Origin of the sequence: Gulosibacter massiliensis, assembly GCF_900626105.1 — a bacterium.
In the GTDB taxonomy this organism is placed as follows: domain Bacteria; phylum Actinomycetota; class Actinomycetes; order Actinomycetales; family Microbacteriaceae; genus Gulosibacter; species Gulosibacter sediminis.
In genome coordinates, this window is record NZ_UYZX01000001.1 from 736,495 (window position 1) to 1,648,675 (window position 912,181).

The following is a 912,181-nucleotide window of genomic DNA, read 5'->3' on the forward strand; positions in this document are numbered from 1 at the left end:
GCCGAGCGCGATCATCGCCGCGACCGGGCCGGTCATCGCCGTACCCTGCTGGGCGAGTGCGATCTCGTCATCGCTGACCCCGAGCGATCGTGCCGCGCTGATGTGCGAGGCCAGGCACATTCCGCATCCCTGCTTCGACTGCACGGCGATCGAAACGAGCTCGCTGACCTTACGGTCGAGCTTGGCGCGACGCATGGCTTTGCTCAGCTGCAGATAGCCGCCGAGCACCGCCGGGGAGTGCGCCATCGTCGAGACCATGTCTCCGACCTGGCCGTGCCGCTCGACGAGATCGCCGAGCAAGTCTCGTGAGGCCCCCACTGCGGTCTCAGGGGTCAATCGGGAAAAACGGGGCATGATGCCTCCTCTGTCAGTTCGGTCGCGAGTTCGAGGTGGGAGAACCCGCACGAGTGCGTTCCTGCTGCTGATGTTCGGCATGGAAGATCGCAGCCTCAGCCAGCGCCCCGGCATGCACACCGTTCAATAGGTAGAAGTCGCCGGACTCGCGTCGCTGCCGACTCACGATCCCGGCCGACTCCAGGCGGTGAAGCTCGTGGGAGGTCTGGTCGACGGGAAGGTCGACGATGTCCGCCAGGTGATTGGCAGAGACCTCGATGTCGCGAATGGCGAGGATCATCTTCACACTCACCGGATTCGCCAGCAACGCGAAGACTCCGACCGCCGCATTCAGATGCGGTGTGTCATACGTGGCGTGCACGTGCTCAACCTTTTTCATAGTCATCAATACTACCCCATACCCCTATAGGGTATCAAGGGTTATTCAATCGATGTGACGGACTCGGAAACGCGTGGCCGGGTGCGGCGGATCGGGGTGAGGCCAGAGGCGACGGGTCCGCGCAGGAGCACGTGTCCAGTCGGGAGGGTCAACCGCGTCCAACGGCCGGCGGTTGAGATCGTGGCCCCGTTTCCTCGGCTGAGGAACCCGAAGACGTAGGCGGCGAACGCAACGCCTTGTGGCAGCGATGCGAGTGCCGTGTCCGGGGTGCCCCAAACCGTGCCCCGGATCTTGCGGACGACATCGTCGCCGGGTTTGTCGGGAAGTGCTTGGGCGACGGCCTCGATGCCGGCACGGGCGCTGCGCATCAGCGTCAGGCTGGACACATCCGCAATAAGTCTCCACCCGTGTTGCGGGGGTTCGACGCTGGTCCAGGCGGGTGCCAGCGCGGTTTCCGGCAACGCCAGGGTAAGAGGGACGGCGGTCGCGGTCAACGTTTCCACGGTGACGTCGCACTGCAGCTGAGGGTCGGAGCGGAGCGTGCGAAGGACGAGGATCGTAGGAGTGCGGTCGAGCGGACCACGGGGCGTTAGCGCGGCTGCGCTCATGCGCAGCAGCCCGGCCGCGGCCTGCAAGCGCACGCCATGGGCACCGGCCTGCGCGGCCCGCTTAGCGAAGGTGAGCGCGTCGCGGGCGGACGGCGCGTCGGCAAGGATCAAGCGCGCTGGCATCCTGAGGGTTTGTGCCCGCCGTGTCCTGGAACGCGGTGATCGGGGTCCGGGTTCAGGAGCGAACGAGCCGGTTGATGGCGTCGGTGGCTTCCTGGATCTTCTCGACGGCCGCCTCGTCGCTGAGCTTGGCGGCATCAAGCACGCAGTGCTTGAGATGGTCGTCGAGCAGACCAGTCGCAACCCCCTGGAGGGCACGGGTCAGAGCGGAGACCTGGGTGAGGATGTCGATGCAGTACTTCTCCTCATCGATCATCTTCGCGATCCCACGCGCCTGTCCTTCGATGCGCTTCATGCGGCCGAGATAGCGCTCCTTGTCGCTGATGTAGCCGTGCTGGTGGGAATCGGTATCGACAGACATGGGCATGTCCTTACTTCTGGCGCTCCAGGACGGAACGCGTGCTGGCTTCGGGTGTGAGGTCGATGCGCCGCAGCAGCTGGGCGTTGAGCGCGACAACCACGGTGGAGGCTGACATCAGGATCGCGCCGATCGACATTGGCAGGACGAATCCCACCGGTGCCAGGATACCGGCCGCCAACGGCACCGAAAGAAGGTTGTAGCCGGCGGCCCACCACAGGTTCTGCTTCATCTTGCCGTATGCGCGTCGCGACAGCTGGATGATCGAGAGCACGCTGCGTGGGTCGGAACTGGCCAGGATCACCCCGGCCGAGGCGATGGCGACATCGGTGCCCGCGCCGATCGCGATGCCGACATCGGCCTGCGCCAGAGCCGGGGCGTCGTTGACGCCGTCGCCGACCATCGCGACCCTCTTGCCCTCTTCCTGCAGCTGGGAGACCTTCGCGGACTTGTCCTCCGGGCGCACGCCGGCGAAGACGCGGTCGATGCCGAGCTCCCGTCCGACCTCGTTCGCGACCGCCTCGGCATCGCCGGTGATCATGACGACCTCGACACCGAGGGCGTGGAGGGCGTCGACGGCGTCGCGGGATTCTGGCCGGACCTCGTCGGCGAGCCTCAGCCCGCCGACCACCTGGCCGCCGCGGAGAACGTGCAGAATGATCGCGCCCTCGGAGCGCCATGCCTCGGCCGTGCCGACCTCGTGCTGACCGGTCTCCTCGAGCAGCCGGGGCCCGCCGACGCGGACCTTCTGGCCGGAGACGGTCGCGGTGACGCCGACGGCGGGCGAGGATGAGAAGCCGCTGGCCTGCTGGAGGGCAAGGCCCTTGTCCTTGGCGGCGGTGACGATGGCCTTGGCGAGCGGGTGCTCGCTGTCGGCCTCGGCCGAGGCAGCGAGGGCGAGGACCTGGTCGGCGTCGAGTTCGCCGGTCGGCTCGACGCCGGTGACGGTGGGCTCGCCCTTGGTCAGCGTGCCGGTCTTGTCGAACAGCACCGCGTCGACCTGCCGCATGGACTCCAGCGCCAGGCGGTCCTTCACTAGGACGCCTCCGCGGGCGGCTCGCTCGGTGGCGATGGAGACGACCAGCGGGATCGCCAGGCCGAGGGCGTGGGGGCAGGCGATGACGAGCACGGTGATGGTGCGCACGACGGCCTCGTCGGGCATGCCGATGAGCGTCCAGACGACCGCAGTGACCAGCGCCGCGCCAAGAGCGAACCAGAACAGCCAGGCCGCGGCCTTGTCGGCGATCCGCTGGGCGCGGGAGGATGAGTTCTGCGCCTCGGCGACGAGCCGGTTGATGCCGGCCAGGGCGGTGTCGTCACCGGTGGCGGTAATCTCCACCCGCAGGCCGGAGTCGGTGGCGACGGTGCCGGCGGTGACGGTCTGGCCCTCGCCGCGAGAGACCGGGCGGGACTCGCCGGTGATCATGGACTCGTCCATGTCGGCGCGGCCGTCGACGATGGTTCCGTCGGCCGGGACGCTGCCGCCGGGGCGCACGATGACCACGTCGCCCACGTCGAGGTCGGCTGGGGCCACCTTGACGACGTTCTCGCCCTCGACGCGCTCGGCCTCGTCTGGCAGCAGTGCCGCCAACGAGTCGAGCGCCGAGGTGGTCTGGGCCAGGGAGCGCATCTCGATCCAATGGCCCAGCAGCATGATGACGATCAGCAGCGCCAGTTCCCACCAGAATTCGAGCTCGTGATGGACGAGCCCGAGCGTGGCGGCCCAGGAGGCGAAGAAGGCCACCGTGATCGCCAGAGCGATGAGCAGCATCATCCCGGGCTTGCGGGACTTCAACTCGCTGACGGCACCGGTGAGGAAGGGCCTGCCGCCCCAGACGTACATGACGGTGCCCAGTGCCGCGGCGACCCAGCCCGCCCAGCCGGGGACCTCGTAGCCCAGCAGCATGGCGAACATCGGTGAGAGGGCAACCGCGGGGATGGCGATGACGAGGTTGATCCAAAACAGCCGGCGGAACTGGCCAACGTGGTCCCCGTGCCCGCCATGGCCGCTGTGATCTCCGTGCCCACCGTGCTGGGCATGCTCATCGTGGCCGCCGTGCTCGTCGAGGCCCGTGTGGCCTGAGTGCTGCCCGTGGTCCATGGCGTGGCCCTGATGCCCGGTGTGCTGACCCTCGCGCGTGCCGTGCGCATCCGCCGAGGCGTGCGCGGACACAGACCCGTGGTGATGCTCGCCGTGGGCGGGTGTATCGGTTTCGTGGCCGTGGTGCTGGTGTGAGTTCGGGTCCGTCATGATTCCTCTCCTCCGTCATCGAGCCAGGCCGATTGCCGCTCACCCGGTGGCCGGGCAAGCGAACGTCGGCTCAGGACGCTGGTTGGATCTCGCTCTCGACGACCCACTTGTGGTTCGTCATCTTCATGCCGTCCGTCTCGTAGTCGACCATGTAGACCGTCTCATCGGTGGACGAAGCGATGGTGGCCTTTACGCCTTCCATGCCTTCCATGTGCTCGGCGAGCAGAGTCACCTCTGTGCCGTCGGCCAGAAGCTCGTCGCCGGCATCCTCAATTTCTTCCTGCACGACCCACTTGTGATCAGTGACGGGGTCGCCGCCACCTGCGGGCGTGTAGTTCACGGAGTACGTGTACGTGTCGAATGCGCCGGAAATCGTTGCTGTAGCCCCTTCCATGCCTTCCATGTGGTCGGCCGTGAGCTGCACCTCGGTACCGACAGGGTAGGTGGGCTCACTGGCTTCGGCGATACCCTCGGGTGCCGGTCCGCCGTCCATCGGGTGCTCCATCTCCTCATCACCGCTTTCTGCGTTGTTGCCGCCGTGGCCCTGATGCTCCTCAGTAGCCGAAGGGTCGGTCTGCTGGTCGTCGTCTGCTCCGCTGGCGCAACCGGCGAGCACGAGCGCCACTCCGAGCGCTCCCGCTGCCAGTCCTGTTCGCAGTCTCCTCTGCATGTCATTTCCTTTCATCAATATGCCTACCATATACCCCTAGGGGGTACTAGTCAAGGCTTGTGTGTTGTGTCGGTATGGATCAATCGGAAGCCCCTTCTCAGAGGGTCTGCTCGTGTTGGATGGGCAATGCGGCGATGAGGGGATGGTCGAAGCCCGTCGGTCCGATCTTCGCGGCTCCTCCGGGAGAACCCAACTCGTCGAAGAACTCGACGTTGGCCTTGTAGTAGTCAGACCATTCGTCGGGCAGGTCGTCTTCGTAGTAGATGGCCTCGACGGGGCAGACCGGTTCGCAGGCTCCGCAGTCGACGCATTCGTCGGGGTGGATGTAGAGCGAGCGTTCGCCCTCGTAGATGCAGTCGACAGGACATTCGTCGATGCAGGCGCGGTCCTTGACGTCCACGCAGGGAAGCGCGATCACGTAGGTCATGGCTGCTCCTCTCGGTCGGGTGCGGATCGGCGGTGAGAGCCGGTGGGAGGCTCGGGGAAGTCGTCAGTCTCTGCCGGGCCTGCGGCCGGGTGCGGGATGCGCAGGCGCAGGACGGTGGCGACGAGGCTGAGGGCGATGATGATCGCACCGAGGATCGTCATCGTCCCCGACAGGGTGAGCACCGGCACGAGCAATCCGGCGACGATGGTGGGCACGCCGAATGCCAGGTAGGCAACTGTGTAGATCACAGCCATCACGGCGGCGCGTTCCGACGATGCCGTGTGGGGCATGAGTGTGCGCAGTACCCCGAGGAACGCTGTGCCGAACCCGGAACCGACGATCGCGACCGAGGCGACATAGGCTGAGTAGGAACCGAGTGCGAGGGCGCCGATGCTCACTGCGGTGCCGAACGCCAGGGCACTGGTCGCATACAGGCTGATGGTGCGGGCGGAACGCCGCTGTAGGACGGACGAGGCGGTGACTCCGGAGATCGCCAGTGCGAAGATGACGATCCCAGCTTGGGTGTGCGTGGAGCCCCCAAGCTCACTGCCGACGAGGTCGGCTCCGAGCGCGAGGAAAAGCCCGTTGGTCGCCCACCCGGCGATGATCACGGGCACTCCGGCGGTGAACATGCGGCGCAGGTGCGGTGGCACGGTGAACCGCGGACGGAGGTCGCCACGTCGTATCCGGGTCTTCGGGGCCAGTTCCGGTGTGCTCCACACGACCGTTGCCACGATGAGGAAGGCAAGCACGAGCGACCCGAAGACGGCAGTTGTCGGTTCGGAGGTGAGATCGAGGAGAAGCGCAGCACCGAGAGCCCCGGCCCCAAGGCCAATCATCGGGCCGATCGTGTTCCACAGGGCTGCGATGTTCCGATGCGACGGGGACTCGAAGTCGATCATCATCGCCGACAGCGCCGGGATCAGCAGACCCGCTGCGAGCCCTTGCAAGGCTCGGGCGACCAGGAGCGCCGCGAGGCTACCGGCGAACCAGAACATGGCCACGCTCAGCGCCAGCGCCAAAGAACCGGCGGCCACGACCGGACGTCGGCCGACGTGGTCGGAGAGTGGTCCGAGGTAGAGCAGCGCGGCCAGGAGGGTGAAGGTGTAGACCGCGAACACGAGTGTGGTGGCGACGGGGATGAGTCCGAGCCGTTCGGCGATCTGGGGGTAGAACAAGGACGGCGCGCTGGCAGCGGCCATCATGAGAATGGTCGCTGCCAGCGAGAGCACGAAGCCCCGCCGTGGGATCTGCCTAATACAGTCTCCCGCCATCGCCTATGCCCGCACGCCGTGGAGCTGCTGCCCCCACTGGTAGACGGTGCCGACTGCGTCGATGCCAGTGACGCCGACGACGATGCCGTCGGTCTCGTGGCGGACGATGAACTCCTCACCGGCTTCCAGGTGGGCGTCTGCGCCGGCTGTGTACCCGACTCCGGAGATCATCTGACCGTAGACCATTGCCATGTAAGGGCTGCGTGGCAGGTAGGCGCCCGGATCGTCGCTAATGCCGAGGTCGTGCAATGCGGCCTGCGCGGCATGCGCACCCTGTGCGGCGGCGTCTTCCCAATGGTCGATGCGCCAGGCGCCCAGTGCCTCGTCGTGGTGCGTGGCCACACCTCCGGCTGCGTAGACGTGTTCTGCCGCGGCGCGGAGGTGATCGTCGACGTCGATACCGTTCGTCCACGGTGACGGGGCTGCGGGCGTCGTGCCGAGCGCGAGGAGAAGGAAGTCAGCCACGACGGGATTTCCGTCGTTGAGGGTGATGGTGACACCGGATTCTGTTTCGTCGACATGCTGGAGAGTGCGACCGAATCGGGCCTGCACCTTGGCGGCATGGTCGGCGGCGAGGCGCTCAGCCACGGGCGCCCCAAACGCTCCGACGCCGGGAACTGAACTGCGGGAGACCAGCGTGACCATGCGTCCGTCGGCTTGCAGAGACGAGGCTGTCTCGGCTGCGATGATTCCACCGCCGTAGATCGCTACCCGCGCGGGTCGCCCCAGTCCGGTCAGCAGCTTTCGGATGCCCAGGGCATCCTCCACGGAGTGAAGAGCGGTGACCCGCCCTTGTCCGGCGTCTTCGCCGCCGAACACGTCAGCGGGCAGGGAGCGAGGCATACTCCCGGTCGCGACGATGAGCGCGTCGTAGGAGACCTGTGCGCCGGAGGTCAGCTGGACCTGCTTCGCCGAGGTATCGACTTTGAGCACGGTGTCGGCGATGACCTCGATCTGAGGCAGCGGGAGCTTGATCATCTCCGGCGGTGTCGGACCGAACGCGATTCCCTTGATGAGCATCCGCGTATAGGGCGTCTCCCCGGTGCGGGTCACCAGCGTCACCCGGACATCGTCGCGTGAGGCGAGAGTGCGGGCGGCTGCGGCCCCGGCTGCTCCCGAGCCGAGGATGAGAACGTGCTGTGGGGTCATAGAAGAACTCCTGAACTGCTGGTCGTGATCGAACTGATGCGCCGGCGTCAGGAGCGCACGAGGCGGGCGATGGCCTCGGACGCCTCGCCGAGCCTCTGCTCGCTCACTGGTCCGCCGGCGAGTGCGGCGTCGAGGACACAATGCTTGAGGTGATCGTCGAGCAGGCCGAGGGCGACATTTTCGAGTGCCCTGGTGACTGCGGAGATCTGGGTGAGGATGTCGATGCAGTAGCGGTCCTCGTCGACCATCCGATCGATGCCGCGGATTTGGCCTTCGAGGCGCCGCAGACGATTGCGGTACTTCGTCTTATCGCTGATGTATCCGTGGACGGACGCGTCGCCGTCGCCTCCTGCGGGGCAGGTGTCGAGGTGGGTTTCGGTGGTGGGAGTCGTAGTGGTCATGTCGGTTCGCTCCGATCAGGTGGCGGGGTGCCGCAGCGGTGCCGCGGCACCCCGCACGCTGGTGGATTACGCCATGTTGGCGGCGTACTTGGCCGGGTCCGAATCGAACGCAGGCCCACAACCAGCGCAGCAGAAGTAGTAGCGCTCATCCTCGAAGTCGCGGTAGAGGCCGGCGGCCTCGGCGGTCTTCTTGCTGACCGGGGTGCCGACCATGACCGGGCAGGTGGTCATGTCATCGGCGCCCCCGCCAAGAAGGTTCTCGCGTCCACCGTTCTCCACGGCCGGGTTGGTCTCGTTCGTGCTGCAGCAGCTGCTCATTCTCTGGTGTTCCTTCGTTATTGGATTCGTGTGGATGGGTGGGTTCTCGTACGTCACTTCGAGGCGACGCTCGTGAACCCGCGCAGGCGGAGGCTGTTGCCGACGACGAAGACGCTGGAGAACGCCATCGCCGCACCTGCGAGCATGGGGTTGAGCATGCCGAGCGCAGCGACCGGGATCGCGGCGGTGTTGTAGGCGAATGCCCAGAACAGGTTGGTCTTGATCGTCGACAGGGTCTTCCTGGACAGGCGGATCGCGTCGACGGCGGCCCGCAGGTCACCGCGCACGAGCGTGATGTCGGAGGCCTCGATCGCGACGTCCGTGCCGGTGCCCATCGCCAGGCCCAGATCAGCCTGCGCGAGCGCGGGGGCGTCGTTGACGCCGTCGCCGACCATCGCGACGATCTTGCCCTCTTCCTGGAGGCGAGTGACGACGTCGACCTTGTCCTTGGGTAGCACTTCGGCGATGACCTCGTCGATGCCGACCTCGGACGCGATCTGGCGGGCCACGGCCTCGTTGTCACCGGTGAGCAGCACCGGGGTCAGGCCGATCTCCTTGAGCCCGCGGATCGCCTCGGCGCTCGTGGGCTTGACGGTGTCGGCGACGACGAGGATGCCGCGCGCAGCACCGTCCCAGCCGATCGCGACGACCGTCTTGCCCTCGCCCTCGGCCTGGGCCTTCGCCTGTGCGACCTCCGGAGAGAGCTTCTGCGACCAGTCCGCCAGCAGAGACTCGCGGCCGACGACGACCGGGGTCCCCTCGACGATGCCCTGCACGCCCTTGCCCTCGACATTGGCGAAGTCCTCTGGAGTAGGCAGCTGGCCGACTTCCTGGGTCGCGCCCTTGGCGATCGCCTGCGCAATCGGATGCTCCGAAGAGTCTTCCAGTGCACCGGCGAAACGCAGCAGCTCCGTACGATCCACACCGGGCTCAGTGATCACGTCGGTCAGAGTCATCTTGCCGCTGGTGACGGTGCCGGTCTTATCGAGCACGACGGTGTCGACCTTGCGAGTGGACTCCAGCACCTCCGGGCCCTTGATGAGGACGCCCATCTGCGCACCGCGCCCGGTGCCGACGAGCAACGCGGTCGGGGTCGCCAGACCCAGCGCGCAGGGGCAGGCGATGACGAGCACAGCGACCGCTGCGGTGAACGCGGCGGCGACGGGGAACCCGCCTCCCAGCCAGGCGCCGAGGGTGATGAACGCGACGACGATGACGATCGGCACGAAGATGCCGGAGATACGATCGGCCAGACGCTGCACCTCGGCCTTGCCGGTCTGCGCGTCCTCGACGAGCTTCGCCATCTGTGCGAGCTGTGTGTCCGAACCCACACGAGTCGCCCGCACGACCAGGCGGCCGCCGGCGTTGACGGTGGCACCGGTGACCGAGTCGCCCTCGCGGACCTCGACCGGCACGGACTCGCCGGTGAGCATCGAGGCGTCCACCGCGGAGGAGCCGGAGGTCACGAGACCGTCGGTGGCGATCTTCTCGCCTGGACGGACGATGAACTCGTCGCCGACCGCCAGCTCAGAGGTGGGGATCTTCACCTCTACGCCGTCGCGGAGTACGGCGACTTCCTTCGCGCCCAACTCCAGGAGGGCGCGCAGCGCGGCCCCGGCCTGGCGCTTGGATCGCTTCTCGAAGTAGCGGCCGGCGAGGATGAACATCGTCACGCCCGCGCCGACTTCGAGATAAATGTTCGCCGCGCCATCCGACGGAGCGATCGTGAACTCGAAGGGGTGCGTCATGCCGGGAGTGCCGGCAGTGCCGAGGAAGAGCGCATAGAGCGACCACAGCAGCGCGACGGAGGTACCCATCGAGATGAGCGTGTCCATCGTCGCCGCACCGTGCTTGAGGTTCGTCCACGCCGCCTTGTGGAACGGCCAAGCTCCCCAGATGATCACCGGTGCGGCCAGGGCGAGTGAGGCCCACTGCCAATACGTGAACTGCAGCGCGGGGATCATCGCCATCGCGATCACGGGAACAGTGAGCACGATCGCGCCGATCAGCCGATGCCGCAGCGAGGTGAGCTCACTGTCTTCCTCCTCCCCGGCCTCGGTCTCCGACATGTTCGCCGTAGTGTCCTTGGGCTTGGGCAGTGCGGCCGTGTACCCGGTCTTCTCGACCTCGGCGACCAGCAGTGACGGATCGTAGCCGGCAGGCACGGTGACCTTAGCCTTCTCAGTGGCGTAGTTGACGGTGGCCGCGACGCCATCGAGCTTGTTCAGCTTCTTCTCGATCCGGTTCGCGCAGGAGGCGCAGGTCATCCCGCCGATCTCCAACTCGATGTCCGGCCCACCCGTTGGGGGCGCTGATGTGCTCATCCTCTTCCTTCTTTCTCAGCTCTCGTGCGACGCCAGGCCCTGCGGGTCAGTGGCCGTCGGAATGCGAATCGTCTGTCTTCGAACCGTCACCGTGCTCGGCGTCGATCACGAACTCGGCGGTGTGCACCTGCCCGTCGACCTGGAAGTCCAGGTAGAGCAGGTAACGGTCGGCGGTCGGGGCCTCCGCTGCGAATCGGATCTCGGGTCCGGCCGTGTCCCCGGCCTGGGGCTCGTCGCCCTCGGCGTGGACGTGCAGGTAGGCGAGGTCACCCTCGCGCAGCGCCACCAGGTGGCCGAACGCGCCCAGGTAAGGCTCCAGCGTGGTCACCGGCTGACCGTCACGCTCGACCGAGATGGTGAGCTCGCTTGAGGTGCCCGCAGTGAGGTCGCCGTTGAGGGAGACGGTGTATCCGTCGACCTCGTCGGTGGTCTGCGCCTCGGTCTCGACAGGGGTGAAGTCGCCCGCGACCTCGATTGCGCGGGTGAGAGTGATGCCTTCGGCTTCCTCGCCCGCGGGTGTGAAGTCGGCGTACACGCGGTAGGTGCCCGCCTCGTCCCAGGTCCACGGCACCGACCAGGTGCCTGTGCTCGTGTCGAGTTCGGGGTGCACGTGCTGGAAACCGGCGCCGTCGGTGCGCACGGCGATCAGATGCAGGTCCTTCTCGTGCGCGGTGGTGTACTCGGTCACCGGTTCGCCGGACTCGTCGAGGATCTGGAAGCTCAGGTCTCCATCCTCGCCTGCGGCCGTGGGGGCCTGGACCGGAGAGAGCACGAAGCCGTCCGCGCTTGCGGAGACCCCGTTCAGAGCGGGCTCCGCGGTTTCCTGCGCAGCGTCGCCGTGCCCTTCACCGTGTGCGTTCACGTTACTTCCTTCTGCCCATGCTGCTGCGAAGCTATCGGGAATGACGGCGCCGGCGAGGCCGAAGGCCCCGCCGAACGCCACCACCAACCCGGCCCCGTAGAGCGCGAGCCGTCCTCCGGCCTTCATCAGACGCGCACCGCCGAGTAGCCGGCCTCCTCGACCGCCGCGAGGACCTTGGCGTCGTCGATCTCACCCTCGGCGGTGACGTTGAGCTTGCCGGTCTGCGCGCTGACTTGGATGTCCTGGACGCCGGGGATCTCGCTGACCTCCTCGCGGATCGACATCTCGCAGTGGCCGCAGGTCATGCCCGTCACCTGGTAATCGTTCGAAGCCATCAGGTATCCTCCTTGTATGTCGGTAGTACCCCTACCGGGTACGTGTACAAGTCAACGCTATACCCCTGTCAGGTATTCCGCAAGGAGGGAGGCGATCGTGTGAGCTGCATCGCGCAAGTGCTGCAAACGATGGTTGGAGCGTCCGAGGTGTGCCTTGTGGTGCACCGATGCTGCGGGGCGATCCGCTGGGTTTTGTCGATGCGCGTCGGAGAGTAGTGACCCCTCGGCTCATCAGAACCGTGGACTGCCTTGCCGCATCGACGAAGGCAGCGAAGACTGGTACGAAACCGACTCCCGCCCCACAGCGATCATGCGCTATTGCTGTTGGTTCGGAACTGGCGAGCTCGTCCGGCTCCACAGGCGTTCGAGATTAGTGAGCGGATCAGACAAGAGCCAGCAAGAGTGCGCGGCCACGCCAGAGGCAGCGAGGCACTCCTGTGATGCACATTGGCGTAGCCCGCTGGTCGCCCAGACGCTTGCCGTCCACCGGCCTGTCGGCCCGGTGGTTTACGACTGCCTCAACATCTTGTTCATTAGGTCGGGCTCGGCAATCATGTTCAGCGAGTTCGGTCGTCAGCCGGTCAGCGTGGGCGATGCGATCCTTCTCGGCCCGAACGTATTGTTCAGCTGCGAGCCCGAGTGCCAAGTGTCGGTGACGTCGATCCGTGTCGATACCGATTTCGCTCTCGATCAGTTCTTCTGGCAGCACTCTGCGGTGCTGCACGATCGGCTTGACGCCCCCGGTTTCGCGGAGAAGATCTACTCTGAACCAGCGCAGATCCTGCGACTCGGCAGAGATCGGGCCGGGATGGTTGTGCCGTGGATTGATGAGATGGTCGCGCTCAGCGTTGAGAGACGGTTCCGAGAGAGATTCAACCGACTCCAGGCACTCTGGTTCGCTGTCATGGATGTGCTCGGACCATTCATCCGGGTCTCGCCTGCGAGGCTGACACCATTGCAGCGTGCACGCGCGCGTCCAGTGCTGCCGCGCAGTCGCAGGTTAGCCCCTCTCCGTCCGGAGGCGCTGCTGGCACGGGAGGCACTGCATGAAAACGTCGCCTATAGGTGGACACTCCACGAGCTGTCCGAGAGGGTGCGGCTCTCCCCGCAGCAATTGACCCGTGTGTTCGTCGATGCCTTCGGGAAGACCCCGATCGCGTATCTGACGATGCTTCGCGTGCAGGAGATGGCCAGGCTGCTGCGCGAGTCCGATCTTTCTGTCGCAGCAGTAGGTCGTTGCGTCGGCTGGTCCAGCCGTTCACGGGCGACGGAGGCATTCATCGAGCACGTCGGGCTCAGCCCGAGTCGCTACCGCTCCATGCGCCCGGTTGTCGCGGATAGATAGCAGCAGAGTCGTCCGGGAAATCATCACTTCGTCCGGCGTCCGACCGGACTCAGCTGCTTCCAGCCCTACGCAGGCTCTGAGGCTGATACGCCAGTAGGTCCACGTCAGGTGCCGCCCGTGTCCTGACGGCCAACCTACCGACTGTTCCGTTCGCTGACCGTCTGACTCGCCGGAAGCTCCTGGCTCACCTCGCTGGTGCAAGGCCAGCCGCGACCTCGCGGCTGGCCTGCCGAGAGGAGGCCGACGATGGCGACGAGGGAGGAAGCCCGCCAACAGCGGGAAGCGAAGCTCGACGAGCTCCACGAGAAGCTCACCGGTGCCGTCGAACGGCTGGTCACCGGTGAGGACTGGGCCGATGCGATGCGGTTCGCTGCCCGGTTCCGGTCGCGGAGCTTCAACAACGTCTGCCTGATCTGGGAGCAGCACCAGGCCGCATTCGAGGCCGGCGGGGTGCCCGAACCGTTCCCCACCCTGGTCGCGGGATACAAGCAGTGGCAGCAGCTGGGCCGACAGGTCGAGAAGGGCCAGGCCGGGTATCAGATCCTCGCCCCGGTCACTGGCAGGTTCGCCTCGACGAACCCGGCCGATCCGGACTCCTGGCGGCGTCTGAACCGGGGTGAGAAGCCGAAGCCCGGTGAGGTCGTGCGCTCCCGCATGGTCGGCGTGCGCCCGGCCTACGTCTGGGACGCCTCCCAGACCAGCGGCGATCCGATCCCCGAACGGCCAGCGCCACGGCTGCTCGCTGGCGAAGCCCCCGAAGGTCTGCGCGAGGGTCTGGCGGAGCAGGTCACGGCGGAGGGGTTCGAGCTGCTGTGGGTGCCGCACGAGGGCATGATCGGCGGCGCGAACGGGCTGACGAACTACTCGACCCGGCAAGTCGCCGTGCGCACGAACATGGACGACGCCGCGCAGGTGAAGACTCTCGCCCACGAGCTCGGGCATGTGCTGATGCATGGGCCGGACCAGGAGGAGGCGCGGCAGCATCGCGGGATCGGTGAGGTCGAGGCCGAATCGGTGGCGCTGATGATCGGCGCCGCCCACGGCATGGACACCACGGGCTACACGATCCCGTACGTGGCCGGGTGGGCGGCGAACGTCGACGGGAAGAACCCGGTCGAGGTCGTGCAGGCCGCCGGTGAGCGCATCCGCAAGACCGCGCTCAGCATCCTCGACGGCCTCGACACGAACCAGGTGCCCGACGGCACACCGCCCGGGCTGGAACGCGACGGCCCGGCCCCGAAGAGCCCACGGCAGGACACGCCCGGTCGGCAAGTGGCGCCGTTGCCGGCGCCGGAGCGGGCCGCTGCGGTCGTGTTGGGGCGGGGGCTGTGATGTCCGAGAGCAGGTTTACTCGGGCGGTCCGGCAGATGGATGCGTCCTGGCCGCTGGGGCGGGCCGCGATGGTGTTCGCGCAGTCCGGGGTGCCGGTGTTCCCGTGCGCGCCGGAGGGCAAGCAGCCGATCACCCGACGCGGCTTCCACGACGCCACCACCGACCCGGCGCAGGTGGAGGCCTGGTGGCGCAGGTTCCCGGCGGCGAACATCGGCATGCCCACCGGCCGAGCCTCGGGCGTCTCCGTGGTGGATGTCGATGTGCACGGCGTCAACGGCTTCGACGCGATCCGCGCCGCGCGGCGGGAGGGGCTGGTGCATGGCTGGGAGACGATGGCGCGCTCACCGACCGGCGGCCTGCACATCTACTTCCCGGCCGCCGACAGTGAACAGCCGTCGTGGCAGGCCGGCCGTGCCGGGGTGGATTTCCGTGGGGATCGCGGCTACATCATCGTCCCGCCCTCGCGCCGCCAGATCGACGGCGAGAGCGTGCTCTACCGCCCCACCTCGTTCGCCCCCACCGACGGGCGGGCGCTGGATGCGCAGCGCCTGCGGGAGTTTCTCACCCCGCCCCGGCCCCGCCCGAAGACCGGCCCGATCTCGGATGCAGGGGCGATGGTGGATGCGGGTCGGATGGCGTCCTGGCTGAGCGGGCAGTCCACGGATCGCAATCTCAAGCTGTTCTGGGCCGCCTGCCGCCTCGCCGAGGGCAATGTGCCGGTCTCCGAGGCGCTGGATGCGTTTGCGAGCGTGGAGCAGCCGGATTTCGGGCAGCGGGAGATCACTCGCACCGTCGAGTCCGCCTACCGCACCATCACCACCGGTGTCGGCACCTCGACCCGGGCCGAGTCCGTGCCGGAGAGATTCGGGCCGGTGCCGGCTGCGACGCGGGCGGGCCGGGGGCTGTGATGGGCGGGCTGTCGGGGCGGCGATGGGCGGTGGTCGCGGCCGCGTCGGGGACGGTGCTGATCGGCGGCGGCGCGTTCTGGCTGAGCTTCGTCGCTCTGGCCGATCTCGCGGTGCGCTCGGGCATCACCAGGAACCAGGCGTGGATCTGGCCGCTCTTGGTGGACGGGCTGATCGTGGTCGCGACCGTCGCGGTCGTCGCCCTCGACGGGCATCGGGCGGCCTGGTACCCGTGGGTGCTGCTGATCGCCGGGGCGCTGATGTCGGTGAGCGCGAACGCCGCGCACGCCCTCGTCGCCGCTGACGCCTCCGTGCCGGGCCTGCTCGCGGCCATCGTCGCCGCGGTCCCGCCGCTCGTGCTGCTGGCCTCCACGCATCTGACGACGGTCCTGACCCGCTCCACCAGAACCCCGGTCCCCACGCCGATCACCCCCACCCCGGAGTCAGGATCGGCGCTGGAGGTCTCCGAGACCGCTGGCGCGCAGGCACAGGCCGCACCGCTCCTTCTGCCGGAGCTTCCCGAGCGGCCACGTTCGGCCACGGGCATCGCGGTAGCGACACCGCCGGCCCCGGCCGCCAAGGTGCTGGGCGAGCAGACAGAGCCTGACCGATCGGATGTGCCCGTGCTGGAGGCGGTGGCCGAAACCCCATCGGCTGAGCCCGACCCGCCAACGTTGGCAGGTGCTGGGCGGCGGGAACGGGCGGCAGTGCTGCGGGGGCGGGGCTGGTCGAACAAGGCGATCGCGCGCGAACTCGGCGTGCACGCCTCGACCGTCGGCCGCTGGTTCCCCCGCACCGATCCCGCGCCCGCCGCAGACCAGGAGACCTCGGCAGTGCCCGAGCACCACAACGAATCAGATGAGGAGAAGGAGCAGAAATCATGAACCCCTACGAGCAGAACAACCCCGGCAGGCAGGACACGCCCCCGCCGGAGACGACCCGCCCTGACCGGGCGGAGACACCGGGTGCTCCGGAGGCGATCCAAGCCGCCGACGTCACCCGCACAACCGGTGCCAAGACTGAGACTGCGGATGTTGATCCGGCACTGCGCAAGGCGCGCGGGGTTGACTGGGTACGCACCTCGGACCTGATGGCGAGAGGCACCGGGCAGATCTCACGCCTGGCGATCGACTTCGAGGCGAACCTCGCACACAAGGCCCACGACGGCCTCGCCCGCGGCGTCACGCGCCTGGGTGCAAAGGAGCGTGAGCTGCCCCCGATCTCGGCGTTCGGCCGCAGTACGAGCCGTGACGGGGCCGGGCGCGGCCCGGTCGGAATGAACTGAGGTGACCGGCCATGACCACGACCATGCCCGGCGCCGAACGCCGAGCACCAGGTGTCGGAGAAGGCGAGTGCACCTGCCTGCCAGGAGGTGCCGAACCCATGACGACCACGACTCACACAGGTTCCCCGCAGCGGGGGCCTGAGAACTACACGACCAGCGCCGGGCTGCGTGCCCTGCTGGCCCGGCTCCACGCGGCCGGGCCCGGGGCATGGGCGCGGGACCCGGTCGCCGGCGAGCTGATGCAGTATGCGGCGCAGAAGTACGCCGCGCTGGCGCGCAAGCACTCGTTGGACCCGTGGGAGGCCGCCAGCGCCGCGTTCGATGTGATGCGCACCCGCTCCGCCCGGGAGGCGATCGACCCGTGGGGCGTGGTCACGCACGCGGTGCGGATCACCTGCATCGCCGAGGAGCGCGCCCAGGGGCTGCTGTGCTCGACCCATCAGGCCCGCCGCCCGCACATCTCCGCGTTCCACGACGCCGAGCGAATCTCCGACAGGGAGACGCCGCTGTCGGAGTATCACCCCGCGTTCCAGGTCACCGACCCCGAACCCGATCCCGACGGCACCGGAGACGCCGGAGACGGTGACGGTGGCGGTGGTGGTGTGGTGGGGGTGGCGATGTCGGCGTCGTCGGCGGCTGAGGACGCGATCGCGCTGGTGACGATGCTCGGCTGGGAGCCCGCGACCGCGCGGGCGTCGGTGGAGCACATCTGCGGGGCGCTGGCGAAGGCCGGGGCGCGGCATACCGCGTTCGAGACCCTGCGACGTGACCAGCACGCCCGCGCGCTGCTGGATCTGCCGGGCCGGTCCTGGACCGGGCTGCTCAAGGCGCTGCTGGGCAACCCGCACCCGGCGCTGGCGGCGACCAGCGCGGGCCGCGGGGTGCTGCTGCGGCTGCTGATCGGCGAGACGATCCCGATGCTGCTGCGCGATGACGATCTCGTGCTCACCATCTGCCTGGCCGCCCCACGACAGGCCCGGAAGTAACCGGGGACCACGAAGAGAGGACTGAGAGGGGTGAGTGGTGATGAGTATCGAACTGCAACGCACCGTGGAGTCGATTCAGGTCGGTGCCCGTCATCGCGCCGACCTCGGCGATATCCAGGCTCTGGCTGACTCGATCCGCGAGCACGGCCTGTTGCAACCGATCACGGTCACCCCCGAAGGGGTGCTGGTGTGCGGGCGACGCCGGCTGGAAGCGATCCGGCTGCTGCACTGGCGCACGGTCAGCGTGTGGGTGCGATCGGGTGTCTCGACCCGGTTGGGGCATCTGCTGGCCGAGCAGGACGAGAATGCGCACCGCAAGCCGCTCAACCAGCTGGAGGCCGCCGCCCTGTACCGCGAGCTCAAGCAGCTCATGACCGAGGACGCCCAGCGCCGCGATGTCGTAACCCGCTTCTCGGCGGAGAATCAGCCCGGTGCTGACGGGGGTGCCAAATTGGCACCCCCGTCAGGGGGTGTCGGTGGGAGGAGCCGCGCGCAGGCCGCGCGGATGGTCACCGGCCGCGCCTCGTACACGACGCTGGAGAAGATCTCGGCGATCCAGGCCATGGCCGAGAACCCCGAGAATCCCGAGGCGCTGCGCGAGCAGGCGACGACGGAGCTGGCGGGGATCGAGGCCGGCGGGCCGGTCGACCCCGCCTATCAGCGCCTGCGCGGCCAGGTCGAGCAAGCGGACGCCTCTCGCCAGGCGTCGCTGCGCGCGATGGCCCAAGAGGCCGTCGCCCGTGTCACCGCCGCTGGACGCACCAAGCCCCGCACGCACACCTCGGCCCGGCCGGCGGTGGTGCCGGGGCGGTGGCCGGTGACGGCGTTCGTGCAGACCTGGACCTCCCTGGCGGAATGGTGGACCCACTACGACGTGGACGAGCTCGCCCGCGACCTCACCGAGGAGCAGGCCGGCATCTTCCTCGACGTCGCCGACGGCACCAGCGCCTTCGCCGCCCGCCTGCGCATCTCCCTCGACACCACCGGCCACGACGTCGAGACGACAACCGAGGAGCCCCGCACCGACGAGGACACCGGCCCCGGCGCTGATGCCGAATCAGGCGAGAGCGTCTCTCGGCAGCATCTGCGTGCTCTGTGACCGGGTGCGTGCACCTGGGCGGCATGAAGACTTTCGCTGACTCCCGCCCGCGCACCCGCCTGATCGTCCTGCTCGCCGCCGGCCTGGTGATCGTGCTCCTGGCCGGCATCGGGATCTACGGCCTGATCCTCGGCCCCGACACCAGCCCACCCCACGACCGTGACCCCGAGCCGGGCGCGTCGTCGAGTCCGGTCGAGTCCGGCACGCCACGGCCGGGGCGGATCGCTGCGGTGGTCGGGTCCGGGGACCCGGAGGAGTTCGCCCGCAACGTCGCGACGGCGGTGTTCGCCTGGGATACCGGGTCGGGGCTGATGCCGCTGGACTACACGAGCGTGCTGATGGAGGTCGCCGACCCGACCGGCACCGAGCAGGCCGGCCTCGCCTCCGATATCGCCGCCTATCTGCCCACGCGGGAGGCATGGGTCGAGCTGCGCCAGTACGCCACCACCCAGCACCTGGAGATCACCGATGCGTTCGTGCCCGGAGCGTGGGCGACCGCGCAGGAGCAGGCGCAGCCGGGGCAGCTGGTGGAGGGGACGACGGCGATCACGATCGAAGGCGTCCGCCACCGTGCCGGGGTGTTGAACGACGAACCCGTCGACTCCGCGCACGAGGTGGCGTTCACCGTGTTCGTGGTCTGCGAGCCCGCCTACGACACCTGTCATCTGCTGCGGCTGTCCGAGCTGGACAACCCCCTGCGCTGACCCGAGAGGTCTGGGGAGAAAGGAGGGGCGTGGTGCTCAAGAAGCTCGCTATCGGACTGCTCGCACTGGCGCTGGTAGCACCGTTCCTGTCGATGGTCGGGATCGGGCTGCTGATGAACCCCGCCGCGACCTGGGCCTGCACCGTGCCCGGCGGCGGACTGCAAGTCGGCGAGGTGCCCGACGAGCTCGCCGTCGAAACGCGCGATGGGGAGTCGTTCACGCTGAACAAGAAGCAACTCACGCACGCGGCCACGATCATCGAGACCGGCTCCGGCGTCGAGGGCGTGAACCGTGACGGACTCCAGATCGCGCTGATGGCCGCACTGACCGAGTCGACCCTGCGGCAGCTGTCGAACACGAGCGTCTACCCGGAGTCAGCGGACTACCCGAACGATGGCGATGGCAGCGACAACGACAGCCTGGGGTTGTTCCAGATGCGCCCGCAGGCCGGGTGGGGGTCGGTCCCAGAGCTGATGGCCCCCGAGTATCAGGCGCGAGCGTTCTTCGGCGGCCCGGACGGCCCGAACCATCCCTCGCCGCGCGGGCTGCTGGACATCCCCGGCTGGCAAGACATGGGCAAAGGCGAGGCCGCCCAAGCCGTGGAGGTCTCGGCGTTCCCCGACCGGTACGAGAACTACAGCCCCGTCGCCGTCACGATCCTCGACACCCTCCTCGGCACCACAGGCACGAACGTCGAAACTGACCCTGGTGTGGTGCCTGCTGTGGCCGGGGCGGCGGAGTCTTCGCGGGTGGTGTTCCCTCTGCCCGAGGGCACGTGGACGGCGACCGACCCGTACGGGCCGCGCACCCACCCGATCACCGGGGAGCAGTCCTTCCACACCGGCAGCGACTTCGCCGCCCCGGACGGCACGCCCATCCTCGCCGCCGCCGACGGCACGGTCACCGTCGCCGAGTACACCGATGCGTGGGGCGGGAAGGTCGTCATCGAACATCAGGTCGGCGGCGAGCAGGTCGCCACCGGGTACATCCATTCCTGGGCCGACGGCATCCACGTCGAGGCCGGCGATAGGGTGCGGGCCGGGCAGCACATCGCCGACGTCGGCTCCTCGGGCCAGTCCACCGGCCCGCACCTGCACCTTGAGGTCTATGTCGGGGGCACCGGCGGTGAGCACACCGACCCCGCCGCCTGGCTGAACGCCCACGACGCCGCGGACCTGCCCGAGGCCGAGACCGGCCCACCGGCCGGCGACTGCGACCCCGACAGCAATGGGCCTGGTGGGGAGCCTGACCCTGCCCCGGCCGGTGACCCGGATGAGCTGGTCGACGACCCGACCAGTAACGGGCAGATCACCCGCCGCACCCTGCACCTGTATCAGCAGACGATCGCGGCGTTCCCCGAGACGACCTGGTCGTGCTACTCGCCACGGCCGGGCACGGTCTCGGAGCACCCGCTGGGTCGGGCCTGCGATATCGCGTTCGGCAACGCCATCGGGCAGATGCCCACGCCCGCGCAGATCGAGGCGGGCTGGGAAGTCACGAACTGGATGAAAGACCACGCCGAGACCCTCGGAGTCGACTACCTCATCTGGCAGGACAAGATCTGGTCCCTCGCCCGTGACGACGAGGGCTGGCGCGACTACACGCGCGGCACCGATATCACCACGAGGCATCAAGACCACCTCCACGTCACCCTCGCCGATTCGGGTGGTGGGGCCTGATGGACGTGTTCCCCGATTTCGAGGGCCTGGGCGGCATCGGCGACCTGGAAGAGGTCATCGGCGCCCTGTTGACGTTCGTGCTCATCATCGCGGTGCTGATGCTCATTATTTCCGGCATCGTCTGGGCGATCGCGTCTGCGTCCGGGAACTACGCCGCCGCCGGCAAGGCCCGCACCGGCGTGCTCGTCGCCCTCGGGGCGGCGATCCTCGCCGGCGCCGGGGTCACGTGGATGAACTGGTTGATCGGCATCGGCCAACAACTCTGAACCCCTGCGCTGAAGCTGCTGCGCCCGCCCCCGGTCTTGTGGGGGCGGGCGCTGCTGCGTGTCTGGCGGGGTCGGGTGCACCTGGTCGAGAGAACACCTCTGTCTCATCTGTCGAAGGAGCGCCCTGCCATGACCATCACGACCCTCGCCACCTGGACCCTCGCCCGCTTGGCGATGCTCCCGATGCAGATCGACATCGACCCCAACGACTCGGGGCTGCCCGGCATCGACCAGCTGCGCACCATCGTCGGTGCCGTCATGACCGTCGGCCTCATCCTGTCCGTCCTCGCGCTGATCGTCTCGGCGATCGTGTGGGGCTTCGGCTCCAACTCCAGCAACCCCCACCTGGCCGGCCGCGGCAAGATCGGCGTCTTGATCTCCTGCGGTGCGGCGGTGATCTGCGGTGCCGCGGTCACGCTGATCAATTTCTTCTGGGGCGTCGGCCAGGCCGTCTGAACCCGCCTATCTGTGTGAGGGAGGTCTGTGATGGCGCTGTGCGATGTTCCCGTCATCTCCACGGTCTGCGACTCCGCCGGTGAAGCGGCCGCGTCGCTGATCGCCGCCCCGTTCGACTGGTTCGCGCAGGCCGTCGGCGGGGCGGCGGGCTGGCTGATCGAGGCCATGTGGACAGTGTTTGACACGACCACGCTGGTCGACGTCACCCAAGAGGGGTACGTGTCGGTGTACAACCTGCTGTTCGGGATCGGCGTGTTCATCGTGCTGATCTTCTTCTGCTTCCAGCTCATCCTCGGCCTGATCCGCCGCGACCCCACCGCGCTGTCCCGCGCCGCCCTCGGGGCCGGCAAGGCCGTGCTCGGCTCCTTCGTGGTCATCACCCTGGCCGCGCTCGCGCTGGAGATCACCGACCAGTTGACCATCGGGATCATCCAAGCCGCCGGCGAGACCACGGCCACGATGGGCGACAAGATCATCCTGCTGGCCGCCGGACTGACCGCCATCAACATCTCCGCCCCCGGTGTCGGGGCGATCGTGACGATCTTCCTCGGCGGGCTCATGGTCGCCGCGGTCGCGATCGTGTGGTTCTCGCTGCTGATCCGCAAGGCTCTGCTGCTGATCGCGATCGTGCTCGCCCCGCTCGCGTTCGCTGGTGCGGCGTGGGATGCCACCCGCGGGTGGATCGGGAAGTGGGCGGCGTTCGTACTCGCCCTCATCATCTCCAAGCTGGTGCTCGTGGTGGTGTTCCTCATCGCGATCACCCAGATGGCAACCCCCATCGAGGCGGACCTGACGGCGATCACCGAGCCAATCACCGGCATCGTCATGCTCGCGATCGCCGCCTTCGCCCCCTACATGGTCTACCGGGTCATCGCGTTCCTCGGCTTCGACCTCTACAACACCATGGGATCGGAACAAGAAGCCAAGAACGCCATGAACCGACCCGTCCCGGTGCCCGGCACACCGCAAGGCGAAGGCCCGAAGAAGATCCTCGACACCAACGGCAACGGCGGCGGAGGAGGTGGGGGCGGGGGTGACGAACCGCCCCCACCCGGAGGCGGAAACCCACCCGGCGGTGGCGGCGGCGGTGGGGGCACGCCGCCACCACCAGGCGGCGGAGCAGATGCCGGAGCAGGTGCGGGCGGTGCGGGCGCCGGCGGTTCGGCGGCCGGTGCGGGAGCTGCCGCGGGACCGGTCGCGGCGGTGGTCATCGGCGCGGAGGTCGCGAAGAAGGCCGCGACGGCCGGCCCCGAGGCCGGCAAGCAGATCGGCGCCCAGGCCGAGGCCGCCACCGACGGCGCCAACCAGAACACCGGCAACACCAACACCAGCGGGAACGGTGAGAGCGGTGGGAGTGGGCCGGGCGCGCAGGCACCGCCGCGCAGCACCCCGCAGCCGAACCTGCCGACCGGCCCGAAGCCCGACGACGGGCCCAGTAAGCCGCCGACCGGTGGGAAGGAGTGATCCTCGTGAGCAACAAGCACAGCGCCGAAGAAGCGCGTACGGGCACCGACCTGGTGCCGGTGAAATTCAGCAGATTGACTCGCCGCGGCATCTTGCTGGGATTGTCCGCGACCCAGCTGGCGACCCTCGCCGTCGGAGTGCTGTCCCTGGTGGGCGCGTTCTACGCCGGCGGGATGCTCATCGCCTACACCGCCCCGATCTGGGTGTCCTCGATCGTGCTGACCTGGATGCCCGTCGCCGGGCGCCCGGTCGTGGAATGGGTGCCCGTGGCCGCCTGGTGGCTGTGGCGGACCACCGGCGGACAGTTGGCCTACCGGCGCCGCATCGTCGCTCCGAGGCCGGCGGGCACGCTCGCGCTGCCCGGTGACATGGCGCGGCTGCGCGAGCACGTCGACCCGCAGAGCGGGGCGGGCATGATCCACGACCCTCACCAGGCGACGCTGACGGTGGTGTGCGAGATCCGCCATCCCGCGTTCGTGCTCCTCGATCCCGGCGAGCAGGCCCGCCGGGTCTCCTCCTGGGGGCGGGTGCTGGCCAGCGTCTGCCGGTCCGGGCGGATCGCGACCGTGCAGGTGCTGGAGCGCACCCTGCCGGACTCGGGCACGGGCCTGGCCGAATGGTGGGCCGCCCACGGCAGCCAGGACGACTCCTTCGCATCGAGGACGTATGCCGAGCTGATCGAGCGCGCCGGGCCCGCCGGGGAGCGTCACGCCACCACGATCAGCCTCAGCCTGGATATGAAGACGGCGGCCCGGCAGATCCGGACCGCCGGCGGCGGGCTGCGGGGCGCGGCCGCGGTGCTGCGCCAGGAGATGAGCACACTGACCGCGGCGCTGCGCTCGGCGGACCTGACCCCTGCCGGGTGGCTGAGCCCGGGGCAGATCGCCGTGATCCTGCGCAGCGCCTACGACCCGGCCGTCGCCGCGACCCTGGAGCGGCACGGGGAGATCGGCCAGTCGCTGGCCACCGCCGGCCCGGTCGCGGTGACCGAGACCTGGACGAGGCTGCGCACCGATACCGGCTACCACGTCGTGCTTTGGATCAGCGAGTGGCCCCGCTCGATGGTGTATCCGGGGTTCCTCGCCCCGCTGGTGCTCTCCTCAGGGATCGGGCGATCCCTGTCGCTGCTCTACACCCCGCTGCGCACCGATCAGGCTGCCCGTGACATCCGCAAGAAGAAGGTCGAGCACATCTCCGATGCCGCGCAGCGCCGCCGGATCGGACAGATCGAGGACGCCGCCCAGACCGCCGAATACACCGACGTGCTCCAGCAGGAAGCTGACCTCACCGCCGGGCACGGCGTGCTGCGCGTGACCGGTCTGGTCGCCGTCTCGGCGCCCACCATCGAGGAACTGGACGCCGCGGTCGCCGCGGTCGAGCAGGCCGCCATCCAGGCCTCCTGCGAAACCCGCCGCCTCGTCGGCCAGCAGGCCGCCGCGTTCACAGCCGCGGCCTTGCCCCTGACCCGGCCCGTATGAGCCGGCTCAGTTGTCCTTCGGGGGCTTCTCCTGTGCTAGGAGTTGGGAGAAGTGCGCGTCGTTTGGGGCGATATCTGGTCGGAGCCAGTGCATGACCTGATACGTGTTGTTCACCAACATGAAGCCGTCCGACGCCATCGCACCGGCGGAGAAGACAACCTGATCATCTCCGAGCGCGTCCAGCAATTCGGCGTTGTCATCGCCATGGACGAGGTCACCGTAGAGGAACATACGTGCGATCTCGTTGTCCCAGGCATTGACACGAACCCCGGCTGCTTCTGGGTCGATCGGGGCCTGCATAATCCGCATTCGGCGAGGCGGGTACTGCGCCCAGTTCTCACGCAACTGTGTCAAATGCTCAGAGACATTGGTGGCGTCCGCCGGCCGAAAGTACTCCAACGCGGCAAGAACCGTTACCCATGCGAGCCGGTCGCCCTTCTTCGTGAGCGTGAGTGGACGGATCAGTGTGAGTGCGTAAGCCACCTGCTCTTTGGGAGGAATGACCTGGCGAATGCCTGCCAGAGACGACTGGCCTGTGGCTTGATCGACAACGAAGTTCATGTGCAGCTGTTGCCCCAGGTTCATCGCATCGTCACGACGTGCGAGCTCGCACGAGAAGAGCTCTTCCGCTCGGCGTTTGAACAGTCGCAGGGTCTGAGTGTGCCTCGCTGCGAGCTGATCGCTGGCCCTATCCTCACCGCTCATGTGCTCCTCCGGCTGGTTCGTGCTCTGAATGCGTACCTCTCGATCACCACAGTCAAGGGGAGGAACCGTGCCTACATTCTACGATCCCGTCGCCGACGCCGAGGAGGCATCGCAGGCGCTGCGCGGCCTGGCGCACGCCAGCCGCGACTTCACCCACCCCGAGGACGCCTACGGGGTGATTGGGGACCTGCTGGCCGGGGTGCGCTCGATGCAGCAGTCGATCCAGCAGCTCGCCACCCGCCACGCCCGCCATGACGGGCGCGCCTTCGACGATGCCGGAGACCCCGCCGCCGGTATCCGTGATGCCCGCCTGGCCGCCGGGGAGCTCTCCGAGGCCGCTGCCGCCCTGGACCGTGTCGAGGAGGGGCTTAACCGTGCCTCGCAGGCTGCCGGTCGCATCGCCTGGCACCCCGCCCCGCCCGCACCCGCCGAGACGGAGATGACCAGGGTTCAGGGGCCGGTGTCGCGGTGGGTGAACATCGTCTTCCTCCAGGGCGGTGAAGCCGATGCGGTGCTGTGGCTGATCGACTGTGACGGCCCGGACGCCGCGATCGAGCACCTGGCCGGCTTCGACTACGGCGAGGAGACCACGGACGCGGCCATGCTCAACGGCTACGTCTACGACACCCCACCGATCGGGGCGCTGGACAAGGAAGCACGCACGGGAGAGTACACGCTGACCTACAACCCGGACCTCGGCCACGTCGCCCTCTACCGCCACCACCAGATCGCGCCCGAGGACAGCCTCGACACCGACACCCCCGCACCGACCATGGACCCCGACATGGGCAGTGCCGGCGGTGCCGCCTCGGCCGGGACTGCGATGGGCGCGGCGGGTGCTGCCGCTGCGGCGCTCTCTGATCGCGGGGTACGCGCCACCGGACGAGAAGCGGGCAGTGCCGCCGGGCGTGGGCCGGTGAGCGAGGGGTCCTGGTTCGAGCATCCGGGCGTCGCGGCGGTCAAGCGTGACCGCGGCCTCGGCCTCTGACCCGACTACCTCCCGTGGTGCCGCCGCCCTGTGGGGTCGGCGGCACCGGCATGTCCGTGACCGGGCGGGTGGGGTGCACCTGCACCACATCCCCGTCGTTCTCGTGCCTGGGAGGCCATCATGTCCGCCGTCTACTATCCCGCCGCGTTCGCCACCGAGGCCGCCCGCAACCTGCGCCACCTCGCCGCGGACAGTGAACTGCAGGCCACGGGTCCCGGCACCGCCACACTGCTGGGCGACCTGCGCGATGCGGCCACGGCGATGCGGGAGGCGATCGACCGGATCGCCGTCGCCCACACCCTCCCCGGCGCCCCGGCCCTCGCACGGGATACCGGGCTGCAGATCGGTGACGAGCTCCATCAGGCCGGCACCGCACTGGAGGAGACCACGACCCGCCTGACCGGTGCCGTCACCGCCATCGAACACCCCACCACCGTTCCGAAGCACACGACGCGGCGTTCCCTGCGCGCGGGGAGGCAGGCGCGGGTCGCGCAGCCGGCAGGGTCGTGGTTCGACCCGCACCCCGCCGGGTCCAGCAGAGGTCAGGGGCGGGGGTTGGGACTGTGAGCGAGAAGGAACGCCTACATACCTCCGTGCTGGTCGCCCCGGCCACCGAGCGGCGACGGCTGCGGGCGCAGCGCCGCCAGGCCGCGGCCCGGTTGCAGGCCGAGCAGCGTCGCCGCGAGGTCGCGGAAGCGAAAGCCAAGGCCGAGGTCGAGCGGGCCGAGCGCAAGGCCACTCGGTATTTGCCCGCCGCCGGGGAGCCCGGCAAGCAAACGTTGCGGACGCCGGGCCGGTTCCGGCTGCCCCGCCACCAGGACACCTCCGCGACCCTGTCGGCCCAGTACCCGTTCCTCGCCGAGGGCGGCCTGGGCTCGGCGGGCGTGTTCGTCGGCCAGGACCTCTACTCCGGGGGCTCGTTCGTCTACGACCCGTGGGTGCTGTATCAGACCGGGGTCATCACCGCCCCGAACGTCGTGGTCGCAGGGATCGTCGGCAGCGGCAAATCCTCCCTCGCCAAGAGCCTGTACACGCGCAGCCTGCCGTTCGGGCGGCGGGTCTACGTTCCCGGTGACCCGAAAGGCGAGCACACTGAGATCGCCCGCGCCGTCGGCGGGCGGGCGATCCAGCTCGGCCACGGCCTGCCCACCCGCCTCAACCCCCTCGACGAGGGCTACCGCCCCTCCGGGCTCAGCGATGCGGAGTGGGAGACGACGGTCGCCTCCCGCCGCCGCGACCTGATCGGCGCGCTCACCGAGACCGTGCTGGCCAGGCCCATGTCGCCGCTGGAGCACACCGCGATCGACACCGCCCTCGCCGAAACGGTACGGGAGAACGAGGTGCCGATCCTGCCGATGATCGTCGACCACCTCCTGTCTCCCTCCCACGACCCTGACGGGCGGCTGGCCGAGGACGGCCGCATGGTCGGACACGCGCTGCGACGACTGGTGGCTGGGGACCTCTCCGGCCTGTTCGACGGCCCGTCGACGGAGGTGTTCGACCCGACCCTGCCGATGGTGTCCCTGGACCTGTCGCGAGTCACCGAGAACTCCACGCTGGTGTCGGTGTTGATGACGTGCTCCAGCGCGTGGATGGAATCGGCGCTGCTGGACCCGAACGGCGGGCAGCGCTGGTGCATCTACGACGAAGCCTGGCGCCTCATGTCCGAACCCGCGTTGCTCAAGCGCATGGATGCGCACTGGCGGCTGGCGAGGGCGTACGGGATCAGCAACATGCTCATCTTCCACAAGCTCACCGACCTGGAAAACGTCGGCGACCAGGGCTCGGCCATGCGCTCGCTCGCGAACTCCCTGCTCGCCAATGCGGAGTCCCGCATCATCTACCGGCAGGAATCCGACCAGCTGGGCACGACCGCGAAGACCCTTGGACTGACCGGCACCGAGCGCGAGCTGCTGCCGACGCTGGGCACCGGACAAGGGCTGTGGCGGATCAAGGAACGCTCCTTCGTCGTCCAGCACCAGCTCCACCCGGCCGAGTACGAGCTCTTCGACACCACCAGCCGCATGTCCGATCCCGGAAAAAACCAACCCCGCGTAGGGTAAGAATCCGCGTGATTCCGCGGATCTCCAGACGTTCTGACCTTGACTGTGGGGTCGCATGTTCGTTACAGATGCAACCGTACGAGCGATCGGATCGATCTTTGTCGAAGCGGTCGTGGAGGGCATGAGCGCTCCCTGTGCTCATCGCTTGTGAGCTTGCACGAGAGTGCGGGACGTAGCGCTCCAAGCAGTGGTGGCGAGGACCGCGCCGAGAATGCCGATACCGACGAGGACGAGAGCCACGGCGGGAAGGCCGATAGCGGCGCCGAGAACACCGGCGAGGGGGTACGTGATGAGGAAGCAGGCGTGGGACAGGGAGAACTGCGCGGCGAACACCGCGGCCCGATTCTCTTCCGTGCTGCCTCGCCGCAGCAGCCTGGCGGAGGGGGTGAGGATCGTGGAGGTTGCCGCCCCCATCAGCGCCCACACGCTCAGCAGCCCGACCCACTGGGGCGTGCCATCGGTCCAGGCGAGCACCCCGGCTCCGGCCAGGAGAAGGACGGGCAGGGCGATGCCGCCGGTGAGCATGACTCGCCGGTCCGAGACGGCTTCCAAGAGCTTGGGCATGGTCAGGGCCACGATCATGGAGCCGCCTCCGTAGGCGGCGAGCAGGAGCGCAGCATCGGACTGGGTGCGGCCCAGATCGCCCAGGACGAGGACAGTGGTGTTGACGATCACCATCGCCGTGGTCGTCGCCACGACGAGGTTCAGCGCCATCAGGCCCTGCAGCTCCCGGCTGGCCCAGAACGCACGGGCGCCGCGGGTGAGGCGATCGAAGAACGGCGCCGGAGCGGGAGCCTCGAAGCGAGGAAAGCGGGAGACAAGCACCAGGGTCGCAGAGGCAAGGAACCCGACCACGGTGCCAGCGAAGAGATTGTGGAAGCTGACGACCGTCAGTAAGGCGGCGGCGAGCATCGGGCTCACCAGCGACTCCAAGTCGTAGGCGAGCCGCGACAGCGACAGGGCACGTGTGTACTGTCCCTCGTCCGGGAGCACGGACGGGATCACGGCCTGAAACGCGGGCGTGAACGTCGCCGATGCGGACTGCAACAGGAAGATCAGCACATAGATCTGCCACACCTCGGTCACGAACGGCAGCGAGAGCGCGACCCCAGCCCGGATGAGATCGGTCCCGATGAGTAGTGGCTTTCTCTTGAGACGGGTGGTGAGTGCCGTCGTGAGGGGGGAGACGGCGACGTAGGCCACCATCTTGATCGTCATCGCCACACCCATCACCACGCCGGCGTCGCCGCCGGCGATTTCGAAGGCGAGCAGTCCGAGCGCGACGGTGAGCAGGCCCGTGCCCAGCAGCGCGATGACCTGCGCGCTGAACAGTTTCGCGTAGGTGGGATTGCGCAGGACAGCAAGCATGAGACGAGGCCTAACGAACGAGAGTTTGTGCGACGAACGGGCTACTACTGCCGGGGTGCGTGGTGGTGGGGCGGGATCTGCCCGTTCGCGACCGCGTGCTCGGCCTGCTTGATCGCCTCGACCACCAGGGCGACCGCGTGTTCGTCGGTGAGGCGGTAGAGCACGCTCGTGCCCTCCTGCCGGGTCGTGACCATCCGCGCCATCCGTAGTCGGGCCAGATGCTGCGACACCCCCGAGGGCTTCTTCCCGACCAGTTCCGCCAGCGCGTTCACCGGCAACTCGTCGGCCTGGCGCAGGGCCAGCACGATCCTGATCCGCGTCGGATCGGACAACAGTCCCAAGACCTCCGCGGCGAGATCGACGTATTCCGACGCGGGATCCATGCCGCACATCTGCTTATCTGCATCCATACGCAGATACTAACAGCGGCGTATGGGTGAGGGAACCCTGCCGTCGTGTGCTGGACGAGGCCCGGCAGCTGCGCCAGCAGCAGCCAGGATGAACGGTGCGGGTACGGGATTGTGCACCTGGCCGGCATGAGACGACATGCGAATCTCCCTGAGCCGGTGCCGGTGTCGATGCGCACCGTGATCCTCGATATCCACGCCGACGGGTCGATGACCGTGATGATCGACGGCACCGTGTATCCGCCCGACGACGACCAGCGGCCGTGGTCGCGGGCCGCGTTCCCGCAGATCATCGACCACGCCAGCCAGGAGCGTGCGGTGCCGGTGCGGGTGGAGGTGCACGAGGCCGACGGCACGAGCTTCACCGAACTCGTCGCCGCACAACCACGCCGCGCCGACCCTGCACCCGAGCCGGCCCCAAAGACGAGACGGCCCAAGGCGGTGCCGGCGCTGATCGAGGTCACCGGGGAGGGGTTCGTCGCCGGGGAGGACATCGCCTGCACCGTGCTCGTCTCCGACACCGACGCGGCCGGCGACGGCACTGCACGGGGGCTGCTCGATCCGCGACGGGTCGGGGATGCCGGAGAGGTGCTGCTGGTCGGGCGCGTCTCCGGCACGGTCGTGGCGCGCAGGCTGCGATGAGCGTCCCGCAGGGCCGCCAGAGCGGCAGTTTCGGCGACGAGCTGACCAACGCCGCGATGATCGGGCTGGTCGGACTGTTCGGCCTCGCCCTGATCCTGCGCGGCGCCGGATCGGTGGCCGCGTTCCTCACCGGCACCGACCAGCCCGCCGCTGGGCCCGCCTCCGGCATCTCGGTGCTGTTCCGGCCCGGTGATCCTGCCGCCGCGCTCGACGCGCCAGGGATGAGCGCGGTCGCCTACTGGGCCGTGACCGTCGTGCTGCTGGCCGGGCTGGTCGCCGGCGGCTGCTGGGTGTGGACGCGGCTGCGCCGTCACGCCCGCAAGACCGAGGTCGACCCGCACACAACCGCCGGAGTCGCGACCCGCCACGAGGTGGCCACGGTCGCCTCACCTACGGCGCTGCTCACCCGCGCCGGGAACTTGCGACCCTCTCTCTCCAAGCCGACCCCGGCGGATGTCGGCTACCGACTCGGGATGTGCCGGGGCCGGGAGGTGTGGGCCAGCGTCGAGGACTCGATCCTGCTCATCGGACCACCCCGCTCCGGCAAGGGCCTGCACGTGGTAATCCCCGCGATCCTCGACGCGCCGGGGGCGGTGATCGCCACCAGCACCCGCCCGGACAACCTCACCGCGACCCTGCGCGCGAGAGAGAAGCACGGCCCGGTCGCAGTGTTCGACCCCCAGCACCTGGCCGAGGGCGTCCCGGCGGGGATGCGCTGGTCGCCCGTGCGTGGCTGCGCCGACCCTCTCACCGCGATGATCCGCGCTACCGGCCTCGCCTCGGCCACCGGCCTGTCTGCCGGCGGGGTGGAGTCTGGCGGATTCTGGGAAGGCAAGACGAGGACTGCGCTGCAGGCTCTGCTGCACGCCGCTGCTCTTGATGGGCGTTCCCCGGCGGAGCTGTTCCGCTGGACCCTGGACCCCTCGGCTGCGGCGGAGGCCGTCGCGATCCTCACCAACAGCCCGGACGCGGCCACGGGGTGGGCGGACTCGCTGGAATCCATGATCGACGCCGACCCCAGGACCCGCGATTCGATCTGGCAGGGCGTCTCTCTGGCCCTCGGTGCTCTCGCTGACCCGCGGGTGCTCGATGCCGTCAGCCCCGGCCCCGGGGAGGAGTTCGACCCCGAAGCGTTCATCCGTGATCGGGGCACCCTGTTCCTCCTCGCGACCGGTGCTGGAGCCGGAGCCTCCGCAGCACTGGTCGCCGCGTTGGTGGAGGATCTCGTGGAGACCGCCCGGCGGATCGCGGCACGCTCACCCGGAGCCCGTCTCGACCCGCCACTGCTGCTGGCGTTGGATGAGATCGGCAACCTCGCCCCGCTGCCGTCGTTGCCGACGCTGATGGCCGAGGGCGGTGGCACCGGAATCACCTGTTTGCCCGTGCTCCAGTCTCTCGCGCAGGCGCGCGACAAGTGGTCGGAGAACCAGGCCGGCGCGATCTGGGACGCCTCCATCGTGAAGATTCTTCTCGGCGGGGCTTCGAACAGCAAAGACCTTCAAGACCTGTCCACGTTGATCGGTGAACGTGATGAGTACACCGACTCGATCACCCTCGGTGATCACGGCACTCGCCAGAACCAGCGCTCCGTGCGCAGGGTCGCGATCTTCCCGCCCGACCGGTTGCGGACCCTCCCGTTCGGCACCGCGGTGACCCTGCTGCGTGCGGCCCCGCCGATCGTCACCGATCTGCGCGCCTGGCCCGCTCGCGCCGACGCCGACCAGCTCAAGACCGACCGGGCCGAGATCGAGGCGCTGCTGCGCCGCCCCGACCCGCCTCGGTAGGTCCGGGACAGCTCGTGTGCACCTGCCTGTCACGACGGCCGCCACGACAGGTGGCCGCATCAGGAAGACAGGAGCAGCACGATGGCCGAGCACGAGAACCCAGGAACCGGCCCCGAGACCCAGCCCGAGCAGGGCGCGGATGTCCGCGAGTCCTTCAAGGGACGCATCAAGTCCGAGCCGACGCTGGGCACCACTCAGAAGGGCAAAGCGGCGTTCTACGCGAAGGTCGAGCAGCGTCATTGGGACTACGAGGACGACGGCACCTACACCCGTCTGCCGAACACCTACCACGACCTCGTCGCCTACAAGGGCGTCGCCGTGCGCGCCTACAAGCAACTCGCCAAGAACGACTTCTTCATCGCCGAGGGGCGCATGGAGGACTACCAGTCCAAGAGCACCGGCGAGACGAAGCAGCGGTTCGTCGCGACCGCGCTCGGTCACGACATGGCCCGCACCACCTACGAGGTCGACCGCACCCCGCGCCGCGAACAGGCCCAGCGACCCACCGTCGAACGTGACGCAGCCCAGCAGTCCGCCGGTTCCGGTGTTCCCGAGCAGCCGGAACGGCAGGTGGCGCAGCAGCAGACGCCTGCCGCGTTCGCCGCGCCCGAGTACCGGCCCGACCGGCAGTCGCCGGACATGGGCCTGTGAGCACCGAGGAGTCCCGATCATGACCGACGACCGCGACCACGAGACCCCCGGTGAGCCCGCCGTGGAGGAGCTGCCCGAGGACGAGCTCGACCTCGACGACGAGGGGATGCTCGAAGACGAGGACGAGGAGGACCCCGGCCCGCCGCACCCAGTGAACTGGTACCTGCTGCGCGCCGACGAACTCGAAAAGGAGTGGTACGCCCTGAACCGGTGGGTCGAGACGACACGCCGCACCTACGGGCTGCCCGCCAGCGTCATCCCACCGTTCTGGCACCGCCACGACGAACTCGTCTGGGAGCTCTCAGCGCTGCATCTGCACTGGCTGTGTGCCTACCACCCCGAGCAGAACGGCAGTGCCCCGTTCGGGTGGCATCGCGACTTCGCCGACGCCCGCGCCAGGCTGCGCGAATGGGTCGCCGCCTCCGGTACCCGCCTGGACCGCGACCGGCCAACCAGGCAGACGACCTGGCCCGGCGAGGACCCCGCCGACCCGGTCGAGGACGTGTTCGTCGCCGACCGCGATGCCGACTTCGTCGAGTACGTCGCCGCACGAGTCGCCGAACGCCGCGCCGCCGAGGACGCCTTCTTCGCAGGCGCCGATCCGCGCACCGGGGAACTGCGATGAGTACCGCAGCTCAGCAGACGAGCGCCGAGCTCTCGCGGCTCCAGGAGCTGGGGCGAGAGCTCGGCGCGTCGTTCCTACCGCCGACTGACCGTCAGGGCGCAGCGGTCAGGACGATTCTGGTCGCCTCCATTGATATGTCTCGGGAACCGAGAACCGAGGAGTGATCTTGATCCGTGCCGGATCAAAGCGGCCGCCCATGGTCTTGGCCTTCTCGATCCGGATGTCGAGCAGCATCTTGAGCATGCGGCGCTTCTCGACCAGGTCGAGAGCTTCCCATGCGGCATCCAGATCCTTCGTCTGGATCAGTGCGAGGAGTTGCCTGTCGGCGACCGGGGGAACGGCGGCTTTCGCGGCACGTTCGATCTCGGGCTTGAGGCGTTCCTCGACATCGGCCAGCATCGTCATGCTGATCCGGCCCTGTGCATACTCGCCCGCTGCGTCGGCGAGGCGCCTGCGCAGTGCTGCGACATGGTCCTGGGCTTCGCGGACCCGCTCGTTCCAGTTGTCGTCCGGGCCCAGAATGACCGCTAGGCTCTCAGGCTTGGACAGCCAACCAAGTAGTGCGCCGGTGACGTAAGCGTCCGTGTAGGGAATGTCGATACTGACCTTCCGGCACCCCACTTTCCCGCAGATGTAGTTGTCTCGAGGCATCCCAGTCCGCTTGCGATCCACGGCACCATGAATGCGCACCAAGGGGTGCGAACAGAAGCCGCACCTGGCAATGAATGACAGCAGCCACCTGGGGTGACTATGGTTGCCTTCCTCCACGTACCGAGTACGGCGAGCCCGGTCCGCAAGGATCTGGTTGACCTTCTCCCACTTTTCGACCGGAACGATCGCCGGCCAGTCCGCTTCACCGATGACCTCGCCCTGATACATGCGCAGGCCCGCAATCGTTGGACTCTTGATGAGTTGGCGCAGGGTTGAGCTCATCCAACCTCGCGACTGGTCGGACGTCGGCTTCATCGGGGTCGGCACCCCCGCGCGATTCAGGCGAGTCACGATGTTGTTGATCGAGACCCCGTCCAGAATCTCATCGACGGCCGTGATGATGATCGAGGCCTTTCCCGGGTCGATCTCCTGACGAACCAGCGCACGCGTCTGCTCGTCATACACCCTGCGGTACCCGTAGGGGAGCCGACCGTGTGGGCGACCCTTCTGCGCGTTGAGCCGCACAGTGCGCAGCTGCCGGTCCCGGATCACCGCGGCGTCCTTCTCCGCAGTGAGGAACTCCAGCCCCATCATGAAGCTGTCGTCATGGCGGGAAAAGTCATAGACCCGGCCCTTCGTCAGGTAGAGCACACCGGCTTCCTGACAAGCCGCACGCAGTTGCACGTACGCCAGTAGCTCACGTCCGGCGCGGGAGGGCTCCCACGTCACGAACGCGTCATACTTCTTGGAGGCGATCAGGTGGAGAGCCTCCTCGAACCCCTCACGCTCGCGGGTGCGCCACTTCGATGCAGATCGATTGGCATCGGTGATGACCCTGCCGACATTCCACGTCTGCTGCGCGCACCAGGCGCGGCAGTCCGTCTCCTGATCGTCGGTCGAGCGCATGAGGTAGTGACGATCCATCGAGGCTCGCGTGTATATGAGAGCCTTGATCTCGGAAGCCGGTGGTCGGGTGGGTAGTCGAGTCTCCATGACAGACAGGTGCTCCTCTTGCATCTGCCATCTAGCTGCTGGGTGAGCCGACGAACGACCTCGACACCGACATGCTCGCGGCGATGGAGGACCTCCTCGACACCTGGCCGGGCACGATCATCGTCGTCTCGCACGACCGCTACTTGCTCGAGCGTGTGACCGACCAGCAGTACGCCGTGATTGACGGTGGGTTGCGCCATCTGCCGGGTGGCGTTGACCAGTATCTGTCGCTGCGCGATGCCGGCGCAGGCAAGCCGATGACGGCCTCGGCGTCGAACCCCGCGCAGGCGAGCGCAATCACCGGATCCGCCACGTCGGGCCTGTCGGGTGCCGAACTGCGCGCGGCCGAGAAGGAACTCGCGTCACTCGAGCGCCGCATCGAACGATTGCAGCAGCAGTCGACGGATGCGCGGGCCAAGCTCGCCGACCTCGACCAGTCGAACTACGAGTTGCTCGCGGCGGAGATGGCCGCCATCACCTCGCTCGACGACGAGGCTGCCGCCCTCGAGGAACGCTGGCTCGAGCTCTCCGACACCCTCGACTAACCCGTTGAGGGGGTTGAGTGGTCAGTTTTTGTAGTTCTGGCGGTGCCAGAACTACAAAAACTGACCACTCAACCCCCTTCGCGCGCTCGTTAGGAGCGGACTAGACGACGGATCGCCTCGGTGGCTTCCTCGATTTTTTCGGTGGCGGCCTCGTCACTCAGCTTCGCGGCGTCGAGCACGCAGTGCTTCAGGTGGTCATCGAGGAGGCCGGTGGCAACGCCCTGAAGGGCGCGGGTGAGGGCCGAAACCTGCGTGAGGATGTCGATGCAGTACTTTTCGTCATCGATCATCTTCGCGATGCCGCGGGCCTGCCCCTCGATGCGCTTCATGCGGCTGAGGTAGCGGCCCTTGTCGCTGATGTAGCCGTGGTGGTGCTCGCGGGAGTCGATTTCGACTGACATGGCTGGTCCTTCACTCTGTCGTTCCGGTAGGAACGAATACTGACTTCGAGGGTAGGGGTTACTTCGAGGCGACGCTCTTGAAGGCACGCAGGCGAAGGCTGTTGCCGACGACGAAGACGCTCGAGAACGCCATCGCCGCACCCGCGAGCATCGGGTTGAGCATGCCGAGCGCTGCGAGCGGAATCGCGGCGACGTTGTAAGCGAAGGCCCAGAACAGGTTCGTCTTGATCGTGCCGAGCGTCTTGCGCGAGAGGCGGATGGCGTCGACCGCGGCCCGCAGGTCGCCACGCACGAGCGTGATGTCGGAGGCCTCGATCGCGACGTCGGTGCCGGTGCCCATCGCGAGGCCCAGGTCGGCCTGCGCGAGCGCCGGGGCGTCGTTCACACCGTCCCCGACCATCGCGACGACCTTGCCCTCACCCTGCAGGCGGGTGACGACGTCGACCTTGTCCTTCGGCAGTACCTCGGAAATGACGTCGTCGATGCCAACCTCGGCGGCAATCTGGCGGGCCACCACCTCGTTGTCACCGGTGAGCAGCACTGGCGTCAGCCCAAGCGCCTTGAGCCCGCGGATCGCCTCCGCGCTCGTCGGCTTGACGGTGTCGGCGACTACGAGTAGGCCGCGAGCCTGCCCATCCCAGCCGATCGCGACGACGGTCTTGCCCTCGTCTTCGGCTCGCGCCTTCGCCTCCGCGAGCTGCGGCGACAGCTGCTGTGCCCAGTCGGCGAGCAGCGACTCGCGGCCGATCACGACGGCGGTGCCGTCGACGATGCCCTGCACGCCCTTGCCTTCGACGTTCGCGAAGTCCTCGGGCGTCGGCAGCTGACCGACCTCCTGTGTCGCGCCCTTGGCGATCGCCTGGGCGATCGGGTGCTCCGAGGAGTCTTCGAGCGCGCCCGCGAACCGCAGTAGTTCCGCGCGGTCGACGCCTGGCTCGGTGATGACCTCGGTGAGCGTCATCTTGCCGCTCGTGACGGTGCCCGTCTTGTCGAGCACGACCGTGTCGACCTTGCGAGTCGATTCGAGTACCTCAGGGCCTTTGATGAGGATGCCCAGTTGGGCGCCACGGCCCGTGCCGACGAGCAGCGCGGTCGGGGTCGCGAGCCCCAGGGCGCACGGGCAGGCAATGACGAGCACCGCAACCGCGGCGGTGAAGGCCGCGGCAATGGGGTGGCCACCGACGAGCCAGGCTGCAAGCGTGGCGATGGCGATCACGATGACGATCGGCACGAAGACGCCCGAGATTCTGTCGGCGAGCCGCTGTACTTCGGCCTTACCCGTCTGCGCGTCCTCGACCAGCTTCGCCATCTGGGCGAGCTGCGTGTCAGAACCGACGCGGGTGGCGCGCACCACGAGGCGACCGCCGGCGTTGACCGTCGCGCCGGTCACCGGGTCGCCGGGGCGAACCTCGACCGGCACGGACTCGCCCGTGAGCATCGACGCGTCGACCGCGGATGCGCCCGAAGTCACGACGCCGTCGGTCGCGATCTTTTCGCCCGGGCGAACGACAAACTCATCGCCGACGGCGAGCTCGTTCGTCGGAATCTTCACCTCGACGCCGTCACGCAGCACCGCGACGTCCTTCGCGCCGAGCTCAAGCAGGGCGCGGAGCGCGGCACCGGCCTGGCGCTTCGAACGCTTCTCGAAGTAGCGGCCGGCGACGATGAACATGGTCACGCCCGCGCCGACCTCGAGGTAGATGTTCGCCGCGCCGTCGGACGGGGCAATTGTGAACTCGAACGCGTGCGTCATCCCAGGCATGCCGGCAGTACCGAAGAAGAGGGCATAGACCGACCAGAGCAGCGCGGCCAAGGTGCCCATCGAAATGAGCGTGTCCATCGTCGCGGCGCCGTGCTTGAGGTTGATCCACGCGGCCTTATGGAACGGCCAGGCCGCCCAGATGATCACCGGCGCCGCGAGGGTCAGCGAGAGCCACTGCCAGTACGGGAACTGCAGCGCGGGAATCATTGCCATCGCGATCACGGGAACCGTCAACACGACCGAGCCGATCAGGCGGTGCCGAAGCGAGGTGAGCTCGCGATCTTCCTCGGTCTCGCTGTCGCCGCCTTCAGGAGTCCCCCTGGGGTTCTTCGGCTTCGGCAGGGTTGCCGTGTAGCCGGTCTTCTCGACCTCGGCGACCAGCAGTGCAGGGTCGTAGTCGGGCGGCACTGTGACCTTGGCCTTCTCAGTGGCGTAGTTGACCGTGGCAGCAACGCCATCGAGCTTGTTCAGCTTCCGCTCGATCCGGTTCGCGCAGGAAGCACAGGTCATGCCGCCGATTTCGAGTTCGATAGCCGGGCCTCCCGTGGTGGGAGCTGATGTGCTCATCCTCTTCCTACTTTCTCAGCTTTCGTACGACGACCGGCTCGAGGGGCTGTGGCCAGAACGCGAACGGTCGGGCTGCGCGCGTCGTCGCTCGCGAGCTTTCCTGACGCGTACGTTAGACGCGCACCGCCGAGTAGCCGGCCTCCTCGACCGCAGCGAGCACCTTCGCGTCGTCGATGTCGCCATCGGCGGTAACGCTGAGCTTGCCGGTCTGGGCGCTGACCTGGATGTCCTTGATGCCAGGGATCTCACTGACCTCTTCGCGAACCGACAGTTCGCAGTGGCCGCAGGTCATACCGGTTACCTGGTAGTCATTCGAAGTCATTGGAGTTCCTCCTCGCGTTTCGATACCCCCACTGGGTACCTGCTCGAGTCCAACCATATACCCCCAGCGGGTATTCCGCGACGCGTCAAAAACCTTGCACGGCCCCCACTTCTGAAGGGGGTTGAGTGGTCGGTTTTTGTAGTTCTGGCGGTGCCAAAACTACAAAAACCGACCACTCAACCCCCTCAGCCGTAGTGGTGGCGGTAGCGGGCCGCGGCGGCCGGATGGAGCGGCACCGGCGCCGTGTCGATGAGGTTCGCCGAAGTGAGGTATTGCACGCCGACCGAGCCCGCGGGCACGAGGCGCTCCGCATCGGCGATGAGCACGTCGACGAGCCCGGCGGCGACCTCGTCCGCGAGGTCGGGCCTCGCGAGCAGGTAGTTCGGCGTCCCCACTGTCGGGGTCTCGGCCGAGCTCCCGTACGCGCCCGACGGCAGCGCGGTCGCCAAGTAACTGCCCGGATGCTGCTCATCGAGCCCGGGCAGCGCATCCGTCAACTCGACAAATCGCACGCCCGGCGACGCCGTGAGCTCACTAATCACCGGCGCGGGAATGCCGCTCGACCAGAACAGCGCGTCGATCTCCCCCGCCACGAGCGCATCGCTCGCCGCTTGGATGCCAAGCTCAACCTCGTCGACCGCGTCGTCACCCTCGCGCAGACCCGCTACCTCGAGAATCAGTCGCGCGGTGTAGGCCGCGCCCGAGCTCGGTGCACCAACGCCCACACGGTGCCCGCGCAGATCAGCGAGCGCGACGATGTCGCTGTCGTGGCGCACGACGCACTGCAGATAGTTCTGATAGACGCGGCCAATGGCGACGAGGTCGTCGTCGCGCGAGGCCACCGAGTCGGCGAGGGCGATGCCGAGGTCGGCGCGGCCCGACACGAGCTGTTCAAGGTTGTCGAAGCTCCCCTTTGTCGCGCGTACCTCGAGCTCAGCAACCCCTGCCCTCGCGGCGGCATCCCGCAGCAGCGCGCCGAACTGCAAGTAAGTTCCGCCTGCCTCACCGCTCGCCATCGCGAGCGGCGTCGCCTCGCGCCGCCGGCCACACCCGCTTACGCCGAGCAGCGCGACGGTGCCGACCGCCACGAGAAATCCGCGTCTCGTCAGCCCGCTCACTGCGGCACCACCTCGACGCGCACGAGGAGACCGCCCGCGGCAGATCGGAGTACACGCATCTCACCATCGTGCGCGAGCGCGAGTTGGCGCACGATCGCGAGCCCGAGTCCGGTCCCGGGCAAGCCACGATGGCGATCGGACCGCCAGAAGCGGTTACCGGCCTGCGCGAGATCGTCGGTCTCGAGCCCGGTGCCATCGTCACCTACCTCGAGCACGGTGCTGCCCGCTTCGTCGCGCAGCGACACGGTCACGGTCGGCGCCCCGCCCGCGTACTTCGCCGCGTTCTCGAGCAGAATCTCGGTGATCTCGACGAGGTCGCCGAACGCGCCGAGCACCGGAACGCGCTCCCCCGCGATTGCTCGGATGCGCAGCCCGTCCGGCGCGTGCGCAGCTGCGACCACCTCGGCCGCGTTCGCCCGATCGGTGAGGTCGAGCTGCTGGGTCATGCTCGTCGGCGCCTCGCCGCTCGCGGCCGCCGTCGCGCGGTGCGAGGCATTCGCGAGCACGAGCATCCGGTCAACGATGTGCTCGAGACGATCGAGGTCGCCGTCAACGGCGCGCGTCTCTTCGCTCGGCGGCAGGCCGTCGATGCGCAGCCGAATGGCCGCGAGCGGGTTACGAAGCTGGTGCGAGGCCTCGGCGACGAAGCCGCGCTGCTGCTCGAGCGCATCCTCGACGCTGCCGGCCATGCGGGCGAACGAGCGCGCGAGCCGGCGCAGTTCGGGCGGCCCAGACCGCTCGGGCAGGCTCACGGCCCGATGTTCTTCAATCGCGTGCGTTGCCCGGTCGAGCGCGTGCACGGGCCGCAAGATCCAGTTCGTCCAGCGGTAGAGCGCGAGCAGCAGCGCGCCGAGCAGCACGAAACCGATCATTGTGATGAGCGCCCATGACGTCGTCACGTCGGTGCGGGCCTCGACGAGATTCGTCTCGACGACGACGGCACCGGCGGTCACGCCCGGGAGCCCCTCGAAGGGCGCTGCAAGCAGCGCCGTCGAATCGCTCCAGGGGCGGATGGTCGGGATCGTCAGCCGGGGCACGGAACGGCCCGCCGACAGCGCGAGCGTCGTGACGTCGTCGCGGTGCGTGTCGAGGCCACCGGAGTCGGCCAGCACGACACCGCGGCCGTCAATGACGGCAACGGCATCGCCATAGGTTTCGGCGAAGCGGTCAAGGTAGCTCTGGAGTTGGCCCGTATCGCCCGCCGTCACCGCGATTTCGGCTCGGCTGACGATCTCGTTCATCGCCGCCATGCGCTGCAGCGTCGCCTCGTGGGTGCGCGTCACGGCGATTCCATGGCCGGCCGTCACAAGAATCACGATCACCGTGATGAGGCCCAGAAGCACCGAGGGGATGAGCACCCGACGCCTCACGGCGCCGCCTCAAAGCGATAGCCGAAGCCGCGCAGGGTGGTGATGGTGCCGGGCGGCAGCTTCTGTCGCAACTGCGCGAGGTGCACGTCAACTGCGCGCGAACTCGTGGGATACTCGGGACCCCACACCCCGCGCACGAGCTCGGGCCGACTCACGGCCGCACCCACGTTGCGCGCAAGTTCCGCCAGCAGCGAGAACTCCGTCGGCGTCAGCGAGATTTCCGCGCCGTCGACCGTGGCGCTCCGCGCGCCGAGATCGACCGCGACCGAGCCCGCGCGAATCTCCTGCGCATCCGGCTGCCGCTGCACGTAGCGACGGCGCACCGCCTCGATGCGGGCGAGCAGTTCATGCACGCGCACCGGCTTGATTAGGTAGTCGTCGGCGCCCCGACGCAGCGCGACCACGGTCGAGCGCTCGTCGCCTCGCGCCGTGACGACGATCACCGACACCTCGCTGCGCGATCGCAGCAGTCGCAACGCCTCAAGCCCATCCATGTCGTCGAGGCCGAGGTCGAGCAGCACCACGTCGGCGCCCTGATAGCTCTGGAGGAGTCCGGCGCCGGAGGTCACGTGCGCGCACTGATGCTCGGCCCGCTGGAGCACCGCGGTGAGCGCGGCCGCGACCGAGGCGTCATCCTCAACCACCAGCACTCGCATGAGTGTCATCTTATGCGGCACCAGCACTCGGCGAGTGCGTGTTAAGGCCCCGTAAGGATTCCCGGCGGGCCGTTCTGCGCCTCGATACGGTAGCCAAGCGCCACCGTGGACGCAGATGTCGACGGTGGCGCAAGACCCGCACAACCCCGCATCCGATAGGACACGCATGTCGACGACAACCGCGCCCGCAGCATCGCTGCGGCGATCTATCTCCAATACCCTGAAGGGTTCGACCGGCAATCTTGTCGAGTGGTACGACGTCTACGTCTACTCAGTGTTCGCGACCTACTTCGAGTCACAGTTCTTCGATGCCGACGACAAGAACTCGACCATCTACGTGTGGGCCATCTTCGCGGTGACCTTCCTCATGCGCCCGATCGGCTCGTGGTTCTTTGGTCGCTATGCCGACCGTCACGGCCGCAAGCAAGCACTCACCGTGTCGGTGACGATCATGGCGATCTGTTCGTTTGCCGTGGCGATCACCCCGACCGCCGAGACGATCGGCATCGGCGCCGCGGTCATCCTCATTCTTTGCCGCCTGCTGCAGGGCTTCGCCACCGGTGGCGAGTACGGCACGAGCGCGACCTATATGTCCGAGGCCGCGATTCCCGGCCGCCGCGGTTTCCTCTCGTCGTTCCACTACGTCACCCTCGTCGGTGGCCACGTGCTCGCACAGACGACGCTGCTCATCATGGTGCTCACGCTCGACACCCAGGCGATCTCCGAGTGGGGCTGGCGCATCGCGTTCGGCATCGGCGGCGTCGCCGCGCTCGTCGTGTTCTGGCTGCGTCGCACCATGGACGAGTCGCTCTCGGCCGAGGTCATCGCCGAAACGAAGGCGGGCGGTGCAAAGGCCTCGGGCTCGATGCGCGAGCTGCTCGTGAACCAGTGGCGCCCGCTGCTGCTCTGCTTCCTCGTCACCATGGGTGGCACGGTCGCGTTCTACACCTACTCGGTTACCGGGCCAGCGATCGTGAAGTCGGCGTTCGCCGGCGACGACGTCATCACGGGCACCGTCATCAACCTCATCGCCCTGACGATCCTGATGCTGCTGCAGCCGCTCGGCGGCTGGATCTCCGACATCATCGGTCGCAAGACACTGCTCGTGTTCTTCGGCATCGGCGGCGTGCTCTACACGTGGGTGCTGCTCACCCTGCTGCCGCAGCAGACGAGCGCATTCACGGCCTTCGCGATTCTCGTCGGTGGCTTCGTCATCCTTACCGGCTACACCTCGATCAACGCGGTCGTGAAGGCCGAGCTGTTCCCGTCGCACATCCGCGCGCTTGGCGTCGGCTTTGGCTACGCCATGGCGAACTCGATCTTCGGCGGCACGGCGCCCGTGCTCTACCAGGCGGCCGGCGCGGCCGAGCAGGTACCGATATTCATCGTCTACGTGACGGCCGTCATCGCCGCCTCGCTCGTCGTCTACGTCTTCTTCCTCAAGAACCACGGTCGCACCTGGCTCGACCACGAGCAGGAGCTCCACGCCGAGGCCGACGGCCACACCCTGGAGCGCCAGCCCAGCTAACGCCCCCTCCGGTCGCCCCTAGCAGTTGAGTGGTCGTTTTTTGTAGTTCTGGCACCGCCAGAACTACAAAAAACGACCACTCAACTGCATTCGGGATTGACTTGGATAGTTGTAACTGCAAGTGTTTGGGGTGTTATGAACGAGAAACTTGCCGCCGATACCACCATGGGTGCCGTCACGCTGTTCGTCGACCTCGACGCGATGATCCGCTTTTACCGCGACGGCGTCGCGCTCGACCTCCTCGCACAGGAGGGCGACACCGCCTACCTCGGTCGCGGCGCCAAGACCCTCGTGATGCTCAAGCACTCCCCTGCGTTGAAGCACGCCGCGCCACACCAGGCCGGGCTCTTCCACACGGCCATCCTGTTCGACACCGAGGCCGCGCTCGCAGCATCCGTCTACTCGACCGCACAGCAGTACCCCGGCCAGTTCACCGGCAGCGCCGACCACCTCGTGAGTCGCGCGTTTTACTTCGACGACCCCGAGGGCAACGGCGTCGAGCTCTACTGGGACCGCGACCGCACCGAGTGGTCATGGGTCCACGGCCAGGTCGAGATGGACACCCTCGTTCTCGACCCCAACGCCTACCTCCGCGAACACCTCACCGCGGCAACCGTGGCGGCGCCGAACGTCGGCGACGCCACCGTCGGCCACGTGCACCTCAGCGTCGGCGACCTCGAGTCGGCCCGCGAGTTCTACGTCAACCAGCTCGGCTTCGACACGACCAACGACTTCCGCGGCGCGGCCCTCTTCGTCAGCGCCGGCGGCTACCACCACCACATGGCGATGAACATCTGGAACAGCCGCGGTGCCGGCCGCCGCCAGCCGACACTCGGGCTCGGTGAGGTCGATATCGTCGTGCCGACGCTCGACGAGGTCGGCACATTGACCGAGCGGATGCGCCACTACGGCGTCGATGCACGCAACGACGGCCGCTCGGTCACCTTCGACGACCCCTGGGCAAACCAGGTGCGCGTCACCGTCGCAGCCTAGGCCGTCTCGCCACCGCGGCGCCGCAGCATGAGGACCGAGTCATCGATCGTCGACGGCGTGCCGTCGGGCGCGGCAATCTCGCGCGGGCGCCGCTCGGCCACCTCGACCTCCCAGCCCGAGGGGTCGAGATCGAGCGCCGCGAGTTCGTCGTCGGGCTGAATGAAGTGGCCCGGCCCGTGCCCGGCTCCAGCGCCAGCGCCAGCGCCAGCGCCAGCGCCAGCCCCACCATGCCCGGCACCGGCACGCTCGGCAGCCCAGGCGGGCGGCGCGGCGTGCGAGGTCAACAACAGTCGGCCCCCGGGGCGGATGCGCTCGGCAGCGGTCCGCAGCACGGCCGTGCGGGCGAGCGCGACGGGCGACTGGAAGAAGCTCGCGGTCACGAGATCGAACTCCTGGCCCGACAGCTGCTCGAGCGCATCGCCAACATCAGCGGCGATGAACGTGGCACCGCTCACCCCGGCCTCGGCCGCCGCGGCCTGCGCCCGCGCCACCGCGCTCGACGAGAGATCGATGCCCGTCGCATCCCAGCCACAGGCTGCGAGCCATAGCACATCCGCGCCCTCGCCGCAGCCGAGGTCGAGCGCGCGTCCCGCTGGCAGCGTGGCCGCGACGTCCTCAAGCACACGGTTGACGCGCCCCGACCAGACGCGCTCGCCGCCGTACTTCGCCTCCCAGTACTCGGCGGCGACGGCGCGTTCGCCATCCTCCTCGACGAGGAACCAGTTCACGATCGCGCCGGTCATGGTGCCGCTGCCGAGCGACATCGGCACGTTCGCCATCGGGGTGACGACGTTGCCGGTCGCCCACACGCGCGGGTGGCTGGTGAGTCCGGCCTGGTCGACCTTGATGACCGAGCCGAACGGCGTCTCGTCACGCACGAGTTCGAGCCCGGCGAGCATGCCATCGTGCGGCACGACCGCACCGGCGGCGAACACCGCGTCGACGTCGATCGAACGGCCGTCCTCGAGCTGAATCTGCTCGAGCGCCAGCTCGTCACCCGAGAACGCCACAACCGCGGCGTCGGCGACGACCTCGACGCCACGCGCGCGCAGGCGATGCGCGACCTCATCAGGTAACGAGACCGCAGGCACCACGAGCTCCCCCGCCGCGTCGCGTGCGCCGCCGACGAACACCGTCACGCGTTCGCTCAGTTGACGCACCAGTTGGGCTTGATGCAGCGCCGCCTCGCTCGTCACGAGCACGCCGAGACGCTGGTCGCGCACCTCATAGCCGTGGCAGTACGGGCAGTGCAGCACTGACAGCCCCCAGCGCTCGCGCAGACCGGGCACGTTCGGCAGCACGTCGGTGAGCCCGGTCGCCACAACGAGCGACCGGGTACGCACCGATGCGTCGCGGGTCACGACCTCGAGGGCATCGCCACGATCGCGCACCGTGGCAACCTCGGCCGAGCGGAACTCGACGCCGTAAGCGGCGGCCTCGTCGCGACCCCGAACGCGCAGCGCGGCGGGCTCGGCACCGTCGAAGCCAACGACGCCGTGCATGTGCTCGGCGAAGCGATTACGCCCACTGCCCGAATCGAGCACGAGCGTGCGGCGGCGCGAGCGCCCCAGCAGCTGTGCCGCCGCGAGGCCAGCCGGCCCCGACCCGATGATGATTGCGTCCCACTTTGAAGTCTGCATGATTCAAGGTTGCGCCGAACTTGTTATTCTTGCAATCCAGTTTGCAGAAATAGCAAGTTAGGAGCATCGCATGCACGCCGATCTCGAACTCCTCGGTGCCCGGATTCGGGCCGCCCGCCAGGCCCGAGGCATGACTCTCGCCGAGCTGGCCGCGGCCGCCGACATGTCGACGAGCACGCTCTCGCGCCTCGAGTCAGGCAAACGCCAAGCGAACCTCGAACTGCTGATCCCGATCAGCCGCCGCCTCGGCATCCGGCTCGACGACCTCGTGCATCCCACCGCGCCCGACCCGCGCGTGCGCCGCGACACCGAGGAGCGCAGCGGCATGCGCATCACGCCCCTGACACCCGAAGATTCGCCGGTGCAGACATTCCGCGTCACGTACCCGGCAACCGCGGAACTCCCCCAGCTCCGCATGCACGACGGCTACGAGTGGTGCTATGTCCTGACCGGCAAGCTGCGCCTGCGCGTCGGCGAGCACGATCTCGAGCTCTCCCCCGGCGAAGCGGCCGAGTTCGACACGCGCACGCCGCACGCGATGTCGGCGGCCGGAGGCGATCCCGCAACGGTGCTCAGCATTTTCAACCAATCGGGCGAGCGGATGCACACCCGGCTCGGCGAAGCGGGCGCGGCCCCCAGCGCCGGCAAGTCCGCGACCGAGAGCTAGTTCAGCTCGCCACGGCCGCCGACGCTGCGCCGAATGAGCCTTAACCGGTGCGGATCGGCCCGGTGCCCGAGGCCGCGAGCGCGCGATCCCGAGCCGCCCGCTCCTCCTCGGTCACCGAGGTGGAAGCGCCAGCACCCTGGCGACGGTCACCGGCGAGGCTGAACAGCACGAGCACGAACCCGACGCTCGCGAGCGTGAAGCCGACCCAGCCCGGCGCGAAGTAGCCGAGCCCCTGGGCGATAACGAGCCCGCCACCCCACGCACCGATGCTGTTGCCAATATTGAAGGCCGCGTGATTCGTCGCCGCGCCGATGAGCGGGGCATCACCGGCGAGCGCGATGAGCCGCGACTGCACCGACGGCGTGAGTGTCGACGAGGTGCCTGCAACGAGCGGCATGAGCACGAAGAGCAGCACGGGCGTCGTCGCGAGGGTTGAGAACAGTGCGAACATCGTCAGCAGGGCGATGAAGCCAGCGACGATGCTGCCGCGCGGGAAGCGATCGCTGAGCCAGCCACCGACGAAGTTGCCAATGGTCATGCCGACGCCGACCATGGCGAGCAGCCACGGTACCTGCGACGCTTCGAGGCCGACGCCAAGCACCGCGATGTCGGCGATGTAGGAGTACACGGCAAAGAAGCCGGCGAAGCCGATCGCGCCGATGAGGATCATGAGCAGGAATGGCCAACGCGTGTACGCACGCAGCTCGTCCTTGGGGTTGCGCTCAGGCGTGCCGGCAAGGCGCGGCAGGCTCAGCCAGGCAAGCAGCAGCGACAGAGCAAAGATGCCCGCGACGGCGACGTAGGCCCATCGCCAGCCTGCGGTCTGGCCGAGCCAGGTGCCGAGCGGCACGCCAAAGATGTTCGCGATCGTCAGGCCCGAGAGGGCGATCGAGATGCCGAGCCCCTGCTTGCCCGGCCCCATGATGCGGGCGGCGAGCAGCGACGCGACGCCGAAGTAGGCGCCGTGCGGCAGGCCGGACAGGAAGCGGGCGATCGCGGTCATCGCGAAGTCGGGAGTCAGCGACGAGAGCGCGTTGGTGATCGCGAGCGCCGCGAGCAGCAGCATCGCGAGGCGGCTCTGCGACATGCGCGAGCCGAACACGGCGATCGTCGGCGCTCCCACGACCACACCGAGGGCATACGCCGTCACGAGCCAGCCGGCGTCGGCGATCGCCTGCTCGCGGTGGCTCTCGAACGCCGGCACGAGGTCGGCAGCAATCTGCGGCAGCACACCCATCGTGCTGAACTCGGTGGTGCCGATGGCGAACCCACCCAGAGCGATCGCGAACAGCGCCAGCAGTGTGCGCGCCTTCGACATCTGAGGCATCTCGAGACCTTCCCACGGTTTGAACGGACGTGGAGCCTCGTTGCGCCAGGTGCCAAGACTACGACGAAATCGCGGTACGAAACAGACCTGGAGGTTCGCTGGGCGCGCACGGGCGCCGCTCGCCCAGCCGACTACCCCTGGCCGAGTTGCATGGTGCCGTTGTCAATGACGGCCTGCGCGCTCTCGATCGATGCAGAGCGGTAGGTGCCTGACGAACGAGCTTCGATCAGCGCGGCGTGCTCGGTCGTGAGCACGATGCGCTGCAGCTCCGCGTGCTGCGCCCGCACCCCGTCCGCTCGGGTGTGCTCGAGCAGCTGCGCATCGCCCTGTTCGAGCATCATGGTGTTGCGGTCGAGGATGCTCTGGAGGATCTTTTCGTCGAACTTCGAGCCGTCCGGGCGGCGCAGCTCGGGGCTGCGCAGCGCGTCGTTGGTCGCGGCCGCGAGCTCGCGCAGCAGCCGGATGCGCTCTCGCGCGAGTTCTTCCTCCGGCGTCCCCCGCACGCCGAGCAGCCGGATGAGCAGGGGCAGCGTGCCACCCTGCAGCACGAGGGTCACGATGGCGACGGTGAAGGCGATGAGCACGAGCTGCGGTCGGTACGGGATGTCAACCGGCAGGTTCTGGGCGGCCGCGAGCGTGACGACGCCGCGCATCCCCGACCACGCGAGCACCGCCCCGCCCCGCCAGTCCAGCCCCTCGTTGACGTAGAACTTTGCGTCGGCGACCCGATGTCGAATCGCCCGCTCGATGCGCGGCGAGGTCGCGTGCAACGTACGCTCGGGGTCGTCAATGGTCGAAATCACCCGTTTGTAGGCGGTTATTCGGTCTTGGTGCTTCGCCTGGTTTTGCCCCAGCCAGTACACGAGGGGCACCATAAACACCGCCCGGAGCAAGATCAGCGCGACAGTGGCCATGAGGCCAATGCCGATGGTGGCAGCCACGCCGAAGTCGGCCGAGTCGACGCCCTCGAGGATGTGCGTGAGCTGCAGGCCCATGAGCAAGAACACGCCGTTCTCAAGCAGCAGCTGAATGGTGCGCCAGTTCGTGCGCTCGGATACTCGGTCTTCCGCACTGAGCTTGCGCGGGCCCAACGCGCCAGTGACGAGGCCGGCCGTCACGACCGAAAGCACGCCCGAGGCGTTGAGTTCCTCGGCTGGCAGGTAAGCGAGGAAGGGTACGACAAACGACACGGCCGTCGTGAGCTGCACCTGGCTGATCTTCGAGCGGAAGTAGGTGGTCAGCAGCCCGACGACGGCGCCGATCACGATGACGACGATGACGGCGTAGCCGAAGTCGACCACCGCATCCCAGGCCGAGAAGGTGCTGCCGATCGCGGCGATCGCCGAGCGCAGCAGCACGAGGGCGGTCGCGTCGTTGACGAGCCCCTCCCCCTCGAGGATGGTCACGAGGCGGGTCGGCAGGCCGAGCTTCTTCCCGATCGACGTCGCCGCGACGGCGTCGGGCGGGCTGATCACGGCGCCGACGGCAACCGCCGAAGCGAACGAGAGGTTCGGGAACACGAGATAGATGAGCGCGCCCGCGCCGAACGCGGAAACGATCACCAGGACGACCGAGAGGGCAGAGATGGTGCCGAAGTTGCGCCGAAAGTCGGTCGTCGGCATGTTCACCGCGGCGCCATAGAGGATCGGCGGGAGCACGACGGCGAGGATGAGCTCGGGCTCGACCTCGAAGTTCTCCATGCCGGGCAGGAAGCTCACGCCGAGGCCGAGCAGCGCCACGATGATCGGCACGGCAACCCCGAGCCGCGACGCGAACACCGAGCCGAGCACGATGACGAGCACGCCAATGACGACAACTAGTTCGGTTTGGAGCACTGCTCGTTCCTATTTATCTCTGGAAACGGCTCGGCGGGGACGTCGGAAGCGCTCCGTCGTCCCCGCCGTTTGGAACATTATTCGGTCACACCCGCGGATTCGCTGGTTTCTGCCTCCTCGTTCGCCACGGTCGTCGCGAGGTTCTTCTCCTTGACGAAGAAGACGAGCACGAGCCCGACGAGAACGAGCGGCACGATGTAGAGCAGAATCGGCAGGAGCGCCTCGTTGTACGCCTCGATGATCGGTTGGCGCACCGCATCCGGCAGGCCGTTCACCACGGCGGGCGTGAGCGAGGTCGCGCCGAGGTCACTGCCCGAACCCGAGGGCAACTGCGACATCTTCTCGGTGAGCAGGTCAACGAGCCGTGACGAGAAGAACGAACCGACGACGGCCGAGCCGATGGTCGCGCCGACCTGACGGAAGTAGTTGTTGGCGGCGGTCGCCGTGCCAACCACGCGGCCGGGGAACTCGTTCTGCACGACGAGCGTGAGGATCTGCATGCTGAAACCGATGCCGATGCCCATCACCGCGAGATAGGCGCACATCACCCAGATCGGCGAGTCGACGGCGAGCGTCGACAGCAGCGCGAGGCCAATCGAGAGGATCACGAGGCCGACGAGCGGGAACGCCTTGTAGCGGCCCGTGCGCGAGACGACCTGGCCCGAGACGATCGAGGTGACGAGCAGCGAGCCCATCATCGGCGTCATGAGCAGGCCGGCCTCGCTCGCCGTCACGCCGGTGACCATCTGAATGTAGGTCGGCATGTAGCCGAGCGTGCCGAACATCGCGATGCCAACCGCGAGGCTGGCGCCGGTGGTGAGCAGGAAGTTGCGGTTCTTGAACAGGTAGCCCGGCAGAACGGGGCTCTCGGCCTTGCGCTCGACGAGGGCAAAGGCAACGACCGCCACGACGGCGCCGGCGATGAGGCCGATGATCGTGGGTGAGTTCCATTCGTAGGTGGTGCCACCCCAGGTGCAAACGAGCACGATGGCCGTGGTCGCGGCGGCGATGAGCGCCATGCCGAGGTAGTCGATGCGCGGGATGTCGCGCTCGCGCTTGTGCGGGTGGAGGAAGAGCAGCACGGCAATGATCGCGAGCACGGCGAGCGGGATGTTCATCCAGAACGCCCAGCGCCAGCCTGGTCCGTCAGTGAGCCAGCCGCCGACCAGCGGGCCGGCCACCGAACAGACGGCGAACACGGCGCCGAAGATGCCCATGTACTTGCCACGCTCGCGGGCGGGGATGACGTCGGCCATGGCTGCCTGCGAGAGGATCATGAGGCCACCGCCGCCCAGGCCCTGAATCACGCGGGCGATGATGAGCCACTCCATGTCTTGCGCGAGACCACCGATGACCGAGCCGATCATGAAGAGGGCAATCGCGACGACGAGGATGGCCTTGCGGCCGAAGATGTCACTGATGCGGCCGTAGATCGGCATCACGACGGTGCTGGCGAGGATGAATGCGGTCACGACCCACGCCATGTGGTCGGCGCCGTTGAGTTCGCCGACGATCGTCGGCAGTGCGGTCGAGAGCACCGTCTGCCCGAGGGCAGACATGAGCATGGCGACGAGCAGGCCGACGAACAGCATGACGATGCTCTGCTGTTTCTCGGGCTGAGCCTGCGGGAGTGCGCCCGCGGTTGGGAACGTCTTGGTCATTCCACTTCTTTCAATGCGGCTCGGAAGGCGCGAATGGTGGGCTCGAAGGCCTCGCGCGTTGGGTTATCGAAGATGTCGGGGTTGCGGCGGAAGCTGTACTTCAGCACCGCGCCCGCGAGGGTGATCACTGCCTCGGCGAGCGCGGGCGTCTCGCCCTCGCCCTCGCCGGTCTCCTCGAGCTTGTCGATGGCAAGCTCAGCGACTTTGTCTTGGATCTCTTGGAATCGCTGGTGCATGCGCTCGCGCAGCTCCGGGTACTCCGTGGCGAGGCGGTGGAGTTCCTGACGGCTCGTGCCGCTCTGTCGCATGTTCAGCGTGGTGCGGGCGAGGAGGACGACGATGCGGGCGAGCCGATCGCCGCTCTCGCGATTCTCAAAGAACTCGTCGATCGCCTCGGCGGAGATGATCGTCTCGGCCAGGCCGAGCACCGCATCCTCTTTGGTTGCGTAGTAGTTGAACAGCGTGCGCCGAGACACGCCGGCACGCTCCGCGATGGCCGCGATCGTCGTCGCGGCGAAGCCATTCGCCTCAACGAGATCGCGCGCGGCCTCGTGGATCTGCTTCAGCGACTCCTGCCGCTGGCGCTCCCGAAGCCCGGGTGCCGGTGCACACTCAGTGACCTGATCAGTCGAAATTGAATTTTGCACCCGTGCATCTTATGCACTGATGCACCTTGATCGCAAGCAGCACGCACAACAAACTCCCCACCACGAGACGTGATGGGGAGTTGTGACTGCGCCGAGCTGCTAGAGTTCCTGCGCGAGCAGGGCCTCCTTGAGCTGCTTGCGGGCGCGATTGAGCCGCGAGCGAACCGTCTGCACCGGCACCTGCTGGTACTCGGCGATCTGCTCGTAGGTGTAGTCACCGAACTCGCGCAGCACGAGCGCCACTCGGAAATCCTCACCGAGGGTGCTGATCGCCTGCTGCACCCGGTCGCGCACGGCGTGGTCCTCGGCGAAGTCCGGCCCGCCGTCGCCCTCGAATACGAACTCGGCCTCGTCATCGACCGTAATCTCGCGTCGCTTGCGCACGAGCGCGAGCGCCGCGTTCGTCGCGATGCGGAATGCCCACGTGCTGATCGATGCCTCGCCGCGGAACTTCGGCAGGTTCTGCCAGATCGCGATCATCGCATCCTGCAGCGCGTCCTCGGCGTCTGCCCGATTGCCGATCGTGCGCACGCACACGGCGAAGAGCCGGTCGCGGTACGGGTGCAGCAGCGCGCTGAACGCGGCACGGTCGCCCTGCTTCGCCTTTGCAAGCAGGGCGGCTTCGGTGGCGGATGCGGCCAAGATTACGTCTTCCTTTACGTCGATTCCCCCGGATCCATCGCGGTGCCGATCGGTCGGCCGCGACGCGTAATTGTTCGATCGTAGCCGTCACATGCTAACGAGAGTCTCCGCACCCGCCAGGCGTACGCGGGGATTCATCCAAAGTCGGATGCGACGGTCAGGCGAAGTTCTTCATGATGTTCTTATTGCCGTGGGAACTTTCCGCGCATCCGGCACATCCAATCTTCGTTCTGCACGCCAGATACAGGGAGAACCCAATGACTACCAACGGACCCGAAGCGACCAACGGCTACGCGAGCCAGACCGGCTACGACACCGACGGGGACGGCAACGTCGAGACCGTCGAGTACGACGTCTACGACCAGGGAGAGGTCGACGAAACGCACTACGACACGAATGCCGACGGCAAGATCGACGACATCTACTCGGACACCGATGGCGACGGCTACATTGACGCCCGCTTCATCGACACCGACGGCGACGGCGTGATCGACTACGCCGATGTCGACACCGACGGCGACGGCATCATCGACACCACGATGTACGACACCGACGGCGACGGTGTGCTCGACGAAGCGCACGTCGACACCGACGGCGACAGCTACGCCGACGAGTACTACTCGATGGCCGACGGTGAGGCGCCCGCCCCGAACGTCACGCCAAACGCCGACGTCGACGAGAGCAACACTGCACCCGAAGGCGAAACTCCCGCCGAGCCCGACGCCCCGGCCGACGAGACCGGTGCCGAGGACATCCCCGGCAGCGAGGATGGCCAGGGCGGCGACACCGCCGAGGACGACGGCACGATCGACACCGACAGCGTCGACTACTCCGACTCGCAGTACCTCGAGGGCGAGGCGACGGTCGACAGCGACGGCGACGGCGACGCCGACAGCGCCGAGGTCGACATCGACGGCGACGGCGAGATCGACGGTCTCATGACCGACCTCGACGGCGACGGCCTTGCCGAGGACATCGCCTATGACAGCGATGGCGACGGCGTGTACGACACCTTCGGCCACGACACCGATGGCGATGGTGTTGCCGACGAGTACTCCATCGACACCGACGGCGACGGCGTTGCCGACACCCCGGTCGACATGTAACTCGACGATTGGGCCCGACCGCGTTGCGGTCGGGCCCTTCCGCCGTTCATGCCCATCCCCCAAGATTTAGTTAACGAGGATGCTCGGGCCGGGAACTTTACCGGCCCCAGCCGCATCCAATAACCGATCGCAGCCCACACCACCAACAAAGGACGAGGATCATGAGCAACACGAACGGCATCCAGCACTCCGACGGCGCCCAGGACCCCACCACTGACACGACGACCGGCAACGCCGACGAGTACAGCAACTACTCGTCGGACGGCACCAGCCAGTACGTCGACACCGACGGTGACGGCCTCGGCAACGTCTACAACGTCGACGAAGACGGAGACGGCTACGCCGAGTCGACCTACATCGACACCGACGGCGACGGTACCCCCGACTCGATCGTGACCGACACCGATGGCGATGGCGTTCCCGACGAGAACTGGTCCGGCAACGACACGACCGACGAGTACTCGAGCGACAGCTCGACCGACTCGAGTGAGTCGGAGCCGATCCCCGCGAGCCCGGACTCGACCGACACGACCGAGTCAACGGACACGAGCTACACCGAAGACCCCACCGACCTGATCAACCCCGAGGTCACCGGCTACGCCTCCTCGGTGCAGTACGACGTCGACGGTGACGGTGTCATCGACGCGACCGAATACGACGTCGACGGCGACGGCTACGTCGACACCACCACCTACGACAACAACGGTGACAGCGTCGCGAACGAGATGATCATCGACGCGGACGGCGACGGCTACGCCGACACCCAGGTCATCGACACCGACCGCGACGGCAACTACGACTACGCCGAGATCGACACGAACGGCGACGGCGTGACCGACGTCTGGGCCTACGACACCGACGGCGACGGCAAGATTGACACCGTCGACTACGACACCGACGGCGACGGCCTCGCCGACGTCACCGAGAGCGCCAATGGCGCCGAGGCGCAGAACACGAGCTACGCGGCCCCCACCACCGGCGCCCAGCTCGACCTCGACGGCGACGGCGTCAACGAGTCGACCTACGTCGACGTCGACGGCGACGGCGTGATCGACGGTATCGGCAGTGACTTCGACGGCGACGGCATTGCCGAGACCGTCTACGTCGACACCGACGCCGACGGCGTGGTCGACACGGTCATCATGGACACCGACGGCGACGGCTACCTCGACAGCGCGGCGACCGACGCCGATGGCGACGGCTACGCCGAGACCGAGGTCTCGTTCTAGCGCGAACGCGGCTCGACAAAAATCTCGCATAAAAATTCTGCGCGGGGCGGGAACTTTTCTCCCGCCCCGCGCATCTCATACGTAACGCGACATTTGTAATCGAAGGATCCGATCATGGTGAATGAACCACAAGAAGAGTCACTCCTCGGCGATGTCCCCGCCGTCAGCGACGCGCAGTGGGACAGCATGCTCTCGTCGACGTTCAGCGCCCCTCCGGGCTTCGCTGACTACCTCGTCGACATGTTTGACTCCGTCACGGAGGATGGCACGACCCCCGACGCGGTGGCCGGCGAGAGCGACACCGCAGACGACGGCTCGATTGATCTCGACGCGATTGACGACCTCGACGCCGACGACACGCAGCCCGAGGCCGAAGCAGCTGACGACACGCAGGCCGACGACGCGAGCGCCACCGACGGCCAGGTCGGCAACGACCACGTCGACGACACCTTCGTCGACGCCGACCCCACCGACTCCCTCACGGGCGCCGGCGAGTCCGCCGACTCCGACTACGACGCCTACGACTCGACCACCGACTATGCCCACGACGACGCGCTCGGGGGCGACGACATCGACCTCGGCGACCTCGGACTCTAGGCACATCCCCAACGTGGCCAAATAAGTTTTCGCCACGGGAACTTTCAACCGCCCAACCGCATCCAATCTACGTCCCCCAGCAGCAAGCACAAACAAGGGAAAGCAGACATGAGCAACTACCAGCCCAACGAGAGCATCGACCTCAACCAGGACGGCATCACCGACGCTCAGGCAGTTGACACCGACGGCGACGGCTACGCCGAGTCGGTCGTGATCGACAGCGACCAGGACGGCGACATCGACATGTCGGTCTCCGACCTCGACGGCGACGGCTACGCCGAGACCACCCTGCTTGACACCGACGGCGACGGCGCCGCGGACACGCAGCTGGTCGACACCGACGGCGACGGCCTCGCCGACGACGTCACCACCCTCGACGGCACCGAGCCGGTCGCCCCGAGCGACACCACCACCGAGACCGAGACCGACACGGTCACCGACACCACCACCGACACGACGACCGACACCGGTTCGGGCTACTCGGGCGGCTCCGGCTACACCGACGCGCAGTACGACACCGACGGCGACGGCGTGAACGATTCGGCGTACTTCGACCTCGACGGCGACGGCTACGAAGAGACCTTCGGCACCGACACCAACGGCGACGGCTACATCGACACGGCGGTCATCGACACCGACGGCGACGGCTCGTTCGAGACCTACGCCGAGGACACCGACGGCGACGGCGTGCTCGACTCGACCTCGAGCGCCGACGGCACCAGCTCCGGCACCGAGACCGACTCGGTCTCGAACGAGACCTCGACCACCGACACCTCGGGCACCGAGACCGAGACCTCGACGTCGACCTCGAGCGACGGCTACTACGACCTCGACGGCGACGGCTACGAAGAGACCTACGGCGCCGACACGAACGGCGACGGCGTCGTCGACGTTATGGCCTCGGACACCGACGGCGACGGCGTCTACGACCTCTACGGCGAGGACACCGACGGCGACGGCGTGATCGAGAGCTTCGACACCGACGGCGACGGCATCATCGACACCGTCTACTAGGCCTCGAGCCACTCCCTACAGCGAAGATCCCCGCCAGGCACCAGCCTGGCGGGGATCTTCGTTGCGCACACGGCAGACGAACCGGTGGGCAGCGGATGCGCCGGTGCGTACCGCAGTTGGCTCAGCCCTGGCGTACGGCCATGAGCGTGAACGAGCGGTCGAGGATCTGGTAGGCGTTCTGCCGCTCCGGGTACGGCTCGACGACGGCCGCGCGGCGCGCTTCAACACTCCAGCTCAGCGCCTGCTCGCGCAGCTGCATCGGCGAGCTCTGCGCCGGCATGGCGAGGCGCTCGGCGTCGTTGCGCGCCGAGAGCTGGCGGTCGAGCATCCCGACGAGCGGGTGGTTCGGTTCAATGGCGGCGAGGCGCTCGAGCGCGTCCAGCTCGGCGAGCGGATGCAGTTCGGCCCGCAGGCGCGCCTCGGCCACGATCGCGCGCAGCGGCGGCGGCGCACCGTTCGACCAGGCGAGCCGGTCGAGGGCGTCGAGCGCACGACGCGCCTTGACGTGGGCGTAGCGGCCCACGTAGCGGTTCGCGAGGGCGCGGCGCAGGTCGTCGATACCGGAAGCCTGCACCAGCCAGTCACTCATGGCTCGTGCGCCGCGACGCGCCTCGTTGCGGCCGTGCCGTATGCCATACTCGCCGATGAGATCGGCCAAGCGCGAGATCTCGGCGCCCGGGATGCCCGGGCCGACGACGCCTTCGCCGCTCGGGTCGCGCAGCTCGAGGTCGAGGTCGTCAACGTTTGCGAGCTGCGAGAGCGTGCCGGCGTCGTGCTCGCGCACGAGCCCGGCGCGCGCGGCCTGCGCCATGTTGCCCGCCACGGCGATGACCGTGCCGAGGTGAGCGCCGTGCTGACGCGAGAACTTCTCAGCGCCGGTGCGCGCGAGCTCGATCGGGTCTTGGTTGCCCCAGGGCGTGCCGCCGAAGGTGTCGGCGTGGCTCAGCACACCGATCGCCCGCGAGGCCGACTCGGCCGGGGTGTCGGTGATCGAGCGCCACTCGTGCAGGAAGTCGGTGTCGTCGCGCAGCATCATGTCGTGGAACACGTAGATGAGCGCGTCGGCCTGCTGCACGCTCTCGTGGCCGAGCACGGTACGCCGCGCCGCATCCTCGAGCTCGGTGGTGGTGGTCGACAGACCCGGGGTGTCGATAAGCGTGAGGTCGCGCAGCACCTCGGATTGCAGGAACACGACCGCGTGCGCGATGTGTTCGATCGGCACCGGCAGCCGCTCGGGCAGGCAGCCGTGGTCGAGGTCGAACGGCACCTGCTGGCCGTCGCGCGTGATGACGAGGCCGCGTTCGGGACCGCCGAAGGTGTAGTGCGTCGAAATGCGCGTGCACTCGGTTGCCCCCGTCGGCGCCACCACGCGACCGACGAGCGCGTTCACGAGTGTCGACTTACCCGCCTTGACGCGGCCGACGACCGCGAGGCGAATCGTCTCGTTGAGCTGCCGCCGAACACTGTCGGTCACCCTCGCGGTGCCGCGCCGGTCAACTTGGTCAAACGCGTCGCACACGTCGAGCACGGCCCGACGCATGAGTTCGGTGACGGTAGCCCATGTGCTCATTAGTTGCTTGAAGACGTGCGGTCGGTCGTCGCGACGGCGTACGCAACGTCGGCGAGGGGCTTCGGCGTGAAGCGACCCTGGATGTCCGAGAGGTTGTCGTGGTTGCCGCTGTCGTCGTTACCGAGGGTGATGAAGACTCCGTAGGGCTGGTCTTCGTAGACGTAGTAGTGCGAGTAGCCCCCACCAGCGTCGGTGTACTCGCCCTCGAACTGCGTGCCTGCGACCTCGTCGCCGATCTTCCAATCGGTGTCGGTGTCGTACGACGTCTGGCCGTACTCGAGGGCCTGGTCGTAGCTGTCGAACTCCATGACGTAGAGGTGCGTGTTCGAGCGGTCGTACCAGGTGCAGTCGATCGTCGATTTCACTCCGAGATCGGCGTCAGTGCAGCTCGCACCGTCGACCTTGACGACCCATTCGAGCCCCTGGGTGCCGGTGAGCTCAGCACAGTTTTCCTGCCCGGAGACGGTCGAGCCGTCCCAGCACTCGATTTCGCCCGAGGGAACCTCCGGCGAGAGGGCCTCTTCTGCGGGCTCGGCATTCTGGTTGCCGAAGAGCGCAATGCCGCCCCAGATGCCACCCCCGATGACAATGACGGCGATCACGGCGATGACCGAGATGAGCAGTCCGCGGCGCGTCTTCTTCGGCTGGCCGCCCGAGTTCGCGTCGGGGCCGGAGCCGTAGGCGGCCTGCGCACTCGGCGTGTAGCCGCCGCCGTAGCCGGAGCCTCCGCTGTTCGAGGACGCATACGCACCGTACGGCGGGGCGGAGGAGTTTGCGTCCTGTCGATCGCCACCGCCGGGGCCGCGCCCGGTCTGCGACGAGTCAAGGCTGCCGAAGCTGCGCGTCGGCGTCGACGACGTGTTCTGCCCGTAATTCGGAGCGCCCGAGTTCGGCTGCTGCTGCTGCGGAGCGCCGTACTGCTGCTGGCTGCTGTTGAACTGCTGCGTGTTGTATTGGTGCGTCGGCTGCTGCTGATTGCCCTGCTGCTGGCGCGGAATGCTGCTCGTTTGCGGCGGCACCGACGGCTGCACGGCGGTTTCGTTCGGCCGCTGACCCTGCGGGCCCGTCGGGCCGGCCGCGGCGCTCGGCGCGGGCGGGAAGTGGCCGGTCGGGGGCACCGAGCCTGGCGCCTGCGCGGGCCGGGTCGAACCGAGCGGGGCAACGTAGAGGGCCCCCTCGGCGACGACGAGCTTCGGGTCGTCAAGCGTGGCAATGCGAATGCCGGTGCGCTCGCGAATCATCTCGCTAATCGCGGGCGTGCGCGATGAGCCACCCGTGAGGTACATCACCTCGGCGCCCGGGCCCGAGACGGTGTCGAAGACTTCCTTGAGCAGCTTGCCAGCCCGGTCGAGGTCTTCGGCGATGAGCGTCTCATACTCCTGGCGCGTGATCGTCACCACGGCATCCTCGTCGCCGAGGCTCACCGCAATGTCGGCGTCGGGGCGGGTCGAGAGTTCGGTCTTCGCGGCCGTCACGGCGCGGCTCAGCGAGGTCTGTGCGCGCAGCTCGGCCATCGTTTTTGGCTGGTGCAGGCGCTTCGCGAGTTCCTCGCTTCCCCTGTTCGACAGTGTGTCGAGGGTCCAGTCGAGCAGACGTGCATCGAACGAGCGGCCACCGAGCACCGGGTCGCCACCGTACGCGAGCACCCGGTAGCCCTGGGGCTCGAGCGGCGCGCGCTCGAGCACGGCGATGTCGAGGGTTCCGCCACCGAAGTCGAACACGGCGACGCGCGAACCGGGCGCCGCCTGGTGGTTGCGGGCGTAATGCGCTGCGGCCGCGATCGGCTCATTCACGGTGCGGATGCTCTCGGGCGCGAAGCCCGCGGCCACCGCGGCGCTACGCAGTGTTTCGATCTGCGAGGGCGCCCAGGCGACGGGGTGGGTCAGCCATACCTCGGCCGGCGGCTCGTTGTTCTGGCGACGCAGGCTCGCGGCCCGCACGTAGCTGTAGATCTCGCGCGCGATTTCCTCGGGGTCGACGATCTTGCCGGCGAGCACGACCTCGCTGCGTCCGATGAGCGTCTTCGGCGTGCGCTCGAATCCGTCAGGGTGGCGCAGCTGCGCGTTAATCGCCTCGTCGCCGACGCGGTAGCCGTTCGGCGTGAGCACGATTGCCGAGGGCATCGAAATGCTGACGTCAGACAGGGCGACGGGACGAACGTTGCCGTTCGTGTGGATCGCCGCAGCCGTGTTTGACGTACCGAAATCGATCGCGAGTCGCCAAGCCATCTGTGCGGTTTCCTTTACTGGTGAGGGGGTGCGTGCGCGGGTTCTCCACGAAATCCGCAACGCGTGTGCAAATTAGGATACGAGGTTAGGGTTTCTCGCCCGTGCGTTTCTGTTCAATTGCACGCGCTTCCTGCTCCGCGAGCGCAATTGCGTCACGCAATTGCTTGATCTGGGGGTCGAGTTTGCCGATGCGTTCACGGCGCTCGGCCTCGGATGCACGTCGCGCCGACTCGAGTCGCTGCAGCTCGGACTTCGCGGCATTCGCCGACTCGCGCAGGTCGCGATCAAACACCTTCTTTGCGTCGGTCGTGATGACGCCGAGCACGCCGCGCACGGCACGGTCGAGTACCTCGCGCATCTCGGTCGAGGCATCGGCGACGACCTGAATCACCGACTGCCGCTTCGCCTGGCGCCGCGCCAGTACGAACGACAGCGAGCCCATGACACCGGCGCCGATCGCCGTACCGATGCCTGGGAAGATCATCGAGCCAATACCCGAGCCCATGAGGAAGCCCGACATCAGCATGCGAGGGTCGGAGCTCGCCGCCTTGCGGTCACCCAGCTCACGCTTGCTCTGGCCGGCCTCGTGCGCGCGGCGCTCGACCTCGCCGAGCAGGCTGCGCTGCGGATCCATGCCCGCGGCCGAGTAGAGCTCGTGGAGCAGCATCGTCGAGCGGTGCACGATGCCCTGCATGGCGCGGCCGATCTGCACCTCGACGTCGGCGGCCATCTCGTTCGTCATGGCCTGCGACTGCCGCGCACTCATGCCCGTGCCCTTGCTTTGGGCGAGTTCTTTCCAGTGGGTGCCGAAGTCGCGGGCGAGCCGCGAGTTCGCGCTCGTGAGGTCGACGCGCACGCGGTCGACGTTCGCACCCCAGTCGTACTTCGCATCCTCAAACTTGCGCAGCAGCTGGTCGCGGTGTTCCTTCACCGCCGTCATCGACGACTGGTCTTCGACCACGCCGCCGAGTGCCTCTCGCTCGGTTTCGAGGGCGATGAGCGGCTCGCGCAGCAGGTCGGCGCCGCGTCGCAACGCGTTGAGCGTGGGCAGCTGGCCCGCCATGCGCAACGGATCGCGCAGGGTTGCTGCGAGCTGAGGGATGCCGCTCATCTCGAGCAGACGACCGCGGCGCTGCTCGTCGGGCTCGGCGGCGGCACGCTCACCCCAGGCACCCGAAACCCCGACGATCGGAATGTTGCCGAGGCGCGGCTCGCGCTGGGCGAGAATCTGGCGGTTCTCTTCAAGCACGGCCTGCCAATTGCCCCGGTAGAGGTCGATCTTCGTTACGGCGAGAACGAGTTGGTCGATGGTCGCACTGCAGCGCACGAGAAACTCGAGCGCCGGCGCAGTGATACGGCCGGATGCGTCGGTCACGAGCAGCAGCACGCTCGCGTCGTGCGAGCGGGCGATCGCGCGCATCGCGTAGGCCTCGCTGAGGCCGCCCGAGCCCGGCGTGTCGACGAGGGTGGCATTCGGTACGTAGCCAGGTCGCACGGCGAGCGATGCCTGCAGCGGCTGCTCTTCGGCGTTCATGAAGATCGGCGAGTCGACCTGTACCCAACCCGGCAGTTGCTGGGCCGGAACCCGCCGGCGCGTCGGCTCCGACGCAAACTCAAGTTCGGCGGTGCCCTGCGGAAACTCCTTGGTCGCCGGCGTGTAGTTCACCGCGAGGGCGGTCGTCTCGATCGGCGCTGTCGGCGCGAGCCCGGGGGCCGCGAGCAGGGCGTTGATGAGCGTCGACTTGCCGCGGTTCATCTCGCCAACCACCACGACCGAGGGGGCGACGCCCTGGGCGTTTTTCACCATCCGGGCGATCGCCGAGAACTCCCGGCCGAGACCGTGCGCTTTCGCGGCCTGGCCCACGCAACGAAACGCGACGGTCGCCGGGTTCGCCTGCTTGGCGGGCCGTTGGGCGGGGACAGTCGTCGTCATGACGTCCACGCTACTTGCTCAGCGCGCCCGCCTGCCACCTTCCGCCGGTGCACGAGACGTACTACCCCAGGCGGTTTAGCCCGCGAACTGCGCCGCTTGCGCCGACACGAGCTCACCGATGGTGTGGCCGGGCTCGAGCGGTTCACGGATTTCGCCGGGCGCCGTGCCGTCGCCGAAGGGCGAACCGCCGAGCTGTTCGCGGTGGTGGGGCGTGAGCCAGTTCGCGTAAAGCGGGCCCTGCGGCACGATGCGGGTCGGGTTGATGTCCTCGTGCACCTCGTAGTAGTGGCGCTTGATGTCGACGAAGTCGATCGTGTCGCCAAACCCTGGGGTCTGGAAGAGGTCGCGGGCGTAGGCCCACAGCGTCGGCATCTCGCTGAGTTTGCTGCGGTTGCACTTGAAGTGACCGTGGTAGACCGCGTCGAATCGCGCGAGGGTCGTGAACAAGCGCACGTCGGCCTCGGTGATGTGATCGCCCAGGAGGTAGCGCCGGGTCTCGAGGCGCTCGGAAACCTGGTCGAGCGCGGTGAATAAGCGCAGATAGGCCGCGTCGTAGGCATCCTGGCTGCCCGCGAAGCCGCAGCGGTAGACGCCGTTGTTGATCTCGGTGTAGATGTGCCGCATGACCGCGTCCATCTCGTCGCGCAGCGCCTCGGGGTAGAGCTCGGGTGCGCCGTCGCGGTGAAACTGCGTCCACTCCGTCGAGAAATCGAGGGTCATTGAGGCAAAATCGTTCGTCACGCCCCCGCCGGTCGGCACGTCGACGATCGCCGGTACGGTGATGCCCTTCGGGTAGTCGGGGAATCGCGCGAAGTAGGCCTCCTGCACGCGCTCGTAACCGAGCACGGGGTCGCGGCCGTCCGGGTCCTTGTCGAACGTCCACGAGCGCACGTCGTGCGTCGGCCCGCAGACTGCCATCGAGATCGCGTCCTCGAGGCCGAGCAGGCGGCGCACGATCGTCGTGCGGTTCGCCCACGGGCAGGCACGCGACACCACGAGCCGGTAGCGGCCCGCCTCGACCGGCCAGGTCTGGATGCCTTCGCCGACCGAGCGGCCATCGCGAGTGATGCGATCCTCGATGTAGTTGGTGTCGCGCGTGTACGCCTCACCGGTGCTCATGTACGCGCCCTTTGTTGAAAAGTCATCGACCATGCTGCCAGCTTAGGCGGCCAAAGTGCGCGCCGCATGGATGCCCGGTGCGGGTCGGCCGAGATCTCGACCGGATGCCGGGGGCTCAGTCGGCCAGGATGCGCGCGCCGCCGCTCGGCCCGTTCGCCCGGACGACGGTGTCGCCGCGCGCGCGAAACGACGCGGCGAGCGCATCCGCCGCCGCCGCATCCGCCGCGAGGAACGCGAGGGTCGGGCCAGAGCCCGAGACGATGCCGGCGAGGGCGCCGGCGCCCTCGCCGTATTCGAGCGCCGCGACGAGGTCGGGACGAAGCCGCAGTGCGGGCGCCTGTAGGTCGTTGTGCATGGCGTCGGCGAGGGCGACCGGGTCACCCGACCGCAGCGCGAGGAGCGCGGCCTGTGGCACAACGGGCACCGGCTTCGTGAAGAGCTGGCTCCCGTGCTCGGCGCGGTGCTCGTCGAGGGCCCGGTAGGTTGCAGGGGTGGACATGCCTTCGCCGCTGAGGCGGAGCACCCACTCGAAGGTGCCGCCGGCGAGCGTCGGCGCGAGCTCGGTGCCGCGGCCGGTGCCGACCGCGACGTTGCCGAACAGCGCGAACGGCACGTCGCTGCCGAGCTTCGCACCGAGGTCGGCGAGGTCTTCCCGCATCAGGTTCGTCTGCCAGAGCGCGTCGAGCGCGACGAGTGTCGCGGCCGCGTCGGCCGAGCCGCCACCCATACCGCCCGCGATCGGCACCTGCTTGCGAATCACGAGTTCGGCGCGCGCCTCGCGGCCGGTGAACTCGGCGAGCAACCGGGCCGCACGGATCGCGAGGTTGCCTTCGCCCACCTCGAGCCCCTCGGTGTCGATGGGGCCGGGCGCGAAGCGCAGTGACAGCATCTCGGCCTCGCGGGCCTCGACCTGCTCGACGAGGTTGAGCGCCATGAACAGCGTCGCGAGGGGGTGGTAGCCGTCGTCGGCCACCTCGCCCACCGATAGCGTGACGTTGACCTTGCCTGGGGCCGTCGCCGTCACGCGCCGCGGTGCGTCTGTCATGACACCTAGCCTACCCGGCAGGTCCTGCTCGGATTCGCGGCTAGGAGGCGTCGCGCGCGAGCCGCAAGAAGTCGTCGGCCGACAACTGCTCGCCGCGCGCCGTGGGCTCGAGCCCGACCCGTTCGAGTGCGGCCGAGGCCTCCTGCGCCGAACCGCCGAAGCTCGGCGCGAGCGCCTGGCGCAGCATCTTGCGGCGCTGCCCGAAGGCGGCGTCGACGAGCTCGAAGAGGCGCCGGCGCAGCGCGTCGTCGCCGAGTGGTTCGTCGTGGGCGCGGAACTCGACGAGGATCGAGTCGACGTTCGGCACGGGCCAAAACACCTTGCGACCGACGAGGCCGGCCGTGCGCCATTGCCCGTACCAGGCGGCTTTCACGCTCGGGGCCCCGTAGATCTTCGAGCCGGGGCCGGCGGCGATGCGCTCGCCGACCTCGCGCTGCACCATGACGACGCCGCGGCGCAGCGAGGGAACGCGCTCGAGTAGGTGCAGCAGCACCGGCACCGAGACGTTGTAGGGCAGGTTCGCGACGAGCGCGACCGGCTCGTCCTCGACCGCATCCACCTTGAGCGCATCCGATTCGACGACGCGCAGCTCGGCGCCCGGCGCGCGCTCGGCGACTGTGAGCGGCAGCTGCTCGGCGAGGCGCGGATCGATCTCGATCGCGGTGACCCGCGCCCCCGCCTCGAGCAGGGCGAGGGTGAGCGAGCCGAGGCCGGGCCCGACCTCGACCGCGTGCTCGCCCGGCGTCACCTCGGCGGTCGCCACGATGCGACGCACCGTGCCGTGATCGTGCACGAAGTTCTGGCCGAGCTTCTTCGTCGGCTGCAGGTCGAGCTGCTCCGCCAGATCGCGAATCTGGGCTGGGCCGAGCAATTGCACGTCAACCACGTCGCGCCGCCCGCCATGCTACGCGCTGCTCGACCTCGAACGGGCCGTACAGGTCGAGCGTGTTCTGCGTGAGCTGCGCCGCAAGCTCGTCGGCTTCGACGCCGAGTTCGTCGGCCATGAATCGAATCGTGACCGGAATCAGGTACGGCGCATTCGGTCGGCCGCGGAAAGGCACGGGCGTGAGGAACGGCGCGTCCGTCTCAACGAGGATGCGCTCACGCGGCACCACCTGGAGCGCGTCGCGCAGCAGTTGGGCATTTTTGAACGTGACGTTGCCCGCGAACGAGCAGTACCAGCCTTCGTCGGCCGCGATCTGCGCAAGCGCGGGGCCGCCCGAGAAGCAGTGAAACACCGTGCCCTCGGGCGCGCCGACGCGGCGCAGCAGGGCAACCACGTCGTCGTGGGCGTCGCGGTCGTGAATCTGCATCGGCAGCCGCTCACGCTTCGCGATGTCGATGTGGGCTTCGAACGACGCGTGCTGCGCGCGCAGCGCGTCGTCGCCCGAGGTGCGGAAGTAGTCGAGGCCGGTCTCGCCGATCGCCGCGACCCGGGTATCCTGCGCCAGCCGCGCGATCTCATCGAGCGCCTCCTCGAGCTCGCCCGCCTCGGCATACCGGGGCGCCTCGTTCGGGTGGATCGCGACGGCGGCGAGGAGGCGCGCGTGCGCGTTCGCCGCCCGCACCTGCCACTGGCTCGACGGCACGTCGCCGCCGACCGTGATCGCACCGACGACGCCGGCCTGCGCCGCGAGCTCGAGGTGTTCCTCGAGGGCGAGCCCGGCCTCGCCGTCCTCGATCTCGAGGTGCGTGTGGTTGTCGTAGCTCGGCACCGCGAGCGCCTCGGGCACGTCCGGGTACCGCAGGTCGCGGCGTTGGCCGTGCTCGGCGGTCGAGTCGCGCTTGCGCGGATGCTGCGAGACCGTCACGAGGCTAGTCGGCCTGATCGATGCGTGGGAACAGCGCCTGCAGCTCGCCAACGCGACCGGTCGAGCGCCACTCGAGCGCCGCATCCGGTCGGATCTCGCCGAGGTCGCCCTCGCCGCCGACCGCAGCCCAGAGCTTCTCGGACGCCAGCGGGATGATCGGGTGCAGCAGCACCGCGAGCACGCCGAGCCCGCGAACCGCGGTGCCGAGCACACCCTCGAGACGCTCGCGCAGCGAGTCGTCCTTTGCGAGCTGCCACGGCGCCTGGTCGGTGATGAACTGGTTGAGCGCGTCGACGAGGCGCCAGACCTCGGCGATGGTCTGGTCGATCGCGAAGCGGTCGATCGCGTCCTCAGCACCCGCCACAGCGGCCTTCGCGATATCGAGGAGCGCGGTGTCGTCGACGTGCGTCGAGGCGACGGACGGGATCTCGCCGTCGAAGTACTTGTTCACCATCGCCACAGCGCGCGACGCCAGGTTGCCGAGGCCGTTCGCGAGCTCGGAGTTGTAGCGCGCGTGGAGGTCTTCCCACGAGAACGAGCCGTCCTGGCCGAGGTGAATTGCGCGCATGAAGTAGTAGCGGAACGCGTCGGAGCCGAAGGTATCGGTGATCTCGCTCGGCTCAATGCCGGTGAGCTTCGACTTCGACATCTTCTCGCCGCCAACGAGCAGCCAGCCGGTCGCGAAGACGCGCTGCGGAGGCTCGATACCCGCGGCCATGAGCATGGCGGGCCAGATCACCGCGTGGAAGCGGATGATGTCCTTGCCCACAATGTGGTTCGCGGGCCAGCGACGGTCGAAGTTGTCGTCATCGTCGCCGTAGCCGATCGCGGTGATGTAGTTGAGCAGCGCGTCGACCCAGACGTAGACGATGTGCGCGTCGTCCCACGGCACGCGCACGCCCCAATCGAAGCTCGTGCGCGAGATCGAGAGGTCGTGCAGGCCGCTGCGCACGAAGCTGACGACCTCGTTGCGCGCCGACTGCGGCTGCACGAAGGTCGGGTTCGCCTCGTAGAAGTCGAGCAGGCGCTGCTGGAAGTCGGAGAGCTTGAAGAAGTAGTTGCGCTCGGCCATAAGCTCGAGCGGCTTCGAGTGAATCGCGCAGACCTTCTGGCCCTCGTACTGGCCCTCGCCGTCGACGATTTCGCTGTCGGGCTTGAACTCCTCGCAGCCGACGCAGTAGAGCGCCTCGAACTCGTCCTCGTAGATGTAGCCGGCATCGTTGAGGTGCGTCAGGAACTTCTGCACGCGCGTCTCGTGCCGCTCCTCGGTGGTGCGAATGAAGTCATCATTCGAGAGGTTGAGCGTCTTGAGCATCGGCTTCCATGCGCCATCGACGAGCTTGTCGGCCCACTCGCGCGGCGTCATGCCGTTTGCGACGGCCGAGCGCATGATCTTCTGCCCGTGCTCGTCGGTGCCGGTGAGGAACCAGGTGTCATCGCCGCGCTGGCGGTGCCACCTGGCAAGCACGTCAGCTGCCACCTCCGCATACGCGTGCCCGATGTGGGGCACGTCATTCACGTAGAAGATGGGAGTGGTGACGTAGAACGATTCGCCAGAAGCCATGCCGGAAAGTCTATCGGGTTGCGTGAGCGTCAATGACACGGCCGTTGCCGACGGTCATACAGCGCCGCCGACGCTCCGGGCCGCGAGCGCAGCGTCGTAGAGCGCGCGCTTTCGCAGGCCGGTGCGCGCCTCGACCTCAGCCGCCGCATCCTTCAGCCGAAGGCCGCCCGCGGCGAGTCGGAGCACCTCGGCAACTGCCTCGTCGAGCTGCACCTCGCGGGCTTCGGCGCCGGCGAGCACGAGCACGATCTCGCCGCGCACGCCCTCACCCGCCCACTGGGCGAGCTCGGCGCACGTGCCGCGGCGCACCTCTTCGTGGAGCTTCGTGAGCTCGCGGCAGACGACGGCCTGGCGCTCAGGCCACGCCGCGGCGAAGTCGTCGAGCGTCGTCGCGAGCCGGTGCGGCGACTCGTAGAGCACGGTTGTGCGCGGCTCGTCGCCGAGCTGCTCGATGAGCTTGGCCCGGTCAGACTGCTTGCGCGGCACGAACCCCTCGAAGCAGAAGCGGTCGGTCGGCAGGCCCGACACCGCGAGCGCGGTGATGACCGCGGTTGGGCCGGGCACCGACGTGACTGTCACGCCCGTCTCGGCACATGCACGCACGACGCGAAAGCCCGGGTCGGAGATGGCCGGCATGCCCGCATCCGACACCAGCACAACGGTCTGCTCGGCGGCAAGCCTCGCCACCTCGTCAGCGGCCTCGTGCTCGTTGTGTTCGTGCAACGCGATGAGCTTCGGGCGTTCGGTCACCTCGAGCAGGCCCAGCAGCTTCGCGGTCGTGCGGGTGTCTTCGCAGGCGACCACATCGGCGGCCCGCAGCGTATCGATGAGCCGAGGCGACGCATCCCCGAGATTGCCGATCGGGGTTCCGGCAAGGATGAGCATCGCCTAGTACCAGCCCGGGAGCCAGTGGGTGAGGTTGAAGTACCAGTCGGGAATCTGCAGGCCGGTCCACACCGGGTAGAAGAACGCCGACACGAGGACCGCGAGGGCGAAGAACCCGGCGATGAGGTTCACCGCACGCGTGCGCTGTTTTCGCGGATCCTTCGCGTCGCCCGCCAGCGTCTGCAGCGCGAGCGCGGCCGCGAGGAACATGAACGGCAGCCAGACGATGACGTAGAAATGGTAGACCGAGGTGCGGCCGGTGAGCAGCCAGGGCAGGTAGCCCGCCGCGTACGACACGAGAATCGCGACGTAGGGCCAGCGCGGCTTCACGAACATCATCATGATGAGGAACACGACGGCGATCGTGCCGAGCCAGTAGAGCAGCGGGTTCGACAGCGACGTGACCGCCTGCACGCACTGGTCGGCGTGACAGCTCGGGTCGACCGCCGGGTCGATGTAGGTGTACTGGAACGCGGTGGGGCGCAGCAGGAACGGCCACTCGTACGGCGCCGAATTGTACGAGTGCCCTGCCGCGAGGCGCGAGTGGAACTCGTAGACCTGTGCCTGGTAGTCGACGAAGTGCGAGAGCGACAGCTTGGCCCACTCGAAGAAGTTGCCGCCCTGCCAGGCGCCGGTGTCGATAATCCCGTTGAAGCCGCGGCCGGTGATGAACCAACCGGCGTAGCTCGCGAGGTAGATGACGATCGTGAGCGGCACCGCGAGCAGGAAAGAGACGGGCCCCTGCTTCAGCGTCGCTGACGAGAGCCACAGCGTGATGCCCGCCTGCTTGCGGTTGTAGGCGTCGAGGGCAACGGTGAGCACACAGTAGAACGCGAGGTAGTAGAGGCCCGACCACTTCACGCTCGTCGCGAGCGCGAGGGCCACGACCATGGCCAGGAACCAGGGGCGTCGCCAGAGCACCGGGCCCCAGTCGGGGCCCGTCGGCCGCGTCGCCGGCGGGTCGATCGTGCTGGTCCACTTGACCGGCGTGCTCTCGAGCGGCACCGAAGGGTCGTTCGCGTGTTCGCGCTGGCGCCACGCCGCGACCCAGCTCGTCAGTTGACGCCCCTGGTCGTCGCGGTCGTAGAGGAGGAACAGGAAGCCGAGCAGCACGAAGAACATCACGAAGATGTCGAGAATGCCCGTGCGGCTCATCGCGATCGCGTGGCCGTCGATCGCGAGCATCGCCGCCGGGATCGCACCCATCGCGATCGAACGGAATAGCTTCTTGCCGACGAGGTAGAGCAGCGGCACCGAGGCGGCGCCGAAGAGGGCGACGCCGAAGCGCCAGGCCCAGACGTGCTCGGCGCCGAACAGGTGCATGAAGATGCCGATGAGGTACTTGCCGAGCGGCGGGTGCACGACGTACTCGGCCTTGTCGAGGTACTCGTCGTAGCCGCCGGTCGCCCAGAGGTCCTCTTTGTTCTCGGGCCATTCGGACTCGTAGCCGTTGTTCGTGATGGTCCAGCCATCGGGCACGTAGTAAATCTCGTCGAAGACGATGCCGTTCGGCTGGTCGAGCCGCACAAACCGTACGAGCACCGCCACGAGGGTGATGATGCCGACGAGAATCCACTCGGTGCGGCGCCGAGCCTGCGGCGATGCCGTCCACCGACCCCAAAGGTCGTCTGCCCACGACCCCACCGGCGTCGTCGGTGTGCTCGCGCCGTCACGTTGGAGTTGGGTCGGGGCAGTCACCCGACCATCGTAGGGGATGCCCCCTGTCACCTAGACTGGAGGGCCGATGGTCGCCATTCACTTCCCACCAGAGCTGCCGGTCTCGCAGCGCCGTGACGAAATCGCCGCGGCGATTCGCGAACACCAGGTGGTGATCGTCGCGGGCGAAACCGGTTCGGGCAAGACGACCCAGCTACCGAAGATCTGCCTCGAGCTCGGCCGCACCGCGATCGGCCACACGCAGCCGCGACGCATCGCAGCCCGCACGATCGCCGAGCGCATCGCCGAGGAGCTCGGCGGTAAGGTCGGCGAGCTCGTGGGCTATCAGGTGCGCTTCACCGATGCCTCGAGCGAGTCGACGCGCATCAAGCTCATGACCGACGGCATTCTGCTCGGCGAGCTGCGCCGCGACCGACTGCTGCGGCGCTACGACACGATCATCATCGACGAGGCGCACGAGCGCTCGTTGAACATTGACTTCCTGCTCGGCTACCTGAAGCGGCTCCTGCCCGAGCGGCCCGATCTCAAGCTCATCATCACCTCGGCGACGATCGACCCCGAGTCGTTCTCGAAGCACTTCGACGACGCACCGGTGATCGAGGTGTCGGGCCGCACCTACCCGGTCGAGGTGCGGTACCGGCCGCTCGTCGGCGAGGTGTCAACCGACGACGTGGCGGATGCGCAGGATGCGCCGTCGGCCACCGACGACCGCGACGTGAACGAGGGCATCGTCGCGGGGCTGCGCGAGCTCGCCGGTGAGCGAGCCGGCGACGTGCTCGTGTTCTTGCCCGGCGAGCGCGAGATTCGCGAGGCCGAGGCGGCGATTCGCGCCGCCCTCTCGACACGCGAACTCGAGTCGACCGAGCTCCTCCCCCTCTATGGCCGGCTCAGCGCACACGATCAGCACCGCGTGTTCGAGCCGAGCAAGCGGCCCGGCGTGCGCCGCCGCGTCGTGCTCGCGACGAACGTCGCCGAGACCTCGCTCACGGTGCCCGGCATCGCCTACGTCATCGACGCGGGTCTCGCCCGAATCTCGCGCTACTCGGTGCGCGCGAAGGTGCAGCGGCTGCCGATCGAGGCGATCTCGCAGGCCTCGGCAAACCAGCGCTCAGGCCGTTCGGGCCGAACGCGCGAAGGCATTGCAATTCGTCTCTACAGCGAAGAAGACTTCGAGCGGCGGCCCGAATACACCGACCCCGAAGTTCTGCGCACGAACCTCGCGAGCGTGCTCCTGCAGATGCTCGAGCTTGGCCTCGGTGCGATCGAAGACTTCCCCTTCCTCACGCCGCCCGACTCGCGCGGGGTGAAGGACGGCGTCGACCTGCTGCGTGAGCTCGGTGCGATTCGTGGCGGCACCGGGCGGGGCGTGCCGCAGCTCACGAAGACCGGGCGTCAGCTCGCATCCCTGCCGATCGAGCCCCGCTTCGCCCGCATGGTGGTCGAGGCGAAACGGCTCGACGTCGCCCGCGATGTGCTCATCATCGTCGCCGGCCTCACGGTGCAGGACATCCGCGAGCGACCGCTCGAACAGCGCGCCAAGGCCGACCAGCTGCACGCGCGCTTCCGCGACCCGTCGAGCGACTTCATGTCGCTGCTCAAGCTCTGGAGCTACCTCGAGGAGCAGCAGCGCGAGCTCGGCTCGTCGGCGTTCCGGCGCCTCTGCAAAGCCGAGTTCCTGAACTACGTGCGACTGCGAGAATGGCAAGACCTCTTTCGGCAGCTGCGCGAGACGGCCAAGCCGCTCGGCCTGCGCATCCAGCGGCCGGATGCGGGGGCCGAGCCGGGCGCGAACGCCGACGCCGTGCATCGCGCGCTGCTGTCGGGCCTACTGAGCCACATCGGCGTGTTCGACCGGCAGCGCCGCGACTACCGCGGGGCGCGGAACACGCGCTTTCGGGTGTTCCCCGGCTCGGGACTCAAGGGGTCGAACCCCGAGGCGGTCATGGCCGCCGAACTCGTCGAGACGTCGCAACTGTTCGCGCGCACCGTCGCGAAGATTCAGCCCGAATGGGCCGAGTCGCTCGCCGGCGAGCTCGCGAAACGGCAGCATTCAGAGCCCCACTGGGAGCGCAAGCAGGGCCAGGCCGTCGCGCTCGAGACCGTGACGCTCTACGGCGTGCCGATCGTGACGCAGCGCCGAGTCGGCTTCGCCGCGATCGACCCGTCGTGGAGCCGCGACCTGTTCATTCGGCACGCGCTCGTCGAGGGCGACTGGACCGGCCGGTACCCGTTCGTGCGCCGCAATCAGCAGCTGCTGCGCGACGTCGCCGAATTTGAGGAGCGCACGCGAACCCGCTCGCGCCATGACGACACCGAGGTGCTGTTCGAATTCTTCGACGAGCGACTGCCCGCTGACGTCGTGTCGCAGCCGACGTTCGACCAGTGGTGGCGCGTGGCGCAGCAGGAGCAGCCGAAGCTGCTCGACCTGCGCCGCGGCGACCTGCTCGAAGACGACGACGCGACCGAGAATGCCGAGGCCTACCCGCGAACGTGGCAGCAGGGCGAGCAGCAGCTGCGCCTGCGCTACAAGTTTGACCCGCAGGCGCCCGACGACGGCGTCACGGCCGTCGTGCCCGTGCAACTGCTCGCGATGCTCACGCCTGACGGCTTCGACTGGCAAGTGCCGGGCCTGCGCGAGGAGCTCGTTACGGCGCTGCTGCGTACCCTGCCAAAGGCGACCCGGCGCAACTTCGTGCCCGCCGCCGACTGGGCGGCGCGGCTACTCGACCAGGTTGGCGAGGTGCGTCCCGACCGGGGCGAGCCCGTCACAGCACCCCTCACTGAGGTGTTGCACGGGCACCTCCAGCGACTCGGCGGCATCCGCTTCGACGCCCGCGAGTTCGAACCCGAGCGCGTCCCGACGCACCTGCGGATGCGCTTCCTCGTTCTCGACGATCGTGGCCGCGAGCTCGGCGAGGGCAGCAATCTACTCGAATTGCAGCAGCGGCTCAAGCGCCAGAGCGAGGCCGCGCTCGTGCGTGCCACCGAGGCTCCCCCGACTCCCAGCAATCGGCGCGGTCGGGGCGGCCGCAAGGATGCGCCCGGCAGCGATGCCAAGGCCGCGGCCGAGCCGTCGCGCGGGTCGACGGAGTCGGTCGCTGAGCAGCGCGAGCTCACCGGATGGCCGGAACGCGACTTGCCCGAGACCTTCGAAATTCGGCGCAAGAACGGCGTGATTCGCGCCTGGCCGACGCTGCAGCTGCGCGACGCCGCACGCCCCGCGACGAGCAAGGTCGACCTCGTGCTCGCGACGACGAGCGCCGATCAGGTGCGCGAGCATCCGCGGGCCGTCGCCGTGCTGCTTGCCCGCAGCGTGCCCTCGCCCGCGACGTACGTGCTCGCCCACCTCACCTCGCAAGAAAAGCTGGCGCTCGCGGCGAGCCCGTACCCTTCGACCGAGCAGCTACTCGCCGACGCCACCATCGCGCTCGCGCAGCGGACCGTTGACGCAGCCGGCGAACCGGTGCGCACGAAGGCGGCCTTCGATGCCATGCGCGAGCAGTTCAACGCCGAGCTCATCGACGCACTGTTCGAGGTCGTGCGTCTCGTGGGCCAGGTGCTCACGGCGCACCGCGACGCGCTGAGGGCGGTCAAGAGCAGCAACGCGATGGCCTACCTCGCGACGCTGACCGACGTGCGGGGGCAGCTCGAGGCACTCGTGTTCGACGGCTTCGTGTCGCGCACCGGGCTCGAGCAGCTGCAGCATTTGCCGCGGTACCTGCGAGCCGCGACAGCGCGTATCGAGCGGCTCAGCATGAGCGCGGCGACCGAGCGCGCGGGCGCTGCCGAGCTCGAGCAGGCGCTCGCGCTCTTCCGGGATGCGGGCGGCACGTTGCCGCTCGCACTCGACGCGCCGGAGCACCTCGTCGCGGCGCGCTGGCTGCTCGAGGAGTTCCGCGTCAGCCTCTTCGCCCAACAGCTCGGCACGGCCCAACCGGCCAGCCTCAAACGCCTCCGCAAACTCTTAGGGGGTTGAGTGGTCACTTTTTGTAGGTTTGGCGGCGCCAAACCTACAAAAAGTGACCACTCAACCCCCTCTAGTCGCGAGAGGCGAGGGGTTATTCGTCTTGTTCGGGGGCGTCCGGGGTGCGGGTGAGCACGGCGACGAGGAAGTCCTCGGCCGGGGCGTGGAGCTGCCACGTCGAGTAGTGCTGCTCGAGTACGAGACCCGATTCGAACGCATCCGCCGTGAAGTCGACGAAGTCGTAGCCGCGGCCCGCGCCGAAGCCGACGACGAGGCGACCGTTCGGCGCGAGGTGGCCACGCAGGCGCTCGAGGGCGGGCTTGCGCTCGGCCTCCGAGAGGAACGTCATGACGTTGCCGGCAGACACGATGATGTCGAACTCCTGCAGATCGCCGAACTCATCGTCGACCGCGAACGTCGCGAGATTGCCGGCTTCCCAGCGTGCCTGCGGGTAATCGGTGCGCGCCACCGAGATGAGGTACTCGTCGAGGTCGACGCCGACCACCTCGTGCCCGCGCTCGGCGAGCCAGCCGCCGATGCGGCCCGTACCGCAGCCCGCGTCGAGGATGCGGCTGTGTCGTTCAGCCATCGCGTCGATGAGCCGTGCCTCGCCATAGATGTCACGGCCCGCATCGGCGAAGCTGCGCCACCGCTTCGCGTAGTTCTGCGCGTGATCGGGGTTCGCTCGCACGGCGGCGAGCCAGACATTTTCTTGGGGAGCGGGCATTCCTCCAGTATCCCGCACCCGGGCCCGGCCCAGCTCCGAGCGCCGCGGTGAGTAACGTATCGGCCCGTGACTGACGGGCCCCGCGCCGTCCCGTGTGCCATGGGTAGTGTGTCTGACCCCGTTCGACGCTCGTATTCACGATCGTTTTGGGGCGAAACGCAACACCTATGCTTCGGCGGGCGCCTCGACGAATGCCGGGTCGGGCTCAGTAATGTCGACGCGCTCGGCGCCGAAGTGGGCGAGCAGGTCGTCGCCGTCGAGGTAGATCCCAACCGAGTACGCCCCACCGCCGACGGTGATGGGCCCGGGCTCAACGAGCGCGTCGGCCACGACGTCGAGCGGCGTCAACGTGCCGAACGGCGTGATCGTGCCGCGCGCGAAGCCGGTGACCGCCTTCGCCTCGTCGGCCGAGGGCATGGCGGCCTTGTTCACGCCGAGCACGGCGCGCAGCTTCGGCCACGAGATGACCCGGTCGCCGGGCACGAGCACCACGTGGTATTCCCCCGTGCCGTCCTTCACGATCATCGACTTCACGATCTGCCGGGGTCGCACGCCGCGCAGCGCCGCCGCCTCGGCGAGCGACGACGCCTTGCCGTGCGTGCGCACCTCGTGGCGGATGCCCGAGGCTGCGACGGCCGCGACCGCCCGGTTGTTCGCGGGGTCGAGCTCGGGTGATTGCACAGAAGTCATACGAAAGAAGACGACGCAGCGCGGCCGATTATTCCCGTTGTTGCGCACCGAAGCGCGTCGCCGGGCGCACGCGCTGGCCCTCAATGGCGAAAACAAGTCCCGGGTTCCGAAATCCTGCGGCTGCAGGACTTCGGAACCCGGGAGTCTTGTCGGGCGCTGCTACGCCTGGTGGCGGCGGCGCAGCACGAGCGCCGCGCCCGCGGCGATGGCGCCGGCTGCAAAGAGGCCGATCAGCGCGGTCGTGCCCGCGTCGGCACCGGTGGTGGCGAGGTTGCCGTCAGCGTCGGTGTCGGTGTCGCTCGGCGAGGCGGTCGACTCGGATGCGCCGTCGGTCGACGCGGCGCTGGCCGTCGTGGTCGGCACGGCGGTCGTGGTCGGCACGGTCGTGCCGGTCGGCTCGGGCGACTGCGTCGGCTCCGGGTCGGTGCCGAACACGTCGTCCGCCGAGCCGAGGCGGAGGAACACCGTCTCGCCGGTGGCGTCGTCGAGGCCGTCGTTGTCGGTCACCGCGTAGAGCTGGCCGTCGGCCGCGATGGTGAAGCCCTCGAGCTTCTCCTGGGTCGAGCCGTTCACGGCCTGCAGCTCGGGCAGCACGTCGATCGCGAGGTTCTTCTCAACGGGAATCACCGCGCCATCCGCGTCGGCGATCGCCTGTGCGTCCGGAACCTCGACCGTGTAGATGCGCTTGATCGCGGCATTCGGGCCGTTGAGCTTGTCGCGCTCGATCACCGCGAGGGTCTTGTCGTCGACGACGGTGATCTCCGAGAGGCCCATCCAGTCGCCGGCGACGTCGGTCGACTCGAGCTCGTAGCCGAACCAGGCGAACTCGCCCGTCGCCGTCGAGAACTGGCCGATGCGGGTCGTGTTCGCGCCCTCGAGCGGCTCAAGCGGCGACGCGGCGGGGTCAACCCACAGCGGGCGCTGCACCGCGAAGTAGAGCACCTCGTTGCCGTCGGCATCCTGGGTCACCGTGACGCCCTCGAGGCCCCACTTGCCAATGTGCGCCGAGACATCCTCCGGCAGCGAGATTTCCTGCACCACGTTGAGGCCGGCGTCGAGTTCGACGAGGAGGTTCTCGGCGCCGGTCGCACCCTCCGAAGCGAGCCAGAAGCCGCCGTCGGCCTTCGCCGCGATGCCCTCAATGTCGTACGAGGTGACCACGCCATCCTTCGTGACGTCGCGGGCCTCGGTGATGAGGGCGGGCTCAGCCGACACGTCGATCGTGCAGATGCGGTTGTTCTTCAGCGCCGCGTCGGTCGCCGAGTAGAGCAGGTTCGCGTCGCTCGGGTCTGCCGTGAGCGCGCCGAGCGCCGACCAGCCGATGGGCAGGCCGTTCTCGTCGTTGCCCGAGACGATGCTCGGCTGCGCCGGGGTGGCGTCGCCGAACTCGAAGATGTTTACCGAGCTGCGGACGCCGGCCGAGGCCTCGTCGACCTCGCTCGAGACGAGCAGGAGGTCGCGCGACGGCACAGGCAGAACGCCCTCGGGGCCGTTGGTCGTGAACAGCAGCTGCTCGTAGACCGGGTTGGCGGGGTCGTCGACGTTGTAGACGGCGACGAAGTTCGAGCGCTCCGAGGCGATGAACGCGTAGTTCGTGCCGTTGTACTCGGCGATCGCGAGGCCCTCGGGCTCGGGGCCCTTCTTGCCGGCGCGGCCGTCGTTGTAGAGGCCGTGCTGGATCGCGAGGTGCTCGAAGCTGTTGCCAGCATCCCACTGCACGGTGCCGTCGATGCCGAAGACGGTCCAGCCGCGGGTGCCGCCCTTCCAGTCGCCCTCGTTCGCGGTCGCGAGCGTGGTGGTGTTCACCCAGCCGACCGCGTCGGGTTCGCGCGGGGTGTCGGTGATCGAGCCGCTGAGGTCGATCACGCCGTCGTCCTCGGTGTCGAGCTGGTCGACCGAGACCGTGCCGGCGCTCCACGCGTCGGTGACGGTGCGGGTCTCGAGGTCGATGATCGCGACGCCGTTGTTCTCCTGCAGGGTCACCGCGGCGACGTTGTCGCTGTTGATCGAGACGTACTCGGGCTCCGGGTCTTCCGGGGTGTCAAGGCCGGCGTTCGCCATGACCTCGATCGGCGCGCCGGTCTCGCCGACGAGGTCTACGCGCTCGGACTGCCAGGTCGTCGGGTCGCCCGCGAGGTCGATCACCGAGACAAAGCCGGCGGGGAGCTGCGGCAGTCCGCCGTCGACGTCCTCGCGCTCCTCGTCACGCTGGTTCTCGATTGCGATGGCTGCGTACTGGCCGTCGTCCGAGATGTCGATCGAGTCGGGCTGCCCCTCGAGGTCGATCGAGGCAACGCGCTCACGGTCGCTGATGCGGAGCACGTCGACGCGGCCCTTGGGGTGCTCGAAGTCGCCGCCGGTTTCGTCGATGACGACGAGCACGTAGTCGCCGATCGCCGCGACCGAGGTCGGCTGGTCGTCGGCGTGGCCGAGCTCGGCCAGCGAGACGGTGCCGGTGCCCTGGGGCGACGAGGGGTCGGTGACATCGATGAAGCCGATGCGCTGACCGAGTGCGTCGGTGTAGATCATCGTCGAGCCGTCGGGGGTGATGGTCGAGATCTCAGCGACGGTCTCGGCCGCCGGGTCGACGCCCTCTGGCACGTTGAGGTACACGGGGTAGGTGGCAGTGCGGGTGAATGCCCCTTCGGCGGCGATGGCGGGTCCGGCAGCTACGAAGCAGCTCAGGGCGAGGCCCGAAGTGGCAAGCGCGGCAACCGGAGCGATGCGGCGAATGCGCATGGTGCTCCTTTGCAGATGTCAGCGTGTGCGACTGCCCACTCTTGTCTGCGTGCGGAAACGCACAGCGACCTCCGGGTGAACACGGAGGTCGCTGTGGGTGGTGATTTCGCTAGAGCACCTTCGAGAGGAAGTCCTGCGTGCGGGCCTCCTTCGGCGAGTCGAACAGCACCTTGGGGTCGCCCTCTTCGACGACAACGCCCTCGGCCATGAATACGACCCGGTCGGCGACCTCACGGGCGAAGCCCATTTCATGTGTAACGAGCACCATCGTCATGCCGGATGCGGCAAGGTCGCGGATCACCTGGAGCACCTCGCCGACCATCTCGGGGTCGAGAGCGCTCGTGGCCTCGTCAAACAGCATGATCTGGGGGCTCATCGCGAGCGCGCGGGCGATCGCCACGCGCTGCTTCTGCCCGCCGGAGAGCTGCGACGGGCGCGCATCCGCCTTGTCGGCCAGACCGACTCGCGTGAGCAGTTCTTCGGCCCGCTTGCGTGCATCCGCCTTCGACATCTTCTTCAGCTCGGTCGGCGCGAGTGCGACGTTCTGCAATACCGTCATGTTCGGGAACAGGTTGAAGTGCTGGAACACCATGCCGATGCGCTGACGCACCTTGTCGAGCTTCTCGCCTTTCGCGGCGGCGATGTTCTCGCCGGTGATGAAGACCTCGCCGCTCGTGACGTCCTCGAGTCGGTTGAGGCAGCGCAGCAACGTCGACTTACCCGAACCCGAGGGGCCGATGACGGCGACAACCTCGCCGTTCGCGACTTCGAGGTCGATGCCCTTGAGCACCTCGTTCGAACCGAAGGCCTTGTGCAGGTCGACGACCCGGATCGGCGTCTCGTCGGCGGTGGAGACAGGCTGCGTGTACAGCGTTTTGTCGTTCGTCATGTTCTCGCCTTACTTGTTGAGCTTGCGGTCGACCCAGTTGCTCAGCAGCGTGAGCAGCCAGATCACGATGAAGTACATGAACGCGACGACGATCCAGATCTCGAACGAGCGGAAGGTCGAGGCGATCACGATGCGGCCCTGGTAGGTGAGCTCGGCGAAGCCAAGCACCGACAGCAGCGAGGTGTCCTTCAACGTGATGATGAACTGGTTGATGAGGTTCGGCGTCATGATCTTGAACGCCTGCGGCATCACGACTCGGCGCATCGAGGCGCCCCAGCCGAGGCCAAGCGAGCGCGACGCCTCCATCTGCCCTGGATCAACCGACTGCACGCCACCGCGCACGATCTCGGTGATGTAGGCACCGGCGTTGAGCGAGAGGGTGATGACACCGGCCGTCAGCGCGTCGAGCGTGACCTGCTGCCCCAGAAATTGCTGGAAGAACGCGGGCACACCGAAGTAGAAGAAGAACGCCTGCACGATGACTGGCGTGCCTCGGAAGATGTTCACGTACGCGCCCGCAAGGCCGCGCAAGAACCAGTTGCTCGACAGCTTGAGAATGCCGAAGAGAATACCGAGCACCATGGCGAAGACGATCGAGAGGAACGTCGCCCAGAGGGTGAAGCCAAGACCCTGCATCAGGGCCGGCATCGCGTTCGCAACGAGGGCGAAGAACGACGTGCCCGCCGCTTCCTCTTCATTCGCGAGGTAGCGGTCGATGATCTGCTGGTAGGCACCCGATTCCATCGCGGCGTCGAGACCTGCGTTGAACATCTCGAGCAGCTCAGCGTTCTCACCCTTGTTCACCGCGAAGCCGTAGTCGGCGCCGGGCTCGGGGTCGGTCACGACCTTGAGCGGTACGTTGCCCGAGGCGATGCCGTACTGCAGCACGGGCGCATCCTCGAATGCGGCCACCGAGTTGCCGGTCGCGACATCGTTGTACATGTCGGCCGAGTCCTGGAACGAGTTGAGCTCGAAACCGATGTCCTTCGAGAGCGTCTCGGCGAACGAGTAGCCCTCGGTGCCGGTCTTCACGGCCACTGTCTGGCCCGCGAGGTCCTCATAGGTGGCGATGTCGCTGTCCTCGGCGACGGCCATCTGCACGCCCGACTGGTAGTAGGGCTCGGAGAAGTCGAAGACTTCCTTGCGCTCGTCGGTGATGCTCATGCCGGCCATCACCGCATCCGCCTGGCCCGACTGCACCGCCTGCAGTGCCGCGTCGAAGCCGAGTGACTGAATTTCGACCTCGAAGCCCTGGTTCGCCGCGATGGCCTTGAGGAGGTCCATGTCGATGCCGACCATCTCGCCGTTCTGCTGGAACTCGAAGGGCGCGAAGGTGGTGTCGGTGGCGACGACGAAGGTGCCGTTCTCGACCGGGGTGTCGGTCGCGAAGTTCGGGTTGTTTGGCAGTTCGCCGGGCTCGCCGTAGTCGAGCTGTTCGTTGCCGAGCGCGGCCTGACCGTTGCCGATCGACGCGGCCTCGGGCGCGTTCTCGCCGAGGTACTCGTCGAGAATGTCCTGGTAGGTGCCGTTCTCGATCACGTTCTTCAGGCCGTCGTTGAAGGCGGCGACGAGCTCGGGGTTCTGGCCCTTCTGCACGCCCATGCCGTAGCTCGAGGCCTTTTCTTGGTCGGTGACCGTCGTGAGGCCCGAGTTACCGGTCGCAATGGCGTAGGCAAGAATCGGGTAGTCGTCGAAGACAGCGACCGAGTTGCCCGACGTGACGTCGTTGTAGGCATCGGCGGCGTCCTGGAAGCCGGTGACTTCGAAGCCGTACTCCTCCGAGAGGGTCGACGCGAAGTCAAAGCCCTCGGTGCCGGTCTTCGCCGAGACCGTCTCGCCCGCGAGGTCCTCGTAGCCCTTGATGCTGTCATCATCCTCAGCGACGGCCATCTGAATGCCCGAGTCGAAGTAGGGGTTCGAGAAGTCGAACGACTGCTCACGCTCGTCGGTAATGCTCATGCCGGCCATCACCGCATCCGCCTGGCCCGACTGCACGGCCTGGAGCGCGCCGTCGAAACCGAGCACCTGGATGTCGATGTCGAAGCCCTGGTCTTCGGCGATCGCATTGATCAGATCCATGTCGATGCCGACGAGCTCGCCGCCCTCTTCGAACTCGAAGGGCGCCCACGTCGTGTCGGTCGCGATGACGAATGACTGGCCCTCGGCCGACTTCGGGTCATCTGCGGCCTGCGCCTGGTTGCCCGTAATGGCGTTTGCTGCGCCGGCGGCGGTGCCAACCGTGAGCAGCAGTACCAGGAGTACCGCGAGAGTGGAGAGTGCCGAATTGCGGTGGTGTTGCCACTGCAGGAGGCGTTGCTGGAACGATTTCATGCTCTTCCTCTGGTCTTCGTTGACCTCAGCTTGTGAATCAGGTACTCACTTGCTGAGAATTCACCTCACCACCCTAGGTGATCGGGCCCGCTCGCCGTGGAAGTCGGCGCGATCCGCACGCGATCGTTACTTGATTGCGCGAGAACCGGGCCTTCTTGATGCCATTTGTCCGTATTGCGCGGGTACACACCCGTCGCACAGGGGAGCCTTCCCTTGCTGGTGCGTTCGCTGCGGGCACAGTAACTTTGCCGCAAGCGGCGCGAAATTTCAGATCTGTGCCGGGGCGGGAAGGCGAACATCATGACGAACCTCACGGCAGTTCAGGCATGTACGACCACGGCGTGCTCGTACAACAATGGCGGCTGCACCGCAGCTGGCATCACCGTCGGCGGCAGCGAGCAGGGCGCCAGCTGCACGACTTTCATCACGCTTGACGCGCGCGGCGGCCTGCCCGTCGCCAACTCGCACGTCACCGCGTGCCAGCGCCTCGAGTGCGTGCACAACACCGACCTCATGTGCTCTGCGGCGGCCGTCTCGATTCAGGGCGACACCGCCAACTGCTCGAGCTACGAGGTTCGCTAACCACTCTGGCCAAATTCGCCCAGGCTCACCGACGCCTCGGCCGCGCTAACTGCGTGGCTGGCGTCGGTGAGCTTTTTCTTGAAGAAAACCTGGTCGAAGCCGGCCGGGGCTCGCTACTCGGTCGCGAAGAGGTCGAGGTCGAGCAGCGACTTGAGGTCTGCGCGGAGTTCGCTCTCGCTGCGCGCGGCCTCGTCGAACGGCGCGAACACGATAGTCGTGTCGTCGTCGCCCACATGCATGAGGGTGAGGCCCGACTGGTCGACGTCGACGACAAACGTGCGGCCGACGACGGGTACGCAAGGCTCGGTCGTCTCGCGGCGCGACAGCGTGATGCCGCCGAACCAGCCCTCGATGAAGGCCGCCGCGTACATGCCGAGCAGGTCGTCGTCTGCCGCGAAGGTGAGTTCGGCGGCGACGTCGTCCACGCGGCGCGCGAAGAGGGCGTCGCAGGTGCGGTGGCGGGCCGCGATCTCGCCGAAGGGCATCGCGGTGATGCCGTTGCTCGTGTGCGTGACGACGCGTTCGCTGTGAACGATGCCGAGGCGACCGCCCGGCTGGGCCGCGAGCTCGACGAGGTGGGCCGGCAGCAGCACATCGCGGAAGGCGAAGTCGGCCTCGGCCAGCGTGAGCCACTCGAGCGTGCCGAGCAGATGGGTCGTCGCCGAAATGATCCGCACGTCGAAGGCCGGCGATTCCTTGAGGAAGTCGAGGCGAACCTCAAGCGGCTCGTCACCTCGGAATGCATCGTCGACGTCGTCGACCGCGACGTTCGCGGCGACGAGCAGCGTGCCGTCGCTCGCGAGGCCGTGGGCGACCGAGTGCAGGTGCGGCTGCTCGGCCGCCTCGAACGCGATGATCGCGCAGGTGCCAGCGCCGGTGAGGATGCGGTGGGTCAACGAGTGCGCCCGGTTGTCGAGCAGTGTCTTGGTCTGCACGGACTCCGCAGCGTTCGTCATTTGCGTCCTCTTCTCGGTGGGCAAGTTAGTACAGCCTAAGCTAAGTGACCCTGTGGGCATAAGTCCCCCGTCGTTGCGTTACCTCTCATGGACCATTTGGCACGCATGGAGGCTGGGATGTTTGACGTTGTGGTGATCGGTGCCGGGCAGGCCGGGCTCGCGGCGGCGTACTGGCTGCAGCGCCGCGGCCTCGTGCCCTGGCGCGACTTCGTCGTGCTCGACCGCAACGACGGTCCCGGAGGCGCGTGGCGGCACCGGTGGCCGGCGCTGACGCTGGGGTGGGCCCACGGCATCCACGACTTGCCCGGCCTACCGCTCGGCGAGCCGGATGCGTCTCGGCCGGCGAGTGAGGTCGTGGCCGACTACTACGGGCGGTACGAGCGCGAGTTCGGGCTGCCGGTCGAGCGGCCCGTACGCGTTGACCGAGTTGAGGCGGAGTCTCGCGACCCGGAGGCGCCGCTCGTCGTGCGCGCCGGCACGCGGAACTGGCGCACGCGGCTCGTGATCTCGGCGGCGGGCACGTGGACGAAGCCGTTCGTGCCGCACGTGCCGGGCATCGGGTCGTTCGAGGGGCACCAACTGCGCACCGTTGATTTCTGGGACGCCGAGGAGTTTCGCGGTCAACACGTTGTCGTCGTGGGCGGCGGCTTGAGCGCCGTGCAGTTCATCCTCATGCTCGAACAGGCTGGCGCGACGACGACCTGGTCGACGCGGCGCGATCCCGACTGGGTCGACGATCCATTCGACGAGCGCTGGGGTGTCGCGGTCGAGGAGCGAGTGGATGCTCGGGCGAGCGCCGGGCTCGTGCCATTCTCGGTCGTGCGCAATACCGGCATCCCACCGTGGCCGGAGTATTTGGCCGCGCGCGACCGCGGCCGGCTCGTGTCCTCGGGACCGATTCGCCGCATCCTGCCCGACGCGGTCGAGTTCGCAAGCGGCGAGACCGTACACGCCGACGCGATCCTCTGGTCGACCGGCTTCCGCGCCGACCTCGACCACCTCGCTCCCCTGCACCTGCGCGAGCCAGGCGGCGGAATCGCGACGCGAAACGGCGTGGAGGTCGTACGCGACGATCGTGTGCTGCTCGTCGGCTACGGCGCATCCGCCTCGACGGTCGGCGCAACGCGCGCGGGCCGCCGCGCCGCCCTCACGGCCCTCACCCGCCTCACCGCTGACTCTTTAGTCGGTTGAGTGGTCGGTTTTTGTAGTTTCCAGTGCCTGGAAACTACAAAAACCGACCACTCAACTGATTTGGCGACTTCGGATGCGGCTGGGCGGCGAGGGCGGGGCGGGCCGCCACTTACCAGACGGCGCGGTCGGCGTCGAAGCGGGGGCCGCGCTTGACCGTGCTCGCGAGCATCGCCGCGATGCCGGTTGTCAGCGGGATCGCGAGCACGAGGCCGATCGACGCGACGAGCGTGCGGAACACCTCGGCGCCGATCTCGCCCGCGGTGATGGTGTCGAAGAAGCCCCGGTCCATCGTGGCGGCAACGAGCAGGATGGGCAGGGCCGAACCGATGTAGGCGTAGGCGAGCGTATAGACAGTCGAGGCGATGTGGTCGCGGCCGATGCGCATGGCGGCGGCAAACACCTTCCACCGCGACTCCCCCTGCATGGCGGCGCGGAGCTCCCACGTCGCCGAGGCCTGCGTGATCGTGACGTCGTTGAGCGCGCCGAGACTCGAAATGATGACCCCGGTGAGGAAGATGCCGCTCAGCGAGATGCCCGGCTGCGTCGTAAAGAGGTGCTGCGCATTCTCGTCGTCAGCGCCGGTCATGCCGGCGGGCCCGCTCGCGAGCAGCGCGATCAGCAGCGTGATGGCGATGCCCGCACACGTGCCGATCACGGCCGTGGTCGTGCGAATTGAGATGCCGTGCGCGATGTAGACGCTCGGGAAGATCATCGCCCCGGCCGCAACCAGCGCGACGAGAGTTGGGTTCGCGCCCGCCAGCAGCGCGGGTGCGAGGAACCAGGCCACGACGCCCACGCCGACGCTGAGTCCGAGCACGGCACGCAGCCCCCGGCCGCGGGCGACGAGCGCGACGACGAGCAGATAGAGCACGAAGAGCAGGCCGAGGGGAAGCTTTCGCTCGTGGTCGAAGTAGGAGTAGGTCTGCGGCGTCTCGGCGTTGGTGGCGGGGTCGGTTGCGCCAGTCACCGAGATGATGCGGATGCGGTCGCCCGCGTGCATGCCGCTCAGCACGTCGGCCGTCACATGCACCTCGATCGACTCGCCCGCGATGGCGTCCGACACGCCCGTCGCGGTAATGGTGCCGAGTTGGGGATCGGCCGGCACCTCGTCGACAGTGGCCTCGAGGAGCTCAACGCCCGGCGCGAGCAGCTGCGTGCGCGCTACCTGCGAGCCGTTCGGCCAGAGCGCGATCAGCCCGATGATGGTGGCCAGCAGCAACGCCACCGCGATCGCGCCGAGGGTGATGGTCGAGGCGCGCGAGGGCGCGGTCTCTTGGTCGACGGTGTGCCCGTGCACGTGGGAGGAACCCATGCCGCCAACCTTAATTCGCGAGGACGCTCCCTCACCTCTGCCTCGCCGCTGGGGTTGAGTGGTCGGTTTTTGTAGTTTCCAGTGCCTGGAAACTACAAAAACCGACCACTCAACCCCGTCGCAGAGGTGGAGGGGGTGACCGTCTGGCCGGTACACTCGGCCAAACTCCGTGCATCGAAGCACGGGCTGGGTAATGAAGGAGCGGCCATGCCTCCGATCGCCACCAACCGCCGCGTCGAATTCATCGACGCCTACCGCGATCTCGTGCTCGAGCGCGGCGAGCGCGGCGCGACCCTCGACGCACTCGCAAAGCACGTCGGCGCATCCAAGGGCGGACTGCTCCACCATTTCCCTTCAAAGTCCGCGCTCGTCGACGGCCTCTGCGAGCGTTTCATCGAGCTCGTCGCAGAAGACATTGCCGACCTCCCCGGCAGCGGCCTCACCCCAACCGAGTGGTATCTCGGCACTTCGAACAACTACACGGCGCCACTCGAGCGCACCATGTCCGCGCTCATCCGCCTCGCGCCGTCGAACGACGCGAAGATCCGGCCGGTGCTGCGCCGCGCCCGGGCGCAGTGGTACGGCATCGTACTCGCAGATGTTGGCGATGCGGTGCTCGCGAAAGCGATCATCCTGCTCGGCGACGGCATCGCCTACCACGCCGAAACGTACGGCACCACCGACGACGCCGAGTTCACCGATTCCGCGAGCGTCGAGCGGGTTGTCGAACTCGTCGCTCAACTGCGCGAGCAGCGGGCCTCGCGCCCCGATTCATCCCGTCTCTGAAATTCGTTGGATATACCGACCAGACTGTGTACTCTCAGTCAAACTCAACCCGACGCCACTACGTACGCGACCCGGCAACAACCAACCGGCACCGCGCCACAGCACTGGTATCCCTCGGTACGCAGAAGTCTCGAGCAGTGCACACCGCGGAATCGGACCCGGTGCGCAAATGTCGAGGCGTCCTGTCCAACCAGGAGCCGATATGTCTCGTGAGTTCGTATTTCCCGACGCCAACGCGCCTCGCGACCCGATGGTGGAGTCGCTCGTCCGTATGAGCCGCCAGGCCGCGGGCAGTAGCCTCACCCGCCGCTCCCTCTTCGCGGGTGCCGGCGCCGCCGGTTTGCTGTCACTCCTCGCCGCCTGCGGCACCGGCGGCACGACCCCCTCGGGCGGCGGCGAAACCGGCGCCGCGCTGACGCCGGCCACCGACCTCTCCGACACCGAAAAGCTCGTGCGCTGGTCGAACTGGACCCTCTATCTCGACTACGACGACTCGAGCGGCACCTACCCCACCCTCGAGAAATTCATCGAGACCTCGGGCATCGACGTCACCTACACCGAGGACATCGACTCAAACGACTCGTACTTCGGCAAGTACCAAAACCAGCTCTCGAACGGGCAGGACATCGGCGCCGACGTCATGACCCTCACCGACTGGATGGTCGCGCGCCTAATGCGCCTCGGCTACGTGCAGCCACTCACCCTCGACAACATGCCGAACGTACAGGCGAACCTGCTGCCCGAGTACATGAACGCGAGCTTCGACGAGGGCCGCAAGTACTCGGTCACCTGGCAGGGCGGCTTCACCGGCCTCGCCTGGAACAAACAGGAGGTCCCGAACGGCCTGCACACCCTCGACGACCTGTGGGACCCGAAGTACAAGGGCCGCGTCGTCGTGCTCGACGAGATGCTCGACACCATGGCACTGCTGCTCATGGGCAACGGCGTCGACATCGCGAGCGACTGGGGCGACGACGAGTTCGACGCCGCGCTCGACGTGCTCAAGGAGCACATCGCCTCGGGCCAGATTCGCCAGGTCAAGGGCAACTCCTATAAGGAGGATCTCATCTCGGGCGACGCCGTGGCGGTGCTCGCGTGGTCGGGCGACATCACGCAGCTCAACTTCGAGAACGGCGACCGCTGGGACTTCGCGCTGCCCGAGTCGGGCGGCGACCTGTGGGCCGACAACTTCACGGTGCCGATGGGTGGCACCCACACGAAGAACGTCGAAACGCTCATCGATTACTACTACCAGCCCGAGGTCGCCGCCGAGGTCGCCGCCTACGTGAATTACATCTGCCCGGTTGAGGGCGCCCGCGAAGAGATGGAGAAGATCGACCCCGAGCTCGCGAACAACGAGCTCATCTTCCCGACCGAGGAGTACCTCGCGAACTCGCAGACGATGCGCGCGCTCACGCCCGACGAGGACTCAAAGTACAACCAGCTCTTCCAGCAGGCGATCGGAAACTAGCCATGACCACGACATCTGCGACCGACCGGACCACCGGCGCGCTGGGCTCGGGCGGCTCCATGCTCGAGCTCGAAGGCCTGGCGAAGCACTATGGCGAGTTCACCGCCGTGCACCCGCTCGACCTGAATATCCCCGCCGGGCAGTTCTTTGCCCTGCTCGGGCCATCCGGATGTGGCAAGACCACCACCCTGCGGATGGTCGCGGGCTTGGATGCGCCGAGCGCGGGTTCGATTCGCATCGGCGGCACTGACATCACGCAGCTCCCGGCCCACAAGCGGCCGGTCAACACGGTGTTCCAGTCGTACGCGCTGTTCCCACACATGAGTGTGTTCGAGAACGTCGCGTTCGGCCTGAAGCGACGCCGCGTCGGCGACTGGAAGGCGCGCGCGCAGGAGTTCCTCGAACTCGTCGAACTTGAGCACCTCGCGAGCCGCAAGCCGACGCAGCTCTCGGGTGGACAGCAGCAGCGCGTCGCCCTCGCGCGGGCGCTCGTGAACAAGCCAGAGATCCTGCTCCTCGACGAGCCACTCGGCGCACTCGACATGAAGCTGCGTCGGCAGATGCAGACCGAACTCAAGCGCATCCAGACCGACGTCGGCCTCACCTTCGTGCACGTGACGCACGACCAGGAAGAGGCGATGTCGATGGCCGACACCGTCGCGGTCATGAACGCAGGTCGCATCGAGCAGCTCGGCCCGCCGCAGGAGCTCTACGACCTGCCGCGCACGGCATTCGTCGCGAACTTCCTCGGTCGCTCGAACCTCATGCCCGGCACCGTCGTTGGCCGCCGCGGCGAGTTTCTCGAAGTGGATGCGGCGGGGCACCGCGTGCTGCTCGCGGCGGCCCGCGCGGTGTCCGAGTCGGGCGACGTACTGGTGGGCGTGCGTCCCGAGAAGCTCGATATTCGCGCCTCGACCCCCGGCGACGCGGCGACTGCCGAGAACGAACTCGCCGGCATCGTCACAGACACCGCCTTCGCGGGCATGTCGAACGAGTATCACGTTGAGGTGCCCGGGCTTGGCGACTTCGCAGTGTTCGCGCAGAACCGCGGCGCGGCGATCCTCCAGCCGGGCGACGCGGTGACGCTGTCGTGGCACCCCGAGCACGCGTTCGGACTCGACGGCGCCGACGACGTCGACGCGGGCGAGGAATCGTGACATGGCCAGCACCGACTCTGACGCCACCACCGCCATCGCGGTGAAATCGGGCGGCGGCGTGCCGAGGGGGCGCCGCTCACGCGCGGGCTACGGCCTCGTCACGCCGGGCCTCCTGTTCCTGCTCATCTTCTTCGTCGTGCCGGTGTTTACGCTGCTCGCGACGTCGCTCTACGTGAAGCCACCGGGGGCCGACATCGGCCAGTACGCGCCGGCGCTCGAGTTCGGCAACTACGCCATCGTGCTCGGCGACTACTGGCCCGAGCTGCTGCGCTCGTTCGGCTTCGCGCTCATCGCAACGGTGCTCTGCCTCGTCATCGGCTACCCGATGGCGTACCTCATCGCGGTGCGGTTGCGCGGCCACGGGTTCCTCCAGGGACTGCTCCTCGTGCTGCTGATCGCGCCGTTCTTCACGTCGTTCGTGCTGCGCACGCAGGCGTGGCGCCAGGTGCTCGCGGACGAGGGGTTCGTCGTGCAAACGTTGAAAACGTTGCACCTCATGCCGGCCGACGCGACGCTCACCGCCACGAGTTTCGCCGTGGTCGCCGGCCTCACCTACAACTTCTTGCCGTTCATGGTGCTGCCGATCTTCGCGAACCTGCAGGCGCTCGACGGCCGGCTCCTCGAGGCGGGCCGCGACCTCTACGCGAACGACATGACGGTGTTCCGCAAGGTCACGTTCCCGCTGTCGGTGCCGGGAGTTCTCGCTGGCACGCTGCTCACCTTCATTCCCGCGGCTGGCGACTACGTCAGCGCAGCCATCCTCGGCAACAACCGAAATACGACGATGATCGGTCAGGTCATCGAGTCGCGGTTCATGCGGGTGCTCGACTATCCCGGCGCGGCCGCGCTGTCGTTCATCCTCATGCTCTCGATCCTGATCCTCGTGTCGATCTACGTGCGCCGATTCGGCACTCGAGACCTCGTCTAGGAGACCCGCAATGGCTATCGCAACTCAAGGCCGCGGCGCGAAGATCGGCGCCTCGCTCGGACGCTGGGCGATCCCCGTGCTTGGCGGGCTCGCTTTCCTCTACCTGCTGCTGCCGATCGCGTACATCTTCGTGTTCTCGTTCAACGAGCCGGCGCGCACGAACCTCACCTGGCGCGGGTTCACCTTCGAAAACTGGGCGAATCCGTGTGGCGCGCCTGGCGTGTGTCAGTCGGTCGGGGTGTCGATCCAGATCGGCCTCGTGGCAACGCTCATCGCGCTCGTACTCGGCACGCTGCTCGCCTACGGGCTCGACCGCTTCGCCTTCAAGTTCCGCGACTCGATGGGCTTTCTTATCTATCTGCCGCTCACGACTCCCGACGTCGTGCTCGGCGCATCCCTGCTTGCGTTCTTCCTCAACGTCGGCCTCGAGCTCGGCTTCTGGACGATCGTGATTGCCCACTCGGTGTTCTGTATGTCGTTCGTGATCGTCACGATCCGGGCGCGCATCGCCACGTTGAATCCGGCGATTGAAGAGGCCGGGCGAGACCTCTACGGCTCCCCCTCCCAGGTATTCCTTCGGGTCACGCTGCCGCAGCTCATCCCCGGCATCCTCGCCGCCGGCCTGCTGTCGTTCGCCATGAGCTTCGACGACTTCATCATTACGAACTTCAACTCGGGCACGGTCGAGACGTTCCCGAAGTTCGTGTACGTCGCGGCGGCCCGCGGCATCCCGGCCGAGGCGAACGTCATCGGCTCGGCGATGTTCCTCATCGCGGTGCTCGTCGTCGTGATCGGCCAGGTTGTGCCGTGGCTGCGCAAGCGCCGCCTGCGTGCCGCGGCGGCCGAGCCGGCCCCGACAACGCGAGCCCTCGCATCCCGCCACTAACCGCGAAACCGGTTGACCGCCGCGAAATAAAAGCTGAGTAGTCAGTTTCTGTACTTCTGACGGTCTCAGAACTACAAAAACTGACCACTCAACTGCTCCTGGAGATGCGGTGGGCGCGGGGATGTCGGTGGGGCACGGCAAGATGGGATGCATGACATCGATCGCACGGGCGCTAGAGCTGCGACGACTGATTGCCGAAAACACCACACTCGGGATGCTGCGCAAGGAGCACCTCCCGATCATCGCCGCGGTGCTTGGCACGCACCTCGGTGGCCCGGGCGAACGGATCGCCACCGACGAGCTCCACGAACGTCTCGATGCCGATCTCGAGGACCTCCGCGACCACTTCTCCCTCGGATCTGGCAACGGGAAGTCGTATTGCGACGAGTGGCGCAACGCAGGCATCCTCATTCGACGGCCCGCGTCGGCAGCTCGAGGCGAAACCTACGAACTTTCGGCCGCGGGATTCGACGCGCTACGCATCCTTGATCAGCTTCAAGAGCCGCAGTCCACCCTCACCGAGTCGCGGCTCATGACGCTCGCCACTACGTTGCACACCCTGGCGATCGACACCGACCCGAATCAAACGCGACGGCTCGAGGCCCTCGAACGGCAGCGCGACGCCATTGACACGCAGATCGCCCGCATCCGCAGCGGCGATATCGACGTGATCGACGCCGCGCGCGCAACCGAGCGCGTCACTGAAGTGCTCCTGCAGGCGCAGAACCTGCCCGCAGACTTCGCACGCGTGCGCACGAGATTCGAGGAGCTGAATCACGAGCTCCGGTCGAGCTTGCTCAATTCGGACAATTCGGTCGGCTCCGTGCTGGATGACGTGTTTCGCGGCGTCGACCTCATTGATTCGTCGGATGAGGGACGCACATTCGCCGCATTCTCCGCACTTATCCGCGACCCGGAGCGATCCGCCGCGTTCGACGCTGATGTCGCGGCGATCCTCGACCGCGATTTCGCGGCCTCACTCACGCCCGATACCCGCCGCGCGCTTCGCCACCTGATGCGCACCATGAAGCAGGGCAACCGCGAGGTGAACCAGTCACTCACCGAGTTTGCCCGCGGTCTTCGCCGCTACGTGCGCTCGCAAGACTTTCAGCGCGACCGCGAGTTGCGTCGTCTGCTCCAGGGTGCGCTCGGCGCGGCAGCCGAATCGCGCGGCAGCGTGAAGCCATACGCTCGAATCGGGGTCGACCTCGACCTCACGTCGATGCAACTCCGCAGCGTCGGCGCGATCGTGCCCCACGACCCCAGCGACTTCGAGGTCAGCGCGACGCTCGATGACGCAATCTCGGGTGAGACCGACTTCGCGCGACTCGCGGAAATCGCGCGAGAGACCGAAATCGACTTCACCGAGCTCGCGGGCCACGTGAATCACGCGCTCGAGCACGGCAAACCGGTGACGGTCGCGGAGATCTTGACCGCGCATCCGGCGACGCAGGGCGTTGCAAGCGTCATCGGCTTGCTGTCGCTTGCGGCGATTCAGGGTGAAGTGACCGACGACCAGGACGAATTGCGATGGCGGGGCCGAGACGGCGTTGAACGCAGGGCCAACGTAATGCGGCATCTCTTCTCCAAGGAGGTAATTGCGTGAACGCGACCGAACACGGCCAGGCAGAGCCCGGTGGTCGAAACGAAGCAGCCCTGTGGCGCAATGACACCGGCACACTTCACGAGACGTCCCGGAGAACGCTGCTGCACCTGCTGAAGGGCCCCTACCTGTCGGGAACCACGCACTCAAACCTCTGGACGGCGCTCCTCGCCGATGAGGCGGCAATCCGCTCGCGCCTGCATGATCTCTTCCTCGAGCTTGTCATCGACCGGGACGACGAATTCGCCTTTGTGCAGAAGGTGCACACGGACGAGCTCGATGTGCCGACCGCACTTCGCAACGAGCCCCTCACCTTCCTCGACACCGCGATGCTCCTCACACTGCGGCAAATTCTGCTCGCGAGCGGCGGCGAGCAACGAGTAATTGTCGGAAAGGAGGAGGTCTACGAGCAGATGCAGGTCTACCGCAACGGTGACGAGGTGACCTTTGAGCGCAATCTCAATAGCGCTTGGGGACACATGAAAGACCGCTACCGGATCCTGCACAAGGCGGCTGATGACCGCGTCGAGATCTCTCCTGTCGTGAAATTCCTCATCGACGCCGACCGCGTGCGCGAACTCACCGCCATCTACCGCAACCTCGAGCCAAGTGAACAGGACACCGCCGAATGACGCACGCACCGGCCGCGCCCGCACGCCACATCGGCCCCGCGGGGCAATGGCGGCTCGCAGAAGTCCAGCTCGCCAACTGGGGCACGTTCGATGGGGCCATTTACCGGATCCCGATAGCCCGGGAGGGTCACCTCATCACCGGGCCCTCCGGCTCGGGTAAGTCATCCCTGCTGGACGCCATCTCCGCCGTCCTCACACCCGACCACTGGCTACGGTTCAACACCGCCGCGCAGGGCGCGACGACACGCGACGACCGCCGAAATTTGATGAGCTACGTTCGTGGCGCATGGAACCGGGCCAGCGACGAGTACGAAGACCGCGTGGTGAGCCAGTACCTCCGGCAGCGTGCCACCTGGGGTGGGATTTTGCTGCGGTACGACAACGGCGTCGACGACCCCACGACGCTGGTTCGCCTCTTCTTTGCCAAGGGCACGAGCACCCAATCCGCCGATCTCGCGAGCATATTCATGATCGAACGGTCGCCGTTGGATCTCCGCGAGCTCGAGCCCTTCGCCGCCAAGGGGCTCGAGACGCGCAAGATCCAGGCGCAGTGGCCGGATGCGTTGGTCACGACTACCGGCTCGCATCGCGCGTTCTACGCCCGGATGCGCAAGATCTTCGGTATCGCGAACGACAGCGCATTGCAGCTGCTGCACAAGACGCAGTCGGCCAAGAGTCTCGACAGCCTCGATCAGCTGTTCCGTGACTACATGCTCGATCGGCCGCGGACCTTCGACATCGCCGACAACGCGACCGAACAGTTCGGGGAGCTCAACGACGCGCACGAACACGTGGTGCAGCTGCGGATGCAGCGTGACCACCTCGAGCAGCTTCAAGTCCAATCCGAGGCCTACGACGCCGCCCTCGACGCAGCCCGGTCGGCGAATGAACTCGCGGATGCGGTGCTCCCCTACCAGCGCGGCCGACGGCGCGACCTGGCGCAAGCGGAGCTGGTTCGGGTCGATGAGGACATCCAGGCACTGATCCCCGGCATCGAGCACGCGAGCCGCCACGTGAAACAAGCACGGGAGGCCCTCGATGTTGCGAGACAGCGAGAGCAGCAATTGACCGGCAGCGGAGTCGACCAGCTTCGCCTCAGGATTGATGCCGCCCGCGAGGACGTCGATCGCACCGCGAAACGGTGGCAGAACCTATCAACGCAACTCGCGAAAGTCGGAATCAACCACGCGCCGGAAACTGCGGCCGAATTCGCCGAGCTATTGGCCCAGCTTGATCAACGGGCCAATGGCTCGTTGCCGGTCGGTGCAAGCTACGTACAACAGCAACTGCTCGCCGACGCTAAGCGCAATCTGGCGCAGGTTGGCGCCGAAATCGAGACGTTGCGGCGCAGTGGTACGAGCGTCCCCGCAGCGCTGCTCGAGATTCGAGCGCAGATCGAGCGCGCGATCGGGGCGTCCCCGGGCGCGCTGCCGTTCACCGCGGAACTCATCGAAGTGCGGCAGGAATACGCGGAGTGGACCGGCGCGATCGAGCGGGTCCTTCGCTCGATCGCCCTCACGATGTTGGTGCCCGAGCATCACCTTGCGGAAGTCCGTCGCTGGGTTAACGCCCACCGGATTCCGGGCCGGCTGCGGTTCGAGGTGGTCGGTGAGCCGGCCCCACCGCAGCCCGCTGCTAGCGACGTGTCGCTCGTCAACCGCGTCGCTGTCGCCGAGCATCCATATGCTGCGTGGCTTGCCGGCGTGCTCTCTACGAGGTTCGACTACGCCTGTGTCGACAGCCCGGATGATTTCGATCGCCATGCGCGCGCAATCACCAAGGAGGGCCAGCTCAAGCAATCGGCGACCCGTTACGAGAAAGACGACCGGCACGACATTTCCGACCAGCGGTATTGGGTTCTCGGCGACCGCGAAGCCAAACATGAAGCACTGATCACACACCTCCATCGGGCCGAAGCTGAGGTTAAAGCAGCCGAGGCGATCGTCGACCGCGCCGAAGCCGCCAAGACTCAGGCCATGGTGCAGAACGCAACCGTCGCTGCGATTCGAAGCCAGGACTGGCGTGACCTCGACCGAGGGAGCGCCGAATCGTCGCTGCGCAACCTTGAGCAACAACTCGACGCCCTGACCCGCACCAACAGCGATGCGAGTGCTGCCGTCGCTGCGGTAACAGCGGCCCGCAACGTTGTGGCAACCGCGGACGAACAGCTCGAGCAACTTCGCGTCGAGCTCAGCGATCGGCAACGGCAGCAGCGAGAACTCACGCGAGAGATCGATGACATGGATGCGCAGTTCGTGTCAACCGGTGCACCGTCACTCAGCGAACATGTGATGGACGAGCTTGAGCGGCGTTTCCGTGCATCACAGCGCCTGATCACGCGCAGCAATATCGGCGACATCGGCGCGGAAGTCGCCAACGCTCTGCGCCGTGAACTGGATGCGGCGAACCGCGACGCTGCGCAGTCGTCCGGCCATCTCGTGAACCTGGCCACCGAGTTCAAGGGACGCTGGCCCGCGGCTGCCGCCGACCTCGCCCCGGCAGTTGAGGACCGCCAGGGCTACCTCGAATTACTCGGGACAATCGCTGCGCACCGGCTACCCGACCACGAATCGCGCTTCCTCAAGCTCCTGCGCGAGCGCTCCCGCGACATGGTCGGTGACCTGCGCTCCGAGATTCTCGCGGCGCCGGACGAGGTCCGGGACCGCATCGTGCCCGTCAACTCGTCGCTGCGGAAGTCGCCGTTCGATCGTGACCGATTCCTGAGCATCCGGGTCAAGACGAACCGGCCGAGCGCCGCCAAGGAATTCCTCGACGATCTCCGGGCCATTGCCGAGGGAGGCTGGGAGGACGACGATGCCGAGACGGCCGAGACACGGTTCCGCACGTTGGCCCGGATCATGCGTCGGCTCGAGTCGAGCGATCACGTCGATCGCCAGTGGAAGAACCAATGTCTCGACACGAGGCTGCACGTCACGTTTCTCGCGGACGAGATTGACGAGGACGAACGCGTCCACGCCACTTTCGACTCGGCTGGGGCGCTGTCGGGCGGTCAGCAGCAGAAGTTGGCCGTGTTCTGCTTGGCGGCGGCGCTTCGGTACCAGCTCGCCGACGCTGACGATGCCCACACCAAGTACGGCACGGTCGTCCTCGACGAGGCTTTCGATAAGGCGGATGCTCGGTTCACCCGGATGGCGCTCGACGTGTTTACCGAGTTCGGGTTCCACCTCGTGCTCGCAACCCCGCACAAGCTCTTGCAGACGCTTGAGCCCTACATCGGTGGCGTGACCGTGGTGGAAAACCCGACCCGACGCAAGTCCGAATTCGCAGACGTGACATGGGAGCGGCGCTAGCGATGCGTTTGATTACGGAGGCCCGCGAGTTGGCGACGAAACGGGTTCGGTCGAGCAGGAGTGGTTGGGCGGCCGAGCGGATCGCACCGACGGACCAAGCTTTCGAGTGGACCATTGCCCTGCATCCGCCGACCGAGCGCGAGATGCGCGCCGACGAGCATGCTGCCGAGTCGTGGGCGCGAAGCTGGCGTGGCTTGGCCGACGCGCCGCCGAACTCCGGCATTCGGATTGAATGGGGAAACCGCACGTGGAAGAGCATCGGCAAACAACATGTGCCGGTTCGAGCTGTCTTCTCGAGCCCTGATGGTGTCGCGGCATTCGCGGGTGGAGCCGCGAAACGTGAGTGGGGCGTGCTGCGCGACCGGGCGGATGCGGTGGCCGAACGGTTTGTTCGTGCGCCAGAGCTCGCGGCGGTAGTTCGGAGCCGCGCGGCCATGATTCTTGCCCTCGCCGAGGGGGACTTTGGCACGTTGCTCGACGTGGTCGAGTGGCTGGCGACGAACGATGTGGCCAGATTGCGGCCCCGGCAACTGCCGATCCGTGGCATCGACACGAAGTGGTTCGGTGCACATCGCGGACTCGTCACCGAGTTCTTGGCTGCGCTGACGAGTCGTGAGCCGGGCATTGTGGACTCAGACGCGCTTATCCGAGTGCGCGTGCTCGACCCGACCCTCGCGCCAGGCGAGATCCTCGACTTCGCGGCGCCCGCATCCGAGCTTGATGCCCGCGCCTATCGGCCGCGGGTGACATTCGTGTTCGAGAACGTCGAGTCGGTGCTCGCCATGCCGCCCTGGCCCGGGGCCATTGCGATACATGGTGCCGGCTACGCGGTGAACCTCCTCGAGCAGATTGCCTGGGTTCGGGAGTCTCGGGTCATTTATTGGGGCGATCTCGACTCGCACGGATTCGCGATTCTGCATCGCTTGCGGACGCACCTGCCCGACGTGACTTCAACCCTGATGGATGAAGCGACGCTGCTCGCGCACCGCGACCTCTGGGTCAAGGAATCCAGGCCGCATCGCGGGCTGTTCGCGTCGCTCACCGCCGGGGAGCAGCTCGCACTCGACCTCTTGCGTTCAGAGGACGACACCCGCCTCGAGCAGGAACGCATCCCCTGGTCGGCTGCCCTCTTCGCCCTATCCCAAGCCTCCGCATCCGCATCCGCGAGCAGACTGAACCAATAGTCCTCCACTAGTTAACTGCTCCGTTTCGAAACAAGGTTTGTGGCTGCAGCAATGAACAAACCAAGTAGAATAATGGGTCGGCTGCACGAGTAGGTGACATCTGATCTGGCTTGCCCCCAACTATGGGGCAGGTCTGGAAGGATGCCATCGTGCCCAAGCCCTACCCCGACGAGTTCCGCAACGACGTCGTTCGAGTCGCTCGGAACCGTGAACCCGGAGTGACGATCGAACAGGTCGCCAAAGACTTCGGAGTCCACCCGATGACCCTGCAGAAATGGCTGAAACGAGCCGACGTCGAGACCGGTGCCAAGCTCGGCCTGACCCGCGCAGAAGGCGCGGAGTTACGGGAGGCCCGTAAACGGATCCGGTTGCTGGAGCAGGAGAACGAGGTCCTGCGCCGCGCAGCGGCGTATCTGTCCCAGGCGAACCTGCCGGGAAAAGGTACTACGCGCTCGTGAAAGAGCTCGCCACCGACGGTATCCCCGTCACGGTAACGTGCCGGGTCCTCAAGCTCGCCAGACAGCCCTACTACCGGTGGCTGAACGCACCCATCCCCGAAAGCGAGGTGGTGGCTGCTTACCGCGCCAACGCACTGTTCGACGCCCACAAGGATGATCCGGAGTTCGGGCACCGGCTGCTCGCCGACGAAGCCCGTGAGGCCGGCCAGGCGATGGCCGATCGCACCGCGTGGCGGCTGTGCCGCTCAAACCGGTGGTGGAGCAAGTTCGGGAAGAAGAAGGGCAAGAACCAGCGTCCAGGCCCCGCCGTCCACGACGACCTCGTCAAGCGCGACTTCTCCGCCCGGACGGCCAACGAGCTCTGGCTGACCGACATCACCGAACACAAGACCGCCGAAGGCAAGCTCTACCTCTGTGCGATCAAGGACGTCCACTCCAACCGAATCGTCGGCTACTCGATCGACTCCAGGATGAAGTCCCGGATCGCGGTGAACGCGCTCGACAGTGCCGTTGCCCGCCGCGGCGACGTCGCGGGCTGCATCGTCCACTCCGACCGCGGATCGCAATCCGCTCGAGGAAATTCCTGCGGGCCCTGACCCGTCACGACCTGCTCGGGTCGATGGGCCGGGTGGCCGCGGCTGGGGACAATGCCGCCATGGCATCGTTCTTCAGCCTGCTGCAGAAGAACGTCCTCGACCGGCAATCCTGGGCCACCCGTGAGGAACTGCGAATCGCGATCGTGTCCTGGATCGAACGCACCTACCACCGCCGACGACGCCAGTCCCGACTCGGCCGCTTGACCCCTGTTGAATTCGAGACAATCATGACCACACCAGCCGACCTGGCTGCGTGACTAGAAACTGACACCTATCCGTGCAGCAGACCCCTTTGCCCCCGCCAGAAGGCTCAGTACTCACGCTAGACCCCAAAATCACGCGAATCACTTCGACGTATGCGGCTGGCGTGCGCTCTGCATGCCACTGCGAAGCAGACGATGCTGCCTCAACTTTCCGGTAGTCGCAGGGACATTCCTCCGGTGGCTGCGACTGGAGGCACGGAGCGAAGCCCCTTCAGCGGAAAGCGAGTTATGCCGTACTGCCGGGGAGCTCGGCGCGCACGATTTCTGCGCCCGCGTTCAGGGCACTCAGCTTCGCGAGTGCGACGTCGCGCGGGAAGGGGGCCATGCCGCAGTTGGTGCTGGGGATGAGCTTGTCCGCATCCACAAACTGGAGCGCTGCCCGAAGCGTCGCGGCCACTTCTTCCGGCGTCTCGATCGTTTCGTTCGCGACATCTATGGCCCCCACCATGACCTTCTTGCCACGGATGAGTTCGATGAGGTCAAGCGGGACGTGGGAGTTGTGACACTCTAGCGAAACGATATCGATGCTGGACTGCTGCAGCAGCGGGATGAACTCCTCGTACTGCCGCCACTCGGACCCTAGCGTCGCCTTCCAGTCGGTGTTCGCCTTGATGCCATAGCCGTAGCAGATATGCACAGCAGTCTCGGCGCGGAGTCCTTCGGCGGCCCGTTCCAGTGCCGCAATGCCCCAATCGCGCACGTCGTCGAAGAACACGTTGAACGCTGGCTCGTCGAATTGAATGATGTCAACGCCCGCCGCCTCGAGTTCTTTCGCCTCCTCGTTGAGGATCGTCGCGAATTCCCACGCGAGCTTCTCTCGGCTCTTGTAGTGCCGATCCGCAAGCGTGTCGATCATGGTCATCGGCCCGGGCAGCGCCCACTTGATCGGCTGATCAGTCTGCTGGCGCAGGAAGCGCGCATCCTCGACGAAGACGGAGGCGTCTCGGCTCACCGCACCCACCACGGTCGGTACGCTCGCGTCATAGCGGTTCCGGATGCGCACGGTCTCGCGGCGCTCGAAGTCGACCCCGCTGAGATGTTCGATGAATGTCGTGACGAAGTGCTGTCGGGTCTGCTCACCATCGCTGATGATGTCGATGCCGCGGCGGGCCTGCTCATGGGCGGCGATCCGCAACGCATCCTGCTTGCCCTCGGCCAGCGCATCCCCCTGGAGATTCCAAGGCGACCAGAGCGTTTCCGGCTGTGCGAGCCACGACGGCTTTGGCAAGCTGCCGACGGTTGCGGTGGGGAGAAGCTTTGGCATATTCGAGTGAACTCCGGCGGTCATTACACGAGGACAGGGACGTTGGCGGCAAACTGTTCGAGCGCCGCTCCGTGCGGCTTCATGAGGTGTTCCTCGGTGAACTTGCCCTGCTTGGTCGCCAGCTCGCTCCGCTCGACGCGATCGTAATCAATGAGCGTCTTGGAGAAGTCCTGCGAATCCAGCGACGGGCGGTAAATTCCCGCGGCGGCCGAATTCGCGTTGTAAATCTCTGGGCGATAGATCTTTTGGAAAGTCTCCATCGTGCTGATCGTGCCGATGAGCTGCAGGTTGGAGTAGTCGTTGAGCAGGTCGCCGCGGAAATAGAACGCGAGCGGGGCGACGGTGCCTCGCGGCATGAAATACCGCACCTGCAGGCCCATCTTCCCGAAGTAGTCGTCGGTCAGGGAATAGTCGTTCTGCTGATACTCGACGCCGAGAATCGGGTGGTGATTCTCGGTGCGGCGATATGTCCTGCTCGTCGAAACGCTGATGCAGATGACGGGCGAGCCGAGGAAGCGCTCTTGGTAAACCGCGGAGTCAAGGAAGTGTTGGAAGAGCTTGCCGTGCACATCGCCGAAGTCATCGGGAACGGTGAATTCCGTTGCACCCTTGTTGGCAGCCGGGAGCCGCACGCTGAAGTCGTAGTCGCGAATGTAGGAAGAGAAGTTATTGCCAACAATCCCCGGGTGCCGAACGCCAGACAGCCGGTCGAGGATTTGGACATCGAGGATCTCCAGAAATGGAAACTGCTGGTCCTGATCGGCTGCAGTGAACTGCAAGTCCGCTGACACGATCTCCAACTCAACCTCGTAGCGATCCTGGTTCCCGTTGTCCCACTCCGCAAGATCATTGAACCGACGGTTGATCATCGTCAATGTGTTGCGGAGATTCTGATGCCGGTGCTCGCCTCGCGCCAAATTCGCGAAGTTCGTGGTGATCCTCGAGTTCTCCGACGGAGCGTAGTCCTCGTCGAATCGGGTGGTGGAAATCTTGAACGTGAACTCGTTCGTCATGTCCGTCCAATCTGGGCGCGTGATCGGCCGGGCTCGGCCTTGCGGAAGTCGATGCATCCATACTGCAGGCACAAAGGTGCCATCAAGTAACTTGCGGCACCTATGGACTCCTATAGCCTTTAGCTATGACCACGAGTTCGAAGGGCATCACGCTGCAGCAGCTGCACTACTTCATCGAGGTCGCGGCCGAGGGATCGATCACCGCTGCCGCTGACTTGCTCTATGTCGCGCAGCCAACGTTGTCAGCCGCGATGAAGGATCTTGAGTCGCGAGCGGGGCGCCCATTGCTCCTCCGGTCGACGCGCGGCGTGACGCTCACCGAGGATGGCGCGGAGTTCCTCGGATACGCCCGGCAGGTTGTCGAGCAGATGTCACTCCTCGAGCAGCGGTACCTCGGGCGGCCGCCGTCGCGGCGGTTGCTCGGAGTGTCGGCGCAGCACTACTCGTTCGTGGTTGACGCGTTCGTGCAGATGGTGAAGTCCACCAGCGCTGCCGAGTACGAGTTTTCGCTACGTGAGACACGCACGTGGGACATCATCGAAGACGTCCGGACGCTCCGAAGCGAACTCGGGATTCTCTATCGGAATGACTTCAACCGGAAAGTCATTGAAAAACTGCTGCGGGATTCCGGGCTCGCGTTCCATCCGCTCTTTCTTGCCACGCCGCACATCTTCATTGCGCGGAAGAATCCCCTCGCATCCCGCGATCGCGTGACCCTCGACGACATTGCTGATCTGCCACGGCTCACCTTCGACCAGGGCGCGAACAACTCGTTCTACTTCGCCGAGGAGATCCTCTCGACGCTATCGAGCAAACAAGATATTCGGGTCTCTGATCGCGCAACGATCTTCAACCTCATGATCGGGCTCGACGGGTACACGATCTCGACCGGCCTCATCAGCGACGACCTCGACCCGGAAATCGTCGCCATTCCCCTCGCCGTTGACGAACGAATCGAGATCGGCTGGATCAGCCATTCCTCGATCCCACTCACCGAGCAGGCACAGCGGTACCTCGCAGAACTACGAAACGTCGTCACCCGCTTCGGCGTCGAGCTGCTCGGCTAAGCGCACACCCTCCCCACGCATCCCCGACCACAGCCCGAAGAACAGTTGAGTGGTCAGTTTTTGTAGTTCTGACGGCGTCAGAACTACAAAAACTGACCACTCAACTGTGTTTCGGGAAGGGTTAGAAGGCCCAGTCGTCGTCTTCGGTGTTTTCGGCCTTGCCGATGACGTAGGACGAGCCCGACCCCGAGAAGAAGTCGTGGTTCTCGTCGGCGTTCGGCGAGAGCGCCGACAGGATCGCCGGGTTCACGTCGGTCACGGTCGACGGGAACATCGCCTCGTAGCCGAGGTTCATCAATGCCTTGTTCGCGTTGTAGTGGAGGAACTTCTTGACATCCTCTGACCAGCCGACCCCGTCATAGAGGTCGTGCGTGTAGGCAACCTCGTTCTCGTAAAGCTCGTACATGAGCCCGAAGGTCCAGTCCTTGAGCTCGTCGCGACGCTCCTGCGATTCGCGCTCGAGCCCCTGCTGGTACTTGTAGCCGATGTAGTACCCGTGCACGGCCTCGTCGCGAATGATGAGGCGAATGAGATCGGCCGTGTTCGTGAGCTTCGCGTGCGACGACCAGTACATCGGCAGGTAGAAGCCCGAGTAGAAGAGGAACGACTCGAGCAGCGTCGAGGCGACCTTCTTCTTCAGCGGGTCGTCACCGTGGTAGTGGTCGAGCACGATCTGCGCCTTCTTCTGGAGCAGCGGGTTCTCACGCGACCAGCGGAACGCGTCGTCGATCTGCGGCGTGTTCGCGAGCGTCGAGAAGATCGACGAGTAGCTCTTCGCGTGCACCGACTCCATGAACGCGATGTTCGTGTAGACGGCCTCCTCGTGCGAGGTCACGGCGTCGGGAATCAGTGAGATTGCACCCACGGTGCCCTGCAGCGTGTCAAGCAGGGTGAGCCCCGTGAACACGCGCATCGTGAGGCGCTGCTCGTCTTCGGTCAGCGTCGCCCACGACTGAATGTCGTTCGACAGCGGCACCTTCTCGGGCAGCCAGAAGTTGTTGGTCAGCCGGTTCCAGACCTCAAGATCTTTATCATCCTGGATCCGGTTCCAGTTGATTGCCTCCACGTGCGTGAGCAGGTGATCACCCATAGAAACGCTCCTCCTTGTCGCGACGAGTCTAGCCCGAGTGGAGGGCCGACCCGGGTGTAAACACAGGCCCCAGCCATTCGATTCCGCCCGCGGTGAACACACTACGAATCGAAGCCGAGCCCGACCGCATCCATGGTGCGCAGCCAGAGGTTTCGCCGCCCCGTTTCATCCTCGCGCGCCATCGACCGGCGCGAAATGTTCACGCCCAACGCGCGGGCGGGCTCGGGCGGGAACCGCAGCGGATGCTTGCGCACGAGGTCGAGCGCGAGGCGGTCGGTCTGCTCCCCCGCCAGCTGGTCGAGCATGACCTGCGCGCCGAAGCGCGTGGCCGCGACGCCGAGGCCCGTGAACCCGACCGCGTACGCGATCCGCCCGCGCGAGACAACGTCACTCGTCACGCAGAACTGCGTCGAGGTGTCGATCATGCCGCCCCACTGATGCGTGAATCGCACCCCGCGCAGTTGCGGGTAGGTCGCGAAGAAGTTGCGCTCGAGCGTCGCGAACGTCTCGGCCCGCTGCGTCAGTGCCTCGCTGCGGCGCGAGCCAAAGTAGTAGACGGCGTCGTAGCCGCCCCAGAGGATCCGGCCGTCGTCGGTCTTGCGGTAGTAGTGGAACTGGTTGCCCGCATCCGAGAGCCCCTCCTGCCCGGTCCAACCGATGCTCGCAAACTGCTCTTCGCTGAGTGGCTCGGTCATGAGCGCGTAGTCGTACACCGGCACGGTGACACCCGCGAGTCGGCGCAGGAGCGACGGATACGCGTTCGTCGCGAGCACGACCTGCTTCGCGCGGATGCTCCCCCGTTCGGTGTGCGCCCGCAACTCGCTCGCGTGGTCGAGTCGGCGCACGACGCTGTGTTCGCAGACCTCGACACCCGCTGCGAGCACCGCATCCAGCAGTCCAAGCGCGAGCTTGTACGGGTCGACCGTCGCACCGGCCGAGGTGTGGGTCGCCGCGACGTACGCCGGCGACTTCGTGAACTCGCCGATGCGGTCGGCACCGATGAAGGTGGTCGGCTCGCCGTGGGCGGTCGCCTCGGGCGCGAACTCCTCAAGCGCATCCGCTTGCCACTGGGTGCGGGCAAACGTGAGGTTGCCTGCCTCGGACCAGTCGCAGTCGATGCCAAGCCGCTGGATGTCGGCTCGCATGGCCGCAAAGTTGTCTTCGCTAATGCGCGCGATCTCACTCGCCTGATCTGGCCAGCGTTCCAGCGCATTGCCGATGCCGTGACTGATGCTCGGCTCGACGAAACCGCCGTTGCGGCCACTCGCAGCATGGCCGATCGTGCCTCCCTCGAGCAGGGTGATGCGGCGGCCAGGCTCGCGTTCGGCGGCGAGCAAGGCCGTCCACAGGCCGGTGTAACCGCCGCCGATGATGAGCAGGTCGGTGTGCTGATTGCCGTGCAGCGACGGCTGCGCGACGCGCTTCGGTGCGCGGTCGATCCAGAATGAGCGAGCTATACGGTCGTGCATCGGTGTCACGGGTGCATCCCGGCAAGGGGCCGGACGGACGACTGCACCCTCTCCCTACCGTCCAGACGGTACAGTATGAGGCCGGGAGTTCGCCACCCCCACGCCAGTAGACTGTCGCAATGACTTCGCCAGGAGCAGCACCCGCAGCCGGCACCGAGCGAAACCGACGTCGCGACCTCCTCATCGCCTACACCGATCTCGTACTCGAAGAGGGCGAACGCGCCGCTACCCTCGATGCCGTAGCCGCCCGCGCCGGCGTCTCGAAGGGTGGGCTGCTCTATCACTTTCCTAGCCAGCGCAAGCTTCGGCACGGGCTCGCCGAGTTCTACCTCCAGCAACTCCATCTCGAGATCGAAGAGCTGCAGGCCTCCGGCGAGTCGCCCGCGCGCTGGTACCTTCGCACCTCATCCGACTATCTGAGTGAGCTCGAACGCATCACCGCCGCGCTGGTGGCGATCGAGAACACGAGCACCGACGAAATTCGCGAGACGCTGCAGCGCGGGCGGGACCGCTGGGCCGACCTCATCCGTGACGAACTCGGGGATGATCTCACGGTCGTCGTAATCCAGCTCGGCGACGGCATCGCCTATAACGCACAGGTCGACGGCACCGGAGATGCGGGCGTCAGCCCGAGCGAGTTTGGCACCTCTGCGCGCGCCGAACGTCTACTGGATGCGCTGCACGAGTATCGTGCAAGCGAATCCGCGACCTAGCCGACAACACAGGCACCCTGGCCAGTCACACGCTCACCCCGCGCATCCGCTTGCGCACCCCAGGCGACGCTACTGGTCGCTGACCTGCTGTCACTCATCATGACCGAGACGAGCAAGACCAGCTTGGAGGTGCGGTTGCTCCACGCATGCGCGGTGCCTCGCCGCCCGGCCGAGTCGCCCGGCAGCAGGCACACCCATTCATTCCTGCGCACGAGGTGCAGCTCGCGGTCTTCGACGGTGATGATATCGAGCGTCTCGGCGCCCGCGATACCTTGGATGAGCCGAACACCTGCGGCGCCGTTCGTGCACGGCTCGTTCGCTAGTACCCGGCTGCGGCGAAGGCGCGCGCGTAGATGTCGCGGATGCACGCCTGCTTGCGGGCGTTGTACTCCATGACCGTTTCGGCGCCGGCGGTGGCGATGCGCGACGCCGCACGCTTCACTTCGGCGTAGCGCTCCCGGTCGACGTCGTCGCGGCGCAGGTGGTCGCGAAAAATGCGATGCTTCCACGGTTCGGGTGAGTCCGGCGAGAAGACGTGCACGTTCGCCACCGGGTTCGCGTGTTTCACGAGGCGATGCTCGTGCCACCAGGGTTCGCGCACGGTGAGCACGAATCCGGCACCCTCGAGCGCTGGCAGCCAGCCCGCCTCATCCCCCGGATCGGCCACGATGAGGTCGGCGTCGATCACCGGCTTCGCGGGCAGCTCCGGCACCGAAGTCGACCCGACGTGCTCAAGCGCGAGCACGCGCCCGCCAAGAGCAGTTCGGATGCGCGCGGCGAGTTCGTCGAACCGTCGCGGCCACTCGGGGTCGGGCTCGGCGACGACGATCGGATCGCGCGTCTGCGGCACCACCCACGGCGACTCCCCCGAGGGCGGCTCGTCGTCGGCAAACTCAAGAATCTCAGCAGCACTCGGCACCCGCTCACCCTACTCGGGGGTTGAGTGGTCGTTTTTTGTAGTTTTGGCACCGCCAAAACTACAAAAAACGACCACTCAACCCCCCCTCGGCGGCATCTCGTTGCGGGTCGGCACCGTGTGAGGGCGGAAACGGAGGACGGCCGAGCCCCGAAAGGGGTCCGGCCGTTCTGCGAGTTGGGGTGAGAAGAGGGCTAGAGCATGCAGCTGACGCAGCCCTCGACCTCGGTGCCCTCGAGCGCGAGCTGACGGAGGCGAATGTAGTAGATCGTCTTGATGCCCTTGGTCCACGCGTAGATCTGCGTTTTGTTGATGTCGCGGGTCGTCGCGGTGTCCTTAAAGAAGAGCGTCAACGACATGCCCTGGTCGACGTGCTGCGTCGCCTCGGCATAGGTGTCGATGATCTTCTCGGGGCCGATCTCGTAGGCGTCCTCGAAGTACTCCAGGTTGTCGTTGTCCATGAACGGCGCCGGGTAGTAGACGCGGCCGATCTTGCCTTCCTTGCGGATCTCGATCTTCGAGGCGATCGGGTGGATCGACGAGGTCGAGTTGTTGATGTACGAGATCGAACCGGTCGGCGGCACCGCCTGCAGGTTGCGGTTGTACATGCCGTGCTGCTGGACGAGCGCCTTGAGTTCGCGCCAGTCATCCTGCGTCGGGATGTGGTGCTCGGCGAACAGCTCGCGCACGCGCTCGGTCTTCGGCGCCCACTCTTGTTCGGTGTACTTGTCAAAGAACTCGCCCGACGCGTACTTCGAGTTCTCGAAGCCGCGGAAGCGCACGCCGCGCTCGCGCGCGATCTCCATCGACTCACGGATCGCGTGGTACACGACCGTGTAGAAGTACATGTTCGTGAAGTCGAGACCCTCTTCGGAGCCGTAGTGGATTCGCTCGCGACCGAGGTAGCCGTGCAGGTTCATCTGACCGAGGCCAATCGCGTGCGAGCCGTCGTTGCCCTCGCGGATCGACGGGACCGAGTCGATGCTCGACATGTCGCTCACTGCGGTGAGCGCGCGGATGGCCGTGCCGACCGCCTTGCCGAGGCTGTCCGAGTCCATCGCGAGCGCGATGTTCATCGAGCCGAGGTTGCACGAGATGTCCTCGCCGATGTGGTCGTACGAGAGGTCGTCGTGATAGGTGGACGGCGAGTTGACCTGGAGGATCTCGCTGCAGAGGTTCGACATGTTGATGCGGCCCTCGATGGGGTTCGCACGGTTCACGGTGTCTTCGTACACGATGTACGGGTAACCCGACTCGAACTGAATCTCGGCGAGCGTCTGGAAGAACTGGCGCGCGTCGATCTTGTGCTTGCGGATCTTCGCATTGTCGACCATCTCGTAGTAGTGCTCGGTGATCGAGATGTCACCGAAGGGCTTGCCATACTCGCGCTCGACGTCGTAAGGCGAGAAGAGGTACATCGGCTCCTTGCGCTTCGCGAGCTGGAACGTGATGTCGGGAATCACGACACCGAGCGAGAGCGTCTTGATGCGGATCTTCTCGTCGGCATTCTCGCGCTTCGTGTCGAGGAAGCGCATGATGTCGGGGTGGTGCGCGCTGAGGTACACCGCGCCGGCGCCCTGGCGAGCGCCGAGCTGGTTCGCGTAGCTGAAGCTATCTTCGAGCAGCTTCATGATCGGGATGATGCCGCTCGACTGGTTCTCGATGTGCTTGATTGGGGCGCCAGCCTCGCGCACGTTGCTCAGGCTGAAGGCGACGCCGCCGCCGCGCTTTGAGAGCTGCAGCGCCGAGTTGATCGAGCGACCAATCGACTCCATGTTGTCTTCGATGCGCAGGAGGAAGCACGAGACATACTCGCCGCGCTGCTTCTTACCAACGTTGAGGAAGGTCGGGGTGGCGGGCTGAAAGCGGCCCGAGACCATCTCGTCGACGAGCGCGGTGGCGAGCTTTTCGTCGCCCTGCGCGAGGCCGAGCGCGACCATGAGCACGCGGTCCTCGAAGCGCTCGAGGTAACGCTGGCCGTCGAAGGTCTTCAGCGCGTACGAGGTGTAGAACTTGAACGCGCCGAGGAAGGTCGGGAAGCGGAACTTCGCGCGGTAGGCGCGGTCGCGCAGCTGACCAATGAACTCGAGCGAGTACTGCTCGATGACGCCGCCCTCGTAGTACTCGTTGTCGACGAGATAGGTGAGGCGTTCCTCGAGGTCGTGGAAGAACACGGTGTTCTGGTTGACGTGCTGCAAGAAGTATTCGCGCGCTGCCTCACGGTCCTTGTCGAACTGAATTCGACCCTCGGCGTCGTAGAGGTTCAGCATCGCGTTGAGCGCGTGGTAGTCAATACCCGAGCTCTGCCCCTTCTTCGGGGCCTCGATCGTGATCACGTCGTCGCGAGCGTCGGTTGCTGTTGCCAAAACTGGTCCAATCCCTTGTTGACGTTCTGCACATCTTCTGGAGTGCCGAAGAGTTCGAAGCGGTAGAGCACGGGTACCTGGCATTTCGCCGCGATGACGTCGGCTGCCAGACCGTATGCCCGACCGAAGTTGGTGTTCCCGGCGCCGATGACGCCGCGCAGCAGTTCCCGATTCTCTCGGAGGTTCAAGAACTTAATGACCTGCTTGGGTACCGCGGTTTTCGGTGTACCCCCGCCGTAAGTGGGAATAATGAGCACATACGGCTCATCGGCGAGGATCGTGGGTTCGTGGGTATAGAGAGGGATGCGCCTGGCCTCGCGCCCCAGCTTGGTCAGAAACCGGTGCGTGTTTCCCGAAGCACTCGAGAAATACACGAGGCCAGACATGCCACCTCCCGAAGTTACGCGCTGCGCAGCTGCGCGAGTTCGGTGATCTTGTCGGGGCGGAAGCCCGACCAGGAGTCGTCCTCGGTCACGACGACCGGTGCCTGCAGGTACCCGAGTGCCTTGACAGCCTCGAGCGCCTTGTCGTCAGCCGAGACGTCGAAGACTTCGTACTCAATGCCCTGGTTGTCGAGGGCACGGTAGGTCGCGGTGCACTGAACGCAGGAGGGCTTGCTGTACACGGAAACGGTCATGCTGCTGCCTAACTAAACGAGATCTGACTGGGGTAAAACTTTGCGATCGTCATGGTGTCGCCGAAGCGGTGGCGCCACTAGATGTTGTGTCCAAGGAATCTAGCACCACTACATCTCGGATTACAAGCGTGTAATTATCCACATGAACATCCACAGGTTCACGGCGTGTCTGCACAGTTTTTCGGGTGTCATCCACATCGCCTCCACAGTTCGATGCACACTGACAAGACAAGTCGACCATGCGCCTCCGACATGCTTTGCCTGGCGCGAACGACCCGGCAAATCTGCGGCCGCTCACCGTGTCCAAGTGCCGTTCCGGACGCCAATCCACTAGCGTTCGTACCGGCCCTCAACCCGTCTTACGGAGCACCCATGAGTTACAACCCCGCACGCCCCGAAGGTCTTCCCGCGACACACCTCGAATCGATCGCCCAGACCGTCGGTGCGACCTTTGCCGACACCACAGCCACCAACGGTGACGTCGAGGTGAACGGTGTTTCGAGCTCGACCAACACTGTCGTCGCAGGCTCGCTCTTCGTCGCACTCCCCGGCGCACGCACGCACGGCGCCAAGTTCTCGGCCAAGGCGGCCGCATCCGGTGCCACCGCAGTGCTCACCGACCCGACCGGCGTCGAGCTCGCGAGCGAGGCGGGCCTGCCCGTGCTCGTGCATCCAGACCCCCGCGCGGTACTCGGCCAGGTCGCCGCGCTCGTCTACGGCACGCACCGTGACTCCCCCGTACTCATCGGTGTAACCGGCACCAATGGCAAGACCACCACCGCCTACCTCGTCGACGCCCTCCTACGCGCGCTCGACGTTCGCAGCGGCCTCTCGGGCACGGTCGAGCGCCGCATCGGCGACACGAGCATCACGACCCGCGACTCTGGTCGCCTCACGACGCCCGAGGCCGACGACCTGCACGCGCTGAACGCCGCCTTCCGCCTCGCCGAGGTTGAAGCTGCCGCGATCGAGGTGTCGGCGCAGGCGATCACGCATCACCGCATCGACGGCCTGTTCTTCTCAAGCGCCATCTTCACGAACTTCGCCCAAGACCACCTCGACGACTACGGCACGATGGACAACTACTTCGCGTCGAAGCTCGCGCTGTTCACCCCCGACCGGGTCGGCCACGCCGTCACGCTCGTTGACGACGAGTGGGGCGCGCGCCTCGCGAACGAGGCGAAGGTGCCGGTCACAACGATCAGCACGGATGCGCACACCGCGGCCGACTGGCACGTCACGACCCGCGAGGTCGAGCTCGACCGTACGGAATTCACGCTCACCTCGCCCGATGGCCGCTCGCTCACAAGCTGGGTGAACCAGCCCGGCTCGTTCGTCGCGGTCGACCTCGCGCTTGCCGTCGTCGCCCTCGTCGAGGCGGGCTTCGCCTTCGACCGCTTCCTCGAAGCGCTCGACAACGAGCGAGGCGTCGAATTCACGCTGCCCGGCCGCCTCGACCCCGTCAATGCCGGCGGCTCCGGACCCCGCGTCTACGTCGACTACGGTCACACGCCGGCGTCGTTCGCGGCCGTACTGACGACGCTGCGCCAGTTCACGAAGGGTCGCCTGTTCATGGTGTTCGGCGCCGACGGTGACCGCGACCAGACGAAGCGCCCCGACATGGCTCGCTCGGCCGCGATCGCCGACGTCGTCGTGGTCACCGACTACAACCCCCGCTTCGAAGACCCTGCGGCGATCCGCAAGACGCTCGTCGATACGCTCCACACCGAGTTCCCCGACCGCGAGGTCTACGAGATCAGTGACTCGGCCGAGGGCATCGCGAAGGCCGTTTCGCTCGCGAACGAGAACGACATCATCTTCGTCGGCGGCCACGGCCACCGCCAAGACGTCGAGGTGCGGGGAACCCTCGTTCCCTACTCAGTCAAGGACGCCGTGCGCGAGGCACTGCGCGCATCCGGTTGGGACGCCTAAGCCGAACGCATTCCGCGTCACGCACGCCACGAGCCCTCAACTAGGCTCGTGGCGTGCGTCACTATTTTGAGGTGCTGCGGTCGCGGGGAGTTGCCCGACTCCTGTTCTCGCAGCTTGCTGCCCGCTTCCCCACCGGCATGCTCGCGATCGGACTGCTGATCCACGTCGAGCAGCGCCTCGGCAGCTACACGGCCGCCGGCATCGTGCTCGCCGCGTTCGGCATCGCCGAGGGCATCGCCGGCCCGCTCGGCGGCCGCCTCATGAGTCGATTCAGCATGCGCGGCATCCTCGTGCCGACCATGGTCGTCTGTGCCCTCGCGCTCGGTGCGATCGCACTCGTGCCGATGACCACCTGGCTGACCGCAGCCGTCGCGTTTGTCGCCGGCATCACGGTGCCCCCGGTGTCGTCGGCCGTGCGCACCGTCTACCCCACCCTCGTGCGCGGACCGAAGCTCGTCACGCTCTTCTCGTTCGACGCGACGCTGCAGGAGCTCATCTGGATCCTCGGCCCGCTCGTCACGATCGGCATCGGCGCGATCTGGGGCACGAGCATCACGATCCTCATCGCCGCGATCGTGCTGCTCGTCGGCAGCGTCTGGTTCGCGAGCGCGCCCGAAATCGGCATGGTGAAGATTCCGCCCTCACCTCGGCGCATGGGCGCAGTGCTGCGCAACCCCGTCGTCGTCATCATGTGCGTCGTGCTTATGCTCACGCTCAGCATCTGGGGCGCCATCGACGCGTCGATCGTCGCGCACTACGGCCACGACTCCCCCATCACCGGTGTGATCCTCGCGGTCTCGGCGGTCGGCTCGTTTGCCGGCGGCCTGCTCACCGGCAACCTGCCGATGCGCCGTAGCTCGCTCACCTCGCGGGTGTTCCTGGCCGTCGTCGGCACGATGCTCGCGCTCCTCGTTGCCGAAAACCCGTGGCTGCTCGCGATCGGTCTGTTCGTCGCCGGCGCCTCTTGCGCGCCCGTCATTGCAGTGGCGAACGCGAGCGTCAGCGCGAAGGTGCGCTTCAGCGACACTGCCGAGGCCTTCGGATGGCTCGCGACCGCGATCATGTTCGGCTCGTCGCTGGCGAGCAGCCTCGCGGGTATTGCGATTGACCACCTCGGCTCGCGCGGCGGCCTCTATGTCGCCTCGGCCCTCGTCACCGCAGCCTTCCTCGTCGCAATCTCGACGATCCGCTGGCACCCCGACCTGCGTCAGGCAAGCCTCGAACCGAAAGCCGATACTGGAGCAGCACCCATCATCGATCTCCGGCAGGAGATCTAGCCGACCGGATGCGCGGGTCACCGCCGAGGGATATGGTCGAGGGCGTGAGTGAACTTTCGCCTACACGTGAACTGCGCCGCGGCAGTCGCATCCCACTCCTCGGCCTCGGCGTCTACAAGATCAGCAACGAGGATGTGCCCGGCGCGATCGAGTCTGCGGTCGAGATCGGCTACCGCCACTTCGACACGGCCACCCTCTACGCGAATGAAGCGGGCGTCGGAGAGGGCCTTCGCCGCAGCGGCATCGACCGCGACGAAGTGTTCCTCACGACGAAGGTGTGGCAAGACAGCCACGGCTACGACGCCACCCTGCGCTCGTTCGACGACTCGCTCGAGGAGCTCGGCGTCGAGGAGGTCAACCTCTACCTGATCCACTGGCCGTCGCCCGCCCAGAACAAGTTCGTCGAGACGTGGGAGGCCCTGCTCCGTCTGCGCGACGAGGGACGCGCGCACGCCATCGGTGTCGCCAACTTCACGCCGACCCACCTGCAGCGTCTCATCGACGAAACCGGGGAGACGCCGGCGGCCAACCAGGTCGAGCTGCACGTGCGCTTCCAACAGCCCGAGCTGCGCGCGTTCCACGACGAGCACGGCATCGTGACCGAGGCATGGTCGCCGCTCGGCCGCGGCATCGACCTCGAGAACCCCACGGTGCAGGTCATCGCACAACAGCACGGATGCACGCCCGCGCAGGCGATCCTCGCGTGGCAGCTCGCGATCGGTAACGTCGTGATCCCGAAGTCGGTGCACCCCGACCGCCAGCGGGAGAACTTCGAGTCGCTGCAGGTGCGCCTCAGCGATGCCGACCTCGCGGCCATCGCCGCGCTCGACACCGGCGAGCGCGCGGGCAAAGACCCGGATCTCTTCGGCTAGGTACGCCGGGCGGAAAGTTCCCGCCCGCAGCGAAAATCCGCCCTGCGTTGCGTGTCGCCAGGGTCACGATCTGACGTGAGGGTGACGATTTCACTCCCCGAAGCGCGGAGACTGAGGGCATGACTCCGACACGACGACGCCTCCTTGCCTCCCTCACGGGTGGGCTCGCTCTTGTGGGCCTGCTCACCGCCTGTGCCGTCGGCCCCGGTGCCTCCTCCAGCGCCGGCGACCAGCAGGTCTCCGATCCACAGCAGGACTACGCGCCGAGCGACGGCGGCGCGCAAGATGAGGCCGCGCCCCAGGAACAGACCGGCGATTCGGGCACCACCGCCGAGCGCGCGGTCATCACCACGACCTCCGCCTATGTCACCGTGACGGATGTGCCCGGCGCCGTCTCGGCGCTGCGTGGCCTCACCGACAAGTACGGCGGCTACATCGAGGCCCGCGACGAGTCGCTCGACTCGAGCCGCCCGAGCTCCAATGTCACGGTGCGCGTGCCGGCCGAAGACCACGACGCCTTCGTCGCCGAGCTGAGCGAGTTCGGCGAGGTGACGAGCCTGCAGTCGAGCGCACAGGACGTCACGATGGAGAAGGTCGACCTCGAGTCGCGCATTTCGGCGCTCGAATCGTCGATCACCTCGCTCGAGGCCATGCTCGAGGCGACCGACAACGTCACCGAGTTGCTCGAGGTCGAGGAGAAGCTCAGCGAGCGTCAGGCCGAGCTGCAGAGTCTCGAGAGTCAACTCGAGGTGCTCGACGACGACGTCGCGATGTCGACCGTGACGGTGAACTTCAGCACCGAGTACACGTCGCCCGACGACGACAACGGCGGCACCTTCCTCGACGGCCTCGCCCAGGGCTGGCACGACTTCGTGTCGTCGCTCGGCCGCTTCGTGCAGGGCCTCGGCTACGCGATTCCCGGCCTCGTGATCTTCGCGCTGATCATCTCGGTGCTCTGGTTCGCGGTCATCCGTCGCCTCATTCGCCGCGCGCGACGCGGCCGAGGCGATGCCCGCCCTGGCCGCGCCAACCCCGGCCCGCAGGGGCCGTCCTGGCCCGCGGGACCGAGCGAGCCCCAACAAGCCGGTCCGCAACAGTCGGCACCTCAGCAGCCAACGCAGCACCCCCAGGCCGAGGGGTCGACGGGCCGCCCGCAGGCGGAAAGTAGCGTATCCGCCCCGACGAACGACGGTGACCGCCCTACCGACGCAGAGACCGGTGCGGCGCCCACTGAAACTGCAGCGCACCGCGACGACGATGCGACCCCGCAGCAACGGCTCGCCGATGGTTTGCCGCCCTTGCCGCCACCCGGTGACCGCTAGCGGGCAGCGTGCGCTCTGCGTGATTGGATAGTCTGCACAGTGCGTGTATTCGCGCGAAGTCCAACCGCAGAGGAAAGCAATGGCTGATTCGAACGACTTTCAGGACGACGCCGTCGATCCGACCAGCGACGACGCAGCGTCGGTGCCCGCCGACGCCGTGAGCCCCTCCGATGACTCCGGCGACGCCTCGATCGAGACACCCGAGGTCGGCGACGACGAGATCTCGGTCGCCCCGAGCGAGGTCGAGAACGCCGCGCCGAGCGAGGAGGAGCTCGCCGCCCGCGAGGCCGAGGCCGCGCTGCTGCTCATCTTCCAGTCGACCGTCTTCGATAAGAACGGGGCGAAGATCGGCCGCGTCGGTCAGGTCTACCTCGACGACCAGACGCAGGAGCCGAACTGGGTCACGGTGAAGACTGGCATGTTTGGCACCAAGGAATATTTCATTCCGCTCGACGAGTCGGAGCAGACTGAGAAGCGCATCACGGTGCCCTACGACAAGGCGAAGGTGCACAGCGCACCGTTCACCGAGATCGACCAGAACCTCTCGCCCGAAGAAGAGGACGAGCTCTACAACTACTACGGAGTGCCCGGCCGCACCACGGCCGAGGGCAGCCTCAACGTCGCCGACCCCGACGACGACGCGCCGAAACAGAAGGCCGAGCCCGAGACCATCGCGCCCCTCGGCGGCGGCGTCTCGAGAGAGGACGAGCCGCTGAGCGCGTCCGACCTCCTCGGCGACACCACGGACTCGGGTGCGGACGCCCCCGCGACCTCGTCGGCGTTTGATGACATCGTTGCGGATGCGCCGAGCGAGTCGGACGCGCAGGACGCGACGCCCGCGAGCGACACCGGCGATGCGTCGCCGTTCGACGCGTTGGCGGCCGACGCCGAAGCCGAGACACCGCAGCGTGGCGACTCGGATGCGCTGAGCTTCGACGCGTTCACCGACGACGGCGACGACGCGGAGAATGGCGACGCCTCGCCGTTCGAGCGCCCCGACCGCGAGAACTGATACCCACGCACACGGCCCGGTGGAATACGACCACCGGGCCGTGTGTTCTCTCAACTATCGATTGGACTCCGCACCGAGGGTGCGGCACGAGGAGGCGTTTATGGCAACCACTGAGCTCAACGAGCAGAACTTCATGGAGACCGTGACTGGCGAGGGCATTCACCTCGTCGATTTCTGGGCCGCCTGGTGCGGTCCGTGCCGCCAGTTCGGCCCCATCTACGAAAAGGTGAGCGAGTCTCACCCCGACATCACCTTCGGCAAGGTCGACACCGAGGCGAACCAGCAGCTCTCGGGTGAACTCGGCATCCGCTCGATCCCGACGCTCATGGCGTTCCGCGACGGCGTGCTCATGTTCAACCAGGCTGGCGCGCTGCCCGCGGCCGCCGTCGAGCAGGTCATCGAGGCCGTTGCCGCCGCCGACATGGACGAGGTGCGGGCCGAGATCGAGAAGCAGCAGTCGGCCGCCGAGGCCGGCGAGGCCGCGCCGCGCACCGACGGTGCGCAAGTCTAAGCAAGCGCACCAGCTCAGCAAACGGGGCGTGGTCGCGAGAGAATTCTCGCGACCACGCCCCGTTCACGTTTGGTCTATGGGCTAGAACCGCTGCGCGAGCAGAGTTGCGAGGTGCACGCCTTCCTTATCGGCAAGCTGCTCCGCCTGCGTGCGGCACGAGAACCCGTCGGCGAGGAAGACCGCGTCGTCGCTCGCCTGGCGCAGCGCCGGCAGCAGCGCGTTCTCGGCCACCGCAACCGAGACGTCGTAGTGGCCCTTCTCGAGACCGAAGTTGCCGGCGAGGCCGCAGCAGCCCGCGAGCTGCGTGAGCTCGGCGCCGAGCGAGGTGAGCAGCTGGCGGTCGGGCGCGAAGCCCATCACCGAGTGCTGGTGGCAGTGTGGCTGCACGACGAGTTCGAGGCCGTCGAGGCGCGGCAGTTCGACCTCGGAGTCGGGCGTCACCGGCGAGCGGCCCATGAGCACCTCCGAGAGCGTGAACGTGTTCTCGGCGATGAGCTTCGCGCGCGGGTCGTCGGGAAACAGCTCGAGCAGGTCGCTGCGCAGCACCGCGGTGCAGCTCGGCTCGACGCCGACGATCGGCACGCCCGAGTCGACAATCGGGGCAAATTCGTCCATGAGCTGAGCGAGACGCTTGCGGGCACCGTCGAGCTGTCCCGTCGAGATCCAGGTGAGGCCGCAACACACGGACCGCGCCGGCGTGACCACCTCGAGGCCGACGTGCTCGAGCACGCGCACGACGTCGTGATCGACGCCGGGTGCGAAGCCGTTCGAGAACGAGTCGGCCCACACGAGCACGCGATCAGTCTTGGTGCGGGCAGCGGTCACCCGCAGGGCGACGCCAGCCTTCTCGGCGCGACGACGGTCGGCCGCAAAGCTGCGGCGGGCGACCTTCGGGATGCGGCGGCGCGAGTCGACGCCGGCGACCGGCAGCAGCAGCTTGCGCAGCCAGTCCTGCCCCATCACGCCGTTGACGACCGGTGCGAACGGCACCATGAGCTTCTCCCATCGTGGCAGCTGCCCGAGCACGTAGTGGTTCATCGGGCGCAGCTTGCCCTTGTACTTGCGGTAGAGCGACTCCGACTTGTAGGCCGCTACGTCAACGCCCGCGGGGCAATCACTCGCACAGGCCTTGCAGCTCAGGCAGAAGTCGAGCGAGTCGGCGAGCTCGTGCGAGCTAAAGCCACCCTTAATGAGGCCGCCGTTCGTGACCTCCTGGAGCACACGAGCCCGGCCGCGGGTCGAGTGCGTTTCGTCCTTCGTCGCCTGATAGCTCGGGCACATGAAGCCGCCCGCGGCCGAGTTGTCGGCGCGGCACTTGCCCATACCGACGCAGCGGTGCACGGCGCGGGTGAAGTCACCACCGTCCTCAGCCCACGAGAACCCACCGCGGATGCGCGGGGTCGGCAAGGCCTGCGGGCGCCGCAGGTCGGCGTCGAGCGCCGCGGGCTGCACGAGCACATCGGGGTTCAGCACGTTGCGGGGGTCGAACAGTGCCTTCACCTCGCCAAACGCAGCGATCGCCTCGTCGGAGTACATGAGCGGCAGCAGCTCGCTGCGGGCACGACCGTCGCCGTGCTCACCCGAGATCGAGCCGCCAAAGTCGGCGACGAGGCGTCCGGCGTCGAGCATGAAGCGGCGCATCACGGCACCGTCGCGCTCGAGCGGGATCGACAGGCGCACGTGAATGCAGCCGTCGCCGAAGTGGCCGTATGGCATGCCCTCGATGCCGTGCTGCTCGGTAAGCTTGTCGAACTCGCGCAGGTAGTCACCGAGGCGCTCCGGCGGCACCGCAGCATCCTCAAAGCCGGGCCAGGCCTGCTCCCCCGCCGGCGTGCGGCTCGCGAGGCCCACACCGTCTTCGCGCACGCGCCAGATCGGGCGCGCCTTCGCCGGGTCGGCGATGACGTTCGACGAGATCGCCGCCGAGGCGCGGATGAGCTTGTTCGCGCGGTCGAGCGCGTCGGCCTCGTTCTCGCCGGGCATCTCGATGAGGAGCCAGCCGGCGCCCTCCGGCAGCGCCGAGACTGCCTCGGCGCCGTGGCTGCGCCGCACCGCGTCGACGAGGCGCGCATCCATGCCCTCGATCGCGCCTGGGCGCTGCTCGAGCAGGTTCGGGATGTCGTCGGCGGCCGCGTACATTGACGAGTAGCCGAGCGCGATGGTCACCGGCGCCGACGGCACATCGACGAGGCGCACGGTGGCGCCAAGCGTGACGCCGAGCGTGCCCTCGGAGCCGACGAGGAACTGCGCGAGGTTGTGCCCGCGTTCAGGCAGTAGTGCCTCGAGCGCGTAACCCGACACCTGGCGGCCGAAGCGGCCGAACTCGGTGCGGATCAGCGCGAGGTGACGCGTCGTGAACTCCTGCAGGCCCGGCACGACACTGAGGTCGTCGGCCGCGGTGAAGCGGCGTCCCTGGCCATCGACGACGTCGAGGTCGATGACGTTATCGGCGGTGCGGCCGAAGCGCAGCGAGTGCGAGCCGCAGGCGTTGTTGCCGATCATGCCGCCGACGGTGCAGCGCGTCCAGGTCGAGGGGTCGGGCCCGAAGCGCAGGCCGTGCGGCTTCGCGGCGTCCTGCAGCTGGGCGACGATGACGCCCGGGTCGATGCGCGCGATCTTCTCGACGGGGTCGATCTCGTGAATGCGGTTGAGGTAGCGCGAGGTGTCGACGACGATGCCGGGGCCTATCGCGTTGCCGGCGATGGAGGTGCCCGCGCCGCGCAGGTGCAGCGGCGTGCTCGTGGCGCGCGACACGTCGGCGATCGCGACGAGGTCGTCGGCCGACCGCGGGAAGGTGACGACCTTCGGCACGATGCGGTAGTTCGAGGCGTCGGTCGAATACTCGCCGCGACGCAGCGTCGACGAGTCGACATCGCCCTCAATCGCGTCGCGCAACATGCCCGCCAGTTCACGGGCTTCGTCGTGCTGAGTGCTCGTCAGGGTGTCGCCGACCGTCACGTGGAACCTTTCTTCCGCACCGCCGCCGCGGCCTGGGGACGCCGCGCAGAAAGCGTGTCTTCGATCGTACCGGCTTCCACGCAGCCGACTTTCGGATGCGATTTTTACACTGACGCTGCGGGCGCCGGAGCCCGCGCGCAACCGCTCGTGCGCCACCCGAGCACACCCGACCACCAGGAGCCAGCATGACCACGAACGAGTCCCAGCAAACCCCCGACGACGATGCCCTGAGCGCCGCTCTCGCGCACTCCGATGAAGTCCGTCACGAGCATCACAGCGACGGGCAGCTGGATGCGCCTGCCGCGGGCACGACGAACGCCGACGACACTGCAGCCGAAGCGGCCCCAACCGCCGAACGCCGCGACGCCCCAGCCGAGGAGTGGAGCACGGGCCGCCCCGTCCACTTCGAGATTCACGCCGCCGACCCGAAGCGCGCCGCCGAGTTTTACTCGGCCGCGTTCGGATGGAAACTCGAGGACTGGAGCGAGTACGCCGGCATGCCCTACTTCGGTGCCACGACCGGCGTCGGCAACGGCATCGACGGCGCGATCATGCAGCGCCAGGGTGAGAACCCGCCCACGGGAGGCCCCGTCGCCGGCGCCGTGATCACGATCGGCGTCGCCGACTTCGACGCGGCCGCCAATTCGATCCAGGCGGCAGGCGGCACCGTGGCACTGCCGAAGTACGCGCTGCCGGGCATGGCGTGGCAGGGCTACTTTGTCGACACCGAGAACAACGTCTTCGGCATCCACCAGGCTGACCCGAACGCCGCCTAACCGCGCGGGGCAGCCCGGAGCGGGCGCTTAGGGTTCGTCGCGGTTGCGGCGGTTGCGGAGAAGAATGAGTGCCGTGCCCAGCACGAGCAGAGCAGCAACCACGCCCGCGGCGATCCCGAAGCCGCTCGCGCCGGTGACGGCGAGGGGCATGGCGGCGATCGGCGTGATGTCGGCCGCGTGGGCGACGCTCACGCCGGTAAGAATGAGGACGAGGCTCAGCATTGACGTCAGGACACCGATAACGACGTTCTTGATCTTGTGCATGGCATCTCCTCCCCGAGAAGCCGGCGGCAGCGCCGGGCCCTACCCACAACCCTAGGCGCAATCGGCAGCGAATTGTCGCGCTGACCCGAGATATTGATCAGCGTTACGCCGACGGCGTAGCCACGGTCGTGACCCCCGCGAGGTCGGTCACCTCGAGCGTGATGTCGGCGGGCTCAACGCCGTCAGGAACCGCGAGTTCGGTCGTGAGCCGGCCCCGAGTATCCCGCCACGCGCTCGCGAGGCGCAGGTCGCGATACCGCAGCGCCCAACCACCGACGCCGGCAAGGCCGTCCGCGCCGACGCGCGCCACCGCATCCGTCGGCCCGTTGCGTGCCGCGCGAAACGCCCCGAGCGCCGTGCCTTCGAAGGCCTCGAGGCGCACCGTCGCGCCAGCAAAGTTAGCGCGGATGCTCGCGTCGCCCCAGGATTCGCGGCCGACGAGATACGCGTGGCCGGCCCCGTCGAGCCGCGCCTGCGTCGTCGCGACCGCCTGCGCGTTGCTGTCGACGCTCACCCACGCTCGCCCGAGGCCCGCCGCCGCGAGCGCGGTCGTGCCCGAGCCGCCGAACGCGTCGACAACGAGGTCACTGCCGTCGGTGGTCCATCGCAGCAGCACCTCGAGCAGGCCGAGCGGCTTCTGTGTGGCATAGCCGGTGCGTTCGGCCGAGACGTTGAGCACGGGCCGCACGCTGACCGGATGCACGCCACCCTCACTCACAAGGTTGAAGGCGCCCTCGAGCACGTCGCGCAGCAGCGTGTCGACGTAGTGGCGACCCTCGTCGTCGATCTTGCTGCCGATGAACGGCCGCTCGAGGTATTGCCGCTCGGTGAGCGGACGAATGCGAAACGCGTCGCTGCGGCGGTAGAGCAGCAGATCGTCGTGTTTGCGCGGCACCGAGCGGGTGCGCGACGCACCGCCCGAGCGGTAGCTCCACACGAGGGCGTTGACAAAGTTGTCGGCCCCAAACACCTCGTCGAGCACGACCCGCACCCAGTGCGACGCATGCCAGTCGACGTGCACGCACACCGCGCCGTCGGCGGCGAGCAGCTCGCGCACGAGCACGAGTCGCGCGGCGAGCATCCGCAGATAGTTGGGTGTGCCGCCGCCCCAGCGGTCGGAGTACGCGAGGTGTTCAAGCGAGACCGCTTCACCGTCGGTGAGCGAGGTCGTCCCCCGCGAGCGATAGTCGGCCTTCGAATCGAATGGCGGGTCAAGGGAAACGAGCGCCGGCCGCCGCCCGCCCGCCTCAGCTTCGACGACGAGTTGTGCGAGCGCGCGCAGATTGTCGCCGGACACGAGTCGGCCGGGCACGGCGTGGGTGTGCGGCACGAGCGGCGCCTCGCCGGCGCGCGCCCGCTCGAGTGCGGCCAGCGCATCCGCCTCGGCCGCTCGCAGGAGGTCGGGCAGCCGACCGAGCACGCCGGTCACGCGCCGACGTAGGCGGCGAGGTGCTGCCCGGTCAGGGTGGAGCGGGCGTCGACGAGCTCGCGCGGCGTGCCCTCGAACACGATTTCGCCGCCCTCGTTGCCGCCGCCGGGGCCGAGGTCGATGATCCAGTCGGCGTGGGTCATGACGGCCTGGTGGTGCTCGATGACGATGACCGACTTACCGCCGTCGACGAGGCGATCGATAAGCCCGAGCAACTGCTCGACGTCGGCGAGGTGCAGGCCGGTGGTCGGCTCATCGAGTACGAAGATCGCGCCCTTCTCTGTCATCTCGTTCGCGAGCTTGAGCCGCTGTCGCTCGCCGCCCGAGAGCGTGGTGAGGGGCTGGCCGAGCGTGATGTAGCCGAGCCCGACATCGACGAGGCGCAGCAGAATCTTGTGCACGGCGGGGATGCGCGCCTCGCCCTCGGCGAAGAACTCCACGGCCGCCGCGGCCGGCAACTCGAGCACCTCGGCGATGTCCTTGCCGCCGAGGGTGTACTGCAGCACCTCACCGTCGAAGCGGTGGCCCTGGCAGACCTCGCAGGTCGTCGTCACGCCCGAGGCGATCGCAAGGTCGGTGTAGATGACGCCCGCGCCCTTGCAGTTCGGGCAGGCGCCGTCAGAGTTCGGCGAAAACAGCGACGGCTTCACGCCGTTCGCCTTCGCGAAGGCCTTGCGGATGCCGTCGAGCATGCCAGTGTAGGTCGCGGGGTTGCTGCGGCGCGAGCCGCGGATCGCCGACTGGTCGACGAGGATCACGCGGTCGTCCTTGCCCACCACGTCGCCGAGCAGCGAGCTCTTGCCCGAGCCCGCGACACCCGTGATGGCGGTGAGCACGCCGAGCGGAATATCGACGTCGACGTTGTTCAGGTTGTGCGCGTTCGCGCCGCGCACCTCGATCGCCTCGGTCGCTACCCGCGTCGTCTCCTTGAGCTGGGTGCGGTCGTCGAGGTGCCTGCCGGTGAGGGTGTCGCTACGGCGAAGTTCGTCGACGGTGCCCTCGAACGTGATGTTGCCGCCTGCCGTGCCCGGGCCGGGGCCGATGTCGACGACGTGATCGGCGATCTGGATCGTCTCGGGCTTGTGCTCGACCACGAGCACGGTATTGCCCTTGTCACGCAGCTCGCGCAGCAGCTCGTTCATGCGCTCGATGTCGTGCGGGTGCAGGCCAACCGTCGGCTCGTCGAAAACGTAGGTGACGTCGGTGAGCGAGGACCCGAGGTGGCGAATCATCTTCGTGCGCTGGGCCTCGCCACCCGAAAGCGTGCCGGAGGCACGGTCGAGCGAGAGGTAGCCGAGCCCGATGCGCACGAACGACTCGATCAGGTGCAGGAGCGAGCGCAGCAGCGGCGCGGCCTCGGGCGCATCCAGCTCGCGCACCCACGCCGCGAGTTCGGTGAGCTGCATCGCGCAGAGCTCGCCGATGTGTTTGCCCGCGATCTTCGACTGGCGCGCCGGCTGCGCGAGTCGCGTGCCGCCGCACTCGGGGCACGGCTGAAACGCGACCGCGCGGTCGACGAACGCGCGGATGTGCGGCTGCATCGACTCGCGGTCTTTCTGCAGGAACGACTTTTGGATGCTCGGCAGCAGCCCGTTGTACGTGATGTTGATGCCGTTGAACTTGATCTTCGTCGGTTCCTTGTCGAGGAAGTCGTGGCGCTCCTGCTCGGTGAAGTCCTTGATTTTCTTGTCGGGGTGGAAGAAACCCGAGTCAATGAACATCTTCACGTTCCAGCCATCCGCCGTGTAACCGGGAATGTTGAACGGCCCCTCGCGCAGCGACTTGTTCTTGTCGAAGAGCTCATCGAGGTCGAGGTCGCTCACCTGCCCCATGCCGTCGCAGCTTGGGCACATGCCGCCGAGCACCTCGAAGCGCCGTACTTCTTTTTTGCCACCCTGCACTGACACAGCGCCCTGGCCGGACGCCGATGCGACGTTGAACGAGTACGCCTGAGGCGAGCCGAGGTTTGGCTCGGCGAGGCGGGCATAGAGGATGCGCAGCAACGCGTTCGCGTCGGTCACGGTGCCGACCGTCGAGCGCGAGTTCGCGCCCATCCGCTCCTGGTCGACGATGATCGCGGTCGTGAGCCCCTCAAGCAGGTCGACCTCGGGGCGCCCGAGCGACGGCATGAAGCCCTGCACGAACGCGCTGTAGGTCTCGTTGATCATGCGCTGCGACTCGGCGGCGATGGTGTCAAAGACAAGCGAGCTCTTGCCCGAGCCCGACACCCCGGTGAACACCGTGAGCCGTCGCTTCGGCAGGTCGACCGACACGTTCTTCAGGTTGTTCTCGCGCGCGCCGTGCACGCGAATGAGTTCGTGCTGGTCGGCGGGATGTGGCTGGGTCGCAGTCATGCGCCCAATCTTGCCACTGCGTGCGAGCCTGCTACCGAGCCCTGGCAGAATAGATACGACTAGTCGTCGAGGCAAAAGAGGACCCCAGTGCAGTTCGTATCCACGCGCGGCGGCATGCAGCCCGCATCCTTCAGCGACATTCTTCTCGAGGGGCTCGCGCCCGACGGCGGTCTCGTCGTTCCTCAGGAGATTCCGCAGGTGTCGAGCGAGCAGCTCGAGTCGTGGCGCGGGCTGAGCTACCCCGAGCTCGCGGCCGAGGTCATCGGCCTGTTCTGGACCGACATTCCGCGCGAGGATCTCGACGCGATCTGCGCGCGGGCCTACGGCGAACAGTTCTCATCGATCGTGCCGATCACGAAGCTCGACGAGCAGCTCTCGCTCGTCGGCCTCTCGGAGGGCCCGACGCTCGCGTTCAAGGACATGGCGATGCAGTTCCTCGGTGAGGCGATCCCCTACGTGCTCGAGCAGCGCGGCGAGGCCCTGAACATCCTCGGTGCGACCTCGGGAGACACCGGCTCGGCTGCCGAGTACGCGTTCCGCTCGAAGCCGAACATCGGCGTCTTCATGCTCTCGCCCCAGGGCCGCATGAGCGAGTTCCAGCGCGCGCAGATGTACTCGCTGCCGGACGAGAACATTCACAACATCGCCGTCGAGGGCGTCTTCGACGACTGCCAAAACCTCGTCAAGGCGCTCAACGGCGACCTCGAGTTCAAGGCCGAGGTCAGCCTCGGCACCGTGAACTCGATCAACCTCGGCCGCGTCGCGGCGCAGGTCGTCTACTACTTCTGGGCCTGGCTGCGAGTCACTGACACCCTCGCCGAGAACGGCGCGGATGCGGCGAAGCTCGCTGGCTCGCAGGTCTCGTTCTCGGTGCCGTCGGGCAACTTTGGCAACATCTTCTCGGGGCACCTCGCGAAGCAGATGGGCGTACCCGTCTTCCTGCTCGTGCTCGCGACGAACGAGAACAACGTGCTCGACGAGTTCTTCCGCACCGGCATCTACGCGCCGCGCTCGCGCGCCGAGACCCTCGCGACCTCGAGCCCGTCGATGGACATCTCGAAGGCGTCGAACCTCGAGCGCTTTGTCTACATGCTGCTCGGCAGCGATCCCGACAAGCTTCGCGCCGCGTGGGAGGAGCTCGACGCCACGGGCACGCTCGACCTCTCGGCCGAACAGCCGCGCTTCACGCCCGAATTCGGCATCGTCGGTGGCATGAGCACGCACCTCGACCGCATTGCCGCGATCCGCGCGAGCTACGAGAAGTCGGGCTACATTCTCGACCCGCACACCGCCGACGGCGTCACCGTCGCGCGTGGCTTCCACGAGCCCGGCGTGCCCATGCTCGTGCTCGAGACCGCGAAGCCGCAGAAGTTTGCCGAAACGGTGCGTGAGGCGATCGACCGAGACCCCGAGGTTTCTGAAGAACTCGCCGACCTGCTGCAGCGGCCACAGCGCACCGTGAGCATGCCTGACGACGCCGAGCAGCTGCGCGCGTTCATTCGAGAGCACGCCGTCCGCTAGCTACCCGAGAAAGCGACGACGGCACCCGCCGGAAGCTGCTGCTCGACCGAGGCAAGATGGGTCGTGCCGGCCGGCGCGTGCTCTACGCGGTCGCGATCCTCGTTGGCATCGCCATCGCGGTGCTGCCGAACACCCGCTTCACGAGCTACACGGCGCTCGCGCTGCAGCAGGGGCAGCTCTTCCTTGACAACTGGGACTCCGACTACCTCGACTACCTCATTCCGAAGCTCGAGGGCGAACTCGGGCACAACCCCGTCGAGGCGGTCTACATCGGCTCCGCGGTCATCGGCGTGAACGCGCCGATCGGCGTCGACACGACCAACTCCGACAGCTGGTCGATCCGCAACGGCGGGTTCGAGCACGACGGCCCGTACTCGGGCCAGCCGGAATCGAGTGCCGAGTTCTTCTCGCTCGACGACGTCAACTGGGCGGGCATCGAGCCGTTCGTCAAGCACGCCCTCGACGAGGCGAGGCCAAAAATCGGCGAGGTGAGGGAGGACAACATCTCGGTCTCGGTCGACCGGGCAACCAACAACGATGTTGAGTCCGATCAGTTCGGCAGGCCTGTCGGCGACGTTGAAATCCGCATCAGCCTGACCGGCGACTACTCGGGCGCCAGTTTTGTCTCTGACAGCGCCGCCGAGAAACTCGAGCTGATCTCGGTCCACTAACCAGGGGCGAGTTCCACGGCGCCTAGCCAGCGGCCGGCCGCGCCGTCACCGTAAGCACGGCGAAGGGCACGAGCAGCGCGAGCGCAACGAGCGCCAGCACCGAGAAGCTCGTCACCGCCATGAGCGGGCCGGACGCGAAGGCCGCGACCGCGGCGCAGAGGTTCGCGAGCGCATCCGCCCCACCCTGCGCCTGCGCGCGGTGCGCATCCGCCACCACCCCGCTGAACAGCGCCGAGGCCGCGACGTTGACGAACGACCAGCCCACCCCGAGCAGCACGAGCGACACGACGACCCAGCTCGTGTCGCCGGGCCGCAGCGCCCCGACAAGGCATGACGCGGCGAGCCCCACCACCCCGATGCCAATCGTGCCGCGGTGGCCGAGCCAGCCGACGCACCAGCCGACGACGGGCGCGAGCACATACATCCCCGCGACGTGCAGCGAGATGGTGATGCCGATGATGGTGACCGAGTCGCCGAGGTGGGTGAGATGCACCGGCGTCATCGTCATCATCGCGACCATGACCGACTGGGCAACCAGGATCGCGACGAGCGCGTAGCGGGCCGGCGGGTTGCGCCGCATTTCGGCGAACGCCAGGCGAAGGCGCGAGCCGCCGGATGCGGTGGGCCGGGGCGGTGCCGGGGCGAGCGCTTGCAGCGTTCGCAGCGGGTCGGGCCGCAGCAGCAGCCAGACCACGACGCCGGCGGCGGCGAGACAGACAGCGGCGATGAGAAACGCGCCCGCGAACACCGTCAGCCCGAGCTGATCGCCGAGCCACTCCCCCGGCATACCAAGATTGGGGCCGAGCACCGAACCAAGGGTGCCCACCCAGACCACGAGCGCGAGCGATCGAGCTTTGGCGGATGCGGGGGCCAGGTCAGTCGCGGCGAAGCGAGACTGCAGGCCAGCGGCCGTGCCCGCACCGATGCCGAACAGCCCAAGAAAGAGCGGTACGACGAGCGAAAACTGTGCCGCCAGGACGAGCAGGCCAGCACCCGCGGCCGCGACGAACCAGCCCAGGGTCAGCGCGGTGCGGCGGCCCGCGCGGGCCGCGAGGTTGCCGAGGGGCAGGCCAAAGAGCGCGGCGCCGAGGGTGGTCGAACTGCGCGCGAGTCCCGCGATGGCCTCGTTCTCGGTCACCTCGTTCGCGAGCAGGATGCCCACCGAGGGCGCGGCGCCGACACCGATCATGCCGATCACCTGCACGGTGACGAGCACCCACATGGTGCGCCGCTGCACCGCGGCCGCGTCGAAGTTCTGCCCCAAGGTCACCCACTCACACTACTGGCGCCCTGGCGGGGTGCATGCCCCGCCAGGGCGCCAGTAGTGTGAGCCGCACGAGTTAGCGCAGCTGGGTACGCCGCACGAGAACGAGCCAGGCCACGCCGGCGACCACCGCCACGACCCCGAGTGTGGTCATGTAGGCCCACCAGTCGAGGGCGAACAGGCTGCCGAACCACGTCGCGAACTCGAACGACCGCATCGACAGGATCGCGACGGCGAGGCCGACCACCGCCACGGTGATGAAGAAGCTCCAGATGAAGGTCTGGCGCCAGCGGAAGTAGCCCGAGATAAAGGCCGCGCCCACGAGCATCGCGCTCATGGCGATGAGGAAGGTCTGAATCGCCGTCTGCCACAGCGGGCCAAAGCCGACGTACGCGACGTCAAAGAACCGAACCCGCAGTCCGTAGCCGTCCGTTGCGAGCTCGATGCTCTTGCCGATGAGCACGATCGCGGTGAACACGACGGCGTAGCCGAGGAACACGAGCGAGGTGCCGAGCACGTATTCGCGTCGGGTTAGCCCCAGGCCGAGGGCGAGCGGGAAGTACTGCCCCATCGAGATGAAGCCGAGCATGACGATCGGGCCGAGCACGGTGAAGATCGCGCCGTTGAAGCGCATGCCATTGTTCATGCCCTCGACACCCTCGGCGTCGGACACCGAGTGCACAGTGAGGCCGATCGCGATGATGAAGGCGATGGCGATCAGCATGATCACGAGCGGCCAGCCGTACGTCTGCATGCGGTTGACGGTGTGCATCTTGACGACACTCTTGTAGCGCATGGCTACTCCTTTCCTGCCGTGACGGCGCCCGGCGCCGCCGAGGTCGTGAGGTGAACGATGTAGTCCTGCAGCGACACGGGCGCGGTGTCGAGCCCGGCTGCGGATGCCGCAGCGACGATCTCGGCGCGGTCACCGAGCACCGCGGCCGTCGCGAGACTGCCGAGTGTCTGCAGCTGCAGCGTCTCGCGGTCGGCGGCGAAGGCGCGCACGTCGCTGGCCCGCCCCGAGACCTCGGTCGCCGCGCTGCGCAACTCGTCGACCGAGGCGTCGGCGAGCACGCGGCCCTCGTCGAGCAGCACGACGTGCTCGAGCAGCTTCGAGACCTCGTCGATGTGGTGAGTCGAGAGCAACACGGTGCGCGGATGCTCGCCAAAATCGGCGAGGAGCCGGTCGAAGAACAGCCGGCGGGCCACGACGTCGAGGCCGAGGTATGGCTCGTCGAAGATCGTCAACGGCGCCCGCGAGGCGAGGCCGATGATGATGCCGACGGCCGAGAGCTGGCCGCGCGAGAGCTTCGGGATCACCCGTTTCACGGGCAGGCGGAAGTCGTCGACCAGCTGCGCCGCGAAGTCGGCGTCCCACTCGGGGTAAAGCCCCGCGGTGATGTCGAGCAGGTCGCTCGCGCGGAACTGTTCGGGGTATTTCTGGCTCTCTTGGATGAACGAGGTGCGAGAGAGCACGCGCGCCGACTCGACGGGGTTCTCGCCGAACACCCGCACGCTGCCGGAAGTCGCGAATTGTTGCCCCGTCAGGAGCTTCATCAGGGTGGTCTTGCCGGCACCGTTGCGGCCGAGCAGCCCGTAGATTCGGTGCTCGTCGAGGGTGACGGAGACGTCGTCGAGCGCGTGGACGTCGCGGAAATGCTTGCTGACGTTGGTGAGTTCGATGGCGTTCATGAGGTGGTCTCCTCGGTGATCATGGTGGCGATCTCTTCGGGGCGGATGCCGAGCTGCGCAGCTTCTCGCAGCAGCGGCCGGATGTACTGCTCGCGAAAGCCGTCCTGGCGACGGCGCCGGAGTCGGTCGATGGCGCCGGAGGCAACAAACATGCCGATGCCGCGGCGCTTCGTGAGGATGCCTGCGTCGACGAGGCGGTTGAGCCCCTTGCCGGCGGTGGCCGGGTTGATGCGCAAAAACGCGGCGAGTTCGTTGGTCGAGGGAACGGCGCTGTCTTCGGCGTAGGTGCCGTCGAGAATGCCATCTTCGATCTGTTCTGCCACCGCAATGAACAGCGGTTTGGATTCGTCGAGCATGTCACCTCCGGTTGGTCGTGGCGACGGGTTCACTACCGCCGTGGTTCATTACTCAGCCAACTAACCATGTAACTACGGTCGAGTCAACCCCGAGCACTGCTGCCGGCGTCACTAAGCTGGGAATGGCCGCCCCAGGCCCGACCCGAGGAGATCGCCATGACCGAGCACGTGCCCGAGCTGCTCGCCGAATTCGACAGCATCAGCGACCCGAAGATGGCCGCGATCAATGCGAAGCATGGCGACGCGCACGTTATCGTCGCGAGCGCCGGCTGGGCGCTCACGAGCGAGCGCGTCGTGAAGCGCCCGGAGGGCATCGACGAGCCGGCGCTGCTCGACCAGATCGAGCGCGAGATGCGCGACGCTCCCGAGCGCCTGCAGTGGGCGATGAATCAGACCCTTGCCGAGATCGGCATCGCGAACCCCGAGCTGCGCGACCGCGCGATCGACATTGGCGAACGCCTCGAGGTGCTCAAGGACTACCCGACTCCCCCGAACTGCACGTCGCCGTTCGCGCCGATTTGGATCGCCGAGATCGTTCGCCGTAACGAGGCCAAGGCGTAATCGACGCCGCGAACCACTCCGCTTCGCGAAAGGGGCGATGCGGCTTGTGTATCGCTGCGGTCGCATTTCTGCCGTCGCGGCCCCAAGTTGGCTAGGCTTGCGAGTCGGGCCACTCGCACGAAAGGGAATGCATGTCGAACTCGCCGAAGCAGAAACTCGAGGTTCCTCCGGAGATCACGCGGTCGTGGCTACTTCTCTCTGCCCGCTCGACCGACAAGTTTGACTCGGCCCGCGCATCCCGCACCGACCAGCTCATCCTCGACCTCGAGGACGGCGTCGACCCGAACTACAAGAACGAGGCGCGCGAGGATGTGCTCGAGTGGTTCGCTGGCGGCGGCTCGGCCTGGGTGCGCATCAACCCCCGCAGCACCGAATTCTGGGCGGGCGACGTCGACAACCTTGCCGGCGTGAAGGGCCTGCAAGGCGTCATGCTCGCCAAGACCGAGTACCCCGAAGAAGTCTCGGAGACCTTCGAGCGCCTCGGCGGGAACACCCCCGTGATTCCCCTCATCGAGTCGGCGCTCGGCATCGAGTCGGCCGTCACGATCGCGAAGGCGAAGGGCGTCTTCCGCCTCGCGTTCGGCTCGGGCGACTACCGCCGCGATACGGGTACCGAGGCCTCGGACCTCGCGATGGCGTACCCCCGCTCGCGCCTCACGACGGCGAGCGCGATCGCCGGCCTCACCGGCCCGATCGATGGCCCGACCGTGAGCAAGAGCCACCCGGTGATTCGTGAACAGTGCGAGACCGCCGTGAGCCTCGGGCTGACCGGCAAGCTCTGCCTTGACGTGAACCAGCTGCCCGTCATCAACGAGTGCCTGAGCCCGCCTCCGGCCGACGTCGGCTGGGCGCGCGACTTCATCGCCGAGTTCGACGCGCGTGGGCGCATCGTGCGCGACGGCAGCGATCTGCCCCGCCTCAAGCGCGCTGAGCGCATCGACCACCTCGCCCGCGCGTTCGGCATCGAGCCGGTTCGCTACTAGCCTGCCGCCGAGCAACCGAAAACGGCCCCGGAGCCCACCATCGTGGGCTCCGGGGCCGTTGCCGTGGTGCGCTACTTCTTCGCGGCGAAGCGGAAGAGCTTCTTGTTCGCGAACTCAAGCATGCCGACCTTGCCGAGCTCACGACCGTAGCCCGACTTCTTCACGCCACCGAAGGGCACGTCGGCGCCCTCGAGGCCGGTGGCGTTGATAAACACCATGCCGACGTCGAGCTGGTTGCCGACCGCTTCGGCGTGCGCCTCGTCGTCGCAGAACACCGTCGAGCCGAGCCCGTACGGCGACGAGTTCGCGAGGCTGATCGCCTCGTCGTCGGTCGAGAACTTGTAGAGCTGCGCGACGGGTCCGAACAGCTCCTGGCTGTAGACGTCCATCTCGGGCGTGATGCCCGTGATCACCGAGGGCGTGTAGACGTTGCCCTCGGGCGTGTTGTCACCGACGAGCTGCTCGGCGCCCTGGTCGAGCGCGCCCTGCACCTGCTTGGTCAGGGTGCTCGTTGCACCGGACGACGAGAGCGGACCAAAGTCACCGTTCTCGTACGACTGGCCCGCGATGGCCTCCTTGAACTTCTGCGAGAACTCCTCGAAGACCGACTCGTGCACAACGATGCGCTTCGAGCCGTTACAGGCCTGACCCGTGTTCTCCATGCGACCACCCACAGCGTGACGCACGGCGCGGTCAATGTCAGCGGTGCCCTCGAGCACGACGAAGACGTCGGAACCACCGAGCTCGAGCACGCACTTCTTGAGGTGCTTGCCCGCCTGCTCAGCAACGATCGCGCCGGCGCGCTCCGAGCCCGTGAGCGAAACGCCCTGGATGCGGTCGTCGGCGATGATGTCCGAGAGCTGCTCGTGGGTCGCGAAGACGTTAACGTAGGCACCCTCGGGGAACCCGGCGTCAAGGAAGAGCTGCTGCAGCGCGAGCGCCGATTCGGGGCACTGCGCCGCGTGCTTGAGGATCACGGTGTTGCCGAGGATGAGGTTCGGCACCGCGAAGCGGGCGACCTGGTAGTACGGGTAGTTCCAGGGCATGATGCCGAGGATCACGCCGGTGCCCTGGAAGCGGAAGAACGTGCGCAGGCCGTCCTCCACCTCGAGCTCCTCGTCGGCGAGCCACTTCTCGGCGTTCTCGCCGAACGCCTTCGAGATGGCGCCCGAGAACTCGGCCTCGCCGATCGACTGGTCGAGCGGCTTGCCCATTTCGCGGTTGATAATCGCGCCAAGCTCCTCGCGACGCTCCTCGAACAGCTCACCAAGACGCACCGCGAGCTTCGCTCGCTCGGCGACCGTGGTCTTGCGCGACCACTCCTGGTAGGTCTGCTGCGCCGATGCGAGCGCCTGCTCGATCTCGGTCGAAGTCGCGTCGGGGTACTCGGCAAGAGTCTCTCCCGTGGCAGGGTTAATAACAGCGAAGGTGGTCATTCTGGACTGCTCCATTCTGGATTCGGCGTTGAAGCGGTAAATGGCGTTCAATTATTGCAGCACGGGGCTGAACGCGACCACAGCATGCGCAAATCGGACGCCTTCGCGCGGACTGACGCGCCGCTCGGAGCGCTGCTGGCCTCCACTCCCGCCACGAAACTGGCCGGGCGCTAGCCGTTGTTCCCGGCCACGTTGTGAACGGCTGGAGTCGCCGAAGACTTGCCTTCTCCTCGAGGGCGTCTCGCGTCGACCCACTTGGGTCCGCTCACACGTGGCGTCGCCGTGACCGCCACGGCGTTCGCGGCCACGATGACGAGCATCGCGATCCACGACGTGAGGTCGAGGCGTTCGCCGAGCATGAGCATCCCGACGAGCGCCGCGAGGATCGGCTGCACGCTCATGAAGACACCGAAGAAGTGGGCGGGCACGAGGCGCAGCGCGATGACGTCGACGAAATACGGCACACCCGACGAGAGCACGCCGGCGAGCAGGTCGTAGACGACGACCGGCAGCGTCAGTTCGCTGTTCACGAGCACGAAGATGCCGGTCGGCAGGTAGGCAAGCCCCGAGATGCCGGCGGCGGTCGCCGAGCCTTCGACGCCCGGCAGTCGCTGCCCGACGGCGCGATTCGCGAAGATGTACACCGCCCAGCACACGGCAGCGACGAGGGCGACGGCGACGCCGAGATAATCGTCGGTCGCTCCCGGCCGCACGAGCACGACGACCCCAACGCCCGCGGCGATGCCGCAGAGCACGGTGCGCAAGCGCTTCGAGCCGAACAGGGCAATCGCGAGTGGGCCGAGGAATTCGAGGGTGATGGTGAGGCCGAGGCCGATGCGGTTGATCGCGACGTAGACGCAGAGGTTCATGAGCATGAACGTGAACGCGAGCACGAGGATCGGCCGCCACTGCGAGGCCCGGAACCGCCAGAACTTCGGCCGCGCCGCCGCACCGAGCACGATGGCCGCGACCCACTGGCGCACCGCGACCACGCCGACCGGGCCGATCGCGGGGAACGCGAGCGCACCGAACGACGCACCGAACTGGGTCGAGGTCGCCGCCGTGAGCATGAGGCCAACACCGACGGCTCGATCACGCCCGGTGCCCTCGATCGGGGCGGGAACCGGCGCGGTCGGCAGGTGCTGGGCGAACAGGTTGCGGGCCATGGATCAAAGCTACGATCGCGCCATCGTTACGCAAAATGCAATTGACGGCCTATTGATACGCTGAGCGTATGGATGTGTTTGGCCCCGACCGCCTCGAACTGCGGCACCTGCTGCACTTCGTGGCCGTCGTCGACGCCGGCAGCTTCACGAGCGCCGCGCATCAGCTCGACGTGTCGCAGGCCGCGGTGTCACGCAATGTCAGCGCGCTCGAGCGAGTGCTCGGGGTGCGGCTGCTCGTGCGCAACAGCCGATCGGTGCGCCTCACGACCCCAGGCTCGCGCATCCTCACGCGGGCCCGGGCCACGCTCGCGTCGGTCGATGAGCTGCTGCGCGAGGCGGAATCCGGCGCCGACACCGTGCTCCTGGGTCACGCGTGGTCGTCGTTCGGCGCGCGCACCCAGACCTTCCAGCGGCGCTGGCAGCGCGAGCATCCCGGCAAGACGCTGCGTTTCGTACACCACAACCTCGCGAACGGTGGACTTGGCGAGGGGCTTTGTGACATCGCGGTCGTGCGCGACCCGGTTGGCTTCGGGCCCTGGCCGCACGCCCTCATCGGGTACGAGCGGCGCTTCGCCGTGCTGTCGTCTGATGATCCCTGGGCCCGGCGGCGCAGTGTGAAGTGGGATGAATTGCGCGAGCGCACCCTGCTCGTCGACCGAGTCTCGGGCACGACGCGCACCGGGCTCTGGGATGGCGAGCCGAAACCCCGCGTGCTGCCCACCGGCGGCATTGACGACTGGCTCGCGATGATCGCGGCCGGTGAGGGTACCGGGGTGAGCTCCGAGGCGACGGCCGCGCAGTATCGGCGCGAGGGCATCGCGTATCGGCCGATTCGTGACGCGCCGCCGATCGGCGTGCACCTCATCTGGGGCGCGCAGGATGCGCATCCGCTCACGCCGGCGCTCGTCGCCCTCGCGATCGACCTCTACCGCGACAGCCTCGCGCTGCAGCCCGGCGCGCACTAACGGGGCTGCTCCCCCAGCGTCGACGTCACGGCTGCGGGCAGGCCTCAAAGACGTAATCGGGGTCGCCCGCCGCCACGAGCTTCGGGTCGCGCAAGATCATCGTCGTGGGGCGCTCGGGCGCCTCGCATGCTGCCGCGAATCCGGCCTCGCCGAGTTCGTCGGTGTATTCGATGTCGAGCACCACGGGGTACGCCTCGGCGTAATCGGCGCACTCGTCGAACTGCACGCACGACTCGGTGATCGCAAAATCGAAGCCGGCATCGCGCAGCTTGCTCGCGAGTTCGACGGCGTTCTTCTGGGCGACCGCGAGGCCCGCGTCGTGGGTGAGCTGCGCGTACCTGGTCGCGAGGGCGACGTTGTCGGCCTCGGCGAGCGCGCCGTCGGACCGCAGATAGGAGTCGAGATTGTCGAACTCGACGGCGTCGTAGCCGCCGCGCTGACAGTCGAGGATCTCGTCGCCCACGAGCTCCTCGATCGCCGCGCGGTTCGCCTCGGTCGACGTGTCGTAGATGAATTCGTCGGGCCAGCCGGGGTCGACGAGCGGCTCACCACTCGCGGTCACGAGCAACTCGGGGTGCGCTTGGGCGAACGACGCGGAGGCCTCGGGTTGGGTCTGAAAGCCGTTCACGTAGCAAATGTCATAGCCGAGATCGGCGGGGGCGGCCGTGCGGTCGCGCTCGACGACGGTCACGCCCTCGGGCGGGTCGTACGCGCCGCCGAGCTGATAATCGAATCCCGCGTCTGCCGGAGGCTGGCGCACCTGCGCGACCGAGTCGGCCGCGCATCCGCTCAACGCCAGCGTCACCGCCAGCGTGAGCAGGCCGGGAGCGGTGAGTGTCGGTCGAACCATGCCTACCTTCCGATGTCGCGACGCCGGAAGCCGACGACGCCGACCAGGGTGAGCGCGAGCGTCACGAGACTGATCCAGAGTAGTTGCCATCAGTCAGCGCTCGTGTCGGACACGGTCGGCACATGCCAGAACTCACTCATCGCAGCGCTCAATCGCAGAGCTTGAACGTAGGCCCGAGCAGCGTCAGCACGAACGAGAGGAGCACGCCCGCTGAGGCGGCACGGGTGACGGTGAGGATCGTGCCGAGGGCACGCCGAAATCGCACCCTCGTCGGAAGAGGAAGCTACATGCCATGAAGATCGTGTAGACAAGAGCCAATTCCGGTACCGCGAGAGGATGCACCATGCTGACAGAATTCTTGCGGGATCAGGCCTTTGCGGTTGCTTGGCTGTCAGTCATGGCTGCGGGCTGGTTCGGCTGGTCCCAGGAAGACCCGAGGCCGAAGCTCCGAGGCTGGTTGGGAGCAGGCTCGGTGGTCTCGATGCTCGTCGCGATCGCATTTGGGATTTTGGTGTGGCGCAATTGGTCGACGTCGACCGCGCTCGAGGGCCGCTACTGGGTGTTCGGCCTGGTGGTGCTCGCCGAGGTCGTGCTCATCGGCGGCGGCTGCATCGTGCTCGCGCGGCAGAAACAGACGCGATGGTATGGCTGGTGGATCGGCCTATGCGTTGCCCTGCACTTTGTCGCCCTCGTCTTCGTGTTCGAGGACTGGTCATATCTCGTACTGACGGCCGTGCAGGTCACTGGCCTGATGCTGTTGCTGCCAACGCTCCGACGTGGCACCTATCAGACGAGCCGATGGGCCTGCCCATGGATCGCCGTGACGTTTCTGCTCTTCGCGGTAGTCTCCGGCGTCAGCTTCTTGCTGAAACATGGCTATCCGTTCTGAGGGCAAAGGGCGCTGCAGCGGGAACGCAGCGTTGTTCGTCGAGTCGAGTTCGGCCGCGGCGCCTTGGACAACTTGGCCCGAGTCTCGCCCTAGGCTGAGGGAATGACCAACCCCGCGGCGCCCTCGCGCGAGCCACGAACTCCTGCCGGGCCCGACCGCACCTCGGTGCTGCGGGCGCTCGGACTCGTGCTCGTCGGTTCGCTCGGAATTCAGACCTCGGCCGCGATCTCGTCGGGACTCTTCGGCGACTACGGCACGTACGGCACCTCGGCGGTGCGTATGCTCATCGCCGCCGTGCTCATGCTCGTCATCGTGCGGCCTCGCCTGCGCGGTCGCGGCCGGCGCGAGTGGCTCGGCATCTGCGTCTATGGCGTCGCGATGGCCGCGATGAACCTCTGCCTCTACAACGCGATCGACCGCATCCCGCTCGGCGTCGCCGTGACCCTCGACTTCCTCGGGCCGTGCGCGATCGCGCTGCTCGGCTCGCGGCGGCTGCGCGAGGGTCTCTGCGCGCTCGTCGCCGTCGCCGGGGTCGCCCTCATCTCGGCAGGCCCGCTCGGCTACTTCGACCTCGCCGGGTACCTGTTCGCGCTGGGCGCCGCGTTCTTCTTCGCGGTCTACACCGTTGGCGCCGACCGCATCGGCAAGGCGAGCAGCGGGCTCGACGGTGTCGCGCTCTCGGTGACGATCGCGGCGGTCGTGACCCTGCCGATCGCCGTGCCGCAGTTGCCCCGCATCGACGGGCCGGACTGGTGGTTATTCACGTTCTCGGCGGTGATCGGCGTCGCGATTCCGTTTTCGGTTGACACCATCGCCGGCCGCATCACCTCGGCGCGCATCATCGGCGTGCTCTTCGCGGTCGACCCGGCGCTGAGCAGCCTCGTTGGCTTCGTGCTGCTCGGCCAGGCGATGTCGCCGCAGGCGATCGCGGGCATCGGCCTCGTCGCCGTCGCGGGCGCGCTCATCGTCTGGTTCGCGAAGCAGCCGAACCCGGTCGGCGCGCATCCGTTGCCGCCGGAATAGCTCGGGTCGACGGCTCAGGCGGGCTCGACCAAGTTTGACCGTGCGCTCGAGGCATACCGGGCGCTCGGCGCGACGTTGTTGACGGAGTATGTCGCGTCGGCATCACATGTGACGCCTCGTGAATCATCGTGACGCGGCTCGCTTCCGTCCGCCGCCCGCCGCCCCTAACTTGGCTGCACGATCACACGACCGACCAAGTGAGGGGCCATGACCACGACCAAGCAATTGCACGACCACTTCGCGTCCGTGTTCGCGAGCATCGCGGCCGGCGCCGTCGAGCGCGAACGCGAGCGCGCCCTGCCGGTCGCCGAGGTGCGCGCGCTCGCCGAAGCGGGCTTCGGGCGGGTTCGGCTGCCCGAAGCGGCCGGTGGCTTTGGTGCCACCGTGCCCCAGCTTGCCGCGCTGCTCGTCGAGCTCGCCGCCGCCGACTCGAACGTCGCGCAGATCTGGCGGGGCCACATCGCCTTCGTCGAGGACGTACTCGTGTCGCGCCACAGTGACTTCCGAGCGCGTTGGCTCGCGCGGCTCGCCGAGGGTGCCGTGGTCGGCAACGCGTGGAGCGAAATCGGCTCGGTCGAGCGCGGCCAGCTCGGCACGAAGATCGACTTCGTCGGCGACGCGGCGAGCGTGACCGGCGAAAAGTTCTACATGACCGGCTCGATCTACGCCGACTACTCCGACACCACGGTGCAGGCCGACGACGGCACGCAGTACATCGCGGTCGTGCCGCTTGACCAGGACTCGGTGACCATTAGCGACGACTGGGACGGCTTCGGCCAACAGCTCACCGGAACGGGCACGATCGTGTACAGCGGTGCCGCGGTCGAGCGCGCCGACGTGATTCCATTCGACGACCGCTTCGCCTACCAGACCGCGTTCTACCAGCTCGTGCTGCTCGCGACACACGCTGGCATCGCTCGCACGGTGCTGCGCGACGCCTCGTCGGCGGTCGCCGCCCGAGAGCGCACCTACAGCCACGGCAACGCCGATCGGGTGCGCGACGACCCGCAGATTCTGCAGGCGGTCGGCGAGATCGGGGCGACCTCGTTCGCGGCCGATGCGCTCGTGCAGCGCGTCGCCGAGTCGATCGAGCACGCTTATCAGACGGCAGCCGCCGTGCGGGGCGGCCTCGGCGGCGACGACTCGGTGGCGGCGGCACAGGCCGCCGTGGTCGCTTCGGAGCTCGATTCGGCGCGCGCCCAGGTGACGCTGTCGCGCCTCGTGCCCGAGGCCGCGACCCGCCTGTTCGACGCGCTCGGCGCATCCGGGGTGCGTGCCTCGGCCGCGCACGATCGGCACTGGCGCAATGCCCGCACCGTCGCCTCGCACAACCCCTGGCTTTACAAAGCACGCACCGTCGGCGACTTCGAAGTCTCCGGCACCGAGCCCGCGTATCAGTGGGTGATCGGCACCGTGACGCGGCAGGCAACGGCGACCGCACCGGTGTCGTAGCGCTCGCGAACGAGGTCGGGCCGCGCAGCTGGACGCTGCGCGGCCCGACCTCGTTGCTGGTGCTAGTCGCGCCGCGGGCGCACCGTGAGCGTCTGCGCCAGGGTGCCGATCGGCCCCTCGGCGTCGTGCAGGATGCTCTGCGTGAGCCCCGCGCCGCGCGGGCCGATCGAGACGTGCGTGTCGAAGCCGAGCCACTCCCCGACCGGCACGCGGTAGAGGTGCGCGGTGAGGTCGAGGTTCGGGAACGCGACTTCGTCGGGCGACACGAGCGTCGCTGAGCCGTTCGCGAGGTCGGCGACCGAGAGCAACCGGGCTGTGTTGCTCACCGGCTCGCCCGTCAGGAGCGGCCGCTGGGGCCGGATCCAATACTGGGCGACGCCCGGGCCGCTCGACTGACGGCGCACGTCGAGCGTCTCAACGAAGGCGCCGTCCCAGGTGTCCCCCATGTCCCAGCTCGGCAGTTCGTCGACCGACGGGATGCGAGGCACGGTCGTGCCCGCGATGTCCTCGGTGTCGAATTCCTTCGTGAGCCAGGCCCGCGCACTCACCGCGGGCCGGCCACCATGGGTGAGGATCGCCTCGACGAGTTCGATGGTGCGGCCGGGACGCACGACACGCAGCTCGACATCGAACGGTTCGATCGGGATCACGCCGAGGATGTCGCACGAGAGCCGGCTCATGCGCAGCGTGCTGTCGCCATGGCGCTCATCGCGATCGGTGAGGATGAGGTGGCTGATGAGCCCGACGACGGGCGCGATGTGCTGCTCCTGGTTGTTCCAGCTGCCGCCCGTCTCGAGGCTCGGGCGGTACTGCGTCGCGGACTCGCGGACGAAGTAGGGCGAGTCGTGGGAATTGCGATCGGGAGTCATCATGCCGTGGGACCTACGCTTCGCGAGCGAAGGCGGCGGCCCTGCCGATCTGATCCTGCGTCAGCTCGACGCCGGTGTAGCGCTTGAACTGGCCTGCGGCCTGCAGCGCGAACACCTCGGAACCCGAGATCGTCGGCACGTTCGCAGACTGCGCGGCGCGGATCAGCGGTGTCTCGGCGGGCAGCGCGACGACGTCGAAGACCTGCTGAGCCGCGCCAATGTGTGCCTCCGAGAACGACAGGGTCTGGGCATCCGCCCCCTGCATGCCGAGCGGCGTGACGTTGACGAGCAGGTCGTGGCCGGGCGCAGGGTCGTCGGTGACCGCGCGGTAGTCGTAGCGGTCGGCGATGGCCTGGCCCGCCTCGGCATTGCGCGCGACGATCGTGAGGTCGTCAAAACCGGCGCCGCGGAACGCCGCGATGACGGCCTTCGCCATACCCCCCGAGCCGCGTACGAGCACCGACATCGAGGTGTCGAGCTGGTGGTTCTTAAGCAGCTGCACGACGGCTTCGTAGTCGGTGTTGGCCGCGGCGAGCCGACCGTCGGTGTTGACGATCGTGTTCACTGAGTCGATGGCCGCAGCCGACTCCTCGAGCTCGTCGACGAGCGGGATCACGGCCTCCTTGAAGGGCATCGACACCGAGCAGCCGCGGATACCGAGGGCGCGCACGCCGGCGATCGCGTCGATGATGTTCGTCGTCGTGAATGCCTTGTAGATGAAGTTCAGGCCAATTTCGTCGTAGAGGAAATTGTGGAACCGCGTGCCGTAGTTCGACGGCCGAGCAGCGAGCGAGATGCAAAGGGACATGTCTTTGTTGAGTATCGGCACACCGTCATTATGTACCTCGTAGGCTGGGCCCGAGCGGCGGGATTCGCTGCGGAAGAGCCGAAGGAGCACCGCCCATGAGCACTGGATCGACCGGCGAATTGCAGCTCGAGAACGACCACTTTCGCGTGACGAAGTGGACGATCGCGCCGGGCGGCGTGATTCCCATGCACCGTCACGACTTCGAGTACGTGGTCGTGCCGATGGTGACCGACCGCATGCACGTCGTCACCGCCGAGGGCAACGAGATCACCGCCGAGCTCGTCGCCGGCACCAGCTATACCCGTGCGGCTGGGTCGGAACACCGGGTCGAGAACCGGGGCGGCGCATCCGACATCGTGTTCGTCGAAATCGAGCGACTCGCGTAGGCGGTCGTTCGGCGCGGGGCGCTACGCGTCAACCCAGGACTGGCTCGCGGCCGAGGCAAGGACGCGCTCGGTGAGTTCGACGGCCCGGAGCCCATCGCGCACCGTCGGCAGCCCGTCGGGAAGCACGCCGCTCGACATCGCCGCGTAGCTGTCCCCGACGAAAGCTGCGAACGCGTCGAGGTAGCCGAGCGGATGCCCGGCCGGCACGTTGCTGAGGCGGGCGACGTCGCCACCGATGAGCTTCGGGTCGCGCTGGAGCAGCACCGAGCCGCCACGGTGGCCGATCCAGAGCGTCTCGGGGTTCTCTTGCTCGAAGCGGACCGTCTCGTGGGCGCCGCCGATCTCGACGCTGAGTGAATTCTTGCGGCCTGCTGCCACCTGCGAGATCGAGAGGGTGCCGAGTGCGCCCGATTCGAACTCAACGAGCAACACCGCGAGGTCTTCGGTGGTGACCTCGCGGCCGGAGCGCTCGGCGTGCACCGTCTGGGTGCGCGCGGTGAGCCGCACGATGCGCTCGCCCGCGAGGAACTCGGTAAGGTCGGCCAGGTGTGAGCCGATGTCGGCGAACGCGCGGGACGCGCCGCCCGCCTTGGCGTCGACGCGCCAGTTGTCGTCGCCCGGCTCGAGCAGCCAGTCCTGGTGATAGACGCCGGTAACGCCAGTGAGGTGGCCGAACGAGTGGGCGGCGATGCGGCGCTGCGCCTCGCGCGTCATCGCGTGGAAGCGGTAGGCGAAGGGCACGGTGAGCAGCCGGTCGCTCGCCTCGACGTCGGCAGCGAGCTGCGTCGCCTCGTCACGGCTGACGCCGATCGGCTTCTCGCAAACGACGTGCTTACCCGCCGCAATGGCGGCCCGAGCGAGCGGCACGTGGCTCGCGTTCGGGGTGCAAACGTGAATGACGTCGATGCGTGGGTCGCCGATAAGTTCCTCGGCGTTCGCCGCGCGGTCGACGCCGATCGTCGCCGCCGCATCGCGGGCGCGTTCGAGACTTGATGAGGCGATGCCGGCGATCTCGCCGTCGGCGATGCGGATCGAGCGCGCATGCACCTCCCCCATGAACCCGCCACCGATGATGCCGGCGCGAAGTCGAGTCGTCATGAGGTTCTCCTTTGAACCGGTCCCCGTGGGGCGAGGGTGTGCTGGTGCGCGGGGCGCGCGGCTCGCGCGTAGCACCCGGCGGGCCCGACCTCCGTCGCCCCATACTGCCACCGCTTCTGCAACACTGGCCGGAAGCGCCCGGCCGATCGGCCGTTAGCGAATGCGACCGCGCCGCCGCGTGACGCTCTGCAGGGTGTCGCGAATCGGCGCGCCGAGGAACAGGCCGAGCGACGCCCCCGACGCGAGGGCGAGGCCGATCGCGCCGGCGCTGACGAGTTCGGCGAAGCCGACGATGAGGCCCTGCGGGTCGTTCTCGGCCGCGACGATCGCGAGGATGCCGCGGAAGACCATCGAACCGGGCACCATCGGCACAATCGCGGCCGTGGTCACGGCGATCGACGGCACGTGCCAGCGGTGCGCGATGAGCGTGCCGAGGAAGCTTGCGAGCAGTGCACCGAAGCCGCTCGCGGGGGCCATGCCTATGCCGCCGAGCAGCGCGATGCTGTAGCCGCCCCAGGCGGTCGCGCCGAGCGCCGCCGAGATCGCGATCGTGCGAAGGCCGGCGCCGTTCCAGACCGCGACGGTGACGGCGATGAGGATCGCTCCGATGACCTGCATCCACACCGAGCCGAGCGCGGGCGGTTCGCTCGCGAGCGGGATGCCGATGCCCAGCGACTGGGTCAGCGCTACCCCGCCGACAATGCCGATGACGACGCCGAGGGTAAGCAGCGCGAGGTCGAGGATGCGCCCGCCGGCCGTGAGCGAAAAGCCGTCAATCGCATCCTGTGCGGCCGCGACCACCGACATACCCGCGAGCATCAACACGATGCCGGCCGCGACGATGACGGTCGGCCGCACCTCGTCAAACAGCGGCACGCCGAGGTCGCGGAGCCAGTTCGAGACCGCGGCGATCGCGACGACCACGAGGGCGCCGGCGGCCTGCGAGAAGAAGAACGGCACGTGCCATTTCCCGAGCAGCCGCTGCGTCATCGCGGCCGAGCAGGCGGCGAGCGCGATGATGAGCAGCACAAACCAGTTGGCGCCGTAGAGCACGCCCACGCCGAGGGCGAGGGTGCCCTGCGCAAGCACGATGACGGCGGGGCGGTACGGGAACGGCCGACGGCGGATCTTGTGAAAGCGCACGCGTGCGTGATCGAGCGTCACGCTGCCCGACTCGATGTCGGCGACGAGCGCTTGTAGCTGCTGGAGCTTCGTGTGGTCAGGCACGGGCGCGCGCACCACACGGATGAGCGTGAACGGCAGCTCGGTCTCGTTGCGGTGGTAGGAGACGCCGATTGAGTTGTAGGTGATGTCGACGTGCACGGGCTTGATGCCGAGCGCTGCCGCGACGCGGATCACGGCGAGCACGACCTCGTTCGCGGAGGCGCCGACGGCGATGAGCGCTTCGGCGATGCGCATCGCGAGGTCGATGACCTTGCGGGCGTACACCTCATCGATCGACAGCAACGCCTCGGTCATCGGCCTCGACGCGGGGTCGGTGCGGATGACGTTTTCGATGCGAGTTCGCCACTGCCTCCGAGAATTCACGGCCCCATCGTCCCACGCCCCTTTCCCCCATCGTCCAGCCGGGGTTGAGTGGTCGTTTTTTGTAGTTTCCAGCGCTTGGAAACTACAAAAAACGACCACTCAACTTTCTGCGACGCCGAACGGTTGTGCGGGTCCCGGGACAGTCGTGATGGAGCATAGAAGTTGGAATGCTGGACATGAGGGCTCGGTTATACCCCTCAGGGGTATAATCGATGCGCGGCCCGGGTGGTCGCGCGAAGGGAACATGAGGCAGACACGATGGCGAATCACACGCACGACGAACACCACGAGCTGGCAGGGCACGAGGGTCAGACGAACGCCGAAGAGCACGCCGGGCACGATCTGCATTCAGGGCACGACGCTCATGCAGGGCACGAGGCACATGCGGGTCACGAGGCTCATGCGGGTCACGGATCGCACGACATGCACGGTGGCCACGGCGGCCACGCGGGTCACGGTGATCATGTCGCCCAATTCCGCCGACTGTTTTGGATCATGCTCGTCATCGCAATCCCGGTCGTCGCGACGAGCGCGATGTTCGCGAGCCTCGTCGGCTACGAGCTGCCAGAAGTGGCATGGCTCGGATGGGTCTCGCCGGTGCTCGGCACGATCATGTACGTGTGGGGCGGCCGCCCCTTCCTCACCGGCGCGGTGAGCGAGATCCGCAGCCGTAAGCCGGGCATGATGCTCCTCATCGGCCTCGCAATCACGGTCGCGTTCCTCGCTTCGTGGGGAGCGAGCGTCGGGCTGCTCCACCACGAGCTCGATTTCTGGTGGGAGCTCGCGCTGCTCATCGTGATTATGCTGCTCGGCCACTGGGTCGAGATGCGCTCGCTCGCGCAGACCACCTCGGCCCTCGACTCGCTCGCGGCCCTCCTGCCAGACGAGGCCGAGCGCGTCGTCGGCGACGCCACCGAGACGGTCTCGCCCGCTGCCTTGACCGTGGGCGACGTCGTGCTCGTGCGCCCCGGGGCAACCGTCCCGGCCGACGGCGAGATTGTCGACGGCGCCGCCGCCATGAACGAGGCGATGGTCACCGGCGAATCGACGACCCAGCGCCGAGGCGTCGGCGACCACGTCGTCGCCGGCACCGTCGCGACCGACTCGGCCCTGCGCATCCGAGTCACCGCGACCGGCGACGACACGACGCTCGCGGGCATCCAGAAGCTCGTGGCCGACGCGCAGGCCTCGTCCTCGCGCGCGCAGCGCATCGCTGACACGGCGGCCGGCTGGCTGTTCTGGTTCGCGCTCGGCGCCGCGGCCATCACCGCGGTCGCCTGGTCGCTCTTCGGCCTGCCCGACGAGGCGGTCGTGCGCACCATCACCGTGCTCGTCATCGCCTGCCCGCACGCGCTCGGCCTCGCGATCCCCCTCGTCGTGTCGATCGCGACCGAGCGCGCGGCCCGCGGCGGCGTGCTCGTCAAGGACCGCCTCGCGCTCGAGTCGATGCGCTCGGTCAACGCCGTGCTCTTCGACAAGACCGGCACCCTCACCAAGGGCGAGCCGACCGTCACCGACATCGAGCCCACCTCGGGCCTCGAGGCGGATGCGGTGCTCGCGTTTGCGGCCGCCGCCGAGTCCGACAGCGAGCACCCGCTCGCCCGCGCGATCGTCGGCGCCGCCGAGCACCGCGGCCTCGCCCTCGCGGCCGCCACCGACTTCTCAAGTTCGCCCGCGGTCGGCGTGCGCGCCTCCGTCGAGGGCCGCACCATCGAGGTCGGCGGGCCGTACCTGCTCGAGCAGCACGGCCTCGCCGAGGCCGCCCCGGCCGCGGCCTGGCACGCCGAGGGCGCCATCGTCCTGCACGTGCTCGCCGACGGCGAGATCGTCGGCGCGCTTCGGCTCGCCGACGAGGTGCGCGCCGAGTCACGCGACGCGGTGGCCGCGCTGCACGCGCAGAGCGTCGAGGTCGTCATGATCACCGGCGACGCGCAGGCGGTCGCCGAATCGGTCGCGGCCGAGCTCGGCATCGACCGCGTGTTCGCGGGCGTGCGCCCCGAGGACAAGTCGGCGAAGGTCGCCGAGCTGCAGCACGAGGGTAAGCGCGTCGCGATGGTCGGCGACGGCGTCAACGACGCTCCGGCGCTCGCGCAGGCCGACGTCGGCATCGCGATCGGCGCGGGCACCGACGTCGCAATCGCCTCCGCCGGCGTCGTACTCGCGTCGAGCGACCCCCGCTCGGTGCTCTCGGTGATCGAGCTGTCGCGCGCGAGCTACCGCAAGATGCGCCAGAACCTCTGGTGGGCGGCCGGCTACAACCTCATCTCGGTGCCGCTCGCGGCGGGCATCCTCGCGCCGATCGGCTTCGTGCTGCCGATGAGCGTCGGCGCGATTCTCATGTCGCTCTCGACAATCGTGGTCGCGCTCAACGCCCAGCTGCTGCGCCGCCTCGACCTCACGCCCGAGGCGAGCACGAGGCGGATGCGCGCCGGCAGCTAGGCGCCCGTCACGGGTACACGAGCACAAACGCCTCACACACGACGGGCATGTCGGGCGCGAAGCCGCGCGGGTTCTCGGAGTACTCGCGCCAGAACCGCTCGTGCGCCTCACGCCAGTACGCGAGCGTGCGGTCGCCCTCACCCTCCGCGTGCGCATGGTGCGCATCCACCTCGGCAAACGGGCAGATGCGCACCCGCGTCGTTTCGATGACGGCGCGGGGCTCGCCGGCTCCGTCGAGCAGGATGCTGTGCTCCCCCTCGCGCGGCACGGCCTCGCCGGTCGACTCGGAGTCCCAGAGCGACGAAGCCGTCGCGGTCTTCGTGCCGACGAGCACGAACGCGAGCAACTCGTCGGCGTGCTCCGCGGTCGCACCGAAGGCCCACGCCTCGGGCGCCGCCACGGGAAGTTCGGGCTTCGCCTCGCGCACCTGGCGCCAGAATTCGGCGGGTGTTGTCATTCCGCCAGGATAATTGGCCGCACCAGGGCCGCCGCCCGCGCCACCACCGCACGCTAGGAGCATCCGTGCCGCACTACGACCTCATCCTCACTGAAACGCGCAACCGCGTCGGCTACATCACGCTGAACCGGCCCGAGGCGCTCAATGCGCTCAACCTGCAGCTCAGCGGCGAGATCATCGAGGCCGCGCTCGCCTACGACACCGACCCTGAGATCGGCGCCATCGTCATCACCGGCTCGGAGCGCGCGTTCGCCGCCGACACGGCGAAGTTTGGTCAGCCCGAGATCAACCTCGGCGTGATCCCCGGCACGGGTGGCTCGCAGCGCCTGCCCGCCGCGATTGGCAAGTACAAGGCCGCCGAGATGCTCTTCACAGCGCGCGTCATGAACGCCGACGAGGCCGACCGCGCGGGCCTCGTCTCGCGCGTGGTGCCCGCCGCCGAGCTTCTCGACGAGGCGACGGCGGTCGCCGAGACCATCGCCGCGAAGTCGCTACCCGTGGTCTACGCAATGAAGAACGCGCTGCGGGTCTCGCAAGACTCGGGCATCACTGACGGTGTGCGGTACGAGCAGCAGGCGTTCACCTCGGGCTTCTCGCTGCACGACCAAAAGGAGGGCATGGCGGCATTCCGCGAGAAGCGCGACCCCGAGTTCCGCAGCGAATAGCGGCCGCGCGTCGCCGCCTCCATGAACTCTTGCGGTGACGTGGCTACGGTTGGCACAAGGCACGCGACCGCCAACGCCGGCGGGCGGCGGAAAGGTCGACATGGATGTCACTGACCAGGTTGCGGTCATCACCGGGGGCGCCTCGGGCCTCGGCCTCGCCACCGCAAGACGGCTGCGCGATCGCGGCGCCCGGGTCGTGGTCGTCGACTTGCCGGGCACGCCGGCGACCGACGCGCTCGCGACCGAGCCCGACCTCACGTTCGCGGGCGCGGATGTGCGCAGCGAAGACCAGGTCGCCGCCGCCCTCGATGCCGCGGCCGAGCTCGGCGACCTCCGCGTCGTCGTGAACTGCGCGGGCGTCGCCGAGGCGCTCAAGGTTGTCTCGAAGCACGGCCCGAACCCGCTCAACCGTTTCGAACGCGTGCTCGCAATCAATGTCGTCGGCACCTTCAACGTGATTCGCCTCGCGACCGAGCGGATGCTCCGCCTCGCCCCGCTCGGCGAGGAGCGCGGCGTCGTGGTCAACACCGCCTCGGTCGCTGCGTTCGACGGACAGATCGGCCAGGCCGCCTATTCGGCGTCGAAGGGCGCAATTCACGCGATGACGTTGCCGATCGCGCGCGAGTTGGCCGAGTACCAAATCCGCGTCGACACGATCGCGCCCGGCACGTTCGACACTCCCCTGCTCGCGGCCCTGCCCGAGGCGGCGCGTGAGTCGCTCGGCAAGCAGGTGCCGCATCCGGCTCGGCTCGGCCGCCCCGAGGAGTTCGCGCTCCTCGTCACCCAGATCATTGACAACCCCATGCTCAACGGCGAGACGATTCGGCTCGACGGCGCGATCCGAATGGCTGCGAGGTAAGCACGATGCGTTCCACGTTCCATATCGACGACCGCCAGGAGTTCCGTGAGCTGGTGCGCGAAGCAGTCATCGTCGACGCCGTACGGACCGCGTCGGGTCGCGGCAAGCCTGGCGGCGCGCTCTCGGGCGTGCATCCCGTCGACCTGCTCGCCTCGGTGCTCGAGCAACTCGTCACGCGCTCAGGCCTCGACCCCGAGCTCATCGATGACGTTATCGCCGGCAACGTGAGCCAGGTCGGCGAGCAGGGCGGCAACATCGGCCGCACCGCGGTGCTCGCGGCCGGATTCCCGCACACCCTGCCCGCGACCACGATCGACCGGCAGTGCGGCTCGAGCCAACAAGCCGCCACGTTCGCCGCGCAGGCGATCATGTCGGGCAGCCAAGACATCGTGATCGCCTGCGGCGTCGAGTCGATGAGCCGCGTGCCGCTCGGCTCCTCGACAGCAGGGCAGGATGCGCTCGGCTCGCGCATGCGCGCCCGCTACCCCGAGGGCATGGTGCACCAGGGCGTCTCGGCCGAGCTCATCGCCGCGAAGTGGGGCTTCTCGCGCGCTGAGCTCGACGACTTTGCGGCCCGCTCGCACGCGCTCGCCGCGGACGCCGCGAGCGCGGGCGACTTCGCGGCCGAGCTCGTGCCAATCGAAACCGAGGCGGGTGCCCACCTCATCGACGAGACGGTGCGGCCCGGCGCAACCGCCGCATCCCTCGCCTGCCTCTCGCCCGCGTTTGCGACGCCCGAGTACACAGCGCGGTTCCCCGAACTCGACTGGAAAGTCACGCCCGGCAACTCCTCGCCCCTCACCGACGGGGCATCGGCCGCGCTCATCATGTCGCGCGAGCGAGCGGATGCACTCGGCCTGCACCCCCGCGCCCGCTTCGTTGCGTTCTCGGTCGTTGGCGACGACCCGATGCTCATGCTGACCGGCCCGATTCCCGCGACCGAACGCGTGCTCAATCGTGCGGGCCTTGGCATCGACGACATCGACGCCTTCGAGGTGAACGAGGCCTTCGCTTCGGTGGCGCTCGCCTGGCAGCGCGAGACCGGCGCACCGCTGGACCGGCTCAACCCGCGCGGCGGCGCGCTCGCGCTTGGCCACGCGGTCGGTTCGTCGGGCACCCGCCTCCTCACAACTCTCGTGAACCAGCTCGAGGCCAGCGGCGGCCGCTACGGGCTGCAGACGATGTGCGAGGGCGCGGGCATGGCGAACGCGACCGTCATCGAGCGGCTCTAGCAAGCGGGCCACAGACACTCGCGGAGGCGCCCAGGCCGCTCTGGGGTGCCCCCACAGCGCACATGCGGTGGCCCAGCTAGCTGCGTTGGATTTTCGTGGTTCTCGTGGCTGCGCGCACCACCAAGTGCTTGAGCCCGCCGACCTCGCCCTTGGCGGCAGGGGTGGTGCTGGTCGACGTCGTCGGCGCCGCGACGCTCGTTACCCGGGCGATCGCCGGCAACGTCGTGACGCTCGCCGCGAGCCTGATATCGGCCGGTTTCGAGGTCGAGTACGGGCGTATTGAGGTGCTGCTCCGCGTCCTCGGCACGCTCGATGCCTTCCGCTCCGTGCCGTGTTTTCCAGCTCGGCGGCGATGACGCAGGTCGACAGCCACCCTCCGAAAAAACCTATCCACAGGGCTCACGTCATACCGTGCTGGTGCGTCTACCCTGCGTGAGCAAGAATCACCCCTCCGACCAGCCGTCGAACGTCATGGCGTCACGGTGCTGCGCTGATGGAACTCTCGGCGGCGACATCGGCGACCTCGACGCCAAATCCACCCTTCTCGAACTGGAGCAGACGACATGAGCGACCCCACCCCCACCGCAACCGAGCAGTCCGCCCTCGAACTCACCACCCCCGACCTCATCATCGGCGACGACGGTCTCGCGCGCCCCGTCTGGGCGAGCAGTGACGACGTGCTGCGCGACTACTACGACACCGAGTGGGGCATGCCGGTGCGCGACGAGCACGGCATGTTCGAGCGGCTCAGCCTCGAGGCCTTCCAGTCCGGGCTGTCATGGGCGACCATCCTGCGCAAACGGCCAGCGTTTCGCGCGGCATTCGACGACTTCAACCCCGACGTCGTGGCCGAGTACGACGAGCGCGACGTCGAGCGGCTACTCGGCGACGCGGCGATCGTGCGCAACCGCGCGAAGATCATGGCCACCATCGGCAACGCCCGCGCCACGGTGCAACTGCGCGACAAGGGCGGCCTGAGCACGTTTGTTTGGTCGTTTCAGCCTGCCGTTACGCCGGCACCACGGTCTGCCGAGGAGGTACCGAGTCGGTCGGCGGAATCGGTCGCACTCGCCAGGGCACTGCGCAACGAGGGCTTCTCGTTCGTCGGCCCGACCACCATGTATGCGCTGATGGAGGCCGTCGGCATGATCGACACCCATCTCGTTGGCTCCCACCGGCGCGGGAGTTCCGGGGTTTGGCCCGAGTAGCTGTGCTTCGCTGGGCGCATTCGTTCGATCGCAGGAGCTGACATGTCATCGCAGAACGCACCCGCCGCCCCAAGTGCCGTCGACTACGACCTCATCGTCATCGGCGCCGGCCCCGTCGGCGAGAACGTCGCCGACTACGCCACGAAGCAGGGCATGCGCACGGCCATCGTCGAGTCTGAACTCGTCGGCGGCGAGTGCTCGTACTGGGCCTGCATGCCGTCGAAAGCGCTCCTCCGAAGCGGCGAGGCGCTCGCCGCGGCGCGGCGCGTCGATGGTGCCAAGCAGGCTGTCGGCGAGATCGACGTCGAGGCCGTTCTCCGACGCCGCACGGCGTTCACCAGCAACTGGCACGACGATGGCCAGGTTGCCTGGCTCGAATCGGCGAGCATTGCGCTGATCCGCGGCGCCGGGCGGCTCGTGGGGCGCGGTCAGGTCCGGGTGGGCGAGCGCACCTATACGGCCAGCACCGTCGCGCTCGCGACCGGGTCGGTACCAACCCTGCCGGGCATCCCTGGTCTCGCCGAGGCCGACCCTTGGGGCACGCGGGAGGCGACCTCCGAAACGTTGATCCCGCCACGGCTTGCCGTGCTCGGAGGGGGCGTGGCGGGGGTCGAACTCGCGTTCGCTTATGCGTCACTCGGGTCGAAGGTCACGGTGCTCGCGCGCAGTGGGCTTCTGGGCCGGGAAGAACCGTTCGTCGGCGAGCTTGTGGCGGATGCGCTGGTCGGGGCCGGCGCCGACGTGCGCATTGGCGTCTCGCCGCGTCGCATCGACCGGCTCCCCACCAACGATGCGGGTCGCGGTGCGGTCCGCATCGACCTCGACGACGACACGACACTCGAGGCGGATGAGCTGCTCGTCGCGACCGGTCGACGCACCAACACCGACGGGCTCGGGTTTGAGGCCGCCGGCGTCGACGGCCTCGAAGTCGATGACACCATGCTCGTGAATGGCACCGACTGGCTCTACGCGGTCGGCGACGTGAACGGTCGCGCTCTCCTGACCCATCAGGGCAAATATCAGGCTCGGGCCGCTGGCGAAGCAATCGCCGCTCGACTGCGAGGCCAGCCCCTCGACGCGGCGCGCTGGGGGCGTCACGTCGCGACCGCCGACCATGATGCAGTACCCCACGTCGTGTTCAGCGACCCCGAGGTCGCGAGCGTCGGGCTTACCGAGGCCCGCGCGCGTGAGCGTGGCCTGCGCATCCGTGCCGTCGAGTACGACCTCGGCGCGGTGGCCGGCTCGGCACTGCACGCCGACCACTATTCCGGCCAGGCAAAGCTTGTCGTCGACGAAGACCGACGCGTCGTCATCGGCGCCACCTTTGTCGGCTACGGCGTTAGCGAACTCCTACACTCCGCCACCATCGCAATCGTCGGCGAGGTGCCGGTCGACCGGCTCTGGCACGCGGTGCCCTCCTACCCCACCATGAGCGAGGTGTGGCTGCGCCTGCTCGAGGCCTACTTCGGGTAACGAAGGTTGACGCGAAATCGCGTCCCAGGCACATCTTTACTTCACGAACTCTTCGATTGCACTTTGACTAGCAATAGTGCAGAATTGCACTCTGTGATTGAGAGTGCAAGCGATGCCCGGGAGCTGCGCAAACGCGAAACTTCCCGGGCATTGACCTGTCAGGCCCGCAAGCTGACCTCTGAAGTTGGCTTCGCCGGCTTCACGATCGAAGAGCTCTGTTCCTCAGTTGGCGTCTCCCGGCGCACCTTCTTCAATTACTTCGAGTGCAAAGAAAATGCGGTGCTCGGCTACGGCTCCGCCACGACCGACCCCCGCGAACACGCGATCTGTGAGGAGTTCGTTGCCGCCCGCGGCGACCTGATCGACGACTTCGTCGAGATGATCATCGCCCGATGGGAGATCGCGAACCCCGTCGAAGACACCGAGACGATGTTCGCGGCCATCGAGGACGAGCCTCGCCTCATCAAGGCCGCTTTCAACGAACTCCACAAGAACGAACTCCGCGACGTCGAACTCATCACCCGGCGCCTCGGCGACGTCAGAGATGCCCAGCTCCGGGCCGAAGTCATCGTGCACGGCATCGGCGCACTCATCAGACTGACCCTTCACCAGCTCATCCACCACCACTCGACCGAATCACCGCGCGAACTGCTCCTGCAGCGCGTGCGGCTCGCCCGAGCCGAATTCTCCCCCTCACAGAAAGCCAGCTAATGCCAAGCTCCGCAACGCAGGGAGCACCATTCCTGCTCACTCGGCGTCGAATCTGGCTCATCTTCGGCGCCCTCATCGCGGGCATGCTGTTGTCGAGCCTCGACCAGACGATCGTGTCGACCGCCATGCCGACAATCGTCGGCCAACTCGGCGGCGTCGACCACCAGCTGTGGATCACGACCGCCTACCTCCTCGCGAGCACGATCGTCATGCCCATCTACGGCAAGTTTGGCGACATTCTCGGCCGCCGCAACCTATTCCTCATCGCGATCGCGATCTTCACGCTCGCCTCGATTGGCTGTGCCTTCGCGGGCAGCTTCTGGGCATTCGTCATCTTCCGCGCCGCGCAAGGGCTCGGCGGTGGCGGCATGATGATCCTGTCGCAGGCCATCATCGCCGACATCGTTCCGGCGAACGAGCGAGGCAAGTTCATGGGCCCGCTCGGCGCCGTCTTTGGTCTCTCGGCCGTCGCCGGCCCACTCCTCGGCGGCTACTTTGTCGACCACCTCACCTGGCAGTGGGCGTTCTACATCAACATCCCGATCGGCATTGCGGCGTTCGCGATCGCGTATTTCGCGCTCCAGCTGCCGTCGCGCAAGCCCGAGAAGCGCATCGACATTCTCGGCGTCGTGTTCATCTCGATCACCACGGTCTGCCTCATCTTCTTCGCCGACTTCGGCGGCGACACCGCCTTCGGCTGGGGCTCCCTTGCGGCGTGGGCGTGGGGCGCCGGCCTCGTCGTGGCCGCGGCCGCGTTCATCTTCACCGAGGCGCGCGCCGAAGACCCGATCATCCCCCTGAGTCTGTTCCGCAACCCGGTCTTCATCAACGCCACGGCGATCGGCCTCATGCTCGGTATCGGCATGTTTGCCGCCATCGGCTTCATCCCGACCTTCCTGCAGATGGCCTCCGGCACCTCGGCCGCGGTCTCGGGCCTGCTCCTCGTGCCGATGATGGTCGGCATGATGGGCACGTCGATCGCCTCCGGCCTGCTCATCACGAAGACCGGCCGGTACAAGATCTATCCGATTCTGGGCACGATCGTCACGGCCCTCGCGATGGTCGCGTTCACCACCCTGACCGCCGAGACACCGATCTGGCTCATCTGCGTGTTCCTGTTCGTCTTCGGCGTGGGCCTCGGCCTGATCATGCAGGTCGTGGTGCTCGTGGTGCAGAACGCGGTACCCGCCGACGAGATCGGCACCGCGACGAGCACGAACAACTACTTTCGTGAGGTCGGCGCATCGCTCGGCACCGCGGTGTTCGGCACGATCTTCACCACGCGGCTCACCGAGAACCTCGTGAACGTCTTCGCGACCAGCGGCGCTTCGGCCGATGCGGCCTCCCAGGCCGCCTCGACGATCGACCCGGAGACCCTCAACGCGCTTCCCGACGACGTTCGCACGGGCATCATCTCCGCCTACGCCGACGCGCTCGCGCCCGTGTTCTGGTACCTGCTGCCGTTCATCGGGCTCGCGTTCATCCTCTCGCTCTTCCTCAAGCAGATCCCGCTCTCGGATCAGGCCGGGCTCGTCGCGCGCGGCGAGGCCATCTGTGGCGCCGAGGCCGAGCAGCTCGAGGCGCAGCGACACGAGAACGCGCTCGTGGATGTCGTCACCGGGCCGACCACGACACTCGAGTCAGGCGACGCCGAACCCGATCGCCTGTCTTCGTAGCGTTCAATCCTGATGCGAAGGCCGCTGCCGCCCGTCATGCACGGGCGGCAGCGGCCTTCTTCGTGTCGCTGGCCGGTCGGCACGGTTTCGATCCACCACCGCTTGTGTCCGATCCTTATGCGTCGGGTCCCTTTGCAACGCATGCGCGATCGCGCTCAAGGAGTCGATCAACGAGATCTACCAAGCCGAGTGCGTACACACGGAATTCTTCCGCGACGGCCAGCACAAGACGATCGCCATCATCGACTTCGCTACCCTGACTTGGTCGACTTGTACAACGCCCGCAGACTCCACGCTAGCCTCGGGACGGTCAGCCCCGACGCGTTCGAGCCTGCCTACTCAGCCGCGCTCAGGAGAGCGCCGCTCCCCCGCATAGCAGCGGCGCAGATCTCGGGACGGTTCGTCCTCAACTGGCTCGACGACCACGACCGATACCTGCTCTCCTGCACCGTCCACACCCCAGTCACCGGCGACGACGTCGTCACCAGCTTCCTCGCGAACATCGAACGCCACGGCCCACCCGCGTCCACCCTCACCGACAACGGCCGCGTCTACACCACCCACCACGGCGGCGGCCGCAACGCCTTCGAATACGTCCTCGCGCTCCTGAGTATCCGACAGAAAAACGGCGCCCCGAACCACCCACAAACCCAGGGCAAAGTCGATCGATTCCACCAAACCCTGAAACAGTGGCTCACGGCCCGGCCCCGCGCCCGCACCACCCACGAACTCCAAACCCAGCTGACCACGTTTCGCGAGCATTACAACGAACGCCGACCCCACCGATCCCTCACCGGGCATACCCCGGCCCAGGCCTTCGCCGCGACCCCGAAAGCGGTCCCCAGCGATCACACCGACACCGCGCACTACCGACTGCGCTACGACCGCGTCAGCGACGGCAAGATCAGCTTCCGCCGCGCCGGCCGCATGCACCACCTCGGCATCGGCACCGCGAACAACGGCAAACGCGTCCTCGCGATCGCCGACGACACCACCGTCACCGTCACCCACCTCACCACCGGCGAAGTGCTCTCCACCCACGACATCGACCCCGACCGCGGCTACTGGAGAAACAAACAACGAGAGCCTGGCCGATGGCCAGGCTCTCGTTGAGTGACATATCTCGTGACTCATCTGGGACATATGTCCCGACTCATCACAATGGTGGACCTAGCGGGAGGCTTGTCGAAACTTGCCCCGCCGCTGGCCCGCTTGAGTTTGATGCATCGCGCGATCCGTCTTCGTGCGCGGCATGGTGTCCGTCGCGAGGAGTCTCACGTCCGACAGCAGGCAAGGGTCAGCGGTGAGGTGCTCCTTTCGGCAGAGGCTCAATACGCGGCCGGTGAGACGCTGCGCACGATAGCCACGGAAGTCGGCGTGAGTCGGCAGCGGCTAGCGTCACTGTTGCGCGAGCGAGGTGTGCGTCTTCGTCGCACCGCTCCCTCGAATGCGGAGGTTCAGGAAATGGTTCGGCGGTATGCCGACGGCGAGTCTCTCGAACGCGTGGGCGCACGCGTCGGTTTTTCGGCCGGCACTGTTCGAAACCATCTGATCGCTGCGGGGGTACTGCTCCGCGATCCACAAGGGCGTGAGCGATGAACCCTCCCTCGACCCTGCTCATGGCTGTGCGCCTTCGCCAGCGAAGTTGCCGGCGTGCTCAGAGCGGGGGTCTCCGAACTTGCGGACCCTATTTCTGGCTTTCAGGGTTGCGGGACGCTCGGCGTGGTGCCGCCTACTATAGGTACAAGAGCGTGTCCGCGACAGGTTCGGGTAGGCGCTCGATGGCACCGGAGCGCTCGCTGAGCGTGCGCAGGTTCCACCAGGTCGCTGCGCGAACCTCTTGTGGGCTTGTACCCCAGGCCTGACTCAGCAGCAGCTCGATGCGTCCTGTGTCGGCTGGTCTGCGGGAACGCACCTTGCGTGCGGGAAAGTCGGTCTCGCACAGAACCCGGTCCCGCGGAAGTCGTCGGATCTGATCTTCGGACATTGCAGCGTTGACCGAAAAGTATGCATCGACGTCGATCGCCCGCTTGACATCGGTGTCATCTCCGTTGAACCAGTGCAGGATCGCTCCGCGCGTCTTGGCATCGGTGAGGTACTGGACGACCTCGGTTGTCGCTCCGGAGCTGTGAATGGAGACCAGCACGGGCTCGCTGCGCACGATGGTCAGTACGTCTTGGAAGATGGAGCACTGGGCCGCCCCCGTTGTTAGGTCCGGTCTCTGTGTGAGTCGTCGGGTTCCATTTCGTGGGTGCAGTGGCGAGCATAGTCGGCTGGGGTGCGGTAGCCCAGCGCCGAGTGGCGTCGCACGGTGTTGTACTCGGTCTTCCAGTCGCCGATGACGACCTGGGCGTGCAGCAGCGAGTAGAAGCTGTTGATGTTCAAGCACTCGTCGCGGATGCGGGAGTTGAACGACTCGACGTAGCCGTTGAGCCACGGCGAGCCCGGCGGAATGTACGACAGGCCGGTGCGGGTGCCGGCCCAGTCGGCGATCGCCTGGCTGATGAACTCCGGCCCGTTGTCGCTCCTGAGGACCGCGGGCGGGCCGTGCAGCGTGACGAGGTCCTCGAGGTGGTCGGTGAGACGGTCGGCGGTGATGGAGCGCTCCACGAGCCCGCCGATGCACACCCGGGTGTGCTCATCCACGATCGACGCGATCTTGATCGGCCTGCCGGCCTCGTCGACGTCGAACTGGAAGTCGATGGCCCACACCACGTTCGGCGCGCACGCCTTCGGTGCGGTCGCGGTCGACGAGCCGACGCGCTTGCGACGGCGTCGCTGCGGCACGCGTAGGCCTTCCTCGCGCCATAGCCACTGGATCTTCTTGTGGTTCACGACCCAGCCCTCGCCGCGCGCGTCGTGGTAGGCACGCCGGTAGCCCCAGCGAGGATGCTTCTTCGCGTAGGCACGCAGCCACTCGCGCAGTGCGGCGTCGGGGTCGGCGACGGTGTCGGCCTGGAGAGCACGCCGGTAGGCGGACCTGGATAGCCCGGCCAGACGGCACGCCATCCGCTCGCTCACCTGCATCTTGGTGATGAGGTGAGCGACGGCGGCGCGCCTTCTGCCCGGGCCTAGAAGTTTCCCTCTGCCAGCTCCTTCAGCGCCGCCTTCTCCAGCTCCGCATCCGCGAGCAGGCGCTTGAGGGTCGCGTTCTGCTTCTCGAGCTCCTTGAGGCGTTTCGCGTCGTCGGCCTTCAGGCCGCCGTACTGGTTACGCCACCGGTAGTACGTCTACTCGGACACGCCCAGCTCGCGGCACACCGCCGCGACGTCCGCGCCGTCGGCCAGCATCCGGTCGGCCTGTCCGAGCTTTCGCACGACCCGCTCAGGCGTGTGCCGCTTCCTTGTGTTCGTCATGATGAGACCAGTCTTCCTGCCCGCAACGGCGAGCATCAAGACGACTCACACAACCACTGGACCTATCCCACGGGGTCAGCCCAGATGCGTGTAACCCCTCGACGTGCTGAGATCATGGATAGCAGTCCACACTGCTGGGCCGGATAGTCCGACGAGGCGGCTACCGACAGTCCATCCCGAACGGAAGAGGCTCCGTGCAAAAAGTATCCCTACCAGCGTTGATGCGCCACCAACTGGAGATCGCCAGAAACGCGTCAAGCGGGCGCAGTGGCCATACCATTTACGGCGGCCACGAACATATCCTCCGACAAACGATGATCGCTCTGCGTGCCGGCTCCGAGCTTCACGAGCATGAGAACCCAGGCGAAGCAACCGTGCAGGTACTCCACGGACGAGTGACCCTCACTGGTCACGACGCCAGCTGGAACGGCTCCCCGGGCGACCTGATGTTCATACCCGATGCCCCGCACGGGCTGGAAGCAGTCGAAGACTCGGTGGTGGTCTTGACGGTGGCGAAACGGCCATGAGCCTGCCCGTCAACCACTGCCCATAACACTCGGAGAGCCTGCCGCCAGCGTCTTCGCGTCCGGCAGCGGCAGCACCGCAGACGATCCCGGCCCGAACACGAAACTGCCCCGCCATCAGACGGGGCAGATTTCGAATTTCTCAACTTACGTGGACCTAAGGGGATTCGAACCCCTGACCTTCTCATTGCGAACGAGACGCGCTACCAACTGCGCCATAGGCCCTTACAACAAGAGTCAACGTTACCATCCGTTTCGCGACAGCGCGAAATCGATGGCGGCCACCCACGCGCCCGGGCGAACTGACACCAACGCCAAGAGGCTCGCGCCGCGCGGGCGAGGCACGAACAATATGGGAATGTTGGCCTACTAAACCCCGCCCAATAGTCCTGCGCCCCTTGGAGACTCGGGCGATTCGACGGACGAGCAGTCAGTCTTAACCGTTGCCCAGGCCGTTGCCGGCGCCGTTACCGGTGTCGTCACTGGTCGGATTGGGCTCCGGGTCAACCGGGTCCGACGTGGGCTCCGGGTCGCTGCCACCTCCACCGATGCCGCCGGTCTCGGCGGGCTCCTCGGTCTCTTCGGGGGCCTCGGTCTCTTCGGGGGCCTCGGTCTCTTCTGGCTCTTCCGTCTCCTCGGGCGTTGTGCTCGGGGTGGGATCCTGCGTCGCCTTCGGCGAGGGAGCCACATAGGTCACACGGTTCGCGTAGTGCTCGTCGCGAGCGTCACCCAGCGCAGTCGCCAACTGAATCACCGCATTCGCGATCTGGTCGAGTTGCCCTCCACCGAGTGCCGTGTTGACTTGCTCGGCGGCCGTGTCGATCTCGGTCGAGGTGTCCCAGTTCATCGCCGACCAATTGGCCTTGTGCTCGGGCACCATCGACACGAGCTCGGGCGCATAGGTGCCCGTGAAGTACGAAATCGAGTCATCCGAAAGCGACTGCGTCTCGCTAGCATTGTTGTCGATCACCGACGACGATACGGCCTCGATGCGCTTCTGCATCTCGTCGCTCGTCTCGTTGGAAACGAATGCCGACGACATCGCGTAGGCACCGAGCACGGGGTTCGACGAATCTGCCGCCGCCTGCACATCGGCGTCAATGACGACCACGTTCACGGGCTGCACGCCAGCGGCATCCGCCGCGGCGAGCGCCTCTCGCCGGTTCGCACCGACAAACGAGATGAGCATCGGCAGCACAATCACAACAACGAGCACGACGACGAGCAGCGTGACGAGGTTGACGCGGCGCTGCTGCGAAGAACTCCGCCAACGCGCGCCCAGACCACCGGTGGCCGCACGGGCATTCGACGCCCCGGTGCGCCCACGGTCACGGCCCTGGGAAGTGAACAGACCCGACTCAACCTGCACCGGATCACCGCTGGTCTGGTCGAACGGATCCGGACCTTCGCGTCGCGCCATCGAGTGCCTGCCAACCTTGTTGCTGATTATGGGAGTTGCCGGTCGCCACGAACGACAACCGTCAACCGCTCATCCTACTGACTAACCCGCGCGACGGCGACGAAGCACGGCATCCAAGTCGTCGTAGTCGCCGACGCCTGCATCTTCAACGATCGCGTCGACGTCGCCCATGTGGCTCCACTCGCTCGCACTGCCGACGGTAATCGGGCGGATGCGCTGCACGCCATTCGGCAGGCTCGCAACGTCGCGGTGCGCGTCACGCAGGGCCTGCGTCGAGCGGTCCGACTCCTCACGCAGGAGCTGCGCGAGATCAGCATCCATCTGATCACGCTTGCTGCCTGGGCCATCGGGCCCACCGTCGGGGCCGCCCTGGGGCCTGCCAAGCTCGGCTGACGTCGCCCGGCCAAGATAGAGCGGCTTCGGCAGCGGCACGGGCGTCCACGAGTTCGCGGGAGCCGGCGCAGCGTCCGTGCGCGTCTCGACATCGAAGAAGATGAGGTCGCGCTGCTTCGGCTGCGCCTCCGCGATCTCCTCAAGTTGCTCGGCGATCTCCTGCGCCTCAGGTGCGGCCACGACGACTTCGTCCTGCTGCGCGAGCCACACCGAATTAATGCGAGAAAGCATCCAGGCAGCGCCAACCGCCGCCGTGACGCCGAACACCAGCAGCGAAATACCGAGCCCACTGAGACCGACGACCAGGCCAATCACGGCAAGCAGCAGACCAGACGCGCCCACGCCGGTTGCTGTGAGGCGACCGCGCTGGCGACGCTTCGCCGCCTCGCGCGAGCCGGCGAGCCGAGGCACCTGCCCCGTAATCTTGCGCTCGACCGCGCGCTCCGAGCCCGACGAGCCGCCGGCCCAGCGCTCCTGCGCAGTTTCGCACGTGCCGCGAATCTCTGCCTCACGCTGCGCCGCGCGAGCCGCTGCCGCCCGCGCCCGAGCAGCGGCCTCACGTCGTGCAATTGCGTCTGCCATCTCCGCCTCCGCTGCCTCTCGTTCCTGCTTGCTTGCTCGCACCTCGGCCAGTTCCAGCCGGGCGGATGCCTCTCGTTCTGCCGCCTCCGCGCGCACCTGCTCGCGCACCGCGTCGGCCTCGAGCTGACGCGCCCGCTTCAGCTCGCGGCGCTGCGTGCGCACCTCGCGGGCGTTCGCCTCGAGCTCGTAGACCTCGGGGTGAGCGGCCGTCTGCGCGAGCGCGCGAATCGTCTGCTGCAGTCGCACCGCATTTCGTTCGGACGCCCGAGCGTTGTGCTCGCGCACCCACGTCGGCACGTAAAATCCGACGGCAAGCAGCGCGATCAACGCGAGCGCGAGACTGCTTGCCCCTCCGAATTCCTGCATGCGACCACGCTAGGGGGCCGCCCGATCGTTGCAGCGGATTGTTCTGGGAGTGTCTGGTGTGACGTATGTGGTTTCCCAGGTATTTCGCAGTTTCCCGCGCCCGCGGGCGAACGGCCAGGTCATCAGTGCCCACACACCCCCGACGAGCAGCAGCACGATCGGCACGTACCAGGGCCACTCCGGCATCACGTTCAGGGCGGATGCGGTCGCCGGCTTGTGCGCGAGGAACCCATAGTTGCCTCCTGAAACCACATTCCCGACCCCCGCGACGACCGCCCACACCACCGCCGAGCCGAAGGCCCACCAGTACTCGCGCCACGTGGGTCGATACCCATAGCCCCAAACGATCACGATCGCCGCGAGCTGCACGAGCAGATGAAAGCTCCAGTAATCGACAAACTCCGCCGGGGCCGACACGTAGTAGTTCAGCGACGGGGTCACGACTGCCTGCAGGTTCAGCGTGAGACCCCAGAAGAACAGCAGCGCAAGCCACAACCTCCGCCGCGTGATCAGTGCCAAAGCGGCAATGAGCCGCAGCGCATCCGAGTAGTGCAGCGGCAGCGACTCCCCCGGGTTCCAGTTCTCGGGCAGCACCCCCCCAGCCCCACCACCCGATCGACCAGGCGAGCAGCACCCACCCACACCTGCGATACACGCGCGCCTCGCGCTCAGTACCGCGGATGCGTCGGGCCAGCGGCACGCATACGGCCACGAGGACGACGAGCAATGCCAGCATCAACCAGTGCGCTGCCCCGTAGCTCGGCATCGAGCCGGTAATCTCCCGCAGGGCCGCCGCCCGAACTACGCGAGCGGTCCCGTTTCGGGCCGCACCGCGACCCGCTCGTCGACCTGGCCCGCCCGCCAGCGCGCCAGCACTCCCTGCGGCACCTCATCGCGCACGAGCCCGAAGCAGTAGTGGTCGCGCCAGTCACCATCGATGTGGATGTATCGGTCGCGGCGCCCCTCGTATCGAAACCCCAGTTTCTCGACGACCCGCAGCGACGGACCATTCTCGGGACGAATGCAGATCTCGACCCGGTGCAGGCCCAACGCGCGAAAGCCGTAGTCGGTGGCCATCGCCACGGCGCTCGGCGTGAACCCGCGACCCGCAACGCTCTGCGAGACCCAGTACCCAATCGTGCCCTGCAGCACGGCGCCCCACTGGATGTTCGACATCGTCAGCTGGCCTACCAACTGCCCTTCAGCCTCGAGTACCCACGGCACCGCAACGCGTTGCGCCGACTGCTCGAGCAGCGAGCGCACCGCGCCCCGCACGTTCCAATTACCGGAGCCACCCGGCAGCGTTGCTTCCCAGGGCTGCAGCCACGGCCGGTTCTCGAGCAACACACGTTCGAGCTCCCGCGCATCGCGGGTGCGAAGCGGGCGCAGCGTGAGCTCGCCGTCGTTCAGCGCGGGATGCTCCACCCCGGCGAACATGACTAGTTCCCGTTCTTCGTCTGCTGCGCGAGCTGCTGCGCGTACTGCTGAATCCACTCGCGCACCTCGGGGCCGTGCTCAGCGTTCGCGATCGCGAGCTCGACGTTCGCCTTGAGGTACTCGAACTTGTTGCCGGTGTCGAAGCGGCGGCCACCGTAGACGAGGGCTACGACACCGCCGGTTTCCTCACGGTTCGCGGCCATCTCGACGAGGGCGTCGGTGAGCTGAATCTCGCCGCCGCGCCCGGGAGGAGTGTTCTCGAGAATCTCGAACGCCTCTGGGCGGAGCACGTAGCGACCAATCACCGCGAAGTTCGACGGGGCATCCTCAACGGCGGGCTTCTCGACGAGCGAGTTCACCCAATAGGTCGGCCACTCGTAGTCGCCGGCGCTCTTGAACTCGCCGTCGACGAGCTGCGGCGCGACCACGCCGTATGACGACACCTGTTCCTGCGGCACCTCCTGCACCGCGACGACGCTCGCGCCGGTCTCGCGGTGCACGCGCACCATCTCTCGCAGCAGCTGGCCGCCCTCGGCGATGATGTCGTCACCAAGTAGCACCGCGAACGACTCGTCACCGACGTGCTGGTGGGCGCGGTAGACCGCGTGGCCGAGGCCGAGTGGGCTGCCCTGACGCAGGTAGTGCACGTCCGCGAGGTTGCTCGCGTGGCGCACGGCCTCGAGCTTGTGCTGGTCGCCGCGCTCCTCGAGCGCCGACTCGAGCTCGAGGACGCGGTCGAAGTGATTCTCAAGCGGCGTCTTGTTTCGACCGGTCACCATGAGGATGTCGGTCAGTCCCGCCTCGACGGCCTCTTCGACCACGTACTGGATCGCGGGCCGATCGACGACTGGAAGCATCTCCTTCGGCATCGCCTTCGTTGCCGGCAAGAACCGGGTGCCGAGACCAGCAGCGGGAATGACCGCCTTGTTCACCTCAAACGTCATACTGTGCATCCTAACCATCCGCGTTGACCGCTAGCGTTGACCCATGGCCAGCAAATACGAGCTCCGCGCAACGGTGCGCGGCATGCGACGGATGCGCGGGCAGACCGCCACCGCGGCCCTCGCCGACAGCCTTGCCGAGCAGCTGCGCGGCCTCACGCGCAAGTTCGACGCCCGCGTGGTCGCCTGCTTCGCGTCCACCACCCTCGAGCCACCGACCGCCGCGTTCCTGAGTTGGGCCCGCGACCACGACGTGCAGGTGCTCCTTCCCCGCGCCAGCTCCGAAACCACCCTCGAGTGGTGCGTCGACACCGGCGAGTTAGCCGAGCATCCGCGACTGCGCGTGCCCGAACCGGTCGGCCCAGCCCTCGCCTCCGGCCTCGACACCGCCGAGCTCCTCCTGCTGCCAGCCGCCGCAGCCGACCGCAGCGGCACCCGACTCGGCTGGGGCGGCGGCTACTACGATCGTGCCCTCGCCGTGCTTGAACCGGAGCAGCGGGCGCGAATCATCGCGGTCGTGCACGACGACGAAGTGCTCGAACGCTTGCCCCGCGAGCCCCACGATGTGCGCATCGCAGGCATCGTGACACCATCGGTCTACCTCGAAACGCCCGCCAACGCGAATTAACCAGCGACCCAAATTCCGATGAACTGTGCGGCGTGTCGCACTTGTTTATTCAGCGCAGGGTTATGCGGCTCTTCGCAGTTGAGGGTGTAGTCGAGGGGCGCCGGCTGGTTCGCGGATAGACGTCGAGGTCTTCCAGGATGGAAGTTCTCACACTCACCGTCCGCCGGAAGACCTCGACTTGCACCACCCTACGTTCGCGACCCCTGACCTCACCACGTTCTGCCGCCTCGACGAGCTCGGCCTCGAAGCCGTCGGACAGCTGCTCGAGCCCGACCGGGCAGTACTTGAGTGCCGCGTCGTCGACGACGATCCGTGGTGTCGGAAGTGCGGCGCTGAGGGTGTGCCGCGTGACACGGTGACCCGGCCGCTCGCGCACGAGCCGTTCGGGCATCGGCCGACGACGCTGCTGGTCCGCGTGCGCCGCTACCGGTGCGGACACTGCCGCCGAACGTGGCGGCAGGACACGACGAAGGCTGCGGCGCCGCGGGCGAAGATCTCCCGCGGCGGGATCGCGTGGGCACTCACCGCGATCGTGGTCGACCACCTCACCGTCACCCGAGCCGCAGCAGGCCTCGGGGTGTCCTGGCACACCGCGAACACCGCGATCCTCGCCGAGGGCAAGCGGCGGCTCATCGACGACCCGACCAGGTTCGACGGGGTGACCACGATCGGTGTCGACGAGCACGTCTGGCGACACACCCGCCTCGGCGACAAGTACGTGACGGTGATCATCGACCTCACCCCCGCGAGGAACAAGACGGGCCCGGCACGGCTGCTGGACATGGTCGAGGGCCGCTCGAAGCAGGTGTTCAAGCAGTGGCTCGCCGCCCGACCCAAGGACTGGTCGAAGGCGATCGAGGTGGTCGCGATGGACGGGTTCAGCGGCTTCAAGACCGCCGCGGCCGAGGAACTCCCCGACGCCGTCCCCGTCATGGACCCGTTCCACGTCGTCCGCCTCGCCGGCGACGCCCTGGACCGGACCCGGCAGCGCGTCCAGCAGGACACCCTCGGGCACCGCGGCCACGCCGGCGACCCGCTCTACGGTGTCCGCCGCATCCTTCACACCGGCGCGAGCTTCCTCACCGAGAAGCAGACCGCCCGCCTCGACGCGGTATTCGCCGTCGAGGAGCACATCGAGGTCGAAGCGACCTGGGGCATCTACCAGCGCATCGTCGCGGCCTACCGCGAACCCGACAAGAACAAGGCCAAGGAGATGATGCGCGCAGTGATCGACGCCGTCAGCAGCGGCGTCCCCGCCGCTCTCACCGAGATCCGCCGACTCGGGCGGACGTTGAAGCAGCGCGCCGCCGACGTGCTCGCGTTCTTCGAACGCCCCGGCACCTCGAACGGACCCACCGAAGCGATCAACGGGCGCCTCGAACACCTCCGCGGCTCGGCCCTGGGCTTCCGCAACCTGACTCACTACATCACACGGTCACTGCTCGAAGCCGGCGGCTTCAGACCACTCCTACACCCTCGATTGCGATGAGCCGGTTATGCTCAGACCGCTGCTGCGATGATTGCGCCCGGCCGCAAACTCGGCGGGTGCGCCCTCTCCCCGGTAGCCGGACATCACGATATTTCCGACTCACAAGGAGGAGCCATGCAAGGCTTCAAAGAATTCATCATGCGGGGCAATGTCGTCGAACTTGCCGTCGCGGTCATCATCGGCACTGCATTCACTGCGATCGTCAACGCGCTCGTTGAGGGCATCTTCAACCCGCTCATCGCCGCAATGTTCAACGCTGACCAGCTCGCCAGCGCCGTGTGGCAGGTTGGCCCCGTCGCCTTCGGCGTCGGCCAGGTCATCGCCGCCGTCATCAACTTCCTGCTCATCGCGCTCGTCGTCTACTTCGTCATCGTCCAGCCGATGAACAAGTTGAACGAAGCCATGTACATCCGCAAGCACGGCCACCGCCCAGAAGAGGAAGAGGCCGTGGCGACCGAGACCGACCTGCTCGTCGAGATCCGCGACCTGCTCGCAACCCGTCAGCAGTAGTCACTGCTTACCGCACTGGGCTCGGCCGTTGGCCGGGCCCAGTTTCATGTCCGGGCAAGGTGTCGCGCGTGAATGCCCAGGCGATCCCAGGCAGCAACAGCACGACCGCCGCGACGACAAAGGCAAGTTCATAGCTCACGAAGTCGATGAGCAGGCCAGCGATCATCGGCCCCGCGATCTGCCCGAGGTCCTGCAGCATCTGGAACAGCGACAGCGCCCGCCCGCCCGAGCGGTTCGGCCCGATGATGTCGCCGACCGCGGCCTGCGACACCGGCCCGCAGAGCCCGCTGCCGATGCCGGCGACGAAGCTGACCAGCAGCACCACCCAAAGTTCGTGCGACCACACCATGGCGACCATCGCGGCCGACGACACGACGAGCCCGGCGAGAATAAGCGGTCGACGACCACGGTGGTCGCTCGCGCGGCCTGACCACTGCAGGATAAGCACCATGCCGATCGCCGCTGCGGCAACCACGAGGCCCGCGGCATACGGCTCGTCATTGACGACCTGGCTCACGAACAGCGGAATTACCGCCGCCCGCATGCCGAGGTTCGCCCAGCCATTCGCAAAGCCAAACAGCAGCGAGGTGCGATAGGCCGGAATCGCCAACGCCTCGGCGAACGTCATCGGCGGCAACTTCACCGCGCCAGCGCTCGCGCGCGACCGGCCGCCGCGCAGCAGCACGGCGACGATCACCGCAGCGACGACGAGCGCGCAGCCATACACAAAGAATGGCACGCTCATACCGGCCTGACCGAGGATCCCGCCGAAGATCGGCCCCGAGATGTTGCCGATGAGAAAGGTGCCCGACCACAGCGACGTGACGCGACCGCGGATGCGCGGGGGCGAGAACTTCACAACCATCGCCGATGCCGAGAGGGTAAAGAGCGCCGAACCGATGCCGCCGAGCCCGCGGAAGATGAGCAGTTCGACATAGCTGCTCGCAAAGGCGGATGCGAAGCTCGAAATTGCGACGATGAGCAGGCCGGCGATGTACATCGGCCGCTCGCCAAAGCGGTCGACAAGGATGCCGCCGACGGGCGCCGTGATGAAGCGCATGAACGCAAACGCGCTCACCACCACCGAGACGAGGAACGCGCCGACCCCGAAGCTCTCGGCATACTGCGGCAGCACGGGCACGACGAGCGCGAATCCCACAGCGACAAAGAACGTCGCGCCGATCAGGATCCAGATCTCGCGCGGGATACGGTCGGCCTGCTTCGCGGCGGCGGCGATCTCATCAAGTGAAATCTGCCCGGTCTCGGCGGCGACGAGATCACGTTCTTCGTCGTCGCGCTCGGGGTGACGCGTGCTCATCGACACCTAAACGTTCACGTTGTGTGGCGGCACGTTGTCGCGCAGCCGGTCATCGTTGGCGGAGTCTTCCGCCTTGCGCGGCGCATCCCCCCACTGCTCGGGGCGGTCTTCGCCCGCGAGCTCGCGATAGGTGTCGGCCGGATGCGGATCGCTGCCAGCGGGTGGCTCGGTGATCACCCGCCGATGCTTGCGGGTCACTCCGCCTCCGCTCGAGGCAGCTGCGGCTTGCCGCGCGTGAGCTCGGGCAGATCGGCCGCATCCTCGTCGGGGATCGGCACGTCAAGTGCGATCGCGATGCGCCGGGCCACGGCCTCGGGGTTCGCGAACAGCTCGAATGCGCGCACGCGCAGGTAGTACCAGCCGAGGCGCTTGAGCAGCTCGGGCCGCAAGCGCAGCGACTCGCGCAGCGTCGTGGTCGGCGCCGACTCGCCGGCCGCCACATCCATGTCGATGACAATGGCCCGGTTGCCGTACGACGCCGCGAGCGGAATTTCGCCGCGGAAGCCGAGTTCGACGCGCATCCCGAACGACGCGAGGCGGCGCGCGAGGTCGACGAGCATCGGCGCGTCGCCGCTGCCGTCGGGGTCGGAACCGCCGGGCTGCTCGGTGCGCTCACCGAGCTCGGTGAGGATCTCGGCGAGGCCGACGGTGCCGCGGGTCAGGCGTGACACCTCGAACTGGTCGGGGCGCACGCAGGTCACGATGACGAGCGAGCGACGCGCGCGTGTCATCGTGACGGCGAGCGCGCGCTCGCCGAGGGGGCTGCCGAGCACGCCGAAGTCCGAGAGCACGCGGCCGTGCGGCGTCACGCCGTAGCCGAGCGAGAAGATGACGCGGTCGCGCGCCTGCGCCACCGAGGCCTCGATGGTCGCGACGGTGAACGGCTCGTTGCGCGGCTTCGTGAAGAACTCGGCGAGGTCGCTGCGCTGCGAGACCGCCGACCAGATCGCCTGCTCGACGCGTTCGGCGTGCGCCGCCGACGCGCTCACAATCATGAGCGACTCGCGCGGGCGGTGGATGGCGTGGTCGAGCACGAGCTCAACGACGCGCGTCACCTCGGCGTCGGTCGCCTCGACGGTGCCGGTGCGGCGGTCGGGCAGGCCCGTGCCGCCGGGCACATACGAGTAGGTGAGCGAGGAGTGCCCGAGGAACGCGCCGGCCCAGGGCATCGAGTGCAGCCGGCCGCCGTAGAAGCGCTCGTTGACGAGCTCCGTGAGGTCCTCGCCACCGGCGCGGTACGAGCGGGTCAGGGAGATAGTCGGCAGCAGCTTCGCGAGCTGCGCATACGCGGTGTCGTCGATGCTCGCCTGCACCTCGGCCTCGCTGCGGTTCACGCCCGGCTGCGGCTCGCTCGGCGGCAGCACGGCCACGCTGAACGGGGTCGGGTACTGCGTCACCGGGTCGCCGAAGGCGATCACCTGCGTGCCGCGACGGATCGCGCCGACGACCTCGGAGGTCTGCACGGCCGCGGCATCGACGAGCAGCACGGCGTCGAACTTCGGGCGCGGGTCGATGCGGGGCACGTCGTAGGGCGTCGTGATCCACACCTGCGACACCGAGCGCGAGAGGCCCGCCGCCTGGTCCACGAGCTGGCGCGAGGTCAGGCCGGGCGTGCGCAGCAGCTCTCGCAGCGAGTCCGCCTCCTCGGCGCGGTCGACGAGCGCGACCTTCCACGCCTGCGCGAGCTGCCAGGCGAGCTGGTCGGCGCTGGATGCGGTGTGCGCCTCGTCGACGACCCGGAAGTCGCTCTCGAGTCGCGTCAGCACGCGCGTGTTCGCGTTGAGCAGCGCCTTCTCGTTCGCGAGCTGCTCCTCGAGCACCGACTGCCACCAGGCGAGTTCGAGCTCGTCCTCGACCTCGTGGGGCTCGAGGTGGCGCTCACCGAGGTCGTCGAGCAGTTCGCCGAGGCCCTGGCCACGCAGCTGCTCGTTGAGGGCGAGCCGATCCACGGCGTTGTCGAGCACCTCTGACTTTGCGGCGAACTGCTGCAGGCGCTCCTCGAGCTCGTCGAGCTTCGTTTCGGCGAGCGTCGTCTTGCCGGCGTCGCCGAGGGGCGCGTCGACGATCTGCACGAGCGCATTCACGTCGCGCCACTCCGAACGCATGCGGTCGATGCCGGTCGGCACGTTCGGCTGCGCGGCGTCGCGCACGTAGCGGTGCCACATGATGCGCTGGCGCTGCACGTACTTGAGCGACTCGTGCAGCTCGTTCACGGTGACGCCGGGGCGCACGAACTCGCGCGAGTAGTTGCGCAGTTCGCGGCGGCGGGAGGCCGACATGTCGCTGCCTTCGCGGCGCGGGCCGGTCGCCTCGATGAGCTCAGAAAGGTCGGCGTCGAAGATCTCGGGCGTGAAGCGGTCGAGCGTCTCGCGAATGTCTGCGAGCAGCCGCAGGTAGATGCCGAGCTCGGCGAAGGTCTCGGGGGCGCGGAGGTTCGTCTGCTCGATGAGCTTTTCGCCCGAGCGCAGCAGCTCGCTCGTGCGGCCGTCGGCGAGGCGAACGGCGGTCGAGTGCACGTGCTCGACCTCGTCGGTGCTCTGGAAGCCGAGCCCGTACCAGGGCGACTCGTCGTGCGAGAAGCGGAATTCCCCCAGCTCGGCGAGGTCGCGCATCTGCTCGGCGACGCCGGCGCGCTTCGCGGGCTCGCGCAGCGCGACGAGCTGCTCGTGGCCGAGGCGCGCGGTCGTCGACGGCGGCACATCGCGCAGTTCGAGACGGCTGAGTTCCTCGAGCGCGTCGAGCGGCGACACCCCGAACTCGGGGTGGTCGGTCGTCAGCGCGCTGCGGTAGTCGGCGAGCACGCGACGCAGGCGCACGAGCGCGTCGTCAAGGTCGGCGGTGTTCGGGCGATCGGCACGCTCGTTGCGCGAGATCGCGGCGATGACGTCGCGGCGCAGCGTACGCGACGTCACCGCGAGGCCCTCGAGCCCCACGTGCTTGAGCCGCGCGCGGATGGCCCGAATCGAGGCGATGCGAGGCGTCACGACGAGCACGCGACGGTCGCGGTCGACGAGGTGGCCGATCGCGTTGACGACAGTCTGAGTGACACCGGTGCCGGGCAGGGTCTCGACGACGAAGCTCGAGCCGCCGAGGATCGCGTCGACGACGCGCTCCTGCTCGGTGTCGGCGTCGAGCAGCAGCCGGTCGGATGCTGGGTCGCGGCGGTCGGGGTCGATCGACGTCTCGGCGCTGATCGGCCGCGCGAGCCGCGCCCGCGCATCCCGGTCGCCCGCAAGCGCGTCGAGCACTGGGTGCCGCAGTTGCTTGGCGTCGTCGAGCATGGCGCCCGAGAAGTCGGCAAAGGTCGAGAGCGCCGCCATCGAGTCAATCTCGAACTTCGGCAGGTTCGCCCCGGCCTCACGCACGTACTCGAACGCGGCGTCGGGGAACAGCGAGCCCGAGTCGCCGAGCCGGGTCTGCAACTCGCTCGCGCGCACGGTCACGCCGTCGTCGAATAGCGCACGCAGCAGCGCGATGTTCGGCTGCAGCTTGCCCCGCAGGCGAATCTCATAGTCGCGGCCGAGGCGACGCAGGGTCGCGGTGCGCAGGAAGATCGGGGCGTGGAGCTCCCCGTCGCTCGAAAGCCAGCTCGCAAACCCGATCGCGAGTTGCACGCAGCTCAGCCCGCGCCCCGCCTCGAGCTCGGCGCCGCGACGCGCGACGAGACCCGCTGCCTCGAGGGCGGTGCGGAAAGCGATCGGCTCGCGCACGAGACTCGAGAGCATGACGGGGCGCCGCGCAAGCAGCGTCGCGATGCCCGAGGGGTGCGCCGTCGTCAGGTCGATGTAGGTGCCCCGGCGAGCCGCGAAGTTGCGCAGCGGCGAGGTGCCGCCGAGCTCGGCAATTTCTTCGCGCCAGCGCACGTGCGTGTCGCCGATGTTGACCGGCTGCGCCGCGACGGGTGACGTCTCGGGTGCGGCAAACTCGCTGTCGGCCGGCGCTTCGGAGCTCGCTTCTGCTTCCCGCTCCTCTACCTCGACCGCCGGCAGCGTCGGCATCGGCGCAAACGCGGTGGTGTCGGTCGGCTCGGGCGTCTCGTCGGCAGGCTTGGTCGCCCGGGTGGCGCGCGCCTGATTAATCCACTCGGTCGGGCGATCACCAACCGCGACGCCGTCCTCGAGTTCTCGCTCGCGCTGCTCGCGTTCGAGAATGGGTTCAGTCGCGCTCGCCTCCTTGCGATCGCGCTCCGCCGAGACGTCGACGGTTGCTTCGTCGTTGTTCTTGGCGTTCTGCCTCCGGAAAATGCCCCACACAGGTTTCAACCTAGGCGACGTTGCCCGGTGATTGCCGCAGTGCCCGTGGAGTTTCATGCATTCGCGGGCCCGCTACGATTGCAGTGCGCCTTCGTAGCTCAGTGGATAGAGCATCCCTCTCCTAAAGGGTGCGCGCGGGTTCGATTCCCGCCGAGGGCACACAGCGAAACCGCGGCCCCACTCAAACGAGTGGGGCCGCGGTTTGTTCGTGACGGCGATTACGCCTTGGGGATCGTGATGACGTGCGGCTGGCCGAGCGCCTTGAGACCGGCGGTGCCGAACTCGAGGCCGTAGCCCGACGCCTTCGCGCCGCCGAACGGGATGCGCGGGTCGATCGCGCCGTGCGCGTTGATCCACGTCGTGCCGGCCTCGAGCTGGCGGGCGACCTCGACGGCCTTCGCCGTGTCGGAGCTCCACACGCTCGAGCCGAGGCCAACCTCGAGGCTGTTCGCCCACTCGATCGCCTGGTCGAGCGAGTCGTACTTGATGATCGGCAGGGCCGGGCCGAACTGCTCTTCGGCCACGAGCGGGTTGTCGTTGCTGATGTTCGACACGATCGTGGTCGGGTAGAAATAGCCGGGAGCCGACGCATCCGGGTCGCCGCCGACGTTGATCGTCGCGCCGCCGTCGCGGGCTGCGTTGACGAGGCGGTCCACGACCTCGTACTGGCCCTGGTTCTGCAGCGGGCCGAGCACGTTCTGCTCGTCGAGGCCGTTACCCATCGGCATGTTCTTCGCGACCTCGACGAGCGCCTCAACGACGTCGTCGTAGATCTCGGCCGGAACGTAGAGGCGCTTCAGTGCAGCACAGGTCTGGCCGGTGTTGATGAACGCGCCCCAGAAGAGGTCCTCTGCGATTGCCTTGGCATCAACATCGGGCAGCACGATGCCCGCGTCGTTGCCGCCGAGCTCGAGGGTGACCCGGGCGATGTTCTCGGCGGCGTCGCGCGCGATGATGCGGCCGACCTCGGTCGAACCGGTAAACATGACCTTACCGATCTTCGGGTGGCCCGTGAGCGCCGCGCCGACCTTGCTGTTCGCCGGCACGACGATGAGCACGTCCTCGGGCAGCGCCTCGTTCATGACCTTCGCAAGCGCGAGGACCGACAGCGTGGTCGAGCTTGCGGGTTTCGAGACAACCGTGTTGCCCATGCGCAGCGACGGCGCGAACTGCCAGATGGCGATCATCATCGGCCAGTTCCACGGGTTGATCGCGGCGACGACGCCGATCGGGTCGTAGTGGAGCTCGGCACGCTGCGTGTCGTCCTCCATGACGACCTCGGGCTCAAGCTCAAAGGCCGCGGTCGCGCGCAGCCAGCTCACGCACGCGCCGACCTCGAAGCGGGCGTTTGGGCCGTTGAGCGGCTTGCCCTGCTCGCGCGACAGGAGCACGGCGAGTGCCTCGCTCGACGCCTCGATCGCATCCGCCGCCTTGTTCAGGTAGTCGCTGCGCTCGGCATGGGACAGCTTGGCCCACGACTTCTGCGCGGCTTCGGCACGGTCGATCGCCGCATCGAGGTCTTCCGACGCGGCAACGGGCACCTGTGTGAATGCCTCACCGGTGCTCGGATCGATAACGTCTCGACCGCCGCTTGCGGGCTGCAGCGCGGCAATGAGTTCGTCAGCAGTAGAGAACATGGACCCTCGTTTCATCGACGTTGATGGTGTTTGGCCAGCCTATGTCCGCCCCCTGGAGTAATCCGCCTCCACCGCAAGGGGTGCACCGGCGGGCAAGCAGTGAGCGCACCTGGTCAACGCGTGTATAACTTGCTGCAGAACGAAAGGAATACACCATGCGCAGCCCAATCTTTGACAAGGACAACTTTCGCGACCCGTCGACCGACCGTTGGGTGCTCGAGAGCAGCCGACTGCTACGCACGGGCTTCGGCCCCGGTGTGATAGCGCGCAAGGGCGTCATGGTTGCTTACCGCGGCGGGCTCGACTTCGCCCACCAGGGCTCCAAGTCGGTGGGCCAGTTCTTCAAGAAGCAGTTCACGGGCGAGGGCAAGGGCCTCATGCACGTGACCGGCCAGGGCGAGGCATGGTTCGCGAACCGCGCCCAGCAGGTCTTCATGATGGAGCTCGAGAACGAGGGCATCACCCTCAACACCGACCACCTGCTCGCGTTTGACGACACCCTTCAGTACGAGCCGCGGATGCTCGGCAACGCTGGCTTGCTCGCCGGCGGCCTGTTCAATCTCGAGATCGGCGGCAGCGGTACGGTTGCGCTGACGTCTGACGGCACACCCTTCGTGCTCGACGCAAGCCAGGGTCCGGTGTTCACCGATCCGCAGGCCACCGTCGCGTGGTCGGCCAACCTCCAGCCGACGCTGAAGAATGACTTCAAGATGGGCTCGCTCATCGGCCGCGGCAGCGGCGAGGCGTTCCAGTTGGCTTTCCACGGCCAGGGATTTGTCGTGATCCAGCCCTCCGAGGGGTGGCCCGTGCAGGCCGCTTCGTAGACTGGGGGCATGTCGCAGTCGTACGAAGTCACGGCCACCGTTCCACTCACTCCCGAAGAAGCGTTCGCGCTCGCGCACACGCTCGGTCCCGACCGCACGGCGTGGGACACGCGTGTCGTCAAGCAGCTTCTGCTGCGCGATGCGACGAGACTCGGCAGCGGCGCGCAGGTGTTCGTGCGGCTCGACGATGGGCTGCGATTGATCCAGGAGTACGACCACTGGATGCCCGGCCAGCTCTCGAGCACGCGGCTCGTCAAGGGGCCGTGGTGGCTCGAGAGCTACGGTGAGGGCTGGCACTTCGCCCCGACTGACGGTGGCACCCGAGTGACCTGGAAGACGACCTTCCGTCACCGACTCCCCGTGTTCGGGCCGCAGGCCGAGCAAGTCATGCTCGTGAAGCTCCGCGCGCTGCTCGAAGCACGCATGGACGACTTCCGCGCCGCCGCCCGCGACGTCGAGCTCGTCGAGCGCGCGACCGCGGGGTCGCTCCCCCACGGCGCGCGCCACCGCGACCGCTAAGCCGCGAGGTACGGGGCCCACTCCTCCGAGGAGTCCCGGTCGACCCCGCGCACGTGCCAGCCGTGGCTCAGTGGCGCCGCCGGGCGACACAGTAGCTGCCAGCCCATCTCCTCGGGCGTACGGTCTCCCTTGACGTTATTGCAACGCAGGCAGCACGCTACGAGGTTCTCCCACGAGTCGCGGCCCCCACGTGAGCGCGGCTGCACGTGGTCGATCGTGTTCGCGAAGCGACCGCAGTAGGCGCAACTGTTGTCGTCGCGACGTAGTACGCCCTTGCGTGACACGGGCATCCGTCGCGCCATGGGGATGCGCACGTAGCGCTTGAGCAGGATCACCCGCGGCCGGGAGAACTCCTGGTTCGTGGAACGTAGCGGCACTGTATCGTCGGCCTCGAGCAGGGCGGCTTTACCACCCAGCACCAGCACGAGCGCGCGGCGGTCTGAGACCACGGCGATTGGTTCGTACCCGGCGTTCAAAACGAGAGTTCGCATGCTTGCTCCTGGAATGCAGACAAAAAATGGCACTGCCACAAGGCAGTGCCATAACTAGACGCAGGCGCGATTATTCCATGGTGGAAATGGCGCTCGAAACCGGAGCAGGCGCGCGCCTGCGGCCTGACCTGACGACGTTGCAAGGTCATGACTGCTCCTTTCGGACTCGAGTCACCGGGGTGATCTGTGGAAGATGCTACTGCCCAACGGGCCGGAGTTGCCGATCTTGCCTCGGCGACGCGCGAGCTCGTCACGCAGAGTTCACGCGTTCGACACCTCGACTGCGCGCTGGGGCGAAAACGCAAACGGGCGGGCACCACTCGAAGAGTGCTGCCCGCCCGCATGCGATACCGGTACTAGCCGTTGACGCGGATGATGACGTCGTAGAAGTACGGGTCGCCCTGGTACGAGGTGAGGACGTTGTCGTTCTTCGCGCCGTTCCAGCCACCGTGGTAGGCCTGGCCGCCACCGGCGTAGACCGAGACGTGGTAGCCGTACTTGATCATGATGTCGCCGGCCTGCGCCTGGCTCGGGTCGATCTGCGTGCCGAACTGCGTGAAGTCGCCAACACCGTAGTCGTAGCCGCCGTCGAGGCGAGCGGTCGTGAGGCCGGCCGCGGCGAGCGCGTTCTGCACGTAGTCGGTGCAGTCCATGCCGTACGAACCAAGCATCGACTGGAGGTAGCTCAGCATGACCTGCTGCACGTTGCCGGTCGCGGGGGCGGGAGCCGGAGTCGACGCGGAGCTGCTGCTGCCGGTGCTGTCGGACGACGAGGCCTCAGTCGAACTCGAGCTCGTGTCGGCGGCAGTCGTGGTCTCTTCGGGCTCTTCGGTCGGCACGGCCACGGCCGCCGAAGCGACGGTTGCCGAGTCGAACGACTCGATCTCGGTTGCCTCGGTCGACTCGGCAGCGGGAGCCGACTGCTCCTGCGCGGCGGCCTCTTCGGCCTTCTTGTCTTCGGCAGCCTGGGTCGCGGCGTCGGCGGTTGCGCCGGTGACCTGCGAGTTTACGGCCGAGAGGAGGTCGGCCTGGTGCTGCGTGTCAGCGACAACGGCACCCTGACCAGCAACCGTGGTGAGACCAACGGCAGCAAGGGCGGTCACCGAGGCCGCGGCGGCGAAGCCACCCGCGGTACGACGGCGACGCTGCGCGATGAGCGCTGCAGGGCGGGCGGCGCGGACCGTGAGGCCGCGGGGCGCCTCGGCCTCGGCAGCCGGCTCGCTGAGCTGGTTAATGAGTTCGGTCGGCAGCACCGAGATGAGCGCGGTCATCTCGTTGCGCTCGATGCGACCGGTGTCCTCGCGGTGGAACGACGAGCCGGGCTCGGCATTTGCCACGGGGCGGACGCCGGTACGGCGCTCGATCTCACGTGCCTGACGGCGGGTGAGCGTTGCGCCATTCTGAGTGGTGTTGTCCAATTTCGACCCTCCGCACCGCGGATATTTCCCCGCCCACCGAGACTTTGGTGAGTGTACCGAGGGGGCGGGTTGGCGGTGCCTCGGTATGACCTGAACACGGTCGTGTTCGTCGACAAAAATGAGCGTAACGAAAGATCACGGGAATGTCACGCCCATGTGACAGAAATCTCACAAAAAGATAACGAGATTTGTCACGGAGCCCGATTTAACCGAGGTGCACGAAGTAGTGCGAGCCCCAGTCAATGGTGCCGTAGCGGACGACATCGCCTGCGTACGGAGCGTGCAGCATCGAGTTCGGGCCGGCGTAGAAGCCGATGTGCCCGTCGTAGATCACGAGGTCGCCAGGCTGCGGATCGGTCGTCACGGTGCCCATCGACGCGAGCTGCGCGATCGAGGTCGTAGCGCTGTAGCCCGACTCGTTGAGCACCCAGGCGACGAAGCCTGCGCAATCGAAGCCCGACGGCGTGGTGCCGCCCCAGACATAGGGAGTGCCCATGTACTGCTCGGCGATCGACATGACCGAGCTGCCCGAGGTGCTCGCGGATGCGGTGGCACTCGAGTCGGCGGCGGCCGTGGTGTCATCGGTCGCGGTCTCGCTGGAGCCTTCGGCGCTCACTTCGGTGACCGAGGCCTCGGGCTCCTCGACCTCGGTGGCCGCGGCGGCGGACGACACTGAACCGGCGTCAAACGCCTCGATCTCGGTCAGCTCGCTCGACTCAGCGGCAGGATTGCTCGATTCGGCAGTGGTGTCCTTTTCAGTGTCGTCCGACTTCACGGTGCCGTCGGACTGCTTGAGGGCCTCATTGGCACCAACGCGGGCCAGCAGGTCGGCTTCGTGGTTCGAGCTGTCGGCCACGACGGCACCCTGGCCAACGACCGAGGTAAGACCGACGGCAGCGAGCGCGGTGATGGATGCGGCGGCAGCGAATCCGCCGGCAGTGCGGCGGCGACCGCGGGCGACGAGGGCGGCGGGGCGCTCGGCACGAACGGTGAGCCCGCGTCCATTACGGCTCGACACGGCCGCAGTCTCAGCCTCGGCAGCAAGCTCGGTGGGGATCACCGAGAGCAGCGCGGCCATTTCATTGCGATCGATGCGACCGGTGTCCCACACGTTCGACGTGCTGGGGCACGGGGAGACGGTCGTCGACGCGACGGGCCGGACGCCAGTGCGGCGCTCGATCTCGCGGGCTTCCCGACGAGTAAGTGCGCCAGTGGGGGTGGTGTTCTGCAAAGTTTCGACCCTCCGCACCGCGGATGCTCCCCCGCCCACCGAGATCTAGGTGAGAAGTACTGAGGGGGCGGGTTCGCGGTGCCTCGGTACATCGTGAACGCGAGTGCGTTCGTCGATACACCAACGGTAACGAAAGATCACGAAAATGTCACGGTAATGTACCGAATTTGGATACTTTAGATAACGTTTCCCTGGTCAGAGCCACTTTTCAATTATAACGGCGCGTCTACTCGGCCGTGATATAGACGTGGCGAGCGAGCTGGATCGGCACGTCGACCTTCGTCGACCCTCCCACCGGCGAGAGACGAATGTCGTCGCCGAGATACTCGACCACGACCCGGCTGCCAGGCAGCACGCCCTGCTCCCGAAACATCCGCATCGACTCGAGATCGGCCTGGAGTGGCTCGCCGAGGCGGCGCACCTCGGCAACATCGCCCGAAGAGATCTCGGCCTGGTCGAGCGAGGCTACGCCTCGAAAAAACTCCACGTCGGGCTGCAGCCCGCAGTCGACCTCCGAAGGGATCGGCGTGCCGTACGGTGACTCGGTCGGCTCCCCCAGCAGCTTGTAGATGCGTTCCTCGGCCTCGTCACTCATGACGTGCTCCCACCGACAGGCCTCGTCGTGCACGATGGCGAGGTCGAGGCCGATCACGTTCGCCAGCAGCGACTCGGCGATGCGGTGCTTGCGCAGCACCCGAATCGCTTTTTCCCGACCCGTCGTGGTGAGCACGAGTCGTCGGTCTGCGGCTACTTCAACGAGGCCATCGCGCTCCATGCGCGCAATCGTCTGCGACACCGTTGGCCCCGAGTGTCCCAGTCGCTCCGAAATTCGGGCACGCAGCGGCGTGATGTCCTCTTCTTCGAGGTCAAGAATCGTTCGGAGGTACATCTCCGTTGTGTCCACCAGGTTCGACACCATGCACCCCCTTCCGCTGTTCGCAAGGCACGTTATTCAAATATATCGGCTCTGCCCTGATGCGATGCGCAGGCTCACGCCGCACGTAGTCTTATTGTCATGACAGACATGCGCATCCCCGTCGATCTTCTGCCCGCAGACGGCCGTTTCGGCTCGGGCCCCTCGAGGATCCGCGAAGCGCAGCTCGACGAACTCGTGGCCCGCGGCCGCGACGTGCTCGGCACCTCGCACCGCCAGGCGCCGGTGAAACAGTTGGTGGCATCGGTGCGCGCACAGCTCGCCGAGCTCTACGCCCTGCCCGACGGTTACGAGGTCGTACTCGGTAACGGCGGGTCGACGGCGTTTTGGGACGCGGCGGCATTCGGGCTGATCGAAACGCGCGCACAGGTCGCATCGTTCGGCGAGTTCGGCGGCAAGTTCGCGAAGGCGGCAGCGGCACCTTGGCTGCAAGCGCCGGATGTTCGGCAAGCGCCGGGCGGCGAGGTCGCGCTGCTCGAGGCTGCCGAGGGCATCGACCTCTATGCGACGCCCCACAACGAGACGTCGACGGGCGCGATGATCACCCCGAAGCGGGTCGATGCGCCGGGCGCACTCACGATGATCGACGCGACGAGCTCCGCCGGCGGCACCGAAACCTCGCCCGCCGAATGGGACGTCTACTACTTCGCCCCGCAGAAGAACTTCGGCAGCGACGGCGGCCTCTGGTTCGCCCTGATGAGCCCGGCCGCGATCGAGCGCATCGACCGCGTTGGCGCATCCGGGCGGTACATCCCCGAGTCGTTGAGCCTGACGCAGGCCGTGGCGAACTCGCGCAAGGAGCAGACGCTGAACACGCCTGCGGTCGCGACGCTCTCGCTGCTCGACTCGCAGCTGCGCTGGATGCTTGAGTTCGGCGGACTGCCCGCCTTGTCGGCGCGTACGAAGGCCTCGAGCGACTACATCTACACCTGGGCCGAAGGGCGCGACTGGGTCACCCCGTTCGTGCAGCGGCCCGAGTACCGCTCGCAGGTCGTCGCGACACTCGACCTCGCGCCCGAGGTCGACAGCGCACAGCTCCGCGCGATTCTGCGCGAGAACGGCGTCGTCGACATCGACCCGTACCGCAAGCTGGGCCGCAACCAGCTTCGAGTCGGCACGTTTGCATCCGTGCCGACCTCCGATGTTGAGCGCCTCGCCGCCGCGATCGATTACGTCGCCGAGCGCCTCTAGCTAGGAACTCCGGCGGCGACGGCGACGCCGAGTGCGGCGCTGTGTCCGCGCCGAGGACTTGCCGCGCGAGCTGCGGAGCTCTTCCGACTCGGCGTCGGCGTCGGCGGCCCCGGGTTCGGGTTCTTCGCCCTCGTCATCGAGATCCTCGCCGTCGTCCTCGTCAACGAGCTTGCCGCTGCGGTCGTGCGTCGCGCGGAACTCGGCCAGACGCTCGGCCCACGGAATCCACGCGGGCGCGAGCAGGGCATCCTCACCGGGCAGCAGGTCGCACTCGAGCACCGTGGGCTCGTCGTCGTCGACCTGCGTCGTCCAGACGGTCCAAAACCAGTCCGGGTGGCCGGGCACGGCCGAAGCGAAGCGAAGCGTGCGTACGCCCTCCTCGTTGGGCTCGCTCATCGAAATGAGCTCGCCAATCTGCTCGGCGGGTGCGACCTCACCTAGCGCGACGAGCGCGAGCTGGGTCAGCGCGTCAGGCATCGAAGTCATCCGCAACGCGGCGCAGCATGGCCGCAATCTTGGCGCCGGTCGCGCCCTCAGGGTATTTGCCGTGGCGCAGTTGCCCGGCCGAGCGGTCGAGCACCTTGATGAGGTCTTCGACCACGATCGCCATGTCATCGGCCGACTTGCGCTTCATGCGCGTCACCGACGCGGGCGCCTCCACAACACGCACCGACAGGGCCTGCGGGCCCCGACGACCGTCCGCGATGCCGTACTCGAGCTTGGTGCCGGCCCGCAACTGCGTCACGTCGGCGGGCAGCGCGGTGACGTGGAGGAAGACTTCCTGTCCGTCGTCGCCCTGCACGAACCCAAAGCCCTTGTCGGCGTCATAAAACTTGACCTTGCCCGTTGGCATGGCACATCTCCTTGTGCAGCGCAGTCGCGGCTGCGTCGAATCGAACGAACCCCTATTCTACCGACGCCCGCGGTGGCTTAGGCTTGTTCGGTGACCAAGTCCCAGAACCAGGCTCCGGTGGGTCGCGGCGAGCGCGTTCTCGCCAACGCCACCGCGACGCTCGCGATCGTGGCATTCATCTGCCTCCTCGCCGTGCTCATCGCCCCGCTGATGGGCGTCGATTTCGCAACCGACGCGACGTGGTTCTGGCCCGTGGCGTTGCTCGTCGCCTGGTGGGGCTTCCCCATCGCCCTCATCGGCGTCACCGCGGTGATCGTCTGGCGCATCATCGCGAACCGCAGGTACAAGTGACTCAAGTCCCCGACTCGCTACGAATTCTCGCTGCACTCCGACAGCTTGATGAGTCGGGGTTTGTCCGTTTGCTGCGCGCACGGCGGGTGCCGACGCGCGGGCTGACCGACCCGATCGACCTTGCCGAGTGGCTCTGCGACGACGCGAATGTCACGAGCGGTCTTCGCCGCCTGCACTGGCGGCTGCTGCGCGGACTGCGACTCGGGCACGAGAGTGCCCTCGAGGCCGCCGCCCGGCTACAGCTCGCGGTGCGCGGCGACCACATCGAGCTGTTGCCGCACGCACGAGCCGAACTCGAGCGCCTGCTGCCCGAAGTGCCCACTTACACCGACGCGCTCGCGCACGACGCCCCCAGCGGCAGTGACCGCGCCCAGGAGGGCGCCCAACTTGCGCTCGACGCGCTCTGGCAATTGGATGCGCGCCGCCGAGCCGTGCAGCACGCGCGCACCGGCGTTCGGCTTAGCGCGATCGAGCTGCGGCGTCTCGCCGTCGAGCTCGAGCGCCCGGTCGAGGTCGTTTCCGCCGTGTACGCCTGGCTCGCCCACGCCGAGCTCATTGGTCCCGCCGGTGAGATCTGGGCGCCCACCGCATCCGGCCGCGAATTCTCCTCTCGCCCGATCGAGCAGCGGTGGCTGACGCTCGCGCAGGCGTGGCTGGCCGAACTCTCGCTCGACGAGGTGCGCGAGGCGACTTGGCTGCGCGACCCCGAGCATCCGGCGGTTGCGCTCGGCCTCGCCGACGCCGCACACGGCTCACTCACGAAGCTCGGCGCGCTCGTGCTCGACGGGCGCGCGGACGACGCCCGAGACCTCCTCGCCGGCGAACTCACGCCGCCAGTGCACGGCGTCTACGTGCAGCCCGACCAAACCATCATCGCGCCGGGCCCGCTCAGCGCCGCCGACGATGCCGCTTTGCGCGGGGTCGCCGACCTCGAACACCGCGCCCTCGCGAGCCAGTTTCGGCTGACCCAGGCCTCGATCGAGCGAGCCCTGCTCGCTGGCGACACGCTCGCCGGCATCCGCGGGCAGCTCGAGCGACTCTCGCTCACGGGCATCCCGCAGCCGGTCGCCTACCTGCTCGAGTCGAGCGCCGAACGCTTCGGCCGGGTGCGCGTGCGTGCGCACGTTGACGATCTGGGCCGCATCAGCTCGCGAGTGCGCGCCGAGTCGCCGCAGCTGCTCGATACCCTGCGCATCGACACCGCGCTGAGTTCGCTCGCCCTGCGCCCGGCCGACTCTGAGCTCGCCTCGGCCGCGAGCCCCGAAACCACGCTGCTCACGCTCATCGAGGCGCGCTACCCGGCGGCGCTCGAGGATCTCGACGGCGAACTGCGTCGCGGCGTCGACCCGGTCACGGCCCCCGTATACCGGCCGGACCCGAGCGCGACCCTGCGCGCCGCCGCGGCCGCCCTCGCCGAACACACCGCGGGCGAACCCGAGCGCGACGACGAGGCGACCTGGCTGCGCCGGCGGCTCGAGCTGGCGCGCCGCGATCGGGCTGAGCTCCGCCTCGAGATCGCGCTCGGCGGCGATCGAACCGCGCAGCTCGAACTCGTGCCGATTTCGGTCACCGAGCAGCGGCTGCGGGCCCGCGATACCGAAGCCGAGGTCGAGCGCACGGTTCCGCTTCGCGCGATCGTCGCGGTCGAGGGCACCCGGGTCGCCGAACGCGACTAAACTTGCAGGTTATGGCTGACGGACCCCTCATCGTTCAAAGCGACCGCACGGTGCTGCTCGAAGTCGCGCACCCAGACGCGGATGCGGCTCGTCACGAACTCGCGGTGTTTGCCGAACTCGAGCGGGCCCCCGAGCACATCCACACGTATCGAATTACGCGGCTCGGCCTCTGGAACGCTCGGGCGGCCGGTCACGACGCCGACGAGATGCTCGGCACGCTGAACCGGTACGCGAAGTTCCCGGTGCCCGACGCCGTCGCGATCGACCTCCGCGAGACCGTGAACCGCTACGGCCGCCTCACGGTCGACCGTGACGATGACGGTGGGCTCGTGCTGCGCAGCAACGACGAATCGGTGCTGCGGCAGGTCTCGTCAAACAAGAAGATCGCGCCACTGCTGCACGGCGAGCTCGCGCCGGGCGTGATGCGGGTCGAGGACTGGGCACGCGGCGAGCTCAAGCAGCAGCTCGTCAAGCTCGGCTGGCCGGCAGAAGACCTCGCGGGCTACACGCCGGGCACGCCCCACGAGATCGACCTCAATGAGGACGGCTGGAGCCTGCGTGACTACCAGCGCGACGCGGTCGACCACTTCTTCACCGGTGGCTCGGGCGTCGTCGTGCTCCCCTGCGGCGCGGGCAAGACCATCGTCGGCGCCGGCGCGATGGCGGCGGCCGACACGAACACCCTGATTCTCGTGACGAACACCGTCTCGGCGCGCCAGTGGCGCAGCGAGCTGCTCGCCCGCACCTCACTCACCGAGGACGAGATCGGCGAGTACTCGGGCGAGGTGAAAGAGGTCAAGCCGGTCACGATCGCCACCTATCAGATCCTCACCGCGAAGCGGAAGGGCCAGTACGCGCACCTGTCGCTGCTCAACGCGCTCGATTGGGGCCTCATCGTCTACGACGAGGTACACCTGCTCCCGGCCCCTGTGTTCAAGCTCACGGCCGAGCTGCAGGCGCGCCGCCGCCTCGGCCTTACCGCGACCCTCGTGCGCGAGGACGGCCGCGAGGGCGACGTGTTCTCACTCATTGGCCCGAAGCGCTTCGACGCGCCCTGGAAAGAGATCGAGGCGCAGGGGTACATCTCGCCCGCCGAGTGCTTCGAGGTGCGCGTCGACCTACCCTACGAGGCCCGCATGGAGTACGCCGGCGCGAGCGACGAAGACCGCTACCGCATCGCGGCGAGCGCCGAGGTGAAGCACGATGTCGCCCGCCGGCTCGTGCAAAAGCACGCGGGCGAGCGCATCCTGATCATCGGCCAGTATCTCGACCAGCTCGACGCGATCGCCGAGGAGCTCCACGCACCGAAGGTGACCGGCCAGACACCGGTCGCCGAGCGCGAGGAGCTGTTCAACGCCTTCCGCTCAGGTGCTGAGCCGATCCTCGTCGTATCCAAGGTCGCCAACTTCTCGGTCGATCTGCCGGATGCCTCGGTGGCGGTACAAATCTCAGGCTCGTACGGTTCGCGACAGGAGGAGGCCCAGCGCCTCGGTCGCCTCCTGCGCCCGTCGTCATCGGGCGTCACCGCGTCGTTCTACACCGTGGTGGCGCGCGACACTGTTGACCAGGACTTCGCGCAGAACCGACAGCGTTTCCTTGCCGAGCAGGGGTATTCCTACTCCATCCTCGACGCGGACGACATCACCGCAAGCTAGGAGCATCATGGCGTTCACCCACCTCGGATTCATCCACCTCGTCCCCTTTGCACGCGACGCCCCGCGCGCCGGGTTCGAGGATGCGATCGACCTGTTCCGCTTCGCCGACGAGCTCGGCCTCGACTCGGGCTGGCTGCGCACGCGCCACATGCAGTACGGCGTGCCCTCGCCCGCGGTGCTCTTCGGCGCCCTCGCGCGTGAAACAACGCACCTCGGGCTCGGCAACGCCGTGATTCCGGTCGAGTTCGAGAACCCGTTCCGGCTCGCGGAGGACCTCGCGACGGCGGATGTGCTCACCGGCGGCCGCGTGTTGCCCGGTCTCAGCGTGCACCCGCCCCGCTACGAGGAGGCGACGAACGACCTCGTCTTCGACACCGGTTGGCGCGAGGAAGACTACGGCTACGGCCGCATCGAGCGGCTCCGGTCGTTGCTGCGCGGCGAGCCGGTGCGCGAGCTCGAGGCGTACTCGGGCTTCGGCGGCGACTTTGACTCGGAGCGCGTCGAGCCGCACTCCGAGGGGCTCGCGGAGCGGCTCTGGTACGGCGGCGGCTCGCTGAAGTCGGCCGCGTGGGCGGGCGAGGCGGGCCTGAACTGGCTCGTGAGCAACATCTCCTCGTCCGAGAACGGCGTCACCAACTTCTCCGCAGCGCAGCGCAACCAGATCGACGCCTATCGCGACGCTGGCGGCTCGCGTGTCACGGTCGCCCGCGTCATCGTGCCCACCGACGGGGCGACGGATGCGCAGGTCGAGAAATACCGCGCGTACGCCGAGGGCCGCAACCCGCGCACCGAGGGCATCGTCGGCCGCAATACGATCATCGCGAAGGATGTGCTCGGCTCGCTCGACGACATTCTCGAGTTCGTCGCGAACGACGCCGCGATTCAGGCGGCCGACGACCTCCTGTTCGAGCTGCCGTTCGAGATGGAGCTCGCCGACTGGAAGCAGATGCTCGAGCAGCTCGCGACGCGCGTCGGCCCAGCGCTCGGCTGGTCGCCGAAGCGCTAGGTCGCGGCCGGCTAGTTCGCCTGACGGAAGGCGAGCAGTTCCCCGTGCGTCATGATGAACATGGCGTCGGGGTCACTGCCCCACGCCTGCCACGCGTGCGAGATGGCCTCAAGCTCATCTTGGCCCGCAAGCTCGCGCTCGAGCACCTCCTCGGTGAAGCGCGACGTGAGCGCCCGCTTCTGCCAGAGCTTGCCCCACCACGCGCAGGTCTCCTCGTCGGCGTACGTCCAGGTCGAGGCGCCGAGCTTGATGTTCTCGAGCGCCGCGGCCCGCGCCCACGCGCGCAGGTGACGCGCCGCATCCGGCGTCGCCTCGTTCGCATGCGCGACCGCGAGGTAGAGCTCGCGCCACCGGTCGAGCTCGCGCGGCTGCGGGTACCACGACATCTCGGCGTAGTCGGCGTCGCGCGCGGCGAGGACGCCTCCGGGGGCGAGCACGCGCCACATCTCGCGGAGCGCGGCGACCGGATCGGTGAGGTGCTGGAGCACCTGGTGGGCGTGCACGACGTCGAAGCTGCCGTCGTCATAGGGCAGCGCCATGACGTCGGCCGCCTCGAAGCGAGTGCGGTCGTCGCCACGCCTCGAGGCCTCAGTTCGCCCGAGCTCGAGCGTCTCCTCGAACAGTTCGAGGCCCGTCACCTGTCCGCTCGGTCCGACCAGCGCGGCGAGGTCGAGCGTGATGGTCGCTGGGCCGCAGCCGACGTCGAGCACGCGCATCCCCTCCCGCAAATGTGGCAGCAGATAACCGCAGGAATTCTCAGCGGTGCGAACGGTGTGCGATGCGAGCACCGAGGGTGCGTGTCCGTGCAGATAACGAGCCATGCGCTCCAAGATATCGACACATAACTTCCGCATAACCGCGCATCAGACGGCATTCAGCAAGCTCGCGCCAAAATAGCTGCATGACTGATGCTGGACCAAAAATCCTGGTGGTAGACGACGAGCCGAACATTCGCGAGCTGCTCTCGACGAGCCTTCGCTTTGCAGGGTTCATGGTGCGCACGGTAGGCAACGGCGCGGGCGCGATTGCGGCCGTCATTGACGAGGAGCCCGACCTGATCGTGCTCGACGTCATGCTGCCCGACATGTCCGGCTTCGCCGTGACCAAGCGCCTTCGTGCCTCTGGGTACGTGTCGCCGATCCTCTTCCTCACTGCCAAGGACGACACCGACGACAAGATCGAAGGCCTCAACTCGGGCGGCGACGACTACGTCACCAAACCCTTTAGCCTCGACGAGATCGTCGCCCGCATCAAGGCTATTCTTCGCCGCACGATGCACACCGAAGAGGAGGCCGTCATTCGAGTCGGCGACCTCACGATGGACCAGGACACGCACGAGGTGTTCATCAACGACGAGCCGGTGGACCTCTCCCCCACCGAGTTCAAGCTGCTGCGCTACCTCATGCTCAACCCGAACCGAGTGCTGTCGAAGTCGCAGATCCTCGACCACGTGTGGGAGTACGACTTCAACGGTGACGCGGGCATCGTCGAGTCCTACATCTCGTACCTGCGCCGCAAGCTCGACGCGCACACGTCGGAGTCGCTGATTCAGACGAAGCGTGGCTTCGGCTACATGCTCAAGGTTCCCGGGGTCAAGGCGTAACTCGTTTGACCTCCGGCCCCTCGCGGTGGGATCAGTTTTCCCTCCGAAACCAGCTCACGATCGTCAACGTGGTGCTGCTCGCCCTCTCTCTGGTGATTGCGGGCAGCGGCACCACGTTGCTGCTGCGACCCACGCTCGTGGGGCAGCTCGACGCGAGCCTACGTTCGATCGCCGCCGACCCGACGCTCGTGCTCGGCGGCGACGCGAGCACGGGCGAGTTCGGTTTCGAGAACATCCGCACGGCGCCGCAGCCGTACTACGTCGCGGTCGTCGATGACTCGGGCCAGGTCATGGTCGACAACTGGGAGTGGCAGCCGCGTTCAGTGGCGCCCGACCTGTCGACCATGGAGCTCAAGTTCGACAGCAATAGCGGCGCTGGCTTCGCGATCTACGAGCTGAAGGATGGGCTCGGCGCGCCCTGGCGCGCGGTGGTGGTTCCGGAAGACCAATACAACTCGAACCAGGTGTTCGGCACACTCATCGTCGCGATGCCGATGTCGAGCGTCAACGCGACGATGGCGAGCTTCCTCGCCATCTTCTTCGGCTTCGGCCTCTCGGTGCTCATCTTCGCGGCCGTGCTCACCCGCATGCTCGTCTCAGCGACACTGCGGCCGCTGCGTAAGGTCGAGTCAACCGCCATGAACTTCGCGGCCGGTGACTACGACCAGCGCCTGCCCGAGGCCACCCCGAACACCGAGGTGGGCCGGCTCTCGCGCTCGCTGAACTCGATGCTCGGGCAGATCGACTCGGCGCTGAATGAGCGAGATAGGACGATCAGCCAGATGCGCCGGTTTGTCGGCGATGCCTCGCACGAGCTGCGCACGCCACTGGTCACCGTGCGCGGCTACGCCGAGCTCTACCGCATGGGCGCGCTCGACGAGCCGACCAAGGTCGGCCAGGCAATGGACCGCATCGAGGGCGAGGCAAAGCGCATGGGCGGCCTGGTGGAAGACCTGCTGCAGCTCGCGCGACTCGACGAGAACCGCGAGATGGCGAAGGATGTGCTCGACCTCGAGCCGCTCGTCGAGGATGCGGCGATGGACACCCGCGCGCAGGCGCCCGACCGCACCATCCGCGTGCATCCGACGGTGCTCGTCGCTGATGAGGATCACCCGTACCGGCCCGAGGAGACGGCGTTCACCGACCTGCCGGTCGAGACGGATGCCCCCACCGAACCCGAGCCCGACACCGATGCACCCGAACCCGTCAAGGGCACCACGCGTGGCCGCCTGGCCCGCGTTCTACGCCTGCGACGACGCTCCTCGCCGGGGGGCCCGAGCGAGCAGCCCGACGCGACCGCCGAGACAGCAAGCGAACCGCTCGAGGGCGGCGAAGAGTTCGCGTCGGACGACGACGTGCCCGCCATGATCTATGGCAACAGCGACAAGGTGCGCCAGGCCATCCAGAACATCGTCGGCAACGCCCTGCGTTACACTCCCGAGGGCACGCCCATCGAGCTCGGGGTCGTCATCGACGTGACCCGCGAGCGCGCCATCGTCGAGATAATCGACCACGGCGACGGCATCCCCGAACAGAGCCGAGCGCAGATCTTCCAGCGATTCTGGCGCGCCGACACCTCGCGTACGCGCGACACCGGCGGCACAGGCCTCGGCCTCGCCATCGTGTCGGCGATCCTACAGACGCACGAGGGCACGGTCGACGTGGTCGAGACTCCCGGTGGCGGTGCCACATTCCGCCTGAGCTTCCCCCTGCTCATGGCGCCACCTGTGGATGAAGAGCCCTCCACAGAATCGTGACATAGAGCCCGGCGCGCAAAACGCCGGGCTCTACCTTTGGGGCCGTGCCTCGCATGAACCAAGGATGTGGGGCCGCAGGAAGGGAGCCCCACATGGCAAAGTTCACCGTCGACAGCGAAATCATTCAGAGCGCGGTCTCGACGGTGCAGGCCGACATCGAGTCGGTCCGCACCGCCGCCAATCAGCTCACAACGCACCTCACGAGCCTGCAGGGCTCGTGGCAGGGCCAGGCACAGGCCCAGTTCCAGAGCGTCGTCGACCAATGGAAGTCGACCCAGGGCCAGGTCGAGACGTCGATCGAGCAGATCAATCAGGCGCTCTCCTCGGCGGGCGTCCACTACGGCAACACCGAGAACGATGTGATTCGCCTGTTCACCGTCTAACAACGGCGAAGGCGGGCGACTCATAGGAGTCGCCCGCCTTCGCGGTATCAGTTGGTGCCAGGGACTAGAAGTCCATGCCACCCGTGGGGTCACCAGCAGCAGCGGCGCCAGCCGGCTGCGGCTTGTCGGCGACAACAGCCTCGGTGGTGAGGAACAGGCCGGCGATCGACGCAGCGTTCTGCAGCGCCGAGCGGGTCACCTTCACCGGGTCGAGGATGCCCTCGGCGATCATGTCGACGTACTCACCCGTCGCAGCGTTGAGGCCGTGACCGGTCTCGAGGCCGCGGACCTTCTCGGCCACAACTCCCGGCTCGAGGCCAGCGTTGAGGGCGATCTGCTTGAGCGCGGCGTCAAGGCTCGACTTGACGATCGCGGCACCGGTCGCCTCGTCAGCAACGAGGTCGAGGGCGTCGATGGCCGAGCCCGACTGGGTCAGCGCAACGCCACCACCAGCGACGATGCCCTCTTCAACCGCAGCCTTCGCGTTGCGGACAGCGTCCTCAATGCGGTGCTTGCGCTCCTTGAGCTCGACCTCGGTGGCCGCGCCCGACTTGATGACGGCAACGCCACCGGCAAGCTTGGCGAGGCGCTCCTGAAGCTTCTCGCGGTCGTAGTCGGAGTCGGTGTTCTGGATCTCCTGCTTGATCTGCGCGACGCGACCCTCGATCTGCGCGGCTTCGCCAGCGCCCTCAACGATGGTGGTCTCATCCTTCGAGATGATGACCTTGCGTGCGCGACCGAGCATGTCGAGGTTCGTGTTCTCGAGCTTGAGGCCGACCTCTTCCGAGATGACCTGGCCGCCGGTGAGGATCGCGATGTCCTGGAGCATCGCCTTGCGACGGTCGCCGAAGCCGGGAGCCTTGACGGCGACCGACTTGAAGATGCCGCGGATCTTGTTGAGCACGAGGGTCGCGAGTGCTTCGCCCTCGACGTCCTCGGCGATGATGAGGAGCTGTTTGCCAGCCTGCATCACTTTGTCAACGACGGGAAGGAGGTCCTTCACGTTCGAGATCTTGCTGTTGACGATGAGGATGTACGGGTCTTCGAACACCGCTTCCTGGCGGTCGGTGTCGGTGACGAAGTACTGCGACAGGTAGCCCTTGTCGAAGCGCATACCCTCGGTGAGCTCCAGGGTGGTCTCGAAGGTGTTCGACTCTTCGACGGTCACGACGCCTTCGCGGCCGACCTTGTCGATCGCCTCGGCGATGAGCTGACCAATGTGCGGGTCAGCGGCCGAGATCGACGCGGTCGCGGCGATGTGTCCCTTGCTCGAGACCTCGACGGCCGAGTTGAGCAGGTGCTCGACGACGGCGGCGACGGCCTTGTCAATGCCACGGCGGACCGAAATGGGGTCGGCGCCGGCAGCAACATTGCGCAGGCCTTCCTTCACGAGGGCCTGGGCGAGCACGGTTGCGGTGGTCGTACCGTCACCGGCGACGTCATCAGTCTTCTTCGCGACCTCCTTGACGAGCTCCGCACCGATCTTCTCGTACGGGTCCTCAAGCTCGATTTCCTTTGCGATCGAGACACCATCGTTCGTGATGGTGGGGGCGCCCCACTTCTTCTCGAGCACAACGTTGCGGCCGCGCGGGCCGAGGGTCACCTTGACGGTGTCAGCGAGCGTGTTCAGGCCACGCTCGAGACCGCGACGAGCCTCTTCATCAAAGGCGATCATCTTCGACATAAATGTGTCGTCCTTTCAGGACCTGAGTGGTCTTCGGATTAGCACTCAGTGTCGTGGAGTGCTAATACCAATGTTGGCACTCCCACCCTGAGAGTGCAAGGAGAGTCCGCCTAGAGCGAGCGCACATGCTCGGCCTGCGGCCCCTTGTCACCCTGCGTCACCTCAAACTCGACCGCCTGGTTCTCCTGCAGAGTGCGGAAACCATTCATGTCGATCGAGCGATAGTGCACGAAAACTTCCTGTGCGGGGGTGGTGTCACCATCAACGGTGATGAACCCAAAACCCTTTTCTGCGTCGAACCATTTCACGATGCCGGTAGCCATAGCGGCACCCTAGGTGGCAAGCGCAACCGGCACGTGAAATTCGCGTGACGGGAAGGGCAACGAGGCCGTTATAGCAGCGCGTCGGCTGCGTCTGCGCCAAGAATCACGACGAGCGTGCCCTCAGCGGCGATATTCGGGTCGACCGAGATCTCGCCGAAGCCGAGCGTCTCCTGCGCGCCCAGCGCCGCGCCGCGCTGGTCTTCGCTCGCGACGACAATGCTCGTAGTCTGGTAGTCGAAGCTGTCGGCGTCGGCGACCGTGCCGACGGTCCAGCCGCCGCTCGTCATGGCCTCCGAGCCCGCGGTCGCGAGGCCGGGCGTGCCGATGCCGTTGAGCACCGTGACGCTGAGCGATGCATCCACCGTCGCGGTGGGGCCCGTCTCGGTCGGCGTCGGGGTCGCTTCGGCGGTGCTCGACTCGGTCGGCGACGTCGTCTCTTCTTGCCCGCCCATGTCGGCGGTGAACTGCACCTGGTTGTCAATCGCCCACATCACGCCGACGCCGATGCCGACGAGCAGCACGAACGCGATGATCGCCACGATCCACGACATGAACTTCGACGCCCAGGTTCGCGGTGCGCGGTGTGCCCCGCGGCGCTTGAGCGTGCGGGGGAAGTCGTCGAAGCGATCCTTGGGGTACTTCACGTGTGCTGAATCTTCCTGCAGGGGTGGGGCTAGTTGCGGCCGTCGACCGTGCCGAATCGGTGCGCTCGACGTGCCTCGCGCATCCGCCGGAGCCGGTGCACAAGCATCGGATACGCGACGAGCGCCGAGGGCGACTCAATGAGCGTACCGAGAATCTGATAATAGCGAGCCGTGGAATAGCCGAACTGGGCGCGAATCGCGTCCTCTTTCGCCCGTCCATGGCAAGGATGCTCCGCCTCGAACTCGAGCAGGGCTCGGTCTTCGTCGTGGAGTGGCGGCGGGCTCGACTGGCGCAGCGCGCCTGCGGCTTCGGGCATATTCGCCTCCTCAGTGGTGTTGAACTAAAAGCGGAATGCTCGCCCCGAGCCTACGCGCGCTCGGGCGCTTTGCCCTCGCGGCGCGCGTACACTTGCCTATCCAGGAGGTCCCATGTCGTACGAAGTTGAACGCACTGACGCACAGTGGCGCGAGGTGCTCAACCCGCAGGAATTCCAGGTGCTGCGACAGGCCGGCACCGAGCGGGCATTCACCGGTGCGCTGCTCAACGAGGAACGTCCGGGTACCTACACGTGTCGCGCCTGCGGCAACGAGCTCTTCAACGCGACGACGAAGTTCGACGCGGGGTGCGGCTGGCCCAGCTTCTGGGAGCCGCTGCGTGAGGGCGCCGTGGAGTATCTCGAAGACAACACGCTCGGCATGCGCCGCGTCGAGGTTCGCTGCGCGAAGTGCGGTTCGCACCTCGGGCACGTGTTCCCCGACGGTTACGGCACCCCCACGGGCGACCGGTTCTGCATGAACTCGGTCAGCCTGGAGTTCGTGCCCGCTACTGCTTAACGAGCGAGAGCTCGAACTCGAGCGTGATCTTGTCGCTGACGAGCACGCCGCCCGAGTCGAGCGGGGTGTTCCAGCGGACGTCCCAGTCGCGGCGGTCAATGCGTCGCGAGCCTTCGAGGCCCGCGCGCGTTGCGCCCATCGGGTCGTGCTCGACGCCCATGAGCTCGAGCGGGATCGACGTCTGACGGGTAATGCCGCGGATCGTCAGGTCGCCCGTGATGATGAACTGATTGTCGCCGATCTCGTCAATCGAGCTCGAGACGAACGTGATCTGCGGGAACTCGCCGACGTTGAGGAAGTCAGGGCTGCGCAGGTGATCGTCGCGCTCCGGCTGGCGAGTGTCAATGCTCGCGGCCTCGATCGTGACCTGCACGCTCGACTCGCCAAGGTTCTCGGCGTTGATGCTGGCCTGGCCCTGCACGTTGTTGAACGCGCCGCGAACGCGCGACACCATGGCGTGGCGGGTCGAGAACCCGACGCGGGAGTGGGCGTTGTCGATCTGCCAAGTACCGGCAAGCTGCGGATCAATTGCCATGTGCTGGCTCCTTTACTGGGTGCGGTGGTAGCGACTCACCTTAACCCTGCGAAGTCGTGGAGCCGCCTATCGGGTTCGAACCGATGACCTTCTGTTTACAAGACAGATGCTCTACCAGCTGAGCTAAGGCGGCAACAGCATCCCATACTACGGGGTGATGGGATGCTGCGGTAACGAGCTAGATGGCCGTGTAGCCGCCGTCAATGAGGTAGTAGCCACCGGTCACGAACGAGGCGTCCTCGCTGAGCAGGAAGCGCACCACCTTGGCGACCTCCTCGGGCTCACCGAGGCGACCGAGCGGGTGCTTGGCGGCGAGCGCGTTGTACATCTCGTCGGGCATCTGCTTGAGCAGGGGCGTGTTGATGTAGGCAGGGCCGACCGAGTTGATGCGCAGGCCCTGCGCGCCGTACTCGGCGGCGGCGTTCTTCGTGAGCCCGACAACGCCGTGCTTCGCGGCGGTGTAAGCGCCGTTGCCGAGGGCCGCGACGGTCCCGTGAATCGAGGCCATGTTGACGATGGCGCTCTCGGCGGCGCCGGCCTCGAGCATGGCGGGGATCTGGAAGCGCATGCCGTAGAGCACGCCGTTGAGGTTGATGTCGATGACGCGGTCCCAGTCGTCGAGGTCGACCTGACCGGCGGGGGCATTCGCGCCGCCGATGCCCGCGTTGTTCACGGCGTAGTTGAGTTTGCCGTAGGTCTCGATCGCGAACGCGACCGACTTCTCGCTGTCTTCCTTCACCGCGGTGTTCGCGACGAAGGCAGCGGCGGTTCCCCCGGCGCCGGTGATCTCCTCAACGACGCGGTTCGCGCCGTCCTCGTTGATGTCGGAAACGACGACCTTGACGCCCTGCGCGGCGAGCTCCTTCGCGATGGCTTCGCCGATGCCTGAGCCGGCTCCGGTGACCAATGCGACGCGACCTGCAAATGACATGAATATGACCCCTTTTGTTCTCGATGGGAGGTCTGCTCATCGTGGCACCGCGCGCTGAACGACACCCGACTACGATTGCTCGGTATGGCCGCAGTTACCTTCGCGAGTGTCTCGCGCCGCTTCCCCGGCGCCACCCGAAACGCCGTTGACGATCTCAGCATCGAGATTGCCGACGGCGAGTTCTTGGTGTTGGTGGGTCCCTCGGGCTGTGGCAAGACGACGACGCTCCGGATGCTCGCGGGTCTCGACCCGGTCGACGACGGCCGCATTCTCATCGGCGACGACGAGGTGACAAACGTCGCGCCGAAGGATCGCGACATCGCGATGGTTTTCCAGAACTACGCGCTCTACCCGCACCTCACGGTCGAGCAGAACATGGGCTTCGGCCTCAAGACGCGCGGCGTCTCGAAGGCCGAGCGCAACGAGAAGGTGCGCGAGGCGGCCAAGCTGCTCGACCTCGAGCCCCTGCTGCACCGCCGACCCTCGGAGCTCTCGGGCGGCCAGCGCCAGCGCGTGGCGATGGGACGCGCCATCGTGCGCGAGCCCCAGGTCTTCCTCATGGATGAGCCGCTCTCGAACCTCGACGCGAAGCTGCGAGTGCAAACGCGAGCGCAGATCGCCTCGCTGCAGCGCCGGCTCGGCACCACGACGGTGTACGTGACGCACGACCAGACCGAGGCGATGACCATGGGCACGCGCATCGCGGTGCTCAACGAGGGCAAGCTGCAGCAGCTCGGCACGCCGCAGGAGCTCTACGACCGCCCCGTAAACGAGTTCGTCGCGAGCTTCATCGGCACACCGGCGATGAACCTCTGGACCGAAAACGGTGAACGCGTCGGCATCCGCGCCGAGGATCTCCGTCTCACGAACGAGGGCGGAATCCCGGCGCGCGTCACGCTCGTCGAGGAGCTTGGCTCCGACGGCTACCTGTTCTGCTCCGGCGAGATCGCGGGTGAAGAGATCCAACTCGTCGCGCGCGTTGACGGCCGCGACCACCCGCAGATCGGTGATGAGGTACGCCTCGAGGCGAACCGGCAGCGCTTGCACCGGTTCCGCCTCGACGACGGCACTCGCCTCAACTAGAGCAATGCTTCCTTCGCCTCGGCGGCGGCCGCGCGCAGCTTCGAAATCTCGTAGCAGGTGACGGACGCGGCGATGCCCGCGTTGAGCGACTCGGTTGCCGCGTCGATCGGAATCGACACGATCGCGTCGCACTGCTCGGCGACAAGGCGCGAAATTCCTTTGCCCTCCGAACCGACGACGACGAGCAGCGGCGAGGTCGCGAGGTCGAGTCCGGGAAGCTCGACGTCACCGTCGCCATCGAGGCCGATGACGAAAACGCCCTGCTGCTTGAGCGACTTGATCGTGTTCGTGAGGTTGCTCGCGAGCGCGACCGGCAGGCGCGCGGCCGCGCCCGCCGAGGTGCGCCACGCGGTCGCGGTCATACCTGCGGCCCGTCGCTGGGGAACGATGACACCGTGACCGCCGAATGCGGCGACCGAACGGATGATTGCACCGAGGTTCCGGGGGTCGGTGATGCCGTCCAGCGCCACGAACAGCGGCACATCGCCGCGCGAGATCACGCGCTCGGTGAGCTCGACCGGGTCGGAGTACTCGTACGGCGGAACCTTGAGCGCGACGCCCTGGTGCACGGCGTCGAACGGCACCATCCGGTCGAGCTCTTGGCGGGTCACCTCGAGCATGGGAATCTGTCGCTTCGCCGCGAGCTGAATGATCTCCTTAATACGGTCATCCACCTCGATGTTCTGCGCGACGTACAAAGTCGTGGCAGGAATCTCGGCGCGCAGTGCCTCGACGGCCGCGTTGCGACCGGTCACCATCTCAGCGTCATTTTGTCCGCTCGACGACGCACGGCGCTGCCGCTGCTGCGGGCGCGCCTGGCGGTTCTTCGCGTCGGCGGCCTGCTTGCGCCGGCGGTCCTTCGCCCAGTGACGGTCCTCCGCCCGCGGCGTTGGACCCTTACCCTCGAGGGCCTTGCGGCCGAGGCCGCCGGTGCCCTTCGCGGGGCCCTTCTTCTGTGACTTAGTCATTCGTTCACGCTCCAGTGTGGTCCTTGCGGGCTGTCTTCAATCGTGATGCCGGCCGCGGCGAGTCCGTCGCGGATCCGGTCGGCGGCGGCCCAGTCTTTGGCTGTGCGCGCCGCGGTGCGCTGTTCGAGTAGTTCGCCGACGAGCTTGTCAAGCACGGGCTCAAGCGACGCACCCGCGTTGTCCTGCGCCCATTCGTCGGCGAGCGGATCGAGGCCGAGGATGTCGAGCATCCCGCGCACGAGCGCCACCGACGCCCTCACTCCCTCGGTGTCCCCCGCCGAGACCCCGTTGTTGCCCTCGGAGACGGTGTCGAAGATGACGGCAAGCGCCTGCGGCACCGAGAAGTCGTCGCGCAAGTGCGCCTCGAATGCCTCCGGGAGCTCGGCCGCCGCGTCCACCTCCCCAACGAGGCGCGTCGCACGCTCGAGGAAGTTCTCGATGCGCGAGAACGCGGCCTCCGCCTCGTCGTAGGCGCTGTCACCCGCCTCGATCGTCGAGCGATAGTGGCCGGTGCCGAGCAGGTACCGCACGACGATGGGCCGGCGCGTGTGCACCAGCTCGGTCGCCGAGATGGTGTTGCCGACCGACTTCGACATCTTCGTGCCGCCGAGCGAGACGAGACCGTTGTGCAGCCAGTACTGCGCGAAGTCGTCGCCCGCGGCCTTCGACTGCGCGAGTTCGTTTTCGTGGTGAGGGAAGCGCAGGTCGCGGCCGCCGCCGTGAATGTCGAAGGCGGGGCCGAGATACTTCGTCGACATCGCCGAGCATTCGATGTGCCAGCCCGGGCGCCCCTCGCCCCAGGGCGACGCCCACGCCGCAGAGGCGGGCTCGTCGGCCTTGCGCCCCTTCCAGAGCGCGAAGTCGGTCGCATTGCGCTTCGCGCGCGCGGGGCCGTCCGCGGCGTCGACCATGTCGGCCGGCCGCTGATGCGTGAGTTCGCCGTAGGCCGGCCAGCTCGCGGTGTCGAAGTAGACGTCGCCCGAGCCGTCGTTCACGGCGTAGGCGTGGCCCCGCTCGATGAGGCGGGAGATGAGCTCCTGTATTTCAGGAATTACCCCCGTCGCGCGGGGTTCGTACGTCGGCGGCAGGATGCGCAGCGCGCCATAGACTTCGCCGAACTCGCGCTCGACGCGGTACGCCAATGCCCACCAGGGTTCCTCCGGCGTCGCGTTCGCGAGCGTCTTGTCGTCGATGTCGGTCACGTTACGCACGAGGGTCACGCGGTACCCTTCGTGCGTGAACCAACGGCGAATCTGGTCATAGATGAGCGCCGAGCGCAGGTGCCCGAGATGGGGTCCCGACTGCACCGTCGGGCCGCAGACGTACAGCGATACCTCGCCCGGGCGGAGCGGAGCAAAGTCGACGAGCGATTGCAGTCGAGTGTCGTAAAGGCGCTGAGTCACGCCCTCTATCTTAGGTTCTCGTTGTCGAGCAGCGCCGTGGCGATCGCGAACACGCCGCCGTCGGTCGTGCGGGCCATGAATCCAAGCCCGTCGCTCGTCGTCGCGCTCACCGAAATCGGTGCACCAAGCACCTCACTGAGGAACGCCGAGGCCTCCTCGGCGCGGCGGCCGAACCGGGGACGGCGGCAGATGACCTGCACGCTCGCGTTGCGGATGCGCCACCCGGCCGACTCGAGCAGCTCACGGGTCGCGCGCAGGAAGACCTCGCCGTGCGCGTTCGCGAAGCGCGGGTCGTCGGTGCCGAAGGTGCTGCCGATGTCGCCGAGGCGAGCAGCGCCGAGCAGTGCATCGACGAGCGCGTGACTCGCCGCGTCGCCGTCGCTGTGGCCGGAGAGGCCAGGCTCCCCCGGGAAATGCAGCCCGGCGAGCCAACATGGCGAATGGTCGTCGAAGGCATGAATGTCGGTGCCGACGCCAACGCGCAGTTCGACCGCGACACCCGCTCGGCGCGCGAGTTCGCGTTCGGCCCGCGCCAGGTCGTGCGGCGTCGTGATCTTGAAGGCGTCCTCGTGACCGGGAATGATCTCGACCCGGCCGCCCGCGGCGGCAAATGTTGCCGCGTCGTCGGTGTCGGCGACGCTCCCCCGCTCGTAGGCGCGACGCAGCGCATCCGCGGGAAAACCCTGCGGCGTCTGCATCGCGCGCAGCGGTGCGCGATCAACGGTCTCGAGCACGAGTCCGGCGCCATCGATGCGTTTGATCGTGTCGACGACCGGCAGGCCGGGCACGGCGCCGTGGCCGGTGGCCCGCACCGCACCAGCGACGCGCTCGTGCAGTTCGCCGGGCGTCAAGGCACGGGCCGCGTCGTGCACAAGAATGACGTCGCAGTCGTCAGGCAGCTGCGCGATGGCCGCCTGCACCGAGTCGTAGCGCGTCGCGCCACCTTCAACGACGGCGGCGCTGACGAGTCGGTCGCTGCCGATTCGCTCGGCGAGCCCCACGAGCAGCCCCTGGGCGTAACCACCGCGCTCGGCATCTGCCGGCGGGGTGGCAATCGCGACGGCCACGCGGCCGGGGAGCGCGTCGAGGGCGCGAACCGTGTGCGCGAGCATGGGCTCACCGGCGAGCTCCACGAAGGCCTTCGGCACCCCAAAACCAAGGCGGGTGCCACTGCCCGCCGCCACAATTACGACGCCGGTACAGGGCACCCCCAGGTGCATAGTTGTCACCGCGGAACTAGGCCGCGAGCACCTTGTCGAGGTGCTCGTTTGCGGCACCCTCGTCAATTTCTTCGGCGAGCGCGAGCTCGCTCACGAGCACCTGTCGCGCCTTCGCGAGCATGCGCTTCTCGCCGGCCGACAGGCCCTTGTCCTGGTCGCGGCGCCACAGGTCGCGCACGACCTCCGACACCTTGAGCACGTCACCCGACGCGAGCTTCTCCTGGTTCGACTTGTAGCGTCGCGACCAGTTCGTGGGCTCCTCGGTGATCGGCGCCTGGAGGACGTCGAAGACCTCCTGGAGGCCACGCTCATCGATAACGTCGCGCACGCCGACAAGTTCGGCGTTCTCAGCCGGCACCTCGATCGTCAGGTCGCCCTGCGAAACGTTGAGCTTCAGGTAGGTCCGCTCTTCACCCTTGATGATGCGAGTCTTGACTTCTTCGATCGTTGCCGCGCCGTGGTGCGGGTAAACGACGGTCTCGCCGACCTCAAGATTCATAGATGGGCCCCTTTCTCCAACGCCCCATTCTATCACGGAGGAGTGCTACTATTCCGCGCCGCCGCCGCGGTGCACGGTGTAGCCCCTACAATCCGCTAGGCTTGGCACAGCTTTATTGGGCGAACCGGGAACGGTTCGCAACCACACCGGGAGGCCCCTGCCGTGAAGATCCGTGCCGTTGCCGCATCCGCCCTGGCTCTTGCGCTTGCTGCAGGCCTGACCGGCTGCAACATGTTCAGCCCGCAGCGCACGACCATGGAGTACGCGGCGAGCGATGGCGTCAACATCGACCTCGGCGACGTGCACGCGCGCAACGTGCTGCTGCTCACCAACGACGCTGGCACTGAGGCGAACCTCGTCTTCACCGCAATCAATACCACCTCCGAAGACGCCCAGCTCACCCTCGACATCGAAGGCACGACGGTGAACGTCCCCCTCACCTACACCCCGGGCCAGCAGCTCACCGACGTCGGCTTCGGCGACCAGGGCCAGCAGCTCGTGCAGGGTGACTTCACCACCGGGACGACGGTCGAGGTGACCTTCCAGGCTTCCTACACCGACGCCGACGGCGCTCGCCAGACGGTCGAAGCAACTCACGCGGTGCCCGTGCTCGGCGACGACGACGCCGCTTCGGTCCACGAGGAATACCAGACGCTCCTGCCGCAGCAGTCGACCGGCGCCGAGAACGCACCGGTCGGCTAAGACCACGCAGCCAAAGAGGGAGGGCCCCAAACGATCGCTTGGGGCCCTCCCTCTTTGCGTGTGGCGCGCCTAGCCCTCGAAGCGGTAGCCGAGCCCTCGCACGGTAACGAGCAGCTTCGGCGACGACGGGGTCACCTCGATGCGCGAGCGGATGCGCTTGATGTGCACATCGAGCGTCTTCGTGTCGCCGTAGTAGTCGGGTCCCCACACGCGGTCGATGAGTTGACTGCGCGTGAGCACGCGCCCCGCGTTGCGCATGAGGTACTCGAGCAACTCGAACTCCTTGAGCGGCATCTGCGTCAGGTTGCCGCGCACGAGCACGGTGTGGCGATCGATGTCCATGCGGATGTCACCGACCTGGACGATGCTCTCGTCTTCGTCCTCCGAGTCGACCTCGCTGCGGCGCAGCACGGCGCGCACGCGGGCGAGCAGCTCGCGCGTCGAGTATGGCTTCGTGACGTAGTCGTCGGCACCGAGTTCGAGGCCGACGATGATGTCGACTTCGGAGTCCTTCGCCGTGAGCATGATGATCGGCACGGTCGAGGTGGCGCGGATGCGCTTGCACACCTCGGTCCCCTGCATCTCGGGCAGCATGAGGTCCAGCAGGATGAGGTCGGCCCCGTCGCGCTCAAACTGTTCGACCGCGTCGGTGCCGGTTTCGGCGATCGCGGTCTCGTAGCCCTCCCGCTTGAGGAGGAATGCGAGCGGTTCGTTCAGGGATGACTCGTCTTCGACGATCAGGATTCGTGTCACGTCTCCATTGTGCATACGGCGGGGAAACGTTTCGTGAACCTGCAGGCGTGCTGCATGTTCGGGTGTTAAGACGTGACCTTGTTGGGCAAGCGGATGCTCTCGGTCGTCTCGTCGCGGCCTGAGCGGCGCGCATCCGCCGCTTGCAGGCGCACCGTGAACGTCGAGCCCGAACCGAGCTTCGACCACACACGAATCTCACCGCCGTGGTTTTCGATGATGTGCCGCACGATGCTGAGACCGAGCCCGGTGCCGCCGGTGTTGCGTGAACGCGCGGCGTCGACGCGGTAGAACCGCTCGAAGATGCGTTTCTGGTCGTCCTCCGAGATGCCGATTCCACGGTCGGCCACCGAGACCTCGATGACGTCGCCGAGTCGGCGCGCGCCGATGCCGATATGCGAGCCGACCGGCGAGTACGTGATCGCATTCGTGATGAGGTTCTGGAAGCACATGAGCAACAGTCGCTCGTCGCCCCACACGACGAGCCCCTCGGTGATCTTCGCGTGCACCCGAATGTCTTTGCGCTCGGCGTTGACGCGCGCGAGCTCGATGGCCTGTTCGACGATGTCGGACACCTCGACGTCGTCGGCCTCTTCGAGCGTGTCCATCGCCTGCAGCCTCGAGAGGTCGATGAGTTCGCGTGTGAGGCGCGCGAGCCGTTCCGCTTCGAGCAGCATGCGGTCCGAGAAGTACTGCACCTGGTCGTGATCGTCGGCGGCCTCCTTCACCGCTTCAGCGAGGAGCGTGACCGCGCCGATCGGCGTCTTGAGTTCGTGTGACACGTTCGCGACGAAGTCGCGCCGCGTGGCCTCGACGCGCAGCGACTCGGTGATGTCGGTGGCGAGAATCAGCACATAGCGGGGCTCGAGCAGTGCCGCGCGGACGCGATAGGTCAGTTCGACCGAGCCGAACGGGCCGCGAGGCACCCGCACGACTTCTTCGACGGCGTTGCCGGTCTGCCAGGCCCGCGACGCGATGTCGTGAATGTCGGTCGTCAGCCGGCCAGGTCGCGAGACGAGGCCCGAAGTGTAGGCGTTGTCCGAGGCCCGAACGACGTTGTGCGAGGGGTCGGCGACGATCGCGGTCTGCGGCAGCGCCCGCAGCACCTCCTCAACACCTTGGGGCACGTGCGGGTTCCGCAGCGCGGCGACCTCAGCCCGATTTCGTCGCGCGAGAAAGACCACCGAGGTGCCGACGATGCCGATGACAACGCCCGTCAGGATCGCGAGGAAGAAAATCAAGCCGGGACTCACAACGCTTAAGCATAGGAGCCGTCGGTTGTCACTGCCCTGGGTTCGGCAATCACCGGTTTGGCGCGTACTGTTCACCGCCACGTCACCGGCAGCCACTAGCGTGGAGAACCAAACCCGAGTTCATCGGCCCTTCTTTTTGGCATAAGCCCACTAAGTTCCACTTCCATCGAAGGACAGATCATGCGTGAAATTTTCCAGCAGGAGCTCGCCCAGGTGCAGGGCGGCCTCGTCAACGTTGCCAACCACGTGCAGTCGGCCATGACTCGTGCCCTCGCCTCGTTCGCGCACTCCGACGTCGCCGTGGCTGACGAGGTCATCGGTGATGACCTCAAGATCGACGAGCAGACGGCTCAGCTTGACGACCTCACTCTCGAGATCCTGCTCATGCAAGCGCCGGTCGCGAACGACCTTCGCTTCATCGTCTCGACGATGCGCATGAGTGGGTCGCTCGAGCGCATGGGCGACCTCGCCGCGCACATCGCGCAGCTCGCCCGCATGCGCTACCCCGAGGAGTCGGGCGCCTCGCAGGTGCGTCAGCACCTCCTCGAAATGGGTGCGCTCGACGTTGCGCAGGCCGAGCGTCTCGTGCGACTCTTCGAGAGCGAAGAGCCCCGCCTCATCGACGAGATCGTTGCGGCTGACGACGAAATCGACGCGAGGCACAAGCAGGTGCTCGACACCCTCGGCGAGCTCGAGCAGGACGGCAATCAGGAGGCCTCGCCGACCCAGGTCGTCGACGCGACCCTCGCGAACCGCTACCTCGAGCGCTTCTCCGACCACGCCGTGTCGATTGCGAAGCGCATCCGCTACCAGCAGGAGGGCACCGAGCAGGAAGCCTAGTCCCGCTCGACACCGCAACGAAGAACGGCCCGTCTCCAAGCGGAGACGGGCCGTTCTCTACTGGCGATCGCTACTTCTGGGCGCCCTGGTTTGCGACGGCTGCGGCACCCGCGGCAGCTGCCTCTGGGTCGAGGTAGGAGGCCGGGGCGACGGGCTGCAGCGTCTCGGGGTCGAGCTGGTAGACGAGCGGAATGCCCGTGGGGATGTTCAGCCCGGCGATCTCGTCGTCCGAGATACCGTCGAGGTGCTTCACGAGCGCGCGCAGCGAGTTACCGTGCGCTGCGACGAGTACGGTCTTGCCAGCCTTGAGGTCGCCGGAGATGTCGGACTCCCAGAAGGGCAGGAGTCGCTCGAGCACGTCCTTGAGGCACTCGGTGCGCGGCGCGTCGTCGCCGAGGGAGGCGTAGCGGCGGTCGCCGATCTGCGAGAACTCGTTGTCGTCGGCGATGGCGGGCGGCGGCGTGTCATACGAGCGGCGCCAGGTCATGAACTGCTCCTCGCCGAACTCGTCACGCACCTGCGCCTTGTTCTTGCCCTGCAGCGCGCCGTAGTGACGTTCGTTGAGGCGCCAGTCGCGCTTCACCGGAATCCAGTTGAACCCGGCCTCCTTCAGCGCAATGTTCGCGGTCTCGATGGCGCGCGTAAGCAGTGAGGTGTAGAGGATGTCGGGTGCGAGCTCGGCGTCGCGGATCAGCTCGCCGGCGCGCTTGGCCTCCGCGCGACCCTGCTCCGTGAGGTCGACGTCGACCCAACCGGTGAAGAGATTCTTTTCGTTCCAGTCACTCTGACCGTGGCGGACGAGGATGAGCGTGAGCGGTGCGTTCATGACTTCAGCGTAGCGAGGTCACGTGTCCAATAACCATCCGCGATCCCGAGCAATCCGCGCGGCCTCGGCACGGTTGCCGGCGCCGGTCTTGCCGATGGCCGCCGAGAGGTGATTTCGCACGGTGCCTGCCGAAAGATGCACCCGCGCGGCAACCTCGCGCACGCTCGCCCCGTCGGCCGCGGCGGCGAGCACCTCGGCCTCACGCGGGCTGAACGGGCTCTCCCCCACACCCATCGACTCGGCCGCGAGCACGGGGTCGACGACGCGGCGCCCCGCGGCGACCTCGCGGATCGTCTTCGCGAGTTGCTCGGCCGGAGTGTCCTTCACAACGAAGCCCCGTGCCCCCGCGGCCATGGCGCGACGAAGGTAGCCCGGGCGGCCGAACGTCGTGACGATGAGGGCGCGGCACGCCGAGCCCGAGTTCGTGAGCTCGGCCGCGACGTCGATGCCGTTGCGTCCGGGCATCTCGATGTCGAGCAGGGCCACGTCGACGTCGTGCTCCTCCACGAGCTGCGCAACTTCGTCGCCTCGGCCGGTCTGCGCGACGATCTCGAGATCCTCCTCGAGCCCGAGCAGCGCCGCGAGGGCACCCCGAATCAGGTCCTGGTCGTCGGCAATAAGGATGCGGATGCTCATGACTCGTACTCCACGATGAGTTGGGTGCCGGGGCGCTCAAGCGCCGCGTTCGTGGGTCGCAGGCGCAGGGTGGCCCCAGCATCCTCGATGCGGCGACGCAGCCCGGTCAGCCCGTGGCCCTCCTCTGCGCAGATGCCGCGGCCGTCGTCGGCGACCTCGAGGCGGTCCGGCTCGAGGGTGATCGTCACGTTCGCGGCCTGCGCGTGGCGCACGACGTTCGTGGTGCCCTCTCGCAGGGCCCAGGCGAACAGGGCGCGGCGCGGCGCGGGCACCCGCTCGCTCGCGCCGCGCACCTCGACGTGAACCTCGGCGGCCTCGAGCACCTCGCGCGCCGCGGCGAGCTGCGACGCCAGGTCGGGCGTGCTCATGCGCCCCACGACACCACGCACCTCCTCGAGCGAACGCTGCGTGAGCTGCAAGAGCTCTTCGAGCTCGGCCTCGGCGCGGTCCGGTTCGGTGCGCAGAAAGCGACGCGCCACCTGTGCCTTGAGCGACACCGCCGTGAGCGAGTGGCCGAGCAGGTCGTGCACATCGCGCGAGATCTCCTCGCGTTCACGTGCCGTCGCGAGCTCGGTCGCGAGCGACTCCTCGCGCGCCGCGCGCTCGTTGAAGAAGCGGAAGAAGCAGATGAACAGGAGCGCCATGGTCGGGCCGATCCAGACGCTCGCCATGTCGGGGCCGAGGAAGAGCCAGATGAACCCCATCGACACGAACCACCACACCGCCGCCGCGAACATCGCGAGGCCCATCGGCAGTGCCCACATCCACAGCGCCGCGAGGAACGGCATCATCGCGGTCGCGTTGGGGCCAAGCGAGGGCACCGTGATCGCGATGCAGCCGAGCAGCAGCACCGTGCCGATGCTCGCCAAGCCGAGGTTGGGGCGAGCACCGGCAACGATCGACGGCATATCGCGGGCGATCATGCACCGGAAGACCACGATGTAGATCACCGCGAACGCGGCAATGGCGACGTAGGCCCCGACGTCCCACCACACGCCGGCGTCTGAATAGAGCGCAACGAACAGCACCGGGAGGAACAGGAAAACCAGCCACACCCCGGCGTAGAGATCTTCGTATCGCAGGATTCGCTTCACAGTGCCATCAGCCTAGAGGCTGGAGTCAGCGGCGGCTCGTGCCGCGGCGCGCCCCGAGTACGGCTAGCCCGGCGAAGATGACGCCCCACACCACGACGTTGGTGATCGGCTGCCAGAGCTCGTACTGCGTGAGGTTGTCGGCGCTGAGCACGGTGCCCTCCTGCAGCGGCCACAGGGCGAGCTGCATGACGCCCCAAACCGGGGTGAAGGGCGAGAGGTCGAAGAGGAAGCCCGACAGCGGCATGAAGGCGTTGCCGAGGAACATGAAGATCACGATCATGCCGCTCGCGGCGCCCACCGCCGTCTCGCTGCGGAACAGCGTGCCGATCGCGAGCCCGTAGAGCGAGAACACGACAGCCGGCACGAGCACAAGCACTCCACACGCGACCCAGATCCAACCGTCGAGGCGGGCCGTGGTCAGGGCACCGGCGAGGAAGATGACGCCGACCGGCAGCAGCGCGAGCACCATCGCCACGATCGTCTTCGAGACGAGGAAGTGCGTGCCGCGGAACGGGGTGATGCCGAGCTGGCGGCCCCAGCCCTGCTGCAGCTCAATCGCAGCCGAGCCGGCCAGCCCTGCGGTGGCGGTGATCGCACCGTACGACGCGAACGACACCATGATCGAGGCCGACACGTTGCCGTTGCCGTTCGGGAGTTCGGTCGTCGAATACTCCTGCATGGCGCCGAAGATGAGGAAGAGCATGAGCGGCAGGCCGACCATGAACACGAGGTTCGAGACCTGGCGGATCTGGCGCACGAGCTCGATGCGCACATAGGTGCCGATCATGTTGGTGCCAGAAACCTTGGTGGCGTTGCGGGGTGTGGATGCGGGTGCGGCGGCAGTTGCAGACATCTCTGGCTCCTACTTGGTCGTGGCTGGCGTGCGGTCGGTCGATGTGAGGGCGCTGAAGGCGTCGTCGAGGCTGGCCGCGACGATTTCGAGGTCGGATGCGGTGGTCTCGGTGAGGAGGTAGCGCGCGGTCGCGTCGGCGTCGCCCGACTCGAAGGTGACGCGCTCGCCAGTGCGGCGAAGGACCCGCTCGGCGCCCGCGACCCGCGCGAGCTCCTCGTCGCGCGCATCCGCCCACCTGGCCGACACGTGCTTGCGGCCCGCGAGGGCGCGGATTTCGGAGACGCTGCCGTCGGCGACGATCTCGCCGCCCGCCATCATGACGATGCGCTGGGCGAACTCGTCGGCCTCCTGCAGGTAGTGCGTCGCGAAGATGATCGTGCGGCCCTCGAGCGCCTCTTTGCGCATGGTGCCCCAGAACTCGCGGCGGGCGTTGACGTCCATGCCCGCGGTCGGCTCGTCGAGAATGAGCAGTTCGGGCTCCGAGAGCAGCGAGAGCGCGAAGCGCAGCCGCTGCTGCTCGCCGCCGGAGCACTTCGAGACCATGCGATTCGCGAGCCGTTCGAGGCCGGTGCGACGCATCACCTCGTCCACGTCGAGGTGGTGGCGGTACGTGCTCGCGATGAGCTTCACGGTCTCGCCGACCTTGAGGTCGCGCAGCAGGCCGCCGGTCTGCAGCACGGCCGAGATGCGGCCGCCTGCGACCGCGTGCTCGGCGGTGTCACCAAGCACACGCACCTCGCCCGAGGTGGGCGGGGTGAGGCCCAGCACCATGTCGAGCGTCGTGGTCTTGCCGGCGCCGTTCGCGCCGAGAAGCGCGACGATCTCGCCGCGTTGAATGGAGAGGTCGATGCCTCGGACGGCGCGGACCGTTTCGGTGCCTACACGGAAGGATTTCGTGACGCCCGTGAGTTGCAGTGCGGTGCCGGAGCTGCGTTCGGTGTTCATGCCACCAGCATGCGTCGCAGGCCAACGCCCAGGCTCGCTGAAGCGTCACGACTTCGCCGTGACATTCGTCACAGCGTGCGCGGGCTTGGTTAGCGGCCGCGGAAGGCGCTGAGGTCGACCGTGCTGCCGGCGCCCTGTGGCACGATCACTGTCTGTGCCGCCGCGATGCGCGCGTCGTCGCCGTCGGCCACCTCGAGCTGGGCGGCCACATCAGTGCCACGCTTCACGATCGCGAGCGCGATGGGACCGTCTTCGAAGTGGTTCGCACACGACGTCACGCGGCCGACGGGCTTGTCGTTGCCGGGCACGTACACGAGCGCGCCCGGCTGGGCGATGGTGCCGTCGAGGTCGAGCTGCACGAGACGCCGCGGCGGATGCCCGAGGTTGTGCACCTTCGCGACCGTCTCCTGCCCGCGGTAGCAGCCCTTCGTCAGGTGCACGGCGCTGCGCAGCAGGTCGAGCTCGTGCGGCAGCACGCGGTCGTCAAACTCGCGGCCCTCGCGCGGTCGCCACGCGGCGATGCGCAGGGCTTCAAGCGCGTCGACGCCCGCAACCTGTTCGGCCTGCGCGGCGGCGCGGTAGGCGTCGGCCTCGAGCAGGTGCAACTGCAGGGTGTAGGCGGTGCCGGGGTGGTTGCCGGTGGCGGCGTAGGTCACGCCACCGATCGCCCCCTGCGCCCAGGGATCGCGCCACACGAGGGTGGCGCCAAGGTCACGGTCGGCCAGGGTTCCGACGGGGAAGATGTCGTCGCTGCGGTCGAGCACCTCGACGCGCATCATGAACCGCATCTTCGTGAACCACGCCGCGAGGTCGGTGGCCGCGGCAGCCTCGGTGATGAGCCAGGCGCTGCTGCCGTCGTCGAGCATCCCAAACTCGTGCTCGATGCGACCCTGCACCGAGAGGAGCAGGTCGTCGGCACTCACGCCATCGGCGAGGTTGACGACGTCCTGGCTCGTGAGCGAGTTGATCCAGGTGAGTCGGTCGGCGCCGCGCACCTCGACGACGCCGAGGTGGCCGAGGTCGACGATGGCCTCGCCAGCCGCGAGCGCGCGCTGCTCGGGCAGCGGCTGGCCGTAGTGCGCCGCGACGCCCACGTCGGGGCCGGACTCGACGGCGACCGCGCCGGGGCGGTCGAGGAAGGGGGAAGTCACGATTCGTCCGATTCGTTCGAAACTCGGTTGAGCTGGCCGGATGCGTGGGTCGCGAGCTCCTGCCCGAGGGCCGCGATGTCCCATGCCCAGAACAGCATGTTGTTGACGAGCCCGTACATGCGCGTCGCGGACTCGTACGCGTGCGCGCCCTCGGCGAGCTGCACTGAGCTCGTCGCAAGGTCGATGCGCGGGCCGGCGATGGTGCCGGTGTAGATCTCGGTGAGGCCGGTCGGATGCGCCAGCGTCACCTCGAGGTCGAAGCCGCCCGTTGCGTTGCGCAGCGCCTCGACGTCATCAACACCCTGAACGGGTGCAACTCCGGAGGGCGGCAGAATGCCCGGACCGACGTCGCCGTCGGTGCGCGGGCGCGCGAGCCGCCAGTATCCGGACTCCGCGGTGAGCGGCGTCTCGTCGCCCGACTCGTCGTCAAGCAACCACAGCTGCGAGCGATACTCGAGGAACGGCAGCTCGCGGTGGGTGAATTCGAGTTGCTGGCGGAACGCGTGCTCGCGGAGCTGCCCGTCGACCGAGTATTCGATCATGCCGGTGCCCTCCCAGGTGCCAATCACCCAGGCCAGCGGAACCAGTTCGGGTTGCAGCCCGACCGGAATCTCGATCATGTGGTTTAGCTCTGGCCCTTGAAGAGGCGGCGGAGCACGACGACGCTGACGCCCAGGATGCCGATAACCGCAGCGCTGAGCAGACCCAGGAAGAGAATCTCGAAGAACATTTCCATGGCCCTAGCCTATCCGGTGTTTCGCCCGCCGCGCGACGATCGCGCGCCTGTGGATAAGTCGGATACGCGATTGCCAAAGTTTCGTACCCTCAGCGGGTTGCTTCATTTTGAGGAGGGCGGATGCGCACACCAGGTTCACGCAGCGAAGGCCGGCACGCCATCGCGTTGGTCGCGGCCGCAGCGCTGCTCGCGCTGAGCGGATGCGCCGGCAGCGGCGACGCGGCCCCGACCGGCTCCGCCTCGGCAACAACCTCGGGGGCTGACCCGACGCCCGCGCCTACCGAGCTCACCGAGTCGGAGGCCCTCGACATCGCGGTTGCGACCTACGAGGAGTTTCTTTCGGTTGAGGGTGCGGTGTTCGACAGCGGCGGCGAGTCGATCGATGAAATGAAGAATCTGGTCACAGACAACATGGCTGAGTACGTCGTCGGGCTCGAGGAGTCGGCCAGCCAAGATGATTACACCGCCGCTGGAACCATCAAGGTACGAGCTGCCGAATTGCAGTCACTTGACGACGACAGCATCCACTTTTATGCGTGCCTCGACTTTTCCGAGTCGAGCTTGACCGACAGCGCTGGACAGCCCGTCGGCGGTGATCGCGCGTCTGCGTTCGAAGCCAAAGAAGTCTACTTAGTCCGGAGCGGTGATTCGTTCCTAATCGACAAGGCTGCGCATTGGGACAACGACTCATTCTGCGCGTAGCACTACTATCGGTCGTCACAGTCTGGGCCGCGACTCTGCTGACGCCAGCCGGTGCGATGGCAAATGACTGCGCGAATGCAACCAGTTGGGACATGCAATGTAGTTCCGACGGGGCGTCGGTGGATGTTTCGATCGACTATTCGCAGGGCGGCGGGGGCTCGGGCGGGTCGGGAGGCGGCTCCGGTGGTGGCGGCTCTGGTGGCTCGGGTGGTGGCACGTCATACGTGCCGGACGGTCCGTGCGTGAACGGCACCGCCGAGGAGCGTTGCCTGGACGGCCTCGACTTCGGCGACCCTGCCCCGGTCGACACCAACACATCGGGCCCGGCGCCGCTGCCCGACGTCATCCAGGTCACCGATCTCGCGAACGTCGCTCCGTCGCAGGCACAGCTCTTCATGGAGCCGAATGGCTGGGCGATCCTCGGCCAGCCGGTGAACTTCTGGACCACCGCATCCACCCACTCGGTCGGCGCGACCGTGCTCGGGCACCAGGTCACTGTCACCTTCACGCCCGTCTCGACCACGTATGACTACGGCGACGGCACCTCGCAGACGCTCGAGACGCCCGGCTCGTCGTGGGCCGATCAGGGGCTCCCCGAACTCAGCGACACCCACACGAGCCACCGCTATAACAGCCAGGACGCCGTCACCGTCGTCGCAACGATCAACTATTCGGCCACGGTCACCGCCGACGGCCGCACGATCACGGTCAACGGAACTGTCCAGAACCTCACCGGCACGCTCGCATTCGACCTCTACGAGTCCGACACGTACCTCTCCGCGAACCCGTAACGGCGCACCACCCGGTCGGCGCAGGAAATGAGTGAACCGGGTGGCGGCGTTCCCCCTGAACACCACCACCCGGCGATTCCCTCCCCAGGGTCCCGGCAAGAAATACCGGGAGTGCCACGCAGAGCGCGGCACAAATTCAATCTAAGAGGAACACCGTCCAGACACCATCACCCGCTTCGCCTATCCTCATGTACAACTCACTGATGACTTCTGCGACGCAGGCCAAGTTGTCACCCGAGCACGTTCGTTTTCGTCGCCGAATCGGAGGCAGCATGCAGATCGGCACCCGCTGGTCGGTCGGTTCGCCCGCGCCGAGCAGCATCCCGGCCCCCGTGGCCGAGGCCTGCTCGAAGCTCGAGGCGGACGGCGACTTCGCCGGCGACTGGACCCTCACCTGGCTCGAGGGGCGCGCGATCGCGACCCACACATCCGGGCTCCGCGTGCTCGAACGCGAGGATGGCACCGCCGCCACACTCGCGGCCGGCGAGACCGAGCTCGACCTCGACGACGACGACTGGCTCGGTTAACCCAGACGGCGACACGTAGGGTGAGGCGCATGACTGCTGCGCTGTCGTCCGAGAATCCGTTCGCCGCCCCTTCCCCGCTCCCCTACGAACTTCCCGACTTTGAGCGCATTTTGCCCGAGCACTTCGCTCCGGCAATCGAGCAGGGTTTCCGCGACCGCGAGGCCGCGATCGACGCCATCGCGAGCAACCCCGAGCCCGCCACCTTCGCGAACACGCTCGAGGCGCTCGAGGCTTCGGGCCAACTACTCTGGCGCGTGGGTTCGGTGCTGTTCGCCCTCGCGTCGTCCGACGCCACACCCGAGATCGAGGCGCTCGAAGAGGAGTACGCCCCCAAGTTCGCCGCACACGAAGACCGAATTCACCTGAACAGCGCGCTCTCCGAGCGCGTGCGGTCAATCTACGAACAGCGCGACGCGCTTGGGCTGCGCGACGACCAGCTCAAGCTGGTCGAGGACTACGAGCTGCGATTCCGCCTCGCCGGCGCCACCCTCGGCGATGCCGACAAGGAGCGTCTCGCGGAGCTCAACCAGCGCGAGGCCCGCCTGCAGTCGCAGTTCGTGCGACAGCTGCTCGCCGACACGAACGAGCTCGCGGTCGTCGTCGACGACGAGTCCGAGCTCGACGGCCTCGACCCGGCCGACAAGGCCTCGGCGCTCGAGGCCGCGACCGCGGCCGGGCTCGAGGGCAAGTACCGCATCACGTTGACGCTGCCGGTCGGGCACGCTTGGCTCGCGAAGCTCACCAACCGGGCCCTTCGCGAGCGCATCTACCGTGCCTCGCGCAGCCGAGGTGCGCGCGACAACGGCAACAACAACTCGGCGATTGTGCGCGAGCTGCTGCAGCTACGGGCCGAGAAGGCGACCCTGCTCGGCTTCGACACCTACGCCGACCTCCGGCTCGCCGACTCGACCGCAGGGTCGAAGGATGCGGTGAACGAGCGCCTCGCGCGTCTCGGACGCGCTGTAGCCCCGAGCGTCGAGCGCGAGCAGGCGAAGCTCCAGGAACTCGCTGGCGACACCCCGATCGAGCCGTGGGACTGGGCGTTCTACGCCGAACAGGTGCGCGAGCGCGACTTTGACGTTGACGAGACCGCCCTGCGCCCGTACTTCGAGGCCGGTCGGGTGCTCGAGCAGGGGGTGTTCCGGGCCGCCAACCTGCTCTACGGCATCACGTTCAGTGAACGCGAGGACCTCGTGGCGCACCACCCCGACGCGCGCGTCTTCGAGGTGTTCGACCAAGATGGCAGCGGCCTCGGGCTCTACATCGTCGATCTCTACGCCCGCGACGTGAAGCGCGGCGGCGCCTGGATGTCGACCTACCTGCAGCAGAACGAGCTGTTCGGGCACAAGACCGTCGTGTTCAACATCCTCAACGTCACGAAGCCGCCGGCGGGTGCGCCGACGCTGCTCACCTTCGACGAGGTCGAAACGCTCTTCCACGAGTTCGGCCACGCGCTGCACGGGCTGCTCGCCCACACGGTATACCCGGCGCAGTCGGGCACCGAGGTGAAGCGCGACTTCGTCGAGTTCCCGAGCCAGGTCAATGAGTCGTGGCTGCTCCACCCCGAGATCCTGCCCGGGTACGCCCAGCATTACGAGACGGGCGAGGCGCTGCCGGAAGCGGTCGCGGCCAAGCTTCGGGCCGCCGCGACCTTCAACCAGGGTTTCCTCACCGCCGAGAACGTGGCCGCGAGCACCCTCGACCAGGCGCTCCACCAGCTCTCGCCCGACGAGGCCGCGAATGTCAGCGACCTGGCCGAGTTCGAGCAGCGCGTGCTCGCCGACGCGGGGCTCGACTTCACCGCGGTACCCCCTCGATACTCGATCACATACTTCCAGCACATCTTCGGCGGCGGCTACGCGGCCTCGTACTACGGCTACCTCTGGTCGGAGGTGTTCGACGCGGCCTCGGTCGACGTGTTCGAACGCTCCGACGACCTGGCGGCCACCGGTCGCCGTTTCCGCGAGGCCGTTTTGCAACCGGGTGGTTCGCGCGACGAACTCACGATGGTGCGTGACTTCCTCGGCGAGGAGCCGAGCATCGCACCGCTGCTGCGTCGCCGGGCGCTGCTCGAGGGTGAGGACGTCTAGTCCCAGACATCGCGGGTGAGCCGAAGCGCAACATCGATCGCGGTCTCGTGGTCGTAGTCGAGGTGCTAGAACGCTTGCCCCAACGGGAATGCCGACGTACGGCTCGTTCGCAACTGCTGGGTCGATATCGGCGCCCGTGCCGCCCGCGTTGCTCGAGGTCGCGCATCCGGTCGTGATGAGCAGGCGTGCGGACGCCGCTACGGCGTTCCTTCAGCGTTGCCTGTCGCCTCGCATTGCAGTTCTGCTGACTGCTAGCCCTGCGAGTCGCAGGTCAATCGGATCTCGTAGTTAAGCGGAGTCGCGTAGTCGAAGTCGGAGTACTGGAAGGCCTGACCCGAGACACGCACGCCATTGCCTTCGAACACGACCTTCCCCGGGTCGACATTGGAGGGCATATTCGACTTCTCGGCTGACGAATACCAGAGGAAATTGTCGTACGACGTACTGCTCGGGGTGGCCTGCAGCTGCTGAACCGTGCCGTCGGTGTCGATACCAATGGCAATGTATGGTTCCTCAGCTGAGTTCACGTTGCCGTAGGCGTAGACCGCGTAGTACTCGTTCGGCTGGCAGTCGACATCCCAGTCCATCCCGCTCAGGTCGGGCCCACCGTCCCAGGTCACAACCTCGCCCCACGCCGAGGTGAAGTCGACACCGACCTGGTACCAGTTGCCGTCGGCAGGGTCGATGTCGGCCTTCGCGCTGCGCTGTGGCGCGCAGCCGGCGGTCAACAGCATGACCGCACTGACCGCCGCGACCGTGCCTACCCCATTGCCAAGCTTGCCTCGCATGCCGCACCCCCGTCTTCGCTAGTCCGTGGTGTCGCAGGTGAGCGTGACGTCGTAGCTGACGGGCGTGGCGTAGTCGAAATCGTCGTACTCGTACGTCTGGCCGGTGATCGTCACCTTGCCATCCTTGAAGTCGGGCCCCGACGTTTCGAGGGCAGTCGATTCACCCTCGTGCTCGTTGACCCAGTACCAGTACCGCACTGTCGAGGTACCGTCGTCAGGCGCGTACTCGAAGCGCTCGAACTTCCCCTCGCCATCGACGAGCACGAAGATGTACCCGCCGACGTCGTTCGACGCGGTAACGCGGTAGGTGCCGGTCGCGTCGGGCGAGCAGGTGACCTGCCACGAGGTGCCCGTCACGTCTTCGCCGTCAAGCTTGATGCTGTCAGCGCCGTCGCTATCGCCACTTCCGCCGCCCGAGGTGCTGCTCGGCGTCGGATCGGGCTCGGTCGTCGGCGTCGGCGTCGGCGTCGGCGTCGGGTCGGGCTCGTCATTACCGGGCAGCGCAAACGGGAGGTTACTTCCGTCGGACTCCGGGCGTTCGGGCTCGGGATCGCTGCCACCAGGCTGCGAGCACGCCATCAGTGCCATGAGGGCCGCCGAAATCGCGCCGACGGACGTCAGCGCGCGTCGCGTTCGTGAAGTCACTGGCCCTCCCAAGTACCTCGTTGTGTCGACTAGAGCTTCGAGTCGCAGGTGAGCTTGATCTCGAACTGCGCGAGGTTCGAGGTGTCGTAGTCGAGGAACGCCTCGCCGCTCACCTCAAAGTCCATGCCCTCGAATGACACCTTGGGCGGGTCGCTCTCAGACAGATCGCTCGAGTAATAGAGCGAGGGACCTTCCACCGGCATCACCATGACGTAATCGACATTGCCGTCGCTGTCGAGCGAAACGCTGACGCTGTTGTAGTCGGCGGAGTAGTCATCGCCCTCGATGTCGCTCGCCATGAGGTAGTCATCCATGCACGTGACCGTCCAGTTCGAGTCCGACAGGTCGACGTCGCCGTACTTCACGACCGAGGTGCCGTCGCCACCGCCAGAGCCACCCGAACTGCCCGAATCGCTGCCCGAGCCAGAGTCGCTACTCGAGCCCGAGTCGCTGCCGGTGGTCTCGGTGGGCCCGGTGTCGGGCGTCGTGCTGCCGCCGCCGCTTGCCGTCAGATTGAAGGGCATGTTGCTGCCGTCCGACTCCGGTCGGTTCGCGTCGGCCTCGGGCGAATCGGTGTTCGAGGTCGAGCAGCCGACGAGCAGCGTCATCGCGGCCAGCGCGGCGATGGCACCGCTCGCGTGTCGCAGGTTCGCTCGCATTGCGTGCACCTCTCCTAGGAATCTCTTCAGGTTACTTGTTGGTTAGAACGACGAGTCACACACGAGCGTGATCTCGAAGTCCTCGTACTCCGTGAACTCGTAGTCGACCGTACCGGTTCCGCTCGCCTGCATTTCAACGCCCGGAGTGTAGCTCGCGGTGGCGGCAAGCTCCGGGTAACCGGTGACGCCGTCCGAGTAGTAGAGCGAGTAGTTGGTGTCGGAGTCGATCATGACGTAATCGACCGAGCCGTCGGCGTTGAGCGAGACCGAGACGCTGTGGTAGTCGTCGCCATCCTGCCCATCAAAGACGTAGCCATTGGCGTAGTCGTCGGTGCACGAGACGTCCCAGTCCTTGTCAGAGAGGTCGACGTCGCCGTACTTGACGACGTTGCCGCTGCTCGAACCGCCCGAACCACCGGAGTTGCCCGAGCCGCCAGTGTCGGTCGTGGCCTCCGGGGCGTCCTGAGTTGCGTCGGGACCGTCCAACGTGGGCGGCGGTTCGATGGGCGACGGGGTGCCCTCCGGTTCGGTCGTGGCCGAATCCTCACCCCAGGAAAACGGTGGGGCGGGGCGCGTCGAGCCCGCCTCATTACTGCTCGACGAATCGTTGTCGCCCGCTTCGGGAGAACTGGAAGGCGCGCAGGCCGTGAGGCCGAGAACGGCCATCGGGATCATCGCGGCAGCGAACAAACTTTGCAGAAGTCGGTCGTTCCGAGGCACGATGACGTCCTTTCAGGGGGTAACTCGTGGCAGTGATTGCCACGAAAGCCAAGTTACCGACTCGTCGTTCTTGTGTCGTCGGCCTGTGGGCGGAGGCGACCGCCAACCATCGGCGTCGGCAGCTATGCCGATGCGCAGGTTACCGAAAACGAATAGATCGTATCGGCATTCGTGCCGGCGGCGTCGGGGCCGAACTCGAGACCACGCCCGGTCGACGACAGCGTCGATGATTCGACGTCGAGCGAGCCACTGCCCTCACCTGCGCCGGGGTTCACCGTGAGGCCGGTGTTCGTGTGCGAGCTGCCGCCGGCTTCGCCCGACGACAGCATGAGCGAACTCAGCGAGGTGGGCGACGAACCGAGCAACACCAGCGTGAGGTGCAGGTCGCCGTCGGTTGCCGACGCGATGATCGTCGGGTTCGCGTCGAGGCCAGAGCAGGAGACACGCCAATCGAGGTCGCTGTAGTCTTCGTCGCCCACCTCGAGAGTGGTGAGTTCGGATGCGCGCGGTCCGTCGTCGGCCGACTGCGTCGGCACGACTACCTCGGAGCCGTCGGTTGGCGCGGGCGCGGCCTCACCACCAAACTCGCTCGTGTTCATCGGCGGCTCGGTGTTCGGCTCGTCGCGCGTCTGAGCCGACGGCGACGCCGAGCTACTCGAGGTGCCGCCTGTCTCGGTGCAGCCAACGAGCAGCGGGCCCACGGCACACAGCGCCGCCGCCCCCAGCAGGGCGGTGGCTACGGAACGCTGGCGAAGCGGCATGAGTGGAGCTCCAGGCGGATTGCCGAACAGGTGCGACAAATTCTACCTGGCCGCTCTGTCGCTGCGCGCGCCCCGCGTCGTGCCGGCTACGCCGACTTCTCGTTCGGAACGGCCTTTGGCGGCTTCGGCACGATGGTCGGCGCCGCGTTCTTGCGCACGACATCGGCCGCGATCTCGACAGCGCCGACGTCTTCACGCGAAGGAATATCGAACATGATCGGCCCGAGCACCTCTTCGAGGATCGCGCGCAGGCCGCGCGCGCCGGTCTTACGCTCGACCGCGAGCGTCGCGATCTCGCTCAGCGCCTCTTCGGTGAACTCAAGCTCGACGTCGTCGATCTCGAACATGCGCTTGTACTGGCGCACGAGCGCGTTGCGGGGCTCGGTGAGGATGCGCACGAGCGCGTCCTCGTCGAGCGGTTCGACGGTCGTGAGCACCGGGAGTCGGCCGATGAACTCGGGGATGAGCCCGAACTTGTGGAGATCTTCCGGTTGCACGTCAGAGAAGACGTCCTCGGTGATGTGCGGCGTGTGCAGGGGCGAGCCGAAGCCGATGCCCTTCTTACCAGCGCGCGACGAGATGATGTCTTCAAGCCCAGCGAACGCGCCGGCACAGATGAACAGCACGTTCGTGGTGTCGAGCTCGATGAACTCTTGCTGCGGGTGCTTGCGGCCTCCCTGCGGTGGCACCGAGGCGGTCGTGCCCTCGAGAATCTTGAGCAGGGCCTGCTGCACGCCCTCGCCCGAAACGTCGCGCGTGATCGAAGGATTCTCGGCTTTGCGTGCAATCTTGTCGATCTCGTCGATGTAGACGATGCCGGTCTCGGCACGCTTCACGTCGTAGTCGGCCGCCTGCAGCAGCTTGAGCAGGATGTTCTCGACGTCCTCGCCCACGTAGCCGGCCTCGGTCAGCGAGGTCGCGTCGGCGACCGCGAACGGCACGTTGAGGCGGCGCGCGAGCGACTGCGCCAGATAGGTCTTACCGGTGCCCGTGGGGCCGATGAGCAAAATGTTCGACTTCGCGATCTCGACGTGCTCCTCGGACTGCTGCTCGTCGACCGCAGCGATCTCGCTGCGCGAACGGATGCGCTTGTAGTGGTTGTAGACCGCCACCGACAAGGCGCGCTTCGCGGCTTCCTGACCAACGACGTACTGCTGCAGGAACTCGAAGATGTCGCGCGGCTTCGGCAGCTCGAGCTCCGAGACCTCCTCGCCAACTTCTTCGCTCATCCGCTCGCGGATGATCTCGTTGCACAGTTCAACGCATTCGTCGCAGATATAGACGCCAGGGCCAGCAATGAGCTGCTTGACCTGCTTCTGGCTTTTTCCGCAGAACGAACACTTGAGCAGGTCGCTGCTCTCACCGATTCGTGCCATGAGTTCCTCCCAACGCGGTGCGACCCAGCCTAACGCGACCACCCGACAATGCCGAGAGCGACGCACGCCAGGTTACGTTCGCCTACCGCGAGCAAACTGCGCCGAAGCACCTGGACGTACGTGGATGGGTCGAGGCCGAGCCTGCGCCCAAGATCGCGGTGCCCGCCCACTGCAAGCCAGCGATGCCGAGCAGCATGCTGCTTTGGATGCTCGTTCCCTGCGATGTTCCACCCTGTCCGGTGCCGGTGGTACGGGCCACGGTGACCGCCCGACGTAAGCCAATACGAGAGCTGCCCCGTCTAATTCGGGAAGTCGACGAAGTCGCTCGGGAACGAGCCCCAGTACGCCTGGTTGACAGAGCTCTTGGCCGCCGACTGCGTCGCCATCGCGCGAAGCGGAGTGGCGCCCGCACGTGTTACCGAGCGTGACGCATCGTGACGTCGGGCGCTCGCCGGGTGCGAATTCCGGCGGCCGCCCGGCGCATACTGGCCCTAGTTCCGGCCGCTGCACACCCACCCGCGGCCGACGAGGCAGGAGCACGACGATGACGCAGACCACGCCGACGGCACCGAGCGACGAGACGGCCTTCGCGAACGACTGGCGCGAGTGGCGCGCGAGCCGCGAGCAGCACCTGCGCGACCCGAAGGGCTTCCTCGCAATCACGAGCCTGCTCTGGCTCGGCGAGGACCCCATCTCGGCGTCGGATGCGCCCGGCGCCTGGACCTCAATCGACGACGTCGTGCGGGTCTCCCTCGCCGAGGGCGAGTGGCTCGACCTCGACGGCGAGCGGATCACCGGTGAGTACGAGTTCGCCCCGATTCCCGAGCGCCGCGGCGTGCTCGTGCGCTTCGATGGCGGCTGGATCGAGGTCGCCAAGCGTGGCGGCTTCGACATCATCCGCCCACGCCGCGACGACGCGAGCTTCCTCGACACCTACACCCAGACCCCGGCCTTCGAGCCCGACGCGCAATGGCGCCTCGACGCGACCTTCCTGCCATTCGACGAGCCCCGGCCCGTCACGGTGGACGGTGCCGTCGATACGATTCAGCACGTCTACGACTCCCCCGGAGAGCTCGAGTTCACCGTCGATGGCGAGACGCACCGCCTGCTCGCGTTCCCGGGCCGCGACGACGGCTTGCTCGTGCTGTTCAAGGATGCGACGAGCGGCGTGACCACCTACGGTGCGCTGCGCGCGCTCGCAGTGGGCGCACCCGACGCCGACGGCCACACCCAGCTCGACTTCAACCGCGCAAGCAACCTGCCCTGCGCCTACACCGACCTGGCGACCTGCCCACTGCCGCCCGCCGAGAACCGCCTCGACTTTGCGGTCGAGGCCGGCGAGCGGACACCGCTCGAGCGCAACCACGCCGCACCGACTGAGATCGGCCTCGAACTCGTCAACGCCGCTCCCGCCGCCTAGCACTAGTGCACTCGGCACCGGGTGCCGGCCGCCTGACGTTCGACGCCTGCCTCGGCGCGGGCTTCGCCACGGTGCTCGATTCCTCCGTCATTGCCTTCGTCGCGCCGGTGGCGCCGGCATCATCAGCGCGCATGGCCGCCGCGAACTGGGGCGCCGCGATCTACCTGCGGCACGGCGCGACGGCGGTCGCGGCCGGCCCGGCGTCGCAGGTGCTCAGCATCTCCGGGTGGCCTCGCCCTCGCGCTGACCGCGTGCCTCGCGCGGCCACCCTGAAAGCAACGATCGCCCCACTGTCGCGGGCGCTGAGGTAGCGCCGAGACAGTGAGGCGATCGTGAGTGCGGTTGCCGCGGTGCCGAACTAGTCGACGATGACCGGCTGCGCGCCCTTACGGCTCGTCAGCACCTGGTCGATGAGGCCGTACTCGAGGGCCTCGTGCGCCGAAAGGATCTTGTCGCGCTCGATGTCGCTCGAGATCGACTCCTGGTTTTTGCCCGAGTGCTTCGAGAGCGCCTCTTCGAGCCACTTGCGCATGCGCAGCACCTCGTTGGCCTGAATCTCGATGTCGGAGGCCTGGCCCTGGCCCTGGCCGCTCACGGCGGGCTGGTGGATGAGCACGCGCGCGTTCGGCAGCGCAAGGCGCTTGCCCGGCTGACCGGCGGCGAGCAGCACGGCGGCAGCCGAGGCTGCCTGTCCGAGGCAGACGGTCTGCACCTCGGGGCGGATGTACTGCATGGTGTCGTAGATCGCCGTCATGGCCGTGAACGAGCCACCGGGCGAGTTGATGTACATCGTGATGTCGCGGTCAGGGTCCTGCGACTCGAGCACGAGCAGCTGGGCCATGACGTCATCGGCCGAGGCGTCGTCGATCTGCACGCCGAGGAACACGATGCGGTCCTCGAAGAGCTTCGCGTATGGGTCCTGGCGCTTGAAACCGTAGGCCGTGCGCTCCTCGAAGTTCGGCAGGATGTAGCGCGAGCTCGGCATGTTGTCGGCTGCGCCGGATGCGGGGTAATTGAACACTTTGGTAGTCCTTCTTCCTTCGCGCCTAGTTCTCGTCGCCCGGCTTCGAGGCTTCGCCCGGGTCGCTCGAGATGCGACGGTCGGTGCCGCCACCGCCGACGACCGAGGTGGCCGTCTCGGAGATGTGGTCGACGAAGCCGTACTCGAGGGCCTCTTCTGCGGTGAACCAGCGGTCGCGGTCACCGTCTTCGTTGATCTGCTCGACGGTCTTGCCCGTGCGCTTCGCCGTGATCTCGGCGAGGCGCTGCTTCATGTCGAGGATCAGCTGTGCCTGACGCTGGATGTCCGACGACGTGCCACCGAAGCCACCGAGCGGCTGGTGCAGCAGCACACGGGTGTTCGGGGTGATGTAGCGCTTACCCTCGGCACCCGCGGTCAGCAGCAGCTGACCCATCGACGCGGCCATACCCAGGCCGACCGTGACGACGTCATTCGGCACGAGCTGCATGGTGTCATAGATCGCCATGCCCGCGGTGACCGAGCCACCGGGCGAGTTGATGTAGAGGTAGATGTCGCGCTCCGGGTCTTCCGCCGAAAGCAGCAGCATCTTTGCGCAAATTTCGTTCGCGTTGTCGTCTCGAACGTCTTCGCCCAACCAGATGATGCGGTCCTTCAGGAGTCGGTCGAAGACACTATTCGGCATTTGCAGTTCAGCCACGGATGCTTCTCCTTCGTAGGTCTCCTGGAAAACCTAGCCGAGGGGACCTTGAGGATTCGCACCTGTTCGCCGTGGGCGTGGACGAGCATCCGTCGCCGGAAACGACGGCGCCGGGCCGGTCACAATGACCGACCCGGCGCACGCGCGGGAACTACTTGCTCTCGTCGCTTGCTTCGACGGTTTCGGCCTCGACCTCAGCGTCGGCTTCGGTCTCAGCTTCGGCCTGCTTCTCGCGGGCCTGCTTCACGACGGCGGTGTACTCCGAGATGTCGACCGCGTTGCCGGCGGTGTCAACGACCTCGGCGTCCTCGAGCACGTAGAGGATCGCCTTCGAGCGGGCAACCTCGCCGATGATCTGCGGCATCTGGTTGTTCTGCTGAAGCACCTCGACGTACTGCTGCGGGGCCATGCCGTACTGCGACGCCTGCTGGAACAGGAACTCGGTGAACTCGTTCTGCTCAACCTCGACCGACTCGGCCTTGATGATCTCGTCGAGAATCACCTGCTGCTGGAACGACTTCTGGGCCGACTCGCGCACCTCTTCGCCGTGCTTGTCGTCGGGCTGGAGACCCTCGGACTCGAGGTGGCGGGCCACCTCTTCCTCGATCATCTGCTCGGGAACAGGCACCTCCGTCGACTCGATGAGCGCGTCGATGGCCTTGGCGCGGGCCTGCTCGACCTGGGCGAAGGTCTTCTTCTTCGCGGCCTGCTCGCGCAGGTCGTCGCGCAGCTCGTCGACGGTGTCGAACTCGCTCGCAAGTTGAGCAAAGTCGTCGTCCACCTCGGGGAGCTCGCGCTCCTTGACGGAAGTCACGGTCACCGAGATCTCGGCGGTCTCGCCGGCGTGGTCGCCGCCGAGGAGGGTCGAGTTGAAGGTGGTGTCCTCACCGGCGGTGAGGGTGAGCAGCGCCTCGTCGGTGCCCTCGAGCAGCTCGCCCGAGCCAACCTCGTGCGACAGGCCGGTGGCCTCGTCGACGATCTCGTCGTCGATCTTCGCGACGAGGTCGATGATGGCGAAGTCGCCGTTCTCGATCGGGCGGTCAACGGTCTTCAGGGTGCCGAATCGCTCGCGCAGAGTGGTGAGCTCTGCCTCGACGTCCTCGTCGGTAACCTCAGCGGCGTCGACCTCGATCTTGAGGCCCTTGTACTCGCCGAGCTCAACCTCGGGGCGCACGTCGACCTCAACGGTGACGATGAGGTCGCCCGAGAAGTCCTTGAGGTCGGGGGTCTCGGTGACGTCGGCCTCGGGGCGGCCAAGCGGCAGCAGACCCGACTCGTTGAGCGCGCGCTGGTAGAAGGTGTCGAGACCATCGTTGATCGCCTGGTCGACGACGACCTCGCGGCCGACGCGCTGGTCGATGATCTGGTTCGGCACCTTGCCCTTGCGGAAGCCGGGAATCTGAACCTGGTTCGCGATGGCCCGGTATGCCCCGTCAAGGTAAGGCTTGAAGTCCTCCGGCGTCACGTTGATCGTGAGCTTGGCATGGGTCGGGTTGATCTTGTCGACCGTGGTCTTCACGTGCGAATTCTCCTGCGGATAGGTGGAGGCCGATCGAGCGGCCAGAGCATGGTGATGGCGCCGAACCCGAAGTCGAGTCACGTTGCGGCACACAAACAGCGTCTAATACTACGCGCCGCAAATGAAACTGCCCGAATTTCCCTTTCTGCCGGAAAAGACGGATGCGGTGGCCGCGCTCGAGCGCAACCACCGCATCCGCCTGGTCGAGGTCAGGATTACTCAGTCAAGCCGTTGACGTAGTCCTGATTCTCGCTGATCCACTCTTCGACGATCGGACCGTAGTCGTTGCCGTCGTACTCGTTAAACATCGCGTTCTCGAGCGAGTAGAGCGTCTCCGAGTCCATCTTGAAGTCGGTGATCCACTGCGTCACGTTCGGGTGGGTGTCCCCGAACTCCTGTGAGCTGAAGCTGTAGATCGACTCCGTCTCGCCGAGGGTGCCCTCCGGGTCCTCGAGATCCTTGATGTCGTACTCGTCGTAGGCCCAGTGCGGGCGCCACAGCGTGACGACGATGTTCTCGCCCGACGACATCGCCGAGTCGAGTTCGGCGAGCATCGCCGGCGTCGACGAGGTGATGTATTCCATGCCCTCGAGGCCGTAGGTCGGGATCACGTTGTCCTTCGTGGCTGCCGTGAGGCCCGCACCCGGCTCGATGCCGTAAATGGTGTTGCCGAACTCGTCAGCGTGGTCGGCGAGCTCGTCGATCGAATCGATCGGCGCATCCGCGTTCACCGCGAAGGTGAGCACGGCCTCGTCGTTCCACGCGCCGAGCTGCGTGATCTGGTCGCCGTATTCCTCGATGTACTGGGCGTGCGTGATCGGCAGCCAGGTGTCGAGCAGGAGGTCGTAGCGGCCCTGCGAGAGGCCGATGTACCCGGCGACGGCGTCGACGTACTCGAGGTTGACGGTGTAGCCCTTCTCCTCGAGGATCGCCTTCCACAGCTCGCTGACGGCCTCACCCTCGGGCCAACCGGTGAAGACACCAATGGTGACCTCGGCTTCGTCCCCGTTGTCGGGGCCGGAGCCCTCCGCGGGGCTCGGGATGAGGTTGGCGACGACCACCGCGACGATGACGGCGATGGCGACGATCTTGCCCCACAGACCGCTGAAGCGCGACTTGCCGATCGAGCCGGTGATGCGGTCGAGGATCATCGCGAGGATCACGACCGACATGCCGGCCTCGAAGCCGAGCGCCACATCCGCAGTACCGAGCGACGAGGTGACCTGCTGACCGAGGCCACCCGCGCCGACCATACCGGCGATGACGACCATCGACAGCGAGAGCATGATGACCTGGTTCACACCGGCCATGATCGACGGCATGGCGAGGGGCAGCTGCACCTGGCGCAGGATGCGACCAGGCGTCGCGCCGAACGCGTAGCCAGCCTCAACCATTTCCTTGTCGACGCCGCGAATACCGAGCTCGGTCATGCGCACACCCGGTGCGACCGCGAACAGCACGGTCGCGAAAATGCCGGGAACCGGGCCAACGCCGAAGAGGATCAGCGCCGGGATCAGGTAGACCATGGCGGGCATGGTCTGGAGGAAGTCGAGCACCGGTCGGATGACCGAGGAGGCTCTCGCGGACTTCGCGGCCCAAATACCGACCGGGATCGCGATGATCAGCGCCAGCACACTCGCGACGAGCACGAGCGACAGCGTCGACATCGCGTTGCCCCACTGGTCGACAAAGTAGATGAAGAACAGGCCGATGATCGACCCGACCGCGAGTTTCCAACCCTTCATCATGAAGGCGAAGGCCGCGATGAGGATGATCATCACCCAGAACGGGGGCCAGTTAAAGAACGTGTTGAGTGCGTCGTAGAAGAACTCAAGTACGACTCGGACGACGTCGAAGAAGCCGCCGAAGACCTGGACAATCCAGTCGACTGCGATTTCGATCCACGTGCCGAATGGTGCGCGCCAGAACGGTTCGCTCATCGGGTGGCCTCCTCTCCGGGCTCGGTGGTTGATGCTTCGGTGGCAATCGCCTCCGCGGCGGTCTCAGCGGTTGCTCCCTCGGGCACGACCGGCAGCTGCGGGTCGGTGAGGGCCGCACTCTGCGGCAGGTCGAGCGTGCCGGTGTTCGTCGTCATCGAGCTCAGCAGCGCAACGCGCGGCACAATGCCGAGGATGCGCTCGCGCTCGTCGACGACGGGCAGCGGCATCGAGGTGTCAACCGACGCCTCGAACAGGTCGCTCAGGATGTCGTCGGGCTTCACGCGCGGAATCTCGCGGTCGACGATGTCGGAGAGGTGCACATCCCCGCGGCGACGCGCGCGGCCGATCTGCGCCTCGGTGACGCCACCGACGAGCTTGTTGCGCTCGACGAGGAACACGCCCGACACCTGCATGTCGCGCATGACCTTCGCGACGCCGTTGACGCCGACGCTCAGCGGCACGACCGCGAGGGCCGGCTGCATCACCGCCGAGGCGGTGAGCACGCGCGAGCGGTCGACATCCTGCACGAACTGCTCGACGTAGTCGTTCGCCGGGCTTGTGAGGATCTCCTCGGGGGTACCTATCTGCACGATCTCACCCGCGCGCATCACGGCGATACGGTCGCCGAGGAACATGGCCTCGTTGAGGTCGTGGGTGATGAAGACGATGGTCTTGCCGAGCTGCTGCTGCAGGTCGACGAGCTCCTCCTGCATTTCGCGACGGATCAGCGGGTCGAGCGCGCTGAAGGCCTCGTCCATGAGCAGGATCTCGGTCTCTGCACACAGGGCGCGGGCGATGCCGACGCGCTGCTGCATACCGCCAGAGAGCTCGTTCGGGAACGAGTTAGCCCACTGGTCGAGGCCGACGGTCTCGAGCACCTTGCGGGCCTGTGCCTCGCGCTTGTCCTTCGGCACTTCCTGGACCTCGAGGCCGAAAGCGACGTTTTCGAGCACCGTGCGGTGCGGGAAGAGCGCGAAGTGCTGGAAGACCATCGAGATGTGCTCACGGCGGATCTTGCGGATCGTCGCCGGATTCGCCCCGACGATTTCCTGACCGCGCACCTTTACCGAGCCGGACGTCGTCGGATTGAGGCCGTTGAGCATCCGGATAAGCGTCGACTTTCCGGAACCCGACAGACCCATGACGACGAAGATCTCGCCCGGTTTCACATCAAAACTCGCGTCGATCACGGCTGCCGTTGAGGCAGGCGCGAGATCATCGCGAGTGGCGCCCTGCTTTAGGCGCTCTACAGCCTCCTTAGGCTGCTTGCCGAACACCTTGTACAGGTGCTCAACCGAGATGGCTGTGTCTGGCACGAACGCTCCTTTTGGGTTAGTCGTCGCCGCGCACGCAAATCGCACACGAGGGATGCTCCGTGGCATCCACTTGAATCAGTGCGGTGACTCACATCGCCGAGCAATGACATCGGGTCTCAAACTCGGCGGGTTTCACCGCAAATGGCGCGGGAGCGCAGTGCTCACCGCGGCGCAATTTAGGCGGCGGGGCGCCCGAATTACGGCTCAATAGCAAAGCAATACTACCGACTTGGGTGTTTCCGACAGGCGCCGGGAAGCGCGGATCGGCCGGTTTCGCGGCGATGTCGGGCGCCTCGAGGGGCGTCGAATCCTTGCGCTTTCAAGCAAGTCGCGCGTGCGGGGCTATCGTTATGAAGACGTTAAGTCTCCGTGCTGCCTGCCACCGATTCCGCGGTGTTGTGCTGCCAGTACGGTGGTCGCGTCACTTTGCTCGCCTCGGTGCCGCTGCCGCTGGGCGCATCCCGAGGATGCGTGCCCGAGGCCGCCGATCGCACGAACCGAAGGGAGCCACGCAGATGACGTCACCGAACACCGGCCAGGATCCCGAGCGGAAGCCCGAGAGTGCGTGGGCCGAGGTGAACCCGTTTACTTCGGTGCTGCACATTGGCCCGGCGAATCGAGACCACGAGGTGGCGATTCGCTGCACGATTACCGTGATCGTGCCGCTGTTGGTGTTGCTGCTGACCGACCGGCTCGACCTCGTCGTGTTCGTGTCGTTCGCCGCGTTTCCCGGCATCTATGGGCGCAATCTTGAGCACGGGCCGCGGCTGCGCATGCAGTTGCGGGCCGGCGTGCTGATGTTCGCGACGCTGATCGCCGCGACGATCATGGCGCGGCTGCTCGACGGGGTGCCGGGCGAGGCCTGGATTGCGGTGTTGTGCACCTCGGTCATGGCCGCGCTGAGCGCGCTCGTGGCGCAGTACTGGCAGCTGCGGCCCGGCGGTGCGATCTTCAACGTGTTCGCATTTGGCGCGGTGGTTGCCGTGCCGCAGCAGCCGATGCTGTGGGAGGCCGCGCTCGCGACGTTCGTGGTGATCGTCTGGGCCGTGTTGATGGGGGTGTCGTCGCGGTTGCTCGGACGGCGCTTCCGCCAGCCGATCGTCTGGCCACGGGAGGCGACGTTCGTTGGTCGGCCGCATGGTACGTATTTCACGGATGCTGGGCTCAACTTCGTCGCCGCGGGCGCGGCCGGGTGCGTCTCGCTGTCGTTGAGCCAGCCGTGGAACATCGGCCACACCTACTGGGCGCAGTTGGCGGCGGTCGTGCCGCTCGCCGGCCACACGACCAAACATGCGGTGAATCGCGGTTTTCACCGCATTATTGGCACGTTTCTTGGCTTGTTTGGCACCGCGCTGATTCTCTGGCTGGCACTGCCGGTGTGGGCACTGATTCTCGTGATCGCGCTGCTGCAAGGGCTGACCGAGCTGTTCGTGTTGCGCTCATACGTGCTCGGGCAGGTGTTCGTCACTCCCCTGGCGCTCGTTTCGATCGCGCTGGCGACGGTTGGGAGCGGTGGGTCGGTGCACGCGACTGGGCTCGTGTACGACCGGTTCATTGAGACGGTGATTGGCTCGCTGATCGGCGTTGTTGTCGTGTTGGTTCCGTGGGTTGTGCGACGGCGGAGGCGGTGTTAGTCGGCTGGTTTCCGCGCATGTCGGAGGGTCGTGCGAGAGTGAAGTTGAGTTAGGGATGGCTCGCGGCTGGTCGAGACGTCGAACATCCGCACCGACCGGATTAGAACATCTGTTCGCTTTCATTTCTGGGTGTATGCGTATATACTTGCGATAGCAGTTCCCCCATTGACGCACCTTCGAGGAGGTGACGCCCGATGACCGAGACGACACCCGCCGACGGCTCCTCCGAGCCGCCCCGCCGCGCGAAGCAACACCGACTCGACGGCACTACGCCCGAACCTGAGGCCGATGGCCTGAACGTTCTGTTCAGCGACATGACCGGCACGTTCGTTGGCGTGTTCAAGGCAGTGAAGGCCGGCGAGTTCGCGATGACCCTGATTCTTGCTCGGGCGTATGAGGGCGCGGAATTACGCACGAACTTGCAAACCGAAGAGCGCAGTTATGTCGCGAACTACGACGACCAACTGCGACTCAACCTTCGTTCCGTGCTCGCGAGCTTTGGTGTGCCAACGAACATGTCCGACATCGCACTCGTCAATCGTGCCTATGACGCGCACCGGTTGACGAGCGAGTTCGCCGATTGGCGCGAGCCCCTGCAGGCCGTCGACGTGACGATGCAACATGCCGGAGCGCTCCTGCGCCACGCAAACAAGGTCCCCGAAGACCGTCGCGCTGACTACTCGCAGCGCGTCCGCGAGTTCGCACGCACCGCCACGGTCGGACAAACCGACACGTTCGCGAAGAAGCTCGCCGCCGAACTCGGCGCGGCGGAGTTCGAGGAGACCTGCGAGCGTGAATACGCCGAACGCCGCGTGACAATCGAGGACCTCGACTTCGGCATGACGGTGCTCACCGCGACCGTCCGAACCGGTGAGGCGCACGCACTCTACGACCTACTCACGAAACAGGCGATCGTGCTGCGAGACGAGCACCGCGAGGATGCGCAGGCGTACCGCCAGCGCATGCGCGAGGCCGCCAAGGCGAGCACCGCCCTGTCGCCGACCGACGCCGAGTTCGTCGAGGATCCCCGGACGCTCGACCAGATACGGGCCGACCTGTTCATCGAGACGATCCTCACTGCGACGCCGCAGAGCATCCTCGAGTCCCACACCGAGGGCGCGGCCCGCATTACCGCCAACGTGAGCATCCTCATCCCGGTCATGTCGCTGCGCAACCCCGACGCACCGCGCGATGTCGCCACCATCAACGGCATGAACCCGATGAGCATGGCGGAGGCCCGCGAATTCGCGGGCACGGCATCCTGCTTCCATCGGCTCCTCACCGACCCGATCACCGGGCACGCACTCACCGTCGACACACGAAAACCGACCGCCGAGATGCGAAGGTTCCTGCAAGCTCGCGACCAAACGTGCATCTTCCCGGGCTGCCGCAGATCAGCGACTCAAAGCGAACTAGATCACACGCACCCATGGGCCGCCGGAGGAAATACCAGCGTCGGCAACATGGCACACCTCTGCGTGCGCCACCACACGCTGAAACATCAGAAGCCGTGGAGATGCCGGCACAAGGGCAATGGCGACATGGAATGGATCCCGCCGTTCGGCGACCCCATTACCGTCCAACCGGCGCGCGTCGGCCCGGTCTTCGAGCCGGTCGAAGACCCGGCGCCCTTCTGACGGAGAAGGACTCTGCCCGAATAACGGCTCCAGCGAAAATGGTCGGGATGACAGGATTTGAACCTGCGACATCCTGCTCCCAAAGCAGGCGCGCTACCAAGCTGCGCCACATCCCGATGTGTTTCCACACGTGTGATCCCCGAAGAGATCAGCCTCACGAAGTTACCACGCCCCAAGAGTGTTCACCAACGCGCTCGGTAGCCTGAAGTGGTGAGTAACGACGGCACCTGGGACTGGCTTCGCGCGCCCGTTGAGGTCGCCGCGCGCCGATTGCTCGGCTGCAACGTCGTCCGCCAGCTCGACGGGAGCATCCTTCGAGCGCGCATCGTCGAGGTGGAGGCCTACGACGAGGAAGATCCCGCCAGCCACACTCACCGCGGCCCCACCGCTCGCAACGCCGCGATGTTCCTCGCGGCCGGCCACGCGTACGTTTACCTCAGCTACGGCATCCACCACTGCCTCAACGTCGTCGCAGGCGAGGCCGGGCACGGCGCCGGCCTCCTCATCCGCGCCGTCGAACCGCTCGAGGGCGAAGACGTGATGCTCGCGCGCCGAGGCACGCCGCGCCGCCAACTCACGAACGGACCCGGCAAGGTCTGCGCCGCCCTCGGCATCGACCTCTCGCTGACGGGCCACGACCTCGCCTTGCCGCCGCTGCAGCTTGAGCGCGAGCCCGAGCGCCCAGCCAGCGACATCGTCGTCACCACGCGCATCGGCATCAGCAAGGCGGCGGAGACACCCCGTCGCTTCTATCTCGCCGGATATCCGGATGTTTCGCGCAAATGACACATTCGTGAGCATCGCCTCGCCCCTTGGTTACGATCGACGCACGCCTATCAGGAGCACGCATGACCACTGCGAACACCACCCGCACTACCGAACAGCTCGTCCGTGAGCGCTACCGCGCCGACCTCGATTCGCCCGTCGCCGACGGCACTGAGACGATCGATCTGCAGCTCGCCCACCGGTCGGTGCGCGAGTTCCTCCCCGGCGAGATCTCGGATGCGCAGCTGCGTCTCATCGTCGCCGCGGCACAGTCGGGCTCGGTGTCGTCGAACCTGCAGACGTGGAGCATCATCGCGATCCGCGACGAGGCCCGCAAACGTCGGGTGTCCGAGGCCATCGGAGGGCGCTCGTACGTCGAGCACGCCGCCGTGTTCCTCGTGTGGGTCGCGGACTACCACCGCGCAGTGCAGATCGCGCAGCAGCGTGGCTCCGAGGTCGAGACCGTGAAGTACCTCGAGAACACGCTCGTCTCGTTCGTCGACGCCGGCATCAGCGGGCAGAACGCGTTACTCGCCGCCGAGTCGCTCGGCCTCGGCGGGGTGTTCGTCGGGTCGATCCGCAACAACCCGCCCGGCGTGGTCGAGGAGCTCGGGCTGCCCGAGCACGTGTTCCCGATTGTCGGACTCGCGATCGGCGTGCCCGACTCCGACGAGGCGGCAAGCACGAAGCCCCGCCTCCCCCAGTCGGCCGTGCTGCACGAAGAGACGTATGACGCGGATGCCTGGTCGGATGCGTCGGCCGAGTACGAGACGCGTCTCGCTGACTACTACGCGAACTACGACAAGCCCGACTACAGCTGGGCCCGCACGCTCGAGCGCCGCATCGGCAACGTGAAGGGCCTCTACGGCCGCGAGCGGATGCGCGACTGGCTCGGCGAGCAGGGCCTCACGTCGCAGTAGCGGCGACGCCATTAGTGAGGGGATGACGGGAATCGAACCCGCGTGACCAGTTTGGAAGACTGGGGCTCTACCATTGAGCTACATCCCCGCGTCGTGCAATACGACTTCGCAAGTCTAGCGGAAAACTGCTGAATCCCGCGCGCCGCATACCTTGCGTCAGCTTTCGGCTACTCGTTGTCGTCCTGAAGGTGTCCTTTGTGGATAAGCCGGCGACCCGTGATCCACGTTCGCCTAGTCTGCGAAGAGGACGGGACTTCAAGGAGCGGCTATGGACTCGGGCAATGGCACCCACGCACCGCGGTTTCCGGAAAGCCCGCAGGATCTTCGGTCGACGACGACGTGCCCCTATTGCTTCACGCCGACGCACGGCGCCCCGCAGTGCGTGAGCTGCGGCATCGACCTCACGAACCCGCGGCTCGCCGAGGTGTTCAAGCTCTCGACGCAGAGTGCCGAGCTGATAACGCGGCGGGGGCGCCTGCTCGCCGAGATTCGGGCGGAGCAGGACGCGCAGTTCGTGGCGGCAGCGCCCGTCGAGGAACCTGTCGAAGCACCTGCCGCGGCCCCAGTGAACGAGATGCCGCCTCTGCCCGCGCTGCCCCAGCAGGCGCAGGAGCAGCACCCACACGGCTCCATCGCCGGCGCCTGGCTCAACCAACCGGCACCGCCGCTGCCGGAACAGCCTCAAGCAGCGCCTTCTGCGCCAAAGCGCTCCGGCGTGCAGCTCGCCATGCTCATCACGGGCATCGGGTTCCTCGCCGTCGCCGCGCTCGTCTTCGTGACGGTGGCGTTCGTGCTGTTCGACCTCGTGGTGCGCGCGGCGATCACGGTCGCGATCACGGCGGGCGTCATCGGCCTCGCCAGTTGGCTGCGGCGCCGCAAGCTCGGCGCGACGGCGGAGGGCGTCGCGGTGCTCGGCGCCGTGCTGCTCGCGCTCGACGCGTGGGCGATACCGGCGCTGAAACTCTTCGGGCTCGACCAAGCCGACCCGGCCCTCTACTGGGGCGTGGCGCTGCTCGTACTCACAGCTATCTTCGGCGCCTGGTGGCGCTGGTCGAAGCTCGCGACGCCCAAGCTACTCGCCTCGATCTCGCTGCTTCCGGCCATCACGCTGCTCATGGCTTGGCTCGCGCAGTTCCCGCTCGCCGACCACCTCGGCTGGGCCCTCGGCCTGGCCACGGCAAGCGTCGCGAGCGTGGGCGCGGCCCGCGCGTGGCAGCGCACGGCAGAATCGCGCAACGACACCGACCTGCTCCCAGTGGGCATCTCGCTCACGTTCGGCGTCGCCTCCCAGCTCACGGTGCCGACGGTGCTCGGCGTCGCGCCCGAGCCAGATGCGGGCATCCTCGTCGCGATCCTCGCGCTCGCGATCGCTGCGGTCGCGGCCGTGCTCATGGTGCTCTGGGCGACCCGCGAGCCGCAGGCGCGCAAGTTCGCCTCCTTCGCCGACCTCGCGGCAGCCTTCGCCGCGGTGCTGCTGCTCGGCATCGGCATTCGCACCGGGGCCGCGATCGTGCGTGCCCTGCCCGAGTATCCGAGCGGCATCGGCGACGGCCCGGTCGTCGTGGGCTTCGGCTTCGCGCTCCCCTTCCTGTTCGCGGGCGTGCTCGCGTGGCGCGTGATCGCGAGCAAGCAGCCGGCGCTGCGTCGCAGCGCCGCGTTCGGCTCATACAGCGCGGCCGCCCTCGCCGTCATTCCCCTCCTCGTCATCCTCCTCCAGCTCGCGCACGCCGGCATCGTCTTCACCGACCGGGGTGCGGATGCGCCGGCCCACCTCGCACTCCTGCTCGCGAGCCTCCTCGGCCTGATCGTGAGCGCCGTGCCGCTGTTCGGGCGCGGCGACGCGCACCTCGGCAAGGGCTTCCCGAATCTCCTGCCGATAGCCGCCCCTGTTGCCGGCACCCTCGCTACGGTGACCGCCGCGGCGCTCCCCGGCGCAGCTCTCGGCGCCGGCCTCAGCGTCATCACCACGGCGGCCTGCGCCGGACTCGTCGCGACCCGCTTTATGTCGCCCGAGCGCACCGTCACGCTGCGGTTCGCCTCAATCGCCGCGCTCGCCTCGTCGCTCGTGCTCATCACGCTGTTCATCGGCGTCGGAGAGTTGCTGCCGACGGTGCTGCTCGCGAGCGTCGCGGGCATCCTGCTCGTCGCGCGCACGCTACGCCCCGCAACCCCGGGCCTCGCGCTCACCATCTTCGCGATCATCCTGGCCGGGATCTCCTGGTGCAGCGTCATCGCGGGGATCGCGCTCGAGCTCGAAGTCGTGGCGAGCGCTGGGTTCATGGTGCGCATGGTCACGGGTGTGGTGATCATCGCGATGCTGCTCGTGGTCGGCGCCGCAGGGGCTCGACTTGAGCTGCCCCGGGGTGAATCGCACTTGGTCGCCATCGTCGGCTTCGTGATCGCGTACACCAGCATGCTGCTGTTCACCTTCGACACCAGCGACATCACCAGCGACAGCGACTGGATGTTCTGGTGCCTGGGTGCGCTATTCCTGCTCGTCGTGGCGAGCCTCGTCGTGGCAATCCTCTGGGATGCCCGAGGCAGTTCTCCGCAGCCGACGCCGCGCTTCCAGGGCACGATCGCACTCACCTCGCTGTGGATGCTCGTCGGCACCGCCATGTTCGCGTTCGGTCGGCCGCTCACCGACGAGTTCCGCTTCGGCTGGGGCTACGCGCTGATAGGCGTCATCGTCTTCGGTCTCACCCTGCTCATCCGGCGGGCTAACAACGGTCATGTCAACACTGTGCCGGCCGAGGCCTTTGGGCTCGTTGGCGTTCTCGGCGCGTTCGGCGCAGCCTTCATTCGTGCCGACCCGGACCGGCTCTGGCCCTGGTTCGTGTTCGCGATCGCCTGCGCGACGCCGCTGCTCGCCCGAGTTCGCCCCGACGCGGTTCACCCCGGATGGTCGCGCGCTGCGACCTGGATCAGCGCGAGCAGCCTCGCCGTGATTGGCCCGATCTTCGTAGCTAGGGCGGTGCCGGATGCGCTGGCCGTCGTGATTGCCGCGCCGACCCTGCTCGCGCTCGCGATCGTCGCCACCGTCGCCGTGGTGCGCGCGTCGCGCTACTCGGCCGCTCCCGCGCAGGCGACGATTGCGCTGTCGCTCGGGCTCTCGCTCGCGACCGCCACCCTGCTCGCCGACTGGCAGACCTCGCCCACGGCCTGGTTCGCGTTCGCGCTCGGTGCCGCCGCCATCGTTGCGGCCATCCAGCTGCCCGCCCGCGGCGTGTGGGAGTGGGCCCGGCTCGGGCTCGCGGCGCCCGGCGGACTCGGTGCCGCCCTCGGGATGGCCGCGCTCGGCTTCCAACCGCTCGACGCCATCGAGCGCACCGGCAGCATTCCGGGCGTGCTCGCCTCGACCCTCTTTGTCGCCCTCGGGCTGCTCGTGCCGCTCGTCTCGCTCGCGCCCATCAGCCGCGTGCTCGGCAGCTCCCCCGGCATCGACCCCGAGCTTCGCCGCAATCTGCTGCTTGGCGTTTGGGCCGCGGTGCTGCTCACGACGACGATCGCGCCCATCGGCATCGCGGCCGCGAACGCGCGCTGGGTCGACCTCGTCGGCACGCTCGTCGGTGTGGCCGCGGCAGTCGCCGTGCTCACCGCGATGTTCCGGCGCACCAACCTGCTCGTCTGGGTCGTTGTCGCGCTCATCGCGGGCGGCGCGCACGCGTTCTTCATCGCCACCGAACCCGTCGGCGTCTCGAGCGAGCTGCCGCTCGTCGTCGCCTCGCTCATCGGCCTCGGCGCGCTCGCGACTCTGAAGAGCGCCAGGCCGCTGCTGCCACTCGCCGCCTGGCTCGTGCTCACGACGCTGCCGCTCGCCGGCACCGGGCTCGGCCTGTGGTGGACCGTGATCGCCGCGGGCGTGCCCGCAGTCGCCGTCGCGATCCTCGCCGTGGTGCGGTGCCGCCGCGACCGCGACGCGACGCCGACGCTCGACCTGCTCACCCTGCTGCTGCCGCTGTTCGCGACCGGCCTCACGCTCGACACCGACGTCATCAAGCTCGGCCTGCTGCTCAGCGCGGTCTCGGGCCTGGTGGCGGCATTCGGCATCACGCTGCCCCGGCCCCGCACGAGCTGGGGTCCGGTCGCCCGGGCGGGCACGGCCGTCGCGACCATCGCGGCGGTGCTCTGGCTCTGGGAGGGCAGCGACGAACTCGCGATCGGCGTGCCGGTCGGCGTCATCCTCGCCGCCTTCGTCGCTGGGCTCTGGCTGCTGCTACGCCTCGCCGAGCGTGCGAGCAGCGATGCGGAACGGGCCGGCTACGCCGTGGCGGTGCCCGTGGCCTTCACGATCGCCGCGGTGCCGGCGCTGCTCGAGCATCCGGTCGCAGCCGGCGTCGCGGCCGTAGTCGGCGCGGCTGTCGCAGCCACGCTCGCCAGCGTCTCGTTCTTCGCCCGCCGCCTCGACCTCCGGCTCGGCGGCGTCGGCTTCGGCGTGGTGAGCGTCTGGTTCGCGGCGATCACGGTCACTCAGGGCGTCACGGCGAGCGACGCCTGGGTGCTGCAGCCACTCTGCCTCGCCGCCGCCACCGTCGGCGCCGTCGCCCTGCGCGCGTTCCCGAAGCTGCGCAGCTGGGCGGCGCTCGGTGCGCCGATCATCGCGTCGCTCGCCATCGCGCTCGCGGCCGAGCTGCAGCAGCCGACCTGGTGGCGCATCGGGCTCGCGACGGTGCTCATCGTCGCTGCGATCCTCATCGGCGCCCTGCTGCGCCTCCAGGCGCCGCTGCTGCTCGGCATCGTCGCGGCGGTGCTCCACATCGTCGTGATGTGGCAGGTGTTCCTGCCGCCGATCGCGGTGCCATGGTGGGCGTGGCTCGCGGCCGCGGGCGTCATACTCGTGTTCGTCGCAGCGACCTACGAAAAGCGGATGCGCGACGCCCGCAAGCTCGCGGCGAGTATCGGCAGCCTGCGCTAGCTCAGGCCTGGCAGCTCGGGCACCAGTAGAGCTTGCGGTTCTGCATCTCGGCGAGCGAGATCGGGGTGCCGCAGCGACGGCAGGGCTCGCCCGCGCGACCGTAGACCCAGTGGCGATGCCGAACATCCTGCAGCGCCGCCTGGTATTCGTCGCCGGTGAGCCCGTCGATCGTCATCATGCGGCCAACCTCGACACCGACGTTGAGCAGCTTGACCCAGTCATCCCAAATGCCGTGCAGGACGTCGAGCGGCACCTCATTGCCCGGCGTGTAGGGGTTGAGCCGGGCGCGGAACAGGATCTCGGCGCGATAGATATTGCCGATGCCCGCGACGACCGACTGGTCCATAAGCAGCTGCCCGATAGGCACGCGCCGCTTGCTCGCACGTTCGATAAAGCGGCGCTCCCCCACCTCGAGCTCGTCGACGAGCGGGTCGGGGCCGAGGCGGTCGAGCACGGTGTTCACGCCGACGGCGTCGAGCACCTCGCATGCGGTCGGACCGCGCAGGTCGGCCACGACATCCTCGGTGAGCAGGCGCAGCCGCACAGCACCGACCGGCTCGGGCGGCCAGCCCTGGTCGAGCTCGGTTTCCTTCTCCTGCTCGGCCATACGCAGGCGGGCGCGACGCGGCGCACCGATCGACGACAGTGAGTCCTCGGCATCCGCATCCTCGATGCGCGTGCCGCGACCGTACTCGCCAGTCTGGCCGAGCTTCGTCGAGAAGTCGCCCGCGAAGTCCCAGGCACCGTAGATGCCGAGGTGCACGCGCAGCCAGACAGACGCATCCGCGTCGGGCGCCGCCGGGTCATCGCCGAACTCGGCGAACATCTGCTTACCGACGGCGAAGCAGCGCAACATCTCGCGCCCCGACAGCACCGACGCGCCCTCGGCGAAGCGCCCCTGCGGGCTCGAGGCCTCGCAGATGCGCCCGACGAAGTGCTTCGTGAACTGGCGCGCGATGCGATGAACGGAATGCCCCTCGGGCACCCCTATGCCTCCGCCATGGGAAGAACTGCCGGCACGTCGGGGTTCGTCGGCGCCAGCACCTCCTTGCCCGCGATCGCGCCGGTCTGCTCGTACTCGCGCAGCTGCGAGATGCGACGTACGTGGCGCTCTTCGCCGGGGAATGGCTCGGCGAGGAACGTGTCGACGAGCGTCACGGCCTCCTCGAGCGAGTGCTGGCGGGCGCCGATCGAGATAACGTTCGCGTTGTTGTGCTCGCGCGCAAGCTTTGCGGTCGCTTCGCTCCACACGAGCGCTGCGCGCACGCCAGCGACCTTGTTCGCCGCAATCTGCTCGCCGTTGCCGGAGCCGCCGAACACGACGCCGAGCGAGAACTCGCCCGCCGCCCAGTCGTTCGCGACCGCCTGGGCGGCGTTGATGCAGAACGACGGGTAGTCGTCGACCGCGTCGTACTCGTCGGGACCGTGATCGACGACCTCATGCCCTGCATCGCGCAGGTGCTCCTGCAACTGCTGCGAGAACTCGAGGCCGGCGTGGTCGGTTGCTAGGTGGACCCGCATTAGTCGAACTGCGGGCCGCGCGTGCGCGAGCGCTTGATCTCGAAGAACCCCTCGTAGCCGGCCGCGGCGACAACGCCGTCGAACAGCTGCAGCGCCATGTCACCCTTCGGGGCCGGCGAAATCACGGGGCCGAAGAACGCGACGCCGTTGACGGCGATGACGGGCGTGCCGACCTCGTCGCCGACGCGGTCAATCGCGCCGTTGTGCGAGGCGAGCAGCACCTCGTCGAACTCGCCGGCGTCGGCGCGGGTGAGGATCTCGGCCGGGATGCCGGCCTTCTCAGCCGCCTCCTCGAGCGTGCCCGCCTCGCCCGAGCGACCCTCGGGGTGGTTGATGGTGCCGATGGCGTCATAGAACTTCACCATCGCCTCGTTGCCGAGCTCGGCCTTGACGACGGCGGCGACGAGGCAGGAGCGCTTCGAGAACGCGTGCGCCTTGCGGTGCTCGTCAGACATTTCGCGGCCCTCGTTGAGGATCGCGAGCGACATAACGTTCCAGTCGATCTCGACGTCGTCGCGCAGCCGCTCGACCTCCTGAATCCAACGGGACGTCATCCATGCCCACGGGCAAATCGGATCAAACCAAAACTCAACCTTGGTGCTTTCAGCCATGCCCCAAGACTACTGGGTGCTACAGCGACTCTTGCCAGGCCCGGTACAGCTGCGCGAAGCGCCCGCCGGCCGCGATGAGCTCGCGCGGCGAACCGTCCTCGGCGATGCGGCCGTCGTGCACGACGAGCACACGATCGGCGATCATCACGGTCGCGAGCCGGTGCGCGATCATGATCGCGGTGCGGTCGCCGAGCAGCTGCTCGAGGCCGTTCTGCACGGCCCGCTCGCTCGGGATATCAAGCGAGCTCGTCGCCTCATCGAGGATGAGCACGCGCGGGTCGGCGAGGAACGCACGGGCAAACGAGACGAGCTGTCGCTGCCCTGCCGAGAGACGGCCGCCGCGCGTGTGCACGTCGGTGTCGTAGCCGTCCGGCATGCGCTCAATGAACGCGTGCGCGCCGATCGCCTTCGCCGCGGCCTCGATCTCGTCGCGGGTCGCGCCGGGCTTGCCGATCGCGATGTTGTCGGCGATCGAGCCGCCGAACAGGTACGACTCCTGCGTCACCATGACCATCGCTCGACGCAGGTCTTCGTCGCGAAGATCGCGCAGGTCGACGCCGTCGAGCGTCACCCGGCCCTCGCTCGCGTCGTAGAACCTCGAGATGAGTTTCGCCACGGTCGACTTGCCCGCGCCGGTCTGCCCAACGAGCGCGATGGTCTGCCCGGCAGGGATGGTGAGGTCGAGCGGATGCAGTACCGTCGGCCCATCCTCGGTGTAGCGGAACGACGTGCCCTCGAAGCGGATCGCGCCGCCGCCCGACGCGGGCAGCTGCTTTGGCTCGGCGGGCTCGGGGATGTCGGGGTCTTCGGCGAGCAGCGCCGAGATCTTTTCGAGCGCCGACACCGCCGACTGCAGCACGTTGTAGAAGTTCGCGATCATATCGATCGGTTGGAAGAAGCGGCGCGAGTACAGCACGAGCGCGAGCAGCATGCCGACGTCGAGGTTGCCGCTGAGCACGCGCAGGCCGCCCACGACGAGCACGATGACGACGATCACGTTGCCGAGCAGGCGCAGGCTCGGCTGGTAGATGCCCCAGATCCTGATGGCGGCGAGCGACGAGCGGCGGTAATCGTTCGCGATCTCGCCATAGCGGCGGTCGTTCGCGGCCTCGCGGCGGAACGCCTGCACCGCGCGCATCCCGCCCATCGTCTCGACGAACTCGACCGTGAGCCGCGCCGAGTGCGTGCGCTGCTCGCGGTAGGTGCGGCTCGAGGCCTTCTGAAACCAGCGGCTCATGAACACCGCCGGGATGAGCATGAGCAGCATGATGAGGCCGGTGACCCAGTCCATCCAGAGGATCGTGATGACCGTGAGCACCATGAGCACGGGCGCGCCGACAATCGTTTCGACGCCGAACTCGAGCAGCTCGCGCAGCGACTCCGTGTCGTTCGTCTGGCGCGAAATGACGCGGCCCGAGGTGTAGCGCTCGTGGAAGCCGAGGCTGAGGCGCTGCGTGTGGCGGAATATGCGGCGGCGCAGGTTGTAGAGGATGTTCTGGCCGACCCAGGTGGAGATGCGCAGGTACCAGTAGGTGGCGAGCGCCCGCGCGATCGCGATGAGGATGTAGGCGACGCCGACGCCCACTGCGAGGGCCGCATCGCCCGCGATGAGACGCGGCAGAGCGGTGTCGACGCCGTACGCGATGAGCGCGGGACCGATGACGGTGCCGAGCTGCACGAGCAGCGTGAGCACCGCGACCCAGGCGACTTGCCAGCGGTACGGCTTGATGAGCCCGCGGAGGAGCCCAAGCGAGCGACGGCGCTTGTCCTTATCGCTCAGCGCGTCGGCGGCGAGGCCGCCATCGAGGTCTTCTTGCGTGGTGTCGCTGCTCATCGTTCCTCCTCCCTGAGCTGTTCGAGGTCGAGCGCGCCCGTGAGGTTGAAGCTCGAGCTCGAGAGATCGGCCATGACGAAGCCATAGCGCGGGTCGTTGAGCAGCAGCTCGGTGTGCGTGCCGACGGCGACGACGCGGCCGCCGTCAAGCAGCGCGACCCGGTCGGCGAGCGCGACCGTCGAGGTGCGGTGGGCGACGACGATCGTGGTCGTGCCGGCGAGCACCTCGCGCAGGCGTGCCGTGACGCGTTCCTCGGTGCTCGTGTCGAGCGCCGAGAGCGGGTCGTCAAGCAGCAGCACCTTTGGCTTCGCGGCGATCGCGCGGGCGAGAGCAACGCGCTGGCGCTGCCCACCCGAAAGTGACATGCCCTGCTCGCCGATGCGGGTCTCGATGCCGTCCGGCAGCTCGTAGGCAAACAGTGCGTCGGCGGTCTCGAGGGCGAGGCGCGCGAGCTCGTCGAGCTCCTCCTCGCTCATGCCGGCCGCCGCACCGAGCAGCACGTTCTCGCGCACGCTGCCCGAGAACAGCGTCGCGTCCTCGAACGCGACCGAGGTGAGCTGGCGCAGACGGTCGAGTGCGTAGTCACGCACGTCGACACCGTCGATACGGATGCTGCCCTCGGTGACGTCGTAGAGGCGCGGCACGAGCTGCAGCAGCGTCGACTTACCCGAGCCCGTGATGCCGACGAGCGCGAGCGTCTCGCCCGGGCGCACCCGCAGGTTTGCGTCCTGCAGCAGCAGGTCTTCCTCGGCCGCATCCGGGTAGCGGAAGGTGACGTCGTCGAACACGACCTCGCCGCGCACGAGCTCGGGCTCGGTCGCGTGTGCCGGCGTCGTGATGGTCGCCGGCTCGTCGTGCACCTCATTGATGCGCTGCAGCGAGGTGATGGTCGAGATGAGGTCGCTGATCTGCATGCCGAGCATCGCAACCGGCATCGTGATGAGCATCGCGGTGGCGAAGAACGCGCTCAGTGCGGCCACGGTCGTTGTGCCGTCGGCCACCTGGAACAGGCCGACGAGCAGAGCGACGCCGAGCGCGATCTCAGGCAAGAGCGCGATGACCGAGTCGAAGCTCGCGACGAGGCGGCCGCGGCGAATCTCGGTAGCGCGCACCCGGCCGGCGTACCCGGAGTAATCGTCGAGCGCATCCTCGGCCCGGCCGAAGGCCTTGAGCACGCGGATGCCGTGCACCGACTGCTCGACGTTGGTCGCGAGGTCGCCCGCCTGGTCTTGGCTGAGGCGCGAGATCTTCTGGAACCGGGTGCCGAAGTTCGCGAGGATGATGACGAGCGGCAGGGCCCCGGCGAGATAGATGAGTGCGAGCCAGCCGCTCGCAAACGACATGAGCACGATGCCGACCACGAGCATAAACACATCGTTGACGAGCATGATCGAGCCGAACGCGAGCCAGCGGCGGATGCTCGTGTGGTCGCTCATCGAGCGCGACAGCAGCTGCCCCGACTCCCACGCGTCATGGAAGCTCATCTGCAGCCGCTGCACTTTGGAGAAGAAGCCGCGACGCATCTGGTACTCGACGCCCATCGCCGGGTCGACCGTGAAGACGCGGCGGAGCCAGATGAACACGGCGTCGAGGATGCCGATGCCGAGTAGCGCCGAGCCGGCCACGAGCACGGTCGTGACCGACGCATCCTCGCCAAGCACGTTGCTCACGAACGCCGCGAGAATCTGCGGCATGGCGAGGGTGGTCACGGCTGCGAGCAACGCCACCACGAGGCCGAGCAGCATTCGGCCGCGAATTGGTTTGGTGACTGCCCACAAACGCCGCATTCAGCCCATTATGCCCCGTCGGCCGCCGTGACCGACATCCGTCGAGCGGCGGACAGTCGCCCGTCGTGCATCTCGTACTGGGCGTCGAAGCGCGGCAGCTGCCCGAGGTCGTGCGTCACGACGACCGTGGCAAGTTTGCGCTCGTGCGTGAGGTCGCGCAGCAGGCACATGATCTCGTCGGAGCGGGCCTCGTCGAGGGCGCTCGTGGGCTCGTCGACGAGCATGACCTGGGGGTCGTTGACGATGGCGCGGGCGATATTGACGCGCTGACGCTGACCACCCGAGAGCTGTGAGGGCATGAAGTGGGCGCGGTCGAGCATGCCGACTTCGTCGAGCGCGTGCTTAATGCGCTCGCGCAACTCGCCCTTCGAAAGGCCAGCGAGCGGCTTCGCACCCATGCGGGCCACGACCTCGAGCTGCTCGCGCACCTTGAGCGAGCCGATGAGGTTCGGGGCTTGGAACACGATGCCGAGTTTGTCGCGGCGCAGCTGGGCGGCCTTTGCGGCCGAGAGGCTGGATGCGGTGACCCCGTCGATCGTGACGGTGCCGCGGTCGGCGCTCACGAGCGTCGAGGCGAGCGCGAGCAGGCTCGACTTGCCCGAGCCCGACGGCCCGGTGACGGCGACGAACTCGCCGGGCGCGACCGTGAGGTTCGCGTCGTCGACGGCGGTGAGGCGGCGGTCGCCGTCCTGGTAGGTGAGGGTGAGGTGATCGAGCTTGAGCATGGCGATTCTCCTTACGTGAGTTAGGCGGCGGTGGCGTTGAGAGCGACGAGCGGGTCGACCCGGTTGATCTGGCGCAGCGACACGAGGGCGCCGATGAGGCCGGCCACGAGCATCGCGAGGGCGGGCGGCAGGATCGTCCACCACGCGACGATGAAGGGAGCGACGGGGGCGATGAGCGCGCCGAGGCCGAGCGCGAGGGCTGAGCCGACGGCGATGGCGACGACGAGCAGGAACGCGGCCTGGGCGAGGGCGTCACGGCGAAGCCAGCCCATCGGCGCGCCGAGGGCCTTGAGCACCGAGATGTCGCGCTGGCGCTGCATCGACCAGACGAGGAAGAAGACGCCGACGATGAGCGCCGAGATGCCGAACAGCATGCCGATCATCATGCCGAGCGTGCCGATCTCGCTCTTGAACGCTTCGAGTCCGAGGAGCGAGGGCAGCAGGCCCTGCGCTTGCGTGTCGCTGTCGGCGGCGACGGTGTCAGCGTGGTCGATTGTGCCGTTGACCAGCAGCACGCTCGCGGCGCGCTCAGGCTGCATGGTGTCGCGGAGGTAGCCGCGCCAGTCGTCGAGGGTGACGCGGGCGATGTCGGTGTGCGAGAACTGGCCCGTGTCGGCGACGGCCGCGACGGTGAGCTGCTTCCCCGCGAGCTCGATGGTGTCGCCGGTGCCGACGCCGAGGCTCGTCGCCGCGTCCTCGGGCAGCACGATCTGGCCGGTTTCGAGCGGCGCGAGATCGGTGCCGAGCGGGGTCGCGTCGGCGGGCTCGGCCCAGAGCGTGACGGCAGCGCTCGCGTCGCCGTCCTCGAGGCGGGTGGTCGAGACGCCGACGGGCGTGACGGTTGCGTCGGTGCCGGCGGCCGCATCCTGCCAGGCGGCGAGCTGGGCCTTGTCGACCTGCGCGGTCGACCAACTGAAGTCGTCGTCAGAGTTGGCGGCGACGACCGACGAGGCACCGGTGCCGAGGATGCCTGAAATGTTCTGCCCCGCGAGGCCACCGGTGAGGCCGGTGAGGAAGCCGACGAGCAGCATCATGAGGGCGATGACGGCGCCGATGAGGGCGAAGCGTCCGGGTGCGTGCCGCAGGTCACGAAGTGCGAGGTACATGCGAAGTCCTTTCTGGGATCTCTGATCCGATACCTCCACATTCCTCGCGCCCGGGCCCGCGCACAGCGGCAGAACGGTCGGATTCGATCCCCTCCGTTTGGAGGAGGCGCTCGGCCGCAGGACACCTAGCATCGAGGTATGGCTGACCCGACAGCGCCCAGCGCGACCCGCCGCATACAGCTGGCCACGCTCGCCGCGCTCTCGCTGCTGCTCGCGGTGCTGCTCTGGGTGCCCATCGCGGTCGCGGTGGCCGACCCGATCACCGCGATCAGCGGCCGACTCGGCTGGATGCTGTTCTCGGCGATCACGGGCACGGGCATCGCCGCCGGTGTCGCGGTCATCGCCTGGCGTCGCCCCGACGCGTTCGGCGCGCCCGCGCGACAGCTCAACCCGCTCGGCATCGTCTGCGCGGCGCTGCTCGCGCTGCCGGTCGCCGCAATGACCGCGTTTTCGGTCGAGGGCGCCTACTCGGCGCTCGCCCTCTTCTTTATCGTGCTTTGGTTGCTGCCCGAGGGCCTCGGCGTAGTCACGGTGCTGGCGCTCACGCTTGGTGTCGTCGCGGGTGAGGCAGTGCACCACGGCCTCGGCTTCGGCGGCGTTGCGGGCCCCGTGATCAGCGCGATCGCCGCGATCGCGGTGATGTGGGGCTACCGCATGCTCGTGCGCTCTGCCGACGAGAACGCGAGCCTCGTCACTGAGCTGCGCGAGACGCAGGCGGCCCTCGCCGCGACCGAGCGTGAGGCGGGCCGAGGCGCCGAACGCGCCCGGCTCGCCCGAGACCTCCATGACACCACCGCCCAGCACCTGTCGAGCATCCGGCTGCTCGCTGCGAGCGGCGCCAGCCTCACCGACATCGAGCGCACCTCGGGCGAGGCCCTGCGCGAGGTGCGCGGCATCATCGCCGACCTCACCCCGCCCGAACTGCGCGACGTTGACCTCGCGGCGGCGCTCGACCGCCTCGCCGCGGCGCGCCCGGGTGTCAGCTTCCGTGCCTCCGGTGACGCGTGGCCGCTCAGCGTCGGCGCGAGCACCGCCCTGCTGCGGGTCACGCAGGAGGCGCTGAACAACGCCGAGACCCACGGCCAGGCCGCGCACATCGCGGTGCGTCTGCAGGTTGCCGACGACGCCGTCAGCGTCGAGGTCGACGACGACGGTGTCGGCTTCGATGCCGAGCGCTGGTTCGAGCAGCCCGAGCTCGCCGCGGCACGCCCCGACGGCAGCGGCACCGGGCTGCGCGGCCTGCAGGCCCGCCTGCGCGAGCTCGGCGGCTTCGTCTCGGTCGTCGCCGACCCCGGCGAGGGCACGCTCGTGCGCGCCGAGCTCCCCCGCCTCGCCGCCGAATCGAGGCCCTCATGACCCGCGTGCTCATCTGCGACGACCACCCGATCGTGCGCGCCGGCCTGCGCGCCGTGCTCGAGCACGCCGACGGTCTCGACGTCATCGGCGAGGCCGCGAGCGCCGACGAAGCCGTCGCCCTCGCGCCGGACGCCGACGTCGTCACGATGGACCTTCGCCTCGGCGACGGCGGCGACGGGGTCGACGCGACCGCGCGCATCCGGGCCCTGCCCTCGCCGCCCGCCGTGCTCATCCTCACCAACTACGACACCGACAACCACATCCTCACCGCCATCGAGGCCGGGGCGTGCGGCTACCTGCTCAAGGATGCGCCGCCCGAACGACTCATGCGCGCCGTGCAGCGTGCTGCGGCGGGCGAGAACGTCATGGACGCCGACATTCTCGAACGGCTCGTCGGCACCCTGCGCGCGCCCCGCATCCACCTCACCCCGCGCGAGGCCGACGTGCTGAGCCAACTCGCGACCGGCGCGAGGAATCAGACGATCGGCGAGCGCCTGCACCTCAGCCCGACGACGGTGAAGAGCCACCTCGCCGCGATCTACGGCAAGCTCGGCGTCTCGAGCCGCACGGCCGCCGTGAGTCGGGCGCGCGAACAGGGCCTGCTCGACTGACCGCACTAGGCTGGTCGGGTTGCCAAAAGCGGCACTCAATACAACTGAACGAAAGGACGCACATGCCGGGCGAAAACCTCACCCGAGTCGAAGCCGACGAGCGTGCAGACCTCATCGCGGTCGACCACTACGACGTGGCGCTTGACCTGACGACTTCGGACACGACGTTCCGCACCATCACGAAGGTCACCTTCTCTGCCACGGCCGGCTCGTCGAGCTTCATCGACGCCATCACCGCGACCGTGCACCGCATCGAGCTCAACGGCGAATCGCTCGACCCCGCCCAGCACGCCGACGGCGTGCGCATCGCGCTGCCGAACCTCGCCGAGCGCAACGAGCTGCTCGTTGAAGCCGACATGTTCTACATGAACACCGGCGAGGGTCTGCACCGTTTCGTCGACCCCGCCGACGGCGAGGTCTACCTCTACTCGCAGTTCGAGGTGCCCGACGCGCGTCGCATGTACCCGAACTTCGAGCAGCCGAACCTCAAGGCGACGTTCGCGTTCACCGTCACCGCGCCCGCGGCGTGGAAGGTTGTGTCGAACCAGCCGATCGCGCAGCGCACCGAGCTCGGCGAGGGCGTCGCGAAGTGGGAGTTCGAGACCACCGCACGCATCTCGAGCTACATCACCGCGCTCGTCGCAGGCCCGTACCAGGAGTGGACCGACGAGCTCACCTCGTCGGACGGCCGCACGATTCCGCTCGGCGTATTCAGCCGCGCCTCGCTCGGCGAGTTCATGGACCCGGAGTACATCTTCGACATCACGAAGCGCGGCTTCGAGTTCTACGAGCGCGAGTTCGGCGTGCCGTACCCGTTCGACAAGTACGACCAGCTGTTTGTGCCCGAGTACAACATGGGCGCGATGGAGAACGCGGGCTGCGTCACCTTCACTGAAACGTACGTCTTCCGCTCAAAGGTGGCGGATGCGGTGCGCGAGCGCCGCGTCGTCACCATCCTGCACGAGCTCGGCCACATGTGGTTCGGCGACCTCGTCACGATGAACTGGTGGAACGACCTCTGGCTCAACGAGTCGTTCGCCGAGTTCATCTCGACGCTCGCGACCGCCGAGGCGACTGAGTGGACGAACAACTGGGTCACCTTCCTCGCCTCCGAGAAGACCTGGGCCTACCGCCAGGACCAGCTGCCCTCGACGCACCCGATCGTCGCCGAGATCCGCGATCTTGACGACGTGCAGGTGAACTTCGACGGCATCACCTACGCCAAGGGCGGTTCGGTGCTGAAGCAGCTGTTCTTCTGGGTCGGCCGCGAGGCGTTCTTCAAGGGCGTCAACGCGTACTTCACGAAGCACGCCTTCGGCAACACCGAACTGCGCGACCTGCTCGTTGAGCTCGAGGCGGCCTCGGGCCGCGACCTCAAGGACTGGTCGCAGAAGTGGCTCGAGACGGCCGGTGTGAACACGCTGCGCCCGAAGATCGAGGTCGACGCCGAGGGCGTCATCACGAAGTTCGTCATCGAGCAGACGGCGACCGCCGACTACCCGACGCTGCGCCCGCACCGCCTCGGTGTTGGCCTCTACGACCTCAGCGACTCGGGCGACCTCGTGCGCCGCGAGCACCTCGAGCTCGACGTCGACGGCGCCGAGACCGACGTGACCGAGCTCGTCGGCAAGGTGCGCGGCGACCTCGTGCTCGTCAACGATGAGGACCTCGCGTACGCAAAGATTCGCTTCGACGAGCAGTCGCTCGCGACCGCCCTCGCGCACGCCTCGAACTTCGGCGACCCGATGGCGCGCGGCCTCGTGCTCGCGAGCCTGTGGGATGCAACGCGCGACGGCGAGCTGCCCGTGGCCGACTTTATCCAACACCTGCTCACCTCGGTCGAGCACGAGACCGAGTCGACGACGCGTCGTCAGCAGCTCGGCCAGCTCGTGGTCGCCGCCCGCCGCTTCACGCCGAAGGCGCAGCGCCAGGCGACGGTTGAGGGGGTGGCCGACCGCCTGCTCGAGCTTGCGAAGGGCGCCGAGCCAGGCTCAGATGCGCAGTTCGCGTTCGTCCGTTCGTTCAGTGACTTCGCCGCGACCGACGCGCAGCTCGACGCCGTGCAGGCGCTGCTTGACGGCAGCCTCGCGCTCGAGGGTCTCGAGATCGACACCGACCTCGGCTGGGAGCTGCTCACCGCGCTCGTCGCCGGGGGTCGGGCCGGCGAGGCCGAGATCGTCGCTCGCAACGAGCAGGACAAGACGTCGGGCGGCAACAAGCACGCCGCCGTCGCCCGCGCCGCAGCCCCGAACGCCGACGCGAAGCGCGCGGCCTGGGACCTCGTGTGGGTCGGCAGCGACCAGCCGAACGAGATCGTGCGCGCCACGATCTCGGGCTTCTGGCACGCTGACGACGAGCAGCTCGTCGCCTCGTACCTCGCGCCGTACTTCGCCGAGTTGCGCAGCATCTGGGATTCGCGCAGCTTCCACAGCGCGGAAGACCTCATTGAGGGCTTCTACCCCACTTCGCTGCCGAGCGACGAGGTCGTCACGGCCGCTGAGGCCTGGCTCGATGCGAATGCGGATGCGCCCGCCGCGCTGCGCCGCATGATCGTCGAGGGCCTCGACGACACCCGCCGCTGCCTGCGCGTGCAGGCCGGCGCGAAGTAGCCGCCAACAACGACGAAGGCCCGCCACCCAGATGGGGTGGCGGGCCTTCGTCGTTGTTGGCTCGTTATGGGAACAGCACGCCGAAGAGCAGCGTCGACAGCGCGAGGCCCGCGAGGAGGTTGACGATCGTACCGGCGAAGAATACGAGCACCGGCTTCCACCCCGCGTCGCGCAGCGCGCCGAAGCGGAACTCGAGACCAATCGACACGAATGCGAGCGTGAAGAACACCGTCTGCAGCGTCTTCGCGGCGCTCATGCCGTTGTCGAGCCACGCGCCGTCCTCGAGGGCGGCCGGGAACGCGGCGGCGAGCATCGACACAACGAGCGAGGCAGCGATGAAGCCGAGCACGAACTTCGGGAAGCGCGACCAGACCTCGCCCCAGCCCGAGCGGGTGACGCGCATCGCATCCACGCCGGCCTGGCGGTCGACGCGCAGGGTGAAGTAGATCGAGAGCGCGACCGCGACGAAGCCGATGAGTGCGTTCTGAATCATCTTGACGATCGAGGCGTACTGCAGCACTTCGTCGCCCGCGACCGCGCCGGCAGCGGTCACGGCGGCGGTCGTGTCGATGTTGCCGCCGATCCAGGCGCCGGTCACGATCGGCGAAAGACCCATGAGGTCGGCGAGCCACGGCAGCAAGAAGATCGCGGGCAGCGCGAAGACGATCACGAGACCGGCGACGTAGGCGAGCTGCTCCTTCTTCGCGTGCACGGCACCCGCCGCAGCGACGGCGGCCGAGACGCCGCAGATCGAGAGCGCCGAGGCGAGCAGCGCGCGCAGGTGCGGCTCGAGGCCGATGAGGCCGGCGAACCACCAGGTGAAGAAGAAGACGACGGCGATGAGCAGGAGCGCCTGAAGCACCGCGGGCAGGCCCATGTCGAGGATCACGGTGACGTTCACGCCCGCGCCGAGCAGCACGAGGCCGATCTTGATGAAGAACTCGGTGCGGAAGCCGCCCGACATGCGGTCACGAATGCCGAGCAGGGAGAGGATGCCGTTGAAGGCGAAACCGAGGATGATCGCGTAGACGGGGAACTCGATCGACTTCGAAACCTGGCCGAACCAGGAGCCTTCCGTCCACTCGGGCAGGTTCGTCGTGAGCACCTGGACGAGCCATCCCAGGGCGAGCACGAGCACGAAGCCCGCGAAGCCCCAGGAGGGAGAACCCTGCGGCTGCTCCTGCGCGTCCTCGTGAACGATGGGCTCGTTCGTATTCGTAGTCGCCATCAGAGGAACAGCCCCTTGATGTCGGGGATGACCTGCAGCAGGCACAGCCCGAGAATCACGAGACCGACGGCGGTCGCCGCCCAGTCTTCGTTGAGCGAAAACTTGCCGTGCGCATCCGGCGCTTCGACGTTGCTCGGCGGCACGTCGGCGTATTCGCCAGATTGGTTCGCCTGGGACATGGCGGCTCCTGTGTTACAAGATGTTCCGGTGACCTAACAATTCGTCATTGTAACCACGGCGCGTTGCTCTGGGGTTGCCCCGAGGTAACGGGCGATGCAGGATTTCTCACGCTTGGCGCCCTACGCTCGTTGACGATATGCAAGAGATTTTCGACAACGTCATCACCGCACTCGGCCCGTTCTGGCCACTGGTGCAGGTCATCCTCATCATCGTCGGCGCCTGGCTGGCGCACTGGTTGCTGCAACAGCTGATCAAGCGCTTCGTGCGGCAGATTGTCGAGGGGGTGAAGCGCAAGCGAGGCGCCGACGACACCCAGATGCTCGCGATTCGCTCGCCGCTCGAGTCGGTGCGCACCGTGCAGCGCACCCGCACGATCGGGCAGGTGCTGTCGAACATCCTCACCGTCGTCATCGTCATCATCGTGGTGCTCTGGTGTATCGGAGTCATCAGCCCGAGCTTCCTCCAGTCGCTCACCGTGCTTTCCGCTGCGATCGGTGCCGGTCTCGGTTTCGGTGCGCAGAAGGTCGTCGGCGACGTACTCAACGGCATGTTTATGGTGATCGAAGACCAGATCGGCGTCGGCGACGACGTCGACATGGAGTACGCGATCGGCACGGTCGAGGCCGTCGGCATTCGCGTCACCCAGGTGCGCGACGTCTACGGCCAGCTCTGGTACGTACGCAACGGTGAGATTCAGCGGGTCGGAAACTACTCGCATGGCTGGAACCGGGCGATCATCGACCTGCCTGTGCCGTATTCCGAAGACCGCGAGCGCGTTCAGCGCCTCGTCGAGCAGGTCGGCAGCGACATGTACGAAGACATCGACTGGATGATGAAGCTGCTCGAGAAGCCGAGCGTGTGGGGCCTCCAGACCCTCTCGGCCGACGCGGTCATCATGCGCCTCGCGGTGAAGACCTCACCGGGCGAGCGGTGGAGCGTCGAGCGCGAGTTGCGCGCGCGCATCCAGGATGCACTCAAAGCCGAGAATATCGCGCTGCCGCCAATGAACCTCGTGCGCTTCGACGGCCCCAACGGCATTGAGCCCCACCCGGCCGAGGAGGACTAAACCGGCGTGCCTCGGCCGCGGAAGTGATCCATGCCGTGGTTAAGACCGAACGCGTCGAGGATGCGCTCGGCGGCGGGCACCGGCACGAGTCGTGTCGCGTAGATCGTCGAGGCGAACGGCGGCGTGACGAGTCGCGCCCGGCCTCGCTCGATCGCCTTGAGGATCTGAATCGCGACGGCGCGCGGCTGCTGGATCGGTAGGAGGTGCGGGAAGCGCGTGGTCACCCCGGCGAACATGCCCGTGTCGATGTAATACGGGCACACGACGAGCGTGCGCACTCGCGACCCCTCGGCACGAAGCTCGTTGCGCAGCGCCTCGGTGAAGCCGACCGCCGCGAACTTGGACGCGGAATAGTCGGACTGCCGAGCGACCCCGACCAGCCCCGCGGCCGAGGCGATGTTGACGATGAGCCCGCGGTCGCGCCGCACCATGCCTGGCAACACATACCGGGTCGTCGTGTGCAGCGCGATCGCGTTCACTTCGTAGGTGCGGCGCACCTCGTCGCCGCTCGTGGCGGCGAAGGGCTTGCCCGTTGCGATGCCCGCGTTGTTGATCAGGATGTCGACGACGCCGAAGCGTGCCTCGGCCCGCGCCGCCGCGTCGGCCACCGCATCCTCATCGGTGACGTCAACGCGGGCGGTGATCACCTCGCTACCGAGCCGGCGCACCTGGGCCGCGACCCCATCGAGCTCGGCGAGGTCGCGATCCCAGAGCACCACCCCAGCCGCGCCGCGCGTGGCGGCGCCGAGCGCGAGGAGTCGACCAATGCCGCGCGCGGCACCCGTAATCAGCACGATTCGTCCCTGAATCTTCATGGGACGATGCTACGGCGGGCCGCATAGGTACTCGCCAACTGGCTAGGCTGGTGCCATGTCTGAGGCGCCGCTCCACACCCTCTATGACGAAGTCGGCGGAATGACGACCTTCGAAACGCTTGTGCGTCGCTTCTACGACGGCGTGCAGCAAGATCCGGTGCTCTGGCCCATGTACCCGGCCGACGACCTCGACGGTGCGATTTGGCGCCTGAGCCGGTTTCTCGGCCAGTACTTCGGTGGGCCGGCCACCTACTCGTCGATGCGCGGGCACCCTCGCCTGCGCATGCGCCACGTCGAATTTCATGTGAACCCCGACGCGCGCGACCGCTGGCTCACGCACATGAGTGCGGCCCTCGACACCATGAGCTTTTCGCCGATGGTGCGCTCGTCGATGGATGCCTACTTCGACCGCGCCGCGCACGCGATGGTGAACACATTCGAGCCGACGCCCGAGCGATAACCACCACGCGGAAAACGAGCAACGCCCCGGCCTGACGACCGGGGCGTTGCTCGTAGTGCGGTGCTTACCGTTCGAAGACGAGCACGGGCTTGATAACCTCGCCCGACTTCGACGCCTCGAAGGCCTCGTTGATCTGCTCGAACGAGAAGGTCTTCGAGATCTTCTCGATCGGGAACTTGCCGAGGCGCCACAGGTGCACGAGGCGCGGAATGAAGTCCTGCGGCACGGCGTCGCCCTCGACGATGGTCTTGAACGACCAGCCCTTGATGAGCGAGGCGCCCACCTCGAAGTTCACCTCGGCGCCGGGCTTCGCGGCACCGACGAGGCCAAGGGTGCCCTTCACTGCGAGCAGCGGCGCGGCCGAGCTCGTCACGGCGGGCACGCCCGTGGTGTCGAGCACGAAGTCGAGCCCGCGGCCGCCGGTGATCTCGGCAACGCGAGCCTCGACGTCTTCCTTACCCGAGTTGATGCTGTGGGTCGCCCCAAGCTCCTTCGCGAGCGCGAGGCGGTCGTCGTTGAGGTCGAGCGCGATGATCGTGGTGGCGCCGATGGCGGCGGCCGCCATGATCGCGGCCGAGCCGACCGCGCCGGTGCCGAAGACACCCACGCTTGCGCCGGCGCCGACCTGGAGCGAGTTGATGATCGCGCCGGCTCCGGTCGAGAGGCCGCAACCGAGCGGACCGAGCAGTTCGAGCGGGGCGTCGTCGTCAACCTTCACGACGTTGCGTTCGGTCGCGATCGCATAGCTCGCGAAGCTCGACTGGCCGAAGAAGTTGCTGCTGACGGGCTCACCGTCGCGGCTGATGGCGCTCGTTCCGTCGGTGCGACCGCCGCCGAAGTTGTAGGCGTTGAACTCGAGGCAGTACGCCGGCTTGCCGCCGAGACAGTTGTCGCAGTGGCCGCACGAGTTAAAGCCGAGCACGACGCGGTCGCCGGGCTTCACCGAGGTGACTGCGTCGCCAACCGACTCAACGACACCAGCGCCCTCGTGGCCGAGCACGACCGGGAAGTTCGTCGGGTACCCACCGTCACGAATGAACGCGTCGGTGTGACAGACACCGGTCGCGACGAGCTTGACGCGAATCTCGTTGGCACGCGGGTCCTCGATTTCGAGGGTCTGAATTTCAAAATCGGCGGAGGCCGCCGAAACGACTGCTGCACTAATTTGCATGAGTTCTCCTTTTTCCTGACAGGCGCCACCGTACTCCTTCTGCACGGGGAATGCATGCAGACTCGTTGATGTGTGTGTTAGGCGTCGCCGAGGCGAATCGATGAGTCGATCGTCTCAATCAGCGCCACGCTGTCGTCGGTGTCCGCGCCGGTAAATTCGACGGCGTAGATGGTGCCGGTCTTCTCGTCCTGGAGGAACCACCAGTGCCTGACCATCTCGGTGCCGGCCTCGGTCACGAAGGAGTGCTCGGCGGTGCGAGCGGTCACCGCGCCCGGATATGGCTGGCCGGGCTGCATCGTCGAGCCGGTGATGCCGTGCTCGGTCTCGGCGTCCTCGTCGGGCGCACTCACCTGTGAGACCGCCTCGGCGACGGTCGTCGCGTCGTGATAGTCGGACGAGAACCGCAGCGTCGAAGTCTCGCCACCCTTGTCGGTGCTCGAGTAGGCGACGGGATACACCTCGGTCGCGTCCGAACGGCTCACGTCCTCCCAGTTCATCGGGACGTCGCAGTGGAGCGCCGCGATCGAGATCGTCTCGGTCGCCATCGTCTCGCCCTGGCTGTCGGCCGCGCTCCATTGACTCGAGGTAGTCGACAGCGTCGGGGCGCAGCCAGTGAGGCACACAGCAACCAGCGCCGACAACGCTGTCACCACTACTCGCCTCGATTGCACCCCTAGACACTAGCAACACCTGAACCGATGCAAAAACGCATTCTGTTTGACTGGCTGCATGCGCGTGCACGAGCTGTCCCCCGTCGATTCCACACCTCGCCGCTGGCCAGCCGTTTTCCATCCGGCCTTCATGCTTGCCGTGATGTGGCTCGTCGAGATCTTTGACCGGATCTTCCCAGGTCAGTGGGAACGCTTCGGCCTTCGGGCATGGGATTATTCCTCGCTCCCCGGCATCGTGCTCGCGCCGCTGCTCCATAGCGAGTGGAATCACCTCATCGGCAACTCCGTGCCCTTCCTCGTGCTCGGCATGCTCGTGGCGTTTGAGGGTGCGGGGCGCTTCTGGCTCGTGACGCTCATCGTCGCGGTGGTCGGCGCACTGGGGCCCCTATTCCTCTCAGCGCCCGGCACCATCACGGTCGGCGCATCCGGGCTCGTGTTCGGCTACTTCGCCTACCTAATTACCCGAGTTTTCGTCGTGCGCGAGATGCGTCACCGCCTGCTCTTCGGCGTCGTCGCGGTGGTCGTGGCGCTGCTCTACGGCAGCGCCATGCTCGCCGGCATCTTCGCAGCCGGTGCGGGCGTCTCGTGGCAGGGCCACCTCACGGGCGCGCTTGGCGGGGTGGCTGCGGCGCTAGTGCTGCGAGATCGACCACGCGATCCGCAATCGTCGTCGCCTCTTGGCGGTCGTGCGTGACGTAGATCGCGGCGGTGCCCGTCGATTTGAGAATGTCGCGGAGGTCAACCGCAAGCCGCCCGCGCAGCTCGGTGTCGAGTGCCGACAGCGGTTCGTCGAGCAGCAAGAGTCGGGGCGTCACCGCGAGCGACCGCGCGAGGGCGACGCGTTGCGCCTGCCCGCCCGAGAGCGTCTGCACGGCGCGCTCCTCGTAGCCGGGTAGATCGACGAGCTCGAGCATTTCCGCGACGCGCGCGCGGCGCTGCGCCTTCGGCATGCCCGCGACCTCGAGCCCGTAGGCGAGGTTCTTCGCGACGGTGCGGTAGGGAAACAGCTGGCCGTCCTGAAACACGAAGCCGCAACCACGCTGGTGGGTGGGCAATTCGTTCACGAGTTCGCCGCGCATCCGCACCTCGCCCGCGCTGACCCGCTCGAGACCCGCGATGCCACGGAGGAGCGACGACTTGCCGAGGCCGGATGCGCCGAGCAGCGCGACGACCTCGCCGTCGGCAACCGTGAGGTCGATGTCGCGCACGGGCGTGCTGCCGTCGGGGTAGCGCACGGTCACGCCGCGCAGTTCGAGTGCCGGTTCGGTCACCAGGCACCTCCGATCGTGGTTCGGGCCGAGCGTGGGCGCAGGTATTCGCTGAGCAGCATCATGGTGCCGCAGATGACGGCCAGGAGCACCGACGCCGCGAGCGCCATGCCGTAGTTGTCGCCGCCGGGTCGGCCGAGCAGGCGAGCGATGAGGATGGGCAGGGTCGCGCGCTCGGGCGAGGCGAGGAAGCTCGTGGCCCCGAACTCGCCAAGCGAGGTGGCGAACGCGAAGCCCGCCCCGATGCCGAGCGCCCGCGCGAGCACGGGTCCGTCGACGGTGCGCAGGATGCGCCAGGGCGTCGCGCCGAGGGTCGCTGCAGCGTCACGCAGTCGCGGGTCGATGGCGCGCATCGCGGGCACGAGTGAGCGCACGACGAGCGGCAGGGCGACAACCGCCTGCGCGAGCGGCACGAGCGTGCCGGAGTGCGCGAGCTGCGGAGCGACGGCCTGGAGCGAGACCACGTAGCCGAAGCCGAGGGTCACCGCCGAGACGCCGAGCGGCAGCATGATCGCGAGGTCGAGCACGCGCTGGCCGGCGGCCGCGACCCCACGCACGCGCCGTGACAACAGCAGCGCGAGGGGAATGCCGAAGAGCAGCGAGATCCAGGTGGCGTCGACCGCCGCCTGCAGCGAGTGCTGTAGCGCGGCGAGCACGGTCACTCCCCCAGAGAAGCCGTCGCCGCTGCTCGAGAGCGCCGCGTAGTTGTGAAGGCTCCAGGCGCCGTCGACGCGCACCGAGCGGATGAGCAGGGTCGCGAGCGGCAGCAGCTCGAGACCGAACACCGTGAATGCGGCGATCACGGCGGCGGGGACGTCCTCGCGGCGCAGCGGCAGCTCGGGGTTGTCGCGAAGCTTGAGGCGCGACTCGGTGCGGCGGTTCAGCCGGGCCGAGACGACCAAGGTCGCGACGACGATGAGCAGTTGCAGGGTCGAAAGCACCGCCGCGGTACGCAGGTCGAGGAACACCGTGGTCTGGGTGTAAATCTCGGTCTCGAGCGTACCCGGCGCGGGCGTGCCGAGCGTCAGCACGATGCCGAACGCGGTCGAGCAGAACAGCAGCACGAGACACGCCGAGGCGACGATCGCCGGCACGAGCTGCGGCAGCGTGACGGTGAGGAACGCGCGCGTTGGCGACGCGCCAAGGGTGCGCGCCGCCTCGGCGAGACGCGGGTCGAGGCCGCGCCAGAAACTCCCCACCTGCCGGGCAACGACCGCGACATTAAAGAAGACGAGCGCGAGCACGACCGAGAATGTCGTGCCGTCGAGCCCGAGCCAACCGAGGGGGCCGGTCGACCCAAGCAGCGCCCGGAAGGCGACACCGACCACCACGGTGGGGAGCACGAACGGCACGGTGATGAGGCCGCGCAGCAGCGCGCCGCCGGGCACGCGCCGGCGGTAGAGGATGCTCGCGGTCGGCACGCCCAGCACCACCGCGCCGAGCGCGGCGGCGAGGGCGAGGCCGATCGTGTTCGCGAGCAGCTGCCAGGTGCGAGCGCTGGTAAGCACCTCACCGTAGCCGGTGAGGTCGATGCCGGAGTCGCTCGAAATGCCTCGCCACAACATGCTGGCCACGGGCCAACCGAAGAAGACGGCGAGGAACGCGAGAACTGCGGCGCCCGCGACCCAGCTAGCTCGCCTCATACAGTGTGTTCCACTCCTCCAGCCAAGTGTCGCGGTTGCTCGCGACCTCAGCCGCGTCGAGGTCGAGTGGCTCATCGACGAGGCTCGCGTGCTTGGCCCACTCGCTCGGCAGCTCGACGGCGTCGTCGACCGGGTACATGTACATCGACTCGGGCAGTGCTTGCTGGAACTCCGTGCTCAGCATGAAGTCGATGAATGCCTGCGCGCCGGTCGGGTTCTCGGCGCCCTTCGTGACGCCGGCGTACTCGACCTGGGTCGTGCAGCTCGCCTCGAGCACGCCCGTGGTGCCGCCCGATTCGGCCGGCGACGACGAATAGCTCAGCACGAGCGGGAACTCGCCCGCGCCCTCGGCTCCCGAGAAATCGACGTAGTAGACGTCCGACCAGCTGCCCTCGACCTTGGCGCCGCCGTCGAGCAGTTGCTGCCAGTAGTCCTGCCAGCCGTCGCCGTACTCGGCGATGGTCGCGACGAGGAACGCGAGGCCGGGCGACGAGGTGAGCGGGTTCGTCACGGCGAGCAGCGGCGCGTACTCGTCGGTGGCGAGGTCGTCGAGCGTCGTCGGCTCGTCGACGCCGTTGTGTTCGAACCAATCGTGGTCGATGTTGACGCACACCTGGCCCTGGTCGATCGGCGTGAGCTGGTCGCTGAGCACCAGGTCGTCGGCGGATGCGGGCAGGCTCGGCGAGGTGTACGGCGCGAGCACGTCGGCGTCGACCACGGTCTGCGCTGAGTAGTTGTCGAGGCCGTATACGCCGTCGACGCCCGGGGCATCACCCGCGAGCAACAGCTGGCTCGTCACGACGCCGGCGTCGCCGGGCGAGGTGATGACGAGGTCATAGCCGGTCGCCGATTCGAACTCGGCGATGAGCTCGTCGCTCACGTTGAACGAGTCGTGCGTGAGCATCGTGACGGTGCCCGGGGCGGACGAGCTCGGCTCGTTTCCCCCAGCACCGCCGACAAGCGTGCACCCGCTCAGTAGCAGCCCGGTCGCCACGAGGGCGGCGGTTGAGGCAAGTCGGGTAGATGATCGACGTAGCATTCAGTCCTCCATTCGCATGGAGGGCATCCGCGCGCGACACAGCGCCCGGATGGAGAGAACTCGACTTCCTTCGCCGGTACTAGCCGGATCAGGTTCGAGGGTCTGCCAGTGTGGCACTCTCAGCGCCGCTCGGCGCTCCCCTGTCGTTCTCGTTCATCCTACCCGGCTGGCGGGCAGGGGCGAATCGGCCTAGACGAGGCCCTGCGCGATCATCGCGTCGACGACCTTGGTGACACCGGCGATGTTCGCGCCGAGCACGTAGTCGCTCGGGGCGCCGTACTCCTGCGCGGTCGCACGGCAGGTCTCGTGCACGTCGACCATAATCTCTTCGAGGCGCGTCTCGGTGTAGTCGAAGGTCCAGCGGTCGCGCGAGGCATTCTGCTGCATCTCGAGCGCGCTCGTGGCGACGCCACCGGCGTTCACGGCCTTCGCCGGGCCGAACAGCACGCCTTCGGTCTCGCGCATGAGCGAGGCGGCGTCGGCGGTGAGCGGCATGTTCGCGCCCTCGGCGACGACCCTGAGGCCGTTGTTGATCAGCGTCTGCGCGGCGTGCACGTCGAGCTCGTTCTGTGTGGCGCAGGGCAGCGCGACGTCGACGGGTACCTGCCACACGTCGTTGCGGTTCTCGTGGAACTCAACGCGGTTGCTGCGGCGGTCGGCGTACTCGCTGATGCGGCCGCGCTCTTTGAGCTTGATCTGCTTGAGCAGGTCGAGGTCGATGCCGTCGGGGTCGTAGATCGAGCCCTTCGAGTCCGAGGCGGTCACGACGACCGCGCCGAGCTCCTGCGCCTTCTCGATCGCGTAGATCGCGACATTGCCCGAGCCTGAGACCGAGACGCGCTTGCCGTCGAAATCTTCGCCCTGGGTCGCGAGCATCTCGCGAGCGAAGAAGATGGTACCGTAGCCGGTCGCCTCGGGGCGCACGAGCGAGCCGCCCCACGAGAGGCCCTTGCCCGTGAGCACGCCCGACTCGAAACGGTTGGTGATGCGCTTGTACTGGCCGAACATGTAGCCGATCTCGCGCGTGCCGACGCCGATGTCGCCCGCGGGCACGTCGGTGTACTCACCGATGTGGCGGTAGAGCTCGGTCATGAACGACTGGCAGAACGCCATGATGTCGCGGTCGCTGCGGCCGTGCGGGTCGAAGTCGCTGCCACCCTTACCTCCGCCGATGGGCAGTCCCGTGAGCGAGTTCTTGAAGGTCTGCTCGAAGCCGAGGAACTTCACGATGCCGAGGTTGACCGTCGGGTGGAAGCGCAGCCCACCCTTATACGGGCCGAGGGCCGAGTTGAACTCGACGCGGTACCCGCGGTTGATGTTGACGTTGCCCTTCGAGTCGATCCACGGCACACGGAAAATCACCTGACGCTCGGGCTCGCAAAGGCGGCGGATGACGTCCTGGTCGAGGTACTCCGGGTGCGTTTCGAGCACCGGGGCGAGTGAGTCGAGGACCTCGACCACTGCCTGATGGAACTCCGGCTCACCGGCGTTGCGGGCGAGCACATCGTTCTTGAGCGCCTCGATGGTGGCGTGCATTGTGGTCAAGGTGTGGATCCTCTCGGTTATCGTCCCTAGCCTTTGCAGGTTACTGCGCGCTGGCGTAATTTCTGCGCCGCACCAGCACTTGGCCCGCGGCGAAGCCGAGGCGCCACCAGCCCGGTGCCGTCGAAAGTGTCCCAGTTTCTCCGGTGCGAAGAAACCCCAGAGCGTGTGCCGCGAAGGCCGCGCCCGCAGGCGGAAGCCGATCAGGAGCATCCTGATCGGCGATGTCGCTCGCGACCACGTCGTCCGGCAGCATGCGCGTCCACACATCGGTGCGCACCCGCTCAGCGAGCAGCTGGCCGAGTTCGTTGCCGGTTGCCTGCGTGATTTCGGCGATGCCCGCATCCGCGACACGCGTGAGCACACCGGCGTCGAGGGTCGTGACCCGGTGCCAGCCGCCGAGCGGCGGCCGCGTGCCGGTCCAGGCCTCGTGCAGCCGCTCGGGCGGCAGCGGGATGCTGCGGGCCTCGGCGTCGCTCTCGGGCTCGCGCGCGAGCCGGTCGAGCATGCCCCGCAGCGGCACGACGGCGTCGAAGTAGCCGTCGAGGCGGTCGGACTCGTCGGCGCCGGTGACCTGCGCGCTCAGCGCGCGCACGCCGATGACGAGCGGCGAATCGGTGAGGATGCCCGCGGGTCGAAGCACCGGCACCCAGAGGGCGATACCGGTTTCGGCGACCTGCTGGATGCGCACGCCCGAGTCCTCGATGCGGCCCGCGCGCCCGAGGTAGGTCGCGAGGTCGGCGCGGGCAATTGGGTTGCCGAGTTGCAGCGTCGCCGTCATGCCCGCAGCTTCTTGTCGGCGCGCATCTCGACCCGGGGGCCGACGTACGGCTGCCAGGCGGCGCGCTCGGCGTCGGTCAGCCGGCGGGGCCGGCCGCTCGCGGCGTCGATGAACACGATCGTGCTGCGCGCGACGGTGAAGAGCGTGCGCTCGGCGTCGCCGACGGGGCTCCACACCTCGTACGAGACCTCGGCCGAGGCCGCGCCGATCTCGCTGATCCACAGCGCGATGTCGAGGGGTCGATGCAGCTGCGGAACCGGCGCGCGGTACTCGATCGACTGCGCCGCGATGAGGGTGTTCGTGTCGGCGTCGGCGCCGGCGTTCACGACGCCGAGCGGCCTGGGTGGTTCGCCACTTTCCGGAGGAACCACCCAGAACGCCTGCACGCGGGCTTCTTCGAGGAGCGTGAACATGGTCGCGTTGTTGACGTGACCGTAGCCGTCGAGGTCGCGCCAGCGCACCGGAATCGGCACGTGGTAGCGACGCTCGCCGTCGATGTCGCCGCTCGACCAGCACTGTGCGCCGCTCGACATTAGTCGCGCGTGAGCTTGCGGTAGGTCACCCGCGACGGCTTGGCCGCCTCGGGTCCGAGCCGCTCGACCTTGTTCGCCTCATAGCCCTCGAAGTTCCCCTCGAACCAGTACCAGTTCGATGGGTTCTCTTCGGTGCCCTCGTAGGCGAGGATGTGCGTCGCGACCCGGTCGAGGAACCACCGGTCGTGGGTGATGACCACAGCGCAGCCGGGGAACTCGAGCAGCGCGTTCTCGAGGCTCGAGAGGGTCTCGACGTCGAGGTCGTTCGTCGGCTCGTCAAGCAGCAGCAGGTTGCCTCCCTGCTTCAGCGTGAGCGCGAGGTTGAGGCGGTTGCGCTCACCACCCGAGAGCACGCCGGCCTTCTTCTGCTGGTCGGGACCCTTGAAGCCGAATGACGAGACGTAAGCGCGCGAGGGAATCTCGACCTGGCCGACCTGGATGTAGTCAAGTCCGTCGGAGACGACCTCCCACACCGACTTTTCGGAGTCGATGCCCGAGCGGCCCTGGTCGACGTACGAGATCTTGACGGTCTCGCCGACCTTGAGGTCGCCGCTGTCGAGGGGTTCGAAGCCGACAATCGTCTTGAACAGCGTCGACTTACCGACACCGTTCGGGCCGATGATGCCGACGATGCCGTTGCGCGGCAGCGAGAACGAGAGGTTGTCGAAGAGCACTCGGTCGCCGAAGCCCTTCTTCAGGTCTTTCGCCTCGATGATGATGCTGCCGAGGCGCGGCCCCGGCGGAATCTGGATCTCTTCGAAGTCGAGTTTGCGGGTGCGCTCGGCCTCGGCAGCCATCTCTTCGTAGCGCGCGAGACGCGCCTTCGACTTCGCCTGGCGACCCTTCGAGTTCGAGCGAACCCACTCGAGCTCTTCGGCGAGACGCTTCGCGAGCTTCGCATCCTTCTTGCCCTGCACCTGCAAGCGGGCCTGCTTCTGCTCAAGGTAAGTCGAGTAGTTGCCCTCGTAGGGGTAGAGGCGACCGCGGTCTACCTCGGCGATCCACTGGGCGACGTGGTCGAGGAAGTACCGGTCGTGCGTTACGGCGATGACTGCGCCGGGGTACTTCTGCAGGTGCTGCTCGAGCCAGAGCACGCTCTCGGCATCGAGGTGGTTGGTGGGCTCGTCGAGGAGCAGCAGGTCGGGCTTCTCAAGCAGGAGCTTGCACAGCGCGACGCGGCGACGCTCACCACCCGACAGGTTCGTGACGGGCTCGTCGGCGGGCGGGCAGCGCAACGCATCCATCGCCTGCTCGAGCTGGTTGTCGAGGTCCCACGCGTCGGCCGCGTCGATCTCGGTCTGCAGGGAGCCCATTTCTTCCATGAGCGCGTCGAAGTCGGCGTCGGGGTTTGCCATCTCGGCCGAGATCTCGTTGAAACGGTCGAGCTTCGCCTTGATGGCGCCGACACCCTCCTCGACGTTCTCGCGGACGGTCTTCTCCTCATTCAGCGGCGGCTCCTGCAGCAGGATGCCGACGGTGAAGCCCGGCGTGAGCTTCGCATCGCCGTTCGAGGGCTCATCGAGACCGGCCATGATCTTGAGGATGGTGGACTTACCGGCACCATTGGGACCAACCATGCCGATCTTGGCGCCGGGGATGAAGGACATGGTCACGTCGTCGAGGATGAGCTTGTCGCCCACCTTCTTGCGAGCGCGGACCATTTGATAGATGTACTCGGCCATATGTTCCAGTCTACTTACCAGTCGATGTCTTGGGTCTTACCGATGAGGCACTTGCCAGTGCTCATGGGCTCGGCAACCATCGAGGCGTACCCCTTGCTGCCGCGCTGCCCGATGAGGCACTGGTCGTCGGGCATCTTGACCGACACGATGATGTAGTCAGCGTCGAGGTCGATGGTGGTCTTGTCGAACGTGACCTCCATCTGTGACTTGTCGAAGCCCGCGTCGACGAGGGTGTCGACGAAATCGTGCGAGCTCGCCTTGTCGTTGTCGGCGAGCATGCCCTTCAGCGTCGCATCGAAGAAGGCCTTGTTCGCCTCGGCTCCCCCGTTCGGGTCAAACGTTGGCTCGGCGGTCTGCGTCGCCTGCGTCTCATTGGGTTCGGGGTCGGCGTTGCCGGCACAACCCGCGAGGAGGGCGATCGCTGCCACCGCGGTCACAAGCAGGCGGAACAGGCCGGGCGTCCGAGACGTGCGCACTCGCATCCTTTCAACGACTCTCTGGAGGCGATGGCCGGGAGGCGGCCATGACGAACCCACACTACTGGAGCGGCATGGCCGGTCCCTCCGTTGAGCCGCTGACTGCTCGGCCCAGCTGGAGCAGGTCGACTGTGGGCGCGGAGGTTGCGCCAGTAAATGTCGAGTCCATCCTCGATGATGCGCAGCTTGCCCGCCCCGATGCGCACGGCGGCTTCACAGCATCATGCTCCTGCCGACCGAGCACGGTGACCAGGCCCTCGCGCTGCAAAAATGCGACCTCAGCGTGGGGTGCGGCGCCGATGTGGTCACGCTTGCGGGCGTCGGTGGCAGGTCGTGGTGCGTCCTGCCACCGCTTCAGCAGTTGGTCTGGAGTGGACGTCAGCGTCGTGTCGGACATGGTGGTGGCGCGTACTTTCTGTTGGCGGTGTCGCCTCGCGCGGGTTGCGGAGGTAACTGCCACCAAACTTGGCCTGCCTCCAGCCCGGCCAGCAAGAATGCAGCGCCGCTACGCGCTCAGAACGTCGGCTCGACCACCGCGTCGGTAAGACCTGCCCACGCAGGCGGCGCCGTTACAGACTCGGGCTCGCTCGCCGAGGGGGTCTCGATCTGCTGCGGCTTCGGCCGCTGCGCATAGGCGAGGTCGCGACCGATGTGCGAGGCAATGACTTCGATGCCGTTGCCGGTCGAGCCGTCGGAGCGCTCGAAGGTCGTCACGCGCTGCTTTCCAGTGAGGATGACGCGCTGACCCTTGTCGAGCACCTCACTGGCGTTGTTCGCGAGCTTGCCGAAGGCAGTGACTGAGTACCAGTTCGTGTGCACGTCCTCCCACTCGCCATCGCGGTTCTGGCGGCGCTCGGAGCTCGCGAGACGGAAGGTGAGCCGGTCGATCGAGTTGCCGGCGCCGACCTTGCGGAGCTCGGGTTCGGTGCCGATGGTGCCGGTGAGGGTGATGTGGTCGGTCATGATGCTCCTTCGTTCGAGAGTGTGCGCGGCCCGGCGCGGAGGTGCCGTGCGAGGTGGTGGTTCCGCGCCGGGACGCCCCCACAGCTTGCGGGGCCGCGCCAGCCACCGCAGTTACCGGCCGTCGCGCTGTGGAAAGCCGCGCATCCACAGCTCGCCCGGTTGCGGGGCCGGCTGAACGCGACCTGCGGGTTTCGGCGACGTGAGCTGCTCGCCGGGCACGGTCCGCGAAGGCACCGGAGGCCTACTGGCCGCTCGCCTCTTCGGCCGCGACGCGACGTGCCTCGACGCGCGCAGCAGCCGCATCCGCGGCCTCCTTGCGGCCGCGAATGGCGACGATCGCGCCCGTCTCAGTGAACTCCCGCTCGATCTCCTCGTTCGGCTTCGGCGCCGCGATGCTCACGATCATCGCCGCGGCGAGCGCGAGGATGAACGCCGGCAGGAGCTCGTAGAGGCCGATGCCGAGCGCCGAGTCGATCGCCTTGTAGACGAACACCGCGACCGCGCCGACGATCATGCCCGCGAGGGCGCCCCAGTTCGTGAGCTTGCGCCAGTAGAGGCTGAGCAGCACGATCGGGCCGAAGGCGGCGCCGAAGCCGGCCCACGCGAAGCTCACGAGGCCGAGGATCGAGTCGTTCGGGCTGATCGCGAGAATGCCCGCGATGATCGCGACGACGAGCACGCCGGCGCGACCCAGCCAGAGCAGGCTCTTCTGGCTCGGCGGAGTCTTCTTCAGGGCACGGTAGGTGTCTTCAACCAGCGCCGACGAGCAGACGATGAGCTGGCTCGACAGGGTGCTCATGATGGCCGCGAGCACGGCAGCGAGCACGAGGCCCGCGACGAGCGGGTGCAGCAGCACCTGCGAGAGCAGCAGCACGACCGTCTCGGGGTCGGAGGGGCCGTCGCCGAACTTCGCGAAGTACGCGATACCGACGAGACCGCTCACCACGGCGCCCAAGAGCGAGAGGAACTGCCAGCTCGTGCCGATGCGGCGGGCCGAAGCCGCCTCCTGTGGCGAGCGCAGCGCCATGAAGCGCACGATGATGTGCGGCTGGCCGAAGTAGCCGAGACCCCACGCGAGGCCCGAGAGGATGAACATCACGACCGCGAACGTCGAGAGCGAGCCGTCGCCAAACAGCGAGAGCGCGACCGGGTTGTTCTCGGTAATGAGCGTCGTCGTCTCTTGGAAGTTACCGATCGTGAACAGCGCGACGATCGGCACGACGATGAGCGCGATGACCATCATGAGGCCCTGCACGACGTCGGTCATCGAGGCGCCGAGGAAGCCACCGAACAGCGTGTACGCGAGCGTGACGACCACGACGAGGATCATGCCGAGCGTGTAGTCACCGCCGAACGCCGACTCAAAGAACTTGCCACCGGCAACCATGCCGCTCGACGCGTAGAGCGTGAAGAACACGAGGATGATGATGCTCGAGACCGTGCGCAGCAGTCGCGTGCGGTCGCGCGTGCGGTTCTCGAAGAAGCTCGGGATCGTGATCGAGTTGCGCGAGACCTCGGTGTAGGCGCGCAGTCGCGGTGCGACGAGGCGCCAGTTGAGGTACGAGCCGATGAGCAGGCCGATCGCGATCCAGCTTTCGAGCAGGCCGCTCACGAAGATCGCGCCGGGCAGGCCCATGATGAGCCAGCCCGACATGTCGGAGGCGCCGGCGCTCAGCGCCGCCACCCACGGGGGCAGGCCGCGCCCTCCGAGCATGTAGTCCTCGTGGTCGCTGGTTCGGCGGAACGCGAGGTAGCCGATCAGCAGCATGGCGACGAAATAGATTCCGAGTGCGATGTAGAGGTACACCTGGTCAGACACCGTTGTCACCTTTCTCTCTCTATTGGGCGGCCGCGACGCGGCCAGGATAGTCGGACGATAGGCCGTCGGAGACTAAATGAGCCCCTCCGACAGATGGTTCGGTGTGCCGAAACGATGGGCGGTGATGGAGACCGCCTGCTCACGCAAGTGTGGCAGCATTTCGACCCGCCCGGCGCGAACGACGTCACCCGAGTACACGGCAATGTCGGGCTTGCCGGCGCTCGCCTCGATGATCGCGGCGAGTTCGGAGGGGTGCGAGGCACCGGCGACGAGGCGGATGCGCGCCCCCGCGTGCGGCCCGTCCTGCGCGGCGAGGCGCGCGACTCGGCCACGCCAGATGTCGTCGTCCTCGACCACGACGGTGGCGCCGAGGCCGCGCAGCTGCTCGGCGATTCCGGCGGGCAACGCGGTGGCGGTCGAGACCGTCGGCACCGACTCGGCGGCGAGTGCGGCCGCGAGCACGCGCACGGCGTCGCGCAGCTGGGCGTCGGCTGCGATGCGCACCGTGACGGGCACGGGGCGGTAGCGCAGTAGGTTGCGCTCGACGCCGAGCTGCGACGCGTCGCGGGCGATACCGAACTCGTCGTTCCACGCGTGGGCGTCGGAGCTCGCGGCGTCGCGCAGCCACTCGAGGTCGCTACCCGCGACGCCAGCGCGCTCCGCCGAGTCGAGCAGCTCGGCCACGCGCGGACGGGGAGCTGCGGGCGCGGCCGTGACCGGCGCATCCGCCCACTCGCCCAGCGCGTGCAGGTAGTTCGGGCCACCGGCCTTCGTGCCGGGGCCGATCGCCGACTTCTTCCAGCCACCGAACGATTGGCGGCGCACGATCGCGCCCGTGATGCCGCGGTTGATGTAAAGGTTTCCGGCCTCGGTGCGCTCCAGCCAGGTCGCGAGGTCGCCACGGTCGAGCGAGTGCAGGCCCGAGGTGAGGCCGTAGTCGATCTCGTTGACGATGTCGATCGCCTCGTCGATGGTGTCGGCGGTCATGATGCCGAGGATCGGGCCGAAGTACTCGGTGAGGTGATATTCGGAACCGCGGCGCACGCCCTCGCGCACACCTGGGGTCCAGAGCTTGACGTTGCCGTCGGCGTCGCTCGCGAGCGGGCCCGCGTGTTCGACGGGCTTCGGCTCGACGAGCCACGACTCACCCTCGCCGAGCGCCGTGAGGCCGCGCAGCAGCTTGCCGCCGGGCGCCGCGATGATCGGGCCCATCTGGCTCTCGAGGCGGTCGGGGGTGCCGACCTTGAGCGAGTTCACCGCGTCGAGCAGCTGGCGGCGGAAGCGCTTCGACTTCGCCACCGAGCCGACGAGCACGACGAGCGACGCGGCCGAGCACTTCTGGCCCGCGTGGCCGAAGGCCGAGTTCACGACATCCTTGACCGCGAGGTCGAGATCCGCGTGCGGCGTGACGATGATCGCGTTCTTGCCGCTCGTCTCGGCGAGGATCGGCAGCGCGGGGCGCAGCTCGCGCATCTGCACCGCAGTCTCGTAGGCGCCGGTGAGAATCACGCGATCGACGCGCTCGTCGGCGACAAGCTTCGACGAGAGACCGCGGTCGGCGAACTGCACGTACTGCAGCACCTCGCGGGGCACGCCGGCCTCCCAGAGCGCCTCGACCATGACGGCACCGGGGCGCGCCGCCGCCGAGGCCGGCTTGAAGATGACGGATGCGCCCGCCGCGAGCGCCGCGAGGGTGCCGCCGGCCGGGATCGCGGTCGGGAAGTTCCACGGCGGAATCACGGCAATGAGGCGCTTCGGCGCGTAGTTCGCGCCGTCGACCTGCTCGAGCGCCTGCCCGAGGCTCGCGTAGTAGTGGGCGAAGTCGATCGCCTCGCTCACCTCGGGGTCGCCCTGGTCGAGCGTCTTGCCGCACTCCGAGCCCATCACTTCGAGCAGCTCCGCGCGACGGGCCTCAAGACGTTCGCCGGCGCGGTGGAGGATGCGCGTGCGCCCCTCGACGCCAAGGTCTTGCCAGGCCTGCTGGGCGTCGACGCCGCGGGCGATGACCTCGTCGAGTGCAGCCTCATCGGCGATGCGCGAGCTGCCGACGAGCTCGACACCGAGCTGCGACGCGACCATTCGCTCGGCGATGCCGCGGCCCCACGCGCGGTTGCCTGGCAGGTCGGGGTCGGTGTCGGGGGTGTTGTGGAAGCCGTCGATGCCGCCGGTCGTCCACTCGGCGACGCGCGCCTCAAGGCCTGCCTCGTCGAACTCGCGGCGGTCCTGGCGCCGGTTCGGTAGCGGCACCGCGTAGTGCTCCTCCGAGCCATCGCCGGTGATGGTCTCGAGCTCGGCGAGCGAGGCGAGGAAGCGACCGCGTTCGCGGTCGAACAGCGTGGGCGAGTCGTGCAGCTCGAACACTGCTGACATGAAGTTCTCGTGGCTCGCGCCCTCTTCGAGTCGGCGAATGAGGTAGGCGATGGCGACGTCGAACTCGTTCGGGTGCACCACCGGCGTGTAGAGCAGCAGCGAACCGACCTCGCGCTTGATGACCTCGGCCTGCCCGGTCGCCATGCCGAGCAGCATCTCGAACTCAACGCCCGTCTCGGCGCCGCGCGCCTTCGCGAGCAGCCAGGCGAGCGCGACGTCGAAGAGGTTGTGGCCGGCGACGCCGACGCGCACGTGCCGCACGTGTTCGGGTCGCAGTGCGTAGTCGAGCACGGCCTTGTAGCTCGTGTCGCTGCCGCGCTTCGTCGACCAGGTGGCCTGCGGCCAGCCGTGGACCATCGCATCGACGTGCTCCATCGGCAGGTTCGCGCCCTTGACGACACGCACTTTGACCGGCGCCCCGCCGAGCGCGACGCGCTCGGCGGACCACTCCTGCAGCCGCATCATTGCGCCGAGCGCATCGGGCAGGTAGGCCTGCAACACGATGCCAGCCTCGAGGTTGCGGAACTCCGGGCGGTCGAGGATGCGCATGAACACCGCCATGGTCAGGTCGAGGTCCTTGTACTCCTCCATGTCGAGGTTGATGAACTTCCGCGGCGTCGCGGCAGCGGCCTTTGCGAACAACGGCACGAGCTGCGATTCGATGTGGTCGACGGCTTCGTCGAACGACCAGTGGTTGTGCGGCGCGACGGTCGCCGACACCTTGATCGACACGTAGTCGACGTCGTCGCGGTCGAGCAGTCGGTGGGTACCCTCGAGGCGGCGCTGGGCCTCGTTGTCGCCGAGGATGGCCTCGCCAAGCAGGTTGATGTTGAGGCGGACGTCGTCGCGCTTGATCTTCGCGATGGCGGGGCCGAGCTTCTCGTCGGTTGCGTCGATGATGAGGTGGCGAACCATTTGGCGCAGCACCGTGCGCGCGATCGGCACGACCACGCCGGGCAGCACCTTGCCGGCCGCGCCGCCGAGCCCGATGGCGCCGCGCAGGGGTGCAGCGAGGAACTTCGGGGTGATCGGCGTGAGCTTGGCGAGGTTGGCGGCGGCCGCCGAAAGGTCTTCGGGGCGCACGACGCCGTCGACGAAGCCGACGGTGAAGTCGAGGCCATTTTCGTCGCGAAGCACACCCGCGAGTCGCTCGGCCGCGGCGTCGACGGGCTGATTCTCCGATTCATCGAGCCAGCGCCGCACGAGGGCGACCACCTCGTCAGCGAGGTCTTGCGGGCGAACTTCACGGGTCACGTTGGGGTGCGACAGCACAATCGGCCTTCCGACAGATCGAGCACGGCTCGATGAATGGGGCACCGCGTCAAACCATCTTTGGCCCGCGGTCGCCGGGATTGACTCAAGTGTGCCGCCGAGAAACCTTGACGTAGAGTAACGACTTGTACCGATTACGGTGCAGTTTTTCTACCGTATTTGACTGGAGTCGACCTTGCTCGAGATGAAGCGCCTGCGCCTGCTCTGGGAGCTCAGCACCCGCGGCACCGTCGCGGCCGTCGCCGACGCACTCCGCTACACACCGTCGGCAGTCTCGCAGCAGCTCGCGCTGCTCGAACGCGAGGCCGGTGTGCCGCTGCTGCGCAAGTCGGGCCGGCGGCTCGAGTTCACGGCCGCGGGCGAGTCGCTCGTGCGCGAGGTGGAGGGCCTGCTTAACGGCCTCGAGCGCGCCGAAGCGATGCTCCACTCCGCTGGCGACGAGATCACCGGCACGATTCGCGTCGCCTCGTTTCAGACCGCGGTGCTCGCGCTCTTTCCCGCGGCGCTCCGCCACCTGCGCGAGACAGCGCCGCACCTGCGCGTCGAGCTCGTGCAGTACGAGCCCGGCGCGGCGCTGAGCGAGACCTGGGCCCGCAGCTTCGACCTCGTCGTCGCCGAGCAGTACCCGCATCACGCGACCCGGCACATCCCTGGGCTCGACCGCATGCCGCTGACGACCGACCGCATCCAGCTCGCCGTGCCGCCGCGCGGCAGCGGCGTCGCCGAGTTTGATGCGGTCGAGTCGATCGCCGACGCGGCCGGACTGCCCTGGGTGATGGAGCCGCAGGACGCCGCCACCCGGCACTGGGCCGAGCAGGCGTGTCGGATCGCGGGGTTCGAGCCGGATGTGCGGTTCGAGACCGCCGATCTCCAGGCACACGTGCGGCTCATCGAAACTGGCAACGCCGTCGCGCTGCTGCCGTCGCTCGTGCACATCTCGACGCCGCGGGTGCGCCTGCTCGAGATCGAGGGCGCGCCAAAGCGCACGCTGTTCACGGCGGCGCGGGAGGCGAGTCGGGGGCACCCCGCGATCTCGGCCGTGCGCGATGCGCTCGAGGTCGTCGTGCGCGAGGCCGAGGCGGCGCGGCCTACTTCATCCACTCCGTAAAGCCGGCGCGCACCTTGTTCACCTTGGGCACGGCGACCGCGAGACAGTAGCCCTGGCCCGGGTTCTTCGCGAAGAAGTCCTGGTGGTAGTCCTCGGCGTCGTAGAACACATCGGCGTCCTCGAGCGAGGTGACGACACCGCCGCCCCACATCTCATTCGCCCGCTCGACGGCGGCCTCGAAGAGCTCCCACTGGTCTTCGTCACTCGGGAACATCGCTGAGCGGTACTGCGTGCCGATGTCGTTGCCCTGACGGTTGAGCTGGCGCGGGTCGTGCAGCGTGAAGAACATGTCGAGGATGACGTCGCCGGGAATCACCGACTCGTCGAACACCACCTTGACCGCCTCGGCATGGCCGGTGCTGCCGGTGCAGACGAGCTCGTAGTTCGGGTGCTCGACCGTGCCACCGATGTAACCGGAGATGACGTCGTCAACACCCTTGACGTTGCGGTACACCGCATCGAGGCACCAGAAGCATCCACCCGCAAGAACGTACGTCGTAGTCATGCGTCAATGCTAGGCGCCGTTGCTGCGCGGCCGCCAAGTGCGGCGGGTTCGACGCCGTGTCGGAGGCTCGGCTTAGCGTGCGAGCACGCAGCACGCGGCGCCACAGGCGCCTTTGCGGAAGGAATCACGATGACCATCACCCTCCTGCCCCGAACCACCGACCTCATCCGCGAACGCGCAGGCCTGCGCATCCACCAACTCACCGAGACGCGCTGGCGCGTCTCGCAGCCCACCGGCGCCATCGTCGGCTACCTCGAGCAACGCGGCGACGAGGTCGCGGTCATGCGCATGACCGCCGACCGGCGCGGTTTCTTCGACCTCGGCATGTTCGACGACGTTGACGAGGCGTTCGACGCACTGCGCCGCATGTAGCCGGGGCTAGCGCCACCAGGTATCGAAGGGCGTCACCGGCACGGTGCGCTTGTGACGCGTGCGGGTGAAGTAGCCCTCGAGTTTCTCGGCGACTTCGTCGGCCACCTCGCCGCCGGTGAGGTAGGTGTCGATGTCGGCGTAGCTGAGGCCGAGTTCGTCTTCATCGGCGCGACCGGGCGTGCCGTCGAGGAGGTCGGCCGTGGGCTGCTTGAGATAGAGGCGCTCGGGCGCGCCGAGGTGCTCGAGCAGCTGTCGCCCCTGCCCCTTCGTGAGACCGGTGAGCGGAGTGAGGTCGCAGGCGCCGTCGCCAAACTTCGTGAAGAAGCCGGTGACGGCCTCAGCGGCGTGGTCGGTGCCAATGACGAGCGCGCGACGCTCGGCGGCGATCGCGTACTGCGCGACCATGCGGGTGCGCGCCTTCGAGTTGCCGCGGGTGAAGTCGGCGAAGGTAAGGCCCTCGGAGCCCTCGTCAAGGCCGTCAACCGCGGGCTTGATGTTAAACGTCACCGCGTCGTCGGCCTGGATGAACTCGAGCGCGAGCTGCGCATCCGCTTCATCGGCCTGCACGCCGTACGGCAGGCGCACGGCGGTGAACCGTGCGTCGTGGCCCCCGGCGCGCAGCCGCTCTACTGCGAGCTGCGCGAGGCGGCCGGCGAGGCTCGAATCCTGGCCGCCCGAGATGCCGAGCACGAAGCCATGGCTGCCGGTGGCGACGGCGTAGTCGTGCAAGAAGGCGACGCGCGCCTCGACCTCCGCGCCGGGGTCGATCTGCGCTTTCACGTCGAGTGCTTCGATGATCGCTGCCTGTGCCTCTCGCATGCGACTAGTTTTGCACGATGCGCGACAGCTGACGCAAAAACTTTCACCTAGGCAACGCTTACCTAGAATCCCTGCCGCCTTCCCCACGACATCGAGTCAGGTCAGACCCCCACTCGCTGCACGCCCACAATCCCGTCCTGCGATACGGCGGCACCGAAGTGGTCCACGGCGTCCCCCTCGTAGGCGTGCACGCGGTGGGTCGCGGCGAGCCCGGTCTGCTGCGGGCGCATCGATTCGAGCGAGCCGTCGCCCTCGACCTCCTCGGAGAGGTCGGGGGCGTTGATGGCGATGCGCGTCACCGCTCGGCGTTCGCGAAGTCGGCGAGCAGCTCGCGCTCCTCAGCGTCGGTCAGGCCCGCTCCGTGGGGGTTCGGAATGTCGTGCTCGAGTTCGTGGTGGAGGGAGTCGCGAAGCGTGTCGGCAAGCGGGCGCAGGGTGAGCCCGGCCGCGCGGGCGCGGTCGGTGGAGCGGGCGTTCATGCCATACCAGTCGCGGTCGGCGATCCACAGCGGCAGCGAACGCGGGCCCATCCACTGCGCAACCTCACGCTCGGTTAGCCATGCCTCGGGCGCGGGCACGACCTGGGCCGAACTGCAGGCGATCTCCCGAGCCACATCGAGGTGCGCTGGCAACGGATGCGCGTCACCCTGCGCGTTGAAAGCGCCGGTCGCGCCGCCGGTCGCGAGGGCGACGATGAAGTCGGCGAGGTCACGCACGTCGATGACGGCGGTCGGGAGTTCCGGGGTGTCGGGCGCGAGCACCCGGGCGCGCTCGTTTGATGGCGCGGCGAAACGGCGCACCCAATAGCTCGTGCGGCCCGTCGGGTCGCCGGGACCGCCGATGAGCCCGGGGCGCACGATCGCGGCGCGCTGCTCGCCGAAGGCGTCGAATACGGCCCGTTCACACGCCGACTTTGCCTCGCCGTACTGCTCCATGCTCGCCATCTCGTCGGCGTCGAGGGCCGGGAGTAGCTTGCTCGACTCGTCAGCGCCGATCGTGGTATGGCTCGCATAGGCGCTGACGCTCGAGACGAAGACGTACTTCGCTGCCACGGGCTCGAGGTCGCGCACCGCGCGGCGCACCGGTCTGGGCTCGCGTGCGAGATCGACCACCGCATCCCAGTGTTCGTCGCGCACTGCTCTTAAGGCGTCGCTGTCGATGCGGTTCGCACGCACGAATCGGGCACCGTCCGGCGCTGGCGCGCTGCCGCGGGCAAGGCAGGTGACGTCGTGGCCGTCGCGGAGGCCGGATTCGGCGACAGCGTGGCCGAGCCAGGCGGTGCCACCGAGCAGGAGCAGCTTCATGGGCTTAGCTTTGCAGCCGCACCCGAAGGTGACGTGGCCGTTCGCAATCGGCGGAGGCGGCGCATGCGGGCCGACAAGTGTCGCTTGCTATGGTCGGCGGCACTACGTGACGAAGGAGACACGCATGAAGAAACCCCGTCTATTCCTCGCACCGATCGCAATCGCTGCGCTCGCGCTCGCTGGCTGCCAGTCGGGCGGCGACGCCGCGTCGACGGGTGAGGCCACTTCTGATGAGGGAACCATCGACCCAGCCGCGACCGAGTCGGCGGCTCTCGACGACGGCGTGCTGCAGGCCTGCTACACCGGCGATTACCGGCCGTTCAGCTATGACGACCCCGACACCGGCGAACGTACTGGCATCGACGTCGCGCTCATGGAAGACCTCGCCGATGACCTCGGCGTCGAACTCGAGTGGGTCAAGACCTCGTGGTCAGACCTCATGTCGACCTTCCTCAGCTCCTGCGACATCGCCGTCGGCGGCATCTCCGTGACCGACGAACGCGCCGAACAGGTGGCGTTCAGCGATCCGGTTATCGTCGGAGGCAAGGCCGCGATCACGACGTGCGGCCGCGAAGACGAGTTCGACGAACTCGAGGAAGTCAACCAGCCCGACACCACGCTGATTACTCCCGTGGGTGGCACCAACGAGGCATTCGCCGACGAGAACGCGCCCGAGGCCGACATCGTGCGATACGACGACAACAACACGATCTTCGATCAGATCGTCGCGGGTGATGCCGATGTCATGATCACCGATGCGCCCGAGGTCGTCTGGGCCGCCCACGAGCATCTCGAACTCTGCGAGGTCAACGCCGACGACCCGTTCACCGACGCGACCCTCGCCTACATGCTGCCGCTCGAGGATGCCGAGTTCGCGGCGACAGTGAACTCGTGGCTCGCGAGCACCTGTGAAGATGGCACCTGGGACGCGGCCGTCAGTGATTGGTTCGGCGACGACTCGGTGTTTTCCGCGGAGCAGCTGCAGGAGGTGCTCGGCTAGCCGCGCTTAGACCTCGGGGGCGATGCGCACGAGCATCTTGCCGGTGTTCGCGCCGCGCATCATCTCGAGGAACGCGTCGACCGCGTGATCGATTCCGTCGACGATGGTCTCGTCGTAGGCAATCTTGCCCTCGCCGAACCAGCCCGCCATGTGCTGCTGGAATTCGGGGGCGAGGTGGATGTAGCTGCCGAGCGTGAAGCCCTTGAGTGACAGGGCGCGCGTGATGATGTTCGCCATGTTGTCGGGGCCCGCGGGCTTATCAGCGGCGTTGTAGCCCGCGATCGCACCGCAGAGCGCAACGCGCCCACCGTCGTTCATGACGTCAAGCGCCGCCTCGAGGTGGTCGCCGCCGACGTTGTCGAAGAAGACGTCGACGCCCTCGGGGGCGATCTCGGGCAGCTGCTCGCGCACCGGCGCATCCTTGTAGTTGATGGCGGCGTCATAGCCGTACTTCTCGGTGAGCAGCGCGACCTTCTCGGCCGAACCCGCCGAGCCGATGACGCGCTCCGCGCCGAGGAGGCGCGCGATCTGGCCCGCGGCGGTGCCGACGGCGCCGGCAGCGCCCGAGATAAAGACGGTGTCGCCCTCCTTGAGGCCGGCGATCGCGGTGAGGCCGACGTAGGCGGTCATGCCGGTCATGCCGAGGATGCCCATGCGCACCGAGTGCGGCACACCCGGCAGCTCGGGAACGGCGCGGAATGCGCTGGCGTCAGCCTGGGCGATGTCGCGCCAGCCGAGGTCGTGCTGCACGAGCGTGCCGACGGGCAGCGCATCCGAAGTCGACTCGACGACGCGGCCGATCGCGCCGCCGGTCATCGTCTCGCCGAGCACGTACGGCGGGGTGTAGCTCTTGACGTCGTTCATGCGGCCGCGCATGTACGGGTCGACTGAGATGAACTCGTTGCTCACCCGAACCTGGCCGGGCTCGAGGTCGGTGTACTCGACCTCGACGTAGCGGAAGTCCTCGTGCATCGGCCATCCCTGCGGTCGGGCGACGAGTTGAACCTGGGTGCTGACGGCTGCGGGCATGGAGGTACTGCTTTCTGTTGGTGCGGTGGCGGTTGGACGGGCTAGAGCGCGACGCCGATGGCGAGGGCGATCACGGCGAGCGCCGGGATGACGCCCTGTTTGAGCGCCGCTGCGGCTTTGTCGGGGCTCGTGATGAGCAGCACGACCGAGGCCGCGACCATCGAGCCGGCGCCGGTGAAGACGAGGGTCGCGCCGATGGCGGGCTGGCCGACCGCGTAGAAGATGATGCCGAGGATCACGGCGAGGGCGAGGAAGAGGTTGTAGAAGCCTTGGTTGAAGGCAAGCTCTTTCTGCACGGCGGCCTCTTCTTCAGTGCCGGTGCCGAACGTCTTCCGGGCAAGCGGTCCCGTCCAGGCGATCGACTCGAGATAGAAGATAAAGACGTGCACGAGCGCCGCGATGCCGGCGAGTAGGAGACCTGCGATGACCATGATGAAGCTGCTCCCCCTTGCGTCGAGCGACGCTGTCCATTCTGAACCGACCGGTTTAGAATATACTGAACCGGTCAGTTCACGCAATGGAGGAATTCATGGGCCGCACCCAGACCTTTGACACCACCGAGGTTGTTCGGGCGGCGCGCGCGGTCTTCTGGCAGCACGGCTTCGAGAACGCCTCGCTCGCCGAGCTCGAGCAGGCCACCGGCCTCAATCGCTCGAGTATCTACTACGCGTTTGGCTCGAAGCGCGGGCTGTTCGACGCCGCCGTTGAGAGCTATCTCGACGAGATCATCCGGCCGCGGTTGCAGCCACTGAAGGGCGATGTGGTCGCGGCAGATGCGCTCGAGCAGTATCTTGTCGGGCTTCGCGCCGCACTACTGCAGGTTGGCTCGCTGCCAGCGACGCACGGATGCATGCTGGTCAACACCGCCGGCGCGCCGATCGGCCACGACGAGGCGGTCGCACAGACGATTCGGGCCTACACCGCGGAGCTGCGTGAGGCGATGACCGCGGGCGTGCGGGCCGCGCGGCCCGATGCTTCTTCTTCAACAGTGGAGGCACTCGCCGAGTCATGCACCAGCCACGTCATTACCGCGATGGCGATTGTGCCGATCAGCCCCGAAGATGCGGCCCGGGCGCTGGATGCGGCGCGCGCGTTGATCGCTGCGGAGTAATTCGCGGGGCCCAGCTGCGAACTGGTTGGATCGCAGCCTTGACAGTGGGTCGTCGTCATATTGCAGTAGCACAGGGCCCACCCGGCGCTAGCGCGCGCTGCCCGACAGCCATGCCAATGTCGGATGCTCGTGGTGAACTGAAACCAGTCGCCAAACCGCCACGAAACCCACACGTCCGAAGTCATGTCGGAGGCTCATGCAAGAGTGAACACAGGCCGGAAACCTTCCCGCCAATGCTCGAAACCTCGAACATTCCGCCCGACTTGAATAGAACATTATTTCTATTGCCATAACGCGTGCATGCGTATATGCTTGCTACAAAGGTTCCCCCATTGACGCACCTTCGAGGAGGTGACGCCCGATGCCCGCAACGACCCCTCCCCCCGGCTCTGACTCAGATGAGCCGATTCGTCGCGCACCGAAGCACCGGCCAGACGGCACCACCCCACCACCCGAAACCGACGGGCTCAATGACGCGCTCGGGGCGATCGAAGAGATGGTGCTCAACGGGGCGAAACTCGAGCAGACCGGCGCATTCCTGAAGATGATGGGGCTCGCGCAGGCGTACGCCGTCGCGGAGCACCGCACCTACACGCAGCTGCAGGAACGCTCCTCGGTAGTGAGTCCCGACGACCTGCTGCGGCTGAACCTGCGATCGATCGTCGCGGAGTTCGGCATCCACACGAACGAGTCCGACACCGCACTACTCAACCGGGCGTATGACGCGCACCGGCTTGGCACCGACTTCACGGTGTGGCTCGACCCGCTGCGGGAGGCGGCGGTGACCATGCGGCACGCCCGCGCACTCCTCCGGCACGCCGGGATCGTGCCCGATGAACGCCTCGACGAATACGCGTCGAAAGTGCTGGAATTCGCGAAGGGCGCCACCGTCGCCGCGACCGACGCATTCGCCCGCAAACTCGCCGCCGAATTCGGGGCGGAAGAGTTCGAGGCGGCGTTCGAGCACGAGTACCAGGCACGCCATGTGACCATCGAGGACCGCGAGTTCGGGATGTCCCGCATCACCGCCGACGTGCCGACACTGCAGGCGCACGCCGTGTACGACCTCATGAACAAGCAAGCCAAGGCCTTGCGTGAAGAGAACGTGAACGAGGCCGACGAACACCGACGTCGCGTGCGCGAGGCGCAGGCACGCGGGGAAGACCTCTCCCCCGCCGATGCCGAGTTCGTTGAGGACCCGCGCACCGTTCGCCAGTTGATGGCCGACCTGTTCGTCGAAACCTTCCTCACGACGACGCCGCAGAGCATGCGCGAACACGAGGCCAAGGGTGGCTCGCGGGTGTCAGCGACGGTGAGCATCGTGATCCCGGTGCTCAACCTCCTCAACCCGGACGCGCCGCGCGATGTCGCAACGATCAACGGGATGACCCCGATCAGCATGACCGAAGCCCGTGAGATGGCGGGCAAGGCGAAGTGCTTCCAACGCATCCTGACCGACCCGATCACCGGGCACGTATTGACCGTCGACTCGCGCAATGCGACCCCCTCGATGCGACGGTTCCTGCAGGCGAGGGACCAAGTGTGCCTGTTCCCGGGCTGTCGCAGACCCGCGCATCAAAGCGAACTTGATCACACGAAACCGTGGGCCGCGGGCGGCAAAACCGACGTCGACAACCTCGGACACCTCTGCCCAAAACACCACACCCTGAAACATCAACGTCCGTGGGAGTGCGAACAACTCGGGAACGGCTGGGTCCGGTGGCGCACCCCGCGCGGCGAACGGGTGACGGTCGAACCCGCACGAGTCGGGCCGATCTTCAAACCCGTCGACGACCAGGAGTATGACGCGGTCAACGATCCCACTCCGTTCTAGCGGCCCCATGCCATCGCGCCTAACTTGTACCCCGCTGACGGGCACGCAGGCTGTCGTCGAGCGCGGGGCGAGAACGGGGCATGGGCGCGCATCCGGGAGGAAAACCAGAAAGTCGCAAGCCACCGAATCAACGATGCCTTGCGACTTTTATCTGGTGCGCGAGGGGGGACTTGAACCCCCACGCCCTCACGAGCACACGGACCTGAACCGTGCGCGTCTACCAATTCCGCCACTCGCGCGCAAGGAACGACCCTACCATAATCCGGGCGCAATCGTCACGAGTGGGCGAAGACGGCACACGCAACTCATACTCGGCCACTACTATGCCAACGGTAGACCTCGTACGTAGGAGACAGTGTGGGAATTCTTGACAAATTTGAACGGGGGCTGGAGCGCGCCTTCAATGGCGCGTTTGCCAAGACGTTCAAATCTGGCCTGCAGCCTGTCGAAATCGTCGCCGCGCTCAAGCGTGAATGCGACACGCGCGCCTCGATCGTGTCGCGCGAACGCATCCTCGTTCCAAACCGCTTTCACGTCATCGTCTCGCCCGCCGACTACGACCGCCTCGGGGGACTCGGCGACTCGCTCACCGGCACCCTCGTGCAAGAGATTGAGCAGCACGCGAGCCGCCAGCACTATCAGTTCGCGGGCGGCCTCTCGGTGAAGCTGCTGCAAGACGACACGCTCAGCGAGGGCCAGCTCAACATCGAGTCGCGCAGCGTCGAGGGCCGCGTCGACTGGACCCCCGTGCTCGACGTCAACGGCCGCCGCTACACCCTGCACCAGGGCAGCAACGTGATCGGCCGCGGCAGCGATGCCGACATCACGATCGACGACGGCGGGGCATCGCGCCGCCACGCCGAAGTGGTGTGGGACGGCCAGCGCGCCGGCGTGCGCGACCTCGGCTCGACCAACGGCACCAAACTCAACGCTCGACGTGTCTCGCAATCGGCACTCGACTCCGGCTCGCTCATCGAGATCGGCCGCACCCAGCTCTATTTCCAGGTGGTGCCACAAGCCTCACCGAGCGATGACACGGGCTATCTGCAACGACCAGGAGGCATGCAATGAGCGGCGAACTGACACTGCTGGTGCTGCGCCTGGTCTTCCTGGCGATCATGTGGATCTTCATCTTCTCGATCATCTACGCCCTCCGCAGCGACCTCTTCGGCTCGCGCTCGCGCGACTACCAGCGCGCGATGGAGCAGTCGCGGCAGCAGGGCACGGCCCCGCAGCCGCAGCCCGTTCCCGCAGCCGCGCCCGCGCAGCAGCAGGCCGCTCCTGCCCAGCAGCAGCGCCCCCCGCAGGCACAACAGCAGCCACAACAGCAGGGCCCGATCGCGTTCGAGAAGGTCGTGCTCACCTCCGGCCCGCGCCGCGGCACCGAGATCAAGCTCAGCGACCAGCCGCTGCTCATCGGCCGCTCCCCCGACGCAGACCTGCGCATCCAGGACGACTACACGTCAACCCGCCACGCCCGCCTGCTCAAGTGGAACGACACGTGGATGGTGCAGGACCTCGATTCGACCAACGGCACGTACGTCAACGACGAGCGCGTTTCCCAGCCCGTAGAAATTCGCCGGGGCACCGTTGTGCGAATCGGCACGACCACCTTTGAGCTTCGCTAATGCCGCAGATCGTACGCGCCGGCGCGGTGTCGCACGTGGGCCGAGTCCGGTCGAACAACCAGGACTCGGGCCTCATCGGCAAGCACATTTACGGCGTTGCCGACGGGATGGGCGGCCACGCGGGCGGTGACGTCGCGTCCTCCATCGCGGTCAAGTTCCTCGCCGAGCACGACGTGCAGTTCACCTCGGTCTCGGAGGCACAGGAGGGCCTGACGGCACTCCTCCACGAGGCGAACGAGCTCATCGTCGACGCCGCACGCACCCACTCCGAACTCAAGGGCATGGGCACAACCGCCGACGTCATCACGCGCATCGGCGACGAAATGGTCATCGGCCACATCGGCGACTCGCGCGTCTACCGCTACCACTCGGGCGAGCTCAAACAGGTGACGGTCGACCACACCTTCGTGCAGCGCCTCGTCGACGCCGGCCGCATCACGCCCGAAGAGGCGCTCGTGCACCCGCGCCGCTCGGTGCTCATGCGTGTGCTCGGCGACGTCGAGACGGCGCCCGACGTCGACACCTACGTCGTGCCGGCCGTCGACGGCGACCGCTGGTTACTCTGTTCCGACGGCCTCTCGAGCTACGTCGACGAAACCCAGATCGCCGAGGTGCTCGCGCGCAAGGTCGAATCGTCCCGCGAGGTCGGCGACGACCTCGTGCAGCTCGCGCTCGACAACGGCGCCCCCGACAACGTCACCGTCGTCGTGCTCGAGATCGGCGAGAAGCCGCTCGAGAGCATCAAGCCCAAGGTCGTCGGCGCCGCCGTCAACCCGATGCGCTACGCCTCGAACGCGCCGAAGCGCGTCAAGCGACTGCTGCCCGACGTGTTGCAGTCGCGGCGCAAGCTCGCGGCCCGGCCCGAGAACGAAGAGTTCGCGGCCCCGACCGACGAGATGTTCAACCGCATCCTCGCCGAGGAAAAGCGCTTCCGCCTGATGCGGCGCATCACCTGGTCGGCGGCGGTCGTGATGCTCATCGCGGTTATGGTCGGCGCGAGCGCCCTCGTGTACAGCTGGACGCAAACGCGCTACTACGTCGGCGAATACAACGGCAACGTCGCGATCTACCAGGGGGTCAACGCGAACATCGGCTCGTTCGAACTCTCTGAGGTCATCGACGAAACCGACCTCTCGGTCGACGACCTGAACCCCTACCAGCGTTCGCAGGTTACCGGCACGATCGCCTTCGCCACGCTCGCCGAGGCACAGGACCTCGTCGAACGGCTCATCAACGGCACGGCCCCCACCCAGCCCGACGAGGAGGCGACGCCGGTTCCGACGAGCACGCCGACGTCAGGCCCGACCTCCTCCGCCACCGCATCCGCCACGTCCGGAGGTGAGTAGCGATGACCGCACCGACCCAGACCACCGGCCGCCGCGAACGACGCCAGGGCTTGCGCAACATGGAGCTCGGCCTCCTCGTTGTGGCCTACATCATCGTGCTCGGCGCGCTGCTGCAGGTGCAGCTCGGCGTCAACGGCACGTTCGATTGGCACGTCGTCACACTGTTCGGCGCGCTGCTCGTGCTGACGCTTGGGGTGCACATCGTGCTGCGCTTCCGGGCACCCCGCGCCGACCCGTTCCTGTTACCGCTTGCAACGACGATCAACGGCCTCGGCATCACGATGATCTACCGGCTCGACCTTGCCGATAACCCCGAGCATCCGGGCACCCAAGCGATCTCGCAGATCGTCTACACGGGCCTCGCGATCGCCATCGCCATCGCGGTGCTCATCGCGCTGCGCAACCACCGCGTCCTGCAGCGGTACACCTACCTGTTCGGCGCTGTGTCGCTGATCCTGCTTGTGCTGCCGCTCATCCCCGGCCTCGCCGCCACCGGTGCGAACGCCCGCGTGTGGATCTCGGTCGGCCCCTTCAACTTCCAGCCCGGTGAAATCGCGAAAATCACCCTCGCAATCTTCTTCGCGGGTTACCTCGTCACGGCGCGCGACTCGCTCTCGATGGTGAGCCGCAAGTTCCTCGGCCTGCGCCTGCCGCGGATGCGCGACCTCGGCCCGATCCTCATCGTCTGGGCCTTCTGCATGGGCGTGCTCGTGTTCCAGCGTGACCTCGGTACCTCGCTGCTCTACTTCGGTCTGTTCCTCGTGATGATCTTCGTCTCGACCGGCCGCATCTCGTGGGTCATCATCGGCCTTCTGCTGTTCCTCGGCGGCGGCACCGTCGCGGCCATGAACATGAGCTACGTCGGCAATCGCATCTACGCGTGGCTCCACCCGTTCGACGACGCGCTCTACCAAGCCGACGGCGGCAGCTACCAGCTCGTGCAGGGCCTGTTCGGACTCGGCAACGGCGGCATCATCGGCACCGGCCTCGGCCAGGGGCGCCCCGACCTCACCCCGCTCGCCGAGAGCGACTTCATCATCTCGGCGCTCGGCGAGGAGCTCGGCCTCGCGGGCCTCTTCGCGATTCTCGCGATGTACCTGATCATCGTCGCCCGCGGCCTGCGCATCGGCCACCTCGGCGGCGACGACTTTGGTCGCCTGCTCGCGACGGGCCTTTCGTTCGTCATCGGGTTGCAGGTGTTTATCGTTATTGGTGGTGTGACGCGTGTGATTCCGCTCACGGGTCTCACCGCGCCCTTCCTCGCGGCGGGTGGTTCGAGTCTCGTGGCCAACTGGATCATCATTGCGATCCTGCTCCGGCTGAGCGACACGATCCGCAGCAGCCAGGTCGGCGCCACCGCCACCGAGATGTACGCCAACAACCAGATACCAAACCGAGAGGGGGCATCCGCATGAGTAAGAACATTCGCGCCATTGGCATCATCCTGCTCGCGATGTTCCTCGCGCTGTTCGGCTCGTCGACGTACATCCAGGTCTTCCAGGCCCCACAGCTGGCCGCAGACGGCCGCAATACGCGCGTGCTCCTCGCGAGCTACGAGACGCAGCGCGGGCCGATCCTCATCGACGGCACCCCGATCGTGCAGTCGGAGGCCGACGGCACGCAGTACAAGTACCAGCGCGTCTACGAGAACGGCCCTCTCTACGCGCCGATCACCGGCTATTACTCGGCCAACCAGGGCGCGACCGGCCTCGAGTCGGCGATGAACGCCGAACTCTCGGGCCGCTCCGACTCGCAGTTCTTCACGAGCCTGCAGGCGATGTTCACGGGCAGCTCGCCCGCCGGCGCGGCCGTCGAGGTGACGATCGACCCGGATGCGCAGCAGGCGGCCTGGGATGCGCTCGGCGACATGCAGGGCGCGGTCATCGCCATCGACCCCGAAACCGGCGCGATTCTTGCGATGGTGTCGAAGCCGTCGTACGACCCGAACTCGCTCGCGACACACGACGACCAAGAGGTCATCGACGCGTATAACTCGCTGCTCAACGACCCCTCGAACCCGCTCTTCAACCGCGCGATCGCCGGCAACCTCAACCCGCCCGGCTCGGTCTTCAAGATTGTCGTCGCGGCGGCGGCCCTCGAGGCGGGCATCGTCGAACCCGACACCGACCTCGACAACCCCACCGAGTGGGAGCTGCCCGGGTCGAGCTCGGTCATCTACAACCCCTCGCACGGCGCCAAGTGCGGCAGCGGCGAGAAGACCAACCTGAAGACCGCCCTCGAGCTGTCGTGCAACATTCCGTTCGCGCAGCTCGCGGTGAAGCTCGGCGACGAGAAGATCCGCGACATGGCGGAGGCGTTCGGGTTCAACGACAGCTTCGAGATTCCGATGGAGTCGACACCGTCGCAGTACCCGACCGAAGAGCTCGACGACGCGCAGACCGCGCTGACCGGCTTCGGCCAGTTCGACGTGCGCGCAACGCCCCTGCAGATGGCGATGGTCTCGGCCGCCATCTCGAACGGCGGCGAACTCATGAACCCGACGGTCGTCGACAGCGTGCTCACGCCGAACCTCGACGAGATTCAGGGGCCGCAGGTGAGCAGCTACGGCACGCCGATCTCGCAAGAGACGGCCGAGAAGCTCACCGACATGATGCAGGGTAGCGTCAGCGAAGGCGCCGCAACCAACGCGGCGATCGCGGGCATCGACGTGGCGGGCAAGACGGGTACGGCGCAGAACGGTGAGGGCGAGGCGTACTCGCTCTGGTTCACCGGCTTCGCCGAATCGAATGGACAGCAGGTAGCGGTCGCGGTCGTTTTGGAAGACGGCGGCGGCATGGGACAAAGCGGGACCGGAAACGGACTGGCGGCATCAATTGGAGCAGCAGTGATTAAGGCGGTGCTTGGGGTATGAGGCCTGCACACGGAGTCACCTTCGGTAATCGGTACCAACTCGGTAACCGCATTGCCATCGGCGGTATGGGCGAGGTGTGGGAAGCCACCGACCTCGTCATCGGTCGCCAAGTCGCCATCAAGATCCTCAAGGACGAGTACATGGGCGACCCCGGCTTCCTCGAGCGTTTCCGCGCCGAGGCGCGGCACGCTGCGCTCGTGAACCACGAGGGCATCGCCAACGTCTACGACTACGGCGAGGAGAACGGCTCGGCCTACCTCGTCATGGAGCTTGTGCCCGGCGAGGCGCTCTCGACGATCCTCGAGCGGGAGCGCGTGCTGCCGCCCGACCAGGTGATGGACATCGTCTCGCAGACCGCGACCGCCCTGGGTGCCGCGCACCGCGCCGGCCTCGTGCACCGCGACATCAAGCCCGGCAACCTGCTCATCACGCCTGACCACCGCGTGAAGATCACCGACTTCGGCATCGCGCGCATCGCCGACCAGGTGCCGCTCACCGCGACCGGCCAGGTCATGGGCACGGTGCAGTACCTCTCGCCAGAGCAGGCCTCCGGTCACGCGGCGACGCCGTCGACCGACATCTACTCGCTCGGCATCGTCGCGTACGAGTCGCTCGCCGGCCGCCGCCCGTTCACGGGTGAATCGCAGGTCGCGATCGCGATGTCGCACATCAACGACGCGCCGCCGCCCCTGCCGGTGACGGTGCCCGAGCCGGTGCGCAACCTCGTCATCTCGGCGATCTCAAAGGATCCGAAGGATCGCCCCGAGTCGGCGGCCGCATTCGCGCGTGCCTCAGCCGCGCTCCGCGACGGCGACGTGCAGCGCGCGGCCCAGGCCGTTCCCGCCGTGCTCGGCGTCGGCACCGCGACCGCGCCGCTCGACCAGACCCAGCTGCTCGGCAACGACCAGCAGTCGACGACGGTGCTTGGCGCGCCGCAACAGTCGACGCAGCAATACAGCCCTTTCGACGAGCTCATGGGCCAGAACGCTCAGGGCTCGCAGGTCGCGACGACCGATTCTGATGAGGACGAGAACAAGGAGGAGAAGGAGAAGAAGCCGGGCAACTGGCGTTGGATCCTCATCGCCGCCCTCGTGCTGCTCGCCCTCGCGCTCGGCCTGCTCGGCTTCGCGCTGCTGCAGAACAACGGCGACGAGACCACGCCGACGTCCACGGCGACGCAGAGTGAGACGCCCGAGCCGACTCCGACCGAAACCCAGGCCGAGGCCGAGACAGTCTCGATCTCGTCGAGCCAGTTCGTCGGTATGAGCTATGACGACGCAGCCGCCGAACTGACCAGCCTCGGCCTCAACCCTGTGAAGGTCGACGGTCAGTCTGCCCAGAGCCAGAGCGATGTCGACACCGTCATCAGCGTCAACCCGACCGGCAACCTCACCGTCGGCGACGAAGTGCAGGTCACGGTCTACACCGACGTCGCGGCGGTCGACAGCGGCCCCTCGAACGGCCCCACCCTCACGCAGAACGGCACCGACCTCGTCGTCGAGTGGAGCTCGTTTGACGGTCAGTGCCCTCCCGGCCAGTCGGTCTCGGGCTACACCGTGACCCTCACCTGGACCGGCGGTGACGCCGGCGCGACCCCCTACACCCAGGGTGCCTCGTCGACATCAATGACCACGACTATCCCGAGCGGAGCGACGGCGGTGACAGCCTCGTACCAGCCCGAGTGCTCGTCGTCGGATGTGCCGACCTCTCCCGAGACGTCGCTCGACCTTGACCAGCAGGATGACTCGCAGCAGCAGCTGCCGACCACCGATCCGACGCCCGGCAACGGCAACGGCAACGGCAACGGCAACGGCAACGGCAACGGCAACGGCAACGGCAACGGCAACGATTAAGCGCCCGATCGTGCTGCGCGGCCCCGGCGGATGCGCGGGGTCGATACACTGGGCAGTCTGTAGAGATCGGCGGCAGCCGTTCCACCGGTAACCCGGTGCCACCAATACTGAGGAGTTCAGCAAGTGATCCAGGGAGAACGCACTCTCGCTGGCCGCTACCAGATCGGACGGCGCATTGGCCGCGGCGGAATGGCCGAGGTCTACGCAGCGACTGATGAACGCCTCGGTCGGCACGTCGCGGTCAAACTCCTCCACACGAACCTCGCGGGCGAATCCTCGTTCCGGAGCCGCTTTCGCCAGGAGGCGCAGGCAGCGGCGCGCATGACGCACCCGACCATCGTGCGCGTGTTCGACGCGGGCGAGGACACCTTCGTGCGCACCGACGGCTTCGAGATCGTCGTGCCGTACATCGTCATGGAGTACATCGACGGCAAGCAGCTCGGCGACATCATGGCCGAGGAGCCCCTCAGCGACGAAAAGGTCGAGAAGTACATGTCGGGGCTGCTCACATCGCTCGAGTACTCCCACCGCGCCGGCGTCGTGCATCGCGACATCAAGCCGGCGAACGTCATGGTCACGACGGCCGACGAGGTCAAGGTCACCGACTTCGGTATCGCCCGGGCCATCTCCGACACCGCGGGAACGATCGCGCAGACGACCGCGATTCTCGGCACCGCATCCTACTTTTCGCCCGAGCAGGCTCGCGGCGAGACCGTCGACGGTCGCAGCGACCTCTACTCGGCCGGCATCGTGCTCTACGAGATGCTCACGGGACGCGTGCCATTTCAGGGCGATTCGGCTGTGGCCGTCGCCTACCAGCACGTCACCGAGCCGCCTCGCCGCGCGAGCGAGCTAAGCTCGCGCGTGACCCCGGCGCTGGATGCGGTGGTCACCAAGGCGCTCGCGAAGCGCGCCGACGACCGCTACCAGACCGCCGCCGAGTTCCGCACCGACCTGCAGAACGCGTTCAAGGGCATCGCCCCCGCGTACACGCGCTCGGCCGCCGAAGAGTCGGCCACCACGCAGCTGTTCGGTGCCGGCCCGACCGCGATCGACGCGACCGAGTCGGCCCTCAACTCGATGAACGAGGACGACGACCGCGCCCCGCAGGTGCAGCGCCGTCCCCCGGCCATGTGGATCTGGGGCGCCGTCACCCTCGTGGCGGCCGTCCTCATCGGCGTGCTGCTCTGGGTGCTGCTGCTGCAGCCCATGACGCTGCCCGAGACCAGCGCATCCGTGCCGAACGTCGTCGGCATGACCGAGGAGGAGGCCACCGCCTCGATCGAAGACGTGGGACTCACCGCCCGGGTGCAGCATGCCGCGAGCGATGACGTGCCCGCGGGCGAGGTCATCTCGCAGTCGCCGCCCGAGGGCTCGAGCGTCGCGCTCGACACCACTGTGACAATCACGATCTCGTCCGGACCAGATGCGATCGGCGTGCCCTCCCTCGAGGGCATGTCCGAGTCGGAGGCGAAGGCGGCCCTCGAGGACGTCGGGCTCACGCTCGGCACCATCATTAACGAGGACTCCCCCGACGTGCCCGCCCACCAGGTCATCCGCAGCGAACCGAGCGCGAACACCGAGGTCGAGCCCGGCTCGAAGGTGAACGTCTACGTCTCGAGCGGCAACGTGAGCCTGCCCGACGTGCGCGGGCAGTCGCTCGCCGACGCCGAGACGCAGCTCACCGACCTCGGCCTCACCCCGGTGCGCCAGGAACTCCCGACCTGCGAGGCGCAGGACGGCAGCCCCGTCGTGAACATGTCGGTAGCTCCGGGCCCCGTCGCCCAGGGCAGCGAAGTCAGCCTCAGCTACTGCACCGGAAGCGCCCCTGCGCCTGAACCCGAACCGAGCGACGACAGCGGCGACACCGGGGACTCGGGCGACACGACCGACGACAGTGGCAACAACGGGAACGGCAATAACGGAAACGACACTAACGGCATCGGCAACCGCTAGGTCGCCGCTAACTGCCGGTTAGAACCCCGAGGCCGACCGTAACGTCCTGCGGCGTCAGGAAGGTCTGGTCGATCCAGGGGAACAGCCACAGCACGCACGCCGCGAGCACCGCGGCGATGACCACGAGCATGAACAGCAGTTTCACCGGCCACGGGCCGGGAAATGCTCGCCAGAGCGCTCCGTACAATTCCGTCTCCTATTCGCGGCCGGTGTCTTGGCCGTCGTTCTGGTTTCGCGCGTTCACGACGTCGGCGATCTCGTCGGGCGCACCGTCGGCGCGCGGCGTGAACTCGACAAACACTGAGTACGAGACGGCGCGCTCCGCGACCGAGTAGATCGGGTTGCAGGTCATCATGAGCAGGATGCGGTCGTCGCTCTGCTCGTCGGGGTAGCGAGGCACGTCCGAGAGGATCGACACCTCGTACGGGTCGACGTACTCGCCCGAGCGGTACTCGTACTCGTACCAGCCGTCGACCGTCTCGACGTAGGCGTGGTCGCCGACCTGCAGGTTCGGGATGTTCTGCATCGGCGCGCCGTACGCGAGCCGGTGGCCGGCGACGGCGAAGTTGCCAATCGCGCCCGGCGCATCCGAGTTCATGTAGTAGCCGACATACTGGTCGAGCACGCCGTACTGCGTGATGTCGGTCGCGATCGTGCGCGAGTAGTCGGCGCCGAAGGCCGGCACGTAGAGCACCGCGAACGGCTCGGCGGAGTCAGTCGGCGTGGTGCGCACCGGAATACCCTGGTCGTCGTCGGGCGCCGGCGCGTCGGTATAGTTCTTCTCGAACTCCTGGCTGAGCTCGCTACCGGCCGAGTTCTGCTCGTTGCCCTGAATGACGTCGTTGAGCCAGTACTTCCAGCCCATGAACGCGAGCGTGCCGAGGCCGGCCGTGAGCAAGAGCTCACCAAGCACTCCGGTGACGGTGATGCGCTGCGCTCGCTTTCGCCGCTGCTCCTTGCGTGAACGTCTCGTGGCGTCAGGTGCGGGCGAAGTCATGCGCGCAATTCTAGACGGCTAGAATGCCATCATGCCCAACGAGACTCCCAAGGCCGGTCACGACTACGAGCTGACCGACGACATCATCGAGGTTCACGACGAAGACCTCGAGGACGAGGTCGACGACGCTGCTGGCAGCGACGAGGCAGATGAGCCTGAGGACGACGAAGCTGAAGACGACGACGAAGACGACGACGACGCTGCAACGGCGGCGGGTGCGACCAAGCGCAAGAAGGCCGCGAAGAAGCCGCTGACGAAGGACGAGCTGCGCGCCGAAGAGAAGCGCAAGAAGCGCGCCGAGCGCGAGCGCATCGAGCGCTCGAAGCAGATCGCTGCCGAGGCCCGCGGCAAGAAGTACGAGCCGAAAGGCTCCGCCAAGAAGAAGCCCAGCGACGGCAAGCCGCTCACGAAGGAGCAGGAGCGCACCGCCGCCGCGGCCCAGAGCCGTGCCGCCGAGGGCAACCCCGTCTGGTTCAAGCCGATCATGTTCGGCTTCCTACTGCTCGGCTTTATCTGGATCCTCGTGTACTACATGTCTTCGGGCCGCGCCCCCGTCGGCGCGCTCGGCGACTGGAACATTCTCATCGGCTTCGGCATCGCGCTTGTGGGCTTCTTGATGATGTCGAACTGGAAATAGCTGCCCGGGCGCATCCATACCTGTGAAGTTATCCACAGCTTATGCACCGGTGTGGAGAATTACACGGTTGTAACTACATGACTGTAGTTATCCCCAAGATGTGGATTGATCTGGGGATAAGTCGCTAGAGCAGCATGCCGACGAGCGGCGGAATCGCGAGGCAGAGCACGCCCACGACGAGCTGCAACCAGAGGCCGAGCGTCGGCCATTGGCGCCGACCGTTCTTAATCTTGCCGGGTTTCTTCCGGCCGCGATCGATGTCGAGCAGCGTGAGCGAGCCGCAGATGAGGCCAACCACGAGCCCGCCGACGTGCGCCTGCCAAGAGATGCCCGGATTAATGAACGAGATCGCGACGTTGATGCCGATGAGCACGAGCATCGACGTGACGTCCTGGCCCGTCTTGCGCAGCACGAGGAACCACGCCGCAAACAGGCCGAAGACGGCGCCGGATGCGCCAATCACCCAGCTGCTCGGGGCAAGCAGTGCAACGGCGAGCGAGCCGCCGAGGGCGGACACCACATACAGCGTCGCGAACCGCAGCGAGCCGATAAGCGGCTCGAGGGCGCGGCCGAAGATCCACAGCGTCAGCGTGTTCATCGCGAGGTGGAGGAACGAGCCGTGCAGGAATGCCGAGGTGAGCATCCGCCAGGGCTCGAAGGCGAGCTGGCCGTTCGGGTAGTAGTGCCGCGCGTCGGTGAACTGCGGCGAGTACGAGCCGTATGTGTCAATGAAGTCGGTGCCGAACTGGCGCGTCAGCCACTGCAACACGCCGACCACGACGATGAGGCCCATGAGCGTGTATGTGACAGGGCTGCCGCTGCCAATGAGGCGGCTGCGGAGCTGGCCGAAGCGGCCGCCGGCCGCTCGCACCCGCTGCTTCGAGTGCATCCGCTGCTGTTCGCGCACGCGACCATGCTGCTCGGCGAGGCACTCGGGACAAATGACGCCGACCGGCGCCTGAGTCTGGCATTCCGGGCAAATCGTGCGGCCACATCGCTGACAGAGCACGAAGCTCTGCCGATCGGAATGGCGGTAGCAGCAGTTGTCGGAGCCGGATTCAGGAGCGCCGGCCGGCGTTGAGGTCATGAAATGCCTGGGGAGGGAGGCGACTCGGGAGCCTAGAGGCTCTCGATGTCGACCGAGTTGATCACGACGTCCTCGAGCGGCTTGTCGCGGCCGTCGGTCTGCACGGCCTCGATGGCGTCGACAACCTGCTTCGAGGCATCGTCGGCGACCTCACCGAAGATGGTGTGCTTGCCCTGTAGCCAGGTGGTGGGCACCGTGGTGATAAAGAACTGCGAGCCGTTCGTGCCGCGGCCCGCGATCTTGCCGGCGTTCGCCATGGCGAGGATGTAGGGCTTCGTGAAGTCGAGCTCGGGGTGAATCTCGTCGTCGAAGTTGAAGCCGGGGCCGCCGCTGCCGGTGCCGGTGCGGTCGCCGCCCTGCAGCATGAACTGCTTGATGATGCGGTGGAAGGCCACGCCGTCGTAGAAGGGCTCTTCCTTGGTTTCGCCGGTGACCGGGTCGGTCCACTCGAGCTCGCCGGTGGCGAGTGAGGTGATGATCTTGACCGTGTTCGGCGCGTGGTTGCCGAAGAGGTTCAGCTTGATGTCGCCGAGGGTGGTGTGCAGCGTCATGACTGCGGTTGCGTTCGTCATGCGTTCATCTTTTCATAGCGGCCTTTGGCCTGGGTGTATGGTCGGGCCGACTCAGGAAACAGCGACCAACGCATGACAAGATACGTAGGAACGCACAGGATGCGTGCGAACGCGTAATCGTGAACGCCGGAGGATAAAAATGGCACTTTCTCGCAAGAACAAGCGCAAGGTCAACCGACTGCGTAAGGACGCCGACCGCCTCTGGTCGGAGCAGCAGGCAGTGTTTGCCAAGGTGCGCGACCTGGCTGGTCGCGCGGGTGACGAAGCCCGCGTCTATGCCGACAAAGAGATCGCTCCCGTCATTCGCAAGAAGGTCGACAAGGACCTCCGCCCGGCATTTGACCGCGGCGTGAAGCAGGGCCGCCGGGCACTGTCGGGTGCGAACGAGCAGTTCCAACACCGGGTGCTCCCCGCCGTCGCCCAAGTGGGCGGCAACGTGACGGGCGCCGTGCGCGAGTTCGTCGACAACAACCAGACCCTGCAGACCGTGCAGGCGAAGGCCCAGGACTTCGGCAAGAATGCCGCGGCCAACGTCGAAAAGGTGCAGGCCCGCGTGGCCAAGGAACAGAAGAAGCTCGAGAAGCAGGCGAAGAAGGATGCGAAGTCGGGCCCCGGTGTTGGCGGCTGGTTCCTCATCGGCGCCGGCGTCGCCGCCGTTGCCGCGGTGGGCTACGCGCTCTGGCAGACCTTCCGCGCTGACGACGACCTCTGGATCGCCGACGAGGAGCTCGACGCTCCCGTGAAGACGGTCTCGAACGACTAGTCGCTCAACACAGCAACGCGGCCGCCCACTTCACAGTGGGCGGCCGCGTTGCTGTTGAGGCCTAGTCTTCTTCGGACTGCTCGACCGCGTCGTCGTCGACCTCGATCGGCGTCGCCGCCTTGCGCTTCGGCCCGCCGAGGCCCTCGAGGTGCCCGTTGCGGGGGCGCTCGTGGTAAAGCCGCATCGCGACGCGCACGAGCGACACCGTCTGCAACGACTTCACCTCGCGCAGGTCGAACCAGCGGGCCTCGTCAGTCGTGCCGTTCTCTTCAGCGCGCAGCTCGCCGCCGATGACGGTCGCGAGGTAGACGATGCGCACGTTCTGCAGCGGCGTCTCGGTCGGGCGGCCCTTGCGGCGCTTGTTGCGGCCGTTGACGATGATCGAGTCGACGCCGAGCAGCTGGTCGATCGAGGCGTGGTAGCCCGTTTCCTCCCAGATCTCGCGCACCGCGGCGTCGTGCGGATCCTCGCCCGCCTCGATGCCTCCGCCGGGCAGCGTCCAGCCCGAACGACCGCGAGAATTCCAGTGTGCGAGCAGAATCTGCCCGTCACGCACAATCACGCCGTATGCGCCGACTCGGAATCGCACCTGGACTCCTTTCGACGCGAACATGGCACCCGCAGCCCTCTGCGGTACAACTTGCAAGTTTACGTGGCGCGCAGCAACCACGACCTGAGGGACTCTACAGGGTGCAAGACTCGAACTCGCACGCAAAGTTAGACTCCCCGCAGCAGCTCACCGACGAGCACGAGTTCATGGAGGCAAAGACGCAATGACCACGACGACGACCCTCGCAGGCAAAACCATCCTCATGTCCGGCGGCAGCCGCGGCATCGGCCTCGCGATCGCGAAGCGCGCCGCCCAGGACGGCGCGAACGTTGCCATCATCGCGAAGACCGACCAGGCGCATCCGAAGCTCGAGGGCACCGTGCACACGGCCGCCGACGAGATTCGCGCGTCCGGCGCCGAGGCCGGGGCGAAGGCCCTCGCCATCGTCGGCGACGTGCGCGACGAGGCGTCGGTGCAGGATGCGGTGAGCGCGACCGTCGCGGAATTCGGTGGCATCGACATCGTTGTGAACAACGCCTCGGCGATCAATCTTGGTGGTTCGGCACTAATCGACATGAAGCGCTTCGACCTCATGCACGACATCAACACGCGCGGCACGTTCCTGCTCACGCGCACCGCGCTGCAGTACCTGCGCACCTCCGAGGACCCGCGCATCCTCACCCTGTCGCCGCCCCTCAATCTCTCCGAGAAGTGGCTCGGCGCCTACCCCGCCTACATGCTCGCGAAGTACGGCATGACCCTCGCGACGCTCGGCATCGGCGCCGAGACGCACATCCCCGCCACCGCCCTGTGGCCGCGCACGACGATTCAGACCGCCGCGGTGCTGAACATTCTCGGCGGCGAAGAGGTCTACCGCCGCTCGCGCACCGTCGAGCTCTACTCAGACGCGGCGCACGCGGTGCTCACGGCACCCGGCGACACGGTGGCTGGCCAGGCGCTACTTTGCGAGGACGTGCTCGAGGCGGCTGGCGTTACCGACTTCTCGCAGTACTCCCCCGGCACCGACGAGGTCGAACTGCACCCCGACGCCTTCGTCGACTAAGTGCGGGCGGCCCGCGCGAGGGTCTCAGAGGGCGCCTCGGCAAAGATTTCCCGGTACCGCTGCGCAAACCTCCCAAGGTGCACGAAGCCGTTCGCGATGGCGACGTCACGTACCGTGGCGCTCGATCCCGCCTCGAGTTCACGACGCACCCGGTGCATCCGATCGATGCGCTGGTACACGAGCGGAGTGACACCGAGGCGGCGCCGAAACGCGAGCTGCAACGCCCGGCCTGTCACACCAGTGATGGCCGCGAGCGCGTCGAGCGAGAGGGGCGCGCCAACCATCGAAGCGATAGCCTCGCGCGCTTGGTCGACGATATCGGCGGGGATGGGGAATCGCGACTCGGCGTCGTCGCAGGTGTCGCGCACCATGAGCGCGATAAACCCACCGATCGTGCGCTCGGAATAGTATCGGGCGAGCCCAGCATCCACCTCGTGCCCCGTCGTCGGAAGGCGCATTACGCCGCGCACGAATTCGAGCCATCTGCGGCCCGGACCATCACCAACGTCGAGCGAGGTTGGCACGCCCTCGGGGTCGAAGGGCACGTCGCCCCAGTACCGCACCACGGCGCGCTCAACGATGTCGCGACGCATCTTGACGCCGAGCATGACGCTCGGTCGATGCCACCCGTGAATCGCGACGGGCACGTGCAGGCCGTTCACCTGTGCCCGCGCCGAAGTGACCGGCACCCGGTCGTCACCGCCAACGGAGATGCGAAGGTTACCGAGCAGTGACGCGTTGACCTGATAGTCGTTCTGGTGCTCGGCCTGTGTCTCGATCACGATTCCAGTCGAGTAGCGCAGCGTGCCCACCGTGGTGCCGGGCAGCAGCATCGACTTGTAGTTCATCGTGAACTGCTGCCCGCCACGCAGCGGCGTGAGGGTGTGCGGGTACCAAATCTGTTCGCCGATCGCCCGGGCGTGATCGACGTCTGATGCGGTATTGCGTACCTCGAGCGGCAACGAGGTCGACCCGGTCATCTGCGACCTCCTCTAGAACGCGCTCGCACCGACCTGGTGAAAGTTGCGTGAATCGTATACGAGGCCACCGCTGCCCGAACGGGTGCGGAGCTCGTCGACGGCGACGAACAGCACCGAGTGAGTGCCGTGCTCGACGCGATCCACGATGGTGCCGGCGATCGCGACGCGAGCGTCGCGCAGGGTTGGCAGGCCGTCGAGCTCGCTCCAGATATCCCAGGTCAAACGCTCGTCCATGGATGCGCTCGTCAGGCCTGCGAAGTGCATCGCGAGCAATTCCTGGTTGCCGGTCAGTACGTTGACCGCGAGGCGCCCGTTGTCGACGAACACATCGCGAGCGCGGCTCGTTCGATTGATGCAGACGATGACCGTGGCGGGGTCATCCGAGCCTCGACATACTGCACTCACCGTGAGGCCAAGCTTGCCGGCCGGCCCGTCGGTCGAGATGATGTTCACCGCCGATGTGAGGTTCGACATCGCGCGCTTGAACTCGCGGATCGGGTCGGTCGCGGTCATGAGACTTCCCCCTCGCTCACGGAATAATCGAGCACGACTGCGCCTCCCGTGGCGTAGTTCGGCACGTCAGCGCCCACGGCGCGACCCTCGGGCGACGACATGGCGGCCCGGAACGCGTCAACGTCATCGAACTCGGCCTCGAACAGCGCGAAGTAGGGGGCGGCGCTACCGTCTGCCTGGGGTGCAACCTCGGTCGTGTAACGCCACGAACGGAGGCCAGGCAGCTTGCGGGCGAGCGGTAGGTGGGTTGACTCGTAGTACTGAATAAACCCGGCCCGGTCGGCGGGTTCGGGATAGAGCACGAGAAGCTTGTACATGATGGTGTCCTTTACGCGGGCTGGGACGCGGCTTGCAGGATCGCTGCAGTGCGAGCATTCACTCGCTCCTGCGACGAAAGCAGATCAAGCTGTCGGGTCGGGTAGTTGAAGTTTTCGGTGAACTCGTCGGCGAGCGCCTTGTCGTGGGCCATCGCCGTAAAAAACTGGCCTATGCGCTCGTGGCCGGGAGTCGCGATCATCATGTTCACCCAGTCGTTCACGCCTTCGACGCGCTCGGCACGACGGCGCGCCACCTTGCGTAGGAAATGCTCGTCGTAGACGTCGTCTTCGGCGAACACCGCCGCCGTGTCCTTTGCCGAGTTGGCCGCGGCGTTGCCGCCCTGCGCGGTGACCGGGTCGACGGTGAGGTGCACGTCGCCGAGGGCGAGGAGGAACTTACCGTTCGGGAGCTGAATGTAGTCCTCGCGCAGCGACGGCGCGAACGCGCCTTGCAGCACATCCTTGTCGCTTGTGAGCTCGAACTTGTCGTGGTCGACCCGGTCGAAGACGGGCGGGTAGTGGGTCTCGAGCACGTCGAGGATGCGCTCGCGGAACCCCTCCGGGTCTTCGTGCTGCTTCTTTGAGTTGAGCACGTCTTGCGGGCCACCCGGCACGCTCTCAGAAAGTAGCGCGCTCACGCGACCCGCGTGGCTCCAGATCGGAATGACGAGGAGCTCGCCGACGCCAGGGACGATGTTGACCGCGACGCCAGCCGGATCGAGCTCGCGCACGCCACGCCACAGGCTCAGCGTGAGATGGCGCTGAGGCTTGCCGTACGGCGACTTGTCTTCGCGCTTCGGGAACATGGCGCCGATCTCGCCCTTGCCAGTCGAGACGACGACGAGGTCGTACTGCTCGGTCAGGGCTTCGATGTCGGGGCGGTCGAGCTCGCGGATAATGAGTTCTCCCCCGCGCTTCTCGAACTCGCGCATGAGGCGGGGCAGGTAGATCCGGTAGTCGATGACGCGCGAGGGCATCGTGAAGTCGCCATAGAACTCGCGGTCTTCGCCCCAACCGTTGTAGTGATAGTGGCGGTAGTAGTAGCCGTCCACGTCGGGCCAGTCGCCGATGCCGAGCTGATTCTCGATCGCCTGCGTCACGTGCATGTGCGAGACGCTGTTCATGATGCGGCCGTCAAAGACGTCCTGCGATGTGCGATTCGTGAAGATCGTCACCTCTTTGCCCTGCTGCAGCAGGTGCAGCCCGAGGTGCAGGCCGGCCACCCTGCGGTGCGCGGGTCGACGTGCTCTCAAGCTATTTGCCGCGGAGGCGGTTTGCGGCGGAGTTCGTTTTTTGGATAGTCGATCTACCCACCGAACACCCGCAACGTGCCCTCCGTCACCCCCGCAGGCATCCCCGTCTGCCAGTGCAGCTCGCCGGTTCCCGGCACCATGGCGATCGTGATCAGGGTTTCCCAGCGGTCGGCGAGGTGCGGGGAGCCGCCGCCCGGGGCGACGGAACGCAGGTGGGCGAGTCGAACACCCGTCGTTGACTGCGTGGAGGCCGCGTCGCCGGTGGCGAGCGCCGGGTCGAGAAAGTGATTCGTGTGGGCGAGCAGCCCGCCCTCGGGCTTCGCCGCGCTCGGCGCGGGCGAGGGCCTGCTCGACGGTGTCGGCCTCCTCGAGGATGCGCCTGGCGACCGCGTGCACCGGCACGCCGCGTCCGCGGGCATCCGACTCGTGGCTGAGGATGTTGAAGAACAGCGCGAGGTTCCCCGCCGCGCCGGGCACCAGCTCGGCATGCCAGTCCCACGTCTGCACTCCCGACGGACCGGTGGCAGCGAGCCACACGAGGGTCGAGCATTCGAGCGCGTCGTTCGGCGCGTACGCGAGCGCACGGCCATACTCCTCACCGCGCGCGAATGGTTCGGTCGCAAGCAACCGCAGTTCGTGGATGTGCATCAGTTGGCTGCTTCGTTCGTATGGTTCTCGGGCTCCGGGTGCGTGAACCTGCTCGTCGAACTAGTAAGGGGACGCCGGCCCCGTGATGGCGCCAGCGTCCCCCTGCCTATTTCGGTCGAGTATCGCGCCTCGACCTTGGGCCGCTAAGCCCGAGCTACGAGTTGTCGATCGTCGCCGTGACCGTCGTCGTGTCGAACGTGGCCGGGTCAGCGCCGCCGCGCTCGCCGGTGTTGAGGGCGTTGATCGACTCAACCTCGTCGGCGGAGAGCTCGAAGTCGAAGACGTTGAAGTTCTCGGCGATGCGGCTCGTGGTGACCGACTTCGGAATCGCAGCGTTGCCGACTTGCAAGTGCCAGCGAAGCACGACCTGCGCCGCCGTCTTGCCGTGGGCCTCGGCGGCCGCGGTGATGGCGGGGTCGGTGAAGATGTCGCGACCGGTCGAGTTCTTCTCGCCGTAGCGGTCGGCCCCACCGAGCGGCGACCAGGCCTGCGTGACGATGCCGTGCTGCGCGTCGTACTGACGCACCTCGGGCTGCGAGAAGTACGGGTGCAGCTCGACCTGGTTCAGGGCCGGCGTCACCTGGGCGTGCTCGCCGAGGCGGTCGAGCAGCTCTCCGTTGAAGTTGCAGACACCGATGGCGCGGGCTCGACCCGACTCGAGGATGCCCTCGAGGGTCTGCCAGGCCTTGATGGCGCGGTCGAACTCGTCGGGCCCGGGCCAGTGCAGCAGGTAGAGGTCGACGTAGTCGGTGCCGAGGCGGCGCAGGCTCGCGTCAAAAGCGGTCTGGGCATCCTCGTAGTCGCTGATCCAGAGCTTCGTCGTGACGAAGACGTGGTCGCGGGGCAGGCCCGCGGCCGCGAGACCCGCGCCGACCTCGCGCTCATTGCCGTAGATCGCGGCGGTGTCGAGCAGGCGGTAGCCGGTGCGCAGCGCCGTCTCGACGGCCTCCTGCGTCTCCTCCGGCTTCGAGCGGAACACGCCGAAGCCGAGGGCGGGCATCTCGATGCCGTTGTTCAGGGTGATGGCGGGTTGCGAAGTCATATCGCTCCTTCCGAGTAGGTCACTAACGGCGCATGACGCGGCGGGCGAGCCAGTTGCCGAGCATCTGGACAATCTGCACGACAATCACGATGACGATCACCGCTGCCCACGTCACGAGCGGGTTGAACTGACGATAGCCGTACTGCAGTGCGAAGTTACCGAGACCGCTACCGCCGACGACGCCGGCCATCGCTGACATATCGATCACGGCGACGAAGGCGAAGGTGTAGCCGAGAATCAGCGGACCGAGGCCCTCGGGAATCACGACCGTGAGTAGCGTGCGCATGCGGCTCGCACCGGAGGCGCGCGCGGCCTCGACGACGCCCGGTGGCACCGTCACGAGGCTCTGCTCGACGAGTCGGGCGATGCCGAAGGTCGCGGCGAAGGCCATCGCAAACATCGCCATCGGCTCACCGATGCCGACACCAATGGTGAGGCGAGCGAGCGGCTGCAGCGCCGCGAGCAAGATGATGAACGGGATGGGCCGGAAGAAGTTCACGAGCAGATTCAGCACGTTGAACACGGTCCGCTGGGCGAGGATGTTACCCGGTCGCGTCGCGTAGAGGAACACGCCGATGATCAGGCCAAAAATGCCACCGACGACCATCGCGACGGCAACGAGGAAAAGCGTGAGCGCGAGCTGCTCCGGCAGATCCGGCAGTAGCTCAATGAGGCGATCGATGTCGGCATCTTGATGCAGCATGTCTACTCACCCACCCGTTCGTTCGAGGCCGGGGCGTCGGGAATCTCCGTCACCTCGGCGAGTTCGCGTACGCCCGCGATCGCGGCGGAGATCTGCGCATCCGTGCCGTGCAGGGCGAAGGTGAGGTGACCGAACAGGCGGCCCGTGATCTCGTGCATCCCGCCGAACACCAGCTCGGCCTCGACGCCCGCGCGCACGAGCCGCCCAAGCACCTCGTGCTGCGAGGCGCGCTCGTCGGTCACCGAGATGGTGATGAGCTTGCCCTGGTGACGGGCCCGAATCGCATCGAGCTCCTTCCCCTCGGGCACCTGCGGCACGACCGACGAGACAAAGTTCTTCGTGGCGGCATACTCCGGGTTCGAGAACACCCGGTAGAGCTCGCCGTGCTCGACGACCTTGCCGTGCTCCATCACCGCGACGTGGGTAGCCAAGCGTTTGATGACGTCCATCTCGTGAGTAATCACGACGATGGTGATGCCAAGCTCGCGATTCACGCGCTCGAGCAGATCGAGCACATCGGATGTGGTCTGCGGGTCGAGGGCGCTCGTCGACTCGTCGGCGAGCAGGATCTTCGGCGAGGTCGACAGGGCGCGCGCGATGCCGACGCGCTGCTTCTGTCCGCCCGAGAGTTGGTCGGGGTACGCTTTCGCGCGGGCCCCGAGGCCGACGAAGTCGAGCAGTTCGGCGACGCGCTTGTCGCGCGCCTCCTTCTCGATGCCCGCGATTTTCATCGGGAACGCAACGTTGCCCGCCACGTTGCGCGAGTTGAAGAGATTGAACTGCTGAAAGATCATGCCGATCTCGGTGCGCACCTTCTGCAGCTTGCTCTCGGAGAGCCCGACGATCTCGTCGCCGTCGATCTCGATCGAGCCCGAGCTCGTCGGCTCGAGGGCGTTGATTAGGCGCACGAGCGTCGACTTACCGGCGCCCGAGTAGCCGATGACGCCGTAAATGCTGCCGCGCTCGATATCGAGGCTGACGCCGTCGACGGCGCGCACCGGCGCATCCTTTCGCGAGGCCGCGGGGTATTCCTTGACGACGTCACGCAAGCGAATCATCGACATGCTTCGTCCTTTCCGTGGCCGACAGGCCGAAACGCGCGTGAGCGCGCACCCCTGAGATTTAGAGGTACGCGCTCACGGTCGCAAGCCTGTGGCTAGCCTTCGGCCTTAATGTCTTCCTCGACCTGGTCGAGCTGCGTCTGCAGGTCTTCCTTCGAGGTGGTGAGCATCTCGGCGGTTCCGCCCGAGTTGTCGAGCACGCCCTGCTGCACGTCTTCGTTGGTCTGGTAGATCTCAACGAGCTTGTTGAGCGTGGGGTTGTCGACGTCGTCGGCGCGCGACGCGAAGATGTTCGCGTAGGCGAGGGCGGCGGGGTCGCTCGGGTCGTCCTGCGCGATCGCGTCGTCGGCGTTGAGGCCGGCGTCAGCGATGAAGTCGTTGTTGATGATGGCGGCGTCGAAGTCCTGCAGCGAGTTCGCGAGCAGCGAGGCCTCGAGCTCCTTCACCGACACCTTCGAGTTCTCGGTGACGATGTCGTCGAGGGTCGAGAAGGCGTTGCCGCCGTCCTTGAGCTCGATCAGGCCGGCCGACTGCAGCACGAGCAGCGCGCGGGCGCGGTTCGTTTCGTCGTTCGGCACACCGACGGTGCCACCCTCGGGAATCGCGTCGACCGAGTCGTACTTGTCGGAGTAGAGACCGAGCGGGTAGATCGCGGTTGCGCCGATGGCGGCGAGGTCGTCGCCGGCCTCGACGTTGTAGTTCGCGAGGTAGAGGATGTGCTGGAACTGGTTGAGGTCAACCTCGCCCGCCGAGAGGGCGGGGTTCGGCTGGTTGTAGTCGGTGAAGTCGACGAGCTCAACCTCGATGCCCTCGGCCGAGGCGGCATCGACGTAGGTCTGCCAGTACTCGTCGGAGGCGCCGACGACGCCGATCTTGACGGTCTGGCCTGCGTAGGGGTCATCGCCCGACGCAGCGGGGCTGTCGCTGCCACCCGCGCAAGCGCTGAGGCTAGCGGCGAGGGCGAGCGCACCGGCGGCGGCAATCCAGTTACGAAGTCGTGCCATGAGGAGAAGTCCTTTCGGGAGGTCTGGCACCGAGCCTACTGGCTGAGTGTTCCCTGAATGGCGTTCGGTTCACGCGCCGTAATATTTGCGCGCGTAAAGTTAGGCTTACCTAAGTTGATTGCGCGCCAGGGTGGCAGCGAAAGGACGTCACGAGCGACGTTCGGGTTCTGCGCGCCCCGCCGGTACAGGACGGTGACCACTTCGACAACCTCCCGAGCAAGTTGCGAACCGCGGGTCTCACGATTCTCAGGGTTGGGCGAGCGGTACTGCCTCGGCGTAGCGCGCCACGGCCGCCGCATCCGTCGCCTCGTGCGTCGCGAGGTCGTAGGCCGCCGCGTTTGCGCGGTAGGCCGCGAGCTCCTGCGCCATCTGCTCGGGTGACCAGCCGAGCTCGGCCGCGACGATCTCGGCGACCTCCTCCGCGGCGCGGCCAGCGTGCTCGGCGAACTCGTAGCTCATGCGCGTGCGACGCTCCATGACGTCGTCGAGGTGCAGCGCCCCCTCATAGCGGGCCGCGAAGATGATCTCGGCGCGAATATAGGCGGGCGCGCCCGCGACCGGCACAGCGGCGCCGGCTACCTCGTCGCAGATCGCGGCGATGACATTGATCTCGGCGCCGTAGCGGTGCACGAGGTGCTTCGCGACCGCCGGGGCGAGGCCGTGCTTGCGGGCGAGCGCCCGCGCGGTTTCGATCGCGACTCGGCTGCCGACCGCGCCAACGAGCGGCGTCGTCGCCGTGACGCTCGGGGTCGTCTTCGCCGCTGAGCCGAGGGCAAAGTCGACCGCATCCTCGGCCATGACGCGATAGGTCGTGAGCTTGCCGCCCGCGATCGACACGAGCCCCGGGGTCGGCGACGCGACAGTGTGCTCGCGCGATACCTTTGCGGATGCGGTGCCGACCTTCGTGCCTGGCTGCAGCAGCGGCCGCAGGCCCGCCCACGTGCCCACCACATCCGCGCGGCTGATCGGCTGCTCGAGCACCTTGTTTGCCTCGGCGATGACGTAGTCGATGTCAGTGCTCGTCGGCACGGGCAGACGGCGGTCCTCGTTCCAGGGCGTGTCGGTTGTGCCGATCAGCCAATAACGCGACCAGGGAATCACGAACAGCACGCTCTTCTCGGTTTGCAGAATCAGCCCCGACTTGCCGCTGAGACGATCGCGCGGCACGACGATGTGGATGCCCTTCGAGGCGAGCACGCGCAGCCCGCCTGCGCCCGCGAGCTGTTGCGTTTCTTCGGTCCAGACGCCGGTCGCGCTGATGACCTTCTTCGCGCGCGCCGTGAAGTGCCGCCCCGACTCGAGGTCAATCAAGTTGGCGCCGACAACCGCGCCGGCCTCGTTCTGCACGAGCTCGGTCACCTGCACGCGCGACGCCGCGTGGGCGCCGTGCCCGGCGGCGCTGCGCATCAGCGTCGTGACCAAACGCGCGTCGTCGACCGACGCATCCCAATACTGAATCGCCCCAGCCAGCGCATCGCGGCGCAACGAGGGGAAGCGCTTACGCAGGCCCTTTCGGCTGAAGTGCCGGTGCCACGGCAGGCGCCGGCGGCCCGGGCCGAGCATCGCGAGCAGGTCGTAGAGCATGATGCCCGCGCCAACGTAGGCGCGCTCGAGCACGGGCGTCTTGAGCGGGTAGAGGAAGGGCACCGGCCGCACGAGGTGTGGGACGAGCTTGGTGAGCAGCAGGTCGCGTTCGGTGAGGGCCTCGTGCACGAGCTTGAAGTCGAGCATCTGCAGGTAGCGCAGGCCGCCGTGGAGGAGCTTGCTTGAGCGACTCGACGTGCCCGAGGCCCAGTCCTGTGCCTCGACGATGCCGGTCGTGAGGCCGCGGCTCGCCGCATCCATGGCAACGCCAGCGCCGGTCACGCCCCCGCCGATCACGAGGATGTCGAGTTCGTCGCCGCCGGCGCCCGATTCGCTGAGCGCCTCGATGGCATCGCGCCGCGAGGCCGGGTCCATGCGGTAACCGGTCATGCACGTGTCTCCTTCGCCGTCTTGCTATTGATCAAACGACGGATGTGGTGCTCGGCGCAAGCGCGAGCTGTTCTCAGCCGCGCGGTGCAGACTCTGGGAAACCCTCGAGAGAAAGCATGATCATGGCCGATATCTCCGCGATCCTCAATGATCTTCCCGTCAACGACCTCGCCCAACGGGTAGGCGCATCGCCCGACGACGTGCAGCGCGCCCTCGGCGACCTGCTGCCCTCACTCGTCGGCGGCATGCAGGCAAACGCGCAGGCGCCCACGGGCGCCGCATCCCTCGCCTCGGCCCTCGAGCAGCACGTCGACGGCGCCCAGGCGGTCGACGACGTCGACGAAGCCGACGGCGAGAAGATTGCCGCGCACGTCTTCGGCGGCGAGCAGGATGCGGTGGTGGCCAAGGTCGCCGAGCACTCCGGTAACGACAAACGCCTCATTCAGAAGCTGCTGCCGCTCGTCGCACCCCTCGTGATGGCGTGGATCGCGAGTCGCTTCACGAAGGCCAACGACGCGAAGAAGGAGGCCTCGACCGAGTCGTCGGGTGGCGGCCTCGGCGACATCCTCGGCCAGGTGCTTGGCGGCGGCTCGGGCTCGTCGGGCGGCGGGCTCGGCGGCATCCTCGACTCGCTCGGCGGGCTGCTCGGGGGCGGGCGGAAGTAGGGCGCCGGCCCCCGTGCGAGTGAGTGGGTTGACGCGGTCAAGGTGTAGCTCACCCGGCGGGTCCCCCTGAGAGCGAGTGTTGCGGAGTGATTTCGACGCCTGGCACGACGTACTTAATTGCTATCTCCACGTGGCGAGGCTCCCGGCGAGACCATGCGGTCCTGGGATGCGGGTAGCGACGTGATCATGAACGCGTTTTGGGGTCGGGCTGACCCTTTTGCAGGCCCATCGAACTCTGCCCGATCACGTTACGAACCGAGGTGGAATCGTCGTGGGCAACCATGTCCAACCCGAGCACATGCCCAGCCAATGACTTCCGTCAGGCAACCTCGCGCGAGCTCCGGCCCCGCGATGTTGTCCGGGCTATTCGTGTCCTCTCTGGGGGTTGCGAACACGGCGCCACACCGCGTCTCACGGCTTGGCTGGTGAAAGAAGAAGTCCGCTTCAGCAATTTGAAGCGGACTTCCGCGGGTGGAGCCTAGGAGATTCGAACTCCTGACATCCTGCTTGCAAAGCAGGCGCTCTACCAACTGAGCTAAGGCCCCGGATGTGTTGGGATGATCAACAACACCGGTGGGGCTACAAGGACTTGAACCTTGGACCTCTTCGTTATCAGCGAAGCGCTCTAACCGCCTGAGCTATAGCCCCGTTTGCTCGTAAAACCCTCAATGAGTTCTCGGCACGAACAACGACATTACCACAAACCTAGTTGTTCGTGAAACCCATCACGATGCCACCGGTGAGGCGGCACGCGAGGTTGAACAGCAGGGTGCCGACGGCCGCGAGCGCGGTCAATACGACCACCTGCAGCACGGCGATAATCACCGAGAACCCGAGCACGCCACCGAAGTTGACGAAGGTCTCGACGGTGACCTGCTCGCTGCCAGTGACGTCGTTGAGCAGGTTGTTGATCGACTCCATCACGCCGGTGTTCGCGAGCACGGTCCACGCGAGCACAGCGGCGACGATGGTGACAATGCCAAGGCAGAGAGTCAGCAGGAAGGTGAGCTTAACGACCGACCAAACGTCGACCTGCATGAGGCGCAGGCGAACCTGCTTCTTCGAGGTGCGGCGTTCGGACTTCTTGGCCAGCTTGTCTGCGACTGAGGTCATGATGTCCGATCCTACTGCTCGTCGGATTCAGGCGCCGCATTGGTGTCAGCCGCATCCGGCTCGACCGCGACGTCCGACTCAGCCACAGCATCCGTCTCGCCCTCAGCATCGTCAGCGTCGGCGTCGAGCCCGAGGTCTCGCTCGGAGTTGCGCGCCATGCCGAGGATGTGGTCGCCGGCTCCGTGGCGGGCGAACACGACACCCATAGTGTCGCGACCCTTCGCGGGCACCTCCGACACGTTCGAGCGCACGACCTTGCCCGAGTTGAGAATGACGAGCACCTCGTCGTTCTCGTGCACGAGCATGGCGCCGGCGAGGTGACCGCGATCGTCCGACTGCTTCATCACCTTGATGCCGAGGCCGCCACGGCCCTGGATGCGATAGTCGTTCACCGCGGTGCGCTTCGCGTAGCCGCCCTCGGTGATCGTGAACACGAAGAGATCCTCGTCGGCGGCGACCGCCGCGTTGATGAGGTAGTCGCTGCCGCGGAACGACATACCCTTCACGCCCGAGGTGTCACGGCCCATCGGGCGCAGCTGCTCGTCATCGGCGATGAAGTGCAGCGACTGGCCCTCGTGCGAGAACAGGAAGATGTGGTCGCCATGCTTGATCGTCATGGCCGACACGAGCTCGTCGCCGTCGCGCAGCTTGATCGCGATGATGCCAGCCTGGCGGTTCGTGTCGTAGAGCGACAAGTCGCTCTTCTTGACGAGACCGTTGCGCGTCGCAAGCACGAGGTAGTCGTCTTCTTCGTAGTTGCTCAGGTCGAGGATCTTCGCGACCTGCTCGTCGGGCTGAAGCGGCAGCAGGTTCGCAATGTGCTGGCCCTTTGAGTCGCGGCCGGCCTCGAGCAGCTCGTAGCACTTCGTGCGGTACACGCGACCGAACGTCGTGAAGAACAGCAGCCAGTGGTGCGTCGTCGTGACAAAGAAGTGCTCGACGATGTCATCGGCCTTGAGCTGCGCGCCGCGCACGCCCTTGCCGCCACGGCGCTGCGAGCGGTAGTTGTCGCTGCGCGTGCGCTTGATGTAGCCGTCGCGCGTGACGGTGACGACCATTTCCTCAACCGGGATCAGGTCTTCATCGGTCACGTCGCCGTTGAAGCCACGAATGATCTCAGTGCGGCGATCGTCGCCGTAGCGGCGCACGATCTCGCCGAGCTCGTCAGAGATGATCTGGCGCTGCTGCTCGGGCGAAGCAAGAATGGCCTTGTACTCGAGGATCATCTTCTCGAGGCGCTCGGCCTCATCGTTGATCTTCTGGCGCTCGAGCGCGGCGAGGCGACGCAGCTGGAGGTTGAGGATCGCCGACGCCTGAATCTCGTCGACGTCAAGCAGTTCCATGAGGCCGGTGCGCGCGACCTCAACGGTAGCCGAGCGGCGGATGAGCGCAATGACCTCGTCGAGCGCGTCGAGCGCCTTGAGGTAACCACGCAGCACGTGCACTTCTTCTTCGGCCTTGCGCAGGCGGTACTCGGTGCGGCGCACGATGACCTCGACCTGGTGCGCCACCCAGTGGTGGATGAACCCATCGAGCGAGAGCGTGCGGGGCGCGCCATCGACGATCGCGAGCATGTTCGCGTCGAAGGTGTCCTGCAGCTGCGTGTGCTTGTAGAGGTTATTGAGCACAACCTTCGCAACGGCATCGCGCTTGAGCACGATGACGAGGCGCTGACCGGTGTGGCCCGAGGTTTCGTCGCGGATGTCGGCGATGCCCTGCAGCTTGCCCTCGCGCACCATTTCGGCCATGCGGTTCGCGAGATTGTCGGGGTTCACCTGGTAGGGCAGCTCGGTGACGACGAGGCAGGTGCGGTTACCGATCTCCTCGACGTTGACGACCGCACGCATCGTGATCGAGCCACGGCCGGTGCGGTACGCCTCCTGGATGCCCTTGGTACCCAGAATCTGGGCGCCGGTCGGGAAGTCGGGGCCCTGGATGCGCTCCATGAGCGCCTCGAGCAACTCCTCGCGCGTGGCGTCGGGATGCTCGAGCGCCCAGAGCGCGCCGTCGGCGACCTCGCGGAGGTTGTGCGGCGGAATCTTCGTCGCCATTCCGACAGCAATACCCTCGGAGCCGTTGACGAGGAGGTTTGGGAAGCGCGCGGGGAGCACGGTCGGCTCCTGCGTCTGCCCGTCGTAGTTGTCCATGAAGTCGACGGTGTCTTCTTCAATGTCGCGCACCATCTCGAGCGCGAGCGGCGCCATCTTCGTCTCGGTGTACCGGGGCGCTGCGGCGCCGTCGTTACCGGCCGAGCCGAAGTTGCCCTGACCCTGCGCGAGCGGGTAGCGCAGCGACCACGGCTGCACGAGGCGCACGAGGGTGTCGTAGATCGCCGAGTCGCCGTGCGGGTGGTACTGACCCATGACATCGCCGACAACGCGAGCGCACTTCGAGAACGACTTGTCGGGGCGGTAGCCGCCGTCGTACATGCCGTAAATCACACGGCGGTGCACCGGCTTGAGGCCGTCACGCACCTCGGGCAGCGCGCGGCCCACGATCACGCTCATCGCGTAGTCGAGGTACGAGCGCTGCATTTCGAGCTGGAGATCGACCTTCTCGACGTGGCCGCCGGTGGTCGGAGTCTCGTTGGTGGTATTGGTTTCGTCAGCCATTCGTTCTTACTTCGCTGCCTAAATATGTGAAGAGCGCGAGGCGCTTAGATGTCGAGGAAGCGCACGTCGTGCGCGTTGCGCTGGATGAACGTGCGTCGCGACTCGACGTCCTCGCCCATGAGCGTCGAGAACACCTCGTCAGCAGCCTCCGCGTCGGCCATCGTGACCTGGCGCAGGGTGCGCGTCTCAGGGTTCATCGTCGTGTCCCAGAGCTCGTTGTAGTTCATCTCGCCGAGGCCCTTGTAGCGCTGAATCGCGTTGTCCTTCGGCAGGCGGCGGCCGCCGGCGCGGCCCTGCGAAATGAGCGCATCCCGCTCTTCGTCGGAGTACGCGTACTCGTGCGCCGCGTTCGTCCACTTGAGGCGGTAGAGCGGCGGCGAGGCGAGGTAGACGAAGCCGGCGTCGATGAGCGGCTGCATGAACCGGAACAACACCGTGAGCAGCAGCGTCGTGATGTGCTGGCCGTCGACATCGGCGTCGGCCATGAGAATCACCTTGTGATACCGGGCCTTCTCGACGTCAAAGTCGTCGCCGATGCCGGTACCAAACGCCGTGATCATCGACTGAATCTCGGTGTTCTGCAGCGCGCGGTCGAGACGCGCCTTTTCGACATTGAGCACCTTGCCGCGCAGCGGCAAAATCGCCTGCGTGCGCGGGTTACGACCCTGCACCGCCGAGCCACCTGCCGAATCACCCTCGACCATGAAGATCTCGGACTCGTTGGGGTTGCGCGAGGTGCAGTCACGAAGCTTGCCGGGCATGCCACTCGACTCGAGCAGGCCCTTGCGGCGGGTCTGCTCGCGCGCGCGGCGGGCAGCGAGACGTGCAGCGGATGCCTGAGTCGCCTTGCGAATGACCTCGCGGGCCTGCTGCGGGTTGCGATCGAGCCACTCCTGCAGCCCCTGGTTCATGACGCGCTGCACATACGACTTCGCCTCGGTGTTGCCGAGCTTCATCTTCGTCTGGCCCTCGAACTGCGGTTCGCCGAGCTTCACCGAGATAATCGCGGCGAGGCCCTCGCGGACATCCTCCCCGGAGAGGTTCTCGTCCTTCTCCTTGAGCAGGCCCTTGTCGCGGGCGTAGCGGTTCATCGCCGTGGTGAGCGCGGCGCGGAAGCCTTCGAGGTGCGTGCCGCCCTCGCGAGTATTGATCGTGTTCGCGAACGAGTGCACCGACTCGCTGTACGCCTCGGTCCACTGCATCGCGATCTCAACCGAGATGGTCGCCTCGGTGTCTTCTTCGACCATGTCGATGATCTCGGGATGCACCGCCTCGACCTTCTTGCGCTTCACAAGGTGCTCGACGTAGTCGACGAGGCCGCGGTCGTACTTGAAGACCTGCTTGCGGTGCTTGTGCTCAGTCTCCACCGGCGTCGTCTCAGCGTCGGGCTCGTCGGGAGCCTGCACGACAGCTTCTTCAGCGCCATCCGAGTCGCTCGGCTCAAGCACCTCGTGCACCTGGGTCATACCCTCGTTCAGCGTGGCCGGGTCGCGCTCATCGGTGAGCGTGATGCTGAGGCCGCGGTTGAGGAACGCCATCTGCTGGAAGCGCGTGCGCAGCGTCTCCCAGTCGAACTCGGTCGTCTCGAAAATCTCGCCGTTCGGGTAGAACGTGATGCGGGTGCCGGTGACGTCGGTCTCGGCGCCCTCTTGAATGGCGCCCTGCGGCACACCGTTTGCGAATTCCATGTGCCACTCGTGGCCATCACGCGACACATCGGCGAGAAAGCGCGTCGAAAGCGCGTTCACGACCGACGAGCCGACACCGTGCAGACCGCCCGAAACGGCGTAACCGCCGCCACCGAACTTGCCGCCGGCGTGGAGCTTCGTGAGCACGACCTCGAGCGTCGAAACGCCCTCGACGGGGTGCGTTTCGACCGGAATACCGCGGCCGTTGTCGACAACGGTGACACCGCCGTCGGCGCGAAGCGTGACCTGAATGTCGTCGCAGTAGCCCGCAAGCGACTCATCAACGGAGTTGTCGACGATCTCGTACACCAGGTGGTGCAGTCCGTCGGGGCCCGTCGAGCCGATGTACATACCCGGACGCTTCCGCACCGCCTCGAGACCCTCGAGAACCTGGATCTGACCAGCTCCATAGTCGTGTTCGACGCGGCCGGTCGTGGATCCGTGCTGGTTTGCCCCAGTATCCGTCATTCGGACTCCTCAGTTTTTACTTCGCAGACGTTCCATTCTAGCAAGGGATTGCCGGATTCGCCGTTATTTGGCGATCTGCGGGCTTTTCCCCCCACGCTCGTGGTCACCTACCCATAGGTGTCTCGAGGCCCTCGACCCGGCACAGAACGATTTCCGTGTCGCCAAGACGGCGCCCCGGGGTTCAAAAACTTGATATCGGTGAGCTCGACCTCGGGCACGGCAGCTCGGATGCGCCCGAGCAGTTCGCCACGAATCGATCGCAACTGCGTGGCCCAGGCCGTCGAATCGCACTGCACGAGCAGCACGCCCTCGTCGACGAACAGCGGTTTGGTGTGCGCGGCTGTGCGCTGACCAGCAAAATTCTCCCACTCGTCGATGAGCCGAGCCTGAGCGAGGGGCGTCTGCCAATCAAATTGCGCGAAGAGCTGGCTCAGCACGGCACTCGTCGACTGCGGGTCGCGCTTCGGGCCGAAGGGGAGTTGCTCGGCCTGCGCATCCTTCGACTCGGGCGTCGACGCGCCCCGGCCGCGCAGCAGACGGCGGGGAATCTTGTGGCCTCCGAAGACCTCCTTGCAGCGCAGCCAGACGAGCGTCGATTCGCTGAACTCAGCCATCGGTTTCGCCGTTCGCGATCGTGCCGGCTTCGATGCGAATCGTGTCGTGCCGCAGCGCCTCGGGCAGGTCGGTGACGACGGCGCAGGTGATGAGCACCTGTTCGAAGTCGTGCACCGCGTTTGCGAGGCGCGAACGGCGGGCGCCGTCGAGCTCGGCAAACACGTCGTCGAGAATCAGCACCGGGTCGCCGGTCTTCGATTCCTCGCGGATGAGCTGGGCCGCCGCGAGCTTGAGCGCGAGCGCGAACGACCACGATTCTCCGTGGCTCGCGGTGATGCGCGCCGGCAGGCCATTGAGCCAGAACGTTGCGTCGTCGCGGTGCGGGCCCACGAGCGTGACGCCGCGTTCGAGCTCGCGCGGGCGCGCATCCATCAGCCGCTGCCGGAAGCGTTCGGCGATGTCGTCGACCGTGAGCACGCCGCCGATCTCTTCGCCTTCGCCGTCGCCATCCATGTGGCGACCCGTGTCGGCGAGCGCGCTGACACGCATCGAAATGCTCGCGCCATGGTCGGCCTCGACGAGCGTCGTGTAGGCGTTCGCGAGGTGGGGCCGCAGCCGGTCGACGAGGGCAAGCCGCTGGGCAACAATTTTTGTGCCGAGCTCGATGAGCTGGTCGTCCCAGATGTCGAGCGTCGTGAGCTGCTCGGTGCCGAGCCGCTGTTGCCGGCCCGATTTCAGCAGCGAACTGCGCTGGCGCAGCACCCGCTCGTACTTCGAGATCGTTTCACCGAACCGCGGGGAGTGCGTCATGAGGAGCTGGTCAAGCAGCTCCCGGCGCTGACCCGGGTCGCCGCGCACGAGCGATAAGTCCTCGGGCGCGAACACAACGGTGGTGAAGAATCGTGCGAGCTCACGGGTCTTCACCGCATGTCCGCGCACTCGTGGCTTGTTGCTGCCCGACTTCGCGATCTCGACATCGATGCTGAGCTCGCGCTCACCGTGACGCAATTCGGCGCGGACGATGCTGCCGTCCTCTCCGAAACGCACGAGCGCCGCATCCGACGACACCCGATGCGACTTCAGCGTGCCGAGGTAGGCAATGGCCTCGACCAGATTCGTCTTGCCCTGGCCGTTCGCGCCCTCGAACACCTGGATGCCCGGGTGCAGCTCGAGTTCGGCGGTGCGGTAATTCCGAAAATTCCGCAGGCTCAGGTGGGTGACGTGCACGATGCGCCGTTAGCGCATGAGCAGGTTCGGCTGCAGCAGGTAGCGGAAGGTGTCGGTGGCGGCGGCCTCGTCGAGCGAGGTCTGGCCGCTGAGCAGCACGGGGCCAGGCTTGTTCGGGTTGTCGTTGTTCGTGAAGGCAATCTTCACAAACGCCGAGTGGATCGCGCCGACGCCCTCGAGCAGGAACTGCGGTTTGAGTGAAACGACAATTCTCTCGCCCTGCAGGTTGATGCTGAGCTCTTCGGCGCCGGCGGCCTGCTCGGCGCCAACCGCGTCAAGCTTGAGGCCCTCGTCCGAGAAGCTGAAGCGCAGGGCCTGCTCACGCTCGAGCACGAGCTGCATGCGACGAACCGCGTCGATGACATCGCTGCCCTGCAACACTGCGAAGTGCGGAGTTTCGGCGGGGAAGAGTCGCGATACGGCGGGGAAGTTGCCCTTGATGAGCAGCGACGTGACGGTGCGGCCATCGGCGGTGAATGCGATGAGCTGGCGGTCGCCCTCGCTCACGAGCGTGATGACCACTTCGTCGGCGTGCGCGAACGACTTGCCGACCTCGCCGAGGGTGCGCGAGGGAACAAGTGCCTGGTCGCCCTCAGCAAAGTTGCTCTGCCATTCGATTTCCCGTACCGCTACGCGGTAGCGGTCGGTCGCGACGAGCTGCAGCTGCGTCGGCGAGAACGTGAGGTGCACACCGGTGATAACCGGGGCGACATCTTCGCGGGATGCTGCGACGACGACCTGGCTGATGGCCTCCGAGAAGTCGGCGCCCGAGACGACACCCGAGGTGCCCTCGATCGTCGGAAGTGCTGGGAACTCCTCGATCGGCATCGTCGGCAACGTGAAGTTTGTGCGACCACAGGTGATCGTGATGCCGCGGTCGTCGCGCTCGACTTGCACCGGGGCATCCGGCAGTCGGCTGGCGATATCGGCGAGAAGGCGACCCTGCACGAGCACTGCGCCCGACTCGTCGACGGTCGCGTCGATCGAGGTGCGGCTCGAAACTTCGTAGTCAAACGTCGAAAGCTGCAGCGTGCTGCCGCTGGTCTCGAGCACGACACCGCTGAGGATCGGCAAAGTGGGTCGCTGAGGGAGGAGCTTGACGACAAACGACACGGCGTCGCTGAACATGTCGCGATTGACTTCAAACTTCACTGGCGATTCCTCCATGGCTCGGCGGGGATTCAATGCTAGCGGGTTGCTGTGGCGTCTTCCTCCTCAGCGGCTCTTCGGGTTCGAGGGCCCGAACGACAAAATGTCACGAGCGGATTTTTCTAGGTAGAGAGATCTGTCTTCTCACTCTTAACAGCTGTGGAGAATGTGGATAACTCTGTGGTCAACTGATTTCCGTAGGGAACTACATCGCTGAAACTTGTGATTCCCGAGTGGATGGAAAGTGGACGGCATCCCCAGATTGTCGCGTCCTGACGCGGATCTCCACAGGCCCGTCCGCTGCGTGCACAGTTTGTCCACTGCCACGATGGCGAATTCCACAAGTTATGCACAGATCGTGGAAATTGCATTGTCCACGGCTTATCCACGCACTATTCACGGGCTTTTCCACAGAGTTATCCACAGCCTATGGAAACGACGATGCGCTCGATCTGCGGTGGCCGCCATCGAGCGCATTGAGCCTGGAGTTACCGTGCGTTGGGTTGGCGAATCCTCGAGGTGAGTTCGGTGACCTGGTTGAAGATCGAACGGTCTTCGGTCATGAGCTTCATGATCTTGCGGTGGGCATACATCACGGTGGTGTGGTCTCGGCCGCCGAAGAGTTGACCGATCTTCGGAAGCGAGAGGTTCGTCATCTCGCGACAGAGGTACATAGCGATCTGCCGGCTCGTGGCGATGGCCTGCGAGCGACTCGAGCCATAGAGGTCCTCCACGGTGAGGTGGAAGTAATCCGCAGTCTCTCGAATGATGTCCTGTGGCGAGATGACATTCGGCTCTCGGTTCGTGATGAGGTCCTTGAGCACTGTCGTCACGAGATTCAGGTCGATCGCCTGCTGGTTCAGGTTCGCGAAGGCCGTGACGCGGATGAGCGTGCCCTCGAGTTCGCGGATGGAGCTCGTGACGTGCACTGCGATGAACTCGAGCACCTCATTCGACAGCTCGAGCTGGTCGGCTTCGGCCTTCTTGCGCAGAATCGCAATGCGCGTCTCGAGATCCGGCGACTGCACGTCGGTGATGAGGCCCCACTCGAAGCGGGAGCGCATCCGATCTTCAAAGCCTGTCAGCTGCTTCGGCGGCACGTCGGAGGTGATGACCACCTGCTTGTTGTGCTCGTGCAGCGTGTTGAACGTGTGAAAGAAGGTCTCCATCGTCGAGTCCTTGCCCTGCAAGAACTGGATGTCGTCGATGAGCAGGATGTCGTTGTTGCGGTAGCGCTGGTGGAACTCTGCCGAGCGGTTCATCGAAATCGAGTTGATGAAGTCGTTCGTGAATTCCTCGCTCGACACGTAGCGAACCTTGATGCCGGGGTACATGTCCTGGGCATAGTGGCCGATGGCGTGGAGCAGGTGGGTCTTGCCCAGCCCGGAATCACCGTAGATAAAGAGGGGGTTGTATGCCCGAGCCGGAGTCTCGGCGACTGCCACGGCCGCCGCGTGGGCGAATCGGTTTGATCCGCCGATGATGAAGTTTTCGAAGATGTACTTCGGGTTGAGGCGCGAGTCGCCGTCGGGCTGGGTCGCGTTAGGGTCGTGATACGGGGCAGCGGCTTCGATCCCGTGGCTGATCGCGGGCGTCGCCTCAGCCTGTGGATAACCGGTGGAGAAACTCGAGAATCGGTCCTCATACGGCGCCGTTCGTTGCATCGTTGCGGCCTGCTCCATAGGCGCCTCGGCGGGGAGCGGGGTTTCATAGACCGTCGTGTCGGCCGGAGGGGTCGGCTCCGAGTTCGGATTGACCACGATCGCAAAGTTGCGAACGCCCTCGGCTGCCGGAGTGGCGGCGATGGCTTCGAGCAGGTAGGCGCGACCGCGCTGTTCGATCTGCGAGCGAGTGAGATCGTTCGGCACCTCGAGGTAAATTGTGCCGTCCATCACGCCTTTTGCCTGCACCAGGCCGAAGTAGCCGCGCATGGATTGGGGCATGTCGAGGTTGCCTCGAAGCGTCGTGAAGAGGTCTGTCCAGACTTCCGTCACAGCTTGCGTCACGTGTGACTTCCTTCCGGTGATCGATCTCGACTACTTCATGGCTCACAGAACAGCGGGCATGCTGCCGCACGACCGCACCTTCTGTGCGCGCCGTGCCACCCTGCACCTCGATCGTCTCGCACGGGACCCGCATTTGCAAAGTTATCCACAGGCTGTGTGGAAAACTGTGAGTTATGAGGCCGGTGCGCAATCGTGCGCGACAGATACGCCACTCTAAACCACGAATGGACACCGAGGCGAACCAGCGCTACCAGGATATTGTCATTTCCGGCGAGTCGCCCCAGGCAAACCCGGTCATCGTGGTAGCTCGCCTACATACGTGGCGAGATCAACCTTGACCCGAGGCTTGAATGTGGCGTAATCTGATCCAGTTGTGCCCGCATCCGGGCCTTGTTTCGCTGCCCCACAGCCTAGGGCCTCGATCAGGAGATTTTTTATGTCGAAGCGTACTTTCCAGCCCAACAACCGCCGCCGCGCCAAGAAGCACGGCTTCCGCGCCCGCATGCGCACCCGCGCCGGCCGTGCCATTGTCGCGGCACGCCGCTCGAAGGGCCGCAAGGTCCTCTCGGCGTAGTCCCCGGTGCTTGCTCGGCAGAACAAAGTCACTAGCGGAGCCGACTACCGTCGCATCTCCCGCCGTGGCCGTCGAGCTGCCGCATCCGGACTTATCGCGATTGGCGAAGCCAACCGCGACGCAGCCTCACCCACCCGCTTTGGTTTCATCATCACCAAGCGGGTGGGTGCCGCTGTTGTACGCAATCACACGCGTCGCCGGCTCAAGGGCATTGCGCTCGAGCTCCTCACCCTGGTCCCCACCGGGGCTTCGTTCGTGATTCGCGTTTTTCCCGAGGCCTCGAGCTTCAGCTACGAGCAGCTGCGCGCTGAAACTCGGCGCGCGGTGTTGCATGCGGCCGACAAGCTTGGCCTTGTTGCGGCGGACATTACTGACGACGCCGAATTCTGCAGTTGCGCCGATGGCGCCGACTGATCGACCGTCAATGATGCGACGAGTCCTGCACAACATTGCACTCATCCCACGCAATCTCGGGATCGTGCTGCTCCTGCTCTATCGCCGCTTCATCTCGCCGATCTACGGGGATGTCTGCCGGTACTACCCAACCTGTTCCGCGTATGGTTTAGAGGCAGTGCAGGTGTATGGCCTGGTGCGAGGGAGCTGGATGGCGGCTCGTCGGATCATGCGATGCCACCCCTGGGCGAAGCCGGACTTTGATTACGTCCCGGAGCCCAAACGACCCTTCCCGATTCGACGCACCAAGTTTGGGTTCGTCGTGTCTGATTTGCAAATGAAAGGCGAAGACGCTCGATGAACATCTTCGACATTATTATCTGGCCGTTGCGGTGGGTGATTGAGCTCATCCTCGTCGGTGCGCACACCGCGTGGACAGCTCTCGGCCTGCCAGAGGACAGCGGCTGGACATGGGTGCTGTCGATCATGATCATCGTGCTTGTCGTCCGCTCGGCGATGATCCCGCTCATGGTCCGGCAGATCAAGTCGATGCGCGGCATGATGGAGCTGCAGCCTGAACTCAAGAAGATTCAGGACAAGTACAAGGGCAAGCGCGACCAGTTCTCGCAGCAGGCCATGCAGCAAGAGACCATGGCGCTCTACAAGAAGCACGGCTCGAGCCCGCTCTCGAGCTGCTGGCCGATGCTCATCCAGATGCCGATCTTCTTCTCGCTGTATCGCGTGCTGAACACCGCGAACCACAGTGAGGCCGGCGTTGGCCTTATGAGCCAGGACCACGCCGTGCTGCTCGCGAACTCCGAAATTTTCGGGGCACCGCTGAGCTCGATTCTGTCGCAGGCCAACGGCAACACGAACATCATCGTCGTCGCGATCGTGCTCATCGTGCTCATGGTCGGTACGCAGTTCTTCACACAGCGCCAGATCACCTCGCAGAACATCTCGGAGGCCGCGAAGGCTTCGCCGATGTTCCGTCAGCAGCAGATGCTCATGTACTTGCTGCCGCTCGTCATGGCGGTTTCGGGCTTCATGTTCCCGATCGGCCTCATGGTTTACTGGCTGCTCACGAACATCTGGACCACCGGTCAGCAGTGGTGGACCATCCGCAACATGCCGACTCCTGGTTCGGACGCGTACAAGAAGCGCGTCGAGCGTCTCAAGGAAAAGGGCAAGTGGGACGACCACCCCGACAACCCCGCCAACCGCATCGTGCGCGACGGTAAGACGCAGCGTCAGCTCGAGCTCGAGGCGCAGGAAAACGGCGGGCAGCGACAGCAGCCGGTGTCGAAGAATCGCAAGAAGAAAAAGAGGAAGTAGGCAGTAGCGATACGGTGCACGGGCACCGAGCCAGCGAGGTTCGGTGCCCGTTTGCACATGTACGGGCGGATGCGCGATTACCGGTAATCTGGGGTGCTGAGAGAAGGAATGCAATGAGCGCCAATGACATGACTGACCACGACGTCGTCGAAGACGAGCGTGTCGAATCCGTCACGGTTGACGAAGACGTGATTGACGACGACGTCACCGACGAGGCCGTCACCGACGAGGCCGTCACCGATGACGACGCCACCGACGAGGGTGATCGCGACGAGGGCGACATCGCTGCGGACTTTATCGAAGAGCTCCTCGACATCGCTGACATCGACGGCGACCTCGACATCGACGTGACCGGAGGCCGCACCTACATTTCGGTGACCGCCGACGGTGAGAGCAATCTCGACCGCATCGCATCCCCCGAGGTGGTGGATGCGCTGCAGCAGCTCACCCGCCTCGCCGTGCAGGCAGAGACCGGTGAGTTCTCACGGTTGATTCTGGACGTGGGCGGCTCGCGGGATGCGCGTCGCAACGAGCTGCAGAGCCTGGTCTCGCGCGCGATCGAGCGAATCGAGGATGGTGCCGCTTCGGCAGCCCTTCCGCCGATGTCGTCGTACGAGCGCAAGATCGTGCATGACATTGCATCGGAGCGCGGCTACAACTCCGAGAGCGAGGGCGAAGGTCGCAAGCGTCACACGGTGTTGCGCGCGAACTAGGCTGTTCGAGTTTTTCAGACGCGGGTCGTCGACGTTGGTCGGCGGCCCGCGTACTTGTTTTCCGTACAATTCTTGCGCTGCATAAATGAGTATCGATGTAGATTTGTTGCATCACCCAGGAGCGCTCAGATTGGGATGCGTTACGCATTGCTGTCAGTCTGGGATGGGGTGGGAATGCCCCGACATCGGCGTGCTGGCGCGGAAGTTGGTCGGTGCGTGCCCAAGTAGTGGTGGACAGTCGCAATTCGCGTCGGAGCGACATCCATGAAATTACGCTGATGCGATTCTGACGATGCCGGTTCTAGGTCAGTTTTGCCGGCTTGGGGCGCTTGAATACCCCAAAACTGATAGTGAGTGTGTCGGTCTCCCCGCCCCCAGGGAGACGATCGAGTTTTCGGTACCTCGCTATCGGAGCTTGCCCTGGTGTCACGTGAAACGAGGACACTGGTGCAGGCGAAGTGGCTCAGTCTCGCGGAGCGTCAGTGTTCAGGGACTCGCACACCACTCTTGGGGAGGCTGAAGGTCGTGGCCCGTTCGTCAGCGGGTCTGACCCGCGTCCCCGCCTTGGCCGGCAGTTCGGTTTCACGTGAAACGGCTCGAGGCGGCCCCGTGTTCGCGCGTCGAGCTCGAGTGAGGCGGATGCGGCAGTGCGAAGGCGTGGGTGATCAATTGCCCGTGCTCGCGAGTTTCACGAGTGTTGGATTTCGGTCCGGGCAGCGCTGCGCAAACGGAGGTTCGCACATATGAAGAGACAACTTGTTGAACACTAGGCATCGCAGCCGGCGAGCAGCTGCGGTGCTGGGGCTGACGATTGATGCTGATACGAAGCGCGTGCTTGGTTTCACGTGAAACGGGGTCGATCCGCGTCGGCGATCGTACTCTCAGTGAGTGAGGCTGGGTCGAAACTGTGGGGTCAAGGTTCTGCGAGAGCCGTATGAGCACTGAAGTGGCTTGCAGATCCCGCGGTAGTGGGCCAGGTGACTCATGTCCATCTCCAAGTTCGTGCTGCGTTTCACGTGAAACTGCGCTCATCTGCGCGGGTAATAGACGCTGCAGCGAGTTGGGCTGCGTCGAAATCGTGGCAGACGCGTTATCGAGGGTGGGTTGGGAACTGACTGGGCAGTTTGAACGTGGAGTGGCGGGTGTGGGACTGGCCATTCTGCGAAACATTCTCTCGGTTTCACGTGAAACGCGGGCAATCTCACGCGCCGCGAAGCGTGAGATCATCGGGATGGGCGTTTCACGGAGACTGACTCCGTTGACATTGAACCCTCATCGCGCAGCGAAGCTCGCGGGGGGAGGAAGGGCTATTCCGACGACATGCACAGGAGCAGCCGCTGTACGAGCGGGCGTTGGAACGGCAAGCTGGATTCAACTCGAGGAGGGTGGCTAGTTTCACGTGAAACGGGGCCATCATCGGTTCGATAGAACTGCGCTTCGTCGGGCTGATAGTTGATGGACAAGGCAACTGGCGTGCCTACGGAGTGTGTTGTTCGTGAGCCGTGATTCGGTGCTCCAGCGGAGACCAAAACGTCGGCGATTCGTGGCGCTGGTGCTGTTCTATGTCGTGAAGGTCCTGGGTTTCACATGAAACGGGTTCGGCTGAAGAGTGATGGAATCGTGGAGTCGGTATGAGGTGGTGGTGAGAGGACGGCCATGTCCCGTGCTCCCTGACTCGCGAAGCTGGAGGGAGGGCGCACATATGCCGCGTCCTGCGAGCTTCGATTACTCGGCGGGGGTTGATTCATCGCGGATGAGCGTTGTTTCACGTGAAACGCCAATCCACTACCCCGGGGCTTGGCGTCGGTGGGGTCGTGAATACTGCGCTGCGCGGGCGAGGACTGGATTCTGAGTGGCTCCGCGATAGCTCCCTGGGTCACCAGCTTGATCGAGGCGGCTGGGTTGTCGAGCCGATTAGCGATGGATCGATTGCATTGCTTGAAGTGGTGTTGGTTTCACATGAAACGCGCGATTGACATTGCCTGAGCCTCAGACTTCCATGGGCCGCATTCGTCACGCCAATTCGTTCTCGCGAATAACGCCCGCTTCCTCGACAACGGGATGTAGGTGCTGTTGGCGGGCGCGAGCTACGGGCTGTCGAACCGTGATCAGAGAAGGTAAGCGATGCCCCGGAACCGCTGCAAGGATGTCTAATCCGTTTCACGTGAAACAACGAGAAGTGGGTCTCACCTTATGGCAACGGGTTTCGAACCGGAATGTCGATAGGCGGAGTGACGATACGCCGGGAGTCGCCCTCTGCGGAGCCTCTTGTTTCACGTGAAACCGGTGATGGGTGTTCCCTGGGTCTAGCAACGAGAGCGCAGTAGACGGTTTCAACAGGATCGTCGACCGATCGGACGACCTTGGACTGCGGAATAGCTTGCTGAGGCGATGGCAGCTCTCGAAGGGGACGAGAAACTCTGCACTACCGCTGCGTGCTGGAGGAGTGTTTCTGCGGGCGCGACCGATCCGCCTCAAGGTGGGGCGGTGCCGGTGTCGGCCGTTTGCTCGTCATGGTCCCCATGAGAAGTCGCGGTTCGGAGTCGCAAGCTTGTGTTTCACGTGAAACGTCATCTCCACGGCCGGTGCAATCCGGCCCGCGTTCGCAGTGATGACGCACGGCCCTAGACACTTCGGATCGCCGATCACTGACTGACGAGCGGCACGCTCGTGTGAGAAGCCCACCCTCGCTTCTCGCCAGCCATAGCTCGTAGTTCCTGCGACGGAGATCGTTGAGGTGGACGAGGCCATGCAGTTCGCGCTTCCGCCGAGGCGAGGGCGGCCACTTGGTAGCGGCGAGCCAGGCGGGGACTCGCACGTTTCACGTGAAACCAGACACGCGCGTTCTTCGCAACCGAACTCCCCGGTGTGGAATGGGCCGTTCGCACTGCAGCCACGCTCGCGCAGACTTCCGCCCGCAGACTACGTCTCTCTCTGGCTGCTCATCCTGGTGATTCATGTGGGCAAGGATGTGCGCCCCCGTTGTCGTCGTCTAGTGACGCGGTTGAGCGTGCCTGTACCGAGGAGTGTTGGCGCTGCGGTGAGTGGCTGTCACTGGGCTTGATGATGGAAGCATCGCTGTCATGTTTCACGTGAAACAAGAGGGCAGCGTTCGCTGGTGCGCAGCTCGCAGTTGGGGGCGCCCGTGAAGGCGTGGTCGTAGACACGACTGGGAATCTGAGCAAAACCAGGAGCAGGCCAGGAACAAGCTCAGGAGCAGGCGTGAAATGGGAAACTCGCCGAGGACGCAAGGTTCCGGTGCCGACTCTGTAACGCACCTAGACCAGTCGTTTCACGTGAAACGACATCGATACTGGCTATTCATACCGAGCACCAATGCCAAGACGGAACCCGATTCTGCGCTGTGACCAGGGAAAAGCGCTGATGAGCGAATGAAAACACCAGGTCAAGAGGTGATCACCGCCCTCCCCGCGACGGCGTCGCCGCTCTACGTTTCACGTGAAACAATTGGGGTTCTACGAAAGGACTCCCCATGAGCGACGCGGCGGCAATTCCCGAGCCCGTGACCCAGGTACAGCTTGGTGATGAATCGGTCGAGGTTGAACCCCGCCCTGACGTCGCGGCGGAGATCTTCGGCGACCGGGTGCACCTCGCCCAGGCCTACGCCAACGCGCTCGCCGATGACGGCGAGACGCTCGGACTCCTCGGCCCCCTCGAGTACCCGCGCCTGTGGACCCGCCACATCGTGAACTCTGCCCTCATCGCCCCTCTCCTCGTTGGCAGCGTCGGCGACGTCGGGTCGGGAGCCGGCCTTCCGGGCATCCCGTTGGCGATTGCACGTCCCGACGTGAAGTTCACCCTGATCGAGCCGATGGAGCGTCGGCACACGTGGCTGCTTGAGCAGGTCGAGGCTCTGGGCCTCGACAACGTCACTCCGTTGCGCGCTCGCGCTGAGGAGGTCGCCGACACGCACTCCTTCGACCAGGTCACCGCGCGGGCCGTCGCGGCGCTGAGCAAGCTCATCCCCATCACCGCACCCCTCGTCCGTTACGAGGGCGAGCTCGTACTGCTCAAGGGCCGCTCGGCCGAAGCGGAGATCCAGAAGGCGGCGAAGCAGATCCGCCGTTTCCAGCTCGAGGACATTCGCGTGGAAGAGGTCGGTACCGAACTCGACACTGAGCCAACGCGCGTTGTGCGCGCCACGATCGCGTAACCGAGTAGTTCTAGTTCTCCACAGGCACGAGTTCTTCACAACTCCGAGAGCGCTCCCCGCCGATGCAGCTTCGGTGGGCGACAATAGAGTGTCCGAGAGACCGCGAAGTCCGGTCAATTCAAGGCGAAGGGACCACACCTCTATGAGCGACGCGTTCGAGTCACCGATTGCGCGGCAGATTGCGGTGCTCACCGCGAAGAAGCGAGCACTCAAGACGGTCAAGACCCCTCGACCGGCAACAACCCGCATCTTCACGGTCTCGAACCAGAAGGGCGGCGTTGGCAAGACGACGACCACCGTGAACATCGCCGCCGCCCTCGCCCAGGCCGGGCTCAAGGTACTGGTGATCGACATTGACCCACAGGGCAACGCATCGACGGCGCTCAATGTAGATCGCCAGGGTGACGTAGCGGGCACGTATGAGGTGCTCATTGACTCCGTTCCGCTCGCTGACGTGGTGCAGGCGTCGCCCGATATCGCAGGACTGGAGTGCTGCCCCGCGACGTTGAATCTCGCGGGAGTCGAGATCGAACTCGTCGACGTAGACCAGCGCGAGACGCGGCTCCGTGAGGCCCTCACGACGTACCTCGGCGAGCGTGAAGCCGCATCCGACCCCCTCGACTATGTGTTCATCGACTGCCCGCCCTCGCTCGGCCTGCTCACCATGAACGCGTTCGCGGCGGCGAAGGAAGTTCTCATTCCGATCCAGGGCGAGTACTACGCCCTCGAGGGCCTCAGCCAGTTGCTCAACTCGATCAACCGCCTGCGTGAGTACCTCAACCCGAACCTGCAGGTCAGCGCGATCCTCATGACCATGTTTGACCGCCGCACGAACCTTTCCCGCGAGGTTGCTGACGAGGTGCGACAGCACTTCCCCGAGCAGACTCTCTCGACGGTCATCCCACGCTCGGTGCGCATCTCAGAGGCCCCCAGCTACAGCCAAACCATCATCACCTATGACCCCGAAGGCACCGGCGCGGTTGCGTACCGCGAGGCCGCCAACGAGCTTGCGAACCAAGGAGCACACCGCTAATGGCATCCAAGAAGCGCACCGGCCTTGGCCGCGGCCTGAGCGCGCTCATCCCGAGCGGCTCGCCAACCGAAGATCGAGACATCGACGTCTTCTTCGACGGCTCGGCACCCTCGGGACGCCGTCGAGCCCCGGCAACGGCCACGCTCGAGGCCGAACCCGGGGCCACCGCCGAGGCGCCCGCGAAGGTACCTGCCAAGGCGCCGGCAAGAACTCCCGCGAAAACCGCCTCGAAGGCCCCGAGCAAGGCCAAGACCACTTCAACTACATCGAAGTCGACCGCTGCAGGGAAGAGCACATCGAAGACGACCGATGCAGTGAAGAACGCATCGAAGAACATCGATGTAGAGCCCGAGGTTGCAGCCGAGGACACGGCGGTCGATGAGCAACGCGCGGCGAGCCAGATCCCCGACGCCGCCGACACTGCCACGGCCGATGTCGACACGGCCGAGGAGACCGCGGGCAGCGCATCCATCGACGACTCGGCCGACGACAACGACTCGAGCGAGCCCGAGCTCATCCCGGTGCCCGGCGCGACCCTGCGCACGCTCGACCCGGCGCGCATCGTGCCGAACCTGCGCCAGCCGCGCCACGAATTCGACCAGGATGCGCTCGACGAGCTGATCATCTCGGTGCGCGAGTTCGGCGTGCTCCAGCCCATCGTCGTGCGTCCGCTGCCCGAGGGCGACCCGCGCGCGGCCGACGGCGACTACGAGCTCATCATGGGTGAGCGCCGTCTGCGCGCCACCAAGGCCTCGGGCCGCACCGAGGTGCCGGCGATCGTCCGCGACACCGACGACGAGGACATGCTGCGCGACGCGCTGCTCGAGAACCTGCACCGCGCTGAGCTCAACCCGCTCGAAGAGGCGTCGGCCTACCGCCAGCTGCTCGACGACTTCGGCTGCACGCAGGACGAGCTCGCGGAGCGCATCGGTCGCTCGCGCCCGCGCATCTCGAACACGCTGCGCCTGCTCAACCTCCCCGTGGACGTGCAGCGCCGCGTCGCTGCGGGCGTCCTCAGCGCCGGCCATGCCCGCGCCGTGCTCTCGGTGGGGGAGCCCGCCGCGATGACGCAGCTCGCCGACCGCATCGTCAACGAGCAGCTCTCGGTGCGCGAGTCGGAGACCGCGGCCGCGACGCTCGCGACCCGCGCTGGGCGCAGCACGCGCGCATCCAAGCAGCAGGATGCGCCGGGTAGCGACTCGCTCAGCGCTCACCTCGAAGAGGTGAGCGAGCGCCTCGGCGACCGCTTCAACACGCGCGTCAAGGTCGTCCTCCGCAAGACGAAGGGCACGATCACGATCGACTTCGCGTCGATGGCCGACCTCAACCGGATCCTCGAGGACCTCGGCGAGGCCGACGAGGCCTAGGGCGTGTCTCGTAATTTATCGTGTGATGGGCTGGGATCGTGAATGTTTGCGGGGGCGCGGCGGGTTACGACGGTGATCGCGCAGCCCACGGACCAGCAAGCGAACCGTAAACGTCGCGGGTCGCGCCGAGGTCGGCCTGATCGGCGTCATCGCCTGGCCCAACCATTTACGAAATACGCCCTAGCTGGAGCGTAACCGCTGGCTCGTCGCCGAAGGCGACAGAAATTTCCTCCTTGTCGTCAGGGGAGGCGCCGAACGCAAATTCAAACTGCGCGATTTGATCGAGGGTTCCACCGCCGGTAGATGTCTGCCTCCATGGGAGCTCTTTATTGCGATGCCAGCAGCGCAGGGAGCTCGCTTGAATCCGGGCAGCATCGGCCGAGTCGAATATGACCCGCACAACCACCGTACGGTCGAGAATTTCGGCACCGGTAATGAGTGCCAGTTCACTCGAATAATTTAACGAAACTATATCTTTAGAGATTATTACGGATTTCATTTCGAGTACGCTGACTTTGTTGCTGTTGTCTTCAACGATCCGTTTGCGTAGAGGCCAACTTTCGCTGTGTAAAGTATCCCCTTCGGCAGACAAAAAACTGATGCTGATGTTGTGATGGAAGTAACTCCAGTCCCGTAGCCGCAGGATCGCCACGCGCCGCCACTAGATTTGTATGTGCAGCTAAGCTCATGCCGTTTTCCATCATTTGGGATGCCCGCAGCGTATCCGCTGATACTCATTGAGCCGGGAAGCGACGAAATACGCGCGGCTACGTAACCGTAGCTATTGCTCATGTGTGTGGTCGACATGGCGCCACTGTCGTTGCAAGAAGCTCCCGCAAGCTCAACTATCCGAGCAAAATCGGCATCTGAGATCCTGATTCCATTCGAGTCAAAGGGGACGACTTTTTCGTTACCGCAAACGATGGCTTCGTCGCTTGAAGGCGCTGCTGATGCTGGATTTGGAGAAATCAAAAGAAGGTTCATCGTCAGGACACTGAGAGCTACGAGGAGTAGACCGCCAAGCCTGTGCACTGATTGACCAAGTGGGTTCATGAAGCTGATGTTGCTCTAATCAGTGTACAAATGCAACGGTTGCATGAAGTTGCAAAGAGGTTCTCAGTAGCTAGGGTGTGTTTCGTAAATGGTTGGGCCAGGCGATGACGTCGTTCAGGCCGACCTCGGCGCGACCCGAGAACTTTGATGCGAACCGGTACCGGGGTCGGAACGTGATCGAGTGGGGTATTGCCGGTTAACGCGGTGGCGGGGCTTGGCGACCCGGTACGACAAACTCGCGATCGTATACCGGACCACGGCCGCTCTGAACGGTCGTGGCCGGCACCCGCCCCCTAGCTGGTTCTCGTTCGACGGCGATCCCGAGTTGCGGCAGCAATTCCTGCAGCTCCGGTGATGGCGAGGCCGACCACGGTCAATGGACTTGTCGCTGCGTGCTCGAGCATCGCAACCACGTCGAGGGGATGAAGCGGGACCCTGCTGGCGTCAATTCCCGGACGAATCAACGGGAGCACGAGTACACCGCAGAGCATGGTGAGCGACGCGGCTATGGCGCTCGTCGGTGCGGCCGTCGCTGACACGCCGAGCGCTACTGCAACCACGAACGCCACAACCACCGAGCTCAAGGGCAATCCGCCGTCGGACGAAGCAATCCATATGTTCGATGCGACCCCAAGCCCGTACAGGCTCAGGGTCCCCAGAAGTGCCCCAGCAATCGTCAACAGGACTGACTTACGCATCCACATCCTCCAAAACGAATCAAATGGGGTCAAATCGGTCGACAAGGTAGCGTTGCGGTCGGTCCGCGGTTTGCGCCGCCTGATGACCAGCCTGCCATGACATACCACTTAGATGAGAACCCATAATCGCAGTACTTCGTTGCAGAAAACACCACTGTCGATCCATTGGCGCTAATCACGCTACTATTACTCCCATATAACACCATTCCGCTATATAGATAGAGATTTGCTGTCGCGGAGGAGCATCCGGACGAGCGATTGAACGCACCAGAAACCCATGCCTTGTTGGATTTCTTCACGGGCGTATACGCAGAGTCGTTGTTACAGTGCAAGCCCCGGAGGTTGTTGCGTCAACCACCCCGTCGGTGTAGATGACGCGCAAATGTTCGCCATCAGTAATCGGATATTCCAACAACGAGACGGGCGAAGTCTTGACTTCGAAAGAGTCGGATCGGTCGATGCTAATGGAGTTCTCGGGGACGCGAGGGGCGGGTTTATCTACGCGAATGACTCGGTCCGGCTCATCTTCGGTCACCGTGGGGTCAGCAAGGGCACTTGCATTTGCGGCTCTTCGGACATTCGGTGGGGGTAGGGCTCGCCGGGTGAGGTTCGACGGGTAGGGGTCGAGGTCCCCGAGGATCAGAAGCGCTAACCACCTGATCCATTACGAGGACCTCGACGTGCTTCACCCTACTTCGGGGTGCGCTGACGCGCGCTCTGCCACTGACCCGTGTTCCCGCTGCGACCTCCTGCTCGGCCTCGACGGCGTCCATGTCGAGCACGTGGACCGCCGCAACGGACTACTGATCGTGACGGTCTCGAGTCCTGCGGCGCCTGCCGGTTGCCCGTCGTGCGGGACCGTGGCGACCGGCCGTGGACGTCACCGCCGGCGGCTTCATGACGTGCCCGGCATGACACGGGTGCGAATCGTGTGGCGGCAGCGAGTCTGGCGGTGCGACGAGTCGGGCTGTGCACGACAGACGTTCGTGGAACAGCTGCCGTCTCTTGTCGCCCCGCGTGGGGCACTCACCCGACGCGCGGTCGTCTGGGCAGTCGGTCAGCTGCGTCGCGAACACGCCACGATCGAAGGATTGCGTCGCCAGCTGGGCACGTCGTGGAAGACGGTGTGGCGGGCCGTCGAGCCGGAGCTTGTGAAGCTCGCGGCCGATGAGTCCCGGTTCGAGAACGTGACAACGCTGGGCGTTGACGAGCACATCTGGCATCACGTCGACCCGCGCAAGCGCGGTCCGAAAGAGCTGACCGGGATGGTCGACCTCACCCGCGACAGCACCGGGAAGACGCGGGCCCGGCTGTTGGACCTCGTGCCGGGCAGGTCGGGGAAGGCCTACGCGACCTGGCTCAGCGCACGTGGCGACGCATTCCGCGAGCAGGTGAAGGTCGCGGCGCTGGATCCGTTCGCCGGTTACAAGACCGCGATCGACGACAAACTGCAAGATGCCACCGCCGTGCTGGACGCGTTCCATGTCGTCAAGCTCGGCACCGTCGCGGTCGACGAGGTTCGCCGTCGGGTCCAGCAAGACACTCTCGGCCATCGCGGTCGGAAAGGTGATCCGCTCTACGGGATCCAGACCATCCTCCGCGCCGGGGCTGAGAACCTCACCGACAAGCAGTGGGCGCGCCTGACCGCAGCCATCGAGGCGAACCCGGCCCACGACGAGGTGTTCGTCGCATGGCAGTGCGCGCAGCAACTTCGCTCGGCCTATCACCAGAAGGACCTCGCTGAGGGGCGACAGATCGCCGAGAAGGTCGTCGAGTCGTTCCACACCTGTCCGATCCCCGAGATCGCACGCCTCGGCCGCACCCTGCGACGCTGGCGCTCAGCGTTCCTCGCCTACTTCACCACCAGCCGAGCAAACAACGGCGGCACCGAAGCAATCAACGGGATCATCGAGCTGCATCGTCGCCTCGCTCGCGGCTTCCGCAACCGCGAGAACTACCGCCTACGAATGCTCCTCGCCGCCGGCGGACTCACCCCATGACCCCACCGAATGTCCGAAGAGCCCCATTTGCAGGGGAGGGAAATCCTCCAAACAACGATAGTATTGCGAAGCTTGATATCAAGTAAAAAGCAATTCGGCGCATCTTCGCTCCTCCTTGAGCGACAGGTGAATACATTTTAAAAATATATACCACCTGAATTATCCGAGGTCAACCTTTGTGGCTAATCAGTATATATACTGAGATCGTCCAGCTGCCGGACACACCGTTCCGGCTCAGTGAGTCGCATAGGCTATGCATCTTGAGCCCGCAACCCATGTGTGCGGCATGCGCCTGGTACTCGACTAGGGTGTGTCTCTTAATCGTTTGGTCCAAGCGATGACGGCGTTGAGGATCGCTGCGGCGCGGTAGACGATCGCGAGTTTGTCGTATCGAGTTGCGAGTCCGCGCCATTGCTTTACGTGGCAGAAACGACGCTCGATGACGTTGCGTCCCCGGTAGTCGTCCCGGTCGAACCCGACCGGGCGGCCACCGCGGGCGCCGCGCCGTTTGCGGTGGCCTTGCTGGTCCGCGGGCGCGGGAATCACTGACTTGATTCCGCGGTCGCGCAGATGCGCACGAATCGCTCGCGAGGAGTACGCCTTGTCGCCGCGAACCCCGTCCGGTCTCGTGCGCGGACGACCGCGCGATCGAGCCACGCGCAATTGTTCCAACAGCGGCAGGAACACGGGCGCGTCGCCAGATTGCCCCGGCGTGACCAGGATCACGAGCGGCAACCCGGCCCCGTCGACGAGCTGGTGGATCTTGGTCGAGAGGCCCCCCCTGGAACGGCCGATCGCGTGGTCAGGCGGCTCGACGCCCGGATTCTTGTAATTCGACGAAGCCCCCTGTGAGACGGGTGACGTTCGTCGCGTGCTGGTGCGCGCGAGCGATCGTGGAGTCGACCGAGAGTGACCAATCAAGCCGACCAGACGCGTCCGCGTCCGCTGTCAACACGGCCAGCACTCGCTCCCAGGTTCCATCGCCCGCCATGCGGCGATGCCACTTCCACACCGTCTGCCACGGACCATACGTCTCGGGCAGATCACGCCACGCGATCCCGCACCGATACCGGTAGATGATGCCCTCGAGCATCGTGCGAGCATCCGAGAACGGGCGTCCCTGCCTCCCCGTCCGAGACGGCAGAAACTCCGCGATCAAATCCCACTGCGCATCTGACAACACCTGAAAACGCGACACCCCAACAGCGTCACACCCAAACAGCCAGACCTTTAGGAGACACGCCCTAGGCCTCCTCGACCTCGATGTCAGCCCCAACCTCGGCCTCGGCAGGCGCCTCCGCCGGGGCCGACGTGCGCGCGCCGCGGTCGGCGGCGTGCGCGGCGAGTTTCGCGTAGACCTCGGGCGCGGCGAGCTCGGCCGCCTCGAGCGCGAGCGGCACGAGCGAGGTCTCGGTCATGCCCGGAATCGGGTCGGCCTCGATGAACCACGGCGTGCCCGCCTCGTCGACGATGAAGTCGACGCGGGCGAGGTCGGCGAGGCCGATCGTCGAGTACGCCAGCAGCGCCTGCTCGGCGACCCCCTGGGCCACCTCGTCGCTCAACCGCGCGGGCGCGTAATAGGTCGTCTCGCCGGCGTTGTAGCGCGCCGCGTAGTCGTAGACGCCATTCGCGGGCACGATCTCGACTGCCGGCACGGTGAACGGGCCGTCGCCGTAGTCGAGCACGCCGACGGTCACCTCGGTGCCGAGCACGCGCTTCTCGATGAGCACCGAGTCGCCGTACGTGAACGCGGTGACGAGGGCGCGGCCGAACTCCGAGATGTTGTCGACGAAGGTCACACCCTGCGACGAGCCGCCCTCGGTCGGCTTCACGACGGCCGGGAAGTCGACGCCGCGCGCGATCGCCTGAATGACGCTCGTCGCCCCGAGCTCGCGGAACGTCTCGTTCGGCAGCACGATCGACTGCGGCGTCGAGAGCCCGGCCCGCTTCGCGAGCGCCTTCGCGGTCGCCTTGTTCCACGCGAGCTTCGCCGCGGTCGGGCGCGAGCCGACGTACGGCAGCCCAGTCGCGCGCAGCAGCGAGTACAGCGCGCCGTTCTCGCCCGAGGTGCCGTGCAGCAGCGGCCACACGACGTCCACGTCGTCGCGGTGCTCGAGCAGCCACGGCAGCAGCTGCTGGTCGGGCTCGCGCACCGTGACCCGCGCGCCGGCGCGAGTCAGCGCATCCGCCACCCGCCGCCCCGAGCGCAGCGAAACGTCGCGCTCGTGCGAAATGCCGCCCGAGAGGATCACAACGTGTTGTCCCTTGATGGTCATCCGGATGCTCCTTGCCGGTTCGGAGGTCAGGGGGTGCTACTGCAGGTCAGGCGGGGCCGACGAGAATCGCTGGTCGATCTCGCCCGCGCCGGTGACGTCGCCGAAGGTCTCGAGCAACTCGAGCTCGTTGTTGATGACGTTCGCGAGGCGCCGCACGCCGAGGCGAATGCGGTCGGGCTCGGGCAGGCAGAACGAGAGGCGCATCTTGTCATGGCCGCGGCCGTCAGCGAAGAAGCCGGTGCCGGGCGTGTAGGCGACGAGCTCGGTCGTCGCGCGCGGCAGCATCTGCTTCGAGTCGAGCCCCGGGGGCAGCTGCACCCAGGTGAAGAAGCCGCCCGAGGGCACCGTCCAGCTCAGCTGCGGCAGGTACTCCTCGAGCGCCTGCAGCATCGCGTCGCGCCGCTCGCGGTAAATGCCCCGGTACGTGTCGATCTGCCCGCGCCAGTCGGCGGTGTCGAGGTACTCGGCGACCAGCCACTGGTTGAACGTCGAGGGCGAGAGGATCGATGACTCGACGGCGAGGATGAGCTTCTCGCGCACGCCGTGCGGCGCGAGCACGAAGCCGACGCGGACGCCGGGCGAGAGGATCTTTGAGAACGAGCCCATGTAGAGCACGTGCTCGGCGTCGAGCGAGCGCAGCGCGTTCGGTGCGGGCTCCTCGAAGTAGAGCAGGCCGTACGGGTTGTCCTCGAGAATGAGCACATCCTCTCGGATGCACAGGTCGAGAATCTCGCGCCGGCGCGACATCGGCATGGTCACGCCGGTCGGGTTGTTGAAGTTCGGCACGGTGTAGAGGAACTTCACCTGCTTGCCCTCGGCGCGCGCGGTGTGGATCGCCTCGGTGAGCGCGGTCGGGTTGAGGCCGTCCTCGTCCATTTCGACGTGGCGCACGTCGGCCTCGTACGACTTGAACGTGCCGAGGGCGCCGACGTACGTGGGCGACTCGACGAGGATCACGTCGCCCGGATCGATGAACAGCTTCGTGATGAGGTCGATCGCGTGCTGCGAGCCGGTGGTGGTGACGACGTCGTCGGCGCTCGCGTCGGTGATGCCCTCGATCGCCATGAGCTCGAGGATGTCCTCGCGCAGCTGCGGGATGCCCTGGCCACCGCCGTACTGCAGCGCCTCGGGGCCGTGCTCCTTGAGCATCCGGTCGAAGGCTGCGCGGATCAAGTCCTCGGGCAGACCGGCGACGTACGGCGAACCACCGGCCAGCGAAACCACCTCGGGGCGCGACGCCACGGCGAACAGGGCGCGCACCTCGCTCACGGTGAGCCCGGCCGTGCGGCGGGCATAGTTCGAGTACCAGGGGTCGAGATTTCGGCCGCTCGAGGCTGTGGGCTGCTGTTCTGACACGTCGATCCTTCTGCAATAGGTCGAAATGCCATCCTACGCCCGAGCGAACTTTGCCCCCACGCAGCTGGGCCGCGTGGGGGCAAAGGAAACCAGCGGGCCTCGAGTTAGTCGAGCAGGCCCTCAAACTTCTTCTCGAGGGCGCCGCGCGGCTGTGCGCCGAGCGTCTCGGCCTTGATTTCTCCGCCCTGGAACACCTTGATCGCAGGGATCGAGGTGACTTGGTATTTCATGGCGAGGTCCATCTCGGCGTCGATGTCGACCTTGACGAGCTTGACGTTCGGGTGCGCTTCGACGAGCTGGTCGAGCACCGGCGCGACCTGGCGGCACGGGCCGCACCAGGCGGCCCAGAAGTCGACGATGACGGTCTGCTCGGACTCGAGCACCTCGGCGTCGAACGTGGCGGTAGTGACATCAGTAGCCATGACAGCTCCTTCGAATTGTGGGGGTTCTAGTTGGTGGCTTCGGCGGGCTCGGCCTCAACTCGGGCAAGCAGCTCGGCGGGCAGGCCGGCGATGTACGCCTCGGCGTCGAGCGCCGCCGTGCACCCGGAGCCAGCGGCGGTGATCGCCTGGCGGTAGTGATCGTCGATGACGTCACCCGCCGCGAAGACGCCGGGCACCGAGGTGCGCGAGCTGCGGCCATCCACGGCGATCACGCCCTTGTCGGTGAGCTCGAGTTTGCCCTTGACGAGGTCGGTGCGCGGGTCGTTACCGATCGCGACGAACACGCCCGTGACGTCGAACAGCGACTCTTCGCCGGTTTGCGTGTCGCGCAGCTTGAGGCCCGACACGGTCTGCTCGCCGACGAACTCCTCGACGGTCTTGAACGGCAGCCAATCGATCTTCTCGTTCTGGCGCGCGCGCTCGAGCATGATGTTCGACGCACGGAAGTTGTCGGAGCGGTGGATGATCGTGACGCGGTCGGCGAAGCGGGTGAGGAACGTCGCCTCTTCCATCGCCGAGTCGCCGCCGCCGATGACGGCAATGTGCTGCTCCTTGAAGAACGCACCGTCGCAGGTGGCGCACCACGAGATGCCGCGGCCGGCGAGGCGGTCTTCGCTCTCGAGGCCCAGGCGGCGGTACGCCGAGCCGGTCGAGAAGATGACCGTGAGTGCCTCGAAGTCGCCTGAGTAGGCGGTCTTGATGTGCTTGATGTCGCCGTCGAGGTCGACCTCGGTGACGTCGTCGTAGACGAGCTCGGTGCCGAAGCGTTCGGCCTGCTGCTGCAGCTTCGTCATGAGGTCGGGGCCCATGATGCCCTCGGGGAACCCGGGGAAGTTCTCGACGTCGGTCGTGTTCATCAGCTCGCCGCCGACCTCGACGGCCGAGGTGAACATGATGGGCTTGAGACCGGCGCGGGCGACATAGATCGCCGCGGTGTACCCGGCGGGGCCGGATCCGATGATGGCAACGTTTCGCGTGCTCATAGGTGCTCCTGGTTGGTGAGAAATCTTCGGCTTCGCGCCTGTAGCCGACAACGCCTGGCGGCCGCAGCGTATTCCATTGTGCCGCGCGGCGCCACGAGACGGGCTGAGACGTTAGATGAGCGGTTCGTCGTCGCGTTCGACGCGGCGTTCGTACTCTTCGCGGCGCATCTTCGCCTCGTACTGGCGCAGCTCGCGGCGCGAGGGCAGCGAGCGAGTCGAGTTCTGCATCGACGACTGCACGAGCTCGAGTTCGGGGGCGGCCTGCGAGGTCGAGGCGACCGAGCCGCTGAGGTCGGTCTGCACCTCGTCGACGAGGGTGCCGAACTCCTGCGCGAAGCGGTCGGCGCCCGCGGCGCGGCGTGCGTGGCGGTGGAGCTCGTTTGAGTGGCGGCCGCGCACGCCGTCGAGGCGGCGGATGAGCGGGCCAGCGAAGGTTTCGAGTTCGGGCAGGCGCAGCAGCAGTGCGAGGCCAAAGTAGATCGCCGCCATCGCGAAGCCTGCGACGGCGCAGGTGATGAGGGCCGGCATGAGTCCGTCGCGGGCGAAGCCACCGACCGTGTAGCCGCCCATGAGCCACACGAGCAGCAGGCCGACTACGGCCGCGGGCACGGCGAGGCCGACGAACTTGCCAACCGACGTCGCGATATTGCGGCCGTCGATCGAGCCGAGGCGCCGGCGCAAGGCGAGCGACTGAATCACGAAGCGGATGCAGGTGATGAACGACTGCACGAGCACGAGCGAGACCACGATGTGCTCGATCGGCACGAGCCAGGCGACGAGGCCGATGAGCACGAGCTGCAGCGGTGAGGTGTAGGCGTAGAGCAGGAACACGCTCTTCGTGTCTTCGAACGCGTAGAACACGCGCTGCACGTAATAGAGGAGCGAGTAGGCGAGCAGGCCGAGCAGCGCTGCCGACAGCACGAGGGCGAGCGCCTCGAGCCCCTCCTCGGTCGAGTCGAAGATGCGCGCGAATGCGGGCGAGATGATGATGAGCGCGACGGCGCAGAACACCATGAACAGTGCGATCGAGCGGGCGCCGCGCGAGAAGTCGTCGACGACCGAGTCGGTGTCTTTCGCCGCCGCCTTGTGACTCAGCGACGTGAACATCGTCGTCGTGAGCGACACCGTGATGATCGAGTGCGGCAGCATGAAGATCATCCACGCGTTTTGCAGCGCGGCGAGCGAGGCGGCGGTGCCGAACGCGACGTTCGCGCCGAGGGTCTCGATCCAGCCCGTGAGCTGCACGATGATGAGCACGCCAAACGACCAGCCGGCGAGCTTGCCCGCGCGGCCGAGGCCGGTGCCGCGGAAGTGGAAGTCGGGGCGGTAGGCAAAGCCCGCCTTCTTCAGGAACAGGAAGAGCACGAGGGCCTGCACGACGACGCCGAGGGTCGTGCCGCCGCCGAGCATCGCGATCATGTCGGGGGTCCAGTCGGAAATCTCGCGCGCGCCGGTCGCATCCGCCCCGAACACGACGCTGAACAGTGCAAGCACGCCGATCGCAATGACGTTGTTCAGCGCCGGCGCCCACGCGAACGGGGCGAACATGCTGCGGGCGTTGAGGATCTCGGAGAGCACGGCGTAGAGGCCGTAGAAAAAGACCTGCGGGATGCACCAGTACGCGAACGCGATGACGAGGCCGAGCTGTTCGGGGCTCAGCGTGATGCCGTAGATCCACGCGAGCACGGGCGCGCCGATCGTGAGAATCAGCGTGAGCCCGGCGAGGCCCGTGATCGCGAGCGTGAGCAGGCGGTTCACGTAGACCCGGCCGCCGTCTTCGCGTTTCGTCGCGCGGATGATCTGCGGCACGAGCACGGCGTTGAGCAGGCCGCCCGAGATGAGCGCGTAGACGTTCGATGGCAGCGAGTTCGCGTTCGCGAAGGCGTCGGCCGAGGCCGAGCCGACCAGACCGATCGTGCCCGCGAGCACGATCGCCTTGATGAAGCCGAGCACGCGCGACACGAGGGTGCCGGAGGCGAGGATCAGGCTGGTACGGCCGAGAGACGTTGCCATGCTGGTGTGGTGCTACCTAGGAGGTCGGGGACGGGTCGTGCTCAGCAACGCTACCGGAGGCCTCGCGGCGGCGACGGCGCAGCATGCGCCAACTGCCGAAGCCGATGAGCAGCACGACGACGATGCCGACGAGCCAAATCGCGACCGTTTCCATGTCGGCGTTGACGTTGACGACGTACTTGCCGGTGCTCGGCAGCTGCACTGAATCGCCAGCCCAGAGCGTCACGGCGATGCCGCTCGTGCCGTTCGCGATGGCCTCGACGGGAATCTGCGCGCGCGAGACCGAGTTCGGCTCGACCGTGACCGAGGTGACGTCGCCGACACGCAGGTGGCCGGTGGTGGCGCGGGCGCGCACCTCGACCGTGACGGTGCGGTCGGTCGAGTTCGACACGAACACCGGCACCGACGACTCGTGGCCGATGAGCTGCACCTCGCTGCCGGCCTCGACCGTGACACCGTTGTAGGCGCTGGTCGCGTAGGCGGTGTAGCTCGTGACGGTTTCAGGGAAGTCGCCGGCCTCGAAGTGCTGGTTGCTCAGCGCGTTGACGAGGTTGACGCGCAACTCTTCGCGCACATCCTCGGGGTCCTCGTAGAGGTCGACGAGGGTGAGGCCTGTCTCCTCCTGCTGCCGCAGTTGCTCGAAGCGCTGCACGGTCTCGTCGCTGAACTCGCCCGGCGTGGTCTTCACCGCCGGCAGCGAGGCGACGTCGGCGCTCGCGGCGGGCGGGGCGGCCACCCTCGCGACGCCGGCGCCGTCGAGCGCGTCGACCACGGCGGCATAGGCGGTGCCGTTCGTCGCGACGCGGGGCATCGCGACGGTGACTTGCGTGCCGTCCGTGCCCGCGACGAGCGAAAGGGATGCGGTGAGCTCGGCGATCGCGGCGTCGCGCGCCGGGTCGGTCTCGGCCTCGACCGCCGTGGCGAGCAGGTCGCTCAGCGCACTGCTGATCACGAGCGCCTCGGTATCGCCGATGCGCTGCTGGGTGCCCGAGGCGGTCGACCAACCGCTGCCATGCGTGAGCTGGTCGGACTCGACGAGTACCGTGCCGCCGTCGGCGAGCGCGGCAGGGTTAGCCGCCGTCGTGGCGTACGGCCAGACGAGGTCGGCGCGCGTCGCCGAGACCTGCTGCAGCGCCTCGGCATCGGGCGGCGTGGTCGGGTCGTCCTCGGCGGTCGGGGTCGGTGTCGGCGAGTCGGATGCACCGGGCGTCGGCGTCGAGGTCGCGGTCGCGGCCGGCGGCGTGAGCGAGCCGTCGAACTCGTGGTCGTCGGTCGCGAACGCGAAGCTCTCGATCTGCAGCGGCTCGTCGAGGCCCGCCTGCGCCTGCAGCGAGGTGTTGGCGTCGGCAAACTCGAGGGCGAAGCTCGGATTGTCGAGCGACTCGAGCCGCGCGAGCCACGAGGCGGCGCTCTCGGGCACGTCGACGCCGAGGGCGCGGATCGATGCGAGCACGCGCGGGTCGATCGCGAGGGTCGCCTCGGTGCCCTCGACGGCGTCGAGCAGCAGGGTGAGGTCGCCGTCGGCGGCGGTGAGTATCTCGAGGTCGCTCGACGAGATGAGCGCCGTCGTGCCGATCGTCGCGGTGACGGGCACGATCGTCGTGAGGTCGACGGGCTCGTCGTCGCGCTCGCCGGGCAGCAGCACGACGCTGCGCCCTTCGGTGGCGGCGCCGTCGCTGCGGTACTGCGCCGCGATGCCGTGCACCTGCGCCGCGAAGGTCTCGCCGGTCGACACCTCGATGTCGGCCGAGAACTGCAGGCTCACGCTGTCACCTGCGGCCATCGCGCCGACCGACTGCTGGGCGACCGTGACGTCCGACGCCGGGGCGTCGGGGGCGTAGCTGTCGCCGAGCCACGCATCGCGCTCGGTCGTTGTCGTGATGATTTCGTCGTCGAAGGCGATGTCGACTTCGCCCGCGGGTAGCTCATCGGCCGTGCCGTTCGAGACGACGACGGTGCCCGTGAGGGTGAGGATGCCGTCGTCGGCAATGTCGTCGGCCACCTGTTCCGTCGTGAGCGGCGTCGTCGACACGTAGGTGGTTACCTCGTCGGTGACCTGCTCGCCGAAGTCAGTCGTCGCGGTCGCGGCACTCGCGCTTTCGGCGGTCGCCACCAGCGGTGTGGTGACGAGCGCGATGGTCGCCAGGGCGCCCGAGCACAATCGCGCAAACGACCGGCTCGAGGCGCCTCGAGCCGCATCGAACATGCCGCAAGTGTACGAGCGCGACCCTGGCGGCATCGATTCGGCGTGCCGCTGTGGGGCACCTTCCTCGTAAACTGGACCGGTGCAGCACGTCCAGACCGCCCTCCAACGGCTCTCCGAACTTGCCGAGTCGCGCCCGGTCGCGACCCTCTCGGCGGCGTTCGCCGACGCCGGCGTCGAGCTTGCCCTCGTCGGCGGCCCGGTGCGCGACGCGTTCCTCGGGGTCGCCGTGCACGACCTCGACTTTGCGACGAACGCGCGGCCCGAGCGCATCCTCGAAATTGTGCGCCCCATCAGCGAGGCGCACTGGGACATCGGTCGCGAATTCGGCACGATCGGCGCGCGCATCCACGGCGAGCAGGTCGAGATCACGACGTATCGCGCCGACACCTACGACGGCACCTCGCGCAAGCCCGTCGTCGCGTTCGGCGACTCGCTTGAGGGCGATCTGCTGCGCCGCGACTTCACGGTGAACGCCCTCGCGCTCTCGCTGCCCGCCCTCAAGCTCATCGACCCGACGGGGGGCCTCGACGACCTCATGGAGGGCGTTCTGCGCACCCCGATCGAGCCCGAGGTGTCGTTCGGTGACGATCCGTTACGGATGCTTCGGGCCGTGCGTTTCACCTCGCAGCTCGGCTTCTACCTCGACCTCCCCGCGCTCGAGGCGGTTGGCGAGCTGCGTCGGCGCATTCTCGACATCTCGGCCGAGCGCGTGCGCGACGAGCTCGTGAAGCTGCTGTCGACCGCATCCCCGCGCGCGGGCATCGAGCTGCTCGTCGAGAGCGGCCTCGCCGAGCTCGTGCTGCCTGAACTGCCGGCCCTGCAGCTCGAGCGCGACGACGCGCACCAGCACAAGGACGTCTTCGACCACTCGATCAAGGTGCTAGAGAACGCGATCGACCTCGAGCGGGCGGCGCACGAGAGCGACCCCGAGCTGCCCTCGCCTGACGTCGTGCTGCGCTTCGCAGCGCTGCTGCACGACATCGGCAAGCCGAAGACGCGCGAGTTCGTGCCCGGCGGCAAGGTGACGTTCCACGGCCATGACTGGGTCGGCGCGAAGCTGACGAAGAAGCGACTCGGCGCGCTGCGCTTCGACAACGACACGATCAAGCAGGTGGCCCGCCTCGTCGAGTTGCACATGCGGCTCTACAACTACGGCGACGCGGGCTGGACCGACTCGGCCGTGCGCCGCTTCGCGCGCGACGCGGGCCCGCTGCTCGATCGCCTGCTGCGGCTCATACGCGCCGACATCACGACGCGCAACAAGCGCAAGTCCGAACGCCTGCAATTCGGCATCGACAGCCTCGAGGAGCGCCTCGACGAGCTGCGCGAGCAGGAGGCGATTGACGCGATCCGCCCCGACCTCGACGGCGAAGAGATCATGCGCATCCTTGACATCCGGCCGTCGCGCACCGTCGGCGAGGCGCGCAACTTCCTGCTTGAACTGCGCCTCGACGAGGGCCCGCTCGGCGCCGAGGAAGCCGAGCGGCGCCTACGCGCCTGGTGGAGCGAGCGAGAGGCCGAGTAATGACGACGGCAAAGACGCACGTTCGCCGCGGCCTCGCCGTGCGCGAGGCCGTCACGGCATACGGACTGCTCACGCCCGCGCTGCTCGGCGTGCTCGCGTTCTTAATCGTGCCGATCATCATGCTCGTCGTGCTCTCGTTCGCCGACTGGAACGTGCTCTCGCCGATCGAGTTCGTCGGGTTCAAGAACTGGGAGTGGGCGCTGTCGAGCGGCGTCATGTGGCACAGCTTCGGCGTCACGGCCCTGTTCGTCGTGCTCGTCGTGCCGGTGCAGCTCGCGGCTGGACTGCTGCTTGCCGTGCTGCTAGTGCGCAACCTGCCCGGCTCGGCCGTGCTGCGCACGCTGCTCGTGCTGCCGTGGGTGAGCGCGCCCGTCGTGCTCGGCATCGTCTGGCGCTGGCTGCTGCAGTATGGCGGCGTGGCCGACGACCTCCTCGGCGGGAACCTCGGCCTGCTCACCGACGAGCGCTTCGCCCTGCCGACCGTCGCCTTCGTGCAGGCGTGGACGCAGATCGGCTACGTCTCACTCTTCTTCATGTCGGGCCTGAGCAACATCCCAAACGAGATCCTCGAGGCCGCGCGCATCGACGGCGCGAGCGAGTGGCGCATCTTCTGGCGCATCAAGTTTCCGCTGCTCACCCCGACGACGTTCTTCGTGCTCGTCACGGGCGTCATCGCCGCGTTCCAGACCTTCGACCTCGTCTACACGCTCTCACCGAACGGCGGGCCGGGCGGCAGCACCGACCTCATCGCGGCGCGCATCTACCAGCAGGCCGTGCCGCTCTCGAATGTGGGGCAGGCTTCGGTGCTCGCGCTCATTCTCTTCGCGCTGCTCGTGGTCGTGACGCTGATTCAGAACGCCTACTTCTCGCGAAAGACGAACTATGAGCGCTGAGGCGAAGCCGGTCGGGTCGAACCGCGGCGTGCGCGTACTCGGCGCCGTCGGCACCTACGTCGTGCTCATCGGCGCAGCGCTGCTCACGCTCACGCCGTTCCTGCTCGCGATCATGGCCGCGTTCATGGAGCCGCGCCAGCTCGCCTCGCAGGGCGTGAGTCTGCCGATGCCGCCGACGCTCGAGAACTTCACGGCGCTCGGCGAACGGCGCGTCGACTTCGGCGAGGCCGCGCTCGTGACCGTCGGCGTCGTGCTGCTCGTCACCGCGGGGCAGCTGCTGTTCTCGGTGATGGCCGCGTTTGCGTTCGCGCGCCTGCGCTTCCCCGGCCGCAACCTGCTGTTCTGGGTGTTCCTCGCAACACTCATGGTGCCGCAGGTCGTCACCGTGATTCCCCTCTACTTCATGATGAGCGAGGCCGGCTTCGGCGGCGAGTTCCTCGGCCTCGTGCTGCCGTTCATGTTCGGCTCGCCGTACGCGGTGTTCCTGTTGCGCGAGCAGTTCCGGCAAATCCCGCAGGAGCTCATCGACGCGATGCGGATGGACGGCGCGGGCACCTGGAGCATCCTCTTTGGTCTCGTCGTGCCGCTGTCGCGCTCGACGATCGTGACGCTGCTGCTCATCACCGTGGTGTCGCACTGGAACAACTTCATGTGGCCGCTCATGATCGGCCAGAACCGCATCCACGTGCTCACGACCGCGACGGCGTCGCTGCAGGAGCAGTACTCGAACAACATCACGCTCGTGATGGCGGCATCGGTGCTCGCGATGCTGCCGCTCATCGTGCTGTTCGTCATCTTTCAGAAGCAGATCGTGCGGTCGATCCGCATCTCCAGCTTCCGCTAGCGCCGCGCGGCTCGTCGCGCAGCAGGGCCGGGCGGCGGCGTCACGCTTCGTCACCAGTTACGTGAGAACGCACACAACCCGCGGTCGCGCGCGGATTCTTGCAAGAATGGTCAAGAAGTATGCGCCGTAATGGATCGGCGCGGCTCGATTTTTGGGAGACGAGAATCATGACCTATCGCCGGATTCTGGCCGGTGCGGCCGCCGTGCTCACGGGAGTGGCGCTGGCTGGCTGCAGCTCGGCCGACGCGGGGAGTGACGGCGACGTCACGCTCACGCTGCGCCTGTGGGACGAAAACGTTGCGACCTCCTATGAGGGCTCGATCGAAGCGTTCGAGGCCGCCAACCCGGGCATCAAGGTTGAACTCAACGTGGTGCCGTGGGACAACTACTTCAACACCCTGCGCAACGAGGTCGGCGGCGGCGCTGGCGACGACCTGTTCTGGATCAACGGCGCGAGCGTCGGCGACTACATCGACAACGGCAACCTCGTGAACATCACCGAGACCCTCGGTGCAGACGCGATCTCGGGCTGGGAAGAGTCGGTCGTCGAGCAGTACTCGACAGACGGCCAGCTCTGGGGCGTGCCCCAACTCACCGACGGCGGCTCGGCGTTCTACGTGAACGAAGACCTCCTCGATGAGGCCGGTGTCACGGCGCAGGAGCTCTCCAACGCGACCTGGAGCCCGAACGCCGACGACGACACCCTGCTGCCGCTGCTGCAGAAGCTGACCATCGACAAGAACGGCAACAACGCCGCCTCGGCCGACTTCGACCCCGACAACGTGGCCACCTACGGCCTCAACGCCGCGGCCGAGCTCCAGAACATCCAGCTCAACTTCATCTACTCGAACGGCGGCACGTACCAGGACGAGGAGGGCAACCTCACGTTCACGAACGAGAAGACGGTCGAGGCCTACCAGTACCTCGTTGACCTCATCAACGAGTACCACGTGGCCCCGCCCGCCGAAGCGACGAACGGTAACGGCGACTACACGCGTGACGAGTTCCTCCAGGGCAACATCGCCGTGTTCGAGTCGGGCACCTACAACCTGGCGAACGTGCAGAGCGGCGCCGAGTTTAACTGGTCGCTCACCGAGATCGCCGCTGGTCCCGACGGGAAGCGCACGACCTCCCCGGGCATCATCGTCGCGGGCAACGCGAACTCGGAACACCCCGAAGAGCAGCAGGTACTGCTCGAGTGGCTCGGCTCAGCCGAGGGCGCGGAGTACATCGGGGCCGAGGGTGCCGCGGTGCCCGCGGTGACCGATGCGCGCGCCGCCTACGACGAGTACTGGGCCGGCCAGGACGTCGACACGACGCCCTTCTTCAGCGTGCTCGAGGGCACCGAGCCCGGTCAGCCCGTGATCGGCGCGAACTTCAACGCGCAGGCCGAGGCCTTCACGCCCATCCTCAACGACGTCTTCACTGGCGCGACGCCGGTCGAGGAGGGCCTGCAGCAGGCCGAGGATGCCGCGAACGCGGTGTCGTAGCTCCACGCAATAACAACGGCGGGCGGGTGACCTTTTCTGGTCCCCCGCCCGCCGTCGTTTGCGTTAAAGGCCGAGCGAGCTGTCGTAGCTGATCACCTGGTCGAAGACGAACCACGCGCCGGTGAAGATCGGCAGGATCAGGCAGAAAATGAACCCGACGCCACCAAGAATGAGCCCCGCGATCGCGAGGCTGCGATTGCCCCGGTAGCGCTGCGCCGCGACGCCAGCGATGCCGAAGCCCACCGCGGCGAGCGCCGGGAGCATCCCGAACCAACCGAGGAATGGCACCCAGCTCACCCCGATGGCGATGATGCCGCAGATGAGCGCGACGAGGCCCATCACATTGAACTCTCCCGTCGGCTGCGGCGGCAGCGGCCCGGATGCAGAGGCTGGGTACGGCTGCTGGTACGGCTGCTGGGGTGGTTGCTGCGCGAAGGGGTTCGGCTGCTCGTACGGGTTTTCCGGGGGATTCGTCATGCTCGATCTCTCCTACGCTCGCGGTGTCGCCTCCATGCTGACAGAACCGGGCTGATGCGGCATCGCGCGCGCGAGTGAATCCGGCACTGGCGCGGTGGCCCCGAGTGCGCATAAGATATGGAGGTTGCGTGGCCGAATCCACTGGCCGCAATTCACAGTGCCGGGCAACCGGCACGATGCAGAACCCTCCTGCTGCAGACCGTCTGCAGCCGTTCGAGACCAAAGGAGGTGGGTTAATCGTGCATCAGTATGAACTCATGGTGATCATTTCGCCAGAAATCGACGAGCGCACCGTCGCCACCAGCCTCGACAAGTTCCTCGCAGTCATCACCAAGGACGGCGGAACCATCGAGAACACCGACATCTGGGGCAAGCGCAAGCTCGCATACGAGATCGAGAAGAAGTCGGAAGGCATTTACGCCGTCGTGAACTTCACCGCGACCTCGGCAACCGCACAGGAGCTCGACCGCCAGCTGCGCCTTTCCGAGGCCGTGCTGCGCACCAAGGTCCTGCGCGCGGACGAGGCATCGTTCCGTCTCAGCAACGCGAAGTCGGAAGACGACGCGGCCGAGGCCAAGTAAGTCACACAAGTCAAACCCCAACACCGCACACGTAACGTAGCGAATCACCGGGACAAGTAGGGAGCGCGAAATGGCAGGCGACACGATCATTACCGTGGTGGGCAACCTCACCGCCGACCCCGAACTGCGCTACACCCCCCAGGGTGTGGCCGTAGCGAACTTCACCATCGCATCGACACCGCGCACGTTCGACCGTCAGTCGAACGAGTGGAAGGACGGCGAGGCGCTGTTCCTGCGAGCATCCGTGTGGCGCGACTACGCCGAGCACGTTGCCTCGAGCCTCACCAAGGGCCAGCGCGTCATTGCGCAGGGCAGGCTGAAGCAGCGTTCGTACGAAACCCGCGAGGGCGAGAAGCGAACGACTGTTGAGCTCGAGATTGACGAGATCGGCCCGTCGCTGCGGTACGCGACCGCTCAGGTGCAGCGCACCTCGGGTGGTCAGGGCGGCCAGGGCGGCAACTTCGGTGGCGGACAGCAGCGTTCTGTGCAGCAGAACGAGCGTCCGCAGGCCGAGCAGCCCTGGGGCAACAGCGCACCCCGTCAGCAACCGCAGCAGGACTACTCGTCCAGCGGCTCGGGTGGCTGGGCAACGCCGGGCGCCGGTGGTGGGTACGACGAAGAGCCGCCGTTCTAAACCGGCAGCTCTCACCGCACATCACTTTTTCGTAGATTTCAGAAAGAGCATTTCTCATGGCTGGAAAGTCGAGCGGCAACCGCCGCAACGCTCACCGGGGCAAGGGTAAGCCTGTCGCTCCGGCGAAGAGCATCAAGGTCGGCGTCATTGACTACAAGGACGTCAACACTCTCCGCAAGTTCATCTCAGAGCGTGGAAAGATCCGCGCCCGTCGTATCACCGGTGTTTCGGTGCAGGAGCAGCGCCTCATCGCTCGCGCGGTGAAGAACGCCCGCGAGATGGCGCTCCTGCCCTACGCAGGCTCGGGCCGCTAAGGAGTTCACGCATGGCTAAGGTAATTCTCACGCAGGAAGTCACCGGGCTCGGCTCGGCTGGCGATGTCGTCGAGGTGAAGAACGGCTTTGCCCGTAACTACCTCGTTCCCAAGGGCTACGCCGTCAACTGGACTCGCGGTGGCGAGTCGCAGGTCGAGCAGATCCAGAAGGCGCGCGAGACCCGCGCGATCAAGTCGGTCGAGGAGGCCCAGGCGCTCAAGCAGAGCCTCGAGGCCGCCCTCATTCGCGTACACGTGAAGTCGGGCGCCGAAGGCCGCCTGTTCGGCTCGGTGCGCACCGCCGACGTCGCCGACGCGGTCGAGGCCCAGGGGCTCGGCTCGATCGACAAGCGCAAGGTCGTCTTCCCGACGCAGATCAAGCAGGTCGGCACCCATGAGGCCCTCGTTCGTCTCCACGACGACGTGACGGCAACCCTCAAGGTGCAGGTCATCGCTGCCCGCTAGGGCACCCACGCACAAGACGCCGTGTCACCAGGGTGGTTTTCCACCCGGTGGCGCGGCGTTTTGTCGTGCGAACGACGGCCGTTCACGGGCGTTGCCCACACCACACCTGTGGATACTTTTGCAAGTCGACAACCTTCAAGATGTGGTTGAGATGGCTTGTTATCCACCGGGTGTGAACGAACAAAACACCAGATCAGCGTTGTAATCACGAAACTCTCCACCCGAGTTCTCCACAGTTATCCACACTGTCGTGCACATCCGCACGGCGCGTCGTCCACCAACGCTCCACAAGTTATCCACAGGTGGCTCTGCGGGGTGGTGTTGGGGCCGGTGGGGGAGCACTAGGGTGAGTCATCGTCGCTGCGTACCGGCACCTCCGTGTCGCAGGCTCGCGATACAACGGCTGTGGAAAGGACGCGAATGACTCTCACGCATCTCGGTACTGAAGGCCGCGAATCGAGCCGCCAGGCGCAGGACGGCCCCCGCACCCCGCCGCACGACCTGCTCGCCGAGCAGTCGGCCCTCGGCGGCATGATGCTCTCGAAGGATGCCGTCGCTGACGTCGTCGAGAGCGTCCGCGGCGTCGACTTCTACATCCCGAAGCACGAGATCATCTTCGACGCCCTCCAGACGCTCTACGCGGCTGGCGAGCCCACCGACGTCATCGCGGTGACCGACCAGCTCACGAAGACGGGCGACCTCCAGCGCGCCGGCGGTGCCGACTACCTCCACACGCTCGTCGGTCTCGTGCCGACCGCCGCGAACGCGGGCTACTACGCCGAGATCGTCGCCGAGCGCGCCGTGCTGCGCCGCCTCGTCGAGGCGGGCACCCGCATCGTGCAGATCGGCTACGGCGCCGAGGGCGAGGTCGTCGAGCTCGTCAACCAGGCGCAGGCCGAGATCTACGCCGTCACCGGCGGCGTCGAGACCGAAGACTATGTGCCGCTCAGCGAGGCCCTCAAGGTCGCGCAGGACGACATTGACGCGGCTGCGAACCGCGACGGCGAGCTCACGGGGGTGCCCACGGGCTTCCGCGACCTCGACGGCCTCACGAACGGCCTCCACGCCGGCCAGATGATCATCGTCGCCGCCCGACCCGGTATGGGTAAGTCGACGCTCGCGCTTGACTTCTGCCGCTATGCGTCGATCCACGCGAACATGCCGTCGATCTTCTTCTCGCTCGAGATGAGCCGCTCCGAGATCGCCATGCGCCTGCTCTCGGCCGAGGCGAGCGTCAAGCTGCAGCACATGCGCACCGGCAAGGTGTCCGACGAAGACTGGCAGAAAATCGCCCGCACACAGGGCGACATCGCCGAGGCCCCGCTCTACATCGACGACTCGCCGAACATGACCCTCGTCGAGATCCGCGCGAAGTGCCGCCGCCTCAAGCAGAAGCACGGCCTCAAGCTCATCGTCATCGACTACCTCCAGCTCATGACCTCGGGTAAGCGCGTCGAGTCGCGTCAGCAAGAGGTCTCGGAGTTCTCGCGTGCGCTCAAGCTGCTCGCGAAGGAGCTCGAGTGTCCGGTCATCGCCCTCTCGCAGCTCAACCGAAACTCCGAGCAGCGCGCCGACAAGAAGCCCGCCATTAGCGACCTTCGTGAGTCGGGCTCGCTCGAGCAGGACGCCGACATGGTCATCCTTCTGCACCGCGAGGGTGCCTACGAGAAAGACCACCCCCGCGCCTCCGAGGCCGACTTCATCGTGGCGAAGCACCGTAACGGCCCCACCGACACCGTCACGGTGCTCTTCCAGGGTCACCTCTCGCGCTTCGTCGACTACGCGCCGGGCATGGCCCCGGCCCCCGCGATGGGCTAGCTCTCCACCCCGCAGCCGCTCGACCGCGTCGAGTAGCAGCTCGAGGCCGAGGATGCCCGCATTGGGGAGTCCTCGGCCTCGGCGTAGTGCCCCGCGAGTTCGGCCATGCGCGGCACGGTGCTGAAGTCCATCCAGCTCATGAGCTCTTCCGCTTCGTCCTCGACTCCGACCTGGGCGAGCACGACCTCCTGCAACGCGAAGCGGCTACAGCTTGATGCGCTCGTGGAATTCTGTGATGAACTCCGCCCGCTCGGCCGGGGCTGGCTCGAGCAGGTGCTGCGCGAAGAACTCGGCGACCTCGTCGCGGGCTGAGAGGGGCAGCACGCCGGCGACGTACTGATCGGGGCGCACGATCACGATCGCGCCGTCGCGTGAAACCTCGCGCTCGCGGTGGATGTCGCGGCCGTGGCCCGTCGCGAAGATCTGGTTGATGTCCTCGAGCCCGAACGGCACCTTGAGCGGCTTGAACGCGTTCGGCACGTCCTTCGGGTCGAACTCGGTGTACTCCTGCTGGTAGATCACCTTCGTGTCGAATACCGCGTCGTCGTCGCCATCGCCGGGCGTGTAACGCACGCGCGGCGAGGCCGCGTCGTTCGCCCACCAGTTCGCGAAGTCAGCGGTCGGGGTGCCCTCGAGCGCCGGCGCGGCCGAGTCGGCGAACACGTAGACGCGCCAGCGGCCGTCGGCCTCGTGCAGGTGCCCGAGGTGCTGCCAGCGGTTGTCGGCGCGGCGAATCACCTCGGCCGACTTGAAGCGCTTGCCGATGGGGAAGCCGGCGGCGAGCGCCTGGTGCTCGGCGTCGAGGGTGATGATCGACGGCGCGTACTCGGTCATGAACCCCGCGGGGAACTCCATTGTGTTGACGTAGTAGCGCTCGAGCTCGGCCGGGTCCTCCCACTCGTCGACCGGGCGGGCCATCATCGTCGACCATTCCTTGTCGAAGTCGATGAGGTTCTGCGCGATCTCCTTGCGCTCGGAGGCGTAGGTCGACAGCAATGCCTCGGGGGAGCGGCCCTCGAGCACAGCGGCGAGCTTCCAACCAAGGTTGAAGCCGTCCTGAATCGACACGTTCATGCCCTGGCCGGCCTTCGCCGAGTGGGTGTGGCAGGCGTCACCCATGATGAAGGCGTGCGGCGTGCGGGTGTCGATGTGCTCGGCAGGCACGTCGTCGAAGCCGTTCGTGATGCGGTGGGCGACCTCGTAGACCGACCACCAGGTGACGGCGCGCACGTCGAGCGTGAAGGGGGCGAGGATGCGGTTGGCCCGCTCGATCATCGCCTCGAGCGGGGTCGCGCGCACGGCGCCCGCGTCGTGCTCCTCAACCACGCCGAGGTCGACGTAAAGACGTGAGAGGTAGCCGCCCTCGCGGGGGATGAGCAGGATGTTGCCCGCGTCGTGCGACTGGATCGAACACTTCACCTGGAAGTCGGGGAAGTCGGTGTTCGCCATGACGTCCATGACGCCCCAGGCGTGCATCGACGCGTCGCCCTGGAGACGGTGGCCGAGCGCCGAGCGCACCGAGCTGCGGGCGCCGTCGCCGCCGACGAGGTACTTCGCGCGCACCGTGCGCTCCTCGCCCACGCGCGGGCCGGCGGTGTAGCGCACGCGCGCCGTGACGGCGTACTCGGCCCCGGGGTCGATCGTGCAGTCGAGGAACTCGATGCCGTAGTCGGGTTCGATGCGGCCGGGCGCCCGATTTGCGTCGCGGAGGAAGTAGTCGAGGATGCGCGACTGGTTTACGTAGATGTGCGGGAACTCGCTGATGCCGCTCGCATCGTCAGGGTCGCGCGAGACGCGCTCGATCTTCGAGGGGTCGTCCTTCGACGGCTTCCACCAGCACATCTCGACGTTGCGGTACGCCTCGGCGATGACTTCGTCGGCGAAGCCGAAGGCCTGGAACGTCTCGACCGAGCGGGCCTGGATGCCGTCGGCCTGGCCGACCTCGAGGCGGCCGGGGCGGCGTTCGATCGCGCGCGCGTTGATGGACGGGAAGCGCGAGAGCTGGGCGGTGACGGCGACCGCGGCGGGGCCGGTGCCGACGATCAGGACGTCCATCTCGTCGGGAAGTTCGGTGGGCCGGTCGACGCCGTATCCGGCGGCGGGGCGGACTCGCGGGTCGCCCGATTCATAGCCTCGGTAGTGGATCTGCATCGGTGGAGCTCCTTTGTGGCGGCGTTGCCAATGTGCGGGCCAGTGTCTCGCTATTTGCGACACTGTCGTAAATATAGAACAATGGTATGCAGAGACCGGTGTGGTCGCAAGAGTTCGAAGGAGTGCGCCGTGGCGAATGAGGCAACGACCCGGGGGTCCCAGACGCTGGCCCGCGGCCTGCGAGCGCTCGAGATCATCGGTGATTCGCCGAGGCCGATGACGGTCGCGCAGCTCGCCGAGGCGATCGGCATCCACCGCTCGATGGCCTACCGCCTGCTCGCGACGCTTGAGACGCACGGATTTGCTGCCCGCACGGCGGCCGGCGAGATCGAGCTCGGCGCCCGGCTCGTCGCGCTTGCACGTGGCGTCGCCCGCAACCTCCAGGCTGCGGCGGCACCCGTGCTTGACCGCGTCGCCGACGAGCTGCAGCTCACCACGTTCCTCGTCACCCACGACGGCGAGGAGGCGGTCACGCTGCTCAGCGCGCAGCCCCGCGACCTCGATGCCATGGTCGTGCAGCGCCCGGGCAGTCGCCACTCCGTCGACGTCGGCGCCCCCGGCCGGGTCATCCGCTCGCAACTCGACCCCGTGGCGTACCCGCCGGCCCGCTTCGAGCTGAGCCACGAGGAAGTCATCGACGGGCTCAACTCGATCGCGGTGCCGATCGCCCTGCCACAGGGGCGCCCGGCCGCGCTCGCGGCGTTGTTTGTCGCGTGGCCGATCGACCAGGAGGCCATCGTCGAACGGCTCGTCACCGCCGCCCGGCACATTGCCGAACGAGTGCGGTGACGAGCCGTTCCGGTGGTGTCGCGGCTTAGGCGACGTCGCGCAGCTGCCCCTTCGCGAGGCGCAGTCGGCGACGCGCGCGCTTCGCGACCGCCGAGTCGTGGGTCACGACGACGAGGGTGAGCCCCTCGGCGTTGAGTTCCTCGAGCACCTGCAGAATGTCGTCGCGCATCCGCTCGTCGAGGTTGCCGGTCGGCTCGTCGGCGAGCAGCACGCGGGGCTGCTTCGCAATCGCGCGGGCGATCGCGACGCGCTGCTGCTGCCCGCCCGAGAGCTCGTCGGGGCGGTGGTCGGCCCGGTCGCCGAGGCCGACGCGCTCGAGCGACTCCGCAACCCGGCGGTCGCGCGCACCCGACTCGAGGTCGAGCGGCTCGAGCCCCATGTCGACGTTCTCGGCCGCGGTTAGGGTCGGAATCAGGTTGAACGACTGGAACACGAAGCCGATCTCGGTCGCCCGCAGCGACTGCAGCTGGGCGTTCGTCGCGTTCGCGAGGTCGATGTCGCCGAGGTAGACGTGGCCGCCGCTCGGCCGGTCGAGGGCGCCGAGCAGCTGCAAGAGCGTCGACTTGCCGCCGCCGGTCGACCCCTGGATCGTGACGAACTCGCCCGCGTCGATCTGCACATCCACCGCCTTGAGCGGGGTGACGGTGCGGCGCTGCTGCTTGTACTCCTTGCTCACGTTCTCGAGGCGGAACGCGACGGGAGCCGAGAGCGGATCAATGCCGAGGTGCTGTTCTTCAGTGATAGTCATGAGAACTCCTAAGTAGTGGGGAGGATGCCCGTTAGCCGACCGCGCGGAGCGATTCGGCGGGGCTGAGACGGGCGGCACGCCAGCCGCCGAAGATGCCCGCGATGACGCCAGCCGCGACCGAGCAGCCGAGGGCGAGCACGATGACCCACACACTGAGCGGGGCCTGGAGCACGATGCTCGTCGCGTTGCTCACTGCCTGGCCGATGGCCTCGGGTGCGCCGCCGCCCGGTGCGCCGCCAGCAGCGGCGTCGCCGCCGCCCATGGCGCCCTGCGCCTCGATGCCGGCCGAGATGGTGGGCGCGATGACGTTGATCGTGAGGATGCCGATAAGGCCGACGACGAGACCAGCGAGGCCGCCGATGAGCGACTGCACCATCGACTCGCCCGCGACCTGGCGCACGATGCGGCCGTTCGACCAGCCGATCGCCTTGAGCGTGCCGAGCTCGCGGGTGCGGCGCGCGATGCCCGAAGTCGTGAAGAGTACGGCGAGGCCGACCGCGACGAGGAGCACGATGATCGAGAGCCACGTGCCGAGGTTGGAGATGAGGTTGGATGCAGTGCTCAGCGAACCCGACACGGTCGACGCGAGGTCGGACTGCGAGCTGACCGTCGCATCCGGCAGCTCGGTCTCGAGCGCGGTCTGCACGCTCGCGATGTTGTCGGAGGACGTGGTCTGCACGTAGACGGTCGAGACGACGTCGCCGGCGCCCGAGAGGTCCTGCGCGACATCGAGCGGAATGTAGACGTTCGATGCCGTGTCGGCGTCGGAGCTCGTCGACGAGACGATGCCGACCACCTCGAAGTCGTCGCCGCCAACCTCGAAGGTGTCGCCCACGGCAAGCTCGGCGCTCGTCGCGTAGGTCGAGTCGAGCACGGCCACGTTCGTGCCGTTGTCGTCGGCGGTGAGGAGGCGACCGTCGGTCACTGAGACCGAGCTCATCGGGCCGATCACCGAGGCGGGGTCGATGCCGAGCACGCTGAACGAGTCGAGGCCGAACTGGCCGCCGCCGAAGCCGCCGCTACCGCCGCCATCGGGCGGAGTCATGGCGGAGCCGTCGGTAGTCGTACCGTCGGTCGTGGTGCTGTCGCTGCTCGACATTTCGGGCAGCTCGCCCGAGAACGTGGAGTTGGTGAGGCTCAGCGTGCCGGTCGCCTGCGAGACGCCGTCGATGCCGAGCACCGTGTCGATGGTCGACGCGTCGAGCGTGCCGCGCATCATGTCGGTCTGCAACTGCGACTGGTCGAGCGTCGTCGAGCCGTCCTCGCTCGTCGTCGAGTCCTCGCTGCCGAAGTCGAACTGCGGGCCGCCGCCGTCGCTCCCGGGCTCGGCCTGCGCGCCCGTGACGGTGAGATCGGTGCCGATGCCGTAGACGGCCTGGAGGGATTGTGCCTGCGCCGCGCGCACGCCCGAGGAAAGCGAGTTCACGACGATGACGAGCGCGACCGCGATCGCGAGACCGATGCTGACGATGATCGTCTGCTTTTTGCGGCCACGCAGTTCGCGCCGCAGGTATGTCCAAAACATTGGGCTCCTAGGTGGGGGGAAGTGACGCCGCAACGCTAGGAATGTGCCCTATGGCACCTCGATGCTGAGGCTATGAGCTTTCAATGAGCGCGAGGGGGCGCCGCGTAAACTCGCAGCAGCAAGGAGGGCGAGGATGCAGGACACCACCCCAGGAGACTCGGCGCGCGCGACAGGCGCCGGCAGCCGGGCACTGATCACCATCGCGGTGGTCGTACTTTCGATGATCGGCCTCGTGCTGTTGCAACAGGTCGCGAGCTTCGTCACCCCGATCTTCCTCGGCATCAACCTCGTGCTCGCGATCGCGCCGCTCATGCACTGGCTGATCCGCAAGCGCGTGCCGCGACTGCTCGCCGTGATTATCGCGGGCGTGTTCGTCTACGGGCTGTTGCTCGCGTTCGTCGGGCTGCTCGCCTGGTCGGTGATGATGCTCATCCAGGAGCTGCCGAAATACGGGGCGGAGTTCCAGGGCCTTTACTCAACCCTGCTCGACTGGCTGACGAGCTTCGGCATTTCGCAGGAGCAGGTCATCACGCAACTGCAGGGCGTGTTCAACCCCTCGGCGATTGTCGCGGTACTGCAGAGCCTCGCGAGCAACGTCGGCGGGCTGCTGTCGCTGCTCGCGACTCTCGTCGTCATGATCTTCTTCCTGCTCTTTGACGCCATGAGCTTCGAGCAGCGGGTCGGCAAGATTCGCGACGACCGCCCGAGTCTCGGCACCGCCCTCGACTCGTTCTCGCAGGGCGTCGCCCGCTACTGGATCGTCACGACGGTCTTCGGCCTCATCGTCGCGGTGCTCGACGTGGTCGCGCTCGAGATGCTCGGCGTGCCCCTCGCGCTCGTGTGGGGCGTGTTTTCGTTCCTCACCAACTACATCCCGAACATCGGCTTCGTCATTGGCATGATCCCGCCGGTGCTCATGGCCCTGCTCGCGAACGGCTGGGTCAATGCGCTGATCGTGCTTGCGGTCTGGAGCGTCATCAACTTCGTCATTCAGTCGTTGATTCAGCCGAAGTTCGCGGGCGAGGCGGTCGGCGTCACGCCAACGGTCTCGTTCCTCTCGCTGCTCGTCTGGGCGTTTGCGCTCGGCCCGGTCGGCGCGCTGCTCGCGCTGCCCGCGACCCTGCTCGTCAAGGCCCTTCTCGTGGATGCCGACCCACGTAACCGCTGGATCAACTACCTCGTGGATGCGCGCCCCGACCTCACGGCGTCGCGGCCGATCTTCCGGCCCGACCCCGAGCAAGCGCCCGACCCCAGAGACGCCAAGGATGAGGGCGCGTGACGGCTCCGGCCCCGTACCCGCAGCCACCGCAGAAGTCGATCCGCCGCCGCATCGGCACGGGCTTCATCATCGCCGCGGGCGTCATTATCTTCGCGCTCGTGGTGTGGCTCTCGTTCTCGCTTGGGTTCCAGCGCCTGCGGGCCGACCTCGACATCGGCATGAAGACGGCGGTGCAGGCCGAGCCAGAGGTGCGCTTCGACGGCGTCAACCAGGGCTGGGAACGCATGAACCCCGACGCTGAGGACGAGGCGCCGCAGTATTTCAACGTGACGGAAGACGAGGAGACGCCCTGCATCTTCTCGTGGGAGGCGGGCAAATACGACAGCGAGCTCGTCGACGTGCCGAACGACCTCAACGACCGCGGCGCGAGCGACTATCTCGTCAACCGGCTCGGATACACCGAGGTCGACGACACCTCGGTTCAGGTTGAGACGACGGGCGAGCTCACCGTTGAGCTCATCTACGCGCAGCAGACGATGGACGACGGCGTCACGGTGGCGAGCGCGGTGCGCGCCTTCACCGGTTCACAGCACTACATCGTGTTCTTCCTCACCTGCGAGGACGCGTCGGCCCTCGATCCGGGGCTGATGATGAGCGTGCTCGACGACGTGCAGCTCGACATCGAACCCGCGCACTGAGCCGCACCCCCGCGTCCGGCCGAGCCCGGCTCATCCGCTGGTTCCAGATTCGCGGTGCGGAATGTCGCCCGCATGGCGGATAGTTTCTGCGTTGACGCGGTTGATATAAACGAAGGTGCCAGCACTCGTATTTTCCGAGCATCGCAACTCTTGTGAGGAATCGCATGTCGAACCAGTTCCCTCCCTCCGGCAATGGCCAGGGTGACGGCCAGGGTCAGCAGAACCCCGGCCAGCAGAACCAGAACCAACAGGGCTACGGCGCCCAGGGCCAGCAGAACAGCGGCTACGACGCGTCGACCGGCGGCTACCAGGGCTACCAGTCGCAGTCGAACTACCAGGGCTACGGCCAGCAGGGACAGGGTCAGGATCAGTCGGGCCAGCAAGGCTACGGCGGGTACAACTCGAACTCCTACGGCCAGCAGTCGAGCTCGTCGAACGACTCGAGCTATAACTCGTACGGCCAGGGTCAGTCGGGCCAGCAGGGTCAGTCGGGCCAGCAGTCGTCGTACGGTAGCTACGGCTCGGGCGCCTCGCAGCAGCAGGGCTACGACCAGGGCCAGCAACAGTCCTACGGCGGCTACGGCCAGGATGCGTCGCAGCAGCAGGGCTACGGCCAGAGCCAGCAGGGCCAGCAGGTCTACGGTTCGTACGGTCAGCCCGGTCAGGACCAGAACCAGAACTACGGCGGCTACGGCCAGCAGCCCCCGCAGGGCGGCAAGAAGAAGGGCTTCCCCGTCTGGGCCTGGATCGTCATCGCGGTGGTCGTCATCGGCCTCGTCGTCGGCGGTATCTTCGGCGGCATTGCGCTCTTCGGCGGCAGCAACGGCTACGACATTGAGTCGGACAAGACCGTGTCGTACGTCGAGGTCACCTACAACGGCGACTGGGAAGACTACGGCGAGGGTATGTACGTCAACGACGACTACACCTGCTACTACCTCGCGAGCTTCGAGGGCGGTGCCACGGGCATCGACCCCGACAACGTTGAGGGCAGCATGGAGGACTCGGTCGCCGAGGCAGCGGGCCAGAGCGGCTCGAGCGACGTCACCTACACGAAGCTCGATAACGTCACGATGGCCGACTCCGAGGGCCAAGACGTTGAGTTCGTGATCTACGAAATGAAGCCGACCTCGGGCGAGGGCATCGGTTACATCGCCGCGCACCCGTTCTCGGACTCGGGCGACATCCTCGTGATGGCGACGGTCTGCGACGGCAGCAACGGTGTCGACGAAGACAGCTTCAAGGACCAGATGGCCGACACCTCGTTCACCATTACCCCGGAGGACAACTAGCCAGCGCGGCTTCGGCCACGCTGCTTGGGTGGGTTCGGCGCCTCTGCCGGGCCCACCCGCTTGCTTTCCGCACGCATCCGCCCCCAGTACCTGCAACAATGGTGGCCATTACCGCTCGCCACCGCGCCGAAGGAGACGCCCATGTCGAATCAGTTCCCGCCTTCTGGCTTTGGTGACCGCGAGTCAGACCAGCCCGACCGCGACGCGCAGCAGGTCTTCGGCGGCGGTAACGACTACAACTCGAGCGGTAACGACTACAACAGCTACGGCTCGTACGGCGACGCGCACTCGGGTGGCAACGACTACAACTCCTACTCGGCGGGCGGCGACCAGTACGCGAGCCAGGGTGATTCGTACGCCTCGCAGGGCGAGCAGTACGCGAGCCAGGGCGACGGCTTCGGCCAGCAGAACCAGCAGCAGGTGTACGGCGGCGGCCAGTATGGCGGTGACCAGCAGCAGTACGGGCAGCAGAACCAACAGCAGTACCAGCCTCAATCGGCCGCGGCATACGGCGGCTACGGCAGTAGCCAGGGCGGTCAGTCCGGCGGCGGCGCGCCGAAGAAGAAGGGCATCCCCGTCTGGGCGTGGATCGTGATTGCCGTGGCGGCGGTCGCTCTTGTCGGCGGCGGCATCTGGGGCGGAATCGCCCTGTTCGGCGGAGGCAACTCGAACCAGACCACCGCGAACGGCGGCAACGGCACGAGCACGAGCGGCAATTCGGGCGACTCTGGCGACGGCGCCGAAGCACCGGCCGACGCCGCCTACCCGATCGACAACACCGACGAGGTCAGCGACATCGCGCTCGACTACACGGGCGACTGGGACCCTCAGGACCTCAACGGCCAGGAGCTGTTCTACAGCCCCGACCAGACCTGCACCTATCTCACCTCGTTCGTGCCGGCGGCGGCGTCGGGCGGCACGTGGTACCCCGACGACCCGGCAGGCAGCCTGAACACCTACCTCAACACCGACACGACTGGCTACCAGCTCTCGAACGCCGGCAGCACGACGGTGACCGACACGAACGGCCTCGAGGTTGAGCTCGGCACCGTGCTATTTACCGAGGACACCTACGACACGACCGGCCTGCTCACGGCACACGTGTTTGGCGACGATTTGCTCATGTACCAGATCACCTGCTTCGACCGCGAACCCTCGGCGAGCGAGCTCGACGAGCTCATCGCGCAGACCGAGACGACGATCACGGAGTAGTAACCTTCCGGGGCCGACGATACTGTCGGCAATCGCGACTGCTCCTGCTGGGTAGACTAGAACCACAGGGGCAGTTACGTTTTGGGAGGATCGCATGTCAAACAACGCGGCCACTTCGACTGGCACCGACACACTTCGGAACCTCCCGGAGAACATCTGGATATCGCTACTGTTCCGTGCGGTGCCGGCCATCGTCGGCGCGCTGGTCATCACATTCACTCAAGACCACAACGCCCGCTTCGGCTTCGCGGTGTTCGGCGCGGTCGTGCTCTGGAGCGGCATCATCGTCGGCTTCGAGGGCATCGGCGTCAAGGGGCACCCGGCGCGCGTTTACGTGCTGATCCGCAGCCTGCTCAACGTGCTCGCTGGCGGATTCTCGCTGTTCATGGCAACCGGTGGGCATGACTGGGCCACCGCCCAGAGCTTTATCATCACCGTCGCCACCTGGGGCATCATCACCGGCATCGTCGAGCTGCTCGCGGCCTTCATGAGCCGAAAGCACTCCATGTACTCGAGTGAGATCCTCATCGCGGGCGCCCTGACCACGCTGCTCGGCGTGATCGTCGCGTTCGTGCCGCCGGAGCTCAACGACCAGTACGGTGGCATCCAGAACGTTGAGGGGTCGCTGACGGCCGACGTGCAGTCGATCGGTTTCGTCGGCGCCTACTTCGCGATCCTCGGTGTGTTGTTGGTCATCGAAGCAATCAGCCTCCGCGCCGCACTGCGCCGCCGTGCCCAAGAGGGGCCCAAGGAAGGAGCCGCCGCGTGAGCGGAGCGGACTCAAACGACCACGGAAGCAAGCAGCAGCGCAAGGCGCTGATGAAACCCTTCGAGGTCGTGATTATCGCCGCAGCGGCCGGCATCTTCGTGCTGCTCATCGTGCTGCTGACGGTGCAGGACATCGTGCTTGGCCTGATCTTCGCGGGTGTTGCGATGGTCGTCGTACTCGTGGTGATGTCGCTGTTGCTGCTGAACTACAAGCCCAACGCCGAGGCCCCGGTTTACCTCGACCGCCAGCTTGCCGAGTCGGACGACCCGGGTGCGAAGGGCGCGGCACTGCGCCCCTTCGACGGCGACGTCGAGGCCGAGGCCGCCGCCGAAGCGGACGACCTCGAACCCGGCGACGCCGACGAGAAGTAGGGCCGAGCGGCCTGACCGGCGGGTTTAGCCCAGCCGGTCAACGAGCTGCGCCGAGCGACCTGTGTAGGTCTGCGGCGTGAGCTCGCGCAGCCGCGCCTTCGCCGCATCCCCGATCTCGAGGCCATCGACGAACGCGACGAGCTCATCCCGGCCGACCGAGTGGCCGCGGGTGAGCTCCTTGAGCACCGCGTACGGGTCTTCGATGTGCGAGCGACCGGCGACGATCTCGGCGCGAATCACGGTCTGAATCGCCTCCGCGAGCACCTCCCAGTTGCCGTCGAGCTCGCGGCCGAGCGTGTCGGGGTTCACGGCGAGCTCGCCGAGGCCGCGGCGCACGTTGTCGAGCGCGAGCAGCGAGTGGCCGAAGCCAACGCCGATGTTGCGCTGCGACGACGAGTCGGTGAGGTCGCGCTGCATGCGCGAGGTGACGAGGGTCGCGGCGAGCGAGTCGAGGATCGCACACGAGAGCTCGAGGTTCGACTCGGCGTTCTCGAAGCGAATCGGGTTGATCTTGTGCGGCATGGTCGACGAGCCGGTCGCGCCTGGCTGCGGGATCTGCTTGAAGATGCCGCGCTGAATGTACATCCACACGTCGGTGCAGAAGTTGTGCAGCACGCGGTTGAAGTGGGCGATGTCCGAGTAGAGCTCGGCCTGCCAGTCGTGCGACTCGATCTGCGTCGTGAGCGGGTTCCACACGAGGCCGAGGGATGCGGTGAACTCGTCAGCCACCTGCTCCCAGTCGAGCTCCGGGCCTGCCACGAGGTGCGCGGCGAAGTTGCCGGTTGCGCCGGCCCACTTGCCGAGGTACTCCTGCTGTTCGATGCGGCGCAGGACGCGGCCGAGGCGGTGGGCGACGACCGCGAGCTCCTTGCCGAGCGTCGTCGGCGTCGCGGGCTGGCCGTGCGTGAGCGAGAGCATCGGCTGCTCGCGCTGCTCGCGGGCGAGCGTCGCGATCTGCTCGACGAGCGCGGCCGCGGCGGGCAGCCATACCTCGGTGACGGCGTCGCGAATGGTGAGCGCGTAGGAGGTGTTGTTGATGTCCTCCGAGGTGCAGCCGAAGTGCGTGAGTTCCTCGACCGCGCCGAGGCCGAGGGCGCGCAGCTGGTCGCGCACGTAGTACTCGACGGCCTTGACGTCGTGCCGGGTCGTCGCCTCGATCGTCGCGAGCGCGTCGATGGCCTCCTGGTCGAAGGTATCGACGACGGCGCGCAGCTTCGCCTGCTGCTCGGCCGTGAGCGGGCTCGCGCCGAACAGCTCGCGGTCGGTGAGGAAGATGAGCCACTCGATCTCGACCTTCACGCGGGCGCGGTTGAGCGCGGCTTCGCTGAGGTGCTCGCCGATCGGCGCCACCGCCTTGTAGTACCGGTTGTCGAGGGGGCTGATCAGCTGCGGCGGCAGAGGACTCATCGGGGCTCCGTTCTAGGGGGTTGCGGTCTCGCGAGCCGCCCGCGTCACGGGCTCGACCTGCGCGAGCAGCTTTTCGCACGCGTGCTCGATGAGGTCTCGCACTTCGTTGAACAGCTCGTCACTCCCATAGTAGGGATCCGGCACATCGCCGGCGTCCTCGTGGAGGTCGCAGAATGAGAGCAGCGGGCGAATGAGTGCGCGCTGCTCGGGGGTCTCGGCCCAGGTTTTTAGGATGCGGTCCTGGCTCGGATCGAATGTGACGACGAGGTCGTAGTTGCCGAACCAGTCCGGGTCGAACTGTTTGGCTCGGTGCCCGTCGACCGAATATCCAGCGCGCTGCAGCGAGTTCAGGGTGCGCGGATCAGCCTTTTCGCCGACGTGCCAGTCGCCCGTGCCCGCGGAGTCGAACTCAATGGAGTCGCCGAATCCGTCCCGCACGGCCATGTCGCGGCTGATGGCTTCGGCCATCGGGGAGCGGCAGATGTTGCCCGTGCAGACGAAACAGATGCGAAATATCGGCCCCGCGCCGTCGACTGCAGACATGCGCTTATTGTGGCGCACCGGCGTAACGCCGACAACCGTCGAGTGCAACGGGATTGACACGCCCACGTTGTGCGCCTCCCGCGACGCTTGTGGATGTGCGTCCATCCACAGCGGCGGGCGCGCGCCGAGCGGGTGGACGGGCTCCGCGCGAGACTCGCAGCACCGCATCCGCCCCGGGGTGCCCGAGCGCGAGGAGTGCCCATGACCGCGACCCCGACGACCGACTCCGGGTTCAATCCCGCCGACGCGCTTGACGCCGCGACGATTCGGCAGGTGCGCACCGACGTTGGCAACCTTGCCCAGCTGCTGCATGACGCCTCGAGCGAGGTGCGCTCGGTGCACCTGCCCGCCGTCGACGACGCGGCGATCGCCGACTGGGTGTCGGTCGCGCAGCTCAGCTACACCCTTACCCGCCTCGCCCTGAGCGGGATGCTCGAGACGGCCGCCGCCGCGTGCACTGCCGTCGCCTGGCAGTACGAGACGCAGCTCACGCTGCTCGACGGCCAGATTGTCGCCGCGGAGGTGATCTAGCGATGGTGCAGGTGAGCGTCGAGACCTCGCAGTTCGGCACCGCCGCGGCGAAGCTCGACGGCATTGAGGAGGGCATGGCTGGGCTCAATCTCCGGCTCAGCACGCCCGCGTGGTTCCCCGCGAACGGCTGGCTCACCATCTCGGGGCCGCAGCTCGGAGTGATCTCGCTCGAGGCGCAGCTGCTTGCCGGCGGCATGCAGTCGGCCGCCGCATTCGCCGGGGCGGCGGCCGAGCACCTGTTGCAGGCGCAGGCCTGGTACGAGGCCGCCGACCGCGCGGCGGTCGAGGCCTTCACCGCGGTGAGCGACGCCGTGGTCTCGACCGTCGTGCTCTCGGTCGTGAGCGTTGCCGCGACGGGTGCGCTCGCGGCCGTGCCCCTGCTGCTCAGCCCCGCGGGCATCCCGCTCGTGCTCGGCACGCTCGCCACCGCCGGCGCGCTCGAGCAGGCCGGCGTGCTGCCGGGCGGTGACGACATCGTGGCCTGGTGGGCCGACAACCAGCACCTGCTCGCAAACCCGCTCAGTGTGTTGCTCGTGCGCAGCGGCGTCTCGGCCGGCGACGAGATCGTCAACGGCCTCACCGGCGTGCCGCTCTTCACCAGCCCGAACGGGGTCGCGGGCGCGCTCGCGGCGGCGTTCGCGCTCGGCACCGGGCCGATGCTCGTGTCGGGCGCGAAGCGCGACGAGGCCTCTTCGGCGCCGTCGTCGATCGCCGACCTCGTCGAGGCGATTCCGCCGACCGACCCCGACGGCACGAACGCGACGATCACCGAGTACGTGCGCCCCGACGGCAGCACCGTCTACGTCGTTAGCGTCGCCGGCACGAGTTCGCCCGGGCTCGGCGACGAGAACGGCATGGACAACCTCTCGAACCTCGCGGCCTACGGAGGCAGCGACGCGCAATCGGTCGGGGCCGTGTCCGACGCTATGGGGCAGGCCGGCATCACGGCGGGCGACGAGGGCGTCTTCGTCGGTTACTCGCAGGGCGCCCTCGTCGTGTCGGAGCTCGCGAAGACCGGCACGTGGGACGTCGCGTCGGTCGTGCTCGCGGGCTCACCCGTGCACGGCACGAGCCTCGGCGGCGAGATTCCCGTCACCCAGCTCGAGCACGACGGCGACCTCATCACCGGCCTCCAGGGCATCACGCCGGGCGCGCAGGGCGACGTGTCCATCGTGCGGCGCGACCCGTTCCCGGGTGGCGTGCCGGCGGGGGAGGGCATCCTCGCGCCGCACGCGCTCGCCGAGTATCAGCACACCGCGGCCGGCTACGACGAGGTCGACGACCCGCAGGTCGCCGCGCAACGCGACGAGGTGCTCGCGCCGGTGCACGGTGCGACGGCGGTCACGACCACCGACTTCCGCTTCGAGCGCGAGCCGGTTTACGCGAGCGGCGGGGGCATCCGTCCGATGACTCCCGAGGAGGTCTTCGACTGCCTCCAAGAGTTCGGCCGGTTTGGTGAGGACTAGTCCTCGACCTCGCGGCGACGATTGTCGCGCTTGCGCGTGCGGAAGATGCCGTTGAGGATCGCCGAGAGGATACCCATGATGATCGCGCCGCCGATGGCCCACCAGAAGTTGTCGATGGTCAGGCCGAAGCCGAGCAGCCCGCTCACCCAGCCGACGAGCCAGAACAGGAAGCCGTTGACGACGAGTGCGAACAGGCCGAGCGTGAGGCAGTACAGCGGCATCGAGACGACGCGCACCACCGAGCCGATGACGGCGTTGACGAGACCCCACACGACCGCGAGTATCAGGTACGTGAGCACGAGCGAGCCCTGCGAGTCGTCGTAAGCCGTGACGGTCAGGCCGCCCTGCAGGACCCACACGGTGGCCCAGAGTGCGACGGCGTTGAGAACGATCGAGGCGAGAAAGCGCATGCCGTCATTGTGGCGGATCTCGCTGCAGAACGGTAGGTTTCGCCGCGCGCGGCGTGGCCCGAGGCTCGCACATTGCTTGAGGTGCGTCAGCCGGACCGCCGGCCGAAGCTAGAATTCGGATATGACTGATGCACCGGTGCAGCTACGTCCCGAAATCCTCGCTCAGCGCGCGTACCAGCAGGGCAAGCCCGCAGCCGCCACGGCGTTCAAGCTCTCGTCGAACGAGTTGCCGTTCGAGCCGCTCGACGCCGTGCTCGAGGCGGTCAACGGCGTGAGTGCGTTCAATCGGTATCCGGATGCTCGGGCGACCGCCGTGCGCGAGGCGCTCGGCGCGCACTACGGCCTCCCCGCCGAGCAGGTGCTCATCGGCGCCGGCTCGGTCTCACTGCTCTACCAGGCTGTCCAGGCGGCGGCGGGCGCCGGCGACGAGATTCTCTACCCGTGGCGCAGCTTCGAGGCGTACCCGGGCATCGTCACCGTCGCGGGCGCGACGAGCGTGCAGGTGCCGCTCAAGGCCGACTCCTCGATCGACCTCGACGGCCTCGCCGACGCGATCACCGAGCGCACGCGCATGGTGGTCGTCTGCACCCCGAACAACCCGACCGGCCCGGCCGTGCGTCAGGACGACTTCGAGCGCTTCATGAAGCGCGTGCCGAGCAATCTGCTCGTCATCGCCGACGAGGCGTACATCGAGTTCGTCACGGACCCCGCCGTGCTCAACGCGACCCGCCTGCTGCGCGACTACCCGAACCTCGTCGTCGCCCGCACCTTCTCGAAGGCGTACGGCCTCGCCGGCCTCCGCGTCGGCTACATGCTCGGCAACGCGCAGGTGCTGCAGGCGTTCGCGACCACGGCCATCCCCTTCACCATCTCGGAGCAGGCGCAGGCCGCGACGCTCGCGGTGATGCAGGAGGCCGACGCGATCCGCGAGCGGGTCAACGAGATCACCGCGCGCCGCGACGAGGTGCGCCGCGCGCTCATCGACCAGGGCTGGCGCGTGCCCGAGACCCAGGCAAACTTCGTGTGGCTGCCGGCCGGCGAGCAGACCGAGGGCGTCAACGAGATTCTGCTCGAGGGCGGCATCGTCGCCCGCGCGTTCCCGGGCGACGGCCTGCGCGTGTCGATCGGCGAAGAGGCCTCGGTCTCGCCGCTGCTCGCAGCCTGCTGGCAGGCGATCGAGCGGTACCCGGACCTGCGCCAGACCGACGCGGAGTAGTCGCCGGGCACCGGAGGCTTGTGGAAGAACACAGTGGATTCCGGCAACTCGCTGTGTTCATCCTCCAGCGTTCGCGGCTGACTCGGTCATAGACTGGCAAGGTTGATCCGCTTCGAGGAGGCACGTCGAACGTGAGTCCAACTGACCCGAGCACCGCCACGGTGCAGCTACTCACCCCCGAGGGCACGCTCGCCCGCAGCGAGGCGGCTGAGCCGTATTTCGCGCGGCTCGAGCAGGCCGACCCTGCCCTGTGGCGCGAGGCGTACCGGTCGATGCGGCTCGTGCGCGCGTTCGACCGCGAGGCGACGAACCTGCAGCGTCAGGGCGAGCTCGCGCTCTACGTGCCGGCCGAGGGGCAGGAAGCCGCGCAGATCGGTTCGGCGCTCGCGCTCAAACCGCAGGACACGGTGTTCCCGTCGTACCGCGAGCACGGTGTTGGCTTCGTGCGCGGTCTCGACCTGGTGAACATCCTCGCGCTGCTGCGCGGTGTGACGAACGCGGGCTGGGAACCGGAAACGAGCGGAAATTTCCGCAACTATGCCCTCGTCATTGCGACGCAGACGCTGCACGCGACGGGCTACGCGATGGGCCAGCGACTCGACGGTCTCGTCGGCACCGGTGACCCCGAGCGTGACGAGGCGACCATCGTCTACTTCGGCGACGGCTCGACGAGCCAGGGTGACCTCAACGAGGCGCTCGTGTTCGCGCGCAGCTACGACACCCCGCAGGTCTTCTTCCTGCAGAACAACCAGTGGGCGATCTCGGTGCCAGTCTCGGTGCAGTCGCCCACCCCGCTCTACCGCCGCGCCGACGGCTTCGGCATGCCCGGCGTGCAGATCGACGGCAATGACGTCATGGCGAGCTACGCCGTGTCGCTCGAGTTCCTCGACCGCGCCCGCGCTGGTGAAGGCCCCGCGTTCATCGAGGCGCTGACGTACCGCATGGGTGCGCACACGACGAGCGACGACCCGACGAAGTACCGCACCCGCGAAGAAGAGCAGTTCTGGCGCGATCGCGACCCCATCACTCGCCTTGTCGCCTACCTGCGCGCCGAGGGTGAGGGCGACGACTTCTTCGACGGCATCGAGACCGAGGCGAAGGACTACGCCGCCGACGTGCGCCGCCGTACGCTCGCGCTGCCCAACCCCGAGCCCATGGCGATGTTCACCGGCATCTACGCCGAACGGCATCCGCTCATCGAGGCCGAGATCGGCGAGTTCCTGGGCTTTGAGGCGTCGCTGGAGGAGAACGAATGACCGACGAGCGACAGAATCTGCCCCTCGCCCGTGCCATGAACGCCGGCCTGCGCGCCGCGCTCGAGGCTGACGAGAAGGTGCTGCTCATGGGCGAAGACATCGGCCCGCTGGGCGGCGTCTTCCGCATCACCGAGCACCTCCAGCGTGACTTCGGCAAGCACCGCGTGTTCGACACCCCGCTCGCCGAGTCGGGCATCATCGGCACCGCCATTGGCCTCGCGATGCGCGGCTACCGGCCCGTCTGCGAGATTCAGTTCGACGGTTTCGTCTATCCAGGCTTCGACCAGATCACGACGCAGCTCGCGAAGATCCCGGCCCGCACCGACGGCAACGTGAAGCTCCCGCTCGTCATCCGCATCCCGTACGGAGGGCACGTCGGCGCGGTCGAGCACCACCAGGAGAGCCCCGAGACCTACTTCGCCCACACACCGGGCCTGCGCGTGGTCTCGCCGTCGACGCCGAATGATGCCTACTGGATGATCCAGCAGGCGATTCGCAGCGATGATCCGGTCGTATTCCTCGAGCCGAAGTCGCGCTACTGGCCGAAGGGCGAGGTCGACACCGCGCTCGAAACCGTCTCGCTGCACGAGAGCCGCGTGGCCCGCGAGGGCACGGACGTGACACTCATCGGCTTCGGCGCGCAGACCGCGATGAACCTGCAGGCCGCCGACCTCGCGTCGAAGGATGGCGTGTCGATCGAGGTTGTCGACCTGCGCACGCTCGCGCCGATCGACTACGCCCCGCTCATCGAGTCGGCGCGCAAGACCGGCCGCGTCGTCGTCGCGCAGGAGGCGCCGGGCAACGTCTCGCTCGGCAGCGAGCTCGCCGCCACCCTGACTGAGCGCTGCTTCTACTCGCTCGAGGCGCCAGTGCTTCGCGTTTCGGCGTACAACGTGCCGTTCCCGCCCACCCGCCTGCAGAACGTCTACCTGCCCGACGTCGACCGCGTGCTGGACGCCGTCGACCGCGTGCTCGAGTACTAGGAGTCGACCATGAGCATCGAGTTCGAACTGCCGGAAATCGGTGAGGGCCTGACCGAAGCGACCATCGTGAACTGGCACGTCAGGGCCGGCGACACCGTCGCGGTCAACGACGTGCTCGTCGAGGTCGAGACCGCGAAGTCGCTGGTCGAGATGCCGAGCCCATTTGCCGGCGTGATCGACGAGCTGATCCCCGCCGAGGGCGAAGAAGTGGAGGTCGGCAGCGTGATCCTCACCTGGACCGACCCGGCCGACCCTGATGGCGACAGCCACCCCGGCATTACGACCCCCGAAGTGGCCGAGGCCGAGCAGGATGCGGCGCAGAGCGTGAGCGAGGAGGGCGACGCCGAGGTCGGTGCGAGCCTCGTCGGCTACGGCTCGGCACCGGCCGCGAGCTCGCGCCGCAGCGCGCGTCACGCCTCGAACGCCCGCCGCGCGGCGAAGGCCGCCGCGGAGCGCCGCAAGAAGCCCGAGCTGCCCGCATCCGTGCCCGCGGCAGCCGCGTTCCCGATCATCGCGAAGCCGCCGATCCGCAAGCTCGCGAAGGACCTCGAGGTCGACCTCTCATCGGTCACCGCGACGGGCCAGGCCGGCGAGATCACCCGCGACGACGTGATTCGTCACGCCGAGCAGGCGAAGCTGTTTACAAACCTCGAGACGCCGAACTGGAACGAGGAGCGCGAGGAGCGCCACCCCGTCAAGGGCGTGCGCAAGATGATCGCGCAGAACATGGTGCAGTCGATGTTCACGGCGCCGCACGTGACGCTGTTTGTCGATGTCGACGCGTCCCGCACGATGGAGTACGTCAAGCGGCTCAAGGAGTCGCCCCACTTCGCCGGCATCAAGGTGTCGCCGCTGCTGCTCATCGCGAAGGCCGTCATGTGGGCGATTCAGCGCAACCCCACCACAAACGCCACGTGGACTGATGAGGAATACATCATCAAGCACTACGTGAACCTCGGCATCGCCGCTGCCACGCCCCGCGGCCTGCTCGTGCCGAACATCAAGAACGCCCACGAGATGTCGATGCGCGAGCTCGCCGAATCGCTGCAGGAGCTCACCATCACGGCGCGCGACGGCAAGACCCCGCCCGCCGATCAGCAGGGCGGCACGTTCACCATCACGAACATCGGCGTCTTCGGTATGGACTCGGGCACGCCCGTGCTCAATCCCGGCGAAGTCGGCATCCTCGCGTTCGGCACCGTGCGCCCGAAGCCATGGGTGGTCGACGACGAGGTGCGCGTCCGCCAGGTCACGACGCTCGCCGCGAGCTTCGACCACCGCCTCGTCGACGGCGATGTCGCCTCGCGCTTCCTCGCCGATGTCGCGCGCATCGTCGAGGAGCCGGCGCTGCTGCTCGATTAGTGTGAGCTAGTCGATCCCCTGCGCGACGAGTTCCGTGACGATCTCGACCGCGTCGGCGTCGCCGGTCACCTCGACCGGCTCGCCGCGGCCCCAGAGCCACAGGTAGAGCGCGGCGGCGTCGGCGGATGCGCTGGCGTGCGGCAGGCTCCCGGCGTCGGTGTCGGCCTGCAGCGGTCGCGCGATGAGGGAGCTGATCTCCTTGCCGTCGCGCGGCCGAGTGCCCCCCCCCAGCGCGAGATTTCGACCTCGACCGGCTGCCCCGCATCCGTCGGCGTGAGCGTGAGCGTGGCTAATTGCTCGACCGTGGCCCACTCGGGGATCCAGTCGTAGGCGCTCGCGTGCATCACTTCGATGACCTGCGCGACGCCGTCGCCGGCGACCTCGGGGTCGATCGGCGTCAGCGGTTTTCCGGCCGCGAGCTCGGCGTCGACGCGGTGCATCGTCGCCTCGTGCAGCTGCATGCGGCGCGCGAAGCCGACCGACTGATCGGCCGAGAACCAGGTCCAAAGGGGTTCGGCTTCGTCGCGGGCGGTGAGTTGCTCGACGAGCGTCGCGGTGGCCGCTTGGCGACGCGGCACGAGGGCCTCGACGGCGCCGTCGCCCTCGGGCATGGGCACCTTGGCGGCCTCGATCGACTCGGAATCTTCGTCGGTGCGCGCCCCCGTGGCGAGCAGTTGCCCCCAGAACTCATGCACTTCGGTGACGTGGGCGAGGAGGTCTTGTGCGGTCCATCCCGGGCAGTTTGGTACCGGGGCGGATGGATCGGTGGCGGCGATGGTCGTGGTCAAACGTTCGGCTTCTTCGGCGATGCGGTCGACTGTCGTAGTCATGGCTCGAGCGAAGCACTGAAGGCTTGGCGTGGCCCGGGAACGCGAGCTCGGAACGTCACGCCTGCCCCACCCACACGCCGTAGGCTTTCGCAATGACATTCTTCACGCATCCGCTCGACGACCGCGCCACCCTCACCCTGTGCGGCGTCGGCGATGCCGAGGCGCTCGCCGAGGTGCTCGAAGCGAACAAAGGGCGCATCGGCGAATGGGAGAACTGGGCGCGCGAGGTGCAGCCGCTCGAGCAGCAGCGCGAGTTCCTGCGCGGTCAGCTGCAGAAGTACGTCGCGGGCACGAGCCTGCCCTGCTTCATCAAGGTCGACGGCCGCCTCGCTGGTTCGATCGAACTTCGCCAGGTGAACGCCAACGACCGCGTCAGCGAGATCGGCTACTGGGTCGCCGCCGAGTTCGAAGGCCAGGGGCTCGTGCGCCGGGCATGTGAGGCGCTCATCGCGCACGCGTTCGGCCCGCTCGAACAGGTGCGCATCGAGCTGCAGGTCGCGGTCGGCAACGACCGCAGCCGGGCCCTCGCGACGCGGCTCGGGTTCACCGAGGAGGGCACGCGCCGCAGTGCCTTGCGCGTTGGCGAGCGCCGCCACGACCTCGTTTGCTACGGCCTGCTCGCGAGCGAGTGGCAAGGCTGACCATTCTTGCGAGCCGCAATGAGAACGGTTATCGTTTAGCTCGGTCGCAGCTGCGCAAGCGTCGAGCGGCCACCCTCTTTTGTCGCCGACGCTCGCTAGATAGGAACCAGCCTTGCGGAAGTTCACGCGCGCACTGCTCGGAGCGGCCGGCGCGACGATCGTCGCGATTGGCGTGACTGGATGCGCCACCGCGGCAAGCGGCCCGGCGGACGGCCTCAACGTGGTCACCACCACGACGCAGCTGCACGACTTCGCCCTCAACCTCACCAAGGGCACCGACGCCGAGGTGACAAGCCTGTTCCAGCCCGGTTCGTCGGTGCACAGCTTCGAGCCGACGGCCGCCGATCTCGAGGTGATTCGCACCGCCGACATCGTCGTGATCAACGGCATGGACCTCGAGCCGTGGATCGACGACACCCTCGCCTCGGCCGGCTTCGACGGCACGGTCATCGACGCCTCGGAGGGCATCACGCCGATGGGTACCGATGACGACGACGACCATGCGGCCGAAGAGGACAGCGACCACGAGGAGCACGACCACGCTGCGGGCAATCCGCACATTTGGACCTCGCCGGCCAACGCCGAGATCATGGTGCAGAACGTTGCCGAGGGCCTCGAGACGGCGAGCGCCGACAATGCGGCGACAATCACGTCGAACGCCGAGGCGTATGAGGCGAAGCTCGCCGACCTCGACGAGTGGATCTCGACGAGCATCGACCAGGTGCCCGCAGCCGATCGCCTGCTCGCGACGAACCACGACGCCCTCACCTACTACAACGACGCCTACGACATCACCTTCATCGGCTCGGTCATGCCGAGCTGGGAGGACAACGCCGAGCCGTCGGTCGCCGAGGTGAACGACCTTGTGAAGAAGATCAAGGAGTCGGGTGTGCCTGCCGTCTTCACCGAGTCGCAGCTCAAGCCGACGACGGCTGAGGCGATCGCGGAGCAGGCCGGCGTTAAGGTCTACTCAGGCGATGACGCGCTCTACACCGACTCGCTCGGTGCGGCCGACAGCGACGGCGCTACCTACATTTCCTCGACCATCCACAACACTGAGCAGATCCTCGACTCCTGGGGTGCCACGGTGGCCGAGGTGCCCGCCTCGCTCACGGAGACCAATTGACCGACGAACTCCTGCGCTACCGCGACGTCACACTGAGCTATGACGGCCGTACGCCAGCGGCCGAGCGCCTGAACCTGCAACTTGCGCAGGGGCAGGCGCTCGCGCTCGTGGGGCCGAACGGCTCGGGCAAGTCGACGCTGCTCAAGAGCATGATCGGCCTCGTCGCCCCCACGACCGGCGAACTGGCCGTGCTCGGCGGCCGTCCCCGCGCTGCGGCGGCGCACGTCGGCTACCTCGCGCAGCACGATCACATCGACCTCGAGTTTCCGATTTCGCTGCGCCAGGTCGTCATGCTCGGCCGCTACCGCGCGCTCGGCCCCCTGCGGTGGCCAGGCCGGGCCGACAGGGATGCGGTGCAGGAGGCCCTCGAACGGGTCAACCTCGTCGACGTGGCCGAGCGCCGCTTTGGCGACCTCTCGGGTGGCCAGCGGCAGCGCGGCTTTCTCGCGCGCGCCCTCGTGACCCGCCCGCGCATCCTGCTGCTCGACGAGCCGTTCAACGGCCTCGACACCCCGAACCGCAAGGCGCTGATGCAGACCCTGCGCGAGCTGCGCGAGGCTGGCATGGGCATCGTCGTGTCGACGCACGACTTCGAGCTCGCGCACCAGGTGTGCACGCACGTGCTGCTCGTCAACCAGCACCAGATCGCCTACGGCGACATTCACGAGGTACTCCAGCCCGAGGCGATCGCCGAGACCTTCGGCGAATCGCACGACCACTTCGACACGCACAGCGACCTCGTCGCCCACCCGCACCCCGTCGCGACCCCCGACAAGCCACTGCTGTGACCGGGGTCGACGTCATCTTTGGCGCGCCGTTCATGCAGACCGCGGCGATCGCGCTCGCTGCGCTCGCGGTGGTCGCCGCCGTCGTGGGCGTCGCCCTGAACCTGCGCGAGCTCGAATTTGTCAGCGACGGCCTCGTGCACGCCGTGTTCCCGGGCGTCGTCATCGGGTTCGTCGCGGGGCAGGGGAGCGGCACGGCCGTGTACCTCGGCGCCGTCATTGCCGCGCTTATCGCGACCGTGCTGCTGACACTCGCGTCACGCCGCGGCGCGGGCACCGACGCAAACACTGCCGTGCTGCTTGCCGGCGCCTTCGCGATCGGCATCGTCATCGTGTCGCGCTCGACGAGCTACGCGACCGGCCTCGAGACGCTGCTGTTCGGCCAACTGCTCACGATTTCGCACGACGACCTGCTCGTCATCGGTGTGCTCGGCGTTATCGCCCTGCTTATCGTCGGGCTCACGTGGAAAGAGCAGGTGTCGGTCGCCTTCGACCGCGAGTCCGCCGAGGCGAGCGGGATGCCCGTGCTCCGATACGAGCTGCTGCTCAACGTCGCGATCGCGCTCACGGTCGTCGCGGCCTCCCGCGCGGTCGGTAACCTGCTCGTCCTCGCCCTGCTCATCGTGCCCGCCGCGGTCGGTCGGCTCATCTCTTTCCGCCTCGCCCTGATCGTGCCGATCGCCGCCGGCGCCGCGCTCCTCGCCTCGTTCCTCGGCCTCGTCTCGGGCTACTGGCTGTCGGTGGATGCGCGGCTCAACGTCTCGCCCTCGGCCGTACTCGTGCTCGTGCTTGTCACGCTCTACCTCGTGGTCGCGGGCGTGACCGCCATCACGCGGCGAAAGCGGGTGCGCGCATGACCATCTTCGCCTCGGCACTCGTCACGGGCATCCTCGTCGGCCTGCTCTGCGGCATCGTTGGCTCGCTCGTCGTACTGCGCCAGCGCGCATTCTTCACGGTCGCCCTCACCCACGCGACGTTCCCGGGCGGCGTGCTCGCCGCGATCCTTGGCGTGCACATCGTGCTCGGTGCCTTCGTCATGGGTCTCGTGCTCGTTGGGTTCATGCTGTTGCTCGGGCGCATTCGCCGCCAGGGGCGCCAGGTGGCCGCGGGCATCGTGCTCTCGTTCGGCTACGCGCTCGGCGTGTTCATGCACTCGCTCGTGCCCGGCCTGCAGTCGCGCGTCGACTCGTTCCTCACCGGTTCGATCATCGGCATCCCAACCTCGAGCATCCTCTTCATCGCCGGGATGCTCGTGGTCGCCATCGTCGCGGTCACCGCGTGCTGGAAAGACCTCCTCTTCTCGACCTTCGACCGCGAGGGCTTCGTCGCGAGCGGCGGCAGCGAGTCGCGCGTCGAGGCGCTCACACTCGTGCTCATCGTCGGCACCGTCGTCACGACCATGCCCGCGATTGGCTCGATTCTCGCAATCGCGATGATCGCGGCACCGGCCGCCGCAGCCAAGCTGCTCGTGCGGCGCATTGAATGGATGATCCCGGTCGCGAGCCTGCTCGGCGCGGGTAGCGCCGTGCTCGGCCTCTACGCCTCGCAGTGGTTCTCGATCGCCGCCGGCGGCTCGATGGCGCTGGCGGCGACCTTGGTGTTCCTCATCGCACTCGCAGTCAATCGCGGGGCGCGGCGCCTGGCGCCTGGCTACACTGGCGGCGAGGTGAAGTATGTCTGAGCAGGAGCGCGTCGTGCCTCGTCGCACGACGAAGCAGCGTGAAGCGATCCGTGAGGCGCTCGCGGTAGAACCCGCGTTCGTGAGCGCGCAGGACCTCCATCACAAGCTGCGCGACGCGGGCGAGCGCATCGGCCTCGCGACCGTCTACCGCGCCCTCGCGCAGCTCGCCGAGGACGGCGAGGCCGACACCATGCTTGGCCCCGACGGCGAGCGCTACCGCGCCTGCGATACCGAGCAGCACCACCACCACCTTGTCTGCCGCGTTTGCGGCCGCACCGTCGAGGTCGAGGCCCCTGAGGTCGAGGCCTGGGCCGCGAAGGTCGCGAAGCAGCACGGCTTCAGCGCGATCACGCACGACCTCGAGGTCTTCGGCATCTGCGCCGAGTGCCGCGCCGCTGCTGGCGCCGAAGTTGCCGCCAAGACTGGTGCTGCCGCAGACAATTAATGCTTGCCGTACCGCATCCTGCCCGGTAGAGTAAGTCGCTGGTGCGCTTGGGGTTCCCCTCCGGCGTAACCGTGCTCGGACGAGGTTCATCACTGACAGCTCGCTCGGGTGCCGACAAGAGATCTTGGGCAGCACGTTCATGCGTGTTGCGGTATTGAAGGAGAAGGCAATGGCAGCAGTGTGCCAGGTGACCGGTGCTACACCGCAGTTCGGTCACAACATTTCGCACTCGCACCGACGCACCAAGCGTCGGTTCGACCCGAACATTCAGAAGAAGAAGTACTTCGTGCCCTCGCTCGGCCGCAGCGTGACCCTCACGCTTTCGGCCAAGGGCATCAAGGTCATCGACGCCCGCGGCATTGACGCGGTTGTCGCCGACCTCCTCAAGAAGGGAGTGAAGCTCTAATGGCCAAGAAGGGTCAGGACATCCGTCCGATTATCAAGCTCCGCTCCACCGCCGGTACTGGGTTCACCTACGTGACCAAGAAGAACCGCCGGAACACCCCGGACCGCCTCGTGCTCAAGAAGTACGACCCGGTGATTCGCAAGCACGTCGACTTCCGTGAGGAGCGCTAAACATGGCGAAGAAGAGCAAGATCGCAAAGAACGAAGAGCGCAAGGAGATCGTCGCCCGCTACGCCGAGCGTCGCCTGCAGCTCAAGAAGCAGCTCGTTGACCCCAACGGCACCGACGAGTCGCGCGAGGAGGCCCGCGTGGGTCTCCAGAAGCTGCCCCGCAACGCTTCGCCGGTGCGCGTGCGCAACCGCGACTCGATCGACGGCCGCCCCCGTGGCGTCCTCTCGGAGTACGGCATCTCGCGTGTCCGTTTCCGCGAGATGGCGCACCGTGGCGAGCTGCCCGGCATCCGCAAGTCGAGCTGGTAGTCACTAGCTGACACCGCAGTACTTCATGACGCGGGCGTGCACTTCGGTGCACGCCCGCGTTGTTGTTTGCCATTGGTCGTCGTTGTTTGCCGCGAAAGTTCATTACCCCATCGGGGTCAGGAAGGCTCCCAATCGCATGGGAATCCTGGGCAAAACACGCCAAAACCCGCGTAAATTCAACGAACACGCCGCGTGGGTGTTAGTTTGGCGACGTTGCCGCACGCCGGGCCTCCCCGCACGGCGGCGACCGATAAGCAATGACTGCGCTCGCGCCCGCGAGCACCTGCGTCCGTAGGAGGGCACACATGGCAGACAACACCGTGAACAAGACCGAACTCGTCGCGACCATCGCGGCCGAGACCGGTCAGAGCCAGGCGACCGTGAACGCTGTTCTGGACGGCCTGTTCCAGCAGCTCGCCGCGAACGCCGCGAAGGGCACCAAGGTCACCATCCCCGGTTGGCTCTCGGTTGAGCAGACCTCGCGCGCCGCGCGTAAGGGCCGCAACCCCCAGACCGGTGAAGAGATCGAGATTGCCGCTTCGAAGGGCGTCAAGATCTCGGCTGGATCGAAGCTCAAGGCTGCGGTCAAGTAGCACCCCCGGGTTCCCCAACCCCGCGAACGCCGCCCCACGGGGCGGCGTTCCGCGTTTCCGCCCGCGTCACGCGGTCCCGCCCGAGGCAGCCGAGTACCCTTGAAGGACCATGCCAGCATCCGATCGTCGCACCGGCTGGTCGCCCGCCACGCTGCAGCTGCTGCGCTGGGGTCCGGCCGGCCTCATCCTGGTCGCACTCCTTGTCACGTGGGCCGCTCTCGCATTCGGTGGCGGTGCCGCGCCGCTCACCATCGGCGACCCGGGCCCAATCGTGCGCTGGGGTCTGCCGATCCTTCGTCTGAGCTTCGACCTCACCGCCTCGCTCACCATCGGCGGCCTCTGCATGGCCGTCTTCGCGTGCAGCCGCGACAAGCCCGAGTTTGAGCGCGCCATGACGCTCGCGCAGGGCGGCAGCGTCGCCTGGGCACTCTCGAGCATCCTCACCTCGATGCTCACCTACCTCGACGTCTCGGCCGTGCCGTTCTCGTTCGACGCGAGCTTCGGCCAGGGCATGTGGTACTTCCTCACCAACCTCGAGCTCGGCCAGATGTGGCTCATGGCCACCGTCATGGTGATCATGCTGTCGACCGTCGTGTTCGCGGTGCGCTCGCGCTGGGGCACGCTGCTCGCCACCGGCTTCGCCCTGCTCTGCCTCTGGCCGATCGCGACCATGGGGCATGCCGTGGGCGCCGCTTCCCACGACCTCGCGGTTGGCGGGCTCACGGTGCACCTCACCGGCGCGGCCGTGTGGGTCGGCGGCCTCGTCGTCGTCACGGTACTCGCGGTCGCCGCGCGCGCCGACGCCGACCGCGATGCGCGCCGCCTCGCGCTCGTCGAGCGCTTCTCGCAGCTCGCGCTGATCTCGTTTGCGGTCGTGACCTTCTCGGGTATCGTCACCGCGTTCGTGAACATGTCTGACTTCTCGCAGCTGTTCACCACGAGCTACGGCCTGATCATGCTTGCGAAGATCGTGCTACTCGTCGTGCTCGGCGGCTTCGGCGTGCTGCAGCGCAGCTTCCTCATCAACCGGATGCGCACCCGGCTCGCGCAGGGGAGCTCGACCGCCGCGCCCCTCGCGTGGCTGCTCGGCATCGAGCTGCTCGTGATGGGCGCCGTCTCGGGCGCCGCCGCGGCCCTCGGCCGCACCCCGAGCCCGCAGTCGCCCGTGACCGCCGACCAGCTCTCGCAGCCGACTCCGGCCCAGCTGCTCTCGGGCGACGAACTGCCCCCGCCCTTCGACGTCTCGCGCCTGTTCACCGAGTGGACCCTCAACCCGGTCTGGACCGCCCTCGCGGTCATCGGCCTCATCTACTACTACGTCGGCGTGGCCCGCCTGCGCCGCCGCGGCGACGCGTGGCCGATCTGGCGCGCGGTCTCGGTCACCGTCGGCGTCGCGATCTTCCTCTACAACGTCAACGGCCCGCTCTACGTCTACGGGCGCTTCCTGTTCAGCTTCCACATGACCGAGCACATGATCCTCTCGATGATCGTGCCGATCTTCCTCGTCATGGGCGCCCCGATGACACTGCTGCTGCGCAGCGTCAAGGCGCGCAAGGACGGCTCGATGGGCGGCCGCGAGTGGGCGCTGCACATCGTGCACTCGAAGTGGGCGCAGTTCTTCTCGCACCCGATCGTCGCGGGCGTGAACTTCGCGATTGCGCTGCTCATGTTCTACTTCACCCCGCTGTTCCGCTGGGCGACGTACGACCACGTCGGGCACATGTGGATGATCGCCCACTTCCTCATCGTGGGCTACCTCTTCGTCGAGTCGCTCGTCGGCGACGACCCCGCGCGCACCCGGGCCTCGTACCCGATGCGGCTCATCTCGCTCGTGCTCGTCATGACCTTCCACGCCTTCTTCGGCCTCGCCGTGATGACCGGCACAGGCCTGCTTGTCGCCGACTGGTACGGCGCGACCGGCCGCGACTGGGGCGCCGAATCGGCGATCGTCGACCAGCAGATCGGCGGCGCGATCGCCTGGGGCATTGGCGAGTTCCCGACCGTGATCCTCGCTTTGCTCGTCGGACTGCAGTGGTTCAGGTCGGACAAGCGCCGTGCCGCGCGCGAGGATCGCCGGGCGCTGCGCGACGAGGACGCCGAGCTGCGTGCCTACAATGAGCGCTTCAAGCGATTGGCCGAGAAGGATGGGGTGGGACAGTGACGCTGCAACTCACCGCCGAGCAGCAGGCCGTCTACGACGCGATCGAGCAGACGACCGAGCACCTCTTCGTTACCGGCCGCGCCGGTACCGGCAAGTCGACGCTGCTGAATCACCTCTCGTTCCACAGCGACAAGAAGCTCGTGATCTGCGCCCCGACGGGCGTGGCCGCGCTCAACGTCGGCGGCCAGACCATCCACTCGCTGTTCAAGCTGCCGATCGGCATCATCGGCAACCAGCCGATCGAGCAGAACCGCGACGTAAAGCGGCTGCTCAAGCAGATCGACACCCTCGTCATCGACGAGGTGTCGATGGTGTCGGCCGATCTGCTCGACGCGATGGACCGCTCGCTGCGCCAGGCGCGCGAGCGCGCATCCGAGCCTTTCGGCGGCGTGCAGGTCGTCATGTTCGGCGATCCGTTCCAGCTCGCCCCGGTGCCGCCGAGCGACCCCACAGAGCGCTCGTGGCTGCGCGAGAACTACCGCTCGATGTGGTTCTTCGACGCGCACGTCTGGCGCGAGGCCGAGCTGCGCATCCACACCCTGCGCGAGATTCACCGGCAGCACGACGACGAGTTCCGCTCGCTGCTCACCGCCGTGCGCTACGGCCGCGTGACCGCGCCGATGGCGACCCGCCTCAACGAGGTCGGCGCGCGCCCCGCGCCGAACGACGGCATCATCACGCTCGCCTCGAAGAACGCGACCGTGAACCGCATCAACGCCCGCGAGCTCGAGCAGCTGCCCGGCCGCGCGATGACCGCGGCCGCCGAGATCCATGGGGATTTCGAGGGCGCCCGCACGTTCCCCGCCGAGACCGAGCTCGTGCTCAAGGAGGGCGCGCAGGTGATGTTCCTGCGCAACGACTCCGACGGCCGCTGGGTGAACGGCTCGGTCGGTGAGGTGTCGCGCATCAGTCGCACCGTCTACGTCGAGATCGACGGCGAAGAGCACGAGGTCGAGCCGATCGTATGGGAGAAGCTCAAGTACCAGATCGACCCCGAGTCGAAGCAGCTCTCGCGCGAGGTGGTGGGGGAGTTCCACCAGTTCCCGCTGCGCCTCGCGTGGGCCGTCACCATCCACAAGTCGCAGGGCAAGACCTACGACCGCGCCGTGGTCGACCTCGGGGCGCGCGCATTCTCGCCGGGTCAGACCTACGTCGCACTGTCGCGCATCCGCTCGCTCGAGGGGCTCTACCTCAACCGCCCACTCACGCCCGGCGACATCTTCGTCGATAAGGACGTCATGCGGTTCATGGACGAGGTCGCGCAGGCGCAGCGCGCCGCGAAGGCCGCGGTCGAGGCGTAGCCGCGCGACCTCGCTCGGTCGGTCGTGCCCGCACGCTAATGCGGGTGGATGTTCCGGGCCACCTCGGCGGTGAGCGGCGCGATCTCCTCGTCGCGGCCGAGGATCTGCGCCCACGCGGGCACGTATTCCTCGAAGTAGCGGTGGGCGTGGCCGCCCTTCGAACCGATCGAGTTCGGCATGTCGGCCGCGACCTGCCAGAACGTCACCCACGGCCACCAGCTGATGCGTGGCGTGACGTCGTGGCCGTGCGGTTGGCGCATCCACTCCGGCTCCTGCCAGATGAGGTTCGGGTGCCACCAGACGACCGGGTCGCTCGGGTGCTGGAGGAAGTAGAAGCGGTGGGCGTTCCAGGACTCGTACGGCTCGCCGCCGACGGGGCCGGTGAGATCCTCGCTGCGGTTCGAGAAGCGGATGTTCACGCCGTCGCGGATGCGCGGGAGGATCTGCGGCGAGCCCGGCGCGCGCTCGGCCTCGAGCTCCTGCCAGATCGGCGAGAACTGCGGCGTGCCGGCCCAGATCGCGCCGTCGAGGCGTTCGACCATGTCCGCGGCGTCGCTGAAGACCGACAGTGCGCCGAACGCGCCGAGCGACTCGCCCTGCATGTAGAGCTTCGGTCGGCGCTCGGGTGGGATTTTCAGCAGCTCGAGCATCACCTCGCGGTAGAGCCGTTGGGCCGTGAGCTGCGGCGACTTGCGGTCGGCGATGATGGCGAGCGCGCTCGTGAGCACGGTGTACTGCAGGCTCACCGTCGCGCAGTTGCCGCGCGTGAGGTACTCGAACGAGCCCATCGACCAGTCGCTGAGCCAGCCGGTGCCCGTGCCGACGGCGATGCAGAGGTGTTCGCGCTCGAAACCCCCCGCCCGCTTCAGCTCGCGGACGGCGCGCTTCGCCGCATCCGGAATCGAAACCTGCGCGCGGAGGCCGACGTAGGCACGGATGGGCTCGAGAATCTCTTCGTCGCTCGGCCCCGAGCCGTTGCCGCGGGCCCGCCAATAGCGTTCGATGTCGGCGCGGCGGGGGCCGTCGCTGACGATCGCCTTGCCGTGTCGGCCCAGCGTGCTGAACGGTTCGTATGAGGGGCTTGATCCACTGCGCTCGAGTTGCTCGGGCGCTGTGCGGCCCGGCAGCGGCTGCAGGTTGCGCTCGGCCGCCCGGCCGCGGAGCATCGCCATGAGGCGGTCCCAGAGCACTGAGCGGTTGAGGTAGTAGGTCGCCGCGAACGTGACGAAAGCGCCCGAGAACGGTGCGGCGAGTGCGGGGAGGAAACGCTGCAGCAGGCGGCGCGTGCCGCGCGACTGCAGCCGGAACAGCGCGATGACCCCGAGCGCGAGCGTCGTGAAGCCCGTACCGGCGGTGATGCCCGCGAGCTGCGTGCGCGCATCCGGCGGCAGGCGGTCGACGAGGCGCGCGATCTCGCGCTGCCGGGGCACGGATGCGCCGAACGCCCAGATCGTGCCGCCGACCAGCGTGGTGACGACCGAGATGCGCCACGCCTGCGCGAGGGCGTCGGGGACCCGCGCGAAGTCGGTGCCCGGGAAGCTGCGGCGCAGGAACGGCATGATGGCGCGCCGCAGCCAGCGCAGCGAGCTGCCGATGCCGTAGCCGTAGAGCTGTGAGAACGCGAGGCTGCCGGCGGTCATCCACCAGGTGCGGGGGAGGAAGCTCGGGCCGAGGGCGATCCACGAGGTGACCTGCGCGCCCGTGATGCCCCACCAGTTCGGTCGCACCTTGCGCCGGCGAAGCTCGGCCTCGGTGTAGCGCTCGACCTCGGGTTTCCGGGCCCGTCGTGCCACCGCGCGGCGGAGGCGACGAGCAAACATGCCGCTCATTATGCCGGGGTGAGGTTGCCGAGGGCTCAGACACAAGGAGCTGGGCACAAGGCCCCGGACACACATAGCTGCTCTCAAGGCTGCGGCCAGTCGGATTGCTGAGAATCTTCCGGTTGCCCCTTGCGCATTCAAATGAAGGCGCATAGGTTGTACCTGCAAGTAAATCCAAAGGAGCAGCGCATGACCACCATCACCCCCGGTACCTGGACCATCGACCCCGCACACACCGAGATTGGTTTCTCGGTTCGCCACCTCGCCATCTCGAAGGTGAAGGGCGTCTTCGAAGAGTTCGCCGGCACCGTCGTGGTCGCCGAGAACCCCACCGAGTCGAGCGTCGAGGGCACCGTCGAGGTCAAGTCGGTCAACACCAAGCAGGCTCAGCGCGACGAGCACCTGCGCACCAGCGACTTCTTCCTCGCTGACGAGTTCCCCCAGATCACCTTCAAGTCGACCGGCGCTCGCCTCGACGGCGACGACGTCATCGTGACCGGTGACTTCACCCTCCGCGGCGTCACCAAGCCCGTCGACTTCAAGGTCGAGATCGGTGGCGAGACCGTCGACGGCTACGGCAACAAGAAGGCCGGCTTCGAGGCCACCACGACCGTGAACCGCAAGGACTTCGGCGTGAACTGGAACGCCCCCACCGAGGCTGGCGGCCTCACCCTCGGCGACGACGTGAAGATCACCGTCGACGGCCAGCTCGGTCTCGGCGCGTAAGGCGCGTCGGCTCGTCTGAGTCAACGCCCACTTTGCGCCAACTCTCGGCAATCCTTTGAGGTTGATCGTGCAGAGTTGACCTGCGAGATTCCTCGCCCCAAAATCCACCAGCGTCCTGCCAACCTCCCCCAACCCGGCAGGGCGCTGGTGTCTTTTCCCCCACGATGAAAGGACACGGCAATGGCGCCGAACCCCACTGGCAAACTCGTCGCGAGCGACACCGGCCACGACCTCGTACTTACCCGACTGCTCAGTGCATCCCTCGCCGAGGCTTGGGCCGAGATCACCGACCCCGAACGCACCGCGAAGTGGTTCGGCGCGTGGGAGGGCGAGGCCGAGGTCGGCGCGACAATTCGCGTGCAGCTCGGCTTCGAGGAGGGCTCCGAGTGGGCCGAAATGCGGATTCTCGAGTGCGAGCGCCCGCGCCGCGTTCGCCTACTTTCGGTGGGCGAGGATGGCGGCTGGGACGTCGCCCTCGAGCTCGAGCCCGAGGATGTCACGACCGAGCTACGCTTCATCATGTGCGGCGTCGAGCTCGAGCAGCTCGGCGAGATCGGCCCGGGCTGGGAGTACTACCTCGACCAGCTCGTCGCGTCGAAAACAGGCGCTGCGCTCCCCGACTTCAACGACTACTACCCCGCGCAGCGCGAGTACTACGCCGACCTCGCGAGTGAGGCAGGCCAATGCGCCCGCGAGTGAGGCAGGTCAGCGCGACCGGCTAGACCGGCAGGCTGGACACGCAGCCTAGAACGGCGGCGGATCGAACTTTGGACCCGGCGGCTCGGGCTGGGTGGTCACGACCTTGCCGCCCGGGGTGATCCAGACGTAGTCCCCGTTGGGCAATTGCATGAGTTGCCACGGTTTCTCGTGTTTTTGCACGTGATGTCGTCGGCAAAGATGCCCAAGATTCGGCTGGCTGGTCGGCCCGCCGTGCTCGACCGCGATGGTGTGATCGATATCGCAGCGCTCGACGGGCCGGCGGCAGCCCGGGAAGCGGCAGTGCACGTCGCGGGCGCGCAGGAAACGCTTGAGCGAGGCATCGGGCATGCGGGTGTCGACGGTCACGACGTGCCCCGTGATGGGGTCGGTGAGGATGCGCAACAGGTGCGGAGCGTTGCGCGCCCAGTCGAGCGCGACGGGGCCGCTGATGGGCGACATGCCGTTGACGGTCGCGACGTCGCAATCGAGCTCGGGATTGTCGAGCAGCGACATGATGGGGATGACGATGCTCACGCTCGCGGTTACCCGCGGCTTGCCCTTGGCCTCGCCCTCGAGGATCTGCTGCGGCGTGGCGGTGATGAGGGTGTCGCAGAGAAGATCGGCGCGCTTTTGATCCATCGTGCGAGTGTCTTCGTAGACGTTGCCCTCGTGGAGATCGCCTTCGGCAGTGTCGCCCTCGCCTTCGGCAGCGTTGGCCCCGTCGTCGCCAGCGCTGCTGCTGAGCGCGCGGGCCTGTTGCGTGAGCAGGTCGTCGATGATCGTCGCTTCGACCGTCGGAAGGTAGGCCCAGAGCGTCGACATGCCCTGCTCGCCGTGCTCGATGACGACGCGGCGCTGCTCGCGCTCGAGCGCGTGGGCCTCCTCGAACTTCGCCGCGGTGAGCCTGGCGGCGCACTTGCTCGCGAAGCGATCGGTCTGCGGCGCCGTGTGGTCGCGGGCGTAGTCGAGCACCAGCTTCGAGTACTCGGCGAGCTGGTCTTCTTCAAGCGAGGTCGCGTGGCGCACGACCGCGCGGGTGTGGCCGTGGTCAATCTCGCCGGCGTTGAGTGCCTCCCAGAACTCCTCGAAGTCGCACATGACGCGATAGGCGTGATGGGCCTTGTTCATGAGTAGCTGGTCGGACGCGCGAATCTCGGCGCCAAACTCACCCATGGCCGAGCGGAGGTTCCACGTGAACTCCTGCGACGACGTCGGTGCCGACCGAAACGGAGCGCTCAGCGCGGTGCGTTGCTCGGCGACCGCATAAGCCATGGCGAGGATGCGAATGTCTTGGGCATCGAGGCGGGCCCGCTGGACGTGCGACGCAGAGTACGCGTCAAGGAGCAGCTGCATCGAGGCGTCGAGCTGTTCGGAGTTGTCGGGTGCGGACATGTCCATGCGGGTCACCTCCGGGATGCTAGTTGCTACATTAATTCTAGCTTAAAATGCGAGCAATGGGAACATAATTACGAGTTCTGTGGATAACTCTGAGGCGGCCAAATCTGCACCTCGCTGCCTCAAAAACATCCTGCCTCGAGCCTCCGACATAGTTCGACGCATCCCAGTCGAGCAGCGAAACCACCCGATCGTGGCGCCTAAACTTGCGGGGGAGGTGCGATGAACGAGCGAGCACGGGCGTCACTGCTGGCGAGGTACCTGGTCTTCGCAGTCGGCGTCGTGATCATGTCGTTCGGCGTCGCGCTGTCGGTGCGCGCGAGCCTCGGCACCGCGCCGATCTCGACGCTGCCGACCGTGCTCTCGTTCACCGGTATCGGCACCGTGGGCAGCCTCACAATCATCATGAACGCCGTGTTCATCGTGCTGCAGATCGCGCTGCTGCGACGCCGCTATCGCTGGATTCAGCTGCTCCAGTTGCCTGCCGCGATGCTCTTCGGCGTCGCGATCGACGGCTGGCTCTGGGTGTTCCGCGAGCTCGCTCCCGCCGAGTACTGGCAGCAGGCGCTACTCACGATCGTCGGTACGATCGTGCTCTCAATCGGCGTCTGGATCGAAGTCACACCGCGCGTGCTCATGGTGCCCGGCGAGGGGCTCGTGCAGGCAATCGCCGACGTGAGCCACCGCCGCTTCGGCAACATCAAGGTGGCCTTCGACGTCACGCTCGTCACTCTCGCTACCGTCGTCTCGCTGTTCCTGTTCCACGGACTCGTCGGCGTGCGCGAGGGCACGGTCTTCGGCGCGCTCACGGTCGGCAACTTCGTCAAGCTCTGGCAGCGACTCTTCCCCGGACTCGGCCGCTGGGTCACGCCGCACGCGCCCGAGCATCCCGAGCATCCCGCCGACCCAGAGCCCGAGCCCGAGCCCGAGCCCGAGCATCCCGCGACGTAACAAACGCGCGCTGACCCTGTTCAGCGCGCCGACCCGGTGTTACTTTCAACGTCAGCACCGCCACAGCCCTGGTTCCTCGCGGTCGCGACCGAAGCCCCGAATCAAGGACCTCCCCGTGACCAACCTCGCCAGCGCGCCCGCGCGCGAAACCCACGCACCGCATCCGAACCGCCGTGCCCGCAAGGCCGCGCTCGCCGGCTTTCTCGGCAGCGCCCTCGAGTACTACGACTTCTTCATCTATACGACCGCCGCGTCGCTGGTGTTCAGCCACGTCTTCTTCACTTCCGACAACCCCACGGTGGCGCTGATCCAGTCGTTCGCCGTGCTCGGGGTTGGCTACGTGTTCCGGCCGCTCGGCGCGTTCCTCTTCGGGCACCTCGGCGACCGCATCGGGCGCCGCAACACGCTCGTCGCGACGCTCGCGCTCATGGGAATCGCGACCTTCAGCATCGGCCTGCTGCCGACGTATGAGCAGGCGGGTATCTGGGCGCCGATCCTGCTCACGCTGCTGCGGATTCTGCAGGGCATCTCGGCTGGCGGCGAGACCGCGGGCGCCTCGTCGCTCTCGATCGAGGAGTCGCCCGTCGGCCGACGCGCCTTCTTTTCGAGCTTTACCGCCACCGGTGTGAGCGCCGGCATGGTGCTCTCAACCGCCGCGTTCATTCCGATTCAGGCGATGGATGCGTCGGCGCGGGATGCGTGGGGCTGGCGAATTCCGTTCCTCGCGTCGATGCTGGTGCTCATCGTTGCGTACCTCGTGCGCCGCACTCTCGACGAGTCGAGCGAGTTCGCGCAGCAGCGCGAGGAGCGATCGTTCCGCTCGACCGGCCGCGTGCCGTTCTTGCTCATGATTCGCACGCACCCGGTCGCGTTCGTGTCGGTCGCGCTCATGAGCGTGCAGATACTCATCTACACCTACCTGCAGGGCTTCGGCATCGCGTTCGCGACGCAGATCGGCACCGTCGCGCCCACGACGATTCTCTGGGCGCTCGCGGTGGGCAACCTCATCGCGATCGGCACGCAACCCTGGCTCGCGCTGCTCGCCGACCGCATCGGCCGAAAACCCGTCGCGATGACGGGTCAGGCGTTGTCGGGCGTGCTCGTGTTCCCCTTTTTCTACTCACTGTCGGTCGGCAACGTGCCGCTCATCTTCATCACGACCGGCCTCATCGTTGGCCTGAGTTATGCGGCCGCCAACAGCCTGTTCACGAGCTGGTTCGGCGAGCAGTTCCACGTGCGCGTGCGTTACTCGGGCCTCGCCGTCGCCCTGCAGGCTGGCGCGCTCATCGCTGGCTTCTCGCCGACGATCGGCACGGCCCTCGTGAACGGAGACGGCAGCCGCTGGATGCTCGCCGCCGCCGTGGCGGCCATCGGCGCCGGCCTCGCGCTCGTCGGCTCGCTGCTCGCGCGCGAGACCTACCGCACGCCGCTCGCCGAGCTCGGCAACCCCGTCACGCACTAGCGCGGGGCACATAAACTCAACGGCATGCCAGCCACACCGCGAGTCGCGACCTCGGAAGTGACCCGGGCGGCGCGTCGGCGACGCAGTTGGCTCGCCCTCGCGATCGCGTTCGCCTTTGTCGGCGCGCTGATGGCGCAGTTCGGGGCGGCGCGCGTGAACTCGCAGCCGGATGCGCCGATCACCTTCATCGTCGAGGGCGAGCTGCCGTACGGCATCACGCAGGAGTCGGTCGACGCGGTCGCGCAGACGCACGGCGCCCTGAGCCGCGAGCCATTCACGATAGAGATCGTCGACCGCCCGCTCGAATGGATCGAGCATCAGCACGGCGAGTTACCCGAGGGCGTCGACGTGCTGTTCTCGGTCTATATCGACCCCACTGACGTTGACCTCTCGCTTCCGAGCCGCAACTCCGTCGCGATTGCCGACGCCGAGTCCACGGACATCGGCTACTCGGACGCGACGAGCATCCGAGAAACTTTTCTCAACAACCTCACGATGGGGCACGGCCCGAGCGCCGTCGTCGGCGCCGCGCTCACGGCCGCGAGCAACTTCGATGACGGCGGCAACCGCAATCCGCTGCTCTGGGGGTCGCTCGCGGCGCTGCCGCTGTTGGCCTCTTGTGGGCTGTTCTCGGCCTACGCCCGGGAAGCGCGCGAGCACCGGGCCCGGCGACGTCGTTTTGACCGCGCCCGCCTGCAGCTCGCGCGCGTGGTGCTCGAGCTCGAGACGCTCGAGGTGCAGTTTTCGGCGGCGTATGCGGAGCTCGCGAGCGTGCAGGGCAAGCGCGAAACGCGGCAGGCCGAAGCGGCACGCAAGAAGCTGCGACGCGACTGGAAAGCGGTGCGCGACGAAAGCCTCGAGCTCGCCCGGATCGAGCAGGCGCTCGAACGCGATCTCGTGAACCCCGCCGCACCCACGCACTCGAGCGTGCCGAAGGAACCCGCCGATCTCGACCAGTTCGAGCGTGACGTGGCCGCACTGAACAGTCTCGCCGATTCGCTGGCCGCCGCCTCTTCAGTGCGAGTCGGCCATGCGAACTCGGGGGCCGCCCTCGCGAGCCTTGCCCTGCCCACGATTCAGGCGAGCGGCGAGGTGCTGCGGCAACGCGAGTACCTGCGCGATCGCGATGTCGCACGGCTCGAGTCGCAGCGCGCGGCCCTACTGGCACTCGTGCGCGAAGCCGAACGAGTAGCGGGCGACGACCCCAGCCCGGAGGCGGTGCGCGAGCAGGCCGAACTGCTGCACCAATGGAACGACATCGAGACGCGCATGACCGCGACGCTGGGCCACCTCACCCGAGCGCCGCAGGGTGAGCGCGAGCGGATGGCGCGCGAGCGGGCGGCCCAGCGCATCCGGGCCGCGAGCGGCGGCGAGAGCGATTCGCAGTCGAAGCTCCGGTCGGCGCTTGGGCTCGGGGAAGCCGAGGGTGCGGGGCCGCTGCTGGCCGCCGAGCGCGTGCTCGTGTCGCTTGAGGGCAGCCGAGGAAAGGCGCCCCAGACCGCCAAGCGTTCGTTCGCGTGGTTCGGTGCCGTCACCATCTTCGGGCCGGTCGTGGTCGCCCTCGCCGTCGGCGGGGTGGCGGCCGGAGTGCAGGCCTCGCAGCACCCCGGGTACGGTCAACGACTCGAAGGCGACCGGCAGCTCGCGAGCCTGCAGATCTACGGCGACGTCGAACTGCTGCCCGAATATGAGATCGAGTCGACGGTGTCGAACGCCACCACGAACCGCACCGCCCTGACGCTCGACAATGTGCGCACGTGGATGAACGCCATGCTGCGGAATAGTGACGACCTCGCGCTGCTGCCGAGCGACATCGATCTGACGGTGGCGGTGCTGCCGGCCGCCGACTACTTCCCCGACATGAAATGGACGGAGGAGGCCGACTCGGGCTACGACCGATACGTCATCGACTACGCCGACCTGCTGGCGGCGTACCCAGAGATGTTTGCCGACATCGGCGCCGACTACCCCGACGTTTTCGACCCGGACACGGGCGAGGTCCGTGTGGGTCAGGTCGTGTTGCCGATCTGGGTGTTTGAGGGCGAGCAGTACACGATTGGCCTGCCGCTGACCGGCGAAATCAGCACCGGCGTGGACAGCCGCCTCGGCGCCTACTTCTTCACCGCGACCGAGCTGCGGCCGATCCGGCCGGCCGACAACGACTACCCGACCGGCATCGACGCTGCGGTCGCCAGCCAACTGCTCGAGCTTGGCCGCACTCTCGAGTACAACCACCTCGAAACCGTGGATGAGGACGCGGGCGGGGTGTTCTGGGCGCTTTCTCTCGCTGTCTGGTCGGCGCTCCAGTTGCTGCTCGTGCTCGGCGGCGCGGTGGTGGAGGCGGTACGCAACGCCCGCGGGAGTCTGGCAGCGCGCCGGGCGCTCGCGGACATCCGGGGCGATCTCGAACGGCTCGCGCTCGGCCTCGACCTGTCGGAGCTCGACATGGTGGCCGTGCTCGGCGCCGGCACGGGCGAGCGCGGGGATGCGGCGCAGGCCGAGCAGCGCCTATTCGAGATGTCGCTCATGACCGCGTGGCGCCAGGCGCGCGCGCTCGAGAGCTTGCCTCGGTCGATGCAGCGCGGGCCCGAGTGGCAGGCGCAGGTTGCTGGGCTGCGGCAGCTCGTGACGACGCTCTCGGAGCGCGACGCGGATGTGTCGGAGCGGGCCCTCGAGGCGATACGCGCGGGGGAGTAGCTCGCCTCGCGTGGTTAGTCGGCGATGAGCCGCTTGCCCATCGAGATCACGTCGTCGACGCCGTAACCGAGGTGCTCGTAGAACTTCAGCACCTCGGCGTTGCTGCTGCGCACCTGCAGGCTCAGCTTGGGGCAGCCGACGCGCTCGAGCGCGACCTCGACGTGCTCGACGAGGCGGCGCCCGAGGCCGGTGCCACGCGCCGCCGGTGACACCGCGAGGTAGTTCATCCAGCCGCGATGGCCCTCGAAGCCGGCCATGACCGTGCCGAGAATCTCGCCCTCGCATTCGGCGACGACGAAGAGCTCGGGCTGCTGCGTGAGCTTGCGCTCGATGTCGCGGAAGGGGTCGTTCCAGGGTCGGGTGAGCCCCACCTCGCGCCAGAGCGCAACGACGGCCTCGGCGTCGGCGCGGGCGAACGGCCGAATCGAAGCGGTCACTTTGCCTCCTTCGCGGCGGCCTTCATTGCCTTCTTCGTCTCGCGCACGCGCTGCAGCGAGGTCTCGTCGACGACGTCGGCGATCGAGCGGAACGCGTCTTCGGGGCCGTAGTCGCCCGCAGCTTCGCGCCAGCCAGCTGCCTCGAGGCCGAACTGCTTGCCGAGCAGTGCGAGGAAGATCTTCGCCTTCTGCTCACCGAAGCCGGGCAGTGCCTTGAGCCGACGCAGCACCTCCGCGCCGGTGGGCGCGCCGCCGTCCTTGCCCGGCGTCGTCCAGATTGCGGCCGTGTCACCGTCGTAGTCGTCGACGATCGCGCGGGCGAGCGACTGCACGCGGGTGGCCATCGAGCCGGGGAAGCGATGTACGGCCGGCGTCAGTTTGAATGCCGCGAGCAGCGCATCCTCGTCGAGCGCCGCGAGCGCGCCCGGCGAGAACTCGTCGAGCCGCTCGACCAGCTTCTGGGGCCCGGCGAACGCGGTCTCCATCGGCACCTGCTGGTCGAGGAGCATGCCGACGAGCAGCGCGAAACGGTCGTGCGCGAGCAGTTCGTCGGCCTTGGGGTCGGTCGAGAGATACACCGTTGTCATGCGATCAGTCTGCCACTGCGCTGCTGCGCATCCTGGCCGAACCCACACGGATCCGTATCGTGCTTGCCCTGCGCGGGGCCCACGAGCTGTCGGTGAATGCCATCGCGGATGCGGTGGGCAAGAAGCCGTCATGTGTTTCGCAGCACCTCGCGAAGATGCGCATGGCGCGCATGGTGACGACCCGCCAGGTGGGCACCAGCGTGCTGTATCAACTCACGGATGAGCATGCTGCGGCACTTGTTGTCGAGGCAGTGAAGAGAGAATAACTGCATGTGGCTGTCAGTTACTCCACTGTCACGCACGAGTTCTAAAAGTTGCATTTGCGTTCGTGAAATTAAACTTAATAGGCCGTATGGTTGCGTTGTGGATCTGACATTGTTCCAAAACGAGCACATGGGTGCACTACTCCCCATCAAAGGGTCTGATGCCTTGTTGGGTGACTGGGCGCACAAGGCGTTTGTGCCAGCGCCGCTCCCCTCGCAGTCACCGAGTCTCCAGGGGAAGACGTTTCTCGCGGTCGCCGATGCTCGCGCCTCCCTCGCGGCACTCGACAGCACAGCGCGGCAGCTGCCCAATCCGCAGCTCCTGCGCTACCCAGCACTCCAACGCGAAGCCCAAAGTACGTCGGCGCTCGAGGGCACTTACGCACCATTGGAAGCGGTGCTCACCGCCGACGAGGAGCGCCCACGTACGCCCGAACTCATGGAAGTCCTCAACTATGTACTGATGGCGAACAGCGGCTTTCATGAAGTCACACAGGGGCGACCAATATCGGTCAGTTTCTTAAGCTCGATGCAGGGCATCCTGATGCAAGGCACGCCGCTTGCCGAAGAGTCAGGGCGAGTTCGTCAGAGGCAGGTCGTGATTGGACGTCGGGCGGATGCGCCGATCGGTGGTTTCCCTGTGCATGCAGCGAGGTTCGTTCCATCACCGCCGGGGCTCTCTCTTGAAGCGAGTCTCCGGGACTTGGCCGATTGGATGCAGACAGATCACGCTGGTGAAATCGACCCGGTTGTTGTTGCTGCGATGGCGCATTATCAGTTTGAGACACTGCACCCCTTCCGTGACGGAAACGGTCGACTTGGCAGGTTCTTGATTGTGTTGCAGCTTTTACATGCTGGCGTGCTTACCGAACCGACACTGACAGTTTCGCCATGGTTTGAGGCGCGACGTGCCGAGTATTACGACCGTTTGCTCGCAGTGAGCACCGACGGTGATTGGGATGGGTTCATAGCTTTCTTCGCGCGCGGCCTCCAGGCGGCTGCCGACCAGACACTGCGCCAAATGAACGAGCTTGTGCAGGTGCAATCCGAGCTCAAGGACCAGATCCGTGCCTCGAGTATCCGGGCCGACTCAGCGCATGCCTTAGTCGATTTTGCTGTCGCGAACCCGTCGTTCACGGCAAAGCGGGCCACTGATGCACTCAACTTGTCATATCAACGAGTAAACAAGCTCATCGGACAACTCATCGAAATTGGCGTACTGGAGCAGATGCCTGAGCAATCGTACGGACGACGGTTCTTCGCCCCTCGAGTCATGGCGGCCCTGACGCGGGGTACGTAACCTGGAATACCCGCGCGGCGAATGCGTTTGCATCAACATGGCAACCAAGATCGGCTTTCTCTCGTTCGGGCACTGGATGGACGTGCCCGGCTCGCAGGTGCGCACCGCAAGCGACGTCCTGCACCAGGCAATCGACCTCGCGGTCGGCGCGGAGGAGGTCGGCATCGACGGCGCGTACTTCCGCGTGCACCACTTCGCGCAGCAGCACTCGGCGCCGTTCCCGCTGCTCAGCGCGATCGGCGCGCGCACGTCGAAGATCGAACTCGGCACGGGCGTCATCGACATGCGCTACCGCATATCGTGGTTGCAACGCCCGTTCACGTAAGCTTGGTTGCATGGTCGAACTGGTAGCGCTGAGGAAGACGAACGAGGTGGCCGCGTACGTCCGCGCCTCCATGGACCGCAAGGGCGACCGCTGGACGGTCGATACGCAGCTGAGGAAGATCAGGGCGCTGGCCGAGGCCAAGGACTGGAACGTCGTCGAGGTCTACGAGGACAACGCGGTGTCGGCGACGAAGAAGCGCCGCGCTGGCACCCGGTGGGCCGAGATGCTGGACGACGCCCGCGCGGGCCGGTTCTCGATGGTGGTCGCCGTGGACATGGACCGGCTCCTGCGCAGCACGAAGGACCTGAACACGCTGATCGACCTCGGTCTGCGCGTCGTCACCGTGGACGGCGAGATCGATCTCTCGACGGCGGACGGCGAGTTCCGGGCGACGATGCTCGCCGCTCTCGCCCGGTTCGAGGCGCGTCGCAAGGCCGAGCGACAGATCAGGTCGAACGAGCGCCGACGTGCCGAGGGCATCCCCACGTCCGCCTGGAAGGCGTTCGGATGGTCGAGGGAGGGTGAGCTGATCGAGGAAGAGGCCGACGCGGTTCGGCGGGCCTTCGACGCGTTCCTCGGCGAGCCGTCGCTGTCGATCCGGCGCATCCGCGAGGACCTGAACAGCGCTGGTCACCTCACCGCCCGCGGCTCGGAATTCTCCGTCGATGCCGTGCGCTACCTGCTCGCGAACCCGCTTTACTGTGGCTACATCAAGCACTACGCATCCGGCGAGCTGTACCCGGTGCAGGGCGAGGCGTTCCCGCCCATCGTCAGCGAGCAGACGTGGCGGACCGCGGTGGCGAAGCTGGAGGACAACGTGCGGAGGTCGGCCAGGCAGGGCAACCAGCCGAAATACCTCCTGTCGACGATCGGGCTGTGCGGGAAGTGCGGTGCGACGCTCGTCTCGGGGACGAACAGCCGCAAGCAGCCGACGTATCGCTGCGGCGAGCAGTTCCACCTCACCCGCCAACGCGAGCCCGTCGATGCGATGGTCACCGAGGCAGTGCTCACCCGCCTGTCGTCGGTGGACGTGCACGACCTCGTGATGCCGCAGGAGGACGACGGGCCGGACCGCGAGGAGCTGCTGACCGAGCGGAACGCCCTGGTCGAGCGCGTAAAGGAGCTGAGCCCGCTGCTGCGCGACATCCATCAGCCGGTCCTGGAGATCACCGCGGCGATCACCGACGTGAAGGTCCGCATCGACGAGATCGACGCGGAGCTGCTCGACCGCTCGGTATCCGTGGCGGCGAAGCTGCTGGCAGACGTGGAGGAGGCGGTCGGCACCGCGGAGCGTCGCGAGGTTGTCGAGTCGAAGTGGAAGGCGTTGGACATAGACCGCCGCCGGATGCTCGTGGACGAGCTGGTGACTGTGACCATCGAGCCCATCGCGCCCGGTCACGTGAAGTTCGACCCCGACCTCATTCGCATAGAGCCGCGTCGCGACTGACTCATGAGTCAACTCGTCATTGCAATGGTGAGTCGACTCGTGGGAGAGTGGTTGCAGACAAGAAGATCCCACCGGGGCCGCGACTTAGAAGCGCGGGGTTCTGCTCCCGGATGAGTAGCCGGTCAAACAGCCCAACTACCGTGGCGGGGAACCGGAAGATACTCATATCTGAGGACTTCCGATGTCTGTCGTTATCGACGTTCCCCGCGCATCCGCGCTTGACTGCCCTGCTCTCGATCAGGACTCGTCTCCCGTTCCGCATGCTGATGGGCTCGATCCCGTCATCGCCGCCGCCCGCGCCGCCGGTCGCCGAGCCGGTGAGCGCCTGGCACTCACTCCGCTGACGCCGCGACAGCGCGCCGCCGTCGCCGCCGTGATGGGCGGTGGTCGCTGATGAGCGCGAACTCCGCCGCCTTCGATCACCTGACCAGCTTCCGCTGGCGACAGGGCGACCCGTCCCTCGCCGATGGCGAGGCCCAGCTCTACGACCTCGGCGTGCTCCGCTCCGTGCTGGAGGAGGCCGTCGAGATCGCCGTCGCCGACGCCCGCGCCGACGGGGTGACCTGGGCCAGGATCGGCGACGCCCTCGGCGTCACGCATCCGGCTGTCATCAAGCGCTACGGCCGGGGCGGTGGTCGCTGATGCACGCCGACGCACGCAACCTCAGCACCGCACCCGCCGACCTGACCCCGCCCGGAGGGCCTGGCCTGGCACCCGCCGAAGGCGGGCTGCCCATCGCCGTGATGACGGTCCGCAGCCGTGCTTCGCACTCCAAGAGTTTCGGGGGCCTCATTCGTTCCTACGGGCGCGGCAAGGGCTTGTCGATTGCCGCGCCTTGCAACAACGCGCCTGGTCAGAAGCCGATTCCGTCTTCGCTGCGTCGCGTCGCCTCGCGGGTTCATTTGAGGTCTCATTTGGGGGTCAATACGGGGTCATTTAGGCGCCGCACCCCCTCTGCGGCCCTCCACGCCGCCTGCGACGGGGGTGGTCGCCGTGGCTAAGCAGGAGAACAACCCGACGAGCATCGGGCTCACGCAGTACCTCGATCCGTCGTACTGGACCTGGGCTGCCGAGGACCCGAACGGGGCCGCGCTGCTCGAGCAGGGAGCCGGGGCGATCCTCGCCTACGTCGCGCAGCGGCTCGAGGCCATCGGCTGCGAGGTCATCGAGGCCTACGGAATCGTGCACGACAAGGATGAGCGCGAGGTCTGGAGCGACACGGAGAAGGCTCTGGTGGTCGAGCCGAAGCCCGATCACCTGCACGCGGTCATCAAGTTCGCCAGCCGTGCGAAGAGCGCGCCGCTGGATCGGCTCGCGTTCGGCATCGGCGTCGAGCCCAGTACGTCGAGAAGCCGGGCCGCGGTCGGTACGCCTTCGACAACATGCTGTCGTACCTGACTCACGTGAAGTATGCGGACAAGCATCAGTACGCGCCGTCGGAGGTCGCCACGGTGCGCGGGCCGGACTACCTCGGGATCGACGCCCAGCGCCGGGAGACCTGGCTCAAGGGGCGCGCCCACGTGAAGAAGAAGGTCGTCGCGGAGAACTTCGAGGACATGCGGGAGCGGGTGCTGCAGGGCGAAATCACGCGGGATCAGATCATGCTCACGGACGAACTGTTCGACATCTACTCGCGGCATCAGCGGGAGATCGACGACGCGCTGTCGGCCTACGGCCAGCGCCGCGCGTACCGGGCGGCCGCGAAGCTGCGCGCCGGTGCCTTCTCGACGCACGTGGTGTTCGTCCACGGGGATGCCGGGATCGGCAAGACTCGGTTCGCAACGGATTTCATCACCGAGGCGATTAGCGCGGCCAATGCACATGGCGAGCGGTGGCAGGTCTACCGTGCCGCGACGGGGAACCCATTGGATGACTGGCGGGGCGAGGAGGTGCTGCTGCTGGACGATCTGCGGGCCTCGGCGATGGACGCGAACGATTGGCTGCTGCTGCTCGATCCGTATAACGCCTCGCCTGCGAAGGCTCGGTACAAGAACAAGGGCGAGGTGGCTCCGCGCCTCATCGTGATTACGGCGACGATCGAGCCGGTCGAGTTCTTCTACTACGCCCGCCAGAAGGGCAACGTGGACGAGGCGCTGGACCAGTTCATCCGCCGCCTGGCGTCGGTCGTGAAGGTCTACCGCGCCGACGACATCAACCGCTACCTCGTGCAGCACATCGGGAAGATCGAGCCCTACGAGTGGCACCAGTGCAGCATCCCGACCGCCGCGCACACGCCCGGCATGTACGGCAACGCGTACCACCAGAACGCCGGGTCGCGGGAACTGACGTACGGTCCGGAGACCTCGGCGGAACACGACGCGGACGGTGCGGTCGCGGAGCTGCTCAGCGGGCTCGCGGTGCGAAGTCCGGACGTGCCGCTGGCGCTGATCGAAGGTGCCGCATGAGCACCGATCAGCATTCGCTCTTCCAGGGGGTCGAGGGGGCCGGAGGCCCCTCGCAAGCAGGGCTGGAGGACACGAGCGTCAGCGATGTGTCCGACAGGCCTACTGCTTGCCACTCTGGCGTACAGGTGGAGCAGCAGACCGACTCCCAGGTGAACACCGGTCGGGCTGATGCGGAGGCTGTGCGTCAGAGTCACGGCGGCGCGAAGCGTCGTCGTGGGGGCCGCGCGAAGCTCGATACCGACTTCGGGGAGGAGACGCTCGCGGCGCTTCGCACTCGTGCGAAGCGGCTCGGGCTGGCTCCGAGCACGTGGGTACGGACCGTCGTACGCGATGCCCTCCACGCCTCCCGCTCGGAGGAGTTGGACGCCGCCGTGGCGGCGCACCTGCTCGGGGTCGAGGCGCGTGTGCAGGCGTCGGCGGACGCTCGTGAGCTGGCTGCCCAGGTGCGCCCGCTGGCGATCAACGTCAACGACTTGGATCGCCGCGCGCGCGCCGGTGAGGCGGTGGCGCTGTCGTCGGAGGTGCCCGAGCTGATCGAGCTGCTGCGCGAGGTCCGCGCCTTGCTCGGGGATCGGACGGCCGCATGAGCACCACCCACTACAGCCCGAGCACCAGCGCCGCCGACACCGAGCGCTATATCCGCGGGAAGGAGGACGAGCGGGGCGTCGCGATCACGTGCGAAGTGCCGGGAGGCCCTGGCGCATTCTCGGCGCGCGCACGGGCGCTCACGCAGAACACCACGCGCGAGGTCGAGGCGCTGCATTACCGGCAGTCTTTCAGCGACGAGGAGTTCGACCCGAAGAACCCGGAGCACGTGCAGCGGGTGAACGATCTCGGCTATCAGCTCGCGAAGAGGATGCACCCCGACTCGGACTGCCTCGTGGTCAGTCACGTGGATGGCCGGGGCAGAAAGCCGCATAACCACATCTTGGTCATCAATCACAGCAACCGGACCGGAAAGGCGCTCTCGGACTACCGGACGTTCCACGATCGCAAGGCCGGGAACCAGCGGGGCGTGCAGTCGGCGAACGACGAGCTGATGCGAGAGCACGGGCTCTCGGTCGTGAAGCGGCTGGAGCACGCGCCGAAGGACTGGGAGCTGCGCCGCGAGGACTTCGCGGAGGGCGGGCTCGACCGCGAGATGGGTGACCGGATGAGCGCCGCACTGGCCGACCCCCGCGTGGTGGACAAGGCCGGTCTCGAAGCGGTGATCGAGGAGCAGAACCAGCAGCTCGACGACGCCGGGGAACGTGTGCCGAGGATGCGGCTGCACAGCCCCGTCAGCAAGAAGGGCAAGCGCGCCGGGCAGGAGACCTGGACGCTCTACATCGAGGACCGCCGCGGCGAGTCCGGCCGCGCCGATCGCCGCAAACGCGCGAGCGCGCTCTCGGCGGACTTCACCCCGGAGGGCGCGCAGGCGTTCTTCGACTACCACCAGCAGCAGAAGGAGCAGGAACATGAGCGCAGCGCTCGACAGGCTGAAGCAGCAGAACGGGCCCGTGCAGTCGCCGCAGCCGCTCGGCAGTCCGGAGACGATGGAGCTGTTGACCTCGATCCTCGCCGCCGTCGAGGCGCAGAATACGAGGATTGCCACGCTGACCGAGCAGCAGAAGAAGCTCGCGGGGTTCGTGAAGGTCATGGACGAGGAGACGACGAGGCGGCTGGAGCGGATCACGACCCCGGCGTCGACCTCCTCGCCCTCCAGCGACGTGTCCGCGAGGATCGCGAGTATCGAGAGCAGGCAGAACGAGATCGCGAGCACGCTCGGCGAGTTCGCGCAGAGTCTCAACGGCGAGAGCTTGAACGCCGCGTCGCGAACCTTGGTCGCGGAGGCGCAGAAGAATCGCGCGGCTACGGCCTCGGCGATTGAGGGTCTGAAGGTGCAGGCCACAACGAACCAGAAGCTTGTGAGCCAGGTCGGCGGCGCGGTGCAGCGGATCGAGAAGCGTACTGAGGAGCGGGTCGAGAAGGCCGTCGAGCAGGTCGCCGGGGAGGCCTCGGCCACGATGACCGCGAACCTCGACGCCTCGAACGAGCGCGCCGAGCGGATGATGGCGGCGACGGCGAAGCTCGAAGCGCGTCAGCTCTGGTCGGCCGCCGCTGCGATGTGCCTCGCCCTGCTGCCGGTGGTCGTGGTCGTCGCCGGGCTCTGGATGGGCATCGCCGGTCTCATCACGGGCGCTCAGTGGGCGCTCGACGTGGACGGGCGCATCTGGCTCGGCATCGGGCGCTGGCTCGTGGTCTCCGTGGGTCTCGCCGGGGCCGGCTACGGGCTCTTCGCGTCCGTCCGCTCGGCCGCCGGTCTCGTGGAGACGTGGAAGGGTCGCGGGGTGCCGAAGTGGCCGAGGTGGCGATGATGGCTGGATCCGCTCGAGCTACCGGTTCCGATCAGCGGTCGAAGGATTTTCGCAGCAGCCGGTCCTGCGGCCTCGGTGCCGCCGCCCTAACCTGACGAGCATCCCCGCCGTGACGGCCATCACGACGGCGATCCCGGCACCGATGATCCAGGGGTTACCGAGGAGCCCACCGACGCCCGCGAGTGCTCCGCCCGCCGCGATGAGCGGCAGGCCGCAACAGAGCAGCAACGGAAGCGCGCAGCATGCCAGCAAGAGCAGTCCGGTCCCTGCAGCGACGACGGGACCGGCGCGCCGTTCGTCGCGGTCCTGATCGGCGCTCGTCGTCTGCACCTCTTCAGGATGAGATCTCCCCGATTGCCTGCGCTGCCGGTCATGCGCAGCACGACAGCAGCGACGGGTCGGTGGTGAAGGCCTTCGCGGCGATCCGGATGCCCTCGGCCATCGTCAGGTAGGGAGCCCAGGCGTCGGCGATCTCGGCGACGGTCTTGCCGAGCACGTGGACACCGGCGGCGGCGAGCTCTCCGGCGTCCTTGGCGACGGCGGTCAGGCCGAGGATCTCGTTCGTGTCGGCGTTCACGACGATCTTGATGAACCCGCGGGTGTCGCGGTTGACCAGCGCGCGGGGCACGTGGTGCAGCGGCAGGACGCGGCAATCGCAGCGGATCCCCGCAGCAAGCACTTCCTTCTCGGTCATCCCGACCGCTCCGATCGCGGGCCCGGTGAACGTCACCCGCGGCAGGCGGGAATAGTCGACGGCACGATCGGCGTCGGCGAACGCGTTCTCGGCGACGAGGGTGCCGTGGTGGGCGGCGACGTAGACGAACTCGGGGTGCCCGGTCACGTCGCCCGCGGCCCAGATCCGCGGGTTCGAGGACCGCAGCCGGTCGGAGACGACCACCTCGCCGGAGTCCCCGGTCTTCACCCCGACCGCATCGAGGTTCAGGCCATCGGTGACGGGACGGCGTCCGAGGGCGACGAGCACCTGCTCGGCGCGGAACTCCTGCGAGTCGCCGGACACGTCGGCGGTCACGACGGCCTCGCCTCCCGTGCCGCGGGAGACCCGGGTGGGCACCACGCGGCGGACGACGCGGATGCCTTCGTCGGCGAACGCCTCCTGAAGCGCCTTGGACACCTCCGGCTCCTCCTTCGAGGCGAGCCGGGACCGCACCAGCAGCGTGACCTGCGAGCCGAGGCGAGCGAACAGCTGCGCCTGCTCCAGGGCGACGTAGCCGCCGCCGAGCACCAGCAACGACTCAGGAACCTCAGCGAGTTCCATTGCCGTGGTCGAGGTCAGGTACCCGGTCTCCTCCAGGCCGTCGATCGGCGGAGCCCACGGGCGAGAACCAGTCGCGACCAGGAAGTGGTCGGCCTCGATGGTCTCGACCGTCCCGTCGCCGGCGATGATCTCCAGTACCGGGGCGTCTGGGCCGCCGGCGAACGATGCATCGCCGCGGCGGACCTGCCAGCCGTAGGAGTCGGCGACGTCGGCGTACTTCTCGCCGCGCAGCGACTCGACCAGCGCCTGCTTCCCGGCGATCAGCGCAGGCATGTCCACTGTCTCAGCCGTCGCCGCGATCCCCGGGAACCGGCCTGAAGCGTCGGCGGCGACGTGACGGGTGTCGGCAGCGGCGATGAGGGCCTTCGACGGCACGCAGCCGGTGTTCACGCAGGTGCCGCCGAGCGTCCCGCGCTCGATCATCACCACCGACTTGCCGAGCGTGGTCGCACGGATGGCGGCGGCGAATGCTCCGCCTCCGGATCCGATGATGGCGAGGTCGTACTTGGTAGGCATCGCTGCTCCTGTCAGTCCTTGGCTTTCTGCTCTGTCTCAGCCATACTGGACCTTCCAGTGCAGGGGAAGGTCAAGCCTGCTCCTGCCGAACGATCGGAGGCCGCGATGCGCATCGGAGAACTCGCCGAACGCGCGGGCACCACGGCGAAGACGCTCCGCTTCTACGAGGGGCAGGGGCTGCTTCCGCCGGCCGAGCGCACGCAGTCCGGCTATCGCGACTACGCACCCGAGACGGTCGCCCGGATCGACTTCGTCCACCGCGGCCAGGCCGCGGGCCTCACCCTCGCCCAGATCCGCCAGATCCTCGACATCCGCGACGGCGGCCATGCGCCCTGCGAGCACGTGCGCGACCTGCTTGACGTGCGCCTCGCTGAGATCGAGCAGCAGATCGCGCAGCTCTCCGTGCTGCGCGACACTATCGCGGACCTCAGACAGGACGCCGCGCACCCGGACCCTGAAACGTGCAGCACCGATCAAGTGTGTAGGTACTTGTAGACGACGGTAGCCAATGACTCCAACGCTACAACCCCGATATGCGCTACGAGAACCCGCTCTACATGGCCGAGGACGCGGCGGTCGCCGACCTCATCGCCGACGGTCGCCTGCAGCTCGGCGTGAGCCGCGGCTCACCCGAGCCGGTCATCGCGGGCTACCGCGCGTTCGGGCACATCCCCGACGACGGCGACACCGACGGTGCCGACATGGCCCGTCACGCCACTGACATCTTCCTGCGCGCCATCGATGGCGCCGGCGTCGCGAACCCCGACCCGCGCCGCTCGCACTCGGTCGACGCGCAGCCGGTCATGCCGCAGTCGCCGGGCCTGCGCGACCGCATCTGGTGGGGTGCTGGCTCGCGCAAGACGGCCGTCTGGGCCGCCGAGCAGGGCGTCAACCTCATGTCCTCCACCCTGCTCACCGAAGACACCGGGGCCGAGATGGGGGATGCGCAGGCCGAGCAGATTCGCCAGTTCCGCGAGGCCTGGCGCGAGGCCGGGCACGCCCGCACCCCGCGCGTGAGCGTGTCGCGCAGCATCATCCCGATCATCGACGACGAGTCACGCCGCTACTTCGGTGTACGCGCGCAGGCTGAGTCGGTCGACCAGGTCGGCTACATCGACGTCGGCGAGATCGCGCGCTTCGGCCGCAGTTACATCGGCGAGCCGGATGCGCTGGTCGAGCAGCTGCGCCAGGACGCGGCGGTGCAAGAAGCTGACACGGTGCTCGTCACAGTGCCGAACGCACTCGGCGTCGACTTCAACCTGCGCCAGCTCGACGTCATCTCGCGTGAAATTCGCCCGGCGCTCGGCTAGCGACGGCATCCAGGCTGAGCACTCGCCCGGGCGCGAGGGCGCACGGATGGGCGTAGTCGCCGACATCGACTACGCCCATCCGTGAAATAACGTTGCTAAGCGCTTCTGACCTCTCGCTCGATGACGCGGTCGAGTGTCTCGAGCAAGAAGTCGCTGTTCTCTGCGCTGAACGGCATTGGCGGACGAATCTTCAGAGCCGCTGCCGCTGGGCCCGAAGCACTAATCAAAATGCCTTCATCGCGCATTGCGTTCACCACTCGTGCAGCGAGAGCTGGATCGGCGGTGCACGTTTCGTCGTTCGCGCCGAATTCCATCGCAAGAAACAGGCCGCGGCCCCGGACATCGATCACGGGCTCGTACCGAGAAGCGATGTCCTTCAAGCCTTCAAGAAGCTTGTCGCCAATCTGCGAGGCGTGTTCGACGAGTCCGTCTTCCTCAATGACATCGAGCACCGCTGATGCGGCGGCGATACTCACGGGGTTTCCGCCGAAGGTGTTGAAGTAACGTACCCGCGAACCGAACGCTTCTTGTACCGATTCGCTGCCGACGACGGCAGAGATCGGGAGTCCGTTCCCCATGGGCTTACCGAGCACGACGAGGTCGGGGGTGATCCCATGATGCTGGAATCCCCACCATGTTCCCGTACGCCCGAAGCCGGGCTGAACTTCGTCAGCGATGTACAGCCCACCAGCTCGGTGCACGGCCGCAACCACGTCGGCGAGAAATCCGCTGGGGGAAGTCTGCACTCCATCGCTCGAGAAGATGGAGTCGAGAATCACTGCCGCGACCCCCGCGCCGCTCTCTTCGAGCGTCAGAATTGCCTTCTCCACTGACTCCACCAAACGGGTCGCGACCTGGTCGGCAGGCGTACGCGCAGTGTCAATTGACGGAATCGTGACGACGTGCTCGCCGAGCGGATTGTTTGGTCCGAGCGAGGGAGAAATCCCTGCCGCCGCAACGGTCGTGCCGTGATACGCATGCTCGGAAATGATCAGGCCTTGTTTGCCGGTTTGCGAGCGAGCCGTGCGGATCGCGAGATCAATCGCTTCGCTTCCCGTGCAGGCGTAGGTCACACGATTGAGCTCAGCAGGAAACTTCGCGAGAAGCCGTTCGGAATAGCGAATGATTGGCTCGGTGAGGTAGCGAGTGTGGGTGTTGAGCTTCGAAAGCTGCGCGGTTACCGCCGCAGTTACAGCGGGGTGACTGTGGCCGATTGCCGGGACGTTGTTATACGCATCCAGGTAGTCGCGCCCGTCAACTCCATGGATCCATACCCCTCTGGCGCTCTCTGCGGCGATTGGTTCCCGGTAGAAGAGCCGGTACGACGGGCCGAGGACGCTGTCGCGCCGGTGCAGAAGTGCTGCCGCAGCCGGATCCAACGTGCCACCATCCGCGGGGTCGAACCCGTTTGCCATATGGATTCCGGAGGTGCTTGAAGGATTTGCCATTGTTTCTCCTGTCGGGGACGTGTCTGGTTACAGCGTGCCGTGGGTGGGGTTGCCGGCCACCAGCGTGGCGAGCACCCGGATGGTGGACAGTTGTTCCGGGTCGTTCGTGATGGGAGAACGGTCGAGTACGGCGAAGTCGGCGGCAAGGCCTGGTCGAATCATTCCAACTTCGCTTGAACGTCCCGTTGCACGGGCTGCCTCGCGCGTGTACATCGCGAGCGCGGTCTGCGCGGTCACCCGTTCGTGGGCGGAGAAGACCGCACCGGTCAACGTCGTTCGGTCCATGAGCGTTCGCATCGCTTCGAACGGATTGCCGTCGATGCACGGACGATCAGAACTTCCCGCTACGAGGACGCCTGCATCGACGAGACTCCGTGCCCGGTACACGCCTCGTGCGCGCCGATCACCCAGGCTTTCGCGGAAAGCATCTCCGAAGTGACGTACAAACATCGCTTGCGGAGTCACTGCGATTCCGGCTTCCGCGAGGCGCGGAACTTGGTCGTCACGAAGGTAGCTGACGTGCTCGATACGGTGAGGCATGGGTGGTCGTCCGAACCTACGCTGGGCCTCTGCGAGTACATCGATCGCGATATCGATGGCGCGGTCGCCAATTGCGTGCGCTGCGACAGCCCAACCCGCCTCCGCGGCCGCAAGTATGCGCTGCCTGAGGTCGTCCTCCTCGTATTGCAACATCCCGACATTGTTCGGCTCGCCGCAGAAGGGCTCCGTGAGCGCGCAGGTGCGGCCGGTGAGTGAACCGTCGACGAAGACCTTCGTCGGGCCTAGCGAAACGAAGTCGCTTCCATGACCTGATCGGATTCCGAGGTCTAATCCCGACCCCGACGGATCTCCGGGCGCGCCAGTGATTGGTGAGAGAGCATCGATGGTGGGCAGCAATTGGGCGCGCGCGTGGAGTTGGCCCGATTCCGCCGCGTCTTGATAGGCGCGCATCTCGATGGGGCTATGCCCGATCCACCCGGCAGCGATGCCCGCTTCGCTGAAGCTCGTAATGCCTTCGCTTGCGTACACCTTCGTGGCGCGATCGATGGCATCGATGACGTCCGTTCGACGGTATGGCTTCAGCAAGTTGAGTACCAGATCTTGGGCAGTTTCCTCGAGCCGTCCCGTGGCCTTCCCGGATGGATCGCGCTCGATTGCGCCTCCGATGGGATCAGGCGACTCAAGAATTCCTGCCATCTGCATGGCGACGGTGTTGGCTATTGCCGCGTGACCCGACGATTGGCGAATAACGAGCGGTCGCCCATCGGCAATGGCGTCGAGCTGTTCGATCGTCGGGTATCGGCCGCCGAACCGATGTTGGTTGTACCCGGCAGCGAGTATCCATTCGCCGGCGGGTGTCTCCGCAGCACGAGCCTCTAATACGGCCAGGGCTTCGTCGAACGTCTCGGGAGCCAGCATGTCGGCTTCAACAAGGGTGCGTCCGAACCAAGTCGTATGGCAGTGCGCATCAATGATGCCGGGAATCAACGTGGAGCCACCGAGGTCTACGTATGCGGATGCGGAAAGTCCTTCGAGTTCCTCATCTAGCCCGACGATTTGGCCGTTCCACACCCCAACTCGATTTGCCGTTGGGCGCGTGGGGTCCATCGTGATGATGGAGGCGTTTTCGAGAATCAGATCGATCTTCACGACTGCACCGCCGTCGTTGCTGACGCCTCGTGCTGTTCGGCCGCGACAACCCGGTCGACGATTCGCAAGCGCGTTCCGAAGACTCCACCGACCGCCGTGATCGCGCAAATGGCGACAAGTAGGGCTGCGGCGACCCAGTACTGCTGTCCCGAAGCGGCGAGCAGGGCCGTGGCGATCATCGGCATGAAGCCGCCGACCGCGCCTGCGAACTGGAAGCTGACGGAGACGCCGGTGTAGCGCAACTCGGGCCGGAACATTTCACTCAGGAGGGTTCCGGTGCCGGCGTACACAATATCGATGGACATGGTGCCGAGGCAGATGGCCAGGGTAATGAGCACGGGGTCGCCCGTGTTCACGAGCGCGAATACGGGGAATGCCGCGAGCGCAGTGACGACGCTACCGACGATGGTCATCTTGCCTGCGCCGAAACGCTCGACGAGGCGGCCACAGATCAGTAGCGCGAAGAACTGCCCCACGGCGGCGATGAGCGTCGCGTTCACTACTTGCTCGCGGGGTACGCCGACGGTAGTCGTCGCATACGAAATGACCAAGGTTGTGACCACATAGAACCCGCCGACGCCGAGCATGCTCGCGGCCATGCCTGCAAGGACTCTGCCCGGCGCTTGGCGGAAGATAGCGAGCGCGGGCATCCGAGGCTTTTCCTCGTCGCGCTTCTCAAGTTCCAAGAAGACTGGTGATTCCTCCATCTGCCGGCGCATCCAGAGAGCGACCAGCAGGAGCGGAAAGGCCACGAGGAAGGGGATGCGCCAGCCCCACGCATCGAAGGCTTCGGCTGGCAGCATCAGAACGAGTGCGATAGCGCCAGAGGACAGGATTGTGCCGATCGGTGACCCCAACTGCACCATGGCGGCGTAACGACCGCGCTTTTCGATAGGCGAGTGTTCGACGGCCATGGTCGTAGCTCCACCCCATTCGCCCCCAACTGCGAACCCCTGAAGCAAGCGAAGCACCGCGAGAATGATCGGTGCCGCGATTCCTATCGAAACGTAGTCAGGCAATACGCCAATTAGACCGGTGCTCACCCCAATCATGACGATCGTCGCAATGAGTGCCGGTCGTCGGCCGATGCGATCGCCGATGGCGCCAAAGATCAACGCTCCGATTGGTCGTGACACAAAGCCGACGCCAAACGTCGCGAATGACGCCAGCAGCGCCGCGGTGGGATCGAGCGTCGTGAAGTAGAGGCGGTTGAAGACGATTGCGGCGGCTGTGCCGAAAAGAAAGTAGTCGTACCACTCCAGCGCAGTGCCTACGAAGGCGCTGATAGCGATTTTTCTCGCATCGGAGGCAGATACCGCGATGTCGTTGTCAGCTGTCATGGTCCAACTCTCCCTTGATTGATGACCAATGTGGCGATCCTGGCATACCGTTGCATCGCTCGCAAGGTCCAGCGCAAAAATGCCTACGGAGCGCTGCGCTTTGGGCGTTTAGGCTGGGCGTGGCTGGCGTGGGTCAATTGCCCGTGATGACGCGTGAGTCACAAAAGGAGTTTTCGTGTCTGAAGTTGAAGCGGGAGCCGCCGGGCGCACCGGGTCTGTGGCCCAGTGGCTTGCGGCTGAAATCAAGGAAGAGATCTTTGATGGCTCACTCGCACCGGGCGAGCCGATCCGCGAAGTGCAACTGTCAAGTTCGAAGGCTGTGTCGCGGCGCACCGTGCGCGAAGCTCTTCTCATGCTCGCCTCACAGGGATTGGTTGTGCATGAGCGCAATCGCGGAGCGACGGTGCGCAGACTTGGAGCATCGGATGTTCGTGACCTGTATGCCGTGCGAAGAACTCTAGAAACCCAGGGAGCTCGTAACGCTCCGTTCGCAACCCCGGTCGTTCGAGATCGATTGTCGGAGGCCTACTCGTCCCTGCAGGAGGCGGCTCATCGCACCGATTCTCGCGAGATGGTGCGCGCTGACCTTCGCTTCCACGGTGCTGTTGTGGGCCTGTCTGGAAGCCCTCGACTGGACGGCTTCTATGCGCAGGTGAGCCCGGAGATGGAGATGGCGCTTTCCGTGATTCGAGGTGGTGAGGTGGCTGAAGGGTGGAGCGCGGAACAGGTCATTGCGGATCATCGGACCATCTTCGACGCGCTCATGGAGCGCGACGTCCTTGGGGCGCAGCAGGCGATTTTGGCCCATATCGAGTTCAACGAGCGGTACCTGCTAGGGCTGATTGATCGCCCATCCAGTTAGATTGGTGATCAATTTAAAGGTACAGTTTCTGACATCTTCTGTGGACGTTAGGAAACTTGATGAACTCCGAAACCATCGCACCCGAGTCGCTGGTGCTTTCGATGGCTGATGTGGGTCAAATACTCGAAGCTGAGTACGGTCTTCGTCCGAGCGCCATGGAGCACTTCCCAAGCGAGTTGTCATCGGTGTACCGAGTGACGCTGTCCTCCGGCGACTCGGTGGCCTTCAAAGCGAGTCTGTATTCTGCCGCCGCCGTGCAGCTTGCTCGGTGGAGGGCTGAGGCGATGGAGCACCTCGAGGCAGTTCGCGTCCCCTCCGGGCACACGATTGCGACAGTGTCGGGAGACCTGATCGCTGTCTGCCCCTCGCCGAAGGGGAAAGTGATCGTGCAAGTGAGCGAGTGGCTGCGTGGAGTACCGCTCGAATCTGCGAATCTTCGCGGCGTGCTTCTCCGGGACGTGGGTCGTACGGCCGCCGCAGTGTCGGTGGCCCTTGCCGGATGGCCGCGGCCTCCAGCTCAAGTTGCGCACCCCTGGGAGATGCTGCGCACTCTAGATTCATTGGATAGTTCGATCCGCAGCGCAGCGCGCGAAGATCGGAGCTTGCTCGTTAGGGCGCGTCAGATTTTCGAGCAGTCTGCGGCCCCACACTTTTCATCTCTGCCATTTTCGGTCGTGCACCATGACCTGCACGACTCAAATCTCTTGGTGGACGAGAGCATTTCCCGCGTATGCGGAGTGCTGGATTTCGGCGACATGGTGTGGGGGCCTCGGGTCGCGGAACTTGTCGTGGCCGCGGGGTACGGCTGCCGGAACGCCAGCGATCGCGGCGCTGCCTACCTAGAGATCGCAGCGGGATGGGGGAGTCTAAGGAAGCTCACTGCGGTGGAAGCCCGGGTGCTTTTGCCCGCATCAATTGGCAGGCTCGCGGTGAACTTGGGCGTGTGGTCGGCACGCTCCGAGGGTGACCGGGCGGATTACGCTCGTGCACGCTCGCGGGCTTCGGCAGCCGCGCTGGGTGAACTCATCGAGCTCGATCGAGCTGACTTTGAGAACAAACTCGCCGATCTGTTGGTCGGCGGCGAGTGAAGACGGCGCAGCGGGACGGGGAAATGCATCTGGTGAGGTGCTCCTGCCATGAGATGTCGCAGTGATTCGCCCGGCGCTCAGCTAACCCGCCCGAGCACGCGGCCGAGCGAGCGGGCGTAGTCCTCCTTGATGATGTCGTAGTGCATCCACGTGTCGATTGAGCCAGCTTCGGGAATCGCCCGGAGCCGGTCGAGCACGGTGAGCAGGTGCGCCGACGACGAGCCGACCAGGGTCGCGATGAAGTCGTAGGTGCCGTGCGAGCGCGCCGCGAAGTCGACGTCGGGGGTGTCGTGAATGAACTGCCGGATCGGCGCGGGGTCACCAGACGCGGTGATGCCCACGCCGATGGCGAGGCGGTTGCGCGAGATGCCGCCGGACTTCAGCGCCGAGATGCGAATGACGCCGGCGTCGATGAGCCGCTGCACCCTCGCCCGGGCCGATGACGGCGAGAGGTGCACCGCCTCCGCGAGCGCGCGATAGCTGATGCGGCCGTCGCCCTGCAGTACCGAGATGAGCTCGTGATCAACGCTGTCGAGGGCGAAGGGCTCGCGCTGGTGCGAGACGAAGAAACCCTTGAGGATCTCGACGTAGGTCGAGACAGCGAGGCGCCGCACCGAAGGAAAGCGGCGCAATTGGTCGAGCATCGCGTGGAGCTCCTCGAGGTCGCCGTGTCGCGACTCGACGGCGAGGGGCAGGGCCCCGCTCGTGATCGACACGAACACGGCATCGGGATGCTCGGTAATTTCGCGCGACATCGGCGCGATCGGCCCGTCGACCTCGACGCGGGTGTGCACGAGCACATGATGGCCGACGAAGCCCGGGTCGAGGGCTGCAACGATGCGAAGCCCCTCGCGGTCGATGAGGTGCCGGAGTCGCTGCGACACGTAGTCGCGCGATGCCTCGAGCTGCGTCGCGAGGTCGTGGATGCTCGCGCGGCCGTCCTCTTGCAGCGCGCGAATCAGGTTGGCATCGAAGGTGTCGACCTCGAGCTCACGCCCGGGCGCCCGTCGGGGTTCGTGCTCTGCGGCCATCGCGGCCTCCCGTCCTTGGCTCAGTTGCGGCGGTGTGAGCCCGAAATTGCGCGTCGTCACAACAATTCGTGAAAACCGTGGCTCTACCAGAACAGCATCGCAGACGTTCGGTGAGAAGTCGCTTTGCTGCTCATTCTATGGTTGGAATGCGTGGAAGTGTCGCAAATGAGCGGTGGGCGACACGTGTTTGACGCCGACTTACGTATGCAAGCTTGCGAATTTGTCCTACTGTCATGGCAATTGCGCTTCGCATGGCGCAATGCGAGCAAGGGAGCTATCGCATGTCATCGAATAATGCGCCGACGCAGGTGTATTCGCACCGCCGCGCGGTGAAATCTGGAATGGCCGCGGCCGTCGGCACCACGATCGAGTGGTACGACTTTTACGTCTACGCCACAGCGGCCGCAATCGTCTTTCCGCACGTCTTCTTCCCAGAGGCTGAGCCCGCCATGGCGACGCTCGCCTCGTTCGGCACGTACGCCGTCGCCTTCTTCGCCCGACCCCTGGGCGGCATCATCTTCGGCCACATCGGCGACAAGATCGGCCGCAAGCCGGCGCTGACGCTGACCCTCGTGATCATGGGCATCGCGACGGTGCTCGTCGGCCTCGTACCCGGCTACGACACCATCGGCGTCTGGGGTGCGATCATGCTCATCGTCCTGCGCCTCGTGCAGGGCCTCGCCGTCGGCGGCGAGTGGGGCGGCGCGAGCCTCATGTCGGTCGAGAGCGCGCCGCCGAAGTTCAAGACCTTCTACGGCGGCTTCACACAGGTCGGCAACCCGCTTGGCGCGCTGCTCGCGACCGGTGCCTTCTGGATCCTCGCCCTCATGGGCGACGATGTGCTGCTCACCTGGGGCTGGCGCCTGCCGTTCCTCGCGAGCATCGTGCTCATCGGTGTCGGCATCTGGGTGCGCTACCGCGTCGAAGAGACGCCGGTGTTCGAGGCCAAGGTTGATGAGCGCCAGCAGTCGACGCCCGTGCTCTTCGCGCTCAAGAACAACTGGTACCCGATCCTGCTCGGCTTCGGCATGGTCGGCATCGCCTCGGGTGGTTATTACATCGCCACGACGTTCGTGCAGAGCTACGCGACCGGCCCCGCGGTCGGCCTCGCCGCATCCGTCATTCTCGGCGCCATGACCATCGCATCGCTCGTCGAGGCCATCGTCACCCTGCCGCTCGCGTGGCTCGGCGACAAGTGGGGCGGCAAGATACTCATGTTCCTCGGCATTGGCTTCTCGTTCGTGCTGGTGATTCCGCTCGTGCTCGCCATCGAGGGCCACAGCGCGCTGTGGATCTACATCCTCGTCATCGGCATTCGCCTCACCATGAGCGCAACGTGGGCGCCGCTGTCGGCGCTCATGACCCAGATGTTCCGGCCGCAGGCGCGCTACACCTCGATGTCGCTCGCGTACGGCATCGGCGCCGCGGTCTGGGGCGGTCTCTCGCCCGTCACTGCCGCCGCGCTCATGGCGCTCACCGGAAACATCTGGTCGGTCGTCGCACTCTTCGGCTTCCTATCGGTGGTCGCGTGGGTCTCGACCTTCCTCGCGCCGCAGCACTCCGACGAGGCCCCGGTCACCGGTTCGTTCAACGCGCGCACCGACACGACCGCCATCGACACCTCGCGCGGCTAGCCCGCACCCCGCCACGATCGTCACCCAGTAGAAAGAACCCGCAGTGCGACAGCTCGCCACCTACGACGCCCGCGACTCGAAGGTCACCATCGTGACCGCCGAGACGATCCTCACCGTCGACGACGCCCACCCCGAGGCCGAGGCGATGCTCACCTACCGCGGCATGATTCTCGCCGTCGGCAGCGTGAGCGAGGTCGAGGCGGCGGCCGTCGAGGCCGGACTCGAGCCCGAGCGGGCCGCCTACCCGGGCGCGACGATCGTGCCGGGCTTCATCGACGCCCACGCGCATCCGCTCATGTACGGCCAGCTGCTCACCTGGGTTGATGTCTCGCCCGCGCAGGTGGCGAACATCCCCGAGCTGGTCGAGCGGATGCGCGAGGGCGGCGGCAAGCTGCCCGCCGGCGTGCCGATTCGCGGCTACGGCTACGAGCAGCGCAATCTCGGGGAGCGCCGCCACCCCACCCGCCACGAGCTCGACCAGGTCGCGACCGACCGCGAGGTCTACGTCATGAACGCGTCGGGCCACGGCGGCGTCGTCAACACCTTCACGCTCGAGAAGTTCGGCATCACCCGCGACACCCCGAACCCTGAGGGCGGCGAGTTCTTCCGCGACGCCGACGGCGAGCTCACGGGCGAGCTGTCGGACGCGGCGTGCAACGTGCTCACCGGCCTGCACGGCGTGAAGATCGGCCACCACGGCCCGAACTTCCACCTCGGGGATGCGCCGGCCGAGCACCAGCGCCAGCTCGACCTCGTGCAGCGCGAGTTTCTCGCCGGCGGCGTCACCGCCCTCGGCGACGCCCAGGTCTCGCAGCGCGAGCTTGCGGCCTACCTCGAGTTGGCCGATCGCGGCGCGCTCGACGTTCGCGTCTCGATGTATTTCCTCTCGCACCTGCTCGACCAGGTCGTCGACCTCGGGCTCACGGGCCCGTTCGGCAACGCGTTCCTCTCGGCCACGGGCATCAAGCTCTACGCCGACGGCACGCTCGGCGGCTGGACCGCCTACTTCCCCGACGGCTACGTCGGCGACCCCTGCCGCAAAGGCCAGCTCTATCACGAGCCGCGCGAGTACACCGAGCTCGTGCGCAAGGCGCACGGAGCCGGACTGCAGACCGCGACGCACGCCCAGTCGCCCACCGCGATCAAGATGGTCGTCGACGCGATCGAGCAGGCGCTCGCCGACCGCCCCGACAGCGATGCCCGGCACCGCATCGAGCACTGCGGCCTGCCGACCGAGGCCGAGATCGAGCGTATGGCGACCCTCGGCATCCGCCCTGTCAACCAGACCCAGCACTACTACAACTGGGGCGAGGGCGTCGAGCAGGCGATCGGCACCCCCGGCGAGCGCTTCAACCCGCTCGGCGAGTTCCGCGACGCCGGCGTGCCGATCACGATCTCGTCGGATGCGCCGGTCGCCGAGCCGCGCCCGCTCGAGGCGATCCAGGCCGCCGTCACGCGCGTGACCCGCCGCGGCGCGAAGCTCGGCCCCGACTCGCTGCGCATCACCGCCGCCGAGGCGCTGCGCGGCCACACGCTCGAGGGCGCCGTGAGTCTCGGCCGCGAGACCGAGCTCGGCTCGCTCGAGGCCGGCAAGCGCGCCGACTTCGTCGTGCTCGGTGCGAACCCGCTCGAGGTCGCCGGCGAGCAGATCGCCGCCATCGACGTGCTCGAAACTTGGGTCGACGGCACCCGCCGCTACGTCGGAGAGGACAACTGATGACCACCACCACCGAAGCCCGCCGCACGACCGGCTGGCTCGTCGTCGAGACGCTCGCGAACTACGGCATCGACACCGTCTTCGGCATTCCGGGCACCCACAACCTCGAGTTCTACCGCCCGCTCGCGCAGCTCGGCATTCGCCCGGTCACCACGCGCCACGAGCAGGGCGCGGGCTACGGGGCCGACGGCTGGTCGCTGCAGACCGGCAAGCCCGGCGTCGTCATCACGACGAGTGGCCCCGGCCTGCTCAACGCGCTCTCGGCCGCCGGCACCGCGTACTGCGAGTCGCGCCCCATGGTCCTCATCGCGCCCGGCCCGGCCCGCGGCGCGGAATTTGCCGACGTCGGCACCCTGCACGAGACGAAGGACCAGCTCGCCGCCGCCTCCGCGATCGTCGAGTGGGGCCGCCGCGTGCAGACGGCCGAGGAGGCCGTCGAGGCGATCCACGACGCGTTCGAGCTGTTCGCGACCGGCCGACCGCGCCCCGTCTATCTCGAGGTGCCGCTCGACCTGCTCGAGGAAGTCAGCGAGGTCTCGGCCGAGGCGACCGCGGCCCGCGAGTTCAACGCGCCCGCGTCGCCCGATGCTGAGCTCATCGCCGAGGCCGCGCGCCTGCTCGCCGATGCCGCCGACCCCGTCATTCTCGCGGGCGGTGGCTCGCGTGGTGCCGCCGCCGAACTGCGCGCCGTCGCCGAGCGACTCGGCGCCCCCGTGGTCACGACCCTCAACGCGAAGGGCGTGCTCGACGAACGCCACCCGCTCTCGCTCGGCGCCAACCTGCGCCTTGCCGCGGCGCGCGAGGTCGCGCGTGACGCCGACGTGCTGCTCGTCGTCGGTTCGAAGCTCGGCGAGGCCGAGCTCTGGGTCGATCGGCTCGACGCCCGCGGCACCGTCATTCGCATCGACCTGCTCAAGTCGCAGCTGAACAAGAACCAGGATGCGCAGCTCGGCATCGTCGGCGACGCGTCGGTCGCGCTCGCCGCGCTCGACGCCGCGCTCGCGGAGGTCGCGCCCGACGCCGCGCCCCGCGACCCGGCAGCCCGCGCGGCCGAGGTGCGCGCCGCGGCGCTCGCGGAGTCGGCCGCCGGTTCACCCGAGAACGCGGCGCTCGCCGCGGCCATCGCGAGCGCCCTGCCCGAGGATGCGATCGTTGCGACCGACTCGTCGCAGATCGGCTACGTGGGGCTGCTCAACGAGCTCGTCGTCGCGCGCCCGAACTCGACGCCGTACATGGCGACCTACGCGACGCTTGGCTACGGCCTGCCCGCCGCGCTCGGTGCTCGCATCGCCGATCCGAATCGGCCCTCCTTCGTCGTCACGGGCGACGGGGCGTTCATGTTCTCGGTGAACGAGTGCATCACCGTGATCGAGCAGCGCCTCGACGTCACCGTCATCGTCGTCGACAATGGCGGCTACGCCGAGATCAAGCAGAACGAGGCGGACGCGGCAATCGCACCCGTCGGCGTCGACCTCGTGCAGCCCGACTGGGCGGCCCTCGCCACCGCGTTCGGCGGCACCGGCGTTCGCGTTGGCAGCCGCACCGAGCTTGCGGGCGCGGTCGAGGCCGCGGTCTCGGCTGGTGGGCTGCAGCTCATCCACATCGTGCAGTCGGCCTTCGAGCCCGAAGCCTAGCCATGGCCGGGTCGAAGCCGCTCGCGGTTTACACCGATGCCGACGACACCGACATCTCGCTCGGCGTGCGGATGCTCGAGTCGGCCGGGTATGAGGTGCGGCTGCTCGACACCCGCGACCCCGCAGCGATCATCGCGGGTGCGCAGGGCGCCGAGGTGCTGCTGCCCGGCTACGCCGCGACGACGTGCGAGGTCATCGAGGCGCTGCCCGAGCTGAAGCTCGTCGCGCTCATGTCGATGGGATTCGACTACGTCGATCTCGAGGCCGCGAGTGAGCGCGGTGTCTGGGTCACGAACGTGCCCGGCGCCGCGACCGAGGAGGTCGCGACGCACGCGCTCGCGCTGCTGCTCACCGCGGCTCGGCAGCTCGACTTCTACCGGGCCTCGGCGACGCCGGAGCGCTGGAACGAACGGGCCGCCGTGCCGCCGCGGCGCCTCAGCGAGACGACCCTCGGCATCCTCGGCCTCGGCCAGATCGGCCGCGAGTTCGCGCGCCTCGCCGGTCCATTGTTCGGCCGCGTTATCGGGTACGACCCGCTGCTGCCCGTCAACGAAGGGGTGCGTGCCGAGCTCGCCGCCCTCGGCGTGACGCGCACGAGCCTCGAGGAGGTGCGCCGCGCATCCGGTGTGCTCTCGCTTCATCTGCCGCTCACCCCCGAAACCGATTGGATGATCGACGCCGACTGGCTCGCCGAAATGCCGCGGGGCGCGCTGCTCGTCAACGTCTCGCGCGGCGCGCTCATCGACAACGGCGCACTTGTCGCGGCCCTCGACTCGGGCCAGCTGTCGGGCGCCGCGCTCGACGTGCTCGAGGAGGAACCGCCGCGACCCGAGCATCCGCTCGTCGGCCGCGACGACGTCGTACTCACCCCGCACATCGCCTACTTCTCGACCCGCACCGAGGCCGAGTACGTGCGCGTCCAGGCTCAGAACGCGGTCGCGCTCGCGCAGACCGGCGCGCCGGAGTCGCCCGTGAATCAGCCAGTTTTCCCCGCAGTTTGACCCAGTTTTTGAAGAGAAAGAAGAGCCCCGTGACCGAGCTGACCGCCGAGGCGAAGCGCACTGCCCAGGCCTGGATTGACGACCACCTGACTGAGCTGACCGAGTGGCACACGCATATTTGGGAGCTTGCCGAGCCGGCCTGGCGCGAGTACCGCTCGCAGCAGTGGTACGTCGAGCTGCTGCGCTCGGAGGGCTTCGAGGTCGAGGATGGCTCGGCTGGCATGCCCACCGCGTTCAGCGCGCGCTGGTCGAATGGCGACGGCCCGACGCTGCTTACCTACGCCGAGTACGACGCCGTGCCCGGCAACAGCCAGGCGGCGACCACGAGCGAGACACCGCGCGAGGGCCTCTCGCGCTTCGCGCCCGGCCACACCGACCCGCACTCGGTGCTCGGCATCTCGACGCTCGCCGGCGTGCTCGGCGCGAAGCACGCCATGGAACAGCACGGCATTGCCGGCACACTGCACTACACGGGTGAGCCGGCCGAGAAGATGCACGGCTCGAAGGTCGTGCACGGCCTGCGCGGGTATTACGACGACGCCGACGCGATCGTCTCGTTCCACCCCTTCTACATGCTGCCGCTGTGCAACACCGCGCGCTGGGACACCCAGTGCGGCGCGTACTACAGCAAGGTCTACTCGTTCGTCTGCGATTCGCCCGAGACGTGGCAGATCTCGAGCGCCGACCCGAACTCGCCGATCCCCGCTTCGCACTCGGCCGCCCGCGCGCCCGGCGCGAACGTCGCCCTCATGCAGATGTACACCGCGTCGCGCTCGATGCTCGACTCGATGCTGCCGGCGACCGGCGGCTGGAGCTTCTCGGACGCGATCCTCAGCGACGGCCAAGCGACGGCCGACAACCTGCCGCAGCGCGTGGCACGGCTGCAGTTCTCGTGGCGCACGCCCGACATCGAAATGGCCGAGCACATCCTCAAGATCCTCGACCGCAACGCCGGCGCCGCCGCGACCATGGCGCACTGCGAGGTCGAGGAGCGCTGGGTGGCGCGCAGTCGCCCCGGCCGCACGAACCACACGATGGCGACCGTGCTCTACAACAACCTCGAGCAGGTCGGCGCGCCCGTCTACGGGCCCGAGGCCGTGTTGATCGCGCAGGAGATTCAGCGCTCGCTCGGGCACGAGCCGAGCGACAAGCCGTTCCTCGCAGAGACCGAGCAGCTCATCTCGCCGCAGGATGCTGAGCTCGGCCTGCGCGAGCACATGCCGGCCTGGCAGCGCAACTGGACGAGCGACGACTACGTCGAGATGAGCCACTACGCGCCACTCGTGCGCTTCTACGTCTCGCGCCCCGCGCTGCAGCCGATCGAGGGCGCCGGCCCGTACCCGTCGTGGGTCATGAACGCGCTCGGCGGCATTCCCGAGACCACCGCGCCGACGATCGTCACCGCCGGCAAGACCATCGCGGGCACGTTCATCGACCTGCTCACTCGGCCCGAGGTGCTCGCGGAGGCGAAGCGCGAGTTCGAGGAGCGCACCTCGGCCGACCCGATGCCGCAGCTGCTGCCGAAGGACTTCGAGGCACCGATTGAGCTGCCCTGGCCCGACTACTCGGGCGTCGGCGAACACCGGCACTGGTAGCGAGCCGGCCCTGGCTTGGTAGCGATGGCCCCGTGGGATTCTGCCCGCGGGGCCATCGTGATTGTGCTCGGGCGTTAGGGGTGGCCGAGCCGCGCCGACGCGCGGCCGAGCCGCCGCAGGCCCTCACGGATCTGCTCGGGCGACTCGAGCGAGAACGAGAGCCGCAGCTCGCGCTGGCCCGACCCGTCCGCGTAGAAGCTCGAGCCCGCGATGAGCACGACGCCCTCTTCGGCCACGAGCGTGAAGAGGTCGTCGGCCGAACAGCCCTCGGGCAGCGTTGCCCAGACGAAGAAGCCGCCGCTTGGGCGGGTCCAGGTGCTGCCGGCGGGCAGTGCCGCGGGCAGGTGCTCGAGCAGCGTCTCGGCGCGCTCGCGGTAGTTCGCGATGGTGGTCTGCAGCGTCGACCGCCAGTCGAACCCGCGCAGGTAGGCGAGCGCGAGGTGCTGGCTGAAGATCGACGGACGAATGATCGTGGCCTCCGAGAGCAGCTGCAGCCGCTCGCGCACGGCGCGGGGCGCGATGACCCAGCCGACGCGGATGCCGGGGGAGAAGATCTTGCTCATCGAGCCGAGGTAGAGCACCGACGGGTCGAGCGAGCGGATGGCCGGGGTCGGTTCGCCGTCGAAGCGCACGAGGCCGTACGGGCCGTCCTCGACGATCGTGATGCCGGCGCGGCGGCAAATCTCGGTGATGCGCGGCCGGCGCTCGGCCGAAAGTGTGATGCCGGAGGGGTTGTTGAAGTTCGGGATCGTGTAGAGCAGCTTGATCGTGCGGCCCGAAGCGCGCACCTCGTCGATGCGCCGCTCGAGCGCCGCCGGGATAAGCCCGTTTTCGTCGCACTCGACGTGCTCGAGCCCAGCCTCCAGGCCGACGAACGTGATGATCGCGCCGACATAGGTCGGGGCCTCGGCGAGCACGACGCCGCCCGGGTCGCAGAACATTGCGGTGACGAGCTCGAGTCCCAGCTACGAGCCCGCGGTGATGAGCACGTCGTCGGGGTCGGCCTCGATGCCGAAGTCGCGCACGAGCTTCGTGACCTCCTCGCGCAGCGCGGGCAGGCCGGTGCCCGAGCCGTACTGGAGCACCTCGGCGCCATGCTCGCCGATGAGCCGCGCGGCCGTTTCGCCGAGCGCTGCCAGCGGCAGCGACGCGAGGTCGGGGTTGCCGCCGGCGAGCGAGATGATGCCGGGCTCCATTGAGATGTCCCAGACCGAGCGCACGGGGGAGGGGCGGAAGTTGCGCTCGCGGCGCGCGAAGGCGGGGTTCGTCGTGAGCAGGTCCGCAGGCGGGATGGTGGGCAGGGGGAGGTGTCCTTTCGGGCGGTCGGGGATGTCCGCTTATTGCGCGCGCAGGAACTCGAGCAGGATGCGGGCCCCGGTGTGCAGCGCTTCGACCGGCACGCGCTCGTCGATGCCGTGGAAGCGCCCCGGGAAGTTGAAGTCCTCGGGCAGCCGCAGGGGCGCGAAGCCGTAGCAGTCGATGCCGAGGCGCATGAGCGACTTCGCGTCGGTGGCGCCGCCGGTCACGAACGGGAGCAGCTCGGCACCGGGCTCGACCGCCTGCACCGACGCGCGCATCCGTTCGACCAGGGGTGCGTCGAACGGTGCCGTGACGCTCGGCGCGGTCTCCCACGTCACGTCGATGCCGGGCCCGAGCAGCTCGGCGAAGACGCCGCGGAACTCCTCGTCGCGGCCCGGCGCAATGCGGCAGTCGACGGTGGCGAACGCCTCGCCCGGCACCGTGTTGGTCTTGACCCCGGCGCGCAGCTGGGTGAGGGCCGAGGTGGTCTGGAACGCGTTCGCGAACATGCCGGCCACCGGCCCGAGCTCGGCGAGGGTGCCGCGGAGGTCGGCGGTGTCGGCCTCGCGGCCGAGCAGCTGCTCGAGCGCCCGGAGCACGGTGGTGGCGTTGCCGTCGAGCTCGATCGGCCAGTCGTACGAGGTGATGCGCGCGAGGGCGGCGACGAGCGCGGCCGCCGCATTCTCGCTGTTCGGCACCATCGAGCCGTGGCCCTCGGTGCCGTGGGCGCGCAGGGTCGCCCAGGCGAGCCCCTTTTCGGCGATGCCGACGGTGTAGACGCGGCCGCGCGGGCCCGCGACCGAGAAGCCGCCCACCTCGCCGATGGCCTCGGTGACGCCGGCGAACACCTCGGGGTGCGAGTCGACGAGCCAGCCCATCCCGTGCGCGCCCTCGACCTCCTCGTCGGCGACGAACGCGAGCACGAGGTCACGCTGCGGCCGGTGGCCCTCGCGCACCAGCTGGCGCACGGCAGCGACCGTCATGCCGATCATGTCTTTCATGTCGACCGCGCCGCGACCCCAGACGCAGCCGTCGCGGAGTTCGCCGCCGAACGGATCGACCGACCACTGCGCCGGGTCGGCGGGCACGACGTCGGTGTGCGCGTGCACGAGCAGGGCCGGCAGCTCGGGCCGCTCGCCGGGAATGCGGACGACGAGGTTGCCGCGGCCCGGGGTGCGCTCGTACCAGGTGCTCGGCAGCTCGCCGAGCCAGTCGCGGATGCGCAAGGCGCAGCGAGTCTCGCCGTCGCCGGTCGTGCTCGGCTCACCCGTGTTGGTGCTGTCGATGCGGATGAGTTCGGCGCAGAACTCGACGGCCTCGGCTTGCAGCTGTGTGAGGTTGTGGGTCATGCGGGCTCCTTTGCGGGGTCGAGCGAGAGCAGTTGCGTCGCGAGCTCGTTCAGGGTCGCGCGCATGTGGTCGGCGTCGGTGCCGTAGAAGCCGCCGTTGGCCTGGATGGCGAGGCCGTCGGTCGCGGCGATGAGCATGGTGGCGGCGCGCTCGGGGTCGACGGTGGCAGGGATGAGCCCGGCGTCGCGGGCCGCCGCGATGGTGTCGACGAAGAGGGCGCGCCACTCGCGGAGGGTGCGTTCGACGGCATCGCGCACGTCGGGATTGCGGGGCGCCGCGACGTAGGCCTGCACCCAGAAGCCCCAGGCGTCGGCGAGCGATTCGTCGCCCTCGACCGCGAAGGCAAGCAGGGCACGCAGGGCCGCGATGGGGTCGGGCGCCGCGGCCTGGAGGCGGCGCCACTCACTCACCGCCGCGTCGCTGCGGAACTCGATGGTCGCGAGCAAGAGGCCGTCGCGGGTGCCGAAGTGGTGCTGAATCATGCCGAGGCTGCAGCCCGCGGCATGGGCGACGGCCGAGATCGAGCAGCCGTCGATGCCGTCGCGGCCAATGAGGGCCGATGCGTGGCGCAGGATGCGCGTGCGCAGCTCGGCGATTTCGGCGTCGGTTGTCGCTCGGCTTCGTTGCCGTGGAGGGGTCATTGCGGGGCCTCTGGGGTTGGGGTCACTTAACAATAAGCGCTTATTGATAGTGGTGGCTAGCCCCTTCGATGGTGGCGACGTGGCGGTCTACTCCTGCACGTGCCGCATCTCGCGCGCGAGCCGTGGGTTGCGCGCATCCGACTCGTTCGTGACGCGCTCGACGACGGGCTCGGCCTTGTTCTGGCTCAACTTGGCACGCGCGTCGAAGCGAGTGACGCGCATCCGCAGGCCCGTCGTGCCCTTGGCCATGCGCCGCGTGCCCTCGGGGTCGTCGGCGAGGCTGCGGCCGTGGGGGAAGTGCTGCTCGAAGTGGTCGGTGAGGTTCGAGAGCACCTCGTAGTTCTCTTCATCGCTGAGGATCTCGGGTACGCCGTAGAGGTGGGCGGTGACGTGGTTCCAGGTCGGCACGACCTGGCCCTCGTCGTACCAACTCGGCGACACGTAGTCGTGCGGGCCCTGGATGATCACGAGCAGCTCGTGCTCGCCGAGTTCGAGCGCCTCGTCGTCGGGGCGGCCGAAGTGCGAGAGCAGCACGATGTCGTCGGCCGATTCATCGAGGATCACCGGGTAGTGCGAGGCGAGCAGCCCGTTCGCGGTGTTCGAGACGAACGTGGCCCACGGGTTCTCGCGGATCAGCCGCTTCACCTCGGCGGGGTCGGTGAGCAGAAAGTGCGGAGTGTGACGCATGCTGCGACCCTAGTTTCGCGAGCCGTGGTTTGGCTCACTGGGCTTCGTTACTGTGAGGCCATGGATCTGCAACTCACTGACCGCGTTGTGCTCGTCGTTGGCGGCAACGGCACTCTCGGCAGCGTCATCGTGCGCCGCCTCGAAGCCGAGGGGGCGACGGTCGTCTCGGCCTCGCGCAGCGGCGCCGGCGGGTTGACGCTGGATGCGAGCGACGACGAATCGGTGCGCGCCGGCTTCGCATCGGTGCTCGCGGAGCACGGCCGGCTCGACGGCGTCGTGATTACGGCGGCGCCGCCCGCGAAGACGCTCGACGCAGCGCGGCACGCCGACCCGGACCAGGTGCGCGAGGCGATCGAGGGCAAGTCGCTCACGTTCCTGCGCGTCGCGAACGCCGCGCTCGAGGTGATGGGTGAGGCGGGCTACGGCCGCATCGTCGGTATTTCGGGACAGAATGCCAGGCTGACGGGCAACGTCAGCGCGGCCGTGCGCAACGCGGCCCTCAACGTCGCGGCGAAGACGCTCGCCGACTCGGTCGCGGGCAGCGGCATCACGGTGAACACCGTGAACCCCGGCAACGTCGTGGCCGAGCCCGACCCTGAGATCGGCGCCGGTAAGCCGGGACAGAGCACGCCCGACGACACCGCGAACCTGGTCGCGTTTTTGCTTTCGCCGCTCACGGGTGGCATCTCGGGCGAGGCGATCGCCCTCGGCCACCGCGTGCGCGGCGTCGCCGACCTGTAGCTCGCGACCCGGCGCATCTGTGCTGGTGCAGTTCTCTACGGATGATGCGGTTGTAAGTGCAGCGATCGTAGAAAACTGCGGTGGTGGTGGTGGAGTCAGTGGGTGGTGGCACCGATAGGGGAGTCGTCGCCAGAAGCAGCAGCCGACTCGACGTGGGCGCGCAGGCGGGCGAGGTCGGCGGCGACGGCCGCGCAGTCGCGGTCGAACTCGTCGACGGTCATCTCGCGCTGGCGCACCGTGAACACGAGCTCGGCGCCGGCCGGATGCTCGAGCACGCGTAGCGGGTTGAGCACGGCCTCGCCGCTCGGCAGCGTCACGACGTGGTCGAGCACGCCGAGGTCGTTCGCGCCGACGAACTCGACCGTCACCTCACCGATGGGGGAGTCGACGACGAGCTGCTCGCCGCGGCGCCGCACCGGTGCCTGCGCGAGCCCCGCCGCCCAACGCGGCAGGTTGTCAGGGTCGGATGCGAACCGCCAGACCGCTCGCGGGCTCGCGTGCACGACCTCGCTGATATGCCGGCTTTCAGGGCGGCCGGCGACGGGACCGCCGAGCGAGCGCCAGGAGCCGAGCGGCGCATCCGCCACCACCTGCTCCTCGGTCTCGACGCCGCTCACGACGAAGCCGCGCGACTGATAATTCGCGAGGGCCGCCGGGCCGTCGAGCGAGCAGGTGTGCACCCACACGCGCGTCACCGCAGGCAAATCGAACCGCTCACCCATGGTCCACGCCGCCGCAACCCCGTGCTCAAGGAGCAGACCGCCCAAGCCTCGGCCGATCGCACCCTCGGCGAGGCCGAAGTAGCGCACCTCGACCTGCGCATCTGCCCCGCGGGGCTGCGGCTGCAGTTGCACGTACCCGAGCGGTTGACCGTCGCCGACGAGCACGAGGAACTCGGTGCCGGGCGCCGCGAGGTCCTCAGCCCATTGCTCGCGGCTCCACGCGAGCCGGTCGGTCCAGTGCCACGCGCCGCCGACGAGCCCGTAGAGGTACCGCGCGAATTCGGGCGACACATCGGTCGCCCGGTCGATGCGCACATCGGCCGGCACCGCGCGTGGCGCAGCAGCCGGCGGCGTGAGCATCTCGAGCGTCGTGATCGTGACCTGCATCGGGTGCCTTCCTTACCGCGAGGCGCTAGTCGCGCAGGAAGCTTGTGCCCGGCTCGTCGCCGTCGTCGAGCAGCTCGTCGAACGCGTCGGGGTTGTCTTCGAGGTAGTCCTCGGCCGAGGCGAGCGACGGCGAAACCACGACCACCGAGTAGTCGGTGAGCCAGATGCGCGTGCCGTCCTCGTACATCCAGAACAGCCCGAGCTCGCCGTCGAAGGTCGTGCCCTCGACCGCGACCGTGTCGAACTCGTCATCGAAGACGGCGGCGAGCTCGTCGAAGCGAATCGAGATGGGGTGGTCGTCGTCGATCTCCTCAGGCAGGTCCTCCTGCCAGTCGGTGTGATCGAGCGAGACCGAGTCGGTCTGTTCGTCGTCGCCAAGAATCTGCGCGACGGCGCCCGAGGGTGTCACCATCTCGTCGTCCTCGGCGCCACCGCGCCAGCCGAGCTGCTCGCGCAGCACGCGTCGAGTCTGGATCTCGGAGTTGCGCCAGTCGAAGTCGGCGCACAGGCGCACGAACTCGATCAGCTCCTGATCGGAGGCGGCCGACAGCGCGCCGGCAACGGTGGGTTCAGTCATTGCGGGGTCCTTCCTGAGCCTTGCGCCAATCCTATTGGGCGTAGGTGTCGGCAGACCGCGCGCAGCGACCCGCCCGATATGGTGACAGCACCATGCCGCTCGAGCGCCTCCGCATCGCCCCGCCCGCCGACCCGATGACAAAGTGGCTTCGCCGCGCCGGCGTGCTCGTCAGCCTCGCGCTCGCCTTCGTCGTAATCTTCGCGAGCATCGTGCGGATGTCCCGCGTCGCGTAGCCACACAATCTGCGCCGTATCGGCCATCGATACGCTCCCGGCATGCATACATGCATTTCGAGTCTTGGACGGGAATGATTCCGCGGTCTTACTGTGAGCGAAGTCGATTTTCGACCGTGGCAATGAACGCCACGAACCTCGCACAAACGCCCCTGGGTTCTGGATGTTCAAGGAGTACTTCAACCTCAGCGTGAGCGACGCCATCAAGGTGCGCACTACGTACACGACGATGCTTGCCGTGCTCGGCACCATCGGCGTGCTGATCCTCAGCACTTTTATCACGGCGTACCCCACCCGGAGGCTGCGCCCGGGCCAACCTCGTGCGCGACCAGATTTCAAAGGAGAATCCCATGAGCAATGTGACGATCGACAAGGTCGAGGTTGTCCCGGTTACCGGCCACGACTCGATGCTGCTGAACCTATCCGGCGCGCACGGCCCGTTCTTCACGCGCAACATCGTGATCGTGACCGACTCCGAGGGTCGCGAGGGTCTCGGCGAGGTGCCGGGTGGCGAGCCGATTCGCACGACCATCGAAGAGGCGGGCGCCAAGCTCGTCGGCAAGCCGGTTGCGCAGTTCCGCACCCTGCTGCGCCAGGTTGGCGAGCGGTTCTCCGACCGTGACGCGGGCGGCCGCGGCCTGCAGACCTTCGACCTGCGCACCACAGTGCACGCCGTGACCGGCCTCGAATCGGCGCTGCTCGACGTGCACGCGCAGTTCCTCGGCATCACCGTCGCCGAGCTGCTCGGCGGCCAGCACCGCTCGAGCGTGCCGATGCTCGGCTACCTCTTCTACGTTGCCGACCCCGACCGCACCGACCTCCGCTACCTGCGTGAGCAGGATGCGAGCGACGAGTGGTTCCGCCTGCGTCGCGAAGAGGCGATGGACCCGGACGGCATCGTCGCCCTCGCGAAAGCGGCCGCGAACCGCTACGGCTTCAAGGACTTCAAGCTCAAGGGTGGCGTGCTCGACGGTAACTCGGAGGCCGACGCGGTCACCGCACTCAAGGAGGCGTTCCCCGACGCCCGCATTACGCTCGACCCGAACGGCAGCTGGCTGCTCGACGACGCGGTGCAGCTCGCCGACCGCCTGCGCCCCGTGCTCGCGTACGCCGAGGACCCGGTTGGGGCCGAGGGCCGCTTCTCGGGTCGCGAAGTCATGTCGGAGTTCAAGCGCCGCACGGGCCTGCGCACCGCGACAAACATGATCGCGACCGACTGGCGTGAGATGTCGCACGCCGTGCGCACGAACGCGGTCGACATCCCCCTCGCCGACCCGCACTTCTGGACGATGGCGGGCTCGACCCGTGTCGCGCAGCTCTGCCACGACTTCGACCTCACGTGGGGCTCGCACTCGAACAATCACTTCGACATCTCGCTCGCGATGTTTACGCAGGTCGGCGCCGCGGCGCCCGGCGAGATCACCGCACTCGATACGCATTGGATCTGGCAGGACGGCCAGGGCCTGACGAAGCAGCCACTCGAGATTCGTGGCGGCGAGATCGCCGTGCCGAACAGGGCTGGCCTCGGCGTCGAGCTCGACCGTGACCGCCTGCAGGAGGCGCACGAGCTCTACGTGCAGCACGGCCTCGGCTCGCGCGATGACGCGATCGGCATGCAGTACCTTGTCGAGGGTTGGTCGTTCGACCCGAAACGCCCCTGCCTCGTGCGCTAGCGCCGGCAAGAATTGCGACCGCCAAGGCGGCCCGAACCTCGGGCCGCCTTGGCCTGATTTAGGGGAGGAGAACCGTGGAAGGCGTCCTCATGGGCTTCGGCGTGGTGCTCGTGCTCATCGTCATCGGCATCATCGTTCGGCTCTCGCTGCCGAAGAAGGTGACGACGAAGATCCAAGAGGGGCTCTCGCCGACGATCTACTACGTCACGAACCCGATCCTCATGGTCGTGCTGCTCGCCGAGACCGACCTGCGCCAGGTCATCGGCGTCTTCGTGCCGGTCGCGCTGATCAGCGCCTTCTCGGGCGCGGCCCTGTTCTTCCTCGTCTCGCGCTTCGTGCTGCGCCGCAAGGTCGCCGAGGCGGTGCCAGCATCGATGGCTTCGGCCTACGCGAACGCGGGCAACATTGGCCTGCCGATCGCCCTGTTCTCGGTGTCGAGCGCCGTGCCGGCGATCTCGGTGCTCGCGTCGCAGCTGCTCATCATCGCGCCGGTCTACCTCACGATCTTCTCGTTCATCTCGCGCAGCGCGCAGCCGGGCGACACCTCGACGGGCAAGCTGATTCTCAAGTCCGTCGCGAACCCGGTGACGATCGGCGCGCTCATCGGCGCCGTGCTCTCGCTCTCGCAGTGGCAGGTGCCGGCGGTGATCTGGGAGCCGCTCGACATGCTGGGCCACGCATCCGTGCCCCTGCTGCTCATGATGTTCGGCATGAGCCTGATCGGGCAGACGCCGTTCCGAACGCGCGAGATTCTCGCGGATGTGGTGCTCGGCACGCTCGTCAAACTCGCGGTGCGCGACATCACCTTCGCGACGTCGCTGCTCGCGTTCCCCGCGATTCTCGTGATCGGCCTGGTGCTCGCGCCGTAGCAGGGATGCGCGGGGCTGGATGCGCAGGCCCGGGCCGGATGCGCGCGGCGGCTACGCCGTGTCGCGAATGACGAGCTCGGGCTGGAACACGACGCGGTCGTGCGTTCCCGTGGGGTTGTCGGCGATTTCGACGAGCAGGTCGACCGCCGTCGCGCCGATGATCTCAGCGGGCTGGCGCACCGAGGTGAGCGGAATCACGGTCGAGGCTGCGAAGTCGATGTCGTCGTACCCGACGAGCGCGATGTCGTCGGGAATCGCGAGCTTGCCGATCATCACGAACGCCTGCAGCAGGCCAACGGCGAGTAGGTCATTCGCCGAGAACACGCCGTCGGGGCGTGTCGCCGCGTCGCGCTCGCAGAGCGTCCGTCCGACGTCGCGGCCCGCGCCGACCGTGAGGCCGGGCGTGCCGAGAAACTCGACGGTCGCCCCGGTGACCTCGGCCGCGGCTTTCTGGGCACCCTCGAGGCGGTCGGCGACCTGGCGGATCGAGAGCGGCCCGCCGACGAACGCGATGTGGCGGCGGCCCGAGTCGAGCAAGTGCTTCGTTGCGAGGTAGCCTCCCGCGACGTCGTCGACCGATACCGAGGGGAACGAGAGGTCGCGTGATTCGCGGTCGACGAGCACGACCGGAGTGCCGTTGTCGCGCAGTCGGTGGAGGCGTTCCATACCGCCGGGCGTCGGTGTGATGAGCACGCCGCGCACGCGCTGCTCCTCGAAGCGGTCGATGTGGGTGAGTTCGCGGTAGGTGCGGTCGTCACTGTTCGTCACCATGAGGTTGAGCCCGTGCTCTTCGCCACGCAGCTCGGCGCCGCGCGCGACCTCGGTGAAGAAGGGATTGCGCAGGTCGAGCACGACGAGACCGACGGTGTCGCTGCGACCCGCGCGAAGCTGCCGGGCGGCGTCGTTGCGCACGTAACCGAGGCGCAGGATGTGCGATTGCACGCGCTCGACGAGCTTCGGCGAGACGCGCTCGGGGTGGTTGAGCACGTTCGACACGGTGCCCATGCTCACGCCAGCGGCGGTTGCGATGTCGCGCATGTTCACACCCATGAGTGCCTCCGCCTCTCTGATCACGCCGGAATCGGTGGTCTCCACGGGTCAGGGTTCGCCGATGAACCGTCTGATTTGAGCTCCTTGAACTCCTTGAACCGAATCATATCCAAGTTGGTCCGAATCCAAAATGAATGCGTTGCTTGACATGCGTGCGGTGGTGTCATAGGTTCAGAGCAATTGGTTGGAACGTTTCAAGAAGGAGCAGAGCGGCTCCTGGAACTTCCGCCCGCAGTCGGTGCCCGCCGACCGCATCCCACTCCCTCTGGCGTGAGCCTCGCAATGATGAGAGGACGGAGCATGTCCGCCCCTGCAGCCCTAGAACTTCGCGACGTGCGAAAGACCTTCGGGTCGGTCGTCGCGCTGCGTTCGGGCACCATCCAGGTCGACCGCGGGTCAATAGGGAACTGCTCGACGGCCCCCGGCGATTCACCGAGATCGCGACCGCACTGCCGGGCATGAGCGCACACACCCTCGCGGCCAGGCTCCGCCGCTTCGAAGAACACGGGCTACTCACCCGCACCGCCCATGACGAGATCCCCCCGAAAGTCGTCTACGAACTCACCCCCACCGGGCACACACTGCGCCCCATCCTGCAGACCCTCAACGGTTGGGCCACCTCACTGCCCCACCCCGACCAGCCCTCGACGGCCTGAAACCATCACCGGCAGGGACACACCACAACACCGAGGCCCCGGCACGAGATGTCGAGCGGACGAGCGGCCTCACCGGTCCGATCGGCTACCCCCAGGCTCCGGGGCCTCGTTGGTGAAGGCTGACGCGGGGGCGGCCATGCCCCACTCGTACATCGCATCCAGCACGGGCCGCAATTGCCAGCCCAGCTCGGTGAGCTCGTACACCACGCGCGGCGGGATCTCCGCGTACGCGGTACGGGTGACGATGCCCCGGGTCTCGAACAGGCGCAGCCGGTTCGTCAGCGTGTGCGCACTGATGCCCTCCAACGCGTCGCGTAGCTCGCCGAAGCGCTGCGGCCCGTGCATGAGCTCGCGTACGATCAGTGTCGCCCACGGCCCATCGAACAGCATCAGAAACCTGGCGACACCGCACTCGGGAAGATCCACGTCACTCACACCTGTCACCATACGCGCCGTTGGTGCAGTTGACGTAACCGATGCACCGTATGCACTAATAGAGGCATGACGTTTATCGTGCATGGCGCCACGGGCGCCCAGGGTTCCCCCGTCCTCTCTGCTCTGACCGCCGCTGGCAAGCAGGCCGTCGCCGCTGTCCGCACCCCCACCGGCCTGCCCGACGGCGTCACCGCCGCGTCGGTCGACCTCGCCAACGTCGACACGCTCACCGATCTCTACGCGGGAGCAGACGGCGTGTTCGTGCACCTGCCGATGGACGGCTCAGGCCGCGCGCCCGCCTACGTCGACGCGATCACGAAGGCTGTGGCAGCCGCGAAGCCTGGTCGTGTGGTGATCTCCACCAGTGGGCAGATCGTCGATCAGCCCGGCAGCCCCCTGCAGGCCCCTGCCGACAGCCCGATCGCCACCCTGATCCAGGGCATCACCGACACCGGGGTGTCCACCGCCGTGGTCGCACCACGCCTGTACCTGGAGAACCTTCTGCTGCCCGTCATCGCCGGGCCCGCCCGCGAAGAAGGCGTGCTCCGCTACCTCCTGCCCGAGTCGTTCCCGGTGTCGTGGAGCTCCCACCTCGACGTCGCCGACGTTGTCGTCCGCCTCCTCACCGACACCACCGTGACCGGCACCGTCGCAATCGGACACCTCCCCGGCCTCACCGGCCCCGACCTCGCGAAGGGCTTCACTGAGCGTCTCGGCCGTGACATCCGGTTCGAAGCAATCACCCCGGACCAGTTCGGGGACCTGATCAGCCCGCTGTTCGGCGCCGATGCCGCGGCCCCCGTCGTCGGTCTTTATCAGGCACTGAACACCCAGGACGACAACACCATCGCCGTGACCAACAGCGCCCAGACCCTGCTGGGCCTCACGCCCCGCACCGTCACCGCGTGGCTCGACGCGGTGCTGCCGGACTGACAGGTCGCCCGGACGTCCGCTCTTCGGCTGCGGAAACCCAACCAAGGATCTGGCGGCGTCGGTCTCACCGCGGCACGACGGTCCTGCGGCGCGTAGTGGACTGCACGCCCTGCGTGAAGACTTGCTGTCCCGCCTTCCACCCGTTGGACACGATGAAACTGGGACTGCTGAAGGTTCGGTTGACCCCCATCGAGTACGAGCTGATCATGGACCACACGACCGCAGACGCGGCGTGACGAAGACTGTCACCTACACGTGCACCAGTCCCGAGCGTGGTTAGGACTGCGTGCCGGAAGTCTCTGGCTGTCTCGCGTGCTGCGTGGCGGCAAGCTTGGGGCTGTCGGCGAGCTTGAGCCAGACGACGCCGCCGATGATGACGGTCAGCCAGAACGCCTTAGCCAGGGTGAGGGTCTCGTCAAAGAAGACCGGTCCGAGGAGCGCGGCCCCGATGGAGCCGGTACCGGCCCACACCGCATAGCCGATCCCGACGTCGATGGCTTTGAGTGCGACGCTGAGGAAGAACAGCGTGAACAAGAAGAAGACGATGGCGACGAGCGACCAGACGAGGTTGGTGAACCCCTCACTTCCGTTCACGCTGAGTGCGTAGCCAGCTTCGAATGCTCCAGCGAGGAGCAGGGCCAGCCAGGGACCGGTCTTGTTCTCAGTGGCGTTCGGTGTCGAGGTGTGCGACGAAGTTGTCATGCCGTGTGTCCTTTCAGAGTGGTCGGTCGGGGCGGGTCAGGCGGTTCCGGCGAGGTTGAGTCCGACGAAACCAGCGATGACGACGGCGATACCCGCGAGCTTCTTCCAGGTCAGGTGCTGGGAGAGGAAGAGGGCGCCGACGACGACGATCCCGACACCTGCGAGCGAGGTCCACAGGGCGTAGCTGACGCCCACATCGAAGGTCAGCAGCGCGAGGCTGAGGAAAAAGGTGGCGATCGCGCCGCTGACCAGCGTGATGATCGTCCACCACAGTTTGGTAAACCGGCTCTTCACAGTTCGGGGTGTAGGTGTGGTCTGAATCCGCCGGCTTCGAGGAGTGCGCGGGCTATGTAGTTGGTGAGGTTGCGGAAGCCGAGGGCCAGGCCACGCAGGTGCTCGAGGCGACCGTTCACGGCTTCGGTAGGTCCGTTGCTCGTGCGCGGCCGGTCGAAGTAGGCCAGGACGTCGCAGGCGCGTCTGGTCAGGGTGCGGCCGAGCTTGCGCAGTTCTACCAACGCCTCAGGCACACTGTCGGCGAGGGCGTCGATCACGGAGCTCATCTCGACGCGGCCGGCTGCCCGGTCGGGGTGACGGTAGGCGGAGATCATGCGCTGGTAGATCCCCCAGGTGCACTCGACTTGCACGTGCCGGTCCCCAGCGAAGAGCTTGTCAAGGCGCTCGTGCTGGCGGTCGGTGAGCAGGTCAGCCCCGGTGTGCAGGGTCCGCCGCGCGGTGTAGAGCGGGTCGCCCTTGCGTCCGCGGTGTCCGTGCAGTTCCTGCTGGACTCGGCGGCGGCACTCATCGAGAGCGTCCCCGGCCAACCGGATGACGTGGAAGGGATCCATAACCGTGACGGCGTCCGGCAGCTCCTCGGTGGTGGCGGTCTTGAAGCCCGCGAACCCATCCATGGCCACGACCTCGATCCCATCGCGCCAAGCCTGGTCCCGCTCGGCCAGCCAGTCCTTGAACGCCTTCTTCGACCGACCTTCGACCACGTCCAGCAGGCGTGAGGGCCCGGTGCCGTCCCGGACCGGGGTGAGGTCGATGATCACGGTGACGTACTTGTCACCGCGCCGGGTGTGCCGCCACGCGCGCTCATCGACCCCGACGACCTTGACACCGTCCAGGCGGGTCGGGTCCTCGATGAGCAGACGCCGGCCCTCAGCCAGGACCGCGTCGTTGGCGGTGTTCCACGCCACGCCCAGTCCTTCGGCAACTCGGGCCATCGACAGGTGGCCGACGACGATCCCGACCAGACCCCACCGCAGGCCGGCGCGGGAGATCTTGGCCCGCGGCGGCGCCGCAGCGGTGGTGTCCTGACGCCACACGTGCGAGCACTCCTTGCAGCGGTAGCGGCGCACGGTGAGCACCAGCGTGGTAGGGCGCCACCCGAACGGCTCGTGCGCCAACTCCCTGCTCACCGTGTCACGGGGCACGCCCTGGCAGCCGCACCGCCTGCACCAGTCGTCCGGCTCCACGACCCGGCACGCCAGCACGGACCGGTCAGGCTCGAGCAGCTGGCCGGTGACCTCCAGACCGAGGCCGTCGAGGCGGGTGAAGGTAGTCAGGTCAGGGCGCGTGAAGGTAGCGTCAGGCACGTCGAGGTCTTCCGGACGGGTTGTGTGAGAACTCCCATCATCGGAAGACCTCGACCCTCACCCCGACACCGACGCGCCGCCCCAGGTCGCACCACAGCTACACCCTCATCTGTGAAGAGCCAGCAATCTTCCCGGGCTGAAGCCCGTCGCTACCACCGCGATCCCGACCTCTCGGGTGAGCCGACGCATTTCGTTCATGGGCCGCGTGCGCGAGCTGAGCATCCTGCTCGCCCTGCTCATCGTCATCGTCGCCGCGACCGCGAAGAACCCGAACTTCACGTTCTCGGCCGACGGCTGGCGCGACCTGTTCCTCACCCCGTCGATCCTCGTGCTCGTTGCGGTCGGCCAGGGCATTGTGCTCATCACCCGCAACGTTGACCTCTCGGTCGGCTCGGTCATGGGCCTGTCTGCCTACCTCACTGGCCGCCTGTTCATCGACCTGCCGGGCATCCCGATGCTGCTCGTCATCGTGCTCGTCATCATCTTCGGCGGCGTGCTCGGCCTGATCAGCGGCGCGCTCGTCGCCTTCGCGCGGGTGCCGGCCATGGTGATCACGCTTGGCATGCTCTACGCCTACCGCGGCATCAACGTGCTCTGGGCCGGAAGCGACCGCATCAACGCGAGCGACCTGCCCCGCGACTTCCTTTCGCTCGGCACGGGCCAGGTGCTCTCAATTCCGGTTCTCGCGATCATCGCCTTCATCGTGCTGTTCATTGCGGCCTGGCTCATCAAGAACACCCGCGGCGGCCGCGAGTACTACGCGATCGGCTCCGACCCCGCCGCTGCCGAGCTCTACGGCCTCAAGACCACGCGCCGCGTGCTGACGGCGTTCGTGCTCTCGGGTGCGCTCGCGGGCCTCGCCGGCGTGTTCTACGCGGCGCGCTACGGCACCGTGAACTCGCAGGCCGGTTCTGGCTGGGAGCTCGACGCGGTCGGCGCGGCCGTCATCGGCGGCGTCGCGATCACCGGTGGCGTCGGCACCCTCTGGGGCGCCGCAATCGGCGGCATGCTGCTCGCCACCATCAACCGCGCCCTTCCGGTGCTCGGTATCCCCGACTTCTGGCAGCGCTTCGTCGTCGGCCTGCTCATCCTCGGCGCCATCGTGCTCGACCGCGCGGTCGCGCTGCGTCAGAAACGACGACTCATCGAATCTCGCGGCCGGGAGGATGCCCCACCCCCGCCCGGAGTGCCCGAACCAGAGACGGCCAGGAGCACCGCATGACCACCATCGACACCACTCGCGAACCGACGCCCGCCGAGGCGGCCGTCGGTGCCCCCACCCGCGTGATTGCGCCGTTCGGGCGCCCCGCGTGGAAGCGCCTCCTGATCAGCCGTGAGATGGCGATCGTGCTGCTGCTCGTCGTCGTCGCGCTCGTCGCCATGACCGCCGTGCGCGGCTTCGCCCAGCCGATCACGCTGACCTACCTGCTCATGGACATCGCGCCGATTCTGCTCATCGCGCTGCCGATGACGCTCGTGATGATCACGGGCGAGATCGACCTGTCGGTCGGTTCGATGGTCGGCCTCTCGTCGGTTGTCACGGGCGTGCTTGTGCAGGCCGGGGTCGGCTTTGGCGTGGCGGCAACCATCGCCCTGCTCGTTGGTGTGCTCGGCGGTGCGGTGAACGGCTTTCTCGTCACCGTCGTCGGACTGCCTTCGCTCGCTGTCACGATCGGCACCATGGCGCTGTTCCGCGGCCTCGCGGTCGGCCCGCTCGGCACCGCCGCCGTGACGAGCTTCCCCGAGGAGTGGACGGCGCTCGCCCAGGCAAAGATCTCGGGCACGCCGCTGCCCTACATCATGCTGCCCTTCGTGATTCTGCTCGCGATCTTCGTCGTCATGCTGCACTTCTCGACCTTCGGCCGCGGCGTCTACGCGATCGGCCTGTCGTCCGACGCGGCGCGCTTCTCGGGCGTGCGGGTTGAGCGCACGAAGTTCCTGCTGTTTGTGTTTGCGGGTGTCGTCTCGGCCTTCGCCGGCATCTTCTTCACCCTCCGCTACGGCTCGGCCCGCGGTGACAACGCGACCGGCCTCGAGTTGCAGGTGATCGCGGCGGTCGTGCTCGGCGGCGTCTCGGTCTTCGGCGGTCGCGGCAAGATCTACGGCGTCATCGCCGCCGCGCTGCTCATCGGAACTCTGTCGAGCGCGCTGCGCCTCGCCAACGTGACGAGCGACGTCATCAACATCATCACCGGCGTGCTGCTCGTGCTCTCGGTGGTGCTCGCGAGCGTCATCGACTGGGTGCAGCTTCGCCGCGCCCGCCTCGCCGCGGCGAAGGCGGCCCGAGTCGGCACCCAGACCATCCCCACCACCTCGACCTCATCGCCGAACTAGCCACCCACCCAACGAAAGGCAACACAATGAAGTTTGCTGGAAAGCGTCGTATCGGCGCACTGATCGCGGCCGCCGCGGCCGTCTCAATTGCCCTCGCGGGCTGCGCCGACACCGGCAGCGGCTCGACCGGCTCGACGGATGCTGCAGCCGAAGGCTCAGACGACCTGTCGGTCACCTTCGTGCCGAAGAACCTCGGTAACCCCTACTTCGACGCCTCGTCGACCGGTGGCAAGGCCGCCGTTGAGGAGTTCGGTGGCACCTTCAACGAGGTCGGCCCCGCCGAGGCCCCCCCCACGGCCAGGTGAGCTACATCAACACGCTCACCCAGCAGCAGGTGGGCTCGATCGTGATCTCGGCGAACGACCCGAGTGCGATCTGCTCGGCACTCGAAGAGGCGAAGAGCGCGGGCGTGAAGGTCGTGACCTTCGACTCCGACACCGACCCCGAGTGCCGCGACGTGTTCGTGAACCAGGCTGACGCGGACGGCATCGCGAAGACGCAGATCGACCTCATCGCCGACCAGATCGGTGGCAAGGGCCAGATCGCGATTCTGTCGGCCTCGGCCAACGCGACGAACCAGAACGCCTGGATCGAGCTCATGAAGGAATACCTCAAGTCGGACTATCCCGACATCGAGCTCGTTGAGGTCGTCTACGGTGACGACGACGACCAGACCTCGTTCGACAAGACCTCGTCGCTGCTCCAGACCTACCTCGACCTCAAGGGCATCGTCTCGCCGACCACCGTGGGCATCGCCGCGGCCGCGCGTTACGTCGACACCTCGGAGTACAAGGGCAAGGTTGCGATCACCGGTCTCGGCACGCCAAACCAGATGCGCGAGTACGTCGAGAGCGGCACGGTTGAGTCGTTCGCCCTCTGGAACCCCGAAGACCTCGGCTACCTTGCGGCGTACACCGCGCAGGCCCTGATCGACGGCACCATCACGGGTGCCGAGGGTGACACCTTCGAGGCCGGCAAGCTCGGCGAGTACACGGTCGGCGCCGACGGCACCGTCCTGCTCGGCGACCCGTTCGTCTTCAACAAGGACAACATCGGCGACTTCGACTTCTAGTCGCCACCGGACGCCCGCTCGGCCGCAGCCGACACGCTCGGCCGAGCGGGCGCATCCGCCCCACCACCTGAATCGAATCAATGCCGCGTAGCGGCGAGAGCGAGACCAGCCCGGATGCCCGAGCTCCAGCCACAGCGCGTGTGCTTCACCCTGCGCATCCGCCCCGACAAACTCGACGAGTACCTGCGGCGCCACACTCCCGTGCGCGCCGAGATGCTCGAAGAGATCGCCCGGGCCGGTCGCCGCAACTACTCACTCTTTCTCGCGGGTGACGGCCTGCTCGTCGGCTACTACGAGACCGATGACGACGAGGCCGCCCGCGACTACCTCGCCGCGAGCGACGTCGCGACCGCCTGGGAGGCGGAGATGGCCGAGTTCTTCGACGATGTCGACGGCCGCGCCGACCAGACTCCACCACTCATCGAAATCTTTCACCTCGGGGACCAACTGCAGGCCACCCGCACGCAAACAGGAAGCTGACCATGACCCGCACCCTTACGCAGCAGCAGCTCGACACCCTCGGGCAGCTCGTCATCGAACTGCCCTCGTGGGCGTTCGGCAACTCGGGCACGCGCTTCAAGGTGTTTGGCACACCCGGCACCCCGCGCGACCCGTTCGAGAAGATCGCCGACGCCGCGCAGGTGAGCAAGTACACCGGTCTCGGTCAGGTTGTGGCGATCCACTACCCGTGGGACGAGGTTGACGACTACGGCACCCTCGTCGAGCACGCGCAGCGGCACGGCGTCGAGCTCGGCACCGTTAACTCGAACACGTTCCAGGACGACGACTTCAAGTTCGGCAGCCTCACGCATGAGGACCCGAAGCTGCGCCAGAAGGCGATCGACCACCACTTCGAGTGCATCGACATCATGAACGTCACGGGCTCGCGCGACCTCAAGATCTGGCTCGCCGACGGCTCGAACTACCCCGGCCAGGCCGACATGCGCGGCCGCCAGGACCGCCTGCAGGACTCGCTGCAGCAGATCTACGCCCGCCTGGGCGACGCGCAGCGCCTCGTGCTCGAGTACAAGTTCTTCGAGCCGGCGTTCTATCACACCGATGTGCCCGACTGGGGCACGAGCTACGCCCAGGTCTCAGCGCTCGGCGACAAGGCCGTGGTCTGCCTCGACACCGGCCACCACGCGCCCGGCACGAACATCGAGTTCATCGTGATGCAGCTGCTGCGCCTCGGCAAGCTCGGCTCGTTCGACTTCAACTCACGCTTCTACGCCGACGACGACCTCATCGTCGGCGCGGCCGACCCGTACCAGCTGTTCCGCATCCTTGCCGAGGTGATCCGCGGCGGCGGCTGGAACAACCCGAACCTCGCCTTCATGCTCGACCAGTGCCACAACGTCGAAGACAAGATCCCCGGGCAGATCCGCTCGGTACTCAACGTGCAGGAGATGGCGGCCCGCGCGCTGTTGCTCGACCGGGATGCGCTCGGCGAGGCCCAGCGCTCGGGCGACGTGCTCGAGGCGAACGAAATCTTCATGGACGCCTACCAAATCGATGTCCGCGAGCAGCTCGCCGCCTGGCGCGAGTCGCGCGGCTTCGCCGCCAATCCGATGCGCGCCTACGCCGCGTCGGGCTACCAGCAGCTGATCGCCCAGGAACGCGTCGGGGGCCAGCAGGCCTCCTGGGGCGCGTAGAAAGCAGACGACACTCGCATGACCACCACGAATCCGGCCGTCGCCGATCTTCTCTCCCGCAGCAACCGGCTCGGCGCCGATGCGCGCAACACGAACTACGCCGGCGGCAACACCTCAGCCAAGGGCAGCGACACCGACCCGGTGACGGGGGATGCGGTTGAGCTGCTCTGGGTGAAGGGCTCGGGCGGCGACCTCGGCACCCTCACCGAGTCCGGCCTCGCCGTGCTTCGCCTCGACCGGGTGCGGGCCCTGCGCGACGTCTACCCCGGCGTCGAGCGCGAGGACGAGATGGTCGCCGCGTTCGACTTCTGCCTGCACGGCAAGGGCGGCGCCGCGCCGTCGATCGACACCGCGATGCACGCGCACGTCGACGCCGCGCACGTCGACCACCTCCACCCCGACTCCGGCATCGCCATCGCGACCGCCGCTGACGGGGAGGCGCTCACCGCGAAGATCTTCGGCGAGCGCGTCGTCTGGGTGCCCTGGCGCCGCCCCGGCTTCCAGCTCGGCCTCGACATCGCTGCCATCAAGGAGGCGAACCCCGAGGCGATCGGCTGCATCCTCGGCGGCCACGGCATCACCGCGTGGGGCGACACCTCGGCCGAGGCCGAGGAGCACTCGCTCTGGATCATCCGCACCGCCGAGGAGTACATCGCCGCGAACGGCGCGGCCGAGCCCTTCGGCGCCGTCGTGCCCGGCTTCGAGCCGCTGCCCGAGGCCGAGCGCCATGCGCGGGCCGCCGCGCTCGCGGGCGTGGTTCGCGGCATCGCCTCGGCCGACAAACCCATGGTCGGCCACTACACCGACTCCGAGGAGGTCCTCGACTTCCTCCAGCGCGAGAAGCTCGCGCCCCTCGCCGAGCTCGGCACGAGCTGCCCGGACCACTTCCTGCGCACCAAGGTGAAGCCGCTCGTGCTCGACCTGCCGGCCACCGCATCCGTCGAGGAACAGACCGCGCGCCTGCGCGAGCTGCACGAGGCCTACCGCACCGACTACGCCGCGTACTACGAGCGCTACGCCGACGAGGCGTCGCCCGCGATGCGCGGGGCCGACCCGCTCATCGTGCTCGTGCCGGGCGTCGGCATGTTCTCGTACGGCGCCGACAAGCAGACGGCGCGCGTCGCGGGCGAGTTCTACGTCAACGCCATCAATGTGATGCGCGGCGCCGAGGCGCTGTCGATGTACCAGCCGATCGACGAGTCCGAGAAGTTCCGCATCGAGTACTGGGCGCTCGAGGAGGCGAAGCTGCAGCGCCGGCCGAAGCCGCGCTCGCACCAGGGCCGCATCGCCATCGTCACCGGCGCCGCCTCGGGCATTGGCAAGGCCGTCGCGACCCGACTCGCCCGCGAGGGCGCCTGTGTCGTCATCGCCGACCTCGACCTCGAGAAGGCGCAGGCCACGGCCGCCGAGCTCGGCTCAAGCGACGTCGCGATCGGCGTGGCCGCCGACGTCTCGAGTGAGGCCGCCGTGCAGGCCGCGGTCGACGAAGCGGTGCTTGCGTTCGGCGGCCTCGACCTCGTCGTGAACAACGCTGGCCTTTCACTTTCGAAGCCGCTGCTCGAGACCACCGAACGCGACTGGGACCTCCAGCACAACGTCATGGCGAAGGGCTCGTTCCTCGTTGCGAAGGCGGCGGCGCGGGTGCTGATCGATCAGCAGCTCGGCGGCGACATCGTCTACATCGCCTCGAAGAACTCGGTGTTCGCGGGCCCGAACAACATCGCCTACTCGGCGACGAAGGCCGACCAGGCGCACCAGGTGCGACTGCTCGCGGTCGAGTTGGGCGAGCACGGTGTGCGCGTCAATGGCATCAATCCCGACGGTGTCGTGCGAGGCTCGGGCATCTTCGCCGGTGGCTGGGGCGCGCAGCGCGCCGCGACCTACGGCGTGAAGGAGGAAGACCTCGGCCAGTTCTACGCGAACCGCACGATCCTCAAGCGCGAGGTCGTGCCCGAGAACATCGCCGACGCCGTCTGCGTGCTCACGGGCCCGGAGCTCTCGCGCACCACTGGCGTGCACCTGCCCGTCGACTCCGGCGTCGCCGCCGCGTTCCTGCGATAGGCGCGGCGATGAGCGCACACGTCGCTGCGGTTGACCTCGGCGCCACAAGCGGCCGGGTCATCGTCGGCGAAGTCGGGCCGGGCGAGCTCCGGATGCACACGGTCGCCCGGTTCCCGAACACCCCCGTCGAGCTGCCCGATGGGCTGCACTGGAACATCGTCGAGCTCTACCGCAGCATCCTCGACGGCCTGCGCGACGCGGGCCGCGAGACGCAGCGGCGCTCGGGCGCCCAGCTGCAGTCGATCGGCATCGACTCGTGGGCCGTTGACTACGCGCTGCTACGCCGCGGCAGCATGCTCGGCGTGCCCTTCCACTACCGGGATGCGCGGGGCGCGCGGGCGGCCGAGCTCACGCACAAGCGCATCCCCTTCGCCGAGCTGTACGCCCGCAACGGCCTGCAGTACCTGCCCTTCAACACGGTGTACCAGTACGTCGCGGAGGTGCTCGACGAGACGCGGATCGCGCAGGCCGACCGGGCACTGCTCATCCCCGACCTGCTCGGATACTGGCTCACGGGCGCCGAGGTGGCCGAGCGCACGAACGCCTCGACGACCGGGCTGCTCTCGCTCGCGGGGGAGTGGGACTTCGACCTCGCGCAGCAGCTCGGGATTCCCACCGAGATTCTGCCGCCGCTCGTCGACCCCGGCACCGAAATCGGCACACTGCGCGAGAGCGTCGGCGAGGCCACCGGTCTCGACACGCGCGTGCCGGTGCTCGCGGTCGGTTCACACGACACCGCCTCGGCGGTCGTCGGTATTCCAATGACCGACCCCGACGTCGCGTTCATCAGCTGCGGTACCTGGGGTCTCGTCGGCGTCGAGCTCGAGGCGCCTGTCGTCACCGAGGCATCCCGCGCTGCGAATTTCACGAACGAGCGCGGCGTCGACGGCCGCACCCGCTTCCTCCACAACGTCATGGGGCTCTGGGTGCTCTCCGAGACGATCCGCGGCTGGGAGCGCGCCGACGGCGAGTCGATCGACCTCGGCGAGCTGCTCGCCGCGGCGGCCGACGTCACGGCACCGCAGCCCGTGTTCGACGTGAACGACCCCGTGTTCGCGCCCCCGGGCGAGATGCACGCGCGCATCACCGAGTGGCTCGCGGGCCGCGGCCTCGCGGTGCCGAGCGGGCGCGCAGAGCTGGTGCGGAGCATCCTCGAGTCGCTCGCCGCGGCGTTCGCGGATGCCGTACACCGCGCTGCCGAACTGTCGGGCAAGCGGGTGGGCGCGATCCACCTCGTTGGGGGTGGCTCGCTCAACACCCTGCTCTGCCAACTCACGGCCGACCGTGCTGTACTTACGGTTGTCGCCGGGCCGGTCGAGGCGACCGCGCTCGGCAACCTCGTTGTGCAGGCGCGGGCCCTTGGCGCCGTGCGTGGCGACCTGGAAGCCCTGCGAGCGCTGATTGCGCAGACCGTTGACCTGCGCCGCTTCACTCCGCGGGTGTCGAGCAACGGGAACTACTGAACAAGAGGACGAAGATATGGTGCAGCGTCAGGTTCCAAAGCCGTCGGAGATTTTCGAGTATCTGCATTTGCAGAAGCCTGATTTCAACCTCAAGCGCCGTCGACTGTCGCAAGCGTTGACGATCGCCGACCTGCGCAAGATCGCGAAGCGCCGCACGCCCGCCGCCGCGTTCGACTACACCGATGGTGCGGCCGACGACGAGATCTCGATGCGTCGCGCACGCCAGGCGTTCCGTGACGTCGAGTTCCACCCCGACATCCTCCGCCCGGCACCCGAGGTTGACCCCTCGGTCGATATTCTCGGCGGGCGCAGCGCTCTGCCGTTCGGCATTGCGCCCACCGGCTTCACGCGCCTCATGCAGACCGAGGGCGAGACCGCCGGCGCCGGCGCTGCCGCGGCCGCGGGCATCCCCTTCTCGCTCTCGACGCTCGGCACGACGTCGATCGAGGACGTCAAGGCGGCGAACCCGACCGGTCGCAACTGGTTCCAGCTCTACGTCATGCGCCAACGCGAGATCTCGTACGGCCTCGTCGAGCGCGCCGCGAAGGCCGGCTTCGACACACTCATGTTCACGGTTGACACCCCGATCGCGGGCAACCGCATGCGCGACTCGCGCAACGGCTTCTCGATTCCGCCGCAGCTGTCGGTGAAGACGATCGTTGACGCGATTCCGCGCCCGTGGTGGTGGTGGGACTTCCTCACCACGCCGAAGCTCGAGTTCGCCTCGCTCTCGACGACCGGCGGCACCGTCGGCGAGCTGCTCAACTATGCGATGGACCCGACGATCTCGGACGACGACCTCACGATCATCCGCGAGATGTGGCCGGGCAAGCTCGTCGTGAAGGGCGTGCAGAACGTGCCCGACGCGGTGCGGCTCATCGATAAGGGTGTCGACGGCATCATCCTGTCGAACCACGGCGGCCGTCAGCTCGACCGCGCGCCAATTCCGTTCCGCCTGCTGCCCGAGGTCGTTCGAGAGGTCGGTGCCGACGCCACCGTCATGATCGACACGGGAATCATGCACGGCGCCGACATTGTCGCCTCGATGGCGCTCGGCGCGAAGTTCACGCTCGTCGGCCGTGCATACCTCTACGGCCTCATGGCTGGTGGCCGCGAGGGTGTTGACCGGATGATCGAGATCCTCGGCTCGCAGGTGAAGCGCACCATGGCGCTGCTTGGCGTCGCGAGCGTCGAGGAACTCGAGCCGCGCCATGTGACGCAGCTCGAGCGCCTCACCCCGGTGCGTTCGGCCGGGGCCGATTCGTTCGTTCGCTAGTCGAGCGGCGCGCTCTCGCGCAGCAGTTTGATGAAGGCGCCGAACCAGGGGCCGTTGTCGTTCCATGCGCGCGAGGTGACGAGGTTGCCGTCGACAACCGCCTCGCCGCCCTGGTAGGTCGCGCCGCCCGACTCGATGTCGGGCGCGACCTCGGGGAAGCCCGACGAGGTGCGGCCTGAGAGCACACCCGACTTCGCGAGGATCAGCGGGCCGTGGCAGGTCGAGGCGACCGGCGCATCCGCCCCGAAGAAGTGCTGCACGATGCGCTGCACGTCGGCGTTGTTGCGCAGGTACTCGGGCGCGCGGCCACCGGGGATCACGAGCGCAACGTAGTCGTCGGGGTTGACGTCAGCGACCGCGATGTCGGCGTCCCAGCCGTGCCCCGGCTTTTCGGTGAAGCTGAAATATCCGGGCTCGAAGTCGTGCACCACGAACTGCAGGCGCTTCTTCTCGAGCGACGCGATGACGGGTTCGTAGCCCTCCTCGCGCAGTCGCTCGTAGGGGTAGAACACTTCGAGGGTCTCGGAAAAATCGCCGGCGATGATCAGGACTTTCGACATGGTTGCTCCTTTGCGCGGGCCGGTGATTCCGGCCACGACAGCAGTGTGCGGCGGCAAGCTTCAGGATGCGTGAAAGCGCCGCCGCACGCTGGCGCTAGGCCGTCTTGTACCAGCTCGAGGCGAGGGTGTAACGGATGTTCTCGACGTCGACCGCGTCGTAGGGCAGGTACTCGATGACGCGGTTCTTCAGCGCGAGCTCGCGGCGTGCGATGCGCCAGCCGGCCTCGGTGCGCACGAGGTCGTCGACGTAAATGCCACCGGCGCGGATGTGCTTGAACGACTCGGAATCGTCGGTCGTCTGCAGCGTCACCCAGAGCACCTCGGTGACGGTGTGCGCGGTGTCGCCGTCGATCTCGAAGCGGGTGTTGCCGTTGACGTGCTGCCCCGAGAGGCGGGTTGAGTCGTTCTGCCCGCTCAGCGCATCTTGCAGCGTCTGCGGCGTGTAGTGGGTGTCGCGATCGATGAGCACGATGTCGGCGTCGGGCATGAAGGCGTCGGCGAGGATGCCCCACTCGCGCTGGTCGAGCGCGTGCGAGTAGGCGTTGATCGCGTCGAGAATCTCGGCGCGGTCGAGGAGGTCCTGGGCCGTGAGCGTCATGAGAGTCCTGTCTGCCTAGCCCCACTTGGTGGTGGAGCCGGCGTCGATCGTGAGGTTCGCGCCCGTGATGTAGCGAGCTTCGTCGGAGGCGAGGAAGAGCACGGCGTTCGCGACGTCGACGGGGTCGATCCACGGCACGTCGAGCAGCTTGCCACGCTTGAACGGCTCGATGACGTCTTCGGGCGTCGGGTCGACGAGGTCGGGCCGGTAGCGGCGCAGGTTGCCCTCGTTGAGCACGAGGTCGGTGCCGACGGCGGTCGGATGCGTCGTGTTGACGCGGCCGCCGAACGCGCCGAGCTCGTGTGCCCAGACCTTCGCGAGGCCGACGAGCGCGGTTTTTGCCGCGGTGTAGGCGCTCGTGCTCGGGCCGCCGCGAATGCCCGCGGTCGACGACGCGAGAATCACGCTCGAGCCGTCCGGGTTCTGCTTCAGGGCGGGGAAGACCGCCTTGGCGGTGCGCCAGACACCCGAGAGGTCGATGTCGATGACGGTGTTCCAGGTGGCCTCGTCGAGCTCCTCGGCCGGGGCCTCGGGCAACAGCACGCCCGCGTTCGCGAACAGCACATCGATGCGGCCGAAGCGCTCGAGCGTGGCCGCAACCGCCGCATCCAGGCTCGCCTGGTCGCGCACGTCGACCTGCAGCGGCAGCAGCGAGTCGCTCGCGTCGGGCGGCGTGAGGTCGGCGGCCGCGACGACCGCGCCCTCCTCGATGAAGCGGTGCGCGGTGGCGAGGCCGATGCCCGCGCCCGCGCCGGTGATGAAGGCGACCTTGCCCGCGAGGCGGCCGGGTCGTGCGGTTTCGCTTGAGCTCATGCCTCAAGTTCACGCCGACACGGCGACTCGCTCAACTTGCGAGTCGCCGTGTGACGCGGGCGCTACGCGGGTGTGCCGGCTGTGGCGGGTGCGCCGGCGCCGTTGTGCAGCGCGGTCTCGCGCAGCACCTCGGCCCAGGGCGTGGGCTCGACGCCGAGTTCGGTGCGCGTCGCCGAGTCGTCGTAGAGCCACGGGCCAGTGAACTGGTACGAGACGCCCTTCACCTCGCGCATGAGCGGCACGCCCCAGCCGATCACAGTGAGCTGCCACATCGGCATGCCCGAGATCTTCACCATGGGCTTGCCGACCGAGGCGAGCAGCTCGGTGAGCAGCTCGCGCTGCGTTCGCGGCTCGTTGCTCGCCGCGAACCAGATGCGGCCGAGCGCCTCCGGCTTCGCGGCGGCGGCGATCACGGTGGCGGCGACGTCCGGCACGTAAGTCCAGGTGTGCGGCAGGTCGATCTCGCCGATCGCCTGCACCGACTTGCCCTTCGCGGCGGCCTCGATGAGGCGCGTGCCCATGCCGTTCTGGCCGATGCCCTCGCCGAGGTAGTCGGATGCGCGCACGATGACCGCGCGCAGGCGGCCGGCCTCGTGCGCCTCGAGCACCTCGCGGTCGAGCCGGCCGCGCAGCTCACCCTTGTGGTCGGGGGTGCCCTCGGGGCCGTTCGGCCGCAGCGGCTGCACGGCGGGGTCGTACATGTAGAGGTTCGAGACCATCGCGAGCACCGCGCCCGTGCGCTCGGCGGCGGCGATCATCGCGCGGTAAATCGGCGGCCACTCGGCTTCCCACTTGGTGTAACTGCCGGGGTTCATGCAGTTGTAGATGACGGCCGCGCCGTCGGCGGCCTTCGTGAGCGCCGCGGCGTCGCCGGCGTTAAGCGCGATGCGGCGCACGCCGGCGATGGCCGGGCCCGTGCCCGAGCGGCTTGCGAGCACGACCTCGTGGTCGGGCAGGGCGGCGAGTTGGGATGCGGTGGCGCGGCCGACGGGGCCGGCGCCGAGAACGAGGTGCAGCGACATGGGGTCCTCCGAACGGGGTTGGTGGGGTCGGACTGCGAAAACGAGAGCACTGCTCGCGAAACACAGCATGGCACCGCGTCAATCGGAAAACAAGAGCACTGCTCACAAAAGTGTACAGTGCTCTCGAAATGGGGCACACTGGGGGCATGTCGACCACGCCAACCCCGCGCCAGCGCGCCCGCGAAGAGATGGAGCAGCGCATCCTCGCGACCGCCCGCGCGCAGATGGCCGAGGTCGGGCCGGCGCAGCTGTCGCTGCGCGCCGTCGCCCGCGAGCTCGGCGTCGCCTCCTCTGCCGTGTACCGCTACGTCGAGAGCCGCGACGAGCTGCTCACCCGGCTCATCCTCGTCGTCTTTGGCGAGCTCGCCGACGCGGCCGAGGCGAGCTGCGCCGACACGAGCGCCGACCTTGCGGCGCAGTGGTCGCACTGGGCGCACGCCATGCGCGACTGGGCCCGCGCGCATCCTTACGACTGGGCTCTCGTCTACGGCACGCCGATTCCCGGCTATGCCGCCCCGCGCGACACCGTCGAGCCCGCCACACGCGTGCTCGGCCCCGCGCTGCGCATCATGGGGCACGTGCCCGGCGAGGTGAGCGACCCCGCCGCGAAGGCGTCGCTCGCGCCGATGAGCGAATTCGCGCACGCGTTCGGCGTGACGATCGAGGTCGGCTCGGCCTCGAGCCTCGCGGCGATTGCCGCCTGGTCGACGATTCAGGGCTTCATCAACCTCGAGCTCGGCGGTCACTTCGTCGGCGGCCTCCTCGACGCCGACCCGGTGTTCGAACAGGTCGTCGCTCGCACCGCCGAGCAGCTCGGGCTCAGCTGAGCTGCGCGAGCCATTCCTTGACGCGCGCGTCCGACTCCTCGTCGCTGAGGTCCTCGACGCGGGTCATGACCGACCAGCGGATGCCGAACGGGTCGCGGATGCTCGCGTAGCGGTCGCCCGACGCGAAGTCGGCGATGGGCTCGCGCACCGTGGCGCCGGCCGCGACCGCCCGCTGGACCAGCGCATCCACATCGGGGCAGTAGAGGGCGAGCGAGAACGAGACCTCGTCGCTGTCGGCGCTCGGCGCGAGCAGATGCAGTTCGGGCGAGGCGGTGCCGAGCTGCAGCCGGCCGCTCGAGAACTCGAGCTCGGCGTGGATGATCGCGCCGCCAGCCTCGGATGAGTTGATGAGCTTCGCGCCGAAGACGCGCTGGTAGAAGTCGAGGGCGTCGCCCGGGCGCGCGAGCGCGAGGAAGGGCGTGATGCTCGAGTAGCCGTTCGGCCGGCCGTCGGTGGTGTGGGCGCCTGATGCGGGCTGCGGTGTCGTCATGCGGCCGACACTACGAGCGGCGGCGCAAGGGAGGCTTGTACATTCGTGCCATGCGCGACGACGAGCCTGCGGTGAACCGCGGCACGCTCTTTCCCGAACTGCTGCCGGGCGATTTCCGGCGGGTGCCCGCGAGCGGCACCGCAGCCGAGCTTGTGAACTGGTGGTGGCTTTCGCGCTGGTCGCTCGCACCCGGCGAGGTGTCGTCGCAGCGCATCCTCGCGTATCCGACCACGAACCTCGTCGTCGAGGATGCGCTCGTCGGCTTTGCGGGGCCGACCACCGAGGTCTCGCAGCAAGATCTCGTCGGCGATGGCTGGGCGGTCGGCGCGCGGTTGCGGCCGGCCGCGGTGCCGGCGTTCACGGTCGAGCCCGCGGCCCTGCGCGACCGATATCTCGAGCTCGACGAGCCCGAGCTGCACGCGGCCGCGACCCGGCGGGTGGCGGATGCGGGGGTCGCGGCCGGCGTCGAGGTGGTCGCCCCGTGGCTGGTCGCGCGCGTCGGCGCGGTGACCGACGAGGGCCGCGTCGCGAACGCGGTGGCCGACTACTTCGAGTCGGCGCCGAGCGTCGGCGGCCTCGCCGAGGCGGCGAGCGAGCTATCGATCTCGGTGCGCACGCTGCACCGCATCACGACGAAGTACATCGGCCTCACGCCGCACGCGCTGCTGCGGCGGCGCCGGCTGCAGGACGCGGCGCTGTTGCTGCGCACCGATGCCGACGCCACCATCGCCGAGGCGGCGGCCCAGCTCGGCTTCGCCGACCAGGCGCACCTCACCCGCGAGTTCCGCCGGGCGCTCGGCTATTCGCCGAGCGAGTACCGGCGGATGCTCGCGTCGCGCGACTAGTGCGTGTGGCCCGCGTCGCCCGCGAGCTTGAACGCGAGACGGCCGTGCGCGTAACCGCCACCGGCGCGGATCGCGGTCGCGACCCAGGCGGCCTCGGCGAGTTCGGCCTCGCTCGCGCCGGCCTTGACGGCGTTCTGCGAGTGCGCGTCGATGCAGTAGACACACTGCGTCGTGATGCCCACGGCGAGCGCGATGAGCTCGCGGTACTTCAGCGGGATCTCGCGGCCTTCCTTGGCGAAGACGGCGGCGTCGAACTCACCAAACTTCTTCAAGATGTCGGGCGTGTGCTCCTTGTACACCTTGGTGTAGTCACGGTCGTTGCGGTCAAAATACTCGGTCATGTTGTACCTCCTATCGGCAACGTAACGAGCGCGACTGGGCGGAACTTCCCCGTGCGTAGCCCGGCGTCACAAAGTTGACGGCGCGCCGCTCGACGAGTCGGGCATGCGCAACCACCCGGTGACGCCGATGACCGACGCGAGCCTCGTACGGCTCATGGAGGCGCAGTCGGAGGGCAAGGCTGCGGTCATTCCAGTCACGGTGATCGAGCGCGGCGCCGAGGCGATTCGCGAGGCCCTGGCACAGCTGCGCGAGCAGGGCATCCGCTATGCCGTGACCGACACGCTCACCGCCGAGCACCTCACCGCGATCGGCGAGGCGACGACCGACCTGCCACTCGTGACCGGCGGCTCGGGCATCGGCGGCGGCCTCGCCCGCGCGCTGAGCGGCCGGGATGCCGCGAGCGCGAGCGAGAGTGCGGCGAGCGACTGGACACCCATCGAGGGCCGCGCGGTCGTGTTCTCGGGCTCGGCGAGCGAGATGACGAACAAGCAGGTCGCCGCCTACCGCGAGGTCGCACCGTCGCTCGCGGTCGACGTTGACCGCCTGCTCACCGAGGCCGCTGCCGAGCAGACGGCCTACCGCGACGAGGTGCTCGCCTGGGTGCTCGAGCAGCCGGCCGCCCCCGCGCCCCTCGTCTACGCAACCGCTGACCCCGAAGCCGTGCGCGGGCTGCAGCAGCGCTACGGAGCCGAAACGACCTCGGCCACCATCGAGGGCCTGTTCGCCTGGCTCGCCGCCGAGCTGCGCGGCGCCGAGGTGACGCGCTTCATCGTCGCAGGCGGCGAAACCTCGGGCATCGTCACCACCTCGCTCGGCGTCGAGGGCTTCCACATCGGCCCCCAGATCGCGCCGGGCGTGCCGTGGGTGCGCTCGCTCGACGGCACCCTCGAGCTCGCGCTGAAGAGCGGCAACTTCGGTGACGTCGACTTCTTCTCGCGAGCCCAGGGCCTCACCGACCAGACGACAAGGGAGTCACGCTAATGCCGAAGTTCGCCGCCAACCTCTCGATGATGTTCACCGAACTCGACTTCCTCGATCGCTTTGCGGCCGCGGCCGACGCGGGGTTCACGGCCGTGGAGTTCCTCTTCCCGTACGAGTGGCCGGCCGAGGAGCTCCGCGCCCGCCTCGACGAGCACGGGCTCACCATGGCGCTGTTCAACGTCTACCCCGGCGACTGGGCCGCGGGGGAGAAGGGCCTCGCGGCCCTGCCAGGGCGCGAGGACGAGTTCCGCGCATCCATTTTCCAGGCCCTTGAGTACGCTGAGGCGCTCGACTGCCCGAAACTGCACCTGATGTCGGGGTTCGCGGGCGACATTCACGACGCCGAGCTGCGTGCCCACTACGTCGAGAACGTGCGCTGGGCCGCCGAACAGGCGGCGGATGCGGGGCGACTGCTCGTGCTCGAGCCGCTCAACGAGTACGACAACCCCGGCTACTACCTGCCGACGGTTGCGCACGCGGTCGACCTCATCGAAGAGATTGACCGCGACAACGTGCGGCTGCAGTTCGACTTCTATCACGCACAGCTCACCGACGGTGACATCACCCACCTCGTCGAGCGGGTCGCGGGCCTGATCGGGCACGTGCAGCTCGCCTCGGTGCCCGCGCGCAACGAGCCCGATCGCGGCGAACTGTTCTACCCGTTCGTGCTCGAGGCGCTCGACCGCACGGGCTACGACGGCTGGGTCGGCTGCGAGTACCGCCCGGCGGCGGGCACGACCGAGGGGCTCGGCTGGCTCGACGCCTACGAGAACTGGCAGGGCGAGCGATGATTCCCGTCGAACGGCAGCGCACGATCATGCGGCTGCTCACCGAGCGCGGCAGCCTCACGATCGCCGAACTCGTCGAGGCGCTCGACGTCTCGCACATGACGGTGCGCCGCGACATCGCCGCGCTTGAGTCGGCCGGGCGCGTGAGCTCGGTGGCGCGCGGTGTCACGCTGCCGTCGCGCCTGTCGCTCGACCTCGCGCACGCCGACAAGGCCGCCCTGCGGCCGGATGAGAAGGCCGAGATCGGCGCGCTCGCCGCGACCCTCGTGGGGCCGGGCGACGTCATCTTCCTCGACGCGGGCACGACGACCCTCGAGATCGCGAAGGCGCTCGTCGCGAAGGAGGGCCTCGTCGTGGTCACGAACGACCTCGTCATCGCGCAGTGGCTCGCCGAGCGCTCGACGAACGAGCTGCACCTCACCGCGGGCATCATCGACCGGGCCAATCTCTCGGCCGAGGGCCGGGCGACCGCCGACGCGATCCGCGAGTTCAACTTCGACGTCGCATTCATCTCGACGCCGGCGTTCGACCTGCGCGGCAGCTCGGTGCACACCGAGGCGAAGAACATCGTGAAGAACACGGCGGCCGACAACGCCCGTCGCGTCTTCCTCGTCACCGACAGCACGAAGTACGGCCGCGTCATGCCGCTCAAGTCGATCGCGCTCGAGCGCTTTGACGGGCTCGTGACCGACGCCGAACTGCCCGAGTCGGCCCACGACGCGCTCGTCGAGGCCGGCCTCGAAGTGCTCCAAACCCCATCCACCGTTCGCTAGCGCATCCCGCGCGCCGGCGTAACCCTTATCAACCCGCTGAAAGGCCAGCACTCCATGAAAATCATCGTTACCGGTGGCGCCGGATTCCTCGGCAGCCGCGTGATCCGCGAACTGCTTCGCCGAGCCGACGAGGGCTCGCTGCAGGTCGACTTCGATCGCATCGTGTCGCTCGACCTCGCGGCGTCGAAGATCGAAGACCCCCGGGTCGAATCGGTGGTCGGCGACATCGGCGACGTCGAGCTGCTGCGCGAGACGGTCGGCACCGACACCGCCGGCGTGTTCCACCTCGCCGCGATCCTCTCGGGCGGCTCGGAGGTCGACTTCGACCTCGCGATGCCCGTCAACGTCGAGGCGACGCGCGCCCTGCTCGAGGCCGCGCGCGCCGGCGGCACCAGCCCCCGCTTCGTCTTCACCTCGTCGCTCGCCGTGTTCGGCGGCGAGATGCCCGCCGTCGTGCCCGAGACGCTCGCGAGCATGCCCGAGTCGACCTACGGCTCGTTCAAGGCAGTCGGCGAGTTGCTCGTGAACGAGTACTCGCGCAAGGGCTACGTCGACGGCCGTGTATTCCGCCTGCCCACGATCTCGGTGCGCCCCGGCAAACCGAACTCCGCCGCATCCTCGTTCGCGAGCGGCATCCTGCGCGAGCCGCTCAACGGCGAGGCCTCGGCGCTGCCGGTGCCGCAGGACACCCGCATGTGGCTCTCGTCGCCCGACTCGGCCGTAACGAACCTCGTGCACGGCTTCGACCTCGCCGGCGAGCAGCTCGGCTCGTGGCGCACCGTGAACGTGCCCGGCATCAGCGTCACGGTTGCCGAGATGCTGGATGCGCTGCGCACCGTCGGGGGCGAGGAGGCTCGCGCGCTCGTCACCGAGGAGCACGACGCCGCGGTCATGGACATCGTGTGCTCGTGGCCCGGTGACTTCGACGTCGCCCGCCCGCTCGCGCTCGGCTTCATCAAGGACGAGCAGTTCACCGATGTCGTGCGGCAGTACCGCGACGAGTTCGTCACCGGCAACTAGGCAGCAACGGAGCTACCCCAAATGAACATTGCACTCATTGACGGCTCTTCGCAGTTGAGGGTGTAGTCGGGATGGGCGTGCTGGTTCGCGGATAGGGGTCGAGGTCTTCCAGGATGGAAGTTCCTACACTGCCCATCTGAAAGACCTCGACGTGTTCAACGCTACCTTCGCCGCGCCCTGTCTCACGACGTTCTGCCGACTCGACGAGCTCGGTCTTGAGGCCGTCGGGCAACGTCTCGAACCGGATCGGGCGGTGATCGAGTGTCGCGTCATCGAGTCGGACCCGTGGTGTCGCAAGTGCGGCGCCGAAGGCGTCGTGCGAGACACGGTCGCCCGCCGACTTGCGCACGAGCCGTTCGGGCACCGGCCCACGACCCTGCTGGTCCGGGTCCGCCGCTATCGGTGTGATCACTGCCGGCGCACGTGGCGGGAGGACACCACGAAGGCCGCCGCCACGCGGGCGAAGATCTCCCGTGGCGGGCTCGGGTGGGCGCTGGAGGCGATCGTGGTCGACCACCTCACCGTCTCCCGGGCGGCCGCAGGCCTTGGGGTGTCCTGGCATACCGCGAACACTGCGATCCTCACCGAGGGCAAGCGTCGTCTCATCGACGACCCGACGAGGTTCGACGGGGCCACCACGGTCGGCGTCGATGAGCATGTCTGGCGGCATACCCGCTTCGGCGACAAGTACGTCACGGTGATCATCGACCTCACCCCGAACCGGAACAAGACAGGCCCGGCCAGGCTGCTGGACATGGTCGAGGGCCGCTCCAAGGCGGTGTTCAAGCAGTGGCTCGCCGCCCGTCCGAAGCACTGGCGGGATCGGATCGAGGTCGTCGCGATGGACGGGTTCAGCGGATTCAAGACCGCCGCGGCCGAAGAACTCCCCGACGCCGTCCCCGTCATGGACCCGTTCCATGTGGTCCGTCTCGCCGGAGACGCGCTCGATGTCTGCCGGCGTCGCGTCCAGCAGGACGTGTTCGGCCGGCGCGGGATGAAGGGCGACCCGCTCTACCAGGCCCGACGCACCCTGCATACCGGCGACAAGCTGCTCACTGACCGACAAAGGACCCGACTGGAGGTGCTGTTCGCCGCCGACGAGCACGTCGAGGTCGAAGCGACCTGGGGCATCTACCAGCGCATGATCGCCGCGTATCGCGAACCCGACAAGGACCTCGGCAAACAGATGATGCAGGCCGTGATCGAATCGGTCAGCACGGGCGTTCCCGCCGCGCTGGTCGAAATCCGTCGGCTCGGCCGCACCTTGAAGCAGCGCGCCGCTGACATTCTCGCGTTCTTCGACCGGCCCGGAACCAGCAACGGACCCACCGAGGCCATCAACGGCAGGCTCGAGCACCTCCGCGGCTCCGCCCTAGGATTCCGGAACCTGCCGCACTACATCACGCGATCGCTACTCGAGGCCGGAGGGTTCAGACCCCGACTACACCCTGGATTGTGATGAGCCCCGTAAGGCTGTTCGGCGCAAGGGTCTTGATGAAGTCGGGTGCGGGGTCCATAATCGGTTTCATCGATCGGTTTGATCGGTCAGCGAGAGGAGCACTAATGTCGGACAACTATGAGACGACCAGCCCGAGCGGCTCGGGCGTGCGATCCCCGGATTCCTCCGACAAGGTGGACGCTGCCAAGCAGGAAGCCTCTGAACTGAAAGACACGGCCGCGTCGCAGGCGAAGGATGTTCTGGGTACGGCCAAGGATGAAGCGGCTTCTGTCGTAGGGGAGGCGAAGACTCAGGCGAAGGATCTGTACGCGCAGACCCAGCGGGAGCTGTCGGAGCAGGCCAACACGCAGCAGCAGCGCCTCGCGGGAGGTCTTCGCTCGGTCAGTGATGAGCTCGGTTCCATGGCCACGAACTCCGAGGGCAGCGGCGTCGCCAGCGATCTGGTCCAGCAGGTCTCGGGTCGTCTGTCCGCAGCCGCGACGTGGCTCGGTGACCGCGATCCCGGTTCCGTGCTCACCGAAGTCAAGCGTTATGCCCGTCGTAAGCCGGGCACGTTCATCCTCGCCGCAGCGATCGGCGGAATCGTCGTCGGCCGCCTGACGCGTGCCCTTGCCCCGAACGCGTCGGACGAGAAGAACGCCTCACCGGCACCGGTGTCGCCGCCTCAGCAGGTGCACCCGGACCCTTCGGTACCTGTCCCTGTTGTGAACGACCTCGGCGCGGGCGGCACCTCCGTCTACTCACAGACGGCTTCTAGCCGTCCGGACCTTCTCGGGGAGGACGGCTATGACCGACCCGACACCGTCTGAAGCGAAAGCCGCATCCACCTCGATCGGAGATCTCCTCGGGGAAGTGTCCCGTGACATTTCGACGCTGATGCGCCAGGAGGTCGTCCTCGCCAAAGCAGAGTTGAAGGAGTCGGCCACGAAGTCCGCCAAGGGTGCGGGCCTGATGGGTGCCGCCGGCTACGGCGCACTGATGGCGGTGTTCTTCCTGTCCGTCGCGCTGTGGTGGGCTCTGGGAACGTTGATGGGCGGCGGCTGGTCCGGCGTTGTCGTCGCGGTCCTGTGGGCACTCATTGCCCTGATCCTGTTCCTGGTTGGGCGCAGCCAGATCAAGCAAGTGAAGGGTATCCCGCAGACCGTGGACACCCTGAAAGAGATCCCCGAAACGCTGAAGAGAAATGAGGAGAACCGATGAGCGATTCACCCGACGAGATCCGCGCCGAGATCGAGCGGACCCGCCAAGACCTCGACATGGACGTGGACGCCCTGGCCGATAAGGTCTCCCCGTCGAAGATCGTGGACCGACAGGTCGACAAGGTCCGCGGTGCGTTCACCTCCGTCCGGGAGCGTGTGATGGGCGCAGCGGATGACGCCGGCTCGTCGCTGACGGATGCGGGCTCTCACGCGGGAGATCTGAAAGACCGCGCCGTCGCGAAGGCGGAAGGGAACCCGCTCGCCGTCGGTTTGATCGCCTTCGGCGCCGGCTTGGTCATCGCCTCGCTGATCCCCGCATCATCGAAGGAGAAAGACCTCGCTGCAACCGTCAAGGAGCAGGCGCAGCCGCTGGTTGACGAGGTCACCGATGCTGCGAAAGAAGTCGGCGATCATCTGAAGGAGCCTCTGCAGGCGTCGGTCGAATCCGTGAAGTCGTCGGCGCAGGACTCCGTCGCCACAGTCAAGGACGAAGCCCAGGGCGCGGCCAGCGACGTGAGAGACCAGGCTCAGCACGCTCGCGATAACATCTCCGACAGCTGAACCCGCGCGAATCGGGCGGGCCCGTCATACGACAGGCCCGCCCCTTCACGAAGGAACCTGCAATGACCAGCACAGCCCCCTCCACCCCGCGCAACGCCCCAGACCCCGAAGCATCAGGCAAGCCCGATTCCCCAGACGATCTGCACAAGAGGTCCTGGAAATACGTACTGCGGAAGACGATTCGCGAGTTTTCCTCGGACCAGTGCACCGACATCGCCGCCTCCCTGACGTATTATGCGGTGCTGTCGCTGTTCCCCGGCCTGATTGCAATCTTCTCGCTACTGGGTGTCGTCGGGCAGGGAAAAGCCGCCAGCGATGCGGTCCTGGGAATCATCGAGCAGGTCGCTCCCGGCGACACGGTCGACACAATCCGCGGGCCGATCGAGCAGATCGCCGAGTCTCCGGGTGCCGGTTTCGCTCTCATCACCGGCATCCTGCTGGCCATCTGGTCAGCATCCGGGTACGTGGGAGCGTTCAGCCGTGCGATGAACCGGATCTACGAGATCGAGGAGGGGCGGCCGTTCTGGAAGCTGAAGCCCGTCCAGCTGCTGGTCACCGTGATCACGATCGTGCTGCTCGTCATCGCCGCGATCATTCTTGTCGTCTCCGGCGACGTCACCAAAGCGATCGGCGACGCCCTCGGCATCGGCGACGTACCCCAGACGGTCTGGTCCATCGCCAAGTGGCCGTTGCTCATATTCATCGTGGTGTTGGTCGTCGCCATCCTCTACTACGCCACCCCGAACGCGAAGCAGCCAAAATTCCGGTGGATCAGCATGGGCGCCCTGCTAGCGATCATCGTGCTCGCACTCGCCACCGCAGCCTTCGGGTTCTACGTCGGAAACTTCTCGAACTACGACCGCACCTATGGATCCCTTGCGGGGATCATCATCTTCTTGCTCTGGCTGTGGATCGCGAACCTCGCGCTGCTGTTCGGCGCGGAGTTCGATGCTGAGCTCGAGCGAGGTCGCCAGCTGCAGGCGGGCATCGCCGCCGAGGAGGACATCCAGCTACCTTCGCGCGACACCCGCAAGAGCGACAAGGCCGCCGAGAAGGAGCGGCAGGACATCGAGAAGGGCCGAGAGATCCGACAGAATGCCGACCCCGACGACACAGCCAAGGACGCGACCACCCCCGGTCCTGCCAGAGAACACTGACGGACGGCCTCGCTCGGGGCGCTCACGCCGCAGCTACTGGGACAGCTCCCCGGCGAAACGGTCGAGGAGTACTTCCAGCGATACTTCGAATTCTTCGTCGGAATGGTCCTCGCTCAGAAGAGCCCGTAGCCGACGGACCTCCGGAGCGTCATCCAAGCCGATGCTCCCGTCACGCTCGGGTATATCCGCGTTTCCTTCGTCGAGCGGTTCTTCCACCGGGCCGGTCTCAGCTCCCCGAACCGCGGATTCCAGCAAGAGTTGACCGAGCAGGAAGCTGCTGAAGGACCGATACGCATCGACCGCTTGCGCGTCCGTAAACCGGCTCTTCGTGAACGAGGGTGTAGTCGGCTGAGCGCGTTGGTGGCCGGGTAGGGGTCGAGGTTTCCCGGATGATGGAAGTTCTTCACGCTCACCATCGCCGAAAGACCTCGACGTGCTCCACCCTACGTTCACACCCCCGGACCTGACCACGTTCTGCCGCCTCGATGAGCTCGGGCTGGTCGCCGTGGGGCAACTGCTCGAATCTGATCGGGCGGTGATCGAGTGCCGCGTTGTCGACGACGATCCGTGGTGTCGGACGTGCGCCGCGGAGGGTGTGCCGCGGGACACGGTGACGCGCCAGCTCGCGCATGAGCCGTTCGGGCACCGGCCCACGACGCTGCTGGTGCGGGTGCGCCGGTATCGGTGCGCGCACTGTCGGCGGACGTGGCGGCAGGACACCAGTAAGTCGGCGGCGCCGAGGGCGAAGATCGGGTCTGCTGAAGGTTTGGTTGACCTCCGGGTTTATGCCGCCAGTGTAGCGGCTGGGTTCATGATGAGTTCGAACTCGATGGGGGTGAGTTTCCCGAGTCGGCGTTGACGGCGTTTGCGGTGGTACTTGCCCTCGATCCAGGACACGATGGCCAGGCGCAGTTCCTCTCGTGTGCCCCAGGATCGACGGTCGAGGACGTTCTTCTGCAGGAGCGCGAAGAACGACTCCATCGCGGCGTTATCGCCACATGCCCCGACCCTGCCCATCGAGCCACGTAGCCTGTGGCGCTTCAGCGCTTTGCGGAAGCGGCGCGACCGGAATTGGGACCCTCTATCGGAATGGACGATCACCCCAGCGGGCCGGCCTCGGTGGGCCACTGCCATCTCGAGCGCGTTGACGGCGATCCGGGCCTTCATCCGTGAATCGATCGAGTAGCCGACGATCCGGTTGGAGAACACGTCCTTGATCGCACACAGGTAGACCTTGCCCTCGCGGGTGCGGTGCTCGGTGATGTCGGTCAGCCATAGCTCGTTGGGGCCGTCGGCGCTGAACTGCCTGTTGACCAGGTCATCGTGAACCGGCGCGCCGGCCTTCTTGTAGCGAGTCTTCCGCGTGGTGAACACCGATTGGATGCCGGCGACCCGGCACAACCGCCACACTCTGCGCTCGGACAACTCGTAGCCCAACTCAGCGAGGTCGTCTGCCAGCACCCGGTAGCCGCCCTCCGGGTCGTCGTTGTGAAGCTGATGCAACACCGAGATGAGCTCTTGCTCCTCGGCCTCACGGGCTGACACCGGTTGCTTGAGCCACTTGTAGTAGCCCTGTTTGGAGAATCCCAGTATCCGGCACGCGACCGCCACCGGCACCCTCACCCGGGCACCGACCGCGGCCATCTCCTTCACGAGCGGATAGATCATTTTGGGGGCGTGATGTGAGCCTGCGACAGATACGCCGCCGCGCGCCGTAGCACCTCGTTTTCCATCTCCAACTCCCGGATCCGACGCAGTGCCTGCGACATGTCCTTGCGCGCCTCTGGATCGGTGGTCGGGGTCATCCCATGGGACTTGAACCTCGCGTCACGGAGCCATGCCTGCAGCGTGGTTTTCGCCACTCCGAGGTCCTTGACGACCTGCTTTTGAGGGATACCCGACTCGACCAACGCGACCGCGTCGCGCTTGAACTCGTCGGTGTAGGTGATCTTCGGCATGGTTGCCATCCTTTCAGCACGACGCCCTCTCAGGAATCATGCGGTCTTGGAGTCAACCAAAGCTTCAGCAGACCCATCTCCCGTGGCGGCGTGGGGTGGCGCTGCGGGGAATCGTCGTCGACCATCTCACGGTGTCCCGCGTCGCCGCCGGTCTCGGGGTGTCCTGGAGTGCTGCGAACGCCGCCGTCCTCGCTGAAGGCAAGCGGCGGCTGATCGACGTCCCGGGCAGGTTCGACGGGGTGACCACGATCGGTGTCGACGAGCACGTCTGGCGTCACACCAGATTCGGCGACAAGTACGTGACCGTGATCATCGACCTCACTCCGGCCCGCAACAAGACGGGCCCCGCACGGCTGCTGGACATGGTCGAGGGGCGCTCGAAGACCGTGTTCAAGCAGTGGCTCGCCGCACGCCCGAAGGAGTGGTCGAAGCGGATCGAGGTGGTCGCGATGGACGGGTTCGCCGGGTTCAAAACAGCCGCCGCCGAAGAACTCCCCGACGCCATCCCCGTCATGGATCCACTTCATGTAGTCCGCTTAGCCGGTGACGCGCTGGATGTCTGCCGGCGCCGCGTCCAGCAGAACACCACCGGGCACCGCGGACTCAAGGGCGATCCGCTCTATAAGGCCCGTCGCACCCTCCACACCGGCGCGGACCTGCTCACCGACAAGCAGAAGATCCGACTGGACACGGTGTTCGCGAGTGAGGAGCATGTCGAGGTCGAAGCGACCTGGGGCATCTACCAGCGCATAGTCGCCGCCTACCGCGAACCAGACAAGAAGAAGGCCAAGGCCATGATGCAGGACGTGATCGCCGCGATTACCACCGGCGTCCCCGCCGCGCTCATCGAGATCCGCAAGCTCGGCCGCACCATGAAGCAACGCGCCGCCGACATCCTTGCCTTCTTCGACCGGCCCGGCACAAGCAACGGGCCGACGGAGGCGATCAACGGCCGGCTCGAGCACCTCCGCGGCTCCGCCCTCGGCTTCCGCAACCTCACCCACTACATCGCGAGATCGCTGCTCGAAGCCGGAGGCTTCAGACCCGCGCTACACCCTCATTCGTGAAGAGCCTCATTGACGCGCTCGGCGTCTCGCGGTCGGCCGCGCTCGTTGCCGCCGAAGCGGAGGGCGCCGTGACGGTCGGCCCGTGGGCCTTCGTCGGCCTTGCCGTCGCCATCGCTGTCCTCATCTTCCTCGTGCTGCGCACGAAGATTCACGCGCTGCTCGCCCTCGTCATCGCCGCGTCGATCGCCGGCCTGTCGGCGGGCATGTCGCCCGAAGACACCGTCGGATCGATTTCTTCCGGTTTCGGCTCGACGCTCGCCACGATCGGTTTCGTGGTCGGTTTCGGCGTCATGATGGGCGCCATTCTCGAGGCGTCCGGCGCGGCCGAGAAGCTTGCGATTACCCTGCTGCGCTGGCTCGGCAAGCGCAAGGAGGAGTGGGCGCTCGCGGTCGCCGGCTACATCGTGTCGATCCCGATCTTCGTCGACAGCGCGTTCGTCATCTTGAACCCGCTCGTGAAGGCGCTCTCGCGCAGCGCGGGCCGCTCGGTGCTCACGCTCGGCATCGCCCTCGCCGGCGGCCTCGTGCTCACCCACCACGCCGTGCCACCGACGCCGGGCCCGCTCGGGGCGGCCGGCATCTTCGACGTGAACATCGGCGAGATGATCCTCTACGGCGTGATCCTCACGATCCCCGCGATCTTCACCGTGACGCTCTACGCAAAGTACATGGGCCCGAAGATCGAGAAGATGATCGAGGTCGACACCGGCACGAAGCTCAGCGCCAGCGAGGCGGTCAGCGAGTTCAACAGCCTCGCCGAGGAGCGCGAGAAGGAGCTGCCGTCGCTGTTCATGTCGATGTTGCCGATTCTGCTGCCCATCGTGCTCATCTTTGCGAACACCGGCATCAACGCGGTCGCAACCAGCGCGCCCGGCGTGCTGCCCGAGTGGCTCGTTGGCGTCGCATCCTTCGTCGGGAACCCGGTCATCGCCGTTGGCATTGGCGTCATCGCGGCCATCTACGGCCTCACCATCGGGCAGAAGCGCCAGACCACCCTCGCGACCATGGAGAAGGGCATCGACCAGGCCGGCATCATCCTGCTCGTCACCGGTGCCGGTGGCGCGCTCGGCCAGGTGCTCCGCGACAGCGGCGTGGGCGACGCGCTCGGCGAGTTCGTCTCGCAGCTGCCGCTGCCGGCGATCCTGATTCCGTTCGTCATTGCCTCTGCCGTGCGCCTTGTGCAGGGCAGCGGCACCGTCTCAATCATCACCTCGGCCTCGCTTTCGGCGCCGATTCTCGCGACGATGCCCGATGTGAATCTCGCGCTCGCCGCGCAGGCCGCGTGTCTCGGCGCGATGGTGTTCAGCTACTTCAACGACTCGCTCTTCTGGGTCGTCAACCGCATGCTTGGCGTCAAGGAGGTCAAGCACCAGCTGTTGACCTGGTCGGTGCCGACGACGATCGCGTGGGCGACCTGCCTCGTCTCGCTGCTCGTCGCCGACATCTTTGTGTAACCGCGCTCGCCGCAGATAAGGAAACCTCGATTGCGTAATCACGAAACTCGCCAGCAGCTCGTAGAGTTTGGCGCGAGCCTCTTCAACCGCGGGTACTCGGTTGGCACCGCCGGCAACCTCAGCGTGCGAGTCGACGAGGGGCTGCTCATGACCCCGACGAACTCCTCGCTCGGGCGCCTCGACGTCAGCGAGCTCTCGGAGCTTGATGGCGAGTTTCGGCACATCGGCGGTGGCAAGCCGAGCAAGGAGGTGCCGATGCACCAGGCGATGTACGAGGCGCGCCCCGACGCCCGTGCGATCGTGCACCTCCACTCGACCTACGTCACGGCGCTGAGCTGCCTCTGGCGCGAGGGCGAGCCGCTCATCCCGCCGCTGACGCCGTACTTCGTGATGCGCGTCGGTCGCGACGTGCCCGTCGTGCCGTACTTCAAGCCCGGCACGACGGATGCGGTGGCCGAGATCCGCGAGGCGGCCGCGCGCGCGCCGGCGGTGATTCTCGCGCACCACGGTTCGCTCGTGGCCGGGGCGACGCTCGCTGCCGCCGTCGCGGCCGCCGAGGAGCTCGAGGAGACGGCGCGGCTTGCGCTGCTGCTGCGCGATCGCGAGCCAAACGTGCTCGGGGCGGGCGATATCGAGGCGCTGCTTTAGCGCTGGGCTGGAGGGTTTCAGCGTTTTGCGGTGGGAGTCCGCACTCGTGGAGGGCTCCCACCGAAAACTGCTATTCGGGGTCGTTCTCGTGGGCCGCACCCAGCTCGGCGAACTTGGCCGCCATGGTCGGGTTGCCCCTGGTCAACTTCTTGACCGTGAGCGCTGTCGCCTTGTCGTTCGCGAGTCGGAGGTTGTTCTCCGAGCCGAGCAGGTTGTCCTTGACCTTTTGGAGCCGTGCGATCGCATTGTCGATTTCCTTGATCGCGCTATCGAACTTGCCCTTGGCAAGCTGGTAGTTGCGGCCGAACGCCGATTTGAAGCCCTCGAGCTCCGACTCAAAGTCCGTGATGTCGATGTTCTGCTTCTTAACCTGTTCGAGCTCGTCCTTGACCGCGATGGTGTCTTGCGCGGCATTGCGCAGCAGGGCGATAATCGCGAGGAAGAACTGCGGTCGCACGACGAACATCTTCGGATACTCGTGAGAGACGTCGGTGATGCCGGCGTAGAGGTCTGAGTCTTCTTCGAGCATCGAGACGAGCACCGCATACTCGCAACCCTTGTCGTTGCGGTCCTTGTCGAGCTTGGCGAAGAAATCGCTGTTCTTCTTCTTAGTTGCAGTGGCGTCAGACTCGTTCTTCATCTCGAACATGATCGAGACGTACTCCACCTCGTCGTCGCTGAAGTCCCGGAAGACGTAGTCGCCCTTCGTGCCAGCGGATGCGTCGTTGTCCTTCCCGAACGTCGCGTTGGGGAAAGCGAGGGAGCGCATGCGATTGAACTCGGTCTCGCAGTGCTGCTCGAGGGTCTCCCCGAGGAGCTTCACCGACAGCTTCGCCTTCATGTCCTTATACCGGTCGATGAGTTCATCCTTCAGGGCGAGCTCCCTGGTGTGCGACTCCTTGAGCGCGGCGTCCTTGACCTTCTGCTCGGCGGACTGAAGAGCCAGCGTGTTCTTCGCCTTCTCGAGGCTCTTCTCCGCAGCCGAGACTGCCTTTGCGACCGCAAGCTCCTGGGCGGTCGCCGCCGACTTCAGCTCGGACTTCAGGTGCTGGATCTCGGTGTCCTTCGCGGCGCTGGCCTTCTGTGCCTGCTGAGCTTCCTTAGCTACGGCGAGCGCGATCTCAGACTCCTTGGTCTTGTCCGCTGCGGCGAGGCGCGCATGAAGCTCGTGTTCGAACTCTGTGCTGCGCACCTGCTGCACGATGTCGGCGTACTGCGCCTTGTCGATCGTGAAGGGGGTCCCGCAGTGGGGGCACTTGATTTCGTTGAGGGCGGTGATCGGCGTGGCGTGGGTCATGAGCTACTCCAAAGGGTGCGGAAGTGGATCCCACGGGCGGGGCAAATCAGCAACGCTCTGCCCGTGATAACGACGTGGTGTCGTTGAACCGATCGTGGACCAAAATTGGGCGAACTTCATTGAGACTGCTGATAAGCCCTCTTATCAGTGAGTGCATCTACCAAGTTAGATTCTTGAAGTACGTTTGACTCATGTCCACAGCGCCCTCACTCCTGATCGACCTGGCCGGTGTCGCCCGGCTGGCCAGAGTGCAGCGCCCCGTGGTCTCGACGTGGCGGGCACGGTTCGCGGCCACTCAGGATCCATTTCCGAATGCGGTCACGGACGAGATCGGCCGACCTAGCTTCAACGCAGACGAGGTGGCTGACTGGCTTGTGCGCACTGAGCATGGCAACAACCCGGATGCACGTGAGGATGCTGCCGCGGCAGCAACTCCTGCGGGATTCTCCTTTGCCGACGCGAGTGCGGTCGCTGAACTGGAGGCGCTGATCGCCATGTATGCGCAGACCGACAGTCTCAGTGAACTCACGCACGCACAGCTCAATGACGCAGCAGCCGAGTTCGACCCATCCGACCGCATGTTTCATCGCGAGATCGCTGCACACGTCGGTCGGGGCGCGCCCTGGCTCGCCTACGCAGCGCGTCTTGTTGACGCTGCGTACTCGCCGTCCGCTGCGCTGGCACTTGTCGCCCGACGCCATGCGGCATCGAACCGTGCGATTGGTTCGGCGGGAAAGTTGGTCGCAGAAGTCACCGCATTGGTCGTCGATGCCACGCTCGCCCTCACGGGCAACGACACCACTGTGGTGCTGGACGCAGATGACGCCGCGCTATCGTTGGCGATCGCAAACAAACTCGGCGACGAGGTGAGTACCGTTCTGCCGTCCGATGTGGAGGCCCGCCGCGTCCGGCGCCAGCTGCTGGTCGAAGGGCACTGGGTCGGCGACGGAGCTGACCCGGCGACTCGTTCCGTCGTGGTCGCTCGCGTTCCGTCAAACCGAGGCGAAGACGTGGCCGCGATCTTGCAGGCAGTCGACGAGGTCTCCTTGTCGTTGCGGCCCGCCGATGCGGCGGTTGTGATCGGCCCCGCGCGGGCACTTGTCGACCCGTTGACGCCCGACGATGAGTTGGTGCGCGCAGACATCCTTCGCTCCGGTCAGGTACGAGGAATCGCGCGACTGACGACCGGCCTGGTCGACAGCGCGATCCGCGAGTCTCTCGCGATGTGGATGCTTGGGCAGCCGGCAGGCGAAGTGCCACCCGCGCAGCGGGCCACTGCCGTCGCCGATCTCAGCGATGCGCAACTCACCGCGGCGACGCGCGCCGACCTGGTCTCAGACCTGATGGCGGCCATGGGCGGTCGCCGAGATCTTCGTGCGCATCATTTCCGGTTCGCGAAGTTCGTGGCCACGTCTTCACTGCAGGCAAGCAGCGGCTCGCTGGTGGCGTCGGCGAAACGGGGAGGACGGCCGTCCAGTGCGAACGTGAGGGCGCTCCCCGCGTTGCTCGACATGGCGGGAGAGGCCGTCCGTTCCGACCTCACCCCATTCGAAGTATCGCCGAAGCGGCACGACGCCCCGGCAGCGGCGTCGGTATCGGAGCTGATCGCGGCTGGACACCTGCGGCGGGTACAGGGCACGCGCCTTGACGCCGACCTGTTGGGTTCGGAAGGACTGGTCGTCGTGACGGCAGCTGACCTCGACGAGCCCGCGTCGATCGGCCGTACCCGCGTCGACCAGCTCGCGTTCGCGACGCAACACCCCTCCGCTCAGCTAACTCGACCCGGTGACGTGGTCTTCCGCACGAGCCCTACCGCCGCGGCGTGGGTTGACACCGACGGCTCAAAGGTTGTCGCGTACCCCGCACGCGTGCTGCGGATCACCCCGGCAGATTCGGGCGGGCTTGTCCCTGAACTCATCGCAGCCGACATTTCCGCCCAGGCCGGCGGGCCGGGCGCGTGGGAACGGTGGATGCTGCGCCGAGTCGCGCCGTCGGCCATCGCTCCCCTCCGGCGTGCACTCTCCGAGTCCGCAGACGTGCGGGCGGCACTCATGGACCGCGTGGCTCACCTAGACCATTACATCGATACGCTGACGACGGCCGTGGCCGCCGGCACCGTCACTCTGACCGAATCGGATGCCACAGCATCCGCCTTGAAGTAAGGAACTGCATGCCCCGGACACGGAAGGGTGCCGCACCGGCGCCGTCGACAATGAAAGAGCTGAAAGACACGCTCTGGAAAGCCGCCGACAAGCTGCGCGGCTCAATGGACGCGTCACAATACAAAGACGTCATCCTTGGGCTCGTGTTCTTGAAGTACGTGTCGGATGCGTTCGATGAGCGGCGTGCCGGCATCCGCACCGAGCTCACCGCCGACGGGTACGACGACGACCAGATCGCCGAGCTTATCGACGACACCGATGAGTACACGGGGCGGGGTGTGTTCTGGGTGCCGGCAAACGCACGCTGGTCGTTCCTCGCGGAAAACGCAAAGGGCCTGAGGCCGTCGATGGACGGCCCAGAGAAGTCGATCGGTGCGCTCATCGATGAGGCGATGGATGCGGTCATGCAGGCCAACCCGCAGCTGGCTGGCACGCTGCCGCGCATTTTCAATCGCGACAATGTCGACCAGCGGCGGCTCGGCGAGCTGATCGACCTGTTCAACTCTGCGCGATTCACGGCACAGGGGCAGGGAGGAACGGACGGGCGCCGCGCACGCGATCTGCTGGGCGAGGTGTACGAGTACTTCCTCGAGAAGTTTGCCGCGGCCGAGGGCAAGCGGGGCGGAGAGTTCTATACGCCGGCAGGGGTCGTGCGGGTGCTGGTCGAGGTGCTGCAGCCGACACACGGGCGCGTGTACGACCCGGCGTGCGGGTCGGGCGGCATGTTCGTGCAGGCCGAGAAGTTCATTGACGCGAACCACGGTGAGGGCTCCGATATCTCGGTCTATGGCCAGGAGCTGAACGAACGCACGTGGCGTATGGCGAAGATGAACCTCGCCATCCACGGACTCTCCGGCAACCTGGGCCCGCGGTGGGGCGACACGTTCGCCCGTGATTTGCACCCCGACCTGCAAGCGGACTTTGTGATGGCGAACCCGCCGTTCAACATCAAGGACTGGGCGCGCAGCGAGTCCGATCCACGCTGGCGCTTCGGTGTGCCGCCGGCTGGAAACGCGAACTACGCGTGGATCCAGCACATCCTGTCGAAGCTCGCCCCGGGCGGGCAGGCTGGCGTCGTCATGGCCAACGGTTCGATGTCGTCGAACTCGGGTGGTGAGGGCAAGATCCGGGCCGAGATCGTCGAGGCCGACCTGGTGTCGTGCATGGTGGCGCTGCCGACGCAGCTCTTCCGCTCGACCGGGATTCCGGTGTGCGTGTGGTTCTTCGCGAAGGATAAGGGCAAACGAGCTGGCGAGGTGCTGTTCCTCGATGGCCGAAACCTCGGCCACATGGTCGATCGCGCCGAGCGTGCACTCTCTGACGACGACATCGCGAAGATTGCTGAGACGTATCACTCCTGGCTCCGCCAGGAAGGCGACCCCTACGAGGATGTGCCCGGCTTCGCGTATTCGGCAACGCTCGCCGAGATCAAGGCCGCCGACTACGCGCTGACGCCGGGTCGCTATGTTGGTGCGCCCGAGATCGAAGACGACGGCGAGCCCATCGAAGAGAAGCTCGCCCGCCTGCGCGGAGAGCTCGAGGCGCAGTTCGCCGAGTCGGCTCGGCTGGCCGACGTCGTGCGCGAGCAGCTGGGGAGGGTCGATGTCTGATCACGGTGGATGGGAAGTTACCACGTGGGGCGCCGTGTCCGACCTTCGCTACGGGAAAGCGTTGCGGGGCTATCGCGAGACTGGCGGCGACGTTCCTGTTTTCGGAACGAACGGGCCCGTGGGCTTCACTGATACTCCTCAGACCAACGGCCCAGGCGTCATCATCGGTCGAAAGGGGGCATACCGAGGCGTCCACTACAGTGAGGGTCCCTTCTGGGTAATCGACACCGCGTTCTATCTCGCGCCGAAACAGGTGATGGATATGAGGTGGGCCTATTACCGGCTTCAACTAGCGGATATCAACGGTCTGGATTCGGGCTCCGCGATTCCGTCGACGACGCGCGAGTCGTTTGGCGCCATTGCTGTCTCGATCCCGCCCCTCCCCGAGCAGCAGGCGATCGCCGAGGTGCTGGGCGCTCTCGACGACAAGATCGCCGCCAACACTGCTCTGACTTCGACCGCAGCGTTCGCCGCAAAACTGGAGTATCGCTCGGCACTGTCGGATGGAGCCCTCGAATTTACGGTCGCCGAAGCATCAACTGCGATCGCGAGGGGGATCACTCCGCGGTATGTGCCAGACGGTGAAGGTACACGCGTGCTGAATCAAAAATGTGTCCGTGATCAGCTGGTGTCGCTTGAGCCATCCAGGTGGACAGATGATTCGAAGGTGAAGCGGGAGAAGCTCGTTGCTGTGGACGACGTGCTGGTCAACTCCACAGGCCAAGGTACTCTGGGGCGCGTCGCGCGGTGGACCGTCCAAGAGGTGGCGACTGTTGATTCTCACATCACGATTGTCAGGCCCGATCCCAACGTGAGCGATACTGCGGTCATTGGACAGGCGATACTGGCGATCGAAGCCGAAATCGAAGCTCGTGGTGAGGGCAGCACGGGGCAGACCGAGCTGAGCGGAGTCGAGCTCGGTCGGGCTCGCATCCAAGTTCCGAGTCGCGAGCGGGCGGAGCGCCTTGGTACGACGCTACGTGCTCTCACCGCGAGCCAGGATTCCGCCCGAGCAGAGAACCTTGTCCTCGCCGCAATGCGTGACGCGCTTTTGCCGCAGCTGATGTCCGGCAAGCTCCGCATCCGCGAGGCTGAACAGGCCGTCAGCGAGGTGGTGTGACGGTGGATGCATTCAACGAACTGATCGCTCCGGCGTTCGGGTCTTGGACGCCTTTCGTGCTGGTAGTCACGGGCATCGTCGTGTGGCTGGTGAATAAGCTACCCGGTTGGTTGTCCCGGCGATCCGCGACCGTGCAGGGTTCTCCATCGTCGCCGAAGTACTGGCGTGCCCGGTATGCCGAAGCGCTCGCGCAACACGATGAGTCCGTGGAGGACGCTGAACGCGCGCAGCTTGCCGCACGCATTACTGAGGCGCGCATCATGGTCGAAGCGCACGAGGCGAAGCGTCGTGTTGGGATCGGTGGCGCCGTTCCAATGTGGTTCCTCGTCGGGGTTTCCGGTGCCGCCGCCGTGATGTACCTCGGCTTGGCCTCGAGTACTGATAACCCCGTGATGCGATGGTGGGGCATCGTATTCGTCGCGGTGATGATTGTTGCAGAAGTGGCAGCGCTCTACGCCTCCTCGATCGGCGCCGACCGGTTCAACGTTCTCGTGGCGGCTGGGCGCGCCGGCCACAGCGACCTTGTCCGCCAAGACCCTTGGCAAGTGCTCCGAGAACACGACCACGCGCGGTATGCGCAGCGTGAAACATGGAAGACGAGTCTTAAGAAACGCCAAGCCGACGATCAGAAAAACACGTCGGCTCGTATGCGCTTCGAACGGGCCCTCACCGGGATCAGCCCGTTTGAAAGCGGCATCGGCTTGCCTGCAGACATCTGGTCCAGTTCGACACAGCCAGCGAACAACTCGACGAGCGAGTATCCGAAGCCTTATCAAACCGGCGCGAAGAAGTAAGCTAAGCGCACTTTACCTTTCATCTTTGCGGTCTTCTGGAAAGGAAAGACATGCGCACCGAGCAGTACATCAGCACGGCATTCGGCACGATCGTCACCAACCCGGTCGGCGCATGGCGACACCCCTACTTCCTCCCGGTCAATATCCCCCGGGAACTCGTCCTGAGTCCGGAGTCGTTGGCTGCAGTGTCGCGCGCGGATCTCGCGCTGGGCAGGCTTTCCGGCCTGGCGATGCTGATTGATGACCCCGAACTGCTGCTTGGGCCCTCGATGGCGCAGGAAGCGTTGGCAAGCTCAAGGATCGAGGGGACACAGGCCTCGCTTAGTGATGTGCTGAGCGCTGAGAATGCCGACGAGCCGATCGACGATGAGAACCTCCGCGAGGTGAACAACTACCTCAACGCGGCCGCAGAAGGTCAAATGCTGCTGCAGAAGTGGCCGCTGACGCAGCGATTCATTTGTGCGCTTCATGAGACCCTCCTCGCGGATGTGCGAGGCGACGAGAAGTTCCCTGGTGAGTTGCGGCGCTCACCGGTCTGGATCGGCTCACCCAACGCGCGACCCGAGACTGCACGCTTTATTCCACCGCATCACGAACAGATCGGCGACCTGCTTGCAGACTGGGAACGGTTCGTGAACGAGCCGTCGACGATGCCGGTGGTGCTGCGTGCCGCACTCATGCACTACCAGTTCGAGACGATCCATCCGTTCCTCGATGGCAATGGGCGAATTGGACGGCTATTGATTGGTTTCATGCTCGTCGCCGACGACGTCCTTAGCGCTCCGATTCTTCCGATCTCGGACTACTTCGAGCGCAACCGTGACCAGTACTACGACCGTCTGCAGGCCGTGCGCGAACGTGGCGAGATTGAAGAGTGGGTGCAGTTCTTCTGCGAGGGCATCGAGCAGCAGGCGAAGCGGGCCGCGGCGCGCATCCGTGCTCTCGTTGAGGTGCGCGAACGTTACCGCAGGGAGACGATCAACGATCGTTCGGCGCTGACATCCGTCATCGATCTCATCTTTCGCAACCCAGTCATCACGGTGGCAACAGTCATGCGCCATGCCGAGGTCAGTCGCCCCGCGGCGTCGGCGGCGCTTCGGCGCGCCGAATCGCGTGGGTGGCTCGTGTCGGCGGGGCGCTGGGGTCGTGGTGGCCGCGAGCGTTGGATCGCCACAGAGATCTGGGCCGCGGTATCCGACGGCAGCAAGTTTGAACACGAAGCGCGGGGGAACGAGGAACGATGAGTGCACTAACGGAAGACCTCTGGGAGCGGGATGCGCTGGACACGCTGGCGGAGCCGCTCGGCTGGCGCCCCGTGAGCGGCGACCAGATCGCGCCGGGTACCGGGGAACGCGACACGTGGGGTGACCTCCTCATTCGTCCGCGTTTGCTTGAAGCGCTTCGCCGGCTCAACCCCGGTGTACCAGCCGAGTACCTGCAGCAGGCGCTGGCCGAGATCGCCGCTCCGAAATCGCAAGATGCGATTTCCGAGAACCATCGGATCCACCAGTACCTCGTCGGCGGGTATCCGCTCGGCTACATCGACGCTGACGGTATCGAGCAGAACGTCCGGCTGCGCCTGCTCGGCACCGAACCTGCAGACAACGACTGGCTCGCAGTCAACCAGCTCACGCTCCGCCAGGGGGATCTGCATCGCAGATTCGACATCGTGTTGTTTGTCAACGGGATGCCGCTCGTTATCGTCGAACTGAAGCGCGCAGGCTCCGCGTCGACTGGCGTTGCGCCTGCCCATGCCCAGCTGCAGACATACCTTCGGGAGTTCCCGATGGTATTCCGTTTCTGCGTCATGACCCTGGCCAGCGATGGACTCGACGCCAAGTACGGCACTCCCTTCACACCGCTCAACCACTTCGCACCGTGGAATGTCGATGACGACGGTGCACCGCTGCAGCAACCCCGTGTCGAAGGCGGGGTTTCGGTCGAGCCCATCGACGACGCACTCATTGGGCTGTTCAACCAGGAGCGGTTTCTGCAGCTCGTGCGCAACTTCACCGCGTTCGCCGAGAACGCCGACGGACTCACGAAGCGCATTGCCAAACCCCACCAGTACTTCGCGGTGACGAAGGCCGTCGGTTCGACCGTGCAGGCCGTCGAGACCAACGGCAAGGCTGGCGTCGTCTGGCACACGCAGGGCTCGGGCAAGTCGATGGAGATGGAGCTGTACACGAACCTCGTCGCGCGGCATCCGAAACTCAAGAACCCCACCGTGGTCGTCGTCACCGACCGCACCGAACTCGACGGGCAGTTATTCCAGACGTTCCATCAGAGCCTGCTGCTGCCCGATGAGCCGGTGCAGGTGCGCGAGCGCGCCCAGCTGCGCGACGAGCTGCGCAACCGCGTCACCGGTGGTATCTACTTCACGACGCTGCAGAAGTTCGGACTGACCGAGGCGGAGAAGCAGGCCGGCACGCAGCATCCGCTGCTCACCGATCGACGCAACGTTATCGTCGTCGTCGACGAGGCGCACCGCAGCCACTACGACGATCTCGACGGGTACGCGCGGCACCTGCGTGATGCGTTGCCGAACGCCACGCTCATCGCGTTCACCGGTACGCCGATCTCGTTCGCCGAACGCGATACCCGCGCCGTGTTCGGCGACTACATCGACATCTACGACCTCACCCGAGCAGTCGAGGACGGCGCAACTGTACCTGTCTACTTCGAGCCGCGGCTCATCAAGGTGTCGTTTACCGATGAGGTGAGCGAAGAAGACATTGATCGCGCCGCCGACGAGTACACGCTCGGCCTGGACGACACTGAGCGGGCGCGACTCGAAGCATCCGTCGCCGTTGTTAACGCGGTCTACGGTGCGCCCGAACGCATCGAGACGCTGGCCGCTGACCTGGTGCGGCACTGGGAGGAACGGCGTGAGCGGATGAAGCCGTTCCTCACGACGACCGGCAAAGCGCTCATCGTCGGCGGCACTCGCGAAATTTGTGCGCGGCTCTATGACGAGATCGTCGCTTTGCGGGCCGACTGGCATTCCGATGCGCTCGATGCCGGTCGCATCAAGGTCGTCTACTCGGGGTCGGCCTCGGATCAGCCGCCCGTGAGCGACCATGTGCGGCGCGACTCAGAGAACAAGGTGATCAAGGCAAGGCTGAAGAACCCCACCGACGAACTCGAGCTTGTCATCGTGAAGGACATGATGCTGACCGGGTTCGACGCGCCGCCGTTGCACACGCTGTACCTCGACCGGCCGTTGAAGGGTGCCCTGCTCATGCAGACCCTCGCGCGGGTGAACCGTACGTTTGAGGGCAAACAGGACGGCCTGCTCGTCGCGTATGCGCCGCTGGCCGACAACCTGGCGACGGCGCTGTCGGAGTACACCGTGTCGGACCGCGAGAACAAGCCGATCGGCCGTGACGTCGATGAAGCGGTCGCGATTGCGACTGAGCTCGTCGCACAGATTCGTGAAATGCTCGCAGGCTGCAATTGGCGCGCGATCGCGGCCGCGGGCGGCTCGCGCGCGTGGCGGACGGCGGCGACCACCGCGACGAACTTCTTGCGAGATGCGAGCAATCCGCTGAATGCGCCTGAACTCGAATCCGAGCGACTCGCGGCGCGTTACCGCACCGCGACCGGTCAACTCGCGCGCGCCTGGGCCCTCGGATCGGGTCGCGAGGGGCTTGCGGAACTGCGCGACGAGATCGCGTTCTATGAAGAGGTTCGCGTCTGGATGGCGAAGTTTGATGCCGCCGAACGACAGTCGCGCGACGAGCCGATTCCAGAGGAGATCTCACGCCTGCTGGGCGGGCTCGTCGCCGATTCGATCACGCCCGGTGAAGTGCTCGACATCTACGATGCGGCCGGGCTGCCGCGGCTGGCGCTCGACGACCTTGGCCCTGAGTTCCTCGCGAAGGCGCAGGCCGCGCCGAATGCGCACCTCGCGATCGAGGCGCTCCGCAGGTCTCTGACGGATGCCGGGGCACGTGCGACGCGCGGCAACCTCGTGCGGCAGCGGGCGTTCTCAGACCGGATCGTCGAGGTCATGAACCGCTACACGAACCAGCAGCTCACATCTGCAGAGGTCATCGCCGAGCTGATCGAGCTGGCAAAGGACGTGGCTGCCGAAGCCGCGCGCGGATCGACGTTCTCGCCACCTCTTTCGAGCGACGAACTCGCGTTCTACGACGCCGTTGCCACGAACGAATCGGCCGTCGAAGTCCAGGGCGGAGACGTGCTTGCGCAGATCGCGCGCGAACTCGTGTCAGTCATGCGCCGCGACGTGCGCACCGACTGGACCGTGCGCGACGACGTTCGCGCAAAACTGCGATCGTCGATCAAGCGACTGCTCGTGAAGTACAAGTACCCGCCGGACAAGCAGCCCGAAGCGATCAAACTGGTCATGGACCAGATGGAGTCGATGGCCCCGCGGTACGCGAACGACCGCGTGAACGGGGCCTGACCGCGGCGAGCGCCGGCGGAGCCGGGCCAGGGTTGAGAAGGGCCGGATATGTGGAGGGGCTGACGGGAATCGAACCCCGCTTGCCGCAGGTGGGCGACGCATCGCGTCGCGCGGCGGGCGCCGGCGGAGCCGGGCCAGGGTTCACAAGGGCCGGATATGTGGAGGGGCTGACGGGAATCGAACCCCGCTTGCCGCAGGTGGGCGACGCATCGCGTCGCGCGGCGAGCGCCCGCGGAGCCGGGCCAGGGTTCACAAGGGCCGGATATGTGGAGGGGCTGACGGGAATCGAACCCCGCTTGCCGCAGGTGGGCGACGCATCGCGTCGCGCGGCGAGCGCCGGCGGAGCCGGGCCAGGGTTCACAAGGGCCGGATATGTGGAGGGGCTGACGGGAATCGAACCCGCGCTGTCTGCTTGGGAAGCAGAAGTTCTACCATTGAACTACAGCCCCGGAGCGCAAATGCGCCTGTGCAACTCTAGCAACATTCGGCCCGTCGGCGGCGATTCAGCGCGAACCTCACAAAATTGATTCATTCAATTTAGAGGCAAGGCTAAGCATGCTAGCGAATCCCAGTTTGGGCCCATATCGTTGCTGCCATGAAGATCGACGAGAAGTACGCAGACGCCATCAACGACCAGGTTCGACTCGAGTACACCGCATCGCTCGTTTATCGTCAGCTTGCTGCCGACATGGAGGCGATCGACCTCACCGGTTTCGCGCAGTGGTTCTGGGCCCAGGCCGAAGAAGAGATCGAGCACGCGCAGAAGTTCACGCAGTACCTGCTCGACCGCGACGCGCACCCGGTCATCCAGAGCATCGGGCTCGAGGGCAAGACCGTCGACAACCCGCTTGACGCCTTCAAAGCCTCGCTCGCGCACGAAGAGCTCGTGTCGGAGTCGATCCGCAACCTTTACCGCATCGCCGACGAGGTGGGCGACATCGACTCGCGCCCGCTGCTGCACTGGTTCCTCGACGAGCAGATCGAAGAGGAGTCGACCGTGAGCGAGATCATCGGCCGCCTCGAGCTCCTCGACGGCAACGGCTCTGGCATCCTTGACCTCGACAAGCAGCTCGGCGACCGCGACGTCGTCGCCGCTGAATAACCCCGAAGACTGGCCCGCAAGCCCGCCCTTCAACTCGGCACCCTCGCGCTCGCACCAGCGCGGGGGTGTCGACCTTTCCCGGTCAAGAACCGCCGCGAGCGTCGCCTACGCTTGAGGGATGCTGCTCAGCGACCGCGACATCCGCGCCGGCATCGACGCCGGCAAGATCGGCCTTGACCCCTGGGACCCCCAGGCGGTGCAACCCTCGAGCGTCGACGTGCGCCTCGACCGATACTTCCGGCTCTTCAACAACCACAACTATCCCTACATCGACCCTGCCGAGGAGCAACCCGACCTCACGCACCTCGTCGAGATCAACCCCGACGCGGCGTTCATCCTGCATCCGGGCGAGTTCGTGCTCGCGTCGACGTTCGAGCAGGTGACGCTCGGCGACGACGTCGCGGCGCGTCTCGAGGGCAAGAGCTCGCTCGGCCGACTCGGCCTGCTCACCCACTCGACCGCCGGCTTCATCGACCCGGGCTTCCAGGGGCACGTCACCCTCGAGCTCTCGAACGTCGCGACGCTGCCGATCAAGCTCTGGCCCGGCATGAAGATCGGCCAGCTCTGCTTCTTCCAGCTCTCCTCTCCCGCCGAGCTGCCGTATGGCTCGAAGGAGTACCAATCGCGGTACTTCGGGCAGCGCGGACCGACGGCGTCGCGGTCGTTCCAGAACTTCTCGCAGGTCGACGTTTCGGTGACGGATGCGGGCTCGCGCGGCGAGTAGCCCACCTGCCTGGCTCGACGAGTCGCTCGCCCTCGCGCGCCGGCGCGGCGGTCCGGCGCAGTTGCTCGTGCGGCGCGGTGGCGAGACTCTCGCGGATGCGCGCTTCGGCGTCGGCGCGGACGCCCTGTTCTGGCCGTTTTCGGTGTCGAAGCTCTGGCTCGCGACGCTGATCTGGGCGCTCCACGACGACGGCCTGCTCGACGTCGATGAACCCGTCGCCGCGTATTGGCCCGCGTTCGCGGCCGAGGCGCCCGGCGCATCCGAGAAACCGCGCATCACGGTGCGCGAGGTACTGCAACACCGCTCGGGCCTGCCGCGCGTCGGCGGTACCCTCGCCGAGGTCGTGTCGATGACCGACTGGCGGCGCGCGACCGGCAACATCGCGAGGGCGACGCCGACTCGGATGCCCGCGGGCGCCAGGATGCGCCGGCCCAGCTACGAGTGGCTCGCGTGGGGATTCATGCTCGCCGAAGTCGCGTTCGGGGCCACGGGCGAACGCGAGCTGCAGGCGCCGCTGCGGGAGCGCATCCTTGAGCCGCTCGGCCTCGAATCGACCTTCGCGAACCTGCCGCGCACCCAACGCTGGCGGGCCGTGCCGTTTCGCGCGACCGAGCCGACGGCGAGCGTCACAGCGGCCGTGCTCAACCGCGAGCGGGTGCGCCGGGCGACGATTCCCGCGGGCGGGGTGTGGACGCAGGCGCACGACCTCGCGGCGCTGCTCGAGTCGGTGGCGCCGGGCCGTGACGGCCGCGCGCTCGGACTGCGCGTCGACACGGTGCAGCAACTGCTCACTCCGAGCAACGAAGGCGAGTTCGACCGCTACGCCGGCTCGCACACGTGGTGGAGTAACGGGTACCAACTCGGCCACCCGGGGCCCGACCTGATGCGCGCATCCGCCTTCGGCCGCCGCTCGAGCGCCAGGGCTTACGGCCACAATGGCTCGAACGCGTCGATGGCGTGGCACGACCCCGACCGCGACCTCACGTTCGTCTACCTCAGTGGCATCCTCTCGCCGTTCCCCGCGAACCGGCGCTGGCTCATGCGGCTCGAAGATGCGGTGCTCGCGGGCGCAGACGGGGCCTGACGTAAACTTGCGTCGTGCCAGATCGCATCGCAAATCGCCCCGATCCGTCGCCGGCCGACATTCGCCGATGGCGGCGCTACCTCGCCAACGAGCGGGCTGAGTCGGCGACGTACCGCGCCCTCGCGAGACGTCGACAGGGCGAAGAGCGCCGCATTCTGCTCGCGCTCTCGGAGGCCGAGGGGCGGCACGAGCAGCACTGGCGTGACAAGCTCGGCGTGCACGCCGAGAAGAAGGTGCGGCCGGGCCTTGGCACACGGCTACTGACCGGCTTCGCCCGCAGCTTTGGCTCGGTGTTCACGCTCGCGCTGATGCAGAACGCCGAGACGCGCTCGCCCTATGCCGACGACCCCGACGCGACTGACCAGATGGATGCCGACGAGGCGATTCACGCCGAGGTCGTGCGCTCGCTCGCGACGCGCTCGCGGGCGCGCATGAGCGGCACGTTCCGCGCGGCGGTGTTCGGCGCGAACGACGGCCTCGTCTCGAACCTCGCGCTCGTGCTCGGCGTCGGCGCGACCGGTGTTCCCGCGGGCTACGTGCTCGCGACCGGTATTTCGGGCCTGCTCGCGGGCGCGCTCTCGATGGCGGCCGGCGAGTACGTGTCGGTGTCGAGCCAGCGCGAGCTGCTGCGCGCATCCACCCCGAACCCCGACACCGACCGCAAGATTCCCGCGCTCGACGTGAACGAGAACGAGCTCGCGCTCGTCTATCGCGCTCGCGGACTCGACCCCGATGAGGCGAAGCGCAAGGCGACTGAGATGCTCATCGTGCACCGCGTCGCCGCGGGCCTCGGCCCCGACGAGACACCCGAGCGCAGCGCGGCCGAGGTCGAGCCCGAGGTATCGGTCGACGAGCATGAGGAGATCGGCACCCCGATGGGGGCGGCCATGTCGAGCTTCATGTTCTTCGCTGGCGGCGCCGTGATTCCGGTGCTGCCGTGGATTTTTGGCATGCACGGCCTGCCTGCGATCGCGATCGCGGCCGGCATCGTGGGTATTGCGTTGCTGCTCACCGGTGGCATCGTCGGCGTGCTGTCGGGCGCGGCTCCGTGGAAGCGCGCGCTGCGGCAGCTGCTCATCGGCTACGGCGCGGCCGCCGTGACCTACCTGCTCGGCCTCGCCTTCGGCGGCGTCGTCGGAGGTTAGGCGCGAGGACCGATTCGCCGCTTGGTGCGGCTTTCTAACAGCGCTGCGGTTGTGGCTGCAGCGATCGTGGAAAACTGCAGCGGCGGATGCGGTGGTACAGGCACGCGCCCGACCACGGCATCCGCCGCTCAAGATTCGTCGCTACGCCTCGACGAACTCGCCGCCGGTGACGCGTCGGAGCACCTCAGTCAGCAGGCGCACGCCGTCGACCATGTCCTCGTCGGTCGTGTACTCGGCCTCGTTGTGGGTGATGCCGTCGACGCTCGGCACGAACAGCATGATCGTCGGCACGACGTCCTTCATGTTTGTCGAGTCGTGGCCGGCGAGGGTGCGCGCGACCTGCTTCGACAGACCGAGCGAGTCGGCGGCGGATGCGGCGAGCTCGAGCCCTCGGCGGTCGTACTCTTTCGACCCCCAGATGTGCTCGGCGCCGCGCACGATCTCGCACTTGGAGCGCTCCTCGACCTCGGCGAAGCGGCGGAACAGCTCGGCGTCGGCATCAGCGAGGCGCTGCTCGTCGGTTGCGCGCACGTCGATGAGCAGCTTGACCTCGCTCGCGACGACGACGGGCGAGTTCGGGAACACCGAGATCTCACCGCACGAGGTGATCACCATGCCGTCGTCATCGGTGAACTTGTCGGCGACATCGCGCGCCGCGACGATCATCGACGAGGCGGCGAAGAGCGCGTCGCGACGGTCGGCGATGACGGTCGCGCCGGTGTGCGCCTGCTCGCCCTGCACCGTGAACTCGTACTTGTTCGCGCCCCAGGTCGACTCGACGAGGCCGATCTTGATGCCCCCGTCGTCGAGGCTGCGGCCCTGCTCGATGTGCAGCTCGACGTAGCCGGCGACGTCGAGCGAGAAGTCGCCGATGGTGCCGATCGCCTCGAGTGCCTCGCGCACCGTGACGCCGTGCGGGTCGGTGGTCTCGAGCACCTGCTCGGCCGAGATCTTGCCGGTGAACACCGACGAGCCCATCATCGAGGGCTTGAAGCGGCAGCCCTCCTCGTTGAACCAGTTGATCACCGCGAGGTTGAACTTCGGCGCGTACTCGCCAGCGCCAGCGGCGAGCTCGGCGACGGCCTTCGCGGCGTGCGCGCCGGCGAGCACGCCGTACGCGCCGTCGAACTTGCCGCCGAGCGGCTGCGAGTCGAGGTGCGAGCCGACGGCGATGTACGGCGCACCCGGCACGAGCTCGAGCAGGGCGAACTGGTTGCCGACGGCGTCGTAGCGCACGTCAAAGCCGTAGCCCTCGACGAGGCCGCGGAACCAGTTGCGGTTCTGGCCGTCGGCGACGGTCGCGGCCTGGCGGTCGACGCCGCCACCCGGGGTCGCGCCGTTGCGGCTCATCGAACGGAAGTCTTCGAGGAACGCGGTTGCCGCGGTGTCCTTCGTTGCCATGGTGGGTCTCCTTTGCGGGTTGTGGTTAGTCGCGCGAGTCGTAGCTGGCGGTGCCGCCGATGAAGGTGGCGATCACGTCGAGCTCGTCGATGCGCGACGCGGTAAGCGGGGAGTCGCTCAGAGCGACGAAGTCGGCGAGCTTGCCGCGGGTCAGCGTGCCCTTGTTCGCGAGCTGGCCGGTGCCAATGGCCGAGCCGACCGTGTAGGTGCGCAGCGCGGTCTCGGCGTCGACGGCCTCATCCGGGCCCATCAACTGACCGGCCTCGGTCGTGCGGTCGACGAGCGACTGCAGCGCGACGCGCACGTTGTTGATCGCGACGGGGAGGTCGCTCGAACCGGCGACGACGACGCCCGCGTCGAGCAGGCTCTTCGTGCGGTAGAGCCAGCCCTCGCGGTCGGGGCCGACCATCTTCATCTCCTGGTCGCCGAGCGGAATCGTGAAGCTCGCCTGCGGCGTCGCGACGATGCCGAGGCGGCCGGCGCGCTCGACCTGGTCGGGGCGCGAGACGCCGAAGTGCTCGACGCGGTTCTTCGCGCCGTTGTCGCCGTACTCGGTCTGGCACTCCTCGATGAGGTCGAGCGCGAGGTCGATCGCGGCGTCGCCGATCGCGTGGAGCGCGATTGGCCAACCGGCGCGGTACGCGGCCCGCACATCCGCCCGGAACTTCTCGGGCGAGTTGAGCAGGTAGCCCTTGTTGTCGCCGCCGTGGTTGTGCAGGCAGAACGACTCGGTCACCGCGGCGGTGCCGCCAAGCAGCGAGCCGTCCATGAACGCCTTGACGTGGCCGAAGTGCACCCAGTCGTCGCCGAAGCCGGTGGGCACGCCGAGGCTGACGCCGAGGCCGGCGCCCTCGCCGCGGAAGTCGGCCGAGTTCGCCGAGAGCTCGCTGAGCGAGTCGATCGCGGGCATGAGTGTCGCACGGGCGTGCAGGCGGCCGGTGCGGCGCGCGAGCGCGTAGCCCGAGGCCTCGATCGGGCTGTGGCCGATCCAGCCGCCGCCGATGCCCGCCTCGCAGAAGCTCGTGATGCCCTCGGCCGCGTAGCGCGAGGTCGCGGCATCGAGCGCCGCCGCGATCTCCTCGCTCGAGTACGGCAGCAGCAGCGACTGAATCAGGCTCTGCGCTGCCTCCTCGACGAGGCCGGTCGGCGCGCCCGCGTCGTCCCGCACGATCGTGCCGCCGGTCGGGTTCTCGAAGCCGTCCTCGAGCGCGCCGACGAGGCGCAGCGTCGCGGTGTTCGTGATCGCGGCATGGCCCGAGGTGTGGCGGAGGTAGAGCGGGCGGTCGCCCGTGAGCTCGTCGAGCACCTTGATGTCGGGGAACTCGCCGCCGTGGTGCTTCTGGTTGAAGCCGGTGCCGTGCACCCACGCGTCGGGCGCGGCGCCCGCGGCGTCGAGCCGGGCCACCTCGGCACGGATGCGCTCGTACAGGTCGTCGAGGCCGCGCGCCTGATCGAGTTGAATCGCCGTGAGCCCGAGTCCCCACCAGGTCGTGTGGCAGTGGGCGTCGATGAAACCGGGCACGAGCACGGCGTCGCCGAAGTCCTCTTCGCGGGCGGGGGTGCAGCCGTCGAGCTCCTCGTCGAAGCCGACGATGCGCTCGCCGATGACGCCCATGCGGGTGGCTTCGGGGCGGGTGTCGTCGAGGGTGATGATCGTCTTGGCGGACACAATCAGATCGAGTTGCATGACGACTCCTTAGGCGTTCTTCGGCATGGTGTTGCGGTCAATCACGAGGTGCAGCAGCGCGGGGCCGTGCTCGAGCGCGGCGAGCGCCTCGCCGAGCGCCGCGCTGAACTCCTCGTTCGAGGTGACCCGGGCGCCGAACGCGGGCGCGGCGTCGGTCTCGTACGCGCGCATCCAGGCCCCGAAGTCGGGGTTCTGCAGGTCGGTGCCCGAGACGCGGCCCGGGTACTCGCGCTCCTGGTGCTGCACGATCGTGCCGTAGCGCGAGTTGTCGACGACGAGGAAGAGCACCGGCAGGTGGTTCGCCACCGCGGTCGCGACCTCCTGGCCGTTCATGAGGAAGTCGCCGTCGCCGCACACCGCGACCGCGGGGCGGTCGGGGCGCAGGAAGCCGGCGGCGATCGCCGCGGGCACCGCGAGGCCCATCGCGCCGTTGCGGGCGCCGACGAGGCTCGCCGAAGTCTCGTGCGAGAGGTAGCGGTGGCCCCAGATCGTCGCGTTGCCGGCGCCGTAGGTGACGGCGCGGTCGGCGGGCAGGGCGCGCTCGAGCTCGCCGAACGCGACGTCGAGGTCGAGGCCCGCCTCGGGGTCGGCCTCGGTCGGCGCGGTGCTGAAGTGACGCTGCGCGTCGGCGCGGCCGAGCATCCAGGTGTCGTCGCGCGAGCCGCGCACGTCGGCGCCGTCGAGGCGCTCGAGCGCCTGCGCGAAGGTGTGTGGGGTGGCGAGGATGAGCTGGTCGAGTCGGCCGGCGTGCTGCAGCAGCGAGGGGTCGGGCAGCGCGACGACCGTCTCGGCATCCATCGACGCGGTGTAGCCCTCGCTCATGACGTCGGAACGCGTGGCACCGATGCAGATGAGCAGGTCGGCCTCGTCGAGCGCGACGGCCATCGAGGCGCCGCGGCCGTAGCCGAGCATGCCGCCCCAGGCGCGCTGCGCATCCTCACCGTGGTGCGGCACGGCGTCGTAGCTGCGGAAGTCCGCGAGCACGGGAACGCCGGCGCGCGCTGCGAAGGCGAGCACACGGGCGCCATCGTCGCCGTGCCAACCGTCGCCGCCGACGACGATCATCGGCTTCGAGGCGGCGCGCAGGCGTTTGGCGAGCGCATCGAGCTCGGTTTCGGCGGGGATGGGTGCGGCGATCGGTCGCACCTCGGGCGCCTCGGCGCTGGTCGACTCGCGCAGCACGTCCTCAGGTACGCCGATGACGACGGGGCCTGGGCGGCCGGATGCGGCGACCTGCATCGCTTCGGCGACGAGCGTGCCAGCCTGGTCGGCATCCTCGAGCGTGAGCACACGCTTCGCGGTCGAGCCGAACCAGCTGTGGATCGAAAATTCTTGGAAGGATTCGCGGCTGCGGTCGCGGATCGGCACGAGGCCGACGAAGAGCACGAGCGCGGTCGCATCCTGGTACGCCGTGTGCACGGCGATCATCGCGTTGGCGGCACCCGGCCCTCGGGTGACCATCGCGACGCCGGGCAGGACGGCGCCGTCGGCGTTACCGAGGCGACCCTCGGCAAGCGCCATGAATCCGGCGCCGCCCTCCTGGCGGCACACCACCGTCGAGATGCTCGAGTCATGCAGCCCGTCGAGGATGTCGAGGAAGCTTTCGCCCGGAACGGTGTAGACCCGTTCGACGCCGTGGGCTTCCAGTGTCTGCACCATGAGGTGCCCGGCGGACTGCATGAGGTTGAACTCCTATGTTCGGGTGGGGTGGGGTGGGGTGGAACTAGTGCTTGAAGCCCGGCAGGTTCACGCTGAGACGCGGCGCGATGAGGCCGGCGACGGCGGTGAACAGCGACAGGAAGACGAGCAGCGCGAGCGCCGGCCACCAGTGGCTGCCCGCGGCCGCGACGGTGCCGGTGGCGATCATCGGCACGAAGCCCGAGAGCATGCCCGCGGTGTTCTGCGCGAGGCCGACGCCGGTGTAGCGGGTCTTTGCGGGAAACAGGCCGGTGAGCACGGTGCCCGAGGCGGCGTAGGGGAACGACAGGGCGGCGACCGCGAGGGTCATGCCGATGATGACGAGGATCTCGCTGCCCGAGACGATCATGAAGAATGCTGGCACGGCGGCGACGGCCGAGGCGAGGCCGCCCCAGAAGATCACCTTGCTCGCGCCGAAGCGGGCGCCGAGGCGGCCACCCGTGATGAGCACGGGGATCTCGACGACGGCCGCGATCATGCTGCCGAGCAGCATCAGGTCGCTCGAGTAGCCCAGGATGTTCGTGCCGTACCAGACGATGAACGAGGTCACGAGATAGAAGCCACCGACGCCGAGGAGGGCGGCGGCCATGCCGACGATGATCTGCTTCCACGAGTGCTTCAGCGTCTCAGCAAGGGGGCTCTTCACGGTCTCGCCCGACTCGATGAGCTCCTTGAATACCGGCGACTCTTCGAGCTTCGAACGGATGTAGATCGCGATGAAGAGCAGCGGAATCGCGGCGAGGAAGGGGATGCGCCAGCCCCACGAGTTGAAGGTGTCCTCCGAGAGGAACTTCACGACGAGGAAGAAGCCGCCCGACGAGAGGATGGTGCCGATCGGCGAGCCGATCTGGGGAATCGCTGCGTAGATGGCGCGGCGCTCGAGCGGCGCATTCTCGACGACGATGGTCATGGCGCCCGACCACTCGCCACCGACGAATAGGCCCTGCGCGATGCGAAGCAGCACGAGCAGGATCGGGGCGGCGATGCCGATCGCGGCGAAGTCGGGGAGTGCACCGATGAGACCGGTGACGATGCCGATGCCGACGATGGTGATCATGAGCACCTTGCGGCGGCCGATGCGGTCACCGAGGTGGCCGAAGATGATGCCGCCGATGGGGCGGGCGACGAGGCCGACACCGAAGGTGGCGAACGAGGCCATCGCGGCTGCGGTCGCGTCTTCCGACGCGAAGAAGTGCACGTTGAACACGAGGGCCGCGGCGGCTGAGAACAGGAAGAAGTCGTACCACTCGAGGGCGGTGCCGATCAACGCACCGAGCGCAACCTTGTTCGCTTCTTTGGTGCTGAGCTGCTGGGTTGCGCCGACCTCAATGTTTGAGGTTGGGGAGTTTTGGGTTGTCATGTGTGCTCCTCTGATGGGGGCGTCGTTGCCAATTGGGCTAAGCCAACCAGGAATTCGGCACGCTTTCGACTGGCATCCGTCGCTGACATCGGCCTCAGATTGTGCAAGTGCCCGTATTCTGAGCGAATGATGCAGGCGACCCCCGAGCAACCCGAACAGTCAATGACGCCCGTCGCACAAGCCGAGTTCCCAGAACTCGCCGAAGCGGCTGGCATCGCGACCATCGATTTCGCGAACTGGCCGCAGGCGGGCGACCGCCGCAGGTGGCGAGAATTGCTCGGCCGAGTCGAGGCCGAGCATCTTGCCGAGCGCTACCTCGTTGCCGTGCGCGAGGTGCCCGAGTACCGCGACCCGCGCATCCCGCTCAGCGAGATTCGGCGCATCGCCTACCTCTCGTTCGACGCGCTGCTCGCGACGCTCACGGAGGGCGACGCGAGCCAGCTCATCGCGATTGCGGATGAGGTGGGCGCGACGCGCGCCCGGGCGCAGATTCCGATGGCCTCGCTCATGACCGCGATTCGCCTCGACTTCGCGCTCATCTGGAACGAGATCGTCACGGTCTCGGCTTCGGAGGACGCCGACTTGCTGCTGCGCCACTCGATGCTCGTCTGGCACGTCGTCGACACCTACGCCCGCGCGACGCAGGAGTCGTACCTCGACGAGGTGCGCCGGCAGTCCGACCTCGCCGCGCTCGCCCGCCGCGCGCTCATCACCGAGCTGTTCCAGTCGCCGCCGCCCCCGCCCGAGCGCTGCGCCTCGATTGCGACCGAGCTCGGCATCCTGCCCGAGGCGACCCTCACGGTCGCCGTGGCGACGGGCGGCTCGGTGTCGGCGCTGAGCACTGCGGTGACCCACCTCGAGTGCCTCGGCCTCGAGGTGTTCACGAACTTCAGCGGCCCGAGCCTGCTCGCGTTCTTCAGCCAGCGCGGCGTGCCGGCGAAGGTCGTGCAGGATGCGCTGGCCGAGCTGCGCGAGGTCGAGCTCGGCCTGATCGCCGAGGTCGATGGCTTCGCCGGCCTGCACGACGCGGCCGAGCTCGCGTCAGCCCTCGGTGGCCTCGCCGAGCCGGGCACGGGCCGCGCCCTCACGCCCGCGCGCGACTGGGCGAAGCTGCTGCGCCGCCACCTCGAGGAGCGCCGGCTCAGCATCGCCGACGACATCGCGGCCGCGCTCGCGGGGTGTGGCGTCGCCGAGCGCGGCAACCTCGAGTCGGCGGTGCGCGCCTACCTGCGCTGCGGCAACGTCGCCGAGGCCGCGACTGAAACGTTCTGCCACCGCAACACGTTGACCAACCGGCTCAACCGCTTTCACGAGCTCACTGGGGTCGACGTGACGGTCCCCGAGCAGGCCGCGCGCGTCGTGCTCAGCTGGGCGTAGCGGCACTTGCTATTCGGGGGCGCCGACGACGAGCTGGCCCGACTGCGAGCCCTGCGTCACCGTGACGGTCTGCGTGCCGCCCGCGTACTCGAACTCGCACTGGAACGACTGGCCCTGCTCGACCTTGATCCAGTTCGGGCAGTCGACCGAGCGCAGGTCGCTCAGGCCGTAGTCGTTGCGCAGCACCTGCGCGACCGAGTCCTCGACCGCGCGGTTGTCGAACGAGTTGTAGTTCGTCGCGAGCAGGTAGCCGGCGACAACACCGACGACGAGCATGATCGGCAGGCCGAGCACGAGCCACGGCACGGCGCGGTTGCGCTTGCGCTTCGGCTCGACCGGCGCAGCGGATGTGGTGGCCTGGCCCGACTGGACGGCGCCGGGATGCGCGGGGCGGGCGTAGGCCGCGCCCTGGGCGTGCGGCGGGTGCTGGGGGTGCTGGAGTTGCGTGGCTGCGGTGCCGCCGAGCTGGCTCGAGAGGGATGGGCTCTGTTGGGGCTGGCCGGGACCAGGCCGCCCAGGCTGGCCATAGGACTGGCCGCGCGCCGGCACGCCGTACTGGCGCTGCGCATCCTGTTGGGGGTGTGCTGGCTGGTGCGGCTGCGGGGCACCCGACGTTGCCCGCTGCGCCTGCTGGCCCGAGGGTGCCTGCTGCTGCGGCTGCGGCATGCGCGGCAGTGGCGGCATGGTGCTGCGGTTCGGCTGGGGTTCGCCGGGTTCGACTGCGTCGTGCGTCATGGTCGTCCTACTTCCTAAACCTGCGCCAGTTGCTGCAAGAACGTCTCGAGCTGGGATTCCGTGGTGATCTCGTAGAGGTCGTCCTCGGGAATATCGCCCACCTCGACCGGCGTCATCTCGGTCGATGGCCGCGTCGATGTGAGCTCGAAGCCGATCTGCACGGCGAGCTCGCTCGCATCGTCGCCCGTGATCACGCCGTTGACCTCGACTTTCGTGACGAGACCGGTCTCGTCGACCCAGAGGTGCATGGGAATCAGCGTCGCGTTGGTCTCTTCGCTCGAATAGTTCGAGAAGGAATCCGAGATGAGGCCCTGCTCGACGAGCGAGGCGTACGACACCGCAGTCGCGAAGTGCTGGCTGCCGTCCTCGGCCCGCGAAAGTTCGACCGGCACGGTGCCGAGTTGCTCTCGCGAGGAGTTCCAGGCGTCGATGAGGGCGCAGGTGTACGACACCGCGAACAATTGGCAAACGTTTTCAGGGGTCTGCGCGCGGTTCAGGTCGCCGGTCGGCACCGAGACCCAGCTCTTGCCCTCGCTCGCGACCTCCTTCACCGCATCCCCGAGCAGGTAATACGTCTCAGTATCGCCGCCGCGGTGCGACTGGTCGAACGAGTAGCCCTCGACGTTCGTGTGCAGTTGCGAGACGTAGCTCTCGCCGTCGACCGAGGTCTCGTACTCCATGTGCAGCGAGCTGTCGGGCGACTCGACGTGGTGATAGCCGACGGCCTGGAAAGTCTCGAGCTCGGCGAGGCCAGTGGTCGTGTCGAGGTTGAGCAGGGCGTCGCCCGCCTCAGAGTGGTAGCTGAGCTTGTCGTCGTGGTTCGCGACCGCCCACGGTTGCACCTTGGAGTCAATACCGAAGCTCTCGAGGTTCGCACAGCCCGCGAGCGCGCTCACCGCAAGCAGTGCACCGAGCGCGCTCGCCGTAACGCGCATCCGCCGATTCGATGCCATGGCGCTACCTCTCGTCCAGGTCGGTGTAGAGGTCGAGCGCCGTCTGCCCGAGCACCGGCGTGTTCGCGGTGCCGCGAATCTCGTCGACGGTCGAGGTGACGCCGACGAGGTAGCCGGTTCCTGTGGTGGCGTCGTAGTCGCTGAGCCAGCCGCCGCCTGACGAACCCTGTGTCATGGTGCAGGAGTGTGCGTAGCCGCCCTGCCAGTTCGACTGGAACTGCGTTGAGGCGCACATGTACTCCTCAGTGCCGTCGTACGGCGCGGCGGAGGGGTAGCCGACCTGGGTGAGATAGTCGACGGGCACACCGAAGGCGATGCCCTGTGCGCCGGTGACCTCTTGAATGGTCTGGCCGTTCTGCTCCTCGAGCTTGATGAAGGCGAAGTCATAGTTCCAGCCCTCTTCGCTCGTAAGCATGCCGGAATCGTCGGTGATCGCGCCGTCGATGAACTGTTGCGGCACGACCATCTCGGTCGCGGCCCAGGTGCCGTACGGGGTCTCGCGGCCGTTGTCGCGGTCGCCCGGGATGAAGTACATCGACTGCGCGAGCTGGCCTGAGCCGTCTGTCTGCGCGGCGCAGTGCGCGGCGGTCGCGATGATGCTGCCCGAAGTCGAGTTCACGACCGTGGCCGAGCAGACATAGGTGTCGCCGCCGTCGAAGGTGAAATAGAGGCGGCCGAAGGTGGAGGCGCCGAGCCCGGCGCGGTCGAACACCTCGGCGTCGGAAACATCGCCGTACCCCTGCGGGTCGGCCGGCATCGCCTCGGTCGCCGAGAGATAGGCGCCGGTCGCGGGGTCACCCGAGCCCGGGGGCAGGCCATTGTCGGGAGTCTGGTAGTCCATGCCCTCGGCGTTGTCGCGGCGCTCGGGGTCAGACCAGAACTCGTGCGACTCCTGCGGAGTCGCCTCGAACTCCTGGCGCAGGCCCGAGTCGTCGCTGTGCACCTCGGGCAGGAACGGTGAGTAGCCGTTGTCGGAGGAGGAGGCGTCGATGTTGCTCACCGCGCAGCCGCTGAGCGCCGCGGTGGTGAGCGCCACGACGGCGGCGAGCACCGCTCGGCCGCGGGGTCGGCCCCAAGCGCGCATGTGTTCCCCTCTCGCGGAGACGGCCCGGTGACCGCCGTCTGTTCCATTGTGCCCGAGCCGATGATCCCCGAATACCCGCGGCGCGCGCATCCGGCGCCGGAATGACCGGCGGGGGTTCTGCGTTATCCCTCTCCATGACTGTGTTCTCGGTGCTCGACCTCATTCCGCTTAACGCCACGCAGACACCCAAGGAGGCGCTCGACGACTCGCACGCGCTGGTGCAGCGAGCGGATGCGCTCGGCTACGGGCGCTACTGGGTCGCCGAACACCACAACTCGGGTGCGATCGCGTCGACCGCGCCGGCCGTCGCGCTCGCGTACCTCGGCACCGGCACTGAGCGCATCCGCCTCGGCTCGGGCGGTGTGATGCTGCCGAACCACTCGCCGCTCGTCATCGCCGAGCAGTTTGCGCTGCTCGAGGCGATGTACCCCGGCCGGATCGACGTCGGCCTCGGCCGTGCGCCCGGCACCGACCCGATCACCGCGCGGGCACTGCGCCGCGACATGTCGCGCGAAACGGTCGACCGCTACCCGTCCGATGTGCTCGAGCTCGCCGGCTACCTCGGCGATGTGCACGAGCAGGTCGACCCCGAGCTGTTCAAGAAGCTGCGCGCCGCCGCCGAGGTGCCGAACACCCCAGAAATCTGGCTGCTCGGCTCGAGCCTCTACTCGGCCGAGCTCGCCGGTGTGCTCGGCATGGCGTACTCGTACGCGAATCACTTTGCGATGAACGGCAACCCCGTGCAGGCGCTCGACCACTACCGCGAGAACTTCCGCCCCTCGGCCGCGCTCGCCGAGCCAAAGGCGATGGTGTCGGCGTCGGTGCTCGTCGCCGACAGCATCGAGGAGGGGCGCCGCCTCGACCTGCCGACGCGCGTGTTCAAGTACCAGCTGTTCGCGGGCGAGATCGGCCCGACGTTGACCCCAGAGGACGCGAAGACGTTCTCGGAGCGCGTCGTGAACGGCGACCTCTGGAAGCGCGCGGCCGGCAGCCAGCATGTCGGCCCCGCCGACCTTGTCGCCGATGGGCTCAAGCGCCTTGTGCAGATCACCGGCGCCGACGAGCTGATCATGCAGCCGAACGGCTACGATTTCGCGACCCGTGAGCACTCGCTCGTCGAGCTCGCGCGCGAGTTCGGGCTGGGCTCCGCCACCGAATAGCGGCGACTCGGCGTCGGCGGGCGGGCGCGGCTGCAAGAATGATGCGGTGACATCCATCGTGCAGTTTGACGACCCGACCGACGCGCCCGCGACCGACGATCAGGCGCGACTCAACCGCATCCGCGAGGCCCTCGGCGACGCCGGCTTCACCGTCGACGGTGTCGAGGCGCTGCTCGGCGCCGACGCCGCCGCCGCCCTGCACCGTGACCTGCTCGTTCCCGCGATTTTCGTGCTCGAGCGCGACGCCGACAAGAACCCGCCGCTCGCGGCGCTGATTCGCCTGTTCCTGCTCGCCGAGCCCGTGCCGTTCGCGACGCTGCCGGCGGCCGACGACTTGCTTGGCGCGCGCATCCTCAACGAGCCCGCCGCCGACGGCACCGTGACCCCGCGCTTCGACATTCGGCCCTACGCCGTCGCCGCGGGCGACGAGACGGTCGAGCTGTTCGTTGCGAGCGACCTCGGCGGCCTGCAGGTGTCCGTCGACCAGCCGCTGCGCCGCGACCACGTCGTGGGCATCGGCCCCGCGACGACGAACCTCGCGCAGCTCACGCCTCGGCAGCCGGTCTCGACCGCACTCGATCTTGGGGTGGGGATGGGCGTGCAGACGATGCACCTGCTGCAGCACGCCGAGCGCGTCGTCGCCACCGACATTTCAGAGCGCGCGATCGAGTTCGCGCGCTTCAACCTGCTGCTCAACGCGCCGGCGCTCGGGCTCGACCCGGCGAACCTCGAGGCGCGTGTCTCGCTGCGCACGGGCGACCTGCTCGAGCCCGTGGACGGCGAGGAGTTCGACCTCGTCGTGACGAACCCGCCGTTCGTCATCACGCCGCGCCGCCAGGGCGAGGAGGCAAGCGAGCAGTACACGTACCGCGACGGCGGCCGCCCCGGTGACCGGCTGGTGGAGGATCTGATTCGCGGCCTCGGCGCGCACCTCACCCCCGGCGGCATCGCCGTGATGCTCGGCAACTGGGAGGTGCACGAGGGTGACGAGACCTGGCACTCGCGCATCGAGACCTGGCCGGGCGAGGAGGCCGACCTCTGGGTGATCGAGCGCGAGCATGCCGAGCCGATCGAGTACGCCGACATGTGGCTCAAGGATGCGGCTGAGAACCGTGAGCTCGACAGCTGGCGCGAGCAGTTCACCCGCTACCTCGCCGACTTCGAGTCGCGCAGTGTCGAGTCGATTGGCATGGGCATGCTGCTGCTGCACCGCCCCGAGACCCCCGGCGTCGAGGCCGTGCGCCGCTTCGAGACGCTGCCGCACCAACTCGAGCAGCCGCTTGGCGAGCGCATTCGTGACACCTTCGACGCCGACGACTGGCTGCGCGAGCGCAGCGATGAGGATCTCGCCGACGAGACGCTCGTCGTCGCGGGCGACGTCACCGAAGAGCGCTGGACGCTGCCCGGCAACCCCGACCCCTCGGCGATCCTGCTGCGGCAGGGCGGTGGCTTCCGCCGCACGTTCCCCGAGTCGACCGAGCTCGCCTCGTTCGTGTCGGTCTGCGACGGCGAGCTCACGGCGCGCCAGATTCTCGTCGCGATCGCCGCGCTGCTCGAGGTCGACCAGGATGCCCTGCTCGCCTCGGTGCTGGCGGACGCCCGCACCCTCGTCTCCCTCGGCTTCCTCCGCCCCGCCTGGATGTAACCGAGCCCCAAACTCTGGGAGGGGGTTGAGTGGTCATTTTTTGTAGTTCTGGCACCGCCAGAACTACAAAAAATGACCACTCAACCCTCTCTTGCGAGACGTGGGGAGAGCGGTATCGTTTCCGGATGCCAGTTACCAGCATTCGACACGCATCCGTGGCCGACATCGAGACCCTGGTGGACATTCACAACCAGGCATGGCAAGAGACCTACGCGGGCAAGATCCCGCAGCAGCGTATCGACGAGCTCAGCGATACCGAAGAGCGACGCAACGACTGGCTCGCCGCCCTCGAGCGCGCCCACCACGACCCCGAACTGCACGCGTGCATCGGCTTTGTCGATGGCACGCCCGCCGGCTTCGCGCTCGCGCGCCCCTCGGCCGACGTCGATGCGCCCCGAGCTACCGAACTCAAGCTCCTCTACACGCTCCGGATCGCTCACGGCACGGGCCTCGGCCGGGGCCTCGTCGACGCCGTGCTCGGCGACCGCGCCGCCTGGCTCTGGATGCTCGACGACAACCCCCGCGCCGAGCGCTTCTACGCGAAGCTCGGCTTCGCCCGCTTCGAAGAGCCCGTCTGGCGCTGGCCGAACGCCGCGAAACCGGATGTGCGGCTCGCGCGCGATGCGCAGGGCCCGGCTGTGCCCCGACTCGCACCCGAACATCCCGCCACCGCACTTGCTCAGGAGGCCATCGTATGAGCGAGCCGACCGGCAACTACGCCACCCGCGCGATCCACGGAGACACCTGGACCGCCCGCGAGATCGCCGGGGGCTACGTGCTCAGCGTGCACACCGGCAACGAGCTCGTCGCGGCGGTCACCGAGTTCGTCGCGTCGCAGGGTATCTCGGGCGGCAGCATCGAGGGCATCGGCGCCGTCGCGCGGGCGACCCTGCGCTTCCGCGACCCGGTCGACCTGAGCTACATCGACCGCGAGTTCGACGAGCAAATGGAGATCGTGGCGCTGCAGGGCAACGTCTCACTCAAGGCCGACGCCGAGCCGCGCGAGCCGCTCGTGCATCTGCACATCACGCTCGGCCGCGCCGACTACACGGCGCTCGCGGGCCACCTCAAGGAGACCTGGGTCAATGGGGCGTGCGAGATTTTCATTCGCACGAGCGAGGCCACGTACAAGACGATGGACGACTCGCTCGGCCTGGACATCTACGCCCTCGACTAGGTGGCCTGCAGGTCGGTGACCTTCGGTTTCGCGGGCACCGTGAGCATGACCACGAGGCCGATTGCGAGGGTGAGCAGAATGCCCCAGACGCCCGCCTTCGGCACCATCAGCCAGCTGATGAACGCGAAGTAGAGCAGGTTCGAGATCCAGCCGGCCGCCCGGCCGGTTGTCGCGTAGAGGCCGAACAGCTCGCCCTCATGTCCGGCCGGTGTCGCGCGCGACAGGTAGGTGCGCGACGCGGTCTGCACGGGCCCGACGAACAGGCAGAGGATGCTCGCGATCACCCAGAACACGATCTTGTCGTTCGAGGTGAACATGAGCACGACGCCGGCGATGAGCATCGACACGAGCGCAGCGATGATCACCGGCTTCGGGCCGATGCGGTCGTCGAGGCGTCCCGCCAACAGCGTGCCGAGCCCGGCGACGAGGTTCGCGACAACGGCGAAGTAGATGACCTCACTCGGCGAGAAACCGTACACCTGGGCCGCGAGCACGGCGCCCCACGCGAAGATCGCGCCAAGGCCGTCGCGGAAGATCGCGCTCGAGACGAAGAATTGCAGCAGCTTCCGGTCGGTGCGCCACAGGCGCACGATCGTGCGCCAGAGCGAGGCGTACGCCTGCAAGATCGACACCCTCGGCACATCCGCGCGACGCGGCGCCTCGGGCACGCGGAAGATCACCGGCAGCAGGAAGCCGGCGAACCAGATCGCCGAGACCACCACGGTGAGGCGGATGTTCAGGGCCGCGCCGTCGGCACCGGAAGGCGTCGCGAACAAGCCCGAGCCCGGCGCATCCCCGTTGAAGTCCTGAATGAACAGCACGAGCACGACGAGCAGCAGCACGATCGAGGCGATGTAGCCGAGCCCCCAGCCGGTGCCCGAGACACGACCGACGTTCTCCTTCGTCGACACCTGCGAGAGCATCGCGTTGTAGCTCACCATCGCGAGCTCCGAGAAGACGGTGCCGATGGCGAGCAACAGCGCACCGAACGCGAGCAGCTCGGCCTCGGGATAGACGAAGAACATCACCAGCATCGCCGCGATCGTCACGCCCGAGAAGATCACAAGGTAGAACTTGCGCCGCCCCGAGCCGTCGGTCGCGCGGCCGAGCGCTGGGGCGAGCACCGCGACGATGATTGCGGCGGCGAGGCTGAGCCCGCTGATGACCTGCTGCGAGCCGGCCTGCGCGGTGAGATACACGGGGTCGTTCGGGTCCGCCCGGCCGGCCGCGACGGCGGCGGGGTCGAGAAACAGATCAGACGCCAGGTAGGTCGCAAACACGAACGTGACGACGACCGCCTGGAACGCCGAGTTGCCGACGTCGTAGAGCTGCCACGCGAACGATTGCCGCCGCTGCTCCTTCACCGTCATTCGGGTGCCGTCGAGGGTGACAAGATCGCCGCTCTGGGCCGCGTTGGTGGGGGAGTCGTGCCTGCTCACGCCCCGGAGTCTAGGTGGTCTCGGTGACGCTGAGGCGGATCGCCTCGGGCACCTGCGCCGACGCCGCGCGCGTGCGGGTGCTGCGGCGGTGCAACCGTTCGGCGCGCACGCCCGCGATCGGGTCGTTCGTGACCTCGCCCATGCGCACGAGCGCGTCGGCGAGATTGCCTGTGCCGGCCTGGGTGCACGCGGCATCGTCGGCCGCCAGCTCGGTGAATAGGCGCGTCGCGCGCTGCAGCCCGGAGCTCGCGGCGAGCCACTGCGGCAGCGTGCGCGCGTTCGTCTCGGCGATGCGCACGAGCCAACTGTGGCCCTGCTTGAGGTGCGCGTACTCGTGCGCGAGCACGGCCTGCAGCTGCGGCTTCGTGAGGATCTCTTCGAGCGACGTCGAGTAGAAGATTTCTGGTGAACGGCCGGATGCGGTGCCCGGCACCGCGCACGCGAACGGCCGGGGCGCGTCGATGCGAACGAGCGTGAGGCCCGGTCGCTCGTCGACCGAGACTGCGCGCTCGCGGAAGACGTCGATGACCTCGCGTTCGGACTCCATCACCGGCTCGGCGCCGCGGGAGATCGTGATGATCGTGCCGGCTACGACGATGAGTGCGAGCCACGGTGTCACAAACGCAACGACCGTGTCGAACTCGGCCGTGATGACCGGATGCTCGGGTGGGTTGAGCGTGTCGGAGATCGCGAGCACGATGGCCACGCCAGCGAGCACGTTGCCGAGGGCAAAGCTCGCGAACCAGAGCGCGAGGGCCCGCAGCGGGTAGCGCACCTGCCAGGTGCCGCGCGCGAGCAGCTTCGGCGCCACGATGAGCAGCGCCGAGGCGAGCAGCAACGAGACCAGGCCGGGGATCATGGTGCCGGGGCGCCCCTAGGCTCGGGCCCCGTCGAGGGCGCGGCGGAGCAGGTCGAGGTCGTCTTGGTCGAGGTTGCCGGCGAACTGCATGAGCGCGACCTCGCGGTCGGCGACGCGATCGAGCGCCGCGAGCATCGTGCTGCTCGCCTGCTCTTCCTGTGAGCGGGAGGCGGTGTAACGCACCTTGCGCGGTGACGCCGCCTCGCGCTGCACGGCACCCTTCTTCTCGAGCCGCCCAAGCACAGTGACGAGCGTCGTGTAGGCGGGCACGGGATCGCCGTCGCTCGCGGCTGCATCGAACTGCGCCTGAATATCCTTCGCCGACATCGGGGCCCCGGAATTCCAGAGCACGCGCATGATCTGCGTCTCAAGCTCACCACGCTCGCGTGTGCGAGTTCCCGGCATCTGTCCTCCCAATTCGGCTTCTACGACTTGTCGTAATGCTACGCCGACAGGACCGAAAAGGGGATCCGGCAAAGTTGAGTCGGGTTCACTCAACTCTCAGCTTTCTCAACTTGACATGATCCGGCTCAAGCCTAAACTTGAGGTAGATCGACTCAGGGTCGCCCTGGTGGGGTTCCTGGGTCTGGTCGATCGGCGGAATCCCGCCGTAGACAACTTCCCGACAATCGTTCCAACACGCAAGGAGCCACACATATGTCACGTGCAGTAGGTATCGACCTCGGTACGACCAACTCCGTCGTCGCGGTCCTCGAGGGTGGCGAGCCGCAGGTCATCGCCAACGCCGAGGGTATGCGCACCACCCCTTCGGTGGTCGCGTTCACGAAGGACGGCGACGTCCTCGTCGGCGAGACCGCGAAGCGCCAGGCGGTCACCAATGTCGACAACACCATCGCTTCGGTGAAGCGCCACATGGGTACTGACTGGACCAAGTCGATCAACGGCAAGACCTACACGCCGCAGGAGATTTCGGCGCGAATCCTGTCGAAGCTCAAGCGCGACGCCGAGACCTATCTCGGTGACAGCGTCACCGACGCGGTCATCACCGTTCCGGCGTACTTCAACGACGCCGAGCGTCAGGCCACGAAGGAGGCCGGTGAGATCGCGGGCCTCAACGTGCTTCGCATCATCAACGAGCCCACCGCCGCGGCGCTCGCATACGGCCTTGACAAGGGTAAGGAAGACGAACTCATCCTCGTGTTCGACCTTGGTGGCGGTACGTTCGACGTGTCGCTGCTCGAGGTGGGCAAGGACGACGACTTCTCGACCATTCAGGTTCGCGCGACCGCCGGTGACAACCGTCTCGGTGGTGACGACTGGGACCAGCGCATCGTGGAGTACCTCATCGAGGAGTTCAAGAAGCAGACCGGTGTCGACGTTGCGAACGACAAGATCGCGCTCCAGCGACTCAAGGAGGCCGCGGAGCAGGCGAAGAAGGAGCTCTCGAACTCGAGCAACACCACGATTCAGCTCCCGTACCTCTCGCTCACCGAGGCGGGCCCCGCGAACCTCGACGTCTCGCTGAGCCGTGCGAAGTTCCAGGAGCTCACGAGCGACCTGCTGGAGCGCACGAAGAAGCCGTTCCACGACGTCATCGCCGAGGCCGGCGTGAAGGTTTCCGACATCGCCCACGTGGTGCTCGTCGGTGGTTCGACCCGCATGCCCGCCGTCACCGAGCTCGTCAAGGAGCTCACCGGCGGCAAGGAGCCGAACAAGGGCGTCAACCCCGATGAGGTCGTCGCCATGGGCGCCGCCCTGCAGGCCGGTGTGCTGAAGGGCGAGCGCAAGGACGTCCTCCTCATCGACGTCACCCCGCTGAGCCTCGGTATCGAGACCAAGGGTGGCATCATGACGAAGCTCATCGAGCGCAACACCGCGATCCCGACTAAGCGCAGCGAAACCTTCACCACGGCCGAGGACAACCAGCCGTCGGTGCAGATCCAAGTGTTCCAGGGCGAGCGCGAGTTCACCCGCGACAACAAGCCGCTCGGCACTTTCGAACTCACCGGCATCGCGCCGGCACCCCGCGGAATCCCGCAGGTTGAGGTCACCTTCGACATCGACGCGAACGGCATTGTGCATGTTTCGGCGACCGACAAGGGCACCGGCAAGGAGCAGTCGATGACGATCACCGGCGGCTCGAGCCTGCCGAAGGAAGACATCGACCGCATGGTGCGCGAGGCGGAAGAGAACGAGGCCGAAGACAAGAAGCGTCGCGAGGCTGCTGAGCAGCGCAACGTTGCCGAGACTACGGCCTACCAGGTCGAGAAGGTCATCAAGGAGAACGAGGACAAGCTCCCCGCCGATGTCAAGAACGAGGTTCAGGGCGACGTCGACGCGCTGAAGACCGCACTCGCCGGTGACGACGACGACGCAGTGAAGACCGCGTTCGACAAGCTCAACGAGTCGCAGACCAAGCTCGGCGAAGCGATCTACGCTTCGCAGCAGGAGGCTGGCGAGGCTCCGCAGGCCCCCAACGAGGGCGACGCGGGCCAGGCGGCCGACGACGACATCGTTGACGCCGAGATCGTCGAAGACGAAGACGAGGACAAGGACAAGTAGCAATGAGCGACCAGAACCCGAACGACAACCAGAACGAGCGCGAGGAGCCGATCGTCAACGACAAGCGACGCATCGACCCTGAGACCGGGAAGGTTCGCGAGGAGGGTTCGGCCGCCGCCGATGCCGAGGTCGGGTCGGATGCCTCGGGCACCGACTCGGCCCCGGCCGGCGACCAGGCTGCTGAGGACCTCCCCACCATCTCCGAGGACGACCTGAACTCGTTGCTCGAGGAGGCCATGCAGGCCTCGACCGCGAGCGACTCGCAGGGCGACACCGATCCCGAGCCCGCCAACGAGGAGGAGCACAGCTACCTCACCGATCTCAAGCGGGTGCAGGCCGAGTACGCGAACTTCCGCCGCCGCACCGAGCGCGAGAAGGAGGAGCTCGCAGCGCTCTCGACCGCGAAGGCGGCCAAGCAGCTGCTGCCGGTGCTTGACGACCTCGACCGCGCCGATGCCGCGGGCGACCTGCCCGAGGGCAGCTCGCTCCAGGTGATCGCGAGCAAGCTCCGTGCGGCCATCGAGCGACTCGGCGTCGAGCGCTACGGCGCGAAGGGTGAGCCCTTCGACCCGCAGCAGCACGAGGCGATCGCGCAGCTGCCGAACCCCGAGGTGACCGAGGCGACCATCGCCGACGTCATCGAGGTGGGCTACCGCATCGGCGATCGCGAGATCCGCGCAGCCAAGGTCGCGGTCTTCGTTCCCGCGAACTAACTGCACACCTGAGTGTGGCCCCGGATGGGGATGCGGCAGGTGTACCACCCCCGCATTCCCCATCCAGCTGCGAGGCGCATCCCGTCTCGCGTGAAAGGAGCAGCGTATGGCCAGCCAGGACTGGTTCGAGAAAGACTTTTATAAGACGCTCGGGGTCGACAAGGACATCAGCGAGGCCGACCTGAAGAAGGCCTATCGCAAACTCGCGCGCAAGTACCACCCCGATTCCAACCCGGGTGACACGGCGGCCGAGGAGAAGTTCAAGGAGATCTCCGAGGCGTACGACGTACTCAGCGACGAAACGACGCGCAAAGAGTACGACCAGATTCGCGCCATGGGCTCGGGCGCCCGCTTCTCGGCGGGCCCGGGTGGCCCCGGCGGTCAGCCCGGCTTCGACGACCTCTTCGGCGGCCTGTTCAACCAGGGCGGCGGCGGCGGGTATTCCTACCGCGGCACCCAGGGCGGCGCGGGCGCCTACGAAGACCTCTTCACCATGTTCGGTCAGGGCGCCGGTGCACCAGGCGGCTTTGGCGGAGGTTTCCGCCAGGCCGGCCCGCAGCGCGGCGCCGACCAGCGCGCGCAGACGACCCTGAGCTTCATGACCGCCTTCCGCGGCGACACGATCGACCTGCAGGCAGGTGACGGCCGGGTCATTACCGTGCGCATCCCGGCGGGCGTCAAGGATGGCCAGAAGATTCGCCTGCGCGGCAAGGGCGCGCCGAGCCCAAACGGCGGCGAGCCCGGTGACCTCATCCTTGAGGTGTCGGTGCGCCCGCACCCCGTGTTCTCGCGCGACGGCGACAACATCATCGTCACGGTGCCCGTCACGTTTGCCGAGGCCGTCAACGGCGCGAACATCGAGGTGCCGACGCCCGACGGCAAGACCGTCAAGGTGCGCGTGCCCGCGCACTCGCCGTCGGGCAAGCGCCTGCGAGTCAAGGAGCGCGGCGTGCCCCGCAAGCGCGGCCGCGGCGATTTGCTCGTGCGCATCGAGGTCGCCGTGCCGCAGAACCTCAACAACGAGCAGCGCAAGGCGCTCGAGGACTTCGTCGCCGTAAGCGGTGACGACGACCCGCGTGCCGAGCTGATGCGCGAGGCCCGCAGCTAGCGAGAAGGAGGTGCCGGTGATGCGTGCAATGGATCCCCACGAGGTGGATGAGGACGCACCCGTCTTCCCGATCGCCGTCGCGGCCGAGCTCGCGGGCATGCACCCGCAGACGTTGCGGCAGTACGACCGGCTTGGCCTCGTCGTACCCGCCCGGACCGCGGGTCGCGTACGCCGCTACTCGCTCGCCGGCGTCGCGAAGCTCCGCGAGATCGGCTCCCTGAGCGAGGCCGGTGTCGGGCTCGAGGGCATCTCGCACGTCGTGCGACTGCGCGAAGAAGTGCAAGAGCTCAAGCGGCGCGTGCGTGACCTCGAGGGCGAGCTCGAGGAGCAGCGCAAGCGCTCCCGTGAGCGGGTCTTCGCGGCGGGCTACGGCGAGGTCATCGCGGTCGCCCGCGGCCAGCGCGTGCGCAACCGTAATGAGATCGTGCTCTGGCGTCCGCGCGGCGTGGAGCCCGAGCCGGGCGACGACGACCGCGGCTAGGCGCGCGCCATCCGTGCGTAGGATCCCCGGCGGGTACTCCCCGTCGGGGATCCTTCTGCGTGCGAAACTGGCACGAGTCCAACAGAAAGTGCCGAATGACGTCTTCACCGAGCGAGTCTGCCGACCCGTTGACCACCCCCGACGAGTCGACCACCACCCCGAACTACGCTCGGCGCCGCGCCGTCATCGGTATCACCGGTGCCGCGGCGCTCGCGGTGGTGGGCATCGGCTTCGCGGCGGCGACCGGCTGGGGCGCGCCCGCCGATGTCGTCACGGTCGTGCAGGCGACGAACTCGAGTTCGGCCAGCCAGGTAACGCCCTCGAGCAGCGCGTCGTCGACGCCGAGCGCGTCCGGCACCGCGAGCGAGTCCCCGACCGCGACGGCCACGCCCACCGCATCCGCCGCCCCGACGACCGACTTGCCCTACGACATCTCGACGGGCAGCAGCGTCACGGTGCTCGTGAACAAGCACTATTCGCTCGACCCCGTCGACTACGCGCCGAAGCCGACGATCAAGCTCACCAAACTAGACGTCCCGTCGATGAACGATCACTCGCTGCGCGAGGACGCGGCCGAGGCATTCAAGGACATGTACGAAGCCGCGCTCGCCGACGGCATCACGCTCGACATGGCGAGCGGCTACCGCGACTACGACCTCCAGACCGAGCTCTACAACGGCTACGTCGAAGACCTCGGGCAGAAGGGCGCCGATCTCACGAGCGCGCGCCCCGGATCAAGCGAGCACCAGACTGGCCTCGCGGCCGACATCTCGGCGCCCGGCGAGAGCGACTGCGTCCTCACCGAGTGCTTTGGAGAAACCGAAGCGAGCGACTGGCTCGTCGCGCACTCGCACGAGTACGGCTTCATCCTGCGCTACCCCGATGGCGAGACCGACGTGACGGGGTACGAGTACGAACCGTGGCACTATCGCTTCATCGGCGTTGACGCCGCCGCGGACTACCACGAGTCGGGCGCGGCGACGTACGAGGAGTTCCTCGGCGTCGAACCGGCCCCCGACTACGAAGACTAGGGCCGCGACCACCACTTCGAGAAGGCGCCGACGTGCTCGCTATTCCTGACACCCTGCAAGCCCAGGCGCAGGCCGCGGCGACAAAGATGGCGCTGCTGCGCACACCCGGTCGGCTTCTCGTTTCGGGCATGCTCGCTGGCGCCTACATCGGCGTCGGCGTCGTACTCATGGTCTGCACGGCGGGCCCGCTCATCGAGGCCGGCGACGGCTTCGCGAAGCTCGTCGCCGGCCTCGTGTTCGGCGTCGCGCTCACCATCGTGGTCTTCGCGGGCGGCGAGCTCGTCACCTCAACCATGATGATCGCGACGCAGGGTGCGCTCATGCGCAGTATCTCGGGCCTGCGCGCGCTCGGCGGCATGCTCGCGACGTTCGCGGCGAACCTGCTCGGCGCGCTCGCGTTCTCAGCGCTCATCGTCGCCTCGGGCGTGCTGCGCGCGAACGCCGCCGGCGGTTCGATGCTCACCGAACTGCTCGCCGCGAAGGCAGCCGAAGGTCCGCTCGAGTTGTTCACCCGTGGCATCCTCTGCAATCTGCTTGTCTGCCTCGCGATCTGGATGGCCGCGCGAGTCGCGAACGAGGTCGCGAAGATCCTGCTCATCTTCGCCGCAATCACGGCGTTCATCAGTTCGGGCTTCGAGCACGTCGTCGCGAACATGACGACCTACGGCATCGGCCTACTGCTCGGCGACCCGAACGCGAGCTGGGCGCTGTTCGGCGGTAACCTGCTCTGGGTCGGGCTTGGCAACCTAGTCGGCGGCGGACTGATCGTCGGCGCCGGATATTGGCTGGTCGGCGGACGACCGCGCGTTGAGGCCGAGGTGGATGAGCGCCTCGAGTCGCGCGAGGCCCCTCGCGATTAGTCGAGCAGGCTCGCGTCGTCGGCGACGATCGGCTCCACGGCGCGGCCATTCTTACGCTCGCGGCGCCAGCGCACGAGCGCGCCGATGACGACCGGCAGCACCGAGACGAGCACGATGACGATCGCGAGTACGTCGATGTTGTCGCGCACGAACGGAATGCCGCCGAGCAGCGTGCCGACGAGCGTGAGGCTGATCACCCAGAGCAGGGCGCCGAGCACGTTCCACATGACGAAGCGGCGGTACTTCAGCGACGCAGTACCCGCGGCGAGCGGCACATAGGTGCGCACGATGGGCACGAAGCGGCCGAGCACGAGCGCGAACGGGCCGTACTTCGCGAAGAACCGCTCGGCCGTCTCGAGGTGTTCGGTACGCAGGATGCGCGCATCCGGCTTGAACAACCGGCGCCCGAAGCGGATGCCGAGCCAGTAGCCGACCTGGTCGCCCGCGATGGCGGCGACAATCGCGACGATGGCGATCGACCACGGCGTGAGGCCGAGCTGCGTCGCGAGAATCGCCGCGGTGACGATCAGCGAGTCGCCGGGCAGGAATGGGAAGAGCACCCCCGACTCGATGAAGATGATGATACCGATGCCGATGAGCACCCAGGGCCCGAGCGCGGGCAGCAAGGTCTCGGGGTCAAGGATGTCGAGGATCGCGAAATGAAACGGCACCACGAGAGGCTATGCGGTTTCGCTGGAGACGCGTTGCCAGATAGGCGGATGCGGTCGCTCGCGCTCGCGCTGCAGCCGGCTCGCGAGCGGAGCCCAGATGATGATCGCGATGCCGAGCGCAATGAGCAGGCCGCCGATGGTGTCGGAGATCCAGTGCGCGCCGAGGTAGGTACGCGAGAGCATCATGCCGACCGTGTAGACCGCGCCGGCGACCCAGACCCAGACGCGGGGGAAGATGATCGCGAACGTCGCAGCCATGACCGCAGCATTCGCACTGTGGCCCGAAGGGAACGACCCTGGGTCGGCCGCGACGAGGATGTCGAGGGGGCGCGGGCGCCCGACGATGTTCTTCACGAGCTGCACGATGAGCGTCGCGAGGATTGTCGCGGAGGCGTAGTAGAGCGCCGCCCACGGCCGCCGAAGCAGTAGCAGCCCCACGATCGTCACGACGGGAATCACGGCGATCGCGAGCACGCCACCGCCGACGCTATTGAAAATAAGCGCGAGCCAGGTCCAGGGCTCGCCACGGTGCTCGACGAGCTCGCTCATCCACTCGACCTCGAAGCCGAACGGCTTGTTCGCCTCGCGGTAGACAACGATGAGCGCGAGCACCGCGACGAGCACGAACGCCGTAATGGCCGAGACGAGCGGCCAGCGTCGCGAGACCCTGGCGCTCACCTCACGCGTCAACTTCGGATCAGTCATGGCTGCGAATTTAGTGCCCGCCGACTGAACCTCCGCCGAAACCGCCGCCGGCCGCGCCGCCGCCCGAGAACGAGCTCGACGAGCCTGAGTAGCCGCCGCCGCTCGAGTCGCTCGGCGCGGAGTAAGTCGGGCTCACCCCGTGGAGTTGCTGGTCGGCCCACATGATGCCCGCGGCGTGACCACTCACGTACGACGGCGAGGTTTGCGCTTCGGCGTATTTGAGATCGATGAGCTCCGACCACTTCTTGGACATCTTGAACAGCACCGCGAATGGCAGCAGCCGCTCGTACACGTGCAGCACGGTCGCTGAGTCGGGGCCAGGCCCGGAGATGCGCTCGGCGGTGTCGGGGCCCTGCAGCGCTCGAAGTCGGTCTTCCTCGGCGAGGCGCAGGTAGTCGCGCACGCCGTAGAGTTCGGTGAGCACCTCGCGTCCCGACTGGGTGAGTGTGCGTGGGTTGAGGGTGATCACGACGAGCAGCGCAATGACGGCCACGATGCCGAGGATCGTTGAGCAGAGGGGAATCCACATGACGTCCTCGCTCACATGCGCGAATTGCCCGATCACGAACGCAACGGCGGCGATGAAGAGCAAGATAGCGATCGACGCGAGCAGCTTCCAAAGCCGCACCCGCCCCGAAACGTCGGCGAGCCCATCCGTTTCGACCCGCTTGACCGCGGCCTTGACGAACGGGCGCCAGCGCTTCACGAGCGTCTGGCTGTTATTCACGAGCAACTCGTTGTCGCCCGACTCGCGAATGTCCAGCACATTGTGGAGGAAATGCTTGGTCTGCCCCGGGAGCTCCTCGGTGGGCTCGGCATAGCGCACTCGTACAAGTGGCTTCGAGTCTGGCTTGGCATTCTTCGGCCGGTACTCCTCGAGCAGCACGCCACCGCGCACGGCGGCGTCGAGCACGTGGGCACGGAACGGCGGGCCCTGATCCGGCAGGCGACCACCCTGCAGCACGATGGCCGCTCGAATGGGCGAGATGTCGCTCGAGTAGCGGGGGATGATCGGCGTGAGCGGCCGGGGCCTGCGCGAGCGCTGCAGCAGCACGAGCAGTGCGATCGCCACGGCGAGCGTGCCGAGCACGAGCCAGAACGCGAGCCGCTGCGTGTCGCTGAGCTTCTCGAGGAAGTTCGGCAGCTGCACCTCGCTCGCGTCGAGCCGCAGGTCGAGCGTGACGTCCTCCTCGCCGAGGTTCACCGAATCGACGGTGATGACCGTGACGCCGTCACCAGATTCGACCGAAAAGTCACAGTAGTCATCTTTGAAGCTCGCGCCGATGTAGCAGTTCGCGTCGAGGCCGTCGTAGTCGGGGGAGTCGTCGTAGTCGGATTGCTCGCGCAGCGCCTGCCAGATCTCGGAGTCGAGGCGCACCTCGGCCGAGAACTCCTCGATGTCTTGGTACCGATTCGGCGGCGTGAGGTTTGGCGCGTAGAGCACGTGGGGGTACGAAGAGTCATACGCGATGAGCGTGTTCACGAGGGTGTACTCGATCACGTAGGTCGTCGAGCCGTGCACGAACTCGTTGCCGATCACGAGCACGAGGTCGTTCGCCCCGAACTCCTGCTCGGTATCGTACGGCACGGGATTGCCGTCGCCATCGGTCACCGAGACATCCTCGATGCGCATCGTCTGCCCGCCCATGTCGACGGGAATCCCGCGCACGATGCCGCGGTTCTGGTCGAAATCGGGGAACTCGGCCGTGATGGTCTCGGTGAACTTCGAGCGCACGACCTCGCCGCCGAAGGCGCCTCGGTCGATCGTCGCGTCGATCTCGGTGTGCCAACTCGAAAACGAGAAGTCATTGACGCCGGTGGCTGCAGGCTGTTGCGCGCTCGCGGCGGTCGGGGTCAGCGCCAGGATGATCGCGGCGAGCAGCGTCGCGAGCACCGTGAAGGCGGCGGGGCGGGGGAGTCGTTGTGTGCGCATCCTGCTCCTCACTCGCCGGCCCCCTACTGCGGCAGTCCCAACACGCTGCGCAGCTCGGCCGGGGTCGTCACGACCGCGACCGCGCCGGTCTCCTCGCCGAGGTGGCCGTAGCCCCAGGTGACGTAGGTCGCGGGTACGCCGTGCTCGCCCGAGCCCTCGACGTCGTAGAACCGGTCGCCGATCATGAGCACGTTGCTAAGGTCGACGCCGGCGCCGCGCAGGCGAGCGAGCGCCTCGGCTACGACGTCGGCCTTCTCGGAGCGCGACTCGTCGGCGGTCGCGCCGGTGATGAAGTCGAACTGCGAGGCGAGACCGTACGCCTCGAGCACGCGGGTCGCAGCATCCTCGGGCTTGCTCGTCGCGGTCGACTGCGGCATGCCAGCGGCGTTCAGTTCACGGATGATGTCGCCGACGCCGGGGAACTGCGGCGACGCGAGCAGGCCATCCGCGTCGTAAATCTCGCGGTACGTCTCGAGCGCGTGGTTGATCTCGATCGCGTCGTCGAGCCCCTGCTCGCGGAACGTGTCGATGATCGGAGGGCCGACGTAGCTGCGCAGCGTCGCGCCGTCGGGAATCGGCATGCGCAGCGTGTCATAGGTGCGGCGCATCGCGTCGATGATGCCGGCGGCCGAGTCGCTGATCGTGCCGTCGAGATCCCACAGCACGGCCGTAAACGGCGCGATGCCGGTGCCGTGCGGCAGGCTCACGGCGCGGGGCGGCAGGGATGCGGCGGGCTGCGCCGTGCGGGTCTCAATCGATTCGTCGGTGGTCACGCGCTCCAGGGTAGCTGCGACCGCCTGGCTAGCCGGCGAGTTCGCGCGCCAGCTCGAGCAGCCGCTGCGCCGAGGCAGCCCACGTGAACCGCGAAATGTGCTCGAGACCGGCGGCCGATGTCGCCTGGCGCCCCTCGGGCGTGCTGAGTGATTCGACCTGCTGCGCGAACTCGTCGGGGCTCGTCGCCGCGAAGTAGGCGGCGCCGTCGCCTGCGACCTCGTGGAAGATCTCGAGGTCGCTCACGACCGCGGGCACGCCGAGCGCGAGCGCCTCGGCGATCGGCAGGCCGTAGCCCTCGTCGAGCGAGGCGGTGACGAGCAGCGCGTCGTCGGCGAGCAGCCCCGCGTATTCCTCGTCGCTGACGCCGCCGTGGAACACGATCTCGGAGCCGTCGGCGAGCGGCGTCTGCTCAACGATGCGCTCGAGCTCTTCGAGCCGCTCGGGCGAGATGCGGCTGAGCAGGTGCAGGGTGCGGTCGGGCAGCAGCTCCATGCCGCGAATGAGCGTCTCGACGTTCTTGTACGGCATGAACGAGCCCATATAGACGAGATTGCGGCCGGTGCCGGATGCGGGGCTCGCGTCGGTGGGCAGCAGCGCGCGCAGGTCGTTCGGCGCGTTCGGAATCACGTGCACCGGCCGCTTCGTGAGGCGATGGCCGTCGATCTCGCGCTTCGAGACCTCCGACACCGTCGCAACGGCATCGGCGCCATTGAGTGCGGCCCGCTGCGGCCAGTAGGTGAGGTGGTACGCGCGCCAGCCGAGGCGCAGCGCGAGATTGAGATTGCTCGGCGGGCGGCGGTGCCGGTAATAGATGAGGTCGTGCAGCGTCACGATCGCCTTGTACTTGCGGCCGGTCGTGCCGATGGTCTGCAGCGGCGAGAAGACGACGTCGGGCCGGTACTTGTTCAGCTTCAGCGCCGCGATCGGCTCGAGCGCCGACTCGTTCGAGTGAAACAGCAGCCAGTTGGCACCCTCGGGCAGGTGCTCGAGCTGGCGCCGGTCATGAATGAGAAACGTCACCTCGTCGGCGGCGAGCGCGTGCACGGCGCTGCCGAGCTGCGCCGTGTAGCGGCTGATGCCGTCGTGAAAGTCGGTGCGGATGTACCTGGCGTCGAAGAAGAATCGCATCGCGGGCAGCCTAGAACAGCCGCGGAGCGCCCGAATCGGTGCCGCGCATGTCGTCGTAGTCGAGCACGACGCAGCGGATGCCGCGGTCCTCGGCAAGTGTGCGGGCCTGCGGCTTGATCTCCTGCGCCGCGAACACGCCGGTCACCGGCGCAAGCAGCGGGTCGCGGTTCATCAGCTCAAGGTAGCGGGTGAGCTGCTCGACGCCGTCGATCTCGCCGCGGCGCTTGATCTCGACGGCGACCGACTTGCCCGACTCGTCGCGCGCGAGAATGTCGACGGGGCCGATCGCCGTCATGTACTCGCGGCGCACGAATTCGTGGCCGTCACCGAGCCGCTCTATCTGCGCGGCGAGGAGCTCCTGCAGGTGGGCCTCGACGCCGTCCTTGGTGAGGCCCGGGTCGACGCCGAGGTGGTGGTCGGAGTCGCTGATGATCTCGAAAAGCTGCACGCGGAGCTTGTCGCCCGTCTTCTTGTGGGTGACCTCCCAGATCTTCGCGATGCCCGCATCCGCCTGCTCATCGCTCGGCTCGACCTCGGCGAACACGCACGGAGGGCTCATCCAGTTGAGGGGCTTGTAGCTGCCGCCGTCGCTGTGCACGAGCAGCGAGCCGTCGGCTTTGTGGATCAGCAGACGCGTCGCCTCGGGCAAATGGGCAGTGAGCCGACCGACATAGTCGACTGAGCAACGAGCAATCACCAAACGCACCCCGATAGGTTAGCTGCTCGGCGTGCGCGGCCGGGCTAGCGGGATGCGCCGGTCACGATCCAGCGGCTGCCTGCGACCCGCACGGCGAGCGTCGCGCCGCGCGAGAGCATGAAGCCACCGCCGTAGGCGGCCCAGAGCCAGTAGAGGCCGCTCTCGGCGGGTACGAGTGTGAGCACGAGCCAGACGCACACCGCGAAGACGGCGAGGTTGATCAGGCCGACCCACGCGAGGTAGGCAATGTCGCCCGCGCCGATGAGTACGCCGTCGAGCGCGAATACGAAGCCGCACAGCGGCAGCGTCGCGGCCATCGTCGCGATTGCGCCGGGCAGCAGCTCGAGCACGCGCGCGTCGGTCGTGAAGATGTAGCCGAGCACGCTCGAAGTCACGGCGACGAGCATCCCGAGCGCGAGGCCGAGCCCGATGCCCCACCAGATCAGCAGCCGCGTCACGCGCCGCACGGTGTCGCGGTCGCCGACGCCGAGGTCGTGGCCGACCATCGCCTGCGCGGCGATCGCAAGCGCGTCGAGCACGAACACGAGCACGTTGTAGATCGTGTACGTCACCTGCAGCGTCGCGAGCTCGGTGACGCCGAGCTGGCCGCCAGCCCAGACGAGCACGATGAGCGCAATGCGCATCGTCACGGTGCGCAGAATCATGAGGCCTGAGGCGGTGAGCGCCTGGCGTGGGTCACCGATGCCAGGCTGCAGGGTCACGCCGTGTGCGATCGCCGCCTTGCGGGCGATGGCGACGTAGACGAGCGCCATGCCCCACTCGGCGACGACGGTGCCGAGGGCCGAACCTGCGATGCCGAGGTTGAGGCCGTAGATGAATACGGCGTTGAGTAGCACGTTCGCAAGGGCGCCGGCGACCGAGACGATGAGCGGGGTGCGGGTGTCCTGCAGTCCGCGAAGCAGGCCGGTCGCGGCGAGCGTGAGCAGCATGCCGGGTAGGCCCCAGAGCGAGATCGTGAGGTAGCTCATCGCCGCGTCGTGGACCATTGCGTCCTGCGTGAAGCCGCCGACGATGGGCGCCGCGAGGGGCAGGCCAGCGAGCAGCAGCACCACGCCGCAGCCGAAGCCGAGCCACATCCCGTCGATGCCCGCGCGCAACGCGCCGGGCCGATCGCCGGCACCGAGGAGCCGCGCGACGGTCGGCGTCGTCGTGTAGGCGAGGAACACCATGAGCCCGACGAGCGTTGAGACAACGGTCGAGCCGACCGCGAGGCCGGCGAGGATCGGTTCGCCCAGGTGTCCGATCATCGCGGTGTCGGTCGCCACGAACAGCGGCTGCGCAATCAACGCGCCGAGCGCGGGGATCGCGAGCGCCAGCATCCGGCGCGTGAGTTGCTGCGTAGCCATCGCCTCCATCCTAGGAACCCGCGGCGCCCACCCGGCACGCGGATGCGCTGACATAGGCTTGAGCCCATGACTGCAGAGAACGCAACGGAGCCCACGGAGCAGCTGCCCTCGGGCATCGAGACCGACTCGTTCGACCGGGACGTGCGGGTGCAGGACGACCTGTTCCGCCACGTGAACGGCGTCTGGCTGCGCGAGACCGAGATCCCAGCCGACAAGAGCGGCTACGGCTCGTTCCACAGGCTCGCCGACGAGGCCGAGGTCGCGGTGCGCGAGATCCTCGAGGAGAACGCCGACGCCGAGCCCGGCTCGCCGCTGCGCAAGGCGGCCGACGCGTACGCCGCGTTCATGGATGAGGAGCTGCTCACCCGCCTCGGCGCCGAACCCATCACGCAGGACATCATGCAGGCCCTCGTCGTCTCGTCGATCGAGGAGTTCCTCTGGGTGCTCGGCCGCCAGGAGCGCCAGGGTGTCGCGGGCTTCACCGCGATGTACGTCATCGGCGACGTCGGCGACCCGGACACGAACATCCTCTACGCGGAGCAGAGCGGCCTCGGGCTGCCCGACGAGTCGTACTACCGCGAGGAGCAGTACGCGCCGATCCGCGAGGCGTACGTCGCGCACATCGACCGGATGCTCCGACTCGTTGACGTGCCGAACGTCGACGGCCGCGCCCAGCGCGTCTTCGACCTCGAGACCGAGATCGCGAAGCACCACTGGGACGTCGTGCGCACGCGCGAGGCCGACCAGACCTACAACCCGACGACGCTCGACGAATTCCTCGCGAAGTTCGAGGGCCTCGACATGCGCGGCTGGCTGCAGGAGCTGCAGCTGCCCGAGGGCGCCCTCGACCGCTTCGTCGTGAGCGAGCCGAGCTTCTTCGAGGGCGTCGCGACGCTCCTCACCGAGGATCGCCTCGACGCGTGGCGAGACTGGCTCATCTGGCGGATCACCCTCACCTACTCGGCGGTGCTCTCGCCCGAGATCTCGGCCGCGAACTTCGAGTTCTTCGGCACGACCCTCCAGGGCGTGCCCCAGCAGCGCGACCGCTGGAAGCGCGGCGTGAGCCACGTCGAGGGACTCCTCGGCGAGGTCGTCGGCGAGGAGTACGTGCGCCGGCACTTCAAGCCCGAGGCGAAGGGTAAGATGGATGCGCTGGTCGCCGACCTGCTCGCCGCCTACCGCGACTCGATCACGCAGCTCGACTGGATGGGCGAGGGCACGAAGCAGAAGGCGCTCGAGAAGCTCGCGAAGTTCACGCCGAAGATCGGCTACCCGGTGAAGTGGCTCGACTACTCGAAGCTTGAGATCTCGCCGCGCGACCTCGTCGGCAACGTGCGCCGCTCGACGGTCGTCGAGACCGAGCGCGGCTACGCGCGCATCGGCAAGCCGGTCGACCGCGACCTTTGGCTCATGACGCCGCAGACCGTGAACGCGTACTACCTCCCGAACCAGAACGAGATCGTCTTCCCCGCGGCGATCCTCCAGCTCCCGTTCTTCGACGAGCACCGGGATGCGGCGGCGAACTACGGCGCGATCGGCGCGGTCATCGGGCACGAGATCGGCCACGGCTTCGACGACCAGGGCTCGAAGTACGACGGCGACGGCCGCCTCGTCGACTGGTGGACCGAGGCCGACCGCGAGGCGTTCGAGCGGCACACCGCATCCCTCATCGACCAGTACTCGGCGCTGTCGCCCGCGGGCGTCGACGGCGAGACGGTGAACGGCGAGCTCACGATCGGCGAGAACATCGGCGACCTCGGCGGCCTCGGCATCGCCTGGAAGTCCTACCTGCGCCACCTCGACGGCGCCGAGCCACCCGTCATCGACGGGCTCACCGGCGCGCAGCGCTTCTTTCTCTCATGGGCCCAGGCGTGGCGCGAGAAGCGCCGCCCCGAGTACATGAAGATGCTGCTCGCGGTCGACCCGCACTCGCCGGCCGAGTTCCGCTGCAACCAGATTGTGCGCAACCTCGCCCCGTTCTACGCGGCCTTCGACGTCACCCCCGAAGATGCCCTCTGGCTCGACGCGGCCGACCGTGTTGAGATCTGGTAGCGGGCAGCCGCTCTCACGAAACCGATACATCGGGTGACTAACGTGGTTTGTCGGATCACCCACGAGAAGTGAAGGACGCACCATGAAGGCAGCAACCAAGATTGCACTCATCGCCGGCATCGCCACCGGGTACGTATTGGGATCCCGCGCCGGGCGCGAGCGCTACGAGCAGATCGCCGAGCGCGCCGACGCGATCTGGAACTCGAAGGCCGTGGTGAAGCAGCGCGACAACGTCGCCGGGCTCGTCGACACGTACGTGCCGAGCTTCGTCACGACGACCGCCAAGGGCGTTGGCCAGATCGGCCTCGGCCTCGGCAACCTCGTCTTCGGCGACGGCGGCCGCGCCAAGGGCGCCCGCCCCTCGCGCGAGCGATGACATTTCCACCACATCCGCGATCTCGACACCTAGGGGGCACCTGTGAGTACCTATGACAAGCCGGACGAGTCGCACGCGCGCGGACCCTTCCCGAACACGGAAGCTCCGATGCGCTTCGGCAAGTTCAACCCAAAGTCCAAGCGCCCGATTGGCCAGTTGGTCGGCGACGTGCCGCGGCTCGGCATCGCCCTCGCGAAGGCGGAGGCGCAGCAGGCGAAGCAGGAGATGCAGGCGAAGGCCGTCATGGGCGGCACGGGCGCGGCGCTCTTCGGCGTGGTCGCGTTCTTCGCGATCACCCTCTGGGCCGTACTCATCACCGCGGCGATCCTCGGCCTCAACACCGTGTTCGCGCCGTGGCTGTCGGCGCTTATCGTCGCGGGCGCGCTGCTCGTGATCATGATTATCGCCGCGATCGTCGCGATCGTGCTGTTCAAGCGCATGAAGGGGGTCGTGCCGAAGGAGACGGTCGACTCCGTGAAGCAGGATCTCAACGCTCTGAAAGGAATGGGCAAGTATGAGTAACGACACCTCGGGCCGCAGCCGCGAGGAGCTGCGCCGCGAACTCGCCGAGACGCTCAACGCGCTCGAGTACAAGCTTGACGTGCCCGCTCGCCTCGGCGAGTGGATGGACGACCGCAAGGCGCAGTTCCTGCGGGCAAAGGACGAGAACCCGACCCAGGTCTACGGCCTGCTCGGCATCGCCGCGGCCGGCATCGTCGGCATCATCGCGGGCGCCATCGTCCTCGCGAACCGCAAGCGCTAAGCCAAGGAGACGGCATGACCGAAGCAGCACCGTTCGAGGGCGAACTCGAACTCGACGAGCAGGGCGACGAGTCGGTGACGTACTCGGTGTTCGCGACCTTTGGTGTCAACACCGACAGCGCCTACTCCGAGATCGCCGCGGCGAACGAGGCCGTGAACTCGCTCGAACAGTTTGAGGGTGTGCTCGAGGAGGTCCGCGGCGAGGGCATCGAGGTGCGCGGCATCTACGACCTCACGCTTGGGAGCTTCGCCGACCCGGCCGTGTGCCTCTGGCTGCGCGGCCCCGTCGCCGACGACCTGCAGTGGGCGTATCGCCAGCTGCTGCGCGTGTTCAGCCGCTACTTCTCGACGGGCCCGATCTCGGCCGACCTCACGGTGGAGCTCACGGAGCTCGAGCCCGAGGTGGGCGCCTGGATCAGCTTCGTCGACGCCTTCGGTACGACCGAGTCGCTGGCGGCGGCGTCGGGCCGCCACGCCGAGCCGAACTTCCAGCCCCTCGCGGTGGCGGACGACGAGGGCGACGACGCCGGCGAGTTCGGCGACGAGGATGCGGCCGCGGTCGTCAGCCTCCACTCGCGCGTCGGCGTCGGCATCGACGCGTTTACGATTGTGGCGGAGGCCGACGAGCCGCAGTGGCTGCTCGGTGACCCGTCCGAACCGTTTGGCGACTCGATCGCCGTCGCTGGTACGCCCCTGACCGGCCGCTGGATCAACTCCTCCGAGGTATTTGAAGTTCTGCGATGACCCGCTGCAATGACTAGCCAACGCACGCTTGGACCGCTTCGCGGTTGGAAGATTCTGGTTCCTCGCGGCGGCACCTTCGGCCACGACGTGGCCGAAGCGGTGCGTGCCCGCGGGGCGTTCCCGATCACGGCGCCCCTGATCAACTTCGCGAGCCCCGCTCCGAGCGACTCGCCGAAGCTCATGGATGCGCTGGTGCGGCTCGAGCGCGGCGAGTACGACTGGCTCGTGGTCACGAGCGCCACGACCGTTGACGTCATGCACTCGCTCCAGGCGCGTGTGCCGGAGAGCACGCGCATCGCGGCGGCCGGTGAGACGACCGCGACCGCGCTCTCGGCAGCGGGCTACAAGGTCGACTTCGTGCCGACCCACGACAACTCCGCGAAGGGCCTGCTCGTGGAGTGGCGCGAGAGCGGTCGGCGCATGCCGAAGATCCGCGTGCTCTGGCCGCACTCCGAGCACTCGAAGCCCGCGTTCGCGAACGGTCTGTCGCGCCGCGGCCACAGCGTTGACTCCGTGATCGCCTACCGCAGCGTCGGCGTGCCCGCGGCCGAGTCGATCCAGCACGACATCCACAACGGCCGCATCCGCGCCGTGCTCATCACCTCCGGCTCCGTCGCTGAGCAGGTGCAGAAGCAGTTCTCGCCGATCCCTGACGACCTTATGCTCGCCGCGATCGGCCCCCGCACGGCGAAGGATGCGCGCGCGCTCGGCCTGCGCATCGACGTCGTGGCGCGCCAGCGCTCGGTCGCGTCGCTCCTCGACGGCATGGAGTGGCTCGTCATGGGCGAGCCACTCGCCGAGACGAGCGCGCTCGACCTTCGCGAGCTCATGCGTCTCGAGCGCGAGGAACTCGGCGAAGACGTACCGCCGGAGGACGTGCCCGCCGTTGACGAGGGTCGCCCCGAGACCGGCAAGATCAACCTGCCGCTCGACGGCCGCTAATGACTGTAGGGTCTCGACAACCGTCATTGCTTCACGCGCACAGCCACCTAGGCTCGGCGCGTGAAGTTTTTCTGGCGCATGCTCCGCGTGTGGCTGCAGGCAAAGATGGCCCGCCCCCGCGATGTTCGTGACATCTCGCGCATCCAAATGAAGGTGCGCCCCATTGACCTCGACGTGCAAATGCACATGAACAATGGCACATATCTGACGATTCAGGATCTCGGGCGCCTCGATTTCATGCTGCGCACAGGGTTGTGGAAGCGCATCCAGACACTCGGTTGGAACGCGGTCGTCGCGCGCCAGACCATCACCTACCGCAAGTCGCTCACGCTCGGCGACAAGTACGACCTCAACACGCGCTACCTCGGCATGGATGACCGCAACTTCTATATCGAGCACCGCTTCGTGAAGGACGGCGAGATCTACGCGCAGGCGTTCGTGGTCGGCCGCTTCACCGGCCCGAACGGCGCGCTTGGCCATGCCGATGTGATCGAGCAGCTGCACGAGGCCGCCGATGTGCCCGCGCTCATTCCCGACTGGGTACTCGAGTGGGCCGAGGCCGCGCGCGTGCCGTCAACTCGTTCGCCGTACCCGAACGAGTGGCACGCGGCCGCCGAATAGGCCGTTTCGCCAACCGCATGCCGGCACGGATGTGACCATCCGCCACTGAGTTGTCTGGGCCGGAGGCGTCTCCTGAGACTCTGTCGCACCATGGATCGCGGTCATGACGTGCTCTGAGGAGGGGGCGCTTCTCCGGCGCCAGTCTGCAAGACCTCATTGATGACCTGGCTCCCGATATTTGCGCCAAACGGAGGGAGTAGTCCCCTCCGGCGCAGATCGGCGTACGCCCGTCGGTTGTGCTCGAGATACTCGCTTTCCAGCCGGTCATCCTCCTCCGGTGTTGCGCCGAGACGTCGCATTTCCTTGGGCGCGGCGATCCATGTCCGCGAGCCATTCGGGGCAACCCGCGCAACGCTAATCCCTGCCATACGATGCTCACTCAGGAAATCGAGGTGGCAACCGTCCACTTCGTCACTTCCCCACATCCAGCCGATGTGCCACCCCCGATGGAAGTGGTGACCGTTCTCGACGGCGATTAAGTCGGACACAGATAGGTTCCATATCGCCTCGAAGCCACACAAAGCCTCTGCCGCACACGCAATCATGTCGCTGTTCTTGTTCATGGGGGAAAACTAGATGGCGCCTCCGACATCCTGACCTCCCCACGCACATCGATCCCGAGGCATCGCACCCCAGCCCGACACGGGTGTCTTTCGCTGCAAGTGTCGAGGTTCAGGACAGCGTCCTGGTGGCTGTACGCACCTACGGGGCCGCAAGCACATGAACTAGTTCCGATTTAGTCCATGCGGAACGCGGCTGGCCATCGCGTCACCGACAAGTTCGACGAGGTCGACGACGGCGATGAGGGCACGAAAAATCCGCACGTCTTCATCTGCGGCGACGCCTGCCACATCCACTCGGCGAAGGCAGGTCAGGGCATGAACGTGTCGATGCAGGACGGCTGGAACATCTCGTGGAAGCTCGGGCACGTGCTCGAGGGCCGCGCCGACGCCTCGCTGCTGCACTCGTACTCGGATGAACGGCAGGCGATCGCGCAGAACCTCATCGACTTCGACCGCGAGTGGTGGTCGATGATGGGCGCAAACCCGAGGAGTTCGACTACCCGGGGCAGCTCGAGGAGTGCTACGAGCAGACCTTCGAGTTCCCGGCCGGATTCATGACCCAGTACACGCCGGGCGGGGATACGACATCTTCGACGAGCGCGAAATCTCGCGCGACGGCGCGATCGTCGTCGTGCGCCCCGACCAGTATGTTGCCCAGGTGTCGCCGCTCGACGCGACTGCCGAATTGGCCGCGTTCTTCGACGGAATTCTGCAGCAGCCGAAGTAAGCTCGCCTCTATGGCAGATCTCCTCCCCCCCGATGACGCGGGTAATCCCGGCGCCCCGGGCACAACGCCACCGGCATCGGAAGGGAGGGATCCGCGACAGTCGCAGGCGCGGGCCCGACGGGTCGAACGAGCGGATCTCGTGCGCGATGTGATGCATCGCAAACGCCAAGAGGATGCGCCGGAGGACTACGCCGAGCACGCCGAGCCGATCGAGCAAGCCGAGGTCATCTCGCCCACGCCGCTGCCGCACCGCGCCGAGCCCCAGACCGAGCGCCAGGAGGTGCAGACGCCCGGCAACGTGCCGATCGACGCAGCCGTGCCGTCCGCGCTCGAGTTGCTCGGCCGATGGTGGCAAGAGGATGCGCGAGGGCGCGAGGAGCTCCACCGGCAGCTTGAAGCCGAGACGAGCGCGCGACGACGCGAGAAGCTCGACGACCGCGGCGACCTCGACCGCGCGCTCGACGAGGAGGGCGGCGCCGCCTTCCTGCGGGGCCTCGTCGACGACGTGCTCCGCCCCGACGACCTGCTCGCCTCGGGCTTCGGCATGAGCGACCTCGGCAACCGCATCCCCGCGTCGCTCACCCCGGCCACGCGCCGCAAGTTTCGCCTTGGCGCCTTCGCCGGCCCGGGCATCCCCTTCATCGCCGTGCCCGCCGTGCGCCGGGCCACGCGCAGCCTGTTCAGGCACGCCGTCACCGAGGCTGGCGCAGAGCCGCTGAACAAGGCACTCGACCGCGCTCGCGAGCGCAACGCCGACGTGCGAGTGCGGCCGCTCACCGACCCGGTGCTCGGCGAACGCGGCGCCGCGGCCGTGCGGGGCCGCGTGCGCACCCTGCTGTCGCATCCGAGCGTTGCGCAGGTCGAGCTCGACTGGGACGCGCTCGAGCCCCGCCCCGTCGACTGGGACTTTTCGGGCACAGCCGACCGTGCCGCCGCCCAACTCGCGAACCTGCTCGCCGTCGCGCGCGAGCAGCAGCACGGCCCGCTGCTGCTCCTGCGCGCGACGACCTCGCGGAACGTCGAGCTTGTCGTTGAGACCCTGCTGCGCGCGCTGCGCGCCGAACACGCGATCGGGGCGCGCGCCGGCATCGCGCTGCCGGTCGACCTGCCCGACTCGGCCACGTTGCTGCGGCGGCTGGCTGGCTCGGCCCACCTGCTGCGCGAGGAGGGCGGTGGCCCGATTCGAGTGTCGCTGCACCGCATGCCCGATCGCCTGCGCGAGCGCGCCGATGCCCTGAGCAACGGCTGGCGCGTCGCGACCTACCTCACCGACGAAGACGTCGACGCGAACATGGCGCGCCTCATCGATGGCGTGCTCACGGCCGAGCATCGCGGCGTGCTCGAGCTTGAGGTCGACAGCACGGTGGCGATGGATGCGACGCTCGCGGCCTCGATAGCCCGCGCGCGCGAGAGCTTCACTCGCGTCGGGGTCGTGGTACGTCCCGACACCGATGAGACCGAGCTGGCGAGACTGCGCGAACTCGGCGTCGACCTGACGATGCGCGTCGCCCAGTTGCCCGCGAACGCCGGCTGGCGCCCCGCCGCCGCGTACCTGCGCGCCATCGTGACCGACCGCGCCCGGCAGCACGTCGAGGCGCACGAAGCGACGAGCGTCGACGGACTTGGGCCGCAGCAGGAGCGGCTGCTCTCGGCGGTCGCGCGCATGCACCAGATTCCCGCGGGGCAGCTGCGGCACCAGGAGCGCGTCGCACCGGAGGACGCCCCGGGCGTCACGGCGGCGATCAAGCTCGAGCTGTTCCCCGAGGGCATGTTCGAAGACGAGCCCGAGCCCGCCACGAGCGACACCCTGCTCACCGACTCGGTCGACCTCAGCAATTTGGCGCAGGCGGCGCAAGCGACCACGGTGCTTGGCGACCGCGAGCGCGGTGAGAGCCTGCCGATCGACCGGCCCAAACCGCACGAGACCGGCGTCGCGCCGGCGGCCGACGCCTCGGGCACGATCAACCCCGCCGAGACCGGAGCAACCCCGAACCTCACCGAGGTCGTGCTCGGCCTGCGCCGCGGCCGCATATTGCGCAACACCTTCCGCAACGACCCGCTCAGCGACCCGACGCTCGAGAACGTGCGCGACTGGGCCAGCCACATCCAGCGCCGCGCGGCGCGCAGCGAGCTCGGCATCGACGAGGCCGCCGAACACCAGCTTGGCTCGGTCGAGCAGGTGCAGGAGATCATCGATCGCGCGCACGTCGCCGGCGACTCGTGGCGGCAGACGAGTGGCTGGGAGCGGGCGGCGACGCTCGAGCAGATCGCGAAGGCCCTCGACGCGAACCGCGCCCGCCTCATCGAGGTCGCGATGGCCGAGACCGGCCTCGCTTTCGCCGAGATCGACCACGACGTGAGCCACGCGATCGACCTCGCGAACTACGACGCCCACCTGGCTCGTCAGCTCGACCGGATGCAGGGGGCCGAGTTTGAGCCCGTGGCCGTCAGCGTCGCGGTGCCCGGCTGGATCTTCCCGGTGTCGTCGGTCGTATCGATTCTCGTCGCGGCCCTCGGCGCGGGCTCGGCCGTGATCCTCAAGCCCTCGCCGCGTAGCGAGCGCACGGCGGCGATTGTCGCCCGCGTGTTCTGGTCCACCGAGCTCGCCGACGGCCTGCTGCAGGTCGCGGGCAATGACTATTCGCGCATCACCGACGACCAGCTCGGGCGTGAAATTATCGTTGACGAACGCGTCGAGCGTGTGCTCATGCAGGGCGCGTACACCACCGCCTCGCACTTTTTTGAGTGGCGCCCCGACCTGCCGCTCATCGGCGCCTCGGGCGGCAAGAGCTCAGTCATCGTCACGCCGGCCGCCGACTACGACCAGGCTGCGCGCGACATCGCCCACAGCGTCGTCAGCGCGGCGGGGCAAGACCCCCTGCGCCCATCGACCGCGATTCTCGTCGGCTCGGCTGCCTTCAAGAGCCGCTTCGCCGAGCAGCTGGCCGACGCCGTCGCCTCGACGCGCATCGGCTACCCGGCTGACCCCTCGGTGCACGCGGGCCCACTCGTCGCGAAGGCTGCGGGCAAGGGCTATGAGATGCTCACCGAGCTTGCCGAGGGTGAGCGGTGGCTCGTCGAGCCGCGCAGCCTCGACGACACCGGCCGGCTGTGGACCCCCGGCGTGCGCGTGGGCGTCAAGCCGACGTCGTCACTGCTGCACAACGACGCCGCGGTGCCCGTCATCAACATCGTGCACGCCGACCACCTCAACGCCGCAATCAAGCTGCAGAATCACCTCGACTACGGCCTCGGAGCGGGCCTGTTCTCCCTCGACCGCTCTGAGATCGCCCACTGGGTGCAGGGCGTCGAGGCGGGCAACCTCTTCGTAAACCGCGACGTCGTCGGGCACCGCGTGCAGCGGCAACCGTACGGCGGGTGGAAGCGGTCGATGATCGGCACGAAGCTAAAGTCGGGCGGTCCAAACACGCTGCTCCACCTTGGCGCCTGGCGCCCGGCCGAGCACTCGCAGTCGCACACGCTGCACCTGCGCGGCCTCGAGGAGTCGACCGCGCGGCTCATTGAGGCCCTCCAGCCCGGGCTCGCGTTTGATGAATTCGAGCGCGTGCGCCGCACCGCCTTGAGCTGCCAGATCGCCTGGAACGAGGAGTACGGCGAGGTCGTCGACGTCACAAACCTCCCGGTCGAGCGCAACCTGCTGCGCTACCGGCCAGCCCTCTGCCTCATCCGCGTTTCGTCCGACGCGACCGCGGCCGAACTCGGGCAGGTGCTCGTGGCCGCCTCTACCGCCCGCGCGAAGCTGCTCATCTCGACCGCCACCGAGCTGCCGCCGACGCTGCTGCGCGAGCTCGCGGAACGAGAGGCGCAGGTGCGCATCGAGAGCGACGAGGAGTTCCTCGAGCGCATGCGCGACGAGGGGCTGGTCGAGGCCCCGCGCATCCGGCTGCTCGGCGGCTCGCGCAGCCAGCTCTGCGCGCACCTGAAGAACTCGGTCGACATCGCTTTGTTCTCTGACGACGTGACGCTCGCGGGTCGACTCGAGATGCTGCCGTTCCTGCGCGAGCAGTCGATCTCGATCACAGCGCACCGCTTCGGCTACCGCGACGAGCGGGTGCAGCACCTGTTCCCCCACGAGCTCGTCATTGACCACAACGCGAGCGTGCTGTCGGAGGGCGCTCAGCTGCGGCGTCCGGAGGGGAAGTAGTGGCCGACGTCGTGGCTCGCCTTCGCGCCGAGCTCGGCGACCGCGTCGTGACGGACCCCGCGGCCCTCGCGCCGCTGCGCACTGACCGCTCGGGCGCGCTCGCCGCGGGAGCGCCGCTCGCGCTCGTCGAGGCCGCGTCGATCGCGGACGTGCGGGCGACCTGCCGCATCGCGAGCGCGACCGGCACCCCGATCGTGCCGCGCGGCGCGGGCTCCGGCCTCGCCGGTGGCGCCTCGGCGGGCGCGGGCACGATCGTGCTGTCGACCGCGGGCATGCGGCGCATCCTCGAGATCAACGCCGACGATCAGCTCTGCGTCGTCGAGCCCGGCATCCTCAACGGCGCCCTCAACGCCGAGCTCGCGCGGCACGGCCTCTGGTGGCCGCCCGACCCTGCCTCGAAGGACTTCTCGAGCGTCGGCGGCAACATCGCAATGAACGCCGGCGGCCTCCTCTGCGCGAAGTACGGCGTCACCCGTGAGGCGGTGCTCGCGCTCAAGGTCGTGCTCGCGTCGGGCGAGCTCATCGAGGTCGGCCACCGCACGGTCAAGGGCGTCACCGGCTACGACCTCTGCGCGCTGATGATCGGCAGCGAGGGCACACTCGGCATCATCGTCGAGGCGACGCTGAAGCTCCGGCCTGCGATCACCGGCGAGGTACCGACCATCGGCGCGTACTTCGCGGGCGTGCGCGACGCGGCCGACGCATCCGCCGCCGTCACCGCCGCGGGCATCCGCCCCGCGATCATGGAGCTGCTCGACCGCAACATGCTCGTTGCCGCCTCGAACGCGACGGGCGTCGACCTCGCCTCGCAGGGCAACACCTACCTCCTCATCCAGACCGACGGGGCGGATGCGCGGGGCGAGGCCGAGCGCATCCTCGAGCTCGTCGCGCCGCTCGCCACCTCGGCCGAGCTCACGCTCGACCCCGAGTCGGCCGCGACGCTCGTCGACGTGCGCCGCCGCGGCTTCCCCGCCCTCGAGGCGAGGGGCGCCATGCTCGTTGAAGACTGCGCCGTGCCGCGCTCGCGGATGGCCGACATGTTCGAGCGCGTCGAGGCGATCGCCGCGAAGTACGACGTCTTCATCGCCTGCCCGGCCCACGCCGGCGACGGTAACCTGCACCCCACGTTCGTGTTCGAGGGCTCGGCGGCTGCGGTGCCCGACGAGATCTGGCAGTCAGCGGGCGAGCTGTTCGAAGCCGCGCTCGAGCTCGGCGGCACACTCTCGGGCGAGCACGGCATCGGCCTGCTCAAGCGCCGCTGGCTCGGCGCCGAACTCGGCGACACGCAGCTCGCGCTGCAGCGGCACATCAAGGCCGTGTTCGACCCGAAGGGCATCCTCAACCCGGGCAAAATGTTCCCGCAGGAGCACCCGGTTTCGCCCTCCGGTTTCAGGGAAGTTTACGGTTCGCGGGCGGATAATTGAGGTGTCCCAGAAGGATCTACTTGGAGGGTGAAATGAAGGCAGCTCGTTACTACGGTAACCACGACATTCGCATCGAAGACATTGAGGAACCTACGGTCGAACCGGGCACGGTCGGCATCGACGTCGCCTACTGCGGCATCTGCGGCACCGACCTGCACGAGTACCTAGACGGCCCCATTTTCTGCCCGCCGCAGGGTCACCCGCACCCTATTTCTGGTGAGGCATCACCCATCACGCTCGGTCACGAAATGTCGGGCGTCGTCTACGAGGTTGGCGAGGGCGTCACGAGCGTCGAGGTCGGCGACCACGTGGTGGTCGAGCCGTACATCATCGCCGACGACGTCGACACCGGCCCGAGCAGCCGCGACTATCACCTCTCGCCGAACATGAACTTCATCGGACTCGCCGGGCGCGGCGGAGGCCTCGCCGAGAAGATCGTGGTGCGCGAGCGCTGGGTGCACAAGATCTCGAAGGACATCCCCCTCGACGAGGCCGCGCTCATCGAGCCGCTTTCGGTCGCGAAGCACGCGGTCGACCGCTCGGGTGCCGTCGCCGGCCAGACCGCCCTCGTCGGCGGCGCGGGCCCCATCGGCCTGCTCACCGCGACCGTGCTCAAGGCGATCGGCGTCACCGTCTATGTCTCAGAGCTCAGCGAGCTGCGCCGCCAGAAGGCGCTCGAAGCGGGCGTTGTCGACGAGGCGTTCGACCCGCGCGAGGTCGACGTGCCCGAGGAGATTCGCAAGCGCACCGGTGGCAAGGGTGCGGATGTCGCGTTCGAGGCCACGAGCGTGCAGGTCGTGCTCGACACCCTGATGGACGCGCTGCGCCCGACCGGAGTGCTGCTCATCGTCTCGATCTGGGGCCACAAGGCCGACTTCGACATGCACAAGCTCGTCATGAAGGAGATCGACATGCGCGGTTCGATCGCCTACGTAAACAACCACCCCGACACGATCAAGCTCGTCGAGGAGGGCAAGGTCAACCTCAAGCCCTTCATCACCGGCAAGATCGCGCTCGACGACCTGGTTGAGAAGGGCTTCGACACCCTCATCAACCACAACGAAACGGCCGTGAAGATCCTCGTTTCGAAGGACGGCAACTAGCCAGGTCCTGCCTCGCGCCGGGTGCCCCGAGTTCACGGGGCGCCCGGCGCGAGCGCGCTAGGCTTGCACGCATGACAGATGAGCGGGCCAGACTCAGCGAACGCGAGCTGCAGGAAGTAAGCAAGGTCGAGCACTTCACGGCGAACAACTACGCGCCGCTGCCGATTGTGCTCGCGTCGGGCGAGGGTTCCTGGGTCACCGACGTCGATGGCAAGCGCTACCTCGACTGCCTCTCGGCGTTCTCGGCGACGACGTTCGGCCACGCCTACCCGAAATTCGTTGCGGCGGCCCGCGACCAGATGGCCACGATCTCGCTCGCATCGCGCGCGGTATTCGTTGAGGGCCTCGGCGACTTCGCCGAAGGGCTCGCGAAGCTCGCGGGCAAAGACCAGGTGCTCATCATGAACACCGGCGCCGAGGCGAACGAGACCGCGATCAAGGTCGCCCGCAAGTGGGGCGTCAAGGTCAAAGGCATCGAGAACGGCCGCCAAAAGGTGATCGGCATGCAGAACAACTTCCACGGCCGCACCATGGCGATGGTTTCGCTCAGCGACGACCCGGTGGCCCGCGCCGACTACGGCCCCTACACGCCCGGCTTCGAGCTCGTGCCGTTCAACGACGCGGCCGCGATCGAGCGGGCGATCGATGACGACACCGTCGCGGTCATCCTCGAGCCCATCCTGGGCGAGGCCGGCATCCTGCTGCCCGACGAGGGGTACCTCGCCGAGGTGCGCCGCATCACGAGCGAACGGGGCGTGCTGCTCATCTTCGACGAGGTGCAGACGGGCCTCGGCCGCACCGGCACCACCTTCCGCTTCCAGGCCGAGGGCGTCGAACCCGACCTCATCACGGTCGCGAAGGCGCTCGGCGGCGGCATCCTGCCGGTGTCGGCCGTCATCGGCAACGAAGACGTGCTCGGCGTGCTCACGCCCGGCGCGCACGGCTCGACCTTTGGCGGCAACCCGATGGCCGCTGCCGTCGGTCAGGCCGTCGTCGACGAACTCGCGAGCGGCACCTGGCAGCGCAGCAACCAGGAGCTCCACCCGGTGCTCTTCGACGCGCTTGAGTCGCTCATCGGCCGCGGCGTCACCGCGGTGCGGGGCGCGGGCCTCTGGGCCGGTGTCGACATCGACCCGGCCATCGGCAGCGCGCACGACGTCTGCCTCGACCTGCTCGACCACGGCATCCTCGCGAAAGACACGCACGGCATCACGGTGCGCCTCGCGCCGCCGATTATCGCGAACCACGACGAGATCGCGCTGCTCGTGCGCGAGTTCACCGCCGTAATCAACGCGCGCTGGGAGGCAGCGCAGGCAGGGGTCGAGGGCTGATGGGCGTCGCCGACCGCTTCTACACACCCGGCATCGACACGACGAACGACGGGTTCGAGGTCGATTACCGCGAGCACCTGCTCGACGTGAACGGCGTCTCCGTGCACATCTACGAGTGGCGCCCCGAGAGAGAACCGGTCGCGCTCATCCACATCTCGCACGGCGCGGGCGAGCACGCGCGCCGCTACCAGCGCCTCGCGAACGACCTCACCGCTGCGGGCTACGCCGTCATCGCGAACGACCACATCGGCCACGGCCGCACGGGCGTGAACAACAAGGGCATCGGTGTCATGGGCGTGCACGGGATGCGTGACTCGATTCGCGTCGTGCGTCGCGTCATCGAGTGGGGCAAGGAGCTCTACCCGGGCATCCCGTTCGTCGAGTTCGGGCACTCGTGGGGTTCGCTCATGGGGCAGCAGATACTCGCCACCAACCCGACCATCTTCGATGCCGTCGTCTGGTCGGGCACGACCCTGCTCATCCCGGGCATCGCGAACACCGGCAACTTCAACGAGCCGTGGGACGGCGACGGGCACGGCATGAGCTGGCTCACGCGCGACAAGGCCGAGATCAAGTGGATGATCGACGACCGCTACGGCTTCGACATCGGCCAGTCCGACATGCTCGACATGCCGGCCGTGCTCGGCGCCTTCTCGGTGCCGCGGCCGCTGCTCATGGGCCGGGCCGCGCGCGTGCCGATGTACATCCTCGGCGGCAGCGAAGACGAGGTCTCGAACCGCGGGCGCGGTGCCCGGGCACTCGCCTGGTGCTACCGCCACCTGTCGCGCATGCACGACGTCACGCTGCGCATCTACGACGGCGCCCGCCACGAAGTCTTCAACGAACTCAACCGAGCCGACGCCACGACCGACCTGATCGAGTGGCTCGACTGGCACCTTCGCGCGCCGAGCGAACTCGGGCGCTAACGCACACGACCGAAGATCGGAGGCCGGCACTCGTGCACGGCGAATACAAGGTTCCCGGCGGCAAGCTTGTCGTCATCGACTTCGACGCCGAGGGCGGCGCACTCGCGAACGTGCGCCTCGCCGGCGACTTCTTCCTCGAGCCCGACGAGGCGCTCGAACTGGTGAACGCGGCGCTCAACGGGCTGTCGCTCGAGAGCACGAGCGAGGACATCGCGCGCGCGGTGCGCGACGCACTGCCCGCGGATTCGGTGCTGCTCGGCTTCTCGCCCGAGGCCGTGGCCGTGGCCGTGCGCCGCGCGATTCTCGGCGCGCGCGACTGGCGCGAGTATGACTGGCAGGTCATTCAGCACGGCCCGCTCTCGCCGATGACGCAGGTCGCGCTTGATCAGGTGCTCACCGAGGAGGTCGGCGCTGGCCACCGCCCGCCGACGCTGCGGTTCTGGGAGTGGGACGAGTCGGCCGTCGTGCTTGGTTCGTTCCAGTCGGTGAAGAACGAGGTCGACCTCGAGAACGCGGAGAAGTACGGCGTGCAGGTCGTTCGCCGCATCTCGGGCGGCGGGGCGATGTTCATGGAGGCCGGGTCGATCGTGACGTACTCGCTCTACGTTCCGGCCGAGCTGGTCGCGGGCATGAGCTTTACCGAGTCCTACAGCTTCCTCGATGAGTGGGTGCTCGAGGCACTCACGAGCATCGGCATCGAGGCGAGCTACGAGCCGCTCAACGACATCGCGTCGCCGCAGGGCAAGATCGGCGGCGCTGCGCAGAAGCGACTCAGCTCGGGTGCCGTGCTCCACCACGCGACGCTATCGTATGACATCGACGCCGAGAAGATGGTGCAGGTGCTGCGCATCGGTCGCGAGAAGATGAGCGACAAGGGCACGAAGTCGGCGAAGAAGCGGGTCTCCCCGCTGAAGTCGCAGACAGGGATGCCCCGGGCCGAGATCATCGAGCACCTGCGCGACACCTTCGTGGCCCGGCACGGCGGCACCCCCGGCGAGATCACGCCGGAGGAACTCGCCCGCGCCGAGGAGCTCGTGGCGTCGAAGTTCTCGACGCCCGAGTGGCTCAACCGCGTGCCGTAGCGGCCCGCCACACCTCCCCGAGCAGTGGGCCGCCGGGGCCCGGACCAGTTGCCTCGAAGGCATCAAGCACGTGCTTCCTCTGTGCCTCGGTCGCCCCGCGCTCCTCGAGATACAGGTGCAGTGAGCGATAGCTGAGTTCGCCTATTGACGCAGTGTCCTTGGTCTCGGGGCTCGCATTGTCGTTGACCCGGGCGAGCTCGCCCGCTGCTCCTCCGCGTGCAACGATGCCCTCGATCACCGACCTCGGCACGTCGGCGCCGGTTGCGAGGTTGCCGAGCACTCCCGCATTGCCCGTATCGAACAATGCGACGTAGATCGAGGGTGGAAGCCGCTCTTCACCCGCCAGGTGAAAGAGCGTCGATTCGTCGCCGGTGGCCACGAGGTCGACGAGTTCCTGTTCAGTGCTGCCCTCGTGGTCGGGAATGCCCCATTCGATATGACCGCTCATGTTGATCAGGCAGGGAACAAGCATCGGAATGCGGCAGTTGAAGTGGGAGCCTTACAAGAAGCAGACTTTCCCGTCTTCCACTCTGTTGTACCGGTGCTGCCATTCGGTGTCCGCCACTTAATCAGGTAGTACGCTTGATACGTTTTTCCAGTGGTGGATGAGTGAGGTGTGTTCCATTGCTTTCCGCTCGTGCTAAACGTCCAGGAGTTTGTGTTTGTGTCAATCTTTGAACCTGACGCATAAATGGTACTCGTCATTGATCCACTCTGCACTTCCCCTTTGCCTCCACGAGTGAAGTTTACTGCAGTGTAGCTGCCAGTTCGGCCGGGATTCGTCGTTATTCTGAAATCGACCCAGGATGAGGTCGTGCAAATAACCAGCGTGCATGTGGTCCAGTTATAGCGGGCCGACAGTGTCCATGTGAAGCGGTTGTTTGTCGCTGTTCCACGAACAGGCGCGGATGTGAAACTCATCGGCTGTGTTGACGGCTCTTCGGCTGATTCAACTAGGTTCTGAGCGTCAAGAGTCAGTGGGGAGTCGGACGAGGCGCTAGATTCTGCACTTTCAAGAACTTCAACACGTTCTGAATCCGTAAGATGGTCGAGTCCTAGAATTTCTGGAATTGACTCCGACTCGGAAAGTTCACTAAAATATTCGGCGACGATTTCAGGCTCGTTGCCGGACATTATTGAATCATATATTTCAATGAAGGATGCACCTTCAATAGCGCCAAATGTGACTGAAATATCCTCAGAGGGCTCAGTATTGGACATGGTTGGGGTTAGATAAAATGTGCCAGTCAACGTTAGTACGGAAACGGCCCCGACGATGTAACGTGCAACCAATGTTGCCTCCTAAGATTTGACGAAAGGGATGAGTGCGTTTCTCCTTTTCTCTTGAGAGTTTCTGATGACTCCGATGATTGCGCAAGTGAATAATTGGTAAAGGCGCTGACGGTCGATCGTCCTACAGGCTGCGGATCGGCCGCGAGAAGATGAGCGACAAGGGCACGAAGTCGGCGAAGAAGCGGGTCTCGCCGCTGAAGTCGCAGACCGGGATGCCCCGGGCCGAGATCATCGGGCACCTGCGCGACACCTTCGTGGCCCTACATGGCGGCACCCCCGCAGACATCACGCCGGAGGAGCTCGGCCGCGCCGAGGAACTCGTGGCGTCGAAGTTCTCGACGCCCGAGTGGCTCAACCGCGTGCCGTAGCGGCCCGCCACACCTCCCCGATGCGCTAGTCCTCGCGGATGTCGCCGGTCGCGGCGTCGATCTCGAGGTCAGGCTGCTCGTTGCCGTCGTCGTCATCGAAGTCGACATCCCAGTGCAGGCTGCCGTCGTCGCTGTCGAGGTCGATGCTGTCAACGACACCCGACTGGTGCTCCTGCGCGAGGGCGATCGCCTGCTCCATCGACACGTTCACCTCATCGAGACGGCTGAGCTCGTCGTCATCCTGCTCTTCGATCCGCGCGGTGCCGTCGGCCGACACCTCGACCTCGTAGACCACGCCGTCAAGTGCGACCTCGATGTCGAAGCGGTCGTCGCCGTCATCGTCGAGATCAAGTGAAACCGCGAAGCTGCCGGAACCCACTTCATCCTGGGCCGCCGTGATCGCGGCCGTGTAGTCGACGCCCGACGCGGCCTGGCCCTGCGAGCTGTCGTCGCTCGGCGCGGCGCTCGACTCGGGCGCCGCGGTCTCGGCGGGCGCCTGCGTCTCGTCCGGAGCCTGCGAGTCCGCCACCTCGGGCGCATCCGCGCTCGTTGCGTCGCCGCCGCTCGAGCACGCGGCCAGGGTGCCGAGCAGCACCGGGGTGGCGACGAGGGACAGTGCGATGCGGGTGGTGTTCTTGTTCATGCCCCCCACGCTATGCACGGGGCATTGGCCGAAGGTTAGCGCTGTGTGAGAGCGCTGTAATCTTCGTGCCGCGCGATCCATGCCTGCACGTAGCTGCACGCGGGCACGACGCGCTTCGTGCTGTTGTCGCGCACGTCGTCGAGCGCCGACTTCACGAGCTTCGACGCGACACCCGTGCCGCGATGGACGGGGTCGACCACGGTGTGGTCGAAGACGAGCTCGTGTTCGGTCTCGGTGTAGTGCGCGAAACCGGCGACCTCATCATCGAGGTAGAGGGCGTAGCGCTCGTTGTCGGGCTCGTGCGTCACGGTGTAAGCATCAGACATGGCCTCACGCTACCGAGCGAAGCCGAGGGCGCGCTGTGCCGCTGACTAGGTCGTCGCGTTGCTGCGCAGGTCGCCGCGCTGCTGCATCTCTTGCAGTGCCGACGCCGTGCGGAACGGCTGGTTTGGCAGCACGAACGAGAGCAGCAGTGCGATGACGAGCATGCCAAGCCCGAGCCAGTAGCCGTAGACGAGTGAGTTGTTGAACGCGTCCATGAACGGCGCGGCGAGGCGCTCATCGGCGCCGGTGAGGAAGCTCGTGTCGCCGTTCATCGCGGCGGCCGCCTGATTGCTCGGGCCGTTGAGTAGCTCGACGATGCGCTCGTTCGCGGCGTCGGGCGACTTTGCCTGTTCGGCGAGGGCGTCGGCGACCGGGCCCGAGTGGGCGGGTGCATCGAGCGCCGCCGGAATCGTCTGCGTCAGCGTACCGAACAGCAGCGAGAAGGTGATGCCGGTGCCGAGCGTGCCGCCAATCGAGCGGAAGAACGAGGATGCGCTGGTCGCGACACCCATCTCGGTCGCGTCGACCGAGTTCTGCAGCACGAGGGTGAGGCCCTGCAGCAGCCCGCCGAGCGCGGCGCCGAAGAGCACCATCGGCAGGTAGAGCTTCCAGAGTGGGTCGTCGTAGCGCAGCGTGACGAGAATCGCGAAGGCGACGGTGAGTAGCGTGAGGCAGAGCACGACGATCCACTTCGCGCGCCCGAGTCTCGCATAGACGAAGCCGATGACCGAGGACGTGATGAGCTGCGCGCCGATGAGCGGCAGCTGCGCGAGGCCCGCGGCGGTCGGCTCGAGCTCCATGATGACCTGAATGTAGAGCGGCAGCGTTGTCATGACGCTGAACATCGCGAAGCCGACGAGCACGCTGAGCAGCACCGCGATCGTGAAGGCGCGCGACGAGAACAGTCGCAGCGGAATCAGCGCGTCGCGGCCCATGTAGCGCTCGGTGAAGATGAAGCCGACGAACGCCGCGACGATGACGACATAGCAAACGACCGCCGGCGCCGAGGTCCAGCCCCAGTACGCGCCCTGCTCGGCGACGAGAATGAGTGGCACGACGATGAGCGTGACGAGCGCGGCGCCGCCGAAGTCGATGCGCGGCTGCGCCCGCTTGCGGGGCAGGTGGAGGAACCGCGAGACGAGCACGAACGCGATCGCGATGAGCGGCACGTTGATGAGGAACACCCAGCGCCAGCCCGAGATCCAGAGCAACTCGTCCATGCCCGCGAACAGGCCTCCGATGAGCGGGCCGGCGACCGAGGCGACGCCGAACGCCGCCATGAACAGGCCCTGATAGCGGGCGCGATCCTTCGGCGCGAACATGTCGGCGAGGATCGCGAGCGGCAAGGACATGAGGCCACCGGCGCCGAGCCCCTGCACCGCGCGGAAGGCGGCGAGCTGAATCATGTCTTGCGAGAACGTCGACAGCACTGAGCCGAGCGCAAAGATCACGATGGCCGTGAGCATGAGCGGTCGGCGACCCAGCACATCCGAAAGCTTGCCGTAGATCGGCGTGCTCACCGTCGAAGCGATGAGGAACGCGGTGGTCACCCACGCCTGCAGCGACAGGCCGCCGAGTTCGTCGGCGATCGTGCGCATCGCGGTGCCGACGACGGTCTGGTTCAGCGCCGACAAGAACATCGACACGATGATGCTGAGGAGGACGAGGTGGATGCTGCGCTTGGTGAGGATCTGCGAGGTGACTGGCTGGTGGGCTCGGTTCTTCGCCATGCAGAAATTTCCCCTCGCGCGCCGCACCGTGCACCGTATTGTCGTTAGCTGATGAATTGTACGCCGCCCGTACTACATTGCCGAGGTTCTGCCATCGGTCGCGGTAAATTGGCGGCAGGAGGCATGATGAGCAACAAGACCTGTCCCGTGTGTGGGGCCACCATCGTCGCGGGCCAGCGTTTTTGCGGCGAGTGTGGCAGCCGATTGGCGACCACGCAGGAGTCGGCGCAAGCCGGCGACGCGGCCGAGCGCAATTCAGTGATGCACCGACCGGGCGGCGGATCGCCAGACCCGTTCGCGGTCGGCTCGGCCGACGCAGGGTTCGGCGAAGACGATGACTTCTTTAGCCAGTTCGTGCCGAAGTCGAGCGCGCAGCAATCGCAGGATGCGCCCGCGCAGCCCGCGGCGCCCGAAGAGTTGCGGTCGCGGCGCTCGCGGCGTCGCTTCAACCCGAACGTCTACGAGACCGGGCCGGTCGAAGATGTCGCGGCAGGCGACACCGGGCAGGTGCCGCCGATGTTCCCGCGGCACGTCGCTGAGGAGACCTCGCAGCCATCGGCTCCACCCGAGACCGCCGCACCCCAGCAGTCGGCGCCTGCGGCCTCGCCGTTCGAGGAGTCGGGCGAGCCCATCGAGCCGAAGACGCGCCAGATGTCGCTCGACGACATCCAGCACGCGCTGAGCGCTCATGAGACGGTCGAGCAAAGCGCCGCCAGCCAGCACGAGGATGCGCGTGAGCAGGAAGAGCGCGCCCGCACCGCCGAGACCTGGCAGGTAGACCCGGACCGCCGGCGCGTCGCCGACGAGGCGACCTTCACGCAGCTCATCGAGGGTCTGCCCGACGACCCCGCCGACCACCCGATCTCCTCGCCGAAGTACGTGCAGGACGATGTGCAGGGCGACGTGCAGCAGGACGCCGGGCAGCAGGAGCTGCCGCAGTTCCCGGCGCCCCAGCAGGCGCAGTCATCGCAGCAGGCCCCAGCGCCGGCCCCGACGCAGGCAGAGAGCCGGGCCGAGTCGGCCTTTGCGCCCCTGCCGCAAGCCGAGGTCGACCCGCAGCAGCGCGAACAGCAGGAGCGCGCGAACGCGTTCTTCACGGATGCGCCCACCGAGCGCGCGCAGGCGGAGCAAGCTCAGCGGGCGCAGGCCGAAGCGCAGGCCGCCGCCGAACGTGAGCAGGCAGACCGCGCACGAGCCGAGCAGGCTCAGGCCGAACAAGAACAGGCCGAACAAGCGGTGCAGCAGCAGGCCGCGGCCGGCTCCTCGATGCCGACGCTGCCGCCACTCGCGCAACAAAACCAGCAGCAGGGCTGGGCGCAGCCACAGCCGCCACAGCAGCAGTCCTCCTCGCAGCCGCAGGACCCGCAGGACCGCGAACTCAACTTCGACAGCCTCATGTCGGAGTTCGACGACTCCGAGCAGCAGTCCGAGCGTAACCAGCAGGCCTCGCCGGCGTCGACACGCGACTGGCGCGCATCCGAACGCCGAGCAGCCGAAAGCGCAACCGCGGTCGGCGCAGGCACGGCCATCAACGTGGGCGGTGGCACTGGTGGCCCAGGCGGCCCGACCGGCCCAGGCGGTTCCGGTCCGCGGGGCCCCAAGAACGGCGACCCGAAGTACACCCCGCAGGAAGTGCAGCGTCGCCGCAAAGGCGTCATGACGATCCTCATCGCTGCGGCTGCGGCCGTTGTGCTCATCATCGGCGCTTTCGGCATTAGTGCACTCTTCGGCAGCGGTCAGAGTGACCCGGCGGCCGAGGGAGAGCAGTCACAGACCTCGGCCGGCACCGAGTCGACCGCGCCGACCGTCGGGGGCAACCTCGGCGACGGCGGACCGACCGAAACCGAAACCCAGACGGCCGAGCCGACGCAAGAGCCGTTCGATCCGGTTACGTTCCAGTCGGGCTCGGGCAACATTCGCTGCCAGATCACGCAGGAGACCGGTGTCGCCTGCCAGCTCACTGCGACGAACTTCGCCGCCCCCGCCGAGATGTGCCAGAACGGCCTCTACGCCGGTGCATCCGCTGGCGTCACGACCGACGGCGCGACCTACCCGTGCCTGACCAGCGGCTTCGGCGGCGGCCAGGCGCTCGCCTACGACACCCCGATCACCGCGGGCCCGTACACCTGCTCGATCAACTACTCGACCGGTGTGAACTGCGACAACGGTGACGGCGACGGCTTCTCGATGGAGTACTCCGCCGGCATCACGATCAACGGCGACATGGCCGCCGAGCCGCAGCCCGAGGTGGCGCCGGTCGGCTAGTTCCGCCCACCGGCGCCCTCGGCGCTACTGCATCGCCGCGTCGACGATCTGCTTCGCCTCAGCCTGCACCTGTGCGAGGTGCTCCGGGCCCTTGAACGACTCGGCGTAGATCTTGTAGACGTCCTCGGTGCCGCTCGGGCGAGCCGCGAACCAGGCGTTCTCGGTGACGACCTTGAGGCCGCCGATGGCCGCGCCGTTGCCGGGTGCCTCAGTGAGGCGGGCGACGATCGGCTCGCCCGCGAGCTCGGTTGCGGTTACCGCGTCGCCCGAGAGTGCCTTGAGCTTTGCCTTCTGCGCGGGCGTGGCCGGCGCATCCACTCGCTGGTAGGCAGGGTCGCCAAACTTCGCGACCAGGTCTTGGTAGTAGTGCGAGGGCGAACGGCCCGTCACGGCGATGATCTCGGCCGCGAGCAGGGCGAGCAGGATGCCGTCCTTGTCGGTCGTCCACGTCGTACCTTCGAAGGTGAGGAACGACGCGCCCGCCGACTCCTCGCCGCCAAACACGACGCTGCCGTCGCTCAGGCCGGGCACGAACCACTTGAAGCCCACCGGCACCTCGTCGAGCTTGCGGCCGAGGCTCGCGACGACGCGGTCGATCATCGAACTCGACACGAGCGTCTTGCCGATGCCCGCATCCGCCGACCAGCCGGGGCGGTGCGTCGCGAGGTAGTCGATCGCCACTGCGAGGTAGTGGTTCGGGTTCATGAGGCCGTGCGCCGGGGTGACGATGCCGTGACGGTCGGCGTCGGCGTCGTTGCCGGTAAGGATGTCGTAGTCCTGGCGGTGCGCGAGCACCGAGGCCATCGCCGAGGGGCTCGAGGGATCCATGCGGATCTTGCCGTCCCAGTCGAGCGTCATGAACGGCCAGCGCGGGTCGACGTTCGGGTTCACGACGGTGAGGTCAATGCCGTAGGTGTCGGCGATCGCCTGCCAGTACTCGACGCTCGAGCCGCCGAGCGGATCGGCGCCGATGCGCACGCCCGCGCGCTGGATCGCCTCGAAGTCGATCACCTTCGCGAGGTCGTTCACGTACTCGGTGCGGAAGTCGTAGCGGCCGATCTTGCCGTCGGAGTTCGTGCGCTCGACGCCCTCGTTGCCGCCCGCGATGAGGTCGTTCGCGCGGTTTTCGATCCACTTTGTCGCGTCGGTGTCGGCGGGGCCGCCGTGGGGCGGGTTGTACTTGAAGCCGCCGTCCTGCGGCGGGTTGTGGCTCGGGGTGATGATGATGCCGTCGGCCTGGGCGGATGCGTGGGCCGGGTCGGCGTTGTACGCCACGATCGCGCGTGAGAGCGACGGGGTCGGCACCCACGAGTTATTCGAGTCGGCGAGCACGTTGACGCCGTGCGCCGCGAGCACGTCGAGTGCCGTCTCTTCGGCTGGCGCGCTCAGCGCGTGTGTGTCGCGGCCGATGAAGAGGGGCCCGGTGACGCCCTGCTCGGTGCGATACTCGACGATCGCCTGCGTGATGGCGAGGATGTGCGTCTCGTTGAACGACGACGTCAGGCTCGAGCCGCGGTGCCCCGAGGTGCCGAAGGCGACGCGCTGCGTCGGTTCGTCGACGTTCGGAACATTGCGGTAGTAGGCGCCGATGAGGTCATCAACGTCGATGAGGTCTTCGGGAAGTGCAACTGTGCCGGCTCGTTCATGCATGGGTTCATCCTGACAGTATTTGGTTGCAATAGGCTCGACATATGAGCGCATCCGACACCATTTCGTACCTGGGGCCGGCGGGCACCTTCACCGAGATGGCGCTCCGCCTCGCCCCCGAGGCCGAAGGCAAGGTGTGGAAGCCCGTGGCCAATGTGCTCGAGGCACTCATGGATGTGCAGACGGGCACCTCGTTTGCCGCGATGATCGCCATTGAGAACTCGATCGAGGGCGGCGTGACGGCGTCGCAGGATGCCCTCGCGACGATGGAAGGTCTGCGTATTGTGGGCGAGTACGTCGTGCCGGTGCGCTTCTCGCTCGCCGTGCGCCCGGGCGTGACGCTCGACGACGTCCACACCGTCGCCGCGCATCCGGTCGCCTACGGCCAGTGCCGCCGCTGGCTGCACCGCACCCTGCCGGGGCACGGCCATGTCGCCGCCTCGAGCAATATCGCGAGCGCCGAGGTGCTGCTCGACCGCCCCGACCTCATCGACGCCGCGGTGACGCCGGTGAACATCCGCGAGCGCTTCGATCTCGAGGTGCTCGCCGACGACATCCAAGACAACGCGCAGGCCCGCACCCGGTTCGCGCTCGTGACGACGCGCACGGACGTGCCGGCGCGCACCGGCCGCGACAAGACTTCACTCATCGTCGAGTTGCCCGAGGAACGCCCGGGCGGGCTCATGACGATGCTCGAGCAGTTCGCGACCCGCGGCATCAACCTTTCGATGATCACCTCGCGGCCGATTCCCGAGCAGCCGGGCCGCTACCGCTTCGTTGTCGACCTCGACGGACACCTCCACGACGCGCGGGTGGCGGATGCGCTGCTCGGCCTGCGCCGTTACAGCCCGTCGGTCAAGTTCCTCGGCTCGTACCCGCGCGCGGCCGCGTCGAGCGTCGACGAAGACCCGGCCGCGAGCGACGCGAACTACGCCGAAGCGCAGCGCTGGTTCGACACGCTCGACAGCGCCCGCTAGCGCGCCGCGGCGCCGCTTAGTGGCGCGCTGACGTACAAGTGGCGCGATCTTGACAGCGCCCCTTATCGCTCACGGCGCCCCTTATCGCTCACGGCGCCCCTTGTCGCGGGTCGCGCCGCTTCCGTGCTGTTTGTCGTTAGCTGCCGCGCTTAGTGGCGCGCTGCCGTACAAAGGGCGCGATCCTGACAGCGCCCCTTGTCGCTGGTCGCGCCACTTCCGCGCTGCTCGTCTTTGGCGCTGTCGTTGGGTGGCGCGTTGGCGTACAAGTGGCGCGTTCCTGACGGCGCCTTTTGGTGCTGACAGCGCCCCTTGTCGCTCGTGGCGCCTCTTGTCGCTCACGGCGCCTCTTGTCGCGGCTGGCGCCGCTTGTCGCGGCTGGCGCCGCTTCCGTGCTGTTTGTTGTTGGCTGCCGTGCATAGTGGCGCGCTGACGTACGAGTGGCGCGTACCGGACGGGCCTCTAATCGCTGGTCGCGCCTATGGCCGCTCACAGCGCTCCTTGTCGTTGGTGGCGCCGCATCCGCACTGTTTGTCGTTCGGTGTGCCGTTGGTGGCGCGTCTGCGTGAAAGTGGTGCGATGATGACAGCGTCACTTGTCGCTGGTCGCGCCACTTCTGCGCGGCTCGTCGTTGGCTGCCGCGCTTAGTGGCGCGTTGGCGTACAAGTGGCGTGCTCCTGTCAGCGCCTCTTGCCGTCGACAGCGCCGCTGGTCGCTGGTCGCGCGACTGGCTCAGAACGCGGCCGGGGCCGATGCGTTCAGCCCGAGTAGCGTCTCCCAATCGCGAGGTTGGTCGGGGCTGACCGCCCGCTGGTGCACGCCCCCACGGGGCGCCGGCAGTGCGGATGCGCGCTCGATCGCCTCGCGTACTTGGCGCGTCAGCTCGTCGGGCTGGTGCAGCAGCGACCAGTCCCACCGCACGATCGTCCATCCGAGCGCACGGAGCTTATTTTCGCGCCGCTTTTCTTCCATCACGACATCTGCAGCAGTCTTCCCAACGGGAACGAGAGCGCCGTACTTCACCTTGCCGTCGAACTCGCCGATGACGCCGGCCGGATGCGCGAAGTCGACTCGCGCGATGAACTTCCCCTGCTCGTTCGTGATCGTCGCCTGCACGTGCGGAAATTCGACGCCGCGCGCAAGCAACAGCCCGCGGCTGATCGACTCGCCAATGCTCTCTGAGCGCCCCGAGGCGTGGGCCGCGACCCAAACGAGACGATGTCGATGCTGCGGTACGCGCGGATCGAGTGTGAAGCCGGGATCGCGCCGGGTGGCCGCATCAACGAGCGCGAGCAGTTGCGGCGGGGAGACGCGACCCGCGAGGTCAGTGATCGTGCGCGCGACGCTGGTGCACCGGACGCCGAACTGCTCGACCACCTCATCGTCGCGCAACGGGGCGCGGCGCACTCGGTGCCAGGCGTTCGCGCGCCCGTGCCAGGCCCGGGTGAGGAGCACCGGATGTTCGAGGTGCTTCTCCAGTAGTGGCAAGTCGTGGAGCACAGCGGCGGCCTCGCCGCTGACGACACTCGATGGATTCGCCCGGCCGACCGCGATCGCGCGCGCCGCCGCGATCGCGAGCGGGTCAACGGTGTTCTCAAGTTCAGATTCATCGAGGAGCAGGTAGCCCCCAAGGCCGACCTTGATGGCGTGGCCGCTGCGGTGCTGGCGACGGATGTGCGCCCCGCGCGCGGCGGCGTCATAGCTATCGGTGGTAGTGAACTCGAGTCTCATGACCGGCAGTACAGCGTGCAGCGTTTCGTCATGCCCGAGAGCGGCGCCCAAACTGTGGACAACTCTGGGCTGTGGATAACTCGGGGGCGTGGATGCGCGCATTCGCACCTTGCCTCGGCTTGCGCCCGTGGGTTGCGAGTGGCGCGGTGAGCGATGAGTGGCGCGATTGTGAGGTGGCCAGTTGTCGCTGAGCGCGCCACAAGTGACGCCCCGCATGGCGCGGCCGTACTGAAAGGCGGGCCGTCCGCGAACGCGACCCGGTCGCTACCGCGTGACCGGCACGCGGGCGACAAGTGCACCCTCGAGCGTGTGGGCGCGCAGTGCAATGACCTCACCCTCGGTGTCGCCGTCGAGCTCGAAGTTCTGCGGGCCGCCGTCGAGGCGCAGCAGAATCTCCTCGCCCTGGAAGTAGTTGACCGCGCCATGCGCTGGCAGCTTCACCCTCGGTAGGTTGCGGGCGATCACCCCAGCCGCGACCATCGACCAGCCGAGCGGGCCGCGCGGACGCATGATCACCATGTCGATGAGACCGTCGTCGATGTCGGCGTCGGGCAGCAGGTTAAGGCCGCCGGGCAAGCTGCCCGAGTTGCCGATCATGATGCTCGAGGCGCGTGTGCCCCACGTGCGGCCACCGGCGATCTTGAAGCGCGCGCTGAACGCGCCCGAGCCGATCAGCCAGCGCGCGATGCCGCCGCAGTAGGCGAGCCAGCCGATCTTCGCCTTGAGCTCTTCGTCGGTGTGCTCGATCATGCCCGCGTCGATGCCGACGCCCGCGATGATGCCGAAGCGGAAGCGCTCGTGCTCGCCGTCGGGGCGCTCGACGTCGACCTCACCGAGGTCGATGCGGCGCTCGCAGTTGCCGAACGCGACCTCGAGCGCATCCTCGAGGTCGAAGATGCGGTTGAACCGGTCGACGAGGCCGAGGTTGCGCGCGAGCAGGTTGCCGGTGCCGGCGGGGATGATGCCGATCGGCACATCCGAGTGCGCGAGCGCGTCGGCGACGAGGCGCACGGTGCCGTCGCCGCCCGCGGCGATGACGACGTCGACGCCGGCATCGATCGCCTCGAGCGTCTGCTCGGTGCCGGGGGAGTCGGCCGTCGTCTCGAGGATGAGCGTGTCGGCATAGCCGTGTGCGCGCTCCATCGCGGGGAGCAGGCGTCGCAACTGCGCCATATCGATCTTCACGGGGTTCGCGACAATCGCGGCACGCTTCGCTGTCATGGCACTAATGCTAGGCGGCAATCGTCGCCGCTCGGCATCAGTTTCCCGAGGTCGATAGCATGGCAGGGTGATCGATGTTCAGCTCCTGAGAGAGTCCCCCGACGTAGTCAAGCGTTCGCAAGCGGCCCGCGGCAACGACCCGGCCACCGTTGACGAGGCGATCGCGGCGGACTCGTCGCGACGCGAGGCCCTCCAGCGCTACGAGTCGCTGCGCGCCGAACAGAACGCGCGCTCGAAGGAAATCGGCAAGGCATCGAAGGAGGAGCGCCCCGCGCTGCTCGCCGCCGTGCAGGAGCTCGCAGCGCAGGTCAAGGACGCGCAGGCGAGCGCCAACGAGGCCGAGACTGCGTTCGCGGATGCGGTGGGCAAGATCGAGAACATCGTGCTCGACGAGGTGCCCGCCGGCGGCGAGGACGACTACGTCGTGCTGCGCACCGAGGGCGTGAAGCCCGAGTTCGACTTCGCCCCGCGCGACCACCTCGAGATCGGTGAGCTGCTCGGCGCGATAGACATGCAGCGAGGCGCAAAGGTATCGGGCGCCCGCTTCGACTACCTGCGTGGCATCGGCGCGCGGCTCGAACTCGCCGTAATGCAACTCGGCCTCAACAAGGCGATCGAGAACGGCTTCATCATGCTGACGCCGCCCACCCTTGTGAAGCCCGAGATCATGCGCGGCACCGGCTTCCTGGGCGAGCACGCTGACGAGATCTACTACCTGCCGGCCGACGATCTCTACCTCACCGGCACGAGCGAGGTCGCGCTCGCGGGCTACCACGCCGACGAGATCATCGACGTCGCTGAGCCCCTGCGTTACGTCGGTTGGTCGACTTGCTACCGCCGGGAGGCCGGCTCGGCGGGCAAGGACACCCGCGGCATCATCCGCGTGCACCAGTTCAACAAGGTCGAGATGTTCGTCTACACGACCCCCGAGGATGCGCAGGCCGAACACCAGCGCATGCTCGGCTGGCAGGAAGAGATGATGCAGGCCCTCGGCCTGCACTACCGCGTCATCGACACCGCGGCCGGCGACCTCGGCTCTTCGGCCGCGCGCAAGTACGACGTTGAGGCCTGGGTGCCGACGCAGGACGCGTACCGCGAGCTCACGTCGACGTCGAACTGCACCACGTACCAGACGCGACGCCTCGGCATCCGCACCCGCGGCGACGACGGCAAGACCCAGCCGGTCGCGACGCTGAACGGCACGATCGCCACCACTCGCTGGCTCGTCGCGATTCTCGAGACTCACCAGCGTGCCGACGGTTCGGTGCTCGTGCCCGAGGCGCTGCGCCCGTACCTCGGCGGCCTCGAGGTGCTGGAGCCGATCGCATGACCGAGCAGCTGCTGATTGCCCTCGACATCGACGGCACGATCCTCGATGTCGACGGCGAGATTCCCGACGCAACCCGACAGCAGGTCAAGCGGCTGCGCGCCGAGGGCCACGAGGTGATGCTCGCCACGGGGCGGTCAGCGGCCGACATGCTGCCGGTGCGCGAACGCCTTTCGCTCGACTCGCGTTACCTCGTCGCGGCGAACGGGGCAATGGTGCTCGAGCGCGCCGAGGGCGTCTCGGCCCCGGCGAACAGCGACTACTCGGCTACGTGGGTCGAGACGTTCGACCCGACGGATGCGCTCATCCGCCTGCGGCCCGTGCTGCGCAATGCGCGCTTCGCGGTCGAGGGGCCGGATGGCGTCTATCGTTACTCGGGTCAGTTCCCTGATGGCAGCTTCGAGGCGCAGGGCACCGAGGTGAAGTTTGAGGATCTGCTCGGGCAGCCCGTGACGCGGCTCGTCGTGGTCTCGCCGGACCACTCGGTCGAGGAATTCGTTGCCGAGGTCAAGGGTTCGGGCCTGCATCAGGTGACCTACTCGGTGGGCTGGTCGGCGTGGCTCGACATCGCGCCCGAGGGCGTGAACAAGGCGACCGCGCTCGAGAAGGTGCGCACGAACCTCGGCATCTCCGGGCGCAACGTCGTCGTCGCCGGCGACGGCTTCAACGACATCCAGATGCTCGAGTGGGCGAAGGAAATTGGCGGGCGGAGTTTCGCCATGGGAAACGCGCCGCAACAGGTGATTGACGCCGCGAGTGACCTGACGACGGACTTTTATCACGACGGTCTTGCACTTGCCCTCGCGAAGGTCGGCTACGATATGTCGCAGCCCGACTGATTCGTTATCGAATTGTTGTCGGTTTGGAGGGCTGTCCGAGCGGCCTAAGGAGCTGGTCTTGAAAACCAGTGGGCAGCAATGTCCCGTGGGTTCGAATCCCACGCCCTCCGCGCATCCGTTGTCCCCCTCTCTGGAGTCCGTGCTTGGCAAACCACACTTCCCCCCGCGCCGCCGCCCCGAGCGGCACACAGGCGCGGCACGGGCGACTCGCCGTGACCAGCACGTGGGGCACCGTGGGCAAGGGCGTCGGCATGGTTGTCGCCGTGCTGCTCGTGTCGCTCATCACCTTCGGCACGATCGTCTACTGGAACCTGCTCGGCAACGTCAGCACGTTTGAGCTCGAAGACAACTCCGACCCGAGCATCGACACGTTCGAGGGTGGCGTGAACATCCTGCTCGTCGGCAGCGACACGCGAGTCGGCCAGGGCGAGGAGTTCGGCGAGGGCTCGCCCGACGCCGACGGCACGCTCAACGACGTGAACATGATCTTCCACCTCTCGGAGGACCACTCGCACGCCTCGGTCGTGTCGATTCCGCGTGACACCCTCGTCGATACGCCGACGTGCACGAACGACGACGGCGAGCAGGTGTCCGAGCGCTACGGCGTCATGATGAACTCGATTCTCGACGAAGGCGGCATGGGCTGCATCGTCGCGACGGTCGAGGAGATGAGCGGCCTCGACATTCAGTACGCCGCAATGATCACCTTCCGCGGCGTCATCGAGATGTCGAATGCGGTCGGCGGTGTCGACGTCTGCGTCGAGCAGCCGATCGAGGACACCTACGTTGGCCTCAGTCTTGACGCCGGCACCCACTCGCTCAAGGGTGAGGAGGCGCTGAAGTTCCTCCGCACCCGCCACGGCGTGGGCGACGGTTCCGACCTCGCGCGCATCACGAACCAGCAGGTGTTCCTCTCGTCGCTGTTCCGCACCGTGAAGAGCAACGAGACGCTGACGAACCCCACGAAGCTCTACGGCATCGCTCGAGCGGCGACGCAGAACATGACGCTGTCGAGCAATATGAACAACATCGACACGCTCGTGAGCCTGGCCTCGGCCCTCGCGCAAGTGCCGAATGATGCGATGGCGTTCGTGAGATTGCCGGTGGCCGACTCCGTCTACTCGCCTGGGCGGGTCGAACCAACCGCCGATGCGGATGTCATGTGGCAGCTGTTGCGTGATGATCAACCGTTGATTCAGAGCGCGAGCCCCGACGCGACGACCGGCACGGGCGACTCCGGCGGCACCGACTCGGCTGGTGCCGACAGCACCGATAGCGGCGACACCGGCGATGCCACGAGCACCGCCAGCCCGGACGCAACGACGGACAGCACGGTTGGACCCACCACCGAGCCAGCGCCGAGCGTCGATTTCGACGGCCAGACCGCCGATCAGGAGACCTGCTCGAACACCGAGACCCTGTTCTAGGCGATGCTGGCGGCCGATTTTCCAGGCCGCCGACATCGTGTAGTCTTGGTCAGTCTGGACACGTCGCATAGTCAGGCCGAGTGCACCACCCTGCTAAGGTGGAGTCCCTCAATAGGGGGACCGAGGGTTCAAATCCCTCCGTGTCCGCATTAGAGAATTTCTCTGAAATTCTCTCGATCTTCAAGTCGCAGCTCATCGCGCTCCTTGTGCATGGCTGAGTGGCGGGCGAGAGCTTCGCGGTCGAAGCCACGCGCGCTACCGCGTCACCAGCTTCGCCGAAGGCGCGAGGCTACTGACCGCCATCGCCGACGCAGCGGAAGCTCGTAGTTCGGGTTGGTCTTGTCGCGCGCGTCGAGCGAAGTGGATTCAGTCAACAGTGATTCTCCTCAGGCCTGTGGGCCCGCGAAGGCGAAGCGATGCAACAGGATCTACCAGGTCGAGGTCGCCCGCGCCGTGCACTTGCACGCCATGCTCTCCTTTGTGCTGTTCGTCGTCGTGCACGTCACGCTGGTGTTCACCACGGGGGCGCTGCCCATCCTCAACCGCATGTGCGCGGGGGAGGAGGCGGCTACGTTCCCAGCGCGAGTGACGCGGCGATCGCGAACATCGTCAGCGCGATCACGATGTCGAGGATGCGCCAGGCGCGGGGTTTGCGGAAGATCGGGCGCAGCCAGCGCGCGCCGTAGCCGATCCCGAAGAACCATGCGAAGCTGCCGAGGACGGCGCCCGCGCCGAAGCTCCAGCGGGCCTCGTGATACGAGTTCGCGACCGAGCCCATGAGCATCACGGTGTCGAGGTAGACGTGCGGGTTGAGCCAGGTGATCGCCGCGATCGCGAGCATCGTCGCCCCGAGCGGCGCGCGAGCCTCCCCATCTGCCTCGGGCTCGAGCGACTCGGTACGAAACGCTCGGCGGAGCGCGAATGCGCCGTAGAACACGAGGAACACGACGCCGGCCCAGCGCATCACCGCGATGAGCCACGGCGCGAGCGCGATGAGCCCGTCGAGGCCGAAGATGCCGAGCGAGATGAGCGCCGCATCCGAGACCGCGCAGAACAGGGCGATCGCGAAGACGTGCTCGCGGCGGATGCCCTGGCGCAGCACGAAGGCGTTCTGGGCGCCGATGGCGATGATGAGCGAGAGGCCGAAGCCGAGGCCGGCGAGCGCGGCGCCAGGGGAGTAGATCACGCATTCCAGGGTAAAAACGGCCATGGCTAAGTCATAATCAACTTTCTTCAGTAGATTAAGCAAAGCTTATGGAACTCGATCTCGCCCGCCTTCGTGCCCTCGTTGCCGTCGTCGACCACGGCTCCTTCGACGCGGCCGCCGACGCGCTCCACGTCACCGCGTCGGCGGTGAGCCAGCGCATTCGTGCGCTCGAGCGTGACGTCGGGCGCGTGCTCGTCGTGCGTGCCCGGCCGGTGCGGGCGACCGAGCACGGCGCGGCCCTGCTGCGGCTAGCGCGCCAGCTCGAGCTGCTTTCGAGCGAGGCCGAGCAGGTGCTTCGCGACGATGCGACGGCGTCGCTACCCATCGCGGTGAACTCTGACTCGCTCATCACCTGGGTGCTGCCCGCGCTCGCCCCGCTCGCCGGCGAGATCCCGTTCGAGTTTCAGCGCGACGACCAGAGCCGCACGGCCGAACTGCTGCGCAACGGCACGGTCGTCGCGGCGATCAGCTCCGACCGCGAGACCGTGCAGGGCTGCGCCGTGCGCCCGCTCGGCGTGATGCGCTACCGGCCGGTCGCGACACCCACGTTTCGCGCGCGCTGGTTCGGCAAGGGTCGGCCGGGCTTCGCCGCCGCGCCGCTCATCGAGTACGACGAATCCGACTCGCTGCAGCGAGAGTTGCTCGCCCGCGTCGCGCCCGGGGCCGCGCCGCCGCGGCACCGCGTGCCCGGCTCGGGGGAGTTCGTGAAGGCCGTCGCGAACGGTTTCGGCTGGGGCATGGTGCCCGAGCTGCAGCTCGTCGACGCGGTCGAGCGCATCGGAGCGCTCCACATCGACGTGCCGCTATTCTGGCACAGCTGGTCGTTCGGTACGGCCACGCTCGAGCGTGTGACCGACGCGCTCTTCGCTGCGGCGGCCGCGAACCTACGGCCGGCCGAGCGCTAGGAGCGCGAGGCCCGTGGCTTGCGCGGCAGCACGATGATGCCGACGAGCATGCCCGAGCCAAACAACCCCGCGACGAGGTAGACGAGCGCATCCCAGCCCCACTGCTGGTAGAAGACGCCGCCCACGTAGCCGAACACGCTCGACCCGACGTAATAGAGCAGGTTGTAGAGGGCGGTCGACTGCGCGCGGCCCTCGGTCGGCCAGGCGCCGGCCCAGCCGGATGCGGTTGAGTGCGAGCCGAAGAATGCCGCGGTCATGAGCACGAGGCCGACGATGATCGCCCAGAGGTTCGGGATGAGCATGAGCAACAGCGAGGCGATGGCGACGAGGTCGCACACGATCATGACAAGCTTGCGGCCGTGCCACCCCGCGATGCGCCCCGCGAACGGCGACGATACCGAGCCCGCGAGGTAGGCGAGAAACACCATCGACGACACCCACACCGGTAGCAGGAACGGCGGCGCGCTGAGGTGAAAGCCGAGGTAGTTGTAGATCGCGACGAAGCCGCCCATGAGTAGGAATGGCTGCACGTAGAGCGACACGAGCACCGGGTCGTGCAGGTGGCGCCAGGCGTTGCGCAGCGTGGTCGCGACCGATTCGCCGATGCTGATCTGGCTCAGCGGTTGGAAGCCGCTCGGCCGCGGCGCGAGCAGAATGAAGAGCACGGATGCGATGGCCGAGAGAATCGCGACCGCGAGCACGCCGAACTGCCACGAGCCGGTCGCTTCGGCGAGCGGGCCTGAGATGATGCGCCCTGAGAGGCCGCCGATCGTGTTGCCGGCGATGAACGTGCCGACCGCGGCGGCCGCATCCTTCTTATGGACTTCTTCATTGAGGTACGCCATCGCGACGGCGGGGACGCCGCCGAGCGCGCAGCCCTCGAAGAAGCGCACGATGATCGCGAGCTCGAAGTTCGGCATCGCGAGCGTGACGAACGCAAGCAGCGTCGCCGCGACGATCGCGATCGACATGGCCCGCTTGCGCCCGATGCGGTCGGCGACGAGCGACCATGGCACCACTGCGAGGGCGAGCCCGAGCGTGCCCGCTGAGATCATGAGCGCCGACTCGGCCGTGCTGACGCCGAAGCCGTCGGCGATTTGCGGCAGCACGGCCTGCGGCGCGTAGAGCTGCGCGAACGTCGCGACACCCGCGATGAACATGGCGAGCTGGATGAGCGTGTAGCCGCCCGTCCCGCGGCGGTGTCCTATCCAGGTAGTGCCCGTTTCAGAGAAGCCCGCATGCCCAGTTGTCACCTCTCCAAGTTACTCTCTGGGGCGGATTTGAACTTCCGCCTGGGCGTTGCTAAGCTAGATCAGTCGCCAAGGCGACCTGCGCCTGTAGCTCAATGGATAGAGCATCTGACTACGGATCAGAAGGTTGGGGGTTCGAGTCCCTCCAGGCGCACTCTGTGTGGAGACAGAACTGGACGGCCCGCTTCGGCGGGCCGTTTTGCTTTGCCGAGAAGTCGAGGAAGTCGTCGAGGTCGCACGGACGGGCGTTGACGGTGGTCGGGTTGTCCCATCACGAACAACTCGGCGTTGCGCACCGCGTCGCCCCAGCGATCTCGCGACTGGTTCTCTGCGAACTGTCACGAGGTGTTGCCGCGGATGCGCTGGCGTCGGCCGTTGCTCCCACGCCTTGAGGTAGCGGACAAGGACCTCTTCGCGTGGCGCCATGCGAGCCACATTACATGGGCCGCGTATACACCGTGATAGTCGGGTAAATCCGCTTGATCTCGGTCAGGGGGGGGCTGAGATTGCGCTCGGAGAAGAGCACTGAGCGCGCCGAGGAGGTGCAGCCACCCGCCTCCCAGGAAATGCGAGAGCAGCACCCCCATGCTATGAAGAACGAGACGATCACCGAAGACCGATCAAGGACGTGCTCATGATTTCGCGTGCATCTTGGGTGGCTATGCTGCCATGCATCGCACTAACCTCTGTCCCCGTAAGTCTCCGGAGCCTGCGTTAGTGAGAATCTGTATCATCGGCCCAGCGCGGTTTCCGATTATCGAACCGTTCGCTGGCGGCCTTGAGGCCCACACACACATGCTCGTCACCAAACTCGCGGAGCGAGGGCACGAGGTCACGCTTTTCGCCGCGCGGGGTTCTGACCCGTCATTGAACGCATCGTTCTACGATGCGGTGGAGTTTGAACCGAGCACTGCGGCGCGCCAAGATGTAGGCGCCTCACCGAAGATGTGGATCCGTGAGCACCATGCCTACTTGTCGCTCATGATCGACCTTGCCGAGTCCGGCGCGAACCGATTCGACGTGGTGCTGAACGTGAGTATCCATCACTTGCCGATCGCGATGTCCAGGTTGCTCAGCATTCCCCTCGTGACGACGCTCCATACGCCACCCCTGGACTGGCTCGAGTCGGCGATGCGTGTTCGAGGGGCAAACACGACCTTTGTTACGGTGAGCAAGCATATGCAGCTTGCCTGGGCCGATCAGGTCGACTCAACGGTTGTGCTCAACGGAGTGGATACGGACGCGTGGCGGTTCGGCCCTGGTGGGGAACGAGCTATTTGGTTCGGGCGGATTGTTCCGGAGAAGGGCACTGCTGACGCGATCCGCGCCGCATTCGAAGCCGGAATGTCACTCGATATCGCCGGCCCCGTGCACGACAAGGGTTACTTCGAGGCCGAAGTCGAACCGTGGCTCGGCACCCAAGTCCGGTATCTCGGGCACCTGGACCACTCCACGCTCCGGGACGTGGTGAGGCACTCGAAGCTCGCGTTTGTAACGCCACGGTGGAACGAACCCTACGGGCTGGTGGCGGCAGAAGCTACCTCGAGCGGCACCCCGGTAGCAGGGTTCGAGCGAGGAGCTCTGCCCGAGGTTATCGGGGCGAGTTCTGGTCGTCTGGTGCAGGCAGAGCAACCGCACGCACTCGCGCAGGCAGCGGCCGAGGCTGCTGCACTGCCTCGGGACGAGGTCCGCGCGCATGCCGTCGCGCACTGTTCGCTGGAGCGAATGGTCACGGGGTATGAACGGGTCCTCGACGCGGCCGTCAGTTCGGGCAAGCGCAGAACTCCTGCACTGTGATCGGTTATTACGTTCACCATCACGGGCGCGGCCATCTTCGGCGGGCGTGCGCGATCGCCGCCAGGCTCGGCGTTCCAATCACCGGCATCTCGTCGCTGGCTCGGCCCGAGGGATGGCCGGGCCAGTGGCTCCAACTCGAGCGCGACGACGTCAGCGGTCACGGACGCAGCGAAACGGCTGATGGACGTCTGCATTGGGCGCCGAAACACGACGCGGGTTTACGGCATCGAATGGCGAAGATCGCCGCCTGGATCGACAGGACTGCACCGGATGCGATGGTGGTCGACGTTTCGGTAGAGGTGGCCTTGTTCGCGCGCCTCCACGGCGTACCGGTCGTCAGCATCGCCTTGCCAGGTGTGCGGTCAGATCATGCGCACCGCCTCGGTTTCGATGTCTCGGATGCCATCATCGGCGCGTGGCCCGAGTGGGCGATGGGGATGCTCCGCGTCGACACGGCAGACACTCCCGGCGCGGGACCGGTTGCTCAGCCTCTGGCAGGGAAACTCTTTGCCGTGGGTGCGATCTCCGTCCAGGCGAACAGTCCCGGACGCACCCCGGCGTCGATACATCGAGTAGTCGTCCTGGGTGGTGGTGGCGGTGGCGGCATGCGTGAACCCGAAATCCGCGCCGCTCGCGCGCAGACACCCGGTGTGGAGTGGATCGAGGTGGGCACGAGTGCCGACAACTGGTCGCCTAACCCGGCGGATTGGCTTAGACGCGCGTCGATGGTGGTGAGCCATGCGGGCCAGGGTGCGGTCGCAGACATTGCTGCTGTCGGAGTTCCCGCCTTAGTAGTTCCGCAGGAACGCCCCTTCCGCGAACAAATCATGACGGCGCACACGCTTTCGCGGGCTGACGGACTCCCGGTAATGGTGGCGAACAGCTTCGCACGTAACGACTGGGCCCACTTACTTGAGCGGGCTGGACAGCTTGACGGCAGAAACTGGAAGTCGTGGAACGATGGCTACGGTGCGGATCGGGCCGCCGCGGTCATCCGGGATATCGCGGGGAAGTCATGATGCGCACGGCAGTTATCACGATCGCACATGGGCGACATGCGCACCTTCGCGCTCAGCAGGAGGGGCTCGCCCTCTCCGCGCAGGCGCCGGACGACTACATCATCGTCGCGATGGACGATCCTGAGATTCGTGCCATGGCCCCGCCATTCGCGACGGTCGTCGACGTTCCGAGCACGCCGCTCGGACTGCCTCTGTCGCGAGCTAGGAATCTTGGTGCGGCGGCGGCGATCGCGGCAGGAGCGGAACTGCTCATATTTCTCGACGTGGATTGCATCCCGGGGCAGTCGCTCGTTGGCGGGTACGCTGACGCCGCCGGTCAGCTGGCCCTGCATCGGAGCCTGCTCAGCGGCCCGGTAACGTATCTCGACCCGCATGGCGTGGATGGTTACCCCATCGGCACGATCGGTGAGTTGGATGCGCCACATCCAGCTCGCCCGGCACCGGCGCCGGGCGAGGTGGCGCGTGCCGAGTCCCCGGACTTGTTCTGGTCGCTTTCGTTCGCGCTCTCGGTGGAAACCTGGGGCACCATTGGCGGATTCTGCGAAGAGTATTCGGGCTACGGGGGCGAGGACACCGACTTCGGATACATGGCGGCGAGTTGCGGCATCGATCTCGTGTGGGTTGGTGCGGCGCGCGCGTACCACCAGTGGCACGAGACGAGTACGCCCCCCACGCAACACCTCGATGACATCGTCCGCAATGCGAACGTATTCTTCACGCGTTGGCAGACGTGGCCGATGCGAGGCTGGCTCGACGAGTTCCGCGCGCGAGGCCTTGTCACCGGCGGTGTCGGCACAGAGCCTGCGCGGCGTCGCTGGCCGCGGGAATGATCGAAGAGCGAGGCACGTACCGCGCATCGGTGACGGCTGCCCGCGGCGCCTACGTCATGTGGAAGTGTTCACGAGCCGTCGGTACAGGTCCGCATGCTCGCGCGAGATCTCCTCACGCTGTGCCCGGCGAAACGACGCGCTCGGTACAGAGGAGGGAGGTGCGCTAATTGCCGCCAGCACGGCCGCCTGGAGCGAATCCGCATCGAACCCGCTCTCATCGTGCTGGTATGAGATCACCGGTGCCTGGTCCGTGTAGTACCCGCAGGTTGGCGCGATGACGGTGGTGCCCACGTCGCGGCACGCTTCCAACCAACCAGAATGCGTACCGAATCGGTACGGAAGCACCGAGGCGTCAAGGCTTGTCAGGTAGCGCCACAACTCCGCATCCGAGAAATAATCGTGAACGCGCAAATCGATCCAGCCCGATTTTGCCTGTTCCTCCAGCCAACTGCCGAGTACGGGGTCTCGTCTCGCGCCGTCTCGATCGAGCACGTCGCGGTGGCCGTTCACTTGAATCACGATACCGTCATGGCGCTGCCGCAAGTCAACAAGCGCGCGAATGACCGGCAGTGGATCCATACTGGCGCGCAGGCTCTTGATGTGAACGCCGATGCGGAATGCGCTTCGCCGCGAGCGGTGCTGTCGTTGGTATCTTGGTATCGAGTCGAGGGGGACGACGTGCGGATGGGGCAGTACCCTCGCGGTTCTTCGCCATCTCCGCGAAATCTCGTCTGCCGCGCCGTCGGTGAGTGTGATGAGTTCATCGGCCGCGTTCATCAGCACGGTGATCTGTGCATCGTGCAGTTCGTCGATTTCGTGATGCGGATTGCGAAGATCATGCACCGTGTAGACCAGAGGTTTCCCGGCCGCCCGCAGGGCGGCAACCAATGCTTCGAGTTGTTCGGGGGTACGTGCGTCGAAGCCGAAGTGAATATGGAAAATGTCGAACTCGCCGCGGTGATGCCCAACCCATTCGGGGTCGAGCATCACCGGCGGCCACCACCGCGCAGCAGCCCCGGCCCCCGAGCCCGCCGGTGTCGGGTCCTCAAGCCGAAGCACCCTTGCCTCCCGAACTGGATGTACCGGTTGGAGGTGCTGAACGTAGACGTGGTTGGCGGGCACGCTCGCCACACGGATCGGAGGGTGAGGTGTCAACGGCATTCCCTTCACAATCGCGTGTGGCGCCAGCAGCTAGTGTGTTCGGTTCGGTCGTGTGGTTACTTTGACGGTGTGCGATTCTCCGCGCTCACCATCCAGGCGAGTTGCTCGAAGCGTTGGATGATCGCGTGCAGCAGGTCGGCGCTCGTCGGATCTTGTTCGTCGACGTTGTCGTGCACGTCCCGAAGCGTGCCGACTGTGGTTTCGAGTCGCTCGGTGATGAGGTCGATTGTGTCCGCGGTGTCGACTTCGCCCGCGGGGAACTCGGGCAGCGTCGTGTTCTTGGCCACCGTGCCGCTGCGTCCGTCCGGAATGGCATGGAGCGCGCGCATGCGTTCGGCGACCTCATCGCTAAACTCACGCGCGCTCTGGACAATCTCGTCCAGTTGGCGGTGGAGATCACGGAAGTTCTTGCCGACAACATTCCAGTGCGCCTGCTTGCCCTGTAGATGAAGTTCGATGAGGTCAACGTGTACTCGTTGGAGGTCGTCGGTGAGTGATGCCGATGCCTTGAATCCGCCCTCCGCATTCTGCCTGGTGCTACGGCGGGCGCTGGTCTTCGTGGATGTGCTCTTTGTTGCCATGAGATCTCCGTTCGTCTGTACGCAAGGCCTATCAGACTCGCTTGTGTTACACCTCAACGACTGCGTGGCGCGTCCGATTGCAACCCGGCGAGGTAGTCCGCGAAACCGTGCGGCGCGCGACCGAGTGTCCGCGCAGAGGTGCGCACCGGACATCGAGCGGACGCCACGACGCGATAACCTCCAGCCCGCAGAGCCTGCACGAGATGCACATCCTCGTCGTGTGTGACCGGAGGGAAACCGCCCGACGCGAGGTACGCATCGGCTCGGACACCGAGGTTCGCGCCATGGACGTGCTCGTGCCCATCAACCGGCCGATAGTCGTCTGCCCATTTGCTGAGCGTTTCGTTCATGTCGCTACTGCCGGTCGGGATCACCGTACCCACTATGGCGGCGGCGCCCTCCGCTGCCTCGCGCAGTTGCTCGACGCACCAGTGGGCCGGTACTTGAGAGTCGCCGTCGCTGTTGGCGATCCAGACATTTGAGGGCGGTAGCCTCAGGATCCCCAGCGCCGTAGCGACTCCGACTGCGCGTGTTCGTCCGACCATGCCCGATTCGAGCTGCACGAACTCCACCCGCGGATCGCCCGCAGATGCGGCGCGGGCGGCAAGCTCGGAGTCATCGACGCAGGTGTCGAATGCGAGAACAAGGAGAGTGCGGACGCCAAAACTCGACTCGGCAGCGGTCATCGCCGCCAGTGCCGCGACGACCGCTCTTCCGATGAGCGCAGCTTCGTCGCGTACCGGAATCACCACCGCCAACGCCGAGCACGCAGGACCGCTCATATCGAGTCACTCGACGCGTTCAATGTGAAGACTTCCAAAAGGAAGTCCGCTTCGTGGTGCGTGACCCGCGCGGTCCATCCACGTCGCCGGGCGGCTTCGTGCACGTCACGCCCGTCCAGCGCCCAACCGTCGATCGGGTGCAACCAATGGCAGAGCACCACCTGTGCGTCTGGCGTCACGGACGCTTCGATCCGTTCGAAGACCTCCCCCAGCTCGATACGAGTGAGGTAGTAACCGAATTCAGACATGATAACCAGGTCGAAGGGACCGGTGTCTGGCCAATCCGCTGGCACCTCGCGTTGCTCGACACGAACATGCCGGTACTTGGACAAGCGGACACGGCTGCGCTCGACGGCCACGTCACTCGCATCGATCGCGACCACAGATTCGCACCGCTGCGCCAGCCGCTCGGTGAGCGCGCCGGTCGCGCTCCCGAGCTCCAACGCTTGCCGGTAGACCGGACGAGAGAGCGATGTAAGCAGGACCTCTCGTTTGCGCACCTCGTAATCGCTGTCGAAGCGCCAGGGATCCGGGTCGCTGTTGAAGAGCGAGTTAAATGTTTCGCGCGCTTGCGGCGCTCCGAGCGAGCCGGGTTCGGTGCGAAGGAACACCTCCGTGTCTCGGTGAAAATGCTGCAAGAACTGCTCTGTGAGCACAGGAGCGTCCTCTGCCGCTGCGGAGAGCGGCGTCGTCTGGGACGGATATGCGGCCATCGCAAGCCGTTTTGCGCCCGCCGCGCTCGGATCGAGCCGAAAGGTGCGCATGGAACGCCAGCGAGGATCAGCGACGGGCTGAGCCCAGTGCCAGTACCAGATCGGAAACTCAAGCAGTGTCAGCTCAAGCTCGGCGGCTACTGCTGCGGCTATCTCGCCGACCGCGTCGTGGTCGGGATGGCCGTCGCTCCGCCATGGCGACGCAATGGTGCTGCCCGGAGTCACGAGTCGTCGAAGTTCCCCCTCAATTTCGGTACCGAACTCGCCCACATGTCCGTCGGGCAGCCCCAGCGCAGTGAACGAAACATGGTTGCAGGACTTCCTCGACGTGCTCCCGAGCGCGTCCATGGCTGCGGTGAACTCTCGCCGTCGAATCACGGCGAGTTCTTGGCGCGTGTGCGTGCGGGAGTCGGGATGCGACGCTTCACCGTCGCTGCAGAGCACCACGGTGACGTCATGCCCGTGTGCGGCCGCCGTCGCAATCAGACCGCCCGCTCCGAGTGTTTCATCGTCAGGATGGGCGACGACGACGACGAGCGGGGCGCCCGGGGAGAGGAGTTGTGTCGTCGTGACGCCGGGGAGCTCGTGCGCACAATCCCAGTCGGAAGCGCCCGTGCCGGGCTCGTCGTGCGTGAACCGCGGGGCGGTCATGATTTGGCGACCGGAGTTGAGGGCCCGGTGAGCGCATGCCACGGATCGTCACGCACGATGAACTCGCCAAGAGCGGCATCGTCTCGGCCGCCGTGATGCTGCTGCAGGTACATTGCGAGGTCAGCGACGCGACGGGCATGCACATCGTCGAACGCGAGGGCGGAAGGGCTGCGCGCCACACCCGAGATCTCGAGCACGTCGGCGCAGATGTCGGCGATCGTGCTGCGCAGCGCGAGGGAGTCTGGCCAATCGAATGAGGCGTTGTCGACGCGTTCCGCAGCATCGGTGAGCGCAGTCTTGCCGGTCCGAACCAACCGGGCGGCACGACCCAGTAGGGCGAAACCAATCTGATCCGGCGGCCGCTGCGTGGCCGCCGAGACGAGATCGCGGTAAACACCAACGGCGCCGCCGAACCAGCATGCGGCCACCCCGGCGCCGCCCCACGCGAATCCTGGTCTATCGAAATACCAGCCCACGGCGCCGACGGCTGTAGCGGGTACGTTGTCGAAACGAACCGGGCCGCTGGGGACGTGTGCGAGCCCACGGCTCACCCATCGCACCCGTTCCACCTGGACGCCGGGGTGGTGAAGATCGATGGCGAATAGCTGACGTCCCCCATCGGTGTGGGCGGTCACTAACGCGGCGTCGAGTGAAGCCGCGAGCGAGCACCACGGCTTGACGCCGTTCAAATGCACGTCCGACGCCGAGCCAGCATGATTGTGGGCCGTCAACGGTGAGTCGCCACCTTCCGCCGCATACACGCCCCAAGTGCCCTCGGCAGGTACTGGGTCGGGGCTCTGCGCAGTAATGGCCAGTGCGTCGAGGTGGGGTTCGAGCGTGCGCGCTGCGACCAGATCTGTGGCGGCCACTTCTGCGAGCAGCTCCCAGAGGGCAAGCGTGTGCTCGCCGGGGAGTGGAAAGTCCTCTGGCGAAATCGCGTCTTCGCCGAGGGTCGCGAGCATTGCTTGCGGTTCGCCGCGGCACTGCTCGGCGCTGGCGACGAGGCGTTCGACTAGACTGGCGAATTCTGCTGTGGCGGGGGTAAGAATGCTCCTGTCGGGTACTGGTGGGGCCGATACGACACCGCCGGTTTCAGAGTTCATCGGGCCTCTCCTTGTTCGCCAGGGGTCCATCACCGTCAATCCTCGCTGACTGATGCTGACTCTACTGCCATGCTCACAGGATCCCTGAGTCTTGGTATGATCGGCGCCGTCGCAGGTAGAACGAGCAAGGCTTACGAATTCAACAGCGTGTATTTCGCGCTGGCTGGCGGACCCCATCACCGATGTCATCGCACCGACCAAGCTGTGTGTTGGCGGTGTGGCACCCCTTGCGAAATCTAATTTACAAATGTAAATTAGTCGCTCGTGACAAGTACCAACGCCATCGACCCACGCGCCCTTCGCTCCCGAGCCGCGCTCATTGAGGCGGTCTGGGCGCATCTGGCTGCGGACGGGGGCACGCCCTCGATTACCGATGTCGTGAAGCGGGCCGGCGTGAGCCGGCCGACCTTCTACCAGCACTTCACCGATGTGCCGGATCTCGTGCGCGTCGCCACCCTGCAGCGACTCGGCGAGCTGTTTGAGCGCATGCCGAACGGGCTACAGGGCGACACGTGGGACGACTTCGCTCGCGCCCGCCTCACGCTGCTTTTCGGCGAACTCCAGCGGGACGCCGTGATCTACCTGCCGATCCTGAGCGGCCCGGCGGCCGTGCCCGTGCTTGCGGGTATCGTCCACTACCTCGCCGACCAATTCCTCCACCACTCGCCGCTCGCGCCCTGCCTCCGTGAGGGCGTCGACGAGCGCGAGGCCCTCGCCCGGGCCGAATTCCTCGGCGCCGGCGCAGTCTGGCGCGCGATCGCCTGGCTCTCGAGCGATTTCATGGGCGAGAATGCCCTGGAACCCACCGTGCAGCGCTTCGCCGCGAACATCCTTGCCGCCTCTGGTGCGGCCAACTACTCAATGACGGACTTCACGAAATGACCGAAACGCAAGCTAAGAACCGCAACGGAAAACTGTGGCGAGCCATCATTTTTGCCGGCCTCGCCACGGTGCCACTGATTTACTCGGGCCTGCTCACCGGCTCGTTCAGCGACCCGCAGGGCAACTTCGACAACATCCAGGCCGCCGTCGTGAACAACGATGTCGCCACCACGACCGAGACGACCGACGGCGAGACCAAGACCGTCGACCTCGGCGACCAGCTCACCGAGAAGCTCGTCGACAGCGACGAGTCGAAGAACTTCGACTGGGATGAGATGTCGGCCGACGAGGCTGCTGAGAAGCTCGCCGACGGCGAGGTGCTCGCGGTGCTGACGATTCCCGAGGACTTCTCGGCGAACGCGGTCTCGCCCGCGGGCGACGACCCGAAGCGGGCGCAGCTGCACATCGAGACGAACGACGCCGTGAACATGTTCGTCGGCACGATTGCGAACCAGATCGGCACCGTCGTTGCCGACGAGCTCGCCACCGAGGTGTCCCACGAGTATTTGACGAACATCTACGCCGGCTTCACCTCGATCCACGGCAGCCTGCAGGATGCCGCCGACGGCTCCGAAGAGCTCGGCAGTGGCATCGGCCAGGCCTACGACGGTGCGGGCGAGCTGCTGGTTGGTATCAACCAGCTCGTCAGCGGCACCGGTGAACTCGCGAGTGGCGCCGACACGCTCGCGAGCGGGGCCGACCAGGCCGCGAGCGGCGCATCCGACCTCGCCTCGGGTGCCGCGACGCTCGACGCGGGCGCGCAGCAGCTCTCTTCGGGCGCGCAGCAGGCCGCGAGCGGTGCGAACGAACTCGCGGCCGGAACGGCCGAGCTCGAGACGCAGACCTCAGGCCTGCCCGATCAGGCTGCGCAGCTCGACGACGGCGCCCAGAGCCTCGCCGACGGCGCCGGGCAGGTTGCCGACGGCACGCAGCAGCTCGCGGATGCAGTGAACGGCGCCGCGTCGACGGCCGAGACGGTCGCGACCGTGGCCGAGCAACTCACCGCCCAGGGTGGCGAGCTGCAGACCGGCGCCTCGAACGTCGTGACGAGCCTCGATGACCTTGCGACGAACTGGGACACCCTCACCGACGACGAGAAGCTCGCGCTTGTGACGCAGATACAGACGGGCGCACAGCAGGTGCAGACCGGCTTCGATGACGCCGCAACGAGCCTCGAGGGGATCGACCTCTCGAGCCTCGATGCGCTGCAGGACCCGGGAGCGATCGTCGACCAGGTTAACCAGCTCAATGACGGCGCGCAGCAGGTCGCTACCGGCGCCGAAACCCTTGCGGGCGGCACCTCGCAGTTGCGCGACGCCTCCGGCACCCTCGCCGACGGCATCGCGAAGGTGAACTCGGGCGCGCAGCAGCTCGCCGACGCGAACGCTCAGCTCGCCGACGGCGCCTCGGCCCTCGCCGGTGGCACGAGCACACTCGCCTCGGGAGCGAACACCCTCGCGGGTGGCACGAGCGAGCTCAGTGACGGCGCTGACGAGCTCGCCGACGGCGCGCACCAGGTCTCCGACGGCACGGGCGAGGCGGCCGACGGCACTAGCTCACTGCGCGACGGCCTCGATCAACTGATTGACGGCAGCGGCGAGCTCACCTCGGGCCTTGAGGACGGCGTCGACCAAGTACCCTCCTACACCGACAGCGAGTCAGAGACGCTGGCGGACGTCACCTCGAACCCGGTGCAGCTCGACACGAGCCGCCAGAACCAGGTCAAGAAGAATGCCGACGGCATGGCGCCCTACTTCATGTCGCTCGCGCTCTGGGTCGGCGGCATGGCGTACTTCATGATGCACGAGCCGCTTCGCAAGGCCCGTGGCAGTGGGTCGATCCTCGTCGACACCTTGCGGGCGTTCTTGCCCGGCGCGATCATGGGCCTCGTGCAGAGCACGCTCATGCTGCTCGTCGTGCACTTCCTCGTCGGCGTCGACTACGCACTGGTGTGGCCGGTAGTTGGTCTGGCGTTCCTCGCAAGCGTAACCTTCGTCGCGATGAACCAGGCGCTGGTCGCGCTGCTCGGCGCTCCGGGCCGATTCCTCGCGCTCGTGATGATCGTGCTCCAGCTCTCTTCGGCGGGCGCGACGTATCCCGTGCAGACGACGCCACCGTTCTATCAGGCGATCCACCCGTGGCTGCCGCTGTCGTACTCGGTCGAGGCGTTCCGCGCGCTCATTGCGGGCTCGACCATCAACGTCAGTGCGGCGGTCGGCCACCTGCTCATCTGGTTCGCGATCGCGCTGGTGGGCATCGCGGTCGCCGTCTGGCTCGAGCGACGCAAGATCGCAAAGCTAGCTCGCGACGCGGGGGCGGATGCTGAGGTCGATGAGGTGCGCGTCCTCGGGGGCGTCAACAACGTACCGAACCGCGCGAGCGACGGTCTCGGGGCGTAGGTAGCGCTCGGGGCGGTAGGCATTGCCGAGACCCTCCTGCAGCTCCACCTGCATGGGGGTGTCGACCTGGCCGGGCATGACCGTCGTCACGCGGACGCCGTACTCGGCCTCGTCGAGCCGGAGCGAGTCGGCGAGTCCCTTGAGGGCGTGCTTCGACGCGACGTAAGCGGCCATCTGGTGCGCAGGACGCACCGAGACGCCCGAGCCGAGGAACACGACGGTGCCCGCCGCCTCCCGCAGCTTCGGCAGCGCGAGGCGCGTGAGCAGCGCAGGTGCGACGACGTTCGTCGTGAGCTGACGCTGCCACTCGGCCGCATCCGTGTCGGCGAACGAGCCCGGCGTGCCCACGGCGGCAGAATGTACGAGTACGTCAACGCGCTCGAGCGAGTCGATGAGCGCCGCGACCTTGCCGCCAGGGGCGAACTCGCCCGCATCGCGCAGGTCGGCGGTGACCGTGATGTCGGCCCCGGTCGCGGCGAGCCGCGCCGCATCCCGCCCGAGCGCGACAATGCGGTGGGTCGACGCGAGCTCGCGCACGATCTCGTGCCCGATTCCGCTCGAAGCCCCGGTGACGATGGCGATGGCTTGGCTCACGTTGGTTCCTTAGCGGTTGGGGGAGAGCCGCTGCACAACGTCGGCGTACGCGTCGGCGTTGGCCCGGTAGAGGTTCCAGTTTCCCGCACGCTCGGCGCTCACGAAACCCGCCTGCAGCAGATGCTTGAGGTGATGCGACACAGTGGCCTGCGACAGCCCGACGGCATCGACGAGCTCGGTCACGGTCGTCGGCCGCGGGTCGTTCGCCGACACGATCGAGAGGATGCGCAGTCGCGCCGGCTCGGCGAGGGCCTGTAGCGACGCGGCGAGCGAGCGCGCGGCCGCCGCCGAGACGGGTGCGCCCTCACCACCCGGCCAGGCGACCCCGGAGTCGCTCATGCTTCGTCGTGCTCGCGCAGCTTGGTGCAGAGATCACGCAGCGTGACGAGCTCTTCGGGCGTCAGCACGCTGCCGACCCGATCGTTGATGTTCTCGGTGTGCACGATCGCGGCACTGCGGAACGCGCGCACCCCCTCGGCCGTCAGCTCCACGACCGTGCCGCGCGCATCCAGTTCGTCTTCCAGCTTCACCATGAACTCGCGCGCGACGAGGCGGTCGACGAGTCTCGAGACCGAGGATTGCGTGATCAGCACCGACGAGTTGAGCTCGCGCAGGCGGATGCGATGGTTCGGCGCGCGATACGTGTTGAAGAGTACGTCGTACTCGTTCATCGACATGCCGACATTGGTGAAATCCCGACGCAGGTCGCGCATGATCGACACCTGCGCTCGGAAGAGCGCTTCCCAGGCGTCGCTCGGCTTTGCGGCCGCGGCGGATCGATGTGCTGTGTCACTCACGTACGCGAGTCTAGGTTGCGGCGTGCGGAGAATGCGACGCAACCTCCCAGACCCCACCGAGATTAGTGGCGGTTGGGCGAGGGCGCGAGCGAGTGCACGATGCGCACGTCTGCGTGACGGTCGAAGCGGTAGCCGATGCCGCGCACGGTGCGCACGATGTCGGCGTAGTCGCCGAGACGCTGGCGCAGGCGGCGCACGTGGACATCGATGGTGCGCTCGTGCGGGCGCTCCTCGTGTGACTCACGCCACAGCACGTCGATGATCTCTTCGCGGCTGACGGTGCGGCCCTCCCGGAGCACGAGCGCCTGCAGCAGCTCAAACTCCTTGTACGTGAACTCGGCGTTCTCGCCCTGCACGAGTACGCGCTTGCGCGAGGTGTCGATTTCGACCTTTGCCTGCGAGCGCTTCGCCTCTTCGGCGCGCTCTTCCTCCTGGCGCGCGGCGCGCTGGTCGCGCACCGCGCCCGGCTCCTGGAGCGCGAGGCGAACGAGGTCGATGCTGTCGCCGGGGGCGCCGGCGGGTGCGAAGGCGACGGATGCGTAGCTCGAGGCCGACGGGGCGCGCTCAGCGAGCACGCGGCGCAGGGCGGTGACGACCTCGGTGAGGGTCACTCCATCGGCGGTCGCGGTGTCGGTGTCGAGCCCGACGTAGAGGGCGAATCCGCGGGTTTCGGGGGCCGGTGCGACCGGCTGCACCGGGGCTGCGGCCTCGCGCTGCTCGGCCGCAGCGGCGGGGTAGCTCGAGGTGACGGGCTTGAGCGCAGCCGCTGCCGTGGGAACGTGGGCGTGCGTGGGGCGTGAGAACGGGGCGATGTTCGACATGGAAGATTCCTTGCTGCAGATGAGGTCGTTGTGTGCGAGTACGTGCCCGGAATCGGGCTGGGTGCGCGAGAACCGCGCGCGGAGATACGTGCTAGCGACACATTCGACAGCACGCCACAACGCCGGCCATCATGCCGACTCGACCTGCCACCTCAAGGGCGAACACAGGGCGGGCGTAATTTGCAGTCATGTCGTTAAGTTTGTTTGCGCCCTCAACCAAAGTCAAGTAGGTATTCGAATTCAAGTGAGTTGTGGACGTTCGGCTCGCGGCCGATATCGGTCGGAAGTTGTATGGGGTGGTCCCTCGGGGTGATTTCAGGCCCCAGTTGAGCAGGCCCTGACCTCGCGTTCGTATACTCGCACCAGGCCGAGACGGCTATCAGTTTTGCGAGAAGGTGGGCCATGAATCAGCCGGTTATGGATCGCGCGATCGCGGACAGTGTGCAAATTGTGAGCGCCTCGCGCGCCGAACTCATGGGCCTGCTCGAACTCGTGCGCGCCGACTTCGACGGAATTCCCCGCAGTGGCTTCGACACCCCCACGGAACTCGAGTTTCGGGGACTCGTGCAGCGCTGGACCGAGCTGGCGACCGACCTCATTAGTGCGATCACCGGCTTTGAGGATGCGCTGCGCGAGAGCGCGCCCTCCGACGAGCCGCATGTGCCCAGGCGCGCGCCGATCGACCCGGGCAATATCGGCCTCGAAGACGCGCTCGAGCGTCTCGATGTCGCGCTGCGGTCGCGGCTGCCGCACTGGCCGGAGGGGCTCGCGCAGCAGTTTGAGCGCGCGAGGGCCGACGCCCTCACAGCCTGCGAAGGGCTCGCGTTCGTCAAGCAGCAGGTTGAGTACCTCGTGCTTGGCGTCGGCTCGGACGCCTAGTCGACGATGCCGTAGAGGCGGTCGCCCGCGTCGCCAAGACCGGGCACGATGAAGCCCTGCTCGTTGAGCCCCTCATCGAGCGCCGCGACGACGACCCGTACATTGGCGCCTGGGAAGTCGGCCTGCATCTTCTCGACGCCCTCGGGCGCGGCAACGAGGCAGATCGCGGTGACGTCGGTCGCGCCGGCCTCGAGGAGAAAGTGCACGGTGGCGGCGAGCGAGCCGCCGGTCGCGAGCATCGGGTCGAGGACGTAGCACTGGCAGTCGGCGAGGTCTTCGGGCAGGCGCTTCGCGTAGGTCTCGGGCTGCAGGGTCTCGTCGTTGCGGCGCATGCCGACGAAACCGACCTCGCAGTAGGGCATGAGCTTGAGGAAGCCGTCGAGCATGCCGAGGCCGGCGCGGATGATCGGCACGGCGAGCGGCAGCGGCTCGGTCACCTTCGACCCGGTCGTGGTGGCGACCGGCGTCGCAAACTCGACGCGCTCAACGCGCAGCCCCCGTGTCGCCTCATAGCTGAGCAGGTTGACGAGCTCGGCGACGAGCTCGCGAAACGCCGGCGACGGCGTCGACTTGTCGCGCAGCAGCGTCATCTTGTGGTCGATCAGCGGGTGGTTCGCGACGTGCAGCTCCATAGGAGTTAGCGTAGCGAGCGAACTTGCGTCGCGTGTGAAGTCGGAGGTGTCGGATGCGAGTACCTGAGCTCTATGAGCGCCTCATGCGGGTGTCGCTCGCCGAGGCGAGCCTTGCCGGCGCGTCCGGGGATATTCCGATTGGCGCGGTCGTGGCGGATGCCGACGGCCATGTGCTCGGTACGGGCCGCAATGTGCGCGAGGTCGAGCACGACCCGACTGGGCACGCCGAAATCGTGGCGCTGCGGGCGGCGGCGGCGGCGCTGGGCAGCTCACGGCTCGACGACTGCATCCTCTTCACCACGCTCGAACCGTGCGTCATGTGCGCCGGCGCGGCGCTCACAGCCCGCATTGCGCGCGTCGTCTTCGGGGCGTGGGATGCGAAGGCCGGCGCGGCGGGGTCGGTCTACGATCTGCTGCGCGACGGGCGACTCCCGCAGCGCAGCGAGGTGGTGGGCGGTGTGCTCGAAGCCGAGTGTGCGGAACCGTTAACGAGGTTCTTCGCGGGTCGCTAGTCAGTCCCAGCCGCGAATGACGACGTTCTCGGTGGGCACCGCTTCGGCGCGGCGCTCGGTTACGTCGGGTTCAAGGAACACGTGCTCGACCTCGGGCAGCGCGAGCTTGATGTTGGCGCGCAGCTGGGCAAACAGCGGTGGCAGGGCGACGAGGTCGTCGATGTTGGCGAGGCAGAACTGCACCCCGACGACCTTCTCGTTGTCGTCGATCGCTACCTTGAGCACTTCGTTCACGTAGGCGCTTTCGAGCATCAGCGTGCGCACGGTCTCCGCGGCATTCGACGTCATGATCGGCATCCCCTCTGTAGCGGCGTGATTTCACGGTGTCCCGCGCGGGGTCACCGTGATCGATGCGACCAGAATAGACTCCTTTACTGTGACTGACGCTCTGCCAAACCTGGCCATTCTCGGCACCGGCAACATGACCGGGGCCATTCTTGACGGTCTGCTGGCTGGCGACGCGCTCGCGCAGCTTCCGGTCCGCGTGACGACGAAGTCGCAGGCATCGGCCGACCGATTTGCACAGGAGCCGCGGGTCGAGGCCGCCGCCATCGAGACGAACCCGAACGCGAGTCGCGAGGCCGTCACCGGCGCGCAGATCGTGTTGCTCGGTGTAAAGCCATACATGATTGCCGATCTCCTCGACGAGGTGGGCGACGCGATCGAGCCCGGCGCCGTGGTGATTTCGGTCGCCGCCGGCATCACCACCGAGGCGATGGAGGCGCGGCTGCGCCGCGACGTGCGCGTCGTGCGAGCGATGCCGAACACCCCATCCGCTATTGGTCTTGGCGCCGCGGGCATCGCGGGCGGGCTGGCCGCCGACGCCGAGGCGATGGGCTACGCCCGCGCGATCTTCGCGGCGGTTGGCACTGTCGTCGAACTCGAGGAGTCGCGCATCCCGGCCCTCGCCGCGATCTCTGGCTCGGGCCCCGCGCACGTCTACTTCCTCATCGAGCAAATGACCGAGGCCGCGCAGCGCATTGGCATGAGCGCCGACGAGGCGCACGAGCTGGTTGTGCAGACTTTCCGGGGCGCCGTCGGACTCGTCGCCGCGAACCCCGACAAGACGCCCGCCGAGCTACGCCGCGCCGTCACGAGCCCGAAGGGTACGACCGAGCAGTCGATCGCCCAACTCGAGGCCGCCGATCTGGCCGGCACGTTCGAGGCCTCCATGCGCGCGAACATCCGCCGCAACGATGAACTCGCTGCGGGCTCGGCATGAGCCCCGACTTCCCAGAGAATCTCTACGAAGTCCTCGGCGTCGAGCCCGACGTCACCGACGCTGAGCTTCGTCGAGCGGGCCGCGCGCGTCAGCGCGAGACGCACCCCGACCTCGGCGGTGATGCGCAGCAGTTCACGCGCGTGCGGCTTGCGGTTGAGGTGCTCACGAACCCGCGCCGCCGTTCCGAACACGACTCGTGGCTCGCGCAGCTCACCGGCGTCGCGCCCGTGCGCCGAGACTACGGCGTGCGCCTGCGCCAGCAGCAGCGGGCGAGCCGCTCGCGCCCCGCGCCGCCGCGCCCGGCGACCCGCAGTACCGCCGCCGGCACCGACGAGGTGCCCACCTTCGAGCGACTGCCGCAGCCGAAGGTCGACGCTCGGCGGATGGGCTGGTACCGCACGCAGTGGCACCCCCACCCCGAGGTGTGGCCGCCCGCGCGCCCGCTCGTGCACGGCCCGCGCCTGCGCGAGCTGCTCACCGTGCTGCCCTTTATCCTCTGCACGATCGGCGTCTGCATCGCGCAGTCGCTCTTCGGCCTCTCGGTGCCGTGGTGGCTCGCGAGCTACGTGCTGCTTGTGCTCGCCCTCGTTTGGATCTCGTTGCGATGGGTCGGCGCGCGGCTGCAGCTCGCGCGCATCCTCTTCTGGGTGAACATCGCGGGCATCGCGCTCGACGCGGCCGGGGCGTTCCTCATCGCGATGTTCCGCATCTTCGAGGGCGACACCGAGCGCGTGCCCTACTACGTCGCGCGCGGCGTGCTCTCGCTCGTCGGCGTGCTGCTCGCGATGCTCGCGTCGTGGGGTCTTGAGCCGCGCACGAAGCGCATGGTGAGCGAGCGGATGCTCTGTGACATTGCGAACGAGACCGCGCCGGCAGTCGACTCCGAGCAGCGCCAATGGGGCACGCCCGGCGAGGTCGCGCTGCGGCACTCGCTCGCGGGCGTGAACCCGATTCGCCGTCAGTATGCCGAGCAGCTCATCGGCCCGACGCTCGACGCGCTCGAGCGCATCCCGGGTGTGCGCATCGTGCACGGCCTGCGGCTGCCCGACGGCGACGAGACGATCTCGACGATCTCGCACGCCGTGCTCTGCGGTCGCCGACTCGCGCTCATCGACGACCGCCTCTGGCACCCGGGCACCTACGGTCTGGATGCGCGGGGTCACGTCGTGCGCAACGGCGAGCCGGGCAGCGTGCCGCTCGACGAGTTCCCGCACCGCGTGACGCGGTTCCGCGAGACCTTCGCCGAGGTCGCGCAGGTGCGTGGCTGGCTCGCGATCACCCCGGATGGGCCGGGCGAGTTTGCCGTCGATAACTCGCGCACCTGGCAGCACGTGCGCCTCGCGTCGCCCGAATCGCTGCTGCGCGAGGTCGGCGAGTGGCTCGCCGTCGAGGGCGAGCAGCTCGACCGCCTGCTGCTGCGCGACGTGCTCGAGCTGCGCGTCGACGCCTAGCGAGCAGTCTTCCGGCTAGACGGCGCGCAGCAGCGCCTCGACCGCGTCCCGGCTCGCGGCCGCCGCGACGTCGATGCCGACGTGGAAGTCAGCGCCCGCCTCGGGCCCGCAGAGATCTGAGATGCCGCGCACCGAGATGAACTCGGCGCCGAGCGACGCGCAGACCTGCGCGATCGCGCACGACTCCATGTCGGTGCCGACCGCGTCGGGGAAGGCCTCGCGCATGTCGTCGACGTTGCGGGCGGTAACGAAGGTGTCGCCCGAGAGGATGCGCCCGACGTGCCAGCCGTGGCTTGGCGCGAGCTCCCGCGCGACCGCGAGGGCGCGCTCGCTGACGGGGAAGCGCACGGGCTGGCGCGGCACCTGGCCGCGCTCGTAACCGAACTCGGTCGCATCCGCGGTGCCGTAGGTGGTCGAGTCGGCGACGACGACCTCGGCGACGCGGGTCTGCGAGGCGAGGCCGCCGCACGTGCCGCCCGAGACGACGAGCGCCGGCTGCCACTGGGTGACCGCCCACGCCGCGACCGACGCGGCGGCGGCGAGGCCGATGCCGGTGGTCGCGATCGTCACGGGCTGGCCGGCGAATGTGCCGCGCCAGGCGAGCATCCCGTCGAACGGGGTCGCGACCTTGCTTGAGTAGGTGAGGGCGTCGACGAACGGCGCGGCCTCCTCGCGCATCGCCGTGAGGATGAGCCGCATCAGGCGCCTTCGCCGGTCACGTCGAGCCACTCGTCGCGGGCCGCGAGGAACCCGCGGACCGCGGCCTGCGCATCCTCGAGGGAGTGGTTCGCGCCCCAGCCACACTGCACCTCGTTCGCCGCGGGCACCTCGGTCGCGGCGAGGATGTCGGTGAAGGTCTGCTCGAGCAGCGGCAGGAACTCGTCGGTCTCGACGCCGAGCATGAGCGCGTAGAAGCCGGTCTGGCAGCCCATGGGGGAGAAGTCGATGAGCTGCTCGGTGTGGTTGCGCATGAGCTCGGCCGTGAGGTGCTCGATCGAGTGCACCGCGGGCATCTCGAGGTGGCCGACGTTCGGCTGCGTGAAGCGCACGTCGTACTTCACGAGCACGTCGCCACCGGGCAGCTCCTTGCGGTCGGCGATGCGGACGTAGGGTGCGCGCACCGTGCGGTGGTCAAGGTTGAATGACTCGACGTTCATAGGCATGCTTCGAGCCTAGACGCGAAGGGCCGCTAGACGTGGAGCGCGGAAAACCGCTCGACGTCCTCCGGCACGCCCGCGACGATGATGACGTCGTGGTCGGAGATCATCGTGCCCGCTTCGGCGTAGGTGAACTCCTCGCCCGGCGACTTCACGCCGACGACGGTGACGCGGTACTTCGTGCGGATCTCCGACTCTGCGAGCGTCTTGCCGCGCAGCGGCTTTGGCGGGTACATCTTCGAGAGCACGAAGCCGTCGTCGAACTCGATGAAGTCGAGCATGCGGCCGTTGAGTAGGTGCGCCGCGCGCTCGCCGGCCTCGGCCTCGGGGAAGACGACGTGGTGCGCGCCGATGCGGCGCAGGATGCGGCCGTGGGTTGTCGACATGGCCTTGGCCCAAATCTGGGGGATCTTGAGATCGACGAGGTTCGCCGTGACGAGCACGCTCGCCTCGATCGAGGTGCCGACCGCGACGACCGCGATCGAGAACTCCTGCGCACCGATCTGCTTGAGCGCATCGATGTTGCGGGCGTCGAGCTGCACGGCGTGCGTGACGCGCTCGGCCCACTTCTGCACAAGGTTCGCGTCGGTGTCGACGGCGAGCACCTCGCGGCCGAGCCGCTGCAGCTGGCCCGCGGTGGCGGCGCCGAATCGGCCGAGACCGATCAGTAGCACCGGGGCGGTGGGGGAGATTGCATCACCCAACGATGATCCTTTCTTCGGGCAGCGTGTAGAGCTGTTTTCGGTCACTCGACGCGACCGCGGCCGCGAACGTCACGGTGCCGACTCGACCCAACCACATCGTGGCCGTGAGGATGTAGACGCCCGTGTCGGGCAAGTTTTGCGTGAGGCCGGTCGAGAGGCCGCAAGTCGCGAATGCCGAGATGGTGTCGAACAGCGCGTACTTGAACTCGGTGCCGGTGATGTGCATGAGCGAGATCGAGGCGACCGCGACGATCGTCGCGCCCCAGAGCGCGACGGCGACGGCGAGGCGCAGTACGTCGTTCGGGATGCGGCGGCGGAAGACTTGCATGTCCTGCACACCCTTCGCCTCGGCGACGGCGGCGAGGAAGAGGATGGCGAGGGTGGTCACCTTGATGCCGCCGGCGGTCGACGCCGAGCCGCCGCCGACGAACATGAGCATGCTCATCACCGTGAGCGTCGAGTCGTTCATCGAGGCAATGTCGACCGTCGAGAAGCCGCCGGATCTCGTCATCGCCGAAGTGAAGCCGGCCGTGAATGGGGCGAACCAGGGCTCCTGGCCCGCGAGTGTCTCGGGGTTGTCGAATTCGAGCAGGTAGATGATGACCCAGCCGACGAGGAACAGGATCACCGTGGTCGCCAGCGTGAGCTTCACATGCACGCTGAGGCGCTGGCGAGTTTTCACCCATCGCGTCAGGGCAAAGATGACGGGGAAGCCAATCGAGCCTATGAATACGGCGGTCGCAATACAAATAAGAAACCACAAATTATGGTCGAACGGCGCGAGACCTTCGGCGTTCGGTGTGAAGCCCGTGTTCGTGAACGCGCTCGCCGCGTAGTAGAAGGCATCTCGCAGGGCCACCCACCAGGGGCCGTAGTCGGGCTGCAGCAGCAGCACCGGCATGATCAGCAGCGCGATGATCGTCTCGATAATGACCAGTGAAACTGCGACGGTCACGAGCACGCCGGGGATATCGCCGAGGCGCACCGCCTGCGATTCGGCGACGGGGCCTGCGTGCAGGCGCAGCGAGTTCTGGTCGGATGCGGCCATGAGCCGCTGGCGCAGGCCCAGCTTGCGGGTGACAGCGGTGCCGAGGATCGACGCGAGCGTGAGCACGCCGATCGCGCCGACCTGGAGGCCGAGGAAGATGATGCCGTCGCCGAACACCGACCAGTGTGTCGCCATGTCGACGACCGCGAGTCCCGTGACGCAGATGGTCGAGACCGCGGTAAACAGGGCCTGCGGGAACGACGTGTAGTGCCCATCCTCGGAGGAGATGGGGAGCATCAACACAAACGTGAAGAGAAAAATGATGCCGGTGAAGGCCAGCACGGCAAAGCGACTCGGAGAGTGTCTGCTCATGCTGGTGACCCAATCGCGCACTCGACGTATTGGCGAGTGCCGCGCAGTCTCCGGGCTCGGCATGACTGCGATCGTACTCGGGTGCACGGAATCTGCAACCACGCGCTTACGACCGGTGAGTGAATCAGCCGCACTGTATACCCGAGGCTTGAAGATTCTGGGAGCAACACTCTAGTGTTGACTCAGCACTCCGTTCACAATCGTCACACGGGGCACGACCGCAACAACAATCTGGGGGAAAGTATGGAATCGGAACTGTCTGACGTCCGCTTCCTCACGGTTGCCGAGGTCGCCGAGTTGATGCGTGTGTCCAAGATGACCGTCTACCGGATGGTGCACGCGGGTGACCTCCCCGCCGTGAAGTTTGGTCGCTCATACCGCGTGCCGGAATCAGCTGTTCAGGACGCGATCGCCGGAATTCGCGGCGAGGAGCGCGCCTAAATCCCCCTCGGGTGTAAAATTGCAGGATGTGCCTCCGCGCGCCGGAGGCCCTCTGCGCGCATCCCGCAAGATTTAAGGAATAACTATGGGTTCAGTGATTAAGAAGCGCCGCAAGCGCATGTCGAAGAAGAAGCACCGCAAGCTGCTTCGCAAGACTCGTCACCAGCGTCGAAACAAGAAGTAACGACTGCTGCAGCGTGAGGGGCGACGGGAGACCGGCGCCCCTCACGCGTTTCCCGCGCGGCCAGGCGACGCGTACACTGTCACTCGGTGTGCTGGGAAGTCTGGTCAGCGATGATTTTGCCTGCCCACAAGACCGGAGATGCCCCATGACGGCCCATCGCCCAGATGACACCTTCTCGCTCAAGGAGCGCCTCAACTCGCGCAAGATGGGTGGCACGCTGCTGCTCATCGCGGCCGTGCTAGCGATTGTCGTCGCGAACACGCCGCTCGCGCCCTTCTACGAGAACGTGCGCGACTTCGACCTGCCGCTGCCCTGGCTCGGTATCGAGCACATGTCGGTGGGGCACTGGGTGAGCGACGGGCTGCTCGCCATCTTCTTCTTTGTCGTCGGCCTCGAGCTCAAGCGCGAGTTCGTCACCGGCGCCCTGCGCGACCCGCGTACCGCATCCTTGCCGATCGCTGCTGCGGTGGGCGGCATGGTGGTGCCCGCCGCCACCTATGCAATCGTGGTGGGCGCGAGCGGCATCGATGGGATGCAGGGCTGGGCGATTCCCGTCGCGACTGATATTGCCTTCTGCCTCGGCTTGCTCGCCGTTGTAGGTAAGGGTCTGCCGAGCGCGTTCCGTACGTTCTTGCTCACACTTGCGGTGATGGATGACCTGCTCGGCATTATCGTGATCGCGATCTTCTACACCGCGGCCCTCAACTTTGTTGCGCTGATTGGCTCGCTCGTCGTGATCGGCCTCTACGCGTACCTGGTGAACCGCGGCATTAACAGGATCTGGCTGCTCGTACCGATCGCGCTCATTGCGTGGTGGCTGATGCTGCTTGCCGGTGTGCACGCGACGATTGCGGCGGTGCTGCTTGGGCTTGTCGTGCCGGCGCTGCCGCGCGGGAACGATGAGATCTCGCTTGCGGAGGATATGGAACACGACTGGAACGCCATTTCGCAGGGAGTCGCGCTGCCGGTGTTCGCCTTCTTTGCGGCCGGTGTGCCGTTTGCGCCGGGAGAGGGAAGCTCCGCGGATGCGATCACGCACCCGGTGTTCCTCGGTGTATTCCTCGGCCTGTTTGTGGGCAAGCCGCTTGGCATCTTCCTCACCGTGCTCGTGCTGCACGAGCTGCCGATGTTCCGGCTCGAGAAGCAGATCAACATGTGGGACATCGCTGCCCTCGGCGGGCTCGCGGGCATCGGGTTCACGGTGTCGCTGCTCATTGGAGAGCTCGCGTTCCGCAGCGACGCGACGTTCCTCGAGTTCGCCCACCTCGGCGTGCTGTTCGGCTCGCTCGCCGCGGCGCTGGTCGCGGCGTTCACGCTGCGCCTGCGCGTGAAGGCGCACCAGGGCGACCCGGCCGACGCGACCCACATGCCGCTGCCATGATCGTCGACTTTTACGAGAAGCCCGGCTGCCACCTCTGCGAGGACGCCGCCCCAATAGTCGTGGCCGAAGCGGCGGCCGCGGGCGCGGAGCTGCGGCGGCACAACATCCTGGCGGATGCGCAGCTGCAGGCGCGGTACGGCGAGTTGATTCCGGTGGTCGTGATCGACGGTGAGCAGCACTCGACATGGTTCGTCGATCAGGCTCGCCTGCGCGACGCCCTGGGATAATCGGGGCATGCGAGACGAAATCGACCGGGCCATTGTTCGGGCGCTGCGCAACGACGCGCGCCTGTCGATTCGCGCGCTCGCCGAGTCGGTGCACATTTCGCGGTCGGCGGCGCACGAACGCCTGCGCCAACTGATGGCGGATGGGGTAATCACCGGCTTCTCGGCGCGGGTCGATGTCTCGGCTGCTGGACTGCCGGTGCGGGCTCTGCTCGTGGTCGACACCGGCGCGACCGCCGCCGGGGCCGACCTCGCCGATCGCCTGCTCGAAGTGCCGTTCGTCACCCGCGTGCATACCATTGCCGGGGATATCGACTACCTCGTCGAGATCGCGGCGCCCTCGCACGAGGAGCTGAGCAACACCGTGCTGCAGCGCGTGTTGCGGATGCCCGGGGTCGAGTCGGTGCGCACCCACCTGATCATCGGCGAGCGCTCGAAGGACCCCCTCGACGACACCTCGTTCTCGGACCCCGACGACGAGTAGGCGCCCGGCCTGCCGCGCGATCGCTGTCGGTGTTCGCGGGTTCACGACAGAGCTCTCCCAAATCACAAGGACCCCGGATCTGTCGTGGGGTCTTTGGCAGAGTTCTCGCCAGTAAGCAGAGTGCTCGCCAAGAAGCCGGGTTCTCGCTGGGAAGCAGGGTTCTCGCCCGCTAGCAGGGTGCGGGACCTCAAACCGGGTCGTGGCGAGAGGTCTCCTCAGTCGGCAGGGCTCTCCCCAGTTAGAAGGGTGCGGGATCTGTGGTCGGGTCGTAGGCAGAGTTCTCCCCGAGTCCGTCAGCGGGTCTGAAGACAGGCTTCCGTGGCCCGATCGGGTCGGCGCGGGTGATGAAGATCTCCCCGAGTGGGGATTCCCATTCGTAGATCCCGTTGCCCAGGTGCCGGTATCGCCACGGCCGCTGATGTTTCAGGATGTGGTGTTGTCGACACAGGTGTGCCTGGTTATCGACGGGTCTGCTGAGGCCTTGATTTAGCCCGGGGTTAGGCCGCCAAGGCGACGGCTTCCATCATTATGGTCTCGAACTCGACGGGGGTCAGCCTCCCGAGTCGTCGCTGTCGGCGCTTGCGGTGATAGATGCCCTCGATCCATCTCACGATCGCGAGGCGGAGCTCGTGTCGGGTGCCCCACGGGTGCCGGTCGAGAACGTTCTTCTGCAGCAGCGAGAAGAAGCTCTCCATCGCCGCATTGTCCCCGCACGCCCCGACGCGGCCCATCGATCCGCGCAGGCCGTGACGTTTGAGCGCCTTGACGAAGCGGCGGGATCGGAATTGACTGCCTCGGTCCGAGTGGACGATCACGTCGGTCGGGTTCCCTCGGTGCGCGACCGCCATCTCCAGCGCCTTCACCGCGAGCCGCGCCTTCATCCTGGAGTCGATCGCGTACCCGACGATCCGGTTGGAGTGGACGTCCTTGATCGCGCAGAGGTACAGCTTGCCCTCACCGGTCCAGTGCTCGGTGATGTCTGTCAGCCACAGCTGGTTCGGGCCCTCGGCGGTGAAGTCGCGCTGCACGAGATCGTCGTGCACGGGCGGGCCAGCCTTCTTGTAACGGCGTTTGCGGGTTGTGATCGTCGAGCGGATCCCCGCGACCCGGCACAGCCGCCACACGCGGCGTTCGGAAAGCTGGTAGCCGAGGTCGGCGAGGTCGTCGGCGAGCACCCGATACCCGCCCTCGGGGTCTTCCGCGTGCAGCCGGCGTAGCACACCGATGAGGTGCTGCTCTTCCGTCTCGCGAGCAGAGACCGGGTTACGCAGCCACTGGTAGTACGCCTGCTTGGAGAATCCGAGCACCCGGCACGCCACCGCGACCGGCACCCTGACAGGGGCGCCGGCCGCGGCCATCTCGCGGACGAGCGGGTAGATCATTTTGGGGGTGTGATATGCACCTGCGACAGATACGCCGCGGCTCGCCGGAGCACCTCGTTCTCCATCTCCAGCTCGCGAATCCGCTTGATCGCGGCCGCCATCTCGCGGCGCTCATCAGGATCAGCGGGCGGGGTCAGCCCATGGGACTGGAACTTCGCATCACGCACCCAGGTCTGCAGCGCGGTCTTCGAGATCCCGAGATCCTTGCACACCACCTTCTGCGCGATGCCGGACTCCACAAGCGCGACAGCATCCCGCTTGAACTCGTCCGTGTACTTGATCGGCATGACTGCCATCCTTCCAGCGCAACCCTCTCAGGATTACGCGGTCAAGGACTCAACCAAACCTTCAGCAGACCCAGCGGCAGTTTGTTCGGAGCCGGGTGGATCTGTTCGTTGTTGTCTTGTAGACGCGTGAGCGGGCCAAAACGTGAGCCCTGGTTGCGATCTTTTTGCTGGGAGTTTCCTGACCGCGACGATGTGGTCGAGGAGCGAGTCGGCAACGGTTTCTGGGGGAGTGGGATTACTTCATCACGAGCCACCGACAAAGCTGCGGGGCGGTGAGAGAAGAGGGATCGGCAACGGATTCTGGGGGAGTGGAACTACCTCACCACGAGCCTCCGACATTTTTCGGCGCCGGTACGCAGCGTTGTCTGGCGCTCGGAATGACTTCACCACGAGCCAACGACTTTGCTCCGGGCCGAGATGCGGGCGGCTGATGGCGGACTTCGGCCCGGCACACACCACACCCACCCACCCCACCGTGCCAAACTCACCCGCATGACGATCGACGACCACGGACGCACCGAACCTCCCTTCACCGGCGACGAATACGAGACCCTGATCGGCTTCCTGGGCTTCCAGCGCGACACGCTCGAGTGGAAGACACGATCGCTCACCGACGAGCAGCTCCGCCAGACGCTCCCGCCGAGCACGATGTCGCTCGGCGGCATGCTCGCGCACCTCGCCTACGTCGAAGACAACTGGCTCGCCCAGCACGTCGGCGGCAGTTCCAACGAGCCCTGGGCGAGCACCGACTGGCAGGCCGACTACGACGCCGATTGGCACCTCGTGAGCACGACGTCGGGCGACGAGCTTCGCGAACTCTGGCGGGCATCCGTCGACGCATCGTGCGCGGTCATCAACCACGTGACGGGCGAGCGCGGCCGCGTCGCCGCGCTCGACTCGAGCTATGAGATCTGGAAAGGCGAGGATCCAGTCTCGCTGCGCTGGATCCTCGTGCACCTTATCGAGGAGTACGCCCGCCACAACGGCCACGCCGACCTGCTGCGCGAGTCGATCGACGGCGAAACCGGCGAGTAACCCGACTAAAGTCACCCAGACAAACGGCCCCCAAACACGCCAAAACACCAGACAAACGGCGAAACTTCACGGACGATTGGGCAAGGCGACCACGCCTCCTTCCCAGGCCTCGTGCGGCCCGGCGGCCCGGCGCATCCTGGAGCCATGCGAGACAACGACGTCGCGTCGCTGCTTCCCAGCGACTCACCCATTCAGCTGCTCAACGCGGCTGGCGAACCCGTCGAGGGCGCGTACGAGCTGCCCGACCGCGACACGCTCGTCGAGGCCTACCGACGCATGGTCATCGCCCGCCGCTGGGAGGCGCAGGTCACCGCGCTCACCCGCCAGGGTCGCCTCGCGACCTACCCATCCGCCTACGGCCAGGAGGCCGGCGAGGTCGGCAGCGTGCTCGGCCTCGAAGACCGCGACTGGCTCTTCCCGACCTATCGCGAGTCGTCGGCGCTGCTCACCCGCGGGATGCACCCGCGCGAGATCCTCGCGTTCTTCCGCGGCGACTGGCACGTCGCCTACGACCCGTATGAGTGGCGCGCCTCGTCGCTTTCGACCCCGTTGGCGACCCAGTCGCTGCACGCCGTCGGCTTCGCGCACGGCGAGCACCTGCAGGGCCGCGACACTGTCACCCTCGCCTACCTCGGCGATGGCTCGACGAGCGAGGGTGACGCCCACGAGGCGATGAACTTCGCCGCGACCTGGCAAACCGCCACCATCTTCTTCGTGCAGAACAATCAGTACGCCATCTCGGTGCCGATGAAGCACCAGACCCGCTCGCGCTCGATCGCCGACCGCGGCGCCGGCCTCGGCATGCCGGGCGTCAGCGTCGACGGCAACGACGTCGCGGCCGTCATCGCGGTCGTGCGCGAGGCCGCCGAGCGGGCCCGCGCCGGCCAGGGCCCCACGCTCATCGAGGCGCGCACGTACCGCCTCGAGGCGCACACGAACTCCGACGACCCGAGCCGCTACCGCGAGTCGGCCGAGGCGGATGCGTGGCGCGAGCAGGATGCGATCGAGCGGCTCGAGCGCTACCTCGCGGCCACGGGCGAGCTGCCCGAGGTGCCCGAGGCCGAGGAAATCGCACAGCTCACCCGCGACGTCATGAACGAGGACGTCACGGTCGACCCGCTCGAACTGTTCGAGCACGTCTATGCGGAGCCGCGCGCGGCGTTGCGCGAGCAGCGCGATGCGCTGGCGGCCGAGCTCGCAACGAGGGAGGCATGACCATGATCGACACCGGTTACGAAACCGCCGCCGCGGCCGAGCCCGAGGAGCGCGACGTGCCCACCGCATCCGCGCCCGAGACCCTGAGCATCGCCGCCGCCCTCACCGCGGCGCTCGACGACGCGCTCGCCGCCGACGACCGGGTCGTCGTCTACGGCGAAGACGTCGGCCCGCTCGGCGGCGTCTTCCGCGTCACCGACGGCCTCGCCGCAAAGTGGGGCCCGCAGCGCGTGTGGGACTCGCCGCTCGCCGAGTCGGGCATCGTCGGCACCGCGATCGGCATGGCGATGGCGGGCATGCGCCCCGTCGTCGAGATGCAGTTCGACGCGTTCAGCTACCCGGCACTCGAGCAGGTCTTCTCGCACGTCGCGAAGATGCGTAACCGCACGCGCGGTCGGGTCGAGCTGCCGCTCGTTATCCGCATCCCCTACGGCGGCGGCATCGGCGGCGTCGAGCACCACTCCGACTCGTCGGAGGCCTACTGGGCCCACACCCCGGGCCTCACGGTGCTCACGCCTTCGAACGCGCACGACGCCTACCACCAGCTGCGCCACGCGATCGACTCGCAAGACCCGGTGATCGTCTTCGAACCGAAGCGCCGCTACTGGACCCGCGGCGAGGTGCGCCGCGACGAGCCCGGCACCGACTGGAACCGCGCCCGCGTGCTGCGCGAGGGCGACGACGTCGTGCTGCTCAGCTACGGCCCGACCGTCGAGGTCGCCCTGCGTGCAGCCGAGCTCGGCGCCGAGGAGGGGCTCAGCGTCGAGGTCATCGACCTGCGCTCGCTCTCGCCGTTCGACGACGAGACGGTGTCGGCCTCGGTGCGCAAGTGCTCGCGCGCTGCGGTGATTCACGAGGCCGCCCAGTTTGGCGGCTACGGCGCCGAGGTCGCGGCCCGCGTCATGCAACGCAATTTCCACTGGCTCGACGCCCCCGTGCTGCGCGTCACCGGCTTCGACATTCCCTACCCCTCGCCGAAGCTCGAGGAGTTCTACCTGCCCACCGCCGAGCGCGTGCTCGCCGCACTTGACACCTGGGAGTGGTGATCATGAACCGCGAATTCATCCTGCCCGACCTCGGCGAGGGCCTCGTCGAGGCGACGATCGTCGACTGGAAGGTCGCCGTCGGCGACGAGGTGCACATCGACCAGCTCGTCGTTGAGGTCGAGTCGGCCAAGTCGATCGTAGAACTGCCCGTGCCCTACGCCGGCACCGTCGTGTCGCTCGGCGGCGCGGTCGGCGACACGCTCAACGCCGGCCAGGTGCTGCTGACGGTCGGTGTCGGCGCGGATGCGCAGCTCGAGTCGGATGTGCCGGCTCCCGCCCCAGCGCAGGCCACCGAACCCGCCGACGGCACCGCCGTCAACGCAGGCTCGGGTGCCGTGCTCATCGGTTACGGCACGAACGACAGCGAGGCGCGGCTGAAGCGCCCCGAGGGCGGCCGCTTCAAGCGCCGCAGCAAGTGCGCCGAACCCGTGGCCGAGAGCTACGAGACCGGCGCGAGCACAGCATCCGCCGCGAACCCCGCGAACCCCGCGAACCCCGCGAACCCCGCGAACCACGCGACCGCCGCCGCGAGCCCGGCCACCGCATCCGCTCGCGTCGCGGCCGCACCTGCAGCATCTGCCGGCTCGGCAGCCACCGCCAACCCCGCAACCACCGGCCAGCTCGACGAGTCGCGCAACTCGCCCGTCATGTCGCCGCTCGTGCGCCGCGAGGCGAAGGAAGCCGGCTTCGACGCGCGGCACCTGCAGGGCACCGGCCCGAACGGCCTCGTGCTGCGCGACGACGTGCGCGCGGCCATCGCGCAGCTGCAGTCCGACGTGCCCGCGACCGCCGAGCTCGCCGCCCAGAATGCCGCCAACTTCGGCGACCGCCGGGTGCCACTCAGCGGCATGCGCGCCGTCACCGCGAAGCACATGGCCTCCTCGCACGCCGAGGTGCCAAAGGCGACGATCTGGCTCGACGTCGACGTGACGCCGCTCATCGAGCTGCGCCACAGCCTGCAACAGGCGACGGGCGAGAAGTTCAGCATCACGACGCTCATCGCGCGCCTCGTCGTCGCGGGCCTACGCAAGCATCCGCGCCTCAACTCGAGCTTCGACGGCGACGCCGTCATCGAACACGGGCGCATCAACCTCGGCCTCGCGGCGCAGACCCCGCGCGGGCTCGTCGTGCCGGTCGTGCACCACACCGAGTCGATGAACCTGCGCCAGCTGCGGGATACGGTGGGCGAGGTCGTCGCCGCGGCGGGCGAGGGCAAGTTCCCGCCCGAGCGCCTGCGCGGCGGCACCTTCACGCTGAATAACTACGGCGGCTTCGGCGTCGACGGCGCCTCGCCGATCATCAACCAGCCGGAGGCGGCGATGCTCGGCATCGGGCGCATCAAGGATCGCCCGTGGGCCTACCGCGGCGAGATCGCGCTGCGCAAGGTCGCGACCTTCAGCTTCGTCTTCGACCACCGTGTTTGCGACGGCGAGGCCGCGAGCCAGTTCCTCACCTTCGTGACTGACCGGATTGAGCAGCCAGAGCTGCTGTACGCCGACCTGTAGCGGCCACGGGTGATGCGAGCGGCGCGGGGCCCCGGCTTCGCGCCGCTTTGTCGTCTCGCGGGCGGGTCGGCACGAGTCGGCGCAGCCGCAGCTCCGGCGATTCGACGAAGGTCCACGACAGCCACGCGAGCGGCACGACGATCGTGATCGCGATCACCGCCGTCACCCACGGGCTCAGCCAGCCGAGCCCGAAGAGCATGATCAGCTGCTGGATCGGGAATGCCCAGATGTACATGCCGTACGAGAGGTCGACGCGGTGCGGCAGGCGCAGCGGCAGCACCGCACCCGCCCAGAGCACGGCGAGCGCGAGCGGCAGCGGCGTGAGGTAGGTGCCCCAGCCCATCGTCGCGAGCGGGATGACCGCGGCCGCGCAGGCGATCGGCAGCCAGGGCTTCAGACTGATGCGCTCGCGGAAGACGTAGAGGAGCATCCCGGCGAGGAAGTAGCGGGCGAGGCGCAGTGCGACGCTCGCCGCGACGAACAACACCGGAATCACGAGGTGCAGGTGCCCGCGCACCCACTTGCTCAGAAACAGCACGCCGACTGCCAGGTACGCGGCGCCCTCGTACATGAGGGTCCAGAGCGAGCCGTTCCAGGTCGCCCGGTAGGGCTCGAGCTCGAGGGTGCCGTCGATCGTCGACTGATTCACCTCGAGCAGCGCGTTCTTCGTGACGCAGCTCACGGCGTCGCCGAAGTCGTAGTGCTGCATCGAGAGGATTGACGCGAGCGGCGCAAACACGAACGCGGTCACTAGCAGCACCGTCCAGAGCCCGGGGAAGATGCGCAGCGCACGCCGCCAGAGGTACGGGCCGATCGGCATGCGGGCGGCGGATGCGGTGACCAAGTAGCCGCTCAGCACGAAGAACGCGAACACCGCCCACTCGCCGAGGCCGCGGGTGGGATGCGAGCTGAAGCCCGAAATGAGCCAGGTGTGGGAGACGATGACGACCGCGGCGAGGAGGAAGCGCAGGACGTCAAGGCCGTTTTCGCGGCTTGAAAGCCGATCACCCAGAGTTTGCATCGGCACGAGGGTACGTACCGATTCGCGGCCGCGCGTTGAGGCGCCGTTCAGGATTTCCGCGGGATCCGCAGCAAGTTGGGCCACAAGAAAATACTGGGAACGGTGTGCCTGCGGCGCCGAACCCGCCCCACCGCATCCACTACCCTCGGGCACATGGGTCTGGGGCGGCGGAAGAATGACAGCGGCAGCAGTCAGGCGGTGCAACCGCGCTGGCTCGCGCGCGAAGACCACCGGCAGTGGATTGTCGGCGCCATCGGTATCTCGGTGCTCGTGCCGCTGCTGCTCCCCGGATTCAGCGACATCGACGAGGCAGCCACGCGGCTCGAGCGGCTCGAGCGCCTCGCGGTTCCGGTCATCTTCGCCTACGCCGTCATGCAGGCGACGAGTGTGCTCTCCTACGTGCCGCTGACGCTCTGGGCGTTCCGCGGGGTTGCGGGGGAGGACCTCGCCACGCTCGCGCGCTTCTCGTCACCGCGCAACGCAGACGAAGAGCGTCAACTGCGCTGGGCCGGCTTCGACGAGGTGTCGACCGCGATCGGCGCTGGCGGCATCTCGCTGATCTGCGTGATCGCGTTCATCCTCGTGCCGGGCGTGCGCGAGAGCCCGCTCTCGACCTACGGCGCGCTCATTGCGATGGTTGCCTCATGGATCCTCATCGTCTTCGCCTTCGCGGTGCGGTACCTGCGCGACTGGGCCGCCGACGGCGGCGAGTTCATCGAGTCGCGCGAGGCCCCGTCGTTCGTTGACTTTCTGCTCGTGTCGCTGCAGGTGTCGACCGGCTACAACTTGGCGAAGGGCATGTTCGAGACCCGGCGCTCGCGCCGCAACGCGCTCACCCACAACGTGATCGCCTACGTCTTCAACACCGTCATCATTGCCCTCGTGATTTCGGTGGCGCTGCCGGCCGCCATGGCCTCGTCCTAAGCGGCAACCGCACGCCGCGCGAACCCGACCGCGCCGCCCGGTGAAAGATTGCGTCACCTCTCTATTCATGGGTGGCCCGTTCCACTAGCGTCAAAATTGCACGCCGCTCACGGTGAGTGCACCCAGCACCACCGAGTTCGTGACACGACGAAGAAGGTCGCCATGGCCGCAGATCCCAAGTCCGACGCCCCAATCACCCCGACTGACCTCGACCACACACCCACCGCGCCGACCCTGATGGCGACGCTCTTCGCCGAGACAGCGGGCACCTTCCTGCTCGTGATCGGCCTCATCGGCACGGCGCTGTTCGCGGCGAACTTCGGCGCGAGCCCCGAGGGCACCTCGCTCGGTGTCGGCTTCGTCGGCGTCGCGCTCGCGGTCGGCATCACCGTCATCGCCGGCGCGTACGCGTTCGGCCCGATTTCGGGCGGGCACTTCAACCCCGCCGTGACGGTCGGCCTTGCCGCCGCCGGACGCTTCCCCTGGTCGGGCGTGCTCGGCTACGTCGTCGCGCAGATCGTCGGCGGCGTGCTCGCCACTGCGGTCCTCTTTGCCATTGGCTCGTTCGGACCTGAGGGCTGGCTCGCGTCGGCGCAGGAGGCCGGCTTCGCGTCGAACGGCTATGACTCCCTCTCGCCGGGCGGCTTCGGCCTCGGCGCCGTCATCATCATCGAGACCGTGTTCACGGCGCTGTTCCTCTACGTGATTTTCGGCGTCACCCACGAGACGCGCGGCACGAAGTTCGCAGGACTCGCGATCGGACTCACGCTGACCCTTATCCACCTCGTGACCATCCCGGTCTCGAACACCTCGGTCAACCCGGCGCGGTCCATCGCCACCGCGGTGTTCGGCGGCGCCGAGCCGCTCACGCAGCTCTGGGTGTTCCTCGTGTTCCCGACGCTCGGCGCGCTCATCGCCGGCTTCACCTTCAAGCCGCTCTTCGACCGGGCGCGCGCCTAGCCGAAACGACTCGACCCCCGCGCAAGAGCTGCACGGGGGTCGAGTCGTGACGCCGCGCGGCGCCGAAGCGGATGCGCGTTACGGCGTGAGGCGGTTTGGGCCACGGAAGAGGTAGGTCACCTCGCGCAGGTTCGGCTGGTGCAGCATGAGCATCATCATGCGGGCGAGGCCCATGCCGAAGCCACCGTGCGGGGGCGCGCCGTAGCGGAAGAAGTCGAGGTAGAACGAGAGTTCTTCGGGCTCGAGGCCCTTCTCGCGGATCTGCTCCTCGAGCACGTCGACGCGGTGCTCGCGCTGCGCGCCCGTCGAGATCTCGACGCCGTTCCAGATGAGGTCGTACGACTTCGTCAGCGATGCGTCGTGCTCGTGCCGCATGTGGTAGAACGGGCGGATCGAAACGGGGTAGTCGGTGAGGAACACGAACTCGCTGCCGTGCTCTTCGAGCGCCCAGCGGCCGATCTCGCGCTCGCCCTCGGGATCCATGTCGAGGTCGCCGCGTTCGAACTTGTGGCCTCGCGACTGCACGATTTCGCGTGCCTCGAGCAGCGGGATGCGCGGGAACGCCACGTCGGGCACCTTCACATCGACGTCGAAGTGCTGCTTGATCGCGTCGCCGTGGCGCTCCGAGACTGCCTGCAGGGCGGTGCGCATGAGCTCCTCCTGCATGTTCATGACGTCGGCGTGCGAGTCGATCCACGAGATCTCGGCGTCTACGCCAGTGAACTCGGTCGCGTGGCGCGAGGTGAACGACGGGTCGGCACGGAACACGGGGCCGATCTCGAAGATCTTGCCGAAGCCAGCCGACTGCGCCATCTGCTTGAAGAACTGGGGCGACTGCGCGAGGTACGCGGGGCGGTCGAAGTAGTCGACCTTGAACAGCTCGGCGTTCGACTCCGACGCGCTCGCCATGAGCTTCGGCGTGAACACCTCGATGTAGTCGCGCTCGAACCAGTAGTCGCGCATCGCGTGCGTGAAGGTGGTCTGGGCGCGGAAGAGCGTGTTGTTGCGCGGCGTGCGCAGGTCGAGGAAGCGCCAGTCGAGGCGCTTGTCGATCGACGTGTCGTCGGCAATCGGCGTCTCGGGGTCGGCCTCCGACTCGACGATGATCTCGCCGACCTTCACCTCGAGGCCACCGAGCTTCACGCGCTCATCCTTCTTGAGTTCGCCGGTGACGGTGAGCATGGTGCCCTGCGCGAGCGACGAGATCGTGTCGCTGATCTGCTCGCGGCCCTCGCTGCGCGGGTTCACGAGCTGCAGGGCGCCGGTCTCGTCGCGAAGCACGACGAACTGCACCTTCTTCTGGTCGCGGACGGTGTCTACCCAGCCCTGAACCTTGACCGGTCCATCCTCGAGTCCGGCAAGTTCGGCAATCACGGTTCGTTGAGTCACCCCGCCATCCTAGTCGCCCGGCGCCGCGCGCACGTGCCTTCCCAGTGGCGACTCAGCCGCGGCTAGGCGCCGTCGGAGCGTATCCAGCCCAGCAGCTCGCGGTCGAGGCCGCGCCGATACTCGATCCATTCCTTCATGCGATCAGCCTACGCAGGCGCGTCTCGCTAGGCTTGCGACTATGCAGGAGCAGCGAATCCACCTGGTGCGGCACGGCGAGGTCGACAACCCCGAGGGCATTCTGTACGGGCGCTTGCCGAACTATCACCTGAGCGAGCGCGGCCATCGCATGGCGAAGCTCGCGGCCGACGATCTCGCGGCGCGCAACGTGCCGGCCGGGCGCCTCGTCGTCTCGCCGCTCGTGCGCACGCAGGAGTCGGCGGCGCCGGTCGCCAAGGCCCTCGGGCTCGAGCCGGTCATCGACGACCGCATTGTCGAGCCCTGGAACGTCTTCGAGGGCCAGCGACTGGGCGGCCCCGACGGTGCCTGGCGCAAGCCGAGCAACTGGCCGCACTTCGCCCTGCCGTGGGTGCCGAGCTGGGGCGAACCGTTCACCGAAATCGTCGCCCGCATGAAGGCCTCGCTGCTCGAGCACGCGGCCGCAGCGGAGGGCGCCGATGTTATCGTGGTGACACACCAATTGCCGATCTGGATGGTGCATCGGGCCGTGACCCACCGGCCACTCCCGCACAACCCGGCCAAGCGCCGTTGCGCCCTTTCGAGCATCACTGTGCTCGAATACCACCCGGCAACCGGCTTCATCGAAGCCGATTATCACGAACCGGCCGCCAGCGAACTCGCTGGGGCCACCGACCAGGGAGCTGTGTGAGCAGACGACACCGCCGAGTGACCGCAACCGCGCTCGGCCTCGCCGCGGCCCTCGCCCTCACCGGCTGCGCCAACGACGAGTTCGCGCAGCAGTACGCCGCAGATTCTGAGCAGGGCTACGTTTCGGGCGACGGCTCGTGGGAGATCTTCCCCGCCGACCAGCGCGCCGACCCCATCGCCTTCGAGGGCCAGACCGAGTCGGGCGACACCTTCTCGAGCGAGGACTATGCCGGCGAGGTCGTCGTGGTCAACTTCTGGTACGCGGCCTGCCCGCCGTGCCGCGCCGAAGCCGCCGACCTGCAGACCGTCAACGAGAACTACGAAGACGACGGCGTGCAGTTCGTCGGCGTCAACGTGTACGACCAGGCGTCAACCGCCCAGTCGTTCGCCGACGAGTTCGGCGTGACGTACCCGAGCATCCTCGACGTCGATGACGCGAGCGTGCGCCTCGCCTTCGCCGACAACGTGTCGCCGCAGGCGATCCCGTCGACCCTCGTGCTCGACCGCAACGGCTCGGTCGCCGCCGTGATTCGCGGCCTGGCTGACACCTCGGTGCTCAGCTCGATGATCGACGACGCGCTCGCCGAGTAGCTCGTGAACCCCGGCGAAGTCATCATCAGCGGGCAGCTCCTCGCGGCGCTGCCGATCGCGCTGCTCGCCGGGCTCATCTCGTTCGCTTCGCCCTGCGTGCTCCCCGTGATTCCCGGGTACATCGGCATGCTCGGCACGGTCTCCGATTCCAAGAAGTCCGACACGAACAAGCAGGATGCGCGCGAGTCGGTCGCGTCGGGCGGCACGGCCACCGCGGTGCGCGAGGCCGCGGCCCCGGCCCGCGGTCGCGTCGCGCTCGGCGCCCTGCTGTTCGTGCTCGGCTTCTCGGTGATTTACGTCGTCACCGGCGCATTCTTCGGCCAGCTCGGCGTCTGGTTCCTGCGCTACCAAGACCCGATCACGCGCATCCTCGGCATCGTCGTAATTCTCATGGGCCTCGTGTTCATGGGCATGGCGGGCCCCTGGCAGCGCACGATCAAGCTGAGCCGCGCCCCCGCCGGCCTCGTCGGTGCACCCCTGCTCGGCGCGATCTTCGCGCTCGGTTGGGCGCCGTGCATCGGCCCGACCCTCGTCGCGATCCAGTCGCTCTCGTTTGACTCGGCCTCGGCCGGTCGCGGCGCGCTGCTCGCCTTTGCCTACTGCCTCGGCCTCGGCCTCCCATTCGTGCTCGCCGCCGTGTTCTGGAGCTCGGCGACGGGCTGGATCGGTTGGCTCAAGCGGCACATTCGCACCATCAACCTCATCGGCGCCGCCCTGATCATCTTGATCGGCGTGCTCATGGTTGCTGGCGTGTGGCAGCTGTTCGTCTCCTACATCGGATCTATTCTTCCCGGATATGTCGCGCCCCTCTGATCACATCGACGCCGGCAGCGAGGGGTTCGAACCCAGCATTCGCGCGCCGAAGAAGCAGCCCGCAGGCACACCCCGCGGGCCCGGAGCGCGCGCCGTGACGGTGTTGCGCAACCTCTGGACCTGGCTCACGAGCATGCGCACGGCGATCATCCTGCTGTTGCTGCTCGCCATCGCGGCCGTGCCCGGTTCGCTCGTGCCACAGCGCTCGAGCGACCCGAACGGCGTCACCCAGTACTTTACGAACCACCCCGACACGGCGCCGACGCTCGACCAGTGGGGCATGTTCGACGTCTACTCGTCGTGGTGGTTCTCGGCAATATACCTGCTGCTGTTCGTGTCGCTCGTCGGCTGCATCCTGCCCCGGACCGTGCACCACTTCCGGTCCCTGCGCTCGAAGCCGCCCCGCACTCCGGCGCGGCTGCAGCGCCTCGATTCGTACGCGACACTGAAGCTCGACGCGCGCTGGACTGGCCGCGAGGGCGAGATCATCGCCGCGGCGCAGCGACTGCTCAAGTCGCGCCGCTACCGCACGACGCTCTACGAGACCCAGCCCCGGGGTAAGCGCGCCGGCACCCTGTCGGTGTCGGCCGAGCGCGGCTACCTGCGCGAGACGGGCAACCTCATTTTCCACGTCGGTATGCTCGGCGTGATCATCTCGGTCGGCGTGCTCTCGGGCTTCAACTGGCACGGCCAGCGCGTGCTCGTCGAGGGGCAGTCGTACGTCAACGGCCTCGTCAGCTACTCGTCGTTCACGCCCGGTCGCTTCTTCACGCCCTCGCAGATTCCCGGTTTCTCGGTCAAGCTCGACGATCTGCAGGTGACGTACGAGGACGAAAACCAGAACGCCATCGGTATTCCGACCGACTACACCGCGAACGTGACGGTGCAGCATCCGGGCCAGGAGGCGTACCAGGACGTCATCAAGGTGAACGAGCCGCTGCGCATGGACGGCACCGACACCTACCTGCTCGCGAACGGTTACGCGCCGACGGTCACGGTGCGCGACCCTGACGGCAACGAGGTGTTCCATGATTCGGTCGTCTTCATTCCGCAGGACTCGTTCCTCACCTCGACCGGCGTCGTGAAGATTCCGGATGGGCTGGCCGAGCAGGTCGGCATGGTCGGCTTCTTCTACCCGACGGCATCGCAGCTCGAGTCGGGCGCGTTCACGTCGACCAACCAGGACCTGCTCGACCCGATGCTCTCGCTCAACGTCTACGTTGGCGACCTCGGCCTCGACGACGGCGTGCCAACCTCGGTCTATCGCCTCGACACCGAGAACCTCACGCAGGTCGCGGGCGGCGACCACGGTGAGGCGATGCAGCTGCGCCCGGGCGAGACGGTCGAGCTGCCGAACGGCCTCGGCACCATCTCGCTCGACGCCGAGGTGCCTCGCTACGCGTCGTTCGACGTGCAACGCGACCACACGCGCGTGCCGGTGGCCGTGTTCGTGTTCCTCTCGATCGCCGGCCTCATCTCGTCGCTGCTCGTGCCGCGCCGCCGCATCTGGGTCAAGGTGCAGGCCACCGACGACGGCGTGCTCGTCGAATTCGCCGGCCTCGCGCGCGGGGAGGACCCGCAGCTTGCGCGGGCCGTGAATGAACTCGTAGACGCCTGCACACGCGAACTCGTATCCTTGAAGCACCCTGCCGCCGACTCGTCGAGCGGCGAATCCTGACTCGGTTGCGCCCCGGCGCAACCAGAATGTCGGCGGATCCTCGCCGCTCGGAGCAACACCTCACATGATCGAATCCCTCATCAACTGGTCGGACATCGCGTACTACGTCGCCATGGGCGTCTATGCCTTGGCGTTCATCCTCTTCGCCCTCGACCTCTCGGGCCGCGGCTCGACCGAGGCGAAGCGCGCCGCGGCCGCCCGCAACTCGGGCTCGGCGCTCGGCGCAACCTCGCGCGAGCTCGTCGGCGCGACCGTGAGCCACGCGGATGCGAGCGGCGCGGGCATCGTGACCTCGAAGGCACCCGAGGCGAGCAGCTCAGGCGGCACCGCCGTGCGCGCGACCAGGGCTGGCGGCGGTGAAAGCTGGCGCGACCTGCGCGCGACGCGCTTCCTGCCCGCCGCGATGGTCGCGACCCTCGTCGGCTTCGCGGCGCACTTCACGTCGGCGCTCACCCTCGGCCTCGCGGCCGGACGCGTGCCGTGGTCGAACATGTACGAGTTCACGCTCACGGCGACGCTGCTCATCGTGCTCGTGTTCCTCGTCTCGCAGCTCTGGCAAGACCTCCGGTTCCTCGGCACCTTCATCACCGGCATGGTGACGCTGTTCCTCGGCATCGCAACCGTCGGCTTCCGCGTCGAGGTCATGCCGCTACAGCCGGCGCTACAGAGCTACTGGCTGGTCATTCACGTCTTCATCGCGTCACTTGCGACGGGCTTCCTCGCCCTCGGCTCTGGCCTTTCGGTGCTGCAGCTGCTGCAGCAGCGCCGCGAGGCCCGCGTGCGCGCCGGCGAGGCCGCGAAGCGTGGCCCGCTCTCGGCACTGCCGGGCTCGGAGCGCCTCGAGGACTTGGCCTTCCGCGTCAACGTTGTCGGCTTCATCTTCTGGACCTTCACGCTCGTCGCCGGCGCGATCTGGGCCGAGGCTGCGTGGGGCCGCTACTGGGGTTGGGACACCAAGGAGGTGTGGACCTTCATCATCTGGGTGGTCTACGCCGGCTACCTGCACGCGCGCAGCACGAAGGGCTGGCGCGGCACGCCGTCAGCCTGGCTCGCGATCGTGGGCTTCGCGACGGTGATGTTCAACTTCGGCATCGTCAACGTGTTCTTCAAAGGCCTGCACTCGTACTCGGGCCTGTAGGCCGCCGAGAAGTTACTTGGCCTCGAGCCGCGCGTAGCACTCGCGCATCCGCTCGAACCACCACGAACGCCGCTCCTTCGGGGCGGCGTTCGTGCGTAGCGCGGCTTCGTCGGGCACGACCGGGGCGAGCGAGATGCAGCCGCCGACGGGGCGCCGCGGCTCGCTCACCTCGTCGGCGAAGAGCGAGACCGTGCCGAGGCCCGCGGCGAATGCGGGCTCGGGCAACAGCGCCGCGAGCTGCGCGCCCATGACGATGCCCACCGAGGTGTCGAGGGCGCTCGACACGGTTGCGGTGAGACCGGATGCGCGCACGATCTCGGCCGCGCGGCTCACCCCGCCGAGCGGCTGGGCCTTGACGACGAGGTGGTCGGCGGCGCCCGAGCGGGCGACTTGGAGCGGGTCGCTCGCCTTGCGCACGAGCTCGTCGGCGGCGATGCGGATGCGTGCGGCCGGGCCGCCCGCGAGCGTCTCGCGCAGCGCGACGAGCTCGTCGATCGTGGCGACCGGCTGCTCGGCGTACTCAAACTCGAAGCCGGCGTCGGTGAGGGTGCGCAGCGCCGCCGCGGCCTCGGCCACCGACCAGCCAGCGTTCGCGTCGATGCGAAGCCTGGCATCCGGCGCGGCCTCGCGCACCGCCTCGAGCCGCGCAAGGTCGTCGGCGAGCGAGTGGCCGCGCTCGGCGACCTTGACCTTGACGACTTCGCAGCCGTCGTAGCGCGCGAGCACCTCGGCGACGCGTTCGGCGGCGACGGCCGGCACCGTCGCGTTGACGGGCACCGAGCCCGACCCTCGGCGCTCGAGGGTGGGCGAGAAGCCGTACTCGATTGCGGCCGCGAGCCAGGTCGCCGCCTCGGCGGGGCCGTACTCGAGGAACGGCGAGAACTCGCTCCACACGGGCTGCCCCGCGACCTCGGCGGTGCCCTCGATGAGCGCCGCCTCGCGGCGGGTCACGCCACGGAACTTCGTGTTCAACGGCAGCGACACGATGTGGGTGCGGGCGAGGAGCTCGTCGAGTGGCACGATCGGGGCAGGCATGTGCTCATCTTCGCGCGCCCGGCTGCGCCAGGTCGAATTAGCTGCCCGGCGAGCGCGCACTACACTAATCAGCAGTCACATCCCTACCAGCCCGAATGGAATCGAATGGCGATCGAGCAGAGCGTCGCTGGCGGCCCGCGCCGCAAGCGCGACCGCGACCCCTCGTACCGGCACGCCACCGTGGTGCCGCTGCCATGGGTCGACCAGATGCTCAACCCGCTCAGCTGGCGCGTCGGGCATTGGGCGATGTTTGGGGCCGTGCTGACGCTCGCCGCCGACATCATCACGGGCCTCTACCTCTTCAACTTCTTCGGCATCGGCCGACAGTTCGAGCTGCAGATGTGGCTGCTCATCGCGGGCACGCTCGGCTTCGTGTCGATCACCGCATCGCTCTACGCGATCTTCTTCAAGTCGGGCCGCGCGACCGGCATCTTCGCGTTCATCTGCAGCTTCATCGTCGGCGCGGCGCCCGCCTGGCTCGTGCTCAACACGATCCTGCAGTTCATCATCAACGGGGGCACCCTGCCCGACGCCCCCATCAACTGGTAGCTCGCGGCGGACGACTACGGTGGTTATATGACTACCGAGCAGGTTTCTGACGTCTTCGACCCGTCGCGCTGGCAGCGGGTGTCGCAGTTCGATTTCACCGACATCACGTACCACCTCGACACGACCGGCCGCATCGCGCGCGTCGCGATCGACCGCCCCGAGGTGCGCAACGCGTTTCGCCCGAAGACCGTCGACGAGCTCTACACCGCGCTCGACGACGCCCGCCAGAACCCGCGCGTCGGCGTCGTGCTGCTCACCGGCAACGGCCCGAGCCCAAAGGACGGCGGCTATGCGTTCTGCTCGGGTGGCGACCAGCGCATCCGCGGCCGTGACGGCTACCAGTACGCCGAGGGCGACACCGCCGACTCGGTCGACAAGGCGCGCGCGGGTCGCCTGCACATCCTCGAGGTACAGCGCCTCATTCGCTTCATGCCGAAGGTCGTCGTCTCGGTCGTCAACGGCTGGGCGGCCGGCGGCGGGCACTCGCTCTACGTCGTCACCGACCTCACGATCGCGTCGCGCGAGCACGCCATGTTCAAGCAGACCGACGCCAACGTCGGCTCGTTCGATGCGGGTTACGGCTCGGCCTACTTCGCGAAGCAGGTCGGCCAGAAGTTCGCTCGCGAGGCGTTCTTCCTCGCCGAGGAATACGACGCGCAGCGCGGCTACGAGGTCGGCGCCGTGAACCGTGTCGTGCCCCACGCCGAGCTCGAGACCGAGGCCCTGAGCATGGCCGAGACGATTCTCACGAAGTCGCCCACGGCCATCCGCATGCTCAAGTACGCGATGAATCTGCAGGACGACGGGCTTGTGGGCCAGCAGCTCTTCGCCGGCGAGGCGACCCGCCTCGGGTACATGACCGACGAGGCGGTCGAGGGCCGCGACGCGTTCCTGCACAAGCGCGACCCCGACTGGGCGCCGTACCCCTGGTACTACTAATGGGCCGGATGCTCGGCTCGCGCGAGCTGCGCGAGGTCGCGGTCGACGACACCGCCGAGTTCTTCGCCCAGCTGCGCGCGGCGCTCGCGGGGGAGGGGCCGGCGCTGTTGCCGCGCCCGGCCGGCTGGTCGGGGCCGAGCGAGGAACTTCGGGGCGTGACCGTACCAGGCGACGTCGCCCTCGTCATCGAGACGAGCGGCTCGACTGCGGCGCCGAAGCGCGTGCTGCTCACCGCCGAGGGGCTCATGGCGGGGGCGCGCGCGACGCACCTCCGCCTCGGCGGGGCGCACGCCGGCGGCGAGCAGTGGCTGCTCACACTGCCCGCGCACTACATCGCGGGCGCGCAGGTGCTCGTGCGCTCGATCGTCGCGGGCAGCGAGCCGGTCGTCGCCTCGGGCGAGCACTTCACTCCCGAGGGCTTCATCGCCGACGCCGCGCGCCTCACCGGCGAGCGGCGCTACGTGTCGCTCGTGCCCGTGCAGCTGCGCCGGCTCGTCGACGCGGCCCGGGAGGATGCGCGGGTCGGGGCCGCGCTCGCGCGCTTCCACGGCATCCTGGTCGGCGGGCAGGCGACGCCGCGGGAACTGCTCGCCGAGGCCCGCGGGCTCGGCTGGCCGGTCACGACGACATACGGCTCGAGCGAGACGAGCGGTGGTGCCGCCTACAACGCACAGCCGCTGCCGGGCGTGCGGATGCGGCAGATTGACGGCGAGCTCTGGGTCGCCTCGCCGTCGCTCGCCCTCGGCTATCTTGGCGACCCCGAGCGCACCGCCGAGGCCTTCGTGACCGACGAGGCCGACGACCGCTGGTACCGCACGGGCGACGCCGGCACGGTGAGCGGCGACGGCCCCTGGGCCCTCGGCCTCGACGCCGAGGCGACCGGCACGATTGCCGTCACCGGGCGCTTCGACAGCGTCATCATTTCGGGCGGCGTCAAGGTCAACCTCGACGAGGTGACGCTCGCCGCGAGTTCAGCCGGCGCCTTCGACGAGGTCGTCGCGGTCGCCGTGGCGAGCCGCGAGTGGGGCGAGCGCGTCGCGCTGATCGCCGCCGACTCCGCAGCTGGCGGGCCGACGATCGACTCGCCCTCGGGCGGCCGCTCGACGCAGGATTCGCCCGCGGGCGAGGAGCCGTCGCGGGGCCAGCCGACGGCCGACGCGGCTTACTTCGGCGCCGCGGCGCTCGACGCAGGAGCGGATGCGAGGTGGCAGCGCATCCACTCGGCCCTCGCACCGCTCGGCGCGGCCGCGCGGCCGGCGCTCACTGCGCGCATCCCCGAGTTGCCGCGCCTCGCGAGCGGAAAGCCCGACCGGCGCGCGCTGCGCGAGCTCGTGGAATCGCTCGCGCGCCGCCTCGAAGCCGCCCCGACTTAGAATCACTGGGTGGCCAAACAGAAACGCAGCAACCCCAGTCAGCAACCTCGAAAGCAGGCGAACGTGCGCAACGTGACCCTGCGCGATTGGATTTCCGGGGCGCGGCTGCGCACCCTGCCGCTCGCCGTGTCGCCCGTGCTGCTCGGCTTCGCCTCGGCCGTGAGCGCGCAGCCCGGCGAGTTCCACTGGGTGCGGGCGCTCGCCGCGCTCGGCGTGGCGCTCTGCCTGCAGATCGGCGTGAATTACGCGAACGACTACTCCGACGGCGTACGGGGAACCGACGATGTGCGCGTCGGCCCGGCGCGACTCACGGGCGGTGGCGGCGTCGACCCGAAGCGCGTGCGCAACCTCGCGTTCTTCTTCTTCGCGCTCGCGGCGGTTGCCGGGCTGTTCCTTGTCGTGCGCACCGAACAGTGGTGGCTGCTCGCCATCGGCGTGCTTGCGATTCTCGCCGCGTGGTTCTATACCGGCGGCAAGCGTCCCTACGGCTACGCGGGCCTCGGTGAGGTCTTCGTCTTCATCTTCTTCGGCCTCGTCGCGACCGTCGGCACCGCCTACACGCAGGTGCTGTTCGTGCCATCGAACGCCTGGGTACTCGGCACCGCCGCGGGCCTGTTCGCCTGCGCCGTGCTCATGGTGAATAACCTGCGCGACCTCGACCAGGACCGCAGCGCCGGCAAGCGCACGCTCGCAGTGCTCGTCGGCCGCGGTACGGGCCGCATCTTCTTCGGTGTCTTCGCGCTCGCGCCGTTCGTTGCGACGATCACGTTCATGCTCGTCTACCCGCTGTCGGGCTTCGCGCTGTTCACGCTGCTGATTCTTGGCCCGGCCGTCGTCATCACCTCGACGTCCGAGACGCCGCGCGACCTCATCCTCGCGCTCAAGCTGACGTCGCTCGGTTCGTTCGCCTGGGCGATCATCATGGCGATCGGCATCATCGTGCCGAACATCACGCCGGCCGTGGTGCCGGCGTACCTCGGCTAAGCGCTACTTGGCCTGAGTCTCGGGGTCGTCGGTCTTGTCGAGATCGGCGGCCTCGGTCGTTTCCGGGGTGTCGGTGTCGGTTTCAGTGTCGTGCTCGATCTCGACGTCGGGATCGTTCTCGGGCACCGAGCCGGTGGCCGGCTCGTCCGACTCGGCCACCGCATCCGGCTCCTCGTGCGCGTGCTCATCGAGCAGCGCATCCTCGGCCTCGGCATCCGCCCCGGCGACGCGACCCTCGCGCTGCTGCATGATCGCACCGCCGATCGCGAGGCGCTCGGAGCGCAAGAACAGCAGCGAGACGGCGAAGCCGATGACGGAGGCGACCACCACGGCGATCAGCCAATTCCACTGCACCGTCGGCAGCAGCAGCATGATGAGTACGAACGGCACCGCGAATGCGAGGAGCCGAACGACCGTGTAGATGATCCAGGCGCGTGAAGTCTTCATCGCGACCAGTCTACGAATCCCCGCCTCCGACGGTTCGTCAGGCTCGCGAAGGTAAACTCTCCGGGTATGGGTCGCTGGATTATTCTCGGGGTGGTCGTCGCCGTCGCACTGACGGTCTACGCAGTCGTTGACTGCGCGATGTCGGACGCGAACCGCACCCGCATTTTCCGCAAGCCGATCTGGCTCGTCATCGTGCTGCTGCTGCCCGTGATCGGCCCGCTGCTCTGGATCTTCATGGGCAAGGGTCCCGTCGGCAAGGATCAGCGCGCGCCCGACAACGACATCGACTACCTGCGCAGCATCGGAGACGACAAGGCGCACGACGACCGCATCGCTGAGCTCGAAGACGAGATGCGAAAGCTCGACGACGAGATCGAGCAGGCGCGCCGCACAAGCATGAACCAGCATCCGTCGAACCACACCGGCGCGCTGCCCACCATCGAGCCCGACGACGAGCAGCCCCGCGAGGGCGACGACAACCTCGGCGACACCCCGGGCACCGGCCCCGACTCGGATTCCGAAGGCACGCGCTCGTGAGCGCCGCGCTCGCGGCAGCAGTTGAGTTGCTCGTCGCGGCGGTGAACGGTGGGGTGCGCGACATTGTCGTGTGCCCGGGCTCGCGCTCGCAGGCGCTCGCGCTGGTTGCTGCCGAGCTGGAGCGGGTGCGCGCCGTGCGGCTGCACGTGCGGGTGGATGAGCGCGGCGCCGCGTTCTTCGCGCTCGGCCTCGCCCGCGAGTCGGGCCGCGCGGTGCCGGTCATCACGACGTCGGGCACGGCGGTTGCGAACCTCCATCCGGCGATGCTCGAAGCGCACCACTCGGGCGTGCCCCTCATCGCCCTCACGGGCGATCGGCCGAAGGAACTCATCGGCACAGGCGCGAACCAGACCACGGTGCAGAGCGGCATATTCGGTCCGCTCATCAACACGACCACGCTCGGCGCCCCCGACGACGACGAGCTCAGCCTCGCGCTCGCGGCAGGGGCGGGCAAGGAGCTCGCGTCCGCGCGCACGGCCTGGCACCTCAACGTCGCCTACCGAGAGCCGCTCTCGGGCATCGTGCCCGACCTGAGCGGCCGAGTCGAGGCGCTCGCGTCGCCGGTGTCGCCCGAGCTCGAGGCGGCCGAGGCCGCGTGGCCGGGCAAGGGCGGCGATGCGCGCATCCTCGGCCGGGGTATCGGCACCGAGCTCGCGGCGCAGATCACCGCGACCATCGAACAGCACAAGACCGCGCCCGCGAAACTGCGGGCGTCAGCGCACGACAGCGTGACCCCGCTCGAGATCGCCGAGCTCGACCCCGCCGACTGGCCGGTCGGCATCGTTATCGCGGGCGACGGCGCCGGCCCGAGTGCCGAGCGCATCGCGCGCCAGGGCGGCTGGCCGCTCGTGGCCGAAGTGTCGAGCGGTGCCCGGTTCGGGCGCAACCTCGTCGTCGCCTACCGCCAGCTACTCGGTGAGGCGAGCACGGTGCCGGGGCTGCGTGACGGACTCGAACTCGCGATCGTCCTTGGGCATCCGACCCTGAGCCGCGAGGTGACGGCGCTGCTGAAGCGGCCTGGCCTGCGGGTCATCGTCGTCGACCGGCCCGGCGCCCCGTCGTTCAAGCCGACGAAGACGGCCGAGCACGTCGACGATGTCAAGGTGCTCGCGTTCGGCGCGACGCGACTCGGCGCGAGCGATGAAATGTTCCAGCTGCGCCGCGAGGCCGGCCGGATGCTTGCCGGCTGGCTCGACGCATCCCGCGCCCTCGTGCTCGAGCAGGGCTCGGATGCCCCGGCTCCCGACATCGAGGCCTCGCGCAGCCGCGATTTTCGCGACCGCGCGCGCTTCGGCCAGCAGGAGCTCGCCGTCTCGCGCGAGCCCGTCAACCGGCACATGCTCGTCGACGCCCTGTGGCGGCACACGTGGCCGCATGACCGGCTGGTCGTCGCCGCATCCCGGCTCATTCGCGACCTCGACAGCCGCGCGCCCGGCAAGCGCCTGCGCGTGCACGCGAACCGCGGCCTCGCTGGCATCGACGGCACGATCGCGACCGCGCTCGGCGTCGCCGACGCGAGCCAGCACGGCGACGAGCTGAGCTCGCGGGCCGGCATGACCCGCCTGCTCGTCGGTGACCTCGCGTTCGTGCATGACGCCTCGTCGCTGCTCGTCATGCAGGGCGGCGAGGATGCGCCGCGGCTGCAGATCGTCGTCGGCAACGACGGCGGCGGCACGATCTTCGACGGCCTCGAGGTCGCCGACACTGCCGACGCCACCGCGTTCGAGCGCGTCATGCGCACCGGTCGCGAGGTCAACATCGGGGCGATCGCCGACGCATTCGGCTGGGGCTACCGCCGCGCGACGACGCGCTCGCAGCTCGAGGAGGCGCTCACCGACCAGACGTCACCGCGCATCGTCATCGAGGTGCCGCTCGACGCCGAGCAGGGCGAAACCGACGTCGACACCGAGTAGCGCTTCAGTGGGGCGGGTCTAGGCTCGGTGCCATGGCCGACATCACTGACTACATCTACCTCGAGGATGCGCTGCGCGCGCGGATCACTGACGATCAGTTCTCGATTGGCGACCTGGCACCCGACGAAACCCCGGGCTTCACGGCGAAGAAGAACGAGAAGGCGATCGGCAAGGAACTCCTCACCGTTCGCGACAAGGAGCTCTCTGACCTGCAGGAGCGCATGTACGCGAAGGCGCGGGTCGATGACCCGAACGCGCCGAGCGTGCTGTTCGTGCTGCAGGGTATGGACACGGCGGGCAAAGGCGGCATCATCCGCCACGTGTTCGGCTCGGTCGACCCGCAGGGCCTGCAGCTCGCGTCGTTCAAGCGGCCGACCGAGGAGGAGCTCGCGCATGACTTCCTCTGGCGCATCGAAAAGCAGGTGCCAAAACCAGGGTTCATCGGCGTCTTCGACCGCTCGCACTACGAAGACGTGCTCGTGCAGCGGGTGCGTTCGCTCGCGCCCGCGGAGGAAATCGAGCGGCGGTACGGGGCGATCGTTGACTTCGAGCGTGGCCTGGTTGCCGCCGGGACCAAGGTCGTGAAGGTGTTTCTGCACATCTCGAAGGATGAGCAGGAGGAGCGCCTGCGCGAGCGCATCGAGCGCGAGGACAAGCACTGGAAGTACAACCCGGGTGACATCGACGAGCGCGAGTTGTGGGATGAGTACCAGCAGGCCTACGAGATCGCGATCCAGCGCACTTCGACGCCCGAGGCACCTTGGTGGATCGTGCCCGCCGACCGCAAGTGGTTCTCGCGGCTGTTCGTGAAGGGGCTGCTGCTGGACACGCTGCGCGGCCTGGAGCTCGACTGGCCCGAGGCCGACTTTGACCCGAAGACCGAGCTCAAGCGCCTGAAGGAATCGAGCAAGTAGGGGTTTGGCTTAGGCCGGTTTTCTCGCCGAGACGCGGTTACAACCGCAGCGATACTCGACAACCCGACGGGGAGCGCGTGCAAGCTTCGCCTCAAGTGCCTCTCGCGAGACGCCCGACGTGTTCGGCAGCACCCGCAGCAACACGGCAAACGCGACCACCCCGAGCGCGAAGACCGTGCCGAACACCCCCTGAAGCATAAATGCCTCCCGCGGCGCCAATGAGCAGGCTCGACGTGACCCCCCCCCGCGAGCGGGGTCAGCCAGAGTTCTTGCGGCATCGGCTCGAGCGCGCCCGGGCAGCGCACGTGCTCACCCTAACGCGCCCGCACCGTGCGGCCACGGGCAGCGTCATGCGACGAAAAACGGCACGAATGTGCGGTGCTCTAGTACCCCTCCGGCTCCACCGTCGCCCCGAGCGCCTCGACGATGGGCCGGAACTTTGGCAGCGTCTCCGCAAACTCCTCGTCGGGGTCGGAGCTGCCGACGATGCCGCCGCCCGCGAAGGCGGTCACCGCATCCGTCGCGAACTCGGCGCCGCGCAGCGCGACGACCCACTCGCCGTCGCCCGAGGCCGAGAGCCAGCCCGCGGGGCCGGCGTAGCGCATCCGGTCGAAGGGTTCGAGCTTGTCGATCGCGGCGAGCGCCGCCTCGCGCGGGGTGCCGCCGACCGCGGCGGTCGGATGCAGGGCGGCGACGAGGTCGAGCACGCTCGCGTCGCGAGGCAGGGTGCCGCGAATGTCGCTCGCGAGGTGCCACACATTCGGCAGTTCGAGCAGGAACGGCTCGGGTGACGAGGTCAGCCCCGAGTCGGGCTCCTCATGGCGGTCGAGCGAGCGCAGCGAGCCGAGCGCCGACTCGACGGCGTAGCGGTGCTCCTCGCGATTTTTCGGGGATGCGCGCAGCGCCTCGGCCGCCTCGGCGTCGGCCCCGGTCTCGGCCTCGCGCGGCGCGGTGCCCGCGAGCACGCGCGCCGTGACCGCGCCGTCGATGACCCGCACGAGCATCTCGGGGCTGGCGCCGATGAGCCCGTCGACGGCGTACGTCCAGGTCTCGGGGTAGGCCTCGGTGAGGCGGGCGAGTACGGCGCGGAAGTCTTGCCCGGCAGCGATTGGCGCGAGCAGGTCGCGCGCGATGACGACCTTCGACAGCTCGCCGGCGCGGATGCGCTCGACGGCCTCGGCGACGGCGTCGTGGTGCAGCGCGGCGGTCATCGCGCCCTCACGGAACGCCAGCGGCGCGAAGTCGCCGATCGGTGCGAGCACCGGCAGCTGCGCGGTGGTGAGCACCGGCTCCGACTCATCCTCGGGGTCGTCGTCGCCCGCGAGTGTCACCCGCGTGACGAAGGCGACGCCGCCCCGGCGGCCGAAGATGAGCTCGGGCACTCGCAGCACGCTCTGCGCGTCGCTCGAGTCGGCGAAGGCGAAGGCGCCGAACGCGACGAGCCCGGTCGAGGGCAACTGCACCTCGTCAGAGATCTCGCTCGCCTCGACGAGCTGCTGCCAGGCCTCGCGCGCCTCGCGGATGCGGTCAGACCCCGAGAACTCGGCTCGCCAGACCTCGCCGCGGCCGACGATGCCGTCGCCGCGGCGCAACCACACGGCAAGCTCCCGCAGCTGTCCTGCGCCGGGTACGGGCGCGAGTTGCAGCAGCCCGCCCGGGTCGGCAATTCGCGCGGTACGAACGCGGAGCCGAGGGAGCGCAACCATCACGCGTGCCAGCGTACCGCGCGCGCGAAGGCAGGGAGCGGAGGGTGTCCTAGACTATTCGGGTGACCAAACCCGACCTCGCGAAGCGACCTGACGACGTCTCGTCGATGTTCGACCGAGTTTCCCGCGGGTACGACCTCACCAACGACGTACTTTCGCTCGGTGTGACGCCGTATTGGCGGATGCGCGCTCGGCGTGCGATCGACCCGCACCCCGGCCAGCAAGTGCTCGACGTGGCCTGCGGCACCGGCACCGTGACGCGCATCCTCGCCGACCACGGCTCGACCGTCACCGGCCTCGACTTCTCGCACGGCATGATCGAGGAGGCCATCAAGCGCCACGGCGACCACCCGAACATCACGTTCCAGCAGGGCGATGCGACGCAGCTGCCCTTCGACGACAACACCTTCGACGTCACGACGGTGAGCTTCGGCATCCGCAACGTGCAGGAGCCCAAGCGCGCGCTCGCCGAGATGCTGCGCGTCACGAAGCCCGGCGGCAAGATCCTCGTGTGCGAGTTCTCGCACCCGACGAACGGGCTCGTGAACTTCGGCTACGACACCTATATGAACGTGCTCATGCCGGGCATCGTCAAGCTCGTGTCGAGCGACCCCGAGGCGTACGACTACCTCTTCAACACTATCCAGGCGTGGCCCGAGCAGGCGACGTTCGCGAGCTGGCTGCGCGAGGTCGGCTACGAGCAGGTCGCGCACCGCAACCTCACCTACGGCATCGTGGCGCTGCACCGCGGCACGAAACCCGCGGCCTAGCCAGCCGCATCCACCTCACTCGCAAGCTTCAGGAGACTACGTGACCGCCTCGACTTCGGCGCGCCGCCCCGCACACGGCGCGATCGGTGCTGGCTTCGCGAAGCAGCTGTTCGGCAAACCGGCCGAGCGCAAGCTCAAGACGACCCTCGACGAGGGGCTCGACCGCGTCGAGCAGGTGCTGCACGAACAGGTGAAGTACTCCGACCAGGTCGCGGACACCACCACGACCTACCTGATGCGCGCGGGCGGCAAGCGCCTGCGCCCCATGCTCGTGCTGCTCGCGGCCCAGCTCGGCCCGAAGCCGGCGAGTGCGGCGCTCGACGAGGCCGCCGCCGCCGTCGAGATCACGCACCTCGCATCGCTCTACCACGACGACGTCATGGACGAGGCGACGCTGCGCCGTGGCGTCACTGCCGCCCACCTGCGCTGGAGCAACTCGACCGCGATTCTCGCCGGCGACCTGCTGTTCGCGCGCGCCTCGCAGATCTTTTCGTTCCTCGGCGCCGAGGCGATTCGCATTCAAGCGACCGTCTTCGAGCGGCTCGTGCTCGGACAGATGCACGAGACCATCGGCCCGCGCGAGGGCGAAGACCGCATCGACCACTACCTCCGCGTGCTCGCCGACAAGACCGGCTCGCTCATCGGCGCGGCGAGCGAGTTCGGCGTGCTGTTGTCGGAGGCGCCGGCCGAGTACCGTCCCGCGATGCGCGAGTTCGGCGAGGCCGTTGGCGTCGCCTTCCAGATCGTCGACGACGTCATCGATCTCTCGCCGGCCGCCGACACGACCGGCAAGCGCGCGGGCACCGACCTGCGCGCCGGCGTCGAGACGCTGCCCGTGCTGCTGCTCGAGCGCCGCGCCGCGGCGGGGGATGCGTCGGCCGCAGACCTGCTTGACCGCATCCGCACCCGCGTGGCCGGCAGCGAGCCGGGCAGCGCCGACGAAACCCTCGCGCGCCCCGAGCCGCTCGTGCGGGCCGACCCGGCTGAGGTTGACGCGATCGTCGCCGAGCTGCGCGCCCACGAGGTCACCCGCGAAACCGTTGAGGCCGCGCATGACTACGTGCACCGCGCGACAGCTTCGCTCGACGTGCTGCCCTCGGGCGTCGTCAAGGAGGCGCTGCGAGAATTCGCTCAGCGCCTCGTCGAGCGCGACTTTTAGGCGCGAGCCCAGCGCCGTCGGTGTCTGACCCGGCGATCTTCACTTGAACCATCTGCCACGAGTAGGAGCAACCATGTCTCGTCTTCGCGTCGCCGTAGTCGGTGCTGGCCCCGCCGGCATCTACGCCTCGGACATCCTCATGAAAGAGGCCGAGGGCACGCACGAAGTCTCGATCGATCTCTTCGAGCGGCTCCCCGCCCCCTACGGCCTCGTGCGCTACGGCGTCGCGCCCGACCACCCGCGCATCAAGGGCGTCGTGAATGCCCTCCGCGACGTGCTCGATACCGGGCGCATCCGCATCTTCGGCAACGTCAACTTCGGCACCGACATCACGCTCGAAGACTTGCAGCAGCGCTACAACATCGTCATCTTCTCGACCGGCGCGTTCTACGACGCCGACCTCGACATCCCCGGCATCGAGGCGGAGGGCTCTTACGGCGCCGCCGATTTCGTGAACTGGTACGACGGCTACCCCGAGGCGAGCCGCACCTGGCCGCTCGACCAATCGTCGGTCGCGGTCATCGGCAACGGCAACGTCGCGCTCGACGTCGCGCGCGTGCTCGCGAAGCACGCCGACGACATGCTGCCGACCGAGATTCCCGCGAACGTCTACGAGGGTCTCAAGAACACCGCCGTCACCGACGTGCACGTGTTCGGTCGCCGCGGCCCGCTGCAGGTGAAGTTCACGCCGCTCGAACTGCGCGAGCTCGGCGAGGTGCCCGGCGTCGACATCGTCGTTGCCGAGGAAGACTTCGACCGCGACCCCGAGTCCGACGAGGCCGCGAAGAAGAACAAGCAGATCCTCGTCATCAGCCGCATCCTCGGCAAGTGGCGGGGCGAGCAGGAGTCGCTCGAGGCGCCCCGCCGCATCCACCTGCACTTCTACGCCCGCCCCGCCGAGGTGGTCACGGAGGACGGCCGCGTCTCGGCGCTGCGCGTCGTGCGCACCGAGCCGACCGCCGACGGCGGCGTCGCCGACACCGACGAGATCCGCGACATTCCCGTCGGTCAGATCTACCGTGCCGTGGGCTACTTCGGCTCGCCGCTCGAGGACGTGCCGTTCGACGAGCGCCGCGGCGTGATCCCGAACATCGCGGGTGCGGTCGTCGACGGTAACGGCGAGCGCGTGCAGGGTCTGTTCGCGACCGGTTGGATCAAGCGCGGCCCCGTCGGCCTCATCGGCGCGACGAAGTCGGATGCGCGCGAGACCGTCGAGCAGATTCTCGGCGACGAGTCGAACTGGTGGCAGCCGACGATCGACGACGAGCAGGAGCTGTTCACGCTGCTCGAGGAGCGCCAGGTGCGCTTCACTGACCTCGAGGGTTGGCGCCGACTCGACGCGCACGAGCAGCAGCTCGGCGGGGCCGAGGGGCGCGAGCGCGTCAAGGTCGTCGAACGCGACGAGATGATCAACGTCTCGCGCGACGAGACGGGCGAGACGAAGTAGCGGACGCTTCGCGCTCCTGCGCTACTGCACGACGGAGGTGAGGCGGGCGACATTGTCGGCCGCCTCCCGGTACCAGGGTCGCTCGAGCCATTCGTGCAGCGTGAGCTCCTTCGAAGCCGCGCGGTACGACTCCTCGACCGCGTGCATCCGGGTGGCGAACGCGCGGCCATAGACGAGCAGCATGAGCTCAGCATTGAGCGTGAATGAGCGCATGTCGAGGTTGCTCGAGCCGACGAACGACACCTCGTCGTCGACGGTCATGTGCTTAGCGTGGAGGATGTAGGGCTCCTCGTACCGCATGATGCGCACACCCGAGCGCAGCAACTGCTCGTAGAACGACTGCTGCGCGTGCTGAATGAAGAACTGGTCACCCTTCATTGACACGTACAGCTCAACCTTGACCCCGCGCTGGGCCGCCGTGGTGATGGCGTAGAGCATCGAGTCGTCGGGCGCAAAGTACGGGGTGGCGATGACGACACGCTTGCGGGCGAGGTAGAGCAGCTGCACGAAGATGCGCAGGTTGTTCTCGTTCTCGTAACCGGGGCCGGAGGGCACGAGCTGGCAGTCATAGGTTTCCTCGACGTCGCCGAGGACGCGCGCCCGCTCCAGCTCGTCGATGTAATACTGCGCCGACGGGTCGTCGGCGTCGTCAAGCAGCACGCCCGTGATCATGTACCAGTCGTTGCGGAAGACAGCGTCGAGCGCGATCACCATCGGGCCCTGCAGCCGCAGCATGATGTCTTGCCACAGCATGCGCTCGCCCGGCTTGCCGCCCTTGTGGTAGTCGCGGGCGATGACGTTCTGCGAGCCGACCCAGCCGACGCGGCCGTCGACGACGAGCAGCTTGCGGTGGTTGCGCAGGTCGAAGCGCTGCCAGCCGCCCTTCCACGGCAGCACGGGGTAGACGTGGTGATAGTCGACGCCCATCGCGCGCAGCCGGCTGCGCAGCTGCTTGTAGCCGCTGTACCGCACCGTGCCGATCTGGTCGAAGAGCACGCGCACCGTGACGCCGCGCGCCTGTGCCCGCTCGATGGCGTCGAAGAACGGCTTCGTGATGTCGTCGTAGCCGACCGTATAGAAGAGCATGTGCACGTACTCTTCGGCGCCGTCGATCTCGCGCGCCATCTCGAGAATCGTCGCGTCGTATTCGGTGTGAATCTGGATGCGGTTGCCCGGCAGGTGTGGAATGGCTGTGAGCGTGCGCGCGAGCCGCGAGACCTGGCGAAAGCGCTTCGGCATCGTCGTCGTCACGCGGTCGTCAAGGCCCTGCGTAGCCTCGCGGAGCAGCTCGTCGAACTCTTCCTGCTTGCGCCGCTGCGAACGGGGCAGGTGGTTGCTGCCGAACATCGCGAACAGCAGCAGGCCGACGTAGGGGATGAGCGTGACGGCGAGCAGCCAGGCCACGGCGGTCGTCGGGCGCCGGTTCTTACCGACGGTGAACAGCATCGTGATGACGATGACGAGGTTCGTCGCGCCGATCAGGGTGATCCACCACGTGCTGTCGTTCAGGCCCCAGTAGCCGAGCGGGCCGAGCCAGATTCCGCCGCCTCCGGACTCGCTCTGGAGCATGGGGTTATGGGTCTCCGCTGCTTAGCGGAGGTTGACGAACTGTAGGTCGAGGTCGACGTCGGCGCCGCGCAGTAGTTGCATCGTCGCCTGCAGGTCGTCGCGGCTCTTCGAGCTCACGCGCAACTCGTCGCCCTGAATCTGCGCCTTCACGGTCTTCGGTGCCTCGTCGCGGATCAGCTTCGAGAGCTTCTTCGCGTTGGGCTGGTCGATGCCCTCCTTGAGCGTCGCCTCGAGGCGGTACTCCTTGCCCGAGGGGTAGGCCTCGCCGGTGTCGAGCGACTTCAGCGAGATGCCGCGCTTGATGAGCTTCGACTGCAGCACGTCGAGCACCGCGAGCACGCGGTCCTCGCTCGCCGCCTTCATCATGAACTTCGTGTCGGAGAGCTCGACCGAGGCGCCCGCGTCGCGGAAGTCATACCGCTGCGCGATTTCTTTGCTCGCCTGGTTCACCGCGTTCGCGGCCTCCATGTGATCGACCTTGCTCACGACATCAAACGAGGAATCAGCCATGCTGCCATCGTACGTTGCCGCGCGCGGCTCGCGGCCGTCTTTCGGGGCCGAGCCGAGCATCCATCGTTGTGTCTACGGGCGGTCAGTCTGCCGACGCTCGCATGTTCAGGGTCGGTTTTCTACGGTGGAGGCACCCGTTTCTACGAAAGCGAGGCCCCGCCGTGTCGGTTGCCAGTTTCCTTACGCTCGCGCAGCGGCCCTCGAGTCTCGACGCCGAGCCGATCGTTGAGCGGCTCTGTGCCGACTGGGGTATCGAGCGTGAGTCGACGCAGATCGTGCCGCCCGAGAACCGGCAGGGCTTCGAGACGATGTTCGTCATCGGCAGCTATGTGGTGGCGATCGCGGTGCGCGAGGCGCCCGCGGACGGAGGGCTCTTTGACACTTCGGTGCCGACCGGGCGGTTTTGGCCGGTGGGCGCGTCGCGGCCCGAGCCGAGCCACTTCGTCACGGTCTCGCTGCACGACCTTGCGCCGAACACCGAGCAGCCCGAGCATGAGCGCCTCGCGACCGAGATGTTTGTGCTTGGCGGTGTGACCTCCGAGCTCGTGCGCCTCGTGCCGGGCGTGCTGAGCGTTGGGTTCAACAAGGGCAACGATCTCATCGACCCCCGCTGCTTTGATGATTTTCACCACGACACGGAGCAGCGGCTGTTTGCGTATGCGGTGCGCGTGCTGGTGCAGCCTGCGGATGGCGGCTTTGCGGCGCACACGCGTGGCATGGTGCTCTATGGGCTGCCCGAGCTTGAGCTCACGTGGTCGCCGCAGGCCGAGGACGAGACCGCGGGCACACTGTTCGGGGTAGCGAGCTACCTGCGGGCCCGGGGGCCGGTGCTGACGCCCGGCGAGACGCTCTCGTCGTCGGACGGCAAGTCGCCCGCGTTGCTCGTGGTTGATTCGACGCCGATTCCCGATGGCGACGGCGAGGTGCTGCGCGTTGCGTTCGTGGGGGCGGATGGTGCTGGTGCTGGGGCTAGTGCTGGGGCGGATGCCGTGGGTCGCGAGGGCGCGGCCGGTGGCGGTTGGTCTGCTGCGGCTGGCGCGGAGGCAGGGCCGAGTGCGAGCGACGATCAGGCTCCGGCTTCGGCTCCCACGCTGAACGACGAGACTACGCAGGCGCCGGCCGAGAACGAGACCCCAGTTGTCGACCCCGTCGCCGGCGAGGGCGGCGTTGGAATTGGCCGGGAAGACGCGGTGAACCAAGGCGACCAAGCACTGGACCAGGCTTCGAGCGAGCAGTTCACGAACATCCCGGTGACCGACGCGGCGGTTGCGGGGAGCGACCAGAGGCAGGACCAGGATTCCAGCGAGCAGTTCGCGAGCATCCCGGTGGCTGAGGCGACGGGCGCGAGCACGGCGGGCGACGACGAAGCGGACCCTGGTGACGCGGGCGCTGAGCAGCCGAGCATGGGAATTGCGGGTGCTGACGAGTCTGGCGCGAGCGAAGCCGAGGCGACGCCCGGCGGGCAGGGCGAACACCGGTCGGACCCGCGCTCGGGCGTGCAGACGGCGATGCTGCTGCGTCGACCTGACGGCGGCGAGCTGTCGACCGACGCCCTGGTCGGGCAGCTCGAGCGCGACTGGCCCGAGCTTGAGGGCACGATTAGCGACGTCGAGCAGCAGCCCGACGGCACGATCACGCTGCGGGTCGGCGACCGCGTGGTTGTGATCCGGCTTGAGTCGGGCACGATGTCGGAGCCGCTCGATGAGCTCGTGGCCGCAAGCCGGCTCTGGAACCCCGAGGATGCGGTGCCCACCGACGCGACGCAGCTTTCGCTCGTCGCCGTGGCGCGTCCCGTGGGTGGCGGCGGCGGCGTGGAGGCGGCCGATGCAATTGACGATGCGTCGTTGCTGACTCGCGTGGTGGCGTCGGTGATCAGCATCGATCGCGCGACGCGGGCCATCTACTTGCGCGGAGCGGGGCACGTTGTCTCGCCCCGCTTGTATCGCGACTTCGCGAAGTCGATGCTGCCCGAGCCTGCGACGCTGCTGTGGGTGTCGGTCAATGTTGGCGGCGAAGGCGATGGCGCGCACGGCTTTACCCGCGGGCTCGGGGATCTCGGGCTGCGCGACCTCGAGATCGCACCGGGATCCGGCCTCGTTGCCGCGGGCGTGCGCGACGTGCTCGCGAACACGGCCGTGTATCTCACGGTCGAGGGGCCAGTTATTCGGGATGGCGACACGATTGGCTGCAGCGAGCGTGCCCAGCTCGTGGCGAGCATCCGGCCCTCGAGCTTCGGTTTTGACGATGAGGTGATCGTGCTGACGGCTGTGCCGCAGCCGTAGTTGCTTCGGCGTGACGCCAGTGTGGCGAATCGGCCCCGGCCTGCTGAGACTTCAGCGTGCTGGGGCCGATTTTTTGTGGTGCTGGTGCTGGTGCTGGTGCTGGTGCGAGTGCGAGTGCGAGTGCGAGTGCTGATGCTGATGCTGATGCTGATGCTGATGCTGATGCGAGTGCGAGTGCGGGTGCGGGGCGGGTGCGATGACGGTTGGGGCGCGTGCCCCGGGCACCTGGGCATCGTCGTGTCGGGGTGCCTCGGTCGTGTCGGTGGCTCGGGTGACAATGAGTTCGTAGTAGGAGACCCGTGTCCACAGGGGGCGGCGGTAGGCGCGAGAAATCGTGAACCTGGGAGCCAGCTTCGAACATAAATACTACATAGATTGACTTTGAGCCTGCTGCTCGTAGAATAGAAGTACGCGCTGTTGCAGTCACCTGAGGAGGTGATTCCGATGTCCGTCTCCAACTTTTCTGACTTCTCGTTCGTCGACCACTCGCACGCGGGCCGCCTGCGCACGAGGTTCACCGAGTTAATGGGGTCGTGGGAATCCCTCACCCACGGGCGGGGCTCGTCGGAAGAGCTTGCGTATTCGCTGACTGGCGCGGATGACGCGGACGTCCTCGATTTTCTGCAGCATCTTGGTGCGCTGCAGCGCCAGTTGGGTGCGGCGGTCGCGGTCGTCGCGAGCGAGGTCGCGGTGCGTTCTGACGTGACGCGTGGCGAGGAGTCGTTGGCGCGTCGCAACGGCTGCCGCGACGCCAGCGACCTGGTTGCCGAGCATTTGCGGACCGAGAAACGCGATGCCGACGCGTACGTCCGCATCGGGAAGGACGTCGTTGGCCGGGAACGCTGGAACGGCGAACGCTTCGTGCCGCCGGCGCAGCATGTCGCGACCGCGCTGTACGAGGGCGAACTCGGCATCGCGCACGCGAACGAGGTCGTGAAGCTCCGCCGCCGCATGGCACCCCGCGTCCTCGAGGACGAACTCGCCGAGGGCGAGCGCGAGATTGTTGAGGTCGCGAAGACTGGGATGCGCCTGCCCGACTTCCGTAAGGTCGAGGCCCGACTCGAGGCGCAACTCGACCCGGATGGTTTGGAGCCCTCGTTCCGGAAGCAGCGCCGGGAGCGCAGCGTCAAGGTCTCTACCGACATCGACACGGGCATGCTGCACGTGAAGGCGAAGCTCGACCCCGAAGCCGGCATGTATGTCGCGAAGTTCTTCGAGGCGTATTGCACGAACGCGCTGCGCACCTCTCGCGGCAACAACGTGAAGGGCGACCCGGAACTCCCCACCGATGGTGAGGTCGCGGGGTCGACGGTCATGTTCCGCCCGACCGGCGACGGCGGGGAGCCAGTCTCGGTCGACGAGGGTACTGCGCCGGTTGCGGTGGACCAGGACACGCGGTCGATTCCGCAGATGCAGGCCGATGCGCTCGTCGAAGCGTGTAAGCACCTGCTTGGTTGCGCGCAGGACGAGGTTCCCGGGGTGACGACGACGGTGTTGATTCGGATGCACGCCGAGGGCCTGCGCGAGCACCTGACGGGCAAGGGCGAGGCGGCCGAGTCCGAGGGTGGCGCGATGCTCGATGCCGGGAACCTGCGTCGTCGCGCCTCGGCCGCGAACATCATCCCTGTCGTGCTTGGTGGCGACAGTGAGGTCCTCGACCTGGGGCGCGAACACCGCCACTTCTCGCGGGCGCAGCGCCTCGCCTTGGTGGAGCGGGATGGTGGGTGTGCGTTCTGTGGCCTGCCGCCTGGGATGACGGAAGCGCACCATATTGCGTGGTGGAAAGCGCACGACGGCACGACGGATCTCGATAACGGGATCTTGTTGTGTACCTCGTGTCACCATCGCGTGCATGAGGGGTGGGGTGTCCGGATCACGCATGAACCGGGGCTGCCGGATCGAGTCGCGCGGGAGAAGTCGCGGGGTGGTGGCACGGTGTGGTTCATCCCACCCGAGCACCTGGATTGGACGCAAGAGCCGCGACTTGGCGGGCGCAAACGGTTCGATATCGGGTACCGGCTCGAGCATCCACCGACCCCGCTACCCGAGACGGTCGGACGCAGCTGGTAACTCTGGGAAGAACTCCGCCCTGAGTACCGGGACGCAACGAAACAGCCCCCAGCCTGCTGAAGTTTCAGCTTGCTGGGGGCTGCGTTCCGCGTAATAGTGCGGATGTGGCTAGTGAGGGATTCGAACCCCCGAAGGCTGAGCCGTCTGATTTACAGTCAGATCCCTTTGGCCGCTCGGGCAACTAGCCGGGTCGTGCGCGGTTAAGCGTACCGGACGAGTTTACACAAAATCGCGACACCCGTGCACGTTGCCTCCGACTGCTACCTTCACGGCGTGACGAATTCGAGCATCCACGACCAACTGCCCGAGCTGCTGCGCATCGCATCCGAGCTGGGAGCCGAGGCCGGCCAGCTGATCGCGACCCGCCGCCGCGAAGGTATTTCCGTCGCCGCCACCAAGAGCAGCAGCGTGGATGTCGTGACCGAGGCAGACCGCGAGTGCGAGGCGTTCATCCGTGCTCGCCTCGGCGAGCTCCGCCCCGACGACGGCTTCTTCGGCGAAGAAAGCGACGCGAGCGCGACGAAGTCCGGCATCACTTGGGTCGTTGATCCCATCGACGGCACCGTCAACTATCTCTACGGCCTCCCCAACTACGCGGTGTCGATCGCGGCGGTCACGGGTGATCCCTCGATTCAGCCCACCGAGTTCGAAATTCTCGCCGGCGCAGTCGTGAGTCCTGAGCAGGGCGAGACATACACCGCGGTCGCGGGTGGCGGCGCCTGGCGCAATGGCGAACCGCTGCAGCTGGGCGAGGGCCCCGAGGATATCGCGCGCACGCTCGTCGCGACCGGCTTCTCGTATACCGCCGCCCGCCGTGAGTTGCAGGCGCAGGCTTTACTCAACGTGATTGGCAAGGTTCGTGACCTCCGTCGTCTCGGCGCGGCATCGCTCGATCTTTGCGGAGTCGCGACCGGGCAGCTCGACGCGTACTACGAGTTCGGGCTGAGCCAATGGGACTGGGCGGCCGGCGCCCTGATCGCGAAAGAGGCGGGTGCGAGCGTGTCGGGCCTCGACTTGGAGCAGCGCGAGGGACGCAGTAGTATTGTGGCTGGCCATCCGCGCATCGTGGCGCAGTTGGTCGATCTGTTATCTGAGGTCACGCCCCAAGATCTGCTCTGATCAGGGACTTTTACCAAATCGTGATTTAGCCTTGTCCTATTCGTAACTTTATCGTTATGATTGGCGAGTCCAAATTCTTCGGTGAAGATCCCCCTATCTGGAGCAAGTACGTAATGACGGATGGTCTCGACTCGACGCAGCCTGTGGTGGCGTTGACACGACGGGAACTGCGCGAGCGCGAGCGAGCGGCAGAACGTGCGGCAATGTTGGCCCGGCAAGCGGCGAACTCGACGACAGCCGAAGTTGCGGCTCCCGAGGCTGCGGCTGAGGTCGCACCACAGCAGGAAGCGCCCGCTCTGACGCGACGCGAGATCCGCGAGGCAGAGCGCGCCGCCGAGCGCGAGCAGCAGCTCCGCAGCGCATCGGCCCAGGCTGCGCAGGCCGCCGCCCGGGTCAACCCCGAACTCTTCGCCGCTCCCCAGGCTCCCGCCGAGCCCTCGGTTGCCGAACCCGCCAACTCCGAGACGGTCACGAACTTCACGACGGAAATCGTCGAGACGCTCAACCCCGCAACCGGCCCTATCTCCATCGCGCCGATCATCTCGCTCGAAGACGTGCGCGCGGCCCGCAACGACGTTGACGAGAACTCGCTTCCCGAGGCGCCCGTCGGTGAGCCCGAGATTCCCGCAGCCTTCCTTCGCGCATCCGCCGACGACGCGACCGGCACCGTGTTGCCGTTCCGCGGTCGTGGCAGCGGCGCCGGCAAGTTCGGCGGCTCGATGGTTGCCCTGAGTTTCCTCGCCGGCACCGTCATGCTCGGCGCTGGCTCGGCCGCCGCGATTGGCGCGCTCAGCTCGAGCGACGCCGAGGTTGCGCAGGCCGACGCGGCGCAGCAGGCCGCCGTCGAAGAGAACGCGCAGTCGCTTTCAGTCTCGGGTCAGGCTGTCGCGCACGAGTCCACTCGCACCGATGACGCCACCGCCGTGACCTCGATCGGCACCGCCGCCGCCGCGAACCTCGCCGCCGGCGTGAAGCTGCCCGACTCGACCACCTACGAGAACGACATCACCGCGAACGTGCAGTGGCCGTTCCCGATGGGCGTTCAGCTCACCGACGGTTATGGCCCGCGTAACGGCCCCGCCGGTACCTCGGGTTTCCACGGTGGCCAGGACTTCACCCCCGGTGAGGGCACCCCGATCGGCGCAATCGCCGACGGTGTGGTGAAGAAGGTCGACCTCGACGGCGCTTCGTCGCTCGGTAACTACATCGAGGTTGAGCACGTCATTGAAGGCCAGCACGTCACCTCGCTCTACTCGCACCTCGACCCGAGCACCGTCAAGGTCGAAGAGGGTGACGAGGTCCAGGTCGGCGACGAGCTCGCTGGTGTTGGCAACACCGGCATTTCGACCGGCCCTCACCTTCACCTCGAGATCCACGTGAACGGCGACTACGTCGACCCGATCACGTTCCTCAAGAAGGTCAACGTCGCTGGTGTTGAGACCTCGATGCCGACCGAACTCACCGCTACGGTGGGTCTCGGCTCCGACAAGAAGCTCGAGTCGTCCGACAGCACGGCGCTCGTCGAAAACCTCTTCGTCAGCAGGATCAGCAACTAGTTTTTCGGATGCGCGGCTCGCTCCGGCGGCCGGTGCAACCAGCAACAACTGAATAACCACCGGAGTTGCACATCGCAGGATGTGCTTGCTAAGCTCCTCTGGTGCCCAAGCGAGAAATCGTCTGTGGTTCCGCCCCGATAGCTCAGTGGTAGAGCACTTCCATGGTAAGGAAGGGGTCGCCAGTTCAATCCTGGCTCGGGGCTCCATCAGTTGCTCGACCGGCGGCTGATCCCGTGGCAGGGTAGCTCAGTTGGTGAGAGCGCACGACTCATAATCGTGAGGTCGCGGGTTCAAGCCCCGCTCCTGCTACCGCACAGAACGACCCCCGCAGTTGCGAGGGTCGTTCTTCTTTTCCATTGCGGGTCCAGGCGCACTGCGCAGGTACTCTCAGCGCATGACGAGCACGCAATCCCTGCCTGACCTTCCTCGCCAACATCGCGGCGTATATCGCGGTGCCGTCCGGATGGCACAGGCTGCCGGCGATGCGGCCGAGGCTGCCGGCGTCCCTCGCTCGCTCGTCGAACTCGTCAACGTGCGCGTCTCGCAGATGAACGGATGCGCGCGCTGCCTGTCGGTGCACGTGCCCACCGCGCGCGACGCCGGCATCGACGAGGCGAAGTTGCACCTCGCATCCGTCTGGCGCGAGGCAGGCGTCTTCAGCGACGCCGAGCGCGCGGCCCTCGAGATCGCGGAGCTCACGACCGAACTGCCGGTCGACGCCGCGCGCGCCGCGTACGCCGCGGGTGGCGGTGCTGGCCTGAGCGACGAACAGATCACCGCGATCGAGTGGATCGCCATCTCGATCGGGGTGTTCAATCGCATCTCGATCATCTCGGGTCACCATGCGCTGACTGAGAGGTTTGCGACCGGCGCCGGTGACGCCGTCGAGAACTAGGGAACAACCGCATGACTGTAATCGCGAGCAGTTCCTTGCCGCCGCAAGCCGCGTCGCACGGCATGCGTGCCAGAGCTACTGATACGTCACGAGCTGGGGCTGCGGATCGACCGCGAGCGTCTCGGCGGGCGTGAACGTCGGGGTGTCTTCATCGATGAAGTTCTTCCAGCCGAGCGCCATGGCGTCGGGCAGGTCGGCGATGAGCGCGTTCCACGTCTCCATCTTGAGCCCCGGCGTGCCGTGTCCATCGATATGCACGACGAGCTGGAGCGTGTCGTGGCCGGTGGCGATGTTGTCGCGATCACCAAGCATGTCACTACGAAACTCGTGCAGCACCACGATCTTCTGCGGCAGCTCGTGCTCAGTCGTGAACTCGGCGAGCCACTCGAGCGTCTCGTTGATCTCCTCGTCGCTCACGGTGCCGATCTGCTCGAGATGTTGCTGCCCGGGCTTCAGGCGCCACTCGGGGTCGAGCGCGAGGCCAACGTGCGGCTCGGCCAGCAGTGACTCATACTGTTGCGCCTGCTCGGGGAACGACGACAGCCCCGGCTGCAGGTCGAGCACGACGTAGATGCCCTCTTCGGCGGCGCGGTCGATCCACGGGCGCAGCGCCTCGGGATCGCTCTCGGCCGAGTAGTTGCCGTCGTCGCCAGCGCTGCCGCTCGCGAGTGTCACGATGATCTCGAAGGTCGGCACGACCTGCTTGTCGGTGAGCGCCTGGTACTCGGCGGCGCGCTCCTTCACGTCGTGCACCGCCCAGTCGAGGTCGTGCTCGCCGAGCACGCCGAGCACGGGTTCGCCGGGGTAGCCGTAGTCGGCGACGAGGATGCGGTCATGCAGCGGGAGCATCCCGCCGCCCGGCAGCTCGGCAGCGTTCAGGGCCGTGCCAAAGCGCTGCGCGAAGTCGTCGCTGGCGCCGAACGCGTCACCAAACCCAAGAACATTCGCCCCCGGATGTTCGCGCGCGATCGCGACCGTCTCGCTCGTCGCGCGCGGGTCGCCACCCGGCAGCGCCTCGACGCTGCCCCCGACCGCGGTGAGCGTCGCTTCCGGTACCAGCGCGGCGTCTGGCACTTCGCCATCCTCGGTGAACAGCACGGCGGGTGCAGGTTCCTCCGTCCAGCTGAGCTGGGGCACCTCGGTCGACGCGGGGTCGGCGGCCGCATCAATCGAGATCACGCTCACGCCGCGCGGATCGACCTCGTCGTCGTTCGCGGTGACGACCGTGGTAACACCGAGCCGCTCGAGTTCGCCGCCGAGGCTGGGGCCGTCCACGAGCAGCGGTGCTCCCGCCGCCACCGCATCATCAGCGAGTTCGCCCGCGTGCTGGGCCGTGGCCACGAACGCAAGATCGCTCGTCTCGAACAAGGCGGTGCTTACGGAGATCGAGGCCGCGCTCGGATCGTCGACGGCGAGCGACACGGCAGCAACCGCCTCGGCGCGCGGCCGTGCCTCGAGCCCGCCGCCGGCGCATCCGGTCACGGCCGCGAGCGGCGCCACGACCCCGAGCAGGGCGAGCAGGATGCGGATGACGGGACGGCGGAGCATGAGACCTCGGCGGTTGGCGGAGCGGGCACCCGGCCCGCGAGTACGCCGCGAGTCTAGCCGCCAAGCTTCACCGCGCCCGTAACGTCGCCTGGCTCGGCAACACGCGGAGGCACGTCGCCGTCGGGGTTCCGTGAAGTGACTTGGCTAGGTGACGATGCGCAGGCCGATGTCGGTCTCGACATGCTGTCGCTGGCCGCCCGAGTGCGTGAGCTGGCGTCCATCCGCGTCGACCGTAAGTTGGGTGCGGTGACTGCGCAGCGCCTCGAGCACAGCAGCGCGCTGGTGCTCCAGGTCGAACCACTCGGTGTCGGGCAAGCTCGGGTCGTCGATGAGCTCGGCAAAGCGAATACCGGATGCGCGGGCGACGGCGAGCGCGGCCTCGCGGGCCCGCAGGTGGTCGGGATGCCCGTAGCCGCCCGCATCGTCATAGCTCACGATGACCTCGGGGCGCTCGACCGCGACGACCGCCGCGAGATCGGCGACCACCTCGGCGAGCGGCGCCGCGGTGAACGACCGGGCGTCGCTCGAGTCGGCGGGCCCAGCGACGCCGGGGCGCACCCACTGCATGCCCGAGTCTCGGTAGGTCCGCGCATCGGTGAACGCCGTGGCATCCGCGAAAGCGTCTGCTCGTACGTAGGCACTCGTGCCTGCACCCGCATGCCCATGGATGTTCGCATCTGCGTTCGCCTTCGTGCCCGTATCCGCGCCAATTGCGGTTCCCGCGTCGGCGCCCTCAATCGCGTCCGCGTCCTCGCCGGCGTCCGCATCCGGCCCCGCAATCGCGTCCGCGACGGAACTCGCGGCCCGCGCGGGCGGCGTCCCAAGCCAGTAGTGCGCCGCAATGCCGAGCGCCTCGACCGATCCGCGAACCTCTCGCTCGCGCACCTCGGCGAGCTCGGCCTCGCTCGTGCGATCAGGCAGAACGCCGTCAACGATCTCGCCGGCCTCGCCGCGCGAGCAGGTCACGAGTGCCACCCGAACGCCGCGATCGTGCAGCTCGCGCAGCAGCGCACCGCCTGCGAGTACCTCGTCGTCGGGATGCGCGTGCACGACGAGCACGCGGCGCACCCCGGCAAGCAGGCTGTCGCGCTCAGGCATAGCTCGCCCCGTTTTCGACGTCGGCACGCACCGCGAACCGGTCGCGCTCCCACACCTCCAACTGGCTCGCGAACTGGACGCACGCAACTAGCGAGCCGTCGCGCTCAGCCACTCGCCGCTCCATCCACGAGCCCGCGATACGCTTCGAGCAGCTGCCCAGCCGACGCATCCCAGCTCATTGCCCGCGTGTGAGCGAGCGCGGTCGCTGCCAGCCGCGCATACAGCCCCGCATCGCCGAGCAGCCGCGCAATCGCGGCGGCCCAGTCGGCGGGCTCGCGGGTATCGACGAGCAGACCCGTCTCGTCATGCCGCACCGATTCGGCGAGCCCGCCCGAGCGATACGCGATCGCCGGCAGCCCGCACGCCGCCGCCTCGAGCACGACGAGCCCAAACGTCTCAGAATGCGAGGGCATGAGCAGTACGTCAGCCTCGCGCATCTCGGCCGCGAATCCGGCGCGCGAAAGCGGTCCAGTGAACCGCACCCGCTCGGCAAGCCCATGCCGCGCGACCGCTTCGTGCAGCGACCGCTCGTAGGCGAGCGAGTCGGGCGGCGGCGCGCCCACCACGACGAGGTCGGGCCGCGAGGCCCCGGGTAACTCGGCAACCGCGTCGACCGCGAGGTCGATGCCTTTGAGCGGATGCAGACGCCCGCCGACGATGAGTCGCGGCCGGTCGCGACCCGCACCCGGGGCCGCGACGACAGCATCCGCGGGATAAAACACCGTCTGGTCAACGCCCGGCGGCACGACGATGATCCGTTCGGGCGAGGCATTGAGCCGCTCGATCGCCGTGTCGCGCTCGGCGTCGCTGATGACGACGAGCGCATCCGACTCCCGGGCGAGCCGCGCCTCGCCCGCAAGCCGACCCGGGGACTCGGCCCGCTCGCCCGCCGAGAGCGGCAGCGAGGCCTCGGCCGCAATTGAGTGAAAACTCTGTACGAACGGCACGCCGAGCTCACGCGCGACCGGCAGCGCCGCGATGCCCGAAAACCAGTGCTCGCCGTGGATCACGTCGACCGGCACCTCGCGCAGCAGCGCCGCGAGGGCGTCGCGGAACGCGTCGATGAGCGCCTCGTGCTCGCCCTTCTCAATGGTGCGCGCCGGCCCCGCGGCCAGCGAGTGCAGCCGGAGGTTCGGCGCGAGCTCGACCACGGCGGGCTCATCGGGCCGCTGCCGGCGCGTGATCAGCTCGACCTGATGCCCGGCGCGCGCGAGCACCTCGGTCTGCGCGCGCACGACGACGTTCATGCCGCCCGCATCCTTCGTGCCGGGCTCGTCGACGGGGGAGGTGTGGAGCACGACGAACGCGATGCCGAGAGGCGCGACCGAAGTGGCGTCAGAAGTCATGCTGCGACGCTAGCGCGGCGAGCCCAGCACCGCACCCGTGGCCGACGTAACGGGTCACAGGCGCTGGCCAGGCGCATCCGCGAGGGTGGGCGCATGATCATTACGGCACAGGACGACGGATTCACGCTCAACGAGCCCGACAATTTCTCAAGCTTCCATGTCGACGCGGGCGGCCGCACGAACGTCGAACTCACCGAGCTTGCGACGGCGCACGTTTCGGTGATCCCCATCGTCGACGCCGACCACCTCTGGGTGTCGGCTGACTTCCTGCGGCAGGAGGGTGACACCGACGAGCGCGCCGGGCAGCTCGATCGCCTCGTCGAGTTCGCGCGTGAAAAGGGTTGGTACGACGAGGATTCGCAGGCGATCCGCGCGCACGTCGAGAACCTCGGCGAGTAGTCGCGCGGCGAGCGAACGTACCAGTTCGCTCGTGATGGCGCGGGTGTAACGTGCTCGGGTGATGTTTTCAATGACTCAGCACGAGAGTGCGGCTGGAGGCTGTGGCGGCGCTGCCGCCACGGGTAGGTGACCTCGTCGCTCAGGCCGGTTCCGCGCATGCGCGGTGCTGGCGACTCGTGCTGCGCAATCTGCGTGGCGTACCGGCCCGGCGGCCGGTCCTGATCATCAACGCCGGCGCCGTCAGCGCGCCATTTGAAAGGCCATCATCATGATTCCGATCACGGAAAAATTCATTCGCACCAACTTCATCAACGCTTCGAAAAAGGATCGCACGGAGCTCTCGCTGCCGGAGAACTTCGACGAGGTCGACTGGGACTCGCTCGACTACTTCGGCTGGCGCGACCCGCGCATCGTCCGCCGCGCTTACGCCTTCGTGCCGATCGGTGGTGACGAGGTGCGCGGCATCCTGTTCCAGCAACAGCCGCCGCTCGCGAAGCCGCAGCTGTGCGGCTGGTGCCACGACGTGCGCCTGCCGAACGACGTCGTCTTCTCGAACGCGAAGCGCTCGGGCTCGTCGGGCCGCAACGGCAACACCGTCGCGGTCTACGTGTGCAAGAACTTCGAGTGCTCGTTCAACGTGCGCAATGACCCGCCGAGCCCGTACGACGGCTTCGACATGGATGCGGCACGCACCTCGCGCATCGAAGGCTTGCGCGAGCGCGCGGCCAAGTTTGCCGCCGAGCTCTAGCTGGTCGCCGCGCGGATAGGGACGGCGTGGGGTGAAGTGCCGCCCCGCTGCCCGCTGCTGTGCGTGGCCGGTGGCGCGGTCATCGAGGACTGGCACGATGCTGACGGCGCCAGTTGCCGCTGAACCCGCGCTTGCGTGCGGGCTCCCTGCGTTTCCGAGAGCGCACACCAGGTGTCGTCACTATGCTCTGGAGCAACCTGCACGTGGCGACCTCGCAACGACGCGAGCCGCCCCTACCAGCGGCGACGTTGCCGCGGTGAGGAGTCCTCATGATCTTTACGAGCCCCTACGACGATGTCGAGATCCCTGCGGAAACGCTCTACGAGGCGATCTTCGTTGACCTGAATGAAGAGGATGCGGGCCGCGTCGCGATCGTCGACGGCCCGACCGGCAACACGACGACCTACGGCGAGCTGAAGACACAGGTCGATGCGATCGCTGGCGGGCTCGCCGAGCGGGGGATTGCTCCCGGCGACGTCGTCGCGCTGCACGCCCCGAACATCCCGGCGTTCGTCGCGATCTTCCACGCGATTCTCCGCGCCGGCGGCACCGTGACGACCGTGGCAGCCCTCTCGACGACCGAAGACATCGAGCACCAGCTGCGCGCCGCGGGGGCGCGGATGCTCTTCACGATTTCGGCGCTCGGCAGCCAGTCGTTGCCAGCGGCCGCCGCGGCCGGCATCGCAAACGAGCAGGTCATCGTGCTCGACGGCGCCGAGGGCTACCCGAACCTTGGTGAGCTGCTCGCGTCGGCGACGACCGCCCCGAAACGCACCTTCGACCCCGAGTATCACCTCGCGGTGCTGCCGTTCTCGTCGGGTACGACGGGCGCGCCGAAGGGCGTCATGCTCACGCACCGCAACCTCGTGGCGAACCTCGTGCAGGCCGACGCCGCCATCGGTCTCCAGCCCGACGACCGGGTACTCGCGGTGCTGCCGTTCACGCACATCTACGGACTCACGGTGCTGCTCAATCTCGCGCTGCGCAATCGCGCGCGGCTCATTACGCTGCCGAAGTTCGACCTGCCCGAGTTCCTGCGCGCAATTCAGGACGAGCGGGCGACCGCGGTATTCATCGCGCCGCCCATCGCCGTCGCCCTCGCGAAGCACCCGCTTGTCGCGCAGTACGACCTCTCGTCAATCGACTTCGTGCTCTCGGGCGCCGCGGCCCTCGACGAGCAGCTCGCGAACTCGGTCGCGTTGCGGCTCGGCACGCGCATCCTGCAGGGCTACGGCATGACCGAGACGAGCCCCGTGACCCACGTCATTCCGCGCGACCGCGACGATCTCTCGCGCGGCTCGATCGGTGTGCCCGTGCCGAACACCGAGGTGCGCGTCGTCGACATCGAGACCGGCGACGACATCGAGGTGCCCGAAGACGGCCTGAGCGAGCCCGGCGAGATGCTCATCCGCGGCCCGCAGGTCATGGTCGGCTACATGAACAACCACAGCGCGACGTCGGCGACGATCGGCTCCGACGGCTTCCTCCACACCGGCGACATCGTGCGCGTTGACGCGCACGGGCAGACGTTCGTCGTCGACCGGCTCAAGGAGCTCATCAAGTACAAGGGCTATCAGGTGCCGCCGGCCGAGCTCGAGGCGCTGCTGCTCACGAACCCGCTCATCGCCGACGCGGCCGTCGTTGCGTTCCCCGACCCGGAGGTCGGCGAGCTGCCGAAGGCCTTCGTCGTGCGGCAGGCGGGCGCCGAGCTCACCGAGCAGGATGTGCTCGACTTCGTCGCGGTGCACGCCGCGCCCCACAAGAAGGTGCGCCTCGTCGAGTTCATCGACGCGATCCCGAAGTCGAGCTCGGGTAAGATCCTGCGCCGCGAGCTGCGGGCGAGGGATGCGGCGGCGGTCGCGTAGCTAGTGCGCCGGCCGGCTAGGTGCCGCAGTACGTGACATACGGCCCGAACGAGGCGGGCGCCGCGGTCGCGAAACGCTCGCCACCGGGGCGCTCGGCGTAGGGCTCGGTGACGACCTCGAGCAGCTCGCCGAAGGGCGCGAGGTCGCCGCGGCCGGCCGCCGCGAGGGCCTCCTCGACGAGGTGGTTGCGCGGAATGTACGCGGGGTTGCTCCGCGCGATCAGCTCGGCGTCGGGCGTGAGCTCGCGCCAGCGCTGCAGCCACGGGCGCACATCCGAAGCGTCGGCGAAAAGTCGCTCGACCGCGGCGTCGTCGCCCGTCGCCGCAGTCACGAGCGCGCGGAAGAACTCGGTGTAGTCGATGTGCTCCTCCTGCAGCAGCCGCAGCGTGGCGCTCGCGAGCGCATCCACCTGCGGGTCAGAGAGGTCGGCCGACAGGCCGAGCTTGTCGCGCATCCCGGCGAGCCACGCCCGCTGGTACTGCGGCGCGAACTGCTGCAGCTCGGCGGTCACGAGCGCGACCGCCTCCTCGCCCTCACCGACGAGCGGCAGCAGCGCCTCGCCGAGCCGCGCGAGGTCCCACTCGGCGATCGCCGGCTGGTTCGCGAACGCGTACCGCCCGTGCTCGTCGATCGAACTGAACCAGAGCGCCGGGTCGTAGGCGTCGAGGAACGCGCAGGGCCCGTAATCGATCGTTTCGCCCGAAATCGTCACGTTGTCGGTGTTCATCACGCCGTGAACGAAGCCGAGGCGCATCCAATCGGCGATGAGCCGGGCCTGGCGCGCAATCACCTCGCGGTAGAGGGCGAGCACCGGCACCTCGGCGTCGGCCGCGGCGGGGGAGTGCCGCTCGATCGCGAAGTCGACAAGGCGCCGCAACGCTTCTGGTTCGTCGAGCGAGCGAGCGTACTGAAAGCTGCCGACGCGAAGGTGGCTGCTCGCGACCCGGACGAGCAGCGCGCCGCGCTCGGGGAAGTCGCGCTGCACGATGTGGCCCGTCGCGACGACGGCGAGCGCTCGCGTCGTCGGCACGCCGAGCGCGTACATCGCCTCGCTCATGAGGAACTCGCGCAGCATCGGCCCGAGCACCGCCTGGCCGTCGCCCCGGCGGGCGAACGGGGTCTTGCCCGAGCCCTTGAGGTGCACATCCCGCCGCTGCCCGTCGCGGTCGATGAGTTCGCCGAGCAGCAGCGCGCGGCCGTCACCGAGCCGCGGCGCGTACCAGCCGAACTGATGCCCAGAATAGATCTGTGCGACGGGTTGCCCGCCCTCGGGCACGGTCTGCCCCGTCAGCCAGCTGAGGCCCTCGGGCCCGCGCAGCCACGCGACGTCGAGCCCGAGCTCCTCGGCGAGTGACTCGTTGAGCACGAGCAGCTCGGCATTCGGCATCTCTTGCGCCCGCCACGGCTGCGCGAGCTCGGGCAGGGCATCGGCGAATTCATGCTGCAACTGCATGCCCACCAGTTAACGACGGCCGGCTGGGCACCGCCACAGCCGGCCGTCAGCAAGTCGCGGCGTTACGCGCTCACTCCCAGCTCGTGGTCTGGTACTTGCCCGAGGGCTCGGGCACGGATGCGGTGAGCAGCGTGCCGTCCGAACGGTGCCAGCCCGCGAGGGTGTGCATGCCGAGCTCGCGGTCGACGCGCGGGCCCTGGCCGCGCAGCGGCACGGTGGCCGGCGCATCCGCCCGCACGAGCACCTCTTCGCCGCGCACGCCGACGCGAACGACGGACGACGTGCCCGACTCGAGTGTGAACGTCATCGTCTCGGGCCGCAGCTCGACGCGCACCTGCGCGCCTCTGAGCTGGAGCTTGAAGTCGATGCCCTCCCAGCCGTCGGGCAGGCGCGGGTCGAACTGCACCTCGCCGCCGTGGTCGCGCATGCCGGCGAAGCCGCAGACCGCGCCGAGCCAGATGCCGCCGGCCGACGCGACGTGCACGCCGACGTCGGTATTGCCGTGCAGGTCGGCAAGGTCGACGAATGCCGTGTGACGGAAGTACTTCTCGGCGAGCTGCAGGTGCCCGACCTCGGCCGCGATGATCGACTGCACCGCCGCGGACAGGCTCGAGTCGGCGGTGGTGAGCACGTCGTAGTACTCGAAGTCGTTGAGCTTCTCCTCGGCCGTGAACCGGTCGCCGCGCAGGAACAGCGCGAGCACGACATCGGCCTGCTTGATCACCTGGAAGCGGTAGATGACGAGCGGGTGGAAGTGCAGCAGCAGCGGCCGCTGCGAATCGGGCGTGTTCTCAAGGTCCCAGATCTCCTTGTCGAGGAATGCGGCATCCTGCGGGTGCACGCCGACCTGCTCGTCGTGGGGGATGAACATCTTGCGCGCCGCGCGCCGCCACTTGTCGGGCTCGTCGGCCGAGATCGAAAGCCGGTCGATGGTCTGCTCGTACTCGAGCGGATGCGTGTCGTGCAGCAGCTCGAGCGACTCGGCCGCGGTGCGCAGGTTCTTCTGCGCCATGACGTTGGTGAAGAGGTTGTCGTTGACGACGGTCGTGTACTCGTCGGGCCCGGTGACGCCGTGGATGTGGAAAGTGTCGGAGGCGTTCGTGCGCCAAAACCCCAGGTCGTACCACATGCGGGCCGTCTCGACGAAGACGTCAACGGCGCCGCCGAGCAGGAACTCGGTGTCGCCCGTGGCCGCGAGGTACTGCGACATCGCATGCGAGATGTCGGCGTCGATGTGGTACTGCGCGGTGCCCGCCGCGTAGTACGCGCTCGACTCCTGCCCGTTGATCGTGCGCCAGGGGAAGAGGGCGCCGCGCTCGTTCAACTCGACCGCGCGCTCACGGGCGTAGTCGAGCATCCGCACCCGGTAGCGCAGGGCGTTGCGGGCCATCGTCGGCTGCGTGTAGGTGAGGAACGGCAGCACGAAGATCTCGGTGTCCCAGAAGTAGTGCCCGCCGTAGCCCGAGCCACTCACGCCCTTCGCTGGCACGCCGAGCCCATCGGCGCGCGCCGCGGCCTGGGCGATCTGGAAGAGATCCCAGCGGATCGCCTGCTGCAGCTCGGGCTGGCCGTGCAGCACGACGTCGGACTTCGACCAGAAGGTGTCGAGCCACTCGCGCTGGTCGCGGTGCAGCACATCCACCCCGAGCTCGAGCGCGTGGCCGAGCGTGCGTCCGCAGCGGTCGGCGAGCTCACGCGCCGGCGCAACGCCGGCCGTGTGGTAGGTCAAGTACTTCGTGAGGCGAATGACGTCGCCGCTCTTCGCGTTGATGCGGAACACGCGCTTCGCGAGGTCGGGCTGGAGGTCGGTCGAGGTGTGCACGGGGCGCTCGCCCTCGCCGGTGACTTCGATACGGTGGTCGACGGCGCAGGCGATCGACATTTTCGAGTTGCGCGTGCGGTAGCCGAGGATGAGCCGGTCCCCCTCGTCGCGCTGGAGGATCGGCTCGAGCACGCGCTCGTTCAGCTGCTCGGCGTTGCGCGGGTCGAAGGTCGCGGGCTCGCCGGCCGTCTTCGGCGCGGTGTCGCGGTATTCGTCGACGCCGTCCTGGCGGTTGAGCAACTGGCTCGAGATGACGATCGAGGCATCGCTGTCGAGCAGCTCGACCTCGTACTCGATGAGGCCGAGGTGGCGCTCAACGAACGACACCATGCGACTCGAGCGGATGCGCACCCGCTTGCCGCCCGGCGTGCGCCAGACGAGGTCGCGCGAGAGCACGCCGTCGCGCAGGTCGAGTCGGCGCTCATAGGCGAGCAGTTCGGCGGTCGAGAGGATGAGCGGCTCGTCGTCGATATAGAGGCGGATCACCTTCGCGTCGGGCGCGTTGATGATCGTCTGCCCGACCTTGGCGAAGCCAAACGCCTCCTCGGCGTGGCGAATCGGCCACGTCTCGTGGAAACCGTTGATGTAGGTGCCGTGCTCGCCGGCCTCGCGGCCCTCGTCGATGTTGCCGCGCATGCCGAAGTAGCCGTTGCCGACGGCGAAGAGCGTCTCGGTGTGGCCGAGCCGCTCGGCATCGAAGCGCGTCTCGGTGAGCGCCCACTCGTCGAGCGGATAGCAGGCACGGTCGAGCGGGCTGGTCTCTCGGTCGGTGCTCGTCATGCGTCGCCACCTTTCGTGGTGGCCCGAAGGCCGGGGATGAGTTCGGCGAGGTCGTCGACGACGCGCGTCGCGCCGTGCACCGTAAGGGCGTCGTGGCCGGCGCCGCGGTCGACGCCGATCACCTCGCCAAAGTTGCCCGCACGGCCCGCGGCGACGCCCGAGGCGGCGTCTTCGACCACGGCGCACTGCGCGGCGTCGAGGCCGAGCTCGCGCGCGGCCTGCAGGTAGGTGTCGGGCGCGGGTTTTCCGGGCAGACCGAGCTCGGCCGCGTGCACGCCGTCAATAATCACGTCGAAGCGCTCGCCGAGCCCGGCAGCCGCGAGCACGCGCCGGCCGTTGCGTGAGCTCGTGACGACGGCGGCCGGGATGCTGCGGTTCGCGAGCTCGCGCAGGAAGTCGAGCGAGCCGGGGTAGGCGGCGATGCCGTCGTCCTCGAGCAGCCGCGTGAAGTGCTCGTTCTTGCGGTTGCCGAGCCCGCACACCGTCTCGAGCTCGGGCGCATCCTCGGGCGTGCCCGCGGGTAGCGAGATGCCGCGCGAGGCGAGAATGTCGCGCACCGCATCGAAGCGCGGCTTGCCGTCGAGGTAGGTGAAGTAGTCGGCTTCCTCGTACGGCGCGACGCCGTACTGTGCGAAGACCTCGGTGAACAGGGCGGCCCACGCGTGCCGGTGCAGTTCGGCGGTCGGCGTGATGACGCCGTCGAGGTCGAGCAAGAATGCTCGGATGTGCTGGAGGGATGGGGTGATGCTCGCTGCCGCGGTCATGTCGACCATTGTGCGCCCCTCGCGGCTGTGAATCGATCAATGCTGGCGAATGTTGAACATCGGCGTCGCTTGGTCACGTTCGGGGCGAGTTCACGCGCTTCGCGGGTGGGCGGCGCGCGTTGAGATGTTCGAGCCGCGCCGACAATGGAGGTCGAGATGGCACACGAGGCGGTTCAGGGCGCGGGGCATTCCCGCATCGTCATCACCAGGCTCGACCAGCACCACGCGACGATCACGCGCAACGCTGGCGACGACTTTCGGTTGTCGTCGCGGCGCGACACGCACTCCGCATCGGCCGGCGATGGCTCACCCACCGACGACGCCCCCGAGGGCGTGCGGCTGCGGCACGGCTCAGGCTTCACGATTCGAGACACGAAGTTCGTGTTTCAGCGTGACGAGTTCGCCGACCGCAGCCACGCGGAGGACGAAGACTAGTCGTCGGAGACGCTGACGGTCACCTGGATGTTGCCGCGCGTCGCGTTCGAGTAGGGGCACACCTGGTGGGCGGCGTCAGCGAGGGCCTGTGCCTCGTCGTGCGGCAGGTTCGGGATTACCACCTCGAGGTGCACGGCGAGCTCGAAGCCGCCCTCACCATTCGAACCGATGTCGACGCGCGAGCCGACGGTCGAGTCGGTGATCGTGACCTTCTGCGCGCGGGCAACCGCGTGCAAGGCCGAGTGGAAGCAGGCGGCGTAGCCGGCCGCGAACAGCAGTTCGGGGTTTGCGCCCTCGCCCGAGCCGCCCATGCTCTGCGGGGTAGCCATGTCGAAGTCGACGCGGCCGTCGGTCGTGCGCACGTGGCCGTCGCGGCCGCTTCCGGTCGAGAGGGCTTCGGCGGTGTAGAGAGTGGAATCGATCATCGATGCTCCTTCGCGCTGGTGGGTTGGGAGCCCGACCCTAGCGCCGCTTGTTGAGAGCGTTCACATCTGGGGTGGAGACCTACGAGATGGAGCGGGCACTGGTGAGCGTCGCCGGGTCAGCAGCACGAGTATGACGCTCACCAACACGAGCACACCGACGCTGGTGAGCACGAACACGATGACCGAGCTGCCCCGCTCGCCCTCGTCAGTGGGGACGGTGCTCGCGCTCGGCCGGGGAGTCGCGGTCGGCGTTGGCGCGATCGTGGCCAGCGCATCCGGCACCTTGACCTGTGCGACCTCGGGCGCGGCGCCGATGTCGTCGAGCAGGCTCGTGAGATCGGCGAAGCTCAGCGTGCTCGCGGGGTCGGCGGACTTGACCGACATCGCGGCGAGAGGCGCGCGCACGCGCTCGACCAGCGCATCCGGTGTCAGGGCATCGGGAATGTCGCTCCAGATCGCGAACATGCCGCCCGAACTCGCCTCGACGAGGTCGGGGCTGCCCTGCACCGAGGGATACACGGTGTCGTCCCAGCCCGCGAGGATCGACTCACCAGTGGGGTACGCGTAGCCGACGCGCTCGCCGAGCACGAAGTAGAGGAATTCGTCGTTGACGTTGACGAGCTCGTAGCCCGCCGCGGCGAAGTCGCTCGCGGGCACGGCGCCGGGCGGGCGCTGGGTCCAGTACGCCACCTGCACGCTGGTATCGAGGGCGACGCTGCCCGAGCGGAGCATGCCGTCGCTCCAGACGCGGGGCTGGTAGCCAGCGTCGCTGAGCAGCGCGGCGGTGGTGTTCACAAAGTCGGTGAGGGCGTCGTAGGCGGTGGCCTGCGCGCCGAACTTCGCCTGTGCGGCCTGGGTGAGTGCCTGCACCTCGGCCGTGTCGGCGAAGTCGACGAACTCGTCGCCGCCGAGGTTCCACGGCACGGGGCCGGGCATATCGGGCTGCTCGAACAGCTCCGTGTATTCGCCGATGAGCTCGTGCGCGAACTCGACGCCGGCGTCGCTCGTGATGTCGAGGGCGCCGAAGACGTTACCGCCGTATGCGTCGTGCAGGCGCAGCTCGGGGTAGGCATCGAGCGCGTGGTCGAGGTGGCCCGGCATGTCGAGCGATGGTGCGACGCGGATGTGCCGCGCGTTCGCGTATTCGATGAGCTCGCGGATCTCGTCCTGCGAGTGCGCATCGGGCGAGGCGATGTCGGGATGCGTCGTCGACTCGATCGCGAAGCCCTCGTTCTCAGAGAAGTGCAGCTCGAGCTCGGTGAAGCCGAACCAGCTGAGCTGGCGCACGAGCGACTCGAGGGCCTCGATGGGGTAGTGCTTGCGCGCGATGTCGATGTGCGCGGCGCGGATCTGCTCGGCGGGGAAGCTGAACTCGTAGTCGCCGTTCGCGATGTCGCCCGCCGCGACGAGCTGCTGCAGCAGCGGCCGGGTGACGTGGAAGACGCCGGCGGCGTCGGGACCGGTGACCGTCACGCTGTCGTCGACCGTGAGCAGCGAGGCGTCGTCGAGGCCGAGCACGATGTCGGCCTCGGTGGCGAGCGACGCGTCAGCGAGGTAGGCGACCTCGGGCGCCGCGTCGGTGAGGCCGAGCGCGGCGAGCTCCTCGGCGAGGCGCGCACCCTCGCCCGCGAGGGCGTCGTCGGTGATGAGGATGTGCGTGCTCGCGCTCGGGGCCCAGTACCCGAGGCGCGGGGTCACGGTGGTCGGTGGCGGCACCATCTGCGGCCAGGCACCCGACTCGGTCTGTGGCGCGGTTTCGGCGAGGGCGAGGCCGGGGGAGCCCAGCGCGACGGCGAAGGCGAGCAGCGCGGCCGTCAGCCAGCGCCAGCGGCGCGGTCGGCCTGCGGAAAACGAACGACGGTGCATGTGCTTACCCCCAAGACGTGCGCCTCCAGCATCCCACCCCGAGGTGGTCGCGTGGTTAGCGCAGTTCGGAGAACAGTTCGAGCACGTGCCGTTCGATGTCGTCGCGCACGAGGCGCATCCTCTCGAGCCCATCGATGCCGCGCTCGGAGGGCTCGTCGGTGACCCAGCGCTCGATGCTCGCGCGCATGCCGTCAACCGGCTCGACCTGTGCCTCGTTGCCGAGCACGATCACGCGGTGGGCGCGGCGAAGCAGCTCGGAGTCGAGCTGCTTCGGGGCCTCGCGCTCGAGGTCGGCGCCATGCTCCTCGAGCACCTCGCGTGCGAGCTCGTTGATCGCGTCACCGGGCTCGGTGCCCGCCGAAGCGACCGCGACGGAAGTGCCGGCGATCTGCCGCAGCGTGGCGGCGGCCATCTGCGACTTGCCGGCATTGCGAACACAAATGAACAGTACGGTTGGCGTCTCGCTCATAGAGGCATGGTGGCACGGGAGGGTGGGGATGCGCCCGGGCGCGCCGCGTGCCGGCCGGTCACCGCGCATCCAGTGCCGATTCGTACGCTGGGACGCATGAGTGACGCGGTGAACCAGGTGCCTGAGCAATGGCGACCCAAGGCGGTCGCGCTTGCGCCGTGGCCGCTGATTCTCGGGGCGGTGTTTGTCGTGTGCACGCAGGTGTGGCTGCCGTTTTGGGGCACGTCGATTCGCGCGAACGTCGTCTACGTCGCCTTCACGCTGCTCGGGCTCGCGCTGTGCGGCCGTGGCGCGCGGCAGCTGTGGCACGCGAACCGGGCCGTTGGCCGCGCCGGCGTCGCGAGCGGCGAGACCGGCGCCGACGGCCTGCGGTCGTCGGGCACGATGTGGTGGTGGCGCAGAGCGCCCCGCATGCAACTCTCGTGGGGCATGGGGGCGCTCTGCGTCGTCGTTGGGGTGGGGCTCTGGCTCTTCGCGGATGTTCGGGCCGAGCAGGTGCTCGCTTTCGTCGGCACCGGCGGCATGGTTGCGTCGGGCTACTCGGGCATGTTGCTCGCGGCACGTTACTCGCGGCTCTGCCACGACTTCAACGTGCCGTTCTCCGCGCTGTTCTGACGCGGGGTCGAGCGCACACGTGGCGGCGAACGAATGCTGGCCCGACTGGTCGCCGGTTCACGGCGCGCTCGCGGTGGTGCCGTGCGCTAGCTGGGCCTGCGGCGAACTAGCTGGGCCTGCGGCGAACTAGCGGGTGCAGCCGCCGCGCTCGTGGCCGCGACCGCGGCGGTGGTGCTCGCGCGCATCCGGGTCAAAGCCGTGGCCATGCCCGCCCCGGCCGAAGCCGCGCCGGTCGGCGCGCTCCCGGTCAAACTCCGGGTCGAAGCCACGACCGTAGCCGCCGCGCGGGCCATGACCGTGCGGGCCGTGGCCAGCGCGACCGTGACGCTCGAAGCCGCGGCGGAGGCGGTCGTACTTCTCGGGCTCGGACTCAGCCATGCGGCCGATCCAGCTTTCGAAGCGCTCGTCGCCCATGCGGCGTCGTGCCTGCTCGCTCCAGCGGTCAAACTCGGCGTCGGGAGCATCCCAGCCTTGCTCGGCGCGCTGCTGCTCGAGCTGCTCGATAACGCGGTCGAGGATGCTCGCGAGCTGCTCGCGCTCGTCGTCGCTCAGGCTCGAGAACGCGTCGGGGCGCTCGGGCACGAGCTGCTCGGTCGCCCGCCCCGCCTCAGTGAGGCGAATCAGGATGACGCGCTTGTCGTCGTCGGCCGGCTCTCGGGTGATGAGTTCGGTCTTCTCAAGCTTGACGAGCGCCTCGTTGAGCGAGGCGACGCGCATGCCCAGAATGAACGCGAGGTCCTTCGTCGCGATGCCGTCCTGCAGTTTCAGGGCGGCGAGGATGCGGCCCTGGCCGCGGGTCGGGTCGGCGGCGGGGCCGTGCGGGCCGCCGTGGGGCCCACCGTGCGGGTGGGGGCGCATGAGGCGGGCCGCCTCGCGGAACTTTCGATAGAGTTCGTGGCTTTCCATGAGGTTCTCCTTCAGGTTGGTGAAAGCTGCTGGTACCTGTTCAATTGGTACCTGCAGATAAAAGTACAGGTACCTGTCGCAAATTGCAACAGGTACCTGTGAAACCTTCAGGATGCGGGTGCGACGGCCTATGCGGCGTCGCCGGCCGAGATGGTCTGGGCCTCCTCCTGCGCGGTTTCGTGCGGACGGCCGATCTGCTGCAGGCGCTTCGATGAGATGCCGAGCACGACGATCGAGACGATGAGGGCGGCCGCGCCGAACCAGTACGGCGACTCGGCGCCCATGGCCTCGGCGATCGGGCCCGAAACGGCCGGTGCGATCGCGCCGCCGAGGAAGCGGATGCCCGAGTAGGTCGACGATGCCACCTGGCGCGGCAGGTTGGTCGCCTCCATGACGGTCTCGGTGAGGGCGGTGTTGACCACGCCGAGGAACGCGCCCGAGACGATAACGCAGCAGACAAGCGCCGTGAGGTTGCCGATCGAGAATGCCATGACGACGAGCGTCGCGGTGAGCAGCACGAGCATCGAGAACAGCGTCTTCACGAGACCGAAGTTGCGCGTCAGCACGGGTGCCACGAGTACCGACGTGATCGCGAGCAGCAGGCCCCAGCCGAAGAACACGAGACCGAGTTCGTGCGCGCCGAACTCCAGCCCCTGCGCCGCGGCGGCCGCCTCGAGCGGGTAGGGAGAGTACGCGAGGATCGTGAAGAAGCCGAAGTTGTAGAACAGGGCCGTGATGCCGAGCGAGCGCAGCGTCGGGTTGCGCAGCGCCTTGAAGCTCGCCGAGATCGGCACTGGCACCGGCTTCTCGGTCGGCTTGCGCAGCAGGGTCGCGATGGCGATGAAGCCGATGGCCATGAGTGCTGCCGTGCCGAAGAACGGCCCGCGCCACGACACCTCACCGAGCGCGCCGCCGAGCAGCGGGCCGAGCGCCATTCCGACGCCGAGCGCGGCTTCGTAGAGCACGATCGCGCTGCCGCTGCCGCCTGAGGCGCCGACAATGGCGGCGAGGGAGGTCGAAATGAACAGCGCGTTGCCGAGGCCCCAGCCGGCGCGGAAGCCGATGATCGTGTCGACGCTGCCCGACGTACCGGCGAGAGCGGCGAACACGATGATGAGCACGAGGCCGACGATGAGCGTGCGCTTCGTGCCGAGACGGCTCGCGACCCAGCTCGTGAAGAACATCGCGACGGCGGTGATGAGCAGGTAGCTCGTGAACAGCAGCATGGTCTGCGACGGCGTCGCGTCGAGTTCCTTGCTGATCGCCGGCAAGATCGGGTCGACAAGGCCGATGCCCATGAATGAGACGGTGCAGGCGAAGGCGATCGCCCAGACTGAGAGCGGCTGCTTGAGAAGTGACGACTTAGGTGGCTGCGTGTCTTGGGACATTTCGCTTTCTCGGGTTGGTGTCCTGACGTCGGGGGCAGTGCGCAGCGGCGTGCGGGGCAGCGATTGGATTAGTGGTGGTGTGGATGCGGCGGCTCGTCGATGGTGAGCCGCTCGAGGATGTCGGTGGCCCGCGCGAGCGTGACCCACTCGTCCTCGTCGAGTTGCTCGAGCGCCGGTCGCACCGCCTCGCCTGCGCGCAGGCGGAACGCGCGGATCTCGGCATCGCCGGCCTCGGTGAGGCGCACGACGGTCGCCCGCGCATCCGTCGGGTCGGACTCGCGGGCGACCAGCCCATCCGCCTCGAGCTTGGTCACCGAAGTGCTGATCGCGGGCTGCGACAAGCGCTCGCGGAGGGCGATGTCGCCAATGCGAATCGGGCCGAGCTGCTGCAGCAGCGACAGGATGCGCAGGGCGACGACCGAGCGCGGCTCACTGGCGCGCAGGCGTGCATAGGTCGCGAAGCGGCTGCCGTACATGACGAGGCGGGCGGCGACGCGGTTGTGGTCGTGCGGATCTGTCACGCAAGAAACATATAACTAACTTATATAAATAGTCAATGTATCTGCGTATCGGCATGCTGACGCCGCGGTCGCCCGGGGCGAGTGCCGCGTGCTCAACGGGAGGGCTGGGGCTACTTCTTTTTCTTCATGCGGTTGCGGTGCACCGTGCGCCACACCATCGCACCGAAGATGACGGCGACGACGATGCCGCCGATCCACCAGGACACCGCGCTCGCGGCCTCGCCGGCGCCCGCAGCCAGCCCATCCATACCCAAAATCACCCCGCTATTCTCTCGCAGTTGTGGCGTGAGTGTTACGCGCGGCGTCGCGCGCGCTCGACGGGCGGCCGGTCGCGCGGGACAATGGATGAATCGCCGCGCCCGCGACGACACCGCAACCAACGAGGGGAGCCTGCACATGTGCCGATTGCTCGCCTACGCCGCACCCAGTGAGACAACCGTCTCGGAGGTGATCGGCGAGGCCAACGCCGAGGCCTTCCAGCAGATGACGAGCGTGCATAACGATGGGTGGGGCACCGCTTGGCTCGCGTCGGGCCCGGGCGAAGAGCTGCCCGAGGTTGAGTCGGCGCGCGTTTCGACGCCCGGCCAGGCTGACCCGATGCTCACGGCCGCGCTCGAGAGCGTGCCGTCGTACTCGCGACTCGTGCACCTGCGGCTCGCGACCGACCGGCTCAAGCGCACGAAGGTGAACACGCACCCCTTCGTCGCGAACGGCATCGCATTTGCCCACAACGGCTCGATCATTCCCGTTGAGCGCTTCGAGGAGCTGCTCAGCGAGGAGGAACTGCGCGCCGTGTCGGGCACGACCGACTCCGAGCTCTACTTCTCGTATGTGCGCAAGCAGATTCGCGAGGGTGGCGGCACCGTCGCCGAGGGCGTTGTGCGCGCCGTGCAGCGGCTCCGTCGCACGTTCCCGAACGCGAGCCTCAACGCCGTCGTGCTCACCGACGCCGAGCTCATCGTGATTCACGCGAACTCGACGGCGCACGTCACCGACGAAGACTTCCGCTCGTATGGCATCGACCCGGCGCTGCTGCCCGACGACCACGACGAGAACTACTACAAGCTCGCGATGCTGCAGCGGCCCGACGGCACGACCGTGTTCTCGTCGACCGGCATCAACCTCGCCGGCTGGAGCCGCGTGCCCGACGACACGATCACCCGCATCGACCTCGACACGCTCGAGCTGTCGCAGCGCAAGATTTTCGGCATTCGCGAGACCGCGTCGCGCCGCGGCCACGCCGCCCTCAACGACTCGACGATCGACGAACTCGCGCGCCACCGCCAGCTCCGCGCCAGCTAGCTCCGCCGGCTATGTCCACCACCAGCTAGCGTCGCTGCAATGCGTCGTTTTTCCCGACCTGAGACGGCGATAAGGGGCCTCAACCTCATGGCCTTCTTACGTTGGGAAAAACAACGCATTTCCGCGGCGCCTAGACTGGCGGGGTGACTGTGAACCCGGATCTCGTCGGCCGACGCTTCGCGCTCGCCGAGCCCTATCTCGTTGGGCGCGAGCACGTGCGCGCTTTCGCGGCGGCTGTCTTCGCGAGCAACCCCATCCACTTCGATGTCGAGGCGGCCCGCGCGGCCGGCTACGCCGACGTCGTCGCGCCCACGACCTACCCGGCCGTGCTGCAAGACCGCGGCCTGCAGCTGCTGCTCACCGACCCAATGGCCGACTTCGAACTCAAGAACGTCGTGCACGGCGACGAACGCTTCACCTACGAGCGCCCGATCGTCGCGGGCGACGAGCTCGGTGCCGAGCTCGAGGTGACGACGGTGCGCGCGGTGCGCGGCAACGCGATGATCCAGGCGACGACCAGGCTGACGGATGCGGCGGGCGAGCTCGTCGTGACCGCCTACGCGACGCTCGTGGTCGGCGGGGAAGGGGCGAACTAACCATGGCAATCCTCGAAACGGCAGCCAAGGGCGAGCAGCTGCTCGAAACCACCCTGCACTTCACGCGCGAGTCGCTCGTGCGCTACGCCGGCGCATCCGGCGACTTCAACCCCATCCATTACCGCGACGACATCGCGGTCGAGGTCGGCCTGCCCGGCGTGCTCGCGCACGGCATGCTCACGATGGGTGCGGCGATCCAGCCGGTCATCGAGCTGCTCGGCGACCCGGGCCGCGTCGTCGACTACCAGGTGCGCTTCACACGCCCGGTGCTCGTCGATGCGAGCGGGGGAGCGGAGGTGCAGATCGTCGCGACGGTCGGCGAAGAGGCGGGCGACGACGGCATCGGCCGCATCGACCTCACCGTGAGCTTCGCTGACAAGACGGTGCTGACCAAGGCGCAGGTGCGCGCGAAGTTCACCGCATGACGACGTTCGCGCAGCTGACGACGATGCAGGTCTCGCAGGCCGAGGCTGATCTCATCGAGCCCGTGACCCGCGACGCGCTCGCCGAGGCGTACTTCGACCTCGCCGACCGCGACGAGCCGTTCCTCGTCATCGGCGGCGGCTCGAACACGATCGTGAGCGACGACGGCTTCGACGGCCCCGTGCTGCGGGTCGCGACCCGCAGTGTTGAGTACCGCCCGGGCGAGGGCGGCGAGGTCATCGTCGTCGCCCATGCGGGGGAGTCATGGAGCGAGCTCGTCGACGCCACCGTTGCGCGCGGGCTCAGCGGCATCGAGGCGCTCGCGGGCATCCCCGGCTCGGTCGGCGCGACGCCGGTGCAGAACATCGGCGCCTACGGGCAGGAGCTCGCCGACGTGCTCGTGCGCGTCGAGGTGGCGGATGCGGATGCCGGCGAACGTCGCTGGGTCGCGGCCGCCGACCTCGGCCTCGGCTACCGCACCTCGGCGCTCAAGCGCGAGGAGCTCCTCGGGCTCGTGCTCGCGGTCGAGCTGCGGTTGCGCGAAGTCGACTCGACCGACGGCGCCCCAGTACAGTACGCGCAACTCGCGAAAGCGCTCGACGTCGAGCTCGGCGAGCGTGTGCCGGTCGCGCAGCAGCGCGAGGCCGTGCTGCGCCTGCGCGCCTCGAAGGGCATGGTGCTCGACCCGAGCGACGTCGACACGCGTTCGAGCGGCTCGTTCTTCATGAACCCGATCGTGCGCCGCAGCTTCGCGAGCGAGGCGCTGCCGGCGAGCGCGCCCCGTTTCGAGGCGGGCAAGGACGCCGAGGGCCTCGAACTCGTGAAGCTCTCGGCGGCGTGGCTCATCGAGCATGCCGGCGTCAAGAAGGGATTCGCGCTGCCCGGCAGCGGCGCCGCGATCTCGTCGAAGCACACGCTCGCGATCACGAACCACGCGGATGCGACGGCCGAGCAGATCGCCGAGCTCGCGCGCTATGTGCGCGCCCGCGTGCTCGCCGAGTTCGGCGTCGAACTCATCCCCGAGCCGAACCTGATCGGCCTGCAGCTGTAGTGCGTTCGCGCGGCTGCTGCGCGACACTCGAAGTGCGCCAACGAGACGGAGACCCAGGTGAGTGAGCAGCGACCGAGATTCAGCCCGCCCGAGCCCCGCTTCGGGGCCGAGCCGGCAGCGGCTGCTGTGCCCGACGCATCCGGCTCGTCGCGCCGCCGCGTCTGGTCACCCCTCACGATTGTGCTCACGAGCGCCTCGGCGGTCGTCGTCATCGGCCTCGTCATCACGCTCGCGCTGCTGTGGGGAAACCCGTTGCAGCCGAGCCAGGGCGAGGCCGCGGCGCCGCTCGAGAGCAACGGCGGCGGCACCGCCGGCCCGACCGACACCGTGGGCCCCACGCCGACGCCCTACGCGGTGCAGCCGGGCGACACGGTCTCGATTGAGCAGGATGCGGTGTTCGAGGATGGCTTCACGCTCGTCTACCCGAAGCTCGGCGACTGGATCGAGCAGGACATCGTGAATCGCCCCGAGCAGTTGACGATGTATGCGCCCGACTACAGCGCGCAGATTCAGGTGTGGCAGACGTCGGTGTTCAACTCGAACCAGACCGACAAAGAGCTCACGCTCGCACAGCTCAATCGCATCAACGACGAGTGCTCGTACGGCGCGACGGGCATCTCCGAGCCCGAGTCGTACCTGCTTGAGGGCGAGGACGGCACGAAACTCGAGCTGCTCGGCGTGCGGGCCGACGAGTGCGAGGGCGGCCAGGTCTGGCTGCTGCAGCGCGTCATGCCGCTCACCGGCACGCGCGTGCACATCGTGCTGTGGAGCACGACGACGCTCGACGACAACGACGAGCTGCTCGACAAGCTCGCCGAAATTACCTTCACAACGCCGTAGCCGGGCCGCCGTCTTGCGACGGGGCCCGGCTACTGGCGCGCGGTGTGGCGCGAGTTAGTTGAAGAGCGCCTGGATGCGGCGCACGCCTTCGACGAGTGCGTCGTCGCCGAGCGCGTAGCTGAAGCGCAGGTAACCCGAGGGGCCGAAGGCCTCGCCGGGGACGGCCGCGACCTCGGCCCGATCGAGCAGGAAGTCGGCGAGGTCGAGCGAGGTCTCGAGGCGAACGCCGTCGTACTCCTTGCCGAGCACGCCCGACACATCGGCGTAGACGTAGAACGCGCCCTGGGGCGTCGGCACGGTGAAGCCGTTGACCTTGCTGAGCTCGTCGACCATGAGCTTGCGGCGGCGGTCGAAGGCGAGGCGGAATTCCTCGATCGGCTCGCTCGGCCCGATGAGGGCGGCGAGCGCGGCGCGCTGCGCGACGTTGTTCACGTTGCTCGTGAGGTGCGACTGCAGGTTCGCGGCGCCCTTGATGACGTCCTCCGGGCCCACCATCCAGCCCACGCGCCAGCCGGTCATCGCGAACGACTTCGCGACACCGTTAACGAGCACGGCCTGCTCGGCGAGCGCCGGCACGGCCTCGACGATCGAGGTGGCCTTCACTCCGTCGTAGACGAGGTTCTGGTAGATCTCGTCGGCGATGACCCACACGCCGTGCTCGAGCGCCCACTCGCCGATGGTGCGGGTCTCGTCGGGCGAGTAGACGGCGCCGGTCGGGTTCGACGGCGAAACGAAGAGCATCGCCTTCGTGTCGGGCGTGCGCGCGGCCTCGAGCTGCTCGACGGTGACCTTGTAGCCCTGGTCGGCGCCGGCGAAGACCTCGATGGTGTTGCCGCCGGCGAACTTGATGACCTCGGGGTAGGTGGTCCACGCCGGGGTCGGCAGCAGCACATCGTCGCCGTCGCCGATGATCGCCTGGATCGTCTCGAACACGGCCTGCTTGCCGCCGTTCGTGACGAGCACGCGGCTCGCGGGCACGGTGAGGCCCGAGTCGCGCGCGGTTTTCTCGACGATCGCGTCGCGCAGCTCGGGCAGACCGACGTTGGCCGTGTACTTGTGGTTCTTCGGGTCCTTCACGGCCTCGACAGCGGCGTCGATGACGTGCTGCGGCGTTGCGAAGTCGGGCTCGCCGGCGGCGTACGAAATCACCGGGCGGCCCTCTGCCTTGAGGGCCTTGGCCTTATTGTCGACCTTCAGCGTGGCCGAAGGGGCGATGGCGGAGACGCGGGACGAAAGACGCGATTCAGTCATGATGTGCAGCCTAGTTTGTGCGGTTGTGAACGGGTTACCGTCATTCATTTTTCATGACGTGCGGCCGGCTGTCTGCACATCCGCCGGAAATGGGCCGGATGTGCGCGAACGCCAAACTCGCGGCGTCACGCAACGTCGTGCTCGCGAATGGTTGACGCCGCTATGGCGGTACTCAGTGCCGTCATAGCGTCGTTCCACGAGGCCGAAGTCGACCAAGTATCTGCGGAGCACCGCGACGTCGTCGTGGAACTTGGATAGACGCTCGTTCATCTCGGTCTCGGAGAGCGTTTCGTCGTGAGCGATGACCTGGTCGCGAACCCAGCGTAGAAGCGCACCTCGCTCGCTCGGAGTTGCCGGATAGGTGCCGATGCGCCCATCGACGAGAAAACGTTGAATCCCGGTTTTGGCCTCGCGCTTACCCTCGCTAAGTAGCTCTGGAAACACTGACGGCGTCAGCGTCAGCGCGCCGTCGGTGGCCAACTCAGCGATGCCCGAGTTCACGATCGCGCTCACCACGTGTCGGGTGCGTGACGGCGAAAGCCCAAGGGAATCTGGGTGGACTGTTTCGTCGAGCAGCAGCCGCCCGGCGACCTGACGCGTCTGTTCATTGACAAAGAGCGCGATGACATTGCGCCACTGGTGAGTCATGGATGACACTTCCTCTCGTACCGGCATTTCACCCGCGTTCGGCTCGCAATAGCAAACCCGGCCGCAGCATCCGGCGGTCGGTTCGAGGGCAACCTCGCATCGGCATGTGGAGGTGGCGGCGGTTTTGTCGTAAACTGTCTGGGTTGCCCGCGCAGTATGCGCGACGTGACGTAGGGCGGTAGCTCAATTGGCAGAGCAGCGGTCTCCAAAACCGCAGGTTGCAGGTTCGATTCCTGTCCGCCCTGCAGCCACGGGCCGTGCGGAGTGCACGGCCCGTTTTGCATCTCGGCTGGTTTTGCGGGGCAATCGGGCTCGCGTTATCGACAAGGTTGTCGCTGTGACGTAGGCTGATGCAGTTGCCAAAAGGCATACTGCAGTGCGCCCAAAATCCGGTTCGTGCCGCATATCCAAGCTTCGAAAGGGATCCGCGTGGCCACAGGCACGTCTGATGACGAGCGTGACGACGACCTCACCAACAGCACCGAACCAAGCGGTGACGAGGCCGACGCTTTGGACGAGACGCTTGATGCGGAGGCGGCCGACGAGTCGGCTGTGAGCGAAGCTGACGAAGACGCCGATGACGAGGCTGACGCCGAAGCCGAGGCTGATGAGGACGCGGGTGACAGTGATGCTGATGCCGAGGACGACGACGCTGACGACAGCGACGCCGACGACGCTGACGACGCTGACTCGGACGACGCGAAGTCTGACGCCAAGAAGGATGCTGCGGTAGTCGCATCCGGCAAGGGCAAGAAGGCGAAGCGCGGCGAGAAGACCTCAGCCAAGGGCGCCGCTGTTGAGGCATCGAAGAAGACGAGCAAGCAGAAGAACGACAAGAAGGACGCTGGCGAGAAGCGCGGCCTTCGCAAGTTCTTCAGTGAAGTCGTCATCGAGCTGAAGAAGGTCGTCACCCCGACCCGCCAGGAACTCTGGCGCTACGTCGGCGTCGTGATCGCGTTCCTCATCATCATGATGCTGCTCGTGATGCTCTTCGACTGGATCTTCGGCTTCGCCTCCTCGTGGGTGTTTGGCAACGGCCAGTCGCTGTTCCCCGAGGACTGGTTCCAGGGCGGCGATCCGACCCAGACGCCGGTGCCCACCGAGACCGTCCTGCCGACCGAGTCGGTTGACCCGACCGCGACGGCGACCCCGTAATCCCCAAGTCGCGGCGCCACACGCCCGCGCGTCCGACACAGACCGAGCGGCCGTCGCGCCGCAATTCGATGAAGTGAGTTGAACTACCGTGGCTGACGAAACCCAGCTTCCCGAGCAGAACGAGACCGAGCTCGACGCCGTGAACGAGGCTCCCCAGAGCCAGGACGCGCCTGTCGAGGCCGAGGCTAACGACGTCGAGACCGACGACGTCGAGGCTAACGACGTCGAGACCGACGCCGTCGCGACCGACGCAGTCGCATCCGACGGCGCTGAGACCGTTGACGCCGAGTCGGCCGACGCCGAGCCCGCCGCCGAAGGTGAAGCCGTCGAAGGTGAAGCCGCCGAGGGCGACGACGAGGCCGAGGTTGACCCCTACGCCGAGTTCAAGCTCGAACTGCGCATGAAGCCCGGCAAGTGGTACGTCATCCACACCTACGCCGGCTTCGAGCGCAAGGTGCGCGACAACCTCCAGCAGCGCGTCGAGAACAAGAAGCGCTCGGAGTCGTCCGAGGGCGCCGACGACATCTATGAGGTGCAGGTGCCCATGGAAGACGTCGTCGAGATGAAGAACGGCCAGCGCAAGATGGTCACGCGCGTGCGTATCCCCGGCTACGTGCTCGTTCGCATGCACCTCACTGAGGACAGCTGGTCGCTCGTGCGTCAGACGCCGGGCGTCACGGGATTTGTTGGTAACGCGCACGACCCGGTGCCGCTGCGATTCAAGGAAGTCTTCGAGATGCTCAAGAGCATCGTCGAGCTGCCCGACGTCAAGGATGTCAAGGGTGAGGCCAAGGCCGGCGCTGCCACGGGCGGCAAGCAGCCGATCACCGAGGTCGAGTTCGAGAACGGCGAGACCGTCACGATCAAGGAAGGCTCGTTCGAAGGCCTCACCGGTTCGATCAGCGAGATCAACGCCGCGGCGGGCAAGCTCATCGTGCTCGTCTCCCTCTTCGGTCGCGAGACTCCCGTCGAGCTCTCGTTCGACGAGGTCGCGAAGCTCTAACTTCAGCTCGAGCAGACGCGGCGTCGACCCACGTGGACGGCGCCGCGTTCGCATGAACCGCCCCTGGCCAGGATGTGCGGAATCGAGTAAACTTGCGGGGTTGCGCATGCGCAACCGATACCGGGCGCCGGAAAGGCCGGCGTTGCGGGAGAGGGATGTTCGCAACATCCACTCGACAGAAAGGAAACCACATGGCACCGAAGAAGAAGGTTTCGGGTCTGATCAAGCTTCAGATCCAGGCTGGCGCCGCGAACCCTGCTCCGCCGGTTGGTCCGGCCCTGGGTCAGCACGGCGTCAACATCATGGAGTTCTGCAAGGCGTACAACGCGGCGACCGAGCAGCAGCGCGGCAACATTGTGCCCGTTGAGATCACCGTGTACGAAGACCGTTCGTTCACCTTCGTGCTCAAGACGCCCCCGGCGGCTGAGCTCATCAAGAAGGCTGCGGGCGTGAAGAAGGGCTCGGGTGTGCCCCACACGAACAAGGTCGGCAAGATGACCATGGACCAGGCGCGCGAAATCGCCGAGACCAAGAAGGCCGACCTCAACGCGAACGACATCGAAGCTGGCGCGAAGATCATCGCCGGCACCGCCCGCTCCATGGGCATCGAGGTCACGGGCAACTAGCCCCCGCCTCCCCGAGCTAGCGATCGGGGTAGTGCACACACGCCGCGCCACAGCGCGTGGCCGTACACACTTTCGCGGGAGAGCCAGCCAGCTCGTTCGACCGCACACTCTCAAAGGAGCACAACATGGCAAAGAATTCCAAGGCGTACCGCGCCGCGGCAGAGAAGATTGAAGAGGGCAAGGTCTACGACCTTGCCTCGGCCGCGCAGCTCGCGAAGGACACTTCGTCGGCGAAGTTCGACAGCACCGTCGAGGTCGCACTGCGCCTCGCCGTTGACCCGCGCAAGGCCGACCAGATGGTGCGTGGCACCGTCAGCCTGCCGCACGGCACCGGTAAGACCGCTCGCGTCATCGTGTTCGCGCAGGGCCCGGCCGCTGAGGCCGCCCTCGCCGCGGGCGCCGACGAGGTCGGCAGCGACGAACTCATCGCGAAGGTCGCTGACGGCTGGACCGACTTCGACTCGGCCGTCGCCACCCCCGACATGATGGGCAAGGTAGGCCGTCTCGGTAAGGTGCTTGGTCCCCGTGGCCTCATGCCGAACCCGAAGACCGGTACCGTGACCCCGGACGCCGCCAAGGCTGTCACCGAGATCAAGGGCGGCAAGATCGAGTTCCGCGTCGACAAGCACTCGAACCTGCACTTCATCGCGGGCAAGGCGTCGTTCGACGCCGAGCAGCTCACCGAGAACCTGCAGGCCGCGCTCGACGAGGTCATCCGACTCAAGCCGGCTTCGGCGAAGGGCCGTTACGTGCAGAAGGCTGTCGTCGCGACGACCTTCGGCCCGTCGATCCCCCTCGACGTTTCGGCGTTCTAAGCAACGTCTCGCGCTCGTCGCGAGTTCACTGGCCCCGCTTCGGCGGGGCCAGTTTGCGTTTCCTGGCCGGTGCGAGGGCCTGCAGCCGGAGGCGCGACTCGAGCCGCGCATCCGGCCCTCGGGATGCTGCGGGAGGGCGCTGGCGCCGGCGAGCAAAGGCGGGCGAGGGAATTACCGACGATCGGGTCGGTAATGCGGTAGTGTCTGGCGTGACGAATGTGACGTTCGCCTGAGTCGCGCCACGGTGGCCGACTCGGATTGTCATGACAACGGAGCCATGAAATGTCCAACACCTCTGAAATCGACCAGTTGCCGGTGACGAGCCCGGCCGAGCGCCGGCGCGTCCTCGCCGCGACGATCGTCGGCACCACCGTTGAGTGGTACGACTTCTTCATTTACGCCTTCGCGGCGTCGCTCATCTTCAACACCCAGTTCTTCGGGCCGATGGGCGAGGCGATGGGCCCGGCCGGCCCAACGCTGATCTCGATGGCCTCGATCGGCCTCTCGTTCCTGTTCCGCCCGCTTGGCGCGTTCCTCGCCGGCCATTTCGGTGACAAGTACGGTCGCAAGCCAGTGCTCATCGCGACGCTGATCCTTATGGGCACGGCGACAGCGCTCATCGGTCTGCTGCCCACCGGTGACCTCGCAGCGGTCAGCGCCATCGGGCTGCTCATTCTGCGCGTGCTGCAGGGTATTTCGGCCGGCGGCGAATGGGGCGGCGCGGCCCTCATGGCGGTCGAGACCGCCGCCGACGGCGGCCGCAACCGCGCCGGCGCATGGCCGCAGCTCGGCGTACCGTTTGGCATGCTACTCGCGACGGGCATGCTCACCGTGCTGCAGATGACCATGGGTCAGGAGGGCTTCACGAACGGCGGCTGGCGCATTGCGTTCCTGTTCTCGGTCGTGCTGATCGTCGTTGGCTACGTCGTGCGTCGAGCGGTCGAGGAATCGCCGGTGTTCCGCCAAATCTCAAAGATGGCGAAGAGCCAGTCGGCGCCGATCGCCGTGGTGTTCCGCAAGTACTGGCTCATTGTGATCCTCGCCGCCCTCGTCTTCGCCGGCGACAACGCGGTCGGCTACATGCTGGTGGGCGGCATCGTGCAGCGCTACGCCTCGACGCCGCTCGAGGCCGGCGGTATGGTCGGCATGGATGGCGGCCAGGTCAGCCTCTTCCTCAACCTCGCCGCAATCTCGTGGGCGATTTGGACCTATGTCGGCGCCTGGATCGCCGATAAGTACGGCGCGAAACCGGTGTTCATCGTCGGGTACATCCTCATGATCTTCGCATCGATTGCGCTCTTCCCGCTTGTCGTGATGGGCGGCGAGAACCCGATTTACTTCGTGCTCGGCACCTGCCTCCTCGGCATTCCGTTGGGCTTCTGCTACGGCCCGCTCAGTGCCTGGTACGCCGAAGTGTTCCCCGCATCCGTGCGCTTCTCGGGTGTGTCGATTACCTACGCGATCGGCGCGATCATTGGTGGCGCGTTCGCGCCCCTCATCGTGCAGGCGACCTTCGAAGCGAACGCCGGTCAGTGGCACTGGGCCGCGGTCTACCTCGCGATCATGTCGGCCGTCGGCCTCGTCGGCTCAATCCTGCTCAAGGGCCGCCACGGCATTCCGCTTGGCCACGACATGGAGCACTCGGGCCAGTGGGAGACCTGGAAGCCGGGCGACCCCATCCCCGCCGGCGTGCGCACGCAGCACTAGCTCGCGCACTCGAGCTCGCGAATTTGCAGGGCGGCCCCGCACCGAAATCGATGCGGGGCCGCCCTGCTTCGTTGGTGCTCGGCGTGACTACCCTGCGGTGAGGTCGAAGACGATCTTGCCCCGCGTGTGTCCCTGCTCGAGCTGCTCGTGGGCGGCGCGGGCCTGGCCGAGCGGGAAGCTCGCGTCGAGGTGTGTCTGCAGGTCGCCCTGGTCGAAGAGCTGGGCGATGGTGGTGAGGATCCGCCCCTCGGGTGAGAGCTTGAGTGTGGATGCGCGCAGTTCACGCCCCGCGGCCTCAGCCTCCTCGTGCATCGTCGGCCATGAGCCGGTCGGCACGTTCACGACGAGGCCGCCGTCGCGGAGCACCTTGAGCGAGCGGCTGCCCGTGTCGTCCTGCACGTTGCCGATGAGGTCGATGACGACGTCGACCGGCTCGTCGATCGCGTCCTCGAAGCGCTCCGAGGTGTAGTCGATGACCTGGCTCGCGCCGAGACCGATGAGCCATTCGTGGTTGCGGCCGGATGCGGTGGTCACCACCTCGGCGCCGTAGAACGCCGCGAGCTGCACCGCGAAGTGACCGACGCCACCCGCGCCCGCGTGCACGAGCATCCGCTGCCCGGAGTGGACGCGCGCAGCCTCAACCACCGCGGCCCACGCCGTGAGCGCGGCGAGGGGCACGCCGCCGGCCTCGAGCATCGTCAGCGACTTCGGCTTGTGCGCGAGCGACATGAACGGCACCGACACGTAGTCGCCGTGGGCGCCCTGGTAGCGCGGGGTGAGTAGCATGCCGTAGACCTCATCGCCGGGTTGGAACGGCGCGAGCTCATACGGCGCCTTCTCGACGACGCCGGCGAACTCGCCGCCTGGTACCCAGGGCATCCGCTCGATTGCGCCGGACGCGCCCTTGCCCGCGCGGGTCTTCACATCGATTGGGTTGAGGCCGGCCGCGTGCACGCGCACGAGCGTGTCGCTGTTCACGACTTTCGGCATCGGCACCTCGCCGAGTTTCAGAACCTCGGGGCCACCAAACTCATTGACTACAACCGCGCGCATCGTTTCAGACATGAAGCCAAGCCTGACACGTTCGGCTGCGCGTGGGCCGGGCGAAACTGGCGGGGAAAACCGGGTGCGGCGACAAGTTCGCGGGCTACGCTGAGTGAGTCCGCTGCGAAAGGAACGAAGATGCCTGCTGTAGTTTCGCTGACCCCGGCCCCCGTGATCGATCGCACCTATTTCGTTGAGAGCTTCGACACCGGCAAGGTGAACCGGGCGACCGAGATTCAGGAGTTTCTCTCGGGCAAGGGCATCAACGTGTCGCGTACGCTGCGGATCGCCGGCGTCTCGACCTCGGCAGTGCTGCCGGTCGGGCGCGAGGACGAACACCTGCTGTTCCGCACACCGTTTCCGCAGGTGCTCCGCATTCTGCCGGTGCCGGGGCGGATGCGCGTGAACACCGCGATTCTTGAGCCCGAGGGCCGCACGACCAACGTGAACCAGAAGGCCGTGCCGCTGCACGAGCGCGACTGGGATGCCGTCGTCGACATGACGCTGCAGGAGATTCGCGCGCTGCGTGCCGACTGGCTCGTCGTGTCGGGCTCGGTGCCGAAGCTCGTCGAGACCGGCGAGAAGATTGACTTCACGCGGCTGTTCAGTGAGGCCCGCCGTATCGGCACGCGCGTCGCCGTCGACACCTCGGGCTCGTCGCTCGAGACATGGGCAATGTCGGGGCTCGTCGACTGCATCAAGCCGAACGCCGACGAGATGGCGACGCTCGTGAAGCGGCATCTCAACACCGTCGGCGACGTGCTCGAGGCGGCGCGCGAGGTGATCGAGCGCGCGAGGCTCGAGGTCGTGCTCGTGTCGATGGGTGGCGACGGCGCGATGGTCGTCACGCGCGACGAGGCGCTGTGGGGATACGCGAAGGCGCCGCAGGTCGTGAACACGACGGGCGCGGGGGATGCGTCGCTCGCGGGATTCGTCGGCCACTCGATTCAGGGGCCCGGGCAGCAGGGTGGCCAGGCTGACTACGGTGAGCTGCCTCCGCTGGCGCTGAAGTCAGGCCTGTCGAAGGCCGTCATCTACGGCGCCATGGCGGTGTCGGTGCCGACGACGATCATTGACTCGCTCGACGGCGCCCCGACCGCCGAAATCACGGTGCCCGACCCATCGCAGCCCCTCAGCGAACCCACCAAGTTCTTCGAAACTCCCTCCGCCTAGCACCGCCCGCCTGTCCCTGCCGAACCCTCAAGGGTCGGCCCCCGGCGCTCGCGGTCCCTTTGCTTGCCGTTCACGGTGGATGCCGCCCCTTCGCCTCGCTGTTCTAGGGGGTTGAGTGGTCGTTTTTTGTCGTGCTGGCACCGCCAGCACGACAAAAAACGACCACTCAACCCCCTACGTCAACGGCGGCGGGGGAGGGCGCCCTTGTCGGCGGGTGGTGGCAAACTAGGGCAATGGTAGTTTTCCGGCCGGCACCCGACGAGGCACTTTCGTCGACCCGCACCGACGACTACGCGCCCCTCGCCCTCGCCGCGCCGCCGAGCGTCACGAACGCTGCGACCGAAGAGATCGAGGCGAGCCTGCGCGCGCTGAGCGAGCGCGCATCCTTCACCGTCTCTGAGACGACGCCGGCGAGCGAGCCCACCGCGCCCGCGAGCGGCACGCTGTGGCGCGCCGGCCTCGTCGACGAGCTGCTCAACCCGCGCCCGACCGGCGAGCTCGCCGCGCGCGTCGTCTGCGCCGACTCCGACCGCGAGGAGTGGCTGCGCCACCGCAAGGTCGGCATCACCGCGACCGACGCCGCGCGGCTCGCGACCCCCGCATCCGTTCGCGCCGTCGTGAACGACAAGCTCTACGGCGGCAGCTTCACCGGCAACGCGTTCACCGAGTACGGCAAGAAGCGCGAGCCCGAGATTCAGAAGTGGGTGCGCGAGCAGCACGGCATCGGCAGCTGCGGCTTCCTCATTCGCGCCGCCGAGAACCCGCGCCACCTCGCGACGCCCGACGGCCTCGCGCAGCGCGGCGGCGAGTCGCTGCTCGCCGAGATCAAGACGACGAACAAGTCATGGGCGAAGATTCCCCGCAACTACCTGCGCCAGGTCTACTGGCAGCAGTACGTCGTCGCCGCCGAGCGAACGCTGTTCGTGTGGGAGCACCACAAGAACTTCGTCGTGCAGGATGCGGAGCCCCGCGCCGTCTGGATCGAGCGCGACGACGCCGAGATTGCCCGACTTGTGGGCCTCGCCAACGAGGTGCTGGAGCGGCTCGCGCTCGCGTAGCTATTCGTCCTTGGCTGGGGTACCCCACTTGAGCTGGTGCCGTAGTTGTTCTCGCAGCGGCCGCTGACCATTTACCGCCACAGATGCACCTGCGGAAGTCTCTGCGTCAGAGGGTACGGAGGCCACATCGGCAGGCGCGGGATGCGTCGCCATCTTTGCCGCCGACGCTGGCGTAGGAGCCGCATCGGCAAACCTGCCACGTCGGCTATCCCAAACCCTAATCGTCTGAGGAAGGGACGCCTTTGGATTGGTTGTCTTCGGCGACGCTACCTCGGGAGGGGCCGCTTGCCCATTCACTGTCGGTGGTGACGTTGGCGCCGGCAGCACCGGTGGCACGGGCGGTACCGGTGGAACGGGTGACACCGACGGCACCGGCGGCACGGGCACCTGCTCGGTGGTCTTGTCCTCCCGAGGTAACTTGCGAACACTGCGTTTCACGGGCGATGTCTTCGACGCTCGTGCCGCCGCGCGACGCTCGTTCGCGTACTGCCGTCGCAGTTTGGCGGGCGAAATGAACCCCGAAGTATCAGCGTCTGCGCGTGGGTCGGATGCAACCATCGCTTTTGCCTCGGTTGGTTCGAACGGGGAAATTCCCATGAGTGCACGAATCTCCGGAGCCGCTTGGAGTGTTTCTAGCGCCCTTCGCTGTAATTGACGGGCACGTTCGCGAGTGACGCCGAGGTGATTCCCGACTTCTTCCAGGGTCAAAGGCTCGGCGAGTTCGGTACCCATGCCAAACCGCATCCGCAGTACTTCTTGCTCGCGCACTGGCAAGACCATGCTCATTACGCGGTGCAGAACAGTGTGGGTACTCTCGGATTCAATCCGTTCACCAAATTGCTCATCATCGGTGTAGGTCAGCTCAAGGCGAAATGCGTCGACGTCAGCAAGCGGTGCAATCACCGGGCGCAGTTGGCGGACTTTCTCGAGAGACATGTCCGCAACCTTCGCTACTTCCTCATCCGTCGGGGGTGATGCAGTAACACTGGCCCCGGCAACTTCGCGGATTGCAAGTTCGATAGCTCGCGCTGAGTCAAGCGCGTGAATAGGTATACGAATTTCTCGGTCCTGGTCGCCGGCGGCACGGTCACAAGCTTGTCGGATCCAATGCGTCGCATACGTCGAGAATTTGGTGCCTCGATTGTGGTCAAACAATTTGAGCGCGTGAATCAGCCCCAGGTTACCGGCCTGGACCACATCGAGAAATTTCATGTGCCTCAGATGCCAGTACTTGCGCTTCGCGATGCTGACGACGAGGCGGAGATTTGACGTGATGAACGTGTCTCGTGCGCGCTGGCCTTGCCGTATTGCGCGACAAAGGGCATGTAATTCCGCGCGGGTGGCAGGTGTCGATTCGTCGAGCTGTTTCTGCGCCGCTTCGCCCGCCCTAATCTGTTCAGTAAGTCGCCACTCATCCTCCGCCTCGAGTAACGGGAATCTGCCGATGATGCTCAAGTAATCCTTGACCGCATCCGGCCGCGCCCCAACGATGCGGGATGTGGTCGGAAAGTCGATTTCCTCCGAATCCCTGAAGCGCAGGGTGCCCAGCTTGTCAGCGACGACCGGCGCGGGTTGGTCATAATCCCGATCACCGGGTTGCCCGTCGGCGGGGTGATCCGACGGCCGCGCATTACAGGCGCGAACGATTTCTTGCGCATCACCGTCCGACGTTGCGGCAGCAAAGCTCGGCACATTCCGTGCATCCATTTCCGGGCTCAGGAACTCAACAACGTGCTTGAGTCCGGAGTCCTCGCGCAGATCGAACTCCGCAGCTTCGACCGCAAGCGGCCGAAGCTCATCGAGCAGGCTCGGCTCCATTTGGCGTGTTCGCGGGTCTTCCACCGAGTCGGCCAGCACCAACACCGCGAATCGGGCTATGCCTCCCGACGCCTTCTTACGAAGCACGCGTCCCAGTCGTTGAATCATCTGGCGCCGTTGACGAGTCGACGAGACCACGATGCCGAGGTCGACCTCTGGCAAATCGACGCCTTCATCAAGGATGCGCGGCGCGGCGAGCGCTTTGACCTCACCGTTGCCGAGCAGACGGAACGCTTCGCTGCGATCTTCCGCATCGGTGTCGGCGCAAACGGCCGTTGAACTCGCACCACGGTCGCTTAACAAACTTGCAATGGTACTCGCAATTTCAACTGTCTGCGTGAATACCAGCGTGCCGTTGGATGCTGCAATCACCGGTGTGAGCTCGCGGATGACCAATTGTTTTTGCGCGCTGGCCGACATAAGCCGAGTTCGATCGGCAAATGATTTCAAGAACCAGCGTGCATTGCCGCTCCGACGATCTTCGCGATCTTGCGCGAGCTGGGTTACCGCGCGAATAAAATCCCCGAAAGGTTCCATCGGAACAGCTCCACGGAGCTTGCTCCGTGCGTCACTCATGTTGTCGGTGAGTTCTTCGTATGCGGCAAACTCACGCGAAGTGAACGGCACCCGCACCCACGCAATCTTGAATGGGGCAATGAGTTCTTCGCGCACTGCACGCGAGAAGTCCAAGGAAAAACAGGTCCGCTCGAAGAATTTCGCGAGACGTTCGTCGCCAACATCTCCACGCTCAAGGGTCGCGGTCAGACCAAGGCGTATTGGGTAGTCCTCGGGGCGAAGGCCCTCGCTGTATTTGGGGGCTCCGTAGGTGTGGCATTCGTCGGCCAACAGGAGGGCCTTTTCGCCCTTTCTGAGCATCGACTGTCGAAACGCAGATTGGATCGTGATGACAGTGACGTCCCAATCACCGTGGGGGTCGCGGCGCGTAGATACCATGATGCCAGGTAGGTGCTCGTGTATTTGCGCAACCCACTGGTCTTGGAGAGCGATCGTTGGCACGTACACCACGCTCCGCATCCCAAGTTCCTGCGCATCCCGGAGCGCTGCGAGTCCAACTCTCGTCTTGCCCGTGCCAGTGACGGCCTCGACCACACCGATTCGCTTCGCGTCACGCCAGCTGCTGAGCGCTTCTTGCTGCCAAGCGAATAACGAGAGATCGGGTCGGGACTCGCGTTCGGCCGCCGCCGCGCGTTGTGCTTCGCGAAGCTGGCGGATGCGTCGCAGCTTCGCCTCAGCTTCGCGCTCTTCTTGCTCGAGGAGCTGCTCAATCTGCTCGGGAGTTAAAGAACCAAGCTTCATCGCAAGGTAGTCACCAGGAGTCATGGTCGGGCCCTTCGGAGGACTAATCGGAGCGGTATCTCTCCGTTGTCCAGATCCTAGATCGACCTAGCGACATCAATGGTTTCCCATCAGTGTCACCGCGAACTACGGCAGCTGCATCGCCGGCGTCACGCGAAGCAACCCCTGCATCGCGCCGATTGGCTCGAGCCAGACTTTGCCCGCGAATGACTTCGCCGGGTCGAGCAGCAGCCCCGCCTTCATGCCGATGAAGGTTATGGTCATGTGCGCGCGCAGCACCGCATCCGGGTCTGGCACCCTGCCGTCGTCGGGGTCGATGCCCGAGGGAATGTCGACCGCCATCACGAGTGGGTCGGCCTCGGCGATGGCCGCCTTCACCGCGACGATCACCGAACGCACCGGCTCGCGTAGCGCCGGTGATCCGCCGGCTGCGACCCCCCCCAGTGCCGATCCCGAGCACGCCGTCGACCAGCACATCCGCGCCCGTAACCCGCGCCGCGACCGCGGCCGGATCCTGCTCGAACATGATCTCGGCCCCTGCATCCCGCGCGGCTTCCTCGGCCTGCGGATGCAGTTTGCCCGCAACCGCGATGACCTCGGCCCGCACGTCGGCCGCCGCGAGCAGCGATGCGGCGTACGTCGCATCCGCGCCGTTGTCACCGCCGCCCGCGAGGAACAGCACTCGCGCCGTCGCCGGGTCGGGCAGCACGCTCGTGATCTGGTCGGCGAGCGCCTGCGCCGCCCGCAACATGAGCGGCACGCCCCGCTGCAACAGCGGCTGCTCGGCCTCGCGAATCTGGGCTGCGGTGTATCCGGTGCGCATGCCTCCATCCTCCCACCGCGGCAGCGATGCGCAGGGCGAGGGCCGCGGGCGAACAGCTCAGCAGTTGGGAGGCATTCACGCTTCGGGATGCTGCTCTACCTGCCTCCCGTGGCGAAAACAGCTCCCGCGGCGCAGGAACGGAGGCGTTCGCGCCACGGGATATTGCTCTACCTGCAGCTCGAGGTACGAATAGCTCCCGCACGTGGTGAAGGGAGGGATACGCGCCCAGGGACGCTGCTCTTTATGCATCCAAAGGCGCGAACGCCCTTCCTTGAGGTGGAGCTTAAGACGAAGCCGCTCGGTGGTCCGCTCTGCCACGTCATGCAACCCAGCGGCTGGGCGCTGAGGCACGGGGTGGGCGGAATACGGCATAGCTTGTGCCGTACCGCCCCGCGGCAGGGTCGTACGGCACGCATGTACGCCACCTCCTCGCTTCGGGAGGTTGTGTCCGCATCATTGCTAGTGCAGGCAACAAACGCTTGCGCGGTCCGGATGCGCATGGCTAGACTAGAGGCAGCCTTAGACCGCTGGTGCTTGGCGTGTGCCCAATGAGTGCAACTCACGGGCCAGAGCCAAACGAAGGATCCGAAAGGACCACCCGCGTAGGACGACAGAGTACTTCGCTTACGACACGTTTGTGTCGGCATGCGCAACGCTCCGACGCCTACGTCGGAGCGTTTTTTCGTGTCAATCGTGCCTGGCGGTGGGATCCCGGCATCCGCCGAGGTCTTGCGTACAGACGAGAGGAGAACCATGGCGACCAAGGAGGCAACCGTCGCTGAGCTCGTGGAGCGATTCCAGGGCTCAAACGCCGTTGTGCTGACTGAGTACCGCGGTCTCACCGTTGCACAGCTCAAGGAGCTGCGCCGTTCGCTCGGTGAGAACGCAACCTACGCCGTGGCAAAGAACACGCTCGCCAAGATCGCAGCCAACAAGGCTGGGTTCGAGGGTCTCGACGACAACTTCGCTGGTCCGACCGCTATTGCGTTCGTCACCGGTGAGGTCGTTGACGCGGCCAAGGCACTGCGCGACTTTGCCAAGGACAACCCTCTCCTGGTGATTAAGGGTGGCTACTTCGACGGTAAGCCGCTCACCCCGGAAGAGGTCAACAAGCTCGCCGACCTCGAGTCCCGCGAAACGCTGCTTGGCAAGCTTGCCGGCGCGTTCAAGGCCTCGCTGTTCGGTGCCGCGTACATGTTCACCGCGCCCGCGTCGAAGGCGGTTCGTACCGTCGACGCGCTGCGTGCAAAGCAGGAAGAGACCGCGGAGTAGTCCGTCCCGGACCGCGGCATTTCATAACTAAGGAGAAACCCCATGGCTAAGCTCACCGCTGAAGAGCTCATCGAGCAGTTCAAGGAGCTCACCCTCATCGAGCTCAGCGACTTCGTGAAGCTCTTCGAAGAGACCTTCGAAGTCACCGCTGCTGCCCCCGTTGCTGTTGCTGCTGCCGGCGGCGCTGCTGCTGCTGACGCTCCGGCCGAGGAAGAGAAGACCGAGTTCGACGTCATTCTCGAGGCTGCTGGCGACAAGAAGATCCAGGTCATCAAGGAGGTGCGTGGTCTTACCTCGCTCGGCCTTGGCGACGCGAAGGCACTCGTTGACGGCGCTCCGAAGCCCGTCCTCGAGGGCGCAAGCAAGGAAGACGCTGAGAAGGCCAAGGAGGCCCTCGAGGCCGCCGGCGCCACCGTCACCGTCAAGTAGTTGCTCGCTGCGCACGCAGCTTGACGCTTCGCGCTGACCCTTTCGTCGGCGCACGACCTAGCGGGTCGAGACACTGTCTCGACCCGCTTCGTCGTTTCCGCATCGCGGTTCGGTGAACGCGCGATAACGATTCGTGCCGGTGAGCGATTTCGCTCTTGTCGCCGGCCGGATGCCAGGCGGAAGGTAGGTGTGTGCAGGGTTGGGGGATCCTGAGAATTCTGCGCGTCAAGCACGGATTCTCACGAAAGAAGCAACGATGCGCATGCTCGCAAAGCGAATCAGCGCGTTCGTAGGTGCCGTCGCGATAGGTCTGGGAGGCCTCTTCGTGGTGGCGACGCCGGCTGTGGCGGCTCCACTCGATACCAGCGTGCTGCACCGGCACGCCGAACCGCTCAGCGATACCGACGACGAGGCCACCGCCGGGCCGCTCGAGTCTGAACCGGTGGCGCCCGAAACGACTGAGGCCGAGGCTACGACCGAGCCTGCGGATGCGCCGGTCGAGTCGACCCCGCCAGCCGAGGAAACGACGGAGCCGGCCGAGACCACCGAACCCACCGACGAGCCGGGCGAGCCCGACGCGACCACGCCGCCGACCTCGACTGAGGGCCCGACCGAGGACGCATCCGACCTCGCCCTCATGCTTGGCTAGGCCACCTACACGCCCGAGCAATCGGCGAGCGGCATCACGTGGTCGGCGAGCGGTTTGAGCGAGGGTGACTCGTACTACCTCTACGTCGATGGGACCAGCGTGGGCGGCAGCGACGTCATGGAAACGTGCCCGATGCCGACGGCCACGCGAGTGGCGTGATCGGTTTCCAGGAGCTCCTTACCGACGGCAAGCCGTTCTTTGTCGAGGTGGCGACGGGCGTCGCAGCTCCCACAGGTGAATACACGCTTGAACTGCGCGTCGAGGATGCGGCGGGCGACCCCGTCGGGGCAGCCACGGCCACCTTCGTCGTCACTGATGCAGGGCCGACGACACCGTTTGACCCCAGCGTTTGGGTGCCGGACGCGACGGTGTCGCAGAGCGAGAGCGTCAGCGGCGTCTCGTACGGTGGCGACGGTTGGTTGGATGCAGGCATGATCGACGGGATGGTGACGCTGCCCAACGGATCGACCGTCACGCTGAGCCCAATTGAGCCCATGGCCGGTGGTCAGTTCGAAGACACGCTCGCGATCGACTGAGTCGTAAGTACGTAGAACCGATCGACGCGAAAGTGGCCAGGGCATTCGCCCCGGCCACTTTCGCGTCGACTGTCGCTTAGCCGATGCATACGCATAATGGAAGTCATTCCGTGGGTGCATGTGGAAACAATTACGTTACGAATCTGTTGCATCTGAGTGCCGGCTGTGAAACTTTGGACAGGTGCAGGGTTGGGGAATCCTGAGAATCTGCGCATACGCAACCGCAACCTCAATAAAGAGAAGAGACAACGATGACCGCTTTCTCGAAGCGCATTGCTGCCACTGCTGCCGCGGCAGCGCTGACCGCTGGTGGCGTGTTCGCCGTCGCCACGCCGGCATTCGCAGCGACCACCACGCCGACCGCGACCGACGAGGCTGTCGAGGCACAGCTCGTCGTCGACTCGTCGTCGCTGGAGTCTGGCACCACGGCCGTCAACTGGGCCGCGACCGGCCTTGAGCCCGGTGTCACCTACACGGTTGAGCTCGTCGCGCCGGAAGGCACCTCCGACGTGAAGGCGACTGATAACTCGTACGTGGTCGCGGACGACGGCACCGCCGCTGGCGAGCTCACTTGGGAAGACGACCCGGCGTTCACTGACGGCAACTACACCCTCACGGTGACCTCGACGACCGGTGACGCGCTCACGACTACCTTCGACGTCGGCCCACAGGCTACTGGGGATGTCGCACCGACGCCGACGGCGTCGCCGACCCCGACCCCGACCCCCACGGAGACGCCGACGGCGTCGCCGACTCCCGAGCCGACCGCGACCGCGACCCCGCAGTCCACGGACACCGAGACCCCGGCCTCGGCTGAGGCTGAAGAGGCCCCGGCGCTCGCGATCGAGCAGGACACCTACACCCAGAGCGAGACGCTCTCGGGCGTCAACTACGCAGGTGCAGGCTGGGCCCCGGGAGTTGAGATCACTATCGAGGTGACCGAGCCGAACGGTTCGACCACCGTCATCTCGCCGGTCGGCGACCCTGAGTCTGACATCGCGGTCGACGAGAACGGCGAGTTTGCCGGCACCGTCACCTACACCACCTACGAGGACACGAACGGCAACGGCCAGTACGACGCCGGCGAGCCTAGCTCGGCCCAGGTCCTCCCCATTGGTGACTACACCATCACCGCAACCCAGGAGGACGTCACCGAGACCATCTCGTTCTCGGTCGTTGCCGACGCCTCGGAGTCGATCCCGGCTTCGGACGGCGAGGACACCTCGAACAACGGCGGTAGCAACGGCGACTCGCTCGCCGTGACCGGTGCTGACGACGCTGCGCTGCTCGGCATGCTTGCCGGTGGCCTCGTGCTCGTCGCCGCCGGTGCGACCACCATGGTCGTGCGCCGCCGCCAGAGTTAGTAGCTCACGCGGTCTGGGCGGCTAACGCCCAAACTTGACGAAGGCGGGATGAAGTGTGAACTCTTCATCCCGCCTTCGTCGTTTCCGGACGGGGCGGGGTCAAAGAATTTTTATTACGACGCACGAAACACTGTGAAAACTCTCATAACCCGCTAATATATCGATTAGATAACTTTGCCTTTTCTGGATCGATGAGATTGGATAGCGACATGCCCGCATCACGGCGTGCCACCGGCGCACTCGCTCTTGCGGTCGCTGGCGTGTTCGGCAGCTTCGCGGTTGTCGGCCTGCCCTTCGATCCGGCTTCGGCGGCCGAACCGACGAGCGACATCAACCAGACCCAGCCGGTCGTGAACCTCGTCGCCGACGAGCCTGGTGCGACGACGTCGCCCAGCAGCGGTTCAGCGGTCACCGGTGTCTCGACCGAGCCCGGCGCAACCCCGGGCGCCGGCGATTCCGGCGCTGGCTCGAGCGGTTCCCCGACGGGCGGGGCTACCCCCACGAGCGACCCCGATCCGGGCGAGACGCCGCCGGTCGAGACCACCACGCCACCAACCGCAGAGCCGACGACGCCGGTGGAAACGCCCACGCCGACTCCTGACCCGACCCAACCTGTCCAGACGGGCGGCACGACGCCCGATCCTGGAGCGGGGGAGCCCGCGGCAGAGCAGCCTTCGGTAGACGCGCCGATCCGGCAGGAGCCGGGCGCCCCGACTGGAGCGCCCGAGGCTGGCGGCGAAGTCGGCGACAACATCGTGCCGGTCGAGCCGGGCCACCGAGGCAACCAGGACTCCGCGAATGGTGACAGGGGCACGCGACCGACCGTGAAGCCGAGCTCGACCGCCGGGCCGAGCTCAGCATCCGACGTCGATGTGTCGGCGCCGACGCCGTCGGCGACACCGCAGGCCGACGACCTCGCGAATACCGGTGTTAATGGCAACCTCGTTGCGGTCTTCTCGATAGCGGCGATCATCGTCGCGATCGGCACCATCCTGCTGCGACGTCGCAACGCCTGACCCTGCGTGGCGCGGACGGCCCGCGCATCTGTATGATTGGTCGATGTGCCACGTTCGCGTGCACAGCTGGAGGATTCGCCTAGTGGCCTATGGCGCACGCTTGGAAAGCGTGTTGGGTGCAAGCCCTCGCGGGTTCGAATCCCGCATCCTCCGCATTAGCTCCGGAGACGGCATGCCCATCTCAATCAATCTGCGATGCAGATTGCAAATCCCGCATCCTGCCCGCGAGACACTTCCAGCCGTGACGCAGATGACGTCGCGGCTCGATTTTGTTGTGAGCGCTACGACTGGGTGACGTCGAGGCTGAACTCGAGCTGGCCCTCCGACTCGACCTCGACGAAGCCGAGGCTCGGCGCATCCACGCCGTAGTCGGCGAAGGTGAGCGGCACCGTGCCGACGATCTGTGCGGTGTCACCGTCCACGACGACGTCGAGCGTGGCCGTCACGGTCTGCGAGACGCCGTGCAGAGTCAGCGTTCCGGTGACGTCGACCGACACGGTCTCGCCGCTCGTCACGTCGTCGGGCAGCTCGGTCGCCTCGGCGAGCTCGAAGGATGCGGTGGGGTACGTGCTCGCCTCCATCGCGTCGTTCACAAAGTAATCATCTCGGTTCGAATTGTCGGTGGCGATCGACGCGACATCGACCTCGACGGTGCCCTCGGTGAGGGTGGTGCCGTCGATCGTGAACGACCCCGACACCTCCTCGGTGCGGCCGACGACCGTGACGTCATCGCCCTGCAGCACCTCGTCAACGCGGTAGCCGGCGTAGCCGCTGTCGACGCTCCATTCGCCCGAAACGTTGTTCGATCTGCTCACGGCCGAGGCCGAAGTCGTCTGCGAGATCGACGGCGCCTCGATGTCGCTGCTGCCGCCGAACACGGCGCGATACATCGTGGGCGCGAGCAGCGCGCCCGCCACGAGTACGACAACGACACTGCTCACGACCCAGAGTGTGATCTTCTTGCCTCGACTCATGGGTGTGCGGGTGGCATCAGCCATGCGGAACTCCTTCAGCACGGCTCATGGCCGCGGGGTTGGGGGACTTTTCTCTCGTCGCAATCGAAGATAGGCAAGCGAAAAACGCCGCGGCTATGCGGATGCTATGAGTCGCCTATGCGGGCTGGCCTCCTGCGCCTACGCGTGCGGCAGCGACTCGTCGCGTCCGTAGCCGCCGGGCTCGAGCTGGAACGTGCAGTGCTCGATGCGCACCTCGAAGTGCTCGCGCACGCACTCCCGCAGCTCGCGCAACACGGTCTCGGTGTGCGCCTTGTTGAGGCACTCGTGCTCGACCTCGATGTGCGCCGTGAGCACGGGCAGCCCGGTGCCGATTGAAGTCACGTGCAGGTCGTGCACCTGCCGCACGTGGTCGTTCTTGAGCAGGTGCTGCCGCAGCAGGTCGAGGTCGAGGCCCGCAGGCACCGCCTCCATGAGCACGCGCACGCTGCGGCGCAGAATCGACACGGCGCGGGGCAGGATGAGCGTGGCGATGAGCAGGCCGGCGAGGGTGTCGATGGTGGTCCAGCCGGTCGCGGCGATGACGATCGCGCTGACGATCACGGCGACGGAGCCGAGGGCGTCGTTGATCACCTCGAGGAACGCGGCACGCAGGTTGAGGTTGTTGTTGCGCGAGGTCGCGAGAACGGAGATCGATGCGATATTACCGACGAGGCCGAGGATGCCGAACACGAGCAGGCCCTCACTCGGCACCTCGGCGGGCGCGAAGAGGCGCGCGATGCCCGAGACGATCGCGTAGGTGCCGACGGCGAGCAGCACGAGCGACTGCGCGGCCGCCGCGAGCACCTCGGCCCGCCGCAGGCCCCACGTGTGGGTCTGCGACGCGGGCCTGACCATGAGGTTCGCAGCCACGAGCGCGAGCAGCAGGCCACCCGCATCCGTGAGCATGTGCGCCGTGTCGACGAGTAGCGCGAGCGAGTTGGTGAAGATTGCGCCGATGAGCTGGGCGACAAACACGGTGGCGGTGATGCCGAAGGCGATCGCGAGCCGGGAGCGGCCCGGGGCTGCCGCATCCGACGGGCCGTGATCGTGATCGTGCACCGCAACCTCCGCGCAAATACATAAAGAATTACTTATATGTCACAGTAGCGCGGTGCGCGTGGTTCGGCCACCCCGATTCTGCCGCGCGAACGCTGGCCAGTAGGCTGTCTCGGTGAATTCCGTCGTTATCGCCGTCGTTGTCATGCTCGCGCTCTCGCTCGCGCGGGTGCATGTCGTGCTCTCCCTCTTTATTGGCGCGGTCGTCGGCGGCCTCGTGGGTGGGCTCGGTCTCGACGGCACGATGCTCGCGTTTCAAGATGGCCTCGGCGCCGGCGCGAAGATCGCCCTGAGCTACGCCCTGCTCGGCGCGTTCGCGATGGCGGTCGCGAACTCGGGCCTGCCGCGGCTGTTGGCGGATGCGCTCATCCGCCGGCTCGAGGGTGAGGGCGCGACCGCCTCGACCCGCACCGTGACGATTACGAAGTACGGCATGCTGACGGGCATCCTCGCGATGTCGGTCATGAGTCAGAACCTCATTCCGGTGCACATCGCGTTCATTCCGCTGCTCGTGCCGCCGCTGCTCAGTGTCATGAACAAGCTGCGCATCGATCGACGCCTCGTCGCCTGCGTGCTCACCTTCGGCCTCGTGACGACCTACATGTACCTGCCGTTCGGCTTCGGCAAGATCTTCCTCGAGGACATCCTGCTCGGCAACATTGCCAAGGCGGGCCTCGACACCACGGGCATTAACGTCATGGACGCGATGGCGATCCCGGCACTCGGCATGGTCGCGGGCCTGCTCGTCGCGGTGTTCGTGAGCTACCGCAAGCCGCGCGACTACGAAGACCTCCCGATCATCGGCGCGAACGTCGAAGAAGAAGCACACCCGACGCCCTACCGCGTGACCGTCTCGTTGCTTGCGATCGTCGCCTGCTTTGCGACGCAGCTCATCATGAACGCGGTCGGCGCGCAGGCCGACGCGCTGCTCGTCGGCGCCCTGCTCGGGCTCGCGATCTTCCTGCTCACCGGCGCCGTCAAGTGGCGTGAGGCCGACGACGTATTCACGCAGGGCATGCGCATGATGGCGCTCATCGGCTTCATCATGATCACCGCACAAGGCTTCGCCGCGGTGATGGATGCGACGGGTGACGTCGCGCCGATGGTCACGGCGGTCGAGCAGGTCTTCGGCGACAACAAAGCGATGGCCGCGTTCGCGATGCTCTTCGTCGGCCTCGTCGTCACGATGGGCATCGGCTCGTCGTTCTCGACGCTGCCGGTCATCACCACCATCTACGTGCCGCTCTGCCTCGCCCTCGGCTTCTCGCCGCTCGCGACGGTGTCGATCATCGGCACGGCCGGCGCGCTCGGCGATGCCGGTTCACCCGCATCCGACTCAACGCTCGGCCCGACCGCCGGTCTCAACGCCGACGGCCAGCACGACCATATTCGCGACTCGGTGATCCCGACATTCCTGCACTACAACCTGCCGCTGCTCGCGGCCGGTTGGGTGGCGGCGATGGTGCTCTAAGCCGCGCGCACCGGCAGGTCGTAGCGGCGGCGGATGCTCGAGCCGAGCTTGCGGATGTCGGCGCCGTACACGTGGATCGAGATCGCGAGCGAGTCGCCCGAGTTCCACACCTCGTGCAGATCACCGGGAGGCGCGAAGCCCTCGACGCTGCCGTGCAGGTTCACGCCAGTGCCGGTCTCGACGAGGTAGTCGCCGGCCGCATCATCGACGACGCGGTAACGCAGTTCTGACTCATTGCCCTCGTAGACGCCGACGACGCACCACGAGATGTGGTCGTGCACCGGCGTGCGCTGACCGGGCAGCCAGACGAGCGCGACGATCGAGAAGCTGCCGTCGTCTTCGACGTGCAGCAGGTTCTGCTGGTAGGCCTCGGGGTTGGATACGCGGGCCGACGCGGGCACGAGGCCGGGCACGCCGAGGTAGTGCTCAAGCACGCCAGCAACGGCCTGCGAGGTCGGGGCGGCCGCTTCGTCACGGGCGACGATCTCGCGGATCTTACTGACCAACTCTGCGCGCGCATCCGCCGCCGCATCTATCGTCATAGTCACTGCTCTTTCCTGGGCCGTCGCCCACGAGCAGGAGCCTACGCCGTTGGCGTGACCGGAAAAGTAAAGGACCCCCCGCGCACCCGCCAGAGCCTGGTTACCCTTGCTTCGTTTCCGACCTGGGGGAGTTGGCCTGGGTGGCGCCACGCGGGGAGCCGACTTGTAGTTTACCTGACGGTCGAGGAGGCGCGCACGTCGGGCGGGCCGCTACGCCGCAACAGCCCAGCCGCCGGTCGCCGGGCGTCGTTACGATGACACCGTGACCGCGAGCATTTACATCACGTCTTCCGAAGGTTTTTCCGGCAAGCAGGCCGTTGCACTCGGCGTGCTCGAGACCCTCACGCAGCACAGTGGCCGCGTGGGTCTGTTCCGCCCCGTTACGCAGAGCGCGACCCGCGACGACATCCTCAAGCATCTGCTCGAGCGCCTCGACCCGAACCTCGGCCTCACTCCCGAGCTCGGGGTTGGTGTGACCTACGACGAGGTGCACGCCGACGCGACGTCGGCGCTGGCGAAGATCCTCCAACGCTACGACGCGGTCGCGAGCCGCTGCGACGTCGTCGTGATTCTTGGCAGCGACTTCACCGACGTCGGGAACCCGGCCGAGCTCGACTTCAACGCCCGCGTCGCCGCGAACCTCGGCGCCCCGGTGCTGCTTGTGCTGACGGGGCTCAACCCGGACGACCGCAGCCCCCGCACGCCCGCCGAACTCGCGCAGGTGGCCGCGAGTACGTTGCCGGTGCTCGAAGCCGAGCACGCCCAGCTACTCGCCGTCGTGGTGAACCGCGTCGGCGAAGGTCACCTCGACGAGGTGCGCACCGGCGTGCAGGCGGCAGTGCGGGATGCCGAGGTCGCAGCCACCGCCGAGGTGCCGGTCTGGTGCCTGCCCGAGAATAAGGTCCTCAACGCCCCGAGTGTCGACGAGCTGCGCGCCGCGCTTGGCGCCGAGCTCTACTCGGGCGACGAAAAGCTGCTGGGCCGCGAGGTGCTGGGCATCACGGTGGCCGGCATGTCGATGGAGCACGTGCTCGAGCGCACCTTCGAGTCGGGCGTCGTCGTGGTTGCCGCGGACCGTACCGAGACGATCGTCGCGCTGCTGCTCGCCCAGCAAGCGCGCACGATGCCCTCGCTTGCGGCGCTCGTCGTCAATGGCCCGTTCGAGTTCTCGCCGATCGTCGAGTCGCTCATTCGCGGTGTCGACCTCGAGCTGCCGATGCTGCGCACGAACCTCGGCACCTACGAGACGGCGCAGCGCATCGTGAACACTCGTGGCCGCTTCCTTGCCTCAATGGTCCGCAAGGTCGACACCGCGCTCGCCGACTTCGCCGAGTACGTCGACCGGGATGCGCTGCTCGGCCTGCTCGACGTGCCGGAACCGAAGGTGGTCACGCCGCTCATGTTCGAGCACACCCTGCTCGCGCGCGCCCGCGCCGAACGCAAGCACATCGTGCTGCCCGAGGGCAACGACGACCGGATCCTTCAGGCTGCCTCGACGCTGCTCACGCGCGAGGTCGCCGAGCTGACGATCCTCGGCGACGAGCCGAGCATCCGCAACCGCGCATCCGAGCTCGGCCTCGACCTCGCCGAGGCGCACATCATCTCACCGCAGGACCCGGCCATGCTCGAGCGCTTCAGCGAGGAGTACGCGCGGCTGCGCGCCCACAAGGGCGTCACGATCGACCAGGCACGCGACCGGGTGCAGGACGTCTCGTACTTCGGCACGATGATGGTGCACCTCGGCCTCGCCGATGGCATGGTCTCGGGCGCGGCCCACACGACGGCGCACACGATCAAGCCGTCGTTCGAGATCGTGAAGACCCGTCCGAACGTGTCGATCGTCTCGAGCGTGTTCCTCATGTCGCTCGCCGACCGCGTGCTCGTGTACGGCGACTGCGCCGTGAACCCCGATCCGACGGCCGAGCAACTCGCCGACATCGCGATCTCGTCAGCCGAGACGGCGAAGCAGTTCAACATCGAGCCGCGCGTCGCCATGCTGAGCTACTCGACGGGCGACTCGGGCGCCGGCGCCGACGTCGACAAGGTGCGCGAGGCGACCCGCCTCGTTCGCGAGCGCGCGCCCGAGCTGCTCGTCGAGGGGCCGCTTCAGTACGACGCGGCGACCGACATGGCGGTGGCCTCGAAGAAGCTGCCCGGCAGCGACGTGGCGGGCCGGGCGACCGTGTTCATCTTCCCCGACCTCAACACCGGCAACAACACGTACAAGGCGGTGCAGCGCTCGGCGGGCGCGCTCGCGATCGGCCCGGTGCTGCAGGGGCTCAACAAGCCGATCAACGACCTCTCGCGCGGTGCGCTCGTGAGTGACATCGTGAACACCGTCGCGATTACGGCGATCCAGGCGCAGGCAGACGCGTAGGCCGCGGCCCCGCGACGAAAGGCAAGACATGACCATCGTGCTCGTGGTGAACTCCGGTTCCTCCTCGCTGAAGTACCAACTGCTCGACATGGCGACCGAGACGACGCTCGCGGCCGGGCTCATCGAGCGCATCGGCGAGCCGAGCGGCAGCGTGCGCCACACGAACGCCGACGGCAAGCGCGAGCGAGAAGCGTCCATCGCCTCGCATGACGACGCGTTCGAGGCGATGCTTGCGAACTTCGCCGAGCTCGGCCCGACGCTCGAGTCGGCGCGGCCGGCCGCAGTCGGTCACCGCGTCGTGCAGGGCGCGCGCCGCTTCTTCGGCCCGACCATCATCGACGACGACGTCGAGCGCAACATCGACGAACTCAGCCCGCTCGCGCCCCTCCACAACCCAGCGAACCTCGCGGGCATCCGCGGGGCGCGCCGGGTGTTCCCGAGCATCCCGCACGTCGCGGTGTTCGACACCGCCTTCCACACGACCATGAGCGACGCCGCGAGCACCTACGCGCTCAACCGCGAGGTCGCCGAGGCGAACCGCGTGCGCAAGTACGGCGCGCACGGCACGAGCCACAAGTACGTATCGGAGGCGGCCGCCGAGTTCCTCGACCGGCCGCTCGAGTCGCTGCGCACCGCCGTGCTGCACATTGGCAACGGCGCCTCGGCCTGCGCGGTCGACGGCGGCAAGTCGGTCGACACCTCGATGGGCATGACGCCGCTCGAGGGCCTGGTCATGGGTACGCGCACCGGCGACATCGACCCGGCCGTGCTCTTTCACCTGCACCGCAAGGCGGGCTACACGGTCGACGAGCTCGACGACCTGCTCAACCGACGCTCGGGCCTGCTCGGACTCACCGGCACGAACGACGTGCGCGACGTGACGCGGCGCGCGGCGGCGGGGGATGTGGTGGCCCAGCTCGGCCTCGACGTCTATGTGCACCGCCTGCGGCACTATCTCGGCTCGTACCTCGTCACGCTCGGCGGCGGTGACGCGATCGTCTTCACGGCCGGTGTCGGCGAGAACTCGGCCGAGGTGCGGCGGCGCACGCTCGAAGGCCTCGAGTGGCTCGGCGTCGAGCTCGACCTCGAGCGCAACCAGCTGCCGAACGACGGCATTCGCGTGATCTCGACCGATGCATCCCGCGTGATCGTGCTCGTCGTGCCGACGAACGAAGAGGTCGAGATCGCGCGACAGACGCTCGCGCAGACGGGGCTGTAGCGCCACAGGCGCACCTGTGGATGACCCGGTACCAGGGTCGGTGGTGACCTCTACGATGGAGGGCATGGTTGCTGCCCTGTATCGCCGATATCGGCCCGAGACGTTCGCCGAAATGATCGGGCAGCAACAGGTGACCGACCCACTCTCGGTGGCGATTCGTTCGGGCCGCATCAACCACGCGTACCTCTTCTCTGGCCCGCGCGGCTGCGGCAAGACGTCGTCGGCGCGCATCCTCGCTCGCTGCCTCAACTGCGCCGAGGGGCCGACCCCCGAACCGTGCGGCAAGTGCGACTCGTGCGTTGAGCTCGGCCGCGAGGGCGGCGGCTCGCTTGACGTCGCCGAGATCGACGCCGCGAGCCACGGTGGTGTCGACGACGCCCGCGAGCTACGCGAGCGCGCCGTCATGGCCCCGAGCCGCGACCGCTACCGCATCTTCATCATCGACGAGGCGCACATGGTCACCTCGCAGGGCTTCAATGCGCTGCTCAAGGTGGTCGAGGAGCCGCCGGAGCACGTGCTCTTCATCTTCGCGACGACCGAGCCCGAGAAGGTCATCGGCACGATCCGTTCGCGCACGCACCACTACCCGTTCCGGCTGATCCCGCCGGCGCCGATGCTCGAATACCTCGAGCGCATCTGCGCCGCCGAGGGCATCTCGGCCGAGCCGGGCGTGCTGCCGCTCGTCGTCCGCGCCGGCGGTGGTTCGGCGCGAGACACGATGTCGCTGCTCGACCAGCTCATCGCCGGTACCGAGGGCGAGACCATGCAGTACCAGCTCGCGACGCAGGTGCTCGGCTTCACGGCGCAAGACCTGCTCGACGAGTCAATCGCGGCCTTCGCCGACGGCGACGCCTCGGCGGCGTACCGCGCGGTTGACTCGGTGATTCAGTCGGGCCAAGACCCACGCCGCTTCGTCGAAGACCTCCTCGAGCGCGTGCGCGACCTCATTGTCGTGAAGGCGATCGGCCAGGGCGCCGAGGCCGTCTTGCGCGGCATCTCGCCGGACGAGCTCGAGCGTATGCACACGAACGCCGCGCGCTTCAACCCGCGCGCGCTGTCGGGCATGGCCGATGCCGTGAACGCGACGCTGTCCGAGATGACCGGCGTGACCGCGCCGCGACTGCAGCTCGAGCTGATGATCGCGCGCGTGCTCGTGGCGCAGCGCGCGGCGTTTGCCGAGGCGGAGGCGCCAGCCGCGTCGGGCGCCGAGCCGGCCGGTTCGCGCGCCGCGGCGCCGCAACAGGATGCGCGTGGTCAGCAGGAGGCGCGTGGCCAGAGTGCGCCCGGGCGGCAGGATGCGCCGGGTCGCGGTGCGCCCGCGGTCGAGCCCGAGCGTGGGCAGGCCGCATTACCGACGCGGACGCCGCAGGACGAGCGGCCCGCGCAGCAGCGCGAGCCGGAGCGGGCTCCCCAGCGCAGCCCCGAGCCGGAGGCGCCGAAGGCGTCGGCGGCAGAGGCAGCCAAGGCGGCGTGGGCAACGCCGGGCGTGACCGACGGTGCGCCGGCTTCCGCGTCCACTGGAGCGCCCGATGCTGACGGCTCACGTCAGTCGTCGCAGGCGGCAGACGATGCGCATTCCCGCGAATCGGCGCCATCGCGCGCGGCGGCGCAGGCACCTGATGCTGCTACCTCGCGTGACTCGGGGCTGCAGCACGAAGCGCGCGGACAGGCGCCGGCAAACGGACCCGCCGAGCGTGCGCGGGCCGATCGACCCGCGGCGCCCGAGCCCTGGCGAACCAACCAGCCCGCAGCATCCGCACCGACATCGGCCGAGTCAGGCTCGGCGTCCGCGAGCGCAGCTGGTTCGGGCCAGCCCGACGCGAGTCAAGTGCAGGACGCATGGCCGAGCGTGCTCGAGGCCGTGAACCGGCTCGGCGGGCGGTCGGCCTGGTCGGTCGTGCGAGGCCTGCAGCCGCTCGGCTACGACGACGGCGTGCTCGCGCTGTGGTTCCCGAACCGCGCGGTCTTTGACCAGGCGCGCCAGGCGCGCGACGGCCAGCCTTCGCCGAGCGACCACATCAAGCGCGCGCTGCGCGAGGTGTTCGGCGTCGACATGAAGATTGCCCCGAAGATCGAGCGTAGCCCCGGCCGCGAGCAGGCGGCTCCGGCAACGGATGCTCCCGCGGCGCCGTCCGACGAGGAGCGCCACCGAGGCGGTCCGCGCCAGACGCCGGCGCCCGTGGCTGACCCGGGCGGGGCGGCTACGTGGAACGTCGCGCCGATTCCCGGTGAGCCGCGCGTCGCCGACGACGGCCCCGGCTCGGCCTGGGACGAGTTTGCGACCGGCCCCGAGCGGAACGACGCCGGTGGGGCCGGCAGCGGTGGACAGGCCAACGACGTGGCACCTGAAACCGTCGACCCGGTTGATGCCGCGCCCGACGACGCCCCGGATGCCCCGGGCTCCGAAGCGACGCGGGCATCCGACGGGAACGCTCGCGCGAGCTCCCCGCCCGAGGTGGCAAGCGAGGGACACTCGATCGAAGAGGTCGCCGCGACCGACGCGAGCGAGCGCGAGCACGACGCGACCCCGGTCGCGATGCCCGAGGCGACGCTGCACGCGGCGCCCGGCACCGAGGTGCGTAACCCCGTCGACCCGGTGCCCGCATCGTCGGCGCAACCCGAAACCGCCGGGGCTGGTCAGGCTGCGTCCGGCCAGGGCCGCGCAACGCAGGCCGGACCCGGCCAGGGCCGATCCGCGCAGGCCGGACCCGGCCAAGGTCGAGCGCCGCGGGCCGAGACGGCCAGCGCCGAGACAAGTGGTGCCGCGCCTACCGAGAGCCAGCAGACGCCCGCGGCGCCGAGCTGGAACGTCGTCGAGGTGCCCGGCTCCGAACCCGAGCCCGTCGCCGAGCCCGAACCAGACCCCGAGCCCGAGGACCCCGCCGCACCGAAGCATCCTGCGCTCGCGGCGGGCCAGGAGCGCTACGGTGAGTCGGTTATTCGTGAACGGCTCGGTGCGCGCTTCGTCGGCGAAGAGTTGCGGGCCCTGCCGGGGCCGTCGGGCCCGTTCGATGAGGCGCCCGACGACTTCGAAGCGCCGCCAGAGGAGTACTAGGCATGTACGAGGGAATTGTTCAGGACCTCATCGATGAGCTCGGGCGCCTGCCCGGCGTCGGCCCGAAATCGGCGCAACGAATCGCGTTCCATATCGTGCAGACACAGAACTTCGACGTGTCGCGGCTCGCGAAGATCCTGCTCGAGGTGCGCGACAAGGTGAAGTTCTGCAAGTACTGCGGCAACGTCGCGGAGCAGGACGTCTGCATCATTTGCGGCGACCCGAACCGCGACCGCTCGCTCATTTGCGTCGTCGAGGAGCCGAAGGACGTCGGCGCCATCGAACGCACGAACGAGTACGAGGGGCTCTACCACGTGCTCGGCGGCGCGATCTCGCCGATCGACGGCATCGGCCCAGATCAGCTGAACATCCGCGGGCTCATGCCGCGGCTCGAGACGGGCGACGTCGTCGAGGTCATCATCGCGACCGATCCGAACCTCGAGGGCGACGCCACCGCGTCGTACCTCTCGCGCCTGCTCAAAGCGGTCGGGCTCAAGGTTTCGCGCCTCGCATCCGGCCTGCCGGTCGGTGGCGACCTCGAGTACGCCGACGAGGTGACGCTCGGGCGCGCCTTCGCGGGCCGACGCGTCATTTCTTAGCTGTATCCACAGCGCGGCCGCGCGCATCCGACCCGCTAAGCTGGCCGATGGTGCGCAGCCGCGCGGAAGGGAGCCCCTGTGAGCCTCATTGTGCAGAAGTACGGCGGATCGTCGGTTGCCGACGCCGAAAGCATCCGTCGCGTCGCGAAGCGCATCGTCGACACGAAGCGTGCCGGCAATGAAGTGGTCGTCACCGTCTCGGCGATGGGCGACTCCACCGACGAGCTGATTGACCTTGCACACGAGATCACACCGATTCCCGACCCGCGCGAGTTCGACATGCTCGTCACCACGGGCGAGCGCATCTCGATGGCGCTGCTCGCGATGGCGATCAAGTCGATGGGCTACGACGCCCGCTCGTACACGGGCAGCCAGGCGGGCATGATTACCGACGCGAAGCACGGCGATGCTCGCATCGTCGACGTCACGCCGGTGCGCGTGCGTGAGGCGCTCGACGAGGGCGCGATCGCGATCGTCGCCGGGTTCCAGGGCTTCAACCGCGACACCCGCGACATCACGACCCTCGGCCGCGGCGGCTCCGACACGACGGCCGTCGCGCTCGCGGCAGCGCTCGACGCCGACAAGTGCGAGATTTACTCCGACGTCGACGGCATTTTTTCTGCCGACCCGCGTATCGTGCCGAAGGCACACAAGATCGACCACATCTCGAGTGAAGAGATGCTCGAGCTGGCGGGCAGCGGCGCGAAGGTGCTGCACATTCGTGCCGTCGAGTATGCGCGCCGCCAGGGCGTCACACTCGTCGTGCGCTCGTCGTTCTCGAGCGACCCCGGCACCGTCGTCTACAACCCCGAAACTTCTAAGGAGTACGCAGTGGAAGAAGCCTCGATCGCCGGCGTCTCGCACGACCTCAGCCAGGCGAAGATCACCGTCGTTGGTGTTCCGGATGTTCCGGGCTCGGCCGCCGCGATCTTCAACATCGTTGCCCAGCAGGGCGCGAACATCGACATGATCGTGCAGAACGTGCAGACGCAGAATGACGGCGTGACTGACATCTCGTTCACCCTGCCGAAGACCTCGGCCGAGCAGGTCCTGCGCGCCCTCGAGGGCAACGGCGAGACGCTCGGATTCGAGTCGCTGCGCTTCGACGACCAGATCGGCAAGGTCTCGCTCGTCGGTTCGGGCATGCGCACGAACATCGGTGTCTCAGCGACGCTGTTCGACGCGCTCAAGACCGCGGGCATCAACATCGACATGATCTCGACTTCCGAGATCCGCATCTCGATCATCACGAACGCGGATGTTGTGCCTGAGGCGGCGCGCGTCATCCACACCGCGTTTGGTCTCGACGGCGACTCCGAGGCCGTCGTCTACGCGGGCACCGGCCGCTAACGCCCCTGCGCCCGCGCGCCCGCACCGCGCTCCGCACGCACTCCGCGCTCCCATGAGTGCGCCTAGGGGGTTGAGTGGTCGTTTTTTGTAGTTCTGGCACCGCCAGAACTCCAAAAAACGACCACTCAACCCCCTTCTTGGTGGGGCGGCGGGGCTTGTCTCGGACGGTTAAGCTGGTGGGCATGGTCAAGCAGATGAATGTTGCCGTTGTCGGTGCCACTGGTCAGGTTGGTGGCGTTATGCGCCGCCTCCTCATTGAGCGGAACTTCCCGATTGCGACGATTCGCCTCTTCGCCTCCTCGCGCTCGGCGGGCAAGCAGATCGAGTTCGCCGGCGAGCAGGTTACCGTCGAAGACGTCGCCACCGCCGACCTCAGCGGCATCGACATCGCCCTCTTCTCGGCGGGCGGCGCGACTTCGCGCGCCCAGGCCGAGCGCTTCGCCGCAGCGGGCATCGTCGTCATCGACAACTCGTCGGCGTGGCGTGGCGACGTCGAGGTGCCGCTCGTCGTCTCGGAGGTTAACCCCGCCGACATCGCGAACCGCCCCAAGGGCATCATCGCGAACCCGAACTGCACCACGATGGCGGCCATGCCGGCACTGCGTGCACTCAACGACGCCGCGGGCCTCGAACGCCTCATCGTCACCACTTTCCAGGCCGTTTCGGGCTCGGGCCTCGCCGGCGCCCGCGAGCTCTCGGGCCAGGCCGTCGCCGCTGTGAACCAGGGCGAAGACGCACTGCTCGGCCTCGTGCACGACGGCCACGCGGTCGAACTGCCCGAGCCGGAACTCTACGTGCATCCCATTGCCTTCAACGTCGTCGCCCAGGCGGGCAACTTCGTCGACGACGGCAGCGGCGAGACCGACGAGGAGCAGAAGCTGCGCAACGAGTCGCGCAAGATCCTCCACCTGCCCGAACTCCGCGTCTCGGGCACCTGCGTGCGCGTGCCGGTCTTCACCGGCCACTCGCTGTCGATCAACGCCGAGTTCGCGAACGACATCACGCCCGAGCGCGCCACCGAGATCCTCGCCGAGGCGCCCGGCGTGCAGCTGCAGGATGTGCCGAGCCCGCTCGACGCCGCTGGCACCGACCCGAGCCTCGTCGGCCGCATCCGTGCCGACCAGTCGGCGCCCGAGGGCAAGGGCCTCAGCCTCTTCATCTCCAACGACAATCTGCGTAAGGGCGCTGCGCTCAACGCGATCCAGATTGCCGAGCTCGTGGCCGAGGAACTCTCGGCCTAACCAGCGCATCCGCGAACATTAGCGGGTCACACCAACTGAAAAGCACACCCAAAGCGTGCCGAAGCCCGGGAGTAAGGTAGTTACGTGACGAACCCGAAGATCTACGATGCTGTCCTCATTGGCGGCGGTGTTATGTCGGCGACCCTGGCGACACTGCTCCACGAACTCGAACCCGACTGGTCGATCAAGATCATTGAGCGACTCGACGACGTCGCTCAGGAGTCGTCGGGCCCCTGGAACAACGCGGGTACCGGCCACTCGGCGCTCTGCGAACTCAACTACACCCCCGAGACTGACGGCAAGATCGACATCTCGAAGGCGCTCACGATCAACGAGCAGTTCCAGGTGTCGCGCCAGCTCTGGTCGACGCTCGTGACTCGCGGCCAGCTGCCCGAGCCCACGAAGTTCATCAACCCCGTGCCGCACATGACGTTCGTGACCGGCGAAGAGAACGTCGAGTTCCTCCGACGCCGTTGGAACATCCTCAAGGAACAGCCGTTGTTCTCGACGATGCAGTTCAGCGACGACCCCACGCAGGTCTTCGAGTGGGCGCCGGCGCTCATGGTCGGCCGTGCCAAGGACGAGAAAGTCGCCGCGACCTTCGTCAAGCAGGGCACCGACGTTGACTTTGGTTCGCTGACACGCCTGCTCTTCCAGGCCGCGATCGAGAATGGTGCCGTCGTGCGCCTCGGCACCGAGGTCGTCGACCTCCGCCAGCGCCCGGACGGGGTCTGGCAGGTCGCGACGAAGGCCGCGAGCGGCGCCGAAAAGGGCCGCAAGAACGTCACCCACGGACGCTTCGTGTTCGTCGGCGCCGGCGGTGGCGCGCTGCCGCTGCTGCAGAAGTCGGGCATCCCTGAAATTAAGGCATTCGGTGGCTTCCCAATTTCGGGTGAGTTCTTCCGCACCGACAACCCCGAGGTCGTCGCGAAGCACCGGGCAAAGGTCTACGCCATGCCCCCCGTCGGCGCTCCGCCGATGTCGGTGCCGCACCTCGACACGCGTGTGGTCGACGGCAAGGCCTCGCTCATGTTCGGACCCTACGCCGGCTTCAACACGCGCTACCTCAAGCAGGGCTCGCTGCTCGACATGTTCAAGTCGTTGCGCGTCGACAACATCCCGACCTACCTCGGCGTCGGCGTCACGAATCTCGACCTCGTCACCTACCTCGTGGGCCAGCTTGCCGCCTCGCCGGCCAAGAAGTTCGAGGCGCTCGCCGAGTTCTTCCCCGAGGCCAAGAGCGAAGACTGGCGCCTCATCACGGCCGGCCAGCGCGTGCAGGTCATGAAGAAGAACCCGAAGGGGAAGGGCTACCTGCTCGTCATGGGCACCGAGGTGGTTACCAAGGCCGACGGCTCGATCGCGGGCCTGCTCGGCGCCTCTCCCGGCGCATCCGTCGCCCCCTCGGCAATGATCTCGCTGCTCGAGCGCTGCTTCCCCGAGCAGTGGCCGACCTGGTCTGAGAAGATCACCGACCTCGTGCCGTCGTACGGCCAGACGCTCAACGACAAGCCGGAGCTTGCCAAGCAGGTGCAGAACGACACCGCGAAGGTGCTCGGCATCGCCCCCGTCGCGTAACTTGGGCCAGTCATTCGTTGTCGGCATCGCCGGCGGATCAGGAAGCGGGAAGACGGCGCTCACGCGCGCGCTCGCCGAACGATTCGCCGACGATGCCGCGGTGATTTTTCACGACAACTACTACAACCGGCAGGATGCGCTGAGTTACGACGAGCGCGTGCTCGTCAACTACGACGCCCCCGAGGCCTTCGACAACGCACTGCTGGTGGAGCACCTCGACGAACTCCTTGCGGGGCGCGACGTTGAGTCGCCGACGTATGACTACGCGCAGCACAATCGGTCCGATATCTCGGTGCCGGTGTGCAGCCGGCCGATCATCTTTGTCGAGGGCGTACTTGTGCTCGCCGACGAGGCGCTCCGGGCCCGCTTCGACCTCAAGCTCTACGTCGACACCGATGCCGATGTGCGCATCCTGCGGCGCATCAAACGCGACGTGCTCGAGCGCGGCCGCACGCTGGAGTCGGTCGAGGCGCAGTACCTCGCGACCGTGAAACCGATGCACGAGCGTTACGTCGAATCGTCGAAGCTCTGGGCCGACGTCATCGTGCCCGAGGGCGGCCGCAACTCGGTCGCGCTCGAGACGATCGCCGGCGGGCTCGTCGCGAACCTGCGGGGCCTCGCGCACGAGTCGCTGCGAACCATCGGCGAGGAGTAATCGTGGCCAAGCTCTACTTCCGCTACGGCGCCATGAACTCGGGCAAGTCGACGGCGCTGCTCCAAACCGCCTTCAACTACGAGGAGCGCGGCCAGGCGGTCGTGCTGCTCAAGCCGCGCATTGACACGAAAGGCGCCGAGTCGATCTCGTCGCGCCTCGGCATGGACCGCAAGGTCGACATCCTGCTCGACGACGGCGCATCGCCACGCGAGGCGCTGGCCGGTGTCGTGGCCGAGCGTGGCGCGATCGCCTGCCTGCTGGTCGACGAGGCGCAGTTCCTCAGCCCGCAGCAGATCGATGAGCTCTTTCGCATCGCCGTGCTCGATAGTATTCCGGTGCTGAGCTACGGCATCCGCACCGACTTTCAGACCGTCGCGTTCCCGGGCGCCCGCCGCCTGCTTGAGATCGCGCACTCGGTCGAAGAACTGAAGACGATTTGCCGCTGCGGCCGCAAAGCGGTGTTCAACGCGCGCAACGTCGACGGCAAGTTCACGTTCGCGGGCGACCAGGTCGCGATCGACGGAGGCTCGGTCACCTACGAGTCCCTCTGCGGCCAGTGCTACCTGCTCGAGTCGGGTGGGCGCCTCGCGAGTGACGTCCTCGAGGGCTGACTACGCGCCTCGACACCATTAGGCGTTCGTGAGGCATGCACCCCGTACGCTATGTGGCACGAATTAATGGCGATTCGTGAGTTTAAGGACGGCACACTATGGAACCTCACGACGACGTGCGACTCGCTCGCATGAAACGGATTGACCTCGAACCCGAGCGCAGCCTTACCGTGACCAAGCTCGCCTACTCCACTCCGGCTGAGATCTACGACGTGGTGCGCAACCCCACGCTGCACATCGACTTCGACCCGAAACAGATGATCGTGAGCGTCGATCCGTCGTCGGCCGACCCGATCACCAAGGTGGGCGATACCTTCACGATGAGCATGTTCTCGCCGAAAATGGGCGGCGCGTATCGCATGGTCAACCTCGTCACGCACCTCGAACAGAACTCCGCCATCGCGTGGAAGCCGGCGACCGAGGGCTACCCGCCGATCGGGCACCGCTGGACGTGGACGCTCGAGCCGCGCGATGCCGAATCGACCTACGTCTCGCTCACCTACGACTGGCTCGATGTGACCCATGCGGGGTTTCTCGCGAAGAACACGTTCCCCATCTTCCCTATCGGCAGCTTTCATGAGTCGGTGGATGCGCTGGTCGAGAGCGACTGGGGCGATGGGTACGAGGATGCGGTCGCCCACGGGTAGGTAGCGGGTTGAGTAAGGGGTGCGGCCGCGCAGAGGAATCGCGACGTGGTTGCGCTGCTGGAGTGGGCCTGAGGAGGACGCCAAGCGTTGCCCGTAGATCGCTGAGTCGGCCGTAGCGCGGGGCGCCCCGTGGGGCAATCTGTGTCGAAGCGAACCGCTAGTTGGCCGAGGTGAGGATGCGCGGGCCGTCCTCGGTGATCGCCACGGTGTGCTCGGTGTGGGCCGTCAGGCAGCCTGTGGCGCTGCGCAGCGTCCAGCCGTCGGCGTCGGTGACGAGCTCGGCGGTGTCGAGCATCGCCCAGGGCTCGATGGCGAGCAGGATGCCTGGGCGCAGCTTCCAGCCCCGGCCGGCCTTGCCCCAGTTCGGGATGTGCGGGTCCTGATGCATGGTGGAGCCGACGCCGTGGCCGCCGAACTCGAGGTTCACCGGGTAGCCGGCGCCCTGCAGGATCGTGCCGATCGCAGACGCGATGTCGCCGATACGGCCACCGGGACGCGCAGCCTCGATGCCCGCCGCCAGGGCGCGCTCGGTCGCGTCGATGAGGTCGAGGCCCTCTTGTTTGGGCGTGCCGACGAAGAAACTGATCGCCGCATCGGCCACGATGCCCTGCAGCGAAATCGCGAGGTCGAGGGTGAGCAGATCGCCGTCGTGAAGCGCGTAGTCGTGCGGCTTGCCGTGCAGCACAGCGTCGTTCACCGAGGTGCAGATGTAGTACCCGAACGGCCCCTCGCCGAACGACGGCTCGTAGTCGACGTAGCAAGACTCGGCCCCGGCGGCGAGCATCATGTCGCGTGCCAGGGCATCGAGCTCGAGCAGGTTCGTGCCGACGGATGCGCGCGCCTTCGCAGCTTGAAGGATGTCGGCGACCAGGGCGCCGGTTTCGGCGCCGCGGGCGATTTCGGTGGGGGAGAGCAGTTCGATCATGTGACTGCTCATGCTACTCGCGAGGCTTGAGGCGCGTGATCGGCAGCGGCGGCGCCGGGAGTGGGGTGGGTTGGCCGTCGGGGAAGTCGCCGAAGAGCGGGCGCTTGCCCGCGTCCTGCGGGTCTTCGGGCTCGAAGCCGAGCTCGGCCTGGTAGCGGCGGCGGAACTCGACGATCTCGTCGTGGCTGCGGCCGACGAAGTTCCACCACATGACGATCTGCTCGCCGAGCGGCACGCCGCCGAGTAGCAGGATGCGCGCGCCGCTCGGGCCCGCAGTGACCGTGATGGTGTCGGCGCCGCTCGGGGCATAGGCGAGTTCGCGGTGTGCGGTCGCAGTGCCACTGACGCGGATCTCGCTGTCTTCCGCCAGCACCCCGTGCTCGAACTCGCGGCGGATCGGAATGGTGAGCGTCGCATCCGGGTCGAGCAGGATCTCGGCCCCGAGCAGCTCGGGTGTGCGGGTTGCAACGGGTGACGTCGAGCCGAATAGCGAGCCGATGAAGACGCGGGCGGATGCGCCGGGCAGGTCGACCGGCTCGGGTTCGTAGTGCGCGAACTCGTTTTCGCTGAAGCGCGTCGCCTCGGGCAGCGCGTACCAGAGCTGCACGCCGTGGAGGGTCGTCGTCGCGGCGTCCGAGAGCTCCTGGTGGGTGATGCCACGGCCCGCGATCATGAGGTTGAGCTCGCCCGGTACGACGGCGGCCGCGTTGCCGCCCGAGTCGAGGTGGTCGATGCGGCCGGTGAACAGCCACGAGACCGTCGCGAGGCCGGTGTGCGGATGCCGGGGCACGAACATCCCGCCGGTGTCGCTGACGTCGTCGGGGCCGTAGTGGTCGGCTAAGCACCAGGCGCCCACAAGTGAGCGTTGGCGCTGCGGCAGCGTGCGGTAGACGGTCATGGCGCGCACGCCGCCGAGTGGGACGAGGCGTGCTTCGAGTACCTCGACGTCGGTGCACGGCTGGCCTGGGTCGAGGAGTTCGAGCTCGGGCCGCTGGTCGAGATTCGTCATCGAGTCACCTGACTTTGGGGGCGGGGCTGGCCCCATTGTGCCCAGGATGCGCTGGGTCGCGCCAGTCCGTGGGTTGCCGTCGGGGTTCTGGTGATGTCGGTGGCTCGGGTGACAATGAGTTTGCAGTAGGAGACCCGTGTCCACAGGGGAACGGTAGGTGCGAAAATTGCGGAACCTGGGAGCCAGCTTCGAACATAAATACTACATAGATTGACTTTGAGCCTGCTACTCGTAGAATAGACGTACGCACTGTTGCAGTCACCTGAGGAGGTGATTCCGATGTCCGTCACCAACTTTTCTGACTTCTCGTTCGCCGACCACTCCCACGCGGGACGCCTGCGCACGAGGTTTAGCGAGTTGTTGGGGTCGTGGGAATCCCTCACCCACGGGCGGGGCTCGTCGGAAGAGCTCGCGTACTCCCTGACTGCGGCGGATGACGCGGACGTTCTCGACTTCCTCCAGCACCTTGGCGCGATGCACCGCCAACTGGGTGCGGCAGTCGCCGTGGTCGCGAACGAGGTCGCGGTGCGCTCTGACGTGACGCGGGGTGAGGAGGCGTTGGCGCGGCGGAACGGCTGCCGCGACGCCAGCGACCTGGTTGCCGAGCATTTGCGGGTCGAGAAGCGTGATGCCGACGCGTACGTGCGCATCGGGAAGGACGTCGTTGGCCAGGAACGCTGGAATAGTGAGCGGTTTGTGCCGCGGGCGCCGCATGTCGCGACCGCGCTGCACGAGGGCGAACTCGGGCTCGCGCACGCGAACGAGGTCGTGAAGCTCCGCCGCCGCATGGCACCCCGCGTCCTCGAGGAAGAACTCGCCGAGGGGGAACGCGAGATTGTTGAGGTCGCGAAGACTGGGATGCGCCTGCCCGACTTCCGCAAGGTCGAGGCCCGACTCGAAGCCCAACTCGACCCCGACGGCCTGGAGCCCTCGTTCCGCAAGCAGCGCCGGGAGCGCAGCGTCAAGATCTCTACCGACATCGACACGGGCATGCTGCACGTGAAGGCGAAACTCGACCCCGAAGCCGGCATGTATGTCGCGAAGTTCTTCGAGGCGTATTGCACGAACGCGCTGCGCACCTCTCGCGGCAACAACGTGAAGGGCGACCCGGAACTCCCCACCGATGGTGAGGTCGCGGGGTCGACGGTCATGTTCCGCCCGACCGGCGACGGCGGGGAGCCAGTCTCGGTCGACGAGGGTACTGCGCCGGTTGCGGTGGAGCAGGACACGCGGTCGATTGCGCAGATGCAGGCCGATGCGCTCGTCGAAGCGTGTAAGCACCTGCTTGGTTGCGCGCAGGACGAGGTTCCTGGGGTGACGACGACGGTGCTAATTCGGATGCATGCCGAGGGCCTGCGCGCGCACCTCACGGGCAAGGGCGACGCGGCCGAGTCCGAGGGCGGCGCGATGCTCGACGCCGGGAACCTGCGTCGTCGCGCCGCGGCCGCGAACATCATCCCCGTCGTCCTCGGCGGTGACAGCGAAGTCCTCGACCTGGGGCGGGAGCACCGTCACTTCTCGCGGGCGCAGCGCCTCGCCTTGGTGGAGCGGGATGGTGGGTGTGCGTTCTGTGGCCTGCCACCCGGGATGACGGAAGCGCACCATATCGAGTGGTGGAAAGCGCACGACGGCACGACCGATCTCGATAACGGGATCTTGTTGTGTACCTCGTGTCACCATCGGGTGCATGAGGGGTGGGGTGTCCGGATCACGCATGAGCCGGGGCCGCCGGAGCGAGTCGCGCGGGAGAAGTCGCGGGGTGGTGGCACGGTGTGGTTCATCCCGCCGGAGCACCTGGATTGGACGCAGCAGCCGCGCCTTGGCGGGCGCAAACGGTTCGATATCGGGTATCGGCTCGAGCATCCACCGACCCCGCTACCCGAGACCGTCGGACGAGGCTGGTAACGCGGGGGAGGGCTCTGCCTGCACCCCACACGTCCTCAGGCCCGGGCGCTAGGTACCCCGCCGCCTACACGTACGTCAACAAGACAGCGAGCTCGCAATCGTCGCTACCCTAGGCTCGCTGCTCGCTGCTCGCTGCCGCATGCCCGTTGCCCGCAGCGCACTCGGTGAAGCGATTGGACGTACGTCGTCGTGCGCCGATACGACGAAGTCGCGGGGCATCCACTACTGGATACCCCGCGACTTCACCAACGTCGGGATGACAGGATTTGAACCTGCGACCTCCTCGTCCCGAACGAGGCGCGCTACCAAGCTGCGCCACATCCCGATGTGCCAACCAGGTCGGCAACTCGTCAATACTACCCCAAATTGGGGGGCCGTCCAATCACGCGATTCGCGGCGAGCGGCACGCGCAATGCCCGCCAATCACGTGATTCGTGACGCGTGGCAGCACCTAGTTGCGCGCGGTCAGCGTGATGAGCGACGCCTCCGGCGGACAAAACGTGCGGTACGGCGCGTAGATCGACGTACCGAGTCCGCACGACACGTGCAGCGGCACCGTCCGCCCACCGGCCGTCCAGTCCGAAACGCCACCAGCCTGGTCCTTCGGCAGGTCGCAGTTCGCGATGATCGCGCGCCGACCCGGGAGGCAGACCTGCCCGCCGTGGGTGTGGCCGGCGAAGATCGCCGCGACGTCGGTGTCCTCGACATAGCGATTGAGAATGCGCTGGTACGGAGCATGCACGAGCCCGAGCGTGACATCCCACTCGCCGCCGCGGCGGGCGAGCCGCTCGAGGTCGGCGAGCGCCGCATCCGGCCTGTCGAGGTGGATGTGCGGGTCGTCGACCCCAACCGCGCGGATGCGCAGCCCGCCCGCCCGCACGATCGCGGCCGAGTTCGTGAGGTCGACCCATCCGAGGTCATCAAACAGCAGCTGACGCAGGCCGGCCTCGTCGAGGTCGGGCTGGCGCTCGACCTTGATCTTCTTGCCGGTGAAGTAGGTGACCGGGTTCTTGAAGATCGGTCCGTAGTAGTCGTTCGAGCCGAACACGCTGAGCCCCGGCACGCCGCGAAACGGCTCGAGCATCTCGGCGATGCCAGCGAGGCCGTCACGGTGCCCGTAGTTGTCACCCGTCGCAATGACGAGGTCGGGCTCGTGCTTCGCGAGGCCACGCACGAAGCGCTGCTTCTTGCGCTGTCCGGGCGCGAAGTGGAAGTCGGCGAGGTGCAGCACCTTCACCGGCGCCGAGCCCGCAGGCAGCACCGGCAACTCGTAGCGACGCAGCGTGAATCGGCGGCGCTCGATGGCCGCAGCCCAGGCAACGAAACCGAGGCCGCCCGCAATCAGCGTGGCGGCCCCGGTCCCGAGAAGACGCGCGATGCGCACCTTAGTCTTCGGCCTGAATGGTCACGGTGTCGTCGGGTCCGACGATCTCACCGGCGGCGGGCGAGGTGCTCTTGACGGGCTTGTCCTTCGACCCCTGCCACTGGAACTGCGTGCCTTGGTCGCCGAGCCCCGCCGACGAAAGCGCATCCACAGCCTCGTCATAGGACTTGCCGACGATGTCTGGCATCGCGATGCCGTCCGTCGAATCGCTGCCACCGCTCGACGGGCTGATGGTCACGCTCGATCCCTCTTGCGCACTCGTGTTCGCCGACGGGTTCGTGCGTGCGACGGTGCCCGAGGCCTCGTCAGAGGCCACCGAGTCGCCCACCGTCACGGTGAAGCCCGCCGATTCGAGCGCCGAGGTGGCGGCGTCAACCGACATGCCGACCACGTCGGGCACGGTCACATTCTTGCGCTGAACCGTGTCGCCGGTGGGAGCCGGGAAGGTCTCGGCGCCGTACTCGGTAATACCGGCGTTGAGGATCGGTCTCGCGATCTCGTGACGCGTCCAGCCGTAGCCGAGGTCACGCATCGAGGCGAGGCGGCCCTCGTACGACTCGGTGTTACCCACCCAGACGGCGAGCGAGAAGCCGGTCGTGGCCGCGACCATCCAGGTCTGGGCCGCACCGTTACCGTTGCCGACAACTCCACCGGTCGTACCGGTCTTACCGATGATCTCGGAGGTCAAGCCGGGGTTCGAGGCGGTACCCGAACCGGCCGACATCACGGTCTTCATCGCGAGCTCCATGGCATGCGCGACCTCTGGATCGATCGCCTGCGTGCAGTTGCTCGAAGGCGGGTCAACCTCGGTGCCGTCGCGCAGCGTGATGCCCTCGATGGCGATCGGGTCGCAGGTCTCACCGCTGTTGGCGATGGCTGCGAAGGCGACCGCGAGCGACATCGGCGAAACGTAGTTCTCACCCGAGCCGATGATGTCCGACGGGTACGTCTTCAGCGGGGAGCCATCGGCGTTGTGCACGCCAAGCGCCTCGGCGATGTCGGCCGTCGTGCACTGGTCGAGCTTCTCGGCCATGGCGAGGAAGCCGGTGTTGATCGAGTCCTGCGTCGCCTGCACGGCGTTGATATTGCCGAACTTTGCACCCGCGTCGTTACCGGGATCGAACGAGCCGCTGCCGCCGACACGGTCACAGGATTGGTAGAAGTTCGTATAGGCGCGCGTCGACGCGTTAAACGTCTCGTAGAGCGAATGGCCAGATTGCAACCAGTTCGCGAGCGTAAAGACCTTGTACGTCGAACCCGGCTGGAAGCCAGACGAGCCACCGTAGTCGAAGTCGGTGTTGTAGTTGATCACCGTGGCGCCGGGATTATCCTTCGCCGCATCCGTCGGGTCGTACTCGGTATTCTGCTGCATCGCGAGGATGTTGCCGGTGCCCGGCTGAATCGCGACCGCGCTACCACCGAAGTGCACGCCCTCGATGGAGGCCGGCAGGGTCGCGCGGATGTTGTCGGTCACGGTCTGCTGCAGGGCGAGGTCGATCGTGGTGTCGATCTGGTAGCCCTTGGTCTGGAACGCGAAGCGGCGCTCGTCGTACGTCGCGCCGAAGGCCGGGTCGTTGAGCACGACCTTCTCGACGTAGTCGCAGAAGTACTGCGCGTTGTACTGCGCGTTCATGCAGCCCTGCTGGCTCGGCGTGATGTTCGGCGTGATCTCCTCCGCCTTCGCCTCGTCGTATTCGGCCTGCGTGATCGCACCCTCGTCGAGCATGCGCCCGAGCACGTAGTTGCGTCGGTTCGTGCTCGCGTCGATGTTGTCGGGGTTGTCGATGCGGAACGCGTTCGGGTTCTGCACGGTGCCGACCAGCGTGGCCGACTCCGAGAGCGTCAGGTCCTTCGCTGGCTTCCCGAAGTAGTACTGCGCGGCCGCCTCGATGCCGTAGATCTGGCCGCCGAAGAGGGCGATGTTCAGGTAGCCCTGGAGGATCTCCTCCTTCGAGAACTGCTGCTCGACGCCGATCGCGAGGCGCATCTCCTGCAGCTTGCGGCCCATCGACACCTCGGTCGCGTCCTCGTATGCCGCCGCCTGCTCGTCGGGGTCGAGGATGGCCTCGGCCGCCTGCACGCGCTGGTTGCGCACGTACTGCATCGTGATCGTCGACGCGCCACCACCGTCGTCGCCGATCAAGCCGACAAGGAGGGCACGAGTCGCCGAGATGACGTCGACACCGCCGTGCTCGTAGAAGCGCGGGTCCTCCGTCGAGACCGCGGCCTCGGCGACGTACGGCGAGATGTCGTCAAGCGCCACCTCGACGCGGTTCTGCGAGTAGAACTCGGCGAACTTGACGCGCTCGCCGTTCAAGTCACCGTAGAGCTCGGTCTTCTGCTGCAGTGGCTGGATCTCGAGGTAGTCGGGAAGCGATTCGAACAGCGTGATTGACGAGTTCGCCGCAACACCGGCAACGGCAATGAGCGGGGTCACGAGAGCCGCAACCAACACGCCCGCGATACCGCTCATCCCAAGAAGGCCGAGAATTGTCGCAACGACGTTGCGTTTCGGCGCAGTGGAGGAGTTGTTAGGCATGCCAACTAGGGTAATTGGAAACGTGTAATTACGGGCGGTGCGTTCAGAAAACTGGCTCCCGCCCCACGGCACTCTCGCCCGCAAACACGGGCGAATCTCATTGCCAGAACCAAATCGACGGAGGGCCATGACCATGACCAACTGGGAGTACTTCATCACGCCGTTGCCCCTGCACACGCCGGGTGCAATCCTCAACAACTGGGGTAAGCAGGGCTGGGAACTCGTGCAAATCGTCACGAACGAGCAGGGTGGCTCCGTCGCCTACATGAAGCGTCCGCTCGCCGACGACGTGACTGCCTGAGCCACACCACTACAAAGGAGAACCCAGATGAGCCGTGTTGAATCCGCCCTGCGCGAACTTGGCCTGACGCTGCCCACCGTCGCCGCTCCCGCGGGCGACTACGTGCCTGCCCTCGTCGACCGCGGCACGGTCTACACGTCGGGCCAGCTGCCGTTCGTCGACGGCGCCCTCGAGGCGACCGGACACGTCGGCGCCGAGGTAACGGTCGAAGAGGCGCAGGAGCTCGCCGAGGTGTCGGCCCTCGGCGCCCTCGCCGCGATCAAACAGCAGATCGGCGACCTTGACCGCGTCACCCGCGTGCTCAAGGTCACGGTGTTCGTGAACTCGACCGCCGATTTCACGCAGCAGCCTCAGGTCGCGAACGGCGCATCCGGACTGCTCGGCAAGGCGTTCGGCGAGCGCGGCCGCCACACCCGCTCGGCGGTTGGCGTCGCGGCGCTGCCGCTCAACTCGCCGGTCGAACTCGAGGTGACGGTCGCGTTCGAGTAGGCGCGCGCATCCGCTCGTAATCACAGACGCCTCGGCGGTGTCGTCTCCGACACCGCCGAGGCGTCTTGTTGCTGTGGACTAGTCCTGCGCGCCGGCCGCGACGTTGTCGGCGATCGACGCCATCACGTTCGCGTCGGTGAGCGTCGTCGTGTCGCCGACGGTGCGCCCCTCGGCGACGTCCTTGAGCAGCCGGCGCATGATCTTGCCCGAGCGCGTCTTCGGCAGTTCGTCGACGACGAACACCTGGCGCGGGCGGGCGATGGCGCCGATGCGGTCGGCGACGAACTTGCGCAGCTCCTCGGGCACGTCGGCCTTCGCGATCGCGTCGGCCTGCGAACGCTTGAGCACCGCGAAAGCCACGACGGCCTGGCCCTTCACCTCGTCGGCCGCGCCGACGACCGCCGACTCGGCGACGAAGGGATGCTCGACCAGGGTCGACTCGATTTCGGTGGTGGAGAGGCGGTGGCCCGACACGTTCATGACGTCGTCGACGCGGCCGAGCAGCCACAGGTCGCCGTCGAGGTCGACGCCAGCGCCATCGCCAGCGAAGTAGCGGCCCGGGAACTGCGACCAGTAGGTCTCCTTGAAGCGCTCGTCGTCGCCCCAGATGCCGCGGGCCATCGAGGGCCACGGCTCGGTGATCGTGAGCAGGCCCATCTCGCCCGGGTTGACGCGGTTGCCGGCCTCATCGACGACCTCGACGACTACACCGGGAACCGGCTTCTGCGCCGAACCCGCCTTGAGCGCATCCTGCGTCGGAATCGGCGCGATCATGTGTGCGCCCGTTTCGGTCTGCCACCAGGTGTCGACGATCGGGGTCTTGCCCGAGCCGATGACGTCGCGGAACCACTCCCAGGCCTCGGGGTTGATCGGCTCGCCCACCGAGCCGAGCAGGCGCAGCGACGAGAGGCCGTGGCGCAGCGGAATCTCGCGTCCGGTCTTCATGAAGCCACGGATCGCGGTCGGCGCCGTGTAGAAAATCGTCACCTTGTAGTTCTCGATGATCTCGAACCAGCGGTCGAGCGACGGATAGTCGTTCGTGCCCTCGTACATCACCTGGGTCGCGCCGGCGAGCAGCGGGCCATAGATGAGGTAGCTGTGGCCGGTGACCCAGCCGATGTCGGCGCTGAGCCAGTACATGTCGTCGTCGCGTAGGTCGAACATCGTGCGGAACGTGAGGTTGACCTGGGTGAGGTAGCCGCCCGTCGCGTGCCAGAGGCCCTTCGGCTTGCCGGTCGTACCCGAGGTGTAGAGGATGAACAGCGGGTGCTCGGCGTCGAAGGCCTCGGCCTCGTGCACGGCGGGCTGGTCGGCGACCGCCTCGTTCCACCAGAGGTCACGGCCCTCGACCATCTCGACGTCGTACTCGGGGCGCTTCACGACGAGCACGTGCTCGACGGTGTGGCCCGGAGCCTTGAGGGCCTCATCGACGGTGGGCTTGAGTGGGAAGACCTTGCCCTTGCGGTTCGACCCGTTCGCGGTGATGATCAGCTTCGCGTCGGCGTCATCGGCGCGCTGGCGGATGGCGTCGGACGAGAAACCCGCGAAGATCACCGAGTGGATCGCGCCGATGCGCGCGCAGGCGAGCAGCGCGACGACGGCCTCAGGAATCATCGGCAGGTAGATGGCGACCACGTCGCCCTTCTTGATGCCGAGCGAGAGCAGCATGTTGGCCGCCTGCTGCACCTCGCGGTGAAGGTCGTTGTAGGTGATGGCGCGCTTGTCGCCGGGCTCGCCCTCCCAATGGATCGCGACGCGGTCGCCGTTGCCGGCTTCGACGTGGCGATCGACCGCGTTGACGGTGGCGTTGATCTTGCCGTCGGCGAACCAGCGGGCGCGGGGCGCATTGCTCCAGTCGAGCACCTCGGTGAAGTCCTTACCCCATGTGAGTTCGCGTGCCTGATCGGCCCAGAACCCGAGCCGGTCGGCCTCGGCTCGATCGCGGAGGTCGGTGGGGACCTTCGTGCCCGCAATGAAATCCTCGCTCGGCGGGAACGTCTCAATCGGGTTGACGAGCTTCTCGATCTTGTCGTCGCTGGCAGCAACCATAGGAACCTCACTTCGTTGTGATGCGGAATCTCCACGCGAAGTCTATGCCTCGGGTTTCGGGGCGCGCTCCGCTTACCAACTTTGGTAGGTAGTTGCACGGCGCGTCGCAGCGCCTCCCGCTCGGACGGTGGATGCGCGGCGCTCCACAGGCGTATGGGCTCGGCACGCGCACGGCCCGCCATCCGAGCATCCTGGGGCGCATGCAACGCACTTCGTTTGATGCCTACGACGCCGGCGACCCCGAGCCCTTCGTGCTGCAGCGCGCCACGGACCGGCCCGCGCAGGTGCAGCTCGTGTCCCGGCCCGGGCGCCCCGACGAGGCCCGCCCGCGGCGGGAGCTGACGCGCGGCCAGGCCGAGGCATTCGGCCCGCTCGCCGGCTACGTTGCCGACGGCGAGGTGACCGACCTCTTCGTGAACGGCATGGCCGGCCTGTGGGTCGACCGCGGCTCGGGCGCCGAGCTCGACCGCTCGTGGAAGGCCCCCGGAGAGCGGGCCCTGCGCGAACTCGCGACCCGCATCATCGCAGCGGGTGGCCGGCACCTCGATGAGGCGGCGCCGACCGTCGACGTGCGTATTGGCGCGGGTATTCGCGTGCACGCGGTGCTGCCGCCGGTGTCGACGACCGGCACGCTGCTCTCGATTCGCGCGCCCCGGGCGACACGTCTCAGCCTCGACGACCTCGCCGCGGCCGGCTTTTTCTATGACGACGCCGAAGAGATTTTGCGCCGCGCACTCGCCGACCGTGCGAACATCCTCGTCACCGGAGCGGGCGGCTCGGGCAAGACGACCCTGCTCGGTGCGATGCTCGGTGAGGCGCCGAAGGATGAGCGGCTCGTGGTGATCGAGGACGTCGCCGAGCTGCGCATCCGGCACCCGCACGTCGTGCAGATGGAGGCGCGGCAGGCGAACGTCGAGGGCGCCGGCGAGGTCACGCTCGAGCGGCTCGTGCGCGAAGCCCTGCGCATGCGCCCCGATCGGCTCGTACTCGGCGAGTGCCGCGGAGCCGAGCTGCGCGAGCTGCTCGCCGCGTTGAACACCGGTCACGACGGCGGCGCCGGCACCCTGCACGCGAACTCGCTCGCCGATGTGCCCGCGCGACTCGAGGCCCTCGGAGCGCTCGCCGGCATGTCACAGGAGGCCGTGGCGCGGCAGACCGTCTCGGCGCTCGACCTCGTGATGCACATCGAGCGCGATCGCGGCCTGCGGCAGCTCGTCGACATGGGCGAGTTCGGGCTCGACGACCACGGGCGGCTGCGCGTCACGAGCGTGCGCACCGGCAAGCGGCTGGAGCGATCGGGTGGCTAAGCGGCACGAATCCGAGCACACCGCGGCCGTGGTCGAGCGGCTCGCGACGCTGCTCGGCGGCGGGGTCGTGCCCGACTCTGCCTGGCAGCGGGTGGCGCAGGCTGATGCCCTGGAGCAGGCGCCCGAGGGGAAGCGACGGCGCCGCGCGCCAGAGACGACGATCGCGCGGCTCGCGCGCGAGGTGGGCGGGGGCAGCGACGCCGGGATGCTGCTGCAGGGACATCCCGATGCGACGTGGCGGGCCCTCGGCGTGACCTGGGCGCTCGCGAATCGCACCGGTGCCCCGCTCGCGCAGTCGCTGCGGCAGCTCGCGAATGGCTTTCGCGATCTCGGCCAGTCGGCCCGCGACGTACAGGTCGCGCTGGCCGGCCCCGCATCCGCGTCGCGCATCGTCATGCTGCTGCCCGTCGTCGGCCTCGTGCTCGGAGCCATGCTCGGGTTCGACACGCTCGGCGTGCTCACGGGCAGCGCGCTCGGCTTCGGCTGCCTCGCTGTCGGCGGGGTGCTCATGCTCATCGGCTGGCTCTGGAACCGCCGCATGATCGCGAAGGCGACGCAGCATCCCACGACCCCGGGCTTCGGCCTTGACCTCATCGCCATGGTGATGCTTTCGGGTCGCAGCGCCGACCACGCGAAGTCTGCGGTACGCGACGCCCTTCGCGAGTGGCGTCTCGAAGAGAGCGGCTTCGAGCGTGCTGAGGGCATCGTGCGCCTCGCCGCCGAGGCGGGCGTGCCGGCGGGCGAGCTGCTGCGCTCGGAAGCGACGCTCGAGCGGGCGCGCGCCCGTGCCGACGCAGCCCAGTCGGCGGCGAAGCTCGGCGTGCAGCTCATGCTGCCGCTCGGGGCGTGCATCCTGCCGGCGTTCCTCGCCGTCGGGGTCGCGCCGCTCGTCATCGCCGTGCTGCAACGAACCATCGGGTAATCCCGCAATAACGTGCCGTGCATCCACCACTACGAGAGGAACCGAAATGACCGAGACCCCGACTCCCGATTCTCCCGACCGCAACTGGTTGCAGCGGCTGCTCCGCGACGAGCAGGGTGCGGCGACCGCAGAGTATGCAATTGTGATCATGGCGGCGGTAGCGCTGGCCGGCGTCCTTGTCGCCGTTGTGCAGTCTGACGCGGTGCGCCAGATCATCGAAGACCTCGTCATCAGCGCGTTCGGTTAGTCGCGGCGATGCGGATGTGGTGGCCGCGTTCGCGGCGGCGGCGGCGGATGCGCGCCGACGAGCGCGGGTCGGTTGCAGTCGAGTTCGCGGTCACCATGCCCGCTGTCGTGCTCGTGCTCGCGCTCTGTGTCGGCGCCGTCGTCGGGTCGGCCGCCTTCGTGCAGGCGCAGGACTCCGCGGGCGAGGTCGCTCGGCTCGCGGCGCGAGGCGACGACTACGGTGCCGTCCTCGCATGGCACGGCGACGGAGCGAGCGCCGAGGTGTGGGATGCGGGCGAGTTTCGCTGCGCGCGCGTCACGGTGCCGATCCGACTGCTCGGCGCGCAACTCGGTGTGAGCGCCCACGCGACCTCCTGCGCGCTGCGGGACGTCGACGGATGAGCCGGGATTCGTGGGGTGCGCGCTTCAGGCGGGCGAGCCGGGACGTGCCTGACTGGAATTCGGCGCGCGTGAACGGGGATGCGCCGCACTGGCACTCGAGGCGGGTGAGTCGGGGTGTGCCTCGCGGCAATTCGCAGCAGACGATTCGGGGCGCGAAGTGCTGGAGATCGAAACCGGCGCGCCAGAACGTGCACCGCCGCCACCTGGAGCGGGGGAGCGGCAGCGTGCTCGCGGTGGCGATCATCGGGGCAACCGTGTCGATCGCGGTCGCGCTCTGCCTCGTGCTCGCAGCACACGCCGCGAACACTCGAGCCCAGGTTGCCGCGGACGCCGCCGCGCTCGCGGCGGCCGACACCGCGTCGGGTCGCGTCCCCGGCGATGCTTGTGGTCGCGCTGCGGCCATCGCTGCCGAACACGACGCCACCCTCAACGGCTGCGACGCCGGCCGGACCGAGACCTTCGTCACTGTCTCGCTCGACTTCGGCTGGATCACTCTGACCGCGTCGTCGAGGGCGGGGCTGCCCGATTCGGTGCCGTAGCGATTGTCATGTCGGAGGCTCGGGAGAGAGTTCAGGTGCGTGAGAAATCACCCTCATGCGGCTTCGCAGCCGGGTTCCGAGCTGCCTTTCGAGAAAGACGCACACCACCATGACTGATGGCGTAGCTGGCTCCAACGACCACGTTTCGTTACCCGACAACCGCATGCCACAGCTGCCGCCGCTGCCGCAGCCGGTTCCCAACCCCGAGTTCGGCCGTGCCGCAGCGGCCACCGTGCCCAACCCCGCATACGGTCGGCCCGCAGCGGCCACAACGAGCAACCAGGGCACTGGCGCGCCGTCTCAGGGGCCGACCGTCCCTCCGCGCAAGAAGCGGAAGCAGTCGTCGCGGAAGGCGCGGATCCGCGTCGTGATCGGGGCACTGGTGGTCGTGCTCGCCGCGGCGCTGATCGTGCCTCCGCTCGTGAACGAGCCGAACCTGGCCGACTATCGCGAGCAGGTCAGCAAACTCGACGGCGTCATATCTGACTCAGAGTCGCTCCTGAGTGAGGTGCCCGACGGCTACGAAGCGAGTCTTGTCGCCGACATTGAGAGCGACGTTGAGGCGGCAGGCGCACTGCTCGACGCGGACGAACCGCACGCGTACTCATTCACGATTCGGGCGCAGGCCGACGAAATCTCCGAATCCCGCCAGGGCATTCTCGCGCTCACCGACGAACTGGATTCCGCGCTGCAGACCAAGGCCGACTACGACGACTACGTGAGCCACGCCAACGACGTCATGGCCGACGCGCAGAGCCTCCTCGAAACGACCTCGGGCCAGGTCGACAACGACGCCACGCGCACGGAACTCGCGGACGCGATCGATTCCCTCGAGTGGGAGTTGGGCCTGGACGCGGACCACGCCAAGGCCGACGGCTACTCGGAGGCACTTACCAACCTCGAGGGCGCCGTGGGCGATGTCGAGAATGCGTCGGACAACGTCGAATCAAGCAACGAGGCCTGGATTACAGCCGAAGAAGAGCAGGCGCTGACCGACCCCGCGAACTACGGCACAATCTCCGATCGCGACTGGCAGCTGCTCGAGCGCACTGCGGACAGCCACACGGGCGAGAAGTACGTGCTCTACGGCTACGTAACTCAGGCCGACAGCGCGATGGGTTCGTATGGCATTCGCGTGAATACCTCCGGCGAACAGCTCGGTAGTTGGTACGACTACGAGATCAACACCATCGTGTTGGCAGCCAGCGACGACCTCTTGTCGACCGTGATTACCGGTGACACCGTGAAGCTCCTGGTCGAGGTGCAGGGCTCGACGTCGTACGACACCGCGATCGGAGGCACGGCGACGGCAATCACCGTGCTCGCCTATTCCGTCGAGATCATCGGATAGTCGACGGAGACCCGGCTCGGTGGCGCAGCCTTCGTCGAGGGAGTAGCGCCGAGCCAGGTCGACGTTCGCCTCGACCGCGGGGACGGCGGCCGCGGTGGTCGTGAACTGGTGGCGAGGTTCGCCGGGAGGTCCTCGCGCGCGGCGAAGGTCAGTTGACCCGAGCCCAGTGCTCCGCCCAGGCGATTCGGGTCGGCCACGCCTCGTGTGTGGCCGACGGGAGCTTGCCCGCAGAAATGAGCCCGGCGAGCGCCTCGCCCGACCGACGACCGAACTCGTGCGGCTGCGTGTCGAGCGCCGAGATCTGGGGCGCGTTGACCTCGCTGAGCGGGTCGCCGGCGCAGGAGGAGATCCACGGCACCGCAGAATCCGCGTAGCCGATGTGTAGGGCGGCCGAGCACACCGCCGCGAGGCGCTGGCCGGCGAAGATCATCGTGTCGGGCGCATTCTTCTGCTCGAGCTCGCCGCGCACGAGCGCGATGATGTCGGCATCAGGACCGTTGACCGGGAACATGCGCACCGATCCCGAGACCCCGAGGTGCTCACACCACCGCTCGAACGCGGCGGTCACGCGGTCGCGCCACGACGACGCGAGCGACAAATCCGGGGCAATGAGCATTGGGCGTCGGGCCCCGGAGGCCACCGCGGATCGCAGCAGGTGGCCGATGACCTCGTCGTAGTTGATGTCGATCGACAGGCTGGGCTTCGGGCCGGGCACCGGCGCACCATCGGCGGCGACCACCGGCACGCCAAATGCGATGAGCTCGCGCAGGCGCTTCGAATCCTCCTCGGCGTCGATGAACACGGCGCCGTCGGCGGCGAGCAGGCCGCCCGAACGCGGCCGGTCGGCGGTCGTGAGCAGCACATCCAGCCCCGCGGCTGCGGCCGCGTCGACGACCCCGAACGCGAAATCGATGTAGAACGAGAGATGCCGCGCGTTCCGCGGCAGGTGCAGCTCGATCGCCTGCGTCGCGCCGACCCGCAAATTGCGCGCGGCCGAGTTCTTACGGTAGCCCCGGGCCGCGGCGTGGTCGATCACGCGCTGCCTCGTTGCCGGTGCGACCCGGCCCGTGCCGCTGAGCGCGCTCGAGACAGTGCCGACGCTCACGCCAAGCTCGAGGGCGAGCTGGGGGATCGTGACTCGGTCGGCTGCCATGTCGTCGATCCTACGGGGATGCTTGCGCGTCTCGGCCGTATCGTGACAAGATGTCGAAACGTTTCAGCAAAGCAGCGGAAACGTCGACACCAACCAAGTCGGACCCAATGGAGGGCGCCTACATGACGACTGCCACCACACTGTTCCGAGCGCACACGGTGCGATCGCCGGACCGCGTCCTCGGCGACACCATCGCCGTCGTCAACGGGGAGATCTCGGCGGTCAGCACGTGGGACGAGCTGCGGGCCGCGCATCCCGACGCCGAGGTGCTCGAGTATCCCGAGTCAACGATCACCGCGGGCCTCATCGACGGCCACAGCCACCCCATCTGGGGCCTCTCAATGGCACGCGGCGTTGACCTCACCGACATCGAGACCCGTGCCGAGATCATCGCGGCCCTCGCGAAGGGCGCCCAAGAACTTCCCAAAGGCGAGTGGCTCTTCGGCTGGGGCCTCGCCCCCAACGCGCTCGAGGGGCCGGTCGACAACACGATCATCCACGAGGCGGTCGGCCCCGATCTGCCGGTCTACCTCATGCTCTTCGACGCCCACTCGGCCCTGCTCTCCGATGCGGCCCTGCGCGAGGTCGGCGTCACCGAACCCCACCGCACCGTCGACGGCGGCGGTTTCACCGCGCGCGCCGACGGTCGGCTCTCGGGCCACGCCCTCGAGTTCGCGGCCATGGGGGAGGTCGAGGACCTCGTGCCACAGGAGCCGCTCGAGGCGCGAGCCGACAAGCTCGACGAGCTGCTGCACGGCATGGCCGCGACCGGCCTCACCTCGCTCGTCGTCGCCGACGCGCAGGGCGGCGACGCCGTCACCGACGTGCTCGAAGAGCTCGAGCGGCGCGGCGAGCTGCCGGTGCGCCTGCGCATCGCGCCCTGGTGCACGCCCGACCTCACCGAGCAGCAGGTGCGCGAGCTCGTCGCCGGTCTCGGTCGACACGGCCGTCGCTGGCGCCTCGAGGGCGTCAAGCTTTTCATCGACGGCACGATCGACAACGGCACGGCCTGGCTGCACGAGCCCGACACCGAGGGCGAGGGCCGCGCCGGCTTCTGGCACGACCCGCAGACCTACGCGGCGCGCATCCAGCTGCTGCACTCCCTCGGTGTGCCGACCCTGACCCACGCGATCGGCGACCGCGGCGTCCGCTTTGTCGCCGAGACGCTTGCCGCGCTGCCGAAGACCGGCGTGCAGCACCGCATCGAACACCTCGAACTCGCCGACGACGAGACCGTCGAGATCCTCGCCAAGCACGACATCGCCGTCTGCGTGCAGCCGACCCACTGCACGCTCTTCGTGCATCCCGACCAGCGTGACTCGTGGTCGCAGCGGCTCGGCGAGCCCCGCAACCAGCAAGGCTTCCGCACGGGCGACTTCGCGGCGGCCGGCATCGTGCAGGCGCTCGCGAGCGACTGGCCGGTCGCGCCGTACGACCCGCGCATCACCTTCGCGGATGCGCAGCTCCGGCACCCGCACGACCAAGACAGCCCGGCGGTCGGCGCGCAGCAAGCCCTGACGCCAGAGCAGATCCTCGCGGGCTACACGACCGCCGGCCGCGCATCCATCGGCGAGACCGGCAGCGGTCTGCGGCCGGGTGAACCCGCCGACTTCACTATCTGGGCCGCCGACCCCATCACCGCGTCACCGCACGACGTCACCGACATTCGCATCCTTGCCACCACGCTCGACGGCGTCGTGGTGGCGCAGTACGCATCTTCGAAAGGTACGACGGCATGACCACGAACCAGCCGCAGCTCAAGCGAGCGATGGGCACCCCGACCCTGCTCATGTTCGGCATCGCCTACATGGTGCCGCTCACGATCTTCAGCACCTACGGTGTCGTCAGCGACATCACCGGCGGCCGCCTGCCGCTCGCCTACATCGTGACGACCATCGCGATGCTCTTCACGGCGCTGAGCTACGCGAGCATTGTGCGCCGCCTGCCGACCGCGGGCAGCGCCTACGGCTACGCGCGCCAGGCGTTCGGCCGCGGCGTCGGTTTCGTCACCGGTTGGGGCCTCATGGTCGACTACATGCTGCTGCCGATGCTCAACTACATGCTCGTCGGGCTCTACGTAAACAGCCAGTTTCCGGATGTACCGGTGTGGCTCGTCATCGTGCTCGCGATCGCGCTCGTCACGGTGCTCAACATCATCGGCATCGAGGTCGTGCGCAACATCAACGTACTGCTCGTCGCGTTCCAGGTGCTGTTCCTCGTCTTCTTCGTGGTGCTCGCCCTCGGCAAGTTCTCGCCCGACGCGAGCGCGACCGCACCCTTCGCGGTTGGGCCCGACTTCGCGACCGTGGTCGCGGGCTCGGCGATCCTGGCGCTCTCGTTCCTCGGATTCGACGCGGTCTCGACCCTCGCCGAAGAGGCGAAGGATGCGCGCCGCACGGTTCCGCGCGCGGTGCTGCTCACCGTCGTGGTCGGCGGCGTGATGTTCGTGTTCGTCTCATGGATCGGCGCTATGGTCTGGCCCGACCACGCGACGTTCGAAAACCTCGACACGGCACCGAACGAGCTGTTCGGGCTCGTCGGCGGCTCGGCGCTGCAGGCATTCTTCCTCGCCGCATACATCGTCGGCTGCGTCGCGAGCGCCCTGAGCTCGCAGGCCTCGACCTCGCGCGTGCTCTATTCAATGGGTCGCGACCGGATGCTCCCGCAGCCCCTGTTCGGCAAGATCAACGCGCGCTTCCAGACGCCGAGCAACGCGATTCTCGTGGTCGCCGCGGTCTCGCTGCTCGCGCTCGTGCTGCCCCTCGACACCGTGATCTCGGTCGTGAGCTTCGGCGCCCTCGCGGCGTTCTCGATGGTGAACCTCGCGGTCATCAAGTTCTTCCTCATCGACGCGAAGGAGCGCGGCGCGAAGGCAATCGTGCTCTACGGCGTGCTGCCGGTCATCGGCTTCGCCCTCACGATGTGGCTCTGGTTCTCGCTCAGTGCCGAGGCGCTCACGGTCGGCCTCGTCTGGGTTGCGATCGGCATCATCTACCTCGCGGTGATCTCGAAGGGTTTCCGCAAGATCCCCGATTCGAGCATCGATACGAAGGCGATCATGCACCTCGACGAGGAGGAGCGGGCGCAGCTCGAACGCGACGCGTAGGGTCGGGTTCGAGCACACTCGGAGACAAGTGCATATATAAAGGAATGACTTCGCCCTGTGGAGAACCCCGGCGCCGCACGCTGATGTTGCGCTACTCTGCGCAACGTGGCAGTTTTTGTCGGAACGCGCTGCACTCCCGGTCACGGGCATCCTCCAACCCGCGTGCGACTGACGCATCCGCGTACCGCCGCACCCCCAACCCCGCAACAGAAAGCACATCGTGTCGCACAAGCTCGTCATCGTCGAGTCACCAACCAAGGTCAAGAGCATCTCGAAGTACCTGGGTGACGACTACACGGTGATGGCGTCGGTCGGTCACATTCGCGACCTGATCGAGCCGAAGAACCTCCCCGCCGAGCAGAAGAAGGGCTCGCTGGGTAAATTCTCGGTCGATGTCGAGAATGGCTTCGAGCCGTTCTACGTCGTCAGCGACGCGAAGAAAAAGACGGTCACCGACCTGAAGCGGGCGCTCAAAGACTCCGACGAGCTCATCCTTGCAACTGATGAGGACCGCGAGGGTGAGGCCATCGCTTGGCACCTCCTCGAAGTGCTCAAGCCCAAGGTGCCGGTCAAGCGCATGGTCTTCCACGAGATCACTCAGGAGGCCATCGAGGCCGCCCGCGACAAGACCCGCGACATCGACGACCACCTCGTCGACGCGCAGGAGACCCGTCGCATCCTCGACCGCCTCTACGGCTACGAGATCTCGCCGGTGCTCTGGCGCAAGGTTGGCCCGGGCCTGAGCGCCGGTCGCGTGCAGTCCGCCGCGACCCGTCTCATCGTCGACCGCGAACGTGAGCGCCTCGCATTCGTCGCTGCCAGCTACTGGGGTGTCGAGGCCGACCTCGCCGCATCCGGCCAGGCCTTCGGCGTGCGGCTCACGCGCGTTGACGGCAGCCGCGTCGCCACCGGCCGCGACTTCGACGACCACGGCCAGCTCACTGGCGACGCGACGATCCTTACCGAGCCGACCGCGACGGCCCTCGCTGACGCGCTAGCCGCGGGCAGCATCGACGTCACGGTCTCGAACATCGAGTCGAAGCCGTACACCCGCCGCCCCGCCGCGCCGTTCACGACGTCGACGCTGCAGCAGGAGGCCTCGCGCAAGCTCGGCTTCTCGGCCCGCCAGACGATGTCGGTCGCCCAGTCACTCTACGAAAACGGGCACATCACCTATATGCGTACCGACTCGCCGAACCTGTCGGCGCAGGCGCTCAACGCGGCCCGCAGCCAGGCTCGCGAGCTCTACGGCGCCGAGACGGTGCCCGAGAAGCCGCGCTTCTACGGCTCGAAGTCGAAGAACGCCCAGGAGGCGCATGAGGCGATCCGCCCGGCAGGCAGCGAATTCGCCCGCCCGCGCGAGTTGAGCGGCGTCAACGACAACGAGCGCAAGCTCTACGACCTCATCTGGAAGCGCACCGTCGCGAGCCAGATGGCCGACGCGAAGGGTCAGACACAGACCATCACGTTCGCGGGTGCCGCCCACGAACTGCCGGATGCGGCGGGCACGTTGACGAAGATCGCGACCGAATATCAGGTGTCGGGCACGGTCATCACGTTCCGCGGCTTCCTCGCCGCGTACGAGGAAGGCCGCGACGAGACCCGTAACTCGCAGGATTCGAGCGACGGCAACGCGAAGCTGCCCGAGCTCACGACCGGCGTGCAGGTTGACGTCGCCGGCGCCGAGGCCAAGCCGCACGAAACGACCCCGCCGCCGCGCTATACCGAGGCGAGCCTCGTCAAGGTGCTCGACGACCTCGGCATCGGCCGCCCGTCGACGTACGCGTCGATCATCGCGACGATTCAGGACCGCGGCTATGTGAACCGGCGCGGCAACGCGCTCGTGCCAAGCTGGACCGCCTTCAGCGTCGTGCGCCTGCTCGAAGACCACTTCACCGACCTCGTCGAGTATGACTTCACCGCGCAGATGGAGTTGGACCTCGACGGCATCGCCTCGGGCGAGCAGGACCGCGTCGAGTGGCTCAACGGCTTCTACTTCGGCAACGACGACCACCCGGGCCTGCGCCAGGTCGTCGACAACCTCGGCGAGATCGACGCGCGCGCGATCAACTCGACGCGACTCACCGACACGGCGACGCTGCGCATCGGCCGCTACGGCCCGTACATCGAGATCGCGCAGGGCGAGGGCGAGGACCCGCGCCGCATCAACGTGCCCGAGGATCTCGCGCCCGACGAGCTCACACCCGAGAAGGTGCAGGAGCTCATCGACGCACCCATTGCGGGCGACCGCGTGCTGGGCCAGGACCCGGAGTCGGGCCACGACATCGTCGTGAAGGACGGCCGTTTCGGGCCGTACGTGTCGGAGGTGCTGCCCGAGCCCGAGCAGCCCGAAGGTACGAAGCGCAAGAGGGCCGCGCCCAAGCCGCGCACCGCATCCCTCTTCAAGTCGATGTCGCCGGACACCGTCACGTTCGAGCAGGCGCTGCAGCTGCTGAGCCTGCCGCGCGTCGTCGGCGTCGACGAGGAATCGGGCGCCGAGATCACCGCGCAGAACGGTCGCTACGGCGCCTACCTCAAGAAGGGCACCGACACCCGCTCGCTGCCCGATGAGGACTCAATCTTCTCGATCGACCTCGCCGGCGCGCAGGAGCTCTTCGCGCAGCCGAAGTACGCGAATCGCCAGTCGAAGACGGTCATCCTCGACTTCGCCGAGCCCGACCCCGTTTCGGGCAAGGTGGTCAAGGTGAAGGACGGCCGCTTCGGCCCGTACGTCACCGACGGCGAGACGAACGTCACGGTGCCGCGCGGGCAGGACGCCTCGACGATCACCTTCGCGCGCGCCGTCGAGATGATCGCCGAAAAGCGGGCGAAGGGCCCGGCGAAGAAGCGCAGCACGGCGGCCAAGAAGCCGGCGGCGAAGAAGGCGACCACCGCGAAGAAGCCCGCGGCGAAGAAGACGACGGCCGCCAAGAAGACGACGGCGGCGAAGAAGACGACGACCGCCAAGAGCACCGCGGCCAAGAAGCCGGCGACGGCGCGCACGACGAAGACGACCACCGAGTCGGCCGAGTAGTGGCGTCGCGGGGCATGTTCATTACCTTCGAGGGCGGGGATGGTACGGGCAAGTCGTCGCACGCCACCCGCGTTGTCGAGTGGTTGCGCGGCCTCGGCCACGAGGTCGTGCAGACGCGCGAACCCGGTGGCACCGAGCTCGGGCAGCAGTTGCGCAACATCGTGCTCCACGGGCCGGACGACCTCTCGGACCGCGCCGAGGCGCTCATCTTCGCGGCCGACCGAGCCCACCACATCCAATCCCTCGTGAGGCCCGCCCTCGAGCGCGGGGCGATCGTGGTGCAGGACCGCTATCTCGACTCGTCGATCGTCTACCAGGGCCGCGGGCGCGGCCTCGGCGCGCAGCAGATTCGCGACCTCTCGATCTGGGCCGCCGACGGGCTCATGCCCGACCTCACGGTGCTGCTTGACCTCAAGCCCGAGATTGCGATGCAGCGGATGCGCACCGGTCGCGGCCGCCTCGATCGCCTCGAGTCGCTCGGCCTCGAATTCCACCTGAACGTGCGCGAGCAATTTCTCAAGCTCGCACGGGAGGAGCCGGAGCGCATCCATGTCGTCGACGCCGACCGCCCCGAGCGGCTTGTGAGCGACGAGATCCGCGGGCTCGTCGAGGCGAAGCTTGAGGAGTTGCAGCAAGCGTGAGTGTCTGGGATGAGGTCGTCGGCCAGCCGCGCGCGGTCGGGACTTTCCAGCGCGCCGTGCTCGGTGCCCGCCGTGGCGCCGAAGATCCGCAGGCCTTTACCAATTCTTGGCTCGTCACCGGGCCCGCGGGTTCGGGCCGCTCGACGATCGCGTACGCCTTCGCCGCCGCGCTGCTCTGCCCCAACAACGGCTGCGGCGTCTGCCCGAGCTGCCAGCAGGTCGCCGCGCGCAGCCACGCCGACCTGACCGCCGTCGCGACCGAAAAGGTGTCGATCGACATCGGCACCGCGCGCGAGCTCGTCAGTCGAGCCGCGAACTCGCCCGTGAACTCCGACTACCGCGTCATCGTGGTCGAAGACGCCGACCGCATGATCGAGCGCACCTCGAACACGCTGCTCAAGGCGATCGAAGAGCCCGTCGACTCGACCGTGTGGGTGCTCTGCGCGCCGAGCGAGGCCGATCTGTTGCCGACCATCCGCTCGCGCGTGCGGGTCGTCGCGCTTTCGACGCCGCCGATCGACGACGTCGCTGAGCTGCTCGAGCGCCGGCACGGCATTGCCCGCGAAACCGCGATACGGGCGGCTCGGGAGGCGCAATCGCACGTCGGCATGGCCTCACGGCTCGTCACCTCGCCCGAGGCCTGGCAACGGCGCGACTCGTCGCTCGACGGCGTGCTCAGCCTCGCCTCGACCGGCGACGCGGTGCGCAAGGCGCAGCAGTGGGCCGACCTCGCGAAGTCCGACGGCGAGGCGCACTTTGCCGAGCGCGCCGAACGCGAGAAGCAAGAGACCTACCGCAGCCTCGGCCTCGACCCGGGGCAGGCGGTGCCGCGCAAGCTGCAGGGCATTTTTCGCGATCTCGAGCGCGACCAGAAGCAGCGAGCGAAGCGCGCGACGATCGACGGCGTCGACCGCATCCTGACCGACATACAGTCGCTGCTGCGCGATCTCCTCATGCTGAAGTTGCAAGTTGGCGTGCCGCTCGTGAATGAATCTCGACGTGGCGAACTCGAAGCCGTCGCAAATCGCGCGCCCGCGTGGCACACGATCGCTAGCATTGAAGCAATTGCGCTGGTGCGCGAACGATTGGCGGCAAATGTGCCGCCGCAGCTCGCGCTCGAAGAATTGCTGATCGGTTACGCCATCGGCTCGAGCTAGCGCGACCCCGCCCGAAGCCCGCGCTGAGAGGACACCGATGCGAGAAGCAGCGAAGCGACGACGAGCAAGACTGATTGGCGCCGGGGCGATCACGCTCACCGCATCCCTCGTGCTCAGCGGCTGCACCCTGATTCAGGAGCTCCAGACGCCCGACGAGCAGCAGTCGAACGAGGAAGAGAACGACGGCGGTAGCGAGGGCGCCGTGGGCATCCCCGAGTCGGTGGCGCCGGGCGGCGAAGACTTTTACGAGCAGGGCATCGAGTGGGGCGAGTGTCCCGAGGAGTACGCGGCGGTCGACGATACCGCCGAGTGTGCCTACGTCGACGCGCCCCTGAACTGGGCCGAGCCCGGCTCAGATGACCCGATCGAGCTCGCGCTCGTGAAGCTGCCCGCCACAGGCGGCAACTCGCAAGGCGCGCTGTTCACGAACCCGGGTGGCCCGGGCGCGGGCGGCGTCGACTTCGTTGCTCAGAGTGGCGACTACATGTTCTCGAGCGATCTGCGCGAGAACTTCGACATCGTCGGCTGGGACCCCCGCGGCGTCGGTTACTCGAGCGCGGTCTACTGCGTCGACGACGCGGGCATGGACGACTACCTCTACGGCGTGCCCGACGGCTACGCCGACATGAGCGAAGATGAGCTGCTCGCCTACCAGCAGGCGAAGGCCGCCGCGTTCGGCGACTCCTGCTACGAGAACACCGGCCCGCTGCTCGAGTACGTCGACACGAAGTCGACGGTGCAGGACCTCGACATGCTCCGCTACGTCGTGGGTGAAGGCAGCGCACTGAACTACTTCGGTTTCTCGTACGGCACCGACATCGGGGCCCAGTACATCGACATGTTCCCCGAGCAGGTTGGCCGTGTCGTGCTCGATGGCGCGACTGACCCGACCGTGCCGATGTTCGACGTGATCCTCGACCAACAGGAGAAGTTCAGCGACTCGATCCGCGCGTATCTCGAGGACTGCCTCACCTCGGCCGAGTGCCCGTTCGACCAGGCGGGCGGCGTCGACGGTGCGATCGACGAGATCAGCGACATCATGAACGACGTTGACGAGACGACCCCGCGCGCCGCCGATGGCCGCGTCTTCACTTCAAGCGTCATCTACCAGGCGATCGTCGCTGGCATGTACGACGAGACGAGCTGGCAGTACGTCACACAGGCGTTCGTGCAGTGGGAGCGCAACAAGGACTCGAGCATCTTCTTCTCGCTCACCGACTCGTACAACGGTCGCGACCCGAGCGGCACCTACTACTCGAACCAGGAAGAGGCGTTCACCGCGATCAACTGCCTCGATTACCCGCTCGTGACCGACAAGGCGACGATCAAGGCGTTCAACCAGAAGCTGCAGGACGTCACGCTGTTCCAGGCGCCAATGACCGAGGCACAGCTCGAGGTCGGCGATGTCACCTGCGAGAACTGGCCCGTGCAGTCGCGCGTGACCGAGCAGGAGCCCGTCGTGGGCGCCGGCGCGGCCCCCGTGCTCGTCGTCGCGACGACGAACGACCCCGCAACCCCGCTGAAGTGGGCCGAGGCCGTCGCCGAGCAGCTCGAGTCGGCGTCGCTGCTCGTCTACGAGGGCGAGGGCCACATCGCCTACGACGAGGGCAGCGAGTGCGTCATCGGCACCGTCGACGACTACCTCATCACGGGCAACCTGCCCGAGGGCGACATCAACTGTTAGCGCTGATTTGCCCCGAGTGGCGCGCGACACGAAACGTACGATAAGATTTCGTGTCGCCTGTCACTGGCGGCACGCCGCCTTAGCTCAGTCGGTAGAGCGATTCACTCGTAATGAATAGGTCACCAGTTCGATTCTGGTAGGCGGCTCCGACAACAAACGCCCCGGTCACCCGCGCAGCAGCGCGAAGGTGACCGGGGCATTTCGGTGCAGGCGAATGCTCGCACTCGGTCGCGCTGCGCGAGCCTCGCTTCGAGGGGCGCGTTGTGGTGCTCGACGGCCAACGGGTCGCCGAGCGCGTCGCCCGATTCGGCGGCGACGAGTAACTCGCGTCCACGCGCCGCGTGCGGCAACTCGGCCCGTGGGTTCGGGCTGCCGCTGCCCTGCCACTTCGACAGCGTTCTTCGAACCAGGGGTGTCGCGGTTGGGGCGGCATCGATGGTGCGAATTGGCGCCGTCAGCGACAAGCGGCGTCGTCAGCATCGCGCCACTTGTCGCTGAGCGCGCCACCACCGTTCGCGCTCGTCGGAGAGAGCGCCACAACCTGGCTCACCGCGTCGGTGACAGCGCCACAAACACTCACGCTGCGTCGTTGACAGCGCCAAAAAGACACGTCAGGCCGCTCACCGCCCAAGAAGAGCATCAACTACCGCGCACCGCGCCAGCGGTACTCTGAGCGCGGCCGACCGCCGGTGCCGTAGTGCGCCACGCGCTCGACACTGCCGAGCTCAGCCAGGTGCTCAAGGTAGCGCCGCGCCGTCACGCGCGACATGCCCGCGACCTCGGCCGCTTCGGCTGCCGTCACCTGCGCCCGCGCGCGCACGACGGCGAGCACCGCCTGGAGCGACTGCGGCGATAACCCCTTCGGCAGCGCCGTCGGCGCCGGCCGCAGGGCGCCGATCATCGCGTCGATCTCAGACTGCGTCGCCGCGCCCGACGCGTTCCGCAGGCGCGCCCGATAGTCGCGGTACTGCGCGAGCCTCTTCCGAAAATCGGCGAAGGTGAACGGCTTCACGAGGTATTGCACGGCGCCGAGCATGATCACCTGCCGCACCACCTCGGGGTCGCGCACGCTTGTGAGGGCAATGACGTCGACCGGCGTCGCCTTCGCCCGCGCGTACCGCAGCACGTCGACCCCAGTGCCGTCGGGCATCGTCATGTCGAGCAGCACGAGGTCGATCGTGTCGCCGCCCCCGCCGCGGATGTTCGGGGCGAGCCGGTCGAGGGCGGCCCGGGCCCCGGAGGCCTCGGCCACGACACGAAAGCCGTCGATGCGCCCGACGTATTCGCGGTGCGCTTCGAGTACGAGGGGCTCATCGTCGACGAGCAGCACATTGATCACCGTTGACCCTCCTCCTGCACGGCACGGCCCGGCAGCGTCACCGTGAACAGCGTCGGTGCCTTGCTCACCTCGATCGTGCCGCCTGCGGCGTCGACGATCGATCGTACGAGGGCGAGGCCGATGCCGCGACCCGACGCGTCGGCTGGCTTCGACGAGACGCCCTCCTCAAACATCCGCGCCTCGATGCCGGGCGCGAAGCCGGGCCCGCTGTCGGCGATCGCGAAGACGACCGCGCCGTCCGCGCCGGGCATGATCGACACTTCGACCCACCGCGCCGCTTCGCTCTCGCCTGCCGCGTCGAGGGCATTGTCGATGAGGTTGCCGCACACCGAGACGGCGTCGACCGCAGTGAGTGTCGAGCGCGGTGCCGCGGGGTCGATCTCGATCGACCACTCGATGCCGCGCTCTGCCGCGGCTGACGCCTTGCCGAGCAGGAGTGCCTGCACAGCGGGCTCGAGCCGGCTGCCGTCGGCGGCGATATCGAGCAGCAGCTGTTGCCGCCCCGCGGTTTCGGTAAGGATGCTGATGGCCTCGTCGGTGCGTCCCAGCTCGAGCAAGCCAACGGCGGTGCGCAGGCGGTTGCCATGCTCATGGGCCTGAGCGCGCATCGCCGAGCTCAGCGTGCGCACCGACTCGCGCGATGACACGGCGTCGCGGATTGTTGAGGCCGGCAGGTCGCCGGCGAGTTGACGGATGCCCCGGCGCGCGAGCACCGCGCCGCCGAGGCCAAGCAGCAGTACGAACAGCGACACGATCGCGACCGTCGCGAGTCGCTGCGGCAGCCCGGCGTCGATGCTCCGGATCGTGATGCCGGAGGAGACCCAGCCGACGACCTGGTCGTCGTCGAGCACCGGCACGATCGTGCGGATAGAGGCCCCGAGCGAGCCAACAAACTCTTCGGAGAGCGGCTCGGGCGCATCCGGAATCGTGCCGAGGTAGTGCGCGCCGACCTGCGTGTCGGTTGGATGCGTGACGCGCGTTCCGTCGGGCCGCATGATCGTCACGAAGTCGAGGCCAGCGTCGTGCTCTACCTCGGTCACGACGGGCTGGAGGGTCTCGGTCGCGGCGTCGTCGTCCGCGAGCGCCTCACGCAAGAGCGGGAGTCGGCGAGCGCGATCGACACAGCGTGTGTCGTTGTCGTGGCGTCGCCGCGGGCATCGGCGAGCGCGTCGATGACGAGGTAGGTCGACGTGACCGCCATGAACAGGGCCGAGGCGAGCGCGACGAGCACGAATACGAGCGTCGCGGCGCTCCAGCGAAATCGTGCCATCAGACCCACCCCTCCCTCGTGTGCGGTCGACGTGCGACGTGCGCGCGAAGACCAATACGACCACAAGCGGAGCCCGCGCGCGTGCACACACCAGGGTAAAGGGCAGTACGGGTGCCCGCCCGCACGTGACAACGAAGTTCACAACGGAGGCAATGATGGCTCTCTCGAATCAGACACCCACGGGTGCGTCCCAGGATGCGGCAAAACCGCGCGGGATCGCCGGCTGGGACAAGCACACCTGGCTCTACGTTTCGGTGATTCTCGCGGTCGTGCTCGGCGTGATCGTCGGGCTCGCGGCGCCCGACTTCGCGATCGGACTTGAGCCGCTCGGCAAGGCGTTCGTCGGGCTCATCAAGATGATGATCGCGCCGATCATCTTCTGCACGATCGTCGTCGGCGTGGGCTCGATCGCCAAAGCCGCGACGGTCGGCAAGATCGGCGGCCTCGCGCTCATCTACTTCCTGGTGATGTCGACGTTCGCGCTCGCGATCGGCCTCGTCGTGGGCAACATCATCCACCCGGGCGACGGGCTGAACATGGCTGGCTCGACCTACGAGGCGACTGCCGAGGCGCAGGGCACGACCGACTTCCTGCTCGGTATCATCCCGACGACCTTCTTCGCACCCTTCACCGGCGAGAATGTGTTGCAGGTGCTGTTCATCGCGCTCGTTACGGGCTTCGCGCTGCAGGGGCTCGGCAAGCGCGGCACGCCGATCCTCGGCGTCGTGAAGCAGCTGCAGACGCTCGTCTTCCGCATCCTCAGCATGATCCTCTGGCTCGCCCCGATCGGCGCGTTCGGTGCGATCGCCGCCGTCATCGGCAAGACCGGCATCAGCGCGATCTTCAGCCTCGGCCTGCTCATGGTTGCGTTCTACATCACTTGCTTCCTCTTCGTCGTGGTGGTGCTCGGTACGCTGCTTTACGCGTTCACGCGGGTGAACGTGTTCCGCCTCATCGGCTACCTCGGCCGCGAGTACCTGCTTATCGTCGGCACGAGCTCGTCGGAGTCGGCGCTGCCGCGCCTCATCGCGAAGATGGAGCACCTCGGTGTCGCGAAACCCGTCGTCGGCATCACGGTGCCCACGGGCTACTCGTTCAACCTCGACGGCACCGCGATCTACCTCACGATGGCGTCGCTCTTCATCGCCTCGGGTATGGGCTCGCCCATGTCGATCGGTGAGCAGATCGGCCTGCTCGTGTTCATGATCATCGCCTCGAAGGGCGCCGCGGGCGTCACCGGCGCGGGCCTCGCGACCCTCGCCGCGGGCCTGCAGGCCTACCGCCCCGACCTCGTCGGCGGCGTCGGCGTCATCGTCGGCATCGACCGCTTCATGTCGGAGGGTCGGGCCATCACAAACTTCAGCGGTAACGCCATCGCTACCCTGCTCATCGGCACGTGGACGAAGCAGGTCGACATGGAGCGCGTGCGCCTCGTGCTCTCGGGTCAACTGCCGTTCGACGAGTCGACGCTCGGCGCCGACGACCACGGCGCCGACGAGCACGATGCGGCTGAGGATGCGGCGACCAAGCCGGGCGCGCAGCTCGAGCAGGCCGACTCGCGCTAACCACTACCGAGGTAACCCACAACAGGGCCCGGCCGGCGCAACCCGCCACCGGGCCCTGCTGTCGCGCTCTGCCGCCGCTACTTGACGACGCGGAAGGTCGCGGCGGCCGGATCGACCGCGCCGCGCACGTAGCCCATCGGGGCGGCGGCGACGGCTTGCAGGTAGTCGACGATCTCCTCGGTGATCGTCTCACCGGGCGTAAGGTTCGGGACACCGGGCGGGTAGGCCGCGAGTGAGTCGCTCGAGACGCGACCCACCGCATCCTTCGCGAGCACGACCTCGCTCGGCGCGAAGAACGCGTCGCGCAGCGACATTGCGCGGGGGCCCGGATCGACGACGCGGGCGGCGATCGCGTTGCTCGGCATCTCGGGCAGTGCGTCGATCGCGCGCATGAAGCGGTCAACATTCGCGGTGCGAGCGGCGCCGAGCACGAACACCACGGCCCCGTCGGTCGCGAGCTCGGGCACCACACGCTGCTCGTAGGCGAGGTGCTGGTACGTCTCGAAGCCACCGATGTTGCCCGAGCGGGTGTCAATGACGAGCTTGAACGGGTCGATCGCGATCGTGTCCTCGGCCGCGAGCTGCTGCTCGCGCGCCTCGGTGAAGCGGCCGTGTTCGGCGAGGCGCACCCGCAGTTCCTCGGCCGACTCGAGGCCGCGGTTGAACGCGGTGCTCGCCTCGGTGGCGAGGAAGCGACGGGTCTCGTCGAGCGCCGCCATAAGCAGCGCGCTCGAGCTCGTCGAGGTGACAACCTTCGAGACACGGTCGACCGCGGCGCCCAGGGCGGCCGCGTGCGGGCCCTGCCCGAGCAGTAGCATCGCCGACTGCGTGAGGCTGCCGGCGAGCTTGTGGGTGCTCGAGACGACGAGGTCGGCGCCGAGGCGAATCGCGTTCGTCGGCAGCTCGGGGTGGAAGCCGAAATGCGAGCCCCACGCCTCGTCGACGATAAGCGGCTTGCCCGCGTCGTGGGCGACCTTCGCGATCGCGGCGATGTCGGCGACGGCGCCCGAGTAGCTCGGGCTGACGACGAAGACGGCCGCGGCATCCGGATGCTCGGTGAGGGCCTCGGAGACCTGCTGCGGCGTGACGCCGCGCGCGAGGCTGAGGCGGAGGTCCATCGACGCCCGCATGAAGACCGGCTCGACGTTCGCGAGCATCATGCCGTCGATCGTCGACGAGTGGCAGCTGCGCTGCACGATGAGCTTGTCACCGAGCGTGCCGAGCGCGAGCATCGCGATCTGGTTGCCGGCCGAGGCACCGTTGGTGAGGAACCAGGCTCGGCTCGCGCCCCACGCATCCGCCGCGAGCGTGAGCGCGCGCTGCATCGTGTCGGGCGCGTCGCCGAGCGGAATCTGCGGGTCGGCGAGCGGAAATTCGGTGAGGATCATCGGGAAGTCGAGGGCGACGGCCTTCTCGCCGAAGACGCGGGTGAGATGCGTCGAACCCTCCGCGTCGGCGCCGTGGCCGGGCACGAAGTAGCGTTCGAGCTGCAATGACGCCAAGACCTGCAGCTGTTCGGAATAGGGGGCCGCGTATTGGGAGTCGTTTAAGGCAGTCATATGCAGATTTTTGCCCCACCTGTCGGTTTGGCACAAGCGCAGAAGTGTCGAGATCCCTCAATACTCCCTATGGTGGCTATGGGTGCTCGGCCCTAGGCTGCTTGTATGCTCGACCTTCGCCAGCTCTCCGTGCTCGACGCGATCGCCCGCACCGGCTCGCTCGCTGCCGCGGCCCGCGACCTCCACTATGGGCAACCGACGATCAGCCACCACCTGCGCGCGCTCGAGCGACACCTCGACTCCGAGCTTGTCGTCTCGGGCGCCACCGGCACGGCGCTCACGGCGGCCGGCGAGCTCATGCTCGAGCACGCCCGTGCCGTGCTCACCCGCCTGCGCGTTGCCGAACGCGACGTCGCCGAGCTCGGTCAGTCAGGCGGGCCCGTGCTGCGCATGGGTACCTTCGAATCGGCCGGCGCACGCCTCCTGCCGCAGGTGCTCGCGAAGCTGGGCACGGGTCGCACGGTGCAGGTCGAGCTCGTCGAGGGCGAGCCGCTCGGGCTGCAAGAGCAGCTCCTCGACGGCTCGCTGCACTGCGCGCTGCTGTACGACCTCGACGGCGACACCTCGGTGACCGACGCGGCGCTGCGCCAGCGGACCCTCGAGCGCGAGCCCTTTCGCATCATGCTCGGCGCCGACCATCCACTCGCTACCCAGGAGGTTATCGACCTCGCCGACCTCGCCGAGGCCGACTGGATTCGCTCGCGCAGCGTGCTCGAGGCCTCCGAGCGCGCGCTGCTCACGGCCGCGGGCGCGGCCGGCTTCGTGCCGAACACCCTCCTGCAGAGCGAGGACTACTCGCTCGTGCACGGGTTCGTCGCCGCGGGCGTCGGCGTCGGCCTCATCGTCGAGTCGGCGGTCGACACCCGCTACCGCGTCGTCGCGCGGCCGACGGTGCAAGACCTCGGGATGCGCCGGGTGCGCTTCGTCGCGACGGCCACCCCCGAGCCGGGTCGCGCCGCCGCCCTCGCGCGCCTCGAAGAGCTGCTGATCGAGGCAGCCGAGGTGAATCCCGCAGCATCAGTGGAGTAAATAACGACGTTCGTCGATGAGCGTGGCAGTATTGCCAGCACATCACCGTCGTAACGACGCGAAGCCGCAAGCCAGCGCCGTGCTGTCGAAGGGAAACGAATGTCGCAGCCGCACGTTGGACCGAGCATCGGCGCCCCGTTCAGCGAAACAGAGTTCATCGCGCGGCGCGACAGCGTGCGGCAGCGGATGCGTGCCGGCGGCTTTGACGCCCTGCTCGTGGCCGACCCCGCAAACCTCTACTACCTCACGGGCTACAACGCGTGGTCGTTCTACATGCCACAGGTGCTGTTTCTGCCGCTCGACGGCGAGCCGCTGCTCATCATGCGCGAAATGGATGCGAACGGCGCCCACCGCACCGCGACGACCTTCCCGCCAGAGCAGATCCTCGGCTACCCCGAGTCACTCATCCACCAGCCCGACTGCCACCCCGGCGACTGGATCGCGCAGGCCCTGCTCGATCGCGTCGGCACCGAGCCGCGCCGGGTCGGCTACGAGGGCGAGGCGCACTTCTTCACGGTGCGCACCTTCCTCTCGCTGCGGGCGCACCTGCCCGGCTGGCAGCTCGACGACAGCCAGGATCTCGTCGGCTGGGTGCGACTCGTGAAGTCGCCCGCCGAGATCGAGCTCATGCGCATCGCGGGCCGCGTCGCCACCTCGGCGATGACGGCGGGCCTCGAGGCGCTCGTGCCCGGCCGGCCGCAAAACGAGGTTGCCGCGGCGATCCAGGCCGCGCAGGCGCGGGGCGTCGACGATGCCGCGGGCGACTACCCGGCGATCGTGCCGCTCATGATGGTCGGCGCGGCCGCCGACACGCCCCACCTCACCTGGAGCCACGACCCGCTACCCGACGAGACCGGCGTTGCCCTCGAGCTCACCGGTGCCCACCGTCGCTACCACTCGCCGATCGCGCGCACCGCCTACCTCGGCACCCCGAGCGCCGAGCTGCGCCGCCTCGCCGACGCGACGACCGACGCGCTCGAGGCCGCGCTCGCGGCAGCGCGCCCAGGCGTCACGGCGCACGACGTGAGCGAGGCATTCACCAAGGTCCTCTCGGCCGCCGGCTACGAGAAGGCCTCGCGCCTCGGCTACTCGATCGGCATCGGCTACCCGCCCGACTGGGGCGAGCGCACCGTGAGTCTGCGCCGCGATGACCCGACCGTGCTCGTCGAAAACATGACCTTCCACCTCATCGCGGGCATGTGGATGCAGGGCTACGGCTTCGAGACCTCGGAGGCGATCCGCGTCACAGCGAACGGGGTCGAGACCTTCGCCGACGTGCCCCGCAACCTCTTGCTGCGGCCGAGCACGGGAGGCGGGGCGTGAGTATCACCGACGCAGAACAGGCCGTTATCGACCGGCTAGACGCCGACGCGATCGCCGAGCTCACGGCCGAGCTCGTGCGCGTCGGCGGCGAGAACCCCGGCGGCACCGAGGAGGCGACGGCGACGCGCCTCGCGTTCGCGCTGCGCGCGCTCGGCGCCGAGGTGGAAATGCAGACCGTCGAGCCGGGGCGCCCCAACCTCATCACTCGGATCGGTGACCACAGCCTCGGCGACGGCATCCTGTTTCTCGGCCACAGCGACGTCGTGCCCGCGGGGGAGGGTTGGACGCGCGACTCCTACGCCTGCCTGCGGGAGGGCGACGCGCTCTACGGCCGCGGCACGACCGACATGAAGGGCGGCCTCGCGGCCGTCGTCTCCGCGATGGCGGCGGTGAATGCCGAGCTGCCGCACCTGCCGATGACCCTCGTCGTCACGGTCGACGAGGAGCTCGGGGCGAAGGGCGTGCTCCACTACATCGAGCACGAGCCGGTCGGCAGCTACCGTGCCTGCATCGTCGCCGAGCCGACGAACCTCGTGACGATCACCGCGTGCCGCGGCGCGATGAACGTCCGCGTCAATCTCGAGGGTGCGAGCGCGCACGCCGGCAAGCCGGACGAGGGTGCAAACGCCATCGTCGCGGCGATCGAGGTGATCGCCGCGGTCGAGGCCGACGACGCGGCGTTGCGCCGCCACCCGCATCCCGTGCTCGGCAGTGGCACGTGGTCGGTCGGCACCGTCGAGGGCGGCCACGGCACGTCGATCGTCGCCGACCGCTGCACGCTCACGATCGACCGCCGCATCCTGCCCGACGAGCAGCCGGATGCTATCCTCAACAACCTGCTTGCGGACGCGCGCGGCAGGATCCGTGACCGAGCCCGTGTCGGCACCGACCGCATCCGCGTGAGCGGGGAAGTCGAGATGGTGATGCCAGGATTCGAAACGGAGCCGGAGTCCGAACTCGTGAACGCCGCGGTGCACGCGGTGCGCGACGCCGGCGGCGACGGCTCGGTGGGCGTGTGGACCGCAGCGTGCGAGGGCGGATTCCTGCACCGCCATCACGGCGTGGACTGCCTCGTGTTTGGCCCCGGAGACCTCACGACGCAGGCGCACCAACCCGACGAACACGTGCTCGTCTCCGACCTGCATCTCGCCGCCCGCGCCTACGCGCTCATGGCGGTGCGCGCCGCCCTCGCAGGCCAGAGCGCCGCCCAGAATTCCCACTAACCCGCAGCAGACCGACCCGACTCGTCAACGAGCAAGAAAGGATCGCCCCACCGAAACCCGAGCGCGCGCTGAGCGCGCACCAAGGCCGCAACGCGGCCCTGCGCCGAGAGGACATCCGATGACTGCGACCCCACCCCCGTACGACGAACTCCCACCCATCACGAAAGAGATCGACCTCACCGCGGTCCAGAAGAAACTGGCCCGCAAGTCGGTAGCCGGGTCGGCCCTGGGTAACGCCATCGAGTGGTTCGATTACGGCATCTACGGCTACCTCGTCACCTACATCGCCGCGCACTTCTTCACCTTCGGCGACGACACGGGCGCCTGGCCCACGATCTTCGCGTTCCTCACCTTCGCGGTGTCGTTCCTGGTGCGCCCGCTCGGCGGTCTCATCCTCGGCCCGCTCGGCGACCGCGTCGGTCGCCAGAAGGTGCTCGTGCTGACGATCATCATGATCTCGCTCGCGACCGCGGCCATCGGCATTCTGCCGACCTTCGAGCAGGTCGGCTTCCTCGCCCCCGTGCTGCTCGTGCTGCTGCGCATGCTGCAGGGCTTCTCGGCCGGCGGCGAGTACGCCGGCGCGGCCGTGTTCATGTCGGAGCACGCGCCCGACAACCGACGCGGCGCCTACGGCTCGTTCCTCGAGTTTGGCACGCTGCTCGGCGCGAGCTGCGCGGCGATCCTCTGCACCACGCTCACCGCCGTCGTCGGCGAACAGGGCATGCTCGACTTCTGGTGGCGCGTGCCGTTCTTCGTCACCCTCGCGCTCGGTGGCGTCGCGCTCTGGCTGCGGTCGAGCCTGCAGGAGTCCGAGACGTTCAAGCAGGACTCGAAGCACACCGACGAGAACGAGTCGGCGTTTAAGGCGCTCGGCAACCTCTTCAAGCACTACCCGAAGCAGGTGTTCAAGCTCTTCGGCTTCGTGATCCTCATCAACGTCGCGTTCTACATCGTGCTCACGTACATGCCGAGCTACATGGCGACGACGTTGGGGCAAGACCCGGTGGCGTCGAACTGGACGCTCGTCGCGATTCAGGTGGCCATGATGGCGGTGATCGTGCCGTTCGGGGCGTTGAGTGACCGCATCGGCCGCAAGCCGCTGTTGATCGCCGCGAGCCTCGGCTTCATCGTGCTCTCGGTACCCGCGGTGATGCTGCTGCAGATCGAGGCGATCTGGTCGCACCTGCTCGGCCTCGGCATCCTCGGCCTCTGCCTTGTCATGGTGATCTCGACGATCTCCTCGACGCTGCCCGCGCTGTTCCCGACCGCCGTGCGGTACTCGGGCTTCGCGATCGGCTACAACATCTCAACCGCCCTGTTCGGTGGCACCGCTGGCGCCGCGAACGCCTGGCTCGTTGAGGTCACGGGCAGCCCGCTCGTGCCCGGCTTCTACCTCGCCGTTGCGGGCCTCATCGGCCTCATCTCGGTGCTCACGTTTAACGAGACCGCGGGCCGGTCGCTGCGCGGCAACGTGATCCCCGGCAGCGACGATGAGAAGCGCGTCGCTCGCGGAGAGAAGCTCGTGGGCAAGATCAACACCCCCGCCTAACCACGCGGATGGCAACGGCCGGGCAGCCTAGGCTGCCCGGCCGTTGCCATCCGCAAGTAGGCTAAGGCGGTCGAAAGGAGCGGTGTGAACACGCAGCAGGCGGATGCGCCCGGGCGACGGCGGGCGCCGTGGCTGGTGACACTGCTCGCGATCGCCCTCGTCGGCGGGCTCGCGCTTGGTGCAGGCGCCGCCCGCATGGGTCTGCTGCCCGAGTCGGCGGCACCCACGCCGACCCCGACCGAGGTCGTCGTGCCGCATCCGACCGTGACGACCGGCTCGTCGACGCCGCGCACCTGCTCGATCGCCGACGACGTCACCTCGTCGGCCGCCCTCGACTTCCACGGCATCGTCGAGCGCGCCGACACCGGTGAGGTGCTCTTCGCGCGTCAGGAGGACGAGGCGACCCCGACCGCATCCGTCATGAAGCTCGTGACCGCGGTCACGGCGGTGTCGACGCTCGGCGCCGACACCCGCCTGCCCACCACCGTCTACCCCGGCACTGAGGCCGGCAGTGTCGTCCTCGTCGGCGGCGGCGACCCGACGCTGAAGTCACAGACCACGAGCTACTACGCGCAGGCCACGGCGTCAGTCGCCGAGCTCGCCGATGCCGTGACCGCGGCTGGCGGCGCGACCACCGTGAGCTACGACGACTCGCTCTTCACCGGCGACACTTGGCAGCCAAGCTGGAACGACGCCGACCGAGTCGACGGCTCGACCTCGGCGATCTCCGCGCTCATGATCGACGCCGGCCGCGCCGACCCGACGACCGAATATTCGCCGCGCACGCTGACACCATCGGAGGATGCGGCCGACGCCTTTGCTGCCGCCCTCGGCGCCGACGTCGACGACACGATCGGCATCGAGCCCGACAGCGAACCGATCGCTGAGGTCTGGTCGCCGACGGTCGAGCAGCTCGTCGAGACGATGCTGCTCGACAGCGACAACGTGATCGCCGAAGTGCTCGCGCGCCTCGTCGCGATCGAGCTCGGCGCCGGCAGCGACTTCGACGCCGTGGATGCGGGGCAGCAGCTCGCGCTCGACGCCCTGGACGTGTCGACGGCCGGCTTCGTCGGCGCCGACGGCTCGGGCCTCTCGCGCGACAACCGCGGCAGCGCCGCGACGATCGTCGGCCTGCTCGAGCTCATCGACGCGGGTGACGACGGCCTCGGGATCCTGCGCGACTACCTGCCCGAGAACATGCAGTCGGGCACGCTTGAGCAGCGCATCAACGGGGTGCCCGACGGCGCGGTACAGGCGAAGACGGGCTATACCGACCAGGTCTACGCGCTGGCGGGTTTCATGGTGCTGCCCGAGGGCGTGCAACTCACCTTCGCGCTCTTCGTCGCGGTGCCCAACCCCGAAACCGACGCGACCACGACGACCATCACGAACCGCAACGCGCTCGATGCGGCGGCAACGGCCATCTACAACTGCGGCATCGAGCTCACGAACCGATAACTCGCGCCCGAAAACCGGTGACTCGTGCCCCACGGCTCGATACGCTGGGCCTATGACGCGCGGACTCCTTATCGTCGATGTGCAGAACGATTTCACCGAGGGCGGTGCCCTCGCCTGCAGCGGCGGCGGCCAGGTTGCCCGAGACATCTCAGAACACCTGCGTCGCTACGGCGACGACTACGCGTGCGTCGTCGCCTCGCGCGACTGGCACAACGCCGAGGGCGACAACGGCGGGCACTTCGCCGCGACCCCCGACTTCGTCGACTCGTGGCCGGTGCACTGCGTCGCCGGCACCGAGGGCGCCGAGTTCCACCCCGACCTCGACACCACGGCGCTCACCGCCGAGGTGCGCAAGGGCCAGGGCAAGCCCGACTACTCGGCGTTCCAGGGGGTCGACGAACAGCAGCGCTCGCTGCTCGAGGTGCTCCGCGAGGCCGACGTGCACGAGCTCGACATTGTCGGCATCGCGACCGACCACTGCGTGCGTGCCTCGGCGCTCGCGGCGCTGAGCCTCGGGTTCAAGGTGCGGGTGCTGAGCGACCTCTGCGCGGGCGTCGCCCCCGAGTCCTCGGCGGCCGCCCTCGACGAACTCGAAGAGGCCGGCGCCGAGATCGAGTACGTCGGCGTCGCGTAGCCGCTACGCGAGCAACTGGTATTCGGCGAGCCGGCGGTAGAGCGGCGTCGTCTCGAGCAGCTGCTCGTGCGTACCGCGGCCGATGATGCGGCCGCCATCGAGCACGAGAATCTCGTCGGCGTCGACGACCGTCGAGAGCCGGTGTGCGATCATCAGCATCGAGCGGCCCTCCGAGACGGTGTCGAGGGCGCCGCGCATGAGCGCCTCGTTCTCGCCGTCGAGGGCCGAGGTCGACTCGTCGAGCAGCAACACCGGCGGGGCCGAAAGCAGCGTGCGCGCGATCGCAAGGCGCTGCTGCTCGCCGCCCGACAGGCGCACGCCCGACTCGCCGACCTGCGCATCCAGGCCCGCGGGGGAGCGGTCGACGACGCCGCCGAGGTTCACCTGGCGCAGCACGGCAACGCACTCGTCATCGCTCGCGCCGGGGTTGCCGAGCAGCAGGTTGTCGCGGATCGTGCCCGCGAGCGTCGGCGAGTTCTGCTGCACGTAGCCGAGCTGGTCGCGCAGTTGGGGTCGCTCGATCGCGCGGAGGTCGACGCCGCCGAGCGAGATAACGCCCGAGATAGGGTCATAGAAGCGCTCGATGAGCGCGAGCGAGGTCGACTTACCGGCGCCCGAGGGGCCGACGAGTGCGACCTTGTGGCCGCGCGGCACCGTGAACGAGACCTCGTCGAGTACGAGCGGCGACTCGACCTGCGTCGACTCGTCGATCATGAGCAGCTTGTCGGCGTCCTTCTGCGCAGCGCGGCCGCGAGCGGTGACGAAGCCGTCGAAACGGGCGGATGCGTCGGCGCGCGCCTGCGCGGCCCGCACGACCCGCTCGGGGTAGCGAAACGACACGTTCGCGAACTCGATCGCGGGGGCCGACGGCTCGGCGTCGACGTTGGCGGGCCCGCGCAGCGCGACGACGGCGCAGGACGTGCGGTCGTTCGCCTCCTCGTCGGGCAGGTTGACGATCTCCTCGATACGGCCGAGCGCGCCGAGCGCCGAGGCGACCGCCGAGATCGCGCCGAAGAATTGCGTGAGCGGCGCGATCATGAGGAAGAGGAACATGATGAACGAGATGAGCGAGGCGACCGTGAGGCTCCCCGCGGCGACGCGGGCGCCGCCGACGCCGAGCACGAGCACGAGCGAGAGCTGCAGGGCGAGGAATGACACCGGCACCATGACGGCCGAGATCGCGGCGATGTCGAGCCCGCGGCGGTACGCGCCCTCGGCGTCCTCGATCACCTTGCGCTCCTCGCGCTCGGTCGCGTTCGCGGCGCGCAGGGTGCGCATCGCCGAGATCGCCCGCTCGGTCGAGGAGCTGAGCTCGCCGACCTTCGCCTGGGCGGCGGCGGAGGCGCGCATCACGCGCCCGCCGAGCGCCACAACCACGACCGCCGAGATCGCGACGCAGGCGAAGGTGATGAGGAACAGCACCCAGTCGAGGATGAGCATGGCCACGATTGCGCCGGCGAAGGTGAGCACGCCGCCGATCGCCTCGATGAGGCCCTGCGTGAGGACGGCCCGCAGCAGCGTCGTGTCGCTGCCGACGCGCGAGACGAGGTCACCAGTGCGGCGCGCGTCGAACTCCGAGATCGGCAGGCGCAGGATCTTGCGAATGAGGTTGCGCCGGGCGTTGAGCACGATCGTCTCGCCCGTGCGCTGCAGCAGGAAGTGCTGCATGCCCGAGAGCAGCGCGGCGAGAATCACGACTGCGACAAGCAGCCACGCGATCCACCACTGCATCGCGCCCTGCTCGACCTGCTGAATGAGCAGCCCCATGAGCACCGGCTGTGTGAGCGAGAAGACGGCGCCGACGAGCGAGATGATGATGATCAGCGCGAGCATGCGCTTGTCGGCGAAAAGGTACGGCCACAGCTGCCGCAGCGTCGCGCGCGGCGCCGAAGAGTCGGTGCCGCGCGCGAAGGGGGATCGAGAGTTGCTCACGGCTAGTGCTTAGTGCCAGAGCACCGCGATGGCGATGTTTGCAAAGGTAAGCGCGCCGGCGGTCCACATGACGCCCGACGGCACCGGGTTCTTCTTGCGATTAAGCATGAGCAGCACCATGATCACGATGAGGAACAGCAGCTTCACCGTGAGCTTGATGCGGATGTCCATCGTCACGTCGTAGAGCGCCTCGTTGAGGCCGAACATGATGAGGCCCGTGAGTAGCGCAAGCCAGCCCGAGTGCAGCATGCCCGCGGGAATCGTGGCCTCGCCCTTGCCGATGGCCTTGATCTGCAGGAACCACCCGCCGAAGAGTCCCGCAACACCCACGAGGTGGAAGACGAGCAGGATGTCCTTAAGAATTTCCATGTCGCTATTCTACGAGTTGTCGAGCTGTTGGCGAGCGGCGAAAACCGTGGCCGATCAGGCGTCTTGTTCGTCCTCGATTGGGAGGTCGAGGTGGAGGAGGTGGCCCATTCGCTCGGCCTTTGTGCGCAGGTAGTGGTCGTTGACGGCGTTGCGGCCGACCTCGAGCGGCACGCGCTCGGCGACCTCGATGCCGTGCTCGGTGAGCGCGGCCTGCTTGAGCGGGTTGTTCGTGAGCAGCCGCACCCGCGTGATGGCGAGATCGCGCAGGATCGCGGCGGCGGCCGTGTAGTCGCGGGCGTCGGCAGGCAGGCCGAGGGCGAGATTCGCGTCGACGGTGTCGAGCCCCTCCCCCTGCAGGTGGTAGGCGCGGAGCTTGTTGACGAGGCCGATGCCGCGCCCCTCCTGCCCGCGCAGGTAGAGCACGACGCCGCCGTGCTCGGCCACAACATCCATCGCCGTGCGCAGCTGCGGGCCGCACTCGCACTTCATGGAACCGAAGGCCTCACCCGTGAGGCATTCCGAGTGCAGGCGCACGAGCGGCACATCGTCGCCCGGCACGTCGCCGATCAGGGCGAGGTGGTCGTCGCCGGTCTCGACATCGTGATACGCCCGAACGCGGAACGTACCGTGCACGGTGGGGAGGTGGGTCTCGACCTCGAAGCGAATATCGTCACTCACTTGCGGGTCACCAGATGCTCGACGCCGCGTGCGCGGTAGCCGATGCCCCACGCCGCGACGCGCCAGAACGCCTCGAGAATGATGTTGCTCGACATCTTCGAGACGCCGTGGATGCGCTCAACGAAGGTGATCGGTACCTCGACGACGGGGAGACCCTTGCGCTCGTACATCCACGCCATCTCGATCTGGAAGCAGTAACCGGCGGCGCCGATGTTGCTCAGGTCGAAGGTCTTCAGTGTCGCGGCGCGGTAGCCGCGGAATCCTGCGGTGATGTCGTTGATGCGCGACTTGAGCCAGACCTTGCAGTAGATCGACGCGCCCCGCGAGAGCAGCTGGCGCAGCAGCGGCCAGTTCTCGGTAGCGCCGCCCGGCACCCAGCGCGAGCCGATCGCGAGCTCGGCGCCCGCATCCAGCTGCTCGATGAGCTCGGGCAGCTTCGCCGCCGGGTGTGAGCCGTCGGCGTCGAACTCGAACAGGTACTCGTAGCCGCGTTCCTGGCCCCAGTCAAAACCCTGCAGGTACGCCGTTGCGAGGCCCAGCTTGCCGCTGCGGTGCAGCACGTGCACGCGGGTATCGCTCGCGGCCATCTGGTCGGCGATGTCGCCGGTGCCGTCGGGCGAGGCATCGTCGACGATGAGCAGGTCGATGCGGGGCGAGGCCCCGAGCACGCGCTCGGCGATCTCGGCGATGTTTTCGCACTCGTTGTAGGTCGGAATCACCACGAGCACATCGCCCCGCGTGGTCGTCGCCTCGGGCAAAGCGTGACGCGGGCCGTCGGTTTGGGATGCCATGGGCAAGTCGTCCTTCGTCGTTCGGCGCGGCCTAGAGGTCGGCACGCGTCGGGAAACCAATGCGCTCGTGCACGAGGTCGAGCGTCGGCGCCGCGCGCTCACGGGCGCGGTCGGCACCCGAGCGCAGCAGGCGCGTGAGCTCGCCCCGGTCGTCAAGCAGCTCGGCCGTGCGAGTACGGATGGGTGTGAAGGTCGCGTCGACGACCTCGGCGAGGCCCTTCTTGAGGTCGCCGTAGCCGCGGCCCGCGTACTCGTTCGCGACGTCGTCGAGCTCGCGGCCCGACAGCACCGCGAAGATCGTGAGCAGGTTCGAGACACCGGGCTTCGCCTCGGGATCGTAGCGAATCTCGCCGTCGGCGTCGGTGACCGCGCGCATGACCTTCTTCGTCGTCACCTTCGCGTCGTCGAGGATCGACAGCAGGCCAGCCTCGCTCGGCGCCGACTTCGACATCTTCGCCGTCGGGTCTTGCAGGTCGTAGACCTTCGCGTTCGCCTTCGGAATGAAGCCCTCGGGAATCGTGAACGTCTCGCCGAAGCGCGAGTTGAAGCGCTCGGCGAGGTTACGGGTGAGCTCGATGTGCTGCTTCTGGTCGACGCCGACCGGCACCTGCTGCGTCTGGTAGAGCAGGATGTCGGCGGCCATGAGCACGGGGTAGGTGAACAGGCCCACCGTGGTCTTGTCGCTGCCGTAGCGCTGCGACTTGTCCTTGAACTGCGTCATGCGGCTCGCCTCGCCGAAGCCCGTCATGCAGCCGAGGATCCACGCGAGCTGCGCGTGCTCGGGCACGTCGGACTGTACGTAGAGGATCGACTTCTCGGGGTCGATGCCGGCCGCGATGTACTGCGCCGCGGTCGAGAGCGTGCGGGTGCGCAACTGCTCCGGGTCGATGCCCGAGGTGATCGCGTGCTGGTTCACCACGCAGAAGATCGCGTCGTACTCGTTCTGCAGCTTCACCCAGTTGGTGAGGGCGCCGACGTAGTTACCGAGGTGGAGCGAGTCGGCCGACGGCTGCATCCCGGAGTAGAGCACGGGCTGCGAGGTGGCAGGCTGAGTCATGAAGTTCTTGGTCCTTTCGAGCGCATCTGGCGATCGGCACCGCGTGGGGAGCAGGCCAGCTGCGCGAACGCGAGCGCGCTAGATGGCGTAATCGACGACGACGGGTGCGTGATCTGACCATCTCTGATCGTAGGCCGCCGCGCGGTCTACCGCGTAATTCTCCACAGTGGCGGCCAACTTCGGGGTGGCCGCCTGGTAGTCGATGCGCCAGCCGGAGTCGTTGTCGAAGGCCTGCCCGCGATTCGACCACCACGTGTAGGGGCCGGGCACCTCGCCCGCGAACGTGCGGCCGACGTCGACGTAGCCGAGGCCGGCGCCGACCGAGCCATCGACGCCCGTGACGTCCTCGCCCGTCGCCCCGAACATCCGGCTCAGGTAGCCGCGCTCGCGGGGGAGGAAGCCGGCGCGCTTGACGTTGCCCTTCCAGTTCTTAATGTCGAGCTCGGTGTGGCCGATGTTGAAATCACCCGTGACGACGACGAAGTCGCGCTCGGACGCGAGCTCGCGCATCCGCTCGGCCTGCGCCTCGAGGAAGCCCCACTTCGCCTGCTGCTTCGGGGTGTCGGCCTCGCCGGAGTGGGTGTAGCAGCTCACGACCGTGACGACGTGCTCGCCGTGCTGCACGTCGACCTCGAGCCAGCGGCCTGCCGAGTCGACGGCGTCGTCGCCGAGCTCGCGGCGCACGTCGACGGGCGCGTTGCGCGTGAGCACGGCAACGCCCGCGCGACCCTTCTGATTGCTCTCGTCGAGCGTGACGTGCCAGTGCGACGGGATAAGCGGCTGCGCCTGGTCGAGGGAGGCGCGCACCTCCTGCATCGTGAGGACGTCGGGCGTGCGTTCGGCGACCCAGTCGGCCATGCCCTTGCGGGCGGCGGCGCGGATTCCGTTCACGTTGACGGTGGCGATGCGAAGCGACATGCCCGCCATCCTATCGGCGCAGGGTGATGTCGTCCTCGTCGATGCCCTCGCGCTCGGCCTCCGCCTCGAGCGGGTCGTAGCCCATCCGCAGGGCCCGGATCTCGTTCTCTACCTCGACCTGCTCGTAGATGACCTGCTCGTAGCGGCGGCGCACCTTGCGGCGGCGCCAACGGGGGAGCTGCTCCATTTCGTGCTCGAGGCGCAGACGAGTGGTCGCGAGGCGGTCGCGGTGCGCCTCGAGCTCGGCCTCGTGCGTGACACGCTCCGCCTCCTCCAGCGTGAGGAGGCGCGGGGCCTGGCCTAGATCGTCCATCGTGACCTTAACCCAGGCCGCGGTGATGAGGAGCACCATGCAGAGGAAGTTGAAGAAGATGAGCACACCGAGGATTGTCGCGTAGGTCGCGATGAGCGGGTTCGAGGTCGCACCCCCGAGCAGCGCGCTACCGAGGTAGGTGAGGATGCCGATCGCAATGCCGCCGATGAGCGAGCCCGACCACAGTGTCTTGCCGGGGACGCGGATCTGCGCGAGCACTCGGAGCATACCGGCGACGACGGTGGTGTAGACCGCGAGCGTCACCGCCATACCGGCGAGCTGGATCATCACTCCACCGGCGACGCCGAGATCGAGGCCGAACACGTCGCGGATCAACCAGTTCGCCAAGCCGCTTCCTGCGGCAACGACACCGGCGGCGACGATGAGCATGAGTGCGCCGGCGACCAGAAGGCCGAGGTCGGTGAGTCGGGTCACGGCCATACTGCGCTCGGGCGCGGCCGGCAGGTCGAACATGGCGCGGATCGCGAGGCGCGAGCCGTTGAGGAAGTTCATCGCCGTCCACAGCGTCGAGGCGAGGGCGATGATACCTGCGATGGTGAAGGAGCTGCCGGTGTCGAGCTCGAGGAGCTGGTCGGCCTTCACCACGCCGCCGTCGCCGGTGTCGATGAGGCCCGGCACCATGTCGGCGAGCGAGCCGATGAGTGAGCCCAGCAGCTCCTCATTGTTGCCGAGCACGAGGCCGATCACCGAGAAGAAGACGAGGAGGGCCGCGAAGACCGAGAAGAGGGCCTGGTAGGCCATGCCGCTCGCGAGGGTGCCACCGCGGCGCTCCGACCAGTGCTTGATCGCGCGCATCGGGCGGGTCGCCTGCACCCACTTGGCGAAGGCCTGGATGCGGTCGGCGAACGTCGCGTCGTCGGGGAGCTTCGGGAACGGCGGGAAGATGGTGACGCGGGCCATCGAGAGCTCGGTGGGCGCGTGGGTGGACGACTGCTTCGCCGTCGAGTGAGCGGCGGCAGCGTCGGGGCTAGACTTGGTCGACTTTGCTGAGGTCACACAGACACCTTACGCGGCGCGCCACTACGCTGACCTAATGCGCTCTGCCCGGAGCGCACGAACCGAGCCGAAAGGTTTGCACGATGGAGCTTCACGGTTTCGGAGTCGGGACTCGAATTGCGATCGGCAATGCCGTGCGCATGCCCGACCCACTGCCCATCCCCGAGGACGTCGCGTTCCGTGGCGACGTTGCTGCCGAGCAGGAGCGCGCGAAGGCCGCAATCAAGCTGACCCAGAGTCAGATCGCGTCGCGTGCGAGCGAAGCCGAGGGCTCGCTCAAGGAGGTGCTCGAGGCGCAGTCGATGATGGCCGCCGACCCCGCAATCGAGGGCCTCGTGACCGGGGCGATCGAGGCCGGCAAGACCGCCGAGCGCGCAGTCTACGAGTCGTTCCAGCAGTTCGCCGACACGCTCAAGGCGATGGGCGGCTACATGGCTGAGCGCGCGACGGACCTCGGCGACGTGTCGCAGCGCATCCGGGCTCAGCTCGCGGGCGTGCCCGCGCCCGAGGTGCCGCAGCGCGACGAGCCGTTCATCCTCGTCGCCGTCGACCTCGCGCCCGCCGACACCGGCAAGCTCGACCTCGACAAGGTGCTCGCGTTCGTGACCCGCGACGGCTCACCGAAGGCGCACACCGGCATCATCGCCGCTGAGAAGGGCCTGCCCGCGGTCGTCGCCGCGGCCGGTGCCGACGACATTCCCGACGGCGCCCTGCTCGTCGTCGATGCCGCGACGGGTCAGGTCATCGTCGGCCCGACGAAGCACCAGCTCGACGAGGCCCGCGCGAAGCAGCGCGAGCAGGACGAGATCGCGGCCGCCCCGATCTCCCCGGGCGCCCTCGCCGACGGCGAGCCCGTGCAGCTGCTCGCCAACGTCGGCAAGCCGGCCGACTCGCAGCCCGCCGTCGACCTCGGGGCCGAGGGCGTGGGCCTCTTCCGCACCGAGTTCCTGTTCCTCGACCGCACCACGCCGCCGACGAAGGACGAGCAGATCGAGGTCTACACTTCGCTGATGAAGCCGTTCGCGGGCAAGAAGGTCGTCGCGCGCGTGCTCGACGCGGGTGCCGACAAGCCGCTGTCGTTCCTCAACGACGCGGCCGAGGCGAACCCCGCGCTCGGCATGCGCGGCATCCGCATCCTGCGCGCGCGCGAGAACCTGCTGCGCGACCAGCTCGCAGCCCTCGCCGAGGCGCGCGACCGCTCGGGTGTCGAGCTCTGGGTGATGGCGCCGATGGTCGCGGATGCGGCCGACAGCGAGTACTTCACCGCGCTCGGCCGCGAGTTCGGACTCGAGGTCGTCGGCTCGATGATCGAGGTGCCGTCGGCCGCGCTCGTCGCCGAGCAGGTGTTACGCACGAGCGACTTCGTGTCGATCGGCACGAATGACCTCACGCAGTACACGCTCGCCGCCGATCGCGTGCTCGGCACCGTCGCGAACTTCCAAGACCCGTGGCACCCCGCAGTGCTGCGCCTCATCGCGGAGACCGGCCGCGCCGGCGCCGCCACCGGCAAGCCGGTCGGCGTCTGCGGTGAGGCCGCGGCCGACCCGCGCCTCGCCGTCGTGCTCGTCGGCCTCGGCGTGAAGAGCCTGTCGATGGCGCCGCCCGCGCTCGCGGCCGTGCGCGTGCAGCTGCAGAAGTTCACGCAAGAGCAGGCCAACCAGGTTGCCCAGCGCGTGCTCGCTGCCGCTTCTGGAGATGAGGCTCGCGAGCTGTTCGACGCGTACGTCGCCGAGCAGGCGTAGGTAGCGCATCCGGAGAATTCCCCGGTTCGTGGGGTCGGAGTGCTGTTGGGTGCTCCGGGCCTGCGAGGCGGGGAATTCTGCGTTCTGGGCGTCCCCGTGCCCTTGATGCGGCCGTTCCATGACGGCGGAGCGTGGTTCCGCGGTGCGATTGGGGCCCTCCTTGCAGGTAGGGAGGTGCTCGACGGACTGCGACAGGGACTGCAAGTGTAGCTGCAACTGCGCCGGATTGCCGCGGAAATGGCCCTAGGGTTGCGGTTTCGCCTCGGCATGACCGTATAAGCGCATGCCGAGGCAGTGACTGCAACCCGTTGGAGCTCAAGGGTTGCGTTTGCGCCTCGGGATGACCTAGGTAGCGCATCCCGTGGTGGTGGCCGCAACCCGTTGCCCGCTCGGGGAGGGCGTCCCGTAACGAGAAGCGCTCCCGGGCAGGCGTACCCTGGCGAAGTGGATGCTGAGCTCGCGTCGTGGCTGCCGGTCACCCTAACGACCCTGGTGCTGCTCACGGTCGCCGCCTTCGGCGCTGGCTGGATCGACGCGGTCGTGGGCGGCGGCGGGCTGATCCAGCTGCCGGCGCTCGTCATCGGGTTGCCCCAGAACCTCCCGAGCCCCTACGTGCTCGGCACGAACAAGCTCGCGGCGTTCATGGGGACGTTCAGCGCGAGCCTCGTCTACCTCCGCCGGCTCCGCACGCAGCTCATCGTGATCCTGCCACTCGTCATCGGGGCCTACTCGGGCTCGACCGGGGGAGCGTGGTTCTCGCGGTTCCTGCCGCGCGAGATCCTCACCCCGGTCGTGCTCGTCGCGGTCGTCGGCATCGGCGTGTACATCCTCGTCAAGCCGCGCCTCGGCATCACGCACGAGCCGCGCCACGAAGGCTCCGCCATGGGCTGGCGCGCCGGCGTCATCGGCCTGTGCGTCGGCTTCTACGACGGCCTGCTCGGCCCGGGGACCGGTTCGTTCTTCGTGATCCTCATGGTCGCCGTGCTCGGCTTCGGGTTCCTCGAGGCGAGCGTCAACGCGAAGATCGCGAACGTCGTCACGAACATCGCCGCGATCGTGCTCTACGGCCTCCACGGCGAGGTCGTCTGGGTGCTCGGCCTCATCATGGGCACCGCGAACATCCTCGGCGCGGTCATCGGCGCGCGTATGGCCGTGCGCCGCGGCTCCGAGTTCGTGCGCAAGATCTTCGTCGTCGCCATCTCGATCCTCGCGCTCAAGCTTGCGTGGGACACTGTCGACATGTTCTGGCTCTAGCGACCCAGCGCCGGCCGCAGGCAGGAAAACGAAGCCGGGGCGCGCATCCGAAGAAGGATGCACGCCCCGGCTTCGAGCCTCGGCTCGCCTCGGGCTACGGGCGGCCGCGCAGCACGGCCTGCTTCACCTCGGCGATGGCCTTGGTGACCTCGATGCCACGGGGGCACGCGTCGGTGCAGTTGAAGGTGGTGCGGCAGCGCCACACGCCCTCCTGGTCGTTGAGGATGTCGAGACGGGTCGCCGCAGCCTCGTCACGCGAGTCGAAGATGAAGCGGTGCGCGTTCACGATCGCGGCGGGGCCGAAGTACTGGCTGTCGGTCCAGAACACCGGGCACGAGGTCGTGCACGCGGCGCAGAGGATGCACTTGGTCGTGTCGTCGAACACGGCGCGGTCCTCGATCGACTGGATGCGCTCCTTCTCCGGCTTGTCCGAAGCCTGCAGGAAGGGCTGCACCTCCTTGAACGCCTCGAAGAACGGGTCCATGTCGACAATGAGGTCGCGCTCGAGCGGCAGACCCTTGATCGCCTCGACGTAGACGGGCTTCGAAATGTCGAGGTCCTTGATCAGCGTCTTGCAGGCGAGGCGGTTCTTGCCGTTGATGCGCATCGCGTCCGAGCCGCACACGCCGTGCGCGCACGAGCGGCGGAACGCGAGGGTCGAGTCCTGCTCCCATTTGATCTGGTGCAGGGCGTCGAGGATGCGGTTGGTCGAGTACATGTCGACGGTGAACGACTGCCAGTATGGCTCCTGGTCGGTCTCCGAGCTGTAGCGACGAACGACGACCTCAACCTTGAAGGGCTTCTCGGGCTCTTCGACCTGCGGCGCGGCGGTGTCAACCTGCGATTCAGTCATTGCGATGATCTCCCTTCAAATTCCTAGTACTTGCGTTCCTGCGGCACGTAGTGCGTCATGCGCACCGGCTTCTGCCCCAGGGTGATGTGGTCGGCCGGGTCGGCCGAAGTACGGTCACCGGTGAGGTAGGCCATCGTGTGGTGCATCCAGTTTTCGTCGTCGCGCTTCGGGAAGTCGTCGCGCATGTGGCCACCGCGCGATTCCTTGCGGTTGCGCGCCGTGTAGGTGACGACCTCGGCGAGGTCGAGGAGGAAGCCGAGCTCGATGGCTTCGAGCAGTTCGGTGTTGAAGCGGTGGCCCTTGTCGTGCACGTGCACGTTGCGGTAGCGCTCGCGCAGCTGGTGGACGACCTTGGTCGCTTCCTCGAGGGTCTCTTCGGTGCGGAACACCTGGACGTTGGTGTCCATGGTCTCCTGCAGCTCCTTGCGGATCTCGGCGACCGATTCGGTGTGCTGGTCGGCGTCAGTCGCGCGGAGGTCGGCGACGAGGCCGCGCACGAAGGCGTCGGGGTCGGCGGGGAGCTCGACGTAGTCGGCGGTCTTCGCGTACTTCACGGCAGAGCGGCCTGCGCGCTTACCGAACACGTTGATGTCGAGGAGCGAGTTGGTGCCGAGGCGGTTCGAGCCGTGCACCGAGACGCACGCACACTCGCCGGCCGCATAGAGGCCGGGCACGATGTCCTCGTTGTCGTTCGCGAGCACCTCGGAGTCGTTGTTCGTCGGGATGCCACCCATGGCGTAGTGCGCCGTGGGGTAGACGGGAACGGGCTCGGTCACTGGGTCGACACCGAGGTAGGTGCGGGCGAACTCGGTGATGTCGGGGAGCTTCGTCTCGAGCACCTCGGCACCGAGGTGGGTGCAGTCGAGGTAGACGTAGTCCTTGTTCGGGCCGGCACCGCGGCCGTCGAGCACTTCCTGCACCATCGAGCGGGCCACGATGTCTCGCGGCGCCAAGTCCTTAATGGTCGGGGCGTAGCGCTCCATGAAGCGCTCACCCGAGTCGTTACGCAGGATCGCACCCTCACCACGCGCACCCTCGGTGAGGAGGATACCGAGGCCGGCGAGGCCGGTCGGGTGGAACTGGAAGAACTCCATGTCTTCGAGCGGCAGGCCGTTGCGCCAGATGATGCCGACGCCGTCACCCGTGAGGGTGTGCGCGTTCGACGTGGTCTTGAAGACCTTGCCAAAGCCACCGGTCGCGAAGATGAACGACTTGCCCTGGAACACGTGCAGGTGGCCGGTCTTGAGTTCGTACGCGATGACCGCGGCGGGGCGCTTCACACCGTCGACCTCGACGAACGACACGTCGAGCGCGTAGTACTCGTTGAAGAAGCGGATGTTGTGCTTGACGCAGTTCTGGTAGAGCGTCTGGAGAATCATGTGGCCGGTGCGGTCGGCGGCGTAGCAGGCGCGACGCACGGGCGCCTTGCCGTGCTCGCGCGTGTGACCGCCGAAGCGACGCTGGTCGATCTTGCCTTCGGGCGTGCGGTTGAAGGGCAGGCCCATGTTCTCGAGGTCGAGGACGGCCTCGATGGCCTCCTTCGCAAGGATCTCGGCCGAGTCCTGGTCAACCAGGTAGTCGCCACCCTTGACGGTGTCGTAGGTGTGCCACTCCCAGTTGTCGTCCTCGACGTTCGCGAGGGCGGCAGCCATGCCGCCCTGCGCCGCGCCGGTGTGCGAGCGGGTCGGGTAGAGCTTGGTGACGACGTCGATGACCGCACCGGTGCCGGCCTGCTCGGCCGCCTCGATGGCGGCGCGCATGCCCGCGCCACCGGCGCCGACGATCACGATCTCGTTGCGGTGGAAGTGGACGGTGACGCCGTCCACAACCTTGGTGGTGTCCTTCAGCTGTTCAGCAGCCATGATGTTGAAAAGTCCTTCGTCTTACGCGTTCGCGAGCGGATGTTCAGCGGCGCCCTAGGCGGCGCAGATCGAAACCGACTCGGGGCCTTGGATGCAGGGGTTCACGCCGAAGGCGATGAGCACGATGAGGCCGAGAATGATCTCGACGGCGCAGGCGATCCACAGCGTGGTGATGAGTGCCTTGCGGGGGCCGGGCTTGTAGACGTAGTCGTTCACGATGGTGCGCAGACCGTTGGTGCCGTGAATCATCGCGAGCACGAGCAGCAGGGCATCCCAGATGAGCCAGAACGAGAACTGGAACTTCTCGGCGACCACGTACTGGTACGTGATCTGGTGCACGCCGTCGCCGGCGATGAGGTTCGAGTAGAGGTGCACGAAGACGAGCACGATGAGCAGCACGCCCGAGACGCGCATAAACACCCAAGCGGTGCGCTCCCAGTTTCCGGAGCTCTTCTTTCGCTCGGCGAGCGGGGTGCGCGGGTATTCGACAGTTTCGATAGTCATGGTGCGCGTACCTCCTAGTGACCGAACACGTGCGACAGGTGCATGATCGCGAACGGGATCATCACGACGAACCAGATAACAATGACTCCCCAGAACATGCCGCGCTGGATGCGGGTGCCGCCGGGGAGGAAGTCGATGAGGATGATGCGCACGCCGTTGAAGGCGTGGTAGGTGATCGCACCCACGAGACCGAGCTCACCAATACCCATAATCGGGTTCTTGTACGCCCCGATCACGGTGTCGTACACCGACGGGCTCACCAGCAGGAGCGCGCTGTCGAGGACGTGCACCAGCAGGAAGAAGAAGATGGCGACACCGGTAATACGGTGGAGCACCCACGACCACATGCCTTCATTACCGCGATAGAGGCGACCGCCAAGGGCGCTCTTTTTCGGTGCGGTGGCAGTGGCGGGGGTGCCGGTCGAGGATGATGACACGGAACTACCCTTCTCTTGATCTAGGCCGGCGGCGCTACGTCGCCTGGCGTGTGAGTGGCGCAGGGCACCACGTGACGTGATCTTGCGTTTTTTTGCACAGCTCACACGTGATGTCAGGTTACCCCGTTTTGAGGCAACCTTCAGCGAGGAGCGCTATTAGGTGGGCCTTACTCGCGGCTGAATGCGGGGGCCGTTTGGGTCGCCGCGATCACGTCGTCGTAGTGGCCGAGCAGCTCATCGCAGATGCCCTCCCACGAGCGGTCGAGCACGCGGCGGCGGCCGGCCTCGCCCATCCGGGCCCGGAGTATCCGGTCGCCGACGAGGCGCTCGACGTAGGCCCGCATCGAGTCGACGCCGCCGGCGAAGGCGGGGTCGAAGAGGTAGCCGTCGTCACCGTGCGTAACAAGGTCGACCGGGCCGCCGGCGAGCGGCGCCACGACGGGCAGGCCGGCGGCGTGCGCCTCCTGCAGCGTCTGGCCGAAGGTCTCTTCGGTGCCGGTGTGCACGAACAGGTCGAAGCTCGCGTAGGCGAGCGAGAGCTCGCGACCGCTTCGGCGGCCAAGATAGGTGACCTGCATGCCGCGCAGGGCGGCGCGCACCGACTCGTCGCTCGGGCCCTCGCCGACGATCGCGAGGTGGATGCCCGGAATGCCGCGCAGCTGCGCGAGCCGCTCGACCTGCTTCTCGGGTGCGAGCCGGCCGACGTAGCCGACGACGACCTCGTCGGGCCCGGCGATGCTCGCGCGCAGCTCGGCGGCGTCGGGCGCGAGGCGGTGGTTCGGGTGGTACGCCTCGAGGTCGACGCCGCGGCCCCAGGTCTTTACCCGCTCGAAGCGGTTGCGCTCGAGGTCGCGAATCGAATGGGTCGACGGCGCGAGCGTGACGTCGGCCTGCGAGTGCACGCTGCGCAGGAACATCCACGTGACCTCGCGCATCGCGCCGAGGCGGTTGCGCTCGGTATAGCCGGCGACGTCGGTCTGGAAGATCGCGACGGTCGGAATGCCGCGGCGCCGGGCAGTCGCGAGCGCGTTCCACCCGAGCATGAAGGGGGATGCGGCGTGCACCACGTCGGGGTTGAAGTCGCGCAGCAGCTGGTCGACCTGGAGGCTCGGGAGGCCGACCGGGAACTCGCGGAGGTTCACCGTCGTGACTTCATGCACCGGGAAGCCTGCGTATTCGGCCGGCGCACCGGCCTTCGGGCAGATGACGATCGCCTCGTGACCCCGCAGCCGCAGGTGCTCGAGCACCTTGCGCACGCTGTTCGTGACGCCGTTCAGCGTCGGCAGGAAGCTTTCGGTGACCACTGCGACTCGCATGATGTATCGACCGTAGGAGGCGCCAATGGCCGTGGGTTGAACCCCAGGCGAACTTCGGGACGAGATTGGGTTGCGGGGACGTATCTGCCGCAAACCTTGAACCGTCGGGCACTACAGTCATGCGCATGCCCAATAACTTGGACCACTTCTATGCGGTGATTCCGGCCGGTGGCGTGGGGTCTCGATTGTGGCCGCTGAGTCGTGCGGACCGCCCGAAATTCCTGCGCGACATTGCCGGCACCGGCACCTCGCTGCTCCGTTCGACCTGGGAGCGCCTCGCCCCCCTCACCGGCGACGAGCGCATCTACGTCGTGACGGGCGCTGCCCACGGCGAGGAGGTGCAGCACCAGCTGCCCGAGCTGTTGCAGCAAAACGTGATTCTCGAGACCGAGGGGCGCGACTCGAGCGCCGCCGTCGGCCTTGCCGCAGCGATCATCGAGCGTCGCCACCCCGGCGCCGTCATCGGCTCGTTCGCCGCCGACCACCTCATCTCGGCCGACACGCGCTTCCGCCGCGCGGTCGTCGAGGCCGTGCGCGCCGCGAACGAGGGGCTCATCGTGACCATCGGCATTCAACCGATCGAGCCGTCGACGGCGTTCGGCTACATCCGCGCCGGCGAACCGCTCGAGATTCTCGGCGCGCCCTCGGCCCGCCAGGTCGACGCCTTCATCGAGAAGCCGAAGGCCGCCACCGCACGCCGCTACCTCACCTCGGGCGAGTACCTCTGGAACGCCGGCATGTTCATCGCCCGCGCGAGCCGCCTGCTCACCGAGATCGAAGAGAACGCGCCGGAGCTCGCCGCGGGCATCCACGAGATCGCCGAGGCCTGGGATTCGCCGGCGCGCGACGAGGTCGTGGCCCGCGTGTGGCCGACGCTCGACAAGATCGCGATCGACTACACCGTCGCAGAGCCCGCCGCGAAGAAGGGCGGCCTCGCGGTCATCCCCGGCTTCTTCGGCTGGGACGACGTCGGCGACTTCGCCGCCGTCTCGCGCGTGCACGAGGGCGTCAGCAACTGCGACGAGGGCGTCAGTGCCATCGGCTCGCCCGAGCGCGTCGTCGCCTACGAGTCGAGCGGGCTCGTGATTTCGGAGACCGATCGCGTCATCGCGATCGCCGGCCTGCAAGATGTCGTGCTCATCGACACGGCGGATGCGCTGCTCGTTACGACGCGCAAGAACGCCCAGCAGGTGAAGCAGGTCGTCTCACTGATTAAGGAGTCCGAACACCCCGAGGTGTTGTAGCCACCTGACAGCCGTGCACGGCAGGTGTAGCCAAATTGTTAGGGCGCGCGACACTAGTCGCCGCGGCTGTGAGAAAAATCAACATAGACTCAACTCAAGGTGAACATTCCGCACGGCTGCGGAACTACTTGAGGAGAACCAATGGGTATGTCTCGCAAGAAGGCTGTCGGCGCGCTCAGCGTCGCGTCGATCAGTATGCTCGCGCTCGCGGCGTGTGGCGCTCCGCCCGCGGAGACCGAGTCGACCGGTGGCGCGGGTGCCGACAACAGCGACTTCCTCGCGTGCATGGTGTCGGATGAGGGTGGCTTCGACGACCGCTCGTTCAACCAACTCGCGCACGAGGGCCTCGAAATGGCCGTCGAGCAGCTTGGCATCTCGTCGGCTGAGGCGCAGTCGAGCTCGCCCGACGACTTCGCGCCGAACCTCTCGGCCATGGTCGACCAGAGCTGCGACCTGATTATTCCCGTCGGCTTCAACCTCGCCGACGCGACCCAGGCGGCGGCCGACGCGAACCCCGAGACCAACTTCGCGATTGTCGACGTCGACTACCTGAGCGCCGACAACCTGCTGCAGCTCAACTACGACACCGCGCAGGCTGCGTTCCTCGCGGGCTACGCGGCCGCGGGCCAGTCCGAAAGCGGCAAGGTCGCCACCTTCGGTGGCGCCCAGATCCCCTCGGTCACCATCTTCATGGACGGCTTCGCCGACGGCGTTGACTACTACAACGAAGAGAAGGGCGCCGACGTCGAGGTGCTCGGCTGGGACGTTGAGGGCCAGAACGGCGAGTTCGTCGGCAACTTCAGCGACCAGACCAAGGCGAACCAGATCACTGAGGGCTTCCTCGCGCAGGGTGCCGACATCATCCTGCCGGTTGGTGGCCCGCTCTACCAGGGTGCCGCTGAGGCGATCCGCGCCGACGGCGACAACGCGCTGCTGCTCGGCGTTGACAGCGACCTTCGCGAGAAGGAGCCGGACTACGCAGACCTCATCTTCGTCTCGATCGAGAAGGGTCTCGACGTGACGGTCTACGAGGCGATCGAAAGCGCGGTCGAGGGTAACTTCGCCGGCGGCACCACCTACACAGGCACGCTCGAGAACGAGGGCGTTGGCATCTCGGACTTCGGCGACTTCGAGTCGGAGCTGCCGGACGGCATGCTCGACGAGCTCGACACGATCCGCCAGGGCATCATCGACGGCACGATCGAGGTCGAGTCGCCTTCGTCGCCCGCGGCGTCGGAGTAACCATCCCCTCGCGCTGACGCGCGACCCGCATGTGATTTGAGCCCGGTCAAGCCCTGAGTAGCTCGGCCGGGCTCAAATCGCGCCGGTGGCCCGTTAGGCTTCCTGCAGAACCCCACCCGTTGGTTGGAGAAGGTCTCGTATGAAACTCGAACTCCGCGGTATTACGAAGCGCTTTGGCAACTTCACCGCAAACGACAGCATCGACCTCACTGTTGAGGAGGGGGAGATCCACGCGTTGCTCGGCGAGAACGGCGCGGGCAAGTCGACCCTGATGAACGTGCTCTACGGGCTCTACACGCCCGAAGAAGGTGAAATCCTCCTCGATGGCGAGGTTCAAAACTTCTCCGGGCCTGGCGACGCGATGCGCGCCGGCATCGGAATGGTGCACCAGCACTTCATGCTCATTCCCGTCTTTACGGTGGCCGAGAACCTCATGCTCGGCCACGAGCCCACGAAGGGCGCGGGCATCCTCGACCTCCAGGCGGCGCGCGACCGCGTGAACGAGATCTCCGAGCGCTTCGGCTTCCGCATCGACCCCGACTCGGTCGTCGAAGACCTCTCGGTCGGCCAGCAGCAGCGCGTCGAGATCATCAAGGCCCTGTCGCAGGAAGCGAAGGTGCTCGTGCTCGACGAGCCCACCGCCGTGCTCACGCCGCAAGAGACCGACGAGCTCATGCGCATCATGGACGAGCTGCGCCAGCAGGGCACCTCGATCGTCTTCATTTCGCACAAGCTCCGCGAGGTGCGCCACGTGAGCGACCGCATCACGGTCATCCGCCGCGGCAAGGTCGTCGGCACCGCCGAACCAACGGCCTCGAACGAGGAGCTCGCGACGCTCATGGTCGGCCACGACGTATCGCTAACGGTGCAGAAGGATGCGCCGAAGCTCGGCTCCGCGTCGTTCCAGGTGCGCGACCTAACCGTCTTCAGCCCGACGGGCCAGCGGCTCGTGGATGGGCTCAGCTTCGAAATCCGTGAGGGCGAGATTCTCGTCGTCGCCGGCGTGCAGGGCAACGGCCAGACGGAGCTCACCGAGGCGATCCTCGGCCTCCAGTCGAAGACCGACGGCTCGATCACGCTCAACGGCAAAGAGGTGCTCGGCCTCAGCGTCAAGCAGGCGCTCAACGCCGGCATCGGGTTCGTGCCCGAGGACCGCACCGTCGACGGCATCGTCGGCGAGTTCACGATCGCCGAGAACCTGATTCTCGACGAGTTCGACCGCAAGCCGTTCTCGAAGGGCATCGCGCTCGACCTCGGTGCGATTCACGAGAACGCCGAGCAGAAGGTCGAGTCGTTCGACGTGCGCACGCCGTCGACCGAGACCGCCGTCGGCCGCCTCTCGGGTGGCAACCAACAGAAGGTCGTGCTCGCGCGTGAACTCGGGCGACAGCTCAAGCTGTTCATCGCATCCCAGCCCACCCGCGGCCTCGACGTCGGCTCGATCGAGTTCGTGCACGACCAGATCGTGGCGACGCGCGACTCGGGCATCCCGGTGCTCATCGTGTCGACCGAGCTCGACGAGGTTGTGCAGCTCGCCGACCGAATCATGGTGATGTACGACGGCCGGTCGATGGGCATCGTCTCGCCCGACACCTCGCGCGAAACACTTGGACAGATGATGGCAGGTATTCCACATGGCGAATGACGCGAAACTCACGCCCGACGTTGACCAGCCGCCGGTCGACAAGGTGCGCACCGGCTCCACGAACGCCCTCGCCGACGAGCCCTGGCGCGGCGTCTGGCGCGACATCCTCGGCGGTTCGTTTGCCCGCTCCCTCATCGCCATCGTCATCGCCCTCTTCATTGGCCTGCTCATCGCAGTCTTCACCGACCCCGACGTGCAGAGCACGCTCGGCTACGTGTTCGCCGCGCCGCAGCACTTCTTCCAAGCCGCGGGCTCGCTCATCGGCGAGGCCGTGCAGGCACTCGTCAACGGCGCGATCTACAACCCGAAGCGAGGGTTCCTGCCGCTGCTGACGACGCTGCAGTGGGCGACACCGCTCATCGCGGCGGGTCTCGGCCTCGGCATTGCGTTCCGCGCCGGCCTCTTTAACATCGGTGGTCAGGGGCAGCTGCTCGTCGGCGCCTTCTTCGCCGCGTACGTCGGCTCGAACTGGGCGTTGCCGCCGGTGCTCCACCTCGTCGTGACGATCATCATCGCGATCCTCGCCGCCTCGATGTGGGCCGCGATCGTCGGCTGGCTCAAGGCACAGACGGGCGCGCACGAGGTGATCCTCACGATCATGTTCAACTGGATCGCCTACTGGGGCGTCACCTACCTGCTCAAGCAGCAGCCCTTCCAGGCCGAGAACGCGCCGGGCTACTCAAAGAGCAAGGCGATTCTCGAGACCGCCCGCTTCCCTGAGATCGCGGGCGTGTTCGGCACCGGCATCGTCGTCGTGATTCTCGCGGCCGTCGCGTACTGGTGGATCATGGATCGCTCGACAATCGGCTTCCAGATCCGTGCCGTCGGGATCAACCCGAACGCCGCGAAGACCGCCGGCATCAACGTGAAGCTCGTCACCGTGCTCACAATGGCACTCTCGGGCGGGTTCATCGGCATCGCTGCCGCGACCCAGACCCTCGAGGTGCACCCGACCGGCATCGAGCCTTCGGTGGATGCGGGCATTGGGTTCGATGCGATCACGGTCGCGCTGCTCGGCGGCAACAACCCCATCGGCATCATCTTCGCCGCGCTGCTGTTCGGCGCGCTCAAGGCGGGTGCCGTCTCGATGGAGGTCAGCGCCGGTGTGCCGAAGGACATCATCCCGGTGATCCAGGGCCTCATCGTGCTCTTCGTCGCCGCCCCGAGGTTCCTCGGCTTCCTGCCGAAGCCCACGGGCATCCAACTCGCCGACCGACTGTCGGCGCGCAAGCAGGGTTCGGAGGCGTAACAATGACGAACGACCAGCTCACCCGCGCCGAGGCGGCCCCCGCCGGCAGCGAAACCCTCGCGCCCCGCAAGCTCAAGACCCCGATCTTGCTCGCCGTGTTCTCGCTCATCGCGCTGCTCGCCTTCGTGTTCACCGTCGGCGACCAATCGACGCAGATCGACATCAGCAACCGCGGCGGCACGATTCAGCTCGACCCGCTCGTGTTCCCGACGATGCTGACGAACGCCGTGCTCACGGTCGGTATGGTCGTGCTCACGGTCTTCGCCTTCCTGCGCTCGCTCGCGCGCCAGCCCGTGCCCATCTGGGTCACCGCCGTGTTCGCGGCGCTCTGGGCAATCGCGCTCATCATCTGGGTCGGCGCGGGCGCGAACGTGCCGCTCGCCTGGCTGCTCACCGGCACCCTCGCGCTGTCGACCCCAATCGTGTTCGGTTCGATGGCGGGCCTCGTTGCCGAGCGCTCGGGCGTTGTGAACATCGCCATCGAGGGTCAGCTGCTGTCGGGTGCCTTCGCCTCGGCGCTCGTCGCGAGCCTCACGAACAGCTGGGTCGCCGGCCTCGTCGCCGCGATCGTCGCCGGCGTGCTCATCTCGGCCATCCTCGCGCTGTTCTCGATCACGTACTGGGTCGAGCAGGTCGTTGTCGGTGTCGTGATCAACATGATCGTGCTCGGCCTCACCGACTTCCTCTACTCGGGCCTCATGTCGAGCGACCCGCAGCGCTACAACAGCCCAGACCGCTACCCGACCTGGTCCATCCCGGGCCTGAGCGAAATTCCGGTGCTCGGCCCGCTGCTGTTCTCGAACACGATCGTCGTCTACGCGCTGTTCCTGCTCGTGCCGTTCATGGTGTTCATGCTCTTCAACTCGAAGTGGGGCATCCGCACCCGCGCGGTTGGCGAGCATCCGAAGGCCGCCGACACCGTCGGCATCAACGTCAACGCGACCCGCTGGCGCAACGTGCTGCTCTCGGGCGCGATCGCCGGCTTCGGTGGCTCGTACTACACGCTCGGCCTGGTGGGCGCCTTCGGTTCCGAGGTCACGAGTGGCCAGGGGTATATCGCGCTCGCGGCGCTCATCTTCGGCCGCTGGCACCCCGTGTACGCGACGCTCGCGGCGATCCTCTTCGGCTTCGCCTCGAACTTCCGCACCCTCGCCTCGCAAGTGGGCGCTGATCTGCCCACCGAGCTCATGGCGATGGTGCCCTACATCGTCACCGTGTTCGCCGTCGTCGGTTTCGTGGGCCAGTCCCGCGCGCCCGCCGCGAGCGGCACGCCCTACATCACGCAGGGCCGGTAGCTCGTGAACGACCGGATGCGAGCCGTAGTCGATATCGACTGGGAGACGCTTCGCGCCGCCGCGCGAGAGGTGCAGGCGCACGCGTACGTGCCGTATTCGAAGTTTCGAGTCGGCGCGGCCGCGCTCGTCGACGACGGTCGCATCGTCACGGGCTGCAACGTCGAGAACGCGAGCTACGGCGTGGGCCTCTGCGCCGAGTGCGGCCTCGTGTCGGAGCTCGCGCGCACCGGCGGCGGGCAGCTCATCGCCTTTACCTGCTGCGACGGCAACGGCGAGCGGCTCATGCCGTGCGGTCGGTGTCGGCAACTGCTCAACGAGTTCGCCGCACCGGGGTGTCTCTTCGACACTATCGCCGGCATCACCGACATCGAGGGCATCCTGCCCATGGCTTTCGGGCCTCGCAACCTGAACGACTTTGACGACCGAGGCGAGCCCGCCTAGTACCGACCCGGTCGCCCGCATCGAGGAGGAAAATTGGCTGAGCAGTTTGACGCGATCGAGCTCATTCGACGCAAGCGCGACGGGGGCGCCCTGAGCGGCGACGAGATTCGCTGGTTGATCGCCCGCTACACCGACGGCTTCGTCGGCGACGAGCAGATGGCGGCCATGACGATGGCGATCTTCCTCAACGGTATGGAGCGCGAGGAGATCCTCAACCTCACGAACGCGATGATCGCGTCGGGCGAGCGCCTCGACTTCTCGAAGCTGTCGAAGCCGACCACCGACAAGCACTCGACCGGTGGCGTTGGCGACAAGATCACGCTGCCGCTCATGCCACTGGTCGCCTCGTTCGGCGCGGCCGTGCCGCAGCTGTCGGGCCGCGGGCTCGGCCACACCGGTGGCACGCTCGACAAGCTCGAGTCGATTCCCGGCTGGCGCGCGGAGCTGACGAACGACGAGCTCTTCCGGCAACTCGAGGAGGTCGGCGGCGTCGTGTGTGCGGCCGGAGCCGAACTCGCGCCGGCCGACAAGAAGCTCTATGCGTTGCGCGACATCACGGGCACGGTCGAGGCGATTCCGCTCATCGCGTCGTCGATCATGTCGAAGAAGATCGCCGAGGGCACGGGCGCGCTCGTGCTCGACGTGAAGTTCGGCTCGGGCGCGTTCATGCGCGAGCGCGAGCGGGCACGCGAGCTCGCCGAGACGATGGTGCGCCTCGGCACCGATGCGGGCGTCAACGTGGCGGCGTTTCTCACCGACATGAACACGCCGCTCGGCCTCACGATCGGCAACGCGAACGAGGTGCGCGAGTCGATCGAGGTGCTCGCCGGCGGCGGCCCCGCCGACGTCGTCGAACTCACGGTCGCGCTCGCGCAGGAGATGCTTGAGCTCGCGGGTATCCGCGATGTTGACGTCGCGGCGCACCTCCGTGGTGGCCAGGCGATGGATGTCTGGCGCAAGTTTGTCGTGGCGCAGGGCGGCGACCCGGATGCGGCGATGCCGACCCCGCGCGAGTCGCACGAGGTGCGGGCCGAGCGCGATGGCGTGGTCACCCGCCAGGATGCGTTCCAGTTCGGCCTGGCCGCGTGGCGCCTCGGTGCGGGACGCGCGCGCAAGCACGACCCGGTTGTGCACGCCGCCGGCATCGACCTCGCCGTAAAGCCCGGCGACGCGGTGCGCCGCGGCGACCTGCTGTGGACCCTCCACGCCGACGACGCGTCGCGCTTCCACCGCGCCCTTGATGCGCTCGATGGCGCGTGGGCCCTCGGCGACGCGGCACCCGAGCCCGCACCGCTCATCGTCGACCGTATCCGCTGAGTTTCGGCGTGTGAGCCGACTGCTGGTCGGGCTGGTCGGTCTAGTCGGTGTGTGTGCTGCGGTCGCGCGCCCGCCACGCGACCAGTGTCGTCCAGAGGGCGAAGGCCTCATCTGGTTGGTCGAGCTGGACACCCCAGTCGCGAAGCGCCTGCTGAACTCGGTAGCGCACGGTGTTTTCGTGCACGTGCAGGTGGGCGGCCGCACCCGCCGGCCCGCCCTGCTCGAACCAGGCGAGCATCGTGTCGCGCCGCTCGCGCTGGCGCCTGCCGTCGGCCATCGTGACCGCCGGATGCTGCAGGTACGGGTACGTTGCAAACAGCTGCCCGAGATGGTCGGCGATGAGCGAGGCACGGACGTCGTCGCTACTCTTGACCGGTTGAGTGCGCTCGTGAGGCGTGCGGAGAATCGCGTCGAGTTCTTCTCGCGCGGCGACGAAGCCCACCCCTGCAGTGGTGGGGCAGGCGATGGCGGCGCGAATTTCTTGCGTGAAGGACCGTGCGGCGGCACGGATCGTGGCGGTCAGCGCATCCCTGATCCGAGACTCGGTGGCGCCCGTGACCGCGACGTAGCAGGCGCCGTTCGTGAGCGCCGCAGCGACGACCGAGAGTCGTGCCTGCAACTGTCGATCTGCGAAGGCCTGCAGCTGTCGCTCGTCTCCTGGGCTGGCTGCCTCGCCGGCGAACTGCAGTGAAATTAGGCGCACCTCGGAGGTGGGCGCGAGCGACAGCGCAACGAGATCGCCGCTCGTTGGCGCGATCTCGAGCATCCGGCCGAGCGCCGCGTCACGACGCCGCGCCTCCGCGTCGCTCACTCGCCACGCCGCGAGCAGGTGCGCCGCGGCCGATTGCGCGCCCCGCTCGAGCGCATCGCGTTTCTCCTCGGAGAGCGGAACGTCGGTCCCGCCGTCAGGGTCGATGGCCCAGATGCTGCCGAGCTGCATGCTGCCGGCCCGCACTGCAATCGCGGCGCGGGGCAGCTCGTGCGCGTCGAACTGCGGGAACTGCACGGGGCCGTCGGTGAACTGCACCTGCCGGTACTGCTCGTGGTTGCGGATGGCATGCGGCACCTGGCGGGTACGGATGCCGACGCTGCGCGTCTCGTCGATGATTTGGTGTTCCACAGTCGAATAGGCCAGCAGCGTTCTGGCATGGTTCTCAACGGCGACTGAACCGCCGAAGACCTCCGCGATGGAATCCGCGATCGCGAAGAGGTAATCCGACTGCAACAGCGACGCCGTGATGCTCGGTGACGTCTCGCCGATCGTGAGGTCAACGACCGCCTCGAACTCTCGCCAGGTGATGTGATCATCGAGGCGAAGTAGCGCAACGCCACGCCCCGTCTGCGCGCACGCGGCGAGTACTTGTTGCGGTGGTTCGCCGCCCTGAATCACCACGCCCGCAGCCCCGCGCTTCGCGGCCAACTCGACGAGGCCGCGCATCGCTTGCTGCCGGAGCGCACGCCACGAAGGGACGAGCACGAGAAGCCCCTCGGCAACGCGCTCGGGGGCCGCATCGTCGTAGAACTCGACCCCAACAATGGCCAGCAGCTCCGCATCCGGGAGGAAAAGTGCCGAGGCGAGCGGCGCGGCATCTTCAAGCAGCGCGGCAACGGTCGACCCCTGTGGCGAAGAATTTGTGGATACCGACAGACGCATTTCATAAGCCTATGGGATCCACCAAAAATTGCGGTGGTTGGCATTCGTACCGTTGCTTGCAACCAAGTTGGTCGTGCTCACAGGACGCCAACGCCAGAGCAACTTCACCGTGCGAGGAGACCACATGACCGCGAACCAATCGTCGCTCGAGCGTTTGGCGGACGTCCTGCCCCCTACCGCTGCTGCCGACACCGACGGCGAACTGACGATTGGCGGCTGCCGGGTGAGCGACCTCGCAGCGGAATTCGGTACCCCGCTGCACATCTATGACGAGGCCTCCCTTCGACACCAGATGCGTGCGCTCGTCGACGGACTCCACCGTCGGTGGCCGAATTCGGAAGCGGTGTTCGCCTCCAAGTCGGCGCCCATTCTCGCGATCTACGCCATCGCGGCTTCCGAGGGGATGGGCATCGACGTCGCCGGACCGGGTGAACTTGAGCTTGCACTCGCGGCGGGGGTGTCGCCAGAGCTGATCCACCTGCACGGCAACGCCAAGACGGATGCGGAACTTGCTCGAGCAATCGAGGTCGGCGTCGGTGTCATCATCGTCGACAACGAGGCCGAGCTTGACCGGCTCGAGCGTCTCGTGCCTCGCGGACGCCGCCAGAAGTTGCTGTTCCGGGTCATGCCCGGCGTCGACGCGAAGACGCACGCGAACATGAACACGGGCGGCAACGACTCCAAATTCGGCTTGCCGATCAGCGTCGTGAGCGAGCTGATTCAGCATCTCGCGGGCCACGATCGGCTCGAGGTCGCGGGCGTTCACGTGCACATCGGCTCTCAGATCCTCAGCGTCGAGCAGTTCGCGAGCGCGGTCGAAGCGTTGAAGCCGCTCGGCGGGCTCGCGGTCTACGACCTCGGTGGCGGCCTCGGTATCGCCCACCACGAGGGCGAGCAGGCACCCTCCGTGGACGACTATCTCGACACGCTGATCGGCGCCGCCGAGCGCTACTTGCCGGCCGATGCTCGGATCCTTATTGAGCCAGGACGCTCGACCGTGGCTCGGTCGGGAGTCACCGCCTACCGAACGGTGGTCACTAAGGAAACGGGTCGGACGTTCGTGGCGGTCGATGGCGGCATGGCCGACTTCGTCGAGGTGGCCCTCACCGGCCAGCGATTCTCCGCCCTGGTCGCGAACCGAGCAACCGCGGTGCCGAACTCGCGAGTCCAGCTCGTCGGGCGTCAGTGCGAGTCCGGCGATCTGCTCATCGATCAGGCCGAGCTGCCCGACCCGCGCATTGACGACGTCATTGTCATCCCCGCCACCGGCGCCTACACGTACACGATGACCAACAACTACAACGGTGCCGCACGGCCCGCGGTCGTCTTCGTCAAGGATGGCGAAGCACGGCTCGCCGTTCGCCGCGAAACCACCGATGACCTGCTCCGCCTCCACCAACCTGCGCTGGACCACGACTGGGCGACCAGCGCAGTCCCCGCCGCAACGATGTGACTCACAACACCAAGGAGAATTTGATGAAAACTCGTACGCTAATTGCTCTGATGGGCGCGTCCGTCCTGGCACTCACCGGTTGCTCCGCGTCGGAAACTCAGACCGAGCAACTCACTTCAGGTGTGGACGAAGCCGCGAAGGCGGCGGTGCCGCAGGAGATCCGCGACGCGGGGGTCATCAATGTGGCGGTCGACTACCCGTATCCGCCGTTCGAGTACCAGGACGATGCGGGTGAGATCACCGGGCTCGACATCGATTTGGCGTATGCGATTGGCGAGAAGGTCGACATTCCCGTGCAGATCAACAAGCAGCCGTTCGACTCCGTGGTCGCGAGCCTGCAGGCCAACAAGAACGACATCATCCTCTCGGGCATGAATGACACGCTGGAGCGGCAGGAAGTGCTGGACTTCGTCGAGTACCTGCACGCAGGCTTCGCGATCGCGGTGCCCGCGGGCAACCCCGAGGGGATTAGCGACGAGCTGGACCTGTGCGGACTGACGATCTCCTCGCAGAAGGCTTCGACAAGCGGCGACATCCTGCGCGACCTCAGCGAAGAATGCACGAGCGCCGGCAAGGCCGAGATTCAGATTCACGAACTCGCCACTACGAACGACGGCCAGACCGCGGTGCAGGCAGGCAACGCCGACGCGTTCATCGGCGACGCCCCGATTATGGAATACCTCGTTGCCACGGCCGGCGACGGCAGCACATTCGAACTCGTCGACTTCGCCGATGCACCGAAGGGGTTTGAGCCCGTGTATACCGGCGTTGGCGTCCTCAAGGACGAGGGTCTGACGGAAGCGCTTACGCTGGCCATGCAGTCAATCGAGGCGGATGGCACCTACGACGCGCTACTCGAGAAGCACGACCTGAAGCAGTACCGGGTCGAGAGCATCGACGTGAACCTCGCGGAGAAGTAATGAGTACCGTGACCTCTCCCACGGCACCCAATAGCTCGCCCGGCGAGCGCAGCGGACCCCGGGTCGCTGCCGATGACCTGACCATCCGGCCACTGCGACACACGTGGCGGTGGATCTCGGGTGCGGCGGTCCTGTTCCTCGTCGCGATCTTCATCCACGCGATCGCGACAAACAAGAAGCTCGACTTTGCGGCCATCGGCCAGTACCTCTTTAGCCCGCGGATCCTCTCGGGCCTCGTCCTCACCATCGTGCTGACCGTCCTCGCCATGGCCATCTCGACCGTGCTCGCGATCCTGATTGCGGCGATGCGGATGAGCAAGAACCCTGTCATGCAGGCGGTGTCGGCGGTCTACATTTGGGCATTCCGTGGAACGCCTCTGCTCGTACAGGTCGTGCTCTGGGGGTACCTCGGCCTGCTCTTTGACCGGCTTGGCATCGGCGTCCCATTCACGAGCATCATGTTTTGGTCGATGCCCACCAACCTGCTCGTGACCCCATTTGTCGCCGGCCTGCTCGCCCTCACCCTGAACCAGGCAGCCTACTCGGCCGAGATCGTTCGCTCGGGCATGCTCTCGGTCGACTCGGGACAACGGGAGGCTGCAGCGTCGCTGGGCATGACGCCGGTGCGCACCTTCCGTCGCATTCTGCTGCCGCAGGCGATGCGGGTCATCATTCCGCCGATGGGCAACGAGTTCATCTCGATGCTGAAGAACACGTCGCTGCTCTCGGTCATTGCAGTGCTGGAGATCTACACGGTGGCGACGCAAATCTCGGCACAGAACCTCAAGCAAATTGAGCTGCTGATCGTCGTGAGTCTCTGGTATCTGCTGCTCACCTCGCTGCTCGCGATTCCCCAGCACTACCTCGAGAAGTACTTCGGTCGGGGCGTTTCGGGAGCCTCTGAAAAGCGGGCGAAGACGCCGGGTACGACGGACGACGAAACAGGTGCGGCACAGGTCGCCGACGCCGGGACGAAGGAGGGCCAGCGATGAGTAAGACCGTGAACCCATGGACGCAGGCCACCGCAGTCGTCGACGACGACGCGCCGATCGTGCGGCTCGAATCCGTGCGAAAGCAATTTGGACAAAACGAGGTGTTGAAAGGCATCGACCTCACGGTCGAACGCGGCGAAGTCGTGGTGTTGCTTGGGCCGTCGGGTTCGGGAAAATCCACCCTCCTGCGCTGCATCAACCACCTCGAAACGATCGATGGCGGCCGAATTACCGTTGACGGCGAGATCATGGGCTACCGGCAGCGCGGCGACGTGCTGCATGAACTTTCCCCTGAGCGAATCGCGCGTCAGCGCAAATCGATCGGCATGGTGTTCCAACGATTCAACCTCTTCCCGCACATGACGGCGCTTGAGAACGTCATCGAGGCGCCGGTGGGCGTCCGCAAAATTCCCAGAGCGCAAGCGCGGGAGAGGGGCCGCATCCTGCTCGAGCGGGTCGGGCTCGCGGACCGCGCCAATCACTACCCGAGCCAACTTTCGGGCGGACAACAACAGCGGGTCGCGATTGCACGTTCGCTGGCGATGGATCCCGAGCTCATGCTCTTCGACGAGCCGACCTCGGCGCTGGACCCGGAACTTGTCGGTGACGTGCTCGATGTGATGCGCGACCTTGCGGCGGCAGGAATGACCATGATCGTCGTCACCCACGAGATCGGGTTTGCGCGGCAGGTCGCCGATCGAGCCGTGTTCATGGACGGTGGCGTGGTGGTCGAGCAGGGGGATCCCGCCGAATTGTTCAGCAATCCGCAGCACGAACGGACGAAGGCATTCCTGAGTAACGTGCTGTAACTGCGTGGCCCGCGGTGGGTGCCTGCCCCGGGAGGCGGCGCGTTGCCACCAGTGTCAGCCCGGTTCGAGCCGAGCCCCGAACGCATGAGTGTTACGACTTGTAGAAATCTGAGCAAACCGGTCATTCAGGCTGGGTAGCATCAACGGGTGCACGATTTCGAAGACGAGGTTGGAGGTGGACTCCTGTGACACAAGACCGAGCCGCAACTCAGAGTGCGGAAGTCTGGCTAGCTGAGGGCGTGGATGCGCGCAGTCTGCCCAAGATACTGCTGCACGATCACCTCGATGGCGGGCTTCGTCCCGACACGATTCTCGACCTCGCGCAGGACGCGGGTATCGAGTTGCCGGCGGCGGGGGAGCCCGAGCTGCGTGAATGGTTCCGCGCGAACGCCGACTCCGGCTCGCTTGAACGCTACCTCGAGACCTTCGACGTCGTGCTGCGTGTGCTGCAGACGCCCGAGGCGCTGCACCGCGTCGCCCGCGAGGCGGTCGCTGATCTTGCGGCAGATGGCGTGATCTACGCCGAGCTGCGTTGGGCCCCCGAGCAGCACCTGCGCGGCGGCCTCACGCTCGACGACGTCATCGCCGCGGTCACCGCCGGCCTGCGCGAGGGCTGCGAGGCCCACGAGGGCATCGAGGTCGGCCAGCTGCTGTGCGCCATGCGCCATGCGAACGATGCCGACACGATCGCGGATGCGGCGCTCCGGCACCGCGGCGATAGCGAGTCGGGCGGCGTGCGCGGCTTCGACCTCGCGGGCCCCGAGATCGGCTTCCTGCCGAGCCAGCACCGCCGCGCCCTCGAGAAGCTCGCGGGAGAGTTCATGCCGGTCACGATTCACGCGGGTGAGGCCGCGGGCCTCGAGTCGATCGCCTCCGCGCTCATCGATGGTCGCGCGCTGCGCCTCGGCCACGGGGCACGCATCGCCGACGACATCACGCTCGAGCAGCAGGACGACTCGGGCACGCGCGTCACGCTCGGCCCGATCGCGAGTTGGGTGCGCGAGCGCGGCATCGCCCTCGAGCTCGCGCCGTCGTCGAACCTGCAGACCGGTCTCGAGCTCGACAGCCCGCTGTTCGAGCACCGCACCGTCGAGACCATCACGCAGCACCCGTTCGATCTGCTCTACCAGCTCGGCTTCTCGACCACGGTGAACACTGACAACCGGCTCATGAGCGCGACCAGCGCATCCGAAGAGCTACAGCTTGTCGCCGACGCCTTCGACCTGCGGCTCGGCGATCTCGAGCAGCTGCAACTTAACGCGGCCGAGGCGGCGTTCGCGCCGCTCGAAGACCGCGAAGACCTGGCCGAGCGCATCACCGAAGGGTACGAGCAGGAGGTGGGCGCGTGAGCGCAGACACCGCGAAGACCATCTTCACCGACCCGGGGCTCGTGCGCGCCGGCGGCAAGGCTGTCGACTGGCGGGATGCGGTGAGGCAGACCACGCGCCTGCTCGTGTCGGCGGGCTACGTTACGCGTCGCTACCCCGACAAGGTCATCGCCGTGATCGACCGGTACGGTCCCTACACCGTGATCGCGCCGGGCCTCGCGATCGTGCACGCGCAGCCGAGCGCCGACTCGATCAAGCCGGGCGCCGCCGCCATGACGTTCCCCGATGGCGTGAACTTCGGCCACGCGCACTTCGACCCGGTCGGTCTGGTCATCGCGATCGCGACCACGAACCCGTCGGCGCACATCGAGCTCATCGCCGACATCGCCTCCCAGCTCGAACACGACGGCGGCATCGTCGACCGCGCGATCCGCGCGAGCACCGACGCCGCCCTCGTGGACGCCCTCGGCGAGGTCGCCCCTTAGCTCAGCAGCGCGCGCATCGCCGCGGCGGCCGCGTCGGCGCGCTCGTTTGCCGAGGCGCGGCGCTCGCCGAGCGTGCCGTCGGTCGACACCGCGTCGATGTACACCTTGATCTTTGGCTCGGTGCCCGACGGGCGAATCATGAGCCGCGTGCCGTCGTCGAGCACGAGCCGCACGATGTTCGCGGGCTGCGCATCCGTCTCGAAGTCGTGCACCTCGGCGACCGCCGCGGCGCCCACCTGCGTCGGCGGGGTCGCGCGTACCGAGGCCATGACGGCGGGCAGCTGTGCCGGGTCGTCGAAGCGCAGCGCCACCTGGCGCGAGGCGAACGCGCCGAACAGCTCACCGAACTCGTCATCGAGGTCCTGCAGCGTCTTGCACTCGGCGGCCTGCGCAAACGCGAGATCGAGCACCGCGAGGGCGGCAGAGAGGCCATCTTTGTCGCGCACGGTCTCGGTGTTGACAAGGTAGCCGAGCGCCTCCTCGTAGCCGTAGATGATGCCGTCGGCCCGCGAGATCCATTTGAATCCGGTCTGCGTCTCGGCGTAGCCGAGGCCGTAGTGCTCGGCGACCTTCGACAGCGCGGGTGACGACACGAGCGAGGTCGCGAGGGTGCCGGATGCGCCAGCCTCCGTCGCGATCTTCGCCGCGCGCCAGCCGAGCAGCTTGCCGATGTCGTTGCCGCCGAAGAGGTGCCAGCCGCCCGCACCGTCCGACTCGGCGACCGCGAGGCGATCGGCGTCGGGGTCGTGGGCGATGATGAGCTGCGCGCCGACGCGGCTCGCGGTCTCGTAGGCGAGGTCGAGCGCGCCTGGCTCCTCGGGGTTCGGGAAGTCGACGGTCGGGAACGTGCCATCGGGTTCGATCTGCTCGCGCACGACCTCGTGCGCCCCGATGCCGGCCGTCTCGAGCACTCGGCGGTAGGTGTTCCAACCGACGCCGTGCATCGCGGTATACGCGACTTTGAGTGGCACGGGGGAGTGTCGGAGCACCTTCGCGGTCGCCTCGACGTAGGTGTCGACGAGTGACGCATCGGCGACCGCGTATCCAGTGTCGCGCGGCAGCTCGTTCACCTTGCGGACGCTCGCGACCGCGGCAATGGCGGCCGCGATCTCGCCGTCGGCGGGCGGCACGATCTGCGAGCCGTTGTCGGCGCCGCCGAGGTACACCTTGTAGCCGTTGTCCCACTTCGGGTTGTGTGAGGCCGTCACCATGACGCCCGCGGAGGCGTCGAGGTGACGCACGGCGAACGCCGTCACCGGGGTCGGCAGCGCGCTCGGCAGCAGCGTCGCGCGCACGCCGGCGGCCTGCATCAGCTCGGCGGTGTCGCGAGCGTACGTGTCGGAGTTGAGGCGAGCGTCATAGCCAATCACGACGCTCGGGTGGGCCTCGCCGCGGGCGAGGAGGAAGTCGGCGAGGCCGCGGGCCGCCTGCGCGACGACCACCCGGTTCATCCGGTTCGAACCGGCGCCCTGGCGCCCGCGCAAGCCAGCGGTGCCAAACTGCAGTCGCGTCGCGAAGCGGTCGCGAACCTCACGCCACGCCTCGGCGCGGTCGGAGGTGTCGTCGTCGGCAATCTCCTCGCCGACGGCGTTGACGTCGCCGAGTCGGCCGAGCAGTTCGCTCAGCTCGGCGCGGGTCGCGTTGTCGGGGTCCTGCTCGAGCCAGGCCGTCGCGGCGTGGCGCAGGGCAAGCTGCGACTCGCGAATCAGTGGCAGGCTCATGCGCCTGCCCCGGTCGCGTCGTCGGTCAGGATGCGCTTGACCGCGTCAGCGAGCAGGGTCGCGAGGTGCGTCTCGGCGGCCTCGCCAGCGGCGATGACTTCCTCGTGGCTGAGCGGATCGGGCGAGATGCCGGCGGCGGGGTTCGTGATGAGCGACATGCCGAGCACCTCCATACCGGCCTCGCGCGCGGCGATCGCCTCGAGCGCGGTCGACATGCCGACGATGTCACCGCCGATGACGCCGGCCATCTTCACCTCGGCTGGCGTCTCGTAGTGCGGGCCGCGGAACTGGACGTAGACGCCCTCGTCGAGGTCTTCGACGCCGTGCACGATCGTGCGCAGGCGCTCGGAGTAGAGGTCGGTGAGGTCGATGAACGTCGCGCCCTCGAGTGGCGACGCGGCGGTGAGGTTGATGTGGTCGCGGATGATCACCGGGGTGCCGGGCGCCCAGGCCGGGTTGAGCCCGCCCGCGCCGTTCGTGAGCACCATGATCTTCGCGCCGGTCGCGGCCGCGGTGCGCACCGAGTGCACGACACGCCGCACGCCGTGGCCCTCGTAGAAGTGCGTGCGTGCCCCGATGATGAGTGCGTGGTGACCGGAGTCGAGGCGCACCGAGCGGATGGTGCCGACGTGGCCAGCGAGCGCGGGCTTCGAGAAGCCGGGCACCTCGTCGGCCGCCAGCGTCTTGACGGTCTCGCCCAGGGCATCCGCCGCCTTGCCCCAGCCGGAGCCGAGCGTGAGGGCGATGTCGTGGTGGGCAACCCCACTGCGTTCTGCGATGACGCGCGCGGCTTCGGCAGCAACGTCGACCGGGCGGGCGGCCGGGTCGTCGAGGGGATGCGCGAACTGGGCGTCGTTGTTGATCAGTTCAGCCATGGAGTCAGCGTAGGTGAGCGTCGCTGAACTCCGTGGCAAAATTGGAGACATGGGTGCGCTTGCTGCAGAACGTCATCGGATTGTTGTCATTGGTGGAGGGCCGGGAGGCTATGAGTCGGCGATCGCCGGCGCGCAGCTGGGGGCTGATGTCACGCTCGTCGAATGGGTCGGCGTGGGCGGTTCGGCGGTGCTGACCGACGTCGTGCCGTCGAAGACGCTCATCGCGACCGCCGAGGCGGCGACGCAGGTGCAGTCGTCCGACGAACTTGGCCTGCAGTACTTCGTGCGCGACGACGCCGACAACCCGCGCCGCCCCGAAATGGCGGTCAATCTCGGCAAGCTGAACCAGCGCATCCTGCGTCTCGCACAAAACCAGTCGGACGACATGCGCCTCAACCTCAAGGACCGTGGCGTGCGTATCGTCGAGGGCCTCGGCCGCATCGCGGCGCCCGGCGTCGTGAGCGTCAGCACCGGCGAGAACGGCCAAGAGTTCGACCGCATCGAATACGACACCCTCGTCGTCTCGGTCGGCGCGAGCCCGCGCGAGCTGCCGACAGCCAAGCCCGACGGCGAGCGCATCCTCACCTGGAAGCAGCTCTACAACCTGCAGGAGACCCCCGAGCACCTCATCGTGGTCGGTTCCGGTGTCACCGGTGCCGAGTTCGCCTCGGCGTACCGCGCGCTTGGCCTCAAGGTCACGCTCGTCTCGAGCCGCGACCGCGTGCTCCCGGGCGAAGACAAGGACGCGGCCGACGTCATCGAAGAGGTCTTTAAGCGCAACGGTATGAACGTGCTCTCGAAGACCCGCGCTGAGTCGGTCGTCGTCGACGGCGACGAGGTCGTCGTGACGCTCTCGGACGGCGCTGAGGTGCGCGGCTCGCACTGCCTGATGGCGGTCGGCTCGATTCCAAACACGAAGGGCCTCGGCCTCGAGCGCGCGGGTGTGAAGACGACCGACTCGGGCCACATCATCGTTAACCGCGTTGCCGGCACGAGCGTGCCGAACATCTACGCCGCTGGCGACTGCACGAACTTCTTCCCACTCGCCTCGGTCGCGTCGACGCAGGGCCGCACCGCTGTGTTTCACGCGCTTGGCGACGAGGTGCACCCGATCACGCTGCGCAACGTGGCCTCGAACGTCTTCACCTACCCCGAGATCGCGACCGTGGGCTGGCAGGAGAAAGACATCGAGGAGGGCAAGCGCACTGGCCGTGTTTACAAGCTCGACCTCGCGCAGAACCCGCGCGCGAAGATGCAGGGCTTCCGTGATGGCTTCGTCAAGCTCATCGCGGGCAACAACCTCGGCACGATCATCGGGGGCGTGGTTGTCGCGCCCCGCGCATCCGAGCTGCTGCTCGCGCTCTCGATCGCGATCGAGCAGCGACTGACCGTCGACGAGTTTGCGTCGTCGTGGGCGGTCTACCCGTCGCTCTCGGGGTCGATGGTGGATGCGGCGCGCGACATGCACGTGCGCGACGAGTAGGCTCGGCGCAGGGCTGCAAATTCCAGAACTTTCTCAGCCCCAGTGAATCTGATTCATATTTATAATAGGCTCAGCTCTGGGCGCTGAAGCCCCAAGCGTGTTGCCGACGCCAGGCCGGTCGCCGCAACACATCACCTCGAAACGAACTGGCGCCAGGCCGGCCCAGAGAGAAGAGAGCACACCGTGGGAAAGCCCATTAATTTTGACCGCGTCGAAGAGCTTGCCAAGGTTGAAGGCGACAAGCTCAACGAGCGCACGCAGGAGTCGAAGAACTACTACGCCAACGCGAGCAAGCACCTCGCGGGCGGCGTCGCCTCGTCATACCAGTTGCACGACCCGTGGCCCATCTACGTCGAGAAGGGCGATGGCCCCCGCGTGTGGGACGTCGACGGCAACGAGTACTACGACTTCCACAACGGTTTCGGTTCGATGGTGCAGGGCCACGCGCACCCCGCGATCGGCAAGGCCGTCATCGACCGCTACCCGCTCGGCACGCACTTCGCCGCGCCGACCGAGGACGCGATCGTCGTCGGTGACGAGCTCGCTCGCCGCTTCGGCCTGCCCAAGTGGCGCTACACGAACTCCGGTTCGGAGTCGACGATGGACGCGATCCGCATCGCCCGCGCCATCACCGGCCGCGACACCGTCATGAAGATCTTCGGCTCGTACCACGGCCACCACGACACCGTCATGGTTGACATCGGGTGGATCGACGAGCAGGAAATCGGCCCTCGCGACAACTACGCGTCGATCCCCTACGGCGCTGGCGTGCCGCAGGCGACCGTTGACATGACCGTCGCCGTGCCGTTCAACGACGCAGAGACCATGGAGAAGCGCATCCAGGCGCTCGACGCTGAGGGCCGCAAGCCGGCTTGCGTCATCATGGAAGCCGCGATGATGAACCTCGGCGTCGTGCTGCCTGAGGACGGCTACCTCCAGGCCGTGCGCGACATCACGAAGAAGTACGGCATCATCCTGATCTTCGATGAGGTCAAGACCGGTATCTGCATCGCCCCCGGCGGCGCGACCGAGAAGTTCGGCGTGATGCCCGACATGGTCACCCTCGCCAAGGCGCTCGGTGGCGGCCTGCCCGCCGGCGCGATCGGCATGACCGAAGAGGTCGCGACCGTGGTCGAGGACGGCTCGGTTTACCAGGTGGGTACCTACAACGGCAACCCGCTGACGCTCGCCGCGGCGCGTGCTTCGCTGCTCGAGGTCATGACCGACGACGCATACGCGCACCTCGCGCACCTCAACGACCGCATCATCGCGGGCTGCGAAGACGTCATCCAGCGCTACGAGCTCGACGCCTACACGGTGGGCATCGGTTCAAAGGGCTGCGTCGTATTCAGCGACCACAAGGTCACCGACTACGAGTCCTACATGGCCAACGCGAAGACCGGCGGCAAGCTCGCCGACCTCGCCTGGCTGTTCAACATGAACCGCGGCATCTTCATGACCCCGGGTCGTGAAGAGGAATGGACGCTCTCGGTCACCCACGACGACGCGGCGATCGACGCCTACGTCGAGGCCTTCGACCAGCTCGCGGCCGCGATTCGCAGCTAGTTCTCGCCTCCGCGCGAAAGCCCGCCCCAGCATCCAATGCGGATGCTGGGGCGGGCTTCTTCGTGCGGGTGCGGGTGCGGGTGCGGGTGCGGTTATGCGAGCGACACCTTGTGGTTCCACGAGTAGTGCGTGCGCCAGAGGCAGACGGCGGCGATGATCGCGAGCGCCGGCACGAACCCGAGCGGCATGACATCGTCGTTTCCGTTTCCGGCGAAGGCGTCGAGGAAGTTCGTATCGAAGTCGACGAACGCGAGGCTGCCTCCCTCGATGCCGAGGCCGATCGGCATGAACATGATGAACAGCGTCGTGATGAACTGCGTCACGAGGTAGAACGCGATGAGCGTGACGATCGGGCCACCCTTGCCGAGGCGATTCAGCGGCGCCTCGCTGCCGATGGAGACGCAGAAGAAGTACTGCACGGGCCACACGAGCATCTGCAGCACGAATGCGATGAGGAGCCCGACGACCATGCCGGTCGACGCATACTGCGCGACGAAGTGGAGGGCATCGCCGAGTGCCGTGAATGGGTTGCCTGAGAAGCCGACCATCGGGCCGAAGGCGGTCCAGAAGATCGCGGCCGAGATGACGGTGACGGTCATCGCGACGAGCGATGCGAGCCAGGTCCAGAGCGTCTTCGACCAGAAGATCGTGCTGCCCTTTACCGGGATTGACTGGGTGAAGTAGCCCTGCTGGCGGTAGCTCGAGCGCCAGTAGTCGACCGCGAGGGCGATCTGGGTTGCGGGCAGCATCACGAAGGTGATGACGAGCCCGAGCGCGACGCCGAGCTCGGAGAGCACGGGCCACTTCATCAGGGCGAACAGCGTCGAGAGGGAAACGATCGCGAGCCCGCCGCCGAACAGCAGGCCGAGCAGCGTGCGGGTGCGAAGGAATTCGTGCTTGAGCAGTGTGGCGATCATCGGTACGTCTCCCTAAACAGTGCGTCGAGACTGAGGTTGTGTTCGGCGCGGAGGTCGTCGGCGTCGCCTTGCAGCACGACGTTGCCGTGGCGCATCAGTACGACGCTGTCGAGAATGGGCTCGAGGTCGTGGATGAGGTGGGTCGCGATGAGGAGCATCGAGTCCTCATCGAGATTGCGGAGGATGCCGTTCAGGATTACTTCGCGGGCGGCCGGGTCGACGCCGCTGATCGGCTCGTCGAGCAGGTAGAGCTTGGCACGCCGCGACATAGTGAGCGCGACCTGCACCTTTTCGCGCATCCCCTTCGACATCTGCTTGAGGCGCATCTGCTCGTCGAGGCCGAAGAAGCCGATGAGGTCGCGGGCCTTGGCTTCGTCGAAGTCGGTGAAGAAGTCGCGGTAGAGGCGGATGCAGTGGGCTACGCGGGCGTCCTGCGGCAGGAAGCTTGCGTCGGGCAGGAACGAGACGATCGCCTTTGACTCGGGGCCGGGTTCGTGGCCGAAGATGCGCACGTCGCCGCGGTAGTCGGCGATGAGGCCGGCGAGGATCTTCAGCAGTGTCGTCTTGCCGCAGCCGTTCTCGCCGAGTAGGCCGACGATGTGGCCCGGCGCGAGCTCAAGGTTGAGCTCGTTCAGCGCCGAGGTCTTGCCGTACGTCTTGCTGAGGTGTTGAACCTGGATGGCCGGGCTGGTCACGTTACTGCCCTCCCGTGCGGGTGTGTGGGGTGTGGTCAGAGTGGACATTCGCGTCGTCCCATCGTTGCTGGATGATGTCGGCGGCCTGGGCGAGGTGCATGCCGAGGCCGCGAACTCGGGAGATGTAGTCGTCGGTGGCATCGCGGGCGAGGTCGGCGCGTAGGGCGTCGATGCGGTCGAGATCGTCGGTGATGAAGCGCCCGCTCGTACGTTCGGAGCGGGCAAGGCCGGCACGCTCGAGCTCGGCGAGCGCGCGCTGGGCGGTGTTGGGGTTGACGCCGACTTCAGCGGCGATCTCGCGCACTCCGGGAACACGCGAGCCTGGCAGCCATTCGCCGACGACAATGCGCCGGGAAAACTCGGCGACGAGCTGCACCCAAATGGGGGAGGTGGTGCTGAACTCCATCGGTATCCTTGTGTTGTTGTATTAGGTGATTAATACAGTGGCACAGGTGGCGGATGCGCGCAAGGGTTTCTGGAAAACGAGTTGAGCCGGCGTGGCGACCAGGATGCTCCTGGCTGCCACTCCGGCCCGGGTGTGGGGTGGGTGGTTAGGCCGACAGCAGCTCGATGAGGTTGTCGGAGAACTGCGAGTTGTAGGCGAGGGCCGTGGTCTCGACCTGATTGCTCGAGGCGTCGGTATCGATGTAGGTGGCTACGGCGTCGTCGCGATGCTGTTCGTTCAGCAGGCCGAGGGCAGCGACGGATGCGGAGATTGAGTCGGCCGCGGCGCCCTGGAGGACCGGGGCGTCGGTGGTCTGGGTGATCGAGGTTTGTGTGCTGGCCTCGTCCGCGAAGGCCGGGGTGGAGAATCCGAGTGTCACGGCGACGGTTGCGACTGCTCCGAGTCCGAATGCGGCGTTGCGCCATCCGCGGCGGCGACCGCGTGCGCGGCGGTCGGTCATTCGGGTCTCGTTCATGTGCTGCTCGGTCATGGTGATGCTCCTTGCGTTGCGGCTCGTCTTCGGGCTTGTGACTACCTTCGGCGGGCGAACTATGGGTAGGGCAGCACCTCGCTATGCGTTCGCTATGCGGGGCCCGAATAACGAAACTGCCGGCCCACCCGCGAGGGTAAGCCGGCAGTTGTGGCCTGCGCAGTGCGGCCTATTCGTCTTCGACCGAGAGCAGCTTCGTGCCCGAGCTGATGGTCTCGCCGGGGCCGCCGGTGATGCCGCGCACGACACCGTCGCGCGTCGACGAGATCGGCTGCTCCATCTTCATGGCCTCGAGCACGACGAGCAGGTCGCCCTTGACGACGCGCTGGCCCTCCTCAACGGCGAACTTCACGATGGTGGCCTGCATCGGCGACGTGACGTCGTTGCCGGATGCCGTGTCGACGGAGCCACGCGAGCGGCGGCGGGGCGCGTGGCCGGCCATGTTGCGGCCAACGCCGCCGTGCTCGATGCCGGCTGAGATGACGAGGCGCTCGGGCAACGAGACCTCGATGCGCTTGTCATTCACCTCGACGACGACCTCGCGGCGGGCGCCCGGGTGCTCAAGCTCCTCGGCCTCGCCGTCCCAGGGCTCGAACTGGTTGTCGTAGTCGGTCTCGATCCAGCGCGTGTAGACGCCGAACTCGCCGTTCTCAGCGGTGAACGCCGGCTGGCGCACAACGTCGCGGTGGAACGGAATAACGGTGGGCATACCGGCGACGACGAACTCGTCGAGGGCACGGCGCGAACGCTCGAGCGCCTCCTCGCGGGTCGCGCCAGTGACGATGAGCTTGGCGATCATCGAGTCGAAGGCGCCCGAGACGGTGTCGCCCTGGCGGACGCCCGAGTCGACACGCACGCCGGGGCCGGTCGGGGCCTCGTAGGTCGAAATCTTGCCCGGTGCGGGCAGGAAGTTGCGGCCCGGGTCTTCACCGTTGATGCGGAACTCGAACGAGTGCTTCGTCGACACCGGGTCGTCGTAGCCAAGCTCGGCGCCCTCAGCGATGCGGAACTGCTCGCGCACGAGGTCGATGCCCGTGATTTCTTCCGAGACGGGGTGCTCGACCTGGAGGCGGGTGTTCACCTCGAGGAACGCGACGGTGCCGTCGTTCGCGAGCAGGAACTCGCAGGTGCCGGCGCCCTGGTAGTTGACGTGCTTGAGGATCGCCTTCGATGCCGAGTACATCTGCTCGCGCTGCGCATCGGTGAGGAACGGCGCGGGGGCCTCTTCGACGAGCTTCTGGTTGCGGCGCTGCAGCGAGCAGTCGCGGGTCGACACGACGACGACGTTGCCGTGCGCATCCGCGAGGCACTGGGTCTCGACGTGGCGCGGCTGGTCGAGGAACTTCTCGACGAAGCATTCGCCGCGGCCGAATGCTGCGACCGCTTCGCGCGTGGCCGACTCGAACGCGTCGGCGATCTCCGACTCCTCGCGCACGATCTTGAGACCGCGCCCGCCGCCGCCGTAGGCCGCCTTGATGGCAACCGGGAAGCCGACCTCGCGAGCGAAGTCGACGACCTCGGACGCGCCCTGCACCGGCTCGAGCGTGCCGGGTGCCAGGGGCGCACCCACCGACTCGGCCACGTGGCGAGCGGTCACCTTGTCGCCGAGCGCCTCGATCGCCTCGGGCGACGGGCCGATCCAGATGAGGCCCGCGTCGATGACGGCGCGCGCGAAGTCGGCGTTCTCGGAGAGGAAGCCGTAGCCCGGGTGCACGGCGTTCGCCCCCGAGCGACGTGCCACCGACAGCAGCTTCTCGATGACGAGGTAGGTTTCGGCGCCGGTCGCGCCGCGCAGGGCGTACGCCTCATCGGCGAGCCGAGCGTGCGGGGCCTCGCGATCCTGGTCGGCGTACACGGCGACCGAAGGGATGCCGTAGTCACGGGCGGCGCGAATGATCCGGACGGCAATCTCGCCGCGGTTGGCGATCAGGAGTTTCTCAATGCGAGGCATAACTCCCTAGCTTATGAGGAAAGGCACCGTCGGCGTTGGAACTTCCCAACAGTGTTTCTCGCGAAATCGTTGCGGAAATCACGAAGCGCTCGGCCTAGCGCGGGTTGTCGCGGCTGGCGACGCTGTGGGCTCGGCCGAGTTTCGTCGCGAGATCGGCGACCGCCTCGGCGAGTTGCGGCGGGCCGACGGGCACAAAGTCGAAGGGGCTCATGGTCGCGAGCGCCGCAACCCAGCGGGGATCGCCGCGCGTGGTGAGCAGCGTCGTGTCGTCGTCGATGGCCTCGAGGTCGCCGCGGAGCCACTCGGGCATCCGCTCGCGCACCTCGTGCAGCGGGGCGAGGATGCGCAGCTGCATCGGCTCGCCCGGCTGGTAGGCGCGCGCCTGCCGCACTGCCTCGAGCGAGTCCGGCGCAACCCGGGGCTCGAAGCGCAGCGTGGATGCGCGCGGCTCGCGAATGCGGTCGAGGCGGAACACGCGCCAGTCGTCGCGGTCGAGGTCGAAGGCGTGCAGGTACCAGCGTCGATCGATCGCGAGCACGCGGTACGGTTCGGTGCGGCGTGAGCTCGCCCGCCCATCCGCAGCCGTATAACCAAACTCGAGCCGCACGCCATCGCGCACAGCGCGCGCGAGCACGCGGAGCAACTCGGCATCGACGACGGGTCCGTTTGGCGCGGGCACATCGACCGACTCGGTGACCGCGGCGATCTCGGGGCGGAGCTTGGGTGGAAGCACCTGGTCAAGCTTCGTGAGGGCGCGCACGGCACCGTCGGCGAGGCCGTCGATGCCCGACGTCGCCGCGAGCTGGAGCGAAACGGCCATCGCGACGGCCTCGCTCTGCTCGAGGAGGAGGGGCGGGAGCGAGCGCCCCGGGCCGAGTTGGTACCCGCCGCCGTGGCCGGCGGTCGCGAGCACCGGATACCCGAGCTCGCGCAGGCGATCGATGTCGCGCCGGATGGAGCGGGTGGTGACGCCAAGCTCGGCCGCGAGCTCGTCGCCAGACCACACCGAACGCGACTGCAGCAGGTCGAGCAGTCGAAGGGTTCGCGCGGTCACTTCGGACATGGCGACAGTCTGCCGGATTTTGCGGACAAGAAGTGTCCGCAAATGCCGATAGTTTTGCCCCTGACCAGAGAAAAACGATGCGATCCACAAATGCGTCGGCCACCTGAGTCTGCGAGGATAGAACCCGTTTTCACAATCGGGTCTCGCTCCACCCAGGCGCCCGACGTTCTGTCTCGAAGAAGTGGCCCACAAGGCGGTATTTCATGTTGCTCAAATTGCTCGGTAGGTATTTGCGTCCGCACCTACCGCTCGTCATCGGCGTGCTGGTGTTCCAGCTGCTGCAGGCGTTCGCAATGCTCTACATTCCCACCCTCAACGCTGACATCATCAACAACGGTGTCGCGAAGGGCGACGTCGGCTACATCTGGCAGACCGGTGGCGTAATGCTGCTCGTCGCCATCGGTCAACTCGTCTGCATCCTCGTCGCGACCTACTGCTCGGCGCGCGCCGCCATGTCGGTCGGGCGCGACCTGCGCCGCGACGTGTTTGACCACGTTGCCGGCTTCTCCGAGCGTGAAGTTGCCGAGTTCGGCGCCGGTTCGCTCATCACCCGCAGCACGAACGACGTGCAGCAGGTGCAGATGCTGGTGTTCATGGGCGCGCTCGTCATGGTCTCGGCTCCGATGCTCGCGATCGGCGGCGTCATCATGGCCATCCGTCAGTCGATCGAGCTCTCGTGGGTGATCGCCGTCGCCGTGCCCGTCCTGCTACTCCTTATGGGCGCCATCGTCGGCCGCATGATTCCGCTCTTCGGCAAGCTCCAAGACCGCCTCGACGGCGTCAACCGAGTGATGCGCGAGCAGCTCACCGGCATTCGCGTCGTGCGCGCGTTCGTGCGCGAAGGCATCGAGCGCCGCCGCTTCGGCGAGGCGAACGACAACCTCGCCGACATCGGCCGCCGCGTCGGTAATCTCTTCGTCATCGTGTTCCCCGCCGCGATGCTGATCATGGAGATCACCTCGGTCGGCGTCGTCTGGTTCGGTGGCCACCTCGTTGACTCCGGCACCATCGAGGTGGGCGCGCTCATCGCCTACATCTCGTACACGATGCAGATCCTCATGGGCGTCATCATGGTCAGCTTCATGACCACGATGATTCCGCGCGCCTCGGTCTGCGCGACCCGCATCAGCGAGGTGCTCGCGACCGACACGTCGCTGAAGTTCCCCGAACAGGGCATCGCCGAGCAGCCCACCCCGGGCCGGGTCGAGTTCGACAACGTGACGTTCGCCTACCCGGGCGCCGACAAGCCGGTGCTCAGCGACATCAACTTCACCGCCGAGCCCGGCCAGACGGTCGCCGTGATCGGCTCGACGGGGTCGGGCAAGACGACGCTCGCGAACCTCATCCCGCGCCTGTTCGACGTCACCGACGGCCAAGTGCGCGTCGGCGGTGTACCGGTGCGCGAGGCGGATGCGTCGAGCCTCTGGGACTCGATCGGCTATGTGCCGCAGCGGCCGTACCTCTTCGCCGGCACCATCGCATCCAACCTCGAGGTCGGCCTTGAGGGCGCAACCGAGGACGACATGTGGTGGGCGCTGCGCGTGGCGCAGGCCGATGACTTCGTCAGCGATATACCGGGCCAGCTCGAGGCGTCGATCGCCCAAGGCGGCACGAACGTCTCGGGCGGTCAGCGCCAGCGTCTCTCGATCGCCCGCGCGCTCATTCGCAAGCCGAAGCTGCTCGTGTTCGACGACTCCTTCTCGGCGCTCGACCTCACGACCGACGCCCGCCTGCGCGAGGCGCTCTGGCAGGAGCTGCCGCAGACGACGAAGTTCGTCGTCGCCCAGCGTGTGTCGACCATTACCGACGCCGACCGCATCATCGTGCTCGATGGCGGCCGCATTGTCGGTGACGGCACTCACGAGCAACTGCTCGCGGACAACCCCACGTATCAGGAGATCGTCGAGTCGCAGCTCGGCGCGGAGGCAACTCGATGACCGACGCACCCAAGACGAATTCCACAGCAACCGTCGACGAATTCGACGAAGAGACCGCCGCGGCCGCCGCTGCCGGCGGCGACTGGGGTGGCATGGGCGCCGACTCGCGCCCAGCGAAGAACTTCTGGCCCAGCTTCAAGCGACTGCTGAGCCTCATGGCACCGTGGAAGCTGAAGTTCGTGTTCGCCACCGGGCTCGGCGTGGTGTGGGTGCTCCTCACCCTCTGGGCGCCCCGCCTGCTCGGCAACGCCACCAACCTCATCTTCGAGGGCGTCATCTCGGCGCAGATGCCCGCGGGCGTCTCGAAGGAACAGGTGGTCTCACAGCTCGAGGCCGACGGGCAGCATAACTTCGCGGAAATGGTGTCGGCGATGGACCTCGTGCCTGGCCAGGGCGTCGACTTCTCCGCGCTCTCGCAGACCCTGCTGGTCGTGCTTGCGGTGTACCTCATCGCGACGCTGCTCGACTACTGGGTCGGCTACATGCTCAACGGCATCGTCATCAAGGCGATGCACCGCCTGCGCCGCAGCGTCGAAGATAAGGTGCACAGCCTGCCGCTGAGCTATTTCGACCGCACGAAGCGCGGTGAGTTGCTCAGCCGTGTCACGAACGATGTCGACAACATCACCAACGCGCTGCAGCAGTCGCTCATCTACGTGATCAACAGCGTGCTGATGATCATCGGTCTGCTCATCATGATGTTCACGATCTCATGGCTGCTGGCATTGATTGCGCTCGTGACGCTGCCGATCACCGGCATCATCATGGCGGTCATCGGCCCGCGTTCGCAGAAGGCCTACCAGGGCCAGTGGAAGTCGACGGGTCGTCTCAACGCCCGCGTCGAGGAGTCGTTCTCGGGCCATGCGCTCGTGCGTGTCTTCGGCCGCGAGAAGGATTCGCGCGAGAAGTTCAACGACGAGAACGACGAGCTGTTCCAGGCATCGTTCAGGGCGCAGTTCCTCAGCGGTCTGATGATGCCGCTCATGCAGTTCGCCGGCACACTGTCGACCGTCGGTGTCGCCGTTATCGGTGGCCTGCAGATCGCGAGCGGTAACCTCCGCCTCGGCGATGTGCAGGCGTTCATGCAGTATTCGCAGCAGTTCTCGGGTCAGATGGGTCAGGTCGGGCAGATGGCCCCGGTCATTCAGTCGGCCACCGCCTCGGCAGAGCGCGTGTTCGAGCTGCTCGACGCCGAGGATGAGCCGGAGGACGACCCGAACTCGCCCGACCTCGTGCCGGGCCCCGGCAAGATCGAGTTCGACCACGTCGCGTTCTCGTACTCAAAGGACAAGGACTCGCCCGACTGGCGCCCGCTGATCAAAGACCTCAGCTTCAGCGTCGAGCCCGGCCAGACCGTCGCCATCGTTGGGCCGACGGGCGCCGGTAAGACGACGCTCGTCAACCTCGTCATGCGGTTCTACGACGTCGACTCCGGGCGCATCCTGCTCGACGGGCAGACGACGGGCGAGCTTCGCCGTCACGACGTGCGTGCCCGCACCGGCATGGTGCTGCAAGACCCGTGGCTATTCCAGGGGTCGATCCTCGAGAACATCCGCTACGGCAACGACGACGCGACCGACGAGCAAATCAAGGAGGCGGCGCGCACGACCTACGTCGACCGCTTCGTGCAGTCGCTGCCCGACGGCTACGACACCATGCTCGACGAGGACGCCTCGAACGTCTCGGCGGGTGAGAAGCAGCTCATCACGATCGCCCGCGCGTTCGTTGCCAACCCGGCCGTACTCATCCTCGATGAGGCCACGAGCTCGGTCGACACCCGCACCGAGCTTCTGCTGCAGCAAGCCATGAACGCGCTGCGTCAGGGCCGCACGAGCTTCGTGATCGCGCACCGCCTCTCGACGATTCGCGACGCCGACCTCATTCTCGTGATGGAGCAGGGTTCGATCGTCGAGCAGGGCAACCACGACTCGCTGCTCGCGCAGCAGCGCGCCTACTGGCGCCTCTACCAGTCGCAGTTCTCGGGCGCCGCGACCGACCTCGACGAGGCCCCCGGCGACGGCACGGCCGAGCACGCGCAGTCGGCGACCGGTGCAACCCCGGTCGTCGGCGGTCCTGCGGGCGAGCAACTGACGGTGAGTTAGCGAAACGAGTGTGGGCCGCATCCTGAAGGGGATGCGGCCCACACTCATTCTCGGGACTACTCGTCGAAGCCGCGGAAGGCCGGGGTGCGCACCTGGGTGGCCGTGAGGTCACTCGCTGCAACCTCGGCGTACCCCGCGTCGCCACAGTCGGCGAGGTAGTCGCGCTCGCCGCGCTGGTAGATCTCGCACTCGGGCGTCGACGCGATTGCGTCGCCCGGCGCATCGGGCGCCACTTCGCCCTCGTGCCAGACGACCTGGTCGCAGAGCACGTCGAAATTGGTTGAGTAGGGGTCTCGATTGGTCGTGAGCGCGTTTTCGCCGCCGCGGAGCAGGCTGAGGTGACTCTCCTGAAGAATCGGTACCTGCGTCGTCGCGTCGGTTTCGAGTTGCTCCCCGAGAAACATCGAGCAACCGAGTGTCGCCTGTTCGCTCGACACATAGTCGTTGGGGTCGACATCGCGGTACTCGCCGGTGAATAGCGTCGCATTGAGTTCGCGGTCGAGCGCCGACCATCCGACGACCGCCCAGCCATCGCCAATCGCCGCAAAGTGGTCGAAACCGTGGCCCTCGCTCTCGGAGCCCTCGACTCGATAGAAGGCCACGTTCGGCGTCGGGGTATCGGTGAGTGTGTAGTTGTTGGCTTCGAGGTCGGCAATGAATGCGTCGAACGAGTCAGACGTCTCCACGTAGGAATAGAGCACGCCCACCTCGTAGTCGCTGCCGTAGATCGAGCAACTGAGGCCGCGATCGATGGGCGTCGCGGTGCCGGTGGCGCCGGTCTTGTCGAGCTGGAAGGTGCCGCCGGTGACGGCGACCTGTTCCTTGAGGCCCCAGCCGGGCATCGAGAGGTCGAACGCAGCATCGTGCGCCATCACGCCGGGGCAGCTCAGCGTCGACACTGGCGCGGTCTCGGCGGCATCGGTCGTTTCGGGCGCGGCGGTCTGCGTCGAGGATGCACCGGGCGACTCATTCACCGGCGGTGGCGTCGCGGACGGGCGGGGGTCGGAGCCGCCGAATGCGCATCCGGTGAGCAACAGCATCGCTGCCGCGGTGAGGGCGAAAGGGGCGGGGCTCAGGCGTCGAGTCACGCGAATCTCCATTGTTCGGTGGGCTTGCTCCATCGTCGCATGAGCAGCGGCCCGCCACACCCCAGTCGCGCTAGCTCGCGGCGCCTGGGCGATTCCAGAGGGCAGGCCACGAGCCGCCGAGCTCGCGCACGAGACGACGCACGACGGGCAACGAGATGCCGATGACCGTCGATGGGTCGCCGTCGATACGGTCAATGAAGGCACCACCGAGCGAGTCGATTGTGAAGGCGCCCGCGACGAAGAGTGGTTCGCCCGAGGCGACGTACGCGTCGATCTCGGCGTCGTCGAGGTCGTCAGCGAACGTCAGGGTCGCCGACTTCACGGCGCCGACGCCGACCGCGCCGTCGTGCCCCTCGCGCCGATCGACGAGCCAGTGGCCCGACCAGAGTGTGCCGCTCTTGCCGCGCTGCTGTTCCCAGCGTTCGCGGGCGCGCTCAGGAGTGTGCGGTTTGCCCTGAAGCACGCCGTTGACCTCGAACATCGAGTCGCCGCCGAGCACGAAGCCATCGAGCGTATCCTCGCCATCGGCCACCGCGAGGGCCTTCGCGCGCGCGAGCGTCAGGACTGTCTCGGCCGGCGTGAGCGAGCCCGCGGCCGCAAGCACCGCATCCTCGTCGACGTCGCTCGGGCGCACGATGGGCTCGATGCCGGCGGCGCGGAGCACCTCGAGGCGGGCAGGGGAGGTGGACGCAAGAATCAACGACATGCGCGCCAGTTTAGGCAGGCGGGTGAACGCGGCCGGCGTCAGTCGCGGCGCGTGCGGATGCGCAGGCCGAGCACGAACATCACGATGCCCGCGATGAGGCACACGAGCGTGAGGATGAGCGAGACCGCCATCGCGATGTCGTCGCCGGCGCTGCGCTTGATGCCGTCCGAGCTGAGTGCCCCGGCAACGATGAGAATGATGCCGATGATCATGAGGGCGACGCCGCCCTTGCGCTTCGGTGCCTTCGGAGTGCTCATCGCGCCAACGCTAGCAGCCAGGGCTGCGGCGGGGCGCGCCAATTAGACTTGTGGGCGTGACTGAAACCACTGCATCCGAGCTCGTTCCGGGCCAGATCGTTGAACTGACCGTCGGCGATGTGGCCCACGGCGGCATCTTCGTTGCCCGCCACGAGTCGGGCCGCGTCGTATTCGTCTCGGATGCGCTGCCCGGCGAGCGCGTCGAGGTGCGCGTCGCCGAAGTGAAGAAGCGCTTCGCCCGTGGCGAGACGCTGCGCGTGCTCGAGGCCGCGCCCGAGCGTCAGGAGCACGTTTGGGCGGCGGCGTCGCTCGACCGTGCGCCTGAGGATCGCGCCGGCGGTGCCGAGTTTGGGCACACCCTGCCCGAGTTCGGGCGCGAGCTAAAGCGGCGCGTGCTTGCCGATGCGATGGCCCGCTTCGGCGGCGTTGACGCCGATGGCGCGCTGCTTGGCGAACTCGAGGTGGCGGGCCTGCCGGGCGACGACGAGTCGCGCGGCACCGGCTGGCGCACCCGCCTCACGCTGCACGTCGATGCCGACAAGCGCGTCGGGCCGTATGCCGCTCGATCGCACCGCATCGTCGATGTCGACGACCTGCCGCTCGCCTTCAGCGATATCGAGGAGTCGGCGCTCGCCGAGATCCGCGCCGGCTCGCGTTCGCCCGGACGCATTGACTTCGTCGCGCCGGCTGACCACGAGGTGCACCTACTTCGCCGCCCCGATGCGAAGCCGTCCCGCGCTGCCGGCATCGTGCACGAGCGAGTGCACGACTTCGCGTTCGACGTGAACGAAGACGGGTTCTGGCAGATCCACCGCGCCGCCGCGACAACCCTGTTCGACGCGGTCGGCGAGGCGCTTGATCGCGAGCACTTCGACGCTGCAGCCCAGCACCTTGACCTCTACGGCGGCGTCGGCTTGCTCGGTGCGGCGCTCGCGGCCGCGGCGGGGGAGCCGGGCATTCGGCTCGAGTCGGTCGAGGTGGCCGAGGAAGCCACCGCGCACGCCGCCTCGAACCTTGCCCGCTGGGAGGGCACCTCGGCGGTGACCTCGGCGGTCGACCGCTACCTGCGCGGGCTGGCTACGACGGCGGATGCGTCGCTGCGCGCATCCCTCGCCGCTGGCACCGTCGTGCTCGACCCGCCGCGCTCGGGTGCCAAGGCCCCAGTGATCGACGCGCTCGCGGCGCTCGAGCCGCAGCAACTCATCTACGTGGCCTGCGACCCCGTCGCGCTCGGCCGCGACACCGGACTCCTGCGCGAGCGCGGCTACGAACTCACCCGCCTGCGCGCCTTCGACCTCTTCCCGAACACGCACCACGTCGAGGCCGTGGCCACTTTCATCCGCGCCGCCCACTAGCAGGCGGTGCCGCGCGGGCGCTCGCTAGCGGTAGCGGTCGGTGAGGATCTGCTGCGCGGTGACGCCGCCACGCGTGGCGCGCTGCGTGCGCTGCCAGGGTGTGAGCCGCGCGGGGCGGTCGCGCGGGCGGTCGACCGACACACCCGCGGTGAACATGACGCCGAGGGTGCCCGCAATCGCGGCGAGTTCGTCTTCGGTCGGGTTGCCGCGCGGCAGTCGCGCGTCGCCCGGCGTGAGCGAGTCGGTGAGGTCGATATCCGGAATCCGGACCTTTGGTTGCTTCGACATTAGAGCGGAATGTTCCCGTGCTTCTTCGGTGGCAGCGACGCGCGCTTCGAGCGCAGCGACCGCAGCGCCTTCGTCAGCGTGACGCGGGTCGACGCCGGTTCGATGATCGAGTCGAGCTCGCCACGCTCGGCCGCGAGGTACGGCGTCGCCACCGAGTACGTGTACTCGTCGGCGAGCTTTTTGCCCAGCGCGGCGGCGTCCTCACCCGCCTCCTCGGCGGCCTTGATGTCGCGGCGGTAGAGGATGTTCACGGCGCCCTGGCCGCCCATCACGGCGATCTCGGCGGTCGGCCACGCGAAGTTGAGGTCGGCGCCGATCTGCTTCGAACCCATGACGATGTATGCGCCGCCGTAGGCCTTGCGCAGAATCACGGTGACGAGCGGCACGGTCGCCTCGGCGTATGCGTAGAGCAGCTTCGCGCCGCGGCGAATAACGCCCGACCACTCCTCTTCGGTGCCGGGCAGGTAGCCGGGCACGTCGACGAGGGTGACGATGGGGATCGAGAACGAGTCGCACATCCGCAGGAAGCGCGCCGCCTTCTCGCCCGCGGCGATGTTCAACGTGCCGGCCATCTGGTTCGGCTGGTTCGCGATGATGCCGATCGGCGAGCCCTCAAGGCGGGCGAAACCGACGATGACGTTCGGCGCATAGAGCTCCTGCACCTGCAGAAACTCGCCGTCGTCGACGACCGACTCGATCACCGAGAGCATGTCATACGGCTGGTTCGGCGAGTCGGGCACGATCGTGTTGAGCTGGCGGTCGGCGTCGGTGACCTCGAGGGTCGAGACAGCGTCGTAGGTCGGCAGCTCGGCGAGGTTGTTGTCGGGCAGGTAGCTGAGCAGGTTGCGCGCGTAGTCGAGCGCATCGTCTTCGTCCGACGCGAGGTAGTGCGAGACGCCCGACACCTTGTTGTGGGCGAGCGCGCCGCCGAGCTCCTCCATGCCGACGTCCTCGCCCGTGACAGTCTTGATGACGTCGGGGCCGGTGACGAACATGTGCGAGGTCTTGTCGACCATGATCACGAAGTCGGTGAGTGCGGGCGAGTACACGGCGCCACCGGCCGCGGGGCCCATGACGATCGAGATCTGCGGGATCACGCCCGACGCGCGCGTGTTGAGACGGAAGATCTCGCCGTACTTACCGAGCGCGATCACGCCCTCCTGGATGCGCGCCCCGCCCGAGTCGAGGATGCCGATGATCGGCACGCCGGTCTTCAGCGCGTGCTCCATGATCTTCACGATCTTCTGCCCGGCGACCTCGCCGAGCGAGCCGCCGAACACCGTGAAGTTCTGCGAGTAGACGGCGACGTTGCGGCCGTGGATCGTGCCGGTGCCGATCACGACGGAGTCGCCGAACGGCCGGCTCTTGTCCATGCCGAACGCGGTGGTGCGATGGCGCACGTACTCGTCGAGCTCGACGAACGAGCCCGGGTCGAGCAGCGCAAGGATGCGTTCGCGGGCGGTGTTCTTGCCCTTGGCATGCTGCTTCTCGGCGGCACGAGCTTCGGCGTCGGTGACGGCCTCGGCGTGGCGGTGCTTCAGGTCTCGGATGCGGCCTGCGGTCGAGAGGTCGACCTCGGGCTCGCTCGCGGCGGGCTTGTCATTCATCCTGCCCACCCTATACGCGCCGGGGTCCCAATCTGTGGATGAAACCTCGTATACATCGCGGAAGATTCTTGACGAATGCCACAAAGCGCGGCAGGGTGCTCCATGATCACGCACGGATGCAGCCCGATCTCGGCCGATGCGGCCAATAATGGGAGCACTATGACTGCTGCCAGGGGACCCAAGATCGAATGGCTCGACACCGTCGACTCAACGAATGACGCCGTTCGCCGCCGCTTCGCTGACGAGGAGCAGTTCGCGCAGTTCCAGACCCTCGCGACCACGAACCAGACAGCGGGCCGCGGCCGGCTCGACCGCGAGTGGATCGAAACCCCGGATGCGTCGCTCGCCATCTCGACATATCTCGAGTTCTCGGCGGATGCGGCGCGCACGTCGATTGGTTGGGTCACCCTTGCCGCTGGCCTCGCGCTTCGGGCTACCCTCGCCGAGCTGGCGGGCCCCCACCAGGCGAGTCGCCTGCAGCTGAAGTGGCCGAACGACGTGCTCATCGAGGGCCGCAAGACCGCGGGCATCCTCGGCGAAATCCTCGGTGTGATCGCGGGCGGCGAGCGCTTCGCCTGCGTCGTCGGCACCGGCATCAACCTGCGCGACCCGCAGGCACTCACGACGCCGATCCCGATCGTCGCGCCGCCGGCGGCCGCGGGTGCCGCCTTCGCCGCGGCCCAGGTGTCGGAGGCGTTCGCGAACGCCGACGCGCTCGCGAACGCGACGTCGATCGCCGACCTCGGCCTCCACGTGCCACACGAAGACCTGACGGTCCGGTACGTCGGCGAGCTCGCCTCGCGCATCGACGCCCTCATCGCGCACAACGGCGACGCCGAGGCCTCAGGGCTCGCGGCCGAGCTGCGAGACAACCTCACGACCCTCGGCCGCCGCGTACGCGTCAGCCGTCTCGAAGACACCGACCTCGTCGGCACCGCGAGCGGGGTCGCCTCGACGGGCGAACTCCTCGTCACCGACGACGCCGGCACCGAGCACGCCGTGCGCGTCGGCGACGTGCAGCACCTACGCCTCGACGACGGGTCGCTCGCGTGAGCAGCCCCTTCGCACCCGGAGGCGGGCACCCGCAGCACGCTGGCCCGCCGCAGGCCGCCGACCAACCGCAATCGAGCGACGCCGCGTATCCGCCCCGCCACGCGCAGCCGGCGCACCAGGCGCAGCCTCCGCGCGGCGTCGCCGAGGTGACCATTGCGCGCATCCGGCAGCACGCGAATCGCATCGTGATCCCGAGCCTCGTGATCATCGTGTGCGCCGCGTTCATTGGCTACGCGTTTCGCGAGCTGCGCGAGTCGGGCCCGTGGCTGTGGTGGGGCATCATCGCGGCCGTCGCGCTGGTGCTGCTCGGCTTCGTGCCGATCATTCTCTGGCTGCGCACCCGCTACACCATCACCACCTATCGCACCTCGACCCGCAAGGGCCAACCGCACAACACCACCCACGAGCTACCGCATCATGTCGTTTCGAGCGTCGAGATGCGCCGCAACGCCTGGCAGGCGATTTTCGGCAGCGGCACGATCACGTTGCTCTCGGTATCTGGACTGCGGATGCAACTGCGCGACGTGCCGAACGCGGTCACCGTGACCCAGGCGTTGCGTGAGCTGACGGGAAACCCCGAGCGGTAGGGTCAAACCACTGCAATAACTAGGAGGCCTACATGAGCATGGATGTATTTGAACGACGCGAATCTGAGGTCCGCGGGTACATCCGCGCATTCCCAGCCGTGTTCACCTCGGCGAAGGGGTCGCGACTCATCGCTGAAGACGGCACCGAGTACATTGACTTCTTTGCCGGTGCCGGAACGCTCAACTACGGGCACAACAACGACAACTTCAAGCAGGCGCTGCTCGACTACATCGAGCGGGACGGCATCGTGCACGGCCTCGACATGGCCACGAGCGCGAAGCGCGAGTTCCTCGAGGCGTTCGAGCAGCACATCCTTACGCCCCGCGGACTCGACTACCGCGTGCAGTTCACGGGCCCGACCGGCGCCAACACCGTCGAGGCGGCGCTGAAGCTCGCGCGCATGGCGACGGGCCGCAGCAACATCATCGCCTTCACGAACGCGTTCCACGGCGTCTCGCTCGGCGCGGTTGCGGCCACGGCGGGCTCGGGCTTCCGCAAGGCCGCCGGCGTCAACCTCGGCAACGTCACCCGGATGCCCTACGACGGCTACCTCGGCGCCGACTTCGACACGCTCGACCTGCTCGAGAAGATGCTCGACGACGCATCGGGCGGCGTTGACGCCCCTGCCGCCGTGATCGTCGAGACGGTGCAGGGCGAGGGCGGCATCAACGTCGCCTCGCGCGAGTGGCTGCAGCACCTGCGCAAGCTCACTGCCGACCGCGACATTCTGCTCATCGTCGACGACATCCAGGTCGGCGTCGGCCGCACCGGCCAGTTCTTCAGCTGGGAAGACTCGGGAATCGTGCCCGACCTCGTCACGCTCTCGAAGTCGATCGGTGGTTACGGCCTGCCGATGGCCCTGCTGCTCATTCGCCCCGATCTCGACATCTGGAAGCCGGGTCAGCACTCGGGCACTTTCCGCGGCCTCAACCTCTCGTTCGTCGCCGCTCGCCGCGCGATCGAGACGTACTGGACCAACGACGAGTTCGAGCGCGGCATTGCCGAGCGCAGCGAGCTGCTGCGCGAGGAGCTCGAGAAGCTCGCCGCCGAGCATCCCGCCCTCGAGCTCGAGGTGCGCGGCCGCGGCCTCGTCTACGGCGTCGAGTCGAAGGCCGACCGCACGTGGGCCGGCCGCATGAGCAAGGAAGCCTTCAAGAACGGCGTCATCATCGAGTGCGCCGGCTCGGACGATCAGGTGCTCAAGTTCCTGCCGCCGCTCGTCATCGAGCTCGACGAGCTGCGCGCCGGCGTGGATGTGCTCGCGCGCTCGGCCCGGAACCTCGCCGCCGTCGCGAGCTAGTTAGTCCGCCGGTCGCGCGGCCGCTAGGCGGTCGCGCGGCTGGGGGAGTAAACCCACCAGCGGTAGAGCACGAAGCGGAAAACCGAGCCGAGGCCGATACCGACCAGCTTTGAAATGTTGTCGGCGATCGGGCTCGTCCAGCCCATGCCGTAGTGGGTGAACCACAGCGGCAGCAGGCCGATGAGCATGCCGGCGAGGCTGACGGCGAAGAACTCGATCGCCTCGCGCGAGGTTGAGGTGTGGTGGCGTTCCTTGCGGAACGTCCAGAAGCGGTTGCCGGCCCAGTTGAAGATGATCGCGACGAGCGTCGCGATGATGTTCGCGGCCATCGGGCCCCACGTGACCTCGGAGGGCGACAGCACTGTCGCGCGCAGCCAGTTGAACACGCCCATGTCGACGACGACGCCGAGGCCGCCGATGAGCCCGAACTTCATGAGCTGCTTGAAGAGGTGGCCCCACCAGTCGCGGGTGCCGCGGCGGGGGTGATTGCCGGGGTGGGTTCGCGCGTCGGCCTCTTCAGCAGCAATGATCGCGATCGCACCCGATTGGGGGTGCCTGGTGTCGCGCCACGACGGATCGTGGTGGGGATGCTGCTGTTCAGTCAATGCGTGTCCGATGGGTCGGGTGCAGGGAAAGTCCTCGCGGGCCGTCGACCATTCTCGCATGAGAGACCCCTGCGCACGCTGATCTGGCGGTTGTGGATGCCACAATGGAGAGGATGTCGGCGGCCAGCGTGCACGTCATACAACGAGCGGAGGATTTTCATGCCAGTGCCAATCGTGGGTGTTATCGGCGGCGGCCAGCTCGCCCGAATGATGGTGCCGCAGGCGCTCGAACTTGGCATTGAGATCCGCGTGCTCGCCGAGACAGAGGGCTCGTCGGCACGCCTCGCGGCGACCGAGGTCGGCGACTACCGCGACCTCGAGACGGTGCGCGAGTTCGCCCGCGGGGTCGACGTCGTCACCTTCGACCACGAGCACGTGCCGCAGGACGTCCTCCGGGCGCTCGTCGACGACGGCGTCGCCGTGCATCCCGGGCCCCACGCCCTCGAGTTCGCGCAGGACAAGCTCGCGATGCGTCGCCGCCTCACCGAACTCGGCGCGCCGGTGCCCGAGTGGGCCGAGGTACGCACCGAGGCCGAGCTTGACGCATTCATCGCCGCGCACGACGGCGAGGCGGTGCTGAAGACGCCCCGCGGCGGCTACGACGGCCACGGCGTGCGCATCGTGCGCGCCGGCAGCGAGGGCGCCGACTGGTTCGGCGACTTCGAGGCGCTCCTCGTTGAGGAGCTCGTCGACTTCCGCCGCGAGCTCGCGCAGCTTGTCGCGCGCCGACCCTCCGGTGAGATCGTGGCCTGGCCGCTCGTCGAGTCGGTGCAACAGAACGGCGTGTGCAAGGAGGTGCTCGCCCCGGCGCCTTCCGCCTCCCCACGCGAGCGCGAGGTGACGCGCGCGATCGCCGAGCAGATCGCATCCGGCCTCGACGTGACCGGTGTGCTCGCGGTCGAGCTGTTTGAAACCACCGACGATCGCGTGCTCATCAACGAGCTCGCGATGCGCCCGCACAACACGGGGCACTGGACGATCGACGGCGCTCGCACGAGCCAGTTCGAGCAGCACCTGCGCGCCGTGCTCGACCTGCCGCTTGGCGACGCGAGCGCCCGCGAGGCCGCGAGCGTCATGATCAACATTCTCGGCGGCCCGCAGCACGAAGCGATCACCGATCGCTTCGCCGCCGTGATGGCCCGCCACCCCGAGGCGAAGTTGCACACCTACGGCAAGTCGGCGCGCCCCGGCCGCAAGGTGGGCCACGTGACCGTGACCGGTGGCAACCTCGACGAGGTCGCCTACGCCGCGCGATCCGCGGCCGCGACGTTCGACGATGAGGAGATCGCGGAATGACCACGGACGCGACGCCCCGCGTGGGCATCATCATGGGCTCAGACTCCGACTGGCGAGTCATGCACGAGGCCCGCGACATCCTCGCTGAGTTCGGGGTCGCCTGCGAGGTCGAGGTCGTCTCGGCCCACCGTACGCCCGACAAGCTGGTCGACTACGCCCGGCAGGCGCGCTCGCGCGGCCTCGAGGTGATTATCGCGGGCGCCGGCGGCGCGGCGCACCTGCCCGGCATGGTCGCCTCGATGACCACGCTGCCGGTGGTCGGTGTGCCCGTGCCGCTCAAGTATCTCGACGGGATGGACTCGCTGCTGTCGATCGTGCAGATGCCCGCGGGCATCCCGGTCGCGACCGTGTCGATCGGCGGCGCGAAGAACGCGGGAATTCTCGCCGCGCGCATCCTCGGTTCGCACGACGCGGCAGTGGCCGATCGGCTGCAGGAGTACGCGGACGGGCTCACCGCGATGGTCGATGAGAAGAACGCGGCGCTCAAGGCGCAGCTCTAGCGTTCGGCTTGGCCGACGGTTTTTCGCGAGCGCGCCGGGTATATTCCCTCGGGGCGTGATTGCGGTGTTCCGTCAGCCGCGCCCCTTCGCGTCCGCGACCTAGGCCTTTCATTTATGCACTCATCCTTCGCCCGCCCGCTGCGTCAGCCCGACGTGTCCTCACCCGAGTTCATGACTCGGCGAGCCTGGTGGCTACTCGTCGCCAACCTGCTCGTGCCGGGTGCTGGCCCGCTGCTTGCCGGCAACCGCCGATTCGGGCGCGCGGGGCTGCGGCTCTGGCTGCTGTGGGTGTACGTGCTCATCGCAGTGCTCGTGCTTTGGTTCGTGCTCCGCAGTGCGCTGTTCTTCCCGCTGACCACGTCTTGGGGGCTGCGGCTGCTCGCGTGGGTGTTCCTCGGCTACGGCCTCTGGATGGCCGTGACGATGGTCGAGACGATGCGGCAAGCGAGGCTCATTCGCGTGGATGCGCTCGCTCGCGGCCTGGTGCTCGTGGTCGCGCTGATCGCGACAGTGATTCCGGTGTTCGTTGGCGGTTTCATCGCGACGCAGATCGGCGTCGTGCGGAACACCGTCGACAACATCTTCGGCGGCGGCAGCGCGGGGCTAAAGCTGCCCGCCGACGGCCGCATCAACGTCATGCTGCTCGGCGGTGACGCGGGCGCGGACCGCGAGGGCGTGCGCCCCGACTCGATCAGCGTCATGAGCTTCGACGCGTTCACTGGCCAGGTTACGACGATCGGTCTGCCGCGTACGCTCACCGATTTTGGCTTCGTCGACGGCCCGATGCACGACATGTATCCCGATGGCTACACGGGCTGCAACGTCGACGTCTGCTACCTCAACTCGGTCTACACCGAGGTGACGGTGTGGAACTACGACATGTACCAGGATGCGGCCGACCACGGCTCCGAGCCGGCCATCGAGGCGACGAAGGACGCGGTCGAGTGGATCACCGGCCTCGACATTCAGTACCACGTGATGATCAACATGCAGGGGTTTGCCGACCTCGTGGATGCGATGGGTGGCGTCGAGATCGACGTCAAGGAGCGCATCGCGATGGGCATCAACGACGATGGCTCACCCGGCTGGACGCCGCCGACGGCGTACATCGAGCCTGGCCTGCAGACGCTGAACGGCGATCACGCCCTCTGGTACGCCCGCTCGCGCTACGAAACCACCGACTACGCCCGCATGGAGCGGCAGCGCGAGCTGCAGGACGCGATCATCGCGCAGCTGCCCGGCGCCATGGTGCAGCACTCGAGCGCAATCATGAACTCCCTCGACGAGGTCGTGACAACTGACATCCCGAAGGGGCAGATCGGCATCATCGCCGACCTCGCGCTGAAGTCGCGCGGCCGCGACGACAACATCCGCCTCGACCTCGCGCCGCCGCTGTTCCAGATCGAGGACGTCGTGCCCGATTACGAGTACGGCCACACCCTCATCGAGGACGCCCTGGCGGGCAACGACCCGAACGCGACGCAGTAGCGCGCGCATCCGGTCCCTGAGCTTGTCGAAGGGCCGACCCGTGCACGTGGCCGGGCCCACGACACAAAGTGATGGCAAGTTACAACGGATTCTCGATATCCGTTGTAACTTGCCATCACTTTGTTGAGCGTCTTACTCCCCGCTGGCTGCCACCTCGGGCCACGTCCGCTCACGGAGGCCATGGCCTCCCGCGTACGCAACAAATTCCGGCTCGGACCAGCCCGCGAGAAGTGAGTCGTCGACCTTCCAAATCTCAACGCCGATAGGATGGCAGACCTCGACGGGGTCATGGGCTTCGTCGCCCCACATTGGTACTGACAGATCGCCGCCTGGGCAGGTCGATAGTGCCATCAGCACATCCTGCTCGGCAAACATTTCGAAGTAGTCCCCGACCTTGGCCGGGCACGTCTTCATGAAGTACTGGTCCTGGTCGTTCAGCCCGGTGCACTGAAAGACATTCAGCACATCGTGGACGTCAAACTCAGTGAGCCCGAATGGACGAACCGCCCGCGTCAGGTTGGAGTGGCAGTGGTAGTCGAAATCTTCACCGGTGAGCATCCGATTGACGTACGGGTCGCACCGCGTACCGAGAGTGTCATGCACTCGGCCGCCTTCGTTGTCGACGCCGTAATCCTCGAGGGTGTCTGCGGTGATCGTGACGAGCGGGCGGAGATAGGGAAGCGTCGACCAAAGTCGGTCGAACGTCGTCACGTGCGCGGCCTGCAACTGTCGGGTGCGCGCTGCCCAGAATCGTTCGCGGGGGTTGTGTCGATTCCAGATGTTGAGGTCGCCGACCTGGCCGCCCTCAACTGTCACAAGACGACAGACGTGTCCCGCGGGCACTTCCCAAGCAACGCCGCTTCGAATCGGGATTTCGAAGGATCCGACGTGGGTTCGCGAGTCAGTTTCAGTCGCAATCGCTCCGTAGAACTCCTTGTCGACTTCGAGTGCCGGGCCCTTGTACGCCGCTTCAGTAAGCGCAGCTGTGCGCTGCTGTTCTTCCAATGTCATGCTCCTATGTACTGATCAATGGGAAAAATTGGTCATGCAGATTCGCGCTCAGCTGCGCGAATCGCATCAACCACGCTGGTTTCTGAGTCGACGAGGTATCGCTCGAGTTCGGTGATTGCTTCTGCGCGGTTACCGGAAAGAATGAGATTCGCGATTTCCCGATCGCGGGGTATCCACCGGGCCTGGAACTTGGCCTCGTTATTCATGACAGCGAATGCGAGTCGCAACTGGGCTGCAATCTTCTCGAAGAATGCGTCAAGCGTTGCTGAGCTGGCCAATCTCACGATCGCCTGATGGAAATTGAGGCTTGCAGTGCCCACACCTGACCAGGCGCCTGCGGCGAGGACAGCTTCGGCGTGCTCCGTCACTTTCTCTAACGCAACGAAGTGTTCGTCAGGTGCGTTCGCGCTCTGGCGAACAGCGCCGATTTCGATAACGCGGCGTGCTTGGTAGAGGTTTCGGACGTCATTGGGGCTCAACGAGCGCACCATGTAGCCAAGGTTGCGAGTCCAGGTGGCGAGTTCATCCGCCACGAGAAGTCGCAAGGCCTCCCGCGCCGTATTGCGCGAAACCTTCTGCTCCACGGCAACGGTCGCGTCGATCAAACGAGTTCCAGGCTTCAGTTCGCCTCGCAGGATTTGCAACCGGAGGGCGCCGAAAACTGCATCGGAGGCCGACTGGCGGCGCCCACCCTTACCGGGTGCATCGGTTGCAGTGGTGGATCTGGTCACGGTGATGAGCGTAACAAGGAAATATCTACTGTTGAACAGTGAAAGTGCTCTACTTCGCCGTATTTATCAGCGAGTGCGGGTCCTTGCTCGTTCTTTTCGCTCTCCGTTGACAGAACTGTTCAACAGTTCTACGCTCCGAGAATGGAAGCGCGCAGAAAACATCGACTCCTGGGCGGCATCGCGGCCGTCTTCATCCTTGTCCTCACGCTCGTGGCGCCGTTTGGCCTCCGCGGCGAGCAATCGGCCGCGGCCTCGGCAGACAAAGGGCCGCTGAGGATCGGGTCAGACCTAACCTATCCGCCGTATGCCTACTTCGAAGGCAGCACCCCCGCTGGCTTCGACCCTGAATTCATGACTGAGATTGCAAGCAAACTCGGCCGCGAGCCGGAATTCATTGACACCCGGTTCGAGCAACTCATTACGAGCCTGCAGTCCGACCACTTCGATGTGGTGGCCTCCGCGCTCTACATCACGGAAGAACGGGCCAAGTCGGTCACCTTCATTCCCTACTTCATGACCGGAAACTCGATCGTCACGCAGACGTCCTCGTCGCCGCTTCAGTCAGCCGCGGATCTCTGTGGCCTCACCGTCGCGGTCATCAAGGGTGGGGAAGTGGCGACCCAGCTCCGCGGCGAGGCCAGCGACGCTTGTGCCGAAGCGGGCGAAGGTGCTGTCGATGTGCGCGACTTCACCACCGACTCTGAAGGGGCACAGGCGCTGATGTCGGGGCAGGTGGACGCTCAGGTCAGCGACGCGGCTGTCGCCAAGACGGCAGTGGACACGTCGAACGGTCGCCTCGTCATTACGAGCAATGACCTGCTTTGGCCGGTGCCGGTTGGCATTGCGGTAAGCAAGTCAAACACTCAGCTGGCGGAACAGCTGCGTGGTGCCCTCGACCAGATGCGCGCCGACGGTAGCTACCAGGCGCTCCTGGACAAGTACAACCTGCAGGAGCCTGATGAGGCTGCCGTGCGTGAGGCACTCGGTTCGGAGTCGGATTCGACCGGCACCGGTGGTTTCGCGTTTGACTGGGGCTACACGTTCGCGCAATTCGGCAATTCGCAGTTCTGGCTGGCGTCGCTCGTTGTGATCGCGCTGTCGGTGCTCGCGTGGGTCATTTCGACGGTGCTCGGTATGTTTGTCGCCCTTGGCCGGCAGTCAAAGCAGGCGTGGCTGCGCGGAATACTCAACGTGTACGTCTGGTTCTTCCGGTCATTGCCGCTACTGGTGCTGCTGATCTTCGTCTACAACGCACCGCAGGTTATCCCTGAACTTCGCGGAATCATTGGCTCTCCCTTCGCGGCCGGCCTCTTGGCAATGGTGCTGTCGGAAACTGCCTATATCTCTGAGATCCACCGCGGCGGCCTCAAGTCAGTTGCTGGCGGCCAGGGTGAAGCGGGGCGGGCGCTCGGTATTCCGTGGGGCGGCGTTCAGCGGCGGATCGTCATCCCACAGGCGTTCCGCGTTGCGCTGCCGGCGTTGGGTAACGAGTTCGTCACCATCATCAAACTGACGTCGCTGGTGTCCGCGATCTCGCTCACGGAGATCCTGCTGGTGGGTCAGCGCCTCTACACCCAGAACTTCAAGGTGCTCGAGACGCTGCTCGTGGTAGCGATCTTCTATGTGATGATCGTCACCATTTTCGACCAGCTCCTGAAGCTGCTCGAGCGCCGCTTGGACGTGAATCGCAGGTCTGCAACGGCGAAGGTAACGCTGTCGACTGGAGTGGTTGACGTGGTTGCCCCAATCAATGGTCGTGTCGGGGTCCCTCACGTGGGCGAGCCAGTGATCCAAGTCCAGGAGCTCCGCAAGTCCTACGGCGACACGGAGGTCATTAAGGGTGTCGACCTTGACGTGCACCGCGGAGAAGTTGTGGCCATCATCGGTCCGTCCGGCTCGGGTAAGACGACACTGATTCGAACCCTCAATGCCATGGAAACCATCAATGGTGGCGACGTTCTCTTCCATGGTGAGCCAGTCGGGTATCACAAGACCACCGATGGCAAGTACAGTGTCGCGGTGGACCGCGATGTTGCGAAGGTGCGCGCCAAGGTGGGAATGGTGTTCCAACAGTTCAACCTATTCCCGCACAAGACTGTGCTCGAGAACGTCATCTTTGCGCCGGAGTATCTCAACCGGGATGACAAGCGGCGACTCGAAGACCGTGCGCACCAGTTACTCGCAAAGGTTGGGATGGATGACCATGCGAATAAGTACCCGCATCAGCTTTCGGGTGGCCAGCAACAGCGAGTCGCGATCGCGCGCGCATTGGCTATGGACCCGGAGGTGCTGCTCTTCGACGAGCCGACAAGCGCGCTCGACCCTGAGTTGGTCGACGAGGTGCTGCAGGTCATGACTGAGCTGGCGGCCGAGGGCCTCACGATGGTTGTGGTCACGCACGAGATGAGGTTCGCGCACGAGGTTGCGGACTGGGTTGTACTGATGGATCAGGGGCAGGTCGTCGAAGAAGGGCCGTCCGACAAGGTCTTCACGAACCCCGACCACCAACGTACGAAGCGGTTCCTCAGCAAGTTCGAGAGCTAGGGCACCTGTCGACAAAGTGACGGCAAGTTACATCGGATTCTCGAAATCCGCAGTAACTTGCCATCACTTTGTTTCGGGCGCACTTAAGTGGGGCGGTGGGCGGCGATCTTTCGACCCCTCGACAAGCCCAGGGTTCGCGCGTGCGGGCTAGCTGAGGCCGAGGCGCGAGTAGGTCGAGAGCAGCAGGCGTTCGGAGTCGGCGAGGTAGTCGGTGAGGGCGGCGGATGCGGCGGCCAAGTCATCGGCTTCGATGGCCGCGAGGATCACCTCGTTGCGGCCCATGAACGGCTGGTGGAGTCGCTCCGGGTCGTTCAGTCGCAGGAACGCGAGGCGCATCTCGGCGGCGACGTTCTCGAATGCGCTGACCACCCGCGGGCTGTCGCTGAAGCGCACGAGTGCTGAGTGGAAGTGCATATTCTCAGTACCGACCGCGGGCCAGTCGCCAGCCTCTTCGGCGGCCCGCGCATCCTTCACCGCCGCCGTCATGTCGGCGTACGCGGGATGCAGGCGTGAGCCGCTCGCGAGGGCGCCGAGCTCGAGGATGCGACGCATCCGGTAGATGTCGATGACGTCGGCCATCTCGGGGGAGGCCACCGAAACGCCGCGGTTGGGGATGCGCGTGATGAGTCGCTGCTCGGCCAGCGCTTGGAATGACTCGCGCAGCGTGTTCCGCGAGACCCCGAACGACTCGGCCACCGCGATCTCCGAGAGTCGCTCGCCCGGCGCATACTGACCGGCCGTGATGGCCTCGCGCAGTTCGTGCGCGACCTTGGGCATCGCGGTGCGGTCGGGCGGGAGCGTCGTCATATTCGCGAGCGTAGTCGAACGTCGACGAGGGCCCGCAACGTAAAGAAAGATTATTGAACATTGCGCGTAAAGAAAACTTCTGCGTACTCTGTCCCCATATCCACACCAAGTTGTTGAACAATCCTTGCGGGAATGTTCAGCAAGACGTAGGGTCGCTCGTACGCAGAACGCGCACCCCCGTCAACGACGCCGAGGAGTTCGTCATGGCTGACGATCGCACCATCTCCACCGACACCCCGTCCAAGCAGAAGGCGAAGGAATTCGCCAAGTCCCGCAGAGGCCCCATCCTCGGCGCGATCTTCCTCATGGCGACGAGCGCCATCGGCCCGGGTTTCATCACCCAGACCGCCACGTTCACGTTCCAGATGGGCGCGGCATTCGCGTTCGCGATCCTCGTGTCGATCCTCGTCGACTTCGCGGTGCAGATGAACATCTGGCGCATCATCACCGTCGCAAGCAAGCGCGCCAGCCAGCTCGCGAACGAGGCCGTGCCGGGCTTCGGCTACGTCCTCGGCATCCTCATCGTCATCGGCGGCCTCGCCTTCAACATCGGCAACATCGCGGGCGGTGGCCTGGGCCTCAACGCGATGCTCGGCATCGACGCGAAGCTCGGCGGCATAATCACCGGTCTCCTGGCCATCTGCATCTTCCTCTGGAAGCGCGCCGGCCGCATCGTCGACATCGTCGTGATGATCCTCGGCGTCGGCATGATCGTGCTCACGATCGTCATGGCGATCGTCTCGAACCCGCCGGTCGGCGATGCCCTGCGCCAGACCGTGCTGCCCGACGACATCAACTTCGCGACGATCACGACGATCGTCGGCGGCACCGTCGGCGGCTACATCACCTACGCGGGCGCGCACCGCTACCTCGACTCGGGCCTCACCGGCCCCGAGCACGTCAAGGCCGTCTCGGGCGCGTCGATGAACGGCATCCTCGTCACCGGCATCATGCGCTACGTGCTGTTCCTCGCGATCCTCGGCGTCGCGGCCTCGGGCTTCACCCTCGACATGGCCGACCCGAACCTCAACCCGGCGGGCGCCGCGTTCCAGTACGCGATGGGCGAGGCCGGCCTCCGCGTCTTCGGCGTCATCTTCTGGGCGGCCGCGATCAGCTCGGTCATCGGTGCCGCGTACACGTCGGCGACGTTCCTCTCAGTCTTCAGCAAGAAGCTCAACGACGGGTGGCCGCTGCGCATCGCGACCGTCGCGTTCATCGCGGTCTCGCTCGTGCTCTACTTGCTCTGGGGTGCCGCGCCCGCGTCGATCCTCGTGTTCGTCGGCGGCTTCAACGGCCTGATCCTTCCGATTGGCCTCACGATCTTCATGTACATCGGCTGGTTCCGGCAGAAAGATCTCCTGCAGGGGTACAAGTACCCGGTGTGGCTCCTCGTGTTCGGTACGCTGGCGACCGCGCTTACCTGGTACATGGGTGCCGTCTCGGTCGGGCCGATTTTCGAGATGATCACGGGCGCCTAAGCGTCCGCGAAAGGAAAGCAGATGGCAACCATCGACCTCAATTCCGACCTCGGCGAAAACACGCCCGACCGTCAGGTGGCCGACGACGCGGCGATGCTCGAAATCGTCACGAGCGCCAACGTCGCTGTGGCCTTCCACGCCGGAGACCCGGTGGGCATCCGCGACACGCTCACGAAGGCGCGCGACCACGGCGTCGTCGTCGGCGCGCATCCCGGCTACCGCGACTACGCGAACTTCGGCCGCGTCGCCGTTGACATCGACGACGCCACCCTGCAGGCCGACGTCGAGTACCAGCTCGGCGCGCTCCAGGCCCTCGCGAAGAGCGCTGGCACCGAGGTGAAGTATGTGAAGCCACACGGCGCGCTCTACAACACCATTGCCAAGGATGCGCGGCAGGCAAAAATCGTCGCGGCTGCGGTGCGCGCAGTCGACCCGGACCTCGTGTTCCTTGGGCTCGCCGGCGGAGTGAGCGTCGACGTCGCCGAGCGGGCAGGGCTCACCGTCGCCCGCGAGGCCTTTGCCGACCGCGCGTACGAAGCTGATGGCTCGCTCATGTCTCGAACGAAGGATGGGGCAGTGCTGCATGACGCCGAGCTCGTGGCAGCACGAATGCTTCGCCTCGTCACCGACGGCACGATCCCCGCCGCTGACGGCTCCGAGGTGCACCTCGGCGCCGACTCGATTTGCGTGCACGGCGACAGCGCCGGCGCGATCTCGATGGCGGCGGCGGTGCGGCGGGTGCTCACCACGCAGGGCATTGACCTCGCGCCCTTCGCGAAGTAGCGGGGGCCAAATCATGCTGCTCTTTGCTGAATCCGAGGAACTCGCCTCGGCCAGAACCGCGCGACTTGCGGCCCGCAGCGGCGACGACGCACCGACCAGCGGTGTCGCCCCCGGCGTTGTGCAGACCAACTTTATCTCCGTGCCGCGCGAGTGGGCCTACGACGTGCTGCTCTATGCACAACGCAACCCGAAGCCCTGCCCCGTGCTCGAAGTGATCGAGGACGGCGGCTTCGAGTCGACCCTTGCCCCCGGCAGCGACCTGCGTACCGACGTGCCGCGGTACCGAATCTGGCGTGACGGCGCGCTCGCGGCAGAGCCGACCGACGTGCGGGACGAGTGGGCCGAGCATCCCGACCTCGTGACCTTTATTATCGGATGCAGCTTCACGTTCGAGGCAGGCCTCACCAGCGCAAATATCGAGATTCGCCACCAGACCGTGGGCCGCAACGTGCCGATGTATCGCACCGCAATCGACTGTGCCCCGGCGGGCCGGATGCGCGGCAAACTCGTCGTGTCGATGCGACCGATTCCGGCCGATCGGGTCGCCGATGCGGTGCAGATCTCGGGCCGCACCCCGGCGGTGCACGGCGCGCCCGTGCACGTGGGAGACCCGGCGGCGCTCGGCATCGGAGACCTCTTCGCGCCCGAGTTCGGCGATGCGCCAGTTGCGCTTCGCCCCGGCGAGGTGCCAGTGTTCTGGGCGTGCGGCGTGACCCCGCAGGCGGCGATCATGGAATCCCGCGTGCCCTTCGCGATCACCCACGCCCCGGGCCGCATGTTCGTGACCGACGTGCGCAACGAGAGCTACACCGTATGACCCAGCCCGGCATCACCCGAATCCTGCCGATGAGCGACCGCGCGATCCTCGTCGAGTACACCGACCTGGATGCGGTGCTCGCGCACTTCGCGCCGCTCGAGTCGGCCGCGCTCGCGGGCGTCGAGGAGCTCATCCCCGCCGCGAGCACGACGATGGTGCGCTTCGACCCGACCCTCACCGACGCGCGGAGCCTGGCCCGGCGCATCCGCGAGGTGCCCGCGGCCGAGCACGCCGCATCCGACCACGACGCCGTAACCGTCGACGTCGTCTACTCGGGCGAGGATCTCGCCGCGCTCGCCGAAAGCCTTGGCGTCTCGAGCGAGGAGCTCGTGCGCCGCCACACCGAGGCGACGTGGCGTGGCGCCTTCGCTGGCTTCGCGCCCGGCTTCGTCTACTGCGTCGGCGACGACCCGTTCTTCGAGGTGCCGCGCCGGCCATCGCCGCGCACGCGCATCCCGGCCGGCTCGGTCGCGCTCGCCGGCAACTTCTCGGCGGTGTACCCGCGCGAGTCGCCCGGCGGCTGGCAGCTCATCGGCCGCACCCCCGAGCGGATGTGGGACTTGGAGCGCACGCCGCCCGCGTTCATCCAGCCCGGGCAGGAGGTGCGCTACCGCGCCGTGCGCGACGAGGTCGACCTCAGCGGCGCCGCGCCCCGCACGACCGAGTTGCCGCCGGTGCCGGGGGATGCGCGCGCGCTCGAGATCGTTCGCCCGGGCACCCAACTGCTGCTGCAGGATCTCGGCCGGGCCGGGATGCTCGGTATGGGCGTCGCGGCGTCGGGCGCGGCCGACCGGCGCGCGCTGCGGGCCGCGAACCGCATCGTCGGCAACGACAGCGACACCGCGGTGCTCGAACTCGCGGGCGGCGGCGCCGAGCTGCTCGTCTGCGCAGAGGGCGTCATCGCGTGGACCGGCGCGAGCGGGCGTCGCACGATCGTCAGCGCCGAGGGCGACGAGTACCCGTTCGAGCGCGGCGTGCCGACCGCGGTGTCGGCGGGCGACCGCATCCGCCTCTCGGGCTTCACGCGCGGGCTGCGCGGCTACCTCGCGGTGCGCGGCGGCTTCGCGGTCGACGACGTGCTCGGCAGCCTCACGACCGACACGCTTTCTGGCGTCGGCCCGCAGCCGCTTGCGGCGGGCGACGTGCTCCCGCTCGGCGACGACCGGGCCGCGCGCGCCGTCGAGCCGAACGACGCGGCGCGCCCCGAGCTGCCCGCGCACGACGAGCTCGTCGAGATCGACATTGTGCTCGGCCCGCGCACCGACTGGTTCAGCGCCGCGGCGCTCGAGACGCTCACGGGCCAGGAGTGGCGCGTGACCGCGCAGTCCGACCGCGTCGGCGTGCGCCTCGAGGGCGACACCCCGCTCGAGCGCGTCGTCACCGCCGAGCTGCCGAGCGAGGGCGCCGTCACGGGCGCGATCCAGGTGCCGGCGAACGGCCAGCCCGTGCTCTTCTTGCCCGACCATCCGCTCACGGGCGGCTACCCCGTCATCGGCGCCGTCATCGACGCCGACCTCGACCGCGCCGGGCAGCTCGCGCCCGGCATGCGCGTGCGCTTCCACGTCGTGCGCGAATTTACCGAACTGTAAGCACGAAAGGCCCCACCATGCAGCGCATCCTCATTGCCAATCGTGGCGAAATCGCCGTGCGCGTCGCCCGCGCCTGCGCCGACGCCGGTTACACCTCTATCGCGGTCTACGCCGACCAAGACGCGGACGCGATGCACGTCCGGCTCGCCGACGAAGCCTACGCGCTCGGCGGCACGACCCCAGCCGACAGCTACCTCAACATCGCGCGCATCCTCCAGGTCGCGCGGGCCGCGGGCGCCGACGCCGTGCACCCGGGCTATGGCTTCCTCAGCGAGAACGCGTCGTTCGCGCGCGCGGTCGAGGATGCGGGGCTCACCTTTATCGGCCCGACCCCTGAGTCGATCGACCAGCTCGGCGACAAGGTTACCGCCCGCCAGATCGCGACCTCCGTGGGCGCGCCCCTCGTGCCCGGCACCGACAAGCCGCTCGAGAGCGCGGATGAGGCGGTCGCCTTCGCGCGCGAGGCCGGGCTCCCCGTGGCGATCAAGGCCGCGTACGGCGGCGGCGGTCGTGGCCTCAAGGTCGTGCGCCGCCTCGACGAGGTCGGCGACGCCTTCGAGTCGGCGACGCGCGAGGCCGTCACCGCCTTCGGTCGCGGCGAGTGCTACATCGAGCGGTTCCTCGACCGCCCGCGCCACGTCGAGGTGCAGGTCGTCGGGGACGGCGCGGGCAACGTGCTCGTCGTCGGCGACCGCGACTGCTCGCTGCAGCGCCGCAACCAGAAGCTCGTCGAGGAGTCGCCGGCGCCCGACCTGCCCGCCGACGCACGCGAGCGCATCCATACCGCCGCCCGCGAGATCTGCGGCGCCGTGAACTACCGCGGCGCGGGCACCGTCGAGTTCCTCCTTGGCGAGGACGGCACCGTGTCGTTCCTCGAGGTGAACACGCGCCTCCAGGTCGAGCACCCGGTGACCGAGCTCACGAGCGGCATCGACCTCGTGCTCGAGCAGTTCCGCGTCGCTGAGGGCCGCGGCCTCTCGCGCACCGACACCCCCGAGCCAGTGGGCCACGCGATCGAGTTTCGCATCAACGCCGAGGACCCGGGTAGGGGCTTCCTGCCCTCGCCCGGTGCCGTCGAGCACCTGCACCAGCCGGGCGGCCCCGGCGTGCGCTGGGACGGCGGTGTCGAGGCCGGCGACCGCGTCGAGGGCGCGTTCGACTCGATGATCGCGAAGCTCATCGTGGTTGGCGACGACCGCGCCGCAGCCCTCGCGCGCTCGCGGCGGGCCCTGCGCGAGACGGTGATCGATGGCGTCGCAACCGTGCTGCCGTTCCACCGCACCGTCGTCGAGCATCCGGCCTTCGTAGGGGAGCGGCTCGGCGTCTACACGCAGTGGATCGAGACCGAACTTCTGCCCGAACTCGAGACGCAGCCGCGCGCGAAAGCCGCGCCCGCGCCGGCCTTGCGCCGCGTCGCTATCGAGGTCGACGGCCGCCGCGTCGAGCTGGGCCTGCCTGACGAACTGCTCGGCAGCCTGCGCGCGGCTGACGCCGGCGCATCCGGCCCTGTCGCAGCATCCGCGGCACCCGACCAGCACGAGGATGCGCTGCTCGCGCCGGTCTCGGGCACGCTCGTGCGCCGCCTCGTCGCCGAGGGCGCCTGGGTGGCCGAGGGCGACGCCGTCGCGGTGTGCGAGGCGATGAAGATGGAGACGAAGGTGCTCGCCGAGCGCACCGGCACGATCGCCTGGCTCGTCGAGGAGGGCGCGACGGTCATCGTCGACGCTCCGATCGCCCGTGTCACCGAGTAGGGAAGTGCGCCGACCCTAGAGGTCGGCGTGCAACCGCCAGACGAGGTCGGCCGAGTAGCTCCACGAGTAGATCGGGACGCGGTCGTGGCCCGCGGTGACGAGGCTCTGGCGGAGCTCCTCGTCGCCGAGCACGTTTTTCAGCGCGACCGCGAGGCGCTCGACGAAGGTCGATTCCTCGACGAGGGGCACGTGGATGCCGGCGCCGCCGGCGACCTCCATGAGCGCCGGAACGTCGGTGTGCACCACCGCCGTGCCGGCGCGGAACGCCTCAAGGATCGGCAGACCGAAGCCCTCGTCGATCGAGGGCATGCAGAACACCGTCGCACGGTCGTAGGCCACGGCGAGGTCGGTGTTCGAGATAAAGCCGAGCGTCTTCACGCGCGAACGCTCGACGCCGGCCTCGGCGCAGAGGGAGTCCCAGTTCACGTCGCCCCAGCCGTCGGGGCCAGCGTGCACGAGTTGGGCGTCGGGAATCTTCGCGAGCGCCTCGACGAGCTTGTTCAGGCCCTTGCGGGGTTCGAGCGTGCCGACGGCGAGGATGTACGTGTCGGGCAGGCCGAGTCGCTCGGCGACCTCGTCGGGGTTCTCGGGCAGGTGCACGTCGCGCGACGGCGCGCCCGGAATCACCCGCAGGCGGTCACCAAAGTTGTAGAGCTCGGCGACCTGCTCGGCGACCGCGTGGGTCGGCGTGACGACCGCGGCCGCGTGCTGCCAGGCGCGCTTGAGCTGGCGCTTGTGCCAGCGCACGCCGTTCGATGTGAGGGTCTCGGGATGCGTCCACGGCACGGTGTCGTGCACCGTCACGACGGTCTGCACGCCGCCGTCGCTACCGAGCGGCTGCAGCGGCGCGAACAGGCTCGGCGCGTGGATGAGCCCGCCGCCGATCGCGCCCGTGAGCAGGCCGCGCGACCACGACTGCGCGAGCGTTGCGCGGCTCAGCTTGGTGACCCCGAGGTGCGCGAGGCCGGGGAAGCGCTCTTCGATCTGCTCGACCGTGGGCGCACCCTCGCCCTTCGGCGGGGTGATGATGCCCTCAACCTCGCAGCCCGCGGGGGCGCGCGAAATCACCTCGCGGGCGAGGTTCTCGGCGTACCGCCCGATGCCTCCGGGCACGGGCGCGACGAGTTGGTCGAGCAGAAACTTCAGCGTCACCATGTGGACGTGAGCACTCCATCCTCAGCGGCCGCCTCGAGGGCGTCGCGCCAGTTGCGCATGGGTTCGATGCCGGCGGCGCGCCAGGCGTCGTGGCCGAGCACCGAGTAGGCGGGTCGCGCGGCGGGGAGCACGAAGGCGGCCGAGTCGGTCGGCTTGACGCGCTCGGAGTCGTGCCCGGCGAGGTGGAAGATCTCGCGGGCGAAGCCGAACCAGGTCGTCTCGCCCGAGTTCGTGCCGTGGTAGATGCCGGCCGGCGCCTGCGCGTCGAGCAGCTTCACCGTCTGCTCGGCGAGGTCGCGCGTGTAGGTCGGCTGCCCGAGTTGGTCGTTGACGACCGTGATCTCGGGGTTGTTCTCGGCGAGCTTCACCATGGTCTTCGCGAAGTTCGGGCCGCCGGCACCGTAGAGCCAGGCGGTGCGCACGATGAACGTGCCCTCCGGATGCGCGGCGAGCGCGAGCTCCTCGCCCGCGGCCTTGGTGCGGCCATAGGCGTTGAGTGGGTCGCGCTGCTCGTTCTCGGCGTATGGCGCCTGGGCGTTGCCCTGAAACACGTAGTCGGTCGAGTAGTGCACGAGCTTCGCGCCGGTCTCGGCCGCTGCCTTCGCGAGGTGCTCGACGGCGGTCGCGTTGATCGCGTACGCGGCGTCCTCATCGGTCTCGGCGTTGTCGACCGCGGTGTACGCGGCGGCGTTGATGACGACGTCGTGGCCGGCGACCGCGCTGCGCACGGCGTCGGCGTCGGTGACGTCGAGATCTTGCCGTGTCAGCGCCGTGACCTCGCGGCCAGCGAGCGCGCGCTGCAGGTCTTGCCCGAGCATCCCCGCCGCGCCGGTGATGAGGTACCGAGTCACTTCTGCGCCTCCAAGGCGGCGCGCTCCTTCAGCGGCTCCCACCAGGCGCGGTTGTCGCGGTACCACTGCACAACCTCGGCGAGGCCCCGTTCGAACGGCACCTGCGGCTCGTAGCCGAGCTCGTTCTCAATCTTCGAGATGTCGACGCAGTAGCGCAGGTCGTGCCCCTTGCGGTCCTCGACGTGGTCGACGTACGAGTCGTCCTTGCCCATGAGCTCGAGGATTTTCTCGGTGATCTCGACGTTGGTCAGCTGCGTGCCGCCGCCGATGTTGTAGACCTCGCCCGCGCGGCCGTTCGCGAACACGAGCGCGATGCCGCGGCAGTGGTCGTCGACGTGCAGCCAGTCGCGTACGTTCTCGCCGGTGCCGTAGAGCGGCACGTGCTGGTCGTCCATGAGGTTCGTGACGAAAAGCGGGATCAGCTTCTCGGGGAAGTGGTACGGGCCGTAGTTGTTCGAGCAGCGGGTGATCGACGCGTTGAGGCCGTGGGTGCGGTGGTAGGCGCGCACGAGCAGGTCGCTGCCGGCCTTCGATGCCGAGTACGGCGAGTTCGGCTCGAGCGGGAACTCCTCGGTCCACTCGCCCTCTTCGATCGAGCCGTAGACCTCGTCGGTCGACACGTGTACGAAGCGCTTCGTGCCGTGCGTCAGCGCGGCGTCGAGCAGGCGCTGCGTGCCGAGCACGTTCGTCTCGACGAAGATCGCGGCGTCGCGCACCGAGCGGTCGACGTGCGACTCGGCGGCGAAGTGCACGACGCCGTCGATGGTCGGGAAGATCTCGTCGAGCAGCGCAGCGTCGCGGATGTCGCCCTCAATAAAGGTGAAGCGCGGTGAGTCGGCGATCGGGTCGAGGTTCTCGCGCACGCCCGAGTAGGTGAGCGAGTCGAGCACCACGATCTCGGCGCCCTCGACGCCGGGCAGTTCGTCATTGAGCGCGCGACGAACGAAGTTCGAGCCGATGAATCCGGCACCGCCGGTGACGAGCAGTTTCAATGCAGTCCTCCCTGTGAGCGTGCGGCAGCGTGCCCGCCGCACTCCGCGCAGCGCGCAGAAACAGCACATAGCCTACCGGCACCGCGCCCGGAAACCCCGCTGAATCGGTAGCGTGGAGGCGTGAACTCTGCCGAATACGTGCGCAACATCGTCGCCATCGTCGTCACTTGGAACGGCGGCGACGAGGCGGCCCGCGCCGTCGCCTCGCTCGCGGGCCAGGATGCGGGGCGCACGCCGAGCGGCGAGGCCCGGCAGCTGCAGGTGGTCGTGGCCGACAACCACTCGAGCGATGACACGGTCGCGCGCATCCTGGCCGCCGTGCCCGGCGCCGCCGTGCTCGAGCTCGGCGACAACCTCGGCTACGGGCCGGCGGCGAACCGCGCGATGGCGGCGTACCCGGCCGACGCCTACGTGATTTGTAACCAGGATGCGGTGTACCAGCCCGGCTTCGTCGCGGCGCTCGCGGATGCGCTCGACGCCGACCCGCGCGTCGGCGCGGCGACCGCGCAGGTGCGGCTCGCGGGGCGGTTCGTGCGGGTCGCAGGGACGAATGCGCTTGACGGCGAGCGCGTGCTCGTCGGCCACGATGGCGAGCAGTGGCGGGATGCCCGCGACGGCGAGGCGGGCGTGGAGTTGCTCAACTCGACGGGCAACCAAGTGACGAAGTCGGGCAATGGGCTCGACCGTGGCTGGCTGCAGCCGGTCGGCACCGAGTTTCCGGCCGCGGTGTTCGGCCTGCACGGCGGCGCCGCGATGTTGCGGGCGGCGGCGGTCGAACCCCTCGGTGGCTTCGACGAGGGCTACTTCATGTACTACGAGGACACCGATCTTTCCTGGCGCCTGCGCAAGGCCGGGTGGCTCGTGGCCTACGCTGCCGGCGCCGTTTCGGTGCATGCGCACGCCGGTTCGTCGGGCACGGAGTCGGCGCAGTTCGTGCGTTGGAATCGGCGCAACCGCCTGCGCTGCGCGCTGCGCAACGGCCCGTTCGACATGAAGGTGCGCGCCCTCGTGCGCAGCGCGGGCGCCGCGGCGAAGTCCGCCCTGCGCCGCGGCTCGCCCCTTCGACAAGCTCAGGAACCGCTTGGCGAAGGGCAGGGAGCGACCGCGGAACACCTCGTCCTCGACTTCACCTCCCTCCCGTCGCAGCTCGGGGGAGTGGGCCGCTACCTTGAGGGTCTCGCGACCGGACTCGCTGAGCTCGCAGCATCCGGCGATGGCATCGCCCGCACCTACCTCGTCAAGCCCGAGCACGTCGACCACTTCGGCGTGCTCGACCCGGCCGCACGCATCGAGACCGTGCCCGAGTGGGTCGGCAAGCGCGGCCTCCGGTTCGTCTGGGAGCAGACCCACCTTCCACGCACCGTCCGCGCGCTCGGCGGCACCGCGCTGCTGTCGCCGCACTACTCGTTCCCGCTGCAGGCGCGTGGCATTCGTCGACTCGTCACGGTGCACGACGCGACCTTCTTCTCCGACCCCGAGGCGCACTCGCCACTGAAACGGCGGTTTTTCACGACGTGGATCCGCCGCGGCGTCGCCGCCGACGTGCAGCTCATCGCCCCGAGCGCCGCGACGGCCGCCGAGGTCGAGCGCTATGCTGGCACGCCGCGGCGCCCGATCGCCGTCGCCCACCACGGCGTCAACCGCGAGGTGTTTCACCGCCCGAGCCAGGCCGAACTCGCGCAGTTCCGCGCCGAGTACAGCGTCGACCGCTGGGTCGCGTTCCTCGGCACGATCGAGCCCCGCAAACGCGTCGGCGAACTCATCGACGCCCACGCGTCGCTGCCCGACGCGCCGCCGCTGCTCATCTCCGGGCAGCGCGGCTGGGACGCCGACGCCGCCGCGAAGCTCGACGCCGCGAGGGCCGACCCGAATTCGCGCGTCCGCGAGCTCGGTTACCTGCCGCTCGAGCAACTGCGAGCGCTCCTCGGCGGTGCGGACGCCTTCGTGTATGCGTCGATCGCCGAGGGCTTCGGACTGCCGGTGCTCGAGGCGATGGCATCCGGCGCGCCCGTGATCACGACGAAGCTCTCGGCCCTGCCCGAAGTCGGCGGCGACGCGGTGAAGTATTGCGAGCCGCGGGCCGACTCGATCGCGAACGCCCTTGGCGACCTCCTCGTTGACGCCCCGGCCCGCGCCGCGCTCGCGGCCGCTGGCGAAGCTCGTGCGGCCACGTTCACGTGGCGCCGCTGCGCTGCCCTCCACCTCGGGGCCCTCCGCCGCGCCTAGCGCTCGGCACTTCGGGGCCCTCCATCACCCAACGCTTCGCCCCGCGTCCCTGCCGCAGGCCCTATGCCGCGGGCTCATGCCGCGGGCTCCATGCCGCAACACCCGTGCCAGCGGGAAATCGCGTCGGCAGCCCCGACCGGTGAGGCGATGCGTCTAGTGAGCCGCGCCGTTACTACTCGCGGGCAAGGGCGGCGGTGACGGTGCGCATGTAGGTCGCGGTGACGTGGCTCGAGTCCATGAAGACGTAGACGCCGCCGCGCACCGGCGTGCACTCGCCGTCGGGGCAGATCAGCGGATTGCGGTCGACGTACTCGCCGCCCGCCGCTTCGATGCGCTCCTGCAGGTCGATGTTCGGCGTCGACAGGCTCGTCGTGAAGCCGCAGCGGTCGGCGTCGACGCCCCACTGCTCGGTGCACATGAACGGGTTGAATGTCGTGCGCGGCGCATCGCGCAGGGCGACAACGTGAATGCCCGCGTCCGTAATCCGGTCGATCCAGTCGACGATGCCGGGCAGCTCGGCCTCGGAGTCGTCCTCGTACGAGCGGGTCGCGAGCACCACCACGGTCGCGGGCTTGTCCTCGAGGATCTGTTCGGTGATGTTCCCCCAGAACGCGTCACACTCGTCCTCGATCTCCGGCCGCACACCCTCGCCGCCGAACTGGCACTCGAACAGCACGTAGGCCCGCACCGGACCGGTCACGAGCGGAATCGCCTGCTGCGCCTGCGAATTACCAACGACCCAGGTGTCGGCATTGCCGTCGCCCATGCAGTACTTGTCGAGCTCCGCATTGATGCTGGCGAGCGTCGCCTGATCGCACGGCGGCAGCGGGGCGAGATCATCGCGCACGATGAGTTCGCTCGGCCACAGCGGGCCCGAGTCGAGGTCGAGGGCGTTCGCGCCGTACTCGGCGACCGGCATCGCATCGGCCTCGGCGCGCGCCTCGTGCATCCGCGCCGACGCGATGCCCTGGCCGACCCCCAGCGTCGCGAGCGTGACCGCCGGCAGCGCGACCACGACGATGCCGGCGCGCGCGAGCGACCCGAGCCCGCGCATCCGCTCCGGCGTCTGCCGGCCGGCCAGGAACTCAGCCACGGGCTCCTCGACGAGCTTCGTGAGCAGCCACGCGAGCCCCGCGGAGATGCCGAGCAGCCCCGCGCCCTCGAGGAACGACACCGAATCCACACGCGCCACGAAGAGGTAGATCACGAGCACCGGCCAGTGCGTCAAGTACAGCGCGAAGCTGTAGTTCGCGGCCCGCTGGATGAGCGGGTGGTTCAGCAGCACGCCCGCGCCGTACCGCGGCGCGCCGGCCGAGAGCACGACGAGCACCGCCGACAGCACCGGCCACAGCGCCGCCCACCCCGGGAACGATGCCTCGACCGGCAGCACCCAGCCACACAGCACGATGCCGAGCACGCCCGCCCAGCCGAACACCGCCTTCGCGGGCCCCGGCACCCGCAGCCACGGCAGCGCCAGCGCGAGCACCGAGCCGGCCGCGAACTCCCACACTCGCGCGAACACGCTGAAGTAGGCCGCCTGCTGGTTGACGTCGGTCGCGTACACCGAGTACGCAAAGCCGAGCACCAGCACGGCCCCGAACCCGAACAGCGCGACCTTGCGCACGTTGAGCCGCAGCGACCGCGCGAGCAGGTAGAGCAGCGCAAACAGCACCGGCCAGGCGACGAACACCTGACCCTGCACCGCGAGCGACCAGTAGTGCTGGAAGGGGGATGCGGTGCTCCGGTCAACCGCGAAGTAGTCGATCTGCTGCAGCTGGAGATAGACGTTCTCCCAGTACGTCGCCGAGGCGAACCCCTGGGTGAGGATCATCGGTGTCTCGGAGGTCGGCAGCCACAGCAGCGACGCGGCGACGATGAGCAGCACCGCCGTCAGCGTCAGCGGGAGCAGCCGCGCGAAGCGGCGCAGGATGGTCTGGAAGGGCCGCGGTGTCGCGCCCCGCTCGACCGAGGTGATCATCGACCTCGTGAGCAGAAACGCCGAGATAAAGAGGAAGACGTCGACGCCGCCGGAGACCTTGCCGAACCAGACGTGGTACGCCGCGACGAGGGCAAGCGCGAGCGTGCGCACGCCCTGCACCTCGGGTATCCATTTCGCGGCCATAAGCTTCCAGGCTACCGAGTAGGGGGCCGGGCTGCCTCCCGGGGGATCCGCGGGGCTGGGCTAGAAGAGGCCGAACGCGATGGTCCCGGCCAGGGCGAGCTGGTCGCGGCGGCGCCGGCGGAACTCCGAGACGCGGCGGGCGAGGCGTAGCCGGTCGAGATAGGACAGCCGGTCGAGGCGACGCTTGGTCCATTCGAGCCGGCGTCGCTCGTCTGGCGATGCGACCTCGAGACAGGCGTCGACCATGTGCATCGCATTGCTGTGGAACTTGCCGTTGGCGATCGATCGGAAACGGCGCACGTACTGGCTCAGGCCCTCGTTCGCCCCGAGGGCGTTCTTGCCGTGCTGCCGATATTCGACCGTGGACTCGCCATCGATGAACCACCGGCCGCTCGATGCCCGCACGAGCGCGTAGGCCAGCCAGTCGTGCGCCGCCGTTGCGTCAGCCACGCTGCCGGGGGAGCGGAGCTGCCGCTGCACGAGGTCGAACGCCGCGGGCCGCAGCAGAAACGTCGACCCCGGGCCCGCCGACTCGAACATGTAGTCGGCGCTGCGCTGCAGCTGGTTCTTGACGACGAGCTGCCGCTCTCCGGTTGAGGTGAAGGCGGTCACGTTGGAAGACACGCCCGAGTATGGCCCGAGCCCGTCGAGGCCGTTCGGCAGCGAGAGGACGTTGAAGTGCCGCTCGAGCTTGCCCTGCACCCACACGTCGTCCTGATCGCAGAACGAGATCGCGTCGTAGCCCGTCGAGTCAGCTTCGCGCATGATCCGGAAGAAGTTCGCCGTGGCCGAGCCGAACACGCCCGGTTCGAGCAGCCGGATGCGGTGGCCAAAGTCCGCGACGTAACGCTCGAGCAACCCCGTGGTGCCGTCGGTCGAGTTGTCGTCCGAGACCAGCACGTCGACGTCGACACCGCGCTGCGAAAGCACGGAGTCGAGCTGCTCCTCGAGAAACGCCGCACCGTTGTGCGTCGTCAGCAGCACGAGGATGCGCGGCGGGGTCGAATGGGTCATGTAGCTCTCTGATGGCCTTGGGGAGTAGGTCAACGCTGACGATGGTAGGCGAGCGGCCTTGAAGGACCCAGAGTCCACTCCGCGCTGTGGCAACCGGGCGTTTTCCCGCCTGGCCGCTACCATTTATAGGTACTTGTTCGCTTGGCCTGTGTCAGGAACCCTTCATATGCGCGTCTTTGTTCAGATTCCCTGCCTCAATGAGGAAGAGACCCTCCCGCTCGTGATCAACTCGATCCCGCGCGAGATCCCGGGGGTCGACGAGGTCGTCATACTCGTCATCGACGATGGCTCGACCGACCGCACGGTCGAAGTCGCGCGCGAACTCGGCGTCGAGCACTTTGTGCTCCACGCCCGCAACATGGGCCTCGCGCGCTCGTTCAGCGACGGCGTCGACTACGCGCTCTCGCACGGTGCCGACATCGTCGTGAACACCGACGGCGACAACCAGTACCCGCAGGACCGCATCCCCGACCTCCTCGCGCCGGTCATCGCCGGCGAGGCCGACATCGCCATCGCCGACCGTCAGACCGCGAAGATCGCGCACTTCTCGCCGTTCAAGAAGACGATGCAGAAGGTCGGCTCGGACGTAGTGAACATGGCCGCGGGCACGCAGCTGCCGGATGCGGCGTCGGGCTTCCGCGCCTACTCGCGCAACTCGCTGTTCCGTCTCAACGTCGTGACGCAGTTCAGCTACTGCATGGAGACGATCATCCAGGCCGGCAACAAGCGACTGCGCATCGCCTCGGTGCCGGTGGAGACGAACGCGAAGACCCGCGAGTCGCGCCTCTTCAAGAACATCTGGCAGCACATGTTCAAGTCGGGCACCGCGATCACGCGCTCGTTCCTCATGTTCAAGCCGCACGTCGTGCTCGGCACGATCGGCACGATCATGCTCGTGCTCGGCCTGATCCCGTTCGTGCGATTCCTTGTCCTCTTCATCTTGGGCACCCACGGCGACCACATTCAGTCGCTGCTCTTCGGCGCCGTGATGCTGCTCGCCGCGTTCATGTCATACGTGTTGCTGGTGATCGCCGACCTCCAGCGCACGAACCGTGTGCTCCTCGAGGACGTCCTCGAGCGCGTCAAGCGCGTGCAGCTCGGCGGACCGCACGTCGCGGGCACGCAGTACACCGTTATCGACCTTCCCGACGACATCGCTGGTGTCGACGAGGTGCAGCGCTTCCCGCGCACCGACGCGATCCAGCAGATCGTGCAGCCGCACCTGAACCGCGAGCACCTGGACCGGGAGCGCGCGCAGCAGGATCGCCGCGATCACCAGGCCCGCTAGCCGCCGACCGTGACTGAAACTTCTCCCGAGCAGGCGCCCAAGGGCGCCCTCTCGAAGGTGCTCTCAGCGCTGCGCTCGCCGGTGGTGAAGGTCCTCTTCCTCGTCATCGCGCTCGCATTCGCGGTGTGGGCCGTCATCAGCCAGTGGGACAACATTCGCGACGCGCTCACGCGCCTCGATGGCGGCATCCTCGCGATCACCACGGTGCTCGCCATCGTCTACGTGTTCGTGACCATGCTCTCTTGGCGCGAGATTCTCGTGGACCTCGGCACCGACATCTCGGTGCGCAACGCGAGCAAGCTGTTCTTCATCTCGCAGTTGGGTAAGTATGTGCCCGGCGGCGTGTGGAACTACCTCGCGGTGGTCGAAATGGGGGCGCAGCGCGAGATTCCCCGTCGCCGTTCGCTCTCCGCCATGGTCGTGTCGGTCTTGGTGTCGATCGTGAGCGCGGGCATCCTCGCCGTGCCGGGGCTGGCGTTTACCGGGCATGTGCCGCTCTCGCAGTCGGTCTGGCTGTTTGCGCTGCTGCCCGTGGTCATCGTCTTCCTGATCCCGCCGGTGCTCAACCGCGTCATCGCGTTCGCGCTGCGGCTGGCGCGGCGCCCACCGCTCGAGCACCCGCTCAGCGGCGCGGGCATCCTGAAGTCGACCCTCTACGCACTGCTTGGCTGGCTGATCTCGGGCACCGTGGTGTGGCTCATTGCCGTGCAGCTCGGCATGCCGGCGAGCGTGCCGTCGTTCCTGCTCGCCGCGGGCGGCTACTCGCTCTCGTGGGCGATCGGCTTCATCGTGTTCTTCATGCCCGCCGGACTGGGCGTGCGCGAGGTGGTGCTCGCGGCCATGCTCGCCGGCTTCCTGGGCCCAGGCGAACTCATCGTCGTGGTGCTCCTCGCCCGCGTGCTCTCGACCGTCGCCGACGTCGTGCTCGGCTTGGGCAGCTTTGCGCTGCGCGACCGCCCCGCCAAGGACGAGGCGAACTAGCGGCCCGCCTGCATCGAGTCCCAGGTGTGCTTGAGACCCTCTCGAAGGGTGATGCTGGGGCTCCAGCCAAGCTGCGCGGCGGCCGCGTTGACGTCGAGCCAGTTCGTCGGCGCGTCAAAGCCGCGGTGCTCCTCGTAGCGAATCTCGCAGTTGCTGTCCGCGGTGCGCAGGCACAGGCGCGCGAGCTTCGTGAGCGTGGTCGGTTCGCCCGAGCCGATGTTGAGAATGTGATTCGCGTTGAGCGTCGTTGACGCGTGGGCGAGCAGGATCGCGCGTGCGATGTCGTCGACATACACATAGTCGCGCACCGTGGTGCCGTCGCCGTACACGGTGATCGGCTTCCCCTCGAGGATCGCGTTGAACCAGTGGCCGATCACGCCCTGGCCACGAACCGCTTTCTGCCCGGGGCCGTAGGCGTTTGCCACGCGAAGCACGATCGCGTTCAGGGCCGACTCAAACGCGACCTGCTCGAGGCCGAGCCGAGCGGCGCCATAGCGGTTGACCGGATGCGGCGTGTCGTCCTCCGAGTAGGGGGCGCTCGTGCCGCCATAGACGGTGCCGCCCGAGGACAGCACGATGAAACGCGGCCGCTGTTCCTGCTGACTCAAGACTCGCACAGCTTCGCTGAACTGCTCGCGCTCCTCGAGCACTGCCTCGGGCGAAGACTCGGCCACCGAAGGCGTGATCATGGACGCGGACCACACAACGGTCTTGACGCCTCGGGCGCCCGGATTCAGCTCGCCGTCCAGCACCAGCGGATTGGCGCGCGTGAACGCAGCCGTGGGTACATTTTGCTGCTCGGCGAGCCACCGCGTGCGGGAACCGATGAAGCCACCCGCGCCGACAACGGCGATCTCTGGCGAGCCTTGCGTGTGGAATACTTGCGACATCGTTCTTGAGTTTACTGGAGGGAGTGGCCCGTGGCGCGAACCCGGCTACTGGTGCTCGCGTCAACGTTCCCCGCAGAGGCTGGCGATGGCACCCCTGAGTTTGTCTCCGACCTTGCTGGCGAGGTCGCCAAGGAATTCGACACCGCGCTCGTCGTGCCGTCAGTCCCCGGGTCCAAGGCAACTGAAGAACGCAACGGCTTCCGCGTCCGCCGCTTCCGCTATTTTCCGCGCCGGTGGGAGGACCTCGCCGAGGGCGCGATCATCGAGAACCTGCGGGAACGCAAGAGCCGGTGGCTGCAGGTTGTTCCGTTCGTGATCTCGGAGGCGCTGGCCGCGCGTCGGGCGGTGCGCAACGGCAATCCAGCGGCGATCCACGCGCACTGGATCATCCCCCAGGGCGTTGTCGCGCGCCTCGTCGCGCCGGGCACGCCCCTGCTGATCACCACGCTCGGCGGCGACCTCTACGCCCTGAACGCGGCGCCCTTGCGAGCGCTGAAGCGCTGGGTGCTCCGCGGCGCGAGCTACGTCACGGTGATGAACGAGGAGATGGCCGAACAGGTCCGCGCCCTCGGGATGCCCGCCGATCGGGTCGAGGTCGTCCCCATGGGCGCCGACCTTGACACGGTGCGCCCCCGAGTCGAGCGCGACGACGACGCGCTTTCCATCGTGTTTGTCGGCCGCATGGTCGAAAAGAAGGGCCTCACCCACCTGCTGCGCGCGGTGCGGATGCTCGAGCCGGGCACCTGGCGCCTGCGGGTGATCGGGGACGGCCCGCTCCGTGCCGAGCTCGAGGCCGAGGCCGGGCCCGGCGTCGAGTTCCTCGGCAAGCAGGGGCGCGAGACGCTGCGCGAGGAGTACGCCAAGGCGGACGTCGCGGTCTTCCCCTCGGTGCCGTCCTCGAGCGGTGACCAGGACGGCCTGCCGGTGGCGCTGCTTGAGGCCATGGGCGCAGGCTGCGCCATCATCGCCTCCGACCTCCCCGGCATCTCGGAGGCGGTGATTCCGGGCGAAACGGGTGCGCTTGTCGAGCCTGGCAGCCCCGAGGCAATCGTCGCGGCGCTCAAAGAGCTGGCGGCAGATCCCGAACTTCGCGCCCGCCTCGGCTCGTCGGCTGCCGAGCGCGCCCAGAGTGTGTACAGTAAGGCAGCCATCGGGCGCCGATACACCGATATTTTGCACCGCATCATCGCCAGCCAGGAATAATGTCTTCCGCCGCAACTGCTCAACGCCACGACCCCCAGCCGATCTCGGCCGCGACGAACTCGCATCCGCTGGGGCGCCGCGATGTGATCATTGCCGCCTTGCTTGCGCTCGCGGTGCTCCTGATCTCGCTGGTGGCAATCGTGCGGGCCCCCGAGTACTCGCGATACGACGAGTACACGCATGCCGACTATGCCTTCAAGATCTCGCACGGTCAGATTCCGGCGGCCGGCGACCAGGCGTCCCCGGAGATCCTCGAAGACTGGTCCTGCCGCGGCGACGCGAAATTTGGTGTGCCGCCCTGCGGCAGCCCAGAGGCCGAAGACCCTAACAACTTCATGTACTCGGCCTACCAGTACAACTTCTTCCACCCGCCCGTGTACTACGCGGTTGCCGGTGTCACCGCGAATGCAATCTCCTCGGTTGTCGACATCAACTTCGTGACCGCGGCGCGTTTCGTCAGCGCGGGCATCGTCGCACTGGGCATCGCCGCGAGCTATCTCGCGATCCGTACCTGGCGGGTGCGCGTCGCCCCGGCGACAACCGCTGCCCTCGCGCTCATCGCGACGCCCATGGTGATGCACTCCGGGGCGACCGTGAACCCGGATGCGGTGGCCACGCTGACGGGAGCCGCGAGCGTGTTCATCCTTGGCCGGGTGGTGAACGGGGGCAAGGTGCCGATCATCTTCGCGGGCGTGAGCATGCTGCTGGCCGCCGGATCGAAGGTAATCATCTCGCTGCCGTTGGTCATCGTCGCCGCGTACGTCGGCATCAACGGCCTCATCAAGTTCGTGAAGTCAGACCGGCCTCGAGGCACCAAGCAGATGCTCCTCGCGGTGGTTTCTGCGGTCGCCCTGATCTGCGTGTACGTGGGTTGGAACCTCGTTCATTCCGGCCGGGGCGACCCCAACTGGATCACCCCGATGCAGGGGCTTTCGACGGCGCCATTCACCGGTCTGCCGATCGGCGAGTTGCTCGTCTCGACGCCGCTCGCGTTCTTCGGTATCGGCCAGGGCTACTGGATCCACCCGCAGCTCAACGGCTGGGGCGCGCAGTTCTCCGCGAAGGTGCTCGGCATCCTCATGGTGGTGATTCCTTTCCTCGCCCTCGTGGTCTTCCGTCGCCGCTCGTCTGCGAGCATCGCGAACCTCGTCTTGCTCGCCGGCCTCATCATCACCCCGTTCTTTGTGCAGCTCGAGGCGCTCACCGACCAGGGCATGTACTTCCCGAGCATGACCACGCGCTACGGCATTGCGTACTTGCCGCTCGCCTACCTCGTGGTGGCGTTGGTGGTGCAGGAGCGGGGCTGGGACAAGCCCGCCCTGTTCAGCGCGGGCGGTCTCGCGCTGCTCTACAGCGCATCCATTACCGGCCTGCTTCGATAACGCCGCCGCCTGTCTGCAGCGGGCTCGCGTCCGCTCGCCGGTAACATTGTCGGCATGACGAAGCTTTCTGTAATCGGTTGCGGGTATCTCGGCGCGGTGCATGCCGCCAGCATGGCGGAGGTCGGGCACCAGGTAGTCGGTATCGACACGGATGCGGACAAGGTCGCGCTGCTTTCGGCGGGCAAGGCCCCGTTCTATGAGCCTGGTTTCGACGAGCTCCTGCGTCGAAACGTCGAGGCGGGCCGCCTGACGTTCTCGACCGACTTCGCAGACGCGGCGGATGCCGAGATCCACTTCATTGGCGTCGGCACCCCGCAGCGCAAGGACGGCCAGGGCGCCGACCTCACGTACGTGCACGCGGCGACGGATGCGCTGCTCGCGGTCTTGCCGGACCACCCCGAAAACCCATCGCTGGTTGCGGGCAAGTCGACCGTGCCCGTGGGCACCGCGGCCACGCTCGCGAAAAAGTTCGCGGCCAAGGGCGCGATCGTCGCGTGGAACCCCGAGTTCCTCCGCGAGGGCTTCGCGGTCGACGACACGCTGCGCCCCGACCGCCTCGTCTACGGCCTGCCGGTGGACCCGGCCCAGGCGGAGCGCGCCGAGGCGCTGCTCGACGGCGCCTACGCGAAGATCCTCTCGGGTGAGACCTACGCGGGTCGCGACTGGACGGAGACGCCGAAGGTCGTCACCGACTATGCGACGGCCGAGCTCGTGAAGGTGGCGGCGAACTCCTTCCTCGCGACGAAGATCTCGTTCATCAACTCGATGGCGGAGATCTGCGACGCGACCGGTGGCAACGTGACGACGCTAGCGGAGGCGATCGGCTATGACGACCGCATTGGCAAGAAGTTCCTCCGCGCCGGTGTCGGCTTCGGCGGCGGCTGCCTGCCGAAGGACATCCGTGCGTTCCAGGCGCGCGTCGACGAGCTCGGTCTCGACGACACGCTCGACTTCCTCGGCGACATTGACGCCGTGAACGTGCGCCAGCGCTCGCGCGTGGTGGCGAAGCTCGCGGATGCGCTCGGCGGCAGCGTCGAGGGCAAGACCATCGCGGTGCTCGGCGCGGCGTTCAAGCCCGACAGCGACGACATTCGCGACTCGCCGGCCGTGGACGTGGCCCGCCAGCTCGCGGCGGCCGGCGCGGATGTGCGCGTGACCGACCCGAAGGCGGGCCCGACGGTCGCGCGTTTCGCTGACCACCTGAACTTCATCGACTCGATCGACGAGGCCGTCACCGGCGTCGATGCGATCGCGGTGCTCACCGAGTGGACGCAGTTCCGCGAGCTGGACGCGGCGGACGTCGCGAAGCTCGCGGCAGGCCGCGTCGTCCTCGACGGGCGCAACTGCCTCGACCGCACGAACTGGGAGTCGGCGGGATTCACCTACCTCGGCATGGGCCGGTAGCCCCCGACCTTCCCTTGTCACGCCTGACGGGCCTGACGTACGCTTGAACGTCTGTCTCGAGGACAGAGTAAAAAGGAGTGCCTCGAAGTAATGCTCAAGAAGCTGAAATCGACCGCCAAGAACGTGCTCGCGAACCCACAGGTCCGTGCCGTCTACAACGGCACCAATCGGGCCGTGCTGGCCGTGGCGGCATCCAACCGCCTCACTGCGACGCTGTACTCGACGGTCGGTTTTGCGACCTTCAACCGCGAGCAGTACGCCGTTCTCCGCGGCCGCAGCCACTACTACCGCGACATCAACCGCCCGCAGCGCAACAACGTGGGCCTGCGCCGCAACATCCACCGCCTCGAAAAGGGCATGGTGATGCAGCCGCGCCGCGACGTGTTCGCGCTCGACTACCTCGGCGAGACCATCGAGTTTCTCGAGGGTGCGCTGAGCCGCCGCAGCGGCGCCGTGCGCGTCGACCCGAACGAGATCGCCTGGGCGAAGGATGTGCTCACCGCGTACTTCGGCATGGTCGACCTCAGCAACCCGGTCATCGCCGAGGCGAAGGAACGCTTCGAGAACGTCATCGGCACGCTCGACCCGGTCGAGGGCATCGACGAGCAGCCGACTGACCGCGCCGTGACCGACGTCGTCTCGCGCTCGCCGTTCCTCGCGGGCCAGCGCACCGAGCCGGGCGTAACCTATGACCAGATGCTCAACCTCGCCACCCACCGCCGCAGCGTGCGCTGGTTCGAGCAGCGCGAGGTGCCGACCGAGCTCGTCGACAAGGCCCTCGCCGTCGCCCGCCAGTCGCCGACCGCGTGCAACCGCGAGCCCTACGAGTTCAAGGTCTTTACCGACCCGGCCATGGCGCGCGAGGTCGCGGGCATCCCCTTCGGCACCGGTGGCTACTCCGAGCAGGTGCCGGCCATTGCGGTCGTCGTTGGCAAGCTCGAGAATTACTTCAGCCCGCGCGACCGCCACGCGATCTACGTGGACTCCTCGCTCGCCGCGATGTCGTTTATCTATGGCCTTGAGACGCTCGGCCTGAGCAGCACGATCATCAACTGGCCCGACTTCGAGCCGCTCGAGATCCAGATGCAGAAGGCGCTCGGCCTCGATGCGAGCGAGCGCGTGATCATGTTGATCGCGTTCGGCTACGCCGATCCAGACGGCGGCGTGCCGTTCTCGCAGAAGAAGTCGATCGACTCCATCCGGTCGATCAACGCGAAGAAGTAGCCCTTGAAGAAGGCGCTCAAGCTCGCGTCGAAGATCCTGCCCTGGGTCATCATCATCGCGATCGCGCTGCTGTTCTGGCGCGCCCTCTCGAACAACATCGAGGCACTGCGCGACGTCGACCTCCACCTCGACTGGTGGCTGGTCGGCGGCACCGTGCTGTTCACCCTGGCGGTCGTCGTGTCGGGGCTGCTCTGGGGTCGCCTGCTCGCCTACATGTCGGGCACCAAGGTGTCAATCTCGGATGCGGTGCGCATCCATGCCGCGTCATGGGTGCTCAAGTACATCCCGGGCCAGGTCGGCTCGGTGCTGAACAAGATTGCCTGGGGCAACAAGGTTGGCCTGAGCAAGAAGACGGTTACGAACTCGGTCATCTACGAGAACGTGCTCATGGTGATCGCGAGCGTGCTGCTCTCGATCCCCGTCGTCTTCATGTTCAGCGAGGAGCTCTCCTCGAACGCGAGCCTGTTCCTGCCGCTGCTCGTAGTCGTGCCGATGCTCATCATCTTCTTCCCGAAGGCGTTTTACTGGCTGCTCAACAAGGCGCTCGCGCTCGTCAAGCGCAAGCCCTTCGCCGCGAGCGACGTGATCCGCCCGCTGCCCCTCGTCGGCTTCCAGCTCGGCTACCTGATCCCGCGCATCCTCAACGGCATCGGCTTCGTCTTCATCGTCGAGTCGATGGTGGGGATGCGCCCGGAGTGGGTCTTCGGCGTGGCCGCGACCTACATCCTCGCGAGCATCATCGGCATGCTCGCGATCTTCGTGCCGGGCGGGCTTGGCGTGCGCGAGGCGGTGGCCGTCGCACTGTTGAGCGCCTACATTCCGGTCGCGCAGGCGATCGTCGTAACGTTGGTGGCACGCCTGTGCGCCACCGTCTCCGACGCCCTCGTCGCGCTCATCTACTTCGTCCTCAACAAGGGAAGGCTCAAGCAGCAGTGACCTACAACATCGTGATCATCGGTTCGGCCCTGTCGGGGAACAAGGGTGCCGCCGCCATGCTCGAGAGCGCAATGCAGACCCTGACCGAGGAGCTCGGCGACGTGCGCTTCACCCTCCTCAGCATGTACCCGGATGAGGACCGCAAGCTCAACACCTACCCGAACCTCGACATCGTGGCCGCCGATCCGCTCACGCTCGGCGTGAAGATCAACTCTGCGGCGCTCGCGTACCGCCTGCTGCCGCCGCTGCGCCGCACCCTGCGTACGAACTCGCCGGCCGCGCGAGCCCTCGCCAAGGCCGACATCCTGCTCGACCAGGGCGGGATCACCTTCGTGGACGGCCGCGAGAAGTTCCTCGTCTACAACGTCGCGAGCATCCTGCCCGCGCTCAACGAGGGTGTGCCCGTCTTCAAGTGCGCGCAGGCGCTCGGCCCGTTCGAGAACCCCGCGAACAAGGCTGCCGCCAAGGTGTTCCTGCCGAAGATGGCCAAGATCATCTCGCGGGGTGCAATCACCCAGGAGCACCTTGACGGACTCGGCCTGACCAACACCGTGCCGGGCGCCGACTACGCGTTCCTACTCGAACTCACCGACGACGAGAAGCGCGAGGCTGAGACGCAGTTCGACGTCGAGTTCTTCGGCGGCAAGCCCGTCGTCGGCATCTCGCCGAGTGTCGTGATGCAGAAGAAGATCGACGGCGACGGCGGCGACTACGTCGGCGAACTCGCCTCGTTCGCCCAGTACCTCATCTCCGAACGCGGCTACCGCGTCGCGCTCATCCCGCACAGCGTTCGGACGGGCACCGACAAGACGCATAACAATGACCTCCCGATGGTGCGCGACCTCGCCGAGCGCATCGACGCGAGCGAGGACCTCCTGTTCATCGACACCGAGATGTCGTCACAGGGCCTGCGCCACGTCATCGGCCTCTGCGACCTCTTCGTCGCGTCACGCTTCCACGCGATGGTGTCGTCACTCGCGATGGCGGTGCCGACGCTCGTCATCGGCTGGAGCCACAAGTACCAGGAAGTGCTCGACATGTTCGGCCTCGCCGAGTGGGCGTTCGGCAAGGACAAGTTCTCGCAGGCCCACCTGCGCGGCGAGTTCGACCGCCTCGCGGCGAACGAGGACGAGGTGCGCGCGAAGCTCAGCGAGTCCCTGCCCGAGGTGAAGGCGAAGTCGCGCGTGCAGGTCGAAGAGATCGTCCGCATCCTGCGCGCGCAGCGCTAACGTTCTTCAGTCTCGGCGTCCGCGCCCACCCGCGGCGCGGCCAGCGCGAGTTTCGTCACGGCGACGCAGGCCAGTACGCACGCGACAGCGCCAACGCCCATGAGCGTGACGTCGAGCCAGTGCGGCACAGCCCCATACCACTCCGAGTCTGCCCGCCAGTTGGAGCGCTCCCAGAGCGCGCCGCGCGACTGCCAGAACAGCAGCCACTGACGGTCGGCCAGCCAGAACACCGTCACGAAATTCACCCCGAGCGGCACGAGGACGCCGAGTACGGCGACCACGGCGCGCGCGACCGGCTTCCGGATGCGTAGCAGCAGGAGCCAGACGGCACCGACCGCAATGGCGAGCGTGATCAAGCCCGAAAACAGGTAACGCCCCTGGACCCCGCGATCAGGGTCGCCGAGGTCGAAGTAGATCGCGTGGGCGTTTACGAAGATCGTCGACATCGTGATGACCAGGTAGAGGGCGGTCACGAGCAGCGGCACGCGAGTCCTGCGGAGCCAGAGCGCCACCACCAACGCGATGATCACCCCGACCGCGGCAATTTGCGGAATCTCTTCGGGCAGCGCGCCGCGCGCCCAGAACGTGTTGTTGAGGCGTTCGAAGAAGTTGCTCACGAAGAAGCCGAAGTCGTAACCGGGGAGCGCCTCCGTGAGGTGCTCGCGCTGCCCGGCTCGGCTCGGCTGTACCGTGCCGAGGACCAGGTAGTTACGAACCCACCACCAGCCGCCCAGCGCGACGGCGATGACCGCGGGCACGGCAAGCCGCAGGATGCCGCGGAGCAGGCCGTTGCGGTGCCGCCAAACGCCGAGCAGCGCAAGGAAGACGACGGTCGGCCCCAGGAAGAGCGCGAAGCCCTTGGTGAGCAAGGCCACGCCGTAGGCCACACCCGCAAGGGGCAGCAGCCACCGCGATGGCTCGGGGTCGCGCCAGTAGCGCAGCAGGAAATACATGGTCGCGCTCGCGCTCAGCGTGAGGAGGGTGTCGTTCGAGGCATACCCGCCGATCACGCTAAAGAACGGCACGAGGAGCAGGGCAGCACCGCCGAGCAGGCCCGCCGTGCGGCGGCCCGTGGCCCACCGCACGCCGCCGATGATGAACGGGATCGCGCCGGCCATGAACAGTGCCGAGGTGCCGCGAATCACCATGTACGCGTGGTCCCAGCGGAGATCCTCGCCGCCCGCGAGCCAGACGGCCCCGGCGGCCGCCAGGTAATAGGCCGGGGGATGCTGGACCATCGCGTCGACGCCCCGGTTGGCGTATCTTGCGGGGCCAGCGAAGTTCCCGCGGTCCTCGGGCGACACCTGCGGCGCGGCCGTGTCAACGGGTTGGATCTTCACCCCGTTGTCCCGCTGGGCCTGGATAATCGTTCCCTGCATCGGCGCCTCGTAGGGGAGCGGCCAGCCCCCGCCGTCGACGAGCCGCGACACCGAGTTCACGTGCTCGTGCTCATCCGGGCCATCGAAGTAGGGGGTGTTCAGTGCCGAGAGCAGCGACATGACGAAGAACACGACGCCGATCCCGGCGATCCCGAGGCGATACCAGGCGTCGGTCGTCAACGTGCGCCGTGCGCCGTGGCTCGGCGGTGCCGGCTCGCCGCCTGCGGTCTCGCTGGTGGCGGGGGGAACGACGACTGACGACACGAAAACTCGCTTTTCTCGGGGCTCGGGGAAGGACGCTGACCGGGGCGTAGTTGCGCGCTCGTGAGCGTCAAAGGTCATCCGTCAATTTATCCCACCGTGGTCACCCCAGGCGCGGCGAAGCGCCGGGCGGGAGACGGGGAGCAGCGCTTCATTGGGGCATTGGAGTGGCGATATGCTCGTTCAGTTCACATCCATCGGCGCGTTCCCCCGGCGAAGGGCAGTTAGTGCAGCAACCCGCGACATCACGAGGTGCTCGGCTGTGGTCGGCAGCAGGGCGGTTCGCGACGGTCGAAAACCTCGTGGCCACTGCGGGCTGGTGTGCTCTCGCCCTAATCGTGGTGTTGACGGTGCTGCCGGGTCTGCTCCCCGGCAACGTGTTCGCGAGCACGAACATCCTCACGCAGTCGCCGACGTACTGGTCGGTCACCGACACCATGCTGGTGCCCGGCAACGTGTTGGTGTCCGACACCGTCGACTCGGTGCTGCCGCGCACCATCCTGATGCACGAGGCAATGTCTCGCGGTGACCTGGCGTTCTGGGATCCGTATCAGCTCGGCGGCGGCGAGCTGGCGGGGCTGCCGAATGGCGCGTATCTGTCACCCCTGAGCCTGCCGTACTTTGTGCTGCCGATGGAGCTGGCCCCGGCAGTGGTCAAGCTGCTCGAGATCGCGGTCATCGCGCTCGGCTCGTCGCTCTTCCTGCGCCGGCTCGGCATCACGCGGGCCGCGTGGCCCCTCGCGTCGATTATTTATGCGAGCTCGGGGTTCATGGTGGCGTGGACGGGCTGGCCGCAGACCCGCGTGGCCGCGTTCATCCCGCTGCTGTTTTGGGCGGTGGAGAAGCTCATCGCCAGCCGAAAATGGACCGCGGTGCCGATCTTGAGCGTCGTGCTCGCCTGCATGTGGCTCGGCGGTTTCCCCGGCGTCACGGTCAACGCGATGTACGTGGTGACGGCTTATGCGGTCGTGCGCGCGCTCACGCTCTGGCACGGCAGCACCCGGGAGCGTGTGATCGACCTCGGCATGCAGGCCCTGCGGTACGGCGCCGGCGTGGTCGGGAGCCTCGCGCTCGCGGCGATCCACCTGCTCCCGTTTGCGCTGAACGCGAGCGACGTCGTGGATTTTGCCGCCAGGCAGACCCAGGTGGGCGCGATCCTGCAGCCGGTCTCCCTCTCGAGCACCGTGCTGCCATATGTCATGGGGCTCCCCGATGCCACGGGTGTGTGGATCGACGTCAACGTCGTCGAACTCTTCAACTACGCCGGGGCGGGCGCGCTGGCGCTCGCGTGCCTCGCGCTGCTGCTCTGGCGTCGCGTCGGGCAGCGCGCCGGCATCTTCTGGTTCTTCCCGATCGTAACGATTCTCGTGACCGCCGCCATGTTCTGGGGTGGCCCGCTGCTCGCCCTGATCCAGGACCTCCCCGCCCTCGGCACGAGCCTCTTCGGGCGGATGCGCAGCGTCTCGGGGTTCTTGATCGCCGTGATGGCCGCGTTCGGGCTGCAGGTGCTGCTGCGCCCGGCGCGGGTCATGCCAGTGACGTCACGGCGAGCGCGGATTCTTGACCTGCTCGGCTGGGCAACGGCGGTCTTCGTGGCCTACATGCTCTTCCGAACCACCGTCGCCGCTGTCGTGAACTCGCCCTCCCCGGTGTTTGCGGAGCGGTGGATCGTGGCATCGTTCATCTGCGTCGTGGCGATTGCACTCTTCGTCGCGTTGCTCCGGATGTACCCGGTCGCCTGGCTCAAGGTGGTGGCGGGCACGGCCGTCCTCGTGATTGTCGCGGTGCCGGCGGCCCACGTCATGAAGACCTGGTGGACCGTGAATGATGCCGACACGTTCTACCCGGACACCCAGGCCACGACCTACCTCGAGGACGCGATCGGAGAGAATCGCGTGATCTCGTACGGGAACGCGATCTACATGGGCACGTCCAGCGTGTATGAGATTCGCATGTTCGGTGGCCGCGGGTTCATGACCTCGCAGTGGCGCGACCTCATCACCGAGGTGCAACCGTCGGCGCTGCTGACGCCGACCTACGCGAGCTTCGACGCGGCCGGCTTCAGCCAGACGGTCCACGATCAGATCCTCGACCGGTATGGCGTCGCGTATGCGCTCGTACCGTCGAACGTTGCCCTCCCCGGCGAGGTCGAGGACGAGGGCGGAAACGCCGCGCTACCGATCGACCTCGGGAGCGACGCGGGTCAGGTCACCGCCAGCGGCAGCGGCCCCCTGCGGGGTGTCATGGTGCACAGTGTTGCCGCCGAAAACATTCCGCCGCAGGGCGTCACCCTGCTCGCCGAGATCGTGGCGCCGAACGGCGAGGTCCTCGCCAGCAACACCCAACAACTGCGCGAAATCGACGAGGACATCTTCCTGGCATTCGACGCGGATGAACTCGACGACGACCAGGCATGGGAGCTTCGCCTGTCGACCGACACCCCGGATGCTTCGATCGAGCTGACGAGCGCGGCGGACGACGACGCGGAGCCGGAGGTCGATGTGCTCCGGCCGATCGATGATGGGCTCAACGTCGTGCTGGCCGGCGACGTGACGATCCTAGAGCGCGACACCGCGCTTGACCGCATCCGGTGGGCGAGCTCGGAGGTCGTGAAGGAGGACCCACAGGACCGGCTTGACTACCTCGCGGACGACGCCGAGCCCGACGAGGTCGTGCTCGAGTCGCCGACGGCGGAGGCGGGCGGCGGCGACGCCACGGTCACCGTCGAGCAGTCGGACGATCTGGACATCACAAACGTCAAGATCGAAGCCGACGGGCCGGGCTGGGTCGTGATCGCGGATTCGATGCGACGGTCTGGCTGGACCGCGACCCTGAATGGCGAACCGGCGGAGTTGCTCCCGGCCGAGCACGCCGGTGCGGCCGTCTACGTCCCGGCCGCCGGCAGCTACGAGCTGAAGCTCAAGTTCAGCTCGCCCGGGTTCGTCACCGGCGCGGTCGTCACGGGTGCCTCACTCGCGGCCATGGTGGCGGTCTGGGTCGGGATTGCCGTCGTGGGGCGCCGGCGCCGAGCCGAGGCGAGCGGTTCGGGGGCAGGCATATCGTCGAGTCGCCTCGTAGACTAGGGCCTATGGAATTCCGCGAACTCAGCATTGCTGGCTCCTTTGAGGTCACGCCGAAGCAGTTCTTTGACGAGCGGGGAGTGTTCTACGAGTACTACCGCTTCGACCAGCTGGCAGAGGTGGTCGGGCACCCGCTCGACCTGCAACAGGGCAACACCTCGGTGTCCAAGCGCGGCACGGTCCGGGGCATCCACTTCGCTGACATACCGCCGAGCCAGGCGAAGTACGTCACGTGCACTGGCGGTGCGGTCATCGACTACGTCATCGATATTCGCGTGGGTTCTCCGACGTTTGGCCAGTGGGACAGCGTGCGGCTCGACACCGTCGACCGCCGCGCGATCTACATCCCCGAAGGCCTGGGCCACTGCTTCGTTGCCCTCGAGGACGACTCAACGGTGAGCTACCTCTGCTCGGCGACCTACGCGCCAGGGCGCGAGCACGGCATCAACCCGCTCTGCAAGACGGTCGGGCTCGAGTTCGAAATCGACGCGTCGGAGCTGCTGCTCTCGCCGAAGGACACCGAGGCACCAGGCCTGCTGAAGGCGAAGGATCAGGGCCTGCTGCCCGACTACGAGGAGTGTCTGAAGTTCTACGAGCAGCTCAACGCTGAGCCCAAGGAGGCAAAGTAGTGAAGGGAATTATTCTCGCGGGCGGATCGGGCACGCGGCTGTGGCCGATCACGAAGGGCATCTCGAAGCAGCTGATGCCGATCTACGACAAGCCCATGATCTACTACCCGCTGTCGACGCTGATGATGGCCGGTATCAACGAGATCCTCATCATCACGACGCCCGAGTACAACTCGCAGTTCCGCGCGCTCTTCGGTGACGGCTCGCGCCTCGGCATCAGCATCGAGTACGCCGAGCAGCCCTCGCCCGACGGGCTCGCGCAGGCGTTCATCATCGGTGAGGAATTCATCGGCGACGACTCAGTCGCGCTCGTGCTCGGCGACAACATCTTCCACGGCACCGGCCTTGGCTCGTCGCTGCGCGCCCACGGCGAGATCCAGGGTGGCCTCATCTTCGCCTACCAGGTGGCGAACCCGAAGGCCTACGGCGTCGTCGAGTTCGACGAGAACATGAAGGCGCTGTCGATTGAGGAGAAGCCGAAGCAGCCGAAGTCGAACTACGCGGTTCCCGGCCTCTACTTCTACGACAACCGCGTCGTGGAGATCGCGAAGAACGTGAAGCCGTCCGACCGCGGCGAGCTCGAGGTTTCGTCGATCAACGCGGAGTACCTCGAGCGCGGCGAGCTGCAGGTGCACGTGCTCGACCGCGGCACGGCCTGGCTCGACACCGGGACGTTCGAGTCGATGATGCAGGCCTCCGAGTACGTCAAGGTAATCGAAGACCGCCAGGGGCTCAAGCTCGGCTGCATCGAGGAGATCGCCTGGCGCGCCGGGTGGATCGACGACGATCAGCTGCGCGAACTCGCGGCGCCGCTCGAGAAGTCGGGGTACGGCCGCTACCTGAAGCGCATCCTCAAGGCGCAAGAGCAGCAGGCCTAGCGCAGCCGCTGCTTCAGTCGGGTCGCCGGGGCCGTCAGGGCCTCGGCCACCCGCACGATGCGACGGCTGCGGAAGTCCTCTAACTCGCCCTCGGCGCGCGTGAGGTCCTGGTCGAGCCGCCGGATGCGCTCCTTCATCTGCTCGTAGCGGCTGACGAACAGCTCGCGCTCCTCGGCCCAGTCGGAGAGCTCCGCGAGCTTCGCCCCGTAGGCCCGAATGGCCTCGTGCTGGGCGGTATTGTGTGTCTGGAGCTCCACAAACCGCGCGTCCGCGAGGGCTAGGTCGGCCACCCGGGCGTCCTCGAGGGCCACGACCACGGCACCCAGGTGGGAGAACCGCTGCGCGAGCTCCCGCGCCTCGGTCGGGCCGAGGGGCACCGCGGGGAAGTGGCCCGTGCTATTTGCAGGGAGCCGCTCCACGAGGCGCGCGTCGCGGCGGAAGCCCTCGGCCCGGCGGCCCTGCGGGTGCCGGGCGGCGAAGAACATTTTCAGCACGCCCGCCGCGTCCCAGCGATAGTCGCGCATGATGTGGTGACGGGGGCTTGGCTGCAGGTCGGGGCTCGCGTCGTAGATCTCGCCGGCCATCCGGACGCGCGCCCGGTACTGCTGCCACGAGCGCATCGGGAAGTGCAGCACCTCGATGTCGACGTCGGCGGGGAGCTCGTCGGCCTGGGGGAACGACGAGAAGTGATTGCCCTGGGCGACCTCGACCGCGGGCGAGCCCGGGTGGATGAGATTGTGGGTCGGATGCGCGTGCAGGCCGACGCGGTGGAGCGCCTCGGGTTCGCGCTCGTCGCGCCACACCGCCGCCGCGATGTCGAAGCCGCTCTCCAGCGTGGGGCCGAACATGTTCACGACGGGGATGGGGTAGGAGACCGTGGGGTTAGGGAGACGGGCGGCCGCTGCCGCCAGCTTCTCGCCCGAGCCGGTGACCCAGAACTCGTCGGCGTCGGAGTTGAACACCCAGGTGGCGCCGTGTTGGCTTGCGGCGCGGCGGGCCATGGCGGTGACGACCTCGTACTGGCGCTTGTCCTGCACCGGGTGATCGTGGAGCTCGATGCGCCCCGCCTCCGCGTACTCGCCGAGCACCTCGCGAGTGCCGTCGACCGAGCCGTTGTCGGTGACGATGATCTGCGCGAACCCCTGAGTGAGGTGATAGTCGAGCCAGGTACGGATGATGTCGATCTCGTCGCGAACCATCAGGGTCAGCACGAGCACGGGCTCGGGTGCGCTAATCACTGCTTCCTCCTGTCTCCGCGCGCGGTCGCGCGCTCGCGGCTCAGTCTGTCAGGCCTAGTCGAGAAAGGTCGAAGAGGCGTCGGCGTACACCGGGCCGATGCTCTCCGGCCCCGTCACGGCGCGGAAACCGCCGAGGTCTTCACGGCGGGAGAGCTCGTGGCGCTGGTCGTCCAGGAACGTTGTCGTCACGAGGTATTCGCCCGCGCCCATCGACAGGTTCGGCAGCGTGAAGTTGATCGTGTGCTCGCCGATGCCGAGGGGCGCGTTCTTCAGGCCGGAGACATGCGTCGACGTGACGAGCACGGTCGTGCCGAGCTGGTTCACGAGCGCGACCGTGAGGTCCCAGGCCGTCAAGTCGAGCTGGGTTTCGAAGGTCACCGCCACCTCGAGCGTGCTGCCGGGGAGCAGGTCCTCGCCTTCGCTGGGCGTCGAAGTGACGTTGGTGATCTGCACCAGCTGGCGACGGCGGGCGATCTCTTCGATCCGCGCGCGGTCGCGCTCAAGCCGGCCCTGCTCGGACTCGGCCTGGTCGGCGGAGTCGAACCCGGCGCGCAAAATGCTCACCGCATCCTCGGGGTGGCCGTCGAAGATGACATGGCCGTGCCCCATGACGACGGCTCGGGTGCAGAGCTCGACGATCTGGGGGAGGGAGTGCGACACGATGACGATCGTGCGGCCCTCCTCCTGAAACTGCTTGATCTTGTCGAGGCACTTCTTCTGGAAGGCCTCGTCACCGACCGCGAGCACCTCATCGACCAGCAGGACGTCGGGGTTGACGTTGATCGCCACCGCGAACGCGAGGCGCACGTACATGCCAGAGGAATAGAACTTCACCTGGGTGTCGATGAAGGGGCGGATGCCCGAGAAATCGACAATCTCCTCGAAGCGCGATTCGGTCTCCTCGCGGTCCATGCCGAGGATCGCGGCGTTGAGGTAGACATTCTCGCGGCCCGTGAGGTCGGGGTGGAAGCCGGCGCCGAGCTCGAGTAGCGCCGCGAGGCGGCCGCGCGAATAGACCGCACCCGAGGTCGGTTCGATGATGCCGCCGATCGTCTTGAGGAGCGTCGACTTGCCGGAGCCGTTCGGTCCGATCAGACCGATCGTGCTGCCGGCCTCGATCTCTAGATTGACGTCCTTCAGCGCCCAGAAGTCGTCGCGGTGCTCGCGGGAGCGCCGCGGGTGCAGCACGCGCTCCTTGAGCGACTTGTCCTTGTGCAGCACGAACCGCTTGGAGACGTCGCGGATCTCGACGACGTTCGGGCGGGCCGTTTTAACCGCAGTAGATTTACTCGTCATTCGTTACAGCTCCTGCGCAAAGTTGCCCTGCAGCCGCGCGAAGATGCGCTGGCCGACCCACACGAGAATCAGCCCGAAGACGATCGCGATGCCCATGCGTGACATCAGCTCGGGCGGGAACGTGGCAGTGGGGGAGCTCGGCTGCCAGAAGGCGACCTGGAACCCAAGCACCGCGAGCGTGAGGGGGTTGTCAATGTAGATCTCGGTGAGCCACGGCACACCGAAGTTCACGAACGCGTCGTGCACGAACGTCCACGAGTAGACGATCGGGCTGAACCACATGAGCAGCATCATGAGCACCTCAACGAGGTACTGCACGTCGCGGAAGTAGACGTTCGTCGACGCGAGGATGAGTCCGAGGCCGGTGCTGTAGAGCAAAATGATGACGACCGACACGAGGCCGTACATGAGGTGCCAGCCGAACGTCAGCGAGCCCGTGAGCAGCGCCGCGGCGACGAGAATCACCATCTGCAGGATGAAGTTGAACAGCGACGAGCCGAGCGTCGCGAGCGGGAAGATCTCGCGCGGCAGGTACACCTTCTTCACGAGGCCGGCGTTCGCGATGATTGACCCGGTCATCGCCGTGAGCGTCTCCGAGAAGAGGCTGTAGAGCGTCAGCCCGGTGAAGATGTAGACCGCGAAGTTTTCGATCGAGCGCGCGGCACCGAGGAACTGCCCCATCACGAGGTAGTAGATGAGCAGCTGCGTCAGCGGGCGAATCAGGCTCCAGGCGAAGCCGAGCACCGAGTCCTTGTACCTGCCGACGACCTCGCGGCGCACGAGCAGGCCGAGCAGATTGCGGTGCTCGCGCAGCTCGCGGATCGCGGTGACAAACCCCGCAATCGGGTTGCGGGGTTGCTTGCGCGTTTCGAGCTCAAGTGAGGCCAGGCGGCGCATGCGCTCGTCTGAAACCTGCTGCATTTCATTGAAGTACGTCATAGAAGTGTTGGGTGACCCTGCGGGGTTGCGGGCAAAAAAGACGGAGTTCCCAGGGGATCGCAGGTCACGCTGGTGAAAGTCTAATGTTGGTCGCCTGATACGGCGGCGATTTCACCCGCGGCGGCGCCACCTTAGCGCTCGCCCGGGCCCGCCTCGCTAGTCTTAGCTGCAGTCAACCAAGGAGATGTGCGTGCGACGGTTTGTGTTTTTCCTGCTCTACGACCCCGACGGGTACGTTGACAGCGCGGTGCTGCACACGCTGAACGGGCTGCGCCCCCACGTCGAGCACATCATGGTCGTCTCAAACGGGTTTCTGCAGCAGGAGTCCCGCGAGCGCCTGGATGCGGTGATCGACGAGGTCTTCGAGCGCGAGAACGTCGGCTTCGACTCGGGCGCGTACCGCAGCGCGATCGGCCGCGTCGGCTACGCCAAGCTCGCCGAGTACGACGAGGTGCTCCTCATCAACTACACCTTCTTCGGGCCGATCACGACGTTCGACGAGCTCTTCGCTCGCATGGACCCGAAGCCGATCGACTTCTGGGGCCTGACCGACCACGTGGCCGTCTCACCGCATCCGATGCTCGGTAAGGGCATCATGCCCGAGCACCTGCAGTCCTACTGGATCGCCTTCCGCAAGAGCCTCGTCAACACCGCGGACTTCCGGGACTACTGGTCGAGCCTGCCGAACGGCATGTCGTACCACGACGTCATCACGGTGTTCGAGGCGGCGCTCACCCGGCACTTCGGCGACCTCGGGTACGCGTGGGAGAGCGCCTACCCCGCCGAGAACTACTCCGTCAACAACGTCTCGATGGAGCAGCCCCTGCTGCTGCTGGAGGACGGCTGCCCGATGTTCAAGCGGCGCCTCTACTTTCACGACCTCGTCGACCTCGATACGCGCGACGTCGCGGCGAGTGAAGTCACGGCCAAGGCTCTGGCGCTCGGCTTCCCCCGCGACGTGCTCATTGACGGCGTGATCCGCCGCACCCCGGCGCGCGCGCTTTCGACCGGGCTCGGCCTGCTCCACCTCGTTGCGGATGCACCGGCGGCGGCTCCCGAGTCGCCTCGCCTCGCGCTCCGCACCGGCCGCATCTGGCGCGACTGGCTCCGCGACGCCCACGACCCCTTCGGCGAAGCGGAGGTGCTCGTCGTTGACGGCGTGACCGAGGACGAACTTCGGGACGGCCCGGCCGCCGAGTACACGAACACGAACCTCGACGACAACCAGCTCGCCCGCGCTCGCGGTGGCATCGTCGACCGCCTCGGTGACACCCTTGCCGCGTTTGACCAGGATGCGCGCCTCGGCGTGCTCGTGCCGCTGGCCGAGCACCGGGCGGGCACCCGCCTTGGCCACGGCTGGCGGGGGCTCGAGGCCGCCGCGAAGCGGGTCTCGACGGCGCTGCGGCTCATCGGACCGCTCGAGCGGTACGCCCCGCTGGCGCCGTTCGTCGGCGTCGCCGCCTACCGGGCCGCCGCGCTCGCCGACCTGCCGGCGCGCGTCGAGGCGGTCGGCGGCTGGGACTCGCTCGTGCGCCTCGCGGAGGTCGACGAGGCCGAGCTCGAGCTCGTCCTCGACCTGCTCGCCGCCGACGTGGCGAAGACCAACGGCTTCGTGGCCTCCGAGGCCGCGCGCCGCGGTGACTTCGTGCGCTCGTCACAGGTGTTGCAGTACAAGTTTGCCGACGCGAGCGCGCGCTTCGGGCCCGAACAGCGCGCGCCGTTCCTCGGCCCGCTCGAGCACCCGAACTCGTTCATACGCCCGCTCGTGGGGGACTGGCTGCGCACGAAGGCGCCGTCGACCGCCAAGGTCGTGCTGCAGGGCGAGGAGTCGGCGCGGAAGAAACTTGGCGCCGCGAAGCGCGCGGTGACGCGCGTCGTGAAGAAGAAGGGGCGCTAACCGTGTCGCAACGCCTCATCGCGGTCGTGTTGCTGGGGCCTGACGCGCGTCCGAGCGCGGCCACGCTGCACCTGCTGCGCGCCGCGTCGGCCGCGAGCGACCAGCTCGTCGTGCTCTACGGCAAGGGCAAGCGGCCCCCGGCGCCCGAGCGCCAGCAGATCGAGGGCCTGACCCGCTCGCTGTGGCAGCTGGATGACACGGACGCGTTCGGCGCGGTGTTCCGCATCCTGGAGCAGCGCCTCGGCAAGGCGGCGCTGCAGGAGTTCGACGAGGTGCTCGTGCTCGACGACTCGCTGTTCGGCCCGATCCGGCCGCCTTCCGGGTTCCCCCGGGTGCGGGGTGAGGATCAGGACGGCTCGACGCTCGTCGAGCCGGAGCGCGGCGACGGCATCGAAGCGACGGACGTGCCGTACCTCGCGCTGCGCGGCCGGGTGTTCGTCGAGGCACGCTTCTGGCAGGTCGTCGCCGCGACCGGGGGCGAGTTCGCGGCCTTCACCACGGGCCTGCGCGAGGCCGGGTTCAACCTCAGCGCCGTGCATCCGCGGGTGGCCGACAACGAGCACTACTTCCTGCGCGACTCGATCGTTCGGCTGCTGGATGAGGGGCTCGAGTTTGTGCCCTGGCGCACCTTCACGATCGACCCGATGCTCAACGATCGGTGGGGCATCGTGCCGCGCGAGAGCTTCGACCGCATCGCGGCGCGAGGGTTCCCGACCGAGCTCATCTGGTCGAAGCTGCTCACCGCCGTGCCGCCGCGCACCTGGTACACCAACCTCTCGATGGCCGAGGTGCTGCCGACGAACGTCGCGCCCGAGTCGCCGGTCTCGCTCACGACGGCGGTGATCGCGCACATCTACTACCTCGACATGGCGGACGAACTGCTCGAGCTGGCGGCGCGCATCCCCGGCGAGGTGCGGCTGTATGCGACCGCCGCCGACGAGCCGCGCCGCGCGGCGCTCGAGGCGAAGATCGGTGATGACCCGCGCTTCGCCTCCGTCGAGGTGCGCGCGGTGACGAGCAACCTCGGCCGCGACATCACCGCCTTCCTCATCGACTGCGAGGACGTGCTGCGCGACCCGGAAATCGACGTGGTGGTGAAGCTGCACTCGAAGCGCTCGGTGCAGGATCCGCCGTCGGTGAGCGGCTGGTTTCGCCGCCACCTGTTCGAGAGCCTGTTCGCGAGCGAGCAGTACCTGCGCAACGTCTACGAGCTCTTCGAGACCGAGCCGCAGCTCGGAATGGTGTTTCCGCCCACGATTCACATGGGCCTACCGACCCTCGGCCACGCCTGGTCACTCAACCGTGCGCCGGCCGAGGCACTCGCGCCCCGGCTCGGGCTCACGACGCCGTTCGACGCGAATACCCCGCTCTCGCCGTACGGCTCGATGTTCATCGCGCGTCGGGAGGCGCTGGCGCCGCTGCTCGAAGCGAACTTCGGCATCACTGAGTTCCCGGATGCGCGCGCGTACCGCGACGGTTCGCTCGCGCACGTGCTCGAGCGCCTCATCAGCTACGTCGTGTTCAGCAGCGGTTACTACGCGAAGACTGTGACGAGCCCGAGCGTCGCGTCGGTGAGTGAGCCGATCCTTGAGTACAAGCTCTCGTCGATCGGGGAGTACCTGCCTGCCTATGGCTTCGAGCAGGTGCAGACGCTGCGGGGTCGAGGGCAGACCTGGCCGATTCGCCAGGTACTGCGGCGGTTGGTTTGGGCGCGTGCCGAAGCGAAGGTTCCGGGCGTTGGGCGGGTGTTGAGCCGGGCCTTCCGCGGGCTGCGGGCCGACAAAGCCAAGCTGCGGCGCTAGCCGAGGCGACCGAAGCGGGTCGGGGAGCATCGATGCTCCTCGACCCGCGTTCTTTTACCCCCGAAACTTTTGAACGGCGTGCGACACGCCGACTATCGGGTGAAATCTTTGCCTTATCTCCCAGTTTCACGTGACAATCGTGACCGGTGTGAATACTGTGAAATTCGTTAACTTACGTGACGACACGCCGAGGAGGGCAAAATGTTGAATGGGAAGCTGCATCCCCGACGCCACGCTCCGCTGGTCACCGGTTCCGTAGCGCTGGTCGCCGCGGGCCTGCTCCTAGTGGGATGTTCGACGGGCACGACGGCCGGTAACGTGGCCGCGGAGACCGCGGCACCGGAGCCGAGCGAGACGGCCCTGGCGACCACGCCGGCCGAGACCGCGGAGCCGAGGTCGACGACCGATGCGACCGAGCCGGCTGAGACCCGCGAGGGCACCGAGGTGCCGGTCATGATCAACAGCGCCTTCCTCGACACCGCAGCCGGCACCATCGAGGTGCGGGGCACGATCGCCGAGTACATCGGCGACGGCACGTGCACCGTGACCGCGGTCGCTGCCGACGGCACCGAGCTCACCGCCGACGCGGCGGCAACGCCGGATGCGCAGAGCACGATCTGCGCGCCCATCACGATCTCTGGGGTCACCGGGTCGGACTGGCAGGTCACGCTGTCGTTCGCGGGTGACGGCGTGTGGGGCGAGTCTGAGCCGCTGGCCGCGGAGGTTGGCTAGTGAAGCGCATCACCAAGATCCTTTCGGCCGTGGCGGCCGCCGCGCTCGCGGTGACGGGTCTCGAACTCGGCGTCGGCAGTGCGCAGCAGGCCGAAGCGGCGAACGCCGCGGACTTCAACCCCGGCTACATCGTGTCGGACGCACAGTTCTACAACGATGACGCGATGACGGCCGCGCAGGTGCAGTCGTTCCTCACGCAGAAGGGCGCGAACTGCAGCACGAACTGCCTCAAGGACTACCGCGTTACGACGCCGTCGATGAGCGGTAACGCTCGCTGCGACGCGTACCAGGGCACGGCGAACCAGAGCGCGGCGGAGATCATCTACAACGTCGCGAAGGCCTGCAACATCTCGCAGAAGACGCTGCTCGTGCTGCTGGAGAAGGAGACGTCGCTCGTCACGATCTCGAACCCGGCGAGCTGGCGCTATGACCGCGCCATGGGCTACTACTGCCCGGACGACCCGTCGCGCCCCGGCTGGTGTGCCCCCGAATACGGTGGGTTCTTTAATCAGGTCTACAACTCGGCGGCGCAGTACCAGCGCTACGCCCAGTCGCCGAACTCGTGGAACTACATCGCGGGCCGGACGAACAACATCTATTACAACCCGAACGCCTCGTGCGGCTACGGCCCGGTCTACATCCAGAACCAGGCCACCGCGGCGCTGTACATCTACACGCCGTACCAGCCCAACAAGGCGGCGCTGAACAACCTCTACGGCAGTGGTGACGGTTGCTCGGCGTACGGCAACCGCAACTTCTGGCGCCTGTGGACCGACTGGTTCGGTTCGCCGACCGCGTCGGTGTCGAACGACAAGCCGGCCACCGAGCCGAGCGCGACGCCGAAGCCCGCCTCGAACAACCCGCAGGGCAACCTTGACGAGATCAAGGTGAACTCGGACATGACCGTCTTCGTGCGCGGCTGGGCGTTCGATGCGGACACCCCGAAGGCGTCGATTCGCGTGCACATCCACGTCGACGGCAAGCCGTACGCGTCGATCGCGGCCGACAAGGCTCGCCCCGACGTGAACAACGCGTACTCGACACTGAGCATCGACAACGTCGGGTTTAGCTACACGACGGAGCCGCTCTCGGCGGGCGAACACAAGATCACCGTTTACGCGATGAATGCCGGCGGCGGTAAGAACATCGCCTTCGCGACGAAGACCGTGACGGTGAAGGAGCCCGCGGCGGCGACGCCGAAGCCGACGGCGACGGCGACCCCGAAGCCGAGTGCGACGCCCAAGCCGAGTGCCACGGCGACGCCGAAGCCGCCCCTGACGGTGGTTCCTTCGCAGACCCCGAAGCCGACGGCCACGGCAACGCCGAAGCCGACCGCGACGGCGACCCCGAAGCCCACCGCGGCGCCGCAGCCCAGTGCAACGGCGAAGCCCAGTGCAACGGCGAAGCCCAGTGCAACGGCGACGCCGAAGCCTACGGAGACGCCCAAGCCCACTGCAACGACAACACCGAAGCCGACGGAGACGCCGAAGCCGACCGCGACGGCAACCCCGAAGCCGACCCAGCCGCCGCTCACCGTCATCCCGCCGGTGAAGTCGGAGGAGCCGACCGCGACGACGAGCCCGAGCGCATCCGCGACGCCGAAGCCCACTGAGACGCCGGCGCCGACCGCGACGGAAGGCGAGACCTCGACCTTCGCGCCGTCGAAGGACGACCTGACGGCGGACACCAAGGGCGCGATCGAGCTCCCCGGCGCATCCTTCGCCCCGGGCGACCAGATCACCGTGAACGTGGGCAAGGAGCACAAGGGCGAGTCCGTCAAGGTGGTCGTGTTCTCGGAGCCGCAGGACCTCGGCGACCTCACGGTCAATGGGGACGGCACGGTCACGGTGCAGCTGCCCGACACGATCGTCGAGGGCGAGCACGACCTCGCGATCTACGACGCCGACGGCAACGTCATCGGCTGGCACGACCTGACGGTCACGACGGGTGACGCCGCCGCGGGCGGCGAGGCGACCGACGCCGGCACCGCCGGTGGCACGGCGACCGACGCTGGCACCGCCGCGACCCCGAGCGCGACGCTGAGCCCGAGCGCATCCGCCTCGACTGACGACAACTCGACCACGGCGCCGCTGTCGGTGATCCCGCGGTCGGACCAGTCGGCTGACGAGACGCAAGCGGACGCGAGCGGCCTGGCCGTGACCGGCCCGGCGAATGTCACTCCGATCATCGCGATCGTTGCCCTCGGTGTCGCCGCCGGTCTCGGGCTCCTGCTCGTCGCACGCCGCGACCGCATGGAGGTCTAGCCGCAGGCGTAGCCCAACGAGGAGAGCCCGGTGCACACGCGCCGGGCTCTCCTCGTTTCCGCTTGCGTGGGCTCTTCCGCGTTTCTGTTTGCGTGCGCCCTTCTTGTTCCCGTTCTCCTGGTCCCTCCGCGTATCCGCTGATGGGTTCCTTTCATGGCAGTGGCTGCAGCGGCTTCCGCCGCGTGGCGCCCGCCGCCGTCGTTTCATGGGTGTTGCGTTTGCCACGCTCCGCGGGCCGTTTTGCGCGGAAAAGCGTGGCAAACGCAACACCCATGGCGCGCATCCAGCCCGCCACTGGTATGGGTGTCGGGAACCCGCCCTTGCGCGCGCCATTTCAACGATTCAAAGGGCGGATTCTCGACACCCATGCTACGGACGGGGCGCGTGACGCGCACTTTGCTCGTGGCGCCGGGTGCCCTCGTGCGCCCACGAGCAAGGGGCGCCGCGAGCGCTAGCCGCCGACCTTGGTGTCGAGCACGACGCGCACCGGGCCCGTCTTCGTGCTGACGGTGCGGCGGGGGAGCATGGCCGGGTCCTGGATGCGCAGCTTCGCGTAGATCGCGAAGTAACACAGCAGCAGCCAGGCGCCCTCGACGAGCAGGCGCGACTCGGTCATCGCCTGCACGACGAGCGCGACCATGATCAGGAACGGCGCCGCCGTCGCCGCCGACACGTGCGCGCGGCCGCCGGGGCGCACCGGCGGGATGCGCGGGGCATCGGGCACGTCGATCGAGATCCACCAGGTGCGAATGAGCGTGCTGAACACGAGGCCGATGAATAGCAGCAGGCCGATGACGCCCACCTGCATCCAAACGTCGAGGAATGCGTTGTGCGCCTGGTGATACGGCATGCCCTCGACGACTGCGAGGCTGTGGAACTCCGGAAGCCACGGCGCCCAGTAGCTGATCCAGCCGTGGCCGAGCATCGGCGACTCCGAGCCGAGCGCGATCACGGCGCGCCAGATCGAGCCGCGGCCCGACATGTCGGAGCTGCGGTTCATGAGCGCGAAGACCTCGTTATTGAACACGACGACGAGGATGCCGCCCGCGACGAGGCAGGCGCCGACGACGCTGTAGAGCACCCAGCGCAACTGACGATGGATGCGCCGGCTGATGAGCACGAGCGCTGCGCCGAGCAGCACGAACGCGCCGGCGACGTAGGCCGTGGCCGAGTCGGTGAGCAAGATCGCGGCGACGGATGCGGCGCTCGCGACGAGCGCGTACCAGCGCGACACCATGCGGTCGAGCAACTCGACGATGGTGACGATGAGGGCGATGAGGGCGACGATCGCGAGCAGATTCCGATTGCCCATGAGGCCCTGCAGCGGGCCGCCGTCGAAGAGTTCGGAGTGGGTCCAGTAAAACCCACCCGGCAGCGGGTCGGGGATGCGGTCGGTGCTGAGCAGTGACTGGAGCACGCCTGGGCGGAGGTAGGTCGGCGGCAGCACGCCCGCGGGCATCGCGATCGCGGCGAAGAGCTCGAAGGCGAGCGAACCGAACACGAGCCAGCGCATCGCGGTGCCGAGGGTGCGCAGGAACTGCATGCGCGTGAGTGAAACGGCGGTGACGAGCGCGACAAACGCCGTCGCGAGCTGCACCGCCGAGCCGGCGAGTGTCTCGATGCGGTAGCCCGACCAGATCACCGAGAGGAGGCACCACGCCGTAAATAAAAGGAGCATGAGCGGCAGGTGCCGCAGCCGCAGCTGCGGCTTGCGGCGCACGAGCAGCACAATCGAGAGGGCCACGAGCAGGCCGACGATGGCGCCGTAGCCGGTCCAGCCGATCGTGTAGCGGAAGGTGTCGCCGCTGAACGCGACGACGAGCGCCGCGAACGTGAGCAGCATCGCCTTCGAGTATGGCTGGCCGTCGGGCAACCGCAGCCGGTCAAGCAGTTTCGCCCCCGTACCGGGAGCGCCGGCAGAGTTCGGGGACGCAGTCATGCGCCCAATTCTCGCACGCAGGCCCACACTGGCCCGTTGCTCACCGAGAAGGGTTACCCTCACAGGTGATGTTTGTGCCGCTGAAAAACACGCCAATGCGCTACGCCTGGGGCTCCCGTGGAGCCATCAGCGACCTGCTCGGAACGGGCGGTGTGCTCGACGAACCCGAGCTCAATTCACCGCTGCAGGCGGAGCTCTGGTTCGGCGCGCATCCCGCCTCGCCGTCGAGGATTCCCGACCCCGAGCTTGCCGACGGTGCGGCCACGCTGCGCGACTGGATCGCCGACGCGCCCGACGCGGCGCTCGGTGCCCGGGCCGCCCGGGTGCATCCGGGCGAACCACAGCTGCCGTTCCTGCTCAAGGTGCTCGCGGCGGCGCAGCCGCTCTCGCTGCAGGTGCACCCGACGCTTGCCGAGGCGAGCGCCGGCTACGACGCCGAGGATGCGGCCGGAGTCGCGGTCGATGCGCCCGAGCGCAACTACCGCGACCGCCTGCACAAGCCCGAACTGCTCGTCGCGCTCAGCGAGACGATGTCGGCGCTCGCGGGCTTCCGTGCTGTGGATGCGGTGCGCGAGCTCGTCGCTGACGTCGAGTCGGCGGTGGTCGGCACCCCGGCCGAGGTCGACTTTGCGCCGTTCGTGCGGCTCGTCGGCGCGGCGGACGACGAGGCGGCCATGCGCGAGCTGCTCACCTGGATCCTCACCGACGCGGCGGCGACGCCCGCGTCGGCGGCGCTCGATGCCTGGGTCGCGGCCGAGGGCGAGGCATTCGCCGTCGAGCGGCACAATCTCCGCCGCATCCGCGAGGCCTTCCCGGGCGATGCCAGCGCGCTCATCGCGCTGCTCATGAACCACGTCGTGCTGCACCGCGGCGAGGCGCTCTACGTGCGCGCCGGCGTGCTCCACGCCTACCTCGAGGGCCTCGGCATCGAGGTCATGGCCTCGAGCGACAACGTGCTGCGCGGCGGGCTCACCGTCAAGCACATCGACGTCGACGAGCTCATGCGCATCCTCACGGTCGCGCCCGAGGATGCGCCGCTGCTCGCGCCGGTCGTGCACGGCAACGTGGCGGCCTTCGTGCCGCAGGAACCCGACTTCATGCTGCAACGCGCCGCCGCCGAGCACCTCGACGACCGCCTCGAGTGTGTCGGCCCCGGCATCGCCGTGTGCGTCGCCGGCACCGTGCAGCTCGAGGGCGGGGCCTCGGGCACCGCGAAGACCCTCGGCCGCGGCGACGCGGTGTTCATCACGCCCGACGAGGGCTCGGTGCACGTGCGCGGCCGTGGCAACCTGCTCGTCGCCACGATGAACCCGCATGCGGGGGATTCTCAGGAGATGCCCGCCTGATCAGGTATTGATCTTCGCCGGGTAAATGCCGGGAGATCGTTGGGAGGGCGCGCGACACGCCGTCGCCGTCGTTGCGCGAATGTCTCAAGTGTTGCATTAGAGTTTCCGGCTCTCCCACTTGACGCGCACCGAATGACAACGATGTAATTAGTGCGGTGGCTCGGGCAAGTCGCTCGAGGAAAAGCGTGGGAGACGTGATATGGCAAAGATGATCCGTCCAGTTCCTGAGAACTGGTACGTCGATCCGCTCGAGCTGGGGGTACCCGGCACCGGCAACCAGATCGGCGACGACAATCCGCTTGCCTGGCAGGCGGACGCGCTGTGTGCGCAGACCGACCCGGAGGCGTTCTTCCCCGAGAAGGGTGGCTCGACTCGCGACGCGAAGATGATCTGCCAGTCCTGCGAAGTGCGCGCACTGTGCCTCGAGTACGCCCTCGAGCGCGACGAGCGCTTCGGTATCTGGGGTGGGCTCTCGGAGCGCGAACGCCGGAAGCTGCGCAAGCAGGCCTAGCAAGGCCCGCGGAAGCAGTCCGGCACCACCCACGCCCGGCCGGATGCTTCCGTCACGCCGGCCGGGAGGGGGGAGCGAAATTTTGGCTTGCCGAGATGAATCCCCGCGGCCGGGGCCCTGCGACCTAGCATTCGACAAATGCGACCAAGAGTAACGGCCATCGTCGTGGCGCAAAACGCCGCCGAGGCGCTCGCTCGAACCCTGCCCGCGCTCGAGGCACAGACGCGAGCGCCCGAGCGACGTATCTTCGTCAGCCTTGAGTCGCGAGATGCCACCGAGGAAGTCCTGCGGGCAGCGTCGCCCGACGTCCTTGTCACCCTGCCCGAGCGCACCTCCTTCGGCGAGGCCGTGCGCGCCGCGGTCGCGCAGCTCGCCGAGATCGACGAGGGCGACGCCGCCCGCATCGAAGAGTTTGGCACCGAAGGCGAGACCCCGAACGACTGGATCTGGCTGCTCGCGGCCGACAACGCGCCCGACCCGGATGCGCTCGAGGAGCTCCTCGACACGAGCGAACGCAACCCTTCGCTCGAGGTGACCGGCCCGAAGGTCGTGCGCACCGACGACCCCGCCGTCATTGTCGAGTACGGCGAGTCGGTGACGCACACCGGCGTCTCGGTGCGCCTGCACCAGGACTCGCTCGACCAAGGGCAGTTCGAACACCTCAGTGATGTGCTCGGCGTCGGCGCCGGCGGCATGCTCGTGCGCCGCGACACCTGGGACCGCCTCGACGGCTTCGACCGCGGCCTTGACGCCGTCGACGATGGCCTCGACTTCTCGGTCCGTACGTGGCTCTCGGGCGGCCGCGTGCTGCTCAGCCCGCGCGCCCGCGTCGAATCGCTCGCCGAAGAGGCCGCGGGAACGGCGCGCTACGGCCAGCGCACGCGCGGCCTGCAGCGCTACCGCATCCGCCGCACCGCGCAGCTGCACCGGCAGCTCGTCTGGCCTGGCCGCGTCGAGTTCTTCTTCAACTGGCTCATGCTGCTGCCGGGCGCGTTCTTGCGCACCCTGCTGCACCTGCTGCGCAAAAACCCCGGGCGCATCCTGCCCGACCTGCGCGCCGCGCTCACCGTGTTCTTCCTACAGACCGGTGTGCCTTCGTCGCGGCGGCAGTTCCACCGCACCACGCAGCAGCCGTTCAACACCGTCGATCGGCTGCTCATCTCGCCCACCGAGTGGCGCAAGATGCGCGCGAACCGGCGCGACGAGTACCTCGCGGCCTCGCAACATGGCCGCGATCGCTTCAACTTCATCACCGGCGGCGGTGGCTGGGTGCTCATCATCGCGCTCATCGCTGCCGTCGCGTTGTTCTTCCCGCTCATCGGAGCGGGCTCGCTGGCGGGCGGCGCGCTGTTGCCGCTGTCGGGCAGCATCGGCGAGCTCTGGGGCACGACCGGCTACGGCCTGCGTGACACGGGCGGCGGCATCGGCGTAGCCGACCCCTTCAACCTTGTGCTCGCGGTGTTCGGCTCGTTGACGTTCTGGAACCCGAGCTTCATCATCGTGCTGCTCTGGCTGCTCGCGCTGCCCGTCGCGGCGGTCGGCGGCTGGTTCCTCGCCGCCCGGTTCACGCGCAGCCCCTGGATTCGCGCGTTCTTCGGCCTGGTCTGGATGGCCGCGCCGCCGCTGCACGTCGCGCTCGCCGAGGGGCGCGTCACGGGTGTGCTCGTGCACCTCGCGCTGCCCTGGCTGTTCTTCACCTGCATCGCCGGGGCGCGGTCGTGGGCGGCCGCCGCGGTGTGCTCGCTGCTCGCGCTCGTCGTCGCTGCGAGCTCGCCCAGCTTGATTCCGGCACTCACCGTCACCTGGCTGCTCTCGGTGTTCATCGCGGGCCGCGGCTGGGTGCGGCTCGCGCTCACGCCGGTGCCGACGGTCGTCATGTTCCTCCCGCTGCTGATCACGCAGCTCAACCGCGGCCGGCCGTTCTCGATGTTTGCCGACCCCGGCATGCCCGTTGTCGCGGAGCCCGCGCGCGGTTGGCACGCCGCGACCCTGTTCGCCGAGCAGTCGGCGCACGGCTGGGCGCAGCTGCTCCAGTCGCTCGGTATCACCTGGGACCCCTGGATTGTGCTCGCCCTGCTGCAAGTGCCGCTCGCGCTTCTCGCGCTCATCGGCGTCTTCACCCGCAGCTGGCGAGTCGCGCTCGTGGGCCTCGGCACCGCCGCGCTCGGCTACATGACGGCCGGCCTTGCGGGCGGCTTCGCGTTCGCCACTACTGGTGGCGTCGCGGTGCCACTGTGGATCGGCCCGGCGCAGTCGTTCGGCTTCCTCGGGCTGCTCGTCGCTGCTTGCGCGGGCGCTGTCGCGATTCGCGGCTTCCGGGTACCGGTTACCGCGGTCGCGCTACTCGCAGTTGTCGCCCTGATCGTGCCCGTCGCGCCGAGCCAGCTCACCGGCACGTCACCGGTCGCGTCCTCCGACGGCCGCACGCTGCCCGCCCTCGTGGATGCGCAGGGCCGCGCCGCCGAACAGCTCGGTACCCTCGTGATCACCCCGGCGAGCAGCGACACCCTGCGGGTCGAGCTCATTCGCGGCGCCGGGCAAAAGCTCAACCAGTTCTCGACGCTCGAGACGACGAACCTGATTCCAACGCCGGCCGACGAGCAGCTCGCGAACATCGCCGTCGGGTTCCTCTCTGCTGGGGCATCCAACCCCACCGCCCAACTGCACGAGCTCGGCATCGGCTTCGTGCTCGTTGAGAACGCGCCCTCGGGCGGCGGCGCCATCGAGCAGCGCCTCGTGACCGCGATGTCGACCAACGAGGCGCTCTCGTCGGCCGGCCAGACCGCCGAATACGGCACGCTCTTCCAGGTGGTCAACGCCGCCGAGACGCCCACTGACCCCGACCTCGCCGGCGCACTCGAGACGACGAACTGGCAACACCAACTCGGTCGCAGCATGCTCATCGTGCAGCTCGCGGTGCTGCTGTTCGTGATCCTGCTCGCACTGCCCACCGGCGGTCTCGAGTCGCGCGTGCGTGCGAGCCGAGCGCTCGGTCGCAGGCATTGGGAAGACCTCGACCGCGGGCGCGAGAAGTTCACCGAGTTCGGTGCCGTGTCGCAAGAGACAGTGCACGTCTACGCCGACCAGCCCACCGGCGACCACATCGACCCCGAGGGAGACATCCGTGGCTGACCGCTCGCCCCGCCCCGCTGACTCCTACCGCGACTTCGGCATCGACCCGGAGCTCGTCGCGGCCCCGGCCCTGCCCGACGAGGACGAGTCCCTGCGCCTCGATGAACTGACGGGTGTGCCCGCGTACTTGGGTGGCGCAGCCCCCGCGCCTGAGGTCAAGCCCGGTAGCGGCGTTGCGGTGCTTGATGACGAGCCCGAGCCGGAGCACGAGCCGGAGCACGAGCCCGAGGCTGAGGAGCTCGCGGAAGACGAGGCTGAGGCCGAATCCACCGCCCCCAAACCCAGCAGCCTGCCCAAGCCGCGCCCACGCCGCGGCCGCACGCGTGCATCCGGCCGCTCGCGCGCGCAGGAGCACCGCCGACGCGGCGCCGCCTCAACGGCCGCCCGCACCGGTGGCACCGTTGCGGCACTCGCGATCGTCGCAGCGAGCGTCTGGGCCCTCGGCTGGATGCCCCTGCCGCAGTTCCAGGCCGAGGCCGTGCCGGTATCAGTGACGCCCGAGCCTGGCGAGCAGCTGCGCGTGTGCCCCGGCCCGCTGCAGCAGCTCGGCGTCTCGTCGGATGCGTCCGAGATCACCGCGGTGGGCTCGCCCACCGTAGCGAGCGCGGCCACCGGCGGCGACCCCGAAACGACCGAGCTCGGTGGCACGGGCCAGGGCTCGGGACCGAGCGTGCTGGCGCTGCCCGGCATGGCCGACGGCGAGATCACCCAGCTCACCGCGGCGCAGACAGTGATTGCCACGGGCGGCAACGCGAGCGGCTTCTCGGCGACAGCGTGCATGCAGCCGACGTCGTCGCAGTGGCTGCTCGCCGGCGACACGACGGTGGGGCACACACTCGTCATCGACGTCGTGAACCCCGGCAACGTCGAGGCCCGCGTCAACTTCAACACGTACGACGAGTCCGGCCCGGTGTCGCCCTCGATTCCAGAGACCGTCATTGCGCCCGGCGAGCGGCAGGAGATTTCGCTCGCGGGCATTGCTCCCGACGCCGCATCCCTCGCCATTCAGGTCACGTCGACCGGCGCCGAGGTCGCGAGCTTCCTCCACGAAACCATCACGAGCACCCTCGACCCCGTGGGCAGCGACATTGTCGGGCCCTCGGCACTGCCGTCGACCGAGCAGGTGCTGCCGGGCCTCTACGTGTACGAGCGGGCGGAGGACGACGAGACCGCGTCGACCACCGTCGGCACGTCGGTGCGCCTCGCGAACCCGAACGACTCGGTCACGAGCGCGAGCCTCGAGCTCTACGGTGAAGACGGGTCGCAGACCGCGCAGATCGACCTCGAGCTGCAGCCGAATGTGGTCATCGACTACCCGATCACGTCGCTTGCGAGCGGTAACTACTCGGTGCGGGTCGACGCCGATCAGCCCGTCACGATCTCGGGCCGGGTCGCGCCGATGGAGGCCGACGAGTTTGGCTGGCTGCCCTCGTCGCCGACGCTGAGCGATGACGTCATGGTCGCCGTGCCGAGCGGGCCGAGCGCGACGCTTTCACTGACGAACTTCACGGATGAGGCGCGCACCGTCACGATCGATGGCGACGAGGTCACGCTCGAGCCGAACGCGACGCACCGAGTGGATGCCGCCGGTGAGATCGAGCTGGTGGACGCCGACGGCCTCTACGCCGCCGTGAGCTACGCCGCGGGCGGGCGCATCGCGAGCTTCCCGGTGCAGCCGGGCAACGCCGACGCCGAGCCGATTCAGGTCACGCGCTAGCGCGGGGGGTCGAGTAGGTCATCGTTAATGATGCCGCCGAGCCCGCCGTCGAGCAGTTCGTTGACGGCCGAGATCACGGCGCGCTCGATGTACTCGCGATAGCGGATCTGATCGCGCGGGTCTGAAAGCGAGAGCTTGGCCAGGCGCTCGAGCGGCACTCGGTAGAGAATCACGTCGTTCGGCGGGCGGATCTGCCAGCGGTCCATGCCGTCGCGGTGCTGATCATCCGGCGGCATCGGGGCCGTGAAGACCTTCACCTCGGCGAGTTGCTCGGGCGCCATTGAGCGCAAGAAGCCGAGCGTCTCGGCGACGATGAGGTGAAAACGCGGCAAGCGACCCGTCAGCTGCGGCAGCCACGGTCCGGCCGCGCTGGAGCGCAGGCTGCGACCGTGGCGGCTACGGGATCCCCGGCTGCGGCGTGCATCAGAGAGCCGACGCTTCGAAGACCTAGGCATAGCCGCCAGCCTACCCCGGCGAGGTGAGCGGCGGACTAGCATGGCGGTATGCGATCCCGTCCCTGTAGCCGAGTTGGGTGTTCGCGGCGTGCCGCATACACGCTCACCTTCGACTACCGCGATCAGATGGCCGCGATCGGGCCGCTCGCGTTCCGGGCCGAGCCGCACGCCTACGACCTCTGCCCGCTGCACGCGGGCCGCACATCGGTGCCCGAGGGGTGGACCCTTATCAAGCCCGTGCCGATCGGTCGCATCGACTAGCCGTCCTCGCGCCCCGCGACGCAAAGGGTCCCCGACATCCCAGTTTTCGCGTGGAAAGTGGGATTCCGGGGACACTCTGTCGGGGGATGAGCCCTAGCGGATCGCGTCGGCGATTGGGGTCTCGCCGTCGTAGAAGTTCACCTTCGTGCGCGAGGCGGCGCCGGTCGCCACGACGTGCGCGATGACGGCCGCGACGTTGTCGCGCGAGGTCACCTTCGCGTCGTCGTCGAGCGGGGCGTCGACTCCCTCGCCGTCGGCGTCGGCGATGAGCACCTTGCCGGTCGCGGGCTCAAGCGTGAGCAGGCCCGGGCCGAGAATCGTGTAGTTGAGTTCGGATGCGCGCAGGTACGCGTCGGCGTCGTGCTTTGCCTTGGCGTACGCGTAAAAGCTGTTGCTCTCGGGAATCGCGTCGATGTCGACGTCGGCACGGGCGTACGACACCATCACGTAGCGGTCAACGCCGGCCTGCTTGGCTGCATCAATCGACCGGGTTGCGGCGACGAAATCGACCCGATGGGTGCGCTCGGGGCTGCCGCCGCCGGCGCCCGCCGAGAATACGACGGCCTGCGCGCCAGCGAACAGCGCGGCGAGTTCGTCGACCGAGGCGGTCTCGATGTCGAGGATGCGCGGGGTCGCGCCCGCGGCCTCGACGTCGGCCGCGTGCTCGGGATTACGGATCACGGCGTCGACGGCGAAGCCCGCCGCGGCGAGCTTGGGCGCCGCGAGCAGCGCGACCTTGCCGTGTCCACCGAGAATGACGATGCGGTTGTTGGAAGTCAAAAGGTCCTCCTCATGCGTCGAAATGGCGCAAGATTGCGCCCTGCAGGCGTATGTAACGCATCCCTCCCGAGCAGTATTCCGGGGCACGTACGGGCGAGGCTGGGCGAGCTCTCGCCGCCGAGCGACTACATTTGCGCCTATGCATACTGCGATTTCGGCTATCGAACCTGAGCTTCGCGGTGACCTGACCCAGGTCGTCAAGAACTACGACATCCGCGGTCTCGTCGGTGACACCCTCACCGCACCGCTCGTCACCGCGCTCGGCGCCGCCACTGTCGATGAGCTCGGGCTCGCAGACCTCGAGCTCGTCATCGGGCACGACATGCGCGAATCCAGCCCGGAGTTCGCGGAGGCCTTTGCCCGCGGCGCGACCGCCCGCGGCGCCCGCGTCATCCACCTCGGCCTGTGCTCGACCGACATGGACTACTTCGCCTCGGGCCAGCGGAACGCCGCCGCGGCGATGTTCACGGCCTCACACAACCCGGCCGCCTACAACGGCATCAAGATCTCGGCCGCGGGCGCAAAGGGCATCTCACTCGATTCCGGGCTCGGCGCGGTCCGCGACCGCGCGGCCGCCTACCTCGACGCGGGCATCCCCGAGGTCGAGCACACGCACGAACCGCAGCGCGTGGATGTTCTGGCTGACTACGCGCGGCACCTGCGCTCGCTCGTCGACCTCTCGGGCATCCGCCCGCTCAAACTCGTCATCGACGCGGGCAACGGCATGGGCGGCTACACCGTTCCCGCAGTGCTGCAGGAGGCCGCCGGCCTACCCGCGCTGCCCCCCGAGATTGTGCCGATGTACTTCGAGCTCGACGGCAACTTCCCGAACCACGAGGCGAATCCCCTCGACCCCAAGAACCTCGTCGACCTGCAAGCGCGCGTCATTGCCGAGGGTGCCGACCTTGGTCTCGCCTTCGACGGCGACGCCGATCGGTGCTTCGTCGTCGACGAGCAAGGCGAGCCCGTGTCGCCGTCGGCGGTGTGCGCGATCGTCGCCGCGCGCGAGATCGCGCGCGCGAACGCCGCGGGGGAGGCGCAGCCGACGATCATTCACAACCTGCTCACATCGCGCCACGTCGAGGAGATCGTGCGCGAGCTCGGCGGCGAGCCCGTGCGCACCCGCGTCGGCCACTCGCTCATCAAGGCCGAAATGGCGCGCACCGGCGCGATCTTCGGCGGCGAGCACTCGGCGCACTACTACTTCCGCGATTTCTGGGGTGCCGACAACGGCATGCTCGCCGCGCTGCACGTGCTCGCCGAAGTGGGCGCATCCGGCCGCCCGGTCTCCGCTCTCGCGGCCGAGCACACGCCGTACTTCGCGTCGGGCGAGATCAACTCGACGGTCGCCGATGCGGCCGCCGTGCTCGAGCGACTCCGCACCGAGTTCGAAGGCATCGAGCTCGACGAGCTCGACGGTCTCACCATCAGTGATCGCGGCAGCGGTGAGTGGTGGTGGGCGAACGTGCGCGCCTCGAACACCGAGCCCCTGCTGCGGCTCAACGTCGAGGCCTCGACGCCCGAACTCATGGCGCATGTGCGCGACGAGTTCCTCGGGCACATTCGTCAGAAGGCCTGACACCTCGGGCACCAAGCCGCTCTCCGCGTGCCGCCGTCGCGCTGCCCCGAGGCGTGCGTGCCTTCGAGAATGATGGTGCCGCAGCGGCGGCACGCTCGACCCGCCCGGCCAAACACGTAGCTGCGCTGGCCGGGTCGTGGGTCGCCGGTGAAGGTGCGCTCGACGCGGTCGCGGTTCTCGAGCATGAGGTCGCGGGCGTGCGCGAGCAGAGCGTCGAGGTCTGCGGTGTCGCCCACGTGCCGGTCGGGGCGGATCGCCCGCAGAAACAGCAGTTCGGTGACATACTCGTTGCCGAGGCCCGCGACGTTGCCCTGGTCGAGCAGCGCGGCCGTAAGCGGCCGCGCTGGCTCGGCGCGGATGCGCCGGGCCGCCTCCGCGAGGTCGGGCGCCTCGGCGAGCAGGTCGGGGCCGAGCCAGCCGAGCTTGTCGGCTTCGTCGCGCGTGCGCCAGAGCGTGAGCTTCGCGAGGTCGATGCCGAGCGCGACCACGGCATCCGTACCGATCACCGCGCGGAGCCGATGCCGTGCCGGCCACGAGGTGCGACCGGACTCGCCTGGGCGCACGAGCCGCCAGCTGCCGTCCATGCCGAAGTGCGAGTGCACCGTGTACTCGCCGACACGCAGCAGCACGTGCTTGCCGCGCGCGTCGGCCCCGCGGATGCGCTCGCCCCGCAGATCTGCCGTCGCGTGCGCCGGCACGCGCAGCGAGAACTCCGTCACCTCGCGCCCCGCGAGCGACTGCGCGAGGTGGTGGGCGGCGCGGTAGGCGCTATCGCCTTCCGGCATAACCCGACTCTGGTTTCAGCCGCAGTCCGCGCGGCGTCGTGACAAAGCCGGCCTCCTGGAGCCACGTTGAAATGCCGTGCTCGAACACTGACGCGCCGTTAACGCGTTCGATGACGAGGCCCGGGATGCGCGCCCGCCGCACCGTGTCGCTGAGGCTGTAGGCCGCCTGCCGCAGCACCGTGTCGTCGTCGCTGAACGTGAGCATGGTCTTGCCGCCGCGCTCGACGTAGAGCACGAGCGCGCCGTCGGCGAGGGTCACGAGCCCGCCAGCCTTGCGGCCGGGGCGGTGGGTTGATGCGTGCTCAGGCCACGCGACCGCCGCGCCGTAGGCGTTCGCGGGGTCGGTCGCCGCGAGCGTGAGCAGGTGCGGTTCGCGGTCGGTCTCGAGGCGCTGCTGCACGGCGCGGAGCCGGTCGATGGCGCCCGCGGCCGCGAACTGCGAGGCGCCGAGCTGCTCGACGAAGTAGCCGCGTCGGGCGTGGCCCGACTCTTCGAAGCGGGCGAGCACGCGGTAGACGAGGGCGAAGCCGCCGACGACGCCGCTCGCCTCGACTGAGCCGCGCGTGACGACGCCGTAGCGGTCGAGCAGGAGGTCGCCGAGGGCCTGCGCCCGCGTCGTCGTGCCCTCGTCGCTCGTCGGTGCGATCGACCAGCGCCCCGTGCCCTGCGGCGGCGTGCCCGGGCCGGCGGTCGCGGCGGCGTGGCCGCGCCAGAGCCGGCCGCGTGCCGGTCTTGCCGCCGTGCGATGCGCTGAGGTCGACTTGCTGCCCGCATTGCCCGAGAGCAGCGCTCGCAGGGGCGTGAGCGCGTCGTTCGCGGCGATGCCGAGCCACGTGAGCTCCCAGAGTGCGTCGATGACGGCATCGATGCGCGGCGGCGCGGCGTCGGGCTCGAGCTGTTCGAGTCGACGGATGAGCTCGGTCGCGAACATCGCGCCGCCTTGCTCGAGCACTTCGGCGCAGCGGGCCGCGAGCGGGCCCGGAGCCTCGCGCTCGGCGGGTGTCTCGGGCAGCGTGAACGCAGCCGTGTCGCGCAGGTGCAGGCTCACCCAGCCGTCGGCACCGCCGATCGCGCCGTGGCCGAGCCAGAGCACCTCGCCGCCGCCGAGCAACTCGTCGAGCATGGCGGGCGAGTAGTCGCGCACGCGGGCGGGCAGCACGAGCGACTCCCAGGCGGATGCGGGGATCGGCACACCCTGCAGCTGGTCGATCACGGTGACGACGCCGTCGATGCCGTGCAGCTCGTCGCCGACGTGCTGCCACTCGGGTAGGAACGCCGCGAGCGACTGCTGGGTAACAGGCTCGATCTCGCTGCGCAGCTTCGCGAGGGTGCGCGAGCGGATGCGCCGCAGCACACCCGCGTCGACCCACTCGACGCCTTCGACACCGGGCGTGAATTCTCCTCGCTGCACGGTGCCGGCGATCTCGAGACGCCGCAGCACGTCAGCGACCACCGCCTGGCCGAGACCGAACTCGGCCGTGAGTTGCTCGGCGCGGAAGGGGGCGTGGGTGCGCGCGTAACGGCGCACGAGATCGCCGAGCGGGTCGGCGACGGGCTCGAGCATCGCCGTCGGCACGCCGATGGGCAGCGGCACACCGAGCGCGTCGCGCAGGCGCGCGGCATCCTCGACACCGGTGAGGCGTTCGGCGCCCTGCACGCGCAACCAGAGCGCGCGCTTCGCGACCACGAGCTGATCGGCGAGCGACTTGACGAACTCGGGCGGAGCATCGGCCAGTTCGGTCGCCTCGTCGTGCGGGTCGGCGTCGGGGTGGCGCACGCGGCGGCACAGCTCGTCGAGGGTGAGCGGGCCAACCACGCGCAGCAGGTCGGCGAGGCCTTCGGCATCGCGCGCCCGGCGCGACGGTTCGAGCCACTGCAGCTGCGCCTCGACGTCGTGGATCGCATCGAGGTCGAGCAGTTCGCGCAGCGAGCTCGCGCCGAGGAGGTCGGCGAGCAGGTTCGTGTCGAGCTGCAGAGCGGCCGCACGGCGCTCGGCGAGCGGCTGGTCGCCCTCGTACATGAACTCGCCGACGTAGCCGAACAGCAGCGACTGTGCGAAGGGAGAGGGCGACTCGGTCGTCACCTCGGCGAGCCGCACCTCACGTGTCGCAAGCTTCGCGAACAGCTCAGTGAGCGAGTCGAGGTCGTAGACGTCGTGGAGCACCTCGCGCACGGTCTCGAGAATCATCGGGAACTCGGGGTACTTGCGGGCGACCTCGAGCAGCTGGGCCGCGCGCAGCCGCTGCTGCCATAGGGGCGCCCGCTTGCCGGGATGCAGCCGGGGCAGCAGGAGCGCGCGGGCCGCGTTCTCGCGGAAGCGCGCCGCGAACAGCGCCGACGCCCCGACCTCGCGGGTGATGGTCGTCTCGACCTCGTCACGCTCGAAGGCGAACAGCTCGGCCCCGGGCGGTTCGTCGTCGACGTCGGGGATGCGCACGATGATGCCGTCGTCGAGGGCCATCGCGCTTGCCTCCATGCCGAACCGCTCGCGCACGCGAGCGGTCACCATGAGCGCCCACGGGGCGTGCACGGGGCGGCCGTAGGGGGAGTGGAGGATGATGCGCCAGTCGCCGAGCTCGTCGCGCACACGCTCGATGATGAGCTGGCGGTCGGTCGGCACCTGGCCGGTCACCTCGAGTTGCTCGCGCACGTACGCCGTGATGTTCGCCTGCGCGAAGTCGTCGCACACCCGGGCGAGGCCGTCGGGCAGGCGAGCATCGTTCGCGGCGATCTCGCGCACGATGGCACCGATCGCGGCGCCAAGCTCGGCGGGGCGGCCGATGCCGTCGCCCTTCCAGAACGGCAGCCGTCCGGGCTCGCCGAAGGCCGGCACGACGAGCACGCGGTCGGGGCCAATTTCGCGGATGCGCCACGACGTCGCGCCGAGCGCGATGACGTCGCCCACGCGCGATTCGTAGACCATCTCTTCGTCGAGCTCGCCGACGCGCTTGCCGCCGCCATCAGTGCCGTCGAGCATGAACACCCCGAACATGCCGCGGTCGGGAATCGTGCCGCCAGAAACGACGGCGAGGCGTTGTGCGCCCGGGCGACCCTCGAACCAGTCGGCGTCACGGTCCCACACGAGGCGGGGCCGCAGGGTCGCGAACTCGTCGGACGGGTACTTGCCGGCGAGCAGGTCGAGCACCGACTCGAGCAGCGCCGAGCTGAGCTGCGCGAACGGAGCGCTGCGCCGCACGAGCGCGAGCCACTCCTGCACTTTCCAGCGGTCGAGCGCGGCCGCCGACACAGTGTGCTGCGCGAGCACATCGAGCGGCTGGTCGATGGTGGTCATGCGCTCGATGTTGCCGTCGAGCATGCGCGAGGTCGCGACGGCGGTGTGGAGCACATCCGCCCGGTGCTTTGGGTACAGCCGAGCCCGCGACACCTCGCCGACCTGGTGGCCTGCCCGGCCGACGCGCTGCAGCCCACTCGCGACGCTCGGCGGCGATTCGACCTGGATGACAAGGTCGACGTCGCCCATGTCGATGCCGAGCTCGAGGCTCGAGGTGGCGACGACGCAGCGCAGGACGCCCGATTTCAGGGCATCTTCAACCTGCGCACGCTGCTCTTTCGACACCGAACCGTGGTGTGCCCGGGCGAGGTCGGCGCTCGCGCCGTCGAACGCCCCCGAGCCGCCCATGAGCTGGGCCCCGAGCGTGCGGGTTGCGGGCGCGGGTTCGGTGCCTGGCGGTTCGGCCGTGGCGAGCCGCCGCTCGTACTCTTCGTTGAGGCGGGCCGTGAGCCGCTCGGCAAGCCCGCGTGAGTTCACGAACACGATCGTTGAGCGATGCTCGAGTACGCGGTCAACGATCGCCGACTCGATGTGCGGCCAAACCGTGCCGGTACGTCGCGGATCGGGGTCGCGGATGCCCTGGGTCGCGTCGCCGAAAACTAGCTCGTCTTGCGGCTCCGCGACGGGAATGTCGCTGAGATCGGCGACGGGCACGACGACTCGCAGGTCGAATGCCTTTTCGCTCGCGGGTGCGACGATCTCGACTGGCGCCTGCCCGCCGAGGAAACGCGCGACCGCCTCAAGCGGCCGCACCGTGGCCGAGAGGCCGATGCGCTGCGCCGGCGACTCGAGCAGCGCATCCAGGCGTTCGAGCGAGAGGGCGAGGTGCGAACCGCGCTTGCTCGCCGCAACGGCGTGCACCTCATCGATGATGACGGTGCGCACGCCCCGAAGTGCCTTGCGCGCGCTTGAGGTGAGCATCAGGTAGAGCGACTCGGGTGTCGTAATGAGGATGTCGGGCGGCTTCGACACCTGCGCGCGGCGCTCGGAAGGCGTGGTGTCGCCCGAGCGCACGCCGACCGTGATCTCGGGCACCTCGTGACCGAGGCGCGTGGCAGTTTGGCGGATGCCGACGAGCGGCGCGGCGAGGTTGCGCTCGACGTCGACGCCGAGCGCCTTGAGTGGCGAAATATAGAGGATGCGCGTGCCCCGACCCGCGTCGCTCGCACGCTCCTGGATGAGTTGATCGATCGCCCAGAGGAACGCTGCGAGCGTCTTTCCCGAGCCGGTCGGGGCGACGACGAGCGTGTGGTGGCCGTGTCGGATGGCGCCCCACGCCTCGCGCTGGGCGCGCGTCGGCGCGTCGAACGCGCCACGAAACCACATGGTGGTCGACTCGCTGAACCCGGTCAGGGCATCCGAACTGCTCACCGTTTGATCAAACCACCACCCACCGACAAGCTCCCCGCACTCGTGGCGGAATGCGGCACAATGAGCACATGGACGTGAGTACCCCCGACCCCGAGTCTTCAGGCTGGTTGAGCGACGACGATCTCGAGCTCATCCGCCGACGCACGCCGATCATCTATGTCGAGGCGATTCCAGTGCTGCTCGACGGCCGTGGCGAAGTCGAGGCAATCGGCCTCCTGCTGCGCGCAAACCCCGAGGGACTTATCACCCGCACGTTCGTGTCGGGCCGCGTGCACTACGGCGAGTCGATCCGCAGCGCGTTGCTGCGTCACCTGGAGAAGGACCTCGGCACGATGGCCTTCCCACAGCTGCCTCCCTCGCTGCAGCCATTTACCGTCGCCGAGTTTTCGCCGCTGCCCGTGACTGAGCTCTACGACGAGCGTCAGCACGCGGTCGCGCTCGAGTACATCGTGCCGGTGACGGGCGAGTGCATTCCGCGTCAGGATGCGCTCGAGGTCACGTGGGTCACGCCGGACGAGGCGAAGGACCCCGACCTGCTCGAGGAGCTTGAGGGTGGCCGTGGCGCGATTCTGCGTCAGGCCATCGGCTTCCTCGGTGCTTGGTAGCCAGCACCGAGTTCGCGGCAGCGGGAACTTTTGCCCGCCGGCAACCATCAGAATGTACGTTCGCCGTGTCCGCATCCGCTCTCAGGAGGAACCATGAGCCAGCAGTACCCCCAGCAGCCCTACTACCAGCAGGGGTATCAGACGGCCGGGTACCAGCCCGCTCAGCAGGTGGATAGTGCCGACAGCGTCGGCAACTGGGTGCTCACCATCTTTCTGATGGGCATTCCTCTCGTCGGCCTCATCTACATGATCGTGCTCGCGGCCGGCGACGGTCGCTCGCTCGCGAAGCGCAACTTTGCCCGTGCCTACCTCATCTGGATCGGTATCGGCATCGCGCTGGCGATTGTCTTGGGCATCATTGCCGCGGTGACCGGCGGGCTGTTCTTCACCGCCGTGTTCAGCGAACTGAACAACTCATCGAGTTATTCGTCGCACAGCTACTAGCGGTTCGCGTCCCAGTCGCGCCACGCCTGCTCGGCGCGCGCTCGCGTGTCTGCGGCAGGCGCGCTGCTCGGATGCTCGGTGCGGCTCGCGCCGTCGCGGAGCGCGTCGATCGCGAAACCGCTCGGTTCGGGCGTGGCCGGTCGCACCGCATCCTCGAGAATCATGAAGTCGCGCTGCGAGAGCTCGACCCAGCCATCGCGCAGCTGCTCACCCCAAAACTTGGTGTCGCGCGTGAGCTCGAGCATGTCGCGCAGTGGCCGGATGGGCGCGATGCGTGCGCCCGGGAGCCAGTCGACCGGCGCGACCCAGCGGGGCGTGCCGTGCCCGCCGAGTTGGTAAGCCTCGCCGGTGACTCGCCCCGCGGCGACGGCGGCGCGCAGCGGTTCGCCGTCGGGGTTGTATTCGCGCGGCGAGTAGATGACGATGCCATCGGCCTCACGAAATGATGAAACTGGCTGCTCGTTGCCCCACGTCACGCGCGCGACGCCCGTTTCGACGAGCTCGCGGGCGCGATCGAGTGGGTGGACGAGCAGCCAGTATCGAATCGCCACGGTGGCTTAGCGCAGCGCGGTGCTCGGCATGCGCGTGTAGATCTCGCCGGCGACGACGAGGTCTTGCCACGGCATGCCCACGGTCTTGTACACGGTGGGCTTGCTGCGGTCGATGCTCACCTCGCCGCGCACGACGTCGCGCACGGGGATGAGTGACTCGCGGCGCAGCACGCCCTCGGCGATCGCGTGGGCGATCTCGCCCGACTCGTTGACCGCCGTGTCTATGTCTTCGACGATGACGTTCGAGCGTGCCATGAGGGCGGTGTCAAGTTCGCTGCGCTCGTTGTTGTGTGTGCCGAGCGCGACCACGAGGGTGCCCGGGCGCACGAGCGAGCCGTCGAAGAGGGGCTCGCCTGAGCCGGTAGCCGTGATGATGAGGTCGGCCTGCGGAATCGCCGTCTGCGGCGGCATAGCCTGGCCGATGCGGGCGTTCCAGCCGAGCTCGGCCGCGGTGGCGGCGAACATTTCGGTCTTGCGAGCGTTGCGGCCGGCGACGACGAGCTGCTTGAGCTGCGGGTGCAGTTCGCGCAGCACGTGCGCGTGCTTGCGTGCCTGGGCGCCGTAGCCGTACATCACGACGCTGCTCGAGTCGCGGTTGATGAAGCGCGAGGTGACGAGGCTCGTCATGGCGGCGGTGCGGAGGTCGGTGAGCTCGTCGCCGTCGATGACGGCCTTCGGCGTGGTTGTCAGAGCATCCATGAGCACGTAGAGCCCCTGTGCGCGGTCAACGTTGCGGGCCGGGTTGCCCTCGTTGACCGACATGATCTTCGCGCCGACCCAGTCGGGGGCATGCGAGGCCATGAAGAGCAGGCGCTTGCCCTCGTCGAGCTGGAAGAAGCTGCGCGGGAAGTCCTGCGACGGGTCGATCTCGGTCTTGAGCGCGCGCTCGAGGGCGTCGACCGCGTCACCGACTCGAATGTGATCGAGGATGTGTTTGTTGGTGATGTGTGGGATGTTCACGGAAGCGGGTGCTCCTTCAACGCTCGACGGGATGCAGCGGCGAATACCGGGGCCTCGCCGCCCCGTTGCTGGTGAGCGGCCGTGCCTGGCAGAAATGCTACCCGCAGCAACGCCGTGCTTGCAGCGGGATGTCGATTGGATACGTTCAGAGTTCTTCATAGGCACAGAGTTCATCTCCCTCAGAAGGGTGCTGGATCTGTGGTCGGGTCGTAGGCAGAGTTCTCCCCGAGCCCGTCGGCGGGTCTGAAGACAGGACGTTGCGGCCCGACCGGGTCGGCGCGCGTGATGAAGATCTCCCCGAGCGGTGATTCCCACTCGAAGACACCGTTGCCCAGGTGCCGGTATCGCCACGGCCGCTGATGTTTCAGGATGTGGTGTTGTCGACACAGGTGTGCCTGGTTATCGACACTGGTTTTGCCGCCCGCGGCCCAGGGGGTGATGTGGTCGAGTTCGCTGCGATGCGCCGCTCGGCGGCAGCCGGGGAACACGCACGTCTGGTCGCGGACCTGCAAGAACCGGCGCATTTCGATGGTGGGTTTGCGGGTGTCGACCGTGAGGACGTGGCCGGTGATCGGGTCGGTGAGGATGCGCTGGAAGCAAGGTGCCCCGGCGGCGATTTCGCGGGCTTCGGTCATGCTGCACGGGTTCATCCCGTCGACCGTCGCCACCTCGCGGGGTGCGTCGGGGTCGATCAGGTTCATCACCGGAATGACGACGCTCACCGTCGCCGTGACCCGGGCTGCGCCCGCGGTCGGCGAGTCGACGATGGCTTGCGGGGTCGCGGTGAGGAGCGTGTCGACCATGAGGTCGGTTTGGAGTTGCCGGAGGGTGCGGGTGTCTTCGACGAACTCGGCATCCTCCGGCGACAAGTCGGTGCCGGTTGCGGCCGCCGCACGGACGCGTTCCCGGTGTTCCTCGGCTTCGGTCTCGTGTTCGGTGTGGAGGGCGCGGGCTTGTTGGTCGGCGAGGTCGACGATCGCGTGGCCTTGCACGGTGGGCACATCAATGTGGATCGTCGACATGCCAAAGTCGTGGTCGTCGATCGTGACGCGTCGCTTTGCGTATTCGTGCTCGAACGCTTCTTCAAACTCTGGCGCGGCGAGGTCGGCCGCGAGTTTGCGCGCGTAGGTATCGGTTTGCGACACGGTCGCGGTGCGGGCGTAGTCGAGGACTTTGCGCGTGTATTCGTCGAGCCGGTCATCGGGCACGTTGCCGGCGTACCGCAGGAGCGCGCGGGCGTGCCGCATCGTCACCGCACCATCGCGCAAGGGAGCAAGCCAGGTGTGGTGGTTGGTCGTGAGCCGGTGGGCGTCGTGCGCGCGGTTCACCAATGCCGCGTCGGATTCGTTGGTCTTGATGCCGAAGTCGGCGACGATTGACCGGAGGTTCAGGCGGAACAGGTCGTCGTAACTCGCGACGTAGCTGCGCTCTTCGACCTGGAGTTCGGTGCGGGCGACCGCGTCGCGGTAGGCGCCGGCGAGTGCGGTGAGTTTCTGGAACTCGCCAAGGCGTGCGAGTCGTTCGCCGTCGAGGTAGTGGTCGCGGTGAGTACGGACGTGGTCGTTGATGCCGTCGGTTTCGGGTTCGGGGGTGGTGCCGTCGGGCTGGTTCCGGTGCGCGTGCCGGGTGGGTTTGAAGGCTTCACGGTCGCGCTTGCGGCTGAGGTCGCGCTGGTCGTCGTCGCTGCCATTGTCGGCGGGCGTGGCGGGGTTGGGTGCGGTCATCGGGCGTCACCTCCTCGAGCACGAGCGTCGGTTTGATCGGAACCTGGCGGATCTGTTCGGTGTTGTCTTGTAGACGCGTGAGCGGGCCAAAACGTGACCCCGGGGTCTGGTCTTTTTGCTGGGAGTTTCCTGACCGCGACAGCGTGGGCGAGGAACGAGTCGGCAACGGATTCTGGGGGAGTGGAACTACTTCATCACGAGCCTCCGACATTGCTGCGGAGCAGCGAAATAGGAGGAATGGACGACGGTCTTGGGGGCCTAGTACTAATTGACCACGAGCCTCCGACATTTATCGGCGACGGTACGCAGCGTGATCTGGTGCTCGGAATCACTCCACCACGCCCCTCCGACATCGACGCAACCTCGCGAGACCGGCACCGAATCCCACCCGCCACTGCCGACCCGCCCCCGCCCCAGCGCGCCAGATGGCCACCCGGCTTCAGGCAACGGGAAGTGACGCCGTGCCTCCACCCGCGGCTGTGGTATCAACAGGATGCATGGGACGACCATTCGTAATCCGCACCGCCGACATCGATGACGCGCGCGGAATTGCGACCGTGCACGTTGCCTCATGGCAGGCCGCTTACCGGGGGCTCATGCCGAACGACGTGCTCGATGCGCAGTCCGTCGAGCAGCGCGAGGAGAGATGGCGTCGGATCATCAGCGACCCGCACACGATGGGCCAGACACTCGTCGCAGACCGCGAAGGCGAGATCGTTGGCTGGGCGTCCTTTGGGCCCGGCCGAGACGAAGGAGCTTCTGACCAGGGCGAACTCTGGGGGCTCTACGCGCACCCCTCCGTGTTCTCGACCGGCGTCGGGCACGCCTTGATCTCGGCCGTCGAGCTGGCGCTCCGTGAAGACGGATTCGATTCCGCGTTCCTCTGGGTCCTCGATGGCAACACCCGCGCCGCGAGCTTCTACGAACGCCACGGATGGAACGAAGACAGCAACGTCAAGCTCGACGAACGACCCGACATGACACTTTTCGAACGGCGCCGAACCAAGTCGCTGACCTGACCCCCGCCTCGTGAGAAACCCGACAACTCGTCGAGCCACAAGCTGCTCCTACGATCGCCGCCACTTATTGACAATCGATAGCTATCTATCGAAACTCGATACATGAACACCAGCCTGCCGCGCCCGCCGCTCGCGCTCGTCGTCGCCACCCAACTGTTCCTTGGCGTGCTATTCGGCGACGGCATCGCCGCCATCGCGCTGTTGCCGGGCGTTGCCGCGAGCGTGGCCGAGGCGCTGCCCGAATACGCTGACCTCCGCGGGCCAGTCCTCGCATCATCGATCGGCTTCACCGCGCTCGGGCTGATCACGATCGCCCTGGTCTCACTGCTCGTTCATCGCATTTACCGCGGCACGATGCTCACCCGACAGTCCGTGATCTGGGTCGGCGCGCTCGTGGCAATCCTCGTGTGCGCAGCCCTGCAAATCGTCTCTGGCGCAGCGGTGATCAGCGGCGGCCAGGCGGGCAGCCCGTTCCTGGCACTCATCCTCGCGATCGGCGTTCTCGCGATCCTCACCATCGCCGGCATCACGCTCGTGCTGCGGTCGCTTCTGCGTAACGCGATCGCGATGCGGGCCGAACTTGACGAGGTCGTGTGATGGCGATTCGCATCACCATCGATCGGATGCTCGCGGAGCGGGGGATGAGCGTCGGCGACTTCGCGGCCGCGATCGGCATCACCCCGGCGAACGTCGCGGTGCTGAAGAACGGTCGCGCCAGGGCCGTGCGTTTCTCGACCCTCGATGCAATCTGCCGAGTCCTCGACTGCCAGCCGGGCGATCTGCTGCGCTACGACCCCGACAACGACAACGAGTCGTCCGACACCGCCTGATCGCCCCGCGAGCCAACACTCATCAGAGCTGGCGCCCCAGCGCCAATCAGGAGCCGGCCCCTAACCCCAACAAGGCGCAGGCCCCAGCGACCGTACCGGGAACCGCCTAGCCAAGCTCCGCGCGAATTGCCTCAACCAGGTGGTCGATCGCGGCATCCGGGGTATCCCACGACGCCATGAGGCGCACCGCGCCCGGCATCGGCGGCCAGTCGTAGAAGCGCACGGTGTCATGCGCCCGCACGCGGTCGGCGACGCCCTCCGGCAACACGGGGAACACCGCGTTCGCCTCGACCTCGAGCGGCACCTCGACGCCCGGCAGCTCGGCCAACCGACGCCCGAGCTCGCGCGCCTGCCCGTTCGCGTGCTCGGCGTTGCGGCGCCACAGGTCGCCTTCAAACAGCGCGAGCAACTGTGCCGACACGAAGCGCTGCTTCGACGCGAGCTGCGTCGTGATCTTGCGCAGGTAGGCGGTGCCGGCCACGGCATCCGGGTTGACGACGATGACCGCCTCGGCGCCGAGCGCGCCGTTCTTCGTGCCCCCGAGCGAGATCACGTCGGCGCCCTGCGCGAGTTCGGCCGGCGTCACGCCCTGGGCTGCCGCGGCATTGCTCAGGCGCGAGCCGTCGAGGTGCAGGAACATGCCCGCCTCGTGCACCGCCTCGGCGAGGCGCGCGAACTCGTCGACCGAGTACACCGTGCCGAGCTCGGTTGAGTTGCTCACCGACACCACCTGCGGGGATGCGCGGTGCACGTCGTCGGGGTCGCCCTCGATGAGCAACTCGGGCAGCAGCTTGCCGCCGGGCGCCTCAATCGGCAGCAGCTTGATGCCGCCGACGCGCTCGGGCGCCGCCTGCTCGTCGGTGTTGATGTGTGCCGCGGTGGTGCACATGGCCGTGCCCCACCGCGGCAGCATCGCCTGCAATGACACCACGTTCGCCCCGGTGCCGTTGAACACCGGGAAGACCTCGGCCTGCTCGCCGAACCAGCCGCGCACGACCTCCTGCAAATGCAGGGTGTAAGGGTCGTCGCCGTAGGCGAGCACGTGCCCGCCATTCACCGTGACGATCGCCTCAAGCACTTCGGGGTGCACCCCGGCGTAGTTGTCGGAGCCGAAGTGGTACTGGTTAGCGTCATGCAGCGGTGAGATCACGGCGACTATTCTGCCCCGCGCGGCCGAGCGTTCTACGAGCGCGCGGCCCCGGCGGCGCTTGCCGCGAGTTCTTCAGGCGATCGCTCGCGCCACATGATGAGAAAACGCCGGTCGAATCGCCGCGTGCACTTGCCGCACGACATCGGCCGCGTGGGCCGCCGAAAGCGCACGACCTCGTGGCCGTTCGGGCACTCGCCGTGCCAGCGCGCGAACTCGCGCGCGACCGGGCCGTCGTGCGTACGGCTTCCGGTGCAACCGATGCTGCGCGCGAGCACGAGCCACACCTCGCCGTGGCCCGCGTCGGGCCCGGCGAGGGCATGCGCGATCTCGTGCAGCAGGGTCTGCTCGACGTCGGCGAGCGTCGAGCGCGCGGCCAAATACTTCGACACCGAGATGGTGCGCTTGGTGAAGTTGCACAGACCAGCGCGAGTCTTCGCCGTGTCGAAGCGGAACACCCAGTCGCGGGAAAGATGCCGCGTCATCAGTTCGTTGGCGCGCGTGCGCACCTCATCAAGATCAGCCATGGTCACTGCCTCTCGTTCGTGCGGCCGTGCCACTCGGGCGCCGCCGCGTACTGCCCCGCACGGCAACGACAGCATCGCATCGGCCTCCGACATGATCTTCGGCGCCGACAACATCCGCCCCGCTAGGCGTTGATCGAGGTGATGGGCTCGTCGAACTCGTCGGGCGTGCGGTCGCCCTCGAGCTTTGCCCGCACGACGCGAATCGCGAACTTCGTCGAGTTGGCGTGGTCGGCGGGAATCCCGTCGCCCTCGCGGAACTTCAGCGCGCGCTCGAAATCGGCAAGCGACTCGTCGTAACGTTCGAGTTCGAACAGCACCTTGCCCCGGTGCTGCAGCGCGAACCCGGCGAGCTCGGCCCAGTCGTGCGCGATCGCCTCTTCGACGCAGTTCGTGAGTTCGTTTAACGAGAGGTCGAGCTTGCCCTGGTACTGCGTGACCTGCGCGCGCCGCACGCGCGCCGCGAGCGAGTCCTCGCGCGAGCCGGTGAAACGGGACTGCCGGGCCGCATCCTGCGCCTTGTCAAACGCCTCGTCGAGGCGGTCGAGCATGCGCAGCAGCGCGACCTGCTCGTTCAGGGCGGCGAGGGAGCGGAACTGCGAAATCTCTTCTAGCCGTGCCGTCGCCGCATCCATATCGATGCGCTCGCGCAGCGTCTCGGGGTCATAGCCAAGAATGATCGGTGAGTCAGACACGCCACCGAGAGTAATGCGCCCTCCTCCAAATGCGCGCGTGCCACCCCGGCGCGGGCGGAGCTAGCCGCGCTCGCGCGCGCGGCCCGTGGTGAAGATGCCCCGACCCGGCACGGGAGAGTCGGTCGCCTCGGCGTCGTGCACCTCGCTCGCGCCCCGCAGCCACGCGATCGTCTGTGGTGCCGAATGCACGGTGGCGGGCGGGAAGCCGGATGCGGCGAGGCGCGGCAGCATCGGCAGCTCGAGTTCGTCGCGACTCGCGACCGCGACGATGTTGCCGAAGCGGCGGCCCTTGAGCACCGCCGGGTCGCTAATGAGCAGTGTCGGACCGATCGCGGCGCGGATGCTCGCCACTTCGCCGCGCGCAAAGCGCAGCTCGTGCCCGTCGGCCACGTTCACAAGCACGACACCGTCGGGCGCGAGGAAGGTGGCGATCGCCTGGAAGAACTCGACGCTTGTGACGTGCGCCGGCGTCGACGGGCCGGCAAACACGTCGACGACGATGGCGTCGACACTGCCCGCCAGGCCGCGCGGCAGCTTTGCGAGCTGCTCGCGCGCATCCCCGTAGCGAACCCGAATGGACGCGCTCGCTGGCAGCGGCGCCACCTCGCGGACGAACTCCACGAGATCGCGCTCGAGCTCGATCACCTGCTGACGAGAGCCGGGGCGTGTCGCCTCGACGTAACGCGGAATCGACAGGGCGCCGGCGCCGAGGTGCAGTGCCGTGATTGCTTGTCGCTCACGGAAAGCGAGGTCGAGCACGTGCCCCATGTGACGGATGTAACCGAAGCCAAGGCTCGTCGGGTCGGCCCGGTCGACCTGCGACTGCGGTGTGCCGTCGACAATGAGCTGCACGATCTCGCCATCGAGGACGAACTGGGCCTGCCGGCCGGAGGCGAGAGTGCGGGTGAGGTCGGGGGAGTGCTGGCGCGCCATGATTCGATTATGGCCGCCCGCACCAGGCCGGCGTCGGCCCGCGCATCCAGCCAACTCGACGGCACGACTTAGGTTGGCCTTATTTTGATCAGTTCAAAAGAGCGATACGGTGGTGTCATGACGACCACGCATGAGCACGCCGCACCGGAGGCGTGGGCCGCGCGCATCCGCGCGGTCGGACTGCGCGTAACGCCGCGTCGCGTCGCGCTGCTCGAAGCACTCGTCGAGCATCCGCATTCAACGGTCGACGAGGTGCACGCACGCGCGTCGACCGCGGTGCCCCACCTCACGAAGCAGGCGGTCTACGTCAGCCTCGGCGACTTCCAACACCACGGTCTTGTGCGCCGCATCGACCCGCCGAACTCTCCGGCTCGGTACGAAACCCGCACGGATGACAATCACCACCACCTGGTGTGCGACAACTGCGGCATCATCGTCGACGTCGACTGTTCGGTCGGCGCCGCGCCGTGCCTCCACCCGGCCGCCGACGCCGGCTTCGAGGTGCAGCTCGCCGAGGTGACGTACCGAGGCCTCTGTGCCGACTGCCTGGCCGAGCGCAACGCCGCGCGCCAGCCCAATCAGACCACCCCATCCACCCCTACCGAAGAACAGGAGTGATCGTGACCCAGATCGATCCCAATGCACCTGCGACTCGCCAGAATGGCGCGCCCGCCGAGAGCAACCGCAACTCGCTGACCGTCGGCCCGAACGGACCTATCACCCTCAATGACGTGCACCTCATCGAGACGCTCGCCGCGTTCAACCGCGAGCGCGTTCCGGAGCGCAACCCGCACGCCAAGGGCGCCGGCGCCTTCGGCGAGTGGGAGGTGACCGAGGATGTCTCGAAGTACACGCGAGCCGCCGCCTTCCAGCCGGGCGCGAAGGGTCGCGTCGCGATCCGCTTCTCGACCGTTGCCGGTGAGCAGGGTTCGCCCGACACCTGGCGCGACGTTCGCGGCTTCTCGCTGCGCTTCTACACCGAAGAGGGCAACCTCGATATCGTCGGCAACAACACGCCGGTGTTCTTCGTGCGTGACCCGATGAAGTTCCCGAACTTCATCCGTTCGCAGAAGCGCCTGCCCGACTCGGGCCTGCGCGACAACACGATGCAGTTCGACTTCTGGACCCTCAACCCCGAGTCGGCCCACCAGGTCACCTACCTCATGGGTTCGCGCGGCCTGCCCCGCTCGTGGCGCGAGATGAACGGCTACAGCTCGCACACCTACGCGTGGATCAACGCCGAGGGCGAGCGCTTTTGGGTGAAGTACCACTTCCACTCCGACCAGGGAGTGCACAACCTCACCAACGAGGAGGCAGAACGCCTCGCGGGCGAGGACGCCGACTACCACCGCCGCGACCTGTTCGATGCGATCGAGGAGGGCAACTTCCCGAGCTGGCAGATCAAGATGCAGATCATGCCCTACGAAGACGCGAAGACCTACCGCTTCAACCCCTTCGACCTCACGAAGGTGTGGCCGCACAGCGACTACCCGCTGATCCCGGTCGGCAAGTTCACGCTCAACGAGAACCCGAAGAACTTCTTCGCGGAGATCGAACAGGCGGCGTTCTCGCCCGGCAACTTCGTGCCCGGCACCGGCATCTCGCCCGACCGGATGCTCGTGTCGCGCACCTTCGCCTACCCGGACGCCCAGCGTGCCCGCATCGGCACGAACTACAACCAGCTGCCGGTGAACCAGCCCGTGAACCCGGTGAACAGCTATACGTTCGACGGCCACATGCGCTTCCAGCACTCGGGTGACGCCCCGGTGTACGCGCCGAACTCGTTCGGCCGCCCGTACGCCGACGAGGTCGGCCAGGTCGAGAACAGCTGGGAGAGCGACGGCGAGCTCGTGCGTTCGACCTACGAGCTGCGCGCTGACGACGACGACTTCGGCCAGGCCGGCACCCTCGTGCGCGAGGTCTGGGACGACGCGGAGCGCGACCGCTTCGTGGAAACCGTCGCCGGCGGCCTCGCGACCGTGCGGGAGCCCGTCCTCTCGAACGCCTTCCAGTACTGGAAGAACGTCGACCAGGCCACCGGTGAGCGCATCGAGGCGAAGGTCCGCGAGGGCCTCGCCAACGCCGGTAAGATCCCCGGCGGCGACCCGGAGCCCGGCGTGTAGCGCCAAGTTCCGACAGCAACAGACCGCGCGTGGCGCTCCCGAGCAATCGGGGGCGCCACGCGCGGTTTCGGAGGCTCGGGCTACTCGCCTCGGAACGCGTCGCTGCCCGGGTCGGCAGGCGGCAGCCCGCCGGTGAGTCGCCAGGCGTTGAGGAAACCGCGCTCGCGGCCGAGGGTCGAGGGCAGGCCATGGCCGGGATAGAAGATGGTGTCGTCCGCGAAGCGGTGGAACACGCGCTCGACCACGTCGCCGAGTAGCTGGGCATATGCATCCGTGTCGCCAAAAGTGTTGCCGATGCCGCCGGGGAAGAGCGAGTCGCCGGTGATCAGGCGCACCGGATGCTCGGGCACGCGCAGCGCGAGGGCGACCGAGCCGGGCGTGTGGCCGCGCAGGCCAATGATCTCGATCTGCTGGCCGCCGAGCGCGATGGTGTCGCCGTCGCCGAGCGTGTGCTCGGTCGCGCCGGGCAGTTCGCCCGCATCCTCGGCACCCGCATAGCTCGGCACCTCGAAGTGGGCCTTCGTCGCCTCGAGTGCCTGCCAGTGGTCCTGGTGTCGGTGGGTCGTGAGCACTCCGACGACGTGCACCTGTGCCGCGCCGGCGTCGGTGGCGCGGCGGCCGGCCAGGTCGACGAGTTCGGTGATCGCGGGGAAGTTGTCGGCGGCGTCGACGATGAGCGCCGCCCCGGTCGGCACGTCGACGATGACGTAGCAGTTGTTCTCGTAATCGTTGACCTCGGCGTAGTGAACCTCGAGGTTGCCGAACGCGTCGAGCTTGGGGGAGAAGGGATGCGACATGGTACGAGGCTAGCGGGGGAGCCTGGCCCCGCGCATCCGCACCCGACATCCAGAGATCGGGCCTCGCCTTCGCGCATGAGTCTGCGCTGGTACACCGCCGCTATCGATTCCGAACGGCCGATCGAGTTTGTGGCGGTGCCAGAGAAGCAGGAGCGCAAGAACCGCCTCCACCTCGACCTCGCCCCGCACAGCAGTCAGGATCGCGACGCCGAGATCGCTAGCCGGAGACGGGGTAGGCTGGACGCTGCGCCGGGATCGACAAAACTCTCTCTGGACACTGCGAATAGTGTCGGGTTATAGTAGATCCTTGCGCTTCGTCGCTCCTTGCCTTCATATTGCGGTCGGCTCGGTTGCTGCAATTCACAAGTCCCTCAGCCCGAAACGCGCGTTACGGGTGCTGTGGCAGGAGTCGAGTTCCAGGTTCTGAACCTGATGAATTCCTCCGAATCACAGGGGAGGCGATGACTTTCGGCAACGGACGGCGGGGCCACCCTCACGCCCAATGCAATCGCGTCCCGCTGGCCAGCGGGACCTGTGGAGGTAACTCTTTTGGCTGCTGCGAATAACGCAACTTACACGCCGAAGTCCGGTCGCGACGCTCACCGCCTGTCGTTCGCGAACATCAAGGACACGCTCGAGGTACCGGATCTGCTCTCGCTGCAGACCGAGTCCTTCGACTGGCTCATCGGCAACGAGTACTGGAAGGCTCGTCGCGACTATGAGATCGAGAACGGGGGCACAGATGTGCCTCGCGTCTCGGGCCTCGAAGAGATCTTCGAAGAGATCTCGCCCATCGAAGACAACGCGGATCAGATGCAGCTGACGTTCCGCAACCCGCAGCTCGAGCCCGAGAAGTACTCGATTGACGAGTGCAAGGAGCGCGGCAAGACCTACTCGGCCCCGCTCTACGTCGAGGCCGAGTTCATGCGTTACGAGACCGGCGAGATCAAGACCCAGACGGTCTTCATGGGCGACTTCCCGCTCATGACCCCGATGGGTACCTTCATCATCAACGGCACCGAGCGTGTCGTCGTCTCGCAGCTCGTGCGCTCGCCGGGCGTCTACTTCGACCGCACTCCCGAGAAGAACTCGGACATCGACGTCTACTCGTCGCGCGTGATTCCTTCGCGTGGTGCCTGGCTCGAGTTTGAGGTCGACAAGAAGGGCCTCGTTGCCGTTCGCATCGACCGCAAGCGCAAGCAGTCGGTCACTGTCTTCCTGCGCGCCATCGGCCTGTCGGAAGAAGAGATCCGCGCCGAGTTCGCTGGCTACGAGACGCTCCTCGACACGCTGTCGAAGGACGACCCGAAGATCCAGACGCAAGAAGACGCGCTCCGCGACATCTACAAGAAGCTGCGCCCGGGCGAGCAGGTGGCCTCGGAGGCCGCCAAGGCGCTCCTCGAGAACTACTACTTCAACGACAAGCGCTACGACCTCGCGAAGGTCGGCCGCTACAAGATCAACCGCAAGCTCGGCCTCGAGGCGCCCATCAGCGACTCGGTGCTCTCGGTGGAGGACATCGTCGGCACGATCAAGTACCTCGTCGCGCTCCAGAAGGGCGAGACGACGATCGAGGGCACCCGCAACGGCGGCGAGCTCACCGACATCCCGCTCGACATCGACGACATCGACCACTTCGGTAACCGTCGCATCCGCGCCGTCGGCGAGCTGATCCAGAACCAGGTCCGCACCGGACTCAGCCGCATGGAGCGCGTCGTGCGCGAGCGCATGACCACGCAGGAGATCGACTCGATCACCCCGCAGTCGCTCATCAACGTGCGCCCCGTCGTTGCTGCCATCAAGGAGTTCTTCGGAACCTCGCAGCTGTCGCAGTTCATGGACCAGAACAACCCGCTCGCGGGCATTACGCACAAGCGTCGCCTCAACGCGCTCGGCCCGGGTGGTCTGAGCCGTGAGCGCGCCGGTGTCGAGGTGCGAGACGTGCACGCCTCGCACTACGGCCGCATGTGCCCGATTGAGACGCCTGAAGGCCCGAACATTGGTCTGATCGGCTCGCTCGCAACGTTTGCGCGCATCAACGCGTTCGGCTTCATCGAGACGCCGTACCGCCGCGTCGAGAACGGCGTTGTCTCGCCGACCATCGAGTACCTCACCGCCGCTGACGAGGACGAGTTCGTGGTGGCCCAGGCCAACGCGCCGCTCGACGCCAACGGTCGCTACATCGAGGACGACGTGCTCGTGCGCACCAAGGGTGGCGAGGTTGAGCTCGTGCCCGCCGGTGAGGTCGACTACATGGACGTCTCGCCGCGCCAGATGGTGTCGGTTGGTACCTCGCTCATCCCGTTCCTCGAGCACGACGACACGAACCGCGCGCTCATGGGCGCGAACATGCAGCGCCAGGCAGTTCCCCTGCTGCGCTCGACCTCGCCGATCGTCGGCACCGGTATGGAGGGTTACACCGCCATCGACGCTGGTGACGTGGTCACCGCGCAGCACGCCGGTGTCGTCACCTCGGTGTCGGCCGACCAGGTGGTCGTGCAGACCGATGAGGGCGGCAGCGAGTCGTACTGGCTCCGCAAGTTCGAGCGTTCGAACGCGGGTACCTGCTACAACCACCGCGTCATCGTCACCGCCGGCGACCGCGTTGAGGTCGGCGAGGTTATCGCCGACGGCCCGGCAACCGAAAACGGTGAGCTCGCGCTCGGCAAGAACCTCCTCGTGGCGTTCATGCCGTGGGAGGGCCACAACTTCGAGGACGCGATCATCATCAGCCAGAACATCGTGAAGAACGATGTGCTCTCCTCGATCCACATCGAGGAGTACGAGGTTGACGCTCGCGACACGAAGCTCGGTAAGGAAGAAATCACCGCCGACCTGCCGAACGTGGGTCAGGACATGCTCAAGGACCTCGACGAACGCGGCATCATCCGCGTCGGCGCCGAGGTGCAGGCTGGCGACATCCTCGTCGGTAAGGTCACACCGAAGGGCGAGACCGAGCTGAGCGCCGAAGAGCGCCTGCTCCGCGCGATCTTCAACGAGAAGAGCCGCGAGGTGCGCGACACCTCGCTCAAGGTTCCTCACGGCCAGACCGGCACCATCATCGGCGTCAAGGTGTTTGACGTCGAGAACGGTGACGACGAGCTCGGCTCGGGCGTGAACCAGCGCGTGGTCGTCTACATTGCCCAGAAGCGCAAGATCACCGAGGGTGACAAGCTCGCCGGCCGTCACGGCAACAAGGGTGTCATCGCGAAGATCCTGCCCGAGGAAGACATGCCCTTCCTCGAGGACGGCACGCCGGTCGACATCATCCTGAACCCGCTCGGTATCCCGAAGCGCATGAACCTCGGTCAGGTGCTCGAGTCGCACCTCGGCTGGATCGCGACGCAGGGTTGGGACATCGAGGGCAACCCGGAGTGGGCCGCAAACCTGCCCGAGGAAGCCTTCCACGTGGCCCCCGGCACCAAGGTGGCGACCCCGGTGTTCGACGGTGCGAGCCAGGAGCAGCTCCAGGGCCTGCTCACCTCGACCCGCCCGAACGACGACGGCGAGCGCATGGTGAAGGAAAACGGCAAGGCGCGTCTGTTCGACGGCCGCTCCGGCGAGCCGTTCCCCGACCCGATCTCGGTGGGCTACATGTACATGCTCAAGCTCCACCACCTCGTCGATGACAAGATTCACGCGCGCTCGACGGGCCCGTACTCGATGATCACCCAGCAGCCGCTCGGTGGTAAGGCACAGTTCGGTGGCCAGCGCTTCGGTGAGATGGAGGTGTGGGCCCTCGAGGCCTACGGCGCCGCCTACACCCTGCAGGAGCTGCTCACGATCAAGTCGGACGACATTGTCGGCCGCGTGAAGGCCTACGAGTCGATCGTCAAGGGCGAAAACATCCAGAAGGCCGGTATCCCCGAGTCGTTCCGAGTGCTCGTGCGCGAAATGCGCTCGCTGTGCCTGAACGTCGAGGTGCTCGCCGCCGATGGCTCCATCGTCAGCCTCGAAGAGAACGACGATGACGCCTACCGTGCTGCCGAAGAACTCGGCATCAACATCTCCACTCGCTTCGAGTCGTCTTCGGTCGACGAGATCTAGTCCACCCCCGATTACGAAGCTTTGTTCCTAGGGAGAATCAAGAATTGATCGACGCAACTAAGTTCGACAGCATCAGCATCGGGCTGGCTACAAGCGAGGACATCCTCGGTTGGTCGCGTGGCGAGGTAAAGAAGCCCGAGACCATCAACTACCGCACCCTCAAGCCCGAGAAGGACGGTCTGTTCGGTGAGCAGATCTTCGGCCCCTCGCGCGACTGGGAGTGCGCCTGCGGTAAGTACAAGCGCGTGCGCTTCAAGGGCATCATCTGTGAGCGCTGCGGCGTTGAGGTGACGAAGTCGGCAGTGCGCCGTGAGCGCATGGGCCACATCAAGCTCGCCGCGCCCGTGACGCACATCTGGTACTTCAAGGGTGTTCCGTCGCGCCTCGGCTACCTGCTCGACATGGCGCCGAAGGACCTCGAGAAGGTCATCTACTTCGCCGCCTACATGGTGGTCGAGATCGACGAAGAGGGTCGTCGCGACGACCTGACCGACCTCGAAAAGGAGAAGAACCTCGAGGTCGACACGCGCGGCAAGCAGCGCGATTCGCAGATCAACGAGCGGATGGCGCAGCTGGAGAAGGACCTCGAGGCACTCGAGGAAGAGGGCGCGACCGCCGACCAGAAGAAGAAGACCAAGGATGCGGCCGAGAAGGAAATGGCTCGGATCCGCAAGGACGTCGACAACGACATCGCGCAGATCGAGCGCGTCTACGAGGGCTTCAAGAACCTGAAGGTTGGCGAGCTCAAGCCGGACGACGCCGACTTCGCCGAGCTCATCGACCGTTACGGTGACTACTTCGAGGCCCACATGGGCGCCGAGGCGATCAAGCGCCGCCTGCAGGACTTCGATCTCGCGACCGAGGCCGAGCTGCTGCGCGACCAGATCCAGAACGGCAAGGGTCAGAAGAAGATCCGCGCCATCAAGCGTCTCAAGGTCGTCACGGCGTTCCTTCAGACCGAGAACAAGCCGGCCGCGATGGTCCTCGACGTGATCCCCGTGATCCCGCCGGAGCTGCGCCCGATGGTGCAGCTCGATGGTGGCCGCTTCGCAACGAGCGACCTCAACGACCTCTACCGTCGCGTGATCAACCGCAACAACCGCCTCATGCGTCTGCTTGAGCTCGGTGCGCCCGAGATCATCGTGAACAACGAGAAGCGCATGCTGCAGGAGGCCGTCGACGCACTGTTCGACAACGGCCGCCGCGGTCGTCCAGTCACGGGTACCGGTAACCGCGCCCTCAAGTCCCTCAGCGACATGCTGAAGGGTAAGCAGGGTCGCTTCCGCCAGAACCTGCTCGGTAAGCGCGTCGACTACTCGGGTCGTTCGGTGATTATCGTTGGCCCGCAGCTGCAGATGCACCAGTGTGGTCTGCCGAAGCAGATGGCGCTCGAGCTGTTCAAGCCGTACGTGATTAAGCGCCTCATCGACCTCGGACACGCGAGCAACATCAAGGCCGCGAAGCGTGCCGTTGAGCGCGCCAAGCCCGAGGTGTGGGACGTCCTCGAAGAGGTCATCCGTGAGCGTCCCGTGCTGCTGAACCGTGCGCCCACGCTGCACCGTCTCGGCATCCAGGCGTTCGAGCCGCAGCTCGTTGAGGGTAAGGCGATCCAGCTGCACCCGCTCGCGTGCTCGGCGTTCAACGCTGACTTCGATGGTGACCAGATGGCCGTGCACCTGCCGCTTTCGGTTGAGGCCCAGGCTGAGGCCCGCGTGCTCATGCTCGCGTCGAACAACATCCTCAAGCCGTCGGACGGCCGCCCCGTGACTCTGCCTTCGCAGGACATGGTTGCCGGTCTGTACCACCTCACCTTCCTTCGTGAGGATGCTGCCGGCGCCGGCCGCGTGTTCGGCTCGGTTGCTGAGGCGATCATGGCGCAGGACGAGGGCACGCTGCACCTCAACGCTCCCGTCAAGATCCGCCTCGAGGGCGTCACATTCCACCCGGCCGAGGCTCCCGAGGGCTTCGTCGAGGGTCGTCCGGTCGTCAAGGACACGACGCTGGGTCGCGCGCTGTTCAACGAACTGCTGCCCGACACCTACCCGTACCTCGAGGACGTCATGACCAAGGGTCGTCTCTCGGGCGTGGTGAACTACCTCGCCGAGCGGTACGACAAGGACGTAGTGGCGGCCACGCTTGACCGCATCAAGGACTCGGGCTTCCACTGGGCCACGCGTTCGGGCATCTCGCTGTCGTTCTCCGACGTCGTGATCCCCGACACCAAGGCCGAGATCGTCGCCGAGACCGAGACCAAGGTTGCGCAGCTGCGCGAGGACTACCAGATGGGTCTGTCGACGCAGCAGGAGTACCGCGACCAGACGATCGCGCTGTGGGAGGAGGCGACCGAACGCGTCGCCGCCGACACCCGCGAGCAGTTCCCCGAGACCAACTCGATTCACCGCATGGTGACGGCAGGTGCAAACGGTAACTGGCTGCAGGTTCGTCAGATCGCCGGTATGCGCGGCATCGTGGCAAACCCGAAGGGTGAGAAGATCGCCCGACCGATCATTCACTCCTACCGCGAGGGTCTGACCGTGCTCGAGTACTTCTCGTCGACCCACGGTGCTCGTAAGGGCCTTGCCGACACCGCGCTCAAGACCGCCGACTCGGGGTACCTCACGCGTCGTCTCGTCGACGTGTCGCAGGACGTCATCATTCGTGAAGACGACTGCGGTACCCACAAGGGCATCGTGCTGCCGATCGCGCAGACCGACAAGGACGGCAACGTCTCGCTCGCCGATAACGTCGAGAACTCGGTGTACGCACGTACGCTGGCGACCGACGTCACGAACGCCGCAGGCGACGTGCTCGCTCACGCGGGCGAGTCGGTTGGCGACGTGCTCATCGAGCGCCTGCTCGGTGAGGGAGTCCGCGAAGTGACGATCCGTTCGGTGCTCTCGTGCGAGTCGCAGGTCGGTGTCTGCGCCAAGTGCTACGGCCGTTCGATGGCGTCGAGCGAGCTCGCCGACCTCGGCGAGGCCGTCGGTATTATCGCGGCCCAGTCGATCGGTGAGCCCGGCACGCAGCTGACCATGCGTACCTTCCACACCGGTGGTATCGCCGGTGCGGCCGACATCACGCAGGGTCTTCCGCGTGTTCAGGAGCTCTTCGAGGCTCGTACCCCGAAGGGTGCGGCGCCGCTCGCGAAGGTGGCCGGTACGGTCACGTTCCAGGACACCGAGCGCCAGCGCAAGATCGTGCTCGAGCCCGACAACAAGGACGACGAGACGCTCACCTACCCGGTGTCGCGCTTCTCGGAGTTCCTCGTCGAGGACGGCGACCACGTCGAGCCCGGCCAGCAGCTCGTTGAGGGTCCGCTCGACCCGAAGGACGTGCTCGAAGTGCTCGGCACCACTGCGGTGCAGAAGTACCTCGTCGGTGGCGTGCAGGACGTCTACAACTCGCAGGGTGTGCCGATCCACGACAAGCACATTGAGGTCATCGTGCGCCAGATGCTGCGCAAGGTCACCATCAATGACTCGGGTGAGACCGACATGCTTCCCGGTGAGCTCGTCGACCGCCAGCGCTTCCAGGCGACCAACCGCCAGGCGGTGACCGAGGGCCGCCGCCCCGCGTCGGGTCGCCCCGAGGTTATGGGTATCACCAAGGCGTCGCTCGCGACCGAGTCGTGGCTGTCGGCCGCGTCGTTCCAGGAGACCACCCGCGTGCTCACGCAGGCGGCGATGGAGCAGAAGACCGACCCGCTGCTCGGCCTTAAGGAGAACGTCATCATCGGTCGTCTCATCACCGCCGGTACCGGTATGCCCGAGTACTCGGAGCAGGTCGTTGAGCCCACCGAAGAAGCGCGCAACGAGCGCTACCCGTACGCCGAGGCCGACGCGCTCGACTTCAGCAACGACCTCTCGTTCGCTGACTTCGACTCGTTCTCGGGTAACGACGACTTCGGCAACATCGACTTCAACTAGAAGTCGTCGCAACCGAACTCGCACTCCACGGGCGATGCCCCGAACCTCCAGGTTCGGGGCATCGCCCGTTTCCGCGTGCCGTAGCCGGGTTTCGGGCCCGCGCACCGTTACCCTGGCGGCATGAGTGACCAGTACCGACCGCAGCCGTACGACGATGGGCCCCGCACGACCGTCGACCCGCATCTGCTGCCACAGCGCCCCGCCTCGGCTGCTTCGCAGCCCGAGCAGGCGGATGCGCCGAAGACGACGGACGCGCCGGTCGAGAACCCGACTCCAGCATCCGAGCCCGCCGCAGTGTCCGAGCCCGTCCCCGAGGCGCCGGCGGATGCGGGCGAGCAGCCGAGCAACGCGTTTGCCGTCGGCACCGATGGCGAGACCTCGCGCGAGACACCCGCCGAGGGCTTCGACGCGCCGGGCGCAGCGCCCGCGGGGGATGCACGCCTCAACGAAGCGGTAGCCCGCTCGCGTTCGATCCCGGTCGACGAAACTGGGGCGGGCGCAACGCTCGACGCCGAGCCTGACACGGCGGCGCGCGCCTACGACGCCGATGCCTACGGCACGGATGCGCCGGCGGCCGAGTCCGCCACGGACGCGAACGTCGCGCCGCTCGCTATGCCCGTCGGTGCGGTCAACGACCGCACCGATGAACCCGATATCTACGCCGATGCCGACCCCGCGACGACGCAGCTCGACGACCCGGTACCGGCGACGCCCACCGAGGCCCCGACGACCTCGCCGACGGAGGGGCTCATTGTTGAGCCCGACAAGCGTGGCAACCGCGGCTTCGCGTTCTTCACCGCGCTGCTCGCAATCGTCGTATTCGGCGCCCTCTACGCGGTCGCATTCGCGGCCGCCCGCATGATCTTCACGACCGGCGGCGACTTCGTCGGTGGCATCTTCGAGTTCATCGGCACGGCGCCGTTCTACGTGCCGGTAGCTCTGTTCGGCATCTTCCTCATCGTGTGGTCGCTCATTGCGAACCGCGCGGGCTGGTGGTCGTACATCGTCGCGAGCCTGATCGCGGCCGTGCTGACGGGCGGCGGCTACTACGTGGGCGTCGCCTTCCAGGACGTCGTGAATGGCCAGCCCTGGTCGAATGACACCTTCGAGACCGCTATTCGCTCGGCCGAGCACCTGCCCGGTGCGCTGCTCGCCTTCATCGCGGGTCGTGAGAGCGCGCTGTGGATCGGTGGCATCGCCGCCCTGCGCGGCCGCAGCGTGAAGAAGCGCAATGCCGCAGAGCGCGCCGAGTATGAGCGCAAGGTGGCCGAGGAGCGCGAGTACGAAGCCCAGCGAACGTCGATCACCTTCGACGAGGGACGCTAACTTCATGGCGCAGGTCGCCGCGACGTTCGAGGTACCGAACGGCTGGGAGAAGTTCGAGTGGGAAGGCACGCTCGGGGGAGTGCGCCACCTTGCCGTGAGCGGCGACTTCCGCCCGAACGTGCTCGTCACCCTCGACAAGTGGCCGGGTCAGGTCGGCGCGCAACAGGCCGACGAGATTCTCGGCGAGCAACTGGTGGCCGCAGGCGCCGAGGTTACCGAGCGCGAGACCTTTGCCGAGCCGCGTCCCGGCGTCGAGATCGCGACGCTACAGCGCGACGAAGCTGGCGCATCCGTCCGTGTGCGCTATCGCGTACAACTGCTCGAAGCCGGCGCTGATACGCTTGTGCTTACCGCGGTCGCAACCTACCTGCTCGAGCAGGCCGATGGCGTCGAAGGCGACGTCACGCGCATCCTCCGGAGTGTCGATCTGACGGCCTCCGCGACACGCGACGCTTGACCGCCACATTCTGTCTGGTTAGACTAGATCGGTACGCCGCCCTCTGGCGTGCCTCAAATTCATGCCGTCGCCGCGGTCACAGCGGTCGGTAGGAGTGTTTGCCCGGCGAAGTCCAGGCCGAACATGTATCCAGTCCAGCGTCGTCCATGCACGGCCGCGACGGGGTGAGGCGCGAGTTTCAGAGCAGCTGCCGCGTGCAGCAAGGCGAAAGCACAATCAATTCCAAGGAGATTAACCAGTGCCAACCATTCAGCAGTTGGTCCGCAAGGGCCGCAAGCCCAAGGTGACCTCGTCCAAGTCGCCGGCTCTGAAGGGCAACCCCCAGCAGCGTGGCGTATGCACCCGTGTGTACACCACCACCCCGAAGAAGCCGAACTCGGCACTGCGCAAGGTGGCCCGTGTGAAGCTTTCGAACGGCACCGAAGTTACCGCCTACATCCCCGGTGAGGGACACAACCTGCAGGAGCACTCGATGGTGCTCGTGCGTGGCGGTCGTGTGAAGGACCTCCCGGGCGTGCGTTACCGCATCGTCCGCGGTGCCCTCGACACCCAGTCGGTCAAGGACCGCAAGCAGGCTCGTAGCCGCTACGGCGCGAAGAAGGAGAAGTAATGCCTCGTAAGGGTCCCGCGCCTAAGCGCCCCGTAGTGATCGACCCGGTGTACAGCTCGCCGGTCGTGACGCAGCTCATCAACAAGATCCTCCTCGACGGTAAGAAGTCGCAGGCCGAGCGCATCGTTTACGGTGCCCTCGAGAACGTCGCGAAGAAGTCCGACCAGGACGCCGTCGCGACCCTCAAGAAGGCCCTCGACAACGTTCGCCCGACCCTCGAGGTTCGTTCGCGCCGCGTCGGCGGTTCGACCTACCAGGTTCCGGTTGAGGTCAAGCCGCTTCGCGCGAACACCCTCGCGCTGCGCTGGCTCACCGGCTACGCCAAGGCTCGTCGCGAGAAGTCGATGACCGAGCGTCTCACCAACGAGATCCTCGACGCCTCGAACGGCCTCGGCGCCGCCGTGAAGCGTCGCGAAGACACGCACAAGATGGCCGAGTCGAACAAGGCCTTCGCCCACTACCGCTGGTAGTTCTTAGACCGGTCAACGTGGCGTGCTAAGCACTCATGTTGGCCGGTCTTGCTTCAGACGCGTTTACCGGCGCATCCTCGCTTTTTCAGTTCCAAACACAACGGGAGACATCCGTGGCACAGGCAGTGCAGACGAACCTCAGCAAGGTTCGAAATATCGGCATCATGGCGCACATCGATGCTGGTAAGACCACGACCACCGAGCGCATTCTTTTCTACACGGGTGTAAACCACAAGATCGGTGAGACCCACGACGGTGCCGCCACCATGGACTGGATGGCGCAGGAGCAGGAACGCGGTATCACCATTACCTCCGCGGCGACCACCTGCTCGTGGGGCGACACCCAGATCAACATCATCGACACCCCCGGTCACGTTGACTTCACCGTTGAGGTTGAGCGCTCGCTGCGCGTCCTCGACGGCGCCGTCGCCGTGTTCGACGGCAAGGAGGGTGTTGAACCCCAGTCCGAGACCGTGTGGCGTCAGGCTGACAAGTACAACGTCCCCCGCATCTGCTTCGTCAACAAGATGGACAAGCTCGGCGCGGACTTCTACTACTCGATCGACACGATCAAGTCGCGCCTCGGCGTGAAGCCGCTCGTTCTGCAGCTCCCGATCGGTGTTGAGAACGACTTCATCGGTGTTGTCGACCTCATCAACATGCGCGCGCTGACCTGGCGTGGCGACGCCAAGGGCGTCGTGGCACAGGGTGCCGAGGCCGAGATCGAGGAGATCCCCGCCGACCTGCTCGAGCGCGCCGAAGAGTACCGCGCCGAGCTGCTCGAGGCCGTTGCTGAGTCGAGTGACGAGCTGCTCGAGAAGTTCCTCGGTGGCGAGGAGATCTCGATCGACGAGCTCCAGGCCGGCATCCGCCAGCTCACCATCGCGGGCGAGGCATTCCCCGTGCTCTGCGGTACGGCGTTCAAGAACCGCGGCATCCAGCCGATGCTCGACGCGGTCGTCTCGTTCCTCCCTTCGCCCCTCGACGTGCCGCCGATGGTTGGCCACGACGTCAAGGACGAGGAGATCGAGATCATCCGCAAGCCTTCGACCGACGAGCCCTTCGCGGCGCTCGCGTTCAAGGTTGTTGCGCACCCGTTCTACGGTCGCCTCACCTACCTCCGCGTTTACTCGGGCCACGTCGAGGCCGGCACCCAGGTGCTCAACTCGACGAAGGGCAAGAAGGAGCGCATCGGCAAGCTCTTCCAGATGCACGCCAACAAGGAGAACCCCGTCGAGTCGGTTACCGCCGGTCACATCTACGCGGCCATCGGTCTGAAGGACACCACCACCGGTGACACCCTCTCGGCACTCGACGCGCCGGTGATCCTCGAGTCGATGAGCTTCCCGGAGCCCGTCATCTCGGTGGCCATCGAGCCGAACTCGAAGGCCGACCAGGAGAAGCTCGGCACCGCGATCCAGAAGCTTGCCGAAGAGGACCCGACGTTCCGCGTCGAGCTCAACCACGAGACCGGTCAGACGACCATCTCGGGCATGGGCGAGCTCCACCTCGATATCCTCGTCGACCGCATGAAGCGCGAGTTCAAGGTTGAGGCGAACATCGGTAAGCCGCAGGTTGCGTACCGCGAGACCCTCCGCCGCCCGGTCGAGAAGTACGACTACACCCACAAGAAGCAGACCGGTGGTTCCGGTCAGTTCGCGAAGGTGCAGATCAGCCTCGAGCCCATGGCCGTCGAGGGTGACAAGGTGTACGAGTTCGAGAACGCCGTGACCGGCGGTCGCGTGCCTCGCGAGTACATCCCCTCGGTTGACGCGGGTATCCAGGACGCCATGCGCGTCGGCATCCTCGCGGGCTACCCGATGGTTGGCGTCAAGGCGATCCTGGTTGACGGTGCGTACCACGACGTTGACTCGTCGGAAATGGCCTTCAAGATTGCCGGTTCGATGGCGTTCAAGGAGGCCGCTCCCAAGGCGAGCCCCGCGCTGCTCGAGCCGCTCATGAAGGTCGAGGTGCGTACGCCCGAGGAGTACATGGGTGACGTTATCGGTGACCTGAACTCCCGTCGTGGCCAGATCCAGTCGATGGAAGACGCCTCGGGCGTCAAGGTGGTGCGCGCGCTCGTGCCGCTGTCCGAGATGTTCGGTTACATCGGCGACCTGCGCAGCAAGACCTCTGGTCGCGCTGTGTACTCGATGGAGTTCGACTCCTACGCGGAGGTCCCGAAGGCTGTTGCCGACGAGATCATCCAGAAGAGCAAGGGCGAGTAGCCTCCCCGTAGCTCAGGCTTCGGTCAGGCGCAATGCGCTAGGCCGAGTAGCATTTATTCATCTGTCCAAGTTTTAAAGTTTCGATCCGCGCTGTATCGTGGAGCGATTCCAGTAACAGTCCTGAGGAGGACCCACAGTGGCCAAGGCCAAGTTTGAGCGGACCAAGCCGCACGTAAACATCGGAACGATCGGTCACGTCGACCACGGCAAGACGACGCTCTCCGCCGCGATCTCGAAGGTGCTTGCTGACAAGTACCCGTCGGAGACCAACGTGCAGCGCGACTTCGCCTCGATCGACTCGGCTCCGGAAGAGCGCCAGCGCGGCATCACGATCAACATCTCGCACATCGAGTACGAGACCCCGAAGCGTCACTACGCCCACGTTGACGCCCCGGGTCACGCTGACTACGTGAAGAACATGATCACCGGTGCTGCCCAGATGGACGGCGCGATCCTCGTGGTCGCCGCCACCGACGGCCCGATGGCGCAGACCCGCGAGCACGTGCTGCTCGCCAAGCAGGTTGGCGTTCCCTACCTGGTTGCTGCTCTCAACAAGTCGGACATGGTTGACGACGAAGAGATCCTGGAGCTCGTTGAGCTCGAGGTCCGCGAGCTCCTCGCTTCGCAGGGCTTCGACGAGGACGCTCCTGTCGTTCGCGTCTCGGCGCTCAAGGCGCTCGAGGGCGACGAGAAGTGGGTCCAGTCGGTCCTCGACCTCATGGAGGCTGTCGACGAGAGCGTTCCGGACCCGGAGCGTGACCGCGAGAAGCCCTTCCTCATGCCGATTGAGGACGTCTTCACCATCACCGGTCGTGGCACCGTTGTGACCGGCCGCGCCGAGCGCGGTACCCTCGCGATCAACTCGGAAGTTGAGATCGTTGGTATCCGCCCGACCCAGAAGACCACCGTTACCGGTATCGAGATGTTCCACAAGCAGCTCGATGAGGCATGGGCCGGTGAGAACTGTGGTCTCCTGCTCCGTGGTCTCAAGCGCGAAGACGTCGAGCGTGGCCAGGTTGTGGTCAAGCCCGGTAGCGTCACCCCGCACACCAACTTCGAGGGCACTGCCTACATCCTCTCGAAGGAAGAGGGCGGCCGTCACAACCCGTTCTACTCGAACTACCGCCCGCAGTTCTACTTCCGTACCACGGACGTGACCGGCGTCATCACCCTGCCCGAGGGCAAGGAAATGGTTATGCCTGGTGACACCGTCGACATGTCGGTCGAGCTCATCCAGCCGATCGCTATGGAAGAGGGCCTCGGCTTCGCCATCCGTGAGGGTGGCCGCACCGTTGGTGCCGGTACCGTCACCTCGATCACCAAGTAGTCTCTGACTCCGCTCAGCGGGCCGGACGCGCAAGCGTCCGGCCCGCTGTCGTTTTCCAGGATGATTTCTTGTGGACAACCCCGGGTGCTGTGGCGTTTGCTGGCAAGCTGATTTGGCGGGAACTTTTTGGCGCCGTGACGACTCAAAGATCATGGCGCGCCTGCGTGACCGAAGGCCGCACCGAACGATGAGCGAAGGGCGAGGCATGTCGAATCAGCAACCACCGACCGACCCGAATCAGAACCAGTGGGGAGGCGTGCCGCCCGAGGACGAGCGGCCGCAGGGCTGGCAGCAGGGCGACTGGCCGCAGCAGAACAACTGGCAGCAGCAGGGTGGCTACGGCCAGCAGCATTACGGGCAGGGTGGCCGGCAGGTCTACGCGCAGGATGCGCAGGGCGGCTACGGTCAGCAGGGCCAGTATGGCTATGGCCAGGATGCGCAGAACGGCCCGCAGGCGTATGGCCAGAACCAGTACGGCCAGAACCAGTACGGCCAACAGCAATACGGCCGGAACGACTACGGCCAAGCGGGGGGCCAGGGCTACGGCCAGCAGAACGAGAAGTACTACGCGACGAACGGTGACCACGGCCAGAACCAGTACGGCCCGGCCGCGTACGGCTACCAGCCGGCGCAGGGGTACGCCGGCGGCGACGCGAACGCGGGCAACCTGTGGCAGCAGCAGGCCGAGCAGCCGAAGCGCAAGCGCCGCTGGCTGCTCCCCGTTGCCGCCGTCGCCGCGGTGGCAGTCATCGGCGGCGCGATCTGGGGCGGCATCGCGCTGTTTTCGGGCGGGGGCCGCGGTGCGGCCTCGGCCGAAGAGGCCGTCGACACGCTCATCTCCGAGGGCGGCGAGCTCGACTACCTCGGCGCCATGGCGATGGTGGCCCCGAGCGAGGCCGACGTGTTCGGCACCGCCGCGCAGCGCCTCCTCGAGAGCGACTTCGGCGACACGGGCGACGGCGTCAGCCTCAGCGACGCGCTCGACGACCTTGGCAACGCGACGACGACCACGACCGAGGGCCTCGAGTACGAGACGGAGGAGCTCACTGAGGGCGTCGAGCGCGTCACCATCACTTCGGGCACGGTCACGATCGACGGCGACACCGAAGCCATCGCGGCAGCGATGGAGAGCGTGATCCGCTCGCTCGCCTACGAGGGTGGGCTGCTCCAGGGCATGAGCGAGGGCGACGCGATCGACTACGCCGAAGAAGCGGTGAACGAGGCCACCGCCGACTTCAACTTCGACGAGGAGTACCCGCAGACGGTCGACTTCGCCGAGCAGGACACCAACTCGCTGATCTCGACCTACGAGGACGGCAAGTGGTACGTGAGCATGGCGCTCACCACGGTCGACTACGCCCTCGCGGGCACGAGCGGCGAGCAGGTCTCGAGCATCGACGAGGTCGCTGGCAACGGCGCGGACTCGCCGGAGGAGGCCGGGCTCCAGGCACTCGACGCGGTGTTCTCGCTGACATCGGGCGGCGACGCTCAGCCCGCCATCGAGCTGCTGAGCCGCCCCGAGCGCCTCGTCATGTCGATGCTCTACCAGGGCTTCGGCTCGGGTGGCTCCGGCTACGCGAGCCCGTCGGAGTTCTCGGTCTCGGGTGGCTTCGAGTCGTTCGAGGTGAACGGTGTGACGATGATCCGCCCCGACGGCCTCGTCGTCGAGGACTCCTACTCGTCGGTGACGTTCAACGGCCTCTGCGTCGAGCAGCAGAACTCGTACGGCACCGGTGGGGGAGAACAGTGCCTCTCCGACTACGCACCGGCGGAGGCGCTCGGCCTCACCGACCTCGGCATCGCCGTGGTGGAGGAGGACAGCGGCTGGGTCGTGAGCCTCTACAAGACCGCCGAGGTCTGGCTCGACACCGCGGTGGAGCACTACCTCGAGCTCCGCGACGAGGGCCGACTCGACGAACTCCAGATCTAGTCAGCCACGCACGGAACGCGCCGCCTCGCACCCGCGAGGCGGCGCGTCGTCGTTGCCGTGATCCCTGCAGAATCAATGCACCCGCCACATTGATCGTCGTCCAATCTACATATTTCGTCATCGGGATTTGCGTGAGAGTGCACAAGATCGGCAAATTGTAGTTTTCCGTTGCGACTCAGTGAACTCACACCTTAAGCTCAGGGTTGTGTCGGGCCCAACTTCTGGCCGATGCGGAATCGTTCGCGAGTCGTAACGAGTTCGTGATGGCAGCCCGAGCAGGGAAAGCGACACCGTAAGTCGCGTTCTTTCTATGGAGGAGAGCCGGGTATGTCCGTATCGTTTCGCCGGTGGTTGAGGCCCCTCATGGCCTCGACGGCCGTGGTGCTCGCCTCGGCCCTGGTTGTTCCGTCGAGTGCGTTCGCCGCCACGGAAGGCGCGACCCCCACGCCGACACCGACCGCGAGCGAGCCGGCGGAGACGCAGGACTCCGTCGACTCGACCACCGAGCCGACCACGACTCCCGACTCCACGACGGCGCCGGAAACCACGGCTCCCACCGAGTCCGAGTCGACCTCCCCGGAGCCGCAGAACAAGACCAACGTCGTGGCAGTGGGCCCGGATGGCGGAACGGCGCCCTACGTGTATTGGGACGTGCGAGACACGGACGGGAACCTCGTCCCCGGCGCGACATTCCGATTCCAGTATCGAACCGATGGCAGCTGGACGACAGGCACGAGCGCTGACCCGATCGCGGATTGTGCCGCTTCCTCCTGCGCCGCCACCTCCCTCGACCGCGACACCGACGGTGGCGAGTGGCTGCTCACGCACCGCGGTTACGCTGCGGGAACAAACAACACCAACCGTTTGTCCGACGGAAGCAACTACCGGGTGCAGCAGGTGAGCCCCCCATCCGGGTACGTCTGGGTGGTATCCGGTGACAATACTCAGACCATTGGTGCGGCCAATGGGATTAACGGAACCTGGAACGACCAAAACGGCAACCTCACGCACAACTTCGGAACGTTCACCGTCCGAAAGATTGTGACCACAGCAGTGTGCGAGCCGGGCTATGTCTACGGCGTCAGCGCTGCCGGTCAGCTGCAGCAGGTCGCGCCTAACGGCACCGTTACCAATGTCGGTACCTCCGCGGGCACCACAAACTTCAACGGTCTCGGCATGAGCCTGGGCGGAGAACCGATCTACGGGCTGCAGCGGAGCGATGGCTCGGGCACTGATCAGAACGGCACCGTTTGGGTCTACGACACCTCATCGGGCGTCTGGAAGAGCACTGGCAGCAGCACCTCGTCACTCGGCAATAACTACAACACCAGTACGAACCTTGTCGGTGGTGCAGTGAACCTCCTCAACGGTCTCTACTATTTCGGCGGCTTCATGAGTAACGGCAATTTCAGGATTTTCGAGTACGACCCGTCGAAGCCTGCGAACAGTCGCATCTCCCTCAAGGGCACCGTGGTAACCGCGGCGACTACCAGCGCGAATGGTGACTTCGCCTTCGACGCCGCTGGCAACCTCTTCGTCGTCCACGGCTCCGGCACCACCAGCACGGTGTATAGCGTGACCAGCGCCACCTTCTTGGCGGCCACCGGCGGCAACATGCAGAGCTCCTCGAGCAATGGCTTTACGACCATGCGCAACGTCAACGGCATCGCGTTCGACTCGGCCGGCAAGGGCTACCTCGCGTCCGGCACGGAAATTCGCTCGTACAACATGCCTGACTGGACCGGCGGCTCGACCGTCACCAGCAGCAACTACAGCGGAACCGACCTTGCGTCCTGCTCGTCACCGCCGACGATCACGATCGAGAAGGTCGTCGAAGGCGGGCGTGTGAATGCGACTGACCAGTTCACGCTCACGCTGAACCGGGGGTCGACCCAGATCGCGAACGCGACAACCACGGGCAACGCGAGCGGCGTCCAGGCGCAGCGCATTGGGCCGCTGCCGACGGTGCGCAACATCCCGTTGACCTTCGCGGAGACCGCGGCGGGTGGCGCCAATCTCGCCAACTACGTGACTTCTTACCGATGCCTGCTGGATGGTGTGCAGTTCGCCGAGGGCAATGCGACCTCGGGATCGGTGACGATCCCAAGTGGTGGCCAGGAGGTCATTTGTCAGATCTTCAACTCGCCGCTGATCGCGAACGTGACGATCCACAAGGACGTCGTGGACGCCAACGGTGAGAACTCCGTGGCGAAGTCGGGTTGGACCGTCGGCGCAACTGCCGCGGCAACGACCGGCTCGGTCACCGCGCAGCCGACGGCGACGGCTCAGCAGACCAATGATTCCGGTAACGCCTCCTGGAGCTACCGCTTCGGGGGCAAGAACCACGTGGCGACGGTCTCGGTGAGCGAGCAGATGCAAAGCAACTACGCGTTCGTCTCGGGCGTCTGCCTGGTGACCCACCTGGATGGCACCACGCGCGAAGTCGCACTCGCCAGCGCGAGCAGCCAGGGGCTGACCGGCATTGTGCCCGGCGACAAGGTCGAGTGCACCTACGTGAACCAGCTGCTCGTCACCAACCTGACGCTGACCAAGGACTTCGACATCAACTACGGCGCTCCCGCCAACGCTGGTGACTGGACCCTGACCGCCGCACCCGCGACGGGCTCGACCCTCCAGTTCGAGAGCGGGCAGACGCAGACAGTCACGGCCGGCAACTACACCCTCGGCGAGTTCTTGAAGGGCTCAGCCGCGGGCACCGAGACTGGCTACGACTGGACGTCGACGACCTGCAAGGTCACCGACCGTCACGGTGCGACGTCGAATCTTGCGATTAGCAGCAGCAACGGCATCACGATCGCTGCTGGTGACCGGGTCGAGTGCACGCTCACGAACGCGGACAAGCCGGGCTCGGTGACGTGGCAGAAGAGCGATGGTCAGGGCCTTGCGCTGGATGGCTCCGAGTGGAGCATCACCGGGCCGAACGGCGCCATCGCGGTGATCGACTGCACCACCGGTGACTGCGCCGCCGCGGCGGACAAGAACCCGACTGCCGGACAGTTCCTCGTGCAGGAGCTCGCGTGGGGCGACTACACCCTCGTTGAGACGAAGGCGCCTCCCGGGTTCCAGCTTGACGAGACCGTCCACGAGTTCACCATCTCGGGCAGCGCGCTGAACGCGTCGTTCGACGAGAACATGGTCAACGAACAGGTGCCCATGGGCGAGCTGCCGCTGACCGGTGTGTTCTCGGGCGCCGGGCCCTGGCTCTTCGGCGGCGCGGGCGTGCTCGCACTGCTCGGCACCGCGTGGCTCCTCATGCGTCGTCGCGACGACTCGAGCGACACGCTCCTCGAAACCTAAAAACTTCCTTCTACCCCCGCTCCACCACGATTTACACCTCGTAATACCGGCGCTTCGTGCCGAACTCACACACTGAAAGGGACCCAAAATGGGTGTTAAGACACAAGCGCTAGGCAAGCGAATCCTCGCTGGCCTCGGCATGCTTGCCCTCGCGACCGCCGGCATCATCGGTGGCGCGGGCGCAGCGAACGCCGCCGAGGGCAACATTGACTTCGGCGCCGAAGGCTCGATTACCGTCCACAAGTACTCGCAGCCGACGACCCCGAGCACCGAACCGGCGACGGGCCTCGAGCAGGACGTGCCCGCGGGCGCTCAGCTCATCAACGGCGTCGCGTTCCAGGTCTACAACTCGGGCATCGACCTCGAAAACTACACGCAGGCACAGTGGGACGCGATCGACACGCTGACGGCGCCGGCGACCCCGACCGGCACCCTGGCCGGCACCGGTGTGACCGACAACGGCGAGTACACCTTCGGTGAGCTGCCGGTCGGCGTCTACTACGTCTACGAGACCGACGTCACGAACGCGACCTTCGCCAACGGCACCCCCGCGAACATCGCGACCACGGCCGCCCCGTGGGTCGTCGTGGTCCCGACCGCGATCACCGACAACGACGTGACCAACTGGGTCTACGACATCCACGTCTACCCGAAGAACACGACCACGACCGCTCCGGTCAAGGCCGTGGACGACTCGGCCGCCGTCGCCCTCGGCGACACCGTGACCTGGCCGGTCACCGTCAACGTGCCGCAGATCAACACTGCCCAGGGCGACGCCTTCACCTCGATCGTCCTCACGGATGACCTCGACTCGCGTCTCGACTTCGTGTCGATCAGCAACGTGCAGTACAAGGGTGCCGCGTTCGACGCGAGCTACTACACCGTCGCCCCGGCAGCGGCCACCGCGAACGGCCCCGTCGTTACCCTGACCATCACCCCGGCTGGTCTCACCTACCTCACGGGCAACTCGAACGGTCAGCTGACCTTCGACATCGTGACCACGGTCAACAGCATCGACGGCATCGGCGACGAGGAAGCCGGCTTTATCACGAACATCATCAACCAGAACATCAACGGCACTGACGTTGACAGCAACGAGGTTGAGACCCTGTGGGGCGCCGTGCGCATCGTGAAGCAGGACGCCACCAACGACGACCTCCTCGACGGCGCCGTGTTCTCGGTGTACGCGACCGAGGCTGACGCCGCTGCGCGCACCAACCCGATCCAGGTTGGCGCCACCGACCAGACGACCTTTGAGACGGTGGACGGCGTTGTGACCATCCCCGGCCTCAAGGCCACCGCCGAGGGTACCTCGTACTGGATCGTTGAGATCGAAGCCCCCGCCGGTTACGTCCTCGACCAGACCCCCCGCGAGGTGACCGTGACGCCGGGCTCGACCACGGACGCGTTCGAGATCGCCGTCGACAACACCAAGCAGGACTTCCCTGGGCTGCCGATCACCGGTGCGAACGGCGCCCTGCTGTTCGGCCTCGGCGGCGCCGCGGTCCTCGCGATTGGCCTCGGCCTCGCGCTCCGCGCACGCCGCAACCACACCTCGGCGTAGGTGACGTTGGGCCCCGCCGAGACATGTCTCGGCGGGGCCTGACCCCCAAACACACCGCGAGGCGGAACGCATCCACGATGCGCTCCGCCTCGCGTACTTTTGAACGACGCAGATTGCCCGACAAGCAGGACGGTGCCATGGCCCAGCGTGACCGAACGCGGAACTCTCGAACCCGAGCGGCGAGCGCACCGCGCATCCGTTCGTTCGGGCGGATGCTCGGGGCGGGCACCGCCGCGCTCCTCGCGGGCATCGCGTGGCTCGCGTTCTCGGCGACCCAGGCGGCGAGCGCCGAGACCGAGGTGCCGCTCGAGCCGATCAGCGGCTCGCCGGGCATCCCGGCCATGGTGTTCTACGGGCTCGGCGCGCTGCTCGTCGTCGGTGCGATCATCCTCTACCTCCTGCGGCGGCGTCGATGAGCACGACCACGGAACAGCCCACCCAGCCCGCGTCCGACGGCGACGCCGTCGAGCTGCAGCAGCTGCGCACCTACCACTCGAAGCGCATCACGAGCACCTGGCGCTCGCGGCTCGTGCTCGCGATCGTGATGCTGCTCGGTGTCGGGCTCATCACGTATCCGTTCATGGCCGGCTGGTTCTCGCAGGCGAACCAGAGCCTCCTCGGCGACTCGTACCAGTCAGAGGTGCACGACTTCACGGCCGCGGACCGCGCCGCGGCGCTGCAGGCCGCCCGCGAGTACAACGCCACCCTGAACTCGGGTGCCGCGTTCGACCCGTTTACGATGCGCATCGGCGATGAACAGTCGGAGCAGTACAAGGAGTACCTCCGCCAGCTCGAGGGCATCCCGACCGGCGTCATGGCGCGCATCCGCATCCCCTCGATCGGCGTGAACCTGCCCATCTACCACGGCACGAGCGAGGCGACCCTGCTGCAGGGCGTCGGCCACCTCTTTGGCACCTCGCTGCCGGTCGGTGGCGAAGGCACGCACTCGGTGCTCACGGGCCACTCGGGCCTCGCCGACGCGGTGCTCTTCACGAACCTCTCGCGCATGGAGCCGGGCGACCGCATCTACATCGACGTCTACGGCGAAACGCTCGCGTACGAGATGTACGACAGCGACACCGTGATCCCGACCGATACCGAGTCGCTGCGGATGCAGCCGGGGGAGGACCTCCTCACGCTCGTGACCTGCACGCCGATCGGCATCAACAGCCATCGCCTGCTCATCCATGCGGTGCGCGTGCCGCTCGACACCACGCCCGAGCTCGCCGAGGAGTCGGTCGACTCGCCCGAGGTGCCGGGATTCCCGTGGTGGATCGTCTGGTCGGCCGCGTCGGTGCTGCTCGCGGGCGCGTACGTCGCGTTCGGCGGCTCTTCGCAGGGGCGGCACGCCGCGCAGCCCGCGCCGCGGGAGGGGAAGGAAACCGACGACGCCTAGTTGAGCGCGGGGGTGTCCTCTGGGATCACGCCGCCGGCGTAGAGGTCGGATGCGAGGTCGCGGTACGCGCGTAGGGCCACCCGCTGCGTGGTCGGGCCGTAGGAGATGCGCGCGACGCCGAGCGCCTCGTACTCCGCGGCCGGCAGCGCGCCGGGCAGGCCGATCACGCTGAGCTTGCCGCGGCCGAGCCCGTCGACGAGTGTCTCGGTGGACGCGCGGTCGAGCACGCCGGGCACGAAGACGAGGGAGGCACCCGCGTCGAGGAACGCGCGGCCGCGAGCAATCGCATCCTGCAGGCTCTCTTCGAGCGGGCGCTCGCCACCCCGCACGAGAGCGTCGGTGCGGGCGTTGAGCTGGAACGCGACGCCCTCCGCCTCGGCGGCCGCGACGATGGCCTCGACGTTCGCGACGGCCTCGTCGAACGGCACGAGGCGATCCTCGACGTTCGCACCGACGGCGCCGACGCCGATCGCCCGGCGGACGGTCTCGCCGGGGTCGCCGAAGCCGGCATCGAGGTCGGCGGTGACGGGGAGGTCGGTCGCGGTCACGATGCGCTCGATCGCGGCGAGCGCGAGGTCGAGGGGGAGCTCACCGTCGGCGAAGCCGTGGGCCGCGGCGATGGAGTGGCCGGCGGTCGCGATCGCCTTGGTCTCGGGAAGGTCGGCCACGACCTTGGTCGTGATCGCGTCCCACACGTTGACGACGCGGAGGATGGTGTCGGCTTCGTGGAGCTGCTTGAGGGTGAGGGCCTTGTCTTGGATGCTCATGGCGCCGACCGTACGCGCGGCGCATGCGCGTTCGCTCCGAAGTACTCCCTTCATATGGGGGGCTAGCTCTTGTGGCTGGGGAGGAGCCAGCCAGCGGTGCGTGAAGCCACCAGAGCGCGATCGCGATGAGGAACGGGAGCGCGACCGCGAAGAAGGAGAGCAGGCCGAGGACGATTGCTGCCACGGAGCTCAGCGCGATGAGCCCGACGCCGATGATGGCGACCCAGCTCGTGAGCGACTTGCGCGCGAACGTCCACAGCGCGTGGCGGGTGTGCGGCTCCCGCGCCTGCCGAAGGAAAGGTAGACGGCGAGGGCGACGCCGACGAGGCCGAGCAGGCCCGCGACGCGAATCGTGACGTGCAGGACCGGCGGCGTTTCCGTGTCCACGAAGTCGCCGCGTCGGGGCTGCCGAGCACCGTGGTCGGCAGCACGAACGCGACCATCGGCACGAGAAACGTGACGAGCAGCAGCAGGGTGATAGCGCGATAGACGAGCAGGTAGAGCGCGATGCTCGCGAACACCCTCGGGTAGCGGTCGGTGGGGGATGCGCGGAGCACCGACAGCGCGGTCGCGAGCCCCTGCGCGTGCCGGCCCGCGATCGACTGCACCCGCAGGTAGCGCTGCTGGAGCTGCACATCGGTCGGGTCGACGGCGAGCGCCGTGGCCGCGGTCTCGAGCGCCAATTCCTTCTGGACGTTCGCGGCCTGGTGGTAGGCGAGGGGCATGGTCGCCTCCGCCCACGCCGCCGGGTCGCCGCCCGTGAGCTGCACCGCGATCTGCCCCTCGCCGAGGGCCTCCTGCTGGCGCCCGACGTCGGTGAGTGTCGCGGCGAGGCTCGCGTGGTAGCCCCAGTGCTCGGGGTCGAGGCGGACGGCGTTCGCGGCAGCGGCCAGCGCATCCTGCCGCCGCCCCGGCAGGTGGCGCACGGCGTTGCTGACGATCTGCCACGCGGGCGCGGCCACCGCGGGGTCGTGCGTCGCGATGCCCGCGTGCCGCTCGGCTGCCTCGTAGTGCTCGAGGCCGAGCTCGGCGCGGGCCATGACGGCGTGGAGCCGGGCCGAGGTCGGGTCCTGCGCGAGCTCCGCGCTCGCGAGTTCGCGCGCTCGGTCGTACCGCCCGGCGTCGAGGTACCCGATAATGTGGGCGAACCCCTGCTGCACGGCCGTATCGACGACGTAGCTCAGGTCGGCGCCCGAGAACTCGCGGGTACGCCGCACGATCTCGCCGATGTCGACCTGCGCGGCCGGCTTGTTGCGGAGGCTGCCCGCGACGATGGCGCCGCGGGCGACGTCGTCGGGCGGCAGCACGAGCACGGTGCGGTCGAAGCGGCCGGAGCGGCGCAGCGCGGGGTCGATGTCCCACGGCCGGTTTGTCGCCGCGAGCACGTAGATGCCGTCACTCGACGCGGCCACGCCGTCGAGCTCGACGAGCAGCTGGCTCGCCATCATGCGCAGCGACTTCGAGCTCGCGTTGCCCGATGTGCGCCGCCCGCCGATCGCGTCGAACTCGTCGAAGAAGATGACGCAGGGACGCGCGGCGCGGGCCTGCTCGAACACCGCGTGGATCGCCTTCTCGGTCTCGCCCCAGTGCGCGCCCATGATGTCGGCAAGGGTGACGTGCACGAAGTTGGCCTGCAGCTCGCCGGCGATTGCCCGGGCGATGAACGTCTTGCCGCATCCGGGCGGGCCATACGTGAACAGGCTGCCGCGCGCGACCTGGCCGTACATCTGCGCGAGCTCGGGGTTGCGCATCGGCCCGAGGAACGTCGACTCGAGGTGGGCCTTCACCTCGTGCATGCCCGCGACGTCGTCGAGGCGCACCCGCGGGCGCTCGACCTCGAACATCGGCTTCGCCTCGCCCTGCGGCTCGACCGGCGCAAGGATGGGGTCGGGATGCCGCTGCTGCGGCGGTTCGTTCGGTGGCAAAAACTGGGGCGGGGTGCAAGCGCTGCTCGGCTGCGCGTCGACGCCCTGCTGCCATGCGCTCGCGCCGGTCTGCCCGGTCTTCTCGGCGCGCAGCTTCGCGGCCGCCGCGCGGGCCCGGAGCACCGCGATCGTCTGCGGGTTCGCGCCGTGCTGGGCCAGCGCATCCAGTTCGGGGCTGACCGCCTGCGGGTCGTGCTCGAGGAGGAGCTCGACGAGGTCGGCGCGCAGGCCGACATTGGTCGGATCGGCGCTCACCGCATCCCGTATTATTTGGACGAACTCGTTCCCCGTCGAATCGCTCACACTAGGGGAGTGTGGGCGGCGGAACTCCGCGGTAATGGTGCCGCGCATGGGGTTCACAAAAATTCGACACGCCCGGGTTGCATGAACACAAAACTGCGGGCTAAACTGATGCAGTTCAACATTCCCGTTGTGCCGTGGCATCTTTGTGCCCGGCCTGCAGCAGGATCACTGCCGAACACGTGACTCGCCGCCCGACTCTTTCGGAGGCAGGCAAGTCCGGCGGCAGGAGAGCACGGCCCGGGCGCATATCCGCGTGCCGTACATCAGCCTGAGCGAAGCGCTCCGGGCAGGTGAACTTGACAGATAAACAGTGGTGCACTTTTCAGCTGGTCACAGCCGAGATTGCATGTGAGGCCAAACCGGCCCGAACGAATTAGGAGTAGGACATGGCGGGACAGAAGATCCGCATCCGACTGAAGTCGTATGACCACGAGGTCATCGACAGCTCCGCGCGCAAGATCGTCGACACGGTTACTCGCGCTGGTGCCTCCGTCATTGGGCCCGTCCCGCTTCCGACGGAAAAGAGCGTGGTGACGGTTATCCGTTCGCCCCACAAGTACAAGGACAGCCGCGAGCAGTTCGAGAAGCGCACCCACAAGCGCCTGATCGACATTGTCGACCCCACCCCGAAGGCTGTCGACTCGCTCATGCGCCTCGACCTTCCGGCCGATGTCAACATCGAGATCAAGCTCTAGAGGGATTCATGTCTATCGCTACTAAGACCTACAAGGGGCTGCTCGGCACCAAGCTGGGCATGACCCAGCAGTGGGACGCAGAGAACCGTCTCGTCCCCCTCACCGTGATTCAGGTGAGCCCCAACGTCGTGACCCAGATCATGACGCAGGAGAAGAACGGCTACGACGCCATTCAGATCGCCGCGGGCGCTATCGAACTCCGCAAAGTTTCGCAGCCCCTCGCTGGCCACTTCAAGGCCGCCGGCGTGACCCCGCGTCGCCACGTAACTGAAATCCGCACCGCTGACGCCGCAGACTACGCGCTCGGCCAGGAACTGAACGTCGAGCTTTTCGAAGCCGGCCAGCTCGTCGACGTCGTTGGTACGTCGAAGGGTAAGGGTTTCGCCGGTGTTATGAAGCGCCACAACTTCAAGGGCGTTAGCGCATCGCACGGTGCGCACAAGAACCACCGCAAGCCCGGCTCGATCGGTGCTTCGGCCACCCCGAGCCGTGTCTTCAAGGGCACGCGCATGGCTGGCCGCATGGGTCACGACCGCGTGACCGTCCAGAACCTCACCCTCCACGGCATCGACGTGGAACGGGGTCTGCTGCTGGTCAAGGGTGCCGTTCCCGGCGCCAAGGGCCGCCTTGTTTTCGTCCGCAACGCAGTGAAGGGGGCCTAGCCAAATGGCTGCCAACACCATTGATGTCCTCGACGCAACCGGCAAGAAGTCGGGCACCGTTGAGCTCCCCGCTGAGCTCTTCGACGTCGAGCTGAACGTCCCCCTCGTGCACCAGGTGGTCGTGGCCCAGCAGGCCGCCGCCCGCCAGGGTACGCACAAGACCAAGAACCGCGGCGAGCGCTCGGGCGCCGGCCGTAAGCCGTTCAAGCAGAAGGGCACGGGTAACGCCCGTCAGGGTTCGATCCGCATGCCGCAGCACCGCGGCGGTGGCATCGTCCACGGCCCGACCCCGCGTGACTACTCGCAGCGCACCCCCAAGAAGATGGTTGCCGCAGCCCTGCTGCAGTCGCTGTCGGACCGCGCTCGTGGTGGCCGCGTGCACGTGTTCACCGAACTCGTGACCGGCGAGGCACCCTCGACCAAGGCCGCGATCTCGGCATTCCGTACCGCTGCCGAAGGCCGCAACGTGCTCGTCATCGTTGAGCACGACGACCTCGTCACCCGCCGTTCGGTGCGCAACATCGAGCACGCCCACGTGCTCTCGGCGGACCAGCTGAACGCATACGACGTGCTCGTTGCCGATGACGTGGTCTTCCTCAAGAGCGCGTTCGACGGCTTCGTCGCCGCGAAGACCAACAAGGAGCTGCAGGCATGAGCGACATCTACAAGGACCCGCGCGATGTCATCATCCGCCCGGTGATCTCGGAGAAGAGCTACGGCCTCATCGACCAGGGCAAGTACACCTTCGAGGTGGCACCCGACGCGAACAAGACCGAGATCAAGATCGCGATCGAGCGCATCTTCGACGTGCAGGTTGACCGCATCAACACCCTTAACCGTCAGGGCAAGACTCGCCGGACTCGTTTCGGCATGGGCAAGCGCAAGGACACCAAGCGCGCCATCGTGACCCTGAAGTCCGGCACTATCGACATCTTCTCGAACGTCGGCTAACCGGAGGACTGAGTAAAAATGGCGATTCGTAAATTCAAGCCCACGACTCCCGGTCGTCGTGCTGGTTCGGTCTCGGAGTTCACCGAGATCACCCGCTCGACCCCCGAGAAGTCGCTGCTGCGCCCGCTGCCCAAGACTGGTGGTCGTAACAACCAGGGTCGCATCACGACCCGTCACATCGGTGGTGGCCACAAGCGCCAGTACCGCGTGATCGACTTCCGTCGTAACGACAAGGACGGCGTGAACGCCAAGGTCGCTCACATTGAGTACGACCCGAACCGTACCGCTCGCATCGCGCTCCTGCACTACTTCGACGGCACCAAGCGATACATCATCGCGCCGAACAAGCTCAAGCAGGGCGACATCATCGAGTCGGGCGCCAGCGCCGACATCAAGCCCGGCAACAACTTGCCGCTGCGCAACATCCCGACCGGTACCGTCGTGCACGCCGTTGAGCTGCGCCCCGGTGGCGGCGCGAAGCTCGGCCGTTCGGCCGGCGCCTCGGTCCGCCTCGTCGCAAAGGACGGCCCTTACGCCCAGCTGCGCCTGCCCTCGGGTGAGGTTCGCAACGTGGATGCACGCTGCCGCGCGACCGTCGGCGAGGTTGGTAACGCTGAGCAGTCGAACATCGACCTCGGTAAGGCCGGCCGTAAGCGCTGGAAGGGCGTTCGCCCGACCGTGCGTGGTGTCGTCATGAACCCGATCGACCACCCGCACGGTGGTGGCGAGGGTCGTACCTCGGGTGGTCGTCACCCGGTGAGCCCGTGGGGTAAGCCTGAGGGCCGCACCCGCAAGCCCAACAAGGACTCGGACAAGCTCATTGTCCGCCGTCGCCCGACTGGCAAGAAGCGCAAGTAGTAGGAGTTCAAGAAGATGCCTCGCAGTCTGAAGAAGGGCCCCTTCGTTGACGAGCACCTGCTGCAGAAGGTGCTGAAGCAGAACGAAGCCGGTTCGAAGAATGTCATCAAGACCTGGTCGCGCCGATCGATGATTGTGCCCGACATGCTCGGCCACACGATCGCCGTGCACGACGGTCGCAAGCACATCCCGGTATTCGTTACCGAGACGATGGTTGGCCACAAGCTCGGTGAGTTCGCACCGACCCGCACCTTCCGCGGTCACGTGAAGGACGACAAGAAGGGTCGCCGCCGCTAAGCGGGGGCGTGAAGGAGGAAATTATGGTGGAGTCGATCGCCCGCGCGCGTCACATCCGCGTTACCCCTCAGAAGGCTCGCCGCGTCGTCAACCTGATCCGCGGCAAGCAGGCGCTCGAAGCGCTTGCCATTCTGAAGTTTGCACCGCAGGGTGCTTCGGAGCCGGTGTACAAGGTCGTGGCCTCGGCCATCGCAAACGCCCGCGTCAAGGCTGACAACTCGAACGAGTTCCTTGACGAGCGTGACCTGTACGTCAGCACCGCATTCGTCGATGAGGGTGTCACCCTCAAGCGCTTCCGTCCGCGCGCCCAGGGGCGTGCCGGTCGCATCAACAAGCGCACCAGCCACATCACGGTCATTGTCTCGACCCCCGAGACCGAAGAGCAGAAGGCGGCGAACTAATGGGCCAGAAGATCAATCCGTACGGCTTCCGCCTCGGTGTCACAACTGACCACCGTTCGCGCTGGTACGCCGACTCGACCAAGCCCGGTCAGCGCTACTCGGACTACGTGAACGAGGACATCCGCATCCGGACGCACCTCACCAACTCGCTTGACCGCGCCGGTATCGCGTACATCGCCATCGAGCGCACCCGCGATCGCGTTCGCGTCGACATTCACACCGCCCGTCCGGGCATCGTGATCGGTCGCCGCGGTGCCGAGGCCGAGCGCATCCGTGGCGAGCTCGAGAAGCTCACCGGCAAGCAGATCCAGCTGAACATCCTCGAGGTCAAGAACCCCGACCAGGAAGCTCAGCTCGTCGCACAGGGCATCGCCGAGCAGCTTGTGGGTCGTGTGGCATTCCGCCGTGCGATGCGCAAGGGCCTGCAGAGCGCCCAGCGCGCCGGCGCCAAGGGTATTCGTATCCAGGTGTCGGGCCGTCTGGGTGGCGCTGAAATGAGCCGCTCGGAGTTCTACCGCGAGGGCCGCGTGCCCCTGCACACCCTCCGCGCCAACATCGACTACGGCTTCTACGAGGCCAAGACCACCTACGGTCGCATCGGTGTCAAGGTGTGGATCTACAAGGGTGACCTCACCAACAAGGAGCTTGCTCGCGAGCAGGCCAACCAGAAGTCGTCGCGCGACAACCGTGGCGACCGTCCGCGTCGCAACCGTCGCAACAACGAGCAGGTTGCCGCAGGAGCGGAGGCGTAAGACATGCTGATTCCACGACGAGTTAAGTACCGCAAGCAGCACCACCCCGGCCGTAGCGGCCAGGCAACTGGTGGCACCAAGGTCTCCTTCGGTGAGTACGGCATCCAGGCCTTGAGCCCGGCATACGTCACGAACCGCCAGATCGAGGCCGCACGTATCGCCATGACCCGCCACATCAAGCGTGGCGGCAAGGTGTGGATCAACATCTACCCGGACCGTCCGCTCACCAAGAAGCCTGCGGAAGTCCGCATGGGTTCCGGTAAGGGTTCGCCTGAGTGGTGGGTCGCCAACGTCAAGCCCGGTCGCGTCCTCTTCGAGGTCGGCGGCGTTGACGAGGAACTGGCCCGCGAAGCACTCATGCGCGCAATCCACAAGCTGCCGCTCAAGGCACGCATCATTACCCGTGAGGAAGGCGAGTAGACATGGCGATTGGATCGAAGGAGCTCGCCATTACCGAGCTCGACACCTTTGAGAACGGCCGTCTTACCGACGAGCTGAAGAAGGCCAAGGAAGAGCTGTTCAACCTGCGCTTCCAGGCCGCCACCGGTCAGGGCGAAGAGCGCGGCCGCATCCGCGCCGTGAAGCGCGACATCGCTCGCATCTACACGGTCATCCGTGAGCGCGAGCTCGGCATCCGTGCGACTCCGGCCGCTGCTGAGAAGCCGGCCAAGAAGACTCGCGCGAAGAAGGCTGAGAAGGCCGAGAACGAGGAGACCAACTAATGGCTGAGACCACGAACGCGTCGGCTGCCGAGGTCAACGAGGCTGCCGCGCAGCACCGCAACTACCGCAAGACCCGCCGCGGCTACGTCACCAGCGACAAGATGGAAAAGACCATCACTGTGCTGGTCGAGGACCGCGTGAAGCACCCCCTTTATGGCAAGGTGCTCCGCCGCTCCACCAAGATCAAGGCGCACGACGAGCAGAACACCGCCGGCATCGGCGACCTCGTGCTCATCGCCGAGACCCGTCCCCTCAGCGCTTCCAAGCGCTGGCGGCTGGTCGAGATCCTCGAGAAGGCGAAGTAGGCCTTCGCCTACGAAGCCTGGACACAGCCAAGGAGACTGACACATGATTCAGCAGGAATCCCGCCTCCGCGTCGCCGATAACACCGGCGCCAAGGAGATCCTCACCATCCGCGTTCTGGGTGGCTCGGGTCGCCGCTACGCCGGCCTCGGTGACGTCATCGTCGCGACCGTCAAGGACGCGATCCCCGGCGGCAACGTGAAGAAGGGCGACGTCGTCAAGGCGGTCGTCGTTCGCACGAAGAAGGCCACCCGTCGCGTCGACGGTTCGTACATCAAGTTCGACGAGAACGCTGCCGTGATTCTCAAGAACGACGGTGAACCGCGCGGTACGCGCATCTTCGGCCCGATCGGCCGTGAGCTGCGCGACAAGCGGTTCATGAAGATTATTTCGCTCGCTCCGGAGGTGCTCTAACTCATGGCGAAGATTCGCAAGGGCGACCTCGTCGAGGTCATCAGCGGCAGCGACAAGGGCAAGCAGGGCAAGGTCCTCGAGGTCCTCGTCGCGCAGAGCCGCGTCATCGTTGAAGGCGTCAACTACGCCACGAAGCACACTCGCGTCGGCCAGACGCAGCGTGGTTCGAAGACCGGTGGCATCGAGACCGTCGAGGCCCCCATCCACGTTTCGAACGTTGCACTCGTGAACCCCGAGACCGGGAAGCCCGCCCGCGTGGGCGTCAAGGTCGAAGAGGTCACCGAGGGTGGCGTTACCAAGACGGTTCGTACTCGTGAGTTCAAGGCGTCGCGTCGCGACAGCGCAGCTGCCGCGCCGGCGAAGAAGACCACGAAGAAGACCGCAGCAAAGAAGGACAGCGAGTAGCAGATGACTGACACTGCCACGGTGGCTGGCAAAATCCAGCCCCGACTCAAGGTCAAGTACCGCAACGAACTCAAGGCCAAGCTCCAGGAGGAGCTCGGTGTTGCCAACGTTCACCAGATTCCGGGTCTCGAGAAGATCGTCGTGAACATGGGTGTTGGCGAGGCAGCTCGTGACGGCAAGGTGATCGAGGGCGCGATCAGCGACCTTACCCAGATCACCGGCCAGAAGCCGAAGGTGACCCGCGCGCGCAAGTCGATCGCGCAGTTCAAGCTTCGCGAAGGCCAGCCCATCGGTACCCACGTCACCCTCCGCGGTGACCGCATGTGGGAGTTCCTCGACCGCCTCCTGGCGCTCGCACTGCCCCGTATCCGCGACTTCCGCGGTCTCTCGGACAAGCAGTTTGACGGCAACGGCAACTACACCTTTGGTCTCACGGAGCAGGTTATGTTCCACGAGATCGACCCGGACCGGATCGACCGCACCCGCGGTATGGACATCACCGTGGTCACCACCGCGAAGGACGACGAGAGCGGCCGCGCACTGCTTCGCGCTCTCGGCTTCCCCTTCACCGCGGGCCTGAAGTAGACTCTACGTTTGGCCCATTGCCCGCCGGGAACCCCCGGCGGGCAACACCACAGGTCGGCGTGCCGTGTACGGCGCGTCGAAACCAGGCGAAAGGAAATATCGAGTCATGACTATGACCGACCCCGTCGCAGACATGCTTACCCGTCTGCGCAACGCGAGCAACGCCCACCACGACGCAGTGTCGATGCCGGGTTCGAAGCTCAAGAAGAACATCGCAGAGATCCTCAAGCGCGAGGGTTACATCACCGACTGGAGCGTCGAGGACGCTCGCGTTGGTGAGACCCTCAGCGTCTCGCTCAAGTTCGGCCAGGACCGCCGCCCCGCTCTGTCGGGCATCAAGCGCGTCTCGAAGCCGGGTCTGCGCGTCTACGCGAAGTCGACCGAGCTGCCCACCGTTCTTGGTGGCCTCGGCATCGCGATCCTGTCCACTTCCTCCGGCATGCTGACTGACCGCGAGGCCGAGCAGAAGGGCGTGGGTGGGGAAGTCCTCGCCTACGTATGGTGATCCAGAATGTCGCGTATTGGACGTCTCCCCATCGAAATTCCCGCCGGCGTTGAGGTCAAGCTTGACGGCGCACTCGTCTCGGTTAAGGGCCCCAAGGGTGAGCTCAAACTCACCGTCGCCCAGCCCATCGAGGTGAAGGTCGAAGAGGGCCAGGTGCTCGTCACCCGCCCCGACGACGAGCGTGAGTCGCGTGCCCTGCACGGTCTGACCCGCACCCTCATCTTCAACAACATCATCGGCGTGACCGCTGGTTACACCAAGGACCTCGAGGTCGTTGGAACCGGTTACCGCGTGATGGCCAAGGGCTCGGACCTCGAGTTCGCGCTTGGCTTCTCGCACCCGGTCAACGTGCCCGCCCCCGAAGGCATCACCTTCAAGGTCGAGGGTCAGAACAAGATCTCGATCTCGGGCATCGACAAGCAGCTGGTCGGCGAGACCGCTGCGAACATCCGCAAGATTCGTCCGCCGGAGCCCTACAAGGGCAAGGGCATCCGCTACGCGGGCGAGCAGGTACGCCGCAAGGCCGGAAAGGCTGGTAAGTAAGCATGGCTCAGCAGAGCAAGCAGGCCGCCCGTGGCCGTCGCCACAACCGGCTGCGCAAGAAGATCGAGGGCACCGCAGCGCGCCCCCGTCTGTCCGTTACCCGTTCCGCTCGCCACGTGTTCGTCCAGGTCATCGACGACGCCCAGGGTCACACCCTCGCGTCGGCCTCGACCATGGAAGCCGAGCTTCGCAGCTTCGACGGTGACAAGACCGCCAAGGCTCGTCGCGTCGGCGAACTGGTTGCCGAGCGCGCCAAGGAAGCCGGAGTCGAGACCGTCGTGTTCGACCGTGGTGGAAACAAGTACGCCGGCCGTGTCGCCGCGATTGCCGATGGAGCACGAGAGGCAGGGCTGAACCTGTGACCGAGAACAACACGAACAACGTCCCCGACAACATGACCGACACCCCGGTTGAGACCGCCGCTTCGAGCGAGACCAACCTGCGTGAAGACGGACGCGAGCGCCGCAGCGGCAACCGCGACCGCCAGCAGCGCGACGGCGGCCGTGGCGGCCGTGGTGGCCGTGGCCGCGAGGACGACAAGGCGAACGAGTTCCTCGAGCGCGTTGTCACCATCAACCGCGTCTCCAAGGTCGTCAAGGGTGGTCGTCGCTTCAGCTTCACCGCGCTCGTCGTCGTTGGCGATGGCAACGGTCTCGTGGGCGTCGGCTACGGCAAGGCACGCGAAGTGCCCCTGGCAATCGCGAAGGGCGTCGAGGAAGCGAAGAAAAACTTCTTCCGCGTTCCCCGCGTGCTCAAGACCATCCCGCACCCCGTGCAGGGTGAGGCCGGCGCTGGCGTCGTCCTCCTCCGCCCGGCCGCGCAGGGTACCGGTGTTATCGCAGGTGGTCCCGTCCGCGCCGTGCTCGAGTGCGCTGGTATCCACGACATCCTGAGCAAGTCGCTCGGCTCGTCGAACACCATCAACATCGTCCACGCGACGGTTGAGGCGCTCAAGCTGCTCGAAGAGCCGCGTGCCGTCGCCGCCCGTCGTGGCCTCGACGTCGAGCACGTCGTGCCGGAGCGCATCCTGCGCGACCAGGCACGCGCCGCCGACGAGGCCGCCAAGTCTGCAAAGGTTGGTGCCTAATGGCTACGACTCTCAAGGTGACCCAGATCAAGTCGGTCATTAGCGAAAAGCAGAACCAGCGCGAAACCCTGCGCTCGCTCGGCCTGAAGCGCATCGGCGACTCGGTTGTCCGTGAGGACAGCCAGCAGCTGCGTGGCTATGTGCGTGCGGTCGCTCACCTGGTCAAGGTTGAGGAGATCAACGAATAATGACGAACAACGAGAACACGACCGGACCCGAGGAAGGCAAGCTCAAGCTGCACGACCTCCGTCCGGCTCCGGGAGCCAAGAAGTCGCGCATCCGTAAGGGTCGCGGTGAGGGCTCGAAGGGCAAGACCGCTGGTCGCGGTACCAAGGGTTCGAAGGCTCGTACGACCGTGCGCCTCGGATTCGAGGGTGGCCAGATGCCACAGCACATGCGTACCCCGAAGCTGCGCGGGTTCAAGAACCCGTTCCGCAAGGAGTACCAGGTGGTGAACCTGTTCCAGCTGGAGCAGGCCTACCCGCAGGGTGGCGACGTCACCATCGAGGACCTCGTGAAGAAGGGCCTCGTTCGCAAGAACGAGCTCGTCAAGGTTCTCGGTACTGGCGAAGTAACCGTTAAGCTGAATGTTGCCGTCGACAAGGTCTCGAGCTCAGCAGAGCAGAAGATCGTCGACGCTGGCGGCTCCATCAAGTAATTTCCCGAGAACGGGGCCGGCTTTCACCGGCCCCGTTCTCGTTTGTCCACATTAGGAAAGCAGGCTTCCCGCGTGTTCAGTGCTATCTCACGGGTGTTTCGAACGCCGGATCTTCGACGCAAGATCCTGTTCACACTCGGCATGATCGCCCTTTACCGGTTGGGTACCACCATCCCGGCGCCGCACGTGAACTTCGCGAACGTGCAGACCTGTGTGGACGGCATGAACACCGACGGACAGACGAACCTGTTCTCGATGCTCAACCTCTTCTCGGGCGGCGCGCTCATGCAGCTGTCGATCTTCGCACTCGGCATCATGCCGTACATCACCGCGTCGATCATCATCCAGCTGCTCCGAGTCGTCGTGCCGCACTTTGAGGCGCTCCACAAGGAGGGCCAGTCGGGCCAGACGAAGCTGACGCAGTACACGCGTTACCTCACCATCGCCCTCGCGGTGCTGCAGGCGACTACGCTGCTCACCGTCGCCCGCACGGGTGGCCTCTTCGGCGCCAACACCGACGCGGCCTGTTCGAACGTCCTCGACCTCGTTGCCGAGACGACTGGCTTCGACGTGACGACCAACATCATCCGCATGATCATCATGGTCACCGCCATGACCGCGGGAACCGCCGCCATCATGTGGTTCGGCGAGCTCATCACCGAACGCGGCGTCGGCAACGGCATGTCCCTACTCATCTTCACTTCGATCTGTGCCTCATTCCCGCAGGCCATGTGGTCGCTGATGAGTGGCACCGGCGGCGGCATCACCTTTGCGGTCGTGATCGTGCTCGCGTTCCTCGTGCTTGTGGCCGTCATCTACGTCGAGCAGTCGCAGCGACGCATCCCGGTGCAGTACGCGCGCCGCATGGTCGGTCGCCGCACCTATGGCGGCCAGTCGACCTACATCCCGATCAAGGTAAACCAGGCCGGCGTGATCCCGGTCATCTTCGCATCGTCGCTGCTGATGCTGCCGTCGCTCGTCGCGCAATTTAACACGCCGACCGATGGCACGACCGCGCCCGAGTGGGTCATCTGGATTCAGAACAACTTCGTTTCGGGCGACACCTGGCCGTACATGCTGACGTACTTCCTGCTCATCATTGGGTTCGCCTACTTCTACGTCTACATCGCGTTCAACCCCGATGAGGTCGCCGAGAACATGCGCCGTCAGGGCGGCTTTGTGCCCGGTATCCGAGCCGGCCAGCCGACCGCCGACTACCTCGCGCACGTGCTCAACCGCATCACCTTCCCAGGGTCGATCTACCTCGGCATTATTGCGCTGCTGCCGCTCATCGCGCTCGCCACGGTTTCGGCGAACCAGAACTTCCCCCTCGGCGGTGCGTCTATCCTGATCCTCGTCGGTGTCGGTCTTGAAACCGTGAAACAGATCGACGCCCAGCTCCAGCAACGCAACTACGAAGGACTTCTGCGATGACGCAAACTGCACCCGCTCGACTGCTGATTGTTGGCCCTCCCGGCGCAGGCAAGGGCACCCAGGCAACCGGCCTCGCCGATGCCTACGGCATTCCCGCCATCTCGACTGGAGACATCTTCCGCGAGAACATCAAGAACGGCACCGAGCTCGGCAAGAAGGTGCAGGAGATCACTGCCGCTGGTGAGCTCGTGCCCGACTCGCTGACGAACGAGCTCGTGCAGGACCGCATCGGCCAGGACGACGCCAAGGGCGGCTTCCTGCTCGACGGCTATCCGCGCACGCTCGGCCAGGTCGAATTCCTCACGGGGCTGCTCGAGGCCGAGGGCCAGGCGATCGACGCGGTCGTGCAGCTCGAGGTCGACACGGATGCCGTGGTCGCCCGCCTGCTCAAGCGCGCGCAGGAGCTCGGTCGCGTCGACGACACCGAAGAGGTCATCCGCCACCGCCAGGAGGTCTACGCGAACGAAACGGCGCCGATCCTCGGCGTGTACGAACAGCGCGGCTCCCTCGTCAAGGTTGACGGCATGGGCACGGTCGAGGAAGTCGCGCAGCGCATCCTCGACGCGCTCGAGGCACGAGTGCCGCGCGCCTAACAGCAGCGTGAGGAGGGGGTGATCCTAAACAGGTTCACCCGCTCCTTTCGTGTGCGGCAGGTCTAGCATTCCCTCTTGGACGGTCCAGAGAGAAGGCAACATGGAAGTTCAACTTCTTGACCACGAGGATGAGCGCTGGGCCGCGCTCCTTGGCCGCGTGCGACACGACATTGACCACCTTCCCGGCTACCTCGCGGCGAGCGATCGACGGCGGGGGAGCACCTCGCTCCTCGCCCACGTGAGCGATGGCGACGTCGTGTTCGCCGTGCCGCTGCAGTTCATCGAGCTGCCGGGTGGGATGCGAGACGCGGCATCAGCAGAACTCCGCGCGGCGCCGCTCTTCACCGAGGGCACGAGCGCGGCCTGGCGATCCGCTGCCATCCGGGCGCTCCTCGACCATCTGCGCGATTCCGGCACCGTTTCGCTGTTCCTCCGCTTCCACCCCCTGCTCGAGGGGTATCGAAGCGACTTCGCGCCCTACGGCGCCATCGTCGAGCACGGGCCGACCTACGACATCCCACTCGATCATCCGCTCGAGGAGATCCGGGCGAATATGCGCCGCAGCCATCGCCAGAGCATCCGCAAATTCCGAGCGAGTGATTTCTGCTTCGAGCGAGAGCCCGGCTACGACGATCTCGCGGCCTTCCACGAGCTCTATGAACTCACGATGCAGCGGGTGCATGCGCGTGGTGAGTTCCACTTCTCGCTCGCCTACTTCCAGGATTTGGTGGTCGGGCTTGGCAACCGCGTGGCGCTCTGGGTGCTCCGCTCCGGTGAGCAGATCGTCGCAGCGCATCTCGTCACCGACTGCGGCGGCATCGTGCAGGGGCTCTACGCGGGAGTGCATCCGGATTTTCACAGCCGGGTGCCGCAGGTCGGGCTCTACGACCAGGAACTTGAGTGGGCGCGGGCACCGAGTCGCTGCACCAGTTCAAAGCAGGCATCACGAAGGTGCGACCCGCCGAGTACAGCGCGCGCATTGTTGTCGACCACGCCGAGTTCGGGCGCCGATGCGAGGCTTGGCAGCACCAGACAGGCGGCATGGTGGGCCGAACCGACGAATTCTTCCCGCCCTATCGCGACGGCGCGCGGCTCGGGGCCTTGACGGGGCATTCCGCGGGGTGAAAGCTGGCGACATTCATCGGTGACCCTCACGAACTCTGAGAGCCTCGAAGCACGGCGGCCGACGACACCCCGAAAGGCCGCAGAGGCTGAGAGGGGCGCCGGAGCGCATGCACGCAAACCTACTCGACATTGGCGACGAGCGGTGGGATGCGCTGCTCGCGACCGTGCAACACGACGTTGATCACCTGCCGGCGTATCTCGCCGCACACGATGCCTTTCGCGGCGGGGTCTCGCAGCTGGCGGTCGTCGAGGACGATGTGGGCGCGCTGCTCGTGCCCCTGCGCATCCAGCACAGCGATGGCGGGAGCCTCGACGCAGCTTCGTCCGAGGTGCGTTCTGCGCCGTTGTTCACCGGCGGCACCTCGGTCGAGTGGCGCCGCGAGGCGATCCGCGAACTGCTCATGTTTCTGCGCCGTCGTGACGTTGCCTCGTTGTTCCTGCGGTTTCATCCGCTGCTCGAGTCATCGGTGCCCGAGTTCTACCGCTACGGCGCGGTGGTGAAGCACGGGCCGACGTTCAACATCAAGCTCGGCCGCTCGCTCGACGACATCCGCGCGGGGATGAGCAAGAGCCACCGGCGCGGCATCCGCAAGTTTCAGGCGGCCGGGTACGAGTATGCGCCCGACCCCGACTGGGAGTGGCTCGCCGACTTCCACACGATCTACGCGCAGACGATGGAGCGGGTCGGCGCGAGCGATGACTTCCGCTTTACTCTCGACTACTTCGAGCGGCTGCGCGACACCCTCCGTGAGCACGTTTCGCTCTGGATGCTCGAGGTCGACGGCGTGCTGGCGATGGGCAGCATCGTCACGGAGTGCGGCGGCACGGTGCAGGGGCTCTGCGGAGCGATGAACCACGAGTTTCACAAGGAGATTCCGCACATCGGTACCTACGACGCCGAGGTGCAGTGGGCGCTCTCGCGCCGAGCGCAGAACTACTTCTTCGACGGGGCCGCGTACGAGTCGCTGCGCCGCTTCAAGGCGGGCATGACCGAGCATCGACCGGTCGCCGTCAGCGCCCGCATCGTCATCGACCCGGTTGAGTTTGGGCGACAGTGTGCCTCGTGGGAACGCGCCGCGGGGCGCAGCGTGTCGCACGCCGACGAGTTCTTCCCGCCCTACCGCCAGCCCGGGGTGAGCCTCGGGGGTGAAAGCCACGTCCCCGAGTGCTCGGCCGATGATCACTCTGCCACCATCAGAGATCTGGCGGGGTCGTAATCCGCGATTCACCGCACGAGAAGGGCAGCCGCTGAGTTGGACGTTGAACTCCTTGAACTTGATGACCCGCGCTGGCCAGCACTCCTGACCCGACTACGGCACGGCGTCGACCACCTGCCGACGGCGCTCGCCGCCTATGACGCGTTCCGGGGGCATTCCTCGCAGCTGCTCGTCGTGCAGGATGCGGAGGGTGTGCTCGCGGTGCCGCTGCGGTTGCTCGTTGGCCCGGGCGACTCGGTGCACGCGACGTCCTCCGAGGTGCGGTCGTCGCCGATCTTCTCGGAGGGTGCGACAGCGCGGTGGCGCCGCGGGGCAATTCGGGAGCTGCTCGACTTCCTGCAGTCGCGTGGGGTAGTCATGCTGTTCCTGCGACTGCATCCGCTGCTCGACCCCGACGGCGCGGACTTCGCGCCCTTCGGCGCGATCGTCGACCACGGGCCGACCTTCGACATCCCGCTCGACCGGCCCCTCGCCGAGATCAGGGCCGGGATGCGCGTGAACCATCAGCGCGGCATCCGGAAATTCCATAACCAGGGCTTGCACTGCGAACCCGACACCGAATGGCGCTACCTCGAGCAGTTCCACCGCCTCTACTCGCTTACGATGGATCGCGTCGGCGCGAGCGACGATTACCGCTTCTCGCTCGAATTCTTCGAGCAGCTCCGCGACAACCTCGGCGAGCACCTCGCGCTGTGGGCCACCATCGTCGACGGGCAGCTCGCGGTGGGGCACCTCGTCGCGCAGTGTGACGGCATCGCCGAGCTGCTCTATGTGGGCGTGCATCCCGACTATCAGCGGCAGGTGCCCCAGGTCGGCCTCTACGACAGCGAGTTGGCGTGGGCGCCCGAGCACGGCCTGCACGACTACTTCCTCGACGGCGGCGCGCAGGAGTCGCTGCGGCACTTCAAGGCCGGCCTCACGAAGGTGCAACCCGCCGCGTCGAGCGTGCGGATCGTTGTCGACCCGGTCGAGTACGGCCGCCGGTGCGCGCTCTGGGAGCGCTCACCGGAGCGCGTGGTGGGCCGCGCCGACGAGTTCTTCCCGCCGTACCTGCAGCCAGCCACCAAGGTAGCGAGCGAGCCTGCACATGTCTGATTTCACGGTGCTCGTCGCGTCGGGCGGACGCCGGCCGTACCTCGTGCGGTGGTTTCGCGAGGCGTTGCGTCGCAATCGCGTCGCCGGTCGGGTCGTGGTCGCCGACCTCGACCCGTGCTCGCCAGCGGCCGCCGTCGCCGACGCCTTTGTCGCGGCGATGCCGGTGGTCGACCCCGGTTACGGCGACTGGCTCGAGGCGACGCTGCGCCGCGAGGCAGTGACGCTCGCCGTGAGCATCAACGACTTCGAGCTCTCGCGCTGGGCCAGGCTCGAAGATCGGTCGGTTTTCGATGCCCTCGTGCGGCTCGACGCGCGGCGCCAGCGCACAATCGAAGACAAGCTGGCGACGGCGCAGCTGCTCGCCAATGCGGGCGTGACGAGCCCCGAGACGCTGCTCGCCTCGACGGCGTTGCGCCTCGGCCCAGAGGCGCTGAAGGAGCGCCTCGGTGCCGACGAGTTCGTCGTGAAAGGCCGCTACGGCAGCGGCTCCCGCGGCCTCGGGTTTGCGCGCGCCGCATCCCTGCCCGAGGCGATCGCCCGCGCCCGCGCCGAAGTGACCCACCGCGACGGACGCGGCGAGGCCGACCCCGACGCGGCCGATGAGCTCATCGTCGTGCAGCCGCGGCTGCAGGGCACCGAGCACGGCGTCGACGTCGTCACCGACCTGCGCGGCGGGTTTGCAACCGCGCTCGTGCGCCGCAAGATCGCGATGCGCGCCGGTGAGACCGATCGCGCCGAGTCGGTCGACGCGACGCCCTACCTCAGTCTCGCGCGGGGCGTCGCGCGGGCGCTCGGGCACCGCGGGCTTGTCGATCTCGACGTGATCCGTACGGATGCGGGGGAACTGTCGGTCATCGACGTCAACCCGCGCTTCGGCGGCGGCTACCCGCTCTCGCACGTCGCCGGGGCCGATATCCCCGCCGCCTACGTCGCGTGGGCGCTCGGCCGCATCCCAGAACCTGACTGGCTCCGCACCCGACCGGGCACGATCGCGGCAAAGGCCGTCGAGGTGCTGGCCGTTGCAAGCCCCGAGCCCGAGCAGAACCGCATCCCGCAGGAGGACCCCCATGGCGCAGCCGCGAGTGTATGACTTCGTGAAGCGCGGGCTCGACATCGTCGCCGCGGCCGCCGGGCTCATCGTGCTCGCGCCCGTGATCGCGGGCACCGCGCTCGCGGTGCGCACGAAGCTCGGCGCGCCGGTGCTGTTCCGGCAGGCGCGGGCTGGCCGAGACGGGCGCACCTTTACGCTGCTGAAGTTTCGCAGCATGCTCGACGATCGGGATGCGCAGGGTCGACTGCTCGAGGACGAGGACCGCCTCACGCCGTTCGGCAGCGCGCTGCGCGCGACGAGTCTCGACGAGCTGCCGTCGCTCTGGAACGTGGTGCGCGGCGACATGAGTGTGGTCGGGCCCCGGCCGCTGCTTGTGCACTACCTCGAGGCCTACACGCCGCGGCAGGCGCGCCGCCACGAAGTGCGCCCCGGCATCACCGGGCTCGCGCAGGTCAGCGGCCGCAACTCGCTCGAGTGGGACGAGATCTTCGACCTCGACATCGAGTACGTCGACCACCGCAGCGCGGGGCTCGACCTGCGCATCCTCGTGCGCACCGTTACGACGGTGCTGCGCCGCGAAGGTATTTCGGCGGACGGCCATGTGACGCGCGAGGCATTCCGCGAGGAGCCGACGGCATGATCCCGACGCCCGCCTTCGTCGTCGACGAGCCGCTCCTCACGCTGTTCGCCGGCCGCTTCGAGGCGGCCCTCGAACGGCACTGGCCTAACTCAATCCTGTCGTACTCGTTCAAGACGAACGCGCTGCCGTGGCTGATCTCGCACCTGCGCAATCGCGGCGTGTGGGCCGAGGTCGTCTCAGACCACGAATACGAGCTCGCCCTCGCCCTCGGCTACCCACCCGAGCGAATCGTCTACAACGGCCCGGTCAAGGGTCGCGAGCGCTTGCGCGCGGCGCTTGCGGCAGGTTCGATGGTGAACCTCGACGCGAAGCGCGAGGTGGAGTGGGCGGCCGAGCTCGGCCGAGAGCAGCCGGATGCGGGGCTCGCGGTGGGCCTGCGGGTGAACTGGGACCTCGAGGAGCGGGTGCCGGGCGAGAGCACGACGGGTGCGGCGGGCAGCCGCTTCGGCTTCAACGTCGAAAACGGTGAGCTCGATGCGGCGATCGCGCGGCTGCGCACCGGGGGAGTGCGCCTCGCGGGGCTGCACATGCACCGAAACTCACGGAGCCAGTCGGTCGACGTGTACCGCGCATCCGCCTCCCTCGCGGCCGAGCTCATCGTCGAGCGCGGACTCGAGCTCGACTGGGTTGACATCGGCGGCGGCTTCTTCGGCAGCCTCGACGACAGCCCGACGTTCGACGACTACGTCGGCGCCATTCGCGAGTGCCTCGTCGGTGCGGTCGACCCCGCCCGTACTCGGCTCATCGTCGAGCCGGGCGGCTCGCTCACGGCGGTGCCGATCGAGTTTCACGCAAGCGTCGTCGACGTGAAGTGGGTCGGCGACAACCGCATCGTCGTGACCGACACGAGCCGCACCGACCTCGACCCGCTCTTTCGCCGGCGCCGGCCCTTCGCCGTCGACCTCACGACGGCGTCGTCGGCGACCGTGCCGACGCAGATCGTGAGCGGCTTCACCTGCATGGAGGACGACCGACTGCTCACGCTCGAGGATGAGCGTGAGCTGCGAGTCGGCGACCGACTCGTGTTCCGCAACGTCTGCGCCTACACGATGTCGTACCAGTCGACGTTCATCGAGCTTCCGCCCGCGGTCTACGTGCGCGACGCCGCCGGTGCCTACACGCGGGTCCGCGAGCGCGCATCCGTCTCGGATTACCTCAGAGGCAACTCTTGGCTTCCGCCAGAAAGTTGAGTGGTCACTTTTTGTAGTTTCGACGCCGTCAGAACTACAAAAAGTGACCACTCAACGCAGAAGGGTTAGTTGGCGAAGGCGTTTTGGCCCGTGAGGTGCTGGCCGATGATGAGGGTGTGGACCTCGTCGGTGCCCTCGTAGGTGCGCACCGACTCGAGGTTGTTCGCGTGGCGCAGCACCGAGTTCTCGAGCAGGATGCCGTTGCCGCCGAGGATCGTGCGGGCCTCACGGCAGATCTCGATCGCGGCGCGGCAGTTGTTGAGCTTGCCGACCGAGATCATGTGGCGCTCGAGCTTGCCGGCGTCCTTGAGGCGGCCGATGCGCAGCGAGAGCAGCTGGCCCTTGACGATCTCGAGCGCCATGTCGGTGAGCTTCTTCTGCGTGAGCTGGAACGACGAGAGCGGTCGGTTGAACTGGTGGCGCTCGCCGGCGTAGCTCGCTGCCTTCTCGAAGGCGTCGCGGGCCGCGCCCATCGCGCCCCAGACGATGCCGTAGCGCGCCTCGTTGAGGCACTCGAACGGCGCGCGCAGGCTCGTCGCGCCCGGCAGGCGGTCGGCCTCGGTGAGGCGGATGTTGTCGAACGTGAGCTCGGTCTGAATCGACGCGCGCATCGACAGCTTCGGCTCGAGCGCCTTCGCGGAGAAGCCCTCGGCGTCGGTCGGCACGATGAAGCCGCGCACGCCCTCGTCGGTCTTTGCCCAGACGATGGCGATCTGCGCGATCGTGCCGAGGCCGATCCAGCGCTTCGAGCCGTTGAGCACCCAACCGTCGCCGTCGCGCACGGCGGTCGTCTGCATCCCGGCCGGGTCGCTGCCGGCCTCGGGCTCGGTGAGGGCGAAGCAACCGACGACACGGCCGGCGGCCATCTCGGGCAGCCAGTGCTGCTTCTGCTCCTCAGAGCCGTGCTTCGCGATTGCGCTCATCGCGAGCGAGCCCTGCACCGACACGAAGGTGCGCAGACCCGAGTCGCCCGCCTCGAGCTCCTGCATCGCGATGCCGTACTCGGTCGCGCTGCGGCCCGCGCAACCATAGCCCTTGATGTGCATGCCGAGCAGGCCGAGTTCGGCCATCTCGGGGATGATCTCGGTCGGGAACACCGCGTCCTCGTACCACTGCTCGATGTTCGGGCGGATGCGGCGGTCGACAAACTCGCGGACGCGGCCGCGCAGCGCGAGCTCCTCTTCGGTGAACTCGGCGTCGAGGTTGAGCAGGTCGGTCAGTTCAGACAATGTTGGGCCTTTCGGTGGTCGGTGCGTCAGTGTGTCAGTAGCGCGCGCGGATCTCGTCGCCGTCGGCGTCGAGGGCGGGCGGGCCCACGAGGGGCAGGGGGAACTCGGGGGTGTAGCGGATAGGGTGGCGCAGACCGCGCGAGGCAACGCCGTCGCGCTCAAGCGACACGACCGGGTCGATACCGAGCTCCTGCGCGAGCGCGATGCCCTCGGCGATCGTGTTCACCTTGCCGACGGCGAGGCCGGCGGGCACGAGCTGCTCCTGCCACTCGGCCGCCGACTTGCCGGCGAGGGCCTCGCTCAGCAGCGGTCGCAGCGCTTCGCGGTGCTCGACGCGCAGCGGGTTCGTCGCAAAGCGCTCGTCGTCGGCGAGCTGCGGCACGCCGAGCTCGCGCACGAACACGCGGAACTGCTTGTCGTTGCCGACCGCGACGGCGAGCTCGCCCTCAGCACACGGCAGCGACTCGTAGGGGCAGATCGACGGATGCATGTTCCCCAGGCGGGTGGGCGAGGCGCCGGCGCCGACGACGGCCTGCGACTGGTTGGCGAGGGCCTGCTGGATGCTCGAGAGCAGATTGACCTCGACGTGCAGGCCCGTGCCGGTCGCGTCGCGGTGCCGGAGTGCCGCGAGCACGCCGATGGTGAGATCCTTCGCGGCGAGGATGTCGACGAGCGCGACGCCGACCTTCATGGCCGCGCCGTCGCGCTCGCCGGTGACGTGCATGAGGCCGCTGAGTGCCTGCACGACGAAGTCGTAGCCGGGGCGGCTCGCGCCGCCCGCCGAGCCGAAGCCCGAGATCGTGGCGGTGACGATGCGGGGGTTGAGTTCGCGCATCGTCTCGTGGCCGATGCCGAGGCGGTCGAGCGCGCCCGGCAGGAAGTTGTCGACGGCGATGTCGGCGTCGCGGATGAGCCCGCGCACGACGCGCAGGTCGTCCTCGTTCGTGAAATCCAGCGCAACCGATTGTTTATTGCGGTTCGCCGTCTGGAAGTAGGTGGCCGTGCCGTCCTCGGCGTAGGGAGGGCCCCAGGTGCGGGTGTCGTCGCCCGCGCCCGCGCGCTCGACCTTGACCACCTCGGCGCCGAGGTCGGCGAGCGTCATTGCGGCCATCGGGCCGGCGAGAATCCGCGAAAGATCAAGCACGCGCAGGCCCGCGAGGGGTCCGGCCGGCTGCTGTGGTGTCGTCATATTGCTCCCCGGGGCCGCGCATCGTTGCGCGCGATCCCCGTTGTCATCGTAGGCAGTTCGACCGGGTCAGTTCCAATCCTCAACTGAAACTCATTCGTTTAATCTGCAGTGGTCGGATGCGATTCGAAGATGTATGTTTGCAATACGTGCAATATCTGGCAAATTAACGGCGAATCTCGGAGCTTCCAACGACGTCTGTCAAGGAAGATCGCCCCAGGAGGTGAAAACTGCTCTCCCCTTCCCCCTTGTCTAAACCTGCAGGATTGCTAGTATTGCCGGCATCCGGGCGACACTGTAGTCGGCCGGGGTTAGTCCCTAGATCTGATTCGTCACGCACGAGGCGGCCCTGACGGCTTAAACCTCTAAAAGTGAATTGAATCGCCTGCTCAGAGAGGTCGGAGCCCTCCATGGAGACTTCAACGCACAACCCCACGCCCACCGCCGAGGGCGAACTTCACATCGAGAGCGAGTTCAAGCGCGATATGGGGTTCTGGGGCAACCTTGCCCTCGGCTTTACCTATCTCTCGCCGGTCGTCGGCGTCTACACCACCTTCGCCGCGTCGATCGCGATCGCCGGCCCGCCAGCGTTCTGGATGCTCGTGATCGCGGGCCTCGGGCAGCTGCTCGTCGCCTGCGTGTTCGGCGAGGTCGTCTCGCAGTACCCGGTCGCTGGCGGCATTTACCCCTGGAACCGCCGCCTCTGGGGCCCCAAGTGGGGCTGGATCTCGGGCTGGATCTACATGATCGCGATCAACGCGACCATCGCATCCGTCGCCTACGGTGCCGGCCCGTTCCTCGGCGCCCTCTTCGGCATCGAGATGAACGCGACCGCCAACGTGCTGCTCGCGCTGTTCCTGCTCGTGCTCGCGACCCTCGTGAACTTTGGCGGCACGAAGTTCCTCGCGAACGTCGCGTTCATCGGCTTCGTGGTTGAGATCGTCGCGACGGTGTTCATCGGCGCCTGGCTGCTCATCGCCTCGCGCCACCACGACCTCAGCGCGCTGTTCACCGACTTCCGCACCCCCGAGATGCAGGAGGCGACGCCGTTCCTCGCGGCCTTCATCGGCTCGGCGATCTTCGGCATCTACCTCTACTACGGCTTCGAGGCGAACGGTGACGTCGCCGAAGAGGTCAAGAACCCGGGCCGCGTGATCCCGCGCGCCATGCGCATGACGATCTATGTTGGCGGTGTCGCCTCGATGTTCATTGCGCTCGGCCTGATCCTCGCCGTGCCCGACTTCACCGCGGTGATGGACGGTACGGCGACCGACCCCGTGAGCGAAATCTTCCTCGCGACCTTCGGCCCGGTCGGCTTCCGCTTTGTGATGATCATCGTGCTCGTCTCGTTCCTCTCGTGCACGATCTCGTTGCAAGCCGCGGCCTCACGCCTCATGTACTCGATGGGACGCGACAAGCAGCTGCCGCTGTCGAAGGCGCTCGCGAAGTTCAACCGCAAGCGCGCGGTGCCGCCGTACGCGCTCCTCGGCGCAGCGCTGCTGCCCGCGATCGTGCTGGTCATCTCGCTGCTCAGCGCCGACGCGCTCATCGCCATCATCTCGTTCGCGGCCTTCGGCATTTACCTCGCCTTCGCGAGCGTCGTCATCGCGTCGATCCGTGCCCGGGCAAGGGGGTGGAAGCCGAAGGGCGAATTCACGATGGGCAACATGGGCTGGGTCGTCGCGATCGCCGCGTTGATCTACCAGGCCTTCGCGGTCTACACGCTCGTCCAGCCCGTGCCCGACGTGAACTGGTTCCAGTCGTGGATGGTGCTGATTGTCGGCACGCTCGTGGTCGTCGTGGGCCTGCTCTACCTGTTCATCGCGAAGCCGCACCTCAACGCCCCGGCGCAGCTCGCGGGCACCGGCGTCGTCGACCTCAGCTACGCGACGCCGATCGCGCAGTCCGAGGAGGCCGTAGACCTCGCTATGCGGCTTAGTGGCAAGAAGCCGCACGTCTATCCCGAGCGTGGCCCGGGCGACGACGCGCGGGGCTAGTCGCGATACAGCAGTCGTAGGCCGAGCCCAGGGGTTGGGATGCTCACGCACGAAAACCCCTGGGGCACGGCCGCGACGAGCACGCCGGTGCTGAACTCGCCCGAGTTACCGACGAGCACCTGATTGTGCCGGCTCAACACCGCGGCCCCGCGGGGAAGTGGCGCGAGCATCGGAATCAGTACCCGCTCGAGATCATCCATGCGCACATCCGAGCCGACGATGCCAACCTTGCGCTCGCCGACGAACGCCGGCACCGTGAGCGTGCTGATGTAGTAGTCGACGCCGAGGTGGTCGATGTATGGCCCGGCGATCGTGCGTGACTCGTGGTGAAATCCGCTGCGAAACCAGTCGAGCTTCTCGTAGTCGTAGAAGCGCTCCGAGCGCGGGTCGAGGACGAAGTTGTTGCGCTGAAACTTCTCGCCGTCCCGCAGCCACCACTCGAGACGGGCCCGAGCCGGGTCGAGTTGTGCGAGCTCGAAGACGATGCCAGCGCCGTCGCTGCGCGGGTGTCGCTCGAGAAAGGCCACCGAGATCTGACGGATGCGCTCGCTCACCGGCGGCGTGATGACCACGGGCCGCCCATCCGTGAATGTCGCGGCGAGTTCGGCCGTGATCTCGTCACGGAGTTGCTCGATGTCGAGGAAGTAGCACTCGAACCAGTCGGCGATTTCGGTGACGGCGGTGGCAGGGGTCGTCATGAAGCTGCGTTCCCTTCGGAGTCGGGGCGGTCGAGCGTGAGCTTGACGTCGATGATCCGGTACGTGGTTTGTCGAATGAGGTTGCCGATGGTCGACTCGGCGAGTTCCGGGTCGCGCGCGCGCAGCGCGTCGGCGACCTGGATGCGCGCATACTTTGCGGCCTCGGGGCTGGTGGCGGCGGCGGCCGGCGACCATTTCAGCGTCGAGACCTCGCTCTGGAGGCGCATCTGCGCGCGCATGAGCCGCTGCGACTGCGACTCGGCGCCGAGCTGCACGTAGAAGCGGTTGTCGAGGCTGACCTGCGCCGTGAGATCGGCGCTCTCAGCCTGCTGCTGCGCCTGCTCGGCGAGCGCCTCGAGGTCTTGATCCAGGGCGCGCTGGCTCACGAGGCGGGCGATGCCGCCGGCGACGGCCGTGTGTTCATCGCTGTAGTCGCGCAGGTCGATGATGCTGAGCGAGCGCAGGTACTCGCGCACCTGCGAGTCGCTCGGGAACGGCACGCGCATGACGAACGTGCCGCCGTCGCGCCCGCGCCGGGTCTCGACGACCTGTTGCGAGCGCAGCACTGCGAGGCTCTTGCGCAGGGTGGCGACCGCGACACCGAACTCCGCGGCGAGGTCGATCTCGGCGGGGAGGCGATCTCCGACGGCGATGGAGCCGAGCGAGATCGCGGCGGTGATCGTGTCGGCGAGCTCGTCGCCAGACGTCAGCGACGCCGGCAGTCGGGGCCGGACGGGACTGAAGAGCGACGCGGTGTTCATCTTGGTGTCAGTCTAGGAACCTTTCGCCTCGGCGCCCAGCACTCCGGGCAACCATTCGAGCGCGACATCGCTCGGGAGGTCCCAGGACGAGGCGTCGTGGCGCCCGTAGTCGCCGACCCGGGTCGCGCCGAGCTCGGCGAAGCGGCGGTCGAGGTGCTCGCTGCCCTGGCTGTAGGTCTCCTCGTAGAAGGTGTCGCCGAGGCCGAACATGGCGTAGCGCACGCCGGTGAGGTCGCCCGCGAAGTCCTTGAACTTCTCGAAGAATGGCAGGGCGGTGTTCGGCAGCTCGCCCTCGCCGTGCGTCGAGCAGACGATGATGTAAACGTTGTCGGCGGTGATCGACTCGGGCTCGAAGTCCTGCAGGTCGAACACCTCCGACTCGTGGCCGTCCTGCTGCAGGCGACCGTTGATGTCCTGCGCGATGAGCTCGGAGTTGCCCGACTCGGTGCCGTAGAGCACGGTGATGGTCATGAGTGTCCTCACTTAGTGGTTGCGGCTCGCACCGTTGCGAGCATCGTGTCGTGGTCGGTGATTTTGTGGCGGATGCGCCCGGGCTCGGCCGCGCGCACCTCGGCCTCGTCGATGTGACGCCAGTCGTCGAAGCTGACGGCGTTCGCGCGGGCACGCTCGGGCAGGCCCTCGTAACCCCGCGCCTCTTCGTGCGCATGGAATCGACCCGCCTCGACGTCGGCGATGATCTCCTTCGCCACCTCGTTCGCGTCGGCGCGGTTCGCGGGGATCGCGCCGTGGGGGCCGCGCTTGAGCCAGCCAACGCGGTAGAGCCCGTCTTCGATGCGCCCCGTGGTGTCGTCGGGCGTGAAGTCGAGGTGCTGGGCGTAGTGCCACTGGCCGGGGGCGTTCACGTCGAAGCCGATTGCGCTGATGACGGTGTCGCACTCGAGCACGCTCGGCTCGCCCGCGGGCGCCGCCTGCAGGTGCAGGGCCTCGACGTGCTCGGTGCCGCGGATGCGCCCGGGCTCGGCGCCGAAGATGAAGTGCACGCGCGCCCGCCACGCGTCGACGTCCAGCGCGGCGAGCTGGGCGAAGGCCTCCTCGCGCTTGCGGCCGAGTGCGTTGTCGTCGGTCGCCGGGCTCGTGTTGGCGTAGCTGAACTTGACGCCGTCGATCTTGCCGAGCTCCCGCACCATCGCGACGTCGGCCTTGGCGGCGGCGATGGGGGAGCGGCTCAAGACGGTGATCTCGGTTGCGGGTGCCTCGAGGTACTGCCGCAGCGCGGCGGAAGCGACGTCGCTGCCCTCGTAGTCGGCATCGGTCTTGATGAGAAACCTCACCATGTCGAGCGCGACGTTGCCCGCGCCGACCACGACGACTCGGCGGCCGATGTGGGGCATGGGGATCGCCGGTCGCGGCACGGCGTTGAGCGCGTTGACGATGTCGCCCGATACGACGACGCCGGGGAGTTTGCCGCCTGGAATCGAGAGCGCGCGGTCACGCCACCGCCCCGAGGCGAGCACGACGATGTCGTAGTTCTGGCGCAACTGGTCGAGGCCGAGGTCGGTGCCGACTTCCATGTTGCCGGCGAAGCGCACGCCGCCGTCGGCGAAGCTTCGGTCGAACTGCCGCGTGATCGCCTTCGTGTGCTGGTGGTCGGCGGCGACGCCGTAGCGAATCAGCCCGTACGGCACGGCGAGCCGGTCGAAGACCGTGACCTCAGCATCCGGCCACTTGCGGTGGAGTGCTTGGGCGGTAAAGCAGCCGCTCGGGCCACTGCCGACGATGGCGATATGGCGCGGCGCTGCGTGATCCGTTGTGAGGATCTCGGACATTGGGTCCTCCATAAAAATCTGGTTTTCAATCATTACCCGCTCCGCGAGCTTCCGGCAAGTGGTTCGCGCAAACCCCGTACACATTCAGAGAATCGGGCGAAATTGCCCTCTTGTGCTTCCACGGGGCCTGTGGTTCTATTCATTCACCAATGAAGGTTTAATCGCCTGAATCCCCGGAAATCGACGAAGATTTGCAAGAAGGGAACGTCATGAGTCACACCCAAGTGATCGACGATCTGCCATATTTCGACATCGCAGACCCGAAGTTTGCGATGCAGTCTGAGGCGGTGCGCGATGCGCGCGAACGCTCGTGGATCGCGAAGACCAACTACGGCTACGCGGTGCTGCGGTACGCCGAGGTGGCCGAACTGCTCAAGCATCCGAAGCTCTCGCAGGGGTCGGCGCGCTGGCCCGAGCTCAACGGGGTGCACTCCGGCCTCTTCTACGAGTGGTGGAGCAAGAACCTGCTCGTGCTCGAGGGCGACGAACACCACCGCATCCGCCGCCTGCTCAACCCCGCCTTCTCGCCCTCGATGGCGCGTCGGCTCGAGCCCCAATTCACCACGCTGGCGGAGGAGCTCGTCACGAGCTTCAAGGACCGCGGCGAGTGCGAGTTTGTCGCCGACTTCGCCGAGCCGTTCGCGACCCGCGCCCTGTGCATCATGATGGGCCTCGACCACAAGCACTGGCAGTTCATCGCGAGCCGCGCGAACACGGTTGGCTACGCGCTCAGCGTGAGCATCAAGGACGACATCGAGCAGATCGACGAGGCCGTGCACGAGCTCTATGACTTCGTTGAGCAGCTCATCGAAGAGCGCAAGGCGAACCCTGGCGAGGACGTCGTGTCGCGGCTCGTGCAGTTCAGCGACGACGGTGACAAGCTCTCGGGCGAAGAGCTTCGCAACGCCCTCGTGCTCATGCTCTTCGGCGGGATGGACACGACGCGCAACCAGCTCGGGCTCGCGCTGCAGACGTACATCCACAACGCCGCGGAGTGGGAGAAGCTCGCCGCCGACGAGTCGCTCGCGAGCGCCGCGCTCGAGGAGGCGCTGCGCGTCAACCCGACGACGCGCTGGGTCACGCGCGAGGCGATCGACGATTTCGAGTACGAGGGCGTGCGGATCGCGAAGGGCACGACCGTGCACTTGTTCACGGCGACCTCGGGCACCGACCCGGTCGCGTATCCCGACCCCGAGGTCGACATCACCGCTGAGGAGCGCAAGCCGCACTTCACCTTCGGCGGCGGCGTGCATCACTGCCTCGGCCACTACATCGCGCGCGCGGACATGAGCCAGGCACTGCCGGTGCTCGCGCGCAATCTCACCAACATCCGCTCGACGGGTGGGGACGAGTGGCTGCCGGACTCCGGCAATACCGGCCCGGTGCGATTCCCCATCTCGTTCACGGCGCGGGCCTAGGCCCACGCGCACGGAAGGCAAGGCAATGACCAACCACAGCACGACGACGGTTGAGCCGCACGTCGAGAAACTCCAGACCGCGGCGGTCGAGCTCGGGCGCAACCTCGGCGACTTCTATCGCGAGAGCGTCGAGGCGGCGCTCAACGACAACGGCGCGTTTGGGCACCACCAGGAGCAGAACCTCGAGGACGACACCGTCGCCGAGATCGTCGAGAAGATCGAGCGCTCGGGCGTGAAGTACCTCTATTACATGCTGCCGACGCTCGGCGCGCGCACCGTCGCGAAGATGGTGCCGGCGAAGCACATCGTGCGCAACCTCGAAAAGGGCATCGCTTTTCACCGCACGGCGCTGAGCGATCTCCAGTCGGACATCTTCGGCAACCTCATCGGCGGCGGCATCGAGGCGAAGGAATTCGTCGGTCTACCCGAGCCCGAGTCGTTCCAGCAGTTGCCGTGGGACGGCGAGATCGGCCGGATCTTCTGCGCGGCCTACGAGCCCGAGCATCTCCCCGGCGTCGGCGGCCGCCCGCTCGCGATCGACTCGCGCGCGAACATGCAGCGCACGCACCAGCTGCTCAAGGATGTCTTCAGCCTCACGATGAAGTCGGGGACTGAGCCCGAGATGACCTGGACCGGCGACTCGATCGAGCCCACGCTCATCCCAGGGCACAGCCCCGCCTACCAGGTCGAGAACCTCGAGGTCATGCGTCCTATCTATAAGCGGCTCGAGGAATACGCGACCGCGCTCGACTTCGACATGATCGAGGGCGACTACGAGGACAAGGGCCAGATCGAGCTCAACTGGATGTTTGACGACATTGAGCGCACGGCTGATCGGCTCGTCACCTACCGCCAGATTTGCTCGCAGGTCGCGCGTGAGTTCGGGGTGCAGGCGTCGTTCATGCCGAAGCCATACCTCGGCTCGATGGGCAACGGCTGCCACCATAACCTGTCGCTCTGGGACGACGAAGGCACGAACACCTTCGTCACTCCGGGCGTCACCGAGCTGCACATGTCGCAACTGGGGCGCTGGGCCATCGGCGGCGTGCTCAAACACGCGCCGTCGATGATGCTCGTTATGGCGAGCACCGTCAACTCGTACAAGCGGTTCTGGGACCCGGGCCAGTTCGCGCCCGCCAGCGCCGACTGGGGCCTCGACGACCGCGCCTCGATGGTGCGCATCTCGGCGAACGGACGCGCCGAGGTGCGCGTGCCCGACGCCTCCGTCAACCCCTACCTCTCGCACTCACTGCTCGTGTCGGCAATGGCCGACGGCATCGGCAACGAGATCGAACCGCCCGCCGCTGGCTCGGGCGGCGCCGAGCTGCCGATGACGCTCGGTGAGGCGATCGAGGCATTCAAGTCGTCCGACTGGATTCAGGCGAACCTGCCTGAGGATCTTCGTCGCATCTATTTGGAGATGAAGTCGGACGAATGGGCCCGCTACTGCGGGGCCGTGACCGAGTGGGAATTCAATCAGTATTGGCAGGCGATTCCGTAATGCGCACCATCAAACTTGCATGTATCGATTCGGCGGCACCGCCGCTCTTTGACCTTTCGACCGACGGCGGCAAGACCCGCCCGGGCTTCGAACCGGATGTCGCGGTGCTGGTCGCCGGCGAGCTCGGCGCCGAGGTCGAGTGGGTCATTCTGCCCTGGGACGACATGATTCCCGCGGTGCAGGATGGCCGCGCCGACGCCGTCTGGTGCGGCCAGGGCATCATCCCTTCGCGTCAGGAGCTCGTCGACTTCACCCGCCCCTACACCGTGTTCAACGAGTCGGTGCTCGTGCGTGCCGGCGACCCGGCGCGGGCTCCCGAGGATATGCGCGGCTACCGCGTGGGTGCAATCGCCGGCTCGACGAACATGAAGCTCGCTGAGACGTTCCCCGAGGCCGAGCTCGTGCCGTTTGGCGCGAGCGATGACGTCTTCGCCGACATGCTCGAGGCGGTGCGCAGCGGCTTCGTCGACGCGATGATCGACGACGACGTGGTGACGGTGCCGCTCGGCGACGAGCCCGAGTTCGACCTCGCGTTCACCGCGCAGACCCGCAACAAGTGGGGCGTCGGGGTGCGCAAGGGCAACACGGAGCTGCTCGAGGAACTCAACGGCGAGATCGGCCGCGTGCTCGATGACGGCCGGCTCGAAGCAGTCTGGGTCAAATGGATGCCGCACCTGCCTTTCCCGGGTGAGACCCTGCGCGGGGAGGGCGCCTAGCCTTGCGACCGATCATCGGCGTGCCGGGGCTGAGCTCGGCCAAGATTCAGGGCCTGCGCTTTGATGCCTCGGTGGCCGCTAACGCCGTCCTGCGCGCGATCCAGCGCGCGGGCGGCGACCCGGTCGTCCTGAGCCCGCTCGTCGACTGGGCGAACCCCGACTCTCGGTTCTGGGGCCTCGTCGACGGGCTCGTGCTGCCGGGCGGGCCCGACATTGACCCGTTCCGCTACGGTCAGCTCGCCGAGGCAAGCTACGCCGGGTGCTCGTACGACGGGCAGGATGACGCCGACGCGGCGGCCATCGCGGCGGCGGCCGAGCACGGCATCCCCGCCCTGCTGATCTGTCGCGGGATGCAGCTGTGGAACGTCGAGCGCGGGGGCGACCTTGTGCAGCACTGGCCGCAGCAGCCGCAGGAACATGTCGACACCATTCACGACGTCGAGGTTGCGCCGGGCAGCGCGCTCGCGGGGGCGCTGGGGGAGGCGGCCGCGGGCGTCGTCTCGGTGTCGAGTTATCACCATCAAGCCGTTGGGCGCGTTGGCGAGGGCATGCGCGTCACGGCGCGGGCCGCCGACGGCGCTGTCGAGGCACTCGAGGACCCGGAGCTGAACATCGTTGCGGTGCAGTGGCATCCCGAGGATCGCAGCGACTCGGTCGCGAGCGATCAGGCGCTGTTCGACTGGGTCGTGGCCCAGGCCCGCGCACGCTCGAGCGAACAGAACGCGGCGTGACGCCGCTGACGTGGGACGAGGCGGTGACGACCTCGGCGCATCCCGATGCCGACGTCGAGATCGCAGTCGTCGTGCAGCTGAATACGCCGGGGCAGTCGTCGTTCTCGCGCGGGTTGAATCGCGATCTGATTCAGGTCGCCGTGGCCGCGCTGCATGATGCCGGCGCCCGCGCGAGCCTGCACGACGTGGCCGACGAGACGCCGCCCGATGCCGAGGCGATTCGCGGCGCCGACGGCATCCTCGTGCTCGGCGGTGGCGACGTCGACGCGACGCTGTACGGGCACACCGACCCCGTGCCGAACGAGTACGGCAAGGATCGTCGCGCCGACGACCGCGAGCTCGAGCTCATTCGTGCCGGCATCGCCGACGACGCGATCATGCTGCACCTGTGCCGTGGCTCGCAGTTGCTCAACGTCGCGTGCGGGGGTTCGCTCGTGCCCGATCTCGATCCGTTCGAGCTGCACAAGGGTGCGCCGGGCGACCCGCTCTTCGTGGATGAGGTGGTCGAGCTCGTCGAGGGCAGTCGCCTTCGTGAGCTGTATGGATCGTCGAGCCTGACGGTGCGCAACGGGCATCACCAGGCCGTCGACCGGGTCGGCGAGGGGCTGCGCGTCGCGGCGCGTGCCGGCGACGGCATCACCGAGGCGACCGAGCGCGTCGGCAACACCTGGATTCTCGGGGTGCAGTGGCATCCCGAAGAGCTCGCGGCGAATCTTGACGATCGGCGCGTGCTCTTCGGGGAGTTCGTGCGACAGGTGCGGGCGCGAGCCGGGGCTCGCTAGCCGCGCCGGTTCGGGAACTTCTGCAGCACCTTTTCGTAGAGCTCCTGTTCGGCGTCCGGGCCCGGCTTCACGCCGCCCGGGATCGCCACGAAGAACACGGCGCCGACGATCCACCAGACGCCGAAGATGAGCCACGACTCGATGCCGATGCCGGCGGGCATGCCGGGCAGGTAGAGCGAGCAGAGGAACGCGGTGATCGCGATCGAGAGGCCGCCGATGACGACGCCGAACTTGCCTATGCCGCCGATGCGCAGCGGGCGCTCCATGCGTGGCTCGCGCACGCGGAGGATCACGAACGAGATCGACACGAGCAGGTAGGCGGTGACGATCATCGGGGAACCCGCGTCGACGATCCAGCCGAGTGCGGAGGCGCCGAAGAACGGGGCGATCGTCGCGATGGCGCCGAGCACAATGAGCGCGTTCGCGGGCGTGCCGTACTTCGGGTGCAGCTTGCCGAGCCACGCGGGCAGCATGCCGCCGCGGGCGAGCGAGAACATGAGGCGCGAGGCACCGAGCTGCAGCGAGTTCCACGACGTGATGATGCCGGCGACGCCTGCCGCGACCATGAGGTTCGCGAAGAACTGGTTGCCGAACAGCGCGCCCATCGCATCCGCCGCCGGCAGGCTCGAGCCCGCCATCTGCTCGTGCGTGAGCGCCGACGAGACCGTGAGCACGATCATGATGTACCAGGCCGCGGCGATGAGCACCGAGATGAACGAGATGTTGCCCACCTTGCGCGGCGGGATGTCCACCTCTTCGGCGGCCTGGGGGATCACATCGAAGCCAACGAAGAGGAACGGCACGACGATGAGCACCGCGAAGAAGCCCGCGGAGCCGCCCGTGAAGAAGGGCTCGAAGTTTGCGCCAGAGCCGCCCGTGACCGAGCCGAAGATCTGCAGCGCGCCGATGGCGAAGAGGAAGATGACGACGAACATCTGCACGCCACCCGCGACCTTGACGCCGAGGATGTTGATGATCGTGATGAGCACCGCGACGACCGAGCCGACGAGGGCCCAGACGAGGAAGACCTCGGAGCCGCTGACCGTCCAAAGGTGGATCTGCTCGAGGTCGACGACATAGTCGATGGCTCGGGGGAGCGCGACCGCCTCGAATGCGACCACCGTGGCATAGCCACCCGTGATCGCCCACGAACCGATGAAGGACCAGCGCGGGCCCATCGCACGGATGATGTAGTTGTGCTCGCCGCCCGCCTTCGGCATCGCGGCGACGAGCTCGGCGTAGACCAGCGACACGATCGCCATCATGAAGCCACCGACGACGAACGCGAGGGTGGCGCCGAGCGAGCCGGCGCTTTCGATCCATCCTCCGACGAGCGTCACCCAGCCGAAGCCGACCATGGCGCCGACGCCGAGAGTGAGGGTGCTCCAGACCCCGAGCGTGCGCTTCAGCCCTGTTGGTTCCGGTGGGTCGCGATCTTCGAGCGTTGTTGGGCTGGCGGACATGCGTGGTTCCTACCGTCGTTGTATGGCGCGGATGCCGTCGTGAAGTTTCCAGCAAGTTAGCACGGAACGTACAGCTTGAGCGATACCTCTTTACTCGCCCGTGATACGCGGTGTGCCGAGTAGGCTCGGTGCCATGCGGTCGATCTACAAATCCCCCGAGGAGCTACGCCTCATGGTGCCCGCCGGCCTGCTCACCTCGCAGGCGCTGGATGCGGTCGAGGCGGCCATCCGGCCCGGCATTTCGACCCTTGAACTCGACGCCATCGCCGAGCGCGTGATTCTCGACGGCGGTGGCGAGTCGAACTTCCAACTCGTAGAGGATTACGCCCACACCGTCTGCGCGTCGGTGAACGACGTGGTCGTGCACGGGATCCCAAACGAGACGCCGCTGCAACCCGGCGACATCGTGTCGATCGACTGCGGCGCCCAGCTCAACGGCTGGAACGGCGACTCGGCCCGCACGTTCATCGTGCAGGGTGAGCCGCAGCGCGAGAACGCCGAGCAGTGGCTGCTGGATGCGCACCGCACGAGCGCCGCGGCGCAGGCCGCCATGTGGGCCGGCATCGCCGCGGTCGCGTCTGCTCGCCACCTCAACGACGTCGGCGGCGCCATCGAGGACGAGATTGATATGCACCTCGACGAGGGCCCGCTCGGCAACCTTGAGGGCTACACCGGCCACGGCATCGGCCGCGACATGCACGAGGAGCCGACGGTCTTCAACTACCGCGTGCGCCGCCGCGGACCCGTCGTCAAGGCCGGTCTCGCGATCTGCATCGAGCCCATGCTTACCGCCGGCATCCCCGACGTGCGCACCGACCCCGACCACTGGGCCGTGCGCGCCATCGACGGCACTCCGAGCGCCCACTGGGAGCACACCGTGCTTCGCCATAAAGAAGGTATCTGGGTCTCCACCGCCGCCGACGGTGGGGCTGCGGGTCTGGCGCCGCTTGGGGTCGTTCCCGTTCCTGTGCCGTAGCGCAAAAGCGCCCCAGCGCATCCCGAGTACCGCTCTCGATGTGACGAGCGGTGTGACCCTGATGGGCTCTGTGGATGCGCTGGGGTGCTGGGGTGCGTTGGCCCGTTCGTCGGCAGACCGCACCCTCAGAAGGGTGGCGGATCGTGCACCTCGACAAAGCGGGGCCCCGGCGGTTCGGGTGAAACGTGAATGGTGCGCCCCACGGGTGTGATCCAGGCCAGTTCTCCGCCGCCGAGGTTGACAACCTGCCAAGGCTGCACGTGCTTCTGTGTGTGGTGCGCCCGGCAGAGATGCCCGAGATTGCCCGGGTGCGTCTTGCCGCCGTTCTGCCACGCGACCGTGTGGTCGAGCTCGCTGCGGTGCGCCGGTCGGCGACAACCTGGGAAGCGGCAGACGACGTCGCGGGCCCGGAGATACCGGCGCAGCGAGGCGGTCGGCGCGTAGGTGTCGGCGGTGATCACGTGCCCTGTGATGGGGTGCGTGAGGATGCGCTCGAGCTCGCCGTCGGCCGCCCACTGCCGGGCCTCGTCGGCGCTCATGGGCTGGATGCCGTTGAGCATCGCCACCCCGGCGCTGGTGTCGGAGCCACCCGCCTGAGCGAAGTCCTCGGCGAACTTTGGGTCACGTAGTGCGAGCACCGGCGTGACGATGCTGACCGTGGCCTTGACGCGGGCGGCGCCCTCGGCAGGGCCCTCGAGGATCGTCTGTGCTGTTGCCGTGAGCAGGGTGTCGGAGAGGGCATCGGCGCGGTGCTGGTCGCGCGTGCGCAGATCGGCCTCGAACTCGGGCTCGTCCCGACGGTCCTTACCCTCCTGCTTGGCCGCGTCGATCATCGCCTCGGCGTCGCGCGACAGACGCTCGTCGATGGCGGCCGCGATGACAGACGGGATAAAGGCAGTGAGGTAGGCCATGCCAAAGTCGTCGTGGTTGACGATGACGCGGCGCTGTTCGAATGCCTGCTTGTGGGCCTCCTCGAACTCCTCGCTCGCGAGCTTCGCCGCGAGCTTCTTGGCGTAGGTCTCGGTCTGAGGCACCGTGTGGGCCTTGGCGTACCGAAGCACGCCGTTGCCGTAGGCGTCGTAGTGGTGCGCCGGAACAGGGGAGTGGTACCGCAGCATCGCGCCCACGTGCCCCGCCTGCACCGACGCCTCGGCGAGCGCGTCGTGCCAGTACGGGAACTTCGTGAACAGGTTGTGCGCGTTGCGCGCGCGGTTCATCAGCGCGTTGTCGGTGAGCTGCGAGTCGCACGCGAACTCGCCCGCGACCGAGCGCAGATGCCACTGGAACGTCTCGGCGCGCTTCGTGGCCGAAACTGCCGGCCCGCAATCGCGCGCGGTATAGGTCTCGGCAGTGTTGTAGATGGTGGCGTAGGTGCGGAAGTCGGAGGCATCGACCGCGGCACGCGCGCGCAGGTCGGCGTGGAACTGCTCGAGCGCGAGGCGCAGCGACTCGTCGGCGTGGTCATCGTCGAACTCGGGTTCCGTGTTGGTCATTGTGCCTCGCCTCCTCTATCGCTTTTGCTGGGTCGCGTTACCGGTACTAGGAGTGGACCATGAGCCTCCGACATTTCCTCCGCGCCGCCGACGGCAGCTCGTCCACCTGCACCAAGAACACCACGACCCTCCGACATGCCCAAGGGCGCGCGCCCGAAACCCACCGCCAGCGATGAGTGTGTTCTGCACGCAAGGCTGTTAGGCTCGGGCTGTCTGAGTTCCGTGGGATCTGAACGGAACTCCCCCTTGCATTTCGCGAGCGCGCCAGCCTATAGTTGAAAGTCGGCTTGTCGTGCCTGCTTTGGCATGTCTGCGAGAAGTCGATTTCCGCATGACCGGCATGCGGCGAACTACAGCAAGCGACAGTGAGGCTATGGCCAAAAAAGACGGCGTCATCGAGATCGAGGGCACGGTCATCGAAGCATTGCCGAACGCAATGTTCCGTGTCGAACTTTCCAATGGACACAAGGTCCTCGCACACATCTCCGGCAAGATGCGGCAGCACTACATCCGCATCCTTCCCGAAGACCGAGTGATCGTAGAGCTCAGCCCCTACGACCTCACGCGTGGCCGAATCGTCTACCGCTACAAGTAGCTTGCAGTTCGTTTCGGCCGGATAAGGAACGGCTGGCGCACCCGCGTCAGCACGAGGCCAGCGAAGAAAGAAGAACACTCATGAAGGTCAAGCCTTCGGTTAAGAAGATGTGCGACAAGTGCCGCGTGATCCGTCGTCACGGCCGCGTCATGGTCATCTGCGACAACCCGCGTCACAAGCAGCGCCAGGGCTAGTTGCGGTTGGCGGGCCCCGCGCCCGACGCGCATCTGCCGCCTCGGCGGCGCACAACTCAATATTGCAATCGCAGCGGTAAGAGCCGATCGCACCAAGGTCGGGGACACCTCCGGGCACGAGGCCGGGGCCCAACTGCTGCACCACACCTCTCACCATCTAGGAGCACACTCCAATGGCACGTCTAGCAGGCGTTGACCTCCCGCGCGAAAAGCGCGTCGAGGTTGCACTCACCTACATTTACGGCATCGGCCGCACCCGCGCCCTCGAGGCGATCGAGGCTACCGGCGTCGACGGCAACACCCGAGTCAAGGACCTCAGCGACGAGCAGCTCGTTGCCCTCCGCGACCACATCGAAGGCACCTACCAGGTTGAAGGTGACCTTCGCCGTGAGGTCGCAGCCGACATCCGCCGCAAGGTCGAAATCGGTAGCTACCAGGGCATCCGCCACCGTCGCGGTCTTCCCGTGCACGGTCAGCGCACCAAGACCAACGCGCGTTCGCGTAAGGGCCCGAAGCGCACCGTCGCCGGTAAGAAGAAGGCGAAGTAACCCATCCGCATTGCGGATGTGAGTGAACCGAATTTCGTAGGAGAGAAGAATTGGCTACCCCCAAGACCGCCGCGCGCAAGCCGCGCCGCAAGAGCAACAAGAACGTCGCCGTCGGCCAGGCGCACATCAAGTCGACGTTCAACAACACGATCGTTTCGATCACTGACACCACCGGTGCTGTGATCAGCTGGGCCTCGTCGGGCGCTGTTGGCTACAAGGGTTCGCGTAAGTCGACCCCGTTCGCCGCGCAGCTCGCCGCGGAGTCGGCTGCTCGCCAGGCGCAGGAGCACGGCATGAAGAAGGTTGACGTCTTCGTGAAGGGCCCCGGTTCGGGTCGCGAGACCGCCATCCGTTCGCTGCAGGCCGCGGGCCTCGAGGTCGGTTCGATCACCGACGTCACCCCGCAGGCGCACAACGGTGCTCGTCCGCCGAAGCGTCGTCGCGTCTAACGCACCCAGTCGCCCGGCCCTCACCTCGAGGGTTGGGCGACTTTCCGGCACCCGCCGGACCGCCTGTCTTTCGCACCACTACCTACCTCACGTGAGATCGCCCCTCACGCACACGCCAAGCGTCATATAGCGGACGCTTTGCCGAAAGGAACCACACAGTGCTCATTGCACAGCGCCCCACCCTCACCGAGGAGCACGTCTCCGAGTACCGTTCGCGCTTCGTCATCGAGCCGCTCGAGCCTGGCTTCGGCTACACGCTCGGCAACTCGCTGCGTCGCACCCTGCTCAGCTCGATCCCCGGCGCGGCCGTTACGAGCATTCGTCTCGACAACGTGCAGCACGAGTTCACGACCATTTCGGGCGTGAAAGAGGATGTCACCGAAATCATCCTCAACATCAAGCAGCTCGTTGTTTCGAGCGAGCACGACGAGCCGATCACCGCGTACCTGCGCAAGACCGGCGCCGGTGAAGTGACTGCCGCTGACATCTCCGCCCCCGCCGGTGTGGAGATTCACAACCCGAACCTCGTCATCGCGACGCTGAACGACGACGCGAAGTTCGAGCTTGAGCTGACGGTCGAGCGTGGCCGCGGCTATGTTTCGGCCCAGCAGAACCGTAACGAGTACTCCGAGGCCGGCCAGATTCCGGTCGACTCGATCTACTCGCCGGTGCTCAAGGTCACCTACCGCGTCGAGGCCACCCGTGCGGGTGAGCGCACCGACTTCGACCGCCTCGTGGTCGACGTCGAGACCAAGCAGTCGATGTCGCCGCGCGACGCGGTTGCGTCGGCTGGCGGTACGCTGGTTGAGCTGTTCGGGCTTGCACGCGAGCTCAACGTTGAGGCTGAAGGTATCGAGATCGGCCCCGCGCCGGTTGACCAGGTCATCAACGAAGAACTGTCGATGAGCATTAACGACCTCGACCTGTCGGTTCGTTCGTACAACTGCCTCATGCGCGAGGGCATCACCACGGTGTCGCAGCTCGTTGCGCTGAGCGAGACGCAGCTGATGAACATCCGCAACTTCGGTCAGAAGTCGGTAGATGAGGTGCGCGACAAGCTGTCGAGCATGGGCCTGAGCCTCAAGGATTCGGTGCCCGGTTTCGAAGGCACCCACTTCTACGGTGCTGGCGAAGACAGCGGCGAGTACATCTAAACCGCGCAGACGCGGATACCTAGTTTCAGAAAGAGATCACGAGAATGCCTAAGCCTACAAAGGGTCCTCGCATCGGCGCCGGCCCCACCCACGAGCGCATGATTCTTGGCCAGATGGCCGCGCAGCTGTTCACGCACAAGCGCATCCAGACCACCGAGACCCGCGCGAAGCGCCTCCAGCCCGTCGCCGAGCGCCTCATCACGCAGGCCAAGCGTGGCGACCTGCACAACCGCCGCAAGGTGCTTGAGACGATCACCGACCGCGGTGTCGTGCACGAGCTCTTCACCGAGATCGCGCCGCTCGTCGCGGAGCGCCCGGGCGGCTACACCCGCGTCATCAAGACCGGTTACCGCAAGGGTGACAACGCGCCGATGGCCGTGATTGAGCTCGTACTCGAGCCCGTCACGCCGAAGGTGAAGAACACCGCTGCCGAGACCCCCGTCGCTGAGGCGCCGGTTGTCGAGGACGACGTGGTGACCGAGGACGTTGAGGCCGAGGCCGCCGTCGAGACCGAGGCAGCCGAGGCTGCCGCCGAGGTCGAGCCCGACGAGGCCGCCGCCGAGGCGACCGACGAGGTTGCTGCCGACGACGCTGCCGAGGAAGAGACCAAGTAGTCTCCTCGCACCAGTAGGACGGCCCCCGCCATCAGGCGGGGGCCGTCCTCGTTTCCTCGCGAGCGCCTCGCCCCGGCGGGCCCGCGGATACGGCAAGATGGTCGCCATGAATGTCCGCGTGCGCCTCGACATCGCCTACGACGGCACGGCCTTCAGCGGCTGGGCCGCGCAGCCCGAGCTTCGCACGGTGCAGGGCACGCTCGAGGATGCGCTGCGCATCCTCTACCGCGCGCTGCCCGAGATCGGCCCGCTGCTCACGGTCGCTGGCCGAACGGATGCTGGGGTGCATGCCACCGGCCAGGTCGCGCACCTCGACCTCGACGACGAGGTGTGGGCGTCGACCGTGCGCGGGCGCGGCGACGACGACCCCGAGGCCGCGCTGGTGCGCCGCTGCGCGGGCATTCTCGGAGCCGACTCGGACGTCGTCATCACCGGCGCGCGCGAGGTCGGCCCGGAGTTCGACGCCCGCTTCTCGGCGCTCTGGCGTAGCTACGAATATCGCCTCGCCGACTCAACCTCGGTCGCGAACCCGCTCGAGCGCCACCGCACCACCGTCGTGCGCCGAGCCCTCGACCTCGACGCGATGAACGCATCCGCCGAGGTGCTCGTCGGGCTGCACGACTTCGCGGGCTTCTGCAAGCCGCGCGAGGGCGCGACGACGATTCGCACCCTGCAGGAGTTCCGCTGGGAGGAACTCGAACGGGGCGTCTTTCGCGCGCACGTGCGCGCCGACGCGTTCTGCCACTCGATGGTGCGCTCGCTCGTGGGGATGTGCGCCGCGGTCGGGCAGGGCAGGCTGCCGCTCGCGCGCGTGCCCGAGCTGCTCGAGGTGCGCAGCCGCTCGAACGCGTTCACGGTGCTTGCGGCGAAGGGCCTCACCCTCACCGAGGTGGGCTACCCCGACGACGCCGACCTCGCATCCCGCCAGCTCGCAACCCGCGCGAAGCGGCCAGACAATGTCGTTGAGCTACCACGTCGCGAGGCCTCCAAGCTGTAAGAATCTCGCCAATTTGCTGAAAGCCACTATGCTTAGCCACGCGCCGCACCCGCACGGCGCGCGTCAACTCAACGCAGAGCTGAACCAGTGAGAGCGAGAAAGAATGACCAAGATCGACGAATCGCGCGCCGACGACGCCGCGAATCCGCCCGTCGAATGGGATGAGTCCCAGCTCAACACCCCCGAGGGGTACCCGGTCGCCGGCGCCGACGCCAAGGCGCTCGACCGAGCGCGGAAGTGGACGCCCGGCAAGATCATCACGTGGGTGGCCATTGCGCTGCTCGGTGGCGTGGCCTGGACCATGCTCGCGTTCGTGCGCGGCGAATCGGTCAACGGCATCTGGTTCGTGTTCGCCGCGGTGTGCACCTACCTCATCGCCTACCGCTTCTACGCGAACTACATCGAGAAGCACCTGCTGCGCCCGAACGACCACCGCGCCACCCCGGCCGAGTACATGGCGAACGGCAAGGACTTCGTCGCGACCGACCGCCGCGTGCTGTTCGGCCACCACTTCGCCGCGATCGCCGGCGCCGGCCCGCTCGTCGGCCCCGTGCTCGCCGCGCAGATGGGCTACTTGCCCGGCACGATCTGGATCATCGTCGGCGTCGTGCTCGCGGGCGCGGTACAGGACTACCTCGTGCTCTTCATCTCGACGCGTCGCCGCGGCCGCTCGCTCGGCCAGATGGCGCGGGATGACCTCGGGCGCGTCGGCGGCATCGCCGCAATTCTCGCGACCCTCACGATCATGATCATCATCGTGGCGATCCTCGCGCTCGTCGTCGTGAACTCGCTCGGCGAGAGCCCCTGGGGTGTCTTCTCGGTCGGCATGACAATTCCGATCGCGTTGTTCATGGGCATCTACCTGCGGTATCTGCGCCCTGGCAAGATCCTCGAGGTCTCGGTGATCGGCTTCATCTTGCTGATGGCCGCGATCATCGGCGGCGGCCAGATCGCCGCGACCGAGTGGGGCTCGTCGTTCTTCCTGCTCGACCACACGACCATCGCGTGGGCGATCATCATCTACGGCTTCGTCGCGGCCGTGCTGCCGGTGTGGCTGCTGCTCACGCCCCGCGACTACCTGTCGACGTTCATGAAGATCGGCGTCATCGTTGTGCTCGCGGTGGCGATCGTCATCGTGCGCCCCGAGATCACGGCGCCCGCGTTCAGCGAGTTTGCGAGCCGGTCAGACGGCCCCGTGTTCAGCGGCGCGCTGTTCCCGTTCCTCTTCGTCACCATCGCGTGTGGCGCGCTCTCGGGCTTCCACGCGCTCATCTCGTCGGGCACGACTCCAAAGATGGTGCACAAGGAGCGCCAGACAAAGTTCATCGGTTACGGCGGCATGCTCATGGAGTCGTTCGTCGCGATTATGGCGCTCGTCGCCGCCGTGTCGATCGACCGTGGCCTCTACTTCGCCATGAACGCGTCCGTCGCGGCCACGGGCGGCACGGTCGAGGGCGCGGCGATGTTCGTGAACTCGCTCGGCCTCAACGGCGTGCACGTTGACGGTTCGTTCCTGCAGCAGATGGCCGATGAGGTGGGGGAGGAGTCGATCGTCTCCCGCACGGGTGGTGCGCCAACGCTCGCCATGGGTATCGCGCACATCATGCACAACATCACGCCGGGCCTCATGGGCTTCTGGTACCACTTCGCGATCATGTTTGAGGCGCTGTTCATCCTCACCGCGGTGGACGCTGGTACCCGCGTGGCACGCTTCCAGCTGCAGGAGGCGCTCGGCAACTTCTGGCCGCGCATCAAAGACAACAACTGGCGGCTCGGCGTGTGGTTGACGACCGCCCTCATGGTCGCGGGCTGGGGCTACATCCTGCTGCTCGGCGTCACCGATCCACTCGGCGGCATCAACACGTTCTTCCCGTTGTTTGGTATCGCGAACCAGTTGCTCGCGGCGGTCGCGCTCGCGGTCGTCACGGCGATCCTCGCGAAGCGCGGACGCCGGATGTTCAAGTACCTCTGGATTCCCGGCGTTCCACTCGTGTTCGACCTTGTCGTCACGATGGTCGGCTCCTGGCACAAGATTTTCTCGCCGGTGCGCAACGTCGGTTACTGGGCCAACCACTTCGCCACCCGCGCCGACATCGACACGGCGCTCGCGGCCGATCCGAACGCCGACGTTACGAAGCTCGAGGCCACCGTGCGCAACACCGCGGTGCAGGGCTCGCTCTCGGTACTGTTCGCGATCCTCACGCTCGTCGTTGTTGGCGCGGCCTTCGTGAAGATCATCCAGGCGTGGAAGCACGATGGTCTGCCGACGTCGGAGCCGAAGCCGGTGCCATCGCTGACCTTCGCTCCGGCGGGTATCTCGGCGACCCAACCCGAGAAGGAGCTCATGGAGAAGTGGGCGCAGCTGCCCGAGGACAAGCGCGATCGGACGCTCGAATAATGACCGCGCCCACGCACTCGAACAAGCCAGGGCACATCAGGGCCTGGTTCGCGACCGCGAGCTGGTACCTCAACGGCATGATGGGCGGGCACGCGTACGAGCGGTACGTGAATCACCTGCGCCGGGAGCACCCCGACGCCACGCCGATGACCGAGCGTGAGTTCTGGCGGCAGAAGGCGCGCGACGAGGATGCGAACCCTTCGGCGCGCTGCTGCTAGCGACTCGCGGCAGTGAAAGTCCGGCGGCGGCCCAGATTCGATATGGATCGGGGTCGCCGTTGCCCGTGCCGCGTTCGAGAACTTCTCGTACGCAAGTGCAAGACTGGCCGTACTAAACGCGAGGCAAGGAGCAGTCCATGGTCACAGTGGCGCAGAATCTGGTCGACAACCTTCGAGTGAACGGCGTGCGCCGCGTGTATGGGGTGCCGGGCGACTCGCTCAACGGCTTCACCGATGCGATTCGCAAAGACGAGCAGGTCGAGTGGGTGCACGTGCGCCACGAGGAGGCGGCGGCGTTCGCGGCTGCGGCCGATGCCGAGCTCACCGGCGAGCTGGCGGTCTGTGCCGGCAGCTGTGGCCCGGGCAACCTGCACCTCATCAACGGGCTCTTCGACGCACAGCGCTCGCGCGTGCCCGTGCTCGCGATTGCAGCGCACATCCCGAGCGAGGAAATCGGCTCGAACTACTTCCAAGAGACGCATCCGCAGGAGCTCTTTCGCGAGTGCAGTGTCTACACCGAGCTCGTCTCGTCTGCCGAACAGATGCCCCGCGTGCTCGAGATCGCGATGCGCGCGGCCATCGAGCGGCGCGGCGTCGCCGTCGTCGTGCTGCCCGGTGACGTCGCGCTGCAGCAAGCCAGCCACGAGGGTGAACACGTCGTGCGGGCCGCACAGCCGCGCGTGCTGCCGTCCGAGGCCGAGCTGCAGGAGCTCGCCAAGCTGCTTGCGGGTGCGTCGAGCCCCACCATCCTTGCCGGTGCCGGCGTCGCGGGCGCACACGATGACGTCGTCGAACTCGCCGACGTGCTCGGCGCGCCGATCGTGCACGCGCTGCGCGGCAAGGAGCACATCGAGCACGACAACCCGTTCGACGTCGGCATGACCGGACTGCTCGGCTTCAACTCGGGCTACCGCGCCATGGAAAATTCCGACGTGCTGCTGATGCTCGGCACCGACTTCCCCTATCAGCAGTTCTACCCGAAGGATGCGAAGGTCGCGCAGGTGGATATTCGCGGCGAGCAGCTCGGTCGCCGCACACCCCTCGACCTTGGCCTCGTCGGCGACGTCGGCGACACCGTGCGCGCCCTGCTGCCGTTGCTCAAGCGCAACCGCAAACGGGCGCACCTCAACGACTCGGTGAAGCACTACGAGCGCACGCGCAAGCGCCTCGACGAACTCGCCGTGCCGTCTCGCGGCAAGCGGCCCATCCATCCGCAGTACGTCGCCAGCGTGCTCGACGAACTGGCCGACGACGACGCGGTGTTTATCCCTGACGTGGGGTCGCCCGTCGTCTACGCGGCCCGGTACCTGCACCTCGGCGGCGGCCGACGTCTCATCGGCTCGTTCAGCCACGGCTCAATGGCGAACGCGCTGCCTCACGCGATCGGCGCCCAGTCGGCGTTCCCCGACCGCCAGATCGTCGCGCTCGCAGGCGACGGAGGCCTGTCGATGCTCATGGGGGAGCTGCTCACCGTGACGCAGAACCAGCTCCCGGTGAAACTCATCGTGCTGAACAACTCGTCACTCAACTTCGTCGAGCTTGAGATGAAGGCGGCCGGCTTCGTCACGTTCGCGACTGATCTCGAGAACCCGAACTTTGCGAAGGTGGCCGAGGCCGTGGGCATCCGCGGCTGGCGCGTCGAGGAATCAAGGGACGTCGAGTCGACCATCGCCGAGGCCCTCGCGCATCCCGGCCCGGCACTCGTCGACGTCGTGGTTGAGCGCCAGGAGCTCTCGATGCCCCCGGCGATCACGGCCGAGCAGGTGAAGGGCTTCTCGCTCTACGCGATCCGCACCGTGCTCTCGGGTCGTGGCGACGAACTGCTCGATCTCGCGCGGGCGAACTTCCGCCAGCTCTTCTAAGCCGCTGCATCCGCCGCAGACCATTGCGCCGCTGCCACGCCGTGAAGTAACATATTCAGGTTGCCCGCTTACCCGGGCATCGAAGTGGACCCTCAACTGTCGCGTTCACCCGTCATTCGGCGGGCCAACACGACGACCGAGCGGGACTCACGACCATTCCCTTCGAACGAAAGATGCATTGCTATGCGTACTTACACGCCCAAGGCAGGTGAAATCACCCGCGAATGGTTCGTCATTGACGCAACCGACATCGTCCTGGGTCGTCTCGCCTCGCACGCTGCCGCCATCCTGCGCGGTAAGCACAAGGCCATCTTCGCTCCCCACGTCGACACCGGCGACTTCGTCGTCGTCGTGAACGCCGACAAGGTCGCGCTCACGGGTGCGAAGCTGGAGCAGAAGAAGGCCTACCGTCACTCGGGTTACCCGGGTGGCCTCCGCGCCGAGAGCTACACCGAGCTCCTCGAGAAGCGCCCGGAGCGCGCCGTTGAAAAGGCGATCCGGGGCATGCTGCCGAAGAACTCGCTCGGCCGTGACCAGCTCAAGAAGCTCAAGGTGTACGCGGGTCCTGAGCACCCGCACGCTGCACAGCAGCCCAAGCCCTACACCTTTGACCAGGTTGCCCAGTAGCGGCACGAAGAACGAAGGACTGAGATAGTGGCGACCATCGAAGACTCCACCGCGGAGCAGCTCACCAACTTCAGCACCGAGACCCCGGCCTCGGAAGCTGTCGAAACCACCCCGCGCCCCGCACTCACCGTGTCGGGTCAGGCCGTGGGCCGTCGCAAGCAGGCTGTTGCCCGCGTGCGCGTTGTCCCCGGTACCGGCAAGATCACCGTCAATGGCCGCGCCCTTGACGAGTACTTCCCCAACAAGCTGCACCAGCAGCTCATTAACGATCCGTTCACCCTGCTGACGTTGAACGGTGCTTACGACGTAATCGCAAAGATTCACGGCGGCGGACCTTCGGGTCAGGCTGGCGCGCTTCGCCTCGGCATTGCGCGTGCGCTCAACGAGATTGACCGAGAGCACAACCGTCCCGAGCTGAAGAAGGCCGGCTTCCTTACCCGCGACCCGCGAGTCAAGGAACGCAAGAAGGCCGGTCTCAAGAAGGCCCGCAAGGCTCCGCAGTACTCGAAGCGCTAATCGGAAGGGCCAACGTGGGTCGACTTTTTGGAACGGATGGTGTTCGTGGCCTCGCCAACGAACGCCTGACCGTAGAACTCGCAGTCGGCCTGGCTCAATCGGCCGCCGCCGTGCTCGCGCGTGAAGCGCGCGAGCGCGGCGAGCGGCCGGTCGCGGTTCTCGCCCGGGATCCGCGTATCTCCGGCCAGTTCATCAGCGCGGCAGTCGCCGCCGGACTCGCCTCCGCGGGCGTCGATGTCTTCGACGCCGGCGTGATCCCTACGCCCGCAGCGGCGTTTTTGACCGCCGACGTTGACGCCGACTTTGGCGTCATGATCTCGGCGTCTCACAACCCTGCTCCCGACAACGGCATCAAGTTCTTTGCCCGCGGCGGGAGGAAGCTGGCCGACGAACTCGAAGACGAGATCGAGGCCCAGCTTGACGCTGAGCAGCTTCGTCCCACTGGCGACGGGGTCGGCCGCATCGAGCGTTTTGCTGATGCCGAAGATCGCTACACGCTGCACCTGCTCTCGTCGCTGCCGGTCGTCTACGACGACGGCCGCCCGCCGCTCGACGGCATGCGCATCGTCATCGATGGCGCCAACGGCGCAGCCGCGGGCGTTTCGCCCGAGGTGTTCGCCGACGCGGGCGCCGACGTCACCGTCATCGGTGGCGAGCCCGATGGCCTCAACATCAACGAGGGCGTCGGCTCGACGCACCTCGACAAGTTGCGTGAGACCGTCGTGTCGCTCGGCGCCGACCTCGGCGTCGCGCACGATGGCGATGCCGACCGCTGCCTCGCGGTCGACTCGAACGGCGAAGTTATCGACGGCGACCAAATCCTCGCGATCCTCGCCCTGTGGCTCAAGGGCCGCGGGATGCTCAAGGACGACACGCTCGTCGCGACGGTCATGTCGAACCTTGGCCTGCGCATCGCGATGCGCGAGCATGGCATCACCCTCGTCGAAACGAAGGTGGGCGACCGCTACGTGCTCGCCGAGCTCAACCGCCGCGAGCTCACCATCGGTGGCGAGCAGTCGGGACACGTCATCGTCACTCGCCACGCGACCACCGGCGACGGCGTGCTCACCGGCCTGCTGCTCGCCTGCGTTGTCGCATCCGAGGGCAAGCCCCTCAGCGAACTCAAGCAGGTCATGAAGGTCTACCCGCAGGTGCTCGTCAACGTGCGCGGCGTGCGCCAGGACGAGTGCACTTCGAACGAGGCAGTCCAGGCCGCGGTCGAGAAAGTGACACTCGCGCTCGGCAACACGGGCCGGGTGCTGTTGCGCCCATCCGGCACCGAGCCGGTCGTGCGCGTCATGGTCGAGGCCGAGACCGACGACGCCGCGCGCCTGCATGCCGACGCGCTCGCCGAAGTCGTGAAAGCCGAGCTCGCGCTCGCGTAATTTTCACGTCAAACGGCCGCGGCCCCAACCAGAATCTGGTCGGGGCCGCAGCCGTTTTTGGGGGGATCGCGCTGCCGATTAGTCCTCTGCGAGCTGGCCCGAGGCAAGGGCCAGCTCGTTGACCTCGTGGGGCAGTTGGGCCGTCTCGGTGACCTCCCCGCCGAGGTAGTCGACCACGTACATGGTCGAGGTGTTCGGGTCGCTGATGTAGACGTAGCCGCGGTCCTGCACGATGGCCGGGTGGCTGGTCTGCCATTCGTCAGGCACGGTCCACTCGTCGGTCACGGCGATCTCGTTGACGAGTTCGCCCGACTCGGGGTCGAAGACGCGCAGCGTGCCGTCGGTGCCAAAGACGAGGGCCTCGCCGTCCTCGCCGCGGGCGAGGCCATGCCAGGTGTAGTGGCTGCCGGTGTCGACGACGTTGATCGACTCGTCGACGGTGTCAATGAGGGCAATCTGGGTCAGGTCGATGCCGCCCTCGGGGTCGGTCTTGTAGTCGCCGAGCACGACGGTCGAATCATCGGCGGCGAACGCGTTGCCGGTGCGGCCGAAGTCGTCGGGCGCGTCGATCTTGTGGAAGTGGTCGCCGTGCGAGAGCAGCACGCCGTCCTCGCAGCCGGCGAGAACAAGGTCGTCGCCGACGGTGGTCTCACCATGGATGCCGGGGCACTCGTCGGATTCGGCGATGACGTTGCCGTCGGGGTCAACGACCTGGGCGCCGTTGCGATCCGACTCGTTGCCCACCGTCACGAACAGCTGGCCGTCGGCGAGCGGCACGGCGACGCCGTGGTGCGCGTCGGCCGACTCGTAGCTCGCGGTCGGCGTGATGCTGCCGGCGTCAACCTGCTCCTCGAGCGTCGCCGTGGCGAAGATCGTGACCTCGCCGGTGCCGTCGTCGAAGAGTGCGGTCTGGCCGTCGTGGTGTACGACATGACCGGGTGTCTCGGCGCTCGCGACGACGTCGCTGAGCACGGGCTCGGAGACGTACAAGTGGGTGTGGTCGCCGTGTGGCTGGGTGTAGGTGCCGGCGTCGAGCACGGCCCAGCCGCCCGTCGTCGAGACGAACACGTTGCGGTTGTCACCGCCGGGGCTGAGGCGGTTGAAGCCATCGATGGGCAGATCGGCCATGACCTCGAGCGAGTTCGCGTCGACGACCATGATGCCGCCGTCGTAGGTCAGCGCGAGGCGGGGCTGCGGGCCCGACGACTCCGTCGCCGCGTGTTCGTGTTCGTGACCGTCTTCGTGGTCGTGCTCGGCCTCCGTTGACGTGGTGCTCCCGGGCTGTGAGCCGGCGGCGCAGCCCGTGAGGGCGAGCGCGGCAATCGCGAGGGATGCGGCAGAGGCGAGCAGCGGCGCTTGACGGGACAGGATCGGTGCCATAGAGGCGGGTCCTTCCTAAAGGATCAGCAAATTCGATGCCGCCGAAACGGCACCGCACGAGACTATCTGCGAATAAGAATCGTTATCAAATGGCGAGTCGCTGATATTTCGCTCCCGGTGCGGGGCCGTGACTGGCGCATCCGCTTGGAGTTTGCGTTGGGGACGTCCTCTTGGCTGCGGTTTTCTCCGAGAGATGCGGCGGTAACCGCAGCGATCCTAGAAAACTGCACCCAGACACCCGCCGCTAGGACTTGCGGAGGAGGACCTTCGAGATCGCGTGGTTCTCAGATTTGCGCAGGATGAGCTTCGCGCGTGAGCGCGTCGGCAGCACGTTCTGCTCGAGGTTCGGCAGGTTGATCGAGTTCCAGATATCGGATGCGGTGGCAACGGCCTCGGTCGGGGAGAGGTCAGCGTACTTGCGGAAGTACGAGGACGGGTTCGCGAATGCGCCGCGCTGCAGTTGCAGAAAGCGGTCGAGGTACCACTTCTCGATGTCGGAGGTGCGCGCATCCACGAAGATCGAGAAGTCAAACATGTCGCTCACCGCGAGCCCGCCGCCGCGCGACGGCTGCAGGACGTTGAGGCCCTCGACGATGAGCACGTCGGGGGCGTTCACAACGATCTCGGCGTCGCGCACGATGTCGTAGACAACGTGCGAGTAGAACGGCGCGCGCACTTCGGGAGCGCCCGACTTCACCTGCGTGACGAAGCGCAGCAGGGCGCGGCGGTCGTACGACTCCGGGAATCCCTTGCGCGACATCAGGCCGCGGCGCTCGAGCTCGGCGTTCGGGTAGAGGAACCCGTCGGTCGTGATGAGCTCGACGCGAGGGGTGTCCTCCCACCGCCGCAGCAGCTCTCGCAGGAGTCGTGCCACCGTCGACTTGCCCACGGCGACCGAGCCCGCGACGCCGATGACGAAGGGCGTGCCGTCGCCGCGGTCGCCGAGAAACGAGTTCTGGGCGCGGCGCAGCTGGCGCGCGTTGTTCACGTGGATGTTCAGCAGCCGGGTGAGCGGCAGATAGACCTCGCGCACCTCATCGATGTCGATCGGGTCGCCGAGGCTGCGCAGGCGCGCGACGTCGTCCTCGTCGATCGTCAGCGGCGTCGACGGGGCGAGTTCGGCCCAGTCGGCGCGATCGATCTCATCGAACGGCGTCGACCACTTCGCGGTGGCCGGGCGCCGTGCGGTGGTGAGCATCAAGCCAGCTTACTGGCAGGTAGGGCAGTGCGGAACGCTTGGCCGTGATGGCCGTATTCCTGGGACAAGCCGCAGAGTAGGCTTAGTAAAGGATGAACCGCGGTGTCGCGGTTCCGCCCGTATCTCACGAGCATCTGGAGGCAGTGGTGTCCGCAACTACCGCGCCGTCGACCGACTCAGCGTCAGGCGGCAAGAACAAGTTCAGCGTCGGAGTCCAGAAGTTCGGCACATTCCTCTC

General features: G+C 67.2%; 829 protein-coding genes, 19 tRNA genes, 1 other RNA gene, 18 pseudogenes and 1 riboswitch (2 of these 868 running past the window's edge). Of the genes and pseudogenes, 491 read left to right on the plus strand and 376 right to left on the minus strand.

The features are described from left to right. From EJL01_RS03610 to EJL01_RS03675, 14 genes are all read right to left on the minus strand, one after another. Positions 1–354 carry the 5' portion of a carboxymuconolactone decarboxylase family protein gene (locus tag EJL01_RS03610; RefSeq protein WP_040560569.1) on the minus strand. It extends 165 nt beyond the left edge of the window, so the window shows 354 of its 519 coding nt (coding positions 1–354); its start codon is at positions 352–354; the stop codon falls past the left edge of the window. A 13-nt stretch (positions 355–367) separates the two neighbouring features. Beyond that, positions 368–733, minus strand: a complete 366-nt coding sequence (locus EJL01_RS03615) for an ArsR/SmtB family transcription factor (protein ID WP_061873197.1) — start codon at positions 731–733, stop codon at positions 368–370. Between the two features lie 41 nt (positions 734–774). Beyond that, the gene (locus EJL01_RS03620; RefSeq protein WP_225984161.1) at positions 775–1,452 is read right to left on the minus strand and encodes a DUF8185 domain-containing protein; all 678 of its coding nucleotides are present in this window, start codon (positions 1,450–1,452) and stop codon (positions 775–777) included. A gap of 64 nt (positions 1,453–1,516) precedes the next feature. Continuing rightward, a complete protein-coding gene (locus EJL01_RS03625) occupies positions 1,517–1,822 on the minus strand; it encodes a metal-sensitive transcriptional regulator (protein ID WP_006214168.1) in 306 nt (101 codons plus the stop codon). Positions 1,823–1,832: 10 nt separating this feature from the next. After that, complete coding sequence (locus tag EJL01_RS03630) at positions 1,833–4,070, minus strand: heavy metal translocating P-type ATPase (protein ID WP_006214167.1); 2,238 nt, start codon at positions 4,068–4,070, stop codon at positions 1,833–1,835. 70 nt (positions 4,071–4,140) lie between these two features. Continuing rightward, entirely contained in the window at positions 4,141–4,740 is a 600-nt protein-coding gene (locus EJL01_RS03635) for a YdhK family protein (protein ID WP_006214166.1), read from the minus strand. A 97-nt stretch (positions 4,741–4,837) separates the two neighbouring features. Beyond that, positions 4,838–5,167, minus strand: a complete 330-nt coding sequence (gene fdxA / locus EJL01_RS03640; protein ID WP_006214165.1) for a ferredoxin — start codon at positions 5,165–5,167, stop codon at positions 4,838–4,840. After that, the gene (locus tag EJL01_RS03645; RefSeq protein WP_006214164.1) at positions 5,164–6,399 is read right to left on the minus strand and encodes an MFS transporter; all 1,236 of its coding nucleotides are present in this window, start codon (positions 6,397–6,399) and stop codon (positions 5,164–5,166) included. The genes fdxA and EJL01_RS03645 overlap by 4 nt, the downstream gene beginning before the upstream one ends. A gap of 45 nt (positions 6,400–6,444) precedes the next feature. Continuing rightward, positions 6,445–7,590: an FAD-dependent oxidoreductase gene (locus EJL01_RS03650; protein ID WP_006214163.1), complete on the minus strand. Its 1,146-nt coding sequence runs from the start codon at positions 7,588–7,590 to the stop codon at positions 6,445–6,447. 47 nt (positions 7,591–7,637) lie between these two features. Continuing rightward, positions 7,638–7,991 carry a metal-sensitive transcriptional regulator gene (locus EJL01_RS03655; RefSeq protein WP_006214162.1) on the minus strand — a complete coding sequence of 118 codons (354 nt, stop codon included), beginning with the start codon at positions 7,989–7,991 and terminating at the stop codon, positions 7,638–7,640. Positions 7,992–8,057: 66 nt separating this feature from the next. Beyond that, complete coding sequence (locus EJL01_RS03660) at positions 8,058–8,309, minus strand: YHS domain-containing protein (RefSeq protein ID WP_006213356.1); 252 nt, start codon at positions 8,307–8,309, stop codon at positions 8,058–8,060. 53 nt (positions 8,310–8,362) lie between these two features. Continuing rightward, positions 8,363–10,633 (minus strand): heavy metal translocating P-type ATPase, encoded by a 2,271-nt coding sequence (locus EJL01_RS03665; protein ID WP_040560307.1) that lies wholly within the window; start codon positions 10,631–10,633, stop codon positions 8,363–8,365. A 46-nt stretch (positions 10,634–10,679) separates the two neighbouring features. Continuing rightward, on the minus strand, positions 10,680–11,621 hold the full coding sequence (locus EJL01_RS03670; protein WP_040560308.1) for a DUF8832 domain-containing protein: 942 nt from the start codon (positions 11,619–11,621) through the stop codon (positions 10,680–10,682). Beyond that, entirely contained in the window at positions 11,621–11,830 is a 210-nt protein-coding gene (locus EJL01_RS03675) for a heavy-metal-associated domain-containing protein (protein ID WP_006213359.1), read from the minus strand. The genes EJL01_RS03670 and EJL01_RS03675 overlap by 1 nt, the downstream gene beginning before the upstream one ends. Before the next feature lie 553 nt (positions 11,831–12,383). On the opposite strand from EJL01_RS03675, the gene EJL01_RS03680 reads away from it, so the two are divergent. From EJL01_RS03680 to EJL01_RS03740, 13 genes are all read left to right on the plus strand, one after another. Further along, positions 12,384–13,175 carry a helix-turn-helix transcriptional regulator gene (locus EJL01_RS03680; protein WP_225984163.1) on the plus strand — a complete coding sequence of 264 codons (792 nt, stop codon included), beginning with the start codon at positions 12,384–12,386 and terminating at the stop codon, positions 13,173–13,175. A gap of 246 nt (positions 13,176–13,421) precedes the next feature. Then, positions 13,422–14,507, plus strand: a complete 1,086-nt coding sequence (locus EJL01_RS03685; RefSeq protein WP_006213361.1) for an ArdC-like ssDNA-binding domain-containing protein — start codon at positions 13,422–13,424, stop codon at positions 14,505–14,507. A 68-nt stretch (positions 14,508–14,575) separates the two neighbouring features. After that, positions 14,576–15,415 (plus strand): bifunctional DNA primase/polymerase, encoded by an 840-nt coding sequence (locus EJL01_RS03690; RefSeq protein WP_125106313.1) that lies wholly within the window; start codon positions 14,576–14,578, stop codon positions 15,413–15,415. After that, complete coding sequence (locus EJL01_RS03695) at positions 15,415–16,296, plus strand: DUF2637 domain-containing protein (protein WP_179861206.1); 882 nt, start codon at positions 15,415–15,417, stop codon at positions 16,294–16,296. The genes EJL01_RS03690 and EJL01_RS03695 overlap by 1 nt, the downstream gene beginning before the upstream one ends. Next, positions 16,293–16,697 (plus strand): hypothetical protein, encoded by a 405-nt coding sequence (locus tag EJL01_RS03700; RefSeq protein ID WP_006213364.1) that lies wholly within the window; start codon positions 16,293–16,295, stop codon positions 16,695–16,697. Before EJL01_RS03695 ends, EJL01_RS03700 begins: the two co-directional genes overlap by 4 nt. Positions 16,698–16,795: 98 nt before the next feature. Next, positions 16,796–17,683: a hypothetical protein gene (locus EJL01_RS03705; RefSeq protein ID WP_040560311.1), complete on the plus strand. Its 888-nt coding sequence runs from the start codon at positions 16,796–16,798 to the stop codon at positions 17,681–17,683. A gap of 40 nt (positions 17,684–17,723) precedes the next feature. Continuing rightward, the gene (locus EJL01_RS03710) at positions 17,724–18,782 is read left to right on the plus strand and encodes a ParB N-terminal domain-containing protein (protein WP_040560312.1); all 1,059 of its coding nucleotides are present in this window, start codon (positions 17,724–17,726) and stop codon (positions 18,780–18,782) included. Between the two features lie 23 nt (positions 18,783–18,805). After that, a complete protein-coding gene (locus EJL01_RS03715) occupies positions 18,806–19,486 on the plus strand; it encodes a hypothetical protein (RefSeq protein ID WP_040560323.1) in 681 nt (226 codons plus the stop codon). Between the two features lie 32 nt (positions 19,487–19,518). Beyond that, complete coding sequence (locus EJL01_RS03720) at positions 19,519–21,165, plus strand: M23 family metallopeptidase (protein WP_040560324.1); 1,647 nt, start codon at positions 19,519–19,521, stop codon at positions 21,163–21,165. Then, a complete protein-coding gene (locus EJL01_RS03725) occupies positions 21,165–21,431 on the plus strand; it encodes a DUF6112 family protein (protein WP_006213369.1) in 267 nt (88 codons plus the stop codon). Before EJL01_RS03720 ends, EJL01_RS03725 begins: the two co-directional genes overlap by 1 nt. A 129-nt stretch (positions 21,432–21,560) precedes the next feature. Next, on the plus strand, positions 21,561–21,887 hold the full coding sequence (locus EJL01_RS03730; RefSeq protein ID WP_006213370.1) for a DUF6112 family protein: 327 nt from the start codon (positions 21,561–21,563) through the stop codon (positions 21,885–21,887). Positions 21,888–21,917: 30 nt separating this feature from the next. Continuing rightward, positions 21,918–23,351 (plus strand): TrbL/VirB6 family protein, encoded by a 1,434-nt coding sequence (locus EJL01_RS03735; protein WP_006213371.1) that lies wholly within the window; start codon positions 21,918–21,920, stop codon positions 23,349–23,351. 5 nt (positions 23,352–23,356) lie between these two features. Beyond that, positions 23,357–24,829 (plus strand): SCO6880 family protein, encoded by a 1,473-nt coding sequence (locus EJL01_RS03740; RefSeq protein ID WP_006213372.1) that lies wholly within the window; start codon positions 23,357–23,359, stop codon positions 24,827–24,829. Between the two features lie 6 nt (positions 24,830–24,835). Here EJL01_RS03740 and EJL01_RS03745 read toward each other — a convergent pair whose 3' ends face one another. Further along, positions 24,836–25,534, minus strand: a complete 699-nt coding sequence (locus tag EJL01_RS03745; RefSeq protein WP_040560313.1) for a hypothetical protein — start codon at positions 25,532–25,534, stop codon at positions 24,836–24,838. 67 nt (positions 25,535–25,601) lie between these two features. Here EJL01_RS03745 and EJL01_RS03750 point away from each other — a divergent pair, with 67 nt between their 5' ends. The 3 genes from EJL01_RS03750 to EJL01_RS03760 all read left to right on the plus strand — a co-directional run bounded on the left by EJL01_RS03750 (position 25,602) and on the right by EJL01_RS03760 (position 28,585). Next, positions 25,602–26,522, plus strand: coding sequence for a hypothetical protein (locus EJL01_RS03750; protein ID WP_006213374.1), 921 nt, complete (start codon positions 25,602–25,604; stop codon positions 26,520–26,522). Positions 26,523–26,642: 120 nt separating this feature from the next. Next, positions 26,643–27,089 (plus strand): hypothetical protein, encoded by a 447-nt coding sequence (locus EJL01_RS03755; RefSeq protein WP_006213375.1) that lies wholly within the window; start codon positions 26,643–26,645, stop codon positions 27,087–27,089. Further along, positions 27,086–28,585, plus strand: a complete 1,500-nt coding sequence (locus tag EJL01_RS03760) for a TraC family protein (RefSeq protein WP_006213376.1) — start codon at positions 27,086–27,088, stop codon at positions 28,583–28,585. The genes EJL01_RS03755 and EJL01_RS03760 overlap by 4 nt, the downstream gene beginning before the upstream one ends. 138 nt (positions 28,586–28,723) lie before the next feature. Here the strand turns inward: EJL01_RS03760 and EJL01_RS03765 are convergent, their stop codons facing one another. Next, positions 28,724–29,953 (minus strand): MFS transporter, encoded by a 1,230-nt coding sequence (locus EJL01_RS03765; protein ID WP_006213377.1) that lies wholly within the window; start codon positions 29,951–29,953, stop codon positions 28,724–28,726. 44 nt (positions 29,954–29,997) lie between these two features. Then, positions 29,998–30,363: an ArsR/SmtB family transcription factor gene (locus EJL01_RS03770; protein ID WP_197464170.1), complete on the minus strand. Its 366-nt coding sequence runs from the start codon at positions 30,361–30,363 to the stop codon at positions 29,998–30,000. 168 nt (positions 30,364–30,531) lie between these two features. Between EJL01_RS03770 and EJL01_RS03775 the strand changes: the two genes are divergently transcribed. The 4 genes from EJL01_RS03775 to EJL01_RS03790 all read left to right on the plus strand — a co-directional run bounded on the left by EJL01_RS03775 (position 30,532) and on the right by EJL01_RS03790 (position 34,062). Next, positions 30,532–31,002 carry a hypothetical protein gene (locus EJL01_RS03775; protein ID WP_231882187.1) on the plus strand — a complete coding sequence of 157 codons (471 nt, stop codon included), beginning with the start codon at positions 30,532–30,534 and terminating at the stop codon, positions 31,000–31,002. Further along, entirely contained in the window at positions 30,999–32,786 is a 1,788-nt protein-coding gene (locus EJL01_RS03780; protein WP_063249311.1) for a type IV secretory system conjugative DNA transfer family protein, read from the plus strand. The genes EJL01_RS03775 and EJL01_RS03780 overlap by 4 nt, the downstream gene beginning before the upstream one ends. An 81-nt stretch (positions 32,787–32,867) precedes the next feature. Further along, a complete protein-coding gene (locus tag EJL01_RS03785; protein ID WP_006213381.1) occupies positions 32,868–33,437 on the plus strand; it encodes a single-stranded DNA-binding protein in 570 nt (189 codons plus the stop codon). A gap of 19 nt (positions 33,438–33,456) precedes the next feature. Then, complete coding sequence (locus tag EJL01_RS03790) at positions 33,457–34,062, plus strand: hypothetical protein (protein ID WP_006213382.1); 606 nt, start codon at positions 33,457–33,459, stop codon at positions 34,060–34,062. 105 nt (positions 34,063–34,167) lie between these two features. Here the strand turns inward: EJL01_RS03790 and EJL01_RS03795 are convergent, their stop codons facing one another. Beyond that, a complete protein-coding gene (locus EJL01_RS03795; protein ID WP_081609408.1) occupies positions 34,168–35,730 on the minus strand; it encodes a recombinase family protein in 1,563 nt (520 codons plus the stop codon). A gap of 11 nt (positions 35,731–35,741) precedes the next feature. Here EJL01_RS03795 and EJL01_RS03800 point away from each other — a divergent pair. After that, positions 35,742–36,251, plus strand: a pseudogene (locus tag EJL01_RS03800) (ABC transporter ATP-binding protein); the annotation flags it as partial. 89 nt (positions 36,252–36,340) lie between these two features. On the opposite strand, the gene EJL01_RS03805 reads toward EJL01_RS03800, so the two are convergent. The 6 genes from EJL01_RS03805 to EJL01_RS03830 all read right to left on the minus strand — a co-directional run bounded on the left by EJL01_RS03805 (position 36,341) and on the right by EJL01_RS03830 (position 42,447). Beyond that, entirely contained in the window at positions 36,341–36,652 is a 312-nt protein-coding gene (locus tag EJL01_RS03805; RefSeq protein ID WP_125106315.1) for a metal-sensitive transcriptional regulator, read from the minus strand. Positions 36,653–36,710: 58 nt separating this feature from the next. Further along, positions 36,711–38,981, minus strand: a complete 2,271-nt coding sequence (locus tag EJL01_RS03810; RefSeq protein ID WP_125106316.1) for a heavy metal translocating P-type ATPase — start codon at positions 38,979–38,981, stop codon at positions 36,711–36,713. A gap of 112 nt (positions 38,982–39,093) precedes the next feature. Continuing rightward, positions 39,094–39,303 (minus strand): heavy-metal-associated domain-containing protein, encoded by a 210-nt coding sequence (locus tag EJL01_RS03815; protein ID WP_125106317.1) that lies wholly within the window; start codon positions 39,301–39,303, stop codon positions 39,094–39,096. Between the two features lie 185 nt (positions 39,304–39,488). Continuing rightward, positions 39,489–40,391 carry a TAXI family TRAP transporter solute-binding subunit gene (locus tag EJL01_RS03820; RefSeq protein WP_164509705.1) on the minus strand — a complete coding sequence of 301 codons (903 nt, stop codon included), beginning with the start codon at positions 40,389–40,391 and terminating at the stop codon, positions 39,489–39,491. A gap of 26 nt (positions 40,392–40,417) precedes the next feature. Then, the gene (locus tag EJL01_RS03825) at positions 40,418–41,791 is read right to left on the minus strand and encodes a sensor histidine kinase (protein ID WP_125106319.1); all 1,374 of its coding nucleotides are present in this window, start codon (positions 41,789–41,791) and stop codon (positions 40,418–40,420) included. Further along, positions 41,788–42,447 (minus strand): response regulator transcription factor, encoded by a 660-nt coding sequence (locus EJL01_RS03830; RefSeq protein WP_125106320.1) that lies wholly within the window; start codon positions 42,445–42,447, stop codon positions 41,788–41,790. The genes EJL01_RS03825 and EJL01_RS03830 overlap by 4 nt, the downstream gene beginning before the upstream one ends. A gap of 166 nt (positions 42,448–42,613) precedes the next feature. Between EJL01_RS03830 and EJL01_RS03835 the strand changes: the two genes are divergently transcribed. Both EJL01_RS03835 and EJL01_RS03840 read left to right on the plus strand, forming a co-directional pair. Further along, a complete protein-coding gene (locus tag EJL01_RS03835; protein WP_125106321.1) occupies positions 42,614–43,975 on the plus strand; it encodes an MFS transporter in 1,362 nt (453 codons plus the stop codon). Between the two features lie 135 nt (positions 43,976–44,110). Continuing rightward, on the plus strand, positions 44,111–44,968 hold the full coding sequence (locus tag EJL01_RS03840) for a VOC family protein (protein WP_125106322.1): 858 nt from the start codon (positions 44,111–44,113) through the stop codon (positions 44,966–44,968). Here the strand turns inward: EJL01_RS03840 and EJL01_RS03845 are convergent. After that, positions 44,965–46,608: an FAD-dependent oxidoreductase gene (locus tag EJL01_RS03845; protein WP_125106323.1), complete on the minus strand. Its 1,644-nt coding sequence runs from the start codon at positions 46,606–46,608 to the stop codon at positions 44,965–44,967. The genes EJL01_RS03840 and EJL01_RS03845 overlap by 4 nt on opposite strands. 70 nt (positions 46,609–46,678) lie before the next feature. Between EJL01_RS03845 and EJL01_RS03850 the strand changes: the two genes are divergently transcribed. Beyond that, complete coding sequence (locus EJL01_RS03850) at positions 46,679–47,275, plus strand: helix-turn-helix domain-containing protein (RefSeq protein ID WP_125106324.1); 597 nt, start codon at positions 46,679–46,681, stop codon at positions 47,273–47,275. Between the two features lie 40 nt (positions 47,276–47,315). On the opposite strand, the gene EJL01_RS03855 is transcribed toward EJL01_RS03850, so the two are convergent. The 5 genes from EJL01_RS03855 to EJL01_RS03875 form a co-directional block, all read right to left on the minus strand. Further along, the gene (locus EJL01_RS03855) at positions 47,316–48,593 is read right to left on the minus strand and encodes an MFS transporter (protein WP_241209093.1); all 1,278 of its coding nucleotides are present in this window, start codon (positions 48,591–48,593) and stop codon (positions 47,316–47,318) included. 140 nt (positions 48,594–48,733) lie between these two features. Then, complete coding sequence (locus EJL01_RS03860) at positions 48,734–50,437, minus strand: cation:proton antiporter (RefSeq protein ID WP_125106326.1); 1,704 nt, start codon at positions 50,435–50,437, stop codon at positions 48,734–48,736. A 77-nt stretch (positions 50,438–50,514) separates the two neighbouring features. Then, the gene (locus tag EJL01_RS03865) at positions 50,515–52,098 is read right to left on the minus strand and encodes an MDR family MFS transporter (RefSeq protein ID WP_125106327.1); all 1,584 of its coding nucleotides are present in this window, start codon (positions 52,096–52,098) and stop codon (positions 50,515–50,517) included. Beyond that, positions 52,095–52,745, minus strand: coding sequence for a TetR/AcrR family transcriptional regulator (locus EJL01_RS03870; protein ID WP_125106328.1), 651 nt, complete (start codon positions 52,743–52,745; stop codon positions 52,095–52,097). Before EJL01_RS03870 ends, EJL01_RS03865 begins: the two co-directional genes overlap by 4 nt. A 99-nt stretch (positions 52,746–52,844) precedes the next feature. After that, on the minus strand, positions 52,845–53,387 hold the full coding sequence (locus tag EJL01_RS03875; RefSeq protein ID WP_125106329.1) for an RNA polymerase sigma factor: 543 nt from the start codon (positions 53,385–53,387) through the stop codon (positions 52,845–52,847). Positions 53,388–53,644: 257 nt separating this feature from the next. Here EJL01_RS03875 and EJL01_RS03880 point away from each other — a divergent pair, with 257 nt between their 5' ends. The 4 genes from EJL01_RS03880 (at position 53,645) to EJL01_RS03895 (ending at position 57,333) form a co-directional block, all read left to right on the plus strand. After that, the gene (locus EJL01_RS03880) at positions 53,645–54,493 is read left to right on the plus strand and encodes a hypothetical protein (RefSeq protein WP_125106330.1); all 849 of its coding nucleotides are present in this window, start codon (positions 53,645–53,647) and stop codon (positions 54,491–54,493) included. 161 nt (positions 54,494–54,654) lie between these two features. Further along, positions 54,655–55,722 (plus strand): hypothetical protein, encoded by a 1,068-nt coding sequence (locus EJL01_RS12930; RefSeq protein WP_164509706.1) that lies wholly within the window; start codon positions 54,655–54,657, stop codon positions 55,720–55,722. A gap of 114 nt (positions 55,723–55,836) precedes the next feature. Continuing rightward, on the plus strand, positions 55,837–56,319 hold the full coding sequence (locus tag EJL01_RS03890; protein WP_125106331.1) for a hypothetical protein: 483 nt from the start codon (positions 55,837–55,839) through the stop codon (positions 56,317–56,319). Positions 56,320–56,427: 108 nt separating this feature from the next. Beyond that, complete coding sequence (locus EJL01_RS03895) at positions 56,428–57,333, plus strand: hypothetical protein (RefSeq protein ID WP_125106332.1); 906 nt, start codon at positions 56,428–56,430, stop codon at positions 57,331–57,333. 121 nt (positions 57,334–57,454) lie between these two features. On the opposite strand, the gene EJL01_RS03900 is transcribed toward EJL01_RS03895, so the two are convergent. The 10 genes from EJL01_RS03900 to EJL01_RS03945 all read right to left on the minus strand — a co-directional run bounded on the left by EJL01_RS03900 (position 57,455) and on the right by EJL01_RS03945 (position 71,186). Beyond that, the gene (locus EJL01_RS03900) at positions 57,455–58,903 is read right to left on the minus strand and encodes a dynamin family protein (RefSeq protein WP_125106333.1); all 1,449 of its coding nucleotides are present in this window, start codon (positions 58,901–58,903) and stop codon (positions 57,455–57,457) included. Next, positions 58,903–61,131, minus strand: a complete 2,229-nt coding sequence (locus EJL01_RS03905; protein ID WP_125106334.1) for an Hsp70 family protein — start codon at positions 61,129–61,131, stop codon at positions 58,903–58,905. The genes EJL01_RS03900 and EJL01_RS03905 overlap by 1 nt, the downstream gene beginning before the upstream one ends. A gap of 85 nt (positions 61,132–61,216) precedes the next feature. Continuing rightward, complete coding sequence (locus EJL01_RS03910) at positions 61,217–63,064, minus strand: dynamin family protein (RefSeq protein ID WP_125106335.1); 1,848 nt, start codon at positions 63,062–63,064, stop codon at positions 61,217–61,219. Between the two features lie 75 nt (positions 63,065–63,139). Continuing rightward, positions 63,140–64,216, minus strand: coding sequence for a glutathione S-transferase family protein (locus EJL01_RS03915; RefSeq protein WP_125106336.1), 1,077 nt, complete (start codon positions 64,214–64,216; stop codon positions 63,140–63,142). 82 nt (positions 64,217–64,298) lie between these two features. Next, complete coding sequence (locus EJL01_RS03920; RefSeq protein WP_125106337.1) at positions 64,299–65,228, minus strand: 4-(cytidine 5'-diphospho)-2-C-methyl-D-erythritol kinase; 930 nt, start codon at positions 65,226–65,228, stop codon at positions 64,299–64,301. 40 nt (positions 65,229–65,268) lie between these two features. Continuing rightward, positions 65,269–66,114: a 16S rRNA (adenine(1518)-N(6)/adenine(1519)-N(6))-dimethyltransferase RsmA gene (gene rsmA, locus EJL01_RS03925; RefSeq protein ID WP_125106338.1), complete on the minus strand. Its 846-nt coding sequence runs from the start codon at positions 66,112–66,114 to the stop codon at positions 65,269–65,271. Continuing rightward, positions 66,107–67,039: a TatD family hydrolase gene (locus tag EJL01_RS03930; RefSeq protein WP_241209094.1), complete on the minus strand. Its 933-nt coding sequence runs from the start codon at positions 67,037–67,039 to the stop codon at positions 66,107–66,109. Before EJL01_RS03930 ends, rsmA begins: the two co-directional genes overlap by 8 nt. Positions 67,040–67,043: 4 nt before the next feature. Further along, complete coding sequence (gene metG, locus EJL01_RS03935; protein ID WP_125106339.1) at positions 67,044–68,603, minus strand: methionine--tRNA ligase; 1,560 nt, start codon at positions 68,601–68,603, stop codon at positions 67,044–67,046. A 54-nt stretch (positions 68,604–68,657) separates the two neighbouring features. Further along, positions 68,658–69,488 carry a 16S rRNA (cytidine(1402)-2'-O)-methyltransferase gene (gene rsmI, locus EJL01_RS03940; RefSeq protein WP_125106340.1) on the minus strand — a complete coding sequence of 277 codons (831 nt, stop codon included), beginning with the start codon at positions 69,486–69,488 and terminating at the stop codon, positions 68,658–68,660. Between the two features lie 3 nt (positions 69,489–69,491). Beyond that, positions 69,492–71,186 (minus strand): dolichyl-phosphate-mannose--protein mannosyltransferase, encoded by a 1,695-nt coding sequence (locus EJL01_RS03945; RefSeq protein WP_164509708.1) that lies wholly within the window; start codon positions 71,184–71,186, stop codon positions 69,492–69,494. Between the two features lie 46 nt (positions 71,187–71,232). Here EJL01_RS03945 and hrpA point away from each other — a divergent pair, with 46 nt between their 5' ends. Beyond that, positions 71,233–75,141, plus strand: coding sequence for an ATP-dependent RNA helicase HrpA (gene hrpA, locus EJL01_RS03950; RefSeq protein WP_125106342.1), 3,909 nt, complete (start codon positions 71,233–71,235; stop codon positions 75,139–75,141). Between the two features lie 82 nt (positions 75,142–75,223). Here hrpA and EJL01_RS03955 read toward each other — a convergent pair whose 3' ends face one another. The 5 genes from EJL01_RS03955 to EJL01_RS03975 all read right to left on the minus strand — a co-directional run bounded on the left by EJL01_RS03955 (position 75,224) and on the right by EJL01_RS03975 (position 82,505). Beyond that, on the minus strand, positions 75,224–75,856 hold the full coding sequence (locus EJL01_RS03955) for a class I SAM-dependent methyltransferase (RefSeq protein WP_125106343.1): 633 nt from the start codon (positions 75,854–75,856) through the stop codon (positions 75,224–75,226). A gap of 165 nt (positions 75,857–76,021) precedes the next feature. Then, entirely contained in the window at positions 76,022–76,537 is a 516-nt protein-coding gene (locus EJL01_RS03960; protein ID WP_241209095.1) for an aminoacyl-tRNA deacylase, read from the minus strand. Positions 76,538–76,705: 168 nt separating this feature from the next. Beyond that, positions 76,706–79,285 (minus strand): esterase-like activity of phytase family protein, encoded by a 2,580-nt coding sequence (locus EJL01_RS03965; RefSeq protein ID WP_125106345.1) that lies wholly within the window; start codon positions 79,283–79,285, stop codon positions 76,706–76,708. A gap of 109 nt (positions 79,286–79,394) precedes the next feature. After that, a complete protein-coding gene (locus tag EJL01_RS03970; protein ID WP_206427671.1) occupies positions 79,395–80,174 on the minus strand; it encodes an amino acid ABC transporter ATP-binding protein in 780 nt (259 codons plus the stop codon). Between the two features lie 9 nt (positions 80,175–80,183). Continuing rightward, the gene (locus EJL01_RS03975) at positions 80,184–82,505 is read right to left on the minus strand and encodes an ABC transporter permease subunit (protein WP_125106346.1); all 2,322 of its coding nucleotides are present in this window, start codon (positions 82,503–82,505) and stop codon (positions 80,184–80,186) included. 300 nt (positions 82,506–82,805) lie between these two features. Between EJL01_RS03975 and EJL01_RS03980 the strand changes: the two genes are divergently transcribed. Continuing rightward, positions 82,806–83,087 (plus strand): DUF1540 domain-containing protein, encoded by a 282-nt coding sequence (locus EJL01_RS03980; RefSeq protein WP_125106347.1) that lies wholly within the window; start codon positions 82,806–82,808, stop codon positions 83,085–83,087. A 113-nt stretch (positions 83,088–83,200) separates the two neighbouring features. Here the strand turns inward: EJL01_RS03980 and EJL01_RS03985 are convergent, their stop codons facing one another. Beyond that, positions 83,201–84,043: a hypothetical protein gene (locus tag EJL01_RS03985; protein ID WP_125106348.1), complete on the minus strand. Its 843-nt coding sequence runs from the start codon at positions 84,041–84,043 to the stop codon at positions 83,201–83,203. A gap of 117 nt (positions 84,044–84,160) precedes the next feature. Here EJL01_RS03985 and EJL01_RS03990 point away from each other — a divergent pair, with 117 nt between their 5' ends. Next, a complete protein-coding gene (locus tag EJL01_RS03990) occupies positions 84,161–85,234 on the plus strand; it encodes a flavin-containing monooxygenase (protein ID WP_125106349.1) in 1,074 nt (357 codons plus the stop codon). Between the two features lie 109 nt (positions 85,235–85,343). On the opposite strand, the gene EJL01_RS03995 is transcribed toward EJL01_RS03990, so the two are convergent. Further along, positions 85,344–86,546 (minus strand): YibE/F family protein, encoded by a 1,203-nt coding sequence (locus EJL01_RS03995; protein WP_125106350.1) that lies wholly within the window; start codon positions 86,544–86,546, stop codon positions 85,344–85,346. A 207-nt stretch (positions 86,547–86,753) separates the two neighbouring features. Here EJL01_RS03995 and EJL01_RS04000 point away from each other — a divergent pair, with 207 nt between their 5' ends. The 8 genes and pseudogenes from EJL01_RS04000 to EJL01_RS13465 form a co-directional block, all read left to right on the plus strand. Beyond that, entirely contained in the window at positions 86,754–87,332 is a 579-nt protein-coding gene (locus EJL01_RS04000; RefSeq protein ID WP_125106351.1) for a TetR/AcrR family transcriptional regulator, read from the plus strand. A gap of 202 nt (positions 87,333–87,534) precedes the next feature. Further along, a complete protein-coding gene (locus EJL01_RS04005) occupies positions 87,535–88,803 on the plus strand; it encodes an ABC transporter substrate-binding protein (protein ID WP_206427672.1) in 1,269 nt (422 codons plus the stop codon). Between the two features lie 2 nt (positions 88,804–88,805). Then, positions 88,806–89,960, plus strand: coding sequence for an ABC transporter ATP-binding protein (locus tag EJL01_RS04010; protein ID WP_125106352.1), 1,155 nt, complete (start codon positions 88,806–88,808; stop codon positions 89,958–89,960). 1 nt (position 89,961) lies between these two features. Further along, complete coding sequence (locus tag EJL01_RS04015) at positions 89,962–90,888, plus strand: ABC transporter permease (protein WP_125106353.1); 927 nt, start codon at positions 89,962–89,964, stop codon at positions 90,886–90,888. Between the two features lie 10 nt (positions 90,889–90,898). Then, positions 90,899–91,774 carry an ABC transporter permease gene (locus EJL01_RS04020; RefSeq protein WP_125106354.1) on the plus strand — a complete coding sequence of 292 codons (876 nt, stop codon included), beginning with the start codon at positions 90,899–90,901 and terminating at the stop codon, positions 91,772–91,774. A gap of 151 nt (positions 91,775–91,925) precedes the next feature. After that, positions 91,926–93,380 carry a DUF3375 domain-containing protein gene (locus EJL01_RS04025; RefSeq protein WP_125106355.1) on the plus strand — a complete coding sequence of 485 codons (1,455 nt, stop codon included), beginning with the start codon at positions 91,926–91,928 and terminating at the stop codon, positions 93,378–93,380. Beyond that, positions 93,377–94,009, plus strand: coding sequence for a DUF4194 domain-containing protein (locus tag EJL01_RS04030; RefSeq protein WP_125106356.1), 633 nt, complete (start codon positions 93,377–93,379; stop codon positions 94,007–94,009). Before EJL01_RS04025 ends, EJL01_RS04030 begins: the two co-directional genes overlap by 4 nt. Further along, a pseudogene (locus tag EJL01_RS13465) lies at positions 94,006–94,185 on the plus strand (ATP-binding protein); the annotation flags it as partial. The gene EJL01_RS04030 and the pseudogene EJL01_RS13465, both read left to right, overlap by 4 nt. A gap of 33 nt (positions 94,186–94,218) precedes the next feature. Here the strand turns inward: EJL01_RS13465 and EJL01_RS13210 are convergent. After that, entirely contained in the window at positions 94,219–94,845 is a 627-nt protein-coding gene (locus EJL01_RS13210; protein ID WP_235988556.1) for a hypothetical protein, read from the minus strand. A 66-nt stretch (positions 94,846–94,911) separates the two neighbouring features. On the opposite strand from EJL01_RS13210, the gene EJL01_RS04035 reads away from it, so the two are divergent. The 3 genes and pseudogenes from EJL01_RS04035 (at position 94,912) to EJL01_RS04045 (ending at position 99,815) form a co-directional block, all read left to right on the plus strand. Next, positions 94,912–97,320 carry an ATP-binding protein gene (locus EJL01_RS04035; protein ID WP_241209096.1) on the plus strand — a complete coding sequence of 803 codons (2,409 nt, stop codon included), beginning with the start codon at positions 94,912–94,914 and terminating at the stop codon, positions 97,318–97,320. A 2-nt stretch (positions 97,321–97,322) separates the two neighbouring features. Then, positions 97,323–98,504, plus strand: coding sequence for a Wadjet anti-phage system protein JetD domain-containing protein (locus EJL01_RS04040; protein ID WP_164509709.1), 1,182 nt, complete (start codon positions 97,323–97,325; stop codon positions 98,502–98,504). Between the two features lie 149 nt (positions 98,505–98,653). Then, a pseudogene (locus EJL01_RS04045) lies at positions 98,654–99,815 on the plus strand (IS3 family transposase). A gap of 232 nt (positions 99,816–100,047) precedes the next feature. Here EJL01_RS04045 and EJL01_RS04050 read toward each other — a convergent pair. Together EJL01_RS04050 and EJL01_RS04055 are read right to left on the minus strand one after the other, a co-directional pair. Then, on the minus strand, positions 100,048–101,085 hold the full coding sequence (locus EJL01_RS04050; protein ID WP_125107395.1) for a methionine synthase: 1,038 nt from the start codon (positions 101,083–101,085) through the stop codon (positions 100,048–100,050). Positions 101,086–101,108: 23 nt separating this feature from the next. Beyond that, complete coding sequence (locus EJL01_RS04055; protein WP_125106359.1) at positions 101,109–102,098, minus strand: putative oxygenase MesX; 990 nt, start codon at positions 102,096–102,098, stop codon at positions 101,109–101,111. A 125-nt stretch (positions 102,099–102,223) separates the two neighbouring features. On the opposite strand from EJL01_RS04055, the gene EJL01_RS04060 reads away from it, so the two are divergent. Continuing rightward, positions 102,224–103,165, plus strand: coding sequence for a LysR family transcriptional regulator (locus tag EJL01_RS04060; protein ID WP_125106360.1), 942 nt, complete (start codon positions 102,224–102,226; stop codon positions 103,163–103,165). 121 nt (positions 103,166–103,286) lie between these two features. Here the strand turns inward: EJL01_RS04060 and nrdF are convergent, their stop codons facing one another. Both nrdF and EJL01_RS04070 read right to left on the minus strand, forming a co-directional pair. After that, complete coding sequence (gene nrdF / locus EJL01_RS04065; protein WP_125106361.1) at positions 103,287–104,255, minus strand: class 1b ribonucleoside-diphosphate reductase subunit beta; 969 nt, start codon at positions 104,253–104,255, stop codon at positions 103,287–103,289. A gap of 101 nt (positions 104,256–104,356) precedes the next feature. Next, positions 104,357–105,724: an NAD(P)/FAD-dependent oxidoreductase gene (locus tag EJL01_RS04070; protein WP_125106362.1), complete on the minus strand. Its 1,368-nt coding sequence runs from the start codon at positions 105,722–105,724 to the stop codon at positions 104,357–104,359. Between the two features lie 119 nt (positions 105,725–105,843). Here EJL01_RS04070 and EJL01_RS04075 point away from each other — a divergent pair, with 119 nt between their 5' ends. Continuing rightward, positions 105,844–106,437 carry a TetR/AcrR family transcriptional regulator gene (locus EJL01_RS04075; RefSeq protein WP_125106363.1) on the plus strand — a complete coding sequence of 198 codons (594 nt, stop codon included), beginning with the start codon at positions 105,844–105,846 and terminating at the stop codon, positions 106,435–106,437. 319 nt (positions 106,438–106,756) lie between these two features. Here the strand turns inward: EJL01_RS04075 and EJL01_RS04080 are convergent, their stop codons facing one another. The 4 genes from EJL01_RS04080 to nrdH form a co-directional block, all read right to left on the minus strand. Then, positions 106,757–107,356, minus strand: a complete 600-nt coding sequence (locus EJL01_RS04080) for a GrpB family protein (protein ID WP_125106364.1) — start codon at positions 107,354–107,356, stop codon at positions 106,757–106,759. Between the two features lie 191 nt (positions 107,357–107,547). Next, positions 107,548–109,689 (minus strand): class 1b ribonucleoside-diphosphate reductase subunit alpha, encoded by a 2,142-nt coding sequence (gene nrdE / locus EJL01_RS04085; RefSeq protein WP_125107396.1) that lies wholly within the window; start codon positions 109,687–109,689, stop codon positions 107,548–107,550. Next, positions 109,686–110,105 carry a class Ib ribonucleoside-diphosphate reductase assembly flavoprotein NrdI gene (gene nrdI / locus EJL01_RS04090; RefSeq protein WP_125106365.1) on the minus strand — a complete coding sequence of 140 codons (420 nt, stop codon included), beginning with the start codon at positions 110,103–110,105 and terminating at the stop codon, positions 109,686–109,688. The genes nrdE and nrdI overlap by 4 nt, the downstream gene beginning before the upstream one ends. 14 nt (positions 110,106–110,119) lie before the next feature. Next, entirely contained in the window at positions 110,120–110,356 is a 237-nt protein-coding gene (nrdH, locus tag EJL01_RS04095; protein ID WP_125106366.1) for a glutaredoxin-like protein NrdH, read from the minus strand. Positions 110,357–110,728: 372 nt separating this feature from the next. Here nrdH and EJL01_RS04100 point away from each other — a divergent pair, with 372 nt between their 5' ends. The 6 genes from EJL01_RS04100 to trxA (EJL01_RS04125) all read left to right on the plus strand — a co-directional run bounded on the left by EJL01_RS04100 (position 110,729) and on the right by trxA (EJL01_RS04125) (position 117,282). Beyond that, on the plus strand, positions 110,729–112,288 hold the full coding sequence (locus EJL01_RS04100) for a Mur ligase family protein (protein ID WP_164509710.1): 1,560 nt from the start codon (positions 110,729–110,731) through the stop codon (positions 112,286–112,288). A gap of 53 nt (positions 112,289–112,341) precedes the next feature. Continuing rightward, positions 112,342–113,565, plus strand: a complete 1,224-nt coding sequence (locus tag EJL01_RS04105; protein WP_125106368.1) for an MFS transporter — start codon at positions 112,342–112,344, stop codon at positions 113,563–113,565. Between the two features lie 44 nt (positions 113,566–113,609). After that, positions 113,610–114,437 carry an aldo/keto reductase gene (locus tag EJL01_RS04110; protein ID WP_125106369.1) on the plus strand — a complete coding sequence of 276 codons (828 nt, stop codon included), beginning with the start codon at positions 113,610–113,612 and terminating at the stop codon, positions 114,435–114,437. Positions 114,438–114,556: 119 nt separating this feature from the next. Continuing rightward, the gene (locus EJL01_RS04115) at positions 114,557–115,759 is read left to right on the plus strand and encodes a DUF4349 domain-containing protein (protein WP_125106370.1); all 1,203 of its coding nucleotides are present in this window, start codon (positions 114,557–114,559) and stop codon (positions 115,757–115,759) included. 79 nt (positions 115,760–115,838) lie between these two features. Next, positions 115,839–116,771, plus strand: coding sequence for a PRC-barrel domain-containing protein (locus EJL01_RS13075; RefSeq protein WP_206427673.1), 933 nt, complete (start codon positions 115,839–115,841; stop codon positions 116,769–116,771). A 100-nt stretch (positions 116,772–116,871) separates the two neighbouring features. Continuing rightward, positions 116,872–117,282: a thioredoxin gene (gene trxA, locus EJL01_RS04125; RefSeq protein WP_125106371.1), complete on the plus strand. Its 411-nt coding sequence runs from the start codon at positions 116,872–116,874 to the stop codon at positions 117,280–117,282. A gap of 81 nt (positions 117,283–117,363) precedes the next feature. Here the strand turns inward: trxA (EJL01_RS04125) and EJL01_RS04130 are convergent, their stop codons facing one another. Beyond that, positions 117,364–120,240: an FAD-binding and (Fe-S)-binding domain-containing protein gene (locus EJL01_RS04130; protein WP_348982889.1), complete on the minus strand. Its 2,877-nt coding sequence runs from the start codon at positions 120,238–120,240 to the stop codon at positions 117,364–117,366. A gap of 185 nt (positions 120,241–120,425) precedes the next feature. Between EJL01_RS04130 and EJL01_RS04135 the strand changes: the two genes are divergently transcribed. Next, positions 120,426–121,016, plus strand: a complete 591-nt coding sequence (locus tag EJL01_RS04135; RefSeq protein WP_125106372.1) for a VOC family protein — start codon at positions 120,426–120,428, stop codon at positions 121,014–121,016. 27 nt (positions 121,017–121,043) lie between these two features. Here the strand turns inward: EJL01_RS04135 and EJL01_RS04140 are convergent, their stop codons facing one another. From EJL01_RS04140 to EJL01_RS04150, 3 genes are all read right to left on the minus strand, one after another. Then, positions 121,044–121,280, minus strand: coding sequence for a hypothetical protein (locus EJL01_RS04140; protein ID WP_125106373.1), 237 nt, complete (start codon positions 121,278–121,280; stop codon positions 121,044–121,046). 103 nt (positions 121,281–121,383) lie between these two features. After that, on the minus strand, positions 121,384–122,709 hold the full coding sequence (locus tag EJL01_RS04145; RefSeq protein ID WP_125106374.1) for a DNA methyltransferase: 1,326 nt from the start codon (positions 122,707–122,709) through the stop codon (positions 121,384–121,386). Further along, complete coding sequence (locus tag EJL01_RS04150) at positions 122,706–125,063, minus strand: ATP-binding cassette domain-containing protein (RefSeq protein WP_125106375.1); 2,358 nt, start codon at positions 125,061–125,063, stop codon at positions 122,706–122,708. The genes EJL01_RS04145 and EJL01_RS04150 overlap by 4 nt, the downstream gene beginning before the upstream one ends. Before the next feature lie 87 nt (positions 125,064–125,150). Here EJL01_RS04150 and thrC point away from each other — a divergent pair, with 87 nt between their 5' ends. Then, positions 125,151–126,584 carry a threonine synthase gene (gene thrC / locus EJL01_RS04155; RefSeq protein ID WP_125106376.1) on the plus strand — a complete coding sequence of 478 codons (1,434 nt, stop codon included), beginning with the start codon at positions 125,151–125,153 and terminating at the stop codon, positions 126,582–126,584. 56 nt (positions 126,585–126,640) lie between these two features. Next, entirely contained in the window at positions 126,641–127,255 is a 615-nt protein-coding gene (locus EJL01_RS04160) for a hypothetical protein (protein WP_125106377.1), read from the plus strand. 22 nt (positions 127,256–127,277) lie between these two features. Here the strand turns inward: EJL01_RS04160 and EJL01_RS04165 are convergent, their stop codons facing one another. The 4 genes from EJL01_RS04165 to EJL01_RS04180 all read right to left on the minus strand — a co-directional run bounded on the left by EJL01_RS04165 (position 127,278) and on the right by EJL01_RS04180 (position 130,567). Next, positions 127,278–128,525, minus strand: coding sequence for an MFS transporter (locus EJL01_RS04165; RefSeq protein ID WP_241209097.1), 1,248 nt, complete (start codon positions 128,523–128,525; stop codon positions 127,278–127,280). A 70-nt stretch (positions 128,526–128,595) separates the two neighbouring features. Beyond that, positions 128,596–129,315, minus strand: coding sequence for a hypothetical protein (locus tag EJL01_RS04170; RefSeq protein WP_125106378.1), 720 nt, complete (start codon positions 129,313–129,315; stop codon positions 128,596–128,598). A gap of 2 nt (positions 129,316–129,317) precedes the next feature. Then, positions 129,318–130,211, minus strand: a complete 894-nt coding sequence (locus EJL01_RS04175; RefSeq protein ID WP_125106379.1) for an ABC transporter ATP-binding protein — start codon at positions 130,209–130,211, stop codon at positions 129,318–129,320. After that, positions 130,208–130,567, minus strand: coding sequence for a GntR family transcriptional regulator (locus tag EJL01_RS04180; RefSeq protein ID WP_125106380.1), 360 nt, complete (start codon positions 130,565–130,567; stop codon positions 130,208–130,210). The genes EJL01_RS04175 and EJL01_RS04180 overlap by 4 nt, the downstream gene beginning before the upstream one ends. Before the next feature lie 240 nt (positions 130,568–130,807). Between EJL01_RS04180 and EJL01_RS04185 the strand changes: the two are divergent. Together EJL01_RS04185 and EJL01_RS04190 are read left to right on the plus strand one after the other, a co-directional pair. Next, positions 130,808–131,128, plus strand: a pseudogene (locus tag EJL01_RS04185) (DNA alkylation repair protein); the annotation flags it as partial. 131 nt (positions 131,129–131,259) lie between these two features. Continuing rightward, positions 131,260–132,111, plus strand: coding sequence for an HpcH/HpaI aldolase/citrate lyase family protein (locus EJL01_RS04190; RefSeq protein WP_125106381.1), 852 nt, complete (start codon positions 131,260–131,262; stop codon positions 132,109–132,111). Positions 132,112–132,182: 71 nt separating this feature from the next. Here the strand turns inward: EJL01_RS04190 and EJL01_RS04195 are convergent, their stop codons facing one another. Together EJL01_RS04195 and EJL01_RS04200 are read right to left on the minus strand one after the other, a co-directional pair. After that, a complete protein-coding gene (locus tag EJL01_RS04195; RefSeq protein WP_125106382.1) occupies positions 132,183–133,547 on the minus strand; it encodes an aldehyde dehydrogenase family protein in 1,365 nt (454 codons plus the stop codon). Between the two features lie 170 nt (positions 133,548–133,717). Next, entirely contained in the window at positions 133,718–134,713 is a 996-nt protein-coding gene (locus EJL01_RS04200; protein ID WP_241209098.1) for an EamA family transporter, read from the minus strand. A 68-nt stretch (positions 134,714–134,781) separates the two neighbouring features. On the opposite strand from EJL01_RS04200, the gene EJL01_RS04205 reads away from it, so the two are divergent. Continuing rightward, entirely contained in the window at positions 134,782–135,678 is an 897-nt protein-coding gene (locus EJL01_RS04205) for a LysR family transcriptional regulator (protein ID WP_125106383.1), read from the plus strand. Between the two features lie 25 nt (positions 135,679–135,703). Here EJL01_RS04205 and EJL01_RS04210 read toward each other — a convergent pair whose 3' ends face one another. Beyond that, positions 135,704–136,528 (minus strand): endo alpha-1,4 polygalactosaminidase, encoded by an 825-nt coding sequence (locus tag EJL01_RS04210; protein WP_125106384.1) that lies wholly within the window; start codon positions 136,526–136,528, stop codon positions 135,704–135,706. Between the two features lie 343 nt (positions 136,529–136,871). On the opposite strand from EJL01_RS04210, the gene EJL01_RS04215 reads away from it, so the two are divergent. The 3 genes from EJL01_RS04215 (at position 136,872) to EJL01_RS04225 (ending at position 139,892) form a co-directional block, all read left to right on the plus strand. Continuing rightward, positions 136,872–137,417, plus strand: a complete 546-nt coding sequence (locus EJL01_RS04215; RefSeq protein WP_125106385.1) for a hypothetical protein — start codon at positions 136,872–136,874, stop codon at positions 137,415–137,417. 102 nt (positions 137,418–137,519) lie between these two features. Then, on the plus strand, positions 137,520–138,440 hold the full coding sequence (locus tag EJL01_RS04220) for an EamA family transporter (RefSeq protein WP_125106386.1): 921 nt from the start codon (positions 137,520–137,522) through the stop codon (positions 138,438–138,440). Positions 138,441–138,647: 207 nt separating this feature from the next. Then, a complete protein-coding gene (locus EJL01_RS04225) occupies positions 138,648–139,892 on the plus strand; it encodes an acyl-CoA dehydrogenase family protein (RefSeq protein ID WP_125106387.1) in 1,245 nt (414 codons plus the stop codon). 62 nt (positions 139,893–139,954) lie between these two features. On the opposite strand, the gene EJL01_RS04230 is transcribed toward EJL01_RS04225, so the two are convergent. Then, positions 139,955–140,764 (minus strand): thioesterase family protein, encoded by an 810-nt coding sequence (locus EJL01_RS04230; protein WP_235988478.1) that lies wholly within the window; start codon positions 140,762–140,764, stop codon positions 139,955–139,957. Positions 140,765–140,774: 10 nt separating this feature from the next. Continuing rightward, the gene (locus EJL01_RS04235) at positions 140,775–141,590 is read right to left on the minus strand and encodes a shikimate 5-dehydrogenase (RefSeq protein WP_125106388.1); all 816 of its coding nucleotides are present in this window, start codon (positions 141,588–141,590) and stop codon (positions 140,775–140,777) included. Between the two features lie 74 nt (positions 141,591–141,664). Between EJL01_RS04235 and EJL01_RS04240 the strand changes: the two genes are divergently transcribed. Beyond that, on the plus strand, positions 141,665–141,955 hold the full coding sequence (locus tag EJL01_RS04240) for a cupin domain-containing protein (RefSeq protein ID WP_125106389.1): 291 nt from the start codon (positions 141,665–141,667) through the stop codon (positions 141,953–141,955). 21 nt (positions 141,956–141,976) lie between these two features. Here the strand turns inward: EJL01_RS04240 and EJL01_RS04245 are convergent, their stop codons facing one another. Beyond that, a complete protein-coding gene (locus tag EJL01_RS04245; protein WP_125106390.1) occupies positions 141,977–143,053 on the minus strand; it encodes a Gfo/Idh/MocA family protein in 1,077 nt (358 codons plus the stop codon). Between the two features lie 153 nt (positions 143,054–143,206). Beyond that, positions 143,207–144,601, minus strand: a complete 1,395-nt coding sequence (locus tag EJL01_RS04250; protein WP_241209099.1) for a threonine/serine exporter family protein — start codon at positions 144,599–144,601, stop codon at positions 143,207–143,209. A 258-nt stretch (positions 144,602–144,859) separates the two neighbouring features. Between EJL01_RS04250 and EJL01_RS04255 the strand changes: the two genes are divergently transcribed. Continuing rightward, positions 144,860–147,040, plus strand: a complete 2,181-nt coding sequence (locus EJL01_RS04255) for a heavy metal translocating P-type ATPase (protein ID WP_125106392.1) — start codon at positions 144,860–144,862, stop codon at positions 147,038–147,040. 7 nt (positions 147,041–147,047) lie between these two features. On the opposite strand, the gene EJL01_RS04260 is transcribed toward EJL01_RS04255, so the two are convergent. Continuing rightward, positions 147,048–147,497, minus strand: coding sequence for an ASCH domain-containing protein (locus EJL01_RS04260; protein WP_125106393.1), 450 nt, complete (start codon positions 147,495–147,497; stop codon positions 147,048–147,050). Between the two features lie 65 nt (positions 147,498–147,562). Here EJL01_RS04260 and EJL01_RS04265 point away from each other — a divergent pair, with 65 nt between their 5' ends. From EJL01_RS04265 to EJL01_RS04305, 9 genes are all read left to right on the plus strand, one after another. Continuing rightward, positions 147,563–148,162 carry an enoyl-CoA hydratase-related protein gene (locus EJL01_RS04265; protein WP_125106394.1) on the plus strand — a complete coding sequence of 200 codons (600 nt, stop codon included), beginning with the start codon at positions 147,563–147,565 and terminating at the stop codon, positions 148,160–148,162. Positions 148,163–148,262: 100 nt separating this feature from the next. Next, positions 148,263–149,021, plus strand: coding sequence for an SDR family NAD(P)-dependent oxidoreductase (locus tag EJL01_RS04270; RefSeq protein ID WP_125106395.1), 759 nt, complete (start codon positions 148,263–148,265; stop codon positions 149,019–149,021). A gap of 53 nt (positions 149,022–149,074) precedes the next feature. Continuing rightward, entirely contained in the window at positions 149,075–150,253 is a 1,179-nt protein-coding gene (locus EJL01_RS04275) for a thiolase family protein (protein WP_125107401.1), read from the plus strand. A gap of 161 nt (positions 150,254–150,414) precedes the next feature. Beyond that, positions 150,415–150,609 carry a hypothetical protein gene (locus tag EJL01_RS04280; RefSeq protein ID WP_125106396.1) on the plus strand — a complete coding sequence of 65 codons (195 nt, stop codon included), beginning with the start codon at positions 150,415–150,417 and terminating at the stop codon, positions 150,607–150,609. 207 nt (positions 150,610–150,816) lie between these two features. Continuing rightward, on the plus strand, positions 150,817–151,461 hold the full coding sequence (locus EJL01_RS04285) for a DNA-3-methyladenine glycosylase I (protein WP_125106397.1): 645 nt from the start codon (positions 150,817–150,819) through the stop codon (positions 151,459–151,461). A 42-nt stretch (positions 151,462–151,503) separates the two neighbouring features. After that, positions 151,504–152,934 carry a dihydrolipoyl dehydrogenase family protein gene (locus EJL01_RS04290; protein ID WP_125106398.1) on the plus strand — a complete coding sequence of 477 codons (1,431 nt, stop codon included), beginning with the start codon at positions 151,504–151,506 and terminating at the stop codon, positions 152,932–152,934. A 93-nt stretch (positions 152,935–153,027) separates the two neighbouring features. Next, positions 153,028–153,645 carry a TetR/AcrR family transcriptional regulator gene (locus EJL01_RS04295; protein WP_125106399.1) on the plus strand — a complete coding sequence of 206 codons (618 nt, stop codon included), beginning with the start codon at positions 153,028–153,030 and terminating at the stop codon, positions 153,643–153,645. Continuing rightward, the gene (locus tag EJL01_RS04300) at positions 153,645–155,321 is read left to right on the plus strand and encodes an MDR family MFS transporter (protein WP_125106400.1); all 1,677 of its coding nucleotides are present in this window, start codon (positions 153,645–153,647) and stop codon (positions 155,319–155,321) included. Before EJL01_RS04295 ends, EJL01_RS04300 begins: the two co-directional genes overlap by 1 nt. A 261-nt stretch (positions 155,322–155,582) precedes the next feature. After that, positions 155,583–156,434 (plus strand): integrase core domain-containing protein, encoded by an 852-nt coding sequence (locus EJL01_RS04305; protein WP_164509711.1) that lies wholly within the window; start codon positions 155,583–155,585, stop codon positions 156,432–156,434. A 622-nt stretch (positions 156,435–157,056) separates the two neighbouring features. Here EJL01_RS04305 and EJL01_RS04315 read toward each other — a convergent pair. Together EJL01_RS04315 and EJL01_RS04320 are read right to left on the minus strand one after the other, a co-directional pair. Next, on the minus strand, positions 157,057–157,578 hold the full coding sequence (locus EJL01_RS04315) for a TatD family hydrolase (protein ID WP_348982892.1): 522 nt from the start codon (positions 157,576–157,578) through the stop codon (positions 157,057–157,059). Further along, positions 157,530–158,677 (minus strand): annotated as a pseudogene (locus EJL01_RS04320) (IS3 family transposase). The gene EJL01_RS04315 and the pseudogene EJL01_RS04320 overlap by 49 nt, the downstream one beginning before the upstream one ends. A 194-nt stretch (positions 158,678–158,871) precedes the next feature. On the opposite strand from EJL01_RS04320, the gene EJL01_RS04325 reads away from it, so the two are divergent. Further along, a complete protein-coding gene (locus EJL01_RS04325) occupies positions 158,872–159,204 on the plus strand; it encodes a cupin domain-containing protein (protein ID WP_125106404.1) in 333 nt (110 codons plus the stop codon). Between the two features lie 149 nt (positions 159,205–159,353). Here EJL01_RS04325 and EJL01_RS04330 read toward each other — a convergent pair. The 6 genes from EJL01_RS04330 to galU all read right to left on the minus strand — a co-directional run bounded on the left by EJL01_RS04330 (position 159,354) and on the right by galU (position 164,343). Next, positions 159,354–159,426: transfer RNA gene (locus EJL01_RS04330), tRNA-Ala, on the minus strand. 211 nt (positions 159,427–159,637) lie between these two features. Then, positions 159,638–160,621 (minus strand): hypothetical protein, encoded by a 984-nt coding sequence (locus EJL01_RS04335; protein ID WP_125106405.1) that lies wholly within the window; start codon positions 160,619–160,621, stop codon positions 159,638–159,640. 81 nt (positions 160,622–160,702) lie between these two features. Further along, positions 160,703–161,962, minus strand: a complete 1,260-nt coding sequence (locus EJL01_RS04340; protein WP_125106406.1) for a hypothetical protein — start codon at positions 161,960–161,962, stop codon at positions 160,703–160,705. 9 nt (positions 161,963–161,971) lie between these two features. Further along, a complete protein-coding gene (locus EJL01_RS04345) occupies positions 161,972–162,556 on the minus strand; it encodes a TMEM164-related integral membrane acyltransferase (protein WP_164509713.1) in 585 nt (194 codons plus the stop codon). 207 nt (positions 162,557–162,763) lie between these two features. Then, a complete protein-coding gene (locus EJL01_RS04350) occupies positions 162,764–163,399 on the minus strand; it encodes a GNAT family N-acetyltransferase (RefSeq protein ID WP_125106408.1) in 636 nt (211 codons plus the stop codon). 2 nt (positions 163,400–163,401) lie between these two features. Then, complete coding sequence (gene galU, locus EJL01_RS04355) at positions 163,402–164,343, minus strand: UTP--glucose-1-phosphate uridylyltransferase GalU (RefSeq protein WP_125106409.1); 942 nt, start codon at positions 164,341–164,343, stop codon at positions 163,402–163,404. Positions 164,344–164,386: 43 nt separating this feature from the next. On the opposite strand from galU, the gene EJL01_RS04360 reads away from it, so the two are divergent. From EJL01_RS04360 to mscL, 3 genes are all read left to right on the plus strand, one after another. Continuing rightward, positions 164,387–164,968 carry a 5-formyltetrahydrofolate cyclo-ligase gene (locus EJL01_RS04360; protein ID WP_125106410.1) on the plus strand — a complete coding sequence of 194 codons (582 nt, stop codon included), beginning with the start codon at positions 164,387–164,389 and terminating at the stop codon, positions 164,966–164,968. A 178-nt stretch (positions 164,969–165,146) separates the two neighbouring features. Then, complete coding sequence (locus tag EJL01_RS04365) at positions 165,147–166,457, plus strand: ISL3 family transposase (RefSeq protein ID WP_125106411.1); 1,311 nt, start codon at positions 165,147–165,149, stop codon at positions 166,455–166,457. A gap of 114 nt (positions 166,458–166,571) precedes the next feature. After that, a complete protein-coding gene (gene mscL / locus EJL01_RS04370) occupies positions 166,572–166,967 on the plus strand; it encodes a large conductance mechanosensitive channel protein MscL (RefSeq protein ID WP_125106412.1) in 396 nt (131 codons plus the stop codon). A 7-nt stretch (positions 166,968–166,974) separates the two neighbouring features. On the opposite strand, the gene EJL01_RS04375 is transcribed toward mscL, so the two are convergent. From EJL01_RS04375 to EJL01_RS04380, 3 genes are read right to left on the minus strand one after another with little or no spacing between them, the layout of a single operon-like run. Beyond that, complete coding sequence (locus EJL01_RS04375) at positions 166,975–168,285, minus strand: MFS transporter (RefSeq protein WP_125106413.1); 1,311 nt, start codon at positions 168,283–168,285, stop codon at positions 166,975–166,977. A 6-nt stretch (positions 168,286–168,291) separates the two neighbouring features. Further along, positions 168,292–168,462: a hypothetical protein gene (locus tag EJL01_RS12935; protein WP_164509714.1), complete on the minus strand. Its 171-nt coding sequence runs from the start codon at positions 168,460–168,462 to the stop codon at positions 168,292–168,294. Between the two features lie 17 nt (positions 168,463–168,479). Further along, complete coding sequence (locus EJL01_RS04380; RefSeq protein WP_125106414.1) at positions 168,480–172,538, minus strand: ATP-binding protein; 4,059 nt, start codon at positions 172,536–172,538, stop codon at positions 168,480–168,482. Between the two features lie 87 nt (positions 172,539–172,625). Between EJL01_RS04380 and EJL01_RS04385 the strand changes: the two genes are divergently transcribed. Continuing rightward, positions 172,626–172,697: transfer RNA gene (locus EJL01_RS04385), tRNA-Arg, on the plus strand. Between the two features lie 59 nt (positions 172,698–172,756). Here the strand turns inward: EJL01_RS04385 and EJL01_RS04390 are convergent. Continuing rightward, positions 172,757–174,175 carry an aldehyde dehydrogenase family protein gene (locus EJL01_RS04390; RefSeq protein WP_125106415.1) on the minus strand — a complete coding sequence of 473 codons (1,419 nt, stop codon included), beginning with the start codon at positions 174,173–174,175 and terminating at the stop codon, positions 172,757–172,759. Positions 174,176–174,330: 155 nt separating this feature from the next. Here EJL01_RS04390 and EJL01_RS04395 point away from each other — a divergent pair, with 155 nt between their 5' ends. Further along, positions 174,331–174,999, plus strand: coding sequence for an AIM24 family protein (locus EJL01_RS04395; RefSeq protein ID WP_125106416.1), 669 nt, complete (start codon positions 174,331–174,333; stop codon positions 174,997–174,999). Positions 175,000–175,008: 9 nt separating this feature from the next. Then, positions 175,009–175,518: an SRPBCC family protein gene (locus EJL01_RS04400; RefSeq protein WP_125106417.1), complete on the plus strand. Its 510-nt coding sequence runs from the start codon at positions 175,009–175,011 to the stop codon at positions 175,516–175,518. Here the strand turns inward: EJL01_RS04400 and EJL01_RS04405 are convergent. The 4 genes from EJL01_RS04405 to EJL01_RS04420 all read right to left on the minus strand — a co-directional run bounded on the left by EJL01_RS04405 (position 175,515) and on the right by EJL01_RS04420 (position 179,574). After that, positions 175,515–176,009, minus strand: coding sequence for an HNH endonuclease (locus tag EJL01_RS04405; protein ID WP_125106418.1), 495 nt, complete (start codon positions 176,007–176,009; stop codon positions 175,515–175,517). The genes EJL01_RS04400 and EJL01_RS04405 overlap by 4 nt on opposite strands. A gap of 356 nt (positions 176,010–176,365) precedes the next feature. Then, positions 176,366–177,427, minus strand: a complete 1,062-nt coding sequence (locus tag EJL01_RS04410; RefSeq protein WP_125106419.1) for an NlpC/P60 family protein — start codon at positions 177,425–177,427, stop codon at positions 176,366–176,368. Positions 177,428–177,632: 205 nt separating this feature from the next. Further along, complete coding sequence (locus EJL01_RS04415; protein ID WP_125106420.1) at positions 177,633–178,658, minus strand: C40 family peptidase; 1,026 nt, start codon at positions 178,656–178,658, stop codon at positions 177,633–177,635. A gap of 226 nt (positions 178,659–178,884) precedes the next feature. Next, complete coding sequence (locus EJL01_RS04420) at positions 178,885–179,574, minus strand: metal-dependent transcriptional regulator (RefSeq protein ID WP_125107402.1); 690 nt, start codon at positions 179,572–179,574, stop codon at positions 178,885–178,887. 99 nt (positions 179,575–179,673) lie between these two features. Between EJL01_RS04420 and serC the strand changes: the two genes are divergently transcribed. Continuing rightward, positions 179,674–180,783, plus strand: a complete 1,110-nt coding sequence (serC, locus tag EJL01_RS04425) for a phosphoserine transaminase (protein WP_125106421.1) — start codon at positions 179,674–179,676, stop codon at positions 180,781–180,783. On the opposite strand, the gene EJL01_RS04430 is transcribed toward serC, so the two are convergent. Beyond that, positions 180,784–181,260, minus strand: coding sequence for a DUF3027 domain-containing protein (locus tag EJL01_RS04430; protein WP_235988276.1), 477 nt, complete (start codon positions 181,258–181,260; stop codon positions 180,784–180,786). It lies immediately after the preceding gene. Further along, positions 181,253–181,636 (minus strand): cold-shock protein, encoded by a 384-nt coding sequence (locus EJL01_RS04435; protein WP_125106423.1) that lies wholly within the window; start codon positions 181,634–181,636, stop codon positions 181,253–181,255. The genes EJL01_RS04430 and EJL01_RS04435 overlap by 8 nt, the downstream gene beginning before the upstream one ends. Positions 181,637–181,726: 90 nt before the next feature. On the opposite strand from EJL01_RS04435, the gene EJL01_RS12940 reads away from it, so the two are divergent. The 4 genes from EJL01_RS12940 to EJL01_RS04450 all read left to right on the plus strand — a co-directional run bounded on the left by EJL01_RS12940 (position 181,727) and on the right by EJL01_RS04450 (position 186,324). Continuing rightward, positions 181,727–181,987: a hypothetical protein gene (locus EJL01_RS12940; protein WP_164509715.1), complete on the plus strand. Its 261-nt coding sequence runs from the start codon at positions 181,727–181,729 to the stop codon at positions 181,985–181,987. 68 nt (positions 181,988–182,055) lie between these two features. Next, the gene (locus EJL01_RS04440) at positions 182,056–183,663 is read left to right on the plus strand and encodes a helicase-associated domain-containing protein (RefSeq protein WP_164509716.1); all 1,608 of its coding nucleotides are present in this window, start codon (positions 182,056–182,058) and stop codon (positions 183,661–183,663) included. 11 nt (positions 183,664–183,674) lie between these two features. Continuing rightward, complete coding sequence (locus EJL01_RS04445) at positions 183,675–185,318, plus strand: DNA repair helicase XPB (protein ID WP_125106425.1); 1,644 nt, start codon at positions 183,675–183,677, stop codon at positions 185,316–185,318. A gap of 7 nt (positions 185,319–185,325) precedes the next feature. After that, on the plus strand, positions 185,326–186,324 hold the full coding sequence (locus EJL01_RS04450; protein WP_125106426.1) for an LLM class flavin-dependent oxidoreductase: 999 nt from the start codon (positions 185,326–185,328) through the stop codon (positions 186,322–186,324). Between the two features lie 11 nt (positions 186,325–186,335). Here EJL01_RS04450 and EJL01_RS04455 read toward each other — a convergent pair whose 3' ends face one another. Then, positions 186,336–187,145 (minus strand): class I SAM-dependent methyltransferase, encoded by an 810-nt coding sequence (locus EJL01_RS04455; RefSeq protein ID WP_125106427.1) that lies wholly within the window; start codon positions 187,143–187,145, stop codon positions 186,336–186,338. A gap of 80 nt (positions 187,146–187,225) precedes the next feature. On the opposite strand from EJL01_RS04455, the gene EJL01_RS04460 reads away from it, so the two are divergent. The 3 genes from EJL01_RS04460 to EJL01_RS04470 all read left to right on the plus strand — a co-directional run bounded on the left by EJL01_RS04460 (position 187,226) and on the right by EJL01_RS04470 (position 190,067). Continuing rightward, positions 187,226–187,927, plus strand: a complete 702-nt coding sequence (locus EJL01_RS04460; RefSeq protein ID WP_125106428.1) for a response regulator transcription factor — start codon at positions 187,226–187,228, stop codon at positions 187,925–187,927. A gap of 5 nt (positions 187,928–187,932) precedes the next feature. Next, entirely contained in the window at positions 187,933–189,684 is a 1,752-nt protein-coding gene (locus EJL01_RS04465; protein WP_125106429.1) for a sensor histidine kinase, read from the plus strand. Between the two features lie 92 nt (positions 189,685–189,776). Next, positions 189,777–190,067, plus strand: coding sequence for a WXG100 family type VII secretion target (locus tag EJL01_RS04470; protein WP_125106430.1), 291 nt, complete (start codon positions 189,777–189,779; stop codon positions 190,065–190,067). Positions 190,068–190,131: 64 nt separating this feature from the next. On the opposite strand, the gene groL is transcribed toward EJL01_RS04470, so the two are convergent. The 4 genes from groL to EJL01_RS04490 all read right to left on the minus strand — a co-directional run bounded on the left by groL (position 190,132) and on the right by EJL01_RS04490 (position 193,035). Further along, positions 190,132–191,751, minus strand: a complete 1,620-nt coding sequence (gene groL, locus EJL01_RS04475; RefSeq protein WP_125106431.1) for a chaperonin GroEL — start codon at positions 191,749–191,751, stop codon at positions 190,132–190,134. Positions 191,752–191,861: 110 nt separating this feature from the next. Further along, positions 191,862–192,074, minus strand: coding sequence for a cold-shock protein (locus tag EJL01_RS04480; protein ID WP_125106432.1), 213 nt, complete (start codon positions 192,072–192,074; stop codon positions 191,862–191,864). 68 nt (positions 192,075–192,142) lie between these two features. Beyond that, positions 192,143–192,718, minus strand: a complete 576-nt coding sequence (locus tag EJL01_RS04485) for a LytR C-terminal domain-containing protein (protein ID WP_125106433.1) — start codon at positions 192,716–192,718, stop codon at positions 192,143–192,145. A 29-nt stretch (positions 192,719–192,747) separates the two neighbouring features. After that, entirely contained in the window at positions 192,748–193,035 is a 288-nt protein-coding gene (locus EJL01_RS04490; protein WP_125106434.1) for a DUF3263 domain-containing protein, read from the minus strand. Positions 193,036–193,147: 112 nt separating this feature from the next. On the opposite strand from EJL01_RS04490, the gene msrB reads away from it, so the two are divergent. After that, entirely contained in the window at positions 193,148–193,552 is a 405-nt protein-coding gene (gene msrB, locus EJL01_RS04495; protein ID WP_125106435.1) for a peptide-methionine (R)-S-oxide reductase MsrB, read from the plus strand. On the opposite strand, the gene EJL01_RS04500 is transcribed toward msrB, so the two are convergent. From EJL01_RS04500 to EJL01_RS04510, 3 genes are all read right to left on the minus strand, one after another. Beyond that, positions 193,542–194,087: a YceI family protein gene (locus EJL01_RS04500; protein WP_125106436.1), complete on the minus strand. Its 546-nt coding sequence runs from the start codon at positions 194,085–194,087 to the stop codon at positions 193,542–193,544. The genes msrB and EJL01_RS04500 overlap by 11 nt on opposite strands. 57 nt (positions 194,088–194,144) lie before the next feature. Beyond that, positions 194,145–194,220: transfer RNA gene (locus EJL01_RS04505), tRNA-Thr, on the minus strand. A 45-nt stretch (positions 194,221–194,265) separates the two neighbouring features. Continuing rightward, entirely contained in the window at positions 194,266–195,018 is a 753-nt protein-coding gene (locus EJL01_RS04510; RefSeq protein ID WP_125106437.1) for an SDR family NAD(P)-dependent oxidoreductase, read from the minus strand. An 84-nt stretch (positions 195,019–195,102) separates the two neighbouring features. Here EJL01_RS04510 and EJL01_RS04515 point away from each other — a divergent pair, with 84 nt between their 5' ends. Continuing rightward, positions 195,103–196,101: an ABC transporter ATP-binding protein gene (locus tag EJL01_RS04515; RefSeq protein WP_125106438.1), complete on the plus strand. Its 999-nt coding sequence runs from the start codon at positions 195,103–195,105 to the stop codon at positions 196,099–196,101. On the opposite strand, the gene rlmB is transcribed toward EJL01_RS04515, so the two are convergent. Genes rlmB through EJL01_RS04535 form a run of 4 tightly spaced genes read right to left on the minus strand, consistent with a single transcriptional unit; the run spans position 196,098 to position 200,191 of the window. Further along, positions 196,098–197,069: a 23S rRNA (guanosine(2251)-2'-O)-methyltransferase RlmB gene (gene rlmB / locus EJL01_RS04520; protein WP_125106439.1), complete on the minus strand. Its 972-nt coding sequence runs from the start codon at positions 197,067–197,069 to the stop codon at positions 196,098–196,100. The genes EJL01_RS04515 and rlmB overlap by 4 nt on opposite strands. Beyond that, complete coding sequence (cysS, locus tag EJL01_RS04525; RefSeq protein ID WP_125106440.1) at positions 197,066–198,472, minus strand: cysteine--tRNA ligase; 1,407 nt, start codon at positions 198,470–198,472, stop codon at positions 197,066–197,068. The genes rlmB and cysS overlap by 4 nt, the downstream gene beginning before the upstream one ends. A gap of 5 nt (positions 198,473–198,477) precedes the next feature. After that, complete coding sequence (ispD, locus tag EJL01_RS04530) at positions 198,478–199,692, minus strand: 2-C-methyl-D-erythritol 4-phosphate cytidylyltransferase (RefSeq protein ID WP_125107403.1); 1,215 nt, start codon at positions 199,690–199,692, stop codon at positions 198,478–198,480. Positions 199,693–199,708: 16 nt separating this feature from the next. Beyond that, a complete protein-coding gene (locus EJL01_RS04535) occupies positions 199,709–200,191 on the minus strand; it encodes a CarD family transcriptional regulator (protein WP_125106441.1) in 483 nt (160 codons plus the stop codon). A gap of 162 nt (positions 200,192–200,353) precedes the next feature. On the opposite strand from EJL01_RS04535, the gene EJL01_RS04540 reads away from it, so the two are divergent. Further along, entirely contained in the window at positions 200,354–200,893 is a 540-nt protein-coding gene (locus EJL01_RS04540) for a hypothetical protein (RefSeq protein ID WP_125106442.1), read from the plus strand. Positions 200,894–200,962: 69 nt separating this feature from the next. Here the strand turns inward: EJL01_RS04540 and EJL01_RS04545 are convergent, their stop codons facing one another. Together EJL01_RS04545 and EJL01_RS04550 are read right to left on the minus strand one after the other, a co-directional pair. Further along, complete coding sequence (locus tag EJL01_RS04545) at positions 200,963–201,646, minus strand: response regulator transcription factor (protein ID WP_125106443.1); 684 nt, start codon at positions 201,644–201,646, stop codon at positions 200,963–200,965. 65 nt (positions 201,647–201,711) lie between these two features. Further along, entirely contained in the window at positions 201,712–202,896 is a 1,185-nt protein-coding gene (locus tag EJL01_RS04550; RefSeq protein WP_241209101.1) for a sensor histidine kinase, read from the minus strand. A 180-nt stretch (positions 202,897–203,076) separates the two neighbouring features. Between EJL01_RS04550 and phoU the strand changes: the two genes are divergently transcribed. After that, positions 203,077–203,736, plus strand: coding sequence for a phosphate signaling complex protein PhoU (gene phoU, locus EJL01_RS04555; RefSeq protein WP_125106444.1), 660 nt, complete (start codon positions 203,077–203,079; stop codon positions 203,734–203,736). Between the two features lie 70 nt (positions 203,737–203,806). On the opposite strand, the gene EJL01_RS04560 is transcribed toward phoU, so the two are convergent. The 7 genes from EJL01_RS04560 to EJL01_RS04590 all read right to left on the minus strand — a co-directional run bounded on the left by EJL01_RS04560 (position 203,807) and on the right by EJL01_RS04590 (position 209,861). Beyond that, a complete protein-coding gene (locus tag EJL01_RS04560) occupies positions 203,807–204,562 on the minus strand; it encodes a phosphoglyceromutase (RefSeq protein ID WP_125106445.1) in 756 nt (251 codons plus the stop codon). Between the two features lie 18 nt (positions 204,563–204,580). Further along, entirely contained in the window at positions 204,581–205,198 is a 618-nt protein-coding gene (locus tag EJL01_RS04565) for a response regulator transcription factor (RefSeq protein WP_125106446.1), read from the minus strand. Next, the gene (locus tag EJL01_RS04570; RefSeq protein ID WP_125106447.1) at positions 205,195–206,292 is read right to left on the minus strand and encodes a sensor histidine kinase; all 1,098 of its coding nucleotides are present in this window, start codon (positions 206,290–206,292) and stop codon (positions 205,195–205,197) included. The genes EJL01_RS04565 and EJL01_RS04570 overlap by 4 nt, the downstream gene beginning before the upstream one ends. A gap of 25 nt (positions 206,293–206,317) precedes the next feature. Beyond that, complete coding sequence (locus tag EJL01_RS04575) at positions 206,318–207,145, minus strand: ABC transporter permease (protein ID WP_241209102.1); 828 nt, start codon at positions 207,143–207,145, stop codon at positions 206,318–206,320. A 9-nt stretch (positions 207,146–207,154) separates the two neighbouring features. Then, a complete protein-coding gene (locus EJL01_RS04580; protein WP_125106448.1) occupies positions 207,155–208,090 on the minus strand; it encodes an ABC transporter ATP-binding protein in 936 nt (311 codons plus the stop codon). Positions 208,091–208,179: 89 nt separating this feature from the next. Next, positions 208,180–209,241, minus strand: a complete 1,062-nt coding sequence (locus tag EJL01_RS04585; RefSeq protein WP_241209103.1) for a CAF17-like 4Fe-4S cluster assembly/insertion protein YgfZ — start codon at positions 209,239–209,241, stop codon at positions 208,180–208,182. After that, entirely contained in the window at positions 209,238–209,861 is a 624-nt protein-coding gene (locus EJL01_RS04590; protein WP_125106450.1) for a heme-binding beta-barrel domain-containing protein, read from the minus strand. The genes EJL01_RS04585 and EJL01_RS04590 overlap by 4 nt, the downstream gene beginning before the upstream one ends. A gap of 236 nt (positions 209,862–210,097) precedes the next feature. On the opposite strand from EJL01_RS04590, the gene EJL01_RS04595 reads away from it, so the two are divergent. The 4 genes from EJL01_RS04595 to EJL01_RS04610 all read left to right on the plus strand — a co-directional run bounded on the left by EJL01_RS04595 (position 210,098) and on the right by EJL01_RS04610 (position 214,087). Beyond that, on the plus strand, positions 210,098–210,679 hold the full coding sequence (locus EJL01_RS04595) for a hypothetical protein (RefSeq protein ID WP_125106451.1): 582 nt from the start codon (positions 210,098–210,100) through the stop codon (positions 210,677–210,679). 119 nt (positions 210,680–210,798) lie between these two features. Further along, positions 210,799–211,470 (plus strand): hypothetical protein, encoded by a 672-nt coding sequence (locus tag EJL01_RS04600; RefSeq protein WP_164509717.1) that lies wholly within the window; start codon positions 210,799–210,801, stop codon positions 211,468–211,470. Between the two features lie 272 nt (positions 211,471–211,742). Then, the gene (locus EJL01_RS04605) at positions 211,743–211,997 is read left to right on the plus strand and encodes a hypothetical protein (RefSeq protein ID WP_125106453.1); all 255 of its coding nucleotides are present in this window, start codon (positions 211,743–211,745) and stop codon (positions 211,995–211,997) included. 29 nt (positions 211,998–212,026) lie between these two features. Then, positions 212,027–214,087 carry a M3 family metallopeptidase gene (locus EJL01_RS04610; protein ID WP_125106454.1) on the plus strand — a complete coding sequence of 687 codons (2,061 nt, stop codon included), beginning with the start codon at positions 212,027–212,029 and terminating at the stop codon, positions 214,085–214,087. Positions 214,088–214,338: 251 nt separating this feature from the next. Here the strand turns inward: EJL01_RS04610 and EJL01_RS04615 are convergent, their stop codons facing one another. From EJL01_RS04615 to clpX, 6 genes are all read right to left on the minus strand, one after another. Then, the gene (locus EJL01_RS04615) at positions 214,339–214,875 is read right to left on the minus strand and encodes a hypothetical protein (protein WP_125106455.1); all 537 of its coding nucleotides are present in this window, start codon (positions 214,873–214,875) and stop codon (positions 214,339–214,341) included. Between the two features lie 18 nt (positions 214,876–214,893). Beyond that, a complete protein-coding gene (locus tag EJL01_RS04620; protein ID WP_125106456.1) occupies positions 214,894–215,520 on the minus strand; it encodes a hypothetical protein in 627 nt (208 codons plus the stop codon). A gap of 29 nt (positions 215,521–215,549) precedes the next feature. Beyond that, positions 215,550–216,179: a hypothetical protein gene (locus EJL01_RS04625; protein ID WP_125106457.1), complete on the minus strand. Its 630-nt coding sequence runs from the start codon at positions 216,177–216,179 to the stop codon at positions 215,550–215,552. Between the two features lie 42 nt (positions 216,180–216,221). Further along, positions 216,222–216,845 carry a hypothetical protein gene (locus EJL01_RS04630; protein ID WP_164509718.1) on the minus strand — a complete coding sequence of 208 codons (624 nt, stop codon included), beginning with the start codon at positions 216,843–216,845 and terminating at the stop codon, positions 216,222–216,224. 176 nt (positions 216,846–217,021) lie between these two features. Further along, the gene (locus tag EJL01_RS04635) at positions 217,022–217,660 is read right to left on the minus strand and encodes a hypothetical protein (RefSeq protein WP_125106459.1); all 639 of its coding nucleotides are present in this window, start codon (positions 217,658–217,660) and stop codon (positions 217,022–217,024) included. Positions 217,661–217,746: 86 nt separating this feature from the next. Continuing rightward, complete coding sequence (clpX, locus tag EJL01_RS04640; protein WP_125106460.1) at positions 217,747–219,036, minus strand: ATP-dependent Clp protease ATP-binding subunit ClpX; 1,290 nt, start codon at positions 219,034–219,036, stop codon at positions 217,747–217,749. 544 nt (positions 219,037–219,580) lie between these two features. Here clpX and EJL01_RS04645 point away from each other — a divergent pair. Continuing rightward, positions 219,581–220,456 carry a DUF1684 domain-containing protein gene (locus tag EJL01_RS04645; RefSeq protein WP_125106461.1) on the plus strand — a complete coding sequence of 292 codons (876 nt, stop codon included), beginning with the start codon at positions 219,581–219,583 and terminating at the stop codon, positions 220,454–220,456. Between the two features lie 5 nt (positions 220,457–220,461). Continuing rightward, positions 220,462–220,767 carry a hypothetical protein gene (locus tag EJL01_RS04650; protein ID WP_125106462.1) on the plus strand — a complete coding sequence of 102 codons (306 nt, stop codon included), beginning with the start codon at positions 220,462–220,464 and terminating at the stop codon, positions 220,765–220,767. A gap of 47 nt (positions 220,768–220,814) precedes the next feature. Here EJL01_RS04650 and EJL01_RS04655 read toward each other — a convergent pair whose 3' ends face one another. The 5 genes from EJL01_RS04655 to EJL01_RS04675 form a co-directional block, all read right to left on the minus strand. After that, complete coding sequence (locus EJL01_RS04655) at positions 220,815–221,441, minus strand: ATP-dependent Clp protease proteolytic subunit (RefSeq protein WP_125107406.1); 627 nt, start codon at positions 221,439–221,441, stop codon at positions 220,815–220,817. 61 nt (positions 221,442–221,502) lie between these two features. Then, positions 221,503–222,120 (minus strand): ATP-dependent Clp protease proteolytic subunit, encoded by a 618-nt coding sequence (locus tag EJL01_RS04660; protein ID WP_125107407.1) that lies wholly within the window; start codon positions 222,118–222,120, stop codon positions 221,503–221,505. A 166-nt stretch (positions 222,121–222,286) separates the two neighbouring features. Continuing rightward, a complete protein-coding gene (gene tig / locus EJL01_RS04665) occupies positions 222,287–223,654 on the minus strand; it encodes a trigger factor (protein ID WP_125106463.1) in 1,368 nt (455 codons plus the stop codon). A 215-nt stretch (positions 223,655–223,869) separates the two neighbouring features. Continuing rightward, positions 223,870–225,594 carry an ABC transporter permease/substrate binding protein gene (locus EJL01_RS04670; RefSeq protein ID WP_125106464.1) on the minus strand — a complete coding sequence of 575 codons (1,725 nt, stop codon included), beginning with the start codon at positions 225,592–225,594 and terminating at the stop codon, positions 223,870–223,872. Further along, a complete protein-coding gene (locus EJL01_RS04675; RefSeq protein ID WP_125106465.1) occupies positions 225,591–226,910 on the minus strand; it encodes a quaternary amine ABC transporter ATP-binding protein in 1,320 nt (439 codons plus the stop codon). The genes EJL01_RS04670 and EJL01_RS04675 overlap by 4 nt, the downstream gene beginning before the upstream one ends. 515 nt (positions 226,911–227,425) lie before the next feature. Between EJL01_RS04675 and EJL01_RS04680 the strand changes: the two genes are divergently transcribed. Together EJL01_RS04680 and EJL01_RS04685 are read left to right on the plus strand one after the other, a co-directional pair. Continuing rightward, positions 227,426–228,544 carry an FUSC family protein gene (locus tag EJL01_RS04680; protein WP_125106466.1) on the plus strand — a complete coding sequence of 373 codons (1,119 nt, stop codon included), beginning with the start codon at positions 227,426–227,428 and terminating at the stop codon, positions 228,542–228,544. Positions 228,545–228,738: 194 nt separating this feature from the next. Continuing rightward, positions 228,739–230,181 carry an HNH endonuclease signature motif containing protein gene (locus EJL01_RS04685; protein WP_125106467.1) on the plus strand — a complete coding sequence of 481 codons (1,443 nt, stop codon included), beginning with the start codon at positions 228,739–228,741 and terminating at the stop codon, positions 230,179–230,181. A 39-nt stretch (positions 230,182–230,220) separates the two neighbouring features. On the opposite strand, the gene EJL01_RS04690 is transcribed toward EJL01_RS04685, so the two are convergent. Further along, positions 230,221–230,297, minus strand: a tRNA-Pro gene (locus EJL01_RS04690). A gap of 94 nt (positions 230,298–230,391) precedes the next feature. On the opposite strand from EJL01_RS04690, the gene EJL01_RS04695 reads away from it, so the two are divergent. Together EJL01_RS04695 and EJL01_RS04700 are read left to right on the plus strand one after the other, a co-directional pair. Further along, positions 230,392–230,967 (plus strand): DNA-3-methyladenine glycosylase, encoded by a 576-nt coding sequence (locus EJL01_RS04695; RefSeq protein WP_241209104.1) that lies wholly within the window; start codon positions 230,392–230,394, stop codon positions 230,965–230,967. A gap of 62 nt (positions 230,968–231,029) precedes the next feature. Beyond that, positions 231,030–231,866, plus strand: a complete 837-nt coding sequence (locus EJL01_RS04700) for an NADPH-dependent oxidoreductase (protein WP_125106469.1) — start codon at positions 231,030–231,032, stop codon at positions 231,864–231,866. A gap of 17 nt (positions 231,867–231,883) precedes the next feature. Here EJL01_RS04700 and EJL01_RS04705 read toward each other — a convergent pair. Next, positions 231,884–231,954: transfer RNA gene (locus tag EJL01_RS04705), tRNA-Gly, on the minus strand. A gap of 180 nt (positions 231,955–232,134) precedes the next feature. Between EJL01_RS04705 and EJL01_RS04710 the strand changes: the two genes are divergently transcribed. After that, positions 232,135–236,781 carry an SCO7613 C-terminal domain-containing membrane protein gene (locus EJL01_RS04710; RefSeq protein WP_125106470.1) on the plus strand — a complete coding sequence of 1,549 codons (4,647 nt, stop codon included), beginning with the start codon at positions 232,135–232,137 and terminating at the stop codon, positions 236,779–236,781. A gap of 1 nt (position 236,782) precedes the next feature. Here the strand turns inward: EJL01_RS04710 and EJL01_RS04715 are convergent, their stop codons facing one another. The 7 genes from EJL01_RS04715 to EJL01_RS12945 are packed head-to-tail and all read right to left on the minus strand — an operon-like array spanning position 236,783 to position 244,365. Continuing rightward, the gene (locus EJL01_RS04715) at positions 236,783–237,766 is read right to left on the minus strand and encodes an Fpg/Nei family DNA glycosylase (RefSeq protein ID WP_125106471.1); all 984 of its coding nucleotides are present in this window, start codon (positions 237,764–237,766) and stop codon (positions 236,783–236,785) included. A 2-nt stretch (positions 237,767–237,768) separates the two neighbouring features. Beyond that, positions 237,769–238,302, minus strand: coding sequence for a ribose-5-phosphate isomerase (locus EJL01_RS04720; protein WP_125106472.1), 534 nt, complete (start codon positions 238,300–238,302; stop codon positions 237,769–237,771). Further along, on the minus strand, positions 238,302–238,913 hold the full coding sequence (locus EJL01_RS04725) for a mycothiol-dependent nitroreductase Rv2466c family protein (protein WP_125106473.1): 612 nt from the start codon (positions 238,911–238,913) through the stop codon (positions 238,302–238,304). Before EJL01_RS04725 ends, EJL01_RS04720 begins: the two co-directional genes overlap by 1 nt. A gap of 19 nt (positions 238,914–238,932) precedes the next feature. Beyond that, complete coding sequence (locus tag EJL01_RS04730; RefSeq protein WP_125106474.1) at positions 238,933–240,747, minus strand: ABC transporter ATP-binding protein; 1,815 nt, start codon at positions 240,745–240,747, stop codon at positions 238,933–238,935. Then, complete coding sequence (locus EJL01_RS04735; RefSeq protein ID WP_164509719.1) at positions 240,744–242,534, minus strand: ABC transporter ATP-binding protein; 1,791 nt, start codon at positions 242,532–242,534, stop codon at positions 240,744–240,746. The genes EJL01_RS04730 and EJL01_RS04735 overlap by 4 nt, the downstream gene beginning before the upstream one ends. A gap of 8 nt (positions 242,535–242,542) precedes the next feature. Beyond that, a complete protein-coding gene (locus EJL01_RS04740) occupies positions 242,543–243,259 on the minus strand; it encodes an ABC transporter ATP-binding protein (RefSeq protein ID WP_125106475.1) in 717 nt (238 codons plus the stop codon). A gap of 20 nt (positions 243,260–243,279) precedes the next feature. Continuing rightward, positions 243,280–244,365: an ABC transporter permease gene (locus EJL01_RS12945; RefSeq protein WP_164509720.1), complete on the minus strand. Its 1,086-nt coding sequence runs from the start codon at positions 244,363–244,365 to the stop codon at positions 243,280–243,282. 138 nt (positions 244,366–244,503) lie between these two features. Between EJL01_RS12945 and EJL01_RS12950 the strand changes: the two genes are divergently transcribed. The 3 genes from EJL01_RS12950 (at position 244,504) to pepN (ending at position 248,941) form a co-directional block, all read left to right on the plus strand. Next, positions 244,504–245,721, plus strand: a complete 1,218-nt coding sequence (locus tag EJL01_RS12950; protein WP_164509721.1) for a sensor histidine kinase — start codon at positions 244,504–244,506, stop codon at positions 245,719–245,721. Next, positions 245,718–246,332, plus strand: coding sequence for a response regulator (locus tag EJL01_RS04755; RefSeq protein WP_125106477.1), 615 nt, complete (start codon positions 245,718–245,720; stop codon positions 246,330–246,332). The genes EJL01_RS12950 and EJL01_RS04755 overlap by 4 nt, the downstream gene beginning before the upstream one ends. Positions 246,333–246,394: 62 nt before the next feature. Further along, the gene (gene pepN / locus EJL01_RS04760; protein WP_125106478.1) at positions 246,395–248,941 is read left to right on the plus strand and encodes an aminopeptidase N; all 2,547 of its coding nucleotides are present in this window, start codon (positions 246,395–246,397) and stop codon (positions 248,939–248,941) included. Between the two features lie 64 nt (positions 248,942–249,005). On the opposite strand, the gene EJL01_RS04765 is transcribed toward pepN, so the two are convergent. Next, entirely contained in the window at positions 249,006–250,169 is a 1,164-nt protein-coding gene (locus EJL01_RS04765; RefSeq protein WP_125106479.1) for a YeiH family protein, read from the minus strand. Next, entirely contained in the window at positions 250,169–250,348 is a 180-nt protein-coding gene (locus tag EJL01_RS04770) for a hypothetical protein (RefSeq protein ID WP_125106480.1), read from the minus strand. The genes EJL01_RS04765 and EJL01_RS04770 overlap by 1 nt, the downstream gene beginning before the upstream one ends. A gap of 137 nt (positions 250,349–250,485) precedes the next feature. Here EJL01_RS04770 and EJL01_RS04775 point away from each other — a divergent pair, with 137 nt between their 5' ends. After that, positions 250,486–251,415: a mechanosensitive ion channel family protein gene (locus EJL01_RS04775; protein WP_125106481.1), complete on the plus strand. Its 930-nt coding sequence runs from the start codon at positions 250,486–250,488 to the stop codon at positions 251,413–251,415. On the opposite strand, the gene EJL01_RS04780 is transcribed toward EJL01_RS04775, so the two are convergent. Then, complete coding sequence (locus tag EJL01_RS04780) at positions 251,412–252,230, minus strand: SDR family NAD(P)-dependent oxidoreductase (RefSeq protein ID WP_125106482.1); 819 nt, start codon at positions 252,228–252,230, stop codon at positions 251,412–251,414. The two genes, EJL01_RS04775 and EJL01_RS04780, sit on opposite strands and share 4 nt — an antisense overlap. 55 nt (positions 252,231–252,285) lie before the next feature. Here EJL01_RS04780 and EJL01_RS04785 point away from each other — a divergent pair, with 55 nt between their 5' ends. Then, positions 252,286–252,690 (plus strand): globin, encoded by a 405-nt coding sequence (locus EJL01_RS04785; protein WP_125106483.1) that lies wholly within the window; start codon positions 252,286–252,288, stop codon positions 252,688–252,690. Positions 252,691–252,754: 64 nt separating this feature from the next. On the opposite strand, the gene EJL01_RS04790 is transcribed toward EJL01_RS04785, so the two are convergent. Both EJL01_RS04790 and EJL01_RS04795 read right to left on the minus strand, forming a co-directional pair. After that, positions 252,755–253,861, minus strand: coding sequence for an NAD(P)-dependent alcohol dehydrogenase (locus tag EJL01_RS04790; RefSeq protein ID WP_125106484.1), 1,107 nt, complete (start codon positions 253,859–253,861; stop codon positions 252,755–252,757). A 77-nt stretch (positions 253,862–253,938) separates the two neighbouring features. Beyond that, complete coding sequence (locus tag EJL01_RS04795) at positions 253,939–254,514, minus strand: hypothetical protein (RefSeq protein WP_125106485.1); 576 nt, start codon at positions 254,512–254,514, stop codon at positions 253,939–253,941. 148 nt (positions 254,515–254,662) lie between these two features. Between EJL01_RS04795 and EJL01_RS04800 the strand changes: the two genes are divergently transcribed. After that, complete coding sequence (locus tag EJL01_RS04800) at positions 254,663–255,226, plus strand: rhomboid family intramembrane serine protease (protein ID WP_235988281.1); 564 nt, start codon at positions 254,663–254,665, stop codon at positions 255,224–255,226. On the opposite strand, the gene EJL01_RS04805 is transcribed toward EJL01_RS04800, so the two are convergent. From EJL01_RS04805 to EJL01_RS04855, 11 genes are all read right to left on the minus strand, one after another. Continuing rightward, positions 255,132–255,803, minus strand: coding sequence for an ABC transporter ATP-binding protein (locus EJL01_RS04805; protein WP_241209105.1), 672 nt, complete (start codon positions 255,801–255,803; stop codon positions 255,132–255,134). The genes EJL01_RS04800 and EJL01_RS04805 overlap by 95 nt on opposite strands. Then, positions 255,800–257,443 (minus strand): ABC transporter permease, encoded by a 1,644-nt coding sequence (locus EJL01_RS04810; RefSeq protein ID WP_125106488.1) that lies wholly within the window; start codon positions 257,441–257,443, stop codon positions 255,800–255,802. Before EJL01_RS04810 ends, EJL01_RS04805 begins: the two co-directional genes overlap by 4 nt. After that, positions 257,430–258,482, minus strand: a complete 1,053-nt coding sequence (locus EJL01_RS04815) for a thiamine ABC transporter substrate-binding protein (protein ID WP_125106489.1) — start codon at positions 258,480–258,482, stop codon at positions 257,430–257,432. The genes EJL01_RS04810 and EJL01_RS04815 overlap by 14 nt, the downstream gene beginning before the upstream one ends. A gap of 48 nt (positions 258,483–258,530) precedes the next feature. After that, a riboswitch (TPP riboswitch) is annotated at positions 258,531–258,634 on the minus strand. 37 nt (positions 258,635–258,671) lie between these two features. After that, on the minus strand, positions 258,672–260,018 hold the full coding sequence (gdhA, locus tag EJL01_RS04820) for an NADP-specific glutamate dehydrogenase (protein ID WP_125107410.1): 1,347 nt from the start codon (positions 260,016–260,018) through the stop codon (positions 258,672–258,674). Between the two features lie 49 nt (positions 260,019–260,067). Further along, positions 260,068–260,805 carry a DUF8185 domain-containing protein gene (locus tag EJL01_RS04825; RefSeq protein WP_125106490.1) on the minus strand — a complete coding sequence of 246 codons (738 nt, stop codon included), beginning with the start codon at positions 260,803–260,805 and terminating at the stop codon, positions 260,068–260,070. Continuing rightward, positions 260,802–261,338, minus strand: coding sequence for an acyl-CoA thioesterase (locus EJL01_RS04830; protein ID WP_125106491.1), 537 nt, complete (start codon positions 261,336–261,338; stop codon positions 260,802–260,804). The genes EJL01_RS04825 and EJL01_RS04830 overlap by 4 nt, the downstream gene beginning before the upstream one ends. Further along, entirely contained in the window at positions 261,338–263,020 is a 1,683-nt protein-coding gene (gene ettA / locus EJL01_RS04835) for an energy-dependent translational throttle protein EttA (protein ID WP_125106492.1), read from the minus strand. The genes EJL01_RS04830 and ettA overlap by 1 nt, the downstream gene beginning before the upstream one ends. Positions 263,021–263,034: 14 nt before the next feature. Beyond that, positions 263,035–263,496 carry a DUF6993 domain-containing protein gene (locus EJL01_RS04840; RefSeq protein ID WP_125106493.1) on the minus strand — a complete coding sequence of 154 codons (462 nt, stop codon included), beginning with the start codon at positions 263,494–263,496 and terminating at the stop codon, positions 263,035–263,037. Between the two features lie 513 nt (positions 263,497–264,009). Beyond that, positions 264,010–264,459: a single-stranded DNA-binding protein gene (locus EJL01_RS04845; RefSeq protein ID WP_125106494.1), complete on the minus strand. Its 450-nt coding sequence runs from the start codon at positions 264,457–264,459 to the stop codon at positions 264,010–264,012. 241 nt (positions 264,460–264,700) lie between these two features. Then, on the minus strand, positions 264,701–266,278 hold the full coding sequence (putP, locus tag EJL01_RS04850) for a sodium/proline symporter PutP (RefSeq protein WP_125106495.1): 1,578 nt from the start codon (positions 266,276–266,278) through the stop codon (positions 264,701–264,703). Between the two features lie 72 nt (positions 266,279–266,350). Next, entirely contained in the window at positions 266,351–269,902 is a 3,552-nt protein-coding gene (locus EJL01_RS04855) for a bifunctional proline dehydrogenase/L-glutamate gamma-semialdehyde dehydrogenase (protein ID WP_241209106.1), read from the minus strand. A 193-nt stretch (positions 269,903–270,095) separates the two neighbouring features. Between EJL01_RS04855 and EJL01_RS04860 the strand changes: the two genes are divergently transcribed. Further along, positions 270,096–271,028, plus strand: coding sequence for a LysR family transcriptional regulator (locus EJL01_RS04860; RefSeq protein ID WP_125106497.1), 933 nt, complete (start codon positions 270,096–270,098; stop codon positions 271,026–271,028). Here the strand turns inward: EJL01_RS04860 and msrA are convergent. Further along, positions 271,009–271,533, minus strand: coding sequence for a peptide-methionine (S)-S-oxide reductase MsrA (gene msrA, locus EJL01_RS04865; RefSeq protein ID WP_125106498.1), 525 nt, complete (start codon positions 271,531–271,533; stop codon positions 271,009–271,011). The genes EJL01_RS04860 and msrA overlap by 20 nt on opposite strands. Before the next feature lie 129 nt (positions 271,534–271,662). On the opposite strand from msrA, the gene EJL01_RS04870 reads away from it, so the two are divergent. After that, a complete protein-coding gene (locus tag EJL01_RS04870) occupies positions 271,663–271,905 on the plus strand; it encodes a hypothetical protein (protein WP_125106499.1) in 243 nt (80 codons plus the stop codon). 6 nt (positions 271,906–271,911) lie between these two features. Here the strand turns inward: EJL01_RS04870 and nadE are convergent, their stop codons facing one another. The 3 genes from nadE to EJL01_RS04885 form a co-directional block, all read right to left on the minus strand. Next, a complete protein-coding gene (gene nadE, locus EJL01_RS04875) occupies positions 271,912–272,724 on the minus strand; it encodes an NAD(+) synthase (protein WP_125106500.1) in 813 nt (270 codons plus the stop codon). A gap of 101 nt (positions 272,725–272,825) precedes the next feature. Beyond that, positions 272,826–273,023 carry a hypothetical protein gene (locus EJL01_RS13080; protein WP_206427675.1) on the minus strand — a complete coding sequence of 66 codons (198 nt, stop codon included), beginning with the start codon at positions 273,021–273,023 and terminating at the stop codon, positions 272,826–272,828. Further along, a complete protein-coding gene (locus tag EJL01_RS04885; protein ID WP_125106501.1) occupies positions 273,020–274,027 on the minus strand; it encodes an NAD-dependent epimerase/dehydratase family protein in 1,008 nt (335 codons plus the stop codon). The genes EJL01_RS13080 and EJL01_RS04885 overlap by 4 nt, the downstream gene beginning before the upstream one ends. Positions 274,028–274,151: 124 nt before the next feature. Here EJL01_RS04885 and EJL01_RS04890 point away from each other — a divergent pair, with 124 nt between their 5' ends. Then, positions 274,152–275,027: a transporter substrate-binding domain-containing protein gene (locus EJL01_RS04890; RefSeq protein ID WP_125106502.1), complete on the plus strand. Its 876-nt coding sequence runs from the start codon at positions 274,152–274,154 to the stop codon at positions 275,025–275,027. Between the two features lie 6 nt (positions 275,028–275,033). Here EJL01_RS04890 and EJL01_RS04895 read toward each other — a convergent pair whose 3' ends face one another. Together EJL01_RS04895 and EJL01_RS04900 are read right to left on the minus strand one after the other, a co-directional pair. Continuing rightward, positions 275,034–276,056, minus strand: a complete 1,023-nt coding sequence (locus EJL01_RS04895) for an NADP-dependent oxidoreductase (protein ID WP_125106503.1) — start codon at positions 276,054–276,056, stop codon at positions 275,034–275,036. A 41-nt stretch (positions 276,057–276,097) separates the two neighbouring features. Continuing rightward, complete coding sequence (locus tag EJL01_RS04900) at positions 276,098–276,487, minus strand: DUF1304 domain-containing protein (protein ID WP_125106504.1); 390 nt, start codon at positions 276,485–276,487, stop codon at positions 276,098–276,100. Positions 276,488–276,585: 98 nt separating this feature from the next. Between EJL01_RS04900 and EJL01_RS04905 the strand changes: the two genes are divergently transcribed. Both EJL01_RS04905 and EJL01_RS04910 read left to right on the plus strand, forming a co-directional pair. Next, on the plus strand, positions 276,586–277,167 hold the full coding sequence (locus EJL01_RS04905; RefSeq protein WP_125106505.1) for a TetR/AcrR family transcriptional regulator: 582 nt from the start codon (positions 276,586–276,588) through the stop codon (positions 277,165–277,167). A gap of 361 nt (positions 277,168–277,528) precedes the next feature. Then, positions 277,529–279,001 carry an HNH endonuclease signature motif containing protein gene (locus tag EJL01_RS04910; protein ID WP_125106506.1) on the plus strand — a complete coding sequence of 491 codons (1,473 nt, stop codon included), beginning with the start codon at positions 277,529–277,531 and terminating at the stop codon, positions 278,999–279,001. Positions 279,002–279,153: 152 nt separating this feature from the next. Here the strand turns inward: EJL01_RS04910 and EJL01_RS04915 are convergent. After that, positions 279,154–279,240 (minus strand) — tRNA-Leu (locus tag EJL01_RS04915). A gap of 118 nt (positions 279,241–279,358) precedes the next feature. On the opposite strand from EJL01_RS04915, the gene EJL01_RS04920 reads away from it, so the two are divergent. The 7 genes from EJL01_RS04920 to pknB all read left to right on the plus strand — a co-directional run bounded on the left by EJL01_RS04920 (position 279,359) and on the right by pknB (position 288,656). Next, the gene (locus EJL01_RS04920) at positions 279,359–280,072 is read left to right on the plus strand and encodes an FHA domain-containing protein (RefSeq protein WP_125106507.1); all 714 of its coding nucleotides are present in this window, start codon (positions 279,359–279,361) and stop codon (positions 280,070–280,072) included. Continuing rightward, on the plus strand, positions 280,069–280,629 hold the full coding sequence (locus tag EJL01_RS04925; protein WP_125106508.1) for an FHA domain-containing protein FhaB/FipA: 561 nt from the start codon (positions 280,069–280,071) through the stop codon (positions 280,627–280,629). Before EJL01_RS04920 ends, EJL01_RS04925 begins: the two co-directional genes overlap by 4 nt. Further along, positions 280,629–281,975, plus strand: a complete 1,347-nt coding sequence (locus EJL01_RS04930; RefSeq protein ID WP_125106509.1) for a PP2C family protein-serine/threonine phosphatase — start codon at positions 280,629–280,631, stop codon at positions 281,973–281,975. The genes EJL01_RS04925 and EJL01_RS04930 overlap by 1 nt, the downstream gene beginning before the upstream one ends. 2 nt (positions 281,976–281,977) lie before the next feature. Continuing rightward, entirely contained in the window at positions 281,978–283,390 is a 1,413-nt protein-coding gene (locus tag EJL01_RS04935) for an FtsW/RodA/SpoVE family cell cycle protein (RefSeq protein WP_125106510.1), read from the plus strand. After that, positions 283,387–284,847 carry a peptidoglycan D,D-transpeptidase FtsI family protein gene (locus tag EJL01_RS04940; protein ID WP_125106511.1) on the plus strand — a complete coding sequence of 487 codons (1,461 nt, stop codon included), beginning with the start codon at positions 283,387–283,389 and terminating at the stop codon, positions 284,845–284,847. The genes EJL01_RS04935 and EJL01_RS04940 overlap by 4 nt, the downstream gene beginning before the upstream one ends. Next, complete coding sequence (locus tag EJL01_RS04945) at positions 284,844–286,700, plus strand: serine/threonine-protein kinase (RefSeq protein ID WP_125106512.1); 1,857 nt, start codon at positions 284,844–284,846, stop codon at positions 286,698–286,700. The genes EJL01_RS04940 and EJL01_RS04945 overlap by 4 nt, the downstream gene beginning before the upstream one ends. 123 nt (positions 286,701–286,823) lie before the next feature. Next, positions 286,824–288,656, plus strand: coding sequence for a Stk1 family PASTA domain-containing Ser/Thr kinase (gene pknB, locus EJL01_RS04950; RefSeq protein ID WP_241209107.1), 1,833 nt, complete (start codon positions 286,824–286,826; stop codon positions 288,654–288,656). Positions 288,657–288,663: 7 nt separating this feature from the next. On the opposite strand, the gene EJL01_RS04955 is transcribed toward pknB, so the two are convergent. Both EJL01_RS04955 and EJL01_RS04960 read right to left on the minus strand, forming a co-directional pair. After that, positions 288,664–288,843, minus strand: coding sequence for a hypothetical protein (locus EJL01_RS04955; RefSeq protein WP_125106513.1), 180 nt, complete (start codon positions 288,841–288,843; stop codon positions 288,664–288,666). Between the two features lie 9 nt (positions 288,844–288,852). Continuing rightward, positions 288,853–289,653 carry a class E sortase gene (locus tag EJL01_RS04960; protein WP_125106514.1) on the minus strand — a complete coding sequence of 267 codons (801 nt, stop codon included), beginning with the start codon at positions 289,651–289,653 and terminating at the stop codon, positions 288,853–288,855. Positions 289,654–289,684: 31 nt separating this feature from the next. Between EJL01_RS04960 and EJL01_RS13345 the strand changes: the two genes are divergently transcribed. After that, positions 289,685–290,290, plus strand: coding sequence for a cell division protein CrgA (locus EJL01_RS13345; protein WP_206427676.1), 606 nt, complete (start codon positions 289,685–289,687; stop codon positions 290,288–290,290). Between the two features lie 124 nt (positions 290,291–290,414). On the opposite strand, the gene EJL01_RS04970 is transcribed toward EJL01_RS13345, so the two are convergent. Further along, complete coding sequence (locus EJL01_RS04970) at positions 290,415–291,197, minus strand: rhomboid family intramembrane serine protease (protein ID WP_241209108.1); 783 nt, start codon at positions 291,195–291,197, stop codon at positions 290,415–290,417. A gap of 212 nt (positions 291,198–291,409) precedes the next feature. Next, positions 291,410–291,949 carry a peptidylprolyl isomerase gene (locus EJL01_RS04975; RefSeq protein WP_125106516.1) on the minus strand — a complete coding sequence of 180 codons (540 nt, stop codon included), beginning with the start codon at positions 291,947–291,949 and terminating at the stop codon, positions 291,410–291,412. A gap of 139 nt (positions 291,950–292,088) precedes the next feature. On the opposite strand from EJL01_RS04975, the gene EJL01_RS04980 reads away from it, so the two are divergent. Beyond that, positions 292,089–292,712: a hypothetical protein gene (locus EJL01_RS04980; RefSeq protein ID WP_125106517.1), complete on the plus strand. Its 624-nt coding sequence runs from the start codon at positions 292,089–292,091 to the stop codon at positions 292,710–292,712. Positions 292,713–292,773: 61 nt separating this feature from the next. Here the strand turns inward: EJL01_RS04980 and EJL01_RS04985 are convergent, their stop codons facing one another. Next, on the minus strand, positions 292,774–293,301 hold the full coding sequence (locus tag EJL01_RS04985) for an NUDIX domain-containing protein (RefSeq protein ID WP_125106518.1): 528 nt from the start codon (positions 293,299–293,301) through the stop codon (positions 292,774–292,776). A 184-nt stretch (positions 293,302–293,485) separates the two neighbouring features. On the opposite strand from EJL01_RS04985, the gene EJL01_RS04990 reads away from it, so the two are divergent. After that, positions 293,486–294,325 (plus strand): SDR family oxidoreductase, encoded by an 840-nt coding sequence (locus EJL01_RS04990; protein WP_125106519.1) that lies wholly within the window; start codon positions 293,486–293,488, stop codon positions 294,323–294,325. Here the strand turns inward: EJL01_RS04990 and EJL01_RS04995 are convergent. Genes EJL01_RS04995 through EJL01_RS05010 form a run of 4 tightly spaced genes read right to left on the minus strand, consistent with a single transcriptional unit; the run spans position 294,322 to position 297,358 of the window. Beyond that, positions 294,322–295,305, minus strand: coding sequence for an AraC family transcriptional regulator (locus EJL01_RS04995; RefSeq protein WP_125106520.1), 984 nt, complete (start codon positions 295,303–295,305; stop codon positions 294,322–294,324). The two genes, EJL01_RS04990 and EJL01_RS04995, sit on opposite strands and share 4 nt — an antisense overlap. 12 nt (positions 295,306–295,317) lie before the next feature. After that, entirely contained in the window at positions 295,318–295,818 is a 501-nt protein-coding gene (locus EJL01_RS05000; protein ID WP_125106521.1) for a flavin reductase, read from the minus strand. Beyond that, the gene (locus EJL01_RS05005; protein WP_125106522.1) at positions 295,815–296,135 is read right to left on the minus strand and encodes an EthD family reductase; all 321 of its coding nucleotides are present in this window, start codon (positions 296,133–296,135) and stop codon (positions 295,815–295,817) included. Before EJL01_RS05005 ends, EJL01_RS05000 begins: the two co-directional genes overlap by 4 nt. A gap of 11 nt (positions 296,136–296,146) precedes the next feature. After that, a complete protein-coding gene (locus tag EJL01_RS05010; protein WP_193128467.1) occupies positions 296,147–297,358 on the minus strand; it encodes a styrene monooxygenase/indole monooxygenase family protein in 1,212 nt (403 codons plus the stop codon). Positions 297,359–297,679: 321 nt separating this feature from the next. Between EJL01_RS05010 and EJL01_RS05015 the strand changes: the two genes are divergently transcribed. Then, positions 297,680–298,183, plus strand: coding sequence for a hypothetical protein (locus tag EJL01_RS05015; protein WP_125106524.1), 504 nt, complete (start codon positions 297,680–297,682; stop codon positions 298,181–298,183). Positions 298,184–298,190: 7 nt separating this feature from the next. Here the strand turns inward: EJL01_RS05015 and EJL01_RS05020 are convergent, their stop codons facing one another. The 5 genes from EJL01_RS05020 to EJL01_RS05040 form a co-directional block, all read right to left on the minus strand. After that, positions 298,191–299,078 (minus strand): aldo/keto reductase, encoded by an 888-nt coding sequence (locus tag EJL01_RS05020; protein WP_125106525.1) that lies wholly within the window; start codon positions 299,076–299,078, stop codon positions 298,191–298,193. 22 nt (positions 299,079–299,100) lie between these two features. Further along, a complete protein-coding gene (locus tag EJL01_RS05025; protein ID WP_125106526.1) occupies positions 299,101–299,781 on the minus strand; it encodes a methionine ABC transporter permease in 681 nt (226 codons plus the stop codon). A gap of 2 nt (positions 299,782–299,783) precedes the next feature. Next, on the minus strand, positions 299,784–300,845 hold the full coding sequence (locus tag EJL01_RS05030) for a methionine ABC transporter ATP-binding protein (RefSeq protein ID WP_125106527.1): 1,062 nt from the start codon (positions 300,843–300,845) through the stop codon (positions 299,784–299,786). A 92-nt stretch (positions 300,846–300,937) separates the two neighbouring features. Further along, positions 300,938–301,846 (minus strand): MetQ/NlpA family ABC transporter substrate-binding protein, encoded by a 909-nt coding sequence (locus EJL01_RS05035; protein ID WP_125106528.1) that lies wholly within the window; start codon positions 301,844–301,846, stop codon positions 300,938–300,940. A 246-nt stretch (positions 301,847–302,092) separates the two neighbouring features. Continuing rightward, positions 302,093–303,820, minus strand: a complete 1,728-nt coding sequence (locus EJL01_RS05040; RefSeq protein ID WP_125106529.1) for a glycerol-3-phosphate dehydrogenase/oxidase — start codon at positions 303,818–303,820, stop codon at positions 302,093–302,095. A 122-nt stretch (positions 303,821–303,942) separates the two neighbouring features. Between EJL01_RS05040 and EJL01_RS05045 the strand changes: the two genes are divergently transcribed. Continuing rightward, positions 303,943–304,485, plus strand: coding sequence for a DUF937 domain-containing protein (locus EJL01_RS05045; RefSeq protein ID WP_125106530.1), 543 nt, complete (start codon positions 303,943–303,945; stop codon positions 304,483–304,485). 472 nt (positions 304,486–304,957) lie between these two features. Here the strand turns inward: EJL01_RS05045 and EJL01_RS05050 are convergent. The 9 genes from EJL01_RS05050 to dnaA all read right to left on the minus strand — a co-directional run bounded on the left by EJL01_RS05050 (position 304,958) and on the right by dnaA (position 315,324). Next, positions 304,958–305,030: transfer RNA gene (locus EJL01_RS05050), tRNA-Ala, on the minus strand. A 29-nt stretch (positions 305,031–305,059) separates the two neighbouring features. Beyond that, positions 305,060–305,133, minus strand: a tRNA-Ile gene (locus EJL01_RS05055). A 57-nt stretch (positions 305,134–305,190) separates the two neighbouring features. Next, positions 305,191–305,598 carry a DUF3566 domain-containing protein gene (locus EJL01_RS05060; protein WP_125106531.1) on the minus strand — a complete coding sequence of 136 codons (408 nt, stop codon included), beginning with the start codon at positions 305,596–305,598 and terminating at the stop codon, positions 305,191–305,193. A gap of 11 nt (positions 305,599–305,609) precedes the next feature. Continuing rightward, positions 305,610–308,210: a DNA gyrase subunit A gene (gene gyrA, locus EJL01_RS05065; RefSeq protein WP_125106532.1), complete on the minus strand. Its 2,601-nt coding sequence runs from the start codon at positions 308,208–308,210 to the stop codon at positions 305,610–305,612. 44 nt (positions 308,211–308,254) lie between these two features. Next, positions 308,255–310,366: a DNA topoisomerase (ATP-hydrolyzing) subunit B gene (gene gyrB, locus EJL01_RS05070; protein WP_125106533.1), complete on the minus strand. Its 2,112-nt coding sequence runs from the start codon at positions 310,364–310,366 to the stop codon at positions 308,255–308,257. A 107-nt stretch (positions 310,367–310,473) separates the two neighbouring features. After that, complete coding sequence (locus EJL01_RS05075) at positions 310,474–310,980, minus strand: DciA family protein (protein ID WP_125106534.1); 507 nt, start codon at positions 310,978–310,980, stop codon at positions 310,474–310,476. Then, complete coding sequence (gene recF / locus EJL01_RS05080; protein ID WP_125106535.1) at positions 310,973–312,148, minus strand: DNA replication/repair protein RecF; 1,176 nt, start codon at positions 312,146–312,148, stop codon at positions 310,973–310,975. Before recF ends, EJL01_RS05075 begins: the two co-directional genes overlap by 8 nt. 9 nt (positions 312,149–312,157) lie before the next feature. Then, positions 312,158–313,300, minus strand: coding sequence for a DNA polymerase III subunit beta (gene dnaN, locus EJL01_RS05085; protein ID WP_125106536.1), 1,143 nt, complete (start codon positions 313,298–313,300; stop codon positions 312,158–312,160). Between the two features lie 485 nt (positions 313,301–313,785). After that, positions 313,786–315,324: a chromosomal replication initiator protein DnaA gene (gene dnaA / locus EJL01_RS05090; protein WP_431834729.1), complete on the minus strand. Its 1,539-nt coding sequence runs from the start codon at positions 315,322–315,324 to the stop codon at positions 313,786–313,788. Positions 315,325–315,739: 415 nt separating this feature from the next. On the opposite strand from dnaA, the gene rpmH reads away from it, so the two are divergent. The 8 genes from rpmH (at position 315,740) to EJL01_RS05130 (ending at position 324,892) form a co-directional block, all read left to right on the plus strand. Next, a complete protein-coding gene (gene rpmH, locus EJL01_RS05095; protein ID WP_125106538.1) occupies positions 315,740–315,877 on the plus strand; it encodes a 50S ribosomal protein L34 in 138 nt (45 codons plus the stop codon). A gap of 6 nt (positions 315,878–315,883) precedes the next feature. Then, on the plus strand, positions 315,884–316,291 hold the full coding sequence (locus tag EJL01_RS05100; RefSeq protein WP_125106539.1) for a ribonuclease P protein component: 408 nt from the start codon (positions 315,884–315,886) through the stop codon (positions 316,289–316,291). A gap of 13 nt (positions 316,292–316,304) precedes the next feature. Then, complete coding sequence (gene yidD / locus EJL01_RS05105; protein ID WP_125107413.1) at positions 316,305–316,631, plus strand: membrane protein insertion efficiency factor YidD; 327 nt, start codon at positions 316,305–316,307, stop codon at positions 316,629–316,631. Further along, positions 316,628–317,605 (plus strand): membrane protein insertase YidC, encoded by a 978-nt coding sequence (yidC, locus tag EJL01_RS05110; RefSeq protein WP_125106540.1) that lies wholly within the window; start codon positions 316,628–316,630, stop codon positions 317,603–317,605. Before yidD ends, yidC begins: the two co-directional genes overlap by 4 nt. Before the next feature lie 113 nt (positions 317,606–317,718). After that, the gene (locus EJL01_RS05115; RefSeq protein WP_125106541.1) at positions 317,719–318,318 is read left to right on the plus strand and encodes a Jag family protein; all 600 of its coding nucleotides are present in this window, start codon (positions 317,719–317,721) and stop codon (positions 318,316–318,318) included. Between the two features lie 3,493 nt (positions 318,319–321,811). Next, positions 321,812–322,492 (plus strand): 16S rRNA (guanine(527)-N(7))-methyltransferase RsmG, encoded by a 681-nt coding sequence (rsmG, locus tag EJL01_RS05120; protein WP_125106542.1) that lies wholly within the window; start codon positions 321,812–321,814, stop codon positions 322,490–322,492. Between the two features lie 142 nt (positions 322,493–322,634). Next, positions 322,635–323,525, plus strand: a complete 891-nt coding sequence (locus tag EJL01_RS05125) for a ParA family protein (protein WP_125106543.1) — start codon at positions 322,635–322,637, stop codon at positions 323,523–323,525. A 401-nt stretch (positions 323,526–323,926) separates the two neighbouring features. Next, a complete protein-coding gene (locus EJL01_RS05130; protein WP_431834730.1) occupies positions 323,927–324,892 on the plus strand; it encodes a ParB/RepB/Spo0J family partition protein in 966 nt (321 codons plus the stop codon). A gap of 166 nt (positions 324,893–325,058) precedes the next feature. Here EJL01_RS05130 and EJL01_RS05135 read toward each other — a convergent pair whose 3' ends face one another. Continuing rightward, a complete protein-coding gene (locus tag EJL01_RS05135) occupies positions 325,059–325,544 on the minus strand; it encodes a hypothetical protein (protein ID WP_125106545.1) in 486 nt (161 codons plus the stop codon). A gap of 532 nt (positions 325,545–326,076) precedes the next feature. On the opposite strand from EJL01_RS05135, the pseudogene EJL01_RS13220 reads away from it, so the two are divergent. Next, positions 326,077–326,300 (plus strand): annotated as a pseudogene (locus tag EJL01_RS13220) (hypothetical protein); the annotation flags it as partial. A gap of 1,023 nt (positions 326,301–327,323) precedes the next feature. After that, on the plus strand, positions 327,324–328,643 hold the full coding sequence (locus EJL01_RS05145; protein WP_431834723.1) for an ISL3 family transposase: 1,320 nt from the start codon (positions 327,324–327,326) through the stop codon (positions 328,641–328,643). 303 nt (positions 328,644–328,946) lie between these two features. Here EJL01_RS05145 and EJL01_RS05150 read toward each other — a convergent pair. The 7 genes from EJL01_RS05150 to EJL01_RS12955 form a co-directional block, all read right to left on the minus strand. Beyond that, a protein-coding gene (locus EJL01_RS05150; RefSeq protein WP_125106547.1) for an IS5 family transposase occupies positions 328,947–329,841 on the minus strand; the annotation gives its coding sequence in 2 pieces (ribosomal slippage) (positions 328,947–329,489 and positions 329,491–329,841; 894 coding nt in all). A 46-nt stretch (positions 329,842–329,887) separates the two neighbouring features. Beyond that, on the minus strand, positions 329,888–330,919 hold the full coding sequence (locus EJL01_RS05155) for a D-alanine--D-alanine ligase family protein (protein WP_125106548.1): 1,032 nt from the start codon (positions 330,917–330,919) through the stop codon (positions 329,888–329,890). A gap of 36 nt (positions 330,920–330,955) precedes the next feature. Further along, positions 330,956–332,275: an aminotransferase-like domain-containing protein gene (locus EJL01_RS05160; RefSeq protein WP_125106549.1), complete on the minus strand. Its 1,320-nt coding sequence runs from the start codon at positions 332,273–332,275 to the stop codon at positions 330,956–330,958. 104 nt (positions 332,276–332,379) lie between these two features. Continuing rightward, positions 332,380–332,697 (minus strand): thioredoxin, encoded by a 318-nt coding sequence (gene trxA / locus EJL01_RS05165; protein WP_125106550.1) that lies wholly within the window; start codon positions 332,695–332,697, stop codon positions 332,380–332,382. A gap of 26 nt (positions 332,698–332,723) precedes the next feature. Further along, positions 332,724–333,701, minus strand: coding sequence for a thioredoxin-disulfide reductase (gene trxB / locus EJL01_RS05170; protein WP_125106551.1), 978 nt, complete (start codon positions 333,699–333,701; stop codon positions 332,724–332,726). Positions 333,702–333,812: 111 nt separating this feature from the next. Continuing rightward, positions 333,813–335,714, minus strand: coding sequence for a murein biosynthesis integral membrane protein MurJ (gene murJ, locus EJL01_RS05175; protein ID WP_125106552.1), 1,902 nt, complete (start codon positions 335,712–335,714; stop codon positions 333,813–333,815). 16 nt (positions 335,715–335,730) lie between these two features. Further along, positions 335,731–337,920, minus strand: coding sequence for a DUF6049 family protein (locus EJL01_RS12955; RefSeq protein WP_164509722.1), 2,190 nt, complete (start codon positions 337,918–337,920; stop codon positions 335,731–335,733). A 79-nt stretch (positions 337,921–337,999) separates the two neighbouring features. Between EJL01_RS12955 and EJL01_RS05185 the strand changes: the two genes are divergently transcribed. The 4 genes from EJL01_RS05185 to EJL01_RS05200 all read left to right on the plus strand — a co-directional run bounded on the left by EJL01_RS05185 (position 338,000) and on the right by EJL01_RS05200 (position 342,672). Beyond that, entirely contained in the window at positions 338,000–339,445 is a 1,446-nt protein-coding gene (locus EJL01_RS05185) for a CCA tRNA nucleotidyltransferase (RefSeq protein WP_125106553.1), read from the plus strand. Continuing rightward, positions 339,445–340,338 carry a carbohydrate ABC transporter permease gene (locus tag EJL01_RS05190; RefSeq protein ID WP_125106554.1) on the plus strand — a complete coding sequence of 298 codons (894 nt, stop codon included), beginning with the start codon at positions 339,445–339,447 and terminating at the stop codon, positions 340,336–340,338. The genes EJL01_RS05185 and EJL01_RS05190 overlap by 1 nt, the downstream gene beginning before the upstream one ends. After that, positions 340,328–341,182 (plus strand): carbohydrate ABC transporter permease, encoded by an 855-nt coding sequence (locus tag EJL01_RS05195; protein WP_125106555.1) that lies wholly within the window; start codon positions 340,328–340,330, stop codon positions 341,180–341,182. The genes EJL01_RS05190 and EJL01_RS05195 overlap by 11 nt, the downstream gene beginning before the upstream one ends. A gap of 167 nt (positions 341,183–341,349) precedes the next feature. Next, positions 341,350–342,672: an ABC transporter substrate-binding protein gene (locus tag EJL01_RS05200; protein WP_164509723.1), complete on the plus strand. Its 1,323-nt coding sequence runs from the start codon at positions 341,350–341,352 to the stop codon at positions 342,670–342,672. A gap of 63 nt (positions 342,673–342,735) precedes the next feature. Here EJL01_RS05200 and EJL01_RS05205 read toward each other — a convergent pair whose 3' ends face one another. Then, positions 342,736–343,149, minus strand: a complete 414-nt coding sequence (locus EJL01_RS05205; protein ID WP_164509724.1) for a hypothetical protein — start codon at positions 343,147–343,149, stop codon at positions 342,736–342,738. 236 nt (positions 343,150–343,385) lie between these two features. Here EJL01_RS05205 and rpsF point away from each other — a divergent pair, with 236 nt between their 5' ends. The 5 genes from rpsF (at position 343,386) to dnaB (ending at position 346,960) form a co-directional block, all read left to right on the plus strand. After that, positions 343,386–343,730, plus strand: a complete 345-nt coding sequence (gene rpsF, locus EJL01_RS05215) for a 30S ribosomal protein S6 (RefSeq protein WP_125107415.1) — start codon at positions 343,386–343,388, stop codon at positions 343,728–343,730. Between the two features lie 70 nt (positions 343,731–343,800). Next, positions 343,801–344,364 (plus strand): single-stranded DNA-binding protein, encoded by a 564-nt coding sequence (locus EJL01_RS05220; protein WP_125106559.1) that lies wholly within the window; start codon positions 343,801–343,803, stop codon positions 344,362–344,364. A 56-nt stretch (positions 344,365–344,420) separates the two neighbouring features. Then, positions 344,421–344,678, plus strand: a complete 258-nt coding sequence (rpsR, locus tag EJL01_RS05225; protein ID WP_019618109.1) for a 30S ribosomal protein S18 — start codon at positions 344,421–344,423, stop codon at positions 344,676–344,678. 11 nt (positions 344,679–344,689) lie between these two features. Next, the gene (gene rplI, locus EJL01_RS05230) at positions 344,690–345,142 is read left to right on the plus strand and encodes a 50S ribosomal protein L9 (protein ID WP_125106560.1); all 453 of its coding nucleotides are present in this window, start codon (positions 344,690–344,692) and stop codon (positions 345,140–345,142) included. Between the two features lie 420 nt (positions 345,143–345,562). After that, a complete protein-coding gene (gene dnaB, locus EJL01_RS05235; RefSeq protein WP_125106561.1) occupies positions 345,563–346,960 on the plus strand; it encodes a replicative DNA helicase in 1,398 nt (465 codons plus the stop codon). On the opposite strand, the gene EJL01_RS05240 is transcribed toward dnaB, so the two are convergent. Both EJL01_RS05240 and EJL01_RS05245 read right to left on the minus strand, forming a co-directional pair. Then, positions 346,957–347,154 carry a hypothetical protein gene (locus EJL01_RS05240; RefSeq protein WP_125106562.1) on the minus strand — a complete coding sequence of 66 codons (198 nt, stop codon included), beginning with the start codon at positions 347,152–347,154 and terminating at the stop codon, positions 346,957–346,959. The genes dnaB and EJL01_RS05240 overlap by 4 nt on opposite strands. Positions 347,155–347,164: 10 nt before the next feature. Then, positions 347,165–349,111, minus strand: a complete 1,947-nt coding sequence (locus EJL01_RS05245) for an FAD-dependent monooxygenase (protein ID WP_125106563.1) — start codon at positions 349,109–349,111, stop codon at positions 347,165–347,167. A gap of 129 nt (positions 349,112–349,240) precedes the next feature. Between EJL01_RS05245 and EJL01_RS05250 the strand changes: the two genes are divergently transcribed. After that, positions 349,241–349,900 carry an IclR family transcriptional regulator gene (locus tag EJL01_RS05250; RefSeq protein WP_241209109.1) on the plus strand — a complete coding sequence of 220 codons (660 nt, stop codon included), beginning with the start codon at positions 349,241–349,243 and terminating at the stop codon, positions 349,898–349,900. Positions 349,901–349,925: 25 nt separating this feature from the next. Here the strand turns inward: EJL01_RS05250 and EJL01_RS05255 are convergent, their stop codons facing one another. Together EJL01_RS05255 and EJL01_RS05260 are read right to left on the minus strand one after the other, a co-directional pair. Continuing rightward, positions 349,926–350,648: an ABC transporter ATP-binding protein gene (locus EJL01_RS05255; RefSeq protein WP_125106565.1), complete on the minus strand. Its 723-nt coding sequence runs from the start codon at positions 350,646–350,648 to the stop codon at positions 349,926–349,928. Positions 350,649–350,679: 31 nt separating this feature from the next. Further along, complete coding sequence (locus EJL01_RS05260) at positions 350,680–352,173, minus strand: ABC transporter permease (protein ID WP_125106566.1); 1,494 nt, start codon at positions 352,171–352,173, stop codon at positions 350,680–350,682. Between the two features lie 133 nt (positions 352,174–352,306). Here EJL01_RS05260 and EJL01_RS05265 point away from each other — a divergent pair, with 133 nt between their 5' ends. The 6 genes from EJL01_RS05265 to EJL01_RS05290 all read left to right on the plus strand — a co-directional run bounded on the left by EJL01_RS05265 (position 352,307) and on the right by EJL01_RS05290 (position 357,734). Further along, the gene (locus EJL01_RS05265) at positions 352,307–353,452 is read left to right on the plus strand and encodes an AI-2E family transporter (RefSeq protein ID WP_125106567.1); all 1,146 of its coding nucleotides are present in this window, start codon (positions 352,307–352,309) and stop codon (positions 353,450–353,452) included. After that, positions 353,449–354,090, plus strand: a complete 642-nt coding sequence (locus EJL01_RS05270) for a hypothetical protein (protein WP_125106568.1) — start codon at positions 353,449–353,451, stop codon at positions 354,088–354,090. Before EJL01_RS05265 ends, EJL01_RS05270 begins: the two co-directional genes overlap by 4 nt. A gap of 164 nt (positions 354,091–354,254) precedes the next feature. Then, positions 354,255–355,382, plus strand: a complete 1,128-nt coding sequence (locus EJL01_RS05275) for a hypothetical protein (protein ID WP_125106569.1) — start codon at positions 354,255–354,257, stop codon at positions 355,380–355,382. 141 nt (positions 355,383–355,523) lie between these two features. After that, entirely contained in the window at positions 355,524–356,594 is a 1,071-nt protein-coding gene (locus EJL01_RS05280; protein ID WP_125106570.1) for a hypothetical protein, read from the plus strand. Positions 356,595–356,688: 94 nt separating this feature from the next. Beyond that, positions 356,689–357,363, plus strand: coding sequence for a hypothetical protein (locus EJL01_RS05285; RefSeq protein WP_125106571.1), 675 nt, complete (start codon positions 356,689–356,691; stop codon positions 357,361–357,363). Further along, positions 357,360–357,734, plus strand: coding sequence for a hypothetical protein (locus tag EJL01_RS05290; RefSeq protein ID WP_125106572.1), 375 nt, complete (start codon positions 357,360–357,362; stop codon positions 357,732–357,734). The genes EJL01_RS05285 and EJL01_RS05290 overlap by 4 nt, the downstream gene beginning before the upstream one ends. 24 nt (positions 357,735–357,758) lie before the next feature. On the opposite strand, the gene purB is transcribed toward EJL01_RS05290, so the two are convergent. Together purB and EJL01_RS05300 are read right to left on the minus strand one after the other, a co-directional pair. Then, positions 357,759–359,141, minus strand: coding sequence for an adenylosuccinate lyase (gene purB, locus EJL01_RS05295; RefSeq protein ID WP_125106573.1), 1,383 nt, complete (start codon positions 359,139–359,141; stop codon positions 357,759–357,761). Between the two features lie 12 nt (positions 359,142–359,153). Next, positions 359,154–359,684: a low molecular weight protein-tyrosine-phosphatase gene (locus EJL01_RS05300; protein ID WP_125106574.1), complete on the minus strand. Its 531-nt coding sequence runs from the start codon at positions 359,682–359,684 to the stop codon at positions 359,154–359,156. A 201-nt stretch (positions 359,685–359,885) separates the two neighbouring features. On the opposite strand from EJL01_RS05300, the gene EJL01_RS05305 reads away from it, so the two are divergent. After that, entirely contained in the window at positions 359,886–360,215 is a 330-nt protein-coding gene (locus tag EJL01_RS05305; protein WP_125106575.1) for a hypothetical protein, read from the plus strand. A gap of 2 nt (positions 360,216–360,217) precedes the next feature. After that, positions 360,218–361,681 carry a hypothetical protein gene (locus EJL01_RS05310; protein WP_125106576.1) on the plus strand — a complete coding sequence of 488 codons (1,464 nt, stop codon included), beginning with the start codon at positions 360,218–360,220 and terminating at the stop codon, positions 361,679–361,681. Here EJL01_RS05310 and EJL01_RS05315 read toward each other — a convergent pair. Next, positions 361,678–362,091 (minus strand): phage holin family protein, encoded by a 414-nt coding sequence (locus EJL01_RS05315; RefSeq protein ID WP_125106577.1) that lies wholly within the window; start codon positions 362,089–362,091, stop codon positions 361,678–361,680. The two genes, EJL01_RS05310 and EJL01_RS05315, sit on opposite strands and share 4 nt — an antisense overlap. 121 nt (positions 362,092–362,212) lie before the next feature. Between EJL01_RS05315 and EJL01_RS05320 the strand changes: the two genes are divergently transcribed. From EJL01_RS05320 to EJL01_RS05335, 4 genes are all read left to right on the plus strand, one after another. Then, on the plus strand, positions 362,213–363,307 hold the full coding sequence (locus tag EJL01_RS05320; protein WP_125106578.1) for a histidinol-phosphate transaminase: 1,095 nt from the start codon (positions 362,213–362,215) through the stop codon (positions 363,305–363,307). Positions 363,308–363,438: 131 nt separating this feature from the next. Then, positions 363,439–364,563 (plus strand): thiamine pyrophosphate-dependent dehydrogenase E1 component subunit alpha, encoded by a 1,125-nt coding sequence (locus tag EJL01_RS05325; protein ID WP_125106579.1) that lies wholly within the window; start codon positions 363,439–363,441, stop codon positions 364,561–364,563. Then, positions 364,560–365,546, plus strand: a complete 987-nt coding sequence (locus tag EJL01_RS05330; RefSeq protein ID WP_125106580.1) for an alpha-ketoacid dehydrogenase subunit beta — start codon at positions 364,560–364,562, stop codon at positions 365,544–365,546. Before EJL01_RS05325 ends, EJL01_RS05330 begins: the two co-directional genes overlap by 4 nt. A 9-nt stretch (positions 365,547–365,555) precedes the next feature. Beyond that, positions 365,556–366,908, plus strand: a complete 1,353-nt coding sequence (locus EJL01_RS05335) for a dihydrolipoamide acetyltransferase family protein (protein WP_125106581.1) — start codon at positions 365,556–365,558, stop codon at positions 366,906–366,908. 65 nt (positions 366,909–366,973) lie between these two features. Here EJL01_RS05335 and EJL01_RS05340 read toward each other — a convergent pair whose 3' ends face one another. Next, positions 366,974–367,738: a maleylpyruvate isomerase N-terminal domain-containing protein gene (locus EJL01_RS05340; RefSeq protein WP_164509725.1), complete on the minus strand. Its 765-nt coding sequence runs from the start codon at positions 367,736–367,738 to the stop codon at positions 366,974–366,976. A gap of 92 nt (positions 367,739–367,830) precedes the next feature. Here EJL01_RS05340 and EJL01_RS05345 point away from each other — a divergent pair, with 92 nt between their 5' ends. The 12 genes from EJL01_RS05345 to EJL01_RS05400 all read left to right on the plus strand — a co-directional run bounded on the left by EJL01_RS05345 (position 367,831) and on the right by EJL01_RS05400 (position 377,355). Further along, positions 367,831–368,379, plus strand: coding sequence for a GNAT family N-acetyltransferase (locus EJL01_RS05345; RefSeq protein WP_125106583.1), 549 nt, complete (start codon positions 367,831–367,833; stop codon positions 368,377–368,379). A 112-nt stretch (positions 368,380–368,491) separates the two neighbouring features. Further along, entirely contained in the window at positions 368,492–369,505 is a 1,014-nt protein-coding gene (locus EJL01_RS05350) for a metal ABC transporter substrate-binding protein (RefSeq protein ID WP_125106584.1), read from the plus strand. Then, entirely contained in the window at positions 369,502–370,293 is a 792-nt protein-coding gene (locus EJL01_RS05355) for a metal ABC transporter ATP-binding protein (RefSeq protein WP_125106585.1), read from the plus strand. Before EJL01_RS05350 ends, EJL01_RS05355 begins: the two co-directional genes overlap by 4 nt. Further along, entirely contained in the window at positions 370,290–371,147 is an 858-nt protein-coding gene (locus EJL01_RS05360) for a metal ABC transporter permease (RefSeq protein ID WP_241209110.1), read from the plus strand. The genes EJL01_RS05355 and EJL01_RS05360 overlap by 4 nt, the downstream gene beginning before the upstream one ends. After that, complete coding sequence (locus EJL01_RS05365) at positions 371,144–371,971, plus strand: metal ABC transporter permease (protein ID WP_125106586.1); 828 nt, start codon at positions 371,144–371,146, stop codon at positions 371,969–371,971. Before EJL01_RS05360 ends, EJL01_RS05365 begins: the two co-directional genes overlap by 4 nt. Further along, on the plus strand, positions 371,964–372,416 hold the full coding sequence (locus tag EJL01_RS05370) for a Fur family transcriptional regulator (protein ID WP_125106587.1): 453 nt from the start codon (positions 371,964–371,966) through the stop codon (positions 372,414–372,416). Before EJL01_RS05365 ends, EJL01_RS05370 begins: the two co-directional genes overlap by 8 nt. 169 nt (positions 372,417–372,585) lie before the next feature. Further along, complete coding sequence (gene rpmB, locus EJL01_RS05375) at positions 372,586–372,822, plus strand: 50S ribosomal protein L28 (protein WP_125106588.1); 237 nt, start codon at positions 372,586–372,588, stop codon at positions 372,820–372,822. Beyond that, a complete protein-coding gene (gene rpmG, locus EJL01_RS05380; protein ID WP_125106589.1) occupies positions 372,822–372,992 on the plus strand; it encodes a 50S ribosomal protein L33 in 171 nt (56 codons plus the stop codon). Before rpmB ends, rpmG begins: the two co-directional genes overlap by 1 nt. A 2-nt stretch (positions 372,993–372,994) precedes the next feature. Continuing rightward, positions 372,995–373,300, plus strand: coding sequence for a 30S ribosomal protein S14 (gene rpsN / locus EJL01_RS05385; protein ID WP_125106590.1), 306 nt, complete (start codon positions 372,995–372,997; stop codon positions 373,298–373,300). 305 nt (positions 373,301–373,605) lie between these two features. After that, on the plus strand, positions 373,606–373,893 hold the full coding sequence (locus EJL01_RS05390; RefSeq protein ID WP_125106591.1) for an HU family DNA-binding protein: 288 nt from the start codon (positions 373,606–373,608) through the stop codon (positions 373,891–373,893). A 109-nt stretch (positions 373,894–374,002) separates the two neighbouring features. Continuing rightward, positions 374,003–376,054 carry a bifunctional copper resistance protein CopD/cytochrome c oxidase assembly protein gene (locus EJL01_RS05395; protein ID WP_125106592.1) on the plus strand — a complete coding sequence of 684 codons (2,052 nt, stop codon included), beginning with the start codon at positions 374,003–374,005 and terminating at the stop codon, positions 376,052–376,054. Then, on the plus strand, positions 376,051–377,355 hold the full coding sequence (locus EJL01_RS05400; RefSeq protein WP_125106593.1) for an ATP-dependent DNA helicase: 1,305 nt from the start codon (positions 376,051–376,053) through the stop codon (positions 377,353–377,355). Before EJL01_RS05395 ends, EJL01_RS05400 begins: the two co-directional genes overlap by 4 nt. A 35-nt stretch (positions 377,356–377,390) precedes the next feature. Here the strand turns inward: EJL01_RS05400 and EJL01_RS05405 are convergent, their stop codons facing one another. After that, positions 377,391–379,175 (minus strand): alpha/beta-hydrolase family protein, encoded by a 1,785-nt coding sequence (locus EJL01_RS05405; protein WP_164509726.1) that lies wholly within the window; start codon positions 379,173–379,175, stop codon positions 377,391–377,393. Positions 379,176–379,364: 189 nt separating this feature from the next. Here EJL01_RS05405 and EJL01_RS05410 point away from each other — a divergent pair, with 189 nt between their 5' ends. Continuing rightward, positions 379,365–379,901 (plus strand): YceI family protein, encoded by a 537-nt coding sequence (locus EJL01_RS05410; protein ID WP_125106595.1) that lies wholly within the window; start codon positions 379,365–379,367, stop codon positions 379,899–379,901. Between the two features lie 180 nt (positions 379,902–380,081). Then, on the plus strand, positions 380,082–380,600 hold the full coding sequence (locus EJL01_RS05415; protein ID WP_125106596.1) for an SRPBCC domain-containing protein: 519 nt from the start codon (positions 380,082–380,084) through the stop codon (positions 380,598–380,600). Between the two features lie 45 nt (positions 380,601–380,645). On the opposite strand, the gene EJL01_RS05420 is transcribed toward EJL01_RS05415, so the two are convergent. Then, complete coding sequence (locus tag EJL01_RS05420) at positions 380,646–381,998, minus strand: HNH endonuclease signature motif containing protein (RefSeq protein WP_125106597.1); 1,353 nt, start codon at positions 381,996–381,998, stop codon at positions 380,646–380,648. A gap of 219 nt (positions 381,999–382,217) precedes the next feature. On the opposite strand from EJL01_RS05420, the gene EJL01_RS05425 reads away from it, so the two are divergent. From EJL01_RS05425 to EJL01_RS05435, 3 genes are all read left to right on the plus strand, one after another. Next, on the plus strand, positions 382,218–382,946 hold the full coding sequence (locus tag EJL01_RS05425; RefSeq protein WP_206427677.1) for a YczE/YyaS/YitT family protein: 729 nt from the start codon (positions 382,218–382,220) through the stop codon (positions 382,944–382,946). A 115-nt stretch (positions 382,947–383,061) separates the two neighbouring features. Next, positions 383,062–384,408 (plus strand): MFS transporter, encoded by a 1,347-nt coding sequence (locus EJL01_RS05430; protein WP_125106598.1) that lies wholly within the window; start codon positions 383,062–383,064, stop codon positions 384,406–384,408. Positions 384,409–384,432: 24 nt separating this feature from the next. Beyond that, entirely contained in the window at positions 384,433–387,105 is a 2,673-nt protein-coding gene (locus EJL01_RS05435) for a coiled-coil domain-containing protein (RefSeq protein ID WP_125106599.1), read from the plus strand. A 14-nt stretch (positions 387,106–387,119) separates the two neighbouring features. Here the strand turns inward: EJL01_RS05435 and EJL01_RS05440 are convergent, their stop codons facing one another. Next, positions 387,120–387,542 carry a GNAT family acetyltransferase gene (locus tag EJL01_RS05440; protein ID WP_125106600.1) on the minus strand — a complete coding sequence of 141 codons (423 nt, stop codon included), beginning with the start codon at positions 387,540–387,542 and terminating at the stop codon, positions 387,120–387,122. Then, the gene (locus EJL01_RS05445; protein ID WP_125106601.1) at positions 387,539–388,129 is read right to left on the minus strand and encodes an HhH-GPD-type base excision DNA repair protein; all 591 of its coding nucleotides are present in this window, start codon (positions 388,127–388,129) and stop codon (positions 387,539–387,541) included. Before EJL01_RS05445 ends, EJL01_RS05440 begins: the two co-directional genes overlap by 4 nt. Here EJL01_RS05445 and EJL01_RS05450 point away from each other — a divergent pair. From EJL01_RS05450 to EJL01_RS13410, 10 genes and pseudogenes are all read left to right on the plus strand, one after another. Next, positions 388,123–388,395 carry an ArsR/SmtB family transcription factor gene (locus EJL01_RS05450; RefSeq protein WP_125106602.1) on the plus strand — a complete coding sequence of 91 codons (273 nt, stop codon included), beginning with the start codon at positions 388,123–388,125 and terminating at the stop codon, positions 388,393–388,395. The genes EJL01_RS05445 and EJL01_RS05450 overlap by 7 nt on opposite strands. A gap of 97 nt (positions 388,396–388,492) precedes the next feature. Further along, the gene (locus EJL01_RS05455; RefSeq protein ID WP_193128515.1) at positions 388,493–389,692 is read left to right on the plus strand and encodes a Fic family protein; all 1,200 of its coding nucleotides are present in this window, start codon (positions 388,493–388,495) and stop codon (positions 389,690–389,692) included. A gap of 37 nt (positions 389,693–389,729) precedes the next feature. After that, positions 389,730–389,984, plus strand: a pseudogene (locus EJL01_RS05460) (LLM class flavin-dependent oxidoreductase); the annotation flags it as partial. 43 nt (positions 389,985–390,027) lie between these two features. Beyond that, positions 390,028–391,464, plus strand: coding sequence for a recombinase family protein (locus EJL01_RS05465; protein WP_125106603.1), 1,437 nt, complete (start codon positions 390,028–390,030; stop codon positions 391,462–391,464). Positions 391,465–391,645: 181 nt separating this feature from the next. Beyond that, positions 391,646–391,858, plus strand: a complete 213-nt coding sequence (locus EJL01_RS05470; RefSeq protein ID WP_006215449.1) for a hypothetical protein — start codon at positions 391,646–391,648, stop codon at positions 391,856–391,858. Beyond that, positions 391,858–392,106: a hypothetical protein gene (locus tag EJL01_RS05475; RefSeq protein ID WP_125106604.1), complete on the plus strand. Its 249-nt coding sequence runs from the start codon at positions 391,858–391,860 to the stop codon at positions 392,104–392,106. The genes EJL01_RS05470 and EJL01_RS05475 overlap by 1 nt, the downstream gene beginning before the upstream one ends. A 342-nt stretch (positions 392,107–392,448) precedes the next feature. Next, a pseudogene (locus tag EJL01_RS05485) lies at positions 392,449–393,869 on the plus strand (Rep family protein). Next, positions 393,866–394,456, plus strand: coding sequence for a hypothetical protein (locus tag EJL01_RS05490; protein WP_006358982.1), 591 nt, complete (start codon positions 393,866–393,868; stop codon positions 394,454–394,456). The pseudogene EJL01_RS05485 and the gene EJL01_RS05490 overlap by 4 nt, the downstream one beginning before the upstream one ends. Continuing rightward, positions 394,453–394,914 (plus strand): annotated as a pseudogene (locus tag EJL01_RS13405) (relaxase/mobilization nuclease domain-containing protein); the annotation flags it as partial. The gene EJL01_RS05490 and the pseudogene EJL01_RS13405, both read left to right, overlap by 4 nt. Before the next feature lie 412 nt (positions 394,915–395,326). Further along, positions 395,327–396,226 (plus strand): hypothetical protein, encoded by a 900-nt coding sequence (locus tag EJL01_RS13410; protein ID WP_040004151.1) that lies wholly within the window; start codon positions 395,327–395,329, stop codon positions 396,224–396,226. Positions 396,227–396,596: 370 nt separating this feature from the next. Here EJL01_RS13410 and merA read toward each other — a convergent pair whose 3' ends face one another. Next, positions 396,597–398,018, minus strand: coding sequence for a mercury(II) reductase (gene merA, locus EJL01_RS05510; protein ID WP_006215442.1), 1,422 nt, complete (start codon positions 398,016–398,018; stop codon positions 396,597–396,599). Positions 398,019–398,123: 105 nt separating this feature from the next. On the opposite strand from merA, the gene EJL01_RS05515 reads away from it, so the two are divergent. Then, positions 398,124–398,513, plus strand: a complete 390-nt coding sequence (locus EJL01_RS05515; RefSeq protein ID WP_006215441.1) for a heavy metal-responsive transcriptional regulator — start codon at positions 398,124–398,126, stop codon at positions 398,511–398,513. A gap of 35 nt (positions 398,514–398,548) precedes the next feature. Next, a pseudogene (locus EJL01_RS05520) lies at positions 398,549–399,328 on the plus strand (LLM class flavin-dependent oxidoreductase); the annotation flags it as partial. A gap of 95 nt (positions 399,329–399,423) precedes the next feature. On the opposite strand, the gene EJL01_RS05525 reads toward EJL01_RS05520, so the two are convergent. Genes EJL01_RS05525 through EJL01_RS05535 form a run of 3 tightly spaced genes read right to left on the minus strand, consistent with a single transcriptional unit; the run spans position 399,424 to position 403,766 of the window. Further along, positions 399,424–400,776: an aspartate aminotransferase family protein gene (locus EJL01_RS05525; RefSeq protein WP_241209113.1), complete on the minus strand. Its 1,353-nt coding sequence runs from the start codon at positions 400,774–400,776 to the stop codon at positions 399,424–399,426. Positions 400,777–400,803: 27 nt separating this feature from the next. Continuing rightward, on the minus strand, positions 400,804–402,426 hold the full coding sequence (locus EJL01_RS05530) for an amidohydrolase (RefSeq protein ID WP_241209114.1): 1,623 nt from the start codon (positions 402,424–402,426) through the stop codon (positions 400,804–400,806). Further along, positions 402,423–403,766, minus strand: coding sequence for an MFS transporter (locus tag EJL01_RS05535; protein WP_125106605.1), 1,344 nt, complete (start codon positions 403,764–403,766; stop codon positions 402,423–402,425). Before EJL01_RS05535 ends, EJL01_RS05530 begins: the two co-directional genes overlap by 4 nt. A 175-nt stretch (positions 403,767–403,941) precedes the next feature. On the opposite strand from EJL01_RS05535, the gene EJL01_RS05540 reads away from it, so the two are divergent. Both EJL01_RS05540 and EJL01_RS05545 read left to right on the plus strand, forming a co-directional pair. Next, complete coding sequence (locus EJL01_RS05540; RefSeq protein ID WP_125106606.1) at positions 403,942–404,628, plus strand: GntR family transcriptional regulator; 687 nt, start codon at positions 403,942–403,944, stop codon at positions 404,626–404,628. 59 nt (positions 404,629–404,687) lie between these two features. Continuing rightward, on the plus strand, positions 404,688–405,716 hold the full coding sequence (locus tag EJL01_RS05545; protein WP_125106607.1) for a phosphotransferase: 1,029 nt from the start codon (positions 404,688–404,690) through the stop codon (positions 405,714–405,716). Positions 405,717–405,793: 77 nt separating this feature from the next. Here EJL01_RS05545 and EJL01_RS05550 read toward each other — a convergent pair whose 3' ends face one another. Further along, complete coding sequence (locus EJL01_RS05550) at positions 405,794–406,747, minus strand: Lrp/AsnC family transcriptional regulator (RefSeq protein WP_125106608.1); 954 nt, start codon at positions 406,745–406,747, stop codon at positions 405,794–405,796. 281 nt (positions 406,748–407,028) lie between these two features. Here EJL01_RS05550 and EJL01_RS05555 point away from each other — a divergent pair, with 281 nt between their 5' ends. Genes EJL01_RS05555 through EJL01_RS05575 form a run of 5 tightly spaced genes read left to right on the plus strand, consistent with a single transcriptional unit; the run spans position 407,029 to position 414,328 of the window. Continuing rightward, positions 407,029–408,381 (plus strand): MFS transporter, encoded by a 1,353-nt coding sequence (locus EJL01_RS05555; RefSeq protein WP_125106609.1) that lies wholly within the window; start codon positions 407,029–407,031, stop codon positions 408,379–408,381. Positions 408,382–408,424: 43 nt separating this feature from the next. After that, positions 408,425–410,098, plus strand: a complete 1,674-nt coding sequence (locus EJL01_RS05560) for an amidohydrolase (protein ID WP_125106610.1) — start codon at positions 408,425–408,427, stop codon at positions 410,096–410,098. After that, positions 410,098–411,732: a thiamine pyrophosphate-binding protein gene (locus EJL01_RS05565; RefSeq protein ID WP_125106611.1), complete on the plus strand. Its 1,635-nt coding sequence runs from the start codon at positions 410,098–410,100 to the stop codon at positions 411,730–411,732. Before EJL01_RS05560 ends, EJL01_RS05565 begins: the two co-directional genes overlap by 1 nt. A 2-nt stretch (positions 411,733–411,734) precedes the next feature. Further along, entirely contained in the window at positions 411,735–412,733 is a 999-nt protein-coding gene (locus EJL01_RS05570) for an NAD(P)-dependent oxidoreductase (protein ID WP_125106612.1), read from the plus strand. Between the two features lie 29 nt (positions 412,734–412,762). Beyond that, positions 412,763–414,328, plus strand: coding sequence for a zinc-binding metallopeptidase family protein (locus EJL01_RS05575; RefSeq protein WP_125106613.1), 1,566 nt, complete (start codon positions 412,763–412,765; stop codon positions 414,326–414,328). Between the two features lie 74 nt (positions 414,329–414,402). On the opposite strand, the gene EJL01_RS05580 is transcribed toward EJL01_RS05575, so the two are convergent. The 5 genes from EJL01_RS05580 to EJL01_RS05595 form a co-directional block, all read right to left on the minus strand. Next, entirely contained in the window at positions 414,403–415,293 is an 891-nt protein-coding gene (locus EJL01_RS05580) for an aminotransferase-like domain-containing protein (protein WP_284690527.1), read from the minus strand. Continuing rightward, on the minus strand, positions 415,294–415,524 hold the full coding sequence (locus EJL01_RS13230; RefSeq protein ID WP_241209116.1) for a hypothetical protein: 231 nt from the start codon (positions 415,522–415,524) through the stop codon (positions 415,294–415,296). It abuts the gene before it with no gap. 141 nt (positions 415,525–415,665) lie between these two features. Continuing rightward, entirely contained in the window at positions 415,666–416,976 is a 1,311-nt protein-coding gene (locus EJL01_RS05585; RefSeq protein ID WP_125106614.1) for a M20/M25/M40 family metallo-hydrolase, read from the minus strand. Beyond that, on the minus strand, positions 416,973–417,617 hold the full coding sequence (locus EJL01_RS05590; protein WP_125106615.1) for a TetR/AcrR family transcriptional regulator: 645 nt from the start codon (positions 417,615–417,617) through the stop codon (positions 416,973–416,975). Before EJL01_RS05590 ends, EJL01_RS05585 begins: the two co-directional genes overlap by 4 nt. Before the next feature lie 87 nt (positions 417,618–417,704). Further along, complete coding sequence (locus tag EJL01_RS05595) at positions 417,705–418,304, minus strand: FMN-binding negative transcriptional regulator (RefSeq protein ID WP_125106616.1); 600 nt, start codon at positions 418,302–418,304, stop codon at positions 417,705–417,707. A 60-nt stretch (positions 418,305–418,364) separates the two neighbouring features. On the opposite strand from EJL01_RS05595, the gene EJL01_RS05600 reads away from it, so the two are divergent. Beyond that, positions 418,365–419,045, plus strand: coding sequence for an SDR family NAD(P)-dependent oxidoreductase (locus EJL01_RS05600; RefSeq protein WP_125106617.1), 681 nt, complete (start codon positions 418,365–418,367; stop codon positions 419,043–419,045). A 95-nt stretch (positions 419,046–419,140) separates the two neighbouring features. Here EJL01_RS05600 and EJL01_RS13235 read toward each other — a convergent pair whose 3' ends face one another. After that, entirely contained in the window at positions 419,141–420,154 is a 1,014-nt protein-coding gene (locus EJL01_RS13235; RefSeq protein WP_241209117.1) for a GNAT family N-acetyltransferase, read from the minus strand. Positions 420,155–420,179: 25 nt separating this feature from the next. Then, positions 420,180–420,731: a hypothetical protein gene (locus EJL01_RS05615; RefSeq protein WP_125106618.1), complete on the minus strand. Its 552-nt coding sequence runs from the start codon at positions 420,729–420,731 to the stop codon at positions 420,180–420,182. A 92-nt stretch (positions 420,732–420,823) separates the two neighbouring features. Between EJL01_RS05615 and EJL01_RS12960 the strand changes: the two genes are divergently transcribed. From EJL01_RS12960 to EJL01_RS05630, 4 genes and pseudogenes are all read left to right on the plus strand, one after another. Beyond that, positions 420,824–420,964, plus strand: a complete 141-nt coding sequence (locus EJL01_RS12960) for a hypothetical protein (protein ID WP_164509727.1) — start codon at positions 420,824–420,826, stop codon at positions 420,962–420,964. A gap of 106 nt (positions 420,965–421,070) precedes the next feature. Continuing rightward, positions 421,071–421,223 (plus strand): annotated as a pseudogene (locus tag EJL01_RS13350) (hypothetical protein); the annotation flags it as partial. Positions 421,224–421,314: 91 nt separating this feature from the next. Further along, positions 421,315–422,637: an enolase C-terminal domain-like protein gene (locus EJL01_RS05625; protein WP_125106619.1), complete on the plus strand. Its 1,323-nt coding sequence runs from the start codon at positions 421,315–421,317 to the stop codon at positions 422,635–422,637. Positions 422,638–422,711: 74 nt separating this feature from the next. Further along, entirely contained in the window at positions 422,712–423,506 is a 795-nt protein-coding gene (locus tag EJL01_RS05630; protein WP_241209118.1) for an AEC family transporter, read from the plus strand. 51 nt (positions 423,507–423,557) lie between these two features. Here EJL01_RS05630 and EJL01_RS05635 read toward each other — a convergent pair whose 3' ends face one another. Then, positions 423,558–424,556, minus strand: coding sequence for a LacI family DNA-binding transcriptional regulator (locus EJL01_RS05635; protein WP_125107422.1), 999 nt, complete (start codon positions 424,554–424,556; stop codon positions 423,558–423,560). 458 nt (positions 424,557–425,014) lie between these two features. Between EJL01_RS05635 and EJL01_RS13245 the strand changes: the two genes are divergently transcribed. Beyond that, a complete protein-coding gene (locus EJL01_RS13245; RefSeq protein ID WP_235988467.1) occupies positions 425,015–425,212 on the plus strand; it encodes a winged helix-turn-helix transcriptional regulator in 198 nt (65 codons plus the stop codon). Positions 425,213–425,281: 69 nt separating this feature from the next. Here EJL01_RS13245 and EJL01_RS05645 read toward each other — a convergent pair whose 3' ends face one another. After that, complete coding sequence (locus EJL01_RS05645) at positions 425,282–425,647, minus strand: winged helix-turn-helix transcriptional regulator (protein ID WP_193128524.1); 366 nt, start codon at positions 425,645–425,647, stop codon at positions 425,282–425,284. A gap of 66 nt (positions 425,648–425,713) precedes the next feature. Here EJL01_RS05645 and EJL01_RS05650 point away from each other — a divergent pair, with 66 nt between their 5' ends. Further along, positions 425,714–426,580: an NmrA family NAD(P)-binding protein gene (locus EJL01_RS05650; RefSeq protein WP_125106622.1), complete on the plus strand. Its 867-nt coding sequence runs from the start codon at positions 425,714–425,716 to the stop codon at positions 426,578–426,580. Between the two features lie 276 nt (positions 426,581–426,856). Here EJL01_RS05650 and EJL01_RS05655 read toward each other — a convergent pair whose 3' ends face one another. From EJL01_RS05655 to EJL01_RS05665, 3 genes are read right to left on the minus strand one after another with little or no spacing between them, the layout of a single operon-like run. Next, positions 426,857–427,282 carry a DMT family transporter gene (locus EJL01_RS05655; RefSeq protein WP_125106623.1) on the minus strand — a complete coding sequence of 142 codons (426 nt, stop codon included), beginning with the start codon at positions 427,280–427,282 and terminating at the stop codon, positions 426,857–426,859. 36 nt (positions 427,283–427,318) lie between these two features. Next, positions 427,319–427,576, minus strand: coding sequence for a DMT family transporter (locus tag EJL01_RS05660; RefSeq protein WP_211198376.1), 258 nt, complete (start codon positions 427,574–427,576; stop codon positions 427,319–427,321). Beyond that, on the minus strand, positions 427,573–428,880 hold the full coding sequence (locus tag EJL01_RS05665) for an ISL3 family transposase (protein ID WP_125106625.1): 1,308 nt from the start codon (positions 428,878–428,880) through the stop codon (positions 427,573–427,575). Before EJL01_RS05665 ends, EJL01_RS05660 begins: the two co-directional genes overlap by 4 nt. 196 nt (positions 428,881–429,076) lie before the next feature. Here EJL01_RS05665 and EJL01_RS05670 point away from each other — a divergent pair, with 196 nt between their 5' ends. From EJL01_RS05670 to EJL01_RS05705, 8 genes and pseudogenes are all read left to right on the plus strand, one after another. Beyond that, positions 429,077–430,102 (plus strand): ABC transporter permease, encoded by a 1,026-nt coding sequence (locus EJL01_RS05670; protein WP_125107423.1) that lies wholly within the window; start codon positions 429,077–429,079, stop codon positions 430,100–430,102. Beyond that, positions 430,099–431,214 carry an ABC transporter permease gene (locus EJL01_RS05675; RefSeq protein ID WP_125106626.1) on the plus strand — a complete coding sequence of 372 codons (1,116 nt, stop codon included), beginning with the start codon at positions 430,099–430,101 and terminating at the stop codon, positions 431,212–431,214. Before EJL01_RS05670 ends, EJL01_RS05675 begins: the two co-directional genes overlap by 4 nt. A 26-nt stretch (positions 431,215–431,240) precedes the next feature. Beyond that, a pseudogene (rhaS, locus tag EJL01_RS05680) lies at positions 431,241–432,286 on the plus strand (rhamnose ABC transporter substrate-binding protein). Between the two features lie 114 nt (positions 432,287–432,400). Beyond that, a complete protein-coding gene (locus tag EJL01_RS05685; RefSeq protein WP_125106627.1) occupies positions 432,401–432,766 on the plus strand; it encodes an L-rhamnose mutarotase in 366 nt (121 codons plus the stop codon). Positions 432,767–432,768: 2 nt separating this feature from the next. Continuing rightward, positions 432,769–433,938, plus strand: a complete 1,170-nt coding sequence (gene rhaI, locus EJL01_RS05690) for an L-rhamnose isomerase (protein WP_125106628.1) — start codon at positions 432,769–432,771, stop codon at positions 433,936–433,938. Between the two features lie 18 nt (positions 433,939–433,956). Then, the gene (locus EJL01_RS05695; RefSeq protein ID WP_125106629.1) at positions 433,957–435,999 is read left to right on the plus strand and encodes a bifunctional aldolase/short-chain dehydrogenase; all 2,043 of its coding nucleotides are present in this window, start codon (positions 433,957–433,959) and stop codon (positions 435,997–435,999) included. Between the two features lie 8 nt (positions 436,000–436,007). Further along, the gene (locus EJL01_RS05700; RefSeq protein ID WP_125106630.1) at positions 436,008–437,462 is read left to right on the plus strand and encodes a rhamnulokinase; all 1,455 of its coding nucleotides are present in this window, start codon (positions 436,008–436,010) and stop codon (positions 437,460–437,462) included. Between the two features lie 16 nt (positions 437,463–437,478). Next, positions 437,479–438,738, plus strand: a complete 1,260-nt coding sequence (locus EJL01_RS05705; protein WP_125106631.1) for an alpha-hydroxy acid oxidase — start codon at positions 437,479–437,481, stop codon at positions 438,736–438,738. On the opposite strand, the gene EJL01_RS05710 is transcribed toward EJL01_RS05705, so the two are convergent. The 4 genes from EJL01_RS05710 to EJL01_RS05725 all read right to left on the minus strand — a co-directional run bounded on the left by EJL01_RS05710 (position 438,735) and on the right by EJL01_RS05725 (position 441,731). Further along, complete coding sequence (locus EJL01_RS05710; RefSeq protein ID WP_125106632.1) at positions 438,735–439,298, minus strand: DJ-1/PfpI family protein; 564 nt, start codon at positions 439,296–439,298, stop codon at positions 438,735–438,737. The genes EJL01_RS05705 and EJL01_RS05710 overlap by 4 nt on opposite strands. A gap of 94 nt (positions 439,299–439,392) precedes the next feature. After that, positions 439,393–439,896 carry a nuclear transport factor 2 family protein gene (locus tag EJL01_RS05715; protein ID WP_125106633.1) on the minus strand — a complete coding sequence of 168 codons (504 nt, stop codon included), beginning with the start codon at positions 439,894–439,896 and terminating at the stop codon, positions 439,393–439,395. Between the two features lie 15 nt (positions 439,897–439,911). After that, positions 439,912–440,709, minus strand: coding sequence for an SDR family oxidoreductase (locus EJL01_RS05720; RefSeq protein ID WP_125106634.1), 798 nt, complete (start codon positions 440,707–440,709; stop codon positions 439,912–439,914). A gap of 62 nt (positions 440,710–440,771) precedes the next feature. Further along, on the minus strand, positions 440,772–441,731 hold the full coding sequence (locus EJL01_RS05725) for an NAD-dependent epimerase/dehydratase family protein (protein ID WP_125106635.1): 960 nt from the start codon (positions 441,729–441,731) through the stop codon (positions 440,772–440,774). Between the two features lie 146 nt (positions 441,732–441,877). On the opposite strand from EJL01_RS05725, the gene EJL01_RS05730 reads away from it, so the two are divergent. Further along, positions 441,878–442,558 carry a TetR/AcrR family transcriptional regulator gene (locus tag EJL01_RS05730; RefSeq protein ID WP_125106636.1) on the plus strand — a complete coding sequence of 227 codons (681 nt, stop codon included), beginning with the start codon at positions 441,878–441,880 and terminating at the stop codon, positions 442,556–442,558. Here the strand turns inward: EJL01_RS05730 and EJL01_RS05735 are convergent. Then, a complete protein-coding gene (locus tag EJL01_RS05735) occupies positions 442,551–443,048 on the minus strand; it encodes a VOC family protein (protein ID WP_125106637.1) in 498 nt (165 codons plus the stop codon). The genes EJL01_RS05730 and EJL01_RS05735 overlap by 8 nt on opposite strands. 50 nt (positions 443,049–443,098) lie before the next feature. Between EJL01_RS05735 and EJL01_RS05740 the strand changes: the two genes are divergently transcribed. After that, on the plus strand, positions 443,099–443,893 hold the full coding sequence (locus EJL01_RS05740; RefSeq protein WP_125106638.1) for a helix-turn-helix transcriptional regulator: 795 nt from the start codon (positions 443,099–443,101) through the stop codon (positions 443,891–443,893). Here EJL01_RS05740 and EJL01_RS05745 read toward each other — a convergent pair. Continuing rightward, positions 443,890–444,234, minus strand: coding sequence for a carboxymuconolactone decarboxylase family protein (locus tag EJL01_RS05745; protein ID WP_125106639.1), 345 nt, complete (start codon positions 444,232–444,234; stop codon positions 443,890–443,892). The genes EJL01_RS05740 and EJL01_RS05745 overlap by 4 nt on opposite strands. Before the next feature lie 34 nt (positions 444,235–444,268). On the opposite strand from EJL01_RS05745, the gene EJL01_RS05750 reads away from it, so the two are divergent. The 10 genes and pseudogenes from EJL01_RS05750 to EJL01_RS05800 form a co-directional block, all read left to right on the plus strand. Then, complete coding sequence (locus EJL01_RS05750; protein WP_284690528.1) at positions 444,269–445,216, plus strand: four-carbon acid sugar kinase family protein; 948 nt, start codon at positions 444,269–444,271, stop codon at positions 445,214–445,216. Continuing rightward, the gene (gene otnI, locus EJL01_RS05755) at positions 445,216–446,007 is read left to right on the plus strand and encodes a 2-oxo-tetronate isomerase (RefSeq protein ID WP_125106640.1); all 792 of its coding nucleotides are present in this window, start codon (positions 445,216–445,218) and stop codon (positions 446,005–446,007) included. Before EJL01_RS05750 ends, otnI begins: the two co-directional genes overlap by 1 nt. After that, on the plus strand, positions 446,004–446,777 hold the full coding sequence (locus EJL01_RS05760) for a DeoR/GlpR family DNA-binding transcription regulator (protein WP_125106641.1): 774 nt from the start codon (positions 446,004–446,006) through the stop codon (positions 446,775–446,777). The genes otnI and EJL01_RS05760 overlap by 4 nt, the downstream gene beginning before the upstream one ends. A gap of 54 nt (positions 446,778–446,831) precedes the next feature. Next, positions 446,832–447,797, plus strand: a complete 966-nt coding sequence (gene denD, locus EJL01_RS05765; protein ID WP_125106642.1) for a D-erythronate dehydrogenase — start codon at positions 446,832–446,834, stop codon at positions 447,795–447,797. 151 nt (positions 447,798–447,948) lie between these two features. Further along, complete coding sequence (locus tag EJL01_RS05770) at positions 447,949–449,256, plus strand: ISL3 family transposase (protein ID WP_125106643.1); 1,308 nt, start codon at positions 447,949–447,951, stop codon at positions 449,254–449,256. Between the two features lie 104 nt (positions 449,257–449,360). Further along, complete coding sequence (locus tag EJL01_RS05775; protein WP_125106644.1) at positions 449,361–450,065, plus strand: ATP synthase subunit B family protein; 705 nt, start codon at positions 449,361–449,363, stop codon at positions 450,063–450,065. Further along, positions 450,043–450,456, plus strand: a complete 414-nt coding sequence (locus EJL01_RS05780) for a phage holin family protein (protein ID WP_125106645.1) — start codon at positions 450,043–450,045, stop codon at positions 450,454–450,456. The genes EJL01_RS05775 and EJL01_RS05780 overlap by 23 nt, the downstream gene beginning before the upstream one ends. Then, positions 450,453–451,016 (plus strand): DUF3618 domain-containing protein, encoded by a 564-nt coding sequence (locus EJL01_RS05785; RefSeq protein ID WP_125106646.1) that lies wholly within the window; start codon positions 450,453–450,455, stop codon positions 451,014–451,016. The genes EJL01_RS05780 and EJL01_RS05785 overlap by 4 nt, the downstream gene beginning before the upstream one ends. A gap of 62 nt (positions 451,017–451,078) precedes the next feature. Next, positions 451,079–452,173 (plus strand): YihY/virulence factor BrkB family protein, encoded by a 1,095-nt coding sequence (locus EJL01_RS05790; RefSeq protein WP_125106647.1) that lies wholly within the window; start codon positions 451,079–451,081, stop codon positions 452,171–452,173. A gap of 433 nt (positions 452,174–452,606) precedes the next feature. Then, positions 452,607–452,924 (plus strand): annotated as a pseudogene (locus EJL01_RS05800) (transposase family protein); the annotation flags it as partial. A gap of 32 nt (positions 452,925–452,956) precedes the next feature. Here the strand turns inward: EJL01_RS05800 and EJL01_RS05805 are convergent. Next, positions 452,957–454,131 (minus strand): IS3 family transposase gene (locus EJL01_RS05805; protein WP_241209084.1). Its coding sequence is split into 2 segments (ribosomal slippage): positions 452,957–453,852 and positions 453,852–454,131, totalling 1,176 coding nucleotides; the frame shifts between segments, so codons are not numbered across the junction. A gap of 59 nt (positions 454,132–454,190) precedes the next feature. On the opposite strand from EJL01_RS05805, the pseudogene EJL01_RS05810 reads away from it, so the two are divergent. From EJL01_RS05810 to EJL01_RS05820, 3 genes and pseudogenes are all read left to right on the plus strand, one after another. Further along, positions 454,191–455,198, plus strand: a pseudogene (locus EJL01_RS05810) (ISL3 family transposase); the annotation flags it as partial. Beyond that, positions 455,195–456,652 (plus strand): GntP family permease, encoded by a 1,458-nt coding sequence (locus tag EJL01_RS05815; protein WP_125106648.1) that lies wholly within the window; start codon positions 455,195–455,197, stop codon positions 456,650–456,652. The pseudogene EJL01_RS05810 and the gene EJL01_RS05815, both read left to right, overlap by 4 nt. 30 nt (positions 456,653–456,682) lie before the next feature. Then, the gene (locus EJL01_RS05820) at positions 456,683–457,300 is read left to right on the plus strand and encodes a 3-oxo-tetronate 4-phosphate decarboxylase (RefSeq protein ID WP_125106649.1); all 618 of its coding nucleotides are present in this window, start codon (positions 456,683–456,685) and stop codon (positions 457,298–457,300) included. A 70-nt stretch (positions 457,301–457,370) separates the two neighbouring features. Here EJL01_RS05820 and EJL01_RS05825 read toward each other — a convergent pair whose 3' ends face one another. Next, a complete protein-coding gene (locus EJL01_RS05825; protein ID WP_125106650.1) occupies positions 457,371–458,597 on the minus strand; it encodes a DUF2130 domain-containing protein in 1,227 nt (408 codons plus the stop codon). A 191-nt stretch (positions 458,598–458,788) separates the two neighbouring features. Between EJL01_RS05825 and EJL01_RS05830 the strand changes: the two genes are divergently transcribed. From EJL01_RS05830 to EJL01_RS05855, 6 genes are read left to right on the plus strand one after another with little or no spacing between them, the layout of a single operon-like run. After that, the gene (locus EJL01_RS05830) at positions 458,789–460,759 is read left to right on the plus strand and encodes a hypothetical protein (protein WP_125106651.1); all 1,971 of its coding nucleotides are present in this window, start codon (positions 458,789–458,791) and stop codon (positions 460,757–460,759) included. An 8-nt stretch (positions 460,760–460,767) separates the two neighbouring features. Continuing rightward, a complete protein-coding gene (locus tag EJL01_RS05835) occupies positions 460,768–462,369 on the plus strand; it encodes a class I SAM-dependent DNA methyltransferase (protein ID WP_206427679.1) in 1,602 nt (533 codons plus the stop codon). Continuing rightward, positions 462,362–463,489 (plus strand): restriction endonuclease subunit S, encoded by a 1,128-nt coding sequence (locus EJL01_RS05840; RefSeq protein WP_125106652.1) that lies wholly within the window; start codon positions 462,362–462,364, stop codon positions 463,487–463,489. Before EJL01_RS05835 ends, EJL01_RS05840 begins: the two co-directional genes overlap by 8 nt. 2 nt (positions 463,490–463,491) lie before the next feature. After that, positions 463,492–464,283, plus strand: a complete 792-nt coding sequence (locus EJL01_RS05845; RefSeq protein ID WP_125106653.1) for a hypothetical protein — start codon at positions 463,492–463,494, stop codon at positions 464,281–464,283. Positions 464,284–464,333: 50 nt separating this feature from the next. After that, the gene (locus EJL01_RS05850) at positions 464,334–465,527 is read left to right on the plus strand and encodes a Fic family protein (RefSeq protein ID WP_125106654.1); all 1,194 of its coding nucleotides are present in this window, start codon (positions 464,334–464,336) and stop codon (positions 465,525–465,527) included. Then, entirely contained in the window at positions 465,524–468,712 is a 3,189-nt protein-coding gene (locus tag EJL01_RS05855) for a type I restriction endonuclease subunit R (protein WP_125106655.1), read from the plus strand. The genes EJL01_RS05850 and EJL01_RS05855 overlap by 4 nt, the downstream gene beginning before the upstream one ends. Positions 468,713–469,087: 375 nt before the next feature. Here EJL01_RS05855 and EJL01_RS05860 read toward each other — a convergent pair. Next, positions 469,088–469,161, minus strand: a tRNA-Gly gene (locus EJL01_RS05860). Positions 469,162–469,307: 146 nt separating this feature from the next. Here EJL01_RS05860 and EJL01_RS05865 point away from each other — a divergent pair. From EJL01_RS05865 to EJL01_RS05880, 4 genes are all read left to right on the plus strand, one after another. After that, positions 469,308–469,814: a ferritin gene (locus EJL01_RS05865; RefSeq protein WP_125106656.1), complete on the plus strand. Its 507-nt coding sequence runs from the start codon at positions 469,308–469,310 to the stop codon at positions 469,812–469,814. Positions 469,815–469,932: 118 nt separating this feature from the next. Further along, a complete protein-coding gene (dcd, locus tag EJL01_RS05870; protein ID WP_125106657.1) occupies positions 469,933–470,538 on the plus strand; it encodes a dCTP deaminase in 606 nt (201 codons plus the stop codon). Next, positions 470,516–471,622 carry a serine hydrolase domain-containing protein gene (locus EJL01_RS05875; protein WP_125106658.1) on the plus strand — a complete coding sequence of 369 codons (1,107 nt, stop codon included), beginning with the start codon at positions 470,516–470,518 and terminating at the stop codon, positions 471,620–471,622. Before dcd ends, EJL01_RS05875 begins: the two co-directional genes overlap by 23 nt. Positions 471,623–471,636: 14 nt before the next feature. After that, positions 471,637–472,767, plus strand: coding sequence for a VIT1/CCC1 transporter family protein (locus EJL01_RS05880; protein ID WP_125106659.1), 1,131 nt, complete (start codon positions 471,637–471,639; stop codon positions 472,765–472,767). Positions 472,768–472,908: 141 nt separating this feature from the next. On the opposite strand, the gene EJL01_RS05885 is transcribed toward EJL01_RS05880, so the two are convergent. The 4 genes from EJL01_RS05885 to EJL01_RS05900 are packed head-to-tail and all read right to left on the minus strand — an operon-like array spanning position 472,909 to position 478,913. Further along, positions 472,909–474,168, minus strand: coding sequence for a M20 family metallo-hydrolase (locus EJL01_RS05885; protein WP_125106660.1), 1,260 nt, complete (start codon positions 474,166–474,168; stop codon positions 472,909–472,911). A gap of 25 nt (positions 474,169–474,193) precedes the next feature. Next, complete coding sequence (locus EJL01_RS05890; protein ID WP_125106661.1) at positions 474,194–475,855, minus strand: amidohydrolase; 1,662 nt, start codon at positions 475,853–475,855, stop codon at positions 474,194–474,196. Positions 475,856–475,864: 9 nt separating this feature from the next. Then, positions 475,865–477,535: a thiamine pyrophosphate-dependent enzyme gene (locus EJL01_RS05895; protein ID WP_125106662.1), complete on the minus strand. Its 1,671-nt coding sequence runs from the start codon at positions 477,533–477,535 to the stop codon at positions 475,865–475,867. 43 nt (positions 477,536–477,578) lie between these two features. Then, entirely contained in the window at positions 477,579–478,913 is a 1,335-nt protein-coding gene (locus EJL01_RS05900; protein WP_125106663.1) for an MFS transporter, read from the minus strand. 126 nt (positions 478,914–479,039) lie between these two features. Between EJL01_RS05900 and EJL01_RS05905 the strand changes: the two genes are divergently transcribed. Further along, entirely contained in the window at positions 479,040–480,290 is a 1,251-nt protein-coding gene (locus EJL01_RS05905; protein ID WP_125106664.1) for an RsbRD N-terminal domain-containing protein, read from the plus strand. 9 nt (positions 480,291–480,299) lie between these two features. Here EJL01_RS05905 and EJL01_RS05910 read toward each other — a convergent pair whose 3' ends face one another. From EJL01_RS05910 to EJL01_RS05920, 3 genes are read right to left on the minus strand one after another with little or no spacing between them, the layout of a single operon-like run. Next, positions 480,300–481,025: a DUF4333 domain-containing protein gene (locus EJL01_RS05910; RefSeq protein WP_125106665.1), complete on the minus strand. Its 726-nt coding sequence runs from the start codon at positions 481,023–481,025 to the stop codon at positions 480,300–480,302. Between the two features lie 14 nt (positions 481,026–481,039). Beyond that, the gene (locus EJL01_RS05915; RefSeq protein ID WP_125106666.1) at positions 481,040–481,978 is read right to left on the minus strand and encodes a hypothetical protein; all 939 of its coding nucleotides are present in this window, start codon (positions 481,976–481,978) and stop codon (positions 481,040–481,042) included. A gap of 4 nt (positions 481,979–481,982) precedes the next feature. Next, positions 481,983–483,062: a trypsin-like serine peptidase gene (locus tag EJL01_RS05920; protein ID WP_125106667.1), complete on the minus strand. Its 1,080-nt coding sequence runs from the start codon at positions 483,060–483,062 to the stop codon at positions 481,983–481,985. Between the two features lie 134 nt (positions 483,063–483,196). Between EJL01_RS05920 and EJL01_RS05925 the strand changes: the two genes are divergently transcribed. From EJL01_RS05925 to EJL01_RS05940, 4 genes are all read left to right on the plus strand, one after another. Further along, positions 483,197–484,222: an LLM class flavin-dependent oxidoreductase gene (locus tag EJL01_RS05925; RefSeq protein ID WP_164509730.1), complete on the plus strand. Its 1,026-nt coding sequence runs from the start codon at positions 483,197–483,199 to the stop codon at positions 484,220–484,222. Between the two features lie 46 nt (positions 484,223–484,268). Beyond that, on the plus strand, positions 484,269–485,867 hold the full coding sequence (locus tag EJL01_RS05930; protein WP_164509731.1) for a DUF7059 domain-containing protein: 1,599 nt from the start codon (positions 484,269–484,271) through the stop codon (positions 485,865–485,867). A 125-nt stretch (positions 485,868–485,992) separates the two neighbouring features. Beyond that, positions 485,993–486,565 carry a GNAT family N-acetyltransferase gene (locus tag EJL01_RS05935; RefSeq protein ID WP_125106670.1) on the plus strand — a complete coding sequence of 191 codons (573 nt, stop codon included), beginning with the start codon at positions 485,993–485,995 and terminating at the stop codon, positions 486,563–486,565. After that, on the plus strand, positions 486,562–487,044 hold the full coding sequence (locus EJL01_RS05940) for a PPC domain-containing DNA-binding protein (RefSeq protein ID WP_125106671.1): 483 nt from the start codon (positions 486,562–486,564) through the stop codon (positions 487,042–487,044). Before EJL01_RS05935 ends, EJL01_RS05940 begins: the two co-directional genes overlap by 4 nt. Here the strand turns inward: EJL01_RS05940 and EJL01_RS05945 are convergent. From EJL01_RS05945 to EJL01_RS05955, 3 genes are read right to left on the minus strand one after another with little or no spacing between them, the layout of a single operon-like run. Next, complete coding sequence (locus tag EJL01_RS05945; RefSeq protein WP_241209120.1) at positions 487,041–488,483, minus strand: MFS transporter; 1,443 nt, start codon at positions 488,481–488,483, stop codon at positions 487,041–487,043. The two genes, EJL01_RS05940 and EJL01_RS05945, sit on opposite strands and share 4 nt — an antisense overlap. Positions 488,484–488,493: 10 nt before the next feature. Continuing rightward, on the minus strand, positions 488,494–489,342 hold the full coding sequence (locus tag EJL01_RS05950; protein ID WP_125106672.1) for a M56 family metallopeptidase: 849 nt from the start codon (positions 489,340–489,342) through the stop codon (positions 488,494–488,496). A 15-nt stretch (positions 489,343–489,357) separates the two neighbouring features. Beyond that, positions 489,358–489,747, minus strand: a complete 390-nt coding sequence (locus EJL01_RS05955) for a BlaI/MecI/CopY family transcriptional regulator (protein WP_125106673.1) — start codon at positions 489,745–489,747, stop codon at positions 489,358–489,360. 252 nt (positions 489,748–489,999) lie between these two features. Between EJL01_RS05955 and dnaK the strand changes: the two genes are divergently transcribed. From dnaK to EJL01_RS05985, 6 genes are all read left to right on the plus strand, one after another. Beyond that, entirely contained in the window at positions 490,000–491,865 is a 1,866-nt protein-coding gene (gene dnaK, locus EJL01_RS05960) for a molecular chaperone DnaK (RefSeq protein ID WP_125106674.1), read from the plus strand. Positions 491,866–491,867: 2 nt separating this feature from the next. Then, on the plus strand, positions 491,868–492,578 hold the full coding sequence (locus EJL01_RS05965; protein ID WP_125106675.1) for a nucleotide exchange factor GrpE: 711 nt from the start codon (positions 491,868–491,870) through the stop codon (positions 492,576–492,578). Between the two features lie 106 nt (positions 492,579–492,684). Then, on the plus strand, positions 492,685–493,686 hold the full coding sequence (locus EJL01_RS05970; protein ID WP_125106676.1) for a DnaJ C-terminal domain-containing protein: 1,002 nt from the start codon (positions 492,685–492,687) through the stop codon (positions 493,684–493,686). A 28-nt stretch (positions 493,687–493,714) separates the two neighbouring features. Continuing rightward, positions 493,715–494,167 carry a heat shock protein transcriptional repressor HspR gene (locus EJL01_RS05975; RefSeq protein ID WP_125107426.1) on the plus strand — a complete coding sequence of 151 codons (453 nt, stop codon included), beginning with the start codon at positions 493,715–493,717 and terminating at the stop codon, positions 494,165–494,167. Between the two features lie 95 nt (positions 494,168–494,262). After that, positions 494,263–495,198 (plus strand): D-alanyl-D-alanine carboxypeptidase family protein, encoded by a 936-nt coding sequence (locus tag EJL01_RS05980; RefSeq protein ID WP_125106677.1) that lies wholly within the window; start codon positions 494,263–494,265, stop codon positions 495,196–495,198. A gap of 32 nt (positions 495,199–495,230) precedes the next feature. Beyond that, a complete protein-coding gene (locus EJL01_RS05985) occupies positions 495,231–496,058 on the plus strand; it encodes a formate/nitrite transporter family protein (protein ID WP_125106678.1) in 828 nt (275 codons plus the stop codon). Here the strand turns inward: EJL01_RS05985 and EJL01_RS05990 are convergent. From EJL01_RS05990 to EJL01_RS06020, 7 genes are read right to left on the minus strand one after another with little or no spacing between them, the layout of a single operon-like run. Further along, the gene (locus EJL01_RS05990; RefSeq protein ID WP_241209121.1) at positions 496,055–496,729 is read right to left on the minus strand and encodes a DedA family protein; all 675 of its coding nucleotides are present in this window, start codon (positions 496,727–496,729) and stop codon (positions 496,055–496,057) included. The genes EJL01_RS05985 and EJL01_RS05990 overlap by 4 nt on opposite strands. Positions 496,730–496,738: 9 nt before the next feature. Beyond that, positions 496,739–497,434: a phosphatase PAP2 family protein gene (locus tag EJL01_RS05995; protein WP_125106679.1), complete on the minus strand. Its 696-nt coding sequence runs from the start codon at positions 497,432–497,434 to the stop codon at positions 496,739–496,741. A gap of 10 nt (positions 497,435–497,444) precedes the next feature. Then, positions 497,445–499,367: a DUF2207 family protein gene (locus EJL01_RS06000; protein ID WP_125106680.1), complete on the minus strand. Its 1,923-nt coding sequence runs from the start codon at positions 499,365–499,367 to the stop codon at positions 497,445–497,447. 23 nt (positions 499,368–499,390) lie between these two features. Further along, positions 499,391–500,140 carry an HAD hydrolase-like protein gene (locus tag EJL01_RS06005; protein WP_241209122.1) on the minus strand — a complete coding sequence of 250 codons (750 nt, stop codon included), beginning with the start codon at positions 500,138–500,140 and terminating at the stop codon, positions 499,391–499,393. Positions 500,141–500,168: 28 nt separating this feature from the next. Further along, positions 500,169–501,269: a glycosyltransferase family 4 protein gene (locus EJL01_RS06010; protein WP_125106681.1), complete on the minus strand. Its 1,101-nt coding sequence runs from the start codon at positions 501,267–501,269 to the stop codon at positions 500,169–500,171. A gap of 10 nt (positions 501,270–501,279) precedes the next feature. Then, positions 501,280–501,975, minus strand: a complete 696-nt coding sequence (gene nucS, locus EJL01_RS06015; protein ID WP_125106682.1) for an endonuclease NucS — start codon at positions 501,973–501,975, stop codon at positions 501,280–501,282. Positions 501,976–502,010: 35 nt separating this feature from the next. Next, positions 502,011–503,333 (minus strand): MATE family efflux transporter, encoded by a 1,323-nt coding sequence (locus tag EJL01_RS06020; protein ID WP_125106683.1) that lies wholly within the window; start codon positions 503,331–503,333, stop codon positions 502,011–502,013. 66 nt (positions 503,334–503,399) lie between these two features. Here EJL01_RS06020 and EJL01_RS06025 point away from each other — a divergent pair, with 66 nt between their 5' ends. The 7 genes from EJL01_RS06025 to EJL01_RS06055 all read left to right on the plus strand — a co-directional run bounded on the left by EJL01_RS06025 (position 503,400) and on the right by EJL01_RS06055 (position 508,830). Next, positions 503,400–505,385 carry a M13 family metallopeptidase gene (locus EJL01_RS06025; protein ID WP_125106684.1) on the plus strand — a complete coding sequence of 662 codons (1,986 nt, stop codon included), beginning with the start codon at positions 503,400–503,402 and terminating at the stop codon, positions 505,383–505,385. An 82-nt stretch (positions 505,386–505,467) separates the two neighbouring features. Further along, a complete protein-coding gene (locus EJL01_RS06030; RefSeq protein WP_125106685.1) occupies positions 505,468–505,761 on the plus strand; it encodes a hypothetical protein in 294 nt (97 codons plus the stop codon). Positions 505,762–505,803: 42 nt separating this feature from the next. Further along, on the plus strand, positions 505,804–506,283 hold the full coding sequence (locus EJL01_RS06035; protein WP_241209123.1) for a phage holin family protein: 480 nt from the start codon (positions 505,804–505,806) through the stop codon (positions 506,281–506,283). Continuing rightward, the gene (locus tag EJL01_RS06040) at positions 506,276–506,524 is read left to right on the plus strand and encodes a DUF3618 domain-containing protein (protein WP_125106686.1); all 249 of its coding nucleotides are present in this window, start codon (positions 506,276–506,278) and stop codon (positions 506,522–506,524) included. The genes EJL01_RS06035 and EJL01_RS06040 overlap by 8 nt, the downstream gene beginning before the upstream one ends. A 14-nt stretch (positions 506,525–506,538) precedes the next feature. Beyond that, the gene (locus EJL01_RS06045; protein ID WP_125106687.1) at positions 506,539–507,267 is read left to right on the plus strand and encodes a hypothetical protein; all 729 of its coding nucleotides are present in this window, start codon (positions 506,539–506,541) and stop codon (positions 507,265–507,267) included. 9 nt (positions 507,268–507,276) lie between these two features. Beyond that, positions 507,277–508,209, plus strand: a complete 933-nt coding sequence (locus EJL01_RS06050) for a uroporphyrinogen-III synthase (protein ID WP_125106688.1) — start codon at positions 507,277–507,279, stop codon at positions 508,207–508,209. A gap of 60 nt (positions 508,210–508,269) precedes the next feature. Beyond that, complete coding sequence (locus EJL01_RS06055; protein WP_241209124.1) at positions 508,270–508,830, plus strand: acyl-CoA thioesterase; 561 nt, start codon at positions 508,270–508,272, stop codon at positions 508,828–508,830. 101 nt (positions 508,831–508,931) lie between these two features. Here EJL01_RS06055 and EJL01_RS06060 read toward each other — a convergent pair whose 3' ends face one another. Then, positions 508,932–509,393, minus strand: a complete 462-nt coding sequence (locus EJL01_RS06060; RefSeq protein WP_125106689.1) for a hypothetical protein — start codon at positions 509,391–509,393, stop codon at positions 508,932–508,934. Between the two features lie 195 nt (positions 509,394–509,588). Between EJL01_RS06060 and EJL01_RS06065 the strand changes: the two are divergent. The 8 genes and pseudogenes from EJL01_RS06065 to EJL01_RS06095 all read left to right on the plus strand — a co-directional run. Then, positions 509,589–509,965 (plus strand): annotated as a pseudogene (locus EJL01_RS06065) (FAD-dependent monooxygenase); the annotation flags it as partial. Continuing rightward, the gene (locus tag EJL01_RS13470) at positions 509,911–510,120 is read left to right on the plus strand and encodes a hypothetical protein (protein WP_431834732.1); all 210 of its coding nucleotides are present in this window, start codon (positions 509,911–509,913) and stop codon (positions 510,118–510,120) included. The pseudogene EJL01_RS06065 and the gene EJL01_RS13470, both read left to right, overlap by 55 nt. Positions 510,121–510,259: 139 nt before the next feature. Continuing rightward, complete coding sequence (locus EJL01_RS06070) at positions 510,260–514,285, plus strand: aldehyde dehydrogenase family protein (RefSeq protein WP_164509732.1); 4,026 nt, start codon at positions 510,260–510,262, stop codon at positions 514,283–514,285. After that, positions 514,285–515,709 (plus strand): FAD-binding oxidoreductase, encoded by a 1,425-nt coding sequence (locus tag EJL01_RS06075; RefSeq protein ID WP_125106691.1) that lies wholly within the window; start codon positions 514,285–514,287, stop codon positions 515,707–515,709. Before EJL01_RS06070 ends, EJL01_RS06075 begins: the two co-directional genes overlap by 1 nt. A gap of 32 nt (positions 515,710–515,741) precedes the next feature. Beyond that, on the plus strand, positions 515,742–516,812 hold the full coding sequence (locus tag EJL01_RS06080) for a 2,3-butanediol dehydrogenase (protein WP_125106692.1): 1,071 nt from the start codon (positions 515,742–515,744) through the stop codon (positions 516,810–516,812). A 71-nt stretch (positions 516,813–516,883) separates the two neighbouring features. Continuing rightward, positions 516,884–518,143: an ornithine--oxo-acid transaminase gene (rocD, locus tag EJL01_RS06085; protein WP_125106693.1), complete on the plus strand. Its 1,260-nt coding sequence runs from the start codon at positions 516,884–516,886 to the stop codon at positions 518,141–518,143. Next, positions 518,143–519,069 (plus strand): alpha/beta fold hydrolase, encoded by a 927-nt coding sequence (locus EJL01_RS06090; RefSeq protein ID WP_125106694.1) that lies wholly within the window; start codon positions 518,143–518,145, stop codon positions 519,067–519,069. The genes rocD and EJL01_RS06090 overlap by 1 nt, the downstream gene beginning before the upstream one ends. 32 nt (positions 519,070–519,101) lie before the next feature. Beyond that, positions 519,102–520,151, plus strand: coding sequence for a lipoate-protein ligase LplAB (locus tag EJL01_RS06095; RefSeq protein WP_125106695.1), 1,050 nt, complete (start codon positions 519,102–519,104; stop codon positions 520,149–520,151). Here EJL01_RS06095 and EJL01_RS06100 read toward each other — a convergent pair. Beyond that, positions 520,135–520,599: a hypothetical protein gene (locus EJL01_RS06100; RefSeq protein WP_125106696.1), complete on the minus strand. Its 465-nt coding sequence runs from the start codon at positions 520,597–520,599 to the stop codon at positions 520,135–520,137. The two genes, EJL01_RS06095 and EJL01_RS06100, sit on opposite strands and share 17 nt — an antisense overlap. 5 nt (positions 520,600–520,604) lie before the next feature. Beyond that, positions 520,605–521,444, minus strand: coding sequence for a hypothetical protein (locus tag EJL01_RS06105; RefSeq protein WP_125106697.1), 840 nt, complete (start codon positions 521,442–521,444; stop codon positions 520,605–520,607). 128 nt (positions 521,445–521,572) lie between these two features. On the opposite strand from EJL01_RS06105, the pseudogene EJL01_RS06110 reads away from it, so the two are divergent. Continuing rightward, positions 521,573–521,812 (plus strand): annotated as a pseudogene (locus tag EJL01_RS06110) (lipoate--protein ligase family protein); the annotation flags it as partial. Positions 521,813–521,837: 25 nt separating this feature from the next. Here the strand turns inward: EJL01_RS06110 and EJL01_RS06115 are convergent. The 3 genes from EJL01_RS06115 to EJL01_RS06125 are packed head-to-tail and all read right to left on the minus strand — an operon-like array spanning position 521,838 to position 524,509. Beyond that, entirely contained in the window at positions 521,838–522,455 is a 618-nt protein-coding gene (locus EJL01_RS06115; RefSeq protein ID WP_125106698.1) for a PepSY domain-containing protein, read from the minus strand. A 35-nt stretch (positions 522,456–522,490) separates the two neighbouring features. Beyond that, entirely contained in the window at positions 522,491–522,781 is a 291-nt protein-coding gene (locus EJL01_RS06120; RefSeq protein WP_125106699.1) for a GNAT family N-acetyltransferase, read from the minus strand. Between the two features lie 45 nt (positions 522,782–522,826). Continuing rightward, positions 522,827–524,509, minus strand: coding sequence for an MDR family MFS transporter (locus EJL01_RS06125; RefSeq protein WP_125106700.1), 1,683 nt, complete (start codon positions 524,507–524,509; stop codon positions 522,827–522,829). Positions 524,510–524,713: 204 nt separating this feature from the next. Between EJL01_RS06125 and EJL01_RS06130 the strand changes: the two genes are divergently transcribed. Beyond that, the gene (locus EJL01_RS06130) at positions 524,714–526,774 is read left to right on the plus strand and encodes a hypothetical protein (RefSeq protein WP_125106701.1); all 2,061 of its coding nucleotides are present in this window, start codon (positions 524,714–524,716) and stop codon (positions 526,772–526,774) included. A gap of 24 nt (positions 526,775–526,798) precedes the next feature. On the opposite strand, the gene pgm is transcribed toward EJL01_RS06130, so the two are convergent. Beyond that, positions 526,799–528,424, minus strand: coding sequence for a phosphoglucomutase (alpha-D-glucose-1,6-bisphosphate-dependent) (gene pgm / locus EJL01_RS06135; protein WP_125106702.1), 1,626 nt, complete (start codon positions 528,422–528,424; stop codon positions 526,799–526,801). A 41-nt stretch (positions 528,425–528,465) separates the two neighbouring features. Between pgm and pheA the strand changes: the two genes are divergently transcribed. Further along, positions 528,466–529,398 carry a prephenate dehydratase gene (gene pheA / locus EJL01_RS06140; RefSeq protein ID WP_125106703.1) on the plus strand — a complete coding sequence of 311 codons (933 nt, stop codon included), beginning with the start codon at positions 528,466–528,468 and terminating at the stop codon, positions 529,396–529,398. A 729-nt stretch (positions 529,399–530,127) separates the two neighbouring features. Here the strand turns inward: pheA and EJL01_RS06145 are convergent. Together EJL01_RS06145 and EJL01_RS06150 are read right to left on the minus strand one after the other, a co-directional pair. Continuing rightward, complete coding sequence (locus tag EJL01_RS06145) at positions 530,128–531,126, minus strand: PDDEXK family nuclease (RefSeq protein ID WP_125106704.1); 999 nt, start codon at positions 531,124–531,126, stop codon at positions 530,128–530,130. A 264-nt stretch (positions 531,127–531,390) separates the two neighbouring features. Further along, positions 531,391–532,347, minus strand: coding sequence for a diacylglycerol/lipid kinase family protein (locus EJL01_RS06150; RefSeq protein ID WP_125106705.1), 957 nt, complete (start codon positions 532,345–532,347; stop codon positions 531,391–531,393). A gap of 67 nt (positions 532,348–532,414) precedes the next feature. Here EJL01_RS06150 and serS point away from each other — a divergent pair, with 67 nt between their 5' ends. From serS to EJL01_RS06175, 5 genes are all read left to right on the plus strand, one after another. Beyond that, positions 532,415–533,677, plus strand: a complete 1,263-nt coding sequence (gene serS / locus EJL01_RS06155; protein ID WP_125106706.1) for a serine--tRNA ligase — start codon at positions 532,415–532,417, stop codon at positions 533,675–533,677. Then, on the plus strand, positions 533,674–534,513 hold the full coding sequence (locus EJL01_RS06160) for a Cof-type HAD-IIB family hydrolase (protein ID WP_125106707.1): 840 nt from the start codon (positions 533,674–533,676) through the stop codon (positions 534,511–534,513). Before serS ends, EJL01_RS06160 begins: the two co-directional genes overlap by 4 nt. Before the next feature lie 25 nt (positions 534,514–534,538). After that, positions 534,539–534,623, plus strand: a tRNA-Ser gene (locus tag EJL01_RS06165). Between the two features lie 33 nt (positions 534,624–534,656). Beyond that, positions 534,657–535,940 (plus strand): LCP family protein, encoded by a 1,284-nt coding sequence (locus tag EJL01_RS06170; protein WP_125106708.1) that lies wholly within the window; start codon positions 534,657–534,659, stop codon positions 535,938–535,940. 56 nt (positions 535,941–535,996) lie between these two features. Next, positions 535,997–536,087, plus strand: a tRNA-Ser gene (locus EJL01_RS06175). 421 nt (positions 536,088–536,508) lie between these two features. Here the strand turns inward: EJL01_RS06175 and EJL01_RS06180 are convergent. Beyond that, positions 536,509–537,150, minus strand: coding sequence for a LysE/ArgO family amino acid transporter (locus EJL01_RS06180; RefSeq protein ID WP_125106709.1), 642 nt, complete (start codon positions 537,148–537,150; stop codon positions 536,509–536,511). A gap of 44 nt (positions 537,151–537,194) precedes the next feature. Between EJL01_RS06180 and EJL01_RS06185 the strand changes: the two genes are divergently transcribed. Then, positions 537,195–538,052 carry an ArgP/LysG family DNA-binding transcriptional regulator gene (locus EJL01_RS06185; RefSeq protein WP_125106710.1) on the plus strand — a complete coding sequence of 286 codons (858 nt, stop codon included), beginning with the start codon at positions 537,195–537,197 and terminating at the stop codon, positions 538,050–538,052. Here EJL01_RS06185 and EJL01_RS06190 read toward each other — a convergent pair. Next, the gene (locus EJL01_RS06190; RefSeq protein ID WP_125106711.1) at positions 538,049–539,305 is read right to left on the minus strand and encodes an MFS transporter; all 1,257 of its coding nucleotides are present in this window, start codon (positions 539,303–539,305) and stop codon (positions 538,049–538,051) included. The two genes, EJL01_RS06185 and EJL01_RS06190, sit on opposite strands and share 4 nt — an antisense overlap. Before the next feature lie 78 nt (positions 539,306–539,383). Here EJL01_RS06190 and EJL01_RS06195 point away from each other — a divergent pair. The 4 genes from EJL01_RS06195 to EJL01_RS06210 all read left to right on the plus strand — a co-directional run bounded on the left by EJL01_RS06195 (position 539,384) and on the right by EJL01_RS06210 (position 542,948). Continuing rightward, a tRNA-Arg gene (locus EJL01_RS06195) sits at positions 539,384–539,456 on the plus strand. A 515-nt stretch (positions 539,457–539,971) separates the two neighbouring features. Then, positions 539,972–541,099: a glycosyltransferase gene (locus tag EJL01_RS06200; RefSeq protein ID WP_125106712.1), complete on the plus strand. Its 1,128-nt coding sequence runs from the start codon at positions 539,972–539,974 to the stop codon at positions 541,097–541,099. After that, positions 541,096–542,118, plus strand: a complete 1,023-nt coding sequence (locus tag EJL01_RS06205) for a glycosyltransferase (protein WP_125106713.1) — start codon at positions 541,096–541,098, stop codon at positions 542,116–542,118. The genes EJL01_RS06200 and EJL01_RS06205 overlap by 4 nt, the downstream gene beginning before the upstream one ends. After that, on the plus strand, positions 542,115–542,948 hold the full coding sequence (locus EJL01_RS06210) for a glycosyltransferase family 2 protein (RefSeq protein ID WP_241209126.1): 834 nt from the start codon (positions 542,115–542,117) through the stop codon (positions 542,946–542,948). Before EJL01_RS06205 ends, EJL01_RS06210 begins: the two co-directional genes overlap by 4 nt. A gap of 54 nt (positions 542,949–543,002) precedes the next feature. Here EJL01_RS06210 and EJL01_RS06215 read toward each other — a convergent pair whose 3' ends face one another. From EJL01_RS06215 to EJL01_RS06235, 5 genes are all read right to left on the minus strand, one after another. After that, positions 543,003–543,935: a glycosyltransferase family protein gene (locus EJL01_RS06215; protein WP_241209127.1), complete on the minus strand. Its 933-nt coding sequence runs from the start codon at positions 543,933–543,935 to the stop codon at positions 543,003–543,005. Between the two features lie 230 nt (positions 543,936–544,165). Then, positions 544,166–544,690: a Dps family protein gene (locus tag EJL01_RS06220; protein WP_125106714.1), complete on the minus strand. Its 525-nt coding sequence runs from the start codon at positions 544,688–544,690 to the stop codon at positions 544,166–544,168. 53 nt (positions 544,691–544,743) lie between these two features. Continuing rightward, complete coding sequence (locus EJL01_RS06225) at positions 544,744–545,472, minus strand: glycosyltransferase family 2 protein (protein ID WP_125106715.1); 729 nt, start codon at positions 545,470–545,472, stop codon at positions 544,744–544,746. Further along, entirely contained in the window at positions 545,469–546,836 is a 1,368-nt protein-coding gene (locus EJL01_RS06230; protein ID WP_125106716.1) for a bifunctional PIG-L family deacetylase/class I SAM-dependent methyltransferase, read from the minus strand. Before EJL01_RS06230 ends, EJL01_RS06225 begins: the two co-directional genes overlap by 4 nt. Then, entirely contained in the window at positions 546,833–547,939 is a 1,107-nt protein-coding gene (locus EJL01_RS06235) for an acyl-CoA dehydrogenase family protein (protein WP_241209128.1), read from the minus strand. The genes EJL01_RS06230 and EJL01_RS06235 overlap by 4 nt, the downstream gene beginning before the upstream one ends. Positions 547,940–548,203: 264 nt before the next feature. Here EJL01_RS06235 and EJL01_RS06240 point away from each other — a divergent pair, with 264 nt between their 5' ends. Together EJL01_RS06240 and EJL01_RS06245 are read left to right on the plus strand one after the other, a co-directional pair. After that, entirely contained in the window at positions 548,204–548,821 is a 618-nt protein-coding gene (locus EJL01_RS06240) for a TetR/AcrR family transcriptional regulator (protein ID WP_125106717.1), read from the plus strand. Then, positions 548,818–551,220: a YhgE/Pip domain-containing protein gene (locus EJL01_RS06245; protein ID WP_125106718.1), complete on the plus strand. Its 2,403-nt coding sequence runs from the start codon at positions 548,818–548,820 to the stop codon at positions 551,218–551,220. The genes EJL01_RS06240 and EJL01_RS06245 overlap by 4 nt, the downstream gene beginning before the upstream one ends. Here the strand turns inward: EJL01_RS06245 and EJL01_RS06250 are convergent. From EJL01_RS06250 to EJL01_RS06265, 4 genes are all read right to left on the minus strand, one after another. After that, positions 551,119–551,814 carry an SDR family oxidoreductase gene (locus tag EJL01_RS06250; RefSeq protein ID WP_125106719.1) on the minus strand — a complete coding sequence of 232 codons (696 nt, stop codon included), beginning with the start codon at positions 551,812–551,814 and terminating at the stop codon, positions 551,119–551,121. The two genes, EJL01_RS06245 and EJL01_RS06250, sit on opposite strands and share 102 nt — an antisense overlap. Before the next feature lie 9 nt (positions 551,815–551,823). Next, positions 551,824–552,153 (minus strand): ArsR/SmtB family transcription factor, encoded by a 330-nt coding sequence (locus tag EJL01_RS06255; protein ID WP_125106720.1) that lies wholly within the window; start codon positions 552,151–552,153, stop codon positions 551,824–551,826. After that, a complete protein-coding gene (locus tag EJL01_RS06260) occupies positions 552,150–552,611 on the minus strand; it encodes a MarR family winged helix-turn-helix transcriptional regulator (protein WP_328744244.1) in 462 nt (153 codons plus the stop codon). Before EJL01_RS06260 ends, EJL01_RS06255 begins: the two co-directional genes overlap by 4 nt. Positions 552,612–552,673: 62 nt before the next feature. After that, complete coding sequence (locus EJL01_RS06265; protein ID WP_125106721.1) at positions 552,674–553,432, minus strand: winged helix-turn-helix domain-containing protein; 759 nt, start codon at positions 553,430–553,432, stop codon at positions 552,674–552,676. Positions 553,433–553,834: 402 nt separating this feature from the next. Between EJL01_RS06265 and EJL01_RS06270 the strand changes: the two genes are divergently transcribed. After that, positions 553,835–554,311 (plus strand): hypothetical protein, encoded by a 477-nt coding sequence (locus EJL01_RS06270; RefSeq protein ID WP_125106722.1) that lies wholly within the window; start codon positions 553,835–553,837, stop codon positions 554,309–554,311. Here the strand turns inward: EJL01_RS06270 and upp are convergent. After that, positions 554,308–554,943: a uracil phosphoribosyltransferase gene (upp, locus tag EJL01_RS06275; protein WP_125106723.1), complete on the minus strand. Its 636-nt coding sequence runs from the start codon at positions 554,941–554,943 to the stop codon at positions 554,308–554,310. The genes EJL01_RS06270 and upp overlap by 4 nt on opposite strands. A 53-nt stretch (positions 554,944–554,996) precedes the next feature. Here upp and EJL01_RS06280 point away from each other — a divergent pair, with 53 nt between their 5' ends. After that, positions 554,997–555,455 carry a nucleoside deaminase gene (locus EJL01_RS06280; RefSeq protein WP_125106724.1) on the plus strand — a complete coding sequence of 153 codons (459 nt, stop codon included), beginning with the start codon at positions 554,997–554,999 and terminating at the stop codon, positions 555,453–555,455. Here the strand turns inward: EJL01_RS06280 and EJL01_RS06285 are convergent, their stop codons facing one another. Beyond that, a complete protein-coding gene (locus tag EJL01_RS06285; RefSeq protein WP_125106725.1) occupies positions 555,456–555,743 on the minus strand; it encodes a hypothetical protein in 288 nt (95 codons plus the stop codon). 88 nt (positions 555,744–555,831) lie between these two features. Here EJL01_RS06285 and proC point away from each other — a divergent pair, with 88 nt between their 5' ends. Together proC and EJL01_RS06295 are read left to right on the plus strand one after the other, a co-directional pair. Beyond that, complete coding sequence (proC, locus tag EJL01_RS06290) at positions 555,832–556,677, plus strand: pyrroline-5-carboxylate reductase (RefSeq protein ID WP_125106726.1); 846 nt, start codon at positions 555,832–555,834, stop codon at positions 556,675–556,677. After that, complete coding sequence (locus EJL01_RS06295; RefSeq protein WP_125106727.1) at positions 556,674–558,128, plus strand: J domain-containing protein; 1,455 nt, start codon at positions 556,674–556,676, stop codon at positions 558,126–558,128. Before proC ends, EJL01_RS06295 begins: the two co-directional genes overlap by 4 nt. A gap of 15 nt (positions 558,129–558,143) precedes the next feature. On the opposite strand, the gene mtnN is transcribed toward EJL01_RS06295, so the two are convergent. From mtnN to EJL01_RS06315, 4 genes are read right to left on the minus strand one after another with little or no spacing between them, the layout of a single operon-like run. After that, positions 558,144–558,827 carry a 5'-methylthioadenosine/S-adenosylhomocysteine nucleosidase gene (mtnN, locus tag EJL01_RS06300; RefSeq protein WP_125106728.1) on the minus strand — a complete coding sequence of 228 codons (684 nt, stop codon included), beginning with the start codon at positions 558,825–558,827 and terminating at the stop codon, positions 558,144–558,146. Further along, on the minus strand, positions 558,827–559,285 hold the full coding sequence (locus EJL01_RS06305) for an S-ribosylhomocysteine lyase (protein WP_125107435.1): 459 nt from the start codon (positions 559,283–559,285) through the stop codon (positions 558,827–558,829). The genes mtnN and EJL01_RS06305 overlap by 1 nt, the downstream gene beginning before the upstream one ends. Before the next feature lie 32 nt (positions 559,286–559,317). Further along, the gene (locus EJL01_RS06310; protein ID WP_125106729.1) at positions 559,318–559,989 is read right to left on the minus strand and encodes a potassium channel family protein; all 672 of its coding nucleotides are present in this window, start codon (positions 559,987–559,989) and stop codon (positions 559,318–559,320) included. Beyond that, the gene (locus tag EJL01_RS06315; protein WP_125106730.1) at positions 559,982–561,349 is read right to left on the minus strand and encodes a TrkH family potassium uptake protein; all 1,368 of its coding nucleotides are present in this window, start codon (positions 561,347–561,349) and stop codon (positions 559,982–559,984) included. Before EJL01_RS06315 ends, EJL01_RS06310 begins: the two co-directional genes overlap by 8 nt. Before the next feature lie 243 nt (positions 561,350–561,592). On the opposite strand from EJL01_RS06315, the gene EJL01_RS06320 reads away from it, so the two are divergent. From EJL01_RS06320 to EJL01_RS06340, 5 genes are all read left to right on the plus strand, one after another. Then, positions 561,593–561,790: a helix-turn-helix domain-containing protein gene (locus EJL01_RS06320; RefSeq protein WP_125107436.1), complete on the plus strand. Its 198-nt coding sequence runs from the start codon at positions 561,593–561,595 to the stop codon at positions 561,788–561,790. A gap of 85 nt (positions 561,791–561,875) precedes the next feature. After that, a complete protein-coding gene (locus EJL01_RS06325; RefSeq protein ID WP_005504750.1) occupies positions 561,876–561,974 on the plus strand; it encodes a 30S ribosomal protein bS22 in 99 nt (32 codons plus the stop codon). 145 nt (positions 561,975–562,119) lie between these two features. Further along, the gene (gene nhaA / locus EJL01_RS06330; RefSeq protein ID WP_125106731.1) at positions 562,120–563,355 is read left to right on the plus strand and encodes a Na+/H+ antiporter NhaA; all 1,236 of its coding nucleotides are present in this window, start codon (positions 562,120–562,122) and stop codon (positions 563,353–563,355) included. Continuing rightward, complete coding sequence (locus tag EJL01_RS06335) at positions 563,352–563,582, plus strand: glutaredoxin family protein (RefSeq protein ID WP_125106732.1); 231 nt, start codon at positions 563,352–563,354, stop codon at positions 563,580–563,582. Before nhaA ends, EJL01_RS06335 begins: the two co-directional genes overlap by 4 nt. Before the next feature lie 7 nt (positions 563,583–563,589). Continuing rightward, positions 563,590–564,063 (plus strand): Lrp/AsnC family transcriptional regulator, encoded by a 474-nt coding sequence (locus tag EJL01_RS06340; RefSeq protein ID WP_125106733.1) that lies wholly within the window; start codon positions 563,590–563,592, stop codon positions 564,061–564,063. A 497-nt stretch (positions 564,064–564,560) separates the two neighbouring features. On the opposite strand, the gene EJL01_RS06345 is transcribed toward EJL01_RS06340, so the two are convergent. Further along, a protein-coding gene (locus EJL01_RS06345; protein ID WP_125106734.1) for an IS3 family transposase occupies positions 564,561–565,732 on the minus strand; the annotation gives its coding sequence in 2 pieces (ribosomal slippage) (positions 564,561–565,456 and positions 565,456–565,732; 1,173 coding nt in all). 492 nt (positions 565,733–566,224) lie between these two features. Between EJL01_RS06345 and EJL01_RS06350 the strand changes: the two genes are divergently transcribed. The 4 genes from EJL01_RS06350 to EJL01_RS06365 all read left to right on the plus strand — a co-directional run bounded on the left by EJL01_RS06350 (position 566,225) and on the right by EJL01_RS06365 (position 570,533). Continuing rightward, a complete protein-coding gene (locus tag EJL01_RS06350; RefSeq protein WP_125106735.1) occupies positions 566,225–566,767 on the plus strand; it encodes a DinB family protein in 543 nt (180 codons plus the stop codon). Between the two features lie 144 nt (positions 566,768–566,911). Then, the gene (locus tag EJL01_RS06355; RefSeq protein WP_125106736.1) at positions 566,912–567,982 is read left to right on the plus strand and encodes a thiamine pyrophosphate-dependent enzyme; all 1,071 of its coding nucleotides are present in this window, start codon (positions 566,912–566,914) and stop codon (positions 567,980–567,982) included. Beyond that, the gene (locus tag EJL01_RS06360; RefSeq protein WP_125106737.1) at positions 567,979–569,028 is read left to right on the plus strand and encodes an alpha-ketoacid dehydrogenase subunit beta; all 1,050 of its coding nucleotides are present in this window, start codon (positions 567,979–567,981) and stop codon (positions 569,026–569,028) included. The genes EJL01_RS06355 and EJL01_RS06360 overlap by 4 nt, the downstream gene beginning before the upstream one ends. Before the next feature lie 2 nt (positions 569,029–569,030). Then, positions 569,031–570,533, plus strand: coding sequence for a dihydrolipoamide acetyltransferase family protein (locus tag EJL01_RS06365; protein WP_206427683.1), 1,503 nt, complete (start codon positions 569,031–569,033; stop codon positions 570,531–570,533). On the opposite strand, the gene EJL01_RS06370 is transcribed toward EJL01_RS06365, so the two are convergent. Further along, positions 570,478–571,554: an acyltransferase family protein gene (locus EJL01_RS06370; RefSeq protein WP_125106738.1), complete on the minus strand. Its 1,077-nt coding sequence runs from the start codon at positions 571,552–571,554 to the stop codon at positions 570,478–570,480. The two genes, EJL01_RS06365 and EJL01_RS06370, sit on opposite strands and share 56 nt — an antisense overlap. 198 nt (positions 571,555–571,752) lie before the next feature. Here EJL01_RS06370 and EJL01_RS06375 point away from each other — a divergent pair, with 198 nt between their 5' ends. Together EJL01_RS06375 and aqpZ are read left to right on the plus strand one after the other, a co-directional pair. Then, positions 571,753–572,478 (plus strand): DUF1345 domain-containing protein, encoded by a 726-nt coding sequence (locus EJL01_RS06375; RefSeq protein WP_164509733.1) that lies wholly within the window; start codon positions 571,753–571,755, stop codon positions 572,476–572,478. A 162-nt stretch (positions 572,479–572,640) separates the two neighbouring features. Continuing rightward, positions 572,641–573,438 (plus strand): aquaporin Z, encoded by a 798-nt coding sequence (aqpZ, locus tag EJL01_RS06380; protein ID WP_125106740.1) that lies wholly within the window; start codon positions 572,641–572,643, stop codon positions 573,436–573,438. 78 nt (positions 573,439–573,516) lie between these two features. Here aqpZ and aspS read toward each other — a convergent pair whose 3' ends face one another. Further along, positions 573,517–574,827 carry an aspartate--tRNA(Asn) ligase gene (aspS, locus tag EJL01_RS06385; RefSeq protein WP_125106741.1) on the minus strand — a complete coding sequence of 437 codons (1,311 nt, stop codon included), beginning with the start codon at positions 574,825–574,827 and terminating at the stop codon, positions 573,517–573,519. A gap of 178 nt (positions 574,828–575,005) precedes the next feature. Here aspS and EJL01_RS06390 point away from each other — a divergent pair, with 178 nt between their 5' ends. The 5 genes from EJL01_RS06390 (at position 575,006) to ccsB (ending at position 579,872) form a co-directional block, all read left to right on the plus strand. Then, positions 575,006–575,653 (plus strand): histidine phosphatase family protein, encoded by a 648-nt coding sequence (locus tag EJL01_RS06390; RefSeq protein WP_125106742.1) that lies wholly within the window; start codon positions 575,006–575,008, stop codon positions 575,651–575,653. A 17-nt stretch (positions 575,654–575,670) separates the two neighbouring features. Beyond that, positions 575,671–576,243, plus strand: a complete 573-nt coding sequence (locus EJL01_RS06395) for a TlpA family protein disulfide reductase (RefSeq protein ID WP_125106743.1) — start codon at positions 575,671–575,673, stop codon at positions 576,241–576,243. A gap of 3 nt (positions 576,244–576,246) precedes the next feature. After that, on the plus strand, positions 576,247–577,056 hold the full coding sequence (locus EJL01_RS06400; protein ID WP_125106744.1) for a cytochrome c biogenesis CcdA family protein: 810 nt from the start codon (positions 576,247–576,249) through the stop codon (positions 577,054–577,056). Continuing rightward, positions 577,040–578,734 (plus strand): cytochrome c biogenesis protein ResB, encoded by a 1,695-nt coding sequence (gene resB / locus EJL01_RS06405; protein WP_125106745.1) that lies wholly within the window; start codon positions 577,040–577,042, stop codon positions 578,732–578,734. The genes EJL01_RS06400 and resB overlap by 17 nt, the downstream gene beginning before the upstream one ends. 64 nt (positions 578,735–578,798) lie before the next feature. Continuing rightward, positions 578,799–579,872, plus strand: coding sequence for a c-type cytochrome biogenesis protein CcsB (gene ccsB, locus EJL01_RS06410; protein ID WP_125106746.1), 1,074 nt, complete (start codon positions 578,799–578,801; stop codon positions 579,870–579,872). Positions 579,873–579,884: 12 nt separating this feature from the next. On the opposite strand, the gene EJL01_RS06415 is transcribed toward ccsB, so the two are convergent. Beyond that, entirely contained in the window at positions 579,885–580,907 is a 1,023-nt protein-coding gene (locus tag EJL01_RS06415; RefSeq protein ID WP_125106747.1) for an o-succinylbenzoate synthase, read from the minus strand. A gap of 105 nt (positions 580,908–581,012) precedes the next feature. Here EJL01_RS06415 and EJL01_RS06420 point away from each other — a divergent pair, with 105 nt between their 5' ends. The 4 genes from EJL01_RS06420 to EJL01_RS06435 are packed head-to-tail and all read left to right on the plus strand — an operon-like array spanning position 581,013 to position 584,752. After that, complete coding sequence (locus EJL01_RS06420) at positions 581,013–581,456, plus strand: hypothetical protein (protein WP_125106748.1); 444 nt, start codon at positions 581,013–581,015, stop codon at positions 581,454–581,456. 27 nt (positions 581,457–581,483) lie between these two features. Beyond that, positions 581,484–582,395 (plus strand): 1,4-dihydroxy-2-naphthoyl-CoA synthase, encoded by a 912-nt coding sequence (locus tag EJL01_RS06425; protein ID WP_125106749.1) that lies wholly within the window; start codon positions 581,484–581,486, stop codon positions 582,393–582,395. Beyond that, the gene (locus EJL01_RS06430) at positions 582,395–583,768 is read left to right on the plus strand and encodes an AMP-binding protein (protein WP_125106750.1); all 1,374 of its coding nucleotides are present in this window, start codon (positions 582,395–582,397) and stop codon (positions 583,766–583,768) included. The genes EJL01_RS06425 and EJL01_RS06430 overlap by 1 nt, the downstream gene beginning before the upstream one ends. A 9-nt stretch (positions 583,769–583,777) precedes the next feature. After that, positions 583,778–584,752 carry a 1,4-dihydroxy-2-naphthoate polyprenyltransferase gene (locus tag EJL01_RS06435; protein WP_125106751.1) on the plus strand — a complete coding sequence of 325 codons (975 nt, stop codon included), beginning with the start codon at positions 583,778–583,780 and terminating at the stop codon, positions 584,750–584,752. A 3-nt stretch (positions 584,753–584,755) separates the two neighbouring features. On the opposite strand, the gene EJL01_RS06440 is transcribed toward EJL01_RS06435, so the two are convergent. Next, positions 584,756–585,199, minus strand: a complete 444-nt coding sequence (locus EJL01_RS06440) for a DUF4229 domain-containing protein (protein WP_125106752.1) — start codon at positions 585,197–585,199, stop codon at positions 584,756–584,758. 66 nt (positions 585,200–585,265) lie between these two features. On the opposite strand from EJL01_RS06440, the gene EJL01_RS06445 reads away from it, so the two are divergent. From EJL01_RS06445 to EJL01_RS06455, 3 genes are read left to right on the plus strand one after another with little or no spacing between them, the layout of a single operon-like run. Beyond that, complete coding sequence (locus EJL01_RS06445) at positions 585,266–585,736, plus strand: PLD nuclease N-terminal domain-containing protein (protein ID WP_125106753.1); 471 nt, start codon at positions 585,266–585,268, stop codon at positions 585,734–585,736. Next, a complete protein-coding gene (gene menD, locus EJL01_RS06450) occupies positions 585,733–587,649 on the plus strand; it encodes a 2-succinyl-5-enolpyruvyl-6-hydroxy-3-cyclohexene-1-carboxylic-acid synthase (protein WP_125106754.1) in 1,917 nt (638 codons plus the stop codon). Before EJL01_RS06445 ends, menD begins: the two co-directional genes overlap by 4 nt. A 32-nt stretch (positions 587,650–587,681) precedes the next feature. Continuing rightward, positions 587,682–588,563: a PPK2 family polyphosphate kinase gene (locus tag EJL01_RS06455; protein ID WP_125106755.1), complete on the plus strand. Its 882-nt coding sequence runs from the start codon at positions 587,682–587,684 to the stop codon at positions 588,561–588,563. A 9-nt stretch (positions 588,564–588,572) separates the two neighbouring features. Here EJL01_RS06455 and EJL01_RS06460 read toward each other — a convergent pair whose 3' ends face one another. Beyond that, positions 588,573–588,761: a hypothetical protein gene (locus EJL01_RS06460; protein WP_125106756.1), complete on the minus strand. Its 189-nt coding sequence runs from the start codon at positions 588,759–588,761 to the stop codon at positions 588,573–588,575. 185 nt (positions 588,762–588,946) lie between these two features. Further along, the gene (locus EJL01_RS06465; RefSeq protein WP_125107438.1) at positions 588,947–590,269 is read right to left on the minus strand and encodes an isochorismate synthase; all 1,323 of its coding nucleotides are present in this window, start codon (positions 590,267–590,269) and stop codon (positions 588,947–588,949) included. A gap of 62 nt (positions 590,270–590,331) precedes the next feature. On the opposite strand from EJL01_RS06465, the gene ubiE reads away from it, so the two are divergent. The 3 genes from ubiE to EJL01_RS06480 all read left to right on the plus strand — a co-directional run bounded on the left by ubiE (position 590,332) and on the right by EJL01_RS06480 (position 593,645). Beyond that, positions 590,332–591,039: a bifunctional demethylmenaquinone methyltransferase/2-methoxy-6-polyprenyl-1,4-benzoquinol methylase UbiE gene (gene ubiE, locus EJL01_RS06470; protein WP_206427684.1), complete on the plus strand. Its 708-nt coding sequence runs from the start codon at positions 590,332–590,334 to the stop codon at positions 591,037–591,039. Positions 591,040–591,079: 40 nt separating this feature from the next. Next, complete coding sequence (locus tag EJL01_RS06475) at positions 591,080–592,198, plus strand: polyprenyl synthetase family protein (RefSeq protein WP_125106758.1); 1,119 nt, start codon at positions 591,080–591,082, stop codon at positions 592,196–592,198. 73 nt (positions 592,199–592,271) lie between these two features. Next, a complete protein-coding gene (locus EJL01_RS06480; protein WP_125106759.1) occupies positions 592,272–593,645 on the plus strand; it encodes an FAD-dependent oxidoreductase in 1,374 nt (457 codons plus the stop codon). 21 nt (positions 593,646–593,666) lie between these two features. On the opposite strand, the gene cls is transcribed toward EJL01_RS06480, so the two are convergent. Further along, positions 593,667–595,214, minus strand: coding sequence for a cardiolipin synthase (cls, locus tag EJL01_RS06485; protein WP_125106760.1), 1,548 nt, complete (start codon positions 595,212–595,214; stop codon positions 593,667–593,669). Between the two features lie 21 nt (positions 595,215–595,235). After that, positions 595,236–595,724: a YajQ family cyclic di-GMP-binding protein gene (locus EJL01_RS06490; RefSeq protein ID WP_125106761.1), complete on the minus strand. Its 489-nt coding sequence runs from the start codon at positions 595,722–595,724 to the stop codon at positions 595,236–595,238. A gap of 161 nt (positions 595,725–595,885) precedes the next feature. Here EJL01_RS06490 and EJL01_RS06495 point away from each other — a divergent pair, with 161 nt between their 5' ends. Together EJL01_RS06495 and EJL01_RS06500 are read left to right on the plus strand one after the other, a co-directional pair. Beyond that, positions 595,886–598,006: a DUF4261 domain-containing protein gene (locus tag EJL01_RS06495; RefSeq protein ID WP_125106762.1), complete on the plus strand. Its 2,121-nt coding sequence runs from the start codon at positions 595,886–595,888 to the stop codon at positions 598,004–598,006. Positions 598,007–598,450: 444 nt separating this feature from the next. After that, positions 598,451–600,076, plus strand: coding sequence for an HNH endonuclease (locus EJL01_RS06500; protein WP_125106763.1), 1,626 nt, complete (start codon positions 598,451–598,453; stop codon positions 600,074–600,076). Between the two features lie 105 nt (positions 600,077–600,181). On the opposite strand, the gene EJL01_RS06505 is transcribed toward EJL01_RS06500, so the two are convergent. Continuing rightward, positions 600,182–600,263 (minus strand) — tRNA-Tyr (locus EJL01_RS06505). Between the two features lie 86 nt (positions 600,264–600,349). Here EJL01_RS06505 and EJL01_RS06510 point away from each other — a divergent pair. The 5 genes from EJL01_RS06510 to EJL01_RS06530 all read left to right on the plus strand — a co-directional run bounded on the left by EJL01_RS06510 (position 600,350) and on the right by EJL01_RS06530 (position 603,646). Next, positions 600,350–601,195 (plus strand): inositol monophosphatase family protein, encoded by an 846-nt coding sequence (locus tag EJL01_RS06510; protein ID WP_241209129.1) that lies wholly within the window; start codon positions 600,350–600,352, stop codon positions 601,193–601,195. A gap of 113 nt (positions 601,196–601,308) precedes the next feature. Further along, positions 601,309–602,751 carry a M23 family metallopeptidase gene (locus tag EJL01_RS06515; protein WP_164509734.1) on the plus strand — a complete coding sequence of 481 codons (1,443 nt, stop codon included), beginning with the start codon at positions 601,309–601,311 and terminating at the stop codon, positions 602,749–602,751. A gap of 131 nt (positions 602,752–602,882) precedes the next feature. Further along, positions 602,883–602,957: transfer RNA gene (locus EJL01_RS06520), tRNA-Thr, on the plus strand. A gap of 29 nt (positions 602,958–602,986) precedes the next feature. Further along, a tRNA-Met gene (locus tag EJL01_RS06525) sits at positions 602,987–603,060 on the plus strand. A 154-nt stretch (positions 603,061–603,214) separates the two neighbouring features. Then, positions 603,215–603,646, plus strand: coding sequence for a carboxymuconolactone decarboxylase family protein (locus EJL01_RS06530; protein ID WP_235988527.1), 432 nt, complete (start codon positions 603,215–603,217; stop codon positions 603,644–603,646). Positions 603,647–603,721: 75 nt separating this feature from the next. Here the strand turns inward: EJL01_RS06530 and EJL01_RS06535 are convergent, their stop codons facing one another. From EJL01_RS06535 to EJL01_RS06545, 3 genes are all read right to left on the minus strand, one after another. Then, a complete protein-coding gene (locus EJL01_RS06535; RefSeq protein WP_125106766.1) occupies positions 603,722–605,194 on the minus strand; it encodes a hypothetical protein in 1,473 nt (490 codons plus the stop codon). Positions 605,195–605,338: 144 nt separating this feature from the next. Continuing rightward, positions 605,339–606,292, minus strand: coding sequence for a PIG-L deacetylase family protein (locus EJL01_RS06540; RefSeq protein ID WP_125106767.1), 954 nt, complete (start codon positions 606,290–606,292; stop codon positions 605,339–605,341). Positions 606,293–606,396: 104 nt separating this feature from the next. Further along, positions 606,397–607,638, minus strand: a complete 1,242-nt coding sequence (locus EJL01_RS06545) for a glycosyltransferase (RefSeq protein ID WP_125106768.1) — start codon at positions 607,636–607,638, stop codon at positions 606,397–606,399. A gap of 93 nt (positions 607,639–607,731) precedes the next feature. Here EJL01_RS06545 and EJL01_RS06550 point away from each other — a divergent pair, with 93 nt between their 5' ends. From EJL01_RS06550 to EJL01_RS06560, 3 genes are all read left to right on the plus strand, one after another. Continuing rightward, the gene (locus EJL01_RS06550) at positions 607,732–608,037 is read left to right on the plus strand and encodes a hypothetical protein (RefSeq protein ID WP_125106769.1); all 306 of its coding nucleotides are present in this window, start codon (positions 607,732–607,734) and stop codon (positions 608,035–608,037) included. A gap of 268 nt (positions 608,038–608,305) precedes the next feature. Next, positions 608,306–608,785 carry an FBP domain-containing protein gene (locus tag EJL01_RS06555; RefSeq protein ID WP_125106770.1) on the plus strand — a complete coding sequence of 160 codons (480 nt, stop codon included), beginning with the start codon at positions 608,306–608,308 and terminating at the stop codon, positions 608,783–608,785. Between the two features lie 269 nt (positions 608,786–609,054). Continuing rightward, positions 609,055–610,650 (plus strand): AMP-binding protein, encoded by a 1,596-nt coding sequence (locus EJL01_RS06560; protein WP_125106771.1) that lies wholly within the window; start codon positions 609,055–609,057, stop codon positions 610,648–610,650. A 16-nt stretch (positions 610,651–610,666) separates the two neighbouring features. Here the strand turns inward: EJL01_RS06560 and EJL01_RS06565 are convergent, their stop codons facing one another. The 3 genes from EJL01_RS06565 to EJL01_RS06575 all read right to left on the minus strand — a co-directional run bounded on the left by EJL01_RS06565 (position 610,667) and on the right by EJL01_RS06575 (position 615,478). Beyond that, on the minus strand, positions 610,667–612,103 hold the full coding sequence (locus EJL01_RS06565) for a protein adenylyltransferase SelO (protein ID WP_125106772.1): 1,437 nt from the start codon (positions 612,101–612,103) through the stop codon (positions 610,667–610,669). A gap of 70 nt (positions 612,104–612,173) precedes the next feature. Continuing rightward, complete coding sequence (locus EJL01_RS06570; RefSeq protein ID WP_125106773.1) at positions 612,174–614,705, minus strand: glycoside hydrolase family 65 protein; 2,532 nt, start codon at positions 614,703–614,705, stop codon at positions 612,174–612,176. After that, positions 614,702–615,478 carry an HAD family hydrolase gene (locus EJL01_RS06575; RefSeq protein WP_328744314.1) on the minus strand — a complete coding sequence of 259 codons (777 nt, stop codon included), beginning with the start codon at positions 615,476–615,478 and terminating at the stop codon, positions 614,702–614,704. Before EJL01_RS06575 ends, EJL01_RS06570 begins: the two co-directional genes overlap by 4 nt. 147 nt (positions 615,479–615,625) lie before the next feature. Between EJL01_RS06575 and EJL01_RS06580 the strand changes: the two genes are divergently transcribed. Continuing rightward, the gene (locus EJL01_RS06580; RefSeq protein WP_125106775.1) at positions 615,626–615,904 is read left to right on the plus strand and encodes a hypothetical protein; all 279 of its coding nucleotides are present in this window, start codon (positions 615,626–615,628) and stop codon (positions 615,902–615,904) included. Here EJL01_RS06580 and EJL01_RS06585 read toward each other — a convergent pair. The 3 genes from EJL01_RS06585 to EJL01_RS06595 are packed head-to-tail and all read right to left on the minus strand — an operon-like array spanning position 615,901 to position 618,664. Continuing rightward, positions 615,901–616,329 (minus strand): organic hydroperoxide resistance protein, encoded by a 429-nt coding sequence (locus EJL01_RS06585; protein WP_125106776.1) that lies wholly within the window; start codon positions 616,327–616,329, stop codon positions 615,901–615,903. The genes EJL01_RS06580 and EJL01_RS06585 overlap by 4 nt on opposite strands. Positions 616,330–616,389: 60 nt before the next feature. Further along, positions 616,390–618,195, minus strand: a complete 1,806-nt coding sequence (locus EJL01_RS06590) for a family 20 glycosylhydrolase (protein ID WP_164509735.1) — start codon at positions 618,193–618,195, stop codon at positions 616,390–616,392. A 55-nt stretch (positions 618,196–618,250) separates the two neighbouring features. Beyond that, on the minus strand, positions 618,251–618,664 hold the full coding sequence (locus EJL01_RS06595; protein WP_125106778.1) for an arsenate-mycothiol transferase ArsC: 414 nt from the start codon (positions 618,662–618,664) through the stop codon (positions 618,251–618,253). 96 nt (positions 618,665–618,760) lie between these two features. On the opposite strand from EJL01_RS06595, the gene EJL01_RS06600 reads away from it, so the two are divergent. After that, positions 618,761–619,279 carry a hypothetical protein gene (locus tag EJL01_RS06600; protein ID WP_125106779.1) on the plus strand — a complete coding sequence of 173 codons (519 nt, stop codon included), beginning with the start codon at positions 618,761–618,763 and terminating at the stop codon, positions 619,277–619,279. A 126-nt stretch (positions 619,280–619,405) separates the two neighbouring features. On the opposite strand, the gene EJL01_RS06605 is transcribed toward EJL01_RS06600, so the two are convergent. The 4 genes from EJL01_RS06605 to EJL01_RS12965 all read right to left on the minus strand — a co-directional run bounded on the left by EJL01_RS06605 (position 619,406) and on the right by EJL01_RS12965 (position 622,354). Continuing rightward, positions 619,406–620,185 carry a MarR family winged helix-turn-helix transcriptional regulator gene (locus EJL01_RS06605; protein WP_125106780.1) on the minus strand — a complete coding sequence of 260 codons (780 nt, stop codon included), beginning with the start codon at positions 620,183–620,185 and terminating at the stop codon, positions 619,406–619,408. Positions 620,186–620,313: 128 nt separating this feature from the next. Then, a complete protein-coding gene (locus EJL01_RS06610; RefSeq protein WP_125106781.1) occupies positions 620,314–621,573 on the minus strand; it encodes an MFS transporter in 1,260 nt (419 codons plus the stop codon). 68 nt (positions 621,574–621,641) lie between these two features. Next, positions 621,642–622,094 carry a MarR family winged helix-turn-helix transcriptional regulator gene (locus EJL01_RS06615; RefSeq protein WP_125106782.1) on the minus strand — a complete coding sequence of 151 codons (453 nt, stop codon included), beginning with the start codon at positions 622,092–622,094 and terminating at the stop codon, positions 621,642–621,644. Positions 622,095–622,204: 110 nt separating this feature from the next. Beyond that, on the minus strand, positions 622,205–622,354 hold the full coding sequence (locus EJL01_RS12965; RefSeq protein ID WP_164509736.1) for a hypothetical protein: 150 nt from the start codon (positions 622,352–622,354) through the stop codon (positions 622,205–622,207). 85 nt (positions 622,355–622,439) lie between these two features. On the opposite strand from EJL01_RS12965, the gene EJL01_RS06620 reads away from it, so the two are divergent. From EJL01_RS06620 to EJL01_RS06640, 5 genes are all read left to right on the plus strand, one after another. After that, the gene (locus EJL01_RS06620) at positions 622,440–623,396 is read left to right on the plus strand and encodes a class II glutamine amidotransferase (RefSeq protein WP_164509737.1); all 957 of its coding nucleotides are present in this window, start codon (positions 622,440–622,442) and stop codon (positions 623,394–623,396) included. A 143-nt stretch (positions 623,397–623,539) separates the two neighbouring features. Beyond that, positions 623,540–623,992, plus strand: coding sequence for an FAS1-like dehydratase domain-containing protein (locus tag EJL01_RS06625; protein WP_125106784.1), 453 nt, complete (start codon positions 623,540–623,542; stop codon positions 623,990–623,992). Positions 623,993–623,994: 2 nt separating this feature from the next. Then, a complete protein-coding gene (locus tag EJL01_RS06630) occupies positions 623,995–624,417 on the plus strand; it encodes a MaoC/PaaZ C-terminal domain-containing protein (RefSeq protein ID WP_125106785.1) in 423 nt (140 codons plus the stop codon). Beyond that, on the plus strand, positions 624,414–625,466 hold the full coding sequence (locus EJL01_RS06635; RefSeq protein WP_125106786.1) for a UDP-N-acetylmuramate dehydrogenase: 1,053 nt from the start codon (positions 624,414–624,416) through the stop codon (positions 625,464–625,466). The genes EJL01_RS06630 and EJL01_RS06635 overlap by 4 nt, the downstream gene beginning before the upstream one ends. A 57-nt stretch (positions 625,467–625,523) precedes the next feature. Next, entirely contained in the window at positions 625,524–626,306 is a 783-nt protein-coding gene (locus EJL01_RS06640) for a hypothetical protein (RefSeq protein WP_125106787.1), read from the plus strand. A 54-nt stretch (positions 626,307–626,360) separates the two neighbouring features. Here EJL01_RS06640 and EJL01_RS06645 read toward each other — a convergent pair whose 3' ends face one another. Both EJL01_RS06645 and EJL01_RS06650 read right to left on the minus strand, forming a co-directional pair. Beyond that, entirely contained in the window at positions 626,361–627,557 is a 1,197-nt protein-coding gene (locus tag EJL01_RS06645) for a pyridoxal phosphate-dependent aminotransferase (RefSeq protein ID WP_125106788.1), read from the minus strand. Between the two features lie 51 nt (positions 627,558–627,608). After that, positions 627,609–628,205, minus strand: coding sequence for a DUF2087 domain-containing protein (locus EJL01_RS06650; RefSeq protein ID WP_164509738.1), 597 nt, complete (start codon positions 628,203–628,205; stop codon positions 627,609–627,611). Between the two features lie 172 nt (positions 628,206–628,377). On the opposite strand from EJL01_RS06650, the gene EJL01_RS06655 reads away from it, so the two are divergent. From EJL01_RS06655 to EJL01_RS06680, 6 genes are all read left to right on the plus strand, one after another. Continuing rightward, positions 628,378–628,450 (plus strand) — tRNA-Trp (locus EJL01_RS06655). A gap of 184 nt (positions 628,451–628,634) precedes the next feature. Next, positions 628,635–629,360 (plus strand): preprotein translocase subunit SecE, encoded by a 726-nt coding sequence (secE, locus tag EJL01_RS13090; protein ID WP_241209130.1) that lies wholly within the window; start codon positions 628,635–628,637, stop codon positions 629,358–629,360. A gap of 88 nt (positions 629,361–629,448) precedes the next feature. Beyond that, complete coding sequence (gene nusG / locus EJL01_RS06665) at positions 629,449–630,363, plus strand: transcription termination/antitermination protein NusG (RefSeq protein WP_125106790.1); 915 nt, start codon at positions 629,449–629,451, stop codon at positions 630,361–630,363. A gap of 191 nt (positions 630,364–630,554) precedes the next feature. Further along, positions 630,555–630,989 carry a 50S ribosomal protein L11 gene (gene rplK, locus EJL01_RS06670; RefSeq protein ID WP_125106791.1) on the plus strand — a complete coding sequence of 145 codons (435 nt, stop codon included), beginning with the start codon at positions 630,555–630,557 and terminating at the stop codon, positions 630,987–630,989. A gap of 125 nt (positions 630,990–631,114) precedes the next feature. Continuing rightward, the gene (gene rplA / locus EJL01_RS06675) at positions 631,115–631,804 is read left to right on the plus strand and encodes a 50S ribosomal protein L1 (RefSeq protein ID WP_125106792.1); all 690 of its coding nucleotides are present in this window, start codon (positions 631,115–631,117) and stop codon (positions 631,802–631,804) included. A gap of 282 nt (positions 631,805–632,086) precedes the next feature. Further along, positions 632,087–633,511, plus strand: coding sequence for an MFS transporter (locus tag EJL01_RS06680; RefSeq protein ID WP_125106793.1), 1,425 nt, complete (start codon positions 632,087–632,089; stop codon positions 633,509–633,511). A gap of 87 nt (positions 633,512–633,598) precedes the next feature. Here the strand turns inward: EJL01_RS06680 and EJL01_RS06685 are convergent, their stop codons facing one another. Next, complete coding sequence (locus EJL01_RS06685) at positions 633,599–634,576, minus strand: NADP-dependent oxidoreductase (protein ID WP_125106794.1); 978 nt, start codon at positions 634,574–634,576, stop codon at positions 633,599–633,601. A gap of 117 nt (positions 634,577–634,693) precedes the next feature. On the opposite strand from EJL01_RS06685, the gene EJL01_RS06690 reads away from it, so the two are divergent. Both EJL01_RS06690 and EJL01_RS06695 read left to right on the plus strand, forming a co-directional pair. Next, on the plus strand, positions 634,694–635,728 hold the full coding sequence (locus tag EJL01_RS06690; RefSeq protein ID WP_125106795.1) for a 1-phosphofructokinase family hexose kinase: 1,035 nt from the start codon (positions 634,694–634,696) through the stop codon (positions 635,726–635,728). A gap of 233 nt (positions 635,729–635,961) precedes the next feature. After that, positions 635,962–636,786 carry a YqaJ viral recombinase family protein gene (locus tag EJL01_RS06695; protein ID WP_125106796.1) on the plus strand — a complete coding sequence of 275 codons (825 nt, stop codon included), beginning with the start codon at positions 635,962–635,964 and terminating at the stop codon, positions 636,784–636,786. Here EJL01_RS06695 and EJL01_RS06700 read toward each other — a convergent pair whose 3' ends face one another. From EJL01_RS06700 to EJL01_RS13480, 3 genes and pseudogenes are all read right to left on the minus strand, one after another. Further along, entirely contained in the window at positions 636,787–639,945 is a 3,159-nt protein-coding gene (locus tag EJL01_RS06700; RefSeq protein WP_125106797.1) for a sigma-70 family RNA polymerase sigma factor, read from the minus strand. It lies immediately after the preceding gene. Positions 639,946–640,047: 102 nt separating this feature from the next. After that, entirely contained in the window at positions 640,048–640,464 is a 417-nt protein-coding gene (locus EJL01_RS13475; protein ID WP_413229374.1) for an NAD(P)H-hydrate epimerase, read from the minus strand. Next, a pseudogene (locus tag EJL01_RS13480) lies at positions 640,364–640,744 on the minus strand (NAD(P)H-hydrate epimerase); the annotation flags it as partial. The pseudogene EJL01_RS13480 and the gene EJL01_RS13475, both read right to left, overlap by 101 nt. Positions 640,745–641,497: 753 nt before the next feature. On the opposite strand from EJL01_RS13480, the gene rplJ reads away from it, so the two are divergent. The 7 genes from rplJ (at position 641,498) to EJL01_RS06745 (ending at position 646,163) form a co-directional block, all read left to right on the plus strand. Beyond that, positions 641,498–642,016, plus strand: a complete 519-nt coding sequence (gene rplJ, locus EJL01_RS06710) for a 50S ribosomal protein L10 (RefSeq protein ID WP_125106799.1) — start codon at positions 641,498–641,500, stop codon at positions 642,014–642,016. A gap of 42 nt (positions 642,017–642,058) precedes the next feature. Further along, the gene (gene rplL / locus EJL01_RS06715; protein WP_125106800.1) at positions 642,059–642,445 is read left to right on the plus strand and encodes a 50S ribosomal protein L7/L12; all 387 of its coding nucleotides are present in this window, start codon (positions 642,059–642,061) and stop codon (positions 642,443–642,445) included. Between the two features lie 262 nt (positions 642,446–642,707). After that, positions 642,708–643,094 (plus strand): hypothetical protein, encoded by a 387-nt coding sequence (locus EJL01_RS06720; RefSeq protein WP_164509740.1) that lies wholly within the window; start codon positions 642,708–642,710, stop codon positions 643,092–643,094. Positions 643,095–643,219: 125 nt separating this feature from the next. Next, on the plus strand, positions 643,220–643,630 hold the full coding sequence (locus EJL01_RS06725) for a hypothetical protein (RefSeq protein ID WP_125106802.1): 411 nt from the start codon (positions 643,220–643,222) through the stop codon (positions 643,628–643,630). A 251-nt stretch (positions 643,631–643,881) separates the two neighbouring features. After that, the gene (locus EJL01_RS13095; protein WP_206427685.1) at positions 643,882–644,994 is read left to right on the plus strand and encodes a hypothetical protein; all 1,113 of its coding nucleotides are present in this window, start codon (positions 643,882–643,884) and stop codon (positions 644,992–644,994) included. A 209-nt stretch (positions 644,995–645,203) separates the two neighbouring features. Then, a complete protein-coding gene (locus tag EJL01_RS06740) occupies positions 645,204–646,010 on the plus strand; it encodes an LPXTG cell wall anchor domain-containing protein (RefSeq protein ID WP_125106805.1) in 807 nt (268 codons plus the stop codon). A gap of 68 nt (positions 646,011–646,078) precedes the next feature. Continuing rightward, positions 646,079–646,163, plus strand: a tRNA-Ser gene (locus tag EJL01_RS06745). A 128-nt stretch (positions 646,164–646,291) separates the two neighbouring features. Here the strand turns inward: EJL01_RS06745 and EJL01_RS06750 are convergent. Further along, complete coding sequence (locus EJL01_RS06750) at positions 646,292–647,008, minus strand: YceI family protein (RefSeq protein WP_235988530.1); 717 nt, start codon at positions 647,006–647,008, stop codon at positions 646,292–646,294. 135 nt (positions 647,009–647,143) lie between these two features. Then, entirely contained in the window at positions 647,144–648,064 is a 921-nt protein-coding gene (locus EJL01_RS06755) for a cation diffusion facilitator family transporter (RefSeq protein ID WP_125106806.1), read from the minus strand. A 112-nt stretch (positions 648,065–648,176) separates the two neighbouring features. Here EJL01_RS06755 and EJL01_RS06760 point away from each other — a divergent pair, with 112 nt between their 5' ends. Then, complete coding sequence (locus tag EJL01_RS06760) at positions 648,177–649,532, plus strand: Na+/H+ antiporter family protein (protein WP_125106807.1); 1,356 nt, start codon at positions 648,177–648,179, stop codon at positions 649,530–649,532. Here the strand turns inward: EJL01_RS06760 and EJL01_RS06765 are convergent. Both EJL01_RS06765 and ffs read right to left on the minus strand, forming a co-directional pair. After that, entirely contained in the window at positions 649,529–650,074 is a 546-nt protein-coding gene (locus EJL01_RS06765; RefSeq protein ID WP_125107441.1) for a cysteine dioxygenase family protein, read from the minus strand. The two genes, EJL01_RS06760 and EJL01_RS06765, sit on opposite strands and share 4 nt — an antisense overlap. A gap of 66 nt (positions 650,075–650,140) precedes the next feature. Continuing rightward, positions 650,141–650,237, minus strand: an RNA gene (gene ffs / locus EJL01_RS06770) — signal recognition particle sRNA small type. A 99-nt stretch (positions 650,238–650,336) separates the two neighbouring features. On the opposite strand from ffs, the gene pta reads away from it, so the two are divergent. From pta to EJL01_RS06820, 10 genes are all read left to right on the plus strand, one after another. Next, complete coding sequence (pta, locus tag EJL01_RS06775; RefSeq protein WP_125106808.1) at positions 650,337–652,451, plus strand: phosphate acetyltransferase; 2,115 nt, start codon at positions 650,337–650,339, stop codon at positions 652,449–652,451. 28 nt (positions 652,452–652,479) lie between these two features. Beyond that, positions 652,480–653,670: an acetate/propionate family kinase gene (locus EJL01_RS06780; protein ID WP_125106809.1), complete on the plus strand. Its 1,191-nt coding sequence runs from the start codon at positions 652,480–652,482 to the stop codon at positions 653,668–653,670. A 64-nt stretch (positions 653,671–653,734) separates the two neighbouring features. Further along, on the plus strand, positions 653,735–656,725 hold the full coding sequence (locus EJL01_RS13100; protein WP_206427687.1) for a DNA polymerase III subunit gamma and tau: 2,991 nt from the start codon (positions 653,735–653,737) through the stop codon (positions 656,723–656,725). Between the two features lie 2 nt (positions 656,726–656,727). Then, complete coding sequence (gene recR / locus EJL01_RS06790) at positions 656,728–657,324, plus strand: recombination mediator RecR (protein ID WP_125106810.1); 597 nt, start codon at positions 656,728–656,730, stop codon at positions 657,322–657,324. Between the two features lie 78 nt (positions 657,325–657,402). Then, complete coding sequence (locus EJL01_RS06795; protein WP_125106811.1) at positions 657,403–658,674, plus strand: aspartate kinase; 1,272 nt, start codon at positions 657,403–657,405, stop codon at positions 658,672–658,674. Between the two features lie 182 nt (positions 658,675–658,856). After that, entirely contained in the window at positions 658,857–659,915 is a 1,059-nt protein-coding gene (locus EJL01_RS06800) for an aspartate-semialdehyde dehydrogenase (protein WP_125106812.1), read from the plus strand. Between the two features lie 84 nt (positions 659,916–659,999). Next, positions 660,000–661,493, plus strand: a complete 1,494-nt coding sequence (gene mqo, locus EJL01_RS06805; RefSeq protein WP_125106813.1) for a malate dehydrogenase (quinone) — start codon at positions 660,000–660,002, stop codon at positions 661,491–661,493. 1 nt (position 661,494) lies between these two features. Continuing rightward, positions 661,495–662,148: a uridine kinase gene (udk, locus tag EJL01_RS06810; protein ID WP_125106814.1), complete on the plus strand. Its 654-nt coding sequence runs from the start codon at positions 661,495–661,497 to the stop codon at positions 662,146–662,148. A 2-nt stretch (positions 662,149–662,150) separates the two neighbouring features. Then, a complete protein-coding gene (locus EJL01_RS06815) occupies positions 662,151–662,759 on the plus strand; it encodes a thymidine kinase (protein WP_125106815.1) in 609 nt (202 codons plus the stop codon). 98 nt (positions 662,760–662,857) lie between these two features. Next, positions 662,858–663,406 carry an SRPBCC family protein gene (locus EJL01_RS06820; RefSeq protein WP_125106816.1) on the plus strand — a complete coding sequence of 183 codons (549 nt, stop codon included), beginning with the start codon at positions 662,858–662,860 and terminating at the stop codon, positions 663,404–663,406. A 157-nt stretch (positions 663,407–663,563) separates the two neighbouring features. Here the strand turns inward: EJL01_RS06820 and map (EJL01_RS06825) are convergent, their stop codons facing one another. Both map (EJL01_RS06825) and EJL01_RS06830 read right to left on the minus strand, forming a co-directional pair. Then, positions 663,564–664,331 (minus strand): type I methionyl aminopeptidase, encoded by a 768-nt coding sequence (gene map / locus EJL01_RS06825; protein WP_125107442.1) that lies wholly within the window; start codon positions 664,329–664,331, stop codon positions 663,564–663,566. Positions 664,332–664,344: 13 nt separating this feature from the next. Further along, on the minus strand, positions 664,345–665,340 hold the full coding sequence (locus EJL01_RS06830; protein ID WP_125106817.1) for a pirin family protein: 996 nt from the start codon (positions 665,338–665,340) through the stop codon (positions 664,345–664,347). Between the two features lie 279 nt (positions 665,341–665,619). Between EJL01_RS06830 and EJL01_RS06835 the strand changes: the two genes are divergently transcribed. Next, positions 665,620–667,245 carry an HNH endonuclease gene (locus tag EJL01_RS06835; protein ID WP_125106818.1) on the plus strand — a complete coding sequence of 542 codons (1,626 nt, stop codon included), beginning with the start codon at positions 665,620–665,622 and terminating at the stop codon, positions 667,243–667,245. 251 nt (positions 667,246–667,496) lie between these two features. Here the strand turns inward: EJL01_RS06835 and EJL01_RS06840 are convergent. The 3 genes from EJL01_RS06840 to EJL01_RS06850 all read right to left on the minus strand — a co-directional run bounded on the left by EJL01_RS06840 (position 667,497) and on the right by EJL01_RS06850 (position 671,168). After that, a tRNA-Pro gene (locus EJL01_RS06840) sits at positions 667,497–667,570 on the minus strand. Between the two features lie 126 nt (positions 667,571–667,696). Then, complete coding sequence (locus EJL01_RS06845; RefSeq protein WP_125106819.1) at positions 667,697–668,629, minus strand: metallophosphoesterase; 933 nt, start codon at positions 668,627–668,629, stop codon at positions 667,697–667,699. 1 nt (position 668,630) lies between these two features. Next, a complete protein-coding gene (locus tag EJL01_RS06850; protein WP_164509741.1) occupies positions 668,631–671,168 on the minus strand; it encodes a transglycosylase domain-containing protein in 2,538 nt (845 codons plus the stop codon). Between the two features lie 127 nt (positions 671,169–671,295). On the opposite strand from EJL01_RS06850, the gene EJL01_RS06855 reads away from it, so the two are divergent. Both EJL01_RS06855 and EJL01_RS06860 read left to right on the plus strand, forming a co-directional pair. Then, complete coding sequence (locus EJL01_RS06855) at positions 671,296–671,469, plus strand: Sp36 family protein (protein ID WP_348982890.1); 174 nt, start codon at positions 671,296–671,298, stop codon at positions 671,467–671,469. Between the two features lie 27 nt (positions 671,470–671,496). After that, positions 671,497–671,958, plus strand: a complete 462-nt coding sequence (locus EJL01_RS06860; protein WP_125106821.1) for a RidA family protein — start codon at positions 671,497–671,499, stop codon at positions 671,956–671,958. A 78-nt stretch (positions 671,959–672,036) separates the two neighbouring features. Here the strand turns inward: EJL01_RS06860 and acs are convergent, their stop codons facing one another. Continuing rightward, positions 672,037–674,007 carry an acetate--CoA ligase gene (acs, locus tag EJL01_RS06865; protein ID WP_125106822.1) on the minus strand — a complete coding sequence of 657 codons (1,971 nt, stop codon included), beginning with the start codon at positions 674,005–674,007 and terminating at the stop codon, positions 672,037–672,039. A gap of 131 nt (positions 674,008–674,138) precedes the next feature. Between acs and EJL01_RS06870 the strand changes: the two genes are divergently transcribed. From EJL01_RS06870 to EJL01_RS06890, 6 genes are all read left to right on the plus strand, one after another. Further along, complete coding sequence (locus tag EJL01_RS06870; protein ID WP_241209131.1) at positions 674,139–675,314, plus strand: TadA family conjugal transfer-associated ATPase; 1,176 nt, start codon at positions 674,139–674,141, stop codon at positions 675,312–675,314. After that, on the plus strand, positions 675,307–676,236 hold the full coding sequence (locus EJL01_RS06875; protein ID WP_125106824.1) for a type II secretion system F family protein: 930 nt from the start codon (positions 675,307–675,309) through the stop codon (positions 676,234–676,236). Before EJL01_RS06870 ends, EJL01_RS06875 begins: the two co-directional genes overlap by 8 nt. 46 nt (positions 676,237–676,282) lie before the next feature. After that, complete coding sequence (locus EJL01_RS06880; protein WP_125106825.1) at positions 676,283–676,483, plus strand: DUF4244 domain-containing protein; 201 nt, start codon at positions 676,283–676,285, stop codon at positions 676,481–676,483. 47 nt (positions 676,484–676,530) lie between these two features. After that, positions 676,531–676,863, plus strand: a complete 333-nt coding sequence (locus EJL01_RS12985; protein ID WP_164509742.1) for a TadE family type IV pilus minor pilin — start codon at positions 676,531–676,533, stop codon at positions 676,861–676,863. A gap of 116 nt (positions 676,864–676,979) precedes the next feature. Continuing rightward, complete coding sequence (locus EJL01_RS12990) at positions 676,980–677,402, plus strand: Rv3654c family TadE-like protein (RefSeq protein WP_164509743.1); 423 nt, start codon at positions 676,980–676,982, stop codon at positions 677,400–677,402. Positions 677,403–677,511: 109 nt separating this feature from the next. Next, positions 677,512–678,753 carry a hypothetical protein gene (locus EJL01_RS06890; protein ID WP_125106827.1) on the plus strand — a complete coding sequence of 414 codons (1,242 nt, stop codon included), beginning with the start codon at positions 677,512–677,514 and terminating at the stop codon, positions 678,751–678,753. Between the two features lie 148 nt (positions 678,754–678,901). Here the strand turns inward: EJL01_RS06890 and EJL01_RS06895 are convergent, their stop codons facing one another. Continuing rightward, complete coding sequence (locus EJL01_RS06895) at positions 678,902–679,906, minus strand: substrate-binding domain-containing protein (protein ID WP_125106828.1); 1,005 nt, start codon at positions 679,904–679,906, stop codon at positions 678,902–678,904. Positions 679,907–680,028: 122 nt separating this feature from the next. Between EJL01_RS06895 and EJL01_RS06900 the strand changes: the two genes are divergently transcribed. From EJL01_RS06900 to EJL01_RS06930, 7 genes are all read left to right on the plus strand, one after another. After that, a complete protein-coding gene (locus tag EJL01_RS06900) occupies positions 680,029–681,645 on the plus strand; it encodes an amidohydrolase (RefSeq protein WP_164509744.1) in 1,617 nt (538 codons plus the stop codon). Then, positions 681,642–683,012 carry an APC family permease gene (locus EJL01_RS06905; protein WP_125106830.1) on the plus strand — a complete coding sequence of 457 codons (1,371 nt, stop codon included), beginning with the start codon at positions 681,642–681,644 and terminating at the stop codon, positions 683,010–683,012. Before EJL01_RS06900 ends, EJL01_RS06905 begins: the two co-directional genes overlap by 4 nt. A 220-nt stretch (positions 683,013–683,232) precedes the next feature. Further along, a complete protein-coding gene (gene topA, locus EJL01_RS06910; RefSeq protein WP_125106831.1) occupies positions 683,233–686,046 on the plus strand; it encodes a type I DNA topoisomerase in 2,814 nt (937 codons plus the stop codon). Positions 686,047–686,060: 14 nt separating this feature from the next. Further along, the gene (gene tmk, locus EJL01_RS06915) at positions 686,061–686,687 is read left to right on the plus strand and encodes a dTMP kinase (RefSeq protein ID WP_125106832.1); all 627 of its coding nucleotides are present in this window, start codon (positions 686,061–686,063) and stop codon (positions 686,685–686,687) included. Then, entirely contained in the window at positions 686,684–687,844 is a 1,161-nt protein-coding gene (locus EJL01_RS06920) for a DNA polymerase III subunit delta' (RefSeq protein WP_125106833.1), read from the plus strand. The genes tmk and EJL01_RS06920 overlap by 4 nt, the downstream gene beginning before the upstream one ends. Before the next feature lie 37 nt (positions 687,845–687,881). Continuing rightward, entirely contained in the window at positions 687,882–689,528 is a 1,647-nt protein-coding gene (locus EJL01_RS06925) for an alpha/beta hydrolase (RefSeq protein WP_125106834.1), read from the plus strand. A gap of 73 nt (positions 689,529–689,601) precedes the next feature. Then, a tRNA-Thr gene (locus tag EJL01_RS06930) sits at positions 689,602–689,674 on the plus strand. A 497-nt stretch (positions 689,675–690,171) separates the two neighbouring features. Here the strand turns inward: EJL01_RS06930 and EJL01_RS06935 are convergent. From EJL01_RS06935 to EJL01_RS13250, 3 genes are read right to left on the minus strand one after another with little or no spacing between them, the layout of a single operon-like run. Then, positions 690,172–690,867, minus strand: a complete 696-nt coding sequence (locus tag EJL01_RS06935; protein ID WP_125106835.1) for a response regulator — start codon at positions 690,865–690,867, stop codon at positions 690,172–690,174. Further along, complete coding sequence (locus EJL01_RS06940) at positions 690,864–691,961, minus strand: sensor histidine kinase (protein WP_241209132.1); 1,098 nt, start codon at positions 691,959–691,961, stop codon at positions 690,864–690,866. The genes EJL01_RS06935 and EJL01_RS06940 overlap by 4 nt, the downstream gene beginning before the upstream one ends. After that, positions 691,904–692,137 carry a hypothetical protein gene (locus EJL01_RS13250; protein ID WP_241209133.1) on the minus strand — a complete coding sequence of 78 codons (234 nt, stop codon included), beginning with the start codon at positions 692,135–692,137 and terminating at the stop codon, positions 691,904–691,906. The genes EJL01_RS06940 and EJL01_RS13250 overlap by 58 nt, the downstream gene beginning before the upstream one ends. Positions 692,138–692,292: 155 nt before the next feature. Between EJL01_RS13250 and EJL01_RS06945 the strand changes: the two genes are divergently transcribed. Beyond that, positions 692,293–693,702, plus strand: a complete 1,410-nt coding sequence (locus tag EJL01_RS06945; protein ID WP_125106836.1) for a cation:dicarboxylate symporter family transporter — start codon at positions 692,293–692,295, stop codon at positions 693,700–693,702. A gap of 77 nt (positions 693,703–693,779) precedes the next feature. Here the strand turns inward: EJL01_RS06945 and EJL01_RS06950 are convergent, their stop codons facing one another. Continuing rightward, entirely contained in the window at positions 693,780–695,261 is a 1,482-nt protein-coding gene (locus EJL01_RS06950; protein WP_125106837.1) for an aminotransferase class I/II-fold pyridoxal phosphate-dependent enzyme, read from the minus strand. 105 nt (positions 695,262–695,366) lie between these two features. Here EJL01_RS06950 and EJL01_RS06955 point away from each other — a divergent pair, with 105 nt between their 5' ends. The 6 genes from EJL01_RS06955 (at position 695,367) to EJL01_RS06980 (ending at position 702,477) form a co-directional block, all read left to right on the plus strand. Beyond that, complete coding sequence (locus tag EJL01_RS06955) at positions 695,367–696,290, plus strand: LysR family transcriptional regulator (protein WP_125106838.1); 924 nt, start codon at positions 695,367–695,369, stop codon at positions 696,288–696,290. A gap of 99 nt (positions 696,291–696,389) precedes the next feature. Further along, positions 696,390–697,613, plus strand: a complete 1,224-nt coding sequence (locus EJL01_RS06960) for a M24 family metallopeptidase (protein WP_125106839.1) — start codon at positions 696,390–696,392, stop codon at positions 697,611–697,613. Further along, positions 697,610–698,836 (plus strand): M20 family metallopeptidase, encoded by a 1,227-nt coding sequence (locus tag EJL01_RS06965; RefSeq protein WP_125106840.1) that lies wholly within the window; start codon positions 697,610–697,612, stop codon positions 698,834–698,836. The genes EJL01_RS06960 and EJL01_RS06965 overlap by 4 nt, the downstream gene beginning before the upstream one ends. A 118-nt stretch (positions 698,837–698,954) precedes the next feature. Beyond that, positions 698,955–700,385 carry an MFS transporter gene (locus tag EJL01_RS06970; RefSeq protein WP_125106841.1) on the plus strand — a complete coding sequence of 477 codons (1,431 nt, stop codon included), beginning with the start codon at positions 698,955–698,957 and terminating at the stop codon, positions 700,383–700,385. Positions 700,386–700,469: 84 nt separating this feature from the next. Beyond that, positions 700,470–701,843, plus strand: a complete 1,374-nt coding sequence (locus tag EJL01_RS06975; RefSeq protein ID WP_125106842.1) for a D-alanyl-D-alanine carboxypeptidase/D-alanyl-D-alanine-endopeptidase — start codon at positions 700,470–700,472, stop codon at positions 701,841–701,843. Positions 701,844–701,895: 52 nt separating this feature from the next. Continuing rightward, positions 701,896–702,477 carry an isochorismatase family protein gene (locus EJL01_RS06980; protein WP_125106843.1) on the plus strand — a complete coding sequence of 194 codons (582 nt, stop codon included), beginning with the start codon at positions 701,896–701,898 and terminating at the stop codon, positions 702,475–702,477. Positions 702,478–702,480: 3 nt separating this feature from the next. Here EJL01_RS06980 and EJL01_RS06985 read toward each other — a convergent pair whose 3' ends face one another. The 7 genes from EJL01_RS06985 to EJL01_RS07015 form a co-directional block, all read right to left on the minus strand. Further along, positions 702,481–704,409 carry an ABC transporter ATP-binding protein gene (locus EJL01_RS06985; RefSeq protein ID WP_125106844.1) on the minus strand — a complete coding sequence of 643 codons (1,929 nt, stop codon included), beginning with the start codon at positions 704,407–704,409 and terminating at the stop codon, positions 702,481–702,483. Between the two features lie 9 nt (positions 704,410–704,418). Continuing rightward, complete coding sequence (locus EJL01_RS06990) at positions 704,419–704,778, minus strand: hypothetical protein (RefSeq protein WP_125106845.1); 360 nt, start codon at positions 704,776–704,778, stop codon at positions 704,419–704,421. A 54-nt stretch (positions 704,779–704,832) separates the two neighbouring features. Then, positions 704,833–705,456 carry a GTP cyclohydrolase II gene (gene ribA, locus EJL01_RS06995; protein WP_125106846.1) on the minus strand — a complete coding sequence of 208 codons (624 nt, stop codon included), beginning with the start codon at positions 705,454–705,456 and terminating at the stop codon, positions 704,833–704,835. Next, on the minus strand, positions 705,453–706,247 hold the full coding sequence (locus tag EJL01_RS07000; protein WP_125106847.1) for a polyprenol monophosphomannose synthase: 795 nt from the start codon (positions 706,245–706,247) through the stop codon (positions 705,453–705,455). The genes ribA and EJL01_RS07000 overlap by 4 nt, the downstream gene beginning before the upstream one ends. Positions 706,248–706,278: 31 nt before the next feature. Continuing rightward, entirely contained in the window at positions 706,279–707,304 is a 1,026-nt protein-coding gene (gene trpS / locus EJL01_RS07005) for a tryptophan--tRNA ligase (RefSeq protein ID WP_125106848.1), read from the minus strand. 78 nt (positions 707,305–707,382) lie between these two features. After that, entirely contained in the window at positions 707,383–708,222 is an 840-nt protein-coding gene (locus tag EJL01_RS07010; protein WP_125106849.1) for an exodeoxyribonuclease III, read from the minus strand. A 10-nt stretch (positions 708,223–708,232) separates the two neighbouring features. Then, positions 708,233–709,552, minus strand: coding sequence for a YihY/virulence factor BrkB family protein (locus tag EJL01_RS07015; RefSeq protein ID WP_125106850.1), 1,320 nt, complete (start codon positions 709,550–709,552; stop codon positions 708,233–708,235). Positions 709,553–709,635: 83 nt separating this feature from the next. Here EJL01_RS07015 and ptsP point away from each other — a divergent pair, with 83 nt between their 5' ends. Both ptsP and EJL01_RS07025 read left to right on the plus strand, forming a co-directional pair. Next, positions 709,636–711,294 (plus strand): phosphoenolpyruvate--protein phosphotransferase, encoded by a 1,659-nt coding sequence (gene ptsP, locus EJL01_RS07020; RefSeq protein ID WP_125106851.1) that lies wholly within the window; start codon positions 709,636–709,638, stop codon positions 711,292–711,294. 444 nt (positions 711,295–711,738) lie between these two features. Then, positions 711,739–712,548: a TSUP family transporter gene (locus tag EJL01_RS07025; protein ID WP_125106852.1), complete on the plus strand. Its 810-nt coding sequence runs from the start codon at positions 711,739–711,741 to the stop codon at positions 712,546–712,548. 94 nt (positions 712,549–712,642) lie between these two features. Here the strand turns inward: EJL01_RS07025 and EJL01_RS07030 are convergent, their stop codons facing one another. From EJL01_RS07030 to EJL01_RS07050, 5 genes are all read right to left on the minus strand, one after another. Further along, positions 712,643–713,401 (minus strand): succinate dehydrogenase iron-sulfur subunit, encoded by a 759-nt coding sequence (locus tag EJL01_RS07030; RefSeq protein ID WP_125106853.1) that lies wholly within the window; start codon positions 713,399–713,401, stop codon positions 712,643–712,645. A 23-nt stretch (positions 713,402–713,424) separates the two neighbouring features. Next, a complete protein-coding gene (gene sdhA / locus EJL01_RS07035) occupies positions 713,425–715,263 on the minus strand; it encodes a succinate dehydrogenase flavoprotein subunit (RefSeq protein ID WP_125106854.1) in 1,839 nt (612 codons plus the stop codon). A gap of 54 nt (positions 715,264–715,317) precedes the next feature. After that, positions 715,318–715,767, minus strand: a complete 450-nt coding sequence (locus EJL01_RS07040; RefSeq protein ID WP_125106855.1) for a succinate dehydrogenase hydrophobic membrane anchor subunit — start codon at positions 715,765–715,767, stop codon at positions 715,318–715,320. A 14-nt stretch (positions 715,768–715,781) separates the two neighbouring features. Next, a complete protein-coding gene (sdhC, locus tag EJL01_RS07045) occupies positions 715,782–716,204 on the minus strand; it encodes a succinate dehydrogenase, cytochrome b556 subunit (protein ID WP_125106856.1) in 423 nt (140 codons plus the stop codon). Positions 716,205–716,371: 167 nt separating this feature from the next. Beyond that, positions 716,372–717,520, minus strand: coding sequence for a glycosyltransferase family 4 protein (locus EJL01_RS07050; protein WP_125106857.1), 1,149 nt, complete (start codon positions 717,518–717,520; stop codon positions 716,372–716,374). Between the two features lie 125 nt (positions 717,521–717,645). On the opposite strand from EJL01_RS07050, the gene EJL01_RS07055 reads away from it, so the two are divergent. The 7 genes from EJL01_RS07055 to EJL01_RS07085 all read left to right on the plus strand — a co-directional run bounded on the left by EJL01_RS07055 (position 717,646) and on the right by EJL01_RS07085 (position 725,953). Next, positions 717,646–718,764 (plus strand): mannose-1-phosphate guanylyltransferase, encoded by a 1,119-nt coding sequence (locus EJL01_RS07055; protein WP_125106858.1) that lies wholly within the window; start codon positions 717,646–717,648, stop codon positions 718,762–718,764. Between the two features lie 141 nt (positions 718,765–718,905). Beyond that, on the plus strand, positions 718,906–720,006 hold the full coding sequence (locus EJL01_RS07060) for a BMP family lipoprotein (RefSeq protein ID WP_125106859.1): 1,101 nt from the start codon (positions 718,906–718,908) through the stop codon (positions 720,004–720,006). Between the two features lie 139 nt (positions 720,007–720,145). Continuing rightward, a complete protein-coding gene (locus tag EJL01_RS07065) occupies positions 720,146–721,651 on the plus strand; it encodes an ABC transporter ATP-binding protein (RefSeq protein ID WP_125106860.1) in 1,506 nt (501 codons plus the stop codon). Then, a complete protein-coding gene (locus EJL01_RS07070; protein WP_125106861.1) occupies positions 721,641–722,900 on the plus strand; it encodes an ABC transporter permease in 1,260 nt (419 codons plus the stop codon). Before EJL01_RS07065 ends, EJL01_RS07070 begins: the two co-directional genes overlap by 11 nt. 2 nt (positions 722,901–722,902) lie before the next feature. Continuing rightward, complete coding sequence (locus EJL01_RS07075; RefSeq protein ID WP_125106862.1) at positions 722,903–724,195, plus strand: ABC transporter permease; 1,293 nt, start codon at positions 722,903–722,905, stop codon at positions 724,193–724,195. Positions 724,196–724,210: 15 nt separating this feature from the next. After that, positions 724,211–724,636 carry a cytidine deaminase gene (locus EJL01_RS07080; protein WP_125106863.1) on the plus strand — a complete coding sequence of 142 codons (426 nt, stop codon included), beginning with the start codon at positions 724,211–724,213 and terminating at the stop codon, positions 724,634–724,636. Positions 724,637–724,669: 33 nt separating this feature from the next. Next, the gene (locus tag EJL01_RS07085) at positions 724,670–725,953 is read left to right on the plus strand and encodes a thymidine phosphorylase (protein WP_125106864.1); all 1,284 of its coding nucleotides are present in this window, start codon (positions 724,670–724,672) and stop codon (positions 725,951–725,953) included. 40 nt (positions 725,954–725,993) lie between these two features. On the opposite strand, the gene EJL01_RS07090 is transcribed toward EJL01_RS07085, so the two are convergent. Continuing rightward, positions 725,994–727,607, minus strand: coding sequence for a helix-turn-helix domain-containing protein (locus tag EJL01_RS07090; RefSeq protein WP_125106865.1), 1,614 nt, complete (start codon positions 727,605–727,607; stop codon positions 725,994–725,996). Between the two features lie 124 nt (positions 727,608–727,731). Between EJL01_RS07090 and lysA the strand changes: the two genes are divergently transcribed. The 6 genes from lysA to EJL01_RS07120 all read left to right on the plus strand — a co-directional run bounded on the left by lysA (position 727,732) and on the right by EJL01_RS07120 (position 733,594). Continuing rightward, a complete protein-coding gene (gene lysA / locus EJL01_RS07095) occupies positions 727,732–729,060 on the plus strand; it encodes a diaminopimelate decarboxylase (RefSeq protein WP_125106866.1) in 1,329 nt (442 codons plus the stop codon). 23 nt (positions 729,061–729,083) lie between these two features. Beyond that, positions 729,084–729,980, plus strand: a complete 897-nt coding sequence (locus EJL01_RS07100) for an ABC transporter substrate-binding protein (RefSeq protein WP_125106867.1) — start codon at positions 729,084–729,086, stop codon at positions 729,978–729,980. Then, positions 729,980–730,972 carry an amino acid ABC transporter permease gene (locus EJL01_RS07105; protein ID WP_125106868.1) on the plus strand — a complete coding sequence of 331 codons (993 nt, stop codon included), beginning with the start codon at positions 729,980–729,982 and terminating at the stop codon, positions 730,970–730,972. The genes EJL01_RS07100 and EJL01_RS07105 overlap by 1 nt, the downstream gene beginning before the upstream one ends. Beyond that, positions 730,969–731,781: an amino acid ABC transporter ATP-binding protein gene (locus tag EJL01_RS07110; RefSeq protein WP_125106869.1), complete on the plus strand. Its 813-nt coding sequence runs from the start codon at positions 730,969–730,971 to the stop codon at positions 731,779–731,781. The genes EJL01_RS07105 and EJL01_RS07110 overlap by 4 nt, the downstream gene beginning before the upstream one ends. Before the next feature lie 185 nt (positions 731,782–731,966). Then, positions 731,967–733,130, plus strand: a complete 1,164-nt coding sequence (locus EJL01_RS07115; protein WP_125106870.1) for an adenosine deaminase — start codon at positions 731,967–731,969, stop codon at positions 733,128–733,130. Next, positions 733,127–733,594, plus strand: coding sequence for a PTS sugar transporter subunit IIA (locus EJL01_RS07120; protein ID WP_125106871.1), 468 nt, complete (start codon positions 733,127–733,129; stop codon positions 733,592–733,594). The genes EJL01_RS07115 and EJL01_RS07120 overlap by 4 nt, the downstream gene beginning before the upstream one ends. Here EJL01_RS07120 and EJL01_RS07125 read toward each other — a convergent pair. Further along, positions 733,591–735,315 carry a phospho-sugar mutase gene (locus EJL01_RS07125; RefSeq protein ID WP_125106872.1) on the minus strand — a complete coding sequence of 575 codons (1,725 nt, stop codon included), beginning with the start codon at positions 735,313–735,315 and terminating at the stop codon, positions 733,591–733,593. The genes EJL01_RS07120 and EJL01_RS07125 overlap by 4 nt on opposite strands. Beyond that, entirely contained in the window at positions 735,312–736,190 is an 879-nt protein-coding gene (locus EJL01_RS07130; protein ID WP_125106873.1) for a purine-nucleoside phosphorylase, read from the minus strand. Before EJL01_RS07130 ends, EJL01_RS07125 begins: the two co-directional genes overlap by 4 nt. Positions 736,191–736,239: 49 nt before the next feature. Here EJL01_RS07130 and EJL01_RS07135 point away from each other — a divergent pair, with 49 nt between their 5' ends. Continuing rightward, a complete protein-coding gene (locus tag EJL01_RS07135) occupies positions 736,240–737,673 on the plus strand; it encodes an NAD(P)H-quinone dehydrogenase (protein WP_125106874.1) in 1,434 nt (477 codons plus the stop codon). Positions 737,674–737,856: 183 nt separating this feature from the next. Beyond that, positions 737,857–739,239, plus strand: coding sequence for an aspartate aminotransferase family protein (locus EJL01_RS07140; RefSeq protein ID WP_125106875.1), 1,383 nt, complete (start codon positions 737,857–737,859; stop codon positions 739,237–739,239). Positions 739,240–739,331: 92 nt separating this feature from the next. Here the strand turns inward: EJL01_RS07140 and EJL01_RS07145 are convergent, their stop codons facing one another. The 6 genes from EJL01_RS07145 to EJL01_RS07170 all read right to left on the minus strand — a co-directional run bounded on the left by EJL01_RS07145 (position 739,332) and on the right by EJL01_RS07170 (position 744,800). Then, the gene (locus EJL01_RS07145) at positions 739,332–740,156 is read right to left on the minus strand and encodes a hypothetical protein (RefSeq protein WP_125106876.1); all 825 of its coding nucleotides are present in this window, start codon (positions 740,154–740,156) and stop codon (positions 739,332–739,334) included. Then, complete coding sequence (locus EJL01_RS07150; RefSeq protein WP_241209135.1) at positions 740,153–740,851, minus strand: ABC transporter ATP-binding protein; 699 nt, start codon at positions 740,849–740,851, stop codon at positions 740,153–740,155. The genes EJL01_RS07145 and EJL01_RS07150 overlap by 4 nt, the downstream gene beginning before the upstream one ends. A 1-nt stretch (position 740,852) precedes the next feature. Continuing rightward, positions 740,853–741,257: a GntR family transcriptional regulator gene (locus EJL01_RS07155; RefSeq protein WP_125106878.1), complete on the minus strand. Its 405-nt coding sequence runs from the start codon at positions 741,255–741,257 to the stop codon at positions 740,853–740,855. Positions 741,258–741,402: 145 nt separating this feature from the next. Beyond that, positions 741,403–741,786, minus strand: coding sequence for a hypothetical protein (locus tag EJL01_RS07160; RefSeq protein ID WP_125106879.1), 384 nt, complete (start codon positions 741,784–741,786; stop codon positions 741,403–741,405). A 169-nt stretch (positions 741,787–741,955) separates the two neighbouring features. After that, positions 741,956–743,737: an acetyl/propionyl/methylcrotonyl-CoA carboxylase subunit alpha gene (locus EJL01_RS07165; RefSeq protein ID WP_125106880.1), complete on the minus strand. Its 1,782-nt coding sequence runs from the start codon at positions 743,735–743,737 to the stop codon at positions 741,956–741,958. A 94-nt stretch (positions 743,738–743,831) separates the two neighbouring features. Continuing rightward, on the minus strand, positions 743,832–744,800 hold the full coding sequence (locus tag EJL01_RS07170) for a helix-turn-helix transcriptional regulator (protein ID WP_125106881.1): 969 nt from the start codon (positions 744,798–744,800) through the stop codon (positions 743,832–743,834). Positions 744,801–745,003: 203 nt separating this feature from the next. Here EJL01_RS07170 and EJL01_RS07175 point away from each other — a divergent pair, with 203 nt between their 5' ends. Beyond that, positions 745,004–746,737: an ABC transporter ATP-binding protein gene (locus tag EJL01_RS07175; protein ID WP_125106882.1), complete on the plus strand. Its 1,734-nt coding sequence runs from the start codon at positions 745,004–745,006 to the stop codon at positions 746,735–746,737. Beyond that, positions 746,734–748,839 carry an ABC transporter ATP-binding protein gene (locus EJL01_RS07180; protein ID WP_125106883.1) on the plus strand — a complete coding sequence of 702 codons (2,106 nt, stop codon included), beginning with the start codon at positions 746,734–746,736 and terminating at the stop codon, positions 748,837–748,839. Before EJL01_RS07175 ends, EJL01_RS07180 begins: the two co-directional genes overlap by 4 nt. Positions 748,840–748,895: 56 nt before the next feature. On the opposite strand, the gene EJL01_RS07185 is transcribed toward EJL01_RS07180, so the two are convergent. The 3 genes from EJL01_RS07185 to EJL01_RS07195 all read right to left on the minus strand — a co-directional run bounded on the left by EJL01_RS07185 (position 748,896) and on the right by EJL01_RS07195 (position 750,890). Further along, positions 748,896–749,927, minus strand: coding sequence for a hypothetical protein (locus EJL01_RS07185; protein WP_125106884.1), 1,032 nt, complete (start codon positions 749,925–749,927; stop codon positions 748,896–748,898). Positions 749,928–749,997: 70 nt separating this feature from the next. Then, complete coding sequence (locus tag EJL01_RS07190; protein ID WP_125106885.1) at positions 749,998–750,633, minus strand: Maf family protein; 636 nt, start codon at positions 750,631–750,633, stop codon at positions 749,998–750,000. A 38-nt stretch (positions 750,634–750,671) separates the two neighbouring features. Next, the gene (locus EJL01_RS07195) at positions 750,672–750,890 is read right to left on the minus strand and encodes a hypothetical protein (protein WP_125106886.1); all 219 of its coding nucleotides are present in this window, start codon (positions 750,888–750,890) and stop codon (positions 750,672–750,674) included. Between the two features lie 56 nt (positions 750,891–750,946). Between EJL01_RS07195 and EJL01_RS07200 the strand changes: the two genes are divergently transcribed. Further along, positions 750,947–752,245 (plus strand): class I SAM-dependent RNA methyltransferase, encoded by a 1,299-nt coding sequence (locus EJL01_RS07200; protein WP_125106887.1) that lies wholly within the window; start codon positions 750,947–750,949, stop codon positions 752,243–752,245. A gap of 24 nt (positions 752,246–752,269) precedes the next feature. On the opposite strand, the gene EJL01_RS07205 is transcribed toward EJL01_RS07200, so the two are convergent. Both EJL01_RS07205 and EJL01_RS07210 read right to left on the minus strand, forming a co-directional pair. Next, a complete protein-coding gene (locus tag EJL01_RS07205) occupies positions 752,270–752,533 on the minus strand; it encodes an acyl-CoA carboxylase epsilon subunit (RefSeq protein WP_125106888.1) in 264 nt (87 codons plus the stop codon). Beyond that, positions 752,533–754,140, minus strand: a complete 1,608-nt coding sequence (locus EJL01_RS07210; RefSeq protein WP_125106889.1) for an acyl-CoA carboxylase subunit beta — start codon at positions 754,138–754,140, stop codon at positions 752,533–752,535. Before EJL01_RS07210 ends, EJL01_RS07205 begins: the two co-directional genes overlap by 1 nt. 159 nt (positions 754,141–754,299) lie before the next feature. Here EJL01_RS07210 and EJL01_RS07215 point away from each other — a divergent pair, with 159 nt between their 5' ends. Genes EJL01_RS07215 through ectB form a run of 3 tightly spaced genes read left to right on the plus strand, consistent with a single transcriptional unit; the run spans position 754,300 to position 757,081 of the window. After that, complete coding sequence (locus EJL01_RS07215; RefSeq protein ID WP_164509745.1) at positions 754,300–755,193, plus strand: biotin--[acetyl-CoA-carboxylase] ligase; 894 nt, start codon at positions 754,300–754,302, stop codon at positions 755,191–755,193. Continuing rightward, positions 755,190–755,780 carry a PH domain-containing protein gene (locus EJL01_RS07220; protein ID WP_125106891.1) on the plus strand — a complete coding sequence of 197 codons (591 nt, stop codon included), beginning with the start codon at positions 755,190–755,192 and terminating at the stop codon, positions 755,778–755,780. Before EJL01_RS07215 ends, EJL01_RS07220 begins: the two co-directional genes overlap by 4 nt. A 32-nt stretch (positions 755,781–755,812) precedes the next feature. Then, positions 755,813–757,081, plus strand: coding sequence for a diaminobutyrate--2-oxoglutarate transaminase (ectB, locus tag EJL01_RS07225; protein ID WP_125106892.1), 1,269 nt, complete (start codon positions 755,813–755,815; stop codon positions 757,079–757,081). Positions 757,082–757,104: 23 nt separating this feature from the next. On the opposite strand, the gene EJL01_RS07230 is transcribed toward ectB, so the two are convergent. Continuing rightward, the gene (locus tag EJL01_RS07230) at positions 757,105–757,686 is read right to left on the minus strand and encodes a GtrA family protein (RefSeq protein WP_235988147.1); all 582 of its coding nucleotides are present in this window, start codon (positions 757,684–757,686) and stop codon (positions 757,105–757,107) included. A 159-nt stretch (positions 757,687–757,845) separates the two neighbouring features. Between EJL01_RS07230 and EJL01_RS07235 the strand changes: the two genes are divergently transcribed. The 3 genes from EJL01_RS07235 to EJL01_RS07245 all read left to right on the plus strand — a co-directional run bounded on the left by EJL01_RS07235 (position 757,846) and on the right by EJL01_RS07245 (position 760,970). Then, positions 757,846–758,982: a 5-(carboxyamino)imidazole ribonucleotide synthase gene (locus tag EJL01_RS07235; protein WP_125106893.1), complete on the plus strand. Its 1,137-nt coding sequence runs from the start codon at positions 757,846–757,848 to the stop codon at positions 758,980–758,982. Next, positions 758,979–759,482 carry a 5-(carboxyamino)imidazole ribonucleotide mutase gene (gene purE, locus EJL01_RS07240; RefSeq protein WP_125106894.1) on the plus strand — a complete coding sequence of 168 codons (504 nt, stop codon included), beginning with the start codon at positions 758,979–758,981 and terminating at the stop codon, positions 759,480–759,482. The genes EJL01_RS07235 and purE overlap by 4 nt, the downstream gene beginning before the upstream one ends. Positions 759,483–759,596: 114 nt before the next feature. Further along, positions 759,597–760,970 carry an LCP family protein gene (locus tag EJL01_RS07245; RefSeq protein ID WP_125106895.1) on the plus strand — a complete coding sequence of 458 codons (1,374 nt, stop codon included), beginning with the start codon at positions 759,597–759,599 and terminating at the stop codon, positions 760,968–760,970. Between the two features lie 132 nt (positions 760,971–761,102). On the opposite strand, the gene EJL01_RS07250 is transcribed toward EJL01_RS07245, so the two are convergent. Together EJL01_RS07250 and EJL01_RS07255 are read right to left on the minus strand one after the other, a co-directional pair. Next, positions 761,103–761,975 carry an urea carboxylase-associated family protein gene (locus EJL01_RS07250; RefSeq protein WP_235988149.1) on the minus strand — a complete coding sequence of 291 codons (873 nt, stop codon included), beginning with the start codon at positions 761,973–761,975 and terminating at the stop codon, positions 761,103–761,105. Between the two features lie 38 nt (positions 761,976–762,013). Then, on the minus strand, positions 762,014–762,712 hold the full coding sequence (locus tag EJL01_RS07255; RefSeq protein WP_125106897.1) for a GntR family transcriptional regulator: 699 nt from the start codon (positions 762,710–762,712) through the stop codon (positions 762,014–762,016). Between the two features lie 141 nt (positions 762,713–762,853). Here EJL01_RS07255 and EJL01_RS13355 point away from each other — a divergent pair, with 141 nt between their 5' ends. Beyond that, the gene (locus EJL01_RS13355) at positions 762,854–765,256 is read left to right on the plus strand and encodes an ABC transporter permease subunit (RefSeq protein ID WP_125106898.1); all 2,403 of its coding nucleotides are present in this window, start codon (positions 762,854–762,856) and stop codon (positions 765,254–765,256) included. Between the two features lie 147 nt (positions 765,257–765,403). On the opposite strand, the gene EJL01_RS07265 is transcribed toward EJL01_RS13355, so the two are convergent. Next, the gene (locus EJL01_RS07265; RefSeq protein WP_125106899.1) at positions 765,404–766,063 is read right to left on the minus strand and encodes a GntR family transcriptional regulator; all 660 of its coding nucleotides are present in this window, start codon (positions 766,061–766,063) and stop codon (positions 765,404–765,406) included. Positions 766,064–766,266: 203 nt separating this feature from the next. Here EJL01_RS07265 and EJL01_RS07270 point away from each other — a divergent pair, with 203 nt between their 5' ends. The 5 genes from EJL01_RS07270 to EJL01_RS07290 are packed head-to-tail and all read left to right on the plus strand — an operon-like array spanning position 766,267 to position 772,481. Next, the gene (locus EJL01_RS07270) at positions 766,267–767,541 is read left to right on the plus strand and encodes an NRAMP family divalent metal transporter (RefSeq protein WP_125106900.1); all 1,275 of its coding nucleotides are present in this window, start codon (positions 766,267–766,269) and stop codon (positions 767,539–767,541) included. A 21-nt stretch (positions 767,542–767,562) separates the two neighbouring features. Beyond that, on the plus strand, positions 767,563–768,324 hold the full coding sequence (locus tag EJL01_RS07275; protein ID WP_125106901.1) for a LamB/YcsF family protein: 762 nt from the start codon (positions 767,563–767,565) through the stop codon (positions 768,322–768,324). Positions 768,325–768,337: 13 nt separating this feature from the next. Next, positions 768,338–769,141, plus strand: a complete 804-nt coding sequence (locus EJL01_RS07280) for a putative hydro-lyase (protein WP_125106902.1) — start codon at positions 768,338–768,340, stop codon at positions 769,139–769,141. Then, the gene (locus EJL01_RS07285; RefSeq protein WP_125106903.1) at positions 769,138–770,730 is read left to right on the plus strand and encodes a 5-oxoprolinase subunit B/C family protein; all 1,593 of its coding nucleotides are present in this window, start codon (positions 769,138–769,140) and stop codon (positions 770,728–770,730) included. Before EJL01_RS07280 ends, EJL01_RS07285 begins: the two co-directional genes overlap by 4 nt. A 17-nt stretch (positions 770,731–770,747) precedes the next feature. Further along, positions 770,748–772,481: an acetyl/propionyl/methylcrotonyl-CoA carboxylase subunit alpha gene (locus EJL01_RS07290; RefSeq protein WP_125106904.1), complete on the plus strand. Its 1,734-nt coding sequence runs from the start codon at positions 770,748–770,750 to the stop codon at positions 772,479–772,481. A 15-nt stretch (positions 772,482–772,496) separates the two neighbouring features. On the opposite strand, the gene EJL01_RS07295 is transcribed toward EJL01_RS07290, so the two are convergent. From EJL01_RS07295 to rfbB, 3 genes are read right to left on the minus strand one after another with little or no spacing between them, the layout of a single operon-like run. Beyond that, positions 772,497–773,636 carry a glycosyltransferase family 4 protein gene (locus tag EJL01_RS07295; protein ID WP_125106905.1) on the minus strand — a complete coding sequence of 380 codons (1,140 nt, stop codon included), beginning with the start codon at positions 773,634–773,636 and terminating at the stop codon, positions 772,497–772,499. Beyond that, positions 773,630–774,487, minus strand: a complete 858-nt coding sequence (gene rfbD / locus EJL01_RS07300; RefSeq protein ID WP_125106906.1) for a dTDP-4-dehydrorhamnose reductase — start codon at positions 774,485–774,487, stop codon at positions 773,630–773,632. Before rfbD ends, EJL01_RS07295 begins: the two co-directional genes overlap by 7 nt. Continuing rightward, entirely contained in the window at positions 774,484–775,479 is a 996-nt protein-coding gene (rfbB, locus tag EJL01_RS07305; RefSeq protein ID WP_125106907.1) for a dTDP-glucose 4,6-dehydratase, read from the minus strand. Before rfbB ends, rfbD begins: the two co-directional genes overlap by 4 nt. 120 nt (positions 775,480–775,599) lie before the next feature. On the opposite strand from rfbB, the gene EJL01_RS13360 reads away from it, so the two are divergent. Next, the gene (locus tag EJL01_RS13360; protein ID WP_125106908.1) at positions 775,600–777,705 is read left to right on the plus strand and encodes a glycosyltransferase; all 2,106 of its coding nucleotides are present in this window, start codon (positions 775,600–775,602) and stop codon (positions 777,703–777,705) included. Positions 777,706–777,877: 172 nt separating this feature from the next. Here EJL01_RS13360 and EJL01_RS07315 read toward each other — a convergent pair whose 3' ends face one another. Further along, entirely contained in the window at positions 777,878–779,827 is a 1,950-nt protein-coding gene (locus EJL01_RS07315) for an acyltransferase family protein (protein WP_125106909.1), read from the minus strand. Between the two features lie 60 nt (positions 779,828–779,887). Then, complete coding sequence (locus EJL01_RS07320) at positions 779,888–780,841, minus strand: glycosyltransferase (protein ID WP_164509746.1); 954 nt, start codon at positions 780,839–780,841, stop codon at positions 779,888–779,890. 166 nt (positions 780,842–781,007) lie between these two features. Between EJL01_RS07320 and EJL01_RS07325 the strand changes: the two genes are divergently transcribed. Together EJL01_RS07325 and EJL01_RS07330 are read left to right on the plus strand one after the other, a co-directional pair. Beyond that, positions 781,008–782,129, plus strand: coding sequence for a glycosyltransferase family 2 protein (locus tag EJL01_RS07325; RefSeq protein WP_125106911.1), 1,122 nt, complete (start codon positions 781,008–781,010; stop codon positions 782,127–782,129). Positions 782,130–782,138: 9 nt separating this feature from the next. Continuing rightward, on the plus strand, positions 782,139–783,110 hold the full coding sequence (locus EJL01_RS07330) for a lysylphosphatidylglycerol synthase domain-containing protein (RefSeq protein ID WP_125106912.1): 972 nt from the start codon (positions 782,139–782,141) through the stop codon (positions 783,108–783,110). On the opposite strand, the gene EJL01_RS07335 is transcribed toward EJL01_RS07330, so the two are convergent. After that, positions 783,107–784,000 (minus strand): NAD-dependent epimerase/dehydratase family protein, encoded by an 894-nt coding sequence (locus tag EJL01_RS07335; RefSeq protein WP_125106913.1) that lies wholly within the window; start codon positions 783,998–784,000, stop codon positions 783,107–783,109. The two genes, EJL01_RS07330 and EJL01_RS07335, sit on opposite strands and share 4 nt — an antisense overlap. 30 nt (positions 784,001–784,030) lie before the next feature. On the opposite strand from EJL01_RS07335, the gene EJL01_RS07340 reads away from it, so the two are divergent. The 6 genes from EJL01_RS07340 (at position 784,031) to EJL01_RS07365 (ending at position 791,378) form a co-directional block, all read left to right on the plus strand. After that, complete coding sequence (locus EJL01_RS07340) at positions 784,031–785,203, plus strand: glycosyltransferase family 4 protein (protein WP_125106914.1); 1,173 nt, start codon at positions 784,031–784,033, stop codon at positions 785,201–785,203. After that, positions 785,203–786,585 (plus strand): glycosyltransferase family protein, encoded by a 1,383-nt coding sequence (locus EJL01_RS07345; protein WP_125106915.1) that lies wholly within the window; start codon positions 785,203–785,205, stop codon positions 786,583–786,585. Before EJL01_RS07340 ends, EJL01_RS07345 begins: the two co-directional genes overlap by 1 nt. Before the next feature lie 54 nt (positions 786,586–786,639). Continuing rightward, positions 786,640–787,989: a UDP-glucose dehydrogenase family protein gene (locus tag EJL01_RS07350; protein WP_125106916.1), complete on the plus strand. Its 1,350-nt coding sequence runs from the start codon at positions 786,640–786,642 to the stop codon at positions 787,987–787,989. Positions 787,990–788,079: 90 nt separating this feature from the next. Further along, positions 788,080–789,213, plus strand: a complete 1,134-nt coding sequence (locus EJL01_RS07355) for a nitroreductase family protein (protein ID WP_125106917.1) — start codon at positions 788,080–788,082, stop codon at positions 789,211–789,213. Positions 789,214–789,216: 3 nt separating this feature from the next. After that, complete coding sequence (locus tag EJL01_RS07360; protein ID WP_125106918.1) at positions 789,217–790,149, plus strand: lysylphosphatidylglycerol synthase domain-containing protein; 933 nt, start codon at positions 789,217–789,219, stop codon at positions 790,147–790,149. Continuing rightward, positions 790,146–791,378 (plus strand): polysaccharide pyruvyl transferase family protein, encoded by a 1,233-nt coding sequence (locus EJL01_RS07365; RefSeq protein ID WP_125106919.1) that lies wholly within the window; start codon positions 790,146–790,148, stop codon positions 791,376–791,378. The genes EJL01_RS07360 and EJL01_RS07365 overlap by 4 nt, the downstream gene beginning before the upstream one ends. Here EJL01_RS07365 and EJL01_RS07370 read toward each other — a convergent pair. Continuing rightward, complete coding sequence (locus EJL01_RS07370; RefSeq protein WP_164509747.1) at positions 791,375–793,021, minus strand: ArnT family glycosyltransferase; 1,647 nt, start codon at positions 793,019–793,021, stop codon at positions 791,375–791,377. The genes EJL01_RS07365 and EJL01_RS07370 overlap by 4 nt on opposite strands. 299 nt (positions 793,022–793,320) lie before the next feature. Between EJL01_RS07370 and EJL01_RS07375 the strand changes: the two genes are divergently transcribed. Genes EJL01_RS07375 through rfbA form a run of 3 tightly spaced genes read left to right on the plus strand, consistent with a single transcriptional unit; the run spans position 793,321 to position 797,605 of the window. Continuing rightward, a complete protein-coding gene (locus EJL01_RS07375) occupies positions 793,321–796,101 on the plus strand; it encodes a YfhO family protein (RefSeq protein ID WP_164509748.1) in 2,781 nt (926 codons plus the stop codon). Positions 796,102–796,106: 5 nt separating this feature from the next. Beyond that, positions 796,107–796,727: a dTDP-4-dehydrorhamnose 3,5-epimerase family protein gene (locus tag EJL01_RS07380; RefSeq protein WP_125106922.1), complete on the plus strand. Its 621-nt coding sequence runs from the start codon at positions 796,107–796,109 to the stop codon at positions 796,725–796,727. After that, positions 796,727–797,605, plus strand: a complete 879-nt coding sequence (gene rfbA, locus EJL01_RS07385) for a glucose-1-phosphate thymidylyltransferase RfbA (protein ID WP_125106923.1) — start codon at positions 796,727–796,729, stop codon at positions 797,603–797,605. The genes EJL01_RS07380 and rfbA overlap by 1 nt, the downstream gene beginning before the upstream one ends. On the opposite strand, the gene EJL01_RS07390 is transcribed toward rfbA, so the two are convergent. From EJL01_RS07390 to EJL01_RS07400, 3 genes are read right to left on the minus strand one after another with little or no spacing between them, the layout of a single operon-like run. Next, complete coding sequence (locus EJL01_RS07390) at positions 797,602–798,843, minus strand: glycosyltransferase family 2 protein (RefSeq protein WP_125106924.1); 1,242 nt, start codon at positions 798,841–798,843, stop codon at positions 797,602–797,604. The two genes, rfbA and EJL01_RS07390, sit on opposite strands and share 4 nt — an antisense overlap. A gap of 54 nt (positions 798,844–798,897) precedes the next feature. After that, positions 798,898–800,139, minus strand: coding sequence for an ABC transporter ATP-binding protein (locus EJL01_RS07395; protein WP_125106925.1), 1,242 nt, complete (start codon positions 800,137–800,139; stop codon positions 798,898–798,900). 3 nt (positions 800,140–800,142) lie between these two features. After that, positions 800,143–801,078: an ABC transporter permease gene (locus tag EJL01_RS07400; protein WP_125106926.1), complete on the minus strand. Its 936-nt coding sequence runs from the start codon at positions 801,076–801,078 to the stop codon at positions 800,143–800,145. Positions 801,079–801,268: 190 nt separating this feature from the next. Here EJL01_RS07400 and EJL01_RS07405 point away from each other — a divergent pair, with 190 nt between their 5' ends. The 4 genes from EJL01_RS07405 (at position 801,269) to EJL01_RS07420 (ending at position 807,773) form a co-directional block, all read left to right on the plus strand. Next, on the plus strand, positions 801,269–802,975 hold the full coding sequence (locus EJL01_RS07405) for a rhamnan synthesis F family protein (protein WP_164509749.1): 1,707 nt from the start codon (positions 801,269–801,271) through the stop codon (positions 802,973–802,975). Between the two features lie 2 nt (positions 802,976–802,977). Continuing rightward, entirely contained in the window at positions 802,978–804,777 is a 1,800-nt protein-coding gene (locus EJL01_RS07410; protein WP_164509750.1) for a rhamnan synthesis F family protein, read from the plus strand. A gap of 201 nt (positions 804,778–804,978) precedes the next feature. Then, positions 804,979–805,509 carry a hypothetical protein gene (locus EJL01_RS07415; protein ID WP_125106929.1) on the plus strand — a complete coding sequence of 177 codons (531 nt, stop codon included), beginning with the start codon at positions 804,979–804,981 and terminating at the stop codon, positions 805,507–805,509. Further along, the gene (locus tag EJL01_RS07420; RefSeq protein WP_125106930.1) at positions 805,509–807,773 is read left to right on the plus strand and encodes a hypothetical protein; all 2,265 of its coding nucleotides are present in this window, start codon (positions 805,509–805,511) and stop codon (positions 807,771–807,773) included. Before EJL01_RS07415 ends, EJL01_RS07420 begins: the two co-directional genes overlap by 1 nt. 451 nt (positions 807,774–808,224) lie before the next feature. Here EJL01_RS07420 and EJL01_RS07425 read toward each other — a convergent pair whose 3' ends face one another. Continuing rightward, positions 808,225–809,712 carry an O-antigen ligase family protein gene (locus EJL01_RS07425; RefSeq protein WP_125106931.1) on the minus strand — a complete coding sequence of 496 codons (1,488 nt, stop codon included), beginning with the start codon at positions 809,710–809,712 and terminating at the stop codon, positions 808,225–808,227. 74 nt (positions 809,713–809,786) lie between these two features. On the opposite strand from EJL01_RS07425, the gene manA reads away from it, so the two are divergent. From manA to EJL01_RS07445, 4 genes are all read left to right on the plus strand, one after another. Further along, a complete protein-coding gene (gene manA, locus EJL01_RS07430; RefSeq protein WP_431834724.1) occupies positions 809,787–811,058 on the plus strand; it encodes a mannose-6-phosphate isomerase, class I in 1,272 nt (423 codons plus the stop codon). Between the two features lie 199 nt (positions 811,059–811,257). Continuing rightward, on the plus strand, positions 811,258–811,569 hold the full coding sequence (locus EJL01_RS07435) for a WhiB family transcriptional regulator (RefSeq protein WP_125106933.1): 312 nt from the start codon (positions 811,258–811,260) through the stop codon (positions 811,567–811,569). A 138-nt stretch (positions 811,570–811,707) separates the two neighbouring features. Beyond that, entirely contained in the window at positions 811,708–814,701 is a 2,994-nt protein-coding gene (locus EJL01_RS07440) for a glycosyltransferase family 2 protein (protein WP_125106934.1), read from the plus strand. Further along, complete coding sequence (locus EJL01_RS07445) at positions 814,694–816,418, plus strand: DUF5719 family protein (RefSeq protein WP_125106935.1); 1,725 nt, start codon at positions 814,694–814,696, stop codon at positions 816,416–816,418. The genes EJL01_RS07440 and EJL01_RS07445 overlap by 8 nt, the downstream gene beginning before the upstream one ends. Here EJL01_RS07445 and EJL01_RS07450 read toward each other — a convergent pair. Continuing rightward, entirely contained in the window at positions 816,415–816,750 is a 336-nt protein-coding gene (locus EJL01_RS07450; RefSeq protein ID WP_164509751.1) for a hypothetical protein, read from the minus strand. The genes EJL01_RS07445 and EJL01_RS07450 overlap by 4 nt on opposite strands. A gap of 171 nt (positions 816,751–816,921) precedes the next feature. Here EJL01_RS07450 and EJL01_RS07455 point away from each other — a divergent pair, with 171 nt between their 5' ends. After that, on the plus strand, positions 816,922–817,134 hold the full coding sequence (locus EJL01_RS07455) for a DUF3499 family protein (protein ID WP_125106937.1): 213 nt from the start codon (positions 816,922–816,924) through the stop codon (positions 817,132–817,134). A 93-nt stretch (positions 817,135–817,227) separates the two neighbouring features. Here EJL01_RS07455 and EJL01_RS07460 read toward each other — a convergent pair whose 3' ends face one another. Continuing rightward, complete coding sequence (locus tag EJL01_RS07460; protein ID WP_125106938.1) at positions 817,228–817,914, minus strand: NAD(P)H-binding protein; 687 nt, start codon at positions 817,912–817,914, stop codon at positions 817,228–817,230. Between the two features lie 139 nt (positions 817,915–818,053). On the opposite strand from EJL01_RS07460, the gene EJL01_RS07465 reads away from it, so the two are divergent. Next, positions 818,054–819,493: a phosphomannomutase/phosphoglucomutase gene (locus EJL01_RS07465; RefSeq protein WP_125106939.1), complete on the plus strand. Its 1,440-nt coding sequence runs from the start codon at positions 818,054–818,056 to the stop codon at positions 819,491–819,493. On the opposite strand, the gene EJL01_RS07470 is transcribed toward EJL01_RS07465, so the two are convergent. Both EJL01_RS07470 and EJL01_RS07475 read right to left on the minus strand, forming a co-directional pair. Continuing rightward, positions 819,481–820,278 carry a DNA-formamidopyrimidine glycosylase family protein gene (locus EJL01_RS07470; protein ID WP_125106940.1) on the minus strand — a complete coding sequence of 266 codons (798 nt, stop codon included), beginning with the start codon at positions 820,276–820,278 and terminating at the stop codon, positions 819,481–819,483. The genes EJL01_RS07465 and EJL01_RS07470 overlap by 13 nt on opposite strands. Then, positions 820,262–824,941 (minus strand): ATP-dependent helicase, encoded by a 4,680-nt coding sequence (locus EJL01_RS07475; protein WP_125106941.1) that lies wholly within the window; start codon positions 824,939–824,941, stop codon positions 820,262–820,264. The genes EJL01_RS07470 and EJL01_RS07475 overlap by 17 nt, the downstream gene beginning before the upstream one ends. Positions 824,942–825,009: 68 nt before the next feature. On the opposite strand from EJL01_RS07475, the gene EJL01_RS07480 reads away from it, so the two are divergent. Next, positions 825,010–825,546: a DUF4916 domain-containing protein gene (locus EJL01_RS07480; protein WP_125106942.1), complete on the plus strand. Its 537-nt coding sequence runs from the start codon at positions 825,010–825,012 to the stop codon at positions 825,544–825,546. Between the two features lie 93 nt (positions 825,547–825,639). Then, entirely contained in the window at positions 825,640–825,990 is a 351-nt protein-coding gene (locus tag EJL01_RS07485) for a hypothetical protein (RefSeq protein ID WP_206427688.1), read from the plus strand. Here the strand turns inward: EJL01_RS07485 and EJL01_RS07490 are convergent. The 3 genes from EJL01_RS07490 to EJL01_RS07500 form a co-directional block, all read right to left on the minus strand. After that, positions 825,987–826,541 (minus strand): EVE domain-containing protein, encoded by a 555-nt coding sequence (locus tag EJL01_RS07490; protein WP_125106943.1) that lies wholly within the window; start codon positions 826,539–826,541, stop codon positions 825,987–825,989. The two genes, EJL01_RS07485 and EJL01_RS07490, sit on opposite strands and share 4 nt — an antisense overlap. Positions 826,542–826,547: 6 nt before the next feature. Beyond that, positions 826,548–827,501, minus strand: coding sequence for an ornithine cyclodeaminase family protein (locus EJL01_RS07495; protein ID WP_164509752.1), 954 nt, complete (start codon positions 827,499–827,501; stop codon positions 826,548–826,550). A 179-nt stretch (positions 827,502–827,680) separates the two neighbouring features. After that, complete coding sequence (locus tag EJL01_RS07500; protein WP_125106945.1) at positions 827,681–829,225, minus strand: HNH endonuclease signature motif containing protein; 1,545 nt, start codon at positions 829,223–829,225, stop codon at positions 827,681–827,683. A gap of 497 nt (positions 829,226–829,722) precedes the next feature. Between EJL01_RS07500 and EJL01_RS07505 the strand changes: the two genes are divergently transcribed. The 3 genes from EJL01_RS07505 (at position 829,723) to EJL01_RS07515 (ending at position 831,074) form a co-directional block, all read left to right on the plus strand. Beyond that, positions 829,723–830,244 (plus strand): GNAT family N-acetyltransferase, encoded by a 522-nt coding sequence (locus EJL01_RS07505; protein WP_125106946.1) that lies wholly within the window; start codon positions 829,723–829,725, stop codon positions 830,242–830,244. Positions 830,245–830,346: 102 nt separating this feature from the next. Further along, positions 830,347–830,841, plus strand: a complete 495-nt coding sequence (locus EJL01_RS07510) for a DUF2975 domain-containing protein (protein WP_125106947.1) — start codon at positions 830,347–830,349, stop codon at positions 830,839–830,841. Then, positions 830,841–831,074, plus strand: coding sequence for a helix-turn-helix domain-containing protein (locus EJL01_RS07515; RefSeq protein WP_125106948.1), 234 nt, complete (start codon positions 830,841–830,843; stop codon positions 831,072–831,074). Before EJL01_RS07510 ends, EJL01_RS07515 begins: the two co-directional genes overlap by 1 nt. Before the next feature lie 106 nt (positions 831,075–831,180). On the opposite strand, the gene EJL01_RS07520 is transcribed toward EJL01_RS07515, so the two are convergent. The 4 genes from EJL01_RS07520 to EJL01_RS07535 all read right to left on the minus strand — a co-directional run bounded on the left by EJL01_RS07520 (position 831,181) and on the right by EJL01_RS07535 (position 834,373). Then, positions 831,181–832,224 (minus strand): threonine aldolase family protein, encoded by a 1,044-nt coding sequence (locus EJL01_RS07520; RefSeq protein WP_125106949.1) that lies wholly within the window; start codon positions 832,222–832,224, stop codon positions 831,181–831,183. Between the two features lie 32 nt (positions 832,225–832,256). After that, entirely contained in the window at positions 832,257–832,748 is a 492-nt protein-coding gene (locus EJL01_RS07525) for a SprT-like domain-containing protein (protein ID WP_125106950.1), read from the minus strand. Positions 832,749–832,870: 122 nt separating this feature from the next. Beyond that, the gene (locus EJL01_RS07530; RefSeq protein WP_125106951.1) at positions 832,871–833,440 is read right to left on the minus strand and encodes a tetratricopeptide repeat protein; all 570 of its coding nucleotides are present in this window, start codon (positions 833,438–833,440) and stop codon (positions 832,871–832,873) included. 60 nt (positions 833,441–833,500) lie between these two features. After that, positions 833,501–834,373 (minus strand): spermidine synthase, encoded by an 873-nt coding sequence (locus tag EJL01_RS07535; RefSeq protein ID WP_125106952.1) that lies wholly within the window; start codon positions 834,371–834,373, stop codon positions 833,501–833,503. Positions 834,374–834,490: 117 nt separating this feature from the next. Between EJL01_RS07535 and EJL01_RS07540 the strand changes: the two genes are divergently transcribed. Both EJL01_RS07540 and EJL01_RS07545 read left to right on the plus strand, forming a co-directional pair. Beyond that, entirely contained in the window at positions 834,491–834,991 is a 501-nt protein-coding gene (locus EJL01_RS07540; protein WP_125106953.1) for a Fur family transcriptional regulator, read from the plus strand. A 2-nt stretch (positions 834,992–834,993) separates the two neighbouring features. Beyond that, positions 834,994–836,496, plus strand: coding sequence for a catalase (locus tag EJL01_RS07545; RefSeq protein ID WP_206427689.1), 1,503 nt, complete (start codon positions 834,994–834,996; stop codon positions 836,494–836,496). Between the two features lie 80 nt (positions 836,497–836,576). On the opposite strand, the gene EJL01_RS07550 is transcribed toward EJL01_RS07545, so the two are convergent. Further along, entirely contained in the window at positions 836,577–837,293 is a 717-nt protein-coding gene (locus tag EJL01_RS07550; protein ID WP_125106955.1) for an MBL fold metallo-hydrolase, read from the minus strand. A gap of 549 nt (positions 837,294–837,842) precedes the next feature. Here EJL01_RS07550 and rpoB point away from each other — a divergent pair. The 13 genes from rpoB (at position 837,843) to EJL01_RS07615 (ending at position 859,892) form a co-directional block, all read left to right on the plus strand. Continuing rightward, positions 837,843–841,340, plus strand: coding sequence for a DNA-directed RNA polymerase subunit beta (gene rpoB, locus EJL01_RS07555; RefSeq protein ID WP_125106956.1), 3,498 nt, complete (start codon positions 837,843–837,845; stop codon positions 841,338–841,340). A 44-nt stretch (positions 841,341–841,384) separates the two neighbouring features. Beyond that, positions 841,385–845,266, plus strand: a complete 3,882-nt coding sequence (rpoC, locus tag EJL01_RS07560; protein WP_125106957.1) for a DNA-directed RNA polymerase subunit beta' — start codon at positions 841,385–841,387, stop codon at positions 845,264–845,266. Positions 845,267–845,386: 120 nt separating this feature from the next. Next, positions 845,387–846,592: a hypothetical protein gene (locus EJL01_RS07565; RefSeq protein WP_125106958.1), complete on the plus strand. Its 1,206-nt coding sequence runs from the start codon at positions 845,387–845,389 to the stop codon at positions 846,590–846,592. A gap of 4 nt (positions 846,593–846,596) precedes the next feature. Next, positions 846,597–847,049: a hypothetical protein gene (locus tag EJL01_RS07570; RefSeq protein ID WP_125106959.1), complete on the plus strand. Its 453-nt coding sequence runs from the start codon at positions 846,597–846,599 to the stop codon at positions 847,047–847,049. Positions 847,050–847,287: 238 nt separating this feature from the next. After that, complete coding sequence (gene rpsL / locus EJL01_RS07575) at positions 847,288–847,659, plus strand: 30S ribosomal protein S12 (RefSeq protein WP_019619557.1); 372 nt, start codon at positions 847,288–847,290, stop codon at positions 847,657–847,659. Beyond that, the gene (rpsG, locus tag EJL01_RS07580) at positions 847,659–848,129 is read left to right on the plus strand and encodes a 30S ribosomal protein S7 (RefSeq protein ID WP_125106960.1); all 471 of its coding nucleotides are present in this window, start codon (positions 847,659–847,661) and stop codon (positions 848,127–848,129) included. Before rpsL ends, rpsG begins: the two co-directional genes overlap by 1 nt. A 113-nt stretch (positions 848,130–848,242) precedes the next feature. Next, the gene (gene fusA, locus EJL01_RS07585) at positions 848,243–850,357 is read left to right on the plus strand and encodes an elongation factor G (RefSeq protein WP_125106961.1); all 2,115 of its coding nucleotides are present in this window, start codon (positions 848,243–848,245) and stop codon (positions 850,355–850,357) included. A gap of 136 nt (positions 850,358–850,493) precedes the next feature. Further along, positions 850,494–851,684, plus strand: coding sequence for an elongation factor Tu (gene tuf / locus EJL01_RS07590; protein WP_125106962.1), 1,191 nt, complete (start codon positions 850,494–850,496; stop codon positions 851,682–851,684). A 205-nt stretch (positions 851,685–851,889) separates the two neighbouring features. Beyond that, positions 851,890–853,614: a hypothetical protein gene (locus tag EJL01_RS07595; protein ID WP_125106963.1), complete on the plus strand. Its 1,725-nt coding sequence runs from the start codon at positions 851,890–851,892 to the stop codon at positions 853,612–853,614. Positions 853,615–853,977: 363 nt separating this feature from the next. Continuing rightward, positions 853,978–856,932 carry a SpaA isopeptide-forming pilin-related protein gene (locus EJL01_RS07600; RefSeq protein WP_164509753.1) on the plus strand — a complete coding sequence of 985 codons (2,955 nt, stop codon included), beginning with the start codon at positions 853,978–853,980 and terminating at the stop codon, positions 856,930–856,932. An 88-nt stretch (positions 856,933–857,020) separates the two neighbouring features. Continuing rightward, the gene (locus EJL01_RS07605) at positions 857,021–858,496 is read left to right on the plus strand and encodes a SpaH/EbpB family LPXTG-anchored major pilin (RefSeq protein WP_125106965.1); all 1,476 of its coding nucleotides are present in this window, start codon (positions 857,021–857,023) and stop codon (positions 858,494–858,496) included. Positions 858,497–858,633: 137 nt separating this feature from the next. After that, positions 858,634–858,912: a hypothetical protein gene (locus EJL01_RS07610; protein ID WP_125106966.1), complete on the plus strand. Its 279-nt coding sequence runs from the start codon at positions 858,634–858,636 to the stop codon at positions 858,910–858,912. Next, positions 858,909–859,892 (plus strand): class C sortase, encoded by a 984-nt coding sequence (locus EJL01_RS07615; RefSeq protein WP_125106967.1) that lies wholly within the window; start codon positions 858,909–858,911, stop codon positions 859,890–859,892. The genes EJL01_RS07610 and EJL01_RS07615 overlap by 4 nt, the downstream gene beginning before the upstream one ends. Here EJL01_RS07615 and EJL01_RS07620 read toward each other — a convergent pair. Both EJL01_RS07620 and EJL01_RS07625 read right to left on the minus strand, forming a co-directional pair. Next, positions 859,889–860,659, minus strand: coding sequence for an isocitrate lyase/PEP mutase family protein (locus EJL01_RS07620; RefSeq protein ID WP_125106968.1), 771 nt, complete (start codon positions 860,657–860,659; stop codon positions 859,889–859,891). The genes EJL01_RS07615 and EJL01_RS07620 overlap by 4 nt on opposite strands. 62 nt (positions 860,660–860,721) lie before the next feature. Then, on the minus strand, positions 860,722–862,839 hold the full coding sequence (locus tag EJL01_RS07625; protein ID WP_241209136.1) for an ATP-binding protein: 2,118 nt from the start codon (positions 862,837–862,839) through the stop codon (positions 860,722–860,724). A 434-nt stretch (positions 862,840–863,273) separates the two neighbouring features. Between EJL01_RS07625 and rpsJ the strand changes: the two genes are divergently transcribed. The 28 genes and pseudogenes from rpsJ (at position 863,274) to EJL01_RS07765 (ending at position 881,070) form a co-directional block, all read left to right on the plus strand. Further along, a complete protein-coding gene (gene rpsJ / locus EJL01_RS07630; RefSeq protein WP_019619551.1) occupies positions 863,274–863,582 on the plus strand; it encodes a 30S ribosomal protein S10 in 309 nt (102 codons plus the stop codon). Between the two features lie 8 nt (positions 863,583–863,590). After that, entirely contained in the window at positions 863,591–864,244 is a 654-nt protein-coding gene (gene rplC / locus EJL01_RS07635) for a 50S ribosomal protein L3 (protein ID WP_125106970.1), read from the plus strand. 4 nt (positions 864,245–864,248) lie between these two features. Continuing rightward, entirely contained in the window at positions 864,249–864,899 is a 651-nt protein-coding gene (rplD, locus tag EJL01_RS07640) for a 50S ribosomal protein L4 (RefSeq protein ID WP_125106971.1), read from the plus strand. Further along, the gene (gene rplW, locus EJL01_RS07645; RefSeq protein ID WP_125106972.1) at positions 864,896–865,195 is read left to right on the plus strand and encodes a 50S ribosomal protein L23; all 300 of its coding nucleotides are present in this window, start codon (positions 864,896–864,898) and stop codon (positions 865,193–865,195) included. The genes rplD and rplW overlap by 4 nt, the downstream gene beginning before the upstream one ends. An 18-nt stretch (positions 865,196–865,213) precedes the next feature. Next, positions 865,214–866,053: a 50S ribosomal protein L2 gene (gene rplB, locus EJL01_RS07650; RefSeq protein ID WP_125106973.1), complete on the plus strand. Its 840-nt coding sequence runs from the start codon at positions 865,214–865,216 to the stop codon at positions 866,051–866,053. A gap of 15 nt (positions 866,054–866,068) precedes the next feature. Beyond that, positions 866,069–866,350 (plus strand): 30S ribosomal protein S19, encoded by a 282-nt coding sequence (gene rpsS / locus EJL01_RS07655; RefSeq protein WP_019619546.1) that lies wholly within the window; start codon positions 866,069–866,071, stop codon positions 866,348–866,350. Between the two features lie 23 nt (positions 866,351–866,373). Further along, complete coding sequence (gene rplV / locus EJL01_RS07660) at positions 866,374–866,751, plus strand: 50S ribosomal protein L22 (protein WP_125106974.1); 378 nt, start codon at positions 866,374–866,376, stop codon at positions 866,749–866,751. Beyond that, positions 866,751–867,503 (plus strand): 30S ribosomal protein S3, encoded by a 753-nt coding sequence (rpsC, locus tag EJL01_RS07665; protein ID WP_125106975.1) that lies wholly within the window; start codon positions 866,751–866,753, stop codon positions 867,501–867,503. Before rplV ends, rpsC begins: the two co-directional genes overlap by 1 nt. Before the next feature lie 3 nt (positions 867,504–867,506). Beyond that, the gene (rplP, locus tag EJL01_RS07670) at positions 867,507–867,923 is read left to right on the plus strand and encodes a 50S ribosomal protein L16 (protein ID WP_125106976.1); all 417 of its coding nucleotides are present in this window, start codon (positions 867,507–867,509) and stop codon (positions 867,921–867,923) included. Positions 867,924–867,925: 2 nt separating this feature from the next. Beyond that, complete coding sequence (gene rpmC / locus EJL01_RS07675) at positions 867,926–868,225, plus strand: 50S ribosomal protein L29 (protein ID WP_125106977.1); 300 nt, start codon at positions 867,926–867,928, stop codon at positions 868,223–868,225. Then, positions 868,225–868,530: a 30S ribosomal protein S17 gene (gene rpsQ, locus EJL01_RS07680; RefSeq protein ID WP_125106978.1), complete on the plus strand. Its 306-nt coding sequence runs from the start codon at positions 868,225–868,227 to the stop codon at positions 868,528–868,530. The genes rpmC and rpsQ overlap by 1 nt, the downstream gene beginning before the upstream one ends. A gap of 43 nt (positions 868,531–868,573) precedes the next feature. Further along, a complete protein-coding gene (gene rplN, locus EJL01_RS07685) occupies positions 868,574–868,942 on the plus strand; it encodes a 50S ribosomal protein L14 (protein ID WP_125106979.1) in 369 nt (122 codons plus the stop codon). A gap of 3 nt (positions 868,943–868,945) precedes the next feature. Continuing rightward, positions 868,946–869,284 (plus strand): annotated as a pseudogene (gene rplX, locus EJL01_RS07690) (50S ribosomal protein L24); the annotation flags it as partial. A 66-nt stretch (positions 869,285–869,350) separates the two neighbouring features. After that, positions 869,351–869,932: a 50S ribosomal protein L5 gene (gene rplE / locus EJL01_RS07695; protein WP_125106981.1), complete on the plus strand. Its 582-nt coding sequence runs from the start codon at positions 869,351–869,353 to the stop codon at positions 869,930–869,932. Between the two features lie 106 nt (positions 869,933–870,038). Next, positions 870,039–870,437, plus strand: coding sequence for a 30S ribosomal protein S8 (gene rpsH / locus EJL01_RS07700; RefSeq protein ID WP_125106982.1), 399 nt, complete (start codon positions 870,039–870,041; stop codon positions 870,435–870,437). Positions 870,438–870,443: 6 nt separating this feature from the next. Further along, positions 870,444–870,980, plus strand: a complete 537-nt coding sequence (gene rplF, locus EJL01_RS07705) for a 50S ribosomal protein L6 (RefSeq protein ID WP_125106983.1) — start codon at positions 870,444–870,446, stop codon at positions 870,978–870,980. Positions 870,981–870,982: 2 nt separating this feature from the next. Beyond that, positions 870,983–871,342, plus strand: coding sequence for a 50S ribosomal protein L18 (gene rplR / locus EJL01_RS07710; RefSeq protein ID WP_125106984.1), 360 nt, complete (start codon positions 870,983–870,985; stop codon positions 871,340–871,342). Positions 871,343–871,374: 32 nt separating this feature from the next. Further along, positions 871,375–872,067 (plus strand): 30S ribosomal protein S5, encoded by a 693-nt coding sequence (rpsE, locus tag EJL01_RS07715; protein WP_125107446.1) that lies wholly within the window; start codon positions 871,375–871,377, stop codon positions 872,065–872,067. Continuing rightward, a complete protein-coding gene (rpmD, locus tag EJL01_RS07720; RefSeq protein ID WP_125106985.1) occupies positions 872,067–872,255 on the plus strand; it encodes a 50S ribosomal protein L30 in 189 nt (62 codons plus the stop codon). Before rpsE ends, rpmD begins: the two co-directional genes overlap by 1 nt. Continuing rightward, a complete protein-coding gene (gene rplO, locus EJL01_RS07725) occupies positions 872,255–872,725 on the plus strand; it encodes a 50S ribosomal protein L15 (RefSeq protein WP_125106986.1) in 471 nt (156 codons plus the stop codon). The genes rpmD and rplO overlap by 1 nt, the downstream gene beginning before the upstream one ends. Before the next feature lie 72 nt (positions 872,726–872,797). Further along, the gene (gene secY / locus EJL01_RS07730) at positions 872,798–874,159 is read left to right on the plus strand and encodes a preprotein translocase subunit SecY (RefSeq protein ID WP_125106987.1); all 1,362 of its coding nucleotides are present in this window, start codon (positions 872,798–872,800) and stop codon (positions 874,157–874,159) included. After that, a complete protein-coding gene (locus EJL01_RS07735; protein ID WP_125106988.1) occupies positions 874,156–874,752 on the plus strand; it encodes an adenylate kinase in 597 nt (198 codons plus the stop codon). Before secY ends, EJL01_RS07735 begins: the two co-directional genes overlap by 4 nt. A 100-nt stretch (positions 874,753–874,852) precedes the next feature. Next, positions 874,853–875,857: a GNAT family N-acetyltransferase gene (locus EJL01_RS07740; RefSeq protein WP_125106989.1), complete on the plus strand. Its 1,005-nt coding sequence runs from the start codon at positions 874,853–874,855 to the stop codon at positions 875,855–875,857. A gap of 127 nt (positions 875,858–875,984) precedes the next feature. Next, entirely contained in the window at positions 875,985–877,094 is a 1,110-nt protein-coding gene (locus EJL01_RS07745) for a GNAT family N-acetyltransferase (RefSeq protein ID WP_125106990.1), read from the plus strand. Positions 877,095–877,130: 36 nt separating this feature from the next. Then, positions 877,131–878,189 carry a GNAT family N-acetyltransferase gene (locus EJL01_RS07750; RefSeq protein ID WP_125106991.1) on the plus strand — a complete coding sequence of 353 codons (1,059 nt, stop codon included), beginning with the start codon at positions 877,131–877,133 and terminating at the stop codon, positions 878,187–878,189. Further along, the gene (locus EJL01_RS07755) at positions 878,182–879,279 is read left to right on the plus strand and encodes an ATP-grasp domain-containing protein (RefSeq protein ID WP_125106992.1); all 1,098 of its coding nucleotides are present in this window, start codon (positions 878,182–878,184) and stop codon (positions 879,277–879,279) included. The genes EJL01_RS07750 and EJL01_RS07755 overlap by 8 nt, the downstream gene beginning before the upstream one ends. After that, positions 879,257–879,880 carry a sugar transferase gene (locus tag EJL01_RS07760; RefSeq protein ID WP_125106993.1) on the plus strand — a complete coding sequence of 208 codons (624 nt, stop codon included), beginning with the start codon at positions 879,257–879,259 and terminating at the stop codon, positions 879,878–879,880. The genes EJL01_RS07755 and EJL01_RS07760 overlap by 23 nt, the downstream gene beginning before the upstream one ends. Continuing rightward, complete coding sequence (locus EJL01_RS07765) at positions 879,877–881,070, plus strand: type III PLP-dependent enzyme domain-containing protein (protein ID WP_125106994.1); 1,194 nt, start codon at positions 879,877–879,879, stop codon at positions 881,068–881,070. The genes EJL01_RS07760 and EJL01_RS07765 overlap by 4 nt, the downstream gene beginning before the upstream one ends. 65 nt (positions 881,071–881,135) lie before the next feature. On the opposite strand, the gene EJL01_RS07770 is transcribed toward EJL01_RS07765, so the two are convergent. Both EJL01_RS07770 and EJL01_RS07775 read right to left on the minus strand, forming a co-directional pair. Continuing rightward, positions 881,136–882,299: an acyl-CoA dehydrogenase family protein gene (locus EJL01_RS07770; protein ID WP_125106995.1), complete on the minus strand. Its 1,164-nt coding sequence runs from the start codon at positions 882,297–882,299 to the stop codon at positions 881,136–881,138. A 34-nt stretch (positions 882,300–882,333) separates the two neighbouring features. Next, positions 882,334–883,488, minus strand: coding sequence for a CaiB/BaiF CoA transferase family protein (locus EJL01_RS07775; protein ID WP_241209137.1), 1,155 nt, complete (start codon positions 883,486–883,488; stop codon positions 882,334–882,336). 407 nt (positions 883,489–883,895) lie between these two features. On the opposite strand from EJL01_RS07775, the gene EJL01_RS07780 reads away from it, so the two are divergent. Then, positions 883,896–885,482 carry an APC family permease gene (locus tag EJL01_RS07780; protein ID WP_125106996.1) on the plus strand — a complete coding sequence of 529 codons (1,587 nt, stop codon included), beginning with the start codon at positions 883,896–883,898 and terminating at the stop codon, positions 885,480–885,482. On the opposite strand, the gene EJL01_RS07785 is transcribed toward EJL01_RS07780, so the two are convergent. Genes EJL01_RS07785 through EJL01_RS07800 form a run of 4 tightly spaced genes read right to left on the minus strand, consistent with a single transcriptional unit; the run spans position 885,479 to position 888,761 of the window. Then, positions 885,479–886,180, minus strand: coding sequence for a cache domain-containing protein (locus EJL01_RS07785; RefSeq protein ID WP_125106997.1), 702 nt, complete (start codon positions 886,178–886,180; stop codon positions 885,479–885,481). The two genes, EJL01_RS07780 and EJL01_RS07785, sit on opposite strands and share 4 nt — an antisense overlap. Continuing rightward, on the minus strand, positions 886,177–886,941 hold the full coding sequence (locus EJL01_RS07790) for a FadR/GntR family transcriptional regulator (RefSeq protein WP_125106998.1): 765 nt from the start codon (positions 886,939–886,941) through the stop codon (positions 886,177–886,179). The genes EJL01_RS07785 and EJL01_RS07790 overlap by 4 nt, the downstream gene beginning before the upstream one ends. A 12-nt stretch (positions 886,942–886,953) precedes the next feature. Further along, a complete protein-coding gene (locus EJL01_RS07795) occupies positions 886,954–887,412 on the minus strand; it encodes a flavodoxin domain-containing protein (protein WP_125106999.1) in 459 nt (152 codons plus the stop codon). An 8-nt stretch (positions 887,413–887,420) separates the two neighbouring features. After that, on the minus strand, positions 887,421–888,761 hold the full coding sequence (locus tag EJL01_RS07800; RefSeq protein WP_164509754.1) for an FAD-dependent oxidoreductase: 1,341 nt from the start codon (positions 888,759–888,761) through the stop codon (positions 887,421–887,423). A gap of 176 nt (positions 888,762–888,937) precedes the next feature. Here EJL01_RS07800 and EJL01_RS07805 point away from each other — a divergent pair, with 176 nt between their 5' ends. The 5 genes from EJL01_RS07805 to EJL01_RS07825 are packed head-to-tail and all read left to right on the plus strand — an operon-like array spanning position 888,938 to position 893,876. Further along, on the plus strand, positions 888,938–890,146 hold the full coding sequence (locus EJL01_RS07805; RefSeq protein ID WP_125107001.1) for a cytochrome P450: 1,209 nt from the start codon (positions 888,938–888,940) through the stop codon (positions 890,144–890,146). A gap of 25 nt (positions 890,147–890,171) precedes the next feature. After that, a complete protein-coding gene (locus tag EJL01_RS07810) occupies positions 890,172–891,647 on the plus strand; it encodes a glutamine synthetase family protein (protein WP_125107002.1) in 1,476 nt (491 codons plus the stop codon). Next, positions 891,647–892,363 (plus strand): ABC transporter substrate-binding protein, encoded by a 717-nt coding sequence (locus EJL01_RS07815; protein WP_125107003.1) that lies wholly within the window; start codon positions 891,647–891,649, stop codon positions 892,361–892,363. Before EJL01_RS07810 ends, EJL01_RS07815 begins: the two co-directional genes overlap by 1 nt. 2 nt (positions 892,364–892,365) lie before the next feature. Continuing rightward, positions 892,366–893,094 (plus strand): gamma-glutamyl-gamma-aminobutyrate hydrolase family protein, encoded by a 729-nt coding sequence (locus EJL01_RS07820; RefSeq protein WP_125107004.1) that lies wholly within the window; start codon positions 892,366–892,368, stop codon positions 893,092–893,094. After that, positions 893,091–893,876, plus strand: a complete 786-nt coding sequence (locus EJL01_RS07825; RefSeq protein WP_241209138.1) for a gamma-glutamyl-gamma-aminobutyrate hydrolase family protein — start codon at positions 893,091–893,093, stop codon at positions 893,874–893,876. The genes EJL01_RS07820 and EJL01_RS07825 overlap by 4 nt, the downstream gene beginning before the upstream one ends. Here the strand turns inward: EJL01_RS07825 and EJL01_RS07830 are convergent. Next, on the minus strand, positions 893,873–895,339 hold the full coding sequence (locus EJL01_RS07830) for an APC family permease (RefSeq protein ID WP_125107005.1): 1,467 nt from the start codon (positions 895,337–895,339) through the stop codon (positions 893,873–893,875). The genes EJL01_RS07825 and EJL01_RS07830 overlap by 4 nt on opposite strands. Positions 895,340–895,472: 133 nt before the next feature. On the opposite strand from EJL01_RS07830, the gene map (EJL01_RS07835) reads away from it, so the two are divergent. Next, complete coding sequence (map, locus tag EJL01_RS07835; protein WP_125107006.1) at positions 895,473–896,315, plus strand: type I methionyl aminopeptidase; 843 nt, start codon at positions 895,473–895,475, stop codon at positions 896,313–896,315. A gap of 125 nt (positions 896,316–896,440) precedes the next feature. On the opposite strand, the gene EJL01_RS07840 is transcribed toward map (EJL01_RS07835), so the two are convergent. Next, positions 896,441–897,808 (minus strand): HNH endonuclease signature motif containing protein, encoded by a 1,368-nt coding sequence (locus EJL01_RS07840; RefSeq protein ID WP_125107007.1) that lies wholly within the window; start codon positions 897,806–897,808, stop codon positions 896,441–896,443. A gap of 373 nt (positions 897,809–898,181) precedes the next feature. On the opposite strand from EJL01_RS07840, the gene infA reads away from it, so the two are divergent. The 13 genes from infA (at position 898,182) to glmM (ending at position 909,365) form a co-directional block, all read left to right on the plus strand. Continuing rightward, positions 898,182–898,403, plus strand: coding sequence for a translation initiation factor IF-1 (infA, locus tag EJL01_RS07845; protein ID WP_019619037.1), 222 nt, complete (start codon positions 898,182–898,184; stop codon positions 898,401–898,403). A gap of 80 nt (positions 898,404–898,483) precedes the next feature. Then, positions 898,484–898,597: a 50S ribosomal protein L36 gene (rpmJ, locus tag EJL01_RS07850; protein ID WP_019619036.1), complete on the plus strand. Its 114-nt coding sequence runs from the start codon at positions 898,484–898,486 to the stop codon at positions 898,595–898,597. Positions 898,598–898,770: 173 nt separating this feature from the next. Then, on the plus strand, positions 898,771–899,145 hold the full coding sequence (gene rpsM / locus EJL01_RS07855) for a 30S ribosomal protein S13 (RefSeq protein WP_125107008.1): 375 nt from the start codon (positions 898,771–898,773) through the stop codon (positions 899,143–899,145). A gap of 50 nt (positions 899,146–899,195) precedes the next feature. Further along, positions 899,196–899,594 (plus strand): 30S ribosomal protein S11, encoded by a 399-nt coding sequence (gene rpsK / locus EJL01_RS07860; RefSeq protein ID WP_125107009.1) that lies wholly within the window; start codon positions 899,196–899,198, stop codon positions 899,592–899,594. Positions 899,595–899,752: 158 nt separating this feature from the next. Next, a complete protein-coding gene (locus EJL01_RS07865; protein WP_125107010.1) occupies positions 899,753–900,748 on the plus strand; it encodes a DNA-directed RNA polymerase subunit alpha in 996 nt (331 codons plus the stop codon). Between the two features lie 44 nt (positions 900,749–900,792). Further along, positions 900,793–901,362, plus strand: a complete 570-nt coding sequence (rplQ, locus tag EJL01_RS07870; RefSeq protein WP_125107011.1) for a 50S ribosomal protein L17 — start codon at positions 900,793–900,795, stop codon at positions 901,360–901,362. Positions 901,363–901,468: 106 nt separating this feature from the next. Beyond that, positions 901,469–902,359 (plus strand): tRNA pseudouridine(38-40) synthase TruA, encoded by an 891-nt coding sequence (truA, locus tag EJL01_RS07875; RefSeq protein WP_206427690.1) that lies wholly within the window; start codon positions 901,469–901,471, stop codon positions 902,357–902,359. A 103-nt stretch (positions 902,360–902,462) separates the two neighbouring features. Beyond that, the gene (locus EJL01_RS07880) at positions 902,463–904,757 is read left to right on the plus strand and encodes a carbon starvation CstA family protein (protein ID WP_125107013.1); all 2,295 of its coding nucleotides are present in this window, start codon (positions 902,463–902,465) and stop codon (positions 904,755–904,757) included. Beyond that, complete coding sequence (locus tag EJL01_RS07885; protein WP_125107014.1) at positions 904,757–904,975, plus strand: YbdD/YjiX family protein; 219 nt, start codon at positions 904,757–904,759, stop codon at positions 904,973–904,975. Before EJL01_RS07880 ends, EJL01_RS07885 begins: the two co-directional genes overlap by 1 nt. Positions 904,976–905,112: 137 nt before the next feature. Further along, positions 905,113–906,837, plus strand: a complete 1,725-nt coding sequence (poxB, locus tag EJL01_RS07890; RefSeq protein ID WP_125107015.1) for a ubiquinone-dependent pyruvate dehydrogenase — start codon at positions 905,113–905,115, stop codon at positions 906,835–906,837. 183 nt (positions 906,838–907,020) lie between these two features. Next, positions 907,021–907,464: a 50S ribosomal protein L13 gene (rplM, locus tag EJL01_RS07895; RefSeq protein WP_125107016.1), complete on the plus strand. Its 444-nt coding sequence runs from the start codon at positions 907,021–907,023 to the stop codon at positions 907,462–907,464. A 27-nt stretch (positions 907,465–907,491) separates the two neighbouring features. Continuing rightward, on the plus strand, positions 907,492–907,980 hold the full coding sequence (gene rpsI / locus EJL01_RS07900) for a 30S ribosomal protein S9 (protein WP_125107017.1): 489 nt from the start codon (positions 907,492–907,494) through the stop codon (positions 907,978–907,980). A 14-nt stretch (positions 907,981–907,994) separates the two neighbouring features. Continuing rightward, positions 907,995–909,365, plus strand: coding sequence for a phosphoglucosamine mutase (gene glmM / locus EJL01_RS07905; RefSeq protein WP_125107018.1), 1,371 nt, complete (start codon positions 907,995–907,997; stop codon positions 909,363–909,365). Positions 909,366–909,443: 78 nt separating this feature from the next. On the opposite strand, the gene EJL01_RS07910 is transcribed toward glmM, so the two are convergent. Continuing rightward, positions 909,444–910,745, minus strand: a complete 1,302-nt coding sequence (locus tag EJL01_RS07910) for a hypothetical protein (RefSeq protein WP_125107019.1) — start codon at positions 910,743–910,745, stop codon at positions 909,444–909,446. Between the two features lie 244 nt (positions 910,746–910,989). Next, positions 910,990–911,943, minus strand: coding sequence for a type I pantothenate kinase (gene coaA, locus EJL01_RS07915; protein ID WP_125107020.1), 954 nt, complete (start codon positions 911,941–911,943; stop codon positions 910,990–910,992). A 146-nt stretch (positions 911,944–912,089) separates the two neighbouring features. On the opposite strand from coaA, the gene EJL01_RS07920 reads away from it, so the two are divergent. Continuing rightward, positions 912,090–912,181, plus strand: the 5' portion of a protein-coding gene (locus EJL01_RS07920; protein ID WP_241209139.1) for a PTS mannitol transporter subunit IICBA. Its footprint extends 2,044 nt past the window's final position; 92 of the gene's 2,136 nt are visible here — the first part of the coding sequence; it begins with the start codon at positions 912,090–912,092; its stop codon lies off the right edge, out of view.

Excerpts from the sequence above, each read along its gene's own strand:
- EJL01_RS03615 (WP_061873197.1), bottom strand. The coding sequence starts at position 733 with ATGAAAAAGGTTGAGCACGTGCACGCCACGTATGACACACCGCATCTG.
- EJL01_RS03625 (WP_006214168.1), bottom strand. The coding sequence starts at position 1,822 with ATGTCTGTCGATACCGATTCCCACCAGCACGGCTACATCAGCGACAAG.
- EJL01_RS03630 (WP_006214167.1), bottom strand. The coding sequence starts at position 4,070 with ATGACGGACCCGAACTCACACCAGCACCACGGCCACGAAACCGATACA.
- EJL01_RS03635 (WP_006214166.1), bottom strand. The coding sequence starts at position 4,740 with ATGCAGAGGAGACTGCGAACAGGACTGGCAGCGGGAGCGCTCGGAGTG.
- fdxA (WP_006214165.1), bottom strand. The coding sequence starts at position 5,167 with ATGACCTACGTGATCGCGCTTCCCTGCGTGGACGTCAAGGACCGCGCC.
- EJL01_RS03650 (WP_006214163.1), bottom strand. The coding sequence starts at position 7,590 with ATGACCCCACAGCACGTTCTCATCCTCGGCTCGGGAGCAGCCGGGGCC.
- EJL01_RS03655 (WP_006214162.1), bottom strand. The coding sequence starts at position 7,991 with ATGACCACTACGACTCCCACCACCGAAACCCACCTCGACACCTGCCCC.
- EJL01_RS03660 (WP_006213356.1), bottom strand. The coding sequence starts at position 8,309 with ATGAGCAGCTGCTGCAGCACGAACGAGACCAACCCGGCCGTGGAGAAC.
- EJL01_RS03665 (WP_040560307.1), bottom strand. The coding sequence starts at position 10,633 with ATGAGCACATCAGCGCCCCCAACGGGTGGGCCGGACATCGAGTTGGAG.
- EJL01_RS03670 (WP_040560308.1), bottom strand. The coding sequence starts at position 11,621 with ATGAAGGCCGGAGGACGGCTCGCGCTCTACGGGGCCGGGTTGGTGGTG.
- EJL01_RS03675 (WP_006213359.1), bottom strand. The coding sequence starts at position 11,830 with ATGGCTTCGAACGATTACCAGGTGACGGGCATGACCTGCGGCCACTGC.
- EJL01_RS03680 (WP_225984163.1), top strand. The coding sequence starts at position 12,384 with ATGTTCAGCGAGTTCGGTCGTCAGCCGGTCAGCGTGGGCGATGCGATC.
- EJL01_RS03685 (WP_006213361.1), top strand. The coding sequence starts at position 13,422 with ATGGCGACGAGGGAGGAAGCCCGCCAACAGCGGGAAGCGAAGCTCGAC.
- EJL01_RS03690 (WP_125106313.1), top strand. The coding sequence starts at position 14,576 with ATGGTGTTCGCGCAGTCCGGGGTGCCGGTGTTCCCGTGCGCGCCGGAG.
- EJL01_RS03695 (WP_179861206.1), top strand. The coding sequence starts at position 15,415 with ATGGGCGGGCTGTCGGGGCGGCGATGGGCGGTGGTCGCGGCCGCGTCG.
- EJL01_RS03700 (WP_006213364.1), top strand. The coding sequence starts at position 16,293 with ATGAACCCCTACGAGCAGAACAACCCCGGCAGGCAGGACACGCCCCCG.
- EJL01_RS03705 (WP_040560311.1), top strand. The coding sequence starts at position 16,796 with ATGACGACCACGACTCACACAGGTTCCCCGCAGCGGGGGCCTGAGAAC.
- EJL01_RS03710 (WP_040560312.1), top strand. The coding sequence starts at position 17,724 with ATGAGTATCGAACTGCAACGCACCGTGGAGTCGATTCAGGTCGGTGCC.
- EJL01_RS03715 (WP_040560323.1), top strand. The coding sequence starts at position 18,806 with ATGAAGACTTTCGCTGACTCCCGCCCGCGCACCCGCCTGATCGTCCTG.
- EJL01_RS03725 (WP_006213369.1), top strand. The coding sequence starts at position 21,165 with ATGGACGTGTTCCCCGATTTCGAGGGCCTGGGCGGCATCGGCGACCTG.
- EJL01_RS03730 (WP_006213370.1), top strand. The coding sequence starts at position 21,561 with ATGACCATCACGACCCTCGCCACCTGGACCCTCGCCCGCTTGGCGATG.
- EJL01_RS03735 (WP_006213371.1), top strand. The coding sequence starts at position 21,918 with ATGGCGCTGTGCGATGTTCCCGTCATCTCCACGGTCTGCGACTCCGCC.
- EJL01_RS03745 (WP_040560313.1), bottom strand. The coding sequence starts at position 25,534 with ATGAGCGGTGAGGATAGGGCCAGCGATCAGCTCGCAGCGAGGCACACT.
- EJL01_RS03755 (WP_006213375.1), top strand. The coding sequence starts at position 26,643 with ATGTCCGCCGTCTACTATCCCGCCGCGTTCGCCACCGAGGCCGCCCGC.
- EJL01_RS03765 (WP_006213377.1), bottom strand. The coding sequence starts at position 29,953 with ATGCTTGCTGTCCTGCGCAATCCCACCTACGCGAAACTGTTCAGCGCG.
- EJL01_RS03770 (WP_197464170.1), bottom strand. The coding sequence starts at position 30,363 with ATGGATGCAGATAAGCAGATGTGCGGCATGGATCCCGCGTCGGAATAC.
- EJL01_RS03775 (WP_231882187.1), top strand. The coding sequence starts at position 30,532 with ATGCGCACCGTGATCCTCGATATCCACGCCGACGGGTCGATGACCGTG.
- EJL01_RS03780 (WP_063249311.1), top strand. The coding sequence starts at position 30,999 with ATGAGCGTCCCGCAGGGCCGCCAGAGCGGCAGTTTCGGCGACGAGCTG.
- EJL01_RS03785 (WP_006213381.1), top strand. The coding sequence starts at position 32,868 with ATGGCCGAGCACGAGAACCCAGGAACCGGCCCCGAGACCCAGCCCGAG.
- EJL01_RS03790 (WP_006213382.1), top strand. The coding sequence starts at position 33,457 with ATGACCGACGACCGCGACCACGAGACCCCCGGTGAGCCCGCCGTGGAG.
- EJL01_RS03795 (WP_081609408.1), bottom strand. The coding sequence starts at position 35,730 with ATGCAAGAGGAGCACCTGTCTGTCATGGAGACTCGACTACCCACCCGA.
- EJL01_RS03805 (WP_125106315.1), bottom strand. The coding sequence starts at position 36,652 with ATGTCAGTCGAAATCGACTCCCGCGAGCACCACCACGGCTACATCAGC.
- EJL01_RS03810 (WP_125106316.1), bottom strand. The coding sequence starts at position 38,981 with ATGAGCACATCAGCTCCCACCACGGGAGGCCCGGCTATCGAACTCGAA.
- EJL01_RS03815 (WP_125106317.1), bottom strand. The coding sequence starts at position 39,303 with ATGACTTCGAATGACTACCAGGTAACCGGTATGACCTGCGGCCACTGC.
- EJL01_RS03830 (WP_125106320.1), bottom strand. The coding sequence starts at position 42,447 with ATGCGAGTGCTGGTGGTTGAGGATGACGCCTCGGTCGCGGCCGCGCTC.
- EJL01_RS03835 (WP_125106321.1), top strand. The coding sequence starts at position 42,614 with ATGTCGACGACAACCGCGCCCGCAGCATCGCTGCGGCGATCTATCTCC.
- EJL01_RS03840 (WP_125106322.1), top strand. The coding sequence starts at position 44,111 with ATGAACGAGAAACTTGCCGCCGATACCACCATGGGTGCCGTCACGCTG.
- EJL01_RS03845 (WP_125106323.1), bottom strand. The coding sequence starts at position 46,608 with ATGCAGACTTCAAAGTGGGACGCAATCATCATCGGGTCGGGGCCGGCT.
- EJL01_RS03850 (WP_125106324.1), top strand. The coding sequence starts at position 46,679 with ATGCACGCCGATCTCGAACTCCTCGGTGCCCGGATTCGGGCCGCCCGC.
- EJL01_RS03855 (WP_241209093.1), bottom strand. The coding sequence starts at position 48,593 with ATGTCGAAGGCGCGCACACTGCTGGCGCTGTTCGCGATCGCTCTGGGT.
- EJL01_RS03865 (WP_125106327.1), bottom strand. The coding sequence starts at position 52,098 with ATGACCAAGACGTTCCCAACCGCGGGCGCACTCCCGCAGGCTCAGCCC.
- EJL01_RS03880 (WP_125106330.1), top strand. The coding sequence starts at position 53,645 with ATGACTACCAACGGACCCGAAGCGACCAACGGCTACGCGAGCCAGACC.
- EJL01_RS12930 (WP_164509706.1), top strand. The coding sequence starts at position 54,655 with ATGAGCAACACGAACGGCATCCAGCACTCCGACGGCGCCCAGGACCCC.
- EJL01_RS03890 (WP_125106331.1), top strand. The coding sequence starts at position 55,837 with ATGGTGAATGAACCACAAGAAGAGTCACTCCTCGGCGATGTCCCCGCC.
- EJL01_RS03895 (WP_125106332.1), top strand. The coding sequence starts at position 56,428 with ATGAGCAACTACCAGCCCAACGAGAGCATCGACCTCAACCAGGACGGC.
- EJL01_RS03900 (WP_125106333.1), bottom strand. The coding sequence starts at position 58,903 with ATGAGCACATGGGCTACCGTCACCGAACTCATGCGTCGGGCCGTGCTC.
- EJL01_RS03905 (WP_125106334.1), bottom strand. The coding sequence starts at position 61,131 with ATGGCTTGGCGACTCGCGATCGATTTCGGTACGTCAAACACGGCTGCG.
- EJL01_RS03910 (WP_125106335.1), bottom strand. The coding sequence starts at position 63,064 with ATGACGACGACTGTCCCCGCCCAACGGCCCGCCAAGCAGGCGAACCCG.
- EJL01_RS03915 (WP_125106336.1), bottom strand. The coding sequence starts at position 64,216 with ATGGTCGATGACTTTTCAACAAAGGGCGCGTACATGAGCACCGGTGAG.
- EJL01_RS03920 (WP_125106337.1), bottom strand. The coding sequence starts at position 65,228 with ATGACAGACGCACCGCGGCGCGTGACGGCGACGGCCCCAGGCAAGGTC.
- metG (WP_125106339.1), bottom strand. The coding sequence starts at position 68,603 with ATGGCTTCTGGCGAATCGTTCTACGTCACCACTCCCATCTTCTACGTG.
- rsmI (WP_125106340.1), bottom strand. The coding sequence starts at position 69,488 with ATGCTCATCCTTGCCGGAACCCCGATCGGCAATCTCGGGGATGCGTCG.
- hrpA (WP_125106342.1), top strand. The coding sequence starts at position 71,233 with ATGGTCGCCATTCACTTCCCACCAGAGCTGCCGGTCTCGCAGCGCCGT.
- EJL01_RS03955 (WP_125106343.1), bottom strand. The coding sequence starts at position 75,856 with ATGCCCGCTCCCCAAGAAAATGTCTGGCTCGCCGCCGTGCGAGCGAAC.
- EJL01_RS03965 (WP_125106345.1), bottom strand. The coding sequence starts at position 79,285 with ATGCGCATTCGCCGCATCGCTCCGGTTGCCGCGCTTGCCACTTCGGGC.
- EJL01_RS03970 (WP_206427671.1), bottom strand. The coding sequence starts at position 80,174 with ATGACGAACGACAAAACGCTGTACACGCAGCCTGTCTCCACCGCCGAC.
- EJL01_RS03975 (WP_125106346.1), bottom strand. The coding sequence starts at position 82,505 with ATGAAATCGTTCCAGCAACGCCTCCTGCAGTGGCAACACCACCGCAAT.
- EJL01_RS03980 (WP_125106347.1), top strand. The coding sequence starts at position 82,806 with ATGACGAACCTCACGGCAGTTCAGGCATGTACGACCACGGCGTGCTCG.
- EJL01_RS03985 (WP_125106348.1), bottom strand. The coding sequence starts at position 84,043 with ATGACGAACGCTGCGGAGTCCGTGCAGACCAAGACACTGCTCGACAAC.
- EJL01_RS03990 (WP_125106349.1), top strand. The coding sequence starts at position 84,161 with ATGTTTGACGTTGTGGTGATCGGTGCCGGGCAGGCCGGGCTCGCGGCG.
- EJL01_RS03995 (WP_125106350.1), bottom strand. The coding sequence starts at position 86,546 with ATGGGTTCCTCCCACGTGCACGGGCACACCGTCGACCAAGAGACCGCG.
- EJL01_RS04000 (WP_125106351.1), top strand. The coding sequence starts at position 86,754 with ATGCCTCCGATCGCCACCAACCGCCGCGTCGAATTCATCGACGCCTAC.
- EJL01_RS04005 (WP_206427672.1), top strand. The coding sequence starts at position 87,535 with ATGTCTCGTGAGTTCGTATTTCCCGACGCCAACGCGCCTCGCGACCCG.
- EJL01_RS04010 (WP_125106352.1), top strand. The coding sequence starts at position 88,806 with ATGACCACGACATCTGCGACCGACCGGACCACCGGCGCGCTGGGCTCG.
- EJL01_RS04015 (WP_125106353.1), top strand. The coding sequence starts at position 89,962 with ATGGCCAGCACCGACTCTGACGCCACCACCGCCATCGCGGTGAAATCG.
- EJL01_RS04020 (WP_125106354.1), top strand. The coding sequence starts at position 90,899 with ATGGCTATCGCAACTCAAGGCCGCGGCGCGAAGATCGGCGCCTCGCTC.
- EJL01_RS04025 (WP_125106355.1), top strand. The coding sequence starts at position 91,926 with ATGACATCGATCGCACGGGCGCTAGAGCTGCGACGACTGATTGCCGAA.
- EJL01_RS04040 (WP_164509709.1), top strand. The coding sequence starts at position 97,323 with ATGCGTTTGATTACGGAGGCCCGCGAGTTGGCGACGAAACGGGTTCGG.
- EJL01_RS04050 (WP_125107395.1), bottom strand. The coding sequence starts at position 101,085 with ATGCCAAAGCTTCTCCCCACCGCAACCGTCGGCAGCTTGCCAAAGCCG.
- EJL01_RS04055 (WP_125106359.1), bottom strand. The coding sequence starts at position 102,098 with ATGACGAACGAGTTCACGTTCAAGATTTCCACCACCCGATTCGACGAG.
- EJL01_RS04060 (WP_125106360.1), top strand. The coding sequence starts at position 102,224 with ATGACCACGAGTTCGAAGGGCATCACGCTGCAGCAGCTGCACTACTTC.
- nrdF (WP_125106361.1), bottom strand. The coding sequence starts at position 104,255 with ATGGGTGATCACCTGCTCACGCACGTGGAGGCAATCAACTGGAACCGG.
- EJL01_RS04070 (WP_125106362.1), bottom strand. The coding sequence starts at position 105,724 with ATGCACGACCGTATAGCTCGCTCATTCTGGATCGACCGCGCACCGAAG.
- EJL01_RS04075 (WP_125106363.1), top strand. The coding sequence starts at position 105,844 with ATGACTTCGCCAGGAGCAGCACCCGCAGCCGGCACCGAGCGAAACCGA.
- nrdI (WP_125106365.1), bottom strand. The coding sequence starts at position 110,105 with ATGTCTGGCCTCGTGTATTTCTCGAGTGCTTCGGGAAACACGCACCGG.
- nrdH (WP_125106366.1), bottom strand. The coding sequence starts at position 110,356 with ATGACCGTTTCCGTGTACAGCAAGCCCTCCTGCGTTCAGTGCACCGCG.
- EJL01_RS04100 (WP_164509710.1), top strand. The coding sequence starts at position 110,729 with ATGAGTTACAACCCCGCACGCCCCGAAGGTCTTCCCGCGACACACCTC.
- EJL01_RS04115 (WP_125106370.1), top strand. The coding sequence starts at position 114,557 with ATGACTCCGACACGACGACGCCTCCTTGCCTCCCTCACGGGTGGGCTC.
- EJL01_RS13075 (WP_206427673.1), top strand. The coding sequence starts at position 115,839 with ATGGCTGATTCGAACGACTTTCAGGACGACGCCGTCGATCCGACCAGC.
- trxA (WP_125106371.1), top strand. The coding sequence starts at position 116,872 with ATGGCAACCACTGAGCTCAACGAGCAGAACTTCATGGAGACCGTGACT.
- EJL01_RS04135 (WP_125106372.1), top strand. The coding sequence starts at position 120,426 with ATGACCACGAACGAGTCCCAGCAAACCCCCGACGACGATGCCCTGAGC.
- EJL01_RS04140 (WP_125106373.1), bottom strand. The coding sequence starts at position 121,280 with ATGCACAAGATCAAGAACGTCGTTATCGGTGTCCTGACGTCAATGCTG.
- EJL01_RS04150 (WP_125106375.1), bottom strand. The coding sequence starts at position 125,063 with ATGACTGCGACCCAGCCACATCCCGCCGACCAGCACGAACTCATTCGC.
- EJL01_RS04160 (WP_125106377.1), top strand. The coding sequence starts at position 126,641 with ATGGGTCGTGCCGGCCGGCGCGTGCTCTACGCGGTCGCGATCCTCGTT.
- EJL01_RS04170 (WP_125106378.1), bottom strand. The coding sequence starts at position 129,315 with ATGCGCTACAAGAGTGTCGTCAAGATGCACACCGTCAACCGCATGCAG.
- EJL01_RS04175 (WP_125106379.1), bottom strand. The coding sequence starts at position 130,211 with ATGAACGCCATCGAACTCACCAACGTCAGCAAGCATTTCCGCGACGTC.
- EJL01_RS04180 (WP_125106380.1), bottom strand. The coding sequence starts at position 130,567 with ATGCTCGACGAATCCAAACCGCTGTTCATTGCGGTGGCAGAACAGATC.
- EJL01_RS04190 (WP_125106381.1), top strand. The coding sequence starts at position 131,260 with ATGTCGAACTCGCCGAAGCAGAAACTCGAGGTTCCTCCGGAGATCACG.
- EJL01_RS04195 (WP_125106382.1), bottom strand. The coding sequence starts at position 133,547 with ATGACCACCTTCGCTGTTATTAACCCTGCCACGGGAGAGACTCTTGCC.
- EJL01_RS04200 (WP_241209098.1), bottom strand. The coding sequence starts at position 134,713 with ATGGCCCGCAACCTGTTCGCCCAGCACCTGCCGACCGCGCCGGTTCCC.
- EJL01_RS04205 (WP_125106383.1), top strand. The coding sequence starts at position 134,782 with ATGGATGTGTTTGGCCCCGACCGCCTCGAACTGCGGCACCTGCTGCAC.
- EJL01_RS04210 (WP_125106384.1), bottom strand. The coding sequence starts at position 136,528 with ATGGTTCGACCGACACTCACCGCTCCCGGCCTGCTCACGCTGGCGGTG.
- EJL01_RS04215 (WP_125106385.1), top strand. The coding sequence starts at position 136,872 with ATGCTGACAGAATTCTTGCGGGATCAGGCCTTTGCGGTTGCTTGGCTG.
- EJL01_RS04220 (WP_125106386.1), top strand. The coding sequence starts at position 137,520 with ATGACCAACCCCGCGGCGCCCTCGCGCGAGCCACGAACTCCTGCCGGG.
- EJL01_RS04225 (WP_125106387.1), top strand. The coding sequence starts at position 138,648 with ATGACCACGACCAAGCAATTGCACGACCACTTCGCGTCCGTGTTCGCG.
- EJL01_RS04230 (WP_235988478.1), bottom strand. The coding sequence starts at position 140,764 with ATGATGACTCCCGATCGCAATTCCCACGACTCGCCCTACTTCGTCCGC.
- EJL01_RS04240 (WP_125106389.1), top strand. The coding sequence starts at position 141,665 with ATGAGCACTGGATCGACCGGCGAATTGCAGCTCGAGAACGACCACTTT.
- EJL01_RS04245 (WP_125106390.1), bottom strand. The coding sequence starts at position 143,053 with ATGACGACTCGACTTCGCGCCGGCATCATCGGTGGCGGGTTCATGGGG.
- EJL01_RS04255 (WP_125106392.1), top strand. The coding sequence starts at position 144,860 with ATGGCGAATCACACGCACGACGAACACCACGAGCTGGCAGGGCACGAG.
- EJL01_RS04260 (WP_125106393.1), bottom strand. The coding sequence starts at position 147,497 with ATGACAACACCCGCCGAATTCTGGCGCCAGGTGCGCGAGGCGAAGCCC.
- EJL01_RS04270 (WP_125106395.1), top strand. The coding sequence starts at position 148,263 with ATGGATGTCACTGACCAGGTTGCGGTCATCACCGGGGGCGCCTCGGGC.
- EJL01_RS04285 (WP_125106397.1), top strand. The coding sequence starts at position 150,817 with ATGAGCGACCCCACCCCCACCGCAACCGAGCAGTCCGCCCTCGAACTC.
- EJL01_RS04290 (WP_125106398.1), top strand. The coding sequence starts at position 151,504 with ATGTCATCGCAGAACGCACCCGCCGCCCCAAGTGCCGTCGACTACGAC.
- EJL01_RS04300 (WP_125106400.1), top strand. The coding sequence starts at position 153,645 with ATGCCAAGCTCCGCAACGCAGGGAGCACCATTCCTGCTCACTCGGCGT.
- EJL01_RS04335 (WP_125106405.1), bottom strand. The coding sequence starts at position 160,621 with ATGGCGCGACGCGAAGGTCCGGATCCGTTCGACCAGACCAGCGGTGAT.
- EJL01_RS04340 (WP_125106406.1), bottom strand. The coding sequence starts at position 161,962 with ATGCAGGAATTCGGAGGGGCAAGCAGTCTCGCGCTCGCGTTGATCGCG.
- EJL01_RS04350 (WP_125106408.1), bottom strand. The coding sequence starts at position 163,399 with ATGTTCGCCGGGGTGGAGCATCCCGCGCTGAACGACGGCGAGCTCACG.
- galU (WP_125106409.1), bottom strand. The coding sequence starts at position 164,343 with ATGACGTTTGAGGTGAACAAGGCGGTCATTCCCGCTGCTGGTCTCGGC.
- EJL01_RS04360 (WP_125106410.1), top strand. The coding sequence starts at position 164,387 with ATGGCCAGCAAATACGAGCTCCGCGCAACGGTGCGCGGCATGCGACGG.
- mscL (WP_125106412.1), top strand. The coding sequence starts at position 166,572 with ATGCAAGGCTTCAAAGAATTCATCATGCGGGGCAATGTCGTCGAACTT.
- EJL01_RS04375 (WP_125106413.1), bottom strand. The coding sequence starts at position 168,285 with ATGAGCACGCGTCACCCCGAGCGCGACGACGAAGAACGTGATCTCGTC.
- EJL01_RS04390 (WP_125106415.1), bottom strand. The coding sequence starts at position 174,175 with ATGTTCTCTACTGCTGACGAACTCATTGCCGCGCTGCAGCCCGCAAGC.
- EJL01_RS04395 (WP_125106416.1), top strand. The coding sequence starts at position 174,331 with ATGCGCAGCCCAATCTTTGACAAGGACAACTTTCGCGACCCGTCGACC.
- EJL01_RS04400 (WP_125106417.1), top strand. The coding sequence starts at position 175,009 with ATGTCGCAGTCGTACGAAGTCACGGCCACCGTTCCACTCACTCCCGAA.
- EJL01_RS04405 (WP_125106418.1), bottom strand. The coding sequence starts at position 176,009 with ATGCGAACTCTCGTTTTGAACGCCGGGTACGAACCAATCGCCGTGGTC.
- serC (WP_125106421.1), top strand. The coding sequence starts at position 179,674 with ATGACAGACATGCGCATCCCCGTCGATCTTCTGCCCGCAGACGGCCGT.
- EJL01_RS04430 (WP_235988276.1), bottom strand. The coding sequence starts at position 181,260 with ATGCCTGACGCGCTGACCCAGCTCGCGCTCGTCGCGCTAGGTGAGGTC.
- EJL01_RS04435 (WP_125106423.1), bottom strand. The coding sequence starts at position 181,636 with ATGCCAACGGGCAAGGTCAAGTTTTATGACGCCGACAAGGGCTTTGGG.
- EJL01_RS04445 (WP_125106425.1), top strand. The coding sequence starts at position 183,675 with ATGGCTGACGGACCCCTCATCGTTCAAAGCGACCGCACGGTGCTGCTC.
- EJL01_RS04450 (WP_125106426.1), top strand. The coding sequence starts at position 185,326 with ATGGCGTTCACCCACCTCGGATTCATCCACCTCGTCCCCTTTGCACGC.
- EJL01_RS04455 (WP_125106427.1), bottom strand. The coding sequence starts at position 187,145 with ATGGCTCGTTATCTGCACGGACACGCACCCTCGGTGCTCGCATCGCAC.
- EJL01_RS04460 (WP_125106428.1), top strand. The coding sequence starts at position 187,226 with ATGACTGATGCTGGACCAAAAATCCTGGTGGTAGACGACGAGCCGAAC.
- EJL01_RS04470 (WP_125106430.1), top strand. The coding sequence starts at position 189,777 with ATGGCAAAGTTCACCGTCGACAGCGAAATCATTCAGAGCGCGGTCTCG.
- groL (WP_125106431.1), bottom strand. The coding sequence starts at position 191,751 with ATGTCGAAGATGATCGCCTTTGATGAAGAGGCTCGTCGCGGTCTCGAG.
- EJL01_RS04480 (WP_125106432.1), bottom strand. The coding sequence starts at position 192,074 with ATGGCTACCGGCATCGTGAAATGGTTCGACGCAGAAAAGGGTTTTGGG.
- EJL01_RS04490 (WP_125106434.1), bottom strand. The coding sequence starts at position 193,035 with ATGCCCGAAGCCGCAGGCGCGCTGCGCCAGTCGAGCCCGCCGCCACTC.
- msrB (WP_125106435.1), top strand. The coding sequence starts at position 193,148 with ATGTCGTACGAAGTTGAACGCACTGACGCACAGTGGCGCGAGGTGCTC.
- EJL01_RS04500 (WP_125106436.1), bottom strand. The coding sequence starts at position 194,087 with ATGGCAATTGATCCGCAGCTTGCCGGTACTTGGCAGATCGACAACGCC.
- EJL01_RS04510 (WP_125106437.1), bottom strand. The coding sequence starts at position 195,018 with ATGTCATTTGCAGGTCGCGTCGCATTGGTCACCGGAGCCGGCTCAGGC.
- EJL01_RS04515 (WP_125106438.1), top strand. The coding sequence starts at position 195,103 with ATGGCCGCAGTTACCTTCGCGAGTGTCTCGCGCCGCTTCCCCGGCGCC.
- rlmB (WP_125106439.1), bottom strand. The coding sequence starts at position 197,069 with ATGACTAAGTCACAGAAGAAGGGCCCCGCGAAGGGCACCGGCGGCCTC.
- ispD (WP_125107403.1), bottom strand. The coding sequence starts at position 199,692 with ATGCACCTGGGGGTGCCCTGTACCGGCGTCGTAATTGTGGCGGCGGGC.
- EJL01_RS04535 (WP_125106441.1), bottom strand. The coding sequence starts at position 200,191 with ATGAATCTTGAGGTCGGCGAGACCGTCGTTTACCCGCACCACGGCGCG.
- phoU (WP_125106444.1), top strand. The coding sequence starts at position 203,077 with ATGCGTGAAATTTTCCAGCAGGAGCTCGCCCAGGTGCAGGGCGGCCTC.
- EJL01_RS04560 (WP_125106445.1), bottom strand. The coding sequence starts at position 204,562 with ATGAACGCACCGCTCACGCTCATCCTCGTCCGCCACGGTCAGAGTGAC.
- EJL01_RS04565 (WP_125106446.1), bottom strand. The coding sequence starts at position 205,198 with ATGAGCATCCGCATCCTTATTGCCGACGACCAGGACCTGATTCGGGGT.
- EJL01_RS04575 (WP_241209102.1), bottom strand. The coding sequence starts at position 207,145 with ATGTCTGCAACTGCCGCCGCACCCGCATCCACACCCCGCAACGCCACC.
- EJL01_RS04580 (WP_125106448.1), bottom strand. The coding sequence starts at position 208,090 with ATGAACACCGAACGCAGCTCCGGCACCGCACTGCAACTCACGGGCGTC.
- EJL01_RS04590 (WP_125106450.1), bottom strand. The coding sequence starts at position 209,861 with ATGATCGAGATTCCGGTCGGGCTGCAACCCGAACTGGTTCCGCTGGCC.
- EJL01_RS04595 (WP_125106451.1), top strand. The coding sequence starts at position 210,098 with ATGCGCACACCAGGTTCACGCAGCGAAGGCCGGCACGCCATCGCGTTG.
- EJL01_RS04605 (WP_125106453.1), top strand. The coding sequence starts at position 211,743 with ATGCAGATCGGCACCCGCTGGTCGGTCGGTTCGCCCGCGCCGAGCAGC.
- EJL01_RS04610 (WP_125106454.1), top strand. The coding sequence starts at position 212,027 with ATGACTGCTGCGCTGTCGTCCGAGAATCCGTTCGCCGCCCCTTCCCCG.
- EJL01_RS04615 (WP_125106455.1), bottom strand. The coding sequence starts at position 214,875 with ATGCGAGGCAAGCTTGGCAATGGGGTAGGCACGGTCGCGGCGGTCAGT.
- EJL01_RS04625 (WP_125106457.1), bottom strand. The coding sequence starts at position 216,179 with ATGCGAGCGAACCTGCGACACGCGAGCGGTGCCATCGCCGCGCTGGCC.
- EJL01_RS04630 (WP_164509718.1), bottom strand. The coding sequence starts at position 216,845 with ATGGCCGTTCTCGGCCTCACGGCCTGCGCGCCTTCCAGTTCTCCCGAA.
- EJL01_RS04635 (WP_125106459.1), bottom strand. The coding sequence starts at position 217,660 with ATGCCGCTTCGCCAGCGTTCCGTAGCCACCGCCCTGCTGGGGGCGGCG.
- clpX (WP_125106460.1), bottom strand. The coding sequence starts at position 219,036 with ATGGCACGAATCGGTGAGAGCAGCGACCTGCTCAAGTGTTCGTTCTGC.
- EJL01_RS04645 (WP_125106461.1), top strand. The coding sequence starts at position 219,581 with ATGACGCAGACCACGCCGACGGCACCGAGCGACGAGACGGCCTTCGCG.
- EJL01_RS04655 (WP_125107406.1), bottom strand. The coding sequence starts at position 221,441 with ATGCCGAGCTCGCGCTACATCCTGCCGAACTTCGAGGAGCGCACGGCC.
- EJL01_RS04660 (WP_125107407.1), bottom strand. The coding sequence starts at position 222,120 with ATGCCGAATAGTGTCTTCGACCGACTCCTGAAGGACCGCATCATCTGG.
- EJL01_RS04670 (WP_125106464.1), bottom strand. The coding sequence starts at position 225,594 with ATGAGCGAACCGTTCTGGCGCGCACCATTCGGCACGTGGATCGAAATC.
- EJL01_RS04680 (WP_125106466.1), top strand. The coding sequence starts at position 227,426 with ATGACGTCACCGAACACCGGCCAGGATCCCGAGCGGAAGCCCGAGAGT.
- EJL01_RS04685 (WP_125106467.1), top strand. The coding sequence starts at position 228,739 with ATGACCGAGACGACACCCGCCGACGGCTCCTCCGAGCCGCCCCGCCGC.
- EJL01_RS04700 (WP_125106469.1), top strand. The coding sequence starts at position 231,030 with ATGACCACTGCGAACACCACCCGCACTACCGAACAGCTCGTCCGTGAG.
- EJL01_RS04710 (WP_125106470.1), top strand. The coding sequence starts at position 232,135 with ATGGACTCGGGCAATGGCACCCACGCACCGCGGTTTCCGGAAAGCCCG.
- EJL01_RS04720 (WP_125106472.1), bottom strand. The coding sequence starts at position 238,302 with ATGCGGGTCCACCTAGCAACCGACCACGCCGGCCTCGAGTTCTCGCAG.
- EJL01_RS04725 (WP_125106473.1), bottom strand. The coding sequence starts at position 238,913 with ATGGCTGAAAGCACCAAGGTTGAGTTTTGGTTTGATCCGATTTGCCCG.
- EJL01_RS04730 (WP_125106474.1), bottom strand. The coding sequence starts at position 240,747 with ATGAGCAGCGACACCACGCAAGAAGACCTCGATGGCGGCCTCGCCGCC.
- EJL01_RS04735 (WP_164509719.1), bottom strand. The coding sequence starts at position 242,534 with ATGCGGCGTTTGTGGGCAGTCACCAAACCAATTCGCGGCCGAATGCTG.
- EJL01_RS04740 (WP_125106475.1), bottom strand. The coding sequence starts at position 243,259 with ATGCTCAAGCTCGATCACCTCACCCTCACCTACCAGGACGGCGACCGC.
- EJL01_RS12945 (WP_164509720.1), bottom strand. The coding sequence starts at position 244,365 with ATGTACCTCGCACTTCGTGACCTGCGGCACGCACCCGGACGCTTCGCC.
- EJL01_RS12950 (WP_164509721.1), top strand. The coding sequence starts at position 244,504 with ATGGCTGACCCGACAGCGCCCAGCGCGACCCGCCGCATACAGCTGGCC.
- EJL01_RS04755 (WP_125106477.1), top strand. The coding sequence starts at position 245,718 with ATGACCCGCGTGCTCATCTGCGACGACCACCCGATCGTGCGCGCCGGC.
- pepN (WP_125106478.1), top strand. The coding sequence starts at position 246,395 with ATGCCGGGCGAAAACCTCACCCGAGTCGAAGCCGACGAGCGTGCAGAC.
- EJL01_RS04765 (WP_125106479.1), bottom strand. The coding sequence starts at position 250,169 with ATGGCGACTACGAATACGAACGAGCCCATCGTTCACGAGGACGCGCAG.
- EJL01_RS04770 (WP_125106480.1), bottom strand. The coding sequence starts at position 250,348 with ATGTCCCAGGCGAACCAATCTGGCGAATACGCCGACGTGCCGCCGAGC.
- EJL01_RS04775 (WP_125106481.1), top strand. The coding sequence starts at position 250,486 with ATGCAAGAGATTTTCGACAACGTCATCACCGCACTCGGCCCGTTCTGG.
- EJL01_RS04780 (WP_125106482.1), bottom strand. The coding sequence starts at position 252,230 with ATGAAGATTCAGGGACGAATCGTGCTGATTACGGGTGCCGCGCGCGGC.
- EJL01_RS04785 (WP_125106483.1), top strand. The coding sequence starts at position 252,286 with ATGTCTGAGGCGCCGCTCCACACCCTCTATGACGAAGTCGGCGGAATG.
- EJL01_RS04790 (WP_125106484.1), bottom strand. The coding sequence starts at position 253,861 with ATGCAAATTAGTGCAGCAGTCGTTTCGGCGGCCTCCGCCGATTTTGAA.
- EJL01_RS04800 (WP_235988281.1), top strand. The coding sequence starts at position 254,663 with ATGCTTGCCGTGATGTGGCTCGTCGAGATCTTTGACCGGATCTTCCCA.
- EJL01_RS04810 (WP_125106488.1), bottom strand. The coding sequence starts at position 257,443 with ATGAGGCGAGCTAGCTGGGTCGCGGGCGCCGCAGTTCTCGCGTTCCTC.
- EJL01_RS04815 (WP_125106489.1), bottom strand. The coding sequence starts at position 258,482 with ATGCTACGTCGATCATCTACCCGACTTGCCTCAACCGCCGCCCTCGTG.
- gdhA (WP_125107410.1), bottom strand. The coding sequence starts at position 260,018 with ATGCACGCCACCATCGAGGCGCTCAAGAACGATGTGCTCGCCCGCAAC.
- EJL01_RS04825 (WP_125106490.1), bottom strand. The coding sequence starts at position 260,805 with ATGACGGCGACGCTGCAACTCGGCAACCCAATTGCCCGCGCCGACCTC.
- EJL01_RS04830 (WP_125106491.1), bottom strand. The coding sequence starts at position 261,338 with ATGTCGAGCGGCGCACAGTGCTGGTCGAGCGGCGACATCGACGGCGAG.
- ettA (WP_125106492.1), bottom strand. The coding sequence starts at position 263,020 with ATGGCCGAGTACATCTATCAAATGGTCCGCGCTCGCAAGAAGGTGGGC.
- EJL01_RS04845 (WP_125106494.1), bottom strand. The coding sequence starts at position 264,459 with ATGACCGACCACATCACCCTCACCGGCACCATCGGCACCGAACCCGAG.
- msrA (WP_125106498.1), bottom strand. The coding sequence starts at position 271,533 with ATGACTACGACGTACGTTCTTGCGGGTGGATGCTTCTGGTGCCTCGAT.
- EJL01_RS04870 (WP_125106499.1), top strand. The coding sequence starts at position 271,663 with ATGACCATCACCCTCCTGCCCCGAACCACCGACCTCATCCGCGAACGC.
- nadE (WP_125106500.1), bottom strand. The coding sequence starts at position 272,724 with ATGCGAGAGGCACAGGCAGCGATCATCGAAGCACTCGACGTGAAAGCG.
- EJL01_RS04885 (WP_125106501.1), bottom strand. The coding sequence starts at position 274,027 with ATGAAGCTGCTCCTGCTCGGTGGCACCGCCTGGCTCGGCCACGCTGTC.
- EJL01_RS04890 (WP_125106502.1), top strand. The coding sequence starts at position 274,152 with ATGAAGAAACCCCGTCTATTCCTCGCACCGATCGCAATCGCTGCGCTC.
- EJL01_RS04895 (WP_125106503.1), bottom strand. The coding sequence starts at position 276,056 with ATGCCCGCAGCCGTCAGCACCCAGGTTCAACTCGTCGCCCGACCGCAG.
- EJL01_RS04900 (WP_125106504.1), bottom strand. The coding sequence starts at position 276,487 with ATGGTCATCGCAGGTCTCCTACTCGCCGGCATCGCGGCGCTCGTGCAC.
- EJL01_RS04905 (WP_125106505.1), top strand. The coding sequence starts at position 276,586 with ATGGGCCGCACCCAGACCTTTGACACCACCGAGGTTGTTCGGGCGGCG.
- EJL01_RS04910 (WP_125106506.1), top strand. The coding sequence starts at position 277,529 with ATGCCCGCAACGACCCCTCCCCCCGGCTCTGACTCAGATGAGCCGATT.
- EJL01_RS04925 (WP_125106508.1), top strand. The coding sequence starts at position 280,069 with ATGAGCGGCGAACTGACACTGCTGGTGCTGCGCCTGGTCTTCCTGGCG.
- EJL01_RS04930 (WP_125106509.1), top strand. The coding sequence starts at position 280,629 with ATGCCGCAGATCGTACGCGCCGGCGCGGTGTCGCACGTGGGCCGAGTC.
- EJL01_RS04935 (WP_125106510.1), top strand. The coding sequence starts at position 281,978 with ATGACCGCACCGACCCAGACCACCGGCCGCCGCGAACGACGCCAGGGC.
- EJL01_RS04940 (WP_125106511.1), top strand. The coding sequence starts at position 283,387 with ATGAGTAAGAACATTCGCGCCATTGGCATCATCCTGCTCGCGATGTTC.
- EJL01_RS04945 (WP_125106512.1), top strand. The coding sequence starts at position 284,844 with ATGAGGCCTGCACACGGAGTCACCTTCGGTAATCGGTACCAACTCGGT.
- EJL01_RS04960 (WP_125106514.1), bottom strand. The coding sequence starts at position 289,653 with ATGACTTCGCCCGCACCTGACGCCACGAGACGTTCACGCAAGGAGCAG.
- EJL01_RS13345 (WP_206427676.1), top strand. The coding sequence starts at position 289,685 with ATGCCCAACGAGACTCCCAAGGCCGGTCACGACTACGAGCTGACCGAC.
- EJL01_RS04975 (WP_125106516.1), bottom strand. The coding sequence starts at position 291,949 with ATGACGAACGCAACCGCAGTCATGACGCTGCACACCACCCTCGGCGAC.
- EJL01_RS04980 (WP_125106517.1), top strand. The coding sequence starts at position 292,089 with ATGGCACTTTCTCGCAAGAACAAGCGCAAGGTCAACCGACTGCGTAAG.
- EJL01_RS04990 (WP_125106519.1), top strand. The coding sequence starts at position 293,486 with ATGACCACGACGACGACCCTCGCAGGCAAAACCATCCTCATGTCCGGC.
- EJL01_RS04995 (WP_125106520.1), bottom strand. The coding sequence starts at position 295,305 with ATGACCGGGTCGACCTCGTTGCCGCTCGAGGTACGCAATACCGCATCA.
- EJL01_RS05000 (WP_125106521.1), bottom strand. The coding sequence starts at position 295,818 with ATGACCGCGACCGACCCGATCCGCGAGTTCAAGCGCGCGATGTCGAAC.
- EJL01_RS05005 (WP_125106522.1), bottom strand. The coding sequence starts at position 296,135 with ATGTACAAGCTTCTCGTGCTCTATCCCGAACCCGCCGACCGGGCCGGG.
- EJL01_RS05020 (WP_125106525.1), bottom strand. The coding sequence starts at position 299,078 with ATGACTTCGCAACCCGCCATCACCCTGAACAACGGCATCGAGATGCCC.
- EJL01_RS05025 (WP_125106526.1), bottom strand. The coding sequence starts at position 299,781 with ATGCTGCATCAAGATGCCGACATCGATCGCCTCATTGAGCTACTGCCG.
- EJL01_RS05030 (WP_125106527.1), bottom strand. The coding sequence starts at position 300,845 with ATGTCGATGATTCGCTTGCGTGACGTCGTCAAGGAATACCCCGCGGCC.
- EJL01_RS05035 (WP_125106528.1), bottom strand. The coding sequence starts at position 301,846 with ATGGCACGACTTCGTAACTGGATTGCCGCCGCCGGTGCGCTCGCCCTC.
- EJL01_RS05040 (WP_125106529.1), bottom strand. The coding sequence starts at position 303,820 with ATGACCGGTTACCGCATGGACCCGGCCTCGCGGCGCGATGCCATCGAG.
- EJL01_RS05045 (WP_125106530.1), top strand. The coding sequence starts at position 303,943 with ATGGCCGATATCTCCGCGATCCTCAATGATCTTCCCGTCAACGACCTC.
- EJL01_RS05060 (WP_125106531.1), bottom strand. The coding sequence starts at position 305,598 with ATGACCTCAGTCGCAGACAAGCTGGCCAAGAAGTCCGAACGCCGCACC.
- gyrA (WP_125106532.1), bottom strand. The coding sequence starts at position 308,210 with ATGGCTGACGAAACCAATACCACCAACGAGACTCCGACCACCGGCGGC.
- gyrB (WP_125106533.1), bottom strand. The coding sequence starts at position 310,366 with ATGACGGATACTGGGGCAAACCAGCACGGATCCACGACCGGCCGCGTC.
- EJL01_RS05075 (WP_125106534.1), bottom strand. The coding sequence starts at position 310,980 with ATGGCTGAGTTCAGCGAATCGACGCTCGTCTGGCTGCGCTGCAAGGAG.
- rpmH (WP_125106538.1), top strand. The coding sequence starts at position 315,740 with ATGTCGAAGCGTACTTTCCAGCCCAACAACCGCCGCCGCGCCAAGAAG.
- yidD (WP_125107413.1), top strand. The coding sequence starts at position 316,305 with ATGCGACGAGTCCTGCACAACATTGCACTCATCCCACGCAATCTCGGG.
- yidC (WP_125106540.1), top strand. The coding sequence starts at position 316,628 with ATGAACATCTTCGACATTATTATCTGGCCGTTGCGGTGGGTGATTGAG.
- EJL01_RS05115 (WP_125106541.1), top strand. The coding sequence starts at position 317,719 with ATGAGCGCCAATGACATGACTGACCACGACGTCGTCGAAGACGAGCGT.
- rsmG (WP_125106542.1), top strand. The coding sequence starts at position 321,812 with ATGAGCGACGCGGCGGCAATTCCCGAGCCCGTGACCCAGGTACAGCTT.
- EJL01_RS05125 (WP_125106543.1), top strand. The coding sequence starts at position 322,635 with ATGAGCGACGCGTTCGAGTCACCGATTGCGCGGCAGATTGCGGTGCTC.
- EJL01_RS05155 (WP_125106548.1), bottom strand. The coding sequence starts at position 330,919 with ATGACCATCAAGGGACAACACGTTGTGATCCTCTCGGGCGGCATTTCG.
- trxA (WP_125106550.1), bottom strand. The coding sequence starts at position 332,697 with ATGGCTACTGATGTCACTACCGCCACGTTCGACGCCGAGGTGCTCGAG.
- trxB (WP_125106551.1), bottom strand. The coding sequence starts at position 333,701 with ATGAGCACGCGAAACGTTGCCATCATCGGATCCGGCCCCGCCGGGTAC.
- murJ (WP_125106552.1), bottom strand. The coding sequence starts at position 335,714 with ATGGCAACGTCTCTCGGCCGTACCAGCCTGATCCTCGCCTCCGGCACC.
- EJL01_RS12955 (WP_164509722.1), bottom strand. The coding sequence starts at position 337,920 with ATGTTCGATGCGGCTCGAGGCGCCTCGAGCCGGTCGTTTGCGCGATTG.
- EJL01_RS05190 (WP_125106554.1), top strand. The coding sequence starts at position 339,445 with ATGACGACGGCAAAGACGCACGTTCGCCGCGGCCTCGCCGTGCGCGAG.
- EJL01_RS05195 (WP_125106555.1), top strand. The coding sequence starts at position 340,328 with ATGAGCGCTGAGGCGAAGCCGGTCGGGTCGAACCGCGGCGTGCGCGTA.
- EJL01_RS05200 (WP_164509723.1), top strand. The coding sequence starts at position 341,350 with ATGACCTATCGCCGGATTCTGGCCGGTGCGGCCGCCGTGCTCACGGGA.
- EJL01_RS05205 (WP_164509724.1), bottom strand. The coding sequence starts at position 343,149 with ATGACGAATCCCCCGGAAAACCCGTACGAGCAGCCGAACCCCTTCGCG.
- EJL01_RS05220 (WP_125106559.1), top strand. The coding sequence starts at position 343,801 with ATGGCAGGCGACACGATCATTACCGTGGTGGGCAACCTCACCGCCGAC.
- rpsR (WP_019618109.1), top strand. The coding sequence starts at position 344,421 with ATGGCTGGAAAGTCGAGCGGCAACCGCCGCAACGCTCACCGGGGCAAG.
- rplI (WP_125106560.1), top strand. The coding sequence starts at position 344,690 with ATGGCTAAGGTAATTCTCACGCAGGAAGTCACCGGGCTCGGCTCGGCT.
- dnaB (WP_125106561.1), top strand. The coding sequence starts at position 345,563 with ATGACTCTCACGCATCTCGGTACTGAAGGCCGCGAATCGAGCCGCCAG.
- EJL01_RS05245 (WP_125106563.1), bottom strand. The coding sequence starts at position 349,111 with ATGCAGATCCACTACCGAGGCTATGAATCGGGCGACCCGCGAGTCCGC.
- EJL01_RS05255 (WP_125106565.1), bottom strand. The coding sequence starts at position 350,648 with ATGACTATCACTGAAGAACAGCACCTCGGCATTGATCCGCTCTCGGCT.
- EJL01_RS05260 (WP_125106566.1), bottom strand. The coding sequence starts at position 352,173 with ATGTTTTGGACATACCTGCGGCGCGAACTGCGTGGCCGCAAAAAGCAG.
- EJL01_RS05265 (WP_125106567.1), top strand. The coding sequence starts at position 352,307 with ATGCAGGACACCACCCCAGGAGACTCGGCGCGCGCGACAGGCGCCGGC.
- EJL01_RS05275 (WP_125106569.1), top strand. The coding sequence starts at position 354,255 with ATGTCGAACCAGTTCCCTCCCTCCGGCAATGGCCAGGGTGACGGCCAG.
- EJL01_RS05280 (WP_125106570.1), top strand. The coding sequence starts at position 355,524 with ATGTCGAATCAGTTCCCGCCTTCTGGCTTTGGTGACCGCGAGTCAGAC.
- EJL01_RS05285 (WP_125106571.1), top strand. The coding sequence starts at position 356,689 with ATGTCAAACAACGCGGCCACTTCGACTGGCACCGACACACTTCGGAAC.
- purB (WP_125106573.1), bottom strand. The coding sequence starts at position 359,141 with ATGAGTCCTCTGCCGCCGCAGCTGATCAGCCCCCTCGACAACCGGTAC.
- EJL01_RS05300 (WP_125106574.1), bottom strand. The coding sequence starts at position 359,684 with ATGTCTGCAGTCGACGGCGCGGGGCCGATATTTCGCATCTGTTTCGTC.
- EJL01_RS05305 (WP_125106575.1), top strand. The coding sequence starts at position 359,886 with ATGACCGCGACCCCGACGACCGACTCCGGGTTCAATCCCGCCGACGCG.
- EJL01_RS05310 (WP_125106576.1), top strand. The coding sequence starts at position 360,218 with ATGGTGCAGGTGAGCGTCGAGACCTCGCAGTTCGGCACCGCCGCGGCG.
- EJL01_RS05315 (WP_125106577.1), bottom strand. The coding sequence starts at position 362,091 with ATGCGCTTTCTCGCCTCGATCGTTCTCAACGCCGTCGCACTCTGGGCC.
- EJL01_RS05320 (WP_125106578.1), top strand. The coding sequence starts at position 362,213 with ATGACTGATGCACCGGTGCAGCTACGTCCCGAAATCCTCGCTCAGCGC.
- EJL01_RS05330 (WP_125106580.1), top strand. The coding sequence starts at position 364,560 with ATGACCGACGAGCGACAGAATCTGCCCCTCGCCCGTGCCATGAACGCC.
- EJL01_RS05335 (WP_125106581.1), top strand. The coding sequence starts at position 365,556 with ATGAGCATCGAGTTCGAACTGCCGGAAATCGGTGAGGGCCTGACCGAA.
- EJL01_RS05340 (WP_164509725.1), bottom strand. The coding sequence starts at position 367,738 with ATGACTACGACAGTCGACCGCATCGCCGAAGAAGCCGAACGTTTGACC.
- EJL01_RS05345 (WP_125106583.1), top strand. The coding sequence starts at position 367,831 with ATGACATTCTTCACGCATCCGCTCGACGACCGCGCCACCCTCACCCTG.
- EJL01_RS05365 (WP_125106586.1), top strand. The coding sequence starts at position 371,144 with ATGACCATCTTCGCCTCGGCACTCGTCACGGGCATCCTCGTCGGCCTG.
- EJL01_RS05370 (WP_125106587.1), top strand. The coding sequence starts at position 371,964 with ATGTCTGAGCAGGAGCGCGTCGTGCCTCGTCGCACGACGAAGCAGCGT.
- rpmB (WP_125106588.1), top strand. The coding sequence starts at position 372,586 with ATGGCAGCAGTGTGCCAGGTGACCGGTGCTACACCGCAGTTCGGTCAC.
- rpmG (WP_125106589.1), top strand. The coding sequence starts at position 372,822 with ATGGCCAAGAAGGGTCAGGACATCCGTCCGATTATCAAGCTCCGCTCC.
- rpsN (WP_125106590.1), top strand. The coding sequence starts at position 372,995 with ATGGCGAAGAAGAGCAAGATCGCAAAGAACGAAGAGCGCAAGGAGATC.
- EJL01_RS05390 (WP_125106591.1), top strand. The coding sequence starts at position 373,606 with ATGGCAGACAACACCGTGAACAAGACCGAACTCGTCGCGACCATCGCG.
- EJL01_RS05395 (WP_125106592.1), top strand. The coding sequence starts at position 374,003 with ATGCCAGCATCCGATCGTCGCACCGGCTGGTCGCCCGCCACGCTGCAG.
- EJL01_RS05405 (WP_164509726.1), bottom strand. The coding sequence starts at position 379,175 with ATGTTTGCTCGTCGCCTCCGCCGCGCGGTGGCACGACGGGCCCGGAAA.
- EJL01_RS05410 (WP_125106595.1), top strand. The coding sequence starts at position 379,365 with ATGACCACCATCACCCCCGGTACCTGGACCATCGACCCCGCACACACC.
- EJL01_RS05415 (WP_125106596.1), top strand. The coding sequence starts at position 380,082 with ATGGCGCCGAACCCCACTGGCAAACTCGTCGCGAGCGACACCGGCCAC.
- EJL01_RS05420 (WP_125106597.1), bottom strand. The coding sequence starts at position 381,998 with ATGGACATGTCCGCACCCGACAACTCCGAACAGCTCGACGCCTCGATG.
- EJL01_RS05425 (WP_206427677.1), top strand. The coding sequence starts at position 382,218 with ATGAACGAGCGAGCACGGGCGTCACTGCTGGCGAGGTACCTGGTCTTC.
- EJL01_RS05435 (WP_125106599.1), top strand. The coding sequence starts at position 384,433 with ATGCCAGCCACACCGCGAGTCGCGACCTCGGAAGTGACCCGGGCGGCG.
- EJL01_RS05445 (WP_125106601.1), bottom strand. The coding sequence starts at position 388,129 with ATGACAACGGTGTATCTCTCGACCGACCCCAAGGCCGACGAACTGCTC.
- EJL01_RS05465 (WP_125106603.1), top strand. The coding sequence starts at position 390,028 with ATGGTCGAACTGGTAGCGCTGAGGAAGACGAACGAGGTGGCCGCGTAC.
- EJL01_RS05470 (WP_006215449.1), top strand. The coding sequence starts at position 391,646 with ATGTCTGTCGTTATCGACGTTCCCCGCGCATCCGCGCTTGACTGCCCT.
- EJL01_RS05475 (WP_125106604.1), top strand. The coding sequence starts at position 391,858 with ATGAGCGCGAACTCCGCCGCCTTCGATCACCTGACCAGCTTCCGCTGG.
- EJL01_RS05490 (WP_006358982.1), top strand. The coding sequence starts at position 393,866 with ATGAGCACCGATCAGCATTCGCTCTTCCAGGGGGTCGAGGGGGCCGGA.
- EJL01_RS13410 (WP_040004151.1), top strand. The coding sequence starts at position 395,327 with ATGAGCGCAGCGCTCGACAGGCTGAAGCAGCAGAACGGGCCCGTGCAG.
- merA (WP_006215442.1), bottom strand. The coding sequence starts at position 398,018 with ATGCCTACCAAGTACGACCTCGCCATCATCGGATCCGGAGGCGGAGCA.
- EJL01_RS05515 (WP_006215441.1), top strand. The coding sequence starts at position 398,124 with ATGCGCATCGGAGAACTCGCCGAACGCGCGGGCACCACGGCGAAGACG.
- EJL01_RS05525 (WP_241209113.1), bottom strand. The coding sequence starts at position 400,776 with ATGGCAAATCCTTCAAGCACCTCCGGAATCCATATGGCAAACGGGTTC.
- EJL01_RS05535 (WP_125106605.1), bottom strand. The coding sequence starts at position 403,766 with ATGACAGCTGACAACGACATCGCGGTATCTGCCTCCGATGCGAGAAAA.
- EJL01_RS05545 (WP_125106607.1), top strand. The coding sequence starts at position 404,688 with ATGAACTCCGAAACCATCGCACCCGAGTCGCTGGTGCTTTCGATGGCT.
- EJL01_RS05550 (WP_125106608.1), bottom strand. The coding sequence starts at position 406,747 with ATGGCCGCAGAGCACGAACCCCGACGGGCGCCCGGGCGTGAGCTCGAG.
- EJL01_RS05555 (WP_125106609.1), top strand. The coding sequence starts at position 407,029 with ATGTCATCGAATAATGCGCCGACGCAGGTGTATTCGCACCGCCGCGCG.
- EJL01_RS05565 (WP_125106611.1), top strand. The coding sequence starts at position 410,098 with ATGACCACCACCACCGAAGCCCGCCGCACGACCGGCTGGCTCGTCGTC.
- EJL01_RS05570 (WP_125106612.1), top strand. The coding sequence starts at position 411,735 with ATGGCCGGGTCGAAGCCGCTCGCGGTTTACACCGATGCCGACGACACC.
- EJL01_RS13230 (WP_241209116.1), bottom strand. The coding sequence starts at position 415,524 with ATGGAGCCCGGCATCATCTCGCTCGCCGGCGGCAACCCCGACCTCGCG.
- EJL01_RS05585 (WP_125106614.1), bottom strand. The coding sequence starts at position 416,976 with ATGACCCACAACCTCACACAGCTGCAAGCCGAGGCCGTCGAGTTCTGC.
- EJL01_RS05590 (WP_125106615.1), bottom strand. The coding sequence starts at position 417,617 with ATGACCCCTCCACGGCAACGAAGCCGAGCGACAACCGACGCCGAAATC.
- EJL01_RS05595 (WP_125106616.1), bottom strand. The coding sequence starts at position 418,304 with ATGCGTCACACTCCGCACTTTCTGCTCACCGACCCCGCCGAGGTGAAG.
- EJL01_RS05600 (WP_125106617.1), top strand. The coding sequence starts at position 418,365 with ATGGATCTGCAACTCACTGACCGCGTTGTGCTCGTCGTTGGCGGCAAC.
- EJL01_RS13235 (WP_241209117.1), bottom strand. The coding sequence starts at position 420,154 with ATGCAGGTCACGATCACGACGCTCGAGATGCTCACGCCGCCGGCTGCT.
- EJL01_RS05615 (WP_125106618.1), bottom strand. The coding sequence starts at position 420,731 with ATGACTGAACCCACCGTTGCCGGCGCGCTGTCGGCCGCCTCCGATCAG.
- EJL01_RS12960 (WP_164509727.1), top strand. The coding sequence starts at position 420,824 with ATGCCGCTCGAGCGCCTCCGCATCGCCCCGCCCGCCGACCCGATGACA.
- EJL01_RS05625 (WP_125106619.1), top strand. The coding sequence starts at position 421,315 with ATGAGCAATGTGACGATCGACAAGGTCGAGGTTGTCCCGGTTACCGGC.
- EJL01_RS05635 (WP_125107422.1), bottom strand. The coding sequence starts at position 424,556 with ATGGGTGTGAACATGCGCGACATCGCAACCGCCGCTGGCGTGAGCATG.
- EJL01_RS13245 (WP_235988467.1), top strand. The coding sequence starts at position 425,015 with ATGAGCGCACACACCCTCGCGGCCAGGCTCCGCCGCTTCGAAGAACAC.
- EJL01_RS05650 (WP_125106622.1), top strand. The coding sequence starts at position 425,714 with ATGACGTTTATCGTGCATGGCGCCACGGGCGCCCAGGGTTCCCCCGTC.
- EJL01_RS05655 (WP_125106623.1), bottom strand. The coding sequence starts at position 427,282 with ATGACAACTTCGTCGCACACCTCGACACCGAACGCCACTGAGAACAAG.
- EJL01_RS05670 (WP_125107423.1), top strand. The coding sequence starts at position 429,077 with ATGGGCCGCGTGCGCGAGCTGAGCATCCTGCTCGCCCTGCTCATCGTC.
- EJL01_RS05675 (WP_125106626.1), top strand. The coding sequence starts at position 430,099 with ATGACCACCATCGACACCACTCGCGAACCGACGCCCGCCGAGGCGGCC.
- EJL01_RS05685 (WP_125106627.1), top strand. The coding sequence starts at position 432,401 with ATGCCCGAGCTCCAGCCACAGCGCGTGTGCTTCACCCTGCGCATCCGC.
- rhaI (WP_125106628.1), top strand. The coding sequence starts at position 432,769 with ATGACCCGCACCCTTACGCAGCAGCAGCTCGACACCCTCGGGCAGCTC.
- EJL01_RS05695 (WP_125106629.1), top strand. The coding sequence starts at position 433,957 with ATGACCACCACGAATCCGGCCGTCGCCGATCTTCTCTCCCGCAGCAAC.
- EJL01_RS05700 (WP_125106630.1), top strand. The coding sequence starts at position 436,008 with ATGAGCGCACACGTCGCTGCGGTTGACCTCGGCGCCACAAGCGGCCGG.
- EJL01_RS05705 (WP_125106631.1), top strand. The coding sequence starts at position 437,479 with ATGGTGCAGCGTCAGGTTCCAAAGCCGTCGGAGATTTTCGAGTATCTG.
- EJL01_RS05710 (WP_125106632.1), bottom strand. The coding sequence starts at position 439,298 with ATGTCGAAAGTCCTGATCATCGCCGGCGATTTTTCCGAGACCCTCGAA.
- EJL01_RS05715 (WP_125106633.1), bottom strand. The coding sequence starts at position 439,896 with ATGACGCTCACGGCCCAGGACCTCCTCGACCGCGCCGAGATTCTCGAC.
- EJL01_RS05720 (WP_125106634.1), bottom strand. The coding sequence starts at position 440,709 with ATGAGCTCAAGCGAAACCGCACGACCCGGCCGCCTCGCGGGCAAGGTC.
- EJL01_RS05725 (WP_125106635.1), bottom strand. The coding sequence starts at position 441,731 with ATGTCGCTGCACCTCGTTCTCGGCGCCGGCCCCGTCGGCCGCGCCACC.
- EJL01_RS05730 (WP_125106636.1), top strand. The coding sequence starts at position 441,878 with ATGTCGACCACGCCAACCCCGCGCCAGCGCGCCCGCGAAGAGATGGAG.
- EJL01_RS05735 (WP_125106637.1), bottom strand. The coding sequence starts at position 443,048 with ATGACGACACCGCAGCCCGCATCAGGCGCCCACACCACCGACGGCCGG.
- EJL01_RS05740 (WP_125106638.1), top strand. The coding sequence starts at position 443,099 with ATGCGCGACGACGAGCCTGCGGTGAACCGCGGCACGCTCTTTCCCGAA.
- EJL01_RS05745 (WP_125106639.1), bottom strand. The coding sequence starts at position 444,234 with ATGACCGAGTATTTTGACCGCAACGACCGTGACTACACCAAGGTGTAC.
- otnI (WP_125106640.1), top strand. The coding sequence starts at position 445,216 with ATGCCGAAGTTCGCCGCCAACCTCTCGATGATGTTCACCGAACTCGAC.
- EJL01_RS05760 (WP_125106641.1), top strand. The coding sequence starts at position 446,004 with ATGATTCCCGTCGAACGGCAGCGCACGATCATGCGGCTGCTCACCGAG.
- denD (WP_125106642.1), top strand. The coding sequence starts at position 446,832 with ATGAAAATCATCGTTACCGGTGGCGCCGGATTCCTCGGCAGCCGCGTG.
- EJL01_RS05775 (WP_125106644.1), top strand. The coding sequence starts at position 449,361 with ATGTCGGACAACTATGAGACGACCAGCCCGAGCGGCTCGGGCGTGCGA.
- EJL01_RS05780 (WP_125106645.1), top strand. The coding sequence starts at position 450,043 with ATGACCGACCCGACACCGTCTGAAGCGAAAGCCGCATCCACCTCGATC.
- EJL01_RS05785 (WP_125106646.1), top strand. The coding sequence starts at position 450,453 with ATGAGCGATTCACCCGACGAGATCCGCGCCGAGATCGAGCGGACCCGC.
- EJL01_RS05790 (WP_125106647.1), top strand. The coding sequence starts at position 451,079 with ATGACCAGCACAGCCCCCTCCACCCCGCGCAACGCCCCAGACCCCGAA.
- EJL01_RS05825 (WP_125106650.1), bottom strand. The coding sequence starts at position 458,597 with ATGACCCACGCCACGCCGATCACCGCCCTCAACGAAATCAAGTGCCCC.
- EJL01_RS05830 (WP_125106651.1), top strand. The coding sequence starts at position 458,789 with ATGTCCACAGCGCCCTCACTCCTGATCGACCTGGCCGGTGTCGCCCGG.
- EJL01_RS05835 (WP_206427679.1), top strand. The coding sequence starts at position 460,768 with ATGCCCCGGACACGGAAGGGTGCCGCACCGGCGCCGTCGACAATGAAA.
- EJL01_RS05840 (WP_125106652.1), top strand. The coding sequence starts at position 462,362 with ATGTCTGATCACGGTGGATGGGAAGTTACCACGTGGGGCGCCGTGTCC.
- EJL01_RS05850 (WP_125106654.1), top strand. The coding sequence starts at position 464,334 with ATGCGCACCGAGCAGTACATCAGCACGGCATTCGGCACGATCGTCACC.
- EJL01_RS05855 (WP_125106655.1), top strand. The coding sequence starts at position 465,524 with ATGAGTGCACTAACGGAAGACCTCTGGGAGCGGGATGCGCTGGACACG.
- EJL01_RS05865 (WP_125106656.1), top strand. The coding sequence starts at position 469,308 with ATGAAGATCGACGAGAAGTACGCAGACGCCATCAACGACCAGGTTCGA.
- dcd (WP_125106657.1), top strand. The coding sequence starts at position 469,933 with ATGCTGCTCAGCGACCGCGACATCCGCGCCGGCATCGACGCCGGCAAG.
- EJL01_RS05875 (WP_125106658.1), top strand. The coding sequence starts at position 470,516 with ATGCGGGCTCGCGCGGCGAGTAGCCCACCTGCCTGGCTCGACGAGTCG.
- EJL01_RS05885 (WP_125106660.1), bottom strand. The coding sequence starts at position 474,168 with ATGGCAACGAAGGACACCGCGGCAACCGCGTTCCTCGAAGACTTCCGT.
- EJL01_RS05890 (WP_125106661.1), bottom strand. The coding sequence starts at position 475,855 with ATGCAACTCGATCTGATTGTGTCCGCCAAGACGATCATCACCCTCGAC.
- EJL01_RS05895 (WP_125106662.1), bottom strand. The coding sequence starts at position 477,535 with ATGCAGTCCGCCGGGCACCTCATGGTGCAGACACTGGAAGCCCACGGC.
- EJL01_RS05900 (WP_125106663.1), bottom strand. The coding sequence starts at position 478,913 with ATGACAACCCAAAACTCCCCAACCTCAAACATTGAGGTCGGCGCAACC.
- EJL01_RS05905 (WP_125106664.1), top strand. The coding sequence starts at position 479,040 with ATGATGCAGGCGACCCCCGAGCAACCCGAACAGTCAATGACGCCCGTC.
- EJL01_RS05910 (WP_125106665.1), bottom strand. The coding sequence starts at position 481,025 with ATGACGCACGACGCAGTCGAACCCGGCGAACCCCAGCCGAACCGCAGC.
- EJL01_RS05915 (WP_125106666.1), bottom strand. The coding sequence starts at position 481,978 with ATGGCATCGAATCGGCGGATGCGCGTTACGGCGAGCGCGCTCGGTGCA.
- EJL01_RS05920 (WP_125106667.1), bottom strand. The coding sequence starts at position 483,062 with ATGCGCGCTTGGGGCCGACCCCGCGGCCGAGCGGTGCTCGCCGCCGTC.
- EJL01_RS05925 (WP_164509730.1), top strand. The coding sequence starts at position 483,197 with ATGACTGTGTTCTCGGTGCTCGACCTCATTCCGCTTAACGCCACGCAG.
- EJL01_RS05935 (WP_125106670.1), top strand. The coding sequence starts at position 485,993 with ATGCCAGTTACCAGCATTCGACACGCATCCGTGGCCGACATCGAGACC.
- EJL01_RS05940 (WP_125106671.1), top strand. The coding sequence starts at position 486,562 with ATGAGCGAGCCGACCGGCAACTACGCCACCCGCGCGATCCACGGAGAC.
- EJL01_RS05950 (WP_125106672.1), bottom strand. The coding sequence starts at position 489,342 with ATGATCCCCGGCCTGGTCTCGTTGCTGCTCGCCTCGGCGCTGCTCATC.
- EJL01_RS05955 (WP_125106673.1), bottom strand. The coding sequence starts at position 489,747 with ATGCCGGGAACTCGCACACGCGAGCGTGGTGAGCTTGAGACGCAGATC.
- dnaK (WP_125106674.1), top strand. The coding sequence starts at position 490,000 with ATGTCACGTGCAGTAGGTATCGACCTCGGTACGACCAACTCCGTCGTC.
- EJL01_RS05965 (WP_125106675.1), top strand. The coding sequence starts at position 491,868 with ATGAGCGACCAGAACCCGAACGACAACCAGAACGAGCGCGAGGAGCCG.
- EJL01_RS05970 (WP_125106676.1), top strand. The coding sequence starts at position 492,685 with ATGGCCAGCCAGGACTGGTTCGAGAAAGACTTTTATAAGACGCTCGGG.
- EJL01_RS05975 (WP_125107426.1), top strand. The coding sequence starts at position 493,715 with ATGGATCCCCACGAGGTGGATGAGGACGCACCCGTCTTCCCGATCGCC.
- EJL01_RS05980 (WP_125106677.1), top strand. The coding sequence starts at position 494,263 with ATGACGTCTTCACCGAGCGAGTCTGCCGACCCGTTGACCACCCCCGAC.
- EJL01_RS05995 (WP_125106679.1), bottom strand. The coding sequence starts at position 497,434 with ATGACTGATCCGAAGTTGACGCGTGAGGTGAGCGCCAGGGTCTCGCGA.
- EJL01_RS06000 (WP_125106680.1), bottom strand. The coding sequence starts at position 499,367 with ATGCGCACACAACGACTCCCCCGCCCCGCCGCCTTCACGGTGCTCGCG.
- EJL01_RS06010 (WP_125106681.1), bottom strand. The coding sequence starts at position 501,269 with ATGCGATTCTTCTTCGACGCCAGGTACATCCGCACCGACTTTCACGAC.
- EJL01_RS06020 (WP_125106683.1), bottom strand. The coding sequence starts at position 503,333 with ATGGCTACGCAGCAACTCACGCGCCGGATGCTGGCGCTCGCGATCCCC.
- EJL01_RS06025 (WP_125106684.1), top strand. The coding sequence starts at position 503,400 with ATGACTGCAGAGAACGCAACGGAGCCCACGGAGCAGCTGCCCTCGGGC.
- EJL01_RS06030 (WP_125106685.1), top strand. The coding sequence starts at position 505,468 with ATGAAGGCAGCAACCAAGATTGCACTCATCGCCGGCATCGCCACCGGG.
- EJL01_RS06040 (WP_125106686.1), top strand. The coding sequence starts at position 506,276 with ATGAGTAACGACACCTCGGGCCGCAGCCGCGAGGAGCTGCGCCGCGAA.
- EJL01_RS06045 (WP_125106687.1), top strand. The coding sequence starts at position 506,539 with ATGACCGAAGCAGCACCGTTCGAGGGCGAACTCGAACTCGACGAGCAG.
- EJL01_RS06050 (WP_125106688.1), top strand. The coding sequence starts at position 507,277 with ATGACTAGCCAACGCACGCTTGGACCGCTTCGCGGTTGGAAGATTCTG.
- EJL01_RS06060 (WP_125106689.1), bottom strand. The coding sequence starts at position 509,393 with ATGAACAAGAACAGCGACATGATTGCGTGTGCGGCAGAGGCTTTGTGT.
- EJL01_RS06080 (WP_125106692.1), top strand. The coding sequence starts at position 515,742 with ATGAAGGCAGCTCGTTACTACGGTAACCACGACATTCGCATCGAAGAC.
- rocD (WP_125106693.1), top strand. The coding sequence starts at position 516,884 with ATGACAGATGAGCGGGCCAGACTCAGCGAACGCGAGCTGCAGGAAGTA.
- EJL01_RS06090 (WP_125106694.1), top strand. The coding sequence starts at position 518,143 with ATGGGCGTCGCCGACCGCTTCTACACACCCGGCATCGACACGACGAAC.
- EJL01_RS06100 (WP_125106696.1), bottom strand. The coding sequence starts at position 520,599 with ATGAGCGGTCATATCGAATGGGGCATTCCCGACCACGAGGGCAGCACT.
- EJL01_RS06115 (WP_125106698.1), bottom strand. The coding sequence starts at position 522,455 with ATGAACAAGAACACCACCCGCATCGCACTGTCCCTCGTCGCCACCCCG.
- EJL01_RS06120 (WP_125106699.1), bottom strand. The coding sequence starts at position 522,781 with ATGTCTGATGCTTACACCGTGACGCACGAGCCCGACAACGAGCGCTAC.
- EJL01_RS06125 (WP_125106700.1), bottom strand. The coding sequence starts at position 524,509 with ATGGCGAAGAACCGAGCCCACCAGCCAGTCACCTCGCAGATCCTCACC.
- pgm (WP_125106702.1), bottom strand. The coding sequence starts at position 528,424 with ATGCATGAACGAGCCGGCACAGTTGCACTTCCCGAAGACCTCATCGAC.
- pheA (WP_125106703.1), top strand. The coding sequence starts at position 528,466 with ATGAGCGCATCCGACACCATTTCGTACCTGGGGCCGGCGGGCACCTTC.
- EJL01_RS06145 (WP_125106704.1), bottom strand. The coding sequence starts at position 531,126 with ATGAGACTCGAGTTCACTACCACCGATAGCTATGACGCCGCCGCGCGC.
- EJL01_RS06150 (WP_125106705.1), bottom strand. The coding sequence starts at position 532,347 with ATGACAGCGAAGCGTGCCGCGATTGTCGCGAACCCCGTGAAGATCGAT.
- EJL01_RS06160 (WP_125106707.1), top strand. The coding sequence starts at position 533,674 with ATGACCGAGCAGCTGCTGATTGCCCTCGACATCGACGGCACGATCCTC.
- EJL01_RS06180 (WP_125106709.1), bottom strand. The coding sequence starts at position 537,150 with ATGGCCGTTTTTACCCTGGAATGCGTGATCTACTCCCCTGGCGCCGCG.
- EJL01_RS06185 (WP_125106710.1), top strand. The coding sequence starts at position 537,195 with ATGGAACTCGATCTCGCCCGCCTTCGTGCCCTCGTTGCCGTCGTCGAC.
- EJL01_RS06200 (WP_125106712.1), top strand. The coding sequence starts at position 539,972 with ATGCATCGCACTAACCTCTGTCCCCGTAAGTCTCCGGAGCCTGCGTTA.
- EJL01_RS06210 (WP_241209126.1), top strand. The coding sequence starts at position 542,115 with ATGATGCGCACGGCAGTTATCACGATCGCACATGGGCGACATGCGCAC.
- EJL01_RS06215 (WP_241209127.1), bottom strand. The coding sequence starts at position 543,935 with ATGCTCGACCCCGAATGGGTTGGGCATCACCGCGGCGAGTTCGACATT.
- EJL01_RS06220 (WP_125106714.1), bottom strand. The coding sequence starts at position 544,690 with ATGGCAACAAAGAGCACATCCACGAAGACCAGCGCCCGCCGTAGCACC.
- EJL01_RS06225 (WP_125106715.1), bottom strand. The coding sequence starts at position 545,472 with ATGAGCGGTCCTGCGTGCTCGGCGTTGGCGGTGGTGATTCCGGTACGC.
- EJL01_RS06230 (WP_125106716.1), bottom strand. The coding sequence starts at position 546,836 with ATGACCGCCCCGCGGTTCACGCACGACGAGCCCGGCACGGGCGCTTCC.
- EJL01_RS06235 (WP_241209128.1), bottom strand. The coding sequence starts at position 547,939 with ATGAACTCTGAAACCGGCGGTGTCGTATCGGCCCCACCAGTACCCGAC.
- EJL01_RS06245 (WP_125106718.1), top strand. The coding sequence starts at position 548,818 with ATGACCGAAACGCAAGCTAAGAACCGCAACGGAAAACTGTGGCGAGCC.
- EJL01_RS06255 (WP_125106720.1), bottom strand. The coding sequence starts at position 552,153 with ATGAGCGACTCCGGGGTCGCCTGGCCGGGTGGTGAGGGCGCACCCGTC.
- EJL01_RS06265 (WP_125106721.1), bottom strand. The coding sequence starts at position 553,432 with ATGTCGAACATCGCCCCGTTCTCACGCCCCACGCACGCCCACGTTCCC.
- EJL01_RS06270 (WP_125106722.1), top strand. The coding sequence starts at position 553,835 with ATGAATCAGCCGGTTATGGATCGCGCGATCGCGGACAGTGTGCAAATT.
- upp (WP_125106723.1), bottom strand. The coding sequence starts at position 554,943 with ATGGAGCTGCACGTCGCGAACCACCCGCTGATCGACCACAAGATGACG.
- EJL01_RS06280 (WP_125106724.1), top strand. The coding sequence starts at position 554,997 with ATGCGAGTACCTGAGCTCTATGAGCGCCTCATGCGGGTGTCGCTCGCC.
- EJL01_RS06285 (WP_125106725.1), bottom strand. The coding sequence starts at position 555,743 with ATGACGTCGAATGCCGCGGAGACCGTGCGCACGCTGATGCTCGAAAGC.
- EJL01_RS06295 (WP_125106727.1), top strand. The coding sequence starts at position 556,674 with ATGAGCCCCGACTTCCCAGAGAATCTCTACGAAGTCCTCGGCGTCGAG.
- mtnN (WP_125106728.1), bottom strand. The coding sequence starts at position 558,827 with ATGCGGCTCATCCTCACGGCGATGCGCGAGGAGGCCGCGCCGTTCGTC.
- EJL01_RS06305 (WP_125107435.1), bottom strand. The coding sequence starts at position 559,285 with ATGAACGTCGAGTCATTCAACCTTGACCACCGCACGGTGCGCGCACCC.
- EJL01_RS06315 (WP_125106730.1), bottom strand. The coding sequence starts at position 561,349 with ATGAGCAGACACTCTCCGAGTCGCTTTGCCGTGCTGGCCTTCACCGGC.
- EJL01_RS06320 (WP_125107436.1), top strand. The coding sequence starts at position 561,593 with ATGGAATCGGAACTGTCTGACGTCCGCTTCCTCACGGTTGCCGAGGTC.
- EJL01_RS06325 (WP_005504750.1), top strand. The coding sequence starts at position 561,876 with ATGGGTTCAGTGATTAAGAAGCGCCGCAAGCGCATGTCGAAGAAGAAG.
- nhaA (WP_125106731.1), top strand. The coding sequence starts at position 562,120 with ATGACGGCCCATCGCCCAGATGACACCTTCTCGCTCAAGGAGCGCCTC.
- EJL01_RS06335 (WP_125106732.1), top strand. The coding sequence starts at position 563,352 with ATGATCGTCGACTTTTACGAGAAGCCCGGCTGCCACCTCTGCGAGGAC.
- EJL01_RS06340 (WP_125106733.1), top strand. The coding sequence starts at position 563,590 with ATGCGAGACGAAATCGACCGGGCCATTGTTCGGGCGCTGCGCAACGAC.
- EJL01_RS06350 (WP_125106735.1), top strand. The coding sequence starts at position 566,225 with ATGACGATCGACGACCACGGACGCACCGAACCTCCCTTCACCGGCGAC.
- EJL01_RS06355 (WP_125106736.1), top strand. The coding sequence starts at position 566,912 with ATGCGAGACAACGACGTCGCGTCGCTGCTTCCCAGCGACTCACCCATT.
- EJL01_RS06360 (WP_125106737.1), top strand. The coding sequence starts at position 567,979 with ATGACCATGATCGACACCGGTTACGAAACCGCCGCCGCGGCCGAGCCC.
- EJL01_RS06365 (WP_206427683.1), top strand. The coding sequence starts at position 569,031 with ATGAACCGCGAATTCATCCTGCCCGACCTCGGCGAGGGCCTCGTCGAG.
- EJL01_RS06370 (WP_125106738.1), bottom strand. The coding sequence starts at position 571,554 with ATGCAAACTCTGGGTGATCGGCTTTCAAGCCGCGAAAACGGCCTTGAC.
- aqpZ (WP_125106740.1), top strand. The coding sequence starts at position 572,641 with ATGGCCGCAGATCCCAAGTCCGACGCCCCAATCACCCCGACTGACCTC.
- EJL01_RS06390 (WP_125106742.1), top strand. The coding sequence starts at position 575,006 with ATGCAGGAGCAGCGAATCCACCTGGTGCGGCACGGCGAGGTCGACAAC.
- resB (WP_125106745.1), top strand. The coding sequence starts at position 577,040 with ATGTCGCGCCCCTCTGATCACATCGACGCCGGCAGCGAGGGGTTCGAA.
- ccsB (WP_125106746.1), top strand. The coding sequence starts at position 578,799 with ATGATCGAATCCCTCATCAACTGGTCGGACATCGCGTACTACGTCGCC.
- EJL01_RS06415 (WP_125106747.1), bottom strand. The coding sequence starts at position 580,907 with ATGCCTGCCCCGATCGTGCCACTCGACGAGCTCCTCGCCCGCACCCAC.
- EJL01_RS06420 (WP_125106748.1), top strand. The coding sequence starts at position 581,013 with ATGGCGATCGAGCAGAGCGTCGCTGGCGGCCCGCGCCGCAAGCGCGAC.
- EJL01_RS06425 (WP_125106749.1), top strand. The coding sequence starts at position 581,484 with ATGACTACCGAGCAGGTTTCTGACGTCTTCGACCCGTCGCGCTGGCAG.
- EJL01_RS06430 (WP_125106750.1), top strand. The coding sequence starts at position 582,395 with ATGGGCCGGATGCTCGGCTCGCGCGAGCTGCGCGAGGTCGCGGTCGAC.
- EJL01_RS06440 (WP_125106752.1), bottom strand. The coding sequence starts at position 585,199 with ATGAAGACTTCACGCGCCTGGATCATCTACACGGTCGTTCGGCTCCTC.
- EJL01_RS06445 (WP_125106753.1), top strand. The coding sequence starts at position 585,266 with ATGGGTCGCTGGATTATTCTCGGGGTGGTCGTCGCCGTCGCACTGACG.
- EJL01_RS06455 (WP_125106755.1), top strand. The coding sequence starts at position 587,682 with ATGGCCGACATCACTGACTACATCTACCTCGAGGATGCGCTGCGCGCG.
- EJL01_RS06460 (WP_125106756.1), bottom strand. The coding sequence starts at position 588,761 with ATGCTTCAGGGGGTGTTCGGCACGGTCTTCGCGCTCGGGGTGGTCGCG.
- EJL01_RS06465 (WP_125107438.1), bottom strand. The coding sequence starts at position 590,269 with ATGGTTGCGCTCCCTCGGCTCCGCGTTCGTACCGCGCGAATTGCCGAC.
- EJL01_RS06480 (WP_125106759.1), top strand. The coding sequence starts at position 592,272 with ATGTCTCGTCTTCGCGTCGCCGTAGTCGGTGCTGGCCCCGCCGGCATC.
- cls (WP_125106760.1), bottom strand. The coding sequence starts at position 595,214 with ATGCTCCAGAGCGAGTCCGGAGGCGGCGGAATCTGGCTCGGCCCGCTC.
- EJL01_RS06490 (WP_125106761.1), bottom strand. The coding sequence starts at position 595,724 with ATGGCTGATTCCTCGTTTGATGTCGTGAGCAAGGTCGATCACATGGAG.
- EJL01_RS06500 (WP_125106763.1), top strand. The coding sequence starts at position 598,451 with ATGTCCGTCTCCAACTTTTCTGACTTCTCGTTCGTCGACCACTCGCAC.
- EJL01_RS06515 (WP_164509734.1), top strand. The coding sequence starts at position 601,309 with ATGACGGATGGTCTCGACTCGACGCAGCCTGTGGTGGCGTTGACACGA.
- EJL01_RS06530 (WP_235988527.1), top strand. The coding sequence starts at position 603,215 with ATGGCACAGGCTGCCGGCGATGCGGCCGAGGCTGCCGGCGTCCCTCGC.
- EJL01_RS06535 (WP_125106766.1), bottom strand. The coding sequence starts at position 605,194 with ATGCTCCGCCGTCCCGTCATCCGCATCCTGCTCGCCCTGCTCGGGGTC.
- EJL01_RS06540 (WP_125106767.1), bottom strand. The coding sequence starts at position 606,292 with ATGCCTGAGCGCGACAGCCTGCTTGCCGGGGTGCGCCGCGTGCTCGTC.
- EJL01_RS06545 (WP_125106768.1), bottom strand. The coding sequence starts at position 607,638 with ATGACTTCTGACGCCACTTCGGTCGCGCCTCTCGGCATCGCGTTCGTC.
- EJL01_RS06550 (WP_125106769.1), top strand. The coding sequence starts at position 607,732 with ATGATCATTACGGCACAGGACGACGGATTCACGCTCAACGAGCCCGAC.
- EJL01_RS06555 (WP_125106770.1), top strand. The coding sequence starts at position 608,306 with ATGATTCCGATCACGGAAAAATTCATTCGCACCAACTTCATCAACGCT.
- EJL01_RS06560 (WP_125106771.1), top strand. The coding sequence starts at position 609,055 with ATGATCTTTACGAGCCCCTACGACGATGTCGAGATCCCTGCGGAAACG.
- EJL01_RS06565 (WP_125106772.1), bottom strand. The coding sequence starts at position 612,103 with ATGCAGTTGCAGCATGAATTCGCCGATGCCCTGCCCGAGCTCGCGCAG.
- EJL01_RS06570 (WP_125106773.1), bottom strand. The coding sequence starts at position 614,705 with ATGACGAGCACCGACCGAGAGACCAGCCCGCTCGACCGTGCCTGCTAT.
- EJL01_RS06575 (WP_328744314.1), bottom strand. The coding sequence starts at position 615,478 with ATGGTCGACATGACCGCGGCAGCGAGCATCACCCCATCCCTCCAGCAC.
- EJL01_RS06580 (WP_125106775.1), top strand. The coding sequence starts at position 615,626 with ATGGCACACGAGGCGGTTCAGGGCGCGGGGCATTCCCGCATCGTCATC.
- EJL01_RS06585 (WP_125106776.1), bottom strand. The coding sequence starts at position 616,329 with ATGATCGATTCCACTCTCTACACCGCCGAAGCCCTCTCGACCGGAAGC.
- EJL01_RS06590 (WP_164509735.1), bottom strand. The coding sequence starts at position 618,195 with ATGCACCGTCGTTCGTTTTCCGCAGGCCGACCGCGCCGCTGGCGCTGG.
- EJL01_RS06595 (WP_125106778.1), bottom strand. The coding sequence starts at position 618,664 with ATGAGCGAGACGCCAACCGTACTGTTCATTTGTGTTCGCAATGCCGGC.
- EJL01_RS06600 (WP_125106779.1), top strand. The coding sequence starts at position 618,761 with ATGAGTGACGCGGTGAACCAGGTGCCTGAGCAATGGCGACCCAAGGCG.
- EJL01_RS06605 (WP_125106780.1), bottom strand. The coding sequence starts at position 620,185 with ATGGAAAGCCACGAACTCTATCGAAAGTTCCGCGAGGCGGCCCGCCTC.
- EJL01_RS06610 (WP_125106781.1), bottom strand. The coding sequence starts at position 621,573 with ATGTCCCAAGACACGCAGCCACCTAAGTCGTCACTTCTCAAGCAGCCG.
- EJL01_RS06620 (WP_164509737.1), top strand. The coding sequence starts at position 622,440 with ATGAATCGCCGCGCCCGCGACGACACCGCAACCAACGAGGGGAGCCTG.
- EJL01_RS06630 (WP_125106785.1), top strand. The coding sequence starts at position 623,995 with ATGGCAATCCTCGAAACGGCAGCCAAGGGCGAGCAGCTGCTCGAAACC.
- EJL01_RS06635 (WP_125106786.1), top strand. The coding sequence starts at position 624,414 with ATGACGACGTTCGCGCAGCTGACGACGATGCAGGTCTCGCAGGCCGAG.
- EJL01_RS06645 (WP_125106788.1), bottom strand. The coding sequence starts at position 627,557 with ATGACTGAATCGCGTCTTTCGTCCCGCGTCTCCGCCATCGCCCCTTCG.
- EJL01_RS06650 (WP_164509738.1), bottom strand. The coding sequence starts at position 628,205 with ATGACTCACCAGTGGCGCAATGTCATCGCGCTCTTTGTCAATGAACAG.
- rplK (WP_125106791.1), top strand. The coding sequence starts at position 630,555 with ATGGCACCGAAGAAGAAGGTTTCGGGTCTGATCAAGCTTCAGATCCAG.
- rplA (WP_125106792.1), top strand. The coding sequence starts at position 631,115 with ATGGCAAAGAATTCCAAGGCGTACCGCGCCGCGGCAGAGAAGATTGAA.
- EJL01_RS06680 (WP_125106793.1), top strand. The coding sequence starts at position 632,087 with ATGTCCAACACCTCTGAAATCGACCAGTTGCCGGTGACGAGCCCGGCC.
- EJL01_RS06685 (WP_125106794.1), bottom strand. The coding sequence starts at position 634,576 with ATGTCTGAAACGATGCGCGCGGTTGTAGTCAATGAGTTTGGTGGCCCC.
- EJL01_RS06690 (WP_125106795.1), top strand. The coding sequence starts at position 634,694 with ATGCCTGCTGTAGTTTCGCTGACCCCGGCCCCCGTGATCGATCGCACC.
- EJL01_RS06695 (WP_125106796.1), top strand. The coding sequence starts at position 635,962 with ATGGTAGTTTTCCGGCCGGCACCCGACGAGGCACTTTCGTCGACCCGC.
- EJL01_RS06700 (WP_125106797.1), bottom strand. The coding sequence starts at position 639,945 with ATGACTCCTGGTGACTACCTTGCGATGAAGCTTGGTTCTTTAACTCCC.
- EJL01_RS13475 (WP_413229374.1), bottom strand. The coding sequence starts at position 640,464 with ATGCAGGGGCCGAGATCATGTTCGAGCAGGATCCGGCCGCGGTCGCGG.
- rplJ (WP_125106799.1), top strand. The coding sequence starts at position 641,498 with ATGGCGACCAAGGAGGCAACCGTCGCTGAGCTCGTGGAGCGATTCCAG.
- rplL (WP_125106800.1), top strand. The coding sequence starts at position 642,059 with ATGGCTAAGCTCACCGCTGAAGAGCTCATCGAGCAGTTCAAGGAGCTC.
- EJL01_RS06720 (WP_164509740.1), top strand. The coding sequence starts at position 642,708 with ATGCTCGCAAAGCGAATCAGCGCGTTCGTAGGTGCCGTCGCGATAGGT.
- EJL01_RS13095 (WP_206427685.1), top strand. The coding sequence starts at position 643,882 with ATGACCGCTTTCTCGAAGCGCATTGCTGCCACTGCTGCCGCGGCAGCG.
- EJL01_RS06740 (WP_125106805.1), top strand. The coding sequence starts at position 645,204 with ATGCCCGCATCACGGCGTGCCACCGGCGCACTCGCTCTTGCGGTCGCT.
- EJL01_RS06750 (WP_235988530.1), bottom strand. The coding sequence starts at position 647,008 with ATGGCTGATGCCACCCGCACACCCATGAGTCGAGGCAAGAAGATCACA.
- EJL01_RS06765 (WP_125107441.1), bottom strand. The coding sequence starts at position 650,074 with ATGACGATAGATGCGGCGGCGGATGCGCGCGCAGAGTTGGTCAGTAAG.
- EJL01_RS06780 (WP_125106809.1), top strand. The coding sequence starts at position 652,480 with ATGACCATCGTGCTCGTGGTGAACTCCGGTTCCTCCTCGCTGAAGTAC.
- EJL01_RS13100 (WP_206427687.1), top strand. The coding sequence starts at position 653,735 with ATGGTTGCTGCCCTGTATCGCCGATATCGGCCCGAGACGTTCGCCGAA.
- recR (WP_125106810.1), top strand. The coding sequence starts at position 656,728 with ATGTACGAGGGAATTGTTCAGGACCTCATCGATGAGCTCGGGCGCCTG.
- EJL01_RS06800 (WP_125106812.1), top strand. The coding sequence starts at position 658,857 with ATGGTCAAGCAGATGAATGTTGCCGTTGTCGGTGCCACTGGTCAGGTT.
- EJL01_RS06820 (WP_125106816.1), top strand. The coding sequence starts at position 662,858 with ATGGAACCTCACGACGACGTGCGACTCGCTCGCATGAAACGGATTGAC.
- map (WP_125107442.1), bottom strand. The coding sequence starts at position 664,331 with ATGATCGAACTGCTCTCCCCCACCGAAATCGCCCGCGGCGCCGAAACC.
- EJL01_RS06830 (WP_125106817.1), bottom strand. The coding sequence starts at position 665,340 with ATGACGAATCTCGACCAGCGGCCCGAGCTCGAACTCCTCGACCCAGGC.
- EJL01_RS06835 (WP_125106818.1), top strand. The coding sequence starts at position 665,620 with ATGTCCGTCACCAACTTTTCTGACTTCTCGTTCGCCGACCACTCCCAC.
- EJL01_RS06850 (WP_164509741.1), bottom strand. The coding sequence starts at position 671,168 with ATGCCTAACAACTCCTCCACTGCGCCGAAACGCAACGTCGTTGCGACA.
- EJL01_RS06855 (WP_348982890.1), top strand. The coding sequence starts at position 671,296 with ATGACCATGACCAACTGGGAGTACTTCATCACGCCGTTGCCCCTGCAC.
- EJL01_RS06860 (WP_125106821.1), top strand. The coding sequence starts at position 671,497 with ATGAGCCGTGTTGAATCCGCCCTGCGCGAACTTGGCCTGACGCTGCCC.
- acs (WP_125106822.1), bottom strand. The coding sequence starts at position 674,007 with ATGGTTGCTGCCAGCGACGACAAGATCGAGAAGCTCGTCAACCCGATT.
- EJL01_RS06870 (WP_241209131.1), top strand. The coding sequence starts at position 674,139 with ATGCGCGGCGCTCCACAGGCGTATGGGCTCGGCACGCGCACGGCCCGC.
- EJL01_RS06880 (WP_125106825.1), top strand. The coding sequence starts at position 676,283 with ATGACCGAGACCCCGACTCCCGATTCTCCCGACCGCAACTGGTTGCAG.
- EJL01_RS12985 (WP_164509742.1), top strand. The coding sequence starts at position 676,531 with ATGCGCGCCGACGAGCGCGGGTCGGTTGCAGTCGAGTTCGCGGTCACC.
- EJL01_RS06890 (WP_125106827.1), top strand. The coding sequence starts at position 677,512 with ATGACTGATGGCGTAGCTGGCTCCAACGACCACGTTTCGTTACCCGAC.
- EJL01_RS06895 (WP_125106828.1), bottom strand. The coding sequence starts at position 679,906 with ATGGCAGCCGACCGAGTCACGATCCCCCAGCTCGCCCTCGAGCTTGGC.
- EJL01_RS06900 (WP_164509744.1), top strand. The coding sequence starts at position 680,029 with ATGACGACTGCCACCACACTGTTCCGAGCGCACACGGTGCGATCGCCG.
- EJL01_RS06905 (WP_125106830.1), top strand. The coding sequence starts at position 681,642 with ATGACCACGAACCAGCCGCAGCTCAAGCGAGCGATGGGCACCCCGACC.
- tmk (WP_125106832.1), top strand. The coding sequence starts at position 686,061 with ATGTTCATTACCTTCGAGGGCGGGGATGGTACGGGCAAGTCGTCGCAC.
- EJL01_RS06925 (WP_125106834.1), top strand. The coding sequence starts at position 687,882 with ATGCGAGAAGCAGCGAAGCGACGACGAGCAAGACTGATTGGCGCCGGG.
- EJL01_RS13250 (WP_241209133.1), bottom strand. The coding sequence starts at position 692,137 with ATGGCACGATTTCGCTGGAGCGCCGCGACGCTCGTATTCGTGCTCGTC.
- EJL01_RS06945 (WP_125106836.1), top strand. The coding sequence starts at position 692,293 with ATGGCTCTCTCGAATCAGACACCCACGGGTGCGTCCCAGGATGCGGCA.
- EJL01_RS06950 (WP_125106837.1), bottom strand. The coding sequence starts at position 695,261 with ATGACTGCCTTAAACGACTCCCAATACGCGGCCCCCTATTCCGAACAG.
- EJL01_RS06955 (WP_125106838.1), top strand. The coding sequence starts at position 695,367 with ATGCTCGACCTTCGCCAGCTCTCCGTGCTCGACGCGATCGCCCGCACC.
- EJL01_RS06960 (WP_125106839.1), top strand. The coding sequence starts at position 696,390 with ATGTCGCAGCCGCACGTTGGACCGAGCATCGGCGCCCCGTTCAGCGAA.
- EJL01_RS06970 (WP_125106841.1), top strand. The coding sequence starts at position 698,955 with ATGACTGCGACCCCACCCCCGTACGACGAACTCCCACCCATCACGAAA.
- EJL01_RS06980 (WP_125106843.1), top strand. The coding sequence starts at position 701,896 with ATGACGCGCGGACTCCTTATCGTCGATGTGCAGAACGATTTCACCGAG.
- EJL01_RS06990 (WP_125106845.1), bottom strand. The coding sequence starts at position 704,778 with ATGGAAATTCTTAAGGACATCCTGCTCGTCTTCCACCTCGTGGGTGTT.
- EJL01_RS07000 (WP_125106847.1), bottom strand. The coding sequence starts at position 706,247 with ATGGCATCCCAAACCGACGGCCCGCGTCACGCTTTGCCCGAGGCGACG.
- trpS (WP_125106848.1), bottom strand. The coding sequence starts at position 707,304 with ATGACTCAGCCTGCCACCTCGCAGCCCGTGCTCTACTCCGGGATGCAG.
- EJL01_RS07010 (WP_125106849.1), bottom strand. The coding sequence starts at position 708,222 with ATGTCGCTTCGCATCGCCACCGTCAACGTGAACGGAATCCGCGCCGCC.
- ptsP (WP_125106851.1), top strand. The coding sequence starts at position 709,636 with ATGGAGCTTCACGGTTTCGGAGTCGGGACTCGAATTGCGATCGGCAAT.
- EJL01_RS07030 (WP_125106853.1), bottom strand. The coding sequence starts at position 713,401 with ATGACTGAATCGCAGGTTGACACCGCCGCGCCGCAGGTCGAAGAGCCC.
- sdhA (WP_125106854.1), bottom strand. The coding sequence starts at position 715,263 with ATGGCTGCTGAACAGCTGAAGGACACCACCAAGGTTGTGGACGGCGTC.
- EJL01_RS07040 (WP_125106855.1), bottom strand. The coding sequence starts at position 715,767 with ATGACTATCGAAACTGTCGAATACCCGCGCACCCCGCTCGCCGAGCGA.
- EJL01_RS07050 (WP_125106857.1), bottom strand. The coding sequence starts at position 717,520 with ATGCGAGTCGCAGTGGTCACCGAAAGCTTCCTGCCGACGCTGAACGGC.
- EJL01_RS07055 (WP_125106858.1), top strand. The coding sequence starts at position 717,646 with ATGCCCAATAACTTGGACCACTTCTATGCGGTGATTCCGGCCGGTGGC.
- EJL01_RS07060 (WP_125106859.1), top strand. The coding sequence starts at position 718,906 with ATGGGTATGTCTCGCAAGAAGGCTGTCGGCGCGCTCAGCGTCGCGTCG.
- EJL01_RS07065 (WP_125106860.1), top strand. The coding sequence starts at position 720,146 with ATGAAACTCGAACTCCGCGGTATTACGAAGCGCTTTGGCAACTTCACC.
- EJL01_RS07070 (WP_125106861.1), top strand. The coding sequence starts at position 721,641 with ATGGCGAATGACGCGAAACTCACGCCCGACGTTGACCAGCCGCCGGTC.
- EJL01_RS07075 (WP_125106862.1), top strand. The coding sequence starts at position 722,903 with ATGACGAACGACCAGCTCACCCGCGCCGAGGCGGCCCCCGCCGGCAGC.
- EJL01_RS07080 (WP_125106863.1), top strand. The coding sequence starts at position 724,211 with ATGCGAGCCGTAGTCGATATCGACTGGGAGACGCTTCGCGCCGCCGCG.
- EJL01_RS07090 (WP_125106865.1), bottom strand. The coding sequence starts at position 727,607 with ATGCGTCTGTCGGTATCCACAAATTCTTCGCCACAGGGGTCGACCGTT.
- lysA (WP_125106866.1), top strand. The coding sequence starts at position 727,732 with ATGACCGCGAACCAATCGTCGCTCGAGCGTTTGGCGGACGTCCTGCCC.
- EJL01_RS07100 (WP_125106867.1), top strand. The coding sequence starts at position 729,084 with ATGAAAACTCGTACGCTAATTGCTCTGATGGGCGCGTCCGTCCTGGCA.
- EJL01_RS07105 (WP_125106868.1), top strand. The coding sequence starts at position 729,980 with ATGAGTACCGTGACCTCTCCCACGGCACCCAATAGCTCGCCCGGCGAG.
- EJL01_RS07110 (WP_125106869.1), top strand. The coding sequence starts at position 730,969 with ATGAGTAAGACCGTGAACCCATGGACGCAGGCCACCGCAGTCGTCGAC.
- EJL01_RS07125 (WP_125106872.1), bottom strand. The coding sequence starts at position 735,315 with ATGAGCCTGCCACTGATTCGCGAGTCGCAGCTTGCCCTGCGCCACGCC.
- EJL01_RS07130 (WP_125106873.1), bottom strand. The coding sequence starts at position 736,190 with ATGGCTGAACTGATCAACAACGACGCCCAGTTCGCGCATCCCCTCGAC.
- EJL01_RS07135 (WP_125106874.1), top strand. The coding sequence starts at position 736,240 with ATGGGTGCGCTTGCTGCAGAACGTCATCGGATTGTTGTCATTGGTGGA.
- EJL01_RS07145 (WP_125106876.1), bottom strand. The coding sequence starts at position 740,156 with ATGATCGCCACACTGCTCAAGCACGAATTCCTTCGCACCCGCACGCTG.
- EJL01_RS07155 (WP_125106878.1), bottom strand. The coding sequence starts at position 741,257 with ATGGAGTTCAGCACCACCTCCCCCATTTGGGTGCAGCTCGTCGCCGAG.
- EJL01_RS07160 (WP_125106879.1), bottom strand. The coding sequence starts at position 741,786 with ATGACCGAGCAGCACATGAACGAGACCCGAATGACCGACCGCCGCGCA.
- EJL01_RS07165 (WP_125106880.1), bottom strand. The coding sequence starts at position 743,737 with ATGCCTCGCATTGAGAAACTCCTGATCGCCAACCGCGGCGAGATTGCC.
- EJL01_RS07170 (WP_125106881.1), bottom strand. The coding sequence starts at position 744,800 with ATGTCCGAAGTGACCGCGCGAACCCTTCGACTGCTCGACCTGCTGCAG.
- EJL01_RS07175 (WP_125106882.1), top strand. The coding sequence starts at position 745,004 with ATGTTGCTCAAATTGCTCGGTAGGTATTTGCGTCCGCACCTACCGCTC.
- EJL01_RS07180 (WP_125106883.1), top strand. The coding sequence starts at position 746,734 with ATGACCGACGCACCCAAGACGAATTCCACAGCAACCGTCGACGAATTC.
- EJL01_RS07190 (WP_125106885.1), bottom strand. The coding sequence starts at position 750,633 with ATGTCGTTGATTCTTGCGTCCACCTCCCCTGCCCGCCTCGAGGTGCTC.
- EJL01_RS07195 (WP_125106886.1), bottom strand. The coding sequence starts at position 750,890 with ATGAGCACTCCGAAGGCACCGAAGCGCAAGGGCGGCGTCGCCCTCATG.
- EJL01_RS07205 (WP_125106888.1), bottom strand. The coding sequence starts at position 752,533 with ATGTCGAAGCAACCAAAGGTCCGGATTCCGGATATCGACCTCACCGAC.
- EJL01_RS07210 (WP_125106889.1), bottom strand. The coding sequence starts at position 754,140 with ATGAATGACAAGCCCGCCGCGAGCGAGCCCGAGGTCGACCTCTCGACC.
- EJL01_RS07215 (WP_164509745.1), top strand. The coding sequence starts at position 754,300 with ATGACTGCTGCCAGGGGACCCAAGATCGAATGGCTCGACACCGTCGAC.
- ectB (WP_125106892.1), top strand. The coding sequence starts at position 755,813 with ATGAGCATGGATGTATTTGAACGACGCGAATCTGAGGTCCGCGGGTAC.
- EJL01_RS07235 (WP_125106893.1), top strand. The coding sequence starts at position 757,846 with ATGCCAGTGCCAATCGTGGGTGTTATCGGCGGCGGCCAGCTCGCCCGA.
- purE (WP_125106894.1), top strand. The coding sequence starts at position 758,979 with ATGACCACGGACGCGACGCCCCGCGTGGGCATCATCATGGGCTCAGAC.
- EJL01_RS07245 (WP_125106895.1), top strand. The coding sequence starts at position 759,597 with ATGCACTCATCCTTCGCCCGCCCGCTGCGTCAGCCCGACGTGTCCTCA.
- EJL01_RS13355 (WP_125106898.1), top strand. The coding sequence starts at position 762,854 with ATGGAAGCGCGCAGAAAACATCGACTCCTGGGCGGCATCGCGGCCGTC.
- EJL01_RS07265 (WP_125106899.1), bottom strand. The coding sequence starts at position 766,063 with ATGACGACGCTCCCGCCCGACCGCACCGCGATGCCCAAGGTCGCGCAC.
- EJL01_RS07270 (WP_125106900.1), top strand. The coding sequence starts at position 766,267 with ATGGCTGACGATCGCACCATCTCCACCGACACCCCGTCCAAGCAGAAG.
- EJL01_RS07275 (WP_125106901.1), top strand. The coding sequence starts at position 767,563 with ATGGCAACCATCGACCTCAATTCCGACCTCGGCGAAAACACGCCCGAC.
- EJL01_RS07280 (WP_125106902.1), top strand. The coding sequence starts at position 768,338 with ATGCTGCTCTTTGCTGAATCCGAGGAACTCGCCTCGGCCAGAACCGCG.
- EJL01_RS07285 (WP_125106903.1), top strand. The coding sequence starts at position 769,138 with ATGACCCAGCCCGGCATCACCCGAATCCTGCCGATGAGCGACCGCGCG.
- EJL01_RS07290 (WP_125106904.1), top strand. The coding sequence starts at position 770,748 with ATGCAGCGCATCCTCATTGCCAATCGTGGCGAAATCGCCGTGCGCGTC.
- EJL01_RS07295 (WP_125106905.1), bottom strand. The coding sequence starts at position 773,636 with ATGGTGACGCTGAAGTTTCTGCTCGACCAACTCGTCGCGCCCGTGCCC.
- EJL01_RS07315 (WP_125106909.1), bottom strand. The coding sequence starts at position 779,827 with ATGGCCGCGAAATGGATACCCGAGGTGCAGGGCGTGCGCACGCTCGCG.
- EJL01_RS07320 (WP_164509746.1), bottom strand. The coding sequence starts at position 780,841 with ATGACCCATTCGACCCCGCCGCGCATCCTCGTGCTGCTGACGACGCAC.
- EJL01_RS07325 (WP_125106911.1), top strand. The coding sequence starts at position 781,008 with ATGCGCGTCTTTGTTCAGATTCCCTGCCTCAATGAGGAAGAGACCCTC.
- EJL01_RS07335 (WP_125106913.1), bottom strand. The coding sequence starts at position 784,000 with ATGTCGCAAGTATTCCACACGCAAGGCTCGCCAGAGATCGCCGTTGTC.
- EJL01_RS07345 (WP_125106915.1), top strand. The coding sequence starts at position 785,203 with ATGTCTTCCGCCGCAACTGCTCAACGCCACGACCCCCAGCCGATCTCG.
- EJL01_RS07350 (WP_125106916.1), top strand. The coding sequence starts at position 786,640 with ATGACGAAGCTTTCTGTAATCGGTTGCGGGTATCTCGGCGCGGTGCAT.
- EJL01_RS07355 (WP_125106917.1), top strand. The coding sequence starts at position 788,080 with ATGCTCAAGAAGCTGAAATCGACCGCCAAGAACGTGCTCGCGAACCCA.
- EJL01_RS07380 (WP_125106922.1), top strand. The coding sequence starts at position 796,107 with ATGGAATTCCGCGAACTCAGCATTGCTGGCTCCTTTGAGGTCACGCCG.
- EJL01_RS07395 (WP_125106925.1), bottom strand. The coding sequence starts at position 800,139 with ATGACGAGTAAATCTACTGCGGTTAAAACGGCCCGCCCGAACGTCGTC.
- EJL01_RS07400 (WP_125106926.1), bottom strand. The coding sequence starts at position 801,078 with ATGACGTACTTCAATGAAATGCAGCAGGTTTCAGACGAGCGCATGCGC.
- EJL01_RS07415 (WP_125106929.1), top strand. The coding sequence starts at position 804,979 with ATGTTGAATGGGAAGCTGCATCCCCGACGCCACGCTCCGCTGGTCACC.
- EJL01_RS07425 (WP_125106931.1), bottom strand. The coding sequence starts at position 809,712 with ATGACTGCGTCCCCGAACTCTGCCGGCGCTCCCGGTACGGGGGCGAAA.
- EJL01_RS07435 (WP_125106933.1), top strand. The coding sequence starts at position 811,258 with ATGGCAAAGATGATCCGTCCAGTTCCTGAGAACTGGTACGTCGATCCG.
- EJL01_RS07440 (WP_125106934.1), top strand. The coding sequence starts at position 811,708 with ATGCGACCAAGAGTAACGGCCATCGTCGTGGCGCAAAACGCCGCCGAG.
- EJL01_RS07455 (WP_125106937.1), top strand. The coding sequence starts at position 816,922 with ATGCGATCCCGTCCCTGTAGCCGAGTTGGGTGTTCGCGGCGTGCCGCA.
- EJL01_RS07465 (WP_125106939.1), top strand. The coding sequence starts at position 818,054 with ATGCATACTGCGATTTCGGCTATCGAACCTGAGCTTCGCGGTGACCTG.
- EJL01_RS07470 (WP_125106940.1), bottom strand. The coding sequence starts at position 820,278 with ATGCCGGAAGGCGATAGCGCCTACCGCGCCGCCCACCACCTCGCGCAG.
- EJL01_RS07480 (WP_125106942.1), top strand. The coding sequence starts at position 825,010 with ATGGACGTGAGTACCCCCGACCCCGAGTCTTCAGGCTGGTTGAGCGAC.
- EJL01_RS07485 (WP_206427688.1), top strand. The coding sequence starts at position 825,640 with ATGAGCCAGCAGTACCCCCAGCAGCCCTACTACCAGCAGGGGTATCAG.
- EJL01_RS07500 (WP_125106945.1), bottom strand. The coding sequence starts at position 829,225 with ATGACCGCACCCAACCCCGCCACGCCCGCCGACAATGGCAGCGACGAC.
- EJL01_RS07505 (WP_125106946.1), top strand. The coding sequence starts at position 829,723 with ATGGGACGACCATTCGTAATCCGCACCGCCGACATCGATGACGCGCGC.
- EJL01_RS07510 (WP_125106947.1), top strand. The coding sequence starts at position 830,347 with ATGAACACCAGCCTGCCGCGCCCGCCGCTCGCGCTCGTCGTCGCCACC.
- EJL01_RS07515 (WP_125106948.1), top strand. The coding sequence starts at position 830,841 with ATGGCGATTCGCATCACCATCGATCGGATGCTCGCGGAGCGGGGGATG.
- EJL01_RS07525 (WP_125106950.1), bottom strand. The coding sequence starts at position 832,748 with ATGGCTGATCTTGATGAGGTGCGCACGCGCGCCAACGAACTGATGACG.
- EJL01_RS07535 (WP_125106952.1), bottom strand. The coding sequence starts at position 834,373 with ATGGCGCGCCAGCACTCCCCCGACCTCACCCGCACTCTCGCCTCCGGC.
- EJL01_RS07540 (WP_125106953.1), top strand. The coding sequence starts at position 834,491 with ATGACGACCACGCATGAGCACGCCGCACCGGAGGCGTGGGCCGCGCGC.
- EJL01_RS07550 (WP_125106955.1), bottom strand. The coding sequence starts at position 837,293 with ATGTCGCATCCCTTCTCCCCCAAGCTCGACGCGTTCGGCAACCTCGAG.
- EJL01_RS07565 (WP_125106958.1), top strand. The coding sequence starts at position 845,387 with ATGAGTGACCAGTACCGACCGCAGCCGTACGACGATGGGCCCCGCACG.
- EJL01_RS07570 (WP_125106959.1), top strand. The coding sequence starts at position 846,597 with ATGGCGCAGGTCGCCGCGACGTTCGAGGTACCGAACGGCTGGGAGAAG.
- rpsG (WP_125106960.1), top strand. The coding sequence starts at position 847,659 with ATGCCTCGTAAGGGTCCCGCGCCTAAGCGCCCCGTAGTGATCGACCCG.
- EJL01_RS07595 (WP_125106963.1), top strand. The coding sequence starts at position 851,890 with ATGTCGAATCAGCAACCACCGACCGACCCGAATCAGAACCAGTGGGGA.
- EJL01_RS07600 (WP_164509753.1), top strand. The coding sequence starts at position 853,978 with ATGGCCTCGACGGCCGTGGTGCTCGCCTCGGCCCTGGTTGTTCCGTCG.
- EJL01_RS07605 (WP_125106965.1), top strand. The coding sequence starts at position 857,021 with ATGGGTGTTAAGACACAAGCGCTAGGCAAGCGAATCCTCGCTGGCCTC.
- EJL01_RS07610 (WP_125106966.1), top strand. The coding sequence starts at position 858,634 with ATGGCCCAGCGTGACCGAACGCGGAACTCTCGAACCCGAGCGGCGAGC.
- EJL01_RS07615 (WP_125106967.1), top strand. The coding sequence starts at position 858,909 with ATGAGCACGACCACGGAACAGCCCACCCAGCCCGCGTCCGACGGCGAC.
- EJL01_RS07620 (WP_125106968.1), bottom strand. The coding sequence starts at position 860,659 with ATGAGCATCCAAGACAAGGCCCTCACCCTCAAGCAGCTCCACGAAGCC.
- rpsJ (WP_019619551.1), top strand. The coding sequence starts at position 863,274 with ATGGCGGGACAGAAGATCCGCATCCGACTGAAGTCGTATGACCACGAG.
- rplC (WP_125106970.1), top strand. The coding sequence starts at position 863,591 with ATGTCTATCGCTACTAAGACCTACAAGGGGCTGCTCGGCACCAAGCTG.
- rplD (WP_125106971.1), top strand. The coding sequence starts at position 864,249 with ATGGCTGCCAACACCATTGATGTCCTCGACGCAACCGGCAAGAAGTCG.
- rplW (WP_125106972.1), top strand. The coding sequence starts at position 864,896 with ATGAGCGACATCTACAAGGACCCGCGCGATGTCATCATCCGCCCGGTG.
- rplB (WP_125106973.1), top strand. The coding sequence starts at position 865,214 with ATGGCGATTCGTAAATTCAAGCCCACGACTCCCGGTCGTCGTGCTGGT.
- rpsS (WP_019619546.1), top strand. The coding sequence starts at position 866,069 with ATGCCTCGCAGTCTGAAGAAGGGCCCCTTCGTTGACGAGCACCTGCTG.
- rplV (WP_125106974.1), top strand. The coding sequence starts at position 866,374 with ATGGTGGAGTCGATCGCCCGCGCGCGTCACATCCGCGTTACCCCTCAG.
- rpsC (WP_125106975.1), top strand. The coding sequence starts at position 866,751 with ATGGGCCAGAAGATCAATCCGTACGGCTTCCGCCTCGGTGTCACAACT.
- rplP (WP_125106976.1), top strand. The coding sequence starts at position 867,507 with ATGCTGATTCCACGACGAGTTAAGTACCGCAAGCAGCACCACCCCGGC.
- rpmC (WP_125106977.1), top strand. The coding sequence starts at position 867,926 with ATGGCGATTGGATCGAAGGAGCTCGCCATTACCGAGCTCGACACCTTT.
- rpsQ (WP_125106978.1), top strand. The coding sequence starts at position 868,225 with ATGGCTGAGACCACGAACGCGTCGGCTGCCGAGGTCAACGAGGCTGCC.
- rplN (WP_125106979.1), top strand. The coding sequence starts at position 868,574 with ATGATTCAGCAGGAATCCCGCCTCCGCGTCGCCGATAACACCGGCGCC.
- rplE (WP_125106981.1), top strand. The coding sequence starts at position 869,351 with ATGACTGACACTGCCACGGTGGCTGGCAAAATCCAGCCCCGACTCAAG.
- rpsH (WP_125106982.1), top strand. The coding sequence starts at position 870,039 with ATGACTATGACCGACCCCGTCGCAGACATGCTTACCCGTCTGCGCAAC.
- rplF (WP_125106983.1), top strand. The coding sequence starts at position 870,444 with ATGTCGCGTATTGGACGTCTCCCCATCGAAATTCCCGCCGGCGTTGAG.
- rplR (WP_125106984.1), top strand. The coding sequence starts at position 870,983 with ATGGCTCAGCAGAGCAAGCAGGCCGCCCGTGGCCGTCGCCACAACCGG.
- rpsE (WP_125107446.1), top strand. The coding sequence starts at position 871,375 with ATGACCGACACCCCGGTTGAGACCGCCGCTTCGAGCGAGACCAACCTG.
- rpmD (WP_125106985.1), top strand. The coding sequence starts at position 872,067 with ATGGCTACGACTCTCAAGGTGACCCAGATCAAGTCGGTCATTAGCGAA.
- rplO (WP_125106986.1), top strand. The coding sequence starts at position 872,255 with ATGACGAACAACGAGAACACGACCGGACCCGAGGAAGGCAAGCTCAAG.
- EJL01_RS07735 (WP_125106988.1), top strand. The coding sequence starts at position 874,156 with ATGACGCAAACTGCACCCGCTCGACTGCTGATTGTTGGCCCTCCCGGC.
- EJL01_RS07740 (WP_125106989.1), top strand. The coding sequence starts at position 874,853 with ATGGAAGTTCAACTTCTTGACCACGAGGATGAGCGCTGGGCCGCGCTC.
- EJL01_RS07745 (WP_125106990.1), top strand. The coding sequence starts at position 875,985 with ATGCACGCAAACCTACTCGACATTGGCGACGAGCGGTGGGATGCGCTG.
- EJL01_RS07755 (WP_125106992.1), top strand. The coding sequence starts at position 878,182 with ATGTCTGATTTCACGGTGCTCGTCGCGTCGGGCGGACGCCGGCCGTAC.
- EJL01_RS07760 (WP_125106993.1), top strand. The coding sequence starts at position 879,257 with ATGGCGCAGCCGCGAGTGTATGACTTCGTGAAGCGCGGGCTCGACATC.
- EJL01_RS07765 (WP_125106994.1), top strand. The coding sequence starts at position 879,877 with ATGATCCCGACGCCCGCCTTCGTCGTCGACGAGCCGCTCCTCACGCTG.
- EJL01_RS07775 (WP_241209137.1), bottom strand. The coding sequence starts at position 883,488 with ATGACGACACCACAGCAGCCGGCCGGACCCCTCGCGGGCCTGCGCGTG.
- EJL01_RS07780 (WP_125106996.1), top strand. The coding sequence starts at position 883,896 with ATGGAGACTTCAACGCACAACCCCACGCCCACCGCCGAGGGCGAACTT.
- EJL01_RS07785 (WP_125106997.1), bottom strand. The coding sequence starts at position 886,180 with ATGACGACCCCTGCCACCGCCGTCACCGAAATCGCCGACTGGTTCGAG.
- EJL01_RS07790 (WP_125106998.1), bottom strand. The coding sequence starts at position 886,941 with ATGAACACCGCGTCGCTCTTCAGTCCCGTCCGGCCCCGACTGCCGGCG.
- EJL01_RS07795 (WP_125106999.1), bottom strand. The coding sequence starts at position 887,412 with ATGACCATCACCGTGCTCTACGGCACCGAGTCGGGCAACTCCGAGCTC.
- EJL01_RS07800 (WP_164509754.1), bottom strand. The coding sequence starts at position 888,761 with ATGATTGAAAACCAGATTTTTATGGAGGACCCAATGTCCGAGATCCTC.
- EJL01_RS07805 (WP_125107001.1), top strand. The coding sequence starts at position 888,938 with ATGAGTCACACCCAAGTGATCGACGATCTGCCATATTTCGACATCGCA.
- EJL01_RS07810 (WP_125107002.1), top strand. The coding sequence starts at position 890,172 with ATGACCAACCACAGCACGACGACGGTTGAGCCGCACGTCGAGAAACTC.
- EJL01_RS07815 (WP_125107003.1), top strand. The coding sequence starts at position 891,647 with ATGCGCACCATCAAACTTGCATGTATCGATTCGGCGGCACCGCCGCTC.
- EJL01_RS07830 (WP_125107005.1), bottom strand. The coding sequence starts at position 895,339 with ATGTCCGCCAGCCCAACAACGCTCGAAGATCGCGACCCACCGGAACCA.
- map (WP_125107006.1), top strand. The coding sequence starts at position 895,473 with ATGCGGTCGATCTACAAATCCCCCGAGGAGCTACGCCTCATGGTGCCC.
- EJL01_RS07840 (WP_125107007.1), bottom strand. The coding sequence starts at position 897,808 with ATGACCAACACGGAACCCGAGTTCGACGATGACCACGCCGACGAGTCG.
- infA (WP_019619037.1), top strand. The coding sequence starts at position 898,182 with ATGGCCAAAAAAGACGGCGTCATCGAGATCGAGGGCACGGTCATCGAA.
- rpmJ (WP_019619036.1), top strand. The coding sequence starts at position 898,484 with ATGAAGGTCAAGCCTTCGGTTAAGAAGATGTGCGACAAGTGCCGCGTG.
- rpsM (WP_125107008.1), top strand. The coding sequence starts at position 898,771 with ATGGCACGTCTAGCAGGCGTTGACCTCCCGCGCGAAAAGCGCGTCGAG.
- rplQ (WP_125107011.1), top strand. The coding sequence starts at position 900,793 with ATGCCTAAGCCTACAAAGGGTCCTCGCATCGGCGCCGGCCCCACCCAC.
- truA (WP_206427690.1), top strand. The coding sequence starts at position 901,469 with ATGAATGTCCGCGTGCGCCTCGACATCGCCTACGACGGCACGGCCTTC.
- EJL01_RS07880 (WP_125107013.1), top strand. The coding sequence starts at position 902,463 with ATGACCAAGATCGACGAATCGCGCGCCGACGACGCCGCGAATCCGCCC.
- EJL01_RS07885 (WP_125107014.1), top strand. The coding sequence starts at position 904,757 with ATGACCGCGCCCACGCACTCGAACAAGCCAGGGCACATCAGGGCCTGG.
- poxB (WP_125107015.1), top strand. The coding sequence starts at position 905,113 with ATGGTCACAGTGGCGCAGAATCTGGTCGACAACCTTCGAGTGAACGGC.
- rplM (WP_125107016.1), top strand. The coding sequence starts at position 907,021 with ATGCGTACTTACACGCCCAAGGCAGGTGAAATCACCCGCGAATGGTTC.
- EJL01_RS07910 (WP_125107019.1), bottom strand. The coding sequence starts at position 910,745 with ATGGCACCGATCCTGTCCCGTCAAGCGCCGCTGCTCGCCTCTGCCGCA.
- coaA (WP_125107020.1), bottom strand. The coding sequence starts at position 911,943 with ATGCTCACCACCGCACGGCGCCCGGCCACCGCGAAGTGGTCGACGCCG.